The sequence below is a fragment of the Brevibacterium sp. SMBL_HHYL_HB1 genome (assembly GCF_018208375.1).
Classification (GTDB): Bacteria; Actinomycetota; Actinomycetes; order Actinomycetales; family Brevibacteriaceae; genus Brevibacterium; species Brevibacterium intestinavium.
In genome coordinates, this window is the sequence record NZ_CP062936.1 from 285,248 (window position 1) to 1,207,993 (window position 922,746).

The 922,746-nt window shown below is 65.4% G+C and carries 823 protein-coding genes, 11 tRNA genes, 3 rRNA genes, 1 other RNA gene, 11 pseudogenes, 1 riboswitch and 4 other annotated features (2 of these 854 only partly in view); of the genes and pseudogenes, 563 read left to right on the forward strand and 286 right to left on the reverse strand.

Features of this window, described 5'->3' with window-relative positions:
• A protein-coding gene (locus tag IG171_RS01350) for a M56 family metallopeptidase (RefSeq protein ID WP_212129286.1) crosses the window boundary here: on the forward strand, window positions 1-933 show its 3' portion. Its footprint begins 51 nt before the window's first position; 933 of the gene's 984 nt are visible here — the last part of the coding sequence; the start codon falls outside the window, past its left edge; its stop codon occupies window positions 931-933.
• Window positions 934-951: 18 nt separating this feature from the next.
• Here IG171_RS01350 and IG171_RS01355 read toward each other — a convergent pair whose 3' ends face one another.
• Window positions 952-1,440, reverse strand: coding sequence for a GNAT family N-acetyltransferase (locus IG171_RS01355; protein ID WP_212129288.1), 489 nt, complete (start codon window positions 1,438-1,440; stop codon window positions 952-954).
• A 61-nt stretch (window positions 1,441-1,501) separates the two neighbouring features.
• Window positions 1,502-2,044: a DUF308 domain-containing protein gene (locus IG171_RS01360; protein ID WP_249203920.1), complete on the reverse strand. Its 543-nt coding sequence runs from the start codon at window positions 2,042-2,044 to the stop codon at window positions 1,502-1,504.
• A gap of 172 nt (window positions 2,045-2,216) precedes the next feature.
• On the opposite strand from IG171_RS01360, the gene IG171_RS01365 reads away from it, so the two are divergent.
• A complete protein-coding gene (locus IG171_RS01365; RefSeq protein ID WP_212129290.1) occupies window positions 2,217-2,573 on the forward strand; it encodes a hypothetical protein in 357 nt (118 codons plus the stop codon).
• A 4-nt stretch (window positions 2,574-2,577) separates the two neighbouring features.
• Here the strand turns inward: IG171_RS01365 and IG171_RS01370 are convergent, their stop codons facing one another.
• Window positions 2,578-3,471 carry an SDR family oxidoreductase gene (locus tag IG171_RS01370; RefSeq protein ID WP_212129292.1) on the reverse strand — a complete coding sequence of 298 codons (894 nt, stop codon included), beginning with the start codon at window positions 3,469-3,471 and terminating at the stop codon, window positions 2,578-2,580.
• Window positions 3,472-3,624: 153 nt separating this feature from the next.
• Entirely contained in the window at window positions 3,625-4,587 is a 963-nt protein-coding gene (locus tag IG171_RS01375; protein ID WP_212129293.1) for a Ku protein, read from the reverse strand.
• A gap of 177 nt (window positions 4,588-4,764) precedes the next feature.
• Here IG171_RS01375 and IG171_RS01380 point away from each other — a divergent pair, with 177 nt between their 5' ends.
• The 4 genes from IG171_RS01380 (at window position 4,765) to IG171_RS01395 (ending at window position 8,685) form a co-directional block, all read left to right on the forward strand.
• On the forward strand, window positions 4,765-5,103 hold the full coding sequence (locus IG171_RS01380; protein ID WP_212129294.1) for a general stress protein: 339 nt from the start codon (window positions 4,765-4,767) through the stop codon (window positions 5,101-5,103).
• Window positions 5,104-5,229: 126 nt separating this feature from the next.
• On the forward strand, window positions 5,230-6,603 hold the full coding sequence (locus IG171_RS01385) for an NAD-dependent succinate-semialdehyde dehydrogenase (RefSeq protein WP_212129297.1): 1,374 nt from the start codon (window positions 5,230-5,232) through the stop codon (window positions 6,601-6,603).
• 34 nt (window positions 6,604-6,637) lie between these two features.
• The gene (locus tag IG171_RS01390; RefSeq protein ID WP_212129298.1) at window positions 6,638-7,438 is read left to right on the forward strand and encodes an SDR family oxidoreductase; all 801 of its coding nucleotides are present in this window, start codon (window positions 6,638-6,640) and stop codon (window positions 7,436-7,438) included.
• A gap of 65 nt (window positions 7,439-7,503) precedes the next feature.
• Window positions 7,504-8,685 (forward strand): FAD-dependent oxidoreductase, encoded by a 1,182-nt coding sequence (locus tag IG171_RS01395; RefSeq protein WP_212129299.1) that lies wholly within the window; start codon window positions 7,504-7,506, stop codon window positions 8,683-8,685.
• 48 nt (window positions 8,686-8,733) lie between these two features.
• Here IG171_RS01395 and IG171_RS01400 read toward each other — a convergent pair whose 3' ends face one another.
• From IG171_RS01400 to IG171_RS01415, 4 genes are all read right to left on the reverse strand, one after another.
• The gene (locus IG171_RS01400; RefSeq protein ID WP_212129300.1) at window positions 8,734-10,326 is read right to left on the reverse strand and encodes an FMN-binding glutamate synthase family protein; all 1,593 of its coding nucleotides are present in this window, start codon (window positions 10,324-10,326) and stop codon (window positions 8,734-8,736) included.
• Between the two features lie 100 nt (window positions 10,327-10,426).
• Complete coding sequence (locus IG171_RS01405) at window positions 10,427-11,677, reverse strand: cytochrome P450 (RefSeq protein WP_249203921.1); 1,251 nt, start codon at window positions 11,675-11,677, stop codon at window positions 10,427-10,429.
• Between the two features lie 130 nt (window positions 11,678-11,807).
• Window positions 11,808-12,089, reverse strand: coding sequence for a hypothetical protein (locus IG171_RS01410; RefSeq protein WP_212129301.1), 282 nt, complete (start codon window positions 12,087-12,089; stop codon window positions 11,808-11,810).
• A gap of 105 nt (window positions 12,090-12,194) precedes the next feature.
• A complete protein-coding gene (locus IG171_RS01415; protein ID WP_212129302.1) occupies window positions 12,195-13,613 on the reverse strand; it encodes an MFS transporter in 1,419 nt (472 codons plus the stop codon).
• 210 nt (window positions 13,614-13,823) lie between these two features.
• On the opposite strand from IG171_RS01415, the gene IG171_RS01420 reads away from it, so the two are divergent.
• From IG171_RS01420 to IG171_RS01430, 3 genes are all read left to right on the forward strand, one after another.
• Window positions 13,824-16,295 (forward strand): ATP-dependent DNA ligase, encoded by a 2,472-nt coding sequence (locus tag IG171_RS01420; protein ID WP_212129303.1) that lies wholly within the window; start codon window positions 13,824-13,826, stop codon window positions 16,293-16,295.
• A gap of 102 nt (window positions 16,296-16,397) precedes the next feature.
• A complete protein-coding gene (locus IG171_RS01425; RefSeq protein WP_212129304.1) occupies window positions 16,398-16,814 on the forward strand; it encodes a ChaB family protein in 417 nt (138 codons plus the stop codon).
• 61 nt (window positions 16,815-16,875) lie between these two features.
• The gene (locus tag IG171_RS01430; RefSeq protein WP_212129306.1) at window positions 16,876-17,298 is read left to right on the forward strand and encodes an organic hydroperoxide resistance protein; all 423 of its coding nucleotides are present in this window, start codon (window positions 16,876-16,878) and stop codon (window positions 17,296-17,298) included.
• Between the two features lie 248 nt (window positions 17,299-17,546).
• Here IG171_RS01430 and IG171_RS01435 read toward each other — a convergent pair whose 3' ends face one another.
• The 4 genes from IG171_RS01435 to IG171_RS01450 all read right to left on the reverse strand — a co-directional run bounded on the left by IG171_RS01435 (window position 17,547) and on the right by IG171_RS01450 (window position 19,171).
• On the reverse strand, window positions 17,547-17,696 hold the full coding sequence (locus tag IG171_RS01435; protein ID WP_212129308.1) for a hypothetical protein: 150 nt from the start codon (window positions 17,694-17,696) through the stop codon (window positions 17,547-17,549).
• Window positions 17,697-17,922: 226 nt separating this feature from the next.
• Window positions 17,923-18,207, reverse strand: a complete 285-nt coding sequence (locus tag IG171_RS01440; RefSeq protein WP_212129310.1) for a DUF6480 family protein — start codon at window positions 18,205-18,207, stop codon at window positions 17,923-17,925.
• Window positions 18,208-18,486: 279 nt separating this feature from the next.
• Entirely contained in the window at window positions 18,487-18,630 is a 144-nt protein-coding gene (locus tag IG171_RS01445; RefSeq protein ID WP_212129312.1) for a hypothetical protein, read from the reverse strand.
• A 124-nt stretch (window positions 18,631-18,754) separates the two neighbouring features.
• On the reverse strand, window positions 18,755-19,171 hold the full coding sequence (locus tag IG171_RS01450; protein WP_212129314.1) for a ChaB family protein: 417 nt from the start codon (window positions 19,169-19,171) through the stop codon (window positions 18,755-18,757).
• Window positions 19,172-19,404: 233 nt separating this feature from the next.
• Between IG171_RS01450 and IG171_RS01455 the strand changes: the two genes are divergently transcribed.
• From IG171_RS01455 to IG171_RS18950, 6 genes and pseudogenes are all read left to right on the forward strand, one after another.
• Entirely contained in the window at window positions 19,405-20,775 is a 1,371-nt protein-coding gene (locus tag IG171_RS01455; RefSeq protein ID WP_212129316.1) for a hypothetical protein, read from the forward strand.
• Between the two features lie 223 nt (window positions 20,776-20,998).
• Entirely contained in the window at window positions 20,999-21,547 is a 549-nt protein-coding gene (locus IG171_RS01460; protein WP_212129318.1) for a hypothetical protein, read from the forward strand.
• 22 nt (window positions 21,548-21,569) lie between these two features.
• On the forward strand, window positions 21,570-22,103 hold the full coding sequence (locus IG171_RS01465) for a DUF2231 domain-containing protein (RefSeq protein ID WP_212129320.1): 534 nt from the start codon (window positions 21,570-21,572) through the stop codon (window positions 22,101-22,103).
• Window positions 22,104-22,300: 197 nt separating this feature from the next.
• Window positions 22,301-22,444 carry a GPGG-motif small membrane protein gene (locus IG171_RS01470; RefSeq protein ID WP_212129322.1) on the forward strand — a complete coding sequence of 48 codons (144 nt, stop codon included), beginning with the start codon at window positions 22,301-22,303 and terminating at the stop codon, window positions 22,442-22,444.
• A 227-nt stretch (window positions 22,445-22,671) separates the two neighbouring features.
• Window positions 22,672-22,848, forward strand: a pseudogene (locus IG171_RS18945) (XdhC family protein); the annotation flags it as partial.
• Window positions 22,849-23,074: 226 nt separating this feature from the next.
• Window positions 23,075-23,965 carry an XdhC family protein gene (locus tag IG171_RS18950; RefSeq protein ID WP_249203925.1) on the forward strand — a complete coding sequence of 297 codons (891 nt, stop codon included), beginning with the start codon at window positions 23,075-23,077 and terminating at the stop codon, window positions 23,963-23,965.
• A 646-nt stretch (window positions 23,966-24,611) separates the two neighbouring features.
• On the opposite strand, the gene IG171_RS01480 is transcribed toward IG171_RS18950, so the two are convergent.
• Window positions 24,612-25,043, reverse strand: coding sequence for an HSP20 family small heat-shock protein (locus IG171_RS01480; protein WP_212131466.1), 432 nt, complete (start codon window positions 25,041-25,043; stop codon window positions 24,612-24,614).
• 136 nt (window positions 25,044-25,179) lie between these two features.
• On the opposite strand from IG171_RS01480, the gene IG171_RS01485 reads away from it, so the two are divergent.
• Both IG171_RS01485 and IG171_RS01490 read left to right on the forward strand, forming a co-directional pair.
• Entirely contained in the window at window positions 25,180-25,461 is a 282-nt protein-coding gene (locus IG171_RS01485; protein WP_212129324.1) for a MerR family transcriptional regulator, read from the forward strand.
• Complete coding sequence (locus tag IG171_RS01490; RefSeq protein ID WP_212129326.1) at window positions 25,458-25,652, forward strand: hypothetical protein; 195 nt, start codon at window positions 25,458-25,460, stop codon at window positions 25,650-25,652. Before IG171_RS01485 ends, IG171_RS01490 begins: the two co-directional genes overlap by 4 nt.
• 33 nt (window positions 25,653-25,685) lie before the next feature.
• Here IG171_RS01490 and IG171_RS01495 read toward each other — a convergent pair whose 3' ends face one another.
• Window positions 25,686-25,964 carry a DUF3263 domain-containing protein gene (locus IG171_RS01495; protein WP_212129328.1) on the reverse strand — a complete coding sequence of 93 codons (279 nt, stop codon included), beginning with the start codon at window positions 25,962-25,964 and terminating at the stop codon, window positions 25,686-25,688.
• A gap of 244 nt (window positions 25,965-26,208) precedes the next feature.
• Here IG171_RS01495 and IG171_RS01500 point away from each other — a divergent pair, with 244 nt between their 5' ends.
• The 4 genes from IG171_RS01500 (at window position 26,209) to IG171_RS01515 (ending at window position 30,645) form a co-directional block, all read left to right on the forward strand.
• Window positions 26,209-27,297 carry a hypothetical protein gene (locus IG171_RS01500; RefSeq protein WP_249203927.1) on the forward strand — a complete coding sequence of 363 codons (1,089 nt, stop codon included), beginning with the start codon at window positions 26,209-26,211 and terminating at the stop codon, window positions 27,295-27,297.
• 180 nt (window positions 27,298-27,477) lie between these two features.
• A complete protein-coding gene (locus tag IG171_RS01505; RefSeq protein ID WP_212129329.1) occupies window positions 27,478-28,536 on the forward strand; it encodes a hypothetical protein in 1,059 nt (352 codons plus the stop codon).
• Complete coding sequence (locus IG171_RS01510) at window positions 28,520-29,938, forward strand: PIG-L family deacetylase (RefSeq protein ID WP_249203929.1); 1,419 nt, start codon at window positions 28,520-28,522, stop codon at window positions 29,936-29,938. Before IG171_RS01505 ends, IG171_RS01510 begins: the two co-directional genes overlap by 17 nt.
• Before the next feature lie 8 nt (window positions 29,939-29,946).
• Window positions 29,947-30,645, forward strand: a complete 699-nt coding sequence (locus IG171_RS01515) for a glycosyltransferase (RefSeq protein ID WP_249203934.1) — start codon at window positions 29,947-29,949, stop codon at window positions 30,643-30,645.
• Window positions 30,646-30,708: 63 nt separating this feature from the next.
• Here IG171_RS01515 and IG171_RS01520 read toward each other — a convergent pair whose 3' ends face one another.
• On the reverse strand, window positions 30,709-30,897 hold the full coding sequence (locus IG171_RS01520; RefSeq protein WP_212129331.1) for a hypothetical protein: 189 nt from the start codon (window positions 30,895-30,897) through the stop codon (window positions 30,709-30,711).
• Between the two features lie 154 nt (window positions 30,898-31,051).
• Window positions 31,052-31,699, reverse strand: a pseudogene (locus IG171_RS01525) (IS3 family transposase); the annotation flags it as partial.
• A 152-nt stretch (window positions 31,700-31,851) separates the two neighbouring features.
• On the opposite strand from IG171_RS01525, the gene IG171_RS01530 reads away from it, so the two are divergent.
• The gene (locus tag IG171_RS01530) at window positions 31,852-33,246 is read left to right on the forward strand and encodes an IS1380 family transposase (RefSeq protein WP_249204272.1); all 1,395 of its coding nucleotides are present in this window, start codon (window positions 31,852-31,854) and stop codon (window positions 33,244-33,246) included.
• A gap of 162 nt (window positions 33,247-33,408) precedes the next feature.
• On the opposite strand, the gene IG171_RS01535 is transcribed toward IG171_RS01530, so the two are convergent.
• From IG171_RS01535 to IG171_RS01560, 6 genes are all read right to left on the reverse strand, one after another.
• Entirely contained in the window at window positions 33,409-33,675 is a 267-nt protein-coding gene (locus IG171_RS01535; RefSeq protein ID WP_212129333.1) for an IS3 family transposase, read from the reverse strand.
• Complete coding sequence (locus tag IG171_RS01540) at window positions 33,653-34,006, reverse strand: transposase (RefSeq protein WP_212129335.1); 354 nt, start codon at window positions 34,004-34,006, stop codon at window positions 33,653-33,655. The genes IG171_RS01535 and IG171_RS01540 overlap by 23 nt, the downstream gene beginning before the upstream one ends.
• Window positions 34,007-34,051: 45 nt before the next feature.
• Window positions 34,052-34,561 carry a CinA family protein gene (locus tag IG171_RS01545; protein ID WP_212129337.1) on the reverse strand — a complete coding sequence of 170 codons (510 nt, stop codon included), beginning with the start codon at window positions 34,559-34,561 and terminating at the stop codon, window positions 34,052-34,054.
• A 396-nt stretch (window positions 34,562-34,957) separates the two neighbouring features.
• The gene (locus IG171_RS01550) at window positions 34,958-35,176 is read right to left on the reverse strand and encodes a hypothetical protein (protein ID WP_249203939.1); all 219 of its coding nucleotides are present in this window, start codon (window positions 35,174-35,176) and stop codon (window positions 34,958-34,960) included.
• Between the two features lie 135 nt (window positions 35,177-35,311).
• On the reverse strand, window positions 35,312-35,818 hold the full coding sequence (locus tag IG171_RS01555) for a flavin reductase family protein (RefSeq protein WP_212129341.1): 507 nt from the start codon (window positions 35,816-35,818) through the stop codon (window positions 35,312-35,314).
• Window positions 35,815-36,576, reverse strand: a complete 762-nt coding sequence (locus IG171_RS01560) for a pyrimidine reductase family protein (protein WP_212129343.1) — start codon at window positions 36,574-36,576, stop codon at window positions 35,815-35,817. Before IG171_RS01560 ends, IG171_RS01555 begins: the two co-directional genes overlap by 4 nt.
• Window positions 36,577-36,755: 179 nt before the next feature.
• Here IG171_RS01560 and IG171_RS01565 point away from each other — a divergent pair, with 179 nt between their 5' ends.
• The gene (locus IG171_RS01565; protein ID WP_212129345.1) at window positions 36,756-37,688 is read left to right on the forward strand and encodes a CPBP family intramembrane glutamic endopeptidase; all 933 of its coding nucleotides are present in this window, start codon (window positions 36,756-36,758) and stop codon (window positions 37,686-37,688) included.
• A gap of 55 nt (window positions 37,689-37,743) precedes the next feature.
• Here the strand turns inward: IG171_RS01565 and IG171_RS01570 are convergent, their stop codons facing one another.
• On the reverse strand, window positions 37,744-39,114 hold the full coding sequence (locus tag IG171_RS01570) for a PTS transporter subunit EIIC (protein WP_212129348.1): 1,371 nt from the start codon (window positions 39,112-39,114) through the stop codon (window positions 37,744-37,746).
• Window positions 39,115-39,269: 155 nt separating this feature from the next.
• On the opposite strand from IG171_RS01570, the gene IG171_RS01575 reads away from it, so the two are divergent.
• From IG171_RS01575 to IG171_RS01590, 4 genes are read left to right on the forward strand one after another with little or no spacing between them, the layout of a single operon-like run.
• Window positions 39,270-39,503 carry a PTS glucose/sucrose transporter subunit IIB gene (locus IG171_RS01575; protein WP_212129350.1) on the forward strand — a complete coding sequence of 78 codons (234 nt, stop codon included), beginning with the start codon at window positions 39,270-39,272 and terminating at the stop codon, window positions 39,501-39,503.
• A gap of 45 nt (window positions 39,504-39,548) precedes the next feature.
• Complete coding sequence (locus tag IG171_RS01580) at window positions 39,549-40,499, forward strand: MurR/RpiR family transcriptional regulator (protein ID WP_212129352.1); 951 nt, start codon at window positions 39,549-39,551, stop codon at window positions 40,497-40,499.
• Window positions 40,496-40,948, forward strand: a complete 453-nt coding sequence (locus IG171_RS01585; RefSeq protein WP_212129354.1) for a glucose PTS transporter subunit IIA — start codon at window positions 40,496-40,498, stop codon at window positions 40,946-40,948. The genes IG171_RS01580 and IG171_RS01585 overlap by 4 nt, the downstream gene beginning before the upstream one ends.
• 28 nt (window positions 40,949-40,976) lie before the next feature.
• Window positions 40,977-41,636, forward strand: a complete 660-nt coding sequence (locus IG171_RS01590; RefSeq protein WP_212129357.1) for an HAD-IA family hydrolase — start codon at window positions 40,977-40,979, stop codon at window positions 41,634-41,636.
• Here IG171_RS01590 and IG171_RS01595 read toward each other — a convergent pair.
• Complete coding sequence (locus tag IG171_RS01595; protein WP_212129359.1) at window positions 41,614-41,751, reverse strand: hypothetical protein; 138 nt, start codon at window positions 41,749-41,751, stop codon at window positions 41,614-41,616. The two genes, IG171_RS01590 and IG171_RS01595, sit on opposite strands and share 23 nt — an antisense overlap.
• A gap of 239 nt (window positions 41,752-41,990) precedes the next feature.
• Window positions 41,991-42,140 (reverse strand): hypothetical protein, encoded by a 150-nt coding sequence (locus tag IG171_RS01600; protein ID WP_212129361.1) that lies wholly within the window; start codon window positions 42,138-42,140, stop codon window positions 41,991-41,993.
• On the opposite strand from IG171_RS01600, the gene ctaD reads away from it, so the two are divergent.
• From ctaD to IG171_RS01625, 5 genes are all read left to right on the forward strand, one after another.
• A complete protein-coding gene (ctaD, locus tag IG171_RS01605; RefSeq protein WP_212129363.1) occupies window positions 42,130-43,806 on the forward strand; it encodes a cytochrome c oxidase subunit I in 1,677 nt (558 codons plus the stop codon). The two genes, IG171_RS01600 and ctaD, sit on opposite strands and share 11 nt — an antisense overlap.
• Window positions 43,807-43,934: 128 nt before the next feature.
• A complete protein-coding gene (locus IG171_RS01610; RefSeq protein ID WP_212129365.1) occupies window positions 43,935-45,197 on the forward strand; it encodes a dicarboxylate/amino acid:cation symporter in 1,263 nt (420 codons plus the stop codon).
• A gap of 24 nt (window positions 45,198-45,221) precedes the next feature.
• Window positions 45,222-46,349, forward strand: coding sequence for an aldo/keto reductase (locus tag IG171_RS01615; RefSeq protein ID WP_249203942.1), 1,128 nt, complete (start codon window positions 45,222-45,224; stop codon window positions 46,347-46,349).
• Between the two features lie 60 nt (window positions 46,350-46,409).
• Window positions 46,410-46,634 (forward strand): DUF2795 domain-containing protein, encoded by a 225-nt coding sequence (locus IG171_RS01620; RefSeq protein ID WP_212129366.1) that lies wholly within the window; start codon window positions 46,410-46,412, stop codon window positions 46,632-46,634.
• A 63-nt stretch (window positions 46,635-46,697) separates the two neighbouring features.
• The gene (locus IG171_RS01625) at window positions 46,698-47,081 is read left to right on the forward strand and encodes a DUF2267 domain-containing protein (RefSeq protein ID WP_212129367.1); all 384 of its coding nucleotides are present in this window, start codon (window positions 46,698-46,700) and stop codon (window positions 47,079-47,081) included.
• A 60-nt stretch (window positions 47,082-47,141) separates the two neighbouring features.
• Here the strand turns inward: IG171_RS01625 and IG171_RS01630 are convergent, their stop codons facing one another.
• Window positions 47,142-47,636, reverse strand: coding sequence for a DUF3995 domain-containing protein (locus IG171_RS01630; RefSeq protein WP_249203943.1), 495 nt, complete (start codon window positions 47,634-47,636; stop codon window positions 47,142-47,144).
• A gap of 153 nt (window positions 47,637-47,789) precedes the next feature.
• Here IG171_RS01630 and IG171_RS01635 point away from each other — a divergent pair, with 153 nt between their 5' ends.
• The 7 genes from IG171_RS01635 to IG171_RS01665 all read left to right on the forward strand — a co-directional run bounded on the left by IG171_RS01635 (window position 47,790) and on the right by IG171_RS01665 (window position 58,360).
• On the forward strand, window positions 47,790-49,175 hold the full coding sequence (locus IG171_RS01635) for a CDP-glycerol glycerophosphotransferase family protein (protein ID WP_249203944.1): 1,386 nt from the start codon (window positions 47,790-47,792) through the stop codon (window positions 49,173-49,175).
• 103 nt (window positions 49,176-49,278) lie between these two features.
• The gene (tagD, locus tag IG171_RS01640; protein ID WP_212129368.1) at window positions 49,279-49,668 is read left to right on the forward strand and encodes a glycerol-3-phosphate cytidylyltransferase; all 390 of its coding nucleotides are present in this window, start codon (window positions 49,279-49,281) and stop codon (window positions 49,666-49,668) included.
• Window positions 49,669-49,733: 65 nt separating this feature from the next.
• Entirely contained in the window at window positions 49,734-50,564 is an 831-nt protein-coding gene (locus IG171_RS01645; protein ID WP_212129370.1) for a CDP-alcohol phosphatidyltransferase family protein, read from the forward strand.
• Window positions 50,561-51,448, forward strand: a complete 888-nt coding sequence (locus IG171_RS01650; protein ID WP_212129372.1) for a glycosyltransferase — start codon at window positions 50,561-50,563, stop codon at window positions 51,446-51,448. The genes IG171_RS01645 and IG171_RS01650 overlap by 4 nt, the downstream gene beginning before the upstream one ends.
• Before the next feature lie 92 nt (window positions 51,449-51,540).
• Entirely contained in the window at window positions 51,541-53,661 is a 2,121-nt protein-coding gene (locus IG171_RS01655) for an acyltransferase family protein (protein WP_212129374.1), read from the forward strand.
• Between the two features lie 99 nt (window positions 53,662-53,760).
• Complete coding sequence (locus IG171_RS01660) at window positions 53,761-56,418, forward strand: hypothetical protein (RefSeq protein ID WP_212129376.1); 2,658 nt, start codon at window positions 53,761-53,763, stop codon at window positions 56,416-56,418.
• Between the two features lie 145 nt (window positions 56,419-56,563).
• Window positions 56,564-58,360, forward strand: a complete 1,797-nt coding sequence (locus IG171_RS01665) for a glycosyltransferase (RefSeq protein ID WP_212129378.1) — start codon at window positions 56,564-56,566, stop codon at window positions 58,358-58,360.
• Window positions 58,361-58,413: 53 nt separating this feature from the next.
• Here the strand turns inward: IG171_RS01665 and IG171_RS01670 are convergent, their stop codons facing one another.
• Window positions 58,414-59,694 carry a CDP-glycerol glycerophosphotransferase family protein gene (locus tag IG171_RS01670; protein ID WP_249203946.1) on the reverse strand — a complete coding sequence of 427 codons (1,281 nt, stop codon included), beginning with the start codon at window positions 59,692-59,694 and terminating at the stop codon, window positions 58,414-58,416.
• 247 nt (window positions 59,695-59,941) lie between these two features.
• Between IG171_RS01670 and IG171_RS01675 the strand changes: the two genes are divergently transcribed.
• The 6 genes from IG171_RS01675 (at window position 59,942) to IG171_RS01700 (ending at window position 67,025) form a co-directional block, all read left to right on the forward strand.
• Window positions 59,942-61,720 carry a CDP-glycerol glycerophosphotransferase family protein gene (locus IG171_RS01675; protein ID WP_212129380.1) on the forward strand — a complete coding sequence of 593 codons (1,779 nt, stop codon included), beginning with the start codon at window positions 59,942-59,944 and terminating at the stop codon, window positions 61,718-61,720.
• The gene (locus IG171_RS01680) at window positions 61,702-62,424 is read left to right on the forward strand and encodes an IspD/TarI family cytidylyltransferase (RefSeq protein ID WP_212129382.1); all 723 of its coding nucleotides are present in this window, start codon (window positions 61,702-61,704) and stop codon (window positions 62,422-62,424) included. The genes IG171_RS01675 and IG171_RS01680 overlap by 19 nt, the downstream gene beginning before the upstream one ends.
• Window positions 62,425-62,449: 25 nt before the next feature.
• The gene (locus IG171_RS01685; protein WP_212129384.1) at window positions 62,450-63,526 is read left to right on the forward strand and encodes an NAD-dependent epimerase/dehydratase family protein; all 1,077 of its coding nucleotides are present in this window, start codon (window positions 62,450-62,452) and stop codon (window positions 63,524-63,526) included.
• A 92-nt stretch (window positions 63,527-63,618) separates the two neighbouring features.
• Complete coding sequence (locus IG171_RS01690; protein WP_212129391.1) at window positions 63,619-65,037, forward strand: polysaccharide pyruvyl transferase family protein; 1,419 nt, start codon at window positions 63,619-63,621, stop codon at window positions 65,035-65,037.
• 27 nt (window positions 65,038-65,064) lie between these two features.
• Complete coding sequence (locus IG171_RS01695; protein ID WP_212129396.1) at window positions 65,065-66,426, forward strand: polysaccharide pyruvyl transferase family protein; 1,362 nt, start codon at window positions 65,065-65,067, stop codon at window positions 66,424-66,426.
• Between the two features lie 386 nt (window positions 66,427-66,812).
• The gene (locus tag IG171_RS01700) at window positions 66,813-67,025 is read left to right on the forward strand and encodes a hypothetical protein (protein WP_212129398.1); all 213 of its coding nucleotides are present in this window, start codon (window positions 66,813-66,815) and stop codon (window positions 67,023-67,025) included.
• Here the strand turns inward: IG171_RS01700 and IG171_RS01705 are convergent.
• The 3 genes from IG171_RS01705 to IG171_RS01715 form a co-directional block, all read right to left on the reverse strand.
• Entirely contained in the window at window positions 66,994-68,304 is a 1,311-nt protein-coding gene (locus tag IG171_RS01705) for an ISL3 family transposase (RefSeq protein WP_212129141.1), read from the reverse strand. The two genes, IG171_RS01700 and IG171_RS01705, sit on opposite strands and share 32 nt — an antisense overlap.
• Before the next feature lie 597 nt (window positions 68,305-68,901).
• Window positions 68,902-70,728: a glycosyltransferase gene (locus tag IG171_RS01710; protein WP_212129405.1), complete on the reverse strand. Its 1,827-nt coding sequence runs from the start codon at window positions 70,726-70,728 to the stop codon at window positions 68,902-68,904.
• A gap of 38 nt (window positions 70,729-70,766) precedes the next feature.
• Entirely contained in the window at window positions 70,767-74,180 is a 3,414-nt protein-coding gene (locus IG171_RS01715) for a CDP-glycerol glycerophosphotransferase family protein (protein WP_249203948.1), read from the reverse strand.
• Between the two features lie 188 nt (window positions 74,181-74,368).
• On the opposite strand from IG171_RS01715, the gene IG171_RS01720 reads away from it, so the two are divergent.
• Window positions 74,369-75,856, forward strand: a complete 1,488-nt coding sequence (locus tag IG171_RS01720; RefSeq protein ID WP_249203949.1) for a polysaccharide pyruvyl transferase family protein — start codon at window positions 74,369-74,371, stop codon at window positions 75,854-75,856.
• A gap of 38 nt (window positions 75,857-75,894) precedes the next feature.
• Here the strand turns inward: IG171_RS01720 and IG171_RS01725 are convergent, their stop codons facing one another.
• Window positions 75,895-77,424, reverse strand: a complete 1,530-nt coding sequence (locus tag IG171_RS01725) for a stealth family protein (RefSeq protein WP_212129407.1) — start codon at window positions 77,422-77,424, stop codon at window positions 75,895-75,897.
• Window positions 77,425-77,810: 386 nt separating this feature from the next.
• Between IG171_RS01725 and IG171_RS01730 the strand changes: the two genes are divergently transcribed.
• The 7 genes from IG171_RS01730 (at window position 77,811) to IG171_RS01760 (ending at window position 84,593) form a co-directional block, all read left to right on the forward strand.
• Window positions 77,811-78,791 (forward strand): TetR/AcrR family transcriptional regulator, encoded by a 981-nt coding sequence (locus tag IG171_RS01730; protein WP_249203950.1) that lies wholly within the window; start codon window positions 77,811-77,813, stop codon window positions 78,789-78,791.
• Entirely contained in the window at window positions 78,788-80,335 is a 1,548-nt protein-coding gene (locus IG171_RS01735; RefSeq protein ID WP_212129409.1) for an ABC transporter substrate-binding protein, read from the forward strand. Before IG171_RS01730 ends, IG171_RS01735 begins: the two co-directional genes overlap by 4 nt.
• A 1-nt stretch (window position 80,336) precedes the next feature.
• Entirely contained in the window at window positions 80,337-81,290 is a 954-nt protein-coding gene (locus tag IG171_RS01740) for an ABC transporter permease (protein WP_212129411.1), read from the forward strand.
• The gene (locus tag IG171_RS01745; protein ID WP_212129413.1) at window positions 81,287-82,204 is read left to right on the forward strand and encodes an ABC transporter permease; all 918 of its coding nucleotides are present in this window, start codon (window positions 81,287-81,289) and stop codon (window positions 82,202-82,204) included. Before IG171_RS01740 ends, IG171_RS01745 begins: the two co-directional genes overlap by 4 nt.
• On the forward strand, window positions 82,204-83,997 hold the full coding sequence (locus IG171_RS01750; protein WP_212131477.1) for an ABC transporter ATP-binding protein: 1,794 nt from the start codon (window positions 82,204-82,206) through the stop codon (window positions 83,995-83,997). The genes IG171_RS01745 and IG171_RS01750 overlap by 1 nt, the downstream gene beginning before the upstream one ends.
• 76 nt (window positions 83,998-84,073) lie before the next feature.
• Entirely contained in the window at window positions 84,074-84,271 is a 198-nt protein-coding gene (locus tag IG171_RS01755) for a hypothetical protein (protein WP_212129415.1), read from the forward strand.
• Complete coding sequence (locus IG171_RS01760; protein WP_249203951.1) at window positions 84,234-84,593, forward strand: type II toxin-antitoxin system PemK/MazF family toxin; 360 nt, start codon at window positions 84,234-84,236, stop codon at window positions 84,591-84,593. The genes IG171_RS01755 and IG171_RS01760 overlap by 38 nt, the downstream gene beginning before the upstream one ends.
• A 347-nt stretch (window positions 84,594-84,940) precedes the next feature.
• Here the strand turns inward: IG171_RS01760 and IG171_RS01765 are convergent, their stop codons facing one another.
• Together IG171_RS01765 and IG171_RS01770 are read right to left on the reverse strand one after the other, a co-directional pair.
• Window positions 84,941-86,329, reverse strand: coding sequence for an AbgT family transporter (locus IG171_RS01765; protein WP_212129417.1), 1,389 nt, complete (start codon window positions 86,327-86,329; stop codon window positions 84,941-84,943).
• Between the two features lie 178 nt (window positions 86,330-86,507).
• The gene (locus IG171_RS01770; protein WP_212129419.1) at window positions 86,508-87,257 is read right to left on the reverse strand and encodes a TetR/AcrR family transcriptional regulator; all 750 of its coding nucleotides are present in this window, start codon (window positions 87,255-87,257) and stop codon (window positions 86,508-86,510) included.
• An 86-nt stretch (window positions 87,258-87,343) separates the two neighbouring features.
• On the opposite strand from IG171_RS01770, the gene IG171_RS01775 reads away from it, so the two are divergent.
• From IG171_RS01775 to IG171_RS01805, 7 genes are all read left to right on the forward strand, one after another.
• Window positions 87,344-88,549 (forward strand): DUF418 domain-containing protein, encoded by a 1,206-nt coding sequence (locus IG171_RS01775; RefSeq protein WP_212129421.1) that lies wholly within the window; start codon window positions 87,344-87,346, stop codon window positions 88,547-88,549.
• Window positions 88,550-88,643: 94 nt separating this feature from the next.
• The gene (gene madL, locus IG171_RS01780) at window positions 88,644-89,039 is read left to right on the forward strand and encodes a malonate transporter subunit MadL (protein WP_212129422.1); all 396 of its coding nucleotides are present in this window, start codon (window positions 88,644-88,646) and stop codon (window positions 89,037-89,039) included.
• Complete coding sequence (gene madM, locus IG171_RS01785; protein ID WP_212129423.1) at window positions 89,039-89,800, forward strand: malonate transporter subunit MadM; 762 nt, start codon at window positions 89,039-89,041, stop codon at window positions 89,798-89,800. Before madL ends, madM begins: the two co-directional genes overlap by 1 nt.
• Before the next feature lie 178 nt (window positions 89,801-89,978).
• Window positions 89,979-90,146, forward strand: a complete 168-nt coding sequence (locus tag IG171_RS01790; protein WP_212129424.1) for a GPGG-motif small membrane protein — start codon at window positions 89,979-89,981, stop codon at window positions 90,144-90,146.
• 151 nt (window positions 90,147-90,297) lie between these two features.
• Window positions 90,298-91,344 carry a Vms1/Ankzf1 family peptidyl-tRNA hydrolase gene (locus IG171_RS01795; protein WP_212129425.1) on the forward strand — a complete coding sequence of 349 codons (1,047 nt, stop codon included), beginning with the start codon at window positions 90,298-90,300 and terminating at the stop codon, window positions 91,342-91,344.
• A gap of 281 nt (window positions 91,345-91,625) precedes the next feature.
• The gene (locus tag IG171_RS01800; RefSeq protein WP_212129426.1) at window positions 91,626-92,669 is read left to right on the forward strand and encodes a hypothetical protein; all 1,044 of its coding nucleotides are present in this window, start codon (window positions 91,626-91,628) and stop codon (window positions 92,667-92,669) included.
• Between the two features lie 124 nt (window positions 92,670-92,793).
• Window positions 92,794-93,231 (forward strand): TipAS antibiotic-recognition domain-containing protein, encoded by a 438-nt coding sequence (locus IG171_RS01805; RefSeq protein WP_212129427.1) that lies wholly within the window; start codon window positions 92,794-92,796, stop codon window positions 93,229-93,231.
• A gap of 47 nt (window positions 93,232-93,278) precedes the next feature.
• On the opposite strand, the gene IG171_RS01810 is transcribed toward IG171_RS01805, so the two are convergent.
• Both IG171_RS01810 and IG171_RS01815 read right to left on the reverse strand, forming a co-directional pair.
• Complete coding sequence (locus IG171_RS01810) at window positions 93,279-94,745, reverse strand: deoxyribodipyrimidine photo-lyase (RefSeq protein ID WP_212129428.1); 1,467 nt, start codon at window positions 94,743-94,745, stop codon at window positions 93,279-93,281.
• Window positions 94,742-96,247, reverse strand: coding sequence for a DEAD/DEAH box helicase (locus IG171_RS01815; protein WP_249204371.1), 1,506 nt, complete (start codon window positions 96,245-96,247; stop codon window positions 94,742-94,744). The genes IG171_RS01810 and IG171_RS01815 overlap by 4 nt, the downstream gene beginning before the upstream one ends.
• Window positions 96,248-96,802: 555 nt before the next feature.
• Here IG171_RS01815 and IG171_RS01820 point away from each other — a divergent pair.
• Window positions 96,803-97,945, forward strand: a complete 1,143-nt coding sequence (locus tag IG171_RS01820; protein ID WP_212129430.1) for a glutathione-independent formaldehyde dehydrogenase — start codon at window positions 96,803-96,805, stop codon at window positions 97,943-97,945.
• A gap of 25 nt (window positions 97,946-97,970) precedes the next feature.
• On the opposite strand, the gene IG171_RS01825 is transcribed toward IG171_RS01820, so the two are convergent.
• Window positions 97,971-99,134, reverse strand: a complete 1,164-nt coding sequence (locus tag IG171_RS01825; protein ID WP_212129431.1) for a phosphatase PAP2 family protein — start codon at window positions 99,132-99,134, stop codon at window positions 97,971-97,973.
• Window positions 99,135-99,317: 183 nt separating this feature from the next.
• On the opposite strand from IG171_RS01825, the gene IG171_RS01830 reads away from it, so the two are divergent.
• The gene (locus IG171_RS01830) at window positions 99,318-100,193 is read left to right on the forward strand and encodes a YihY/virulence factor BrkB family protein (protein ID WP_212129438.1); all 876 of its coding nucleotides are present in this window, start codon (window positions 99,318-99,320) and stop codon (window positions 100,191-100,193) included.
• Between the two features lie 72 nt (window positions 100,194-100,265).
• Window positions 100,266-100,442: a hypothetical protein gene (locus IG171_RS01835; RefSeq protein WP_212129440.1), complete on the forward strand. Its 177-nt coding sequence runs from the start codon at window positions 100,266-100,268 to the stop codon at window positions 100,440-100,442.
• A gap of 106 nt (window positions 100,443-100,548) precedes the next feature.
• Here the strand turns inward: IG171_RS01835 and IG171_RS01840 are convergent, their stop codons facing one another.
• The 3 genes from IG171_RS01840 to IG171_RS01850 form a co-directional block, all read right to left on the reverse strand.
• Window positions 100,549-100,758 carry a hypothetical protein gene (locus IG171_RS01840; RefSeq protein ID WP_212129442.1) on the reverse strand — a complete coding sequence of 70 codons (210 nt, stop codon included), beginning with the start codon at window positions 100,756-100,758 and terminating at the stop codon, window positions 100,549-100,551.
• A 33-nt stretch (window positions 100,759-100,791) separates the two neighbouring features.
• Complete coding sequence (locus IG171_RS01845) at window positions 100,792-101,253, reverse strand: hypothetical protein (protein ID WP_212129444.1); 462 nt, start codon at window positions 101,251-101,253, stop codon at window positions 100,792-100,794.
• A gap of 127 nt (window positions 101,254-101,380) precedes the next feature.
• Complete coding sequence (locus tag IG171_RS01850; protein ID WP_249203953.1) at window positions 101,381-102,430, reverse strand: alpha/beta hydrolase fold domain-containing protein; 1,050 nt, start codon at window positions 102,428-102,430, stop codon at window positions 101,381-101,383.
• 252 nt (window positions 102,431-102,682) lie between these two features.
• Between IG171_RS01850 and IG171_RS01855 the strand changes: the two genes are divergently transcribed.
• Entirely contained in the window at window positions 102,683-103,372 is a 690-nt protein-coding gene (locus IG171_RS01855; RefSeq protein WP_249203959.1) for a peptidyl-tRNA hydrolase, read from the forward strand.
• Window positions 103,373-103,427: 55 nt separating this feature from the next.
• Here IG171_RS01855 and IG171_RS01860 read toward each other — a convergent pair whose 3' ends face one another.
• Complete coding sequence (locus IG171_RS01860) at window positions 103,428-103,607, reverse strand: hypothetical protein (protein WP_212129446.1); 180 nt, start codon at window positions 103,605-103,607, stop codon at window positions 103,428-103,430.
• 97 nt (window positions 103,608-103,704) lie between these two features.
• Between IG171_RS01860 and dgt the strand changes: the two genes are divergently transcribed.
• Window positions 103,705-105,234 carry a dGTP triphosphohydrolase gene (gene dgt, locus IG171_RS01865; protein ID WP_212129448.1) on the forward strand — a complete coding sequence of 510 codons (1,530 nt, stop codon included), beginning with the start codon at window positions 103,705-103,707 and terminating at the stop codon, window positions 105,232-105,234.
• Window positions 105,235-105,364: 130 nt separating this feature from the next.
• Here the strand turns inward: dgt and IG171_RS01870 are convergent, their stop codons facing one another.
• Complete coding sequence (locus IG171_RS01870; protein ID WP_212129450.1) at window positions 105,365-108,082, reverse strand: choice-of-anchor G family protein; 2,718 nt, start codon at window positions 108,080-108,082, stop codon at window positions 105,365-105,367.
• Between the two features lie 582 nt (window positions 108,083-108,664).
• Here IG171_RS01870 and lhgO point away from each other — a divergent pair.
• Entirely contained in the window at window positions 108,665-109,879 is a 1,215-nt protein-coding gene (gene lhgO / locus IG171_RS01875; protein WP_212129457.1) for an L-2-hydroxyglutarate oxidase, read from the forward strand.
• Between the two features lie 127 nt (window positions 109,880-110,006).
• On the opposite strand, the gene IG171_RS01880 is transcribed toward lhgO, so the two are convergent.
• Together IG171_RS01880 and IG171_RS01885 are read right to left on the reverse strand one after the other, a co-directional pair.
• A complete protein-coding gene (locus IG171_RS01880; protein WP_212129459.1) occupies window positions 110,007-110,531 on the reverse strand; it encodes a DNA starvation/stationary phase protection protein in 525 nt (174 codons plus the stop codon).
• An 82-nt stretch (window positions 110,532-110,613) separates the two neighbouring features.
• Window positions 110,614-111,666 (reverse strand): hypothetical protein, encoded by a 1,053-nt coding sequence (locus IG171_RS01885; RefSeq protein WP_212129461.1) that lies wholly within the window; start codon window positions 111,664-111,666, stop codon window positions 110,614-110,616.
• Window positions 111,667-111,905: 239 nt separating this feature from the next.
• Here IG171_RS01885 and galE point away from each other — a divergent pair, with 239 nt between their 5' ends.
• From galE to IG171_RS01900, 4 genes are all read left to right on the forward strand, one after another.
• Complete coding sequence (gene galE, locus IG171_RS01890; RefSeq protein ID WP_212129463.1) at window positions 111,906-112,898, forward strand: UDP-glucose 4-epimerase GalE; 993 nt, start codon at window positions 111,906-111,908, stop codon at window positions 112,896-112,898.
• A 179-nt stretch (window positions 112,899-113,077) separates the two neighbouring features.
• Window positions 113,078-113,200 carry a hypothetical protein gene (locus IG171_RS19240; RefSeq protein ID WP_283091843.1) on the forward strand — a complete coding sequence of 41 codons (123 nt, stop codon included), beginning with the start codon at window positions 113,078-113,080 and terminating at the stop codon, window positions 113,198-113,200.
• Complete coding sequence (locus IG171_RS01895) at window positions 113,197-113,754, forward strand: TetR/AcrR family transcriptional regulator (RefSeq protein ID WP_212129465.1); 558 nt, start codon at window positions 113,197-113,199, stop codon at window positions 113,752-113,754. The genes IG171_RS19240 and IG171_RS01895 overlap by 4 nt, the downstream gene beginning before the upstream one ends.
• Window positions 113,747-114,604 carry a 3-hydroxyacyl-CoA dehydrogenase gene (locus IG171_RS01900; RefSeq protein ID WP_212131482.1) on the forward strand — a complete coding sequence of 286 codons (858 nt, stop codon included), beginning with the start codon at window positions 113,747-113,749 and terminating at the stop codon, window positions 114,602-114,604. The genes IG171_RS01895 and IG171_RS01900 overlap by 8 nt, the downstream gene beginning before the upstream one ends.
• Before the next feature lie 74 nt (window positions 114,605-114,678).
• Here the strand turns inward: IG171_RS01900 and IG171_RS01905 are convergent, their stop codons facing one another.
• Window positions 114,679-115,284: a YdhK family protein gene (locus tag IG171_RS01905; protein WP_249203964.1), complete on the reverse strand. Its 606-nt coding sequence runs from the start codon at window positions 115,282-115,284 to the stop codon at window positions 114,679-114,681.
• Between the two features lie 150 nt (window positions 115,285-115,434).
• Between IG171_RS01905 and IG171_RS01910 the strand changes: the two genes are divergently transcribed.
• The 3 genes from IG171_RS01910 (at window position 115,435) to IG171_RS01920 (ending at window position 119,256) form a co-directional block, all read left to right on the forward strand.
• Window positions 115,435-116,067 carry a CueP family metal-binding protein gene (locus tag IG171_RS01910; protein WP_249203965.1) on the forward strand — a complete coding sequence of 211 codons (633 nt, stop codon included), beginning with the start codon at window positions 115,435-115,437 and terminating at the stop codon, window positions 116,065-116,067.
• Window positions 116,068-116,095: 28 nt separating this feature from the next.
• Window positions 116,096-117,241 (forward strand): FAD-dependent oxidoreductase, encoded by a 1,146-nt coding sequence (locus IG171_RS01915; RefSeq protein WP_212129467.1) that lies wholly within the window; start codon window positions 116,096-116,098, stop codon window positions 117,239-117,241.
• Window positions 117,242-117,456: 215 nt separating this feature from the next.
• Window positions 117,457-119,256: a formate--tetrahydrofolate ligase gene (locus tag IG171_RS01920; protein ID WP_212129469.1), complete on the forward strand. Its 1,800-nt coding sequence runs from the start codon at window positions 117,457-117,459 to the stop codon at window positions 119,254-119,256.
• Window positions 119,257-119,297: 41 nt separating this feature from the next.
• On the opposite strand, the gene IG171_RS01925 is transcribed toward IG171_RS01920, so the two are convergent.
• Both IG171_RS01925 and IG171_RS01930 read right to left on the reverse strand, forming a co-directional pair.
• Window positions 119,298-120,089, reverse strand: coding sequence for an NAD(P)-binding domain-containing protein (locus tag IG171_RS01925; protein ID WP_212129471.1), 792 nt, complete (start codon window positions 120,087-120,089; stop codon window positions 119,298-119,300).
• Window positions 120,090-120,205: 116 nt separating this feature from the next.
• On the reverse strand, window positions 120,206-120,712 hold the full coding sequence (locus IG171_RS01930; protein WP_212129473.1) for a MarR family transcriptional regulator: 507 nt from the start codon (window positions 120,710-120,712) through the stop codon (window positions 120,206-120,208).
• 105 nt (window positions 120,713-120,817) lie between these two features.
• Here IG171_RS01930 and IG171_RS01935 point away from each other — a divergent pair, with 105 nt between their 5' ends.
• Window positions 120,818-121,600, forward strand: a complete 783-nt coding sequence (locus IG171_RS01935) for an SDR family oxidoreductase (RefSeq protein ID WP_212129475.1) — start codon at window positions 120,818-120,820, stop codon at window positions 121,598-121,600.
• Between the two features lie 76 nt (window positions 121,601-121,676).
• On the opposite strand, the gene bla is transcribed toward IG171_RS01935, so the two are convergent.
• Window positions 121,677-122,627 carry a class A beta-lactamase gene (gene bla / locus IG171_RS01940; RefSeq protein WP_212129477.1) on the reverse strand — a complete coding sequence of 317 codons (951 nt, stop codon included), beginning with the start codon at window positions 122,625-122,627 and terminating at the stop codon, window positions 121,677-121,679.
• 139 nt (window positions 122,628-122,766) lie between these two features.
• Here bla and IG171_RS01945 point away from each other — a divergent pair, with 139 nt between their 5' ends.
• On the forward strand, window positions 122,767-124,668 hold the full coding sequence (locus IG171_RS01945; RefSeq protein ID WP_212129479.1) for a serine hydrolase: 1,902 nt from the start codon (window positions 122,767-122,769) through the stop codon (window positions 124,666-124,668).
• A gap of 85 nt (window positions 124,669-124,753) precedes the next feature.
• Here IG171_RS01945 and IG171_RS01950 read toward each other — a convergent pair whose 3' ends face one another.
• The 5 genes from IG171_RS01950 to IG171_RS01970 form a co-directional block, all read right to left on the reverse strand.
• Window positions 124,754-125,314 (reverse strand): hypothetical protein, encoded by a 561-nt coding sequence (locus IG171_RS01950; protein ID WP_212129481.1) that lies wholly within the window; start codon window positions 125,312-125,314, stop codon window positions 124,754-124,756.
• Window positions 125,311-125,568, reverse strand: a complete 258-nt coding sequence (locus IG171_RS01955; protein WP_212129483.1) for a hypothetical protein — start codon at window positions 125,566-125,568, stop codon at window positions 125,311-125,313. The genes IG171_RS01950 and IG171_RS01955 overlap by 4 nt, the downstream gene beginning before the upstream one ends.
• A complete protein-coding gene (locus IG171_RS01960) occupies window positions 125,565-126,524 on the reverse strand; it encodes an ATP-binding cassette domain-containing protein (protein ID WP_212129485.1) in 960 nt (319 codons plus the stop codon). The genes IG171_RS01955 and IG171_RS01960 overlap by 4 nt, the downstream gene beginning before the upstream one ends.
• A gap of 251 nt (window positions 126,525-126,775) precedes the next feature.
• Complete coding sequence (locus IG171_RS01965) at window positions 126,776-128,311, reverse strand: serine hydrolase domain-containing protein (RefSeq protein ID WP_212129487.1); 1,536 nt, start codon at window positions 128,309-128,311, stop codon at window positions 126,776-126,778.
• A 49-nt stretch (window positions 128,312-128,360) separates the two neighbouring features.
• The gene (locus tag IG171_RS01970) at window positions 128,361-128,972 is read right to left on the reverse strand and encodes a DUF6506 family protein (RefSeq protein ID WP_212129489.1); all 612 of its coding nucleotides are present in this window, start codon (window positions 128,970-128,972) and stop codon (window positions 128,361-128,363) included.
• Between the two features lie 170 nt (window positions 128,973-129,142).
• On the opposite strand from IG171_RS01970, the gene IG171_RS01975 reads away from it, so the two are divergent.
• Together IG171_RS01975 and IG171_RS01980 are read left to right on the forward strand one after the other, a co-directional pair.
• Window positions 129,143-130,570 (forward strand): ATP-binding protein, encoded by a 1,428-nt coding sequence (locus IG171_RS01975; RefSeq protein ID WP_212129491.1) that lies wholly within the window; start codon window positions 129,143-129,145, stop codon window positions 130,568-130,570.
• Between the two features lie 2 nt (window positions 130,571-130,572).
• Entirely contained in the window at window positions 130,573-131,262 is a 690-nt protein-coding gene (locus IG171_RS01980) for a response regulator transcription factor (protein ID WP_212129493.1), read from the forward strand.
• A 26-nt stretch (window positions 131,263-131,288) separates the two neighbouring features.
• On the opposite strand, the gene IG171_RS01985 is transcribed toward IG171_RS01980, so the two are convergent.
• Window positions 131,289-131,885, reverse strand: a complete 597-nt coding sequence (locus IG171_RS01985; RefSeq protein WP_212129495.1) for a TetR/AcrR family transcriptional regulator — start codon at window positions 131,883-131,885, stop codon at window positions 131,289-131,291.
• Between the two features lie 485 nt (window positions 131,886-132,370).
• On the opposite strand from IG171_RS01985, the gene IG171_RS01990 reads away from it, so the two are divergent.
• Window positions 132,371-132,580: a hypothetical protein gene (locus tag IG171_RS01990; RefSeq protein ID WP_212129497.1), complete on the forward strand. Its 210-nt coding sequence runs from the start codon at window positions 132,371-132,373 to the stop codon at window positions 132,578-132,580.
• A 129-nt stretch (window positions 132,581-132,709) separates the two neighbouring features.
• On the opposite strand, the gene IG171_RS01995 is transcribed toward IG171_RS01990, so the two are convergent.
• Together IG171_RS01995 and IG171_RS18955 are read right to left on the reverse strand one after the other, a co-directional pair.
• Window positions 132,710-133,504 carry an MsnO8 family LLM class oxidoreductase gene (locus IG171_RS01995; RefSeq protein ID WP_249203968.1) on the reverse strand — a complete coding sequence of 265 codons (795 nt, stop codon included), beginning with the start codon at window positions 133,502-133,504 and terminating at the stop codon, window positions 132,710-132,712.
• A gap of 52 nt (window positions 133,505-133,556) precedes the next feature.
• Window positions 133,557-133,823, reverse strand: a pseudogene (locus tag IG171_RS18955) (LLM class flavin-dependent oxidoreductase); the annotation flags it as partial.
• Window positions 133,824-133,918: 95 nt separating this feature from the next.
• Between IG171_RS18955 and IG171_RS02000 the strand changes: the two are divergent.
• From IG171_RS02000 to IG171_RS02015, 4 genes are all read left to right on the forward strand, one after another.
• Entirely contained in the window at window positions 133,919-134,503 is a 585-nt protein-coding gene (locus IG171_RS02000; RefSeq protein WP_212129499.1) for a CGNR zinc finger domain-containing protein, read from the forward strand.
• 412 nt (window positions 134,504-134,915) lie between these two features.
• A complete protein-coding gene (locus IG171_RS02005; RefSeq protein ID WP_212129501.1) occupies window positions 134,916-135,620 on the forward strand; it encodes a GntR family transcriptional regulator in 705 nt (234 codons plus the stop codon).
• 26 nt (window positions 135,621-135,646) lie between these two features.
• Entirely contained in the window at window positions 135,647-136,807 is a 1,161-nt protein-coding gene (locus IG171_RS02010) for an FAD-binding oxidoreductase (protein ID WP_212129503.1), read from the forward strand.
• Window positions 136,808-136,855: 48 nt separating this feature from the next.
• Window positions 136,856-138,445: an AbgT family transporter gene (locus tag IG171_RS02015; protein ID WP_212129505.1), complete on the forward strand. Its 1,590-nt coding sequence runs from the start codon at window positions 136,856-136,858 to the stop codon at window positions 138,443-138,445.
• Window positions 138,446-138,757: 312 nt separating this feature from the next.
• Here the strand turns inward: IG171_RS02015 and IG171_RS02020 are convergent, their stop codons facing one another.
• From IG171_RS02020 to IG171_RS02030, 3 genes are all read right to left on the reverse strand, one after another.
• Window positions 138,758-139,594 (reverse strand): MetQ/NlpA family ABC transporter substrate-binding protein, encoded by an 837-nt coding sequence (locus IG171_RS02020; protein WP_212129511.1) that lies wholly within the window; start codon window positions 139,592-139,594, stop codon window positions 138,758-138,760.
• A gap of 100 nt (window positions 139,595-139,694) precedes the next feature.
• Window positions 139,695-140,369: a methionine ABC transporter permease gene (locus IG171_RS02025; protein ID WP_212129512.1), complete on the reverse strand. Its 675-nt coding sequence runs from the start codon at window positions 140,367-140,369 to the stop codon at window positions 139,695-139,697.
• Complete coding sequence (locus tag IG171_RS02030) at window positions 140,369-141,337, reverse strand: methionine ABC transporter ATP-binding protein (RefSeq protein ID WP_212129513.1); 969 nt, start codon at window positions 141,335-141,337, stop codon at window positions 140,369-140,371. The genes IG171_RS02025 and IG171_RS02030 overlap by 1 nt, the downstream gene beginning before the upstream one ends.
• A gap of 317 nt (window positions 141,338-141,654) precedes the next feature.
• Between IG171_RS02030 and IG171_RS02035 the strand changes: the two genes are divergently transcribed.
• Entirely contained in the window at window positions 141,655-142,128 is a 474-nt protein-coding gene (locus IG171_RS02035; RefSeq protein ID WP_249203969.1) for a GtrA family protein, read from the forward strand.
• Window positions 142,129-142,272: 144 nt separating this feature from the next.
• Here IG171_RS02035 and IG171_RS02040 read toward each other — a convergent pair whose 3' ends face one another.
• The 4 genes from IG171_RS02040 to IG171_RS02055 form a co-directional block, all read right to left on the reverse strand.
• Window positions 142,273-143,223, reverse strand: a complete 951-nt coding sequence (locus IG171_RS02040; RefSeq protein WP_249203629.1) for an IS3 family transposase — start codon at window positions 143,221-143,223, stop codon at window positions 142,273-142,275.
• 71 nt (window positions 143,224-143,294) lie between these two features.
• Window positions 143,295-143,735, reverse strand: a complete 441-nt coding sequence (locus tag IG171_RS02045) for a transposase (protein WP_212127466.1) — start codon at window positions 143,733-143,735, stop codon at window positions 143,295-143,297.
• A 139-nt stretch (window positions 143,736-143,874) separates the two neighbouring features.
• Window positions 143,875-144,330 (reverse strand): ABC transporter permease, encoded by a 456-nt coding sequence (locus IG171_RS19300; protein WP_349252134.1) that lies wholly within the window; start codon window positions 144,328-144,330, stop codon window positions 143,875-143,877.
• Between the two features lie 310 nt (window positions 144,331-144,640).
• On the reverse strand, window positions 144,641-145,624 hold the full coding sequence (locus IG171_RS02055) for an ATP-binding cassette domain-containing protein (protein ID WP_212129516.1): 984 nt from the start codon (window positions 145,622-145,624) through the stop codon (window positions 144,641-144,643).
• Between the two features lie 78 nt (window positions 145,625-145,702).
• Between IG171_RS02055 and IG171_RS02060 the strand changes: the two genes are divergently transcribed.
• Window positions 145,703-146,482 (forward strand): TetR/AcrR family transcriptional regulator, encoded by a 780-nt coding sequence (locus tag IG171_RS02060; protein ID WP_212129518.1) that lies wholly within the window; start codon window positions 145,703-145,705, stop codon window positions 146,480-146,482.
• 28 nt (window positions 146,483-146,510) lie between these two features.
• Here the strand turns inward: IG171_RS02060 and IG171_RS02065 are convergent, their stop codons facing one another.
• Genes IG171_RS02065 through IG171_RS02080 form a run of 4 tightly spaced genes read right to left on the reverse strand, consistent with a single transcriptional unit; the run spans window position 146,511 to window position 151,245 of the window.
• Window positions 146,511-147,788: a DUF6716 putative glycosyltransferase gene (locus IG171_RS02065; protein ID WP_249203970.1), complete on the reverse strand. Its 1,278-nt coding sequence runs from the start codon at window positions 147,786-147,788 to the stop codon at window positions 146,511-146,513.
• The gene (locus IG171_RS02070) at window positions 147,775-148,839 is read right to left on the reverse strand and encodes an alpha-2,8-polysialyltransferase family protein (protein ID WP_249203971.1); all 1,065 of its coding nucleotides are present in this window, start codon (window positions 148,837-148,839) and stop codon (window positions 147,775-147,777) included. Before IG171_RS02070 ends, IG171_RS02065 begins: the two co-directional genes overlap by 14 nt.
• A 7-nt stretch (window positions 148,840-148,846) precedes the next feature.
• Window positions 148,847-150,274 carry a polysialyltransferase family glycosyltransferase gene (locus IG171_RS02075; protein ID WP_212129520.1) on the reverse strand — a complete coding sequence of 476 codons (1,428 nt, stop codon included), beginning with the start codon at window positions 150,272-150,274 and terminating at the stop codon, window positions 148,847-148,849.
• Window positions 150,274-151,245, reverse strand: a complete 972-nt coding sequence (locus IG171_RS02080) for a glycosyltransferase family 2 protein (protein WP_212129522.1) — start codon at window positions 151,243-151,245, stop codon at window positions 150,274-150,276. The genes IG171_RS02075 and IG171_RS02080 overlap by 1 nt, the downstream gene beginning before the upstream one ends.
• A gap of 191 nt (window positions 151,246-151,436) precedes the next feature.
• Between IG171_RS02080 and IG171_RS02085 the strand changes: the two genes are divergently transcribed.
• Window positions 151,437-153,233, forward strand: a complete 1,797-nt coding sequence (locus tag IG171_RS02085; RefSeq protein WP_212129523.1) for a polysaccharide pyruvyl transferase family protein — start codon at window positions 151,437-151,439, stop codon at window positions 153,231-153,233.
• 135 nt (window positions 153,234-153,368) lie between these two features.
• Here IG171_RS02085 and IG171_RS02090 read toward each other — a convergent pair whose 3' ends face one another.
• From IG171_RS02090 to IG171_RS02100, 3 genes are all read right to left on the reverse strand, one after another.
• On the reverse strand, window positions 153,369-154,256 hold the full coding sequence (locus IG171_RS02090) for an N-acetylneuraminate synthase family protein (RefSeq protein WP_212129525.1): 888 nt from the start codon (window positions 154,254-154,256) through the stop codon (window positions 153,369-153,371).
• Window positions 154,253-155,557 (reverse strand): acylneuraminate cytidylyltransferase, encoded by a 1,305-nt coding sequence (locus tag IG171_RS02095; protein WP_212131487.1) that lies wholly within the window; start codon window positions 155,555-155,557, stop codon window positions 154,253-154,255. The genes IG171_RS02090 and IG171_RS02095 overlap by 4 nt, the downstream gene beginning before the upstream one ends.
• A gap of 242 nt (window positions 155,558-155,799) precedes the next feature.
• Entirely contained in the window at window positions 155,800-157,671 is a 1,872-nt protein-coding gene (locus IG171_RS02100; protein WP_249203972.1) for a phospholipid carrier-dependent glycosyltransferase, read from the reverse strand.
• Window positions 157,672-157,898: 227 nt separating this feature from the next.
• Here IG171_RS02100 and IG171_RS02105 point away from each other — a divergent pair, with 227 nt between their 5' ends.
• From IG171_RS02105 to IG171_RS02170, 14 genes are all read left to right on the forward strand, one after another.
• Window positions 157,899-158,633 carry a DUF4190 domain-containing protein gene (locus IG171_RS02105; RefSeq protein ID WP_249203977.1) on the forward strand — a complete coding sequence of 245 codons (735 nt, stop codon included), beginning with the start codon at window positions 157,899-157,901 and terminating at the stop codon, window positions 158,631-158,633.
• A gap of 253 nt (window positions 158,634-158,886) precedes the next feature.
• Window positions 158,887-159,390: a DUF4190 domain-containing protein gene (locus IG171_RS02110; RefSeq protein WP_212129531.1), complete on the forward strand. Its 504-nt coding sequence runs from the start codon at window positions 158,887-158,889 to the stop codon at window positions 159,388-159,390.
• A gap of 234 nt (window positions 159,391-159,624) precedes the next feature.
• Window positions 159,625-160,071: a DUF4190 domain-containing protein gene (locus tag IG171_RS02115; protein WP_212129532.1), complete on the forward strand. Its 447-nt coding sequence runs from the start codon at window positions 159,625-159,627 to the stop codon at window positions 160,069-160,071.
• Between the two features lie 292 nt (window positions 160,072-160,363).
• Window positions 160,364-162,100, forward strand: a complete 1,737-nt coding sequence (locus IG171_RS02120; protein ID WP_212129533.1) for an AMP-binding protein — start codon at window positions 160,364-160,366, stop codon at window positions 162,098-162,100.
• 3 nt (window positions 162,101-162,103) lie between these two features.
• The gene (locus tag IG171_RS02125; RefSeq protein ID WP_212129535.1) at window positions 162,104-163,477 is read left to right on the forward strand and encodes a beta-ketoacyl synthase N-terminal-like domain-containing protein; all 1,374 of its coding nucleotides are present in this window, start codon (window positions 162,104-162,106) and stop codon (window positions 163,475-163,477) included.
• 255 nt (window positions 163,478-163,732) lie between these two features.
• Window positions 163,733-164,665, forward strand: coding sequence for a 16S rRNA (cytidine(1402)-2'-O)-methyltransferase (gene rsmI / locus IG171_RS02130; protein ID WP_249203978.1), 933 nt, complete (start codon window positions 163,733-163,735; stop codon window positions 164,663-164,665).
• A 372-nt stretch (window positions 164,666-165,037) separates the two neighbouring features.
• Window positions 165,038-166,183: a hypothetical protein gene (locus IG171_RS02135; RefSeq protein WP_212129542.1), complete on the forward strand. Its 1,146-nt coding sequence runs from the start codon at window positions 165,038-165,040 to the stop codon at window positions 166,181-166,183.
• Between the two features lie 224 nt (window positions 166,184-166,407).
• Window positions 166,408-168,123 (forward strand): methionine--tRNA ligase, encoded by a 1,716-nt coding sequence (metG, locus tag IG171_RS02140; protein WP_212129544.1) that lies wholly within the window; start codon window positions 166,408-166,410, stop codon window positions 168,121-168,123.
• Entirely contained in the window at window positions 168,123-169,100 is a 978-nt protein-coding gene (locus IG171_RS02145) for a TatD family hydrolase (RefSeq protein ID WP_212129546.1), read from the forward strand. Before metG ends, IG171_RS02145 begins: the two co-directional genes overlap by 1 nt.
• Window positions 169,101-169,518: 418 nt before the next feature.
• Window positions 169,519-170,637 (forward strand): resuscitation-promoting factor, encoded by a 1,119-nt coding sequence (locus IG171_RS02150; RefSeq protein ID WP_249204372.1) that lies wholly within the window; start codon window positions 169,519-169,521, stop codon window positions 170,635-170,637.
• Window positions 170,638-171,082: 445 nt separating this feature from the next.
• Window positions 171,083-171,376, forward strand: coding sequence for a co-chaperone GroES (groES, locus tag IG171_RS02155; RefSeq protein ID WP_212129555.1), 294 nt, complete (start codon window positions 171,083-171,085; stop codon window positions 171,374-171,376).
• A 36-nt stretch (window positions 171,377-171,412) separates the two neighbouring features.
• Entirely contained in the window at window positions 171,413-173,005 is a 1,593-nt protein-coding gene (gene groL, locus IG171_RS02160; protein WP_212129556.1) for a chaperonin GroEL, read from the forward strand.
• Window positions 173,006-173,360: 355 nt separating this feature from the next.
• Complete coding sequence (locus IG171_RS02165) at window positions 173,361-174,140, forward strand: ABC transporter ATP-binding protein (protein WP_212129557.1); 780 nt, start codon at window positions 173,361-173,363, stop codon at window positions 174,138-174,140.
• Window positions 174,137-175,558, forward strand: coding sequence for an FtsX-like permease family protein (locus tag IG171_RS02170; protein ID WP_212129558.1), 1,422 nt, complete (start codon window positions 174,137-174,139; stop codon window positions 175,556-175,558). The genes IG171_RS02165 and IG171_RS02170 overlap by 4 nt, the downstream gene beginning before the upstream one ends.
• Window positions 175,559-175,588: 30 nt before the next feature.
• Here IG171_RS02170 and IG171_RS18960 read toward each other — a convergent pair whose 3' ends face one another.
• Both IG171_RS18960 and IG171_RS02180 read right to left on the reverse strand, forming a co-directional pair.
• Window positions 175,589-175,744 (reverse strand): hypothetical protein, encoded by a 156-nt coding sequence (locus IG171_RS18960; protein ID WP_249203979.1) that lies wholly within the window; start codon window positions 175,742-175,744, stop codon window positions 175,589-175,591.
• A gap of 120 nt (window positions 175,745-175,864) precedes the next feature.
• Window positions 175,865-176,935: a bile acid:sodium symporter family protein gene (locus IG171_RS02180; RefSeq protein WP_212129560.1), complete on the reverse strand. Its 1,071-nt coding sequence runs from the start codon at window positions 176,933-176,935 to the stop codon at window positions 175,865-175,867.
• Window positions 176,936-177,011: 76 nt separating this feature from the next.
• Here IG171_RS02180 and IG171_RS02185 point away from each other — a divergent pair, with 76 nt between their 5' ends.
• Window positions 177,012-177,914, forward strand: a complete 903-nt coding sequence (locus IG171_RS02185; RefSeq protein WP_212129562.1) for a LysR family transcriptional regulator — start codon at window positions 177,012-177,014, stop codon at window positions 177,912-177,914.
• A 103-nt stretch (window positions 177,915-178,017) separates the two neighbouring features.
• Here IG171_RS02185 and IG171_RS19305 read toward each other — a convergent pair whose 3' ends face one another.
• Together IG171_RS19305 and IG171_RS18970 are read right to left on the reverse strand one after the other, a co-directional pair.
• Window positions 178,018-178,452, reverse strand: coding sequence for a hypothetical protein (locus IG171_RS19305; RefSeq protein ID WP_349252161.1), 435 nt, complete (start codon window positions 178,450-178,452; stop codon window positions 178,018-178,020).
• A 45-nt stretch (window positions 178,453-178,497) separates the two neighbouring features.
• Window positions 178,498-179,538 (reverse strand): annotated as a pseudogene (locus IG171_RS18970) (AMP-binding protein); the annotation flags it as partial.
• Between the two features lie 107 nt (window positions 179,539-179,645).
• Between IG171_RS18970 and IG171_RS02200 the strand changes: the two are divergent.
• Together IG171_RS02200 and IG171_RS02205 are read left to right on the forward strand one after the other, a co-directional pair.
• On the forward strand, window positions 179,646-180,317 hold the full coding sequence (locus tag IG171_RS02200; protein WP_212129568.1) for a TetR/AcrR family transcriptional regulator: 672 nt from the start codon (window positions 179,646-179,648) through the stop codon (window positions 180,315-180,317).
• Complete coding sequence (locus tag IG171_RS02205; protein WP_212129570.1) at window positions 180,314-181,993, forward strand: acyl-CoA dehydrogenase family protein; 1,680 nt, start codon at window positions 180,314-180,316, stop codon at window positions 181,991-181,993. The genes IG171_RS02200 and IG171_RS02205 overlap by 4 nt, the downstream gene beginning before the upstream one ends.
• Window positions 181,994-182,141: 148 nt before the next feature.
• Here the strand turns inward: IG171_RS02205 and IG171_RS02210 are convergent, their stop codons facing one another.
• On the reverse strand, window positions 182,142-182,594 hold the full coding sequence (locus IG171_RS02210; protein WP_212129572.1) for a hypothetical protein: 453 nt from the start codon (window positions 182,592-182,594) through the stop codon (window positions 182,142-182,144).
• Between the two features lie 123 nt (window positions 182,595-182,717).
• On the opposite strand from IG171_RS02210, the gene IG171_RS02215 reads away from it, so the two are divergent.
• Together IG171_RS02215 and IG171_RS02220 are read left to right on the forward strand one after the other, a co-directional pair.
• The gene (locus IG171_RS02215) at window positions 182,718-183,740 is read left to right on the forward strand and encodes a pseudouridine synthase (RefSeq protein WP_212129574.1); all 1,023 of its coding nucleotides are present in this window, start codon (window positions 182,718-182,720) and stop codon (window positions 183,738-183,740) included.
• Between the two features lie 70 nt (window positions 183,741-183,810).
• Entirely contained in the window at window positions 183,811-184,473 is a 663-nt protein-coding gene (locus IG171_RS02220; RefSeq protein WP_212129576.1) for a GntR family transcriptional regulator, read from the forward strand.
• A 79-nt stretch (window positions 184,474-184,552) separates the two neighbouring features.
• Here IG171_RS02220 and IG171_RS02225 read toward each other — a convergent pair whose 3' ends face one another.
• A complete protein-coding gene (locus IG171_RS02225; RefSeq protein ID WP_212129578.1) occupies window positions 184,553-184,858 on the reverse strand; it encodes a hypothetical protein in 306 nt (101 codons plus the stop codon).
• A gap of 213 nt (window positions 184,859-185,071) precedes the next feature.
• Between IG171_RS02225 and guaB the strand changes: the two genes are divergently transcribed.
• The 12 genes from guaB (at window position 185,072) to IG171_RS02285 (ending at window position 201,117) form a co-directional block, all read left to right on the forward strand.
• On the forward strand, window positions 185,072-186,598 hold the full coding sequence (guaB, locus tag IG171_RS02230; RefSeq protein ID WP_212129580.1) for an IMP dehydrogenase: 1,527 nt from the start codon (window positions 185,072-185,074) through the stop codon (window positions 186,596-186,598).
• Window positions 186,599-187,397: 799 nt separating this feature from the next.
• On the forward strand, window positions 187,398-188,960 hold the full coding sequence (locus IG171_RS02235) for a pyridoxal-dependent decarboxylase (RefSeq protein ID WP_249204374.1): 1,563 nt from the start codon (window positions 187,398-187,400) through the stop codon (window positions 188,958-188,960).
• Window positions 188,957-190,399 (forward strand): SidA/IucD/PvdA family monooxygenase, encoded by a 1,443-nt coding sequence (locus tag IG171_RS02240; RefSeq protein ID WP_212129584.1) that lies wholly within the window; start codon window positions 188,957-188,959, stop codon window positions 190,397-190,399. The genes IG171_RS02235 and IG171_RS02240 overlap by 4 nt, the downstream gene beginning before the upstream one ends.
• Window positions 190,396-192,981 (forward strand): GNAT family N-acetyltransferase, encoded by a 2,586-nt coding sequence (locus tag IG171_RS02245; RefSeq protein WP_212129586.1) that lies wholly within the window; start codon window positions 190,396-190,398, stop codon window positions 192,979-192,981. Before IG171_RS02240 ends, IG171_RS02245 begins: the two co-directional genes overlap by 4 nt.
• A 155-nt stretch (window positions 192,982-193,136) precedes the next feature.
• The gene (locus tag IG171_RS02250; protein ID WP_212129588.1) at window positions 193,137-194,234 is read left to right on the forward strand and encodes a LacI family DNA-binding transcriptional regulator; all 1,098 of its coding nucleotides are present in this window, start codon (window positions 193,137-193,139) and stop codon (window positions 194,232-194,234) included.
• Between the two features lie 94 nt (window positions 194,235-194,328).
• Window positions 194,329-195,423, forward strand: coding sequence for a substrate-binding domain-containing protein (locus tag IG171_RS02255; protein WP_212129589.1), 1,095 nt, complete (start codon window positions 194,329-194,331; stop codon window positions 195,421-195,423).
• A gap of 70 nt (window positions 195,424-195,493) precedes the next feature.
• Complete coding sequence (locus tag IG171_RS02260; RefSeq protein WP_212129590.1) at window positions 195,494-196,318, forward strand: ATP-binding cassette domain-containing protein; 825 nt, start codon at window positions 195,494-195,496, stop codon at window positions 196,316-196,318.
• The gene (locus IG171_RS02265) at window positions 196,315-197,526 is read left to right on the forward strand and encodes an ABC transporter permease (RefSeq protein ID WP_212129591.1); all 1,212 of its coding nucleotides are present in this window, start codon (window positions 196,315-196,317) and stop codon (window positions 197,524-197,526) included. The genes IG171_RS02260 and IG171_RS02265 overlap by 4 nt, the downstream gene beginning before the upstream one ends.
• A 56-nt stretch (window positions 197,527-197,582) precedes the next feature.
• Window positions 197,583-197,701, forward strand: a riboswitch (TPP riboswitch).
• A complete protein-coding gene (locus IG171_RS02270; RefSeq protein WP_212129592.1) occupies window positions 197,689-198,603 on the forward strand; it encodes a hydroxyethylthiazole kinase in 915 nt (304 codons plus the stop codon). (Overlaps the previous riboswitch by 13 nt.)
• The gene (gene thiE / locus IG171_RS02275) at window positions 198,600-199,292 is read left to right on the forward strand and encodes a thiamine phosphate synthase (RefSeq protein ID WP_212129593.1); all 693 of its coding nucleotides are present in this window, start codon (window positions 198,600-198,602) and stop codon (window positions 199,290-199,292) included. Before IG171_RS02270 ends, thiE begins: the two co-directional genes overlap by 4 nt.
• Complete coding sequence (gene thiD / locus IG171_RS02280) at window positions 199,289-200,197, forward strand: bifunctional hydroxymethylpyrimidine kinase/phosphomethylpyrimidine kinase (RefSeq protein WP_212129594.1); 909 nt, start codon at window positions 199,289-199,291, stop codon at window positions 200,195-200,197. Before thiE ends, thiD begins: the two co-directional genes overlap by 4 nt.
• 185 nt (window positions 200,198-200,382) lie before the next feature.
• Window positions 200,383-201,117: a TenA family protein gene (locus IG171_RS02285; RefSeq protein WP_212129596.1), complete on the forward strand. Its 735-nt coding sequence runs from the start codon at window positions 200,383-200,385 to the stop codon at window positions 201,115-201,117.
• 83 nt (window positions 201,118-201,200) lie between these two features.
• Here IG171_RS02285 and IG171_RS02290 read toward each other — a convergent pair whose 3' ends face one another.
• The 3 genes from IG171_RS02290 to IG171_RS02300 form a co-directional block, all read right to left on the reverse strand.
• Window positions 201,201-201,716, reverse strand: a complete 516-nt coding sequence (locus IG171_RS02290; protein WP_083532680.1) for a DUF1648 domain-containing protein — start codon at window positions 201,714-201,716, stop codon at window positions 201,201-201,203.
• A gap of 82 nt (window positions 201,717-201,798) precedes the next feature.
• A complete protein-coding gene (locus IG171_RS02295) occupies window positions 201,799-202,014 on the reverse strand; it encodes a hypothetical protein (RefSeq protein ID WP_212129598.1) in 216 nt (71 codons plus the stop codon).
• 165 nt (window positions 202,015-202,179) lie between these two features.
• Window positions 202,180-202,941, reverse strand: coding sequence for a universal stress protein (locus IG171_RS02300; RefSeq protein WP_212129600.1), 762 nt, complete (start codon window positions 202,939-202,941; stop codon window positions 202,180-202,182).
• A gap of 170 nt (window positions 202,942-203,111) precedes the next feature.
• On the opposite strand from IG171_RS02300, the gene IG171_RS02305 reads away from it, so the two are divergent.
• A complete protein-coding gene (locus IG171_RS02305) occupies window positions 203,112-204,422 on the forward strand; it encodes an ISL3 family transposase (protein ID WP_212129602.1) in 1,311 nt (436 codons plus the stop codon).
• 3 nt (window positions 204,423-204,425) lie between these two features.
• Window positions 204,426-205,724 (forward strand): annotated as a pseudogene (locus IG171_RS02310) (ISL3 family transposase); the annotation flags it as partial.
• Here the strand turns inward: IG171_RS02310 and IG171_RS02315 are convergent.
• The 5 genes from IG171_RS02315 to nadA all read right to left on the reverse strand — a co-directional run bounded on the left by IG171_RS02315 (window position 205,712) and on the right by nadA (window position 211,104).
• Entirely contained in the window at window positions 205,712-205,930 is a 219-nt protein-coding gene (locus IG171_RS02315) for a universal stress protein (protein WP_212129604.1), read from the reverse strand. The pseudogene IG171_RS02310 and the gene IG171_RS02315 sit on opposite strands and share 13 nt — an antisense overlap.
• Window positions 205,931-206,090: 160 nt before the next feature.
• The gene (locus IG171_RS02320; protein ID WP_212129605.1) at window positions 206,091-207,308 is read right to left on the reverse strand and encodes a cysteine desulfurase family protein; all 1,218 of its coding nucleotides are present in this window, start codon (window positions 207,306-207,308) and stop codon (window positions 206,091-206,093) included.
• Between the two features lies 1 nt (window position 207,309).
• The gene (nadC, locus tag IG171_RS02325) at window positions 207,310-208,161 is read right to left on the reverse strand and encodes a carboxylating nicotinate-nucleotide diphosphorylase (protein ID WP_212129606.1); all 852 of its coding nucleotides are present in this window, start codon (window positions 208,159-208,161) and stop codon (window positions 207,310-207,312) included.
• Window positions 208,155-209,816 (reverse strand): L-aspartate oxidase, encoded by a 1,662-nt coding sequence (nadB, locus tag IG171_RS02330; protein ID WP_212129607.1) that lies wholly within the window; start codon window positions 209,814-209,816, stop codon window positions 208,155-208,157. Before nadB ends, nadC begins: the two co-directional genes overlap by 7 nt.
• Window positions 209,817-209,820: 4 nt before the next feature.
• Window positions 209,821-211,104: a quinolinate synthase NadA gene (nadA, locus tag IG171_RS02335; RefSeq protein WP_212131490.1), complete on the reverse strand. Its 1,284-nt coding sequence runs from the start codon at window positions 211,102-211,104 to the stop codon at window positions 209,821-209,823.
• 337 nt (window positions 211,105-211,441) lie between these two features.
• On the opposite strand from nadA, the gene panB reads away from it, so the two are divergent.
• The 3 genes from panB (at window position 211,442) to IG171_RS02350 (ending at window position 215,027) form a co-directional block, all read left to right on the forward strand.
• Entirely contained in the window at window positions 211,442-212,383 is a 942-nt protein-coding gene (panB, locus tag IG171_RS02340; RefSeq protein WP_212129608.1) for a 3-methyl-2-oxobutanoate hydroxymethyltransferase, read from the forward strand.
• The gene (gene panC / locus IG171_RS02345) at window positions 212,383-213,294 is read left to right on the forward strand and encodes a pantoate--beta-alanine ligase (protein ID WP_212129609.1); all 912 of its coding nucleotides are present in this window, start codon (window positions 212,383-212,385) and stop codon (window positions 213,292-213,294) included. Before panB ends, panC begins: the two co-directional genes overlap by 1 nt.
• A gap of 302 nt (window positions 213,295-213,596) precedes the next feature.
• Window positions 213,597-215,027: a mechanosensitive ion channel gene (locus IG171_RS02350; protein WP_212129611.1), complete on the forward strand. Its 1,431-nt coding sequence runs from the start codon at window positions 213,597-213,599 to the stop codon at window positions 215,025-215,027.
• Window positions 215,028-215,302: 275 nt separating this feature from the next.
• Here the strand turns inward: IG171_RS02350 and IG171_RS02355 are convergent, their stop codons facing one another.
• Window positions 215,303-216,163 (reverse strand): LysE family translocator, encoded by an 861-nt coding sequence (locus tag IG171_RS02355; RefSeq protein ID WP_249203980.1) that lies wholly within the window; start codon window positions 216,161-216,163, stop codon window positions 215,303-215,305.
• 134 nt (window positions 216,164-216,297) lie between these two features.
• Here IG171_RS02355 and IG171_RS02360 point away from each other — a divergent pair, with 134 nt between their 5' ends.
• The 8 genes from IG171_RS02360 to IG171_RS02395 all read left to right on the forward strand — a co-directional run bounded on the left by IG171_RS02360 (window position 216,298) and on the right by IG171_RS02395 (window position 223,912).
• On the forward strand, window positions 216,298-217,212 hold the full coding sequence (locus tag IG171_RS02360; protein WP_212129614.1) for a LysR family transcriptional regulator: 915 nt from the start codon (window positions 216,298-216,300) through the stop codon (window positions 217,210-217,212).
• A 106-nt stretch (window positions 217,213-217,318) separates the two neighbouring features.
• Window positions 217,319-218,452, forward strand: a complete 1,134-nt coding sequence (locus tag IG171_RS02365) for a GuaB3 family IMP dehydrogenase-related protein (protein WP_212129615.1) — start codon at window positions 217,319-217,321, stop codon at window positions 218,450-218,452.
• A 10-nt stretch (window positions 218,453-218,462) separates the two neighbouring features.
• Window positions 218,463-219,476, forward strand: coding sequence for an SURF1 family protein (locus IG171_RS02370; RefSeq protein WP_249203981.1), 1,014 nt, complete (start codon window positions 218,463-218,465; stop codon window positions 219,474-219,476).
• A 2-nt stretch (window positions 219,477-219,478) separates the two neighbouring features.
• Window positions 219,479-219,916, forward strand: coding sequence for a DUF3817 domain-containing protein (locus tag IG171_RS02375; protein ID WP_212129616.1), 438 nt, complete (start codon window positions 219,479-219,481; stop codon window positions 219,914-219,916).
• Between the two features lie 157 nt (window positions 219,917-220,073).
• Entirely contained in the window at window positions 220,074-221,654 is a 1,581-nt protein-coding gene (gene guaA, locus IG171_RS02380; RefSeq protein ID WP_212129617.1) for a glutamine-hydrolyzing GMP synthase, read from the forward strand.
• Window positions 221,655-221,811: 157 nt separating this feature from the next.
• Complete coding sequence (locus tag IG171_RS02385) at window positions 221,812-222,450, forward strand: biotin transporter BioY (RefSeq protein WP_212129618.1); 639 nt, start codon at window positions 221,812-221,814, stop codon at window positions 222,448-222,450.
• On the forward strand, window positions 222,450-223,175 hold the full coding sequence (locus IG171_RS02390) for an ABC transporter ATP-binding protein (RefSeq protein WP_212129619.1): 726 nt from the start codon (window positions 222,450-222,452) through the stop codon (window positions 223,173-223,175). The genes IG171_RS02385 and IG171_RS02390 overlap by 1 nt, the downstream gene beginning before the upstream one ends.
• Window positions 223,172-223,912, forward strand: a complete 741-nt coding sequence (locus tag IG171_RS02395; RefSeq protein ID WP_249203982.1) for an energy-coupling factor transporter transmembrane protein EcfT — start codon at window positions 223,172-223,174, stop codon at window positions 223,910-223,912. The genes IG171_RS02390 and IG171_RS02395 overlap by 4 nt, the downstream gene beginning before the upstream one ends.
• A gap of 864 nt (window positions 223,913-224,776) precedes the next feature.
• Here IG171_RS02395 and IG171_RS02400 read toward each other — a convergent pair.
• From IG171_RS02400 to IG171_RS02415, 4 genes are all read right to left on the reverse strand, one after another.
• Entirely contained in the window at window positions 224,777-226,201 is a 1,425-nt protein-coding gene (locus IG171_RS02400) for an IS1380 family transposase (protein WP_135542801.1), read from the reverse strand.
• Between the two features lie 117 nt (window positions 226,202-226,318).
• Window positions 226,319-226,900, reverse strand: a complete 582-nt coding sequence (locus tag IG171_RS02405; protein ID WP_212129621.1) for a hypothetical protein — start codon at window positions 226,898-226,900, stop codon at window positions 226,319-226,321.
• A gap of 76 nt (window positions 226,901-226,976) precedes the next feature.
• Window positions 226,977-228,401, reverse strand: coding sequence for an IS1380 family transposase (locus IG171_RS02410; protein WP_135542801.1), 1,425 nt, complete (start codon window positions 228,399-228,401; stop codon window positions 226,977-226,979).
• A 117-nt stretch (window positions 228,402-228,518) separates the two neighbouring features.
• A complete protein-coding gene (locus tag IG171_RS02415; RefSeq protein WP_212129623.1) occupies window positions 228,519-229,154 on the reverse strand; it encodes a hypothetical protein in 636 nt (211 codons plus the stop codon).
• Between the two features lie 64 nt (window positions 229,155-229,218).
• Between IG171_RS02415 and IG171_RS02420 the strand changes: the two genes are divergently transcribed.
• From IG171_RS02420 to IG171_RS02455, 8 genes are all read left to right on the forward strand, one after another.
• Window positions 229,219-230,613, forward strand: a complete 1,395-nt coding sequence (locus IG171_RS02420) for an IS1380 family transposase (RefSeq protein ID WP_249204272.1) — start codon at window positions 229,219-229,221, stop codon at window positions 230,611-230,613.
• A 209-nt stretch (window positions 230,614-230,822) separates the two neighbouring features.
• A protein-coding gene (locus IG171_RS02425; protein WP_212128014.1) for an IS3 family transposase occupies window positions 230,823-232,057 on the forward strand; the annotation gives its coding sequence in 2 pieces (ribosomal slippage) (window positions 230,823-231,105 and window positions 231,105-232,057; 1,236 coding nt in all).
• Window positions 232,058-232,290: 233 nt separating this feature from the next.
• A protein-coding gene (locus IG171_RS02430; protein ID WP_212128014.1) for an IS3 family transposase occupies window positions 232,291-233,525 on the forward strand; the annotation gives its coding sequence in 2 pieces (ribosomal slippage) (window positions 232,291-232,573 and window positions 232,573-233,525; 1,236 coding nt in all).
• A gap of 480 nt (window positions 233,526-234,005) precedes the next feature.
• Complete coding sequence (locus tag IG171_RS02435; protein WP_212129625.1) at window positions 234,006-234,188, forward strand: hypothetical protein; 183 nt, start codon at window positions 234,006-234,008, stop codon at window positions 234,186-234,188.
• Window positions 234,185-234,409: a hypothetical protein gene (locus tag IG171_RS02440; protein ID WP_212131802.1), complete on the forward strand. Its 225-nt coding sequence runs from the start codon at window positions 234,185-234,187 to the stop codon at window positions 234,407-234,409. Before IG171_RS02435 ends, IG171_RS02440 begins: the two co-directional genes overlap by 4 nt.
• Window positions 234,406-234,777, forward strand: a complete 372-nt coding sequence (locus IG171_RS02445; protein ID WP_249203983.1) for a CbiQ family ECF transporter T component — start codon at window positions 234,406-234,408, stop codon at window positions 234,775-234,777. Before IG171_RS02440 ends, IG171_RS02445 begins: the two co-directional genes overlap by 4 nt.
• 115 nt (window positions 234,778-234,892) lie before the next feature.
• A complete protein-coding gene (locus IG171_RS02450) occupies window positions 234,893-235,873 on the forward strand; it encodes a hypothetical protein (RefSeq protein WP_212129628.1) in 981 nt (326 codons plus the stop codon).
• A 292-nt stretch (window positions 235,874-236,165) separates the two neighbouring features.
• Complete coding sequence (locus tag IG171_RS02455; RefSeq protein ID WP_249203984.1) at window positions 236,166-236,732, forward strand: isochorismatase family cysteine hydrolase; 567 nt, start codon at window positions 236,166-236,168, stop codon at window positions 236,730-236,732.
• Window positions 236,733-236,739: 7 nt separating this feature from the next.
• Here IG171_RS02455 and IG171_RS02460 read toward each other — a convergent pair whose 3' ends face one another.
• The gene (locus tag IG171_RS02460; RefSeq protein ID WP_212129629.1) at window positions 236,740-237,936 is read right to left on the reverse strand and encodes a glycosyltransferase family 1 protein; all 1,197 of its coding nucleotides are present in this window, start codon (window positions 237,934-237,936) and stop codon (window positions 236,740-236,742) included.
• Between the two features lie 249 nt (window positions 237,937-238,185).
• Between IG171_RS02460 and IG171_RS02465 the strand changes: the two genes are divergently transcribed.
• From IG171_RS02465 to IG171_RS02475, 3 genes are all read left to right on the forward strand, one after another.
• The gene (locus tag IG171_RS02465) at window positions 238,186-238,788 is read left to right on the forward strand and encodes a LemA family protein (RefSeq protein WP_212129630.1); all 603 of its coding nucleotides are present in this window, start codon (window positions 238,186-238,188) and stop codon (window positions 238,786-238,788) included.
• Complete coding sequence (gene truA / locus IG171_RS02470) at window positions 238,785-239,639, forward strand: tRNA pseudouridine(38-40) synthase TruA (protein ID WP_212129631.1); 855 nt, start codon at window positions 238,785-238,787, stop codon at window positions 239,637-239,639. The genes IG171_RS02465 and truA overlap by 4 nt, the downstream gene beginning before the upstream one ends.
• A gap of 180 nt (window positions 239,640-239,819) precedes the next feature.
• Window positions 239,820-242,369 carry a bifunctional UDP-sugar hydrolase/5'-nucleotidase gene (locus IG171_RS02475; protein WP_212129637.1) on the forward strand — a complete coding sequence of 850 codons (2,550 nt, stop codon included), beginning with the start codon at window positions 239,820-239,822 and terminating at the stop codon, window positions 242,367-242,369.
• Between the two features lie 230 nt (window positions 242,370-242,599).
• Here IG171_RS02475 and IG171_RS02480 read toward each other — a convergent pair whose 3' ends face one another.
• Both IG171_RS02480 and IG171_RS02485 read right to left on the reverse strand, forming a co-directional pair.
• Window positions 242,600-244,750: a hypothetical protein gene (locus IG171_RS02480; RefSeq protein WP_249203988.1), complete on the reverse strand. Its 2,151-nt coding sequence runs from the start codon at window positions 244,748-244,750 to the stop codon at window positions 242,600-242,602.
• Complete coding sequence (locus IG171_RS02485; protein ID WP_212129639.1) at window positions 244,747-247,335, reverse strand: hypothetical protein; 2,589 nt, start codon at window positions 247,333-247,335, stop codon at window positions 244,747-244,749. Before IG171_RS02485 ends, IG171_RS02480 begins: the two co-directional genes overlap by 4 nt.
• 269 nt (window positions 247,336-247,604) lie before the next feature.
• Between IG171_RS02485 and rplM the strand changes: the two genes are divergently transcribed.
• The 4 genes from rplM (at window position 247,605) to IG171_RS02505 (ending at window position 252,094) form a co-directional block, all read left to right on the forward strand.
• The gene (rplM, locus tag IG171_RS02490; protein ID WP_212129641.1) at window positions 247,605-248,048 is read left to right on the forward strand and encodes a 50S ribosomal protein L13; all 444 of its coding nucleotides are present in this window, start codon (window positions 247,605-247,607) and stop codon (window positions 248,046-248,048) included.
• Between the two features lie 32 nt (window positions 248,049-248,080).
• Window positions 248,081-248,593, forward strand: a complete 513-nt coding sequence (rpsI, locus tag IG171_RS02495; RefSeq protein WP_212129643.1) for a 30S ribosomal protein S9 — start codon at window positions 248,081-248,083, stop codon at window positions 248,591-248,593.
• A 506-nt stretch (window positions 248,594-249,099) separates the two neighbouring features.
• Window positions 249,100-250,452, forward strand: coding sequence for a phosphoglucosamine mutase (glmM, locus tag IG171_RS02500; RefSeq protein WP_212129644.1), 1,353 nt, complete (start codon window positions 249,100-249,102; stop codon window positions 250,450-250,452).
• Window positions 250,453-250,672: 220 nt separating this feature from the next.
• Window positions 250,673-252,094: an FAD-binding protein gene (locus IG171_RS02505; protein ID WP_212129645.1), complete on the forward strand. Its 1,422-nt coding sequence runs from the start codon at window positions 250,673-250,675 to the stop codon at window positions 252,092-252,094.
• Here the strand turns inward: IG171_RS02505 and IG171_RS02510 are convergent.
• The 3 genes from IG171_RS02510 to coaA all read right to left on the reverse strand — a co-directional run bounded on the left by IG171_RS02510 (window position 252,033) and on the right by coaA (window position 257,028).
• Window positions 252,033-253,763 carry a bacterial transcriptional activator domain-containing protein gene (locus IG171_RS02510; RefSeq protein WP_212129646.1) on the reverse strand — a complete coding sequence of 577 codons (1,731 nt, stop codon included), beginning with the start codon at window positions 253,761-253,763 and terminating at the stop codon, window positions 252,033-252,035. The two genes, IG171_RS02505 and IG171_RS02510, sit on opposite strands and share 62 nt — an antisense overlap.
• Before the next feature lie 182 nt (window positions 253,764-253,945).
• Window positions 253,946-255,808 carry an ABC transporter ATP-binding protein gene (locus tag IG171_RS02515; protein WP_212129647.1) on the reverse strand — a complete coding sequence of 621 codons (1,863 nt, stop codon included), beginning with the start codon at window positions 255,806-255,808 and terminating at the stop codon, window positions 253,946-253,948.
• 182 nt (window positions 255,809-255,990) lie between these two features.
• The gene (gene coaA, locus IG171_RS02520) at window positions 255,991-257,028 is read right to left on the reverse strand and encodes a type I pantothenate kinase (RefSeq protein WP_212129650.1); all 1,038 of its coding nucleotides are present in this window, start codon (window positions 257,026-257,028) and stop codon (window positions 255,991-255,993) included.
• Between the two features lie 170 nt (window positions 257,029-257,198).
• On the opposite strand from coaA, the gene glmS reads away from it, so the two are divergent.
• The 4 genes from glmS to IG171_RS02540 all read left to right on the forward strand — a co-directional run bounded on the left by glmS (window position 257,199) and on the right by IG171_RS02540 (window position 262,489).
• Window positions 257,199-259,073, forward strand: coding sequence for a glutamine--fructose-6-phosphate transaminase (isomerizing) (glmS, locus tag IG171_RS02525; RefSeq protein ID WP_212129651.1), 1,875 nt, complete (start codon window positions 257,199-257,201; stop codon window positions 259,071-259,073).
• A 9-nt stretch (window positions 259,074-259,082) separates the two neighbouring features.
• Entirely contained in the window at window positions 259,083-259,562 is a 480-nt protein-coding gene (locus IG171_RS02530; protein ID WP_249203989.1) for a holo-ACP synthase, read from the forward strand.
• A gap of 10 nt (window positions 259,563-259,572) precedes the next feature.
• On the forward strand, window positions 259,573-260,844 hold the full coding sequence (locus IG171_RS02535) for a M20 family metallopeptidase (RefSeq protein WP_212129653.1): 1,272 nt from the start codon (window positions 259,573-259,575) through the stop codon (window positions 260,842-260,844).
• Window positions 260,845-260,926: 82 nt separating this feature from the next.
• Entirely contained in the window at window positions 260,927-262,489 is a 1,563-nt protein-coding gene (locus IG171_RS02540; protein ID WP_212129656.1) for a bifunctional ADP-dependent NAD(P)H-hydrate dehydratase/NAD(P)H-hydrate epimerase, read from the forward strand.
• Window positions 262,490-262,545: 56 nt separating this feature from the next.
• On the opposite strand, the gene IG171_RS02545 is transcribed toward IG171_RS02540, so the two are convergent.
• On the reverse strand, window positions 262,546-263,226 hold the full coding sequence (locus IG171_RS02545) for a hypothetical protein (protein ID WP_212129657.1): 681 nt from the start codon (window positions 263,224-263,226) through the stop codon (window positions 262,546-262,548).
• A 110-nt stretch (window positions 263,227-263,336) separates the two neighbouring features.
• Between IG171_RS02545 and alr the strand changes: the two genes are divergently transcribed.
• The 4 genes from alr to IG171_RS02565 are packed head-to-tail and all read left to right on the forward strand — an operon-like array spanning window position 263,337 to window position 266,387.
• Complete coding sequence (gene alr, locus IG171_RS02550; protein WP_212129659.1) at window positions 263,337-264,551, forward strand: alanine racemase; 1,215 nt, start codon at window positions 263,337-263,339, stop codon at window positions 264,549-264,551.
• The gene (tsaE, locus tag IG171_RS02555; protein WP_212129661.1) at window positions 264,548-265,120 is read left to right on the forward strand and encodes a tRNA (adenosine(37)-N6)-threonylcarbamoyltransferase complex ATPase subunit type 1 TsaE; all 573 of its coding nucleotides are present in this window, start codon (window positions 264,548-264,550) and stop codon (window positions 265,118-265,120) included. Before alr ends, tsaE begins: the two co-directional genes overlap by 4 nt.
• Complete coding sequence (gene tsaB / locus IG171_RS02560; RefSeq protein WP_212129663.1) at window positions 265,117-265,890, forward strand: tRNA (adenosine(37)-N6)-threonylcarbamoyltransferase complex dimerization subunit type 1 TsaB; 774 nt, start codon at window positions 265,117-265,119, stop codon at window positions 265,888-265,890. The genes tsaE and tsaB overlap by 4 nt, the downstream gene beginning before the upstream one ends.
• Window positions 265,887-266,387, forward strand: coding sequence for a GNAT family N-acetyltransferase (locus IG171_RS02565; RefSeq protein ID WP_212129668.1), 501 nt, complete (start codon window positions 265,887-265,889; stop codon window positions 266,385-266,387). Before tsaB ends, IG171_RS02565 begins: the two co-directional genes overlap by 4 nt.
• A gap of 104 nt (window positions 266,388-266,491) precedes the next feature.
• Here the strand turns inward: IG171_RS02565 and IG171_RS02570 are convergent, their stop codons facing one another.
• On the reverse strand, window positions 266,492-267,130 hold the full coding sequence (locus IG171_RS02570) for a biliverdin-producing heme oxygenase (RefSeq protein ID WP_212129670.1): 639 nt from the start codon (window positions 267,128-267,130) through the stop codon (window positions 266,492-266,494).
• A 178-nt stretch (window positions 267,131-267,308) separates the two neighbouring features.
• Between IG171_RS02570 and IG171_RS02575 the strand changes: the two genes are divergently transcribed.
• Genes IG171_RS02575 through IG171_RS02590 form a run of 4 tightly spaced genes read left to right on the forward strand, consistent with a single transcriptional unit; the run spans window position 267,309 to window position 270,598 of the window.
• Window positions 267,309-268,256, forward strand: coding sequence for an aldo/keto reductase (locus tag IG171_RS02575; protein ID WP_212129671.1), 948 nt, complete (start codon window positions 267,309-267,311; stop codon window positions 268,254-268,256).
• Window positions 268,253-268,828: a hypothetical protein gene (locus tag IG171_RS02580; protein WP_212129673.1), complete on the forward strand. Its 576-nt coding sequence runs from the start codon at window positions 268,253-268,255 to the stop codon at window positions 268,826-268,828. The genes IG171_RS02575 and IG171_RS02580 overlap by 4 nt, the downstream gene beginning before the upstream one ends.
• The gene (tsaD, locus tag IG171_RS02585; RefSeq protein ID WP_212129675.1) at window positions 268,825-269,904 is read left to right on the forward strand and encodes a tRNA (adenosine(37)-N6)-threonylcarbamoyltransferase complex transferase subunit TsaD; all 1,080 of its coding nucleotides are present in this window, start codon (window positions 268,825-268,827) and stop codon (window positions 269,902-269,904) included. Before IG171_RS02580 ends, tsaD begins: the two co-directional genes overlap by 4 nt.
• Window positions 269,882-270,598 carry an NUDIX hydrolase gene (locus IG171_RS02590; protein ID WP_249203990.1) on the forward strand — a complete coding sequence of 239 codons (717 nt, stop codon included), beginning with the start codon at window positions 269,882-269,884 and terminating at the stop codon, window positions 270,596-270,598. The genes tsaD and IG171_RS02590 overlap by 23 nt, the downstream gene beginning before the upstream one ends.
• A gap of 194 nt (window positions 270,599-270,792) precedes the next feature.
• On the opposite strand, the gene IG171_RS02595 is transcribed toward IG171_RS02590, so the two are convergent.
• The 6 genes from IG171_RS02595 to IG171_RS02625 form a co-directional block, all read right to left on the reverse strand.
• Window positions 270,793-272,204, reverse strand: a protein-coding gene (locus IG171_RS02595; RefSeq protein WP_212131495.1) for an IS3 family transposase whose coding sequence is annotated in 2 segments (ribosomal slippage) — window positions 270,793-271,856 and window positions 271,856-272,204 — 1,413 coding nt in all. Because the reading frame shifts where the segments join, the coding sequence is not laid out codon by codon here.
• Window positions 272,205-273,361: 1,157 nt separating this feature from the next.
• Window positions 273,362-274,241, reverse strand: a protein-coding gene (locus IG171_RS02605; RefSeq protein ID WP_212127312.1) for an IS5 family transposase whose coding sequence is annotated in 2 segments (ribosomal slippage) — window positions 273,362-273,883 and window positions 273,885-274,241 — 879 coding nt in all. Because the reading frame shifts where the segments join, the coding sequence is not laid out codon by codon here.
• 418 nt (window positions 274,242-274,659) lie between these two features.
• Entirely contained in the window at window positions 274,660-275,787 is a 1,128-nt protein-coding gene (locus IG171_RS02610; RefSeq protein WP_212129679.1) for a glutamate--cysteine ligase, read from the reverse strand.
• A gap of 87 nt (window positions 275,788-275,874) precedes the next feature.
• Entirely contained in the window at window positions 275,875-276,972 is a 1,098-nt protein-coding gene (ugpC, locus tag IG171_RS02615; RefSeq protein ID WP_212129681.1) for a sn-glycerol-3-phosphate ABC transporter ATP-binding protein UgpC, read from the reverse strand.
• Window positions 276,973-276,977: 5 nt separating this feature from the next.
• Complete coding sequence (locus tag IG171_RS02620) at window positions 276,978-278,591, reverse strand: FGGY family carbohydrate kinase (protein WP_212129683.1); 1,614 nt, start codon at window positions 278,589-278,591, stop codon at window positions 276,978-276,980.
• The gene (locus IG171_RS02625; protein WP_212129685.1) at window positions 278,588-279,703 is read right to left on the reverse strand and encodes a sugar-binding domain-containing protein; all 1,116 of its coding nucleotides are present in this window, start codon (window positions 279,701-279,703) and stop codon (window positions 278,588-278,590) included. The genes IG171_RS02620 and IG171_RS02625 overlap by 4 nt, the downstream gene beginning before the upstream one ends.
• Window positions 279,704-279,834: 131 nt before the next feature.
• Between IG171_RS02625 and IG171_RS02630 the strand changes: the two genes are divergently transcribed.
• The 5 genes from IG171_RS02630 (at window position 279,835) to IG171_RS02650 (ending at window position 286,487) form a co-directional block, all read left to right on the forward strand.
• The gene (locus tag IG171_RS02630; protein WP_212129687.1) at window positions 279,835-281,193 is read left to right on the forward strand and encodes a sugar ABC transporter substrate-binding protein; all 1,359 of its coding nucleotides are present in this window, start codon (window positions 279,835-279,837) and stop codon (window positions 281,191-281,193) included.
• Window positions 281,194-281,298: 105 nt separating this feature from the next.
• Window positions 281,299-282,195: a sugar ABC transporter permease gene (locus IG171_RS02635; RefSeq protein ID WP_249204273.1), complete on the forward strand. Its 897-nt coding sequence runs from the start codon at window positions 281,299-281,301 to the stop codon at window positions 282,193-282,195.
• Window positions 282,192-283,151, forward strand: a complete 960-nt coding sequence (locus IG171_RS02640) for a carbohydrate ABC transporter permease (protein ID WP_212129689.1) — start codon at window positions 282,192-282,194, stop codon at window positions 283,149-283,151. Before IG171_RS02635 ends, IG171_RS02640 begins: the two co-directional genes overlap by 4 nt.
• 82 nt (window positions 283,152-283,233) lie before the next feature.
• Window positions 283,234-284,754 (forward strand): mannitol dehydrogenase family protein, encoded by a 1,521-nt coding sequence (locus tag IG171_RS02645; RefSeq protein WP_212129691.1) that lies wholly within the window; start codon window positions 283,234-283,236, stop codon window positions 284,752-284,754.
• A 77-nt stretch (window positions 284,755-284,831) separates the two neighbouring features.
• The gene (locus IG171_RS02650; protein ID WP_249203991.1) at window positions 284,832-286,487 is read left to right on the forward strand and encodes a glycoside hydrolase family 3 N-terminal domain-containing protein; all 1,656 of its coding nucleotides are present in this window, start codon (window positions 284,832-284,834) and stop codon (window positions 286,485-286,487) included.
• Window positions 286,488-286,506: 19 nt separating this feature from the next.
• Here the strand turns inward: IG171_RS02650 and IG171_RS02655 are convergent, their stop codons facing one another.
• The 3 genes from IG171_RS02655 to IG171_RS02665 form a co-directional block, all read right to left on the reverse strand.
• Window positions 286,507-287,340, reverse strand: coding sequence for a sulfurtransferase (locus tag IG171_RS02655; protein WP_212129693.1), 834 nt, complete (start codon window positions 287,338-287,340; stop codon window positions 286,507-286,509).
• A 112-nt stretch (window positions 287,341-287,452) separates the two neighbouring features.
• Window positions 287,453-288,757, reverse strand: coding sequence for a class I SAM-dependent methyltransferase (locus IG171_RS02660; RefSeq protein ID WP_212129695.1), 1,305 nt, complete (start codon window positions 288,755-288,757; stop codon window positions 287,453-287,455).
• Between the two features lie 10 nt (window positions 288,758-288,767).
• Window positions 288,768-289,796: a phosphotransferase gene (locus tag IG171_RS02665; protein ID WP_212129697.1), complete on the reverse strand. Its 1,029-nt coding sequence runs from the start codon at window positions 289,794-289,796 to the stop codon at window positions 288,768-288,770.
• A gap of 100 nt (window positions 289,797-289,896) precedes the next feature.
• Here IG171_RS02665 and rsmA point away from each other — a divergent pair, with 100 nt between their 5' ends.
• Genes rsmA through IG171_RS02680 form a run of 3 tightly spaced genes read left to right on the forward strand, consistent with a single transcriptional unit; the run spans window position 289,897 to window position 292,522 of the window.
• Entirely contained in the window at window positions 289,897-290,820 is a 924-nt protein-coding gene (rsmA, locus tag IG171_RS02670; RefSeq protein WP_249203994.1) for a 16S rRNA (adenine(1518)-N(6)/adenine(1519)-N(6))-dimethyltransferase RsmA, read from the forward strand.
• Complete coding sequence (locus tag IG171_RS02675; RefSeq protein WP_212129699.1) at window positions 290,817-291,767, forward strand: 4-(cytidine 5'-diphospho)-2-C-methyl-D-erythritol kinase; 951 nt, start codon at window positions 290,817-290,819, stop codon at window positions 291,765-291,767. The genes rsmA and IG171_RS02675 overlap by 4 nt, the downstream gene beginning before the upstream one ends.
• A complete protein-coding gene (locus IG171_RS02680) occupies window positions 291,767-292,522 on the forward strand; it encodes an FCD domain-containing protein (protein ID WP_249203995.1) in 756 nt (251 codons plus the stop codon). Before IG171_RS02675 ends, IG171_RS02680 begins: the two co-directional genes overlap by 1 nt.
• A gap of 103 nt (window positions 292,523-292,625) precedes the next feature.
• On the opposite strand, the gene IG171_RS02685 is transcribed toward IG171_RS02680, so the two are convergent.
• Both IG171_RS02685 and IG171_RS02690 read right to left on the reverse strand, forming a co-directional pair.
• Window positions 292,626-294,029 (reverse strand): GntP family permease, encoded by a 1,404-nt coding sequence (locus IG171_RS02685; RefSeq protein ID WP_212129700.1) that lies wholly within the window; start codon window positions 294,027-294,029, stop codon window positions 292,626-292,628.
• A 91-nt stretch (window positions 294,030-294,120) separates the two neighbouring features.
• The gene (locus tag IG171_RS02690; RefSeq protein ID WP_212129701.1) at window positions 294,121-294,633 is read right to left on the reverse strand and encodes a gluconokinase; all 513 of its coding nucleotides are present in this window, start codon (window positions 294,631-294,633) and stop codon (window positions 294,121-294,123) included.
• Window positions 294,634-294,757: 124 nt separating this feature from the next.
• Here IG171_RS02690 and IG171_RS02695 point away from each other — a divergent pair, with 124 nt between their 5' ends.
• Entirely contained in the window at window positions 294,758-296,341 is a 1,584-nt protein-coding gene (locus IG171_RS02695) for an NADP-dependent decarboxylating phosphogluconate dehydrogenase (RefSeq protein ID WP_212129702.1), read from the forward strand.
• Between the two features lie 77 nt (window positions 296,342-296,418).
• Window positions 296,419-297,561 carry an alanine--glyoxylate aminotransferase family protein gene (locus tag IG171_RS02700; protein WP_212129703.1) on the forward strand — a complete coding sequence of 381 codons (1,143 nt, stop codon included), beginning with the start codon at window positions 296,419-296,421 and terminating at the stop codon, window positions 297,559-297,561.
• Between the two features lie 535 nt (window positions 297,562-298,096).
• On the opposite strand, the gene IG171_RS02705 is transcribed toward IG171_RS02700, so the two are convergent.
• The 4 genes from IG171_RS02705 to IG171_RS02720 all read right to left on the reverse strand — a co-directional run bounded on the left by IG171_RS02705 (window position 298,097) and on the right by IG171_RS02720 (window position 303,109).
• The gene (locus IG171_RS02705; protein ID WP_212129706.1) at window positions 298,097-299,146 is read right to left on the reverse strand and encodes a homocysteine S-methyltransferase family protein; all 1,050 of its coding nucleotides are present in this window, start codon (window positions 299,144-299,146) and stop codon (window positions 298,097-298,099) included.
• A 262-nt stretch (window positions 299,147-299,408) separates the two neighbouring features.
• Complete coding sequence (locus IG171_RS02710; RefSeq protein ID WP_212129708.1) at window positions 299,409-300,824, reverse strand: acyltransferase family protein; 1,416 nt, start codon at window positions 300,822-300,824, stop codon at window positions 299,409-299,411.
• Between the two features lie 64 nt (window positions 300,825-300,888).
• The gene (locus IG171_RS02715) at window positions 300,889-301,239 is read right to left on the reverse strand and encodes a TraR/DksA C4-type zinc finger protein (protein WP_212129710.1); all 351 of its coding nucleotides are present in this window, start codon (window positions 301,237-301,239) and stop codon (window positions 300,889-300,891) included.
• A 1-nt stretch (window position 301,240) separates the two neighbouring features.
• On the reverse strand, window positions 301,241-303,109 hold the full coding sequence (locus IG171_RS02720; RefSeq protein ID WP_212129712.1) for an ABC-F family ATP-binding cassette domain-containing protein: 1,869 nt from the start codon (window positions 303,107-303,109) through the stop codon (window positions 301,241-301,243).
• Window positions 303,110-303,482: 373 nt separating this feature from the next.
• Between IG171_RS02720 and IG171_RS02725 the strand changes: the two genes are divergently transcribed.
• The 7 genes from IG171_RS02725 to deoC all read left to right on the forward strand — a co-directional run bounded on the left by IG171_RS02725 (window position 303,483) and on the right by deoC (window position 311,388).
• Window positions 303,483-304,550, forward strand: a complete 1,068-nt coding sequence (locus IG171_RS02725) for a BMP family ABC transporter substrate-binding protein (RefSeq protein WP_249203996.1) — start codon at window positions 303,483-303,485, stop codon at window positions 304,548-304,550.
• Window positions 304,551-304,623: 73 nt separating this feature from the next.
• The gene (locus tag IG171_RS02730) at window positions 304,624-306,246 is read left to right on the forward strand and encodes an ABC transporter ATP-binding protein (RefSeq protein WP_212129716.1); all 1,623 of its coding nucleotides are present in this window, start codon (window positions 304,624-304,626) and stop codon (window positions 306,244-306,246) included.
• Window positions 306,243-307,475: an ABC transporter permease gene (locus IG171_RS02735; protein ID WP_212129717.1), complete on the forward strand. Its 1,233-nt coding sequence runs from the start codon at window positions 306,243-306,245 to the stop codon at window positions 307,473-307,475. The genes IG171_RS02730 and IG171_RS02735 overlap by 4 nt, the downstream gene beginning before the upstream one ends.
• 1 nt (window position 307,476) lies before the next feature.
• Window positions 307,477-308,760, forward strand: a complete 1,284-nt coding sequence (locus IG171_RS02740) for an ABC transporter permease (RefSeq protein WP_212129718.1) — start codon at window positions 307,477-307,479, stop codon at window positions 308,758-308,760.
• Between the two features lie 72 nt (window positions 308,761-308,832).
• On the forward strand, window positions 308,833-309,324 hold the full coding sequence (locus tag IG171_RS02745) for a cytidine deaminase (protein WP_212129719.1): 492 nt from the start codon (window positions 308,833-308,835) through the stop codon (window positions 309,322-309,324).
• An 84-nt stretch (window positions 309,325-309,408) separates the two neighbouring features.
• Window positions 309,409-310,698, forward strand: coding sequence for a thymidine phosphorylase (locus IG171_RS02750; protein ID WP_212129720.1), 1,290 nt, complete (start codon window positions 309,409-309,411; stop codon window positions 310,696-310,698).
• Between the two features lie 36 nt (window positions 310,699-310,734).
• On the forward strand, window positions 310,735-311,388 hold the full coding sequence (deoC, locus tag IG171_RS02755) for a deoxyribose-phosphate aldolase (protein WP_212129721.1): 654 nt from the start codon (window positions 310,735-310,737) through the stop codon (window positions 311,386-311,388).
• A 162-nt stretch (window positions 311,389-311,550) separates the two neighbouring features.
• Here the strand turns inward: deoC and IG171_RS02760 are convergent, their stop codons facing one another.
• Together IG171_RS02760 and IG171_RS02765 are read right to left on the reverse strand one after the other, a co-directional pair.
• A complete protein-coding gene (locus tag IG171_RS02760) occupies window positions 311,551-313,392 on the reverse strand; it encodes a phospho-sugar mutase (protein ID WP_212129722.1) in 1,842 nt (613 codons plus the stop codon).
• Window positions 313,393-313,403: 11 nt separating this feature from the next.
• Entirely contained in the window at window positions 313,404-314,213 is an 810-nt protein-coding gene (locus IG171_RS02765; RefSeq protein ID WP_212129724.1) for a purine-nucleoside phosphorylase, read from the reverse strand.
• A 44-nt stretch (window positions 314,214-314,257) separates the two neighbouring features.
• Here IG171_RS02765 and IG171_RS02770 point away from each other — a divergent pair, with 44 nt between their 5' ends.
• Window positions 314,258-315,334 (forward strand): GNAT family N-acetyltransferase, encoded by a 1,077-nt coding sequence (locus IG171_RS02770; protein ID WP_212129726.1) that lies wholly within the window; start codon window positions 314,258-314,260, stop codon window positions 315,332-315,334.
• A 91-nt stretch (window positions 315,335-315,425) separates the two neighbouring features.
• On the opposite strand, the gene IG171_RS02775 is transcribed toward IG171_RS02770, so the two are convergent.
• The 8 genes from IG171_RS02775 to IG171_RS02810 all read right to left on the reverse strand — a co-directional run bounded on the left by IG171_RS02775 (window position 315,426) and on the right by IG171_RS02810 (window position 324,255).
• Entirely contained in the window at window positions 315,426-319,178 is a 3,753-nt protein-coding gene (locus IG171_RS02775) for an FtsK/SpoIIIE domain-containing protein (RefSeq protein WP_212129728.1), read from the reverse strand.
• Between the two features lie 237 nt (window positions 319,179-319,415).
• Entirely contained in the window at window positions 319,416-319,853 is a 438-nt protein-coding gene (locus tag IG171_RS02780; protein ID WP_212129730.1) for a pilus assembly protein TadG-related protein, read from the reverse strand.
• A gap of 1 nt (window position 319,854) precedes the next feature.
• Window positions 319,855-320,292 carry a hypothetical protein gene (locus tag IG171_RS02785; RefSeq protein WP_212129732.1) on the reverse strand — a complete coding sequence of 146 codons (438 nt, stop codon included), beginning with the start codon at window positions 320,290-320,292 and terminating at the stop codon, window positions 319,855-319,857.
• A complete protein-coding gene (locus tag IG171_RS02790) occupies window positions 320,285-320,749 on the reverse strand; it encodes a TadE/TadG family type IV pilus assembly protein (protein WP_249203998.1) in 465 nt (154 codons plus the stop codon). The genes IG171_RS02785 and IG171_RS02790 overlap by 8 nt, the downstream gene beginning before the upstream one ends.
• Window positions 320,750-320,755: 6 nt before the next feature.
• Entirely contained in the window at window positions 320,756-320,956 is a 201-nt protein-coding gene (locus IG171_RS02795) for a hypothetical protein (RefSeq protein ID WP_212131500.1), read from the reverse strand.
• 139 nt (window positions 320,957-321,095) lie between these two features.
• Complete coding sequence (locus IG171_RS02800) at window positions 321,096-322,034, reverse strand: type II secretion system F family protein (protein WP_212129734.1); 939 nt, start codon at window positions 322,032-322,034, stop codon at window positions 321,096-321,098.
• Window positions 322,031-323,035, reverse strand: coding sequence for a type II secretion system F family protein (locus tag IG171_RS02805; protein WP_212129736.1), 1,005 nt, complete (start codon window positions 323,033-323,035; stop codon window positions 322,031-322,033). The genes IG171_RS02800 and IG171_RS02805 overlap by 4 nt, the downstream gene beginning before the upstream one ends.
• Window positions 323,032-324,255 (reverse strand): ATPase, T2SS/T4P/T4SS family, encoded by a 1,224-nt coding sequence (locus IG171_RS02810; RefSeq protein WP_212129739.1) that lies wholly within the window; start codon window positions 324,253-324,255, stop codon window positions 323,032-323,034. Before IG171_RS02810 ends, IG171_RS02805 begins: the two co-directional genes overlap by 4 nt.
• A 408-nt stretch (window positions 324,256-324,663) precedes the next feature.
• On the opposite strand from IG171_RS02810, the gene IG171_RS02815 reads away from it, so the two are divergent.
• The 17 genes from IG171_RS02815 to IG171_RS02890 all read left to right on the forward strand — a co-directional run bounded on the left by IG171_RS02815 (window position 324,664) and on the right by IG171_RS02890 (window position 342,032).
• Complete coding sequence (locus tag IG171_RS02815; protein ID WP_212129741.1) at window positions 324,664-325,605, forward strand: helix-turn-helix domain-containing protein; 942 nt, start codon at window positions 324,664-324,666, stop codon at window positions 325,603-325,605.
• Window positions 325,602-326,804 carry a hypothetical protein gene (locus tag IG171_RS02820; RefSeq protein ID WP_212129742.1) on the forward strand — a complete coding sequence of 401 codons (1,203 nt, stop codon included), beginning with the start codon at window positions 325,602-325,604 and terminating at the stop codon, window positions 326,802-326,804. Before IG171_RS02815 ends, IG171_RS02820 begins: the two co-directional genes overlap by 4 nt.
• The gene (locus IG171_RS02825; protein WP_212129744.1) at window positions 326,801-329,554 is read left to right on the forward strand and encodes a multicopper oxidase domain-containing protein; all 2,754 of its coding nucleotides are present in this window, start codon (window positions 326,801-326,803) and stop codon (window positions 329,552-329,554) included. The genes IG171_RS02820 and IG171_RS02825 overlap by 4 nt, the downstream gene beginning before the upstream one ends.
• 282 nt (window positions 329,555-329,836) lie before the next feature.
• A complete protein-coding gene (locus IG171_RS02830; RefSeq protein WP_212129745.1) occupies window positions 329,837-331,063 on the forward strand; it encodes a globin domain-containing protein in 1,227 nt (408 codons plus the stop codon).
• A 97-nt stretch (window positions 331,064-331,160) separates the two neighbouring features.
• The gene (prfB, locus tag IG171_RS02835; protein WP_212129746.1) at window positions 331,161-332,282 is read left to right on the forward strand and encodes a peptide chain release factor 2; all 1,122 of its coding nucleotides are present in this window, start codon (window positions 331,161-331,163) and stop codon (window positions 332,280-332,282) included.
• Window positions 332,283-332,752: 470 nt separating this feature from the next.
• A complete protein-coding gene (ftsE, locus tag IG171_RS02840) occupies window positions 332,753-333,442 on the forward strand; it encodes a cell division ATP-binding protein FtsE (RefSeq protein WP_209323458.1) in 690 nt (229 codons plus the stop codon).
• Window positions 333,439-334,353 (forward strand): permease-like cell division protein FtsX, encoded by a 915-nt coding sequence (ftsX, locus tag IG171_RS02845; protein WP_212129747.1) that lies wholly within the window; start codon window positions 333,439-333,441, stop codon window positions 334,351-334,353. Before ftsE ends, ftsX begins: the two co-directional genes overlap by 4 nt.
• Before the next feature lies 1 nt (window position 334,354).
• A complete protein-coding gene (locus tag IG171_RS02850) occupies window positions 334,355-335,584 on the forward strand; it encodes a M23 family metallopeptidase (RefSeq protein ID WP_212129748.1) in 1,230 nt (409 codons plus the stop codon).
• Between the two features lie 247 nt (window positions 335,585-335,831).
• Window positions 335,832-336,302: an SsrA-binding protein SmpB gene (smpB, locus tag IG171_RS02855; protein WP_212129749.1), complete on the forward strand. Its 471-nt coding sequence runs from the start codon at window positions 335,832-335,834 to the stop codon at window positions 336,300-336,302.
• Between the two features lie 219 nt (window positions 336,303-336,521).
• Window positions 336,522-336,899, forward strand: a transfer-messenger RNA (tmRNA) gene (ssrA, locus tag IG171_RS02860).
• A gap of 248 nt (window positions 336,900-337,147) precedes the next feature.
• Entirely contained in the window at window positions 337,148-337,741 is a 594-nt protein-coding gene (locus IG171_RS02865; RefSeq protein WP_212129750.1) for a hypothetical protein, read from the forward strand.
• Window positions 337,742-337,772: 31 nt separating this feature from the next.
• Window positions 337,773-338,597 carry a histidine kinase gene (locus tag IG171_RS02870; RefSeq protein WP_212129752.1) on the forward strand — a complete coding sequence of 275 codons (825 nt, stop codon included), beginning with the start codon at window positions 337,773-337,775 and terminating at the stop codon, window positions 338,595-338,597.
• Window positions 338,567-338,794: a hypothetical protein gene (locus IG171_RS02875; protein ID WP_212129754.1), complete on the forward strand. Its 228-nt coding sequence runs from the start codon at window positions 338,567-338,569 to the stop codon at window positions 338,792-338,794. The genes IG171_RS02870 and IG171_RS02875 overlap by 31 nt, the downstream gene beginning before the upstream one ends.
• Window positions 338,791-339,432 carry a response regulator transcription factor gene (locus IG171_RS02880; protein WP_212129755.1) on the forward strand — a complete coding sequence of 214 codons (642 nt, stop codon included), beginning with the start codon at window positions 338,791-338,793 and terminating at the stop codon, window positions 339,430-339,432. Before IG171_RS02875 ends, IG171_RS02880 begins: the two co-directional genes overlap by 4 nt.
• 391 nt (window positions 339,433-339,823) lie before the next feature.
• Window positions 339,824-340,285 (forward strand): hypothetical protein, encoded by a 462-nt coding sequence (locus IG171_RS18975; protein WP_249203999.1) that lies wholly within the window; start codon window positions 339,824-339,826, stop codon window positions 340,283-340,285.
• Window positions 340,286-340,305: 20 nt separating this feature from the next.
• Window positions 340,306-340,530, forward strand: a complete 225-nt coding sequence (locus IG171_RS18980; RefSeq protein ID WP_249204001.1) for a DUF418 domain-containing protein — start codon at window positions 340,306-340,308, stop codon at window positions 340,528-340,530.
• Between the two features lie 329 nt (window positions 340,531-340,859).
• On the forward strand, window positions 340,860-342,032 hold the full coding sequence (locus IG171_RS02890) for a type I restriction endonuclease (RefSeq protein ID WP_212129756.1): 1,173 nt from the start codon (window positions 340,860-340,862) through the stop codon (window positions 342,030-342,032).
• A gap of 84 nt (window positions 342,033-342,116) precedes the next feature.
• On the opposite strand, the gene IG171_RS02895 is transcribed toward IG171_RS02890, so the two are convergent.
• The 4 genes from IG171_RS02895 to speB all read right to left on the reverse strand — a co-directional run bounded on the left by IG171_RS02895 (window position 342,117) and on the right by speB (window position 348,196).
• Window positions 342,117-343,784: a thiamine pyrophosphate-binding protein gene (locus IG171_RS02895; RefSeq protein ID WP_212129757.1), complete on the reverse strand. Its 1,668-nt coding sequence runs from the start codon at window positions 343,782-343,784 to the stop codon at window positions 342,117-342,119.
• Between the two features lie 188 nt (window positions 343,785-343,972).
• Window positions 343,973-345,430, reverse strand: coding sequence for a sodium:solute symporter (locus tag IG171_RS02900; protein WP_249204276.1), 1,458 nt, complete (start codon window positions 345,428-345,430; stop codon window positions 343,973-343,975).
• 61 nt (window positions 345,431-345,491) lie between these two features.
• Entirely contained in the window at window positions 345,492-347,183 is a 1,692-nt protein-coding gene (locus tag IG171_RS02905) for a thiamine pyrophosphate-binding protein (protein ID WP_212129759.1), read from the reverse strand.
• Complete coding sequence (speB, locus tag IG171_RS02910; protein WP_212129760.1) at window positions 347,180-348,196, reverse strand: agmatinase; 1,017 nt, start codon at window positions 348,194-348,196, stop codon at window positions 347,180-347,182. The genes IG171_RS02905 and speB overlap by 4 nt, the downstream gene beginning before the upstream one ends.
• Window positions 348,197-348,345: 149 nt before the next feature.
• On the opposite strand from speB, the gene IG171_RS18985 reads away from it, so the two are divergent.
• On the forward strand, window positions 348,346-349,104 hold the full coding sequence (locus tag IG171_RS18985) for a PucR family transcriptional regulator ligand-binding domain-containing protein (RefSeq protein ID WP_249204003.1): 759 nt from the start codon (window positions 348,346-348,348) through the stop codon (window positions 349,102-349,104).
• Window positions 349,020-349,844 carry a helix-turn-helix domain-containing protein gene (locus IG171_RS18990; RefSeq protein WP_249204005.1) on the forward strand — a complete coding sequence of 275 codons (825 nt, stop codon included), beginning with the start codon at window positions 349,020-349,022 and terminating at the stop codon, window positions 349,842-349,844. The genes IG171_RS18985 and IG171_RS18990 overlap by 85 nt, the downstream gene beginning before the upstream one ends.
• Here IG171_RS18990 and IG171_RS02920 read toward each other — a convergent pair.
• From IG171_RS02920 to IG171_RS02950, 7 genes are read right to left on the reverse strand one after another with little or no spacing between them, the layout of a single operon-like run.
• Window positions 349,792-350,901 carry a histidinol-phosphate transaminase gene (locus IG171_RS02920; protein WP_212129762.1) on the reverse strand — a complete coding sequence of 370 codons (1,110 nt, stop codon included), beginning with the start codon at window positions 350,899-350,901 and terminating at the stop codon, window positions 349,792-349,794. The genes IG171_RS18990 and IG171_RS02920 overlap by 53 nt on opposite strands.
• Before the next feature lie 23 nt (window positions 350,902-350,924).
• Window positions 350,925-351,707 (reverse strand): tetratricopeptide repeat protein, encoded by a 783-nt coding sequence (locus IG171_RS02925; RefSeq protein WP_212129764.1) that lies wholly within the window; start codon window positions 351,705-351,707, stop codon window positions 350,925-350,927.
• Entirely contained in the window at window positions 351,704-352,828 is a 1,125-nt protein-coding gene (locus IG171_RS02930; protein ID WP_212129766.1) for a VWA domain-containing protein, read from the reverse strand. Before IG171_RS02930 ends, IG171_RS02925 begins: the two co-directional genes overlap by 4 nt.
• The gene (locus IG171_RS02935; protein WP_212129767.1) at window positions 352,825-353,799 is read right to left on the reverse strand and encodes a VWA domain-containing protein; all 975 of its coding nucleotides are present in this window, start codon (window positions 353,797-353,799) and stop codon (window positions 352,825-352,827) included. Before IG171_RS02935 ends, IG171_RS02930 begins: the two co-directional genes overlap by 4 nt.
• On the reverse strand, window positions 353,790-354,242 hold the full coding sequence (locus IG171_RS02940; protein ID WP_212129768.1) for a hypothetical protein: 453 nt from the start codon (window positions 354,240-354,242) through the stop codon (window positions 353,790-353,792). Before IG171_RS02940 ends, IG171_RS02935 begins: the two co-directional genes overlap by 10 nt.
• Window positions 354,229-355,113, reverse strand: coding sequence for a DUF58 domain-containing protein (locus tag IG171_RS02945; protein ID WP_212129769.1), 885 nt, complete (start codon window positions 355,111-355,113; stop codon window positions 354,229-354,231). The genes IG171_RS02940 and IG171_RS02945 overlap by 14 nt, the downstream gene beginning before the upstream one ends.
• Before the next feature lie 12 nt (window positions 355,114-355,125).
• Entirely contained in the window at window positions 355,126-356,121 is a 996-nt protein-coding gene (locus IG171_RS02950; protein ID WP_212129770.1) for a MoxR family ATPase, read from the reverse strand.
• 759 nt (window positions 356,122-356,880) lie between these two features.
• Between IG171_RS02950 and nrdH the strand changes: the two genes are divergently transcribed.
• The 6 genes from nrdH (at window position 356,881) to IG171_RS02980 (ending at window position 362,726) form a co-directional block, all read left to right on the forward strand.
• Complete coding sequence (gene nrdH, locus IG171_RS02955) at window positions 356,881-357,126, forward strand: glutaredoxin-like protein NrdH (protein ID WP_166973050.1); 246 nt, start codon at window positions 356,881-356,883, stop codon at window positions 357,124-357,126.
• 1 nt (window position 357,127) lies between these two features.
• Window positions 357,128-357,541, forward strand: coding sequence for a class Ib ribonucleoside-diphosphate reductase assembly flavoprotein NrdI (gene nrdI, locus IG171_RS02960; RefSeq protein ID WP_212129771.1), 414 nt, complete (start codon window positions 357,128-357,130; stop codon window positions 357,539-357,541).
• Between the two features lie 26 nt (window positions 357,542-357,567).
• Window positions 357,568-359,673, forward strand: a complete 2,106-nt coding sequence (gene nrdE, locus IG171_RS02965; RefSeq protein WP_212131501.1) for a class 1b ribonucleoside-diphosphate reductase subunit alpha — start codon at window positions 357,568-357,570, stop codon at window positions 359,671-359,673.
• Between the two features lie 145 nt (window positions 359,674-359,818).
• Window positions 359,819-360,790 carry a class 1b ribonucleoside-diphosphate reductase subunit beta gene (nrdF, locus tag IG171_RS02970; RefSeq protein WP_212129772.1) on the forward strand — a complete coding sequence of 324 codons (972 nt, stop codon included), beginning with the start codon at window positions 359,819-359,821 and terminating at the stop codon, window positions 360,788-360,790.
• A gap of 554 nt (window positions 360,791-361,344) precedes the next feature.
• Window positions 361,345-362,475: a site-specific integrase gene (locus tag IG171_RS02975; protein WP_249204008.1), complete on the forward strand. Its 1,131-nt coding sequence runs from the start codon at window positions 361,345-361,347 to the stop codon at window positions 362,473-362,475.
• A 32-nt stretch (window positions 362,476-362,507) separates the two neighbouring features.
• The gene (locus tag IG171_RS02980) at window positions 362,508-362,726 is read left to right on the forward strand and encodes a helix-turn-helix domain-containing protein (RefSeq protein ID WP_212129773.1); all 219 of its coding nucleotides are present in this window, start codon (window positions 362,508-362,510) and stop codon (window positions 362,724-362,726) included.
• A gap of 21 nt (window positions 362,727-362,747) precedes the next feature.
• Here IG171_RS02980 and IG171_RS02985 read toward each other — a convergent pair.
• The 5 genes and pseudogenes from IG171_RS02985 to IG171_RS03005 form a co-directional block, all read right to left on the reverse strand.
• Window positions 362,748-363,933 (reverse strand): annotated as a pseudogene (locus IG171_RS02985) (IS3 family transposase).
• Window positions 363,934-363,982: 49 nt separating this feature from the next.
• Entirely contained in the window at window positions 363,983-364,255 is a 273-nt protein-coding gene (locus tag IG171_RS18995) for a hypothetical protein (RefSeq protein ID WP_249204010.1), read from the reverse strand.
• Window positions 364,256-364,263: 8 nt separating this feature from the next.
• Entirely contained in the window at window positions 364,264-364,845 is a 582-nt protein-coding gene (locus IG171_RS02995; RefSeq protein ID WP_212129775.1) for a hypothetical protein, read from the reverse strand.
• Window positions 364,835-365,263 (reverse strand): TetR family transcriptional regulator C-terminal domain-containing protein, encoded by a 429-nt coding sequence (locus tag IG171_RS03000; RefSeq protein ID WP_249204011.1) that lies wholly within the window; start codon window positions 365,261-365,263, stop codon window positions 364,835-364,837. The genes IG171_RS02995 and IG171_RS03000 overlap by 11 nt, the downstream gene beginning before the upstream one ends.
• Before the next feature lie 456 nt (window positions 365,264-365,719).
• Window positions 365,720-366,763, reverse strand: coding sequence for an acyltransferase (locus tag IG171_RS03005; protein ID WP_212129778.1), 1,044 nt, complete (start codon window positions 366,761-366,763; stop codon window positions 365,720-365,722).
• Window positions 366,764-367,236: 473 nt separating this feature from the next.
• Here IG171_RS03005 and IG171_RS03010 point away from each other — a divergent pair, with 473 nt between their 5' ends.
• The 7 genes and pseudogenes from IG171_RS03010 to IG171_RS03040 all read left to right on the forward strand — a co-directional run bounded on the left by IG171_RS03010 (window position 367,237) and on the right by IG171_RS03040 (window position 373,441).
• The gene (locus IG171_RS03010) at window positions 367,237-368,061 is read left to right on the forward strand and encodes an alpha/beta hydrolase (RefSeq protein WP_212129780.1); all 825 of its coding nucleotides are present in this window, start codon (window positions 367,237-367,239) and stop codon (window positions 368,059-368,061) included.
• 311 nt (window positions 368,062-368,372) lie between these two features.
• A pseudogene (locus IG171_RS03015) lies at window positions 368,373-368,462 on the forward strand (transposase); the annotation flags it as partial.
• 389 nt (window positions 368,463-368,851) lie between these two features.
• Window positions 368,852-370,947, forward strand: a pseudogene (gene mobF, locus IG171_RS03020) (MobF family relaxase); the annotation flags it as partial.
• A gap of 110 nt (window positions 370,948-371,057) precedes the next feature.
• Window positions 371,058-371,327 carry a transposase gene (locus tag IG171_RS03025; RefSeq protein WP_212128223.1) on the forward strand — a complete coding sequence of 90 codons (270 nt, stop codon included), beginning with the start codon at window positions 371,058-371,060 and terminating at the stop codon, window positions 371,325-371,327.
• Window positions 371,288-371,416: a sequence feature (AL1L pseudoknot), on the forward strand. Its footprint overlaps the gene before it by 40 nt.
• Complete coding sequence (locus IG171_RS03030) at window positions 371,375-372,268, forward strand: IS3 family transposase (protein WP_249204278.1); 894 nt, start codon at window positions 371,375-371,377, stop codon at window positions 372,266-372,268. It overlaps the preceding feature by 42 nt.
• Before the next feature lie 64 nt (window positions 372,269-372,332).
• Entirely contained in the window at window positions 372,333-373,172 is an 840-nt protein-coding gene (locus tag IG171_RS03035; RefSeq protein ID WP_212131503.1) for a relaxase domain-containing protein, read from the forward strand.
• A 59-nt stretch (window positions 373,173-373,231) separates the two neighbouring features.
• Window positions 373,232-373,441: a hypothetical protein gene (locus tag IG171_RS03040; protein WP_212129782.1), complete on the forward strand. Its 210-nt coding sequence runs from the start codon at window positions 373,232-373,234 to the stop codon at window positions 373,439-373,441.
• 142 nt (window positions 373,442-373,583) lie between these two features.
• Here IG171_RS03040 and IG171_RS03045 read toward each other — a convergent pair whose 3' ends face one another.
• Window positions 373,584-373,751 (reverse strand): hypothetical protein, encoded by a 168-nt coding sequence (locus tag IG171_RS03045; RefSeq protein WP_212129784.1) that lies wholly within the window; start codon window positions 373,749-373,751, stop codon window positions 373,584-373,586.
• Window positions 373,752-374,187: 436 nt separating this feature from the next.
• On the opposite strand from IG171_RS03045, the gene IG171_RS03050 reads away from it, so the two are divergent.
• Complete coding sequence (locus IG171_RS03050) at window positions 374,188-374,430, forward strand: hypothetical protein (protein ID WP_212129786.1); 243 nt, start codon at window positions 374,188-374,190, stop codon at window positions 374,428-374,430.
• 178 nt (window positions 374,431-374,608) lie between these two features.
• Here the strand turns inward: IG171_RS03050 and IG171_RS03055 are convergent, their stop codons facing one another.
• The 5 genes from IG171_RS03055 to sdhC form a co-directional block, all read right to left on the reverse strand.
• Window positions 374,609-375,823 carry a serine hydrolase gene (locus IG171_RS03055; protein ID WP_212129788.1) on the reverse strand — a complete coding sequence of 405 codons (1,215 nt, stop codon included), beginning with the start codon at window positions 375,821-375,823 and terminating at the stop codon, window positions 374,609-374,611.
• Window positions 375,824-375,992: 169 nt separating this feature from the next.
• Window positions 375,993-376,784, reverse strand: coding sequence for a succinate dehydrogenase iron-sulfur subunit (locus IG171_RS03060; protein ID WP_212129790.1), 792 nt, complete (start codon window positions 376,782-376,784; stop codon window positions 375,993-375,995).
• Window positions 376,784-378,544, reverse strand: a complete 1,761-nt coding sequence (gene sdhA / locus IG171_RS03065; protein WP_212129791.1) for a succinate dehydrogenase flavoprotein subunit — start codon at window positions 378,542-378,544, stop codon at window positions 376,784-376,786. Before sdhA ends, IG171_RS03060 begins: the two co-directional genes overlap by 1 nt.
• 9 nt (window positions 378,545-378,553) lie before the next feature.
• Complete coding sequence (locus tag IG171_RS03070; RefSeq protein ID WP_212129792.1) at window positions 378,554-379,003, reverse strand: succinate dehydrogenase hydrophobic membrane anchor subunit; 450 nt, start codon at window positions 379,001-379,003, stop codon at window positions 378,554-378,556.
• Window position 379,004: 1 nt separating this feature from the next.
• Window positions 379,005-379,382: a succinate dehydrogenase, cytochrome b556 subunit gene (gene sdhC, locus IG171_RS03075; RefSeq protein WP_212129793.1), complete on the reverse strand. Its 378-nt coding sequence runs from the start codon at window positions 379,380-379,382 to the stop codon at window positions 379,005-379,007.
• A gap of 345 nt (window positions 379,383-379,727) precedes the next feature.
• Here sdhC and IG171_RS03080 point away from each other — a divergent pair, with 345 nt between their 5' ends.
• The 5 genes from IG171_RS03080 (at window position 379,728) to IG171_RS03100 (ending at window position 384,977) form a co-directional block, all read left to right on the forward strand.
• Complete coding sequence (locus tag IG171_RS03080) at window positions 379,728-380,837, forward strand: mannose-1-phosphate guanylyltransferase (RefSeq protein ID WP_212129795.1); 1,110 nt, start codon at window positions 379,728-379,730, stop codon at window positions 380,835-380,837.
• 176 nt (window positions 380,838-381,013) lie between these two features.
• A complete protein-coding gene (locus IG171_RS03085; protein ID WP_212129797.1) occupies window positions 381,014-382,186 on the forward strand; it encodes an amidohydrolase in 1,173 nt (390 codons plus the stop codon).
• A gap of 42 nt (window positions 382,187-382,228) precedes the next feature.
• Window positions 382,229-383,371 carry a BMP family ABC transporter substrate-binding protein gene (locus IG171_RS03090; RefSeq protein ID WP_212129798.1) on the forward strand — a complete coding sequence of 381 codons (1,143 nt, stop codon included), beginning with the start codon at window positions 382,229-382,231 and terminating at the stop codon, window positions 383,369-383,371.
• A gap of 101 nt (window positions 383,372-383,472) precedes the next feature.
• Window positions 383,473-384,576 carry an adenosine deaminase gene (locus IG171_RS03095; RefSeq protein WP_212131504.1) on the forward strand — a complete coding sequence of 368 codons (1,104 nt, stop codon included), beginning with the start codon at window positions 383,473-383,475 and terminating at the stop codon, window positions 384,574-384,576.
• Window positions 384,573-384,977, forward strand: coding sequence for a hypothetical protein (locus IG171_RS03100; protein ID WP_249204013.1), 405 nt, complete (start codon window positions 384,573-384,575; stop codon window positions 384,975-384,977). The genes IG171_RS03095 and IG171_RS03100 overlap by 4 nt, the downstream gene beginning before the upstream one ends.
• Before the next feature lie 12 nt (window positions 384,978-384,989).
• Here the strand turns inward: IG171_RS03100 and IG171_RS03105 are convergent, their stop codons facing one another.
• The 4 genes from IG171_RS03105 to IG171_RS03120 form a co-directional block, all read right to left on the reverse strand.
• The gene (locus tag IG171_RS03105) at window positions 384,990-386,204 is read right to left on the reverse strand and encodes an FAD-dependent monooxygenase (RefSeq protein WP_212129799.1); all 1,215 of its coding nucleotides are present in this window, start codon (window positions 386,202-386,204) and stop codon (window positions 384,990-384,992) included.
• Between the two features lie 48 nt (window positions 386,205-386,252).
• Complete coding sequence (locus IG171_RS03110) at window positions 386,253-386,960, reverse strand: hypothetical protein (protein WP_212129800.1); 708 nt, start codon at window positions 386,958-386,960, stop codon at window positions 386,253-386,255.
• 128 nt (window positions 386,961-387,088) lie between these two features.
• Window positions 387,089-387,766 (reverse strand): GNAT family protein, encoded by a 678-nt coding sequence (locus IG171_RS03115; RefSeq protein ID WP_249204014.1) that lies wholly within the window; start codon window positions 387,764-387,766, stop codon window positions 387,089-387,091.
• A 55-nt stretch (window positions 387,767-387,821) separates the two neighbouring features.
• Window positions 387,822-388,316, reverse strand: a complete 495-nt coding sequence (locus IG171_RS03120; protein ID WP_212129802.1) for a MarR family transcriptional regulator — start codon at window positions 388,314-388,316, stop codon at window positions 387,822-387,824.
• 199 nt (window positions 388,317-388,515) lie between these two features.
• Between IG171_RS03120 and sucC the strand changes: the two genes are divergently transcribed.
• The 4 genes from sucC (at window position 388,516) to IG171_RS03140 (ending at window position 392,845) form a co-directional block, all read left to right on the forward strand.
• On the forward strand, window positions 388,516-389,685 hold the full coding sequence (sucC, locus tag IG171_RS03125; RefSeq protein ID WP_212129803.1) for an ADP-forming succinate--CoA ligase subunit beta: 1,170 nt from the start codon (window positions 388,516-388,518) through the stop codon (window positions 389,683-389,685).
• Window positions 389,686-389,703: 18 nt separating this feature from the next.
• Window positions 389,704-390,600 carry a succinate--CoA ligase subunit alpha gene (gene sucD / locus IG171_RS03130; protein ID WP_212129804.1) on the forward strand — a complete coding sequence of 299 codons (897 nt, stop codon included), beginning with the start codon at window positions 389,704-389,706 and terminating at the stop codon, window positions 390,598-390,600.
• A gap of 322 nt (window positions 390,601-390,922) precedes the next feature.
• A complete protein-coding gene (locus tag IG171_RS03135) occupies window positions 390,923-391,981 on the forward strand; it encodes a beta-eliminating lyase-related protein (protein WP_249204281.1) in 1,059 nt (352 codons plus the stop codon).
• A gap of 66 nt (window positions 391,982-392,047) precedes the next feature.
• Complete coding sequence (locus tag IG171_RS03140; RefSeq protein ID WP_212129806.1) at window positions 392,048-392,845, forward strand: HAD family acid phosphatase; 798 nt, start codon at window positions 392,048-392,050, stop codon at window positions 392,843-392,845.
• 120 nt (window positions 392,846-392,965) lie between these two features.
• Here IG171_RS03140 and IG171_RS03145 read toward each other — a convergent pair whose 3' ends face one another.
• Entirely contained in the window at window positions 392,966-393,373 is a 408-nt protein-coding gene (locus IG171_RS03145) for a universal stress protein (protein ID WP_212129807.1), read from the reverse strand.
• 326 nt (window positions 393,374-393,699) lie between these two features.
• On the opposite strand from IG171_RS03145, the gene IG171_RS03150 reads away from it, so the two are divergent.
• The 6 genes from IG171_RS03150 to IG171_RS03175 all read left to right on the forward strand — a co-directional run bounded on the left by IG171_RS03150 (window position 393,700) and on the right by IG171_RS03175 (window position 401,287).
• A complete protein-coding gene (locus IG171_RS03150; RefSeq protein ID WP_212129809.1) occupies window positions 393,700-394,494 on the forward strand; it encodes a DeoR/GlpR family DNA-binding transcription regulator in 795 nt (264 codons plus the stop codon).
• Window positions 394,491-395,681, forward strand: coding sequence for a PfkB family carbohydrate kinase (locus IG171_RS03155; RefSeq protein WP_212129810.1), 1,191 nt, complete (start codon window positions 394,491-394,493; stop codon window positions 395,679-395,681). The genes IG171_RS03150 and IG171_RS03155 overlap by 4 nt, the downstream gene beginning before the upstream one ends.
• Entirely contained in the window at window positions 395,681-397,858 is a 2,178-nt protein-coding gene (locus IG171_RS03160; protein WP_212131506.1) for a fructose-specific PTS transporter subunit EIIC, read from the forward strand. Before IG171_RS03155 ends, IG171_RS03160 begins: the two co-directional genes overlap by 1 nt.
• Before the next feature lie 28 nt (window positions 397,859-397,886).
• The gene (gene ptsP, locus IG171_RS03165) at window positions 397,887-399,557 is read left to right on the forward strand and encodes a phosphoenolpyruvate--protein phosphotransferase (protein WP_212129811.1); all 1,671 of its coding nucleotides are present in this window, start codon (window positions 397,887-397,889) and stop codon (window positions 399,555-399,557) included.
• Between the two features lie 153 nt (window positions 399,558-399,710).
• Window positions 399,711-399,989, forward strand: a complete 279-nt coding sequence (locus tag IG171_RS03170; RefSeq protein WP_212129812.1) for an HPr family phosphocarrier protein — start codon at window positions 399,711-399,713, stop codon at window positions 399,987-399,989.
• 56 nt (window positions 399,990-400,045) lie between these two features.
• On the forward strand, window positions 400,046-401,287 hold the full coding sequence (locus tag IG171_RS03175) for a methyltransferase (RefSeq protein ID WP_212129813.1): 1,242 nt from the start codon (window positions 400,046-400,048) through the stop codon (window positions 401,285-401,287).
• On the opposite strand, the gene IG171_RS03180 is transcribed toward IG171_RS03175, so the two are convergent.
• The 4 genes from IG171_RS03180 to IG171_RS03195 all read right to left on the reverse strand — a co-directional run bounded on the left by IG171_RS03180 (window position 401,226) and on the right by IG171_RS03195 (window position 405,725).
• Window positions 401,226-402,200, reverse strand: a complete 975-nt coding sequence (locus IG171_RS03180; protein ID WP_212129814.1) for a hypothetical protein — start codon at window positions 402,198-402,200, stop codon at window positions 401,226-401,228. The genes IG171_RS03175 and IG171_RS03180 overlap by 62 nt on opposite strands.
• Window positions 402,197-402,544: a PadR family transcriptional regulator gene (locus tag IG171_RS03185; protein WP_212129815.1), complete on the reverse strand. Its 348-nt coding sequence runs from the start codon at window positions 402,542-402,544 to the stop codon at window positions 402,197-402,199. The genes IG171_RS03180 and IG171_RS03185 overlap by 4 nt, the downstream gene beginning before the upstream one ends.
• Window positions 402,545-402,682: 138 nt before the next feature.
• Window positions 402,683-404,035, reverse strand: a complete 1,353-nt coding sequence (locus IG171_RS03190; RefSeq protein WP_212129817.1) for an amino acid permease — start codon at window positions 404,033-404,035, stop codon at window positions 402,683-402,685.
• A 46-nt stretch (window positions 404,036-404,081) separates the two neighbouring features.
• Window positions 404,082-405,725: an amidohydrolase gene (locus IG171_RS03195; RefSeq protein ID WP_212129819.1), complete on the reverse strand. Its 1,644-nt coding sequence runs from the start codon at window positions 405,723-405,725 to the stop codon at window positions 404,082-404,084.
• A gap of 127 nt (window positions 405,726-405,852) precedes the next feature.
• Between IG171_RS03195 and IG171_RS03200 the strand changes: the two genes are divergently transcribed.
• Complete coding sequence (locus IG171_RS03200; protein WP_212129820.1) at window positions 405,853-406,482, forward strand: TetR/AcrR family transcriptional regulator C-terminal domain-containing protein; 630 nt, start codon at window positions 405,853-405,855, stop codon at window positions 406,480-406,482.
• A gap of 97 nt (window positions 406,483-406,579) precedes the next feature.
• On the opposite strand, the gene IG171_RS03205 is transcribed toward IG171_RS03200, so the two are convergent.
• On the reverse strand, window positions 406,580-407,014 hold the full coding sequence (locus IG171_RS03205; RefSeq protein WP_212129821.1) for an anthrone oxygenase family protein: 435 nt from the start codon (window positions 407,012-407,014) through the stop codon (window positions 406,580-406,582).
• A gap of 98 nt (window positions 407,015-407,112) precedes the next feature.
• Between IG171_RS03205 and IG171_RS03210 the strand changes: the two genes are divergently transcribed.
• Window positions 407,113-407,763, forward strand: a complete 651-nt coding sequence (locus tag IG171_RS03210; protein ID WP_212129822.1) for a MerR family transcriptional regulator — start codon at window positions 407,113-407,115, stop codon at window positions 407,761-407,763.
• A 72-nt stretch (window positions 407,764-407,835) separates the two neighbouring features.
• On the opposite strand, the gene IG171_RS03215 is transcribed toward IG171_RS03210, so the two are convergent.
• From IG171_RS03215 to IG171_RS03245, 7 genes are all read right to left on the reverse strand, one after another.
• Window positions 407,836-407,917 (reverse strand) — tRNA-Leu (locus IG171_RS03215).
• A 136-nt stretch (window positions 407,918-408,053) separates the two neighbouring features.
• Window positions 408,054-408,527: a thioredoxin-dependent thiol peroxidase gene (bcp, locus tag IG171_RS03220; protein WP_212129823.1), complete on the reverse strand. Its 474-nt coding sequence runs from the start codon at window positions 408,525-408,527 to the stop codon at window positions 408,054-408,056.
• Between the two features lie 169 nt (window positions 408,528-408,696).
• Entirely contained in the window at window positions 408,697-410,463 is a 1,767-nt protein-coding gene (locus IG171_RS03225) for a biotin carboxylase N-terminal domain-containing protein (RefSeq protein ID WP_212129824.1), read from the reverse strand.
• A gap of 3 nt (window positions 410,464-410,466) precedes the next feature.
• Complete coding sequence (locus IG171_RS03230; protein WP_212129825.1) at window positions 410,467-412,191, reverse strand: urea amidolyase family protein; 1,725 nt, start codon at window positions 412,189-412,191, stop codon at window positions 410,467-410,469.
• A complete protein-coding gene (locus IG171_RS03235) occupies window positions 412,188-413,000 on the reverse strand; it encodes a putative hydro-lyase (RefSeq protein WP_212129827.1) in 813 nt (270 codons plus the stop codon). The genes IG171_RS03230 and IG171_RS03235 overlap by 4 nt, the downstream gene beginning before the upstream one ends.
• Window positions 412,997-413,782, reverse strand: coding sequence for a 5-oxoprolinase subunit PxpA (locus tag IG171_RS03240; protein ID WP_212129829.1), 786 nt, complete (start codon window positions 413,780-413,782; stop codon window positions 412,997-412,999). Before IG171_RS03240 ends, IG171_RS03235 begins: the two co-directional genes overlap by 4 nt.
• 2 nt (window positions 413,783-413,784) lie before the next feature.
• Window positions 413,785-415,086 (reverse strand): NRAMP family divalent metal transporter, encoded by a 1,302-nt coding sequence (locus IG171_RS03245; protein ID WP_212129831.1) that lies wholly within the window; start codon window positions 415,084-415,086, stop codon window positions 413,785-413,787.
• Between the two features lie 211 nt (window positions 415,087-415,297).
• On the opposite strand from IG171_RS03245, the gene IG171_RS03250 reads away from it, so the two are divergent.
• Window positions 415,298-415,936 (forward strand): GntR family transcriptional regulator, encoded by a 639-nt coding sequence (locus tag IG171_RS03250; RefSeq protein ID WP_212129833.1) that lies wholly within the window; start codon window positions 415,298-415,300, stop codon window positions 415,934-415,936.
• Here IG171_RS03250 and IG171_RS03255 read toward each other — a convergent pair.
• From IG171_RS03255 to IG171_RS03285, 7 genes are all read right to left on the reverse strand, one after another.
• Window positions 415,927-417,153: an MFS transporter gene (locus IG171_RS03255; RefSeq protein WP_212129835.1), complete on the reverse strand. Its 1,227-nt coding sequence runs from the start codon at window positions 417,151-417,153 to the stop codon at window positions 415,927-415,929. The genes IG171_RS03250 and IG171_RS03255 overlap by 10 nt on opposite strands.
• A 188-nt stretch (window positions 417,154-417,341) precedes the next feature.
• Window positions 417,342-417,414: transfer RNA gene (locus IG171_RS03260), tRNA-Lys, on the reverse strand.
• 129 nt (window positions 417,415-417,543) lie between these two features.
• On the reverse strand, window positions 417,544-417,864 hold the full coding sequence (locus tag IG171_RS03265) for a co-chaperone GroES (protein ID WP_249204015.1): 321 nt from the start codon (window positions 417,862-417,864) through the stop codon (window positions 417,544-417,546).
• Window positions 417,857-418,144, reverse strand: a complete 288-nt coding sequence (locus IG171_RS03270) for a DUF3618 domain-containing protein (protein ID WP_212129837.1) — start codon at window positions 418,142-418,144, stop codon at window positions 417,857-417,859. The genes IG171_RS03265 and IG171_RS03270 overlap by 8 nt, the downstream gene beginning before the upstream one ends.
• 96 nt (window positions 418,145-418,240) lie before the next feature.
• Window positions 418,241-418,963: an ASCH domain-containing protein gene (locus IG171_RS03275; protein ID WP_212129839.1), complete on the reverse strand. Its 723-nt coding sequence runs from the start codon at window positions 418,961-418,963 to the stop codon at window positions 418,241-418,243.
• A 7-nt stretch (window positions 418,964-418,970) separates the two neighbouring features.
• The gene (locus IG171_RS03280; protein ID WP_212129841.1) at window positions 418,971-420,575 is read right to left on the reverse strand and encodes a hypothetical protein; all 1,605 of its coding nucleotides are present in this window, start codon (window positions 420,573-420,575) and stop codon (window positions 418,971-418,973) included.
• A gap of 131 nt (window positions 420,576-420,706) precedes the next feature.
• A complete protein-coding gene (locus IG171_RS03285; protein ID WP_212129842.1) occupies window positions 420,707-422,488 on the reverse strand; it encodes a hypothetical protein in 1,782 nt (593 codons plus the stop codon).
• A 226-nt stretch (window positions 422,489-422,714) separates the two neighbouring features.
• On the opposite strand from IG171_RS03285, the gene IG171_RS03290 reads away from it, so the two are divergent.
• Window positions 422,715-422,787: transfer RNA gene (locus tag IG171_RS03290), tRNA-His, on the forward strand.
• Window positions 422,788-422,839: 52 nt separating this feature from the next.
• Here the strand turns inward: IG171_RS03290 and IG171_RS03295 are convergent.
• The gene (locus IG171_RS03295; protein ID WP_212129843.1) at window positions 422,840-423,985 is read right to left on the reverse strand and encodes a site-specific integrase; all 1,146 of its coding nucleotides are present in this window, start codon (window positions 423,983-423,985) and stop codon (window positions 422,840-422,842) included.
• Between the two features lie 426 nt (window positions 423,986-424,411).
• Window positions 424,412-424,909, reverse strand: a complete 498-nt coding sequence (locus IG171_RS03305; RefSeq protein WP_212129845.1) for a hypothetical protein — start codon at window positions 424,907-424,909, stop codon at window positions 424,412-424,414.
• Between the two features lie 757 nt (window positions 424,910-425,666).
• Here IG171_RS03305 and IG171_RS03310 point away from each other — a divergent pair.
• The 28 genes from IG171_RS03310 (at window position 425,667) to IG171_RS03445 (ending at window position 440,911) form a co-directional block, all read left to right on the forward strand.
• Window positions 425,667-426,104 carry a hypothetical protein gene (locus IG171_RS03310; protein WP_212129846.1) on the forward strand — a complete coding sequence of 146 codons (438 nt, stop codon included), beginning with the start codon at window positions 425,667-425,669 and terminating at the stop codon, window positions 426,102-426,104.
• 209 nt (window positions 426,105-426,313) lie between these two features.
• Window positions 426,314-426,529 (forward strand): hypothetical protein, encoded by a 216-nt coding sequence (locus IG171_RS03315; RefSeq protein WP_212129848.1) that lies wholly within the window; start codon window positions 426,314-426,316, stop codon window positions 426,527-426,529.
• 74 nt (window positions 426,530-426,603) lie between these two features.
• Window positions 426,604-427,506 (forward strand): YqaJ viral recombinase family protein, encoded by a 903-nt coding sequence (locus IG171_RS03320; protein WP_212129850.1) that lies wholly within the window; start codon window positions 426,604-426,606, stop codon window positions 427,504-427,506.
• Window positions 427,503-428,087: an ERF family protein gene (locus tag IG171_RS03325; RefSeq protein WP_212129852.1), complete on the forward strand. Its 585-nt coding sequence runs from the start codon at window positions 427,503-427,505 to the stop codon at window positions 428,085-428,087. The genes IG171_RS03320 and IG171_RS03325 overlap by 4 nt, the downstream gene beginning before the upstream one ends.
• Window positions 428,084-428,428 carry a hypothetical protein gene (locus IG171_RS03330; protein ID WP_212129854.1) on the forward strand — a complete coding sequence of 115 codons (345 nt, stop codon included), beginning with the start codon at window positions 428,084-428,086 and terminating at the stop codon, window positions 428,426-428,428. Before IG171_RS03325 ends, IG171_RS03330 begins: the two co-directional genes overlap by 4 nt.
• Window positions 428,421-428,774 carry a hypothetical protein gene (locus IG171_RS03335; protein ID WP_212129856.1) on the forward strand — a complete coding sequence of 118 codons (354 nt, stop codon included), beginning with the start codon at window positions 428,421-428,423 and terminating at the stop codon, window positions 428,772-428,774. The genes IG171_RS03330 and IG171_RS03335 overlap by 8 nt, the downstream gene beginning before the upstream one ends.
• A gap of 68 nt (window positions 428,775-428,842) precedes the next feature.
• Window positions 428,843-429,001 carry a hypothetical protein gene (locus IG171_RS03340; RefSeq protein ID WP_212129858.1) on the forward strand — a complete coding sequence of 53 codons (159 nt, stop codon included), beginning with the start codon at window positions 428,843-428,845 and terminating at the stop codon, window positions 428,999-429,001.
• A complete protein-coding gene (locus tag IG171_RS03345; protein WP_212129860.1) occupies window positions 428,998-429,321 on the forward strand; it encodes a hypothetical protein in 324 nt (107 codons plus the stop codon). The genes IG171_RS03340 and IG171_RS03345 overlap by 4 nt, the downstream gene beginning before the upstream one ends.
• Before the next feature lie 518 nt (window positions 429,322-429,839).
• Entirely contained in the window at window positions 429,840-430,265 is a 426-nt protein-coding gene (locus tag IG171_RS03350; protein WP_212129862.1) for a RusA family crossover junction endodeoxyribonuclease, read from the forward strand.
• Complete coding sequence (locus tag IG171_RS03355; protein WP_212129865.1) at window positions 430,262-431,437, forward strand: RtcB family protein; 1,176 nt, start codon at window positions 430,262-430,264, stop codon at window positions 431,435-431,437. The genes IG171_RS03350 and IG171_RS03355 overlap by 4 nt, the downstream gene beginning before the upstream one ends.
• A gap of 18 nt (window positions 431,438-431,455) precedes the next feature.
• Window positions 431,456-432,322 carry a hypothetical protein gene (locus IG171_RS03360; protein WP_212129867.1) on the forward strand — a complete coding sequence of 289 codons (867 nt, stop codon included), beginning with the start codon at window positions 431,456-431,458 and terminating at the stop codon, window positions 432,320-432,322.
• Complete coding sequence (locus IG171_RS03365) at window positions 432,319-432,762, forward strand: hypothetical protein (RefSeq protein ID WP_212129869.1); 444 nt, start codon at window positions 432,319-432,321, stop codon at window positions 432,760-432,762. Before IG171_RS03360 ends, IG171_RS03365 begins: the two co-directional genes overlap by 4 nt.
• A 66-nt stretch (window positions 432,763-432,828) precedes the next feature.
• The gene (locus IG171_RS03370) at window positions 432,829-433,347 is read left to right on the forward strand and encodes a single-stranded DNA-binding protein (protein ID WP_212129871.1); all 519 of its coding nucleotides are present in this window, start codon (window positions 432,829-432,831) and stop codon (window positions 433,345-433,347) included.
• A gap of 106 nt (window positions 433,348-433,453) precedes the next feature.
• Complete coding sequence (locus tag IG171_RS03375; protein ID WP_212129873.1) at window positions 433,454-433,894, forward strand: hypothetical protein; 441 nt, start codon at window positions 433,454-433,456, stop codon at window positions 433,892-433,894.
• Window positions 433,887-434,561: an FAD-dependent thymidylate synthase gene (gene thyX / locus IG171_RS03380; protein ID WP_212129875.1), complete on the forward strand. Its 675-nt coding sequence runs from the start codon at window positions 433,887-433,889 to the stop codon at window positions 434,559-434,561. Before IG171_RS03375 ends, thyX (IG171_RS03380) begins: the two co-directional genes overlap by 8 nt.
• Window positions 434,558-435,106 carry a hypothetical protein gene (locus IG171_RS03385; RefSeq protein WP_212129883.1) on the forward strand — a complete coding sequence of 183 codons (549 nt, stop codon included), beginning with the start codon at window positions 434,558-434,560 and terminating at the stop codon, window positions 435,104-435,106. Before thyX (IG171_RS03380) ends, IG171_RS03385 begins: the two co-directional genes overlap by 4 nt.
• A complete protein-coding gene (locus IG171_RS03390; protein WP_212129885.1) occupies window positions 435,106-435,525 on the forward strand; it encodes a hypothetical protein in 420 nt (139 codons plus the stop codon). Before IG171_RS03385 ends, IG171_RS03390 begins: the two co-directional genes overlap by 1 nt.
• Window positions 435,522-435,728 (forward strand): hypothetical protein, encoded by a 207-nt coding sequence (locus IG171_RS03395; protein WP_212129887.1) that lies wholly within the window; start codon window positions 435,522-435,524, stop codon window positions 435,726-435,728. Before IG171_RS03390 ends, IG171_RS03395 begins: the two co-directional genes overlap by 4 nt.
• A 780-nt stretch (window positions 435,729-436,508) precedes the next feature.
• Window positions 436,509-437,939 (forward strand): hypothetical protein, encoded by a 1,431-nt coding sequence (locus IG171_RS03400; protein WP_212129889.1) that lies wholly within the window; start codon window positions 436,509-436,511, stop codon window positions 437,937-437,939.
• A gap of 69 nt (window positions 437,940-438,008) precedes the next feature.
• Window positions 438,009-438,251 (forward strand): hypothetical protein, encoded by a 243-nt coding sequence (locus IG171_RS03405; RefSeq protein WP_212129891.1) that lies wholly within the window; start codon window positions 438,009-438,011, stop codon window positions 438,249-438,251.
• Window positions 438,251-438,568 (forward strand): hypothetical protein, encoded by a 318-nt coding sequence (locus IG171_RS03410; RefSeq protein ID WP_212129893.1) that lies wholly within the window; start codon window positions 438,251-438,253, stop codon window positions 438,566-438,568. The genes IG171_RS03405 and IG171_RS03410 overlap by 1 nt, the downstream gene beginning before the upstream one ends.
• On the forward strand, window positions 438,568-439,155 hold the full coding sequence (locus IG171_RS03415; protein WP_212129896.1) for a hypothetical protein: 588 nt from the start codon (window positions 438,568-438,570) through the stop codon (window positions 439,153-439,155). Before IG171_RS03410 ends, IG171_RS03415 begins: the two co-directional genes overlap by 1 nt.
• 38 nt (window positions 439,156-439,193) lie before the next feature.
• Window positions 439,194-439,331 carry a hypothetical protein gene (locus IG171_RS03420; protein ID WP_212129899.1) on the forward strand — a complete coding sequence of 46 codons (138 nt, stop codon included), beginning with the start codon at window positions 439,194-439,196 and terminating at the stop codon, window positions 439,329-439,331.
• Between the two features lie 331 nt (window positions 439,332-439,662).
• A tRNA-Leu gene (locus tag IG171_RS03425) sits at window positions 439,663-439,737 on the forward strand.
• A 57-nt stretch (window positions 439,738-439,794) separates the two neighbouring features.
• Window positions 439,795-439,867 (forward strand) — tRNA-Phe (locus tag IG171_RS03430).
• 64 nt (window positions 439,868-439,931) lie between these two features.
• Window positions 439,932-440,003: transfer RNA gene (locus IG171_RS03435), tRNA-Asn, on the forward strand.
• A gap of 268 nt (window positions 440,004-440,271) precedes the next feature.
• Window positions 440,272-440,344 (forward strand) — tRNA-Pro (locus IG171_RS03440).
• Between the two features lie 165 nt (window positions 440,345-440,509).
• Window positions 440,510-440,911 carry a hypothetical protein gene (locus IG171_RS03445; protein WP_212129902.1) on the forward strand — a complete coding sequence of 134 codons (402 nt, stop codon included), beginning with the start codon at window positions 440,510-440,512 and terminating at the stop codon, window positions 440,909-440,911.
• A gap of 62 nt (window positions 440,912-440,973) precedes the next feature.
• Here the strand turns inward: IG171_RS03445 and IG171_RS03450 are convergent, their stop codons facing one another.
• Complete coding sequence (locus tag IG171_RS03450; protein ID WP_212129904.1) at window positions 440,974-441,222, reverse strand: hypothetical protein; 249 nt, start codon at window positions 441,220-441,222, stop codon at window positions 440,974-440,976.
• A gap of 768 nt (window positions 441,223-441,990) precedes the next feature.
• Here IG171_RS03450 and IG171_RS03465 point away from each other — a divergent pair.
• From IG171_RS03465 to IG171_RS03570, 22 genes are all read left to right on the forward strand, one after another.
• On the forward strand, window positions 441,991-442,251 hold the full coding sequence (locus tag IG171_RS03465; protein WP_212129907.1) for a hypothetical protein: 261 nt from the start codon (window positions 441,991-441,993) through the stop codon (window positions 442,249-442,251).
• Window positions 442,252-442,342: 91 nt separating this feature from the next.
• Complete coding sequence (locus IG171_RS03470; protein WP_212129909.1) at window positions 442,343-443,677, forward strand: hypothetical protein; 1,335 nt, start codon at window positions 442,343-442,345, stop codon at window positions 443,675-443,677.
• 12 nt (window positions 443,678-443,689) lie between these two features.
• Window positions 443,690-445,132, forward strand: a complete 1,443-nt coding sequence (locus tag IG171_RS03475; protein WP_212129910.1) for a phage portal protein — start codon at window positions 443,690-443,692, stop codon at window positions 445,130-445,132.
• Window positions 445,129-445,983 carry a hypothetical protein gene (locus tag IG171_RS03480; protein ID WP_212129912.1) on the forward strand — a complete coding sequence of 285 codons (855 nt, stop codon included), beginning with the start codon at window positions 445,129-445,131 and terminating at the stop codon, window positions 445,981-445,983. Before IG171_RS03475 ends, IG171_RS03480 begins: the two co-directional genes overlap by 4 nt.
• 68 nt (window positions 445,984-446,051) lie before the next feature.
• Window positions 446,052-446,525: a hypothetical protein gene (locus IG171_RS03485; RefSeq protein ID WP_212129914.1), complete on the forward strand. Its 474-nt coding sequence runs from the start codon at window positions 446,052-446,054 to the stop codon at window positions 446,523-446,525.
• A 12-nt stretch (window positions 446,526-446,537) separates the two neighbouring features.
• Entirely contained in the window at window positions 446,538-447,509 is a 972-nt protein-coding gene (locus IG171_RS03490) for a major capsid protein (RefSeq protein WP_212129917.1), read from the forward strand.
• 106 nt (window positions 447,510-447,615) lie between these two features.
• Window positions 447,616-448,095, forward strand: a complete 480-nt coding sequence (locus tag IG171_RS03495) for a hypothetical protein (protein WP_212129920.1) — start codon at window positions 447,616-447,618, stop codon at window positions 448,093-448,095.
• Between the two features lie 134 nt (window positions 448,096-448,229).
• A complete protein-coding gene (locus tag IG171_RS03500) occupies window positions 448,230-448,430 on the forward strand; it encodes a hypothetical protein (protein WP_212129922.1) in 201 nt (66 codons plus the stop codon).
• A 240-nt stretch (window positions 448,431-448,670) separates the two neighbouring features.
• Window positions 448,671-449,081, forward strand: coding sequence for a hypothetical protein (locus IG171_RS03505; RefSeq protein ID WP_212129924.1), 411 nt, complete (start codon window positions 448,671-448,673; stop codon window positions 449,079-449,081).
• A gap of 12 nt (window positions 449,082-449,093) precedes the next feature.
• A complete protein-coding gene (locus tag IG171_RS03510; protein WP_212129926.1) occupies window positions 449,094-449,726 on the forward strand; it encodes a phage tail protein in 633 nt (210 codons plus the stop codon).
• Between the two features lie 58 nt (window positions 449,727-449,784).
• Entirely contained in the window at window positions 449,785-450,150 is a 366-nt protein-coding gene (locus IG171_RS03515) for a hypothetical protein (protein WP_212129928.1), read from the forward strand.
• A 72-nt stretch (window positions 450,151-450,222) separates the two neighbouring features.
• The gene (locus tag IG171_RS03520) at window positions 450,223-450,522 is read left to right on the forward strand and encodes a hypothetical protein (protein WP_212129930.1); all 300 of its coding nucleotides are present in this window, start codon (window positions 450,223-450,225) and stop codon (window positions 450,520-450,522) included.
• Window positions 450,523-450,950: 428 nt separating this feature from the next.
• Complete coding sequence (locus IG171_RS03525; RefSeq protein ID WP_212129933.1) at window positions 450,951-454,589, forward strand: tape measure protein; 3,639 nt, start codon at window positions 450,951-450,953, stop codon at window positions 454,587-454,589.
• 44 nt (window positions 454,590-454,633) lie between these two features.
• A complete protein-coding gene (locus tag IG171_RS03530) occupies window positions 454,634-456,055 on the forward strand; it encodes a hypothetical protein (protein WP_212129936.1) in 1,422 nt (473 codons plus the stop codon).
• A gap of 267 nt (window positions 456,056-456,322) precedes the next feature.
• A protein-coding gene (locus IG171_RS03535; protein ID WP_212131495.1) for an IS3 family transposase occupies window positions 456,323-457,734 on the forward strand; the annotation gives its coding sequence in 2 pieces (ribosomal slippage) (window positions 456,323-456,671 and window positions 456,671-457,734; 1,413 coding nt in all).
• A gap of 91 nt (window positions 457,735-457,825) precedes the next feature.
• Window positions 457,826-458,755, forward strand: coding sequence for a siphovirus ReqiPepy6 Gp37-like family protein (locus IG171_RS03540; protein WP_249204282.1), 930 nt, complete (start codon window positions 457,826-457,828; stop codon window positions 458,753-458,755).
• A 9-nt stretch (window positions 458,756-458,764) separates the two neighbouring features.
• Window positions 458,765-459,823 carry a hypothetical protein gene (locus IG171_RS03545; protein WP_212129938.1) on the forward strand — a complete coding sequence of 353 codons (1,059 nt, stop codon included), beginning with the start codon at window positions 458,765-458,767 and terminating at the stop codon, window positions 459,821-459,823.
• Between the two features lie 3 nt (window positions 459,824-459,826).
• Window positions 459,827-460,228, forward strand: coding sequence for a hypothetical protein (locus tag IG171_RS03550; protein ID WP_212129940.1), 402 nt, complete (start codon window positions 459,827-459,829; stop codon window positions 460,226-460,228).
• Window positions 460,229-460,230: 2 nt separating this feature from the next.
• Window positions 460,231-460,539 carry a hypothetical protein gene (locus tag IG171_RS03555; RefSeq protein ID WP_212129942.1) on the forward strand — a complete coding sequence of 103 codons (309 nt, stop codon included), beginning with the start codon at window positions 460,231-460,233 and terminating at the stop codon, window positions 460,537-460,539.
• A 77-nt stretch (window positions 460,540-460,616) separates the two neighbouring features.
• A complete protein-coding gene (locus tag IG171_RS03560) occupies window positions 460,617-461,516 on the forward strand; it encodes an N-acetylmuramoyl-L-alanine amidase (protein ID WP_212129944.1) in 900 nt (299 codons plus the stop codon).
• Window positions 461,517-461,629: 113 nt separating this feature from the next.
• On the forward strand, window positions 461,630-461,995 hold the full coding sequence (locus IG171_RS03565) for a hypothetical protein (RefSeq protein ID WP_212129946.1): 366 nt from the start codon (window positions 461,630-461,632) through the stop codon (window positions 461,993-461,995).
• Window positions 461,996-462,006: 11 nt separating this feature from the next.
• The gene (locus IG171_RS03570) at window positions 462,007-462,330 is read left to right on the forward strand and encodes a hypothetical protein (protein WP_212129948.1); all 324 of its coding nucleotides are present in this window, start codon (window positions 462,007-462,009) and stop codon (window positions 462,328-462,330) included.
• A gap of 44 nt (window positions 462,331-462,374) precedes the next feature.
• On the opposite strand, the gene IG171_RS03575 is transcribed toward IG171_RS03570, so the two are convergent.
• The 7 genes from IG171_RS03575 to IG171_RS03605 all read right to left on the reverse strand — a co-directional run bounded on the left by IG171_RS03575 (window position 462,375) and on the right by IG171_RS03605 (window position 465,234).
• Window positions 462,375-462,752, reverse strand: a complete 378-nt coding sequence (locus IG171_RS03575; protein ID WP_212129949.1) for an antitoxin HicB — start codon at window positions 462,750-462,752, stop codon at window positions 462,375-462,377.
• Window positions 462,749-462,946: a type II toxin-antitoxin system HicA family toxin gene (locus IG171_RS03580; RefSeq protein ID WP_212129950.1), complete on the reverse strand. Its 198-nt coding sequence runs from the start codon at window positions 462,944-462,946 to the stop codon at window positions 462,749-462,751. Before IG171_RS03580 ends, IG171_RS03575 begins: the two co-directional genes overlap by 4 nt.
• A 57-nt stretch (window positions 462,947-463,003) precedes the next feature.
• A complete protein-coding gene (locus IG171_RS03585) occupies window positions 463,004-463,255 on the reverse strand; it encodes a hypothetical protein (protein WP_212129951.1) in 252 nt (83 codons plus the stop codon).
• 74 nt (window positions 463,256-463,329) lie between these two features.
• Window positions 463,330-463,545 (reverse strand): hypothetical protein, encoded by a 216-nt coding sequence (locus tag IG171_RS03590; RefSeq protein WP_212129952.1) that lies wholly within the window; start codon window positions 463,543-463,545, stop codon window positions 463,330-463,332.
• 473 nt (window positions 463,546-464,018) lie between these two features.
• Complete coding sequence (locus IG171_RS03595; RefSeq protein ID WP_212129953.1) at window positions 464,019-464,357, reverse strand: hypothetical protein; 339 nt, start codon at window positions 464,355-464,357, stop codon at window positions 464,019-464,021.
• 57 nt (window positions 464,358-464,414) lie between these two features.
• Window positions 464,415-464,822 (reverse strand): hypothetical protein, encoded by a 408-nt coding sequence (locus IG171_RS03600; protein ID WP_212129954.1) that lies wholly within the window; start codon window positions 464,820-464,822, stop codon window positions 464,415-464,417.
• A 121-nt stretch (window positions 464,823-464,943) separates the two neighbouring features.
• Complete coding sequence (locus IG171_RS03605; RefSeq protein WP_212129956.1) at window positions 464,944-465,234, reverse strand: hypothetical protein; 291 nt, start codon at window positions 465,232-465,234, stop codon at window positions 464,944-464,946.
• A gap of 186 nt (window positions 465,235-465,420) precedes the next feature.
• On the opposite strand from IG171_RS03605, the gene IG171_RS03610 reads away from it, so the two are divergent.
• The 3 genes from IG171_RS03610 to IG171_RS03620 all read left to right on the forward strand — a co-directional run bounded on the left by IG171_RS03610 (window position 465,421) and on the right by IG171_RS03620 (window position 467,784).
• Window positions 465,421-465,708 carry a hypothetical protein gene (locus IG171_RS03610; RefSeq protein ID WP_212129958.1) on the forward strand — a complete coding sequence of 96 codons (288 nt, stop codon included), beginning with the start codon at window positions 465,421-465,423 and terminating at the stop codon, window positions 465,706-465,708.
• Window positions 465,709-466,003: 295 nt separating this feature from the next.
• On the forward strand, window positions 466,004-466,870 hold the full coding sequence (locus IG171_RS03615; RefSeq protein WP_212129959.1) for a ribokinase: 867 nt from the start codon (window positions 466,004-466,006) through the stop codon (window positions 466,868-466,870).
• On the forward strand, window positions 466,867-467,784 hold the full coding sequence (locus IG171_RS03620; RefSeq protein WP_249204016.1) for a dihydrodipicolinate synthase family protein: 918 nt from the start codon (window positions 466,867-466,869) through the stop codon (window positions 467,782-467,784). The genes IG171_RS03615 and IG171_RS03620 overlap by 4 nt, the downstream gene beginning before the upstream one ends.
• Window positions 467,785-467,847: 63 nt before the next feature.
• On the opposite strand, the gene IG171_RS03625 is transcribed toward IG171_RS03620, so the two are convergent.
• From IG171_RS03625 to IG171_RS03640, 4 genes are all read right to left on the reverse strand, one after another.
• Window positions 467,848-468,663, reverse strand: coding sequence for a siderophore-interacting protein (locus IG171_RS03625; RefSeq protein ID WP_212129960.1), 816 nt, complete (start codon window positions 468,661-468,663; stop codon window positions 467,848-467,850).
• 124 nt (window positions 468,664-468,787) lie between these two features.
• Window positions 468,788-470,116, reverse strand: a complete 1,329-nt coding sequence (locus IG171_RS03630; RefSeq protein WP_212129961.1) for a glutaminase — start codon at window positions 470,114-470,116, stop codon at window positions 468,788-468,790.
• Window positions 470,117-470,306: 190 nt separating this feature from the next.
• Window positions 470,307-471,815 (reverse strand): SulP family inorganic anion transporter, encoded by a 1,509-nt coding sequence (locus IG171_RS03635; RefSeq protein WP_249204018.1) that lies wholly within the window; start codon window positions 471,813-471,815, stop codon window positions 470,307-470,309.
• Window positions 471,816-471,891: 76 nt separating this feature from the next.
• Window positions 471,892-472,623 (reverse strand): DUF2993 domain-containing protein, encoded by a 732-nt coding sequence (locus IG171_RS03640; protein WP_212129962.1) that lies wholly within the window; start codon window positions 472,621-472,623, stop codon window positions 471,892-471,894.
• An 81-nt stretch (window positions 472,624-472,704) separates the two neighbouring features.
• On the opposite strand from IG171_RS03640, the gene IG171_RS03645 reads away from it, so the two are divergent.
• A complete protein-coding gene (locus IG171_RS03645) occupies window positions 472,705-473,625 on the forward strand; it encodes a hypothetical protein (RefSeq protein ID WP_212129963.1) in 921 nt (306 codons plus the stop codon).
• A 6-nt stretch (window positions 473,626-473,631) separates the two neighbouring features.
• Here the strand turns inward: IG171_RS03645 and IG171_RS03650 are convergent, their stop codons facing one another.
• From IG171_RS03650 to orn, 3 genes are all read right to left on the reverse strand, one after another.
• Window positions 473,632-475,296 (reverse strand): SulP family inorganic anion transporter, encoded by a 1,665-nt coding sequence (locus IG171_RS03650; protein WP_212129965.1) that lies wholly within the window; start codon window positions 475,294-475,296, stop codon window positions 473,632-473,634.
• Window positions 475,293-475,664, reverse strand: coding sequence for a metalloregulator ArsR/SmtB family transcription factor (locus IG171_RS03655; protein ID WP_212129966.1), 372 nt, complete (start codon window positions 475,662-475,664; stop codon window positions 475,293-475,295). Before IG171_RS03655 ends, IG171_RS03650 begins: the two co-directional genes overlap by 4 nt.
• Before the next feature lie 95 nt (window positions 475,665-475,759).
• Window positions 475,760-476,329: an oligoribonuclease gene (gene orn, locus IG171_RS03660; protein ID WP_212131511.1), complete on the reverse strand. Its 570-nt coding sequence runs from the start codon at window positions 476,327-476,329 to the stop codon at window positions 475,760-475,762.
• A gap of 262 nt (window positions 476,330-476,591) precedes the next feature.
• On the opposite strand from orn, the gene IG171_RS03665 reads away from it, so the two are divergent.
• The 3 genes from IG171_RS03665 (at window position 476,592) to IG171_RS03675 (ending at window position 481,122) form a co-directional block, all read left to right on the forward strand.
• Entirely contained in the window at window positions 476,592-478,211 is a 1,620-nt protein-coding gene (locus IG171_RS03665; RefSeq protein ID WP_249204020.1) for a hypothetical protein, read from the forward strand.
• 143 nt (window positions 478,212-478,354) lie between these two features.
• Window positions 478,355-479,314 (forward strand): tetratricopeptide repeat protein, encoded by a 960-nt coding sequence (locus tag IG171_RS03670; protein ID WP_212131513.1) that lies wholly within the window; start codon window positions 478,355-478,357, stop codon window positions 479,312-479,314.
• 83 nt (window positions 479,315-479,397) lie between these two features.
• Window positions 479,398-481,122, forward strand: coding sequence for a hypothetical protein (locus IG171_RS03675; RefSeq protein WP_249204022.1), 1,725 nt, complete (start codon window positions 479,398-479,400; stop codon window positions 481,120-481,122).
• A gap of 8 nt (window positions 481,123-481,130) precedes the next feature.
• Here the strand turns inward: IG171_RS03675 and IG171_RS03680 are convergent, their stop codons facing one another.
• Together IG171_RS03680 and IG171_RS03685 are read right to left on the reverse strand one after the other, a co-directional pair.
• Window positions 481,131-481,523, reverse strand: coding sequence for a hypothetical protein (locus IG171_RS03680; protein ID WP_212131515.1), 393 nt, complete (start codon window positions 481,521-481,523; stop codon window positions 481,131-481,133).
• 98 nt (window positions 481,524-481,621) lie between these two features.
• Window positions 481,622-481,972, reverse strand: coding sequence for a hypothetical protein (locus IG171_RS03685; RefSeq protein WP_212129968.1), 351 nt, complete (start codon window positions 481,970-481,972; stop codon window positions 481,622-481,624).
• Window positions 481,973-482,087: 115 nt separating this feature from the next.
• Here IG171_RS03685 and IG171_RS03690 point away from each other — a divergent pair, with 115 nt between their 5' ends.
• The 10 genes from IG171_RS03690 to IG171_RS03735 all read left to right on the forward strand — a co-directional run bounded on the left by IG171_RS03690 (window position 482,088) and on the right by IG171_RS03735 (window position 495,312).
• A complete protein-coding gene (locus IG171_RS03690; protein ID WP_212129970.1) occupies window positions 482,088-483,299 on the forward strand; it encodes a cysteine desulfurase family protein in 1,212 nt (403 codons plus the stop codon).
• Window positions 483,296-484,516: a tRNA 2-thiouridine(34) synthase MnmA gene (gene mnmA / locus IG171_RS03695; RefSeq protein WP_212129972.1), complete on the forward strand. Its 1,221-nt coding sequence runs from the start codon at window positions 483,296-483,298 to the stop codon at window positions 484,514-484,516. The genes IG171_RS03690 and mnmA overlap by 4 nt, the downstream gene beginning before the upstream one ends.
• Window positions 484,517-484,600: 84 nt before the next feature.
• Complete coding sequence (locus IG171_RS03700; protein WP_212129973.1) at window positions 484,601-486,685, forward strand: prolyl oligopeptidase family serine peptidase; 2,085 nt, start codon at window positions 484,601-484,603, stop codon at window positions 486,683-486,685.
• A complete protein-coding gene (locus IG171_RS03705) occupies window positions 486,642-487,817 on the forward strand; it encodes a hypothetical protein (protein ID WP_212129974.1) in 1,176 nt (391 codons plus the stop codon). The genes IG171_RS03700 and IG171_RS03705 overlap by 44 nt, the downstream gene beginning before the upstream one ends.
• The gene (gene ligA, locus IG171_RS03710) at window positions 487,814-490,036 is read left to right on the forward strand and encodes an NAD-dependent DNA ligase LigA (RefSeq protein WP_212129975.1); all 2,223 of its coding nucleotides are present in this window, start codon (window positions 487,814-487,816) and stop codon (window positions 490,034-490,036) included. Before IG171_RS03705 ends, ligA begins: the two co-directional genes overlap by 4 nt.
• A gap of 155 nt (window positions 490,037-490,191) precedes the next feature.
• The gene (locus tag IG171_RS03715; protein WP_212129976.1) at window positions 490,192-490,653 is read left to right on the forward strand and encodes a hypothetical protein; all 462 of its coding nucleotides are present in this window, start codon (window positions 490,192-490,194) and stop codon (window positions 490,651-490,653) included.
• A 165-nt stretch (window positions 490,654-490,818) separates the two neighbouring features.
• Window positions 490,819-491,124, forward strand: a complete 306-nt coding sequence (gatC, locus tag IG171_RS03720; RefSeq protein WP_212129977.1) for an Asp-tRNA(Asn)/Glu-tRNA(Gln) amidotransferase subunit GatC — start codon at window positions 490,819-490,821, stop codon at window positions 491,122-491,124.
• 1 nt (window position 491,125) lies between these two features.
• A complete protein-coding gene (gene gatA / locus IG171_RS03725) occupies window positions 491,126-492,628 on the forward strand; it encodes an Asp-tRNA(Asn)/Glu-tRNA(Gln) amidotransferase subunit GatA (protein WP_212129978.1) in 1,503 nt (500 codons plus the stop codon).
• Entirely contained in the window at window positions 492,625-494,106 is a 1,482-nt protein-coding gene (gene gatB / locus IG171_RS03730; protein WP_212129979.1) for an Asp-tRNA(Asn)/Glu-tRNA(Gln) amidotransferase subunit GatB, read from the forward strand. The genes gatA and gatB overlap by 4 nt, the downstream gene beginning before the upstream one ends.
• 171 nt (window positions 494,107-494,277) lie before the next feature.
• Entirely contained in the window at window positions 494,278-495,312 is a 1,035-nt protein-coding gene (locus IG171_RS03735) for a hypothetical protein (RefSeq protein ID WP_249204024.1), read from the forward strand.
• A gap of 11 nt (window positions 495,313-495,323) precedes the next feature.
• Here the strand turns inward: IG171_RS03735 and def are convergent, their stop codons facing one another.
• Entirely contained in the window at window positions 495,324-495,896 is a 573-nt protein-coding gene (gene def / locus IG171_RS03740) for a peptide deformylase (protein WP_212129980.1), read from the reverse strand.
• Between the two features lie 410 nt (window positions 495,897-496,306).
• On the opposite strand from def, the gene cysK reads away from it, so the two are divergent.
• Window positions 496,307-497,233, forward strand: coding sequence for a cysteine synthase A (gene cysK / locus IG171_RS03745; protein WP_212129981.1), 927 nt, complete (start codon window positions 496,307-496,309; stop codon window positions 497,231-497,233).
• Window positions 497,234-497,421: 188 nt separating this feature from the next.
• Window positions 497,422-498,162 carry a serine O-acetyltransferase EpsC gene (epsC, locus tag IG171_RS03750; RefSeq protein WP_212131517.1) on the forward strand — a complete coding sequence of 247 codons (741 nt, stop codon included), beginning with the start codon at window positions 497,422-497,424 and terminating at the stop codon, window positions 498,160-498,162.
• 170 nt (window positions 498,163-498,332) lie between these two features.
• Here epsC and IG171_RS03755 read toward each other — a convergent pair whose 3' ends face one another.
• Window positions 498,333-499,286: a hypothetical protein gene (locus IG171_RS03755; protein WP_212129982.1), complete on the reverse strand. Its 954-nt coding sequence runs from the start codon at window positions 499,284-499,286 to the stop codon at window positions 498,333-498,335.
• Window positions 499,287-499,804: 518 nt separating this feature from the next.
• Between IG171_RS03755 and IG171_RS03760 the strand changes: the two genes are divergently transcribed.
• The 6 genes from IG171_RS03760 to IG171_RS03785 all read left to right on the forward strand — a co-directional run bounded on the left by IG171_RS03760 (window position 499,805) and on the right by IG171_RS03785 (window position 506,227).
• Window positions 499,805-500,977, forward strand: coding sequence for an LLM class flavin-dependent oxidoreductase (locus IG171_RS03760; protein ID WP_212129983.1), 1,173 nt, complete (start codon window positions 499,805-499,807; stop codon window positions 500,975-500,977).
• Window positions 500,974-501,708 carry an NAD(P)H-dependent oxidoreductase gene (locus IG171_RS03765; RefSeq protein ID WP_249204028.1) on the forward strand — a complete coding sequence of 245 codons (735 nt, stop codon included), beginning with the start codon at window positions 500,974-500,976 and terminating at the stop codon, window positions 501,706-501,708. Before IG171_RS03760 ends, IG171_RS03765 begins: the two co-directional genes overlap by 4 nt.
• Complete coding sequence (locus IG171_RS03770) at window positions 501,705-502,169, forward strand: MarR family transcriptional regulator (protein WP_212129984.1); 465 nt, start codon at window positions 501,705-501,707, stop codon at window positions 502,167-502,169. Before IG171_RS03765 ends, IG171_RS03770 begins: the two co-directional genes overlap by 4 nt.
• Window positions 502,170-502,226: 57 nt before the next feature.
• Window positions 502,227-503,171, forward strand: coding sequence for a 2-hydroxyacid dehydrogenase (locus IG171_RS03775; RefSeq protein WP_212129985.1), 945 nt, complete (start codon window positions 502,227-502,229; stop codon window positions 503,169-503,171).
• A gap of 141 nt (window positions 503,172-503,312) precedes the next feature.
• Window positions 503,313-505,025: a dihydroxy-acid dehydratase gene (gene ilvD, locus IG171_RS03780; protein WP_212129987.1), complete on the forward strand. Its 1,713-nt coding sequence runs from the start codon at window positions 503,313-503,315 to the stop codon at window positions 505,023-505,025.
• Between the two features lie 260 nt (window positions 505,026-505,285).
• A complete protein-coding gene (locus IG171_RS03785) occupies window positions 505,286-506,227 on the forward strand; it encodes a D-2-hydroxyacid dehydrogenase family protein (RefSeq protein WP_212129989.1) in 942 nt (313 codons plus the stop codon).
• Window positions 506,228-506,242: 15 nt separating this feature from the next.
• On the opposite strand, the gene IG171_RS03790 is transcribed toward IG171_RS03785, so the two are convergent.
• Window positions 506,243-507,064: an aldo/keto reductase gene (locus tag IG171_RS03790; protein ID WP_212129991.1), complete on the reverse strand. Its 822-nt coding sequence runs from the start codon at window positions 507,062-507,064 to the stop codon at window positions 506,243-506,245.
• On the opposite strand from IG171_RS03790, the gene IG171_RS19245 reads away from it, so the two are divergent.
• Window positions 507,063-507,188 carry a hypothetical protein gene (locus IG171_RS19245; RefSeq protein ID WP_283091846.1) on the forward strand — a complete coding sequence of 42 codons (126 nt, stop codon included), beginning with the start codon at window positions 507,063-507,065 and terminating at the stop codon, window positions 507,186-507,188. The two genes, IG171_RS03790 and IG171_RS19245, sit on opposite strands and share 2 nt — an antisense overlap.
• Window positions 507,189-507,238: 50 nt before the next feature.
• On the opposite strand, the gene IG171_RS03795 is transcribed toward IG171_RS19245, so the two are convergent.
• Window positions 507,239-507,757: an adenine phosphoribosyltransferase gene (locus IG171_RS03795; RefSeq protein ID WP_212129993.1), complete on the reverse strand. Its 519-nt coding sequence runs from the start codon at window positions 507,755-507,757 to the stop codon at window positions 507,239-507,241.
• Window positions 507,758-507,876: 119 nt separating this feature from the next.
• Between IG171_RS03795 and IG171_RS03800 the strand changes: the two genes are divergently transcribed.
• Window positions 507,877-508,467, forward strand: coding sequence for a protein-L-isoaspartate O-methyltransferase (locus IG171_RS03800; protein ID WP_212129995.1), 591 nt, complete (start codon window positions 507,877-507,879; stop codon window positions 508,465-508,467).
• A gap of 97 nt (window positions 508,468-508,564) precedes the next feature.
• Here IG171_RS03800 and IG171_RS03805 read toward each other — a convergent pair whose 3' ends face one another.
• The 3 genes from IG171_RS03805 to IG171_RS03815 all read right to left on the reverse strand — a co-directional run bounded on the left by IG171_RS03805 (window position 508,565) and on the right by IG171_RS03815 (window position 512,725).
• Entirely contained in the window at window positions 508,565-509,044 is a 480-nt protein-coding gene (locus tag IG171_RS03805) for a hypothetical protein (protein WP_212129996.1), read from the reverse strand.
• 67 nt (window positions 509,045-509,111) lie between these two features.
• Window positions 509,112-510,962 (reverse strand): ABC transporter ATP-binding protein, encoded by a 1,851-nt coding sequence (locus tag IG171_RS03810; RefSeq protein WP_212129997.1) that lies wholly within the window; start codon window positions 510,960-510,962, stop codon window positions 509,112-509,114.
• Complete coding sequence (locus tag IG171_RS03815; RefSeq protein WP_349252137.1) at window positions 510,959-512,725, reverse strand: ABC transporter ATP-binding protein; 1,767 nt, start codon at window positions 512,723-512,725, stop codon at window positions 510,959-510,961. Before IG171_RS03815 ends, IG171_RS03810 begins: the two co-directional genes overlap by 4 nt.
• 338 nt (window positions 512,726-513,063) lie before the next feature.
• On the opposite strand from IG171_RS03815, the gene IG171_RS03820 reads away from it, so the two are divergent.
• From IG171_RS03820 to serA, 5 genes are all read left to right on the forward strand, one after another.
• A complete protein-coding gene (locus tag IG171_RS03820; RefSeq protein ID WP_212129998.1) occupies window positions 513,064-514,998 on the forward strand; it encodes an acetolactate synthase large subunit in 1,935 nt (644 codons plus the stop codon).
• The gene (gene ilvN, locus IG171_RS03825) at window positions 514,995-515,507 is read left to right on the forward strand and encodes an acetolactate synthase small subunit (RefSeq protein WP_212129999.1); all 513 of its coding nucleotides are present in this window, start codon (window positions 514,995-514,997) and stop codon (window positions 515,505-515,507) included. Before IG171_RS03820 ends, ilvN begins: the two co-directional genes overlap by 4 nt.
• A gap of 123 nt (window positions 515,508-515,630) precedes the next feature.
• Window positions 515,631-516,662 carry a ketol-acid reductoisomerase gene (gene ilvC / locus IG171_RS03830; protein ID WP_212130000.1) on the forward strand — a complete coding sequence of 344 codons (1,032 nt, stop codon included), beginning with the start codon at window positions 515,631-515,633 and terminating at the stop codon, window positions 516,660-516,662.
• 236 nt (window positions 516,663-516,898) lie between these two features.
• Window positions 516,899-518,191 (forward strand): GNAT family N-acetyltransferase, encoded by a 1,293-nt coding sequence (locus tag IG171_RS03835; RefSeq protein WP_212130001.1) that lies wholly within the window; start codon window positions 516,899-516,901, stop codon window positions 518,189-518,191.
• Between the two features lie 119 nt (window positions 518,192-518,310).
• Window positions 518,311-519,903 (forward strand): phosphoglycerate dehydrogenase, encoded by a 1,593-nt coding sequence (serA, locus tag IG171_RS03840; RefSeq protein WP_212130002.1) that lies wholly within the window; start codon window positions 518,311-518,313, stop codon window positions 519,901-519,903.
• 20 nt (window positions 519,904-519,923) lie between these two features.
• Here serA and IG171_RS03845 read toward each other — a convergent pair whose 3' ends face one another.
• Both IG171_RS03845 and IG171_RS03850 read right to left on the reverse strand, forming a co-directional pair.
• Window positions 519,924-520,742, reverse strand: coding sequence for a phosphatase PAP2 family protein (locus IG171_RS03845; protein ID WP_212130004.1), 819 nt, complete (start codon window positions 520,740-520,742; stop codon window positions 519,924-519,926).
• The gene (locus IG171_RS03850) at window positions 520,739-521,590 is read right to left on the reverse strand and encodes a CoA ester lyase (protein ID WP_212130006.1); all 852 of its coding nucleotides are present in this window, start codon (window positions 521,588-521,590) and stop codon (window positions 520,739-520,741) included. Before IG171_RS03850 ends, IG171_RS03845 begins: the two co-directional genes overlap by 4 nt.
• A 249-nt stretch (window positions 521,591-521,839) precedes the next feature.
• On the opposite strand from IG171_RS03850, the gene IG171_RS03855 reads away from it, so the two are divergent.
• The 11 genes from IG171_RS03855 (at window position 521,840) to IG171_RS03905 (ending at window position 535,726) form a co-directional block, all read left to right on the forward strand.
• A complete protein-coding gene (locus IG171_RS03855) occupies window positions 521,840-522,877 on the forward strand; it encodes a 3-isopropylmalate dehydrogenase (RefSeq protein ID WP_212130008.1) in 1,038 nt (345 codons plus the stop codon).
• A gap of 382 nt (window positions 522,878-523,259) precedes the next feature.
• Window positions 523,260-524,351 carry a branched-chain amino acid aminotransferase gene (locus IG171_RS03860; protein ID WP_212130010.1) on the forward strand — a complete coding sequence of 364 codons (1,092 nt, stop codon included), beginning with the start codon at window positions 523,260-523,262 and terminating at the stop codon, window positions 524,349-524,351.
• A 312-nt stretch (window positions 524,352-524,663) separates the two neighbouring features.
• The gene (locus IG171_RS03865) at window positions 524,664-526,091 is read left to right on the forward strand and encodes an MFS transporter (RefSeq protein ID WP_212130011.1); all 1,428 of its coding nucleotides are present in this window, start codon (window positions 524,664-524,666) and stop codon (window positions 526,089-526,091) included.
• Window positions 526,092-526,207: 116 nt separating this feature from the next.
• Window positions 526,208-527,755, forward strand: a complete 1,548-nt coding sequence (locus tag IG171_RS03870; RefSeq protein WP_212130012.1) for a DUF222 domain-containing protein — start codon at window positions 526,208-526,210, stop codon at window positions 527,753-527,755.
• A gap of 101 nt (window positions 527,756-527,856) precedes the next feature.
• The gene (locus tag IG171_RS03875) at window positions 527,857-530,175 is read left to right on the forward strand and encodes a prolyl oligopeptidase family serine peptidase (protein WP_212130013.1); all 2,319 of its coding nucleotides are present in this window, start codon (window positions 527,857-527,859) and stop codon (window positions 530,173-530,175) included.
• Window positions 530,176-530,185: 10 nt separating this feature from the next.
• Entirely contained in the window at window positions 530,186-531,265 is a 1,080-nt protein-coding gene (locus IG171_RS03880) for a biotin/lipoate A/B protein ligase family protein (RefSeq protein ID WP_212130014.1), read from the forward strand.
• Window positions 531,266-531,364: 99 nt separating this feature from the next.
• Window positions 531,365-532,117, forward strand: coding sequence for a peptidase E (locus IG171_RS03885; protein ID WP_249204030.1), 753 nt, complete (start codon window positions 531,365-531,367; stop codon window positions 532,115-532,117).
• A gap of 136 nt (window positions 532,118-532,253) precedes the next feature.
• Complete coding sequence (gene thyX / locus IG171_RS03890) at window positions 532,254-533,039, forward strand: FAD-dependent thymidylate synthase (protein ID WP_212130015.1); 786 nt, start codon at window positions 532,254-532,256, stop codon at window positions 533,037-533,039.
• Window positions 533,040-533,167: 128 nt separating this feature from the next.
• Complete coding sequence (locus IG171_RS03895; RefSeq protein ID WP_212130016.1) at window positions 533,168-533,746, forward strand: hypothetical protein; 579 nt, start codon at window positions 533,168-533,170, stop codon at window positions 533,744-533,746.
• Window positions 533,747-533,751: 5 nt separating this feature from the next.
• A complete protein-coding gene (locus IG171_RS03900; RefSeq protein WP_212130018.1) occupies window positions 533,752-534,189 on the forward strand; it encodes an HIT family protein in 438 nt (145 codons plus the stop codon).
• A gap of 256 nt (window positions 534,190-534,445) precedes the next feature.
• Window positions 534,446-535,726: an ISL3 family transposase gene (locus tag IG171_RS03905; RefSeq protein ID WP_212127313.1), complete on the forward strand. Its 1,281-nt coding sequence runs from the start codon at window positions 534,446-534,448 to the stop codon at window positions 535,724-535,726.
• Here the strand turns inward: IG171_RS03905 and IG171_RS03910 are convergent.
• From IG171_RS03910 to hrpB, 3 genes are all read right to left on the reverse strand, one after another.
• Window positions 535,717-536,778 carry an alcohol dehydrogenase catalytic domain-containing protein gene (locus IG171_RS03910; protein WP_212130020.1) on the reverse strand — a complete coding sequence of 354 codons (1,062 nt, stop codon included), beginning with the start codon at window positions 536,776-536,778 and terminating at the stop codon, window positions 535,717-535,719. The genes IG171_RS03905 and IG171_RS03910 overlap by 10 nt on opposite strands.
• A 149-nt stretch (window positions 536,779-536,927) precedes the next feature.
• Window positions 536,928-537,869 carry a 3-methyladenine DNA glycosylase gene (locus IG171_RS03915; RefSeq protein ID WP_249204034.1) on the reverse strand — a complete coding sequence of 314 codons (942 nt, stop codon included), beginning with the start codon at window positions 537,867-537,869 and terminating at the stop codon, window positions 536,928-536,930.
• Window positions 537,870-537,918: 49 nt separating this feature from the next.
• Entirely contained in the window at window positions 537,919-540,570 is a 2,652-nt protein-coding gene (hrpB, locus tag IG171_RS03920) for an ATP-dependent helicase HrpB (protein WP_212130022.1), read from the reverse strand.
• 70 nt (window positions 540,571-540,640) lie between these two features.
• Here hrpB and IG171_RS03925 point away from each other — a divergent pair, with 70 nt between their 5' ends.
• The 5 genes from IG171_RS03925 to IG171_RS03945 all read left to right on the forward strand — a co-directional run bounded on the left by IG171_RS03925 (window position 540,641) and on the right by IG171_RS03945 (window position 544,720).
• A complete protein-coding gene (locus tag IG171_RS03925; RefSeq protein WP_212130024.1) occupies window positions 540,641-541,447 on the forward strand; it encodes a fumarylacetoacetate hydrolase family protein in 807 nt (268 codons plus the stop codon).
• 121 nt (window positions 541,448-541,568) lie between these two features.
• Window positions 541,569-543,035: a glutamate--tRNA ligase gene (gene gltX / locus IG171_RS03930; protein ID WP_212130026.1), complete on the forward strand. Its 1,467-nt coding sequence runs from the start codon at window positions 541,569-541,571 to the stop codon at window positions 543,033-543,035.
• Between the two features lie 98 nt (window positions 543,036-543,133).
• A complete protein-coding gene (locus IG171_RS03935; RefSeq protein WP_349252138.1) occupies window positions 543,134-544,318 on the forward strand; it encodes an alpha/beta fold hydrolase in 1,185 nt (394 codons plus the stop codon).
• Window positions 544,319-544,534: 216 nt separating this feature from the next.
• Window positions 544,535-544,606: transfer RNA gene (locus IG171_RS03940), tRNA-Gln, on the forward strand.
• Between the two features lie 41 nt (window positions 544,607-544,647).
• A tRNA-Glu gene (locus IG171_RS03945) sits at window positions 544,648-544,720 on the forward strand.
• Between the two features lie 153 nt (window positions 544,721-544,873).
• Here the strand turns inward: IG171_RS03945 and IG171_RS03950 are convergent.
• A complete protein-coding gene (locus IG171_RS03950; protein ID WP_212130028.1) occupies window positions 544,874-545,698 on the reverse strand; it encodes a DUF4282 domain-containing protein in 825 nt (274 codons plus the stop codon).
• Between the two features lie 120 nt (window positions 545,699-545,818).
• On the reverse strand, window positions 545,819-546,784 hold the full coding sequence (locus IG171_RS03955; protein WP_212130030.1) for an aldose 1-epimerase family protein: 966 nt from the start codon (window positions 546,782-546,784) through the stop codon (window positions 545,819-545,821).
• A gap of 120 nt (window positions 546,785-546,904) precedes the next feature.
• Here IG171_RS03955 and galT point away from each other — a divergent pair, with 120 nt between their 5' ends.
• Complete coding sequence (gene galT, locus IG171_RS03960) at window positions 546,905-548,104, forward strand: galactose-1-phosphate uridylyltransferase (protein ID WP_212130032.1); 1,200 nt, start codon at window positions 546,905-546,907, stop codon at window positions 548,102-548,104.
• Window positions 548,101-549,351, forward strand: a complete 1,251-nt coding sequence (gene galK, locus IG171_RS03965; protein WP_212130034.1) for a galactokinase — start codon at window positions 548,101-548,103, stop codon at window positions 549,349-549,351. The genes galT and galK overlap by 4 nt, the downstream gene beginning before the upstream one ends.
• A gap of 177 nt (window positions 549,352-549,528) precedes the next feature.
• Here galK and IG171_RS03970 read toward each other — a convergent pair whose 3' ends face one another.
• The 4 genes from IG171_RS03970 to IG171_RS03985 all read right to left on the reverse strand — a co-directional run bounded on the left by IG171_RS03970 (window position 549,529) and on the right by IG171_RS03985 (window position 553,471).
• Window positions 549,529-549,822, reverse strand: a complete 294-nt coding sequence (locus tag IG171_RS03970) for a hypothetical protein (RefSeq protein ID WP_212130036.1) — start codon at window positions 549,820-549,822, stop codon at window positions 549,529-549,531.
• 17 nt (window positions 549,823-549,839) lie between these two features.
• Entirely contained in the window at window positions 549,840-551,537 is a 1,698-nt protein-coding gene (locus IG171_RS03975) for a sodium:solute symporter family protein (RefSeq protein ID WP_212130038.1), read from the reverse strand.
• Window positions 551,538-551,869: 332 nt separating this feature from the next.
• A complete protein-coding gene (locus IG171_RS03980) occupies window positions 551,870-552,628 on the reverse strand; it encodes a DeoR/GlpR family DNA-binding transcription regulator (RefSeq protein WP_212130040.1) in 759 nt (252 codons plus the stop codon).
• Between the two features lie 126 nt (window positions 552,629-552,754).
• Entirely contained in the window at window positions 552,755-553,471 is a 717-nt protein-coding gene (locus IG171_RS03985; protein ID WP_166972796.1) for an IclR family transcriptional regulator, read from the reverse strand.
• Window positions 553,472-553,647: 176 nt separating this feature from the next.
• Here IG171_RS03985 and leuC point away from each other — a divergent pair, with 176 nt between their 5' ends.
• From leuC to IG171_RS04020, 7 genes are all read left to right on the forward strand, one after another.
• Window positions 553,648-555,132 (forward strand): 3-isopropylmalate dehydratase large subunit, encoded by a 1,485-nt coding sequence (gene leuC, locus IG171_RS03990; protein WP_212130042.1) that lies wholly within the window; start codon window positions 553,648-553,650, stop codon window positions 555,130-555,132.
• 16 nt (window positions 555,133-555,148) lie between these two features.
• The gene (leuD, locus tag IG171_RS03995; protein WP_212130044.1) at window positions 555,149-555,748 is read left to right on the forward strand and encodes a 3-isopropylmalate dehydratase small subunit; all 600 of its coding nucleotides are present in this window, start codon (window positions 555,149-555,151) and stop codon (window positions 555,746-555,748) included.
• 180 nt (window positions 555,749-555,928) lie between these two features.
• Complete coding sequence (gene murA, locus IG171_RS04000; protein ID WP_212130046.1) at window positions 555,929-557,245, forward strand: UDP-N-acetylglucosamine 1-carboxyvinyltransferase; 1,317 nt, start codon at window positions 555,929-555,931, stop codon at window positions 557,243-557,245.
• Window positions 557,242-558,009, forward strand: a complete 768-nt coding sequence (locus IG171_RS04005) for a lysophospholipid acyltransferase family protein (protein ID WP_212130048.1) — start codon at window positions 557,242-557,244, stop codon at window positions 558,007-558,009. Before murA ends, IG171_RS04005 begins: the two co-directional genes overlap by 4 nt.
• The gene (locus tag IG171_RS04010) at window positions 558,006-559,019 is read left to right on the forward strand and encodes an NAD(P)H-dependent glycerol-3-phosphate dehydrogenase (protein ID WP_212130050.1); all 1,014 of its coding nucleotides are present in this window, start codon (window positions 558,006-558,008) and stop codon (window positions 559,017-559,019) included. The genes IG171_RS04005 and IG171_RS04010 overlap by 4 nt, the downstream gene beginning before the upstream one ends.
• Window positions 559,020-559,028: 9 nt before the next feature.
• Window positions 559,029-559,562, forward strand: coding sequence for a YbhB/YbcL family Raf kinase inhibitor-like protein (locus IG171_RS04015; RefSeq protein ID WP_212130052.1), 534 nt, complete (start codon window positions 559,029-559,031; stop codon window positions 559,560-559,562).
• 90 nt (window positions 559,563-559,652) lie between these two features.
• Entirely contained in the window at window positions 559,653-560,768 is a 1,116-nt protein-coding gene (locus IG171_RS04020) for a D-alanine--D-alanine ligase family protein (protein WP_212130053.1), read from the forward strand.
• A 21-nt stretch (window positions 560,769-560,789) separates the two neighbouring features.
• On the opposite strand, the gene IG171_RS04025 is transcribed toward IG171_RS04020, so the two are convergent.
• Window positions 560,790-561,308, reverse strand: coding sequence for a DUF3515 domain-containing protein (locus tag IG171_RS04025; RefSeq protein ID WP_212130054.1), 519 nt, complete (start codon window positions 561,306-561,308; stop codon window positions 560,790-560,792).
• A 32-nt stretch (window positions 561,309-561,340) separates the two neighbouring features.
• On the opposite strand from IG171_RS04025, the gene IG171_RS04030 reads away from it, so the two are divergent.
• From IG171_RS04030 to IG171_RS04050, 5 genes are all read left to right on the forward strand, one after another.
• Window positions 561,341-562,426, forward strand: a complete 1,086-nt coding sequence (locus tag IG171_RS04030) for a thiamine-monophosphate kinase (RefSeq protein ID WP_212130055.1) — start codon at window positions 561,341-561,343, stop codon at window positions 562,424-562,426.
• 1 nt (window position 562,427) lies between these two features.
• The gene (locus IG171_RS04035; RefSeq protein WP_212130056.1) at window positions 562,428-564,053 is read left to right on the forward strand and encodes a DAK2 domain-containing protein; all 1,626 of its coding nucleotides are present in this window, start codon (window positions 562,428-562,430) and stop codon (window positions 564,051-564,053) included.
• Entirely contained in the window at window positions 564,050-566,197 is a 2,148-nt protein-coding gene (locus tag IG171_RS04040; protein WP_212130057.1) for an ATP-dependent DNA helicase RecG, read from the forward strand. The genes IG171_RS04035 and IG171_RS04040 overlap by 4 nt, the downstream gene beginning before the upstream one ends.
• Before the next feature lie 10 nt (window positions 566,198-566,207).
• Complete coding sequence (gene rsmD / locus IG171_RS04045; RefSeq protein ID WP_212130058.1) at window positions 566,208-566,795, forward strand: 16S rRNA (guanine(966)-N(2))-methyltransferase RsmD; 588 nt, start codon at window positions 566,208-566,210, stop codon at window positions 566,793-566,795.
• Between the two features lie 125 nt (window positions 566,796-566,920).
• Window positions 566,921-567,091: a hypothetical protein gene (locus IG171_RS04050; RefSeq protein WP_212130060.1), complete on the forward strand. Its 171-nt coding sequence runs from the start codon at window positions 566,921-566,923 to the stop codon at window positions 567,089-567,091.
• A gap of 105 nt (window positions 567,092-567,196) precedes the next feature.
• Here IG171_RS04050 and ehuA read toward each other — a convergent pair whose 3' ends face one another.
• Genes ehuA through ehuB form a run of 4 tightly spaced genes read right to left on the reverse strand, consistent with a single transcriptional unit; the run spans window position 567,197 to window position 570,367 of the window.
• On the reverse strand, window positions 567,197-568,018 hold the full coding sequence (gene ehuA / locus IG171_RS04055) for an ectoine/hydroxyectoine ABC transporter ATP-binding protein EhuA (protein WP_212130062.1): 822 nt from the start codon (window positions 568,016-568,018) through the stop codon (window positions 567,197-567,199).
• Window positions 568,005-568,661, reverse strand: coding sequence for an ectoine/hydroxyectoine ABC transporter permease subunit EhuD (gene ehuD / locus IG171_RS04060; RefSeq protein ID WP_212130064.1), 657 nt, complete (start codon window positions 568,659-568,661; stop codon window positions 568,005-568,007). Before ehuD ends, ehuA begins: the two co-directional genes overlap by 14 nt.
• Window positions 568,661-569,473, reverse strand: coding sequence for an ectoine/hydroxyectoine ABC transporter permease subunit EhuC (gene ehuC, locus IG171_RS04065; RefSeq protein ID WP_212130066.1), 813 nt, complete (start codon window positions 569,471-569,473; stop codon window positions 568,661-568,663). The genes ehuD and ehuC overlap by 1 nt, the downstream gene beginning before the upstream one ends.
• Window positions 569,474-569,488: 15 nt before the next feature.
• Window positions 569,489-570,367 (reverse strand): ectoine/hydroxyectoine ABC transporter substrate-binding protein EhuB, encoded by an 879-nt coding sequence (gene ehuB / locus IG171_RS04070; protein WP_212130068.1) that lies wholly within the window; start codon window positions 570,365-570,367, stop codon window positions 569,489-569,491.
• A gap of 116 nt (window positions 570,368-570,483) precedes the next feature.
• Here ehuB and IG171_RS04075 point away from each other — a divergent pair, with 116 nt between their 5' ends.
• From IG171_RS04075 to IG171_RS19000, 7 genes are all read left to right on the forward strand, one after another.
• On the forward strand, window positions 570,484-571,242 hold the full coding sequence (locus IG171_RS04075; protein WP_212130070.1) for a GntR family transcriptional regulator: 759 nt from the start codon (window positions 570,484-570,486) through the stop codon (window positions 571,240-571,242).
• A 59-nt stretch (window positions 571,243-571,301) separates the two neighbouring features.
• Window positions 571,302-571,811, forward strand: coding sequence for a pantetheine-phosphate adenylyltransferase (gene coaD / locus IG171_RS04080; RefSeq protein ID WP_212130072.1), 510 nt, complete (start codon window positions 571,302-571,304; stop codon window positions 571,809-571,811).
• 3 nt (window positions 571,812-571,814) lie between these two features.
• Complete coding sequence (locus tag IG171_RS04085; RefSeq protein WP_212130074.1) at window positions 571,815-573,002, forward strand: MFS transporter; 1,188 nt, start codon at window positions 571,815-571,817, stop codon at window positions 573,000-573,002.
• A 74-nt stretch (window positions 573,003-573,076) separates the two neighbouring features.
• Window positions 573,077-573,637 carry a DUF177 domain-containing protein gene (locus IG171_RS04090; protein ID WP_249204038.1) on the forward strand — a complete coding sequence of 187 codons (561 nt, stop codon included), beginning with the start codon at window positions 573,077-573,079 and terminating at the stop codon, window positions 573,635-573,637.
• A gap of 2 nt (window positions 573,638-573,639) precedes the next feature.
• Window positions 573,640-573,843, forward strand: a complete 204-nt coding sequence (gene rpmF, locus IG171_RS04095; RefSeq protein ID WP_212130076.1) for a 50S ribosomal protein L32 — start codon at window positions 573,640-573,642, stop codon at window positions 573,841-573,843.
• A 4-nt stretch (window positions 573,844-573,847) separates the two neighbouring features.
• Window positions 573,848-574,552: a ribonuclease III gene (gene rnc / locus IG171_RS04100; RefSeq protein ID WP_212130078.1), complete on the forward strand. Its 705-nt coding sequence runs from the start codon at window positions 573,848-573,850 to the stop codon at window positions 574,550-574,552.
• Between the two features lie 33 nt (window positions 574,553-574,585).
• Window positions 574,586-575,737 (forward strand): DNA-formamidopyrimidine glycosylase family protein, encoded by a 1,152-nt coding sequence (locus IG171_RS19000; RefSeq protein WP_249204039.1) that lies wholly within the window; start codon window positions 574,586-574,588, stop codon window positions 575,735-575,737.
• A 115-nt stretch (window positions 575,738-575,852) separates the two neighbouring features.
• Here the strand turns inward: IG171_RS19000 and IG171_RS04115 are convergent, their stop codons facing one another.
• The gene (locus tag IG171_RS04115; protein ID WP_212130080.1) at window positions 575,853-576,761 is read right to left on the reverse strand and encodes a CorA family divalent cation transporter; all 909 of its coding nucleotides are present in this window, start codon (window positions 576,759-576,761) and stop codon (window positions 575,853-575,855) included.
• A gap of 231 nt (window positions 576,762-576,992) precedes the next feature.
• A tRNA-Asn gene (locus IG171_RS04120) sits at window positions 576,993-577,065 on the reverse strand.
• Between the two features lie 71 nt (window positions 577,066-577,136).
• Here IG171_RS04120 and IG171_RS04125 point away from each other — a divergent pair.
• The 18 genes from IG171_RS04125 to IG171_RS04210 all read left to right on the forward strand — a co-directional run bounded on the left by IG171_RS04125 (window position 577,137) and on the right by IG171_RS04210 (window position 595,991).
• Window positions 577,137-580,769, forward strand: a complete 3,633-nt coding sequence (locus tag IG171_RS04125; RefSeq protein WP_249204040.1) for an AAA family ATPase — start codon at window positions 577,137-577,139, stop codon at window positions 580,767-580,769.
• Window positions 580,770-581,008: 239 nt separating this feature from the next.
• Window positions 581,009-581,410, forward strand: coding sequence for a hypothetical protein (locus IG171_RS04130; protein WP_212130083.1), 402 nt, complete (start codon window positions 581,009-581,011; stop codon window positions 581,408-581,410).
• Window positions 581,411-581,572: 162 nt separating this feature from the next.
• Window positions 581,573-582,715: a signal recognition particle-docking protein FtsY gene (gene ftsY, locus IG171_RS04135; protein WP_212130085.1), complete on the forward strand. Its 1,143-nt coding sequence runs from the start codon at window positions 581,573-581,575 to the stop codon at window positions 582,713-582,715.
• Window positions 582,716-582,925: 210 nt separating this feature from the next.
• The gene (locus IG171_RS04140) at window positions 582,926-584,146 is read left to right on the forward strand and encodes an ammonium transporter (RefSeq protein ID WP_212130087.1); all 1,221 of its coding nucleotides are present in this window, start codon (window positions 582,926-582,928) and stop codon (window positions 584,144-584,146) included.
• Window positions 584,147-584,468: 322 nt separating this feature from the next.
• Window positions 584,469-586,085 (forward strand): signal recognition particle protein, encoded by a 1,617-nt coding sequence (gene ffh, locus IG171_RS04145; RefSeq protein ID WP_212131524.1) that lies wholly within the window; start codon window positions 584,469-584,471, stop codon window positions 586,083-586,085.
• A gap of 157 nt (window positions 586,086-586,242) precedes the next feature.
• A complete protein-coding gene (gene rpsP / locus IG171_RS04150) occupies window positions 586,243-586,665 on the forward strand; it encodes a 30S ribosomal protein S16 (protein WP_212130089.1) in 423 nt (140 codons plus the stop codon).
• Between the two features lies 1 nt (window position 586,666).
• The gene (locus IG171_RS04155; protein WP_212130091.1) at window positions 586,667-586,897 is read left to right on the forward strand and encodes an RNA-binding protein; all 231 of its coding nucleotides are present in this window, start codon (window positions 586,667-586,669) and stop codon (window positions 586,895-586,897) included.
• Between the two features lie 137 nt (window positions 586,898-587,034).
• Window positions 587,035-587,535 carry a ribosome maturation factor RimM gene (gene rimM / locus IG171_RS04160; protein ID WP_212130093.1) on the forward strand — a complete coding sequence of 167 codons (501 nt, stop codon included), beginning with the start codon at window positions 587,035-587,037 and terminating at the stop codon, window positions 587,533-587,535.
• Between the two features lie 101 nt (window positions 587,536-587,636).
• Window positions 587,637-588,449, forward strand: coding sequence for a tRNA (guanosine(37)-N1)-methyltransferase TrmD (trmD, locus tag IG171_RS04165; protein ID WP_212131525.1), 813 nt, complete (start codon window positions 587,637-587,639; stop codon window positions 588,447-588,449).
• Between the two features lie 188 nt (window positions 588,450-588,637).
• Window positions 588,638-588,979 carry a 50S ribosomal protein L19 gene (gene rplS / locus IG171_RS04170; protein ID WP_212130095.1) on the forward strand — a complete coding sequence of 114 codons (342 nt, stop codon included), beginning with the start codon at window positions 588,638-588,640 and terminating at the stop codon, window positions 588,977-588,979.
• Window positions 588,980-589,010: 31 nt separating this feature from the next.
• On the forward strand, window positions 589,011-589,634 hold the full coding sequence (lepB, locus tag IG171_RS04175; protein WP_212130097.1) for a signal peptidase I: 624 nt from the start codon (window positions 589,011-589,013) through the stop codon (window positions 589,632-589,634).
• Between the two features lie 103 nt (window positions 589,635-589,737).
• Window positions 589,738-590,442, forward strand: a complete 705-nt coding sequence (gene lepB / locus IG171_RS04180; RefSeq protein ID WP_212130099.1) for a signal peptidase I — start codon at window positions 589,738-589,740, stop codon at window positions 590,440-590,442.
• Window positions 590,442-591,194 (forward strand): ribonuclease HII, encoded by a 753-nt coding sequence (locus tag IG171_RS04185; protein WP_212130100.1) that lies wholly within the window; start codon window positions 590,442-590,444, stop codon window positions 591,192-591,194. The genes lepB (IG171_RS04180) and IG171_RS04185 overlap by 1 nt, the downstream gene beginning before the upstream one ends.
• Window positions 591,181-591,498 (forward strand): DUF2469 domain-containing protein, encoded by a 318-nt coding sequence (locus tag IG171_RS04190; RefSeq protein ID WP_212130102.1) that lies wholly within the window; start codon window positions 591,181-591,183, stop codon window positions 591,496-591,498. The genes IG171_RS04185 and IG171_RS04190 overlap by 14 nt, the downstream gene beginning before the upstream one ends.
• Before the next feature lie 143 nt (window positions 591,499-591,641).
• Window positions 591,642-592,043, forward strand: a complete 402-nt coding sequence (locus IG171_RS04195) for a YraN family protein (protein WP_212130105.1) — start codon at window positions 591,642-591,644, stop codon at window positions 592,041-592,043.
• Complete coding sequence (locus tag IG171_RS04200) at window positions 592,040-593,590, forward strand: YifB family Mg chelatase-like AAA ATPase (protein WP_212130107.1); 1,551 nt, start codon at window positions 592,040-592,042, stop codon at window positions 593,588-593,590. The genes IG171_RS04195 and IG171_RS04200 overlap by 4 nt, the downstream gene beginning before the upstream one ends.
• A gap of 1 nt (window position 593,591) precedes the next feature.
• Complete coding sequence (gene dprA / locus IG171_RS04205) at window positions 593,592-594,905, forward strand: DNA-processing protein DprA (RefSeq protein ID WP_212130108.1); 1,314 nt, start codon at window positions 593,592-593,594, stop codon at window positions 594,903-594,905.
• Window positions 594,906-594,944: 39 nt separating this feature from the next.
• Complete coding sequence (locus IG171_RS04210) at window positions 594,945-595,991, forward strand: tyrosine recombinase XerC (RefSeq protein WP_212130110.1); 1,047 nt, start codon at window positions 594,945-594,947, stop codon at window positions 595,989-595,991.
• 33 nt (window positions 595,992-596,024) lie between these two features.
• Here IG171_RS04210 and IG171_RS04215 read toward each other — a convergent pair whose 3' ends face one another.
• Window positions 596,025-597,128 carry a D-alanyl-D-alanine carboxypeptidase family protein gene (locus tag IG171_RS04215; RefSeq protein ID WP_249204041.1) on the reverse strand — a complete coding sequence of 368 codons (1,104 nt, stop codon included), beginning with the start codon at window positions 597,126-597,128 and terminating at the stop codon, window positions 596,025-596,027.
• 585 nt (window positions 597,129-597,713) lie between these two features.
• On the opposite strand from IG171_RS04215, the gene rpsB reads away from it, so the two are divergent.
• From rpsB to IG171_RS04260, 9 genes are all read left to right on the forward strand, one after another.
• Window positions 597,714-598,631 carry a 30S ribosomal protein S2 gene (gene rpsB, locus IG171_RS04220; protein WP_212130112.1) on the forward strand — a complete coding sequence of 306 codons (918 nt, stop codon included), beginning with the start codon at window positions 597,714-597,716 and terminating at the stop codon, window positions 598,629-598,631.
• Between the two features lie 33 nt (window positions 598,632-598,664).
• A complete protein-coding gene (tsf, locus tag IG171_RS04225) occupies window positions 598,665-599,492 on the forward strand; it encodes a translation elongation factor Ts (protein WP_212130113.1) in 828 nt (275 codons plus the stop codon).
• Window positions 599,493-599,675: 183 nt separating this feature from the next.
• Complete coding sequence (pyrH, locus tag IG171_RS04230; protein ID WP_212130114.1) at window positions 599,676-600,428, forward strand: UMP kinase; 753 nt, start codon at window positions 599,676-599,678, stop codon at window positions 600,426-600,428.
• Window positions 600,429-600,638: 210 nt separating this feature from the next.
• Entirely contained in the window at window positions 600,639-601,196 is a 558-nt protein-coding gene (gene frr, locus IG171_RS04235) for a ribosome recycling factor (protein WP_212130115.1), read from the forward strand.
• Window positions 601,196-602,218, forward strand: coding sequence for a phosphatidate cytidylyltransferase (locus IG171_RS04240; RefSeq protein ID WP_212130116.1), 1,023 nt, complete (start codon window positions 601,196-601,198; stop codon window positions 602,216-602,218). Before frr ends, IG171_RS04240 begins: the two co-directional genes overlap by 1 nt.
• Before the next feature lie 254 nt (window positions 602,219-602,472).
• Window positions 602,473-603,735: a 23S rRNA (adenine(2503)-C(2))-methyltransferase RlmN gene (gene rlmN / locus IG171_RS04245; RefSeq protein ID WP_212131527.1), complete on the forward strand. Its 1,263-nt coding sequence runs from the start codon at window positions 602,473-602,475 to the stop codon at window positions 603,733-603,735.
• A 105-nt stretch (window positions 603,736-603,840) separates the two neighbouring features.
• Window positions 603,841-604,401 (forward strand): DivIVA domain-containing protein, encoded by a 561-nt coding sequence (locus IG171_RS04250; protein WP_212130117.1) that lies wholly within the window; start codon window positions 603,841-603,843, stop codon window positions 604,399-604,401.
• On the forward strand, window positions 604,394-605,065 hold the full coding sequence (locus tag IG171_RS04255) for a hypothetical protein (protein ID WP_212130119.1): 672 nt from the start codon (window positions 604,394-604,396) through the stop codon (window positions 605,063-605,065). The genes IG171_RS04250 and IG171_RS04255 overlap by 8 nt, the downstream gene beginning before the upstream one ends.
• 9 nt (window positions 605,066-605,074) lie before the next feature.
• Window positions 605,075-606,028 carry a hypothetical protein gene (locus IG171_RS04260; RefSeq protein ID WP_212130121.1) on the forward strand — a complete coding sequence of 318 codons (954 nt, stop codon included), beginning with the start codon at window positions 605,075-605,077 and terminating at the stop codon, window positions 606,026-606,028.
• Here the strand turns inward: IG171_RS04260 and IG171_RS04265 are convergent.
• Window positions 606,009-607,208, reverse strand: coding sequence for an acyl-CoA dehydrogenase family protein (locus tag IG171_RS04265; RefSeq protein ID WP_212131528.1), 1,200 nt, complete (start codon window positions 607,206-607,208; stop codon window positions 606,009-606,011). The genes IG171_RS04260 and IG171_RS04265 overlap by 20 nt on opposite strands.
• Window positions 607,209-607,373: 165 nt before the next feature.
• Between IG171_RS04265 and dxr the strand changes: the two genes are divergently transcribed.
• Together dxr and IG171_RS04275 are read left to right on the forward strand one after the other, a co-directional pair.
• Window positions 607,374-608,660, forward strand: coding sequence for a 1-deoxy-D-xylulose-5-phosphate reductoisomerase (gene dxr, locus IG171_RS04270; protein ID WP_212130124.1), 1,287 nt, complete (start codon window positions 607,374-607,376; stop codon window positions 608,658-608,660).
• Window positions 608,657-610,183 (forward strand): site-2 protease family protein, encoded by a 1,527-nt coding sequence (locus IG171_RS04275; protein ID WP_212130126.1) that lies wholly within the window; start codon window positions 608,657-608,659, stop codon window positions 610,181-610,183. Before dxr ends, IG171_RS04275 begins: the two co-directional genes overlap by 4 nt.
• Window positions 610,184-610,249: 66 nt before the next feature.
• Here IG171_RS04275 and IG171_RS04280 read toward each other — a convergent pair whose 3' ends face one another.
• On the reverse strand, window positions 610,250-611,653 hold the full coding sequence (locus IG171_RS04280) for a serine hydrolase domain-containing protein (protein WP_212130129.1): 1,404 nt from the start codon (window positions 611,651-611,653) through the stop codon (window positions 610,250-610,252).
• A gap of 197 nt (window positions 611,654-611,850) precedes the next feature.
• Between IG171_RS04280 and ispG the strand changes: the two genes are divergently transcribed.
• A complete protein-coding gene (gene ispG, locus IG171_RS04285; protein ID WP_212130130.1) occupies window positions 611,851-613,011 on the forward strand; it encodes a flavodoxin-dependent (E)-4-hydroxy-3-methylbut-2-enyl-diphosphate synthase in 1,161 nt (386 codons plus the stop codon).
• 54 nt (window positions 613,012-613,065) lie between these two features.
• Entirely contained in the window at window positions 613,066-613,944 is an 879-nt protein-coding gene (locus IG171_RS04290; RefSeq protein WP_212130132.1) for a DUF4081 domain-containing GNAT family N-acetyltransferase, read from the forward strand.
• 56 nt (window positions 613,945-614,000) lie between these two features.
• Here the strand turns inward: IG171_RS04290 and IG171_RS04295 are convergent, their stop codons facing one another.
• Window positions 614,001-614,420 carry an RNA-binding S4 domain-containing protein gene (locus IG171_RS04295; protein ID WP_212130135.1) on the reverse strand — a complete coding sequence of 140 codons (420 nt, stop codon included), beginning with the start codon at window positions 614,418-614,420 and terminating at the stop codon, window positions 614,001-614,003.
• Window positions 614,417-615,244, reverse strand: coding sequence for an NUDIX hydrolase (locus IG171_RS04300; protein WP_212130137.1), 828 nt, complete (start codon window positions 615,242-615,244; stop codon window positions 614,417-614,419). Before IG171_RS04300 ends, IG171_RS04295 begins: the two co-directional genes overlap by 4 nt.
• A 244-nt stretch (window positions 615,245-615,488) precedes the next feature.
• Here IG171_RS04300 and IG171_RS04305 point away from each other — a divergent pair, with 244 nt between their 5' ends.
• Both IG171_RS04305 and IG171_RS04310 read left to right on the forward strand, forming a co-directional pair.
• The gene (locus IG171_RS04305) at window positions 615,489-617,378 is read left to right on the forward strand and encodes a proline--tRNA ligase (RefSeq protein WP_212130139.1); all 1,890 of its coding nucleotides are present in this window, start codon (window positions 615,489-615,491) and stop codon (window positions 617,376-617,378) included.
• A 9-nt stretch (window positions 617,379-617,387) separates the two neighbouring features.
• Window positions 617,388-618,197 (forward strand): TSUP family transporter, encoded by an 810-nt coding sequence (locus tag IG171_RS04310; protein ID WP_249204043.1) that lies wholly within the window; start codon window positions 617,388-617,390, stop codon window positions 618,195-618,197.
• A gap of 55 nt (window positions 618,198-618,252) precedes the next feature.
• On the opposite strand, the gene IG171_RS04315 is transcribed toward IG171_RS04310, so the two are convergent.
• Window positions 618,253-619,272 (reverse strand): aminoglycoside phosphotransferase family protein, encoded by a 1,020-nt coding sequence (locus IG171_RS04315; protein ID WP_212130141.1) that lies wholly within the window; start codon window positions 619,270-619,272, stop codon window positions 618,253-618,255.
• Complete coding sequence (locus IG171_RS04320) at window positions 619,269-620,276, reverse strand: hypothetical protein (RefSeq protein ID WP_212130143.1); 1,008 nt, start codon at window positions 620,274-620,276, stop codon at window positions 619,269-619,271. Before IG171_RS04320 ends, IG171_RS04315 begins: the two co-directional genes overlap by 4 nt.
• A 142-nt stretch (window positions 620,277-620,418) precedes the next feature.
• Here IG171_RS04320 and IG171_RS04325 point away from each other — a divergent pair, with 142 nt between their 5' ends.
• The 22 genes from IG171_RS04325 to IG171_RS04430 all read left to right on the forward strand — a co-directional run bounded on the left by IG171_RS04325 (window position 620,419) and on the right by IG171_RS04430 (window position 644,013).
• A complete protein-coding gene (locus tag IG171_RS04325; protein WP_212130145.1) occupies window positions 620,419-620,883 on the forward strand; it encodes a ribosome assembly cofactor RimP in 465 nt (154 codons plus the stop codon).
• A 116-nt stretch (window positions 620,884-620,999) separates the two neighbouring features.
• Entirely contained in the window at window positions 621,000-621,962 is a 963-nt protein-coding gene (nusA, locus tag IG171_RS04330; protein WP_212130147.1) for a transcription termination factor NusA, read from the forward strand.
• Window positions 621,963-622,025: 63 nt separating this feature from the next.
• Window positions 622,026-622,301 carry a YlxR family protein gene (locus IG171_RS04335; protein WP_212130148.1) on the forward strand — a complete coding sequence of 92 codons (276 nt, stop codon included), beginning with the start codon at window positions 622,026-622,028 and terminating at the stop codon, window positions 622,299-622,301.
• Between the two features lie 130 nt (window positions 622,302-622,431).
• On the forward strand, window positions 622,432-625,287 hold the full coding sequence (gene infB / locus IG171_RS04340) for a translation initiation factor IF-2 (RefSeq protein ID WP_212130149.1): 2,856 nt from the start codon (window positions 622,432-622,434) through the stop codon (window positions 625,285-625,287).
• 149 nt (window positions 625,288-625,436) lie between these two features.
• Window positions 625,437-625,874 carry a 30S ribosome-binding factor RbfA gene (gene rbfA, locus IG171_RS04345; RefSeq protein ID WP_212130150.1) on the forward strand — a complete coding sequence of 146 codons (438 nt, stop codon included), beginning with the start codon at window positions 625,437-625,439 and terminating at the stop codon, window positions 625,872-625,874.
• Window positions 625,875-625,993: 119 nt separating this feature from the next.
• A complete protein-coding gene (locus tag IG171_RS04350) occupies window positions 625,994-626,881 on the forward strand; it encodes a ligand-binding protein SH3 (RefSeq protein ID WP_212130151.1) in 888 nt (295 codons plus the stop codon).
• Window positions 626,882-626,892: 11 nt separating this feature from the next.
• Window positions 626,893-627,813: a tRNA pseudouridine(55) synthase TruB gene (gene truB / locus IG171_RS04355; RefSeq protein WP_212130152.1), complete on the forward strand. Its 921-nt coding sequence runs from the start codon at window positions 626,893-626,895 to the stop codon at window positions 627,811-627,813.
• A 156-nt stretch (window positions 627,814-627,969) separates the two neighbouring features.
• Complete coding sequence (locus IG171_RS04360) at window positions 627,970-628,626, forward strand: hypothetical protein (RefSeq protein ID WP_212130153.1); 657 nt, start codon at window positions 627,970-627,972, stop codon at window positions 628,624-628,626.
• Window positions 628,616-628,987: a hypothetical protein gene (locus IG171_RS04365; RefSeq protein ID WP_212130154.1), complete on the forward strand. Its 372-nt coding sequence runs from the start codon at window positions 628,616-628,618 to the stop codon at window positions 628,985-628,987. The genes IG171_RS04360 and IG171_RS04365 overlap by 11 nt, the downstream gene beginning before the upstream one ends.
• A gap of 137 nt (window positions 628,988-629,124) precedes the next feature.
• The gene (locus IG171_RS04370; protein ID WP_212130156.1) at window positions 629,125-630,063 is read left to right on the forward strand and encodes a bifunctional riboflavin kinase/FAD synthetase; all 939 of its coding nucleotides are present in this window, start codon (window positions 629,125-629,127) and stop codon (window positions 630,061-630,063) included.
• A 91-nt stretch (window positions 630,064-630,154) separates the two neighbouring features.
• Complete coding sequence (rpsO, locus tag IG171_RS04375) at window positions 630,155-630,424, forward strand: 30S ribosomal protein S15 (protein WP_212130158.1); 270 nt, start codon at window positions 630,155-630,157, stop codon at window positions 630,422-630,424.
• Between the two features lie 365 nt (window positions 630,425-630,789).
• Entirely contained in the window at window positions 630,790-633,009 is a 2,220-nt protein-coding gene (locus IG171_RS04380; protein ID WP_212130160.1) for a polyribonucleotide nucleotidyltransferase, read from the forward strand.
• 62 nt (window positions 633,010-633,071) lie between these two features.
• Window positions 633,072-634,319, forward strand: a complete 1,248-nt coding sequence (locus IG171_RS04385) for a pitrilysin family protein (protein ID WP_349252139.1) — start codon at window positions 633,072-633,074, stop codon at window positions 634,317-634,319.
• A gap of 101 nt (window positions 634,320-634,420) precedes the next feature.
• Window positions 634,421-635,008 (forward strand): TetR/AcrR family transcriptional regulator, encoded by a 588-nt coding sequence (locus IG171_RS04390; RefSeq protein WP_249204048.1) that lies wholly within the window; start codon window positions 634,421-634,423, stop codon window positions 635,006-635,008.
• A 117-nt stretch (window positions 635,009-635,125) separates the two neighbouring features.
• On the forward strand, window positions 635,126-636,361 hold the full coding sequence (locus IG171_RS04395) for a Glu/Leu/Phe/Val dehydrogenase dimerization domain-containing protein (protein WP_249204050.1): 1,236 nt from the start codon (window positions 635,126-635,128) through the stop codon (window positions 636,359-636,361).
• Between the two features lie 4 nt (window positions 636,362-636,365).
• On the forward strand, window positions 636,366-638,399 hold the full coding sequence (locus IG171_RS04400; protein WP_212130164.1) for an acetate--CoA ligase family protein: 2,034 nt from the start codon (window positions 636,366-636,368) through the stop codon (window positions 638,397-638,399).
• A 1-nt stretch (window position 638,400) separates the two neighbouring features.
• The gene (locus IG171_RS04405; RefSeq protein WP_212130166.1) at window positions 638,401-640,038 is read left to right on the forward strand and encodes a thiamine pyrophosphate-binding protein; all 1,638 of its coding nucleotides are present in this window, start codon (window positions 638,401-638,403) and stop codon (window positions 640,036-640,038) included.
• A gap of 57 nt (window positions 640,039-640,095) precedes the next feature.
• Entirely contained in the window at window positions 640,096-641,262 is a 1,167-nt protein-coding gene (locus tag IG171_RS04410) for an acyl-CoA dehydrogenase family protein (protein ID WP_212130168.1), read from the forward strand.
• Window positions 641,263-641,384: 122 nt separating this feature from the next.
• Window positions 641,385-642,011 carry a superoxide dismutase gene (locus IG171_RS04415; RefSeq protein WP_025777267.1) on the forward strand — a complete coding sequence of 209 codons (627 nt, stop codon included), beginning with the start codon at window positions 641,385-641,387 and terminating at the stop codon, window positions 642,009-642,011.
• Window positions 642,012-642,140: 129 nt separating this feature from the next.
• Complete coding sequence (locus tag IG171_RS04420) at window positions 642,141-642,683, forward strand: GNAT family N-acetyltransferase (protein WP_212130170.1); 543 nt, start codon at window positions 642,141-642,143, stop codon at window positions 642,681-642,683.
• Window positions 642,684-642,808: 125 nt separating this feature from the next.
• Window positions 642,809-643,555: a 4-hydroxy-tetrahydrodipicolinate reductase gene (dapB, locus tag IG171_RS04425; RefSeq protein WP_212130172.1), complete on the forward strand. Its 747-nt coding sequence runs from the start codon at window positions 642,809-642,811 to the stop codon at window positions 643,553-643,555.
• Complete coding sequence (locus IG171_RS04430; RefSeq protein ID WP_212130174.1) at window positions 643,555-644,013, forward strand: tetratricopeptide repeat protein; 459 nt, start codon at window positions 643,555-643,557, stop codon at window positions 644,011-644,013. Before dapB ends, IG171_RS04430 begins: the two co-directional genes overlap by 1 nt.
• Window positions 644,014-644,019: 6 nt before the next feature.
• Here the strand turns inward: IG171_RS04430 and IG171_RS04435 are convergent, their stop codons facing one another.
• Window positions 644,020-645,345: a heparan-alpha-glucosaminide N-acetyltransferase domain-containing protein gene (locus IG171_RS04435; protein WP_212130176.1), complete on the reverse strand. Its 1,326-nt coding sequence runs from the start codon at window positions 645,343-645,345 to the stop codon at window positions 644,020-644,022.
• A 178-nt stretch (window positions 645,346-645,523) separates the two neighbouring features.
• Here IG171_RS04435 and IG171_RS04440 point away from each other — a divergent pair, with 178 nt between their 5' ends.
• The gene (locus IG171_RS04440; protein ID WP_249204051.1) at window positions 645,524-645,784 is read left to right on the forward strand and encodes a hypothetical protein; all 261 of its coding nucleotides are present in this window, start codon (window positions 645,524-645,526) and stop codon (window positions 645,782-645,784) included.
• On the opposite strand, the gene IG171_RS04445 is transcribed toward IG171_RS04440, so the two are convergent.
• Window positions 645,733-646,731 (reverse strand): hypothetical protein, encoded by a 999-nt coding sequence (locus tag IG171_RS04445; RefSeq protein ID WP_212130178.1) that lies wholly within the window; start codon window positions 646,729-646,731, stop codon window positions 645,733-645,735. The two genes, IG171_RS04440 and IG171_RS04445, sit on opposite strands and share 52 nt — an antisense overlap.
• Before the next feature lie 354 nt (window positions 646,732-647,085).
• Here IG171_RS04445 and dapA point away from each other — a divergent pair, with 354 nt between their 5' ends.
• Together dapA and IG171_RS04455 are read left to right on the forward strand one after the other, a co-directional pair.
• A complete protein-coding gene (gene dapA, locus IG171_RS04450) occupies window positions 647,086-648,009 on the forward strand; it encodes a 4-hydroxy-tetrahydrodipicolinate synthase (RefSeq protein ID WP_212130179.1) in 924 nt (307 codons plus the stop codon).
• A 34-nt stretch (window positions 648,010-648,043) separates the two neighbouring features.
• Complete coding sequence (locus tag IG171_RS04455) at window positions 648,044-649,690, forward strand: ribonuclease J (protein WP_212131532.1); 1,647 nt, start codon at window positions 648,044-648,046, stop codon at window positions 649,688-649,690.
• Window positions 649,691-650,178: 488 nt separating this feature from the next.
• On the opposite strand, the gene IG171_RS04460 is transcribed toward IG171_RS04455, so the two are convergent.
• On the reverse strand, window positions 650,179-652,035 hold the full coding sequence (locus IG171_RS04460; protein WP_349252140.1) for an L-lactate permease: 1,857 nt from the start codon (window positions 652,033-652,035) through the stop codon (window positions 650,179-650,181).
• A gap of 287 nt (window positions 652,036-652,322) precedes the next feature.
• On the opposite strand from IG171_RS04460, the gene aceB reads away from it, so the two are divergent.
• Both aceB and IG171_RS04470 read left to right on the forward strand, forming a co-directional pair.
• Entirely contained in the window at window positions 652,323-653,927 is a 1,605-nt protein-coding gene (gene aceB / locus IG171_RS04465) for a malate synthase A (protein WP_212130181.1), read from the forward strand.
• A 232-nt stretch (window positions 653,928-654,159) separates the two neighbouring features.
• Window positions 654,160-655,320: an FAD-binding oxidoreductase gene (locus IG171_RS04470; RefSeq protein ID WP_212130183.1), complete on the forward strand. Its 1,161-nt coding sequence runs from the start codon at window positions 654,160-654,162 to the stop codon at window positions 655,318-655,320.
• A gap of 1 nt (window position 655,321) precedes the next feature.
• On the opposite strand, the gene IG171_RS04475 is transcribed toward IG171_RS04470, so the two are convergent.
• Both IG171_RS04475 and IG171_RS04480 read right to left on the reverse strand, forming a co-directional pair.
• On the reverse strand, window positions 655,322-655,783 hold the full coding sequence (locus IG171_RS04475) for a universal stress protein (protein ID WP_212130185.1): 462 nt from the start codon (window positions 655,781-655,783) through the stop codon (window positions 655,322-655,324).
• A gap of 10 nt (window positions 655,784-655,793) precedes the next feature.
• Window positions 655,794-657,329, reverse strand: coding sequence for an SLC13 family permease (locus IG171_RS04480; protein ID WP_212130187.1), 1,536 nt, complete (start codon window positions 657,327-657,329; stop codon window positions 655,794-655,796).
• Window positions 657,330-657,472: 143 nt separating this feature from the next.
• Between IG171_RS04480 and IG171_RS04485 the strand changes: the two genes are divergently transcribed.
• The 13 genes from IG171_RS04485 (at window position 657,473) to dapF (ending at window position 671,700) form a co-directional block, all read left to right on the forward strand.
• On the forward strand, window positions 657,473-659,287 hold the full coding sequence (locus IG171_RS04485) for an ATP-binding protein (RefSeq protein ID WP_212130189.1): 1,815 nt from the start codon (window positions 657,473-657,475) through the stop codon (window positions 659,285-659,287).
• Entirely contained in the window at window positions 659,284-659,943 is a 660-nt protein-coding gene (locus IG171_RS04490; protein WP_249204052.1) for a response regulator, read from the forward strand. Before IG171_RS04485 ends, IG171_RS04490 begins: the two co-directional genes overlap by 4 nt.
• A 457-nt stretch (window positions 659,944-660,400) precedes the next feature.
• The gene (locus IG171_RS04495) at window positions 660,401-663,145 is read left to right on the forward strand and encodes a DNA translocase FtsK (protein WP_212130191.1); all 2,745 of its coding nucleotides are present in this window, start codon (window positions 660,401-660,403) and stop codon (window positions 663,143-663,145) included.
• A gap of 65 nt (window positions 663,146-663,210) precedes the next feature.
• Complete coding sequence (gene pgsA, locus IG171_RS04500; protein WP_212130193.1) at window positions 663,211-663,936, forward strand: CDP-diacylglycerol--glycerol-3-phosphate 3-phosphatidyltransferase; 726 nt, start codon at window positions 663,211-663,213, stop codon at window positions 663,934-663,936.
• Entirely contained in the window at window positions 663,929-664,513 is a 585-nt protein-coding gene (locus tag IG171_RS04505; protein WP_249204055.1) for a CinA family protein, read from the forward strand. Before pgsA ends, IG171_RS04505 begins: the two co-directional genes overlap by 8 nt.
• A 185-nt stretch (window positions 664,514-664,698) precedes the next feature.
• Complete coding sequence (locus tag IG171_RS04510; RefSeq protein WP_212130196.1) at window positions 664,699-665,028, forward strand: helix-turn-helix transcriptional regulator; 330 nt, start codon at window positions 664,699-664,701, stop codon at window positions 665,026-665,028.
• Window positions 665,028-665,255 carry a DUF3046 domain-containing protein gene (locus IG171_RS04515; RefSeq protein ID WP_212130197.1) on the forward strand — a complete coding sequence of 76 codons (228 nt, stop codon included), beginning with the start codon at window positions 665,028-665,030 and terminating at the stop codon, window positions 665,253-665,255. Before IG171_RS04510 ends, IG171_RS04515 begins: the two co-directional genes overlap by 1 nt.
• 378 nt (window positions 665,256-665,633) lie before the next feature.
• Window positions 665,634-666,728 carry a recombinase RecA gene (gene recA, locus IG171_RS04520; protein WP_212130198.1) on the forward strand — a complete coding sequence of 365 codons (1,095 nt, stop codon included), beginning with the start codon at window positions 665,634-665,636 and terminating at the stop codon, window positions 666,726-666,728.
• Entirely contained in the window at window positions 666,682-667,473 is a 792-nt protein-coding gene (locus tag IG171_RS04525; RefSeq protein WP_249204057.1) for a regulatory protein RecX, read from the forward strand. The genes recA and IG171_RS04525 overlap by 47 nt, the downstream gene beginning before the upstream one ends.
• A gap of 106 nt (window positions 667,474-667,579) precedes the next feature.
• The gene (gene miaB / locus IG171_RS04530; protein ID WP_212130199.1) at window positions 667,580-669,076 is read left to right on the forward strand and encodes a tRNA (N6-isopentenyl adenosine(37)-C2)-methylthiotransferase MiaB; all 1,497 of its coding nucleotides are present in this window, start codon (window positions 667,580-667,582) and stop codon (window positions 669,074-669,076) included.
• 1 nt (window position 669,077) lies between these two features.
• Window positions 669,078-669,743 (forward strand): hypothetical protein, encoded by a 666-nt coding sequence (locus IG171_RS04535; RefSeq protein ID WP_212130200.1) that lies wholly within the window; start codon window positions 669,078-669,080, stop codon window positions 669,741-669,743.
• Window positions 669,740-670,714, forward strand: coding sequence for a tRNA (adenosine(37)-N6)-dimethylallyltransferase MiaA (gene miaA / locus IG171_RS04540; protein ID WP_212130201.1), 975 nt, complete (start codon window positions 669,740-669,742; stop codon window positions 670,712-670,714). Before IG171_RS04535 ends, miaA begins: the two co-directional genes overlap by 4 nt.
• Window positions 670,711-671,700, forward strand: coding sequence for a diaminopimelate epimerase (dapF, locus tag IG171_RS04545; protein ID WP_212130202.1), 990 nt, complete (start codon window positions 670,711-670,713; stop codon window positions 671,698-671,700). The genes miaA and dapF overlap by 4 nt, the downstream gene beginning before the upstream one ends.
• Before the next feature lie 54 nt (window positions 671,701-671,754).
• On the opposite strand, the gene IG171_RS04550 is transcribed toward dapF, so the two are convergent.
• Window positions 671,755-672,369 (reverse strand): methyltransferase, encoded by a 615-nt coding sequence (locus IG171_RS04550; RefSeq protein ID WP_212130204.1) that lies wholly within the window; start codon window positions 672,367-672,369, stop codon window positions 671,755-671,757.
• A gap of 109 nt (window positions 672,370-672,478) precedes the next feature.
• Between IG171_RS04550 and hflX the strand changes: the two genes are divergently transcribed.
• Together hflX and IG171_RS04560 are read left to right on the forward strand one after the other, a co-directional pair.
• The gene (hflX, locus tag IG171_RS04555) at window positions 672,479-673,951 is read left to right on the forward strand and encodes a GTPase HflX (RefSeq protein ID WP_212130206.1); all 1,473 of its coding nucleotides are present in this window, start codon (window positions 672,479-672,481) and stop codon (window positions 673,949-673,951) included.
• Window positions 673,948-675,915: an ATP-dependent DNA helicase gene (locus tag IG171_RS04560; protein WP_212130207.1), complete on the forward strand. Its 1,968-nt coding sequence runs from the start codon at window positions 673,948-673,950 to the stop codon at window positions 675,913-675,915. The genes hflX and IG171_RS04560 overlap by 4 nt, the downstream gene beginning before the upstream one ends.
• Before the next feature lie 168 nt (window positions 675,916-676,083).
• On the opposite strand, the gene lexA is transcribed toward IG171_RS04560, so the two are convergent.
• Window positions 676,084-676,839 carry a transcriptional repressor LexA gene (gene lexA / locus IG171_RS04565; RefSeq protein ID WP_212130209.1) on the reverse strand — a complete coding sequence of 252 codons (756 nt, stop codon included), beginning with the start codon at window positions 676,837-676,839 and terminating at the stop codon, window positions 676,084-676,086.
• A gap of 234 nt (window positions 676,840-677,073) precedes the next feature.
• Here lexA and IG171_RS04570 point away from each other — a divergent pair, with 234 nt between their 5' ends.
• The 8 genes from IG171_RS04570 to IG171_RS04605 all read left to right on the forward strand — a co-directional run bounded on the left by IG171_RS04570 (window position 677,074) and on the right by IG171_RS04605 (window position 683,571).
• The gene (locus IG171_RS04570; RefSeq protein WP_212130211.1) at window positions 677,074-677,412 is read left to right on the forward strand and encodes a LysM peptidoglycan-binding domain-containing protein; all 339 of its coding nucleotides are present in this window, start codon (window positions 677,074-677,076) and stop codon (window positions 677,410-677,412) included.
• Between the two features lie 109 nt (window positions 677,413-677,521).
• Window positions 677,522-678,757, forward strand: coding sequence for a histidinol-phosphate transaminase (locus IG171_RS04575; RefSeq protein WP_212130213.1), 1,236 nt, complete (start codon window positions 677,522-677,524; stop codon window positions 678,755-678,757).
• Window positions 678,754-679,350 (forward strand): imidazoleglycerol-phosphate dehydratase HisB, encoded by a 597-nt coding sequence (gene hisB / locus IG171_RS04580; RefSeq protein ID WP_212130214.1) that lies wholly within the window; start codon window positions 678,754-678,756, stop codon window positions 679,348-679,350. The genes IG171_RS04575 and hisB overlap by 4 nt, the downstream gene beginning before the upstream one ends.
• A complete protein-coding gene (locus IG171_RS04585) occupies window positions 679,347-679,949 on the forward strand; it encodes a hypothetical protein (RefSeq protein ID WP_212130215.1) in 603 nt (200 codons plus the stop codon). The genes hisB and IG171_RS04585 overlap by 4 nt, the downstream gene beginning before the upstream one ends.
• The gene (gene hisH / locus IG171_RS04590; RefSeq protein ID WP_212130216.1) at window positions 679,946-680,572 is read left to right on the forward strand and encodes an imidazole glycerol phosphate synthase subunit HisH; all 627 of its coding nucleotides are present in this window, start codon (window positions 679,946-679,948) and stop codon (window positions 680,570-680,572) included. Before IG171_RS04585 ends, hisH begins: the two co-directional genes overlap by 4 nt.
• A 59-nt stretch (window positions 680,573-680,631) precedes the next feature.
• A complete protein-coding gene (gene priA / locus IG171_RS04595) occupies window positions 680,632-681,369 on the forward strand; it encodes a bifunctional 1-(5-phosphoribosyl)-5-((5-phosphoribosylamino)methylideneamino)imidazole-4-carboxamide isomerase/phosphoribosylanthranilate isomerase PriA (protein ID WP_212130217.1) in 738 nt (245 codons plus the stop codon).
• 4 nt (window positions 681,370-681,373) lie between these two features.
• Window positions 681,374-682,132, forward strand: a complete 759-nt coding sequence (locus tag IG171_RS04600) for an SseB family protein (protein WP_212130218.1) — start codon at window positions 681,374-681,376, stop codon at window positions 682,130-682,132.
• A gap of 92 nt (window positions 682,133-682,224) precedes the next feature.
• A complete protein-coding gene (locus tag IG171_RS04605) occupies window positions 682,225-683,571 on the forward strand; it encodes a M20 family metallopeptidase (protein WP_212130219.1) in 1,347 nt (448 codons plus the stop codon).
• On the opposite strand, the gene IG171_RS04610 is transcribed toward IG171_RS04605, so the two are convergent.
• Window positions 683,568-684,447, reverse strand: a protein-coding gene (locus IG171_RS04610) for an IS5 family transposase (RefSeq protein WP_212127312.1) whose coding sequence is annotated in 2 segments (ribosomal slippage) — window positions 683,568-684,089 and window positions 684,091-684,447 — 879 coding nt in all. Because the reading frame shifts where the segments join, the coding sequence is not laid out codon by codon here. The genes IG171_RS04605 and IG171_RS04610 overlap by 4 nt on opposite strands.
• Window positions 684,448-684,543: 96 nt before the next feature.
• Here IG171_RS04610 and IG171_RS04615 point away from each other — a divergent pair.
• Window positions 684,544-686,175 carry an AbgT family transporter gene (locus IG171_RS04615; RefSeq protein ID WP_212130220.1) on the forward strand — a complete coding sequence of 544 codons (1,632 nt, stop codon included), beginning with the start codon at window positions 684,544-684,546 and terminating at the stop codon, window positions 686,173-686,175.
• Between the two features lie 259 nt (window positions 686,176-686,434).
• The gene (locus tag IG171_RS04620) at window positions 686,435-687,760 is read left to right on the forward strand and encodes a dicarboxylate/amino acid:cation symporter (protein ID WP_249204060.1); all 1,326 of its coding nucleotides are present in this window, start codon (window positions 686,435-686,437) and stop codon (window positions 687,758-687,760) included.
• An 18-nt stretch (window positions 687,761-687,778) separates the two neighbouring features.
• Here IG171_RS04620 and IG171_RS04625 read toward each other — a convergent pair whose 3' ends face one another.
• Window positions 687,779-688,744 (reverse strand): NAD-dependent epimerase/dehydratase family protein, encoded by a 966-nt coding sequence (locus IG171_RS04625; RefSeq protein ID WP_212130222.1) that lies wholly within the window; start codon window positions 688,742-688,744, stop codon window positions 687,779-687,781.
• Window positions 688,745-688,880: 136 nt separating this feature from the next.
• On the opposite strand from IG171_RS04625, the gene IG171_RS04630 reads away from it, so the two are divergent.
• Window positions 688,881-689,570: a TetR/AcrR family transcriptional regulator gene (locus tag IG171_RS04630; RefSeq protein WP_212130225.1), complete on the forward strand. Its 690-nt coding sequence runs from the start codon at window positions 688,881-688,883 to the stop codon at window positions 689,568-689,570.
• A 96-nt stretch (window positions 689,571-689,666) separates the two neighbouring features.
• Here the strand turns inward: IG171_RS04630 and IG171_RS04635 are convergent, their stop codons facing one another.
• Window positions 689,667-690,038, reverse strand: coding sequence for a DUF1844 domain-containing protein (locus IG171_RS04635; RefSeq protein WP_212130227.1), 372 nt, complete (start codon window positions 690,036-690,038; stop codon window positions 689,667-689,669).
• 355 nt (window positions 690,039-690,393) lie between these two features.
• On the opposite strand from IG171_RS04635, the gene infC reads away from it, so the two are divergent.
• The 7 genes from infC (at window position 690,394) to IG171_RS04670 (ending at window position 695,469) form a co-directional block, all read left to right on the forward strand.
• Window positions 690,394-690,975, forward strand: a complete 582-nt coding sequence (gene infC / locus IG171_RS04640; protein ID WP_249204063.1) for a translation initiation factor IF-3 — start codon at window positions 690,394-690,396, stop codon at window positions 690,973-690,975.
• Between the two features lie 101 nt (window positions 690,976-691,076).
• Complete coding sequence (rpmI, locus tag IG171_RS04645) at window positions 691,077-691,283, forward strand: 50S ribosomal protein L35 (protein WP_209323219.1); 207 nt, start codon at window positions 691,077-691,079, stop codon at window positions 691,281-691,283.
• A gap of 124 nt (window positions 691,284-691,407) precedes the next feature.
• Entirely contained in the window at window positions 691,408-691,797 is a 390-nt protein-coding gene (gene rplT / locus IG171_RS04650; protein ID WP_039206669.1) for a 50S ribosomal protein L20, read from the forward strand.
• 212 nt (window positions 691,798-692,009) lie between these two features.
• The gene (locus IG171_RS04655; RefSeq protein ID WP_212130228.1) at window positions 692,010-692,831 is read left to right on the forward strand and encodes an RNA methyltransferase; all 822 of its coding nucleotides are present in this window, start codon (window positions 692,010-692,012) and stop codon (window positions 692,829-692,831) included.
• Between the two features lie 753 nt (window positions 692,832-693,584).
• Window positions 693,585-694,247, forward strand: coding sequence for a hypothetical protein (locus IG171_RS04660; RefSeq protein ID WP_212130229.1), 663 nt, complete (start codon window positions 693,585-693,587; stop codon window positions 694,245-694,247).
• A 115-nt stretch (window positions 694,248-694,362) separates the two neighbouring features.
• Window positions 694,363-695,022 carry a pentapeptide repeat-containing protein gene (locus tag IG171_RS04665; RefSeq protein WP_212130230.1) on the forward strand — a complete coding sequence of 220 codons (660 nt, stop codon included), beginning with the start codon at window positions 694,363-694,365 and terminating at the stop codon, window positions 695,020-695,022.
• A gap of 96 nt (window positions 695,023-695,118) precedes the next feature.
• Window positions 695,119-695,469, forward strand: coding sequence for an SdpI family protein (locus tag IG171_RS04670; RefSeq protein ID WP_212130231.1), 351 nt, complete (start codon window positions 695,119-695,121; stop codon window positions 695,467-695,469).
• Between the two features lie 169 nt (window positions 695,470-695,638).
• On the opposite strand, the gene IG171_RS04675 is transcribed toward IG171_RS04670, so the two are convergent.
• Window positions 695,639-697,270, reverse strand: coding sequence for an acetolactate synthase large subunit (locus tag IG171_RS04675; protein ID WP_212130232.1), 1,632 nt, complete (start codon window positions 697,268-697,270; stop codon window positions 695,639-695,641).
• Window positions 697,271-697,514: 244 nt separating this feature from the next.
• Between IG171_RS04675 and pheS the strand changes: the two genes are divergently transcribed.
• The 4 genes from pheS to IG171_RS04695 all read left to right on the forward strand — a co-directional run bounded on the left by pheS (window position 697,515) and on the right by IG171_RS04695 (window position 702,332).
• Window positions 697,515-698,558 (forward strand): phenylalanine--tRNA ligase subunit alpha, encoded by a 1,044-nt coding sequence (gene pheS, locus IG171_RS04680; RefSeq protein WP_212130233.1) that lies wholly within the window; start codon window positions 697,515-697,517, stop codon window positions 698,556-698,558.
• Between the two features lies 1 nt (window position 698,559).
• Window positions 698,560-701,145 carry a phenylalanine--tRNA ligase subunit beta gene (gene pheT, locus IG171_RS04685; protein WP_212130234.1) on the forward strand — a complete coding sequence of 862 codons (2,586 nt, stop codon included), beginning with the start codon at window positions 698,560-698,562 and terminating at the stop codon, window positions 701,143-701,145.
• A 10-nt stretch (window positions 701,146-701,155) separates the two neighbouring features.
• Complete coding sequence (locus IG171_RS04690) at window positions 701,156-702,037, forward strand: SDR family oxidoreductase (RefSeq protein ID WP_212130236.1); 882 nt, start codon at window positions 701,156-701,158, stop codon at window positions 702,035-702,037.
• A gap of 70 nt (window positions 702,038-702,107) precedes the next feature.
• Complete coding sequence (locus IG171_RS04695) at window positions 702,108-702,332, forward strand: hypothetical protein (protein ID WP_212130238.1); 225 nt, start codon at window positions 702,108-702,110, stop codon at window positions 702,330-702,332.
• A gap of 56 nt (window positions 702,333-702,388) precedes the next feature.
• Here the strand turns inward: IG171_RS04695 and IG171_RS04700 are convergent, their stop codons facing one another.
• Window positions 702,389-703,330 carry an acyltransferase family protein gene (locus tag IG171_RS04700; RefSeq protein ID WP_212130239.1) on the reverse strand — a complete coding sequence of 314 codons (942 nt, stop codon included), beginning with the start codon at window positions 703,328-703,330 and terminating at the stop codon, window positions 702,389-702,391.
• 365 nt (window positions 703,331-703,695) lie between these two features.
• On the opposite strand from IG171_RS04700, the gene IG171_RS04705 reads away from it, so the two are divergent.
• Together IG171_RS04705 and IG171_RS04710 are read left to right on the forward strand one after the other, a co-directional pair.
• On the forward strand, window positions 703,696-705,282 hold the full coding sequence (locus IG171_RS04705; protein WP_212127892.1) for an IS1634 family transposase: 1,587 nt from the start codon (window positions 703,696-703,698) through the stop codon (window positions 705,280-705,282).
• A 450-nt stretch (window positions 705,283-705,732) separates the two neighbouring features.
• Window positions 705,733-707,079 carry an MFS transporter gene (locus IG171_RS04710; RefSeq protein ID WP_212130240.1) on the forward strand — a complete coding sequence of 449 codons (1,347 nt, stop codon included), beginning with the start codon at window positions 705,733-705,735 and terminating at the stop codon, window positions 707,077-707,079.
• A gap of 207 nt (window positions 707,080-707,286) precedes the next feature.
• On the opposite strand, the gene IG171_RS04715 is transcribed toward IG171_RS04710, so the two are convergent.
• Both IG171_RS04715 and IG171_RS04720 read right to left on the reverse strand, forming a co-directional pair.
• On the reverse strand, window positions 707,287-707,718 hold the full coding sequence (locus tag IG171_RS04715) for a hypothetical protein (RefSeq protein ID WP_212130241.1): 432 nt from the start codon (window positions 707,716-707,718) through the stop codon (window positions 707,287-707,289).
• A gap of 160 nt (window positions 707,719-707,878) precedes the next feature.
• Window positions 707,879-708,544 (reverse strand): hypothetical protein, encoded by a 666-nt coding sequence (locus IG171_RS04720; protein ID WP_212130242.1) that lies wholly within the window; start codon window positions 708,542-708,544, stop codon window positions 707,879-707,881.
• A gap of 99 nt (window positions 708,545-708,643) precedes the next feature.
• Between IG171_RS04720 and IG171_RS04725 the strand changes: the two genes are divergently transcribed.
• The 6 genes from IG171_RS04725 to IG171_RS04750 all read left to right on the forward strand — a co-directional run bounded on the left by IG171_RS04725 (window position 708,644) and on the right by IG171_RS04750 (window position 716,439).
• Window positions 708,644-709,192: a TRAP transporter small permease gene (locus tag IG171_RS04725; RefSeq protein WP_212130243.1), complete on the forward strand. Its 549-nt coding sequence runs from the start codon at window positions 708,644-708,646 to the stop codon at window positions 709,190-709,192.
• Entirely contained in the window at window positions 709,189-710,724 is a 1,536-nt protein-coding gene (locus IG171_RS04730) for a TRAP transporter large permease (RefSeq protein ID WP_212130244.1), read from the forward strand. Before IG171_RS04725 ends, IG171_RS04730 begins: the two co-directional genes overlap by 4 nt.
• Before the next feature lie 140 nt (window positions 710,725-710,864).
• Entirely contained in the window at window positions 710,865-712,145 is a 1,281-nt protein-coding gene (gene dctP / locus IG171_RS04735) for a TRAP transporter substrate-binding protein DctP (RefSeq protein ID WP_212130245.1), read from the forward strand.
• A gap of 76 nt (window positions 712,146-712,221) precedes the next feature.
• A complete protein-coding gene (locus tag IG171_RS04740; RefSeq protein ID WP_212130247.1) occupies window positions 712,222-712,947 on the forward strand; it encodes a haloacid dehalogenase type II in 726 nt (241 codons plus the stop codon).
• Between the two features lie 141 nt (window positions 712,948-713,088).
• The gene (locus IG171_RS04745; protein WP_212130249.1) at window positions 713,089-715,104 is read left to right on the forward strand and encodes an AarF/UbiB family protein; all 2,016 of its coding nucleotides are present in this window, start codon (window positions 713,089-713,091) and stop codon (window positions 715,102-715,104) included.
• 201 nt (window positions 715,105-715,305) lie between these two features.
• Window positions 715,306-716,439 carry an alanine racemase gene (locus tag IG171_RS04750; RefSeq protein WP_212130251.1) on the forward strand — a complete coding sequence of 378 codons (1,134 nt, stop codon included), beginning with the start codon at window positions 715,306-715,308 and terminating at the stop codon, window positions 716,437-716,439.
• A gap of 97 nt (window positions 716,440-716,536) precedes the next feature.
• On the opposite strand, the gene IG171_RS04755 is transcribed toward IG171_RS04750, so the two are convergent.
• From IG171_RS04755 to IG171_RS04765, 3 genes are all read right to left on the reverse strand, one after another.
• Entirely contained in the window at window positions 716,537-717,274 is a 738-nt protein-coding gene (locus IG171_RS04755) for an RES family NAD+ phosphorylase (RefSeq protein WP_212130253.1), read from the reverse strand.
• Window positions 717,271-717,822 (reverse strand): hypothetical protein, encoded by a 552-nt coding sequence (locus tag IG171_RS04760; protein ID WP_212130256.1) that lies wholly within the window; start codon window positions 717,820-717,822, stop codon window positions 717,271-717,273. Before IG171_RS04760 ends, IG171_RS04755 begins: the two co-directional genes overlap by 4 nt.
• A gap of 371 nt (window positions 717,823-718,193) precedes the next feature.
• Window positions 718,194-718,994, reverse strand: a complete 801-nt coding sequence (locus tag IG171_RS04765) for a hypothetical protein (protein ID WP_212130258.1) — start codon at window positions 718,992-718,994, stop codon at window positions 718,194-718,196.
• A gap of 178 nt (window positions 718,995-719,172) precedes the next feature.
• Between IG171_RS04765 and IG171_RS04770 the strand changes: the two genes are divergently transcribed.
• From IG171_RS04770 to IG171_RS04780, 3 genes are all read left to right on the forward strand, one after another.
• Window positions 719,173-720,102: a patatin family protein gene (locus IG171_RS04770; RefSeq protein ID WP_212130260.1), complete on the forward strand. Its 930-nt coding sequence runs from the start codon at window positions 719,173-719,175 to the stop codon at window positions 720,100-720,102.
• A gap of 254 nt (window positions 720,103-720,356) precedes the next feature.
• On the forward strand, window positions 720,357-721,061 hold the full coding sequence (locus IG171_RS04775; RefSeq protein ID WP_212130262.1) for a hypothetical protein: 705 nt from the start codon (window positions 720,357-720,359) through the stop codon (window positions 721,059-721,061).
• Between the two features lie 98 nt (window positions 721,062-721,159).
• Window positions 721,160-723,220 carry a hypothetical protein gene (locus tag IG171_RS04780; RefSeq protein WP_212130264.1) on the forward strand — a complete coding sequence of 687 codons (2,061 nt, stop codon included), beginning with the start codon at window positions 721,160-721,162 and terminating at the stop codon, window positions 723,218-723,220.
• A gap of 23 nt (window positions 723,221-723,243) precedes the next feature.
• Here the strand turns inward: IG171_RS04780 and IG171_RS04785 are convergent, their stop codons facing one another.
• The gene (locus IG171_RS04785; RefSeq protein ID WP_212130265.1) at window positions 723,244-724,020 is read right to left on the reverse strand and encodes an IclR family transcriptional regulator; all 777 of its coding nucleotides are present in this window, start codon (window positions 724,018-724,020) and stop codon (window positions 723,244-723,246) included.
• A 76-nt stretch (window positions 724,021-724,096) separates the two neighbouring features.
• Here IG171_RS04785 and IG171_RS04790 point away from each other — a divergent pair, with 76 nt between their 5' ends.
• The 12 genes from IG171_RS04790 (at window position 724,097) to IG171_RS04845 (ending at window position 750,501) form a co-directional block, all read left to right on the forward strand.
• Window positions 724,097-725,077 (forward strand): 2-dehydro-3-deoxygalactonokinase, encoded by a 981-nt coding sequence (locus IG171_RS04790; RefSeq protein WP_212130267.1) that lies wholly within the window; start codon window positions 724,097-724,099, stop codon window positions 725,075-725,077.
• The gene (locus IG171_RS04795) at window positions 725,070-725,684 is read left to right on the forward strand and encodes a 2-dehydro-3-deoxy-6-phosphogalactonate aldolase (protein WP_212130269.1); all 615 of its coding nucleotides are present in this window, start codon (window positions 725,070-725,072) and stop codon (window positions 725,682-725,684) included. The genes IG171_RS04790 and IG171_RS04795 overlap by 8 nt, the downstream gene beginning before the upstream one ends.
• A gap of 49 nt (window positions 725,685-725,733) precedes the next feature.
• Complete coding sequence (gene dgoD, locus IG171_RS04800) at window positions 725,734-726,882, forward strand: galactonate dehydratase (protein ID WP_249204066.1); 1,149 nt, start codon at window positions 725,734-725,736, stop codon at window positions 726,880-726,882.
• A gap of 10 nt (window positions 726,883-726,892) precedes the next feature.
• The gene (locus tag IG171_RS04805) at window positions 726,893-728,197 is read left to right on the forward strand and encodes an MFS transporter (RefSeq protein ID WP_212130273.1); all 1,305 of its coding nucleotides are present in this window, start codon (window positions 726,893-726,895) and stop codon (window positions 728,195-728,197) included.
• A 298-nt stretch (window positions 728,198-728,495) separates the two neighbouring features.
• Window positions 728,496-729,375, forward strand: a protein-coding gene (locus IG171_RS04810) for an IS5 family transposase (protein ID WP_212130276.1) whose coding sequence is annotated in 2 segments (ribosomal slippage) — window positions 728,496-728,852 and window positions 728,854-729,375 — 879 coding nt in all. Because the reading frame shifts where the segments join, the coding sequence is not laid out codon by codon here.
• Window positions 729,376-730,025: 650 nt separating this feature from the next.
• Window positions 730,026-732,929 (forward strand): helicase-related protein, encoded by a 2,904-nt coding sequence (locus IG171_RS04815; protein ID WP_249204067.1) that lies wholly within the window; start codon window positions 730,026-730,028, stop codon window positions 732,927-732,929.
• A 1-nt stretch (window position 732,930) separates the two neighbouring features.
• Window positions 732,931-737,697, forward strand: a complete 4,767-nt coding sequence (locus IG171_RS04820; protein ID WP_212130278.1) for a class I SAM-dependent DNA methyltransferase — start codon at window positions 732,931-732,933, stop codon at window positions 737,695-737,697.
• Window positions 737,694-744,386, forward strand: a complete 6,693-nt coding sequence (locus IG171_RS04825) for a DEAD/DEAH box helicase (RefSeq protein WP_212130280.1) — start codon at window positions 737,694-737,696, stop codon at window positions 744,384-744,386. Before IG171_RS04820 ends, IG171_RS04825 begins: the two co-directional genes overlap by 4 nt.
• A complete protein-coding gene (locus IG171_RS04830) occupies window positions 744,383-746,905 on the forward strand; it encodes a UvrD-helicase domain-containing protein (protein ID WP_212130282.1) in 2,523 nt (840 codons plus the stop codon). The genes IG171_RS04825 and IG171_RS04830 overlap by 4 nt, the downstream gene beginning before the upstream one ends.
• Before the next feature lie 97 nt (window positions 746,906-747,002).
• Window positions 747,003-748,142, forward strand: a complete 1,140-nt coding sequence (locus IG171_RS04835) for a hypothetical protein (protein ID WP_212130284.1) — start codon at window positions 747,003-747,005, stop codon at window positions 748,140-748,142.
• Window positions 748,143-748,165: 23 nt separating this feature from the next.
• The gene (locus tag IG171_RS04840; RefSeq protein WP_212130286.1) at window positions 748,166-748,546 is read left to right on the forward strand and encodes a hypothetical protein; all 381 of its coding nucleotides are present in this window, start codon (window positions 748,166-748,168) and stop codon (window positions 748,544-748,546) included.
• 368 nt (window positions 748,547-748,914) lie between these two features.
• Entirely contained in the window at window positions 748,915-750,501 is a 1,587-nt protein-coding gene (locus tag IG171_RS04845) for an IS1634 family transposase (RefSeq protein ID WP_212127892.1), read from the forward strand.
• Here the strand turns inward: IG171_RS04845 and IG171_RS04850 are convergent.
• The 7 genes and pseudogenes from IG171_RS04850 to IG171_RS04880 all read right to left on the reverse strand — a co-directional run bounded on the left by IG171_RS04850 (window position 750,440) and on the right by IG171_RS04880 (window position 757,437).
• Window positions 750,440-751,213 carry an ATP-binding protein gene (locus IG171_RS04850; RefSeq protein ID WP_249204068.1) on the reverse strand — a complete coding sequence of 258 codons (774 nt, stop codon included), beginning with the start codon at window positions 751,211-751,213 and terminating at the stop codon, window positions 750,440-750,442. The two genes, IG171_RS04845 and IG171_RS04850, sit on opposite strands and share 62 nt — an antisense overlap.
• 8 nt (window positions 751,214-751,221) lie before the next feature.
• Complete coding sequence (gene istA, locus IG171_RS04855) at window positions 751,222-752,844, reverse strand: IS21 family transposase (RefSeq protein WP_212130290.1); 1,623 nt, start codon at window positions 752,842-752,844, stop codon at window positions 751,222-751,224.
• Between the two features lie 309 nt (window positions 752,845-753,153).
• Window positions 753,154-753,432 (reverse strand): annotated as a pseudogene (locus IG171_RS04860) (IS1634 family transposase); the annotation flags it as partial.
• A gap of 42 nt (window positions 753,433-753,474) precedes the next feature.
• Window positions 753,475-754,437, reverse strand: a complete 963-nt coding sequence (locus IG171_RS04865) for an IS3 family transposase (RefSeq protein WP_349252154.1) — start codon at window positions 754,435-754,437, stop codon at window positions 753,475-753,477.
• Window positions 754,296-754,428 (reverse strand) — a sequence feature (AL1L pseudoknot). It overlaps the preceding gene by 133 nt.
• On the reverse strand, window positions 754,386-754,697 hold the full coding sequence (locus IG171_RS04870) for a transposase (protein ID WP_212127336.1): 312 nt from the start codon (window positions 754,695-754,697) through the stop codon (window positions 754,386-754,388). Before IG171_RS04870 ends, IG171_RS04865 begins: the two co-directional genes overlap by 52 nt.
• A gap of 45 nt (window positions 754,698-754,742) precedes the next feature.
• Window positions 754,743-756,074, reverse strand: coding sequence for an IS1634 family transposase (locus IG171_RS04875; protein ID WP_249203587.1), 1,332 nt, complete (start codon window positions 756,072-756,074; stop codon window positions 754,743-754,745).
• Between the two features lie 388 nt (window positions 756,075-756,462).
• The gene (locus IG171_RS04880; RefSeq protein ID WP_212130291.1) at window positions 756,463-757,437 is read right to left on the reverse strand and encodes a quinone oxidoreductase; all 975 of its coding nucleotides are present in this window, start codon (window positions 757,435-757,437) and stop codon (window positions 756,463-756,465) included.
• Between the two features lie 44 nt (window positions 757,438-757,481).
• On the opposite strand from IG171_RS04880, the gene argC reads away from it, so the two are divergent.
• The 9 genes from argC (at window position 757,482) to IG171_RS04925 (ending at window position 767,252) form a co-directional block, all read left to right on the forward strand.
• Entirely contained in the window at window positions 757,482-758,591 is a 1,110-nt protein-coding gene (gene argC / locus IG171_RS04885; protein WP_212130292.1) for an N-acetyl-gamma-glutamyl-phosphate reductase, read from the forward strand.
• The gene (gene argJ / locus IG171_RS04890; RefSeq protein WP_212130293.1) at window positions 758,588-759,766 is read left to right on the forward strand and encodes a bifunctional glutamate N-acetyltransferase/amino-acid acetyltransferase ArgJ; all 1,179 of its coding nucleotides are present in this window, start codon (window positions 758,588-758,590) and stop codon (window positions 759,764-759,766) included. The genes argC and argJ overlap by 4 nt, the downstream gene beginning before the upstream one ends.
• The gene (gene argB / locus IG171_RS04895; RefSeq protein ID WP_249204070.1) at window positions 759,763-760,746 is read left to right on the forward strand and encodes an acetylglutamate kinase; all 984 of its coding nucleotides are present in this window, start codon (window positions 759,763-759,765) and stop codon (window positions 760,744-760,746) included. The genes argJ and argB overlap by 4 nt, the downstream gene beginning before the upstream one ends.
• Window positions 760,739-762,040: an acetylornithine transaminase gene (locus tag IG171_RS04900; RefSeq protein ID WP_212130294.1), complete on the forward strand. Its 1,302-nt coding sequence runs from the start codon at window positions 760,739-760,741 to the stop codon at window positions 762,038-762,040. Before argB ends, IG171_RS04900 begins: the two co-directional genes overlap by 8 nt.
• A 27-nt stretch (window positions 762,041-762,067) precedes the next feature.
• Window positions 762,068-762,988 (forward strand): ornithine carbamoyltransferase, encoded by a 921-nt coding sequence (gene argF / locus IG171_RS04905; protein ID WP_212130296.1) that lies wholly within the window; start codon window positions 762,068-762,070, stop codon window positions 762,986-762,988.
• Complete coding sequence (locus IG171_RS04910; RefSeq protein WP_212131539.1) at window positions 762,988-763,524, forward strand: arginine repressor; 537 nt, start codon at window positions 762,988-762,990, stop codon at window positions 763,522-763,524. Before argF ends, IG171_RS04910 begins: the two co-directional genes overlap by 1 nt.
• Window positions 763,525-763,611: 87 nt before the next feature.
• Complete coding sequence (argH, locus tag IG171_RS04915) at window positions 763,612-765,033, forward strand: argininosuccinate lyase (RefSeq protein ID WP_212130298.1); 1,422 nt, start codon at window positions 763,612-763,614, stop codon at window positions 765,031-765,033.
• 216 nt (window positions 765,034-765,249) lie between these two features.
• Window positions 765,250-766,536, forward strand: coding sequence for a tyrosine--tRNA ligase (gene tyrS / locus IG171_RS04920; protein ID WP_212130300.1), 1,287 nt, complete (start codon window positions 765,250-765,252; stop codon window positions 766,534-766,536).
• Window positions 766,537-766,844: 308 nt separating this feature from the next.
• Entirely contained in the window at window positions 766,845-767,252 is a 408-nt protein-coding gene (locus IG171_RS04925) for a YccF domain-containing protein (protein ID WP_212130302.1), read from the forward strand.
• Here the strand turns inward: IG171_RS04925 and IG171_RS04930 are convergent.
• On the reverse strand, window positions 767,231-768,091 hold the full coding sequence (locus IG171_RS04930) for a formate/nitrite transporter family protein (RefSeq protein ID WP_212130303.1): 861 nt from the start codon (window positions 768,089-768,091) through the stop codon (window positions 767,231-767,233). The genes IG171_RS04925 and IG171_RS04930 overlap by 22 nt on opposite strands.
• 625 nt (window positions 768,092-768,716) lie before the next feature.
• Between IG171_RS04930 and IG171_RS04935 the strand changes: the two genes are divergently transcribed.
• From IG171_RS04935 to IG171_RS04950, 4 genes are all read left to right on the forward strand, one after another.
• Window positions 768,717-770,244, forward strand: a 16S ribosomal RNA gene (locus IG171_RS04935).
• Between the two features lie 398 nt (window positions 770,245-770,642).
• Window positions 770,643-773,761: ribosomal RNA gene (locus IG171_RS04940) — 23S ribosomal RNA — on the forward strand.
• A 176-nt stretch (window positions 773,762-773,937) separates the two neighbouring features.
• Window positions 773,938-774,056: ribosomal RNA gene (rrf, locus tag IG171_RS04945) — 5S ribosomal RNA — on the forward strand.
• The 16S, 23S and 5S rRNA genes sit together here, the layout of an rRNA operon.
• 338 nt (window positions 774,057-774,394) lie before the next feature.
• Window positions 774,395-776,185: a BCCT family transporter gene (locus tag IG171_RS04950; protein WP_212130305.1), complete on the forward strand. Its 1,791-nt coding sequence runs from the start codon at window positions 774,395-774,397 to the stop codon at window positions 776,183-776,185.
• Window positions 776,186-776,330: 145 nt separating this feature from the next.
• On the opposite strand, the gene IG171_RS04955 is transcribed toward IG171_RS04950, so the two are convergent.
• Both IG171_RS04955 and IG171_RS04960 read right to left on the reverse strand, forming a co-directional pair.
• Complete coding sequence (locus tag IG171_RS04955) at window positions 776,331-777,893, reverse strand: GMC oxidoreductase (protein WP_212130307.1); 1,563 nt, start codon at window positions 777,891-777,893, stop codon at window positions 776,331-776,333.
• Between the two features lie 48 nt (window positions 777,894-777,941).
• Window positions 777,942-779,420, reverse strand: coding sequence for an aldehyde dehydrogenase family protein (locus IG171_RS04960; RefSeq protein WP_212130308.1), 1,479 nt, complete (start codon window positions 779,418-779,420; stop codon window positions 777,942-777,944).
• Between the two features lie 625 nt (window positions 779,421-780,045).
• Here IG171_RS04960 and IG171_RS19005 point away from each other — a divergent pair.
• The 26 genes from IG171_RS19005 (at window position 780,046) to IG171_RS05090 (ending at window position 807,806) form a co-directional block, all read left to right on the forward strand.
• Window positions 780,046-781,308 (forward strand): hypothetical protein, encoded by a 1,263-nt coding sequence (locus IG171_RS19005; RefSeq protein ID WP_249204072.1) that lies wholly within the window; start codon window positions 780,046-780,048, stop codon window positions 781,306-781,308.
• Window positions 781,305-782,276 carry an HAD-IIA family hydrolase gene (locus IG171_RS04970; RefSeq protein WP_212130309.1) on the forward strand — a complete coding sequence of 324 codons (972 nt, stop codon included), beginning with the start codon at window positions 781,305-781,307 and terminating at the stop codon, window positions 782,274-782,276. Before IG171_RS19005 ends, IG171_RS04970 begins: the two co-directional genes overlap by 4 nt.
• Window positions 782,273-782,437, forward strand: coding sequence for a hypothetical protein (locus tag IG171_RS04975; RefSeq protein WP_212130310.1), 165 nt, complete (start codon window positions 782,273-782,275; stop codon window positions 782,435-782,437). The genes IG171_RS04970 and IG171_RS04975 overlap by 4 nt, the downstream gene beginning before the upstream one ends.
• Entirely contained in the window at window positions 782,434-783,243 is an 810-nt protein-coding gene (locus IG171_RS04980; protein ID WP_212130311.1) for a TlyA family RNA methyltransferase, read from the forward strand. The genes IG171_RS04975 and IG171_RS04980 overlap by 4 nt, the downstream gene beginning before the upstream one ends.
• Entirely contained in the window at window positions 783,240-784,181 is a 942-nt protein-coding gene (locus IG171_RS04985) for an NAD kinase (RefSeq protein WP_212130312.1), read from the forward strand. The genes IG171_RS04980 and IG171_RS04985 overlap by 4 nt, the downstream gene beginning before the upstream one ends.
• Window positions 784,182-785,915, forward strand: a complete 1,734-nt coding sequence (gene recN, locus IG171_RS04990) for a DNA repair protein RecN (protein ID WP_212130314.1) — start codon at window positions 784,182-784,184, stop codon at window positions 785,913-785,915.
• On the forward strand, window positions 785,902-787,140 hold the full coding sequence (steA, locus tag IG171_RS04995; protein ID WP_212130316.1) for a putative cytokinetic ring protein SteA: 1,239 nt from the start codon (window positions 785,902-785,904) through the stop codon (window positions 787,138-787,140). The genes recN and steA overlap by 14 nt, the downstream gene beginning before the upstream one ends.
• Window positions 787,133-788,110 carry a copper transporter gene (locus IG171_RS05000; protein ID WP_212130318.1) on the forward strand — a complete coding sequence of 326 codons (978 nt, stop codon included), beginning with the start codon at window positions 787,133-787,135 and terminating at the stop codon, window positions 788,108-788,110. Before steA ends, IG171_RS05000 begins: the two co-directional genes overlap by 8 nt.
• Entirely contained in the window at window positions 788,107-788,976 is an 870-nt protein-coding gene (locus IG171_RS05005; RefSeq protein WP_212130320.1) for a hypothetical protein, read from the forward strand. Before IG171_RS05000 ends, IG171_RS05005 begins: the two co-directional genes overlap by 4 nt.
• Entirely contained in the window at window positions 788,973-790,814 is a 1,842-nt protein-coding gene (locus IG171_RS05010) for a lipid II flippase MurJ (RefSeq protein ID WP_212130322.1), read from the forward strand. The genes IG171_RS05005 and IG171_RS05010 overlap by 4 nt, the downstream gene beginning before the upstream one ends.
• On the forward strand, window positions 790,811-791,962 hold the full coding sequence (locus tag IG171_RS05015) for a glycosyltransferase family 4 protein (protein ID WP_212130324.1): 1,152 nt from the start codon (window positions 790,811-790,813) through the stop codon (window positions 791,960-791,962). Before IG171_RS05010 ends, IG171_RS05015 begins: the two co-directional genes overlap by 4 nt.
• A gap of 33 nt (window positions 791,963-791,995) precedes the next feature.
• Entirely contained in the window at window positions 791,996-793,132 is a 1,137-nt protein-coding gene (locus IG171_RS05020; RefSeq protein WP_212130325.1) for a group 1 glycosyl transferase, read from the forward strand.
• A 26-nt stretch (window positions 793,133-793,158) separates the two neighbouring features.
• On the forward strand, window positions 793,159-794,820 hold the full coding sequence (locus tag IG171_RS05025) for a CTP synthase (protein ID WP_212130326.1): 1,662 nt from the start codon (window positions 793,159-793,161) through the stop codon (window positions 794,818-794,820).
• An 81-nt stretch (window positions 794,821-794,901) separates the two neighbouring features.
• Window positions 794,902-795,609, forward strand: a complete 708-nt coding sequence (locus IG171_RS05030) for an NUDIX hydrolase (RefSeq protein WP_212130327.1) — start codon at window positions 794,902-794,904, stop codon at window positions 795,607-795,609.
• 5 nt (window positions 795,610-795,614) lie between these two features.
• Entirely contained in the window at window positions 795,615-796,565 is a 951-nt protein-coding gene (gene xerD, locus IG171_RS05035) for a site-specific tyrosine recombinase XerD (RefSeq protein ID WP_212130328.1), read from the forward strand.
• Between the two features lie 38 nt (window positions 796,566-796,603).
• Window positions 796,604-797,473 carry an AAA family ATPase gene (locus tag IG171_RS05040; protein ID WP_212131540.1) on the forward strand — a complete coding sequence of 290 codons (870 nt, stop codon included), beginning with the start codon at window positions 796,604-796,606 and terminating at the stop codon, window positions 797,471-797,473.
• 119 nt (window positions 797,474-797,592) lie between these two features.
• Window positions 797,593-798,489: a ScpA family protein gene (locus tag IG171_RS05045; protein WP_249204073.1), complete on the forward strand. Its 897-nt coding sequence runs from the start codon at window positions 797,593-797,595 to the stop codon at window positions 798,487-798,489.
• Window positions 798,486-799,295, forward strand: coding sequence for an SMC-Scp complex subunit ScpB (scpB, locus tag IG171_RS05050; protein WP_249204083.1), 810 nt, complete (start codon window positions 798,486-798,488; stop codon window positions 799,293-799,295). The genes IG171_RS05045 and scpB overlap by 4 nt, the downstream gene beginning before the upstream one ends.
• A 12-nt stretch (window positions 799,296-799,307) precedes the next feature.
• Window positions 799,308-800,168, forward strand: coding sequence for a pseudouridine synthase (locus tag IG171_RS05055; RefSeq protein WP_212130329.1), 861 nt, complete (start codon window positions 799,308-799,310; stop codon window positions 800,166-800,168).
• On the forward strand, window positions 800,165-801,289 hold the full coding sequence (locus tag IG171_RS05060) for a prephenate dehydrogenase (RefSeq protein WP_212130330.1): 1,125 nt from the start codon (window positions 800,165-800,167) through the stop codon (window positions 801,287-801,289). The genes IG171_RS05055 and IG171_RS05060 overlap by 4 nt, the downstream gene beginning before the upstream one ends.
• Window positions 801,286-801,945 carry a (d)CMP kinase gene (gene cmk, locus IG171_RS05065; protein ID WP_212130332.1) on the forward strand — a complete coding sequence of 220 codons (660 nt, stop codon included), beginning with the start codon at window positions 801,286-801,288 and terminating at the stop codon, window positions 801,943-801,945. Before IG171_RS05060 ends, cmk begins: the two co-directional genes overlap by 4 nt.
• Window positions 801,942-803,453 carry a ribosome biogenesis GTPase Der gene (der, locus tag IG171_RS05070; protein ID WP_212130333.1) on the forward strand — a complete coding sequence of 504 codons (1,512 nt, stop codon included), beginning with the start codon at window positions 801,942-801,944 and terminating at the stop codon, window positions 803,451-803,453. The genes cmk and der overlap by 4 nt, the downstream gene beginning before the upstream one ends.
• Window positions 803,454-804,845 (forward strand): AI-2E family transporter, encoded by a 1,392-nt coding sequence (locus IG171_RS05075; RefSeq protein ID WP_249204085.1) that lies wholly within the window; start codon window positions 803,454-803,456, stop codon window positions 804,843-804,845.
• Window positions 804,846-804,861: 16 nt separating this feature from the next.
• Window positions 804,862-805,488, forward strand: coding sequence for an L-threonylcarbamoyladenylate synthase (locus IG171_RS05080; protein ID WP_212130334.1), 627 nt, complete (start codon window positions 804,862-804,864; stop codon window positions 805,486-805,488).
• A 335-nt stretch (window positions 805,489-805,823) separates the two neighbouring features.
• Entirely contained in the window at window positions 805,824-806,567 is a 744-nt protein-coding gene (locus IG171_RS05085; protein WP_212130335.1) for an SDR family oxidoreductase, read from the forward strand.
• A 39-nt stretch (window positions 806,568-806,606) separates the two neighbouring features.
• Window positions 806,607-807,806 (forward strand): acetyl-CoA C-acyltransferase, encoded by a 1,200-nt coding sequence (locus tag IG171_RS05090; protein WP_212130336.1) that lies wholly within the window; start codon window positions 806,607-806,609, stop codon window positions 807,804-807,806.
• Between the two features lie 67 nt (window positions 807,807-807,873).
• Here IG171_RS05090 and IG171_RS05095 read toward each other — a convergent pair whose 3' ends face one another.
• Entirely contained in the window at window positions 807,874-810,480 is a 2,607-nt protein-coding gene (locus tag IG171_RS05095) for an HNH endonuclease signature motif containing protein (protein WP_212130337.1), read from the reverse strand.
• Window positions 810,481-810,910: 430 nt separating this feature from the next.
• Between IG171_RS05095 and IG171_RS05100 the strand changes: the two genes are divergently transcribed.
• The 6 genes from IG171_RS05100 to IG171_RS05125 all read left to right on the forward strand — a co-directional run bounded on the left by IG171_RS05100 (window position 810,911) and on the right by IG171_RS05125 (window position 818,040).
• Window positions 810,911-812,227 carry an MATE family efflux transporter gene (locus IG171_RS05100; RefSeq protein ID WP_212130338.1) on the forward strand — a complete coding sequence of 439 codons (1,317 nt, stop codon included), beginning with the start codon at window positions 810,911-810,913 and terminating at the stop codon, window positions 812,225-812,227.
• Complete coding sequence (locus IG171_RS05105; protein WP_212130339.1) at window positions 812,224-813,054, forward strand: GNAT family N-acetyltransferase; 831 nt, start codon at window positions 812,224-812,226, stop codon at window positions 813,052-813,054. The genes IG171_RS05100 and IG171_RS05105 overlap by 4 nt, the downstream gene beginning before the upstream one ends.
• A gap of 190 nt (window positions 813,055-813,244) precedes the next feature.
• On the forward strand, window positions 813,245-814,459 hold the full coding sequence (locus tag IG171_RS05110; RefSeq protein WP_212130341.1) for an amidohydrolase family protein: 1,215 nt from the start codon (window positions 813,245-813,247) through the stop codon (window positions 814,457-814,459).
• A 135-nt stretch (window positions 814,460-814,594) separates the two neighbouring features.
• Window positions 814,595-815,128 carry a VTT domain-containing protein gene (locus tag IG171_RS05115; RefSeq protein WP_212130343.1) on the forward strand — a complete coding sequence of 178 codons (534 nt, stop codon included), beginning with the start codon at window positions 814,595-814,597 and terminating at the stop codon, window positions 815,126-815,128.
• A 248-nt stretch (window positions 815,129-815,376) separates the two neighbouring features.
• Window positions 815,377-816,768 carry a sodium:proton antiporter gene (locus IG171_RS05120; protein ID WP_212130345.1) on the forward strand — a complete coding sequence of 464 codons (1,392 nt, stop codon included), beginning with the start codon at window positions 815,377-815,379 and terminating at the stop codon, window positions 816,766-816,768.
• Window positions 816,769-816,888: 120 nt separating this feature from the next.
• On the forward strand, window positions 816,889-818,040 hold the full coding sequence (locus IG171_RS05125; RefSeq protein ID WP_249204087.1) for an MFS transporter: 1,152 nt from the start codon (window positions 816,889-816,891) through the stop codon (window positions 818,038-818,040).
• Between the two features lie 84 nt (window positions 818,041-818,124).
• On the opposite strand, the gene IG171_RS05130 is transcribed toward IG171_RS05125, so the two are convergent.
• Window positions 818,125-818,201 (reverse strand) — tRNA-Pro (locus tag IG171_RS05130).
• Window positions 818,202-818,431: 230 nt separating this feature from the next.
• Here IG171_RS05130 and gcvH point away from each other — a divergent pair.
• Genes gcvH through IG171_RS05150 form a run of 4 tightly spaced genes read left to right on the forward strand, consistent with a single transcriptional unit; the run spans window position 818,432 to window position 821,651 of the window.
• On the forward strand, window positions 818,432-818,836 hold the full coding sequence (gene gcvH / locus IG171_RS05135; protein ID WP_212130346.1) for a glycine cleavage system protein GcvH: 405 nt from the start codon (window positions 818,432-818,434) through the stop codon (window positions 818,834-818,836).
• On the forward strand, window positions 818,836-819,750 hold the full coding sequence (locus IG171_RS05140) for an FHA domain-containing protein (protein ID WP_212130348.1): 915 nt from the start codon (window positions 818,836-818,838) through the stop codon (window positions 819,748-819,750). Before gcvH ends, IG171_RS05140 begins: the two co-directional genes overlap by 1 nt.
• 10 nt (window positions 819,751-819,760) lie before the next feature.
• Window positions 819,761-820,246, forward strand: a complete 486-nt coding sequence (locus tag IG171_RS05145; RefSeq protein ID WP_212130350.1) for a bifunctional nuclease family protein — start codon at window positions 819,761-819,763, stop codon at window positions 820,244-820,246.
• A gap of 49 nt (window positions 820,247-820,295) precedes the next feature.
• Window positions 820,296-821,651: a 3-deoxy-7-phosphoheptulonate synthase class II gene (locus tag IG171_RS05150; protein WP_283091854.1), complete on the forward strand. Its 1,356-nt coding sequence runs from the start codon at window positions 820,296-820,298 to the stop codon at window positions 821,649-821,651.
• 169 nt (window positions 821,652-821,820) lie between these two features.
• On the opposite strand, the gene IG171_RS19010 is transcribed toward IG171_RS05150, so the two are convergent.
• The 3 genes from IG171_RS19010 to IG171_RS05160 are packed head-to-tail and all read right to left on the reverse strand — an operon-like array spanning window position 821,821 to window position 825,202.
• Window positions 821,821-822,561: a PASTA domain-containing protein gene (locus IG171_RS19010; RefSeq protein ID WP_249204089.1), complete on the reverse strand. Its 741-nt coding sequence runs from the start codon at window positions 822,559-822,561 to the stop codon at window positions 821,821-821,823.
• Between the two features lie 35 nt (window positions 822,562-822,596).
• Window positions 822,597-824,042 carry a protein kinase gene (locus tag IG171_RS05155; protein ID WP_249204091.1) on the reverse strand — a complete coding sequence of 482 codons (1,446 nt, stop codon included), beginning with the start codon at window positions 824,040-824,042 and terminating at the stop codon, window positions 822,597-822,599.
• A complete protein-coding gene (locus tag IG171_RS05160) occupies window positions 824,039-825,202 on the reverse strand; it encodes a LysM peptidoglycan-binding domain-containing protein (RefSeq protein ID WP_212130354.1) in 1,164 nt (387 codons plus the stop codon). Before IG171_RS05160 ends, IG171_RS05155 begins: the two co-directional genes overlap by 4 nt.
• 156 nt (window positions 825,203-825,358) lie before the next feature.
• Between IG171_RS05160 and IG171_RS05165 the strand changes: the two genes are divergently transcribed.
• Window positions 825,359-825,709 carry an Rv2175c family DNA-binding protein gene (locus IG171_RS05165; protein ID WP_212130356.1) on the forward strand — a complete coding sequence of 117 codons (351 nt, stop codon included), beginning with the start codon at window positions 825,359-825,361 and terminating at the stop codon, window positions 825,707-825,709.
• A gap of 53 nt (window positions 825,710-825,762) precedes the next feature.
• On the opposite strand, the gene IG171_RS05170 is transcribed toward IG171_RS05165, so the two are convergent.
• Together IG171_RS05170 and IG171_RS05175 are read right to left on the reverse strand one after the other, a co-directional pair.
• Entirely contained in the window at window positions 825,763-826,977 is a 1,215-nt protein-coding gene (locus IG171_RS05170) for a polyprenyl synthetase family protein (RefSeq protein ID WP_212130358.1), read from the reverse strand.
• Window positions 826,974-827,495 carry a hypothetical protein gene (locus IG171_RS05175; RefSeq protein WP_212130360.1) on the reverse strand — a complete coding sequence of 174 codons (522 nt, stop codon included), beginning with the start codon at window positions 827,493-827,495 and terminating at the stop codon, window positions 826,974-826,976. The genes IG171_RS05170 and IG171_RS05175 overlap by 4 nt, the downstream gene beginning before the upstream one ends.
• Window positions 827,496-827,575: 80 nt before the next feature.
• Here IG171_RS05175 and dinB point away from each other — a divergent pair, with 80 nt between their 5' ends.
• The 3 genes from dinB (at window position 827,576) to IG171_RS05190 (ending at window position 830,059) form a co-directional block, all read left to right on the forward strand.
• Window positions 827,576-828,811 (forward strand): DNA polymerase IV, encoded by a 1,236-nt coding sequence (dinB, locus tag IG171_RS05180; protein ID WP_212130362.1) that lies wholly within the window; start codon window positions 827,576-827,578, stop codon window positions 828,809-828,811.
• Between the two features lie 131 nt (window positions 828,812-828,942).
• Complete coding sequence (locus tag IG171_RS05185) at window positions 828,943-829,350, forward strand: DUF3040 domain-containing protein (RefSeq protein WP_212130364.1); 408 nt, start codon at window positions 828,943-828,945, stop codon at window positions 829,348-829,350.
• Window positions 829,351-829,387: 37 nt separating this feature from the next.
• Window positions 829,388-830,059 (forward strand): ElyC/SanA/YdcF family protein, encoded by a 672-nt coding sequence (locus tag IG171_RS05190; RefSeq protein ID WP_249204093.1) that lies wholly within the window; start codon window positions 829,388-829,390, stop codon window positions 830,057-830,059.
• A 74-nt stretch (window positions 830,060-830,133) separates the two neighbouring features.
• On the opposite strand, the gene IG171_RS05195 is transcribed toward IG171_RS05190, so the two are convergent.
• The 3 genes from IG171_RS05195 to IG171_RS05205 are packed head-to-tail and all read right to left on the reverse strand — an operon-like array spanning window position 830,134 to window position 834,795.
• Window positions 830,134-832,650, reverse strand: coding sequence for a DUF3488 and transglutaminase-like domain-containing protein (locus IG171_RS05195; RefSeq protein ID WP_249204095.1), 2,517 nt, complete (start codon window positions 832,648-832,650; stop codon window positions 830,134-830,136).
• Window positions 832,647-833,801 carry a DUF58 domain-containing protein gene (locus IG171_RS05200; RefSeq protein ID WP_212130368.1) on the reverse strand — a complete coding sequence of 385 codons (1,155 nt, stop codon included), beginning with the start codon at window positions 833,799-833,801 and terminating at the stop codon, window positions 832,647-832,649. The genes IG171_RS05195 and IG171_RS05200 overlap by 4 nt, the downstream gene beginning before the upstream one ends.
• A gap of 4 nt (window positions 833,802-833,805) precedes the next feature.
• Window positions 833,806-834,795, reverse strand: coding sequence for an AAA family ATPase (locus tag IG171_RS05205; protein ID WP_212130370.1), 990 nt, complete (start codon window positions 834,793-834,795; stop codon window positions 833,806-833,808).
• 488 nt (window positions 834,796-835,283) lie between these two features.
• Here IG171_RS05205 and mraZ point away from each other — a divergent pair, with 488 nt between their 5' ends.
• The 22 genes from mraZ to nrdR all read left to right on the forward strand — a co-directional run bounded on the left by mraZ (window position 835,284) and on the right by nrdR (window position 861,481).
• Window positions 835,284-835,715 (forward strand): division/cell wall cluster transcriptional repressor MraZ, encoded by a 432-nt coding sequence (mraZ, locus tag IG171_RS05210; protein ID WP_101553353.1) that lies wholly within the window; start codon window positions 835,284-835,286, stop codon window positions 835,713-835,715.
• 165 nt (window positions 835,716-835,880) lie between these two features.
• Window positions 835,881-836,843 carry a 16S rRNA (cytosine(1402)-N(4))-methyltransferase RsmH gene (gene rsmH, locus IG171_RS05215; protein ID WP_212130372.1) on the forward strand — a complete coding sequence of 321 codons (963 nt, stop codon included), beginning with the start codon at window positions 835,881-835,883 and terminating at the stop codon, window positions 836,841-836,843.
• Window positions 836,840-837,403, forward strand: a complete 564-nt coding sequence (locus IG171_RS05220; RefSeq protein ID WP_212130374.1) for a hypothetical protein — start codon at window positions 836,840-836,842, stop codon at window positions 837,401-837,403. Before rsmH ends, IG171_RS05220 begins: the two co-directional genes overlap by 4 nt.
• A gap of 75 nt (window positions 837,404-837,478) precedes the next feature.
• Window positions 837,479-839,260 carry a penicillin-binding protein 2 gene (locus tag IG171_RS05225; protein WP_212130376.1) on the forward strand — a complete coding sequence of 594 codons (1,782 nt, stop codon included), beginning with the start codon at window positions 837,479-837,481 and terminating at the stop codon, window positions 839,258-839,260.
• Window positions 839,257-840,843, forward strand: coding sequence for a UDP-N-acetylmuramoyl-L-alanyl-D-glutamate--2,6-diaminopimelate ligase (locus IG171_RS05230; protein ID WP_212130378.1), 1,587 nt, complete (start codon window positions 839,257-839,259; stop codon window positions 840,841-840,843). The genes IG171_RS05225 and IG171_RS05230 overlap by 4 nt, the downstream gene beginning before the upstream one ends.
• A 1-nt stretch (window position 840,844) precedes the next feature.
• Window positions 840,845-842,311 (forward strand): UDP-N-acetylmuramoyl-tripeptide--D-alanyl-D-alanine ligase, encoded by a 1,467-nt coding sequence (gene murF, locus IG171_RS05235; RefSeq protein WP_212130379.1) that lies wholly within the window; start codon window positions 840,845-840,847, stop codon window positions 842,309-842,311.
• Window positions 842,308-843,396, forward strand: a complete 1,089-nt coding sequence (gene mraY / locus IG171_RS05240; protein ID WP_212130380.1) for a phospho-N-acetylmuramoyl-pentapeptide-transferase — start codon at window positions 842,308-842,310, stop codon at window positions 843,394-843,396. Before murF ends, mraY begins: the two co-directional genes overlap by 4 nt.
• Window positions 843,397-843,484: 88 nt before the next feature.
• On the forward strand, window positions 843,485-844,978 hold the full coding sequence (gene murD / locus IG171_RS05245; protein ID WP_249204307.1) for a UDP-N-acetylmuramoyl-L-alanine--D-glutamate ligase: 1,494 nt from the start codon (window positions 843,485-843,487) through the stop codon (window positions 844,976-844,978).
• Between the two features lies 1 nt (window position 844,979).
• Entirely contained in the window at window positions 844,980-846,599 is a 1,620-nt protein-coding gene (gene ftsW, locus IG171_RS05250; RefSeq protein WP_212130382.1) for a putative lipid II flippase FtsW, read from the forward strand.
• A gap of 1 nt (window position 846,600) precedes the next feature.
• The gene (locus IG171_RS05255; RefSeq protein WP_212130383.1) at window positions 846,601-847,701 is read left to right on the forward strand and encodes a UDP-N-acetylglucosamine--N-acetylmuramyl-(pentapeptide) pyrophosphoryl-undecaprenol N-acetylglucosamine transferase; all 1,101 of its coding nucleotides are present in this window, start codon (window positions 846,601-846,603) and stop codon (window positions 847,699-847,701) included.
• 2 nt (window positions 847,702-847,703) lie between these two features.
• Complete coding sequence (gene murC / locus IG171_RS05260; RefSeq protein WP_212130384.1) at window positions 847,704-849,104, forward strand: UDP-N-acetylmuramate--L-alanine ligase; 1,401 nt, start codon at window positions 847,704-847,706, stop codon at window positions 849,102-849,104.
• Window positions 849,105-849,109: 5 nt separating this feature from the next.
• Window positions 849,110-849,862, forward strand: a complete 753-nt coding sequence (locus IG171_RS05265) for an FtsQ-type POTRA domain-containing protein (protein WP_212130385.1) — start codon at window positions 849,110-849,112, stop codon at window positions 849,860-849,862.
• 194 nt (window positions 849,863-850,056) lie between these two features.
• Entirely contained in the window at window positions 850,057-851,244 is a 1,188-nt protein-coding gene (gene ftsZ / locus IG171_RS05270; protein WP_212130386.1) for a cell division protein FtsZ, read from the forward strand.
• Window position 851,245: 1 nt separating this feature from the next.
• Window positions 851,246-852,004 (forward strand): peptidoglycan editing factor PgeF, encoded by a 759-nt coding sequence (gene pgeF / locus IG171_RS05275; RefSeq protein ID WP_212130388.1) that lies wholly within the window; start codon window positions 851,246-851,248, stop codon window positions 852,002-852,004.
• Between the two features lie 77 nt (window positions 852,005-852,081).
• The gene (gene sepF / locus IG171_RS05280) at window positions 852,082-852,606 is read left to right on the forward strand and encodes a cell division protein SepF (RefSeq protein ID WP_212130390.1); all 525 of its coding nucleotides are present in this window, start codon (window positions 852,082-852,084) and stop codon (window positions 852,604-852,606) included.
• A 94-nt stretch (window positions 852,607-852,700) separates the two neighbouring features.
• On the forward strand, window positions 852,701-853,000 hold the full coding sequence (locus IG171_RS05285) for a YggT family protein (RefSeq protein WP_212130392.1): 300 nt from the start codon (window positions 852,701-852,703) through the stop codon (window positions 852,998-853,000).
• Window positions 853,001-853,410: 410 nt separating this feature from the next.
• Window positions 853,411-854,238 (forward strand): DivIVA domain-containing protein, encoded by an 828-nt coding sequence (locus IG171_RS05290; RefSeq protein WP_212130394.1) that lies wholly within the window; start codon window positions 853,411-853,413, stop codon window positions 854,236-854,238.
• A gap of 171 nt (window positions 854,239-854,409) precedes the next feature.
• Window positions 854,410-854,946, forward strand: a complete 537-nt coding sequence (locus IG171_RS05295; protein ID WP_212130396.1) for a signal peptidase II — start codon at window positions 854,410-854,412, stop codon at window positions 854,944-854,946.
• Window positions 854,939-855,862 (forward strand): RluA family pseudouridine synthase, encoded by a 924-nt coding sequence (locus IG171_RS05300; protein WP_212130398.1) that lies wholly within the window; start codon window positions 854,939-854,941, stop codon window positions 855,860-855,862. Before IG171_RS05295 ends, IG171_RS05300 begins: the two co-directional genes overlap by 8 nt.
• A gap of 115 nt (window positions 855,863-855,977) precedes the next feature.
• Entirely contained in the window at window positions 855,978-859,541 is a 3,564-nt protein-coding gene (gene dnaE / locus IG171_RS05305; protein ID WP_212131545.1) for a DNA polymerase III subunit alpha, read from the forward strand.
• A 129-nt stretch (window positions 859,542-859,670) separates the two neighbouring features.
• The gene (gene hisD, locus IG171_RS05310) at window positions 859,671-860,981 is read left to right on the forward strand and encodes a histidinol dehydrogenase (RefSeq protein ID WP_212130399.1); all 1,311 of its coding nucleotides are present in this window, start codon (window positions 859,671-859,673) and stop codon (window positions 860,979-860,981) included.
• Between the two features lie 2 nt (window positions 860,982-860,983).
• Window positions 860,984-861,481 carry a transcriptional regulator NrdR gene (gene nrdR, locus IG171_RS05315; RefSeq protein ID WP_212130401.1) on the forward strand — a complete coding sequence of 166 codons (498 nt, stop codon included), beginning with the start codon at window positions 860,984-860,986 and terminating at the stop codon, window positions 861,479-861,481.
• Window positions 861,482-861,849: 368 nt separating this feature from the next.
• On the opposite strand, the gene IG171_RS05320 is transcribed toward nrdR, so the two are convergent.
• Window positions 861,850-864,081 carry an AAA family ATPase gene (locus IG171_RS05320; protein WP_212130403.1) on the reverse strand — a complete coding sequence of 744 codons (2,232 nt, stop codon included), beginning with the start codon at window positions 864,079-864,081 and terminating at the stop codon, window positions 861,850-861,852.
• A gap of 107 nt (window positions 864,082-864,188) precedes the next feature.
• Window positions 864,189-864,980, reverse strand: a complete 792-nt coding sequence (locus IG171_RS05325; protein ID WP_212130405.1) for a fused MFS/spermidine synthase — start codon at window positions 864,978-864,980, stop codon at window positions 864,189-864,191.
• 211 nt (window positions 864,981-865,191) lie between these two features.
• Between IG171_RS05325 and IG171_RS05330 the strand changes: the two genes are divergently transcribed.
• Entirely contained in the window at window positions 865,192-866,529 is a 1,338-nt protein-coding gene (locus IG171_RS05330; RefSeq protein WP_212130408.1) for a DUF4192 family protein, read from the forward strand.
• 240 nt (window positions 866,530-866,769) lie between these two features.
• A complete protein-coding gene (locus IG171_RS05335; protein WP_249204096.1) occupies window positions 866,770-868,209 on the forward strand; it encodes an RNA polymerase sigma factor in 1,440 nt (479 codons plus the stop codon).
• Window positions 868,210-868,301: 92 nt separating this feature from the next.
• Here IG171_RS05335 and IG171_RS05340 read toward each other — a convergent pair whose 3' ends face one another.
• The gene (locus tag IG171_RS05340; protein ID WP_212130411.1) at window positions 868,302-869,150 is read right to left on the reverse strand and encodes an N-acetylmuramoyl-L-alanine amidase; all 849 of its coding nucleotides are present in this window, start codon (window positions 869,148-869,150) and stop codon (window positions 868,302-868,304) included.
• Window positions 869,151-869,287: 137 nt separating this feature from the next.
• On the opposite strand from IG171_RS05340, the gene IG171_RS05345 reads away from it, so the two are divergent.
• Window positions 869,288-871,399 (forward strand): DNA topoisomerase IV subunit B, encoded by a 2,112-nt coding sequence (locus IG171_RS05345; protein WP_212130413.1) that lies wholly within the window; start codon window positions 869,288-869,290, stop codon window positions 871,397-871,399.
• A gap of 5 nt (window positions 871,400-871,404) precedes the next feature.
• On the opposite strand, the gene IG171_RS05350 is transcribed toward IG171_RS05345, so the two are convergent.
• Both IG171_RS05350 and IG171_RS05355 read right to left on the reverse strand, forming a co-directional pair.
• Entirely contained in the window at window positions 871,405-872,283 is an 879-nt protein-coding gene (locus IG171_RS05350) for a M56 family metallopeptidase (protein WP_249204098.1), read from the reverse strand.
• Between the two features lie 33 nt (window positions 872,284-872,316).
• Window positions 872,317-872,679, reverse strand: a complete 363-nt coding sequence (locus IG171_RS05355; RefSeq protein ID WP_212130415.1) for a BlaI/MecI/CopY family transcriptional regulator — start codon at window positions 872,677-872,679, stop codon at window positions 872,317-872,319.
• A 354-nt stretch (window positions 872,680-873,033) separates the two neighbouring features.
• Between IG171_RS05355 and IG171_RS05360 the strand changes: the two genes are divergently transcribed.
• From IG171_RS05360 to cydC, 3 genes are read left to right on the forward strand one after another with little or no spacing between them, the layout of a single operon-like run.
• Window positions 873,034-874,599, forward strand: coding sequence for a cytochrome ubiquinol oxidase subunit I (locus IG171_RS05360; protein WP_212131546.1), 1,566 nt, complete (start codon window positions 873,034-873,036; stop codon window positions 874,597-874,599).
• A gap of 11 nt (window positions 874,600-874,610) precedes the next feature.
• On the forward strand, window positions 874,611-875,633 hold the full coding sequence (cydB, locus tag IG171_RS05365; RefSeq protein ID WP_212130416.1) for a cytochrome d ubiquinol oxidase subunit II: 1,023 nt from the start codon (window positions 874,611-874,613) through the stop codon (window positions 875,631-875,633).
• The gene (gene cydC / locus IG171_RS05370) at window positions 875,630-879,106 is read left to right on the forward strand and encodes a thiol reductant ABC exporter subunit CydC (RefSeq protein ID WP_212130418.1); all 3,477 of its coding nucleotides are present in this window, start codon (window positions 875,630-875,632) and stop codon (window positions 879,104-879,106) included. Before cydB ends, cydC begins: the two co-directional genes overlap by 4 nt.
• Here the strand turns inward: cydC and sepH are convergent.
• Window positions 879,081-880,193, reverse strand: a complete 1,113-nt coding sequence (gene sepH / locus IG171_RS05375) for a septation protein SepH (RefSeq protein ID WP_212130420.1) — start codon at window positions 880,191-880,193, stop codon at window positions 879,081-879,083. The genes cydC and sepH overlap by 26 nt on opposite strands.
• 255 nt (window positions 880,194-880,448) lie before the next feature.
• Between sepH and IG171_RS05380 the strand changes: the two genes are divergently transcribed.
• Window positions 880,449-881,561, forward strand: a complete 1,113-nt coding sequence (locus IG171_RS05380) for a ferrochelatase (RefSeq protein ID WP_212130422.1) — start codon at window positions 880,449-880,451, stop codon at window positions 881,559-881,561.
• Between the two features lie 100 nt (window positions 881,562-881,661).
• Here IG171_RS05380 and IG171_RS05385 read toward each other — a convergent pair whose 3' ends face one another.
• Window positions 881,662-881,889 carry a hypothetical protein gene (locus IG171_RS05385; protein WP_092013122.1) on the reverse strand — a complete coding sequence of 76 codons (228 nt, stop codon included), beginning with the start codon at window positions 881,887-881,889 and terminating at the stop codon, window positions 881,662-881,664.
• Between the two features lie 285 nt (window positions 881,890-882,174).
• On the opposite strand from IG171_RS05385, the gene IG171_RS05390 reads away from it, so the two are divergent.
• Complete coding sequence (locus IG171_RS05390; protein WP_212130424.1) at window positions 882,175-882,474, forward strand: DUF4193 domain-containing protein; 300 nt, start codon at window positions 882,175-882,177, stop codon at window positions 882,472-882,474.
• A 128-nt stretch (window positions 882,475-882,602) separates the two neighbouring features.
• On the opposite strand, the gene IG171_RS05395 is transcribed toward IG171_RS05390, so the two are convergent.
• Window positions 882,603-883,058: a DUF3093 domain-containing protein gene (locus IG171_RS05395; protein WP_212130426.1), complete on the reverse strand. Its 456-nt coding sequence runs from the start codon at window positions 883,056-883,058 to the stop codon at window positions 882,603-882,605.
• 64 nt (window positions 883,059-883,122) lie between these two features.
• On the opposite strand from IG171_RS05395, the gene dut reads away from it, so the two are divergent.
• The 3 genes from dut to IG171_RS05410 are packed head-to-tail and all read left to right on the forward strand — an operon-like array spanning window position 883,123 to window position 884,799.
• Entirely contained in the window at window positions 883,123-883,596 is a 474-nt protein-coding gene (gene dut / locus IG171_RS05400) for a dUTP diphosphatase (RefSeq protein ID WP_249204100.1), read from the forward strand.
• Between the two features lie 6 nt (window positions 883,597-883,602).
• Complete coding sequence (locus IG171_RS05405; protein ID WP_212130430.1) at window positions 883,603-884,415, forward strand: DUF3710 domain-containing protein; 813 nt, start codon at window positions 883,603-883,605, stop codon at window positions 884,413-884,415.
• A gap of 6 nt (window positions 884,416-884,421) precedes the next feature.
• Window positions 884,422-884,799: an OB-fold nucleic acid binding domain-containing protein gene (locus tag IG171_RS05410; RefSeq protein ID WP_212130432.1), complete on the forward strand. Its 378-nt coding sequence runs from the start codon at window positions 884,422-884,424 to the stop codon at window positions 884,797-884,799.
• Window positions 884,800-884,813: 14 nt separating this feature from the next.
• On the opposite strand, the gene IG171_RS05415 is transcribed toward IG171_RS05410, so the two are convergent.
• Both IG171_RS05415 and IG171_RS05420 read right to left on the reverse strand, forming a co-directional pair.
• On the reverse strand, window positions 884,814-885,497 hold the full coding sequence (locus IG171_RS05415; protein WP_212130434.1) for a TrkA family potassium uptake protein: 684 nt from the start codon (window positions 885,495-885,497) through the stop codon (window positions 884,814-884,816).
• Window positions 885,494-886,162 (reverse strand): TrkA family potassium uptake protein, encoded by a 669-nt coding sequence (locus IG171_RS05420; RefSeq protein ID WP_212130436.1) that lies wholly within the window; start codon window positions 886,160-886,162, stop codon window positions 885,494-885,496. The genes IG171_RS05415 and IG171_RS05420 overlap by 4 nt, the downstream gene beginning before the upstream one ends.
• A 37-nt stretch (window positions 886,163-886,199) precedes the next feature.
• Here IG171_RS05420 and IG171_RS05425 point away from each other — a divergent pair, with 37 nt between their 5' ends.
• Both IG171_RS05425 and IG171_RS05430 read left to right on the forward strand, forming a co-directional pair.
• Complete coding sequence (locus IG171_RS05425; protein WP_349252141.1) at window positions 886,200-888,209, forward strand: APC family permease; 2,010 nt, start codon at window positions 886,200-886,202, stop codon at window positions 888,207-888,209.
• Between the two features lie 6 nt (window positions 888,210-888,215).
• Window positions 888,216-889,628, forward strand: coding sequence for a TRAM domain-containing protein (locus IG171_RS05430; protein ID WP_212130438.1), 1,413 nt, complete (start codon window positions 888,216-888,218; stop codon window positions 889,626-889,628).
• A gap of 18 nt (window positions 889,629-889,646) precedes the next feature.
• Here IG171_RS05430 and IG171_RS05435 read toward each other — a convergent pair whose 3' ends face one another.
• Entirely contained in the window at window positions 889,647-889,838 is a 192-nt protein-coding gene (locus tag IG171_RS05435) for a hypothetical protein (protein ID WP_212130440.1), read from the reverse strand.
• 292 nt (window positions 889,839-890,130) lie between these two features.
• Here IG171_RS05435 and acnA point away from each other — a divergent pair, with 292 nt between their 5' ends.
• From acnA to IG171_RS05460, 5 genes and pseudogenes are all read left to right on the forward strand, one after another.
• A complete protein-coding gene (acnA, locus tag IG171_RS05440; protein ID WP_212130442.1) occupies window positions 890,131-892,815 on the forward strand; it encodes an aconitate hydratase AcnA in 2,685 nt (894 codons plus the stop codon).
• A gap of 592 nt (window positions 892,816-893,407) precedes the next feature.
• A pseudogene (locus IG171_RS05445) lies at window positions 893,408-894,402 on the forward strand (MFS transporter).
• A gap of 106 nt (window positions 894,403-894,508) precedes the next feature.
• Window positions 894,509-894,649: a hypothetical protein gene (locus IG171_RS05450; RefSeq protein ID WP_212130444.1), complete on the forward strand. Its 141-nt coding sequence runs from the start codon at window positions 894,509-894,511 to the stop codon at window positions 894,647-894,649.
• 467 nt (window positions 894,650-895,116) lie between these two features.
• Window positions 895,117-896,351, forward strand: a protein-coding gene (locus IG171_RS05455; protein ID WP_212128014.1) for an IS3 family transposase whose coding sequence is annotated in 2 segments (ribosomal slippage) — window positions 895,117-895,399 and window positions 895,399-896,351 — 1,236 coding nt in all. Because the reading frame shifts where the segments join, the coding sequence is not laid out codon by codon here.
• Window positions 896,352-896,372: 21 nt separating this feature from the next.
• Entirely contained in the window at window positions 896,373-897,251 is an 879-nt protein-coding gene (locus IG171_RS05460) for a YaaC family protein (protein ID WP_283091849.1), read from the forward strand.
• A 158-nt stretch (window positions 897,252-897,409) separates the two neighbouring features.
• Here IG171_RS05460 and IG171_RS05465 read toward each other — a convergent pair.
• The 16 genes and pseudogenes from IG171_RS05465 to IG171_RS05540 all read right to left on the reverse strand — a co-directional run bounded on the left by IG171_RS05465 (window position 897,410) and on the right by IG171_RS05540 (window position 913,842).
• Window positions 897,410-898,602 (reverse strand): IS3 family transposase gene (locus tag IG171_RS05465; RefSeq protein WP_212130448.1). Its coding sequence is split into 2 segments (ribosomal slippage): window positions 897,410-898,336 and window positions 898,339-898,602, totalling 1,191 coding nucleotides; the frame shifts between segments, so codons are not numbered across the junction.
• Window positions 898,603-898,927: 325 nt separating this feature from the next.
• The gene (locus IG171_RS05470) at window positions 898,928-899,479 is read right to left on the reverse strand and encodes an amino acid synthesis family protein (protein ID WP_212130450.1); all 552 of its coding nucleotides are present in this window, start codon (window positions 899,477-899,479) and stop codon (window positions 898,928-898,930) included.
• 46 nt (window positions 899,480-899,525) lie between these two features.
• Window positions 899,526-900,839, reverse strand: a complete 1,314-nt coding sequence (locus IG171_RS05475) for an MFS transporter (protein ID WP_212130452.1) — start codon at window positions 900,837-900,839, stop codon at window positions 899,526-899,528.
• Window positions 900,840-900,850: 11 nt separating this feature from the next.
• Window positions 900,851-901,225, reverse strand: coding sequence for a type II 3-dehydroquinate dehydratase (locus IG171_RS05480; protein ID WP_212131548.1), 375 nt, complete (start codon window positions 901,223-901,225; stop codon window positions 900,851-900,853).
• 43 nt (window positions 901,226-901,268) lie between these two features.
• Window positions 901,269-902,231 (reverse strand): IS3 family transposase, encoded by a 963-nt coding sequence (locus IG171_RS05485; RefSeq protein WP_349252154.1) that lies wholly within the window; start codon window positions 902,229-902,231, stop codon window positions 901,269-901,271.
• Window positions 902,090-902,222: a sequence feature (AL1L pseudoknot), on the reverse strand. (Overlaps the previous gene by 133 nt.)
• Complete coding sequence (locus IG171_RS05490) at window positions 902,180-902,491, reverse strand: transposase (RefSeq protein WP_212127336.1); 312 nt, start codon at window positions 902,489-902,491, stop codon at window positions 902,180-902,182. Before IG171_RS05490 ends, IG171_RS05485 begins: the two co-directional genes overlap by 52 nt.
• A 111-nt stretch (window positions 902,492-902,602) precedes the next feature.
• Window positions 902,603-903,837, reverse strand: a protein-coding gene (locus tag IG171_RS05495; RefSeq protein ID WP_212128014.1) for an IS3 family transposase whose coding sequence is annotated in 2 segments (ribosomal slippage) — window positions 902,603-903,555 and window positions 903,555-903,837 — 1,236 coding nt in all. Because the reading frame shifts where the segments join, the coding sequence is not laid out codon by codon here.
• A gap of 289 nt (window positions 903,838-904,126) precedes the next feature.
• A complete protein-coding gene (locus tag IG171_RS05500) occupies window positions 904,127-905,551 on the reverse strand; it encodes an IS1380 family transposase (protein WP_135542801.1) in 1,425 nt (474 codons plus the stop codon).
• 140 nt (window positions 905,552-905,691) lie between these two features.
• Window positions 905,692-906,810, reverse strand: a complete 1,119-nt coding sequence (locus IG171_RS05505; protein ID WP_212130454.1) for an FAD-dependent oxidoreductase — start codon at window positions 906,808-906,810, stop codon at window positions 905,692-905,694.
• Between the two features lie 85 nt (window positions 906,811-906,895).
• Entirely contained in the window at window positions 906,896-908,377 is a 1,482-nt protein-coding gene (locus IG171_RS05510) for a peptide MFS transporter (protein WP_212130456.1), read from the reverse strand.
• Window positions 908,378-908,528: 151 nt separating this feature from the next.
• Window positions 908,529-909,161, reverse strand: coding sequence for an XRE family transcriptional regulator (locus IG171_RS05515; protein ID WP_212130457.1), 633 nt, complete (start codon window positions 909,159-909,161; stop codon window positions 908,529-908,531).
• A 555-nt stretch (window positions 909,162-909,716) separates the two neighbouring features.
• Window positions 909,717-910,919, reverse strand: coding sequence for an ISL3 family transposase (locus tag IG171_RS05520; RefSeq protein WP_212130458.1), 1,203 nt, complete (start codon window positions 910,917-910,919; stop codon window positions 909,717-909,719).
• A 2-nt stretch (window positions 910,920-910,921) separates the two neighbouring features.
• A pseudogene (locus IG171_RS05525) lies at window positions 910,922-911,200 on the reverse strand (IS1634 family transposase); the annotation flags it as partial.
• Window positions 911,201-911,242: 42 nt separating this feature from the next.
• On the reverse strand, window positions 911,243-912,205 hold the full coding sequence (locus IG171_RS05530) for an IS3 family transposase (RefSeq protein ID WP_349252154.1): 963 nt from the start codon (window positions 912,203-912,205) through the stop codon (window positions 911,243-911,245).
• Window positions 912,064-912,196, reverse strand: a sequence feature (AL1L pseudoknot). It overlaps the preceding gene by 133 nt.
• A complete protein-coding gene (locus IG171_RS05535; protein WP_212127336.1) occupies window positions 912,154-912,465 on the reverse strand; it encodes a transposase in 312 nt (103 codons plus the stop codon). The genes IG171_RS05530 and IG171_RS05535 overlap by 52 nt, the downstream gene beginning before the upstream one ends.
• 45 nt (window positions 912,466-912,510) lie before the next feature.
• Complete coding sequence (locus IG171_RS05540) at window positions 912,511-913,842, reverse strand: IS1634 family transposase (RefSeq protein WP_249203587.1); 1,332 nt, start codon at window positions 913,840-913,842, stop codon at window positions 912,511-912,513.
• A 556-nt stretch (window positions 913,843-914,398) separates the two neighbouring features.
• Between IG171_RS05540 and IG171_RS05545 the strand changes: the two genes are divergently transcribed.
• Window positions 914,399-914,869 (forward strand): hypothetical protein, encoded by a 471-nt coding sequence (locus IG171_RS05545; protein WP_212130459.1) that lies wholly within the window; start codon window positions 914,399-914,401, stop codon window positions 914,867-914,869.
• 411 nt (window positions 914,870-915,280) lie between these two features.
• Here IG171_RS05545 and IG171_RS05550 read toward each other — a convergent pair whose 3' ends face one another.
• Window positions 915,281-916,027, reverse strand: a complete 747-nt coding sequence (locus IG171_RS05550; protein WP_212130460.1) for an SDR family oxidoreductase — start codon at window positions 916,025-916,027, stop codon at window positions 915,281-915,283.
• Between the two features lie 100 nt (window positions 916,028-916,127).
• Between IG171_RS05550 and IG171_RS05555 the strand changes: the two genes are divergently transcribed.
• Both IG171_RS05555 and dxs read left to right on the forward strand, forming a co-directional pair.
• Window positions 916,128-916,724 (forward strand): TetR/AcrR family transcriptional regulator, encoded by a 597-nt coding sequence (locus IG171_RS05555; RefSeq protein WP_212130461.1) that lies wholly within the window; start codon window positions 916,128-916,130, stop codon window positions 916,722-916,724.
• An 83-nt stretch (window positions 916,725-916,807) separates the two neighbouring features.
• The gene (dxs, locus tag IG171_RS05560) at window positions 916,808-918,751 is read left to right on the forward strand and encodes a 1-deoxy-D-xylulose-5-phosphate synthase (protein WP_212130462.1); all 1,944 of its coding nucleotides are present in this window, start codon (window positions 916,808-916,810) and stop codon (window positions 918,749-918,751) included.
• 17 nt (window positions 918,752-918,768) lie between these two features.
• Here the strand turns inward: dxs and IG171_RS05565 are convergent, their stop codons facing one another.
• Both IG171_RS05565 and IG171_RS05570 read right to left on the reverse strand, forming a co-directional pair.
• Window positions 918,769-919,941 (reverse strand): HRDC domain-containing protein, encoded by a 1,173-nt coding sequence (locus IG171_RS05565; protein ID WP_212130464.1) that lies wholly within the window; start codon window positions 919,939-919,941, stop codon window positions 918,769-918,771.
• Window positions 919,938-920,552: a DUF3000 domain-containing protein gene (locus IG171_RS05570; protein ID WP_212130466.1), complete on the reverse strand. Its 615-nt coding sequence runs from the start codon at window positions 920,550-920,552 to the stop codon at window positions 919,938-919,940. The genes IG171_RS05565 and IG171_RS05570 overlap by 4 nt, the downstream gene beginning before the upstream one ends.
• A 168-nt stretch (window positions 920,553-920,720) precedes the next feature.
• Here IG171_RS05570 and hemE point away from each other — a divergent pair, with 168 nt between their 5' ends.
• Together hemE and hemG are read left to right on the forward strand one after the other, a co-directional pair.
• Complete coding sequence (gene hemE, locus IG171_RS05575; RefSeq protein WP_212130468.1) at window positions 920,721-921,767, forward strand: uroporphyrinogen decarboxylase; 1,047 nt, start codon at window positions 920,721-920,723, stop codon at window positions 921,765-921,767.
• Between the two features lie 4 nt (window positions 921,768-921,771).
• Window positions 921,772-922,746, forward strand: the 5' portion of a protein-coding gene (hemG, locus tag IG171_RS05580; RefSeq protein ID WP_212130470.1) for a protoporphyrinogen oxidase. Its footprint extends 510 nt past the window's final position; the window shows 975 of its 1,485 coding nt (coding positions 1-975); the start codon lies at window positions 921,772-921,774; its stop codon lies off the right edge, out of view.

Below are 922,746 nucleotides of genomic sequence, written 5' to 3' on the forward strand. Positions count from 1 at the left end.
GCCTGGGCCGGCCCCGCCCTCATCCGCGCGGCCGCGCCGGTGCTCATGCGGGTGCCGCGCCTGGCCGTGGTCGCCCTCCTGTCCCTGCCCCTGCTGACCGGGGCCGTGGTCTCCGCCCTCAGCCTCATGGCGGCATGGCTGCTCAAGGGGCCCGATGTGCTGCCGATGCCCATCGGCGATGTCTGCCAGCGCTGTCTCATCGCGGCCAGCCCCTTCGGCGGTGCGCAGATCGAAACGCTCATCCCCGTCGTCCTCTTCCTGCTCCTGCCCCTGCTCGTCTCGTTCGGGTTCCTCCTGCGCGGCGGACTGCACAGCCGGCGCCGTCGCCGTGAGAACGCGGAGACGGCTCGTCTCCTCAGCCGGGAGGCCACCGACGCCGAGGTGGCCGGACGAACCGTCAAGACCGTGGCCGGTCGGCGCCTGCTCGCGTTCTCCCTGCCCCGCCGGTATGGGGGAGTGGTGCTGTCCCAGGACCTGTGCGCCGAGCTCGAGCCCGATGAGCTCACAGCCGTCCTCGAGCACGAAAGAGCCCATGTCGTCCAGGGCCATCACGCCGTCATGGCCGTCGTCGAGACCGTCGTGTCGCCGCTGCGGTTCGTCCCGCTCTTCGCCGAGATCGCGGACTCGATTCCCCTCTACCTCGAGATCGCCGCGGATGATCGAGCACGGAAGGTCGCCGGAACCCCCGCGCTCGCCGGGGCCCTGCTGAAGATCGGCGCCGAGGCGGGTGCCCGCGACCACCTCGGTGGGAAGTATGCGTTGAACATCGCCGGGCCGGACAGGATCCGGCAGCTCGTGGCGCCGGTGAAGATGTCGCCGGGACTTCTGCCCACGGCGGCTCTGAGCAGTGCGCTCACTGCCTTCGCCGTTCTCTTCTCCTCGGTCATCGCCACCTACCTCGGCGTTCTGCTCACCGGCTGCACTCTGCCCTGAGGGGGTCGCCCTGCCCGCTCACCGGCTGAGATCTTTGAAGTAGCGGGCAACGGGCCATCGTTCGAAGCCGGTGGACTCGTATGCTGAACGAGCGGCGGCGTGACCGCTGTCGTCGCCGGTCTCGACCATCACCATCGTCATGCCGGCCTCACGGGCCCGTGCGAGCGAACGCTCCATGAGGGCGGTGCCGATGCCTCGCCTGTGACAGTCGGGATCGACGACGAGGACGTAGATCTCGCTCATGCGGTCCTCGGGGTGGAACCGCGTGCAGACCCATCCGGCAGGGCGGCCGTCGTCGACCGCGACGTCGATGCCCTCCGACTCCGAGTCGAGCACCTCGCCGAGGTCGCTGAGCTGCCGTTCCCGCCAGCCGTTCGGATAGAACGCCGTGTACACGAACGCCGGCACCTCGCTCTTCAGGGCTGGGAAGACCGGCTCCCAGGCGCGGAGGGCGAGATCGAGCAATGCCGCCCGGTGCCGTGGGTCGTAGGCGATGATCTCAGTCATCTCGACCCGCCGCCCCGCGCTGATGCCGGTGGCCGACTCGTGGCAGGGGCCGCCTCGCCTGTCATCGCAGGAACCGCCTCGCCTGCTTGCGGGCCATGATCGCCATGATGATGAGGAAGGCGCCGAAGACGATCGTGTAGATGCCGATGATCCACACCAGCGCCATGAGGGCGGCGCCGGGGGAGCTGAAGAGGACGACGGCCATGACGATCGCGAAGATGATGTCGATGACGCCGAGGACCTTCGACCAGCCCTTGAATGATGCGGAGGCGAGGCTGAAGATGCCGCGGACCAGCGTGCCGATGACCATCATCCACAGAATGAAGACCCCGGAGATGACCGCGAAGGACACGGGGGCGATGGCGATGATGAGTCCGGCGAGCACGTAGGCGATGCCGGCCGCGAGCTCCCAGCCCCAGGGCAAACCGCTCTTGCGCGCCGTGTTCGCATTGAGGATGGTGAGGACGCCGTCGACGACGAGCCAGGCTCCGATGAAGATTCCGATGGCCGCAGCCATGGGCGCCGGCGCCGCGATCAGCAGCACGCCGAGGACGACAGCGAGGACGCCGCGGACGATGACGACCCAGAATACGCCCTTGCTCACGGAATGCAGGAGCGACCGGGCCTGGTCCAGGGGTCGGGCACGCCGGAGGAGTACCGGGGATCGTTGGGGGTGAGAGGGGATGACATCTGAACTCCTGGGGATAAAGGACGATAGTCACTTCAGTCTACGATCACCGAGAACTCACCCGGGCAGGGGGTGCATAATAGAACGTATGAACGAATATGAGACTCCTGACTGGATCGTGCGGTACCTGGACTTCAAGTCCCTGTGCGCCGATGTCTGCGGCGAGTACATCCGGTTCTACCTCACCACCGGCTGCGATCAGATCCGGTACACGCATTCGCAGATCACCGAGGGACTGCCGCCCTATTCGTGCCGTCTCGATGCCGAGGACGGCTCGGTGCTCAGCGTCGAACTCGCTCAGTGGCGCCACCGGATGGACCAGGTGCCCGATCTGGTGCGCGAGTGGCTGGGCGAGCACTCGGATCTGCGCGGCTGCCAGCCGGAGAAATCGCACTACCAGGGTGACCGGTACTGGTTCACCCGGTGGCAGGAGGCCAACAGCTGAGGACTCAGGGAGTGGGTTGGCCGCCGTTGACGTTGAGGGTCTCGCCGAGGACGTAGCTCGATTCGGTGGAGGTGAGGAAGACGTAGGCCGGTGCCAGCTCCGTCGGCTGTCCCGCTCGGCCCAGGGGTGTGTTCTTCCCGAAATGGGGAAGGGCCTCCTTCGGCTGACCGTCCGAGACCTGCAGCGGAGTCCAGATCGGTCCCGGAGCCACCCCGTTGACCCGGACGCCGCGCGGGGCCAGCTGTGTGGCCATCCCCTTCGTGAAGTTGTTGATCGCCGCCTTCGTCGAGGCGTAGTCGATGAGGTGGGCCGAGGGTGAGTAGGCCTGCACCGAGGTGGAATTGACGATCGTCGATCCGGCGGGCAGGAACTCGAGAGCGGCCTTGACCACCCGGAACATCGCATGGATGTTCGTGGCGAAGGTGTGCTCCCACTGCTCATTGGTGAGATCGGCGATGTCCTTGACCGCGATCTGCCGGCCGGCGTTGTTGACCAGAGCATCGAGGCCGCCCAGCCCGTCGGCCGCCTGCCGGACCACATCCCGGCAGAATTCGGGATCCGAGAGGTCGCCGGGCAGGCATAGGGCTGTCCGACCCGCGTCCTCGATGAGCCGGGCCACGTATTGGGCGTCCTCTTCTTCCTCGGGCAGATAGGACAGGGCGACGTCAGCGCCTTCGCGGGCGAAGGCGATCGCCACGGCAGCGCCGATGCCCGAGTCCGAACCGGTGATCAGGGCCCTGCGCCCCTCGAGACGACCGGTGCCGCGATAGCTGTCCTCACCGCGATCGGTGTTCGGGATGAGTTCGGCGTCCAGGCCCGGTTCGGGCTGGTCCTGTTCCGGTGGTGTGATGTCGGGGAAGCGATCGACAGGGTTCTGGAATGTCAGCTGGTCACTCATCTGTCTCCATCCTCATGCAATGTCGGTGTTCTTCTCGATGTGCGCGGCGGTTGCCGGCCGCGCGCACCCCGGAGGCGCGCACCCCGGAGGCCATGACACTACTGAACGATCGCGTCCGACGACAGGGGTTACGCGATCGGGCGAAGACTGGTATCAGCCGGTGCGCTTCTTCTTCTCAGAGGTCTTCGACGACGATTTCGACGACTTCTCGGACGACTTCCCGGAGCTCTTCGATGACGACTTCCCGGACGATTTCGACGACGACTTCGACGACGACTTCCCGGGGCTCTTCGACGATGACTTCCCGGAGGACTTCTTGCCTTTCTTCGACCGGCTGCTGTCGACGGACTTCCGCAGCGCCTCCATGAGATCGATGACGTCGCCCGAGGGTTCCTCGCCTTCCTCGCCCTCGCCGAAGGCCTCCTCGACGTCCAGGGACTCACCCTGATCGATTTTGGCGTCGATGAGCTTCCGCAGCTCCTCCTGGTAGTCATCGGTGAACTCCTCCGGGGTGAAGTCCTCGGAGTAGGAGTCGACGAGTTCGGCCGACATCTCGAGCTCCTTGTCAGAGATCTTGGCCCGGGAGTTCACTCCCTTGAAGTCGACCTCGCGGATCTCATCGGCCCAACGCAGCGTCTGGAGCATGAGCAGCTTTCCGCATACCCGCAGCGTCGCCAGGCGGGTGCGGGTGCGCAGGGTGATCTTGACGATCGCTGTCCTGTCCGTGTCCTCCAGCGTCTGCCGCAGCAGCAGATAGGCCTTGGGAGTCTTCGATGTCGGTTCGAGGAAGTAGGACTTCTCCAGCATGATCGGATCGATCTGATCATTGGGAACGAACTGCAGGACGTCGATGTCGTCACTGTCATCGGCCGGCAGCGCTTCGAAGTCCTCGTCCGTGACGATGACGCGATGATCGCCGTCATCATAGGCCTTGACGATGCTGTCGAAGTCGACGACCTTGCCGCATTCCTGACAGCGATGCTGATTGCGGATGCGCCCACCGTCCTTCTCATGCACCTGATGCATGCGCACATCGTGGCTTTCGGTCGCCGAGTACAGCTTGACCGGCACATTGACGAGACCGAACGCGATCGACCCGGTCCAAATGGCTCTCATCCTCCCATTGAAACCCAGCCGGGCAATCTTGACCAGCCCCCGTGCGTTGGGCACAGAGGCGTCTGTTCGGCACAGAGTCGCCTACGGAGGTCAAGAGGGGTTTTGGGACCGGTCGATGCCTGCTAGCGTGACGGGACCTGGTGGGAGACGAACGTCGACTCGAAGAGGAGGCAGGTCATGGACGCTGAGACCGAGAAACCGACCGTGAAGACCTTCCAAGACGACATCGGCGTGCTCAACGCTTTGAATAGACTGTCGTCGAAGGGCGTGCCGAAGGAATCCCTGCATCTGTTCGCCCATGACGAGCAGCGCACCGACTGCCTCGTCGGTGAGGGTGTCGGCACCGACGTCGGCGGTCTCGATGACCTCGTCGCCGACCGGTACAACGAATCGGGAGACGAGCTGCGCCAGATCTTCCGCAGATTCGGCTTCGGCGACGAGGAAGCCGATGACCTGGAGACGAAGCTCCAGGACGGAACGATTCTGCTCCTCATCGACGAGGCCCGCAGATTGTAGAGGCAATCGGCGGTCTCCGGAAGGGGCTGTTGGCCGTCGCGACGCTTTGGGACCGTGGACCAGAGGTCGCGCAGCCGTCAGGCAGACGCGAGACGAAGACTGCGGGCCGGAGAGGAAAGAATCGCTGTGAGCGCGAAATTCAAGACCACGAATCCAGCCACGGGGCAAGTGCTCGAGGAGTTCCCCACCGCCAGCGACGAGGAGATCTCCGCCGTCATCGACGCCTCCGACGCGGCCTTTCAGACATGGCGGACCACCGACATCCGGGACCGGACCGAACCGATCGCCCGAGCGGCGGATCTCATGGACAAGCACAGGCCGGAGCTCGCGGATCTCCTCACCCTCGAGATGGGCAAGCTGCGTGCCGAGGCCGAAGCAGAGGTCGAACTGGCCGCGAGGATCCTCCGCTACTATGCCGAAGAAGGGCCTCTGCTGCTCTCCGACGAGCGGCTCGAACCCGCCAGCGGAGGCAGCGCCGTGATGAAATACGAACCCGTGGGCCCGATCCTCGGCGTGATGCCGTGGAACTTCCCCTATTACCAGGTCGTCCGTCTCGCCGCGCCGAATCTGGTGGCCGGCAACACGATCATCCTCAAACACGCCTCGAACTGCCCGCAGTCGGCTCTGGCCTTCGACCAGATCATGAAGGACGCCGGGGTGCCGCACGACTGCTATCTCAACGTCTTCGCCGATAACGACCAGATCCAGATGATCATCGCCGATGAGCGGATCCGCGGAGCCTCGCTGACCGGGTCCGAAGGCGCCGGCGCGGCGGTGGCCAGCGGTGCCGGGAGACATCTGAAGAAGTCGATCCTCGAACTCGGCGGAAGCGATCCGTTCGTCGTCCTCGACTCGACGGACCTCGACGCCACCGTCACCTCCGCCGTGAAGGGGCGGATGACGAACTCCGGACAGAGCTGCATCGCCTCCAAACGACTCATCGTGGTCGAGGACCTGTACGAGGAGTTCGTCAATCTGCTGACGGCGAAGATGTCCGAATTCGTCGCCGGCGATCCGGCCGACTCCAACACCACGATGGCGCCCCTGTCCTCCGAGACGGCCGCGAAGGCTCTCATGGCACAGGTTGAGAACGCGATCGACCACGGCGCACGGGTCCACACCGGCGGCGGACGGGTCGACCGTCCCGGCGCTTTCGTCGAGCCCACGGTGCTGACCGGGGTGACGAAGACGATGCGGGCCTATTCGGAGGAGCTGTTCGGGCCCGTCGCGGTCGTCTACTCGGTCGCTGACGAGGATGAGGCCGTGGCGCTGGCCAACGACTCCTCCTACGGCCTCGGCGGCACGGTCGTCAGCGATGACATCGAGAAGGCCCAGCGCGTGGCCGACCGGATCGACACGGGAATGGTGTGGATCAACCACGCCACTTGGACCGAACCCGATCTGCCCTTCGGAGGCACGAAGCGTTCGGGAGTCGGCCGCGAGCTCGGTGCCGAGGGCATCCGCGAATTCGTCAACAGGAAACTCATCCGCACCCCCTGATCCGACAGACGTCCGAGACTGCAGAAGGAGACACATGGATCTCAACATCCGCGGCCGCACGGCACTGGTGACAGGAGCGAGCTCGGGCATCGGGCTGGAGACGGCCCGCCAGCTGCTGGACGAAGGGGCTATCGTCGTGATGACCGGACCCGAACCCGACAGACTCAAAGCCGCCGTTGACGAACTGGAAGACCACAAGGAGCGGATCTACGCCCATGACGCCGATATCGCCGACGGGGCCTCCGTCGACGATCTCGCCGCGAAGGTCACCGCCGAGGTGGGCGACCTCGACATCCTCGTCAACGTCGCCGGCATCCACGGGGCCGGGGGACTGTTCCACGAGATCAGTCAGGAGGGCTGGGACCGGACCATCGACGTCGACCTCATGGGACCGGTCCGTGTCACTCGCGCCTTCCTCCCCGGGCTTCGCCGAGGCGGCTGGGGCCGCATCGTGTTCGTGTCCTCCGAGGACGCCGTCCAGCCCTATGACGACGAGTTGCCGTACTGTGCGGCCAAAGCCGGCATGCTCTCCCTGGCCAAGGGGCTCTCACGCACCTACGCCTCCGAAGGTCTGCTGGTCAACACCGTCTCTCCCGCGTTCATCGCCACGGAGATGACCGACGAGATGATGACCCAGCGTGCCCAGCAGAAGGGCACGAGCTTCGACGAGGCGATCGCCTCGTTCCTCAACGAGGAGCGTCCGTTCATGGAACTCGGTCGCCGCGGCCGGCCGGAGGAAGTGGCCAAGGTCATCGCCTTCCTGTGCTCGGACGCCGCCAGCTTCGTCAACGGCTCGAACTATCGCGTCGACGCCGGATCCGTCGCAACGATCTAGGACTTCGCCCGCCCGGGACACCGCCCGCAGACACAGCAGAGAAGACAGGAAGAGGAGCAACCGACATGGCTGAGTTCCGATATGTGATCATCGGCGGCGGCATGGCTGCTGACTCCGCCGCTCAGGGAATCAGGGAGATCGACGCAGAGGGATCGATCGCGATCATCAGCGACGACGTCGATGAGCCCTATACGCGTCCGGCGCTGAGCAAGCGACTGTGGACCGATGAGGGATTCGATGAGAGCGACAACTACTTCGACACCGCCGAGGCGACCGGAGCCCGGATCAGCCTCCGCACCGAGGCGACCGAGGTCGACCTCGAGGCGAAATCCGTGCAGACGACACTCGGCAGCCTCACCTACGACAAGCTGCTCTTCGCCACCGGTGGGCGGCCGAAGGGCATCGACGTGGACGAAGGGGAGCGGGTCATCTGCTTCCGCGACTACGCCGACTACCGGCACCTGCGGGACCTGTCGGGTCAGAACCTGAGCATCGCGGTCGTCGGCGGCGGATTCATCGGCACCGAACTCGCCGCCGCCCTGGTGCAGAACGAGACCCGAACGACTCTCATCTTCGACGACGACACCCTCGGCGGCTCCATCTTCCCACCGGACCTCGCCAAGGCCTTCCACGAGCTCTACCGCAGTCACGGGGTGACTCTCGTGCCGGGGACGAAGGCCTCGGGAGGCCGCATCGACGGCGATCGCGTGGTGCTCGACTTCGACGCCGGCTCCTATGACTTCGACGCCGTGGTCGTCGGCCTCGGCATCGAACCGGAGACCGGACTGGCCGAGGCCGCCGGCCTGGATACGGACGACGGGATCATCGTCGACGAATCGCTGCGGACCTCTCAGCCCGACGTCTTCGCCGCAGGAGACGTCGCCCGCTACCCGGATCGGATCCTCGGCAGGCAGCGTGTCGAGCACGTCGACAACGCCACCCAGATGGGCACGGCCGTCGGGCGGATCATGGCCGGTGCCGAGGAGGCCTACACGCATACGCCGTACTTCTACACGAACGTCTTCGACTTCGGATACCAGGCGATCGGAGACCTCGATCCCAGCCTGCGCACCGTCGAGGACTGGCAGAGGCCCCATACGGACGGCGTGGTGTACTACCTCGACGAGGACGGACGTGTGCGCGGAGTCCTCATGGTGAATATGGAGGGCCGGCTCGACGCCGCTCGGGAGATCCTCGCCGAGGACTGGGAGCATGACCCGGGCGATCTCGTCAGCCGGATCGCGTGAGCAGCCGGCTCCCTCGGCCAGGCGGGAGTCCCTGGGCCAGCGGATCCTCTAGGCCAGGCGGGAGCGGAACGATGCGGGATCGGCCGCCGACCAGTCGCGCATCCAGGACTCGGGCGGCTGTGAGACCAGCTCGCCCGGTTCCAGCCATTCGTAGAGTTCGGCATAGGAGCGATGCTCGGAGCGTTCGATATTGCGCTGGAGCAGCTCCGGTGTGAGGTCGCGGGGATCGGAGACGCCCATCGAAGCCATGATCTCGACGGCCTGCTTGACGGTCGCTTCCTGATAGTTCCTCACGCGCATGCTCTTGTCTCCCACGTGCAGGGCCCGCTGCCGTTTCGGATCCTGCGTGGTCACCCCGACCGGGCACTGACCGGTATGGCAGATCTGAGCCTGGATGCAGCCGACGGCCATCATCATGGCGCGGGCGGAGTTCGTGTAGTCGGCACCTTGGACGAGTCGTTTGACCACATCGTTGCCGGCGGCGATCTTCCCGCTGGCCCCGATGCGGATCCGATCCCGCAGGCCCGTGCCGACGAGGGCATTGTGGACCGTGAACAGACCGTCGGTCAGCGGTGTGCCGATATGGTCCTCGTATTCCAGGGGTGCGGCTCCCGAACCGCCCTCGGAACCGTCGACGATGATGAAGTCGGGCGCGGTGCCGACCTCGAGCATGGCCTTGCAGATCGCCAGGACATCGGTGCGCGAACCCACGCACAGTTTGAACCCGGCCGGCTTCCCTCCCGAGAGCTCACGCATGCGCGCGATGAATTCGATGAGTTCGATCGGGGTCGTGAACACCTTGTGTGCCGACGGGCTCACACATTTGACGCCCTCGGGGATGCTGCGGGTCTGCGCGATCTCCGCATTGACCTTCGCCGCGGGCAGAACCCCTCCGATGCCGGGCTTGGCGCCCTGGCTGAGTTTGAGTGATACGCACTTCACCTGGTCTCGGGCGCTCTGGTCGCGGAACTGAGCCGGATCGAAATCGCCGTCGTCGGTGCGGGCACCGAAGTACCCGGTTCCGATCTCCCAGACCAGATCGCCGCTATGCTCGAGATGATAGGGCGAGATCCCGCCCTCGCCGGTGTCATGGGCGAACCTGCCGAGGCCGGCCCCTCGGTTCAGGGCCCGCACGGCGTTCGGCGACAAGGAGCCGAAGCTCATGGCCGAGACGTTGAGCAGGGACATGCTGTAGGGCTGCGAACAGTCCGGCCCACCCACATCGACGCGAGGAGGACGGTCCGGTTCGGGCACCGGGGCGGTGGAATGGATGAGGTATTCGTAGCCGACGGAGTTGACATCGCGTTCGGTGCCGAACGCCTTCTCGCCGTGGATTCCCTTCGCACGCTCGTACACGATCGAGCGGATGTCGCGGTCGAACGGTCGGCCGTCCCAGTTGCGCTCGATGAAGTACTGCTGGAGTTCCGGCCGGAGCGTTTCGAGCAGGAAGCGCAGATGCCCGACCACAGGGTAGTTGCGCAGGATCGAGTGCTTCGTCTGAACCAGGTCATAGATCGCCACGGCGATGATGGCCAGAACCACTCCGCCGAGCACCCACCACGCCCACGGCCCCACAGCGGCAGCCCACCCGACGGCCACCAGGACGACGAAGGCTGCTGTGATCGCCAGGAAACGTCCCATCGGGTCTCCTCACCCTTGAAGTCGAATTCGAGACCGTGCGGTGCGGCTTCCGTCCTCCATCATGAACCTCCGGGCCACACTTGGGAAGGAGCGGCTGGTCTCAGCTCTCAGCGTGCGGCGGGCCGTGATGATGGACGATGAAACCGCTGCGGGGAAGCGTCGGGAACCTGTTGAGCGGTATCGAGAGGTCCTGACTGGGCACCGACAGATTCGGCGACGCCAGCAGACGCACTGCCTGTTTGAGCAGTTCGACGGTGCTCCATTCGCCCGGACAGCGGTGGTTCTCGGAATGCCGACCGGCCCCTTGAGCGATGAGCGTGTTCGGATCATCGTCCCAGCTGAACCCGCGGAAGCGGCGGGGATCGAAACACTCGGGGTCCTGCCACAGGCGGGGGTCGTGACAGGTTCCGTAGAGGTCGAGGATGACGTGGTCGTCACGGTCAAAGCGGTGCCCACGCCAGGTGAATGGCTCCCGGACCCGTCCCGGGACCGCGGGGAAGAACGGGTAGAAGCGACGGACTTCCTGGACGAAGGGCTCCAGATCGGATTCGTCCCCCTCGGCGAATGCCTCCCGCCACTGCGGATGGCGAGTCAGCGCCACTGCCGCGAATACGATGAATCGCGCCACGGCCAGGATCGGGCGGAGGATGTTGATGAGTTCCACGGCGGCCACCTCGGCGGTCATCCGCTCACCGCGGGCATCGGTGTGATGGGAGAAGACCGCCAGGGCGGTGCCCTCGCCAGGATCAAGCCGCCCGTCGCGGACATCGTCGATCAGTCCTGCCGCCCACCGTTCGGTGCCCCGGCGACGCAGCTGGGCCAACCAGTTCGCCGGCCCCACCTTCGCGACGTTGTCGATCATCATTCCGAGTTCGCTGCTGAGGGCTCGTGCGTCGGTCACCCCGGCGGGCACGCCCGCCCATCGGCAGGCCGTGCGAGTGAGCACCTCGCGGGCGAAGCCGTGCAGAACGATCCGCCTGGGCCCGGGCATGGCCTCGAGCATGCCCGTCCACTCCTCTGCGAACATCTCGCCGAGGCGGCTCATGGCGTCGGCGTGCATGAGTGAGAGGAACGCGGCCTTCCGCAGGCGGTGGTCCTCACCGTCGAGCGCTTGGACGGATCCTCTGTCCTGAAGCAGATGCTGGACGGTCGGCGGCATCGCCGCTTCGCGAGTTAAGCGGTCATCGTCGTAGAACAGCCCCGCCGCCTCCTCCCCGCGGATGAAAGTGGTCGGATGGAGCAGCATCCGCGTCGTGAACAGATCGGTTCCCCACGCATCGAAGCGTGAGGAGGCGAAGGCGTAGCCGTCGCGCAGGAACGCAGCGGTGCTGTTGAAGCTGTGGCGGTCCATGCGAGCTCCTCTCCGGGGTTCGACCTGCGCGAACCCCTGGGGCGATGTCACGACGCTAGTCGAGACCGTGAGGCTCGGACAGGGGGTTACACTACCGGGATGATCCTGCTAGGGTCCCGACCCGGCTCGTTCAGGCAGTGACCGAGCCGCCGTCGGCAGCGTCCTTGACGATCTCCAGCGCGATCGGACAGGTGATGGTGATCTTCATCCGTCGATTGCGCAGATCCTCGAGGGCTCGCTTCATCAGCTCCTGACAGTGGTCGTCCGGCTGCCGCGGTTCGATGGCCTCGCAGTAGATGAGCATGACTTCGTTCTTGTCCTCATCGATCTTGTAGTGCAGGGCCGCCACGAGCTTCCCGGGCAGGTAGAGGTCGAACTTCGACGATTCGGCGTTGTTGAGCAGCGTGTACACATCATCTCCCGTCGCCGGTGCGTGCGGGAGCGGCCGGAGCTGAAACGAACTGCCGCGGTCGAGACGAGCGGTGAGAGGGGAGTGCGGGATCGATCACGTGGTTTCCTAGTCCTCGTCGACGGCGTTGCCATTGAAGCCGATGAGCTCGTAGCCCATCTCGGCCAGTTCCTCGTCCTCGGAGCCCGGGGGAGTGTCGCCGTTGATGGGACGTCCCGCTGTCTCATTGAAGAAGTGAATGCCGATGAGGCCGATGATACCCGCTGCAACCAGGTAGAAAGCTGGGAAAAGGTCGAACCCCGTCTGCTTGATCACGAAGGTGTTCACCGCTGCGGTCGTGCCGCCGAAGATCGCCGTGGAGATGTTGTAGCCGATGGCGAAGCCGGAGAAGCGCACCTGCGTGGGGAAGATCGCCGGCAGGGTCGCGGACACGCAGGACTGGAGCATCACCTGGAGGGCGGCGATGATGCCCAGGCCGAGGATCTGCCATCCGGTGCCCTGGGCGTGCATGAGCATGAACGCCGGCACGGAGAGGATGATGAAGCCGATCGCCGAGGTATACAGCACCGGTTTGCGGCCGATGGAATCCGTCAGCCGCCCCAGCGGAGTGATGACGATCATCATCGCCGCGAGCAGAGCGACGAGCGTGAAGTTGCTCTCGACCTCCGAATGCCCGAGCGTGTTGGCCAGGTAGGTCGGCATGTAGGTCAGCACCATGTACTGACCGATGTTGAGCAGCACGACGAAGGCCATGAGCATGGTGATCTGCTTCGAGTATCCGCGGAACAGAGCCCGGAACGGCTGCTTCGCGGTCTTCTGCCGCGACGTCGCTTCGGAAAAGGCCTCCGGTTCATCGAGCTTCATCCGCAGCCACAGCGCGACCGCACCCAGCGGCAGTGTCAGCAGGAACGGCAGGCGCCACCAGCCCGCCTCCATGCCGTCGCTGCCGACGAGGACGAGGAGGACGGTGCAGACCAGAGCCGCCGTGGCGGTTCCGGCCAGGGTGCCGAGCTCGAGGAAGGAGCCGCAGAAGCCGCGGCGCTTGTCCGGTGCCGATTCGGCCATGTACACGGCGGCACCGCCGTACTCCCCGCCCGTGGAGAAGCCTTGGACCATGCGGCACAGAAGCAGCAGGATCGGGGCGAACGCGCCCAGGGTGGCATAGGTGGGCAGAATGCCGATCAGCGTCGTCGGAATCGTCATCATGACGATGGTCAGGACCATGACGTGCTGACGTCCGAGCTTGTCGCCCAGGGGGCCGAGGACGAAGCCGCCCAGGGGCCGGAAGACGAAGGACAGGGCCAGGAAGGCGAAAGTGAGGGCGATGCCCCATTCGCCGGGGAAGAACGCATTGGCGATGTAGACCGATACGTAGGAGTAGACTCCGTAGTCGAACCATTCGACGGCGTTGCCGAGCGCGGACCCGCCGATGGCGCGCTTGAGAGTGCGTTTGTCCTCCGGCGGCATCTTGGACATATCGATGCCGTCCGGAGTGGGGATCTTCTCGTCATGCGACGATTCGCTCATATTTCTCAACCTCCCGACTGTCTTCGGGTGCGAGCTCGCACCCGGTTCCACGTCGCTCAACTGAGTCGGACCGTCTTGGTCCGAAACCCTGCATCAGGCAAGGTCGGCGTCTGTGCTCGGAAGATTACCACCAGGCCCTCGACCTGTGACCACCCCCCCCTCGTGCGCTGCGGGGAATGCGAGTAGCCTGGCCGCACACAGGAGGTGCCCATGCCAGAGCAGAAGGTCACCGTCGACGGCCATCGGCTGACGCTGACCAATCTCGACAAGATCCTCTACCCGGAGACGGGGACGACCAAGGGCGAAGTCCTCGACTACTTCGCCAATGTTGCCGAGCCCTTCATTCGTCATGCCAGGAACCGCATCGCCACGCGCAAACGCTGGGTCGACGGTGTCGGCACCGCCGAGGAGCCGGGGCAGGTGTTCTTCGAAAAGGACCTCCCCGATTCGGCGCCGTCATGGATCCCCTCGCGCTCGATCCGACATTCCACCGGCCGCAAGCGCTACCCGCTGATCAACGATCTGGCCACGCTGACCTATGCGGCCCAGATGGCCTCACTCGAGATCCATGTGCCGCAGTGGTCGGTGGCCCCCGGTGCCGAGGACCCCGGCACCATCACCTCGAACAGCAGGCACCCGGATCGGATGGTCTTCGACCTCGATCCCGGCCCGGGGCGAGGGCTGGCCGACTGCGTCGAGGTCGCACAGCTGGTGAGACAGCTGCTCGAAGGGATGGATCTCGAGGTCTTCCCCGTGACCAGCGGTTCGAAGGGCGTCCATGTCTACGCACCGCTGGACGGGAGCGCGACATCCCAGGAGATCTCCGATGTCGCCCACGAACTCGCCCGCAGTCTGGAATCCGATCACAGGGACCTGATCGTGTCGGCGATGAAGAAGACCCTGCGGGAGAACAGAGTGTTCATCGACTGGTCGCAGAACTCGGCGGCGAAGACGACCATCGCCCCCTACTCCCTGCGCGGTCGACTCACTCCGACGGTCGCCGCGCCCCGCACATGGGACGAATTCGACGATCCGGCGGCCGTCGTTCAGCTGCGGTTCGAAGAGGTCCTCGACCGGCTCGACGATGACGGAGACCTGCTCGAGTCCCTCACCGAGGCGACCGGCGGCAGCGTCGAAGCACCGCAGGAGCGCGATCGTTTGGAGATCTACCGGAGCAGACGGGATCCGAAGCACACGGATGAGCCGATTCCCGACAGACACGGCTCCAGCGGAAGCGATCTCAGCTTCGTCATCCAGGAGCACCACGCGAGCACTCTGCACTGGGATTTCCGACTCGAACGCGAAGGAGTGCTCGTCTCCTGGGCTCTGCCGAAGGGCCCGCCGACCGATCCGCAGCACAATCGTCTTGCGGTCCAGACCGAGGACCATCCGCTCGAGTACGCCGATTTCGAAGGGCGGATCCCCAACGGCCAATACGGTGCCGGCGAGGTCTCGATCTGGGACGCCGGAACCGTCGAGGTCGAGAAATGGGACGACGGGCGCGAGATCATCGCCGTCCTCCACGGACGCGAGGACGGCGGGCTCGGGGGAGTGCGCCGGTTCGCCCTGTTCAACACCGGTGAGAGCGGGCCGAACAAGGACCCGGAGAAGAACTGGATGATCCACCTCATCGCCGGGCAGGATTCGAAGCCCGACCGGCGACCATCGAAGACCCGGCCGAGGACCGCGAGCGAACAGAATGGCGGGATCCGGCCGTCGGACATCCAACCGATGCTCGCCCGCATCGGAGACCTGGACTCCGTGCGACGAGATGCCGAGGACTGGGCGTTCGAGATGAAATGGGACGGGATCCGAGCCCTCGCCACGGTCAGGGCGGCCAGCGGAGACTCTCCCGGAGAAGTGGTCCTCACCAGCCGCAACGGCAAGGACATGACGGGGACCTATCCCGAACTGGCCGAACTGTCGGACTGCGTCGATGCCGACTGCGTCCTCGACGGCGAGATCGTCGCGCTCGGGCACGGCAGTCGCCCCGACTTCGGGCGCCTCCAGCACCGTATGGGGCTGAGCCGGGCACGCGACGTCGAGCGCGAGCGTGGCAGAACTCCGGTGCACCTCATGGTCTTCGACGTGCTCGAGGAAGGAGAGGACTCTCTTCTGCGCGTGCCCTATTCCGATCGACGGCAGCGGCTCAGCGACCACGTATCCGAAGGCGAGAGCATCCATGTCCCGGAGGCCTTCGACGGGGACATCGACGACGCCATGGAGTCGAGCAAGAAGCTCGGACTCGAAGGCGTGATGGCCAAGCGCAGAGACAGCATCTACCTGCCCGGTCGACGCACGCAGACATGGGTGAAGCTCAAGCACGCCATGACCCGCGACGTCATCATCGTCGGCTGGCGCACCGGCACGGGAGAGCGCTCGGCCACTTTCGCGTCCCTGCTGCTGGCCGCCCATGAGGGAAGCGAACTCGTCTACCTGGGACGCGTCGGCACCGGCTTCGATGAGCACGCGCTGACCTCACTGCGCAGCAAGCTCGATCGGCTGAGACGGAAGACACCGCCGCTGCAGGTCCCGGCCGCCGAATCACGCGATGCGCAGTGGGTCCGCCCCACCCTCGTCGGTGAGGTCCGCTTTTCAGGGGAAACGGAGGCGGGACGTCTGCGACACCCCGTCTGGAGCGGCTTGCGCGATGACATCGACCCCGACGACGTACGCGTCTGACTTGGAGCGATGGTGATGCTGCGCCCCCCTTACGGGAATGGTGGAACTGCGTTATCGTCGATATCAGCGTGACCCCGATACCTTTGAGGAGAAGTGGTCATCATGCCGAAGACAAGCAGTTCGGGAGCACCGAAGAAATCGGAGCTGCCCGCAACACTGAAACGTTCGAGCCAGAAAGCCCAGCGGACATTCGCCAAGGCCTATGACGGGGCCATGGACGAATACCACGATGAGGAGATCGCCCACCGGGTGGCTTACGACACGCTCAAGCACACATTCGAGAAGGTCGGCGACCGGTGGAAGGCCAAGTCCTCATCGGGCCCCTCGGACGCCCAGAGCCAGGGCGGGAAGAACACCGACCGCAGGACGGCAGGCGGCATCGACGCCAATGCCACGAAGGATCACCTCTACTCTGAGGCGAAGAAGCTCGGCATCTCGGGCCGCTCCACAATGACCAAGGACGAACTCGTCGACGCACTCGAACGCGAGAGCAGCCGGAAGACGAAGATCACGTCCTGAATGTTCCTGCACGAAGACAGGTGGCTGAGCCCACCTCAGCCATGACCAGAAGGAGAAGAGAATGAACACACCTGAGAGCATCGCCTACACCGCGAAGGCAGAGATCACCGGCGGACGTGACGGACACGGTGCCACCGACGACAAGATGGTCGACGTCGACCTGCGCACCCCCAAGGAGCAGGGCGGACCGGGCGGCGGAACCAACCCCGAGCAGCTCTTCGCCGTCGGCTACGGCGGCTGCTTCCAGGCCGCGCTGGGCCTGGCGGGCAAGGAACAGGGCATCGACACCTCGAAGTCCGTCGTCAACGCCCAAGTGGGGATCGGCAAGGAGGGCGAGAGCTTCGGCCTGTCGGTCAAGCTCGAGGTTGCCATCCCCGATGTCGACCGAGACACCGCGCAGAAGGCCGTCGACCGTGCTCACGAGCTCTGCCCGTACTCGAAGGCCACGCGAGGCAACATCCCGGTCGAAGTCGTCGCTGTCTGAGCGTGCTGACAGTGGTGCGGGACTTCAGCCCTCCTCGTCTTCGGCGAGGGTGCTGAAGTCCGCCACCATGCGGGGCAGCGTGACCATATGGACAATGAACTCACAGCCACAGCACTCGTCCCCATTCTCAAACCCTCATCTTCGGCTTCGAGCACCGATGTCATTGTCGGCCGGGTCCTCGGCGAACTCGCTCGACACGGACCGGTTCCACCACGCGATGCTCGACGGAACAGTGGCCCCCGACCTGATCAGACAACTCCGTTCCGCTGCAGGCCCACGTCGTCATCCTCGCGATCGGGTGCCTCTTCTGCCTCGTCCTCGAGAGCGAGCTCGAGCATCGCTCGCGCACTGCCGCGATGGGCGGTGCGCTCCTCTGCGAGGTGACACTGCTCAGCCACCGCTCGCGTGCTGAGTCTGCAGTTCCTCCGCCCGCTGCCAGCGCCGATATGGAGCGCGCCTGCGGCGTCGACCGCGGCCTGTTGCCGTGCCTGAGAGGCTCGTCCGCAGCCGATGAGGCGGGCGGATGGTCGGGGCAGGACCGGGCTTGGGGCCAAGAGGGCTCTCTCTCGCATTCGCCGGCTGCCGAGACAGGGCCGCGCCCGATGAGGTCCGGAGGCCATCGGATCAGCCGAAGATGCCGACGACATAGGCGACGAAGAAGAATACGATGATCGCCAGCACGGAACCGATTCCGACGATCACCCATTTCGTCCCCGGCGGCCGTGCCGCTGGTGGGTGGGGCGGCGAAGCGGTCGCCGAATGCGACTCCGGAGGAGTGGCACCCGGGGGGACGCCTCCGCCCTCCTCGAGGTCGGGATCGCCGGCCGGGCTCGGATCGAGGTTGGGGTTGCCGGTGCCGTGCCGGTCGGTGTTCGGCCTCGGTTGTTCGTCATCGGGTGAACTCATCATTGTCTCCTTCCGGTCTCACGGCCTCGAGGGCCGCCCCTGGAACGGACGGGCAGCTGCCGTTGAGGGTCTCACCGATCCACTCGGATGCCCTTCGGCGCGAGCTGAGTGACAGGCCCCTTCGTGAAGTTGTTGATCGCCGCTTTCGTCGACACACAGTCGATGTGGTGGCGGAAGGCGAATACGCCTGCCGGAGGTGCTGTGGACGATCGACGACCCGGAATCGAGGTGCTCGAGCGCGGTCATCAGCTTCTCCTCCTTGACTGTGGGTGAGCGGCCGGCTCAGTGCGGTGCACGGGCCTGTGCGCTGATGAACCAGGCCTGCTGTTCGAGGCGGGCGACATACTCGTGGGAACCCTTCTCGGCTTTCTCCCTCCGGGCGCCCTCGGATCCGTGCGATTCGGGCATGGTGGCTGCATCTGTCATGATGCTCCGATCTCTGAAAGCACGTCTCTGAGGGCAGCGGGGCGCAAATCCTGACGGTGGTCCCGAAATTCGGCTGCCGGAGAATCTCTCCATGCCGCTTCGTTTTCGCCGCGTGCGCCACTCATCAGGAATTCTGCTTCGTCTTCCGCTTGCTTTCGTTCTCAAGTGCGTCGACGAGTTCCTTCTTCGTCATCGACGATCGTCCCGAGACCTCCAGTCTCTTCGCCTGCTCGTAGAGGTGCTCCTTCGAGGCTTTCGCGTCGATTCCGCCGGCAGTCGTGCGGTCGGTGTTCTTGCCGCCGGAGCTCTGCGCGTCCGACGGGCCGGAGGAGTCCTTCTCCTCCCACTTGTCGCCGACCTTCTCATAGCTGTGTTTGAGCGCGTCGTAGGCGACCTGGTGAGCGCGCTTCTCGTCTCCGTACTGGTCGATGGCCGAGTCATAGGCTTTGGCGAAGGTCCGCTGCGCCTTCTTGCTCGACTTCTCCAGCGTCGAGGGCAGCTCGCTCTCCTTCGGCTTTCCTGTCTTCGTCGTCTTCGGCATGCTGGAACAGCTCCTATCGTGTCGTGATCGGCTTGAGGTTTCGGTCAGGTGCTTGGTGGGACGTCTGTCGCGGCGGGCGCCGTAGAGGCTGAGGATGACATGGTCGTGGACGACGTATCGGTGGCCGCGCCATTCGAAAGGTGTGCGGATTCGCTCTGGGCCCATTCCTCCTCGAAGATCGTGCCGAGGCGGTCGATCGCCCCGCAGTCCAGGACCTTGCCGCACTTCTCGCAGTGGTGCTTGTTGCGGATCCGCCCGCCGTCTTCTTCGCGTGGACCTGGTGCATTCTCACGTCGTTGTTCTCCGTGGCTGAGTGCAGCTTCACGGGCACGTTCACAAGGCCGGAGGCGATGAATCCGGTCCAGAACGCTCTCATTCCCCCATTGAAACGCAGGTTCCCAGCACTGGCTAGCCCCCTCAGGCCGCTCCCCGCAGTGCGTGGGGCACGCGGTGTCCCACGCACTGCGGGGGTAGACGGCAGCGGTCCCGTGATTCAGGATGGTCGAATGGGCTCAGAAGCTAAGGTTGTCGGACTGATGGCCGACCCCGGGGTGCCGCGGAAGATCGCTGAGTCGGTTGTAGAGTCTCTGCAACGAGAACTGGCCGACCGTATCGAGGATGTCGAGTGGAACGTCGATGTCAGCGAGGAATCGTTCTCACTCACCCCTGACGGCGATATCCCCCTCATGTACAGAGCTGAAGACCTGAGAAGCCGGTACGAGTGGGACTACTTCGTGTACCTGACCGAACTGCCTCGCCACCACGACACAGAGCCGTTGCTGTGCGAAGTCAGCATCGCCAATCGGGCACTGCTGGTTTCAGTTCCGGCGTTGGGTGCTCATCGTCTTATGGCGCAGACACGGAATCTGGTGGTTGCGCTCATCTCCTCGACGCACGAAGGAACAGGGCAGAACTCGTTGGAGGACTCCGTGCGATCGGTCGCGAAACTCAGAAGTGCGCGCGGGGACCGCGGGGACGCCAGCCTGGGACGGGATGACACCGCCTACATCGTGATGCCCGGGTGGCTCAACCGGCTGCGGCTGCTGACGGGAATGGTGCGCAGCAATCGGCCCGGGCGGATGCTTCCCGCGCTGACCACCTCCATCGCAGCGGCAGCCGCGGTGGGCACATTCGGTGTCTTCTACAGTTCGATGTGGACATTGGCCGATTCCCTGCCTCCGGCGCGTCTGCTCCTGATCAGTCTCCTCGTCATCGCGGCGCTGACCTTCTGGCTGATCTTCCGCAACAGCCTGTGGACCAAGCGACGCGATGCGGTGTACGCATGGCAGGGCGGGCTGGACAGCACCACCACGGTCATCATGGTGGGCACCAGTGTGGTCCTGATGTTCCTGGTCCTGTTCGCCTTCCTGCTCGCACTGGGGCTGGCCGTCGTCGATGCCAGTCAGCTTCGTTCCGAACTCATGCATCCCGTGAGCTTCTTCAACTACCCGAAGCTCGCGTGGTTGGCGGCTTGTCTGGGCACATTGGCCGGGGCACTCGGCTCCAACTTCGACAGCGATGATGAGATTCGGCGAGCAACGTACAGCAAGCGCGAAAACGAACGCCGCGAACGACGCGACACCGACAACGACGCAGAGGCTTGAGTGCTTGTCCCGTTCGGCACCGACAGCAGCGCACAGTCCTCACGCGGTGCGCGGTCCGCGCAGCGGCGAGCGGTGCCCTTGGAGCCAGAGAAACAGATCCTGGAGCGCATTTTGAGGGGGGGTGCCCCATACCCAGGAACGGGCGTAGGGTCCACGACATGGATGCCATGAAGAACTTCGTGAACGTGGGGCCCCGGGAGATCTCGCCTCCCGGATCAGGGACATGATCCGATCCCATCTGCTTCAGGTCATGGCGCTGGTGATGAGGGACCTGCCCCTGAACTTCGACCGCGGCGAACTTCCGGCGCTGACCGTCCACGTGCTGCGGTCGACGAGGATCTGGGACGACGACCCGTCGACAGCGGTCATCCGCTGCCGCTGTGCGGCCGGCAATCTCGACGGGCGCAGCCTTCCGGCCTACACCACCGAGGACGGTGTCGATCCCGCGAACGAAACCGAGACATTCGCGCAGGTGACACTCGAGGTCGACATCTGGCGGTGGAGCGACGTTCCCGCGACGCTGCGCTCGGGAAAGGCGGTCGGCAGCCCGCGCCAGGAGACAGCTGTCACCTTCCGTCGACCACCCCATACCTACTCCCTCCTCGGCGGCGATCCGACGATCAGCGTCCTCGGTGATGCCGCCGAGGAGGGCTGGCGAAGCGTCGAGGACATCCTCGACGCCTTCGACTCCGGAGCTGCGCCCCTGCGGGATTACCGGGCGGAGGCCCGGGGCCGGCAGCCGAGACGGAGCGGTCGGGCCACAACACTGTGATCACAGACGAAAGGTGACAGAGATGAAGTTCCTCAACACGACCATGGAAAAGATCGAATCGGGACGCGCTCTCGACCCGCTCTCCGCACCACTGTCGAAGGCCGCGGGCAGCGTGACGGAGTTCGGTCCGGTGAAGGATGCGCTGTCGGGTGCGTGGCTCGGGCATCCGCTGCACCCGATGCTCACGGACATCCCCATCGGAGCGTGGTCGATGGCCACACTGCTCGATCTCACCGGTGGGGAGGAGAACGCAGCGGTCGCGAAGAGACTCGTCGGAATCGGTGTGCTCTCGGCCATGCCGACCGCGTTGTCGGGTGTCTCCGACTGGAGCGAAGTCCACGGCCCGGCTCAACGAGTGGGCATCGTCCACGCGCTGGCCAATTCGGTCGGCACCTCCCTGCAGGCGGCCTCCTGGTTGGTCCGAGCGAAAGGGCATCGGAAGACGGGAGTCGTCCTGTCGCTCGCCGGACTCTTAGCAGTGGGAGTCGGCGGCTACCTCGGTGGGCACCTGACCTACGCCCAGGGAGTCGGCGTCAAGCGCACCGCCTCCAAGTGAACCGACGAACGGCGCGGACCTCAGCCGGAACCTCGGGCGTTGCGCTCGCTCTTCCACCGGACTCGCTTTCCGCGATTCCACCCGCTGAGGCATCGTCGCCGTCCTGACAGGGCGGCGACGCGGTGTTAGATTGGCGGTTCGAAGGCGAGCCGGTTGCCGGTAAGCTGCCTTCGCAGCCACCGAATGAAGGAGTAGCCATGGCTGGCATCCTCTGGATCCTCGCAGCGATCCTCGTCATCTCAGGAATCTTCGCCATCTTCCGGAAGCAGATTCTCTGGGGAGTTGTGCTCATCGTCGTCGGCTGCCTCGTCGGGCCCGGGGGAGTGAGCATCTTCACCTGAGACGGGCGGAGGGATCGGAAGGGATGGGGTGGTGTCTCCCATCCCTCCGCCTCGATGGCCATCGACCTGATCCAGCAGCGAGGGCGGAAGCCGCGCCCCGGACCGCGCCGCGGCCGGGCACGTTCAGTTCGACGGTCGAGCAGTCAGAGCTCGACATCTGCACCGATGGCACCACCCTCTGCGAGCCATGCTCGATGCGATCGACGCCGACGGTATAGTCTCGGCCCATGCTCGACGTTCTCTCTTCCGCTGCGACGCGGCTCTTCGACTCGAAGGAGCCGCAGGATGTCGCGGTCGCGACGATCATCGCGACCGAGGGCTCGGTCCCGCGCCCTGCGGGAGCATCGATGCTCGTCGAGGCCACCGGCGGAATCGTCGGCTCCCTCACCGGCGGCTGCGTCGAAGGGGCCGTGCTCGAGGCGTGTCAGGACGCGCTTGCCACTGGCTGCGCCGCGGTGCAGGGTTTCGGCTACAGCGACGAAGATGCCTTTGCCGTCGGACTCATGTGCGGCGGCCGCATCGACGTGCTCATCCAGCCCTTCCACTCAGGATGCCCCGGCCTGCGGACAGACACCGGTGGGAGCGAACCGGTCGCCGTGGTGCTGCGGCTGCCCTCAGCCGACGACACCTGTGTCACAGCGGCAGCCGTCTCAGCCGCAGCTGTGGACGAGAGCACTGGGCCGAGCGCCGACGCCCTGGCCGTCAGTCTCCGTCCTCTGCTGCCCGAAGCCGTGCTCGAGACCGCCCGCGCAGCGCGTCGGGGCCTTCATCCGCAGCGGTCGCACCGGCAGAGTCCGGCTTGCCCCGCCGGAGGGCGGGAGCGAGCCGATCGAGCTCTTCGTCGAGACCCGCATCGAGCCGGCCCATCTGCTGGTCGTCGGAGCCAACGCCTTCAGTCTCGCCCTCGTCGAAGCGGCCAGACCCTTGGGACTGCGCATTACCGTCTGCGACCCCCGTCCGTCCTTCGCCGACCAGACATCGTTTCCCGGCGCCGAGGTGGTTCGGGCCTGGCCGCACCGATTCCTCACCGAAGCGGCCGCCACCGGTGAGTTCGACACCCGGAGCATGATCTGCGTCCTCAGCCACGACCCGAAGGTCGACATCCCCACCCTGGCCGTCGCACTCGACCTCGACGTGGCCTACGTTGGGGCGATGGGCTCGCGGCGCAGCGACCGCGACCGCCGCGCCGCGCTGCGCGAAGCGGGAGTGGCGAGCCCAGCACTGGCACGGTTGCATTCGCGATCGGTCTCCATCTGGAGACGTTCACCCCCGCCGAGGTGGCTGTGTCGATCCTCGCAGAGATCCTCGCTGTACGCGGTGGCCGCCGGCAGGTCGTTCCCCTCAGCGACGAACGGGAAGATTCGCCTCTTCACTGAGGCGAAAGGAGTCGCCAGTCGCTGGCTGCATCTTCGCATTCGACTTCGATATGTCAGTTATAGCATTCTGTTGTTCCTCGTGGTGCCTGCCCCTGGCGTGCGATACGACCTCACCTTCAGGACTACAACTCATGACGAGCGCTAGGAAGCATTCGTATGCGATGATCGCTCAGTCATGGGCGTTGGCGGACTGTGGCAGTCTTGCCGATAAGTGCGCGAGCGAGTGCTCGAGCGTGCCAGGGCCAGACAATCAACAGTTTCTCCAAGAAGCTAACCAACACGGTCTCCTCATCTCTCATCTCAACCGAACATGGTCTGGCCCCGGGGGATCCCCCGGGGCCAGAAGGGGAAGCCGTGGACGGGCCCGCATCATTTCATCGTCATTGTGACGTCACTGCCGCGCATCTTGCGTCGAGCACACTGGTAGAAAGACTTGCGGACGCGACCACACGGCTGTGTAGCTCAACCTGGGTGCGGAAACGTCTCACCTCCTTTCAACGAAGATCTCAGCGCCGTTGAACCGGGGAGGAGAACGCTGACAAGCGAGGATTCGGTGGGCGATAACCTGGCCTGCTGAGAGGCGGGGCGACCGGAACAGCAGCCACGGTGCGGAGTGCCTGAAGACCCGGCACCCGCAATGACTCACGACCTGCGGTCCATCACCTGTGTGGTGACTCGTGTCGAGGTCCCGCAGTTCGCGGTGGCTGAGGATGATCGCCCAGAACGCAGCATCGATACCCAGCTGGACGTCTGGTGCACACGTCTGCATGGGAACACCCCACCAGTTGTGGTCAGGCGCTGATGGCTGCCGGTTCAGCAGAGCCTGAGTTGATGGCGATCTTGCGGGGTTTCGCTGATTCCGCGACCGGGATGCTGAGTGTGAGCACACCGGCGTCGTAGTTCGCCGTGATGTTGCTGGTGTCGAGGTTGTCGCCGAGGACGAGCTGACGGCTGAAGGTCCCGCGGGGCCGCTCTGCCGCGACCGAAGACTCCCCGTGGTCGGGGCCGGGCCGTTCAGCTTTGACGGTGACGACGTTGTTCTCAACATCGAGGTCGATGTCGTCAGGATCAATTCCTGGCAGGTCGAGCTCGACGCGGAAAGTATCGCCGTCGCGCCAGGCGTCCATCGGCATCATCACGGGGCGAGCCGTTGTCCCGGTGACTCCGAAGATTTCTCTGCTCAGGCGCTCGACTTCGCGGAATGGGTCAGTGCGCATCATGATCATTGGTGAAACCTCCTTTGCTGGATAGTGAATTCGCGCAGATGATATGATCTACATCATCTGATAGACATATGATGTAGTCGATTAGAGTGCGAATGTCAACACTGTTTCAGGAGGAATTTTGGGACATGGGGAGATGGTGACTTCAGCGTCTGGTGGGCGCTTGTTCTCGATTTCGCATGTTGCGGAGCTGACCGGTGTCGGGGTGCAGTCATTGCGGCAATACGAGGCTCGCGGCCTCGTGACGCCTATGCGAAGTGAGGGCGGGACGCGGCGGTTCAGTCGCGAGGATATTGCTCGTCTGCGGCGTGTGCGGGAGCTGGTTGACGCGGGCGCGAATCTCGCCAGCATCGGAATCATTCTCGATCTGCAGGATGAGAACACCTCGCTTCGGTACGAATTGAGGAGGATGCAATGATGGCAGACAGTGTCCTCCCCGGCGTCGAAGTGCCCGGACCGGACTGGAACGAACAGCTCGTCGACGCAGCAACGCATATCGACGACGGTTACGAAGAGGCTGAGCCTCACTGGGGAACAATCCGCGAGGCGGATGTGGGCGATGTTGCCGATCAATCCATCGTTGTCGAGGTTGATGATGAAGACGAGTGAGAAGCCGCGCTGATCTGATGGCGGCCTATCGGGCTATAGGGGGAAGTTGCTGTGCTTCTTCCATCGGCCTTGCCGGCGTTCGAATGCGAACCGTTCCGCCCGCAACCGCCTCACCCGCTCCACAACGTCCGGGGCGTAACCGTATGCGGCGTCCGTATCCACGATCCCCTCGAGCACGATGGCGTACCTCTCTGCTGGAAGTTCGATTCGCTGGCACAACTCGCGTCGCCCCGCCGCAGTAGACGCAGTCTTCTCGAAGTCGAGGATCAACCGATCATGCTCGGACAGTTCGTGCACAGTGCCGGGGACCATGGAGACCATTGTGACACAGCAGAATTCGACACCGCGTATGTCGCTGCTCACTCTGTCTTGGTCACCTCGATTCAGGGGGACCGCTCGCCGGCCAGTCCGACGCAGTTGTCCGCGGCTGAGCTGGCGATAAAACTTCAGACAGCGAAGCCGACGTGTAGGACTACCCCATAGTGATTACGCTCACTAGGCTTCGGAACCAGAACAATTTTCTATACAACTCGCTGGTCGAGTAGCGGAGGACTTTATGCCCACCACCTCATCCCAGGCTCTTCAAGTGCTGGTCGTAGCCGACCCAGGTCTGCCCAGCAGGCGAGCGGCTTCCATCCACTCCTCGTTAGAGCGATATCTGCGTGAGGCGTATGGGGTCACAACGACGCTGTACACTCGCACCGACACGGTCTATCTGACACCCGAGCGCGAGCTGGCTCTAGACGCAGTCGAAGATCTCCGCGCTGATTACCCCGACGTCAACATCATCCTCATCCTCACAGAGATCCCCCGGCACACCCAGGGCGACCCTCTGATCGCCGAAGTCTACTCGGACCGCAACCTTGCGGTCGTCTCATGCCCCACACTCGGCGCGTGGGCCACCAAGCGCCGCATCATCAAAGTCATGATGAGCTCGGTGAACAAGTTGGTTCCGTGGGACCCCGAAGCCACGACGCGCAAATTTCTGCTCGGATGGTCGAACTGGTCGAACAACGAAGACTCCAGCCATCAGTCCCTGCATGCCCACACCATCACCGGAGGCCCACGGCTGATTATGGGGATGACGATTGCCAACGAACCCTGGCGCACGGCTCCGAAGCTCTCAGGAGCCCTCGCGGCAGCCTCGGCAACCGGAGCTTTCGGCATCTTCTACAGTTCGATCTGGGAGATGTCGACCTACCTGTCCACCCTCCGGCTGCTCTCGATCGGCGCGCTCGCTGTCCTGGTGATGGTCGCCTGGTTGATCGCCAGTCACGAACTCTGGGATCGACCGGTCAACGAAGGTCTGGCCACGGTGGTCATGTACTACAACCTCTCCACCGTCCTCACACTGCTGATCACTGTGCTCGCTCTCTACGCGATATTGGTCGTCCTCATTCTCCTGGGCGGCCTCGTCGTTATCGATCCGGCATTTATGACCCAACAGATTCAGCAAGAGGCGTCGTTCACCAACTACCTCGATATCGCATGGCTCAGCGCAGCCATGGGTGTGGTCGCCGGCGGCATCGGTGCCAGTTTCGACACTGATGCCGACGTGCAGAAAGTGACTCATGGTCAGCGGATGCGGCAACGAGTCTATACAGACAACAGCACAGATGCCGACGACACGGTGGAGAGCAGTTGACTGAGATCTGCCAAGCATGCCGCTAGTCTGCACATTGGGGTGATGTGGAAGAGTCGGCTGAAATCGGGTATCTGCACCCACCTGAGATATAAGCGTGTTCCGAGCCATCACCTCCGACTGCCTCCTGCGTGTTCACTACACACCGAGTTTCGACAAGATGTTCTGCCTGAAGGACGTGAAATGGAAACCCTGTTCGACTCAACCTCGTCTCGGATCATCCCCACACCGTTCGAACCGTGGTGGGAAACTCCAGACTTCAGGGATGATCTCTCCGAGGTCGTTACGAGCAGTGCGTCCGCTGTCGACAAGATCACCGCCCTTGCCCGTCTTCTGCAGCTCACAGGGTGTTCACCTCAGATCGATCAATGGGAAAGGCTGCTTCAACTGGCTGCTATCGACATCGGCGTCGCTCGTATGCTCGAACCCCACGTCGACGCTCTGGGCATCCTGGCCGAGGCCGGACACGAAACACCTGACCCCGATTCGGCCTGGGGCGTGTACGCGGCTGACCTGCCCACACATCGCGTGAACGTGGTCGATGCCGGTGCGGAGAACCTCCTCACCGGCACGAAAGCGTGGTGCTCTTTGGCCGCGGAACTCACCGACGCGATCGTCATCGCCAGCGGCAGCGACGGGAACCGAGCCTACGCGGTGAATCTTCGTGACCCTCGTGTACGACCGCAGACAGGTGCTTGGCCGAGTCTGGGGCTCAGAGAAATCCCGAGCGGCTCAGTCGTCTTCGACCGAGCACCCGCGACGAGTGTCGGCCCCCCGAATTGGTACCTTGACCGTCCCTCTTTCGCTTGGGGTGGGATTCGCGTGGCAGCCTGCTGGTTCGGTGGAGCATTGGGACTGGCCCGGCGTGCAGCCCAAACCCACCTGAACAGGGCTGGGCGCTCGCCGATGGGAGAGATGCAGCTCGGGCAGCTTGATGCTGAGATCTTCGCGGTCCGCACCATGTTGGCGCAAACTGCTGCTGCAGCGGATGGGGATGAGAAGTTCTCGCGAGAACACGCGTGGAGACTGGCTCTGAGAGTTCGCAACAACATATACCGCAGTGCCCAACGGATCCAGCTTCTGAGCCGGGAGCTGGCCGGTCCCGCCGTTCTGACGAGTGATGCGGCATTTGCCAAAGCTGACGCTGATCTCACCGTCTACCTCAGTCAGCATCACGGACCTCGGGACGAAGCTGCTTTGGGCGAGAATATCTGTGCAGAGTCAGATGTCGATGAGGTTTAGCCACCAAGACCGCAGCACCAGAGAAGATGCCTGGGTGCAGGCGGGTGCCCTTGATCTTCCGGCGGTTCCAGAGAGCACAATCGCCACAGGCGGAACCATCATCGTCCTTGCCGCACACCCAGACGATGAAGCGCTGGGAGCCGCTGCGCTGCTCGCACGTGCCGATGAGTGGAGCTGCCAGCTGAAAGTCCTACTCTTCAGCGCAGGCGAGAAATCGCACCCTGAGTCGCCGACGTATACCGGCGATCAGCTCAAAAGCATCCGTCTGGAGGAGTTCGATCGTGCGCTGAGCACCTTCGACAAGGCGCACTCCAGTCGTTTTCTCGATCTGCCCGACGGTCAGCTGCCCGAATATTCAAGCCAGATCAGAGACGTGATCCGACAGGAGATCGCACGATCACATGGGCCGGTGACACTCGTTGCGCCTTATAGCCGGGATGGGCACTGTGACCACGAGGCGGTGGGCGCCGCGTCGCTGGACATCGGGCGATCACATCATGCCGTAGTGCTCGAATATCCCATCTGGTTCTGGCACTGGGCTGTTCCCACAGACCCTCGCTGGCAGGCCTGGGCAGTCTTACCTGCCCCTCAAGGTCTTGATCGAAATGCTCTGCTCCAGTGCTACCCGTCGCAGACCGAAGCGCTGTCGGATCAGCAGGGGGACGAAGCGATCCTCACCAGCGCCCATTTGGAACACTTCATCCGGAGCCACGATACCTTCGTGATCACGGATTTCAGATCCGGTGAGGCATCGGCCGGCTATGGTCAGGAGGGAATAGGCAGACCGATCAATGATGCGTCCACTGCGTCGGCGGTGTTCGATGATGTGCACAGAGAACGCAGTGATCCGTGGACGGTGTGGGAGTCCGAATACGAAATCACCAAACGCGAGACCCTTGTGTCCCACCTCCCGTCGACCTCGTTCTCCCACATTCTCGAGATCGGTTGTTCAGTCGGCGCTTTGACACGAGAGCTTGCCGCTTACAGCGTCAGAGTGACAGCTGTCGATGCCAGCTGCGAGGCGCTGAAAACAGCGAAACGTCTGCAGACGACCACTGCAACCGAAATAGCCTTCCTGCACGCCACTGTCCCATACGAATGGCCCGAAGGGCATTTCGACTGCGTCGTCCTCTCAGAGACCGGCTTCTATCTGACACGTGCACAGCTGCAACGAACGTTGGAGCGCATTGATGAATCAACCCCATCGCGCTTTGTGCTCGTTCTCTGTCATTGGAAGGGCGACATCGAAGATTGGCCTCTGACCGCCGATGAAGTCCATGACGCGTGCCTGGACTACTGGCCCCGACTGCGGAGCGATTTTCGCTCCGAGGCCGAGTATCGTCTCGATATCGTGACGGTGGACAAAACTGACGATTTCCTCCCTGCGGAAGCCGTTGAGTGATCACTCACTTGGGCATCGTCATCCCGGCTCACAACGAACAAGACGAGATCCTCGGCTGTCTCGACTCGGTGGCCCAAGCGTGTGCTCAGATCCCTGACGGGCTCGGGCCATTCTCCACTCGAATCCTCGTCGTGGCCGACGCCTGTAGCGATGAGACGGTGAGTCGCGTCGCAGACTTCGCCGAACAGCATCCACAAGTCACGATACTTGAGACGTCGTTCAAGAACGTGGGCAGTGCCCGGAATTTCGCCTGGAATCACTTCAAGCAGATGGCTGAAGCTGATCGTGATGTCAACTTCGACCTGACATGGATTGCGTTCACCGATGCGGACAGCAGAGTTCCCACCCACTGGCTGACGACGCATCTTGCCATGGTGGAAGCCGGAAGCGACTGCCTGGTCGGCACAGTGTCGCCTCGACCTGATACCGGGTCGGCAGCGCTGATCGCGAAATGGCACTCTCACCACACGTTACTTGAGGATCATCCCCACGTGTTCGGCGCGAACCTGGGCATTCGAGGCTCGTATCTCAACATCATCGGCGGCATGCCTCAGCTGCCACTCGGCGAAGATGCCGCAACCGTTGCTGCAGTGCTCGCCGCCGGGGGAAACGTGAGACGCACCGATACCTGCCGGGTTCTCACCTCGGCCCGTCTGGAGGGACGCGCGGAGGGAGGCTTCAGCAGCTTTATGCAGAGCCTTCTTTGAGACCCGACTCTGTTCACAGCACTTCAGGCCGCCTCCGGCCGAGTTGTTTCCGACAACCCAGAGCTAATCGCGAGAACTGACGACTGTCAGCCTGTGCAGGTCCTTGGGCACATCGACATCGGCCCCGTCGTCGAGGTCGGAGCAGTCGACGAGGTCGACGACAGCTCTGTGCGTCTCCAGCAGGTCGCGGGCACCGACGTCGCCGTGCGCGGCGGCCGCCGCCCGGCTCGTCCAGCTCTCGTCGAAGAGCACAGGGTGACCGCGGTGCAGCGACCCGTTCGCATCACAGTGGCCCGCAGCAGTGATTGAACGGGGACGATGGGCGGCGATGAGACGAGCAACTTCCGCCGCACGGATTCCGGGACGGTCGGGCGTGAACCCCTGGAAGTGGACACATCAATGTGTACTACCAGGCGGCAATGCCCATCATAAATGTGTAATCGACCTCGAAGTCAACCGGTGCTCGATAACCCAGACTCGAATGTCTCCGCCTCGAGTTGTATCGAACCAACCACCGAAACACCTCACGACGACACTCGAGGTCCGAGACCCACCGCTTCGCTCCTTGCAGCGTCTCCCGCTTCAACGCCGCGTTGACCGACTCCGCCAGGGCATTATCAGCACTCGACCCGACCCTGCCCATCGACTGGACCACCCCGAACCGACGACACATCGCCTGAAACGACGAGGACGTATATTGACGACCATGGTCGCTGTGAAAAATCACACCTTCCAGTGTTTCTCTGTTGTTTACTGCATTCTGTAACGCATCCTCGACGAGACTGGACCGCATGTGATCGGCGATCGACCAGCCCACGATCCGCCGCGAATACAAGTCGATGACCGTGGCCAAATACAAGAACTTCCCCTCATCGCCATAGGGTAAGTAGGTGATGTCGCCGACGTAGGTCGTGCCCAACTCAGCGGCCGAGAAGTCCCTGCCGACCAGGTCGGCAAACACCTGAGCATCTGGGTCCGAGATCGTCGTAGTCTTCGGCTTACGCAAGTGGATACCGACCATGCCGTTGTTCCGCATCAGGCGGGCAACCCGCTTACCCTTGATCCACCGATGCAAGTAGCTGGATCAAGCCGCGTATGAAATGGAAATGCCCCCTCTGAACTGGGAAAATGGTGATGTTCAAAGTCAACCAATCCCGCCCAGAAAGGGGCACCTCTCAGGTGCTATTCAATCACACCCCCACGGCTGTGTCCCACTCCTTCGACGATAGGAATCTCACCGCCGCCACCGGGCTGGTCCCGATCATGACACTGGCCCAGAACGCCGGCCTGCCAGACCTCGCCGAAGACCGTCTGACCGTGACGACGACCGGGGCTGACAAGGGCGCGAACCCGGCCCCGAAACTGGCCACTCTCATCGCGGGAATGGCTGCCGGGGCCGACTCGATCGATGACATGAACATCCTCCGCCACGGCGGCATGAAACACCTTTTCGACCGCGTCTACGCTCCCTCGACCCTGGGGTCGTTCCTGCGTTCGTTCGCCTTCGGCCACGTCCGGCAACTCGATGCGATCTCCTCCCGTTTTCTGACTAACCTCAACGCGCACACACCGCTGCTGCCCACGAACCAGGACAGTGCACAGGCGTCAATGATCTTCGTCGATGTCGACGACACCGTCATCGACGTCCATTCCGCGAAAAAGCAGGGAGCCGGGTTCGGCTACCAAGGCAGTCGTGGACTCAACGCACTGTTAGCGACCGCGTCGACGCGCGACTCCAGCCAGATCATTGTCGGCCAGCGTCTGCGCAAGGGCTCAACCTCCTCAGCCCGGGGTGCTGACAAATTCGTCTCTGACGCCCTGGCCACCACAACCCGAATCGACTCTGGCACTTCGGTGTTGGTGCGCGCTGATTCGGCATACTACTCATCAGGCGTAGTCAAAGCCGCCCAAGACGGCGGGGCGGATGTGTCGATCACGGTGCGGATGGACAAAAGAGTCAAAGCAGCGATCGGGGCGATCCGCGACGACGCATGGACGGGCATCGAATACCCTGAAGCGATCTACGACGAGGAGACCGGGGCATGGATTTCGAAGGCCGAAGTCGCTGAGGTCCCGTTCACCGCGTTCACCTCGAAGAAAAAGGCACTGCAAACGACGGGGCGTTTGGTGGTCCGCCGTATCCCTGAACTCAACGAAACTAAACGCATGAGTGGGCAAGACCCATTGTTTGACTTGTTCCGGTATCACGCGTTCTTCACCACCGTCGACCGGACTCGTTTCGACACTGTTGCTGCTGATCACACGCATCGCAAGCACGCGATCATCGAACAGATCAATGCGGAGCTGAAGAACGGTGCTCTGGCGCATATGCCCTCCGGGGTGTTCAACGCCAACGCCGCGTGGGTGACGATAGCGGCGATCACTCACAACCTGCTACGGGCTGTTGCCGGACTCATCGGTGGACGGATGAGCAAAGTCCGCGCTCCGACGCTGCGGACACGGATCATCAGCATTCCGGCTCGGATAGCTCATCGGGCCAGGAAACTGATTATGCATCTGCCCTCGAAGTGGCCGTGGGCAGATGAATTCTCACGACTCTGGCAAGCAGCGTTGAGCCCACCAAGGACAGCATTGTCCTGACCGATTCGCTCTTGCTTCGAGCACGATGCCGCGGGGTCTGGAGGAGACCTTCGGAAACTTTTGTGGAAGAGACTGGTGAGAGACCGGGGCAATGTCTCCTGCCCGCTCACCGATTCCGCGCTCGAATCCGAGCGAGCCCCTGGCATCAAGCAGATCGGTGGATCAAGGCTTACGGTTGACCGGCTCGTCCACGTGCGGGTCATCGGCGAGTTCGGCCGCGATCCGTCGGTACCCATACGTGTGGTCCCAGAATTCGAAGTGGTGCTCAATCCGCTCACACAAAGCATCATCAGCAGCCTGCCTGGCCGTCCGCGCCGACCGGGAGGCACACCACTTATAAAAGCTTGAGCGCTGGATACCCAGCACGAAACACATCCGCTTCACCTCATGGGTGTTTCGGTGGTCATCAACGAACTGGAAGCGGATCACCAGGTCGTCTCTGCCGCGAAATATTTCGTGGCTTTCCGCAGGATCGCTCGCTCTTCTTCCAGCCGCTCCACATCCGACCGCAGAGACCGCTTATCGGCGCGCAACGAATCGTTCTCGACCCGCAGCGAGCAAGCTCCTCCTCGGGTGTCTCGGGCCGATCAGGCGAGCTCGTGGACACCTTGCCAGCTTCCTTCCGCGCTTGGAACACCCACGACTTGATCGCGCCACGGGAGATGCCAAGATCGGCCGCGACTTGGGAATAAGACATATCGGGATGAGTCTCGTACAGCGCGACGGCGTCGGCTTTGAACTCATCGGAGTACTTCTTCATTGGCATGGTTTCTACTCGCATTCTCCGGCCCATTATGGGCCAGACTCAGCGTGTCCACCACTCAGGGTTCATCCCCCGGAGTGCCTCCAACAGCATTGTCAGCGCCTGTTCCTGGGTCTGGGCCAGGATGTCGAGCGGTTCGCCCGAGAAGCGGTGGACCGCGGTTTCGACCTCGCCGTCGACGATGACGGCCAGACACGTCGTCCCCGGTTCCTGCCCGTCCTGTCCTGCCGGGCCTCCGGCACCGGAGGCCGCGACGGCAGCATCGACCTCCATCATCTCGCACGTGGTCCGTGCCATCATCCCCACGGCCCGGCAGGAGATGACCGGGCCGGGCGGCACGTTGAGCAGACGATGCTTGACATCACTCGAATAGGCCACGATTCCGCCCGCGAACCATTCGCCGACCCCTGGGGCCGCAGAGAGGTGGCTGGAGATCCTGCCGCCGGTGAGGGATTCGGCGACGGCGACACGGATGCTGTGCTCGGTGCAGAATTCGGAGAGGCGCTCGGCGATCCCCGTGGCATTGCTCTCGTGCTGTTCAAAGCTGGACACGTGCGTACTCTACTCCGAGTCCGGCGGGTCCGATCATGGTGAGGATCGGGCACCGTGCACTCGCCTGTCTGTGCAGGTCTGCTCCGGGCAGAAGTGAGCCCCGGCGAACCGGGGCTCAGACTTCGACTATCCCAAGTTGTCCGTTGCGGCTGTGTGTCCCATCTGGCGAGCGCAGTGGGAACAGCAGTACATGGCGCCGTCGGCTTCGACCCCATGGCCGAGGATGCGGCATCCGCAATGCGCACAGCTCGGCGCCATCTTCGCTATCGCACATTCGAAGCTGTCGAAAGTCCCGGACTCCTCGCCGCGGGTGAGAGTGAATGCGCGGTCGTAGTCGTTTCCGCACGTATCGCAGACTGCCATGCTCTTCCTCCTTCGCAGTAGGCGGTCGAGCCGTCATTGGAGACGCTGGAGGAGCATCTCCTTGCCCTGTTCGCCGGCAGTGCGGTTGTTCTCCTGGATCCTGCGGAACCAGTCGGCGAGTTCGTCATCGCCCTGCTCTCGAGCATCCTGGATGTAGGTCTCGAGGGTCCACACATTGCTCAGCGAGGCTTCGATGGCCCAAATGAGGTTGTAGTCCTTGTCTTTGACCGGACTGCTGATGTCGGTGACCATTGTGCTCATCTCCTTTCCGCAGGAGCTTCTGCTCCCGCTGGAATCGTCCACGCTAGTGATCCTCTGACGAACACAACAGGGGTTACCGACTGTGCGGCCTCTTGTTACGGTGTGCTTGAAGTGTGCCTGACCGTCCTACGGGCGCACAGCACGTTCGTCGCTGGAATGGCCCGGGGACAGATCTGCGACGTGGGAGGGCCGCAGAGGTGTGAAATCTCCTGCGGATTCGGCGGCGAGCACGCGAGCTGTCGTGCACACGTGGTCCCCACCGTCGTCGAGCATGGCGATGCGTTCGACGGTGATCCGGTTCGGCAGGTCCGCGATCAGGGGCACACCGGCCTCGGTGACAGTGATGTCGAGGCCGGCGAACTTGTCCGTCTCGGAACCGGAGAGGGAGCCGAAGTGACGGGCCAGTTCACGGTCGGTCGTAGTCAGGAAGTGCACGGCGAAGCTCTCGGAGCGCAGCGCGACCCGGTAGGTGTGGTTGGCCTTCGACAGCCAGAAGCAGTACCGCTGCGGACCGATGCTCGCCTGCGAATGGAACCCGACCAGGCAGCCGGCCCGTTCACCTTCGGCCGCGGTGGTGACGACGATGAGCGGTGGGTCGGCCGAACCCAGGAGAGCGTCGAGGTCGGTGCTCATGATCGTCCCTCTTCCGCAGGTCGGGCCTCGTAGCGGAGGAAGACGGTGTCGTCGGCGACCATCGTCGACTCCAATCCGAACTGTGCGATGCCGGCCCCGGACGGGGCGATGCTCACCGGCAGCGGGTCACCGCCCATCATCGGAGAGATCGTCAGGCACAGTTCGTCGAGGCGGTCGGCGGCGACGAGTTCGCCGAGCCAGCGGGGCCCGCCTTCGCAGAGCACCACCTGGTAGCCGAGTCCGGCCAGGGCCTGCAGCGCCTTCGCGGGCTCGACGCGGTCCTCGCCGGCGATGATGACGGTGGCTGCCTGTTCTGCGGCCGCCAGCAGCTCGGGATCGGCCTTCGCGCAGGTGATGACGATGGTGCGCGCATGCTCGGGGGCTGCGGCGAAGACCGATGAGGACCAATCGAGATCGAGGCTGCGACTGACCACCGCCACCGGCGGCATCTCGGACTGGCCCCGACTCCGACGCTGTGCCTGGGCGTCCTCGCTCAGTCGCATCGGCGCATATCCCTCGCTGCGCACCGTCTGGGCGCCGATCATGACGACATCGGCGATCTGCCGCATCCGACGGAACAGATCCTGATCGGGGGCCGTCGACAGGGCGCCGACGCGTCCGTGGATGGCGGCCGTGCCGTCGAGACCGGCCACCATGTGCCCGGTCACCCAGCATTCGTGCCGCGGCCGAGTGCGGTCGACCTCGAGATAGGGGGCCAACGGGTCCGGGATCGGTGCACTGCGTTCGAGTCGCTCCATCTGTGCAGTCTACTCAATCGCTCCAAGCGTCATCGGTGAAGAAACCGGCGACACCGTCGGGCAGGGGCCAGCGGCGAACGGGCGGAGAGCTGCGCCGGACGCCCGGCGAATTCGCGGGCATTGCGCTGAGTCTTGTGCACACCTGGTGAAAGCCGACCGACGGCTCTACTCTCAATGGCATGGTCGCAGACTCAGCTGTCGGAGCTTCTCCGGCCGAACCCCGGCCGCCTCGGGGTCGGCAGGATGAGGCGATTCTGCGCGAATACACCAGGCCGGTCGCGTTCTACGTGTGGGCGACTGCTCTGCCCTGGGCCTTCTGGTTCGCGGCGGCCTATCTCAGCCATCTGCCGGAGCAGAGCCAGGCAGTGCTCGTGTCCACACTGATGCTGTCATTGGCCGGTCTCTTCTCACCCCTGGCCGTGGTCGTCGCATTCATCTGGAACCGGCCGAGGCTCCGGGCGGATATCGTCACCAGGCTGAAATGGCCGGGAGCGGACCGTTTGCCGTGGGTTCTGGCCGCAGTGCTCTTGGTCCCGGTCAGCCTCTTGGCGGCCCAGGGTGTGTCCCTGTTCTTCGGCTATGGTCTCGACCAGTTCTCCCTGCGCGGAGGCTTCACCTTCTCCACCGGGCTGATGCCCGCCTGGGCGACTCTCATCGGGGCCGCGATCATCGAGGAGCTGGCCTGGCACAGCTACGGCACGGACACCCTGGTGCGGAAGATGCGAGTCTTCTCCGCATCGATGCTCTTCACTCTCATCTGGGCCCTGTGGCACGTGCCCCTGTCGTTCATCGACGGCTACTACCAGAACGAGGTCGTCGAGTCGGGAGTGCTCGCCACCCTCAATTTTCCCATCTCGATGATCGCCTTCGTGCTGGTGATGAACTGGCTGTACTACCGCTGCGGACGCAGCATACTGGTGCCCGTGATCTTCCACGCCTCGGCGAACATGTCCGCGGAGCTGTTCATGACGCACCCCGACTCGAAAATCATCCAGACCGGGGTCCTGCTCATCTTCTCAGCAGCGATCGTCATCAGAGACCGTTCGCTCTTCTTCGACCGGCCGGCGGTCGCCCCCGAACTTTCTCAAGATGACGCCAGAGCAGACGGATAGCCGAAGACCCAGTGGGGGTTCGGCTATCCGACTGCGGTGAGGACGGTCGACTCGGCTACTGCCGACCCTCCTCCTCGGCCCGCTTCTTGCCCGTGGACTTCTCCGCGGCCTCCTGGGCCTCGTCGAAGACCGACGGCGCTTCCGTGCCGGCGTCGCCTTCCTCTTCACGGCCGGGCGTGTGCAGGTTGAACTTGATGATGGCCCAGCGGAAGAGGAAGTAATAGATGAGCGCGTACACGAGGCCGATGACGATGAGCAGCAGCACCGGAAGGATTCCACCGGACAGCTCTGAGGCCCGGCCCAAGTTGAGCACATAGTCGATGGCGCCGGCCGAGAACCCGAACCCGGACTTGATGCCCAGGGCGTTGACGAGTGCCAGCGAGGTGCCGGTGAGCACGGCGTGGACCGCGTACAGCGGGAAGGCGACATAGGCGAAGGCGTATTCGAGCGGCTCGGTGGTGCCGGTGATGAAGGCGGTCAGAGCCACCGACAGCATCACACCTCCGACGACCTTGCGACGGCTGGCATGTGCCGTGCGGTAGATCGCCAGAGCCGCGGCCGGCAGCGCGAACATCATGATGGGGAAGAACCCGGTCATGAACGATCCCGTCCAGGCGGCCGTGCCGTCGACTCCGCTGTAGAAGCAGGTGATGTCACCGTGCAGCGTCTCGCCTGAGGAGTTGGTGCACGAACCCAGCTGGAACCAGGGCAGGTTGTTGAGCAGGTGGTGGAGACCGAAGGGGATGAGCAGCCGATTCACGGTGCCGAAGACGAATCCGGTGGCCGGGTTGGACCCGTGCTCCATGAGGAAGCCGCCGACGCCCTTGTTGATGAGTGTGTCGAAGACCGGGTAGATCAGAGCCATGACGACGGCGATGAGCATCGCCGCGACGGAGGTGACGATCGGGACGAAGCGTCTGCCGCCGAAGAACCCGAGATAGGTGGGCAGCTTGATCCGTCGGTAGCGCTGATAGAGCAGTGCCGTGACGATGCCGATGATGATGCCGCCGAGCACACCGTAGTTGATCACCGTCTCGCCATCGCCGCTGTCCGATCCGAAAGCGGGAGCCAGCGCGCCGAAGACCTGGTCGAGGACCAGATAGCCGACGACGGCGGCCAGGGCCGTGGAGCCGTCGGCCTTCTTGGCGAAGCCGATCGCCACGCCCACGGCGAAGATGATCGGCAGATTGTCGAACAAGGCCGACCCGGCGGCCCCGAGAGTGTCCGCCACCGGCTGGAGCCATCCGGCGAACTGCGCCAGCCCGTCGGCGCCGAGCATGTCCGGTTGTCCGAAGCGCTGCAGCAGCGCCGCGGCCGGCAGGACGGCGATGGGAAGCATGAGAGAGCGTCCCACGCGCTGCAGCTGCGCGAAGCCGGGGATCTGCCGCTTCTTCTTGGGTGCGTCGTCGGCGGGTACGGCCGTCATCGGGTTCCTCCTATTCGTGTGGCGTCCGGTCCAGAGCGGTGGACACGCTCGCTGTGCTGTCGGCAATGTCCGCGGGTCGCCGTAGACTTGTGACGGACATCGCAGAACAGAACCCCGGCACCGGTACGCGAGTGCGGGACATGAAGGTGGTTGTTATGAGCAAGGCGGAGCAGATCGTCGCCGGCCTCGGCGGCGCGGACAACATCGATGAGGTCGAGGCCTGCATCACTCGGCTGCGCGTCGAAGTCGGCGACGAGAACCTCGTTGACGAAAGCGCCCTCAAGGAGGCAGGTGCCTTCGGCGTCGTTGCCCAGGGCACTGCCGTGCAGGTCGTCGTCGGTCCCGAAGCCGATCTCCTCGTCGATGACATCGAAGACCTGATGGATTGAAGTGACCTTTGACACATTCACAGTCTAGGTGAAAAACTCCGTTCCATGGTCGATCGAGCGGAGAAAACCTCCACGGGTGGGGCTCCGAGCTCTGCTTCGCTGTTGGCGCGTCTGCGCTCCCTGGTGCCCGCCCTCAGTCGCGGTCCGGCCGCAGTGGGGCGTGCGGTGCTCGAAGATCCGCTCATAGTCGTGCCCATGACGATCCAGCAGCTCGCCGCGCACTCCGGGGCCTCCGACGCCTCGGTCATCAGGCTCGCACAAGCCGCCGGCTGCAGCGGCTATCGCGAATTCCGCACGCTTCTGGCCGCGGCGACCGCGCAGAACGCCGAGACGACTCGCGGTGGCCTGCCCGCCGATATCGGCGCCGACGATGCTGCGGAGACGGTGCTGACCAAACTCGAGGCCGAAGAGCATCGGGCACTGGCCGACACCGCCGCTTCCCTCGATGTGGGCGCGCTGACCGGTGCCGCCGATTCCATCGTCTCCGCACGTCGAACAGTGGTCGCCGGCATCGGTGCCTCCGGCCTCGTGGCCGTTGACCTGGCCACCAAGCTCGAACGGATCGGCCTCATCAGCCGCGCGGTCACAGAAGGGCATATGGCGATGACCCTTGCCGTGCTCATGTCACCTGAGGATCTGCTCATCATCGTCTCCGCCTCGGGCGAGACCACCGACATGGTCGAACCGCTCGCTGCCGCCCGGCAGTCGGGCGTTCCCACGGTGGCGATCACGATGCGCCCCCGCAGCAGCGTCACTTCGGCAGACCATGTGCTCATCGGCGTCGCAGCCAGGGAGACCGGCATGCGCTCGGCCGCGATGAGCTCACGGATCGGCCAGTTCTTCGTCGTCGACGCTCTGTTCACACTGGTGTTCCAAAGACGCTTGGACGAGGCAGAGGCAGCCATCGGCACCTCTCACCGGAAACTGGCCACCCGCCGGCCGGGAAGGACGACCACAGGATGCACTCAGACAGGAAGGCAGGACGCTTCTCAATGACACTGACCATCTCCTCTCCCGTGTGCGGCAGCGTGATCGCGCTGTCCGCGGTTCCCGACCGCGTGTTCGCCGAGGCGATCGTCGGCCCCGGCACGGCCGTGGACCCCGGCGAGACTGCGACCGTGACGGCCATTGCGCCGATCAGCGGCACGCTCAAAGTGCTCAAGCCCCATGCCTATGTCGTCGTCACCGCGGCCGGGCAGGGAGTCCTCGTGCATCTGGGCATCGACACCGTCGAACTCGCCGGCCGGGGCTTCGAGCTGCACGCCGAGGCAGGAGACGAGGTCCGCATCGGCGACCCGCTCATCACCTGGGACACGGCCCCGTCCCGAGAGGCCGGGAAGTCGGTGATCGTGCCGGTGATCCTCCTCGACGCCGATGCGGATTCGCTGTCAGTGACCGATGCGGCCGCAGTCTCCGCCGGCGAACCGCTTATCGCGATGCAGTGACGATGCGACGACGAGGAAGAGGAGGCCGATGAGATTCGAGTGCGATGCCGTACTCTTCGACATCGACGGCACACTGGTCGACTCCACCGCAGCGGTCGAACGGACGTGGCACACCTGGGCCGACAACCATGGCTTCGATCCGCACGTCATCCTCGAAACCAGCCATGGACGGCGCAGCATCGACGTCGTCACGGAGCTGATTCCAGGCGAACACGTCCAGGCAGCAGTCGAAGAACTGATCACCATCGGCGAGACCGACCTCGACGGAGTGATCGCGCTGCCGGGGGCGAGCGAGGCGATCGCGGCGGTGCGCGACCAGCGGTGGGCGGCGGTGACCTCGGGCGAGGCCCGCATCATGCTTCCGCGTCTGGAAGCGGCCGGGCTCACACCGCCTGAGGTGATGATCACCGCAGATGACGTGACTCGAGGCAAACCCGACCCGGAAGGGTACGCCATGGCCGCTCGCAGACTCGGCGTCGACCCCCGGCGCTGCCTCGTCGTCGAGGACGCGCCGGCAGGAATCGCCGCCGGACTGGCAGCCGGCGCCCAGGTCCTGGCAGTGACCACCACGCATGAGACGGACGAGCTCACTCGGGCCCATGCGGTGGTGCCGGATCTCAGTGCCTGCGACTTCTCCTCCGCAGGCGGTCAGGGAGTCGTGGTGGTCACATCCACTTCTTCGTCTTGAACACGACGCAGAGTGCGATCCCGAGACCGAGCATGAGTCCCAGCGCCACCGGATAGCCGAAGGCCCAGCTTCGTCGGCTCTCGGCCGCAGTGTGCGGGAGGCGAATCCGGCTCACTGGCAGATGATCCGGTGAGAATCATCTGTGTCTTTCTCGTGTGTGGAGCAGTACACTGAAAGACAGCGACGCGGGAATTCCTCTCCGACGAAGCTGAGATGGGCTGTGCAGGCCGGCAGCGCATGGATTCGACGAATCGATCATACGGGGCCCGAGCGAAACGGTTCGGTAGGGTTCAGCATCTGCTGAGAAAGAAGGCGAATACGGCGAAGTGCGCCGAGCTGAGCGGTCAGCTCCGCTCAGAGATGATCTTCAACTTCCAGGTCGCTTAGACGGCCGAAATCACCGAACAGACGCAGTGCTTCATCGACGAGACCAGCGTCGGCCGGTTCGGCTCCGAACGCGATCGCAATCGGTACCAAAAGAAGGTGCTGAACAATGACCGCCACGATGGATCAGGCGGCCCTTGACGCTCCAGTGGTTCCACGGAGCAAGGGCAAGATCATCGTCGACTGGATCACGTCGACGGACCACAAGACGATCGGGTACATGTACCTCATCGGCTCGTTCATCTTCTTCTGCGTCGGCGGCGTGATGGCGCTGATCATCCGCCTCGAGCTCTTCGATCCCGGAATGCAGATCGTCGAGACCAAGGAACAGTACAACCAGCTGTTCACCATGCACGGCACTCTGATGCTGCTGATGTTCGCCACCCCGCTGTTCGCCGGCTTCGCGAATGTCATCATGCCGTTGCAGATCGGTGCCCCGGATGTGGCATTCCCGCGTCTGAACGCCTTCGCGTTCTGGATGTACCTCTTCGGCAGCCTCGTTGCCCTGTCCGGCTTCCTCACCCCGCAGGGTGCGGCCTCGTTCGGCTGGACGGCGTATGCGCCATTGAGCAATACGACCTTCACACCGGGTGCCGGTGGCAACCTGTGGGTCCTCGGTCTGGCTCTGCAGGGCTTCGGCACCATCCTCGGTTCGGTCAACTTCATCACCACCGTCATCACGATGCGTGCGCCGGGCATGACGATGTTCCGGATGCCGATCTTCTCCTGGAACGTCCTCATCACCGGCATCCTCGTGCTCATGGCCTTCCAGCCGCTGGCTGCTGCTCTGCTGGTCCTCGGCGCCGATCGTGTGCTCGGTTCACACGTGTTCAGTCCGGGCAACGGCGGGCCGATTCTGTGGCAGCACCTGTTCTGGTTCTTCGGCCACCCCGAGGTCTACGTGATCGCTCTGCCGTTCTTCGGCATCGTGACCGAGATCTTCCCGGTCTTCAGCCGCAAGCCCGTCTTCGGGTACAAGGAACTCGTGTTCGCCACGATCGCCATTGCGGCACTGTCGGTGACCGTGTGGGCTCACCACATGTACGTCACCGGTGTCGTGGCCCTGCCGTTCTTCGCGTTCATGACGATGCTCATCGCGATTCCGACCGGTGTGAAGTTCTTCAACTGGATCGGCACGATGTGGAGGGGCTCGATCACGTTCGAGACACCCATCGTGTGGTCGATCGGCTTCCTGGCCACGTTCCTCTTCGGTGGTCTCACCGGTGTGATCCTGGCCAGTCCCGCACTTGATCAGCAGGTGTCGGACACCTACTTCGTGGTCGCGCACTTCCACTACGTGGTCTTCGGCACCGTTGTGTTCGCGATGTTCGCCGGGTTCTACTTCTGGTGGCCGAAGTGGACGGGCAAGATGCTCAACGAGAAGCTCGGACACATCCACTTCTGGATGCTGTTCATCGGCTTCCACGCCACCTTCCTCGTCCAGCACTGGCTCGGTGTCGACGGCATGCCCCGTCGCTATGCCGACTACCTGCCGCAGGACGGCTTCACCTGGATGAACCAGGTGTCGACGGTCGGCTCCCTGCTGCTGGGTCTGTCCATGGTTCCGTTCTTCTGGAACGTGTGGATCACCGCCCGCAACGCACCGAAGGCCACCGTCGATGACCCGTGGGGCTACGGAGCATCGCTGGAATGGGCGACCTCGTGCCCGCCCCCGCGCCACAACTTCACCTCGCTGCCGAAGATCCGTTCGGAACGTCCGGCGTTCGATGCGAATCACCCCGAGCTGCTCGAATACTCGGTCCCGGGCAAGGCGGTGCTCGACTGAGCGGAGACAGCACGCGGTTCCTGTGACAGAACTCCTCCTGAGTCCGTGCGCAGGTGAGTTAGAGTGGCAAGCGGTCAGCATGGTTGCGGACCGACTGCCCATGGAACTGCGAGCACGGAGCGGAGATCATGTCACGAATCCTCCTCCGCATCTGGCGCCGCTACCGGGATACGGCGCTCTTCGTGAAGATGACGGTCGGCTTCGTTCTCGGACTGATCGTTGCCTTCGTCTTCGGGGAGCGAGCGCAGGTTCTGTCACCGCTCGGTGACATCCTGCTCAACCTCCTGCAGCTGATCGTCATCCCGATCATCATGGTGACGCTGATCGACGCGGTCAACAGTACGCGACCCGGGAACCTCGTCAGGGTCGCATTCAAGACCTTCGCCTTCTACATCCTCACGACGATCGCCGCCGTCGTCATCAGCCTGGCCCTGGCTCTGCTGATCAACCCGGGGACGGGGCTGCACCGGCCCGAGAAGAGCGCAGAGACACCCGATGCGCCTTCGTTCGTCGATCAGCTCGTCAGCATATTCCCCGACAACTTCTTCAAGGCGCTGGCCGACGGCAACATCCTCGCCCTGATCTTCGTGTCCATGGTCATGGGCCTCACGCTGGCAGGCATGCGCCGCTCGTCCGACGAGACCATCTCCGGCTTCGGGAAGCTCGTGTACGACCTCGTGCTCGCGGCCAAGGAGATGACGTTCCGCATCCTCTCAGGGATACTCCAATACGCGCCGTTCGGTGTCTTGGCCCTCGTGGCCAGCGATATCGGCAGCCAAGGACTCGACGCTCTGGCGGCTCTGGGCAAACTCACCGGCGTCGTCTATGCCGGCCTGGCCGCACAGATCCTGCTCATCTACATTCCGCTGCTGCTGATCAATCGGATCCCGGTCGGCGGTTTCTTCCGCGTTGCCGGTGCACCGATGGCCACGGCCTTCACCACGCAGAGCAGTTCCGGGACGATCCCGGTGTCGCTGGAGGCGACGAGGAAAGCGGGCATCCTCCAAGAGGTCGCAGGGTTCGTCATCCCCCTGGGCGCGACCATCAACATGGACGGGGCAGTCATCCGTCTGGGAGCGTCGGTCGTGCTGGCGGCCAACATCGTCGGCCACGACATGACCGTGCTCGAACTCGGCGCGGTCGTCCTCACCGCCACATTCGTCTCGATCGGCACCGCCGGAGTTCCCGGTGCCGGGCTCATCGGTCTGACGATCCTGCTGCAGCAGGCCGGCCTGCCGCTCGAAACCGTCGCCTTGGTCGCCGGAGTCGACGTCATCCTCGGAATGGGCGCGACGATGATCAACATCACCGGCGACCTCGTCGGGGTCCATCTCATCGACAAGAGCGAGAAACGGATTGTAGCGCCATCTGCGGAATTACGGGAGGGGTAGTCACGACCGGTTCCGTCTGGGATCGTGAGTGCACAGTCCGCATTCGTGCTCACCCGACGATATGGCGAGGAGGAGCTGACCATGGACTACACCCGACTCGGATCAGGTCTGTATGTCTCACGACTGGCCCTGGGCACCATCCCATTCGGATCCGGTGGCGGGTTCGAACGGATCGCAGGGATTGGGCCGGACGACGCTCGACGCCAGTTCAGAGAAGCCCTCGACCGTGGAGTGAACTTCATCGACACGGCCAACCTCTACTCCGCCGGCGACGCGGAGAAGGTCCTCGGCGAGATCATGGGCAGCAGACGCGATGACATCGTCCTGACGTCCAAGGCTCGGATGCCCGTGGGGGAGGGACCCAATGATTCGGGAGCGAGCAGGCAGCACTTGAGGCGAGCCGTCGAAGACAGCCTCCGACGCCTGCGCACCGATCACCTCGATCTGCTCTACATCCACCAGTGGGACGGGCAGACACCGATCACCGAGACCATCTCCACCGTCAACGAGATGATCAGGGCCGGGACGATCCGATATTGGGGAGTCTCGAACTTCAGCGCCTGGCAGCTGACGAAGACGGTCTACGAAGCGCAGCTGGCGGGTCTCGAAGGCCCGATCGCCCAGCAGGTGTACTACACGCCCGAGGCGCGCGAGATCGAATACGAGATGATCCCGGCCGCCCGCGATCTGGGAGTGGCGACCTTCGGGTGGAGCCCACTGGGCGAGGGACTCCTCAACGGAAAGGTCAGACGCGGTCGGCAGACACCGGGAGACACACGACAGGGCACCGGTTGGCCCGAACCCCACGTCACGGATTGGAAGCGGGCCTATGACCTCATCGAACTGTTCGCTCAGATCGCGGATGAGCTGGGATGGTCGATTCCGCAGGTCGTGATCTCCTGGATCCTCGACCGCCCGGGTGTGGACGGCACGGTGATCGCGGCTCGGGAGTTCGACCATCTCACCGAGGATCTCGACGCTGTGGAGCTCACCCTTCCACCGGAGGCCCGGGACCGGATCACAGCGGCATCGCAGCTGCCCGCCTACTACCCGCACTGGCACAGGATGATGACGGCTATGGACCGTCCCGAACCCGCCGAGGCCGAGTTCCTCGCCGAACAGCGCCGACATGTCTTCGGCGATGACGCATAGCCCCACGCACAGCTCGACGCGTCAACCAGGACACGAATCACAGAAGGAAGAGGAACACCGATGACCACACGTGACGAACTCCGTGCAGAGAAAGCTCTGCAGGGACTGGAATTTCCCGCATCGAAGTCCGAGCTCATCGATTACGCGACCGAACGCTCGGCCACTGCGAAGACGCTTCAAGCTCTGGAAGCGCTGCCTGACCGGAGTTTCGAGAGCAAGGACGATGTCGTCGAGGCAGTGCCGCAGGAACCCGAAGGCGACGCCCCCGGAGGCGTGCACCGGTGAGGCCGCCCGGGGCACTGACGAACGAGCAGAACACTGATTCGAAGCGGAAGAAGGAGCCTGAGCATGCGCAGCGATGAGTTTCTCAAGAACGTCACCGAAGTCGGCGGTCCCAGCGATGCTGAGAGCGCTGCCGTCGTGACCCGAACAGTGCTGGACAATCTCGGCAAGCAGCTCAAGGGTGGGGAAGCGGCGGACCTCGCCGCGCAGCTGCCCGCCGAATTGCAGGAACCGCTCCAACGGCACGGTTCGGAAGCGCCGCTGACCGACGATGTCGATGATTTCCTGCGTCGTCTGGCTGAACAGCTGGGTGAGGGGATCGACCCTGACACCGCGAGGGCCTATGCGGGCGCAGTGCTGTCGACAGTGGACGCCGCGGTGTCCGAAGGCGAGATCGGCGACCTTCGCTCACAGCTGCCCGCCGGTTTCGCTCCGCTGTTCGAGGACTGAGTTCTGACATGCTCAAGCCAGCGGGCAGTCCGACTCTCCGCTGGCTGGGATCTCGGATGATCACGCCCGGCGTTGACGCGAGAGCGCAAGAGCCAGCATGAGTGAGGCTCCCCAGAGGAGGAAGAGAGGGTCCCACAGCCAGGCATGGCCGACCATTCCGGGACCGTCGTATCCTCCCTCCGGAGTGATGACTCCCATGAGGACGAGGTTGCCGACGATGGTGTTCGCACCGCCCCAGAGCAAGAGCACGATGGCGCCGATCCAACAGGCAGATCGTGAGAGACGTGGGGCCGGCCATGCCCATCGCGCCAGCAGCAGCGGAAACAACCCGGCGAAGATCTTGGCGAGTCCCACAGGCAACAACAGCCAACGCGAATCGGCGAAAGTCTCGATCAGGTCGGCTCCCAAGGACTCCAGCAACCAGCCTCCTCCCATCGCCCAGTAGAGACTGAAGAGTCCGTGCACTGTCCCTGCCGCTGCAGCCGTCCACAGCGCCATCCGTCCGATGGCGCCGCGATCCCACGAGGATCGTGGGTGGTGTTCCTGGTCAGACATGGCGTTCGGAGCATGATCGCATCGGCTGGCTCCCTACCGTCGAGTTCGGTTCACGGACCAGTATGCCTGGCTGAAACCAGCGGTGTCTTCCCTGAAACCACCGAATTGCCCTCCTGAAACCACGGTGAATCCGCGCGGACAAGCACTGGCGGAATGAACGCAACACGGCCAGCGCCCACCGAAGGGCCCCTCTGCGATAGCGGGGTGGCCTCAAGCCGAACCGGAGGTGCAATTCAGTCTGAGCACAGACGGGCATGCACAATAGGATCCATGAGCTTTCTTCCGGCGGAACTGCCGCATACCGCAGCCCGGGGTGCCAATTTCGCGCAGGCAGCGGCCAAGCTGGCAGCGCAGAGACTGCGTGAGCGGATGCGCGAATCACGGCTCTCGGACGATTTCCGTCCTCAGGACGATGACGAGTTCGTAGCCGCCGTCCATTTCGCGGGAGATCTCAGCTCCGTGTATCAGCTGGAGCAGTGGCTGTGGCCATTCGAGCAGCTGGAAGCCCACCTCAAGGACATCGGACACAACACCCGACCATTCGGAATCATCGTCCGGAGTGCGACGGTCGCAGAGTATCTGAAGGATGTCGCTGCCTTCCCGGTTCGCTTCTCACGATTGACCAATGGGCTGGACAAGTTCATGAACTCTCCGAGCCTTCGGGTCGTCTTCTACGTCAACCAAGCGACGAGCAACTTTCACGCGCTCCGATACCCTGAGCCGGCTCATGTGCATCTCAGCCACGGTGAGAGCGAGAAGATCTCGATGATCTCGAACCAGCTCAAGGCCTATGACTTCGTCTTCACTGCAGGCCAAGCCGCCAGAGAGCGGATCGAGCAGACCCTCTATGGAATGAGCGACGACCGCATGCTTGACGTGGGACGGCCGCAGCTCGACCAACCGCGCACCGTTCCTCCGGCCTGGGAGCAGTTCAAGCGTGCTCACCCTGACGGGAAGGTCGCGTTCTACGCCCCGACATGGGAGGGCGATTCCCCTGCAATGTCGTACGGAACCATCGCCTTCAACGGGGAAGCCATTGTCACCGCGCTGCTCGGGGCCGGGTATCGAGTAATCTTCCGCCCCCATCCACGAACTGGGGTCATGAGGCAGGATTTTGAGAAGGCTTTGGAAGCGGTGACGGAGATCATCGAGTCTGATCCGCGGGGGTTCCTGGACGAGAGTCCTGATGTCTCCTGGCAGTTCGACGAGGCTGATATCGCTGTTGTCGAGATGACGGCAGTGGCCTTCGACTGGCTCGCATCGGGAAAGCCGCTGGTCATGGTTCGGCCACATGACCCGGACGCAGAAGTGCTCGAAGGTGGCCTCCTCGATCGGTGCCCCACCTTGGAGCCGTATGGGCGCGTCGACATAGTGAATCTCATCGACGAGGCGCTCTCCCGACGGAATCCGGTCGAGTCCCTGGCGGACTTCTATCTGGGCGACACCTCAATGGGCGCGCAGACCGCACGCTTCATTCGCTCGAGCGAACATGTGATCGAGCGGCGGACCGAGGAGCACCGCCTGAAATGCGGCGGGTGAAGCGGGTTACATTTTCTTAACCTGAAATTACAGAATGGTAAAGTATCGCAGGACAATTTCTGCGGCCCACCCGGTGGGCACTGATCACTGGACGGATTCTGCAATGCGACGAGTCATCACATACGGGACTTTCGATCTGCTCCATTACGGGCATATTCGACTGCTCCAGCGATGCAAAGAACAGGGCGACTACTTGGTGGTCGCCCTCTCGAGCGACGAATTCAATGCGGGCAAAGGCAAGAAGTCTTACTTCTCCTACGAAGAACGCAAGCACATGCTCGAGGCGATCCGCTACGTCGATCTCGTCATCCCCGAAGACAACTGGGAGCAGAAGGCGACCGACGTCGATAAATACCACATCGACACATTCGTCATGGGCGATGATTGGGAAGGGGAATTCGACTTCCTCAAGGACAAGTGCCAAGTCGTCTACCTGCCTCGCACTCCCGAGATCTCGACCACTCGCATCAAGACAGAGCTGGGTAAGTCCTGACTGTACCGGCGTGAGCTTCGCGCTATCGTGGCTGAATACCACCCATAGATCAGAGAGGAACGGACGTGCCCGAAAAGTCTTCGGCGAAACACCCGACATTGTCGGAGCTTCGGGCCAAGGCACAGCCGATCGAGGTCCGCAGTCGAAAGAACGCCGAGCACTGGTCGGCTCAGCTCTATCTGCGTCATATCTCGATCTATTTCACGATGCTGCTCGTCCGCACGAAGATCAGTGCCAATGGAGTCACCGGTCTGATGATCCTGGCGGGCTGGTGCATCGCCGGCAGCCTTCTGATTCCCGGGATCTGGGGTGCGATTCTCGCAGTGTTCTTCTCTCAGGTGCAGATGTACATCGACTGCTGCGATGGTGAGGTTGCGCGGTGGAGAGGAACCAGCGGGGCGAAGGGGGTCTTCCTCGACAAGGTCGGTCATTACACCACCGAAGGCCTGGTTGCAGCAGCGCTGGGAGTGAGGGCTGTGGGGGAGTGGAGCAACCTGATCGATGATCCGGCCGGGTCCTATCCGCTTCTGCTGGCCGGAACGGCCTTGGCCGCCTTGGTTCTTCTCAATAAGGCACTCAACGACATGGTCCATGTGTCACGAGCGTTCAATGGACTCGACAAGCTCGCGGATTCCAAGGAAGCCACCGAGCTCAACCCAGGAGCGATCGCCACACTCAAACGGATCGCACGATTCGTTCCCTTCCAGCGAATCTTCCACTCCGTCGAGATGTCGCTGATGGCGCTGCTGTCGAGCATCGTCACCGCAATTGCGGTCCCAGCGGGGGCTGAGCCACTGGTCGGAGAGCGCTGGCTCGTCCTCGTGATGGCGCCCCTCTGCTTGCTGTCCGTGATCGGACATTTCATGTCGATCATGGCCTCAAGGAGGTTGTCATGAACGACCGCAGATACACTTTCGGAGTCGTCGTCCTCAGCCAAGGAAAGCGGCTGGAGGAGCTCAACCGCGGATTCGAATCTCTTCTGGTACAGAAGGGTGTCGAGCTCGACATCGTCTGTGTCGGCAACGGCTGGGAGCCGGAAGGCATCCCCGAGCAGGTCAAGAAGCTGGGGCTTCCAGAGAACCTTGGAATTCCCGCTGGGCGCAACGCTGGGGTCCCTCATGTCACCGGTGAGTTTTTGTTCTTCCTCGATGATGATGCATGGCTGCCCGACGACACGACGCTTATGCGCATGGCGCAGCTGATGCGAACCAAACCCAAGATCGGTCTGGTCCAACCACGAGTTGAAGAACCCGGTGGACCGGACGCGCCCAAACGGTGGATCCCACGGCTGAAGAAGGGTACGGCCGATCATTCGTCGAACGTGTTCTCCGTGTGGGAGGGCGCTGTTTGCCTGCAGCGACGGGCCTTCGACGAGTGCGGCGGCTGGCCGGCTCCCTTCTGGTACGCCCACGAGGGAATCGAGCTCGCCTGGCGGGTCTGGGACGCGGGCTACATCGTCTGGTACATGGGCGACCTCGCAGTCGCTCATCCCGTGATCGACCCCAGAAGACACGACGAATACTTCTACATGAACGCCAGGAACCGCGTCTGGTTGGCCAGGCGGAATCTGCCCTGGCCATTCAGCTGGGCGTATGTCGGTTCGTGGACACTGGTCCAGTGCCTCAGATGGGCCAATAGGCCGCATCAGTTCAAAGCCTGGATGGAAGGGTGGCGTGCCGGTTGGCGACTTGACCCATGGGGCCAGAACGAGGACCGTCGGAAACTGTCCGGACGAGGGGTCCTGCGGATGTCACGACATGGCCGCCCTCCGATCGTATGAGCACGAGCAGCACCGAACTCCTGCGGTGAGCAGTGACAGGGACCACAGTCGGGTCCGAGCCAACCGACTGAGAAATCGAGTGGAGCCGATTCATGCAGTCTTCAGCCCCCGTCGCTTCGAACTCTCCCCACAGGAACGCCGCACCCAAGCCTTCCGCTTTCCGTGCGGATATTCAGGGTCTGCGAGCCCTGGCGGTGGGAATCGTCCTCCTCTACCACCTGTGGCCGGACCGATTCCACGGTGGATTCACCGGCGTCGACGTCTTCTTCGTCATCTCGGGCTTCCTCATCACCAGCCACCTCATCAACACCCCGCCACGGAGCTGGACAGACGTGGCGAAGTTCTGGGCGCGAAGGATACGCCGACTGCTCCCGGCGTCCCTGCTCGTGCTCTTCGTCGTCGGCGTAGCCACCTACCTCACAGCGCCTCAGTCGATATGGGCCGATACCGGGCGACAGATCCTGACCGCCGGACTCTATGTGGTCAACTGGGACTTCGCGATCTCCAGCGTCGACTATCTGGCGGCAGACAACGCGCCTTCTCCGGTGCAGCACTTCTGGTCGCTGTCGGTCGAAGAGCAGTTCTACTTCGTCTGGCCGATGATCATCGGCCTGGCGTTCCTCCTCGGTATGAAATTCGGTCGATCCAAACGGATCGTCGGTTTCACCATCCTCGGTGTCTTCCTCGCGTCCTTCGTCTTCTCCGTGTGGTACACGACCGTCGAGCCCGCGATGGCCTATTTCGTCACCCCGACTCGGATGTGGGAGCTGGCAGCCGGCGGACTCGTTGCAGTCTTCGTCATCTATATCCGTCCCGATCGCGTGCCGTTCAGTTCGCTGCTCGGATGGATCGGGCTGGCAGGGATCGTCGCGGGAACATTCCTCATCCGCGCAGACATGCCCTTCCCCGGGTACATCGCGGCCGTCCCAGTCGCCTCGACGGCTCTCGTCATCCTTGCCGACTCCCGTGGACGCGCGTCCGTACTGCCTCTGCTGTCGCTGAAGCCAGTGCGCTTCCTGGGTGATATCTCCTACTCCGTCTATCTCTGGCACTGGCCGCTCATCGTTCTCGTGCCCTATCTGTCAGCGAAGATGGGGGCGTCGGAGACCCTCGGTTTCGTTGCTAAGACAGCGATTGTCATCCTCTCGATCCTGGCTGCGTGGGCCTCGACGACCTGGGTCGAGAATCGGTTCCGCAAAGCCTCGCTCCTGGGCGGGCTGAAGAGAACGTTCGGCTTCGCTGCACTCGCCATGGCCCTCGTTGCCGCTCTCGGACTGAGCCAGATGGTCGTTGCCAACAGGATCGTCGAACACAATGAGGACAAGCTCCAATCGGCGCTGGAGGACCCGGACTCGTGCCTCGGTGCCGCGTCACTGCTTCCCAGTGCGAAGGACAATCCGAACTGCGAAGACATGGACTCATTGCAGATGGAGCCGGCCGCTGCCAAGAACGACAAATCAGAAGCGTATGCCGATGGCTGCTGGGCAAGCGCACCGTATCGTGACAGGCCCGAATGCACCTACGGCGACGGTTCGAAGCATGTGGCTCTCGTCGGCAATTCGCACGCAGGTCATTGGCTGCCGACTCTGGAACGATTGGCCGAGAAGAACGATTGGACCATCACGACGTTCTTGGCATCGAACTGCAGCATTTCGACATTGCCGCAGGAGCTGTCGACTCCGGGCGAGATCAAAGGATGCCAGGACTACGCGGACTGGGTCGTCGAGCGGACGACTCAGGGCGGCTTCGATGCAGTGATCACCTCCGAGCGCCAGTCCACACCGCTGCAAGGCATGGGCTGGGACGAGACGGAGGAGAAAGCGCCCGAAGGGCACCGCGACATTCTGCAGAGCTGGATCGACGCGAAGTTGGATGTCGTGGTCGTCAGGGACACTCCGTATCCGGGCGAGGAGGACATCAACGTTCCGGACTGTGTGGCCAAACATGAAGATGATGTCGAAGAGTGCTCCGGGACTCCGGAATCATGGCATTGGATGGATCCTCTCGCGGCATCGGCACGAACGTTCGACTCGAAGCGACTGTCCGTCGTGTATCCACAGGACTGGTTCTGCCCGGAAGGCCGCTGTGAACCAGTCATCGGCGGAGTCGTCACGTACTTCGACACAGCTCACATCACAGCTACCTATGCCAAGACTCTTGCGCCGCAGTTCGATGCCAGTCTGAACCGCACTGGATTGTCGACCTTCGACTGAGCCGGCAGTTCATCGAACTGACAGTCAAGTCGGATACTGTGACCCGTGACCGAGCCCGAGACCGAAAGCTCACCGAAACTTCTGCAAAGGACGAGACGAGTGACCGATAGCCGAAACACCGCCGACCGGTACATCAGCAAGGGAAGAGAGCTGATCAAGCCCGTTGTCCACGGAGTCGCTCGCCGTGCGCTCCCAGTGGTCGAACGCGCATCCGGGACAAAATACGTGCGTGAGCGTGCTGCCGGCGGCAAGGGAGCAGGGAAGGCGACCGGAGCTTCGAAGAAGATCGCGGCAACCACCGCTCGCTCGTATCGCAAACTCGCCAGCGGTCTCAAAGGCAGGACTGCCGAGGACATCGACGGTTGGACCGTGGCACCGTCTGTGAGAGAGGTCGACGCGAAGACACGACAGCTGACGCGGCTCAAAGCGCACGCGGTCCTGTCTGAGTCCCTGGCCCAGGGTGCGTCGTTCGGCACAGCAATCATCGAGTCGGGCAGAGTTCTCCTCGCTGAGGGTCTCCACGCGGAGGCAGTGTCCATCGGACTGAACCTCCGCAGCGAGCCGGCCCACGAAGAGGTCGGCAGAGTGCTGCTGGGAATGGCCTATCAGCGCTCATCGGATCCGGAAGTGGCATGGGCGGAATTCGAACGGATCAACGATAGGGAACTCATCGTCTCGGCGGCTGCAGAGTACTATCCGACGGCTATCGACTTTCTCGGCCGCGAGGCTCTGCCGCTCGTAGAGAGCTCGAACGAGAGGGGAGAGACGAAACGGTGGAGCTCCAAGGCTGTGCTGCGCACCGCTGAGTCGGCCTTCTGCATCGGTGCGTTCGACCATGTTCGCACGCTTGTCGAGTCTCGACTCGAACAGGATTCGGAATCGCTGGATCCTGCAGTTCGCTATGAACTCACGCGCATGGTCGACTGGCTCCCTGGCGGAAAGCACTTGGAACCTCTTCCGACGACAGCAGGCAAGCGCAACTTCGGCGTGCTCAGCTACGATCAGCCGGGCATTCGTTCCCGCAATATCGGCGACTACATTCAGACGATCGCCTCGATCGGGCACCTGCTCCGCTACGAGAACCTCAGCTTCTCCGGCGACCAAGGGCTGACCGGACTCTTCGCGAAACTTCGCCAGTCGGTCAAAGAGGAAAGGAAGTACGCGGGACCGGAAGCCGAACTCAACCTGGTCGAGGTGTACCGCGACGGCAATGTCTATCAGGATATCCCCGAAGACACGTGGTATATCGCTTTCGGCTGGTACATGCACGACATCTTCGGGAAGTCGTTCAATATTCCCTTCCACCCGAACCTTCGCCCGATTCTGCTGTCGGTCTTCGTCCGCTACCCGGAGATGCTGACACCCGACGCCATCTCGTATCTGAAGAAATACGGTCCGGTCGGCTGCCGTGACTGGCAGTCAGTCGCCGTCCTGCGCGCTGTGGGAGTTCCGGCGTTCTTCTCCGGGTGCCTGACGACAACGGTCGATACGCTCTTCCCCGCGCCTGCGACCGATCATCGCAGCGGCACTCTGAGAGTCGATTGGCTGAAGGGCGGCAAGGGCCCGAAGAAGAAACAGACCGTCACGGCGATCCGGGACAAGTCGTTCCCGGAAAACCTCGAACTGGCCCGCAATTGGGTCGCGGACTATGCCTACAAGTACAAACAGGTCCTCACCTCTCGCCTGCATGCCAACCTGCCTGCACGCTCGGTGGGAGCCGAGGTCGATTTCGAGCCGAAGAATAAGTCAGATTCCCGCTTCGGCGGACTGATCGGAATCAACGAACACGAATTCGACGACATCCGCGAGGGCATCCTCGACAAGCTGTCCGTGCTGATCCCGCTCATCGCGACAGGAGCGCCCGAAGACGAGATCTACGCGAAGTGGGCGGAGATCACTGCGGATGACATGGCTGTTGCTGATGAGTATCTTGCTTCTGCACACTTGCCTGTTGCCGACAGCACAGCCATTGCTGCAGCAGTCAGCGACGTCGAACGCCCGGTTCCCGAGCAGGACCTCACCGACATCTTCATGACGGTCGACACCGGCGAGCAGCTTCTGGTCTCGACCACGCTGAAGAGCATCGACGCTCACACCTCACAGCCGTATCGAGTGTGGCTGCCGTCCGGTGTCTTGGACCTCGGGCAAGTCGACGAACTCCAGTCACTCCTGTCCAACGGTTCGATGCACATTCTCGCACCTGTGTCCTTTGACGGCATCGCAAACACGAACGACCTGGTACAGGCTCTGCTGCCGGAGCTGTTCCCCGACCACGAGCGACTGGTCGTCGTCCCGGCCAGCGCAGAGGTGTCGGCCGATGTCACCGAACTCTCGGCCATCGGCCTCGGCGATGCTCTTGTCGCTGCCAAGCACGATGTCAGGAAGAACCGTTCGAGTGGACTCACCCTGATGAGACGGATAGCCAGCTCATTCGGAGATGACCACGTCGGCGCTCTCAAATTCGTCTTCGCCAGCCACTCCGGCATGAGCGAAGACTTCACCCCATTCGATCCGCAGATCATGGTGCTCAACCCGAACGAACTTCGCCACGATGGCACAGCAGAGCGCGTCGTCGGTCTGCTGGCAGACACCGATATCAGCTACGTTGATGCACTCCAGATCGCAGTCGGCGGACGGTACCGTGACCTCGACAGCGAATGGAACGTTCGCGCAAACTGGGAGACCTCCGACAACCCCAAGATCGTCAACTGGAGTCGCCAGACTCGTCATTACGGTCAGATGGCGTTGAACCGGTGAACCCGTTTCCAGCGCTATCACCGCACACCGCAGCTGAGGAAGGGCAACAACTGTGAGTCTGCTTGGTCGACGTTCCCATGTCGTCACCGATACCCATCGCTCTTCAGACGAATCCGAGTCTCCGCTGGGTACCGACGAAGTGCATGTGTACAACGTCCTATGGGGCATTCCCGAGTCCATGGGAGGGATGACGACGGCTGCCCTGAGGCGGATACGCAGCTTTCAGACGTACGGTCGACCACTGTCTCAGACCGTGCTGACGTTCAGCCCCCGGATGGACCCAGACGAGATTCGGACTCGACTGGTCGCTCAGGGAAAGATGCGAGATGACGTCGAGCTGGTCAACATCTGGCAGGATCTGCGAAGTCGAACCGACTCAGAGCTGGAGGCGTTGGCGGGGGAACCGCTGTGTGCCCCGGTGCCTGAAGAAGACGGCGAAGTCGAGAACATCACCGCGTTCTATGACGTGTTCCGCAGCTCGCGCACCGGCACGGTCATTCGCCGCAACTACAGGCGAGCCGATGGGAGCTTGCTGCTCACGGACATACGAGACCCGAAATTGGGAACCCGCTTCGTCCTCCATTCTCCTTCAGGAACACCTATGACGGAGTGGAGACGTCCACGAGATTTCTATAATGCCTGGATCTCGGCCTTCGTGACGAAGGAACCCGCTGTGGTCATCGTCGATGACAAGAAAGTCAGCGAGTTCATCCATGAAATCTCGGATCGCCATTTCGGACTCATCCTGTTTCTCCACGGGACTCACCTTCGTCATCCGTGGAACGGGAATCATGGGCAGGTCCTGCCGCGCAGAGTGGAGACGATGCGGAATTTCGACCGCTTCGACATCGTCGGAGTCCAGACCGAACAGCAAGCCGACGCCATCAGAGCCATGGGTCGGTCAGGAGACAACATCAGGCTGCTGACGGGAGAGCTGCCCGCGGGGTCGATCCTGTCGGAGTCACCGATCCAGCGGCCGGTGCACAGGGCTGTAATAATTGCCAACCTCATCGAACTCAAACGTGTCGACCATCCGATCCGTGCAGTGGCGAAACTGCGGGACCGTGGAATCGATGTTTCGCTGACCGTCCTCGGGGAAGGCCCGGAGAGAAGGAAGCTGGAGAAGCTCATCGACGTGCTTGATGTCGGGGACCGGGTTGAGCTGCCTGGTTATGTCACTGATGTGCAGGAAAGGTTGAAGTCCGCCTCATTCTGCATGCTGACGAGCACGAGCGAGGGCCTTCCTTTGTCGTTGATGGAGTCCATGGGAGCTGGTTGCGTCCCCATCGTGTACGACATCACCTATGGCCCCAGGGATCTGATCGAGCAGGGAGTGAACGGTTTCATCACGCCATGGGGTGACATCGACGCGTTGGCGGACCAGATCGAGGCCTTTCTCTGCCGGAATCAGGAGACCGTCGACGCGATGCGCAGGTCCGCGATGAAGACAGTCGAACGCTACCTTCCCGAAGCCGGCTACGAACGGTGGAAGACTGTCCTCGAGGAATTGCGTCCCTCGAAGGAGCACGATGATCGAAACGGAGAGCCGGTTCAACCGGTTGAGGCGAGGAAGATCAAGTGTGAAGCGATATCGTGCGGAACCCGAATCGAGGTTGAGCTTGATCAGGTTGATCCGTCGATCGCCGAGACCCTGGAATTGGTCGTAGCGGCACGCAGTCTCAACACCTTCTTCATCTGTCGAAACCATCGGATGGTGAGCCGCAGACTGGGCCGCAGGATCGCCCTGTCTTTCAACGTGGACGATGAGAAGTTCTCTGAGTCGAGCAAAGAGACTTTCGACGTCTACTTGCGGAGGCCACACGATCTGTGGACGTCGAAACGGAGACTCCGCGCGCCGAACAGGTATCGGCCTGAAGAGGTGGGGGAATGGCAGTGGTATTCCACGAAGCACGGAAATCTCTCCGTACGACCCCGGTTGTGAACGGGAGTTTCGACGACATTCCAGCACGGGGTATAAAACGCGAAGGGCTGAGGCTATTCCTCGCTGGATTCAGCGTTGGTGCTCTCGGAATGAAAACTCTCCAACGCGACAGTGCGATCGGAGATCAGTCTGGAGATCGCGTCTTTGAATAGTTCACTCGAGGTGCCCTTTTCGCCCTCACCGAAGTAGTGCCGTCGGAGTTCGTGTCTGGCTTCGGCTGCGGGATCGGTGAGGAGCATCTCTTTGAGCATCGGCTCCACATCGCCGATCGTTGTTTCGTCGATGATGGGAGTCGCGCGACTGATCGGTGCTTCGGCATTCAGCCGTGGCGTGTCGTTTCGGCGGTCCGTCAGCGCCAGCGGCTTGTTCGGCTGGAGATAGAGGAAGTCGAGCCCGACACTGGAGATGTCAGTGATGAGAACATCGACGGTGTCGAACATGGCGAGGATGTTCCCCTGCATGAGCACTTGATGCTGCAGAGATTCGTCACCGATGGACTCGTTGGCCTCCGCGATGAGTCCGAGGATTCTCGTATTCGCTTCTGACATCGCAGGATCTTTGGAGGACTCGACACGGGGGTGAGGTTTGTAGATCAGCCTAGCCCCCGGGACCCGGAGGGCAGCTTCGACGATCTGTGGTCCGAAGAGGTCTACTGACGTGTAGTTGTTCGACTCGTTCTCGCCTTCCCACGTAGGCGCGTACATGATCGTGTGTGCCGCCGAAGGTTCGAGTTCCAACGGCGTATCAACGTCCAATTGCGGCCGTCCGATCTTGACCAGCGCGTCCTCATTGAAATCGATTATTGCTCTGCGATGCCGTTCGACGGCAGCGTCGCCGGCAACGAATACCTTGTCGTAGGATTTGGCCTGGTTCGAGACCATACTCAGCTTGTCAGACTCACCATGATTGACATGAACATGAACCATCGGAGCAAAGCTGAGCGATTGGAAATTGGTCATCCCGTTATTCACATACAACGCTACCTTGAAATCGTTCGCGTGGTAGAAAGTCTGGAGCGCATCGAACTTCCGTTTGAGGACGAGAGGCAGACTCGTCATCTCCCTGGCCAGATTCAAAGCCGAGACCTTCCGCAGAACCACAACCACTCGGTGCTTGCGGTGAAGGTCTTCGAGGACTGGAATCCACTGGGCGAGTTGGTAGAACTTCGGGCCGCGGTCGCCGAAGTAGACCACGACTTCAGCTTTGACGTACCTGCCATCGAACTCATCTTCCAGTTGATTCCATCGCTCAGTGCCGCGGATCCACTCGCTTGTGCGTTTCCAAGCTCGTGACTGAACTGCGTTTCGAGCGACTGATCGGACGGGGTTCTTCACAGTTCGAACTCCTCGTAGTCTGGTCTGGGGTGTGGGGAGCAACAAGGGAGCGTTGCTGGCTCTGCCAAAGACCGAGGCAGAATATCTCCTCACGGTCGGTGGCGAGAGCATGACGACAGTCACTCTCTGTTGACGGTGCACTGTGTCGCGAAGTTTACGGGGCACGTGAACCAACTGCTAGGCTACCAACGTTAACCGTACGTGAATGAAACCATGTCGACTGTCTACCGACTGGTAAGGGGACTCTGTGATAGATGAGCTGACAATTGAAAGAATCTCGTGGGAACGTGTGATTCTGACTTTTGTCGTCAGTTTTCCCGGCGATGCCCCTGAGTCGTTCTTCCTGACACCCAACTCGCGGCCGTACGAAGTCGAGCTTCCGGTTCGATCGGAGCCGCTGGGCGAGGGACGTTACCGATTGACGATCAACGTCACTCAGTTCAACCGTCGCGCTCAAGTGCCCAACGGAACCTATTTCCTCATTGCGCGGCGGGACGAAGAAGTCTATCCGGCCTCCTATCCGTTGAGGCGAGCAGAAGAGCTCGGTGAGGCGTCGAGAGCATTTGTCTACAACAAGAACTTCTCTGCCTACACAGTGACATTCGGTGTTTCCGACGACGAAGCGGCACCGTACTTCCTGATGCGCACCTACTCCTTCGGCCGCTCCGGGAAAAAGCCTTCGTCCACGATTGCGCGCTTGAAGTCCAAAGCTCGCAAGAAGTGGAAGAACACGAAACGGAAAGCGCTGCGAAGCGTATTCGCCGTTTCAGCTTTCAGGCGGCCCGCGGACGGAAGCAACATTCTGTTCGCGTCTGAAGCTCGGCCGAACATGCAGGGCAACCTCAAAGCCGTTCACGACCGTATGCTCGAGCGCGGACTCGACTCCCAGTTCAACTTCGGCTATTCGTTCCGAACCGGGCGCACCAGCAGCCGGCAGAGTGCCTTCGCTCTCGCATGGGAGATGGGCAAAGCGAATACCATCCTCATCGACGACTACTTCGCCATCCTCAGAGACCTGGGCAACCGAGACGAGCAGAAGATCATTCAGCTCTGGCACGCCGGCAGCGGGTTCAAATCCGTCGGTTACAGTCGCTTCGGACAGTACGGATCACCCAACCTGCGGAATGCCCATCGTCTGTACTCATATGCGATCTGCGGCTCTCAACATCTGCGTGATGTCTACAGCGAAGCCTTCGGGATCGAACGAGAGTCTGTGATCGCGACCGGCCTTCCCCGGATCGACGGGTTCCTTCGCGAAGGACGAGCCGAGGAAGTTCTCGTTGATTTCGAGAAGGAATTCCCCGCCGCCGAAGGCAAGCGAAAGATCCTCTTTGCTCCGACGTTCCGTGGCCGTGGCTCGGGGGACGCCCACTACGACTACGACCAGATCGATTTCCGTGAACTCTACGAGGCGTGTGGCGAAGACTCGGTCGTGCTCTTCCGCCAGCACCACTTCGTTCCGGAACCCGCGCCCATCCCTGAGGAGTTCAACGACCGTCTGATCGACGTGGCCTCCTACCCGGATACCAATGATCTGATGCTGATCTCCGATGTGCTCATCACTGACTACTCTTCAGTGATCTATGAGTACTCATTGCTAGAGCGGCCGATGATCTTCTTCGCTTACGATCTCGATACGTACTCTGCGACCCGCGGAATGCACAAAGACTATCGCGAGGCTGCGCCTGGCAACATTGCAACCACCTTTGACGAACTCGTAGAGCTCATTCGCATGCCCGAACTGAGCAATGAGATGACGAAGGAATTCGTCAAGGAGAACTTCGACTACGTCGACACGCACAATTCCGATCGGGTGATTGATTCGCTGATCCTCAGTGAACCAGCCGATGACCCGGACCCGGCTGCCGGCGATGGTGAGGACGAGATCTCAGACCGTGTCGGTGAAGAGGACCCTGGGGCGCCCGGGCCGGAAGAACAACTGAACGAACCGACAGAGAACGACACCTTCGGCAGCTATAAGGCTGAGGAAGAAGACGAGGAGAACCAATGGCAAACATCGCAGTAGTCTTCGCTGGCGGCGTGGGGGCGCGAATGGCGCACAGTTCTCGTCCTAAGCAGTTTTTGGAGATCCACGGCCGACCGGTCATTGTTCATACTCTCGATATCTTCCAGCAGCATCCGGACATCGATGGGATCGCGGTGGCTATTCTCCCCGAGTTCCGAGAGCACCTGGAACGCCTGATCAAGCGTTATGAGCTCGATAAAGTGAAGTGGATCGTCGATGGCGGCTCCACCGGTCAGGAATCACGGCACAATGCTCTCAAGGTCGTGGCCGAACACAACGACCCGGACAGTATCGTGCTCATCCACGATGGTGTGCGCCCACTCATCGACGCCGACCTCATCTCGCGCAATATCGACAGCGCCCGTGAATACGGATCCGCAATCACCTGCACCAAGATGACCGAAACCGTGGTCGTCGAAGAGGGCGAAGGCATCAAAGAGGTCATTCCGCGTGACCCGTTGTGGACGGCTCAAGCTCCCCAAACGTTCCCACTCAAGGATGTCCTCGCTGGCTACGATCGCGCAGTCGCAGAGGGTGAGCATGATTCGATCGACACTTGCACACTGATGAATGGGTTCGGGTATCCTGTGCACCGAGTCGAGGGTCCGCGAACGAACATCAAGATCACCACAGCTTCGGACTACTATGTCTGTCGGACTTTCCTGACCCTCATCGAGGATCGAGAGGCCTTCGGAAGTGAGTGATACGCAGGTGACACCAACGGAGTCAGTGGCAACGGACATCGTGTTGTTCGATTCCCCTGTATTCAAGGAAGACGTCGCAGCGATCGCCGACGCTGATCTGAGCTGGGACCGGTATCGCGATTCGCAGATCCTGGTCACCGGCGCATCGGGCATGATTCCGATGTATATCCTTGGGACGCTTCTCGCTGCCAACGACAGATACGACCTCGGTCTGCATGTAACCGGTATGGTTCGGAATGTGAAGAAGGCTGAGAAGCGTTTGGGGACTGCACTTCAGCGGTCTGACTTCACGCTCATGGAAGGCGACGTGATCGAGCGTCACACCTTCGAACGGGGCTTCTCGACCGTTTTCCATGGTGCGTCGCCTGCACGGCCGTCCCTGCATAAGAGCTCGCCGACGACGACTCTGAAGGCCAACACTCTTGGCACGATCAACCTGCTCGACGCACTCGTCGACGCGGGCGGCAGTTCCTTCGTTCTGCTCTCGTCCTCTGAGGTCTACGGATCTGTCGAAGGCACAGATCTCATCGGAGAAGACGCTGAGGGCACATTGCAGCATTTCGCGCCGAGGGCCAGCTACTCCGAGGGCAAACGGATCGCTGAAACCGCGCTGGCGGCCTATGCCGCCGAGTACGGTATCAATGCACTCACCCTTCGCTTTGGGCACATCTATGGCCCGGGAATGGCCCTGGACGACGGTCGAGTACAGGCGGACTTCCTGGCAGATGTCGTTCGTGGCCGGAATATCCACATGATGAGCGCTGGTGCCGCCAGTCGGACCTACACCTATGTCGCTGATGCTGTGCTCGGGCTCTTCTTCGCGCATCTGCGAGGAACCGAACAGGTGTATAACGTGGCTGACAACGCTGGCAACGTCAGCATTCGTGAACTCGCTGAGACGTTTGTGGCAGCCCGCCCGGCGAAAAACCTGTCCTTGGACTTCGCCAACCCCGAGGACGACCGTTCCTATTCGCCTGTCGCCTCACTGGGGTTGGATTCCAGCCGTCTCACCGAACTCGGTTGGACTGCAGGAACGAATCTTGCGGACGGTGTGTCGAGAACCGTTCGGACATTCGAAGAGGGCCCCCTCATCGCTTCCTAAGAGGGTCGGCGCCACGCCAGCATCTACTCGGCATTCATGCCACAATCGAAATTGGCGATGTTCGCCGAACTGATGAGGAGACTTGAAACCCTATGAGCCCCCTGCGAATCCTTCTTCTGACGAACAGAGACTCGGACAATGTCGGCGATCAGATCATTGAAGCGACCGTCATCTCAATCATCAAAGGTGTGATGAAGAATCTTGATTTCGGTCCAGACGACTTCGTCATCTCCAGTCGAGCGGCGGGGATCATCTCAAGGAAGTACATGGCGACGCAGGACCCAGAGCTGCTGACCGGAGCTCGTGAGGCGATTGCCAAGTCAGACCTCATCATTTTCGGTGGGGCTCCGCTCTTCAACTATGCCTATCAGAACTTCTACCGCCGGACGATCGTCACTCTCGAACTGGCGCAGGAATATGACGTGCCAGTGATCTTCTCAAGCATCGGTGTAGAGAAATTCGATGCCACGAACAAGAAGAGTCAGGCCCTCAAAAAGGCACTCGAACTGCCGGTGGTCAAACAGATCACGACTCGTGATGACATCGAGTCACTGCGCAAATACGCAGAGGGCACAGACGTTCCAGTATCCCACGTCGCGGACCCGGCAGTGTTGGCCGACATCGTCTACCGGAAGAAGCCGGAACCTCCGGCAGCGCCGAAGCCTGTGCCATCGATTCCAGTCCGTGCGAAGCGGAAGCTCAAACGCATAGTCAAACGTGTCATCGCGAAGTCGAACTCGTCGACTGTAACGAGCCAGGCAACCGCGGCCAATAAACCTGCCCCGGCGAAGACGACTCCTGCGGAGGCGAAGGCACCGCGGGTCGGTCTGGTCGTTACTCGAGCGGGAATCTTCGCCGATAACGGTATAGATTTCACCGAAGATGACCAGCGGAAGTTCTGGCTCGAGACGATCGCGGCTTTGGAAGAGAAGGGGTACGACTACCGACTCTTCACGACCGGGCACTTCTCCGACGAAGTATTCCTGGACAGTCTCGTCAAGGACTCAGGCGTTCCGGCTAAGAAGGCCGCAGTGACCGTGAATTCGCCGGATGAGCTGATCAGAGAGCTCAGAGGCTGCACAGGGGTCATCGCCTATCGACTTCACGCCAGCATCACCTCGTTCGCACTAGGCATCCCCTCAATCGGGCTGTCGTGGAACTTCAAGGTGCCGTATTTCTACGAATCTATAGGGTACGGCCATCGTGCACTCAGTCCCGATAAGTGGAGAGCTGAAGAGGTCGTTCCCGCCATCGAACAAGCGATGCACGACGGCGTCGAGAAGGACCGCGAATTCCTCAAGTCCGTCTACGACACGCTGTTCACGGGTATTCGTGGGGTTCTGGCTCCGGACAGCACCGCAACCCCGTACACACTGGACCAGCTGTGGGATGGGATGCCGCGGCAATTGGCGACCGGTCCCAAAGGCTACCGAGAAAAGGTGAACCGAAAACTGCGTCGCACCTACGAGAACTACCAGAAGCTGTCCGACAAAGCACAGGCGCAGAACTGACCCCGCAGACCGAAGAAAGATCTTGACATGGCACCGACTGAAGTACTTCTGCTGACAAATCGAGACTCCGACAACATCGGAGATCAGATCATCGAAGCCTCGGTCATCAGCCTCATCAAGGCCGCAGCTGGCAATCTGGGGTTGGGGCCCGGCGATCTGAAGATCAGGAGTCGGGCGGCAAGCCTGATCAGCAGGAAATACATGAGTACTCGTGACGAGTCGTTGCTTGAACCTGCTAGACGCGCAATATCTCGAGCCGACGTCGTCATCTTCGGTGGCGCTCCGCTCTTCAATTATCGATACCAAAGCTTCTATCTGCGCACAATCAGAACTATTGAGCTTGCTCATGAATACGGTGTTCCCGTGCTCTTCTCGAGCATCGGGGTGGAGCCATACTCGAAAACAGACGATCGGTCCCAGAAACTGAAGGAAGCTCTCGCTCTGCCCGTGGTTCGTCAGATCACAACCCGTGATGACATCGACTCGACGCGAAAGTATGTTGAGGGCACAGACATACCTACGGCTCTGGTTGCAGATCCCGCAGTGTTCGCCGATTCTGTCTTTGGCATCGAGTCACGGTCAGAGTCTGCGAATACCAAATCCCCTTCGCGTTGCATCGGGCTTGTCGTCACCAGGGCGGGGATTTTCAAAGACAACGGAATTGCCTTCAGCGAAGCCGATCAGCGCAACTTCTGGCTCGACATCATCTCTCAATTGGAGGCTCGAGGTGATGACTACCGAATCTTCACCACAGGACACTTCTCCGACGAGATGTTCCTCGACTCGCTAGTTCGGCATCATGGCGTTTCGAACAAGAAAGCCGCCGTCACGTTGAACTGTCCGGAAGAGCTGATTGACGAACTGAGCCGGTGCGACGGCGTGATCGCCTACCGCTTGCATGCCAGCATTACGTCCTTTGCACTCGGGATACCGTCGATCGGCCTTACCTGGAACTTCAAAGTCCCCGATTTCTACCGTTCAATAGGGTATCCGGAAAGAGCACTGTCATCACCGGACTGGGACGCGACGACAGCGATTTCCGCATTGGACCGCGCAATGAGCGAGGGCGTGTCCAAAGACGATGAATTCCTGATGTCCGTGTATCAAACGTTGGTCGAAGGTTTGCGGGGGACAGTCGCTCAGGGCTCCACCGCCGAGGCGTATTCGTTGTCGGAACTGCGGGAGCGATTGCCACGCTATTCGGGAACCAACCGGAAGCAGTACCAAGAGAAGATGCGCAGGAAATTGCGGCGCTCATATGAGTATTACCAGCAGCGAATCAGTATGGATGTAGCGAAGGCACCATCACCAGAGCCAAAGCAGTCAACGGTCAGTGAGAGGGCTGTGCGTGGATTGCAGAGACTTCGCAAGCGCCTGACTCGTTCGTAGGTTCATGCTGTCGCGGCTGATTCGCAGAGAGCTGGAATAAACGGCAACATACAGGCGCGCTCCGCCGGGAGTTCACCGGTCGCGTGGGTGGGCAGGACATCAGCTCCGCCACAGAAGTGACTGGCACAGCGAGAGAAATCGCGGCGGGACTAATGCCGGGCCTGGTTCCGGGACACCGAGGTTGTGGAACTCAGAAGACAGGTGAGAATAAACACTCAGAAGTGCGCCAGGTATTCTTGTTCGGCGACCTTGTGACGTGTGAGCCCACGTCCACAACAGGCAAAGCAGACTCTCAGTGGCGCCGTGTATCCTCCGTTGGATCAAACTTTATGGGCATGAAACTTCAAGCGGATATCTGCCGCTTTCACTACAAATAGACTCGAACCATGAAAATCGTTATCGCGGCGGCACTTGGGTCCGCCCTTATTTGTCTTGCCGGTTGCTCCGCTAGTTTCGACGACATGAGTGTCGACGAGAAGAAGGCATGGATCGACGAGAACCTCATCATGGGAGACTTTGGTGAGACAGTGCACGCTGAGAACATGGATGTCTCGGTGGTTTCAAGGCTCATCGTAATTGAGAGTGTAGAACCGGTCTGAAGCCACCGGACTCGAGCAGACACCTCGCGATGTAATGCGTGAGGTTGCGGAATCCCAGCGCGGACCCGCGTAGATGCTCGAGTCTGCCGTTGATCGCTTCAGTGGGACCGTTCGACGTTCCCGGTCGGGTGAAGAATGCGAGCACATCAGCAGCTCGACGCTTCAACGTTCGTCCTAACCGTTTGAGCTCGACAAGTTCGGGTGGCAGATTCGTTGTCAGGGCGTCGATGACCGTTTGCAAGAGTCTCTTGCCCTCTTTGCAGTCCGCGGTTCGGTAGGCGCTGACAATGTCTTGGTAGACAGCCCAGGTGACTTCGACTTCGGTGAAGTTCGGGTCAGCGAAGAGGTTCGCGATTCTTTCCTGCTGCTTGGTCGTGAGTAAGCTGCTGCCCGTGTGAAGAGTTCTTCTTGCCCGGTACAACGGGTCCTTTGCTCGTCCGCGATGGCCGGTTGTCTCCTGCTGAACTCGGCGACGTACCTCGTCGAGGGCATCACCGGCGAGTTTGACGACGTGGAAGGGGTCCATGACTTCCACAGCGTCGGGCAGCTCCTCAGCTGAGGCTGTTTTGAAGCCGGAGAATCCGTCCATCGCGACGACGTCGATGCCCTCACGCCATTCTTTCGGTCGGTCTTTCAACCATTGTTTGAACACCTGCTTCGAACGGCCAGCCACCATGTCGAGCAGACGTGCCGAGCCTGTTCCCTCGCTGATCGGGGTGAGGTCGATGATGACGGTGACGTACTTGTCACCACGCCGGGTGTGCCGCCATACATGCTCGTCGACACCAATGACGCTGACCCCGTCGAAACGGGTCGGGTCGTTGATCAACAACCGCTTACCTTCAGCGAGGACGGCGGAGTTCGCGGTGTGCCAGGACACGGCGAGTTTCGCAGCGATGACGGACACGGTGTCGTGATCGATCACGAGGGCACGCAACGCCCAGTCGAGGCCGGTTCGCGAGATCTTCGCTCGTGGTGGCGCCGCAGCTGTGGTGTCTTGACGCCAGACGCGGCCACACTCGACGCATTTGTAACGGCGGAGGCGAATGTGAAGCGTGGTTGGTCGGTGGCCGAAAGGTTCGTGGGCCAGCTGGCGGACGACGGTGTCGCGAATGATCCCGTGGCCGCCGCACCGTCGGCACCAGTCATCAGCAGTGTTTGGCTGGCATTCCAGGATGGCCTTTTGCCCGGTGATGTTTTGGCCGGTGCAGGTCAGATCGAGGGTGTCGAGTCGGCAGAATGTCGTAAGGTCAGGGGTCGAGAAAGTAGGCTTGGCCACGTCGAGGTCTTTCGGATGGACTGTGTGAGAACTTCCATCATCGGAAGACCTCGACGTCTATCCGCGCAGCGACGCGCCGTGTCCTGGAATCACCGATCTACACTCTCTTTTACGAAGAGCCGGTTTCAACCGACTCGCAGTGCTGGGAAGTCAAAGTCAAGAACACCGGGACAGTAAGGTCCATTCTTGGAAGGCAGGCTGAGCTCACACTCACCGCTGGAGGCTCGGTCGTCTCGCTGCGAGACCTTCGAACCGGCGACGATTTGAACGACAAGTTTCCGGACGATTTCTTCCCCATCCATCGAGGAGGGACATCCTCCGTGGAAGTCTGTACTACACCGGAAGCTTCTACCAAGGTCCTTGCCTTCGGCATCTTCATTGACGGCACTCCCATCTCGTTCATCTGATGAACAAAACGCCCGGCAGAGGTTCCATGGTTTCCTTGGCTACAACTTCACGGCGGGGATACTCCCGGGCCAGTTTCCGGGGATCTAAAGTCGTGGAACTTAGGTAAGAGAAGAGGAGCAGTCGATACAGGAACTGAGTACTTTCCTGTGGGCAGTTTCCTCGCAGGGATGGGCCTGCGCGTATTGAGGGCTAATCTTCCGGTCGAGTAAGGGGCGTTGGGAAGCGGAGGCTGAGGCTGCCGAATCTCGTCGGGTACACTTCCATGGGCCCAAATGGCTGAGGAGTGACGTCGCCGGCTCCTTTGACACGAAGTCTGCAAGGGTGCCCGTCGACTCTCAGATCGATCCAGAAGTCGATGTGACCATGGTCGACTGCGGCGAAGTCATTCGCATTCGCTGATGCGACGATCAGAGTTTCGCCACCGACGTGCTCCAAGCGTGCTGGAAGTCGGCCGAATCGCCCGCTCTTTCTTTCGGCCCACGACAGCAGGGCCCAGTCGGGTTCGGACGCTGCGTCTCCGCTCAGAATCACATGCAGAGTGATTTCATCGTCATCGATGTTGACGCTTGATAGGCGTGCAGCTCCGTTGACTTCGCGAGGTTGCCGTTTGTTGGAAACTGCACGCGTCAGCGCCGTTCCCCACAAACTTGTGATCGTTTCCGGAGAGAAATCTCTGACGCGCCGGACGGCTGCTTCTCGCATCTGCATCAGGTTCCTCTCGTCCATCGACTCCAGATTGCTGATGGTTCGGGTTACGGCGTCGAGATCTCCATCCGGTACGAGGAATCCGTCGACGCCGTCGGTGATGATGTCTGCGGGGCCATATTTGATGTCGTAGGCAATAGGGATACAGCCTGCCGCCATACTCTCCAGAAGAACCAGTCCCTGACCTTCGTACTCACTGGTGAGGAGAGTGAATGAAGAGTCCTCGAATCTCTGTCTTGCTCGCGAGTCGTAGCCTCTTAGCGCAATGCTGTCTGCCGTATCCAATTCTTGGATGAGCGTCTCCAAGGACTCTTGCGCCTCGTCCGCTACTCCGTAGATATCGAGCGTCGCATCTGTCCCGGATAACCTTGCTCTGTGCACAGCCGTGATGGCATGGTCGATGCGCTTGAGGTACGTGGTTCGTGCAAGCATTACTCCCTTACCTGGAGTGCGCGGTTTGATACGGCGCATCGGCTTGGCAGCCGTCATGTTCGGCAGAATCGCTGCGTTGTCCACGACATAGTTCAGATCAGTGAGGTCGGAATGCTGGGACTGAGTGAGAACGGCTAAGAGATCGAACCGATCGACGTGTCTCAGTGCCGGGGTATACGTCCACCCCAGGGTTTGGGAACGTTTTGTCGGTTCAGCGGAGTGCTTGCTGTGGATGGTCTGTACCAGGACGACGTTCTCTCGCTGATACTTGTGCAGATAGCGTGCCAGAGGCGGACCGTCGTTGATGATGATCGCACGCCTGGAGTCGATCAACCAGTCAAACCATGCAAAATAGAGCTCGTATAGTTCGTCCCATTGCGCGATCGGTCGACCTCGCGAGTCGAATATCGTAGCGCTCTTCGCCTCGTCCTCGCTGCCGAGTCGGTAGCTGTAATATCGGGAGCCGTCCTCCCGGAAGCGATCGGATCGGAGTGTCTTACCAGAGCCATCCAGCTCTTTGATCTCCTGCGAACCGTCGAACTCAGGCAATTGGGCGGCGTCGACAGTGATCGATCCAGGTGAGTGGGCCGCAATCCGTGCCAAGTCGTGAAATCCTGCTCGCTTCAGATCAGCCCACACATTGCGAATGGTCACCCTATTGCCGATTCTTCCCTCATCTCGCAACCGAGAAGTCAGAGCTTCAGGAGCGACGTTCCTCGGGGACAGGGTGAGGATTTCGACGTATCGGCGGTCGAGCTCGGCAAAAGCATCAGCTCGCTGCAGACACGCGCTCGTTCTGCCGCCGAAGTTTTCCGGGATCCCACCGATGAGTCCGTAGACCGTCGCGTCGGGCAGATACCTTTCATGCTTTGAGAACATCGTCCCTCCACTTCGTGCCCGAGCCGTAGTCGCCGAATTCAAAGAAGTCGATCGATGACTCGTGCTGCCGCATGTCCGTCATCGTTGGGAGCGTACTGCTTCGCGAATGACCGCAGTCGTTCCCGGTCTGCTCCCGTCACCGAGGAGGCTCGGTCGATTTCGTCGAACAGAGTCTCCGGCGTCGTGGTCACCGGGCCCGGCAGCTCAGTTTCGTAGTCGAGATAGAAGCCGCGCAGATTGTCCCGGTAGTTCTCGAGATCGTAGGCGAAGAAGATGATGGGGCGTTCAAGGACCGAATAGTCGAAGAAGGAAGACGAATAGTCGGTGACCAACATGTCGCTCGCCAGAAAGAGCTCGTTGATGTCAGGAAACCCGCTGACATCGATGATGTTCGTCTTCAATGCCTCCGGAATTTCGAGCTTCGTATTGATGAGGAAGTGGGTGCGCACGAGGAGAGTGACGTCGTTTCCGAAACGTTCGACGAATTGTTCCGGATCAAATGGCCATCGAAAGGCGAAACGGCCTCGTGTCGTGGGTTGATCATCGCGGAATGTCGGTGCATATAGTACAACGATGCGCTCCCGCGGGATCGAGAGACGATGGCGCACGTTGGCTCGAATCTCGTCTGTGGCCGGGCCCCGTAATACGTCGTTTCTGGGGTAGCCCAACTCATAGACTTCCCCGGTGTATCCATAAGACGACCTCATCGCCTTGGTTGCGTAGGGCGACGGAGACACCAACGCATTCCACTGCGCCGATGCTTCCTTGACCCGGTGGACATACCCAGGATCGCGCCCGTAGAAATTGTCCTGGTCGAGGAACATGCGCTTGAGCGGAGTCCCATGCCAAGTCTGGATGTACAGACCCCGGTTTCTTCGGTGAATGTAGTTGGGGAAGTTGTGATTGTTGATCCAGTACTTCGCAGTGGCGAGATACCAGAAGAACGCAGGGGAGTGCCGTTTGACGACTATTGTGTACTTGTCGGTCACGGGGAGACGCTTGTGATAGATCCATACTTTTCGGCGGGTATCGCCCTGTCTGATGAGTTCTTCGTGGATGGCACGGGGACTGTCAGCGTATTGCTTTCCCTGACCGGCCTCGAAGACGATTGTCCTCTCATCGAGAGGGGCCAGGCGCATCAGCTTGTAGAGTCGCTTCATCACGGGCAGGTAATACTTGTTTCTCCGAACGACTCTGTAGGCGGATTGGGCCGTTTCGCTGTGGAACCGATCAGACAACGTGACTTTCGGCTTTGTCGAATTCTGGATCGCCTCGAAGATCCGCTCCCGGCTGCCTGTGTCGCGGTGAGCCAGGAACCTGTCCGCGCGCATTCGGAATTCCGGAGCCATCGCCCCGCCAGCTTCATACGCTGACTCGATTGCGTTGAGGACCTGGTCTTCTTCGGCAACGACGGGTCCGGGGAACTCGGACGCCGGGTCGGCATGCGGTTGGGCGAATCGATGATCGTCGAACTGATAGTAGACGACCGGCTTATGGAGGAATGCGAAGTCGAATGCGACGCTCGAATAGTCGGTGACCAGCATCGAGCTCTGTTTGAGCATCAACTGGACATCGATCTCACCTTGAACGACGACTCGGATTCCGACGTCACTGAAATGAGAGCTGAACTGCTGCATGTTCGGGTGCAGACAGAAGATCGGAGTGAGGTTGTACTTCTCGACCAGCGCGCGCAGTCGGTCACTGGTAATCAGAGATTTCCAACGCTGAAAGTATTCGGATTCGACGAAGCGCTCTGGGTCCTGCAGCCACGGGCGCCAAGTCGGCATGATCATGAGTTGGCCGTCATTGACGTCGACATCATCAGCCAGCAGGGCGTCGAAACGGGCAAAGCCCGTCACTGCCACCTGCTCCGGGGCGTAGCCGAAGTCTTTGACGAAGAACTCCTTCTCTCGCTCGGAACAGACGGTGATGAGATCGACGTCGAATCCGCGGACGAATTTTCCGTAGTTGGGCACCATCCACTTGGCGGCAGTGACTCCGTGCTGCAGGAAGACTTTGTCTGCCCTCAACGCTCTTTCGAATCGGGGCTCCCGTGTCGGGTAGAGGAAGTCGGGGTGGTGGGTCCCGATGATCTTATCGGCGGCAAGCGCTACTTGGATGTGGTCATGAGAACGGAAATCGATGACGTTGTCGTAGCCATCAAGATTGACTCGTTCGGGGGAGTTCGGCTCGATGACATAGTAGGCATCGATCTCAGGATGTTCGTCCCGCATGTATCTGAAGAATTGAAGCCCGTTGTCCTGCGCCTTGTAGGGCAACTCGCCGATCAGCCAGACCGGTTTGCGGTCCGACGATTTGGGCGGGTTCCAGGACCGCCGGTTCGACACCAAACGCTGCATATAGTCGTAAGCAGAGGTCTTGAACGTTTCCAGGTGAAGCGAAGGGTACTTCGCCTTGAACGTGTAGTACGGAATGATGGAAACGGTTTTGTCTCCAGAAGCCACTGTGCTGCCGGTGGTGCCGAAACGGACGAGGTACCTGCTCTTTCCGATGCGGGCGCGTTTGGGCTCATCGTTGAGAGCCGGATCGAGGTCGAGGTACAGATCGGCGTTGTCATCGCTGATTTCGTCGATGAGTTCGTTGAAGTCGAGCGTTGCAGAGAATCTGTAGTAGTTGAGGCCGAAGCGTCTCGACGAGAGCTCGTCGTTGGGGACGAGTTCGATCTCAGCAGTGGCACGGAGCCCGGAGGTTCTGCCCACCACAGCAAGTGTGCCGTCCAAGTATTCGGTTCCTCGTGCAATGATCCTGCCCTCGACGTCGAGCCTGCCGTCACGAACCGTCAGCCCTTCATTTCGCACGTCGGCAAATGGGCGGTGAGGACGGTCCACCTCGATGGCGAGGTGGCCATTGCGATTGATCAGCGGATAGCATTCGTGGTCGCCGACGCGATGATAGGCGAAGTTCTCTGTGCGTGTAGTCGTGGCTCGGCCGAGCCGGACCAGAGCGACAGGAGAGCCATTGTGTGAGGCTGCGAGATATGAACTCGGGACTTCGTCTTCGTCGTAGTCGTCGTACTCAACATAGACGCGCAGGACGAATCCGCCGGCATCATCTTCACCGGCCTCTTGCCGCGGGAGCGAAGTCCAGTCGGGAAGATGTTCGATGAGGCCGTTGAGGTCGATGGTCGCAGAACGCACAGCTGTGTCGGCCGTACCCGTCAAATCGGAGCCGAACTCCTCCAATGGACCGATGCGGTGCAGATCTCCTTCGTGCTCCACCCACAGTCCGCTTGGAACCATGGTCGATTCCGGCGAGAGGTCGACGTGGAGCAGGTTCTGGGCTTGGACGAGATCGAGCGTCGCCAGTCCGGCAGAACGGGAGGGACCGGACGCGGAATCTCCTGATGCGGTACGAGCTGCCTTCTTCAGCGTCCTTCTGGTCGTCCCCAGAACATTGATCGCAGTTCGGGCGACGAGGCTCCTGAATTCCACTGCGGATTCCTCCAGAACATCTTTGTCGGTCGTGGACCACTCTGTTCCAGTCTAGGTCCACTTCGTCCTATTCGACGTAAGACGCCGCCGCTCGCCGACGTTCGGAATCGCAGAGGTTCGTCGACGGTGGCCCGAGCCATCGTCAGAGGCTAGGGTGTGCCCAAAAGGGCAAAGACTGCCCTGAACCGATGACCAATGGTGGCGTTCTCATGAGTAAGCGATATCTGATGCGGCTGGGTAAGACTCCATTCGAGGTCTTTGACGGGTTCGATACGCTCGACCGCAACACGATCGGACGGAACAATGGCAACCTGATCTTCGGCATGGCCGCCCACAAGCTGTTTTCGACTGCAGACACCCGGGTTGACGCGAATCGCTACAAGATCAACGGGTCCATGGCCGCGAAGGTCAACGCTGAATACGACGGATTCATCCTTCCTCTGGCGAACGCTTTCCGCCCAGGGTTCGAAGCGGAACTGTCTCGCACCACTGACTTCATCGAAAAGCTGAAGATCCCCTTCCTGATGCTCTCAGGGGGTGCCCAACTTCCGCTGGATGGTGATCCTGCCGGCCTGAAGAAGATCGAACCGACGGTCAGACGATTCGCTAAGGCGGTGCTGGAGAAATCCAGCGCGTTGACGGTGAGGGGAGAGCTGACCGCCGAATACCTCAAATCCCTAGGGTTCAACGATGTCATCGTGGTGGGTTGTCCATCCATGACTATGAACGGTCGAGGCTATCGAGTGGACAGGCCCGATACGCTCGAGCCGGGAGCGCCGATCGCCTACAACCTGCAGACGAACAATCCGTTCGGAAGCGAACTCATCGGAGACGCAGAGTCGAACTTCGATGCCACATACATGCCGCAGGACCTCGCCACATTGGAGTTCATGCTGTGGGGGACAGACCGGTACCACGGTCATGACAAAAGCCTGCCTCTCGACCGCAGCCATCATCAGTTCATGGAGAAGAAGGCACAGTTCCATCTGGATGCACCGGTATGGATGCGCGTGATGAGCGAACTGAGTTTCTCCTTCGGACCTCGCATCCATGGAAACGTCGCAGCGATCCTTTCAGGGACGCCCGGGATCGTCCTCGCTCATGACGGTCGCACACTCGAACTGTCCAGATACCATGGCGTTCCAGCCATCGACCTGACCGTGGAAGAGGCGCCGAAGACGGTTGCTGAACTCTACGAGAGGGCGGACTTCACCGAATTCAACCGCGGTCACGCCGAACGTTTCGACCGCCTCGCGGACTTCATTCACGACAATGGCTTCTCGCACATCTACGAACCCGGTCAGGAAGAGGCATTGGCTGACTACGGGCGTCGACTCGACGCCGTGGACTTCCCAGAGCCGCAGACAAGTCTGTGGCACGATCGCCCTCCGGAATTCGTCCGCATGGCCTCGGTTCTGCAACAGCGCTATCTTGCCCTCAAGAAGACTCAGAAAGGGCTGAAGGCGGGGACCGGGCCAAGCGCTGCCGACGAGGTCGAAAAGCGCATTGGTGATCTGGAGAGACGACTGTCGATGACCGAAGCCGCGCTCAAGAGGTCGCAGGCGTCGGTAGCAAATGTTCGCGCCACTGCGAATCGGACCGACCGGAGACTCAACAAGCTGCTGGGAATTCCACTCGGGGTGAAGAACATGATCGGGCGCCGTCGCCCCAAGTGAGTCCGTCGTGCGGCGGCGCTATGGGCGGCCCTCCATGACTAGCCGTCGGTTTCGAAACTCGACGGTACTGGAAAGCGATCGGCGAAGAAGCGAGCTACCAGGCGGTTCGCCTTCTCCTCAGAGTCCTCCGGCGGATCGGTCTCGTTGAGGCAGAAGACGTCCAGGTCGGTGCGTCGGGCCACTCTGAGCAGCCGCAGTTCGAGGTCGTCCTCGCTGAGATCGACGAACTGGTACCCGATGCGTCCTTCCACAGACATCCCGCGAGCGAAAGCGTCGAAATGGTGCAGGGATGATGGGATGGAGACGTCTTCCGGAGAGCGGAACGGCGAAGCAGCGACTTCGGCGAACAGTTCAGGCTCTTCTGTTTCCATCGCTTCGAGTACCGGTCGAAGTTGCGGGTGGGGAGTGTGTTTGAACCGATAAGTCGTGGTGAAGCCGTACTTCTCGAGAACGTAATCCCTCCCTCGCTTCGCCGCTGAGATGATGGGAAGATCGCGCGGAGACCAGCTTCCGATATCGATGGGCACGATCGAAGGGAAATGTCTGGTCAGGCCATTGGCAGTGAAGAAGAGCTCCGGATCCGTCGGGCGGAGGAAGAAGCAATCATCATTGAGGTAGAGATAATGGTCTGCCAGCCCGGGGATGTGATGGAGCTGAGATTCGATGGCATGTGAGTTGAAGACGGGAAGCACGCTGGTGTCGGAGAATATGTCGCGATGGTCGACCACGGTGATCTTCGGATTGTCGGTGTTCAGCCACGTTGGGACCTGTCCGTCCGTGACGATGAAGATTTGACGCACCCACGATGCGTAGTACTCGAGCGAGCGCAGAGAGTATTTCAGCTCATCACGTGAAGTGAATCGAGAGTCGGAGACGGAGCTCGGCTCTGTGGTCGTCAGGTCGAGGCCGTCGCGGGTGGCGCGCATCTGTCGTCGCCACTCTGGATCGGAACCGTCCACCCAGGTGTAGACGACGTCGACCGGTTTATCGAGCACGCGAAGGTGCGGTGCAGGCAGTCGGAGTCGACCGTCATTGTTCAGAGCATCGTGCCAGACCGTCGGTTCGATGTACGCGACTGTGAGGGGGCGGTCGTTCTGACGTCGGACCAGGGTTCCGGGCAAGTGACAGGCGCCGTCAGCTCGAGGAGTATTATCTTTCACCTTCTTCCATAGTTCGACCGTGACGGTCTGCGCTGAGGTAGTGAGCTCTCTGCCGTTTGCGGCACGGCGTCGGCGAAGGCATGTCACGCTGCCGAGTTTTCCCGGGCGTTCGTGGGCAGTTCGTCGACTCATCCTCGCGCCTCGGACAGTGTGGAATCGGATTGTCCAGGTTGCACCTCCTTCAACTTCGTCTGTCCCCTCACCCAGGCCGTTCAGCAAGGCCGCAACTGCGACGTCGGCATTTTCGGCGTCGACTACCAGTGTCGGGCGGAAGTGGCTCAGCCGAGGCAGCTCCGCGAATTCGATATCTGCGTCGGCCAGCACTGTGCGCACTGTCGCAAGGGACTGACTCTGCTCTTCACGAGCATCATAGGAACTCAGATCTGAAGGCGAGTCTGATTGGATCATTGCTCGTCCGCGGCGGGCGATCGACCTCTGCCACGTGTGTTCACCGTGACGTGTTCTGGAGAACCAGGCCTTGCGTTCAGGGGTCAGCCTGTCTGCCAGGAAGGAACGCACTGACGAGGGTGAATACCACATTCTGGCAACGCCTCCTTGCGTCTTACCGGTAGTAGAAAGCCAGGCGGGAAACTGAGGGGGATTCCGCCAAGGTGTGTTGGATGCGACTCTATCGTTTCCGACTGAAGAAGGCTCATCAACTTTTCGACGAACCTCAAAATCTATGCCCGTCAATTTGAGCAGCGATCCTTAACAGTGAGTCACCTCGCAGCAATCAACTAACCAATACCCCAGTAACTCTTGCCAAAATCGCAAGTCCTGTGCAGACTGTAGTGGTGAACACCACGGATGAGGGCGCGCACAGCGCACAGCAGGCACTGGTCGAACGTGTCCGCAGCGCCATCAAAAGTGCCGGGGTCAACCACAGCGAAGTCGCTCGACGGATCGGCCTCGACGCGAGCAAACTCTCCAAATCCCTCGCCGGGACACGGAAGTTCCGGGTCGAGGAGATCTCACTCATCGCGGAGCTCACCGATGTCACCACCGATTGGCTCACGACCGGACGGACCTCACGGCCGCCTCGGCGACAGCTGGTCTCCGACGATCGGGTGGCGGCAGCCGAGGACGGGGCGGAGACTCCCGCGCTCGACGAGCCGTGGATGTCGAAGGGCACCCGCAATCGGCTGAAGATCATCGCCGCCGCCTGGGAGTTCTACGCCGACCGCGGCATCGACAAGGTCCGCACCGAGGACGTCGCTCGCGCCACCGACCTGAGCACCTCGGCGGTGAACTACCACTTCCGGACGAAGAACCAGCTGCTGCAGGCGGCCCTGCGCTACTCGCTCGAGGTCATCGGCCGGACTCGCGAACTCAATGAGCCCGCCGACCCGGTCTCCGTGCTGCGCCGCTTCGCCCGCATGCACGCCGGCGTCGATGTGCGGATCAGGCGCGTGTGGTCGATCTGGATCCAGAGCTGGGCACGGGCCTCGACCGACGAAGACGCCCGGACCAACCTCGCAGGCGTCTACGACGAATGGCTGGAGATGATGACCGGAGTCGTCCTCGCCGGCCAGCGCGCAGGCACGATCCGCACCGGCGACACCGCACTCATCGTCAAATCACTGTCGATCTTCATCGACGGCCTCGGCGTGGCCCGCAGCACCGAGCAGATGCCGCTGACCGACGAAGAGGCCCTGGTCATGCTCGAGAACTATCTGAGCGCTCACATCCTCACCGACGACCTCCCAACCCAGACGCCAGGACGGGACACCGCGAGCAGCCGTCCCGAACCGACGCAGCAGGAAGAAGGCACATGAAGACACCGAACCGACGACAAGCGCTGGGAGCCGGGCTGACCGTGACCGCGCTCGCCGGCCTCAGCGCCTGCGGGGGAGGGGCCGTCGGCGCCATCGACGCCGGCGACCCCGTCAAGGGCGGGACCCTGCGAGTGGGCGTGACCGGCGGCAACTCCGCCGACACCGTCGACGCCCATATCCCCGTCAACAACGGCGACGTCTGCCGCGCCGTCAACCTCTACAACGCCCTCTACGGCTGGGACGACGACTCACAGGTCGTGCCGCTGCTGGCCGAATCCTTCGAAGCCAACGACGACTCCACAGTGTGGACGTGCACCCTGAAGCAAGGCATCAAGTTCTCCGACGGCAGCCCCATCACCCCCGAGGACGTCATCTTCACGTTCGAGCGCATCACCGACCCCGACGACCCGAAGACCGCGGCGGCGAACTTCACCATGCTCGACAAGGTCGTCGCCACCGGGGAGCGCACCGTCGAGTTCCGCCTGACCGAGCCCAACGGCCTGTTCAACGACGCCGTGGCCGAATACACCGCGGCCATCGTTCCCGTCGGCTACGACCCGGAGAACCCGGTGTGCTCCGGGCCGTTCAAACTCAAATCCTTCACCCCCGCCCAGTCGACTGTGCTCGTGCCCAACGAGCACGACTTCGACCACGACAAGATGTACCTCGACGAGGTCGAGGTGCTGAACTTCAACGACGACGACGCTCTCATCAACGCGCTGCTGTCGACACAGGTCGACGCCATTGCCGGCATCCCGCTGTCGCTGGTCGAGGTCATCGACGCCGACGAGCGCATGAGCATCCTCAACTCCGAGACCGGCATGTGGCTGCCGTTCACCATGCGCGTGGACAAGAAGCCCTTCGACGACGTCAAGGTCCGGCAGGCCTTCCGGCTCGTCATCGACCGGGAGCAGATGATCGAACAGGTCCTGTCCGGGTTCGGCACCATCGGCAACGACATGTTCGGGCCGCTGAGTGAGAACTATCCGGACTTCCCCCAACGCAAGCAGGACATCGACAAAGCGAAGAAGCTCCTTGCTGAGGCCGGCTACCCCGACGGACTCGAGGTCGAACTCGTCACCGCCCCCATCCAGTCCGGCGCCGTCGAATCAGCGCAGGTCTTCGCCCAACAGGCCGCCGAGGCCGGAATCACGGTCAAGATCCGCAAGGTGGACGCGACGACGTTCTTCGGCGACGAATACCTGCAGTGGGACTTCGCCCAGGACTTCTGGTACACCCGAGACTTCATGCCGCAGGTGATCTCCTGCGCCCTGAGCGAGTCGCCATTCAACGAGACCCACTGGGACGACCCGGATTTCAACAAGGTCTTCGACAAGGCACGGGCCATCCCCGACGCCGGTGAGCGTCGCGATATGGAGCACGAACTGCAGAAGATGCTCTACGACGAAGGCGGCTACATCGTCTGGGGCTTCGCCAACCAGGTCGACGCCTTCCAGAAGTACGTCGGCGGGCTCGTCCCCAACTCCACGGGCCGGCCCCTGAGCGGGTGGCGGTTCGACCGCGTGTGGATCGGAAAGGTGTGACATGTTCGGAAAAGTCATCGTACGCAGGCTGATCTTCTCCGCCTTCATCCTCATCGCCGTCTCGCTGCTCGTCTTCGGCGCCACCCTGCTGCTGCCCGGCGACGCCGCCCGAGCCATCCTCGGCCAACAGGCCACCCCGGAGCGCATTGCGGCCCTGAACGAACAGCTGGGACTCGACCAACCCGCCTGGCAGCGGTATTTCACCTGGCTGGGAGGACTGTTCGTCGGGGACTTCGGAACCTCCTCGGCGACGGGAGGCTCTGTCGGAGCACTGCTGGGCGATCGGATCGGGGCTTCCTTCATCCTCATGGGACTGGCCGCCGTCATCTCCGTGCCCTTGGGCATAGGCCTCGGCGTCTATCAGGCCCTGCACCGCGGGAAGCGTCGTGACCAGGGGATGACCGGCATCAGCCTCGTGTTCGCTGCGATGCCCGAGTTCGTCATCGGCATCGGGCTCATCGCGATCTTCGCCACCTCGGTGTTCCAGATCCTGCCCGCCGTCACCCTGGCCCCACCAGGAGGGCCGGTGTGGAACAGACCCCAACAGCTGATCCTGCCGACGCTCACCCTCGTCCTCGTCGTCACCCCCTACATCGTGCGGATGATGCGGGCGACGATGATCGAGGTCCTCGACTCCGGTTTCGTCGAGATGGCCCGACTCAAGGGCGTGCCCGAGAAGCGGGTGATCCTCCGCCACGCCGTACCCCACGCCCTCGGCCCGGTCGCGCAGGTCGTGGCGATCCAGCTGGCCTGGCTGGCCGGCGGTGTGGTCGTCGTCGAGTTCCTCTTCCGCTACCCGGGACTCGGCCAAGCACTCATCGACGCGGTGACCTACCGTGACGTGCAGGTCGTCCAAGCGATCTCCATGCTCGTCGCCGCCGTCTACGTCGTGGTGAACCTGGCGGCCGATGTCGTCGGCATCCTCACCAACCCGAAACTGAGGAGCGCAGCATGAGCACCGATGCCAACAGTCTGGACGCCCTCAAGGCCAGCGCGACCGACGCCGCCGAGGTGCCCAAGGAATCCCTGACCACCTATGTGCCCTTCTACAAGCGGGTGCTGGCACAGCCGCAGGGCAAGATCGGTCTGATCATCACCGTCATCGTCGTCGCCCTCGCCCTGTGCGGGCCACTGCTGCTGCCGTGGGCGACGGGGAACACGGCCACCGAATTCGTCGCGAAGCCCTTCAGCCCCTACGGGCTCTTCGGCTCCGACAACCTCGGCCGCGATGTGCTCTCCCGGTTCATCGCCGGGGGCCTGACCCTGATCGTCTATGCGGTGCTCGCGACCGTGCTGGGCATGGTCGTCGGTGCGCTCGTCGGGATGCTCGCCGCCTACATCGGCGGGCGCTTCGACGCGATCATCATGCGACTCAACGACGTCATCCTCGCCATCCCGCAGCTTGTGTTCGCCCTCCTGGCGATCACGGTCCTCGGTCCACAGGGGTGGGTGCTCGTGACCGTCATCGGGCTCACCCACGCCCCGCGCATCGCGCGAGTGGCGAGGTCGGCGACCCTGGGTGTGATCACCGAGGACTACATCAAGGCCGCGGAGATGTATGCGATGCCGCGGTGGAAGATGCTGCTGCGTGAGCTGCTGCCCAATATCACCGGGCCGCTGAGCGTGGAGGCGGGTCTGCGGCTGACCTATTCGATCGGCTACATCGCCTCCCTGTCGTTCCTCGGTCTCGGCCTGCAGCCACCGGCGGCCGACTGGGGTCTGATGATCAACGAGAACCGGATCGCCCTGTCGATCCAACCCTGGGGCGTGCTGCTGCCGGTCATCGCGATCGCGCTGCTGACCATCGGCACCAACCTGCTCGCGGACTCCTTCGCCCGAGCCACCGCATCGACTTCAGTGGAGGCATGATGAGCACGAAGACGGAAACGGTTCGCCACGATGCGGCGAACGAACCGAACGAGAAGATCGTCCTGCGCGTGACCGACCTGCGCGTCGTGACGAACGCCGGCGATGAGATCCTCCACGGCGTCGACTTCGCGCTCGCCCGCGGAGAGATCCTCGGCCTCGTCGGCGAATCGGGCTCGGGCAAGACCACCGCCGGGCTGGCCTGCATGGGCCACTTCCGTGAGGGGCTGAAGTTCGGATCCGGATCGGTGAGCATCTGGCCGCGCGGGGAAGCCACCGCCGTCGAGGTCGTCGAACTCGACGAGGTGGCCGTGCGGTTCCTGCGCGGATCCCGGATCGCCTACATCCCGCAGGACCCGGCGCTGTCGCTCAACCCCGCCATGCGGGTGGGGGAGCAGATCCGGGAGGCCCTCGACATCCACGGCTTCGGCTCCTCGGAGACGGAACGCGCCGAACGGGTCACCGAGGTCCTCGTCGACGTCGGCCTGCCCGGGGACAAGGACTATCAGAAGCGCTGGCCGCACCAGCTCTCCGGCGGTCAGCAACAGCGCATCGGCATCGCCATGGCCTTTGCCATGTACCCCGATGTGCTCATCCTCGACGAACCGACCACCGGCCTCGACGTGTCCACCCAGTCGGTGGTCCTCGACACGATCCGGCAGATGACGGTGGCCAACAACGTCGCCGGTCTCTACATCACCCACGACCTCGCGGTGATCAAGGACATCTCCGACCGTGTGGCCGTGATGCTGCGCGGCGACCTCGTCGAAGAGGGACCGGTCTCGGCCGTCCTCGAACAGCCGCAGCATGAGTACACGCAGATGCTCATGGCCGCAGTCCCCGACCTCGCCGGGCGCAAGACCATCGGTGACGGCGCCGCCGAGGCGAAGGAGCCGACGGAGGACGATGACGCCACCCACATCCTCGTGTCCAACGGGGCGGCCGACCGGTCTTCGGCGGACGAGGACGCGACGTCCGAGACCACGGGCACAGCCGCCTCGGCGGGTGAGAGCGGGGGAGCCGCCTCGGCGGGTGCAGCTGCGAATGCTCCGCTGCTCGAAATCAGGGATGTGGCGCTTTCCTACGGCAAGGCGCAGATCCTCGACGGGATCAACCTGGTCTTGGAGCCGGGGGAGTGCACGATGCTGCTCGGCGAATCCGGGTCGGGCAAGACGACTCTGTCGCAGTGCGTGGCCGGGCTCAACGACGATTACACGGGGCAGGTGCGGCTGCGCGGGACGGAGCTGGCGCGATCGACCAGGAAGCGGACGAACGAGCAGCGGGTGGGCATCCAATACGTGTTCCAGTCGCCGTTCTCCTCACTCAACCCACGCCGATCGATCGGACAGTCGCTGACCGTTCCGCTGGAGATGAGCGGGGACGGCACCGCTGCCAGTCGTAAGGCCGTCGTCGAGGAAGCACTCGATTCGGTGCGACTGGGCCGATCGTTCTACCACCGCAGGCCGGGAGACCTTTCCGGTGGTGAGCGGCAGCGGGCGGCGATCGCCCGGGCTCTGGTCAACGCTCCGTCGGTGATGGTCTGCGATGAGATCACCTCGGCCCTCGACGTCAGCGTGCAGGCCTCGATCGTGGCGCTGCTGCGGACCCTGCGGGCTGAGCGGGACCTGGCGATGCTGTTCGTCACTCACAACATCGCGCTGTCGAGGCATATCGCCGACAACCTCGCGGTGCTCAACAAGGGCAAGATCGTCGACTACGGGCCGACGGCCCAGGTGCTCGAGAACCCAACGCATGAGTACACGCGGGCGCTGATTGCCGACGTGCCGAAGTTCTGAGGGAACTGGGGCGAAGACCATGTTTCACCCCGACTCACATGTAGACTGATTTATCTACTTCGAATACCATCGGGTTATGGGTGATACAACGACGATCAGGGTCAGCAGATCGACACGGGACGCGCTCGCCGAGCTGGCACTTCGGCGTGGGGAGACGGTGACTGCCACGGTCGATCGTGCCGTGAGACTGCTCGAGCAGGAGGCAATCGGGGTCGAGCTCTCTGCTTCGCTGCGAGATGACGAACGCGATTGGCTTGATGCTGACGCCGGGTGACGTCATCACGCTTGACCTCGGCACACCCGCTGGATCTGAAGCGGGCATGCGCCGGCCGGCTGTCGTTGTCACGGCCAAGGAGGTCCTCCGTGGTGGTCCCAACGTGATCCAAGTGGTCCCGCTGACTCGCACCATTCGAAACGCCGTTTCCGAGATCGTCGTCGAGACTGACGCCTTCAACGAGCTTGCCGCTGATTCTGCCGCACAGTGTCAGCACATCCGTGCGGTTGCCACTACACGCATTGCCGAGCGTCTTGGCAATATCGGACCGGTGAAGCTCGGCCAGATTCGGGCCACGATCGCCACCCTCCTCGACATCTGAGGGAAGAGCGACGCCGCCGTCGACCATGGAGAGTACGGAGAACCCATGACCGGGGGAATGATGCGCTGGGAGCATGCCGGTCGTCGGTGCCGAGGCATTGGATAAGACGTGAAAGATCGCGGCGCTTCGCCCGAGAGAATTGCGATTTCGCACTTGGACAACAGCACGAGCCGATCGCCGATGCTCTTCGGGAGGCGATTGAGAAGTATCAGGCGAAAGCGGCGTTGAAAGCGTGACAAGAGCTCAGCCGAGGCCGTGGTGCTTCGGGTGCGGCGTGAGGACACGCAGGCGCTGGCCTCCAACGTGTGGAGGCTCTGAGGCTTGAGCTTCGCGAAATCTGGAATCACTCAGTAGTTGAACAGCCCCGCGAGGATGACCGCTACGGCACCGAGGCCGTACCAGATGGCGATCAGCGGCCAGATATAGCGGATCCATTTCTCCCAGCGCAGGCCGGAGATGGCCAGTACGGCCATGAAGTAGCCCGAAGTCGGGTAGAAGATATTGGAGAATCCATCGCCCATGAGGAAAGCCAGCACTGCGGTCTGGCGCGATACTCCGCTGAGATCGGCCAAACCGGACATGATCGGCATCGTCACCATCGCCTGGCCGCTTCCGGACGGGATGAGGAAGTTGAGCCCGGCTTGGACTACGAGCATCATCACTGCGGTCAGCGAGTCTGGGACCATCTGAGCGAGTTGTGCTGCTCCGAAGATGATCGTGTCCATGATGCTTCCGTCTTCGAGGACGACGGCGACGCCGCGCGCGAATCCGACAACGAGCGCGCCCAAGAGGATCTTCTGGAAGCCTTCATTGAATGACTCCGCGATCTCGCTCGGCCTCAGGCCGGCGACCAGCCCGACCACTGCTCCGATGATCAGGTACAGGCCGGCAAGCTCACGGAAGAACCAGCCGAATGCCAGCAACGAGTAGATCAGGAAAGCGAAGGCAACGAGCAGAACGATCGAGGCTGCAATCTGCCGTCGCGATGCTTTCGGGATCGTCAGGCTGACTGCGGTGGATTCCGTCATTGCATTCGCTGTGCCGTATTTGGAGCTGATGTCCGGGTTGAACCGCACCCGGGAAGCATGGCGCCAGACGAAAACGATCCCGACGAAGAGAAAGATCGCCAGCAGGAGTGCTCTGTAGCCTATCCCCGAATAAAGGGGCAATTGCGCGATGCGCTGCGCCGTACCCACGTTGGCGGGTGACGTCAGCCCCAGCCCGAAGCCGACAACGGTCGAGACCAAGACGATTCCCGTGGCCGTGATCCTATCGAAGCCGAGTCGAAGGATGAGCGGGAGGATCGCTGGAAGATAGACAAGAGCCAGCTCGATCTGATCTGTGAAAGCAGTGAATAGTGCGAACGGCACCATGAGAGTGGGGATGATCCACAGCCCTTTGTCCTCGAACACATGCGCCAACCGGCTCACGGCGAGTTCGATGAGGCCGGCTTTCTCGATGACGGCGAACATTCCACCGATGATGATGATTCCGATAACGATGTCGGCTGTGTCGATGAGACCGTCGGGGACGGCGAACATGAAATCGAAGAACGACGCAGGCGAAGACGATATCTGCGAATACGTGCCGTCTTGGAGGATCTCAGCACCCGAGTCATCTGTGACCCGCGCGTATTCACCTGCCGGAATTATGTGGGTGAGAACGGCCGCCAACCCGATCATCATCAATAGGATGACGTAGATGTGAGGGACCTTCGAACGCTTTTCCTCGGTCACCAGATCAGTCGACAACGCCCAGACCACCTCTCCGTACCGCATCATTGCGGCATATCCTCCCGCCGAATGCGCGATCTCGGATCGGCATTCGCCCTGGCTTGCATCTCAGGCAATACTACAGGGCATGTACTGTCAAGGCGCCTGGCCTTCTGGTGGCCGAGTCACGAACTGCGGTCGGTCACAGTGCTGCTGCGCTGATCCGGACTGAGAGGCCGTCGAGGATCACTTCGAGGCCATCGGTGAAGTCTCGGTCGGGCTCGTCGTCGTTGGTCGGATCGTCACCCAAGGGCTCTGAAGCGAGCACCTGTGACAGATGGGGGAACCGCTTAGCGGAGATGACCTGGTACAGAGCCGCACCGTAGTCGCGTTCGCTCTCGGCCTTGTCCTGCCCGTCCCGCCCTTCCTCGAGTTCGCTCTGGAGCAGAGCCGATTGACGGACGAACCCGCTGAGCAGGGTGAGCCCGGAGAGCATCTCCTTCGCGGTGAGCGCTGTGGACGCCAACTGCGAGAGGCCGCGTTCGAGCCAAGCGGTCTGGTTCGGTCCCGAGGGGGAGCGGTAAATGGGAACGCGGGGGATCCACGGACGCTTCTGGTACAGCGTCCACAGATCGATTGCCCATGACCGAAGGCCTTCGCGCCAATCAGCAGCGGCCGGCTCCGGACCAGGTGGCTGACTGGCCGCGTCCATCATGAGCTGAAGCAGCTCGTGTTTGGACCCGATGTGTCGGTACAGCGACATGGCCGTCACGTTGAGCTCTTCGGCGACCTTGGGCAAGGTCGCCGCCTCGAGGCCCCCTTGATCGGCGAGCTGAACGGCGGTGGCCACCACGGTTTCGACATCGAGGGTGGACTTTCGGCCCCGTTGCTGTGGAGTCTCCGGCAGCCTCCACAGTCGCCTGATGAAGTCCGGAACCGCGTCGTCGCTCATGCACTCTCCCTCCCCGGCAGAACAGGTTCCAATTCTACATCCCCATATAGTTTAAGAGATATAGTTTGTGTGATATTGTCATCCGCATGACTCAGAGAACGAATTCCCCAGCACCCCTGCAGACGGGGCGAGTGCATGATGTCGACGCCCTGAGGGGGTTCGCCTTGTTCGGGATCCTCGTCGTCAACATCACGTTCATGGCCTCGGCATTCCCCGGCAACCTCGTCGATGATCCGGACTTCTCGACACCGATCGACGCTGTCGTCCGATTTCTGGTGGCGGCGCTGTTCTCGATGAAGTTCTACCTGCTCTTCTCATTCCTGTTCGGCTACAGCTTCGTACTGCAGATGGACGCCGCCGCGCGAGCCGGCGCTGCCTTCGTCCCGCGCATGCTGCGTCGGTCCCTGGGACTCTTCGTGCTCGGGGCCGGGCACATCGTGCTGCTCTACAGCGGAGACGTCCTCACGACCTATGCGGTGATCTGCCTGGTGCTGCTGGCGATGCATCGAGTCCGTGATCGCACCGCCCTGCTGACAAGCGCAATCATCTACGCATTCGTGACACTGTCCCTCATCGTCAGTGCCGCGTTCCTCGACCGCTCGATGTTCATGCCCAGCCATGATGAAGCGCTGGCTCAGGCCGCGACGCAGACTCAGGCGATGCTCGGGACACCGGCCGAGATCGTGGGCCACCATCTGTCCGGACTCGACCTCCTCGTCATCCAAGCGGTCTCCCTTCAAGGGCCGACGGCGCTGGCGATGTTCCTCATCGGGATGATCGCCGCGCGTCGAGGACTGTTCTCGGATCTGGGCGACCGGGCGAGGCTCCTGAAGCGGATTCAGATGGTCGGCTTCGCGGTCGGCCTGCCCGGCGGGGTGGTCTATGCGTGGCTCGGAGGGGACGTCAACACGTGGGCCACAGCAGCCAGTGTCGTTTCGGCCCCGTTCCTCAGCGCGGCGTACGTTGCGACTCTCGTGCGTCTGATGCACACCACGCGGGGCGCATGGGTGCGCACAGCTCTGGCGCCGGTGGGTCGCATCGCTCTGACGAACTACCTGGGCCAGTCACTGGCAGGACTCCTCCTGTTCACCGGGCTCGGCCTCGGCCTGGCCGGTCGAGTCTCCCCGCCGCTGCTGCTCGTCCTCGCTGTGGCGATCTTCATTCTCCAGGCCGCACTGAGTGCGTGGTGGCTGAAGCGCCACCGCTACGGTCCGGCAGAGTACCTGCTCAGGCTCTTCACCAACTGGACCAGGCCGAGACGCGGACAGTCGGCGTCTGTGCCGACACTCTGAAACAGGTGCCCGGAAGAGGCGGCTCGTAAGCTAAGCTGTTCCGGGCTCGTTTCCGGTCGAGCCTCAGGCAACTTTTCGACAGAGAGGCTCTCGCGTGATCATCCTGGGCGTCGCCCTGCTTTCCGGCAGTCTGCTGATCGGCACTTTCATCGGCGGTCTCTTGGGCAATCTGCTCGGGGTCGATGCGAACGTCGGCGGTGTCGGCATCGCCATGATCGTGCTCATCGTATCCACGAACTTCCTCGCCCGCTCGGGCCGACTCTCCCCGGCGACCTCGTCGGGGATCTCGTTCTGGTCCGGGATGTACATCCCGATCGTCGTGGCCATGGCCGCCACACAGAACGTCGTCGGAGCCGTCACCGCCGGTCCCACTGCGCTCATCGCCGGGGCCGCTGCCGTCATCGTCAGTTTTGCGCTGGTGCCCGTGCTCAGCCGGGTGAAGACACCCGGCGTCGAGGCGCCGGTCGAAGAGTTCGCAGAGGAGCGGTGATGGAAGCTCTGATCTCGACTCTGACGGACAACGACCTCGTCGTCGCCTTCGCCCTGGTCGGCGTGATCACCGGGGTGGCAGTGCTGATTTCGAAGGTGCTCACCCGAGGCAAGTTCCAAGCCTCGGCCATCGCAATCATCCTCGGCCTCGTCCTGGCCTACATCGGAGGCATCGCCACTGGCGGCGAAGACGGTCTGGCAGACGTCAGCCTCTTCTCCGGGGTCGGACTCATGGGCGGGGGAATGTTCGTCAATCTGGCGATCGTCGCGACCGGGTTCGGAGCGAGCTTCGATGAGATGAAGAAATCCGGCCTGGGCGGGATCATCGCCCTCGTCCTCGGCGTCGTGCTGTCCTTCTTCGTCGGAGCCGTCATCGCCTGGTTCTTCGGCTACCGCGACCCGGTCGAGCTGACGACGATCGGGGCCGGGACGGCCACCTACATCGTCGGCCCGGTCACCGGGGCCGCCCTGGGCGCTAGCAGCAGCGTCATCGCACTCAGCGTCGGTGCCGGTCTCGTGAAATCCGTCCTCACCATGGTGGCGACACCCTTCGTGGCCAAGCGCATCGGATTGAACAACCCGCGCTCTGCCATCGTCTTCGGTGGGCTGCTGGGCACGACGAGCGGAGTCACCGCCGGTCTCGCGGCGACTGACAAGCGCCTGGTCCCATATGGGGCCATGACATCGACGTTCTACACCGGACTCGGTCTGCTGATGGCGCCTTCGGTCCTCTTCTTCGCAGTCAGGGCAATCGTCGGCTGACATCCGAACCCGCCCTCGCCCGACCCGTGGTGGCGGAAGATGGGCCGTCGACAGCATCACCGCAGTCTCCACGGTCCATTGTCAGGGGGATGAAGGCGTGCCACGATGAAGATCACACCCTGTGGTTGGGTGCGCTGGCGAGCGGCACGTTCGGCCTCAGGGAGCGAAGGAGAGTGACATGCTCATCGTCCTATGGGTCATCGCAGGGATTCTAGCGCTGTCAGGCGTCCTCGCTCTGTTCCGAAAGGAATACAAATGGGGCATCGTCTTCCTCATTGCCGCCTGCATCGTCGGTCCGATGCTGACTGCCTTCCTCGGCGGACCTCCAGCCGGCCCGAGAAGCTGATGCGACCGTATCTTTAAGACCTCCGCCCGTGGTTGTCAAGGTTGTTTACAGGAGCCGTCGACGGTGACAGGCTGAGGTCACCGCGCAGAGCGTGTCGGGCTCCGTTCGCGGCCCCGACAGATGATCCGCAGATCCTGAGGAGGAACAAGCGATGAACTACAGTCACTTGCGCACGGTCTACGAAAAGGGCGGCCCGTACGCCACGGTCTATCTCGAAGGTCGTTCTCCCTCAGCTGACGCTGGTACGCAGATCCGTCTGCGCTGGGAAGAGCTGAGAGAACAGCTGTCGGCAGATGGCGCAGAGGAGTCTGTGCTGGAGACCATCGACTCTGTCGTCCTCGTCGAGGAACCCACAGAAGTCCACACCGATGGCCGGGTCATCGTGGCGAACTCCGGGGGTGTTCTGCTCGACGAGCACTGGGACGCGGCATTGGGAGACGGGGACGCGGCGCATTACACCGAGGTGCCCGAACTCGGAGCCTACCTTCGGCAGGAGTCCCGACAGTTCGACGTCGTTCTCATCATCGCCGGCCAGGACGGAGCGACCGTCCGTGAACTGAGCGTGACCCCGGACCGCGAACGCAGAGAGAACGACGGGGTCCACGTCGCCGGCGACAACGACGAAGAGATCAACAAACCCCGCCGAGGCGCGTACTCGCACAACCAGATCCGACGCCGCGTCGACGAGATCATCAAAGACCATGCGCGCAGCGTCGCCGACTTCGTCGACAGGCTGATCACGGACAATGCACCCGATGCGGTCATTCTGGCCGGAGAGGTCCAAGGCAGAACCGTCGTCAAGGCCGAACTCTCGGTCAGAGCCGAGGAGATGCTGCACGAGATCTCCGAGGGCGGAGACGACGATGAAGGAGCCGAAGAGGCCATCGACGTGGCGATCAGGACCTTGGTGACCAGCCTCGCTGCCGAACGTGAGGCCGAGAACTCGGAGCGACTGGCCGAGAGCAAGGCACACGACCGTGCCGTCGAGGGACGTGCGGAAGTCGAGAAGGCCGTCCAGCGCGGAGCGGTCGCGGTCCTTCTGCTCGACGATGACGACGCCGAAAGGTCCGATGCGGAAGCGGCGATCGTGGCCCAGGCCATCATGTCCTCAGCGGAGATCGGTCTCAACCATGATCCGATGGCCGACGGGATCGGCGCGATCCTCCGCTACGACATCGCAGCAGCACTGGCCGACTGACCCGGTCGGTGCCGCCGAGCCGACGCAACGGCTGACTCGAATGGGGCGGGGCCCTGCCGATGCGGCAGCGTCCCGCCCCTTCGTGTGCCCAGGGTGTCTGACCGAAGCCTTGACGCCTCTCGGCGGCAGCCACTAGCGTGTTCGGAATTATTCCGACAACGTCCACTGATGCGCGAGCTGGTCGCATATCAGCGAATGAGCTGTCGTGTGCGGGAGCACCTCGCGATCGGGGACCCGGTCCACATCCCACAACGATGTGAGAGGGACGAATGGAGTTCGATATGCACAGCAGCCGAACGATGAAGCATGCCACTGCGGCACGAGCGGGTTCGCTCATGGCCATCAGTGCACTGTGTGGAGCTGCGGCGGCAGTGGGCGGGGCAGTCGATCCCGTGCTTGCTTCCGGAAAGGCCTCGGCAGGCTCTTCCTCCGCACAATGCTCGGTCGATAAGCTCGACGGCCCGAACGGGGCGACGAGTTCTGAGGTGACTGCCGGCTCGTCCGACGGGGCGGAACAGGTGGGCTACGCGCGGGTCGACGGTGAGACCGAAGCGACGTGGTGGTCGAACGGTGACGTCAGTGATCTGCTTCCCGATTTCGAGGAGGCCTCTGCCGCCGCTGTCAGTGAGAACATCGTCGTCGGGACCGGAATCAAGCCCGGCGAGGTCGAGCGCAGCTCCTATCTCTACTACGACGGTGAGACGCGCGAGCTCGAAGCGTCGGAGGGCGAGAGGGCTGAAGTCTTCGATATCAACTCGGAAGGAGAGAGCGTCGGTCACGCATCTGACGGGTCTGCGCTGCGATGGAGTCTGGATGCCGAGGACGAACCCCGTGAACTGTCGTCACCGCACGGCCAGGCTCGGGCGCTGAGCATCGACGATGCCGGAACGGTCGGCGGCAGTGCCGAGAGCGAAGACGGCGTAACCGTTCCCGTGATCTGGAACTCCGACGGTGAGTACCGGGAGCTGCCCGTGCTCGACGGCGCTGAGCACAGCGTGGTCTCCAGCATCAGCGGTGACTTCGCCATCGGAACCTCGGGGTCGAGCCCGGACGGCAGCCCGGGTGTGCTGTGGAACCTGGCCGAAAACACCGTGACAGAGCTTCCGGAGTCGATTGACGCGAACGACGTCAACGGCTCGGGCGCCGTTGCGGGCACTGCCGAGGACGGCTCCGCAGCTGTCGTCGACGGCGAAGAAGTCACTGAACTGCCGGACCTGGCCGCCGGCGCGTCCAAGGCCGAGACGATCGCCGAGTCGGGAGAGGTGGCCGGAGCCAGCCGCGACGCAGCGGGCAACTGGCACGCGGTCATCTGGACCGGCTGCTGAGGAGCGTCCGGAGGGCACGTCTCGAATCCGCCCGTTGACCTTTCCGCCGCGTCAACCGATACGGTCGAACCACGATAGGCAGAAGGGAAGCAGCTCCATGGGCAAGAGAAGGATTCAATCGCCGATGTCCGCCGCCGATAAACGAGAGCAGTGGGGAGAATTCGCCGACAGGGAACACGAGCTTCTCGACGAGGCAGAAGCCCGTTGGGGCGACACCGCGGCATATGACGAGGCTGCTCGAAACGTGTCCGCCTACACCAAAGAGGATTGGAAACGGATCAATGCCGGCAATGCGGCCATCGAGCGCCGAATCCGGCACCTCATGGACGTCGGAGCACACCCGAGCAGCGAAGAAGCGATGGACGTGGCTGAGCAGCAGCGGTTGCACATCAGTCACTGGTTCTACGCGATGGACCATGCCTTCCATGTGCAGAAGAGCGAGCTATACGTTCAGGATCCGCGGTTCCGCGCAGGTATCGAGAAGAACACCCGCCCCGGCGCGGCTGAATGGCTGCAGGCGGCGATCACTGCGAACGCGGCGCGTGCTCGAAGCGAGGGGTAGGTTTCTTCTGCTCCTTCTGCTCTCCTGCTCGAGCCTGTGACAGCGGTTCACTCGGCTTCGGTCTTCATCTGGTCATAGGCCGCCAACGCTGCCTGACGCGACTGTCTGAGATCGACGATCGGTTCCCGGTCCTCGGGTGAGTCCCCTGCAGGCGGGAGACCGCCCGGACCGCGACCGAGCCATCTGTCGATGTACTCGTCATCGGGGTCGAAGCGCTCGCGCTGTCGTTTGGGGTTGAAGATCCTGAAATAGGGGGCCGCATCTGCTCCGCACCCGGCCACCCATTGCCACGACACCGGGTTGTTGGCCTCATCGGCGTCGACGAGCGTGTCCCAGAACCACTGTTCGCCGTGCCACCAGTGGACGAGCAGGTTCTTCGTGAGGAAACTTGCCGTGGCCATCCTCACCCGGTTGTGCATCCACCCGGTCTGCCACAGCTGCCCCATGCCCGCGTCGACGAGCGGAATGCCGGTCGTCCCGTTGCGCCAATGCTCGAGTCCGTCGGCATCGTCCTCGTAGGGGAAGTGGGCGAACTCCGACCGGATCGGAACGGACTCGAGGTGAGGTATGTGATAGGTCAGATGCCAGGAGAACTCCCGCCAGTACAGCTGTCGGATCCACGCGTGACGGTCGTCCTCACTCACCGTCGGCAGATCCTGTGCGGCCCGCAGCGCCTGCCTCGGCGAGATCTCACCGAAACGCAGCCGCGGCGACAGGCCGGAGGTGGAATCGGGCTCGCCGGGGAAGTCATGGGAGTCGGCGTAGTCGTCGACGCCCTCGGCCAGTCGGCGCAGACTCTGCGCCGCCGCCCGGCAGCCGGGGCTCCAGTGCTCGGCCACAGTCGTTCGCCACCAGGGCGGGGTCCGGGCCGAAGCGAAATCGCCCGAGCCGGTTGCCGTCCCGTCCAGCAGGCCGAGACCGTCGAGGTCGCTCGCCCAATCGTGTGCCCGAGCCGATTCCAGCCATGAGTCGGAGGGCGGTGTCTGCGCGTTCGGGGCGGGCAGAACCTGTCCGACCTCATGATCACGGGTGGCCTTGAAGAACGGGGTGAAGACCTTGTAGAAGTCACCGCCCTGCGGGCTGGTCGTCCACGGTTCGACGAGCACGGCACCGGGATGGGAATGCACGGCGACACCGGCCTCGGTCAGGCGGGCCTCGATCCGTGCATCGAGGCTGCGGGAGGCCGGAGCCAAACGGCGTGACCAGCGAACGGAGTCGATGCCCAGATCATCGACGACCTGACAGACAATGTCCTCGCCCCGACCGGCGGCGAAGAGCAGCGGGATGCCGAGTTCGGACAGTTCAGCCTCGAGGACCCGCAGGGACTCGTGCGCCCACCACCGGGCGGCCGTGCCCAGCGGACGCGGTCCCAGACCGGAGGCGTCGCGAGACTCCCGGAGCCAGATCCCGACCACGCGACCGTCCGCGCGGGCCGCAGTCAGGGCCTCGTGGTCATCGACGCGCAGGTCGTCACGGAACCAGACAAGGGTCAGGGATTCGCGGCCGACGGTCACGCCCGGGAACGCTGCGCATCGTGGGCTCGGCTGCGGTGGTTCATCCTGGTCTCGGCACTCGTTCCGCGTGACTGAGAGCTTCGCCGCGGCCGGGCCGGACGTGCCGCCTGATCGCCTCCGGCGCTCCTGGCACGGCCCAGGCGACGGCCCTCGGAGCTGCGGTTCTGCTGAGCCTGGCCGCTGGAGTTCGCCTGGCCATTCTGAGCGCTCTCGGCAGAGCGATTGTCGCGGGGCCCAGCCGACTGACCGGCACGGCCGCCGCGCCTGCGGCGGGGCCGGCGCTTGCGTCCCTGACCTGAGGCGCTCGCCTGGTCGGAGGATCGGCCGGACTGCTCGGGTCGGCGGGCCGGTTCCTTCGGCTGCGGGGCGACGTAGTCGGCGACCTCACCGACGAGCTCGGCCACCTCGGGGGAGTCGGCCGTGACCTTCTGCGGGGTGGCCTTGATCGCGGCCTTGCGCAGCAGGGTAAGGGTGTCCTTGCGCTGATCGGGGGTCATGACCGTGACCACATCCCCGGCGCTGCCGGCACGGGCGGTGCGGCCCGAACGGTGCAGGTAGGCCTTGTGCTCGGTCGGAGGATCGACGTGGACGACGAGTTCGACGGAATCGACGTGGACTCCGCGGGCGGCGATGTCCGTGGCCACGAGCACCTTCGCATCTCCGCCCATGAACGCGGCGAGGTTGCGGTCGCGGGCGCCCTGGGACAGGTTGCCGTGCAGGTCGACGGCCGGGATGCCGGCGGCGGTGAGCTGTCGGGCGAAGCGCTTGGCCCGATGCTTGGTGCGGGTGAAGAGGATCCGACGGCCCGTGCCCGAGGCGAGCTTGTGGACGAGTGCGTTCTTGTCATCGACGTCGACTTCGTACACGTGGTGGGTCATGGCCGAGACGTGCGAGGTCGGTTCGTCCACGGAGTGGAGGACTTCGTTGTGCAGGAAGCGCCGGACGAGTTTGTCGACGTCGTTGTCCAGCGTGGCCGAGAAGAACATCCGCTGCCCGTTCGTCGGAGTCTGCTTGAGGATGCGGGTGACTCCGGGCAGGAAGCCGAGGTCGGCCATGTGATCGGCCTCGTCGAGGATGGTGACCTCGATGTGATCGAGGCTCAGCAGCTCCTGCTGCAGCAGGTCCTCGAGGCGGCCGGGGCAGGCCACGACGATGTCGACGCCGGCGTTCAGGGCGTTCTCCTGCCGCTTCTGCTTGACGCCGCCGAAGATCGTCGTCGTCTTCAGCCCGGCGGCATGAGCCAGCGGGTCGATGACAGCGGTGATCTGGGTGGCGAGCTCACGGGTGGGAGCGAGGACGAGCCCGCGGGGCCGGCGGACCCCTGCCTGGCCGGTCGGCGAGGCGGCCAGCCGGGCGACCAGCGGAATGGAGAAGGCCAGGGTCTTGCCCGAACCGGTCTTGCCGCGGCCGAGCACATCCCGGCCGGCCAGAGTGTCGGGCAGAGTGTCCTGCTGGATCGGGAAGGCCGCGGTCTTGCCCTCGCGGCTGAGCGTCTCGGTCAGCTTCTTCGGAACTCCGAGTTCGGCGAAGGTGACTTTCGAGGTGGTCTTCCCGGCGGTGGTACGGGGGTTGGTGCGTGTCTGTGCGTTGGTGATGGGGTGGCCCTTCGACGTGCCGGAGGGCGTGCCCGTGCCGTGGATGGTGGCAGGCCGCCGATTCCGGTCATGGAATGAGCGCTGTCGGCGCTCTCGATCGCCGAGAGAAAACGGCTTCGCAAAACATGCGCGGGTGATCGTCACCCAGCTGCAGAGACGAGGCGTCCTGACGACGCAGGGAACCCGAGGACGGGTTCACAAGTGTCTTCAGTCTACATCCTTCTGCTCCGACGGCCGAGACGCGGGTGGGTGTGAGGTCTGTCCCCACTTCGCGATCGAGCACCGCCGAGACGACAGGGGGTTGTCGGGTCTCGGCAGCCGGGCCACACTGACCAGTGAGGCCATATCGGATCGCTCGCCCGTGTCTCGGGCGGGAAGGAGAGCAGCTGTGAACAATGGCGTCGAAGTTGTCCCGACCGAACCAAGGGCCGTCGCCGAGGCGGCCGTGGAGGTGATCTGCCGATGAAGGCAGTCGTCTACAGAGGGCCACGCGAAGTCGCCGTCGAGGAGGTCGACGATCCGAGGATCACCGACCCCACGGATGTGATCGTCCGCATCACCTCGACGGCGATCTGCGGTTCGGACCTGCACATGTACGAAGGTCGCACGGACGCCGAACCCGGCATCACGTTCGGCCACGAGAACATGGGAATCGTCGAGGAGGTGGGAGAGGGCGTAGCCACGGTCAGGGCCGGTGACCGCGTCGTGCTTCCGTTCAATGTCGCCTGCGGCTTCTGCGACAACTGTCGGGCCGGAAAATCGGCCTTCTGCCTCACCGTCAATGAGCCCGGAACCGCCGGCGGCGCCTACGGCTATGTCGGAATGGGCCCCTACGGAGGAGGGCAGGCCGAATACCTGCGCGTGCCCTTCGCCGACTACAATTGCGTGCCGTTGCCGGCGGGCGAGGAACACGAAACGGACTTCGCCATGCTCGCCGACATCTTTCCCACCGGATATCACGCCACGGAGCTGGCCGGAGTGAAGCCGGGTGAGACGGTCGCCGTCTACGGGGCCGGGCCCGTCGGGATCATGGCCGCCTACTCGGCCCGCCTCAAAGGCGCCAGTCGCATCTTCGTCGTCGACCATGTGCCCAACCGGCTGGAGCTCGCCGGAGAACTGGGCGCCGAACCGATCAACTTCGACGACGGCGACCCCGTCGACCAGATCTCCGATGCCCTGGGCGACTACGGCACAGACCGCGGCATCGACGCCGTCGGGTACCAGGCCACAGTCGCCAGCGGAGAGGAACAGCCTGCCACGGTGCTCAACCAGCTGGTCGGCACGGTGCGACACACCGGCGGCATCGGAGTCGTCGGTCTCTATCTGCCCTCCGACCCGGGAGCCCCCGACGAACACTCGGCCAAGGGCGAACTCCTGGTCAGGATCGGCCGGCTCTTCGAGAAGGGACAGACGCTGGGCACCGGCCAGGCCGATGCCAAGCGCTACGCCCACAGACTGCGCGACCTCATCATCGCCGGACGCGCCGAACCGGGATTCGTCGTCTCCCAGGAGCTGCCGCTGACCGACGCCCCGGACGCCTATGCTCGATTCGACCGACGCGAAGAAGGCTACTCGAAGGTGGTGCTGCACCCCGGCAGCGACTGAACCATCGCAGCCTCTGCGCGCTGCCCTAGGCGGTTCTGCGCACCGGAGGCTGCGGCGGTGAGGGCTCGGCATCGGCGCTGAGCTCGGTGGCATCGACGAGGGTGCGCTTCTCGGCCTCGAGCGAACTCATGTCCGCCTCGGAGACCTCGGTCAGCTCGGCGGTCACGGCCGCTTCGGCGGTTGCGGCCGCCTCGGCGCCCGAGGCGATGACCGGTTCGGCCGGCTGCAGGTTCCGTCTCCTCCGATGACCGGTGGCCCAACCGGCCACCGTCACCGAGGCCCAGCCGATGCCCATCCCGGCGATGTCGTCGAGGATGTAATGCCAGCCGAAGTAGAGCGTGGCCAGAATGGTCACGCCGAAGAAGACCCAGGTGATCGTGCGGAGGAGTCGACTCTGGTTCGTGCGCATCATGAACAGGGCGGCGGCGAAGGTCACGGAGACGTGGAGTGAGGCGAACGCAGCCACACCCTGGATGGACTCGCTGCCGGCCGGGTTGCTGAGGAACTCGAGCCGGGTGGCGATGAGCACATCCTGCAGTTGGCTGACCCCGGTGTCGGGCAGGCTGCTGTAGAGCTCGGGACGGGCGAACGCCGGGCCGAGCGAGGGCAGCATGTAGTAGCTGATCGTGCCGAGCACCCAATTCAGGCACAGTGTCGTCGCATACCAGGCCCCGACGGCGTGATTGCGGCTGAGGACGAGGAACGCGCCGAGGCTGATCGGGATGAGCGGAAGATAGGCGAGGTAGGCGATCGAGAGCAGATTCGCCATGATCTCGGTGCCGAAGAGATCGTGCAGGAGCACCGCCGGGTTGTTGCCCCCGCTGAGCCAGTGGTCGAGCTGCAGCAGCTGGTGGTCGTAGAGGGTGCCTTCGCGGTAGACGGGCAGATCGCTCTTGAGATTGCGGTAGGCGACGTAGCAGATGTAGAAGGACAGCAGTCCGGCACCGATGCACAGCACCCGGTGCCTGTTCCACTCCGTCTTTGCGACCTCGACGACGGCGGCCGGGATATTTCGCCACCCGCTTCTTCGCACCGCCTCGACGATGAGTCCGCCGCCGACGAATCCGAGGGCCAGGAGCGGCAGACGGATGTATGAGGGTCCGAGGAAGCCGTCGGGATCCTTCAACGGCAGATCGAGATAGAGCGAAGAAGCCACGGCGACCGCTCCGACGAGGAGCGAGAGCGCCATGGCGAAAGTATAGGGCCAACGTCGCAATCGAGTCATCGAGGACACACTAATGGCTCAGTCTAAGCACTTCGTCGGATTTCTCTCGATGTCGCCTGACAGGAGCGGGGTCAGAGCCGTTCAGAGCCGGGACATGGGCAGAAGCCCTCAGCCCGATGTGTGTCTGCTGGCAGTAGCCTTGAGGCCATGACAGATCGTTCGCTCAACGCGGCTCCGAGGCGGTGGCGCATCATCAAGCACGTCCTGCAGCGCCTGCTCGAGGACGAGTGCCTCGACCGCGCCGCCGGGCTGGGCTTCTACGCTCTGCTGTCCGCGGCCCCGGCGATCCTGGCGATGGTCTCCCTGCTCGGCGTGGTCGGCGAAGCCGAAGCGACCACCGAGGCGGTGCTGTCCCTGGCTCACGATGTCTCGGCCGAGGCCGCCTCGGCGATTCGCCCCTTCATCGTCGAACTCACCGAGTCCTCCTCGGCCGGCGCCACACTCATCGGCAGCCTGGCCCTGGCGATCTGGTCGTCGTCGAAGTACATCGGCGCATTCGGTCGTGCCCTCAACACCGTCTACCGGGTGGAGGAGAGCCGACCCTATTGGAAGTTCAAGCCGCTGATGCTGCTGATCACCGTGGTCACGCTCATCGTCATGGCCGCCCTGGGGCTGCTGCTCGTGCTGTCGGGGCCGATCGCGGAATCGCTCGGTGAGCTCATCGGCATGGGGCCGACGGCCCTGCTGATCTGGAACGTGGTGAAATGGCCGGTCTTCGTCTTCTTCGTCATGCTGCTCATCGCCGTGCTCTACTATGTGACTCCGAATGTGAAGCAGCCGAAGTTCCGGTGGGTCAGCCTCGGCGCGCTCATCGCTCTGCTGGCCCTTGTGGTCGTGTCATCCTGCTTCGTGCTCTACATCAACAACTTCAGCAGCTACAACGTCACCTACGGGTCGATCGGGGGAGTGATCGTCGGACTCGCCTGGGTGTGGATGGTCAACCTCGCCCTGCTGCTGGGCGCCGAATTCGACGCCGAGATCGGACGCGACCGGCAGCGGAGGGCCGGGGCCGCTGCGCACTGAGTGCGCACGCCCCCTACCGTGTTGAGCGAAACGATGTCAGCATAGTGGCGTAGTCGAGAAAGGACGGTTTCCATGTCAGACGCAGGCGAGAAGGACGAGAAGGCTCCGACCGGGGTGCCGGAGGAGGCCAGGGAGGATCTGGCGGAGAAGCCCGGCACCGATTCGGTCGACAAAGAACACGAGGACGAACTGGTCGATGAGTGGGAGGACGAGTCGTTTCCGGCAAGTGACCCACCAGCGCACTACTGAAGTCCGCGAACGGATGGCCCGGCCCCTGGATTCAGGGAGACCGGGCCATTGCTGTCTCAGAACCTCAGCGCGGGTCGGCGGCGACGGCCGATGAGGACTGTCTGTCTCATTCGTCGATGATGACTCTGGAGACGACGTCGGAGCTGTTGAGGATCCGCACCTCTCGAGGGTCGTCGACGAGGACTTTGAGGAAGCCCGAGGGAGTCTCGATGACATAGCCGTCGAGCGTCTCTTGGTCTGTCTCGATCTGCTCGTGGAGCATCCAGGGCGTATCGATGAGCGTCGACATGGCCAGGGCGGCGATGATGGCGAGCACCCCTGTGGCTCTCAGCAGTCCGACGATGCTCTGTCACCTGTAGCCGTGCTTCCAGAAGATGCGCATCAGCGTGAGGACCGCGCCGAGTGCGGTTGCGCCGATGAGCAGCCACCACATATGGAAGGTGAGGATCAGTGCTGTTGTGGCCGTGCCGAGGAACACGACGAAGAGCACACGCCCGATGATCCGAGGATTCTTGTCGAGCAGGCACCACACGAACTCGACCACCGACAACGGCAGGATGAACATGATCACGATCGCTGTGACCGTGGGCCTGGCGAACAGCGTGCCCAGAACCGCGCCGACCGCATCACTGAAGTTGATCGAATCCGCCACATCGCTGGCCACCGGCCAATCCCAATGCGCGATCGCCATGATGCGCACGAGCAGGAAGAGCACGACCGCACCGCCGGCGATTCCGGCGTCCCGGACGAACGGGATGCTCGGCCGCGGGGAACTGTCAGTGCCCGGCTCGTTCTCAGTCGGTTCTGCCATGCGCCTGTCCGCTCCTCCCTCTATCGACGCCCGAACAGCATCCTATTGCCTGCGGGATCGTCAGCCCTGAGTGGGATCGACCGACCACGGAGGCCGCCGTCCCTGACTGGCGCCGCCGGCCGCCGGTTCAGAGGTGAGCGGCCGCGAAGCCGGCGCTGCGGGTGAGAACGTCTCCGGCATCGTCGAGCATCCGACCGAAGTGGAGGAAGGAGTGGAGCACTGCCGGGTACAGGTGGTAGTCGACCGGTGTCCCGGCCTCCTCGAGCCGCACATGCAGGGCCTCACTGTCATCGCGGAGAGGATCGAGCCCGGCCGCGGCGATGAAGACCGGGGGAAGACCGGCCAGATCGGCCTCGAGGTGATCGACATAGGGTGAGGAGGCATCGGCGGAGGAGGAGAAGTGCTCCGTGGTGATCGAGTCGAGATCCTCGCGGCTCATGCCGTCCCAGCCGCCGCCGTAGAGGCGCCTGCTCGCGGAATCGACGAGGCCGTGCCCGCCGTAGAAGAGCAGCAGGGCGCGGAGACAGGAGAAGGTCCGCGGATCGAGGCCGATGCCTGCCGGGCCGTCGCGCAGCAGCAGAGCCGCACCGAGGGTGAGCATGGCTCCGGCGGAGTCGCCGCCGATCGCCAGCGTTGAACCGTCGATCCCGAGAGCCTCCCCGCTGCGGGCGAGACGGTCGATCACGCCGGCCACCTCGTGCAGGGCCTGCGGGAACTTCGACTCCGGGGACAGCGAGTAGTCGACGCCGATGACTGCGGCTCCGCTCTCGGCGGCGATGACCCGCATGATCCGATCATGGGTGTCGAGGTCGCCGACGATGAAGCCGCCTCCGTGGAGGAAGACGATCCCGGGCAGGATCGCCTCGGCGGTGGGGCGATGGATGCGGATGGGCACCTGGGCACCGGCGGTGTCGATGACCTCGTCGACGGTGTGAGCCATCAGCGGTCCGCCCTCGTTCCAGAAGGAGCGTTCGGCCCGGTATTCGGCTCGCATCGCCGCCAGCCGCGCGGTGTCAGCGTCCATATCGGCACTGATCGCGCGTCGTCCCGCCTGTGCGCATTCCTCGGCTCGTGTCGCCTGCAGGTCGAGCACGGCCCGCATCTGGTCGGTCATCGCTGAGAGGATGAATGCGGGGATCTCGGTGCTGTCGGTTGCGGGCTCAGCGGCTTCGGTCATGTTCGCCTCCGTGTGTCGGTCTGGTGGAACGGCCCCGCAGGCGGCTGAGGCGTCTCTCATGAGGCTGACAGTTCGACCCCACTCTAACTGGACTGTCGTTCAGCATGTGAGATCCGCGGTGAGCCGATCGTCGCGGCGCGCTCGCCGGTGGGGCGCTCATTGTCCGACGGGCATGGAATAACTCATCGGCGGCGACGTTATGAGATTGGGTGTGCGGCTGCGCACTTGAGAGGTTCGAGTAGGAGCGAGCATTTGACCGAGCACATGCGCAGGCACGAATCCGACCATGAGATCCCGTGGTCTCTGCCGATCGTCGTCCGCCGGTCGAAGACGAACATGGCCCGCCACATCGACGTCCTCGAAGCCACCGCCAGGGCCGTGGTGACGTTCCTCGACGACCCGCGATCCCAGCCCGGCGGGGACTGGCACGAGGCCGTCGACTATTGGCGCGACGGCGCCATCCGCAAGGTGGTGCGCCGCGGGGACGGGAAGAAGCTCGAGGATGCTCGCGCACTCGGATGCGTGAGCGTGAGCTTCGGCGGTGATGCGGACTTCGCTCCCGCCGAAGCGTTCGTCTTCCCGCCCGGACCCGTCGAACCCCTGCCGAAGGAGCTGAAGAAGCTGCAGGTGGGCGGGACCGAGTTCCCCGATGAGGGGGAGAGCCTGGTCCCCGTCGCCGAGGCGGTCGTATCCATCGAACTCTCACCCAAGCTGACGCTGACGACGGGCAAGGCCGCCGCCCAATGCGGTCACGCCGCGCAGCTCGCGTTCGAACAGATGCCGACCGCGATGCGCGACCGCTGGCGCGATTCGGGCTTCAGCCTGCGCGTGAGCACGGCGACGCAGGCCGCATGGGACGCGAACGAGCAGCAGATCAGCGTCACCGACGCCGGCTTCACCGAGGTCAACGGCCCGACGGAGACCGTGAGAGCTTCGTGGTGAGGGGCACCGGGCGCGTAGCGATCACCACGCGCCCGGTCGTGAGGGCCTGTGTCGCTCACTCCTCGTCGAGTTCTTCGAGTTCCTCTTCGGTCAGTGGGCGCGTCTTCGTTCCGTTGCCGAATTCGTCGAGGTAGATCATGTGCTTGACCAGCTCGCCGGTCTCTTCGTCCTCGACTTCGATGATGTCGCCGGGGCGGGTGGCTGGCTGGTAGAAATCTTCATTGACACCGGTCATCGTGACCACCTCCTACAGGTGCTTTGACCATACGTCACTGTGATCTGAGTCTCAAGGAATTGTGCTGGTCGAACCCGGGAATCGGTAGTCTGGTCAGATGGAGCGTCAGAGATTTCACACCACAGGTGGTCGCGAGCGCAATGTCGCCGAGGTGGCCCGCCCCGGAGAGGACGCATTCCGCGTCGATATCGAACGGATCCGGTTCTCCCCGTTCTTCTCCCGGCTGGCCTCGGTCACTCAGGTGATTCCCCAGGCCGGTTCCGGAACGGTCATCCACAATCGCTTGACGCATTCGCTCAAGGTCTCGGCCGTGGCCCGGTCGATCGCGATCACCTTGAACAACGCCGATGAAGGCACCCGTGAGCTCGTCAGCGACCTCGGCGGGTGCGACCCGGTGGTGGTGCAGGCGGCAGCGGCCGCTCACGATCTCGGGCATCCGCCGTTCGGCCACCTCGGCGAGAAGGAGCTCGACCGGGTGGCGCGGTCGCTGCTGCACCTCGATGACGGTTTCGAGGGCAATGCGCAGACGTTTCGGATCCTCACCGCACTCGACAGCTGCGATGCCACTCCGCGCGGGCTCAACCTCACCCGAGCGGTGCGGGCCGGGGTGCTCAAGTATCCGTGGGAGCGAGGGGAGTGGGCCGGTGACCAGGGACTGACGGCGTCGCAGATGCCGCGCGGCGTCGGCAACGATGCGACCGTGGGGGCGATGAAGTTCTCCGCCTATGTCACCGAGGTCGATGAGATGGTCGATGCGCTCTCGACGTTCCCGGCGATCGGGCGCTATCAGCAGACGCTCGAGTGCGCGGTCATGGACGTCGCCGATGACATCGCCTACGCTGTCCACGACCTCGATGACTTCTACCGGTCGAACGTGCTGCAGTACACGAGCGTGTCCGCCGAGCTCGGGCGGTGGCTGCGCGATTGTCGCGAGTTGGAGGCTCTGCACGATTCGGAGCTCGACCGGCGGCGGCCGGGGCACGCGCTCGAGGCGATCAGGCGCCACACCCGGGAGAAGGACCCGTGGATCGCCGACGAGGAGGCGTTCAGAGCCTCGGTCGAGCGGATCAACAGCGACCTCGTCGAAGGTCTGCTCGCGGTTCCCTACGACGGAGGGCTGGAGGCCGATCGGGCGGTCACGGCGTTCACCCGCAGATGGATCGACCGCTTGCAGGCTTCGATCGTCGTCGACCCGGATCCGCATGTGCGCAGCGGTCATGTGCGGTTGAGTCAGGACGCGTGGCACGATGTCGTGGTGCTCAAGTTCGTGCACTCGAAGTTCGTGCTCGAACGCTCCGACCTCGCGGTCTATCAGCGCGGTCAGACGCGGATCATCGCCTCACTGGTCGAGGGCTTCCACGAATGGCTGCTCGACCCCGATGAGGCGACCCGGATCCCGCGGCGGCTGATCGATTCCGTCGAGGCGGCCACGCAGGAGTATCAGGACCTGTACTCGCGCAACCCCGAGGCGCTGGGGGAGGAGGGCTCCGCGGCGATCGTGAGGCGGGGCCGGGCGCGAGCGGTGGTCGACTACATCGCCTCGTTCACCGATGCGCAGGCGATGTCGGTCAACGCGCTCATCACCGGCGCCTCCGAAGAGCCCTGGGAGGCAGGCCGCGGCCTGTAGGCGTCGCCGAACGGTGGGACCGCCACCGTGCGCGTCGCTGGGGAATCTGTCGGCGCGGGCACGCAAACGGCGGGACCGGAGTTCTCACTCCGACCCCGCCGTTCAGCTCAGTGACTGAGCTGGGTCACCCTCAGTGCTTGCCGGCGCGGTAGCGGCGGGTCGCCCACACCGCTGCGGCGCCGCCGGCGAGGAGCAGGGCGGCGAATCCGGCCAGGGCCGGGATGCCGTCGGCACCCGTCCGCGGCAGGTCTCCGCCATCGCTGCTGCCCGAGGCATTCGTGCTCGAACCGGCGTTGGCACCGGCCGAGGCGTTGGCCGACGACCCGGCATTGGCGGACTGGTCCGAATCGGCCGAAGCCTCATTCGCATCATCTGCCGACGAAGCGTTGGCCTCGTCGCCGTCTGCCGCTGCTGCGGAGGAGGCCTCCGAGGAGGAGTCCGCGGTCGATGCGGCCGAAGCGGCGGCACCGGCGTCGGCGTTGGCCGCGGCGGATGCCTGTGCGTTCGTGTCATCCGAGTTGTCGGCGTTGGCGGCGGCGTTGGCTGCCTGCTGTGCCGAGGCGTTCGGATCCGAGGTCGCGTCCGCCGAGGTCTGCGAGGAGGCCTCTTCGTTGGCGGCGGATTCGGCGGCTGCTTCGGCGTTCTCGTCCGCTGCTGCCGATGCCGTGTTGTTGGCGTCCTCGTCAGCGGCTGCCTGGGCCGCTGCTTCGGCGACGGCGTTGCCGTTGTCGTCGGCGTTCGCCGATGCCGAGGCCGAGGCGGCGGCATTCGCATTGGCATTCGCTTCCGAGTCGCTCTCTGCATCGGGATCGGCCGCTGCGGCTGCGTCCGAGTCGGCTGCTGCCTCTGCGGAAGCCTCGTTCGAGGAATCGGCCGTGGCAGCCGCTTCCGAAGCGGCAGCGGAGTTGGCGTCCGAGGCCGTTGAGGCCTCGGCGTTCGTGTCATCGGAGTTGTCGGCTTCTGCGGCGGCCTGCGAGGCCGCCGTCGACGAGGCGTTCTCATCAGACGTCGAATCGGCTGAGGCCTCGGACGAAGCGTCCTCGGTCGCTGCCGACTCTGCCGCGGCCTCGGCGTTCTCATCCGCTGCTGCCGATGCCGTGCTGTTCGCATCGTTGTCGGCAGCTGCCTCCGAGGCGGCCTGGGCGGCGGGGTTGTTGTCCCCGTCGGCATCGGCCGAAGCCGAGGCCGAGGCCGCTGCGTTGGCGTTCGCATCGTCATCGCCCGGTGCCTCCGGGTCCTCGTCGGTGGCACGGACCGAGGATGAGGCGAGGTTGATGTCGATGGCATCGGCGGCCGGCAGCAGTTCCAGGCTCACAGCGCTGACGGTGAAGCCAGGTCCGTTGGTGCCCTTGACCTGGCTCTCGTCTGCCGGATCCTTCGCCGTCGGCTGCTCGTTGATCGTGAGATCGACGACCTGGTTGAGCGCCCCGAAGACGGGGTCCAGGGAGGTCAGAACCGGGTCGACGATGTCGGTCACAGCACCGGCGACCTCATCGGCCGTGGAATCGAGGATCCCGCCGATGAGCGGCTCGGTGATGGAGAGAACAGCGTTGATCACCGGCTGGGTGATGGCATTGAGCACACTGCCGACGGGAACGCCGGCGATCGAGAGATCGGTGTCGACAGTCGGGTCGGAGTCGTCGGTGCCGGCCAGCTGTCCGAGAGTGGCATCCACCGTGACCTTGCCGTCGACGGCGGGAATGCCGAGGGCTGAGATGTTCGCAGGCAGTTCGATGACGAGGTGAACGTCATTGAGCGCATCGGTCAGGGTCTCGTTGACCTTGCCGGACAGAGCACCGAGGGCATCGGCCACGGCGTCGGTGATCTTCGAGATCGTGTCCGAGGTCAGCACCTGGGTGTTCGGGTCGAGGCCGTTGAGGTCAGAGGCGTCGCCGCCCTTGACGATCTTCGCGAGATCGATCTTGATGTCACCGTTGGCGAGATCGATCGACACGATCCCGGCCTCGTCCTCGAGCGCCTCGTTGACGACGTTCTCGACGACGCTGTTGAGGGCATCACGGACCTCGACGGACACCTGAGTGTCGTCTCCGCCGATATTGACCGAAGCGATGCCGACATCCAGATTCAGGCCGATGCCGGCCAGGTCGTTGACCAGGCCCTCTTCGCCGATGACGTCTTCGAGGGTGCCGCCTGCACCGTCGACGACCTCATCGAGAGCACCGGAGAGGTCACCGACTGCGGGGCTGGAGACTGTGAGGATGCCGTCGGCGACGGCATACTCGGAGTCGTCTGCGGTGCCATCGCTGTTGGCCGTCGACGCGATCGCGCCGAGTTCGAGGCTGAGCTCATCGACGATCTGATCGGTGACGCCGTCGAGGTTGAGCTGGCCGAGCACCGAGGTCAGATCGACATGGGCGTTGCCGTATTCGCCGTTGTTGATGTCGTCGAGGTTGAGTCCGCCGTCTTCGCCGACAGCGCCGGAGCTGGCCGTGGCGTCGTTGTAGGCGGGAGCGTGCCCATAGGCGTTGAGCGCTCCTCCTTCACCGAGCTCGAGGAGGCCGTCGCCGTCTTCGTCGCTGATGAGCGGGATGCCGATCCCGGGGAGTTCGACTCCGATGGCTTGGAGCACTTCGGCATTGATCGGCGTGCTGTCCTCGGCAGTGTTCGACGGAGAGCTGCTGTACGCCGACAGGGCGTCGACCGCGTCGGCGGTGAGGATGTCAGCATCGATGAGCTGCCCGTAGGCCTCTGCGTCTTCGTTCGGGTTCTGTTCGTCGGCCGAGCCCGGTGCCGTCGTCAGCAGTGTCAGTCCCACCGCTGTCGCCGCGGCGACCGAGCCCACCGCAATCTTCCGACCGGTGCTCTGCCGGCCTCTGAGTATCTTCATGGTCCCCCACATCAATAGGTTCCTGACATCAATAGGTTCCTGATCATTTCCAGACGAGAGTCTGGACGGAAACGGACAGTTTCCTGGCAGATCGTTCATAACGTTACGGAGTCATGAAAAAGTAATCAGTGAATAATTAATAACGTTACAGCCTCGTTATAGTTACGCAGCAGTAAGGGGGTTTATGTCCGCGAAGTGCACTATCTCATGCAAGAGTTCTTGTCTAGATGAATCGTCGCTTCATATCCCGACTTCTTCCTGCGACGAAGGTGGCCATTCTTGCTCGAGCACAGCGAAACGTCAGGTGATGAGCTCAGCTCAGCAGATTCCTTCGGTTCGGTGACGACCGTTTTGTGTTCGGAGCGAGGCCAGTCGTCGACGGGTTCCGTCGGAGGAGTATTCGATCTCGACAGGAGCGGTGCTGAAGGCTCCGAATGATCACGATTCAGACCGCCATATTTCGAAAGCGTTGGAAATGACGACCATTGGCAGCGCAACGACCACTGACCGGACACCGATTGCAGTGTTCGTGCGAGCTGAATACAGTCGCAACGTCAGGTCATCCAACGGGGAGGTTGAGACATGGCATCCACACGCTGGGCCGTGGTCGGTGCCGGAATCATCGGCGCGGCCGTGGCGCGCGAGATCCTCATGCGTCATGACAGCGCCGACGTCACGGTCTTCGACAAGGAAGACCACCCTGCCGCCCATCAGACCGGCCACAACTCCGGTGTCGTCCACGCCGGTCTCTACTACGAGCCCGGCAGCCTCAAGGCCAGACTCTGCCGTCGCGGCGTCTCGCTGCTGCTCGACTTCGCCGATGAGCACGACGTCGCCGTCGACGAGTGCGGAAAGGTCGTCGTCGCCACTGACGAGGTCGAGGTCGAACGCCTGGCCGCCATCCACGAACGGGCACAAGCCAACGGCGTCCCCGGCCTGGCCATGCTCGACCGCGACGGACTGCGCGGCATCGAACCCCATGCCGAGGGCGTGGCCGCCCTGCACTCACCCCACACGGCAATCATCGACTATCCCGGACTGACCGAGGCCCTCATCGCCGACGTCCGCTCCCGCGGCGGCCGGATCCGGCTGTCGACCCCCGTCAAGGACATCAGGCGGAAGGGCAGAACCGGCGGCGGCGACGCCGCTCTTGTCCGCACCTCGGTCGATGCTCAGGAATTCGACGCCGTCATCGTCTGCGCGGGACTCCACTCCGACCGTCTGGCAGCACGCTCGGGTGAGGGACGGAACCCGACCATCGTGCCGTTCTTCGGCCAGTACTTCATCCTCGAACCGGGGTATGACGACATCGTCAACGGGCTCATCTACCCGGTGCCCGATCCGAAGTATCCCTTCCTCGGCGTGCATGTGACGAGGCGGATCGACGGGGGACTGATGATCGGGCCCAATGCCTTTCTCTCCCTGTCCCGCGAAGGCTACAGCGGTCTCGGATTCAACCTGCCCGATGCGATGTCCGTGGCCGGCAACCTCGGCTTCTGGCGCTTCGCGGCCGCGAACATGGCCACGGCGGCCAGGGAGCTGCCCGGTGTCGTGTCGATCGACAGGTTCGTCGACGCCGCCGCCCACTATGTTCCGAAGCTCGCCGGGGCCGGCGGCCGGCGAGCCACCCGCGGCATCCGCGCTCAGGCGATGAATCGTGACGGCACGCTCGTCGATGATTTCGTCATCGATCGGGCGGGAGCGACGATGTTCGTCAGGAACGCCCCCTCACCGGGAGCCACCTCGGCGCTGGCCATCGCCGAACACCTCGTCGAGACCATCGAAGCCGAGGCCTGAGGTCTCCGCCCGCGGACGAGAACGGGCCGCCTCCCTCGTCCTGGCGACGAAGGGAGACGGCCCGTGCGCTATCGACTCAGCCGCTGACTGGCTTGCTCAGCGGCTGACTGACTCGCTCAGCGGCGACTCACTTGGGAACGCGAGTCTCGGCGCTGATGAACCAGGCCTGCTGCTCGAGTTGGGAGATGTAGTCGTGGAAGATGTCGGCGGTCGTCGGATCCGCGGAATCGACCTCGTCGTGGCAGCCGCGCATCGAGGCGACGGTCGTCTCGATCGCCTTGACCATGTGGTCGATGGCGTCGTGGGTGCTGATCTCGCCGTTGGGGAACTCCGGAAGTGCGGACTGCTCGGCGATCACCGCGGGGCGGCCGTCCGGGGAAGCGTGCAGGGCCCTCATCCGTTCGGCGATCTCATCGCTGCCGGCACGAGCGATGTCCGTGACCTCGTCGAGGTTGAGGTGGAGGTCACGGAAGTTCGTGCCCACGATGTTCCAGTGGGCCTGCTTGGCGGTGAGGCTCAGGGCGATGAAATCGACAAGCACCGTCTGGAGGTTCTTGCTCAGAGCATCCGAGGCGATGAAGCCGTGTTCGGCATTCTCTCTCGCTGTCTTCTCCGAACCGTGCGGATCGGGAACAGTAACTGACTGTGTCATTGAACTTGCTCCATTCTCTTCGAAGATGAAGGATGTCTTCACCATAGCTCGTGGCCGGGGCACTCGTAACCCCTGTCCGCTGTCAGTCCTTGTCTGTCTCATCACTGTCGACGGTGTGGACGCGAGCGCGCAGACGCTGGGAGTGAGTGAGGTTCCTGACGTCGATGTCACTGTCGAAGCTCGACCCCAGAGCGCCGGCGACGACACCCATGGCCGCACTCAGCCACGCGATGTCGAGATAGTTGTTCAGCCGGGCATCGGGGCGGTTGATCGTCTGGGCCATGAACTCCGGGTCGATGACGATGAGCCCGCCGGCGAGGATGCCCACGACCAGGATCGCATAGAGGCTGGTTACGCAGATGATGAGCGTGAGCACGGTCGACAGGTTGTAGTAGAAGACGACCTGAGCCAGCCGCTCCTTGACCGGGCGGTCCCACAACCGGTTGATCGTGATCAGCCACCCGACCATGAGCGCGATGGCGATGACGCCGATCGAGATGAGTCGCAGCGTCGACAGGTGATGGGACATCTGCCAGATGGAGCTGTAGAAGATGCCGAAGGCGCCGGTCGCGGCGGCTGCGGCCATGGCGCGTGAGAGTTTGCGAGCCATCCGCAGCGGCTCATTGGCCATGGTCATTCCCAGCACGAGGCGCGGCCCGCCGGTGGAGGTGTGCGAGTGGAGTGTGCGACGACCGGAATCGGCTCGGCTCGACCACTGACCCCAGCGGGGCAGGCGATGCCGCTGGGCCGGATGGTGCTCATCGGGCAGGAGCTGGTTGAGGCAGCTCATGTAGATCTTGAGCAGGCGGCGCCTCGTCGGCGCCCCGAGAGTGGGATGGGAGATGACGGCGACATTGCGGTCGGGCAGCACCTCGGCGATGAGCGGTTTGCCCTGGGTGTGGCGGGGGATGTCGGTGAGCATGATGACCAGATCGGCTCCGGGGAAGCGATCGACGATCGAGTCGAGAGTCGACAGCTCCAATCGGTGGTCGGCTTGGACGCGCAGCGTCTCGGTGCAGACGTCGACTGTGACCTCGGCGTCGAAATCCTGCCGGAGGAGTTCGCTGAACTCGTCCTTGATCGAGGCCACACATCGGCTCGGGGGTCCGGGGTCGCTGATGAGCAGGACATGCATTTTCCCACTGTGGCACCGCCTGGCGGTCCTGGCCAGGGCCGTGGCGAATTCCGACGCTTTCCTCACAGCACTTTCAGCCTGTGTGGCTTTGGACAGTGGGTCGTGGGGACGCGGGGGCGTGCGGCTGGATGTCTGTGGGCTCGGCGGGCCGCAGCCGAACCTCGCCGGCTGGGCACGTATTCTGTAACCGGAAGTTTTCTGATGTCGAAGAGTCGACGAGGTGAAGGAGAGCACGGGCCATGGCAGTTCTGGTGACCGGCGGCGCAGGATATATCGGTTCGCATGTGGTGCGGCTGCTGACCGAGCGCGGTGATGACGTCCTCGTCGTCGACGACTTCTCCACCGGCCTCACGGTCCGGGTCGACGGATTGGACGTCGTCGACCTCGATCTCGCGGCCGCCGATGCCGAGGACCGCCTCGTCGCCGCCATCGAGGAGCACTCGGTCGACTCGATCATCCATTTCGCCGCGAAGAAGCAGGTCGGCGAGTCCGTCGAGAAGCCGGTCATGTACTACCGGCAGAACATCGGCGCGCTGACGAACATCCTCGCCGCCGTCGAGGCCACCGGGATCGAATCGCTCGTCTTCTCCTCCTCGGCTGCGACCTATGGGATGCCCGACGTCGACATGGTCGGCGAGGACCTCGAGGCCCGCCCGATCAATCCCTATGGCCAGACCAAGCTCATCGGCGAATGGATGATCGACAACCAGACCACCGCAGCGAAGATGCACGGGAAGACGTTCAACGCCGTCAAGCTGCGCTACTTCAACGTCGCCGGCGCCGGTTGGCCCGAGCTCGCCGACACCGCGGTCATGAACCTCATCCCGATCGTGCTCGGCCGGCTGGCCGAGGGCAAGGCTCCGATCATCTTCGGCGACGACTACGACACCCCCGATGGCACCTGCATCCGCGACTACGTCCACGTCAAGGACCTCGCCGAGGCACACATCGCCGCTCTCGACTACATGAAGGCCGGCGGGACCACGGAAACCGTGTTCAACGTCGGCACCGGAACCGGCGCCTCGGTCAAGGAGGTCATCGACACCATCGCCGAGGTGACCGGCCGTGACATCGTGCCCGAAATGGGCGAGCGTCGTGCCGGAGACCCGCCGGCCCTGGTCGCCGACGTCTCCCGCATTCAGGCGCTGCTGAGCTGGAAGGCCGAATTCGGCCTCGAGGAGATCGTGCGCAGCGCCGTCGAGGCCGCGGGGATGCTGCCCGAGCAGGAGTAGAGCTCGACAGCCCGACCGCCCGGGCTGGTCGACCCTCTGCCTCTCCGCCACGGTTCTGTGCTGCTCTCGCGCTCCCAAATGTGACCGAGGAGTCACGGTTTGACGTTGGTGCCTCCCTTCCGCAGGAGCACCATCATTCATAAATAATGAATGCGTTCATTAATGAGTGGAGTCATTCAATGGGCATCAAGGACGGCAGGAACACCACCCGCCCGCTGGGACGGCGGGACCGGAAGATGCGCATCAAGCGCGAGGCGATCTTCGCCGCGGCGGACGAGCTCTTTCGGGATTCTCCGAGGTGACCACCCTGGAGATCGCCGATCGTGCCGACGTCGCCTCCGGCACAGTCTTCCGCTATGCGGCATCGAAGCACGAGCTGCTCACTCGGGTGTTCAACGATCTCGTCCGTGAGGCCGTCTCGGAGGGGCGGCGGCGAGCGGAGCGGGAGTCCAGCGTGGACGCAGCCGTCTTCGCTTCAGTGGCACCGCTGCTCGACAGCGCTCGGCAGCACCCGGAGAACACTGCCGTCTATCAGCGCGAAATCCTATTCGGGGAAACCGCCGAGAAGTTCCGCACCGAGGGGCTGGAGATCATCGCCGATCTCGAGGACAGCATCGCTCGGCGGCTCGTCGACGGCTTGGGCGTCCCTGTCGCCGCGGCCGGACTCGCGGCCTCCTCGATCTTCGCTGCCACGCTTGTCGCGATCGCCCGTGTCTCGACGGGGATGCGAGCTGACCGAGACGCACACGAGGATCTCGCGCTGCAGGTCGCTCAGATCGTCGCCGGTGCATGCAGCGATGTCGGGCGGCCGACGGTCGTCTCAGACCATCCCCATGGAAGGAGCAATGATGAATGACATTTCGACGGTGACCGTTCTCGGCACTGGGGTCCTGGGATCGCAGATCGCCTTTCAGACGGCTTTCAGAGGTTTCGCCGTGACTGCCTACGACATCAACGAGGAGGCGCTCGAATCCGCCCGTGAACGTTTCGAACTGCTCGCGCAGCGCTATCAGAAGGACGGCGTGGAAGGTGCGGACGAGGAGACGACTCGCGCGGCGATCGATCGTCTGACACTGACTGCCGACCTCGGCGATTCCGTCCGTGAGGCCGACCTCGTCATCGAGGCGATCCCTGAGCTCATCTCACTCAAACGGGACACCTACGAGCGCCTCGGTGAGCTGGCCCCGGAACGGACGATCTTCGCCACGAACTCCTCGACGCTGCTGCCAAGCGAACTCAAGGACTTCACCGGACGCCCCGAGAAGTTCCTCGCTCTTCACTTCGCCAACGAGGTGTGGAGATTCAATATCGCTGAGGTGATGGGCACCGCCGATACGGACCCCGCAGTCTTCGACCAGGTCGTCTCCTTCGCTGGAGCGATCGGCATGGTGCCCATCCCGCTGCACAAGGAGAAGGCCGGCTACGTCCTCAACTCACTGCTCGTCCCGCTGCTCCACGCCGGCTATGCCCTCGCCGCCGGCGGGTACTCCGAGCCGGAGGACATCGACAAGGTCTGGCGGATCTCCACAGGCGCCCCGATGGGCCCATTCCAGATCACCGACATCATCGGACTCAGGACTCCGTACAACGTCCTCTCGGAAAAGGACGGAGAAGCGCTTCAGCTGGCCGAGTGGCTCAAGACGAACTACATCGACAAGGGCAAGCTCGGCGCAGCCTCCGGCGAGGGCTTCTACACCTATTCCTGACCAGCCTCACCCTCACCGACGGTCGGTGCCGAGTCCGAATCAATCCGGGCTCGGCACCGCTCGTGTCTGACCGATCAGTTCGCGGGCTTCATCTCGGACTCGGTGACCCACTTGTGATTGGTCATCTCCATCTCATCGGTCTTGACGTCGACCATGTAGACGGTCTCATCGGTCGAGGAGTCGATCGTTGCCTTCGCACCCTTCATCCCGGCCATGTGATCGGCCTCGACGGTGACCTCGGCGCCGTCCTGCAGCGGTTCCTCACCCGGATCCTTGAGCTCTTCGTGCACGACCCACTCGTGGTCCTCGACCGGATCACCGCCGTCGGTCGGGGTGTAGCTGATCGAATAGGTCGTCGTGTCGAAGGCCCCGGACACGGTCGCCTCGGCGCCCTTCATGCCCGGCATGTGATCGGCCGAGAGCACGACCGCGTCGCCGACGTCGAACTTCGGATCGGCGGCCTTCTCGATTCCTTCGGGTGGGGCACCTCCGTCGGAGGGGTGGTCCATGCCTTCGTGGTCGGACTCGCCGGACTCATGAGTGGATGCGGCGCCTGCGGCCTCGGTTCCGTCGGTGTCGGGTTCCTGGGCCACATCGTCGGGCGCTGAGCAGCCTGCCAGGGTCAGTCCGATCGCCGCGGCGGCAGCGGTGAAGCGAATGGTCTGAGCGGACGTCTTCACGAGTGATCTCCTTGTGCTGGCCGTCGTCTTCTGCGGCCGTTCCGTGTGGCCGCATCGGTCACCCTATACCCCTGAAGGGTATGATTGCGACAACGACTTCGGTGCTCCGCACCCTGAGTGACAAGGGGGAAACAGTTGACAATGAAGCGAATGGCCATCGCCAGCGGTATGGCTGCGCTCGCCCTCGCGCTGGCAGGGTGTTCCGCTCCAGAGGCAGATGGGGATCCGGTGCCGGAGAACGGGCAGCCGCTGACGACGGAGACGGGGGAGCGCGCGACGACGGAGTTCCTCGCCGAGCACGACCTCGCCGGTATGGACGCCGTTGAGCTCATCGACCGCCTCGACCGCCTGCCGGTGAGCCAGCGACCCGAGAACCTCATGGCCTCCGTCCGGAACGAGGAAATCGTTCTCACCGACGGGACGCAGGAAGTCGCCATGGACCTGCCCGAGGACAGGAGCTACGTGTCGATCGCTCCCTTCGTCGAGGAGACTCACGACTGCTTCTATCACAGTCTGACGACCTGCCTCGGCGAAATGAGTGAAGAGCCGGTCGAGGTGACGATCACCGACTCGTCGACCGGGAAGGCGGTGGTCGAGGAGTCGACGACGACCTTCGACAACGGCTTCATCGGCTTCTGGGTGCCCTCCGACATCAGCGGAACGATCGAGGTCTCGGCTGCGGGCAAGACCGGGTCGACCGAATTTTCCAGCTCGGACGACAGTGCCACCTGTGTGACCGATCTGCAGCTGCAGCAGACACACGCGAGAATGGGAGACCGGTGACCGTCGCCCACTCAACAGGAGGGCTGTTTTGACCCACCACATCGTCATCGGGGCAGGGCTGGCGGGTGCCGCAGCCGCTTATTCGCTCACCGCGCGCGGCGAGGACGTCACCGTCGTCGAACGGCACACACCGGCCAATCAGCGCGGCAGTTCGCACGGTTCGGCACGCATCTTCCGCTACGCCTACCCCGATCGGCTCTACACCGAACTCGTCGTGCGATCCCGCAGCCTTTGGGACGCTCTCGAGGCGACAGCCGACACCGAGCTGGTCACTCGCACCGGCGCCATTGACCACGGTGATGCCCGGCACGTTGCGCAGCTTGTCGAGATCTTCGAGGCGGTCGGCGTCGAGCATGAGATCCTCGATGCGACGCGTGCGGCCGTGCGATGGCCCCAGTTCGCCTTCGGCACCGAGGTCCTGTGGCACCCCGACGCCGGCGTCATCGACGCCCAGACCACAGTCGAGACCATGCTCGACCTTGCTCGGGCCACCGGCCGGGCCCGGGTGCTCATCGATTGGACCGTCGCCGAGGTGGCCCGACGTTCCGCGAGCGGCTTCCGTGTCATCTCGGCGATGGGGGAGACCATCGAAGGTGATCGCGTCATCGTTGCCGCCGGCGGTTGGCTGCCCGACCTCCTCGGTGACCTCGGGTTCCCGACAGGCTTCCGTGAAGCGCTGCCGCGTTTCGAGGTGAGGCAGGAGCAGGCCTTCCACATGCCCTATCGGGACACCGGCGAGGACGGTCGGCCGGCGACTGCCTGGCCGACATTCATCCACAAGTCCGGCGAGATGTTCACCTATGGGCTGCCCGGTGGACGGGACGCGGGATTCGCGGGGCAGAAGATCGCGCAGTTCAACGGCGGTCGGGTGATCGGTTCTGCGCTCGATCAGGACGGGCAGATCACCGAGGAGATGCGCGCTCGGATGGTCGACTATGCGAAGCGGCATCTGCCTGGGCTGGTGCCGGAACCGTATGCGGAGACCACCTGCCTGTTCACGAACACTCCGGACGAGGACTTCGTCATCGATGAGGTCGACGGGCTCGTCATCGTTTCCGCCTGTTCGGGGCACGGAGCGAAGTTCGCGCCGCTGCTCGGAGAGTTCGCGGCGGACCTCGCCACCGGTGCCGGCGATATTCCAGAGCGGTTCAGGGTGGGCGCGCGACGGGACTGAGGATCGGCACGAATGCTGTCGAGTCGTCACCCCGGGATGTTCCCAGCGAGGATGATCCACGAACGCGACCGCGCGGTCAGGCGTGCAGTCGGGCACTCAGCGGTCGGCCGCCTCGGCGCGGGTGTCTGTTGCGGCAGGCGGAACTCAGCGCGCATTGTGCAAACTCTCGGGGCGGCGATTGTCACAAATCGCAATAGAAGCGGCATGATGGCCTTATGACCACAGATATGGATATTGCGCTCAGCGCCGAGCTCGATCCCATCGTCGACGTCGCCGCTGGGCTGGGTTTGGACGCACAGGACATCATTCCCCACGGGTGGACCAAGGCGAAGGTGCCCATCGAGGTCCTCGACAGGGCGGCAGCGAACGCCACGGACGGCCGACTCATCCTCGTCACCGCCATGAGCCCCACTCCGGCAGGAGAGGGCAAGACCACGACGAGCATCGGCCTGGCCGACGGGCTCAACGAGCTCGCGCGCAGCCGACCCGAGGTCGGTCGAGCCGTGCTGGCGCTGCGCGAGCCGAGCATGGGGCCGGTCTTCGGGATGAAGGGCGGCGCGGCCGGCGGCGGCCACGCCCAGGTCGTGCCGATGGAGGACATCAACCTCCACTTCACCGGTGACTTCGCCGCGATCGCGGCCGCGAACAACCTCGCCGCGACCATGCTCGACAACCACATCCACTTCGGCAACGACCTCGACGTCGATCCCCGTCGCATCCACATCCGCCGCGTCGTCGACCTCAACGACCGTGCCCTGCGGGGAGTCGTCGTCGGCCTCGGCGGCATCAATGGGGGAGTGCCGCGCGAGGACGCCTTCGACATCGTCGTCGCCAGTGAGGTCATGGCCGTGTTCTGCCTGGCCACCTCGCTGACGGACCTCAAGGAGCGGCTCGGGCGGATCGTGCTCGCCCACAGCCGCGCCCGCGAACCGATCACCGTCGGCGACATCGGCGCAGCCGGGGCGATGACCGCGCTGCTGCGCAATGCCCTGGCACCGAACCTGGTCCAGAGCCTCGAACACTCGCCTGCCTTCATCCACGGCGGCCCCTTCGCCAATATCGCCCACGGCTGCAACAGCCTGCTGGCGACGAAAGCGGGGCTGGCGCTGGGTGACTGGGTCGTCACCGAGGCCGGATTCGGCGCCGACCTGGGTGCCGAGAAGTTCCTCGACATCAAGTGCCGCACTGCCGGGATCTGGCCTTCGGCCGTGGTCGTCGTCGCGACCCTGCGGGCCCTGAAGTACCACGGCGGGGTCGATGTCGCCGATGTCGAGACACCGAACGTCTCTGCGGTGCTTGAGGGCATGAGCAACCTCGAACTGCACTGCCGCAACCTGCGCGAGATCTACGGGCTGACCCCGGTGGTGTGCTTCAACCGCTTCCCCACGGACACCGACGAGGAGATGACAGCGGCGATCGACCACCTGCAGGGATTGGGGATCGCCGCGGTCGAGTCGACCCACTGGGCCGATGGCGGCAGGGGCGCGCTGGCGCTGGCCGAAGCCGTCGTCGAGGCGGTGGGCGGTGTCGGTTCAGGACGCGGAGACGGTACAGCAGGACCGGCCGTCGACGATGGTTCGTTCTTTGTCGCTGGGACCGCTTCTGGGGATGCTGAGGCGCCCGTTGCCGATCCCGCCTCTCGTGCGCGCTACAGCTATGACCTCGACCGCCCGCTGGAGGAGAAGATCCGCACCATCGCCCAGCGGATCTACCAGGCCGCCGATGTCGACCTGCCGGCCAAGGTCAAGCGCAAGCTGCGCCAGTTCACCGAGGAAGGCTACGGCGATGCACCCATCTGCGTGGCCAAGACCCAGTACTCGCTGAGCACCGATGGCAGTCTGCGCGGGGCCCCGACCGACCACATCATCGAGGTCAAGGACGTGCGGCTGTCGGCCGGTGCCGGCTTCGTCGTCGTCATCGCCGGTGACATCATGACGATGCCCGGCCTCCCGCGCGAACCCTCCGCACTGAAGATCGACGTCACCGAGGACGGGAACATCACCGGACTGTTCTGAGGCCGGCCCGGCCGGGCGAACTGCTCAGTCGGGCGAACTGCTCAGTCGGCCGCGCCGGTCACACGGGCGTAGATGGCGTCGAGCGCAGCGGCGAGGCGGCCGCGGTTGGCCTCGTCCATCCACTCGTGATTGAGCTGTTCGTTGAGCCCGCCCGGCGTTTCGTGGTCGGCGACGAGTTCCTTGATGGGGGTGTCGGTTTCGGCGAGCGTGGTGCCGAGGCCGACGAACTGCCCGCGGATGAAATGGTCGGCATCGGCCTGCTCCCACCCCTGGTCGACCAGCCACGCGGTGATCGACTGCAGGAAGGCGAAGTGGGCCGACATCGTCGCCGTCACCGCCGACAGCGTGCTGAACAGCGTCTCGTCGGCGGCCGTGACCGACCCGCCGAGGCGGCCCAGGATCTCCTCGACCGCCTGATTCGCCGGATACATCGCGGTCACGCCCTTGCGCTCGCGCACAGCCGGCAGCGGGATGATGCGCACGATCGTCGGGGAGTGGGGCAGGTGCTCGGCGAGCTGATCCGTGGCGAGACCGGCGACGGCGCTGATGAGAGTCCGATCCGCCGGGATGTCGAGTTCGTCGAGGACGGCGGCCGCCTGCTGAGGCAGGACGGCGAGAACGATGAGTTCGCTGCGGTCGACGACGTCCTGATTGCTGTCACAGACCGTGGCGGCCTCGAGGGACTCGGCGAGGTGCTTTGCGCGGTCGGCATTGCGTGGGGAGAGGAAGAACCGAAGGCCGCTCGCGTGGGCGTCGTCGGCCTCACTGCGGGCAAGGCCTTCGACCATCGCCGAGGCGATCTCTCCGACTCCGATGAAACCGATGCTGGTCATCTGCTCCTCCTTGAGAGACTCTCTGCGAGGCTGGGGGTGTGTTCGTCTGATCGCATTGTCTCATCCACCAGTGAGGGCGAACGCGGGATCCGGAGTTCGTGCGGGGGGACTTGTGGCTACTGCGGGCGCCAGCCGCCCTCGTCTGCGATCGCCGAGGTGATGCGGCGACTTGCACTGCCCAGTGCGCGAGCCTGAGCCGGAGTCAGAGAGTCGAAGACCAAGCGCCTCACGAGAGCGACGTGCCCCGGAGCGGCCGCACGCGTGGCGGCGAGGCCGGATTCAGTCAGGGTCGCGATGGTCGTCCGGCCATCGTCGGGATCGGGGCCCCGGGTCACCCATTGCCTGCGTTCGAGTCGTGCGACCGCCCGAGAGAGCCGGGAGAGAGTGCTGTTGGCGAAACCGGCCAATTCCTTCATCGTCAACGACCCCTCGTCTGCCTGGGAGAGGGCGAAGAGGATTCTATACTCGAAGTGGCTGATCGTGGAGTCTCGCTGCATCTGTGCGTCGAGTGCTGCCGGCAGCCATTCCAGCAGCGTTGCAACGGATGACCAGATCTCGAGTTCGTCGGCGGTGAAGGCGTCCGATCCGTTCGGTTCTGCATCATGGCTGCCGCGGCTGTTCATACGGCCGAGTCTATCGAAAACTTGTCTGAGAAAGTGAATCCGTCTATTGTTGACTTTCCTAGGAAAGTGAATTTCAATCGATGCTTTGGCAAGGACGGACAGCACATGGACCTTCGACTGGCAGGCAAGACCATCTTCATCTCGGGCTCGACGCAGGGGATCGGCTATGCGATCGCGTCCCTGTGCGCTCACGAAGGGGCGACGGTGATCCTCAACGGTCGGCACGAAGACGGTGTCGAGGCGGCGCTGGCACGTCTGCGCGAATCCGATCCGGCCGCCTCGGTGAGGGGAATCGCGGCGGACTTCGCCGACGCGCGGCAGGTCGATGAACTGCTCGGCGGACTCGGCGAGGTCGACATCCTCATCAACAACGTGGGCCTGTTCGATGTGGCGCCGTTCGCCGAGATCGACGACGCGGAATGGTCCCGGTACTTCGAGGTCAATCTGATGAGCGCCGTTCGCCTGTCCCGCCGGCTGCTGCCGGGCATGCTCGAGAAGGGGTGGGGTCGGGTCGTCTTCATCGGCACCGAGTCGGCGGTCGACGTGCCCGGCGACATGGTTCACTACGGCGCGACGAAAGCTGCGGCGCTGGCGCTGAGCAACGGCCTGGCGAAGCTCACCCGCGGCACCGAGGTGACCGTGAATACCGTGCTCGGCGGGCCGACGTACTCGGACGGAGTGGCCGCGAGCATCGAGCGGATCGCCGCCGCGCAGTCGATGCCGGCGGCCGACCTGCGGGACTCACTGGTGCGCGACACATCGCTGCTGCAGCGCTTCATCGCACCCAGCGAGATCGCCAACCTCGTGGCGTACCTGGCCAGTCCGCTGTCTTCGGCGACCAATGGTGCCGCCCTGCGTGCCGACGGCGGAGTGCTGCCGACCGTGTGAGGTCTCGAATCCGGCGGTGCGGGATGGGCAAGCAGCGGGAGGTTCTGTCATATCCGGGAGACCGGCGCGACAGCACTCATGCGAATTCGTCGAGCACAGCCTCGGCGACGGCTTCGACGAGCGCCGGCCCGTCCTCGGAGTCCGGGTCATCGGCCTCGGTGAGCACGGTCAGGACGATCGGTTCTTCGTCGGGTGGAGTCACGACGGCGATGTCGTTCTGGATCGCGTCGGAGTGGCCGGACTTGTCCTGGACCGTCCATCCCTCGGGCGCTCCGGCGCGAATGAGGGGATCTCCGGTCTCGTTGTCCGACATCCACTCGAGCAGCAGCAGGTCCCTGTCGTCGATCGACAGCCGGTCGGGTTCGAGCAGTCCCTGCAGGTCGGTTGTGAAGGCCTCCGGCGTCGTCGTATTGTCCGGGCTGTCGCCGTCGATGTCGTTGAGATCCGGTTCCTCGTCGACGACCTCGGTGGTCGCATCCCCGGCCTCCTCCAGTGCAGAATCGAGTCCGTCGGGGCCGCCGAGCTCGTCGAGGACGAGGTTCATCGCGGCATTGTCGCTGTCACGCAGAGTCGCCTCCGCGATGTCTTCCAGCGGCAGGCCGTCATCGACGTGCTTCTCGGTCACCGGCGTCCACCCGGCCGTGTCGACATCGGCCTGTGTCCAGGTCACGCGCTTGTCGAGCTCTTCGGGACTGGTGCGGTCGAGCAGCTCGGCGACGGCGAAGACCTTGAGCGACGAGGCGAAGCCGAACCGCTCGTCGGCCCGATGGCCGACCGTGGTGCCGTCCGCCGTATCGACGGCACTCACGCCGACCCGGGCCTCGAACTCGTCTTCGAGGGACTCGATGTCCGCGGTGAGCTCGGCGTGCTGGGGGCGGTTCTCGACCTGCTGAGAGTCCTCCGGGGCCTGCGTGGCGCTGCCGGTTCCCGCCGGCTCCTTGGCGGCGGCACAGCCGGTGAGGGCGAATGCGGTGAGCGTCGAAGCAGCGAGGGAAGCGGTGAGGGTCCGCAGTGATCGTCTGGTCATGGGGTGAGCCGGCCTCTCGTGTGTCTGCGTGTGGTCGATGGTGTCGCCGTGATCGGCACAGACCACTCTTCTCTGCCCGCGCCATACTGTCGAAGACTGTTTCGTGGTGATCCATAGCAAAAGCGCATACCCTGAGGTGATGGACTTGGTCGAAGCCTGCCGCACCTTCACCGCTGTCAGCGAGCTCGGCAGCATGACACTCGGTGCCGCTGCGACCGGCATTCCGCAGCCGGTCGCCAGTCGACGCATCGCCGGACTCGAGGAACAGTTCGGGGCCCGACTGCTCGAGCGGACCGGGCGCGGGGTCAGCCTCACGCCCTTCGGCCGGGACATGCTCGCCTCGGCGACGCGTCTGGTCGAACTGGCCGATGAGATGATGCTCGACGCCGACAAGGCGAAACTGCAACCGATCTCCGTGGCCGTGCCGGTCTCGTGCTCCACGCGCAACCTCGCCGTATTGGCCGCCTCGGCGCAGGAGGAGGGACTGCGCATCGATTTCCAGTCCGGCTCGCCCGGCCGACGGGCCGATGACCTGGCAGCGAGAAAGGTCCGCGCGGCGCTGCGGGCAGTGCCGGCAGCAGAGGCCACTTGGACGGTGCCATTGGGATGCGCTCATCGGACGGGACTGGCCGATCCGGTGAGGATCGCCGCGCTGCGACGATCCCGGGCTCGGGTCCCCGGCGAGGTCGGTCAGCTGATGGGACAACGGCTGCGGGTGCTGGGCGAGGACAACGTCCCGCACATCCGTGATCGCATCCGCCGAGCGGCCGAGACCGCAGGGCTGCTGCCCTTTCAGGTGGTGGTGGACCACTCGGACTCGGCGGCAGTCGCGGCAGTCCTCAGCGACGGCGACCTGCTGCTGTGCACCGAGGACGAGGCCGCGGATCTGCGGCTGCCATGGGCTCCGCTCATTGATCCGCAGGTCGCCAGAGGGTATGTTCTCGACGCGGTTTCGGCCGATGATGCGACAGTGCTCGGCGCCTTCGACGCCGAGATCGCCGACTGCCTCGGCAGCACCGGCGCGGACGGCGCCGGCACGGCCGTGTCCGCCGGGGATGAGTCTGGCAGGGACGAGTCTGGCGGTGGAGATCGGGCCGTGTCCGGCGGGGACGAGTCCGCGTCCGAGCGGCGGGGGGCAGGGATGAACGGTGCGGCAAGGGTCATCCGTGCAGTCTCCGATGAACTCGAGGCTGCCGGGCTGCGGGCACGAATCATCGCTAGCGACCTCGACTCCGGCTCCCAGGTGTCACTGGCTCCCGACGGACTGGTCCCTCTGGCCTCGGTCGCCAAAGTCCCCATCGCCGCAGCGGTGCTGACCCGGATCTCGGACGGCGTCTTGGCCGCTGATGACTTGATTCGCGTCGAGCCTGCCGAAGCCGACAGCGCGAGCCCGACCGGTGCGGCGCGCTTTCGGCATCCGGCCTGGGTTTCAGTCGACGATCTGATCACGCTGTCGGTGTGCTTCAGCGACAACACGGCCACCGATGCCCTCCTGCGCCTCGTCCCCATCGCCGACGTCAGCCGTGCACTCAACGAACTGGGCGCCACCGACATCCACGTCCGGCACCGCCTCGGCGATTTGGGTCGGACTCCGCTGGAACGGCTCGACCGGACCGAAGCCCACCTCGCCTACGATCTGGCGGCGACCGGACCGACCCAGGGTGACGGTCACCGGATCTGGCAGCTCGATGTCTCCCGAGCCAATGCGGGCACTGCCGCCGGGCTGGCCGACCTCCTCGCCGAGGTGTGGCGGCCGCGCCGCATGGCTCCCGAGTCGGCCGCTCGCCTGCGCAAACTCATGTCGGGCAACGTCGTTCGCCACCGGTTGGCTCCCGATCTGTCCTCGGATGCCGCGATGTGGTCGTCGAAGACGGGAACGCTGCTCCACCTCCGTCACGAGATCGGGGTCGTCGACCACGCCGATGGGCAGTCCATCGCCATCGTCGTGCTCAGCGAATCGGGCAATCCCGCCTCCGTCCAGCCCGCCGCCGAGGCGGCCCTCGGTGCCGCCGCCCGTGCCCTCCACGACCTGCTGAGGTGAGTGAGAGACCGCTCGGCGGCCGCCGACTGGGCTGACCCAGCTGCCTGCCTCGGCTGTCGGACGCAGGCACGCCGCTGCTGGCGGTTCAGGCGTCGCGGGTTCGCAGGAGCAGACCCCCGCAGAGCAGGCCCGCCGCGGCCCAGCAGCCGAGGACGAGCAGGGCGATGGGCCACCCGTACGGGCCGGGCGCGTCCACGGAGAGCACCGCGATCGCCTGATTCGGCAGGAAGCGGGCCAGCTCACTCATCAGCGTGACCCCGAACAGCGGCAACAGGCTCGGCACCAGCTGCAGCAGCGCCAAGGTGGTGATGATCGTCATCACCGCGCTTCGGAGCACGGTGCCGAGGCCGAGCACGAAGACATTGAGCAGGCCCAGGCCGATGCCCGTTCCGAGCGCCGCACGCACCAGGTCGGATGACTCGAATGCTCCGAACTCGGCAGAGAAGACCGCCGCCACCGGAGTGCCCAGGACGACGAACATGAGTCCGAGCGCGCAGCCGGTGCCGAACTGGACCAGAGCCTTGGCCAGGAGCAAGCGCGACCTGCGCGGAACCGACTGCAGAGTCGTCATCACCGATCCCGTCGAATATTCGCCGGTGATGGCGAACGTGCCGAGCAGGACGACGATGAACTCGACGGCGATCATCGTCTGAACGACGAAATAGGGGGGGCTGGCGCGGCACTGTCGAGCCCGTTCCGGCCGCTGGCCAAGGCAGATGCTCCGAGCAGTCCTGAACCGAACAGGGTCGCGAACACGGAGACCGCGACGATCCACCACGTCGAGCGGACGCTGACGAGCTTCGTCCATTCAAAGGCGATGGCCCCGACCCAGGGGCTGCCGACCCGATCCGCTGCCCTCTCATGCCCGTCACGGGTGTGATCTGCGATTGCGGTGCTCATGATGGTTCCTCCGACAGCGGCTGTTCGTCGGCCGGCATCGTGATCGACTCCGATTCGCCTGCTCGATACTCCGCGGCTCCCTCGGTCAGCGATGCGTACACGTTTTCGAGGGTGGCGGTGGAGAAGCTGAGCTCGTCGATCTGCAGCCCCGCGGCATGGGCGAGAGCGCCGATGGCGCCGATGTCCTCTCCACTGACGTGCAGCGCGGTGCCCTCATCGGCTGCGAACGAGACCGTGAGATCGGCACGTTCGAGCACCTCGGCGAGGGCGGCGGGGTTCGGGGTGCGCACCCTGGCGGTGCGCGTGGTATCGAGGAGCTCGGCAAGCGGAGCATCCGCGACGAGGCGGCCCCGGGCGATGACGACGAGGTGGTCGGCCGTTTCGGCCATCTCCGAGAGCAGATGACTGGAGACGAAGACCGTGCGCCCCTCCGTCGCCAGGTCGCGCATGAGATGGCGGATCCACGTCACGCCCTCCGGGTCGAGCCCGTTGACCGGTTCGTCGAAGACGAGGACTTCTGGGTCCCCGATGAGCGCCGAGGCGATGCCGAGGCGTTGGCGCATGCCCAGGGAGAACGTCCCGATGCGGGCGCGGCCGACGTCTTCGAGCCCGACCGTGGCCAGGCAATGATCGACTCGTCGGGCCCCGATGCCGTTGCTGCGGGCCATGCCGAGAAGATGGCTGCGTGCCGATTGGCCCGGATGGCCGGTGCGCGGTTCGAGAAGCGCGCCGACTGTGCGCAGGGGCCGGACCAACCGCGCATAGGGGCGGCCGTCGATGAGCGCTCGACCCGAGCTCGGATGGTCGAGGCCGAGCAGCATCCGCATCGTCGTCGACTTCCCTGCTCCGTTCGGGCCGAGGAATCCAGTGACCTTGCCGGGCCCGACGGTCAGGCTGATGTCATCGACGGCGCGTCTGTCACCGTACTCCTTGGTGAGTGATTCGAAGGTGATCATGGTGTGCTGCCTCTCCGATGGACTTCGGTGCCGGGCCTCTTCCGGAACCGGGCTCGTTCATGACATCCAGCCTAGGAACGCACTGGCGTCGGCGAACCGGTCATGAGTCGGTCGTCGGCACCGACCGTAGGCGGTGTCGGCGACTCTCCGCCCCCTGACTTTCGACAGTGTCGACGGATGCGGGCGGCGGCAGCATTCGAGGCGCCGCACCCGGACGGGGAGAGGGCCGGTACCCCGAAGACCGTGCGTCATCATCTGATCCCCGCTGCTCGCCGCTCCGGTGGTCTGGCCCGGTGCACGGCCCGTGAGAGGATGAGGCTCGCGCCGGACACACCCAGCACACCGACGAGCACCATCGCCGCCGGCCAGAACCCGAACATGTCGACGGGAGTGGTCGCATTGCGCTCAAGACTCGGCACGACGAACAGAACCCCGACTGCCAGCGCCGGTCCGATCGCCTGCGGCAGCAGACGCAGACCGAACCGCCATCCCGACCACGCAGCGCGCCGAGTGCTCCACAGTCCGGCACGTCGGAGACCGAAGACCGTCAGGGTCGCCACCACCAGGGTCGCCAGCGCGAGGCCGATATCGATGAGCGTCGCCACTGGAACGCCTGGGTCCGGCGTCTTCCCTTCGGTCACGTCGATGACACCGGAGGCGAGAGCGTAGTTGTGCTCCACCGTGGGAGTGAAACTGTCGAGCATGACGGCGACGCCGTACCCACTGCCGGGCACGGTGTCCACCTGCGCACTGTAGCGGCTCGTCGATCCCGAGTGACCCACGCGCGGCGGGTCGACGCCCTCACCGCTGAGGTGCCAGCCGAGACCTTCGCCATCGGCGCCGGCTTGGGGACTCTGCGCCTCGTCGAGCAGCTCGGGTGACAGGAGCTGCTGACCGTCCGGCGCTGCGCCGTCGTTCGTGAGCATGGCCAACCAGTGCGCCTGGTCCTCGGCAGTCGTGACGATTCCGCCGGCACCTGCCAGCAGCTGGTCCGTCTCCCGCAGCGGCCACGTTGTCCCGTAGGCGGTCACATGCCCGTGCTGCAGTCCCGGATCGTCGTCACGGGAAGTGTCCACCGATCGGGTGTCGTCCATGCCCAGCGGCTCGAAGAGGTGGTCGTCCAGGTAGGTGGCGAACGGGACCTCGGCGACGGTCTCGATGAGGCGAGCGACGACGTGATAGTTCATGTTGCTGTAGCTGTACTGCTCCCCGGGCTTCGTCTGGAGCTCCCATCCCTTCAGTCGCTCCACACCCTCTCGCAGATCGGAAGCCGGTTCGACGATGAGCGGGCTGGGCAGGCCGGAAGTGTGGCTGAGCAGCTGGCGGATCGTGATGTCGGTGTACCGGTCGTCGGCCAGTTCGAACTCCGGAAGGTGCTCGACGACCGGATCGTCGAGGCTCACCTTCCCGGCGTCGACGAGCTGCAGGAGCGCGAATGAAGTCACATGCTTGCCCACCGAACCGGTCGCCATCGGTGTCTGAGTGGTCGTCTGCTCGCCGTGAGACTCACCGTACGCCCCGGTGTGGACGATCTCGCCGTCCTTGACGATGGCCACCTCCGCGCTGGAGAGGCCGTGTCGGTCGAGATAGCTGTCGACGTATGTGTCGACGGCGTCGGTATCGAGCCGGTCTGATTGACCGGAGTCGACGAACTCGACGGCCTGATCAGGCAGTTCGAGCTGTTCGCGTGGCGTCGAGGAGCCGGAAGCAGGCGAGGCTGCAGAGCCGAGGCTGAGCACGATCGCTGCGGCCAGCCCGGTGAGAGCGGAACGGATGATTGCGGTCATCGGGCACCTTCGAATGACGGTGGTCAGTGGGTGGGGGCGAAGGGCGCGCTCAGACATCCACGAATCCGACGGGCACGGCGCCCTTGGCGCCCCAGAAGACTGCGGCGGCGGTGGTCGGCCCGAGGCCGCCGTAGAGTTCGACCAGGCCGATCCCCTCAGCGGTGAGATGCTCTCCGATCCGCTCGGCGTGGTCGTCGTCATGCACCGGCAGGATCGTCACATCCGGGTGCTCGACCGGCTGCGTTCCTGCCGTGGCGGGATAGAGGAAGACCGCTGGGCGTTGATCGCCGGCGGCGAACGCCCGCTTGTAGTCCGCGATCAGTTCGAGTGATTCGAAGCCGTATCGCAGCAGTCTCACCGGTACGCGTCCGGCGACCAGATCGCGGGCGCGGACGAGGTCGGCGATGCCCATTCCGCCGCAGAGTTCGATTCGCTTCGCACCTTCGTCAAGCGCCTCATGCAGCGCATGCTCGAGCCCATCGTCGGCAATGCCGACCACCTCGAGCTGCGAGGTTCGCAGACGGTGCCCCTCGGCTCCTTCGTAGATCACAGTCGTGTGTGCCATGTCGTGCTCCCTTTCAGACGTCGATGAGGTCGGCGGCTTCTGTTCCAGCTCCGGTCGGCCGTCGAGGATCTGCGAGGCGGCACCGGGCTCGTTCATGAGACCCAGCCTAGGAACGCACTGGAGTCGGCGAACCGGGCATGAGTTGGGCATCGGCACTGACCGAAGATGGTGTGGGAGGATCTCCGACTCCTGACTTTCGACAGTGTCGAGGGATGCGGGCCGTTGGTAGCCTCGAGGCAGCACACCCGGACGGGGGAGAGGAACCGATGCACCGACATGGCTGGTGGCAGGCTCTGCTCGTCCTCGCATGTGTCCTGCTGATCGCGCTGCTCTCCGGCGGTCAGGGGTCCTTCCTGCAGATACTTCTCGTCGTTCCCGCCTATCTCATCGGCCGCCGGTGGGCTTCGATGCAGCCGGTACTGTTGGGTTTCGGCCTCGGGGTCGTCGGTCAGCTGGTCATCTGGTTCCTCGGCGAACCTGCTGACTATCTCTCGCAGTGGTTCACCAGTGTGCTCAGCGACTTCGTATTCCTTCTCCTACCGTGGTGGCTGGGCCGCACATTGCAGCAGCGGGAGACTCGTCGCCGTCAGGAGGCTGCGGTGATCGCCGATCTCGCACGGGCGCGGGAACGCACACGCATCGCCGAGGACATGCACGACCTCATCGGCCACGACCTTGCTCTCATCGCCGTTCACAGCGGGGCGCTCGAAGTCCTGCCCGGGGCCAGTGAGGAGCAGCGCCAGGCTGCGGCGGACATCCGTTCCCGCGCGGTCTCCGCGACCGATCGACTGCATGAGTGCCTCGGAATCCTGCGTGCCGAAGACCCGGTCGACCGTCGCGCTCCAGTCGGGCTCGACCTCGAGCCGGTGGTGAGCGCTGCCCGGGACGCGGGCGTGAGCGTCGATGTCGAAGTCACCGGGGAGGTTCCCTCCGAGGTCGCCGCTCCGGCCGTCGAACGGATAGTGCAGGAGGCCCTGACGAACGCGATGAAGCACGCCTCGGGCGCGCCCGTGACGATCCGGGTCTCCGCCGACCGGGAAACGGTGGAGGTGAGCGTGGACAATCCCCGACCCAAGACCGCCCCAGCCTCGACCGGTCAGCCCCGGGAGGCCGCGCCGGCGAATTCCGGCAGCGGTATGGGTCTCATCGCTGCTGAGGAGCGGGTCAGACTGGCCGGCGGGACGTTCTCGGCCGGCCCCCATCGAGGCGGCTTCCGCGTCCGGGCGAGTCTGCCGCTGGCGGCCGGGACCGGGGCGTCAGCCGAGCGGAGCGCGACGGCGACCGATGCTCGTCTCGATCCGGAAGCACGCGACCGGCTCCGCCTCGTCCGGGACCGACAGCGTATCGATGTGCGTCGTGCCGCTCTCGTCCCCGGGGTGTGTGCGTTGGTGCTGGTGGGTGTGTTCGTCGTCTTGCAGTACCTGACGTTCGCCAGCGTGGGACTGACCTCCGAGGGATTCGCCCGCGTCCACCTCGGTGACTCCGTGCACAGCGCCGAGAAGGTGCTGCCGGGTTCGGGCCTCGAGGAAGAGGGCATTCCAACGACGATCGATGTGCCGACGGCACCTGCAGGCAGCTCGTGCAGGTTCTATTTGGCCCGCGAGTCCGTGATCGACTTCGGAAACGATGTCTACCGCATCTGTTTCAGCGACGGTGCCGTCGTCGCTGCGGACCGGCTGAGTCAGAAGGAGTGAACATGGGAAGCACCAGCACCGAGGATGCGTCACGAGTGCGGGTCATCATCGTCGACGACGAACCGCTCATCCGCTCCGGGATCCGCGCGATCCTCGGCGCCGACCCGAACATCGAGGTCCTCGCCGAGGCGGGAGACGGTCGAGAGGCGGTGGATGTTGTGGCCGGACTGCGGCCCGAGGTGGTGCTGCTCGACATCCGTATGCCGCGCCTCGATGGCCTCGCCGCGATTCCGGAGATCCTGAACGTGCGTCCCGAAGCGAACGTGGTTATGCTCACGACCTTCGGAGAAGACGCATATATTGCCGAAGCCCTCGAACAAGGCGCAGTCGGTTTCCTGCTCAAGGCATCGGACCCGCGTGAGCTGCAGGACGCAGTCCATGCGGCGGCTTCCGGTGCGGCCTACCTGTCGCCCCGGGTGGCCCATCGAGTCATCGACCGGTTCCGGTCGGGGCCGCAGCCCGATGCTGCGGCGCAGGAGGCCATCGGGTCGCTCTCGGCCCGGGAACGCGAGGTCCTGGCTCTCCTCGGCGCGGGGAGGGCGAACTCCGAGGTGGCGCAACAGCTCTATCTCACTGAGGGCACCGTCAAGGGCTATGTCAGTTCGATCCTGACGAAGCTGGGAGCCGAGAACCGGGTGCAGGCCGCGATCCTCGCTCACCGAGCCGGACTCGTCCCTGCCCCGAAGCAGTAGACGAGCTCCTGGCGGGCGGACTGGGGTCAGCGTGCTCGCGCCGGCGGGTCGGAACCGATGAGAACCTGCGCGGCGGCACGCGCGGCGGTGACCGCTCCCGGCTGACCCGTGATCGAGCGCAGCACGGTCGCTCCCTCGAGAAGGGCGAGAAGCTGAGATCCCAGGCATACCGGTTCCTCAAGGCCGGCAGCCGCGGCCAGGTCCTCGAAGAGGGTGCGCAACCACACCTTCTCACCCTGGATGACGTCGTGAGCGGGGTGGTCCGGCGAGCCGAGGAGCTCCCCGTGCGCGTGGACGAAAGCGCAGCCTTTGGTGCTGTGGGCATCCATCCACGAATCCAGTGCATCGAAGACGGAGAGAATCTGTGCCTTGGGCTCCTTGTCCTGCATATCGTGCTCGATCCAGAACCGGTAGTGCTGATCGCGTTCCGTGAGATAGGCGGTGACGAGAGCGGCCTTGGACCCGAACTGGTCATACAGGGTCTTCTTCGTCACCCCGGCCTCGGCCGCGAGAGCATCGACGCCGACTGCGCTGATGCCGCGTTCATAGAAGATCCGGCCAGCTGTCGTCAGGATCGATCGTGCCGCCGGCGTGCGAGTCTCGACTTGCCAATCCGTATCCATACAGGTCAGTATAGTTCAAGTAAACAGATCGGTATAAAACTCACCGTCCGACCGCAGACGGCGAGCGATCGTCGGCATCGTCTCGCGCGGCGTCAACATGCGCTTCGGCGGTGAGATACGGCAGGAAGCACGGGTCACCGGCAGACCGCAGGGAGGGTGGGACAGAAGATGTGGAGCTCTTTCAAACGCAGGCTGTGCGACTTCGCGTGGGGCATCGATACGGCCCACGCGGTCCGGCACGGACTGCCTGTCAAACCGTGGAGGCGAACGCGCGACGAGTTGTCGGTCCCTGCCAGAGAATCCACGACCGATGTCGATGGTCGGCCGCCTCTGCACGACGTCGACCAATGAGCAGATGAGGAGAGATTTGAGAACGACCTAGACGAGCACCGCTTATCCGAACGGAGGCGGATCCGGCGAGACGGAGCGGCCGAAGGTGAAGCGAGCTGTCGGGGGTCCTGCAGATCCAGGCAGGACTGGCGCATGTGGGATGGACCGAGCCATCGAACCTCTTCGCCATCATCCTCGTCGCCGTGCATTCGACGCTGATGACCGTGCTCAACTCGAACTTCGCGGCAGGGGCCATCACCACCGACTGGATCGCAGCGCTCGAGTCCGGTGAAGCCCTGCCGAAGAGCGATCTGGGAAGCTCGGCGATCGCCGGTGCGCAGGAAGCGGCGAGCAGCGTGGCCTGATCGAGCGGTTCACGCCTCGGAGCTGGCACCACAGGGTCTTCCCACCGACGGTGGTCCGTCGGTGGGAAGACCCTGTGCTGTCTGTTGGTCGCCTGCCCGGTCAGGTGCCGGCTCTGGCAGTCGTTGCTCTCAGCCGGCGGCGGTCGCGTCCGCGGCGGTGGGCACGTCGGTCCCGGTCGATGCATCCAGATCGTAGTGGTCGGCGATGAGTTCGACCGTGCGAGCGTGGACGGCTCGGGACGCTCCCATCGTCACCAGCATGATCTCATCGGCATCGGTTCGCTCGTGGAGGCTCTCCAGGCTGGCGGCGACCTGTGGGCCGGTGCCGTGGACGAAGCGGCGCGTGTAGAGATCGAGGATCTGCTCCTCCTGGAGCGTGCCCGCATACGAGGCGACCTCGTCGGGCGGCAGCAGACTGTAGGACTGGCGTTTGAGCATCCGCAGCATTGCCATGGCCGCCGTGCGAGCCTGCCGATGGGCCTCCTCGGCATCGTCATGGGCGACGACGCCGAGGCTGACGAGCGTATACGGCTCATCGAGCACGTCCGATGGCTGGAAGTTGTTGCGATAGATGCGGAAAGCGGTTTCGACGTCTGCTTCCCCGAACTGCAGGGCGAAGGCGTAGGGGCGTCCGAGCTGTGCTGCCAGCTGCGCCGAGTAGGGAGACGATCCCAGGATCCAGGTGTCGGGCCCGGTGGTGATGCCGGGCACTCTGTTCTCCTGGTTCTGCCAGGGCCCGGGCACTGCGTGGACGTTCCTGTACGGGTGCCCTTCGGGGAATTCGTCGGCGAGGAATCGCAGCAGTTCGTCGACCTGGGCCGGGAAGTGATCGTTGGCGTCGTGGCCTCGACGCAGTGCTGCGGCGGTGCTCGTGTCGGTCCCCGGCGCGCGTCCCAAGCCCAGGTCGATGCGGCCGGGGGGCAAGTGCTTCGAGCATTCCGAACTGCTCGGCGATGATGAGCGGGGCGTGGTTGGGCAGCATGATGCCGCCGGCGCCGAGGCGGATCGACGAGGTCTCGGCTATCAGCCTCGCCAGCATCAGCTGCGGCGAAGAGGTCGCCGCTCCTGGCATGGCGTGGTGCTCGGACATCCAGAAGCGGCGGTAGCCGCGTCGTTCCGATCTCCGGGCGAGGTCGATGACTCCCTCGAAGGCTTCAGTGATGTCCTGCTCGACAGCGGTATGGGCGTTGTCGAGGACCGAGAGGGCGAATGGGGCGGTGTTGGAAGCGGGTGCGGATGACATGGACTCCTCAATTCTCACGAGTAAACAGATAAATATCCGTGAGAGCTACGATAGCAAAGTTCTCATGCTCAACGGAGTGAGATACCGTGAGGAGTATGTCGAACATACCTCTACCGCCCGCACCGGGAAGCGACACGCATGTCAGCCTCGCCCTGGCAGACAGTGTTGTCTCGCTTCCGGGCGGGCAGTCCGTGGATGAGCTCGCTGATCCGGCGGCCGCCACCAGCTGGCTGGTCGATCATGACCTCGTGCCGGCCGAGACCGTTCTTCTGGAGTACTGTCAGCAGCGGCTCACCGGTCTTCGTCGGCATCTGCGGGAGGTTTTCGCCGCCGCCGTCGAAGACCGGGCTCCGGAGTCGGGGGCGGTGGATGCGCTCAATTCCGCTCTGCGCCAGGTTCCCAGCGCTGAGATGCTCGAGTACACGCCCGAGCTCGGATTCCACCGAGAAACGGCGCATCCGCTGACTCAGCTGGTCGAACATGCGTTAGCTCGCATCAGCGACGATGCGGCTGCTCTGCTCACCGGGGAGGACGCGAGACTGCTCGATGCCTGTCAGGCGCCGTCGTGCGACAGGTTCTTCGTTCGCACCCACGCGCGGAGGCGATGGTGTTCGACCCGTTGCGGTGACCGAGTGCGGGCCGCCCGTGCCTATGAGAAGAAGAGGGTATCGGCCTCTTGAGGTGAGCGCGAGCGGTGCGAGGGAGCGAGCTGCGCCAGGCACCTGGCCGCGAATGAGGCGAGGTTGCGGGCGGTGGCAGTAGGAGGCTGTGCCCCTCGGTGACGCTTCTTGAGGGGCGCACTGGCCTTCTCGCACGTCTGCTGTGGGCCTATCAGTAGTCGATGTCAGTAGGCGAGGATCGTCATTGGGGTAGGCGCCGTGGGCGGAGTCTGTCTGAAAACAGCCCTTCGCGCAGGCTTGCGGAAACGAAATTGACGCACTCGCCCGGGGCCGATGAGATTGAGGATCTCTCGCGGTATCGCGGGGAGGGGCGCTCTTCCGTGTGTGAGAGGTGTCTCCATCGCATCGGTCTGTTTGGCTGAAGTTTCACCGGCAGGTTGCTATGACAAGTCTGTAGATGTACTGTCAACCTATGGACGAACTGTTTCGGAGCATCCAGCGCGACCTCGAGCGTCAGATCCGCTCGGGGGAGCTTGCCGAAGGAGCGAAACTTCCCAGCGAGAATGAACTTTGCGCGCAGTATGCGGTGAGCCGTCCGACGGCACAGCGTGCGCTCAATGAGCTCGCTGTCGACGGATTGGTTGTGCGTCAGAGAGGCCGGGGCACGTTCGTATCGACCTCGCGACAGAAGATCAATCTCCTGTCATTCACAAATCCAGCTGTGGCCCGTCATGGTGGCCCCGGCCGGCATGAGGTCCTATCGGCGCAGGTGACCGTTGCCTCCGAGGCTGTCCTACCGTTGCCGGACATCGAGGCCGACACTGCGGTCACGGAGATTATGCGACTGAAGTTCGACGGTCTCGATCGTCCGCAGGCGCTCGAGACCCACGTCATTCGCTTCTCCACGGCACCGACTCTTCTGCGGCAGAAGCTCGAAGATCTCATCATTCTCGACCACTTGAAGTCTCATGATGTCGATGTTGATTCCATCCGGGTCTACCTGGAACCGACGCTCATCAGTGACCGCGAGGCTGAATTGCTCGACTGCGAATCGGGGATACCAGCGCTGAAGCGGCGCCGTGAACTGCGCGATCCGAACGGCCGCGTGCTCGAGACGACGACGACTCTTGTGCGGCCCGGAACGTCAGAGTTCTTCATCGAGATGCCCGCTGACTGACAACGACCAACCAACGAGGAAACGACATGCACATCATCGTCATCGGCTCAGGGATACTTGGGCTCAGCACTGCTGACTCGCTCTGTGCGTTCGGTGCAGAAGTCACACTTGTCGACGCCCGGGATCTGGGCGCCGGGACATCGGGGACGAGCTTCGCCTGGACGAACGCTAATGCGAAGCTCGACCCTGCGTATCATGCACTCAATGTCGCCGGTATGCACGAACATGACCGGCTCTCCGAGTCTCTTCAAGGGCCGCGCACCTACTTTCGATCCGGCGGATTGCAGTTGGCCGATGCCCGACAAGCCCCTCAGCTGGAGTCGAAGGTCGCTCGACTCCGTGAGCTGGGTTATCCGTCCGAGGTGCTTGACGCCGAACGCGCGGTCGAGATCGCCGGAGATATCAGAGTTCCTGCGTCGACTGAACTCATCGCACATTTCCCCACTGAGGGCTATGTGCACAACGAGCAGCTGTTGCGCAACCTCCGCGCACGTGCCATCGAGCGCGGAACGAAACTGATTAGGGCAACCGTCGTCGACGTTGATGAACGCGGAGACGGAGTCGACGTCCGCTTCAGCGATGGACGCGTGCTCACGGGCGATCGTGTCGTGCTGGCAGCGGGACGGTGGACTTCGCAGATCGCAGCGGCATCGGGATTCGAGATTCAGATGAACACCGAGATTGGCCTCGGTTCCGCGGTGACCGGTCTGCTCGGATACGTGCGACCCACGTCTGCCCGTGTGAACACCGTCGTGCACACGCCTGAGCTCAACTTGCGACCGGGGGAGGACAATACGATCGTCGTGCAAGCCCTTGACCTCAACCCGCAGGTCGATCCCGACTGTCCGCCGACGAACGGCGGTCCCTTCGCGGAAGCGATAGCAGAAAGGTTTGCGGCAGTGACGGCCGGCGAGGCGGCTGAAGGATTAGACCTGCGCCTGAGTTATCGATCCCTGCCTGCCGACGGATTGACGATTGCCGGATACGTCCCTGGGAGCACTCGTACTTATTGCCTCGTCACGCACAGTGGGATCACGCTCGGACCGCTGCTCGGTCGGCTCGCTGCGGAGGAAGTCGCCGAAGACCGACGGACGGACGTACTCGAGGACTTCCGGCCGGACAGGTTCGACGAAGTCGGTGCGCTCGCCGGATATGTAGGGCTGCCAACGCAGCTTGGAGACCAGTAAAAGGACTGTCGGGTCGATCACGACCGCCACGTCGATCAAAGGAGACCGATGACTTCACCTCCCATTACCGACCCCGATTCCACTGTGAAGCTTCCCCTGCTGTATCGGGCGATTGGCTTCATCGAGCGAATCGGCAATCTGTTGCCTCACCCCTTCTGGCTGTTCTGGATCATGGCCGTCCTGCTTGGCGTCGTCAGCTGGGTGCTGTCAGTGACCGGTGTCTCCGTGACGCTGCCCGAGTCCGGCGACGTCGTCGAGGTGAAGAACCTGCTGTCGATCGATGGTCTGAAATACGCTATCGACTCGGCGCTTGACAACTTCGCATCCTTTCCACCGCTGGCGGTGGTGCTTGTCGTTCTGCTGGGAGTGAGCGTCGCCGAGAAGAGCGGCGTGCTCGAGTCTCTCATTCGGCTGACGATCATCCGCCTGCCCAAACGATGGGTGACTTTCGCCATCGCTTTCAGCGGGATGATCGCCCACATTATGGGAGACGCTGCCTACCTCGTCATGATTCCACTCGGTGCCATGGCTTTCCGCGCCGCCGGGCGCAGCCCCGTTCTCGGAGTGATGGTCGCGTACGCCTCGGTCTCGGCCGGATTCAACGCAAGCCCTCTAGTCACCCCTTCGGACGCGATTCGTTCCTCGCTCGCCTCAGCCGCCGCGCAAACGGTTGACCCGAACGCATCGATTACGCCGGTGGCGACCTATTTCTTCTCGGCTACCTCGTCGTTGGTTCTGGCAGTGATCATCACGCTCGTCGTTGAACTCGTGCTGGCCAAAAGGGAGGACTTCGTCGTCCCTGATACTGTCGCCGAGAACACAGGGTCGGCCGGCGACGAGCCCTCAGACACTGCGGAGGATGCCGCCGATTCGATGTCCCTCGACCGAGGACAGGTTAAAGGCCTGATCCGAGCTGGGGCCGCCGGAGTTGCCTTTATCGCCACTCTTGTGGTCATCCTTCTTCTACCGGATTCGCCTTTCATCGAACCCGGTCAGTCCCTGGTCGAGTCGACGGTATTGAAGAACATTGCGATCTTCATCTCGCTGTTCTTCACCCTCATCGGAGTCGTCTACGGCTACAGCACCAGAGCATTCACGACAGTCAAGGCGGTCCCAGAGGCGATGACCGCGGGCGTGGTCAACCTCGCGCCAGTTATCGTTCTCTTCTTCGCGGTCGCGCAGTTCCTTGCCTACTTTGAGTGGACGGGTATCGGGTCAGTGCTCACGGTCAACGGTGCTGACCTGTTGCAACGTCTCGATGCTCCTCATATCACCGTCCTCGTCGTCATCGTCTTGGGCGTCGCGTTCATCAATATGATTGTCACGAGTGGCTCAGCGATGTGGGCGATCTTCGCGCCCATCCTCGTCCCAATGATGATGTATTATGGGGTCCGGCCCGAAGCGGCCATGGTCTCGTTCATGATCGGCGATTCAGTGACAAACGCAGTGACACCCATGAGCGCCTACTTCGTTCTGGCGCTCGGGTTCGTCCAGCGATACCGCAAAGACGCCGGAATCGGCACTCTCATGGCCTTCACCGTCCCAATCTCAGTGGCGATCCTCATCGGATGGAGCTTGTTCTTCGCGCTGTGGTATCTGCTTGGAATTCCACTTGGACCGGGAGTTGTCTTGCGCTGAGAGGCACGATTTCCCAAGTGATGGCCGCTTTCTTCGTAACCGGTTGTCGTGTGCTCGGTCTGGCAGGTGACGGTTCTGCCGCTGACGGGCGCCTTCGCGTGCATCAGACACAGACAGCGCCATAACCTCCCGTTCCTGCGGGAGGTTATGGCGCTGGCGGTGGTGGATGCTCTGCTGCGGGGAGGTTGCGAGGCTGTCGGGAGGTTGTAAGGCTGCCGCGGCGTTATGGCACTACCGGTGCGGGATGGTTCGCCGCTGAGCCGCAGCCCGAGCCGAACCGAACCGAGCCTCAGCCTCCCAGCTTCTTCAGCCTCAGAAGCTCGGCAGCACCGACCCGTCGGCCCACTCGTCCTCGATGAATTCCTTCACCTCGGGGGAGTGGAGCAGCTCGTCGAGCTTCTTGATGTTCTCGTCGTCCTTGTTCTCGGTGCGTACGGCGAGGAAGTTGCCGTAGGGGTTGTCCTCGGCGGACTCGAGGAGGATGCCGTCCTTGGCCGGGTTGAGTCCGGCTTCCAGCGCGTTGTTGCCGTTGATGACCGAGGCATCGACGTCGTCGAGGGTGCGGGCCAGCTGAGCGGCGTCGGCCTCAACGAATTCGACGTTCTTCGGGTTGTCCTTGACGTCCGAGAGCTTCGCGCTGACCTCGTCGACGCCGTCGTTGAGGGTGATGAGCTCCGCGTCCTCGAGCATCTTCAGGGCGCGGCCCTGGTTCGCGGGATCGTTGTTGATGCCGATCTTCGCGTTCTTCGGGATGTCCTCGACCTCGTCGACCGTGTTCGAGAACAGGGCGAAGGGCTCGAGGTGGACGGGCTCGAAGCCGGTGATGTCGTAGCCCTGCCCTTCGATCTCGGAGTCGAGGTAGGGCTTGTGCTGGAAGTAGTTCGCGTCGATGTCGCCGTCGGTCAGCGCCTTGTTCGGCAGCGTGTAGTCCGTGTACTCGGTGATCTCGAGGTCGAGGCCGGCTTCCTCGGCGAGGTTGTCGTCGACGAACTTGAGGATGTCACCGTGCGGGACCGGGGACACTCCGACGTTCAGCTTCGTGATGTCGCCGTCCTGCTCACCGACACTGTCGGTGCCGCCGCCGACGAGTCCGCAGCCGGACAGCAGCAGGGTGGCACTGGCCGCAACGGCGATGAGTTTGGTCTTCATTGTTCTCCCTTGATGTGTTCTCTGTGTTGTATGCGGAAAGCTGTGAACCGCTGGATCCGATCGGCCTCGGCCGCGCCGAGGTGACCCGCGCCGAGGTGGTTCAGCGGTGGTCGACCATGCGGGCCAGACGGTCGCCGATGAACTGGATGATCGTGACGATGAGGACGAGGACGATGATGCAGGCGATCATCGTGTCTCCCTGGTAGCGCTGATAGCCGTAGGAGATCGCCAGCGCGCCGAGTCCGCCGCCGCCGACGGCACCGGCCATGGCCGTATAGGACACAAGAGTCACCGAGGTGACCGTGGCGGCCCCGATGAGACCGGGCTTGGCCTCGGGGACGTAGACCTGACGGACGACCTGACCGTTCGAGGCGCCCATCATCAGCGCCGCTTCGATCTTGCCTTCGGAGACCTCGCGCAGGGAGTTCTCGACCAGTCGGGCGTAGAAGGGGATCGCACCGATGGTCAGGGACACGACCGTGGCCTGCCATCCCAGGGCCGATCCGACGACGAATCGGGCGAAGGGGATGAGGGCGATGATGAGGATGATGAAGGGGATCGAGCGGGTGACGTCGACGATGAAGGACAGCACCCGGTAGACGACCTGGTTCGAGTTCAGTCCGCCCTTCGAGGCGGTGAACAGCCAGATGCCCAACGGCAGTCCGACGAGCACTGCCAGGCCCGTCGACCAGGCGGTCATGAGCAGGGTCTCGACGGTGGCGGGCCACATCTGGTCCGTGATGGCAGGATTGTCCAACCACTTGGGATCGTTCATCAGGCAGCCCCCTCCGCATAGATTCCGCCGGCTTGCAGGGCGCTGACCAGCCCGTTCGCCTGCTCGGTCGAGCCGACGGTGAAGCGCAGGCGCCCGATCTGCTGGCCTTCGATCGTCTCTACGGCACCGGCGAGGATCGCCTCGGCGCTCACACCAGCCTTCTGCGCAGTGGTGAGCACGGTCGGCAGATCCGTGCCGGCCAGGGACACCTCGACCAGCCGGGTGTCTTCATCGTCGATGCCGACCGGGGGCAGGGGGACGAGGTCGCGGGCCAGGGCCGATCCCGGCTCGGCGATCACCTCGGCGAGTCTGCCGGACCTGGCCACCCGGCCGTCGGCCAGCAGAGTCACGGAGTCGCAGATCTCGCGGATGACGGACATCTCGTGGGTGATGATGAGCACGGTGATGCCCAGGCGGTCGCGCAGAGAGCGGATGAGGCCGAGGATCTGGTCCTTGGTCGACGAATCCAGCGCCGAGGTGGGCTCATCGCACAGCAGCACCTTGGGCTCGGCGGCCAGCGCCCGAGCGATGCCGACCCGCTGCTTCTGCCCGCCCGAGAGCTGGGCGGGGTAGTTGTCGACGCGGTCGCCGAGGCCGACGATCTCGAGCAGTTCGCGGGCCTTGGCCAGGCGCTCGGCCTTGGGCACTCCGGCGATCTGGAGGGGATGGGCGACGTTCTTCACAGCGGTGCGCGAGTCGAGGAGGTTGACGTGCTGGAAGACCATGCCGATGCTGCGGCGGGCCTCGCGCAGGCCGGCACCCGATCGGTTCGTCAGGTCGACTCCGTCGATGGACACGGTGCCCGCGGTCGGGGATTCGAGCCCGGTCAGGCAGCGGATGAGGGTGGACTTGCCGGCTCCGGAACGACCGACGATGCCGTGGATCTCCCCGGCCGGGACCGTCAGGTCGATCTCCTCCAGGGCGACGGTTTCGCCGAACACCTTTCGCAGGCCGCGCAGTTCGATCACAGGCGCCTCCTCGTGTGGTTGGTCAGTGCCGACCACGGTGGTGGACGGCGGGGAAATGGGGATGGCCGGCCTACGGTCCAGTAGGGCCGACGATTCAGGATGCCAAGGAAACGCAGGAACCCCACAGGCCGCTGTCATAAAAGGACGCATAACAGGGTGTTCGTGACCAAGCGCATACTTTCTGCGGCGGCGCAGCCACTGCGGTCGACCACGCGCCCACTCCGTTCGGCCCGGCTTCCAGCGAGTGCGGAACTTAGCGGCATAGACTGGAGGCAGTTATGAAAGAGTCTGTTTCGGTCCGCCTTCGACGCCTCGCGGTGGAAGCTTTCAAGTTCCTCACCGTCGGCGGCCTCGGCTATATCGTCGACGTGGGGCTGTCCAACGTGCTGGCCTACGGGCTCGGGCCGATCCCCGCGCTGCTCGAGGGCAGTCCGATCAAATCGAAGATCATCTCGACCGTGCTCGCCATGCTCGTCGTCTGGATCGGCAACAGGCTCTGGACCTATGGGGACCGGACCACCCACTCGAATATGCGCGGGGTGGTCCTCTTCGTCGCCGTCAATCTCGCCGGTATGGTCATCTCCGTCATCCCGCTCGGCGTGACCTGGTATCTGCTCGACATGCGTGACCAGCTCACTTACAACATCTCGACGAACATCGTCGGCATCGGCCTGGCCACGCTCTTCCGCTTCTACGCCTACCGCACCTGGGTGTTCAAGGACGAGTCTCCCGACACCGAGGTCGTCGTCCCCCTGCAGGAACCCAGCCCGGTCCCCGACGGCCGCGGCTGAGGCCTGCAGGGCCACTGGGCTCGCTCGGAACACCGCGTCGAAACCGCGGTGGAGCGCCGAGACCACGGTGGAGGTCGCTGGGCGCCGGGCACTTCGCGTCGAAACCACTATGGCGTGCCGAGACCACGGTGCACGCGGTATATTTCAAGCTGTTTGTGACAGCTCGGTGTTTTCTGGGCTATTGATGCCGGCGTGGGTCGGTGGGCCAGCGGCTATGGGGCTGGTGTGGAATCGTTCCGGATGCGCGCAGTGACGGGCCTCCAGAGTGGCTTGGCGACGGGCCCGGACAAGCTCGGTACGTCCGTGATGGACATCGTTGGGAGTGTAATAATTCAGGCCGCTGTGGCGGTGGTTCGCGTTGTAGTCAGCAATGAACGCGGCCATGTAGTCACGAGCATGATCGATGGATTCGAACCGGGTGGGAAAGTCCAAGTGGTACTTGATGGTCTTGAACGTCGATTCACTAAACGCGTTGTCATTCGACACTCTGGGCCGGGAAAAGGACAGCTTGATCCCCAGCGACTGAGCGAACTGGACAGTCGTTGCCGCGCGCATGGGAGCCCCGTTATCGGCGTGTAGCACGGTCGGGTACTGCTGGTTAGTTGCCACAGCCTGATCGATCATGGTCTGAGCATGGACGGATTTCTCGGAAGTCTCGACCCGGTGGCCAACGATCTTGCGGGAGAAAACGTCCATGATGGCATAGAGGCGATAGATGACCTTGCCGGGACCGCGCAGCATCGTGATGTCCCAACTCCACAGTTGGTTCGGTGCGCAGGCAGCGTGGACCGGCTTAGGCCGTTTGGGCTGGTTACCACGGCGCTGGGCGCGACGGTCTCCGTTCTGCCCGTGTGCGGCCACCACTCGGTGAGCCGTCGACGCGGAGAATGGCACCTGCCCGGCATCGAGCATCCGCCAATACGCCTGGGTGACAGACAGGCTCTCATAGTCTTCAGAGTTCAACAGCGCCATGAACGCATCGGCCTCGGCGGTGGTGATCCGACTCGGGTAGTCGCGTTCCTTCTGCGGCACCTGCACCCCGGCCGGGACCGCCGGATTCTGGTGACGGTACCAACTCGTACGATGCACACCCATCAACTCGCAGGCCGCCGTGATCGACCAGCCGACCCTGATCAGATCGCCGATGAACCTGAACCCGATTGCCTTTACTGTGGCGGGCTCATCCAGTCCGGCCTGGTCGCCTCGACCTCGGGCAGCGTCGGGTCTGTCGCGGTCGCGCTCTTGGACATCGCTTCCAAGAGCGCGGACGCTTTTCCCAAGATATCGACCGCAGCTTCAGACTTGGCCAGTTTGGCCTTCAACGCTTCGTTCTCGGCCTGCAGCTGTGTGAGTTGCTTCTTCTCAGCGGCTTTGAGCTTGTTGTCACTGGGATTGCCATTCAACCGATCCGATCGCGAGGTCAGGCAACCATTTTCTCTGTCCACGAACCACTGATAGATCGTTCTGGGATTGACCCCGACAGTCCGAGCCAACTGGGCTTTAGAACCCATCTCGATACATTTGTCATATTCGTCCAGGATCTCGAGTTTCTGGGCCGTGGTGAAATGCCCGCGGCTCGAGGAACGGGACGGAACTTCAAAAGACATAACAGACTTCTCTCCCCGCCAATATTGTCAGATAACTGTCACAAGACAGCCTGACACAGAGGGCACGCACAGTGGTCTCGGCACTCCACCGTTGCCGCGGCGCTCGTTGCTCAGCGCAACTCGCCAGAGGAGGCGATGGCTACCTCCTCAGGCGGCGATAGGCTCTGGCCGACAGGGGTAGGAACACTGCTGTGATGGCCAGGGGCCAGGCGATCGCTGCAAACAGGCTCGCGTCAGCCAGCCATCCGCCCGTAACGCCCGTGGGGTTGCCGAACAGTTCGCGGACTGCTGTGGCAGTTGCCGATATGGGATTCCACGCCGCAATCGTGCCCAGCCAGTCGGGCATGAGCTCCGGCGCGGCGAAGACATCTGACAGAAAACCGACCGGCCACACCAGGATCTGGACCAGGACCGTGGCCCCCTCGTGCCTGCCGACGGTGAGGCCGAGGAAGATGCCGACCCAGAGGACGGCGAACCGAAGCCACAGGAGCAGCGCCACCGCAATGATTCCTGCCAGGGGAGAATTCGTCGTCCTCCATCCGAGCAGGAGCCCGCCGATGACGAGAATGGCGATTTCGACCGTCGAGCTGACCATGTCGGCCCCGACTCGACCGAGCGAGACCGAGGCATCGACCTCAGACGATCGGTGATGCCCTTCTTGGAGTCATTCGCCATGGTCGTCATGGTGGTCTCCGCTCCGAACATCATCGCCATGGTCATCATGCCCGGAAGCAGGAACTGGATGTAGTCGCCGCCTCCGGGAAGCCGGATGGAACCTCCGAAGATGAAGGCGAACATCAGCAGCAGCATGATCGTGAAGAGCAGGCTGAAGATCGGGGACCATGGCTGCCGACGCCAGTGGGCGAGGTCCCTGCGGGTGAGGATCAGGCCTTCGCGCACGGTACTCATGCGTCCTCCTTCTCGGTCAGGGCGAGGAACACCTCGTCGAGTGTCGGTCTGCGCAGAACGATGTCATCGGCGGTGATGTCTGCGGCATCCAGGCGTCTGACTGCCGCAGCGAGATCGCGTGTGCCCCTGGTGGCGGGAGAGGTCACGACTCCCGTCTCCTCGTCGAGTTCTACGACAGCCTCCTCCGACGACGCCGCGTCTGTCGGAAGCAGCGCATCTCGGATGGCCCGGGCAGCAGCCTGATGACTCGCGGTGATCTCGATCCGGTCACCGCCTCGTTGACGTTTGAGATCACTCGGAGTCCCCTCGGCGATGATTCGCCCGGCCTTCATGATCGAGATTCGACCCGCCAGACTGTCGGCCTCCTCGAGATACTGCGTGGTCAGCAGCACCGTTGTACCTCGGGCGGCGATCTCCCGCACCGAGTTCCACACGTCGGTGCGTCCCCGTGGATCCAGGCCCGTCGTCGGTTCATCGAGGAAGAGGACGACGGGGTCGAGGATCATGCCCACCGCGATGTCGAGGCGCCGGCGCATCCCGCCCGAGTACGTGCTCACCGGACGGTCTGCCGCCTCGGTGAGGGAGAACTCGCCGAGAAGCTCGTCGGCTCGTCGCTCGGCGTCCCGGCGAGAGAGGCCGAGCAGCCGGCCGAACATCACGAGATTCTGACGTCCGCCGAGGATCTCGTCGAGCGCGGCGGTCTGGCCGACGAGACCGATGCAACGGCGGACCTGAGCTGTCTGTCGACTGACGTCGAAGCCGGCGACCTCGGCTGTTCCCCGGGTGAGGCCGACGAGTGTACTCAGCACATTGACCACGGTCGATTTTCCTGCGCCGTTGGGGCCCAGGAGGCCGTGGATGGTCCCTGCCGGAATCTCCATCGACAGCTCGTCGAGAGCTCTGAGATCTCCGTAGTGCTTGACCAGACCAGACGCTCGCACCGCCGGGCGGTCACGGTCGTGGTTCCGTTCTTCATGCATTCGCAATGCCTAACTATTTACAGTGTACGGAATCGGGTCGAGTGAAACAGTGTACACCGCACGGAGTAAACTGCAAGCATGAATTCCGAAACAAGCTCGCCACGATTCGATCCGGCCGCCGACGACGTCGTTCTGCGTTTGCTGTGGCGCGATCAGCTGGACACCGAGGTGGGTGCACGCGGGCCCCGCCGCAGGCTCAGCGTCGATCAGATCATCGACGCAGCGATCGAGCTCGCCGATACCGGCGGGATCGATGCGCTGTCCATGCGCAAGGTGGCGGAGTCAGTCGGAGTCTCGGTCATGTCGCTCTACGGGTATGTGCCGCACAGGTCCGGGCTGATCGGATTGATGGTTGACAAGGTCATCGGGCTCAGCCCGATGCCGGTGCATTCGGGCTCGGTGGCAGAGCGGGTGCGCTGCATCTCCGAAGTCCTGTGGGATGAGTACCATCGACATCCGTGGCTGGTCGATGCCCAGTCGCATCGGCCGTGGATCGGTCCTCACACCTCGGCCCGCTATGAGTGGGAACTCGAAGCATTCGAAGGCTTCGGACTCGACGACATCACCATGGACCACACAGTCGCACTCATCGAATCGCATGCCGCGGCCAGCGCTGCGAAGAGCATCAACGCGCAGAGACTCGAACACAGTTCCGGCGTCAGCGACCTGGACTGGTGGGAGGCCAACGCCCCACTGCTCGAACAGGTGATGCCTGCGGGATCATTCCCCGTATCAAGCCGAGTCGGGTCGGCGGTGGGGGAGAAGTATCAGGCGGTGACCAGTCAGCGAGCCGTCTTCGATTATGGTGTCGACACCATCATTTTCGGTATTCAGACGCGGCTGCAGGCATCCGGATGAGGTTCTGCCGGAGACGATGGGGCAGGTTTCAGCGCTGGTAGCGCAGCTTCCGGTAGGTGCTGATGACGGGGCCGGGAGTGAAAGTGCGCAGCTCGGCGCGCAGCAGCATACGCTTCTGCCTGAGCACGTCGGAGCGCCGGTTCGGCAGCTGACCGGTTCGGGCTCGAGTGGCCAGCAGCCCCAGGCTGCGGCGCAGCTGACCGTCCTCGGGATGGAAGTAGTTCTCGGCCAACCAGGCCGGGTCGGGGAAGCCGATGGACCCGGCGGCCACCTCGGCGAGTGTGCCGGTGGCACCGGAAGCGGCGAAGACCTCATTGAGCAGCCCGGCGTCGAAGCCGAAGTCGGAGACGAGCAGGGTCGGGATGCCGCGGTCGATGGATTCGAGGGCTGCCGTCGACGACACGGTGACCAGGCCGGACCCGGGGGTCAGGAAGTCCGAGAGCGGGCCATACCCCAACTCGATGCGGTCAGCACCGGCAACACCTCGGCGGCAGAGGCCCTCGAGGATCTCGACGTAGGAATGCTGTTCGTGGTGGGTTTCGAACTCGCCGGGGCGAGAACGCATCTTGATGACGGTCCTCGACCCGTCATGCCGGTCGGCGAAACCGGCCAGCGCCGCGATGATCGCTTCGCGGTCGGCACGCTCGGCGGGAACCTTCGCCTGCGGGGCGAACACGAGGGTGCGCGGGGCCGCGGGAGCGGAGACCGAGACCGCGTGTGGGGCGCTGGCCGATGAGGCAGCGGGGCCGGTTGACGGTGGGGCCGCCTCGGCGAGAGGCTGCGGGATTCCTGTCGATCGCAGCATCGGCAGGCGGGCCAGCAGAACCTCGCACGGCACCTGAGTTCGGGTGCTGGCCTCGGTGTAGGCGGCCACCTCGGCGAAGGAATGGGCGATGAACGCATCCATCAGCCGGCGATAATTCATACCCTTGCCGCGGGCGGGCAGCCCCATTCCCGGCAGGCCGGAGACCAGGGCTGGGCGAGGCGTGAGCATATGCGCGGTGAGGAAGACCTGGGCGACGATCGGTCCGGTGGCGGCGCCGAGGACGATGTCGGGGGAGTAGTCGGCGATGACTCGAGCGAGGTCCGTGCGTCTGATGACGGGAATCTCGCGGTGCTGCCAGTCGGTGCCAGTCACGGCGCCGGCGATCTGTTCGTCGGTGGGCAGGATCGGATTGTCGATGAGGACGACCCGGCCGTCGACGTCGGGCAGGCTCGTCAGCAGCTGGGTCGCCCATTTGAGGTAGGACTCGCTGTCGGAGACGGAGAGGATGCGGATGGTCTCCGGGGATTCAGGATTCGACATCTGCCTTGACCGTCTGGGCATTGAGGGACTCTCGCAGACTATCGGGCGAGGCGCCGGTCCACCACTGCGCGGGGATCTCGGTGACGCTGATGGACACGTCCGGGTTGAGCACTGCCAGGGACACCGCCGCGGTCGACGGCAGGCTGCGGATCGTCGAACCGGGCGGCAGGTTGACCAGGCGAAGTTCGATCGGCAGACCGACGTGCTTGATCCTGATGCGGTCGTCTCGGGCGAGGTCGGTGAGGAAGGCGTCGGTCTCGCGCCGATGCGGGTAGTAGGTGATCGAGCCGTGGGCGTCGACGAGGTCGCCGATCCATGCGCGGTAGGCGGCTGCGTCGATGAGCCCGTCGGCGGCCAGCGCCGTACCGATGACCGGGTTGTCCCGCGGGTGGCTGCCTCCCGTCGGCAGGGTCTGGAGGTGTTCGAACCGATGACGGGTGATCTCGCCGCCGGTCTTGAGGAAGGCCCTGCGCAGGTCCTTGGACACCGGCAGCGCCGTGTGCCAGCGCAGCCTGCCCGTCGTGGCCAGTCCGCGCAGACGATCGGCGACATGCGCGGCCATGACCGTCCGCGAAGCCTTGAGCTTCTGCCTGGGCCTGACGAGGGGGCCGCGCTTGGCGGTGAGGATCTCGATCGTCGAGTAGGTGGCCAGCCCGTCGTCGAGGATGACGACCTCGGGCAGGCGACGTTCCAGATAGGCCAGCGACAGAGCCTTGTGCACCTGACCCGAACACGCATCGCCGAGGTAGATCCGATCGAAGTCCGCCTTGCGCAGCACACCGGGTTTCGCGCCTTCGCGTTCGAGGCGCACATTATCCGGCAGCCAGGCGGGGTCGAAGGCATCGAGGAACGAGGTCATGCCCTTCGCGTTCGCCCGGGCGCGGATGAGCAGGTCCTCGGCCGGTTCGTGCGATTCGAGCGCAGAGAGGAACTGCAGCGGGGATTCGACGAAGGCGACCGATGTCAGCCGGGCCCGCTTTTTGTTGGGGTACTTGCCGGGGTTCCCGACGGGGTTCTTCTCGGACTTCTGTGTATCGTTCTTCGCAGTCATCAGCAGCTCAGCCGTTCCTCTTCAGCTTCGATGCATCGACGGTGATGCCGTAGTCCTTCAGGACGCGTTGGGTGCGTTTCGCCCGCGAGATCAGATGCCGCTTGGCAGCGCTCAGGGTCTTCCGGTGCATTGGCGGCTGCAGCTGCCCCGGCAGGTCGAGCGCGGTCAGGCGCTTGCGTTTGAAGTACTTCATGTCCGGCCCGCCGATCGCCGAGCGCAGGAAGTCGATGGCGCTGCCGCGCAGATGCGCCGCGGAGCCCGGCTGCATGCAGTAGGTGACGGCGTCGATGAGCCCGTTGAGGTTTCGCGCCACTGTCCCGGCAGGGGCGTCCGGCAGTTCGTACCGTCCCGAGTGGAGGGCGTCGATGATCGTCAGCGGAATCCGGTTGCTGTTCTGATACGGAGCCAGCTCGGCCAGCAGCCTCTCCGTGCCGACGGCCGCGGTCTGACAGCCGTAGAGTCCCTTCGCCGTCGCCAGTCCCGTCGAGAAGCAGGAGACGACGAGTTCGGGGCGCGTGGCGGCCACGACGATCTCGGCCAGCAGCGGAACATCGGCGAGGACGAATTCGAGACCGAACTCCTCACAGCGGCGGCGCAGCGGCCCGATCGTCGTCCGCGCCGAGGTGGGGTGCGGTTTGAAGATCACCGTGCTCAGGCCGGCGTCCTTGACCTCATCGATCATCTGCAGGTGCAGCTCGAGCTCCTCCTCGGCGGTGATGAGGTCGAGCTGAGCGAGGTACTGACCGAGCACGAGCGCACTGTCGTCGATCGGCGAATCGAGGCCGGCGGTCGCCAGGTCATCGGCCACCTCGGCGGTCATAGCGTCGATGACATCCGCCAGGTCCGCGGTCGGCAGCACCACCCGGTCGGGGGTGTGCTCGGCCAGCTGACGTGGGGTGATGCCCGGCAGCAGGTCCGTGTAGAAGATCGCCCGCAGCCGCTGCCACTGCGGCAGGGTGAGCGGATTGCGGACCGGGCCGTAGCTCATCAGCCCGTCCGAATGGACGCTGATCGCCGCGGTCGAGAAGATCTGCGTCAGCGCCCCGGCAGGGTGGCCGGGCAGGGACTCGACGATGAGTTCGAGCGGTTCGTGATCGTCGATGCCCCACTCCCGCCGCAGGGCGCGTTCCATGATGGGGGCGCGCTCGCCGGAGATGCCGAAGGCCTTCGGATGGTTCGGCCAGATCGCGGCATTCCAATCGACGACGAGATCGAAATCGGCCAGCAGCCCGCGTGAGCCGGGCATGGCATCGGCGGCCGGGGTCAGCTCCGGGGCGAAGGAATTGTTCGCCACCACGAGGATGCGACGCTGCCGATCGTCGCCGAGGCGGTCGGCCTCGCCGAGGTTCCCATCCCCGCCGAGGCGGCCGGACCGGATGAGGGCGGCGACGTTCGCCAACTGGTACTGGGTGGAGATCTCGATGATCTGGGTCATCAGCGGGCCGTCCTGACGATCGGGTCGATCACGGGCAGTCGGCGGTCGCCGAAATTGGTCAGGGCGAGGTCGATGACGTCGTTGCCGACCGATCTCAGCGTGTTCACGGCCCCGAGGTTGAGCATCTCGCGCACCGCGCGCGTCATCGACGAGCCCCGATTGACGATCTGGAAGTAGAGGATGGACAGGAAGTTGCGCACCGCCTTCTGCTCGAACCGGCGGAGGTCCGGGCCGGCCTCGAGCATCGCGAAGATGGATCGGAAGGCCGGGATGAAGTCGAGCTGACGCTCGTCGAAGACGGCCGTCAACGAGGTGGAGCTGCCCTTGCGATAGCACAGACCCGCGGTGTCGACGACGGCGAAGGAATCCGCCTCGAGGTGATGCCGCCAGGTCCAGGGCCGGTCCTCGCAGGTGCGCAGCTCCGGGTCGAAGTCGAGCAGCCCGCGCTCGGCCATCGACCGGGAGTAGATGCCGGTCCAGCATTCGGGGAAGTCGACCATCGTCGAGGCGTCGTGGGGAAGGATGAAGTCGCGCGGATCGAGCGCCGTGTTGTGCTGCGCGCAGGGGGCTCGGCGCAGCTTGCGGTTGAAGCCGTTGACGATGAGGTAGTTCGTCTTCACGAAGTCCACGCCCAGCCCGGTGATGGCATCGGTCAGTGAGCGCAGATGGCCCGGGGCGTACCAGTCGTCGGCGTCGAGGTAGGTGATCGTCTGCCCCGTCGAGGCCTCGAGCGCGGTGTTGCGGGCGGCCGAGACTCCGCGGGAGACCGGGTTGTCGATCTCGATGAGAGTGAGGCGGTCGGAGAACTCGCCGACCACCCCGACCGTGTCATCGGTCGATCCGTCGTTGACGACGATGACCTCGAGGTCGCCGGCGTCGAAGTTCTGGTTGACCAGGCTCGTGAGGCTCCCGCCGATGGTGGCTTCGGCGTTCTTCGCGGCGATGACGACGCTGACGACTGGTGCGGGCATTGGGTCCTTTCTCAGGCCGGATGCGGCAGATGGTCGCCGCGTCCGCGGATTCCGGGAGCTGGCCCGGCTCGGGTGCTGTGCGCGTCCGAACGATCGTAGAGGCGGCAGGAGAACGGAAAGTGGCGAGCAGGTGTACGCGAGTGTCCACAGCTGTTCACTCGGTGTTCTCCCGCCCGCCTTAGTCTTGGCCGATGGGGGCTCTGAGACTCTTCCACTTCGACATCCCGACCTGGGGCAATTTCGGTGACAAAGTGCTGTTCCCCGTCGTCAGGGACGCCTTCCGTGTCCTCGGCGGTGCGGACTCGGCACGGGCGGAGCCGAGGTTCACGTTCACCTCGGCGGCGGCGCTGCGACGCGAAGTCGACGAGGCGGCCGTCGAACGGATCAACGCGACCGCCGACGCCGTGGTCATCGGTGGGGGAGGGCTGTTCCTCCAGGACACGAACCCGAACCGCCTGTCGGGTTGGCAGTGGAAGATCTCGCCCGAGGCGCTCGCCGCCCTCGAGGTCCCGCTCATCGTCTACGCGCTCGGGGACAACCGGTTCCCCGGGCAGTCGGACTTCGACGAGCTCATGCGCACTCATGTCGGCCAGGTGCTCGACCAGTCCGTGTTCTTCGGTCTGCGCAACACCGGCAGCATGGCGACCATGGGCCAGCTGCTGGGCGAGCGGGACCGCATCGCCTTCCAGCCGTGTCCGACGACGATTCTCGACCACCTCTATGCGCCCCTGGCCGGCAGACGCCCGGATCCGGCCGAGCGGACCGTGGCCATCCAGATGCTCGTCCATCCTCGGCAGATCGCGGCCGGATACGACGCCGAGGTGATCCACGTGGCCACGGCGACGGCCGCGCGGATCCTCGTGGACCGGGGATGGCGGGTGCTGAGCACACCGTTCCACCCCGACGACGCCGAGGTGTCCAGGCGTCTGATCGCCGAGGTGCCCGGCGTCGAGGAGGTGCGTCTGTACGGGCATGACGTCGGATTCTTCACCGGCATCGAGGCCTTGTCATCCGTGCCGTATGTGCTCGGCGGGCGCGGGCACGCGCAGATGATCCCCTTCGGGCTCGGCGCGATCCCGATCTCTGTGGACCTGCACGCCAAGCTCGGTTACTTCGCCGCCGACATCGGCCATCCTGAACTCGTGATCCCGGTCGAGCCGGAGGGGATGGAGGCCGATTCCGTCGGTGGAGGCAACGTCGAGCGCGCCGAGGCGCTTGCCGAGCGCATGGTCGCAGCCGTTGCAGACGCCTATTCCTGCGGCGGGGATCTGCAGGCCGATCTGGCCGATACCCGCGTCCGCTTCGCCGAGGTCACCGCCGAGAACCTCGCTGCCATCAGCCGCTCGCTGCGCCCACGGTCCGGGGCGGGGACGCATCCGGCAGGCGACGGCGGGGTGCGTACCGCGCTCGCTGACGACGGTTGCGTGCCTCCTCCTGCGACCGGGGACGACCGAGACGACAGCTCCTCGGTCGGTGACGTCCGAGGCGACACGTCCTCGACCGGTGCCGAGCTTCGGGCCTGGGAGGACATCCGGGCCGAGGAGTTCCACGTCGCGGCGCTCTGCGAATCCGAGGAGGTCGCCGCCGAGCAGGCCCGGGCTCTGACCCGCACCCGCCGCGAACTCGCGCAGGTCCAACGTGAACTCGCACAGGCCCGGTGCGAACACCGGGAAGCAGTGTCCGAGCGAGCGTCGCTGCAGGAGGTGTCCGAGGAGCGGCTGAGACTGGTCGAAGGCGAACGCGATGAGGCCCGAACCGCCGCCGACCGCGCACGCGACGAGCTCAGACACCTCGCACGGGAGAACTCACGGTTCGAACAGGAGAACGCGACGCTGACAGGCGAGCTCGCACGAAGCGCGGAGATCCTCGCCGCCGAACGCAACAGGACCGCCGGTGAGGAGGCGAGAGTGCTCGCCGGCAAGCTCCGGCACGGCCTGCAGTGGCGGGCCCGGCGACTGGCTCGAAGACTCCAGCACCTCGGCAGGTGAACCGCGCTCGACGTCGCGCCGCCCTTCGGAAGGCGCGGTCGAACTCGGCACACGCGGACAGACGTCGGCCCCACCACCTCGGCGAGGGGATGGGGCCGAACGCTCGGCTGCAGTCGGGCCGAACCCGAACTCAGCTCAGACGGTGACCTTGCGCAGCGAATCGATCTTCGACTCCTCGCCCGGCATGACGCGCTTGACTCCGTCGCCGAAGGCGGTCTCGAGCACGCGGACCCCCTTGACCAGCGAGGCGAACTCGCGCGGTTCCATCGATGCCGACTGATCCGAGCCCCACATCGAGGAATCCAGCGTGATGTGGCGTTCGATGGTGACGGCGCCCAGGGCCGCGGCGGCGAAGGAGATCTCGAGGCCGAGCTCGTGGCCGGAGTAGCCCACGGGCACGCCGTAGCGCTGTCGCATGGCCGGGATCGCTGTGAGGTTGACCTCTTCGGGCGGCAGCGGATACGTCGAGGTGGCGTGCATGAGCACGAGTCTGTCGCGGTCGAAGACCTCCACGGCGCGGTCGAGGGTCTCCCAGTCGGACATGCCCGAGGAGCAGAGGACGGGCTTGCCGGTGGCGGCGATGGCCCGCAGCAGTGTGAGATCCGTCAGCGAGGCAGAGGCCACCTTATAGGTGAGCGCATCGAACTCGTTCTCGAGGAAGTCGACGGAGTCGGTGTCCCACGGGGAGGCGAACCACTGCAGTCCGACTTCCTTGGCGTAGCGGTCGATCTCGGCATATTCCTCGATGCCGAACTCGACGCGGTGCTTGTAGTCGATGTAGGTCATCTCGCCCCACGGGGTCGAGCGGATCTTCGACTTCTGGTGTTCGGGCACGGCAACCTCGGGGTTGCGCTTCTGGAACTTCACGGCCTGCGCACCGGCGGTGACGGCGACATCCATGAGCTGCTTGGCGATCTCGACGTCTCCGTTGTGGTTGATGCCGATTTCGCCGATCATGTACACGGGCTGGTTCGGGCCGACGAGGTGGTTCCCGATGGCCACGGGGGCGAGTCGATCAGTCATGAAACCTGCTTTCGGTTGGCACGCGGTTTGGCTGCGTGGTCGGTGAGCAACGGCTGTTGCTGCTGGATGGACGGTTGACGGTCAGGGAAGGTGGACGGGTGTCCGGTCGCATGCCGGGGCGGGGTCGCCTCGGCGGCGGACACGGGAGTCAGTGTCGGGGCGTGGAGGGGACCGGTCGCCTCGGCGGGGATGGGGATGAGATCGCAGACCTCGCGGACTGCGCCTCTGCCCCCGGGGCGGTCGAGGACGACGCGGGCGGCGGCGAGGACCTTGGGGTGGGCGTCGGCGACGGCGATGGGCCAGCCAACGACGTCGAAGGCCTCGAGATCGTTGATGTCGTTGCCGACGTAGGCCACGCGGGCCGGGTCGAGGCCGTTGGACTCGATCCAGGCGCTGAGGATGTGCGCCTTGCTGTCGATGCCCTGTGCGACGTCGACGTTCAGCTTCTCCGCGCGGCGGGTCACGACCGGGTTGCGCTCCTTGGACAGGATCATCACCGGCACCCCGGCCCTCACGAGGCGGGAGATTCCCATGCCGTCGCCGCGGTGGACGCGGACCTGCTCGTTGCCGTCTTCGTCGACATAGGCTCCGTCGTCGGTGTGGACGCCGTCGAAGTCGGTGACCAGGGCGTCGACGTCGATGACCTGCGCGGTCTCCTGGGTGGAGGCGATGGCGCGGACGAGGGACAGGTCGGACATGTCGTCGATCTCGCGGGCATGTTCGGGTGGGACCTCCTCGATGCCGATGCGGCCGAAGAAGCGGTGCTCATGTTTCAGCAGGCCGGCGGTGCGCATGACGTAGAAGGCGCCGGTCTCGTTGTAGTGCTTGGCCCGGTCCTGGCGACGGGGGCGGTAGGCGGCCTCATGGCCGACGGCCACCGCCCGGTCCTCGTCGATCCGCCACAGGAAGGAGTGGTCCTCGACCGCGGAGAACACGACATCGGCCTCATCGTCTTCGACCGCGCGCACCGCGTTCTCGACGGAGGCGGAGTCGATGAACGGCGAGGTGCACTGCATGAAGACCGTGATGTCGTAGTCCTCGTCGAGGGTCGACAGGGTATGGATGAGCGCGGATTCGCTGGTGGCGGTGTCGCCGGCGATCTCTGCGGGACGGTGGGAGACCTCGGCGCCGGTGCGCAGGGCTTCGGCGGCGATGCCCTCGTGGTCGGTCGAGACGATCACGCGGTCGATGCTGGGGCTGGACTTCGCGGCGTTGATGGCGCGGGCGAGCAGGGAGACGCCGGCGACCTTCTGCAGGTTCTTCAGGGGGATGCCCTTGGACCCCCCGCGGGCCGGGATGATCGCGACCGTGCGGTGTGGGGGGGTGAAGGGGTGGGGGTGTGCGCGGCCTGCTGATCGGGCGCGGTGGTGGGCGCATCCGGCGTGTGCTCGGATGCGGTGTGCTCGGGAGTCGTCGAAAGGTCATTCACAATGATTCGACGCTAACGACGCGGTGTTACCTCGAGGTGAACGCGCCATGTCGCCGAGGCGACCCTTCGATGGCGAAGCCGTGACGGACCGGTCTCACACGCCGGAACCGCCGATCAGCGCCAGGTGATGTTCCACATGCGGTCGTTCCAGTCCGAGAAGGGGATGACCTCTCCGGTGTAGACCGGCCAGAAGTAGGCGAAGGCGATGACGGCGGCGGCGAGGATGAGCCCGACGGTCAGCCGACGGGCCACCAGCGCTCCCGAGACGCGCAGGCCGAAGCGTCGACGGTGGGCTCCCGGGGGTGCCGATGCTCGTGCTCGTCCCCACAGCAGGGTCAGGCAGTAGGTGAGCGCGAGGACGACGAAGGGGACCATGACGATGGTGTAGAAGGTGAAGATGGTCCGTTCCTGGTAGGCGAACCACGGCAGCCAGGTCGCGGCCAGCCCGGCGAGGATGACGGCCGGGCGGACGTCGCGGCGGATGATCCACACGACGAGGCAGACGAGGATCGCCAGCGGCGCCAGGCCCCAGATCACCGGATTGCCCACCGAGGTGATCGCCGAGGAGCACTTGTCCGCCACGCATCCCATATCGCCATGGCCGTAGGACTCGTAGTAGAACGACGTCGGCCGCCACTGCACGATCCATCCCCACGGGTTCGACATATAGGGATGCTCGGAGTCGAGGCCGACGTGGAACGAATACGCCGTGGAGTGGTAGTGGACCAGTGACGGCAACCATTGCAGCCAGTCCGGCAGCGACTGCCACCACCCGGTGTTCTCCGCCGCCCACTGCCGGTCCCACGCATCGTCCGAGCGGATCCATCCGGCCCAGCAGGCGAGGTAGGACACGAAAGCGACCGGCACGAGCTTGAGGAACGAGGGAATGCTGTCGCGGATGAACATGCCCAGCCACGGGTGGACGACGCCGGCCCGATACCGCGAATGCACATCCCAGGCCACGAGGAGGATCCCGAACGCCGCGGCCGCATACAGCCCCGACCACTTCACGCCCATGGCCAGGCCCACACTGATGCCGGCAGCGATGACCCAGGGACGCACGCCGAGGCGGGGCCCGAAATTCATCTCGTCCCGACGCCGACGACGCTCCCGCACACGCGCAGATGCGGATGCGTCCGCGGCGGACGCGGCTGGGGACGCGGTCGCCTCGGCGGTCGGAGCGGATTGCACGGTCGCCTCGGCGGACGATGACGTCTGCGGCGATGATGTCGACTCGACGGTCGGAGTGGTTCGTGCGGTCGCCTCGGCGGGGGTGGGCTCCGATGTCGTCGAGGTGCGTTTCGACCAGCTCGCGAGGCGCTTCGTCACCTGTTCTCGGTCAAGGAGGACGAAGTAGAAGGCGAGGAGGACGAAGGCCATGAGCACGATGTCGAGCAGGCTCGTGCGGGAGTGGACGAAGTGTTCGCCGTCGACGGACAGCAGGCCGGCGGCGACGCAGGCGAAGAACCCCGAGCGGAAGAGCTTCCAGGCGATGACGCCGATGAGGAAGATCGTCAGAGAGCCGATGATCGCGACCGAGAAGCGCCAGCCGAAAGAGTCGTCGGCGCCGAAGATGTCGATGCCGATGCCGATGAGCCATTTGCCCAACGGCGGGTGGACGACGTATTCGGGGGTTGATTCGATGACGCTGGGGTCGCCGGCGTTGAAGTAGTCGTCGGCGTTCTCGGGCCAGGAGCGCTCGTAGCCGAAGTTGAAGACCGAGTAGCCGTCCTTGACGTAGTACGTCTCGTCGAAGATCAGGCGGTGGGGAAAGCCGAGGCGCAACAGGCGCAGAGCCGCGCCGATGCCGGTGATGATCAGCAGGGCCGGCCACATCCACCGCGGTGCGCGGACGGCCCACATGCCGGCGTGGAACGTCTCTCGTCGCATCGCCGCAGCTCCGGCGCGCACCTTTTCGCGTTTGCGCCCCAAGCGCTCGCGGGCGATGCGCTTGGTGGGGGAGGGGGAGTCTGCGGTGTGAGTCATCGCCCTCCAGTCTAGAGTTCGCGCCGGTCCGGGCTCTCATGTGACCCGCAGGGACGGGTGGGTTCGCAGGGGAGTCGGAGGAACGGGTGAGGACTCAGAAGGGGAGCGGGTCACGGTTTCTCCTGCAGGAGCGAGGCGGCCAGTGCGCGAGATTCTTGGGCATTCGCCAGAGTCCCCGACTAGGGTGGTGGGGTACAAACAGTGTCTGAGCGAAAACGGTGCCAAACGTGTCCCACAACCCCGAATACCGTCCGAGTGATCCACCTCAGGTCGGCTCGCAGCAGTTCAACCACAACTATGGGTCTCAGCCGCAGTACGGCTCCGGGCAATACTCGCAGGGACAGTCCTACGGGGACGGGCAGTACTCGCAGGGACAGTCCTACTCCCAGGGGCAGCCGTACCCGCAGGGATACCAGGGATACGGCCAGGGCGGGTACAGCCAGCCAGGAGCCTATGACGCGTACGGGCAGTCGGGGGCGTACAGCCAGCCGGACCCCTACAACCAGCAGGACGCGTACGGCGCGTATGGGCAGTCGGGGGCGTACAGCCAGCCGGGTGCCTATGGCGCCTACAGCCAACCGGGCGTCTACAGTCAGCCGATGACTTACGGCGCGCCACCGATGATCGTCCGCCCCGTCCCCAACAAAATGGCCGTGTGGGCGATGTGGATGGGCATTGTCGGAATCGGCGGTGGGTTCGTCTGCGGGCTGCTGTCGATGATGCCGATCATCGGAGTCGTGTTCAGCATCGTTGCGATGTTCCTGTGGGTCGCCCCGGTCCTGGCCGTCATCTTCGGCCACATCGGGCTGAGCCAGATCAAGCGAACCGGCGAAGACGGTCATGGACAGGCGGTCGCCGGCCTGATCATGGGCTACGTCAGCATTGCCATCGGGCTGGTGGGGCTGATCCTCGTGATCGGTCTCTTCGGAGTCGGCTTCCTGGCCATGATCGGCAGCTACTGAACCGCCTCGGCGGAGGTCGGGCCTGCTCAGCGCCACCTCGGCAGAGGTCGGGGCCGGCCGGGCCGCCTCGGTGGGGATCGGGGCCAGCCGGGCCGCCTCGGTGTGCGATTCCGGTCCCGGCACCGATGGTGCAGGACTGCAACACGATTCGGTCATCGTGCTCTCCGTGCCTCGATAGCGTGGGAACCAGACATCGGGGGTCCTGCTGACAGGTCCCTCGGAAGACGGCCATCGCTATCGGAGCGCAACTGAGATGCACACACGCCAACTGCCCATCGGCAGCACCTACACCGGATCGAATTCCTCGCCGATGGGCGGCACAACTCCCGCGGCTCCGGATCCTGCCGTCCTGAATCCGGCCGTTCCGGCTCCAGCCGCGGTCCGGGCTCCTGCCGTCAGGTCGGCACCGGTGGCGCACGGCCCCTCGGAACCCGTCACGTACGGCAGGTCGGCGCCCATCGTCGTCTGTCAGCCGCTCGCGCCGACGAACTCCTCGGCGATCGCAGGGTTCGTGATCTCGCTCATCTCGTTCGTCTCATCGTTCTTCTTCCTCGGCATCCTCGGCATCATCTTCGGCCACGTCGCTCGCTCCCAGATCAAGCGCCGAGGCGAACGCGGCAACGGGATGGCAGTGGCTGCGCTGTGGCTGGGCTACCTCGGCGTGATCTTCTGGATCCTCTTCTGGCTGGCCTACTTCGGAGTCATCGCGCTGATGGTCGGCCTCGCCGTCGCAGCCGATACCGGGACGATCAGCTGATGCGCCGCCGAGACCGCGATCGGTCGGAGTGCCGGCACCTCCTCGGTGCTTCCAACGCTTGGAACGCCAGCACCGCCTCGGTGCCTCCACCGCCGTCGGACGCTGTGAACGCTGGGAGTGGCCGGCACCGCCTCGGTGCCTCGCGGCGCAACCGTGACAGATCTGTAACCGCCCAGCCTTTTGCCGGTATCGACGACTCTGTACGGTTGAAGGCAGACACAAGGAGACTTCGCCATGAGCAGCCAGGACAACTGGAACAACCCGGACATGTACTACCAGCAGCCCCAGTCGGGCACGACCTACGGTGCCCAGACCTACGGTTCCAATGCGGTCGCCGGGTCCAACAATGCCTACGCGGCCAATGCTCAGTATGCCCCTGGCCCCGCGTATGTCTATCAGCCGATGCCGCCGACGAATTCGCTCGCGGTCGTCGGCATGGTCTGCTCGATCTTCGGACTGGTCTCCTCGGTGTTCCTGGCCGGAATCGGCGGAATCATCATGGGCCACATCGCCCGAAAGCAGATCCGTCAGACCGGCGAACGCGGCGAGGGGATGGCCATCGCAGCTCTGTGGGTCGGCTACATCGGCACTGCGCTCTGGGTCCTGTTCTGGGCCGTCATCGTCCTGTTCTATCTCGGAATGTTCGCCCTGATCTTCGCCGCCGGAGCCAGCGGCTCGTGACCGGGGAAACCACCCGGAGCCCGTCGAGACGGATCGGGGCGGCTGAGTTCGAGGACTCAGCCGCCCCGATCCGCATCTCAGCACGTGTGCGCGTCCTTCCACCGGACGATGCCCGTTCTCTGCGCGATTCCTGACGGCTCTGGACACGAGCAGCAGGGCCCTGCCCGCATGCCCCGCTGCTGTACCGTCCCCTATCGAATCTGTGGACACCTGAGAGTAAACTGTGCGACCAGACCCCGAAGGGCCTATCTGAGTTGCGACGGCATCCGCCGCCTGCGAAGAAAGGTGTTTCATGGCTTACGATTCAGCCGACCTCCGCTCGTACTTCGAGCACCATTTCACCTACATCGCCGGATTCGAGCGCAATGTCGCGCGATACCGAAACAGAACGGCGATGATCGATCCCGGCACCGGACGGCGGTGGTCGTACGCCCAGCTGAGCGAGGAAGTCGACGAACTCGCCTCAGCATTCGTCACAGCCGGAGTCGGCCGAGGCGACCGTGTCGTCTACCAGCTGTACAACACCCCGGAGTTCGTCATCGTCTATCTCGCCACGCAGCGGATCGGCGCAATCGGAGTCCCCATCAACTTCCGACTCTCCCCGGGCGAGACCGCCTTCATCCTGCAGGACTCCGACCCACGGGTCTACCTCTATGCGCAGAAGGCCGCTTCCATCTCCGAGGCTGCCCTGTCCTCTTGGGGAGGCCGTCCAGCTGCCGTCGTCGCCGTTCCTCGCCGCACCGAGGCGACCGCCGGCGCCGAGGCCTCCGCTGCCGAGCCCGGCGCATCTGCTTCCGGCGACGAACGTGTGGAGTCGACGACCTACGATGAATTCCTCGCCACAGGGGTGGGTGCTCCGGTCGACCCCCTGCCCGAGGACTTCAGCACCTACGAGGAATCGACCCGCCTCTACACGTCGGGCACCACGGGCATGCCCAAAGGCGTGGCATTGCCGTCGATCGTCGAGGTCATGAGCGCCCATGACGTCATGATGCATTTCCCCCTCGGCCCTCACGACCGCACGCTCAACATGACCCCCTGGTTCCACCGCGGAGGGCTGTACTCCGGCGGCCCCAATCCGGTGTTCTACGCCGGCGGGTCCGTCGTCGCCATGCCCGAGTTCGACCCCGGCACGGCACTGGACTGGGTCGACGAATACGAGATCACGTTCCTCATCGGCGCTCCCGCAACCCTCGAGGCCCTCGCGAACGCTCAGGCCGCCGAACCCCGGCAGCTGACCACGCTCAAGGGCATTGTGACGATGGGGGCACCACTCGACAAAGACGCCGCACTGCGCTATCAGCAGCTGCTGACGCCGCGGATCTTCAACGGCTACGGGACGACCGAGACCTTCTGGAACACGTTCTTGCGGCCGGAGGACCTGCCCGAGCACGCAGGGTCAGCGGGCCGGGCGAGCACCGATGACGATGTCCGCGTGGTCAAGCTCTTCGACGACCGACGTGCCGACCCCGACGAGACGGTGGCTCAGGACGGCACCGAATCCGGCGAAGTGATCATGCGCAGTCCGAAGTCCGGGTTCCAGTACGTGAATCTGCCCGAGGTCCAGGAGGAGAAGTTCCACGACGGCTGGCTCTATCCCGGTGACATCGCGACCTGGGACGAGGACGGCTTCGTCACCATCCTCGGCCGCAAGGACGACATGATCATCTCGGGAGGGGAGAACATCCACCCCGTGCAGGTTGAGGAGAGCATCGCCAGGCACCCGGGTGTGGCCGATTCCGCCGTCGTCGGCATCAGCGATCCGGTATGGGGACAGAAGGTCATCGCCTATGTGGTGCGCGCTGAGACACCCGGAACGCCGAACACACCCGTCACAGCACAGGAACTCGACCGTCACCTGCTGGCTGACGATTTCCTCGCCGACTTCAAACGCCCGCGCGGTTACCGCTTCGTCGAGTCGCTGCCGATGACAGCCACCGGGAAGAAGATCCACTACGAGCTCGCCCAGCAGGCAGAAGAGGACAGCGCAGCGGGCGAGATCGAGCTCCTCGGCTTCAGAGAGGATTGAGCGATGACCACGACGACCCCCACCGGAGGCACCGCCGCCGACGATCCTGTCGTCATCACCGGCATCGGTGCCATCACCCCGCTCGGCGACACCGCTGATCAGACGTGGGACGGCCTGGTCAACGGCCGGAGCGGAGTCGGACCCATCACTCATTTCGACGCGAGCACGTTCACCACACGGATCGCTGCCGAGGTCAAAGGATTCGACCCGGCCGAACACCTGAAGCTCAAGGACCTCAAACGCACGTCCCGGGCCACCCAGCTCGCCGTCGTCGCCGCTCGTGAAGCCGTCGCCGATGCAGGTCTGCCGGAGTCGCTGTCCGACTTCGACGGCATCGCGGCCACCTCTGCCGGTGCTTCGGCTGAGACCAGCGGCCCCGCCGACGGCGCGACGAGTCTCGGAGAGTCCGCCGATGGTGCGGCGAAAGCCGGAGACATCGCCGGAATCGTCGTCAACGCCGCCGTCTCCGGCTTCCCCGAGATCGAGGAGGCGACTCGGACGCTCGATTCGGAAGGCGCTCGGTTCGTGAGTCCGATGTTCGTTCCCGCCTCACTGACGAACATGCCTGCCTGTCAGATCGCGATGGACCTCGGTGTCCACGGGCCCGTCAATGCGAGCGCCCTGGCCTGTGCCTCCGGTGCCTACGCGCTGCTCGAGGCCCGCGATCTCATTCTCTCCGGTCAGGCCGATGTGATGATCGCCGGCGGCACCGATGCCTCGATCACCGCGCCGATGTTCGCCGGTCTCGGTGCGATGCGCGCTCTTTCCCCCGGCGAGGGCGACCCGGCCGAAGTCAGCCGCCCGTTCGACGCGGACAGGACCGGGTTCGTCTTCGGAGAGGGCGCGGTGATCTTCGTGCTCGAACGGCTCTCCCATGCTCGCGTGCGTGCCGCCGAGCCCTACGCCTCGGTGCTCGGAGGAGCGCTGACGAGCGACGGATTCCACGTCGTGGCCCCCGAGCCGTCGGGCCGCTACGCTGCAGCGGCGATCACCCGCGCTCTGAGCTCCTCCTGCCTGACCGGCGAATCCGTCGATCTGGTGGTCGCCCACGGCACATCGACGAAGGCCAATGACAGGACCGAGACGGCCGCAATCCGGACTGCGTTCGGTGCAGCCGCCGACGATCTTGCGGTGTCTGCGCCGAAGTCGATGACCGGGCACCTCATCGGCGCAGCAGGGGCCCTTGCCGCGATGGTCTGCGCCCGATCGATCCGTGACGGCCTCATCCCGCCGACCATCAACTACGCAACGCCCGACCCCGACTGCGATCTCGACTACGTGCCCAATTCGGCCCGCGAGGTTCGGGTGGATCATGCGATCACGAACGCCTTCGGCTTCGGTGGCCAGAACTGCGTAGCCGCGTTCGGTCGGGTGTGAGGCTCACACGCGCTTCTGCCGTGGGTGAGGTGCGCTTCTGGAGCGCCTGCTGTCGTGTAGATTGAGGGGCGGAATCGGACGATTCCGGCACGGAGCACCCGGTGCGGACGACAGCTGCACGGGTGGGAACTGTGCCGGTGGACAGGTGCCTGCACTGGGGCGAATGCCGATCACGTGATGAGGCACCGGGCATAGGCGGACGGCGCATTCCGCGCGGACAGGAGCAGCGGCGGTTGTGAGAAGCAGATGACAGGCATGCCACACAGCGATGAGCGAGGCACGGGCCCGGACGAAGCTCATGACTCCGGCGTCGGATCCGGCCCGGCTGATGACAGCGACCGAGCCCCCGATGATGACCCCGCCGACGGGCGACTCATTCTGGTCGGAACTCCGATCGGCAACCTCGGCGATGCGAGCCCGCGGATGCGGCAGACGATCGAAGCCGCCGATGTCATCGCCGCCGAGGACACACGCCGGTTCCTCTCCTTGGCCCAGCGTCTGGAGCTTCGCCATACGAACCGCGTCATCAGCGTCTTCGACCACAACGAGGGCCATCGTGCCCCCGAGCTCGTTGAACTCATCGCCGCAGGTGAGACCGTGGCTCTGCTCTCCGACGCGGGCATGCCCGCCGTTTCGGACCCCGGCTACCGCGTGGTCAGGGCCTGCGCCGAGGCGGGTCTTGCGATCACGTCCACACCGGGACCGTCCGCGGTTCTCATGGCCCTGGCGGTCTCCGGCCTGCCCAGCGACCGGTTCAGCTTCGAAGGGTTCCTGCCGCGCAAATCGGGTCAGCGCAGGACCCTGCTCGAGGAGCTCAAGGCCGAGAAGCGGACGATGGTCTTCTTCGAGAGTCCGCATCGCATCGCTGACACGATGGACGACTTCGCCGAGGTCATCGGCGCCGACCGGCCGATGAGCATCAGCCGCGAGCTCACGAAGACCTACGAGCAGACTCTGCGCGGGACCGTCGGCTCGCTGCGGGAGTCGGCCGCCGCAGGACTGCGCGGGGAGCTGACGCTGGTGCTCGCGGGCGCCACCGAGGTCGAGATCGCCCCGGAGGACCACCTCGGCGAAGTCAGCGCCCTGATCGATTCCGGTGTGCGGGCCAAGGACGCGGCCGGGCAGGTGGCCAAACGCTTCGGGCTGTCCAAACGAGACGTCTACGAGGCTTGGCTCCACCGAGAGTGAGGGCTTTCGCTGCGTGGGTGTGGGGCGGATTCGCGCGGCGGGGTGAGGGGCTTTCGCGCGGTGAGCGGGGGCGTGGCTCGGGTCCGGACTCGTGCGCTTCTCGGTGTGGAAGCGCTGATGTTCAGCCGAGAGCTCGGCCCACGACTGAGGGCGCGGTATGGAACCAGTGCTTTCCGTCGCAGATCGAGCTCTCGCACGGGGCGGCGCGGATCAGGCGACTGCGAATGCGGCGCTCAGCGGGCTCCACTTGAGCGCTGAACACTGTGGGTATCGCGATGACTCGCACGCAGGTGCCCTGTGGGCGGAGACTGCGTTTCCACAAGCAGAGTGCCAGGAGTGGCCGCAGAGGCTGAGAGCGGCCAACCTGGCCGGATGTTCAACATCGCCTACTACCAGGATCTGAGAGCGGCCGGGGCCTCAAGTGCCCTCATCCGCGAGTCCCTTGAATGCTGCCTGCTGAAGCTGGGCCGGGGCGTGTACTCGGTGATACGCCGTTGCGTAAACCCGCGACACCTCATGTACGCACAGTTCATCGACGATGATGAGTGGATCCGCTATCACGAGGAGCAGGCCGAGCGGGGACAGCAGGCACGCGATCCGGCACTCCAAGCGCGCTATCGCGAGCACCTGAACCGACTGAGAATCCTCAGCTACCCCTCGTATCGCAGCGGGGATGCGGTGTGGGGAATCTCCGCCGCGTATCTTCATCGCATCAGGATGTTCGATGTCCCGCGAGGGCCGATCACGGTTATCAACCCCCGCGACAGTTCACGGACTGCCGAAATCGAACGGCGAAGGCGGCCGACCTGCGACGACGTGGAGATGCATGAGGGCGCAGTGACAACGACTGCGGCACGGACTGCCGTGGACCTCATTTCACTTCTGGGCCCGGCCGCCGGCTTCGCTGCGATGGAGCAGGTGCTTCGTCGGCATCTCCTCGGCGATGACGAAGACCTGATCTTCCGGCTCGGCTATCCGCCGCAGCTGATGGACGATGTGCCCGGGGCTGTCGACGAGCTGTTCGCTGGACCGCTGTCGCGGATGACCCGCGGCAGCGTGAGAGCCAAGAAGCTCGCGAAGCTGGTCTCACCTCTGTCTGAGAGCTACGCGGAGAGCCGTACTTCGCTGCTTCTCCACCAACTGGGACTGCACGAGTTCGTTCAGCAAGTCACGGTATTCGACGGAAGAAAGCAGCTGACACGGCTGGACTTCCTGCTGAAGGGGCCTTCACGACCGGACTCAGCAGACGGTGATGGGAGTCTCCCGGCTGCACGAGGGCCCGGAGCCCGCGGGGAACCTCGGGTCGCACTCTACGTGGACGGTACGCAGAAGTACGCGGATGGTGGTTTCGACACGATGAACAAGGAGAGTCGACAGCACAATCGGCTGCTGGCAATGGGGTATAAAGTCATCCGCTTCAAGTTCAATGAGGTGATGTCGCTGTTCACTTTCAGGCAGAAGCTGTTCTCACAGGCACCCGAATTGAAGCAGCTGTGTGATCGCCATCTGCTCTTGTGAGCGGGCCGGTTGCCGCCACGACGGTTGACGGAGCGCTCCACGACCGAGAGCTCGGTATGGAACCAGAGCTTACTGTCGCAGATCGAGCTCTCGGCGGATCACTCCTGCGGCCCGCCCCACCACTCTCGGCGGATCACACTTGCGCGCCGCCCCACCGGGTCCCACCGGGTCCCCAGCGGACCCGTGCGCGCGGGGAGCGGAGTGTCCCTTAGACTGAATGGCCTATGGGTTACTACTTGACGACAGCGATTGCCTACCCGAACGGGGCCATTCACATCGGGCACGCCTATGAGTACATTGCGGCCGACACGATCGCCCGGTTCAAACGACTGGACAATCACGAGGTCTTCTTCTGCACCGGCACGGATGAGCACGGGCTGAAGATGCTGCAGGCTGCGAACAAGCTCGGCATCACACCCAAGGAACTCGCCGATGACAACGCGAAGAACTTCCGCGACACCCAGCGCGCCCTCGGCTCGACCTTCGACCGGTTCATCCGCACCACGGACGAAGACCACTACACGGCCTCGCAGGCCATCTGGCGCAGGCTCGAAGAGGCCGGCGACATCTACCTCGACACGTACTCCGGCTGGTACTCCGTCCGCGACGAGGCCTACTACACGCAGGACGAGACCGAGGTCGTCGACGGTGTGCGCGTGTCCAAGGAGACCCACACCGAGGTGACCTGGACCGAGGAGGAGTCCTACTTCTTCCGCCTGTCGAAGTACCAGGACAAACTGCTCGAACTGTACGAGACCCACCCCGAGTTCATCGGCCCCGACTCCCGCCGCAACGAGATCGCCTCCTTCGTCGCCTCCGGGCTGCGCGACCTCTCGGTCTCCCGGACCACCTTCGACTGGGGTGTGCCCGTGCCCGGCAACGACAAGCACGTGATGTACGTGTGGATCGACGCTCTGACGAACTACCTCACCGCCGCGGGATACCCCGATGACGAGGAGCGACTGGCCAAGTGGTGGCCGGCGAACGTCCACATCATCGGCAAGGACATCATCCGCTTCCACAGCGTGTACTGGCCCGCGTTCCTCATGAGCGCCGGCCTCGAGCTGCCCAAGCGGGTCCACGCCCACGGCTTCCTGTTCAACGCCGGCGAGAAGATGTCGAAGTCCGTCGGCAACGTCGTCGACCCGCTCGACCTCGTCGACGCCTTCGGACTCGACACGCTGCGCTTCTTCCTCTTCCGCGAGGTCTCCTACGGCCACGACGGGTCCTATACGAAGGATTCGATCATCACCCGCAAGAACGCGGACCTGGCCAACGAGTACGGCAACCTCGCCCAGCGGTCCCTGTCGATGATCGCGAAGAACTGCGACGCCCAGGTGCCGCAGCCGGGCACCCTGACCGAGGCGGACGAGGCCCTGCTCGCGCTCGCCCGCGCCGTGCCCGACACCGCCCGTCGCCACGTCGACACGCAGGCCCTCCACCTCTACGTCGAGGCCTGCTGGAAGGTGCTGACCGAGACCAACCGCTACTTCTCCGCCCAGGCGCCCTGGAAGCTGAAGAAGACCGACCCCGAGCGCATGGCCACCGTGCTGTGGGTGACGATTGAGGTCGTGCGCATCATCTCGATCATGATCCAGCCGGTCATGCCCGATTCCGCGGGCAAGATCCTCGACCTCCTCGGCGTTCCCGCAGGAGCCGGTGAGGCCGGGGCGAAGGTTCTGCCGACCGCCGCCGAGACCGGATCCGGCGCCGAGGCGATGGAGACAGTGACCGCAGGTGCCGGCATCGGTGTCGCCGCCGGTGCGGCCTATGCTTCGGCGGGTCTGGCCCCGAATGTTGCCGAGGCGGCCGCCGGTGGGCTCGCCGACGCCGAGGTCGATCCCCGGTCGTTCGCGGCCGTGGCGTTCCCGCTCGAGCCGGGCACCCCGCTGCCGAAGCCCGAGCCCGTGTTCCCGAAGTTCGTGGAGGAGTCGGAGTAATGGCCTCGCGCGCCGCCGGAACCTATCCACCGGTGCCCGAACCGCTCGCCTTCCCCTCCGTCGACACCCACACCCACCTCGACATCTGCACCGGAGTGCGGCTGCCGTTGGGTGCCGACGAGCCGGAGCCCGAGGTTCGGCCCGATGAGGACGAGGAGTTCCCGAGCCTCGACTTCTTCTTCGACACCGCGCAGTCCGCCGGGGTCCAGCGCATCGTCCAGATCGGCTGTGACCTTCCCGCGGCGAGGTGGACGACCGAGCTCGTCGCCTCCCAATACGCGGGAGACAGCGGAGCCGCCGAGGTGACCGCCGCCTCGGCCGTGCCCGCACCGCCTGCGGCCGGTCGCACGTGGATGCTCGGGGGAGTGGCCCTCCACCCGAATGAGGCGCCGAGGCTGGCCGAGCGCGGTCTGCTCGATGACGCGCTGACGGAGATCGAGTCGCTCGTGACCGCCCACGACCGGATGCGCGTGGTGGGGGAGACCGGGCTGGACTACTTCCGCACCGGCGAGGAGGGCATCGCCGAACAGCAGCGGTCCTTCCGAGCCCATATCGAGGTCGCCAAGCGCACCGGCAAGGCCCTGCAGATCCACGACCGCAACGCCCACGCCGATGTGCTGCGGATCCTCAAGGAGGAAGGCGCCCCGGAGGTCACGATCTTCCACTGTTTCTCCGGAGATGAGCAGATGGCCCGGGAATGCGCGGCCGAAGGGTACTTCATGTCCTTCGCCGGCAACCTCACGTTCAAGAACGCCGAGGAGCTGCGCCGAGCCGCGGCCGCAGCGCCCCTGGAGCTGCTCTTGACCGAAACCGATGCCCCGTTCCTGACCCCGCACCCACACCGCGGCAAACCGGGAGGACCGTATCTGACCGCGATCACCGCTCGGAAGCTCGCCGAGGTGCGCGGCGTGAGCGAAGAGGAACTGTGCTCGGCCGTGTGGGCCAATGCCGAGACCGCGCTCGGCGGCTGGGACTGAACTTCAGCGCCCGAGGAGTGAACCCAACTGCAGCACCTCAAACGGAGGCAGCATTGCGACGGCTGAACCGGACTGTGACATCCGAAGGGTGAATTGATCTCCAGCACCCCGAAATGTGAGGGGGATTACGGCACTGCAGGGCCGCCTCGGCGGGTGAATGTCACGGTCACGACACCCCTGAAAACACGGGGGAACTCCTGGTCAGATGGCTACCCAGGAAACTCACACCGTTACAGTTCCGTGATGTTTTGCGAACCGTGTAACGAATCGGTTACAGTGAACGGGTCGATAAACTCTGCTCAGGGATATTTTTGTGATTGATTTTCTCAAGAACCGCAAGGTTCAGATCGCTGCACAGGCGGTAGTGATTACCGGACTCGTGGGTGGCACGGGGGCCGTTGTGACCATGAATAAGCCTGTGATCTTGGACGTCAACGGACAGGCCGAGGAGATCCGCACCTTCGGCGGGACCGTCGGTGACATCCTCGACAGTCATGACATCGATCTCGATAAGCGCGACGAGGTCAAGCCCGGCGTCGAGACGAAGGTCGACAGGGACATGACGGTCACCGTCAACACCGCGAAGAAGGTCTCGCTGTCCGTCGACGGTGAGGAGACCGACGAATGGACCAACGCGAACACCGTGGGTCAGGCGCTGGCCGACCTCGGCGTCGATGCGAAGGGTGCCGATCTCAACACGAAGGCCAACCAGCGGCTGAAGGAGAAGGGCAACGACATCGACGTCACCACGTCGAAGGACCTCACCGTCGTTGCTGACGGCAAGGACCACAAGGTCTCGGCCGCCGTGGGCACCGCGAAGGAAGCGCTCAAGGAATCGGGCGTCAAGCTCGAGAAGGACGACTTCCTGTCCGTGCCGATGTCCGCCGACGTCTCCGACGACCAGGTGCTGACCGTCAACCGCGTCGAGAACAAGACGGTCAAGGATAAGCAGTCCATCGAGGCCGAGGTCGAGACCAAGAAGTCCGATTCGCTCTACGAGGGTGAGACCAAGGTCGAAACCGAAGGCAAAGACGGCGCGAAGCAGGTCGTCTACAAGGTCAAGACCATCAACGGCGAAGAGGTGAAGAAGGAGAAGAAGGACGAGAAGGTCCTTTCCGAACCCGAAACCAAGGTGGTTCTCAAGGGCACCAAGAAGAAGGAGACCCCGGCCGACACCGGCGGCTCCGACTCCGGCGACTCGGGCAGCTCGGACTCCGGCGACTCGGGTGGCGACTCCGGTGACTCGAGCACCGGCGGCGGCGACTCCGGTTCGAGCGGGGGCTCCATGAGCACCGCCGAGATCAAGGCCATGCTCGGTGGACCCGGATCCAAGTGGTATTCGATCGTCGAGTGCGAGTCGAACTTCGATCCGAAGGCCTCGAACGGCACCCACTTCGGTCTGTTCCAGTTCCTGCCCTCGACCTGGCACTCCGTGGGCGGCAGCGGCAACCCCGCTGATGCCAGCCCGCAGGAGCAGTTCCAGCGTGCGAAGAAGCTGCAGGCCGAAGCCGGCTGGGGCCAGTGGCAGTGCTCCTGATGTGAGACCCGCTCCGACCGTCTTCGACAAGCGATATCGACAACTGAGCTGAGGTGGTCGGGAGAGCGTGGGCCCGGGATCTTTCCCGGGCCCACGCTCTTTCTCATTCAAACGCCGACGCGAAGACGGCGAGAGGGCGATGCGAAGGCGGTGCGAGGGCGACGCGGGGACGGTGCGAGGGCGATGCGGAGACGGCGCGAGGGCTGGAACCGTGCGGCGTGGAGTCGGGCCAATCTGAGCTTTCGCCCAGAGCATGGCGAATCACTGGCACTCAAGTTGACCGAGTGCTAAGAGCGTTCTAGAGTCGAATTAGCACTGACGCTCAGTGAGTGCCAGTTTCATAGGACGGTCGAATCGCTCGGCACCCGCGACGACGAGAGGTTCACGGCAGCAGCCGCCGTCTGACTCAACGAAGAATGAATCCAGCGAAGGGAGAGGGCCCGATATGTCGGTCTCCATCAAGCCACTCGAAGATCGGATTGTCGTCCGTCAGGTCGAAGCAGAGCAGACTACCGCCAGTGGTCTGGTCATTCCCGAAACCGCCAAGGAAAAGCCTCAGGAAGGCGAAGTTGTCGCAGTCGGCCCCGGCCGCGTCGCTGACAACGGAAACCGGGTGCCGGTCGACGTCGCCATCGGCGACAAGGTCATCTACTCGAAGTTCGGAGGCACCGAGGTCAAGTACGCAGGCGAAGAATACCTCGTGCTCTCGGCTCGCGACGTGCTCGCCGTCATCGGCTGAATCCCCTGAACAACCACTTCACTGACAGGAGGACGAATGCCTAAATCTCTGGAATACAACGACGACGCACGTCGGGCACTCGAAAAGGGTGTCAACACTCTCGCCGACACCGTCAAGGTCACGCTGGGACCCAAGGGTCGCAATGTCGTGCTCGACAAGAAGTGGGGCGCCCCCACGATCACGAACGACGGTGTGACCATCGCCCGTGAGGTCGAGGTCGACGACTCGTACGAGAACCTCGGCGTCCAGCTGGCCAAGGAAGTCGCCACCAAGACCAACGACATCGCCGGTGACGGAACCACCACCGCGACCGTTCTGGCCCAGGCCTTCGTCAACGAAGGACTGCGCAACGTCGCCGCCGGTGCCGCACCCGGTCAGCTCAAGCGCGGAATCGAAACCGCCGTCGAGTCCGTGTCCGAACAGCTCGGCACCATCGCCCGCGATGTCGCCGACTCCTCGGAGATCGCTCATGTCGCCGGTCTGTCCGCTCAGTCCGAAGAGATCGGCAAGCTCATCGCCGATGCCTTCGACAAGGTGGGCAAGGACGGCGTCATCACGATCGACGAGTCCCAGGCCGCCTCGGTCGAACTCGAGATCACCGAGGGCATGCAGTTCGACAAGGGCTTCCTCTCGCCCCACTTCGTGACCGATGCCGATCGTCAGGAGGCTGTGCTCTCCGACGCTCTCATCCTCATCAACCAGGGCAAGATCTCCAACATCCAGGAGCTCCTGCCGGTTCTCGAGAAGGTGCAGCAGGCCGGCAAGCCGCTGTTCATCGTCGCCGAGGACATCGAGGGCGAAGCACTGTCGACGCTGGTCGTCAACAAGCTGCGCGGCATCCTCAACGTCGCCGCCGTCAAGGCACCGGGCTTCGGTGACCGTCGCAAGGCCATCCTCGAGGACCTCGCCGTCCTCACCGGCGGCCAGGTCGTCACCCCGGATATGGGCATGAAGCTCGACCAGGTCACCCTGGAAGAGCTCGGCAACGCCCGCACCATCACCGTCACCAAGGACAACACCACCATCATCGATGGTGCCGGGTCCGATGACGCTGTGGCCGGACGTGTCGCCCAGATCCGCTCCGAAATCGAGCACACCGACTCCGACTGGGATCGCGAGAAGCTGCAGGAGCGCTTGGCCAAGCTCTCCGGCGGTGTCGCCGTCATCAAGGTCGGCGCCGCCACCGAGGTGGAGCTCAAGGAGCGCAAGCACCGCGTCGAAGACGCCGTGTCCGCTACTCGTGCCGCCATCGAAGAGGGCATCGTCGCCGGTGGTGGATCTGCTCTGATCCACGCCGCGAAGGTGCTCGGCGGAGACGACCTCGGGCTGACCGGCGATGCGGCCACCGGTGCTGACATCGTCAAGCGCGGAGTCGTCCAGCCGCTGCGCTGGATCGCCGAGAACGCCGGACAGGACGGTTACGTCGTCGTGTCCAAGGTCACCGACCTCGAATCCGGTCAGGGCTACAACGCCGCGACCGGTGAGTACGGCGACCTCATCGGCGCCGGAATCATCGACCCCGTCAAGGTGACCCGCTCGGCGCTGCGCAACGCCGCTTCGATCGCCGCCCTGGTTCTCACCACCGAGACCCTGGTCGTCGAGCAGAAGGAAGAGGAGGACGAGGACTGAGCACTCCGCTCGGCCTGAGTCGCCTCTGAGACACACCAGTGGCCCGGAACATCGCGTTCCGGGCCACTCGTGTATTCACATCGCGCCGCGAGTCTGCCGGGGACTGAGTCGCAGGTCTGCCGAGAGCTCTGTCTACGACAGATGGCTCTGGTTCCACATCGAGCTGTCTGTCGCAGAGCGAGCTCTCGGCAGATGTCAGACGCGGTGCTCGAGCAGGGTGCACCCAGACGCCTCACAACTACTGGCCAGTCATTTCTCATGTTCCCGACCGGGGATCGTCGTTAGTCTGGTCCAGACAGATTGCAGCAACCCTGGCAGCCAGCAGCCCTGGCACCCAGCAACCCTGAGGGATTCAATGACGACCGTCTCGCAGATGCCCATCGCCCGACTCCGCGACGCCTCGAAGATCTTCGACCCCGAAGGGGCGGCCGTGACTGCCCTCAACCGCGTCAGCCTCGACATCGCTCCGGCCAGACTCACTGCCGTGATGGGGCCCTCGGGTTCGGGCAAGTCCACCCTCATGCACGTCCTCGCCGGACTCGACCGTCCCACCTCGGGCAGGGTCCACCTCGGCGAGAAGGAGATCAGCGGCCTGCGCGAGGATGAGCTGTCGGCCCTGCGCAGGCGTCGGATCGGATTCGTCTTCCAGGCCTTCAACCTCGTGCCCACGCTCACGGTCAAGGACAACATCCGACTGCCGTTCGAACTCGACGACCGGCGGCCCAACGCCGACGAACGCGTGTGGATCTCGACCGTGGTCTCCCGCCTGGGCCTCGAGTCGCGGCTGAAGCACCGGCCGGGTGAGCTCTCGGGCGGACAGCAGCAGCGCACCGCCATCGCCCGGGCGCTCGCAACCCGACCCGACATCCTCTTCGCCGACGAACCGACCGGCAACCTCGACGCCCGGTCGGGTCGCGAGGTCATGGCGATCATGTCCGAGGCCGTCCGCGATCTCGGGCAGTCGATCGTGCTCGTCACTCACGATCCGCTCGTCGCCGCCCACGCCGATCGCGTCGTCTTCCTCGCCGACGGCACTCCCGTCACCGAGCTGGATGAGGCGATCAGCGCCGAGGCGATCGCCCAGACCATGCTCGATCTCGATGAGCGCGCCGAGGCGGCCGGGAGCCGCCGATGAGCCCGCTGCGCGAGATCCTGGCCAATCCGCGACAGTTCTTCCCCAGCTTCCTCGTCGTCTTCATCGCCGCCCTCTTCGGCACCGCCATCATGCAGGGCATCGCGATTCTCACCGCATGGCTGTCCTCGGCCCAGATCGTCGCGGAGTCGAACAACGCACAGAATCTGCTCACCGTGGTCGGATTCGTCTTCTTCCTCATCGCCCTCTTCGTCTCCGCCATCGTCATCGCGAACACGTTCTCGATCATCATCGCCGGCCGCAGCCGCCAGCTGGCCCTGCTGAGGCTCATCGGCGCTTCACCGGCACGGCTGCGACGGGCAGCCTCGGCGGAGGGGCTGCTCATCTCCATCCCCAGCGCCGTCCTCGCCTTCGGCGCCTCGACCGCGCTGTCGTGGGTAACGCTGCGCTGCCTCGGCGATCGAATCACCGAGGAGGTCGGGCTCGCCGAGCCGATGATGGCCGTGCCCGCGGCCGCCACCGTCGTCGTGACCTGGATATCCGCCTATCTGGGTGCCCAGCGCATCGCCGGGATCTCCCCGATCGAGGCCACCAACCAGGCCGTCGAGCGCCGACCGGAGGATGCCCGCGCCGCGATGGGAGCGCTGACGGCGGCCCTCATCCTGCTGACGATGGGGCTGACGTTCCTCATCAACGCCGTGATCGGGGCGAACGATAACCGGCTGTCCATCATGGGCGTCCTCCTCGTCGCGCTCGGGGCGGTGCTGACCTTCCTCGGCGTCATCGTCGGCAATCCCTGGATCCTGCCACCGCTGCAGACGGCAGTCGGGTGGCTGCTCGGGCGCACCGCGGTCGGGCGTCTGGCCGCGACGACGATCGCCCGCCATCCCACTCGCAATGCTCGCACCGTCATCGGACTCGTCATCGGCATCACCCTCATCGTCATGTTCGCCACGGCCATGACGACCTTCCGCGACCAGCTGCTCGACTACGCACACTCGTTCGGCGAAGAGGGGTGGGACGGCCTCGAGGACGCAGTGGCCGCGGTCATCGACAAGACGATGCTGTTCTTCCTCGGCATGATCCTCTTCTCAGTGATCATCGCCGTCATCGGGGTCGCGAACGCTCTCATGCTCTCCGTACGACAGCGCACTCAGGAGATCGGACTGCTCATGGCCCTCGGCCAGACCCCGAAGCGGGTCCGACGCATGATCGCGGCCGAAGGGCTGCAGCTGAGTCTGACCGCGTGCGTGGTCGGCGTCCCACTCGGCGTCGCCTACGGCTGGATCGGGGCGCTGACCCTGCTGTCGCCGCTGACGGGCATCTTCGCCCCCAGCGTGCCCTGGTGGGTCATCGCCGTCGTCGTCGGAGGCACTCTGGTCGCGGTCCTGGCCGCCAGCCGCGGACCCGCCCGCGCGGCGACGTCCATCAGCCCCGTCGAAGCGCTCGAAGCCGTGTGAGCGGCGGCATCACCGACCGGGAGTCGTCGCTCAAGTCGTCGCCCGCGCCTGCTCGACGGACCGGCTCAACGGCCGAGCCGACGTCGGCGTCTGCCCGGCCCTGTTCGCAGCGGCGGGCACCGATCCGAAGCTCATCGACACCCGCGCCGAGGTGTGGGAACGGGCGCACACGGGATGTCGCACCATCGTCACCGAATTCCTCGGTGCGATGGCGGCCACCGACAGACAGAGGGAGCAGGAGCTGATCCGCCTCCACACCCTCGTTGACGGATTGGCCACACATCCGGTCCGTCTCCGCGTGCGTCCTCAACGTCGGTGAGCGGATTCGGCGCTGTCGACCGCTGAGTTCCCGCCGGCGTCCGGGGCGGCTCGATTCTCGTCCTCGGTCGTCGAGGCCGCGGACTGTTCCTCCTCCTCGACGGCCAGGCGTGCGTAGTGCTTGGCGATGACGGCGCAGACGAGGAGCTGGATGATGTGGAAGATCATCAGCGGCAGAACGTAGACGCCGACATCCTCGGCGGGGAAGAGGAGGAACGCCATCGGCAGGCCGCTGACCTGACTCTTCTTCGAACCGCAGAACAGGAGCACGATGCGATCGGCCCGATCGAACCTGAACACTCGGCCCAGGCCGATGAAGATGCCGAGCACGAGGGCCAGCAGGACCGAGGACAGGGCGATGACCTTGAGCAGATCCACCGGCGGAACGATCGTCCACAGTCCCTGCGTGACGCCGGTGCTGAATGCGGCATAGACGACGAGCAGGACCGACCCCTGATCGACGATGGACACGAGGATGCGGTGCTTGGCCAGCCAGGAGCCGATGTGCCGGTGCAGCAGCTGACCGGCGATGAAGGGGATGACGAGCTCGCCGATGATCTCGAGGAACGACTGCGGGGTCACCTCGACCCGCGAGCCCAGCAGCGCGGCCGCGAGCAGGGGCGTGACGATCACGCCGAGGACATTCGATACGGACGCCGAACTCACGGCCAGGGCCACATTGCCGCGAGCGACCGACGTGAACGCAATCGAGGACTGCACGGTCGAGGGCAGCAGACAGAGGAAGAGGAAGCCCGTCGCGATGACCGGGCTGATGATGGCCGTCGGCAGAAGCGTGATGAGCAAGCCGATCGCCGGGAAGAGCACGAAGGTGCCGATGAGCACGAGAAGCTGGAACGGCCACCGCCGGAAGCCGGCGAGCGTCTGAGCGGGGGCGAGCTTCGCGCCGTGGAGGAAGAAGAGCAGACAGATCGCGGCGATGGTCAGAGTGTCGAGCGCCTCGGCGGCCCCATCGCGAACGGGAAACAGCGTCGCCACCACCGGGATGAGCACCAGGGCAGCCAGGAACGGGTCGATGCGAAGACGGCGGAAGATACTCATAGGACCAGATTCGCATCGAAACGGCATGCTGATAACGTCATTGAGCTGGATACTGTTATCGGATAATTTGATAAGCATGTCCACCGAGTTGAGCCAGCGCCATCTCCGCACCTTCATCGCGGTCAGTTCCGAGGAGAGCTTCACCCGCGCGGCGAGGCGGCTCGGCGTGAGTCAGTCCGCGGCCAGCAGCCAGATCCGCCAGCTGGAGGCCACGGTGGGAAGGACGCTTCTCAGCCGCGACACCCACAGCGTGGAACTCACCCCGGCGGGCGAGCGGCTGCTCAGCTACGCACAGCAGATCACCGCCATGATGGATGAAGCGATCCTCAGCGCCCGAGACCTCCCGCACCGCGAACGGGTCCGCTTCGGCGTGTCCGAGGACTTCGCCTTCACCCACCTGCCCGACTTCCTCGAGCAGCTGCGTCGGGAGCTTCCGCACCTCGAAGTCGTCCTGTCCGTCGAACTCAGCGCGACTCTGCACCGGCAGCTGCGCGCCGGAGAGCTCGACATCATCCTCGCCATGCGCCCGCGGGCACGCGTCGACTCCGTGTCCTTTGCCTCTCACGAACTCTTCACCGAGGCGCTGGTCTGGGTCGCCCGGCCCGGGTTCGACCTCGACGTCGAGGAGCACATTCCGCTCGTGCTCTACCCGCGTCCCAGCGTCACCCGGGAGGCGGCCCTGGACCTGCTGGAGCGCGAGGGCTCTGCGCATTCGACGGCCGCGACCTCGACGAGCCTGGCGGGACTGCGGGCGGCGGTGCTCGGCGGGTTGGGCATCATGCCGTTCGCGAGCTCGCTCCTGCCCGAAGGGACGGTCATCATCGACGAGCCGCGGCTGCCGACGCTGCCGGAGGTGACCTTCGCCGTCGTGACGAGGAATCCGGCGACTCGTGCGGCCGCGGCCGTCGCTTCAGCCCTCCAGCGTCACAGTCCCGACCTGCGCACCCGACGCCCGGCGGGGACTGCCGGGCGCGACTGACGACGTCGGGCGCGACTGAGGGCTGCCGGGGACGACCGAGGGGTCAGCCTCACCCCGCAGCGGCGACCTCGGCGCGGGGCCGACCCGCACAGTCGGCGGCACCTCATCCCGCAGCGGCGACCTCGGCGCGCAGCTTGTGCTTGAGCAGCTTGCCCGAGGGATTGCGCGGCAGGTCATCGGTGACGATGACCTCGCGGGGCAGCTTGTAGCGGGCGAGCTTGTCGGCCAGGTAGTCCCGCAGCTCCTCGACGCCGAACTGCGAACCGTCGACGGTGGTGATGAACGCGACGACCTGCTCGCCCCACTGGGGATCGGGTTTGGCCACGACGGCGACATCGGCGACGCGCTCATGGGCTATGATGGCCTCCTCGACCTCGAGGGAGTAGACGTTCTCACCGCCGACGATGATGATGTCCTTCGACCGGTCGACGATGAACAGGAAGCCGTCCTCATCGAGTCTGGCGATGTCGCCGGTCCGATACCACTCTCCCTCGAAGGCCGCTGCGGTCGCTTCGGGATTGCCGAGGTACTCGCGCATGCGGGTGTCGCCGGAGAACCAGATCTCACCGGTCTCGCCGGGACCCGCCTCGGTGCCGTCGGCCTTGACCACGCGCATCGCATTGCCGATCATCGCCGTCCGCCCGACCGAACCCGCCTTGCGCAGCTGGTCCTCGGGCCGCAGCAGGCAGCCGGTGGGTCCCATTTCGCTCATGCCGAAGAGATTGTTGAACTGATCGGTCCCATAGGTCTCGATGAGCATCGCCGCCGTGGCACGGTCGATCGGCGAACCGCCGTAGTTCCACCGGCGGATGGTCGAGAAGTCGTAGTCGGAGAAGTCGATGCCCATCTTCTTCGCGGTCATGATCGGGGCGACGTAGGCCACGGTCGGGCCGAAGAAGGTGGTCACGGCCTCCTCGGCGATGATCGTCATCGAATCGACCGGATGATAGGACCGCTGCAGGACGACGGTGCCGCCGGTCTGGATCGTCGGCAGGAGGCAGATGTTGAGCGGGGCCGAATGCCAGATCGGCATGCAGACCAGGTAGCGGTCATCGCTCCGGTAGCCCATATTGAGGTTGATGAGCGTGGCGACCTGCGCGATGCTGCGGTGGGTGTGCACGCAGCCCTTCGGCGCGCTCGTCGTACCCGAGGTGTAGAGGATCTGGGCGACCTGCTCATCGGTGAAGTCGCCGGGCACGGCCTCCGCGGCGGCCTCGAGCCTGGCATCGAAGCTGTCGGTCGCGTCCGACTCGGTCTCGAGCCAGGGGATGTCCGGCGCACCGGCCCGGGCGGTCTCGGCGAGCTCGGCGCTGACGATGCCCAGCCGGGCCCCGGAGTGGTCGATCGTGTACGCGACCTCGGGCGCCTACATCTTGTGGTTGACCGGCACGACGGTGGCCCCGAGGTACCAGGCGCCGAAGGCGGCGAAGACGAAGCCGGGGACGTTGAAGGTCATGATGCCCACGACATCGCCGGGGCCCACCCCGCTGTCCTCGAGCACGCGGGCGGCCTTGAGCGCGCGGCTGCGCAGCTGTGCATAGGTGAAGCGCTCGTCGCCGTAGACCAGCGCCTCCTTCTGCGGATCACGGTGGACTGTCGTATCGAGCATCGTGCCGAGCTTCATTGCTTCTCCTTGTGACGAGTGTCATACTCAATACAATTGAATCACGATTCATTTCTTGAGGGAAGATGCATTTCCGAACGGAGTCCGTCGCCGAGGAGGGGTGAGGAATGGTCTACCGACCGACCGCGCGCACCCGGGCCAATGCCCAGCAGCGACGGACGAGCATCGAAAGCGCCGCACGCCATGTCATCGCCCGAGGCGGGTTCGCCTCCGCCACCGTCGCCGCCGTCGCCCGCGAGGCCGAGTGCAGCGCCGGGCTCATCTACACCTACTATCCGAATCGCGATGAGCTGCTGCGATCCGTGTTCGCCCGCGCCTCCGGCCACGAACTGGCCGTCATCGAGGCGGCCGTTACGCAGGCGGGCAGCGCCGCCGCGATCGCGGAGTCGGTGACCGAGGTCTTCGTCCGCCGCGCCGTGGCCGGTCGCCGTCTGGCCCACGCCCTGCTGTTCGAAGAGGTTCCCGACGCTGTCCAGCTCGAACGCCTCATCCTCCGCCGCGGCTACGTCGCGGCCATCGCCGCCGGACTCGACCGGGTCCGCGGCCGGGCCGGCGACCACGCGCAGACCACCCCCGCCGAGGTGGCCGACGCTCCGTCGCAGACCGCCGGGGGAGCAGGACAGACCGCCCCCGCCGAGGTGGTCGCTCGATTCATCGTCGGCGGCATCGCGGAGAACCTCGTCGACGTCCTCAACCCGAGCGCACCGGCACCGTCCGATATCGAAGCGCTCATCAGCGCCCTGTCCGCCTTCACCCGATCCGCTCTAGGAGAGACATGACCGCCGAACCCGTCACCGCACCGACCGCGCCGCACACCACACATGCGGTGTTCAACCAGGCGCCGCCTCGGCGGGACGTCAACGAATTCACCCTCAACACCGCTCTCAATGAGGCCGTCGACCGCTACGCGCCGCAGGCGCCGCGGGACGAACTCGAACGCCTCGGCGGCCTCGTCGGCAGTGCGGGCTTCATCGATGACGCCCGGCTGGCCAATGAACACGGCCCTCGGCTGCGCACCCACGACGAGTGGGGCAACCGCATCGACGACATCGAATTCCACCCGTCCTACCACCGGATCATCGGCGAAGCACTGCGCAGCGGCGCCCACTCGCATGCCTGGGCGAACCCCGGTCCGGGCGCCAATGTCGAGCGGGCCGCACGGTTCATGCTGCTGTCCCAGATCGAACCCGGCCATGCCTGTCCCGTGTCGATGACCCACGCCGTCGTGCCCTCGCTGCACGCTGACCGGCAGCTCGCGGACTTCTGGCTGCCGAAGGTGACTTCGCACGACTACGACCCGCGACGCATCGACCCGGCCGAGAAGTCCGCCGTGACCTTCGGCATGGCGATGACGGAGAAGCAGGGCGGATCGGACATCCGCGCGAACACCACACGGGCCGTGGCCGCGGGCGATCACTACCTCATCACCGGCCACAAGTGGTTCTGCTCGGCCCCGCAGTCCGACGCCTTCCTCGTCATCGCCCAGCTCGACGAGGGGCCCAGCTGCTTCGTCGTGCCCCGAGTGCTGCCCGGCGGAGAACTCAATACGGTGCGCATCCAACGGCTCAAGGACAAGCTCGGCAACAAGTCCAACGCCTCCTCCGAAGTCGAGTTCGATTCGACCGTCGGCTGGCTGCTCGGCGAGCCCGGCAGGGGAGTGCGCACGATCATCGAGATGGTCTCCCGGACCCGGCTCGACTGCGTGCTCGGAACGGCCGCGGGCATGCGCCAATCCGTCGCCGAGGCGGCCTGGCACGCCCGGTCCCGCGCGGCCTTCGGCACCACGCTCATCGACGCCCCGCTCATGCGCGCAGTGCTCGCCGACCTCCAGCTCGAGGCCGAGGCCGCGACCTATGCCTCACTGCACCTGGCGGCCGCCTACGACGATGAGAGCTCCGATGCCGCGGACTTCCGGCGACTGGCCACGGCGGTCGGCAAGTACTGGATCTGCAAACGCGGTCCCGAACACGCCTATGAGTCCCTCGAATGCCTCGGCGGCAACGGATACACGGAGTCCTTCCCTCTGGCCAGGCGCTACCGCGAACAGCCGGTGATGGCCGTGTGGGAGGGCTCGGGCAACGTCATCGTCCTCGATGTGCTGCGGGCCCTGGCGCGTGAGCCGCGGACTGCGAAGTCGTTCCTCGGCTTCCTCGAGACCGGTCTGGGCCGGCATGCGGACTTCGACTCCGCCTTCGAGTCCCTGGCCCGATCGCTGCAGTCGGCGGTCGAGGACGTCTCCGGAGGCGATCCGAGCGCGCTCGCGGCGCTGCAGTCCCGCGGCCGAGTGCTCGTGGAGAAGATGGCGCTGCTCATGCAGTCGGCGATCCTCTTCGAATCGGCCCCCGCCGAGGTGGCCGCGAGCTTCGCCACGGCCCGCCTGGGCGCCGATCGCGGTCGGGAGTACGGTGCTCTTCCGGCCGGGGTCGAGATCGACTTCCTCGTCGATCGGGCCTGAGAGGCCGAGGCGGGCCTGAGAGGCCGAGGCGGGCCTGAGGGGCCGCGGCAGGCCGGAGGGGCGATGCGGACCCGAGGAGTCGACGCGGGCCCGAGGGGCGATGCTGGCTCGAGGAGCCGATGCCGGCTGCGGTCGTCCGGCCTCGGGCTCAGCTGCGGCGGTGGGCCGACAGGCAGCGACGGCGATCGACGCGCAGGGGCCGGGAGCCGATCCGGCGTCGGCGCAGAGTGCAGTCGGCAGGACCGTCGAAATCGGGTCGGGGAGTGCGGGACACCACCGGCGGGCGACCGTCGGCGCTGTCGGCATCGGCCTCCCACTCCGCGGTCCGACGGGCGGCGAACTCGGAGCCCTCGATGAAGGACTTGAGCTCGTCGACGAGACGCTGTTGCGTGTCGAAGAGGCTCTCCGCGCTGCCCGGATAGTCGAGGAGGACCTCGGCGGCCTCTCCGCAGACGACGACTCGGACGATGAGCCGGCGTGCGTCCTCGGGGTCGCGGATCAACGCGATGGAATCCCATTCGTCGTTGGCGAACAGGCCCAGAACAATCGGAGTGACGACCTTCTCACTGAAAAATGTCTCCGTTGATTCGGTGTGGTCCATGGCCTCCAGCATAGGGGCTGACCGGTCGAGGAGTCGTCTTGGCCGCGCGGATGTCGCGGCTGCTGGCAGGTGCGCGCAGTCGTGCGGAGAATCCTGCCCGTCTCATGGTCGTAGACTGAGGGCATGCCTCGCAGTCCGCTTCCGCCTCGAGAGGGGATCTCGGCCACCGCGCTGCGCGCCCCCGGCGGGAGGGCCACCCACGCGAAGAACCACCTGCCCGTTCCCGACTCGATAGGGGAGTGGCTCGAATCCGAATTCCCCGAGGCGAGTCCGGCCGCGCGCCGCAGCCTGCTGACCGAAGGCGATATGCGCGACGAGGCGGGCCGTGCGGTGGCCTGGGATGATGCGGTCATCCCCGGCGGGTTCTACTTCTTCCATCGTCCGGTCCCGGCCGAGGAGCGGATCCCCTTCGAGGTCGGCATCGTGTTCGAGGACGAGGACCTGCTCGTCGTCGACAAACCCCATTTCCTCGCCAGCACCCCCAACGGCCGGTTCGTTCGCGAATGCGTCGTCACCCGGCTGCGCGTCGACCTCGATCTGCCGGACCTCGTGGCCATCCACCGCCTCGACCGGATCACCGCAGGACTGCTCATCCTCTCGAAGAGACCGGAGACCCGCGGCCGCTATCAACGACTGTTCCAAGACCGACTGGTCACGAAGACCTACCGGGCATTGGCGCCGGCCCCACCGGAAGGACTGGAATTGCCGCTGGTGCGGCAGTCGCGGCTGGTCAAACCCGACGGAGGCCGGCAGGTCCTCGAAGTCGACGGCGAGGCGAACGCGACTAGCCGCATCCGCCTGATCAGGACCATCACCCCACCGGAACGCTCCGCGGTCAGCGCAGGGCCGCCTCGGCGAGGGACCGAGGCGGGAGATCGGCAAGTGCGCGAGGCGGGGGTCGCCGAGTACGAACTCGAACCGATCACGGGCAGGACCCACCAGCTGCGGGTGCACATGAACGCGCTCGGACTGCCCATCCTCGGCGACCCGGTGTATCCGGTCGATCTCGCCCCGGATCCCTACGACTTCAGCTCACCGCTGCAGCTGGTGGCCGCGGAGCTCGCATTCGCGGATCCGCAGACGGGACGCCCGCGCCGATTCACGACACAGCTGAGCCTCGACGCGGCCTCCGTCCCGGTGACCTGAGCCATCGGGCTCGGCCGGACCGGTGCCGCAGTTGACCCCACGTTCGACGCGGACACGGTAACCTGGTGCCATGAGTCCAACTGCCCCCGGATGCACGTCAGAGGCCATCGTCGACCTTGTCCGCACCCGCATCACCAACGGCGAGTACCCGGCCGGGAGCCCAGTCCGCGATGGCGCCCTGGCCAAGGAATTCAACGTCTCGCGCAACACCGCACGCGAATCGCTCAGCCTCCTGCGCCACGCGGGACTGCTGACCCAGGAGCCCAACCGCGGATTCTTCGTGTCGACCTTCGGCATCGAGGAACTCAAGGACTTCTACCGCGCCCGCCGAGTCTTCGAGATCCGCGCCGTCCAGGAATCCCAGGACGCCACCGACGAGGCGATGGCCGCCGTCGAAGCCTCGGTCATCCGTGCCGAGACCGCACCGAAGAATGAGACCTGGGCCGATGCGCAGGAGCATTCGGCCTCCTTCCACCGGGCCATCGTCGGTCTGCTCGGTTCCCCGCTGCTCGACGAGTTCTACCTCAACCTCATGGCCCGGCTGTCGACGACGTTCTCCCGCTCGCCCGAACCCGGCAAGTACCACTCGCACTGGGCCGACCCGCACCGCGAGATCCTCGAGAAGATGAAGTCAGGCGATCGGCAGGGAGCCGAAGGTCTGCTGCGCATCCACCTCGACGATTCGGAAGCCTCGACACTCGACCTCGCGCGCTCGGTCGGGGAGGGCCGCTGAGGGTCTCGGGCGTTCGTTCCGGACCCGTGGGGTCCTGAGCCGACTGCGTGGAGTCCAGCCCGGGGCGGGTTCGGGCCGACTACTGCTCCACGGTGATGCCGTACTGAGCGACCTCATCGGCAAGGCGACGTTTCGCTTCGGCTGCAGCCAACTCCCACACGCGAAGATTCTCGTTCGAGTCCCACCCGGTGGGAGTCGGCGTCGTCCAGCAGCTGGTCTCATGTCGTTCCCAGAAGTCATAGAGCGACCGAAGCTCCAGAGTGAGGTCATCGGACAGATGGAGGTCAGAGGGTTTGAGGCACAGTTCGTCGTGAAGCACGTCGCCCCACAGCGGCCATCGGTGTCCGTGGTCGGGAAACATCCGGATCTGAGCAGTCTTGATCACGAATCCAGGCTACCGGCGCAGATACCGGTGCAGAGGGCCTCGGCTGCTCGACCTCGTAGGATCGGTCGGCGTCGGGCCCGCGCTCAAGGCGTTGCCGGCGCCACCGAACCGTGTAGTCAGTCTCACAGTGCTCGGGATTTGAAACCATAGCCGCTGCCTCTTCGACTCCGATACCATTGACGCACCGTATCTTCGCGTCGAAAGGCTGTTTTCATGGGGAATCCTGAGCAGGAATCACCGGCCGCAAACGATCCGTTCTCCCTCACGGGACTCACGTATGACGATGTCCTCCTCCTGCCAGGCGACACCGATGTCATCCCCTCAGAAGCCTCGACTGCAACTCGCCTGACCAAAGAGATCGAGATCAACATCCCGCTCGTCTCCGCGGCCATGGACACCGTCACCGAATCGCGGATGGCCATCGCCATGGCTCGCATCGGCGGCCTGGGCATCATCCACCGCAACCTCTCGGCCGAGGACCAGGCCGACCAGGTCGACTACGTCAAGCGCTCCGAATCGGGCATGATCAACGACCCGCTGACGATCACCGCGGACAAGACGCTGACCGAACTCGACGAGATCTGCGGCAAGTACCGGATCTCCGGACTGCCCGTCGTCGACGACAACGGCGTCCTCCTCGGCATCGTGACCAACCGCGACCTGCGCTTCGTCACCCGCAGCGAATTCCCCACCCGCACCGTGGCCGAGACGATGACGAAGATGCCGCTGGTCACCGCCCCCGTCGGCGTGTCCGCGGAGAAGGCCTTCGAACTGCTGGCCGAGCACAAGGTCGAGAAGCTGCCCCTGGTCGACGACGACAACGTCATCAAGGGACTCATCACCGTCAAGGACTTCGTCAAGACCGAGGAATACCCCCTGGCCACGAAGGACGACGAAGGCCGCCTGCGCGTGGGTGCGGCCGTCGGCTTCTACGGCGACGCTTATGACCGGGCCGGCATGCTCGCCGAGGCGGGCGCGGACGTCCTCGTCGTCGACACCGCCAACGGCCACGCCCGCGGAGTCACGGACATGATCAAGACGATCAAGTCCGATCCGGCCTTCGCCGGCGTCCAGATCATCGGCGGCAACGTCGCGACGAAGGAAGGCGCTCAGGCACTCATCGACGCCGGCGTCGACGCCGTCAAGGTCGGCGTGGGGCCCGGATCGATCTGCACCACCCGCGTGGTCGCCGGCGTCGGCGTCCCGCAGGTCACCGCGATCCACATGGCCGCGCAGGCCGCCCGCGCCGCAGGTGTCCCGGTCATCGGCGACGGCGGGCTCCAGTACTCCGGTGACATCGGCAAGGCGCTGGTCGCCGGTGCCGACACCGTCATGCTCGGATCGCTGCTGGCCGGCTGCAACGAGTCGCCCGGAGAGCTCATCTTCATCAACGGCAAGCAGTACAAGGCCTACCGAGGCATGGGCTCGCTGGGCGCGATGGCCCCGCGCAAGGGCAGGTCGTACTCGAAGGACCGCTACTTCCAGGCCGATATCGCCACCGACACCGACCTCATCCCCGAGGGCATCGAAGGCCGCGTCGCCTACCGCGGACACCTCAAGCAAGTCGCCCACCAGCTCACCGGCGGTCTGCGGCAGACGATGTTCTACGTCGGCGCGCGCACCATCGACGACCTCAAGGCCAAGGGCAAGTTCGTCCGCCTCACCACCGCGGGGCTGAAGGAAAGCCACCCGCACGACATCCAGATGACCGTCGAGGCCCCGAACTACGTCGTGAAGTGACGCAGAGGGGGCGCGCCTCTGGGCGAGATCCCTGGTTGAGGGCGCGGGTTCCCTCATCGGGCCGCAGTCGCCTGTGGTCTGGGCAATGCCCGAGTGTGTGCAATGCCGCAGTTTCCGCATTTTTGCGGAGGCTGCGGTTTCTGCGTGTCTGGCACGGGGGTCGGCGGCGGAGAATAGGTCGCTATCGGATACTTTCCGGCAGCAGAAGCATCCGATCGCGACCTCTGTTTGGGCGGGAGAAGCCGGCGGCGCAACGAGCGGTGCACTGATAGGCAGGCCGTTGTGGACGTCCCCTGCGCCTCGACGATCGCCCGGCGAGCAGAGCTTCAGCGTCGCAGTCGATTCTCCGGGCGATCCAGTGCGGTTTCCGCGGCAGGATCGCTGCGGATCGACCAGAGAATCGCCAGTTCGACTGCTCGGGCTGTCTCACGATGCTGGATGACACACCCTGATGTGACGAATGCCACGCGCTCGTTTTGCGGCCGATGCACCCGTAGTGTGAGCGGTCTCCTTGCCTGGGAACGCTGGGAAGCAGTGGTATCGGCCCCGGTCAGACGTCTACTTCCGTAGTGGCCGGAGCCGGATGAACCCCTTCGAAACGAATAGGAACTTAGGGTAGGTTTCCCTAATGCGAACCGCGATCCGCTGTTCGTTCATCGAAGGAGGAAACCTCACAGTGACGACTTCTCTGCTCTACGACACCGAAGCGACACCCGTCTCAGCGCCCCTTCATACCCTCGACCATCCCCACACCGATGCTCTGCTCGGCGCCCACAGCGCTGACGAATACGCATCACTCATGCACAGCGTCGTCGACTCACTCGGCGAACGATTCCGCACAACTGAGCGGGCAGCCTCGGCGAAGGACCGCACCGGCCTGCAGGCCGCGGTCGACGCCGTCGACCTCGACACCGCCGGAGTCGGCAACGCCGAAGCCCTGCGTGAAGTCGACGCCCTCTACGCCGACAACGCCGTGTGGTTCCACCACCCCAGCTACGTCGCCCACCTCAACTGCCCCGTCGCCGTGCCTGCCGTCGCCGCCGAAGCGATGCTCGCGGCCATCAACACCTCGGTCGACACCTACGACCAGTCCGAGGTCGCCACCCTCATGGAGCGGCGGCTGATCGACTGGACCTGCGACCACCTCGGCTTCGCCGACGGCGACGGAATCTTCACCTCCGGAGGCACCCAGTCGAACCTCCAGGCGCTGTTCCTCGCCCGCGAAAACGTCCTTGCCGGACTCGCCGAAGGACGCACCGCTGGGACCGCCGCTGCTCGGGCCGGCGGAGCCGGTGACGCACCCACGGACACCGGTGACGCACCCGCGGGCACCGGTGACGCACCCGCGGATGGCGGCAGCGCCACCCGCCGAGGCGGCCCGTCCGACCGGCCCACCCGCCGTGACCGGCTGTTCCGACTGCGCATCCTCGCCACCGACCAGGCCCACTTCTCCGTGGCCCGGGCCGCGTTCCTCCTCGGCCTCGACGCCGAGGCGGTCGTGACCGTGCCGACCGATGCCGCCGGACGCATGGACGCCGAGGCACTGCGAGCGAGCCTGCTGGCGATCGAGGCGAACGGGGCCATCCCCATGGCCGTCGTCGCCACCGCCGGAACCACGGATCTCGGGGTCATCGACCCGCTCGAGCCCATCGCCGAGGTCTGCGAAGCCGCGAACGTGTGGCTGCACGTCGACGCCGCCTACGGGGGAGGCCTGCTCTGGGCCCCGCGCCGAGTCCACCTGCTCGACGGGATCGGGCGGGCCGCCTCGGTGACCATCGACTTCCACAAGACGTTCTTCCAGCCGGTGTCGTCCTCGGCGCTGCTGGTCAGGGACGCGAACCTGTTCACCCCGACCATCCACCACCACGACTACCTCAACCCCGAGGCCGAGGCGCAGTCGGCCGAGGCCGAACCGAACCAGGTCGACAAATCCCTGCAGACCACCCGCCGCTTCGACGCGCTCAAGCTCTGGGCGACGCTGCGGGCCCGCGGCTCGCACGAGATCGGCGCGATGATCGACACCGTGTGCGACCTGGCCGATAGGGTGCGCGAACTGCTCGAGGACCAGTCCGACTTCGAAGTCCTGGGCGGCTCGGACCTGTCGACCGTGCTCTTCCGCTTCGCCCCGCCGAACGCGGACCGGCAGACGTGCGATGACCTCGTGCCGATCATCCGCCGCGTCCTCTTCCGCTCCGGTCGGGCCGCCGTCGCCCGCACCGTCATCGCCGGCACCCCGTGGCTCAAACTCACCCTGCTCAACCCCGACACCGGACTCGACGACATCACCGCCGTCCTCGACCTCGTCCGCGCCACCGGACACGGAATCCTGGCCGGACGCACCCTCGAAGGAGGTGCGGCATGAGCACGCACGACATCCACGACCTCCTCGGCATCGGCATCGGACCCTTCGGCCTCGGCCTGGCCGCACTGTCCGAACCGCTGGCCGACGTCGACGCCGTCTTCGTCGACCAGCGCCCCGAATTCCGGTGGCATCCGGGCATGATGATCGAGGGCTCGACCATCCAGGTGCCCTTCCTCGCCGACCTCGTCACCATGGCCGACCCGACCTCGCCGTACTCGTTCCTCAACTTCCTCAAAGAGCGCCGCCGGCTCTACCCCTTCTACATCCGCGAATCCTTCTACCCCCTGCGCGCCGAGTTCGACGAATACTGCCGGTGGGTCGCCGCCCAGCTGGACTCGCTGCGCTGGAACCGCCGCATCGTATCCGTGACCAGGGAAGACGGCGTGTACACCGCGATCGCCGAGGTGACCGATGCCGCGGGTGAGATCGTGGACACCGAGACCTACCGCGCCCGTCATCTCGTCCTCGGCGTCGGCACGAACCCGGTGCTGCCACCTGCCCTGCACGGACTTCGGGGACAGGCCGGTGCCGGTCACCGTGCGGCGGGCTCGACCGGTGCCGGCGCCGACGGATCGGCCCGGACCGCCGGCTCGGCCGGTGTCGGCCCGCTCATCCACACCTCCGACTACCTCGACAACCGCGAGGCCCTGCTCGAATCCGGGGCGATCACGATCGTCGGCAGCGGCCAGTCGGCCGCCGAGATCTACCGGGATCTCATCGACGATGCCGAAGACCGCGGGGTGCGACTGGACTGGGTGACCCGCTCGCCGAGGTTCTTCCCCATGGAGTACACGAAGCTCACCCTCGAAATGACCTCCCCCGAATACACCGACCACTTCCGCGCCCTGCCCGATGACCTGCGCGACCGTGTCGGCCGCGAGCAGCGCACCCTGTACAAGGGGATCTCCGCCGACCTCGTCGACGACATCCACGACGCCCTCTACCGGCTCAGCCGCGGCGGACGCACGCTGCTGACGACCCTCATCTCCGAGGCCGAACTGCAGACGGCGACGGTCGATCCGATCAGCGGCGAGTATCTGCTCGACTTCCGCAACACCGCACTGGACAAGACCTTCACCCGGCGCAGCGGAGCCGTGGTCGCGGCCACCGGATACCGTTCGCAGGTGCCGGACTTCCTCGCCCCGCTCGGCGACGAGGTGCACCTCGACGCCCACGGACGCCTCGACGTCAGCCGGCATTACACGATCAACGACGAGGGCACCATCCACGTCCTCAATGGGGAAGAGCACACCCACGGCGTCACCGCCCCCGACCTCGGCTTCGGTCCCTGGCGGGCCTCGGTCGTGCTCGCCCGGGTGACCGGTCGCGAACCGTATCCGATCGAGAACCGGATCGCGTTCCAGACCTTCGGGGTGCCCGACGACGATCCCGCCGCCGCCCTCGACCTCGACGACTCCAAGGAGATGTCACACGCATGACCACCGAACTCATCACCGACCCGACAGAGACACCGACCACCGCCCCGGCCGAGGCGACCACCGAGGACGCGAGCCCGGCCCCGAGCCCGACCCGGGGCTCGATCGTCAAGCTGACGGCCGCCTCGGCGAGGGTGGCCATCCGACCGCTCGACGTCGACCGGGACACCGCACGGGTCCACGAATGGCTCAGCCATCCGCGCGCCCACTACTGGATGATGACCGACCTCGACGAGGCGGGGGTCCGGGCCTACCTCGAGGGCATCCGCGATTCGGCGGAGGAGGCCGGCTGGGTCGGGTCCGTCGATGGCACCGACTGCTTCTACGTCGAGACCTACATCCCGGACAGCCTCATCCCGCAGAACGTGCTGGCCACCGGGCCGGGAGACATCGGAATGCACCTGCTCGTCGCCCCACCGGCCGGACGGGCCATGCACGGTCTGACCGACCGCATCATGGCCGAAGTCATCGACTTCTGCCTCAGGCCCGCTGACCAGGGCGGACGGGGAGGTTGCCGCGTCGTCGTCGAACCCGACGCCCGCAATGGCGCCATCATCGAGAAGAACTGGGCGGCAGGATTCTCACCGGTGCGCGAGGCGAGGATCCTCATGGGCGAGGCGGAGAAGCGGGCGTTGGTGAGCGTGTGCACCCGGGCCGATTTCGACGCGAGCGCGCTGGCACCGCTCGTCGGAGCCGGCGGTCGGGACGACGGAGCCCCTCACACCTACGCTCATCTCAACGCCGATGCGTTCGCCGTCGTCCAGCGCCACCTCGTGGCCAAGGCCCTGTCCGAATTCGCCCATGAGCGACTCATCGCGCCCCTGCGGGTGAGCGCGGACGCCGGGGACGCCTCGGCCGACGCCGGGGACGCCTCGGCCGACGCCGGGAACGCCTCGGCGGACGCCGGGGAGGGCGGCCCCGCCTCGGCGGACGCCGGGAACGGCACCTGGGAGCTGGCCGTCGACGGCGGCACTCGCTACACCTTCACCGCACGGCTGCTGCCGCTCGAGCACTGGGTCATCGACGAAGACAGCATCACCCGCCGGCGTGACGGCGCCGAGGCCGCACTCGATGTGCAGGAGCTCGTCGTCGAACTCCAAGAGGACCTCGCCCTGCCCGAGGACCTCATCTCGACCTACCTCGAGGAGCTCGCCTCGACGCTGGCCAGCGCCGCCTTCAAACTCGAGGACGCTCGGGCCGGGAAGCGACCGGATGCGCGCGGACTCGTCGACGCGGACTTCCAGACCACCGAGGCGGCCATGACCGAAGGCCACCCCGGATTCCTCGCGAACAACGGACGCATCGGCTTCGGATTGTCCGATTTCCGCCAGTGGGCGCCGGAGAACGGCGAACTCAATCGCCTCGAATGGATCGCCGTCAGACGCGAGCACAGCCATCTGTCCTTAGGCGTTGGACTCGCCGAGGCGGACCACCTCGGCCAGGCGCTCAGCGAGGCCGAACGCGAACTCTTCGACACCCGCATCAGAGCGGCCGGGCAGGATCCCGAGGACTTCCACCTCATGCCGATCCACCCGTGGCAGGCCGACCACCGGCTGGCGATCACCTTCGCCGCCGATATCGCCCGCGGAGACCTGCTGCCCCTGGGGGAGGGGCGCGATGAGCACCAGGCACAGCAGTCCCTGCGCACCTTCTTCAACCACTCGCGCACGGGACCGTACGTCAAGGTCGCGCTCGCCGTGCAGAACATGGGATTCCTGCGCGGACTGTCCCCGAAGTACATGCGCGACACACCGGCCATCAACGACTGGGTCGCGGACCTCATCGACTCCGACGATACCTTCGCCGAGGCGGGGTTCCGGGTCCTGCGGGAGCGGGCGGCACTCGGCTACACCGGCGACGTCTACCACCGGACGAAGGAGACGAACCCGCACCGGAAGATGCTCGCGGCTCTGTGGCGAGAGAACCCGCTCGAGAAGATCGCCCCTGGTCAGAAGCTCATCACCATGGCCGCTCTGCTCCACCGCGACCACGAAGGCCGCTCCTTCGTCGCCGAGCTCATCCGCGCATCGGGGCTGGAGCCGGACGACTGGGTGCGCAGCTGCCTGCGGGCCTATCTGCGCCCGCTGGTCCATGCCCTGCTCGCCCACGACCTCGTGTTCATGCCGCACGGGGAGAACCTCATCCTCGTCCTCGACGACAACTCGGTCACCGGGGCGTTCATGAAGGACATCGGTGAGGAGGTCGCCGTGCTCGGCCACCGCGAACTGCCCGACGAGGTCGAACGCATCCGCGCCGTGGTCTCAGGCGAGGAGAAGGCGCTGTCGGTGTTCACGGACATGTTCGACGGAGTCCTGCGCCACCTGTCGGGAATCCTCGACGTCGACGGGCTGCTCGACGCCGGGCGCTTCTGGCAGCTCGTCGCCGAGGTCCTCGATGACTACGAGTCCGATCATCCCGAGCACGCCCGCGGGGTCAGCGGGGACGTCGACCTGCGCGTTCAGCGCTTCGCCCACTCCTGCCTCAACCGCCTGCAGCTGCGGAACACGAAGCAGATGGTCGACATCGGCAACCAGGCCGAATCCCTGCTCTACGCCGGCACCATGCCCAACCCTGTGGCCCGCTGACCACGACGAACACCATCGTCGCCGAGGTGGGGCTCCGCAGCTGAGCCCCACCTCGGCGAACGGTTTCGCCGGTCAGCGGTTAGTATCATTCCTGAGATCGTCTGTGCGGAGCACCGCAGCAGGACGAACCGGTCCTCGGGCTCAAAGGTGTGGTCATGGCGAAGCAGAACGAACGGCCGACGCTGGCCACGGTCGCTGCGCGTGCCGGAGTCAGCATCAAGACCGCCTCCCGTGTGCTCAACGGGGAGAAGCACGTCGCCCGAGTGACTGCGCAGAAGGTCGCCGAAGCCGCCGCCGAACTCGGCTTCCGCCTCAACCCCACAGCCAAGAGACTGCGCGCCGGTGGGCGCTCGCCCTACGTCGGCGTCGTCCTCTCCGATGCCGAAGACGCCTTCCAGGCGCGTGCCTTCGCCGCGCTGGAAGCCGAACTCGCCGCCGTGGACCTGCGGCCGGTGGTGACGGTGATCGGGGACGACCCGGACCGTGAGGAGGCGTTCGTCGACGAGAGCCTGGCCAATGACCTGTCCGGACTGATCATCGTCCGAGCCCACCCCGAATCCCCGCGAACCTACGCCGGGGCCGCCGCGAACTCCGCCATCAGAATCGTCTCCCTCGACCCCGCGGTCACCGGGGACGGAATCAGCGTCGTGGCCGGTGACGAGCTCAACGCCGGTCGGCTGGCCGCTCAGCAGCTGCTCGACCACGGGCACCGCGCCCTCGGCGTCATCGGCGACCACTCGACTTCTGTCATCACCACCCGCCGCCTCGACGGCATCCAATCGGCCTTCGCCGGTCGCAGCGACATCGGCTGGCGAGCCTATATGCGCGAAGACGCCCATGACGAGGCCAGCGCGAAGAACGTCGTCGCCGCCTGGCTCGGCTCCCGCAGCGCCCCGAGCGCGCTCATCACCCTCTCGGCCACCCTCACCCAGGGAGCCATCGACGCCTGCCGCCGTCTCGGCGAGTGGCCGGCACTCGTGGGCATCGACGACTTCCCGACCGCCGAACTGCTCGACGTCACCGTCGTCGACCGGGACGTCGAGACCATGGCCGCCGAGGCGGTCGGCCGCCTGCACGCCGAGCCCGGGGACGGTGACGACCGCCTCGGCGGCGGGAGAGGCGATGGCCTCGATGACGGCAGTGGCGACCGCCTCGGTGCGGGCGGACGCGCGCACCCGGCAGAGCGACAAGATGTCTTCCCGGTTGAACTCATCGCTCGGGGCAGCGGAGAGGAGCGGCCGGAGAGGCGGTGAAGACTTTTGGGCCGAAACAGTTGACACCGAGGGCCGATCGGCGAATCATATTCACCAGTCTGACAACGTTGTCAGAATGAGTGAAAGGTTCACAATGAGGCACAAGCCCAAGTCCCACAGGAAGCTGGCCCTCTTCGGTGCCTCGGTCGCCATCGGCGCTCTCGCGCTCAGCGGCTGCGGCAATCAGAAGGGACAGGGAAACGCGGAAGCCGACAGCGGTTCTTCAGGCGACGGAGACGTCACCATCGCGCTGCTCCTTCCCGAGTCGAAGACCACCCGATACGAGTCCCTCGACAAACCGAACTTCGAGAAGTACGTCGCCGAGGCCAACCCCGATGCGAAGGTCGAATACCGCAACGCGAACCAGGACGCGACCCAGCAGCAACAGCAGTTCGAAGCGGCCGTGACCGAGGGCGTCGACGCCATCGTCCTCGACCCCGTCGACGCTTCCGCCGTGTCCTCGGCGCTGTCGAAGGCGCAGGCGAAGAAGATCCCGGTCATCTCCTACGACCGCTTCTTCGAAGGCGCCGACTACTACACCTCGTTCGACAACAAGAAGATCGGCAACCTGCAGGGCCAGGCCGTGCTCGACGGGCTCGAAGACGAAGGCACCGACCCGACGTCGGGCCCGGTGTGGATGGTCAACGGTGATCCGAAGGACCCCAACGCCGCGGACTTCAAGGCCGGCGCCGAGGAGACCCTCGAGGACGCCGGCGTCGACATCGCCGCCAGCCACGACACCCTCGACTGGAACCCCGACGACGCCCGCCAGTGGGTCGAGGGTCAGCTGCAGGGCGACGGTGAGGAGCCGATCGCGATCTACGCAGCCAACGACGGCACCGCCGGCGGTGTCATCGCCGCTGTGAACAAGGCCAAGGTCGACACCGTCATCACCGGTCAGGACGCCGAGGTCGACGGCCTGCAGAACATCCTCAAGGGGGATCAGTACGCGACCATCTACAAGTCGATCCCGCCGCAGGCCGAATTCGCCGCCAACGCCGCTGTCGCGCTGGCCGCCGGTGAGGACGTCGACGGCGGAACCACCTACAAGGACACTCCGACCGACTTCGTCGAGGCCGAGGTCGTCACGAAGGACTCCGTCAAGGACATCGTCGGCGACCAGATCAAGGCCGAAGACATCTGCACCGGCAGTGTGAAGGAGCTCTGCGACGACGCAGGAGTGAAGTGACCGACCTCGTCGTCGGCGGCCATCCGGTCGCCGACGCTCGGGCCGAAACGATCGTGACGAGTAGGAACAGATGACATCTGAGACACCCGAACCGGCGCCCGCTGCATCGCGGGCGCCGGGAGGCGACAGCGAACCCGTGCTCGAACTGCGCGGCATCAACAAACGGTTCGGGGCCGTCCAGGCCCTGACCGACATCCATCTCACCGTCGGCCGCGGCGAAGTCGTCGGCCTCGTCGGCGACAACGGCGCCGGCAAGTCGACCCTGATCAAGGTCATCGCCGGAGTCCACGCCGCCGATGAGGGCGATCTGGTCATCAACGGCGCGCGACAGAGGTTCTCCTCGCCCAAGGACGCGCAGAAGGCCGGAGTGGCCACCGTGTTCCAGGACCTGGCCCTGTGCGAGAACCTCGACGTCGTGGCCAACCTGTTCCTCGGGCATGAGAAGACCCGCGGACCGGTGCTCGATGAGGTGGCCATGGAGGCGAAGTCCTGGGAGCTGCTGCGCAGCCTGTCGGCGAAGATCCCGAGCGTGCGAGTGCCGATCGCGGCCCTGTCCGGCGGTCAGCGCCAGACCGTCGCGATCGCCCGGTCGCTGCTGGGCGAACCGTCTCTGGTCATGCTCGATGAGCCGACCGCCGCACTCGGAGTGGCGCAGACGGCCGAGGTGCTCAACCTCATCGAAAGGCTCAAGGAGCGGGATCTGGGAGTGCTGCTCGTCAGCCACAATATGGCCGATGTGCAGGCCGTCGCCGATCGCGTCCACGTGCTGCGGCTGGGCAAGGACGCCGGCGACTTCCCCGGCGACGAACGCACCGATGTGCTCGTCGCCGCCATCACCGGTGCCAGTGACAATGTCGTGACCCAGAGGGCCGCACGCAGGGGTGAGCGCCGATGACCCGCAACTCCTTCATCACCGATGAGCGGATCTCCAGCGAGGGACTGATCGGCACGTTCGTCCGCCGGGTCAAGGAGGGCCAGCTCGGGTCGTTCCCGGTCATCCTCGCGCTCGTCGTCATCGTCATCGTGTTCCAAACCGCCGACAGCAATTTCATCTCCCCGGCCAATCTCGTCAACCTCTCCACCCAGGTCGCGTTCCTCGCGATCCTCGCTCTGGGCATCAACCTCATCCTGCTCCTGGGCGAGATCGATCTGTCCCTGGCGCAGCTGGGCGGGCTGGCGGCCTCGCTGCTCGGGGTGCTCGTGGTCAGGCAGGGCGTGCCGCCGCTGATCGCGCTGGTCATCATGCTGCTGCTCGGCCTCGTCGTCGGAGCCGTGCAGGGATGGTTCTTCGCCGTCGTCGGCATCCCGGCGTTCGTCGTGACCCTGGCCGGACTGCTCGCGTTCACCGGCCTGACATTGACGACTCTGGGCACGCAGAAGAACCTGTCGATGTCGGAAACCTTCGCCTTCGACTTCGCCAGCTACTACTTCCCAGCCATCTGGGCGTATGTCTTCGGAGCGATCGCGATCACCGGCTTCGGGGCGGGCATCATCTACTCGAAGCTGCGCCGGCACCGTGAGGGACTGAGCGCACCGAGCTGGACCTCGGCCATCGTGCGCATCGTGCTGCTGGCCGCGATCGTCTTCGGATTCCTCATCCTCGTCAACCAGGACTTCGGCCTGGCGATGCCCTTCTTCCTCATGATGGTCATCGCGATCGTCATCGACCTGGTGCTGCGCAAGACCCGCTACGGCCGCTCGATCTACGCCGTCGGCGGCAAGGTCGAGGCCGCCAGGCGGGCCGGCATCCGCGTCACCTGGGTGCGCATCAGCGTGTTCATGACCGCCGGGGTGCTCGCCGCCCTGTTCGGGTTCATCAAGACCGGTGTGACGACGAATGCGGGATCGACCCTGGTCAGCACCCAGGATCTGCTCAACGCGATCGCGGCGGCCGTCATCGGCGGAACCTCCCTGTTCGGCGGGCGCGGTTCGGCCTGGGCCGCGGTCCTCGGCGCACTCGTCGTCGGCGCGATCAACAACGGTCTCTATCTCATCGGCTTCAACTCCGACGCGCAGCAGATCATCACCGCGCTCGTTCTGCTCACCGCCGTCGTCGTCGATGCGCTCAGCCGCCGCGGCCACAGGTACGTCGGCCGGGGGTAGCGGACAGGCCGCCACGTGCGGACTCGCCCCGTACCTGTGGGGCTGATACAGTCGAAGCCAATGACATGGGGTGCCTCATGACGATCCGCGGCAACGGGGAGCGCAGAGGCTGAGAGAACACCCATCGAACCTGATCTGGGCCATACTAGCGAAGGGATCGTCATGGTTGACTTCGACCTGCGTTCTGCCAACGCACGACTGCGTGCGGGACATCCAATCATCCAATGCATCACGAACACCGTCGTGCAGCAATTCAGCGCGAACGTGCTCCTGGCCGTCGGTGCCTCCCCGGCGATGCTCGACCATGAGGCCGACGCCGGGCAGTTCGCCGGCATCGCCAACGGCGTGCTCATCAACTTCGGCACCGCCTCGAACCACCAGCTGCTCGCCGCCGATGCCGCCATCGACGTCGCCGCTGCCGCCGGCAAGCCCTGGGTCCTCGACCCGGTCAGCGTCGGCGCGGTCGACTTCCGCACCTCCCGCATCCGCCGCGCCGCCGCCGACCGACCGACCGCGATCCGCGGCAACGCCTCGGAGATCGCGGCTCTGGCCGGAGTCGGCCTCGGCGGACGGGGAGTCGACTCCACCGATGAGGTGGACGCCGTTCTGCCCGCAGCCGTCCAGCTGGCGCGCACGACCGGTGCGATCGTCGCGGTCTCCGGGCCCAGAGATGCCGTCGTCGCCCACATCGACGGGACCGACCATGTGGCCCATATCGACGGCGGGCACGAATTCATGCCGCTGGTCATCGGCACCGGCTGCTCCCTCGGCGCCGTCACCGTCGCCTACCTGGCCGGCGCGGGCAAGGGCACTGCCGGACCCGACTCCGATGTGTCGGTGCCCGCGGCCGCGGCGTCGGCAGATCCGGGCGCGACCGCCTCGGCGCGGTTCGAAGCCGTCGTCGCCGCCCACGCGCATTTCGCCGTCGCCGGAGAACTCGCCGCCGCCGGGGCGCAGGGACCGGGCAGCTATTCGGTCAGCTTCCTCGACGCACTCCACGCCGTCACCGGTGACCAGCTGGCCCAGGCCCGGGTCAGCCACCGAACGCTGACCGCGGACGAAGGCGTGCAGGCATGACCGCCGGCTCCCGCTTCGCCGGCATCGACACCCGCCTCTACCTCGTCACCGACTCCGCCCAATGCGAAGCGGCCGGCCGCAGCGTCGCCGAGACCGTGGCCGAAGCCGTTGCCGGGGGAGTGGGCATCGTCCAGGTCCGCGACAAGGACATCGACGACGCCGCCTTCTACTCACTGACCCGTCAGGTCATCGCCGCCATCGACACCGCCACGGCCGGCACCGACCGCCACGTTCCCCTCGTCCTCAACGACCGCGTCGAGGTGGCCCGCCGCCTCATCGACGAAGGCGAGAGTGTGCACATCCACGTCGGCCAATCGGACACCTCGGTCGGTGACGTCCGCGCCGCACTCGGCCCCGAACCGCTCATCGGCCTGTCCGCGGCCGACAGTGCCGAATTCGCCGCCGCCCGCAACACCGGCGTCGTCGATCTGATCGGCATCGGACCCGTCTTCGACACCAAGACGAAGGCCGACGCCCCCGACGGCATCGGCCCCGACCGCCTCGGCAAACTCGCCGCCGAAGCGGGAATCCCGGCCGTCGCGATCGGCGGGATCAGCATCGACCGGGCGCCCGAGCTGCGCGGGCGCGGGCTGCTCGGCATCTGCGTGGTCTCGGCGATCTGTGCGGCCGAGGATCCGAAGGCCGCGGCCCGGCAGCTGCTCGCCGCCTTCACCGGAGGTCAGGAGTGAGCACACGCCCGCCCATCACCCTGTCCATCGCCGGCACCGACCCCAGCGGCGGAGCCGGAATCCACGCCGACCTCAAGACCTTCACCGCCCGAGGAACCCTCGGCACGACCGTCATCACGGCCCTCGTGGCGCAGAACACGCACGGAGTGTCGCGGGTCTACCCGATCGACGTCGATTTCGTGGCCGACCAGTTCGACTCCGTGCTCGATGACATGCCCGTCGACGCCTCGAAGTCCGGGATGCTCGGCACGCGCCGACTCGTCGAACTCGTCGCCGCCCGTGCCGCGACCGGCAGGCTCGGCTTCTTCACCGTCGACCCGGTGATGATCGCGACCTCCGGCCACCGCCTCCTCGAAGCCGATGCCGTCGACGCGGTCCGCACCCACCTGCTGCCGGCCGCCGACCTCATCACCCCGAACCTGCCCGAGGCGGCTCTGCTGCTCGGTGACGACGAACCGGAAGCGCAGACGCCGGAGCAGATGCGCGACCAGGCCCGCCGCCTGCTCGACCGGGGTCCTGGCGCCGTTCTGCTCAAGGGCGGGCACGGCACCCATGGAGACGTCACCGACATCCTCGCCACCCGTGACGGACAGATGAGCGAATTCACCCACCCGCGGGTGGACACGCCGAACACGCACGGGACCGGATGCACCCTGTCCGCGGCGATCACCGCCGAGGTGGCCGCGCTCGGTCGGCAAAGCGCAGGCGCGGCGGGGGCGAACGGCCAGGCCGCGGCCAGGTCCGCGGCAGATGCCGACCTCCTCGGCGAGGCCGTCAGCAATGCACTGGACTTCCTGGCCAGAGCCCTGGTCTCGGCAGCCGACTGGCAGGTCAGCCTCGAGCCCGACGGCGCCCACGGCCCCGTCGACCACCAGGTCGACATCGTGCGCGGCCAGCCTGCCTGAACCCGCGCGAACCGACCCGCTCACGACCCGAGTGCACTGATTCCCGTCCGCGGCCCACGCCGGCCTCGCGTCCGGGCTCGGGCCCGATGCTGGCTCGGACCCGGACCATTGCGCCCCGCCACGAGTCTCAACCACACGAATCCCGACCACACGAAGCCCAATCACACGAGTACGAAGGAGTTCCCATGACCGTCAACTTCGCCGCCGGCCCGCAGACCACCCAGCTGTGGGAGCGCGTCCGCCCGATCGTCGCACAGATCGAAGACCTGCCGTTCCTCGCCCAGCTCGCCGACGGCAGCCTCGACGTCACGGCGTTCACGAACTACATCATCCAGGACGGCATCTACCTGAACGGCTACGCGAAGGCGATGTCCTTCCTCGCCGCGAAGACCGTCGACCGGGACGAGTCGCGCTTCTGGGCCGGTTCCGCCGCCGAGGCGATCACGGTCGAGGAGGGCATGCACGAAGAGCTGCTCGCCGATTCGCGTCTGGCGGCCGCGTATTCCGAGCTCAGCGGCGGTTCCACGGCCTCGCCGACCACGCTCGGCTATGTGTCCTTCCTCGTCGCCACGGCCGCCAGCCGCTCCTACGGTGAAGGCGTGGCCGGAGTGCTGCCGTGCTTCTGGGTCTACGCCCACATGGGCAAGGTGCTCATCGACCAGGCCGGGCAGATGGCCGCTGACCACCCGTATCGGACCTGGGTGCAGACCTATGACTCACCGGAGTTCGACGAATCGACCCGCCGCGCGGTCGTCATCCTCGAACAGGAGCTCGAGAAGGCCCCGGAGGAAGAAGCCGCGCGCATGCGTGCGGCGTTCGAACAGGCCTGTGTCTACGAACTCCACTTCTGGGCCTCGGCACATGCGATGCAGAACTGGGACGCCTCCGTGTTCCTGCCGCAGGGCGCTGCGAGCGTCTGAGGGAAGCTGCTGAGACCGTCGCTGCCACGACGGCGCTGAACCGGATCGCCGCCGCTGCGCCGAGGCCGGCCCGCTGTGCTGGGTCACCTCGGCGGGCGGAGCCGGCGGACGAGGTTGATCAGGGCCGCGGCGGTGATGATGAGGAAGACACCCGTGGGAAGGAACGTCATCCCCGTCGCCCCGCGCCCTTCGCGCATGACCATCACAAGCACCGACGTCAGCAGCAGCGCCAAGGCGCCACCGGTGAAGCGCATGAACTGCATGAGGCAGTCATAGAGGTAGGCGCGCTCACCGTTGTTCAGCCAGTAGTCCTTGAACGGGATGTTGACGATGGAGGCGGGCAGCTTCTCCCAGATCCACCGGATCGAGAAGAGCACGGGGATTCCCACTCCGATCGGCACGAGCCAGCCCAGCGTGCTCGCCTTCGACGACCAATCATCGGGCTGCCCCGACGCGTCGAAATGGCTGGCCACAGTCTCCGGAGCCTGCACCCAGAACCAGATGGCGGATCCGATGAACACGAGGATCGAGAGGACCGCGAACACGAGCGCGGCGAAGTCTGCCATCGGGGACCGGCGGGGATTCGGAGAGGAAGTCACCCTGCCACTCTAACAACATGGGAAGTCGCCCACGCCCTCTGTCATAGGGGCCGCGGGCGTTCGACAGCTGCGACGACCGGGATCAGGCCCGTGAAGATTCCGAGGGATCCTCTGGATAGTGTGTGAGCGGACCGAACGCCCCGAGCGCATGCCAACCGCGACGCAGCGTGGTCCACAGCAGCACATGGTCGACTTCCATGAGGGGGACGCGGTCGTGTTTCGGGCAGGCGTATCGCCCGATGAAGAATACGATCGTCGAGAACATCACGGCAATCATGAATAGAATCAGCAGATCCATGGTGGCCCCCTCACACCCGATGCGAATGCTTGACCCCATTTTCTCCCGGAAACGCCGATAAAGATAGGGGGAGCCTCGGATACGGGACGGACATCACCACCAGTCAGGATTCCTCGCTGAGCGGGTGCCCGACCGATGTTGATCGGGCACCCGTCCAGGGCGCCGTCAGCGGGTCTCCGGCTCGTCCTCCACACGGTCGTCGGCGAGCTGAGGCACGACCATGACGGGGCCTGCCATGTGGTGGAGAAGTGAGCGCGAGGTCGAACCGAGGAGCGCGCTGCGCAGCCCGCCGCGTCCGCGACAGCCGACGACGGTCAGCTGGCCGCGGTGGCTGGCCTCTTCCAGCACCTGGTCCGGCTGGCCGACTCGAACTGAGCCCTCGACCTGCAGATCGGGGAAGTGCCGCTTCACCCAGGCGACCTCGGCATCGAGGTGGTCGGCGAGTTCCTGCCTCATCTGATGGGTCACTTCCGGGATGGCAGCGCTGGCTCCCCCATACCAGAGGATGGATTCGTCCAGCGGGTGCAGCGCGGTGACCAGTGAAAGCGCGGTCTCGGCCTCGGAGGCCATCTCAGCTGCCGCAAGAGCGGCGATGCGGCTGAGCTGCGAACCATCGACACCGGCGAACACCGGTGCTTCGTTCGGTCTGGGATCGAGGTCGAGCGCAGAGAGCGGCTCGGCTTCGTCCTCGTCTCCGGGGATGACGATCGTCGGGCATTTGGCATGTGCGGGAAGGGCGGCGGCGACGGAGCCGAGGACGCGCCCGAGGAACCCTCCGCGTCCTCGTGCTCCGACGATGACAGTCTGGGCTCGTTCGGTGATCTTGGCCAGTGCCCCCCACCGAATCGCCTTCGACGGTGGCCACAGCGGACACACCGGGAAAGTCCTCGAGCAGTTCGCGCGCTCGGTCGAGCGTCTGCTCGGCATCGCGTCGGCGATACTCGTACTCGGGCACGGCCGGGATCGCCGCATAGGTGGCTCTTCGTAAAAGAGAGTGTAGATCGGTGATTCCAGGACACGGCGCGTCGCTGCGCGGATAGGCGTCGAGGTCTTCCGATGATGGAAGTTCTCACACAACCCATCCGAAAGACCTCGACGTGGCCAAGCCTACTTTCTCGACCCCTGACCTTACGACATTCTGCCGACTCGACACCCTCGATCTGACCTGCACCGGCCAAAACATCACCGGGCAAAAGGCCATCCTGGAATGCCGTCCAAACACGGCAGATGACTGGTGCCGACGGTGCGGTGGTCACGGGATCGTCCGCGACACCGTCGTCCGCCAGCTGGCCCACGAACCTTTCGGCCACCGACCAACCACGCTTCACATTCGCCTCCGCCGTTACAAATGCGTCGAGTGTGGCCGCGTCTGGCGTCAAGACACCACAGCTGCGGCGCCACCACGAGCGAAGATCTCGCGAACCGGCCTCGACTGGGCGTTGCGTGCCCTCGTGATCGATCACGACACCGTGTCCGTCATCGCTGCGAAACTCGCCGTGTCCTGGCACACCGCGAACTCCGCCGTCCTCGCTGAAGGTAAGCGGTTGTTGATCAACGACCCGACCCGTTTCGACGGGGTCAGCGTCATTGGTGTCGACGAGCATGTATGGCGGCACACCCGGCGTGGTGACAAGTACGTCACCGTCATCATCGACCTCACCCCGATCAGCGAGGGAACAGGCTCGGCACGTCTGCTCGACATGGTGGCTGGCCGTTCGAAGCAGGTGTTCAAACAATGGTTGAAAGACCGACCGAAAGAATGGCGTGAGGGCATCGACGTCGTCGCGATGGACGGATTCTCCGGCTTCAAAACAGCCTCAGCTGAGGAGCTGCCCGACGCTGTGGAAGTCATGGACCCCTTCCACGTCGTCAAACTCGCCGGTGATGCCCTCGACGAGGTACGTCGCCGAGTTCAGCAGGAGACAACCGGCCATCGCGGACGAGCAAAGGACCCGTTGTACCGGGCAAGAAGAACTCTTCACACGGGCAGCAGCTTACTCACGACCAAGCAGCAGGAAAGAATCGCGAACCTCTTCGCTGACCCGAACTTCACCGAAGTCGAAGTCACCTGGGCTGTCTACCAAGACATTGTCAGCGCCTACCGAACCGCGGACTGCAAAGAGGGCAAGAGACTCTTGCAAACGGTCATCGACGCCCTGACAACGAATCTGCCACCCGAACTTGTCGAGCTCAAACGGTTAGGACGAACGTTGAAGCGTCGAGCTGCTGATGTGCTCGCATTCTTCACCCGACCGGGAACGTCGAACGGTCCCACTGAAGCGATCAACGGCAGACTCGAGCATCTACGCGGGTCCGCGCTGGGATTCCGCAACCTCACGCATTACATCGCCAGATGTCTGCTCGAGTCCGGTGGCTTCCGACCGGTCCTACACTCTCAATTACGATGAGCCACTTTCTCGACCCCTGACCTTACGACATTCTGCCGACTCGACACCCTCGACCTCACCTGCACCGGCCAACACATCACCGGGCACAAAGCCATCCTGGAATGCCGTCCAAACACGGCAGATGACTGGTGCCGACGGTGCGGCGGCCACGGGATCATTCGCGACACCGTCGTCCGCCAGCTGGCCCACGAACCTTTCGGCCACCGACCAACCACGCTTCACATTCGCCTCCGCCGTTACAAATGCGTCGAGTGTGGCCGCGTCTGGCGTCAAGACACCACAGCTGCGGCGCCACCACGAGCGAAGATCTCGCGAACCGGCCTCGACTGGGCGTTGCGTGCCCTCGTGATCGATCACGACACCGTGTCCGTCATCGCTGCGAAACTCGCCGTGTCCTGGCACACCGCGAACTCCGCCGTCCTCGCTGAAGGTAAGCGGTTGTTGATCAACGACCCGACCCGTTTCGACGGGGTCAGCGTCATTGGTGTCGACGAGCATGTATGGCGGCACACCCGGCGTGGTGACAAGTACGTCACCGTCATCATCGACCTCACCCCGATCAGCGAGGGAACAGGCTCGGCACGTCTGCTCGACATGGTGGCTGGCCGTTCGAAGCAGGTGTTCAAACAATGGTTGAAAGACCGACCGAAAGAATGGCGTGAGGGCATCGACGTCGTCGCGATGGACGGATTCTCCGGCTTCAAAACAGCCTCAGCTGAGGAGCTGCCCGACGCTGTGGAAGTCATGGACCCCTTCCACGTCGTCAAACTCGCCGGTGATGCCCTCGACGAGGTACGTCGCCGAGTTCAGCAGGAGACAACCGGCCATCGCGGACGAGCAAAGGACCCGTTGTACCGGGCAAGAAGAACTCTTCACACGGGCAGCAGCTTACTCACGACCAAGCAGCAGGAAAGAATCGCGAACCTCTTCGCTGACCCGAACTTCACCGAAGTCGAAGTCACCTGGGCTGTCTACCAAGACATTGTCAGCGCCTACCGAACCGCGGACTGCAAAGAGGGCAAGAGACTCTTGCAAACGGTCATCGACGCCCTGACAACGAATCTGCCACCCGAACTTGTCGAGCTCAAACGGTTAGGACGAACGTTGAAGCGTCGAGCTGCTGATGTGCTCGCATTCTTCACCCGACCGGGAACGTCGAACGGTCCCACTGAAGCGATCAACGGCAGACTCGAGCATCTACGCGGGTCCGCGCTGGGATTCCGCAACCTCACGCATTACATCGCCAGATGTCTGCTCGAGTCCGGTGGCTTCCGACCGGTCCTACACTCTCAATTACGATGAGCCGCATAGGTGGCATAGAAGTTGACCGGAACCTTGTAGGTCATGACGACGGTCAGCTTCGTCTTTCGGCGCAGGGCCAGTCGGGCACCGTACTCGAGGGCTCGAACCGAGTTCGCGGAGCCGTCGAAACCGACGAGGATTCCCAGATCGCCTTCGGGAAGATCGTAGGAGACGCTATCTGTTGGGGTGGAGACTTCGTGACTCATGATCGTCCGTTCTCTGTCAATGTCAATCACTGAGGAAACGACGAGAAAGAAGTCAGCGGCAGCCGAGCCCGTCCTCGCCTGCCTCCAGTCTACACAAGTTTTCTACAGTATGTAGAAAAATAGATGCTGGTCGGTGGCGCCCAGCGCCGCGAGCTCAGCCTCAGGCATAGCGCTGTGTGAGGCGGGAAGCCGCCGTTGTGAGCATCTCGAACGCTCGACGGCCCTGTTCGTCGGTGATGGAGGCCGGAAAAGTGAAGCGCACGCTCGTCTGAGCGACCTCGGCGTCGATGCCCAGCGCCGTGAGCACATGCGAGGCCTCATCGGAACCGACCGCGCAGGCCGATCCGCTCGAGGCCGTGACACCGAGGCGCTCGAGTTCGAGGAGCACGGCCTCTCCGGAGGTGTCCGGGAAGCAGAACGAGGCATGGTTCGGTGTCCGCGCATCCGGGCTGCCCGTGAGGAAGGCTCCCGGAACCGCGGCCAGGACCGCGGCGATGAACTCATCGCGGATGGCCCGGACGCGAGCGGCGGCTTCGACCCGCTCCGCCTCGGCGAGTTCGAGTGCGGTGGCGAAGGCGATCGCCAGTGCCACGTTCTCCGTGCCCGACCGGCGCCCCGACTCCTGCCCGCCGCCGTGGATGAGCGGTTCGACGGGCACGCGGGCGCGGATCGCGGCCACCCCGATGCCCTTCGGCGCACCGACCTTGTGCCCGGCCAGGGTGAGCGCATCGGCGCCGAGGCCCGACAGCGGCAGCCAACCGGCGGCCTGCACCGCATCGGTGTGCAGCAGCGCTCCCGCCTCGTGGGCGATGTCCGCCAGGGCCGGAACGTCGGCGACGGTGCCGATCTCGTTGTTCGCATAGCCGAGGCTGACGAGCACGGTGTCGTCCCGCACGGCAGCGGCCAGCGCCTCGGGGGCCACCGTCCCCTCGGAGGTCAGGGCCACCTCGGTGACATCGAATCCGTGCACCCGGGCGAGGAAGTCGACCGGGGCGAGCACCGCTTCGTGCTCGATCGCCGAGGTGACGATATGCCGCCGAGGCGGCTGACCGTCGCGCGACCGGGCACTGCCGGCCCGGAGCTGTCGGCCGGCCCGCGTGCCGACGCGAGCCCGGGCGCCGAGAGCCATGCCGATGATCGCGAGGTTGTCGGCCTCGGTGCCGCCGCTGGTGAAGGTGATGTCCGTGGTGCGCATCCCGAGCACCTTCGCCACCCGGGATCGGGCATCGGCGAGGGCCTCGGACGAGATCCGGCCGATCTCGTGATGGCTCGACGGATTGCCGAACGCCCCGGCCAGATACGGCCACGCGGCCTCGAGCGCCTCCCGACGCACCGGAGCCGCCGAGGCGGTGTCGAGGTAGAGCCGGGTCCCGTCCATCTCAGTGCTCCAGGCTCAGGTCGAGGCCGAGGTCCACGGCGCGGACACTGTGGGTCAGAGCCCCTGAGGAGATGACGTCGACACCGGTGGCGGCGATCTCGCCGATCGTGGACAGGGTGACATTGCCGCTGGCCTCGACGAGAGCGCGTCCGGCGATGAGCTCGACGCCCTCGCGCAGCTGGGCAGGGGTGAAGTTGTCGAGCATGATGATGTCGGCCCCGCCCTCGAGTACGGCCGGGATCTGGTCGAGCCGGTCGACCTCGACCTCGATCGTCGTCGTGTGCGGCAGCCGGGCCCGCGCGGCACGGATCGACTCGCTGACATCGTCGCCCTCGCCGGCCAGGACGGCGAGGTGGTTGTCCTTGACCATGACCGCGTCCGAGAGTCCGAAGCGGTGATTGTGCCCGCCGCCGGCGACGACGGCATGCTTGTCGAAGGCCCGCAGCCCCGGGATGGTCTTGCGGGTGTCGGCGATGCGGGCCCGCCCGGCGGCGGCATCCACATAGGCCCTGGTCTCGGTCGCGATGCCGCTCATCCGCTGGCAGAAGTTCAATGCGATCCGCTCGGCCCGCAGCACTGCCCGGGCCGATCCGTGCACGGTGGCCAGAACATCGCCGGAGGTGAAGGCATCCCCGTCGGCGGCGCGCAGTTCGACCGTGGTCTCGGCATCGACGAGGGCGAAGGTGCGGGCGAAGACCTCGATGCCGGCGAGCACCCCGTCCTGCCTGGCGCGCAGCTGGGCACGCGCCGAGGCGCCGGCGGGAATGAAGACCTCCCCGGTGACGTCTCCCCAGGGGGCGTCCTCGTCCAGAGCGAGGTGAAGCGCGGAATCGATGGTCGCAGCGGTCAGCATGCGGTGGCCTCCTGGAGCAGGTCGGTGGTGGTGCCGCCTGTGGCGACGGCGCTCGGGTCCGGGGTGTCGGTGCGGGTATGGGCGCCGAGGCTGTGTTCGCGGGCCAGAGCGTGCCGGGCCATGTGTTCGGCGATGAGCGCGAGATTCGCCGTCTCGACTTCCTCGGTGAGGGACTCGTGCCGCTCGTCGGGCGCCGGATCCTCGCCGAGGCGCTCGAGCAGGAGGCGCAGACCGGCGGCCCGTCGTTCCACGCCGAGGTGGGCCCAGGTCAGATCCCGCAGCTCGGACCGCGACAAGCCCGTCCGGGGCAGGTCCTTCTGACGGGACAGGCTCATCCGGCGCGGCAACGGCGGGTCGACGCAGATGGGGGCGGTGGCGGCCGGATCGGCGACGTCGCCGAGTTCGGCTTCGATCGCTCGGGCCGCGCGGGCGGCGAAGACCGCTGCCTCCAGCAGGGAGTTCGAGGCCAGACGGTTCGCCCCGTGCACTCCGGTGCACGCGACCTCACCGACGGCGTAGAGCCCAGCGATGCTGGTGCGCCCAACGAGGTCGGTGGCGATGCCGCCCATGAAGTAATGGGCGGCCGGGGTGACGGGAATGAGATCGTGGGCGGGGTTCAGCCCGTGGGCGGCAAGTCCGCGAGTGATGCTGGGGAACCGGTCCGCGAACTCCGGGACGAGCCTGGCATCGAGGAAGCAGGGCCGACCGTTCTGGGCCACCGACCGGCGGTGCAGGGCCAGGGCCACGACATTGCGCGGGGCCAGCTCGGCCCGGTCGTCGACCTCAGGCAGGAAGCGTCGGCCCTGCTCATCGACGATCCGCGCACCGGCACCGCGGACGGCCTCGGAGATGAGGAACCCGGGTCCGGCCAGCGCGGTCGGGTGGAACTGGAAGAACTCGAGGTCGCGCACTGTCGCACCGGCCCGGAGTGCCGCGGCCAGACCGTCCCCGGTCGCCGCCGCCGGGTTCGTCGTATGCGCGAAGACCTGCCCGGCGCCTCCGGTGGCGAGCACGACCGCATCGGCGGCCAGATGCTCGATCCGGCCATCGCGCAGGACGGTGATGCCCGTGACGCGCTCCTGGGGTCCAGGTTCGGATGCGGACTCCCCGCGCTCGCCGGACGTCTCGGCGACGAGGTCGAGGAGCATCGTGTGCTCGAGCACGCGCACTCGCCCGGTGCCCGCCTCGGCGCGCTGGGCAGTGCCCGACTCGGCGTGCTGGGCAGTGCCAGTCTCGGCGCGCAGGCGATCGCACAGGGCCGCACCGATCGCACGACCGGTCGCATCGCCGCCGGAGTGGAAGATGCGCCGATGGGAATGGGCCCCCTCCATCCCGCGGGACCAGGCGCCGGTCGGGTCCGTGTCGAACTCGACGCCCGCTTCGGCGAGGGAGACGATGGCTTCACCGCCGGCCTCACAGAGGACGCGCACCGCGGACTCATCGCAGTGGCCGGCCCCGGCGGCGAGGGTGTCGGCGATATGGGAGGCGACCGTGTCCTCTGTCCCGATGACCCCGGCGATCCCGCCCTGGGCCCAGGCGGTGTTCGACTCGCCGAGGCCGCCCTTGGTCACCAGCGTGATGGCATGACGACCGGCCAGCTGCAGCGCCGCGGTCAGCCCGGCGATGCCGGAGCCGATGATGATGACGTGTCCCACGGGCTCAGACCCGCGGCTTCGCGGCGAGCATGCGTGTCAGCGACTCGCGGGCGGGATCGGCCACAGAGTCATCGACCGAGATCTGATTGACGACCTCACCGTCGATGAGCGACTCGAGCACCCAGGCGATGTAGCCGGGGTGGATCCGGTACATCGTCGAACACGGGCAGATGACGGGATCGAGGCAGAAGATCGTGTGCTGCGGATGCTCGGCGGCCAGCCTCTGGACGAGGTTGATCTCCGTGCCGATGGCGAAGGTCGTCGGCTCATCCGCCTCGGCGATGGCCTTCGTGATGTATGCGGTCGAGCCGGACTCATCGGCGGCGGCCACGGTCTCGCGCGGGCACTCGGGGTGGACGATGACGCGGACGTTCGGATGTTCGGTCCGGGCCTTGTCGATCTGGGCGGGGGTGAAGCGCTTGTGCACGGAGCAGAAGCCCTGCCACAGGATGACGCGGGCGTCCTCGAGGTCATCGACGGTGTTGTTGCCCAGGGGTCGGGCCGGGTTCCACAGCGGCATCTCGTCGAGCCCGATGCCCATATTCACCGCTGTATTGCGGCCGAGGTGCTGGTCGGGGAAGAACAGGACCCGCTGACCGCGTTCGAACGCCCACTCGAGGACCATCTCGGCGTTGGACGAGGTGCACACGATGCCGCCGTTGCGGCCGCAGAAGCCCTTGACCGCGGCCGAGGAATTCATGTACGTGACAGGGATGACCGGCACCCGGCCGTCGGCATCGGGCTCGGTGCCGAAGACCTCGGCCAACTGCTCCCAGCAGTCCTCGACCTGGTCGATCGAGGCCATATCGGCCATCGAGCAGCCGGCGGCGAGGTTGGGCAGGATGACCGACTGGTTCGGCTTCGAGAGCAGATCGGCGGTCTCGGCCATGAAGTGCACGCCGCAGAAGACGATCGCCTCGGCCTCCGGGTGGTTCTGGGCGGCGCGGGCGAGCATGAACGAGTCGCCGATGTAATCGGCGTGCTCGACGACCTCGACGCGCTGGTAGTGATGTCCGAGCATGACCACCCGGTCGCCGAGGGTCTCCTTGGCGGCGCGGATCCGGGCATCGAGCTCCTCGGCCGAGGCCTGCTTGTACTCCTCGGGGATCTCGCCCTGACGCGGGGCTTCGGCCGGGATCGTGTCGGCCAGCGAGGCTCCGGGGCCGTAGCCGGGGCGGACATCGACGTCCCACGGGGCGTCGAGCAGCTCCGTCGAACACATGTCGTCCTTCGACCCGGTCTTCGAGATGTCCTTGAGTGTGAGTTCGATCGAAGCTGTTGTGGTCATCATCGTCCTTCGCGTCGGTGGGCGGCTTCCGGCGGTGCAGTTGCCCGCCGGGAGACGGCCGGAATACTTTGCGCAGAACTGAGCTAAATTGTTTGCGCAGATGTGAGCTTAATGGTCTCGGACTGCCGTTGACAACTCCGACCCCGGTCGAAGGGCCGATGGCGGAGTCGGTATGGGCGGGGGTGCGCGGGATGTTCTAGGCTGGAGTCTGGCTCGCAATCCGAGTCGATGCGCACTGCGGTGGGCGCCCGTGAAGGGATCAGCTGCTTCCGACCGGAGCACAGGTCCCGACCCGCCCGCACCTGCACCGACGACATCGAACCACCGAAGGATTCCCATGCCCGATGCGGCACATCTGAACCAGACAGCACCAGCGGACCCGACGTCGAGCTCGACGCCGAATACCGCCGAGGAGACGCCCCCGTACGGCGGACAGGCGACCGGCGCGGCGCCCGGCGGCGCGAAGGCTCATGCGGCCCCGCCTCGGCGGGTGCGCACCCTCGACCTCATCAAGGCCAAGGCCGAGGGCCGGCGCTGGGCGATGCTGACCAGCTACGACCAGTACACGGCCGCGCTGTTCGAGAAGGCCGGGGTCGAGGCCCTGCTCGTCGGCGATTCGGCGGCGAACAACGTCTACGGCCACGCCACGACCCTGCCGGTGACCGTGGACGAGCTCATCCCGCTGGCCCGCGCGGTCGCCTCGGCGACGTCACGGGCGCTCATCGTCGCGGACCTGCCCTTCGGCAGCTACGAGATCTCCGACGAACAGGCCGCGGCCACGGCCGTGCGGTTCATGAAGGAAGCCGGCGTCCACGCGGTCAAACTCGAGGGCGGGGCGCGGATGGCCTCCCGGATCAAGGCGATCACCTCGGCGGGAATCCCCGTCATGGCCCATATCGGCTTCACCCCGCAGGCCGAGCACAACCTCGGCGGGTACAAGGTCCAAGGCCGCGGTGAGGCCGGGGCCGCACTGCTCGACGATGCTCGGGCCGTCGCCGAGGCCGGTGCGTTCTCCGTGGTCATGGAGATGGTCCCCTCCGGCCTGGCCGGGCAGGTCACGTCCGAGCTGTCGATTCCGACCGTGGGCATCGGCGCGGGGGCCGAAACCGACGCTCAAGTCCTCGTCTGGCAGGACATGGCCGGGCTGACCACGGGCCGTCCTCCGCGCTTCGTCAAACGCTACGCCGATCTGCATTCCGTGCTCACCGAGGCCGTCGGGACCTATGTCGACGAGGTCAAGTCTGGGGTCTTCCCCGAACCGGAGCGGGGCTTCGACTGATGGAGGTCGGAGGCATCCAGGCGCTGCGTCGGTGGCGGGCGCGGCAGTCGGGACGAGTGGGCCTCGTGCCGACGATGGGCGCCCTGCACTCGGGACACCAGGCGCTCATGACCCGCGCCCGGGCCGAGTCCGATCTGGTCGTGACCTCGATCTTCGTCAATCCGCTGCAGTTCGGTGCCGATGAGGACTTCGTTCAGTACCCGCGCCCGATCGCGTCCGACCTGGCCAAGTGCGAAGAAGCCGGAGTCGACTTCGTCTTCGCACCGGCGCTGGGGGAGATGTACCCCTCGGCGCCCGAGGTCAGGGTCGTGGCCGGGCGGATGGGTGCGGTCTTCGAAGGTGAGGCCCGGCCCGGGCACTTCGACGGTGTGCTCACGGTCGTGGCCAAGCTGTTCAATCTGATCAAACCCGATGTCACGGTGTTCGGACTCAAGGACATCCAGCAGTTCTGCCTGGTCAAGCGCATGATCGCCGACCTCGACTTCGATATTGAGATCATCGGACTGCCGGTGGTGCGTGACGCCGATGGCCTGGCGATGTCGAGCCGCAACGAGTACCTCTCACCGTCGGATCGGGAGCGGGCCCTTGCGATTCCGCGGGCCCTCGATGCCGCCGCCGAGGTGGCCGCGGGAGGGGTCCGGGAAGGGGCCGCCTCGGGAGGGGCCGACTCGGGGGAGGCCGTCGTCGAGTCGGTTGCGGACGGCGTCCTGCCCGAGGCGATCGAGTCGGCTGCGCGTGCGGTGCTCGAGTCGGCGGCCGAGCGCGGGGAGCTGGACATCATCTACCTCAGCCTCGTCGATGCGTCGACCCTGCGGCCCTGTCCGGCCGACTTCCGGGGCTCGGCGCTGCTGCTCGTCTCCGCCACCGTCGGCGGCACCCACCTGATCGACAACCTGCCGCTGGAATTCTGAGATCCACCGGGCGGCAGGATCTCGCCCCGCCGGCCGAATTCCCCCGGTGACGGGGCGCCGACCGATCCCCGAACACACGGGGAACCGCCTTGGTATGGAATTGTGATGGGTATATTAACTTTCTGTTAGCCCCCTGAAATATTCGTATGCCAACGAATCCTCTATTTCTTGACAATTGTGGTTTCGGGAATTCGGCGGCAATTGCGAAACCCTTGTTCTGAATGTCCGCTGAGAATAGACTCCCAATCAGCAAAGCGAAAAAACGCCTTGTCAATTCGCTGTAGCCGAAGGAGAGAAGCGACATGCAAAGCCAAGACCTATGGTCGGTCCTGACGAAGGTCGGACTGGCAATCGTCATTCTCATTGTCACCTGGATCCTCGCCGCCATCGTCAAATGGGCGATCGGCAAACTCGTCACCAAGATTCCCGCTCTTCAGCGCGATGGCAGCAATGGACAGCAGATCGGAAAATCGGTCGGACAGATCGCCGGACTGATCATCTGGCTGCTCGGACTCATCGCTGTTCTCCAGCTCTTCGAACTCGATCAGGTCCTCACTCCGCTGCAGGGTCTGCTCGACGGAATCTTCGGATTCCTGCCCAACATCATCGGCGCCGGTTTCATCTTCTTCATCGGCTTCGTGTTCGCGAAGATCGCCAAGCAGCTCATCCAGACGGCCCTCGGGGCCGTGGACCTGACCAAGCTCACGGCGAAGTTCCGTTCGCTGGGCGATAAGGCCACCGGCGTCGTCGACGACTCGATGGGCGGCGGCCGGCCGCAGGCCGATGTCGCCGCACAGCAGACGGCCCAGGGCCAGCAGGGCATACCCCCGCAGCAGGCCCCGAACGCCGCTGCCGAGACGAATGCGAAGATCTCGAATCTCATCGGCAACCTCGTCTTCGGGATCATCATCATCGTGGTGGCGATCGCGGCACTGCAGGTGCTCGGGATCAAGGCGATCTCCGATCCTGCCCAGCAGATGCTGCAGATCTTCCTCAACGCGATCCCGCTCATCATCGCCGCCGGCATCCTGCTGGCCATCGGCTTCGTCATCGCGAAGTTCCTCGGCAATCTGCTCGAGCAGATCCTCGAGGGCATCGGCACCGACAAGGCCATCAACGAGATCGGCATCGTGCCCGAGGGCACGAGCGCCTCGAACGTGATCACGCGGATCGTCCAGGTCGCGATCATGATCTTCTTCGCGATCATGGCCACGCGGATGCTCGGCTTCCCCGAGATCACGAACATCCTCAACGAGATCCTCGACCTCGGCGGCAGCGTCCTGTTCGGAGCCGCGATCATCGCCGCCGGCTTCCTCATCGCCGCGCTCATCGGCAAGTTCATCACGAACAGCCTCGCGTCGAAGGTGCTGCGCTACTCGGCGATCGCACTGTTCATCGCCATGGGCCTGCGCTATATGGGGCTGGCCGACTCGATCATCAACCTCGCCTTCGGCGCGGTGGTCATCGGCGGTGCCGCGGCAGCGGCCCTGGCCTTCGGCCTCGGCGGTCGGGACGCGGCCGCGAGAATGCTCGGCAAGGTCGACCTCGACGAGGCCGCGGGTGCCGCGAACACCGGCGGCGACTCCGGTGCGACCGGCGGTGACGGCCCCGGTGCGACCGGCGGTGGTGTTAGCACCTCCGGTGCCTCGAACAGCGGCCCGGGTGCGACAGGCGGCCCGGACACGCCTGGCACGAACGGAGGGGCCGCCTCGGCGGGTGATCCTCAGAACTGACGCACTGAACCGCTCCGCGACCGGCACCTGAGACCGGGCGTGCCAAGGGGTGGGGGCGTCGGCAAGATCTCGACGCCCCCACCCTTAGTCCTCCCTTGCTCACGGGGATCGGACGTCTCGGTCCGAAGCGTGGGCGGGCGGTCACGCTCCGTTTGTGGTCAATGCACCGAGGAGATTCCGCCGATTTCGCGGATCCACCTCGGCGGATCGACCACAAACCGCGGATGAGAGGGGCGGGACTGAGCTCGGGATGCCATGCTTCAGACGCGGTCGCCTCAGATCGGGATCACGATGACGGCGATGCCGATGATCAGGAGGATGACCGCCGAGGCGGCTTCGATGAAGAAGTCGGCGCTGCGGTGGGCCATCGCGGAGGCCGCCAGGCTCGCCGTCAGCGCCAGGACGATCTGATAGGCCAGCAGCACTCCGAGGACGACGGCGATGAGCAGAGCGTAGTCGACGCCGGTCGGCGACGCCGGGACCAGCGTCGGCAGGATGGCCAGGAAGAACAGTCCGACCTTCGGGTTGCTCAGGGACGAGAGGATCCCGCGGCGGTAGGACACGATCGATCGCAAGTGGCCCCACGAGTTCGATTCCATGGCCGTGGCGATCTCACTGACCGGTCCTGCGACGACATCGCCGTTCGGTTCGGCAGCCGATGCCGACGACTGCGCCGATGCAGCCGCCCCCGATGCCGACGCGGCCGAGTGCGCCGATGCCGACTGCACCGATGCCGACGCGGCCGAGTGCGCCGATGCCGACTGCACCGATGCCGACGACTGCGCCGATGTAGCCGCCCCCGGCGCCGACGACTGCGCTGACGGCGTGGACGCTGACGGGCTGCGACGGAGCAGGACCGCCTGCCTGGCGGCGAGGACCCCGAGGAAGCACAGGTAGAGCCCGCCGACGATCTTGAGCACCTGCACCGCCGCCGGGTAGACGGTCAGCAGCGCGGAGACCCCCGTCAATGCGAGCACCATCCAGATGACGGTGCCGGTGGCCGTGCCGAGCGCATAGACCAACCCGGCCCTCCGCCGCAGTGAGGACAGGCGGATCGTGAGGATCGTCTCGGGCCCGGGCGTGACCGCAAGAGCGGCAGCGGCACCGGTGATGGTGAGGATCTCGGGACCGGTCACGGCTCTCCTTCGAAAGAATCGGGCGGGATGGGGCAGCTCCTCCATTCTGGACGCCGATACCGATCGGGAAAAGCAATGGATTGCGAATGATCATCAGGCACGGCCGAATGATGGCCATCGGCTAGGCTGAGCCCATGTGGGACCTCAACCGGCTCCGGGTCTGGCGCGCCGTCGTGGCCACCGGCTCCGTGGTCGCGGCCGCGAAGAACCTCAACTACACGCCGGCGACGATCAGTCAGCACATCACCACCTTGCAGAAGAGCGTCGGCGCACCCCTGTACCACCGGTCCGGGCGCGGCATCGAGATCACCGAGTTCGGCAAGCGCCTGGCCGAGGACTCCGGGGAGGTCTTCGCCTCCGTGGCCAAACTCGATGAACTCGTCGACAGCTTCAACACCGTCAGCCGGCCCCGCATGCGCATCGCCGCCTTCGCCTCCTTCAGCGCCCGCCTGCTGCCGGGCATCATCGAATCCGTGGCCGGTGACCATCCGAACCTGCGCTTCGACATCCAGCTGAACGAACCGGCGAGGAGCCGTCGCAGCCACTGCCTCATCGAGATCCGCAGCGAAGTCCCGCAGGACGGGGAGACCCACCTGCCGGAGATGACGCGAGTGGGCCTGTTCGACGACGAATACCGAGTCGTCGTCTCCGATCGCCACGAGTTCGCCGGACGTGAGTCCGTGCCGTTCAAGGACCTCGAGGACCAGCCGTGGGTCGACTACGACCTGTGGTCGGGTCCCACCAGCCGGGTCGTCGACCTCGCCTGCGCCGCGGCCGGTTTCGAACGCCGGAACTTCGCGGCCTCCGAGGACGACCATGCGGCTCTGGCGCTCGTGTCCTCCGATCTCGCGATCACCGTGCTGCCGCGGCTGTCGACGCTGCAGCTGCCGCCCGGGCTCGTCGCCGTGGCCCTCACCGATCCCGAGCCGGTCCGGCGCGTGGTCATGCACGTGCGTGAGCGAGACGCCCACCTGCCGCATGTGCGGGCCTTCGCCACCGCCGCCGAGGCGGTCGTCGCCGACTACCTCGCCCGCACCGCGGCCGTGTGACAGCAGTCTTCTGCCAGGGGAGACCAGCTCTTCTGCCAGGGGAGACCAGACGTTCCTCATAGTGGGCTGAGACCAGTGGAGAACGGTGGTGGGATAGGCTGTTGGGGTGAGTTCTGAAATCGAGATCGGCAAAGGCAAGCGCGGTCGTCGCGCCTATTCTCTCGACGATATCGCCATCGTCCCTGCTCGACGCACCCGCGACCCCGAAGACGTGTCCCTGAAGTGGCAGATCGACGCCTATCAGTTCGACCTGCCCTTCATCGGCGCGCCCATGGACTCGGCCATGTCGCCGGAGACCGTGATCGCCCTCGGCCGCTTCGGCGGACTCGGCGTGCTCGACCTCGAGGGGCTCTGGACCCGTTACGAGGATCCGACCCCGCTGCTGGCCGAGATCGCCCAACTGCCCTCGGAGATGGCCACCTCCCGGATGCAGGAGCTCTACTCCGCTCCCATCCAGGCCGAGCTCATCACCGCCCGCCTCGAGCAGATCCGAGAGGCCGGAGTCACCGTCGCCGGCGCCCTGACCCCGCAGCGGACCCAGGAGTTCTACAAGACCGTCGTCGATGCCGGTGTCGACATCTTCGTCATCCGCGGCACCACGGTCTCGGCCGAGCACGTCTCGACGCACACCGAACCGCTCAACCTCAAGCAGTTCATCTACGAACTCGATGTGCCCGTCATCGTCGGCGGCGCGGCCACCTACACCGCGGCCCTGCACCTCATGCGCACCGGCGCCGCCGGAGTCCTGGTCGGCTTCGGCGGGGGAGCGGCGGCCACGACGCGCAGAACCCTGGGCATCCACGCTCCGATGGCCACGGCCGTGGCCGATGTCCACGCCGCCCGCCGTGACTACATGGACGAATCCGGCGGTCGCTACGTCCACGTCATCGCCGATGGCGGACTGGGCACGAGCGGCGAGATCGTCAAGGCCTTCGGCGTCGGCGCCGACGCCGTCATGCTCGGCACCGCACTGGCTCGGGCGACCGAGGCCCCCGGTCGCGGGATGCACTGGGGCGCCGAGGCCCACCACCCGCAGCTGCCGCGCGGCCACCGAGTGGAACTGGGCACCGTCGGCAGCCTCGAGCAGGTGCTCTTCGGTCCCGGACGCACCGCGATCGGCGAACTCAACCTCGTCGGCGCCCTGCGTCGGGCCCTGGCCACGACCGGCTACCTCGACCTCAAGGAATTCCAACGCGTCGACGTCACTGTCTCGCCCTACCAGTCCGGCTCGGTGGTCTGATCTGTTCCGCTTGGCGCTGACCCCCAAGTGGTTGGGGTCCCTGCTGTTGGTGCTGGTGCTCGTGACCTGCTTCGTCGGTCTCTCCGCGTGGCAGGTCGACCGGGCGCAGCACAAGAACGACGTCGCGGAGTCCGCCAGCGTCGACGAGCTCAAGGACTTCAACGACGTCATGGACGCCCAGGCCCCGATGCCCGGGATCCTCGCCGATCAGCGGGTCAGCCTGAGCGGACACTGGCTGCCCGACGACCAGGTCGTCGTTCCCGGACGCGTCCAGGACGATGACTCGGGGTACTGGGTGGTCACGATGTTCGCCCCGGACGGGGCCCACCTCGGCGAGGGGGTCGAAGCGGCGAACGCGGATGAGAAGACGATCGCGATCCCCGTCGTCCGTGGTTTCACCACCGACGAGGAACTGGCCATGAACTCCCGCGCCGAGGAGGGCCAGGTCTCCCTCACCGCCCGGATCGGACCCATCGAGGGCCCGCAGCCGGGCAACGATCTGCCCGACGGGCAGGTGCGCACGGTCTCGACTTCGCAGCTGATCAACATGTTCCCCGATCTGCTCACCTACTCCGGGTTCCTCATCCCCGAGGAGGCCACGGGTGCGGCCGCCTCGGTCGGCACCGATGGGCTGGCCCAGGTCCCCACGACGACGACCCGCGACGAGGGCGGATTCGACCTGCAGTCGGCCGCGTACGCCGTCGAATGGCTGATCTTCGCGGCCATGGCCCTCTATATGTGGTTCCAGCTGCTGCGCGACGACTATATGCGCCGCCGCCTCGGCGAGGATTCCCAGGATTCGGAGAAGCCCGTCGAGTATGTTGTCGTCAAGGCGGCGGGCTCCTCGTCCATCGACCCCGAGGTGATGTCGGGCCTGACCGGACTGCCGGCCCACCGCCACGGTGGGAAGAAGCCGGCGAAGAAGAATCGCGCTGTCGGATCCGATGGCGGGGCCTCGACGGGAACCGGCGGTCGCCGGACAGACAGATCAGACACCGATAGCAGCACGACCGGAGGAAACTGAGCGTGAGTGAAGAACACGAGTCCTTGGACTCCCGCCCCGACTTCGATGAGTCAGATGTGTGGAGCGTCAAGCGCTTCACCTCGGCCCGCAATGCGCTGAAGTTCTACCGAGTGATGGCCTTCATCACCGGTACGATGCTGCTCATCCTCACGGCCGAGATGATCTACAAGTACCTCATCGCCGCGGATTCGGAGACCGCCTTGACCTTCGGCGACTTCAACCTCGCCGCGGCCATCGCCATCTGCCACGGCTGGTGCTACGTCGTCTACCTCATCGGCTGCTTCTGGCTCAACCAGCAGATGCGCTGGAGCCTCGGCCGCTACGTCATCCTCGCGCTGGCCGGCGTCGTGCCCGTGATGTCGTTCATCCTCGAACGCCGCATCCACCGTCAGGTCGACGCCGAACTCGAGGCCGCCGTCGTCGTCGCCCCCAAGAGCTGACGCGGCGAGCGCGGTTCCCGTCGCCGAGGCGGGGAATCGAACCGTCTTCGTGGCGGGGTGGGCGAGCGGTCCGTCGCCGAGGCGGAAGGGCGAACCGTCGCCGAGGCGGCGAAGCCCTGAATTCGGGAGGCACGCGGCCGATGCTTAGAATTGGATCATGACGCAAACCCAGAGCACGCAGGTGCCCCCTGTCCTCGTCGTCGATTTCGGCGCCCAGTACGCCCAGCTCATCGCCCGCCGCATCCGCGAGGCCGGCCTGTACTCGGAGATCATCGCCCACGACGCCCCGGCGTCCGAATTCGCGGCGAAGAACCCGCTGGCCATCGTGCTCTCCGGCGGACCCTCGAGCGTCAATGACGAGGCCGCACCGAACTTCGACACGAGCGTGTTCGACCTCGGTGTGCCGACTATGGGCATCTGCTACGGCTTCCAGCTGATGTCGGTCAGCCTCGGCGGTCGCGTGGCGAAGACGGACAAGCGCGAATACGGATCGACCCCGCTGTCGGTCACCGACACGGGCTCGCTGCTGGCCGAGACCCCGAGCGACTACAAGGTGTGGATGTCCCATGGGGACTCCGTCGCCGAGGCACCGGCCGGCTTCGACGTGCTCGCCTCCACCCCCGACACTCCCGTGGCCGCCTTCGAATGCCCGGCCAAGCGCTTCGCCGGCGTGCAGTGGCATCCCGAGGTCCTCCACTCCGAGCACGGGCAGAAGATCCTCGAGAACTTCCTGTACAACGTCGCCGGCCTCGAAGCCGATTGGACGAACGCCTCGGTCATCGACGAACAGGTCGAGCTCATCCGCGCCCGCGTGGGACAGAAGAAGGTCATCTGCGCCCTGTCCGGAGGCGTCGACTCCTCGGTGGCCGCCGCCCTTGTGCACAAGGCCATCGGCGACCAGCTCACCTGCGTCTTCGTCGACCACGGCCTGCTGCGTGAGAACGAACGGGCCCAGGTCGAGCAGGACTACGTCGCCTCGATCGGCGTCCGCCTGGTCACCGTGGACGCGCGGGAGCAGTTCCTGTCACAGCTGTCCGGCGTCACCGACCCGGAGGAGAAGCGCAAGCTCATCGGCCGCGAGTTCATCCGCACCTTCGAGACCGCCGCCGCCGACCTCGTGCTCGAGGCCCAGGACGAGGGCGAGGAGATCGCCTTCCTCGTCCAGGGCACCCTGTACCCCGATGTCGTCGAGTCCGGCGGCGGATCCGGGACGGCGAACATCAAGAGCCACCACAACGTCGGCGGCCTGCCCGATGACATCCAGTTCGAACTCATCGAACCGCTGCGCGCCCTGTTCAAGGACGAGGTCCGGGCCATCGGCCGCGAGCTCGGCGTGCCCGAGGCGATCGTGTCCCGTCAGCCCTTCCCCGGCCCCGGCCTGGGCATCCGCATCATCGGCGAGGTCACCGAGGAGCGTCTGAACATCCTCCGCCGCGCCGACGCCATCGCCCGCGCCGAGCTGACGAAGGCCGGCCTCGACGGGGAGATCTGGCAGTGCCCGGTCGTGCTCCTGGCCGATGTGCGCTCCGTGGGCGTCCAGGGCGACGGCCGCACCTACGGTCACCCCGTGGTGCTGCGCCCTGTCTCGAGCGAGGATGCGATGACCGCCGATTGGACGCGCATTCCCTATGACGTCCTCTCCACCATCTCCAACCGCATCACCAACGAGGTCGACGACATCAACCGGGTCGTCCTCGACGTGACCTCGAAGCCGCCGGGAACCATCGAATGGGAGTGATCGTCGGCCCGTGAGGCCCACGGGCAGTGCCGAGGCGACCGCCGGATGCCCCCGAATTCAGTTCCTGAACAGTGTTCAGCTACAGTGGTGGGGTACCCGGGGTCGCCTCGGGTGCATCCGGAATCGGACCGGATGGATCACGAACTATGGAGTACTCATGACTCAGGCACACAGCACCGCCTCGGCGGGTCTCACCCGTCCCCGCTCCGCCGGTCGCGCCGGCGATATCGCCCTCATCGCGGTCTTCGCCGCCATGCTCGCAGCCTTCGCGATGATGCCACCGGTCCCCGTCGGCCCCGCGGGTGTGCCGATCACTCTCCAGACCTTCGCGATCGCCCTGTGCGGAATGGTGCTCGGGCCGTGGCGGGGCGCCGGGGCGACCCTGCTCTACGTGCTCCTCGGTCTGCTCGGACTGCCGATCTTCTCCGGTATGAACGGCGGCATCGGCGTGCTCGCCGGACCGAGCGCCGGTTACATCCTCTCGTTCACCCTCTACGCCATGGCCGCGGGATTCATCGCCCGCTGGGCCGTGCGCCGCTTCGGAGGGCTGAAGCTCGGGGCGGCCCTGTTCCTCGGCGGATTCGCCGGCAGCCTGGTGCTCAACCACCCGCTGGGAATCCTCGGCATGTCGATCAACGCCGATCTGCCGCTGGGCGTCGCCGCCGTCGCCGACCTCGCCTACTGGCCCGGCGACATCATCAAGAACATCCTCGCCGCCTCGGTCGCGGTCCTCATCCACCGGGCGTTTCCCGATGTCCTCCGCCGCCGCGGAGTCAGCGTGGAGACCGTGAAGTGATGCGTGAGATCCGACTGAGCGACGTCGGCGTCGGCGTCGTCGACGACGGTCCCGACGGTGACGTCGTCCGGCCGATCCTCCAGGACATCAGCTTCACGCTGAGCGAGGACATCGTCGCCGTCATCGGCGCCAACGGCTCGGGCAAATCGACGCTTCTGCAGCTGTTCAACGGCCTGGTCACAGCGAATGCGGGACAGGTCCTCGTCGACGGATTCGACCCTGCCCGGCAGCCGGCGAAGGTGCGGTCACGGGTCGGGTTCGTCTTCACCGACCCCGCCGCGCAGCTGGTCATGCCGACCCCGATCGAGGACATCGAACTGTCCCTGCGCAAATCCGTGCCGAAGGCCGAGCGCAGAACCGTGGCACTGGCCGTCCTCGAGGAGCTCGGCATCGCCGATCTGGCCGAACGCAGCGTCTACGAACTCTCCGGCGGCCAGCGTCAGCTCGTGGCTCTGGCCGCGGTGCTCGCCGTCGACCCGCAGATCCTCGTCCTCGACGAACCGACCACGCTGCTCGACCTGCGCAACCGGGAACGGCTGCGCGTGCACCTGCGCCAGCTCGTGGACCGGCGCGGGGTGCGCATCATCCTCACCACCCATGACCTCGAGTTCGCCCATCTGGCCCAGCGGGCGCTCGTCGTCGAAGGCGGACGCATCGTCTGCGATGCCACCCCCGCCGAGGCGGTGGAGAACTACCGAGACCTCATCATGAGCGATACGCAATGAGCGGGCATTCCCACGGTTCCGATGAAAGCGCGGGCATCGGCGGGGCCGCTGGTCACGAAGTCGGCAGGGCCGCTGGCAGCCTCGGAGGCCCCGCCTCGTCGCCGTGGCGGACGAACGCCGGGATCAAACCGCGCCCGCAGCTCTTCGGCAAGGTCGCGCCCACCCGCGGATGGCTGCACTCGGTCCCGACCGGGGTGAAGCTCGCACTCATTGCGGCGATCGGCATCGTCGCGCTCATCTTCCGCGATCCCGTGATCAACTGGTCGATGTTCGTCGTCCTCCTCGTCATCGGTTTCACGGCCCGGCTGCGGCTCTCGTACTTCCTGCGCACGTGGCTCTATGTCGCCGTGCTGGTGGCCATCGTCATGACGCTGCAGTTCTTCTTCGGCTCCCTGCAGGCAGGACTGGCGGTCGGCGGCACCGTGTTCGCCTGCGTGCAGGCTGCGCTGCTGCTGACTCTGACGTCCACGGTCGCGCAGCTGCTCGACACCTTCACTGTGCTGGTGAGCCCGCTGCGCTTCTTCGGGGTCAGCACCGAGGCGATCGCCCTGACTGCGAGCCTCATGGTGCGCGCGATCTCGCACATCTCGGGACTGCTGGGGGAGGCCGAGCGGGCTGCCCGCGCCCGTGGTCTCGACTCGAGCATCAAGGCCCGGGTGGTGCCGGCGATCCTGCGCTCGGTGAAGTACGCGCAGGATACGGGGCGGGCACTTGAGGCCCGCGGCATCGTGGACTGAACTGTCGCGAGAGTGGCCGACGGGGCCTATTGTCAAGCCCACGTATCTGAAAATCAGAGACCTCTCTCTACCAGGATCCACACTCCCCGGTTAAGAAGCGACCGATCGTGCGGCTCGCCGTCTGACATAAAGGACAACCCCGATGAGCAGCAAGGCTGCCCCAATTACCAGCGATACGGTGTCCGCGATCAGAAGGGTTTGCTGAGTATCCGACCAGCCGGCCTCCTTTGAGCTCACGTCACAGTGCACGGTCGGGGGAAGGGACGACACCTCGTATCCGAACCCGACTTCTTGAGGAACATCAGACGGAATCTCCGGGCACCACTCGGGTTCAACGGAGCCGCGTTTTCTCAGTGAGTACCCCAAAGCCCACGTGTGAATGAGGGAGATCAACACCAGAACTATCCCCGCCAACCACAGGTAAAGTGGCCCGGTCCACCGGCCCTGCTTGATCATCATCGTGGCAAACCAGCCGGCCTCTTGATCGCATTAGCGGACCAACTGAAGTAGGTTGGCGTCTTCCACTTCCTGTTCTTGTTCAAGAGGAGCATGTCTGAGTCCCCACCCATCTTGGCCTCGGGCCACTTCCCGACAAGTCCCATGCAGTCAGTTTCTGCCTTGTCCTCCGCCTCACAGTTATACGCAACAAAGCTGGACGCCGCGGAGATATGGCTCCACGCTTCATTCCCCTTAGCCTTGATCCACCGATCGGTATGGGAGCCGTGGTGTGAATCCGGTTCCCGCAAAATGTCGACAAATGGGCAGGGAACATCGTCCCGGTCTCTCACCAGTCTGATTCCACTTTTCAGTTCCCGTAGGCCTCCTCCCCGGGCCCCGGTCTTCACGCCCGCTCGGGCTGATCGGTCATGTCAACGCACGTTGGGGAGGGCTCAACGCGGCCTGCCACAAACGAGCGAATTCCTCGGCCCATGGCCAGTCTCTGGGCAGATTCAGGATCAATCTCCTCGCTCGGTGGGCAATCCGGGCCGGGACGAGGATGATACGCGTCCTCAGTGTTTGTGCACGCGCCTTGCTCATTCGGCCACCCATGAGCCCAGCAGCTGCCCGCAGTAGGTTATGAGTCATCGCCGCGATCGTCACCCACGCTGCGTTGGCATCGAAGGCCCCTGAGGGCATATGCGCCAGTGCACCGTTTTTCAATTCCGCATTGATCTGCTCGATGATTGCGTGCTTCCGGTGGATCTGGTCCGCCAGAACAGTGTCGAAGCGCTCCTGATCGAGGGTGGTGAAGAAGGCGTGGTATCGGTACAAGTCGAATAACGGGTCCTGCCCGGCAGACCGCTTCTTCTCGTTGAGCTCGGGGACTCGTCGCACGATCAACCGGCCTGGCACCTGCAGAGCCTTCTTCTTCGACGTGAACGCGGTAAAGGCGACTTCAGCGACTTCAGCCTTGCTGATCCACGTTTTGGTCTCTTCGTCGAAGATCGCTTCCGGGTACTGGATGCCGGTCCACGCATCATCGTCGATGGTGGAGATCGCTGTTTTGACCTTCTTGTCCATACGCACCGTCACCGACACCTCGGCCCCAGCACCGCGGGCGGCTTTGGTCATTGTCGACGAGTAGTAGGCGGAATCAGCACGCACCAGCACCGGGGCCTGACCGGAATTGATGCGTCGAGTGGTGGCCAGGGCGTCAGAGACGAACTTGTCGGCACCCCGAGCTGATGAGGTAGAGCCCTTCCGGAGACGCTGACCGACGATGACCTGACTGGAGGTGCTTGTCGATGCAGTCGCCAAGAGCGCGTTGAGTCCCCGACTGCCTTGATACCCGAATCCGGCTCCTTGTTTCCTTGCGGAATGGACGTCGATGACGGTGTCGTCGACGTCAACGAAGACCATTGACGACTGCGGTGTTGTCGGACTGGTGGCCAGCAGGCGTATGTGCTGGTCGAAGCCGGTCAGAAGACGGGCGCTGATGGCATCGAGCTGTCTGACGTGGCCGAAGGAGAACGAGCGCAGAAACGATCCCAAAGTCGATGGGGCGTAGACACGGTCGAAGAGTCTGTTCATGCCGCCGTGGCGCAGGATGTTCATATCATCGATCGAATCGGCGCCGGCGGCCATGCCCGCGATCAGGGTGGACAGTTTCGCGCCCGGGTTCGCGCCCTTATCGGCTCCGGTCGTCGTCACGGTCAAACGCTGCTCGGCGAGGTCGAGCAGGCCTGCCTGGTGGGCCAGACGCATGATCGGGACCAGGCCGGTAGGACTGACGAGGTTCGTGTCGTTGAAGGAGTAGGACGCTGCCGTGGGTGTGTGATTGAATAGCACCTGAGAGGTGCCCCTTTCTTGAACGGGAATGTTGACGTTAGACATCATCATTTTCCCAGTTCAGGAGGGGCATTTCCATTTCACACGCGGCTTTGAACAGCTACCCGCATCGGTGGATCAAGGCTTAGGGACCGCCATGGTAACGGTTAGGCTTTGGTGAATTTTCGTATCGAGAACAGTTTCATCCCAGCGAGGCAACGTTTTCGGCTTGTCAAACCCTACACCGATACCACCTTGGCTGCACGGATCGCTCCAGTGGTTGTTATCCAGGTACGGTTCCAGCTTTGCTTCGGCAGATGAGTTCTTCTTGTTGTTGAACAGGTAGGCGATTGTGGTCCCGTGCAGGCCAGCATCTGCCCAGAACTTCTCGTCTGTTCCCTTAGGGCACGCCGGCCGTTGAATGGTATCGGAGAGCTTGTAGTTGTGCTGGTATAGCTCGACTTCCAGACCCCAATCGTCGGGGGCGTTTTTGATGTCACTCTTGTCCATCCACTGGATGTCGTAGGTTACTTTTCTCCTACCGTTCACATCATCGTCTGTCCGGAAGGCAACGTTATTGGGGTGAGCATTAGTCTCAGCGGGCACGCCATCGGCTTGGGGCTTAACCTTGATCCACCGATCGGTATGGGAGCCGTGGTGTGAATCCGGTTCCCGCAAAATGTCGACAAATGGGCAGGGAACATCGTCCCGGTCTCTCACCAGTCTGATTCCACTTTTCAGTTCCCGTAGGCCTCCTCCCCGGGCCCCGGTCTTCACGCCCGCTCGGGCTGATCGGTCATGTCAACGCACGTTGGGGAGGGCTCAACGCGGCCTGCCACAAACGAGCGAATTCCTCGGCCCATGGCCAGTCTCTGGGCAGATTCAGGATCAATCTCCTCGCTCGGTGGGCAATCCGGGCCGGGACGAGGATGATACGCGTCCTCAGTGTTTGTGCACGCGCCTTGCTCATTCGGCCACCCATGAGCCCAGCAGCTGCCCGCAGTAGGTTATGAGTCATCGCCGCGATCGTCACCCACGCTGCGTTGGCATCGAAGGCCCCTGAGGGCATATGCGCCAGTGCACCGTTTTTCAATTCCGCATTGATCTGCTCGATGATTGCGTGCTTCCGGTGGATCTGGTCCGCCAGAACAGTGTCGAAGCGCTCCTGATCGAGGGTGGTGAAGAAGGCGTGGTATCGGTACAAGTCGAATAACGGGTCCTGCCCGGCAGACCGCTTCTTCTCGTTGAGCTCGGGGACTCGTCGCACGATCAACCGGCCTGGCACCTGCAGAGCCTTCTTCTTCGACGTGAACGCGGTAAAGGCGACTTCAGCGACTTCAGCCTTGCTGATCCACGTTTTGGTCTCTTCGTCGAAGATCGCTTCCGGGTACTGGATGCCGGTCCACGCATCATCGTCGATGGTGGAGATCGCTGTTTTGACCTTCTTGTCCATACGCACCGTCACCGACACCTCGGCCCCAGCACCGCGGGCGGCTTTGGTCATTGTCGACGAGTAGTAGGCGGAATCAGCACGCACCAGCACCGGGGCCTGACCGGAATTGATGCGTCGAGTGGTGGCCAGGGCGTCAGAGACGAACTTGTCGGCACCCCGAGCTGATGAGGTAGAGCCCTTCCGGAGACGCTGACCGACGATGACCTGACTGGAGGTGCTTGTCGATGCAGTCGCCAAGAGCGCGTTGAGTCCCCGACTGCCTTGATACCCGAATCCGGCTCCTTGTTTCCTTGCGGAATGGACGTCGATGACGGTGTCGTCGACGTCAACGAAGACCATTGACGACTGCGGTGTTGTCGGACTGGTGGCCAGCAGGCGTATGTGCTGGTCGAAGCCGGTCAGAAGACGGGCGCTGATGGCATCGAGCTGTCTGACGTGGCCGAAGGAGAACGAGCGCAGAAACGATCCCAAAGTCGATGGGGCGTAGACACGGTCGAAGAGTCTGTTCATGCCGCCGTGGCGCAGGATGTTCATATCATCGATCGAATCGGCGCCGGCGGCCATGCCCGCGATCAGGGTGGACAGTTTCGCGCCCGGGTTCGCGCCCTTATCGGCTCCGGTCGTCGTCACGGTCAAACGCTGCTCGGCGAGGTCGAGCAGGCCTGCCTGGTGGGCCAGACGCATGATCGGGACCAGGCCGGTAGGACTGACGAGGTTCGTGTCGTTGAAGGAGTAGGACGCTGCCGTGGGTGTGTGATTGAATAGCACCTGAGAGGTGCCCCTTTCTTGAACGGGAATGTTGACGTTAGACATCATCATTTTCCCAGTTCAGGAGGGGCATTTCCATTTCACACGCGGCTTTGAACAGCTACCCGCATCGGTGGATCAAGGCTTAAGGTTGTGTGACCGCGCAGCACCTTTAGAGTCCTCGACCCCGTCTCGGATCTGCGAAATGTCATCACTGGTGGGTTTGGTTTCGTCTAGGCCGGCGAAGGCTTTCTGCACTTGGTCGCGATTCGTGGTGGCAGAGTTGTGAGCAGACGCGGACGGGGAGTTCTTCGTCTTCTGGCCATCCTTCTTCGGCGGGTAGATGACCTCAAGCGAGCTGACGACTGCACTGGTTCCCGTCAGGTTCTTAATCTGAGACTGGAGTGACTCAGCGTTCTTCGACGCGCTGAGGCTGGGGTCGTACTGGTAGAGCCCGCCGCCGTTTCCTACGAGAAGTTCCGCGGACAGAATGTGAATCTCACGCTTGTCTGCTTCCTTGAGCGTTTCAGCCACATCAACGCTATGGTCCAGTTCGATCTTCTCTGTTTCGACGCTCTGGGGTCGGGCTGGGTAGTACTGAGCTATATCGTTCGTGTCCGCCTGGGCTGGCGACGCCACTAGTGAACCTGACCCCAGGAGAACCGCAAGTGCGCTGCCCGTAGCTAAACCTTGATCCACCGATGCAAGTAGCTGGATCAAGCCGCGTATGAAATGGAAATGCCCCCTCTGAACTGGGAAAATGGTGATGTTCAAAGTCAACCAATCCCGCCCAGAAAGGGGCACCTCTCAGGTGCTATTCAATCACACCCCCACGGCTGTGTCCCACTCCTTCGACGATAGGAATCTCACCGCCGCCACCGGGCTGGTCCCGATCATGACACTGGCCCAGAACGCCGGCCTGCCAGACCTCGCCGAAGACCGTCTGACCGTGACGACGACCGGGGCTGACAAGGGCGCGAACCCGGCCCCGAAACTGGCCACTCTCATCGCGGGAATGGCTGCCGGGGCCGACTCGATCGATGACATGAACATCCTCCGCCACGGCGGCATGAAACACCTTTTCGACCGCGTCTACGCTCCCTCGACCCTGGGGTCGTTCCTGCGTTCGTTCGCCTTCGGCCACGTCCGGCAACTCGATGCGATCTCCTCCCGTTTTCTGACTAACCTCAACGCGCACACACCGCTGCTGCCCACGAACCAGGACAGTGCACAGGCGTCAATGATCTTCGTCGATGTCGACGACACCGTCATCGACGTCCATTCCGCGAAAAAGCAGGGAGCCGGGTTCGGCTACCAAGGCAGTCGTGGACTCAACGCACTGTTAGCGACCGCGTCGACGCGCGACTCCAGCCAGATCATTGTCGGCCAGCGTCTGCGCAAGGGCTCAACCTCCTCAGCCCGGGGTGCTGACAAATTCGTCTCTGACGCCCTGGCCACCACAACCCGAATCGACTCTGGCACTTCGGTGTTGGTGCGCGCTGATTCGGCATACTACTCATCAGGCGTAGTCAAAGCCGCCCAAGACGGCGGGGCGGATGTGTCGATCACGGTGCGGATGGACAAAAGAGTCAAAGCAGCGATCGGGGCGATCCGCGACGACGCATGGACGGGCATCGAATACCCTGAAGCGATCTACGACGAGGAGACCGGGGCATGGATTTCGAAGGCCGAAGTCGCTGAGGTCCCGTTCACCGCGTTCACCTCGAAGAAAAAGGCACTGCAAACGACGGGGCGTTTGGTGGTCCGCCGTATCCCTGAACTCAACGAAACTAAACGCATGAGTGGGCAAGACCCATTGTTTGACTTGTTCCGGTATCACGCGTTCTTCACCACCGTCGACCGGACTCGTTTCGACACTGTTGCTGCTGATCACACGCATCGCAAGCACGCGATCATCGAACAGATCAATGCGGAGCTGAAGAACGGTGCTCTGGCGCATATGCCCTCCGGGGTGTTCAACGCCAACGCCGCGTGGGTGACGATAGCGGCGATCACTCACAACCTGCTACGGGCTGTTGCCGGACTCATCGGTGGACGGATGAGCAAAGTCCGCGCTCCGACGCTGCGGACACGGATCATCAGCATTCCGGCTCGGATAGCTCATCGGGCCAGGAAACTGATTATGCATCTGCCCTCGAAGTGGCCGTGGGCAGATGAATTCTCACGACTCTGGCAAGCAGCGTTGAGCCCACCAAGGACAGCATTGTCCTGACCGATTCGCTCTTGCTTCGAGCACGATGCCGCGGGGTCTGGAGGAGACCTTCGGAAACTTTTGTGGAAGAGACTGGTGAGAGACCGGGGCAATGTCTCCTGCCCGCTCACCGATTCCGCGCTCGAATCCGAGCGAGCCCCTGAGGCTACCCTCGAATAGTGGACACCCAAGTTAGCGGGATTCGCAGTCCTGCTGGAAGGATGTTCAATATGTCAGATCAGAAGCGCCAGCGGCGCTCTTACACCCCGGAGTATCGGATCGAGGCGGCGAATCTCGTCATCGACACCGGCAGGTCCATCGCCGCGGTGGCCAAGGAAATCGGAGTCGGTGAACAGACCCTGGGCACCTGGGTCAAAGCCGAGAAGCACCGACGCCGCGGCGACGGTGAGCCCACGGGCCCGTTGAACGAGGGCGAACGGGCTGAACTGGCACGGTTGAGGCGGGAGAACTTCGATCTGAAACAGGACAACGAGTTTTTGGGAAAAGCAGCCGCCTTCTTCGCGTCGAAGCCTCGAAACAAGAGAAATTCGAACTGATGGATTCGGAGAAGGCTCACTACGCGATTCGCCGGATGGCCAGGCTCCTCGAGGTGACGAAATCTGGGTACTACGCATGGAAGAAGCGTCGGCAGACCGGACCATCGAAACGTGCCAGAGCGCAACGGAGCCTGGATGGGCACGTCGCAGAGATCCACGCGGACTCTGATGGCGTCTACGGGGCACCACGGGTGGCAGCGCAACTGGCTCGACAAGGCGTGAGCGTGGACGAGAAGACGGTCGCGGCCTCGTTGCGCAGGCAGGGCCTTGAAGGCATCAGCCCGCGCCGGTTCAAACCGGTGACGACTCTGCCGGGGGTGGCGACTCATCACATTCCGGACCTCGTGAAACGGGTCTGGGACCGAGGTGAGTTGGATGCTGTGTGGATCAGCGATATTACGTATCTGCGCACCTGGGAGGGGTTCGTGTACTTATGTGTGATCCGCGATGGGTGCTCACGTCGAGTGCTTGGTTGGGCGATGGATGCCAGGCAGGATTCTGACCTCGTGGAACGGGCGTTGAGGATGGCTCATACGTTGCGAGAGCTGGTTCCAGCTGACGTCATTTTTCATGCCGACAAAGGAGCGCAGTACACGTCGTCGCAGTTGCATCAGGCGTCTGTCGAGTTGGGTTTGACGCAGTCGGTGGGCCGGACTGGAGTGTGTTGGGATAACGCGATGTCGGAGTCGTTCTGGTCGTCGTTGAAAACGGAGTTCTTCGAGCGGCGAGTCTGGCAGACCCGGGCCGAGGCAATGCGGGAAGTCGCTCGTTGGATCGAGGTGGTCTATAACCGGCGGAGGTTGCATTCGGCGTTGGGGATGGTTCCGCCGGTGGAGTTCGAGGAGAAGTTCTGGGCCGAGCAGAGTGCTGGTCGGGTTCAGGAGGAAGCGTCGACGCAGGCTGCGTGACGTGGTTCACGTGTCCACGACTTGCGGGGAGCCCCACCCCTGGCATCAAGCAGATCGGTGGATCAAGGCTAAAGCGCCGGTCAACACATTCCGTGTAGACGGGAGGATTGTTCGTTTTTCAGTTTCCATAGCACCTTTTAATGCGACAGGCCCTGTTGGTATAATGAGGCTACCCTCGAATAGTGGACACCCAAGTTAGCGGGATTCGCAGTCCTGCTGGAAGGATGTTCAATATGTCAGATCAGAAGCGCCAGCGGCGCTCTTACACCCCGGAGTATCGGATCGAGGCGGCGAATCTCGTCATCGACACCGGCAGGTCCATCGCCGCGGTGGCCAAGGAAATCGGAGTCGGTGAACAGACCCTGGGCACCTGGGTCAAAGCCGAGAAGCACCGACGCCGCGGCGACGGTGAGCCCACGGGCCCGTTGAACGAGGGCGAACGGGCTGAACTGGCACGGTTGAGGCGGGAGAACTTCGATCTGAAACAGGACAACGAGTTTTTGGGAAAAGCAGCCGCCTTCTTCGCGTCGAAGCCTCGAAACAAGAGAAATTCGAACTGATGGATTCGGAGAAGGCTCACTACGCGATTCGCCGGATGGCCAGGCTCCTCGAGGTGACGAAATCTGGGTACTACGCATGGAAGAAGCGTCGGCAGACCGGACCATCGAAACGTGCCAGAGCGCAACGGAGCCTGGATGGGCACGTCGCAGAGATCCACGCGGACTCTGATGGCGTCTACGGGGCACCACGGGTGGCAGCGCAACTGGCTCGACAAGGCGTGAGCGTGGACGAGAAGACGGTCGCGGCCTCGTTGCGCAGGCAGGGCCTTGAAGGCATCAGCCCGCGCCGGTTCAAACCGGTGACGACTCTGCCGGGGGTGGCGACTCATCACATTCCGGACCTCGTGAAACGGGTCTGGGACCGAGGTGAGTTGGATGCTGTGTGGATCAGCGATATTACGTATCTGCGCACCTGGGAGGGGTTCGTGTACTTATGTGTGATCCGCGATGGGTGCTCACGTCGAGTGCTTGGTTGGGCGATGGATGCCAGGCAGGATTCTGACCTCGTGGAACGGGCGTTGAGGATGGCTCATACGTTGCGAGAGCTGGTTCCAGCTGACGTCATTTTTCATGCCGACAAAGGAGCGCAGTACACGTCGTCGCAGTTGCATCAGGCGTCTGTCGAGTTGGGTTTGACGCAGTCGGTGGGCCGGACTGGAGTGTGTTGGGATAACGCGATGTCGGAGTCGTTCTGGTCGTCGTTGAAAACGGAGTTCTTCGAGCGGCGAGTCTGGCAGACCCGGGCCGAGGCAATGCGGGAAGTCGCTCGTTGGATCGAGGTGGTCTATAACCGGCGGAGGTTGCATTCGGCGTTGGGGATGGTTCCGCCGGTGGAGTTCGAGGAGAAGTTCTGGGCCGAGCAGAGTGCTGGTCGGGTTCAGGAGGAAGCGTCGACGCAGGCTGCGTGACGTGGTTCACGTGTCCACGACTTGCGGGGAGCCCCAATAAGACGTCGAGTTCTGGGACCCGAATCTACCGCTGTTTTGGCTACGTCACATGACGACAAAACGAACAGTCGGTGTACTCGATACGTTCCAACGTCTGCACCAAGGCCGGCAAGAAGTAGAGGACGTTCGTTAGTCGACCCTCTGGGCAGTTCTGTCGAGTCGTCGGCACGCGTGTTCTGCTTCAGTTCGGGACGTTTCGGATCCAACGCGAAGACAGCGCCGGGAAAGGTCATGAGTGTAGTCAATCCGTGTATCTGAATGCGTTCCCCTCACTTGGTCAGCCCCCGGCAACTGCCGCTGTGGCACACTCCACGCCATCCACGCAGCTGCAGCAGGCACGCTCAGCTTCCAGATCGACGACCGGCTGCACACGGTCCCGGTTGGGGCGCGTATCGACGTTCTCGACACCGTGGAGATGCGGGACTCGATCTGCGGAATCGGGTGCATCTACACAACCTCGTGGCCACGCGCGGCGTGCGCATCATCCTCACCACGCACGACCTCGAGTTCGCCCGGATCGCCGAGCGCGCCCTCGTCGGCGAGGACAGGCGCATCGCCTGTGATGCCGCCTCCGCCGAGGCGGTCGAGACCTACCGCAGGATGATCATGAGCGATACGCCATGAGCGGGCAATCCCACGGTTCCGACGAAAGCGCGGGCGTCGGTGGGGCGACCGTCTACGAAGCCGGTGGCGCCGGCAGCGTCGGAGGCCCCGCCTCGGCGACGTGGCGGAGGAACGCCGGTATCAGACCGCGCCCGCAGCTCTTCGGCAAGGTCGCGCCCACCCGCGGATGGCTGCATGTGGTGCCGACTGGAGTGAAGCTGGGTTTCACGCCATCGTCATGACCCTGCAGTTCTTCTTCGGCTCCCTGCAGGCAGGACTGGCCGTCGGCGGGACCGTGTTCGCCTGCGTGCAGGCGGCGCTGCTGCTGACGCTGACGACGACGGTCGCGCAGCTGCTCGACACCTTCACCGTGCTGGTGAGCCCGCTGCGCTTCTTCGGGGTCAGCACCGAGGCGATCGCCCTGACTGCGAGCCTCATGGTGCGCGCGATCTCGCACATCTCGGGGCTGCTGGGGGAGGCCGAGCGAGCTGCCCGCGCCCGTGGTCTCGACTCGAGCATCAAGGCCCGGGTGGTGCCGGCGATCCTGCGCTCGGTGAAGTACGCGCAGGATACGGGGCGTGCCCTTGACGCCCGCGGCATCGTGGACTGAGGACATTCACGCAGTCCGCCGCGTCCGTTCTCGTTGAACATTGCCTGATGAGCAGCAGTTCCGTCCCGTGTCATAGGCGACCCGTAGAGTGCTGGCACGTCATCGGATCAGAGCAATGTTGCTGGATGACAGCCCGGATGAAAGCGGAGACATGTCGAGCCCAAGCCTACGGTCGCCTGTACTGGAGAGGTTCTACCTCGCCGCGTCCCCGAACCCGATCGCGTTCGTCGACGAGTCGATGCGGCAGGCAACAGGTGTAGGGGAGGGCCGAGCAAGTGAGGAGATGTCGTTCTATCAGATGGCCGCTGTCATCTTCTCTCACGCTTGCTTGGATGCCATTCGCGAGCAGCTGGTAGATGTCGCCGACGGCACCTATTGGCATACGAACAAGAAGTTCCGCGGAACTCTCGCCGACCGCGGTGACATCGTGGAAATGGTCGAAGCGATCACTCAGGCATCAGAGTGGAACGTGATTGCTGTGAAGCTGCCGTTGGCGGGCAGCTCTCAGGTCGATATTGCTCGGGCCAGGGCCCTGTGTCTGGATCGGCTCGTCCGTCACCTTACGAGCGGTTCCGGGGATGAAGCCGTGCGTGGCATCGTCGCGGACAACAACAAGGACACGGCATTGAACAAGCTCGATCACCAGGTGCTGGAGAAGCTGAGGGGCACCGGCGTGATCAGCCGGCAGGTGGGATTCGCTCACGGTCGGATGGGGGACGAACCGCTGCTGTGGTCGGCGGACGCGGTGTCGTGGGCGGTTCAGCGCAACATCGCGCGAGATGACGGGAGGTTCATCCTCCCTGCCCTGAGGGAGGGCAGACTGACGGTGATCGATGCCGTCGACGGAATGCCTTTGAATATGAAGCACCCCCTGGGTGCTTCCGCATTCGCCAGGGGGCCGTCTTCCCAAAGGCCGGGATTATCCGGTAGCCCGGGGCATGACGTTGCTTCACCATCAACGGTACCAGCGCGGTTTCCGGTCGACAATGGAGAGTTGTTTGCGCCCGGGCAGTCGGTGACCCGTGATCTCCTGCGCCAGATTCGTGCTCGGAGGGAGGCGGCTCGGTACGGGTGGGTGAGGAGAAGCAGTCCGTGAATATGAAGCACCCCCTGGGTGCTTCCGCAAAAACCAGGGGGCCGTCCGCTCTGGGGCCGGGATTATCCGGTAGCCGGGAGTACGACGTTGCTTCACTTTCATGGTATCAGCGTAGATCGCAGCCGACAATGAACTGCATTTCCCAGTGGTCTTGATATGAGACACTCCGGCGCGTGGACTGCGATGTTCATTCGGTTTCAGGGGGCATTGAGCCCTAACCCAGCGGACCATACGGAGCAAGGAGTAGCCTCGGCAGAAGAGGGGCCGAGCACCCTCGCAAACCAAAGGAGACATGATGACTGACGCCGATCGAACCGTCCTGTTGGCCATGGATTTCCAGAATGGCATCGCCGGCGACGAGGCCTTCGCCGCAACCGGAGTCCTCGAGCGCGCACGCGATGCCGTGGCCACGGCCCGCGAGCACGACATCCCCGTGGTGTGGGTCCGGGTGGCCCTGCGCGAGGGGCAGCCGGAGCTGGCGGCGACTGCCTCCTTCGCTCGCATCGCCGCCCACGGCGACGTCGACGAAACCCACGCCTCGACGAGCATCCACGAGACCCTCGGCCGTCGCCAGGGCGAACCGATCGTGACCAAACGCCGCATCAGCGCCTTCACCGGCAGCGACCTCGATGTGCTGCTGCGCGGATACGGGGCCTCATCGCTGATCGTGGCCGGGGTGGCCACGAGCGGTGTTGTGCTCTCGACGGTGCGCCAGGCCGCAGACCTCGACTTCGAACTCACGGTGCTCTCCGATGCCTGTGCCGACCGTGACGAAGAGGTCCACCGGGTGCTCACGGAGAAGGTGTTCCCGAAGCAGGCGACCGTGCTCAGCGTCGACGAATGGGCCGCCGGCCTCTGAGGCACCCCTAGCTCGGCAACGTGCCCTCGAAGCCGGGGCCGCCGGCGAACGTGTGCACCATCGAACTGAACCCGCGCCCGCACACCTGCGGTGCGGGATTCTCGATCGCCCGGGCGTAGTAGCCGATGAGCTGCGAACACACGCTCTTCCAGCTGCGGGAGACCACCTGCTCACGACCGGCTGCACCGAAGGCCCGACGCTTCGCCTCATCCCCGAGCAGATCGAGCACATGAGCGCGCATGGCGCCGAGGTCCTTCGGGGTGTAGAGCCATCCGGTCTTCGAGTGCTCGACGAGGTCGAGGGGGCCGCCTCGGGCCGGGGCGATGACGGGCACCTCGGAGGCCATCGCCTCCTGGATCGTCTGGCAGAAGGTTTCGAGCTCGCCCGGCACGACCATGAGATCGAAGCTCGCAACCGCCTGCGCCAGAGCATCCCCGCCGAGGAACCCGGTGAAATGCGCTTCCGGCAGCGCTCTGGCCAGGCGGGTCCGCCAGGGTCCGTCGCCGACGATGACCAGACGCGCACCGGGCACATCGGTGAGTGCTGCGAGGTCCTCGACCTGTTTCTCCGCAGCCAGCCTGCCGGCGTATCCGATGATCTTCTGGCCGTTCGGGGCCACGGTTCGTCGCCATGCCTCGGAGCGGTGACCGGGGTCGAAGCGCGAGGAATCGACTCCACGGGCCCAGAGGGCCACCTCGGCGACACCGAGGTCGGACAGCTGATCGATCGTGTAACTCGATGGGGCCAGTGTCAGCGACGCGTGCTGGTGGATGTTGCGGACATGGTTCCACAGCATCGCCTCGAGGCCGTGCATTCCGTACCGGGCGGCGTAGGCGGGCACCTCGGTCTGGTAGACGGCCACGGTCGGCAGACCGAGCGCCTGGGCCGCGAGCACCCCGCGCCAACCGAGGACGAACGGGCTGGCCAAGTGGACGACGTCCGGGGCGAACCGCTGCAGCAGCCGACGGATGCGAGCCACGCCTCCGGGGGCGACGCGGACGCGCCGATACTTCGGCAGGGCGATCGAGGGGACCCTGACGATGCGGGCTCCGGCGACCTCCTTCGGCCCGTCCCGGCGGGTGCCCGGGGCGATGACGAGGACATCGTCGCCGCGGTCGGCCAGGTGATCGAGGACCCGCAGGAGCGAGTGGGTGACGCCGTTCATGTTCGGCAGGAAGGATTCGGCAATGATGGCTGTTCTCACGCCTCCCAGGGAAGCCGGGCCCGGTGACGAACGCGTGACCCGAAGACGACGAGTCGGCGACATCTGACCGAAATCCCCCGACTCCGCGACGCCTCACCTGCGGTCACGACGAGGTCTTGGCGCGGTCGCGACGAGTCTGAACCCTGCGTAAACTGAAGTGTCGGTGAGCTCGCACCTGCGCGCCCGCGCAGTCCGGTCGAGCACAGCCAGCGGAATCAGTGTCAAGCGCACAATCGAGGGGAGTCGTCCGTGGTCTGGTTCATCATCGGCGGCGGCGTCGCCGCCGCGCTCCTCGTCCTCCTGCTCGTGTTCACCATCCTGCGGTTCAACCAGCTGTCCATGGCCCGGTCGCTGTGCGATGAGGCCAAACGGCAGCTCATCGGTGAGATCCGCGCCCGCCACGCCCTTGTGCCCGCCTACATCGGCACCCTCCAGCAGATGACCGGCAACGAGCTGTCCACGATCGCCCTCGCCCTCGCCTCCGCCGAACGCGCCCCCTTCGGCCACCGCGGTGCGGCCGCCGAGAACGCGCTGACCGAGGCCGTCGACGAGGCCGCCCTCATCCCCACCGCCAACGAACGGTCCCTGACCTCGGGGCCGGCAGGTGCCCAACAGCCGGCGGTCAATGAGGAGATCGACACGACGATCCAGCTGCTGCACGGGCAGCTGCAGGTGCTCACCGAACGGATCCTGGCCGCCGCCCGCTTCTACAATGTGAACGTGGAACGCTACCACCGGCAGCGCATGCGCCCGATCTCCCGCCTGTTCACCAGCGTCTTCAAACCCCGCGAGCCCTTCACCGAGCTCGCCGGCGATGAGGGCGGGCCCACCTCGGCGAGGGGGCAGGAGTGAACCGGTTCCGCATCGACCTCGGCTACCGGGGCACGGACTTCCACGGCTGGGCCAAACAGCCGGGCCTGCGCACCGTCCAGGACGCCGTCGAATCCGGGCTTCGACGCATCACCGGCACCGAGGTGGCCACCGTCGTCGCCGGCCGCACCGACGCCGGCGTGCACGCCCGGAGGCAGGTCGTCCACATCGACCTGAGCGCCGAGGCGATCGCGAAGCTCATCGGTCACTCGAACCGGTCCGCCGAGGTGGCTCTGCTCTCCCGTCTGCGCGGAGTGCTCAGCGCCGGCGACTTCTCCGACATCGTCATCCACGCCGCGGCCGAGGTGCCCGAGTCCTTCGACGCCCGGTTCTCCGCACTGTGGCGGTCCTATCAGTACCGTCTGGCCGATCACCGATCGTTCATCGACCCGCTGCTGACCGCCGTGACTCCCCGGCACAAGGGAGAACTCGACGCCGAGGCCATGGCCGCGGCCGCCTCAGAGGTCCGAGGACTCCACGATTTCCTTCCCTTCTGCAAACCCCGCGAGGGCGCGACGACGATCCGCACCCTCCACGAACTGCGGGTCGAACGCGACCAGGACGCGGTGATCACCATCGATCTGCGCGCCGACGCCTTCTGCCACCACATGGTCCGCGCGCTCGTCGGCGGGCTGATCAAGGTCGGATCCGGCAATTGGGCGGTGACCCGACCCGCGGAGCTCATCGCCGAGGCCGATGCCGGTCTGAGTCCGGATGTGCCCATGTTCGTCACGCCCGCCGAAGGTCTCGTCCTCACCGAGGTCGGCTATCCGGCCCCTGAGGAGTACGCCGCACGGGCGGCGCAGACCATGGCTCGCCGCGACCGGGAGTAGGCCCTCACTCCATCACACATGTCGTGATTATGAGAGAATCCCTCTTCCCAGATGTGAGAATCCTGTGTAGATTTGCGTGCAGGTAACCCTCCGTTCGCATCGGCATTGCAGGATGGACGCGTCCGCCCCTCCTCGGCACCGTTGGTGTGCGTCCGATGAATAACCGAAGGAACTGAATACATGTCCAAGCTCGTGTCAAAGGTGCTGGCCACAGGAGCGGCGGTGTCGATGCTGACGCTGCCCGGTCTCTCTCCGGCCGTCGCCGGACCCGACCTCGGCGCCGGCCAGTCCTCCGCGACCACCGCTTCCCCCTCTGACACCGCTGATGACGCCGCCGCCTCCGCTGGCACGGACGACGCCTCTGCCTCCACTGGCACGGACGATGCCGCCGCTCAGGCGGCGGAGGCCGGCACCCAGGTGCAGCTGCTCAACATCACCGACTTCCACGGACGCATCTCCGATGCCGGCACACAGGTCGCCTCGGTCGTCGAAGAGCAGCGCGCGGCCTACGAAGACAAGGGCGGGACGGGAACGCTGTCGGCCGGTGACAACATCGGCGCCTCACCGTACAACTCGTCCTCGGCCGACGACACGCCCACACTCGATGTGCTCAATGCGATCGGCGTGCAGGCCTCGGCGGTGGGCAACCACGAATTCGACCGCGGTGTCGACGACCTCACCGGGCGCGTCGTCGACGAGACCGACTTCCCCTACCTCGGCGCGAATGTCTACGACAGGGGTTCGCAGAACGTCGCCGACGGCCTCGAGGAGTACTCGATCGTCGACGTCGGCGGTGTCGAGGTCGCCGTCATCGGCGTCGTCACGAAGGAAACCGCGTCGTTGGTCTCTCCCGCGGGCATCGAAGGCGTCGAATTCGGTGACCCGACCGACGCGGTCAATCGGGTCGCCGACGAGATCGAGGACCTTCCCGCGGACGAACAGCCGGACATGACGGTCGTCGAGGCCCACCTCGGTGCGTCCTCGACCGAGAGCCTCGAGGACGCGTTGGCCTCGAACGCCGAGTTCAACAAGCTCGTGACCGAGGCAGACGCCTCGATCGACGTGCTCTTCACCGGTCATACGCATCTGCCGTATTCCTTCGAGGCCCCGGTTCCCGGCGAACCCGACCGCACGCGTCCGGTTCTCGAGGCCGGCAGCTACGGCGAATACGTCGGACAGGTCCAGCTCACCGCCGACGGCGAGGGCAACTGGACGACTGATGCGACCGACCTCATCGACACCGAGGACAAGAGCTACGACTCACCGGTCGTCGACGAGGTCGCTTCCATCATCGACGACGCGGACGAGGCGGCCAAGGTGCCCGGTTCCGTCGTCCACGGCAAGATCACCGAGGACATCACCCGGGCCGAGACGGACGGCAATGAGGACCGCGGTGCCGAATCCACGCTGGGCAACCTCGTCGCCGATGCGCTCAAGGACGGTGTCGAAGACTCACAGCTGGCCGAGGCCGATTTCGGGATCACGAACCCGGGCGGACTGCGCACCGACCTGCTCTGCGACCACATCTACAACGATGAGGACAAGTGCGAGGTCACAGCCGCTGAACTCAACGAGGTCCTGCCGTTCGCCAATGACCACGGTGTGGTGACGATGAAGGGCGAGGACGTGATCGGCCTGTTCGAGGAGCAGTGGCAGCCCGAGGGTGCGCGCAACGCGTTCCTCCACCTGGGCATCTCCGATGAGATCGACGTCGTCTACGATTCGGACGCTGAGCGGGGCGAGCACGTGACGTCCGTCAAGGTCGCCGGCCAGGAGATCGAGGAGGACAAGGACTACCGGGTCGCCACGCTGAGCTTCCTCGCCGCCGGCGGTGACAACTTCGCCTCCTTCGCCAAGGGTGATTTCGAACAGTCGGGGCTGACCGACTTCGACACCTGGACGTCCTACTTCGAGAAGAACACGCCCGTGGCGCCGGACAAGAACGAACGTCAGGCCGATCTGGCCAAGGACGTCATCGACAACGGTGAACTCGCGGCGGACCTCACGGGGCCGAAGACCATCACGGCCGGTGACAGCACCGAATTCGTCCTCGAGACGACTGCCGAATCCGAGGTGCCCGGTCCCGTCGACGTCACCGTCGACCTGCCGGAGGGATTCACCGCCGAGGCGGCCGGAGCGTCCTCGTCCCCGTCGGCGAAGGCTCCCGAGGTGAGCCCCGAGGCGAACGAGACCACGACGATCACACTCGACTCGATCCCGGCGGGGGAGAGCCAGACCCCGGTGACCGTGACCGCTCCGGAGGACGCCTCGGGAGAGGTGACCGTCAAGGTGAGTCTGCAGGCGAATGCCGAGGGGCCGTGGTGGGACGACAACCCGCTGCCGCTTCCGCACGAGTTCGAGGCCACTGCCGCTGTCTCCGAGGACGCCGATGCCTCCGCCGGTGATGACGGTGGTGCCGACGGCGGTGCTGCCGATGGCGGTGCCGCGGACGGCGGCGACAGTGCGGCAGGCGGTGACAGCGCCGCCGATGGCGCGGACGGTTCGTCCGATGCCGGCGGTGGTTCGGCGGACGACGGTTCGGCGGACGGCGCAGGTGCGGACGGCTCCGGCTCCGAGGCGAGCGGTTCCGACGCGAACGGCTCGAAGGACGGCGGGGATCTGCCACGGACCGGAGTCGAGACAGCCAACGTCGTCGCGGCGGCTCTGGCTCTCATCGTCGCCGGCAGCGCGGTGGTCACGATGGTCCGCCGTCGCCGGATCGGCATCTGAGCCCGCGCAGACTGCTCGGGTTTGCCCTAGGGGATTTCCGCACATGCTGTCTGCCGAGCATCCATCACCGGCAGCGGCCTCGCCTGCCCGTAGCGGCTTCACCTTGCGGCGGCGGCATGTCAGCGCGGTGCTTCGGTGCGACGTGGTGGTGCGGCGCTGTTCTGCGGCAAGCGGGTGGGTCTGCCGCTGACGGTGAGGGATGCCGCTGCCGCCGCTGGGCTGCGCCGGTGCTATCTGCCCGCGGCACCCGGCCCGCCACCGGCAGGCGCCTCGCCGGTCGGCTGCGACTGACCGGGACGGAAGGTCTCGACGTGAGTGAGGATCGGGACGAGGAACAGGATGCCCACCGCCGGCACGACGATGCCCGAATCGTTGATGACGGTGCCGACGCCGAGGAGGATCGCCAAGCTGATCATCGCCGCACGCAGCAGCGGGATCCGCTGGAAGGCGTCGTGGAGTCCCCGCAGTCCGAAGCGCGTGGGGTTGAGCGCCATCCAGAACACTCCGATGATGATCAGGGGCAGCACCAGGGTCATCCACGACTGGGTGAGGATATCGATGTTCATGCCGATCTTGCGGGCGAGGACATTCAGCGCCTCGCCGCTGATGATCGAGTCGAAGAAGCGTCCGAAGTGAGTGCGCTGATCGGGTGGCCGCAGCCAGTCGAGGAACAGCACGGTGAGCATGACGAAGCCGGCGATGCCCACGGTCAGTCCCAGACGCTTGAGGGAGAACCGGATGCTCGCGGCGGCGAGGACCAGATAGGCCACTCCGATGATGAGCGTCGGCACGGACCCGAACTTCGTTCCCAAACCGGGGGCGGCGAGGAGGACGCAGGAGATGAGCACCGGCACGGTGACGATGAGGACCCGGTGCAGGGGCTTGGTCACCAGCGAGGCGAAACCGGCCACGGCCAGCAGCAGCGCACAGCAGTACAGCGCCAGCGCTGAATTGCCGATGCCGTAGAACCGGGAGGCGATCAGCAGCGGTTCTCCCAGCAGGGTCGACATCTGCAGCTGGGAACCGGTGACGACGTCATAGGCGAGCACCGCGACAGTGACGACCGAGACGAAGAGGACGGGACCGAAGCGGTGTCTGCGCCAGGGACCGAGCAGCGCCATGCCCCCGAGCAGCAGCGACCACCCGCCCAGGGCGCCGAGCATTGCGATATCCGGGTTCGTCGCCCGCTCCCACGGCACGGTGTTGACCAGATACGTCGAGATCGGCATCGCCGCGAACACGATGCCGAGACGATAGGCCCCGGAGTGGACGAGCTGCCGATGGTTCTTCCGCAGCAGCCGGGCCGAAGCCAGGAGTCCGAGCATCAGCGCCGCGACCACCGGGAAGAACCACGTCGACAGGTCGCTCTGCGTCTTCACCGCCACCTGCCGATCGAGCACGTCCTGATAGCGCGCTTTCCAATCCGATCCGGTCGAGACCGAGGTCATCGGGGCGCCGGCGGCATTGTCCATCTCCTCGGCCCCGGACAGCTCGACGAGCGTCGGCGCAAGATCGGGCACCTGCACCAGCCCCGGCTGCCGGGTCGACGACGAGGTCAGCAGACCCGCGGGCTGACCCGGCCGCAGCATCATCGTCGCCTGCATCGACGAGCCCTCGTGCGTTCCGTCGGCGATGGATGAGAACACCACGGGCGTCGTCCCCTCGCCGAGGCGGTCCTGCTGCTGACCGCTCATCCACCCGGTCGATTCGAGAATGTCCCCGACCCGCGCGTCGAGCTCCTTCAGCGAGTAGCCGTCGGCGGCGGTGTTGCCGAGATCGACGAGGACGAGCTGACCGTCGGCCGAGGACTTCGCCACCTGCGAGCCCAGATCCGAACCGACGGAGGACCAGTCGCTCACATGACCGGAGGGGCTGGCGGCGGCGATCGCGGCACCGGCACCGAAGGAGCGGACATCGGGCACCGCCTCGGCCAGGGCTCCGAGGGAGGCGTCGTAGTTGTCGTCCCGGGCGACCTGTGCGTAGACGTCCCAATCGGCCACCCAGCCGTCCATCGGCGGGGCCGGCTGGCGGCACTGGTCGCGGGGCTCATCGGCCGCCCGTCGGCCGGATCCCAGGCCCAGCCACCCGTCGACCGGGCAGCTGGTCGAGCGCACGCTGCGGGGAGTGATCGTCCCGATCTGCGCGTTCTTCATCATCACCCACAGATGCGGGGTCGTGCGCGGGTCGAGGTCCTCGAAGCTGAACCCGGAGACATTGATCGAGACCACGCCCTGATCGGCCGAGGCACCGGCCGGGTCCGACTGTCCGGGGCGCTGGCTCGGCGCAGTCTGCACGGCCTGCGGCAGACCGAGGAGGACGAACGTGAACGCCAGGACGCCGAGGAGCAGCCGAGTCGTCGTCGAGTGCGCGGGACTTCTCATGAGCGCACCTCCTCGGCGCCGCTCCCGCCTGCGCAGTCCGTTCCGGCATCGGTGCCGGGCCCGGTGCCCGAGCCCCCACCACTGCCGGACCCGAGCCCGGCGTCCGGCTTCGCCACGGTGTCCTCGGCGTGTTCGGCGCTGAGCGCCAACAGGTAGGGCAGGAGGACCATGGCCCCGGTCGAGGGCACAGCGACACCGGAGTCGGTGAGCACGAGTCCGACGCCGAGGCCGGTCACCGCGGCGAGGAATCCGAAGTGGAGGGCGGAGTCGGTGAACACCTGCGGCAGTTTGCCTCGCCACTTATTCACCAGCCGTCCGGTGCGGCTGTCGGCGCCGATGCGGGGGAAGCGGAGCAGGTAGCGCAGGAAGAGCAGCACGGCGATAATCGCCAGCGGAGTGACGATGGCCAGAGCCGGATTGATCTGGATGATGTGAAGATTCGCGCCGAGCTTGCGCCCGATCACCTGCAGGGCCTCACCCGTGACGATCTGGTCGAAGAAGGTGCCGAAGTGCGAGCGCGCCCCAGGGGTGCGCAGCCAGTCGAGGAAGGCGATGCCGATGAGCACGGCCAGGGAGACCAGGCCGATGAGCCCCAGCCGGAGGAGCGACAGGCGGATCTTCGTCAGAAGCGCCAGAAGCACCATGAGACCGGCGAGGACGGCGATCGTGCCGCCGAACTTCGCTCCCCATGAGGGATTGCCGGACACGAACACGGCGAGCAGACCCACGACGACGGGAACGGCGATCACGGCTCGGCTGCGTCCGCGCGCCCGCAGCCAGGAGATCGCGAGGCCCAGGAAGACGAAGAGGCTGACGATGAAGATCGCCGCTCCCTGATTGCCCAGCCCGTAGTAGCGGCCGCCGACGATCGGGTTGTAGCCGAGCAGGGAGTTCGCCTGCAGATGGGAACCGGTCGCCAGGTCGATGGAGATGACGAGCAGATTCATCAGGGTCAGAGCACCCACGCGTCCCCGCCAGGACCGACCCCACGGCGGCACGAGGGCCAGAGCGAACTGGGCGGCGGCGGTGCCGACGATCGACAGGAGCAGGCCGAGGTCCGGCTGCGACATCCGCGACCAGGGGATGAGTCCGGCCAGGAAGGCTCCTGTGGGCACGGTCGCGATCGCCAGCGAAGCCCAGGCGAGGAACCGGTGGACCGACGGCGCTGCTGTGGCTCCGCCTCGGCGACCGAGGACCGAGCGGCTCAGCAGCAGACCGCAGGCGAGGAAGAGGGAGTAGAAGATGATGTCGAGCGTCAGGGAGAACGTCGACAGGTGTTCGTAGATCGTCGTCGCCTTCTGGGCATCGGCGACGAGATCGTCGATGCGCTGCTGCGGAGCCTGCTGGGTCGGGGTCTGCTCGAAGCTCATCGCCCCGGGGGCGGGCACGTCGAGGGCGTCGAGGATACCCGGGGCCAGATCCGTCAGCTGCAGCAGCCCCGGGGTGCGGGTCGTCGGCGAGGACAGGGAACCGGGCTCGAAGCCCGGGCCGGCGGCGATGAAGGCGCGCAGCTGCGGCAGTCCCGAACTGTCGCCGAGGCCGGCGACGATGACCGTGGGATCGGCCGCCCCCTCCTCCGCGTTCTCCTCCAGCTCCTGCAGGCGGACGCCGAGCCGACGGTCGGCTTCGGCGACGCGGTCCTCGCGGTCGAAGTGAGCGGGCACGGTGTAGGAGTAGTTCGGGATCGGGTCGAACAGCCAGGACCGGATCCCGATCGCCCCGAGGTCGACGAGGTCGAGTCGGCAGTCAGCGGCAGCGGCGTCGTCGGTGTAGTTCGTCACCACCCCGTGCTCATCGGCGGCGGCGTAGGCGGCTCCGGGACCTTCGGCGGCCACGCACGAGTCGAGGCTGGAGCCCTCCTGCTGCGCTCCAGTGCCCTCCGGCCCGTCCCTGCCGTATTCGGCGACGGCACGGGCGAGCATGCCGTAGTCGACGGAGTACCCGGAGCCGATGTTGGGCTCCTTGACGTCGTCGAAGCCCTTGATCCGGCCCGTGGTCGCTCCGGCGACCGAGCCCGGCGCATGAGCTTCGTCACTCTTCCGGCCCGTTGCGTCCTCGTCGGTCGGCGTGGCGGCTGCGTCATCGGAGTCGAGGGCATCGCTGTCGACGTTCGTGGTGGGGGCGAGCATCGTCGGGCAGCGGGCCGTGTCCTCCTCATCGGCGGCCTCGGCGGCGGGGGAGGGACCGGCCTGAGCGCGGGCCCCGGCCCCGAACGACAGCCACCCCGAGGCCGGGCAGGTGGCCGAGCCGATCGTGCGCACATTGAGATTCGCGGCAGCGCCCTCGGACAGCAGCCGGTAGAGGTTCGGCGTGCGCTCGCGGTCGATATCGTTGATCGTCAGGCCGGGGATGCCGAAGACGACCGTCTTCCCGGCCGGGACTTCGGGCTCGTCCGAGGCCTGTTTCGTGCCGCTCGCGCTGAGCTCAGCGCTGTCGCCCGCCGAAGCGCTGCCGCCCGCCGAACCGGTCTCACTCGCCGAGGCGGGGCCGAGTCCGAGTCCCATCGTCAGGAGCCCGAGCAGCAGACCCAGCATCAGGATCCTCAATGCGGGAAGTCGTCGGAGCAGGCTGGAGTGAGTCGGCACAGATCAATACTATCGGCTCGGGTTTCAGCCCGGCCTGAGACCGCTCTGGGCGTTTGCTCCCCGGCCGCGGGGCCGTGTATATTTGATTGTCGTTGTGTGTGCTTGTCGCACTCCCTTACATAGCCTCATGCGTTGCAGGCCCGTAGGTGAGGGGAATGCGTCGATAGGTTCACCCGATTGAAGACAAACAGTGTTCGGCACCCGTTGGACTCACGACCCGATGAGGAACCGGCGCTGCTCCTGAAGAAGATACGAAAAGAAGGCTACTTTTGCGTACGTACACACCCAAGCCCGGTGACAGCGAGCGCCAGTGGCACGTCGTCGACGCCACTGACCAGGTGCTCGGTCGCCTTGCTTCGCAGGTTGCACGCCTCCTGCGCGGCAAGCACAAGACCACCTTTGCTCCGAATGTCGACACCGGTGACTTCGTCATCATCATCAACGCCGACAAGGTCGCGCTGACCGGCGCGAAGCTCGAGAAGAAGCGCGCTTACCGCCACTCCGGATACCCCGGCGGCCTCAAGAGCGTCAACTACGCCGAGCTCCTGGCCACCCACCCCGAGCGTGCAGTCGAGAAGGCTGTCGCCGGTATGGTTCCGAAGAATCGTCTCGGACGTGCCCAGATGCAGAAGCTGAAGGTCTACGCCGGTGCCGAGCACCCGCACGCCTCTCAGAATCCGCAGCCGTACGAACTCAGCCAGGTCGCGCAGTAAGCGCCTGAGCTCTAGACATCCCGAGGAGAACCGTGGCTGATACCACTAACGCGACCGACGTGGTCGACGAAGAGATCGCAACCGAATACACCTCCGAGACTCCTGCCTCCGCCGGTCTGGGCGAGTCCACCGCGGGTGGACGTGGAGAATCCCTGACCGCTCCCGGACACGGAGTGGGCCGTCGCAAGCAGGCTGTTGCTCGCGTCCGCCTCATCCCGGGCACCGGAGAGTGGACCATCAACGGACGCACTCTCGAAGAGTACTTCCCGAACAAGTTGCACCAGCATCTCGTCAATGAGCCCTTCAACCTGCTGGACCTCGGCGGACGTTTCGACGTCGTCGTGCTGATCTCCGGCGGGGGACCCTCCGGCCAGGCCGGTGCCGTCCGCCTGGGCGTGGCTCGCGCGCTCAACCAGATCGACGCGGAGTCCAACCGCCCCGAGCTGAAGAAGGCCGGTTACCTGAGCCGCGACGCTCGCGTCCCCGAGCGCAAGAAGGCCGGTCTCAAGAAGGCCCGCAAGGCACCTCAGTTCTCGAAGCGCTGATCGACCTGTTCGAGAAGCTGCGGCTGGTCTGCCACTGAGTCGCAGTCATCGACAGTTCAGTTCGACGAACATGGAAAAGCGGCCCCGAAGCAGGTTCGGGGCCGCTTTTCTCATGTCCGGACTCGGCGGCGCAGCCGCTGCGGCGCGCGATTGCCGGTCGCCCGTTTGCCGGTCGACTATTGCCGGTTGCCGGTTGCCGGTCGCCCAAACGCGTCGTTCAAGGCGACGCGCACTTATCGAACGGCCCACACGCCCCAACCCGTCGTTCAAGCCGACGCGCATTCATCGAAGGGTCCACCGGTCGATATGTGCGATCCGCCTTGAACGAGCCCGTACAAATCCTTGAGCCCCCAGCAAGCCCGCAACAAGCGCAAGCACCTCACGGGCCGCAAACTCACAACTTGCCGCAATCGCTGCGCTGACTGCCGGGGCCTCGGCTGCGATCGGCCCGCCTCGGCGCGGGAATCGACTAAGATCGACTCCGACATTGACGAAAGGATCCCCACATGTCTCGACTCTTCGGCACCGACGGAGTGCGCGGTCTGGCCAATCGCGACATCACGGCCAAACTGGCGCTGCAGCTCTCCGTCGCAGGTTCACGCGTACTCAGCCGCGGTTGGACCGGGCAGCGACGGCCCTTCGCGGTCGTCGGGCGTGACACCCGCGTGTCCGGGGAGTTCCTCTCCGCCGCGCTCAGCGCCGGCATCGCCTCGACCGGGGTCGACGTGCTCGACGCCGGCATGCTCCCGACCCCGGGCATCGCCCAGGTGGTCAAGGACACCGGAGCGGCCTTCGGCGTCGTCATCTCCGCCTCGCACAATCCGATGCCCGACAACGGGATCAAATTCTTCGCCGCCGGCGGCACGAAGCTCGACGACGCCGTCGAGGACGCCATCCTCGAGATCTTCGATGAGGACTGGCAGCGTCCGACCGGGGCATCGATCGGGCGCATCTCCCGCTACCCGGCCGCAGCCGATGAATACACCGAGCACCTCGTGGACTGCCTCGACGCCGAGGGACAGCGTCCGCTGTCCGGGCTCAAGGTCGTCGTCGACTGCGCTCACGGAGCCGCGTCCATCGTCGGACCGGCCGCTCTGCGTCAGGCCGGCGCCGAGGTGATCGTCTCCGCCGCCGAACCCGATGGCTTCAACATCAACGACGGAGTCGGTTCGACTCACCTCGAACCGCTGCAGCGCCTCGTCGTCGAAACCCAGTCCGACCTCGGTGTGGCCTTCGACGGCGATGCCGATCGGTGCATGGCCGTGGACTCCCTGGGCCGTGTGGTCAACGGCGACCAGGTCATGGGCATCCTCGCGATCGGACTCAAGGAGCTCGGCGTGCTCAAGGGCAACACGCTGGTGACGACCGTGATGTCGAACCTCGGGCTCAAGCAGGCGATGGACAGGTACGGCATCGCGACCGTCCAGACCTCCGTCGGTGACCGCTATGTGCTCGAGCGGATGCTCGCCGACGGCTACGTCCTCGGCGGTGAGCAGTCCGGGCATGTGCTCATGCTCGACCACGGTACGACCGGCGACGGCGTGCAGACGGCACTGCACCTGATGAAGCGCATGGCCGACGCCAAGCGCACCCTGGCCGATCTCGCCGCGGAGATCCCGCAGCTGCCGCAGGCCCTGGTCAACGTCAAAGGTGTGGACAAGCACGGGTGCGATCACCCGCAGGTGGCCGCCGAGGTGGCCGCCGTCGAATCCGAGCTCGCCGACACCGGTCGGGTGCTGCTGCGCGCCTCCGGCACCGAGCCGCTCATCCGCGTCATGGTCGAGGCCGCCACCGAGGACACCGCCACGGCTCAGGCCGAGCGCCTCGCCGCCACCGTCAAGGAGCATCTGGCGCTGTAAGGCACTCTGCCGTTCTTCCCCGCTTCTCCGCTCGATCAAGGGCCCGCTCGAATATGACGCGTTCAAACGCGTCATATTCGAGCGGGCCCTTGATCGACATGGGGCTGCAGTGCGAGGTAAGCCAGATGTAAGCGCGGACTGGGAGCATCGACTCATCCAACGGCGGATGAGTCGACCGTCGTTGGAGTGCAACCTCACCTCTTCCAATGATCGGAGACCCATGACTCTGCAATCCCAGTCGGTCCTCACCGATGCCGCACGTGAGGACGCAGCCGATCCTGCCGCCGGGCTCGCCGCTCTGGTCGGGTCGGTGACGATCCACCTTCCCGGCGATGCCGGGTACGACAGGGCCAGAACCCTGTGGAACACCGCCGTCGACCTCCGCCCGGCCGCGGTCGCGGAACCGGTCACCGCCGCCGAGGTGTCAGCCGTCGTCGCAGCGTCGCGACAGCTCGGGCTCAAGGTCGCCCCGGTGAGCACGGGTCACAACGCCGGCCCACTGGTCCAGCACGACCTCGCCTCGACCGTCCTGGTCACGCTCGAGGCCATGAGAAAGGTCGAGATCGACCCGATGACCGCGATGGCGAAAGTGCAGGGAGGAGCCCAGTGGGGCGACGTCATCGACGCCGCCGCGGAGCACGGACTGGCCTGCCTGCACGGCTCCTCACCCGATGTCGGAGTGGGCGGCTACCTGCTCGGCGGTGGCATCTTCCTGTACGCGCGCAGACTGGGAATGGCCACCAGCAGTCTCACCGCCGTCGAGGTCGTCCTGGCCGATGGCCAACTCGTCCGCGCCGACCGCACCCAGCACCAGAGCCTGTTCTGGGCCCTGCGCGGAGGAGGCGGGAGCTTCGGCATCGTCACCTCCTTCGAATTCTCGCTCTACCCCCTGGCGACCGTCCATGCGGGAATGATGGTCTGGGACATCGACGATGCCGAAAGGGTCGTGCGCGCCTGGGCCGAGTGGGCCCCCGAGGCCGCCGAGGAGATCACCACCTCGATGCGCATCCTCAACCTCCCTCAGTCCCCGGACATCCCCGAATCGGTGGGCGGCCGCCCCGTCGTGTGCATGGACGGAGCCGTCCTGGCCGACGAAGCCCGTGCGCAGAGGATCCTCGCTCCGCTCCGGCAGCTGTCGCCGAAGGTCGACACCTTCGCGCAGGTGCCGCCGAGTTCGATCGCGCGACTCCATATGGACCCCGAAGGCCCGACTCCCGTCACTGCCGATACGGCTCTGCTGGGGCGGCTGACGGATGAGGCCGTCGACGCCTTCCTCGCCTGCGTCGGGCCCGGCACCGAGCACAGCCTGCTGTCGGCCGAACTGCGTCAGCTCGGCGGAGCCCTGGCCCGCCGGCATCCCGACGGCGGCGCGCTCAGCCGTTTGGACGGCAGCTTCCTGCTCTTCGCCGCGGCGATCGCCGACACCGCCGAGAACGAGGCGCGCGGACGGAGAGACGCCGCCGGGCTGGTCGAGAGCCTGTCACCGTGGGGCACGGGCCGCAGATACCTCAACTTCGCCGAGGCACCGGTCGATGTCGGTGACAACTACGGTGAACGCGAGTGGCTGACGCTGACCCGGGTCAAGGCCGCCTATGATCCTGAGAGCGTGTTCGCGGCCAACCACCCCGTGCCGTCGGCGTGAGCACGGCATGGGCAGGCGGGGCGTCGTCGACCGGACTCGGCGACGGGAAGTCGACGCGACGGTAGAAGGACTGGGCCTCATGCCGGTGGCGGAGGGCGGCGGGGGCGTCTCCCAGCTGCTGCTCCGCCTCGGCGAGGCGAGCGGCGGCCCGTCCGGCGAACAGCCAGCACCCCGACCACTGCGTGAGCTCGAGGCCCGCCCGTGAGTGCACGGCCGCCGTCTCCGGGCTGCCCCACAGCAGATGGGCCTTGGCCATCGACGAATGCGCGCTCGCGGCCAAGGGCACGCGCACCGCGTCGTGAGCATGCCGGAGCACGGTCCGGTACCAGGCGAAGCAGTCGGCATCGGCGGCATCGCGCATCGAGCAGGCGACGTCGAGCAGAACCGGGCCGAGGTCGACCTCGGTGTCGGCGGCTCTGCCGATGTCCCAGGCTCTGAGTGCTCCGGCCACGGCGTCGCGGGGCCGACCGGCTCGCCTGTCGATCTGGCTGCGCACCCGCCACCACATGAGCTGTCGGGAGCGCGCGCCGACGGGTTCGCCGGAGGCCGTCAGCGAGTCCGCGGCGCGGCGGAGTCGACGCATGTGGGTGAGGACGAGGGCCCGGACGATGCGCAGCATCGCGTCGGTCCCCGTCGTCCGCTCGTCGAGTCTCGACGCCTCACCCAGGAGGCGCAGGGCGCGGCGCAGGTCTCCGGTCAGGCCCATGACCGCGACCATGTCCCGCAGCAGGAGTGCGCACAGGTTCTCGTGCCCGAGGCCGGAGTGGAGGGCCTCCAGGCGCTCCAGCAGCGACAGCGCCTCGCTGTGGCGTCCCTTGCCCATGAGGATGTAGGCGAGTTCGCGGCGCAGCACCGTCCCGCGCATCGACGGGTCTGCCGCGTCGTCGCTGCGGGGAGTCAGGTCTCCGGCAGGATCGACGACGGCGAGTTCGGATCGGATCTCCGCCTCCCGGCTGCAGGCCAGGACGCGCTGGGCGGCGAGCAGGTCCGGACCCGGCTCCAGTCCCAGATCGGTCAGGGTGCGGTTGACTTCGCCGAAGGCCCGGGGCAGTTCCGAGTTCCGGCCCGTCTGCTGCAGAGCCGACATCCGCAGGACCTGTGCGCGTTCGTTCTCCGGCTGCTCGTGCGACAGCTGTGTGGCCAGATCGAGCGCCGCGCGTCCGTCGCCGAGCTCCAAGTGGACCTCGGCGCGCTTGACCTGCACTCGCGTGTACAGGTCCGCCAGCTCGGACTGCCACGTCACGGTGTCCGGAAGTTCGACACCGGGAAACGGCGCACCGTCCCACTGCGATGCGGCAGCCTCGAGTCGTCGGAGGGCGCCGAGATCGTGAGTGGGCGCAGCCTCGGTGAGCGCGGAGCGGGCACTGCGCTCGAAGTGCCACGCGTCGATAGATTCCGGGGTGAGGTCGAGTCGGTAGCCGCCGGCCGAATTGATGAGGACGCCGTGCCCCAGCTGTCGGCGCAGTCGGTGGATCTGGACGTGAAGGCGCGTGAAGGCACGCTCGGACCGATCGCCTGGCCACAGCGCTTCGACCATGAGCGAGGCCGGCGTCCACACGCGGAGCCGGAGAACCAACAGAGACAGAAGGGCACGCTGCGTGCGCCCCTGCACCCCGCGGGCGACACCATCATGGAGGACCTCCACGCGCCCCATCACGCGCACAAACATCCAGTCAGCGTAGTGGTCGCCCCGAAGACGGGGAAGATCGCGACGAACCTCACGAAAGCCCCCGCGTAACCGGAATTCGAACCGCTCAGCGCTCGATCAAGGCTCCGCTCAGATGTGGAGCGTTCAAACGCTGCATATCTGAGCGGGCCCTTGATCGCGGCCGCAGTGCCGGCCCGGCGAGCTCAGGCGGAGGCGAACTGGGTGGCGTAGAGCTCGGCGTAGCGGCCGCTGCGGCGGACCAGCTCCTCATGGGTGCCGGCCTCGACGATGCGTCCGGCCTCGACCACGAGGATCGTATCGGCCTGCCGCACCGTCGACAGCCGGTGTGCGATGACCAGCGCGGTCCGGCCGCTCATCGCCTGGGCCAGCGCCTGCTGGATCGCCGCCTCGTTCGTCGAGTCCAGCGCCGAGGTGGCCTCGTCGAGGACGACGATGTCCGGCGCCGCCAGCAGCATCCGGGCGATCGTCAGGCGCTGGCGCTCACCGCCGGAGAGTCGGTACCCGCGCTCGCCGACGACCGTGTCGAGACCATCGGGCAGGGCGTCGATGACGCTCGTCAGCTGGGCTCGATCGATCGCGTCGCGCATCTGCTCCTCGGTCGCATCGGGATTGACGAGAGCGAGGTTGGCGCGGATGGACTCGTGGAAGACGTGACCGTCCTGGGTGACCACGCCGACGGCCTCGCGCAGATCGGAGAACGACAGATCGCGGACATCGACTCCGCCGATCCGGATCGACCCGCCGGTGACGTCGTAGAGGCGCGGCAGCAGAGAGGCGATCGTCGACTTGCCCGCCCCCGAGGAGCCGACGAGGGCGACGGTGTGACCGGCGGGAATCGTCAGGCTCAGGTCATGGATGACCTCGTCGCCTCCGCGGGAATCGAGCACGGTGACGTCTTCGAGGCTGGCCAGACTGACCTGCTCGGCACTGGGGTAGGCGAAGTCGACGTGGTCGAAGACGACATCGAGACCGCCGGCAGGCAGCCGCCGCGGCTGCTCGGGCTCTCTGATGTAGGGAACGAGGTCGAGGATCTCGAACACCCTCTGGAACGACACGACGGCGCTCATGATGTCCAGGCGGGCGTTGGCGAGCATCGTCAGGGGAGTGTAGAGCCTGGTCAGCAGCAGCGCCAAGGTCACGACCTGACCGGCGTTGAGGTTGCCGACCACGGCCTGGGCTCCGCCGACGCCGTAGACCAGAGCCAGGGCCAGAGCGGAGACGAGCGTCAGCGAGGACACGAACGTCGACTGCAGCATCGCGACCTTGACGCCGATGTCGCGGACCTGTCCGGCCCTGTCGGCGAACTCCTCGCTCTCGGTGCGGGGATCGCCGAAGAGTTTGATGAGCGTGGCACCGGCGGCGGAGAACCGCTCGGTCATCCGCGTCGACATGTCCGCGCTGTTGTTCGCGGCCTCGAACTGCAGAGCGGCGAGCTTCCCGCTGAGCAGGCGGGTGGGAATGATGAACAGAGGCAGCAGGAGGATCGACATCACGGTCACCTGCCAGGAGATCGTGACCATGACGCCCACGGTCAGTGCCAGGGACACGAAGTTCGACACGATACCGGACAGGGTGTTCGAGAATGCCCGCTGGGCGCCGATGACATCGGTGTTGAGCCGGGAGACCAGGGCGCCGGTGCGGGTGCGGTTGAAGAAGGCGATCGGCATCGACTGGACGTGGTCGTACACCGCCGTGCGCAGATCGAAGATGAGACCCTCGCCGATTCGGGAGGACAGGTACCTGTTCGTGATCGAGATCGCGGCATCGGCGATGGCCAGGCCGCCGATCGCCACGGCCAGCCACACCACTGTGGCCACGGGGCCGCCGCCGGTGATCGCGTTGACGACGTCGCCGGCGAGCACCGGGTTGAGCACGCCGATGCCCGCGGTGAGGACGGAGAGGATGAGGAAGACGATGAGCTTGTGCTTGTGCCGCGTCGCGTATGCGCCGATCCTGCGGTAGATGCCCGGTTGGATGGTCGTCTGCGGCGTCTTCTGGTTCTTGACCGAGGAGTACATCACACGGTGCGCGGAGGGCATACTCATAGCCGGTCCCTTTCTGGTGCCGAAGCGACCGAGCCGGCACGGGTCTCAGCCGTGTCGATGCGAGGATCGCCCGCATCCGGTCGCCGCTGAAGGCGGGTGACTCTCCGGTGGAGAGAACAGCAGTGCACACAGTGCAACTGTTTCCGGAGTGAAACTATTTCATCGCCCCCGGGCGAGTCCGCTCACAGCTTGCGCAGCTGGACCTTCCGAATGGTGTGGTCGGCGGACTTGTGGAGCACGAGGTCGGCCCGACCCCGGCTGGGCTGGACGTTCTCCTTGAGGTTCGGGAGGTTGATGGAGTCCCAGATCTCCGTGGCCAGAGTCACGGCCTCGTCGTCGTCGAGCTGTGAGTAGCGGTGGAAGTAGGAGTCCTCGTCCTGGAAGGCACCGTGCTTGAGTTTGAGGAAGCGGGAGACGTACCACTGCTTGATGTCCCGGGAGCGGGCGTCGACGTAGACGGAGAAGTCGAAGTAGTCGCTGATCGCCAGGCCCAGGGTGCCGTCGTGGCGGGGACGGGCCGGCTGCAGGACGTTGAGGCCTTCGACGATGAGGACATCGGGGGAGCGGACGACCACCTCGGCGCCGGGGACGATGTCGTAGGTGTGGTGGGAGTACACGGGCGCCCGGACCTCGGGGGATCCGGCTTTGACGGCCGAGATGAATTTCAGCAGCTTGCGCCGGTCGTAGGACTCGGGGAAGCCCTTCCGGCCGGTCAGGCGGCGGCGTTGGAGCTCGGCATTGGGGTAGAGGAAGCCGTCGGTGGTGATGAGTTCGACACGGGGAGTGTCGGGCCAGCGGGCCAGCAGTTCGCGCAGCACACGGGCCGTGGTCGACTTGCCGACGGCCACCGAGCCGGCCACCCCGATGACGAAGGGCGTGTGTTTGGCCTCCTGCGGTTCCAGGCCCCGTTCGTGCAGCGGGGAGAAGAACTGGCGGGTCATATCGTGTTTGGACCGGCGGGCGGAGACGTAGAGATTGAGCAGACGCGACAGAGGCAGGTAGACCTGGGCCACCTCGTCGAGGTTGATCCGATCGCCGAGGCCGCGCAGCCGTTCGATGTCGCGCTGCTTGAGCGGAAGGGGAGTGGCCTGGGCGAGCGTGCCCCAGACCTCACGGTCGAATTCCCAGAATGGGGACGTCGAGTCGGGTTCGCTGCGACGGGAGGTGCTGAGTCCGGCGAGCCGGCGCGCGCGGTCCAGCTGAGGATCGACTGTGCTCATGCGCCCCATTGTGTCACGCGTCATGTTCTTCTCCGACGCCGAGGTGGCCCCGAGAATCGTCGCGGGCCCCGGCCGCGGTCGAAGCCCGAACGCGTGCAGTTGATCACGTTGATGGGATCGTGACTCGCCGGGATGCACGAGATCGGCCTCGAGTGCGTAAAATCTCCCTCATGTGTGGAATCGTAGGCTATGTATCCAAGGCCCCCGTTGACAATGCCGACCATCTGGCGCTCGACGTCGTGCTCGCTGGGCTGAAGAGGCTCGAATACCGAGGCTACGACTCCGCCGGCGTCGCCCTCGTGACCTCCGACGGCGAGCTCGCCTCGGCGAAGAGGGCCGGAAAGTTCTCCGCCCTGACCGATGAGATCGAGGCCAACCCGCTGCCGGCCGCGCAGACCGGCATCGGCCACACCCGGTGGGCCACCCACGGCGGACCCACCGACGGCAACGCCCACCCGCACCTGGCCGATGACGGCAAGCTCGCGCTCATCCACAACGGCATCATCGAGAACTTCGCCCACCTGAAGAAGGACCTCGTCGCCGAGGGCGTCGAATTCCTCTCCGAGACCGACACCGAGGTCGCCGCCGCCCAGCTGGCCAAGAACTACCGCGCCACCGGTGACCTGACCGCCGCGATGCGGGCCACCGCGAGCGAACTCGAAGGTGCGTTCACCCTGCTCGCCGTCCACGCCGACGTTCCGGGGCAGGTCGTGGCCGCACGCCGGAACTCACCGCTGGTCATCGGCCTCGGCGAGGGCGAGAACTTCCTCGGCTCCGACGTCGCCGCCTTCATCGACTACACCCGCACGGCCGTCGAGATCGGCCAGGACGAGGTCGTGACGATCACCCCCGATGAGGTCACGATCACGGATATCGAGGGCAACCTCGTCGAGGGTGAGCAGTTCGAGGTCGACTGGGACACCGCGGCCGCGGAGAAGGGCGGCTTCGCCTCCTTCATGGACAAGGAGATCCACGACCAGCCGCAGGCCGTGGCCGATACGCTGCTCGGTCGCCTCGACACCGAGGGGCGGCTGACCCTGGACGAGATGCGCATCGACGAGTCCGTGCTCAAGTCCATCGACAAGATCGTCGTCATCGCCTGCGGCACCGCCGCCTACGCCGGCCAGGTCGCGAAGTACGCGATCGAGCACTGGTGCCGCATCCCCACCGAGGTCGAGCTCGCCCACGAATTCCGCTACCGGGATCCCGTCGTGACCGAGAAGACGCTCGTCGTGGCGATCTCGCAGTCGGGCGAGACCATGGACACGATCATGGCCGTCCGCCACGCCCGCCAGCAGGGGGCGAAGGTCATCGCGATCTGCAACACCTTCGGGTCGACGATCCCGCGCGAATCCGATGCCGCCCTCTACACGCACGCCGGCCCGGAGATCGCCGTGGCCTCGACGAAGGCGTTCCTGTCCCAGGTCGTTGCCTGCTACCTGCTCGGCCTCTACCTCGCGCAGCTGCGCGGCAACAAGTTCCGCGACGAGATCGCGACCATCCTGTCCGAGCTGCAGACCATCCCGGAGAAGGTCCAGCACATCCTCGATGAGACGAAGTCGCAGGTGCTGGCCCTGGCCGACCGCAACCAGGACGTCGGTTCTGTGCTGTTCCTCGGCCGCCACGTCGGCTATCCGGTGGCGATGGAGGGAGCGCTCAAGCTCAAGGAGCTCGCCTACATCCACGCCGAGGGCTTCGCCGCCGGTGAGCTCAAGCACGGACCGATCGCGCTCATCGACGAAGGCCAGCTCGTCATCATCATCGTGCCGTCCAAGCGGGGACGCGATTCACTGCATGCGAAGGTCATCTCGAACATCCAGGAGGTCCGCGCCCGCGGTGCGAACACCGTCGTCATCGCCGAGGAGGGGGATGAAGAGGTCGACCAGTTCGCCTCGGAGGTCATCTCCGTTCCGGAGACCACGACGCTCATGGCACCGCTGCTGACGACCGTTCCGCTGCAGATCTTCGCGATGGAACTGGCCACGGCCAAAGGCCTCGACGTCGACCAGCCGCGCAACCTCGCGAAGTCCGTCACCGTCGAATAAGGCGAGACGATGGCCATTCTGGGTATCGGCACGGACATCGCCGATGTGCCGCGCTTCGCCGAGCACATCGAACGCGTACCCGAACTCCTCGACCGCCTGCTCACTCCCGGCGAGCAGCTCAAACGCAACGGCAGACGCCGCACCGACGCGTCTCTGGCGGCCCGGTTCTCCGCGAAGGAGGCGCTGAAGAAGGCGATCGGCTTCCCCGGCTGGCTGCCCTGGCAGTCCGCCGAGGTGGTTCCGGCCCGATCCGGTGCCCCGTCCTTCCGGCTGCGCGGGCTCGTGCTCGAGCACTTCAAGAGGATCGGCGGGACGAACATCCACCTGTCGATCACCCATGATGCGCACCTGACGATGACCTTCGTCATCGCCGAAGGGGAGGGCCCGTCGCTGAGCCCCGGGATCGAGGGGATCGCCGAGCACTTCACGCACTCGATGTACGGTCCGGACGGCGGTCGGGCACAGATGGGCAGAACTCAGGAGCCATAGACTGGGGAGCATGAGCTCACTTCCCGACGATCCGACAGCCTCCGCCGAGGCCACCCCCATCCACCTGCCCACCGCCGAAGACGCCGCGGACATCGCCCCCGGACTCGTCACCCTCCGCCGAGCCCTGCATGAGAACGTCGAGGTCGGCCTCGACCTGCCGGTGACGCAGAAGCTCGTCCTCGAGGCCATCGAGGGCCTCGACGTCGAAGTGAGCACGGGACAGGGGCTGTCCTCGATCGTCGTGGTGCTGCGCGGCGGTGCCCGGAAGGAGGACTCGACCGGAGTCGTGCCCGCCGTGCTCCTGCGCGGGGATATGGACGGACTGCCCGTGACCGAGGCGACCGGATTCGACTTCGCCGCGACCTCGGGGAAGATGCACGCCTGCGGCCACGACCTGCACACGGCCGGCCTCGTCGGCGCCCTCGGGCTGCTCCACCGAGTCCGCGAGCACCTGCCCGGCGACGTCGTATTCATGTTCCAACCGGGGGAGGAAGGCTATGACGGGGCCGGGAAGATGATCGACGAAGGCGTCCTCGACGCCGCCGGACCCCGCGTCAAGGCCGCCTACGGCCTGCACGTGTCCGCCGATGCCGAGCTCGGAATCGCCTCCAGCCGCCCCGGACCCTATATGGCCGCGTTCTCGACGATGACGATCACCGTGAACGGCAAGGGCACCCACGCCTCCCGCCCGGCCACGGGCAAGGACCCGATCCAGGTCGGGGCCATGCTCGTGGGCCAGCTGCAGGAGTACATCACCCGCCGGTTCGACATCTTCGACCCGATCGTGGTCACCGTCGGCCAGTTCAACGCGGGCACCGCGGCCAACGTCGTCCCCGACGAGGCCCGCCTCGTCGTCAGCGTCCGCACGTTCTCCGAGACCGTGACCTCGCGCGCCGAGGCGGAGCTGCCCCAGCTGGTGCGTGACCTCGTCGCCGCCCATGGGCTCACCGCCGAGGTGGACTACGAGCAGATCCTTCCCCCGACGATCAACGACGACGCCGAGGCCGAATTCTTCCTCGCCACCTTCACCAACCTCTTCGGGCAGGAGCGGACGGTGCGCAAGGCGAATCCGCTGCCCGGCTCGGAGGACTTCTCCCGCGTCCTCGACGCCGTGCCCGGCGCGTACGGACACTTCGGGGCGGCGCTGCCGAACCTGCCGGTCGACGAACGCGAGGCCAACCATTCCCCACGCGCCCGCCACAGCGACGACGGTCTGGCCGACCAGGCGCTGTTCCTGGCCCATCTGGCCGGTCGCCGACTCGCGCAGCTGGCCGAGGACTGATGCCTTGGGCGGAGAACTGATGCCCTGAGCGGAGGAAACGGGATACGGTGCAGTGAGACGTCGAGACGTGAAGGAGCAGTCGATGAGTGTGTTCGCCTATCCGAGCGAGGTCATCCGCCGGGCCGAGGTGCCGCTGCTCGACGCCGGTGTCCCGCTCATGGCCAGGGCGGCCCGCGCCCTGGCGAACATCGCGCTCGAGACGCTGCGGGCCGACCGCGGTCGCGTCGCGGGCTCGCGGGTGTGCGTGCTGGCCGGGCCGGGGAACAACGCCGGCGACGCGCTCTTCGCCGCGGCCGCTCTCGCCGGGAGGGGCGCGGCCGTGTCGGTCATCACCCTCTTCGACCGCACCCATGCCGAGGGACTGGCCGCCGCCCGCCGCAGCGGTGCCCAGGTCGTGTCCTTCACCGCCGCCGACCGCGCCGAGGCGACAGCCGCCGGCCCCGCGACAGCCGCCGGCCCCGCCCGAGCGGAGGCGCTGCGGGAGCTGACCCGCGCCGACCTCGTCCTCGACGGGATCCTCGGCACCGGAGGTCGCCGCGGTCTGCCCGAGCACATCGCCGGACTCATCTCCGACTGGGCACCGCAGCGCAGCGCCGGCCTGCTCGCCGTCGACGTCCCCTCCGACCTCAGCCCCGACGCCGACGGTGCGAAGCAGCGGATGCATGCCGATCGCACCGTGACCTTCGGCGGCCTCAAGACCGAACTCGTCGACCCCCGTGTGAGCGCATTCACCGGCTTCATCGACGTCATCGACATCGGCCTCGACCTCGACCCGGCGCAGGCGACCGCAGAGCTGCTCGACGCCGATGACCTCGTCACCGACTTCCCCCGCCCCGGCAGGGACGGGCACAAGTACTCCCGCGGCATCACCGGGATCCTCGCCGGATCGGAGGAGTACCCGGGCGCCGGCGTGCTCACGACCACTTCGGCGGTCAATTCCGGGGCGGGGATGGTCCGCTATCTGGGAGCCCCGCTCGTGGCCGAATTCGTCATCGGCCTGCACCCCGAGGTGGTCACCGCCTCCGGGCGGGTCGACGCCGTGGTCATCGGACCCGGCGATCCCGAACCCGAATACATCCAGGCTGTCATCGACGCCCTGACCGAGACCACGACCCCGCTCGTCCTCGACGCGGGAGGCCTCGACATGGTCGGCCGCGCCGAGACGATGACCGAGACCTGGTTGGCCGGTCGCCCCCTGATCATCACTCCGCACGCCGGCGAGCTGGCCCGGCTGCTCAGCCGCCTCCTCGGCGAGATCATCACGGCGGGCAGGATCGGCCAGGACCCGCTCGGATGGGCCCGGCAGGCGGCGGAGCTGACCGGAGCGATCGTCCTGCTCAAGGGCCACCATACGGTCATCGCCGCCCCCGACGGGCACACCGTGCTGCCCGAACCGGGCCCGGCGAGCCTGGCCACGGCCGGGGCCGGTGATGTGCTCTCAGGCGTCCTCGGCACCCTGATCGCCGTCGCCTCGGCCCGTAGCCGCTACGGCGATGACCGACCGCTGTCGTCGCATCAGTGGGCCCGCCTGGCCGGCTTGGCCGTGCTCGTCCACAATGCCGCAGGACGGCAGGCGGTCACCGCCTCCGGTGTCGCCGGTGCCCTCGCCGAGGTGACCGACGCACTCATCCACGGCACGGACTGAGTCCAGCGCCCGGGTGTGCGGACGCCCGGCCCGGCGGGTGCCACCTGGATCTCACCTCAGTGGATGGCGATCTGCGTCTTCGTCGCCCCTTCCCACTCCATCGTCTTGACGAGGCTGGATTCGTACATCGACACGCAGCCGGCGGTCTTCACCGACTCGGTGTTCGCGTGGAGGAAGATCGCCGAGCCCTTGCCGGGGGTGCGAGCCTCGTTGTACCCGATGACCTGGGCGTACTTGTACGGTTTCGGCTGGTAGAGCGATTCGCCGGTGTACCCCTCGGACTTCAGCTGCATCGTGTTGTAGCCCTCCGCCCTGGTCGCGTCACCGTCGACCCAGACATGATCACGGGTGACCTTCGTCCAGGACTTCTGCAGACCCGGATCGGATGAGGTGCCGAAGCCCTCTCGCATCCAGAACACGCCCTTCGGCGTCTTCCCGTCGCCTTCGCGCTTGTCCGCCGTCGTCCCGTTGTACCCGAGCCGAGCCCTGTACGGACCCTGATCGCGGACGTAGCGGCCGTCGGACTTCGAGCACAGATAGATGTCAGCGGTGATCGTCGACCGCTGTTTGACCTCGATGACCTTCTCGGCCGTGACGCTCGAGTCCGATTCGATGCCGGTGCAGTGGCGTGCGGCGGCCGCGGCCGCCGGCCCGCGGTCGGCGAGAGCGAGGACGGTGCCGCAGAGCACGGCGATGAGCACCATGGCCACGGTGCGGGCAGATGTGCTGGTGTGCATGACTTCTCCTTCGTCATCGATGGCAGTGGGGGCTCATCGTAACCGAGGCCACGGACCGCCGCGGGGTCCCGATACACCCCGGTCAGAGGTGTCGGCGGTACTCTTGTCCAGTGACATCTTTCGACATTCCCGAGGCCCTGGTCCGGGCGGAGATCGACGAGGCGGCCCTGCGCGACAATGCCGCAGTGCTGGCCTCCCGACTCGCCCCCGCCCGCCTCAGATGCGTCGTCAAGGCCAATGCCTACGGCCATGGCGTCGACCTCGTCGCTCCCGCCCTCTTCGCGGCCGGGTGGCGCGAATTCTGTGTGGCCACGATCCCCGAAGCCCTGCAGCTGCGCAGCCTGCTCGGCGACGAGGCCGAGATCCTCGCCTGGCTCTACGGACCGACCACTGACCTCGACGAGGCGGTGCGGGCCGGCATCGAGATCGGCGTCTCGACGGTCGACAGCCTCGACCGTCTGGCCGCCGCCGCCGAGCGCACGGGCGTCACGGCCCGGCTCCACCTCAAGATCGACACCGGGCTGGGACGCAACGGGCTGGCCCCGGATGCGCTCGTGCGCGCCTTCGAATGGCTGCGCCGGGCCGGTGAGGTCGGGACAGCGGCGATCAGCATCGTCGGCATCATGAGCCACTTCGCCGTCGCCGACGAACCCGAACGCCCCGAGACTGCCGCCCAGGCCGCGGTGTTCTCCTCCGCCCACGGGCAGCTGAGGGCCGTGCTCGACGCCGCCGACGGTCGTCTCGGCGATGCGGAGGCCCTCGATGTGCACATCGCGAACTCGCCGGGTGCGCTCACCCTCGGACCCTGCCCGGGCACCTCGGCGAGGGTGGGCCTGGCGCTCTACGGACTCTCCCCGCTCGCCGACGGCGACGCGGCGGCCCTCGGGCTGCGGCCGGCGATGCGGCTGGTCTCCACCGTCATCAATCTCAAGGACATCCCCGCCGGTCATGGCGCCTCCTACGGGCTGACGTTCACGGCCGCGACCGACACCCGGTTCGCGCTCGTGCCCGGCGGGTACGGTGACGGTCTTCCGCGGGCGGCCTCGAATCGCGCCGAGGTGGCCATCCGCGGCCGCCGCTACCCCGTCGTCGGGCGCATCGCCATGGATCAGATGATCATCGACATAGGAGCCGGAAACGACGAGGTGGCCATCGGCGACGAGGCCGTGATCTTCGGACCCGGCGGCCCCAGCGCGGCCGATTGGGGGACCTGGGCGGATACGATCAACTACGAGATCGTCACCCAGCTCAGCGCTCGCGTCCAACGCTGTGTGAAGACCGGCGACGGGAACGGTGCCGCCGGTGATGAGGAGGTCGACCGATGAGGATCATCGTCGAATCGCTGGCGCAGATGCGCACGCTGGCCGAGGTGCTGGCCGGACACCTGCGCGCCGGTGACCTGCTCATCCTCACCGGCAACCTCGGAGCCGGCAAGACGACCTTCACCCAGTCCCTGGGTGCGGCCCTCGACGTGTCCGGGCGGATCACCTCGCCGACATTCATCATCGCCCGCGAACACCCCTCACGGGGCGGCGGTCCCGCGCTCGTCCACGTCGACGCCTATCGGCTCGCCGATGGTGAGGAGCTCGAGGACCTCGACCTCGACTCCGAACTCGACGAATCGATCACCGTCGTCGAATGGGGCGCCGGGATGGCCGAGCAGCTGAGCAGCGACTATCTTGAGATCACCATCGCCGCGACTCCGCCGGCCGAAGGCGATCAGGTCGATGGGGAGCCGGCCGAGGACGATGCCGAGGAATCCGAGGACGGGGAGGACGAACGGCGCATCGTCGATCTCACCGGCCACGGCACCGCCTGGGGCGAGAGGCTGCCGCAGGTGCAGGCGGCGATCGCAGCAGTCGAAGGCATCACGACCGGGGGAGACGGACCATGATCATTCTCAGCATCGACACCTCGCAGGCGGCGTCCGTGGCCCTGGTGGACACGGACTCCGGCGAGGTCATCGCCGCCGAAGCCGCCGAAGACCGGCGCCGACACGTCGAGTTCATCGGACCTGCGCTGGCCCGCGTCCTCGCCGCGGAAGCCCGGCCCGAACTCGTCGTCGTCGGCATCGGGCCCGGCCCATTCACCGGACTGCGCGTGGGCATCGCCGCAGGCATCGCCGCCGGCCAGGCCCGCGGCATCCCCGTCCGCGGCCTGCTGTCCCACTCGGCGATCGCCGAAGAGCTGGTGCTGGCGTCCGACGATGCCGATTCCGCCGGCACCGCGACCGCTGCGAACGCGACGGCCGGCAGCGGCCGCTCCGTGCTCATCGCCTCCGACGCCCGTCGCAGAGAGGTGTACTTCAGCGTCTACGACGGTCTCGACGCCTCCCTGACCGCCGGACCCTTCGTGGCCGAACCCGCCGAGGTCGCCGCAGTGCTGGCCGCACACGGCTTCGACCTCGACGAGTCCGGGACCGGGCACGAATCGACTGCCGGGCTCACACCGATCGGCGACCGGTGCGGACGCGGTTTCGTCCTCTACCCCGATGCTCTCGGCGCCCCGACACATGAGACGATCACGGATCCGCGCGCCGAATTCCTCGCCCGCGCCGCGGCCCGAGAACTCACCGCCGGCAGAGGACTGAGCGAACCGATCCCCGAATACCTGCGCGAACCCGATGCGAAGGCGACACCGGCGCGCGAAAGCTCGCTGAGATGACTGCTGAGACGACCATCGTCGAGCTGCCCTGGTGGGATCTCGCCGAGGTGGCCGACCAGGATGCGAAGGTCTTCGGACCGACCGCCTGGACGATTCGCTACTACTGGTCGGTCAAGGCGCAGAACGGCACGGCCATGTTCATGGCCAGGACCGCTCCGGCCGCGGGATTCGGGTCGGGTCAGCCCGTGGACACCACGGCCTCGGCGGGGGAGCTGGCCGGATGGATCGTCATGTCCGCAACCGGTGCGGAAGCCGATGTGATGACGATCGCGACGACCGAGGCCGCACGCGGCAAGGGCATCGGGCGGGCACTGCTGACGGCCGGTCTCGACTGGGCCAAGGGTCGCGGCGCGGAGGTCGTCCACCTCGAGGTCGATGAGTCCAACACCGCGGCGCTGGGCCTGTACTCCTCGCTCGGATTCGAGGAGTGGGGGAGACGCCCGGACTACTACCCCGGCGCCGCGGCCATTCTCATGCGCGTGCGCATCAGCGACTGACCCCCGACGTCGAGGGCGTCGGGGGTCAGTGAGCTCGCCCGGGTTTGGGGACGTTGCCGGGGGCCGGCGGCGGAGAGGTCGCCGAGGTCGGGGCGTCGCCGAGCTCAGGCGACCGTGACGATCCTGCCTTCGGTGGCCTCGGTGAGGTCGACGAGGAGCTCGCCGTTGAGGCGGAAGGCCTCCATCGTCTCGGCGATGATGATCTGTTCGGCCCCTCCGGTCGAAGCCACCTCGTCGAGGCGGCGACGATAGGCTTCCTTGTACGGCTTGGTCTTGCCGGCCTCGGTGAAGTCCCACATCGTCAGCGAGGTCTTCGGCAGTCCGTAGTGCCGACGCATGAGCGTCCTGATGGCCTGCCCGCCGGACAGATCCCCGAGGTAGCGCGTGTAGTGGTGGGCGATGACCTGTTCGGGGCTGCCGAGCCTGGACAGATGGGCGGCATAGGCGTTCGCGCTGGGCATGACGGGCAGTCCGGTGCCGTCGAGTGCGGCCAGATCGGCGGTGATGCGGTCGCTGCGGAACAGGAGCGCATCGTGGAACGGAGCGAAGACGGGGTCGTCGGCGAAGTCACGTGACCTGGCCTCGAGCACCGGGTAGATGACACTGTACTGCCGCAGCAGGAGCGCATAGGCCCGGGCGCCGAGGCGTCCTTCCATGAGATCGACCATGAATGTGGTGTGCTCGACTTCGTCGTGGATGGTGGCGGTGCTGCTCTTGAGGCGAGCGGAGAACGGTTCATTCATTGCGGTTCCTCGCGAGAAGGCGACGAGCGCGACGCTGTCTCGTCGGGGCTGGCTTTGTCGACACTGATCTTGGGATTAGCTTAGCCTAAGCACACTGACCGGAGCCAGACCCGGGCCGCGGCTGTCGGCATCGTGATCCGGGCCGATGGCCGTGGCTGCAGGCGGGTAGGCTGGAGGCATGACACGTGTGCAATTGGCAGATACCGATCTTTACGTCCACCCCCTCCAGCTGGGAGGCAATACCTTCGGCTGGGGCGCGGATCGGGATCAGAGCTTCGCGGTCCTCGACGCCTACGCCGAGGCCGGCGGAAACTTCATCGACACAGCCGATGCGTACCCGGCCTGGGTCGACGGCAACTCCGGTGGCGAATCCGAGACGATCATCGGCGAGTGGATGAAGTCCCGCGGCAATCGTGACGAGATGGTCATCGCGACGAAGGTAGGCAAGCACCCCGAGCACCCGGGGCTCGACCCCGCGAATATCCGCGACTGCGTCGACGATTCCCTGCGTCGCCTGGGCACCGACCACGTCGACGTCTACTACGCCCACTGCGACGATGACGAAGTCGACCAGGTCGCCGTGGCCGAGACCTTCGACGCGCTCGTGCGCTCCGGCAAGGTCAGCTACCTCGGCGCCTCGAACTTCAGCCTCGAGCGTCTGCAGAACGCGAGGAAGATCTCCACGAAGTTCTCCCTTGCCTGCTACCGCGTCGTCCAGGACCGATTCAACCTCGTCTCCCGTGCAGCCGTCGACGCACAGAAGCAGGCCTACCTGCGCTCGGAGGGCATGGCCGAACTGCCCTTCTACTCGCTGGCCTCCGGGTTCCTCACCGGCAAACACACCGGGGGAGACGCCACCGGCAGTGTTCGTGGGCAGCGAGTGGCCGACTATGTCGACGACCAGAAGGCCCTCGGTGCCCTCGAAGTCCTCCACGACGTCGCCTCCGCCCACAACGCGACGATGACGGCCACGGCCATCGCCTGGCAGCTCAGCCACGACTTCATTCCCTCGACCATCGCCTCGGCGCGGGTGCCCGAACAGCTGACCGAGCTGTTCGCCGGTGTCGAGATGCAGTTGAGCGACGAGGAGATCACCGCCTTGACTCACGCCTGGGTGGAGGAATGAGCACGACTTCAGCGCGCCTCCTCACCTGGGAGAACGGCACCGACCTCGTCATCGAGATGCCTCTGGCACTCGGGGTCGAGGACGTGTGGAAGGCGCTGACCGACAGTGCGAGCGTCGGTGCCTGGTTCGCTCCGTTCCGCCTCGGCGAGGAACCTGCCGAGGCCGAGGCGGACGGGCCCGCCGCGCGCCCGATCACCTTCGAACTCGGCGACGTCGACCTGGGCGGATCCGTCCTCAGCTGCGAGATCTGCGACCATGTGCTGCTCGACCTCGACGACTTCGGGGTGCTGGGCATCGGCCTCGCGACCCGCGAGACCGACACCGCTCAGGGTGCCGCGGGCACAGGTCAGGGTGCCGCGGACGCCGACCAGGAGACCCTGCTGGTGTTCACCCAGACGTCCGCCGATGTCGACACCGCCCGGGCGCGGGCCGCGGAGTTCGGCCCCATGTGGGACACGCACCTGCGCCTGTTCGCCCGCAGCCTCGGACTGGCCGCCGCCGAGGCGACCGAACCCGAACTCGTCGCCGCCTACTCGGATCTCGAGCTCGACACCTCCGGAGACGGATCATGAGCGAACCGCTCGTCCTCGGCATCGAATCCTCCTGCGATGAGACCGGAGTGGGGATCGTGCGCGGCCGCAGACTGCTGACGAACACGGTGTCCTCGTCGATGGACGAGCACGTGCGCTTCGGCGGAGTCGTGCCCGAGGTCGCCTCCCGGGCCCATGTGCAGGCCATCGGCCCGGCCATCGCCTCGGCCTGTGAGACCGCCGAGGTGGAGCTGTCCGATATCGATGCCGTCGCTGTGACCGCCGGTCCCGGTCTGTCCGGAGCGCTCATGGTCGGAGTGGGAGCGGCCAAAGGACTCGCCGCCGCCCTCGACCGACCGCTGTACGGGGTCAACCATCTGGCCGCCCACGTCGCCGTCGACCTCGTGGCCGAAGACGTCGACGGGCTGACCACGCCGACCATCGCCCTGCTCGTCTCCGGCGGGCACACGGAGATCCTGCGCATCGGCGATGTCGTCGATGACATCGAACTGCTCGGCGCGACCATCGACGACGCCGCCGGCGAGGCCTTCGACAAGACAGCCCGGCTGCTCGGACTGAACTACCCGGGCGGGCCGAACATCTCGAAGGCGGCCCTCGGCCTGCTCGACGGCACCGGAGTCCCCGGTGACCGGACCGCGGTGAAGTTCCCCCGCGGACTGGCGAAGAAGCAGGATCTGCGCGATCCCGAACGTCGATACAACTTCTCCTTCTCCGGTCTCAAGACCGCGGCGCTGCGCGAAGTCACCAAGGCCGAGACGCTCGGAACCGAGCTGCGCGTGGCCGATATCGCCGCCGGATTCGAAGACGCCGTCGTCGACGTGCTCGTGACCAAGACCCTGCTGGCCGCGGCCGACACCGGCATCGACCATGTCGTCCTCGGCGGGGGAGTGGCCGCGAACACCCACCTGCGTGAGGTGCTCGCCGCGCGCTGCGCCGAGGCGGGAGTGACCCTGCGGGTGCCGCCGCTGAGACTGTGCACCGACAACGGGGCGATGGTCGCCGCCCTCGGGGCCGAACTCGTCTCCTGCGGAATCGGACCCAGCGCCCTGTCCTTCGCCGCCGTCTCCTCCCTGGATGTCGATCATGTCCTCGTCTGAGAACGAAGAGACCCGGGCCGGCCGCGAGGCTGCGAACGATGCTGCGGAGCGGAACTCGCACAGTTCCGCGGGCAGCATTGCGCCCGATGCGTCGAACAGCGCCGCGAACGACTCCGCGGAACGGAATGCGCGCGCGGCGAATGATGCCGCGGGCCGCGTCGAGGACAGTGCCGCGGAGCGGAACTCTCAGGCCGCGAAGTCGACGCGACTGCCGGACGGTCGGCCGCCTCGGCGCTCCGGTGATGGGTGGACGTACGGATCCGACGGGAAGAAGCATTGGGGCCTCGGCGGGGCCGCCGGACTCATGCTCCTCGACCCCGAGCGTGGGGTGCTCATGCAGCATCGGGCGCTGTGGTCGGTCGAGGGCGGGACCTGGGGATTCCCCGGTGGCGCTCGAGATGTGGGTGAGTCGGCCGTCGACGCCGCGATCCGCGAGTCCTGGGAGGAAGCCGGAGTTCCGGATCAGGACGGATCGGGCATCGAGATCCTCGACACTCATGTCCTCGACCTCGAGACCTGGTCCTATACGACGGTGATCGCGAAGACCCTGCGTCGATTCGAGGCGGTGATCAACGACCCCGAGAGCATCCAACTGACCTGGGTGCCGCTCGACGAGCTCACGGACTATCCGCTGCACCCGGGAGTCGCCGCCGCACTGCCGACGTTGTTGGACCTGCTTCGCCCGCACCTGTGAGGTCGTCTCGGTGGGCGGAAGTGTCCGATTGTGACCTGGACTTTTCGGACTACGGAACCGGACGTCGAATATGGGTTACAAACGGATAGTTTCAGCGGTCAGAAAGGTCTGATTGTGACCTACGTTTCGGGGCGACGGTCACCGGTGTGACTTCGCGCTGCGGAATTTGTCAAGGTGAGTGAGACCAGCGGGAGTTAGGCAGCTGGTAGCTCAACCTGCTGGCGGTCGTCGTCAGTCGTGCTCTCGACGGGCTTGTTGATCCAGGCAGCCGCAGGGAGGTCGAGGACCTTCGGGGGTGCGTTCGTGGCGAACCGTTCAGGATGAGCCGCCCGGGCCGCGGCGAGGACGTCAGCGCGTTCATTCGCCTTGGCCGCTGCGAGTCCGTAGTGGACATCGGCCGGCGTATGCAGACCGAGTCCCTGGTGGTGATGTTCATGGTTATACCAGGACACGAACTCGTCGATGAACCCTCGCGCCCCAGCCAAAGACCCGAATCGTTCGGGAAAGACCGGCGCATACTTCAACGTTTTAAACCACGCTTCGGAATAGGGATTGTCGTTGGAGACCTTCGGCCGCGAATGCGATCTGGTCACTTCCAGATCGGCCAACAGTGTAGCCACGGACTTCGACGTCATCGACGTGCCCCGGTCGGCATGGACCACCTGTGGGATGCCGTGGATGCCGAACACCTCGGCCATCATCTCCTGAGCCAACGGTCCGGACTCACGAGCATGGACATGAGCACCAACGATGTAGCGGGAGTAGATATCGATCATCACATAGGCGTCGTAGTACACACCCCGGGTCGGTCCGGCCAACTTGGTGATGTCCCACGTATACACCTGTCCCGGCCCGTCAGCGACCAGTTCCGGCACCGCTCGGGCAGGATGCCTGGCCTGCCGTCGACGTTCTCTGACCTGGGCATGCTCGGCCAGGATCCGATACATCGTCGAGATCGAGCAGAGGTAGACGCCCCGGTCGAGGAGAGTGGCGAAGACCTGCATCGGGGTGGAATCGACGAACTCAGCACTGTTGAGCACGGCCAGCACATGCGCTCGTTCAGTGCAGTCGAGCCGGTTGGCCGGGACCACCTCCCGCGGTACAGGCGGGCCTGAACGTCTGCGGCGGCGTGCCGCGGTCGACCGCGCGATACCGGTCAGCCCAGCCGCGCCCCGGGTACTCAAGCCGTGGACGGTCAGCTCGGTGTAGGCGTTCATCAGCGCTTCTTCCGCCTGGTCTCGGTATCCGCGCTCTTGGAGGTCTCTTCCAAGAGCGCGCGTGCTTTTCCCATAATCTCCAATGCCGTCTCCGTGCGGTCCAAACGCTGCTGGGTCTGCTCGAGCTCGCGGCGCAACCGGGCAATCTCAGCCTGATCCTTGCTCGGCTTCCCGACCGCCTGACCGGGCTTCTTTCCATCCAAGACACCCGCATCGCGCAGTCTGCGCCATTCGGTGATCAGCGAGGAATACAGCCCCTCACGGCGCAGGTAGGCTCCTCCCTGCTGCTGCCTGCAGGCTTCTTCGTACGCGGTCAGGTGGGCGAGTTTTTGGTCGGGGGTGAAGGTACGTCGGCGTGGACCATCAGCGCGTGGGTGGCGAGGGTTCATCGTTCCATCATCGCCGATCGGAGTTGATGATGGGGAGAGAGTCGAGATACTCATCGTGGTTGTTCCTGATCTCGCCCTGCTAAGGCGGACTTGCTATGAACCGGTGGACTCAACTCACCCTGACACGCAGGGCTGCGCGGTGAGGTCCTGTTCATCGGTGGAGACTCGGGCGTAGCCGACCTTCAAAGCGGACATGCTGCTGAGTGTGTCATATAAGGCCCCGTGACCGGACAGTTCACCGGACGGGTCTTACGGGATGCCCCGCCAAGCGCGCTGTCGGGTTCCCGGGCCGGGAGTGGGTGTGTCCGGTGGAGGTTCGGCTTGTGACACAGTCACAAGCTCAGATGCCGGCCGGGCATATCGGGCGCCGCGCAGGTGGGAGCACATGCCCGTATGCGTATAGCTGTACGCTGTACACATCGAGGAAGGTGACGACTGCACCCCTTCAGCGATTGGCGTGCCGGTATGGGCGCCCATCTGTGCAGCACCATGGCGCGCGAATAGAGTCTGGAGCATTATGGAATCCCTAAGAGTGGGTATTCGGGTACCTGATGTCGAGCAGGCGCGGACGTTCTACTGCGGTTTGGTTTTTAGGAAGTCGGGACTATCCCAGGCCCCGACGGTCCCCCGGTCCTAGCGATTCTTCACTGGCGAGGCGCCCACCTGATCCTCGAAGCACTCGATGGCATGCCGTTTCAAGACTCGACCCGTGAACGCCAGATTCGGGAAGGCCCCCGTGGTCTGGGTGTCGCGATTGGCATGTCGGTCGACGATCTAGTATCGGTATACGAGTACTGCCAGACGCATGGATGCGAGATTACGTCTGAGCCCAACGACGAGCCCTACGGGGATCGTGTTTTCGAGTGTTTCGATCCCTACGGCTATCTGTGGGAATTCTCCATGCCGATCGCAGAACAGGATCCCGAACGGGCGGTCGCCGAGACTTCGAATGAGTGGTTCGGGAACCAGCGATAGGGTAGGTGCCTGCGAATCTCGACCGAGAATGTCTCCCGTGGTCGAGTGACTGCACTTCGTTCTTCCGGGGTCCTATGTGACGTTTGCAAGTCGCTGCCGCGCACTCCGCTAACCGGCGACCAGTGCGATCCGGCCGCAACGGCCCCGAGCACGAAAAGTGACGCTACGACTCTTAACAACCACTAGGGCGTGTCTGATAAATGCTGTAACCAAGCGATGACACCGTTGAGCACGACAGCGGCTCGATAGACGACGGCGAGTTTGTCATAGCGAGTGGCCAGTCCTCGCCACTGCTTCAAACGGGCATAACCGCGCTCGATGACATTGCGACCCTTGTACTTGATCGCGTCGAACTTCGGTGGACGGCCACCCTTTGATCCTCGCCGGAGACGATGGCCTTGCTGATCGGACGGTTCGGAGATGACTGCCTCGATCTTCCGCGACCGCAGCAGTGACCGGTTCGCTCTCGATGAGTAGGCCTTGTCGCCAAGGACGGCGTCCGGGCGGGTGCGTCGACCGACCTGAAGGTTGTCCAACAGAGGGGCGAGCATCGGGCTGTCGCCGTCCTGACCAGCGGTGCAGATCGACACCAGCGGCAGCCCGTGGCCATCGACGAGCTGATGAGTCTTTGTCGACAAGCCTCCGCGCGAGCGGCCGAAAGCGTGGTCAGGCGACTCTGTCAGTAGATCCTTGTAATTCGACGAGTCCCTTTTTTACGCGGCTGATGTTCGTCGCGTGTTGATGTGCGCGAGCGATCGTGGAGTCGACTGAGACGGTGAAGTCGACCTTGTCATTCTTTGCCGCGTGGACAGTCAGAGCCTGGTGGATGGCATCCCAGGTGCCGTCGGCGGCGAGGCGGCGGTGCCAGGTCCACACGGTCTGCCATTTGCCGAAGGTCTCGGGCAGATCGCGCCAAGCGATACCGGTGCGGTAGCGGTAGATGATGCCCTCGACCATCTGTCTGGGATCGGAGAACGGGCGGCCTCGTCGGCCGGTCGGTGCCGGGAGGTAGTCGGCGATGAGAGCCCATTGGTCATCAGTGAGTAGTTGGAATCGAGACACGATTCCAGGGTTTCAGAATCCCACCGGGAAATTTATCAGACACGCCCTAGTCGCGGCCCGAACCGGCCAATGTCCGTATCTGCCGCGCCGGGTTCGCACGGTGCTCTAAGAGCTGGTGGAAACAGCCAATTCATGAGTGGACCGTCGCCAAATGCGCGAGCGATGAGCGTACGCGCCTGCGGTCCGCGTTCAGGTGAGATGCGCACAAACGAGAGTCCCAGGTGGTCATGCTCCGCGGTGCTCGGCAAACCCGCACGACTGTCGAAACAACGGTGGAGCGCCGAGACAACGGGGTGCGCACAGTGGTCTCGGCGCTCCACCGTTGCCGCGGCACCCAGGGCCGCCCAGGTCCCGCGCCCAGGGCCGTCCAGGTCCCGCGCCCAGGGCGCCCAGGTCCCGCGCCCGGGCCCACCAACCCTCAGCTGTAGGAGTTGCGGAGGTCGCCGATGAGCGAGCGGGTCACCTCGGTGAGGGAGCCGGTGGACTGGAAGAGTCGCTGCAGGCGCTGGTAGGGCACCCCGCGCTCGATGATCGAGGTGATGGAGTGCAGCTCGTCGACGCAGCCGAGGCGTTCGGCCACCGGAGACAGGCGTTCGATCTCATCGGTCAGGCACTCGGTGACCAGACGCTCATCGGCGGCGGCGTTTTCGATGATGATCGCATCCATGCCGTAGCGGGCGGCGCGCCACTTGTTCTCGTTGTGGAACCAGTCGGGCATCGTCGGCAGCGTCTCACCGGCGTCGAGGCGGGCCGACATATCATCGACGAGGCACTGGATGAACGCGGTGATCGCGAGGATCTCCTCCAGGGTCGGCACCCCGTCGCAGACGCGGACCTCGACGGTGCCCCAGTGGGGAGCCGGGCGGATGTCCCACCGGATCTCGTTGATGTGGTCGATGATGCCGGTGGTGAGCATGTCGTCGACGTACTTCTCGTAGTCGGCCCAGGTCTCGAACTGGAAGGGCAGGCCCGCGGTGGGCAGCTGCTGGAACATCATCGCCCGGTTCGACGCGTAGCCGGTGTCGGTGCCGCCCCAGAACGGGGAGGAGGCGGTCAGTGCCTGCAGGTGGGGGACGTAGGCGAGCAGGGCATTGATGATCGGCAGGACCTTGTCCCGGGAGTCGATGCCGACGTGGACGTGGACACCGAAGATGAGCATGTTCCGCCCCCACCACTGCGTGCGGTCGACGAGCTCGAGGTAGCGTTCCTCGGCCCGGACCTCCTGCGACTGCCACTGTGCGAAGGGGTGGGTGCCCGCTGACATGAGTTCGATCCCACGCGACTCGGTGAGGTGCCGCAGCGCCCCGATCGAGGCCGCCAGATCATCGGCGACGGTCGACACCCGGGTGTGGACACCGGTGACGAGCTCGATGGTGTTCGTGAGCATCTCACCGACGATGTGCTTCTCGAAGTCGGGAGCGTGCTCGGCCACATCCGCCAGCAGCGTCTCGGCAGCAGGGGTCAGGTCAAGGCTGCGTCTGTCCAGCAGAGCCAGTTCCCATTCGACACCGAGGGTGGAGCGGGCGGATTGAGCGAAATCGACCATGGATCGATCATAATGGTCGGCAGGCGATTCGCCTGATTCGACAGTGTGATACGGCCGATATGCCGGTGTGAGAGGCGGCCGTGCGCGTTACGCCGCTCGGCGCTCATCCGCCTCGAGCCGGAGCCCCGATTCGGTATCGAAGAGGTGCAGGCGCGCGGTGTCGGGAGCGACCCGGACGGTGTCGCCGCGACGGATCGTCGACCGTCCGCCCACTCTCGCCACGAGACTCCGCTCACCGCCTTGCAGCCTCGCCCGGCCGTGGACGTAGGCGTCGGCACCGAGCTCCTCGACGAGGTCGACGGTGATTTCGAAGCCGTGCTCGGCCCCGGTGCGCAGATCCTCGGGCCGGATGCCGACAGTGACCGTCGTGCCGGTCAGCTGCCCGCGCTGGGATTCGGTGAGTTCGAGATCGACGTCGCCGAGGCGCAGCATCGACTCCTCGACCGGGGCCTCGAGGAGGTTCATCGCCGGAGAGCCCATGAAACCGGCGACGAACAGGTTCGCCGGTCGGTCGTAGAGATTCGCGGGCGTGTCCACCTGCTGCAGACGACCATTGTCGAGCACGGCGACCCGGTCGCCCATCGTCATCGCCTCGACCTGGTCGTGCGTGACGTAGACGGTCGTGACCCCGAGACGGCGAGTCAGGGACGCGATCTGGGCGCGGGTCTGCACCCGCAGCTTCGCGTCGAGGTTCGACAGCGGTTCGTCCATGAGGAAGACCTGCGGAGAGCGGACGATCGCCCGGCCCATGGCCACGCGCTGTCGCTGCCCGCCGGACAGGGCCTTCGGCTTCCGGTCGAGGAAGGGTTCGAGATCGAGAAGCTGCGCGGCCTCCTGCACTCGCTGATCGCGTTCCTGCCGTCCGACGCCGGCGATCTTGAGCGCGAACGCCATGTTCTCCCGCACGGTCATATGCGGATAGAGCGCATAGTTCTGGAACACCATGGCGATATCGCGTTCGCGCGGGGACAGCTGAGTGACATCGTCCTCGCCGATGCGGATGCGGCCGGCGTCGACGGGCTCGAGCCCGGCGAGCATGCGCAGGGTGGTGGACTTCCCGCACCCGGAGGGACCGACGAGGACGAGGAACTCGCCATCGGCGATGTCGAGACTGATCTCGTCGACGGAGGGTGCCAGCGCCTCGGGGTACTGACGCAGTGCTTTGTCGAAGGTGACTGTGGCCATTTTTCTCAACCTTTCGCGGATGCGGAGGCATCCGATGATCGCCGGTGATCGTGCAGTGAGTTCTGGTCGGTGGACAGTGAGTGTTCGCGTGCAGTGGATCTGGTGACGTCGTGCGTATAGGACCGGTACTGCTGCCGCACCCGAGACGGTCTCGGGTGCAGGGTGGCGACGAGTTCGACCGGCCACTTCGGCAGTCTTCCGGTCAGTGTCCACGCAGCCTGCCTGGCAGCGCCGATGGCCACGTACTCGGCCTGTTCGGGGACGTCGATGGGTACCGTGAAGATGTCTCTGGCGACCTCCCGAACGGCCGGGTTGCGTGCGGCCCCACCGATGAGCAGCAGCCGCCGGGCGTCCAGGCCCTGGGACTGGACCGCGTCGAGGCCGTCGGCGAGACCGCACAGCATGCCTTCGACGAACGCTCGAGCGACGTTCTCGGCCGAAGCGTTCGCCAAGGTCATCCCCTCGAGCCGGGCGGTGGCATCGGGCAGGTTCGGGGTGCGCTCGCCTTCGAAGTAGGGCACGAGCGTGATGCCGTTCGCGCCCGGGGACGATGCCAGCGCCAAAGCTGCGACCTCGTCGTGGCTGATGCGCAGCAGTGTGCTGGCCGAGACGAGGACGCGCGCGGCGTTGAGAGTCGCGACCAGGGGAAGACGACCGCCGTCTGCGGAGGCGAAACCGGCGACCGTTCCGCTCGCATCGGCGATGGGCACCTCGGTGGTGCCGAAGACCGTGCCCGAGGTGCCGATGGAGATGACGACGTCGCCGGAGGCCACCCCGAGTCCGAGTGCCGCCGCCGCATTGTCCCCGGCCCCGGGGCCGACGAGGAGGCCCTCCGTCGTCCGCCCGGCAGGCTCGTGGTCTCCGAGGACGCGGGGGAGGATGATCGCCGAGGCGGTGGCGACCCCCGAGGCGGCTCCTGGAACGGCCGCGTGTCCGCCCTCCGTCGCCGGACCGCTCTTCGTCGCGGGTGCCCCGCGTGCCTCGCGGGCGGCGGTTCCGAACGCGGTCCGGAAGAGATCGAGATCGTAGCGACCGGTTTCAGGATCGAAATAGGCCGTGCCGCTGGCATCGGAGGCATCGGTGACCAAGGCCTCGAGCACCGGGCCCCGGGCGGAGCAATCGGCCGGTCCATAGCCGAGGAATCGCCAGGTCAGCCAGTCGTGGGGGAGGGCGACGGCAGCGACCCGGGACGCATTGTCGGGTTCGTTCTCGCGCAGCCAGCGCAGCTTCGCGCCGGTGAACGAGGCGACGGGCAGGACTCCGGTGCGGGCAACGAAGTCCTCGGCCCCGACCTCGGCGATGAGATCGCGGGCGGCGGCATTGCTGCGCAGATCGTTCCACAGAAGCGCGTCGCGGATGACGCGTCCCTGGCTGTCGAGGGCGATGAGCCCGTGCTGCTGGCCGCTGATGCTGACCGCGGCCACATCGTCGAGGCCCCCGGCGGCGGCGATCGCCGACTGCAGCGCGGTCCACCACTGCTCGGGATCCACCTCGGTGCCGGGCGGGTGCGGGGCCGAACCGGTGCGCACGACGGCTCCGGAGTCGGCATCGGCGATGACGATCTTGCAGCTCTGCGTCGAGGAGTCGACTCCGGCGACGTACCTGCGGGCCGCGGTCATCGTTGCTCCTCGTCCGCTGCCGACAGGTCCTTCGCCGAGTCGTCCGCTGCCGACTCGTCCTTCGCCGAGTCGTCCACGGCTGCGTCGACCGTCGCAGCCCCGTCGAGCAATGCCTCTTCCACCCCGGTATCGCCCTGCCCTGCTTCGTCGAGCAGCGCATCGGCCAGGGCCCGGTCGATGACGGCGATGTCGAGGATCTTCGCCGCGCAGGCCGCCCGCACCGCCGGGGCCCGTTCGGCGCCGCGGGCGACTCCCACGGTCGTCGTGGCGCGGCGCAGCTGGTCGAGGGAGACGGCGATGACCCGGTCGTCGATCGTGGTCACATCCCGGCCGGCGGCGTCGAAGAGCCGTCCGGACACCTCGGCGATGGCACCGTCGTCGATGCCGGATTGCCGCTGTGCCGGTGTGCACTTCTCCCACACCGAGGACAGGCCCTCGGCCCAGGAGGCGACGGAGACCACCGCGAGGTCGAGGTCATCGGCGGCGGCGAGAGTGCCGGAGATCTCGGGCAGGGCACGCAGATCCGCGGCGGTCTCGGCCTCGGTGACCAGCAGCGGAGCCGGCAGGCGGACCATGCTCACCGCATGATCCTGACCCAGCCGGGTGAAGATCTCGGCGCTGGGCCGATGCGATTCCAGGCGCAGGGCCCCGGCGAGCTGGACGATCGTGCACCGGGGCAGGGCCGGGGTGAAGGCGGCGGCGGAGTCAAGGGTCCGTGACCAGGACAGGCCGATGCGCATCCCGGGCCGGGCCTGCCGGCCGACCAGCGCCAGGGCGGCCCGCCCCATCTGCTCGGAGGCATCGGCGTCGTCGGGGATGTCGACGATGACGACCGAACTCAGCCCCAGCGCCGAGGCGATGCGTTCGTCCGCGCCGTCCTCCTCACCGGCATCGGCCTCGATCGTGATCGTCACGACACCGGTGTCGACGGCCTCGGCGAGGAGTCGGGCGACCTGGAAGCGGCTGAGCCCGTTGGCCTTGCCGATCTCGACCTTCGACCGGCCCTCGAGGTAGTGATCGCGGGCCAGCTGCGCGAGAAAACGGCGGTGGCGGGCGGTGGGCACCGTGGACACGGTCCTCCCTTCGGCGGCGACGACATTGTTTTCGCTCATATGTGAAGTGTTGCACATCTGATGGGTTCGTGACACAGTATTGCACATATGAGCACCGACGCTCATACGATTTTCTCGCAGCGAACCCGACGGCGGGCAGCAATCCCGCGAAGACGAGGGAAGGCACAACGATGAAACACCTGATCACCGGCCGAGGCGCCATCTGGGCGGCCATCGGCATGGTCGGAGCACTCGCACTGTCCGGATGCGGTGGTGCCGGCGGCAGCGGCGGCGGAGGAGGAGGCGATGAGGTCAACGTCCTCATGGTCAACAACCCGCAGATGAAGGACCTGCAGAAGCTCACGGCCGACCACTTCACCGAGGACACCGGCATCGAGGTCAACTACACCGTGCTGCCCGAGAACGAGGTGCGGGCGAAGATCGGACAGGAGTTCTCCGCTCAAGCCGGCAACTACGACGTCGCTTCGATGTCGAACTACGAGATCCCGACGTATGCGAACAACTCATGGCTGACACCGATGGACGAGGGCGTGGCCGATGCTGAGGGCTTCGACCAGGACGACATCCTCACCCCCATGGCGGAGTCGATGACCGTCGACGGCGAGATCTACGGCGAACCCTTCTACGGTGAGGGTTCGTTCCTCATGTACCGCACGGACATCTTCGATAAGGCCGGAGTCGAGATGCCCGAGAACCCGACCTGGGACGAAGTCGCCGAACTCGCCGCGAAGGTCGACGGAGCCGAGAAGGGCACGAAGGGCATCTGCCTGCGCGGACTGCCCGGCTGGGGCGAGATGTTCGCCCCGCTGACGACCGTGGTCAACACCTTCGGCGGGACCTGGTTCGACGAGAACTGGGACGCCCAGGTCGATTCGAAGGAGTTCAAGGATGCCACGAACTTCTACGTCGACCTCATCAAGGACCACGGGGAATCCGGCGCCCCGCAGGCCGGATACACCGAATGCCTGACGAACCTGCAGCAGGGCAAGGTCGCCATGTGGTACGACTCGACGGCCGCCACCGGCACCCTCGAAGCCGACGACTCCCCGGTCAAGGGCAAGATCGGCTACGTCGCGGCCCCGGTGAAGGAGACGGATGCCAGCTCCTGGCTCTACACCTGGGCCTGGGGCATCCAGGCGGCGGGCAAGAACCAGGACGCGGCCAAGCAGTTCGTGGCCTGGGCGTCGTCGAAGGCCTACGAGGAGACCGTGGCCGAGGAACTAGGCTGGCAGCATGTGCCGGCGGGCAAGCGGACCTCGACGTATGAGAATCCCGACTACCAGAAGGCCGCCGAGCCCTTCTACGAGCAGACCGAGGACGCCATCAACTCGGCCGATCCCGAGAACCCCGGCCTCCAGCCGCGGCCGACGCTGGGCGTGCAGTTCGTGACGATCCCGGAGTTCGCGGATCTGGCCACGGGCATCTCCGAGGACGTCAGCTCCGCCATCGCCGGACGCACCACCGTCGACAAGGCGCTGGAGAAGGGACAGAAGGACGCCCAGAAGGTCGGAGACAAGTACAAGAAGTGACCGATCGGCCTCGGGGCGCGAACCGTTCGCCCCGAGGCCTGCCCACCCACTCTTCTAAGGATGTGCGAAGTGTCAGCACCCGCCGCCGAGCGTGCCTCGCAGCCGATCACGCCGCCCAGACCCCGTGCCAAGGCCCGATGGCTCAAACGTGCCCCCATGCTGCCGGCGCTGATCTTCGTCATCATCGTCACCCAGATCCCGTTCGCGATCACCATCATCATCTCGTTCATGAACTGGAACGCGGCCTATCCGGACGACATCGGCTTCGGCACCGTCGACAACTACGTCACCGTCTTCACCGACGCCGATCTGCTGCGGGCCGTGCTCGTGACCGTCTCCCTCACCGTCGCCGTCGTGCTCGTCTCTGCTCTGCTGGGTCTGGGCATCGCCCTGCTGCTGGACCGGAAGTTCATCGGCCGCGGATTCGTCCGCACCCTGATGATCACCCCGTTCCTCGTCGTGCCCGTGGCCGCGGCGCTGCTGTTCAAGCACGCCATCTTCAACCCCTCCTACGGTCTGCTGGGTGGACTGCTGACGACCGTGTTCGGTGAGAACGCACCTCAGCCGGACCTGATGAGCTCGGCCCCGCTGGTGGGCATCGGCCTCGTCCTCGTGTGGCAGTGGACGCCGTTCATGATGCTCATCATGCTCGCCGGGCTCCAGTCCCGACCGATGGACGTCTACGAGGCGGCGCTCGTCGACGGTGCCGGACACTGGCAGACCTTCCGCTTCATCACCCTGCCCCACCTGCGCCGCTACATCGAGCTCGCCGCTCTGCTGGGCACGATCTACATCGTGCAGAACTTCGACATGGTCTTCACCATGACCTCCGGAGGACTGGGCACGGCGACCCTGCCCTACGTCATCTACCAGGAGTTCTTCGTCGCCCAGGACTACGGAGTGTCCTCTGCCGTCGGCGTCATCGTCGTCGCCGCCTCCCTCATCGTCGCCACCTTCGCCCTGCGCACCGCATCCACCCTGCTCAAGGAGGAGAACTCATGAGCTCCCCAGGCGTTTCGACCACCCTCGGCCGTGCCCCGGGCACGACCGCGAACCCCGCCCGCGACGAACCGGACGCACCGGGATCGGCAGACCCGCCTCGGCGGAAGGCGAACGCGCCGAGGCGGCCCGGGCAGGGACGCACCGGCAAGGTCCTGCTCGGCATGCTGGCCTGGGCCATCGGGCTGGTCTTCGTGACCCCGCTGGCCTGGATGCTGCTGACCAGCCTGCACGCGGAGACCGATGCCTCGACGAACCCGCCGAGCTTCTTCGCCCCGCTGACGCTCGAGTCCTATATCAGCTTCTTCGGCGGCGGAAGCGGAGCGAACCCCTGGCCGTTCCTCATCAACTCGGCCGTCGCCGCGATCGTCTCGACCCTGATCGTGCTCGTTCTGTCGACGATGGCCGCCTATTCGCTGGCCATCCGCCGCATCGAACGCTGGTCGGATGTGCTGTTCTTCCTGCTGTCGACGAAGATGCTGCCGATGGTCGCCGGTCTCCTGCCCGTCTACCTCGTGGCGAAGTCCCTCGGCATCCTCGACACCTGGCTGCTGCTCATCATCGTCTACTCGGCGATGAACATGCCGATCGCGGTGTGGATGATGCGGTCCTTCCTCGCCGAGGTGCCCGTCGAAGTCCTCGAAGCCGCCGAACTCGACGGGGCGAAGCTCCCACGCGTGTTCGCTCAGATCCTGCTGCCGCTGACCGCGCCCGGCCTGGCCGCCACCGCGCTGATCTGCTTCATCTTCTCCTGGAACGAACTCCTCTTCGCCACCGTGCTCACGTCCACGGCGGCCTCGACGGCGCCGGTGTTCCTCACCAGCTTCGTCACCTCCCAGGGGCTGTTCCTGTCCCAGGTGTCGGCGGCCTCGCTGGTGATCTCCGTGCCCGTGCTCGTGGCCGGAATCGCCGCGCAGGACAAGCTCGTCCAGGGCCTGTCGATGGGTGCGGTCAAATGAGCGCCGAGCCCCAACCGATCCCCGCGCGGCCCGGCGCCGAGGCTCGACCGTCGCACACCCACCACCGGCTGAAGGAGACCCCATGACATCGAACGAACGGGAAGACCGGCTGTCGTTGAACGCGCAGAATCTGCCGGCGCTGTCCGAGAGCGGCATCAGCGTTCCCGACTACGACAGGTCTGCGGTGACCCCGGGGATCGTCCACTTCGGTGTCGGCGGTTTCCACCGGGCGCATATGGCGATGGTCGTCGACGATCTGCTGCGGGCCGGTCTCGCCCGGGACTGGGGGATCGTCGGCGCCGGCGTCCTCGCCCACGACGCGGTCATGCGCGATGCCCTGGCCGCACAGGACCACCTGTACACACTGACTCTCAAACACCCCGATGGGGTGAAGGAGAGGCGGGTGATCGGCTCGATCATCGACTACCGCTTCGGGCCCGACGATCCGCAGGGACTGCTCGCTCTGCTCACGGACCCGGCCATTCGCCTCGTCTCCCTCACCGTCACCGAGGGCGGCTACAACGTCCACCCCGTCACCGGCGAGTTCGTCAGCGACGACCCGACCATCGTCGCCGACGTCGCGGCCCTGAGAGCGGGTGCGGCACCGGCCACGGTCTTCGGCTATGTCGTCTCGGCGCTGCGGCACCGCAGGGAGCAGGGCATCGAGCCGTTCACCGTGCAGTCGTGCGACAACATCTCCCATAACGGCCGGGTCGCGAAGCAGATGTTCTCCGCCTTCGCCCGCCTCGTCGATGAGCGGCTGGCCGAGTGGATGGATGCCCACGTGGCATTCCCGAACTCGATGGTCGACCGCATCACCCCGGCCACGACCGACGACGATCGGGCCGAACTGCGCTCGGACACCGGCGTCGTCGACGCCTGGCCGGTCGTGGCCGAACCCTTCTTCCAATGGGTGCTCGAGGACGCTTTCACCGCCGGTCGGCCGCCCTACGAAGAAGCCGGAGTCCAGCTCGTCGACGATGTCCGACCCTATGAGCACATGAAGCTGCGCCTGCTCAACTCCGGACATCAGGGACTGGCGTACTTCGGTCTGCTCGGCGGCTACACCTTCGCCCACGAGGCGATGGCGAACCCGGACATCGCCGCCTACCTGCGCAGATACATGGACGAAGAGGGCACCCCGAGCCTGGCGCCCTTGCCCGGCATCGATCTGGACGCCTACAAGGACTCCCTGATCGAGAGGTTCAGCAACCCGGAGATCCGTGACACGCTGGCCCGCCTCGGGGCGGAATCATCGGACCGGATCCCCAAATGGCTGCTGCCTGTGGTCATCGACAACCTCGCCTCCGGCCACCCTGTCGAGGTGGCCGCCGCCATCTGCGCCTCCTGGGCCCGGTACGCCGAAGGACACGATGAGACCGGCGGCCGGTTCACCATCGTCGACCGATACGCCGAGCAGCTGCAGACGGTCGCAGCGACCCAGGCCGAGGACGATCTTGCCTTCGTCCGGCAGGAACAGTTCTTCGGTCATCTGGCAGATCAGCCGCGGTTCACCGAACCCTATCGGGCGGCGCTGGCTTCGCTGCACGAACGCGGGGCCAAGGAAACAGCCCGCCGCCTGGCCGCCCACGAGCCGCTCTGAGAATCCGGGCCTGAGCCCGCCGCCGACCAGCCCCGCCGCCGACCGGTGCCCTCAGGCAGAGCGTCTAGCATGGAGACATGCTGTCATCTCGCCTGAGCATCCTGGCTCTGACCACGACCCTCGCGCTCGTCGGCTGCTCCGGTGGGGCCTCGAGCCCCGACTCCGAGAGCTCCGAGGGCCAGTCATCGGCCCGACCCGGTTCGCAGTCCCAGGCCGGACCGCAGTCCGAGGGACAGACGGATCTGTCCGATCCCGCGAAGGCGGACCCGGCCGATTACAGGGACGAGGCCGAGGACATCGTCGGTGACTTCTCCGATGAGGAACTCGCCGGGTCCCTCATCGTCGGCACCTGGGAGGACACGAACACCCAGACGGCGGTGGACATGGTCGAGCAGAACCACCTCGGCGGGGTCATCGTCATGGGCTACAACCTGTCGGAGAATCCGACGACCGAGCAGGTCACGGACATGACCGAGCAGATCTCGGCCGCGCGCACGCAGGGCCAACCGGTGTCGATCGGGGTCGACCAGGAAGGCGGCCCGGTCTCCCGCCTGTCCACGGCCGCCCTGCCGTTCCCGCCGCTCATGGCCCTGGCCGCCGCCGACGACTCCGACCTCGTCACCGAGGCCACGACGGTGCAGGCGGCGAACCTCACCGACCTCGGCTTCTCCATCGACTTCGCCCCCGATGCGGACGTGACCACGGGACCGGATGACGTGACGATCAACGTCCGTTCGGCCGGCACCGACCACAAGGACGCCGCCGAGGTGGTCGCCGACGCCGTCGACGGCTACCGGGCCGGCGGGGTCGCGAGCTCAGCCAAGCACTTCCCGGGACACGGCCGCCTCGGCGTGGATTCCCACGAGAGCCTGCCGGTGTCGAAGAAGTCGATCGAGGAACTCGAGGACACGGACCTGCTGCCGTTCAAGTCCGCCGTCGAGGCCGATGTGCCGATGGTGATGATGGGCCACATCGGGCTGCCCGATGCGAAGACGACTCCGGCGACGCTGAATGACAAGGCGTACTCGGCGCTGCGGGACACCCTCGGCTTCGACGGCGTCATCACCACCGATGCGCTCAACATGAAGGCGGTGCCGCAGAACCTGGAAGGCGGTGAGACCGTCAAGGCGCTCGCCGCCGGGGCCGATATCGCGCTCATGCCGCCGGACTCGTCGGCCGCGCAGAAGGCGATCGTTGCGGCCATGGGCGACGGGACGCTGGAGAAGGACGACCTCGTCGAGAAGTCCGAGCGGGTCGTCGCCATGCAGCTGGCCACCGCCGATGCACAGAAGGCCGTGCAGTCAGACGGCGAGTCCGGGAACTCGGCGGATTCTGACGAGGACCAGCAGAAGGTCCTCACCGAGGTGGCCGAGAAGTCACTGACCGTGCTCAGGGGCGAATGCTCCTTCGCCGGCACCGACGCGATCTCGATCGTCGGCGGCAGTGAGGAGGAGCAGGCCGATCTGCGCCAGGCCGCCGAGGACGTCGGCCTCGAGGTCGGATCGGGCGGAACGTCGGTGAGCCTGAGTCCGAAGACCTCCGCCGAGGTGGCCGTCGGCACGGCCGCCCCGTGGACGATGCGCAGCACCTCGGCCGCGACCGCGGTGACCGCCTACGATTCGAATCCCTATGCGCTCAAGGCCGTGGCGAAGTGGCTCAAGGGCGACCTCGAGGCGACCGGCACGCTGCCGGCCGACTACGACGGCAGCGACAAGGCCCCCGACTGCGGCTGAGCCCGCACGCCGACCGAGCTCAGGCGCCGGTTTCGACCGGGCGTTCGGGGTCGGCCGACCAGCCCGACCAGCTGGCGGGGTAGAGGCTCGCCTCGACTCCGGCCACAGCCAGGGCCAGGGCGTTGTGGCAGGCGGTGACTCCGGACCCGCAGTAGACGCCGACCGGCCCCTCGAGCGCACCCAGCGCGGAGAACCGCTCCCGCAGGGCGGCCTCGTCGAGGAAGGACCCCTGATGGATGTTGCCGGTGGCCGGGGCGCTCTTCGCCCCGGGAATGTGCCCGGACCGCGGATCCATGGGTTCGGTCTCCCCGCGGAAGCGCTCGCCCGCGCGGGCGTCGAGCAGCACCCCGTCCCAAGCGGCCACGGCATCGGCGTCGATGACCGGCAGCGAGTTCGGGGAGATGGTGATGTGACTCGGTTCGAGCTCGGGTGAGGCACCGGTCTCGAGCCGACCTCCGGCGGCTCGGTAGGCGGCCAGCCCGCCGTCGAGGACGCGGGCATCCAGTCCTGCCCAGCGCAGCAGCCACCAGGCACGCGCGGCGCCGAGGGAGGAGTTGTCGTCATAGACGACGACCTCGGTGTCGTCGGTGACGGCCCAGGAGCGGACGGTGTCCTGGAACTGTTCGGCGCTCGGCAGCGGGTGTCGGCCGGCCGTGGGCTCCGTGTTCGCATGGTCGGCGAGTTCGGTGTCGAGGTCGACGTAGATCGCGCCGGGAATGTGGCCGGCGGCGAAGTCGTCCCGGCCATCGGGCTTCGGCAGGGTCCAGCGGACGTCGAGCAGCCTCGGCGTCGGACCGGATGCCTGCAGCCTCAGCAGCTCTTCGGCGCTGATGAGGACATCGGAGCGGTTCATTTCGGTCTCCTTCTTCCGGGGTGATCAGGGTGGGCGGCGCAGGACCCGGCGCCTGCACGGCCGGCAGGCGGCGCAGGGCACGGTACCGCTCCGCTCATAGCCGGCGCAGTCATCACAGGGCGCGGGTCAGCAGCACGACGTGGCGTTCGCCGAGCCGGGTGAACACGAGTGTGGCCTTGTCTCCCTTCGGCAGTTTGAGCTGGCGTCGGACCTGGTCGGGCACGATGTCGGCGCCGCGCTTCTTGATCACGACCGAACCGATGCCGCGGCTGATGAGCTCCTTGCGCAGGCTCGCGATCTTCGCGGGCAGGACGTCGATGACCTCATAGGCGCTCACCCCCGCCGAGGCGGGACCGCTCGGTTCGACGTCGGTGGTCAGGTACGCGATCGTCGGGTGCACGCGCCGGGCCTCCAGCGGGCCGCACAGTGCGGTGACGAGTCCGGCCCGCACGATCGCCCCATCGGGTTCGAGCAGATAGGAGCCGAGCTCGCCGATGTCCGCCTCGTCGGCCTCGGGCAGATCGTCCTCGTGGACGAGCAGGGTGCGCTCTCCCATGACCAGTGCGCTGCGGCCCGGGCGCTGCCGGGCGGTGCCGAAGTAGAGGCAGACCTCGACGACCTCACCGTTGTGGGAGACCCACTGTGCTTCGGCGCCCTCGGGGATGAGCGCGTGGTCCAGTGCCGGGCCGAGCTTGACCCCGGCCGCCTCGGCCTCCTCGGCCCTGTCGACGACCCAGGACAGTGAGGGGGAGAAGGCTTCGGGGTCGCTGATCCGGGAGGTCGATCCGCGGCGGTCGGCCTTGCCGATGGTGCGGCGGGCCGGGTCGAACCACAGGGCGTCGAAGCCGGCCAGGTCGACGTCCTCGGCGCGGGCGTGTTCGACCGAGGCATCGGGCAGGTGTCGGAGGTTGAAGGCGGCGATGGCGGCGGTGACCTCATCGGCGTCGACGGCGGTCACCTGCGCGCCCATTCCGGAGAAGGCGATGGAATCGGCGCCGATCCCGCAGCCGAGGTCGGCGATGCGCAACGGCGCCTCGCCGTCGGTCGGTGGCGCCTCGCCGTCGGGTGCCGGTGCTTCGCCGTCGGTCGGTGGCGCCGAACCGTCAGCCGCGGCGGCATCGGCTTGAGCCGCATCCCCGATCAGACGCCGGGCGTGGTGGGCTGCCACGGGCAGCCGGGTGGCCTGGGCGAGTCCGTCGCGGGTGAAGAGCATGTCGTCTGCGAAGGGTCCGAGCTTCGCTGCCGCCTCCTTGCGCAGCCGCGCCTGGGTGAGCAGCGCGGCGGTCACCTCGGCGGAGTGGCCTTCCTTCCGCAGCGCCGAGGACCGTGCCAGTTCGTCGCCGGGCAGGTCGTCGATGCGGTCGAGCCGATCGAGGACGGCGACATCGAGCAGTTCGGTCAGTGTCTGCGGATCCATAGGCCTCACCCTATCGTCCGCGGGCGGACTCCCGGGCCAAGGCGTCTGCGGCTTCGGCCCACCCGGCGGCCGGGTCCTGGGCGCCGACCGCCGCGATCGACTGCCAGAGGAGGAGAACGGGCCACCAGGCCGCTTCGGCGTCGCTGAGCGCACGCACGGACTCGTATCCGTCCATCAGCGCGATCTGCGCGCTCCGCTCGGTCGGAGCCCAGTTGCGGAAGCGGGTGCCCAGGTACACGCTTGAGCGCGCGAGATCGAGGACCCGGTGGTCCAGGGTCATCTCATCGAAGTCGAGGATCGCTGCGATGGCGGAGCCGTCGACGAGGATGTTCGCCGACCGGAAGTCACGGTGGATCAGCTGAGGTGCGTCCTCGAAGGCGGGAGCCGCCTCGACCAGACTCCGCAGGGTCGCCGCGGCCTCCGGAGCGAGCCGATCGCCTCCGCGGCCCAGCCACGCGGCGATCCGGTCCTTCAGATCGGTGCCCTCAGCCGAGGAGACCGTCCGATCGCGTCGTCCTCTCCGCTGTCTCAGCGGTGGCGGAACCTCGCTGAGTTCGCCGAGGCGGTCGTGGAGATCCGCCAGAGCGCGACCGGCCGCTTCGACCGCAGCGAGATCGCTCGTGTCCAACCACTGTCCCGAGACCTCCGGCAGCACAGCCAGGGACAGCCGGCACCGGGGGCCTGCGACGACCACTCGGGCCGCACCTTCGCGGCTGGGCACCGGAGATGCCACCGGCGCACCGGCCTCGGCGAGGCGGGAGAGGACCGTCGTCGTTGCGTGGAGACGGTCGAAGAGGCCGGCCTCCATCGACCATTTGATGACGAGGGGACCGTGCCCGACGCTGGTGGCCCAGGCGATGGCATTGTGGTCGCTGATGACCAGACGGTCGCACTCGCCGATGTCGAGCCCCCACACCTCGGCGAGGGTGTCGGCCAGCCACGCTCGCACGTGGGCGCGGTCGCGGAAGCCGAAGCGATCGGCGAGTGCGAGACCGGGATCGTGGGTCTCCCAGAGCATGGACAGTCCCTCAGGCAGCATGGCAACACTCTATGCGCACAGGCGGATGTGTCCGGGCATGAGCCGCCGGCACGTGTGTTCTGTGGTTGAGCCCGTCAATCAGTGCTGTAAGTTGTTGGCTGTGACGTTATTGACCGCCCGCGACATACGCGAGATAGCCGCTGACATCGGTCTGCGCCCGACGAAGCAGAAGGGGCAGAACTTCGTCATCGACCCCAATACCGTGCGCTCGATCGTCACCGCCGCCGGCCTCGAGGACGCCGCGAACGTCGTCGAGATCGGCCCCGGGCTGGGCTCGCTCACCCTCGGTCTGCTCGAGGCCGGGCACTGTGTCACGGCCGTCGAGATCGACGAGCTCCTCGCCGCCCGACTGCCGCACACCGTGGAGAGGTTCGCCGGCACCGAGGCGGCCGACCGTGACCCCGAGACCGGCACCGAGGCGGCCGATCGGGCCGACCGCACCGCCCGGTTCTCGCTCGTGGGTGCCGATGCCCTCAAGGTCACCGAACTGCCCGCACCGGTCTCGGGCGGCGAAGCGAACCGGCCCGATGCGCTCGTGGCGAACCTTCCCTACAACGTGGCCGTGCCCGTGCTGCTGCACTTCCTCGAGACCTTCCCGAGCCTGAAGACGGTGCTCGTCATGGTCCAGCTCGAGGTCGCCGACAGGCTGGCCGCCGCGCCCGGGTCCCGCACCTACGGGGTGCCCAGCGTCAAGGCCCAATGGTACGGAGATGTGCGCCTGGCCGGACGGATCGGCAAGAACGTGTTCTGGCCGGCCCCGAACATCGACTCCGGACTCGTCCGCATCGACGTCACCCGCACCGACCGCGATCCCGTCCAGCGTCGCCGTCTGTTCTCCCTCGTCGATGCGGCCTTCGCCCAGCGCCGCAAGACCCTGCGCGCGGCCCTGTCCGGATGGGCCGGTTCCGCCCAGCGGGCCGAAGAGCTGCTGCTGGCCGCCGGCCTCGACCCGAAGGTTCGCGGTGAGGCCCTCACGGTCGCCGACTTCGAACGCTTGGCCGACGTCGAGGGGTCCCGGCCATGACCAGCCCGCTGCGCACCGATTCGACGACCCGGGCCCCGGTGAAGGTGCAGGCGCCGGGCAAGATCAACATCCACCTCGGCGTGGGTGGGGCGAACGATGAGGGCTATCACGAACTCGCGACCGTGTTCCAGGCGCTCAACCTCGGCGAGACGCTGACCCTCGTCCCCGGCGGGACCGGGTCGATCATCGTCCAGGGCCGCTACGGGGACTCCGCGGTCCCGGCCGATGCAACGAACCTCGCGCGCCGGGCCGTCGACGTCCTCATCGCCGCACTCGAGGTCGACCGAGACGTCGACGTGCTGCGCGATATCGACATCGTCATCGACAAACAGGTGCCCGTGGCCGGAGGAATGGGCGGGGGATCGGCCGATGCCGCCGCCGCGCTCGTCGGGGCCGCCCACCTCGTCGGGGGAGTGGCCGAGGACGTCCTTCACGACTGCGCGGTCGCCGTCGGCGCCGATGTCGCCTTCCTCCTGCACGGGGGCACGGCCATCGGCCGCGGCCGCGGGGAGAAGCTCAGTCCCGTGCTCACCCGCGGAACCTTCCACTGGGTGATGGCCACCTCGGCCCGCCAGCTGCCGACCCGCGACGTCTACGCCCGCTTCGACGAACTCCACCCCGCCCCGGGCCCGGCCGAGGTCCCCGACCAGGTGCTCAAGGCGCTGGCGGCCGGGGACCCGGACACGCTCGCGGAATCCGCGAGCAACTACCTCACCGAAGCGGCCGTGTCGTTCCTGCCCGAGATCGCCGAGGTGATGGAGGCCGGGCGCGCCGCCGGTGCCCTGCTGCCGCTGCTGTCCGGTTCGGGACCGACGATCGGGTTCCTCGCCCGCGACGCCCACCACGCCCTCGACCTGGCCGTGCTGCTGCAGGCCACGCGCGGAGTCAACGAGGCCCTGCGGGCGACCGGGCCCGCACCCGGAGCGCACGTGGTGGACAGTCGCTGATGTCGGATCAGTCCATGGCGGGTCGGAGCGAGGACCCGACGAACCGCAGCAACCTCCATGAGCGCCTGCGCGACCGGATCGGTCAGGACATCGTTGCCGGCCGACTGGCCCCCGGCACGATCATCAAGGCCGAGGAGCTGAGGACCCGGTACGACGTGTCCCTGTCGGTCGTGCGGGAAGTCGTGCGGGTGATCGAATCGCTGGGCATGCTCCGCCCGATCCGGCGGGTCGGGCTGGTCGTGCTCGCCATGGACGAATGGACGCTGCTCGACCCGCTCGTCATCCGCTGGCGGATGACCGAAGCCCCGGCCCGGCAGCTGCGCTCGCTGACCGAACTGCGCGTGGCCATCGAACCCGAGGCTGCCGGGCTGGCGGCACAGCACGCCCCCGCCGAGGCGGCCGAGGAGATCATGGGACTGGCCGCCCGGATGCGCTCGAGCGGAAGGAAGGGCGACGTCGAAGCCTTCCTCACCGCCGATGTCGCCTTCCACCGGGCGGTGCTCGGCGCCGGCGGCAACGAACTCTTCGCCGCCTTCGACATGGTCATCGGTGAGATCCTCTCGGGCCGCACCGGTGCCGGTCTGATGCCGCAGTTCCCGCACCCCGATGCCCTCCAGTGGCACTTCGACGTCGCCGATGCCATCGGCGGCCAGGACCCCGACCGGGCGAAGGAGGCGATGTTCAAGATCGTCGCGAAGACCGATGAGGAGATGGGCGGCGTCTGGGCCGATGAGCCCCGACACCCGGGGCACTGAGAGCCCGGCTATAGGGTCCGGTCGGGCGGGTTGGCTCACGCGAGCTCGGTCACGCGGGTCGACTCACGCGGGCCCGGCCACGTGGGCCCGGTCAGGCGGGCCCTCAGAACAGACTGACGAGACCGTAGAGGACCAGGCTGAGGCCGAAGCCGACGAGTCCGAGCAGCGTCTGGCCGAGCGTCCAGGTCTTCAGCGTCGTCTTCGTGTCCATACCGAAGAAGCGCGAGACCAACCAGAATCCCGAATCGTTGACGTGACTGGCGAAGACCGAGCCGGCGGCCAGCGAGAGCACGATGGCGACGACCTGCAGGCTCGAGAAGTCCGGATTGCCGACGACGATCGGCTGGATCAGCGCGGCCGCGGTGGTCAGCGCCACGGTCGCAGAACCCTGGGCGATGCGCACGATGGCGGCGATGACGAACCCGGCGACGATGACCGGCAGACCCAGGGCAGCAAGCGAATCGGCGAGCGAATCGCCGATGCCGCTGGCGCGCAGAACGCCTCCGAACATGCCGCCGGCCCCGGTGATGAGGATGATCGAGCAGACCGGTCCCAGGGCGGAGTCGACGACGTTCTCGACCATCGCCCGACCTTTCTGCTGCCGCCAGCCGAGCAGCCACATGGCGATGACGACGGTGATGAGCAGCGCGATCGGGGTCTCGCCCAGCAGCCGCAGGGACGCGACGGGAATCGATTCGGGATCGACCCAGCCGGCCTCTCCGGCGAAGTTGAGGCCGGTGTTGGCGAAGATGAGCACGAGCGGCAGGATGAGGAGGAAGACGACCTGGGACAGCTTCGGGCGGGAGGCGAACTCGGCGAACTCGTCGCCCTTGCCCCCGGAGAGGACATCGGGGACGGAGACCTCGATGCGCTTTCCGATGAAGAGACCGAACAGGTAGCCGGTGAGGTACCAGGCGGGGATGGCGATGATGAGGCCGCAGACGAGCACGAGCCCGACGTTCGCACCGAGCAGCCCGGAGGCGGCCACCGGACCCGGATGCGGAGGCACGAAGATGTGCATCGCGGAGAACGCCATCGCCGCCGGCATGGCGTAGAGGAGCAGAGAACCGCCGAGGCGGCGCGCGATGGTGAAGATGATCGGCAGCATGACGACGAGTCCGGCGTCGAAGAAGATCGGGAAGCCGAAGAGCAGAGAGGTCACGCCGAGCGCCAGCGGTGCCCGTTTCTCACCGAAGGCGCGGATCAGAGCGTCGGTGAGCACCTCGGCGCCGCCGGAGAGCTCGAGCATGCGTCCGAGCATCGCACCGAGTCCCACGAGCAGGGCCACGCTGGCCAGGGTGGATCCGAAGCCGTCGAAGAGGACATCGATGAGGTCGGACGGCAGGACGCCCGAGGCCAGTGCGGTGGCCACACTGACGATGGTGAGGGCGATGAAGGCGTGCACTCGGGCGCGGATGATGAGCACGAGCAGCAGGGCGATGGCCGCTGCGGCCAGCCCGAGCAGCGCCGGCGAGGACAGGTTCCAGGCCAGTTCGATATCGGTCATTGTTCCTCTTCCTTGAGGTCAGATCGTGGCAGGCACGGATGGACGGTCGGTCAGGGGACGGAGTCGGTCGGTCGGGGTCTGAAGCGGCCGGTCAGGATCGGAGCCGGGCGATAGATTCGAGGATGGCCTCGAGGACCTCGGGGATCGGGTGGTCGACGGCGACGGTGGCGTGGGCCTCCTCGGCGGTCAGCGGTTCCAGGGTGGCCAGCTGGGAGTCCAGCAGGGCCGGGGACATGAATTCGTGGTCGCGATGGGCCAGGTGGCCGGCGATGACCTCACGCGGAGCGTCGAGGTGGATGAAGACGAGTTCGGGCGCCGACTTCCGCAGCAGATCGCGGTAGGAGCGCTTGAGCGCCGAGCAGGCGATGACCGGGGCAGGTGCGCGTGCTGCCTCGGCGGCGACGCTGTCGAGCCACGGTGCCCGATCCTCATCGGTGAGCGGGATACCCGAGCGCATCTTCGACTTGTTCGCCGCGGGGTGGAGGTCGTCGGCGTCGACGAAGCGGCGGTCGAGAGCCTGTGCCACCTGCGCGCCGAGGACGGTCTTGCCGGTTCCCGAGACACCCATGATGACCAGTGGTGGAAGCGGAGGGGGTTGACCCATATCCGAAACCTCTCGATAAATTATGAAGAGATATCTACAATCAGTTATTAAAACAGATTTATTGCACCGTAGTGCTGGTGATGAGTGACTGTCAACATCGCCGTCGCCGGGGAGGGGAACGCAGATGGAAGCCGATGTCGCTGTGATCGGGACCGGTGTGATGGGGTCGAATCTGGCCCGCAACTTCGCGAGGCAGCCCGGGCGTCGCGTCGCGATCTATGACCGCGATGTCACTCGTGCCCGGAAGCTGGCCGAGGACTTCCCGGATGCCGAATTCATCGTCGTCTCCGACCCGTCGGACCTGGCCGACAGGCTCGCCGGGCCGCGTGTGGCCATCCTCATGGTCAATGCCGGGCCCGCCACGGACTCGGCGATCGCCGACCTCGCCGAGGTGTTCGCGCCCGGTGACATCATCGTTGACGGCGGCAACTCGCATTTTCAGGACACCATCGCCCGCGGCAGGCGGCTGGCCGCTACGGGCATCGAGTTCTGCGGCGTCGGCATCTCCGGGGGAGAGGCCGGTGCCCTGCACGGCGCCTCGCTCATGGTCGGCGGAACGTCTGCTGCCTGGCAGCGTCTGCGCCCGCTGCTCGAACCGGTCGCGGCCCGAGCCGAGGGAATGGCGCCCGCGGACGACCCTGCGACCGCGCACGACGCTGCGCCGGCCTCCTATCCCTGCGTCGGACACATCGGGGAGGACGGGGCCGGGCACTTCGTCAAGATGGTCCACAACGGCATCGAGTACGCCGATATGCAGCTCATCGCCGAAGCGTTCACACTCCTGCGCGACGGACTCGGGATGCCACCGCGCGAGATCGCCGAGGTGTTCGCCGAATGGAACGACGGGGAGCTCGAGTCCTACCTCGTCGAGATCACTGCGGAGGTGCTCGCCCACGTCGATGAGACGACCGGTCGGGCATTCGTCGACATCGTCGCCGACAGTGCGCAGGCGAAGGGCACGGGCGCCTGGACGGCACAGTCGGGACTGGGACTCGGGGTTCCCATGCCGACCATCGCCGAGGCGGTGTTCTCCCGCTCGCTGTCCGCGGCGGCCGATCTGCGCGCCGAAGGGCTCGGCCTTGACGGGCCGGTGCCGTCCACTCCGCCCGGTGGTGCAGCCGCCGCCGGGGATGCAGCCGCCGCCCGGGATGCAGCCGCCGCCGGGAACGCAGCGTCGGCCGCCGAGGAGAGCGCACCCTCATCTCCGGGCGGGGACGAACGCCGGGACCGCATCGACGAGGTGCGGCGGGCGCTGCTGCTGGGCAAGGTGATGGCCTATGTGCAGGGATTCCACGAGATCTCGGTCGCGGCACGCGAGTACGGCTGGGAGATCGACCTCGGCGGCCTCGCCTCGATCTGGAGGGCCGGGTGCATCATCCGCGCGCGTCTGCTCGACCGTGTCATCGAGGCCTTCGACACAGAGTCTGCGCCGCCGACCCTGCTCGCCGACGCCTATGTCCGCGATGTCGCCGGGCGCTGCCAGGCCGCCCTGCGGTCGACCGTGATGCTGGCGATCGAGAAGGGCATCGCCGTGCCCGGTCTGGCCTCGACCCTGTCCTACTACGACGGGCTGCGCGCCTCGGCGGGCAGCGCCGCGCTCATCCAGGCCCAGCGAGACCGCTTCGGCTCCCACACCTATGAGCGCACCGACAGAAAGGGCACATTCCACACTCTGTGGTCCACCGATCGCAGCGAGATCGAGCTCTGAGCGGCCCGGCCGGTCAGAACGGTCTCACTGCGCGAGGGTGGTGGCCCGAACAGAGCACTTGTGGCTATGTTAGAGCCATGACTTTGCCACACGAAGATGTTGATCCCGACGGCCTGCTCGAATACTCGGTGGTCTTCACCGATCGATCGCTGAACCACATGTCGAAGAAGTTCGTGTCCGTGATGCAGGACATCAACCGCATCCTGCGCTCGGCCTACGACGCCGAGGCCGCCGCCATCGTCCCCGGCGGCGGCAGCTATGCGATGGAGTCCGTGGCCCGCCAGATCGCCACCGGCAAGAAGGTGCTCATCGTGCGCAACGGTCTGTTCTCCTTCCGCTGGTCGCAGATCCTCGACGCCGGCGACATCGCCGCCGAGACGACCGTGCTCCAGGCTTCCGCGGACTCGGACGTGCACCAGTCCACATGGTCGCCGGCCCCCATCACCGAGGTGGTCGCCGCCATCGAGCGCGAGAAGCCCGATGTCGTTTTCGCTCCTCACGTCGAGACCGCCTCGGGCATGCTGCTGCCCGATGACTATGTCAAGGCCGTGTCCGAGGCCGTGCACGCCGTCGGCGGACTCTTCGTCCTCGACTGCATCGCCTCGGGTGCGGTGTGGGCGTCGATGACCGACCTCGGCGTCGACATCCTCATCAGCGCTCCGCAGAAGGGCTGGAGCGGATCGCCGTGCGCCGGCTACGTCATGCTGGGCCAGGCCGCACGCAAGGCTGTCGAGGGCTCGACCTCCTCGAGCTTCTCCATGGATCTGAAGAAGTGGCTGTCCATCGCCGACGAGTACGAGGCCGGACGTTCGCCCTACCACGCGACGATGCCCACCGATGCCCTCACGCACAATGTCGAACTCATGCGCGAGACGGAGGAGCGCGGGTACGACAAGCTCGAATCGGCTCAGAAGGAGCTCGGCGAGCGGGTGCGGGCTGTCTTCGCCGAACGCGGACTGCCCTCGGTGGCCTCGCCCGAATTCGCCTCACCCAGCGTGGTCGTCGTCCACACTGACAACCCGCAGCTGGCCAACGGAGCGAGCTTCAAGGAAGCCGGGGTGCAGATCGCGGCTGGAGTTCCCCTGCAGTGCGGCGAACCCGAGGACTTCTCGACGTTCCGCATCGGGCTGTTCGGCCTCGACAAGCTCGGCGACATCGATGGCACGATCGCTCGCCTCGAGTCCGCCCTCAACTCGATCGGCGTGACCGCCCAGGCCTGAGCGAGGCGCCGTCTCGATCGGGCCCAGGCTTGATCGGGCCCGGTCCGATTGGGCTCACGCTTGATCGAAGCCTGTCTCGATAGGGCCCACGCTTGATCGAAGTCCGTCTTGATCGGGCCCACCCTTGATCGAGGTGACGGCCGCACCAGCGAGCCGCCGCACCACGACCATTCAGCGCCATAGCCCCCGTCGCAACGAGGGGTTATGGCGCTGAATGTATGCGGTGGCACTGCCGGTGCAGGCCAACACCACCGGTGAGGGATGCTCGGAGAGGCTTGCTCGGCCGCAATGAGTTGAGCCACACGCGCAGCAGGATTCAGCCACGCGCACCTGCGTTCCGCCACGCTCGGTGCGTCGGCTCGATTCTCCGGCAAGTATTCGTAGAGATCTTCGTGGGAAATCTACGATTGTCTACCGGAGAATCCTGTGTGGCCAGGCTTCGGCACCGGCCACGCTTCGCTGCCGGACAGTCGCGCCGCCGGACACCCCGCCGCCGGGCTTCCTCGTCGGGCAGGGCCCGCCTCTGCGCTCGGTCTCAGGCGGTGTCGCCGAGGGCGACGACATTGTCGGCCAGCCGCTCGTTGTCTCCGTACATGAAGTGGTTGGCCATGTTCTCCGAGAACCGGCTGGCGTCCGTGACCAGGCCGACGGCCTCGGCGACCTCGCGGATGTGCATGGGCGTCGCTCCGCAGCAGACGCCGATGTAGTTGACGCCCAGATCGTAGGCTTCCTTGGCGAACGCGCCGATCTCGTAGCGGTTGGCCTGCAGCGGGTCGAGAGCTGTGGGGAATGTCCGGCCGTGCGGGCAGGCCACCTCGGCGCCTGGATCCGAGAGATTGAAGAAGGTCGGCTCCTCCGGGGTCGTGCGGTAGGGGATGGGCAGGGCACCGACATGACAGGACACGGCCGCGCGGATCTCCTTGAGCCACGGCAGCATCGTCGCCGGTCCGCGGAAGCAGTTGAGGCCGACGACATCGACGCCGAGCTGTTCGAGTCGCTGAGCGGTTTCGACGATCCCGACGCCGTCGGCCATCTCCTGGAAGGCCATGGGGGCGAGGGTGAGGACGACGGGCAGGCCGCTGGCCTTGGCGATCTCGGCGGCGGCGATGGCCTCGCCGGCGAAGTAGAAGGTCTCGCCGATGATGAGGTCGGCGCCTTCCTCGACGGCCCAGCCGACCATTTCGGAGAACATGGCACGGACCTCGTTCTGCTTGCCTTCGTCGGCGGGATCCCAGATGTTCGAGTTCGAGATGTTGCCGGCCATGAAGTTGCCGGGCTTGGCGTCGGCGACGGACCGGGCGATCTGCAGGGCTGAGCGATTGAGGGGTTCGAGCAGATCCTCCTTGCCGATGACGCGCATCTTCTCGCGGTGCCCGTTGTACGTGAAGGCTTCGACGATGTCCGAGCCGGCGCGCTGGAAGTCGACGTGGAGGGACCGCAGGGCATCGGGGAATTCGAGAGCCACCTCGGGCACGAATTCACCGGCGGTGAGATACCCGCGCTTCTCGAGTTCGAAGAGGAAGCCTTCGGCGCAGATCACCGGCCCGGCGTCGAGGCGTTGGGTCAATGCGTTGGTCGCGGTCATGGGTGCTCTCCGATTCGGTGGTGGGGGATCGTCCATGTCCGGGTATCGGCCCGAACTTCAGGTATCAAACCACGATCGGTGAAGCGACGGGCGTCACAATGACATATTCCGTTGTCAGGATCCCCGTCGAGGCGGCCGGAACGCTCAGGAACCCCGCCGAGGCGGCCGGAACGCTCAGGACCCCGCCGAGGCGACCGGAACGCCCAGGAACCCCGCCGAGGCGACCGGAACGGTCGCAATCCCCGCGAGGCGAGACGGCCGGTCAGCGGTCCTCCTCGTCCGGGGGCGTGCTGAGGTAGACCGGGAGGCGACGGTAGCGATCGGAGCGCTCGCCGAGGTGGGGCGTGGCGGAGTGCTTCGCAGCGTTGCGGGTCTCGGGCTGGGGTGTTCCCTGCGCGGTCGGCTGTGCGGAGCCGGCGGGCACTTCCTGGGTGCTCCCGTACGCGGCGTTCTGCGGAACCTCGTGCGAACCCGGAAGCGGGTAGTGCTCGAACGGAGCCGGATGCGCCAAATCGTGCGCAGCCGGGTGGGCGTCCTCCCCGTGCCGGTCGCCGGAGCCATCGACGTCGCCGGGACCCTCGGGGCCGTCGATGCCGCCGAGGCCGCCGAGACCACCGGAGGCAGCAGGCGCGTCGGGACCATCCTGACTGTCGGCCGGACTCGAGGCGGCCCAGCGAGTCCGCGACCACAGGGCTGAGAACGGTTTGAGGATGAGCCTCGAAGCGGTCGAAGCATACCACCGCAGAGCCCGTTCGAACGGAGTCCAGGACAGCACACCCGTCCAGACCACGGCCAGAGCCAGGCAGATGAGGAAGACGATGGCGTCGGGCAGGACGTCGCGGCTGCCGTCGAGGACGGGCTGGAGGCCGCGGACGACGAAGCCGTGGAGAACGTAGATCGCCAGACTGTGCTTGCCGATTTTGGCGATGAGCCCGTTGCGGTCGGTCAGCCACGACAGCAGCGCCAGGGTCATGAGCACGGCGGCGATGTCCATGATCAGGCGCAGGCCGACCCCTTCGGGGATGCTGACATGGAAGTGCGCGAAGTTGAGGCTGCCGTAGAGCCAGTGGTGGTCGACCTGGTCGACGTAGAAGTAGCCGACGGTGGCCAGGGCGGCGAAGCTGAGACCGAGCTTCTGCCAGATCGCGAGGCTGCCGGCCCAGTCGATGATCTGTTTGCCGTAGAGCTTGCCGATGACGAAGAAGGGCCAGAACGCCATTGTGCGGGCCGCCGACAGCTCGGTGTCGAGGATCGGCAGGACACCGCCGAAGAGGCCCACACCCAGGGAGGCGACGAGCATCGTGCGCGGGAAGCGCTCGATGAAGGGGACCGTGATCATCCACCAGGCCATGGACAGCAGGAACCACGAATACCAGAACGGGGTGAGGAAGCTGTAGTCGGGGTCGAGGCCGAACGCCCACATCCACACCCACATCAGCGGCAGCACCGCCGCAAGCAGGACGAGGAAGTTCAGGACTCTCTCCGGCAGCCGGTTGGACTTGGCCGTGATGCCTGCCAAGAAGACGAAGGCAGGCATGTGGAACGAGTAGATGAGGTACATCGGCGCGCCCAGGACGGGTGATTCCCAGGGCGAAGTCCTCGCCATCAGGTGGCCGAGGACAACCGCGAAGATGAGGATCCCTTTGGCACGGTCGAGGCGATAGTCACGGGCAGACACGCAGATACGTTACCGCATTCGCCCCGCTGACCGTAAAGTTCTGCCGGGCTCAGGGCCGCCGAGTTCAGGCCCGAGCGGCGCAGTCGACGCACCGCGCCGCATAGGGCCGGATCTCCAGTCGGGCCTCCGCGATGGGTGTGCCGCAGTCGACGCAGATCCCGAACTCGCCGTTGTCGAGCCTGGTCACCGCGTCGGCGATGTCCTGCAGCCGGGCACGTGACTGGTCGAGCAGAGTCGCGGCCTGGGAGCGTTCGAAGGCCAGGGTCGCGCCTTCCGGGTCATGCTCGTCATCGCTGTTGTCGCCTTCGCGGGCGGCCGAGACCTCGTCGATGCCGTTGGACAGCGAGGCGATGAGTCGCTGCGCATCCTCCCGCTCGGCGGCCAGCAGCTGACGCATCCGATCCTCATCGACCATTTCAGGCCTCCAGCGCTTCGGTGGCCTCGAGCCAGCGCATCTCGAGTTCGTCGAGTTCGTCCTTGAGTCCGTTCAGTGCGCCCGTGAGTTCGGCCAGGCCCTCGAAGTCCGTCTGGTCGTGGGCGGCCATCTCCTCGTGCTTGTCGGCGATCTGCGAATTCAGCTTGTCCATTCGCCGTTCGATCGAGGCCAGTTCCTTCTTCGTCGCTCGTGCCTGAGCACCGGTGAGCTTCGGCCCCGATGCCCCATTCGCCGAGGCGGCTCCACCGTTGTCGGCACCATCCGGGGCGGTGCCGGCCGAGGCGGCCCCGCTCGAGCCTGCCCCACCCGAGGCGGTGCCACCGGCACCGTGCGAGGACCTGCGCTTCTGTTCGGCCCGCAGCCGCAGGTACTCATCGACTCCGCCGGGGACGTGGCGGAGTCCGTGGTCGAGGATCGCGTACTGCTGATCGGTGACGCGTTCGAGCAGGTAGCGGTCGTGGGAGACGACGATGAGCGTGCCCGGCCAGGAGTCGAGCAGGTCCTCCATCGCCGTGAGCATGTCCGAGTCGACGTCGTTGGTCGGTTCGTCGAGGATGATGACATTGGGTTCGGACATGAGCAGCAGCAGGAGCTGCAGGCGACGCTTCTGCCCACCGGAGAGGTCCTTGACCCGAGCCGACAGGTGCTCCTTGGCGAAGCCGAGTCTTTCGAGCAGCTGTGCGGGGGTGTAGTCCTTGCCCTCGATGGTGAACGAGGTCTTGGACTCGGCGAGGACTTCGCGCACCCGCGAGTCACTGATGCGCGCGAGGTCCTTGAACTGCTGATCCAAGACGCCGATCTCGACGGTCTTGCCGTGGTTGACCCGGCCGGAGTCGGGTTCGATCTCACCGGAGACGAGGCCGAGCAGCGTCGACTTGCCGGCACCGTTGGGGCCGAGGATCCCCGTCCGCTCACCGGGACCGATGCGCCAGGTGACGTCGGTGAGGATAGGTTGGCCGTCGTAGGCTTTGGACACATCGAGGACGTCGACGACGTCTTTGCCCAGGCGGGCGGTGGCCATCTTCTTCAGTTCGATCGGGTTGCGCACCTCGGGCACATCGGCGATGAGCTGATTGGCCGCCTCGACGCGGAACTTCGGCTTCGACGTCCGTGCCGGAGCCCCGCGGCGCAGCCACGCGAGTTCCTTGCGCATGAGATTCTGCCGCTTGGCCTCGGTGGCGGCGGCGATCCGGTCGCGTTCGACGCGCTGGAGGACATAGGCCGCATAGCCGCCTTCGAAGGGCTCGACGACGCGGTCGTGGACCTCCCAGGTCCTCGTGCACACTTCGTCGAGGAACCAGCGATCGTGGGTGACCAGCAGCAGGGCGCCGGAGTTCTTCGGCCACCGATTGCGCATGTGCTCGGCCAGCCAGGCGATGCCGTCGACGTCGAGATGGTTCGTCGGCTCGTCGAGGATGAGCATGTCCCAGTCGCCGACGAGCAGCGCGGCCAGGGCCACTCGGCGGCGCTGGCCTCCCGAGAGGCTGGAGATCGGGGCCTGCCAGTCGAGGTCGGCGATGAGTCCGGAGATGACGTCGCGGGCACGGGGGTCGGAGGCCCACTCGTGATCGGCGGCGTCGCCGACCACGGAGAAGCCGACCGTCGCATCGTCGTCGAGGTCGTCGCTCTGATCGAGCATGCCCAGGCGCAGTCCGCCACGGTAGGTCACGCGGCCGGAGTCCGGTTCGATGGTGCCGGCGAGCATGCCGAGCAGGCTCGACTTCCCGTCGCCGTTGCGGCCGACGATGCCGATCATGTCACCGGTCTCGACTCCGAGGGTGACCGAGTCGAAGACGACGCGAGTGGGGTATTCGAGGTGAAGGGCTTCGGCCCCGAGCAGATGTGCCATAACACCGCCCAGCCTAGTTCACCGCACGGGGTCCGATGCGCATCCGGTGCCCGAGCGGACGGACCGACCAGTCGGACCGACCAGCCGAGCCGACCGGCCGGGCGGTGTGGGATGTGAACCGTTTCGGCGTCTCAGACTCGGGCCGGCCTCAGTTCGCGATTCGGACCGATCGGGCCTGTGCGTGACGGATTGTTTCGTTTTCATATCGGTGTCCGCGATTGAGATGCTAGCTCGACGTCCGAGAAGCCCGGAGTGCATTAGACTGACTGAAACTCACCAAAATATGACAGATCGTCCAGTGGTTTCACATCTTCGGCAGGGCCAAACAGGGGCCTCGCTCGTGTCCGCTGTCTGTAACAAGAAAAGGGAAAACGTGAAGAAGCTCGCTTCAGCGGTGTCGATGATCGCCGCATCAGCCCTCGTGCTCTCGGCCTGCGGCTCGGGTGAAGGCGGAGACTCCGGCGAAGACTACCTCGCCTGCATGGTCTCGGACTCCGGCGGCTGGGACGACCAGTCCTTCAACCAGTCCGGTCGTGAAGGCATGACCGCGGCGAAGAAGAACCTCGGCGTCGAGGAGCAGCTCGCCGAATCGCAGGGCGATGCCGACTTCGGCCCGAACGTCGACAATATGGTCCAGCAGGGATGCAACCTCACCTTCGGCGTCGGGTTCCTCCTCGAGGACACGATCCAGGAAGCCGCCGAGGCGAACCCCGACCTCAACTTCGCCCTCATCGACTCGACCTTCTCCGATGCTGACGGCAATCCCGTGACCATCGACAACGCCAAGCCGGTCGTCTTCAACACCGCCGAGGCCGCCTACCTCGCCGGCTATGTGGCAGCGGCGACGACGGACTCCGGCAAGGTCGGAACCTTCGGCGGCATTCAGATTCCGTCGGTGACGATCTTCATGGACGGATTCGCCGACGGTGTGGACAAGTTCAACGAGGACAACGATGAAGACGTCAAGCTGCTCGGCTGGAACAAGGACAAGCAGGACGGATCGTTCTCCGGCGACTTCGAGAACCAGGGCCAGGGACAGGAGCTGACCAAGCAGCTGATCTCACAGGGCGCAGACATCATCATGCCCGTTGCCGGGCCCGTGGGCCTCGGTGCGGCCGCGGCGGCGAAGGAAGCCGAGGACGTCAAGCTCGTCTGGGTCGACTCCGACGGCTACGAGTCGACCGAGTACGGCGACATCATCCTCACCTCGGTGGTCAAGCAGATCGCGAACGCGGTCGAGGACACCGTCGAGGAGGGCATGAACGACGAGTTCACGTCCGAACCCTATGTCGGCACGCTCGAGAACGAGGGCGTCGGGCTCGCTCCGTACCACGACTTCGACGACGAAGTCCCCGACGAGGTCAAGGACAAGGTCGATGAGCTCAAGCAGCAGATCATCGACGGCAGCCTGACCGTCGAGTCCGAGAGCACGCCCAAATAAGCGCATAGGTCAAACTGCAGGGCCGAGTCCTTCGGCCCTGCAGTTTTCGAGTTCGTGAGGAGAACCGGGAGCAGTGAAACTCGAGCTTCGCGGGATGACCAAGGTGTTCGGGTCGTTCGTGGCCAACGACCGCATCGATCTCACCATCGAACCGGGTGAGATCCACGCCTTGCTCGGTGAGAACGGTGCCGGCAAGTCCACCATGATGAACGTCCTCTACGGACTCTATGACGCCGACGGGGGAGAGATCCTCATCGACGACGAACCGGTGACGTTCTCCGGCCCCGGCGACGCCGTGGCCGCCGGCATCGGAATGGTCCACCAGCACTTCATGCTCGTGCCCGTGTTCACCGTCGCCGAATCCGTGGCACTGGGCTACGAACCGACGAAGAGCCTCGGGCTGCTCGACCTCGCCGAGGCGCGGAAGAAGGTCATCGAGATCTCCTCGCGCTTCAACTTCCATCTCGATCCCGATGCGCTCATCGAGGACCTGCCCGTCGGCGCGCAGCAGCGCGTCGAGATCATCAAAGCCCTGTCCCGCGACGCGAAGATCCTCATCCTCGACGAGCCCACTGCCGTGCTCACCCCGCAGGAGACCGATGAGCTGATCGCGATCATGCGTCAGCTCAAGGAACAGGGCACCTCGATCGTGTTCATCACCCACAAACTGCGCGAGGTCCGGGCGATCGCCGACTCGATCACCGTCATCCGTCGCGGAAGGATCGTCGGCGAGGCCTCCCCGGACTCGACCGAGGCCGAGCTGGCCAGCCAGATGGTCGGACGGGCCGTGTCCCTGACGACGGACAAGGACGAAGCCGATCCCGGCGAGGCGAGCTTCCACGTCCGGAATCTCACCGTCGTCGACAAGGCCGAGAACGTCGTCGTCGATGATGTGTCCTTCGACGTTCGTCGCGGCGAGATCCTCGCCGTCGCCGGTGTCCAGGGCAATGGGCAGACGGAACTGGCCGAGACCATCATCGGGCTGACCCAGCCGCGGGTGGGCACCATCACCCTCGACGGGAAGGACCTCGCGGGGGAGTCGGTGAAGACCCGCCTCGGCGCGGGCATCGGATTCGTGCCCGAGGACCGGTCGACCGACGGCATCATCGCCGAGTTCTCGATCCGAGAGAATATGATCCTCGACGTCTACGACCGTGAGCCCTATGCCAAGGGGCTCAACCTCAGACCGAAGGTCATCACGGAAGAGGCCAAACGCAAGGAAGAGGAATTCGACATCCGCCTCGGCAGTGTCGCCGATCCGATCTCCACCCTGTCCGGCGGCAACCAGCAGAAGGTGGTGCTGTCGAGGGAGCTGGGTCGTCAGCTGCGGCTGTTCATCGCCAGCCAGCCCACCCGCGGCCTCGACGTCGGATCGATCGAATTCGTGCACAAGCGCGTCATCGCCGAGCGCGACTCCGGAACCCCGTGTCTGATCGTCTCGACCGAACTCGACGAGGTCTACGGCCTTGCCGACCGCATCGCGGTGATGTACTCCGGCCGCATCGTCGGCATCGTCGGCCCCGACACCTCGCGGGAGGCCCTGGGACTGATGATGGCCGGTGTCCCCGCCGACGAAGCGCTGGCCGCGACCGCCGATCCGAGCTCGGCGACGGATGCGAGCTCGGCCGCGGAACCCGTCTCGCCGGAGCCTGCCGATGACAACTCAGCCACCCCCTCGGCGGAGGAGACCGAATGACGACTGACATCTCACCGGCGGCACCATCACCGGCACCGCCACCGGACACCGAGACCCAGGACGGCCGGCAGCAGAACCTGCTGCAGGAGATCCTGTCCGGTTCCTGGTTGGTCTCCCCGCTGGCGATCGTGCTCGCCATGCTCCTCGGCGGTGTGCTCATCGCCGTGTCCAACGCCGAGGTCGTCGCCGCGGCGGAGAACTTCTTCGCCGCCCCCGGAGAGTTCTTCTCCACCCTGTTCTCCACCGTCGGCAATGCGTATTCGGCCCTGTTCCGCGGCGCCGTCTTCGACTGGGATGCGCGCACGGCCGAGCGGGCGATCCGTCCGCTGACCGAATCGATGGTCTCGGGCACTCCGCTCATCCTCACCGGCCTCGGCATCGCCCTGGCCTTCCGCTGCGGTCTGTTCAACATCGGCGGTCAGGGGCAGGTCATCCTCGGCGCGACGCTGGCCGGTTTCCTCGGCTATGCGCTGGATCTGCCCCCGTTCGTCCACATGCTCATCGCCGTCATCGGCGGCATCATCGGCGGAGCGGTCTGGGCCGGCATCGCCGGTGTCCTCAAGGCGCGCACGGGGGCCAACGAGGTGATCGTGACGATCATGCTCAACTCGATCGCCGGGTATGCGCTGGGATATCTGCTCAAACAGAACTGGTTCACCCACACCACCTCGGCGAATCCGCAGTCGCGGGTGGTCGACGATTCCGCGCAGATGTTCCTGCTCCTGCCGGCTCCGTTCCGTCTCCATGTCGGTTTCGTCCTCGCCGTCCTCGCCACCATCTTCGTGTGGTGGCTGCTGGACCGCTCGACGATCGGGTTCGAGTTCAAGGCCGTCGGCGCGAACCCGCACGCGGCACGCACCGCCGGCATCTCCGTGTCGAAGGTGACGATCCTGGTCATGATCGTCGCCGGTGCGCTGGCCGGCCTCGGCGGCGCCGCACAGGTGCTCGGCACTGAATTCAAACTCACCGGAGGCATCAGCGGTTCGATCGGCTTCGACGCGATCACCGTGGCTCTGCTGGGACGGTCGAAACCGCTGGGCACTTTCCTCGCCGGCCTGCTCTTCGGTGCGTTCAAGGCCGGCGGTTACCTCATGCAGTCACAGACCGGAACACCGATCGACATCGTGCTCGTCGTCCAGTCCGTGATCGTGCTGCTCATCGCGGCCCCACCCCTGGTGAGGTCGATCTTCCGGTTGCCCACGCCGGTGCTCAAGCGGAAGGAGGACTGAGATGACCGCTCAGACCGTGGACACCACACCCTCGACTCCCGTCAGGGCTGTGGCCCCGATCGCCTGGAAGTACCCGATCGTCTACTCGATTCTGGCCCTGGTCTCCCTCGTCTTCTTCGGCCTCATCGGCCGTGACGGGGAGACGACGTTCCGGGTCGCCACCGAGGGAGACTTCTTCGCCATCCCCGACCTCGTCGTGTCCTCGACCGTCGCCGGACTGATCCTGGGCATCCTGCTCGTGATCATGGCCGTCGTGTCGGTCTTCGCGGCGGTCAGGCGAATCAGTCTCGGCTCCTGGTTCCCGATGCTCTTCGGCGTACTGTTCGTCGTCTCCTTCCTCGCCTGGGCCGGCGGCGGGTCCGGCGGCGTGATCCCGATGACGACCCTGCTGGCCGGGGCCCTGGCCCTGTCCGTGCCGCTGATCTTCGGCGCAATGTGCGGCCTCGTCGGCGAACGCTCGGGCATCATCAACATCGCCATCGAAGGACAGCTGCTGGCCGGGGCATTCCTCGCCGCCGTCGTCGCCTCGGTGGTGAAGAACCCCTACGCGGGTCTGCTCGCCGCCCCGATCGCCGGTGCGCTCGTCGCCGTGATCCTCACCCTCTTCGCGGTCAAGTACTGGGTCAACCAGATCATCATCGGCGTCGTCCTCAACGTCCTTGTCGTCGGTGTCACGAGCTTCCTCTACTCGACGGTGCTGACCGAGGACCCGGGACTGTGGAACGCCCGCCAGAAGCTGCCCGACCTGGCCGTGCCGCTGCTGTCGGACATTCCGGTGCTCGGGCGCGTGCTGTTCGACCAGAACATCCTCGTCTACATCATGTACGTCGTCGTCATCGCCCTCCAGATCTTCGTCTTCCGCTCGAAGTGGGGGCTGCGGATGCGCGCCGTCGGCGAGCATCCGAAGGCCGCCGACACCGTCGGCATCAAGGTCAACCTCACTCGCGTGCGCAATACGCTGCTGGCCGGCGCCATCGCCGGACTCGGCGGAGCCTTCTTCACCGTCGGTTCGGGACTGGCCTTCGGCAAGGAGATGTCGGCTGGCCAGGGCTACATCGCCCTGGCCGCGATGATCCTGGGCAAGTGGAACCCGAAGGGCGCCCTGCTGGCGGCCCTGCTGTTCGGATTCTCCAAGAGCCTCGGCAACACTCTGCAGTCCATCGGCACCCCCGTGGCCAATGAGCTGCTGCTCATGCTTCCCTACATCGTCACGGTCTTCGCCGTCGCCGGATTCGTCGGTCGGGTCCGCCCGCCCGCGGCCGAAGGCGTCCCCTACGTCAAGTGACCACGCCTGATGCGACATGACACCACCCCCTCGTGAACCGAACAGTCACACTCCGAAGGAAGAGGTATCCCCATGACTGTCCCCGAACCGAACACCTCCGAACACGCCTGGAGCGAGGAACCGACCCCGGTCTGCCCCGATGACCTCAGCGAGGGCACCTGGGGGCTGCTGCGGGAGGAGGCGAGAAGAGCGATGACGAAAGCCTATGTGCCCTACTCGTCCTATCCCGTGGGAGCGGCCGGTCTGGTCGACGACGGTCGCATCGTCGGCGGCTGCAATATCGAGAACGCCTCATTCGGCGTCACCCTCTGTGCCGAATGCTCGCTGGTCTCCGACCTGTTCATGTCCGGCGGCGGCCGCCTGGTGGCCTTCGACTGCGTGGACGGGGACGGCAATACGCTCGTTCCCTGCGGTCGGTGCCGGCAGCTGCTGTTCGAACACGGCGGCGACGACCTCATCCTCAACATGCCCGGCGGACGGTCCCCGATGTCCGTGGTCCTGCCCGAGGCGTTCGGACCCGACCACCTCAGCCAGGCCCGGGACGCACACAGCGCCAAACACTGAAGGACCCACCGCCGAGGCGGCCGTCCCACTTCGACCGCCACCGGCGGGGCGGGGCCCGTACACGATCGACGAAGGATTGAGACAGTGACAGTAGAGGCATTCGACGCGGTTGACGTCATCGCCGCCAAACGCGACGGCCGGGCTCTGAGCAAGGAGCAGATCGACTGGGTGATCGACGCCTACACCCGCGGTGTCGTCGCCGAGGAGCAGATGGCCGCACTGGCCATGGCGATCTTCATCAACGACATGGAGGCGTCCGAGATCGCCGACTGGACGCAGGCGATGATCGCCTCCGGCGAGCGGATGGACTTCTCGTCACTGTCCCGGCCCACCTCGGACAAGCATTCGACCGGGGGAGTCGGGGACAAGATCACCCTGCCCCTGGCCCCGCTGGTCGCGGTCTTCGACGTCGCCGTCCCGCAGCTGTCCGGCCGCGGGCTCGGCCACACCGGGGGCACGCTCGACAAGCTCGAGTCCATCCCCGGTTGGCGGGCGGGTCTGAGCAATGCGGAGATCCTCGGCCAGCTCGAGGACATCGGGGCCGTCATCTGCGCCGCCGGATCCGGTCTGGCCCCGGCGGACAAGAAGCTCTACGCCCTGCGCGACATCACCTCCACCGTCGACTGCATCCCGCTCATCGCCTCGTCGATCATGTCGAAGAAGATCGCCGAGGGCACCTCCGGCCTCGTCCTCGACGTCAAGGTCGGTTCCGGGGCGTTCATGAAGGACCTCGACAAGGCCGGCCAGCTGGCCCGGACCATGGTCGATCTGGGCAAGTCCGCCGGGGTGAAGACCTCGGCGCTGCTGACCGACATGTCCACACCGCTGGGTCTGACGGTCGGCAACGCCCTCGAGGTGCGCGAATCCGTCGAGGTGCTCGCCGGAGGCGGACCCGCCGATGTCGTCGACCTCACGGTGGCCCTGGCCGAGGAGATGCTGCGCCTGGCCGGCCGCACCGATGTCGACGTGCGTGCGGCCCTGTCCGATGGGCGGGCGATGGACAAATGGAACCAGATGATCCGCGCCCAGAACGGCGACCCGGCCGCGGCGCTGGCGGTGGCCGAGCACACCGAGGTCGTCACCGCCTCCGAGACCGGTCTGCTGACGAAGATGGACGCGCTGAGCATCGGAGTGGCGTCCTGGCGGCTCGGCGCCGGCCGGGCCCGCAAGGAGGACCCGGTGCAGGACGTCGCCGGCATCGAACTCCACGCCAAACCGGGTGAGCACGTCACCGCCGGGCAGCCGCTGATGACCCTGCACACGGCGACCCCGGAGCGCTTCGCGCGCGCCGTCGAATCCCTCGAGACGGCGGTGGAGATCGGCGGGGACGCCGCCTCGGTGCCGGAGTCGATCGTGTTCGACAAGATCACCTGAGACCATGACCACCACACCAACCACATGGGAGGAACCATGACCAGCCGAACCGATGTCGCCGCGATCATCGACCACACCCTGCTCAAGCCCGAGGCCACACCGGCCGATGTCGCCGCGCTCGTCGCCGAGGCCAAGGACCTCGGCGTGCTCGCGATCTGCGTGTCCCCGTCGATGCTGCCGATCGCCGATCCGGGAGAGCTCGTCGTCGCGACCGTCGTCGGATTCCCGTCCGGCCAGGTCAAGCCCGAGATCAAGGCCGCCGAGGCGAAGCGGGCCGTGGCCGACGGGGCCGCCGAGGTCGACATGGTCATCAACATCGGATCTGCCGTCGCCGGTGACTTCGACGCCGTCGAAGCCGATATCCGCGGAGTCGTCGAGGCCAGCGGCAGGTCTCTGGTCAAGGTCATCATCGAATCGGCCGCCCTGACCGATGAGCAGATCGGCGAGGTGTGCCGGCGCGCCGAGACCGCCGGTGCCGGTTTCGTCAAGACCTCCACCGGGTTCCACCCGGCCGGCGGGGCCAGCTCCCATGCGGTCGCCCTCATGCGGGAGACGGTCGGCGATCGCCTCGGCGTCAAGGCCTCGGGTGGGATCCGCACCGTCGAGGCGGCCGAAGAGATGATCGCCGCCGGCGCCTCACGCCTCGGCCTGTCCGGCTCGAAGGGGATCCTCGAGGCCCTGGGCGACTGAGCCTTTCCACCTGCGCCTCCGGGCCTGAACTGTCGGGTGCGCGCTTCCGTGTCGGCGCCTTTCCACCTGCGTTCCCGCGTCGTTCAAGGCGCAGCGCGGATGTGGAATGTTCAACGTTTGCCTACCTGCGCTGCGCCTTGATCGGGGCCGTCGACGCTCCTCTCACAGTCCGAAGAAGTCCTTGAGTTCGGTGCTGATCGAGGTCAGACGTTCGCGCAGTGCGGGTTGGAGGGAGGCACTGGCCGAGGTCTTCGGCAGTCGCACTCCGGCATTGGCCGCGGCCCGGGCGTCGGCCTCGGCCGCCGCCTCGAGTTCGGAGGGTTCGGCGACGACCTCGAGGTAGCACTTGAGCTTCGGTTCCGTGCCGGAGGGGCGGACGATGACCCGCGTACCCGACTCGGACAGCAGCAGGATCCCGTCGGTCGGCGGCAGTCCCTGGTATCCGCCCGAGAGGTCGTGGATCTCGGCGACGGGGGATCCGGCCAGCGCCGTCGGCGGACTCTGCCGCAGCTTGGCCATGGCCGTGGCGATGAGCGAGACGTCGTCGAGGCGGAAGCTCAGCGGAGCGGTGGCGAAGAAGCCGTCGCGCCTGCGGATCCGATCGAGTTCGGCCTCGATGCCCGATCCCTCCGCCTTGAGCCTCGAGGCCAGGGCCGCGAAGGTGACAGCCGCGGAGATCCCGTCCTTGTCGCGCACCGCGGCCGGGTCGACGCAGTAGCCCAGTGCCTCCTCGTAGCCGAAGGCGAGGCCGGCGACGCGGGAGATCCACTTGAAACCGGTGAGCGTGTTCACCGCCGCGAAGCCGTGGCTGCCGACTGCTGCGGCCAGCCCGCGCGAGGACACGATCGAGTTCGCGAACACCGGTGTGACCGAACCCGAGCCGCCGGCCTGCGCAGCATGGTGCGTGCCGGCGGCCAGACGGGTCGCGGCGTCCTCGCCGAGGAGGAGGCCCACCTCGTCGCCGGACAGCTGCCGGTACCCGGTCGCCGTCGAGGCGTCAGGGATCGCGGCGGAGAACCGGTCGGCATCGGGGTCGTTGGCGATGACGAGTTCGGCACCGACCTCCCGGGCCAGCTCATAGGAGGCGTCGAGGGCCCCGGCCTCCTCCGGGTTCGGGAAGGTCACGGTCGGGAAGTCGGGGTCCGGCGCCTGCTGCGAGGCCACCGGGTGGACCGTGTCGAAGCCGGTGCGGGCCAGGGCCGCCTCGGCGACCGAGGCACCGACACCGTGGAGGGAGGTGAGCACGATCGACAGCTCGGACTCCGCCCGCACCCCCAGCGCGTCGATGCGGTCGAGGTAGGTCTCGACGATTCCCTCGTCGAGGTGCTCCCACCCGGACTCGGCACGCGGGACGGACGCGACCGATTCGACCGCGGCGATCTTCTCGGCGATGAGGGCATCGGCGGGGCTGACGATCTGGGACCCGGCCCCCGCCTCGGCGGCTGTGGGATCGGATTCGATGGCCAGCAGCGGACGCTGACCCAGGTAGACCTTGTAGCCGTTGTCGGCGGGCGGATTGTGGCTGGCCGTGACCATGACCCCGGCATCGGCGCCCAGGTGGGACAGAGCGAAGGCGAGCAGCGGGGTGGGCAGCTGTTCGGGCAGCTGGATGGCCGTGCCCCCGGCTGCGGTGATCACAGCGGCGGTATCACGCGCGAACTCCGAAGACTTATAACGGGCGTCGCAGCCGATGACGACGCGGAAGCCCTCACCGACGGTCTCGGCGAGGAACGCGGCCAGCCCGGCGGCGGCACGGATGACCACGGCCCGGTTCATCCGGTTCGGTCCCGCGGCGATCTCACCGCGCAGACCGGCCGTGCCGAAGACCAAGGGGCCTGCGAACCGATCCTCGAGGTCGGCGACGGCCGCCTCGTCGCCGGTCTCGGCCTGGGTGAGGATGTGCTCCAGAGTCGTCGCCGTCTGCGGATCCGGGTCATCGGCGATCCAGGCGCGGACCACCTCGGCGTCGAATCCGGTGGTGAAGCGATCGGCTACGCGGGTCATGGCGTCCTTCCTCAGAGCTTCGCGACGATATCGGCCAGCAGCTGCGAGATGCGGGGAGCGGCGGCGGCTCCGGCCTCGATGACTTCGGCGTGGGACAGCGGGGTCTCCTGGATGCCGGCGGCGAGGTTGGTCACCAATGAGATGCCCATGAGCTCGAGACCGGCCTGACGTGCGGCGATGGCCTCGAGCGTGGTGGACATGCCGACGAGGTCGGCCCCGAGGATCCCGGCCATGCGCACCTCGGCGGGGGTTTCGTAGTGGGGGCCGCGGAACTGGGCGTACACGCCCTCGTCGAGGCTCGGATCGATGTCCTTGGCGATGGCCCGCATGCGCGGGGAGTAGAGGTCGGTGAGGTCGACGAAGTTCGCGCCCTCGATGGGGGAGGTGCCGGTGAGGTTGATGTGATCGGAGATGAGCACCGGGGTCCCGGCCGCCCAGTTGCGGTTGAGTCCGCCGCAGCCGTTGGTGAGCACGAGGGACGAGCAGCCGGCCGCGGCCGCGGTGCGCACACCGTGGGCAACGGCGCGCACTCCTTTGCCCTCGTAGTAGTGGGTGCGCGATCCCAGCACGAGCGCGTGCTTGCCGCTGGCCGCGATGCGCACGGTGCGCAGGGTGGCGCCGTGGCCCTCGACGGCCGGGGCGTGGAAGCCGGGAACCTCGGCCGCCGGCACTTCGCTGATCGTCTCGCCGAGGAGGTCGGCGGCTCCGCCCCATCCGGAGCCGAGGACGAGCGCGATGTCGTGGGAGTCGATGCCCGCCGCGGAGTTGATGGTCGTGGCCGCGGCGCGGGCGGCGGCGGTAGGATCGCTTAAGTCAGTCATGACGCCAAGATTATCAAGTTCCCCACCGCCCAAGGAGCGAGCACATGCCCATTCGAGAGCTGAGCGACGGTGACGATCTGCGCCTGAACGAGGTGTTCGCCGATGCGGACACTCCGGCCGGTCATATGGCCAGATCCCTCTTCCGTCCGTCCTCGGATTCTCCGCTGATCCGCTCCGTCATCGCCGAGGTGGTCCCCGACGTTCCCGTCGGCGCTGCCGCGATCGCCGAATCCCCGCTGCACCCCCATCGGGCCTGGGTGCACGTCGAGGTCGCCGCCGAGGAGCGGGGGCACGGGCAGGGGCGAGAGCTCTTCGACGCCGTGTGCGCGGAGACTCGAGGCACCGGGCTCGAAGGTCTCGACCTGCGTGCCCGAGTTCAGGCCGGCAGTTCGGGGGAGGCCTTCGCACAGGCGCTCGGATTCACTCCGCTGACGACGACGCGGGTGATCAAGGTCCCCGCCGGGGCCTTGCCGCCGGCCGGAGGGGGCCGGGCCGAGGATCTCGAGATCATCGCCACCGGATCGGTGAAGCTGACGAAGGCCTTCCAGGCCTGGTACACCGCCGTCAACCGTGACGATGCCGTGGGCCCGCTGACGATCGGGCAGGTGAATAACGCCTTCCTGTCCGAGGCGGCCGGGGCCCATGGTGCGGCGCTGCTGAACGGTGCGGCCGCAACCGCCGAGGCGGGCGGGCTCAGCGCCTTCGCCGTGTCCTATGCGCGCGAGGCCGACGAGACGGCCGGAACCCTGCCGGCCGCCGGTGAGCCCGGCACCAGTGCCGGGCAGTCGGGAGACCCGTCGGGTGCCGGACAGCCGGGCGGTCAGGCCGGGTCCGCTGTCGTCGATCAGGTCGATGAGGAGGCTCCGACCGAGCTCATCCTCGGATCGATGTTCGAGACCCGTGACGATGCCGCTGACGCAGCCGGTGAGGACTTCGCCGCGGCCGTCGCCGATGCTGAGCTGCTGTTGGCTCGCCTGTCCGTCGATGCCGATGTCGTCGTCGAGGTCACGAGCGGGATGCCGGTGATCTCGGCGCTCGCCGACCGCCTGCTCGAATCGGGCACGGCAGCCGAACTCTACCGTTACGAGACGCTGACCGGGCCTGCCTCTGCCGCCGACTGATCGCAGCTATTGTCTGATCCCGGCTGATGGTGGTCGTGCTCCGATCTCGGATGATGGTTCTCGCCGGTGAACGGCGGCCAGCGGTCGCTCCTCACGCCGAACGCTTGTGCAGCAGGGCTGTGCCCTCTTCGGCGGTGAAGATCCGGACGGCTCGGGCACGTTCCTCGGTGACGAACCATCCGGTCCCGGGCTGCCCGTCGAGAGGCGTCCGTCTGATGAGCCCGAGCCCGTTGAGATCCTGGCGACTGTGCGCTCCGAGCACGAGCAGGGGCCCGAGCCCCTGGGCCTTCGACAGCGGAGAGCCGTAGCCGGGTGTGAAGCGTGTCGGCATGGTGAGCACATGGAGGCCACCGTCGAGTGAGTCCCAGTCGATCGGTTCGGACTCCCGGTGGGCGTCGTCATGGGTCGAGACCGCGGGGGTCGCCAAGCTGTGCATCAGCGCGGCGAACACACTCTTTCCGCTCTGCGAAGAACCGCGGACCGTGAGCACCGAACCGTCTTTCACCGGATCCCAGGCGACGATCTCGCCGAAGGCGTCGACGCCGATGGGGATAAGGGATGCCTGATCGGGCTCGTTGGGAAAATGAGGCGCTCCGGACAGTTCAATCGTCTCAGCGATCAGGTCCGCGACGTCGGGTCCCGAACCGCGTTCGAGACCAGACCAGCGCGGTGCGAATCCGGGCCGCACGGAACCGTCGCAACCGACGATGCCGCCAGGACCGATGGGGCCGGCAGAAGCGACAGAATCGACGGTTTCGGCCGCCCCGGTGCCGTAGGGCAGCAGCTGGACATCCGCGCCGTCGCTTCCTGCCGAGGACACGCGGGGGCCGCGGATCACGGCCCGGGCCTCGGGCCAGCGACCGGCGAACCGCTGCCGGCTGAGGCCGACGCTGAGACCGTCCTCGCCGGCCGCCGGAGGAAAGATGATCTGAGTGGAGAACCGTGAGCTCCTGCCGACTGCGTTCCGGCAGCCGGCCAGCAGCAGCACGAGCCCGGAACTCGACCCGTGGCTGAGCAGGAGCTCCAGCTGCTGGGCCCAGTGGTGGTCGAGCGAATCGAGGAGTTCGGCCCAATTGCCGCACACTAACAGGCTCGGCGGCCGTTCGGCCGTGGTCGGGCCGGAGACGAGATGGTCGAGGATGACCTGCATCCGCCATCCCGTGTCCATTCCGCAGGTGATCTCCGCCCAGTCGAGGGCCGAGGCGATCCTGCCCAAGGCGATGATGCGCCGGGTCGGTGCGGCGGCGTGAGCCATCCGCACGAGCACGGAATCCGTCATCTCCGGGTTCCCCGACGTCAGGATCGTCGAACCGTCGACCTCGGGCTCGTAGACCCAGATCTCCTGTCGCTGCTCGGCGGGCATGTCGATGATTCCCGTGATCGTCGCGGACCTGTCCCCGGATGCTCTGTCTTCGGCTGCCCCGCCGGCACCGACCCCTGCACCGTTCAATCCTTGCCCAGGGAGCATCTCCTCCGGCGAGTGAATGGGCATCTCATCGACTGAGGGAAGCGGCGGGCGCACCACCTGTCGTGGTGGTCCGGCATCGGGCATGCGAGCATCGGCGGCGACGATGCTGTCGACGCTGACGCCTCTGATCCCGCCGGTCAGGGACGGAACCGGTCCCGGACTCCCGGGCCGCATTCGAGGTCGGAGAGCCGCCTCGGCGCCGGATTCGGTGCCGAAGGGCACGGCGACGCGGAATCGGGTCACGGTCGTGCCGGTGTCCAGGCACGCGGCACCCGGTCTGTCGGCCGGCAGCGCGGCACCCGCTTCGGTGCCGATGACGTCGAAGGAATCGGTTTCGTCGCGGACCCGGAGGCAGACGCGGATGTTGATATTGGCCTTCATCTGTCCGGTGACGACGCCCAGGGGCCGCTGAGTGGCGAGGATGAGGTGGACGCCGAGCGAGCGGCCGAGAGCGGTGAGGTGTTCGAGCAGGTCAGCGGCCTGTGGATGAGCGGCCATGAGCGCATGGAATTCGTCGATGACGACGACCAGGCGCGGCGGCGGGTCGTCGAGGTCGAGGACATCGGCGCATCCGTGCTCGGCCAGCAGCCGTTCCCGGTGGGTGATCTCGGCACGCACCGAGACGAGGGCGCGGAAGGCGAGACCGGAATCGAAGTCATCGAGGACGCTGTCGGTGTGCGGCAGATCCTGCAAGGCGGCGAAGGTGGCGCCGCCCTTGAAATCGATGAGTACGAAGCGCAGCCGCCGAGGCGGGTGGGCCAGAGCCATCGCCAGCAGCCAGGTCTGCAGCAGCAGTGATTTTCCGCTGCCCGTGGTTCCGGCGACCAGAGCGTGGGGACCGTCGCCGAACAGGTCGATGCCGACATCACCTTGTTCGCCGCGCCCGATGACGGCGGCTCCCGGTGCGGTTCGCCTCCACCGTTCGATGATCGCCTCCGGGGCGTCGTCGCAGAGTTCGCCGAGGCCGTGGCTGGGCCACGGCTGCGGTTCCTGCCCGGTCTGCGGGCGCCGATGGACGGCGACGAACCGAGCGGCCGGCATGAGAGAGGCGACCATCGGGCGGCCGGGGACCGGGCCGCGAGGTGCTGTCGATGTGCTCGTGCGCGCCTGCGCCAGTGTGCCCAACGCTATCGAGACCGAACTCGCGGTGTGCGGGCCGCAGAGAGTGAGAACCGCCGGGTGCGCTGTTTCATCGAGTCGGATGTCGATGGGCTCTCCGGTCGCCTGTCCGTGTCGGGGCGGGGAGGAGGGGGCGACGTCGGTGCCCAGGCCGGTGCCGGCCAGCTCGGGCAGCTGCGCGAGTTCGGCGGACAGGCGCCAGGAGCAGCAGGGGTCGGAGAGCCAGGCGAAGGCCATGGTGCGCAGCTGTTCGGCCTCTCCTGTCACGGTCACAGCCGTGCTCATCGGGTCGATCCGGATCGGCACCGATTCCAAGACGACCCGACCGTCGACATGATCGACGCCCTCTTGCAGCTCCTCGGCGATGGTGAGGTCGCTGAGGATCGCCCCGAATCCCAAGCACAGGCCCGCGGAGGCGAAGACCGTGCGACGCTGGGCGGCCTCGAGCTCGCTCAGTCTGGAGCAGGCCTCTGACTCAGCCGCGTGGCGTTCGTGTCGGCACTGCTCGCAGTCCCGGGCGTAGCGCCTCTTCTCCACGAGGTAGGCGACGTAGCCGGAGATCGGGGCGGAGATGCTGAAGAGCAGGAACCACCACATCCCTGTGACCACGGCCAGCACCACTCCGATGCCGATGGGGATGAGGAAGGTCCACCATTGCGGAGGACGGGCAGGCCGGGGGTCGTCGATCGTCTTCGGGGCGATGTGGATGTCCTCGCCCCGGTGCGGCGGTGGGGACCTCACCGGTGGGGCGCTTCCTGACTTTGGTGCGACTCCCGGGGCGAGGACAGTGGCACCTCGGCGGATGGATTCCTGGCCGCCGGCGGCGTTGATCGCCAGAGGTGTCGGTGTTCGGGAGAGGCAGGGGTCGATGATCGTCAGGGAGGAGTCATGGGGCAGTCGGCTCAGCTGCGCCCGCCGCGGGTCGACAGTGAGCGTGAAGCCCGAATCGGGTCCGGCGAGGACGACCACGGAGGCCGGTTCGGACTCGGTCCCGGGCTGGGCCGCGTCTGCTGTGGTCCGCAGGTCTTGTGCGCCGATGACGGTGATGGGGTTGAGGCTCTGCCAGTGGCCCCAGGTGATGGTCTCGAGGCTGCGGTCGCCGAGGCGGTTGTCCTCGAGGAGGTCATCGGGCCCGAGCGCGGGACCGAAGAGGGCGCGGAAGACCTCGAGCGCCGGTTGAGTCGATTCGGCTTCGATGCGGGTGCTCTCGACGTCTCCGTTTATCTCGATCCGGTGGACGAGTCCCAGAGTTCTCATGAGCACAGGCTGTCCCGGCCGCGAGGCGGTGGCAAGGAGCCGATGAGCCCCTGTGCACGGAGGGCGTGCGTCCACAGGGCGAGTGCGTGCGAGTGGCCGGGACATCCACAGGATACGGCGGCCGAGTGCCGGACGCGCTTGCCGACCCGGGCACGGTCGCCGACCCGGTCAGGACACTGGCCCGGGCACGGTCGCGAACGCGGGCAGGATGGCGCCCCGGTCAGGACACTGATCCGGTCAGGACAGGCGGAGGGCGCCCCTGGCGTAGGCCGTGGCGTGGAGGTCGATGAGTCCGGGCATGAATGGGGACAGCAGCGCCGGTGAGTAGCGGGCGTGGATCCGGATCCGCACCGAGTGCGCTCCGTCGGCGTCGGCGCTCAGCCGCAGGTCGTGCATGTCCGGCGGCGTCGGGACGGCGGAGAGATAGCGGCCGGCGGCACGCTTCGCCGCGGGTGGTGAGAACACGAGACCCGGCTTCTCACCGGGGGCGGGTTCGAAGGAGTCCGAGGCCGCCAGGGCCGCGGAGTCGGCGAGTCCCTGAAGCTGCCGCCGAGCCATGTGCAGATCGGTCAGCGCCGCGATGAGGAACGCCAGCAGCAAGGCGATGACGACGAAGCCGATGGCCAGGGGCGTGATCGATCCGGCGTCCGACTCGTGGGCGGGCTCCTCGGCCATCTCATCCGGCTCCTGTGGCGACGACATCGGTGTGGCTGGCCCGCAGAGTGATGTGTGGGGCATGATCGGGGCCGAAGATGAGCGGGAGGCCGGGCAGCGACACGCGAGTCTCGACCCGTGCGGTGACGAGGGATCCGGCGTGTCCACAGGGTCCGGCGCACGAGTAGGTGATCGACGACGGGGAGCCGTCGAGTCCGAAGTCGGCGAAATGCATCTTCGCCACGGCCTCGGCTCGCGCCTCCGATGGGTTCGCGTCGCGGGCCGCGATCCGGGAGGCCGAGATCGCGGCCGAGGTCGTCGCATAGCTGGCCGCCTGCATCTGGGAGAGGGTGAGCATGAGGTAGATGACGGGAATGAGCAGGACGACCGAGGCGAAGATGAATTCGATGACCGCGGTCCCGGAATCCGGCGGCTCGGTCGTGGGGTCGGGGTCAGTCACGGTCGACGTCCTCGACGACGGAGCGGCCATGCAGCTGCCAGACCTCGGCGGGTCCCCACAGGCCGAGGACAGGCAGCGGAGTGCTCACACTGACGTCGACGATCTCGACCTGTCCGCGCCGTGAGGTCGAGACGGTGACCTTCTGCGCATAGCGCTCGCCGATGGACACGCGGATGAGCTCGGCGGTGAGCCTCTGTCCGTCGCGTGGGCTCTGATCGGCCAGGCTCGCCTGTCTGGCTCCTGCGATGGCCGAGTCGATGACCGTGTTGCGCACGTGGATGACCAGACCGATCTGCAGAGCCCCGGCCAGGATCAGTGCCAGCAGTGAGGCGACGAGGGCGAACTCGGCGACGGCCGAACCCGAGTCGGCGCCCTCGCCTCCGGGGCGCTCGCCGCCGGCACATGCCCTTCGGTCCGATACCAGGCGGGTGCGCACGCGGTCCACGTCTGCGAACACCGCCGATCACCCGGCTCCGCGGACCTTATTCATGGCGTCCTGGAACATCGAGGTGAAGGCCTCACCGGCCAGTGCCCACAGGGCGACGACCAACCCTGCGGTCATCAGAGTGATGAGGACCCACCCGGGCACATCGCCACGATCGGGCGGATCGAAATCGGAGTCGAAATCAGAGCTGGGGCCGGGACCGAGACCGGGGTCGGTCACCTCGGTGCTGGTCTTCCCGCCTCGGCGATCGAGCCCTCCCGCGACCAGCCCGAGCACGAGCGGGATGAGTCGGTAGCTGAACTGACGGAACATGGTCTCTCCTTCTTCGGGGGTGATCAGGGCGTGGGAATCGAGGCGATCAGGGGCTGAGGTCGAGCACGGTCAGGGACGGGAACACGGCGAAGATGACGGTGACCGGCAGGACGAAGACGACGACGGGGATCAGCATTCCGATCTCCTTCCTGCCGGAGAGCTCGAGCAGGCGCCGTCGCGACTGCTCACGCACATCTGCCGCCTGGGACCGCAGCACCTCGGCCAGGGGAGTGCCGCGAGTCATCGACACCGCGAGCCCATCGACGAACTGGACGATCTCGGGGATGGCGATCCGCGTGGCCATGCCGTCGAGGGCCTCGACCAGCGGCGTTCCGGTGCGTGTGGCGGAAAGCGCAGCGCGCAGCTCGTCGACGAGGTCTCCCGAACAGGTCCGGCACACGCGTTCGAGCGCCTCGACGATCCCCTCACCTGCGGTGATCGACAGGGCAAGCAGCTCGGCCACGGTGGGGAACTCGGCCAGCACACGGGCTTCATGGCTCTTGATGGCCTGGCTCAGACGCCAATCGTTGAACACGTGCCCGGCGATGCCGCCGCTGATGAGGAGGACGAGAGTCACGATGGGGGAGAAGCCCCGCTGGGCCGACAGCAGCCCGGCCAGGCCGCCGGCGACGATCATCCCGACCAGGATGCTCAGCACCTGATCGATGCGGAAGCGTTCGAGCGTGGCATTTCCGCCGAGGCGGTCGATGCGCTGCCGGAGTGTGGCGTCGGTGGTGATGCGCGATGTGATCCACAGGGTCGAGGTCAGCAGCGAGGACTTCGTCAGGCCGACGAAACCCTGCGATCGGGGCGTCGGCGGAGCGTAGACGTCGACCAGGGACTCCTGATCGCGCAGATAGGGAGAGATCCGCGAGGACAGGGTCGGCCGGCGCAGCGGCGGAAGGGAGAGGACGAACAGGCACAGCGCCAGACCGTTGAAGAGCCCGAGGCCGAGCACGGGCAGCTGATCGCCGAGGATGCTCATGCCGCCTGCCCGCCTCGGCCGGTGACGGTCTGTGCCGAGGCGCCGAGCGTGGTGAACCCGGTGGGACTCTGCGCATCATTCTCGCCCGCGGCGTCGGCGAACCGTCTGCTCGCTGAGCTGAGCGAGGAGCCTTCGATCACCCGCGGCTCGGTCGGCAGGCGGCCGATGCGCTTCATCGCCTGATAGGCGAGCAGTGAGACGACGAAGCCCGCGGCCAGCAGGATCAGCCCGGTCCGGGAATTGTAGGCGGCGGCCGTCTCCGGCCTGGTCGAGAGGAACGCGAGCACCGCCCAGGGCGCGGCGACGGCCAGGCGGGCACCGTTGACGGTCCACTGCTGCCGGGCGGTCAGCTCGTTGCGGGTGCGTGCATCATCGCGGACGAACTGGGCCAGGGCCCGCAGCATGGTGCCCAGATCGCTGCCGCCGACCTGCCGAGTCACGCTCAGTGCCACGACGATGCGGTCGGCCACCGGATCGGCCGCGACCTGGCGGAACCTCTCGAGCGCCAGAGCGAAGGAACCGCTGGCCCGGTGCTCCTCCGCGAAAACCTCGAACAGGGGCCGCAGGGGTTCGGGCCCACGGTGGGCCAAGGAACTGAGCGCCTCGGGCAGGGAGAGCCCCGCACGGACACCGGAGTTCAGATGGTCGAGGGTCTCCGGCCACAGTTCGCGTCGCATCACCTCACGACTGCGCGCCCGATGCTGCAGGAGACGATGTGGCAGCCAGGAGCCGAAGAGGCCGAAGCACAGAGCGATCGCCCAGGAGCCGGTGAGCACGGTGGAGAGGACGGAGACGAAGCCGAAGACGATGACCGAGACGAGCAGCAGATGCCCGGGGCGCAACCGGGGGAAGCCTGCGCCGGTGAGCATATCGTCGAGCTCGCGCACCCATCGCCGCTGCGTCCGCCCGCCCGTCGGGCGCTGCCACAGGGACATCCAGATGAGGAACAGACCAGCTCCGAGGCAGGCGCCGATGAGCAAAGCGTACTGCGAATAGCTCATGCCGCCTCCAGAATGACGTGCAGATCCCGACCGATGGCGGCGAACCGTTCGCCGAGGTGGCCGAATCCCTGACCGCGAACGAGCTGCCCGCGCGGGGAGTGGAAGATCGTATCGAGTTCGACGACATCGCCTTCGACACCGCCGGGAACGGCGCAGATCTCGCTCACGCGCCGGATCCCGGACGGATCCCGGCGCAGATGGACGACGACGTCGAGGCTGACCGCGACGGTGGGAACGACGAACGCGGAGGAGATGTTCGACCCGGCCAGCAGGGGCAGAGTCGAGATCTTCGTGATCGCCGCTCGTGCGGAGTTCGCGTGGATGGTGCCCATCCCGGGCAGGCCCGAATTCAACGCCACGAGGAGGTCGAGGCTCTCGGCCTCACGGACCTCGCCGACGATGATGCGAGTCGGTCGCATGCGCAGGGCCTCTTTGACCAGGGCCCGGAGGGAGACCTCACCGGTGCCTTCGAGCGAGGGCTGTCGGCACTGCATCGGGACCCAGTCGCGGCTGGGCAGATTGAGTTCGAAGACCTCTTCGCACGAGATCGTGCGCTCCCGGGCCGGAATCGATCCGGCCAGGGCATTGAGCATGGTGGTCTTGCCGGCCTGAGTCGCCCCCGAGACGAGGATGTTCGCACCGGAGGCCACGGCCGCGTCGAGGAACTCGGCGGCACCGGAGGTCAGCGAGCCGTTCGCCACGAGATTCGCGAGACTGCGCGGACGGGCGATGAACTTGCGGATGTTCACCGCCGGGTGGGTCCGTGTGATGTCCGGCAGCACCACATGCAGACGCGACCCGTCGGGCAGCATGGCGTCGACGAACGGCTGGGACAAGTCGACACGGCGGCCGGATGTCCGCAGCATCCGCTCGATGAGGTCGTCGAGCTCACCGACGCTCAGCTTCGTCGTCGTCAGCTGGTGGACTCCGTCGACGGCGATGAAGACCTCACTGGGGCTATTCACCCAGATCTCCTCGACGCGGTCGTCATCGAAATAGTCCTGCAGGGCGCCGAATCCCGAGAGCTGATTGTCGATGTGGCGGAAGGTCGCTTCCTTGTCCTCGAGGACAGGCAGATCGGCGACGAGGCTGCGTTCGTCGTATTCGGCGATGACGGTGCGAATGAGCTCGCGGGATCGCTGAATATCGGCGCGTGGGTCCACGTCGAGATCTCTGATCCGTTTGTGAACCTCGCTGGTGATGACTTCGGTGGCTTCCACGTTGAACCCTTGCCCAGATCATTCGAGTGACAGCGAGAACTGCTGTTCAACCTATCTGTAGTCGAATGGAGAATCCAGTGATTTCTCCAATCTGTGGATAACTTATGAACGCCGTCGAAAACCCCGCTGATGTAGTTACAGAATGTGAGTTTCGTTGATGCGAACAGCCCGGGCGGTGGGAGGCCGGGCTCTTGAATGGGGCAGACCATGCCCTTGCGCGGGGTCGGGGACTGGTATAGATTTTCCTCACCATTCCTTCCGGCGACGTGGCCTGGACCTCCGTCTCCGGTGGGACGGACACGAGCCGCGTCGCCGGTGGGATGAATAGGATCTCCCGCCGGCGGCGCTTGTGGCATCGACCATGGGCCGGGCGCGCTGGACCAAGCACTGTTTATTACAATGGGAACCGTGAAAAACAATCGCGGCGACGCAGACGACTGTGCAGATCAGGATCCGGTGGTGCTCGGGCCCGAACCGGCGGTTCCGCAGGCGGGTCTGACCCCGGCGGTCGCCTTCGTGCACGAGCACCTCGCCTCCCAGGCGGGTGCCGTGACGATCTCGGCCCTGGCGGCCATGACCGGTCTGCATCAGAACACCGTGCGCGAGCACCTGGACCAGCTCGTCGAGGCCGGTGCGGCCACGAAGACCAAGGCCGCATCGACCGGCCGGGGACGCCCGGCCTGGCTGTATCGAGCCACGGGCTCCCCGCGGACGGGGACCTCCGAATACCTCGGTCTGGCCTCGGTGCTGGCCGCACACATCGACCGCACGAGCGCGAATCCGCGCGAAGACGGAATCGCAGCCGGAGTCGACTGGGGCCGTGACCTCGCCCGGGAGGCCGCCGAAGACCGCGCCGCCGCTGAGTCGGTGCCCGGCGACGAGGCGGACCCTGTCGACGCCGAGGCGGAGCCCGGCGGCGCTGCTGCGAGTTCTTCCGCTTTCGAGGGGATCTCGGCCGCCGCGGAAACGGTCACCCTGCTCGACGAGCTCGGGTTCGCCCCTGAACCCGTTGGGGCTGATGCGTCCCCGAGCGTCGAGGCCCCCACCGAACGGCGCAGCTACCGGTTGACACGGTGCCCGCTGCTCGAAGCCGCCCACGAGCACCCCGACATCGTCTGCGGAGTCCATCTCGGACTGGTCCGCGGAGCCCTCGAGGTCTTCGGTGACCCCGCGGCCGAGAGCGAACTCGAACCCTTCTCCGAACCCGGGGCCTGCCGCCTGCACCTGCAGGACAGCACGGCCGGCACCGCCGAGGCGGCGGGTGGCTCGACAGAGGCTCCGGCCGGCACTGCCGAGACCTCAGCCGGCACCACCGAGACGCCGAAATCCGGTCGAAAGGTCGAGCAGTGATCCGCCGCCTCGCCTTCCTCGTCCCCGCCGGACTGGCCATGCTCGCCGGCCTCGACGCCGCCCTGCTCCTCCTCGGAGTCTGGGCTCCGGTGAGCACAGAGAATCTGCCCGATCTGCACGGCATCTTCATGGTCTTCGGGTTCCTCGGCACCGTCATCGCCCTCGAGCGTGCCGTGGCACTGGCGAAACCGGTCGGCTTCCTCGCACCCGGACTCCTCGGGCTCGGGGCCATCGTGCTGCTGACCCCGGCCCCGCTCATCGTCGGACAGATCGGACTCGTGGCCGGCAGCCTGGCCCTGACCGTGCTCTACATTCCTCTGTTCAGACGCAACTTCGACGACGCCGTCCTCATCCAGGCCCTCGGCGCCGCCCTGCTCACCGGGGCGGGCCTCATGTGGCTCGGTGGGGCCCCGGTGGCGAATCTCATCGGATGGATGGCCGGCTTCGTCATCCTCACCATCGCCGCCGAACGCCTCGAACTCGCCCGAGTGAGCATCAGCGACTCGGCCGTGAGACTGCTGCGCCTGACCGTCGCAGGATTCGTCCTCGCCCTCCTCTCAGCGCTGCTGTGGCCGAGCCTCGGCACCCCGCTGCTGGGCGTCGGTCTGCTCGGCCTCGTCGCGTGGCTGACCGGCAACGACGTCGCTCGCCGCACCGTGCGCGCACCCGGACAGACCGGGTACATCGGAGCCTGCCTGCTCGCCGGCTATGTGTGGTTGGCCGTGGCCGGAATCATCTGGGTCCTCGGCGGCCCGACAGCCGGCACTCGCGCCTTCGACGCCACCGTGCACGCGGTGTTCCTCGGATTCGCGATCTCGATGATCATGGCCCACGCCTCGGTCATCCTGCCTGCCGTGCTGCGGATCCGCCTGCCGTACAACCGGGGCTTCTACCTCCCTGCCGTGCTGCTGCACTTCGGGCTGATCCTGCGCATCGGCATCGGCGACGGCATCGGACTCGACTGGGCCCGACAGTGGGGAGGGGTGCTCAACGTCATCGCCCTGCTCGCATTCGCGGTGCTCGCGGCCGCCTCGGCGATTATCGCCACGAGGAAGCGCCGCGGTCCCACGAATCCGAACCGCACAGACGCGCCCGGCGCACCGACTGAGCCGACCAGGCCCAGTGACGCGCCCACCGCCGGCGAGCCGTCAGGGCCGACCGCGCCCACACCCACCACGAAGGAGGACACCGCACGATGAGCCCGCAGCTGTCTTCCCCGGGCGACCGCAATCCGCGTGAGACCGACCCTCGCGAGACCGACCGCGACGCCGAGCTCGGCATCGGTCGCGGCCGCTGGATCGTCCGCGACATCCCCGTCGTCATCTGGCTCGTCTTCCTCCTCATCGTCGTCGGCGCCCACCCCGGACTGCCCGTGGCGCGCTGGCTGATGATCCACCTCCTCGTCCTGGGTGCGGTCAGCCACTCGATCCTCGTGTGGTCCCAGTACTTCGCGCAGGCACTGCTGCACACCCCGACCTCGCCCGACGACCGTCGCAGCCAGAGCATCCGGCTCGGACTCATCAACACCGGCACTCTCGTCGTCATCATCGGCATGATGACGACCGTGTGGGCGATCGTCATCATCGGCGCCGCGGCCGTGGCCGCCGCCGTCATCTGGCACGGAGCCGACCTGTGGACCAAGGTCCGCCACGCCCTGGCCTCCCGTTTCGCCGGGACCGTCCACTACTATTTGGCCGCCGCTGCGATCCTGCCGGTGGGCGCGACTTTCGGCGTCATCCTCGCCCGCGACATCGCTGATCCCTGGTACTCGCGCCTGCTCGCCGCCCACGCTCTGCTCAACCTGCTCGGCTGGGTCGGCCTGACCGTCATCGGCACGCTCATGACCCTGTGGTCGACGATGCTGCGCACGAAGATCATCCCCGGCGCCGAGGCGGCCGCCCGCCGCGGCCTTCCCCTCCTCCTCATCGGATTGGCCATCGCCCTGGCCGCATCGCTGCTGTCGCAACCGTGGGCCGCGGGCATCGGACTGCTCGGCTACCTCGGCGGGATCGGTGTCATCGCCGTCCCCTTCGTCCGCGTCGGTATGGCGAAACCGCCCCGGGAATACCCGACCTATTCGGCAGCGGCAGCCATGTCCTGGCTGGTCATCTGCCTGATCGCAACAACGTGGGTGTTCTTCACCTCCGCGGACTGGGCCGCGGCCACATCCGGGTTCACCTGGCTGACACCGGCGCTGGCGGCCGGGTTCGCAGCGCAGATCCTCTTCGGCGCCCTCTCCTACCTCCTGCCGGTCGTCCTCGGCGGGGGACCGGCGGCCGTGCGGGCGGCGAACCAGGAGTTCAACCGCCTCGCCGCGTTCCGCCTGACCATCATCAACCTCGGCCTGGCCGTGTGCCTGCTCCCGGTTCCCAGCTGGGTCCGAGTCCTCTGCTCGGGACTCGTGGCTCTGGGGCTGGCCCTGTTCCTGCCCTTCCTGTTCCGGGGGCTGCGGGCCTCCCGCCGGGCGAAGGCGAACCCGCCCGATGCGAAGAGGCAGAAGCGGCCGACGAGGGAGGAGCGCGCGGCGGCGAAGAAGCTCGAGGATCGGCGAGCCCTGGCCTCGGCTGCCTCGGGGATGGCACTCGTCCTCCTCGCCGTGGCCGGGGGAGTGGCCATCGATCCTGCCGCCACGACCGCGGTCACGGCCGGGTCCGCCTCGGCGGGGGTGACTCCGACGGGGGAGACGACGCGGGTGAGCGTCGAGGCGAAGGACATGCGGTTCACCCCGGCGACGGTCGACGTGCCGGTCGGCAACCGACTGATCATCGACGTGAAGAACACCGATGACCAGGACGTCCATGACCTCGTGCTCGAAGGCGGAGCCGACAGCGGTCGACTCAGCCCCGGCGAATCCGCCACCCTCGACGTCGGCGTCGTCGGTGAGGACCTCGACGGGTGGTGCTCGATCGCCGGGCACCGCCAGATGGGCATGGTCTTCGCCGTCAACGTCACCGGCGCCGGACCCGAAGCCGGCGGTCAGGGCTCCGACGCAGCTGCAGGACACGACGAAGGCATGGACAATGGAGCCTCGGGCCACTCGGCGGCCGGTGACGGCGGCGATTCGGCGGCCGACGATCTCGACTTCATGGCCGAGCCGGGCGCGGACTTCGCCGCCCGCGATGCGACACTGCCCCCGGCGGACGAGGCGACCACGCACAGGAAGACCTTCACCGTCAGCGAGGTCGAACGCGAGGTCGCCGTCGGGGTCAAGCAGAAACTGTGGCTGTTCAACGGCACGATGCCCGGGCCCACCCTGCGCGGGAAGGTCGGTGACACCTTCGTGATCACCTTGGTCAACGACGGGTCGATGGGTCACTCGATCGACTTCCACGCCGGTGAACTCGCCCCCGACCAGCCGATGCGCACGATCGCACCCGGTGAGTCGCTGACCTATGAATTCACGGCCACCCACTCCGGAGCCTGGCTGTACCACTGCGCGACGATGCCGATGTCGAGCCACATCGCCAACGGCATGTTCGGTGCCGTGATCATCGACCCGCCGAACCTGCCCGATGTCGACCGTGAGTACTTCATGGTCCAGTCCGAGCTCTACCTGGGACCCCAGGGCGGGGTCGTCGACGCCGACAAGGTCGCACGTGAGGAGGCCGATGCCGTGGTCTTCAACGGCTTCGCCAATCAATACGACCACGACCCGATCCGGGCGAAGGTCGGTGAGCGCGTGCGCATCTGGGTCGTCGACGCCGGACCGAATCGGCCGAGCGCCTTCCACATCATCGGGGGACAGTTCGACACCGTGTTCAAGGAAGGCGCCTACCGGCTCAAACGCGGCAATGCGGAGAAGGGGGCGAGCCAGACCCTGGATCTCGCGGCCTCCCAGGGCGGGTTCGTCGAACTCGAATTCGCCGAGGCGGGTCACTACCCCTTCGTCAACCACTCGATGGTCGACGCCGAACGCGGTGCCCACGGCGTCGTCGAGGTCACCGACTGAGGCGGTCGCGGTCGCTGTCCAGGCCACGCGATCGCCGTGTCCGCGGTCAGCTGCCCCAGCCACGCGCTCGCCGCGTCTGCCGGGCCGGATCGCCGCCTCGACGGTGCCGAGCGCTCGCGGTCCGGCCGGTGCGTGTCCGCATTCCGGGTGATCGATTCTCAAATTCTACAAAGTGTAGAAAGTGTTCTACAGGTCGTAGTACTGTCGAAGATGTCAGTACAAGCACGACCTGGAAAGGCCGTTCCATCCGCGTGGCGAACAGCCGCCGCGAAAGGAGTTTCAGTGATCTCCCAGTCAGCACTGTCCACCGTCCGTGAGACCCTTCCCGTCGTCGGAGCAGCGATCGGAGACATCACCCCGATCTTCTACAAGCGGATGTTCACCGCCCGCCCCGATCTGCTGCGTGACCTGTTCAACCGCGGCAATCAGGCCCAGGGTGAGCAGCAGAAGGCTCTGGCCGGCGCGATCGCCGCCTATGCCAGCCTGCTGGTGTCCGATGATGCGCCGAACATCGATGCGATGATGAGCCGGATCGCGAACAAGCATGCTTCCCTGGGCATCACCGAGGACCAGTACCCGATCGTCTACGAGCATCTCTTCGCCGCCATCGGCGAGGTCCTGGGCGATGCGGCCTCCCCCGAGGTCGTCGACGCCTGGACCGAGGTCTACTGGGACATGGCAGACGCGCTGATCAAGGCCGAGAAGGAGCTCTACGCCCGCCACGACGTCGTCCCCGGTGACGTCTGGCGCGACCTCGTCGTCACCCGCCGCCGGCAGGAGTCGCCGAACACCGTCAGCCTCGTCCTCTCCCGCCCCGACGGCGGTGTGCTGCCGCAGGCCCAGCCGGGGCAGTACGTCTCCGTCCAGGTCCAGCTGCCCGATGGTGCGAACCAGATCCGCCAGTACAGCCTGACCAAGGCCACTGGCCGGACCAGCTGGACGGTGACCATCAAGGCCGAGCCCGGTCGCGCCGAGGAGGGCATCCCCGCCGGTGAGGTCTCGAACTTCATCCACGACAACGTCTTCGAGGGCGACTCCATCCGCTGCTCGCTGCCCTACGGCGACCTCGTCGTCGAGGACTCCGAGGACCCGCTGCTGCTGGTCTCCGCCGGCATCGGCTGCACGCCCATCCTCGGTGCGCTCAACGATCTGGTGTCCAAGGAATCCCGGCGCCCGGTCACCGTCCTCCACGCCGACCAGTCCATGGCCGCTCATGCCCACCGCAGCGAGATGGCGCAGCTGGTCAGCCAGCTGCCCGGTGCGAGCATGCACCACTGGTACGAGCGGCTCGGTGCCCGGGCCGCCACCGAGACCGTCCACGAGGGCTTCATCAACCTCGCCGAGGTGCCCGTCGACGCCAACGCGCAGGTCTACCTCTGCGGCCCGCCGCCGTTCATGAAGGCGGTTCGCCGCGGCCTCGACGAACTCGACGTGCCGGAGGCGAACATTCACTTCGAAGTCTTCGGCCCCGATACTTGGGCCACCGTGCCCGAGGCAGTTCCGGCCTGATCGGACCGGCTGCGTAACGACGGAACGAAGCCCGCGGGTGAGCGCCCGCGGGCTTCGTTCTGGGCGCAGGTCATCCATGGACTAGAATCGGAGCATTATGGCCATCACTGACTACTCTTCTGAAATCGCCAACCTCCGTCAGACGTACAAAGCGATTCTCGACGTGTCCGACCTGGACAATCTGCGCGACGAAGTCGCTGAGCTCACGGAGGAGGCGTCTTCGCCGACCTTCTGGGACGACCCGGATTCGGCGCAGAAGACTTCGGCCAAGCTCTCCCACAAGCAGGGCACCCTGGACAAGCTCGAGAAGTTCGCCCAGCGCATCGACGATGCCGAGCTGCTCGTCGAGATGTCTCAGGAGGAGGGCGATGCCGATTTGCTCGCAGAGGCCGAACGGGATCTGAAGAAGCTGCACGATCAGCTCGCCGATCTCGAGATCTCGACCCTGCTCAACCACGAATACGATGAACGCTCCGCCGTGGTCACCGTGCGCTCGGGCGCGGGCGGTGATGATGCGACCGATTGGGCGCAGACGCTGACCCGGATGTACGTGAGGTGGGCGGAGAACCGCGGGTACAACGTCCAGGAGCTTGACACCTCCTACGCCGAGGGGGCGGGCATCAAGTCCGCGACGATCCAGATCAACGCCCCCTATGCCTACGGCACCCTGTCCGTCGAGGCCGGCACCCACCGGCTCGTGCGCATCAGCCCCTTCGACAACCAGGGACGTCGCCAGACCTCCTTCGCCGCCGTCGAGGTGGTCCCGCTCATCGAACCGACCGACCACGTCGAGATCGACGAGAACGACCTGCGCATCGACGTCTACCGGTCCTCGGGCCCGGGCGGGCAGTCGGTGAACACGACGGACTCGGCCGTGCGCATCACCCACATCCCCACCGGTGTGGTCGTGAGCATGCAGAACGAGAAGTCCCAGATCCAGAACCGCGAGGCCGCGATGCGCGTCCTCCAGTCCCGCCTCCTCGACCTCAAGCGCCAAGAGGAGGCTGCGGAGAAGAAGGAGCTCGCCGGCGACATCAAGGCCAGCTGGGGCGACCAGATGCGTTCCTACGTCACGCACCCGTACCAGATGGTCAAGGATCTGCGCACCGGCTACGAGGTCAACAACCCCTCGGCGGTCTTCGACGGCGACCTCGACGGTCTCATCGAGGCCGGCATCCGCTGGCGCAAGGAACAGGAGATGGCCGCCGAGGAGGCCTGAGCCTCCGACGGCCGCCGGTCGGCCGGCGCCTCTCCGGGTCCGCTACCTGCTTCTTCCTGTTGGGGCCTCGCGTTCAGACTCCTGCCCGGCGCCTCCACTCTCGTTTGAGGTCAGAGCACCGAGGCGATCTGCCCAATTTGGCCACTATCCCTCGGCGGACTGACCACAAACGCGACGTCGGCCGAGGCCCTGGATAAGCTGTTGTCTGAACACGATCAATCACCGGGTGTTGCAACGACCGCTTGAAACCGCCCGTCGGGAACCGACATTCCTCTCCCGTGAAATGCTGATTGCGCGGTCCGCCGCAGCGACGGACCCGCCCGAGGCGACGGACCGGCCAGCCCGCCCCGCTGGCGTGGCTGTGAACTTCATCAGATCGGACCACACGCCCGTACGCCTCCGCGAACATCACGGAACTGTTACGTACAGTGGAACCGGCCGAGCCACCCGCGACATGATTGAAGACCGACTTGATCAGATTCGACTCCGTTTCGAAGTCCTACGACGCACGCTCCCGCAAGGCTCTCGACGAGATCTCGTTCGAGGCCGACCGCGGGGAGTTCGTGTTCCTCGTCGGGGCCTCCGGTTCGGGCAAGTCCACAGTCATCCGTCTCATCCTGCGCGAAGAGGTCCCGACCGCCGGGCGGATCCACATCGCCGGGAAATCGGTGGTGAAGATGCCCAGCTGGAAGGTGCCGTATCTGCGCCGGGGGATCGGGACGGTGTTCCAGGACTTCCGTCTGCTGCCGAACAAGACCGTCTTCGCCAATGTCGCCTTCGCTCTGCAGGTGATCGGGAAGTCACGGGCGGCGATGTCGACGCTGGTGCCCGACGTACTCGAGACCGTGGGGCTGGACGGCAAGGAGAAGCGCTATCCCAGCGAACTGTCCGGCGGTGAGCAGCAGCGTGTGGCGATCGCCCGCGCCGTGGTCAACAAGCCCGGCATCCTGCTGGCGGATGAGCCCACAGGCAACCTCGACCCGACGACGAGTGCTGACATCATGAGCGTTCTGGAGAAGATCAACCGCAACGGCACCACGGTGCTCATGGCCACCCACGACGGTGAGATCGTCAACCGGATGCGCCGACGCGTCATCGAACTGCGCGAAGGCTCGATCGTCCGCGACGTCGAAGAGGGCACGTACGGAGTCGCCTCATGAGGGCCGGCTTCATCCTCTCCGAGGTCTGGTCGGGCCTGCGGAGGAACTTCTCGATGGTCGTCTCCGTCGTGCTCGTGACCTTCGTCTCCCTGCTCTTCGTCGGCGCCGCGATCCTGCTGCAGATGCAGGTCGGGCAGATGAAGGACTTCTGGTACGACCGCGTGCAGGTCTCAGTGTTCCTGTGCCCGTCGGGCTCGGAGGCGACGAACTGCGTCGACGGTGAGGTCACCGGCGACCAGAAGGACCAGATCCGGGCCGAACTCGAAAGCTCCGAACTCGCCCCCTATGTCGACAAGGTCTACTTCGAGGACAAGCCCGAGGCCTACGACCACTTCCAGGAGCAGTTCAAGGGCACCAGCCTCGAGGGCACCGTGCCCGAGGAGGAGATGAACGAGTCGTTCCGGGTCAAGCTCAAGGACGCCGAGAAGTACGACATCATCAAGGAGACGTTCTCCTCCACCCCGGGCGTCGAGGAGGTCGTCGACCAGAACCAACTGCTCGACCGTCTCTTCGGCGTGCTCAACATCGCGACCATCGTGGCCGTGGCCATCGCCGGCATCATGCTGCTGTGCGCCATGCTGCTCATCGCCACGACCATCCGACTCTCGGCGTTCTCGAGACGCCGGGAGACCGGCATCATGAGGCTGGTCGGCGCCTCGAACACCTTCATTCAGCTGCCGTTCCTGCTCGAGGGAGTGATCGCGGCTGTCGTGGGTGCGACCCTGTCGGCCGGAGCCCTGGGACTGCTCGTCCACTTCGGGGTCAGCGGTTGGTTGCAGGGACAGGCGACCGGCTTCAGCCTCATCTCCGGCTGGGACGTCCTCCTCATCGCGCCCGTGCTCATCATCATCGGCGCGATCATGGCCGGAGCATCGTCTCTGATCACCTTGAACAAGTACACGAAGGTCTGAGATGGCACGCAGACTCGGACTCGTCATCACCGCAATCGCGCTTGCGCTGGTTCTGCCGGCTGCCTCGGCGGTGGCCGATCCCAGGGACGACAAGAGCCAGGTCGACGAAAGGGTCAAGGAACTCCAACAGGAGTTCGAAGGCCTCGATGAGGACCTCGCCCGCGTGATCGCCGAACGCGATGCCGCGGAGGAGAAGCTGCCCGACGCCGAGGCGGCCTCGAAGGCTGCCGACGAAGCGCTGGCCGAGGCGATCGAGAAGGATCAGGACATGGCCGCGCGGCTGACCGCGGCCGAGAACGCGCAGAAGGATCTCAAGGAGTCCATCGAGTCCGGCACCGAGGAGATCGACCAGCACAAGACCGCGGCCGCGCGGATCGGTCGGCAGGCGTATCAGAACTCGGGCATCACCTCTGACCTCGCGATGCTTCTGCAGATGGCCGAAGGCACGAGCGCCGACGGCGGCATCGGCCGAGTGGATTCGGCCGTGCGGTCCCAGCAGCGCACGATCGACCGCCTCTCCGAGCAGCGGGCGCTGAATAAGAACAACGAGGAGCGGCTCTCGGGCGTGACCGAGAAGATCTCCGACCTCAAGGACGAAGCCGCCGAGGCGGTGCTGGCCAAGGAAGCCGCCCAGGCCGATGCCAAGAAGAAGGCCGATGACCTCAACGACCTGATCTCGGCGAAGGACGAGGCGGAGAAGACGATCTCCGACAACAAGGCCAAGACCGAGGAGCAGCTGGCCAAGGAGAAGGAAGAGCAGGACCGGCTGGCGAAGAAGGTCCGCGAATGGGAGAAGGAGCAGGAGAAGAAGGGCGAGTTCGACTTCGGCGACGGAGTCCTGGCCAACCCGGCCGAGGGCTATCCGACGACCTCCCCCTTCGGCTACCGGACCCACCCGATCACCGGCGCGAAGAAGCTGCACACCGGCATGGACTTCGGCGTGCCCTGCGGAACTGCGATCCGCGCGGCCGGCGACGGGATCGTCGTCACCTCCGGGTGGACCGGCGGCTACGGCAACCGGGTCGTCATCTCCCACGGCAAGATCGACGGCAGTTCGATCGCGTCGACGTACAACCACAACACGAAGCTCAAGGTCCACGACGGACAGAAGGTCAAGAAGGGACAGGTCATCTCGTACTCGGGCACGACCGGGGCCTCGACCGGCTGCCACCTGCACTTCGAGATCATGAAGAACGGCGGATACGTCGACCCCAAGCCCTACATCTTCTGATGCCTCCCGGCGGCGGTGAGGCCGCCTCGGGCGATGCTTCAGGGCTGCGCTTGACAATGCAGGGTGCGGGGGAGCGGTGCGCTGTTCCTGGGGACGCCGGCGAAGGATGGAGTGTCGTCGAACTCACTTTTGGGTGAGGTCGGCGTGCGCTAGAATTGAGAGCCTGTGCGTTCATGCGCTGTGACGGCCGCAAGCGGTCGCGGAAGCGTGTGCGAACAGTCAGGCGAGAGCAGAGAGGAGGCCGGTCATGCCGAAGGACACTGGCAAAAAAGTCATTGCGAGGAACCGCAAGGCACGCCACGATTATCACATCGAAGATACGTGGGAGGCCGGTCTCGTGCTCACCGGCACCGAGGTGAAGTCGCTGCGCGAAGGCCGGGCCTCGCTGAGAGACGGCTTCGCTCTCATCTTCCAGAACGAGGCATGGCTGGAGAACGTCTACATCCCCGAGTATCTGCAGGGGACATGGACGAATCACTCGGCCAGGCGTCGGCGGAAGCTGCTGCTCCACCGGGAGGAGATCCTCAAGCTCTCGCAGAAGGTCAAGGAGTCCGGCCGGACCCTGGTGCCGCTCGAACTCTACTTCGACGGCTCGCTGGTCAAGGTCGAGATCGCTCTGGCCAAGGGCAAGCGCGAATGGGACAAGCGTCAGGCCCTGCGCGAGGCGCAGGACAAGCGCGAGGCTGAACGCGCGATGAAGGCCAAGCAGTTCCTCTGAGACCGGCGGAACAGGTCGAGCGGGTGAGGTCGTGGAGTCAGGGGTTCGAATCCCGCCGTCACCACCGCGATGATCGCCGAGGCGGCCGTGCGAATCGGTCATACGAGGTGGGAATACGATTGGCTCGCCCCGCGTTGACCGAGTATGCTGGAGTTCCTGTCCAGCCGAGGAATCCGCACACGCGGAGGACAGAGCAGGGCAGGTTTGGCAAAAGAATATGGGGATGATCGGTTTCGACGTTGGACACTGCGTCGGGAGAAGCGGGCCGAGAAGGCAGAGTCATCTCGTTAATGTCCTCTGCAAAACAATAGGTGCTAAGTCTAACAACCGCACCGATTTCGCCCTCGCTGCCTGATAGAGCGCGAGCTGCGAATCCGTCAGCCTAGAGTCGCTTCCGCTCTGGAGCCTGGCGTCGTTTAGGAAGCCACTGCTTCAGATATTCGTTGGGGGTATCTGAGGGACTCTTACTCAACTCCGTTCGTTGGTCCATGTGTTCGTGCAAGGGCCAGAACCTAAGAAACTGCTTCACGAACTGCGCCCGGAGAAGTCCCGACAATTTGCCGACGGACGCGGGTTCGATTCCCGCCATCTCCACTTGTGAAAGCCCCGGATCCGACACGGATCCGGGGCTTTTTCTCGCTCCCGCCTCCATTGCCGACGGATGACTGCCGGCAGACCGCGACCGACGAGCCTTCGGACTCTGGGGCGGTGACACCGTCGACCGGCGAGGTGGAGAGACCGGCCGAGATCGCGAACAGGCGTGCGGCGTCGGTGTGAACTGACCGATCGGCCGAGCCTGACCGTCCGATCGGCCGAGGCCCGAGCGTTCCTGCCCCGGAAGGATCATGAGTGACACGATCCCCATGATCCGAGAAGGACACCTCATGAAGAAGACCCTCATCGCACTCGCCGTCTGCTGTTCGCTCATCACCGTCGCCGTCGTCGGGATTGTGGCCGCAGAACTCCATGCCAAGGCCGAACTCGAATCCCAAGTCACCGCCTACCTCGACGAGTGCGGGATCGAAGCCTCATCGATCGAGGTCCACGGTCGTCCCTACCTGATCTACGCCGCTCAGAACAGGGCAGACCTCACCTACGTCGACACGACCCCGGCGGCCGGCATCAACAAGGACCAGCTGCTCATCCACCGCCTCATCGACGGCAGCGCTGACCGGCTCACCCGCTTCATCACCTTCGACTACCCCTCAGCGGCCACTCCCATCAAGAACGCCGACGGCTCATTCTCGGACTCGACGACAGTCGGTGCCGCACCGATGACATTCTCGGCTGAGGCCGATGACGCCCACCTGCGCATGTTCGCCGATGGTCGGCAAGCGGGGGAGGCCGACCTGCCTCAGCACGCGGCGGTCAGGGACGCCTCCGCCACCGACGATGGCGTCGTCGTGGAAGTCGAATACGCCTCCAGCAGCTGCCGCTGAGACACCGAGGCCCCGGTTAGACTGAGAGCCAATGAGACGACTCATCGCATGGCTGTGGCTGATCCCGGTGCCCCTGACCTTCGGGTTCGATCTGGTCACCGGCACCGGGTGGCCGGTGATCGCAGGCACCGTCCTGGCTGCGGCAGCGGTCCTGCCGATCCTCGTCCGCATCCACGCGGGCCGAACGCCCTCGCGCGCCCTCAGGATCGCCGTCCTCGGACTGCTCGTGTCCCTCGGATTCGTGGCGATCGCCGCGACACTGAGTCTGACGGTGCTGTGGCTGAGCCTGATCACCCTGGCTCTGCTCGGACGCTTCGGCGCACGACCGCGCGCGAGCGTGGCCATGGCCGTCCTCGCTCTCGCGAACATCACCGTCGCCGGCATGCTGCCCGACGGACTGATCTTCGGCCTCGTCTCGACCATCGTCATCATCGTCGCGATCTCGATCGGGCTGATGCAGCGGTTCACCGACCGTTCCCTGGCCGAGAGGAGGGCCACCGCCGCCGAGGCGGAGCGCCGCCGCATCGCCACCGAACTCCACGATGTCATCGCCCACGAGATCACCGGGATCGTCGTCCTGGCCCAGGCCGCCGGGCGCAGCGACAATGCGCAGCTGACGTCGACCGCTCTGGGCAGGATCGAGGCCTCCGGCACCCGTGCGCTCGACGAGATCCGCCGACTCGTGAGGAGACCCGCACCGAGGCCGCATCGCGCACCCCGATCGCCGACGGCCCCCAAGCTCTGCGCGATCGGGTCGAGTCCTTCGGCGACCGGGCGCAGATCGCGATCGATGTCGGCGCGATCGACGACGAGGCAGTGTGGCCGGTGCTCGACCGTGTGCTCGTCGAGGCCCTGACCAATGTCCGCCGCCATGCCGGCCCCGATGCCCCGGTGACCGTCCAGGTGACTGCGAGCGAGGACGCGCCGAGGACGCTGCAGATGTCGGTGCGCAACGGCCCGGGAACCGGCGGGACGATCGAGGCCGGACCCGAACGGGACGGCTGGACCGTGCGGACCTGCCTGCCGCTGACGACGAAGGGAGACGACCGATGATCACAGTCGCCGTGGTCGATGATCAGGAGATGGTGCGGATGGGATTCTCCCTCATCCTCGACGCCGAGGAGGCGATCAGCGTGATCGGGCAGGCCGCCGATGGTGCCGAGGCGATCGACCTGGCCCGGCGGGAACGACCCGATGTCGTCCTCCTCGACATCCGCATGCCCCGCCTCGACGGTCTCGCGGCCCTGCCCAAGATCACGCCCTACTCGAAGGTCATCATGGTCACGACCTTCGATGACGAGGAATACGTCGATGCCGCACTCGACGGAGGTGCCAGCGGCTTCCTGCTCAAGGACGCCGGTGCCGACCTCCTCATCGCCGGAGTCCGGGCGGCTGCGAACGGCGATGCCCTGATCTCCCCGTCCCTGACCCTCGACCTGCTGCGACGGCGCAGCCGGACACCGGAGCGGAGCACCCATGCGGTCGAGCGGCTGAGTGCCAGAGAGTTCGAAGTCGCCAGGCTCGTCGCGAACGGTCGGACCAACCAGGAGATCTGTCAGGATCTCTATATCTCCCTCGGCACCGTCAAAACCCACCTCGGCAGCATCCAGACACGGCTGATGGCCCGCAACCGGGTCGAGATCGCCGCACGGATGTGGGAATCGGGAGCGATGAATCGGCCGAATGGCTGACCCCCGCGCCTGAGTTTCGGCCCCGCGGCTGATGTGCTCCCGCGACCCGAGAAGAAGAATGGAAGCGTGACATCACAACTGACAGACACTGCTCCTCCCACCCGTCGCCGGTCCCGAATCCTCGCTCTCGACGTCGTTCGCGGCTTCGCCCTGTGCGGGATCCTGCTGGTCAACCTGCCCTCGCTGTTCAACCTCAACTCGGTCGATGCCCACGGCGACCCGCTGGCCTTCTATCGCTTCTACGAAGACTTCGTGCAGAACCGGTTCTTCCCGATCTTCTCGTTCCTCTTCGGCATCGGCTTCGGGCTCATGTGGCTCAGCGCCTCCGAACGCAGCCCGCGCCCCCCGGCTGGCGCTGCTGCGCCGATTCGCCTTCCTCGGCGTCCTCGGCGTGCTCCATCAGCTGCTGCAGCCGGGGGAGGCCCTGCTGCCGTACGCCATCGTCGGAATCGTCGTGCTGCTGCCCTCGACCTGGATCCCCGCGCGGTTCCTCACGCCGGTCACAACGGTACTCGGGGCAGTTCTGCTGATCGCAGCGATCGCGAGCGGAGGCGGGCTCGCCGTCATCCCGGGCCTCTTCCTGCTCGGCTTCGCCACCGGATGCTCGGGCTTCGTCAAGCGCACACTCGACCATCCCGGTCGGCTCGCCCTCGTCGGATCACTCGCCCTGGCCGTGACCCTCATCGGTTTCGCCGTCACCGACTATGAGACGCGCCAGATCGACCAGTGGATCAACGCCGGACTCGGAATGACGATGGCTTTGACCTATGTCGTCGTCATCGTCCTCCTGCTGCGCACCCCCGCCGAGGCGGTCCTGCGGATGATCTTCTCCCCGCTGGGCGAACGGCGCTGAGCAACTACGTCGGAGCGACCGTGATCATGATCGGCGTCCGGTTCGTCGTGCCCGACCTCAGCAGGTTCGACTCCCACGGCGGCTACCTCGTCGGTCTCATCATCTGCCTGGGCATCATCATTGTGCAGGTGGTCGGTTCGAGCCTGTGGCTGCGGTTCTTCGGTCAGGGGCCGCTGGAGAAGCTCTGGCGCATCGTGACCTGGGGGCGGCGGTCGGGAGCCGGCACGAGCCATCATCGCGAATGACACGTGGCAACCGCTCTCGAGACAACCTGGCAGCAAAGCCGAACGAGCGATCGCACTCGCAGGGGCATCCACATGCACAGGCCTCGGTAAGTACTGGTCTCAGTGAATTGCAATGGCAGTTTCGAAGACGACCATCTCAAATGCATATCGTTTAAGAGAACTGTAGTGAGGATTTGAGTTATCCGACGTTGAGACGGATAGCATGACGACTGTTAGCGCAGTCATCAGCATGGTTGCGATGACGGCGTGCCCTGCTCCGCCTGTGTGCGGAAAAGGTGAAATGCGAGTTGGAAATTCAGATTGCATTGTTCGGCTCAGTGTGGGCGTTGATGAGTGACCAGCATCAGTACGATGGTGAGACGTCATCTGCACTGCTTCGTGTCGACAATCGAATAAGTGCGGAGGAAACGGGTTTGACGGATATTGCTGATCAGCTGAAGATCTTGGCGACCAAACTTGAGAGGACGAGAAACGATCTCAATACCGAGGAAGCTACGAAAACGACGCTGATAATGCCGTTCATCCAGAGTGTTCTGGGTTTCGACGTCTTCGACGGTACAGAGGTCATCCCAGAGTTCATCGCGGATGTGGGAATGAAGAAGGGCGAGAAGGTCGATTTCGCTATCGTCAATGACGATGAGATTGCAATCTTGATCGAGTGCAAGAAGGTCGGCGAGCCGCTCAGTCTTGAGAACGCCGCACAGCTGTTCCGCTACTTCACCGTGACAACTGCACGCATCGCGATACTGACAAACGGCAACGACTACCGGTTCTACACAGATCTGGACGCTCCGAACAAAATGGATTCGCAGCCGTTCTTGGAACTGCAATTGGAAGATCTTGACAGCAGTCTCTTCCCTGAGCTCGAAAAGCTCCGCAAATCGAACTTCGATCTTGAATCCGTTCTGTCAGCCGCTGAAGAACTCAAATATGTGTCGGCGGCGAAAAGGGAGTTCGTCGCTGAGTCGCGAGAGCTCTCCTACGATATGGCGAGTGTGTTTCTCCCGAGGATCTACAGTGGGCGCTTGACGGCGAAGGTCCGCGAACAGCTCACTCCCTTGGTAGCGAAAGGCTACGCCCAATTCATCTCCGACCAGGTCAACTATCGACTCCAGACAGCCTTGGGCGGCTCTCAGCGCTTCGAAGCATCTCCGTCTTCGAATGAAGAGGATGAGACGCTTGCTGAGCCATCGCCATCAAGAGACAGCGATGTTGTGACCACTGTCGACGAGATTCAAGGGCATCTGATCGTTCGCGCAATCTTGAGCCGAGAATACGACCCGACCCGAATCACGATGAGGGACACGAAGTCCTACTGCGGGATCCTGATGGACGATAACAATAGAAAGCCGATCTGTCGGTTCCATTTCGACAACCCGGACAACCTGAGAATAGGGCTGTTGGACGAAAACAAGAACGCCACTCTCCACCATCTCAATGGTCTGCCGGAGATCTACCAGCACACTGACGCGCTGCTCGAGGCTGCAGCCCGGTACGCCTGATCCGTATCCGATCCCTGGCAGTCGACGTCGAATCGGCTGCCGGGGATGAACGTGTGGCTGGGGGCGGCGGTCGGGCCCGCAGCCTCACGAGTTCACACGGATGACTTCCTCTTGATAGGGCGCGATGACGTCGGGGGAGATCCGCAGGTCGAGGACCAGGAACCTCCGGTCCTCGACGGGGGTGGCGTTCCACTCATCGACGGCGTCGAGATCGGCCAGGGTCCTGACGACGACGCCCTGGCCGCCGGCGGCCGTGCCCAGTGCCGCGAAATCGATCTCGTCGATGAGCATAGGGGTCTTGTCCAGGCCCTTGAGCCCGTAGAGGTTGACCTCGGCACCATAGGCGGCATCGTTGAAGACCACGGCGATGCCCCGCCCGGCAGCCGAGCGGATCGCGGTGTCGAGATCCGACAGGGCCATGGCCCCGCCGCCGTCGCCGGTGGTGAGCACGATCGTCGAGTCCTGGTTCGCGCGGGCCGCCCCGGCCACGCTGTGCCAGCCGAGCCCGATCGATTGGAAGGCCGTGCCGACCATCGCCATCCGGTCCGGGGCGCTGGGCTCCCAGAACATGTTCGCCCAGGCGATGAAATGTCCGCCGTCGGAGACGACGACGCGATCGGACGGCAGCAGTTCGCCGAGGCGTGCTGCCGCCGCACGCGGATCGAGTCGGCCGTCGGAGGCGAATTCAGTTCCGGCCTCATAGGCCCGGTCGGCCGCGGTGTCGACGGTCTCGCGCCAGGGGCCGGAACCGCGGGAGTCCGGCTCCGGTGCACATGTGCGGAGACGTGACACGAGCTGCCCGGCGGCGAGTCTGGCGTCCGAGCGGATGAAGCCGCCGACTCGGGAGTTCGTGGCGCGGTCGTCGGTGTCGACCTGCCAGACGGAGGTCGAAGGGTGGAAGAGCTCGCCGAAGCGCATGGTGAACTGATTGAGAGAGGCACCGAAGACGACGGCGACATCGGCCTGCCGAATCCTCTCCATCGCAGCCGGAGCGCCGAACCCGCCGGCGACTCCGAGGTCGAATTCGGACTCCGGGAAGAGGTTGCGGCCCAGAGCCGTCGTCGCGGTCAGGGCACCTGTGGCGGCAGCGAGTTCGCCGAGTTCGGTCGTGGCTCCGGCCAGCCAGGCGCCGCGGCCGGCGAGGAGGAGCGGACGCTTCGCCGCGGAGAGCTCCTCTGCCAGACGGTCGAGCGAGACCTGGGCGAATTCGGAGTCCGGAGCCAGGGGAGCGGCTCCTGCCGGACCGGGCACCTCGGGAATGGTGCCGATGTCGACGGTGGCGACATCGTAGGGGATCGCCAGCACCACCGGCACACGGTAGGTCAGAGCATGCTCGATGGCGGTCACGGTCGCCGCCGCGGCATCGACGCGGCCGACGGTGTAGGTGCGCACGCCCACGGCCGAGGCCATCGCGATCTGGTCGACGTCCCACGGCCGCGGTCCCGAGGTCGGTTCGTCCCCGACGACGAGCACGAGCGGGACGTTGGCCTGGGCCGCCTCGGCGAGGGCGGTGAGGGTGTTGGTGAACCCGGCACCGTAGGTCGTCGTCGCGGCTGCGATCCGGCCCGAGGTGCGGAAGTGGGCATCAGCGGCGACGACGGCACCGGCTTCGTGGCGCACCGGTGTGTAGTTCGCCGAGGTGGAGGTGAGGAGGGCGTCGAGGAAGTATGCGTTCCCGTTGCCCATGAGTCCGAAGACCTCGGTGATGTGTGTGGTCAGTGTGTGGGCGACATGTGCCGAGGTGTGAGCCATGCGAGTCCTTTCGCGAATGAGATATGGAAGAAACGATCCATATATGTCTCACTCGCGGGCGACCGCGGCTTCGCACCCCTTTTTCGGGCACCGGCGAAACGGCATCAACCGGATCTGTCGTCGATGCCGGCCTGACTCTTCGAATATAGACGACCCGCGCACCTGCGGCAAAGTCCGCGGCCCCGGTGTCAGCGGCTCAACCGCTCCTTCCATGCGGCCATGATCGCCGGATCCGTCGGCTTCGAGACCAGGGAACCGATGACGTAGCCCAGCAGCGAGGCGATGAGGCCGAGGTAAATCGCCTCGTTCGCATAGATGTCGATGACGATCATGATCACGATCGTGGTCACCGCGCCGAGGATCATCCCGGCCATGACGCCGACGATCGTGCCGCGACGGAAGATCAGACCGCCGAGGATGGGGATGAACAGGCCCGCCACCAGCAGGTTGTAGGCCACGGTCAGGGCCTCGACGACGCTGGGCATGATCATGGCGAGAACCAGCGTGACGACGCCGAGGACGATGAGGTAGATGCGCGAATCGCGGACCTCATCACCGGTCTCGCGGACCAGGGACCGCACCAGCGTCGACTTCGCCCCACCGTCCGAGCTGCCGTCCGGGCCCGGGTGCTCGGTCGTGGTCTCGGGCAGGATGTCCTTGCGGGCCAGGATCGGTTCGACGATGTCCTGTCGGCACACGGTCGAGGCCGCCATGAGCGATCCCGAGGCCGTGGACATCATGGCCGCCAGGGCCGCGGCGAGGACGAACCCGCCCAGAAGCGGTGACATCGCGGCGTCGACGACGGCGACGAACACATCGTCCTGAACCTCGATGCCGGGCACGATCTTCGTCGCCGCCATGCCGATGAGCGCTCCGGCGACGGCGTAGGCCAGGCAGTACACGCCGGCCGAGAACCCGCCCCAACGCGCCACGCCGGGGCTGCGAGCGGTGAACACGCGCTGCCAGATGTCCTGACCGATGAGCAGACCGAGGGTGTAGATGAGGATGTAGCCGAGGATCGCCTGCCAGCCGATGCCCACCGGACTGGTGTGCTCGGCCGGCAGTCCGGAGAACAGCTGGCCCAGGCCGCCGGACTTCGAGAGCACGACGGGCAGCATGATGAGGAAGATGCCGATCGTCTGGATGAAGAACTGGACGAAGTCCGTCAGCGTGATCGACCACATGCCGCCGAGCATCGAATAGAGGATGACGATGCCGCCGCCGATGAGCACCGACCAGAACTTGCTGAGGTCGAACAGGGCGTGGAACACGGTCGCATAGGCCACCGTCGACGTCGTCGAGATCATCAGACCGTAGGCGGTCATGATCGCCCCGGACACGAACCGCGAGCCCTTCCCATAGCGGAGTTCGAGCATCTGCGAGACCGTGTAGATCTCGAGTCGCTGGATTCGGGGAGCGAAGAACAGGGACAGGGCGATGATGCCGAGCCCGATCGCGAACACCAGCCACATGCCCGACAGCCCGGAGGTGTAGCCGAGGCCGACGCCTCCGATCGTCGATGCCCCGCCGAGGACGACGGCCGACATCGTGCCCGTGTAGAGCAGTCCGCCGAGGCGGCGTCCGGCAACGAGGAAGTCCTCCTGGTCATTGGCCTTGAATCGGCCCCAGATTCCGAATCCCACCATCGCGGCGAGATAGATGATCACTACTAAGGAGTCCACAGCGACCCTCTCTGTCAGTCAGGCCTCAGGAGCCTGCGGTGATGTGAATGGCAGTGGGCACTCGGCGTTCGAGTGCGGCGGCGACGGCCCCGGGCAGGGCCTCGTCGATGTCCGCCTCGGCGATCCTCACCCCGGCCCCGCCCATAGACTCGCCGAGCCGCGCGAAGTCGGGGCGGGCCAGGCGGACGGCGAAGGGTTCGATGTCCCGCTCGACCATCTGGCCCTCGATCTCCGCGTAGCCGCCGTTGTCGACGATGACGAAGGGGATGCCCAGGCCCAGCTCAGTGGCCGTCATGAGCTCCTGGACGGAGAACATGGCGGCCCCGTCGCCGAGGACGCATGCGACGGGACGGTCGACGTCGGCGACCTTCGCCCCGAGTGCGGCGGGGATGCCGTAGCCCAAGGTGGCGAAGCCGGGCATGTAGAGCAGCTGGTCGGGTGTGGACGCGGACAGGGCGTGCACCGTCCCGTCGTAGGTCACCTGTGAGGAGTCGCCGGCGATGACGACGTTCGGGCCAGCCCCCTGCTCGACCAATCGAGTGACCCTGGCGCCGATCGAGTCGAAGTCGAAGTCGGAGCCCCAGCCCTGACGGATCCGTGCGGTGCGCTCGCCTCCGGTCGCCCGCGCCGAGGTGACCGTGGCCGGATCATCGGATGCGAAGGTCGCGTCCGCAGACGAGGCCCGGTCGGTTTCGAGTGCGGCCATGACCGCGGTGAGGAACTCGGAGGCATCGGCGCAGGCGAGGATGTCCCCGGGCAGATTCTTGTTCAGCTGGTCAGGATCGATATCGCAGCGGATGACGCGTTGGCCCGCGGCCCCGTCACGCACCCCGACGGCCGACTGCGCACCGATGAGTCCGCCCCACAGATCGGAGTCGGCGAGTTCGGAACCGAGCACGATGAGCACATCGGCGGCAGCGGACTCGGCCTGCACACTGGGGAAGCGGACATTGGACCCGAGTGAGAGCGGATGGTCCTCAGGCAGAATGCCTTTGCCGTTGGCCGTCGTCGCCAGCGGAGAATCGATGAACTCGACGAACCGCTCGACTTCCGCACGGGCTCGGCGGGCACCGCCGCCGGCGATGACGAGGGGGCGGGTGGCCGCGGCGATCGCCTCGGCGGCCCGGGAGACGACATGGTCATCGAGGCCGGGACGGCGACCGGCGAACGGGGCCGGCACGCTGCCGTTCCACGCGCCCTCGAGCACATCGAGCGGGACCTCGATGTGGACGGGTCCGGGCCGGGCCGAGGAGAACATGGCGAAGGCCTCGGCAACCGCCTGTGCTGCGCCTTCGGCCGTGCGGGTGCGCTGGGAGGACACGAGGAGGCGGTTGAGCGCGCCGGAGGAGTCCTTCGTCTCGTGCAGCATCCCGACATCGGCGCGTTCGAATCCGGTCGGCACTCCGGGGGAGAGGATGAGCATCGGCCGGGACTCCGCATAGGCGGTCGCCGCCGCCGTGATGACATTCGTCAGTCCCGGCCCCGAGGTCGTGATGACGACTCCGGGCCTGCCGGAGACGAGGAAGTACCCATCGGCGCCGTAGCCGGCCGCCTGCTCGTGCCGGGGAGTCACGGCCCGGATCCCGAACTCCGACAGGTGCCGGTAGAACTCGAGGTTGTGGGTGCCGGGGATGCCGAAGATCGTGTCGACGCCATGGGCGGCCAGAGTGGCCACGACGGCACGACCGCCGTTGCGGAAGTCCTCAGCCCGATTCATCGCCGCACACCGAGGGCGTCGCCGGCCGGGCCGGTGGGCTCGGCCGAACCGTTCTTCTCGGCGGCCCACAGCGACAGGATCTCGTAGCCGACATGGGCCGCGGCCAGACCCGTGATCTCGGCATGATCGTAGGCCGGGGCGACCTCGACGATCTCGGCGCCGACGACGTTGAGTCCCTGCAGTCCGCGGATCGAGCTGAGCAGCTCGCGGCTGGTCATTCCGCCTGCCTCCGGGGTGCCGGTGCCGGGGGCGGCCGCGGGATCGAGGACATCGATGTCGACGGACAGATAGACGGGGGCGTCGCCGAGGCGGGAGCGCATCCGGGCGACGACATCGGCCACGGACGCGAACTGGTACTCGTCGCTGCGGATGATCTGGAAGCCGAGGACCTCGTCGTCCTCGAGGTCCTCCTTCCCGTAGAGGGGTCCGCGGATGCCGATGTGCATGCAGGACTCGAGATCGAGCAGACCCTCTTCGCTGGCGCGGCGGAACGGGGTGCCGTGCGTGTACGGGGCACCGAAGTAGGTGTCCCAGGTGTCGAGGTGGGCATCGAAGTGGAGGACGGCGATCTTCCCGTGTGTCTTGTGCAAAGAACGCAGATTCGGCAGGGCCAGGGTGTGGTCGCCGCCGAGGGTGAGCAGGCGGGCTCCGTCGGCGCGCATCTGGTCGGCATTGGCCTCGACCGTGGCGATGGCCTCTTCGATGTCGAAGGGATTGACGCCGAGGTCACCGCAGTCGGCGACCTGCTGCCAGGTGAAGGGGTGGACGTTCGTGGCCTGGTTGTAGGGCCGCAGCAGCTTCGACGACTGGCGGATGTGGGCGGGACCGAACCGGGCGCCAGGGCGGTAGCTGACACCGGCGTCGAAGGGGATGCCGATGACCTTGACGTCGATTCCTTCCCCGGGGCGCTGTGCCTCGACTTCGTCGATGCGCGGCAGCAGTCCGAAGGTCGGGGGACCTGCGTAGCGGGGGGTCTTGCTGTAGTCGGCCGGGCCGAGCGGCTGCGACGTCACTGGCACTCTCCTTCATCGGGTGTTGCGGGCCCGTCGAATCGGTGTCGACGGATGATGTGCCATCAGCCTAGGACGTGGTGCAGACTACACCGATATCCGTCATGGAGGAATTGATCATCAGAGTGTCCATTGCGGATAGAATCGGTTCCATGGTCACTCTGGGACAGCTCTGGGCGCGCAGCGAACTCGCCCTCGACGTCATCGTGGATCCGCCGACGGCCAGGGATCAGGAGGTGACGATCGTCCATTCCTCCGAGCTGCCGGAGGTCGACGAATGGCTGGCCGGCGGCGAGGTCCTGCTGACCATCGGCGTCGGTCAGGACCTCGGCGCCGAGGCCGTCGGAGACTACGTCGCGCGGCTCAAGAGCGTGGGAGTGCACGCACTGGGCATCGGTCTCGGCTCCGATCTGACCTGGGAGCGGGTTCCGCCGGCCCTGATCAGGCACGCCGAAGCGGTGGGGCTGGGCCTGTTCGGAGTGCCCGAACCCGTCCCGTTCGTCGCGGTCGTCGATGCATTCACCCGCATGCGTGAGGCCGAGACGAACCGCGAACTGACACGAGCCAGCAGCGCCGCGCGACGGTTCGCCAATGCTCTGGCCCATCAGGGCCCGGCCGCTCTGGTCGCCGATCTCGCCGAGACGCTGGGGACGGAGGCGAAGTTCGTCTCGCCCACGGGCAGGGCCCTGGTCGGTGACGACGCCGAGGACGGGGTGCGGCTCGAGCTCATCGCCGAATCGTGCAAACCGTCGCTGGCGCCGCGTCTGGTGCGTGCCGGGGACTCCTTCATCGAGGCGGTGCCTTTGGGCGATGAGGAGATCCGCGGGTGGCTGCTCGTGCCCGCCGCGACCGGCGGCCGGCCGCAGACACGCTCGCTGCTGCTGTCGACGGGGGCGGCGCTTCTGGGATGAACCTCGCCGAGCTGCCGACCGGGGATGGGGAGGCACCTCTGTTCACGACTGCTCTCACGGTCGGCGAAGCGCAGGCCGAATGGGTGCGGGCGACAGGGCTGGCACCGGTGGCGAAGACCGGCATGCGCATCTTCGGTGGAGCGCGCGGGGACGCGCCAGAGCGCCTGCTCGCCGATGTCACCGGGCGCGGTCTGCTCACGCGGGCGGGGTCGATCCTCGGCGTCGTCGGTGTCGACGACCCGGTGCAGGAGGCGCTGATCGGGCAGGTGGCCGAGGTGACCGGTCTGGAGCTGCTGATGGAGAAGGCGGTGCCGCCGGCTCAGATCCATCGCACCTGGGCCCTGTGGCGGTCCCAGCACGAATCGGCGACCTCCGAGGTCAGATCGCTGCTGTCATCGGTCGACGCCGCGGTGGCCGAACGCTTCGTCGACCGCCTCCTCGGTGAGCTGATCCGAGCCAGGGGCGGGCAGGAGCTGCTGGCGACTCTGCAGGCGTTCATCAGCACTGGGGGAACCCGGGAGCGGATCGCCGCCGAACTCGGCATCCACCGGCACACCGTGCGGGCCCGGATGGCCAAGATCGAGAAGCTGCTCGGTCGCGACCTCTCCCGAGCCGAGGAGGTTCAGGCCGTGGCCATGGCCCTCGAACTCGCCGAACTCCAGCCGAACGGTCTCGGCCGCACCGACCTCATCCGAAGTGTTCGGCCCGGAACGCCTGCGCGATCTCGAGGACTCGGCTGAGGGCCTCGGGCTCTCCGATGCTGATGCGCACGCCCTCGCCGAGGTTGCGCACGGCCACGGCGCGTTCGACGCAGGCGTCTTCGAACGCCGACGACAGACTGCCCAGCGGCAGCCACACGAAGTTCGCCTGCGCCTCGGGCACCTCCCATCCCTGGTCGCGCAGAGCCTCGGCGAAGTCGTCGCGGGCCGTCGCGATCTGCCGTGCCCTATCGAGGACCCGGTCCCAGCGGCGGAGGGATTCGAGTGCCGCGGCTTGGCTCATATCGGTCACGCCGAAGGGGATGACGGCCTTGAGCAGGCCGTCGATGACCTGCGGGTGAGCCACGGCGTAGCCGACTCGCAGCCCGGCCAGCCCGTGGGCCTTGGAGAAGGTGCGCACCAGCACGAGATTCGGATAGTCCCTGACCAGGTCCACACCGCGTGCGCGGCCGGCAGCCGTGGCGAACTCCCAGTAGGCCTCGTCGAAGGCCACGAGCACATGGGACGGCACCCGATCGAGGAAGTCCCGCACTTCCTCATCCCGCAGCACCGGGCCGGTGGGGTTGTTCGGTGAGCAGAGGATGATGAGGCTGGTGCGGTCGGTGACCGCCGCCGCCATCGCCTCGAGATCGTGGCGACCGTCAGCCGTCAGCGCCACCTCGATGCGCTCGGCTCCGACCAGACCCGTGGTCTGCGGATACATCTCGAACGACGGCCACGGGTAGATGGCCTCGGTGTTCTGGTCCGAGGTGATCTCGGTCAGCGCCACGAGCAGTTCGCTGGCACCGGTGGTGACGACGAGTTCGTCGAGGTCGACGTCGAGGCGTTCGGCCAGTCCCTGCCGCAGTGCCTGTGCCGCGTCGTCGGGGTAGTGGGCGGGATCCTTCGCCTGTTCGGCCATGGTCTCGAGCACCTCGGGCAGGGGAGGGAGGAAGTTCTCGTTCGAGGAGAGCTTGTACGGTCTCAGACCCTCGACCTGCCGAGGCGGTTTGCCCGGCACATAGGGCGGGAAGGTGTCCAGAGCGGCCCGCAGGCGGGGCGTCCGGGTGGCGGAGGATGCGGAATCGGCAACGGTCATGGGCTCATGATGTCACAGCCGAGTCACCAGGGCTTCTCCGGCGTCGACCGACCGCCGTTGCCGCGGGGCCCCTGCTCATGCTGGTGCCGTTCGGACTCCTCTCCGCGCTCCTCGAGCTCCTCGCGCTTCTTCTCGCGTTCGGACTTGTTCCCGGAGTCTTCGGACTCCTCGTCCTCCGAACCCTGCTGCTCGTCACCATCGGAGGTCTCCTCATCGTCGGAGGACTCATCCTGCGAATCCTCGTTCTGAGAGTCCTCGTCGTCGTCTCCCTCCTCCTTGGCCTTCTCGCCCTCCTTCTTGTCCTCGACGCGTTCCTTGGCGGTCTCGCTCTTCTGCTTCTCTTCGCTCTCGTCCGGTTGGCATTCCTTCGGGGCGTCTTCGAGCGTCTTCAACGACCGGTCGTAGAGCTCCTGCGACTGTTCGGGGTCCTGTCCCGCGACCTCATCGGCCTGCTTCTCGTAGACGAAGGACAGGTTGATCCGCACCGCGCATTCGGCCGAGGCCGGTGCGATCTCGAGCGCGGCTTCGAGGTCGGCCTGGGCGGCATCGTAATCGCCGACGGCCGCCTCGGCGGTGCCGCGATTGAAATAGCCGATGTGGCGCTGAACGGGGCTGAAGTGGAGGAAGACGCTTGCGGCTCTCTTCGCTCCGGGGAAGTCGTTGGAGGTGTAGCGGACCTGCGAAGCGGTGCCGAAGTAGGCGGTCACGGCAATGTAGCTGAAGACCAATGCGGCGATGGTGCCGATGATGAGGTTGATCTTCGTGATCCGACGCAGCCGTGACCACAGCCCCTTGAGGCGGTTCATCGCGGGCCTCCTCTCTGCCCGGGACCGGATCCGGCCGTCGCGCCTCGGCGAGGGGTGATCGCCTTCAGTCGCAGGTATTCGCGGACGCCGAAGACCAGCTCGACGGCGATCCAGGCGAAGACGAGGATGAGGGGGACCCAGAAGTATTCGTCGACGGTGGTCCGACCGTCCTTCTTCACCAGGGCCTGATCGAATTCCGGGGCGGTGTACACGCTGGAGATCTCGCCGCTGCCGTCCCGGTGGTGGTAGTCGACGCCGAGGTCGGACGCGATCTGCTTGAGGTTGGTCTCATCGATCTTCGAGATGCCCGGGTTGCCGTCCTGGTCTTGGACGTATTCGCCCTCTGGCCCGTTGTCGTCCGAGCCGCCGTCTGCCGAATCGTCGTCGGAGTCTCCCAGACCGGGTTGGTTTCCGTCACCGGTGTCACCGATGCCGGCTTCGGAACCGAACGGCTGCGTCTGCCGCATCTTCCCGCCCTCGGCGGTGCCGTAGCCGAAGACCGCGCCGCTGTCGATGCCCGAGGCGAAGGAGGCCCAGGAGTCGGGGTCCTGCGATACGGTCTGCTCCCCGTCGCCGAAGTAGAACACGACGTTCTTGTTCTCGGGACGGTCTTCGTCGTTGGCGCTCATGCGCTTCTCGAGTTCGTCACCGGCATCGGTGATGGACGAACCCTTGGAATTCAGGGAGTTCTCCGGTGCGAGGACGTCGACGGCCGAGGCGAAGGCCGCGTGGTCGGTCGTCAGCGGCATCACCGTCGCCGCGGTCGAGGCGAAGGTGATGATGCTCAGGCGGGTGCCCGGGAACTCCTCGGCGAGTGCGAGCATGTCGTCTTTGACTCCCGACAGGCGCGTATCGTCGCCGTCGAAGTCCTCGGCGGCCATCGAAGTCGTCGTGTCGACGACGAAGTACACATCCGCTTGGGCCTCGTACTCCTCGGTCGAGGACTTGATCGGGATGCCGGGACGGGCCAGGGCCAGAGCGAGGACCGCGACGACTCCCATGCGCGCGAACCACTTCCACCGGGGCCCGGCGCCGCGGACGGCCGGGATGATGCACACGGTGAGCAGGGCGAGGACGACGAAGCCCCAGCCGAACCAAGTGAAGACGGGGTCGAAGATCATGATTTCGTCCTCCACGCCAGCACGAACACTCCCGCGAGACCGAAGACGGCGAGTCCGAGTGGGACCGCCGGCATGTCATGGACGATGGTATGCGAACGGCCGGGAGTGTTCTCGGCCTCCTGGCTCTGGATCTCGTCGACGATGCGGTCGATGGTCGAGGCCGATCCCATGTCGAACTGCTTGCCGCCGGTGCGGTCGGACACCGACCGCAGCTCCTTCGTCTGAGTGGTCGTCAGAATCGACGGCGGGGACAGACTGTAGACCCGCACGTCGGCGTCGACGGCGATATCGGCGGCCTCATTGAGATCGAACAGGGGCTCGCCGGCGAGCATATTGTCCGTGGCGAAGACGATCGAGCGGGAGCGCGTCTCGTCCTGGCGGTCGAAGTTGTCGACACAGGAGACGAGTCCGTCCCCGATGAGGGAGGAGCCGCCGATGTTCGGCGGCGACGTCGACCAGGAGTAGTCGGTGCCTTCGGCGCCCCATGTGCGGAAGCCCTCTTCGGCCTCGGAGAGGAAGTTCTGCACCATGTCGTAGTCGTCGGTGAGCGGAAACGCCGAGACGGCCGTGGCGTTGAATACGGTCATGCCGATGCGCTCGCCGTCGAAGCGGTCGACGAGCTCCTGGTAGGCCTCGAGCAGATCGGCATCGTAGCCGAGCATGGAGCCGGAGACGTCGAGGCAGAGCATGACATCGCGCAGCTTCTTCTCCGGGTTGACCGTTTCGATCCAGGCCGGTCGGGCGATGCCTGCCAGCGTTGAGATCCCGGTGAGGACGATGACGCCGAGGAATGCGACCGAGGTGATCAGGCGCCGGCGCATGGCCCGGCGGAAGCCGGGCAGACTGGTCATCCGGCCGCTGTGGGCCACGGCCAGGGAGGACGCCGTGGCCTTCGGGCGGCGGAAGAGGAAGACCCCCGCGGCAGCGAGGACGAGCAGGATGAGGGCGAGCCACCAGAACATCAGGACCATTTGGCCACCAACTCTCTGGCATCGACGATCTGAGCCTGCAGATCGGTCGGTTCGGTCTCGGCGAACTCCGCTTCGTAGAGTCCCCTCAGGCATGCGGCGAGGTCATCGAGCCCGGCGACCGCGGCATCACGGTAGGTGAGATGTTCGGCCTTGACTCCCCAGGCATCGCGGGCGAAGTCGCGGACGATCTTCGCCAGCTGCCGAGCCGAGTCGCGGACGTCCGCGGACTCCGACCCCAGGGACGTCTCCACGGTCGCGATGCGCGAGAGGTAAGTGCTGCGCACGGGGATCGGGATGCGCGGGCCCGCCGCCTCGGTCGCTCCGGCGGCGAGTCGGATGAGCGGGGCGAAGAGGTTGGACAGAGCGATGAGCAGCACGAAGCAGACCGCGACGTACCACGCCGGCGAGATCTGCAGAGGTGCGACGAGTTCAGCGGGGCCCACGGCGATGCCTCAGCAGTAGGGTGTGGAGGCGGCCCAGAGCCGCCTTCGGGTGGTCGACCTCGGCATGGGCGATGCCCAGTTTCGCGAGCATATCGATGCGATGCTGCCGGCGGGCCGCCTCGGCGAGGGCGAATTCCTGCCTCACCTCGGGTTTCGCCATGACGGATGTCGGCAGTCCGTGGGCGGGACGGGCGATGTCGAACGGCGCCGAGGCGGCCGGCAGCCCCGCGAGGTCCGCATCGGTGATCGTGATCCACAGGACCTCGTGTTGGGCCCGCAGCCGACGGATCGCCGCTTCCTCCTCCGGCCCCAGGGGAGCCTGGTCGGAGATGACGACGAGCAGCATCCGATGGCTGATGTGGCTGCTGATCCACTGCAGCTGTGAGCGGATCGAACCGGCAGCCGCGGTGCCCGTTTCGGCGAGGATCTGCTGCAGCAGGTGTTCGAGGTGGGCTTCGCTGCCCTTCCTGGGGGAGGCGGTCGTGCGTTCGGCGTTGCCGTGGATGAGCATGACATCGTCACCGTGGCGCACCGCGAGGTATCCGACCATCCCGGCCATGAGGATCGCCAGGTGCCGTTTGTCCGCCCCCGCCGAGGTCACGGCGTCGAAGTCGCGGGAGGTGTCGACGACCAGGCCGAGGATGTGCCTGCGGTGAGCGACATAGCGTTTGACCAGGGGGTCGGTATGCCGGGCGGTGGCCTTCCAGTCGATATCGCGGATCTCGTCTCCGGGAATGTAGTCGCGAAGATCGTCGAAGTCGAGGCTGTGGCCGTGGAAGACCGAGGAGTAGTCGCCGTCGAGCAGCCGCCGGGTGCGGCGATGGGCGTGGATGGTCATCCGCGCCTTGATGCGATTGAGCAGGACAGTCATCGTCGTCGCCGATCAGGGGGTGGGCACGGCCATGAGGAGGGCATCGACGACCTGGGCGCTCGTGATGTTCTCGGCGGCGGCTTCGAAGTTGAGCTGGATCCGGTGGGCCAGAACCCGGTGGGCGAGGTCCTTGATGTCCTCGGGGATGACGTAGTTGCGGCCGCGGATCATCGCCAGCGCACGCCCGGCAGTGGTGAACGCGATCGAGGCACGCGGGCTGGCGCCGTACTCGATGAACGGGGCGAAGCGGCCGAGGTACTTGCCCGTGTTGCGGGTGGCGTGGACGAGTTCGACGAGGTACCGGGTGATCGCGGGGTCGATGTAGATCGTGCGCGCATAGCGCTGCATGGTGACCACATCGTCGAGGGTGCAGGTCGGATTCGGGATCGAGTCCCGGTCGAAGACGCCGGAGTCGAGGCGGGAGAGGATCTCGACCTCTTCGATGGGGTCCGGGTGGGTCAGCAGGTCCTTGATCATGAAACGGTCGAGCTGGGCTTCGGGCAGCTGATAGGTGCCTTCCTGCTCGATCGGGTTCTGGGTGGCCATGACGAGGAAGGGGCGGGGGAGTTCGAAGCGGTGGCCGCCGATGGTCGTCTGCTTCTCCTGCATGGCCTCGAGCATCGCCGACTGGGTCTTCGCCGAGGATCGGTTGATCTCATCGAGGAGGACGATATTGGCGTGCACAGGGCCGAGGACGGTGTTGAACGACCCCTCACGCGCGTTGTAGATCTGGGAACCGATGATGTCGGCCGGCAGCAGATCGGGGGTGCACTGGATGCGGGAGAACTTCCCGTCGACGGCATTGGCCAGGGCCGCGGCGGCCGTCGTCTTCGCCAGACCCGGGACGCTCTCGAGCAGCAGGTGTCCGCTGGACAGCAGACCGATGAGCAGCGATTCGCGCAGACGCTGCTGGCCGACGACGAAATGGTCGAGGTAGGACTCAAGACCGTTGAGGATCGTCTGCGCGTGGGCGATCTCCTGGGTGTTGGCCGGTGCCGTTGCCGTCATAGTCGTCAGCCTCTCGGTTCGTCGCGGTGTGGTCTCCAGCATATTGGCTGGCACTGACATGGGACAGCCGAAGTCGTGACAGTGCTGACACACGACACCGACCGGCGCGTGCGGCCGTGCCCTGAACCGGGATGCCGTCGGCCTCTTCTGCGTCAGTGGCGACCTGTACCGTCAGTCGAACCCGGATCGATCAGTCGGAACACCGACCCGACCGGTCGGGAAACCGGCTCGAGCAGTCGCTGCGGCCGGAACCGTCGGCGAAGCCCGTGCCCACCAGGGAATGGAGGTGGAAGGAAAGGGGCGCGGGAACGAATGAGCCTGGTCGCTCACGATGTGACCATCGCCTCGAAAACGAGGCGATCGATGCCGCGGCTCGATCCTGAGAGGGGGGGGTGGAGAAACGGATGCGACACACCCACAGGAAAATTTCTTTTCTGTGGAAATCGGTGGAAAACCTCGGCGGGAAACGGTGGGAAAAACGACCCGTCGACCGCTGATCCCAGTGTCCTCGCTGGTGACCGAACTACACGCGTGTCGTTCACAGGCTGTGGACGAATGTGGACGACGAAGACACAGGGTGTGGAACGACGTAACCACACTGGTGTAACACTGGATATAGGGGTAGGGTCGTACCCGAACACAACATCTAGTGGTCGTCCCTGAGTCTGCGACTCGTGATCTTCATCATGATTCGGCAGGACAAGGGCGCGGTCACACCAAGAGAAACGCGGAGCCGCAAGGCAGAAATGAGGAGTCGTCATGATCACCGTGTACACCAAGCCGGCTTGTGTCCAGTGCAATGCAACCTACCGTGCGCTCGACGCCAAGGGGCTGAAGTACAAGTCGGTCGATCTCAGCGTCGACGAGAACGCCCTCGACGTGGTCAAGGCCATGGGCTACATGCAAGCTCCCGTCGTTGTCACCGACAACGATCACTGGTCGGGCTTCCGCCCCGACAAGATCGCCACTCTGACCGGCGAGCAGACGGCTTCCGTCGTGGCCTGAGATGCTTCTCGTCTACTACTCCAGCAGCTCTGAATTCACCCACCGCTTCGTCGGCAAGCTGCGGCATCCGGCCCGCCGGATCCCTTTGCTGACGAAGGAGGAGTCGCTGAGAGTCGACGAACCGTTCGTCCTTATGACCCCCACCTATGGGGCCGGCAGAAACCAAGGTGCCGTTCCCAAGCAGGTCATCAAATTCCTCAATATCGAAGAGAACCGACGCCATCTCATCGGCGTCATCGGCGCCGGAAACACGAACTTCGGCGAAGATTACTGTCGCGCGGCCCAGAAAGTCGCCGACAAATGTCAAGTGCCCCTCATGTACCGAGTCGAACTCCTGGGAACCCCGGAGGACGTCGACGCGGTGAATCTAGGATTGGACAAACTGTGCGCGAGCTCGCTGAAGACCGCAATGTAGAGGACATCATCCGCGAAGAGACCGACATGGACTACCACGCGCTCAACGCCATGCTCAACCTGTATGACGAGAGCGGACGGATCCAATTCGAACGTGACCAGCAGGCTGCTCGGCAGTACTTCCTGCAGCACGTGAACAACAACACCGTCTTCTTCCACGACCTCAAGGAGAAGCTCGACTACCTCGTCGAGAAAGAATACTACGAGCCCGAGGTCCTCGAACAGTACTCGTTCGAATTCATCGAAGGACTGTCGAAGCGGGCCTACGATCAGAAGTTCCGCTTCCAGACCTTCCTCGGTGCCTTCAAGTTCTACACCTCGTATACGCTCAAGACTTTCGATGGCAAGCGCTACCTCGAACGCTTCGAGGACCGCGTCGTCATGGTCGCGCTCTTCCTCGCCCGCGGCGACGAGACGCTGGCGACCCAGCTCGTCGACGAGATCATCACCGGACGCTTCCAGCCGGCCACGCCGACCTTCCTCAATGCCGGCAAGAAGCAGCGCGGCGAGCTCGTCTCCTGCTTCCTGCTGCGCATCGAAGACAACATGGAGTCGATCGGCCGGTCGATCAACTCCGCTCTGCAGCTGTCCAAGCGCGGCGGCGGCGTGGCGTTCGCCCTGACGAACATCCGTGAGTCGGGTGCCCCGATCAAGAAGATCGAGAACCAGTCCTCGGGCGTCATCCCGGTCATGAAGCTGCTCGAGGACTCCTTCTCCTACGCGAACCAGCTCGGGGCTCGTCAGGGTGCCGGTGCCGTCTACCTGCACGCTCACCACCCCGACATCTACAACTTCCTCGACACCAAGCGTGAGAACGCCGACGAGAAGATTCGGATCAAGACCCTGTCGCTGGGCGTCGTCATCCCGGACATCACCTTCAGACTGGCCCAGCGCAACGAGGACATGTACCTCTTCAGCCCCTACGACGTCGAGCGCGTCTACGGGGTGCCGTTCTCTGACATCAACGTCACCGAGAAGTACACGGAGCTGGTCGACAACGCGGCGATCCGGAAGAAGAAGATCAACGCCCGCGAGTTCTTCCAGACTCTGGCCGAGATCCAGTTCGAATCCGGCTACCCGTACGTGATGTTCGAAGACACCGTCAACAAGGCGAACCCGATCGACGGCAAGATCATCATGTCCAACCTGTGCTCGGAGATCCTCCAGGTCTCCGAACCCAGCAAGTACGACGACGACCTCGGCTATGACGTCGTCGGCAAGGACATCTCCTGCAACCTCGGTTCGCTCAACATCGCCCTGACGATGGATTCCGACGACTTCGGTCAGACCATCGAGACCGCCATCCGCGGCCTCACCGCCGTCTCCGAGACCTCGGACATCCAGTCGGTGCCGTCGATCGCACGCGGCAACGACATGTCGCACGCGATCGGCCTGGGTCAGATGAATCTGCACGGCTACCTCGCCCGTGAGCGCGTCTACTACGGCTCCGACGAGGGTCTGGACTTCACGAACATGTACTTCTACACGGTCGCCTACCACTGTGTGCGGGCGTCGATGGAGATCGCGAAGGAACGCGGCACCGCCTTCGCCGGCTTCGAGCGTTCGCAGTACGCCAGTGGTGAGTACTTCGACAAATACACCGATGAGGTGTGGGAACCGCGCACCGATCGTGTCAAGGAGCTGTTCGCCGAGGCGGGTGTGCACATTCCGACTCAGGAGGACTGGCGCGAACTCAAGGCTCAGGTGGCCGAGCACGGCATCTACAATCAGAACCTGCAGGCCGTGCCGCCGACGGGTTCGATCTCGTACATCAACAACTCGACCTCGTCGATCCATCCGGTGGCCTCGAAGATCGAGATCCGCAAGGAAGGCAAAGTGGGGCGCGTGTACTACCCGGCGCCCTTCATGAACAACGACAACCTCGAGTACTACCAGGATGCCTACGAGATCGGCTACGAGAAGATCATCGACACCTACGCCGAGGCCACGAAGCACGTGGATCAGGGGCTGTCGCTGACTCTGTTCTTCATGGACACGGCGACGACTCGTGACATCAACAAGGCGCAGATCTACGCCTGGCGCAAGGGCATCAAGACCATCTACTACATCCGGCTCCGGCAGCTCGCGCTGCAGGGCACGGAAGTCGAAGGCTGCGTTTCCTGCATGCTCTGATCATCGAATTCGGCGGACCGAGGAGACTCGGTCCGCCGGCTTCATGCCGGCCCGCTTCGAACAGTGGGCCCGGGCATATGACGTACCTGTGCTGTGCAGACAGCTCGTCCTCACGGCGAACACGACTTTGGGAAGAGAGAAAGCGTTGGAGAATCTGACCCTGGCATCGCACGTCGATGCCATCAACTGGAACCGCGTCGTCGATCCTATCGACGATGAGGTGTGGGATCGTCTGACCGGGAACTTCTGGCTGCCGGAGAAGGTCCCGCTGAGCAACGACATCCAGTCCTGGGCGACCCTGACCGATGACGAGAAGACGCTGACGATGCGCGTCTTCACCGGTCTGACCCTGCTCGACACGATCCAGGGCACCGTCGGCGCGATCTCGCTCATCCCCGATGCGGTCACCCCGCACGAGGAGGCCGTGCTCACGAACATCGCGTTCATGGAGAGCGTGCACGCGAAGTCCTATTCGTCGATCTTCTCCACACTGTGCTCGACGAAGGAGATCGACGAGGCCTTCCGCTGGTCGCGTGAGAACACCTATCTGCAGTCGAAGGCCGACATCATCATCAGCTACTACCGGGGAGATGATCCGCTCAAGCGCAAGGTCGCCTCGACGCTGCTCGAGTCGTTCCTCTTCTACTCCGGCTTCTACCTGCCCATGTACTGGTCTGCCCACGCCAAGCTGACCAACACGGCCGATCTCATCCGTCTGATCATCCGCGACGAGGCCGTGCACGGCTACTACATCGGCTACAAGTACCAGAAGGGGCTCGAATCGCAGTCCGAGGAGCGCAAGCAGGAGCTCAAGGACTACACGATGAATCTCCTGTACGAACTCTACGAGAATGAGGTCGCCTACACCCACGATCTCTACGATTCGGTGGGGCTGGCCGAGGACTGCAAGATGTTCCTCCACTACAACGCCAACAAGGCGCTGATGAACCTCGGCTACGAGACGATGTTCCCCAAGGAGGTCACGAAGGTGAATCCGGCCATTCTTGCGGCGCTCTCGCCCGGCAGCGATGAGAACCACGACTTCTTCTCCGGTTCGGGATCGTCCTATGTCATCGGCAAGGCCGAGAACACCGAAGACGACGACTGGGACTTCTAAGACCCTTGATCTAGCTCGGCCCTGAAAAGGGCTGGTGAGAGGCCCGGAACTGCGGTTTATCGCAGCTCCGGGCCTCTTTTCGTGCCTTTTCTCACCAGACAGAGGAGGACAGAGATGAACACCAGTAGCCGTCCGATGGGGCACGCCGGGGGCACGCGCGTACCTGCTCAGTGGAGGCGGGGCGACACGCCAAGCGGAATTCGGGATCGGCGTGCCCTTGATGTCGTGCCCCTTCGTGCCCTCCGCAGCTTCGAGACGGGCCGAGAACCCGCAGGATCTCGCGGATTCCTCCCTCCGTCGGGAGCGAAGGGCACGGAGGGGCACGGCGGCCCGCTCCCGTCCACGAGCGTCCACCGGAGGGCATGATGAGCACGACGAAGAAGGAGAACAGCGCGGGCAAGCGCGAGGCGTAGGGCAGGCTGCGGAAGCTCCCCTCCGGCCGCTGGCAAGTCCGGTACCCCGGACCCGATGGGATCACCTATACGGCCCGCACCGACGATGACAAGCCGCTGACGTTCTTCACGAAGACAGACGCGCGCACGTGGCTGGCGTCGGTGCATACCAAGATCGCCCGCGGCGAGTGGGAGCCGCCCGAGGTGCGTGCCGCTCGTCTTCGCGCCGAGGCCGAAGCGGAGCAGGCGCGGTTGATCGGGTTCGCCGAGTACGCGAACCGGTGGATCGAGCAGATCCGCACACAACCGAACCGCAGCGGCAAGAAGCGCGCGCTGGGAACGGTGCGTTCCTACAAGAGCAAGGTCGACGGCTACCTGATCCCCGAGTTCGGCGACACCCCAGTGAGGGCGATCGACGAAGCGCGCATCCGCGTCATGACCGACCGGCTCGACGCGATCCCCTCCCCGCTGAACCCGAAGTCCAAGTTCAACGGGGTCACCCGGCCGGTGCTTGTCGTGCTCATGATGATCCTGCGTCAGGCCGCTCGCGACGGAGTCATCCCGGCCGCGCCGAGCATTTCCGTCCCGAAGCAGGAACCCGTTCGACACGACGCGGACCGGGATGAGCTCGACGACGTGGCGGCCCCAGAGCAGGTCGAGGCTCTCTACGAGGCAGTCCCGCAGCCGTGGGCGATCATGGTGCTGTTCGCCGCCTGGTGCCAGCTCCGTCGCGGCCAGTGCTTGGGACTCCAGCGTCGCGATATCGAATGGCACCCAGATGGCACCGCAACACTGCACGTGCGCCGGCAGCTGAGCGCCAACAGCGGCGATTACACGGGCAAACTCAAGAGCGACGCCGGCAAGCGGTCGCTCAGCATCCCGGCGATCATGCACAAGCGTCTTGATGAACATCTCCGAGAAAACGTTGCTCCCGAGGCAAAGGCCCCGCTGGTTCCTGCTCATGCGCGAAACAGCGTGCCGCTGTCGAACACCCGCTGGGGATACATGTGGATGGACGCCCGCGAATCCGTCGCCGGACTGGCGCCGCGGTTCCGTTTCCACGATCTGAGGCACACCGGCCTGACGATATTCGCCCAGGAGGGCGCGACGCTCGCCGAGCTGATGCGGCGCGGCGGACACTCCGACATCCGCGTCGCGTTGCGCTATCAGCACGCCACGATGGGTCGCGACCGCGAACTCGCGGACCGGACGAGCAAGCGTGCCGCCGCTCGGATCGCTGAGGCCATGTCGCCGCAGGATGAGCCCGATTCGGACAGTGATGGACACCTGTGAGGTGAACGCGTCTCAGAGCCTGAAGGAGAATCATGGTCCATCGCAGTCGACCCGCTCCGTCCGACCAGCAGATGATGTCGCTGGCGGAGACTGCCGAGTTGCTCGGCGTGTCAGTCGAGACGCTGAGGCGACGCATCTCCGACGGAACAATTCATGGCTACCGCGTCGGACGTCTCATCCGCGTCGACCTGAACGAGGTGCGCGAGCGACTGCTCATCGAGATGCCCTCCGTGAAGGGAAGGGACTGCTGAAGGTTTGGTTGACTCCTGGGTTTATGCCGCCAGGGCGACGGCCTTTTGGTGAACAAGCTCGTATTCAACCGGGGTCAGTTTACCCAAACGTCGCTGTCGACGCTTCCGGTGATAGGTCCGCTCGACCCAGTGGACGATCGCTGTGCGCAACCTCGCTCGCGTGTCCCAACGGCCCCGATCGAGGACGTTCTTCTGCAACACGGCGAAGAACGATTCCATCGCCGCATTATCACCAGCAGCACCGACCCGACCCATCGATCCGACGAGCCCGTAATGCCGTAGAGCCTGCTGGAACTTCCGAGAACGAAATTGCAAGCCGCGATCCGAGTGAACGACACACCCGGCAATCATTCCAGACCCGCCACGACGGGCCTCAGCATCATCAATCGCCGCCACAGCCAGGCGAGATTTCATTCTCGAATCGATGGCATAGCCGATGATTCTGTTGCTGAACACGTCCTTGACCGCGCACATGTACAGCTTGCCCTCACTGGTGTGGTCTTCGGTAACGTCGGTCAGCCACAACTCGTTGATTGCCTTGGCAGTGAAGTCGCGTTCGACGAGGTCGTCACACACTGGCGGGCCGGGCTTCTTGCCGTGTTTCCGGGCTCGTTTGATCGTGTGCGAGAACAACTGCTGCTGCGAGCACAATCGCCACACACGACGCTCTGACGTCTGCAGACCCGCGGCGTGGAGTTCATCGGCGATGAACCGGTGCCCGAACTCGCCGGTCGTCCGTATGAACGTCGTAGGCGGCATTGATCAGATGTGCCTTGTCCCAGTCCCGAGCTGAGACCGGATGAGCGCACCACTTGTAGAACCCCTGCTTGGTAAAGCCGAGCACCCGACAGGTCACTGCCACCGGCACCCCGGTGGCAGCAAGGTCACGGTACCGGCGGGTACATCATTTTGGGTGATGGCCACCGAGCTTCAAGTTCGCTTGCGAGAGGTACGCTGCGGGCTCGCGGAGGATCTTGTTCTCACGCTCGAGCTCGCGAATGCGTTTCAGCGCTGCCGCCTGGGCGCGTGACTCCTCGACATCACGGGAGGGCTCGAGTCCGTGCTCGCGTAGCCGCGAGTCACGCACCCAGGCCTGGAGAGCTGACTTCGAGATACCGAGGTCGGCACACACCTGCTTCTGGGTCATTCCATCGTCCAAGAGCTCGAGCGCTGATTGCTTGAACTCATCGGTGTAGATCTTTGGCATGACTTCTATCCTTCCTGGAATTTATCCAGTCGTGAAGTCAACCAAACCTTCAGCAGTCCCACAGGATCGCCGAACCGTGCCGAACGAAGATGAGCTTCACGCAGTCATAGGCAACCGGCCCCACCGAATGTAGGATCGAGCGGGTGCGGGCCAGGACTGGCAGAAACCGCTCGCGGCCAGGGCCGTTTACCATCCGCACCGGTCGGCCCTGATCTGCAGAGCGAGCACTGTCTTGACGTTGTCCGCCCTTGGCGTCGAGAGCAGAGTCCACGCCGCCGATATCATCGTCTTTTAAGCGCCGTGAATGAGTGTTCTGACCCATCGAGCCGATCAGTCGTCGAGCAGGGGGTTGTACTTCATGCTCAGGCTGCGTTCGAGCCCGGCGGCTCCGGCCAGGAAGATGAGCGCCAGGTTCGCCCAGCCCGATAGCGTCAGTGCCGGGACCTCGAACGACGGCAGTCCGATGAGCGGCGTCAGGTTCCCGGCGAGGTTGACCAGCTGGGGAAGCTCGATCCCGAGCACGGCCAGTAGGACGGCGAGCGAGATCCAGCCGACGACCCGGCTCGCGGTGGGGTGAGCGTGACCGATCCGCGCCCGCCATGCCTCGGCCGTTCCGTCGGCCGGCGGAAGCTGCACCGTGTCGCCGGCTTCGCCCTGTCGCAGTCGGACGTACTTCATGCCGACCTGAGCGACCGCGGCCTCGATCCGCGCGCCACCGCCGATGTGGAACGTGGCACGCCGGCGAGCGGTGTCGACCAGTCGCCCGTCCTGGTAGAGGCGGATGCGCTCGTCCAGGTCGAGATAGTGAGCGTCGACGACGTAGGTCGACCCGTTGTGCTCGGTCTCGAACCGGCCCCGCACCAGCCCCTCGGCTCGCCGCAGCGGCCGCAGCACCGCGGGGTCATGTGTCATGGCCAGCCTCCGTGCCGTTCGCCGTGTACTTGCCGAGCCCGCAGGCCAGCGCCGCGTCTAGGACCCGGTTGGCCTCGTCAGACCCGAGATGGCCGTGCAGGACTTCAATCGCGAGCCCTCCGGCCGTCGCGAGCAATCCATCAGAGAGCGTCTCCGGGGACGTGGTGCCGGCTGCTTCCAGCTCGGAACCGGGCCCGCGTAAGACGAGCGCTACCTGGTCGATCAGCAGCCTGCGCAGCTCTGCGTGCCCCTCCAGCAGGGCCCGCCCCAGCGCCGGCTCGGTGAGCGCCATGGTCTCAAACATCGTGACCACACGGAGGTCTCTGAAGTCCTCGGGACTACGCGGGATCATCGTGCGGAGAAGCGCCGCGACCACCTCCGCAGGGCTCGGCTCGACTGCCGCGAGCGTCGCCTCCACACGAGAACGCGCCCTATCCTGCACAGTATCGAAGCAGGCCTGCACTAGGCTGGCGCGGTCGGTGAAGTAGTGCTGGACCCGTCCTGGGGACACGCCCGCGGCAGCGGCAACCCGCCGGAACGTCAGCGACTCGACGCCCCCCTGCTCGACCGCCGTGCCCGCTGCGTCGACTATCGCCTGCCTGATCGCATCGTGATCGCGTCCGCGCCCTCGCGCCACAGCCCATCTCCCATCTTTCACCAATGCGATACAAGTGTATCGAAGTGGGTGCGCGGTGTCCACCGCCCTCAAGCAGGCGCATGACGGTAACGGGGTCGACATCAGCGCTGTACGGTCTTGGCGATTGCACAACCGCGGGAACGACCGGCCGCCAGGCGCTGTGTCAGCGGTCGGCCACGGCCGACCCTCGCGGCCCTGTCGCGAAGGACGCCGGGCATTGAGGAGCCGCGAAGCCTGTCACATGATCTTCTTGACTCCCGGGATCGTGCGCACGGCGGCGGCGAGCAGCCAGCAGGCCGGTACTGCCAGGAGGAACAGAACGCCGAACTCCGCGATCGCCGGAGCCGTGACGTCCCGGAGCATCAGCGCAAGGCCGACCAGGATCGCGGGATGAATGACGTAGACGGTGAACGCGTTCGCCGACAAGAACCTCCGGATCGGTCCGGTGCCCGGCGCGAGTCGTCTGAATATCACCAGAACTACCACACTGAGCCCAGCACCGAGTGCGGCCGTGAGGACTCCTGCCGCGACGGCAGAGACACGAGGGTCCGGCGACATCATCCCAGGCGCGAGCACTGCAAGCGTGAGCGCAGACAGGACTGCGCTCATCGCGGCGACTGAGGTGGGCACACGTTCCAGCCATCGATGCCGGGACGCGAGCACACCAGCGGCAAACATCAACGCGTACTGCGGAAGGAAGGACGGCGTCGGCAGGCCTACGACCGGCCAATGAGTGCCGTCGGGAACGATGAGCCGCCAGGCCGCCCCCGTTGCAGCCATGACGGCCATTAGCGCGAGGAGCTGGCCGACGGCAACTCCGGGTCGAAGTTCGGATGCGGCGTCCCGGACAGGACAAGGGGTTCCGCGTGCGGCGCGGTAGATGGCGTAGATCAACGAGAGCACCAGCAGCACTTCGAGGAACCAGGCCGGTCCCGCATCGATGGTGCGCAGGTAGTGCAGAGCGTAGGACGGCCGGTCCGAGTCGAGTAGCCAGGAGTGGAAGTTGGCAAGCGGGCGCACGATCAACACAAAGCCGAGCAGCGGGAGACCAAGACGGATGAGCCGATCCCGGGCGAATGCGCGCGGACCGTGTCGGTCGACCGACACGCGAACGAAGTATCCCGAGAGCAGGAAGAACAGGCCCATGAACCAGGTCTGGTTCAGCACAACCAGCGCGTCCAGCGCATAGGCCGAGGGATCCTGCGGGGGCTCGTTGTAGAACCAGACGGGGATGTTCCCATAGGTGACCGCGCAGTGGTGCGCGATGACCAGGACGGTCACTGCCACCCGGACCGTGTCGATCCACGGCAGTCGCGGACGAGCGGCGGCCTCGGCGTGGTGCGGCCGCCGCAAGTTCGGTTGAGGCTCTCCATGCATCAGATCGGCATCCTGTCTTTCACGTGCGGTGAATGGTCGCGGCATAGCCGAGTTGGCGCGGATTGCTGTGGCGTAAGCAGACGACCCTGCAGGGCTTTACCCGCCGAGGTCCAACCTCGGTCTGGGGGCTGCTGGCTTGCCCTTGAGCGCACCCACAATACTACGATACAGTCGTATCGCTCAGAGTGTGAAATCGATGAGGCTGGCCCGGGCGGAGACCGGCCTCAGAGTGCCTCCCATCCGGGAGGAGATCTAGTCCCGGAAGCCATGTCCTCAGGTGAGCTGGCTGCCGATTTTGACTCCGCGGACACGCTGCTGAGAACGGCGTCTCCACCGCCGCACAACGCTATTTCGCCGAGCAACAAGATAGGAACCCGATGATCGCTACCGAAGGCTCTGACTATCAGCTTCGCGTGCCGGACGGAGAACTCCACATCCGGGACTTCGGAACGGGCACCCCTGTCGTGCTGCTGCACGGTGGGGCACTCGACAGTCGGATGTGGGAGGAACAGATCCCCGTGCTGACTCGGGCGGGGTACCGCGTGGCAGCATTCGACGCTCGCGGCCACGGTCAGTCCACGTTGCCGACCACACCCTTCAGGCAGTGCGACGATGTCGCGGCGATCGTGCGGCACCTCGACGACGGGCCTGCCGTGCTGGTCGGCCTGTCGATGGGAGGCGCTTCTGCCGTCGACACAGCACTGGAGCACCCGGGCCTGGTCCGGGCTGTTGTCGCCGTTGGCTCCGGCACGACTGAGCCGGCCTTTGCGGACCCCTTCGTACTGCGAATTTTCGAGACCTGGCAGCACGCGCAGGAGAACAACGACATCGAAGGCTGGCTCGATGCCTTCCTGCTCTTCGCTGCCGGCCCGCACCGCGGGCTCGACGAGGTGGATCCGGAAGTCGTGAGCCGTATCCGCCGGATGGCACATAACACTGTGCTCGCCCACGCTCGCCCGGAGGCGGTGCAGCCGGAGCATGTGGTGGGATCCTGGGAGCGGCTCGGGGAGATCGCGGTGCCGGTGCTCGCTATGCTCGGCGAACTTGACGCGTCCGATCACCGGGAGATGGGCATGCGTCTGGCCTCCTCCGTGCAGAAGGGGCGGAGCAAGGTGATCGCAGGCACTGCACACTACCCGCCGATGGAGCAGCCTGACGCGTTCAACCAGGTGCTGCTGGAGTTCCTGGGCTCCTTGACCTGACCAGCTGTCGGCTGGGGAGAATCTTCGGGCCCAGCGCCGGCCTGCTCGTTGTCGCCGCAGTGCTCGCAGGAATGCCGTACTTGGTTCTCAAGACTCTGTGGATTGCCAGGTTCCTGATTCAGCGTCGTCTCCGCGCGGGCCGGGCTCCGAGGCCAACGACCTGCGCCACATCGTCGGCAACGCGGTGTCGATCGCTCTGGTGCTGCTGTCCTTCTCCACGGCATTCACGTACCTGCGCTGGCGACTCCGTGTCAGCCCCCATATCCTCATTCGCCTCGCCGAGCGCTCCATTCACTGCCCAGCTCGGGCGGGTCGGGATCTTCCCCGACCGAGCCAGCATTATCCGCCTCGTCGGTGCCGTTCTGGCCGAGCAGCACGACGAACGGGTAGAAGGCCGGCGCTAGTTAGGATTCGACGTCCTCGCACGCTCCCAGTCCATCGACGCCGCCGTCGTCGAGGAGGTGAGTAAGCCCGAACTCCAGGCCCTCACGGTCTGACCGACACGTCCAACCGAGGGATCCACCGCGTACACCACGCCCCCGGACTTGGCCTCTCAAGGCTCACGTTGGAAGCCCGCGAGCCCGGCTCACACGAAAGCGCTTGCCGGGTCATCGCGGCTACCAAGCGGATTGCCAGCCCCCGGCTGAGAACTCAGAAGCCCTGGTTCTCATCCCCCTTGGAGCCGTCACGCGTCTTGCAGACGAGGCCCACGCTGTGTCTGATCCGCGCCGTCGGTGGGGCTGCTGTCGCTCACCTGAAGGTTGAGGAGGCAGTGACGGTGACGGTTTCGATGCGGGTGATGAGCGCAGGCGACGGCTATAAGTATCTGCTGCGCACGGTGGCCGCCGCGGATGGAGACCGATCACTTTCGACCCCTCTGACGAGGTACTACGCGGAAGCAGGGAACCCGCCGGGACGCTGGCTTGGCAGCGGAGTGCATACCCTCGGCAGCGGCGAGCTACATGAGGGCGACGAGGTCTCCGAAGCACAGCTTCAGCTGCTGGTCGGGATGGGCCGCGACCCTCTCACCGGTGAGCCGCTGGGGCGCGCCTATCCGGAGTACCGATCCGTGTCTGAACGGATCGATGAGCGGGTCAAGGACCTCGACTCTTCATTTGGCCCCATAGAGCGTGGCCGCGAGATCGCTGTCATCGAGGCGGAGGAGACCGCGCGGGGCTCCCGGCGGGCGGCGGCGGGATTCGATTACACGTTCTCGATCCCGAAGTCTGCGAGTGTGCTCTGGGCAGTGGCTGACGCCGGCACACAGGCCCTGATAGCGCAAGCGCATCATGCGGCGGTTGCGGAGATGGTTGCGTTCATCGAACGGGAGGTTGCAGCCACCAGAGTCGGTGCAACCGGCCCGGACGGTGCGGTTGCGCAGGTCAACGTCACAGGCGTTGTCGCGACCGCGTTCGATCACTACGACTCCCGGGCCGGTGACCCGCATCTGCACACGCATGTGGTGATCTCGAACAAAGTGCAGACTGCCCAGGACGGCAAGTGGCGCAGCCTGGACGGGAGGCCGATGCACGCCGCGACCGTCGCCCTCTCGGAGCTGCACGAGGCGGTGTTCGCCGACCACATGACTCGCGCCTTCGGGCTCGGATGGGAACAGCGCGACATGGGCCGCGGCCGCAACCCCGCGTGGGCGATCACCGCAGTACCGGAGAAACTGGTGGCGGAATTCTCCACCCGCTCCCGCCACATCGAACCGGAGAAGAACCGTCTCATCAACGAATACGTCGAGCGCTACGGACGGCAACCCTCGACAGCGACGATCCTGAAACTCCGCGCGCAAGCCACCCTCGCGACCAGGCCAGAGAAAGAGGTCCGCTCACTGGCGGACCTCACCCAGGAGTGGCGCTCCCGAGTCAGCCGTCTACTTGACAGGGACGCCACATCATGGGCGCGGGAATCCACAGCGAACGACAAGCCCCTGCTGTTGTGGGCCGATGATCTTCCACTGGATGCCGTCACCGAGCTGGGCCAGTGGGTGGTCGAGGTCGTCGGTGAGAAGCGCTCCACCTGGCGGCGATGGAACCTCACCGCCGAAGCGGCACGGCAGACCATGGGCTACCGGTTTGCCACCACCCAGGATCGAGAGGCCGTGGTCGGCATGGTGGTGGACGCAGCCGAACAGGCGTCGCTGAGACTGACCCCACCGGAACTGGCGACCAGCCCGGTGCTGTTCCGCAGACCAGACGGGTCCAGCGCCTTCCGGCCGAGACACTCAACGGTGTTCTCCTCCGAGCAGCTCCTCACCGCCGAGGACCGACTGCTGCAACGCTCCCGAACCACGACCACCCCAACATGCCACTGGCAGCGGAGGAGAAAGCCACGTCCAGGCCAGACCGGGACGGCCAAGTGCTGGGAGAGGACCAAGCCGCAGCGCTGGCCGCGGTCGCTGTCTCCGCACGCACCGTCGACGTCCTGGTCGGCCCGGCCGGCGCGGGCAAGACCACCGCGATGAGCGCACTCCGGAAGGCATGGGAAGCCGAACACGGCAAGGGATCCGTGGTCGGGCTGGCACCGTCAGCTGTCGCGGCCCAGGTGCTCGCGGATGATCTCGGGATCGCCACGGAGAACACCGCCAAGTGGTGGACCAACCACCAGCTCCACGGCACCACGTTCACCCGCGGGCAGCTCGTGATCATCGACGAAGCCTCCCTGGCAGGCACGCTCTCCCTGGAGCGCATCACAAAGTTCGCCGTCGACGCCGGCGCGAAGGTCCTCCTCGTCGGCGACCACGCGCAGCTGCAATCCGTGGACGCGGGCGGCGCCTTCACGCTCCTGGTCTCGGACCGCGACGACGCTCCCGAGCTCCTCGATGTTCACCGATTCGCCCACGAGTGGGAGAAGACCGCGTCCCTGGGGTTGCGGCACGGCCACACTGTGATTCGCCCCGGGAATAATGGAGACAGTGAAGCCGAGGAAAGGACTTCCCTGTCATGCCCCAAAAGAAGTATCCCCTCGAGCTTCGTGAACGAGCAGTGCGCATGGTCCGCGACGCTCTCGAAGCCGACCCTGGTGCCCGCCGCGGCATCTTCCGCCGCATCGGTGACCAGCTCGGCGTGAACCCAGAAACACTGCGGTCCTGGGTCAACCAGGACCAGGTCGATGCCGGCGACCGGCCCGGCACCACCACCGCTGAAGCCCATCGAATCAAAGACCTCGAGAAAGAGAACCGGGAACTGCGCCGAGCCAATCAAATCCTGAAGTCGGCCTCGGCTTTCTTCGCGGCGGAGCTCGACCGCCCCTCGAAGTAGTCTGCTCCTACATCGACGAGCACAAGGACGAATTCGGAGTCGAGCCGATCTGTGCCACGCTGCGTGCTGCCGGCGTGAAGATCGCTCCGAGTACCTACTATGCCCGCAAACAGCGCCCAGCTTCGGACAGGCAGAAACGTGACCAGATCCTGAAAGAGGAGATCAGTACTATCCACGCGAACAACTACGATGCGTTCGGAGCCAGGAAGATGCATATCGTGCTCAACCGCGAACCCGACTCGCATGGTCGCGGGCATGCGGCCCGATGCACGATCGAACGCCTGATGAAAGACCTCGATCTACACGGGATAAGACGGGCGAAGGCACCGAACACTACGAGGTCAGCACCGCGGGAGAACTGCCCGGCCGATCTCGTCGATCGGCACTTCGCCGCCTTCGCTCCTGACCGGCTGTGGGTGGCCGATATTCCCCCGCAAGCGGGAGGTGCCCCCTCTTATGTGCACACGTTCACAGGGTGGGTCTACGTCGCGTTCGTCACCGACGTGTTCAACCGCGAGATCGTCGGCTGGCAGGTCTCGAGATCGTTGCATACCAAGCTGGCTCTTGACGCTTTGCAGATGGGCATCTATCAGCGAAAACGTGCCGGTGGCGACCTGTCCGGGCTGGTGCACCACTCGGACCGCGGGGTCCAATATCGAGCGATTCGCTATGGCGAGGCCCTGGCCGAACAAGACGCCGTCGCGTCTGTCGGGTCGAAGGGCGATTCGTACGATAACGCCCTGGCCGAAGCGTTAAATTCACTCTATAAGGCCGAGCTGATCCGGAACAAGGGTCCGTGGAGGAGCATTGATGATGTCGAGATCGCCACGGCCGAGTGGGTGCACTGGTTCAACACGTACCGGCCTCACGGAGCGCTCGGTGGGGCGACTCGCGCCGCGTTCCGAGCAGACAATTTCAGTGCGCTGCCACGGGTTGCCTAGCTCGTGCACCAGCTGATGAATTCCAAGTAGAAAACTCTCCATCAAACCCGGGGCTTGACAGACCCTGGACTCCCGGCGCCTGCACAACGCCACCGTCCCCCTGTCGGCGAGCTACAACGCGTTCCTCACAGATCACACAGCCAGGTTTCTCGGCGTCTCCTGGATTCCGGTCGACCGTGGTAAGGATCGCGACACCGGATGGGAGATCGACGGCGTGCCCGCAGAGTTCAACGCTGAGGTCTCCCACAGCACGACAGGCTCCGGGAGAGTAGACGGCATCGACGCGACGAGCAACCGCCTCGTCGCCGAATACGTCGCCGAGCACGGGCGCGAGCCCTCGGCCGCAGCGGTAGCCCGATTGCGGCAGCAAGCGACCCTGGAGACCCGGTCCGAGAAGGGACTGCACTCGCTGGCCGATCTCACTAAGAAATGGCGCACGCGCGCGACCGCCCTACTGGGAGAGGAGGCAACGACCTGGGCGCAACACCTACTCTCCCTCGGAGCGTCGGAGGCGCCATTGCGTGCGGACGACGTGGCGGTCGACCGGGTCGTCGACATCGCCGCCGTCGTGCTAATGGAGGTCGTGAGCCGGCGCTCGGTTTGGAACCGGTGGAACATCCGTGCCGAGTCCATGCGCCAGCTCATGGGCGTACGTTTTGTCTCTGCCGCAGACGGCGCTGCACCGACTGCGGTGTCGGGCCGTACGTCTGCCGTGACCACCGTTCGCACAGTGGGCCGAGACCGCAACTCGAACCGTCGGTCATCGACGGTACAGTGCGCCGAGTCCGCGCACCCTGGGCGCAGTCGCGTTCGGGGCCGAACCGGTTGGTTCGGAGGCGCCGTCAACTGGACCATTGACGCCCTTGGCGCCGTTGACATGGCAGGCCCTCCCAGTACTATGTGAATCATCCCGGTTCCGGAAGCCGACAGGATCGTGCACCGCCACGAGCAAAGGAGAATGCGATGAGTTCTCAGCTGGAATCGTTCGACCCGGAAGTGCCGCAGTCGGACAGGGAAGAGGAAGCGGTCGAGACCGTCTGGTCCGATTCGGACATCGATGAACTGCCGGCCGACCCGCCGGCGGTACGTGCTGTGCAGGAGGCGAGTCCCGAGGATGTCGCTGAGCAGCAGATCATCGTCGAGTTCGACGAAGAGTCCGACCGCGAAGAGTGACAGGTGCGATCGTCCCAGAGACGACAGAGCCCGGCATCACTGCAGGCGAACCTGCTTGATGCCGGGCGGCGAAGTGGCTGTCGCGGAACTCGCGCTGCTTGAAACCCAGCAGTGCGAGTCCCGCGTCAGTTCATCAGTGCTCTCAGGCTGCCATCGGCGTGATCTCACGCAGTGACGAGCCCGTGAACAGGACGATACGACCGGTTGCGTCACTGATCGTGACTTCTCCGGTGTCTCGAGTGCTGATCTTCGGATCGATCAGTCCTGCGTGCTCAACAGCACGCTGGACCCATTGTGGGAACTGAAGCATCGGTTCCCTCCTTTCTCTTTCGGTGCACGATGGATGCATCAACGCAGTCCATCGGCTGTGTGGTCGAGACGGTGGCGGGACAGCCACCGTGGTCGGCGTCGAACATCCGCAGCTGTCAGGTGTTCGCCGGCCGAAGCATCGCCGCAGTGTGGGTTGATCCTAGACGGCGGGGGATATGCGAAACGAAGTGAGACAGTGTCCGTGGCCAATCATCTGCAAGCCGAACTCGATCCTTCGCCTGCCGACTCGGCTGATCAGACGGCGCGATAGGCGAACCTCAGAGTTCGATGAAGCCGGACAACTTCGAACGCAAGTCAATAGTCTAACCCAATGCTTTCGAAGAAGTCAAGACAATATCGAGATCCGTCGTCGAGGTGGCACAATCGTCGGACGAGGTCGTTTGGTCTCGGAACATCTGTCGAAGGAGCAGTGCAGCATGGCAGATACAGGCTCAGAACAGAGCGGTCAGCTCAGCGTCGGAGAAGTGCTCGAACGGGACCACCACCGCATCGACGGATACTTCGAGGTCTTCGCGAAATCTCTGCGGGAGGACGGACCGATCGACACCGCGGCCTTCGCGACGGGAGCTGCAGGCCTGCGCCACCACATCTATGTCGAAGAGGTTCTCCACTTCCCGGCGACGATCTGCTCACCGATGACCTCGGGGAGGAGATCCTGACCACCTTGGCCGATCCGAACATCCCGGAGGGCTGGACCTGCGAGATGTCGGGACGGAGCTGAACCGACTCAACGGCCGCCTCGGCGCAGGTCCTGCTGTCGCAGCGGGCCCAGCAGTCCCAGCCGGTTGCTCCGTCGCACTCAATCGGCGTGGCCGCGTCCTGGACGGTCCGGCGGTCTCACCGACCCATACGTCGACGCAGGCGCGCCCAGAACACGGCCGTGAGGACCAGCAGGACGATACCGGCGGCCAGAAGCCCCAGAGCCAGGGGGTTGTCGAGGGCCGCGGCCAGCGACCGGGCCGGCAGCGAGGACGTCTCCGTGCCGCCCGACTCCTCGGCGGTGACCGCAGGCGTCGCGTCCTCGACGGCACCGCCGGCATCACTCGAGCTGCCCGAGGCGGTGGGGTCCTCCTCGGCGGTGGCTTGGAGCCCGACCGGGACGGTCTGCAGGGATTTCGGATCCTTCTGCGCGAAGTCCCATTCGAGCAGATCGACGGCCGCCTGCCTGGAGCTGTTGTCGACGCCGAGCATCGTGGCCACCACGCGCTGTCCGTCCCGCTTCGCCACGGCCACATAAGAGCCCTTCGCCGCGCGGGTGTAGCCGTTCTTCAGACCGAGACCTCCGTCGACCTGGCCGACGATCTTCGTGTGGTTCTGGATCTCGTAGCCGGAGAACTTCTCCTTCGTCTGCGGGTTCTTGCCGCCCGGGAACTGATAGGTCTCCGTCCCGATGACCTTCATGAGATAGTCGTTCTCGCATACTGCCCACGCCAGCTTCATCAGATCCGCCGCCGTCGTGTACTGGCCCTTCGCATCGAGGCCGGAGGTGTTGACCGCGTGCGTGTCCGTCATGCCCAGTTCCTCGGCCTTCGCGTTCATCAGCTTCACGGCCTTGTCCTGACCGCCGGCGGCCCGTCCGAGGGCGTGGGCCGCATCATTGGCGCTGGACATGAGCATCGCATGGAAGAGGAGGTCGATCGTGTACTCGTTCTCCTGCATGAGGCCGACCTTCGTTCCGTCGATCTCCATGTCCTCGTATTCGGCCTCGATCTTCTTCTTCCTGTCATCGAGCACATCGACGAGGGCGAGAGCGGTGAGCAGTTTGATCGTCGAGGCCGGGGCATGACGCTCGTCGATGTTCTCCGCTGCGTGCAGATCACCCGAATCGAGGTCGCCGACCAGCCACGATGGTCCCACCGGTGCCGGCGGCTTCGCACCATCGCCGAGGTCGTCCGGTGAGACGTAGGCCTCCGCGGTCTTCTCATCCGCCGGGGTCGTCGCCCACGAGGCGGTGGGGGAGAGGACCAGCTGAGCGGCGACGAGGACGAGAGTGAGGACGGCGCCGAGGACGGGCGCGATGAGTGAGGAAGCATCGGAGCGGGTGGAACGCATGCGCTTCAGTCTACTTTCGTGTCGACTCGTCGGTCCTCAGGTTTCCCTCACCGAGGCGGCGCCGCATACGGAAGCGGCCGTGCACTCGAAAGTGCACGGCCGCCTCTGTGGGCCTGATGCCTGCATCTGGTCCTCCCGGAGGAGGCGGCTCAGGGCCCGATCACATGGATCAGAAAGCGCGCTGCAGGATCGCCTGTTTGACCTCGGCGATGGCCTTGGTGACCTCGATGCCGCGAGGGCAGGCCTCGGTGCAGTTGAAGGTCGTGCGGCAGCGCCACACGCCCTCCTTGTCGTTGAGGATCTCCAGACGCATGTCGCCGCCCTCATCACGCGAATCGAAGATGAAACGATGCGCATTGACGATCGCGGCAGGACCGAAGTACTGCCCGTCGGTCCAGAACACGGGGCACGACGAGGTGCAGGCAGCGCAGAGGATGCACTTCGTGGTGTCGTCGAAGGCCTGACGCTGTTCGGCCGACTGCAGACGTTCGCGAGTGGGCTCGTGACCGGAGGTGACGAGGAACGGCATGATCTCGCGGTAGGACTGGAAGAAGGGCTCCATGTCCACGATCATGTCCTTCTCGAGCGGCAGGCCCTTGATCGCCTCGACGGTGATCGTCTTGGACGTGTCGAGATCCTTCAGCAGGGTCTTGCAGGCCAGACGGTTGCGGCCGTTGATGCGCATGGCATCCGAACCGCACACACCATGGGCGCAGGACCGGCGGAAGGACAGCGAGCCGTCGATCTCCCACTTGATCTTGTGCAGGGCATCGAGCACACGGTCGGTGCCCTGCATGGTGATGTTGTACTCCTCCCAGTGCGGCTCCGTGTCCTTCTCGGGATCGAACCGTGCGATGAGGAAGGTGCAGTCGAAGGTCGGAATCGATCCGGCCTCGCCCGCGACGTGATCGGGAAGATCGATCTTCGACGCCGGCTCAGCGGGTGTTGTATCGGTGCTCATCAGTACTTACGCTCCATCGGCTGGTAACGGGTGACGATGACGGGCTTCGTCTCAAGACGCATGCCCTTGATGCCGTCGGTCTCCGCTTCGGGATCGAGGTAGGTCATCGTGTGGTGCATGAAGTTCTCGTCGTCACGATCCGGGAAGTCCTCGCGGAAGTGTCCTCCGCGCGATTCCTTCCGGTGGATGGCCGCGACCGAGATGACCTCGGCGAGTTCGAGCAGGAAGCCCAGCTCAACGGCCTCGAGCAGATCGAGGTTGTAGCGCTTACCACGGTCCTGGATGCCCACGTTGTTGTAGCGTTCGCGCAGCTTGGCGATCTCGTCGAGGGCTTCTCGCAGGGTCTCGTCGGTGCGGAACACCTGCACGTTGGCATCCATGAGCTCCTGCAGATCCTTGCGGATGGCGCCGATGCGCTCGGTTCCATCGGAGGTCCGCATCTTCTCGAGCATCTCGACGACGTCGGTCTCCGGATTCTCCGGAAGCTCGACGGCTTCGGCGTTCTGCGCGTATTCGGCAGCGGCGATGCCGGCGCGCTTGCCGAAGACGTTGATGTCGAGAAGCGAGTTCGTGCCCAGACGGTTCGAACCGTGCACGGACACACAAGCGCATTCGCCGGCGGCGTAGAGGCCGGGGATGACGTTATCGCTGTCGGCGAGGACCTCGGCCTTGACGGTCGTCGGGATGCCGCCCATGGCGTAGTGCGCGGTCGGGAAGACCGGAACCGGCTCGGTGTAGGGCTCCACGCCGAGGTAGGTGCGGGCGAACTCGGTGATGTCCGGCAGCTTCGCGTCGATGTGCGAGGGCTCGAGGTGAGTGAGGTCGAGCAGGACGTAGTCCTTGTTCGGTCCGCAGCCGCGGCCCTCGCGCACCTCGTTGGCCATCGAACGGGCCACGATGTCACGCGGGGCGAGGTCCTTGATCGTCGGGGCGTAGCGCTCCATGAAGCGCTCACCCTCGGAGTTGCGGAGGATTCCGCCCTCACCGCGGGCGGCCTCGGACAGCAGAATGCCCAGTCCGGCGAGGCCGGTGGGGTGGAACTGGAAGAACTCCATGTCCTCCAGCGGGATGCCGCGGTTGTAGGTCACGGCCATGCCGTCGCCGGTCAGCGTATGAGCATTCGAGGTGGTCTTGAAGACCTTGCCCACGCCTCCGGTGGCGAAGACGATCGACTTGGCCTGGAAGACGTGGATCTCACCGGTGGCCAGTTCGTAGGACACGACGCCTGCCGGACGCTTGACCCCGTCGACCTCGGTCATGATGATGTCGAGGACGTAGAACTCGTTGTAGAACTCCACACCGTGCTTGACGCACTGCTGGTACAGGGTCTGGAGGATCATGTGACCGGTGCGGTCGGCCGCATAGCAGGAGCGGCGGACGGCGGACTTGCCGTGGTCGCGAGTGTGGCCGCCGAAGCGGCGCTGGTCGATCTTGCCCTCGGGGGTGCGGTTGAACGGCAGCCCCATCTTCTCCAGGTCGAGCACGGCGTCGATGGCTTCCTTGGCCATCACCTCGGCGGCGTCCTGGTCGACCAGGTAGTCACCGCCCTTGACGGTGTCGAAGGTGTGCCATTCCCAGTTGTCCTCTTCCACGTTCGCCAGTGCTGCGCACATGCCGCCCTGGGCTGCGCCGGTGTGCGAACGGGTGGGGTAGAGCTTGGTCAGCACTGCGGTGCGGGCACGCTGGCCCGACTCGATCGCCGCACGCATGCCGGCGCCGCCGGCACCGACGATGACGACGTCGTAATGATGTACCTGCATATTTCTCCTTTAGGCCTTGCAGAACTCAGCCAGGACCGAGGGATCCGCTCCGGCCGGGCAGGGATCGAACGTGAAGATGACGAGCGTGCCGAGCACGATGACGATGACCGAGGCGATGTAGAGGATCACCTGCAGGGCCATGCGAGTGCTGGGCTTCTCGGAGTAGTCCATGATGATGGTGCGCAGACCGTTGGTGCCGTGCAGCATCGCCAGCCAGAGCATGAGCAGATCCCAGATCTGCCAGAACGGGCTGGCCCACTTGCCCGCGACGAAGCCGAAGTCGATGGCCTGCACGCCGTCTCCGGCCCACAGATTGACGAAGAGGTGGCCGAAGATGAGGATGACGAGGATCACGCCTGAGACGCGCATGAACAGCCATGCGAACATCTCGAACTTCGAACGCGTGGACTTGTGCCGGGAGTAACCGGTCCGCGGAGCCGGAATGGATGTTGTGCTCATGTCAGCCTCCGAAAGTGTGCATCAGCTGGCGGGGAATGAAGGCGATCATGATGATGAGCCAGACAACGATGACTCCCCAGAACAGCTTCTTCTGGTTTCTCGGGCCGCTCTTCGAGAAGTCGACGAGAATGACACGAAGACCGTTGAACGCATGGAATGCGATGGCGGCGACGAGAGCGATCTCACCGAATGCCATGACCGGTGTCTTGTAGGTTCCGATCACTGCGTTATAGGCCTCGGGCGAGACGCGGACGAGGGCAGTATCGAGCACGTGGACCAGAAGGAAGAAGAAGATTCCGACGCCTGTGACGCGATGCGCGACCCAGGACCACATTCCTTCGTTTCCTCGGTACAGAGTGCCCGTAGACGCTTTGGCCACGGAGCATCCTCCATCTTGATAATTCGGGTGTGTACGTCTAGAAACTACGCTCAACACCGCTCCCGTGCCAGTCGAGACACCCCCGAGCGCGCCGGATCACACCTCAACCCTGGCAATTCCCTCAAAACTGGGATTCCACGTCTCACGAATTCGCATTTACATCACAATCGCCTTCTCTAAATCATGCGGTCTCCGCGCTGACCTGGGCCGCCCGGCGCAGCCACCTGTCCTGCCGATGGCGGCCCGACGATTGAGGATGTCCCCACCTCCGGGCAGGGGCAGACCGCATCCGACACGGCGGACAACCTCGGTGAAGCGCTGCCCGGACTCTGAGACACTGAAACCGTGAACACGCACTTCCACGCCATCATCCCCGCCGGCGGATCCGGAACTCGTCTGTGGCCGCTGTCGCGGCGAGCGACGCCGAAGTTCCTCCATGACGTGCTCGGCCTCGGGCGCAGCCTGATCCAGGCCACCTGGGACCGAGTGGCCCCGCTGGTCGGTGAGGACAACGTCTGGGTCGTGACCGGACGAAGCCATTTCGAGCAGGTCGCCCAGCAGCTGCCGGACATCCCGCGGTCGAAGATCGTCACCGAACCCTCACCGAAGGACTCCGCGGCGGCGATCGGCCTGGCCGCCATGCTCATCGCCCGTGAGGACCCCGAAGCGATCGTCGGATCCTTCTCCGCCGACCATTCGATCACGAACGTCGACGAGTTCCGCCTCGTCATCGATCAGGCCGTCGCCGCCGCCGAGACCGGCGACATCGTCACCATCGGCATCATGCCCCGCCATCCTGCAACCGCCTACGGCTACATCGAGACCGGTGAGCTGCTCGGTCTGCAGGGAGCTCCGACCGCCAGGCGGGCCCAGGCGTTCGCGGAGAAGCCAGAGGCCAGCACCGCCCGCACATATGTCAACTCCGGACGCTACCGGTGGAACGCGGGCATGTTCATCGCCAAGGCCGCCTCGCTGCTCGAGGTCCTCGCCGAGGAGGACCCGGCCCTCTTCGCCGGACTCAGCCGCATCGCCGAGGCCTGGGACACCCCCGACCACGACGAGGTGCTCGACGAGGTGTGGCCCGGGCTGGAGAAGCGGGCTATCGACTACGTAGTGGCCGAGCCCGCCGCCGCTGCCGGTCGGGTCATCGTCATCCCCGGCGACTTCGGGTGGGACGACGTCGGCGACTTCGATTCGGTCGCGCGGCTGCGTCAGCCGGTGCCGGGCGAACCGCGAGGGGTGATCTCCATCGGCGGCAACACCGACCTGCTGGAGGTCGACGCCTCGGGGGTGGTCTTCTCCGAAGGGCCCAAGACCGTGGCCATCGTCGGCCTCGACGACCTCGTGGTCGTCGACACCGACGACGTCCTGCTCATCACCTCCCGCTCGCACGCGCAGGATGTCAAGAAGGCGGTCTCGGCGGCCGGGGAGCGCGGACTCGACGAGCTGCTCTGAACCGGATCGATCACCCCGTACCGGGCCGTCCCCGAAGCACAGCTGTCACCGCGGCATCGCGGTCAGTATGTCGAAATTGGTCGCAGTCGGCACAATTGTGACAGGGCCTGCCTCTAGCATTGCTCTCAATGTTCGACATCACCCGTCCCCGACCTGCGCTCACTGAAGGACCCGACGTGATCAGCTCGACTATCGCTGAGATCGGTGCAGAGCTCATCGATTTCCGCCGCGACATCCATGCCCATCCGGAACTGTCCTTCCAGGAGTTCGAGACCACCGACAAGATCGTGGCCCGCCTCGAGGCCGCCGGCCTGCAGCCTCGGCGCCTCGAAGGCACCGGGGTCGTGTGCGAGGTCGGCGATGGACCTCTGGCCCTCGGGCTGCGCGCCGATATCGATGCCCTGCCCGTCGACGACCTCATCGACGAGGACTTCCGCTCCACCGTGCCCGGAGTCGCCCACGCCTGCGGCCACGACGTGCACCTGACCTCCCTGATCGGCGCCGGCATCGCCCTGCAGAGACTCCACGAATCACGCCCCGGAGGACTCGGCGGCCGTGTGCGCCTGATCTTCCAGCCCGGTGAGGAGGTCACCCCCGGAGGAGCGCTGCGCGTGATCTCCCAGGGCGTGCTCGACGACGTCCCCGAGGTCTACGCTGTCCACTGCGACCCGAACGTCGACATCGGCAAGGTGGGCTCGCGCATCGGCGCCATCACCGCCGCCGGAGACACCGTGATCATCCGCCTGTCCGGCCACGGCGGACACACCTCCCGACCGCATCTGACCGAGGATCTCGTCTACGCCCTGGGCAAGCTCGCCACCGATCTGCCCTCGACCCTGGGCCGACTCATCGACCCCCGTCATGCGATCTCGCTCGTCTGGGGCGAGATCAGCGCCGGGCACGCGGCCAACGTCGTCCCCAGCGAGGGGATTCTGCGCGGCACGCTGCGCTGCCTCGACGTCGACGGGTGGAACCAGGTCGCCGAGGTGCTGCCCGAACTCGTCGACCGCATCGCCGGCCCGTACGGGGTCGAGGTCGACCTCGAACACCGCCGAGGCGTCCCCCCGGTGGTCAACACGGAGGACCAGGTCACGCTCATCGAATCCGCCGTGCGCGGTGAACTCGGGGAGAACGCCGTCCAGCTGACCCCGCAGTCGATGGGCGGAGAGGACTTCGCCTGGTATCTCACCCACTGCCCCGGCGCCCTCATCCGCCTGGGCACCCGCACCCCCGGCGGCATCACCTACGACATCCACCAGGGCGATCTGCTCATCGACGAACGCGCCGTGGAGATCGCCGCCCGCGTCTTCACCGCCACAGCGGTCAAGGTCCTCGAACGCGATCGTTGACGACCACGGTCACCGCGGGCCCGTACCGGTAGTCTGGAAGCCATGAGGAAGACAGTTCGGAGCCCGTTTCTGGCCGCTGGTGCGGCCTGTGCCTTGACGCTCGGTGCGTGTTCGGCGACGGCCTTCGAACCGCTCGAGGAATCGAGACTGGGCTGTCTCGTCTCCGCTCCGGCCGGATTCGACGACCATTCGGCCGGGGCCCTGACCCTCGAGGAGACGGAACTGGCCCGCGCCGCCGGCGTCTTCTCCGGCACCTCGAGCCAGCGCGTCTCGGGCGCTTCGGCCACCTCGGAGGCACTGGAGCGGATGCACGGGCAGGACTGCGCCCTGACGACGGTGATCGGTCCCGGCGGCGCCGATGAACTCGCCGAATTCGCCTCCGGACATCCCGACGACCTGTTCCTCGGCGTCTCCAGCGGTTCGCAGGATCTGCCGGAGAACGTGCTGAGCATCGGCTTCGACCTCGTCCCACCGGCCTTCATCGCCGGCTACACCGCAGCCACGGCCACGGAGACCGGAGAAGTCGGTGCCGTCGTCTCCCGCGGCTTCCCGCAGGCGGAGAAGATCCTCACGGCCTTCGACGCCGGGGTCGACCTCTACAACGAGGAACGGGACGAAGGCGTCGACGAAGTGCAGTCCCACCGCAGCGCCTCGACGGTCAACCGCACGATCGATGACACCCGGGCTGCGGGGGAGGACTACTTCTCCGCGGCCTTCGACTCCGACGTCGACGTCGTCATGCCCTTCGGGTCGGCTGCCGCGATGGGAGTGGTCGCCTCGGCGGACGAGGAACGGCAGCATCTGATCGCCTCCGCGGAAGAGAGCGAGGACGACGATGGGGGCCGGCACCTGCCGAAGCTGATCTGGTACGGCACGCCCGGGGGCTTCAGCAGGACGATCGTGGCGACCGTCGAACCGAACGTCCGCCGTGGGCTGCGGGCCATGTTCCCGGACTGGCCGCAGAGCAAGAACCCCGACGAGGTGGCTCCGCAGTCGGAGTCCGAGCCCGAGGAGATCGGCGGTTTCCGCGTCACCGACCGCCGGTATCAGGGCACGATCGACAACGGCGGGGTCCGGATCGTCGCCGAGGACGGCTTCCTCTCCCGCGTCTCCGACGCCGGTCGCGTCATCACCGATCTGCGCGAGCGGATCAAGAGCGGAGAGATCGACCCCGAACAGGACTGAACCCGCACGGGCGCTCGTCGACCGACGCTTGCGACCTCGGACCGATTTCCTCCGCCAGCCGACAGCCGATCAGCGGTGTCATCGGATAAGCTGAGACGGTGATGAATGTACCCGCCGGCGTCGCCTCCGACGACCCCATCCTGCAGCTGCCCAAAGTCTCCCTCCACGATCACCTCGACGGTGGCCTGCGCCCCGAGACGATGATCGAGCTGGCCGACCGGATCGGCCACACCCTGCCGGCCGATGACGCCGAGTCGCTTCGCCGCTGGTTCTCCGAATCGGCGAACTCCGGCGACCTCGTCCGCTACCTCGAGACCTTCTCCCACACGGTTGCGCTCATGCAGGACCGTGAGGGCCTGCGGCGTGTGGCCAAGGAATGGGTGCTCGACCAGGTCGCCGACGGCGTCTTCTATGCGGAGACCCGCTGGGCTCCCGAACAGCACCTCGAGGGCGGGCTCGAACTCGACGAGGCCGTCGAAGCCGTCCAGGAAGGGCTCGAGGCCGGAGTCAGCGAGGCCGCGGCCGAAGGCAAGTACATCCGCGTCGGCCAGCTCATCACCGCGATGCGCCAGGCCGACAACTCGCTGGCGATCGCCGAATTGGCCGTCCGCCACCGTGAGAAGGGCGCGGAATCCGGAGTCGTGGGCTTCGACATCGCCGGTCCCGAGAACGGCTTCCCGCCGTCGGCGCACCTGTCGGCCTTCAATGCCCTCCACCAGGCCTATGTGCCGGTGACGATCCATGCCGGCGAGGCCGCGGGCAAGGAATCCATCCACGAGGCGATCACGATCTGCCATGCCCAGCGCCTGGGCCACGGCGCCCGCATCGTCGAGGACATGGACATCGTCGACGGGGAGGGCCAGCTCGGCAGCCTCGCCGCCTGGGTCCTCGACCAGCAGATCCCGCTCGAACTGTGCCCGAGCTCGAACCTGCAGACAGACATCGGCGGCACCATCGCCACCCACCCGATCACGGGACTGAAGGATCTCGGCTTCGCCGTCACCGTCAATCCGGACAATCGGCTGATGTCGGGGACCTCGATGACACGCGAGATGCGTCTGCTCGTCGACGAGGCCGGCTGGACGCAGACGGACCTCGAATGGGCCACCGTCAATGCGGTCACCGCCGCCTTCCTGCCCCTGGACGCGCGGGAGCGCATGCTCGACGAGATCCTCATTCCAGGCTTCGCCCGGGTGACCATTTGACCGAGGACGCGAACGCGGCCGAGGTGCCCGCCCCCAGGGCGATGCTGTTGGTCGTCATCGTCCTCGGCATCCAGGCCCTGGCTCTGGTGGGGGCGGCGGTGTCGTTCGTCATCACCGCCTTCGGCACCGGGGAGCTGGTCTCCTCGCTGCTCGGGCTGGCCGTGATGTTCCTCATCTTCGCCGCCGGGGTCGGTGCCGCGGCGCGCGGGGCCTGGCATCTGCACCGGTGGGCGCGACCGGCCGCGATCGCCTTCGAACTGCTCGTCATCGTCTTCGGGTTCTCCGTCATCGGCGGGTCCCTGTGGCTGGGGCTGGCCTGCCTGGTCACCGCCATCGCCGTGATCATGGGATTCTTCCTGCCCGCGGTCGTCGACGCCTACAACCGGGCGCTGCACGACTGACCTGCGCACACCTCACCGAGGAGGCGACCAGTTCTGCACCCTGGCCGCCTGCGCTGCGATGAGCCTGGCCGAAACGGCGGAGAAGACCGCGTCGCGGATGCCGGCCAGCAGCGGCGAACCGAGCTGGAACACCTGCCCCATCAGGCGGGACTTCTTCGCAATGGACTGACTGCGCGGCCGGCGGAGGGCATCGTAGCGGCGCAGAGCCTGATCGAGGCATGCCCAGGAGGCCTCCGGAACTGCCCGGCCCCGCCTCCCAGCGGGGCGGCCCTCTGGCAGGCCCGCCTGGCCGAGCAGCGGCGCCAGCAGGGCCGTCAGAGCCGCCGCGTCCTCGAGCGCCTGCCCACCTCCCTGCCCGAGATTCGGCGTCATCGCATGCGCGGCGTCGCCGAGGAGGACGACCCGGTCTCGGTGGAATCGAGGCAGAAGGGGCGAGAGATCGGCGATCGGTGTCCGGTGAACCGCCTCGACGTCGGTGGCGGCGATGAGTTCGGCGATGGGGCAGTGCCACCCGGTGAACATCTGCTCGACGGTCGACTTCTCATCGGCGAAGACCGCATCCTGCGGCATGTTGGCGACGGCGAACCAATAGACGCGGCCATCGGCCAACGGAGCGATGCCGAAGCGGCGACCGTACCCGACCGATTCCCCGGCCTCGCCGGACAGATCCACCGGCACCGAGGTGATGCCCCTCCACGCGGAATACCCGGCGTAGCGCGGTCCGGCTCGCCCTCCGTCGATGACGGGGCGCACGCGACTGTGCAGTCCGTCGGCGCCGATGACGAGGTCGAAGCCCTCCTCGTCCGCGGCCGAGGCGGCGCGGCCGCGGACCGTCACGGTCCCCTCGGGGGTGGCCGAGGCGACCTCGGCGCCGGTGCGCACCGTGTCCGGTCGGAGCGCGCCGAGCAGGATGCGGTGCAGGTCAGCTCGGTCGACGACGCGCAGCGAACCGACGGCGTCCTCGGGCACTTGTGCGATCCAGCGCCCGTCGGCCCGGCGCTGACCTGAGGCGAAGCCCTCGACCCCGCGGTCGGTCACGGCTTCGAAGTCGTCGAGCAGTCCCAGTGATTGCAGAGCGGCGAGCCCGTTGGCGAACAGGGACAGTCCCGAACCGCCGGCGCGAAGCTCGGGTGCCCGTTCGAACACGGTCACCTCGGCGCCGGCCCTCTGCAGACCCACGGCCGCCGAGAGCCCGCCGATTCCGGCTCCGACGATGGCGATCCTCATATGGTCATCGTTCCACGTCCGTGTGCAGCCGGCGATCGCCTCATCCGGTCACTGGAGGTATTCGGAGCAGGCCTCGGTGAGGAAGTCGCCGGCGACCCCGCCCTCTTGGCCGAGGCTGATGGCCGTCTTCTGGATGCCCCACCAGACTCTCGGAGAGCCGCCCCACTGCTGGCGGAACTCCTCGCGCCGACTGGAATCCTCGGCGAGATCGTTGGCGGCGAGCCCGATCCGGTCCTGCGCATCATCGGCGGTGCAGCGGGCTTCGTCGTCGGGGCCCTTCGGATCGAGCTCCGGGATGTCCTCGTCGTCGACGGTCTTGAGGGTGTAGGCGGAATTGCCGATCTCATCGACATCGAAGGTGCCGTGGATGAGCAGGAACGGGGAGAGGTCGTCATCGACGTTCTCAGCGTCGACAGTCACGCTGACACTGTCGGGGCTGTCCGCGGTCACGGTCGTCTCACCTGTCTCGGGCACTTCGGGGTTGCCGGTGTGGACGTAGACCTTGAGGTAGGCTTCGGTGTCGTTCTCGGCCGCCTCGGCGAGGCCCTGCCACAGCGGGTCCGTATCCTTCTCCCCACCCGGTGAGGTGTCGACGACGGTGACCTCGGGGGCATCGTCGGGCGTCTCGATCGGAGTGACCTCCTCCTTGCTCACCGACGGGCGCGGCTGAGGACGGGTCTCCTCGGACGTCGACACACAGGCCGTCGTGGCCAGCAGTGCAGCGGCGGACAGTGCAGCTAGTGGGCGAAGTCGCATGATTCCTTCAGGTGTCGTCGGTGTCCCAGGGGAAGAGGACCCACACCGTCGAGGTCCTCGTCCTCAGCCTAATCCGAGACCTGCCCCGAGCCCGGTCGGACGCGCGGTGTCGGGGCGAACCGAGTCGCTCAGCCTCGGTGTTCGGCTACGATGTCGCGCAGACTCCGCCGCTGCCGGCCAGCGGAGTCGAAGTTCGCTTCGTCGAGCCATTCGAGGTGCGCCGCTCGCAGGGCCGGCCATTCGGTGTCGATGATCGAGAACCACGCGGTGTCGCGGTTGCGGCCCTTGACCACGAGGTGCTGCCGGAACACGCCTTCGCGGGTGAAGCCGAACCGTTCGGCCGCGCGCTTCGACGGCCCATTGTCGTCATCGCACTTCCACTCGAAGCGTCGGAAGCCGCCGGAGAACACGAGATCGGCGCAGAGGAAGAGCGCCTCGGTGGCCGCGCGGGTCCGCGACAGCGCCGGACCCCAGAGGATGTGGCCGATCTCGATGACGCCGTTGTGCGCATCGATGCGCATCAGCGCCTGCCGGCCTTCGGCCCGACCGGTGGCCCGGTCGACGACGGCGAAGAAGAGGGGATCGGAGCTGACAGCCGCCTCGGCGATCCAGGCATCGAAGTCCTCCCGGTCCGTCTGCGGGGTCTGCGGCAGGTATCGGAACCGCTCCTCGATTCCTTCGGGCGCGGAGACCGCGGCGAAGAGACTGTCGGCGTGCACTGTCGGGTCCAGCGGTTCGAGGTCGACCCAGCGACCCCGGATCCTGTCCCGCCGAGGCGGCTGTGCGCCGTTGAAATCGATCGTCATGATTGCCTCCTTCGTCGTCATCGACCCGGTGGTCGGGCGGTTGCGCGACTGTCGGTCATTCCTCGTCGCTGTCGAATCCGGTGGAGAGTTCGCGCAGCAGAGAGGCGAGCTTGCGGCTGCCGGCGGGGGTGAGTCCGCTGAGGATGGCGCGCTCCTTGACCAGCAGGTCCGCCAGTGCGGAGTCGACGGTGGCGCGACCGCTGTCGGTGAGCTGGACCAGCACACCGCGACGATCACCGGGGTCGGGGCGGCGTTCGACCCAGCCGCGCGCGACCAGGCGGTCGATGCGATTGGTCATGGTGCCGCTGGTGACGAGCGTCTCCTGGAGCAGCGTCGAGGGGGAGAGCTGATACGGCTCACCCGAGCGCCGGAGGGCGGAGAGCACGTCGAAGGCCCAGCCCTCGATGCCGTAATCGGAGAAGCTCGTCTTGCGCGCGAGGTCCAACTGCCTGGCCAGACGCGAGACGCGGGAGAGGATCTCCATCGGCGAGACGTCGAGATCTGGACGCTCGTGTCGCCAGGCTGCGACTATTCGGTCCACTTCGTCCATGGATCAAGTTTACGTCCATATCAAGAATCTTGACGACAAAGATACTTTTTGACGAGACATTCCTTACGCTTGAAGGGCCCATCAGCCTGCTGGTTTGGAGCCACGGGTGCGTTTGGGAATATGGTTGTCCTTGGTTGTTGCATCCGTCAACTAACCTGCAGGGGGCAAACCACCCGGCAGTGAGAGCGAAGGAATACACGTGGATCTTTTCGAGTATCAAGCACGTGACCTGTTCGAGAAGCACGGAGTGCCCGTGCTCAAGGCCCAGGTCGCGACGACGCCAGGCGAAGCGAAGACGGCCGCCGAGGCCCTCGGCGGCGGAACCGTCGTCGTGAAGTCTCAGGTCAAGATCGGTGGCCGCGGGAAGGCCGGCGGCGTCAAGGTGGCCAAGAACCCCGACGAGGCCGAAGCACGTGCCAAGGACATCCTGGGACTCGACATCAAGGGCCACATCACCGAAAAGGTGATGGTCGCCGAGGGTGCCGACATCGCAGAGGAGTACTACTTCTCCGTCCTCCTCGACCGCTCCAACCGCACCTACCTGGCCATGTGCTCCAAGGAAGGCGGAATGGAGATCGAGCAGCTGGCCGTGGAACGCCCGGACGCGCTCGCCAAGATCCCCGTGTCAGCGATCGACGGCATCAACGCCGACAAGGCGGCCGAAATCGCTCAGGCCGCTGGCTTCGACGCCGAGACTGCCTCGAAGGTCGCCCCCGTGCTGACCAGCCTGTGGACCGTCTTCGAGAACGAAGACGCCACCTTGGTCGAGGTCAACCCGCTGGTCAAGACCGGTGCCGGTGACATCCTCGCCCTCGACGGCAAGGTCTCCCTGGACGACAACGCCGACTTCCGTCACGCCGAGCACGAGGAGCTGCGCGACATCAGCGCGGAGAACCCGCTCGAGCTCAAGGCCAAGAAGCTCGACCTCAACTACGTCAAGCTCGACGGTGAGGTCGGAATCATCGGCAACGGCGCGGGACTGGTCATGTCGACCCTCGACGTCGTCGCCTACGCCGGTGAGAAGCACAACGACGTCAAGCCCGCGAACTTCCTCGACATCGGAGGCGGCGCCTCGGCCGAGATCATGGCCAACGGTCTCGACGTCATCCTCGGCGATGAGCAGGTCAAGTCCGTCTTCGTCAACGTCTTCGGCGGAATCACCGCCTGTGACGCCGTGGCCGACGGCATCGTCAAGGCCCTCGAGATCCTCGGGGACCAGGCCACGAAGCCGCTGGTCGTCCGCCTGGACGGCAACAACGTCGAAGAGGGGCGCGCGATCCTCGAGAAGGCCGCGCACCCGCTCGTCACGCTCACTGACACGATGGACGGTGGAGCCGACAAGGCCGCCGAACTGGCTGCTGCCAAGTAAGGGAAGGTCTTTACAACAATGTCTGTCTTTCTGAATTCCGATTCGAAGATCATCGTCCAGGGCATCACCGGCGGAGAGGGCTCGAAGCACACCGCCCGCATGCTCGCCGCCGGATCGAACATCGTCGGCGGCGTCAACGCCCGCAAGGCCGGCACCACCGTGAGCCACAGCGACAAGGACGGCAACGAGCTCGAGCTGCCCGTCTTCGCCTCCGTGACCGAGGCGATGGAAGCCACCGGTGCCGATGTGTCCGTGGCCTTCGTGCCCCCGGCGTTCTCCAAGGACGCCGCGATCGAGGCCATCGACGCAGGTATCGGTCTGCTCGTCATCATCACCGAAGGCATCCCGGTTCAGGATTCGGCCGAGGTCTGGGCTCGTGCGCAGGCGGCCGGCAACGCCACCCGCATCATCGGACCCAACTGCCCGGGCATCATCACCCCCGGTGAGTCGCTGGCCGGCATCATCCCGGCCAACATCACGGAGAAGGGCAAGCTGGGCCTCGTCTCGAAGTCCGGCACGCTGACCTACCAGATGATGTACGAGCTGCGCGACCTCGGCTTCTCGACCGCCATCGGCATCGGCGGAGACCCGGTCATCGGCACCACCCACATCGATGCGCTCGAAGCCTTCGAAGCCGACCCGGACACCGAAGCCATCGTCATGATCGGCGAGATCGGCGGCGACGCCGAGGAGCGGGCCGCGGCCTTCATCAAGGACAACGTGTCCAAGCCGGTCGTCGGCTACGTCGCAGGCTTCACCGCTCCCGAGGGCAAGACCATGGGCCACGCCGGCGCCATCGTCTCCGGCTCCTCGGGAACCGCTGCCGCGAAGAAGGAAGCCCTCGAAGCGGCAGGCGTCAAGGTCGGCAAGACCCCGACCGAGACCGCCGAGCTCATGCGCGAACTCCTCGCCTGAAAGTGCCTGCCCGGCGCTGAGGCTCTGACACTCTGAGTCTGCGCAGCCTCTCAGCCTGTGGCGTCACTCAGCTGAGTGCACCGCGGCCCGTCTCCCACAGCGGAGGCGGGCCGCGGTGTATTCATCGGCCCGCCTCAGAGGCTCGTGGCCGCCTCCGCCGCTGGTGGCCGGCTCCGCCTGCGGGATCGTCCGGCTCAGGGCGGCTCGGGATTGCTGGTCCGGGCGGCAGCCGAGAGGCTAGTCTGAGAATGTGAACACCCAGGCATCTGACCAGACAGCGCAGCCCCGGACCTCCTCGCACTCCCGATCCGCGGTCCCGCCGATCGACACCGCTGCCGCGACGCACCCGCGCAACTTCGGCTCCGACAACTGGGCCGGAGCCCACCCCGAGGTCATCGATGCGATTGTCGCAGCCAACGTCGGCCACGCACCCGGCTACGGCGGCGATGCCTGGACCGCGCGCTTCCGCGAGATCATGGCCCACCACTTCGGACCCGACGCGCAGGCGTTCCCGGTCTTCAACGGCACCGGCGCCAATGTCCTCGCCCTCCAGTCGGCCCTGCCGCGGTGGGCCGCGGTGATCACGGCCGCCTCGGCGCACATCAACTACGACGAGACCGGCGCCCCGGAGAAGGTCGGCGGGCTCAAGATCGTCGGTGCCGCCACCGAGAACGGCAAGCTGACTCCGGAGACCATCAAGGGTGCGATCATCGGCCGCGGACACGAGCACAATGCCCAGCCGCTGGCGGTGAGCATCTCGCAGTCCACCGAATGGGGCACCACCTACACGCCCGAGGAGATCGCGGCGATCGGGCGCACCGCCCACGAACTCGACATGATCGTCCATGTCGACGGATCCCGACTGGGGAACGCCGCCGCCCACCTCGGCGTCGGACTTCGCGACATCACCACCGCCGTCGGCGTCGACATCATCAGCCTCGGCGGGACGAAGAACGGCCTGCTCGGCGCCGAGGCCGTCATCGTTCTCAACCCCGACATCAGCCAGGGCATGCGCTTTCTGCGCAAGATGAACCTGCAGCTGGCCTCGAAGATGCGTTTCCTCTCGGCCCAGTTGAACGCTCTGTACGAAGGCGATCTGTGGCGCAGATCGGCCGAACGGTCCAATGCGATGGCCCGCTGCCTCGCGACCCGCCTCGCCGAGGTGGCCGAGCAGGGCCGTGTCCCCGGCCTCGAGATCGTCCAGCAGGTCGAGTCGAACGTCGTGTTCGTCCGGATGCCCGCCGAGGTGGCCGACCGAGCACGTCAGAGGTTCGCCTTCGCGGACTGGCCGCTCGAACAGGACATCGTCCGGCTCATGTGCTCGTACGACACCACCACAGAGGACGTCGACGCCCTGGTCACCGCCATCGTCGGTGAGTGATCCCGACCCCGGCGCAGTGCGTTGGGAACGAGGACCGCTTGACCGCAAGAGACAAGAAGGAGAGGAATGAAGAAGGCCTTCGTCCCCGCTCTGGCCGTGCTGCTCGTGCTCATCGTGGTAGTCATCGGGTACATCCTCAACTCGGGACCGACCTCGGGGGAGACGGCGGGAGAGGACGCTGAGGACTGCGATGTCTCCGCCTACACCATGGGCGTGAAATGGCAGCAGCAGAGCGCAGAGGCTGCCGCCCTGCAGGGACAGACCTACGAGCTGGCCACCAGGCAGCTGGACAGGGCCGTGGCCGCTGCGCCGGAGGACGAGGATCTGGCCGTGATGACCGACCTCGACGAAACGGCCATCGACAACTCGAAGCTGCTGGCCCGCGATATCGCACAGTGCCATGACTTCAGCGGCTGGGACACGTGGGATGACTGGGAGAAGAACGGCGAGCCGAGCAAGATCCCCGGCGCGTTGGAATTCTTCAACCATGCCGATGACCTCGGCGTCGACATCTACTACGTCTCAGACCGAACCGAAGACAACCAGGCGGCCAATGTCGAAGCCCTTGAGAAGCTGGGTCTGCCGCAGGCCGATGCCGAGCACGTCATGCTGCTCGGCCCGCCGAAGGACGAACGCCGTGCGAAGGTCGAATCGGACCACACCCTCATCATGCAGCTCGGCGACACCCTGCACGACTTCGACGGCGCCTTCGCCGACGCCTCGCTCGACGAGCAGCGGAGGCTCGTCGAGGCGAACAGTGAGAAGTTCGGCTCCGAGTGGTTCATCCTGCCCAACCCCACCTACGGTGACTGGGCCGAATCCGAGCTCGACGAATGGGACGCGCCCGTGCGCACCGATGATTGAGACCGGACGTCCGCGAGCCGGATGGCCACGGGCACCGAGTCGAGTGCCCACCGGCTCTGAGACAGACGAATGCCCCGCACCATCCGAGGTGCGGGGCATTCTCGCGCAGACAGGAGAGAGTCACTTCTTCGTTCGATCGACCTTGACGGAGACGACGGGGACATCGGAGTCGAGGATGATGCGCTGAGCTGTCGATCCCATGATCAGCTTGCCCACGGGGGAGCGGCGCCGCGAACCGATGACGATCATGCGAGTGTCCGAGGTCGCCTCGGCCAGCGCCAGGAGCTCTTCGACGGGATCATTGCCGCGGAGGAACTGGAGGATCTCGTGGGAGACCTCGGACGACTGCAGCGTCTCCTTGAGCTCCTCGATGTCCTTGCTGGTGGCCACGCCGCGTTCGTCCGGAGTCTCTCCGATCCCGGCGTTGAGCACAACGACGACATCGTCGAATGCGCGGGCCTGCTCGATGCCGAAATCGACAGCGGCCCGTCCCTCCGGGGAAGGGGAATAACCGACAAGGATGGTCATGATCTCTCCTGATGCGACATTGGACGAAGGTCCCTCAATTTGTAGCACATCCGCCCTTGTCCGAAGGGTGGCAGGCCGGGACTCGGACTGAGAACTTCGCAGTTCTTCGCGGCAGCGAGGCGATGACGCGTGGTGACCTCATCCACCTGGCCCGACCTCGGACTCCCAGCATCGAGATGTTGGAATGAGTTGGAAAATGTTGAATTGTGATTGACTCACGGTGAGCTGGGTCATAGAATCAATGAAACCAACAGATAACCACGTCGGTTATCGCTCGGAACTGTGAGTCGGAGTTCCCCGCCTGCGCTTAAGAGAAAGGGCCGGACGTGTTCGCTGAAGAACGGCAACGACGCATCGCCGAACTGGTCAGCAACGCGGGACGGGTGAACGTCACGGATCTGGCCGTCGACTTCGACATCACCACGGAGACCGTCCGACGCGATCTCGCCGCGCTCGAGAGGGCCGGCGCCCTTCAGCGAGTCCACGGAGGCGCCGTGCCGCGGCGGGCCCACAGCCTGGAGGAGCCGACCTTCGGCGATCGTGAGATCCACAACCTCGCGCAGAAGACGGCCATCGCGCAGGCCGCCCTCAGCCTGCTGGGGGAGACCATGAGCATCTCTCTGGACGGCGGTACGACCTGCGCCGCCCTCGCTCGCGCGATCGCCGAGGAGGCCCACGAACGTCAGGGTGCCGAGCTGCGTCCCCGTCAGCTGCGCGTGGTCACGAACTCCCTGTCCGTGATCGACAGCCTGGCCAACGCACCGGGAATCGAGATCTTCGTTCTGCCCGGACGATTCCGTCCCATCACTCGTGCGATGGTCGGCCCCCAGACGATCTCGGCGATCGACGAACTCCACGTCGATCTCGCGGTCCTGGGCACCAACGGACTGAGCGAGGACGGGTGTTCGACTCCCGATCACGATGAGGCGGCGACGAAGACCGCGTTCGTCCGCAGCGGGCGACGGGTCGCCGTCCTGGCCGATTCGGCGAAGATCGGTGCCGTCTCGCTCGTGAGATTCGCCGCCCTCGAGCGCATCGACCACCTCATCACGGACGCCGCACCCCGTCCGCCCCTGTCGACCCACCTGACGAACGCGGAAGTCGAGGTCCTCGCCCCATGATCCTCACCCTGACAGCGAACCCGAGCCTGGACCGGACCATCGAACTCGGCGGCCCAGTGCTCAGGGGCCAGGTGCAGCGAGCCGTCTGGGCCGGTCAGCAGCCCGGCGGGAAGGGAGTCAACGTCTCCCGCGCCGTCGCCGGCGCCGGTCGGCCGACCCGAGCCGTGCTGCCCGGAGACGGCGATGACCCCGTGCTCACCGGCCTCGACGCAATCGGTCTGGCGCATGACTCGATTCCCACAGGCGCTCCCATCCGCTCCAACATCACCGTCACGGAACCGGACGGCACGACCACCAAGATCAACGAACCCGGAACCGCGCTGACCCCAGCCCGCCAGGCCGAGGTGATCGACCTCGTGGCCGGCCTCGCCGCCGACGCGGACTGGGTGGTTTTGGCCGGCTCGCTGCCGCCGGGCGTCGAGGACGACTTCTACGCCCGGACCATCACCGCCGTCCGGCAGCTGCCGCAGCCGCCGTCGATCGCCGTCGACACCTCGGGTGCACCCTTGGCCGAGGCGCTGAGGCAATCACCCGACCTCATCAAACCGAATGCCGAAGAGCTCGCCGAACTCCTGGCCGCCGCCGGCCTTCTCGAAGAAGCGGGCCTGCTGGACGACACAGACCTGGGACCCGACGCAGACGCGGACATCGGACCCGACGCGGACGCGGACCTCGCGGGCTCGGCCCAGAAGGTCGGCCAGCTGCAGGCGACCCGCCTGAGGACCAGTCAGGTGCGGGACATCGCCGACCGTTTGGAGTCCTCTCCGGAGCTGACCGCACAAGCGACTCGGACTCTGCTGAACTCCGCCGGCGCCCGGCCGCGATCGATTCTGGCCACGCTCGGGGCAGGCGGTGCGGTGCTGGCCGTGCCCGACGGCAGCTGGCACGGACAGCATCCGCCGGTCGAGGTCGTGAGCACAGTGGGGGCCGGCGATTCGACTCTGGCCGGCTACCTGCTCGCCCGCACCGACGGCGACGAACCGCACGTGGCCCTGGCCCGCGCGGTGGCTTACGGAGCAGCCGCCGCCAGTCTGCGCGGCACAGGCCTGCCGACACCGGCAGACGCCCGGCTCGACACCGTGACCGTGACACCGCTGATCGCACCGCAGGCGGAAGCACAGCGACGACAGAACAGCAGACATCTCAACCAACACGAGGGCGCCGCCCCCGAAGCCGAGGAGGCATGATGGCATCGCTCATCACAACAGACCTGGTGGCACTCGACGTGGACCAGGGGACGGAGTCGTCCGCTGTCATCCGCGCCATGGCCACCGCAGTCGCCGAGCAGGGTCGGGCGAGTTCCGCCGATGATCTCGCCGCCGCAGCGATTGCGCGCGAGGAGAAGACGCCGACGGGAGTTCCCGGAGGCATCGCCATCCCGCACGCCCGCTCCGAGGCGGTCACCGAACCCAGCCTGGTGATGGCGCGCCTGACCCCACCGGTCGACTTCGGAGCGAAGGACGGTCCGGCCGATCTCGTGTTCATGATCGCCGCCCCGGAGGGAGCCGGAAAGGAACACCTGGCGCTGCTGTCGAAGCTCGCCCGTTCGCTGGTGAAGAAGGATTTCGTCGCCTCCCTGCGCGCGGCCGAAAACGCCCGGGAAGTCGTCGACCTGGTCGAGACCGCCCTCGGCCTGCGCGAAGACGAGTCCGCGTCCGCTGAGTCCCCACCCGCCGAGTCCGCCGCACCCGCCGCCGAGGCGGCCCCCGGCGGATCGTCGGAGACCGCCGCGACGTCCGACACCACCGGCGCAGACTCCGCCGAAGGTCCCCGCCGGGTCGTCGCCGTCACCGCCTGCCCGACGGGCATCGCCCACACGTACATGGCCGCCGACGCCCTGGTCGCCGCGGGCTCCGAACTCGGCGTCGAGGTCGTCGCCGAGACGCAGGGCTCGAGCGGCACCACCCCGATCGACGCCTTCGTCATCGAGGCCGCCGATGCCGTCGTCTTCGCCTCCGACGTCGACGTCCGCGACAAGGCCCGCTTCGTCGGCAAGCCCTATGTGCAGGTGCCGGTGAAGGCCGGGATCGACGATCCTCAGGGACTCATCCGCAAGTCCCTCGCCGAGGCGGCCGATCCCAACGGCCACCGAGTCACCGCCGGCCGCTCCGACGAGGAGGAGGCCTCCGGAACCGGAAGCGGGGCACGGGAGAGCGCAGGCGCGCACCTCAAGCGCGTGCTGCTGACCGGGGTCAGCTATATGATCCCCTTCGTCGCCGGCGGCGGCCTGCTCATGGCCCTGGGGTTCCTCCTCGGCGGATTCGACATCTCCGACTACTCGGAGGACATCGTCCTGGGCAACTCCCTGTGGAACCTGCCCACCGAATACGGTGATCTGGCCCTCGGGCCGGTGGGAGCCTACCTCGGAGCGGTGGCCTTCCAGATCGGCAACCTGTCGATGGGCTTCCTCGTCGCCTCCTTGGCCGGCTACATCGCCTTCGGCATCGCCGATCGGCCGGGCATCGCCCCCGGATTCACCGTCGGAGCCGTCGCCGTGCTCATGGGCGCCGGATTCATCGGCGGCATCATCGGCGGACTCCTCGCCGGCTACGTCGCCCTGTGGATCGGTTCCCTCAACGCGCCGAGGTGGCTGCGCGGACTCATGCCGGTGGTGATCATTCCGCTCGTCGCCTCGCTCGTGTCGTCGGGGCTGATGTTCATGGTCCTCGGCGGACCGATCAGCGCCCTGACCGAGGGACTCAACAACTGGCTGAGCTCGATGACCGGGGCCACCGCGATCGTCCTCGGGCTCATCCTCGGTGTCATGATGGCCGTCGACCTCGGCGGGCCGGTCAACAAGGTCGCCTACTCGTTCGCAGTGGCCGGACTGGCCACCGGCTCGGTGGACAACCCCGCGCCGTGGGAGATCATGGCCACGGTCATGGCCGCCGGAATGGTTCCGCCCCTTGCCATGGCTCTGGCGACGGCTCTGCGCCCGCGCGTCTTCTCCCAGGCGGAGAAGGAGAACGGAAAGGCCGCCTGGCTGCTCGGCGCAGCGTTCATCTCCGAGGGAGCGATTCCCTTCGCAGCCTCCGACCCGCTGCGGGTCATTCCCGCCTCCGTCGTCGGCGCCGGTGTGACCGGCGGGATGACGATGGGGCTGTCGGTGACCAGCCAGGCCCCTCACGGCGGCGTGTTCGTCTTCTTCGCCATCGACAGCTTCCTGTTCTTCCTGCTCGCGATCGCCGTCGGCACGGTCATCAGCGCCCTCCTGGTGCTGGTGCTCAAGATCTTCGTCCGCAAGGGCGGATCCGCCGGGCTCGACGGACAGACGCAGGCTCCGGCGGAGACCTCGGCAGCGACGGCGCCGGCCGCCGATCAGGGCGAGTCGGCGGGCTCGAACGCCGACGCCTCGATACGGTGAACACACCATGACGAACGAAGGAGTGAAGATGTCGGCAGAATTCTCAGGCATCGGAGTGGTCCCCGGCCGCGTCGTGGCCCCGGCGAGGGTCATGCCGCCGCCGGTCACCGCACCCGTCGAACAGCCCGCACCGCAGGACCCGGAGGCCGAAGCGACCCGCATCCGCGAAGCCTCGGCAGCCGTGCACGCCGAACTGCTCGAACGGGCCGAGACCGTCACCGGCGATGCCCATGACGTGCTCAAGGCCACGGCCCTCATGGCCAAGGACCCCACGCTCATCAAGACCGCGATCAAACGGCTGACCGACACCGACGCCGAGACCGCGGTGTGGACGGTCGCCGAGGACACGGCCGCGCAGCTGGAGGCCCTCGGCGGATACATGGCCGAAAGGGCCGCCGATGTCCTCGATGTGCGGGCCCGCCTCGTCGCCCGACTGCGCGGGGCGCCGGCACCCGGCATCCCGCACTCGGAGGAGCCCTTCGTCCTCATCGCCGACGACCTCGCCCCCGCCGACACCGCGACCTTGGACCCCGAGTCCGTCGTCGCCCTGGTCTGCGCGGCCGGCGGCCCCCAGAGCCACACCGCGATCCTCGCCCGGTCCCTGGGCATCCCGGCCATCGTCGCCGCCGCCGGTGTCCTCGACGTCGCCGACCACACCCCCGTCTTCGTCGACGGCGGCACCGGAGTGCTTCGGACCGAACCGGGCACGGACGAGGCCGACCTCGTCGCGGTCTGGCAGGACGCCGCCGCACGGCTGCACACCTATTCGGGTCCCTGCCTGCTCGGCGACGGGACGCGGATCCCCCTGCGGGCCAATGTCGGTGACGGCGATCAGGCACGGGCGGCGGCCGAAGCCGGGGCCGAAGGCGTGGGCCTGCTGCGCACGGAGTTCTGCTTCCTGGATCGGGACACCGAGCCCAGCGTGGACGAACAGACGGACGCGTATGCGCAGGTCTTCGCCGCGTTCGACGATCACAAGGTCGTCGTGCGCACCCTCGACGCCGGGGCCGACAAACCGCTTCCCTTCCTCACCGACACTCAGGAACCGAATCCCGCCCTGGGCGTGCGAGGATTCCGCACCAGCCGCAGAGCCGTCGGGGTCCTCGAACGCCAGCTCGAGGCGATCGCCCGAGCCGCGGAGCAGACATCGATCGACGTCCATGTCATGGCCCCGATGATCTCCACCGCCGAGGAGGCCGAACAGTTCGCCGGTCTCGCTTCCGCGGCCGGGCTGCCGGTCTCAGGGGTCATGGTCGAGGTCCCGTCGGCGGCGCTGAGGGCCGAATCGATCCTCAGCGAGGTCGAGTTCGCCTCCATCGGCACCAACGATCTGACCCAGTACGTCATGGCCTCGGATCGGATGCTCGGCGGTCTCGCCGAACTCAGCGACCCCTGGCAGCCTGCGGTCCTGGAACTCATCGGCATGGCCGCCGCCCAAGGCCAGGCATTGAAGAAGTCCGTCGGAGTCTGCGGGGAGGCCGCGGCGGATCCTGCCCTGGCCGTCGTGCTCGTCGGCCTCGGCGTGACCAGCCTGTCCATGGCTGCCCGCGCGCTGCCGGCCGTGGCCGAGGTGCTGCGCACCGTCACGCTGGATCAGGCGCAGCAGACGGCCAAGCTCACTCTGGGGGCGAGAACGGCCCAGGAGGCCAAGACCACGGTCCGGGGGCGGCTGCCGGTGCTCGACGAACTCGGACTGTGATCCGGACGAGGTGGCAGGAACGTACCCGAATTGCCCGGCCGCCGGCACCGTCGAGTGACCGCTGAGTTCGACCACACGATAATTGTCAGGCAGCGACTGAACAGAAGCAGCGACCGGCGGAACAGGGTCGGCGCGAACAGGAAGGACAGACACATGGCAGAGATCACCGCGACGGTCGGAAGCACCGTGGGACTGCATGCGCGGCCGGCGGCACTGCTGGCCGAGGCCGCCGGCGAGTACGACTTCGAGATCACGATCGCCGGCGAAGGCGAGCTCGCCGAGGACGCCCTCGACGCCTCGAGCGTGCTCTCGCTCATGGGACTCGGCGCGGAATACGGCCACACTGTGGTCCTGCGCGCGGAAGGTGACGGAGCCGAAGAGGCCCTGGCCGCTCTCAAAGACCTCATCGAAACCGATCACGACGCCGAGTAGTCAGCCGAGGGCAGACGAAGAGGCAGCCGACCGCAGGATCGGTCTAGACTGATCGGATGTCCGCCTCTCTGCTGCCCGAAGACTTTGCCGCCGCTGACAGCTGCCGGGAGCTGCTGGCGGATTTCCCACAGTTCCGCGAGGTCCCGGGGCTGCCGCAGGCGCGCATGCTCGTCGAATACATCATCGGCCGTCGCCGGGGCGAACTCGACGTATCCGGCCGTGACGCCGCCGGCACCTTCATCGACGCCGCAGCGCTCGCCGAGGTTCCGCACCGGATCATCGTCATCGACGATGCCCGGGGGATCCAGACCGCGCTGCTCGGCCGCCTCGCCGAGGTGGTCGTCCACCACGACCGCATCGACGAGTCCCGCGCCGCGGCTCACGTCGCTGACGCCGGCGAGCTGTCCACGCTGGCAGAACTGAGCACCGGCGACGGAGCCACCGCCGGCGAGACCTGGGCGATCATCAACGCCCCGAAGACCACGAGTGCCCTTGCCGAGACCGTTGCCGGCCTCCAGCCGTATGTGTCCGCGATCATCGTCATCGGCCGCAGCGCCGCGATGAGCCGCGCGGTGAACAAGGAGCTCGCCCGCGGATTCGGTCGTGTCGACGTCTCACCCGGAGTCGGCAAACACCGGATGATCATCGCCACCAGGCCCCTGTCCGCCCCGAGCCTGTCGGTCTTTCCCAAGCACGGCACCATCGCCCACCCCGGTGTCGGAGAACTCGAGGTCAGAGCCTACGGTGCCTGTTTCTCCGGAGTCAGGAGCGACGAGGGCTCGACTCTGCTCCTCGACGCCGTGATTGAGGCGTCGCCCGCGGCGGAGTCCGTCTTCGACCTCGGCTGCGGCAACGGATGGCTGCTGACCGCGGTCACTCGCGTCACGGGGGCGCCGCGGGCGGTCGGAGTGGACGTGTCGAAGGCGGCGGTCGCCTCGGCGAGGGCGACGGTCGAGGCGAACGGGATCGACGCCGACATCGTGACAGGCGACGCCGCGGACCCGGACGACCCTGGCGTCGCGCAGCTGGGCTCCTTCGACCTCATCGTCCTCAACCCGCCCTTCCACCAGGGCACGGCGATCGAGACCGACACCGCCTCGGCGATGATGACCGCGGCGGCGGGGCACCTGGCACCCGACGGGGTCGTGATCACCGTGTTCAACACTCATCTGCGCTACCGCGACCGGCTCGAGGCCATCATCGGTCACAGCGAGCAGCTGGCACGGAACAAGAAGTTCACCGTCGTCGCCAGCCGCGGACGGTCCGCCACGTCGTCACCTGGTCCCAGACGACGATGATCCAGATCGCGATGACCGTGATGATCTGCTGGACATTCGCGTTCGCTGCGCTCGTGAGTTCGGGGTGGAGGACGGGCTGGGTGAGCAGGGCGATGGTGAGGAAGACGGCCATGGCGACATCGATGACCATGCCGGTGACGAGGAGTCCGACCGCTGCCGAGGAGCGGGCCAGTTTGACGATCTCGATCGCCGCCATGAGTGCGAGGAAGGCCCAGTAGCCGAGCAGCCATGGTGTCCCCAGGTCGGGATTGATGAATGTCTCGCCGTCATTGAGATGGCCGACGTGGACCAGCGAGGTGGGGACGAGCGGGATCGCGGCCAGAAGAGTGATGAAGATCAGGTTGAGGACCGCCTCGGCGCGGGCCTGGGCGCCCTTGGTGTCCTTGGGGCGAAGGTCATCGACGCTCCAGGCTCGCGGCCGCGGTCCGGACATCTGCTGTGTGGTGCCACCGTCGAGACCGCGCTCGCCGAGGCTGATGAGGATCGTGATGACAGCGAACGCGATCAGCAGTGCCGTGACGGTGCTGCCGATGGTCTGACCCAGCAGCGCGCCGAGGCGGATCTGCGACGTCGTGGCGATGTGCACGATGACGTTGGTGAGCACGGACAGCACGGCGACGGTCGGAAGCACCCACCGCAGCGACCAGATGTAGAGCGGGTAGAACGCGGGGCCGATGAGGTGCTGTGGTGAGTTCGTGTACTCGCGTGAGAGCCGGATCGGATCGCCGAGCTCCTCGAGCACCTGCCGTTCGGCAGCCGCGCTCTGCTCTTCGGCAGGATGGTCGAACTCGCCGAGGCGGTCCTCAACCATGTCATTGATCGTCGCCCTGATCTCTGCGGCGATGTCGGCACGCGAGTTCTCGGGCAGATGACCGATGACATTGTCGACGTAGGTTTCGGTGAGCGCACTCATGGTGTGCCGTCCTTCCAGAGTTTCGTGATGCTGGAGTCGAGTTCGAGCCACTGGGAGTGGAGCGCGGCGGCGACTTCGGCGCCGCTGGCAGTGACCGTGTAGTACTTGCGGGGGCGAGCCTGCTCGGTGTTCCACACGGCTGAGAGCAGGCCCTGTTTCTCCAGCCGCCGCAGAAGCGGATAGAGAGTGTTCGCCTCGGTGGGAATGCCCGCCTCGGTCAGCGTCGTCAGCAGTGAGTAGCCGTACTGCGGACGGCGACAGGCGACGAGGCTGGCGAAGACCACTGTGCCGCGGCGCAGCTCCTGCTCGTGGGTGGCCAGTGCCTTCTGCGCATCCTCATCCATGCGTGACACTATAGTGTGTGACGCACACTATTACAAGATGCGGGGTATGCCGTAGTCAGAGATGCGCCGTTCCTCGCCTTCAGCGCAGGCCGTGGCGTCGGAGCCTGGCCGGGCCGGATACTGTGCCGGTGGAGTCGTTCACTCGGTGAGGTCGAGCATCGGCGTCGGACGACGGAAGCCGCGGGTGACGAAGGCGAGGTAGCCGATGCCGACCACCAGCCAGATCGCCCCGATGAGCAGCGTCCGCGGTGACAGGCTCGTCCACAGCCACAGGGTGAGGCAGAAGCCGATGCCCGGCAGGACGAGGGAGCTGAGCATCGCATGCCCACCTCGGTGCTTCTCGTCGATGACGAAGTGCTTGATGACCGAGAGGTTGACCGCCGAGAACGCGATGAGCGCACCGAAGCTGACCATCTCGGAGATGAAGGTGAGGTCGACGGCCAGTGCCAGCAGCGAGGCCACAGCGACGGCCAGCGTGGCGAGGACCGGGGTGTGGAAACGCGGCGAGAGCCGCCCGAAGAAGCCCTTCGGCAGCACGCCGTCACGGCCCATGGCGAAGAGGATGCGCGAGACCGACGCCTGCGAGGTCAGGGCCGAACCGCAGGCGCCTGCGACATAGGCGGCGGTGAAGAAGATCGTGAGGAACTCTCCGCCCGCGGCGCCCATGACGTCCAGGGCACCGGAGTCGACATCGGTGAAGTCATTCGACGGATAGACCAGCTGTGCGAGATAGGACAGCACGATGTAGATGCCGCCGCCGGTGATCGTGGCGATGATGATCGCGCGCGGCACGGTCCGCTTCGGCTCCTTGGCCTCCTCGGACAGTGTCGAGACCGCGTCGAAGCCGAGGAAGGACAGGCACAGGATCGCCGCACCGGCCATGACGCTGTCGAACCCCGGCGCGGTGCCGTCGCCGGTGAATGGGGCTGCGAGATCGACCGTGCCCGTCCCGGACAGCGACGAGATTCCCAGTGCCGCGAAAGCGAGGATGAAGATCGCCTGCGCCGCGATGATCGCGATGTTCGCCCGGGCCACGGATACGATGCCGATGATGTTGAGGACGGTGACGAGGGCGATCGCCGCGACCACGAACACCCATGCCGGGATCATCGGGAAAGCGGCCGAGAGATAGATGCCGATGACGAGGTAGTTGATCATCGGCAGGAACAGGTAGTCGAGCAGTAGCGCCCAGCCGGCGACGAACCCGATGCCGGCGCCGAAGCTCTTCTGTGTATATGTGTACGCAGAGCCGGCGAACGGCATCGCCGCGGCCATCCTCGCATATGACCGAGCGGTGAAGGCCATGGCCAGGAGCGTGATCACGTACGCCAGGGGCACTCTTCCGCCCGTGACCTGAGTGACGATGCCGTAGGTCGTGAAGACCGTCAGCGGCACCATGTAGACGAGGCCGAAGAAGACGAGGGAGGGGACGCCGAGTGCGCGTCGCAGCTCGCCCGCGCCCGGTCGTCGGGTGCTGTTCGAAGATGACATGGGGGTCTCCGTCTCAGTTCGTCGGATGTTCAGCTCGCGAGGCAGCTCATTCGCATGAGTGAATCGCAACGCCGCTGAGGTAGGTGCTGCGCACGGGTGTGCGAGCGAGTTCCTGCGGTGTCAGAGCCCTGGGATCGGCATCGAAGCGGATCAGATCGGCGCTCGCGCCGATGCGGATCTCACCCCAGGGCGCGGGGCTCAGGTCGGCGAAGCCCTGAACGGCCACGGCGCGGGAATAGGCGTCGAGGGCCCGCTCGATATCGACGATCTCTTCCGGGACCCACCCGTCGTCAGGCTCCCCGGCCTCGTTCTGTCGGCTCGTGCCGATCGCCAGCCCTTCGACCGGGGTGCCCGAGGTGCAGGGCCAGTCCGAACCGAAGGACAGCTGTCCGCCGGAGTCGATGATGCTGGCCATCCGATACTGATTCGCGGCCCGTTCTTCGCCGAGGCGGGGGACCGTGAGCACGGTCATGAGTTCGTCGAGCTGAGCCCACAGGGGCTGCATGTTCGCGATGATGCCGAGTTCGGCGAAGCGGTCGAGGTCCTCGGCGGCGACGAGCTGAGCGTGCGCGATGACGGGGCGACGGTCCCAAGCGGCATTGGTCGCAATGGTCGATTCGATGGCGTCGAGTGCCTGTTTGACCGCGGCGTCGCCGATGGCGTGGATGTGGACCTGGAAACCGGCGGCGTCGACGGCGCGAACCGCCTCGGCCAGGGTGTCGCCTTCCCAGACGCGCAGGCCGTGGTTGTGCAGCGAGGAGCAGTAGGGTTCGAGCAGCGCGCCGGTCTCGTTCTCGACGACTCCGTCGGCGAAGAACTTCACGGTGTGCGCGCTCAGCAGCGGGTCGCCCTGCTCGGTGACCCGTCGCCGCGCTTCGATCATCTCCGGCAGCTGTTCGGCGAAGTGCCGGGGGTCCGCGTAGAGCGCGAGATTGAAGCGGATCGACAGGCGCTGTGCCGCAGAGGCGGACAAGTAGGTGTCGACGTCGGCGGGTTCGACCCAGGCGTCCTGGACCCAGGTGACTCCGCGCCTGCGGTAATAGTCGGCGGCGCGTTCGAGCGCCCGCAGGCGAACGGATTCTTCCTGGGGTGGGCGAACGGCGTCGATGAGATCGACCGCTCCCCATTCGCGCAGAGTGCCCAGAGGTGAGCCGTCCTCCCGACGGGGGATCTCGCCGATCTCGGGTTCGGGGGTCTCAGCTGTGATGCCGGCGAGTTCGAGAGCGCGGGAATTGCACCAGACGGTGTGATAATCCCAGGCCCGCAGCACCACGGGGCGGTCGGAGACGGCCTCGTCCAGCCAGCGGGCGTCGAAGAGTCCACCGGCGACGAGACTGCCGTCATAGGAGGCTCCGGTGATCCACTTCTCGTCAGGGTGGGCTGCGGCGTAGCGGCGGACCTCGGCGACGATCTCGTCGACGCTCGAGCACGCGCGCACCTGCGGGCCTTCAGCTTCCATCCCGCCGAAGATCGGATGGGCATGACCGTCTCCGAAGGACGGCATGAGGAAGCCGCCGTCGAGGTCGACGTGCTCGATCGAGTCCTGATCCGACGACAGAGTCTCCAGGTGACGGTCCACCTCGTCGGTGCCGATCGCGGCGATGACACCCTGTCTGACGAGGAGGGATTCGGCGGGTTCGGCCTCTGCCCCGAGCCAGATGGTGCCGTTGTGGAAAAGTGTCGTCGTCACGTCGATTCGCTCCTCGCTTCCTTGCAGATTCGGCTGGTCGGCCACTTGCACGAACAGTGTTCGTATATGTGACTGAGAACACGATACACTCCGAATGGAATCAGTGGAAGGGAGAAGCGGAAACGGTATGAGGCTCAATCGCGAACGGCTCGTCGACGCCGCCATCGACCTCGTCGGTGACGAGGGGGCCGAAGCTCTGTCCATGCGGACGCTGGCCGCGCGAGTCGATCGGCAGGTGTCCTCGCTGTACAACCACGTATCGGGCAGGGCCGAGCTGATCGAGCACATGCGCGCTCGCATCGTCGCGAAGATCGATGTCGGCCGGTTCGCGCAGGCGCGCTCATCGGCACATGAGGTCCCGTGGGACGAGGCGCTGGAGTCCTGGGCCAGATCGTATCTGCGAGCGTTCGCCGCTCATCCGGCTCTCATTCGGTTGCTCGCCACGACATCGATCCGCGATGTGTCGACCTATGAGATGTATGACGCCGTGGTCTCGGGCCTGCGCCGGGGCGGGTGGCCCGAGTCGCAGACAGTGGCGGTCATGCGCACCGTCGAAGCGCATGTGCTCGGATCCGCACTCGACATCATCGCCCCCGATGACCTCTTGACGAGGGACTCCGCCGACGAGCGACTCTCGGCCGTGCACGCCGCGCTCGATCCTCGCTACGCCGCGAGTTCATCGGCTGAGGCGGCCTTCGAGCTCGGGCTGAGTGCGATCATCGAGGGTCTGCGCGCTCAGCTGGAGAAGGCGTCATGACCGACGCGCAGCTCGAGCGGTTCTGGGCAGATGCGCGATCCGCTGTTGCCTCTCTGCCGCCAAGCGCTCGAGGCCGCCTGGCGGCCGGCCGTCGTCTTCATCCGAGGACACCGATCGTGACCAGGACGAACCCGAGCAGCTGCAGCGAGGCCCGCGCGATCTGAAAGACGTCCCAGCGCCGGCGCATGGCGATGAAGCCCGCCGGCGCGGTGTCAGCCGAGATGCGCCCGGTGCGCGCGTTGATCGGAACATTGCCGATGATCGTCACGGTCAGGCCGAGGCCGAGGCTGATGGCTGCGGAGGTCAACCAAGCGCTGGGGTCATTGATCGCGATGATGATGGCCAGTGCGGTCGCAACCGTCATCCCGACCGGCATCACACGGCCGAAGCTGGTCAGCAGCCCTTTCTCCATCGCGAGCTGGGCATCTGTGCTCAGCCGACGGATCACCGGGTGGACCAGGGTGGCTGAACCGAATTCGGCTGAGCCGAAGAATCCGGTGACCAGCACTGCCGCCAATTCGATGGCATCCATGTCATTCCCCTTGAATGGATAGTGAAACTATCTGTAATAGATAGTACAGCTATCTGCTAGTGTCATTCAAGACCACAGCCTTCGGAAGGAGAGGGGCGATGCCGAAATCGGCTGAGGGCTCGAAGATGAGGATGGCGGAACTGTCCCGGCGCTCGGGAATGAGCGTGGCGACCATCAAGTACTACCTGCGCGAAGGCCTCCTGCATCCAGGGCGTCGGACCAGCGTGAATCAGGCTGTCTACGACCACGACCATCTTCAGCGGCTCGGACTCATCCGGGCGCTGACGGCGGTGGCCGGGCTGCCGCTGTCGACGGTTCGCAAGGTGGTCGAAGCGGTCAGCACAAGCGTCACGGACATCGACGCGATGGCCGTGACCCAGGACGCTCTCGTGGGACAGACCTCTGCAGACGCCGCCGATGACCGATCACAGGTCGATCCCAAGCCCGTGCTCGACCGGATCGTAGCGAAGCGGGGCTGGACGTGCGAGCCCACCTCACCGGCATACCGTGCGGCGGAACAGGCGATCGCGCAGGTGGAAGCCGAAGGTCTCACCGAGATCCTGGAACGTCTCGACGAATACGCCGAGGCGGCCGATCGGGTCGGACGCACCGACCTCGCGGCCATCGCCGATGCTGAAAGTATGGATCAGCGGATCCGCGCAGTGGTGCTCGGCAGCGTGCTGCGCCGGCCCCTGTTCGACGCTCTCGTCCTGCTCGCCCAACAGCATTGGGCCCAACGAGAGTCGTGAGGTGCTGCGACGGACAGCCGCAGGAACGGAACAGCCCTTCACCTCGGCCAGGTGAAGGGCTGTTGTCAGCTGTACGCGAGAGGGGACTTGAACCCCTACGTCCGAAGACACTGGAACCTAAATCCAGCGCGTCTACCAATTCCGCCACTCGCGCCAGGCGGGCCTCGGGCCCGGCCGCAACGCCCTCAAGACTAGCAGGGGGCGAACGTGATGCTGAAAATCACGCGGCAGGCGCGGGCGCCGGCCAGGGGCGGTGGCGGATCGGACCGCTGGGCGACGGTCCGGGCCGCTCAGGCCGCGTCGATGCCCAGAGCCTTGCGCACGCGGGCGACGTGGCCGGTGGCCTTGACGTTGTACTGGGCGAGCTCGACCTGGCCTTCGGCGTCGACGACGACCGTCGAGCGGATGACGCCCTGGACGACCTTGCCGTAGTTCTTCTTCTCGCCGAAGGCACCCCATTCTTCCATCATCGTCCTGTCCTCATCGGAGAGCAGATCGAAGTTCAAGCCCTCCTTCTCGATGAACTTCTTCAGCTTCTCCGGCTTGTCCGGGGAGATGCCGAGGACGACGAGTCCGGCCGCCTTCAGTGCCGAGAGCGAGTCCCGGAAGTCGCAGGCCTCGGTCGTGCAGCCCGGTGTCATGGCCGCGGGGTAGAAGTAGACGACGACGCGCTGGCCCTTGAAATCGCTGAGGCTGACCGAATTCCCGTCCTGGTTGACGAGTGTGAAGTCCGGGGCGGTGTCGCCGACTGACAGACGTGGCATGAGTGCTCCTCCTGATGTGGGCAGTTTTTCGGGGCATGGCGTGGGCGCGCTGAGACGGCGAGCCCGTGTCGAACCGACGCCGTCCACCACTCTATTCGGAGTCCGGGCCCGTTCCCAATGCGCCCGATTCAGGCACAGCCCGAACCGCGCCGAGGCGGCCCGAACCGCGTCACTCGACCCGGGCGATCGCCTCACCGACGACCACCGCATCGCCGACGACCGCGACCCGACGGAACGTCCCGGCCACCGGTGCCTCGACCCGCGTCTCCATCTTCATCGCAGAGACCACCGCCACTTCATCGCCGGCCTCGACCTCGGCGCCGTCGTCGACGAGGTAGTCGACGAGGCTGCCGGGCACCGGCGTGGTCACCGCCCCAGCATCTTCGCCGCCGTCTGCGCTCTCTCGTCCTTCCCCGCTCGCCGAGGCCGCCGCACCGGATGCACCCGCACCGGCCGCGGCGCCGAGGGCGGTCAGCAGCCGCGCGGGCAGACCGATGGTGGTCAGCTTCCCGTCGAGTTCGATGGGCAGGCGCTGCAGTTCCTCCTCGGCGATGGGGGCCGGTCGCTTCTGCTCCTCGAGGCGCGGGAGCAGTTCGGTTTCGATCCACTGCGTGTGAATGCCCTCCACGTCGTCGGCACCGAGCCCGGTGAAAGCCTCATCGGACAGGATCTCCAACGAACACGGCAGCACCGTGGCCGGTCCCTCGACGTGCAGCTCCTTGGCCGCAGCGACCGTGCGGGCGATCGCCGTCTGCCGGTCGGGGCCGGAGACGATGAGCTTGGCGAAGAGCGAATCGAAGGCCGGCTGCACGGTGTCCCCGGCCCGGACGCCGGAATCCCAGCGGACTCCGGGGCCGCCGGGGACGTCGAGGACATCGAGGCGCCCCGGGGTGGGCAGGAAGCCGCGTCCGGGATCCTCGGCGTTGATCCGCAGCTCGATCGCATGACCGGCCGGCTGCGGGGTCGAGTCGAGGGACAGCCCCTGGCCGAAGGCGATGGCCAACTGCTCGGCGACGAGATCGACTCCGGAGGTCGCCTCGGTGACGGGGTGTTCGACCTGGAGTCGGGTGTTGACCTCGAGGAAGGTCATGGTCCCGTCGGCGGCCAGCAGGAATTCGACGGTACCGGCGCCCCGGTAGTCCACCTCGGCGCAGATGGCCTCGGCCGAACGGTGGAGACGCTCCCGCTGCTCGGCCGACAGCCCCGGCGCGGGGGCCTCTTCGATGAGCTTCTGGTTGCGGCGCTGGGCCGAGCAGTCGCGATCGCCGACGGCCACGACGCGCCCCTGCCCGTCGCCGACGATCTGGACCTCGACGTGGCGAGGCCGCTCCAAGTACTTCTCGACGAAGCATTCGGACCGGCCGAAGGCCTCGGTCGCCTCACGGGTGGCCGCATCGAAGGCGGAGGCGACCTCGGTCAGTTCGTGGACGATCCTCATCCCGCGCCCGCCACCGCCGTGGGCGGCCTTGATGATGATCGGCAGCCCCGCCTCGGCGGCGAAGGACTCGGCCTCGCCGGCGTCGGCCAACGGTCGGTCGATGCCCGGAGCCAGGGGAGCCCCGACCTTCTGCGCCAGCTGCCGGGCGGTGACTTTGTCGCCGAGTGCCGTGATGGTCTCGGCGGTCGGTCCGATCCAGATCAGCCCCGCGTCCTCGACGGCGGCCGCGAAGTCGGCGTTCTCCGACAGGAAGCCGTAGCCGGGGTGGACGGCGTCGGCCCCCGAGGCGCGTGCCGCGGCCAGGAGCGCGTCGATGCTGAGGTAGGTCTCGCCCGCGGTGGTTCCGGGCACGGCGAAGGCGGCATCGGCGAGCTGCACGTGCAGGGCATCGGCGTCCTGATCGGCGTAGACGGCCACCGAGGTGTGCCCGGTCTGGGCGCAGGCGCGGATGATGCGGACGGCGATCTCGCCGCGATTGGCGATGAGGATTGTCGACATGTCTCAGCTTTCGTTCTGGCGATTCGTGGTCGAGCGCGACCCGGTGGTGAACCGCAGCCTGACCCCAGGGGGCAGCTGCGCGGCGAAGTCGACGTCGTCGACGCTGGCGATGATCGGGTAGCCGCCGGTGAGCGGGTGGTCGGGGCCGAACAGCACCGGTTGCCCGTTCGGCGGGACCTGCAGGGCTCCGGTGACCGCGCCCTCACTGGGCAGCTCCCCGGTGCGGGCGCGTTCGAGCGCGACCTGCCCCGACAGGCGCAGACCGACCCGATCGGACTCGTGGGTGACCGTCCACTCCTGGCTCAGCAGGGTCTCGATCCCGGCCGAGGTGAACCAGTCCTCGCGGGGACCCAGCGTCACCGTCATCGTCACGGTCTGTCCGGGGCGCGGAAGCGCGCACTCGGATCTCGGATGCGGGTCGACCAGGTGGGGTGCGGTCCTCGGATCGTGCAGGCTCAGGCGGCTGCCCCGGTCCAGGGCGGCCGGGCCGAGTCCGGCCAGTGTGTCGGTCGAGGCGCTGCCCAGGGCCGTGTCGACGTCGATGCCGCCGCGCAGGGCCAGATATCGGCGGGCGCCCTGATCGGTGCCGCCGAGTTCGAGTTCGTCTCCGTCGGCGATCGCGAAGGCCTCGCCGAGGCGGGGCCGATGGATCGTCCCGTCGGCCCCGGTCACGGTGATCGATCCTGCGGCTCCCGTGACCGCGGCCACGCCGTCACCGATCACGCGCAGCACGGCGCCGCCGCCGAAGCTTTCGAGCCCGGCCGCGGATTCTGCATTGCCGACCAGCCGATTGCCCCTTCGCAGCGCCGTGCGATCGGCGGCACCGGCACCGGAGACGCCCATCGAGTTGAACCCGGGCCGACCGAGGTCCTCGATTAGCAGCTGCAGGCCGGGTCGGACGACTTCGACAGCATGCCCCGCAGCGCTCGTCGCGTTGCCCGGCGCGTTCTCCGCGTCTCCCGCTGCCGCAGACGACCCCGCCTCCACCGCCTCAGACGAGCGCGCCTCCACCGCCTCAGACGAGCGCGCCTCCACCGCCGCGGACGACGCCGAAGCCGACGCATCGTCTGCGCCCGCGCCGGCGCCGAGGTCGACGGATCCGCGTTCGGCCTCGACGAACCGCACGATCGTGCCGGGCACGAACAGGGCCGGCGGCTGCCGGTCGAGATCCCACAGTCTCGCCTCCGTGCGCCCGATGAGCTGCCAGCCGCCGGGGGAGGACCGGGGGTAGACGCCGGTGAATTCCCCGGCCAGGGCGACCGCGCCGATGGGCACACGGGTGCGCGGTGACGACCGCCGAGGCACGTCGAAGAGCTCATCGTCACCGGCGAGGTAGCCGAAGCCGGGGGCGAACCCGGCGAACGCGACCTGCCAGGTCGCGGCCTGATGGCGGGCGATCACCTCGGCGGGGGAGACGGAGAGGAGTTCGGCCACCTCGGCGAGGTCCTCGCCGTCGTAGCGGACATCGATGGTGACCTCCCTGGCCTCACCGGTCGAGGAATCGGTCCTCTCGAGCCCGCGGATGGCCTCCTCGAGCGCTTCGGCCCCGGTGCGGCGCGGGTCGAAGCTGATGAGCACAGTGCGGGCAGCGGGGACGAGTTCGACGACGCCGGGCAGACCGGCTGCCTCGAGGCTGCGGTGCAGCGCCATCGTCGCGGTCAGGTCCTCGCATTCGACGAGGAGGTGGCGGCGGGAGGCGGTGTGGAAAGTCAGCGGGGAAGCGGTCATCGGCGATAGGTGTCTTCCGGTTCGTCGGTGATGAACATGCGGCCGGGCGAGTGGGTGATCGCGAACGGCACGGCAGAGTCCCGGATGGCCGCCTGCGGGGTGACTCCGCAGGCCCAGAACACGGGGATGTCGCCTGCGGCGATGACCGGCGGATCGCCGAAGTCCGGGGAGTCGAGGTCGTCGATGCCGATCCGGCCGGGTTCGCCGATGTGGACCGGGGCGCCGTGGACGGCGGGGAAGCGGTCGGTGATGCGCACCGCCTCGGCGACCTGGGCGGCGGGAATGGGACGCATGGACACGACCATATCCCCTCCGATGCGCCCGGCCGGGGCACACGCGGTCGAGGTGCGATACATCGGCACATTGCGCCCGGCCTCCTGGTGGCGGATCGGGATGCCGGCCTCGCTCAGGCCCGATTCGAAGGTGAAGGAGCAGCCGATGAGGAAGGACACGAGGTCGGGATGGCGGTCCCAGACCTCGGTGACGTCGGTGACCTCATTGCTGAGGCGCCCGTCCTGCCAGATGCGGTAGCCGGGCAGATCGGTGCGCAGGTCGCTGCCGGGCGCCAGAGCCGATTCGACCTGCCCGGGTTCGACGACGTCGATGACCGGGCACGGTTTCGGGTTGCGCTGAGCGAACAGGAGCACGTCGAAGGCCCAGTCGGCGGGCACGCAGATGAGGTTCGCCTGGACCAGGCCCGCAGCCATCCCCGAGGTGGGGCCCGAGAACCCGCGCCGGATCCGCAGCCGTGCCTGCGCACCGGCCGAGAGCCCGGCGGCCGGTGGCCCGGTCGCCGAGGTCGCGTTCATCGCCCGGCCCCGGCGAAGGCCGAGACGGCGACACCCTCGGACTCGAGGAGGGCGCGGGCCGCGCGTGCCATGTCGATCGAGCCCTGCGAGTCGCCGTGGAAGCAGATCGACTGCGCGTCGACGTCGATGAGGCTGCCGTCGATCGCCTCGACCTGACCGGTCGTGACGAGGCGCAGCACCCGTGCGGCCACGGCGTCCGGGTCACTGAGGACCGCGTTCGGCTCCGACCGGGAGACCAGGGAGCCGTCGGGATTGTAGGCGCGGTCGGCGAAGGCCTCGGCGGCCACATTCAGCCCCGCCTCGGCGGCGATGCGGTTGGCGACGCTGCCGGCCAGACCGAGGAAGACGAGCGAGTCGTCGATGGCTCTGACGGCGTCGACGACGACCTTCGCCTGCGCCTCATCGCGGACGATCGCATTGTAGAGACCGCCGTGGGGCTTGACGTAGGCGACTTCGCCGCCGACGCCCGTGGTCAGTCCGATCAGCGCCCCGATCTGGTATTCGACCTGGGCCTGCAGGGTCGCTGCCGGAACGTCGAGGGCGCGCCGGCCGAAGCCCTCGTAGTCGTCGTATCCCGGGTGGGCGCCGATGACGACACCGCCCTTGACGGCGGCATCGACGGTGGCGTGGATGCCCTCGGGGTTGCCGGCATGGAACCCGCAGGAGACGTTGGCGCTGGTGACCAGGCCGAGCATGGCCGCATCGTCGCTGACGACACGGTCAGGGACGTTCTCTCCGAGGTCCGAGTTGAGGTCGATTCTGGTTTCGCTGTTGGTCGACATTGTCACCCTCCGATTCCGATCATTGCGAAGATGGGGCCGATGGACTGCACGGCTGTGTACCACGTGACCAGTGTTGCCGCGGTGCCGATGATGAGCAACCACTTCGGATAGGAATCCGTGCGCAGCAGCTGCGGTCGGAACCAGCCGATGTACATGAAGATCGTCAGGCCGATGGGCAGGATGAGCCCGTTGAAGCCGCCGACGAAGACGAGCAGCGTCGCCGGTGCGGTGCCCACGGCGAGGTAGACGATGAGGGAGACGACGATGAAGGCCACCGTCGCCAGCTGCAGCGGCCAGCCGCCGTCGAGCCGTCGGGAGAAGGCGGAGAGGAACGTCGCCGAGGTATAGGCGGCGCCGATGACCGAACTCAGTGCCGCGGCCCAGAAGATCGCCCCGAAGATGCGCATCCCGGCGTCGCCGAGCACAGCTGCGAAGGCCTGTCCGGCGGGGTTCGCGACGGTCGATTCGAGGTCGATGGCGACGCCGGAGGCGACGACGCCGAGGATGGCCAGGAACAGCACATAGCGCATGATCCCGGTGACGAGGATGCCCGAGAGCGCCGCGCGCATGACCGAGCCGGCATTGTCAGGACCCGTCTTGCCCGAGTCGAGGTAGCGGTGGGCGCCCGAGTAGGTGATGTAGCCGCCGACGGTGCCGCCGACGATGGTGGTCACGGTCGCGAAGTTGATGGTGTCGGGAACGAAGCTCTGCTTGATGGCCTCACCGACGGGCGGGCTGGAGACGATCGCGACGATGCAGGTGAGGACGATCATTCCGATGCCGAGGATGAGTACGACGGCGTCGACGACCTTGCCTGCGCGTTTGAATAGGAAGATGCCGATGGCCAGGACGCCGGTGACCAGGCCGCCGAGCTTCGGGTCGATGCCCAGCAGGGCGTTGAGGCCGAGCCCGCCGCCGGCGATGTTGCCGATGTTGAAGGCCAGACCGCCGATGACGATGAGGATCGACAGGATGATGCCCGTGCCGGGGATCGCGGCGGAGGCCAGCTGCGCGGCCCGTTTGCCCGAGGAGGTGATCATGCGCCAGATATTGAGCTGGATGGCGATGTCGATGAGGATCGACGCGAGGATCGCGAAGGCGAAGGCCGCTCCCATCTGCGCGGTGAACGTGGCCGTCTGCGTGATGAAGCCGGGGCCGATCGCCGAGGTGGCCATGAGGAAGATGGCCCCGACGATGGCGCTGCGGCTGATCTTCGCGACGAGTTCGGTCCGGGGCGCGAGCGATCCGTCCGAGGCTGATTCCGACTGGTGGTCCGGTGTGGGTGAGTCCGGTGCGTGTGGCATGGAAGTCTCCGACTGTCTCTGCGGTCAAGGGCGCTTCCGGAAGGTGTCGCCGGTCAGGGGACAGCGGTGTCTGTGTCCTGGCACACCCCGAAGAAGTGGTAAACAATCTAACATTCATTGTTCAACAAAGATAGACTCAGATCACACATTCGCATCGCTGCCGTGGGGGCTCGAGGTGCTGTTCGGGCTCAGGTGTCATTAGGATGGAGATGTGAATCATGACTCATCCCTGGTCAACAGGCTCACCGACCGGCTCATCGCAGGAGAGCTCCGTCCCGGCGACCGACTGTCCGAGGCGTCCCTGGCGAAGGAGTTCGACGTCTCCCGCAATACGCTGCGTGAGGCCTTCCGAGTCCTCGGCGAGCAGGGGCTGGTCACGCACATCCCGCACCGAGGCGTGTCCGTGGCTTCGCCGAGCATGGCCGATGTCGTCGACATCTACCGGGTGCGCCACCATGTCGAGTGCTCCGTCCTCGAACGCGCCCCGCGCAACCACCCGAACCTCGAGCGGATGGAGACCGCTGTCGCCGCGGCCGAGAAGTCCGCGGCCGCCGAGGACTGGCTGGCGGTCGGGACGGCGAACATGGCCTTCCACAACGCCGTCGTCTCGCTCTCGGACAGCAGGCGGCTGGCACGGTCGTTTTCCAATGTGCTCGCCGAGCTGCGGCTGGCCTTCCTCAAGGTCGAAGTCCTCGACTTCCTCCACTCTCCCTTTATCGACCGCAATCGGGAGATCATCGAGGCCTACAGCGATGAGAGCCCGGCCGCCGCGGCCGAGAGGCTGCGCGTCTACCTCGGCGATTCCGAACGGCAGGTCCTCGGGGCCTATGCCCGTGCCGGTCAGGACTGATCGGTCGGACGGCGGAGGCGGACGAGGACCATGCCGACGATGATGCACGCGAGATAGCAGACCGCCAGGGCGGACCACCCCGGCGTGTAGTCGCCGGTGAGGTCGATCCCCGAGCCCACGAGCACCGGGCCGAGGGCGAATCCCAGATACATCCCAGAGGCGACCAGCCCCGAGGCGATGCCGACGCGGCCGGCGGGCGTGAGCGCGACGACACCGGAGTTGATGACGACGTTCGCCGCGAGCGGGAACAGCGCGTGGCCGGTGATGCCGGTCCACAGCAGGGCGGTGACCTGCCAGTGCTCGACGACGATGAGGCAGACCATGGCGAGGATGCCGCCGAGACTCATCAGCTGGATGAGCACGGCCGGACGGCCGAGCCGGCCGGTGACCCTGCCCCACAGGATGCGGGCGACGATGCCGATCACCCCCATGACCGCCAGCATCGTGCCGGCCAGTTCGATGGGATAGTCGACCGTCTGGACGGCGAACAACGACGCGTAGGCGTTGACGCCCTGGGTGCCGACGGCGTTGAGGAACGAGCAGACGGTCAGCAGCCACACGGCCGCCGGCAGCCTGCGTGAAGGCGCGCCGTCGGACTCGGTGGCAGCGGCGGGTCGGGGGACCGGCGTCGGGGTCGACGCCTGCGTCATACGGGTGACGACGAACCAGGCGATGACGAGCATGACACCGCAGATGACGGCGAACATCAGTCCGACTCCGGTCCAGCCCAGTGCCTTGCCGACGATGGGGACGGTGAGGCCGCAGAAGAGCAGTCCGAACTGGACCCCGGACTGTTTGAGTCCCATCCACATGCCCCGTCGCGCGAGCGGGACCTCGGAGGCGATGATCCTGTTCGTCACCGGATTCGACACTGCTTGGGCCGGTCCGGCGATGACGGCGGCGGTGAGCAGGGCCGCATAGGTGGGTGCGGAGATGCTGACGAGGAAGGCCACGGCCATGAGACCGAAGACCAGGGTCAGCTGCAGGCGCACGGGCATCCGGTCACTCAGGGCGCCGAGGACGGTGGCGCTGAGTCCGGCGATGAGGAAGACGATCGTGATGATCAGACCGTACTGGCCCTCGGTGATGTCATAGGTCTCGATGATCTGCGGGCTGAGCGCGCTGAGGCCGTAGTTGAGGACCGGTCCGGCCGCCATGGCGGCGATGAGCACGAACAGCAGGATGCCGGGCGGTCGTCGGTCTTCGGTCGGGGCCATGGTGCCCGATCCTAAAGGCGACAAGGCCGCCTGCGGTCATGAGTCCACGGAATGGATGCTTCTGCGCTCTTCGGCTCAAGCGGTGCGCCGGTGTGTGGGTGTGCGTGTGAGCGGGGTTGGTGACTCGGTATGAAAATGACGAAAGCCCCTCACAGGACATCATGCCTGGTGAGGGGCCTTATCTCGTGTGCGCCCCCCGGGACTCGAACCCGGAACCCACTGATTAAGAGTCAGTTGCTCTACCAATTGAGCTAGAGGCGCGTGCCGCGCTCGTTGCGCAACGAGAATTAATATTACTCAGGTGCTCGACCATCATGCAAACCGAGACCGGGCCGATCCATGTTTTGTGATGAACGTCGCAAGCCCCAGGTCAGAGGCCGATTCCGGACCTCACAGGTACATTCCCGCGCTCGAGACCTCGGCCGGTTCGGAGATCGCGTGGACGTCGCGCTCACGCAGGAGGACGTACACCTGTCCCTCGAGTTCCACCTCGGCGAGTTCGGCTGGATCGTAGAGGACGGTGTCACCGAGGCCGGCCTGCCTCACGTGCGGGCCGGCCGCCACCACCTTGCCCCAGACGAGGCGCCGCCCCATGCTGGCGGTGGCAGGGATGACGATGCCGGCCGAGGACTTGCGCTCACCAGACTCCGGACCGGGTTCGAGCAGGATCCGGTCGTGGAGCATCCGGATCGGAAGGGCGGAATCAGCCACGCTTGTTCCGACCGGACAGACCGACGATGAGGGCGGCGACTCCGAGGACCGTGCCGGCGCCGAGGGCGAGGGCCTCGGGCTTGGGAGAGCCGTCGTCTTCGACGACTCCGGACTTCGCCTTGTTGACCGCACGTGTGACAAGCACCTTCGGGTGGATGCGGCCGACGAGTTCGTCGATGCTGTCCGCGATGCGCTCCTCACGCAGACGGATCGACTCCGCGAGCTGTGCGGTTGTCGCCTGGTCGACGGTCACATCTGAGGTGTAGACGTTGTCAGTCATCGGGTCGAGTCCTCCCGGTCGAGAATGCCTGTTTGCGTCTGAGGCCCTCTGCCACAGTGCTTCGCTGTCCAGCTTAGCGGCTGGGAACTGCGAGTGTCAGATATCGGACGTGGTTCGACGGAATCTTACGATCTCGACCGTGGCGTCCTCCGGCATGGTGGGGTAGTGGGAGCGGAGGTTCGCAAGATAGCGCTGCAGACCTGTGGGCCGGGCGAGCTCGAGGTCGCCGGCGGTCAGCGCGTCCAGACGCTTGCGCGTCACCGAGGTGATGTCGATGGGAATGGTGCCGTGCTCGGTGTCCTCGAAGTAGGCCAGGGCCGGACCCGTGCGGTGGGATTCGTTCCAGCGCACCGACAGGGTCTTCGTGCCCGTGTGGACAGCGTCGAAGTACCGGGCGCTGAGTCGCAGCAGACGCATCGGTGCGGCATCCGGGTGGCGATAGGCGTGCGGCAGGAGCGCGGGGACCGCAGCGATCGTCTCCCCACCCGTGGCTCTGTCGGGCAGGATGAGCAATGCATCGGGGTGGAGGTCGAGGATGACCTGCCGGCAGCGACCGCACGGTGAGAGCACACCTCTGTCGTGGTCGCCGACCGCGGCGATCGTGACCAGGGGACCGGCTCCGACCGCTGCTGCGGTGCCGATGGCCACGATCTCGGCGCAGGAGCCGCCGGTGAAGTGGTTGACATTGACGCCCGTGTGGATGCGGCCGGTGGTGTCCATGGCGGCCGCTGCGACGGTGTGGTGGGCGTCAGCTCCGAGGCTGCTTGCGAGCTCTCGGGCCGAGGCGATCACGCGCAGTTCGGAGTCGAAGAGGTCCATGCGGGCGTCATTCCTGCTTTCCGCGACGTCCCATGAGGTAGATGATGAAGCCGACTGCGGCCATTCCGGAGGCGGCGAGGACGAAGACCGGCCAGGAGCTGACGATGGTCGAGATGATGGACTCGCCGAACGAGGGCGAGGGGTTCTGGTCCGCCCGGGGCGAGGGCTGGTCGCCGCCGGTGATGAGATCGGTGTCGTCCTTGGGAGTGGGAGCGTCGGGGTTCTGCGGCACCGGGTCCGAATAGTCGGGGTGCTCGGAGTCGTCCTCGTCGCCAGGCAGCCATTCGTCGCCGGTGGTTCCGGGAATGGTCTCTCGTCCGTCCTGAGAGCCGTTGCCGGTCGACGGGTCCGGGGTGCTGCCGTCGGCGTCGGCCGTGCCCAGTGAGGAGCCGGAACCGTCATCGTCGTCCTCGGAATCCTCTGAGCCTTCGTCCTCACCGGAGTCCGAGCCCGAGGCGGAGGAATCCGAGTCGCTGCTGCGCGAGCCCTCGGCCCGCGAGTCTGAGTTCGAGTTCGAACCGTCGGAGTCCTTATCGGCCGGGGAGTCGGCCCGATCATTCGACCCGGAGTCCTTCGAGGCGACGCTGTCAGACGAGGTATCGCTGTCGTCGGAGGTGTCGCCGCGGGCGGCCGAAGCGGAGTCGGAGCTGCTGTTCGAGTCGGAGCCGCTGCCGGAGTCGCTGTCGGCGCGGGAGCCACCTGCGTTGCTGTTCGCCGAGCTCGTCGAATCGCCGTCGGGGTCGGAGTTCGCAGTGCCTCCGGCAGCGGACCCGTCCTTGTCGTCGGTATCGGAATCCGAGTCGCCCGAAGCCTCACTGTTCGCGTTGTCGTTGCGATCCGGATACTTTTCGCCCTTGGCGATGATGGTCTGCCCGTCGGAGGTGAAGGTCCACTTGGGACTGGGGCCGCCCTCAGGGAAGTTCTCGAACTCCATCGGTTCGTCTCCGCCGGCAGGCATGATCTCGCCATCGTCATTGAATTCGAAGCTGCTCGGTGCTGCGGCTGTATCGGTCGCCTCAGCGACGGACTGCCCACTGTCATCGGTGTCCGAATCGTTGGCGGCGGACCGAGTGGTGTCATCGCCAGTGGAGTCCCGCGAATCTTGAACCGGGATCCTGACTCTGTCTCTGTCGTCTGTGGGGCCGTCGAAGGTTTTACCGACCCAGCTCTCTGGAAGGTCGCTTGGATCGACCTTTAGAACCTTGGTGGTCGGGTTCCAACCCGCCTTGAGCTCACCGTCGATCTCGCATGGTTTGCCGGGATCGGGCGTCGTTTCACAGCGGTCGTCGGGCTCGTCGCCGCCGTCGTTCGAATCACCGTTAGTGTCCTTGCCTGACTCGTCTTCGTCGGCGGAGTCGGCACCGGTGTCTGCTTCGGCATCGGACCCGGAGGCATTGGAACCGTCGGCGGCGCTGGTTGCATCAGCGGAATCGGCTCCGCCAGATCCGCCGGCCGCTTCGGTGTCCGCCTGTCCGGCACTAGCAGTCTCAGTGGGGCTCGGCTGCCCGAGAGCAGGAGGCGCATCGATTGTGCCGGTGATCGGCAGTGCTACCAGAGCAAGCGCAGTGCCGATGGCGGCGATTCTGCGGTTGAACTGGTGTGAAGCTGGCACTGCGTTCCTTCGCGGTGGGGATTCCGGCACAATTGGGCCAAGGGGACATGACGTACAGGCACATCGGTCCCATCCTAATGTCTCGACCAGATGTGTTAAAGCCTGGGGTGCCTGGCCGTGGCTGGCGAGAATCAGCGATCGTGGGAGTCGGACTTCTTCGGATAGGCCCGAACAGTGGAGTCATCTCCCAGCACGAGGGCCTCCTCGCCGTCATTGACGACTGCGAGGAGATCGGTGTCGGTCTTGAACGCGTGCTTGCCGGCCAGCAGGCACGAGGTGTTCGTGTCCATGGTGCAGGGGACGATGTTCCCACGCGGCTCCGAGAGGTGGACGTCGCGGCTGGAGACGTCCGTGAGCAGCAGACCGGAACGCAGATCGAAGAGATAGGGGCCGATGTAGGCGCGCTCGCCCGCCTGGCCGCGCACCCAGGACTTCTCGCCGACGATGTCGGTGGTGGTGGTCACGGTGGACAGGATCGACCCGTCATCGAGGGAATGGACGACCAGCTGGATCCGATGCCCCGAGTTCGTCGAGGCGCCCTGTTCGCCCCAGAGAGTGATGGCCTTCCCATGCCCGGCCGAGATCCAGTCGATGATCTGCAGCTCATCGGCGGGGCGCTCGAGTTCAATGCTGCGCTCCTCGCCGGTCTTGACGTTCTTCGCCTTGACCGGACCGTTCCAATCGGAGCTGTAGAGCTCGTCGTTCTCGATCGCCATCGGGGTCGAACCCGCCTTCGGGGTCGGCACGTTCTCCAGCCCGTCGGTGGAGAAGGTCGAGAGCTGGTTGCCGGATTTGATGAGCACGGACTTGCCCGCCGAGGTGATGCGCGCATCCTGCGGAAGCTGATAGGACTTCGGTTCCTTCTCCCCGTCGAAGAGCGCCTCGGCGGTGTCCCCTGACTGCCACAGCAGTGCCGGCTGGCCGTCGATGACGGTGTCGACGGCGAAGGTCGGGGCCTCATCGATCGTGGTCTTGTAGCGGGTCTTGCCGGTGTCGGCGTCGAGGACCTCGAGTCGGTTCTTGTAGACGAGGAGCACGCCGCGATCCGAGGCGGTCACTGAGGCCCGCTTGGGCACTTCGGTCTCCCAGATGGGGGAGTTGTCGAAACCCGGCACAACATCGTCGGTATCGTCGACGGAGAGTTCCGAAGCCGGGTTGAGCTGCTGCTCGGAACCGATCGTCTGCGGAGTCTCTGAGCTGTCGACAGGGACGATGTTGGGAACGACGAACGCGCCGATCATGAGGATCGCCAGGCCGATGAGCACGAGACCCGGAACCGTGATCTTCTTCAGCCTCTGCGGACGATTGCGCGGGGAGCGCTTGGAGTGCTTGCGCACCCGGGTCTTCTTCACCTTCGGCGCGGCCGGGGCGGCAGGGCCCGAGAACGGGGTGCCGAGGGGATAGCCCTCACCGCCGTCGGCTGTGGCTTCAGCCGAACCGTCTGCCGCCTCGGCGGCACCAGCGGCATCGCCCGAGGATTCGCTGCCGTCCGAAGAATCGGCACCGTCCGAAGACTCGGCAGGAGTCGGCTGTTCGGTGCTCTCTGAGGGATCGGCGGTCTGCGATGATCCGGAAGCCGCCGATGGCTGCGTCCCCGCCGCGGATGCGGTCGCCTCGGCGTCGGTGCGCTGGTCTGCTCGGTCTGCGGAATCCGTTGCCTCAGCGTCTGATTCCGCACTGGCGCCGCTGCCTGCCCGTGCCGAGGAAGAGGCGAGTTTCCCGTTCTCGTCGATGGAGACCTCGGTCTTCTTCGCACCGTCGTCGATCGTCACGCTCAGCGCAGTTGCGGTCTCGCGTGCATAGTCACCGAGGTAGGCGATGGCCTGTCCGGTGTCGGAATAGCGACTCGTCGCCCCGTTGAGGGAGATGTAGGTGAACCCGTCGTCGGAGACGGAGATCAACGCACGAGTCATGTACGGGGTTCCTTGAACGATGTCGGGGGCGGGGCCGAACCAATCCTAATGAATATCGGGAGCCGCTCCTACCGGTTTTCTGAAACCGTTATAGATCGCTACTGAATCGTTGCATGTGAGGAGATCTGTGTCTCATTGTGGACGGTGAGCGGTTCTGGTTTGCCCGCCTCCGGAGTGTGAGGTTAAGATGTATCTTGCTGTCTGCGCCTCAGGCGCAGCAGATGTGGTGGGTATAGCTCAGCTGGTAGAGCGCCGCGTTGTGGTCGCGGATGTCGCGGGTTCAAGTCCCGTTACTCACCCCGAAGGAATCGCCCCGCGAAGCCCTAGAAATCAGGGATCGCGGGGCTTTTCTTATGCCGCCTGATCGTCCGTGGGCATATTTTGGGCATGTTCTCTCGCGGCTTCCATCCGCGCCTTCTTCATTGACCGCTTCCGCGCCTTGTCCATTGCCATTGCAACCACGGTCAAATCTTCATCCCACAAGTCCGCGTACACGTCTAGCGTCATGGCTGCTGACGCGTGCCCCAACATTCGCTGAACCGCCTTCACGTTCGCCCCCGACTGAACGGCTAGTGATGCCGCTGTGTGCCGGAAGTCGTGAGGCGTGATTTTCGACGGCACGCCTGCCGCTTCCTTGCCCCGCTTAAACCACCGCTCATTCGACCGCGCATGACGCAGGAAGCCACCACGCGGGGCCGGGAACAACAGATCGTCCGGTCCCTTCCCATCCGCCTGTGCCCTCATGAGCTTGTCAAGGAACGGAGGATATTCGACTTCGCGCAGTTCGTGCGTCTTAGGTGTTTGCACATGGTGCTTGCCTTGCACGTAGACGGCGTTCTCTACGATCCTCAGCCGCCGCCGGTTCAGGTCAACGCGGCTCATTCTCAATCCCGCTATCTCGCCCCACCTCAAGCCCGTGTAACAGGCGAGGTAGACGAGACAATCTCGCCCGTTCGACCCCTTCGCGAACTTCTGGACCTGCTCGTGCGTCATATAGATGTGTTCCGTTTTCGTTCGCCGTGGCAGGTTATCTAAGTCGGCTGCGGGGTTGCGTGGGATCAGCCGGTCCCGTGTCGCGTCCTCAAGGATGCCCATGAGCACCCCGTGCGCCCTAAGGACGACTGTCGCTGAACGGGACTTAGACAGTGTGGCGACCCAATCGGCTACGTCTGTGCGCTTCACGTCTGCGATTCTCGCGTTAGCCCACACGGGCAGCACATGAATCCGCAATGCTTGTTCAACGCTGGTGTAGGTGGTGATTTTCAAGTGCGTCTGCCGCTCTAGCCATGGCTTAGACAGATCACCGATTGTTGCCTTGCCCTGTGACGGGTCAATGTAGGAACCGTCAAGCTTGGACGTTTCCATTGAGTTCAGGAACGCGTTCGCGTCCCGCTTCGTCTTAAATCCGCGTTTCTTCGTCGGGGTACGGTCGGGCTTCGTGTACCTGACCATGTACCGGGGGCCGGATTTCGTTTGGTACTTCTCTATCGTTGCCATGTCATGCGCCTATCGTTTCGCATTCTGTCATTGCCCACCCGAACAGGGCGTGTGATTCGTGTTCTGTGAGAGCGTCTAGACGGTCTGTGAGGACGTGTTCTGTCACGCCCAACTCGTCGGCCATTTCGTAAATGGATCGTGACCGCTTCCAAGCCCAGTGAAGATCATGAAGCCCTATCAGAGTTCGTGCGGTTTCCTCGCGCACCCGCTGTTCGACCCATGCCGGTTGTCGCCGCGTGTGTCCGTGCTTGATGTGGACTAGCTCGTGGTGGATTGCACACTTCGCTTCAACATCGGTTAAGCCTTTCGCAAGCCATATCGTGCGCCTGCCGTCTGTGGTGGCCTTCAAACCTCGGGGAAGATCGGCCCTCACGGAAATTATGAGATCGGCGGGGACCGATGTTGCTAGGTGAAGCATTGTTCCTCTCAGTAGTCGCTAGGGTCTTGGCTTCCTTGGTCGGGGTCATCGTCTGCGGTGGTCTCAACTTCAAGTGCTGCTAGACCCATAATGTCTTTCAGCGGGGCCGCGTCAGCCTGCCTCTGACGTTTCTCAAGCTGTGCGATTGTCTCGGCGGTCTGGATAGCCTCAATAGCTGCGTTCAGATCGTCACGTGCTCGCCTGAGACGTGCCAGGGTGTCGCCAGTGTCGATCTTGGCAAAAGCATCTGACATAGCATCTTCGATTGCTGAAGGGCCGGTGAGGAACCGTTCACGCTCGGACGGGCTGAGCGCGCTCGCGTTAGGGTTGTCTGTCTCGGTTATCGCGTCGTTCACCTGCTGGGTGAAGTCGGGGGAGTACGCGCCGGGGATCGCGCCGGACACGATGCCTTCGGCGGTTCCTAGTCGCCATTCAAGGGCGGTGTCTAGGCTCTTCAGGGTCCGCTTTGAGTATCCCTCTTGTTTCGCGGTCTCGATCTTGTTCATGGTGGCCTCACCTGGTCCACCTGCGTTTGCTACGTCGGATTGGGTGAGGTGTAGGCGTTTGCGGCGTAGCCGTACCGCGTGGGCGAGTGTGTCCCATCCTGGGGCGAGTGTGGCGGTCATGCCCCTATCTTGCCCCCTCTTATGGGGGTGTGGCAACAATTTTGAAGATTTTTCTGTAGAACGTTTTCCCTGGTGAGAACTACAATGATGTAGTTTATAGGGGCAAGTTGCCTTGGATTTGGGGTTGAAGCCCCAAAAATGGGGACTAGAGTAGGGGTCGTGAGCCGGAGCAACGGCAACGAACTACCACTAGGAAACCACCATGAAGATTGATTTTACGCCTACTCAGGCGGCGGAGAGGATCGGTCGCGCACCCTCCACTCTCGCGGTTCACCGCTGGAAGGATCGCGGCGATAACGGCGGACGTTCCCCTGAATGGGTTGAGGTCAATGGGCAGTGTGTCGGGTACACGAAGGAAGCCATTGACAAATGGATCGCTGATAACACAGCGGGGGCCGTATGAGCACCGCAACAGCAACACACACAGCCCAGTCTGGCTTTGCGTCGGAGGGCAGAACCGCTTGGGGGTTCACGCTTAAGATTCTCGCGTACTGCGCTGAGACTGGGCAGAATCTCACTAAATCGAAGGCGGAACGTCTCGGCGTTCGCATGAAGCGGCGCGCAGACAGCATGCAATCTGAGTTCGACTTCTACGAATCGCTGCGAGTGCTCGGTATCCACACTGACGCTACAGCCCGTGACGCAGAACATAGAGCCTCTTGCACGCGCCCTGAATGCGACAAATGCGGGAGGAAGCGTGCGCGTTAACCGACTTCATACCCCGCGACTTCTGGGCCATAAAGGATCGCAAGAACAGAACCGTCAACTCTTGAAACGGTTAGCGGACCATGAGCTGAAAGAGTCCTACTGGACAGATCACGCGGTGGAACGCGCACGCGAAATGGTGCGCGCCGGGTTCGACTTCGATCAAATCATGGAGGCTCTTTCCGCGCCTGACATGACCTATTGGTCGCCTACCCATGAACAGCCGTGCGGACGGGCCGGAGACGTGTCGGTTGGGGTCATGGCTGATAGGTGGGACCGGGCCATAGTTGTCACGGTTCTGCCGTCAAATCACGGGGCGTGGAACAAGTTCTATGAGTCCGGTGGTCAGGGGCGTGAACGCCGCTGGTGATGACAGACGCCTCTAATGCAAGCCCTCAGTCGATTGGTTGGGGGCTTTTCTCTACCCGGAAGGGGACGCGGTGAGAGCACTAGGTTTCATCCTCGCAGTCGCGGGGGTGCTGTTGGTCGCTCAATCAGCCGGGACAGTCAACGGCGGTTTCGTCGTTGGCACGCCTGTCTCGGTGTTGGGCGTGTTTTTGATGACGAAGGAATACAAGCGTGAACGACAAGAAGAAGGACATTCCAGTGAGAACGAAGGCTGATCGTAATAACCCGTGGGCACCTGCCTATCAGAAGCCGTCGCAATCCGCGCACAGGGGCGACCGTACTTCTTCGTTGGGGATCGGGCTTGCTGAGGGGCGTATCGACCCGTCGCGTGAGCCGTGGTTCGACCATATGGCGAAAACCTACGACATGAGGGGGCGGCGTGGGTGAGCTAATCACAGTGGGGGCGCTGTTGATCCTGCTGGCCCTGTTTCTGCTGATGAACAACTGGAAGTGAGTGAATCATGAAGTTTGAGATTGGACCTAGTTCTGAGGCTCGCGAAGCGTGGATGGGTTTTCGTGGCGGGAAGGTCACGGCGACTGACGTCGCGAAGCTCGCGGGGTCGGGGCTGAAGGGTTGGCAGACTCTTCGCGCTGAGAAGGATTCCGGGGAATCGTCCTTCCATGGCAACAAGTATACGAAGCACGGTTCGGCGCGTGAGGCGACGATCAGTGACCAGCTAGACGTAATGCTGGGCATGACGCACAACACGAACGTGCTTGTGTCGGTGGAAGATGACCGTTTCGTGTCCACGCCGGACTTGATCGACCGGGAAGGTAACCGGGTTGGGGACATTAAGACGGCGAAGTGGGACGGCGAAAAATGGGACACCGTGCCACAGGACTATTTCGACCAGCTGCAGTGGCAGATGTTCACCACGGGAGCTGAGTCGGCGGTTCTGGCGGTTGAGTATCACGAGGACTTCGTGCCCGTGTTCATGGACCCTCACCTGTTCTACGTGGACCGGGACGAACAGCGCATTGAGTTCCTGCGATACCTCGCTGACAGGTTCACTCATCTTGGGGAGCTGACGGAGCTGGACGAATGGATGATTGAGCGTTCTAAGCATGTGCAGGTGATTAAGCCGGAGCAAGAAGCGATAGACGCAATAGACCAGAAGATCCGGGACTTCATCGGAGACCGCCCGTATTTCAAGCATGTGAATCCGGCAGCGGGTGCAATCAATTGGTTCACGCCTAAGCCAAGTCGCACGTTCGACAAGAAGGCTGTCCTGACCAAGATCGCGGCGGATCGCGGGATTGAACCTACCCCTAAGAACTTGAAGGCCATTGAGGGCGAGTTTTTGAAAACGGGCGCGAAGCCTAAGCCGAAGCTGACAATCACGACACCGGGAGATTCAGAATGACAACAGTTCAGGAAGCTATTACTCAGGTCATGGCCGAAGTTGGGGCCGTAGGCAAGGGCGAGCAGAACCGACAGCAGGGGTTCAACTTCCGGGGTATTGACGCCACGGTGAACGCGCTCAGCCCTGCCATGCGTAAACATGGTGTCACGGTGCGCCCGTGCGAGGTCCACAACGTCACTTATGAGGCGTTCCAGTCCAAGAGCGGGGGTCGGCTCACATCGTGCCGTGTGATCGTGTCCTATGCGTTCCGTGGCCCTGATGGTGACGAAATCGTGTCCACGGTCGCTGCTGAGTCCATGGACTCGGGCGATAAGGGAACAGCGAAAGCAATGTCTGTCGCGTTCCGTATTGCCCTGTTGCAGACGTTCGCTCTGCCGACTCAGGAGACCGACCCGGACCATGATGTTTATGAGACTGTCAGCGCCCCGCCGCGTGACTGGAAGGGTGAAGCTGACGCGCTCGCGTCAAAGGGCAATGTGGACGGTTTGCGGACTCTGTGGGAGGACGCGAAGAGCGCGGGGCTTGTTGACGTGATGGACGGTATCAACGCGACCGTGCAGAAGCTACAGGGGGCGAAGTGAGAACAGTAGATTTCGAATTCGACGGCACAAACTACACGCTGCCCCGAACAACTGACTTGCCTGTGCGGTGTTTCCGTGATCGGCATTTCGGGACGCTGATCGAGGGTGCACCGGGCGGAATATTGGATTTCATGTGGGACATGTCCGCTGACGAAGCGAACGAGTTTATGCGTGCGTGGAGGGCCGCGACTCGTGAGGCTAAGAAGGCTGAAGCGCCGGGGCTTACACGGCTGGAAGCGTTCAATCAGTGGATGGACCGAAACCATAACCGCGTGTTCGTGACGTGGTGGTCGGTTCTCGTGGTTGCGGTGATCGTGGGAATGGTGGTTAAGCATGTCTGAGTTGACGCCGGTGATGCTCGAACAGCACATCTTGCAACTGTCGAACCGGATCGCAAAGAGCGCGGGTGAGTGTAATGCCCGATATAAGGCGTTCCTTGACGCTGATCGGGAGTTTGATCGCGCATACGCTCAAGCCTATTTGGACTATGAAGGCCCACAGGCGGAGAAGCGTTACGCCGCCGATAAAGCGACGATGGAAGAGCGTGAGGCTCGGGACGTTGCGGACGCGGCGCATAGATATGCGGATCGTCTTTCGAAGGCTTTGCAGTCTGAGCTTCTGGCGTATCAGAGTCTCAATAAGTCGATCTTGGCTCAATATCAGGTTGCAGGTGTCGGGGAACGCTGACACCACCACATAACGAATGTTCTAGCCGCTCTTCGGGGCGGCTTTTTTGATGCCTGAAAGGGGTAAACATGCTTGTTCTCATTGTGTTCTGGGTCGTGTTAGTCGCGGCCATTATTGGTTTTATTGGTGCGGTCGCTGAGCGTGGCGGTCAGATCAGTTGGGCAACGTTACTGCTGTTCGTGGTCGCGTTCGCTGCGGCTGTTGTGGATCGTGCGCCGTGGCTGTGAGCAAGAAGGTCCGTCAGCAGGTGTACGAGCGTGACGGGTATATGTGCGTCTCATGTGGGAGAACGGACACACTGACCCTGAATCACCGCGCGTCGAAGGGCATGGGCGGTTCGAAGCTCATGGACGGTCCCGAAAATCTCGTGACCATGTGCCTTATCGAGAATCAGCGGCTTGAAGCTAACGCCGATTTCGCCGCGCTCGGTATCGACAACGGTTGGAAACTTCGCAGTTGGGATGACCCGCTGAAGGTTCCCGTCTTTTTCGCGTTCGACGGCTGGTATTACCTCACGACTGACGGCACACGAACGAAGAGGCCGTGACCGTGGCGAAACAGAAAACGGAACCGGCGAAGTTCGCCCGGTGCCATGAGTGCGGGGTGACTGAGTTGGTTTGCAGGTTGAGGGCGCGCCCCGGTGAGAAGGGCGCGCCTTGCTGTGCTGAGTGTGACCACGAACAGGCCGGGTCGTGACCGTCTACGCGTGCTCTTGTGGAGAGAGGTTCGACTTCATTATGAGCACTCAATACCGCCGTGATCCGTGGGGCGGGGTTTATGCCGTTCATTTGCATGACAACTTTCATGAGTGGCGTGCATGGCTGGGTGAGCACAAACCGCACGGAGAGGTTACGCCGGTTGATTATGGAGGACTTTAGTGACTGAGGAACAGCGCGCCTATTTTCGGCGCGTGAAGAGAAAGCAAGACGCGGAACGTCGGAGGGCGCATAAAGCGGCGGGGGAACGAATGCTGGCGGAGATTATAGCGACCACACGTGTTCCTTTTGACCCGTTGGGGCGTAGTCGCTTTCAGGAGTTGAAAGAAGCCATTAGGGAGGGGAGAGCGTGAGCGATTGGCTCATTAACTTGTTCATCCCCGGCGAGCCAAAAGCACAGGGCAGCATGCGACATGTAGGCAAAGGCCGAATGATCCATGACCCCGAAATGGTGAAGTGGCGGGACTGGATGATCGAGTCCCTGCAAGCATGGACAGGAACCTATTTCGGCGCGTGGAAGCCGCTAGACGTGCCCGTGGAGGTGGGAGTGAAGTTCTGGCTTCCCCGGCCTGCTAAGCCCCGTCTAGAGCATGCGGCGACTGGCCTCGATTTGGACAAGCTTCAACGCTGCGCGGGGGATGCTTTGGAGAAATCGGGGGTACTCAAGAATGACTCTCGGATCGTCCGATGGGTCAACCCGGAAAAGGATTGGACGCACGACTTCATAGGGGACGGCAGTGTCCCCGGTGTTCGACTGAAAGTGAGGAAACGATGAAACGCGTTGGTAAGAAGTTCTATTCGTGGGCGTCGCAGGTGGACCAGGAAACGCTCGATCAGGTGGAGCGCATTTCGTGGATGCCGTTCGTTGAACCGCATGTGTCGCTGATGCCTGACGCTCATTTGGGTAAGGGTGCTGCTGTGGGTTCGGTGATCCCGACGCGCGGCGCGGTCATTCCGTCCGCTGTGGGTGTTGATTTGGGTTGCGGCATGGTCGCGGTTCGTACTCAGTGGACTGAGGATCAGGTGCGCGCTCGGGGTGACCTTCGGGCATTGCGTGAAGGCATTGAGGCGCGTGTGCCCATGAGCGCGGGGAAGTACACACCCGACTTGACCAACTCGGCGGTGGCATTCGTCCAAGAACTTGAGGGCGAGTGGAATTACGAGCTACAGGAACGCGGCATCTCCGATTTTTCGCGCACCTGGCGTAATCAGCTCGGCACGCTCGGCGGCGGCAACCACTTCATTGAGATTGTCGCTGACGAAGAGGGCCGCGTCTGGGCGTTCCTGCATTCCGGTTCGCGGGGCATCGGCAACAAGATCGCCACACACTTCATGAACCTTGCGAACGAATATTGTCGCCGCAACTTCATTGACGTTGATCGAGACCTTGCCTACCTGGTGGAGGGAACGCAGGAATTCGACCAGTACATGAACGCGGTGGAGTGGGCGCAACGGTTCGCGTACCTGAACCGTGAAGAGATGATGATTCAGACGCTCAGCGCGCTTGAAGGCTTTATGGCCGCGCCCGTGGAGAAGTCGGAAGAGGTCAATTGCCACCACAATTTCATGCAGCGTGAACACCACCACGGGCGAAACCTCATTGTGACCCGCAAGGGCGCGATTGAGGCACGCGAAGGACAGTACGGGCTTATCCCCGGCTCTATGGGCACCGCCTCATACGTGGTGAAGGGGCGCGGAAATGCAATGTCGTTCAACTCGGCACCGCATGGCGCGGGGCGGAACTTCTCGCGCCGGAAGGCTAGGGAGACATTCACTCATGATGACCTCAGAGCGGCCATGAGCGGCATTGAGTACCGGGATACTGACGCGTTCGTTGACGAAATCCCCGGCGCGTACAAGGACATAGATCAGGTCATGGCTGACGCTGCGGACCTGGTGAGCATCGTTCATGAGTTCAGGCAGATCGTGAACTGCAAAGGCGACTAACGAAAGGGCAGTGGAGAAATGAGAATCCGGTCAATCAAGCCGGAGTTCTGGCGCAGTGACGATGTGAACGCCATGTGCATCGAGGATCGTCTGCTGTTCATTGGCCTTTGGTCATACGTTGATGACAACGGCGTAGGCATTGATCGGTTCTCGAATATATGCGCAGACCTGTTCGCTCATGATCTTTCAGTGAGTCCTCATGACACGCTCATGCGGGTTCAAGAAGGGTTGGAGAGGCTTCAAACGCTAGGTGTGATCGTGCGTTATTCGGTCGGCGGGAAGGACTACCTGGAAATTGTGAACTGGTCGAAGCATCAGAAGATCAATCGACCGTCGCCGGGGCGTTACCCCAGGTCAGAGCAGGCAGAGGCAGTGAATCATGACACGCTCACTGAATCCTCACTGAGTCCTCATGAGTCCTCACGCCCCGGAACAGGGGAACAGGGGAACAGGGGAACAGGGGAACAGGGGACTTCTTCGTCCGAAGTCGCAAGCGACTCCGAACCTGAAGAGACGCGGCCTGATGTTGAAGAACTGCTAGACCTGCTCGACTCTGAAATTGAAGCGAACGGGAATCGTCTACCGAAACGGAACAAGACAAACCGGAACGCCATGCGTCTGCTGCTGGACCGTGATGAAGCCACACCTGAGCAAGTCGCTTATGTGATTCGTTGGTGTCAGGCTGATTCGTTTTGGAAGGCGAACATTCTGTCGGCGGACAAGCTGAGGGCGAAGTTCGGTCAACTAGTCGCGAAGATCAAGGCTGATGCTGAAGGGCGCGCGACGCAGACGCGGAACAAGTCTGAGGAACGTATCGACGGGCATCTTGACATTGTGGCGCGCATGGCCGAACGCGAAAACGAAATACAGGGGGAACTGATTTGAACCTGACGGAGACGGCGAAGCTGCTCACGTTCATTGCCGAACTGGATTACAGGCGGTTCACGGAAGACACCGTGACGGCGTGGCATGAAGTGTTGGGCAAGTACGCCTATGAGGACTGCCGGGAAGCGGCGAAGATTCACAATGACACTTCGGGAGACTTCCTGAAGCCGGGGCATATCGGGGGGATCATCAAAGCGAACCGGCGTAGACGGCTGAATAGTGTCATGGAGATTGCGGTTTCTGACGTTGACGATCTGCGCGGGTCGAACGTTGAAGGGCATGAGCGTTACAAGCGCACTGTGAGAGAGGTTCGTGAGGCTATCGCTAATGGTTCGCTGTCTCGTTCCGACTATCAGGCGTACAGGCGGGGTCGTGTCCCGTGGGAGTCGTTCAGGCAGTCTTTGGGGCCGCGTGAACCTATGAAGGCTATTGAAGCCTGACAACTGGTAACCCGCTTCGGCGGGATTTTTTATGCCCGAAAACGGGCGAGATTGGAGAAACGAAACATGGCATTGCCGACGATTGACAACTTTTTCACGCTGACTGGTGCCCCCGAAATGCGGTTCTCACCTTCAGGCAAGGGGGTGTGCTCGTTCAACGTGGCGGCGAACAAGCCGAAGCGTGAGAACGGGCAGGTCGTGAAGGACGAACGCGGTTATCCCGTGAACGATAAGACACTGTTTCTGAACTGTGTTGCGTTCGGGCAGCTGGGGGATGAGATCGCGGAGCAGGCGGGGCGTGGTTCGTCCGTCCGTCTTGTGGGTGATCTTGAGACGCAACAGTGGGAGGACAAGAACACGGGCGAGAAGCGTTCGAAGGTTCAGCTTGTCGTTGACTTCGCTCGCGTCATCCCACGCCGGAATCAGGGGCAGGGAAACAGTCAGGGCGGCGGGTTCGCTCAGGGCGGGTACAGCGGTCAGGAGCACGCGCCGAAGGGCGGGTGGGGCCAGAATCCTGCGGATGACCCGTGGGCGAGTTCGAACGGACCCGCACAGGGTGGGTTCTCGGATACCCCGCCTTTCTAGTCGGATTCGCACAAAACCACCGCTAGACGGCGTTTGTGAGGCGCGGATGACTGATTGTTCATCCGCGCCTTTTTAACGCCTGAAAACGCAGATTTTGGAGACCACCATGAGATACCAGGAAAAAGTCGAACAGTTCATGATCGCCGGAGACCAGGACGCACCCCTGACACCGACAATCCCAGACGCAAGCACAGCATGGTCGCGAATGAACATGCTTGTCTCGAAACTGAACGAATACAAGGAAGCGAAATCAGCTTGCACCTATGCGGGGCTGAACCTCGGCACAGACCGCGAAGATTCCCGTCAGCGCGCACTAGTCGGCATGGCTGACGCACTGGCTGACATGGTTTATGTCATCTACGGCACCGCCGCCGCGTACGGGATCGACCTAGACAACGTTCTGGACATTGTTCATGACGCGAACATGCGCAAGCTCGTTGACGGGAAAGTCATTAAGGACGAGCACGGGAAGATTCAGGAGCCGGACGGCTGGACCCCGCCTGAGCCTGAGATTCATGCGGCAATGTTCGGGGGTCGCAATGGTTGAGTTCTCTAGCGAAATCACAGTCAAACTCATTGACACGATGGGGGATGACGCACGTATCGCGGAAGCGGCGCGCGTATCCACGAAGGGGCTTGAGAATAAGTCTGACAAGATCGCTGGTCTTGTCCGCGCCCTGGCCCGTGAGAATCACACCAGCCCATTTGAGCATTCCGTGATGACGGTCAGTGTGGAAGCCCCGATCTTCGTTGCCCGTGAGTGGATGCGGCACCGCACGCAGTCCTATTCAGAGATCTCGGCACGCTACACACAGTTGCAGCCGAAGTTCTATCTACCGTCGCGTGATCGGAAGATCGTTCAGGCGGGTAAGGCACTCGATTACCGGCGTGAGCCGGGAACGATTGAACAGGGTGTGATCGTAGAGAAGCGGCATGAATGGGCCGCTAGAGAAGCGTGGGACGGGTATCAAAGAATGCTTGAGAAGGGCGTGGCGAATGAGGTTGCTCGCAACGTTCTTCCCGTGTCGGTCTACACACAGTTTTGGGCGACGGCGAACCTGAATAACTGGTTCAAATTCTTGACGCTCAGAGACGCACCTAACGCCCTTGCGGAAATTCGTGAAGGGGCCGAACAGGTGGACGCGCTCATTTCGGAATTGTGGCCGGTCGCATGGCGCGCATTCCATGACTTCAAACAGCAGGAGGAAAAGTGAAACTTGCACTTATGACAGATGACGGCGAAGTGATCGTTTACGAAAACGTGAACATGGGGGCCACACATTTTGAGCGCAACGAAATGACGCTTGAGTTTGAAGTTCATACGGATTCGCTTGGCGCGTTCGGGCGCACCTATACCGGGGCGAACGCGAAGAATAGCCTGATTGATTTCTTCGGGCTGAAGGCAATCAAGAAGGGCCAGAGGATCGCGCAGAGCGCAATCCGTAAGGGTGATCTGATCCGCATGGTTGACCATTCGGAGCCGTTCGCGGGGGAGCGTGACTATAAGACGCTGGAATACGTCGCCGGTGAGGACGGCGACGGCGGCTATCGGTTCAGGTCGGGTGAGAAGTTCTATCTTCTGGACCGCCCTAAACCCGTGTTGCCTGACGCACCGGGTTCAGTGCTTAAGGTCCGCGTCCCCGGTTACGGGGTACAGCACATTGTGCTTGGCAAGGATGGGTTGTGGCGTGGCCCGAACGTGAAGGCTCATGCGTCGCAAATTCAGGAAGATGCGGACGTGGTGGAGGTTGTCGCCTGATGACTGACAAGCATATTGATCTGATCGAAACGCTGAACCGTGAAGTTAAGGGCGGCGGCTATAAGGAGGGAATTTTCCCCATGCGCGGGTCCGAATTCGATAATGACCGGCGCGCGGTTCTTCGGTGGCTTGACGCTCACCCCGACCAGGTGCCCGGACGAACAATCACGAAAAGCGAGTTAGGTAGAGCCGCAGACAATTTGCTTATGTCCGAGGCTGCGGGGGAGTTTAGCTCCGGCGTTCGAAGGCTCGCCCTTGAGCTTGGCATCACCGTTGCCCCTGACCCGGAGCCGACGAACGCGGAGAAGCTCGCAACTGACCTGAGCGGTTATGGGGTCGGGCGCGGTGTGAGCATCCGGGCGCTTTCGGAACACTTGGCGGAACGCGGCTGGACGAAGGCTGGTGGCGACGAATCATGAAGAAGGAAACCGTTGATGCGCTCATGGCGCAACGGGAAGCCATGCAAGAGAGCCTGACTGAAGCGATCAGGGAAGTCTCGGAACGCGTTTGGAATGAGGCCGTGGCCGCGTGCGCCGAACAGGGCACCATTCAGATGCCGGAGAACCCCTACACGGTCGAAGCCGTGGAACGGGCGAAGTGGAACGCTGAACAATGGGGGTGAGTTATGAGTGGGCGCCTAGACCCGCCTGGGACGTGCATGGCGGCGCGTACTTCACGTACCACTTTCCGTAGTCCAGAAGTGCAACTTCTGCAATGAGCGCGAAACACCCCGCTGGGATGACCGCATGTGCCGGGAATGCTGGAATGCGTTTGAATCCCTGGCAAACAGGGTTAGCGCGGGGTCGGGAATGTATATCACCGTGGAACAACTCGCGCGGCTTCGATACAGGCCGAACCTACGCCGATTCCGGTACGGCAAACCCTGGCACCACCACCTACCACCGCACGAAAGGAAACGTTATGGCTTGCACGCCTAAGCCGATCCGTCGCGGACAGAAGCGAGACGCCGCCATGATCCGGCATCTACTCAAGTCTGGGCGGCTGAAGATAACCCGGTTCCACGACTTGCACACGAACACAGTCAACGTGTATTTGAGCCTCGCGAATGAACCGGATTGAACGACTACTGCTGATATGGCCTGCATGGGTGTGGGCACACGCTCTGAAGTTGTATCAGCGGGTAACAACGAAATGACATGTAGGCCCTTCGGGGTCATTTTTTATGCCCAAAAACAGGAAGGCGAACAATGCGAATCCTGATCGCCCTCACCCTCATGCTCGCATTCATTGCCTGCATGGGGGTGATCGCGTGGGCCGTCACAGACAGACCCACGAAACCGAAGAAACTCACACGCCACGAACAGGCGAAACAAGACACTCGGGACTTGGAACGCGAGAACGCGGAACTAGACCGAATCATTGACGAAATCAGGGGTAACAAATGAGACCAACACTAATCATCGGCGGCGTCCTCGGCGCGCTCGCCGTCATCGTCTTTGGGGCATGGTTCCTGCTGCCGAACCTTGTCCATGACCTGTGGGGAATCTTCCGCGCAACATGGGTGGTGTTCGTGCCCGTGATCGTGGTCGGGGCGATAGGCGCGTTCCTCATATTCGCTGAGCGCGGCATCGGGTGGCTGCTCGCCGTGGCTGCTGGTGCTTGGTTGATTTGCGGCGGGTTCGTCGTGTCCTACATGCAGGGTCACGAGCTATCAAAGTCGGTGACCGTCTCCGAATCGTCGCCGAACGAATTGCAGTTCAGGGAACGCGCACCATTCGACGTTGCCGTTGCCACGTCGAAGCGCACTCTCGGCAACACCACAGGAGACGCGACGGGGACTGTGAAGGCAATCCCAACAGCGGGGGATAACGGCGAATTCACCACTAGCGTCGTGCGACGTGGAGCGTTCAAGGGGTACGAATCGACACAGGTTCTCACCCCGCCGTTGTTCGGCGGTTCATCATCGAAAGATGTTCGCTTCTGCTCATTCAGCGAGGACGCCGAACTTCGGTTTGGCGGTGCCGGGTTCAACAACAACCTTGACCGGGCAATCGCGCTAAAGGTGCCGCTGGGCACGAACGCGAACAAGTCTGACGCATTCGTGGTGTGCGACGGCGAAACACCGAAGGTCTACGCACCATTGACCGTCCAGAAGGGGTTCGCAATCACGAAACGCGTTCCTGCTGGTGTCGCCGTCTACAACGGCAAGACCGGCGAACTGACCGTGGAGAAGGATTACAAAGGCAACCTTCCCGTTTATCCTGCATCCATTACTGAAGCTCAGCGGAAGTCCACGACTGACGCCGGGTCGTTCTTTGACAGCCTGTTCGGGCGAGTCGGGTTCGAGGACACGGGCAAAGACGAGGATGACCCGAACGACGAGAACCGGGCAGAGTTCGGCCTGTCGAACCTTGACGGCACACAGCATAAGTTCGTGACGCCGCTGAATTCTCGTGGTTCGTCATCGTCCATCATTGCTCTCGGCGTCGGCAACGGCTCAACCGTCAAACACGGCGAACTGAACGAATACACGGTGTACAAGTACCCACAGGACGAACCGCGTCAAGCGAACAGCGCCGTAGCCGCGTCGATCACTGGGGAAGTCCTCGGCGGCTATAAGGCGCAAGGGCTGAAAGTCTTTGAAATCGTCCCTGCCGGTGACGGCAAGTGGGTGGCTTCTATCGGGAAGTCTCAGAGCATCCTTTACCGGGCTGTCATTGACGAAGCCGGGACTATCACCCTGACCGACGAAGCCGGAGACGGTGAAGGCGAGTCTGCATCTGCTGATGCTGGCAAACCGTTGTCTGAAATGTCCGTTGAAGAGCTTCAAGAGCTGGGGTCGCACGTCCTTCGGGAGCTTGGCGACCGCTGACACCACCACCATTCCGCCCCGGCCTTCCATCGTGAGGGCCGGGGCGTCCTTATGCCTGAAAGGGGCACCATGAAACCGATCATCGAAATTACTGCTGCGCATGTTGGCAAACAGCTACGGATCGTGGACCAGCATCTCAGCATTGAGGGCACTCTCGCGTCATTGCGCGTGTGGTCAGAGTCAGAGGAAGTCCGGGAGTCGTTCGGGCGGCTGGTCAAGACCAAGACCGCGCTGTTTGTCGAAATCGAGGTTGCCGGAATCGACGGCACGACTCAACTCACCCGTCAGGCCGAATTCGAGGTGATCGAGTAATGCGCAAGTTCATTCGCACTGAACGGCTAACCCATGAGCAGATCATGGCCTTCTGCGACGAAGCCGAACGGCAGGGGTGCAGGGTGAGAATGTCCCCCGCCGATGACAACCCGATAACCATTCACGGCACCCGCCGCCGCGCATGCCTCACCTGGGACGCATGGCGACCGGAGCCGCGCAACTCACGGCAGACCGGCACCTTGTGGCCTAAACCCTTGCCCGTGTCGTGGATCGAGAACGGCATTCCCCGCCGAACAATCACCCGTCCGATCCGATACCCGCAACGCCTCATCGACTCTCTCAAGATTGGAGACTGATGGATTTTCCCGAAGCCCTCAAACAAGCCCCCTCGCTGGTCGCGGAGCTACGAAAGAGGATTATGCCGGAAAAGGGCGAGAAGCCCGAACGATCAGCACCGTCACAGAAGCCGTCAGCCCCACTCAATATTCACGCCATGTCCGACTGTGACAGCATCTATTCGCTGCTGTATCGGCACGCGGAGAACGTCGCGGACCTGCTGGGCGGGACCATGCCGACAGTGCCAATTGTGGGCGGCTGGGAACCTGTCGGACTGCCTGCCGGGGTGGAACCGGACGTAGCTTATGAGAACACTCTGAAGCTCGCCCGATACTTGGAGCACCAAACACACCTTGTTCCGGTGAACTGGCAACGGAAGATCATGCGCGAAATCAGCAAGAAGTCGGAAGAGCTTGTGAAGAAATACCCAACACACGCGCCCAAAGAGCAAATGAACGCAACATGCAGGGCGTGCAACTACCGCCTGTATCGCTTCCCGCCGAAGCGGTATAAGGCAGATGAACTATACAAATGTATTCACTGTGGCCTTGTCCACACTGAACAGGAAGCGGCGGAACAGGAAGCGAAGAGGTCGAAGAAATCATGATCGTTAAGTCGGCAACAGCGGCACTCAACAATGTGGACATGGCAACGATTAATGATAGGGGTAACGCAGTGTTGATGATCGACGGCAGAGAGCACGTCATGACGGCGTATGAGTTGAAAGACATGTGGGCCAAATTGGGGGTGCTCATTCGGGAGTTCAACAAATGGAATGGATGACTCAAGAGGAAGCCGCTAAAGCCTACCGGGTGTCGCAGCGAACGATTCGCAACTGGCGCATTCGGTACGGGGTTACTCGCCGCGTTCTGGACGGAAGAGTTAAGTACCTTCGGGATGATCTTGACGAAGCCGATTACCAATCGAGAACTAACGTCGGCGGTCGGCCCAAAAACCCTTTCCACCCATTGTGTTAAGCTGTAGCCCTAAGCGAATTTCTTAACTCAACAAAATAGATTCACCGCGTCATTCGCTAAGCACAATCCCGGAGCTTAGGGGTACAAGCTCGCGGGATCTTTTTATGCCCTGTCGTGGTCGTGCGCGCCGGGGCAGGTCCGAGATAGCCCAACAGGTAGAGGCAGTGCTTTCAAAAGGCATGACAGTGTGAGTTCGAATCTCACTCTCGGAACGGGGCGGTTTTCGCTGTAACCGGCCAGAACAAAACGGCGCACCCCTACGGGGGTGAGGGAGTGTAGCTCAGTTGGTAGAGCGTCCGCCTGAAAAGCGGAAGGTCTTTGGTTCGAGTCCAAACGCTGCCACCTGGCGTCGCTGGTGTACGCGTCAACTGAAAGACCGGGATCAGAACCCCGGATACCAGCACAGACCGCTCTAGCTCAACGGCAGAGCATCCGCCTGTTAAGCGGACGGTTCTAGGTTCAAATCCTGGGAGCGGTGCGAGGTGTTCGGGACGGCCATTCCGAACACGTCAGAGGGTGGCAGAGTGCCAAACCGTGAGGGTAGAACGTGCCCGACACGGGGAGGTAATGCGACTGTCCAAAGATCGGCCAGAAACTCAACCGACGGCAAGTGCTGAGGTGTGGGGGATGGGCGCGTCTAGCGGCGTGCAGAACGATTGAGCTTAGCGGCAGGACAGGGCACTAGGGCTATTGGCAGATGAAGCGTTCCCCTAGTCTGAGGTTCATCACCTCACCCTCACCTTTCAGTGATCGTAGGGTAATCGGCAACCCACCTGATTTGGGATCAGGAACATGCAGGTTCGAGTCCTGCCGGTCGCACGAAGTGCCTCACAAAGATGTTGTGTTCACCTGTCCGAAGTGAGGCACAAACAATGTCCCGTGACGCAGCCTTAAGTGGCGCGAGCGGGAACGCCCCGGCCCGTGTCTGTGGTGGTTCACGGGCCGGGGCGACCAAACCACTACACATGCAGATAGGATAAGAGCATGAAGAAAACACTCACCATCACCGCCCTTGCCGCCGCCCTCGCACTCACAGGTTGCGGCGCATCAGATGACACCGCCACCGAAGCTGACAAGGCACCCGCTGGCGCAGACACAGCGAAACAGGTTGAGGGCGACCTGAAAGAGTTCTTTGATTGTGACTGGAAAGACAACACCGACGAAGGTGACATTGTGCATACGGAAGTATGCGAGGACGAAGAACTGATGCTGGCTGCTGGCGACAAGTCCTCTGTGAAGGTGTGGCTGGACGGCATGAAGGAAAAAGCCCCTGGCGGTTACGCTGTCGTGTCTGACGAGTACGTACTGACCACCACTGACAAGGGCACTGCTAACCATGCGTGGGACGTGCTCGGCGCAGATGGTGAAGTCATCGAACTGAACTAAACCACAGACGGATCGGCCCCCTGAGATAAACACTCAGGGGGCCGCACCTTTCCAATGGGGTACTACTCGCGCATACCTCGGCCTGAGTAGGTATCCGCATAATCCACCGGCTCAAGATAGACGGTGACATTGTGCAGGTCCGGCTCGTTCTCATATAGCAGGTGCCACACCTCAACCACCTTATAGGGCATACCGTCCACCTGAACGTAATCACCCTTTGCCGGGACCGAATGTATGTGTTCGTTCTTCGCTGCAATCCTCCCGTTCACATAGTAGTGAACCGAATGTATCCGCAGATCGCCCTCGCTCATGCTCTGTCCATTTCCTCTCTCGTTCTACCCACACCGCACTTAGAGCAGACCCAGTGATAACCACTGTCTCTGAACTGTTCTGACGTAAGGTGCAGCGGCTTATCAGCCCACGCCTTACGCATACGGCCACCGCACACAGGGCACACAGTCATAGTGACACCAATCTCTAGAAGGTGATCCAACTGTAGTGCAACCCACTGACACACTGACAGGCGGTGAGGCATGGCAACCTCACGCACTGGTACAGGCAAATGGCGAAGAGTCAGAGCCGAAGCAATCAAGAGAGCACACGACAACGGACAGACCGCGTGCCTCATGTGCCGAACACACTTGGACTACGACACACCAATGAGACCCAACAGTGCCGAAGCCGATCACATCATTGCCTATGCGCAAGGCGGCACGGACACCATAGACAACGTGCAGGTCATCTGCCGCCTATGCAACCAAACCAAAGGTGCAGGCAAGAAGCGGAAGAGACGCACAGGCAAAAGGGTAGAACCAACAACCCGAGTCCCATGGTGATTCCACAGGGGTATCAACCACAGGTACAAGCCGGGTAATTCCGAGGTACAGAAACCGGGGTACAGACACGGGACAAATCCGGGGTGACCACAGGGGGTATCCGGTCCCCCAACCGCAAACTTCGGCCCCCCGGCATTGCGTTCTCTCCCTGTTTCTAATTCCACATTGTGGAGCCTTTTTCCACATCTGTTATGCCCTTGTGAGGGCCGTTAGGGGGGTGCTGTGGCGGATAAAAAGAAGCGCGTGGACTATTCCAGCATTTCGGCGGCTATCGCGCATGGCGACCGTCTAGACGAGCTGAGGGCTATTCATCGTCGGCTCGCGAAAGTCTTGGATGATCCGAAAACGCTTGCTCGGGATATTGCGTCTGTGTCGCGGCGTCAGTTGGAAGTGTCGCGTGAGATTGCGGAGCTGGTCGCGGAGCAGGAAGCGGCTGAAGAGGTGGAGGTGAGCAACGAGAATGTTGTTGACGCAGAATCCACCTTCAGGCCCGAAGCCATTTGATCGGAAACTGTCTGAGGTTGCTAAGCATCTTGTGATCCCTTCGGGGATCGAGAAAACCGAATGGCCGTCTGTGGCTCGACAGTTTCAGCGGATGGACTGGCCGGTTGATAAGTGGCAGGAAAACCTTTGCACGGTTGCAACGGGGCTGCGCTCGGACGGCATGTATGCGTGTGGCGTCGGTGGACTTGTGTTGTCGATTCCCCGGCAGGTTGGCAAGACGTACACAATCGGCGGTCTCGTGTTCGCGCTGTGTCTGGCGAAGCCGGGGATGCTCGTGTTGTGGACGGCGCACCGGGCGAGGACGCACAACGAAACGTTCCGCGATATGGCGTCGAAGGCCGAATCCGCTTCGGTGAAGCCGTTTGTTGAGAATGTGCGCCGGTCGAACGGTGAGCAAGAAGTCGAGTTCAAGAACGGTTCTCGAATCCTCTTCGGTGCCCGTGAGAACGGTTTCGGGCGTGGCTTCAAACAGGTGGACATTCTTGTCCTGGACGAGGCTCAAATTCTGACGCTCAAGGCCATGGAAGATATGGTCCCGGCGACGAACGCTGCCCCTAACGGTCTCGTGCTCATGATGGGCACACCTCCGCGCCCGAACGATCCGGGCGAAGTGTTCACTGAGCGTCGTGAAGCCGCTCTATCGGGTGAGGACGAGGACGTGCTCTATGTCGAAATGTCGGCTGACGAGGACGCTAATCCGAATGATCGGGAACAGTGGGCGAAAGCTAACCCGTCTTACCCGCACCGAACTTCTGAGACCGCGATTCTGCGTATGCGTAAGCTGCTCGGTTCGGTTCAGTCGTTCATGCGTGAGGGGCTGGGCATTTGGGACAAGCAAAGCAAGGGCCGGAAAGCCTTCATTGCCGCCACATGGGATTCTCGCGCTGCTGAGCCGATCACTGACGGGATTATGTCGTTCGGTGTGAAGTTCTCCGCCGACGGCGCTGAGGTCGGCCTAGCCGGGGCGATTAAAGACGATGACGGGCGAATCCACATTGAGGGCATCAGGCAAGCCCCGATGACGGACGGCACCCAATGGCTTGTGGACTTCCTGGTGGAACGGAAAGACCGGGCCGCGCAAATCGTGATCGACGGCAAGAGCGGTGTTGGCTATCTCGTCAATGCTCTTCGCGCTGAGCGCGTGGGCGCGAAAGTCATTCTTGTTCCGACTCTCGATCAAGTCATCACCTATCACTCAATGCTTGACCGCGCTATCACTCAGGGCGAGGCCACCCATTCGGGTGATCCCGATTTCGACGCTCAAGCCAAGTCCGCCGTCCGCCGCAAGATCGGCAATAACGGTGGGTTCGGGTGGGAAGCCCCCACTGAGGACGGGTCAGTGACCCTTTTGGACGCGGGCACGCTCGCATTCGGCGGCGCGAAAACTTCCAAGCGGCGTCCGGGCCGCAAGCAATCTTTTCTTTAGAGGGGGTGCCTTATGGCGTGGACCGCCGATGACGTTTCGAATCTCAACGTTCTGAATGCTTACCCACAAGAAATTTCCACTATTCGCGCCCTGCTAGAAGTGTGGCGGCGCAGGTGGCCGAAGAATGTTCGACGGTCGCTGTATTACGACACTGAGCAGGCGTTCAAAGACCTTGGAATCGCTCTTCCGCCTCAGTTGAAAAAGGCGAAGTTCGTTCTGGGGTGGGGGACTCAGGCTGTGAAGAAACCGGCCATGCGTTCACAGTTCGAGGGGCTGCGCCTTCCGGGGTCGGACGATCCTTTCGACCTGAACGAGATTCTTATTCAGAACCGTTTCGCGTTGGAGTTCTCGCAGGCGAACGTTTCCGCGTGTACTCATGGCATGGCCCTTGTGACTGTTGCTAAGGGCCGTGAGGGTGAATCTCCGGTGCAGATTCAGGCTCATTCGGCTGAATCGTCTGCGGCGTTGTGGGATCGCCGGAATAGGCGTCTTGGATCGGCGTTGACGGTCGGAAGTATTGAGGACGACCGGCCCACTGAGTTCGTGGTGTACCTGCCTGACGTGGTGCTTGAATGCACGTACTCGAAGGGCACAGGATGGGTTGCGAAACGTCACCCCAACACGATTGGCCGCGTCCTCGCGGTGCCGGTCCCTCACGACCCGCAGTTGCGCCGCCCGTTCGGGCGTTCGCGTCTCACGAATTCGGTTATGGCCCTGTGTGACATGGCGGTGCGTGCTTACGTGAGAATGGAAGCTAACGCAGAGTTCTACTCGACACCTCAGATCGCTCTTCTGGGCGTCGATCCTGAATCGTTCGATGGGCAAATGTCGGAGTCCATGAAGTTCAAGCTTGCTATGGACCGTTTGCTTGCATTGACGAAGGACGCTGACGGCGAAAAACCCGAACTGACTCAGCTTTCGCAGGCGTCAATGGCACCTCATTCGGACATGCTGCGCACTGTCGCTATGGCGTTCAGTGGTGAGACGGGAATCCCGCCGTCATCGTTGGGCATCATCCACGATCAGCCTTCTTCGGCTGAAGCTATCCGGGCGAATGAGCACGACATGCTCGTTGACGTTACCTATCAGAACAAGTTCGTTCTGTCTGACGCTGTGCGTGAGATTGCAATTCTCGCGGTCATGGTTAGGGACGGGTTGAAGGAAGTTCCCGATGAGGCGTGGAGCCTTTCGTCTCGGTTCGCTGATCCTGAGTTTCAATCACTGTCGGCTCAGTCGGATTCGGTGCAGAAGCTCGCTTCTCAAATGCCGATTCTGGCACAGTATCCGGTCCTCTTGGAACGCATTTTCAATGATGACGAGGTGGAGCGGATTCGCGCCGATCAGCGGCGTTCCACGGTGTCTGAGTTTATGCGGCAGGTTCAGGACAGGGCGGAGACTTCGCCCCGCGTTGAGGAAGCCGCCGCTGCTGGTGTAGCTCGGCAGGTCGAAGAATGATCGACTACGCGACAACTCTCGGGTACGCGTCTCTTCTGGATCAGCTAAGCAAGCACGCCCTAGCTGAGCTTGATCGTCTGTTCGGAGCCGTCTCGGGCTTCTCAGACCGTGAAAAGGTCGAAGCCTTCATGGACCTGATGCCGGAGCTTGGCAACAAGTACGGTTCCGCGTCCTCCGAGGTGTCGGCAGAGTTCTTTGACGAACTGAATCAGATTCAAGAGGTCAAACGGCCTATCAGCCCGGAATCGTTCGTGGAAATGCCCCCGTCCTACTGGCATTCGCTGGTCGGCTGGGGCACTTCTGACGGTTTCGCAGACTGGGCGAAGATCGCCGGGGGACTCACACGGCGGTTATCGGAAATGTCAGCGGACACGATGATCGGCAACGCCGAATTGCAGGGCGGTCTTTCCGCCCAACGAGTGCCCCGAATCGGGTGCTGCGCGTTCTGTTCCATGCTGGCGTCTCGCGGGGCCGTCTACACCCCCGGTTCGGCTGGCGGTGTTGTTGGCCGTGGCCGTCCGATTGGCTCGCACAAGCAGGCGAAGGGCATTCGCCCCCGTGGTGCTCGAAGGATGGGCGAGGACTATCACGACAATTGTCGGTGCCGTGTGGTCACGGTGACAGCGAACAACTCGGTTCAGCTCTCGAAAGAAGCTGACCGGCATTTCGAACTGTATGAGGAAGCTCGGGACAAGGTGAATTCCGGCCTTGAGCTGAACGTCATTCAGTCCCGCGTCGGAGGCTCTCTCAAGAACGAATATGAGTGGATCGACGCCTCAGGCGAATCCCGTTCAGCCAAGGACAAAACGAACGAGATCGTCAAATACATGCGCCACAAACTCGGCGCGTAAAACCCCACAGATTTCCAAGCCCCGCACGGGGCTTTTTTAATGCCGCACGGCAGAAAGGCGGATTGGTTATGGACTATGAAGCGGAATACAACAAGCTCAAGACGGAATTTGACGAACTGAAGTCTGAATCCCGTAAGTGGGAGGACCGGAGCAAGGCAAATTACAAGGATTTGCAGGACGCTCAGATGGCCCTTTCGGAACGGGATAAGGCGATTGAGGACGCGAATTCTCGCCTGTCTGAGCTTGAGGCCGCCAACGGCGATATGAAGTCCAAACTTGACCAGTTTGAACAGGCTGAGGCGCAGGCAGCACAGGAGAAGGCGCACGCCGAACTTGTGAGTGAAGTCGCTGAGGCTACGGGCATTGATGCGTCTGCTCTTCGCGGGACCACGAAGGAAGAGCTTGAGGCGCACGCGGAAACGCTAAAGGCCGTGTTCAAGCCGTCCGCGCCTGTCATTGAAGGACAGGCGAACACACCGGGCGAACAGCCCTCTGACGAGTTGCGCGAATTCACGCGTGGCTTGTTCTCAAGCGACGAATAAGGAGAAATACTTATGTCTGTTCTCAAGACGGGGGATCTGAAGGTCCCCACTCAGCTCTTTGAACCGTGGGTGAAGCGCATTCACGACGGTTCGGCTATTTCCACCCTCTCGGGGGCTGTGCCGATGAAGTTCGGCAAGGGTGAGGCGTTCAGCTTTGACATTGGTGAAGCTGAGTACGTCGGCGAGGGTTCCCAGAAGGGTCCATCGAAGTTCACTCAGACTTCGCAGACCTATGAGCCGTTCAAGTTCCACAAGACGGTCCGTTGGACTGAAGAGGTTCAGTGGGCTGACGAGGATCACCAGATGGGTGTTGTTCAGGAAATCCTGAACCTCATTCAGCCTGCCCTTTCGCGTGCCCTTGACTTCGGTGTCATTCACGGAGTCAACCCTGCAAGCGGTCAGACCGTCTCCGCTATGACTCAGAAGCTTGTCAGCACCGAAAACGAAGTCGAGTTCGGCGCGGATGACCGCGTGGGTGACGTTGTGGACGAGGCTACCGGCCTTCTTCTCGACGGCGGCGGTGTGCCTGACGGTATCGCCGTTGATCCGAAGTTCGCTGCTGCGATTACACGCACGCGTCTTGTTGATGCGAACGGCAACCGGGCACAGAAGATGTACCCGGAATTCTCGTTCCGTAGCTCTGAATCGCAGTTCGACGGACTCAGCGCGGCCACGGCTCGCACCGTGGGCGCGGGTGGCGTCATCGACCCGGCTACCGGCCTTCTGGCGGTTGTGGGTGACTTCTCGGCTGTCCGTTGGGGCATTCAGAAGTCCATCGGCCTTGAAGTCATCAAGTACGGCGACCCGGACGGCCAGGGCGACCTGAAGCGAAACAACGAAGTCGCGTTCCGCGCTGAGGTTGTTTACGGCTGGGGAATCGCTGAGCTTGATCGCAACTTCGCGAAGATCGTCTCCGCCGACGGCGGCGACGACGGTAACGACGGCGGCGACGACGGTAACGACGGTGGCGATACGGGGGAATGACAACGCCGGGGGACAACGTATTCCCCGGCGACGACACTTTCCCTTCTGCTGACTGATTGAGTGCCCCCGGCCTTCGGGCCGGGGCCGATCACCGGAAGGGGTGTATATGCCTGAAGTTGAACCTTTCCCGTTTGCCACGTTGGACGAGCTGAAGGAACGGTGGCCCGATTTCCCGCCTGGTGCTGACAAGTACGCAGAGAAACTTCTAGAGGACGGTTCACAGTTCATTCTTGATGTGTGCCCCTCTGCGGCAAACGCTTCCGAATCAACACGGCGGCGGGTGTTGTGCGCGGTCGTGAAACGGCGCATGTATGCCGAACAGTCAGACCTCGCGGGGCTTGCGTCGGCATCACTCACTACAGGGCCGTTTGCGGAGTCCATGACCCCAGCGAATCCCGACGGTGACTTCTTCTTGAAGAAGCAGGAACGTAGGGCGTTGGGTGAAGGGCAGCAGAAGGCTTTCGGCGTGAAGATCGCTGACACCGGCTGTGTCGATCACCGCCCATGGTGTGCGCTCGCGTTCGGAGCCGTCTACTGCTCTTGTGGGGCGGACCTGACTCTAGAGGGGCCGCTATGGGAAGAGTGAGGCACCGTGGCGGCGAGACTGTCGTTCTTCACCCGCTCATTGAAGGTTCTGAGGACGCACACGGTAACCCGGTTGAGGACTGGGGGCCGGACGTTGAGCGCAAGAAATGCGCTGTCGAACCGCGTGTGCAAGAGGTGGACAACGAACTAGGCCGTTCGCCGGTCGTGTACGGGTTCACCGTCTATGACACGTTCGATTCCCCGGTGACTGACCGTGACGAAATGACCGTGCGCGGCGTTCGTTGCAGGGTGGACGGCGAGATTGCGCGCTGGCGCAACCCGTTCACGGGTCAGGCGAAGGGGTCTGTCATCACTTTGAAGCGGGTGGACGGGTGAGCAAACGAATCAAGCTGAACAATGCCGGTTTCCGTGCCTTGCGTACTTCGCCCGGTGTGAAGCGTGACCTGATGAAGCGCGCTCAGCGTGTGGCTGAGGCAGCGGGGGATGGGTTCGAAGCCCACGAATCCCCTTCTTCTAACCGTGCTCGCGCAACAGTCGGAACGCGCACAGCGAAGGCGCGGCGGAAACAGTCGAAGGACAACGTTCTACAGCGTGCCCTATCTGCCGGGAGGTGACATGGAAACGCTCGTGTTCCCGGACGGCAAAGCCCTGCTGATCGCGTGGCTGAAACAGTTAACGGGCCTCACTGTCGCCTCTGCGGTTCCCAAAACGCGCCCTGACGAGTTCGTAAAGGTTCAGGACGCGGGAATGCAGCGCGTGGACCGCCATATCCGAGAACTGTCGTTCACGCTCGAATTCTGGGCGAAGGCAACCACTCGTGCCTATGGCATCGGGGCGGCTGTACTCGCCCATTTCGAGTCCGTGGACGCTTTGGACGGAGTGACGGTCTACCACCCCCGCGATTGGGGTCCACCTGTCGAGCTACCCGACGAATCGGGTCAACCCCGATATACGGCGACGGTCTCATTTCGCCTCAAATCAAGCCCCCTTAGCGGGGCTTTTTTCATGCCCGGAAACGGGCGGTAAGGAGTTTTCAAAATGGCTGGTGTTACAGCAAGCGCAAACGTTTCGGTTGGCAAGCCGAATCTGCGCGTCTCGGGCGGTATTCTTCGCGCCCCTCTCGGCTCGGAGCGTCCGACTGATCCTGACGGTGCCCTTGATTCGGCTTACGAGTCGGCTGGGTATATCGGTGAGGACGGCGTTTCCGAAGAGTCGGAGCGGTCCACTGAGGATATTCGCGCATGGGGTGGCATCAAGGTTCGCACCGTGCAGACCGAATACGGAACGACTCTCACGTTCACCTTCATTGAGTCCCGCCGTGCGCTGGTGCTCAAGTCCGTTTTCGGTGAGAACAACGTGACCATTGACCCGAAGGGTTTCATCAAGGTTCGGCGCAACGAGACGCCGCTTGAGTCCGCTCAGTGGGTTGTGGACATGAAGGATGGCGACCGTGGCGCGCGCCGTCTCGACGTTGGCAACGGTCAGATCACTGAGGTTGGCGACATTTCCTATGTGGACGGTGAAGCCATTTCCTACGAGGTCACCATGTCCTGTGACCCGGACGAGAACGGCGACACCCTGATCGAGTACGTCACTGACCCTGATTTCCAGGACGACGACGGTAACGACGGCGGCGACGACGGTAACGACGGCGGCGATACGGGGGAATGACAACGCCGGGGGACAACACGTTTCCCGGCGACAACCTATTTCCAGAAAGGAATGAGTAATGGCATTTGAGCCTGACAAGTGGGTGGATGGCGAAGAGGGCGGAACGCCCATCACCGCCGATGAACTGAATCGCATTGAAGCCGCAGGCGCGGAGAAGGCCTCGCAGGGGCCGAAGGGAGACAAGGGCGACCCTGGCTCTGATGGTCTCTCGGCGTTTGAGGTTGCCAAGTCTGAGGGGTTCGAGGGGACTGTCACCGAATGGCTGGCGTCCCTCAAGGGCGACAAGGGCGACCCTGGCGCTGACGGTAAGGACGGCGCGAAGGGCGACAAGGGCGACCCTGGCGCGGATGGTTTCGGTACTGAAAAGCAGTACAACGATCTTGTTTCGCGCCTCGAAGCCCTTGAGGAGGCAGCCGCAGGCTGACTCTCTCTTTTCTGGCCGGGGGTGACTTCGCCCCCGGCCACCACCATTTTTGTTTGAAAGGAAACACCACACATGACCACCGCAAAGAAGAGCATGGCACCGCGCAGAAAAGGCAAGAAACAGTACAGCATGGTTTCGTTCGAACTGGACGGGTTCGAAGGCGAGTTCACCATGCCGAAGATCGACCAAATGCCGCTCGGAGTGGGCCGGAAGTTCGAGAACGGCGACATTGACGCGCTCATGGACTTCCTCTATGAGTACGCCGAAGATTCCGCGCCGGTCGTTGACGATCTGAGCGGTGAAGAAGTTCAGGACTTCATGACTGCGTGGGCTAAGGCTAGTGGGGTTGAAGTCGAAAAATCCGAAGCCTGATCGCACTTATTGACGAGCAACCGGGGGCGTTGAATTCGGACCTTATGAGGATCGGGTTACGTCTTCGGTGGCTTGACGGGTCCGATCAGGATTTCACTCTTGGCGACCTTCTGGATTTCGTGGAGCACGCGACACCGGATATGGCGATTTACCGGGTTCTTAACCCGGATGCTGAGTGGACGTTAACGAACATGATTTTGGCGCAAATGTGGGACGCACAGGTCATGTGGCGGTGGGTTGACGGTGGGAAGAAGGGGCCGAAACCTAAACCTATTCCGCGTCCTGGTGTTACTGAGACGCACACGAAGAGCTACACGGTTTCGGAGACTTCCACGGTTGACGAGATTGATGAATGGTTGAAGGGCCGCGTGAAAACGGGGTAACCACCACTTTTCTGACAGTTCGATTTGAAAGGGGAGTGGTGGCCCGTGGCGGCTGTCGAGTTGGCAAATGCTTACGTGTCGTTGGCGGTGTCCTCTAAGGGGCTCGGCAAAGACATTGTTAAGCAATTCGGCGGGGTTGAGAAACAGGCCGAATCGACCGGTAAACGGGCCGGTTCCCGGCTCATGGCCGGACTTCGCAAGACTGCGAAGCGTACAGCTGTCGGTGCTGGTGTTGCAGCGGGTGCGGCTGTCGGTGCTGCCGTGGTCAGCGGATTCAAAACCGCTGTAGCACGCGACAACTCGGAACGCGTCATGGAAGGTCTCTACGGTAACGCGAAGCTAGCAACTACAACGTTGCGTGACCTTCGCAAAGTGGCCGGTGATTCCCCTATTGACTATGTGGCTTACACGAAGGCCGCTGAATCCCTCGCTTACGCGGGGATCAAGGGCAAGGACGCTACAGGCGTGCTTGAGAACGTCGGCAAGGCAATCGTGGCCGCTGGCGGTGACTCTACGAAGCTCGATCAGGCTATGGGCGGCGTCATGAAGGCCGTCAATAACGGCGGAATCGCCATGATGGATTCGCTCAGCATGATTTCCGAATCGGGCGTGCCTATCCTGTCCGGCCTGGGCGAGAAGTTTGGTGTCACCACTGACGAGGTTAAGAAAATGGCCTCTCAGGGCAAGATCAGCATTGAGGACGTTATGAGCGTCCTTCAGGACGGCACCGGGCAGACGTTCCAAGACATGATTAAGGCTGGTGAGTCGGCGTCTAACTCGTTCGGCAACCAGTGGAAAATGGCGAAGGACCAAATCTCTAACGCCATTGGTGACGTACTGTTGCCGCTGCTCAAGAAGATCGCCCCGGCCATTAAGCCTATGGCTGACGCGTTGGTCGCTGGGATCGCTGATATTCCGGCGATCTTCCAGACCATTGCTGACGCTGGCGGCAAGGTGTGGAACGTCCTTAAAGACTGGTCTCCGCTGATCTTTAGCATTGTGGGCGCGTTCGCCGCCTATAACGCGGTTCTCGGGATCAGCAACGCTCTGTCGTGGGCGCGGTATCTGATCGAACAGCGGTCCCTCATTCTCGGGGCAACGCGTATCGCTCTCACAAACGGCATGGCGGCGGCGCAGGCAGCTCTGAACGCGGTCATGTCCGCTAACCCAATCGGCCTTATCGTGGCCGGTCTGGTGCTGCTAGTCGGTGGCCTAGTCATGGCGTACAAGAAGCTCGGTTGGTTCCGAGATTTCGTGAACGTGGTTTGGGCGGCGATTAAGGTGGCTGCGCAGGCTGTGGGCGATTGGTTCATGAATACCTTGTGGCCGGGGCTGAAGGCCGCTGTGGATGGTATCGGGGCCGGGTTCACCTGGCTGTATCAGAACGCGATCAAGCCCGCCTGGGACGGTATCAAGGCCGCGATTGACGTTGTGGTCGGTTGGTTCAATACGTCCGTCGCGCCTGGTGTTCAGGCGACAACAAGCGGCATCGGGTCCGTGTTCACCTGGCTTTATCAGAACATCATCAAGCCTGTTTTCGACGGAATCGGTTTTGTGATCGGTCTTTGGTGGACCGGCGTTAAGACCTATTTCGGTTTCGTGCAGGCAATTATTATGAACGTGCTAGTTCCGGCGTTTAAGAAAATCTGGGAAATCGTCTCGTTCGTGTTCAAGCTTGTCGGCGCGATTATTTCCACTACTTGGAATTCGGCCATTAAGCCAATTTTCACCGCAATTGTCCAGTTTATTGCCAACCAGCTTATTACGCGGTTCAATAACCTGAAGAACAATGTGACAATTGTGTGGAACGCCATGAAAGCAATCATGGGCGCGGTCTGGAACTGGTTGAAAGTCAACGTTTTCCAGCCAATCATGAATTGGATTCAGGCGAAAATCGTTGTCCCCTTCCAGGTTATGCAACGCAAGGTCCGCTATGTGTGGAATCTTGTGAAACAGCTTTTGAAAGCTGGCTGGGATTGGATGAAAACTAACGTGTTCTCCCCAATCATGAATTGGGTGCAGCAACGCGTTATCAACTCGTTCAACCGAATGCGCAACGGGATCAATAGTGTTTGGTCTAAGGTGCGTAACCTTCTGCGTGCCGGTTGGGATTTCATTAAGGACAAGGTTTTCAGTCCTCTAATGAATTTCATTAAGTCCGATGTGCCCGGAGCCTTTGAAAAGGGCAAGGATGCAATCGGTAACGCGTGGGACAAGGTTAAGGCTGTTGCCAAGAAGCCGATTAAGTTCGTCATCGAAACGGTGATCAACAAGGGCATCATCGACAAGTTCCGCGACGTGGGCAAGTTCTTCAACATGAAGGACAAAGACCTGCCTAAGCATGTGTCTTTGCCTAAGGGATTCGACACGGGCGGTTACACCGGGCCTGGCCGGAAGTATAAGCCTGCCGGGATCGTCCACGCGGACGAGTACGTGCTCAGGAAAGAGGCTCAGCGCAAGCTCAGCCGCAACTATGGGCGCGGAATGCTCGACCACATGAACCGCTTCGGCACGATCCCCGGTTATGCCGGGGGCGGCATGGTGTGGAACAACCTGTGGGGAATCATCAAAAAGAAGTTCCCGTGGGCGCGTCTCACATCGGCCTATCGCGGTGGTTCACAGACCGTTTCGGGAAATACGTCCTATCACGCTTCCGGTAAGGCAGTGGACCTAGCTGGACGCGGCTCAATGAACATGGGCGACATGATGAAGATATTCAACTTCATCCATGACAACTATGGGCAGTCCTCGGAACTGATTCACACGCCTGCTGGTGGCCGTCAGATCAAGAACGGCCGTCATTACAAGTACACCGGGGCCGTGGCTAAGCAGCACTACAACCACGTTCACTGGGCGAACAAGACGAAGTTCGGTGGCCCTACTGCTGGGGCGACTGGTGCCGATAACGGTGGCGGTAGTGGCCTGTCGTGGGACTTCTTCGCTGGCCCGTTCAACAAACTGAAGGACAAACTGAGTTCTTGGTTCGAGAAGTGGGGCCCAGCGGGGCAGGTCGTGAAGTCTGCCGCGTCCTGGGGGATTGATCGTCCTCTTGAGTGGATGAAGGACAACATTTCTAAGGTCGCCGGTTTCGTGTCTGACGCATGGGACGGCGCGAAGGAAATGGTTGTCAACGGTACTGCTAAGGCTCAGGGTCGCGCGTGGGCTTTGAAGAACGGGATCAGGGGTGAGCAGTGGAAGGCTGTTGACTACATCATTTCCCGTGAATCGTCGTGGAATCCGAAGGCTCAGAATCCGCGTTCGACGGCTGCGGGTCTGCCACAGCTCATTGCGGCGAATCAGCGTCATTACGGCGTGTATCCGATCCGTCAACAGTCGGTTTGGAAACAGCTTGACGCGTTCATGAAGTACGTAACTGAGCGGTTCGGCGGCGTCCTGCAAGCGCGGGACTTCTGGAAGTCTCACCACTATTACGACACGGGCGGTCTCGTGACCCCGACTCTGTTTGATAAGGGCGGGGCACTGATGCCCGGTACGCATTTGGTGGCGAATCAGACGGGCAAGCCTGAGTACATTCTGCCTTCGCGTGTCACTGACGCGCTCATTGGCGGGAATCTCGTTGGCGGTCGCGAAGAGCACTTCCATTTTCACGGTCCCGATCCTGACGCGGCTATGCGGTCCTATGAGTCCACTCGCCGCCGTCGTGAGCTTTTGGAGGTGAGGTAATGCGGTTTAGGCCGAAGATTTCCCTGCATGGCTCGGGTGAGGTTGTGGAGCTGTCGAACGGTTCTCATGCTGACTTCACCCTCATGCAGGGGGCTTCCGGTTTGGGGATGCGGCCACGGGAGATTACTACCGTGGCCCTCCCCTCTGGGGGTTCGTTGGTTCAGCATCGTAAGGGGCTTGAGGCTGAGGTTCAGATTCCCGTCCTGTTGGGTGGGTCTGAGCGGAAGCGTTGGGATTTGCGGCGCAAGCTTGAACGGCTCGTGCGCGATGAGGTTGAGATTCGCGTAACCCGTCCGAACGGTGTGTATCGTTCCCGGTTCGGTTTCTATAAGGCTGGGCTGGAAGGCGAATACGGGGCGGGTGAGGATTCCCCGAACGGTCAGAAGTTAGTCCTTGAGTTCACTTGCCCTGAGGGTATGTGGAAGGGTGAACAGCAAGACCCTGAGTTTCGTCTGGCTGGGATTCGCAAACGGTTCCTGTCCGAACGTGCTGAGCCGGTGCCGACTGGTCGGCGCAACCTGTGGCGCGGGTCGAAGCTCTCAGTAGACCGCTCAAACATCTCGATCAGCGGAAACTATGAAGCGGAACAGGTTGAAGACGGTTTGCGCATTACTGGCAAAGCCGACCCTGGAACAGGTGCGTTCTCGCTGACCTGGACCCCAACCGGGGGCATGATTAACGATCTTCCCCACTCGGGAACTCTAAGCCTGACGGTTCCACTCAGGAACGACGGGGACATGCCCGTGCCGGTGCGAGTTGCCATGTGGACGCGGGATAAGGACGGAAAGACTCTCACGACTGGCGTTGATTACGGCCACGTCATGAATCCCGGTGAGGTCTACCTGGCGAAGGTGGAAGCTCAAGAGCTGACTGAAGATTCGTTTGATGCTCGGTACTCGATGTACTACGGAGCGAACACTGATCGCCCTCAGATTGGGGCGGTGTTCACGGTGCTCGACGGCATCACACTTGTGCAGGACGACGTGGCGGCAGAGCCAATTAACGGGGATGCTCCATTCTGGGGCTGGGTGGGCAAACCTGGCGACTCTGAATCAGTCGAATTCGAGAAGAGTTCCACCTATCAATCTCCGTTCTTCCCGATGATCCTCGCGTCATCCGCGGTTCAAGGTGAGATTGATCTGGACATCGGCGGTGACGCACCCGTGTACCCGACTTGGGTTATCGACGGGCCGGGATCGGACCTGATTATCGAAAACGATAAGGGCGACTCGCTGAAAGTCCTTACTGAGTTCGAGGATCAAGTCACGATCACCACCGATCAACTGCGGCAGGACATTACTTCCCCGTCCATGCCTGACGGGGAACTGTGGGAGTACGTACCCACTGACTCCAAGTTCTTCGCCCTTGAACCGGGAAAGAACAAGCTGAAGGTGTCAATGGTCGGAGCGAAACCTAACAGTCTCGTGAGGTGCCTTTATCGAGAAAACTATCTGGCGGGGTGGTGATGCAGCTTGATCGCCTACATGTATACGCCTGAGTTCGTGAAGCGGGGCACTCTCCCAACTATCGGAGGGTCATGCAAGCTTCGCCGTAACGGGGTCCACACGTTCACTCTGAACGTGGACGGCGGTTCAGCCCTACCCTGCGTGTCAGGGTGAGTTGAGTCCACCGGTTCATAGCAAGTCCGCCTTAGCAGGGCGAGATCAGGAACAACCACGATGAGTATCTCGACTCTCTCCCCATCATCAACTCCGATCGGCGATGATGGAACGATGAACCCTCGCCACCCACGCGCTGATGGTCCACGCCGACGTACCTTCACCCCCGACCAAAAACTCGCCCACCTGACCGCGTACGAAGAAGCCTGCAGGCAGCAGCAGGGAGGAGCCTACCTGCGCCGTGAGGGGCTGTATTCCTCGCTGATCACCGAATGGCGCAGACTGCGCGATGCGGGTGTCTTGGATGGAAAGAAGCCCGGTCAGGCGGTCGGGAAGCCGAGCAAGGATCAGGCTGAGATTGCCCGGTTGCGCCGCGAGCTCGAGCAGACCCAGCAGCGTTTGGACCGCACGGAGACGGCATTGGAGATTATGGGAAAAGCACGCGCGCTCTTGGAAGAGACCTCCAAGAGCGCGGATACCGAGACCAGGCGGAAGAAGCGCTGATGAACGCCTACACCGAGCTGACCGTCCACGGCTTGAGTACCCGGGGCGCGGCTGGGCTGACCGGTATCGCGCGGTCGACCGCGGCACGCCGCCGCAGACGTTCAGGCCCGCCTGTACCGCGGGAGGTGGTCCCGGCCAACCGGCTCGACTGCACTGAACGAGCGCATGTGCTGGCCGTGCTCAACAGTGCTGAGTTCGTCGATTCCACCCCGATGCAGGTCTTCGCCACTCTCCTCGACCGGGGCGTCTACCTCTGCTCGATCTCGACGATGTATCGGATCCTGGCCGAGCATGCCCAGGTCAGAGAACGTCGACGGCAGGCCAGGCATCCTGCCCGAGCGGTGCCGGAACTGGTCGCTGACGGGCCGGGACAGGTGTATACGTGGGACATCACCAAGTTGGCCGGACCGACCCGGGGTGTGTACTACGACGCCTATGTGATGATCGATATCTACTCCCGCTACATCGTTGGTGCTCATGTCCATGCTCGTGAGTCCGGACCGTTGGCTCAGGAGATGATGGCCGAGGTGTTCGGCATCCACGGCATCCCACAGGTGGTCCATGCCGACCGGGGCACGTCGATGACGTCGAAGTCCGTGGCTACACTGTTGGCCGATCTGGAAGTGACCAGATCGCATTCGCGGCCGAAGGTCTCCAACGACAATCCCTATTCCGAAGCGTGGTTTAAAACGTTGAAGTATGCGCCGGTCTTTCCCGAACGATTCGGGTCTTTGGCTGGGGCGCGAGGGTTCATCGACGAGTTCGTGTCCTGGTATAACCATGAACATCACCACCAGGGACTCGGTCTGCATACGCCGGCCGATGTCCACTACGGACTCGCAGCGGCCAAGGCGAATGAACGCGCTGACGTCCTCGCCGCGGCCCGGGCGGCTCATCCTGAACGGTTCGCCACGAACGCACCCCCGAAGGTCCTCGACCTCCCTGCGGCTGCCTGGATCAACAAGCCCGTCGAGAGCACGACTGACGACGACCGCCAGCAGGTTGAGCTACCAGCTGCCTAACTCCCGCTGGTCTCACTCACCTTGACAAATTCCGCTATGGCAGCGGTTTGATAAAGACTGGCGTGTAGTCATCTACGACGAGGGGCGACGACTGCTATCGGGTGCGCCCCTCAAGATCGTTGAGAAGGCGTCAGGCGGGGTTGTTGAGTCCGAACTGACTGGTGAGTCTGACATGACTTGGCTGAAGGACATGATTACCCTGCCTGACCCGACAAGCGCGGCTGACAAGCAAGGGGAAGCGGCTTACTGGAATAAGAAGGGCGCTGCGGGTGCCCTGATTCGTGACCTTGTGGACGTGAATGTTGGCCCTTCGGCACGGTCTGAGTATCAGCGGCCTCTTGTCATCGGTGACGTTGTGACTGGCCCTGACGGGTCGATCAACAGCCGTTTCAAACCCGTCTTGGACGAGGTTGAGACGTTGGCGGAAACTGCCGGCCTCACGGTGGACATTGTGCAGGATGACGAGTTGAAGAAGTCTGTTCTGACGGTCACTGAGGGGCGGGACTTCGCGCGCCGTATCCGGTTGTCACATGACAACGGTGGTATCGAATCCCACGAATTCACACTTGAAGCCCCCACGGTCACGTCAGTACTTGTGGCCGGTCAGGGCGAAGGGGAGAAGCGGGCTCTGAAGCTCACTCACGGGAACGAGAATTCGTGGGGGTTCCGGTCGTTGCAGTTCCAAGACCGGCGAGACACAGACGATGAAGCCGAATTGGACGCGGCTGGCACGGACACGCTCACTGAGGGGCAAGAGAAGGCGACCGTGAACCTGCAAGTCAACGACACCCCGCGCATTCGGTTCGGGCGTGACTTCTGGCTCGGGGACACGGTGACGGTGCAACTGTCCACGGGAGTTGTCATCACGGACACGGTTCAGATGGCTGAGCTGACGTGGGACGAGAACGGGCGGAAGGTGGCCCTTCAGGTTGGGCCTACGGCTGATGACGAAAACCAGCCTCGCCCCGTGAAGGAAATCAACAAGCTTTGGCGTGCCGTGCGTGCGCTACAAACACGATAAGGGGTGCTAATGGCTGAGCCAACACCGGAGAGCAATCTTGCTCTTATTGAAGAGCTTCAGACTCTCGTTTCTGCTGATTCTTATGAGGCCGTGGACGGGCCGGAGTTCTCTTATCCTGCTGTCGGCCAGGCAGTGGATGACGAAATGTGGCAGTACGTCACTCTCGCACTCGGGAACGGGGTGCTTGATGACGGCGGGCGTCCTTATTGGTTGCGCAAACTCGATTCAGACTCAGAGACCAATAGTGCCAATCAGATGATTCTCACGGTCGCAGAAGGTCGAGGAACGGCCCAAGCCGTGCTGTATGGCTTCTACCATCGTCTGCTGCGAGACATGCGGCTGGACTTCCCGATGCCGGTGGCTGAAACAACATATTACGTAGTGTTGGAGCTTAACCCGCTGAAGGCTAGAAGTCCCGAGGGTCCGATTTCGGTGCAGGTTTACCCGAATGAGCTGAACACTGAATCTGGGCGCAGACATCTTGGCCTTTGGGAGGTGACCCGTAAACCGAATCAGCTACTCACAGACGCAACTATCACACGCACAAGAATCCGTGCAGCGCCGACAATTTACGTCTATTACGAAGAGCACAAGCCGGACCCAAACGAGCAGCTTTCGGGGTCGCTGTGCATGGTTGGTGAGAACAGCTCGTGGTATCGCGTCTCTAGTGATGACGCGGACACAGACGGCAACCGTTCGTGGGTTCCGCTGACTTCGCCTAAATGGTTGCCTCTGACGTTGGCGAATGTTCGAGAAAGCGCCGGTCACGGGTACGCGCCTTCCTACCAGAAGAAGGGTAAGAAGGTGCGCCTGCGAGGTCATATCCAGAGATCGAACGGTGAACTCTTCAAACAATCGCTGAACTCGGAGTTGGGCGGCTGGGACTTGGCGAAGCTTCCAAAGGAAGCCCGCCCAATACATTCCCATCATGAGATTGTCGCGGTTTCTGCGGAAGCTAACCCGAAATACGCGAAGGTCGTTGTCGGCACAGATGGCGTAGTTAAAGCGTTCGTGTCTGACGATTCGTCTTGGATTTCCATTGACGGGGTTGAGTTTGATGTGGAGTAACCCATGAACCGCGCTTCTAGGTTTTTGCGCGCTATCGGGTCTCTCGTGTTCCTCGGGGCCGGACTCTTCTACACCCTCGCCCCACCCCGCACAACAACGTCCTTCTTTGACACCCCGTTCCCCGCTATCGCGTGGGGGGCGGTGTTCGTGTTCGGCGGGATCGTGTCGCTACTCGGCGTCATCACACGCTACGTCCACGTTGAACGGTTCGGGGTCTTTGCGATTGTCGTTGCCGGTACGTGTCTTTCAACCGGGCAAGCGTTCGTAATGTTCGATCTTCCGATCACATGGACGCGCGGCGGCGGATTGCTGGCGTATGTCGGGTTCACACTGTTCGCGTTTGAACGTTGGTGCAGGCTAGGGGCTGACGAACGTGCGATAAACGCCGTTGCGGATGCGGGGTGAGCATGGATTCAGACATTATGAAGCTCATTATCGGTCTCGGCGGAATCGCGCTGTCTGGCGGTGTCGGCAAGCTTGTCTATGACTGGATTCATGGCCGGGTGATGAAAGAAGAATCCGCTGTCGCTCAGTGGCAGGGTATCGCCCGGTCACGGTTGGACGAGATCCGCAAGCTGAAGGCGCGGCTTGCGTGGTTCGAAACGCATTATGCGTTGCTGTGGCTCGCCTATGAGCGGTTGCCTCCACCTGACAAAGAGTCGTTTCCGTTCGCGCCTCCGCCCCCGCCCGATAAGGCGGACAACGATAAAACCTGACCCGCTTCACGGCGGGTCTTTCCAATTCACGGCATCCCTTCGGGGGTGCCTTTTTTAATGCCCGAAAGGGGTAGATCATGGCACGAAACTACGATTTCGCGTTCAAGGAATCTTCCAACAGTTCCACACGCTCGCATTACGGCCACGGCTCGAAGCCAACCGGAATCACCATTCATCACTGGGGTTCGACGGGTCAGAAGTTCGAAAACGTGGTGGCATGGCTGAGAGGGCCGAAGGGCGGCACCTCTAACCGGGGTTCGTCGGCTCACTACGTGGTTGAGGCTGGGCGCGTGAATCAGCTTGTGGGTGATTCTCGCGCCGCTTGGCACGCCGGTTCCACAGCGGGCAACGGCTCGACTATCGGCATTGAGTGCCGTCCGGAAATGTCGGATGGGGACTGGGCAACCCTCGTGCAGCTCTGCGCTGACATTGAGGAAGAGCACGGTTCCATGAAGTACTACGGCCACAAGGACTGGAAGAGCACCGCGTGCCCCGGATCGTACTACGCACAGCTCGGGAAGCTCGTGAAGGACGTGAACGCGGAGCACGCCGCACGGAAGAAGGGCGGAACGACCGCCCCGAAGCCTTCCAAGCCGTCCAAGCCCTCTAAGCCTTCGAAGCCAACCCGTCCTGTGGGCGAGGTTCCCGGCCCCGGCTATGACTTCCCGTGGCCGTCCGGCCATTACATCGGCCCGAAGTCCGGCCCGGACCGTTCGCATTCCGGGTTCTACAAGAACCGCAAATGGTCCGGTCAGTATGACGAGGTGTGGCTTAAGCGGTTCGTCTCTCAGCTCGCGCTGCGCGGGTGGAGTGTCGGCAAGGGCAAGACGTACCTGTCCAAGTTCGGAAACGACGGTCGTTACGGGGCTGAGTATGAGGCACTGATTCGCGCATTCCAGAAGTCGCAGGGTCTCGCGATTGACGGTCTCGGTGGCCGCGACACATGGGACGAAGCTTTCAAGAAGCCTGTGACCTGATGAAACCCACAGCGGCTCTTATCGGGGTCGCGCTCGGGCTGGGACTGCCCATCTATCTCATTGGGTGGGCGGTCCTGGTCCTCAGCTTCATTGACCTCTTCTGAAAGGACAACATGACCACTTCTACACAAGTGCAGCACCCCAACCGGGCGTCGGTGCGCACTTTCATACAGACGCTCATTCCGGCCCTGGCTCTGCTGGTCGTTGCCGTGCCGCCGTTCGTTGACATTGTGCTTGACGAGGTGGACAAGGCTGGCGTGAACCTTCCCGAATGGCTCTATCTGGCCCTGACTGGCGCGTCAGTGGCTTGCGCCCTGGTCGCGGCGATTGTCGCCCGCGTCATGGCGATTCCGGGCGTTGAGAAGGTGCTTGAGCGCATCGGCATCGGCGCGGAGCCGAAGCGCGCACGACTGGAACGGCTCGCCGCTGAAGAGACGGACGAGACACCCGTTCCTGACGATTACGAACCGAAGCACTGAAGGAGGACGGAGTGCCACCGATTGAAGATATGACCCCTGAAGAGATTCAGGAGTGGATGGACGCTCTTGAGAAGGAAATGCTGCGACGGCAGAACCTCGCACTCTTCCAAGAGAAGCAGACTGAACTTCACGAACAGTTCCGCAATAACGGCATGTTGCCGAAGGCGGATTTCGGTGAGTGGGAGAAGCCTGAAGAGTCAGTAGACGCTTATGGTGTGGGTGATGTTGTCACCCGCAACGGAAAGGTTCGTCGCGCGAAGGCTGGCATGGTTGTGTGTGAGCCGTCGTGTGACGAGCATTGGGAGGATGCAGGCGAAGAGCCTGAAGATGAATGAGGAATGCCCCTCACTGCCTTGACTGGCGGTGAGGGGCTTTTTTCTTATCCCTGGGCATGTTCAAGCTGGGCCACCCTGCCGCGCGAAATTTCGAGCACTGCCGCAACGTCGGAGACGCTGAGGTGCTTAGCGCGAAGTTCCCGCACGATTTCCCGATTCTTCGATCCGGCCTCGGCTTGGAGTTCGATCGCTCGGGCGGTCGCCTCTTTCGATTCTTTGATCTTCTGGGTGAGGTCGCCTAGCTCTGGGATGATGTGGATTTCTGCCTCAGAGTGGTCCACATCGGGTTCAAGGGTGTCCAGGTAGTCGATCACCTGCTGTTTGGCGTTGGCGAGGATGCGAACCTGAGTGGCGTGGTCTTCGTCAATTTCGAGTTCCCAACCGCCCGACCACTGCCGGGCGGTGACGTTGATGGTGCTCATTTCTCGACCTCCTTGATTGCCTTGAGCGTGTTTCGCGTTACTGCCGGTGACAGTTCGCGGGTCTGGGTGATGACCACCGGGCGGCTGAGCTTCGGGTGTGACCACTTCTCATGGTCTCCTTTGCCCTGGCTGGGGGTGAATCCCGCCCGCTTCAGGAGCTTCACCATTTCGCTGTACTTCATCGGCTTTGTCATAACTATAGTTTAGCCCCCCTATACAGTCAATGTCAAGGGGGGCTAAACACTTTCGCGTCAGAGGCTCCTGGACTGAAGCGCGGTGATAGCTCGGGCAACGGCTTTAGTGATCGAGGTGAACGATTCAGCGTTGCGCTCGCTGTGATGCAGCAGGACGCGCGCCTTGCAAATATGCTCGACGGCGACGCTGCCACTTGCGGTCATATTGCCCTGTAGAGCGGTTCCTAGCGCGGCGTTTAGCTTCGCCCGGTCCTCGAAGTCCATGAAGCCAATGAGGGCGGCTGTGAGTGGTGCGCTGAGTTCGTGCATGGTGGTCCTTTCGGTTCTTCGCTGGGCCTGTGCCCTTGCGGGTGCCGGGGGCCATTCGCCCCCGGCTGGGGTGGTTAGAGTGCGGCTGAAATGGTTTCTACGATCCGCCCGTTGGTGGCAACTGCTCGGGGGGCGAGTCCTGCCCGGTCGCAAGCTTCGGCGGCGAGGATCGAGAACACTACGCGGCTGCCGTGATCGGTGGTCTTGTTTGAGAAGTAGGTCAGCGCGTCAATGAGCTGTTTGGTGTTGAGTGCTTTCGCGTAGTTGCGGGTTTTCTGTGTGGCGCTCATGGTGTTGTCCTTTCGGTGTTGGCTGGGCCGGTTGCCCCTGCCTGTACCCATAACTATACACCCTATCCGTAGGGTGTGCAAGTGGGTAAAGAAAAGGCCGGGGAAGCCCCGGCCAGTCCCTCAATCCCGCGCTTCATCCTCATAACGGATCGGCACTCGACCCGTCAGCCGCGCCGCGCTCGCGTGATAGAACGAAGGCGGGAAACGGTCTGTCTCTTCGTCCCATGCGTTTTTGTTCCACCTTGGCACAACGGCTTCACCGTTCGCCCTGTAGTCCTCTGTCAGCTCGTCAGAGAGGGCTTCGGCCTCATACAGTGCGCGAATCGTCCCGTCAGTCACGGGCGTCTTGCCCGATTCCTGCCGTCGAGCGTTTCGCGAGTCCATACCTGCTAGGCGGGTGAAGTGGTTCAGTGTCAGCCCGATTGCGGTCAGGCGTGCCCGGAGTTCCCCAGCGTGCATAGTGATCCCTTTCGTTAGTTCGTGATCCGGCCAAGTGTCAGCACGGCCTCATTGGTTTGCGACACCGCACGCGACAAGGCGAGAACCTGCCGTGAGACGTGCTGAATTCGCCGCTCTGGTGCCTTCGGCTTCGCGGTCGTGACCGTGCGCTCATACGCCTTATAGAGTACGTCGGCGTAATCGAGTTCAATCGCCGCTTGTTCGCCGTCCGCGCCGCCGACACCTACGGCGAACGTGCGCGCCTTCGCTAGTGCCATGTGAACGCCCATGAGCGTGTCACGGTCGATCTTCGGGGCTGCGGTTGCCGCGTCAACCTCTTTGACGATTGCGGCGGCGTGATCCTGTGCTTTCATGGTGTGTTCCTTTCGGCATGGCCGGGGGCCGAAGCCCCCGGCACGGGGTGGAGGGGTTCAGGAAAGTTCGATAACTTCGGTCCAAACGCGCTTGCAGTCGGCAACCATTCCGTCAGGCTGGTCGCGGAGCTTCCGGGCGTCCACGTTTGAGAACTTGACGGCGTATGCGACGTTCCCGGTCTCGGCACGGTATCCGCGCCCGTTCTCGTCCCGCTTCATCGTCCCGTCAGCGTTCCTCACGTAGTCCTTTTCCATGTAGGCGACGACCTTCACGCGCGCCGGGATCGACTTTCCGCCCTGCTCGCGGATCAGTTCACCGTTCACGAAAACGCGCTTCTTGTCTGTGGCCGTGTAGGTGATTTCGGGCTTCGCGGACTTGAGTTCTTCGCGCTCGGCCTTGAGTGCTTCAATCCGCGATTCGAGTTCTGCAATTTCTGCTGTGATCTGCTCGGCGGTGCGGTTCATGGTGCGTCCCTTTCGGTTTTAGCTGGGCCGGTTGCCCTTGCTGTTGTTAACAACTATACACCCTATCAATAGGGTGTGCAACCCCGCCCCCGAAAGAAATTTCACAGGGGCGGGGCCGAGATCACTTCGCCTCTTCGATCACCCCGGCGATCTCGATAACTCGAATCGAGTTCCCGCCCTTTCGCCACGGTGCGCCGCTCTTCAGCGAAATGACTTCCCTGATGCCACTGTCGCCGCCGCGCTCAAGGAGGGGCCGCAGGAGGTAGCGCGCGCCGCGCTTGCCGATCAGGTGTGTTTCAGTGGTCTCGGTTCCGTCTGCGTAGGTGAAGGTGAGGCGTTCAACGTCGAACATGGTGTCGCGAAGCGTCACTGTGCCGTCCTGGTCGGTGGTGAGTTCGGGAATGGTGTTCATGGCGGTCCTTCCGGTTCATAGCTGGGCCTTGTGCCCGTGCTGTTGAAATCAACTATACACCCTATGGATAGGGTAGGCAAGTTCGGAAGTGCAGGGAATCGGGGTTGCACACCCTACGGATAGGGTGTATAGTTGTAGGTACAGGCAGGGGCAACCGGCCCAGCCCACAAGATTGGAAATTGAATAATGGACACCAGCGAAGGCTCAACCTACATGCGACTCTGGGACCGCGAGATGGACCTGGCAGCAGAACGACGGGCAGCACACGGAGCACTGGTCAAGGCTTACCGCCTACGGCACGTGATCCACCCGCCTGAGAACATCGGCGGTCACGCTTACGCAATCTGGATGGACGCGGAACGTGACCGCAAGCGCGAAATGGTTCAGGGTGCGGCTCGCCACTACCGTGAGATCGCGAAGGTGCACGCTGAAGCGAAGCGCGAACTTGACGAGTACGTGGCCGCGAACGCGTGATATGAGGAAGCCCCCGGCATTACGCCGGGGGCTTTTTCGCGTCTGCCCGTGGGCATATTTTGGGCATAATCACCCCATAAGAGTCGATAAGAGGCGATAAGAACCGATAAGCAAAAACCCCTAGAACAAGCGGAACGCGGCCCTCACCTGCACCTAAGAACGGGTTCAAGTCCCGTTACTCACCCCGATCGGAAGGCCCCGTGAACCGTTGGACACAACGCACGGGGCCTTCGTCATGCCGACTCACCGATTCTGGTCTCGGCCATTGCCGGGTCCACGCACGATAATGGTGGTTATGACCATCGACTGCGCACTCACGGTCGTCGGCAGCATCAACGCCGACATCACCGCCAGCACCGAGCGTCTGCCGGCACCCGGTGAGACCGTCGGCGGCGGACGACTGTCGCGATCGCCCGGCGGCAAGGGCGCGAACCAGGCTGCTGCGGCCGCGCGCCTCGGCGCCCGCACCCGGATGGTCGGTGCCGTCGGCCCCGATGCCGAGGGCCGGGCGATGAAGCAGGCCCTGCAGGAGGCCGGAGTCATCGTCGATGACATCGCCGAGGCGACGGTCGAGACCGGGACCGCGCTGATCATGGTCGATGCCGCCGGCCAGAACCAGATCGCCGTGTGCGAGGGCGCGAACGCCGCTGTCGGCGTCGACGAGGTGACCTTCGCCGACGATGAGACCGTGCTCACTCAGCTCGAGATCTCCATGGATGTCATCAGCGAGCTCGCCGCCCGTGTGCCCGGGTATCTCGTCATCAACGCCGCCCCGGCCCTGCCTCTGCCGGCCGAGGTCGTCGACCGGGCCGATCTCATCATCGTCAACGAGACCGAATACCGCCTCCTGCCGCAGCTGGAATCAGCGAAGCTGGTGGCCGTGACCTATGGCGAACACGGTTCGGCCCTGCTGTCCCACGGTCGGCAGGTGGCCTTCGCCGAGGCGCTGCCGCGGACCCCGGTGAGCACCGTCGGCGCCGGTGATGCCTTCTGTGCGGCCCTGACCATCGGGCTGCGGTCGGGACTGACCGGCGAGGCGGCCCTGCGCGCAGCCAACCGAGTCGGGGCCGCAGCCGTGATGGACCCCTCCGCGCGGCCGGACTTCCGCCGCTTCGACCACTACCTCGATGCCTCGACCACCACCTCGAAGGAGCAGCGATGACCGCAGACAACGATGACGCCCTGTTCACCGGCCTCAGCGCCTTCCCGCTGACTCCGCTGCACGGTGAGGACCTCGACGAGGAGGCCTACATCGGCCTCATCGAACGCCTCGTCCTTGCCGGCGTCGATTCGATCACGGCGCTGGGATCCACCGGCTCCTATGTCTATCTCGATCCCGAGGAACGTGCCCGTGTGGCGCAGCTGAGCGTCGATTCCGCCCTCGATATCCCCGTCTTCGTCGGCATCGGGGCGCTGCGGACACGGGATGTGCTGGCCAATGCCCGCACCGCCGAGGCGGCCGGTGCGAAGGGACTCCTGCTCGCTCCCGTCAGCTATCAGCCCCTGACCGATGACGAGGTGTTCGCTCTCTTCCGCACGGTCGCCGAGGAGACATCACTGCCGATCGCGGTCTACGACAATCCGGGCACCACGCACTTCACCTTCAGCACTGAGCTCTATGCCCGACTGGCCGAACTCGAGGCCGTGGCCTCGATCAAGATTCCGGGCGCTGCGCTGTCACCGACCGGTTGGGACGAGCGCATCGGTGCGATCCGAGACGCCGTCGGCCACGAGGTGACGATCGGCATCTCCGGCGACGCCTTCGGGGCCGAGGGACTCATCGCCGGCTGCGACGCCTGGTACACGGCCGTCGGCGGCACCCTGCCCGAACCTGTGCTCGCGATCACCCGAGCCGCCGAACTGGGCAATGCCGAGCAGGCGCGTGAACTCTCGGCCGAGCTCCAGCCGCTGTGGGACCTGTTCGCCGAATACGGCGGCAGCCTGCGGGTGACCGCGGCCATCGCCGAACACCTCGGGCTCGTCGGTGACCACAGCCTGCCGCTGCCGATCCACGGACTCGACGAGGCGGCGAGGGCCGAGGTCGCGAAGGTCATCGAGCAGCTCGGCCTCGTCTGACTCGCCTCAGCGCTCAGCCGTGCGCCGAGGCGAGCCAGCCGGGCTGGTCAGCCGGTGGGCCGTTCAGTCGATCGAACCGATGGGCTCGCGCTTCTCGGCCTGGAACTGGTCCTCGGCGCGGCCGCGGGCCCAATACGCCGAGATCGACAGTGCCTCTCTGGGCACCTCGCGCTCCTTGAGGAACTTCCTGATCGTCTTGATCGTCTCGCGCTCGCCGTGGGCGAAGACCTGCGGTGTGCCCGGCAACCAGTCGAGATCGCGGACGGAGCTGATGAGCTCCTCGTCCGAATCCACCCATGCGACTTCGATGCCGGCCGGGACGGCGGGCAGCACACGGTCGGCCTCGGCGACGTGGGCCAGGACGACACCGCGAGCGTCCTCGGGCATCGCCTCCAGAGCGGAGCTGACTGCCGGGAGGGCGGAGTGGTCGGCGATGAACAGGTGCCAGTCGGATTCGGCCGAAGGAGCGTATTTGCCTCCGGCCCCGGACAGGACGAGCGTGTCACCGGGCTGGGCGGCCTTCGCCCAGGGCCCGGCGATGCCGTCATCGTCGTGGATGACGAAGTCGATGCTCAGCCACTTGTCGTCCTCATCGATCTCGCGGATCGTGTAGGTGCGCCTGCTCGGCAGCTTCTCCGGGGACTGCTCCCGCAGCTCGGTCAGATCATAGGGCGGGACGAGTCCGTGGGCGGGGTCGGCGAAGAGGAGCTTGACGTACTTGTCGGTCGCATCGTTCGACACGATGTTGTCGAAGGTGTCCCCGCCGAGGCGGATCCGGACGAGGCGCGGGGAGACCTCGGTGACGTCGAGGACGGTGAGGATGGCCTGCTGGCGGGCCGGACGTGCACTGCGGGCGGGAGTGTTCTGTGTGGTGGTCATGTACGACCTTTCTGCAGGGGTCCTTCCGCTCCGGGGCCCGCGTCGTGGGACGGGTGGGCCGCCTCGGCGCAGAATTTCGGTGAGCCTCACCTTATCAGTCCCGGCAGCGGAAAGCCCGGGTGCCTCACGAGCGTTCGGCCATCTCCCGGCGTCGGTCGTCGCGGATGCGTTTGAGACCCTTGACGGATTTGAGCGAGTCGAGGATCGTCACTCCCGGCAGCGCCGAGTTCGGTCCCTTGCACTGCATCATGTCGTCGGGGTCCATGAGCACCACGCGGATGCCGTCGTCCTCGAGGCGGGACAGCGCCTCGGTGAGCATGGTCCTGGCCACCGAGTTGATCTCATTGACCCGCCGCAGGTCGAGGACGAAGGTGTTCGTGCTCGCACCCGGCTCGTCCATGGCCCTGATGACGTTCTCCGAACCGCTCCACTGGATGAGCCCCTGCAGGCTGCAGATGCGGACCATCTTGCCCTGCCCGTCGACGAAGCGGCGGTCGCGGCGGATGATCGAACGGGCCGGCTCCGGAGCGTCCATGATGTGCAGGCTCATCCGGTTCGACAGATCTTGGAAGATCTTCGTTCCGCGCACGCTCGTGCCGTGCTTGTCCAGGCGCGGTGAGAAGGTCGCCACTCCGACCTGACCGGGCATGACGCCGAAGACGCCGCCGGAGACTCCGCTCTTGGCCGGGATCCCGATCTCCGTCATCCAGTCACCGGCGGCATCGTACATTCCGCAGGTCATCATCACTGCCAGCACCTGTCGGTTGACTCGGGGTGAGAGCACGTGCTCGCCGGTGACGGGATTGATGCCGCCGCCGGCCAGGGTCGCTGCCATGATCGCCAGGTCCTTGACGGTGACGAGGATCGAGCACTGTTCGATATAGCCGCGGACGACCTCGTCGGGATCGTCGTAGAAGATGTCGTAGGACCGGAGCATGTTCGCGATCGCGACATTGCGGTAGGCCTCGCGCCATTCGCCGTCGGCGACGTCCTCGTCGATCGTCAGCTCCCGACCGGCGAACCGGGACAGCCCGGCCCGGACGATCTCGGTGCGCTCGGCCAGACCGGCCCCGGGCTCGCCGAGGATCGAGTGGATGGTCATGGCCCCGGCGTTGATCATCGGGTTGAGCGGTTTGCCCGACATCTTGTCCAGCGACAGTTCGTTGAACTTCTCACCGCTGGGTTCGACGCCGACGAGGTCGAGGACGCCGGCCAGTCCCTCCTGCTCGAGGGCGAGGCCGTAGATGAAGGGCTTCGACATCGACTGGATGGAGAACAGGTGATCGCCATCGCCGGCGGAGTACTCGACGCCATCGAGGGTGGAGATGCAGATCGCGAGCTTCTCCGGGTCGGCCGAGGCCAGATCCGGAATGTAGTCCGCGTTCTCCCCGGATCGATCGGGTCGGAAACGGTCGAGCGTCTCATCGAGGAAATCCGGGATGGGCGATCGCATAGCACCTCCTGTGTGAACGCTGCGTGCGGCTGACGGTCATCGGCCGATTCGGCCGACTGCCATTGTCACACATCGCCTGCTCGGCGGCGCTCGTCCAGAGCCGACCCCTGCCGTCCGGGGCGGCCGTCCCTGCCGCTGACCACGCCGACCCGAGCCTTCGCGGCGATGTCCTCCTCGCTCAGTGACCGCTCTAGCCCAACCCGCCCGAGAGCCGCGCATGGATCGCCTCGGTGTAGGCGTTCATGCCGTGCAGCTCCACCGTCGTGCCCAGATTCTCGTACTTGGTCATGATCGCGTCGAGGGCGGCCACGCTCGAGGCGTCCCAGACATGTGAGTCGGACATATCGATGATGACCCGATTCGGATCGTGGGTGTAGTGGAACTGAGTGGTCAGGTCGTTCGAGGAGGCGAAGAAGAGCTCGCCGCGAACGGCGTAGTGGGCGCTCGCCTCGGTGACGGTGCGCTCCACGGTCACGAAGTGCGCGACACGGCGGACGAAGAGGACACTGGCCACGAAGACGCCGACGACGACTCCGATCGCGAGGTTGCCCGTGGTGACGACGACCGCGACGGTGGCGACCATGACGAAGGTCTCCGACTTCGGCAGCGTCCGCAGGGTCGAGATCCGGATCGAGTGCCAGTCGAAGGTGTCGACGCAGACCATCATCATGATCGCGGCGAGCGCGACCATGGGAATCATGCCGACGACATCGCCGAGGACGACGACGAGCAGCAGCAGGAACGCGCCGGCCATGAACGTCGAGATGCGGGTGCGGGCTCCGGAGGCGCGGACGTTGATCATCGTCTGTCCGATCATGGCGCAGCCGCCCATCCCGCCGAAGAGCCCGGAGAGCAGATTCGCCGCTCCCTGACCCCAGGACTCGCGGGTCTTGTTCGAGTGGGTGTCGGTGATCTCGTCGACGAGCTTGGCCGTCATCAGCGACTCCATGAGCCCGACCAGGGCCATGGCCAGAGAGTACGGAGCGATCGTGGACAGGGTCTGCCAGGTCAGCGGCACGTGGGGGATGAACAGCTCGGGCAGGCTCGACGGCAGTTCGCCCTGATCGCCGACGGTGGGAACGTCGAGGGCGAAGACGACGGCGATGCCGGTGATGAGCACGATCGTGATCAGGGGAGCGGGGACGACCTTCGTCAGCTTCGGCATGAGAACGAGCACGACGATGCCCAGGACCAGAAGCGGGTAGACCATCCAGGGCACCCCGATGACATGCGGCACCTGAGCGGCGAAGACGAGGATGGACAGGGCGTTGACGAAGCCGACCATGACGCTGCGGGGAATGAAGCGGATGAGCTTCGCGACGCCTGCCACCGCCAGCAGGATCTGGAACACCCCGGCGAGCATGACCGTGGCGATGAACATGTCCATCCCGTGCTCGCGTGCGACAGGGGCGATGACCAGCGCCACCGCCCCGGTCGCGGCGGAGATCATGGCCGGCCGGCCCCCGAGGAAGGCGATCGAGGTGGCCATGATGAACGCGGAGAACAGGCCGACCTTGGGATCGACTCCGGCGATGATCGAGAACGCGATCGCCTCGGGGATGAGGGCCAGGCCCACGACGAGTCCGGCCAGGACCTCACGGGTGAGCAGCCTCGGCGAGGACAGTGCGGACAGGACGGAGGGCTCGGGCCGGCAGCGGCGGGAATCGTCAGTCTCTCGGGCAGCAATCGGTGTCGTCACCAGCGGAACACTACCCGATGGCCCGCGCGTGCTGACCGCCGGGCCGCGTACCGGCACCTGTGTCGGTCCGCGCGCCTCAGTCCAGGCTGACTCCGGACCCGTGCAGGCGGAGCGACAGGCCCGCGTCCGTGGCCTCGATGTCGGTGAGCTCGAGACCGGCGGGCAGGGAGTCGAGGTCGATGACGATATCGGAGATCGCCGAGGTCAGGAAGCTCGGCAGGGATGCCACGTCGACCTCCGCCGAGCCCAGTCGGATCGTTGTCGCGTCCACCGCGGCGCGTCTGCCCTCGGCCTTCGGTTCGATGCCCACGAGCAGGTCCTGGCCCAGCAGCGAGCCCTTGAGGGCGAGCTGACCGTCAACGGTGGTGAACGTCATCGACTCCGGCAGCGAGGAGTGTTCGGCCGCGAGCGAATCGAGTGTGGAGTGGGACAGCACCGCGGTGGCATCGACGGTGCCGATCGGCCGCGAGGTGTCGGTCGGGACGCCGTAGAGGTCCGCCTCGACGTCGGTGAAGTCGACACCCTCGTACTGCGCCCGATCGGCCGTGATGGCCACCGAGTCGAGTTCGCCTCCGGCCAGTTGGGTGAGCACGGGGAAGCCGTCGACGGAGACATCGGCCTCACCGTAGTCCTCCAGGCTCTCGGCGATGCGCTGCTCGGTGGTGTAGTCGACGATGCGATCGGCGGCGACGACACCGATGATGAGGGTGCCGATGATGACGATGGCGGAGATGATGAGGGTGCGGCGGCGACGCTGTGGCCGGCGGTTCGGCTGATGCGGGTATTCGCGGGTTCTGGCCGTGGTCATGGACTCCATTGTCCCAGTCCGCCGCGGCCGCGGCGGCAGCGACCCATTTACCAGCGAGGACGCCGACCTTAGGATGATTCCATGGATCCCCAGCGCACGAAGAGCATCAGAGCGGTCTCGGCCCGCCTCAACTCCATCCACGCGGCGATGTACTTCTCGCCGACTGTCGGTGCCGAATACGCGAAGTACGGCCTCGAACCGGGAGTCGAGGGCAATCTGGCCGCCCGCTGCGCCCCGCTGGGCCGGGTGAGCCCCGGAGTCGTCAGCGCCTGCTACTACAACTACTCACCGAAGTTCATCGCCGATGCGCTGCCCGGCGTGTGGGAGCGGGTGAGCCCCGAACAGATGGTCCGGGCCCGCTTCGACGCCGTAGCCGCGTACATGGACGAACTCTTCGGCGACCGCGATGACATCGCCCTGCTCACCGAGGCGGCCACGCAGTTGAGCGAGGGACTCGAGCCGGTGCTGGCGGCCATGGACTTCGCCGGCCGCCCCCTGGCCTCGGCCACCGCGGACACGATCGGCCGGCACCGAGCGAACACCGTGTTCGAGAAGCTGTGGGATGCGGCGACGATCGCGCGGGAGTTCCGCGGAGACGGCCACGTCGCCTCCCTGGTCACCGCCGGAGTGCCCGGAATCGACGCCCTCATGCTCGAGGTCGCGACCGGGGCGGGTTTCCGCCCGCGAGCGGCGCAGAAGACCCGCGGGTACACCGATGAGGAATGGCAGACCGCGCAGGCCAGGCTCGCCGAGGCGGGTCTGATCACCATCGGCGAGGACGACCGCGGCTACGATCTGCCGACCATCACCGAGACCGGACGAGACCTGAGGGAACAGGTCGAACAGCTCACCGACGGCACCGTGGCCGCTGCGTGGTCGGTTCTCGACGACGACCGGATCTCCGCCCTGGCCTCTGCCAGCCGCACCCTCGTCAAGGTCATCGCACAGTCCGGTGCGTTCCCCACGAACGTGTTCGCCCAGCCGGTGAGGAAGGCCGGCTGAACCCCGTCAGCCTCGTCCGGCCCGCTCCACATGCGAACGGGCATGGGTCAGAGCCGTGGGCAGATCGTCGAACAGGTGGCTGTGGTGGCGCAGGGCGCCGAGGACGCCGACATGGAGGAACAGGCCGGTGTGGCCCTCCCTGACCCCCTTGATGAGCACGGTGATCCCGCGACGCTCGAAGGCGCGGACCATGTCGCTGAGGATATGGGCGCCGGTGGCGTCGACGAGTTCGAGCTGCGACATGCGCAGGACGACGACCGTGACCCCCTGCAGCCGCATCACCTCGTCGAAGATCCGGTCCGCGGAGGCGAAGAACAGCGGCCCTCCGAAGTGGACGATCGCGATCGATTCGTCTCCCGGCCCCGCATCCGGTCGGTCGGACAGGTGCTCGATGCGCACATCGGTGGTCGACGAGAGCTTGCGCAGAGCGAAGAACGCGGCCACGACGACACCGATGCCTACGGCCACGATGAGGTCGAAGGACACGGTGATGAGGGCGGTGATGACGAAGCCGGCGGCATCCGATTTCGTCGACCGCAGGATCGCACGCATCGTGGGCACGCGGACCATCCTCACCGCGGTGACGAAGAGGACCCCGCCGAGGGCGGCGAGCGGGATCCGACCGACCGGGGCTGCGGCGACGAGGACGATGAGCAGCAGCACGAGGGCGTGGACGATGGAGGCCAGGCGGGTGCGCCCGCCGGCGCGGATGTTGACCGAGGTGCGGGCGATGGCACCGGTGGCGGGGATGCCGCCGAAGAGCGAGGACCCGATCGACGCGATGCCCTGGCCGACCAGCTCCCGGTCCGGCTGGTAGGCCCCGGCGTCCGACATCGACGAGGCCACCCGTGCCGACAGCAGGGACTCGATGGCCGCCAGCGCCGCGATCGTCCCCGCCGCCGGCAGCAGCGTCGGCAGCGCGGCCGGATCGATGATCGGCACAGCGGGGGAGGGCAGGGACTGCGGGATGGACCCGATCGTCGCCAGCGGATTGGGCACGATGCCGGCGATGACGGTGACGATGATGATGCCGATGAGCGAACCGGGGATCGAGGAGTGGATCTTCGGCGCCAGCACCATGCCCCCGACCACGATCGCCACCGCACCCAGGGAATAGGGCAGGTAGGACCAATCGGCGGTGGAGACGAGCTGGATCGCTGCGGCGAAGGCGTTCGTGCTCACCTGTCCGGGCGGGAGATCCTCGGGCGTGGTGACGAAGGGCACCTGCTGGAGGAAGATGATGGCGGCGATGCCCACGGTGAAGCCCTCGATCACCGGCCACGGGATGAACGAGACGGTCCGGCCCAGCCGCAGCAGACCGGCCGCGGCGACGATGATTCCGGCGATGAGGGTGACGGCGACGACCGCCTGCGGCCCGTGACTGGCGACGATGGGCACGAGCACGACGGCCATGGCCCCGGTCGGACCCGAGATCTGGACGTGCGAGCCGCCGAAGACTGCGGCTAAGAACCCGGCGACGATGGCGGTGATGAGGCCCTGCTCGGCCGTCAGTCCGGAGCTGACACCGAAGCCGAGGGCCAGCGGGAGGGCGACGATGCCGACGGTCGCACCGGCCAGCAGGTCCTTCGGCCAGGATCGTCGTGCCTCACGGTAGTCGGCGAGCGAGGGCAGCAGGCTGCCGGCATGTCGCAGCATCGAGGCTGGACTCATGCCGTTCCCGTGCCGGGGATCCGGGGCAGGGTGCGGGCTTCGGAGAGGCGTTCCTCATCCTCGGCGAGCATGGTCAGCAGCAGGCCTCTGGCCACCGCGAGCAGCTCGGCTGTGCGGCGATCGGCCAGCCGGTAGTAGACATGACTGGCCCGCCGTTCGGATTCGACGAGGCGGTGCCGGCGCAGCACGGCCAGATGCTGCGACAGATGGGAGGCCTCGAGTTCGGTGTCGGTCTGGAGATCGGCGACGCTGACCTCCTCGGCGCCGGAGAGCAGCTCGAGGATGCGGATGCGCCAGGGGTGGGCGAGGCCCTTGAAGAGGTTCGCCTTGACCTCGTACAGGGGACGCTGAGAATGATTCAATGGCATGATGAATCCATCATATCAGGAGGTCAGAAAGGCGCGACTTCGGTTTCGACCAGTGGACAGCCGGGTGGGTGTGTGCGGCCGGGCGGGGGGGCGGTTCAGTCCGAGAAGTTCTCGGCCACCTCGGCGGCGATGGACTTCGCCTCATCCGAGCTCGGGCCGTCTGCGGAGAACACGGCCCTGCGGTAGTACCGGAGTTCGATGATGGAGTCGATGATGTCACCGAGCGCGCGGTGTCCGCCGTGCTTGGCCGGAGCCTGGAAATAGGCGCGGGGGAACCACTGCTTGCTCAGCTCCTTGATCGAGGAGACGTCGATGATCCGGTAGTGCAGATGGTCGACGAGCTCGGGCATCTGCTTGTTGAGGAACACCTTGTCGGTGCCCACCGAATTGCCTCCCAGCGGAGCCTTGCGCGCCTCGGGGACGTGGGACTTCACGTATTCGAGGACCTGGGCCTGGGCGTCGTCGACGGTGGTGCCGGAATCGAGTTCGGTGATCAGGCCCGAGGAGGTGTGCATGTCCGTGACGAACTCGTTCATGTTCGCACGCGCGGCGGCAGAGGGTCTGATGACGATGTCGATGCCTTCGTCGAGGGGGTTGAGCTCGAAGTCGGTGACGATCGCGGCCACCTCGATGAGTTCGTCCTTGACCTCGTCGAGGCCGGTCATTTCGCAGTCGATCCACACAATTCTGTTGTTGCTCACCCGACCAGCTTAGGCCAGGCGAGCCGGTGGCGGCATCCCCGGGCCGCTGACGGCCTGCTTGTCGGCGCCGCTGCCGGGCCGCTCTCTTCGGCGGCAGGCCCGTGGCGTCTGTGAACGTCGACACACACTGAGCGTGGGCACAAAGGGGATATCCGGCATGTGACTTAAACTTGAAGAGTCCCCGAACCAGGGGTGCCATTTTGCTCGGCTGAGGGAAGGTACGCACGTGCGTTACACATTCGCTGTGATTCTCATGGTGGTGGGCGTCGTTGTCGGTGGCCTCGGGCTCCTGCAGAAGACCCTGTGGGCCCCGGAAGACACGATCACTGCCACGGCGGAGATCGATGCCGACAAACCGGCCGTCATCATCGACCCCGGAATGCTCAATCTCTACGAGACCCCGGCGACCCTCACGGTCAAGGGCAGCGGCGACCTGACGATCGCGCAGGCTCCGATCGACAACGTCGAGGCCTGGGCGGGGGACTCCGCCTACGACCGAGTCACCGGCCTGGCCGAGGAGGGCGAACTCACGACCAAGGCCACCGACGGCGAGGAGCAGGTCCCGGACCCCGCGGGCGCCGACCTGTGGCAGTCCCAGGTCACCGGCACCGATTCGGTCGAGCTGGAATGGAATGACGAGGCCAACCGCACCGGCTTCCTCATCGCCGGCGAAGGCGATCCCGGACAGGTGAAGTCGGTCGCACTCTCCTGGCCCAATCACGCCGAGACGCCCTGGGCGATCCCGCTGATGATCATCGGCGGCGTCGCCTTCATCGCCGGCCTCGTGCTCCTCTTCATCGGAGCGAACCGGGCGAAGAAGGAGGCGAACCGGCGCAGGGCCCGCCAGGAGCGGCGCCGCAAGCTCGCCGAATTCGGCACCGCCTTCGCCATCGTTCCCGTGCTCGCACTCAGCGCCTGCGGTTCCGAGGAGCTGCCGAAGCCCGAACCCTCGGAGGAGCCGAGCTCGGCACCGGCCGGGGTCACCGATGACCAGGCCCAGCGGATCCTCGAATCGGTCGCCGACCAGGTCAAGGCCGCCGACAAGGACACCGATGAGAAGGCGCTGGCCAAGCGCGTCACCGGCCCTGCCCTGCAGCAGCGCGAGGACGTCTACAAGGTCAAGGACAAGGTCGAGGACCAGAAGCTGCCCCCGGCCGTGGCCAGTGAGGACATCGTCGCCAACTACACCGCGGCCACCGATGCCTGGCCGCGTATGACCAGCATGATCACCTCCGCCGGGGGAGACTCTCAGCTGCTCGTCCTCACCCAGGAGGACCCGCGCAGCGACTACAGACTGTGGTCGCAGACCCAGCTGGTCTCGGGCACGAAGCTGCCCGAGCTGCCCGACTCCCGTCAGGGCGCGAAGATGCTCGAACCCGGATCCAAGGACTTCGTGGAGACCCCGGAGAAGGTCGTGGCCACCTACGCGAAGGCCCTGGGAGAGGGCGAGGGATCGAAGGAGGCGAAGAAGTTCGACTCCGACGACTTCTCGAAGTCGATCTGGAAGAACCAGAAGGAGCAGAAGGACAGCGCCGAATCCGGCAACGCCGAGGTCGACTACAAGTACACTCCGGGCAAGGAGCTCGTCGCTCAGGGCACCGCCGACGATGCCGCCATCGTCACCGGGGTGATCAAGGCCGAATCGACCATCAGCCCCGAAACCGACGAAGACCGCACCGGCACCCTGACCCTGTCATCGCCGCAGAAGGACCTCATCGGCTCGGCGACCACGCAGCAGCCGGTGACGACGAAGACCACACAGGTGCTGACCTTCCTCGTGCCCGAGGACGGCAAGGTCAAGCTCATCGGCGGCCTCGAGACCCTGTCCGGAGCACAGGCGGGCTGATCGGCACATGAACCGGTGCGCGGGCGGGACGGAAATAGCGGCGGCCCAGCCGGTGTTGATACGTTCTGTTGGACAGATACGGACCAGGTGAGAGACCGACTTCGCCGGCCCACCGATAGCGTCACAAAGGAGACCACGTGTCAATGGATCCCTCGCAGGAGAACACGCAGCAGAACCAGGGACTCGACCTGTCGGCTGTGCGGAGCAAGAACCTGCCCCCGGAGCAGGCCGGCGGGCAGGGGCGGGCCCCGGCGGGTGCCGGCAGCGGTGCCGGCGCTCAGGACCCGAATGCCGTCGCCGTCGCGTCCCTGGTCTTCGACGTCGACGAAGCCAGCTTCAACGACGTCGTCGCGATCTCGGACCGGGTGCCCGTCGTCATCGACCTGTGGGCCGAATGGTGCGGTCCGTGCAAGCAGCTCTCACCCGCCCTCGAGCGCGTCACCGAGGACTACGGCGGACGTCTGGTCCTGGCCAAGGTCGATGTCGATGCGAACCCGCGCCTGCAGCAGGCCTTCGGGGTGCAATCGATCCCCACGGTCGTCGCCATCGTCAAGGGCCAGCCCGTGCCGCTGTTCCAGAGCGCGGTGCCCGAAGCGCAGATCAGGGCCTACTTCGACGAACTGCTCAAGCTCGCCTCCGAGAACGGTGTGACCGGATACGCCGTCACCGACGGTGCCGAGCCCGAACCGGCCGGCCCCGCACACCCGGAGGCCGAGGAAGCCCTGGCCAAGGGCGACTTCGACACCGCGGAGAACCTGTTCAAGGCCGCACTTGCGTCCTCACCGGCCGATGAGGAGGCGAAGTTCGGTCTCGCACGAGCCGGACTCGGCCGCCGACTCATCGACAAGGAACCGGCCGATCTCATCGCCGCCGCCGAGGCGAACCCCAAGGACGTCGAAGCGGCGAAGGCCGCCGCCGACGCCGAGGTCGTCGGCGGCAATGCCAGCGGAGCCTTCACCCGTCTGATCTCTCTCATCCGCACCACGGCGGGCGAGGAGCGGGAATCCCTGCGCCTGCGGGTCCTCGAGCTCTTCGAGGTCCTCGGCACCGATGACCCAGCCGTGACCAAGGCACGGACCGCACTCATGAGGGCACTGTTCTGATCCAGCGTATCCGCCTCATCACAGCCATCCTCTTCGGCATAGCCGCGCTCACGGTCGCCGGACTGGTCATCTCCGCACTCTCGGTGGTCGGAACCGACGAGATCACGGAGACTCCCTCGTTCGAGGTCGAGGACGGAGCCTATGCCGTCGTCCTCGACGAGGCGATCGTGCCCTATTCGGGGTCGTCGGTGACCGTATCGGCGAAGAACTCGAAGGGCACCGAGCTGTTCATCGGCACCGCCAACGGTGTCGACGCCGACAGCTACCTCGACGGGGTGGCCCAGGAGCAGATCAGCGATGTGACCTTCCCGAAGGAGACGGCGCACCGGTTCCTGCCCGGTCAGTCGAAGCCGGAGGCGGCCATCGGCGATCGTGACTGGTGGATCAGCCGAGACACGGGGAAGTCGGTGTCGAAGACCTTCGACCTCGACGCCCAACCGCAGGTGCTCGTCATCGCACCCGCGAACTCCGATGACAGTCTCGAGGGAACGACGGTGGACCTGAACATGCGCGTCAACGGTGTGCTCGGACTCAGCCTGCTCGGCATCGCCCTCGGCGTCATCCTGGCCGGATTCTCCGTATTCTTCTTCATGCGCTGGTGGGGCTCGCGCATCCGCCCGCCGAAGAAGGACGTCGATCCTCGCCCCGACGACGGCAGTGACGGCGGCTCTCAGAGCAGGAATCGGTCGACGCCTGCTGAGTCGGCGGGCCGGCCGACGCGTGCCGACGATCAGTCCGGCCCGGAGACTCAGCCGATCTCGACGGTTCAGCCGGGGGAGGCCCCGCCTCGGCGACGGGATCTGCGGAGGCGCCGGTCGCTGCGCGCGGTCACGGCCGCGTCCCTGGGCACCGGACTCCTCCTCAGCGGGTGTGCGAGCATGCCGATCGCCAAACCCAGCACTCCGGACATCACCCCGTACGAACGCATCGCTCTGCGGCCGGGGGAGGCCGGGGAGTTCATGACCGACTACACGGAGTCGCTGGACAAGACGCTCGGAGACGACGGCGACGGTCTCGACAAGATCCAGGCCGCTCCGCTCATCGACCGCACCCGCGCCCAGATCCAGATCGCGGACAAGGCCGACCAGAAGCTGCGGGCACCGAACTTCACCGAGGTCGTCGCCGGCAGCCCGAGCTTCACGGACTACCCGATGTGGTTCTACGCCTTCGGCACCGCGGACGAGAAGTCGACCGACGGCGACGAGCAGCTGACCCAGGTCATGCTCGTGACCCGGGAATCGGCCTCGGCCGAACCGCTCGTGCGCTCCTCGTCCTACATCCCCACCGACCAGATGCCGACCCTCATGGCCGATGACGCAGGCGCCGTCGAACCGGGACCGGACGACTTCGATGAGGAGCTGGACACCTCGGCCGATGATGTCGCCTCGTTCCTCGTCGACGGCAAGGCGAAAGACAGCAAGGGGAAGTCAGGCGCCCCCGACGGTCTCAAAGAAGGCGGATTCAAGGGATTCCGCGACTATCTCGACGGTCTGCGGGACAAGGACTCCGGCTTCGACAAGGTCGACGTCGACTGCAGACCCTATGATGACCTCGACTTCGAGGACATGACGCTGAGCACGGACAACGGCGCGATCGGCATGGGCGAGGTCCGCTGCACCCTGACGATCAAGGTCCCCACCGACTATGCCCTCGACCTCGGGGACACCGTCGAGGCCGTGAAGACCAACGACAAGGACGGCGACACCGTCAAGGTCGACACCGCCCATCCCTATGTGCTGATGAAGACCGGGGATTCGCTGACGGCCGTGGCCACCGATTGGGATGTGCTGTCCTCACGCGTCGAGTGACAGCGGGTTCAGCCCTGCTTCGCCCTGCGGCCGACCCGGATCAGCCACCACAGGCCGATGAGCGGCAGGACGAGTGGGATGAACCCGTAGCCGATGCCGAAGTTCGACCACACCGACGGCTTCGCGAAGTCCTCGGGGTGGGTGTGGCTGAGGATGCCGACGACGATGACGCCGATGAACTCGATGACGCAGGCGCCGATCGCGATCCGGTGCGAGACGCGGTTGCCGATGACCAGGCAGACCGTGGCGAGGATGTAGATGACCGCGGCCAGGGCCGACAGCGAATAGGCGACCGGGGCGACATCGAATTCGCGGATGAGCTGATAGCCCGCCCGCGCCGTGGCCGAGAGCGCGAAGACCCCGTAGACGGCCGTCAGCGCCCGGCCGGGGCCGGTGTGCATCGCCGAGAACGGGGTGCGCGCCCGCTTCACCTGCTTCTCCTCCGCCTCGGCATCCTTGGCCGAGGCGGCATCGGTCCCGCCGAATCTGCTGCGTCTCTTCACTGCCAAATCTGGTCCAATCTCTCGATCATCACGATCACCGTCAGCCCTGCCGCTGCCAGCACCCCCGGACCCCACCGACTGAGTTCGGCGAACGCCCAGAACCCGGCCAGGGCGATGACGAGGATCGCAGTGATCACGTAGCCGAAGTAGAGCAGCGGGTCGACGTCATGAGCGGATCCGAAGGTCGCGATCGAGACCACGAGCTGCACGATGAGCAGCAGGAGCAGCAGGGCGGCGGCCGCCAGAAGCGCCTTGCCCGCCGGCCTGTTGCGGATGGTCTCGACGATCGACCACAGGGTCAGGATGCCGGTGACGGCATAGAGGACGATGGTGAAAACGGTGAACACCCGACCCAGTTTAGTCTCCGCCGGCGGCCGGACCGCAGTCGAGCCGGTCACGGCTGCGGGTGAGATGCCGCACGGGACCTGGCCGAAGTCGGACACACCCCCTAAAATTGCCAGGGTGCCCATCTATCTCGACCACGCAGCCACCTCGCCGATGCCCGCCGAGGTGCTCGAGGTGTACACGAGGGAGCTGGCCCGCCGGGCCAATCCCTCGGCCCTGCACGCCGTCGGGCAGGCCGCACGCATGCGCATCGAGGAAGCGCGTGAGGACATCGCCCGCGCGGTCGGTGCCGCCACCTCCTCGGAGGTCATCTTCACCTCCGGAGGCACCGAGGCGGACAATCTCGCCCTCAAGGGCCTCTACCTGGCCCGCAACAACGGCTCGTTCGACGCTCCCACCCGACCTCGGGTGCTGACGACGAGGATCGAACACCATGCCGTGCTCGACTCCGTCGACTGGCTGGCCGACCTCGGCGCCGAGGTCGTCGACCTCGAGGTCGACTCGACCGGACGCCTCGACCTCGAGGCGGCCCTTGCCGAACTGCGCCGGGGCCCGGAGGCCACGGCGCTCATCAGCGTCATGGCCGCGAACAATGAGATCGGCACCCTGCAGCCGCTTCGCGAGATCGGCCAAGCGGCCGCCGAACTCGGCGTGCCCTTCCACATCGACGCCGTTCAGGCACTCGGACAGATCCCGCTGGACTTCGCCGAGATCGGGGCGACCGCGATGACGATCACCGCGCACAAGATCGGCGGTCCCGTGGGCATCGGCGCGCTCCTGCTCGACCGCTCGGCGGCTCCGACGCCCATCCTCCACGGCGGGGGACAGGAGCGCGGAGTGCGTTCGGGAACCCTCGACGTCGCCGGCGCCGTCGCCTTCGCCGCGGCGGTCGAACTCGTCACCGGCGATCTCGAGGCGCGGGCGGCGCGGCTGTCCGGCCTGCGCGACCGCCTCATCGCCGGTGTCGAATCCGCCGTCGACGGCGCTCGGCTGTCGGGACCGCGCGGTCAGGGCCGCCTGCCGGCCAACGCCCACTTCACGTTCCCCGGCTGCGAGGGAGACTCGCTGCTGTTCGGTCTCGACGCCCGCGGCCTGGCCACCTCGACGGGTTCGGCCTGCTCGGCCGGAGTCTCCCGCCCCTCGCATGTGCTCCTGGCCTGCGGGATGGACGAGGATGCCGCCCGGTCCGCCCAACGTTTCAGTCTCGGTCACGACACGACCGAAGACGATGTCGATGCCCTGCTCGCGGCCCTGCCCGAGGTCGTCGAACAGGCACGCCGAGCCGGGATGGTTTCGGCAACACCCCGATGGATGCAAGGAGCATCATGAGAGTACTCGTCGCCATGTCCGGCGGGGTCGATTCGTCCGTGGCCGCCGCACGCGCCGTCGACGCCGGCCACGAGGTCGTCGGCGTCCACCTCGCCCTGTCGCGCATGCCCGGAACCCTGCGCACCGGATCGCGCGGCTGCTGCACGATCGAAGACTCCCGCGACGCCCACCGTGTGGCCGGGATGCTCGACATCCCCTTCTACGTCTGGGACTTCTCCGAGAGGTTCAAGGAAGACATCGTCGATGACTTCATCGCCGAGTACGCGGCCGGGCGGACCCCGAACCCGTGCATGCGCTGCAATGAGCGCATCAAGTTCGCCGCCCTCCTCGACCGTGCTCTGGCCCTGGGCTTCGACGCCATCGCCACCGGCCACTACGCCGAGGTGGTCCGCGATGAGGACGGCAGGCCCGAGCTCCACCGCGGTGAGGACCTGGCCAAGGACCAGTCCTACGTCCTCGGCGTGCTCACCTCCGATCAGCTCGAGCACTGCTACTTCCCGATCGGTGCCACCGCCTCGAAGGCCGAAGTGCGCGCCGAGGCGGCCGAGCGCGGGTTCTCCGTGGCCGGCAAGCCCGACTCCTATGACATCTGCTTCATCCCCGATGGGGACACGAAGGCCTGGCTGGCCGATAAGATCCCCATGCGTCCGGGACTCATCAAGGACTCCGAGGGCGAGGTGCTCGGCGAGCACGACGGGGCGATGACCTATACGATCGGACAGCGCAAGGGCCTGGGCATTCAGAAGCCCGCTCCTGACGGCAGACCGCGCTTCGTCACCGGTCTCGATCCGGCCACGAACACGGTCACCGTCGGTTCGCGCGCCGATCTCGCCGTCTCCCATCTCACCGGCATCCGCACCTCCTGGGCGGGGGCGGCGCCGGCGGACATGGGGCAGAGCCCGCAGTCCGCGATCGACTGCGAGGTTCAGATCCGCGCCCACGCCGACCCGGTGCCGGCACGCGCCTGGCTCGGCGAATACGTCGCCGAGGTGCCCGAACACGAAGCGAATCCCGTCGTCGACGAGGTCGAGGTGCCCGCCGCACGCCCGGCCGGACAGCTCATGCACGTCGATGTCGACGAGGAGCTGTCGGGAGTCGCCCCCGGTCAGACCATGGTCATCTACCGCGGCACCCGGGTCCTCGGCCAGGCGACCATCGACACCACGGCGAAGGACCGCGTCGGTCCCGAGCGTGCCGCCGCCGGCCTCGGCGCCTGAAGCGCCGTCGGCCGAGAAGCGCCGCTGGCAAGACGGGCTCGGCGGGCAGCCCCGAGGGGCCGTGCATGACGATACGCTGAGGACATGAAGGAATTTCCCCAAGATGTCGTCACGGCACCTTATGGAACCTGGTCGTCACCTCTGGACGCCGCCGAGGTGGCCGCCGGCGCCGCTCCGATCTTCGATGCGGCCTTCCGCGGTGACGACATCTTCTTCTCGACGAAGCTGCCGGCCGAGAAGGCGCGCACCGGGCTCGTCCGCACCTGCCTGGCACGTCCCGGCCAGCGTGAGCAGATCCTGCCCACGGGCTTCAACATCCGCTCGGCCGTCCACGAGTACGGGGGAGCGTCCTGGGCGTTGGACCCCGGCAGCGAGGTCATCTACTTCGTCAATGCCGCCGACCAGCGGGTGTGGCAGATCATCCCCGGCCGAGCCCCGCACCCCCTGACCCCGGACACCTCGGGACTCGTCCGCTACGGGGACCTGCATATGAGCCCATGGGGTCTGCTGTGCGTGCGTGAGGACTGTCGGTCCACTCGACGCGAACGCGCCATCGTCCTGCTGACCAAGCACGGGACGACGAACGTGCTGTCCACGCACTCCCACTTCATGGCCTGGCCCCGACTCTCGCCCGATGGCAGCACACTGGCCTTCATCGGGTGGGACCACCCGAACATGCCCTGGGACGGCACGAACCTGTGGCTGATCGATGTGCGCACACCCGCCACTCCCGCGGCTGCCGTGCTCATCGGCGATGCCGTCGACCGTCCCCTGCACGATCCGCCGGCGACCGCGAGCCCCACCGACGGGGGAGTCTCCCTGCTGCAGCCGGAGTTCACCTCGGACTCCTCCCTCCACGTCATCTCCGACCACCGCGGCCACTGGGCACTGTACAGCCTCGACTTCACCCCTGGAGCCGGCCGGCCCCTCGTCACCGACGCCCACCACGCCCCGGCGACCACGCAGCTGAGACTCGAGATGCTGCACGACGTCCTCGACACTGGTCGGGACACCGCGGCGTACGCGGATCGAGAGACCGCGTCGTATGCAGCTCGGGACACCGGCGGTGAGATCGGCGGCGCGCTGTGGCAGCTCGGCGCGAAATGGCACCTGCACGACGGAGATGAGGTGTGGGCGCACGCGCAGTCGGCGACGGCCACGCTGGTGCGCTGCCGGTCCGGTGAGGGCACGTGGGACGCGCTCACCCCGATGGGAGAGACCTTCGGGACGATGGACCTGCTCGACCTCGGACGCACGCACCTGCTGATGACCGCCAAATCGACGAAGAGGCCCGGCGTCCTCTACGCGGTCGAGAGAGCGACCGGACTGTTCACCGAGATCGCACGGGAGCGGCTCGACACCCATCAGGACTACTACTCCCAGCCCCGTGTGGGCGAACTCGGCGGGGTGCCGGTCGTCATCCATCCTCCGCACAATCCCCGCTTCGCCGCCCCCGAGGCCGAACTGCCGCCCTATGTGGTCTCGATCCACGGCGGGCCCACGGGACAGGCGACGCCGGACATGTCGGCACGAACGAGCTTCTTCACCTCCCAGGGGATCGGCGTCCTCGAGGTCAACTACGGCGGTTCGACCGGCTTCGGCCGCGCCTGGCGCAACCGTCTGCGCGGGCAGTGGGGGATCGTCGACGTCGAGGACACCGTGGCCGCCGTCGACGGACTGGTCGCCGCCGGCCTGGCCGATCCGGCCCGCATCGCGATCTCCGGGGCCTCCTCGGGAGGATGGACGGTGCTGTCCGCCCTGGCCTCCACCGACGTCTTCGCCTGCGGCACCTCGTACTTCGGTGTCACCGACCTCAGCCGCTTCGTCGTCGACACCCATGACTTCGAATCCCATTACATCGACGGCCTCGTCGGACCGCTGCCCGAGGCTCAGGCCGAATACACGCGCCGGTCACCGCTGTCGAGGGTCGACCGGATCACCGTGCCCGTGGCCGTCATGCAGGGCGACCGGGACCCGATCGTCCCGCCCTCACAGGCCCAGGAGTTCGTCGATGCGCTCGAAGGCGCCGGAGTGGAGTACATTTACCGTCTGTACAAGGGCGAGTCCCATGGGTTCGTCCGTGCCGAGACCATCATCGATTCCTTGGAAAGCGAGTTCGGATTCTATGTCGACGTCTTCGGAATCCCGCGCAACCGCCGAAGCGGCTGATCGAGTCGGGACCGCCTCGACCGACGCGTGCTCGGCCGCCGCAGATCCGGACACCGTGGTCCCGGCGGCCACGACGACCGGCATCTGGTTTCCCACCGTCCGCGACCGGCGGGCGGGCTACATCGCCACGAGTCCCGTCCGCGAGGCGGCCGCGGCCGGTTTCGACCTCCTCGACCAGCAGCTGCCGCCGGTGCCGCTGACGGCCCACCGAGCCGAGGACCGCTGGGGCGCCGAGGCGATCGGCCGGGCCGTCGGCCTGCTCACCGACCTCCACGTCGACCGCACCTCCTTCGGGTGGCGGCTGACCGCCTCGGCGGGCAAGGACGAACGGGTCGAGGACTCCGCTCTCGTCGAGGCCTTCGACGCGATCGCCGAATACGGCCAGTCATGGCCGGGCCAGATCCAGCTGTCCCTGCCGGGGCCGTGGACGCTGGTGACGGCGCTGAGCCTGCGCTCCGGGGCCCGCGTCCTCGGCGACCACGGGGCCCGTCGCGATGTCGTCCAGGCCTATGCCTTCGGCATCGCCGCCTTCACCGACAAGATCGCGGCGCTGGGCATGCAGCCGACCGTCCGCCTCGTCGAGACCCGCCTGAAACCGGTCCTCACCGGCACCTGGCCGTCGGTGTCCGGGTGGCGGAGCCTGCCGGCGATCAGCGAGACCCAGGTCTGGGCCGCCCTCGACTCCACTCTGCGGCATCTGCCGCCGACGGTGCTCAGCCTGCCGAACCTCGACCCTCTGCACCTGAGCGGCAAGGAGATCCCCGCCGCCGAGGCGATCGGCCGCACCGGCGCCCGCTCCGTGTCCGTGCCGTTGGCTACGCTGAACTCAGACAGTTGGGAGCAGTTGGCCATCCTCGCCGAGGCCGGCACGGGGATCTGGCTCCATCTGCCCGCCCGGGCCGGCGAGTCACCGGGAGCGCTCACACAGTGGTGTGAGCGCATCCGCACCCCGTGGACGCGCATCGGCATGGGGCCGAAGGGTCTGCGCGATTTCGGCATCATCGCCGGACCCGAACTGCCGATGAACCATCCGCCTCTGTTCGAGGCGGCGAACCAGCCGAGCCCCGAACACAACCGGGCAACCATGACCATCGCCGCCGGACTGCGGCGGGCGCTTGAGGAGATCGAATGAGCACGACACCGGAGAACGCGGATTCACCCGAGGCATCGCAGACGGACCGGTCGTCCCTCGACCTGTCCGCGGTCGATCTGTCGGATGCGGCCGAGCGTGCCCGGGCCCATGCCCAGCTGACGGAGAGGATCGAGGAGTACCGGGCCGCGTACTACCAGGACTCCCTGCTCGTCTCCGATGCCGAGTACGACGAACTCGTCGGCCGACTCGAAGACCTCGAGACCGAATACCCCGAACTCGTCACGGACTCCTCACCGACGCAGACGGTCGGCGGCATCGTCGACACCTCGACGTTCGACCCGGTCGAACACATCGGTCCGATGTACAGCCTCGACAACGTCTTCGACTACGAGGAGCTGAGGGCCTGGTACGAACGTGTGCGTTCGGCCACCTCGGCGCGGTCGAAGTTCCTGTGCGAACTCAAGATCGACGGGCTCGCCGTCAACCTGCTCTACCGCAACGGGGACCTGGTCCGCGCCGCCACCCGCGGCGACGGACGCATCGGCGAGGACATCACCGCGAACGTGCGCACCATCTCCGACATCCCGCACCGGCTCGACACGGACTACCCGCCGGCGGAGGTCGAGATCCGCGGTGAGGTGTTCTTCCCCGTCGAGGAGTTCGCCGAACTCAACGCCGCCCTCGTCGACGAGGGCAAGTCGCCGTTCGCGAACCCGCGCAACTCCGCGGCCGGATCCCTGCGGCAGAAGGACCCGGCCGTCACCGCGCGCCGGCCCCTGCACATGCTCGTCCACGGCATCGCCGTGTGGACCCCGGCCGATGACTCGCACCCGGAACCGGCCCACCAGTCCGAGGTCTATGAGCAGTTCCGATCCTGGGGGCTGCCGATCAGCGACTACTTCAAGGTCCTCGAGACGATCGACGAGATCGAGGACTTCATCGCCCACTACGGCGAGCACCGACACGACGTGATCCACGAGATCGACGGCATCGTCATCAAGATCGACGATATCGGTCTGCAGGAGACGCTGGGCTACACCTCACGCGCGCCGAGGTGGGCGACGGCCTTCAAATACCCGCCCGAGGAGGTGACGACGAAGCTCATCGACATCCAGGTCCAGGTGGGCCGGACCGGACGGGTGACCCCCTTCGCCGTCATGGAACCGGTCACCGTCGCCGGCTCCACCGTGGAGCGGGCCACCCTGCACAACGGCCACGAGGTCAAACGCAAGGGCGTGCTCATCGGCGACACCGTCACCCTCCGCAAGGCCGGTGACGTCATCCCCGAAGTCCTCGGCCCGGTCGCAGCGCTTCGCGATGGCAGCGAGTCCGAATTCGTCATGCCCACCCGCTGCCCCTCCTGCGGGACCGAACTCGGTCAGCAGAAGGAAGGCGACAAGGATCTGCGCTGCCCGAATTCGCGGTCATGCCCGGCCCAGCTGGCCAATCGCATCTTCTACCTCGCCTCCCGCGCGGCCTTCGACATCGAAGCGCTCGGCGAGGAGGCCGCCCTGGCCCTGACCGCACCGGCCGAACCCGAGACACCGCCCCTGACCTCTGAGGCCTTCCTGTTCGACCTGACGCCCGAGGATCTCGCCGACGTCAAGATCTGGCGGGACAAGAAGGTCAGGGGCGTCGAGACCGGCGAGCGGGAACTCGTGCCCTACTTCTACACCCGCGGGACCGGGAAGAAGCCGAGCGCGCCGACGGCGAACACGAAGAAGCTCTTCGACGAACTCGACAAGGCCAAGGACCAGGATCTGTGGCGCGTGCTCGTGGCCCTGTCGATCCGCCATGTCGGGCCCACCGCCGCGCGCACCCTGGCTTCGGCCTTCCGCACCCTCGAGGCCATCCGCGCGGCCGAACACGACGAGCTGGCCGAGGTCGAAGGCATCGGTCCGACGATCGCTTCGAGCATCCGTGACTGGTTCGCCGTCGACTGGCATGTCGAGATCGTCGAGGCCTGGAAGGCCGCGGGAGTGCGGATGGAGGACGAAGAGCAGGACTCCGCAGAGCAGACCCTCGAGGGACTGACGATCGTGGCCACCGGTTCGCTGTCGACGTTCACCCGCGACGGAATCAAGGAAGCGATCCTGTCGGCCGGTGGCAAGGCCGCGAGCTCGGTGTCGAAGAAGACCGACTATGTCGTCGCCGGTGACAACGCCGGATCGAAGCTCGACAAGGCCGAGTCGCTGGGTGTGCCGGTGCTCGACGAGGATCGGTTCAGAACCCTGTTGGAGACCGGCAGCCTCGACTGAGCGCTGTCTGATCTCCTCGCCGGACGCCGAAGGGAATACATCTCGGATCCGGACGGTTCCACGGTATGGCTGTGCACTCATTCGTGACCGAACTCGAAGTCGGGGTTCAGACTCAGCCAAGCTCAGAGACAGTTTCGGATGGAAGAGTGTTCGCTATGAGATGGATACCCCGACTCCTCGCCGGCACCGCAGTCGTCGTCGCCGCGGCCCTGACCGCCGCACCCGTGACCGCTGGACTGGCCGACCTGGTGCTCAACCCGGGAGACCAGCCGAGCAAACGCGGAGCCCAGCCCGCCCTGACCTCCCTGCGGACCCCGACTGCCGCGACCACCGCCCGGTCGGAGGGCGCGGGCTCCGGGGCTGACACCGTCGAGGGCGCGGGCTCCGGGACCGACACCGTCGAGGGTGAGGTCATCGACAGCGGCGAGCTGCCCGGCGCCGATCTCGTCGCGACCACCGTCGACGCCGCCCAGTCCCGCGTCGCCGAGCTCTCGGCAGACCTGCAGTCCGGCGTCGACGCCGGTGAATTCTCCCAGGCCGATGCTGACAGGGTGCTTGCCGATATGGCCGGCTACATCCACGGGGACCGGACCTGGCCCGAACGACGCGGCGCCTGAACTGACTCTGCCCTGACCCGAGCATCCCCGCACCGGCCGCCTCCCACCCCGGTCCATCCCTGACTCGGGGCCCGCCTCGGCGAAGCTCACATCGCACCCGCCTCGGCCGGCCCGCCGAAGAGACTAGACTGAGGTGTCAGTGTTAACGACGATGAAAGGCAGGGAATGACGGAGTCTTCCGCAATCACCCCCGAGCAGGTGGAGCATCTGGCTTCACTGTCTCGGATCGCCATGAGCGAGGACGAGCTGAGATCGCTCGCCGGTGATCTGACCACAATTTTGGGAAACGTCGCCAGGGTCAACGAGGTGGCCGGTGACGATGTGCCAGCGACCAGCCACCCCATCCCGCTGACGAACGTCATGCGCCCCGACGTCGTGGGCCCGACGCTGACCAGCGAGCAGGCCCTGGCCTCGGCGCCGGCAGCCGCCGATGACAAGTTCCTCGTCCCGCAGATCCTCGGGGAGGAATGAGATGGCCGAACTGACGAACTACAGCGCTCTCGAACTCGCGGCAGGATTGGAATCCGGCGAGTTCTCCTCCGTCGAGGTCACCCGGGCCCACCTCGACCGCATCGAGTCCACCGAGTCCGACTACCACTCCTTCATCACCGTCACCGACGAGCTGGCGCTGGACACGGCGAAGGCCGTCGACGCCAAGCGCAGCGCCGGTGAGGACGTCCACGCGCTCGCCGGTGTGCCGGTGGCGCTCAAGGACCTCGTCGTCACCGAGGGAGTGCGCACCACAGCCGGATCGAAGATGCTCGAGAACTGGGTCCCGCCCTATGAGTCGACCGTCCACAGCAAGGTCAGGGCCGCCGGCCTGCCGGTGCTGGGCAAGACCAACCTCGACGAATTCGCGATGGGATCGACGACCGAACACTCGGCCTTCGGCGACACCCGCAACCCGTGGAACCTCGACCACGTCCCCGGCGGATCCTCCGGCGGTGCGGCAGCGGCCCTGGCCGGGTTCCAGGCACCGCTGTCCGTGGGCACCGACACCGGCGGATCCGTTCGCCAGCCCGCCGCATTCACCGGCACCGTCGGCGTCAAACCCACCTACGGGTCGATCTCGCGCTTCGGCATCATCGCCATGGCCTCGAGCCTCGACCAGGTCGGACCGATGGGACGGTCCGTCGCCGATGCCGCGGCCCTGCACGAGCTGCTGGCCGGACACGATCCGCTCGACTCGACGTCGCTGCCCGACCCCGTCGCCGGATTCCTCTCCGCAGCGCAGACCAGCGAACTGAAGGGCAAGAAGCTCGGCGTGATCAAGCAGCTGCGCGGTGAGGGCTACCAGGACGGGGTGCGCGATGCGTTCTCCGCCGCCCTCGACGTCGCTGCCGCTGCCGGCGCCGAGATCGTCGAGGTCGACTGCCCCGCGATCTCCTACGCCCTCGATGCGTACTACCTGATCATGCCCTCCGAGGTGTCCTCGAACCTGGCCCGCTACGACGGCATGCGCTACGGCCTGCGCGTCGAACCCGAATCGGGTCCGGTCACCGCCGAGACCGTCATGTCCGCCACCCGCGCGGCCGGGTTCGGCGACGAGGTGAAGCGCCGCATCATCCTCGGCACCTACGCCCTGTCGGCCGGCTACTACGATGCCTACTACGGTTCGGCACAGAAGATCCGCACACTGGTCCAGAACGACTTCGACGCCGCCTTCAGCTCCTGCGACGTCCTCGTGTCCCCGACGGCTCCGACGACTGCGCTGAAGTTCGGCGCCGAGGCGGCCGCCGATCCGATGGCGCTCTACCTCGGCGATGTGGCCACGATCCCGGCCAACCTCGCCGGCATCCCCGGTCTGTCGCTGCCGGCAGGACTGGCCGACGGTCTTCCCGTCGGGTTCCAGATCCTGGCCCCGGCCCGTGAGGACCTCAGACTCTACGAGGTGGCCGGACCGCTCGAGGCCGCCCTCGAAGCCGCCGGCGGACGTGTGCTCGACACTCTCGCGGAAGGACTGGAAGCCAAGTGAAATACGAAGACGCGATCAAGAGATACGATCCGGTCATCGGCATCGAGGTCCACGTCGAGCTCGGCACCGCGACCAAGATGTTCGACGCCGCCCCCAACACCTTCGGCGGCGGGCCCAATACGAACATCACCCCCACCTCCCTCGGACTGCCGGGCTCCCTGCCCGTGGTCAACGAGAAGGGTGTGGAGTACGCGATCAAGATCGGCCTGGCACTGGGCTGCGAGATCGCCGAGACCTGCCGGTTCGCCCGCAAGAACTACTTCTACCCGGACGTGCCCAAGGACTTCCAGACCAGCCAGTCCGATGAGCCCATCGCGGCCGAAGGACAGGTCGAGGTCGAGCTCGAGGACGGAACGATCGTGACCGTTCCCGTCGAACGGGCGCATATGGAGGAGGACGCCGGCAAGAACACCCACGTCGGCGGCGCGACCGGCCGCATCCACGGCGCCGACCATTCCCTGGTCGACTACAACCGCGCCGGTGTGCCCCTGGTCGAGATCGTCACCCATCCGATCACCGGGACCGGGGAACGCGCCGCCGAGGTGGCCGCCGCCTATGTGCGCACCCTGCGGGACATCTTCCGCGCCCTCGGCGTCTCCGAAGCGCGGATGGAGCAGGGCAACGTCCGCGCCGATGTCAACGTCTCTCTGCGCGAGAGCCCCGACGCTCCGCTGGGCACCCGCACGGAGACGAAGAACGTCAACTCCTTCCGCTCGATCGAACGCGCCGTGCGCTTCGAGATCGCCCGCCAGGCGACCCTGCTCGACGCCGGGGAGAAGATCGTCCAGGAGACCAGGCACTTCCACGAGGAGTCCGGGGAGACCTCCTCGGGGCGTCCGAAGTCCGACGCCGACGACTACCGCTACTTCCCGGAGCCGGATCTCGTGCCGCTGCAGCCGTCCCGCGAGTGGGTCGAACAGCTGCGGGCCGCGCTGCCCGAGCTGCCGGCGCAGAAGCGTCGCCGTCTCCTCGGCGAGTGGAAGTTCTCCGACCTCGAGATGCGCGACATCGTCAACGCCGGCCTCCTCGAAGCCATCGAGGACACCGTCACCGCCGGAGCGAAGCCGTCGGCGGCACGCAAATGGTGGACCGGTGAGGTCGCCCGCCTGGCCAACCAGGCCGAGAAGCACCCCACCGAGATCGTCACCTCCGGGCAGGTCGCCGGACTGGTGGAGCTGATCGACCAGGGCAAGCTCAACGACAAACTGGCCAAGGACGTCCTGTCCGGAGTCGTGGCCGGTGAGGGCGAACCCGCCGAGGTGATGAACGCCCGCGGACTCGAGATCGTCGAAGACACCGGGGCGCTCGAGGCCGCCGTCGACGAGGCCATCGCGGCCAACCCCGATGTGGTCGAGAAGATCAAGGGCGGAAAGATGCAGGCCATCGGCGCGCTCATGGGACCGATCATGAAGGCCACGAAGGGTCAGGCCGACGCAGGCAAGGCCAAGGAGCTCATCCTGGCCCGCATCAACGGCTGAGCGGCGAAGAGCCTGACTCAGGATTGATCCAGCCACATCCTCTACACTGTGCGAGCAAGGGAGCCGACCGGCCCCTGGCACAGTGGAGGATGTGGCTGTTCGCATTCTCCGACGACTGCGGTCGGCCGCGACCTGGTCGTGTGAGTGCGCTGCACGCGTGGAGGTGAAGCGGTGTCTGAGTGGAAGTCCCTGTGGAAGAGGGAATGCGGGAAGACGGCTCCGATCTACCGGGTGCTCGTGCCCGAAAGCGTCAACGAGGACATCATGCGCGCCTGGACCGCCCGCGGGTACCGCTATACGGCGGGAGCGCCGAGCGCGATCATGCTCACCGGCGGTATGAGCCGCAACCTCTTCCGCTCCAGTGTCGTGTTCAAGGGCGGCACCGCGGCTGGCACGGCCGTCACCGCCGGTTTCGCCGCTCCCGGGGGACTGGCCCTGCTGTCGGGCTTCGGTGAGGCCGCGATGACCTTCGGCGGCATGGGTGCGGTCACGGCGCTGGGCACCGGCATCTTCGCCGCTGTGACCGGCCCCAGATACCTGCGTGACCCGAAGCGACTGAGCCGGAAGAACCGGAGCAAGGTGGCCGGAGCCCGCTGGATCACACCGGCCAGCCTCGGCTGGGTGCCCGGCCGCAGGGAGGGACGCGACACCGACGAACAGCGCCTGTTCCACTTGGCCGTGACGATCGCCCGCAAGATCGTGCGCACCCGCGCTTGGACGCACCCGGTCCTCAGGGACCATGTCAGCCGAGTCGACCTCGATCATGCCGTCGCCTCCATCGGCGTGCGTCTGGAGGAGCTCGTCAACCTGCGGGAGGAGATCGAGGGCATCCGCGATGCGGGCACCGCGAAATCGGTCGAAACCTATCTGTCGAAGCTCGCCGTCGCCTTCTCGTCGATGGCCCACCGCGTGGAGTCGATGCACGAATACTACGAGCGGCTGACCGAACTCGACCAGCAGCTCGTGCTGCTGGCCAATTCCGAGCGTTCGCGAGAACTCGGCGATCGGGTGCTCGATGTGCTCTCCCGCACGGCAGCAGACGACTCAGCCGACTGGCAGTTCCGCGAGCTGCGCATCGACGCGGAATCGCAGTCCTCGGTCATCTCGGGACTCCTCGACGAACTCGATCAGACGGCCGATGACTTCGACGACTTCGACACGCGTCTGGCCGAGGCACGCAGATCCGTCGACGAACTCGAGGCCTGACCCGCCCGGGCTCAGTGCCCGAACGGATCGGGGTCGACCCCAGGCATCCATGAACGGCCCGGCTGGTCATAGCCGTGAGCCGCCTGCGCCTTCTTCCACTTCTTCGACCAGCGCTTGTCGAGCCGATCGACGTAGAGGGTGCCCTGCAGGTGATCGTATTCGTGCTGCAGAATGCGGGCGAACCATCCCTGTGCGCTCAGCGTCACCGGTCGACCCGCCTCGTCGACGCCGTTGACAGTGACCCGATCGGCGCGCTTGAGCGGAAAGTCGAGGCCCGGAACCGACAGGCATCCTTCGCTCTCCTCGTCGGGGTCCGGGCGGGTGTCGGGGACCTTCGAGGCGATGAGCAGGGGATTGACGAAGGTGGCGCGGTGACGCTCGCCGTAGTCGTCGTCGGCGTTGATGACGAAGATCGCCTTGCCGATGCCGATCTGCGGGGCGGCCAGGCCGACGCCGTTGCTGGCGATGAGGGTCTCGTGCATGTCCGCGACCAATTCGGCGAGGTCGTCGTCGAACTCGGTGATCTTCTCCGCACGTCGGTGCAGTACGGGCTCGCCGTAGACGGCGATGGGATGAATAGCCATGAGGACAATCGTATCGGTGCCCCAGGCGATCAGGCCCGAGTCCCAGAACTGGCCGCCTCGCCGCCCGAGCCGAATCCCCGGCCCCGAGGCGGCCCGCCGCCCTCCGCCGCCGAGACAGATGGTGGAAGGTTCCGATTGCTCAGCGGTCAGACGGATCGACTCCGCGCCTTCAGGTCGGTCAGAGCAAAGAATCCGGTCGAATGACACAAGACGTCACAGTTTTTCGCCTCCAGCGAACAGAGATTGTTGAGCAACCGATCTGGGAACATGGTCGGCGGCGGCGTGGTTATGATGAGCACAAGCCGTCTCGGACCACGAGATGAAAGCTGTCAGCTGCTGTCGGCGCAGCCCTGCCGATCGGTGAGAGGCCTGTGACGGCGGATGCACACAGAAGCGTGAAAGGACTCACTTTGACCATCTTCAACAATGTCTCCGATCTGGTCGGCCGTACGCCGCTGATCCGCGTCAACAAGGCCAGCGAGCGCTCCGGCGCCGAGGTCATCGCCAAGCTCGAGTCGTACAATCCCGCGAACTCCGTCAAGGACCGCATCGGTGTGGCGATGATCGATGCGGCCGAGAAGTCCGGCGAACTCAAGCCGGGCGGCACGATCGTCGAGGCCACCTCGGGCAACACCGGCATCGCTCTGGCGATGATCGGCACCTCCCGCGGATACCGGGTCAAGCTGACCATGCCGGAGTCGATGTCGAAGGAGCGCCGCGCGCTGCTGCGTGCGTTCGGCGCCGAACTCGTCCTCACCGACAAGGCCGAGGGCATGAAGGGTGCGGTTGCGAAGGCCGAGGAGCTCGCCGCCGACGGAGCCGTCCTCGTCCGCCAGTTCGAGAACCAGGCCAACGCCGAGATCCACCGGACCACCACCGGTCCCGAGATCCTCGCCGACACCGACGGCAAGGTCGATATCTTCGTCTCCGGAATCGGCACCGGCGGAACCATCACCGGTGCCGGCGCCACGCTGCGTGAGGCCAACCCCGACGTCAAGATCGTCGCGGTCGAGCCCGCCGCCTCGCCGATCCTGAGCGAGGGCAAGGCCGGACCGCACGCGATTCAGGGTCTCGGCGCGAACTTCGTGCCCGAGGTCCTCGACACCGAGATCTACGACGAGGTCGTCACCGTCGACAACGACGCCGCCCTCGACCGGGCCCGTGAGGTCGCGAAGGAGGAGGGCCTGCTCGTGGGCATCTCCTCCGGTGCCGCACTCTCGGCCGCCGAGGCCGTCGCCTCGCGTGAGGAGAACGCCGGCAAGCGCATCGTCGTCATCCTCCCCGACTTCGGTGAGCGCTACCTGTCGACCCCGCTGTTCTCCGAATACCTCGACTGAGTCCACGACACCGACCCGAGGGCTCCAGCGGTGCCCTCGGGCACACACGAAGGGCGTCAAACTCCGGTTTGGCGCCCTCGCTGTCTCGGAATTTTCGGCACCCGATCGGACTTGAGACAGACAGACCAGCTGCGTCGGCGCAACCTCGGCGACGGGCGCACCACACCGGATGAGCAAGGACGGACATGATGAAGGCACTGTGGACGGCGGCCGCTGCGGCCGCAGGCGCGGCGATCTACGGGCTCAGCCGCCCTGGGGTGAGGAGCACCCTGCGGGAAGACCTCGAAACCGTGCGTCGGCGCGACCCCGCGGCCACGAGTGACCTCGTGTCCCTGGTCTCCTACCCCGGGATGCACGCGATCTGGGCCCATCGCGGTCTCCACCGCCTCTGGCAGCACGAGGCCGGAAAGATCCCGGCCCGGCTGATGTCGCAGTTGGTGCGCTCGCTGACCGGGGTCGAGATCCACCCCGGGGCGAGGATCGGACGCCGCTTCTTCATCGACCACGCCAATGGTGTCGTCATCGGGGAGACCTCGGAGATCGGCGATGACGTCATGCTCTACCACCAGGTCACCCTCGGCGGCACCTCGATGGAGCAGACCAAGCGGCACCCGACCATCGGCAATCATGTGCTCATCGGCTCCGGGGCGAAGATCCTCGGGCCCGTCGTCGTCGGCGACAACTCCGCGGTCGGGGCCAATGCCGTGGTCGTCAAGGATGTGGCCGCGGACTCGAGCGCCGTGGGCATCCCCGCCAAGGTGCGTCCGAAGAAGAGCGGGGCCGGCGCGCCGTCCTCGTCCGGGCAGTCCTCCGGCAGGACGAGCGACGGTTCCAGCGACGGGTCGACGCAGGCCTCGAAGTACTCGGAGGCCTGGAAATACTCGGAGTACGCCGATTTCGAGCTGGTCGATCCCGCCCTCTGGATCTGAGACCCGGCACCGGTTCCTCTCGTCCGGCGCCGGTTCCTCTCGTCCGGCGCCGCATTTCGGCGGGCCTCGGGGTGCGTTTGTCGTCGGGCCCCGTTGCGCTGTCTCCTGCGGGTGGATCCATTGCGATTGCGGCCGGGAAATCATGGTGGATCCACCCGCAGGAGACAAGTTCAGTGTGACGGAGACCGCTTCGCGATGTAGTGCCTGAGGCGTTTTGCGAACGAGGCCAGATCGCATTTCTTCGCCACGCGCAGCAGCACCCACCCCTCTGCCTCGAACAGTTCTTTGCGTCGAATGTCCTGCGCGTACTGGGCGGGGGAGAAGCGGTGATGGTCGCCTTCGTACTCGATCGCGATCCGCAGCTCCGGGTAGCCGAGATCGGGGTGGAGCATGCAGTCGTCGAGCCGGCTGTAGACGGCCGGGTGGACGACTGGCTCCCGGAAGCCGGAGTCGATCAGCCAGAGGCGCAGCCAGGACTCCTTCGGCGAGTCGACCGTCTCGCGCATGAGGGTGAGTGCCTTCTGGACTCTGCGTCGGTGGGCGACGCGAGGAAGCGCCGCAATCTCCTCTCGCAGCCGGTCGCGGGTGATGTACGGTCCACCGGCATGCTTTCCGATTGCGGCATCGCCGGCGGTCACGAGCTCATTGAGGCTGAACAGCGGTGCCAGAGTGGCGATGACGCGCGGAATGGTGACCAGCGGCATGCCCAGGAGCTCGATCCATTCGGTCGCCAGCGTCATCGGTCGGCGTACGACGAGGCCGGGCCGATTGATGCGAAGGTTGCGCGACGCCGCAGCCACATGGACGTTTTTGTCCGAGATACGGCTCGGCAGCGGAAGGCCGTACAGGCGCGCCGCGGTCAGGTGGTCCGCGGCCAGGTCGGGGTAGAGCATGCGGATGCCCGTCATGCGCATCCACGTGCCGAGCCATTGGTGATCCGCCCAGTGGGGTGTCGGCACGTCGGTCAATGACTCGCTGTCCACCCAGATGCCGCGGAAGATCTGGCCGAAGCGCTCATGGGTGGCCAGTGCATAAGCAGTGATGCCGCGCTGCCTGGCTTCGGCGGCGGTGCAGGGCAGCGGCACGGGTCTGAAGTCGACGGCCTGATTCATCGATTGCCACATGCTCTCAAGACTGCTCTTCCTGGAGCCGAAATCCGAGCATCGGAACGAGGCTGTGCACAGCGCACTTCTGCCCACAGGATTGCGTGTGCGAGTCGATCCCCGAGAATCCGGGCGGCAGGCTCTTCTGGTGAGGACCTGTCCACAGGCGAATACGCGCGAGTCGACTTCTCGACGGCAGCGCGACCGGGGTGCGACGGGGTGTCGGGCCGCGCTGTGCGGACGTGTCTGGACGACGGGCCGCCGGACGGCAGGGAGTCGGGGCACCGGACGACAGGGAGTCCGAAACGGCACAAGTGCCCTGCGTCGGCGATGGTGTCTCCTGCGGGCGGATCCACTGTGAAAACCGGTGCTGGATCGCAGCGGATCCACCCGCAGGAGACGCCTCGCCCCAGACGCGGAATACTTCGAACGACAAGTCTGTTAAGATTTCAACTAGTTACTTCAAAATTGAAGTGAGTTGGAGGTGAGGGCGAGGCTCGCCGCCATCGCCTCACCTGCAGCGAACAGAAGGAGCAGTCATGGAATTCGGAATCTTCACCATCGGGGACGTCACCACCGATCCCACCGACGGCACCACCGTCACCGAGCATCAGCGGATCAAGAACACCGTCGAGATCGCGAAGAAGACCGAAGAGGTCGGTCTCGACGTCTTCGCCACCGGCCAGCACCACAATCCGCCGTTCGTGGCGCCGGCCAACCCGCCGGTCCTGCTGTCCAATATCGCCGCGCAGACGTCCACACTGGAGCTGTCGACGGCGACCACCCTGATCACCACCACCGATCCCGTGCGCATCGCCGAGGACTACTCCTATGCCCAGCACCTCTCCGAGGGGCGGATCAGCCTCATCATGGGCCGCGGCAACACCGGACCCGTCTATCCGTGGTTCGGCAAGGACATCCGCCAGGGCATCGGTCTGGCCGTGGAGAACTACAATCTGCTCTACCGCCTGTGGCGGGAGCGCAACCTCGACTGGGAGGGTCAGTTCCGCACGCCCCTGAACGGTTTCACCGTCACCCCGACCCCGCTCGACGAGGTGCCGCCGTTCGTGTGGCACGGGTCGATCCGCAGCCCCGAGATCGCCGAGCAGGCCGCCTACTACGGTGACGGGTTCTTCCACAACAACATCTTCTGGCCGACCTCGCACACCGCGCGGATGGTCCAGCTCTACCGCCAGCGCTATGAGTACTATGGGCACGGCAAGGCCAGCCAGGCGATCGTCGGGCTCGGCGGACAGGTGTTCATGCGCAAGAACTCGCAGGACGCCGTGCGCGAGTTCCGCCCCTACTTCGACAACGCACCCGTCTACGGTCACGGGCCCAGTCTCGAGGACTTCTCGACGCAGACCCCGCTGACCGTCGGCTCGCCGCAGCAGGTGATCGAACGGACCCTGAGCTTCCGCGACTGGGCAGGCGACTACCAGCGCCAGCTCTTCCTCATCGACCATGCGGGGCTGCCGCACAAGACCGTGCTCGAGCAGCTCGACCTGCTCGGCGAGGAGGTCATCCCGGTGCTGCGCAAGGAGTTCGCGAAGGACCGTCCCGCCGACGTCCCCGACGCTCCGAACCACCAGTCGCTGGTCATCCGCCACCGTGAGGGTCGCGACCCGATCCCCGGCGGCGGACCGGAATCGCGGGCCTTCGCCGACCGCCAGGCCGCAGCAGCCGAGAAGGAAGGAGCCGATCAGGCATGAGCGAGACCATGAAGATCGTGGCCGTGACCACCTCGCTGAGCGAGGACTCGACCACGCTCAAGCTCACGGACAGGATCCTGTCCACCATCGCCTCGGTGGGGGAGTCGGTGGGCATCGAGATCACGACGGAGACCCTCAACATCCGCAGCCTCTCCTCGGCGCTGACGGACATGACCCTGACCGGGTTCCGCTCCGAGCAGCTCGAGGCGGCGTTCGACACCGTCGCCGAGGCGGACGCGATCGTCACCGTCTCACCCGTGTACAAGGTCGCTCCGGTGGGGCTGCACACCCTGTTCTGGCAGCTCATCGACGAGAGGGCGCTGACGAGAAAGCCCGTGCTCATCGCCTCCACCGGCGGCAGCCCTCGTCATTCCCTGGCCGGAGAGACCGTGCTGCGGCCGATGCTGTCCTATCTCAAGGGCATCGTCGTGCCGACGACGGTCTTCGCCGCCACCGACGACTGGGGCTCGGTCGAGGGCGGGCGTGCCCTCACCACCCGGATCCGCCAGGCAGGCGAGGAGTTCGTGTCCCTGACCTCGACGATCATCGGCTCAGGCAGGGACGACCTCGCCGAGGTGACCGGAGTGCCCGATGCCGAATCGGGAGCGGCCGGCGCGGGGGCGGGATCGCCCGCTGCCGGTCCCAGCGCCGACCGGGGCCGAGGCGGCGAGTCCGAATTCGATCCCGAGCACATCACCCCGTTCGCCCAGCTGCTCGAGGGACGATCATGACCACGATCAAGTTCGGGCAGGGCCGCGATCTGCTCGCGCAGAGTGCGTGGCGGGTGTACTTCGAGACCTCGCAGCGGATCCGGCAGGCCCTCGAGGCCCGGCTGAAGGAGGACGCGGGGCTGAGCGTCAGCGACTTCAACGCTCTGCTGCTGCTCTGGGAGGCTCCCGGACGGACACTGACGATGAGCGCCCTGGCCAGGAAGCTCGTGTTCTCACCCTCCCGGCTCAACTACCGGATCAAGGTGCTCGAGGACGCGGGGCTGGTCGTCAAGTCCTCATGCCCCTCGGACGGACGTGCTCACAACGTGGCTCTGACCGAGGCCGGGGCGCGGGCGTTCATCGCCGCCGGCGGCAGGCACCGCGGCTATGTCGACGAGATGTTCCTCGACCATGTCAGCGACGAGGAGCTCGAGGTCATCCACCGCGTATTCAGCCGCCTGTCCCGGGCGCTGCCGGAATAGGATCTCATTGTGACGCGTGTCTCGGTGCGGTCCGGGCCGCCGTGCCACAATGAGGGCATGTCCATCACCACTATCGCCTTCCCGGATTCCGAACTCCGCAACCGAGTCGTCGCGCAGATTCCCGCCCATCAGCGCGCCGGTGTCGACCTCGTCGTCTTCTCCGACGCCGAACGGTCGGCGAAGCTCAGCCGCGATGACGTCGACGTCGTCGTCCTGCCCTACCTCGATTCGGGGCCGACCATCGAGATGCTCGATGAACTGCCCAACCTCCGGCTCGTCATCACCCAGACCACCGGCTACGACCCCGTGGCCCACCTGCCCGAGCGGGGGATCCAGGTCGCGACTGCCTCGGGCGTGCACACCGGAGGGACCGCCGAGCTCGCTCTGGCCCTGACTCTGGCGAGCCTGCGCGGCATCGACGACGCGGTCCGGTCACAGGTGTCGAGGACCTGGTCGCATGCGCGGTACCGTTCCCTGCAGGACCGGCGTGTGATGGTCATCGGCGTCGGCGAGATCGGCAGTGCCATCGCCGCGCGCTTCGACCCCTTCGAGGTCCACCTCACCCGTGTGGCCTCGAAGGCGCGGGAGGACGAGCGGGGCCAGGTCCACGGCATCGACGAACTCCCGCAGCTGCTTCCCCACACCGAGGTGGTCGTGCTCATCACCCCGCTCAACGAGGGCACACATCACCTCGTCGATGCCGAATTCCTCGCCCAGCTGCCCGACAATGCCCTCGTCGTCAACGTCGCCCGCGGCAAAGTCGTCGACACCGAGGCGCTCGTGGCCGAACTCTCGTCCGGCCGCCTCCACGCGGCCCTCGACGTCACCGATCCCGAGCCGCTGCCGCCCAACCATCCGCTGTGGGGAACCCCGAATACGCTGATCACCGCGCATCTGGGCGGGGACACCACGGCGTTCGAACCGCGGGTCGAGAAGATCCTGGCCGATCAGGTCCGGCGGATCAACGACGGCCAGCAGCCGATCAACCTCGTCGATGCCTGATCGATCTTAAGGGCACACATTCCTCACCGAATGCGCGCCTCCTTCCGTCCGGAGCCACCGGGCGCGCGCGAATGCCCAGATGAAGTTCCATCATGCGAGAGTCTGGAGTGCGGATGCTGAAATCGGGCGTAGCATGCCTGCATGAGCATCGATACAGACACCACCTCTCCAGACATCAAACCACGGTCCCGCGATGTCACGGACGGCCTCGAAGCCACCGCCGCTCGCGGCATGCTTCGCGCCGTCGGCATGGGCGACGATGACTGGGTGAAGCCGCAGATCGCGGTCGCGACCTCGTGGAACGAGATCACCCCCTGCAATATGTCGCTGCAGCGCCTCGGCGCGGCCGCCAAGGAAGGCGTCCACGAGGCCGGGGGCTTTCCGCTGGAATTCGGAACCATCTCGGTCTCCGACGGCATCTCCATGGGACACGAGGGCATGCACTACTCGCTGGTCTCCCGCGAGGTCATCACCGACTCCGTGGAGACCGTGATGAGCGCCGAGCGCCTCGACGGCTCGGTCCTCATGGCCGGCTGCGACAAGTCGATCCCCGGCATGCTCATGGCCTCGGCCCGCCTCGGTCTGTCCAGCGTCTTCCTCTACAACGGATCGATCATGCCGGGCACCGCGAAGCTCTCGGACGGCTCGGAGAAGGAAGTCACCCTCATCGACGCCTTCGAGGCCGTCGGTGCCTGCCGTGCCGGGACCATCACCGAAGGCGACGTCGACGCCATCGAGCGCGCCGTCTGCCCCGGTGAGGGAGCATGCGGCGGAATGTACACGGCGAACACCATGGCCTCGGCCGCCGAAGCCATGGGCATGTCGCTGCCCGGGTCGGCCGCCCCGCCGGCCATCCACCGCAACCGCACGATGTTCGCCCGCAAGTCCGGTGAGGCCGCCGTCAACTTGCTGCGTCTGGGCATCACGGCCAAGGACATCATCACCCGCGAGTCGCTGCACAATGCGATCGCCGTGGTCATGGCCTTCGGCGGTTCGACCAACGCCGTGCTCCACCTGCTCGCGATCGCCCACGAGGCCGGGGTCACCCTCGAGCTCGACGACTTCAATCGGATCGGCGACAAGGTTCCGCACCTGGGCGATGTCAAGCCCTTCGGCCAGTACGTGATGAACGACGTGTTCAAGATCGGCGGCGTGCCGGTGATCATGAAGGCCCTCCTCGATGCGGGCCTGCTCAACGGCGACTGCATGACGGTGACCGGCAAGACCGTGGCCGAGAACCTCGAGTCGATCAACCCGCCGGACCCCGACGGCAAGATCCTGCGTGCGCTGAACAACCCGATCCACGCCACCGGCGGTCTCACCGTACTGCAGGGATCCCTGGCTCCCGAAGGCGCCGTGGTGAAGTCCGCGGGCTTCGACGCCGACGTCTTCGAGGGCACCGCTCGCGTCTTCGACCAGGAGAAGCCGGCCATGGACGCCGTGCTGAACGGCGAGCTGAAGAAGGGCGATGTCGTCGTCATCCGCTACGAGGGGCCGAAGGGCGGACCCGGCATGCGTGAGATGCTCGCGATCACCGGCGCCATCAAGGGCGCGGGCATCGGCAAGGACGTGCTGCTGCTGACCGACGGTCGCTTCTCCGGCGGGTCGACCGGTCTGTGCATCGGCCATATCGCGCCCGAGGCCGTCGACGGCGGCCCGATCGCGCTCGTCGAGGACGGGGACGCGATCACCGTCGACATCGCGGCCAGGTCGATCGAACTCCATGTCTCCGAGGAGGTCCTGGCCGAGCGTCGCAAGACCTGGACGATCCCGGACAACCACCGCCTGACCGGCGTGCTCGGCAAGTACGCGAAGACCGTGCAGTCGGCCTCGAAGGGCGCTGTCTGCTTCTGAGCGCAGGCGCTCTCGCCGCGAGGGCGGGGAAAGTGACCCGCTCATGACCATCGCCGAGGCGGTGCGGACGACGAGTCCGCGCCGCCTCGGCGCTTTGCGTGCGCGGACCGTCCGGATCCGTTCGGGCAGAAGCGCAAGGCAGAACCGAAGCGACCAGCAGACTGCCTGGGGCCGCTGCGTTGTCTCAGGATGATCTCTGCGCTCACCCGCCCAGCCTATCGGCTCTACGATGAGGGGCACACGGACTCAGGAGGGACAACATGCGCATCGTCGTACTCGATGACTATCAGCAGGTGGCGGCCGACTTCGCGGACTGGGACGGGCTCGGTGCCGAGGTCGAATTCGTTCCCAGACCCATCCGGGACGATGATGACCTGGTCGCGGTGCTCACCGGCGCCGAGGTGGTCGTGGCGATGCGGGAGAGGACCCCGTTCACCGCCGACAGGCTCGCCCGGCTGCCGGATCTGCGGCTGCTTGTGACCACGGGACGGGTGAATGCCTCCATCGATGCGGACGCAGCACGCGCGCAGGGGATCGTGGTGTGCGGAACCGAGTCGACCACCTCGGCGACACCGGAGCTGACCTGGGGGCTGATCCTGTCGGTGGTGCGCAGCATTCCGGTCGAGGACGCCTCGGTCAGGAACGGCGGCTGGCAGCAGACGGTCGGGGGAGACCTCGACGGGCATCGCCTCGGTGTGGTCGGTCTGGGACGGCTGGGAACGAAGGTCGCTCGCGTCGGGCAGGCGTTCGGGATGGACGTCGTGGCGTGGAGCCAGAACCTCGACGCTGAACGCGCGAGGGGCCTGGGAGTGCGAGCGGTGAGCAAGGAGGAGCTGCTGTCGACGTCCGATGTGCTCACGATCCACTACAGGCTCAGCGATCGCTCTCGCGGTCTGATCTCGACGGCCGAGCTCGAGATGATGAAGCCGAACGCCGTTCTCGTCAATACGTCCCGGGCGGGCCTGGTCGACACCGACGCTCTCATCGCGGCCCTGGAATCGGGCCGCATCCGAGGTGCGGGCCTCGACGTCCACGACCTCGAGCCCCTGCCGGTCGACCACCGGCTGCGCTCGACCCCGCGCACCGTGCTCACCCCGCACCTGGGCTATGTCACGGAGGACACCTACCGGATCTTCTTCACCCAGGCGGTCGAGAACATCGCCGCCTGGGCGAAGGGGCAGCCGATCCGGGTGCTCGGCTGACGACGAAGCCGGGCGTCAGTTCACCTCGGCGGGATCGCCCGAGACGCGGCCGCCGTTCTCCAGGGCGTCGATGGACGCCATCTCGGCATCGGTGAGTTCGAAGTCGAAGACGTCGAAGTTCTGCTCCATCCGGTCGCGATTGTTCGACTTCGGGAAGAGGATGTGTCCCTTCTGCAGGTGCCAGCGGATGATCGTCTGGGCCCAGGACTTCTCATGGGCGGCGGCGATATCGGCGATGACGGAGCCGGCGTAGTCGACCTTGCCCTGGCCCAGCGGTCCCCAGGCTTCGATCCGGATGTCCTTCTCGGCCAGGATCGGGCGGGTGTCGACCTGCTGGAACTGCGGGTGGCACTCGATCTGGTCGACGGCGGGAATGATGCCGGTGTCGAGGATCTCGGGCAGGAACCGATGATCGAAGTTCGACACACCGATCGAGGTGGTCAGTCCCTGCTCGCGGTAGCCGGGGAAGGCCTCCCAGGTCTCGACCGCATTGTTGTTGGCCGGGGTCGGCCAGTGGATGAGGTAGAGGTCGACGTGGTCGAGGCCGAGCTTCTCGAGGCTCTCGCCGAGCGCACGCTTGGACTCCTCGGCTCCGTGGCGATCGTTCCACAGCTTGGTGGTGACGAAGAGCTCGTCGCGGGCGATGCCGGACTTCGCGATGGCGCGGCCCACGCCCTCCTCATTGCCGTAGACGGCGGCGGTGTCGATGTGGCGGTAGCCGACTTCGAGGGCGTCGGTGACGATGCGCTCGGTCTCGTCCGGGGCGACCTTGAACACGCCGAAGCCCAGCTGAGGGATCGTCTTGCCGTCGTTGAGGGTGAGTGTGGGAACCGTCATGGGTGCCGCCTTTCGTCACGGGGTGTCTGGTCTGCTGTCACGAGCGTACAACGTCACCGACGCCGCTGAGCATTCCTTCGCCGTGCGCGACGAGCTGCGAGCGAAGTACGACCCGTGCGGGTGAATGGGTTCTGTTCTGACCGCGCAGACTCAGCCGGCGAAGACCGCGCAGGCTCAGCCGGCGAAGACCGCGTGGACGTCGCCGGTGAGCCTGCGACCGCCCAGCTCCGGCAGCTCGAGCACCACGGCCGAGCCGATGACCTCGGCGCCGAGGTCGGCCACGAGTGACTGGGCCGCGGTGAGGGTTCCGCCGGTGGCGAGGATGTCGTCGACCAGCAGGACGCGCTCGCCCCTGTCCAACACATCCGGGCCTTCGATCGTGGCGGTGCCGTATTCGAGGGAATAGGACACGGCGGCGGCCGGCTTGGGCAGCTTGCCCGCCTTGCGGATGGGCAGGATCCCGACCCCGGTGATCGCCGCGATCGTGCCGGCGAAGAGGAACCCGCGGGCTTCGAGCCCGCCGACGATGTCGAACCCTCCGGCGAAGGGTTCGATGAGCGCCTCGGTGACGGCTCGCATCGCGGGACCGTCGGCCAGCAGCGGCGAGATGTCGCGGAAGACCACACCCGGTTCGGGATGGTCGGGAATCGAGGTGATGAGGGACTTCGCGCGGGTGAGTTCAGCAGTGTTCACGCATCAACGATACTCGGTGGGCCCGCACAGCCGCTGTCCGGATCGGGAGGGGTCTTGAAATCCTCGGCCCCGGACCGCACACTGCCACAAAGTCGCACTTACGCTGGCAGGAGGGTCCCATGGCATCCGATCGCAACCGGGTTCCGGTCGCCGAGGCGTTCGCTGCGGTGCCGCGGGCGCCCTTCCTGCCCGCGACCGAACGGACTCTGACCGAGTGCAATGTCCCGGTGGCCATCGGCCACGGTCAGACGAACTCCCAGCCGAGCACGGTCGCCGATATGCTCGAACTCCTCGACGTGCGCCTCGGCGACCGGGTCCTCGACCTCGGTGCGGGCTCGGGATGGACGACGGCGCTGCTCAGTGTCCTCGTCGGCGCTCAGGGGCGGGTCTCGGGTGTCGAACGCCATCGAGGACTCGTCGACACGGCGCAGACGGCTCTGCGCAGCGTCGACTGCGAGAACGCGGAGATCGTGACCGCAGCACCCGGGCAGCTCGGACTGCCCGAGGCCGGTCCCTTCGACAGGATCCTCGTCTCGGCCGGTGCCGAGGAGATTCCGGACCAGCTGCTCGACCAGCTCGAGATCGGTGGCATCATGGTCATCCCCGTGCAGGGGCAGATGCTCAAGGTCATCCGCGACGGGCGCGGGACCGATGAGGTCACGATCACTCGGCACGGGCTGTACCGCTTCGTCCCACTCATCACCGAGTGAACACCCGGCTCACCCTCCGGCAGCGCCCGCCCTCCCGCAGCGCCTGCCCTCCGGCAGTGCCCGCTCTTCCGCAGAACGAGTCGCTCACACCAGGCAATCACTGGCTGGCAGCATGATCGTCGGCCCGGGCCTCCCTGCGGCGACGGACGAACCACGAGATGGTGACGACGAGTCCGACGAAGACGAACGGCATGAGCACATGGTCGTCCGAACCGGCGAACCCGGCCCGCCACGTCCACGGCAGCAGATGGCGCCCGAGGGCGTTCTCGGCAAGGAACAGCGCGCAGACGACGGGGATGAAGACGACTCCGAACGCCAGCCCCGACAGCGATCTCTTCTCGACCTCCTGCCCGGACGGGATGCTCAGATCGACACCGCGCTTCCGCAGGTACAGCTGCGTCGCCCGGCGGGGAAGCTCGAATGTCGTGACAGCGAGGACGAGGATGCCGGCCCACCACAGTCCCGAAGCGATGAACAGCAGGCTGATGAGCGCGGCGACCCACCGGGCCACCGTATGCCCGCGGGCGATGGCATCAGCGATGATCCGTCGTTGCCGGTCTTCGATATCGGCATCCATCCGTCCTCCCCGTCGTGTCGCTTCACCCTGCAGAGCACAACATACATTGCTGAACTGGGCGGATCGATCACACGAGGGAATCGCGCCACGCCTGGTGCAGCTGAGCGAATCTGCCTGTGCCGGAGATGAGTTCGTCCGGGGTGCCGTCCTCGATGATCCGCCCCGCCTCCATGACGAGGACCCGGTCGGCGATCTCGACGGTGGACAGGCGGTGGGCGATGATGATCGCGGTCCTGCCCTCGAGCACCGTGGCCAGGGCATTCTGCACCAGCCGCTCCGAGGGGATGTCGAGGTGCGCGGTCGCCTCGTCGAGGACGACGACGTCCGGGTCGGCGAGGAAGACGCGCGCGAAGGACACGAGCTGGCGCTGCCCCGAACTCAGCCGCCCGCCCCGCTTCTTCACATCCGTGGCGTAGCCGTCCGGCAGTCGGCGGATGTAGGAGTCGAGGCCCACCGCGCGGGCTGCGGCGAGGACGTCCTCGTCTCCGGCGTCCGGGTTGCCGATGCGGATGTTGTCGGCGATGGTGCCGGAGAAGAGGAACGACTCCTGGGTGACCATGACGACGGATGAGCGCAGCTGCCCATCGTCGAGATCACGCAGGTCCACCTCGTCGAGGCTGATCCGGCCAGCGCTCGGATCGTAGAAGCGGGTGACGAGCTTGACCAGCGTCGACTTGCCCGCGCCGGTGGCACCGACGAGGGCGACGATCTGCCCCGCGGGGATGTGCAGATCGAACCGGGGGAGGACATCGGGCCCGTCCGCATAGGCGAAGCGGACCGCATCGAGATCGAGGGTGCGACCGCTGCCCGGCTGCGGTCCGGCCCCGGTCGAGCCCGCCTCGGCGGTCTCCTTCCCACGCGCGGGCAGACTCCGCGGCCGCTCGGGTTCGACCACCTCCGGGTCGGTGTCGAGGACGGCCGCGATCTTCTCCAGCGCCGCCGAGGCGGACTGGTAGAGATTGAATGCCTGGACGAGTTCGTCGAGCGGACCGTAGAACCGGCGCAGGTAGAGGATGAACGCGGCGAGCACACCGATCTGCGTCCATCCCTCGATGACCAGCCACGCGCCGACGACGATGATCACCGTCTGGGTGATGTTGCCGATCAGTCGGGTCCACCCGGCGAACCACGCCACCCCGCGCAGGGCATCGGTGTTCGCATCACGGTAGCGGGCGTCCTGATGACTCAGCGTTCCGCGCCGTTCGGGCTGACGGCGATAGGCCTGCACCGCGCGGATGCCGCCCATGGTCTCGACGAAGTGGACGATGACCTTCGCGATCGATGTCCGCGTCCGCCGGTAGGCGCTGCGCTGCGTCGAGTGCGCGGCCCTGGTGATGAAGAACAGCGGGACGAACCCGGCGAAGACGACGATGGCCAGCGGCACGTCGAGGACGATGAGGGTGACGGCGATGAAGATCATCTGCAGCAGAGCCAGCGCCGTCTCGAACAGCGAGTACGACAGGAACTGCTGCACCGACTCCATGTCCGAGGTCTGCCGGGACACGAGTCGACCCGAGGTCGACTTCTCGTGGTAGCCCAGATCGAGGCGCTGGACATGCGTGAACACCCGTTCGCGCAGGCGGTACAGGATCTTCTGCGAGGTGATGCCGACCAGCCTCGTGGAGGTGAAGGCCAGAATCGCCGAGCCGATGGCGGAGGCGACGAACAGTGTGATGGCGCGGATGAGCGGGGCGAGGTCGCCGTCGATGGCCGCGGGGATGCCCTGATCGAGGGCGTCAGCGATGAATACCGGTCCGATGACGAGCAGGACCGAGGTGAGGACGACGATGACGGCGAGGAAGACGACCATGCGCAGGTGGGGTCTGACCAAGGACATGAGCAGGGCACGGGCCTTGGCCGCGATGTCCGGTGGCAGCTGTTCGATCTCGTCGTCGCTGTCGAGTCGGATGGAACTCATGCCCGACCTCCTTCCTGAGCGTGGGCCTCGGCGATGGCGCTGGCCCCCATGAGCTCGCGGTAGAGCGGCGAGGACTCGAGCAGCTCCTCGTGTGTGCCCTGGGCCGCGATGCGGCCTCCGTCGATGACGGCCACGACATCGGCCAGCGCCGCCGTCGAGGGGCGATGGGCGATGATGAGCGTCGTCGAATCCGGCAGGATCTCCCGCAGCGCCCGCTGCACACGGTCCTCGGTGTCGACGTCGACGGCCGAGAGCGGATCGTCGAGGACGAGGATGCGCGGACGGCCGATGACCGCGCGGGCCAGGGCCAGCCGCTGCCGCTGGCCGCCGGACAGGGACAGTCCCTGCTCTCCGACCTGGGTGTCCAGACCTTCGGGCAGTCGGGACACGAAATCCTTCGCCGAGGCGATCTCGAGCGCCTCCCAGATCTCCTCCTCGTCCGCGCCCGGAGCTCCCATCTCCACGTTCTCGGCCACCGAGGCCGAGAACAGGATGGGGTCCTCGAAGGACACCGACACGAGGTGGCGCAGCTCGTTGACCGGCATCGTCCGGATGTCGACGCCGTCGATGCTCACCGTGCCCGAGGTGACGTCCTGCAGCCGGGGGACGAGCGAGGCCAGGGTCGTCTTGCCCGATCCCGTCGCACCGACCAGCGCCAGGGTCTGGCCGGGCTCGATCCGCAGGTCGAGGTGGTCCAGGGTCAGACGGTCGGTGTCGGAGAAGTGGAACGAGACATCCTCGAAGCTCAGCTGTCCCCGGTAGCGACCGACCTCGGGATCGTCATCGACGCGGCCGTCCGCATCGGTGATGTCGTGGCGGAGGTCGATGACCTCCCAGTACCGTCCGGCCGCGGTCAGCGCCATGAGCGCATCGGCCAGCAGGAAGCCGAGCATCTCGATGGGCATGCGCAGGACCATCGAGATCGTCACCGCGGCCACGACCGTGCCCACGGTGGTCCACCCCTGGACGACGCCCCAGGTGCCGACGGCGACGATCGCGGCCTGAGCGAGCGTGGGCAGCAGCAGGAGCACGCTCCACAGCCAGGAGTCGAGTTTGGCCTTGCGGATCTCGAGGGCCCGCAGCCGCTGCGAGATGAGGGAGAACCGAGCCGCCGCCCAGGGGGAGCGGCCGAAGGACTTGAGGATCCGGATGCCCTGAATGGACTCCTCGACATCGGTCGTGACCTCGCCCATCGTGTCCTGCGACCGGCGAGAGGTCTCGCGGTAGCGCTTCTCGAAGACCGCGACGGCGATGATCGCCGGGACTGCCATGATGATCATGATCAGTCCGAAGACCGGCTGCATGAGCACGAGGATGATCGAGCCGACGGCGAGCACGATCGGGGTCGACAGGAGGAAGGGCAGTCCGAAGGCGAAGAAGCGCCGCAGCATGGACAGATCGTTGACCGCGCGCGAGAGCAGCTGGCCGGACTCCCAGGAGTCGTGGATCGCCACCGAGGTGTACTGCAGTCGGTCGAACAGGCGCGAGCGCCAGGTGACCTCCCAGCCCGCGACCACGGGGGCGACGACCATGCGGCGGGCCCACATTCCGACCGCCTCGGCGATGCCGATGACGAGCACCCCGAGCACGGGCCACCACAGGGCCGACAGATCGCGATGGGCGATCGGCCCATCGATGATGTACCCGGTGATCATCGGCACGACCAGCTGGATGCCGTTGGCCAGGAGGGTGAGGACGAGTACGAGGATGTACACGCCGATGCGGGAGCGGAGATCGGGCCAGAACCGAAGGAGGGGACGCACGGATATCAAGCGTAGTCCTCGCCCGTGATCTATTCCACGGTTCCGGCAAAGAGGCTTCCCTTTTCTCTCAGCGCTGAATGCCTCGACCCCGAATGCGCGTCGTCTCATGGGCCAGCCCGGTGCAATCTCGAATCATAAGACGATCGATTGCGAGGTTTGACACCGTCGTCGGCTGCGGTGAACCATTGAGGCATGACTCACCTTCTCGTCGTCGTTATTAGCCAGCGCGCGGATCATCCGTAGCCTGTCGAGACGACACGTTCCGCGCGCCCCTACCGAAATCGGAGGGGCGTTTTTCATGTGAAGACGAGAAGGACCACCAGGAAGGATAGGAATCGATGGCAGCCAAGCCCTCGACCGCGAAGGCCACCGGGAACGCTCCCGCGGCCGCTCCGGTCACAGCCACACCGTCCAGTATTCGTCGCGCCGCCGGCCCCGAGGTCCTCACCGGCGCCGAGGCGATCGTCCGCAGCCTCGAGAAGCTCGAGGTCGACACGGTGTTCGGGCTTCCGGGCGGGACCATCCTCCCGACCTACGACCCGCTGTTCGAGACCGACAGCATCCGCCACATCCTCGTCCGCCACGAACAGGGCGCCGGACACGCGGCCGAAGGCTATGCGGCCGCCTCCGGCAAGCTCGGCGTGTGCATCGCGACCTCGGGACCCGGGGCGACGAACCTCATCACGGCCCTGGCCGATGCCCATATGGACTCGGTGCCGATGCTCGCGATCACCGGCCAGCAGGCCTCGAACATGCTCGGCACCGATGCCTTCCAGGAGGCCGACATCGTCGGCATGACGATGCCGGTGACCAAGCACAGCTTCCTGGTCACGAAGGCCGAGGACATTCCCACGGCGCTCATCAACGCCCACCACATCGCCACCACCGGCCGTCCCGGACCCGTCCTCGTCGACATCACGAAGGACGCGCAGACGGGGACCGTGCCGTTCGTCTGGCCGGAGGAGCCGGCGCTGCCCGGCTACCGTCCGATCCTCAAGCCCCATGCCAAGCAGATCCGCGAGGCCGCGCGGATGATCTCCGAATCGCAGCGCCCGGTGTTCTACATCGGCGGCGGGGTCATCCGCTCGGAGGCGGAGAAGGAGCTTCTGCGGCTGGCCGAGGCGACGAACATCCCCGTCGTCACGACCCTGATGGCTCGCGGGGCCTTCCCCGACTCCCATCAGCTGCACCTGGGCATGCCCGGAATGCACGGCAGCGTGCCCGCGGTGACCGCGTTCCAGAAGGCCGATCTGCTCATCGCCATCGGCGCCCGCTTCGACGACCGCGTCACCGGCAGGCTCGATTCGTTCGCCCCGAACGCGCAGGTCATCCACGCCGATATCGATCCGGCCGAGATCGGGAAGAACCGCGATGTCGAGGTCGCCATCGTCGGCGATGCCCGCGAGGTGCTCGCCGAGCTGCTCACGGAGATGCGCGGCAAGTTCCCCAAGGCCCTCGAACGCCAGCGCGAACCCTGGTGGCGCTTCCTCAACCGGCTCAAGCAGACCTACCCGCTGGGCTATGACCGGCAGGACCAGCTCTGCGATCCGCAGTACGTGATCTCCCGGATCTCCGCGCTGACCGGCCCCGAGGCGGTCTACGCCGCAGGCGTGGGCCAGCACCAGATGTGGGCGGCGCAGTTCATCGAGTTCGAGCGCCCGAAGTCATGGCTGAACTCCGGGGGACTGGGCACGATGGGCTACTCCGTGCCCGCGGCCATGGGAGCGAAGGTCTCCCAGCCCGATCGCGTGGTGTGGGCGATCGACGGCGACGGCTGCTTCCAGATGACCAATCAGGAGCTCGCGACCTGCGCGATCAACAGGATTCCGATCAAGGTCGCGATCATCAACAACTCGTCTCTGGGCATGGTCCGCCAGTGGCAGACCCTGTTCTACGACGGCCGCTACTCGAACACCGACCTCAACACCGGACACGAGACCGCCCGCATCCCCGACTTCGTGGGACTGGCCGAGGCCTACGGCTGCGAGGCGCTGCGCGTGGAGCGCAACGACGATGTCGACGCCGCGATCGAGAAGGCGCTGTCGATCAACGATCGGCCCGTCGTCCTCGACTTCACCGTCCCGCCGGATGCGATGGTGTGGCCGATGGTCGCGGCCGGAGTGTCGAACGACGAGATCGAATACGCTCGCGGCATCCGCCCCGAATTCGACGGGGAGGATGATGACGAGGCCGAGGCGGCGATCGCCAAGACCGGTACGGAAGAAGACGGCACGGTGCGTTCCGTGGCTCAGATCGAAGGAGGCCTGGAATGAACAACCGGCACACACTCTCAGTCCTGGTCGAGAACAAGCCCGGTGTGCTCACCCGGTTCACCGGACTCATCGCCCGGCGCGGCTTCAACATCCACAGCCTCGCCGTGGGCGTGACCGAACACGAGGAGCTGTCCCGCATCACCGTCGTCGTCGACGTCAACGACGTGCCCCTGGAGCAGGTGACCAAGCAGCTGAACAAGCTCGTCAACGTCATCAAGATCGTCGAACTCGAACCCGAGACCTCGGTCCGGCGGGCCCACATCATCTACAAGGTCAAAGCCAATTCCGCGACCCGGCCGCAGGTGGCCGCGGCAGTGGAGATGTTCCGCGCGAAGATCGTCGACGTCGGACCGGATTCGGTCAGCGTCGAAGCCACCGGCGAGCTCGGCAAGGTCGAGGCGCTGCGCGAGGTGCTCGAACCCTTCGGGATCAAGGAGATCGTGCAGTCGGGAACCGTGGCCATCGGCCGTGGGGCGAAGTCGATCACCGACCGCGCCCTGCGCAGCTGAGACACCTCGGCGAGGATTTTCGCGTTCCAATCCGTGGAACATCCGTCATCTCAGTAAATGAACAGCAGTACCGGACTGTGAAACAATGGGGCCATCACCCCGTAATACAAAGGAGCTAGAACTATGGCAGCAGAACGCTATTACGACGACGATGCCGACCTGTCCGTCATCCAGGGCAAGAAGGTCGCCGTCATCGGCTACGGCAGCCAGGGCCACGCCCACTCGCTGAGCCTGCGCGATTCGGGCGCGGACGTCCGCATCGGACTCAAGGAGGGCTCGCCCAGCCGCGACAAGGCCGCTGCCGAGGGCCTCGAGGTCGGCACCCCCGCGGAGGTGGCCGCCTGGGCCGATGTCATCACCATCGCCGCACCCGATCAGGTGCAGGCCGACATCTTCAACTCCGAGATCAAGGATCAGCTGGCACCGGGCAAGACGCTGGTGTTCATCCACGGCTTCAACATCCGCTTCGACTACATCCAGGCCCCCGAGGGCGTCGACGTCGTCATGATCGCGCCCAAGGGCCCCGGCCACGTGGTGCGTCGCGAATTCGTCGACGGACGCGGTGTGCCCGTGCTCGTGGCCGTCGAGGTCGACGCCTCCGGCAAGGCCTGGGACACCGCCCTGTCGTACGCCAAGGGCATCGGCGGTCTGCGCGCCGGCGGCATCAAGACGACCTTCACCGAGGAGACCGAGACCGATCTCTTCGGTGAGCAGACCGTCCTCTGCGGTGGCGTCTCGCATCTCGTGCAGTACGGCTTCGAGACCCTGACCGAGGCCGGCTACCAGCCCGAGATCGCCTACTTCGAGGTCCTCCACGAGCTCAAGCTCATCGTCGACCTCATGGTCGAGGGCGGCATCGCCAAGCAGCGCTGGTCCTGCTCCGACACCGCCGAGTACGGCGACTACGTCTCCGGCCCGCGGGTCATCACCCCCGAGGTGAAGGAGAACATGAAGGGCGTGCTCGCCGACATCCAGAACGGTTCGTTCGCCGAGCGCTTCATGAACGACCAGAAGAACGGCGCCCCGGAGTTCAAGGAGCTGCGCGCCAAGGAGGAGACCCACCCGATCGAGGCCACCGGCCGCGAACTGCGCAAGATGTTCGCCTGGCTCAAGGACTCCGACGACGACTACACCGAGGGCACTGCCGCTCGCTGACACCGACTCCCGCCCTCAGCCGCCCCGAGAAGGGCGACTGAGCGTGGCGAGGAGGCCAGGAGAGAGCCCCGGGCACCGATCGGTGCCCGGGGCTCTTCGGCGTTCGGGGCTTCCCGGCGTTCGTGCGTGCATCAGCACGGGTGCGCGGCGTCGGCCGACTTGCGAACGTCTCACCCGCGTCGAGCAATTCGACGGTTCACTCCGACACCGACGCCGAACTGGATTACTGTGGAGATGTGACGAATTACAAGTTCGAAGACTTCAAGCCGGCCATCGACGAGTCCACGGGCGAGCCCGACGCCCGCACGAGAGGCTATTTCGCCTCGACGAGCGTGGGCTTCCACGATCCGCGTTCGACCGAGGCCGCGCTGCTGGGCCGGGTCAAGCGGGCGATCGCCGATGGGCGCCACCTCACCGCCGTCTACGCCGATCAGGAATACGAGCACGGACTCGACTCCTCCATTCCCGTGGCGACGTTCGCCTGGTTCGAGAAGCTCGTCAACGTCGGCGGGGGCCGGCTCGTGCCCGGTCACCTCATCACCTGGATCACCGTGCGTCCCACACACCGCCGGCGCGGTCTGCTGCGGTCGCTGATGACCACCGACCTCGCCGAGGCGAAGGCGAACGGCTACCCCTTCGCCGCACTGACGGCGACGGAGGGCGGAATCTATTCGCGGTTCGGCTTCGGGGTGGCCACCTGGTCGCATTCGATCGAGGTCGACACCTCGCCCGGCTTCAAGATGGTCCGCGAACCCGACCGTCGGGTCGAGATGTGCCTGCCGAGCGAGCTGCGAGAGCTGGCGCCGAAGATCTACGACAGGTTCATGCGCACCTCGCCGGGGGCCATGCAGCGACAGCAGACCTACATCGAACGAGCCACGGGTGCGCTCAACGTCGAGACCGGTGAGGAGGACCGCGGCGTCCGCGCGGCCCTGCACTTCGATGAGCAGGGCGAACCCGACGGCTATGTGTCCTATAAGTTCGCCGGCTGGTCGAAGACCCCGCCGACCGTCGACGTCATCGACTTCGTCGCCGTCACCGACGCCGCCTACGCCTCCCTGTGGTCCTTCCTCGCCGCCATCGATCTGTCCACCCGGGTGACCTTCGCCGAATCGGCCGAATACTCCCCGCTGCCGTGGCTGCTGACCGACTCGCGGCGGGTGAAGACAGTGGCGACCGAGGACAACATCTGGATCCGCATCCTCGACATCAAGTCCGCTCTCGAGGCCCGGCCCTGGTATGTGCCCGGCACCTTGACGATCGACGTCGACGATTCCCTCGACCTGGCGGGGGGACGCTTCACCATCGCCTCGGACGGAGCCAGCGCCGAGGTGACGCCCGCCTCGGAATCGACGCCGGCCGATCTCGGGCTGGGCATCGCCGAACTCGGATCGCTGTACTTCGGCGGGGCCGATCCCGTGATTCTGGCCAGGGCCGGACGCATCGATGAGAAGACGCCCGGGGCGGCGGTGCTCGCCAGCGCCATGTTCAGCCTCGGCCGGGCACCGTATTCGCCGAACGGATTCTGAGGTCTCCGGCCTTGTCGGACGCGTTCTGTTGAGCGATCTTCCCAGAATCTGAGACTTTGTGAAGACTTTCACGAAGTCTCATAAGATGGACACGTCCAGGACGCTACAGGAGGAAATCAGTGCCCAAGCCCGTCGTGCTCATCGCCGAAGAACTGTCACCGGCCACTATCGAAGCTCTCGGAGGAGACTTCGAGATCCGTCACACCGAGGGCGCTGACCGATCCCAGCTCCTGACCGCCATCACCGAAGCCGATGCGATCCTCGTCCGCTCGGCCACGCAGGTCGACGCCGAGGCCATTGCCGCTGCGAAGAATCTCAAGGTCATCGCCCGCGCCGGCGTCGGACTCGACAATGTCGACGTTCCCGCGGCCACCTCGGCCGGTGTCATGGTCGTCAACGCACCGACGTCGAACATCATCTCCGCGGCGGAGCTGACGATGGCCCACATCCTGGGCTCGGCGCGGTACTTCGGGGCCGGCAACACCTCGCTGAAGGCGGGGGAGTGGAACCGGAAGAAGTACACCGGCGTCGAACTCTACGAGAAGACCCTCGGCATCGTCGGGCTCGGCCGCATCGGCGGACTCGTCGCCGAGCGCGCGAAGGCCTTCGGCATGCGGCTGGTCGGCTACGATCCCTACATCACGCAGGCTCGGGCCGCGCAGATGGGCGTCGAGGTCCTCGACCTGCCCGGACTGCTGGCCGTGTCCGACTTCGTCACCGTGCACATGCCCAAGACCCCCGAGACCATCGGCATGATCAGCACCGAGGAGTTCAAGGCCGCCAAGCCCGGTGCCCGCTTCATCAACGTCGCCCGCGGCGGCATCATCGACGAGGAGGCCCTGGCCGAGGCGATCGCGACCGGCCGGATCGGCGGTGCCGGCATCGACGTGTGGAACACCGAACCCCCGGAGCACTCGGCGCTGATGGACCTCGACGCCGTCAACGTCACCCCGCATCTGGGCGCCTCCACCGCCGAGGCGCAGGAGAAGGCCGGCGTGGCCGTGGCGAAGTCCGTGCGCAAGGCCCTGGCCGGAGAGCTCGTGCCCGATGCGGTCAACGTCGCCGGCGGCGCCATCCACGAGGACGTGCGTCCCGGGATCCCGCTGGCCGAACGCCTCGGCCGGGTCGTCAATGCGCTCGCCGACTCCTCGGTCACGCACTTCAAGGTCGAGGTCAACGGTGAGATCGCGGACAAGGACGTCTCCGTCCTCAAGCTCTCCGCGCTCAAGGGCCTGTTCAAGGACGTCGTGTCCGACCAGGTCTCCTATGTCAACGCGCCGCTGCTGGCCGAGGAGCGCGGCATCGGCGTCGAACTGACCACCGACCCGTACTGCGAGTCCTTCCGCAACATCACCCGGCTGACGGCGACGACGAGCACCGGGCAGCGGATCTCCGTGTCCGGCACCGTGACGGGGCCGAAGCTCGTGCAGAAGCTCACCGAGGTCGACGGCTACTCGCTCGAGATCGAACTGACCGACAATCTGCTCATCTTCCGCTACGAGGACCGTCCGGGCATCATCGGCCAGCTCGGCCTGGCGCTCGGCGCCAATGAGGTCAACATCGCCGGCATGCAGGTCTCGCCGGCCTCGACGAGCAACGAGGCGCTGTCGGTGCTCGCGGTCGATTCGGCCGTCTCCGACGAGGTCGTCAAGGCCGTGGCCGGTGCCGTCAATGCCTCGGCGTTCACGGCCGTGTCGCTGCAGGAGGACTGAGACTCACCGCCAGGACCCGTTCACCCCTCGAACCACAGTGCGAGGCGGGGTGAACGGGTCCTTCGCGCCAGCAGGGACCAGAGCTCATCGACGAGGACGGCCGCGGCGATGCCGATGAGGGCGCCGGCGATCGTATCGGTCAGCCAGTGGACCTGCAGCCCGGTGCGCGACCACATCATCGCCAGGACCCAGGCCGCGGCGGGCACGAACGACCAGTGGAAGGCCAGCCTCGGTGCGGGTATGGGGTCGGTGCCATCATCGGCGTCCGCGTCTGTCGCCGGCGTGTCGGCCGTCTGCGCGGCTGCTGCCTCCGTGACCGCGGCCTGCGCGGCTGTTGACTGCGTGACCGCGGCCTGCGCGGCTCGGACGCGCCTGCCGTGGGCGCGGGCGGCGATGATCGCCAGGCTCACGGCCAAGGCGGCCGCTCCCATCGAATGCCCCGACGGGTAGGAGAAGCCGGTGGACTCGTAGAGCTGGTCGATCGGACGCAGCCGGGTCACGACGGCCTTGAGCAGTTCGGACATGCAGATGCCCGCGGCCATGGCGGTGACGAGGAATCCCGCGGAACGGAATCGTCGACGCAGGGCGAAGATCGCGGCCAGCACGCCGGTGCACGCGACCGCGCCTGTCCCTCCGCCCACCTCGGCGAGGACGACGGCGATCCAATAGGGGACGGTATCCCGGTCGAGGCCGACGAGGTCGAGCCAGCTCGTGTCGATCGGAGTGGGCCCGCGTGCTTCCAGCCGCAGCCACAGTCCGAAGGCGATGATGAGCAGAATCGCCGGCACGGCCGACCACAGCAGCCAACCCGGCAGGCGCGGCTGTCCGTGGTGTCTCAAGCGTTCCAGAGTCCGTAGGTGTCGGCCAGGGAAGCGATCTTCTTCGCGCGGGCCAGACGGGGCAGGTAGGAGCCGTCGGTGATCTCGGAACCGCCTTCGGCGGCCTCGAGCATCTGACGGGCCCAGTGGCGCTCGTCCTCGCTCGGGCTCATGGCGTCGTTGAGCGCGTTCACCTGGTCGACGGTGAGCACGAGCTTGCCGGTCATGCCCATCATGTGCGTCGCCTCGGCGTCCCGGCGGACCCCGGCATCGTCGGCATCGGCGGCCGAGGGGCCGTCGATGGCGCCGGGCAGGCCGCCCATCCGGGAGGCGATGGTCAGGCGCGACCGCGCATAGGCCAGGGCCATCGGGTCGTCGGAGAAGCCGGTGTCCTTGCGGAAGTCATTGGTGCCGAACGCCAGGCGGAAGGTCCCCGGCGCCTCGGCGATCCGGGTGGCGTTCTCGACGCCGCCGGCCGATTCGAGCAGAGCGATCACGGGCAGTCCGGCCTTGGCGCGCATGGCGGTGTACGAGACCTGTTCCGGGCGTTCGGTCTCCGGCAGCATCACCCCGCGCAGGCCCGGCAGCATGGCCACGGCGGCGAGGTCGTCATCCCAGAACTCGGAGTCCATCTTGTTGATCCGCACCCAGGCGGACATGCCGGACTCGAGGGCGCGAACGACATTGTCGCGGGCATCGAGCTTCTGGTCCTCGGCGACGGAGGCTTCGAGGTCGAAGATGACGGAATCCGCTTCCGAGGTCTGCGCGGGAGTGAAGAGCTCCTCTTTCGCGGCATTGACGAGCAGCCACGACCGGGAGAGCTTGGCGGGCAGGGCTGCGGCACGGGCATTGCGGATGGTTTCGGTCAATGATCGACTTTCTCTCGGGGCTGGATGAGGTCGGCCCCCACGGGGTTCGGGGTGCTATGCCCATCTTCCTCGCTCGGGGCCCAGATGTGTAGTCGGCAACAGTGTTTGAGAGGTGAAATTGTTCATCGGCACATCGCAGTCCGGCCGGGGGAGGTCGCTGCACCGCCGCGCCATTGCGTCGGCGCAGACGACTGTCCATATTATAGGACAGTCCAGTTGAATGATGAGATAGCGTCCTATTGTGTGAGCATGAAGTTCTCAATCGCAGTCATGCCGGGTGACGGAATCGGCAATGAGGTCGTCCCCGAAGGTCTCAAGGTCCTCCAGCGCGCCATCGAGGTCTCGGGTGAGCCCGTCGATCTCGAGTTCACCGATTACACCGTCGGCGCCCAGCGCTGGCACGAGACGGGTGAGACGCTGACCGACGAGGAGCTCGAGTCGCTGCGCGGCCACGACGCCATCTTCTTCGGCGCCTGCGGCGACCCGACCGTGCCCTCGGGCGTGCTCGAGCGCGGCGTCATCCTCAAGATGCGCTTCGGCCTCGGGCATGCGGTGAATCTGCGTCCCTCGAAGCTGTTCTCCGGTGTGACGAGTCCGTTGGCGAACCCGGGCAAGATCGACTTCGTCGTCGTCCGCGAGGGCACTGAGGGCTCGTACACCGGATCCGGTGGATCCGTGCGCACCGACACTCCCCACGAGGTGGCGACCGAGGTCTCTGTCAACACCTGGTACGGCGTCGAACGGGCCGTGCGCGATGCCTTCGAACGCGCCCAGGCCCGGAACAAGAAGCTGACCTATGTGCACAAGCACAATGTCATGGTCCATGCGGGTCACCTGTGGCGTCGCGTGGTCGAGAAGGTCGGGACCGAGTACCCCGAGGTGGCCGTCAACTATGAGCACACCGATGCCTGCACGATCTACATGGTCACCGACCCCTCCCGCTACGACGTCATCGTCACCGACAACCTCTTCGGTGACATCCTCACGGACCTCGCCGCCGCGGTGACCGGCGGAATCGGTCTGGCCGCCTCGGGCAACCTCAATGTCGAAGGCACGGCGCCGAGCCTGTTCGAACCCATCCACGGTTCGGCTCCGGACATCGCCGGTCAGCGGATCGCCGATCCCACCGCGGCGATCCTCTCGGGCTCGCTCATGGCCGCTCACCTCGGACTCGACGTCGTGTCGAAGTCCATCGAAGCGGCCGTCGAGGCCGATCTGGCCGAACGCGACGGCACGAAGCGCTCCACCACCGAGGTCGGCGACGCGATCGCTGCTCGGCTGGGCTGAGAACGGTCGCGGCCGCCTCGGCGAGCACTCGCAGGGACCATCGCGGGCACACGTGGGGCCGACGCGGGCACACGTGGGGCCGACTCAGCCACACGCGGGGCTGACGAAGGCACACGTAGGGCCCACGTGGGCACACGTGGGGTCGACTCAGCCACACGCGGGGCTGACGAAGGCACACGTGGGGCCGACGCGGGCGAAGACGGTCACGGCCGCCTCGGCGAGGGTGATCCCGTTGGTCGCTCTCAAGCAGTCTGATGACGGCCGATCTCCGACTGCACATCCCCGACTGCAGGGGCGAAGAGGCCATCACCCCGGTGCGACGGGCGCCGGGGTGATGGACTACCCTGACAGTGTCACTCATCACAATGAGAAAAGAGTTCCAATGACTGACTTCACCGTTCTGAAGAATCTCCAGCCGCAACCCGAGCTGGTCCGCGAGAACATCAAGAAGGATCCCGGCTTCGGCCAGTACTTCACCGATCATATGGCGCACATCCGATACACGATCGATGACGGCTGGCAGGCGCACGAGGTCAAGCCGTACGGGCCGCTGGTGCTCGATCCGGCGGCGGCTGTGCTGCACTACGCGCAGGAGATCTTCGAGGGTCTCAAGGCGTACCGTCACGCCGATGGTTCGGTCTGGTCCTTCCGTCCCGAGCGCAATGCCGCGCGCATCAATCGGTCGGCCGAACGCCTCGCGCTGCCGCAGCTGTCGGAGGAGGACTTCGTCAATTCGCTCAAGTCGTTGGTCTCCGTCGACCAGGCCTGGGTTCCGACGCCGGAGTCGGAATCCGATGAGTCGAGCCTGTACCTGCGTCCGTTCATGATCGCCACCGAGCGGTTCCTCGGTGTGCGGGCCAGCCACGAGGTCGACTACTACGTCATCGCCTCGCCGTCCGGGTCGTACTTCCCCGGCGGCATCAAGCCTCTGAGCATCTGGCTGTCTCCGAAGCTCAAGCGCGCCGGCGCCGGCGGCACCGGGTTCGCCAAGTGCGGCGGCAACTACGCATCCTCGCTGGTGCCGACGAATGAGGCCGCAGCCAAGGGATGCCAGCAGGTGCTGTTCACTGACGCCGAGGAGAACAAGTACATCGACGAGCTCGGCGGCATGAACCTCATGCTCGTGACGAAGGGCGGCAAGCTGCTCACGCCGGCTCTCAGCGATTCGATCCTCGACGGCGTCACCCGTCGTTCGCTGCTCGAACTCGCGCCTCAGCTCGGGCTCGAGCCCGAGGAGCGTCGGATCTCCATCGAGGAATGGCGCGAGGGTGCGGCCAGCGGTGAGATCGTCGAGGCCTTCGCCTGCGGCACGGCCGCGGTGATCACGCCGATCGGCAAGCTCGTGTCCGAGGACTTCACCATCGATCACGGTGAGGATGCCGGACAGAAGACCATGGAGCTGCGCAAGACGCTGCTCGACATCCAGTACGGACGGGCCGAGGACAAGAACGGTTGGCTCGTGCGCCTGGCCTGAGGGTGGGACTGGCGGCCCGGCTGAGCTGAGCGCGTACCTTCCATCCAGTTCGTCCGCGCCGATGGCCCTGCCGGTTCACGCCACTTGCCTAGCTGAGTCGTGCCCGGGGGCGGGTGCCGCGATCACGGTCGCGGCACCCGCCTTCTTCGGGCCCGACTGTCCCGTCAGGGGATTCGACGGCACTGTCTCTCTGGGCGGCTCGTGCTCGCCGGGCGGTGTGGTTATCTGCTGTCACGCAGATTTCGGCAGATGGGGGAGTGGGCCGCCTGCGGCATTTACGCAATAGTGCGCTAAATGGGTTAAAGTGTGCTTGTGTCAACCACCACCTCGGCGTCGGTACCGACAGCCTCCGAAGTCATCGCCCATCTGCCATGGAAGTGGCGCACCCAAGGTGCCATATTCATCATCGGCGGACTGGGATTCATGTTCGACGCTTGGGACGTCGCACTCAACGGGTTCCTCATTCCGCTGCTCAGCGACTATTGGGACCTCAGCGTCGGCCAGGCGGCGTGGATCGCGACGGCGAACCTCATCGGCATGGCCTTGGGGGCCTTCGTCTGGGGCGGCATCGCCGATGTCATCGGCCGGAAGAAGGCCTTCACCCTCACCCTCCTCGTGTTCTCGATCTTCACGGTCGCCGGGGCCTTCGCTCCCGCCTACGGGTGGTTCATCCTCTTCCGTCTGCTCGCCGGCTTCGGCCTCGGCGGATGCATCCCCGTCGACTATGCGCTGGTCGGGGAGTTCACTCCCAGCCGACACCGTGGTCGAGTGCTCACCGCAATGGACGGCTGGTGGCCGATCGGGGCCTCATTGTGTGCCTTCGTCTCCGCCTATCTGCTCGAGTTCGGTGACTGGCGACTGATCATGCTCGTCATGATCATCCCAGCCCTGCTCACGGTCGCCGTCCGGTTCGGAATCCCCGAATCACCTCTCTACCTCGCCTCGGTCGGTCGTTTTGAAGAGGCCGACGCCGTCATCGCCCGGCTTGTCGAACGCACCGGCGCCGAGGTGCGCGAATGGACCCATGATGAGCCAGCTGTGGTGCCGAAGACGGGTCCCGAAACTTCGCCTGAGACCGTGCGTGCCGCCTCCGGGCCCAGCGTCGGCCGACAGCTGCGCGCCGCAAGCGGCCAGCTGGTGCAGCTGTGGCAGCACTCCGCCCGAATCACCCTCGTGTCATGGTCGCTCTTCGTGTCCATACTGCTTGTCTACTATGCGGCACTGACATGGCTGCCGGGGATCCTCAAGAAGCAGGGGTTGGAGGACCAGGCGGCCTTCCTCGTGACCGGCTCGATGACCGCTGTCGGCATCCTCGGCGTGATCGTCGCCGCTCTCATCGTCGAACGGTTCGGGCGCAAGTTCGTGCTCGGGGCCTCGTCGATCCTGTCTGCTGTGCTGCTCGTCGGTGCCGCTGTGTTCATCGAAGCCTCCGAGGTCGAACTCACCTGGGCGGCGAAGGCGACGATCATCGGATTCGGATTCGTCGTCCAGATCGCGATCCCGACCCTGTACACCTACGTGTCCGAGCTCTACCCGACGCGGCTGCGCGGCTCGGGATTCGGATGGGCCTCGGCGGCCTCGCGGCTGGCTACGGGAATCGCCCCCATCGTCTTCGGTGCTTTCATGTGGCCAGTGCTCGGACTGACGGTGACCTTCATCCTCACGGGTGTCCTCGTTGTTGCTGCTGTCGTGCTCATGGGCTTCCTCGCTCGAGAGACGACCGGCGAAGAACTGAGCTGAGGCCCTCCCCGGTCGCGGTTGCCTGAGCCTCTGGTCATCTGCGGCAATCAGGCGCCTGAACTGCGAGAACGTGCGTCTGCGAAGTCATGTCAGTGGCTCAGTATAGTGTTTGTGTCATGGAGGCAGAGCAGGTTCCAGACGTTCTCACCGAGATCCATCGGTGGCGCCGCAGCCTGTCCGAACTTCCCCCGGCCAAGACCGAGGAAGAGGCCATCGACCGCATCACGGCCTTGGAAGAACTGAACTCGGCCAGCGCGGCGGCCCAGGCTCGGGAGACCCTGAGCTTCGATATGCTCCGCAGGAACCGAGAGGCCGAGGACGGAGTGCCCAGCAAGAAACAGGGCCGCGGGCTCGGCGCGGAGGTCGCTCTGGCCCGAAAGGTCTCCCGCTCGCGCGGCGACGGACTGCTGAAGTTCTCGCGCACCCTGCTTCTGGACCTGCCCGAGACCTATGGGGCGATGAAGGCCGGCGACATCTCCGAGGAGAAGGCGCGGGTCGTTGCCAAGGAATCCGACTGGCTGCCGCGCGAGAAGAAGCACGAGCTCGATGAGCAGATGGCCGCTCGCCTTCCCGAAGTCGGGGTCAGGCGGCTGGCAAACGAAACGCGCGCACTGGCCCAAGAACTCGACCAGCGTGCTGCGGTCGAACATCTCGAACGCCGGGTCGAGGAGCGGGCGGTCAGCGTGCGCCCGGCCCCGGGCAACATGGCCTACCTCACGGCGCTGTTGCCGATGCCCCAGGCGGTGGCCGCTTTTGCGAACCTGAAGAAGTCGGCCCAGTCGATTCTCGCCACGGGAGAGTCGGAGGGCCGTGCGGAGGGCCAGATCGCCGCCGATCTGCTGGTCGAGCGGCTCACCGGACAGGAATCCGCGACGGCTGTGCCCACGGAGATCCACCTCATCATGCAGGCCAGCAGTCTGCTCGAGCCCGGCGAGGAGCCTGCATGGTTCCCCGGCGTCGGGCCCATCCCTGCGCAGACCGCTCGGGACTTCGTGACCGAGGACCAAGCTGCCGTGTTCGTCCGTCGGCTGTACACGCGGCCGGAGGACGGCCAACTCGTGCGCATGGACTCCCGCCGGAGGGAATTCTCCGGTCTGCTCAGGCGCATGGTCGTCATTCGCGATGACGTCTGCCGCTCGCCATGGTGCGAAGCACCGATCAAGCATGCCGACCACGCCGATTCCTTCGCCAACGGCGGCGAAACCGGCTGGAACAACTCCTCGGGACTGTGCGCCGCCTGCAACTATGCGAAAGAACTCGCCGGGTGGGGGCACAAGGCGACGCCGGACGGACTCGAAGTGGTCACCCCCACCGGGCACCACTACCGGTCGCGCACCAAACCGATCAGCAGACCTGATCCGAGACAGGGCCACGACGAAGACGCAGCCGAAGCGACCTCGGGCCACCCGTCCGACACCGGGCCGCCGGGCGAGACGGAAGACACGGACTCGGTTGGAACGGACGCCGGGTCAGGGTCGACGGGCTCCGACCCGCCGCGAACCGTGCTCATCCCCTGGAGATTCCGTCCGCGCGAGAAGTCGACGGTCGAAGTCGCCGGGACCACCATCGGAGTCGAGATCTTCGACGCCGACAACACACCGCTGAGCCCCGTGGAGGCGGCCCTGCACGCCGGGATCAGCAAGCACCTCGGACGCCGGGGATGAGGGGCCGCCACCCGGCCGCCGGGAAAACGAGCCATCCGGCGTCCGGGAAGCTCCGGCGGCCGAGGCCGAATGCCTGGCCGGCAAACACTAGGATGGGTGGCATGCGTGAAGAAGCTCCCAGCACAGCAGCCCTGACATCGAGTGAGAAGCCCGAAGACGAGAATCTCTGGCTCGAGGACATCACCGGCGAAGAGCAGATCTCCTGGGTCAAAGACCAGAACGCGAAGACCCTGAACCGCTTCCGCGACGAACTCTTCGACTCCCTCTCCAGCGAACTGCGCACCGCTCTGGACTCCGATGACCGGATCCCGATGGTCACCAAACGCGGAGACCGGTACTACAACTTCTGGCGGGACGAGGCGAACCCGAAAGGGCTGTGGCGACGCACCACCTGGGACAGCTACCGCACACCGGCACCCGACTGGGAAATCCTGCTCGACCTCGACGAACTCGCCGCCGTTGAGGACACAGGGTGGGTCTGGTCGGGTGCGATGGTCCGCCGCAGCGACAACCGTCGCGCGCTCGTCCAGTTGTCGCCCGACGGGGGAGACTCGCGCCGGGTCCGCGAATTCGACCTCGAGGACAAGAGCTTCGTCGACGGCGGCTTCGACCTTCCCGCCGCCAAGACGCAGCTGGCCTGGCTCGACGACGACACCGTGATCGTGGCGACCGAGACCGACGAGGACTCCCTGACCACCTCGTCCTATCCCCGCCAGGCCAGAGTGCTCAAGCGCGGACAGTCGATCTCCGAGGCCCCGATCATCGCCGAGGTGCCCCGCGACCATGTCGCCGTCTTCGTCGGCAGCGATGTCCGGCCCGGTGCGGAGACCACGGATCGAGCCATCGTCGTCGACGCCATCGACTTCTTCAACTCCCGAGTCGGCTTCCTCGATCTCGACGACATCCGAGCCGGCGACGGCAGCCTCTCTGCCGAACCGCAGGTGTGGGAGAACGCGCTCATCTCGATCGACGTGCCCACCGATGTGGAGGTCGGCATCGAGCGCGACCTGGTCCTCTTCCGCCCGCAGTCGTCCTGGGATGCGGGCACCACAGCGGTCCCCGCCGGCGGCTTCGCCGTCGCCGACATCGCCGAGGTTAGGGCCGGTGAGTTCAACCCGCGAGTGATCTTCGCCCCTGACGAGCACACCTCCCTGCAGTCCTTCACCTTCACCCGCGACTATCTGGTGCTCGAACTGCTGGCCGACGTCCAATCTCAGCTGAGGGTGCTCGACCTCGGCAACGACTTCGCCGCGACCACTCTGCCCGGTGTGCCGGCCAACCACATGGTCGGGTTGGGTGCGGTGGACAAGCACGATCCGGACACGGCCAACGACTACTGGATGATCAGCACCGGGTTCCTGACTCCGTCGACCCTGTCGTATGGGACGCTGGGCACATCGTATGGGACGCCGGGCACAGAACCGCCCGAGGTCGGCGGTGAACCCGGCAGCGAAGCCAGCGTCGAGGAGCCCGGCAGCGAAGCCAGCGCCCAGGAGTCCGGCACTGCGACACCCAGCACCGCCGAGGTGATCAAATCCGCCGCGGCCCTGTTCCCCTCCGACGGGCTGAAGGTCGAACAGCACTTCGCCACCAGCGCCGACGGTACGAAGGTCCCGTACTTCCAGATCAGCGACGACGACCTCGAGCTGGACGGCAGCAATCCCACACTGCTCGACGGCTACGGTGGCTTCGAAGTCAGCCGCACCCCCGTGTACTCGCCCGTCGTCGGCATCGGCTGGCTGAGCCGGCGCACAGGAGCGGAGATCCCCGGCCGACCCGCTGGACAGAAGACTGAACTGCCGGCCGGACGCCGAGGCGTCTACGTACTGGCGAACATCCGCGGAGGCGGCGAGTACGGGCCCGAATGGCACACCGCGGCGATGCGGGAGAACCGGATGCGCTGCTACGAGGACCACGCGGCCGTGGCACGTGACCTCATCGACCGCGGGGTGACGAGCCCGAAGCGACTCGCCTGCGCCGGAGGATCGAACGGCGGCCTGCTGGTCGGCAATATGCTCACCCAGTACCCGGAGCTCTTCGGAGCCGTCTCCTGCGGTGTCCCTCTGCTGGACATGCGCCGGTACACGAAGCTCAGCGCCGGCTATTCCTGGAAGGCCGAATACGGCGACCCGGACGTGGCCGAAGACTGGGAGTTCATCCGCAAGTTCTCGCCCTACCACCTCATCGAACCCGACCGGGACTACCCGCCCGTACTGTTCTGGACAGCCACTTCGGACGACCGGGTCGGACCCGTCCAGGCACGGAAGATGGCCGCGCGGATGCAGTCGCAGGGCATCGAGGACGTGTGGTTCTTCGAAGACACCGAAGGCGGCCACTCGGCGGCCTCGGACAACGAACAGACGGCCTTCACCCGAGCGCTGAGCTACCGCTTCCTGTGGAACTCGCTGACAGGGGAGTAGGTTGGAGAACATGACGAACGATACGCAGCACTTCCACGGCGAATACAAGGTCATCGGCGGCAAACTCGTCGTCGCCGATGTGGTCACCGACGGCAAGGTCATCACCGAGGTCAAGATCTCCGGCGACTTCTTCCTCGAACCCGAAGAGGCCTACTTCGACCTCGCCCCGGCTCTCGTCGGAGCCCGCGTCACCGCCGACAATGCGGCTCTGCGCCGACGTCTCGACGAGGCCCTGGCCGGCTACGGTTCGGAACTGGCCATGCACGGCTTCTCGACTGCTGACATCGCCACCGTCGTCCGCCGCGCCCTCGGTTCTGCCGCGAACTTCACCGACTTCGACTGGCAGGTCATCCGCGGCGAGGTGCTGCCGACCCAGGTGAATGTGGCACTCGACCAAGTGCTGCTCGAGGAGGTCGCCGCCGGACGCCGAGCACCGACCCTGCGATTCTGGGAATGGGAGGACACGGCCACCGTCATCGGCGCCTTCCAGTCCTATGTCAACGAACTGCGCCCCGAAGGCGTCGCCAAGCACGATGTCCAGGTCGTGCGCCGGATCTCCGGCGGCGGTGCCATGTTCATGGAGGGAGGCAACTGCATCACCTACTCGATGTTCGTCCCTCCCGCCCTCGTCGCCGGTCTCGACTACGAGGAGTCCTACGTCTTCCTCGACCAGTGGGTGCTCGCGGCGTTGAAGACCCTCGGCGTCGAAGCCTTCTACAAACCGATCAACGATATCTCCTCGACCGGCGGCAAGATCGGCGGTGCCGCGCAGAAGCGTCTGCGCGACGGAACCCTGCTCCACCACGCGACGATGAGCTACGACATCGATGCGGACAAGATGGTCGAGGTCCTGCGCGTCGGCGAAGCGAAGATCTCCGACAAAGGCGTGGCCAGCGCGAAGAAGCGCGTCGACCCGCTGCGCAGCCAGACCGGCGAGTCGCGGAAGGACATCATCGACGTCATGGCCGAGACCTTCGCCTCCCGCTACGGCGCCGACTACGGCACCTACACCGAGGCTGAACTCGAGAGGGCACACGCACTCGCCGACGAGAAGTTCGGCACAGACAAGTGGACCCACCGCGTTCCCTGAGCGGATATCGCCGAGCTCGTATGACGTCGAGATCGTAAGACGCCGAACCCGAGAGACGCCGGGAGCGTCTGACGCCGACCGAGACCGGAAGCTGAAGCAGTGAGCAGCGCAGACGCGGGAGGCACCGCCGTGCACACAACGATCGTCGCCCTCGGCGGAGGCGGGTTCTCGATGTCCGAGACCGGCGAGTCCGCGATCGACGATTGGCTGCTCGAGCGTGCGGGTGCCGACTCGCCGAACCGACCCAGGGTCTGCTTCGTGCCCACGACCTCGGGCGACAGCCGCGAGTACTGTGACCGTTTCGAGGCCGCCTTCGCCGGGCGCGCCGACACACACGTCCTCTCCCTGTTCGGGCAGGGGCCCCGGGGCTACAGTGACCCGACCCCGCTGCTCGACATGGGCCTCACCTACGTCGGCGGCGGCTCCACAGCCAACCTGCTGAGCCTGTGGCGACGCCACGGCGTCGACGAGATCATGGCCCGAGCTGCAGCTGAGGGAACCATTCTGGCCGGAATCAGCGCCGGCGCGAACTGCTGGTTCGAAGCCTCATCAACCGACTCCTTCGGGCCCTTGGTCCCACTCGACGATGGGCTCGGGTTCATTCCCGGCAGTGCATGCCCTCACTACCATGGTGAGCCCGGCCGAGCCGAGTCCTTCCGGGACTGGATCTCCACCGGTCAGCTGCCGGGTCCGGGGATGGGCATCGACGATCACGCCGCGGTGGTCTTCGAGGGCGCGGTGGCCGTCTCGGTGCTGGTGGAAGCCCCCGAGGCCCGCGCCTACGTCGTCGATCAGACCGGCGAAACCCCGGTGGTGGACGAGCCCGAGCTCCGCCGACTCGACCTGGCGTGACTCATCTGCGGCACCGGCCCGAAGGGACACGGGCGGCTCGCACCCGCGTCGATCGAATGTAGGATTGGGAACCACACTCCACCGCTGAACGACTGCACTCTGCACCAGAACAACCGCACCCTGCACAAGGAGAGCCATGCGCCAGGTCGAACCGTCCGTTGAACTGATCGCCAAGCCCAGCATCGATTGGGAAGCGATGAGGACGTACCTTGACGAAGTGGGCGGAAACGTCTGGGCCGATCGTGTCGAAGAGGCCGATTCGCCCGACGCCGAGGATCTCCTCGAATTCTCCGGCCGCATGTGCTATCGCTCCTGGGAGCCGGGACTCAACCCGAACGTCTCCCGCGTGCGCACCGATTCCGCCCAGTACCTGGGCAATGTCGTGCGGTCCCAGCACGGGTCCGTGCTCGAGCACGCGAACTTCACCTTCGTCCTCCACAACGTCTCCCGGGTGCTCACCCACGAACTCATCCGCCACCGCGCCGGATCCGCGTTCTCGCAGGAGTCGCTGCGCTATGTGCGCCTGTCCGACATCCCGTTCTGGTTCCCCGAATGGGCACGTGAGGACCCCGAGCTCATGGAGCGCTCGCTGAAGGTCCTCGATACTCTCGAGGAGCATCAGAAGTGGATGGCCGAGCACTTCGAGCTCGACGAGGAGGGCACGAAGTTCTCTCATAAGAAGCACATGACCTCGTTCATGCGCCGTTTCGCCCCCGAGGGTCTGGCCACCGGCATCGTCTATACGGCGAACCTGCGCTCCCTGCGCCACGTCGTCGAGATGCGCACCGCCAAGGGTGCCGAGGAGGAGATCCGCCTCATCTTCAACAAGATCGGTGAGGTGATGCGCGAGGAGGCTCCCGCGGTCTTCGCCGACTACGAGGTCGTCGACGGAGAATGGATCCCCGGTACCCGCAAGGCCTGATACGTGCCCGGCACCGGCAGGGCCTGAAGCGCCGGCGAGCACCGCGGACAGGAGAATCTGACAGCCGCACCACCGGAGTCCGACACCGAGGTCGGGCAGGCAGAACACCGACACCAGGAGGAAGCCCGATGGCTGATATCTATGCAGCTCAGCTCAGCCCCAGCAAGGTCGAGGTCGTCACCGAATGGGTGACCGGCCAGGACTGGGCGGCCGACTTCGATCTCGCGGCAGCACCGCTGGAGCCGGTCACGTCCTACCGGTTCGATGATCCCGCCGGTGACGTCGGTCTCGAAGTCCACATCCTCAGAAGCGGTGACCGTCACATCCAGGTTCCGCTCACTTACCGCGGGACCCCGCTCGACGGTGCCGATGAGCACCTGATCTCGACGATGGACCATTCCGTGCTCGGCAAGCGCTGGGTCTATGCGGGAATGGGGGATCCGCTCTTCCGCCAACGGCTCGACGACACCATCGCTACGGCCGGAACCGCGGCACGTCAGTTCCGCGTCGATGACGAGGGCCGAAGGATCGATGAGATCACCGAGGTCGCCCACGCCTTCGGGACGGGACCGCTGGCCGGTGCCAGAGACGTCGAAATGCTCCACCAGCTGAACCTCGACTCGTCGGCCGAAGGGTCCGAAGGCGGGCTGCTGCTGGGGCGGTGGGACGGTCAGGAGACCTCCGTCGTCCTCGCGGTCATGGTGTGAGCCCGATGACCGATCCCAATTGCCTGTTCTGCGCGATCGTCGCCGGTGAGGCACCGAGTTCTCCGGTCGCCGAGACCGAGTCGACGTACGCGTTCATGGACATCCAGCCGGGCTCTGACGGGCATCTGCTCGTCGTGCCGAAGCGGCACAGCACGGATCTGCGCGATATCCCGGCCGAGGACCTCGCCGCCGTGGCGATCGAGTCCCAGCGCATCGCCGACCATGTCCATGAGGCCTGGGGCGCCGACGGGGTCAACCTGCTCAACTGCTGTGGGGCCGAGGCCTGGCAGTCGGTCTTCCACTTCCACATGCACGTCATCCCGCGCTACCGCGACCCGGCCAAGGACCGGCTGAGCCTGCCGTTCGAGCCCGGAGTGCGAGGCGACCAGACCCTGATCGATTCCCTGGCCGCCACGATGCGCCGGTCCTTGGGCGAGGGCTGAGCAGCGCCCGGGTCGGCGGCTCACACAGGCCCGACCGCTCACACAGGCGCGACAATTCGCGCAGGCCCGGCGACACAGCCTCACCGACGGGGGTCGATAAGCGTTCTCACGGGCTCAAGTCGATGAGCGCTCTCACCGATTGAGGGCTCTTCATAGATAGGGCGGTGGGGAAGAGTTGAATCCGGCGTCGATGACAACGGGACCCTGGGTGCAATGATGTAGGTGTTCAAGACTCCATCACGACCCAAGGTCCCTCGTGTACGACTTTACCCCGCCCTGCCTCGATACCACACTCTCCCTGCCGGAACTCGGACTCACCGCGATCGGGCAAGACCACACTGGTCGGCATCTGACCGTGCTGTGCCTGATCACCGACAACGACAGGTCCTGCCCTGTCTGCCGTCGACGCGGACTCGTCCGGGCCACCAGGATCCGCAAACTCGTTCATCCCCCGATCGGCCTGACCGCGGTGACCTTGGCTATTCGCATCCGCACCTACACCTGCCCTTCCTGCCACCAGCGCTGGTCCCAAACACTTCAGCGAGCCTGCGCCGGCAGATCGAAACTCTCGACGACAGCACGCTTGTGGGCATTGAAGTCCGTGGTCATCGACAAGATGAGCATCCACGTCATCGCTAAGAACCTCGCTACCTCCTGGAACACTGTGTGCACGGCTGTACTCGACCTCGGCCGATCTCTGCTCATCGCTGATGCCACCCGGTTCGAGGGTGTATCCACAATCGGTGTCGATGAGCACTGCTGGTCCCACCGCGGCATCGACAGGTGGGTGACTGTCATCGTCGACCTCACCCACCGACCGGCACGCCTGCTCGACATCGTCCCCGGCCGCTCCGCCGACGTCTTCGCCGACTGGTTGAACAACCAGCCCGATGCGTTCCGTGACGGCATCGAGCATGTCGCTATGGATGCCTTCGCCGGCTATAAGAAAGCTGCCACTGACGTGGTGCCTGATGCCACCACGGTCATGGACCCCTTCCACGTTGTCGCCCTCGTCGGCACGAAGCTCGATGAGACGAGGAGGCGGCTACAAACAGAGCTGCACGGTCGCAGAGGACGGTCGGGTGATGACCTGTACGGGATCCGCAAAACGGTTCGCACCCGCGTCGGTTTGCTTACCGGCAAGCAGAAGCACCGCCTCAACTCGGTCTTCGCCGCCGACAATCATGCTGCCCTGTTGGTGTGCTGGCAGTTCTATCAAGACACGATCGCCGCCTATGCTGCCCCACCGAGCAAAGGTAAGAAGCTCATGAACCGACTCATCGACACCCTGACAGGAACGATTCCTGATGAGCTCAAAGAACTCCGGAGTCTGAGGACAACCTTCCAACGTCGTCGGGCCGATATCCTGGCCTACTTCGATCATCCTGGAACCTCGAACGGGCCAACCGAAGCGATCAACGGCAGACTCGAACATCTGCGCGGTATCGCACTGGGGTTCCGCAACCGGGGCAACTACCTGATCCGTTCTCTGCTCCACGCTGGAGGACTGGGACCTCTTCTACAGCCCTATTTATGAAGAGCCCGATTGAGGTCGATGATCGTCATCCCCGCTGATCCCGCGGGGCGGCCCATGGCCTCCATCGCTTCGGGCGCGTCGTCGAGGCCGATGACGGCGGTGACGAGTTCCTGTGGGCGCAGGTGCCCCCGGACGACGAGATCGACGAGCTGCGGGTAGTCGGCGGCGGCCATGCCGTGAGAGCCGAGCACACTGAGCTCGAGCGCGATCACGCGCGGCAGATCGACGACCGGCTCACTCGGCAGCAGACCGATCTGCACATGCCTGCCCAAGGGCGCCAGCGTGCCGATGGCCGCTCTGATCGTGTCCTCACGGCCCAGGGCGTCGACGGTCACGGCCACCCCGTCCGGGCGATCAGCCTGGGCGGCCACCTCGGCGCTGAGCTCGTCGGGACCCAGACCGCGAGCGTCGACGGTGCGACCGGCGCCGAGGCGGCGAGCGGAGTCGAGAGCGGCGGGGCTGACGTCGACGGCGACGACTTCGGCGCCCAGGGCGCGGGCGATCATGATCGCCGACTGTCCCACACCGCCGCAGCCGAACACGGCGACTGTCTCACCGGCGCTCAGCCGCGCGCGCATATGCAGTCCGTGGAAGGCCGTGGCGAACCGGCATCCGAGTCCGACCACGGCAGCGGCGGGCAGGTCCTCGGGCACGGCCACGAGGTTCGCATCGGCCTGGTGGATGACGACCTGATCGGCCCACGAACCGAAATGGGTGAAGCCCGGCTGAGTCTGATCGGGGCAGACCTGCGCGTTGCCGGCCCGGCACCAGCGGCAGCGTCCGCAGCCGCAGACGAAGGGCACGGTCACCCGCTGACCGATGCGGAACTGCTCGACCCCGGCCCCCGCCGAGGCGATTCGGCCGACCAGCTCATGCCCGGGAACATGCGGCAGGCGGATCGACCCGTCGTGACCGGCCCAGGCGTGGTGGTCGCTGCGGCACACGCCCGTGGCCTCGACGTCGATGACGACTCCGGCCTCGGGAGCGGTCGGGGCCGCGATGTCCCGCAGCTCGGGGCGGACGGAGAACTCTTCGAAGACGATGGCGCGCATACCGCCGATCGTAGATCGCGCGGCCGATCTGTACCGAGCACGTCCACGCTGTGAAGTCCCGTCCGGGCCCGGCCATCCGGCCATCCGCCCGGGCTCGGCCATCCGCCCGAGCACTGGGACGGCCGGACAACGGACCCGGAATGCGAGCTTCAGCGCGGGTGGATGCCCGCGGATGCCAAGGCGTCGAGCAGCCGCTGGCGGAGCGACTGCGCCCGGGCGGAGAACTCCTTCTGCCGGCGCATGTATTCGGCCTTGCCCGCCGCGGTCTCGACGGCCACGACACCATAGCCCCATCCGCGCAGGTCATAGGGGGAGGCTTCCATGTCGAGCGTGCGAATATCGGCCGCCAGGTCGAAGCAGTCGACGACGAGGGCGGAATCGGCGATCGGGGAGATCTTCATCGCCCACTTGTACAGATCCATGCCCGCGTGCAGGCAGCCGGGCTGCTCATTGTCGAGCATGCCGGACCGGCTCGGCTGCAGGGTGTTCAACGGCCGGGCGGGTTCGGTGAAGAAGCGGAAGGCGTCATGGTGCGAACACTGGATCCGGTGGCCTTCGACCACGGCATCGGTCTCGGCCGGGCTGAGCCGCAGCGGCACCTGCTGGTGCCGGCGCTCGTCCTCGCTGAGGCGGTAGACCATCGCCCATTCGTGGATGCCGAAGCAGCCGAAGTTCGCCTCCCGATGCAGCGTCGACGCGAGCAGGGAGGCGATGAACTTCGCCCCGTCCCCACGGTCGGCCCGCCAGGACTCGAGGTCCACCTCGGCGGTGGTCCCGTGCGCATCGATGCGGTACCAGCGACGGTCGAAGTACCGACGGTCCTGCTCATCGGCCAGCTCGAGGCGCACCCCCGGACCGGGATGCCACTTCTTCAGCTGCCCGGGCTTGAACGGATAATAGGTGAAGAGGAAATCCTCGACCGGGTGCCTCTCCTGCCGCATCCGACGCGCGATGTGCTCATCCGTGCGCGCGGCGATCCGGTCGACGTGAGCATCGCGGACCACCCGCCACCGGTCTGCCGACACGACACCGTCGCCGAGGCGGCCCGAGACCACCTCGGTGCGCTCGGTCGGGGCGGGTGCGGAAGTCACCGCACCATTGTCCCAGACCCGGCCACGGCGTGCATATCGGCAGTCCGGTTCAGCGTCCGGAGCGTTTCGTGCCCTTCATCGCCGGTGCGCTCAGCGGGTCCTCGGGCCAGGGGTGCTTCGGGTAGCGTCCGCGGTTCTCGGCCCGGACCTGCCCGTAGGCATTGGCCCAGAACGAGGCGAGATCTCCGGTGACCGCCAGCGGCCTCCCGGCGGGGGAGAGCAGGTGCGCGGTGATGGACACACGGGACTCGCAGATGCGTGGGAGGTCCCGCCACCCGAAGCACTCCTGCAGTTTGACCGCGAGCACCGGGCCGGCAGGTGTGTCGGCTCCGGCCGCGTCCTGCCCGTCGGCGATTCGATCGGGATCCGGGTAGTCGAGCCGGATGCGCGAACCGCTGGGCACCTCGATGCGGGTCGGTGCCAGTTCGTCGAGGCGGGCCGCCTCGGGCCAGGGCAGCAGGGTGCGCAGGGACGCGAGCAGATCCACCCGGCCCGGATCGGCTCCCTTCGCGATCCGATCGAGGGCCTCCGGACACCAGGCAGAAAGCGTCTCAGCCAGATGCGGCCAGCTGACCTCGGGCCACGGGGCGCCGAAGACCTGCCGCAGCAGACCCAGCCGTGCCCGCAGCGACTCGAACGACTCCGACGGACGCAGCACCTCCCGGGCGCCGCGCTCACGCACCGAATCGGCGATCGCCCGGCGTGCGAGGTCCGGACCGGCCTGAATGGGGGTGGCCGTGAGCTCGATCCCGCCGAGGCGGCTCCGGCGGACCGCGCGGACCCTGCCGTCGGAGAACTCCGCCGTATCCTCCGTGTGCAGCAGTCCTGCCCCGGCGAGTTCGGCGGTGTCCTGGTCGATGGGGGCCGCCGACCGAATGATCGCTCGCGAACCGGCCAGACCCACCTCGGCGATGGCCAGCCAGGCACTGCCCTGCAGGGAGGAGTCGCGCGGCAGGCCGGCCGCGGTGCCCGAGGCCAGCAGGTACTCGGAGTCCGAGGCGCTGCGCAGCCGCGCGATCTGCAGCGGGAAGGACAGGGCCGTGACGAGTCCGAGGTCATCGGCGGATGCGGCATCGGCGGAGTCCGAGGCCTCGGCCCCCGGCGCGTGCTCGGCGGCCAGGGCGGCGAATCGCTTCCGGTCCTGGGCGAACCGTGCGTCCTTGCTGCGGCGCAGCTGGCGGGCCAAGGCCGTGAGGTCGGCACCGGGCGCCCGCTGATCGGACTCGATGACGGCGACGGCCTCGGCAGCAGCGGTCGGCGACAGCAGGCTCGCCCCGTCGAGGAGACCGCGTGCCGACCAGACGGAGGCGGGGATCGCGGCGATCGCCCGTCCGGTGTCGGTCACCGTCAGATCCGCGATGGCGGAGTCTCCGGATCCCGCATCCGCGTCCTCGACGGCACCGAGGGCGACGAGGTTGTCGATCGCCTGCCGTCTGTGACCGGCCGGCAGGGGCTCAGGCAGCAGGCTCTCATCGCCGCCCCACACGGCCAGCGCCAGCACCGCCGAGGTCAGGTCGGAGGTCGTGACCTCGGCCGGGGTGTGTTCGGGCAGGCCGGCCCAATCGGCCTGGGACAGGCACCGGTAGGCGGTTCCGGGCCCCTGCCGGGCGGCACGGCCGGACCGCTGCGTCCCCGAGGCCTTCGACTCGCGCATCGTGACCAGTCCCGACATGCGCCGACGGGTGTCCAGGCGCGGCCCGCGGGAGAGCCCGGAGTCGACGACGATGCGGACCCCGGGTACGGTCAGGGCCGATTCGGCGACCGAGGTCGACACGATCACCCGACGCGCAGACCGAGACTCGTCCTCCCGCAGGATCGCATCCTGTTCTTTCGCCGGAGTCCTGCCGGTCAGCGTGTGCACATCGACCCCGGGGACGGTGCCGGCCGTCGAGTCCGTGCCCAGGCGGCGTCGGATCCGGGCGGCCGTCTCCTCGACCTCACGGGCACCGGGAGCGAAGACGAGCACGTCCCCGTCGTCGCACTCGTCCAGCGCCCGCACCGTCGTCGCGGCCAGATGGTCGAGGAAGTCCCAGGTCACACCCCGAGCGTCGAGCGGCCGTTCCTTCGCCGGGACCCACCGGACAGCGAGGTCATGGGCATCGGCGGACACCGACAGGCACGGCGCCGGACTCCCATCGCCGAGGCGTTCCGCCCACAGCCGCGCATCGAGGGTCGCCGACATCACCACCAGCGACAGATCGCTGCGCAGATCGATGAGCTCCCGGCACATGGCGAAGGCGAGATCCGTGTCCAACTGCCGCTCATGGACCTCATCGAGGACGACCGCGCGGACGCCTGCCAGGCCCGGATCCCGCAGCAGCCGGGCCAGGAGCACACCCGTGGTGACGAATTCGATGCGGGTGCGCGCCGAGGTCCGCGCCTGCCCCCGGACCGTGAAACCCACCACCTCGCCGAGGCGGGTCCCCGTCAGCTGCGCCAACCGCCTGGCCGCGGCGCGGGCGGCCATCCGCCGCGGCTGGGTGACGATGATGCGACCGTCATGGTCACCGGAGACGGCGAGGTGCTCGGCGATGAGCGGCGGAACGAGTGTGGTCTTGCCGGTGCCGGGAGGGGCCTGGACGACCAGTCTCGGGAAGTCGCCCACCTCGGCGGCGGTGAGGCGGTCGATGAGCCCGGCCGCGGGCAGTCCGGCGCCGATGCGGGTCAGGTCGAACAGGTGCGGGGTCGGCGAAGATGGCATGACACCAGTGTCTCAGTCCGCCGCATCGGCCTGCGCGCGCAACGGGTCCGGCACTGACTAGACTGGGCATATGCGTATCGCCAGATTTGTGCATCAGGATGAACCCAAATACGGAGTCGTCGAGGGTGAGGTGCCGCCGATCACCGACGGAACCTGGGACACCTCGGGACTCGAGCTCGCCGTCCTCGATTCGGACCCGTTCTTCTCACCGGCCCAGTCGACGGGGGAGAGGCTCAAGTTCGATGATGTGCGTCTGGTCAGCCCGATCCTGCCGCGTTCGAAGGTCATCGGTGTCGGCCGCAACTTCGCCGATCATGCCGCCGAACTCGGCAACGAGGTGCCGGTGAGCCCCCTGACCTTCTTCAAACCGAACACCTCGGTCATCGGCCCCGGCGATCCCATCCGACTGCCGGCCGTCAGCGAATACGTCTCCTATGAGGCCGAGCTCGCCGTGATCATCGGTCGCGTGGCCAAGGGAATCAGAGCGGAGAACGCCATGGACCACGTCCTCGGATACACCGCGGGCAACGATGTCACCCTGCGCGACATCCAGCAGTCGGACAATCAGTGGTCGCGGGCGAAGGGCTTCGACACCTCCTGTCCGCTGGGCCCGTGGATCGAAACCGAACTCGACGTCGACGATGTCGGCATCCGGTCCTGGGTCGACGGGGAGCAGAAGCAGGACGGGACCACCGCCGACTTCATCTTCGACATCCCGACTCTCATCGAGCACCTGTCCGAGACGATCACCCTGCTGCCCGGAGACGTCATCCTCACCGGCACCCCGGCCGGAGTCGGACAGATCGTGGCCGGCAACCGCGTCGACATCGCCATCGACGGACTCGGGGTTCTGACGAACCCGGTCATGGACGCCTGAGCCCGGACCCGCCTCGGCGGAGCTTCAACCGCCTCGGCGGAGTACGACCCGCATCGTCGGAGCACGCCCCGCGCCACCGCGCACCACAGACTCACACAGCACACACCACAGAAGGACAATCGTGAGCGTCAAAGTTCGTTTCTGCCCATCACCCACCGGCACCCCGCACGTCGGCATGGTCCGCACGGCCCTGTTCAACTGGGCCTACGCCAAGCACACCGGTGGGAAGTTCGTCTTCCGGATCGAGGACACCGACGCCGCACGGGACTCCGAGGAGAGCTTCGGCCAGGTCGTCGAGGCCCTGAAATGGCTGGGCCTGGACTGGGACGAGGGCATCGAGGTCGGCGGGGACAACGGACCCTACCGTCAGTCCCAGCGCAGTGAGATCTACGCCGAGGTCATCGACAAGCTCAAGGCCGGCGGCCACATCTACGAGTCCTATTCGACGAACGAAGAGGTCGAGGCCCGCCACCGGGCCGCCGGCCGCGATCCGAAGCTCGGCTACGACGGCTACGACCGCGATCTGAGCGAGGAGCAGAAGGCCGCCTTCCGCGCCGAGGGCCGCGAACCCGTCTGGCGGGTGCGCATGCCCGATGAGGACATCACCTTCACCGACCTCGTCCGCGGAGAGATCACGTTCAAGGCCGGCAGCGTGCCCGACTACGTCGTCGTCCGTGCGAATGGCCAGCCGCTGTACACCCTGGTCAACCCCGTCGACGATGCGCTCATGGGCATCACCCATGTGCTGCGCGGTGAGGACATCCTGTCCTCGACCCCGCGCCAGATCGCCCTCTACGAGCACCTCAAGGCCATCGGCGTCGCCGAGGCGACCCCCGAGTTCGGTCACCTGCCCTACGTCATGGGGGCCGGGAACAAGAAGCTGTCGAAGCGCGATCCCGAGTCGAACCTGTTCCTCCACCGCGACAACGGCTTCATCCCCGAAGGGCTGATCAACTACCTCGCGCTGCTGGGCTGGTCGATCGCACCCGACCGCGACGTCTTCAGCGTCGAGGAGTTCACCGAGGCCTTCGACATCCGCGATGTCCTGCCCAACCCGGCCCGCTTCGATGTGAAGAAGGCCACCGCCATCAACGCCGACCACATCCGCCTGCTCGAACTCGACGACTTCCGTGACCGCCTGGTGCCCTACCTCCAGGCCGCCGAGGTGCTGCCGGCCGAACCGACGGACGCTCAGCTGTCCGTCCTCGACCAGGCGGCACCGCTGGTCCAGACCCGGATGAAGCTGCTCGGTGAGGCCCCCGACCTGCTGGCCTTCCTGTTCACCTCCGATGAGGACCTGGTCATGGCCGAGGACGGGCTGAAGACGCTCAAGGACTCGGCCCCCGAGGTGCTCGCCGCCTCACTCGCGGTCCTCGAAGGACTCGAGGAGTGGACGACGGCCAAGCTCGAAGAGGTGCTGTCGGCGAAGCTCGTGACCGATATGGAGATCAAACCGCGTCTGGCCTACGGGCCGCTGCGCGTGGCCGTGTCCGGCCGCAAGGTCTCCCCGCCGCTGTTCGAGTCGATGGAGATCCTCGGCAAGGACTCCTCGCTGAACCGGCTCAGGGCCCTGGCCGCACAGCTGTGAGCGGCATGGAGGAGACGAACTGGACCCGCGGGGGACTGCACTTCCGGGATGTGACCTTCGCGGCGGCCTTCGACCACTTCGGGCGTGCGTAGGTGAGCGTGCCGGATACACTCAGCGTGTTCGCTCGCATCATCTCCACCGAGGCGAACAGCGACAAGCCCTACCTCGTCTTCCTGCAGGGCGGGCCGGGTGTCGAGGCCCCGCGCCCGGTCACTCCGGTGGGCGCCGACACCTGGCTCGCGCGTGCGCTCGCGGACTTCCAAGTCGTCATGCTCGATCAGCGCGGGACCGGTCGGTCGAACCCGATCGGCTCGACGGCCGGTGCCATCACCGGTCTCGAATCCGTCGGTGAGGACGCCTCCGCCATCGCCGAGGCGCTCGCCTGCTTCCGGGCCGATTCGATCGTCGAGGACGCGGAGATCCTGCGCGGCCACCTCGGCGCGGACACCTGGTCGCTGCTGGGGCAGTCCTTCGGCGGTTTCACCGCGCTGCGCTATGTCAGCGAGCATGCGTCCTCACTCAGAGAGGTCTACTTCACCGGGGGACTGCCGGCGATCGGAGTCGACCCTGCCACCGTCTACGCGCGCACCTGGCAGGGGATGATCGGCAAATCCGAGGCGCACTACCGCGCATTCCCCGGCGACCGGGAGAAGATGCGCCGCCTGGCCGAACTCGCCGGCACAGGTGAGGGCCTCGCCCTGCCCGGAGGAGCGCGGGCCACGGCCGAGCGCGTGCGCCTGCTCGGGCACTTCCTCGGGACCTCCGACGGGCCGGAGAAGCTGCACTATCTGCTCGACCTGGACCCCGCCTCGGCGGCGTTCCGGCACGACCTGGCAGCGGCGCTGCCGTTCTCGGGACGTAATCCCCTCTACGCGATCATCCACGAGTCCTGCTGGGCCGATGGCGCGGTGACGAACTGGGCGGCCCGGAGGGCGATGCCCGATGAGGTCCGCGAGGACTTCACGCTGCTGGCCGGAGAGCATGCCGGGCCCGAATCGGTGCATGAGGACCCCGAGCTGACTCCCTTCGCCGAGGTGGCCGAGCTCGTGGCCGCGCAGCAGTGGCCGCGGCTCTACGATGTCGCGGCACTCGAGGCCGCTGATGTTCGTGGGGCGGCCGCGGTCTACTTCGACGACGCCTATGTGCCGGTGGAGCATTCGCTGGCCACTGTCGAGCACCTGTCCGGGGTGAAGCCGTGGGTGACGAACGAGTACGAGCACAACGGACTGCGCGCCGACGGCTACCGGGTCCTCGACCGCCTCATCGGCCTCGCACGCGGTTGAGCGGTGGCGTGGTCGGTCGGCCGACGGCGCCGGCAGCCTGCGCTGGGCGCGCGGGCGTCTGCCCTGCTGGTCAGAGGCGTTGTCGGCCCCGGCCCATGATGTTAAGAAGGTCACATCGAAAATGAGCCTCTGGGATTTGTCGTCGGGCGGGGTGCTTGTGTAGAGTTATATCTCGTTGCTCAGGGAAATCTCCACGGGGATGACCTTGAAAAACATTGGGCTATGGTGTAATTGGCAGCACGAGTGATTCTGGTTCATTTAGTCTAGGTTCGAGTCCTGGTAGCCCAGCGGACAGCATCCGGAGGTGACTCCAGGTGAGTTGTTCCTAAGCCCCCGTCGTCTAGTGGCCTAGGACGCCGCCCTCTCAAGGCGGTAACGGCAGTTCGAATCTGCTCGGGGGTACGGTGGGGCCCTGCATCGCGATGTCGATGTGGGGCTCGCTCTAATTCACAGGCTCTCTGCGCGGCAGATCCGCCGACAGCCCCATCTGCGACAGACAGCTCTGGGTGCATCTCGAGCTTTCTGTCGCAGACCGAGCTCTCGGCGTCAAGGGCCTCAGCGGGAGACGGAGTCCGCGATCCTCTTCGTGTGCTGGGCGGTCTTGATGTTGGACACGATGAGCTCGAGCACGAGGCGGACCGCGATGACCCACAGCGCCGGGATGATCCAACCGAATAGGATCGACAGGATCAGCGGCAGCACGCTGAAGCTCGGTCCGTCGGTGAAGTAGCTCGCGGCGGAACCGGCCGCAATGCCCGTGCTGATGCCGGCGATGATCGTACCGAGGTAGGACAGCACAGCTACGACGATCGCGATGATGTAGATGAAGCCCGACCACTTGACCGCGATGAAGTTGTCGAAGCGGAAGTCGAACAGCGATTTGAAGAAGCCCTTCTCGCCCGTCTGGGGCTGACCGTATCCGGGCTGCGCGTAGCCCTGCGGGTAGCCCGCGCCGGGCTGAGAATAGGCACCGGGCTGAGAGTAGGCTCCCGCCGGCTGCGAGTAGGCACCGGGCTGGCTGTAGCCGTCGGGCTGGGAGTAGCCCCCGGGCTGGCCGTAGCCGACGTTCTGCGCTGTTTGACCCTGGCTGTAGCCGGGCTGATCAGCGGCCTGCTGATGCGAGGCGGACTGGTCGGCACCCGGCTGGTAGGAGGAATAGGCGTTCGGGTCATAGGTGCCCTGTTGGTAGCCGGCCTGCGCTGACTGCTCCTGCGCCGCCTGTTCGTGTGCGGCCTGCTCTCGCGCAGCCTGCTCCCCCGCTGCCTGTTCCTGCGCTGTCGGCTGATCCTGGCCGTGTTCGCCGCGGCTCGGGTCGTGGTTGTCGTTCTGATCCTGGGTGTGACCGTTGTCCGGCTCGTTCGGGTTCTGCGGTGTCGACATGATCGTCCTCTCGCGATTGGAATGCAGTCACTGGCAATCTGCCTGTATCCGCAACTTATCAGGGCACCCTTTGGCGAGGAAGGTCGGCTGTCATCTTGGAAGCAGACTCGAAGCGACGGCTCAGCCTGCGCTGTCCGGCAGCAGAGAGACGCTCCACTCGACGGCAAGTCTTCCGCCGGGCTCGACGACGTCGAAATCGTCTCCCTCGGTCCCGGAGGCGAAGGCGTTCGGCGGGCAGGTCATCGGCTCGATCGCGATCGCCTGTCGGGCCCGAACCGACTCGAGATCGTCGCCGGTGCATACCTGCCAGGTTCGGAATCCCGGCCCCATGCCGATGACGATCTCGCGGTCATCGGAGCCCCTCAGCCGCGCTCGCGACCAACCGTCGTCTCCGCGCCTGGGCGTGGAGTAGGCGTCATCGAGGACCATGCCGCCGATCGTGCGCAGCCCCCGGAAGTCCTTGCAGACGATGCAGGCGGAGCCATCGACGACGTGGTCGGCGGGGATCACCGTGCCGTCGTCGAACGGGCGGAATTCGGTCGGGATGAGTCGCTCATCGGTGTCGACCCAGGTCTCGGCGGGGATGACCAGTTGGGCATCGTCGACGGTCCCGGCCGGAGCAGCGCCAGCACCCGGGGCCAGCCACGGGTGGAAGCCGAAGCCGAACGGCGCTCGTCTCGATCCCCTGTTGCGGGCTTCGGCGCTGATCTGCAGGCCATCGTCGTGAAGGCGGTACTCCACCTCGAGTGCGAACGAGAACGGGTACCCGGGTGTCGGCTCCAGAGCGAATTCGAGCCTCACCGAGGACTCGCTCTTCTCGAGCACCGTCCAGTCGGAGTCGGCGACGAGCCCGTGCAGGGCCGTGGCACGTTCGGGCTCGGTGATCGGCAGCCGATGGACGCTGCCGTCGAAGACGAAACGCCCCTCGGCGATCCGATTGGGCCAGGGGGCCAGCACCGCGCCGTCGAAGGCGCCGACCGAGACCACGACCGGGCGATCGTCGACGGTGAGGCTCCGCAGGCTCGCGCCGGTGGGGCTGATGAGCGCAGAGGCCCCTTCGCAGGCGAGTTCGATGCTGGCGGCCATGGGTCTTTCCGAAGTCGGTGGCAGTGGGGAAGCGGTTTCCGATATTCTACGCCGATCGCCCGCGCGGGGGCCGCCAGATGTTAGCATTATGATCGAAAATGCTCACTTTTGGGAGGTCTGATGACATCGCCACAACACCGGACGTCGTTGTCCGATGGCCGTGAGGTTCTGTTCTTCCAGGATCCGGACTCGCCGGCCCCGGCGGTCGTCGACGATCCCCGCCCCGTCGAACCCCGGCCCGACAGCGGGACACTTCGCTTCGACGTGCTCACCGGGGAATGGGTGGCTGTGGCCACGCACCGTCAGACGCGGACCCACCTGCCCGCCGCAGCCGAATGTCCGCTGTGCCCGTTCGCGGACGGGCGACCCACCGAGATTCCGGCCGCAGACTTCGACGTCGTCGTCTTCGAGAACCGGTTCCCCTCGCTCGGGCCCGGCCTCGGAGACGTCCCTGCCGCTGCCCCCGAGGAGGCACCGGGCGAAGGTGGGGCGTCCGCGCTGACGGCCCCCGGATTCGGTCGGTGCGAAGTCGTCGTCTTCTCCTCCGAGCACGAGGGATCCTTCGCCGAACTCGGCCCGGCGCGTGCCCGCACCGTCATCGACGCCTGGGCCCACCGCAGTGCCGAACTGTCGGCGCTGCCGGGCATCGAACAGGTCTTCGTGTTCGAGAACCGCGGTGAGGAGATCGGCGTGACGATGAACCATCCGCACGGACAGATCTATGCTTATCCGTATGTCACCCCGCACACCGCGATCACGACGGCTCGCGCGCAGCGGCATCGGCGCGTCACCGGCAGGCCGCTGATGGCAGACGTCCTTGCCTTCGAACGCGAGGCGGGGGAGCGGATGGTCGTCGAATCCGAGCACTTCTCCGCCTTCGTGCCCTTCGCCGCACGCTGGCCGATCGAGGTCCACATCGTCCCCCATCGCCAGGTGACCGGGCTCAACGAACTCGACGAAGCCGAACGCGACGACCTGGCTCGGATCTACCCCGAGGTCCTGCAGCGCATCGACGGCCTCTACCCGAGCCCCACTCCCTATATCGCCGCCTGGCACCAGGCACCGGTCAACTGCCCCGACCGTTCGGCCGAGTGGATGCACCTTGAGATCACCAGCCCCAGACGAGCCGAGAACAAGCTCAAGTTCCTCGCAGGATCCGAAGCGGCCATGGGCGCCTTCGTCGGTGACGTCTCGGCGGAAGAGACCGCGGCGAGACTGCGCGCAGTCAGTCCCGCGCCCGGCTCGGTCCGACCGACCTCTGAACATGGGCGGCCGACACCCGACCATGAATGGGCGAGACCCGGGCAGGAGAGCCGATGAACGCGGCATCCGCACCGACGGCGGCGAGGCTGGCCGAGGAATTCGCAACGACCTTCGGCTATTCGCCGCAGGCCTGCTTCCGCGCCCCCGGGCGCGTCAACCTCATCGGCGAGCACACGGACTACAACAACGGGCTCGTCCTGCCGATCGCCATCGACAGGGCCGTCCACGTGGCCATCGGCCGACGCCCGCAGGATCGACGCGTCGACGAAGAGCAGGATCGGCCCGCGACCGCGGCCCCGCCTCGGAGTCCGCAGAGCATCCGGATCGTCTCCGATCACCGCGACGACTCCGGCGAGCGGCTGTCCGGCCAGTTCACGGCCGCCGAGCTCGTGCCCGGGCAGATGCGGGGGTGGCTCAGCCATCCGGCAGGAGTCGTCGATGAGATCGCCAAGACGACGGGCACGATGGTCGGCGGCGTCGACCTCTACGTCGAATCGACCGTGCCCGTCGGAGCCGGGCTGTCGTCCTCGCATGCTCTCGAAGTGGCTGTTCTCATCGCTCTCGACGAGGTCTTCGATCTCGGCCTGAACGACCGGGAGAAGGTGCTGCTGACACAACGGGCAGAGAACGACTTCGTCGGAGCGCCGACCGGAATCGTCGACCAGGCCGCCTCCATCATGACCGAGGCCGGTCATGCGCTCTTCCTCGACTGCCGCGACCTCAGGACTCGGCAGATCCCCTTCGACCTCGACGCCGAGGGACTGCGACTGCTGGTCATCGACACCCGGGTGTCCCACTCCCACAGCGAAAGCGGCTACGGTGACCGGCGGCGCAGCTGTGAGGAAGCCGCCGGGATCTTCGGCGTCGAGAGTCTGCGTGAGCTCGACGAGGCAGTCGACCTCGGTCCGCTCACCGATGAGCAGCGGAAACGGGTACGGCACGTGTTCAACGAGAACGCTCGCGTCCGGACCACCGTCGACCATCTGGAAGGCTCCGGCGGTCAGGCGGGCCACAGGATCCGGGGGATCGCTGAGCTCCTCCTGGCCTCGCATGCTTCGCTCGCCGAGGACTATGAGGTCTCGTGTCCCGAACTCGACACCGCCGTCGAAGCGGCGATGGAGGCCGGGGCGATCGGGGCACGGATGATCGGCGGCGGATTCGGGGGATCGGCGATCGCGCTCATCGACGCAGCCGATGCCGATCGTGTCGGCGACGCCGTCATCGCGGCCTTCGCGGCTCGTGGCTACCGCACACCCGACGTCTTCGCCGTCAGCGCCGGGACGGGCGCGAGCAGAATCGACTGACCGCGGCGACCACGGCACGAACGCGGTCGCCGCGGCACGAATGCGGCGACCACGGCACGGATACGGGCCGTCACCGCGCGAATGCAGCCGCGACACCTCAGGTGCCGCGGCCGCATCAGGACGTTCATGCCCCGAAGCTCGCTCGGGCAGGAGCCGCTCGGGTGTGAGAGAGCCGGCTCAGCTGCCGGTGCCGCCGGTCTCCCCGGGGCCTTCGGGTTCGACGCTCGGCGTATCGTCGATGCGCAGCGGGCGCACCTTGGCCCAGCCGATGAAGACGATCGCTGCGACGATGAGACCGATCCCGGTCCAGAGGTTCGCATCGATTCCGCCGGTCCGTCGCGCCTCGTCGGGGGTGAAGCCGACGAGGCCGGCGAACACGAGGATGATCCCGAAGATCGCCAGCAGCACGCCGATGAAATTGCGGATGTCGAAGGCGCCTGCCGTCTGGGGCTGCTCGTTCGTTTCGTTCATTGTTCTCACTAGCTCCTTCACCCGAAGGTCACGTTGAGGATGATGACCAGTAACAGTGCGACACCGGCGATCGGCACCGGCCGCTTCCAGACCGGCGGCTTCGGCTCACCGAGGTCCTCGAAGTCGGCCTTCGGAGTCTCCGAGTAGACGAGTCCGCGCAGCGCATGGGCGGGCTTCGGCGCAGTGCGGTAGGTGACGATGACCGAGAGGACGATGTCGACGACGAAGGCCGTGCTGGCGGCGAGGAACGCCGCACCCTGGCCGGGCAGGTCGAGCACGCCGGTCTCGGCGAGGACGAAGACGACGACGGCCGAGAGCGTGCCGCCGACCAGGCCGACCCAACCGGCGGTCGCGCTCATGCGCTTCCAGAACATGCCGAGGATGAACGTGGCGAACAGCGGTGCGTTGAAGAAGCCGAACAGCGTCTGCAGGTAGTCCATCAGGTTGGAGAAGTTGCCGGCGATGAGCGCGGTGAAGATCGCGACGACACAGGCGCCGACCGTGGCGTAGCGACCGACCTTGAGGTAGTAGCCGTCCTCTCGGTCCTTGACCACGTACTGCTGCCACAGGTCGTAGCTGAAGACCGTGTTGAAGGCGGAGATGTTGGCGGCCATTCCGGCCATGAAGGCCGCGAGCAGGCCGGCGATCGCGACGCCGAGCAGACCGTTGGGCAGCACCTCGCGCATGAGCAGCAGGAGCGCATCGTTGTACGTCACACCCGTCTGAGCCTGTGCGCTGGTCTCACCGATGGTGGACTCGATCTGTTTGAACTCGGTCATCTTGGTCACGAGCACCGCTGCGATCATGCCCGGGACGACGACGATGAAGGGGATGAGCATCTTCGGGAAGGCACCGAGGATCGGTGTCAGCCGCGCGGCGTTGATGCTCTTCGAGGCCATGGCTCGCTGGACCTCGACGAAGTTCGTCGTCCAGTAGCCGAAGGAGAGCACGAAGCCGAGACCGAAGACGATTCCGATGACCGAGAGCACGGGGTTATCGAAGCCGGAGAGCTGCTCACCCGGCCAGCTGCTCAGCTGCTCGGCGCCGAGCATCCCGTCGTTGCTGACCTTGTCCACGAGGCCTTCCCAGCCGCCGACGCGGTGGAGGCCGATGAGCGTCAGCGGCAGAAGCGCTGCGACGATGACGAAGAACTGCAGCACCTCGTTGTAGATCGCCGCGGTGAGTCCGCCGAGGGTGATGTAGGACAGGACGATGGCGGCGGCCACGACGAGGGCGATCCACAGCGGCCAGCCCAGCAGACGGTTGACGATCGTGCCGAGCAGGAAGAGGTTGACGCCGGCGATGAGGATCTGCGCGATGGCGAACGACAGCGCGTTGACCAGGTGGGCACCGGTGCCGAAGCGTCTGCGCATGAACTCCGGGACCGATCGGACCTTCGAACCGTAGTAGAAGGGCATCATGACGACGCCGAGGAAGAGCATCGCCGGGACCGCGCCGATCCAGAAGTAGTGCATCGTCGGCATGCCGTACTGGGCGCCGGTCGCCGACATGCCCATGATCTCCACGGCGCCGAGGTTGGCCGAGACGAAGGCCAGAGCCGTCACCCAAGCAGGAAGGCTCCGTCCGGAGAGGAGGAACTCAATACTCGAGGACACGCGTCGTTTGGCGAACCAGCCGATTCCCAGGACGAAGATGAAGTAGATCGCGATCAGCAGATAATCGATCCACTGGGCGTCCAGGCGGATGTCTTCCACAGTTCCTCCAACAGCTTCGGTGAATGGTTCGTTGTGGTGTGAACCACCTCAGTCCGACACTTTAGATCACTGAGCGGCTGATCGCTAGTGATCGTTCATGAAAAGTTTTGATCGTTTCGCCATGACACGCTCAGGAAAGGGACAAGAGCCTTTCAGCAGAAAGCCATATGGAACTCAGCTGACAGACTAGTTCCGCTCAGGAACGAGGCGTGTGTCGGAAACGGCACGCGGGGCACGGCGCGCGGGACAGGGCGCGCGTATCGGACAGGGCATGTGTGTCGCTCAGCGGGCGCGTGTCGGACAGAATTCGGACAGAAGGTGTGGTCGAGGCTTCAGACCGCGTCGACCTCGACCCCGGCTTCACGCAGGGCGTCCAGCTGCTTCTTCTCGCTCTTCGAATCCGTGATCAGGTGCTGGATGTCGTCGGTCGGGACTGTGAGCACGGACGAACGGCGTCCGATCTTCGTATGGTCGACCAGGGCGATGACCCGGCCGGCGCCTGTGGCCATGGCCCGGTCCGTGTCGGCGACGGGGAAGGCCGGTGTCGACAGGCCGAAGTCCGCGGCCAGTCCGTTGCCGGAGAGGAAAGCGGTGTCGGCGCGCAGGCCGAGAAGTTGGGCGACGGTGCCGCCGCCGACGAATGCCCGGATGGAGTGTCTGAGGGTGCCGCCGACGACGATGACCTCGTTCTCGGGCGCCGAGACCATGGCCTCGGCGACGAGGAGCGAGTTCGTCACCACGCGCAGTCCCGAACGGGTGACGAGCTCCTTGGCCAGCAGTTCGGTCGTCGTCCCCGGACCGAGGGCGACGACGTCGCCATTGCGCACTCGTTTCGCCGCGGCGCGGGCGATCGCGGTCTTCTCGGCCAGAGCCTGCTCGAGCTTCTCCGCATAGCTGGACTCCCGTGCGCTCGAGGCCAGCAGGGCGCCGCCGTGGGTGCGGACGAGCCGACCCTCATCGGCCAGCTGGTCGAGGTCGCGGCGAATCGTCACGGCCGAGGTCTTGAGCCTCTCGGACAAGGCGGTGATGGACACGGCGCCGTCTCGTTCGATCGTTTCGACGATGATATTGCGTCTCTGGGCGGCGATCATAGGGCCATGCTACAGAAGCGATGATGCGTAGTGCGGCCGCGAGGATGACGCGCACGGGCGGCCGCGAGCAGGTGCGGCGAGGGCCCGCGCCCGAGGGATTCGGGAAGCCGCGCACGAGTGCTCCGGTCAGCCGCGCACGAGTGCTTCGGTCAGTGTCCTGGCGGCGTCGATGACGGACTTCGCGTGCAGGCGCCCGGGCTGGCGGGTGAGTCGATCGACCGGTCCGGAGATCGACACCGCCGCGACCACGCGGTTGCTCGGCCCCCGCACAGGGGCCGAGACCGAGGCGACGCCGCGCTCGCGCTCGGCGATCGACTGGGCCCAGCCTCGGCGACGGACGCCTGAGAGCATGGTCGCTGAGAAACGGGCCCCGCGCAGACCGGTGTGCAGGCGGTCGGGCTCCTCCCAGGCCAAGAGCACCTGAGCGGCGGATCCGGCGCGCATGGACAGGGTCGCGCCGATCGGCACGGAGTCGCGCAGGCCCACGGGCCGCTCGGCCGCGGCCACGCACAGGCGCAGATCGCCCTGGCGACGGAAGAGCTGGGCCGATTCGCCCGTCTGGTCGCGCAGCTGCCCGAGGACCGGGCCGGCGGCAGCCAGCAGGCGGTCTTCGCCGGCGGCCGAGGACAGCTCGGCCAGGCGCGGCCCCAGGACGAAGCGTCCCTGGAGGTCGCGGCCGACGATGCGATGGAATTCGAGGGCCACGGCCAGGCGATGGGCAGTGGGGCGTGCCAGTCCGGTCAGCGTCACCAGTTCGGCGAGAGAGGCGGGGCCGGCCTCAAGTGCGGAGAGAACCATTGCGGCCTTGTCGATGACTCCGACGCCGCTACCATTGCTTGTCATAGACACCATTGTGCGTGTCTCAGTGTGCGAGATGCAAGTTCGAAATGCGATACAGGCGAGTAGATTCACACTACGCACTCACTCCAGTGCGTCAATCTGAAGTTCACAGACGCGCCGACCTCGGGGCGTCAGGTCTACATCGGGTACGGGAGATCCCCGTACCGGCGGGAGGAACCATGCCACGCACATTGGCCGAGAAGGTCTGGGCCGATCACGTCGTCTCACGAGGTGAAGACGGTGCGCCGGACCTCATCTACATCGACCTCCACCTCGTCCACGAGGTCACGAGCCCGCAGGCGTTCGACGGACTCCGACTCGCCGAGCGCCCCGTGCGCCGCCCCGACCTCACGATCGCCACCGAGGACCACAACACCCCGACCTGGGACATCGACAAGCCGATCGCCGAACCCACCTCGGCCACGCAGATCGAGACCCTGCGCAAGAACGCGGAGGAATTCGGCATCCGTCTGCACAGCCTCGGCGACGCCGATCAGGGCATCGTCCACGTCGTGGGACCCCAGCTGGGCCTGACCCAGCCGGGCACGACCGTCGTCTGCGGCGACTCGCACACCTCCACCCACGGGGCCTTCGGTGCGCTCGCCTTCGGCATCGGCACCTCCGAGGTCGAACACGTGCTCGCCACTCAGACCCTGAGCATCAAACCGTTCAAGACGATGTCGATCACCGTCGACGGGGACCTGCCGGAAGGATCGAGCGCGAAGGACATCATCCTCGCCATCATCGCGAAGATCGGCACGGGAGGCGGTCAGGGCTACGTGCTCGAATACCGCGGCCAGGCGATCCGTCAGCTGTCCATGGAGGCACGCATGACGATCTGCAATATGTCGATCGAAGCCGGGGCGCGCGCCGGAATGGTCGCCCCCGATGAGACGACCTTCGAGTACGTCAAGGGCCGCCCGCACGCCCCGGAGGGTGAGGACTGGGACGCCGCGGTCGAGTACTGGAAGACCCTGTACACCGACGAGGACGCGGAATTCGACGCCGAGGTCGTCCTCGAGGCCGCGGACATCGAACCGTTCGTCACGTGGGGGACCAATCCCGGTCAGGGTCTGCCCCTGTCGGCCTCGGTGCCCAGCCCCGATGACTTCCCTGATGAGAACGACAAGGCCGCCGCGGCCAACGCCCTGGCCTATATGGGCCTGACCCCGGGCACCCCGCTGCGCGAGATCGAAGTCGACACCGTCTTCCTCGGCTCCTGCACGAACTCCCGGATCGAGGACCTGCGCGCCGCGGCCGAGATCATCCGCGGACGCAAGAAGGCCGAGAACGTCCGCTTCATGGTCGTGCCCGGTTCCGCGAAGGTCCGCCTGCAGGCCGAGGACGAAGGCCTCGACCGGATCTTCAAGGACTTCGGCGGCGAATGGCGCTTCGCCGGCTGCTCGATGTGCCTGGGGATGAACCCCGACCAGCTGGGCGAGGGCGAACGCTGCGCCTCGACCTCGAACCGCAACTTCGAGGGCCGCCAGGGCAAGGGCGGGCGCACCCATCTCGTGTCCCCGCTCGTGGCCGCGGCCACCGCGGTGCGCGGGACGCTGTCCTCACCGGCCGATGTCGCCGACCTGCCGCGGGACGCCGAACCCGTCGAATGGGCCGACGACCCCCTCTCACTGACCCTGACGCCGGTCTCGGCCAACGACTGAAGAAGGAGCACGAGCCATGGAAGCTTTCAGCAATCACACCGGCATCGGCGTTCCTCTGCGCCGATCGAACATCGACACCGACCAGATCATCCCCGCGAAGTTCCTCAAGCGGGTCACCCGCACCGGGTTCGAAGACGCCCTGTTCTACCGGTGGCGGTCCAATGACGACTTCGTGCTCAACGACCCGGACTACGCGGCCGGCTCCGTGCTCGTGGCCGGACCCGACTTCGGCACCGGGTCCTCCCGCGAACATGCCGTCTGGGCGCTCAAGGACTACGGCTTCCGGGTCGTTCTGTCCTCGCGCTTCGGCGACATCTTCCGCGGCAACTCCGGCAAGGAGGGGCTGCTGGCCGCCCAGCTGGAACAGGACGACATCGAGCTGATCTGGAAGATCCTCGAGAACCATCCGGGCACGTCGATCACCGTCGACCTGAACGAGAAGACCGTGACCTGCGATTCGGTCACCGTGTCCTTCCAGATCGACGACTACACGCGCTGGCGCCTGCTCGAAGGCCACGACGACATCAGCCTCACCCTGGCCAAGGAGGATGACATCGTCGCCTACGAGTCCTCCCGCTTCGCGTTCAAACCGAAGACCCTGCCGGCGAAGGTCTGACACCCCCGCCGAGGCGGGGCCGCACCCGCGCGCGGTGCGTTCCCCGCTCACTGCGGGCCGCCCCGGCGAATCGATGGCAGACCGTCGTCTGCGATAGTCTAGGACGGTGCTTCGACGACAGTTCGGGCACCGTCTCCGGGTGTCGGCATTCGGATTCGCAGGTCGGAATCAGGGAGGAACATGCTCGAAGTACGTGGGGGCAATCCGCTGGACGGCACCGTCCGAGTCCGCGGCGCCAAGAATCTGGTGCCCAAGGCGATGGTCGCCTCCCTGCTGGGAGAGACCCCATCCGTGCTCCGCGGCGTGCCCAAGATCCGCGACGTCGAGATCGTCACCGGACTGCTCGAACTCCACGGCGTGCGCGTCAGCTCCGCCCCCGACGGCGACCAGCCCGATGGTGAGCTCCACCTCGATCCCGCCGATGTGGCACAGGGCTCCATCGTCGATATCGACGCCCACGCCGGCTCCTCCCGGATCCCGATCCTCTTCTGCGGGCCGCTGCTGCACAGTCTCGGGCAGGCCTTCATCCCCGACCTCGGCGGCTGCCACATCGGGGACCGACCCATCAACTTCCACCTCGACGTCCTCCGCCAGTTCGGCGCCGAGGTCGTCAAGACCCCCGGCGGCATCATGCTCAAGGCCGGAAGCCGGCTGCAGGGCACGAAGGTCGAACTGCCCTACCCCTCGGTCGGCGCCACCGAACAGGTGCTGCTGACGGCGGTTCGGGCCGAAGGCGTGACCGAACTGCGGGGTGCCGCGATCGAACCCGAGATCATGGATCTCATCGCGCTGCTGCAGAAGATGGGCGCGATCATCACCGTCGACACCGACCGAGTCGTCCGCATCGAAGGCGTCGAAACCCTGCGCGGATTCATCCACCGCGCCCTGCCCGACCGCAATGAGACCGCTTCCTGGGCCTCGGCGGCGCTGGCCACCGGAGGAGACATCTTCGTCGCCGGGGCCAGCCAGCCCGAACTCATCACCTTCCTCAACATCTTCCGCAAGATCGGCGGCGAGTTCGACGTCCAGGAGTCCGGCATCCGCTTCCGCCACCCCGGGGGCAGACTCCGGTCCTTCGCGCTCGAGACCGACGTCCACCCGGGCTTCATGACCGACTGGCAGCAGCCCCTGGTGGTGGCGATGACCCAGGCCGAGGGACTGTCGATCATCCACGAGACCGTGTACGAGAACCGCTTCGGCTTCACCGACGCGCTGCGCTCGATGGGAGCGAAGATCCAGCTCTACCGCGAATGCCTCGGTGGCACCCCGTGCCGCTTCGGCCGCCGCAACTACCTGCACTCGGCCGTGATCGCCGGACCCACCGCACTCAAGGGCACCCGCATCGACGTGCCGGACCTGCGCGGCGGCTTCAGCCACCTCATCGCCGCCTTGGCCGCCCAGGGCACGAGCGAGGTCCACGGCATCGAACTGATCAACCGCGGCTATGAGAACTTCCTCGACAAACTCTCCGGCCTCGGCGCCGAGGTGTCCGCATGAGCGCGGTCACCGAACCGAACTCGAGCGACCGGGAACTCGTCGCCTTCGACCCCGCCTCGGTACGCTCGCAGAACCGGGCGGGCACGGTCGCTGCCGTCGCGGCCTACGGGCTCATGCGCACGACCACCCGGATGAGCGTGCACGGGGTCGAGCATCTGCCCCCGAAGGGCACGGGCATCATCGTCGCGGCTTACCACGCGAACCACCTCGACCCGATCCTCGTGGGGCTGGCACTCAAGCGCAACGGCCGGATGCCGCATTTCCTCGCGAAGTCCTCGCTCTTCTCCGGGGTCCTCGGCATCATCCTCAAACGCATCGGACAGATCCCGGTGCTGCGCGCCTCGGCGCAGGCCGGAGACTCCCTGGCCTATGCGAAACAGGCCCTGGCCAAGGGACAGACCGTCGTCATCTATCCCGAGGGCACGCTGACGAAGGACCCGCAGATGTGGCCACAGCACTTCAAGACCGGCACCGCCAGGCTGGCCCTGGAGACCGGAGCCCCGATCATCCCCGCCGCCCACTGGGGGCTGAACACGATCTTTCCTCGCGGAAGCAAGCGCCTGCGCTTCCGTCCCTTCAGCCACAACTCGACCGTGGTCTTCGGGCCACCGCTGGACTATTCGGATCTGTGGGCCCGTCGGGACGACAAGTCGACCATGGGGCAGCTGTCCAAACGGCTGAAGAAGACGATCGCCCGGATGGTCTCCGAACTGTCCGGGCGTGAGCTGCCGGAGCGTTTCGAAGAGAAGGAGACTGGCGAATGAGTCAGCCCAGGATTGCCGTCCTCGGTGCGGGTTCGTGGGGCACGACCTATGCCGCGGTCATCGCCGACGCCGGATTCCCCGTCACCCTCTGGGCCCGGCGGTCCGAGGTCGCCGCGGAGATCAACGCCTCCCACACCAATGAGCGCTACCTCGGCGATCGGGTCCTGCCCGAGGGCCTGAGCGCCACCGATGACGACATCGACGCGATCACCGACGCCGAGGTCATCGTCCTGGCCGTGCCCGCGCAGACCCTGCGTGAGAACCTCTCGCGGTGGAAGCCGCATCTGGCGCCCGGGGTCCGGCTCGTGAGCCTGATGAAGGGCATCGAGGTCGAGACCGGCAAGCGCATGTCCGAGGTCATCGCCGAGGTCGCTGAGGTCGATCCGAAACAGATCGCCGTCGTCTCCGGCCCGAACCTCGCCCGGGAGATCGCCGACCGCCAGCCCACCGCCACCGTGGTCGCCTCCTCCGACATCGCCACCGCCGAGGCGGTCGCCGAGATCTGCGCGAACGCCTACTTCCGTCCGTACACGAACACCGACGTCGTCGGCGTCGAGATCGGCGGGGCGATCAAGAACATCATCGCCCTGTCCGTGGGCATCGCCGACGGACAGCGGCTCGGCGACAACTCGAAGGCCTCGATCATCACCCGCGGATTGGCCGAGACCTCCCGCCTGGCCGCGGCCATGGGCGCCGAGGCGCACACCCTGTCCGGGCTCGCCGGGCTCGGCGACCTCGTCGCCACCTGCGCCTCACCGCTGTCGCGCAATCGCACCTTCGGCCGCCACCTCGGCGAGGGGATGAGCCTCGAGGACGTCATCGAACACACCTCGCAGACGGCCGAGGGCGTGAAGTCCGCCCCGGCCGTGCTCGCGCTGGGCCGCAGATACGATGTCGACCTGCCGATCACCGAGGCCGTGTGCGCGGTCCTGTCCGATCGGCTCAGGGTTGACGAACTCGCGGCTTTGCTGTTGTCTCGGAAGCGTAAGCACGAAGGGCCCCCGGTTTAAGGAGCACATATGAGCGCCAACTCACCGTTCTTCAATCTTCCCGAACTCCCCACCTTCACCCTGACCAGCACCGACATCTCCGACGGGCAGGTGCTCAGCGGGCCGCAGCTCTCGGGCGCGATGGGCATCGACGGCGGTGAGGACAAGTCACCGCAGCTGAGCTGGTCGGGCTTCCCCGACGATACCAAGGCCTTCGCCGTGACCTGCTACGACCCCGACGCCCCGACCGGATCGGGCTTCTGGCACTGGGTCGTGACCGACCTCGATGCGGCCACGACGAGCCTTGAGACCAATGCCGGGGACCCGTCCGCCGATCTGCTGCCGTCGGGAGCCGTGACCCTGCGCAACGACGCCGGCGAACCCCGTTTCGTCGGTGCCGCCCCACCGGCCGGTCACGGACCCCACCGCTACTTCTTCATCGTCACCGCCCTGGCCGAACCCCTGGGCCTCGACGAATCAGCCTCACCCGCCTTCGCCGGATTCAACATGTTCTTCAAGGGCATCGGACGGGCGTGGCTGGAGTGCACCTACGAGGTCAAGTGAGCTAGAGTTCTTCAGTCCGCGCACTCGCCCGTCGGTGCGCACCCCGTGTCCGGTCCCAGTTCGCGGGAGCATCACACAGCAAGGAAACTCATGGCAGACAACGATCACCGGCCCCTCGTCGCAGTCCTATTCGGCGGCCGATCGAGCGAGCATTCCGTCAGCTGCGTCACCGCGGCCGGTCTGATCGGAGCCATCGATGCCAACGCTTACGACGTTTTGCCGATCGGCATCACGAAGACCGGCGTGTGGCGGATCGTCGAGGACTGGGCGAGCATGCGGTTCGACCCGCAGGACATGCCCGAGGTCACCGACAACGGCACCGAGGTGATCCCGACCCTCTCGGCCGACGGGGCACCGCTTCTGCACCGGGACGCCGAGGGCAACTTCACCTCGCTCGGCGCCGTCGACGTCTACTTCCCGCTCCTGCACGGGCGCTTCGGCGAGGACGGGACCGTGCAGGGACTGTTCGAACTCAGCGACACCGCCTTCGTCGGCTCCGGCGTGTTCTCCTCGGCCGCGAGCATGGACAAGCACTATACGAAGTCGCTCATGGCCCAGGCCGGCATCCCCACCTGCCCCTGGGAGCTGGTGACCGAGACGATGTGGGGCACGGATCGTGCCGGGGTCGAAGCCCGCGTGGCCGAACTCGGCCTGCCCGTGTTCGTCAAACCCGCCCGCGCCGGCTCCTCGATGGGCGTGAGTCGGGTCGCCGAGGCCGGTGGCCTCGAGGCGGCCCTGCAGAAGGCCTTCGCCCACGACTCCAAGGTCATCGTCGAGCCGCAGGTCATCGGCCGCGAGGTCGAGTGCGCCGTGCTCGGTTCGCTGCACGATATGCGCCTGCGCACCTCGTCTCCGGGCGAGATCAGCGTGAGCGGGGATCACGCGTTCTATGACTTCGACGCGAAGTACCTCGACCTCGCCGACGCCGAGGTGACCTGCCCGGCCGCGCTCGACGAGGCCACGACGGCGCGCGTTCAGGAACTGGCCGCCTCGGTGTTCCGCCTCTTCGACTGCACCGGTCTGGCCCGTGTCGACACCTTCGTCACCGACACCGGCGAGGTGCTCATCAACGAACTCAACACTCTGCCCGGGTTCACCCCCACCTCGGCGTATCCGTACATGTGGGCCAAGTCCGGGCTCGAGTACTCCGAACTCATCGGCGAGCTCATCTCCATCGCCCTGGTCGATCACGCTCGCGCGAACTGAGACCGGCCCGGGCGGGACAGATCAGCCCTCGGCGTCCTCGGCGCCGACGCATTCGGCCTCGGGTTCGATCTTGGCCAGTGCCGGAGAGATCGCGGCCAGCACGTCATTGCCGGACTCGGCCCTGCGGTCGACGAGCACCTCGACGGCGGGCGTGCGCCCGTAGCTGGTGAACGCCCAGGTCGAATCATCGTCATCGGCCGGTCTCGAGATCCAATCGACCCCGGACACACTCACACACCGATCGGTCGTGGGCCCGGGCGGAGTGACGCCGCAGCGCAGCACCGCGATGCTCGGATCGCCCCACGCCTTCGTGCCCTGCGACGACGTCCGGCGGGCCTGCTCACCGGCGATCTCATCGGGCAGAGTGAGCATGATGTCCGCGCACTCCGGGTTCGCCGCATCCTGGGCTGGTTCGACGATCACGGTGCGGGCGCAGCCGGCCAGACTCACCCCTGCCAGCACGGCGGCAATGGCGACCACAGGCAGAGCGCGTTGGCGCGGGCGCGCACGGCGGCGCGTCGAGGCACGGCGAGATCTCATACGACTACCGTAACGCCCGATAACCTTGAGCTATGACCCGACTGTCCGAACTTGGCGAATCACACGTCCTTGACCGCATCCTGGCCCATCATCGCGACGCCGCTCACGTGATCGTCGGCCCCGGCGACGATGCGGCCGTGACAGCGCCGGCCGGCAGGCTCGTGTCCACGGCGGACATGCTCGTCGAGAACGAGGACTTCACCCGCGACTGGGTGGACTGGTCGCTGCTGGGTCGCAAGGCCGCGGCGCAGAACCTCGCCGACCTCTGCGCCATGGGGGCGAAGCCGCACGGTCTGCTGGTGTCGCTGGCCCTGCCCGATGACACCCGTATCGCCGACCTCGAGGCCCTGTTCACGGGAATCCTCGCCGAGGCGGGGCGGGCCGGGGCCGAACTCGGCTGCCAGGTGCCGATCATCGGCGGTGACCTCTCATCCTCGGGCCTCGTCGTCGTCGCGATCACCGCGCTGGGCACCGTGGAAGAGGGGACCGGTGAGGCAGGCGCCCTCGGTGCGGGACCGGCGATCCTGCGCTCGGGGGCCCGGACCGGTGACGGTCTGTATCTGGCCGGGACCGTGGGACGGGCCGCTGCCGGGCTCGAGCTGCTCTTCGCCGGGCTGCGACCGGAGACCGCCGCCCCCGAGCTCGCTGCACTCATCGAGACCCAACTGGCCCCACGGCCCGACTATGCGGCGATGCTCAGGCTGACGGCCGCCTCGGCGATGATCGACGTCTCCGACGGCCTGAGCACGGACCTCGGCCGGATCGCCGCCGCCTCGGGGGTGGGCATTGACCTCGACCGCGCAGGCCTGCAGGAGCTCATCGACCCGCTGCTGCCCGCGGCCAGGCACCTGGCCCGGTCTGCAGCCGCCGGCGGTGGAGGTGCGGCAGTCGGCAGCGGGAGCGCGGCAGCGACCGGCGAGGCTGCCCGGACCCCGGAGGAGGTCGCGCTGGGCTGGGTCCTCGACGGGGGAGAGGACCACGGCTTCGTCGCCGCTGCGGCCGACTCGGCCGAGCCTGGAGTAGGCTGGCGGAGGATCGGTGAGGTCCGCACCGGTCACGACGTCAGCCTCGACGGCACACCCGTGCCGACGAGCGGTTTCAGCCATTTCGGGAAGTGACATGAGCAACGCCATCAGCCTCAACGGTCGTCTGGCCGCCCGCTGGGCTCGCCGAGCGGTCGACCGGCTGCGCCGAGAGCGGACCGAGATCGACGAACTCAATGTCTTCCCCGTGCCCGACGGCGACACCGGCACGAACATGTACCACACTCTGCGGTCGGCCTATCTGGCCGTCGAGCAGCTCACCGGTCCCGTCACCCTGCCGCAGGTCGTCGGGGCGCTGGCCGACGGAGCCGGTCGAGGGGCCCGCGGCAACTCCGGGCTCATCCTCGCCGTGGCCCTCCAAGGAGTCGCCGACGCCCTGGCCGGGGTCACCGTGGCCACCGCCGATGCCATGGCCACCGCCCTCGAGACCGCCTCGGACCGGGCCCGGGCCGCCGTTGCCCGCCCCGTCGACGGGACCATGCTCACGGTCCTCTACGCCATGGCCGGCGAGGCCCGGGAACGCGCCGAAGCCGGAGCGGACCTGCTCGAGGTCATCGCCGCCGTGCGCGAACGATCGCGGTCGGCCCTGCGCGAGACCACCGGTCAGCTCACCGCGCTGCGCGAGGCCGAGGTCGTCGACGCCGGATCGACCGGGATCGTCGAACTCTTCGACCTCCTCTACGTCACCGTCACCGGCCGCACCCCGCAGGAGTCGATGCTCACCGAGGTCTCCCGCGCCCCGAAGATCATCCACGAAGCCCGGGCCGAGGAGCTCGAGATCGTCGCCATACTGTCGGCCGCCGCCCCGGACGGACTCGCCGCCGAACTCGACCGGCTGGGCGGGAGATCGATCGTGATCAACGATCGCAAGGTCCACGTCCACGTCGACGACGAAACGGCCGCCGCCGTCGTTCTCGACAACCTCGGCGCGTTGGGGATCGTGCGCCTGGACGTGGAGGATCTGCGCCTGCACGAGGACGAGGGGGAGACGAAGCTCATCGCCGTCGTCCAGGGCACGGGACTGCTCATGCACTCCGCCCTCAACGGGGCCACCGCGCTCGCCCCGGGAGGTGAGGACCTCGTGGCCACTGTCGGCGAGATCATCGCGGCCGAGGACCGCGAGGTCATCATCGTGCCCAGCTCCACCTCGGCGCTGCGGGCGCTGTTCGGTCTGCGGGCGGTCACCGGCGGGGAACCGGCCGAGTCCGGCAGGGCGCAGGTCGTGCGCTCGCGCAATGTCGCGACTCTGCTGTCGGCGCTGGCCGTCTACGATCCCTTCGCCCCGGCGACGGAGATCTTCGCGGACATGAGCGAAGCCGCCGCCGGCACCCGGGTGGGCACCATCCTCTCGGCCGAGCAGCTCGCCACGGACCCGCCCACCGGGGTCCTGCCGATCGTCGAGGAGGGCATGGACAGTGCCGTGGCCGCCGCGGCGGCAGCGCATCCGGCCCAGTTCTACCGCGTGTACATCGAAGGCAAACCGAAGACCCAGAGCACGGAGCTGACCACCCTGGTCGAGAAGCTCGCCGACCGACTGCTCGGCGCCGGGGGAGAGCTGCTGACCGTCGTCCACGGACCCGACTGCGCCCCCGAGGTCCTCGACCGGCTGCAGGAGTGGATCGCGAAGTCCCACGACAGCGTCCACTTCCAGGACTTCGACTCCAGGGACCCCGGCGTGCTCGTCATCATGGGGGTCGAATGACGACCCGGCTCGAAGACAATTTCAGCAAGAAGGACCGCAACGCCCTGGCCAAGCGCGGAGTGCACTCGGTGGCCGACCTGTTCCGGTTCTTCCCCCGCCGCTACCTCGTGCCCGGGGAAAGCACTCGGCTCGGAGAGCTGCCGCTGGGGGAGACGGCGATCATCCAGGCCGAGGTGATCAAGGTGGGCACCCGGCGGATGAAGCAGCGGAAGGGGACCATCACCGAGGTCATCGTCCACGACGGCCAGCAGTCGATGAAGATCGCGTTCTTCAACCAGCACTGGCTCGACGGGCTGCTCACTCCCGGACTGACCGTCGTCTTCGGCGGGAAGGTCGAGTCCTACCGCGGGCAGCTGACCCTGAGCTCACCGGTGTGGCTCAACCGCACCGAGGACGACCACGAGTGGACGCCCGACGACCTCAACTCCCCGTTCCCGATCTACCCGGTGGTCAAGGGCATCGCCCAGTCCCGACTGTGGAATGCGATCAAGACCCTGCTGCGGGTGGCCGGATCCGAACAGTTCGACGACCCGCTGCCGAAGGGCATGCGTGAGCAGTTCGGGCTGCCGGATCTGCGGACCGCATTCGAGGACATGCACAGACCGCGCCGGATCGAGGACGTCGAACGGGCCCGACTGCGGTGGAAGTGGGAGGAGGCGCTGGCGCTGCAGACCGAGTTCGCCTCACGCAAGGCCACCTACTCCCAGCTGCAGGCGCCTACGCTGCTGGAAGTGGGACCGAAGAGCCGCCGCTTCGATCAGTCCCTGCCGTTTGAGCTCACCGCCTCCCAGACTGCGGTCGGCGAGGAGATCGCCGCGGATCTGGCCGGTTCCGCGCCCATGCACCGCCTCCTCCACGGAGACGTCGGCTCGGGCAAGACCGTCGTCGCCCTGCGGGCCATGCTCACGGCCGTCGACTCGGGCGCCCAGGCCGCGATGCTCGCCCCCACCGAAGTGCTCGCGACTCAGCACTTCCACTCCATCGAGCGCCTCCTCGGCGAGCAGATGGCGCTGTCTCCGCTGCTGGCCGGTGACGACCAGGTGACGGTGGCGCTGATGACCGGGTCGATGCCGGCCCGGGAGCGCCGCGAGCTCGCTCTAGACCTGGCCACCGGCAACATCGACATCGTCGTCGGCACGCACGCGCTGCTGTCGGAGTCGACGATGTTCGAGAACCTCGGCCTCATCGTCGTCGACGAACAGCACCGCTTCGGAGTCGAGCAGCGGGAGGCGATGCGGGCCAAGGGCGGGATGAACACTCCGCACACGCTCGTGATGTCGGCGACGCCGATTCCGCGCACGGTGGCGATGACGGTCTTCGCCGATCTCGACGTGTCAACCCTGACCGAGATGCCCGCAGGGTCGAAGAACATCGCCACCCACGTCGTGCCGATCGTCGACCAGCCCACCTGGTACGCCCGGGTGCGGCAGCTGATGGACCAGACCGCCGAGGCGGGGCGCGGGGTCTTCGTCGTCTTCCCCCGGATCGAACCGATGGACGTCGAGGATCCCGAATCCGGTTCCGTGATCGGCCAGAAGCAGGGCATCGAGGAGATCAGTCAGAAGCTGCGCGAGTCCCCGGAGCTGTCCGAGCGCAGATTCGGGCTGCTGCACGGGCGGATGTCGACGGCGGAGAAGGACAGGGTGCTCGCGGATTTCGTGTCCGGGCAGATCGAGATCCTCGTCTCGACGACCGTCATCGAGGTCGGCGTCGATGTGCCCCGGGCGACGATGATGGTCATCGTCGAAGCCGAGAACTTCGGCGTCGCCCAACTCCACCAGCTGCGCGGGCGAGTCGGCCGCGACGGCAGCCCGGCCACCTGCTTCCTGCTCACCGAGCTGAGCGAGTCCAATGACAGCTATGGCCGGCTGCAGGCCGTGGCCGCCACGCTCGACGGGTTCGAACTGGCCGAATACGACCTCGACTCCCGAGGCGAGGGCGATGTGCTCAGCGCCTCGCAGTGGGGCGGGTCCTCGCTGCGGCACCTGTCGATCCTGCGCGATTCGCACATCGTGGCCGAGGCGAAGAAGATCGCCGAGCACATCGTCGCGGTCGACCCCGAACTCGAAGCCGTGCCCGCCCTGCGCGCCTTCATCCGACGCGTCCTGCCCGCAGACGACGCCCACTTCATCGAAGCCGGCTGAGGAGGCACTCATGAGAATCATCGCCGGAGCCCACAAGGGCGCGAGGCTGAACTCCCCGTCCGGGGCGAACACCCGACCGACGGCCGACCGGGTCAAGGAGTCCCTGTTCTCCATGCTCGACGGCTACGGGGTCCTGCCGGCCGCGAACGTCCTCGACCTCTTCGCCGGATCCGGGGGACTCGGCTTCGAAGCCATGTCGCGGGGAGCCGCGCAGGTCGACTTCGTCGATTCCTCACTGTCCTCGATCCGCTCCCTGCGGGCCAATGCGGACAAGCTCGGGCTCGACCACTCGGCCGACGTCCACGCCAGTGACGTGCTCCAGTACCTGTCCGGCCTGCCGGAACCGGAGGACCCCGAGGCGCGGACCTTCGACATCGTGTTCATGGACCCGCCCTATCCGCTCGGCGAGGATGCGGTCACGCAGATCCTGAGCAGACTGGCCGGCCATCTCGACATGGAATCGATCGTCATCGTCGAACGCGCCGCGCGCTCGCCCGAGCCGACGATGCCCGCAGGCCTCGAGATCTTCCGGGCGAAGACCTTCGGCGAGACCGCGATCCACTTCATCCAGCTCGCGGGCGAGTCCGAGAGCCGATGACCTCCTCGCGCAAGTCGCCTGCGCCCCGCCCGGCGGGGCGGTCCGGCAGAGCCGGGCATCGCTGTGTCTGGATCTTCGCGGTCCTCGGCGTGGGTCTGCTGGTGGCCTGGCTCATCCTTCGAGGCGTGAGCGACCGGCAGGATGCGGACGGTGCGGGACGGGACGGCTCCGGCGAAAGCCGCTCGGATCTCTTCTGGGCGGAGCCGACGGACATCATCTTCTGGGTGGCGATGGTGATCCTCGCCGTCGTGGCTATCGCAAGGATTCTGCGACTCATCCGCCGACTCCGCCGGTAGAAGGCCCGCGTCCCGCCCCGGCGGCCACGTCCTGCCCCGGCGGCCACGTCCTGCCCCGGCGGCCGCGTCCTGCCCCGAGTGTGCTGCGAAACCGCAGAGAGGCGTTCAGAGCACGCTGGAGAGGAACGAACGGGTGCGCTCGTGGGACGGGTTGTTGAAGATCTGATCCGGCGGACCCTCCTCGAGGACCTGCCCGCCGTCGAACATCATCACCCGGTGGGAGACATCACGGGCGAACTGCATCTCGTGGGTGACCAGCAGCATCGTGATGTCCGTGGTCTCCGCGATGTCGCGCAGCACGGCGAGGACGTCTCCGACGAGCTCCGGGTCGAGTGCCGAGGTGACCTCGTCGAGGAGGAGGATCTCCGGGCTCATCGCCAACGCGCGGGCGATGGCCACACGCTGCTGCTGACCGCCGGAGAGCCGGGTCGGATGCTCATCGGCTTTCTCTGCCAGCCCGACCCTCTCGAGCAGCTCCTTGGCCTCCTTGCTCGCCTCGGCCTTGGACTTGCCGAGCACGTGGACGGGGGCTTCGATGATGTTCTCGAGCACCGTCATGTTCGGGAACAGGTTGAACTGCTGGAAGACCATGCCGATGCGCGTGGTGATCTCACGAGTGCGCTTCTTCGGCAGCTCGACCCGTTTGCCGTCGCGCTGTTCGAAGGTCAGCGGCTGGCCGTCGACGAAGATATAGCCGTTGGTGAGCTCCTCGAGCGTCATCACCAGGCGCAGGATCGTCGTCTTGCCCGAACCGCTGGGCCCGATGAGGGTGACGCGCTCTCCCGGAGCGACCGTGAAGTTGAGATTCTTGAGCACCGTGTTCTTGCCGAAGCTCTTCTCGACATCCTTGAACTCGATGGCCGGATTCGACGATGCCGACGCGGCCGAGGCGTCTGCGGCCGACGGTGTGTTCTCAGTAGGAGGCAAGGCGCTTCTCCAATCGTTGGATGAGCAGGGATGTCGGATAGCTGGCGGCGAGGAAGACGATGCCGGCCAGGGTGAATGCTTCCGTGTAGGCGAACTTCGCGGCGCCGAACTGCTGGGCGGACGTGACGAGTTCGACCACGGAGATCGCGAAGAGGAACGGCGTGTCCTTGAACATGGCCACCGCGTAGTTGCCCAGAGACGGAACCGTCGCACGCAGGGCCTGCGGCAGCACCACTGCGGTGAACTTGCGCACCGGCGGCAGGGACAGGGCAGTGGCGGCCTCATGCTGCCCGGGCGGCACCGCATCGATGCCTGCTCGGTAGCTTTCGGACATGTAGGTCGAATAGTGGATGCCGATGACGATGAAGCCGACGACGAGCGCCGGGATGTTCACGAGTCCGGGGATGCCGGCGAAGATGAAGTAGACGAACATCAGCTGCATGATCAGCGGCGTGTTGCGCACGAAGGCGACCAGCAGCCGGATGAGCCAATTGATCCAGCGCGGCAGTCCGCGGATGGCCACGGCGATGAAGAGCCCGAGGACCACGGCGATGAGGGTGCCGACGCCGGTGGCGATGAGCGTGTTGACGAAACCGCGGAGCAGGATGGGCAGAGCCTCAGCGGCGAATTCCCAATTCCACATCAGAGTCCACCTCCCTGGCCGGGGAAGGGGTTCCTGGCCCGGTCGGCGCCCTCGCCGGCGGCAGAGTGCGAGGCGAGACGGTCCTTGCGGAGGGCATCCTCACGCGCGGCACGGCGAGCCTGTCGTCGGTCGGTTCTGGAGTTCGGGCGCCTGCGTCCCAGACGTGCGGTGGCCCTGCGTTCGAGGAAATTCATGAACTCCTGGAGCAGCCAGGCGATGACGAAGTAGATGATGAGTCCGATGGTGAAGGAGAAATACGTGTCATTCGTCGACTGGCGCAGCTGGTCGATCTTCTCGGTGAGGTCTTGGAGAGTGATGAACGAGACCACGGCAGAGCCCTTGAGCAGCTGGATGAGCAGCGTCGCGAGCGAGGGGATCATCAGGGCCCAGGCCTGCGGGAAGATGACTCGGACCATGCGTCTGGTGGGGGAGAGGCTGAGCGCGATCGCACCTTCCCACTGGCCCTTGTCGACGGTGATGATCGACGACCGGACGACCTCGGCGGAATAGGCGCCATAGTTGAGCGCCAAGGCGCCGATGCCGCAGACCATCGGATCGAGATCGACTCCGAGGAGCGGGAAGACGTAGAAGAGCCAGAACAGCTGGACCAGCAGCGAAGTGCCGCGGAAGAACTCGACGATGATCCTGGCCGGAACCCGCAGCCAGGCGTGGGACGACGTCATCGTCAGGCCGAGGACGAGCGCGATGACGATGGCGCCGATGCTGCCGAGGACGGTGAGGATGATCGTTGTCTGAACTCCCTCCCACAGCTGTGGGAGGAAGTTCAGCAACGTCTGGATGTTATCGGTCATGGTGCGTGCGTCGACTCAGGAGTCAGCGGTGGGCAGCTCGCCCTTGCACAGCTGATCAGTGGTGATCTCGCCGTCGGGGCGCTCTTCCTTCGTGAACCCGTAGTCGCCGACGATGTCGAGGTAGGTGTCCTCGTCGGAGACGATCTTCTCCAGCTCCTCGTTCCAGGCATCGCGGATCTCGTCATCTTCGGTGCGGAAGACGGTGGCGCCGGCACCGATCTGCGGGACGCCGTCGATCTCCTGGACGAAGGACTCGGAGACCTCGACATCGGCGTCCGCGTTGTTCTTCGCCATCCAGTTGAGCGAGATGCCGGTCAGCGCGAAGACATCGGCGCGACCGGTGGTCACTGCGTCCATGCCGTCCTGCGGAGTGCCGACCTGCTGGGAGTCGATGCCGAGGTCCTCGGCGTAGTCTGACTCGATGGCGCCGGTCATGGTGGCGAGCTTGGCGCCCTCCTCCTTGACGTCGTCGAGGTTCTTCATCCCGTTCTGCTCGCCCTTCTTCGTCATCAGGGCGGTGGTGTACATGAACTCGGGATCGCCGAACGCGGCCTGATCGCAGCGTTCCGGCAGGATGGACATTCCTGCGGAGATCGCATCGAAGCGATCAGCGGTGAGTCCCGGGATGAGGGACCCGAACTCGGTGTTCACGCCCTCGACGTCCTCGATGCCGAGCTCCTTGAACACGGCCTTCGCCATCGCCACGGACGCACCCTGGAGCTCTCCGTCCTTCTCGAAGCTGTACGGCGCCTCGCCGGCGAACCCGACGGTGATCTTGCCGTCGTCGATGGCCTTCTGCAGCGTCGACTCGTCCGAGTCGCTTCCACCGCAGGCGCCGAGGGTGAGCGTCAGCGCGAGGATCGATGTCGCGGCGGCCAGTCCTTTGAGTTTCATGTGCTGTTCCTTCCTTGAACGTCGACACATCGTCGTGACGTGCGTCTCCTGGACAGTATTCAATACTGATGTTGTCCGAATGTCACACTGTCTGACAACGTTATATGATCGTAACCGTGACAGATCCGCCAACCTCCGAGCTTCCGGTCCTGCGCAAAGTGGTCCGTTCGTCGACGATCGATCTCATCGCCGACCAGATCCGCAATGCCATCTACAGCGGTTCGCTTGCACCCGGGCAGTCGATCAACGAGGTGCGCACGGCCGAACTCCTCGCTGTGTCCCGGCCGTCGCTGCGTGAGGCCCTGCAGCGGCTGATCAGCGAGGGAGTGATGACACACGCGCCGGGCAGGGGCGTGCATGTACGGCGGATGCGCACAGCCGACATCGATGACATCTACGCCGTGCGCGAGGCGATCGAATCGCAGGCGGTCAGGCTCATCGTCCGGCGCCGGCGCGACACCGCCGATATCTGGCAGGCGCTGAACGAGCTGGAGCGAGCGATCGAGGGCAATGTCGCACGCAGCATCGGCGACGCGGACCTCGCCTTCCACCACTCGCTCGTGGCCTGTTCCGGGTCGAACCGGCTGTTCGACCTGATGAAGGTCTCGATGGTGCACACCCGTCTGCTGTCCCTGTCGGACGAGCGCGGCTACGAGGTCCGATGCGACCTCATCGACAGCCACCGCGAACTCGCCGAGGCGGTGGATTCCGGAGACGAGGCCCGATCGCTCGATCTCCTCGCGCGGATCATGGCCGAGGCCGCTTCCCGACTGCGCAGTCCCGACGAAGGGGTCGAGGCCCAGGTGCTCAAGGGCCGCGACCACGGCGGCGCAGCCGATGACCAGTGGTCCCGGCTGCGGGAAGGCACGCCCTAGGCGCAGCCGGGAAGACGAGTCTGCCCGCATATGAGGTCTCATGCCGATACGATGAGGGCATGAAGGTCGTCTGTCCCGGTTCCTATGACCCGCTCACCATGGGTCATCTCGATATCATCGCCCGCAGTGCGCGTCTGTTCGACGAAGTGGTCGTGGCCGTCGTCCACAACCCCTCGAAGTCCGGTCGCTTCGCCCCCGAGGATCGTGCTGAGCTCATCCGCCTGTCCTTGGACGAGGACGAGCGCACGCGAGGAGCGGAGAACGTGAGCATCGACATCGTCTCCGGCGGGCTCCTCGTCGACTACTGCACCCGCATCGGAGCACCGGCCGTGGTCAAGGGACTGCGCTCGGGCACGGACTTCGCCTACGAGCTGCCGATGGCGCTGATGAACCGCCATCTGTCTGAGCTCGAGACGATCTTCGTCCCCGGCAATCCGGAGTTCGAGCACGTCTCGTCCTCCCTGATCAAGGAAGTCCACGCCGGCGGTGGGGACATCGTGGGCCTCGTGCCCGCAGCGGTGCTCGAAGCGCTCCACGGTCAGGGTGCCGGCTCCGGCGCCGGTGACTGAGGGATGAGCGCAGCCGCTTCTGCCAACCGGGCCTGGTTCCCAGGCCTCGTCTTCCACACCGTCATCGCCCAGGCGACCTACAACGGTGTGCGGGTGCTCATCTCCTATCGCACCCTCGAACTCGGCGGTTCGGGATTCGTCCTCGGACTGATGACCGCCTGCTATTCGCTCGTCCCGCTCTTCCTCGCCCTCTTCATCGGCCGCCTCGTCGATCGCGGATACGCGACCGCGGTGCTGTGGGTCGGCACCGCCTTGTCGATCCTGCCCGTCGCACTCGCCGCGGTCTCGCCGAACCTCGTGGTCCTGCTCATCGCCACGATGAGCCTCGGGCTCGGTCAGATGCTGGCGACCGTGGCCTCCCAGGCGCTCATCCCGCAGAGCTTCCCGGCCTCGAAGATGACCGCGAAGTTCGGTCACCTCACCCTCGGCGTGTCCATCGGGCAGACGATCGGCCTGCCCCTGGCCGGCATGGTCGCCGATGCCACCTCGGGGGATGCGGCGATCACGAACGCTCTGTGGTTCATGACCGCGATCTCCGCGCTGACCCTCGTCGCCGCCGTGGTCGTCATGTTCCGCGGCCGGACCCCGCACGTCTCCCGCGCCGAGGCGGCCGAAGGCGCCCAGACCCCGTGGACGCTGCTGTCGCTGCGGGGAATGAAGCCCGCGATCTTCTCGTCGATGGCGACCCTGGCCGCCGTGGACCTGATGACCGCGTATCTGCCGCTGATCGGTCAGCAGAACGGTCTGTCGGTGACCACGGTGACCTGGCTTCTGACGATGCGGACGCTGGCCTCGGTGATCTCGCGGCTGTTCATCGGCCGCCTCACATCCAGGTGGCGGAATCTGTCCCTGCTGTGGACCGCCTCGGCGCTGGCGGGTGTGAGCGTCATGCTGATCCCGGTCCTGTCCCAGCCGTGGATGCTCGGAGTGCTCCTGACGGTCGCGGGATTCTGCTTCGGCCTGACGCAGCCGCTGACGATGTCGTGGGTCTCGACGCTGGCCGACCCGGCGAATCGGGCCGCGGTGCTGTCCATCCGCTTGGCGGGCAACCGGCTCAGCCAGGTCGCGATCCCCTCGGCCGCCTCGGCGCTGACGATCATCGCCGGATCAGGGATCGTGTTCACCATCGCCGGGGCGCTGCTCGTGCTCGCTGGGGGAGTGACCTGGCGCAACGAACACGAACGATGGTGACCGGGAACACCGCGACCGGCGATCGACTGCGATTGGTAATGACCGCCGATGATGATTAGAATGGTGAGTCGCGTGTGAACGCAGGAGCGACATCCTCAAACGCACCGGGAGGGCAGGGTATGAAGCGAAGTGACTTCGTCTTCGATCTCAGATCGATGGGCCTGCTCGGCAATCCGGGTGAGTGGGAACGGGTGAACACCACCTTGTCGGCTCCAGCGGATCTCAAGATCGAAGTGATCGGGGTTGGTCAAGGTTCACCACTGGCGCTCGAGCTGATGTTCGAGAGCGTGTCGGAGGGGATCTACGTGTCGGGCACTGTCTCGGCGACGGCCCGCGGCGAGGACGCGAGGACGCTCGAACCCATCGAGCTGCCTATAGATGTCGACATCCAGGAGATGTACGTCTATGAGCAGGCCGAAGGCGACGAGGACTCCTACGTCATCGACCGGGATCAGCTCGACCTCGAGCCCGCGATCAGAGACGCCGTCGTGATGGCTCTGCCGTTCAGTCCCTCACAGGATGAGAGCGAGGAGTTCAGCTACACCCTGGGGGAGGACCTCGAGGTCGACGATGACGAATCCGAATCGCCGTTCGCATCATTGAAGAATCTGTTGGATGAGAAGAAAGAGAGCTAGACGTGGCTGTTCCGAAGCGTAAACTGTCGCGCAGCAACACCCGCCACCGTCGTTCGCAGTGGAAGGCCAAGGCGCCGGCCCTGGTCAAGACTGTGGAGAACGGTCGCGTTGTGTACTCGCGCCCCCACCAGGCCAAGGTCGTCGAAGACGCCGCCGGCACCCCGCTGTACCTCGAGTACAAGGGCCGCAAGGTCGCTGACGCCTGAGACTGTGGACACTGACACCACATCAGCACTGAAGAAGAGTCTCGGGATCGACATTGATCCCGAGACTTTTCGTCTCGCGCTCACGCATCGTTCCTTCGCCTTCGAGGCCGGTGGGATCCCCACCAATGAGCGCCTCGAGTTCCTCGGCGATTCCGTGCTCGGCCTCGTGGCCACCGAATCGCTGTTCTACGACAACCCGGATCTGCCGGAGGGCCAGCTGGCCAAGATGCGCTCGGCCGTGGTCAACACGCGCGCTCTGGCGTCGATCGCGCGCCGGCACGGCATCGGCGAGCACATCCTGCTCGGCAAGGGCGAAGAGCTGACCGGCGGCCGGAACAAGGACTCGATTCTCGCCGACACCGTCGAAGCCCTCATCGGCGCGACCTTCGTCTCCCTCGGGCGGGAGGCGGCGTTCGCCTTCGTCCACCGCCTCATCGACGGCATGCTCGAGGACGCGGTCAGCCTCGGTGCGGGGATGGACTTCAAGACCACTCTGCAGGAGGCAGCGGCCGACCTCGAGCTCGGTGCCGTCAGCTACGAGATCACTTCCTCGGGTCCCGATCACGCGATGGTCTTCACGGCCACCGCGCTTCTGGGTGAGAACAGCTGGGGTTCGGGTGACGGGTCCTCGAAGAAGGCCGCCGAAGCCGCCGCCGCGGAGGTCGCCGTCAAAGCCATCCGAACCATCTACCCGGACTACCGACGCTGAGAGTGATCCCGTTGTCGGTGTGCAAGCGGCCCGATGCCTGAGCTGCCAGAGGTCGAAAGCGTCCGCCGCGGCGTCCACGAGTGGACGGCGGACACGACAATCACCGGCGCCGAGGTGCTCGACCCCCGAATCCTGGGCACGACTTCGGCCCGACGCGTCGAGCCGTCCGCCGTCGACGGGTTCGTCTCCGCGGTCACCGGCCACCGGATCATCGGTGCCGAACGCCGAGGGAAGTTCATGTGGCTCAGCCTCGGGCAGGGCCCGGAGCATGCGGGTTCAGGGTCGAGTGAACCGAGTTCGGGCGGAGCACGGGCGTCGGGACGTCCGAGCGAGCCCTCGCCCGAACTCAGCCTGCTCATCCATCTGGGGATGAGCGGTCAGCTGCGCGTCCACAGCGCCGACGACCCGGTCCACCGGCACACGCGTGCCATCCTCCGCCTCGAACCGGCCCGCGACGGGTCGCGGAGCCAAGGGGCGGGAGCCCCGGCTCCACGCGGGTCGGAGAGTGAAGGGGCGGGAGTCCCGGCTCCACAGAGGTCGGAGAGTGAAGGGGCGGGAGTCCCGGCTCCACAGAGGTCGGGCAGTGTGGAGGCTGAGAGCGCCGGCCAGAACGCTGACCGGAGCGCCGGACAGAGTGCCGCGAGGGAACTGCGCTTCGTCGATCAGCGGATCTTCGGCCACCTCGGCGTCCAGCCCCTCATCCACGCCCATGACCGGCTCGTTCCGGCGTCGGCGACTCATATCGCGACCGATCCGCTGGAGCCGACGTTCGAAATCGGTCTCACACTCACCGCCCTGGCGCAGAAGCGCACGGCGATCAAATCCGCACTGCTCGACCAGACGCTGATCAGCGGAATCGGCAACATCTATGCCGACGAGGCACTGTTCCGCGCCGGCGTGCACCCCATGGCCATTCCCGCCCGGACGCGGAAGTCGCGGCTGGCGGCAGTGCTCGAATCGGCCGCCTCGGTGATGGGCGATGCCCTGGCCGTGGGCGGGACGAGCTTCGACTCCCTCTATGTCAATGTCAACGGCGAGTCCGGGTACTTCGACCGGGCGCTGCTCGTCTACGGGCGCGGGGGGCAGGAATGCGTCCGCTGCGGGAATGAGATCCAGCGTCTGAGCGTCGGCGGCCGCGGCACCCATTTCTGTCCCGTGTGTCAGAGGCCGCCGCGGTACCGGTAGTCTCGACGATCCCGCTCGCGATCCGCATCGCTCACCGTTCGCAGCACAGCCCACCGTGGCAACGAGGTGGGGTGCAGCTCAGGGTGAGGGATGCTCGGAGGGACCGGCCGGAGGCTCATGAGGAGCGAGTCAAACGGCGGATGAAGATCAGAGTGGCCACGGTGAGCAGGCTCGGCACAGCCAGTCCGAAGACGATGAAGGCCTGCATCGTGCCCAGGCGATCCAGCATCCACTGGAAGTTCATTCCGAAGAACCCCGTCGCAAGGGTCAGCGGCAGGAAGATCGTGGCCACGAGCGTCAGTCGTTCGGACACGACGCTGTCCTGCTCGTTGAGGACATCGCCGAGCATCGCATACAAGCGGGTGGCCATCGAGTGGTTGGCACCGAAAGCGGCCGCCGCTCGTGCCAGCAGCCGCTGGCGGGCCTCTCCCGACGGTTGGCGGGTCCCTCCCAGCGGCTGATCGTCCTCGCTCAGCAGCTGTGCGAGTTCTTCCTCCGCCGACAGCAGATTCCTCTGCGCCGCCTGGGTCTCACCGATCCGGAAGAGCTCCGCACGCAGCCTGCGCATGGTTCGTCGCTGCGGGGACGAAGCATAGCCGATCGCCTGTGCTTCGAGCTCCTGGCATTGGTCATCGATCTCATCGAGGGCCTCCTCGCAGCGGCGTGCCACGATCACCACGAGCCCGACCAGCACCGTCCAAGCGTCGTCCGAATCGACCCCGAGGTCCGCGGCGATGGTCGCCAGCGCTCGGTCGCTGCCGATGACGAGAACGCCTCCATCGCGGGCATGAACCCGCAGGATGTGCTGCGTTCGCGCCTGGTCGAGGACCATCAGGACGAGGCTGACCTGGTCGTCGACGACAGTCACCGACGGTCGGCGCGGCTCGGAACGAGACTCATGGGCCACGAGACCCAGCACCTCCGAAGCCTCCGCAGCAAGCTCCTCATCACCGGTGGCGGCAAGGACGCACAGTCTTCGCTCCTTGTGCTCTCGCAACGCGGTGATGTCATCGACAACGATCATTCGACAAGCCCTCCCGTCCGTGGCGCCCATCAGGCGCAGAGCCGGTGATGACATCTCACATTACCAACGCGAGCCCGCTGCCGACGCTGTTGCGCCGGCTTCCGACCGCGCGGAGTCCGTCGATTACGGCTCTCTGCGCCTTCGAACGGTCAGGGGTCCTCCGGAGCAAGTCCTTCGGTCACAAGCGGTGAATGAGCTGGGGCCCGTCGCGCACGACAGGGCCCCGTACAGCTCCCCCGGCTGGGCTCGAACCAGCGACCCTTCGATTAACAGTCGAATGCTCTGCCAACTGAGCTACGGGGGAAAGCGGCGCAGTCGCCTGCGCACGAGGAGACACTCTACCAAAAGATTCCGGAACTCGCCGACTCGACGGATATGCTGGTTGTCAATATGCATCTCAAGAGCCTGACACTGCGGGGATTCAAGTCCTTTGCCTCGGCGACGACACTCAGATTCGAGCCGGGCATCACCTGCGTCGTGGGACCCAACGGATCGGGCAAGTCCAATGTCGTCGATGCCCTGTCTTGGGTGATGGGCGAGCAGGGGGCGAAGAACCTGCGCGGCGGGAAGATGGACGACGTCATCTTCGCCGGCACATCGAAGAGGCAGGCACTGGGCCGCGCCGAGGTGGCCCTGACCATCGACAACACCGACGGGGCCATCCCCGTCGACTACACCGAGGTCACGATCTCCCGGACCCTGTTCCGCACCGGCGGGTCCGAGTACGCCGTCAACGGGGCACCGGCCAGGCTGCTGGACATCCAGGAGCTGCTCAACGACTCCGGCCTGGGCAAGGAGATGCACGTCATCGTCGGTCAGGGCCGCCTCGACGCGATCCTCCATGCCGATCCGCTCGAGCGCCGCAGCTTCATCGAAGAGGCCGCCGGCGTGCTCAAGCACCGCAGACGCAAGGACAAAGCGGTGCGCAAGCTCACCGGACTGCAGACGAACCTCGACCGCCTCACCGATCTGAGGAGCGAACTCAATCGGCAGCTGGGACCGCTGGGCCGGCAGGCCGAGGCCGCAGCGAAGGCCGCCACCGTCCAGGCCACGCTGCGCGATGCCACCGCCCGACTGCTCGCCGACGACGCTGTGCGGATGCAGTCCTCGCTGGCCTCGACCACGGAGGGCGAAGACCACGGCGACCGGATCGCCGATCTCGATCACCGTCGCACCCGCGCCGAGGCGAGGCTGAACGAGATCGAGACCCGGCTGTCGTCACTCGACGCCGAACTCGACGCCCAGAGGGCCGCCGAATCCCGGACGCAGACGCAGATCGTGCGCGCCCAGGGGCTGGCCCAGCGGGCCGAGGACAAACGCTCCCACCTGCTCTCGGAGGTCACGAGCCTGGGCCGGCGCGAATCCAAGTCCCCCGAGGAGCTGCGGGCCCAGGCCGAACACTTCGAAGACGAACTCACCGAGGCCAACGCGGCCGTGACCGAGACGAGCGAGGCCCTCGAGGCCAGCCAGCAGCGCAAAGAGGAACTGACACGCAGGCTGCGCACCGCCGAGGAGGAGGTCAAGGCCGCCCAGATCGCGATCACCGAGGCGGTGAAGAACCGTTCGGCACTGGTCTCGAAGCAGACGCAGGCCGCCGAGCGGATCACCGACCTCAAGACCCGCATCGAGGACAATCGCACGGAGATCGAGACGATCCAAGCCCGCATCGCCGAACGCAGGGCCGAACTCGAACAGGCGGAGTCCGGGGTCGAGGACGTCGAAGCCGGCGAAACCGAACTCGACTCCGCCTATGAGGAGGCCAAAGAGGTCCAAGAGGGACTCGAAGCCGAACGGACCGCACTGCAGGAGCAGCAGGCGCAGACGGCGACGGAGCTGTCCTCGGCCAAGGCCCGAGCCGAAGCGCTGAAGCTGGGCACCGCGCTCGAAGCCGACCTCGAGGACATCGTCAACGCGGACCTGCCCGGAGTCGGTGCGGCCGTGACCGAACGGCTGAGCGTGACCACCGGATTCGAGATGGCGGTGGCAGCGGCCCTGTCGACCACGGTCTCGGGCGTCATCGTCGACAGCGGTGAGGTCGCCCTCAGCGTCCTCGACCACCTCGGCGAGGACACGAACGTGTCCCTGACGATCCCGAGCGGTGCCTCCGCCCGCCCGAGCGTGCAGGCAGGTGGCGAGGTCGGGGCTCGGGCCGCTGCGGGCAAGGGCGGGAACGCCTCGGACGCGCTGCCGGACCCGGACGCGCTGCCGGACCCGGCGAGCCTGCCGGGTACCGACGCCGAGGCGGGTTCGCTGAGGTGGCTGCGCGAACTCGTCGACAGCGACGTGCCCGAGCTGCAGAGCCTTCTGACCCAGGCCCTGCACGCGGTCGTCTGCGTCCCCGACGCCCGCACCGGCATGGCACTGACGACGGCGCGACCCGAACTCACCGCCGTCACCGTGCACGGAGAGGTGCTCTCGGCCACCCGCGTCAGCCGCGCCCGCACCGCCTCGGGCACACGCCTGGCCTCACAGACCGCGCTCGAGGACACACAGACGCTGATCGCCGAACTCGAGGGTCGGTCCGAGACCATTGCGTCCGCCCTCGACGAACTCGAACCGCGATTGGCCGCGGCGTCGGCGGAGGCGGCCGCGGCGCTGGAGGCCCTGCATTCCTCGGATGCGAAGATCATGGCCGCCGCCGAGGAGGTCTCGCGCATCACCGGCGAGATCGACTCCTCTCGCACCCGGCTGCAGCGGGCCGAGGACAACGCCACGGAGCTCCAGTCGCGGCTGCAGGCGGCCGAACGCGAGGCCGAGTCCGCGCAGGCGGCGCTGGAGGGCGCCGCCGAGGTCAACGAAGTCGTCGACACCTCGGATCGGGACGCACTCAGCGCCGAGGTCTCCCAGTCCTCCGAAGACCTCGTCGAGGCCCGCATCAGCCACAAGTCCGCGACCGACCGGGCACGGTTCCTCACCGACCGGGTCGAGTCCCTGCTGCGGGCGGCGAAGGCCGAGGAGGCGGCCCGCGAGCAGACCCAGCGGGCGATCGCGCGGAAGAAGCGCGCGGCCGACTCGGCGCGCCTCATCGCCGACACGGCCGGCGAAGCCGTCGCGCTCGCCCAGTCCACGGTGGCCGAATTGGCCGAGACGATCCAGGTCCTCGTCGACGAGCGCGGCGGGCTCCGGGAGGAGAAGAACCGCCTCGGCGAGGAGCTGGGGACGACGCGAAAGGAGCTGCAGAAGCTCAAGGACGCCGCGGCCGAGGTGGAACTGGCCAAAGAGCGGTTCCGGCTCAAGCTCGAGGAGATCGCCCACCGCTCGCAGGAGGAGACGGGGCTGGGCATCGAGCGCCTCATCGATGAATTCGGGCCCCACCTGCCGGTGCCGTCGTTCGAGGAGGGAGCGGAGGATCGGCCCTATGTGCGCTCGGAGGTGGAGAAACGGCAGAAGCAGGCCGCCGCGTCCCTCAAGCGCATCGGCGCGGTCAATCCGCTCGCGCTCGAGGAGTACGAGGCGCTGAAGGAGCGCCACCAGTTCCTCGAGAAGCAGATCGCCGACATCGAGGCCTCCCGGCAGGACCTCATGCAGCTGGTCGAGGAGGTCGATCGGCACGTCGAACGCGTCTTCGCCGACGCCTATGCGGACACGGCCAGGGAGTTCTCCGACATCTTCTCCCGGCTCTTCCCCGGCGGCGAGGGAGCGCTGAGCCTGACCGACCCCGACGACATGCTCACCACCGGCGTCGACGTCCACGCCAGACCGGCGGGTAAGAAGGTCAAACGACTGTCGCTGCTCTCCGGCGGAGAGCGCTCACTGGTGGCCGTGGCCATGCTGGTCGCGATCTTCAAGGCCAGGCCGAGTCCGTTCTACGTCATGGACGAGGTCGAGGCGGCCCTCGATGACCTCAACCTCTCGCGGCTGCTGACCGTGTTCGAGGAGCTGCAGGACTCCTCCCAGCTCATCGTCATCACCCACCAGAAGCGGACCATGGAGATCGCCGATGCCCTCTACGGAGTCACGATGCACGGCGACGGTGTGTCGAAGGTCATCTCGCAGCGCATCCCCTGAGGCTGCGGGCTCGGTGACCGGCATGGTCTCTTGTCCGCAGCAGGGTTCGGCGGGGATGCGCGGGCTGTGACGGAGATGCCCAGAACAGTCCCAGGGAATTCTCCAACTGCCATGCGGCCCCGAAGCACAAATGTCGTGTGCGGGGAATATAGACTTGGCATCAGAGACAGGTATTCGAAGAACGTGAGGAGCGAGACGTCCATGGCCGAGGCTGCTGATCTGCGAGGTGGCTCGAGGGCATGAGTGCGGTACTTGTCATCATCGTCGGACTCGCGATCTCCTTCGCACTGGCTCTCGTCGTCGTCCTTCTGGTGGCTCTGCCCGGTCTGCGTGCAGAAGGGCGGCTGAAATACTCCTCGGACGTGCAGCGGTTCCGGCTGCCTGCGGAATGGACCGGCTACGACGACGAAGTCCACGAGTTCTTCGGCCACGACGACGGCACCTCGCACCTGGCGACCAGGGAGCAGGCGGCGGTGACCGCCATCCGCGACCACTCGTATGTGCTCCGGCCGCAGCCCAGGCGCCATGCCGCCCCCTCACTGATCACTGTGCGACCGCGCACACGCCATTGGAAAATCCCGGAGTCCGGCACTGGCTGGAGGACCACCGCCGGACTGCTCTTCGGCAGTCGCGGTTCCTGACCTGAGACGATCCGGGCCCCGAACGTTCGGGACCCACCCCAGCGGGGACCGCGCCGACTGATTCCGGCGTGCGAACCGACAAGAAGACACCAGCCCGGCGGAATCCGGGAACTCGAGTGCCACCGGCCAGCCCGCGGGTGCTCAAAGGAGGACGGAAGAACAATGGATCAGCCGATCATCTTGCTCATCGTCGCGGCAATCGTATTCATTCTCGTCGTTGCGCTGGGCATCAGCCTGCGCGTCAACGCGCAGAAGAAGGGCCTGCGCGACAAGCACAGCATCGATGCCGATGTCACCGGTGAGCTCAGCATCGATGAGGTCACCGAGGCGGTCGAGGAGGAGAAGGCCGAGGCTCGCGGCTCCGAAGTGCCCACGGAGCCGGCCAGCCGGCTGGTGCGCCTGCGTGAGCGGCTCGCGAAGTCGAACACCGGCCTCGGGCGGGGACTGCTCAACCTCCTGTCGCGTGACAACCTCGACGAATCGACGTGGGAGGAGATCGAGGACACCCTGATCCTCGCCGATGTCGGAGTCGATCCGACCACCGAACTCGTCGATCGGCTGCGCGAACGCGTCAAGGTGCTCGGCACCAGAGATCCCGAAGAGGTGCGCGGGCTGCTGCGAGAAGAGCTCATCACCCTCGTCGATCCGACCATGGACCGGTCGCTGGCCTCCACCGGAGCCGGAGACGACCCCGCCGTCATCCTCGTCGTCGGCGTCAACGGCTCCGGGAAGACGACGACGGTGGGCAAGATCGCGCGTGTGCTCGTAGCCGAGGACAAGACCGTCCTGCTCGGAGCCGCGGACACCTTCCGCGCCGCTGCCGCCGAACAGCTGGCCACCTGGGGCGATCGCGTCGGGGTCGAAACCGTCCGGAAGGAAGAGGGCGCCGATCCCGCCTCGGTGGCCTATTCCGCGGTGGAGAGGGGCCAGACCGACGGCGCCGACGTCGTGCTCGTCGACACGGCCGGCCGCCTGCAGAACAAGGTCGGCCTCATGGACGAACTCGGCAAGGTCAAGCGCGTGGCCACCCGCCCGCTGGGGGAGGGCCACGACATCGACGAGGTGCTCCTCGTCCTCGACGCCACCACCGGGCAGAACGGCATGCAGCAGGCGAAGGTCTTCGCCGAGGCGGTCGACATCACCGGAATCGTGCTCACGAAGCTCGACGGCACCGCCAAGGGCGGCATCGTCGTGGCCGTCCAGCGCGAGCTCGGAGTGCCGGTCAAGCTCATCGGACTGGGCGAAGGCGCCGACGACCTCGCGCCCTTCACCGCCGAAGGCTTCGTCGACGCACTCCTCGACTGACCGGGCCCTGCTCGGCTCGTCTGACTGAGCTCTGCTCGAGTCACTGAGCTGTGCCCGACTGATTTCGCCGGGTCCCACCCACGTATCTGCCGGGTGAGACCCGGCTTGTCACATTGCGGAAACATTATCGACTCATCGCTGTGACATGCGTCATGGAGACTGTGTCTGCCCGGTTCGATCCGGAACCGACTTCGACAGATAAGAGACGACATGGAACTCGATGCAGTGAATGTATGGATGATGGTCGCCGCGGGGCTGGTGCTGCTCATGACCCCCGGTGTGGCGTTCTTCTACGGAGGAATGACCCGAATCACCTCGGCGATCAACATGATGATGATGGTCTTCTCCGCGATGGCCGTCGGTGGGCTCGTCTGGGTCCTCTACGGGTACGGACTGAGCTCCGGTGACTCGATCGCGCAGATCGTCGGCAATCCGATGTCCCAACTCGGGCTCACCGGCGCCGTCGCGAACGATCCCGAAACCCTCATCTCGATCGGCTACGGTTCGACCTTCGCGATGATCGCCATCGCGCTCATCGCCGGCGCTGTCGCCGACCGCGCGAAATTCTCCACATGGCTGGTCTTCTCAGCCGCCTGGGTGACCCTCGTGTACTGCCCGCTGGCATTCATGGTCTGGGGCGACGGACTGCTCAGCGAATCGGGCGCGATCGGCAGCCTGTTCGGCCCGGCCATCGACTTCGCCGGCGGCACGGTCGTCCACATCAATGCCGGCATCTCGGCGCTCGTGCTCGTCGTCATCATGGGCCGTCGTGCCCGCTTCTCGACCCCGCACAAGCCGCACAACATTCCGATCACGGTGCTCGGAACCGCCCTGCTGTGGTTCGGCTGGTTCGGCTTCAACGGCGGCGCGGCCTCCACGATCGAGCAGGGCGGCCTCATCTGGATCAACACCCTGGCCGCGCCGGCCGCCGGCATGATCACCTGGATCATGATCGAGCGCCTGCGGGCATCGCGGCCGAGCAGCATCGGCAGCGTCTCGGGGGCGATCGCCGGTCTCGTCGCGATCACTCCGGCATGCGCGAACGTCGACCCCTATGCGGCCGTCCTCATCGGCGTCGCGGCAGGTGCGGGAGCGTTCTTCGCCGTCGAGGCGAAGAACCGCCTGCGCTATGACGATGCGCTCGACGTCGTGGCCGTCCACCTCGTCGCCGGCATCATCGGCACCGTGATGATCGGATTCTTCGCCTTCCCGCACGAGGACGGACCCGCCGGACTCCTCTACGGAGGCGGCTTCGAACTCCTCATCGCTCAGGTCCTCGCCTGTCTCGTGGCCATCGTCTTCGCCGGCCTCGTCACGCTCGCCATATCGCTGGTCCTGCGGTCGACGATGGGTCTGCGGATCGACCCGAGGGAGGAGCTCGAGGGAATCGACACCTTCGAACACGCGGAACAGGCCTACTCGTTCCGGTGACGACGGCATCACCCGCCGGCGGCGTCTTCTCCTGCAGCTGCCGGCGCCGCCCACTGCTGGCTGAGCATCTGTCGCCGTTGCTCTCATCACCTCCCGCTGCAGCACGCGGGCATGAGAGCAGCGGTGACGGATGCTCTTCTGCGTCGCAGCCACGGGGCCCACAGCAGCGGGGCGCGGCGGCAGCGGGGGCGCACGTCCGTCGGGGCACGGCAGCCTCGGGGAGGGATCTCACGGGGCATTCCCAGTGGTCGCGGTTTCAGCCGGGCACGGGTGAGTTGCTAGTCTAGAGAGTCGACCGAACCATCGTGAAGAAGGCTTGTACGTGTTTAACTCCCTGTCCGACAGGCTCACCGCGACTTTCAAGAATCTGCGCGGCAAGGGCCGGCTGTCCGAAGCCGACGTCGATGCCACCATCCGTGAGATCAGACGTGCCCTGCTCGATGCCGACGTCGCTCTGCCTGTCGTGCGCGCCTTCACCGGCCGGATCCGCGAACGGGCACTGTCCGAGGAGGTCTCGGCCGCGCTCAACCCCGGCCAGCAGGTCGTCAAGATCGTCAATGACGAACTCGTCGGCATCCTCGGCGGCCAGACCAGGCGGCTCAACCTGGCCAAGCGCCCGCCGACGGTGATCATGCTCGCCGGCCTCCAGGGCGCCGGTAAGACGACCTTGGCCGGAAAGCTCGCCCACTGGCTGAAGTCCGAGGGCCACCGTCCGATGCTCGTCGCCGCCGACCTGCAGCGACCCAACGCGGTCAACCAGCTCCAGATCGTCGGCGAACGCGCCGCCGCCTACGTCTACGCCCCGGAGCCGGGCAACGGCGTGGGCGATCCGATCCAGGTCGCCACCGACTCGATCGAGGTCGCGAAGTCGAAGCTGCATGACGTCGTCATCGTCGACACCGCCGGTCGACTCGGCATCGATGAAGAGCTCATGAAGCAGGCCGCGGACATCCGCAGCGCGGTCAACCCGGACGAGGTCCTCTTCGTCATCGACGCCATGATCGGTCAGGACGCGGTGAAGACCGCCGAGGCGTTCCTCGACGGCGTCGACTTCACCGGTGTCGTGCTCTCGAAGCTCGACGGCGACTCCCGCGGTGGTGCCGCCCTGTCCGTCGCCGAGGTGACCGGCAAGCCGATCATGTTCGCCTCGACCGGCGAGTCGATAAAGGACTTCGAGCAGTTCCATCCCGACCGGATGGCCGACCGGATCCTCGACATGGGTGACATCCTCACCCTCATCGAGCAGGCCGAGAAGAACTTCGATGAGAAGGAGACCGAGAAGCTCAAGAAGAAGGTCGAAGCCGGCGAGGACTTCGACCTCAACGACTTCCTCACGCAGATGGCGGGCCTGAAGAAGATGGGCTCGATGAAGAAGATGCTGGGCATGATGCCCGGGATGAGCCAGTACAAGGATCAGCTGGAGAACTTCGACGAGCGTGAGGTCGACCGGGTCGAAGCGATTGTGAGATCGATGACACCGACCGAGCGGTCGAACCCGAAGATCCTCAACGGCTCCCGCCGCGCCCGCATCGCCAAGGGTGCCGGCACCACGGTCACCGCGGTCAACCAGCTCATGGAGCGCTTCACCCAGGCGCAGAAGATGATGCGACAGATGACCCGCGGCGGCGGAATGCCCGGCGGCGGAATGCCCGGTGGCGGCGGCATGCCGCAGATGCCCGGAATGGGCGGAATGCCCGGTGGCGCCGGGGGCCGCAAGAAGAAGGGCGGGGGGAAGAAGAAGGGCCGCAAGGGCGGTCAGTCCGGCAACCCGGCCAAGCGGGCGCAGGAGGCCAAGGAGCTGGCGGACAAGAGGGCCGGCAAGACCAAGGATCCGGTCGGCTCGGCGTTCGGCGGCGTCGACCTGGGCAAGGACGAGGAATTCGATCCGGCGAACCTGCCGAAGGGCTTCGGCGGAATCTTCCCAGGTGGCAAGAAGTAGCGCCGTCTGGCACAATTGACTCCTGTACTTTTGCTCTCGGTGCGTGCCCTCTCAACCGTGCCGAAGCGATAGTCCGAGCCACGGCTTCCAACAGGTCAACCCCACGACTGTCTTGGATCAGCTGTGCACACAGAACACAAAAGGAGACACCACTAAAGTGGCAGTCAAGATTCGTCTGACCCGCATGGGCAAGATCCGTGCACCCTTCTACCGCGTTGTCGTCATGGATTCGCGCACGCGTCGCGACGGCAAGGCAAAAGAGCAGATCGGCATCTACCACCCGACGCGTGAGCCGTCGGTCGTGGAGATCGACTCCGAGCGCGCTCAGTACTGGCTCTCGGTCGGCGCCCAGCCCACCGACCAGGTGCGTGCGCTGCTGAAGCTCACCGGTGACTGGCAGAAGTTCACCGGCGAGGGCGAAGCGGTCAACACCGTCAAGCCGCAGCAGGAGAAGGAGGCCTACGTGGCTCCCACCGCCGATTCGGTGATCAAGGAAGCCATCACCCAGAAGGGCGGCAAGGCCGACAGCTCAGCCGAGGCTCCTGCCGAGGATGCCGCTGAGGAAAGCGCTGAATCCTGAGATGTTGGCTGATTCGCTCGAGCATCTGGTCCGCGGAATCGTCGATCACGCCGACGACGTCTCCGTTCGCTCGTGGTCGACGCACCGCGGAACGACCCTCGAGGTCCGGGTCCACCCCGACGACCTCGGACGGGTCATCGGTCGTGCAGGCAGGACCGCCAAGTCCCTGCGCACCGTGATGAACTCGCTGGCCGGCCGCGAGTCGGTGCGAGTGGACCTCATCGAGGGCTGAGACCGACTTCCGAGAGGGGATGCAGTGCATTGGCGCTGCATCCCCTCTCGTGCATTCACCCGCCGGACGCCGACTACACTGGAGTCCGGACGACAGCGGCAGGGGGCGACCGACCTCCACGATCGACAAGGAGCAGAATGGACACGGTGATCGCCAGGCTCGGCAAGCCGCATGGGATCAAAGGCGAGTTCACCGTCGAGGTGCGCACCGACCGCCCCGAGGACCGACTCACCCCCGGGACGAGCTTCGCCACCGACCCGGACATCGGTGCGCTCACGCTGAAGTCGGCGAGGTGGCACCGGGACCGTCTGCTCCTGGCCTTCGACGAGGTCCCCGATCGCAACCGTGCCGAGGAGATCCGCAATACGCTCATCCTCGCCGAGCAGGACGAGGAGGACGAGGACCCCGACGCCTGGTACCTCGACGACTTGATCGGTCTGAAGGTCTATGAGGACGACGCGCTCGTCGGTGAGATCGTCGACGTCACCAACGGCGTCGCGCAGGACCTGCTGCATATGAAGCACACGCTCGGGCACGAGGTGCTCATCCCGTTCGTCACCGAGATCGTGCCCGAGGTCGACATCGAAGCCGGTCGCCTCGAGGTCACCCCACCGGCCGGTCTCTTCGACGCCGAATGATCCGCCGTTCGATGACCGAGCAGAACCCCAAGAGCAGCGATGACACCCCCGCCGAGGCGGGGCTCGGTGAAGCGACCCCCGCCGAGGCGAGACGTGCGCAGATGGCCATCGACGTCGTCTCGATCTTCCCCGACTACCTCGCCGGTCTGCAGCTGTCGCTGATCGGCAAGGCCGTCGACCGCGGACAGCTGAGCCTGAACGTCCACGATCTGCGCGACTTCACCTTCGACCGGCACAACACCGTCGACGACTCGCCCTACGGTGGGGGAGCGGGCATGGTGATGAAGGCCGAACCCTGGGCGCTGGCCCTCGAACACATCCTCACCGACCGCGCCGGGGACTTCGCGCAGATCGCCGATTCTGCCGACCGCCGCGCCGAGGCGACCGACGACCCCGACGGCGCCAAGCCGACGCTCATCGTGCCCAGTCCTGCCGGAGCCGTGTTCGACCAGCGCATCGCCGAGGACCTCGCCGGAGCCGATCACCTGGTGTTCGCCTGCGGCCGCTACGAAGGCATCGACCAAAGGGTCATCGACTGGGCCGGTGAGCACTTCGACCTGCGACCGATGAGCATCGGCGACTACGTCCTCAACGGCGGCGAGGTCGCCTCGATGGTGATGATCGAGGCCATCACCCGACTCATCCCCGGAGTCATCGGCAACCCCGAATCTCTGACCGAGGAGAGCCACGAAGACGGTCTGCTCGAATACCCGATCTACACGAAACCGGCCCGCTGGCGCGGACGCGAGGTGCCCGAGATCCTGCTCAGCGGCAACCATGCGGCGATCGCGCGGTGGCGACGTGACCGACGTCTCGAGCGCACCGCCGAGGTCAGACCGGACCTGCTCGCCCGGCTCACGGAGCTCAGCGAGGAGGACCGAGCCGTGCTCGAGCGGTTTGAGTCCCAGGACTGAACCGTGGCAGAATGAAACGTCGCGTTTGTTGGTCCTCACCTGCTTCAGGGGGATGAGGGCCCACAGCGAACCGCCGGATCCGAACCGACGGTTTCCGGGGAGAGATCCCGACAGACGATCCAGTCACCGATCAACCGGTCCGATATGCGTGTCCTCGACCTGAAGCTGGGGCCACAGGAGAAACCACCATGCAGAAGCTCGATGTTGTTGATGCAGCCTCGCTGAAGTCCGACGTTCCCGAATTCCGCGCCGGCGACACCCTCGACGTTCACGTCAAGGTGATCGAGGGCTCGCGCTCGCGTATCCAGGTGTTCCGGGGAATCGTCATCCGCCGCCAGGGCGACGGAGTCCGCGAGACCTTCACCGTCCGTAAGATCAGCTTCGGCGTCGGTGTGGAGCGCACCTTCCCGGTGCACTCGCCCAACGTCGACAAGATCGAGGTGCTCGCTCGCGGTGATGTCCGTCGTGCGAAGCTCTACTACCTGCGCGAACTGCGCGGCAAGGCTGCTCGCATCCGCGAAAAGGCCTGATTTGGCCGGCACCGTGGGAGACGATCACACCGTGCCGAACAGACATGAAGACGCGACCTTCGGGTCGCGTCTTCTGTGTTCGGCCCGGTTCTGGAAGACGATCGGGGCCATCGCGATCCTCATCGTCCTCCTCGGCGGGTCGATCCGCGGGTTCGTCATCCAACGCTTCACCATTCCCAGCGCCTCGATGGAGCCGACCCTCGACGTCGACGACTCGATCACGGTGTGGCGACCGGATGCGCTGAGCGGTGACATCCAGCGCGGCGACATCGTCGTCTTCGACGGCCGCGGTTCCTTCATCGACGACGCGCTGCCGTCCCCGCTGCAGAAGATGGGCTCCTGGGTCGGGCTCGGCCCCCGCGACGTCTACTACGTCAAACGGGTGATCGCCGTCGGCGGTGACACCCTGCAATGCTGCGACGGCCAGGGCCGCCTCCTGCTCAACGACGAGCCCCTGAACGAGGACTATGCCCCCGACCCCGCCTCGGCGGTGGAGTTCTCCGTCGAAGTCCCCGCCGGCACGATGTGGGTGATGGGCGACAATCGCAACGACTCCGCCGACTCCCGCTCCCTGCTGGGCCGCCCCGGCGGGGGATTCATCCCCATCGACCGGGTCATCGGCACCGTGATCGGGCACGGCTCCTCGATCGACTGAGCGTTCGCACGGAACCCCGCGCAGGCTGAGCGCTCCAGCAGGTTCGTGCTGGTACGCTCATTGCAGTCCCTAGCGGAACCCGTTCCGAAGTGAAAGCGAATGAATGTCCAGCGAATCTGAAGCTTCCCCGCCTCCCGCCTCGAAGCGGTTCGCCCGCGGGCTGCTCGAGACGCTGGCGATCATCGTCATCGCCCTGCTCATCTCGACGGCGCTGAAGACCTGGGTCGTCCGTTCGTTCTACATCCCCTCGGAATCCATGATGGACACCCTGCGGGTCGACGACCGGGTGCTGGTCAACCAGCTGGCGCCGCGTTTCGGACCGCCCGAGCGCGGCGACATCGTCGTCTTCGACGACCCCGACCACTGGCTCTCGGCCGCCGAGACCTCGCAGTACACGCCCGACCCGGTCCTCGAATTCATCGGCCTGGCGCCCTCGGACGCCGGCAACCAGCTCATCAAGCGCGTCATCGGCGTCGGCGGTGACACCGTCGAATGCTGCGACGGGCAGGGTCACCTCAAGGTCAACGGCGAAGCCATCGACGAAACCTACCTCGATCCCGGCACCGCGCCCTCGGAGGTCGAATTCGACGTCACCGTGCCCGAGGGCCACTACTGGGTGATGGGCGACAACCGCAGCAACTCCGCCGACTCCCGCTACCATATGGACTCCGACCCCTTCGTCTCAGACGATGACCTGGTCGGCACCGTGTTCCTCATCAACTGGCCATTCAAGCACTTCAGCTGGATGTCCACCCCCGAAGACGTCTTCGCCGACGTGCCCGCACCCGAAGGGATCACCGGGAACTGATGGGTGTGCGGGGACTTACCGATCTCAGCGTCGAACACGGGCTGCTGAGCGAAGGCTTCGATTTCGTCATCGGCGTCGACGAGGTCGGCCGGGGTGCCCTGGCCGGACCCGTCAGCGTCGGTGTGGCCCTGTTCGACCTCCGCCGGGTCACCGCCGCCGAGGTGCCCGCCGGCATCCATGACTCGAAGCAGCTGACCGCGCGCACCCGGCAGGAAGCCACCGACCGGGTGCGATCCTGGGCGAGTGCCGCCACGGTGGGATCGACGAGCCCGGGCGAACTCGACGACATCGGCATGACGATGGCGCTGAATCTGGCGGGACGGCGCGCCATGATCGAGATGCTCACGGGTCTGGGCTCCGGGGCGGCCGCCTCGGCGGGGGTGTTCCCCGAACGGACGATGGTCCTGCTCGACGGTCGGCACGATTGGCTCTCGGCCCCACTCACCCTCGACTGCCTGGGGATATTCGGTGACTGCAGCGAGCTCGAACTGCCGCCGGTGCGCACTGTGATCAGAGGGGACGGCTCCGTGCCCACGATCGCGGCGGCGAGCATCGTGGCGAAAGTCCGACGCGACGAGGCGATGATCGCACTGGCGGAGGACCATCCGCACTATGGTTGGGAATCGAACGTCGGATACGGGACGGCGAAGCACCGGCAGGGCATCGTCGACTTCGGTCCCAGCATCCACCACCGGAGAAGCTTCCGCTTGCACGCGGTCTCAGAAGGGAGGGCATGTCATGAGCGCCGATGATCTGGACGACTACGAAGCTCAGCTCGAGCTCCAGCTGTACAAGGAATACCGTGACGTCGTCGGAGTCTTCGCCTATGTCGTCGAGACCGAACGCCGCTTCTACCTGGCCAACCACGTCGATCTCAAGGCCCACAACGACGCCGGTGACGTGTACTTCGAACTGACCCTGCGCGATGCGTGGGTGTGGGACAGCTACCGGTCGGCCCGGTTCATCAAGACCGTGCATGTGCTGACGTTCAAGGATGTCAACATCGAGGAGATCGCCAAATCCGATCTCGAACCGCCGACGGCGATCAGCGGCTGAACGGGCGGGCACCCACTCGGGCGCCTCCCGCTGTGGATGAGCCGCCCACTTCGACGTGATCGGCCTGTGGACGGCGGGCCGCCGTCCACAGGCGACGAATCCGCTCTTCCCACCGCCGATCCGGTCGTGGTCATCTGGCCGACATGGGACAGAGACGAACGACGGGCCGCACACGCAGCACCCAGGGCCTGCGCAGACAGGCCCTGGGCGGCAGGGGCGAGGACCTGGCGGCGGCGTTCTTGGAAGACGCCGGGCTGGTCATCATCGAACGCAACTTCAGATGCCCCCGCGGGGAACTCGACATCATCGCCCGAGACGGTGAGACCGCGGTCTTCGTCGAGGTCAAGACCCGCCGGACCGCGGCCCTCGGGTCTCCGCTGGAGGCCGTGACCCGGACGAAGCTCGCCCGCATCCGCATGCTGGCCGGCATCTGGCTGTCCGGCCAGCCCGAGTTCTACCCCGCCACCCGCATCGACGCCGTGGGCATCATCACCGAACCGCGGCTGCAGTACTTCCACTGCCCGAACATCCAGGTCGACTCATGAGCGAGGAGACCATCGGCCACGCCATCGGACGGGCCTCGGCCGTCGCACTGTGGGGCCTGGGCGGAAAGATCGTGTCCATCGAGGCCGGCGTCAGCGCCGGACTGCCCGGCATCGACATCGTCGGGCTGCCCGACACCTCGGTCAGCGAGTCCCGAAAACGCCTGCGCGCCGCCCTGGCCTACCTCGGCACCCCTGTGGCGACCCAACATCTGACGATCAACCTGACTCCGGGCACCGTGCCGAAGGTCGGAACCGGATTCGACCTCGGCATCGCCGTCGCCGTGCTCAGAGCCCTCGGCCTGATCGACAACGACGACACCGCCGACGTCATCCACTGCGGAGAGATCGGACTCGACGGCAGGATCCGACCCGTGACCGGAGTGCTGCCGGTCCTGCACACCGGCATGCAGGCCGGCTTCGACCGCTTCGTCGTGCCCATCGGCAACGCCTCCGAGGCCTCGCTGCTGGGCAGGGCCCGGATCCTGGCCGTGGCCTCACTGGCCGAACTCGTCAACGGCTACGGCGGATCGATGGCCGTGCCGCCGCTGCCGGCGGTGCTCGAGATGGACCGGCCGGTTCCCGTCGCAACCGAACTGCACGACCTCGGAGAGGTCCAGGGCCAGACCGAGGGCCGGTTCGGACTCGAAGTCGCCGCCGCCGGCGGTCACAACCTGCTGCTGCGCGGGACCCCGGGAGCCGGGAAGACGCTGCTGGCCCAATGCCTGCCGGGCATCCTTCCGCCCCTGGACGACGACGAGGCCGTCGAGGTCGCCACGGTGCGGTCCCTGCGCGGAGAGCTCGACGGCAGCGACGGCCTCGACCACCGACCGCCGTTCGAGGCACCGCACCACCGCAGCACCGCCTCGGCGCTGATCGGCGGTCGACGACCCGGCACGGTCGGCATCCTCAGCCGAGCCCACCGCGGGGTGCTGTTCATGGACGAAGCCCCCGAGTTCTCCCGGGACGTGCTCGAGGCGCTGCGGCAGCCGATGGAGGCCCGCCGCATCCATATCCACCGCGCCTGGGGATCCATGGTGCTGCCGGCCTCCTTCCAACTCGTCATGGCCGCCAACCCCTGCCCCTGCGGCGTCGGGATGGCCGGGGCCGGGACCGACTGCCGATGCACACCATTGGACAAACGCCGCTACCGCAGCCGTCTGTCAGGGCCGCTGCTCGACCGGGTCGACCTGCAGCTCGAACTGCTGCCGGTCTCTCCGGCCGATCTCCGCCTCGGCCGGGCGCAGGAGACCAGTGAGAGCGTGGCCGCCCGTGTCCGCGAGGCCCGCAGGCGGCAGGCCGAACGCTTCGCGGACTGTCGGTGGCGACTCAACGCCGAGGCCCCGGGCGCCTGGCTGCGCGATCACTTCGCGCTGACCCCGGCAGTCCTGTCCGACCTCGACCGGGCCCTCGACACGGGACGGATCACGATGCGCGGTTACGACCGGGTGCTGCGGGTGGCGACCACGTTGGCCGACCTCGGCGGGAAGACCGGACCCGACCCGGACACGATGAGAACGGCACTGGCACTGAGGACACAGGAGACATGACGTGAATGCACTCGGCACGGAATCGACGGACGCGGTCCGATCCTCCATCGCGAGCCTGCTGCGCGTGGGCGAACCCGGCGACGGTCTGCTCAAACGCCTGGTCGACGAGATCGGTCCGATCGCGGCCCACGCGATCATCACGGCCGTCGCCACCGGTGAGACCAACGCACAGGAGGCGGTCGCCGGCCTCATCTCCGCCGGCACCGAGGCGACCGGAACCGGGGCGGTCGACGCTGCGGGAACCGGCGCTGCGGCTGATGGCACCGGGGCGGTCGGGCACGGTCAGCTCTCCGCAGCGATCGAGCGGTGGGCGGTGCGCGCCGGCGACACGACCGGAGGAGGAGACCTCGAGCGCGTGGCACGCATCGGCGGCCGCCTCGTCATTCCCGGTGATGAGGAATGGCCGGTCTCGTTCGACGATCTCGGACCGGCCGCACCGCTGGGACTGTGGGTCCGAGGCGCCGCCGGTCTCAACGCCGTGCTCGGGCGCGCGGTCGCCGTCGTCGGGGCCCGCGCCGCCAGCAGCTACGGCACCAAATGCGCCTCCGATCTCGCGTGGGATCTCGCCTCCAGCGGCGTCACCGTCGTCTCCGGTGGTGCCTTCGGCATCGACGCAGCAGCGCATCGGGCCGCGATCGCCCGTGAGGCGCCGACGGTGGCGTTCATGGCCGGGGGAGTGGACCGTTTCTACCCGGCCGCGAACGCCGAGCTGTTCGAACAGATCCTGCCCACCGGTGCCATCGTGTCCGAGACCGCTCCGGGAATGACCCCGATGCGGCACCGCTTCCTGCTGCGCAATCGGCTCATCGCCGCCTCGGCGCAGGTGTGCGTCGTCGTCGAGGCCGGATGGAGGAGCGGTGCACTCAACACCGCCCGGCACGGACTCGAACTGTCCCGGCAGGTGGCAGCTTTCCCGGGGTCCGTCTACTCGGCCTCCTCGACCGGGGCCCACCGACTGCTGCGTGAACATGAGGCCGAACTCGTCACCTGCAGCGACGATGTTCTTGCCCTGATGGACGCTGATGCCCCGACACTGTTCGACCAGGCCGAGGACAGCCGCGTGCGATCCCGTGGTTCCCGTTTCGGGGCCGCGGGCCGACAGCGGTCGCGGCCCGATCCGGTCGATGACCTCGACGAGCGGGAGAAGATCTGCCTCAACGCGCTGTCGGCGACCAAGGCGCTCGACGTCGGAAGCATCGGCTCACGGGCGGGACTGACCGTTGCCGATGCGCTCAACGCCCTGGCCGCACTCGACCTGGCCGGTCTGGCGGCCCGCCGCGACAACGGATGGGTGAAACTGCGCAGGTCGGACTGAATCCGCACGTGTGGGCGCGCATCGACGTATCCTGGTCATATGAGCACAACGTCGACCGTCGCCGAGGTGGTGTCCGGCTATGCCGAGCACCTGAGGTCCCGTGACGTGTCCGAACACACCGCTCGGGCCTATGTCTCCGATATCACCGATTTCCTCGATCATGCCGGGCACTCGACGAAGATGCGCCGCGGCACCGGGGACGGCGAGCAGGCAGAGCAGCAGGGCTCGCCGCAGAACCAAGGGCCGCGGGTCGATGTCTCCGCGGTCGACCTCGATGATCTGCGCTCCTGGCTGATCGCACTCGACGACGCCGGAGCCGCGAGGTCGACGGTGGCCCGCAAGATCGCGGCCGTGCGATCCTTCTTCGCCTACGGGGTGAGCAGACTGGGGCTGACGAACAACCCGGCCGCGCGCCTGCGGACTCCGAAGAAGGAGTCGCGTCTGCCCACGGTGCTCAAACCGCAGCAGGCGGCCGAGCTCATCGCCGCTGCCGAGGTCGCAGACTCTGACGGTGCGGAGGCCGGGGGCTCCTCGGCAGGGACGCGGCCGTCCGAAGGGGAAGGCGAGGGCCCGCTCGAGGCCGCCAAACGACTCAGGGACGCAGCGATCCTCGAGATGCTCTACGCCACGGCGGTGCGCGTGTCCGAACTGACCGAGCTCGACCGCAGCGACGTCGATCACCGCTCTGCGATGATCACTGTCCTGGGCAAGGGCAACAAGGAGCGCCGCGTGCCCTTCGGAACACCGGCCCAGCGAGCCTTGGACGCCTGGCTCAGCGTCCGCCACCTCTTCGCCCGGTCCGGCAGCGGGGACGCACTGTTCCTCGGAGTCCGCGGCGGGCGCATCGGCGCCAGGCAGGTGCGCGAACTCGTGCACAGATACGGCACCGACGATCCGAGCGCCCCGGACATCGGACCGCACGGACTGCGGCACTCGGCCGCGACCCATATGCTCGACCGCGGTGCCGATCTGCGCCAGATCCAGGAGCTGCTCGGCCACTCCACCATGAGCAGCACCCAGATCTACACGCATGTGTCGATGCAGCGTCTGCAGGAGACCTACCGCCGGGCACATCCTCGCGCCTGAGCGCCGCGGGGCGTCTGTCGGCACTGCAGTCCGTCACTTGCGGAACTCCCAATGCCAGGGCTCGGGCAGCGAACCCGACTGTCTGGCCCATCCGGGATGGATCCACCCGAACTTCGGGGCATGGGCCCGCATCCACCGATGCTGGGCGCTGCCGAAGGAATTGATCCCGCTGCCGAGGTCGACCGCCAGAGCCCACCCGTGGTTCGACGTCCCGGGTGTCGCGGCCATGCGACCCTTGCGGCGTTTGAGGATCACCTGCGTGGCGTAGTCGCGATAGGCGTCGGTGACCGAGATGGGGGAGCCGAACCGTGCCTCGAAGGCACGCGAGAGCCGGTCGAACGCGGCCTGCGCGTCACAGCGCAGCATCCGGCCGGGGGCGGTCGCGAGCTCGCACATGGCCGAGGCGGGGATCCGGCCGTTGCTGTGTCCGCCCCAAGCCCCGGCCCCGGAGGTCGACGAGTCACCGCCGCCGGCCGGCTCCTCGGCGGGTTTGCGCGACAGCGGAAGCAGAACGGACTGCTCCTGGCCGAAGAGCTTGCCCGGATCGGTGTAGCGCTGATCGGTTGAGGCCGGCCACGCCCCGATGTGCAGGCAGGACCGTTCGCAGTGGCCGCCGGGCCCGACCGTGCCGATCTGCTCTCCGGCCGAGAAGCGCTCGCCCTTCTCCATCGGACTCGTCGCCGGCTGGAAGGTCAGCACATGACCGGAATCGGTGCGCACGCTCACGGTGGCCGAGCCTGCGACGGTGCCGGCGAAACGGATGGACCCGGTCGTCGGTGCCCGCAGAGGTTCGTCCTCGACGGCGAGCACATCGATCCCGCGATGGCCCTTGAGCCACGGCTCATCGGGAGGGTCGAAGGCCTTGATGATCTCCATCGCCGGAACCGGGGTGACCCAGTTCGATGCGACGGAGCCACCCGATTTCGCAGGCGGCGCCGATGAGACCTGCACCGCCTGCGACGCCTCTTCTGCGGCCGCGTGCGCGCCCGACGCAGGGGGAGTGAGCGTCAGGACCAGGGCCGCGGTGAGCAGCGTGGCCAGGACGAGGGATCGTGCCTGTCCGGCCTCGTCATCCGGTCGTCGACGCCTGTGAGGTCGCGGCGGGCGGCGAGGCGGCTGCTGTGCGAAGCGGTTCATACGAGTATGGAAGCCGGTGCGTGGGGCACTGTCATCCTCACGGAAGTGGCCTGTGGACGGGCCGGAGCGATCCACAGGGTGAGGGTGGTCGAGTCGGGGCGCCGTCCCCAGGCTGGGACGTGCGAGTGCCCGAAATGAGCGCACGGGGCCAGCGGCGTGGCCACGACCGGATCACACGAGCCGACCGACCGCTGCCGACGATGCGAGGCGTCCGCAGAGCCGGACGCAGTCGCGGCGCTGTCCACACGCTCTGACGCGCAAGTCGATGCGATCGCGCATCCCCGATGGCCGCCTCGGCGAGGGCGTTGTCGATTGGAAATGGCTTGCCCAACGGGGATATACTCGACCCCAGCAGAAGCATGTCTTCTGACTACGCGTATCCGAATTCTTCTCCTTCCCGTGGTGCAGGCCACCGGCAGGTGTGCTTGTGGGGCGGCTGAACCGGATACCAGGAATCAACCGAAAAAGTCATCGACGCTCTCCGTCGGTCGAACCGAACCGGATCCGCACCGGATTCGGGACGCAGAGCCCGGCGCGCGCGTGACGTAAAAGCACCTCGAGGTGCACAGAAAGGAGGGCGTCGGCATGGCCGTCGTCACCATTCGCCAGCTGCTCGACAGCGGCGTTCACTTCGGACATCAGACCCGCCGTTGGAACCCGAAGATGAAGCGCTTCATCTTCACCGAGCGCAACGGCATCTACATCATCGACCTGCAGAAGTCGCTGGGCTACATCGACAATGCCTTCGAATTCGTCAAAGAGACCGTGGCCCACGGCGGCACGATCCTCTTCGTCGGAACCAAGAAGCAGGCTCAGGAATCCATCGCCGAACAGGCCAAGCGCGTGGGCCAGCCCTACGTCAACCAGCGTTGGCTCGGCGGTATGCTCACGAACTTCCAGACCATCTCCGGGCGTCTGCGCCGCCTGAAGGAACTCGAAGAGATCGACTTCGACGACGTGGCAGGCTCCTCGCACACGAAGAAGGAGCTGCTCATCCTTCGCCGTGAGAAGGACAAGCTGGAGAAGACCCTCGGCGGTATCCGCGATATGCAGCGCACCCCGTCGGCCGTCTGGATCGTCGACACGAAGAAGGAGCACCTCGCCGTCGATGAGGCCAAGAAGCTCGGCATCCCGGTCATCGGCATCCTCGACACCAACTGCGACCCCGATGACGTCACCTACCCGATCCCGGGCAACGACGACGCCATCCGCTCGGTCTCGCTGCTGACCCGCGTGGTCGCCGACGCCGTGGCCGAGGGCCTCATCGCCCGCCACTCCTCGGACGAGACGTCCGGCGAGAAGAACGTCTCGGCCGTCGAGCCGATGCCCGAGTGGGAGCGCGAGCTCCTCGAGGGCAAGACCGACGAGGCCAAGCCCGCCGAGACCGCCGCTCCCGCCGAGGCCGCTCCTGCTGTTGAGGGCGAGACCGCCGAGGCCGAGGCCGCTGCCGCTGCGCCGGCCGCCGACGCCGCTGCCGACTCCACCGAGTCGACAGAGTCCTGATTTCCTTTAACTCCACCATCCTGAGGAGAAAGAATGGCAAACTACACTGCCGCTGACATCAAGGCACTGCGCGAGAAGACCGGCGCGGGAATGATGGACGTCAAGAAGGCTCTTGACGAGTCCGACGGCGACCAGGCCAAGGCCATGGAGGCTCTCCGCGTGAAGGGCCTCAAGGGCGCCACCAAGCGTGAGGGTCGCGCGACCTCCGACGGTCTCGTGGCCACCTCCGTCGACGGCGGCGTCGGCACCATGATCGAGCTGAACTCGGAGACCGACTTCGTCGCGAAGTCCGAGCCCTTCGTCAAGCTCGCCGATCAGGTCCTCGAACTGGCTGTGGCCAACAAGGCCGAATCGGCCGAAGCGCTGCTGGCCGCTGAGACCGACGGCAAGCCCGTCTCCCAGTTCATCACCGAATCCGGTGCCACCCTGGGCGAGAAGGTCGACCTGCGTCGCGTGGGTCGCATCGAAGGCGCGAAGGTCGAATCCTACCTGCACCGCACCAACAAGGACCTGCCCCCGCAGGTCGGCGTGCTGCTGGCCTTCGAAGGCGATGACGAGACCGTGGCTCACGACGTGGCCGTGCACATCGCCGCGATGAGCCCGAAGTACTTCTCCCGCGAGGACGTTCCGGCCGACATCGTCGAGAACGAGCGTCGCATCGCCGAAGACACCGCGAAGAACGAGGGCAAGCCCGAACAGGCGATGCCCAAGATCATCGAAGGCCGCGTCAACGGCTTCTTCAAGGAGAACTGCCTGCTCGACCAGGGATTCGCCAAGGATCCCAAGCAGTCCGTGGCCAAGGTGCTCGAGGCTGCAGGCGTCAAGGCCACCGGCTTCCTGCGCTACCGTGTGGGAGCCTGAAACACCACTGACCGCGCAGCAGACCGACATCTGCTTCGCCGGTTCCCCGGGTGAGTGAGAACTCACCCGGGCAACGGGGTCGGACCGATCGGTCCGACCCCGTTTTCGCTAGACTGGCCCAGACGACCAACCCGAGTGACGATGTGCCCGGGTATCGACCTGCCCGCACGGAAGAAGGACTCAATGACAAGCACCCCGGTTTACGAATCCAGCCACGTCAGCCGCCCCGTCCGCACCCACCGCAGGCGGGTCCTGCTCAAGCTCTCCGGCGAGGTCTTCGGCGGCGGCAGGATCGGAGTCGATCCCGATGTCGTGGCCATGGTCGCCCGTGAGGTCGCGCCCACGGTCGAGGACGTCGAAGTGAGCATAGTCGTCGGCGGCGGCAACTTCTTTCGCGGCGCCGAACTGTCCCAGCGCGGCATGGACCGCACCCGTGCCGATTACATGGGCATGCTCGGCACCGTGATGAACTGCCTGGCGCTGCAGGACTTCCTCGAGCAGCTGGGAGTCGACACGCGGGTCCAGACGGCGATTCCGATGTCGCAGGTCGCCGAGTCCTACATCCCCCGTCGGGCCATGCGGCACATGGAGAAGAACCGCGTCGTCATCTTCGGCGCCGGCGCCGGCCTGCCGTACTTCTCCACCGACACCGTCGCCGCCCAGCGCGCTCTGGAGATCCACGCCGACGAGGTGCTGATCGCGAAGAACGGCGTCGACGGCGTCTACACCGCCGATCCCAAGGTCGACCCGAACGCGGAGAAGCTGGCCGAGGTCACTTACCAGGAAGCACTGCAGCGCGGACTCAAGGTCGTCGACTCCACCGCGTTCTCGCTGTGCATGGACAACCGACTGCCGATGCATGTCTTCGGCATGCAGGGGGAGGGCAATCTGCAAAAGGCCATCACCGGAGACAAGATCGGCACCGTCGTCCACTGACTCCCGGGCGACCCGGGGCGGACTCGTGCGCCCAGCAGGGCTGCCGCGGGGCCCGGACGGGGCCGATACGGCCCCGCCCATCGCCGCCGCCTCAACAGCCGACTCACTGTCTGCGCAGGTGAGGACACTCGGTTGTGGATACGGTGCGGCATTTTTCAGCGATGACCCATAGAATGAACCCAAAGCTTACAGAGATGGAAAGAGTGAACCGTGATTGAAGAGACACTGGCCGAGGCCAGAGAGAAGATGGACAAGGCCGTCGAGTTCACACAGGACGACTTCGCGTCGATCCGCACCGGCCGCGCCAACCCCGCACTGTTCGCCGACATCGAGATCGACTACTACGGTGCACCGACCCCGCTCCAGCAGCTCGCGTCGTTCCAGACGCCCGAGGCCCGGACGATCCTCGTGACTCCGTACGACAAGGGCACCCTGACCGATGTCGAGAACGCTCTGCGCAACTCCGACCTCGGGGCGAACCCGGCCAACGACGGCAACGTCATCCGCGTCGTCCTGCCGGAACTGACCGAGGAGCGCCGCAAGGAATACGTCAAGATCGTCAAGAGCAAGGCCGAGGACGGAAAGGTCTCCATCCGCAACATCCGCCGCCACGCCAAGGACGTTCTCGAGCGGATCAAGAAGGACGGAGAGGCCGGCGAGGACGAAGTCACCCGTGCCATCTCCGAACTCGACGAGCTGACGAAGAGCAAGGTCGACAACGTCGATCAGCTGCTCTCGCAGAAGGAAGCCGAGCTCCTCGAGGTCTGATGATTGCCTTGACCGGGTCCGACAGTCCCGCCGCGAATCCGGCTCCCTTCGGGGAGCCGGATCCCTCGCGCGACGCCGCTCGGGCCGAGACACCCTTCCCCAGACGCCGGGATCTGCGCAATACGGACAAACCGTACTCGCCCGATGCCCCGGACTTCGACCCCAGCCCCGAGGCGGCCGAATCCGATGCCGAGCCGCCCCCGAAGGACTACGGTCGGGCAGGCCGCAATCTGCCGGCAGCCATCGGCATGGGGCTGCTCATCGGCGGCGTGGTGCTGTGCTCGCTGATCTTCCTGCCGATCTCCTTCCTCTTCATCATCCTCGTCGGCATCGTCGCCGCGATGTGGGAACTGGCCAACGCACTGTCGCGGTCCGGTTCGCTCGTCTCCCGCGTGCCCACCATGGTCTCCGCCGCCTGCATGGTGCTGGCCACCTACATCGGCGGACGCGAAGCCCTGTGGGTGACCTTCGCCGCCAGCGCCGGCGCCGTCATGCTCTTCACGATGGTCGAGCGCCGCAAGAACGCGGTCAAGGACGTCTCGCTCTCCCTCTTCGCGCTCACCTACGTCGGCCTCATGGCCTGCTTCGTCGTCTATCTGCTCACCCAGCCCGACGGCAACTTCTACGTCATCATGTTCCTCGCCGCCGTCGTCGCCTCCGACACCGGCGGGTACGTCTTCGGAGTGCTGTGGGGCAAGCACCCGATCGCCCCGAAGATCTCACCGAAGAAGTCCTGGGAGGGCTACCTCGGGTCGACGATCTTCGCCGCCGCCGTGGCCACGATCCTGGCCGTGACGCTCATCGGCGCACCGTTCTGGACCGGACTGGTCTTCGGGGCGATCATTCCCGCCTTCGCCACGCTCGGCGACTTCAGCGAATCCATGATCAAACGCGACCTCGAGCTCAAGGACATGGGCACTCTGCTGCCCGGCCACGGCGGAGTCATGGACCGCCTCGACTCGATCCTGCCGACCGCCCCGGTCGCCCTCGTCCTGTTCTCGGTCCTGCCCGGTTACCTCTGAGACCCTGCCCGGTCACCTCGGAGGCCCTGCCCGGTCACCTCGGAGGCCCTGCCCGGTCACCTCGGAGGCCCTGCCCGGTCACCTCGGAGGCCCTGCCCGGTCACCCAGGAGGCCCTGGCCAACGCGTCTGATCCGTTCACGGCCGAATCTGCGACTCTCCACCGCGTGGTGGCTGCCACACAGCAGTCTTCGTCGCCTCATGAGACAATGGTTCCGTGAGTTCTCAAGCAGGCAGAAGGCAGACCAGACCCGTCGTGGAGCATCCCGATGGGACGACGTCGACGACACCGACGCGTGACGGTCGTCCCCTTCTCAACTTCAAGTCCCCCCGCGTCAGCCAGCCGCAGCAGCATCTGGCGGATATGTCCATGGACGAACGCATCGCCGCGGTCGAGGAGATGGGTCTGCCCGCCTTCCGCGCGAAGCAGATCTCGACGCACTACTTCAGCCACTACGTCACCGACACCGAGGCGATGACGGACCTGCCGAAGGATCTTCGCGGCGAGATCCAGCAGCGGTTCTTCCCGCACCTGCTCACCGAGGTCCGCCGTCTGCGGACCGAGAACGGTGACACGATCAAATTCCTCTGGCGCCTCTTCGACGGAGCCCTCGTCGAATCCGTGCTCATGCGCTACCGCAACCGGGTCACCCTGTGCGTGTCCAGCCAGTGCGGATGCGGAATGAACTGCCCGTTCTGCGCCACCGGGCAGCAGGGCCTGACCCGCAACATGTCCACCGCCGAGATCGTCGAGCAGGTCGTGCGCGCCAACCAGGTCATCGCCGCCGGTGAGCTCGCCGAGGCGCCGGCGTCCGATATGCCCGGGGCGGGCGAGACCGCGCTCGGCGCCGAGGCCGACGGTCCCGGCGACGGGGAGGCGGCAAACGACGAGGAGGGGACGGCCACCTCGGCGAGCGGGCCCGAACGGGTCTCGAACATCGTGTTCATGGGCATGGGCGAACCCCTGGCCAACTACAAGCGGGTGATGAACGCCGTCCGCCGGTTCGTCGGACCCGCCCCCGAGGGACTGGGCATGTCGCCGCGGCGGATCACGATCTCGACGGTCGGGCTGGTGCCCGGCATCAACAAACTCGCCGCCGAGGACATCCCGGTGACCTTTGCGCTGAGTCTCCACGCCCCCGACGACGAGCTGCGCGATGAGATGATCCCGGTCAACACCCGGTGGAAGGCCGATGAGGCCATCGACGCCGCCTACAACTACTTCCAGGTCACCGGTCGGCGCGTGAGCATCGAATACGCGCTGATCAAGGACATGAACGATCACGCCTGGCGGGCCGAGCTGCTGGCGCAGAAGCTCAACGCCCGCGGCCGCGGCTGGGTGCACGTCAACCCGATCCCGCTCAACCCGACCCCGGGCTCGGTGTGGACGGCCTCCGAACCGGAGGTCGCCGACGAATTCGTCCGCCGGCTCATCGACCACGGCATCCCCACCACCATCCGCGACACCCGCGGGTCCGATATCGACGGGGCCTGCGGCCAGTTGGCCGCCGCCGACTGAGGCACCACCCGGTCGGGCCACCCGATCACGGGCACGGGCACGCAATTTCGGCGTCGTCGATCTATCATGGTGGAAACAGCACAGGCACTCGCTTCTGGAGGAGACATGGCGGACACGACTTTCCCTCGAATGTCCGGTTGGAAGAACGGATACGACCCCAAGCAGGTCGACAGCTTCTTCAAGCGTGCGCGTGAGTCCTTCGAACGGCCGACCCCGCAGCCCGGCGACCTCGATTCGCGCGCAGTGCGCACGGTCGGCTTCGACCTCGTGCGCAAGGGCTACCATGTGGCCGTCGTCGACGCCGCCCTCGACCGTCTCGAGGACGCATTCGCCAAACAGGCCCGCGACCGACTCATCGCCCAGTCCGGTCAGGACGCATGGGTCGCCGAACTCACCCGCGTCGCCGCGTCCCTGCGCGGACGGCTCGTCCGCGAGGCCGGAGAGCGCTTCGACAACCCGCCCCCCGGCGTCATCGGCTACGACATCGACCAGGTCGACGACATGTGCGACAAGGTCAACTCCTACTTCACCCAGGGCGTGGCGATGAGCGTCGATCAGGTCCGCCGCGTGCTGTTCAAGACCGCGAAGGGCAAGAAGGCCTACGATGAGGACCAGGTCGACGCCTTCATCGACCGCGTCGTCGAGGTGATGGCCTCCGTTGACTGAGTTCCACTACTTCTCGTCGCCGAGCGACACCGACGCCGGCACACTCAATCCCGTCTACGAACTCCTCGACTTCCCGATCGCGATGGGACGTGCCGATGACGTCGTCCTCACCGGGCCGGCGCCCGAGAAGCCGCTGGTCGACGGGCGCGAGGTCACCGATCCGCGCCTGATCGCGGCACTGTCGGTGCCCGTCGAGCTCGACCGCGCCGAGGTCCTCGACCGCAGTGCGAAGCTCGCCGGGGTGCTGCGGACCATGGGAGTGATCCCGGAATCGGGTGCCGTGCTCACCCTCGCCGAGGAGGTCCCGCCCCTGGCAAGGGCGCTGACTCTGCTGGCTGCCGCACGCATCGGCCTGCGAGTCGACCTGCGCGCCGAGGCCGGTGAGGCGACCGAGACCGCTGTCGTCGTCCACGGCATCGACGCCCCGACGATCGAACCCGGCCGTGCCTCGGTCAGGATCACTCGGTCCCGGTTCGAAGGCGTCGGTGTCAGCATCGACGGACAGACCGCGAACCTCGACCAGGCGATGCGCGACTCCCGCGTCGAGTTCGCCGCCGTCGTCCCCCTGTCCCCGGAGCACACCCTGCTGCACACCGATGCGGGAGTGATCGATGCACAGGCATGGGTGGACTGGTTCCGAGGCGCGGTCCTGTCGGGTTCCTGAAGACCGAGAATGCATCGGCTCACCGAAGCGCTGCGCGATGCCGGGTGCGTCTTCGCCGAGGAGGAAGCCGCCATTCTCCTCGAAGCGGCGCTGCAGGGGGACACGGTCAGTGAAGACTCAAGACAGTCGAGGCTGAAGGCACTCGCGGCCCGGCGGATCAGCGGAGAACCGCTCGAACACATCGTCGGGTGGGTCGACTTCGCCGGCCTGCGCCTGAATGTGCGTCCGGGCGTGTTCGTCCCCAGACAGAGGACGAGACTGCTCGCCTTCCATTCCGAGCGCACTGTCAGGGCCGTCTCGGACCGGCGCGGTGCGGGCCGACCGGCTCCGGTGCTGGTCGAAGGGTTCTGCGGAGCGGGACCGGTCGGGTCGTTCGTGGCCGCCTCGGTGCCCGGTGTGCGCATCTGCGTCGGCGATGCGCAGGACGAAGCCGTCGAGGCCGCCGTGGCCAATGTGCACCAGGCGGCGGGCGCGAGCCCGGCCGCCGGCACGACCGTTGACGGTCATCGTCTGAACTGCCTGCGGGGACTGCCGCAGGAGCTGCGCCGCGGAGTCGACGTGATCGCAGCGGTCCCACCCTATGTGCCGGACACCGCCTCGGACTTCCTCCCGCGGGAGGCCGTCGACTGCGAACCGAGCAGTGCTCTCTTCGGCGGGCCCGACGGCCTCGACCTCGTCCGGAGACTCATCGACGAATCCGTGGACTGGCTGCGCCCCGAGGGCACACTGCTCATCGAACTCGGACGCGAGCAGGCCCCGACCGCGCTCGCTCACGCCGCGGGTCGGGGACTGGCCGGGCAGGGCCGCCTCGGCGAGGACGAGCAGACCGTCGTAGTGGAACTGCGGCAGGCAGCATCCGGCCGTCCCAGCGGGAGCGCCGCCCGTCCCAGCGGGGTTGCCGCTCGTCCCGACGCCGACACCGCCTGCCCCACCCGGGACGGAATCAGTTCGCGAAGGCGTTGATCCCGGTCATCGCCCGGCCCAGGGTCAGCTGGTGCACTTCGTGCGTGCCTTCGTAGGTGAGCACGGTCTCGAGGTTGACCGCGTGGCGCAGCGGCGGATACTCGCTCGTGATGCCCGAACCGCCGAAGAGGGCGCGCAGGTCGCGGCAGACGTTCATGGCCGTGTCGACGCCCACCATCTTGCCGAGGCTGATCTGCTCGGGACGCACGCCCGCCTCCGAGTCCTTGAGCTTGCCCAGATGAGCGGCCAGCAGTGTGATCTGCGAATACTGGCCCAGGGCCTTCGCGAGCTTCTGCTGCGTGATCTGGAACGACGACAGCGGGCGGTCGAACTGGACGCGGGTGCCCGTGTACTCCAGGGCCGACAGCAGCGAGTCGCGGGCAGCTCCCGTGACTCCGAAGACGATGCCGTAGCGGGCCTCGGACAGGCACGACAGCGGTCCCTTGAGGCCCTCGGCCTCCGGCAGCATGGCATCGGCGGGCAGACGCACGTTGTCGAGGACGATCTCACCGGTGATCGAGGCCCGCAGCGAGATCTTGCGGTGGATCTCCGGAGTCTGGACCCCCTCGGTGTCCGAGGGCACGACGAAGCCGCGCACGACGGGCCGGCCCTTGTCGTCGAGCTCCTCGGTCTTGGCCCACACAACCATGACGTCGGAGACCGGCGAGTTCGTGATCCACATCTTCGCGCCGTTGAGGATCCAGTCGGATCCGTCCCTCTTCGCCGTCGTCTTCATGCCCGAGGGATCGGACCCGACATCGGGTTCGGTCAGGCCGAAGCAGCCGATCGCCTTGCCGGTGGCCATCTTCGGCAGCCACTCCTCCTTCTGCGCCTCCGAACCGAAGCGGTGGATGGCGAACATCGCCAGCGACCCCTGCACGGACACGAGCGAACGCAGACCGGAGTCGACGGCCTCGAGCTCACGGCAGGCCAGACCGTACTGGGTGGCTGTCGATCCGCCGCAGCCGTAGCCGGTCAGGTGCATGCCCAGCAGGCCGAGCTCGCCGAGCCCTTCGGCCAGTTCACGAGCGGGGATCGTGGCGTCGAGGAAGTAATCGCCGATCCTGTCCCGGACGTTCTCGTCCAGCCACTTCTTCACAATCGCTGCGAATTCGAGGTCATCGGGCTCGAAGACCGAATCCAATCCCAGGATGTCGTCGGGGCTCAGCGTCTTGGTCATATCATTCTCTTTCGCCATTGATTGTCCTTACTCACCACCGTCCCCAGCAGGGACGCCGCGTGCCGAACCACAGGGGCACCCGCGCGCCGAACCATCGGTGGCCGGCCACGCTCGCCCGAAGGCTGTCGAGTCATTTCCCAGAGAACTTTGGCATCATCGGTTGGCGTGAGTAAACGTAGATTCATTGTAGTCGGCTCCACCGGATCGGTCGGCACCCAGGCCCTCGACGTTCTGTCCGGACACCGCCACGAGCATGCGATCGTCGGGCTGGCGGCCGGATCCCAACTCGATCTGCTGCTCGAGCAGGCTCTCGATTTCTGCGTTCCCGTCATCGGACTGACCTCCCCGCCGGCCGGGGGAGAGGCCGAGATCCGCCGCCGACTGGCCGCACTCGCCGCCGCCCGCGGGGTCAGCGATCCCGTCGAGGTCATCCACATCGGTGACACCGCCGCCGAGGCGGTCGCGGGTCTCGAGGCCGACATGGTCCTCAACGCGATCACCGGTGCCGCCGGTCTCGGAACGACACTGGCCGCCCTGGCCCGGGGCACCGATGTGGCCCTGGCGAACAAGGAGTCGCTCATCATCGGCGGGTCCATCGTCCTCGATGCCGCACGCGCCACCGGAGCTCGGCTCGTCCCCGTCGACAGCGAGCACTCGGCGATCGCTCAGGCTCTGCGGGCCGGCACCCACAGGGAGGTCAGCAAGCTGATCATCACCGCCTCCGGTGGCCCCTTCCGCGGCATGACCCGCGAGGCGCTGCGTCGAGTCACCCCCGGCCAGGCCCTCAACCACCCGACCTGGTCGATGGGGGCGATGATCACCCTCAACTCCGCGACCCTGGTCAACAAGGGCCTGGAAGTCATCGAGGCCCACCTGCTCTTCGAGATCGACTTCGACCACATCGAGGTCGTCGTCCACCCGCAATCGCACATCCACTCGATGGTCGAGTTCACCGACGCCTCGACGATCGCGCAGATCTCCCCACCGGACATGCGTCTGCCCATCTCCTACGCTCTGGGCACGCAGGCGGACGGATCGACGACGCGGTTGGGTTCGGCAGCGGTGCCGAACAACTGGGGCCAGCCGATGCACTGGTCGTTCGAACCGGTCGACCACCTGGCGTTCCCGGCCCTCGGCCTGGCCATCGACGCCGGCCGGCGCGGCGGCAGCTTCCCGGCTGTGCTCAACGCCGCCAACGAGGTGCTCGTGGCGGCGTTCATCGCCGGCGACATCGCCTTCACCGACATCGACCGGGGACTGGCCCGGGCCCTGGCGGCCCACGAACCGGCCGGCGAGCACACCGTGGACACCGTCCTGGCCGCCGATGCCTGGGCCCGGGAGTTCGCCCGAGACTTCGTCGCCGAGCAGAAGAGCGCCGCCGAGCGGTCAGAGGCCGAGAAGACCCGGTCCGGGCAGCAGTCGGCGCGAGTGCCGAACGGAGGCCTGGGATGACGGTCCTGCTCTACATCATCGGGATCGTCCTCTTCCTCATCGGCATCTCGATCTCCATCGGCCTGCATGAGCTCGGCCACCTCACCCCGGCCAAGCGCTTCGGAGTCAAGGTCACCCATTACATGGTCGGCTTCGGGCCCACACTGTTCTCCTTCCGACGCGGCGAGACCGAGTACGGGGTGAAGGCGTTCCCGCTCGGCGGGTTCATCGCGATGCCCGGAATGTACCCGCCCGAACCGGCGACCACGCAGCGCCTCGAGGGCCAGACCGTCGGGGCTTCGGAAGCAGGGGCTCGGGAAGCAGAGGCCAGCGAGGCAGAGGCCGGGACACGGGAGGAAGCCGCCGAGCAGCCCGGCCTCGACGAGGGCGGATCTCAGAGCGGGGGTGCCGGTCCCGACGCGCAGGCTCCGCGCCGGCGGCGGAAGGGACGGCTGTTCGAGAGCACCATGGCCGATGCCAGGGAGTTCTCGAACGAGGAGATCGCGCCGGGGGAGGAGCACCGGACGTTCTACGCCCTCAGCGTGCCCAAGCGGCTGGTCGTCATGTTCTCCGGTCCCTTCGTCAACCTCGTCCTCGGCATCCACATCATGGCGATCTCGCTCATGGGCATCGGTGTGATGACGCCGACGACCACGGTCGAGACCGTCGTCGAATGCGCCGTGCCCGCCTCCGAGGCCGCGCAGCGTTCCGCCGAGGAGCAGAACACGTGCCGCGACGATGACCAGCTGACCCCGGCCTGGGAAGCCGGCATCGAACCCGGCGATGAGATCACCGCGATCGCCGGGGTCGAGACGAAGGACTGGGACCAGCTGTCGACGGTGATCAAGGACCACGCCGGTCAGCGCGTCGAGGTCGACTTCATCCGCGACGGTCAGGCCCAGTCCGTGACCGTGCCGATCATCGCCACCGAACGGCAGAAGCTCGACGAGGCGGACAGGCCGCTTGAGAATCCGGACGGGACACCGCAGACCGTGACCGAGGGCTTCTTCGGCGTCGGCCCCGTGTTCGAACGCGCACCCCTGCCGATCACTGAGTTCCCCGAAGCCGTCTGGGATCAGGTCTCAGGAGTCTTCCACGCCATCGTCACCCTGCCGGTCAAACTCGTCGACATCGGTGAGGTCGCCGTCGGGACGAAGGACCGCGATGCCGAAGGGCTCGTCGGCATGGTCGGCGTCGGCCGCATCGCCGGCGAGATCGTCTCCACCGACCGCATCGATATCGTCGACAAGGCGCAGATGGGCCTCGGCATGCTCGGCTCGATCAACATCTTCCTGTTCGCGTTCAACATGATCCCGCTGCTGCCGCTGGACGGCGGACACATCGCCGTCGGACTCTACGAGGGAGCTCGCCGTCGCATCAACCGGTGGCGCGGGCGCGGGCTGGTCGGACCCTTCGACACGGCGAAGCTGCTGCCGCTGACCTATGTGTGCATCGGGCTCATGCTGTGCATGACGGCGCTGCTCGTCTACGTCGACCTCGTCAAACCCATCACCCTCGACGCGATCTTCGGCGCCGGCGGATAGACCCGGCAGTCGGCGGGGCAGGAAGCGGGTGCGGTGACCGGCAGCCCGGCAGTCGCCGGCGCAGCCTCAGCCGCCGAGGGTGATCGCCTGCACCTGACCGAGGTGGTTGAGTCCGACCGTGATCGTGGCCGGGTCCGTCTGCGCCTCATCAGCAGGCACCGTCACCGTCCCGCGCAGCGGAGAGGACATCACCAGCTGTTCGCCTGAGAAAGCGTCGCCCGAGGCCAGACCATGGTCCCGTGCCCACCGAGCGAAGCGTTGGCGCCGCTCGACTCGCGGTTCGTCGAGATCCATGTTCATCGAGAAGATCTCATCGGCGACCGCCTCGTCGAAATCGGTGACGAGGTTCGCCGCGGCCAGGACCGTCTGAATCTGTGCGGGCTGCGCTTCATAGCGGGGCACCGGCGCCGTGGTGGTGCTGCGATCCAGAGTGAGATCAGGCGTCCCGATGGCCGCCGCCCATCCCGCGTCGACGGCGTTCTGGACGCTGCGCTGAGCCGGATAGTACGTGGTGTTGCCGAGCACGACGATGCTCAGCCCCAGTTCGGGGAACCATCGCATGTGCGAACCGTATCCGGGGTAGCCGCCCGAATGGCAGACCACCCTTCCGAAGCGCGAATCCAGTCGGGTCTCCAGGCCATAGCCGTAGATCAGGGTCTCCGTATGGTGCTTGCTGCGCTGGGACTCCATGAGTCGTCGGCCCTGCTGGTTGCCGGTGAGAACGTGCCGAAGCGTTCCGGGCTCCGCCTCGAGATCGTCGAGCGCGTCGAGGTGGGCCGACATCCACGTGCCGATGTCGTCCACCGTGGAGATCATTCCGCCGATGGGGGAGAAGACCCCGGGGCCGGTCAGCTCGGCCGGGTGCAGACCGCCGTCGAGGTCGACACGGATTCCTGGTGCCAGGTCCGGGAAGTCGGTGTGGTCGAACCCGGTGCGCGTGAGCCCGAGAGGTCCGAGGATGTCGGTGCACACGAGCTCGGTGAACGTCCGACCGGTGACCGTCTCGGCGACCATGCCGAGCACGGCATAGCCGAGATTCGAATACTCGTAGCCGGTGTCGGCTGGGGCCGTGGCGACTGCGCCGCGGCGCAGCCAGGCGATCAGCTCGTCCGGGGTCATCGACTCCATCCGGTCGGCCCACGGATCGTCCTTCGTGAACCCGGTGCCCATGGTCAGCGCCTGCCGGCAGGTGCGGTCGGCGATCGCCGTGTCCGCCAGTTCGGGCACGAGGCGACCGAACGGCCGGTCGAGGTCGAGGCCGTCCTCGGCGAGGAGACCGATGGCCGCGGCGGTGAAGGACTTCGTCATCGACGCGATCCGGTACGGAACGTCGGCGTTGGCGGAACGAGTAGGGCCGCCTCGGCGAAAGATTCCCCAAGCCAGGGATCCGCCCTGGTCAGACAGCGCGCTCGCCTCCGCGTCCAGGAAGGCGACCATAGCCTCGATGTCGGGGTATGCGCCTTCGCTCACGGGTCCGCTCCTTCTCGCAGATTTCAGGACACCTTCACACTACCCGCGCACAGTCGACAGCGGCGGAACGCACCTCGGAGGCAGGCGGAGGTCCTACAATGGACATCGTTCGAACAATCCGGCCGCAGCTCGGGCCCGCCTCGGCGACGGCACGGTCATCGTGGCTGGTCACCAGCCCGACTGAAGGGATCGTCTTCGTGACATCTGTCAATCTCGGAATGCCCGCATCGCCGCCGCCCGTGCTCGCACCGCGGCGGCAGACGCGGCAGATCAGGGTCGGCAAGGTCGGCGTCGGGTCCGAATCGCCGGTGAGCGTGCAGTCGATGACGACGACGCCGACGACCGACATCAACGCGACCCTGCAGCAGATCGCCGAGCTCACCGCCTCCGGCTGCGATATCGTGCGCGTGGCCTGCCCGACCGCCGATGACGCCGCGGCGCTGCCGATCATCGCCGGCAAATCCCAGATCCCCGTCATCGCCGACATCCACTTCCAGCCCAAGTACGTCTTCGCCGCGATCGAGGCCGGCTGCGCCGGGGTGCGGGTCAACCCGGGCAATATCCGCAAGTTCGACGACCAGGTCAAGGAGATCTCGAAGGCCGCCGCCGAGGCGGGGGTGTCCATCCGCATCGGTGTCAACGCCGGATCCCTGGACAAGCGGCTGATGGAGAAGTACGGCAGGGCCACGCCCGAAGCGCTCGTCGAGTCCGCCGTGTGGGAGGCCTCCCTGTTCGAGGAGCACGGGTTCTCCGACTTCAAGATCTCCGTCAAACACCACGACCCGGTGGTCATGGTCCGCGCCTACGAGCTGCTGGCCGAACGCGGAGACTGGCCGCTGCATCTGGGAGTCACCGAGGCCGGGCCGGCCTTCCAGGGCACGATCAAATCCGCGACCGCGTTCGGACATCTGCTGGCCGAGGGCATCGGCGACACCATCCGCGTGTCCCTGTCGGCCCCTCCGGCCGAGGAGGTCAAGGTCGGCAACCAGATCCTCGAATCGCTCAACCTCAAACCACGCAAGCTCGAGATCGTCTCCTGTCCCTCCTGCGGGCGTGCGCAGGTCGACGTCTACACCCTGGCCGACAAGGTCACCGCCGGCCTCGAGGGCATGGAGATCCCGCTGCGGGTGGCGGTCATGGGGTGCGTGGTCAACGGACCGGGCGAGGCCCGTGATGCCGACCTCGGCGTGGCCAGCGGCAACGGCAAGGGCCAGATCTTCGTCAAAGGCGAGGTGATCAAGACGGTGCCCGAGGCTGAGATCGTCGAGACCCTGATCTCCGAGGCCAATCGGATCGCGCAGGAGGCCGGGTCCGAGTCGTCCCCGACCTCCGGCCCACCGGAAGTCGTCGTCGGCTGAATCGCCGTCGCGTCGACAGGACTGACACATGGTGACGGTGGACAAGGGTTATTCATGCTGAGGATCGCACGGCTGGGACATCAGCACACGCAGTGGCTGACGGATCTGCTCGCGCGCAATCCCTGCGAGAACGTCTACCTCATCTCCCTGCTCGAGGTCACCGGCACCGCCCGGCTCGGCTCTCCGGCCGGGACGCTGTACGGAGTCTTCGACGGCGACCGGCCCGTGGCCGCCTACTGGGTCGGTGGCAACATCATCCCCGTCGCGGCGACTGCGGCGACGAACCAGGTGCTGGCCGACAAGCTCAACGTCGACGGTCGCGTCTCGTGCTCCCTCATCGGCGCCCAGCGGGTCATCCTCGATCTGGGGCAGCGGCTCAACTGGGGCCGGCCTCGCGGGGTGCGGCAGCGGCAGCCGCTGCTGGCGATCAGCTCGGATCCGCTCGTGGCCCCCGACGAACACGTCATCCGAGTCACTCTCGACGACCTCGGCGCCGTGTTTCCCGCCAGTGTGGACATGTTCACGAAGGAGGTCGGGTTCTCACCCATCGAGGACGGCACTGCGGGATACCTCTCACGGGTGCGCGGGATCATCCGCAGCAAGAACTGCTACGCCCGCATCTCCGACACCCTGCCCCAGGGCGGGCAGGTGCCCCGATGGCCGGCCACCGAACAGGACGAACAGGTTCTGTTCAAGGCCGATATCGGCATCCGCGCCCGTCGCATCGTCCAGGTCCAGGGAGTATGGGTCCACCCCGAAGTGAGGAACCAGGGACTCGGCGCGGCCGGAATGGCCGCGGTCGTCCAGCGCACCCGCGACAAGGGACATACGACGGTGAGTCTGTACGCCAATGACTACAACGAGGTGGCGCTGCGGATGTACACGCGCGTCGGCTTCGAACAGGTCGGCACCTTCGCCACCATCATGTACTGAGTGTGCCCGCACTCAGCGGCGTCGGCGGCTGCACTCAGCGGCGTCGGCGGTCGCACTCAGCGGCGTCGGCGGTTGCGGGACTGAGGCTTGGCCAGGTCGCCCAAGAACTTCTCCATCTCGCGACGGTCCTTCTTCGTCGGACGGCCCAGCCCCTTGTCCCGTCGCGGGACGAACCCGCGCAGGGCCGGGTCGGGTGGGGGAGTGAGATCCTCATAGCATTCGACGGCGATGGAGGCCTGCATGCGGGTGGGGATGAAGCCGGTGATCTTCCACGTGAATTCGCTGCCGGCCTTGCGCACGCGCACCTCCTGACCGATGCTCACCTTCTGGGAGGCCTTGACCCGCTGCCCGTCGACTTGGACGTGTCCGCCGCGGCAGGCCTGAGTGGCGAGGCTGCGGGTCTTGAACATCCGCGTCGTCCACAGCCACACGTCGATGCGCATGTGCGTGTTCGGTGATCGGTCGATCTCGGTCATCGCCGCGTGTCCTCGGGCATCCGGCGGGAGTCGGCGCGCAGGGCCAGCTCCGACCGGCGGGTGAATGTCTGTGCGGGCCGGCCCCTGCCCTGACTGACGGCCTGACCGGTCGGGTCGAGCAGAGGCAGCATGGTGCGCCGGAATGTATCGGCCTGCAGGCTCTCACCGGCGACGATCTCGTGCAGTTCCCGCAGCTGCCGCAGTGAGAACTCGGACTCGAGCAGACCGAAGGGATCGGGTGTGCGCTCGTGCAGGGCCCGCAGCCGGTGGACGGCGACACGCACGATCTCCTGGTGTTCGGAGCTGAGTTCGTCGACATCGTGCACGGGCACGAGCTTGCGACGATGGACGGGAGCATCGGCGTGATCGGAATCCGTCGCCACGGCCTCGGCGAAGCCGTCACCGGCCTCGGCGGGGTCGTCACCGGACTGGGCCGTTCCGGACTCGGCCGTTCCGGATTCGGCCGTTCCGGACTCGGGCACGCCGTCGTCACCGGTCCGGGCGAGGCCGACGTCACCGGCCGAGAGCACATCGAGGTGGGCCACGGAGATCACCCAGCCGCGATCGTCGCGGTCGGGCTGGTCGAACACATGCAGCTGGACCGGCGCCCGATCGACCAGCCGGGCCTTCTCGCGCAGGCACCGGGCGACCGCCTCGGCGAGGCGCTCCTGCGGACGCAGAATCGACCCCGGCAGCTGCCACACCCCATCGCCGGGATGGGTGAGGAGAACATGCAGACCACGGCCGGGCACAGGGCAGAGGACCGCGGTGTCGACCGCCACGGACGGCCGCGGGAACTGCGTGAGTTGACTCTGATCAGGCATGCTCTTCGTATCGCTCGGACTCGTCGTGTCGGTGAGTGCCGGTCGGCGGACCAGGGGCCCCGACCGGTGCTGGACTTCGGCGCAGCACCCACCAGTCTAATTCTCTTCCCCCTGGTGACGAATCCGGGCTCACCCACGTGGTCGACCGCGTCGAGACACCCGACCGCTCCGCTCCGGATTCCCGCGGCCCGCCCGCGTGCGATAGTGTTCGATCTGAGTCCTGACGAGTTGAGGAGAAACGCCTATGGCCCTGCGCATGTCGTCCCTGTTCGTGCGAACCCAGAAGGAGGACCCGGTCGGCGCCGAGGTGGCCAGCCACCGACTGCTGCACCGCGCCGGATACATCCGCAGGCAGGCACCGGGGATCTACACGTGGCTGCCGCTGGGACTGGCCGTGCTCGGCAAGATCGAGGCCATCGTGCGCGAGGAGATGGCGCTCGCCGGTTCCCAGGAGGTCCACTTCCCGGGACTGCTGCCCGCCGACCCCTACAAGACCTCCGGCCGCTGGGAGGCCTTCGGCCCCGACCTGTTCCACCTCAAGGACCGTCGTGACAACGACTACATCCTCGCCCCCACCCACGAGGAGGTCTTCACCCTCCTGGTCAAGGACCTCTACTCCTCGTACAAGGATCTGCCCCTGTCGATCTACCAGATCCAGACGAAGTACCGCGACGAGGCCCGGCCCCGCGCCGGTCTGCTGCGCGGCCGCGAATTCATCATGAAGGACGCCTACTCGTTCGACGTCGACGACGCCGGCCTCGACGCCTCCTACGAGGCCATGCGCGTGGCCTACCTGCGCGCCTTCGCCCGCCTCGGACTGCCCTGCCTGCCGGTCGAGGCGACCCCGGGAGCGATGGGCGGATCCGGCACCGAGGAATTCATCTACCCCTCCGAGGTCGGCGAGGACACCTTCGTCCGCTCCGCCGGCGGTTACGCCGCCAACGTCGAGGCCGTGACCTCGATCGTGCCCGATCCGATTCCCTATGAGGGCACGCCCGCCGCCCATGTCGAGGACACCCCCGACACTCCGACGATCGAGACCCTCGTGGCCGCGGCGAACGCGAATCATCCGCGGGAGGACCGCGAATGGACCGCCGCCGATACGCTGAAGAACGTCGTCTGCGCCGTGACTCATCCGGACGGGACCCGCGAGGTCATCGTCATCGGCCTGCCCGGTGACCGTGAGGTCGACCTCGACCGGGCCGCCGGCACCGGCATGCTCGGCGACGGCGAGGTCGATCTCGAGGCCGCAACAGCCGAGGACCTCGCCGCCCACCCCGAGCTCGTCAAGGGCTACATCGGGCCCGGCAACGACCTCGACCACCCGGTCCTCGGCCTCGAATCGCCGTCGAAGATCCGCTATCTCCTCGACCCCCGCATCGTCGACGGCACCCGCTGGATCACCGGCGCGAATGAGCCCGGCCGCCACGTCTTCGACCTCGTCGCCGGCCGCGACTTCGTGGCCGACGGCACGATCGAAGCCGCCCAGGTGGCCGTCGGCGATCCCGCCCCCGACGGCTCCGGACCGCTGGAGCTGGCCCGCGGTGTCGAGATCGGCCAGATCTTCAAGCTCGGCCGCCGGTACGCCGAGGCCCTCGACCTCAAGGTGCTCGATGCCAACGGCAAGGCCACGACCGTGACCATGGGCTCCTACGGTCTCGGCGTCACCCGCGTCATGGCCTGCATCGCCGAGGAGTACCACAGCGAGGACGGACTGCTCTGGCCCCAGCATCTGGCCCCGGCCGATGTGCATGTCATCGTCGCCGGCAAGGGTGCCGACATCGCCGAGGCGGCCGAGACGATCACCGCCGAGCTCGAGGCCGAGGGCATCAGCGTCCTGATCGATGACCGCAACAAGGTCTCGCCCGGCTTCAAGTTCGCCGACGCCGAGCTCATCGGCATCCCCACCGTCATCGTCGTCGGACGCGGACTCGCCGACGGTGTGGTCGAGGTGCGCGACCGTCTGGCCGATGAGAAGACCGATCTTCCCGTCGCCGAGGTGGTCCCCGCCACCGTGGCCGCGATCCGTGAGGCCTACGCGAAGGCCGATGCCGCCGCCGATGCGGCCGCCGTCGATGCGGCCGAGACAGCTCTGCCCGCGGCGGCCGTCGACGCGGCCGACGCGAACGTCTGAGCCGCCTCGGTGTTCGAAGCTCTCACCGGCGGCCTCGATGTCACCCTGCCGATGCTCCTGTGGCTGCTGGCCGCAGGAGCCCTGGCCGGATGGATCGACGCGGTCGTCGGCGGGGGCGGGCTGATCCAGCTGCCCGCACTGCTGCTCGTGCCCGGCATGAGCCCGGTGCAGGCGGTCGCGACGAACAAGATCGGGTCGATCGCGGGCACGACCGCCTCGGCGATCACCTACCTGCGCAAGATCACCCCCGACCGGTCGGCGACGATCCCGGCCGCGGCCTCGGCGTTCCTCGGCGCCGTGGCCGGGGCGAAGCTCGCGACCCTGGTCCCGGCCGAACTGTTCACCCCGATCATCCTTCTGGCACTGATCGGCGTCGGCCTGTTCACCCTGCTCAACCCCAGCCTCGGGGCGGAGGCGAGCCTGCGGTTCGGCGAGTCGTCGAAGCGCCACCACGCGCTGTCGTGGCTCATCGGCCTCATCATCGGCGTCTACGACGGGGTGCTGGGACCGGGCACGGGATCGTTCCTCGTCATCGCGTTCGTCATGATCATCGGCTTCTCATTCCTGCAGGCCTCGGCGATGGCGAAGGTGATCAATTGGGCGACGAACTTCGGGGCGCTGGTCTACTTCGTCCCCGACGGACAGGTCGTCTGGCTGCTGGGTCTGGTCGTGGCCGTCGGCAATGTCGCAGGCGGTGTCTTCGGCGCCCGCACCGCACTGAAGAAGGGCTCGGGCTTCGTGCGCGTCATCTTCGTCGTCGTGGTCTCGGCGATGATCCTCAAACTCGGCTTCGACGTCGTCTCGGGCCTCATCCGCTGAAGGTCCGGGTCCGCTCGAGGCTCAGAACCGCTCCAGGTCCGGACCCGCTCAAGGCTCAGCCGATGGGTTTGAGGGCGTGGGCGTTGACGCCTGCCACATCGGCCCCGGACAGGGCCCGGGCCACCCACAGGGACCGGGCCGCATCGGCCAGGCTCGCCGTCGACCCGCCGGTGGCCGCGCGCAGATACCAGAACATGTTCGTGATCTCCCGGGCCACGGTCGCACCCATCCCGTACTGCGGTTCGACTCCGGCGCACAGGGCCAGATCGGTGGCGAAACCGCGCAGCCACGCCGCCTGCGCCTGCGGATGGTCCGAGGGGATCTCGGACAGCCGATTCCACAGCACCGGGGCCAGCGTGTACGCCGTCGGACCGGACAGCGGCAGCGGATCGATGGCCTTCCACGTCGAGATGCCCGAGGGATCCGGGTTGCCGGCGAGGATGTTGTAGTAGTGCAGATCGGCGTGGATGAGCCAGCTCTCGTCCGAAGACGCCAGGGTCTGCATCCAGTTGCGGGCGAAGGACAGCAGCAGCCCGTCGTGCGGGCCCGCCTCCGACCATCCGGTCAGCAGCCCGGCATCGGCGTCGAAGGTCGACAGCCAGCCCGCCGCGATGTCCTGGACCTGCATGAATTCCGAACTCGCCGGGATCTCCAGGGACCGCTGTAGGGCACCCCAGACCGGTGGCACATCGGCCAGCGGCAGCACCGAGAGATTGTCCTTCGTCCGCAGTCGCTCCTGCAGGGTGACCCGGAAGCTGCGGTCATCGCGGATGACGCGCACCGCCCCGTGCCCGTTCCACATCCGCAGGGCCCGCAGCGCCTGGGCATGAGCGGCAGTGTGCGCCGAGGTCGGGGCGGCGAACCGGAGCACTCCCTGGTAGTTCTCCTGAGTGAGCACCGGGATGACCAGCGACTCGCAGCCGGCCCACGGGGCGCCGGGCACATCGTCGAAGCGCAGCTTCCACCGATCGAGGAGCTCATTGGCCATATAGTCCAGCGCCGCGACCCACGCATCGGTGCGGTACTTGCCGATGATGTCGCGCGTGGAGCGATAGAGAACCGGTGGCACCTTCATCCGGTGACCTCCGTGGCCGCCGTCGCCGGTGCCGTCGATCGGGCCGCTGCGCTGGGGGAGTCATCGGAGTCGTCATAGGCAAACCGCAGCGGCTGGGGCCGGGAGAAGACGGTCCGGGCCCGAGCCGATTCCCACAGTCGCAGGATCGCCGAGGTGTCCTCGGCCAACCAGGGCAGCAGCGCCGAGGCCAGCCCGTCCTCGAGGCCCACAGCCAGCTCCTCGGCCGTCCGGGCATCCGTGGGAGTCGGATCGAGCCTCCACGCCGAGGCGTTGGGATCGGCATTGTCCTCCCCGAGGAGTCCGAGCATCTCCCCGGACAGCGAGCCCAGGGATTCGAGACGCGCCAGCGCACCCCTGCGCTTCGCGGACTTCGACTCGAAGTTCACGGCCAGACGCTCATAGCCGTAGGCGGCTGCCCGAGACTGGTTGAGGATCGCATTCAACATCGCCTGCCGGTCCGCTTCGCCCGCGGAGTCGTCCCCGCCCGAGTCTGCCGAGTCGCCTTCGCCGGACGGCGTGGCGGCGGTGTCGGCGGCTTCCTCGCGGCTGGCGCGAATCAGCTCATCGGCGGTGTCGATGAGCTCGTCGTCACCGGCAACGAGCGTCAGGCCCATGGCCACATCGGACAGCACGGGAATGAGACCGGAGCCGAGATCGGAGGCGGACTCGAACACGGCGCGGGAGACGGTCTCGGCCGCTTCGACGAAGGTGCGTGCGTCCTCGGTCGGAGCCGGTTCGGTGGCGAATTCGGTCGGAGGCGACCACACCGGGCCGATGGCCGCGACGAAGACTGCGAGGTCCTCACCGGCGGTGTCGGGATCACCGGAGCCGGGGGAGGTGGCGGAGAGGACGCGGGCGATGCGGTTGCGCAGCGCCTGCGAGGAATCGAGCTCGGGCACCTCGGGATCCGCGTCGAGTCGCAGGCCGCAGGCCGTGAGCAGACCCAGACTCGCGCCGCTGACGCCGGCGGTCAGAAGGGCACGGCGACTGACGGGGAAACGCATACGGCAATCCTATCGGATGCTTACCGTTGACCGAGGCTGTCGCATAGGGTGGGAAGGAAGCGGCCCGCCGGGCAGACGCACGGGCCGTCGCAGCCGTCCGCCGCACCTCGGCGGGCGGGAGGGCCAGCGAAGAGGAGGAGATATGGACGAGGACGTCGAACGGATCAAGGGCCTGCTCACCCCGCCCCTGCAGACGGCGGGATACCACCTGGAGAACGTCAAGGCCGTGGCCGCGGGCCCCCGCCGCACACTCACCGTCGTCGTCGACCTCGATGAGTCGAGCACCGAGGCGATGTCGATGGACCGGATCGCCGAATCGACGAAGATCGTCGGCGATGCCCTCGACGAGGTCGAGATCTTCCGGGACAAGCCCTACCAGCTCGAGGTCACGAGCCCAGGAGCGACGCGGAAGCTCGAGACCCCACGCCACTTCAGACGGGTGATCGGCCGCCGCCTGGAGATCACGACGAAGAAGGACACATTCAAACTCGACCTCGCCGAGGTGGGGGAGACATCGATCACGGGCACGGACCCGCAGAAGAAGGAGACCAGGCAGGTGCCGCTCGAGGACATCCGCAAGGCCCAGGTCGAACTCAAGTTCCGCTGAGGTGCGTCTGAGGTCTGGGTGACAGAGTGCAGGCCGAGACTGGGATAGACTGGCACGCCTGCATAAGTGAACACAGACAATTCAATGCTCGAATGAGCCGGAGAGGACATAGGCACATGGACATCGATCTCAATGTTCTGCGCGTGATCGAACAGGAGCGGGAGATTCCGCTCGACACCCTCGTCGAACTCATCGAACAGGCACTCTACCTCGCCTACCAGAAGACCGAGGGGGCGTGGCCGGACGCCCGCGCCGAACTCGACAAGTCCTCCGGTGAAGTGCGCATCCTCGCCGTGGAGTTCGACAACGACGACAACCCCATCGGCGAATTCGACGACACCCCCACGGGCTTCGGCCGCATCGCCGCCCAGACGGCCCGTCAGGTCATCCACCAGCGGCTGCGCGATGTCGAGGACGAATCCCTGCTCGGCACGTTCAAGGGCCGTGAGGGTGAGATCGCCTCGGGCACCATCCAACAGGGCAGGGACCCGCAGATGGTCCAGGTCGACCTCGGCGACGTCGAGGCCGTGCTGCCCCCGCACGAACAGGTCCCCGGCGAGGAGTACAACCACGGCACCCGGATGCGCGTGTACATCGCCGATGTCCACAAGGGCACCAAGGGCACTTCGGTCACCGTCTCCCGCACCCACCCGAACCTCGTCAGGCGACTGTTCGCCCACGAAGCGCCGGAGATCGCCGACGGCACCGTCGAGGTCGTGTCCCTGGCCCGTGAGGCCGGCCACCGCACGAAGCTGGCCGTGCGGGCGACGAAGCCCGGGGTCAACGCGAAGGGTTCGTGCATCGGCGAACTCGGATCCCGAGTGCGAGCGGTGATGAACGAGCTCGGCCAGGAGAAGATCGACATCGTCGACTACTCCGACGACCCGGCGAAGTTCATCGCCCACGCACTCTCACCGGCCAAGGCCACCCGGGTCGAGATCCTCGACGCCGACGCCCAGGAGTCCCGTGCCGTCGTGCCCACCGATCAGCTGTCGCTGGCCATCGGCAAGGAGGGGCAGAACGCGCGCCTGGCCGCGAAGCTCACCGGCTGGAAGATCGATATCATCGCAGCCGACTGAGTGATTCGGACCACGGGCCCCCATGGCGCGCGAGGCGGCGTCGGTGCTGTAGAATCATTCATTGTGAATGTTGGCGATGGACCCGTAAGGACGTGCATCGCCTGTAGGCAGAAGGCCGATCGGAGCGAGCTGACACGGTTCGTGCACCGCCCCGATCAGCATCCGGCCGTCGTCCACGACGTGTCAGCGACACTGCCGGGACGCGGCGCCTGGGTGCACCCGAATGAGAAGTGCCTGGCCAAGGCGCGGACCACTGCCGCCTTCGCTCGAGCCTTTCGAACGAAGATCACCGCCTCGGACCTGCCGAGGCAGGATACCGAACCCACAGAGAACGGGTAGTTGAATGGATGACAAGTTGTGAGTGTCGCACGATGACACCCAGACGGAATTCGAGAGAGCAGTGAGATGAGTACTGCTCTTCATTGATGAGGTTCTTTCCTGACCGGGAAAGAACCCGGACAGGAGAACTGTGGCAAAGCCCCGTGTCCATGAGCTCGCGAAAGAGCTCGGCACAACCAGTAAGAACGTCCTCGAGAAGCTCCAGGATATGGGCGAATTCGTTCGCTCGGCCTCCTCGACGCTCGAAGCGCCCGTCGTGCGCCGGGTGAGAGAGGCCTTCGCCGATTCCGCCCCAGCCGACGGAGCGAAGTCCTCCGGCGGCGAGAAGAAGTCCGCCGCTAAGCCGGCGGCGAAGCCCGGAGCCCCGAAACCCGGTGCGAAGCCGGCACCCAAGCCCGGCGCGAAGCCCGGGCCCAAGGCTGCCTCGGCGAAATCGAGCTCCGCCGAGGCGGGCGACTCTGCGTCGAAGGCCGCACCGAAGCCGGGCGCCAAGCCCGCCCCGGCCGCACCCAAGCAGACCGAGTCCGCCGAGACCTCGGCACCCGAGGCCAAGACCGACCGTGCAGCGGCGCCCAAGCCCGCCGCTCCGAAGCCCGGTGCCCCCAAGCCCGCCGCCCCGAAGCCGGCAGCACCCAAGCCCGCCGCTCCGAAGCCGGCGGCCCCGAAGCCCGGCGGCCGGTCGTCCGCACGCCCGGGCAACAACCCCTTCGCCTCGTCGCAGGGTATGCCGAAGCCCGGCGGTCGCGGACCCAAGCCGGGCGGACGCTCCGGCGGTCAGGGCGGCCAGGGAGCACGCCCCGGCAACAACCCGTTCGCGCCCTCGCAGGGCATGCCGAAGCCGGGTCAGAAGTCGCGCGGTGCCGGTGAGGAGAGCTCCTCCGGTCCTCGTCCGGGCCCGCGTCCGGGCGCACCGCGTCCCAACCCCTCGATGCTGAAGAACTCGGCACTGAACAAGCCCGCACCCGGCCGTGGCCGCGGCGGCGGACGCGGCAATGCTCCCGGCGGTCCCGGTGGCCCCGGCGGTCGCGGATCCGGTCGCGGTCGCGGAAGCACGCAGGGCGCTTTCGGTCGCGGCGGAGGTCCTCGTCAGAAGGGACGGAAGTCGAAGCGGGCGAAGCGCGCAGAGCTCGAGCAGATGCAGGCTCCGTCGGTCGGTGGCGTCACCGTTCCCCGCGGAGACGGCAATACGCCGCTGCGTCTGCGTCGCGGCTCGTCGCTGGCCGACTTCGCCGAGAAGATCAACACGGATCCGACGAACCTGGTCACCGTGCTCTTCCACCTCGGTGAGATGGCCACGATCACGCAGTCGCTCGACGAGGCGACCTTCGAGGTCCTCGGTGAGGAGCTCGGCTACAAGGTCGAGATCGTCTCGCCCGAGGACGAGGACCGTGAGCTGCTCGAGACCTTCGACATCGACCTCGACGCCGAAGCGGCGGGCGAGAATGACGAAGACCTCAGCCCGCGGCCCCCGGTGATCACGGTCATGGGTCACGTCGACCACGGCAAGACCAAGCTGCTCGATGCGATCCGCTCGGCCAATGTCGCCTCCCGCGAGGCCGGCGGAATCACCCAGCACATCGGTGCCTACCAGGTCGAGGTCGACCATGAGGGTCAGGAGCGCAAGCTCACCTTCCTCGATACCCCGGGCCACGAGGCGTTCACCGCCATGCGTGCCCGCGGTGCGAAGTCGACCGACCTCGCGATCCTCGTGGTCGCCGCCGATGACGGTGTGATGCCGCAGACGGTCGAAGCGCTCAACCACGCCCAGGCGGCCGATGTGCCGATCGTCGTGGCGGTCAACAAGGTCGACAAGGAAGGCGCGAACCCGGCCAAGGTCATGCAGCAGCTGACCGAGTACAACCTCGTGGCCGAAGAGTACGGCGGCGAGACAATGTTCGTGCCGATCTCCGCGCTCAAGCGCGAGGGCATCGACCAGCTGCTCGAATCCGTGCTGCTGACCACCGATGCGGCACTGGACCTGCGGGCGAACCCCGACAAGTCCGCTCGCGGCATCGCGATCGAGGCCAAGCTCGACAAGGGCCGCGGCGCCGTGGCGACCGTGCTCGTCGAGTCCGGCAGCCTGCGCCAGGGCGACGCCATGGTCTGCGGCACCGCCCACGGTCGTGTGCGTGCGATGTTCGACGAGAACGGCCAGCAGGTCGACGAGGCGGGTCCGTCCCGTCCCGTCCAGGTGCTCGGCCTGTCCTCGGTCCCGCGTGCCGGTGATTCGTTCATCTCCACCGATGACGACCGCACGGCCCGCCAGATCGCCGAGAAGCGCGACGCCATCGAGCGCAACGCCGCTCAGGCCCGCGGTCGCAAGCGCATCAGCCTCGAGGACTTCACCAAGGCACTGGCCGAGGGCAAGGTCGACATGCTCAACCTCATCCTCAAGGGCGATGTCTCCGGTGCCGTCGAAGCGCTCGAGGACTCGCTGCTCAAGATCGATGTGGGCGACGAGGTCGATCTGCGGATCATCCACCGCGGCGTCGGTGCGATCACGGAGAACGACATCAACCTGGCCACGGTCGACAACGCGATCGTCATCGGCTTCAACGTCCGTCCGGAGGCGAAGGCTCGCGACCTGGCAGACCGCGAAGGCGTCGACGTCCGCTACTACTCGGTCATCTACCAGGCGATCGACGACATCGAGAGCTCGCTCAAGGGCATGCTCAAGCCCGAGTACGAAGAGGTCCAGATCGGCACCGCGGAGATCCGCGAGGTCTTCCGGTCCTCGAAGTTCGGCAACATCGCCGGCTCGATCGTCCGCGATGGTCTGATCAAGAGGAACTCGACGGCGCGGGTGACCCGCGACGGAGTCGTCATCGGCGACAACGTCCGCATCGAATCGCTGCGCCGGTTCAAGGACGACGCCACGGAGGTCCGCGAGGGCTACGAGTGCGGTATCGGACTCGGCAAGTTCAACGATCTGCGCGTCGGTGACATCATCGAGACCTTCGAGATGCAGGAGAAGCCGCGCGACTGATCCGAGTTCGCGGCTCTCGCACCGGTTGACACCGGTCGTCGCTCACGGCTCCGGTCGGTCCCGGAAGGGATCGGCCGGAGCCGATTCGATCGCACAGCTACCATAGGGCCGGAGAACAGGCTCCGGCCCCGACACAAAGGATATGCACCATGGCAGACCCGACTCGGGCGCGCAAGATCGCCGACCAGATCAAGGTCATCGTCGCCAGCACGATCGAGCGTCGGCTCAAGGACCCGCGACTCGGCTTCGTCACGGTCACCGACGTACGCGTGACCGGCGATCTGCAGCACGCGACCATCTTCTACACCGTCTTCGGCGACGGCCAGGACCTCGAATCCACGGGCAAGGCACTCGAATCGGCCAAGGGCTTCATCCGCTCCGAGGTGGGCAAGGGGCTGACGATCCGTCTGACCCCGAGCCTCGAATTCATCGCCGATGCCGTCCCCGAGGCCGCGGCCCGTCTCGACGGGCTGCTGGCACAGGCCGCCGCCGACGATGAGCGGGTGGCGGGGCTGGCCAAGAACGCCCGGCCCGCCGGCGAGGCCGATCCCTACAAGAGGAACGACGAGGACGGCGACGACGACTGATCATTGATCTTCGTCACGTGCAGGAAAAAATTTCTCGTAACAGTTTTGTTATCTTTGCCGGGTGTCGTAGACTTTTTCCGGTCACGAAATGATTACGACTCTGTTAAGGGAATTCTGCATTGGGTAAGCACTCCTCACCGAAGCCGTCATTCGCGAAGCAGCTCGTCCGGGATCTGACCCCGGCCAAGCGCTCCGCGGGTCGGCACTCAGCGAATGAGCCGTCGACGGCGACTTCCGTGCTGGCGACCGTCAAGCAGCGTCCCGTCGTCGCTGCGATCGCCGTTCCGGCCGCCGCGACCGCGGCCGTAGTCGGCTCGACCGTCGTCATGGGTCCGCCCGAGTCCGGCAATGTCACCACCGAGGCCGCGACCACGACGACCGATGAGTCGACGAGCCCGTCGGCGGTGAGCCAGGACGAGATCGACGCCCAGCGCAAGAAGGCCGGCGAGGAATATCTCGAGAAGGTCAAGGACGACCCGAAGTACAAGAACAAGTCGTCGAAGACCACTCTTGAGGTCAAGACCCCGAAGCCGGAGCCGACCGCCGAATCCTCGGCCCAGTCGAGCCAGAGCGAAGGGGACTCGTCGAGCAGCGAAGAGAAGAAGTCCTCAGCCGATGAGAAGTCCTCCGACGGTGAGGGCACCTCGAGCGACACCTCGGCGCCGCCGTGCGACGTGTCCTCGTCGATCGAGTCGGGCCTGCTGCCCAACGCCGTCAACGGCTACCGGGCCGTGTGCGCGAAGTTCCCCGAGGTCAAGACCTTCGGTGGGCGCCGCCCGGGCACCGGTTCGGACCACAACACCGGTGAGGCCGTGGACATCATGATCACCGGTTCCACCGGCGACCGCATCGCCGACTACCTGATCAAGAACCACAGCAGCCTCAACGTCAAGTACGTGATCTGGAAGCAGCGCATCTGGATGCCCGGACAGGGCTGGAAGGGCATGGAGGACCGCGGGAGCGCGACCGCGAACCACTTCGACCACGTGCACGCCTCCTTCAACTGATCGCTGAGACCGTGAGCGATTCTTCCCCTCAGGGCATCCTCGTCTGCGATAAGCCGCAGGGGCTGAGCTCGCACGCCGTGGTCTCACGCGTGCGCCGCTGGTACGGGACGAAGAAGGTCGGCCATGCCGGAACCCTCGACCCGATGGCCACCGGTGTGCTCGTGCTCGGGCTCGGGCGCGGCACCAAGCTGCTCGGCTACATCACCGGCGTGTCGAAGACCTACCTGGCGACGATTCGCCTGGGTTCGTCGACACCGACCGACGACGCCGACTCCGAATCCGACAGCTTCGCTCGTCCCGAGGCGCTGGCCGCCGTCGACACGGCATCCATCGAGGCCGCGGTCGCCGCTCAGCGCGGGACAATCGATCAGGTCCCCAGCGCCGTATCGGCGATCAAGGTCGACGGCCGACGCTCCTATGCCCGGGTCCGGGCCGGCGAGGACGTCGAGCTGAAGTCCCGCCGGGTCGAGGTCTCCGCATTCGAGATCATCGACATCCGCTTCGCCGCCGATGAGGGCCATATCGACGTCGACGTCGAGATCGACTGCTCCTCGGGCACCTATGTGCGTGCCCTGGCCCGTGACATCGGCACCGACCTCGGTGTCTTCGGCCACCTCACCGCGCTGCGCCGCATCCGCGTGGGCGACTTCGAACTCGACCGGGCCGTGAGCCTGCCCGACGCCCTCGACGCGCCCCCTGCCGAACTCATCTGCCTGGCCGAGGCGGCCGGCACCCTGCTGCCCGTCGTCGCCGTCGGTGCCGCACAGGCCAAGGCCCTGATGCAGGGCAAGATCGTCAGCGCCGCCGACCTCGGAGCGCAAGCGCCCGACACGGTGGCCGTGGTCTGCGAGGACACGCTCGTGTCCGTCGCCGAGGTGCGCTCCGGCGGGGGACTGAAATCCCTCACGGCATTCGCCATCGACCTCGCCTGAAGCGAACCCGGACCGAACCCGATACGGCTCCGAAGCGGACCCGATACGGCTCCGAAGCGGACCGAAACGACCCGCGATCGACAAGTTAAAACGTTGTAATCAGCGAAAACAACCGAAGGCCTTGTGTGTGTTGCTCGTCTCTGCTGTACTGGGCGCATGTTCGTCATGACGATCGACCAGCAGGGCTCGCGCATCAGCGCTGATGCCGTGCCCGGGGTGCTTGCCGCGCTCGAACCGGTTGCCGCGGTCGTGGGATTCGCACGCACCATCGGTGACGAGGTCCAAGGAGTGCTGGCCGATCCGGTCGCCGTGGCCGAGGCGGTGCGACGGGTCGCGGTCGACTCCGACTGGCATATCGGCATCGGCATCGGCGAGGTCGAGAGACCGCTGCCGGAGACGACCGTCGAAGCCAGAGGCGAGGCCTTCTACGCCGCCCGGCAGGCCGTCGAGGCCGCGAAGTCAGCACCCGCCCACCTCGTCGTCCGCACCGGAACGGAACGGTCGAGCGCGCCCGAGCCCGCTTCCGCTTCCGCGTCCGCGGCCACGCCTGCCGCCCATCTCGACTTCGCCGAGGCGGCCCTGCGCCTGCTCGTGAGCAGCCTCGGCGAGCTGCGGGTCCAGTCGCGCGGCTACATCGGCTTCCGCCTCGACGACCCCGAGGCGACGCAGACCGAGATCGCCGAGTCCTTCGGCGTCTCCCAGCAGGCCGTGTCCCGAGTGCTGGCGCCGGGCACGGCCGAGATCATCGCCGGCGCGCAAGGTCTCGCCGCCCACCACCTCGGGCTGGCGGAAGGAGCGAGGAATGTGGACTGAGGTTCTCATCGCCGTCGCGGCCGCCATCGCCGCCGCACTCATCGGCTGGCCGCTGGTGCCGCTTCTCCTGTCGCTGACGCACTCGGGGCCGGGCAGCAGGCCCGAGCGCACCGGCAGCGAGGACGTCGAGGTGCTGCGCGGCGGCATGTGGGTCGGCATCGTCGAACGCGCCCTCATCGCCGGCGCCATCGTCCTCGGACGCCCCGAACTGATGGCCGTGGTCGTCGCGGTCAAGGGACTCGGCCGCTTCGCCGAGATCAAATCCTCGGCCGCGGCGGGGGAGAGGTTCATCATCGGCACCTTCGTCTCGATCGCTCTGTCCAGCCTCATCGGAGTCATCGGCTGGGCCGTCATCGCCTGAGGACTGGACGATCCCGGACGTCCCGGGCGACCTCCCGGCGCCCGAGATGGGGTGGGGCCGCCTCGGCGAGGTGCGGGTTAGGACCGTGATCGCGTCTGCGATAATCTGAGTCGGTGCACGGAAGGAGCGAACGTCTGGTGGAGCAGTATCACGGACTGGGAGAGATCGAAGTCGGCGCTGTCGGCTCGGTCGTGACCCTCGGCAACTTCGACGGTGTGCACCGCGGTCACCAGACCGTCCTGAGGACCGTTGCCGCACTCGCCCGACGGGAGGGGCTGCGCTCGATCGCGATGACCTTCGACCCGCACCCGCGCACGGTCCACCGCCCCGAGGACCCGACGGTGATGATCACGAGCACCCGGCAGCGGGCCGAGCTCATCGCCGCGACCGGGATCGACGCTCTCGTGATCCAGCCCTACGATCTCGACTTCGCCGCGCAGTCGGCCGAGGAGTTCGTCCGCACCCACTTCGTCGAGGCCCTCAGGGCCCGCATGGTCGTCGTCGGCGATGATGTGCGCTTCGGCAAGGACAATGAGGGCACCATCGACACGCTGCGCAGCCTCGGCGAGGAGTACGGGTTCCGGACCGAGACGATCGACGAGGTCGGACGTGGGGGCCGCTATTCGTCCTCGCGCATCCGCGAACAGCTCACCGCCGGCGATGTCGCCGAAGTGGCCGATCAGCTCGGCCGCTACCACGCCGTTCACGGCACCGTCGTCCACGGCGACGCCCGCGGCCGCGACCTCGGATTCCCGACGGCGAACCTGTCCGATGACCCAGAAGGGCTCGTGCCCGCCGACGGCGTCTACGCCGGGTGGGCGACGTTCTCCGGCGAGGGGCAGGCCTACCCGGCGGCGATCTCGGTGGGCACGAACCCGACGTTCGAAGGCTGCACCCGCCGGGTCGAGGCGCATGTGCTCGACAAGGAATTCGGATCCTTCGACGTCTACGACCGGCAGATGACCCTCGAGTTCGTCTCCCGCATCCGCAGGCAGGTCGCCTTCACCGATATGGACGGTCTGATCGAGCAGATGCACGAGGACATCGCCGATGTGCGCGAGGTCCTGCACACCTGATAAGCTGATCTCTGCCGTTTTCACCGGCCGCGGTCCCACAGTGCGAAGACATCAGGTCTGCGCGCCGCGCAACGATACGAAGGAGAACTCCATGGCTCTCGACACTGCCACGAAGCAAGAGATCATCAAGGAATACGCGACTCATGAGGGCGACACCGGTTCTCCCGAGGTTCAGGTTGCGCTGCTGACCCGCCGGATCTCCGACCTCACCGAACACTTCAAGGACCACAAGCAGGACCACCACTCGCGTCGTGGCCTGCTGCTCCTGGTCGGTCAGCGTCGCCGCATGCTCAAGTACCTGCAGAAGGTCGACATCGAGCGCTACCGTACGCTGATCAAGCGCCTCGGCCTGCGCCGCTGATTCGCTGCCGACGATCGGAGCCCGGGCCGGTGTGCGCCGGTGCCGATCGCGGTTTCGCACAGCTGTTATGGAAGCGTCCCACCTCCGGGTGGGGCGCTTTCGTGCTTCTGCGGTAGACTCTGAGACGGACAACCATGCCATGGACGTTCGGTCCTCGGTAGTGGCCTCCGGAGGTGCGCGCACTCAGCGCCGGTTCCGTGGGCCCCGATCGATGACCGGCTCGGATCCATGGGGTGTCCTCAGCCAATATCCCGCCGGCAGGGTGCGGGTGATCGGACTGCTGCAGGCAGTCGATTCCTCGTGCGTCGACGGTGGGCTCTCATTCGCAGGGAGCCGCCGCACGCCGGCACAATCTAGGAGACTACGTGGGACTCAACCCTGAATCCGCCGTTGCACACATCGACAACGGCAGCTTCGGCACGCACACCATCCGCTTCGAGACCGGACGACTGGCCCAGCAGGCCGCCGGCTCCGCCGTCGCCTACCTCGACGACGACACCATGCTCCTGTCGGCCACCGCCGCGGGCAAGCACCCGCGGGAGGGCTTCGACTTCTTCCCGCTGACCGTCGACGTCGAAGAGCGCATGTACGCCGCCGGACGCATCCCCGGCTCGTTCTTCCGTCGCGAGGGACGCCCCTCGACCGACGCGATCCTCACCTGCCGGCTGATCGACCGCCCGCTGCGCCCGTCCTTCATCAAGGGCCTGCGCAACGAGGTCCAGGTCGTCGTCACCGTGATGTCGGTCAATCCCGACCACCTCTACGATGCGCTGGCGATCAACGCCGCATCGATGTCGACCCAGCTGTCCGGCCTGCCCTTCTCCGGCCCCATCGGTGCCGTGCGCATCGCGCTCATCGACGGCCAGTGGGTGGCGTTCCCGAACCACTCGCAGCTCGAGGACGCCGTGTTCAACATGGTCGTCGCCGGGCGCGTGGTCGGTGACGACGTCGCCATCATGATGGTCGAGGCCGAGGCCACCGACAACGCCATCGACAAGATCAAGACCGGCGCCCAGGCCCCCACCGAGGAGGTCGTGGCCGAAGGCCTCGAAGCCGCCAAGCCCTTCATCGGCGAACTCTGCCGCGCCCAGTCCAAACTCGCCGCCTCAGCCGCCAAGCCGACCGTCGAATTCCCCATCTTCCGCGACTTCGAGGACGATGTCTTCGAAGCCGTCAAGGAACTCGGCGAGGCCAAGCAGACCGAGAACTTCCAGATCGCTGACAAGCAGGAGCGCGAGGCCGCCGGCGCCGCCCTCCTCGACGAGCTGCTCGAGAAGCTCTCCGGACGCTTCGAAGGTCGTGAGAAGGAGATCGCCAATGCGCTCAACGCGCTGACCAAGCAGGTCGTGCGCAAGCGCATCCTCACCGACCAGGTCCGCATCGACGGCCGCGGACTCAAGGACATCCGCCCGCTGAGCGCCGAGACCAATGTGGTCCCGCGCGTGCACGGTTCGGCACTGTTCGAACGCGGCGAGACCCAGATTCTGGGCATCACGACGCTGAACATGCTCAAGCTCGAGCAGCAGATCGACTCGCTGTCGCCGGTGACCTCGAAGCGCTACATGCACCACTACAACTTCCCGCCCTACTCGACCGGTGAGACCGGCCGCGTGGGCAGCCCGAAGCGCCGCGAGATCGGCCACGGAGCCCTGGCCGAACGCGCTCTCGTGCCCGTCCTGCCCAGCCGCGAGGACTTCCCGTACGCCATCCGCGAGGTCTCCGAGGCCCTCGGTTCGAACGGGTCGACCTCGATGGGTTCGGTCTGCGCCTCGACCCTGGCCATGCTCTCGGCCGGTGTGCCGCTGGCCGCACCCGTCGCCGGCATCGCCATGGGTCTGGTCTCCGACGTCATCTCCACCGATCAGGGTGAGCAGACCGCCTATGCGGCTCTGACGGACATCCTCGGTGCCGAGGACGCCTTCGGCGACATGGACTTCAAGGTCGCCGGAACCCGCGAGTTCGTCACCGCCATCCAGCTCGACACCAAGCTCGACGGACTGCCCGCCTCGGTGCTGACCGCGGCACTCAAGCAGGCCCGTGAGGCCCGCATGGTTATCCTCGACGTCATCGCCGAAGCCATCGACGCCCCCGCCGAGATGGCCCCGACCGCACCGCGGATCATCTCCGTGAACATCCCCGTCGACAAGATCGGTGAGGTCATCGGACCGAAGGGCAAGATGATCAACCAGATCCAGGAGGACACGGGCGCGGAGATCAGCATCGAAGACGACGGCACCGTCCTCATCGGCGCCACCGACGGACCGGCCGCCGAGGCCGCTCGTTCGATGATCAACGCGATCGCGAACCCGCAGGTGCCCGAGGTCGGCGAACGCTACCTCGGCACGGTGGTCAAGACGATGAGCTTCGGCGCGTTCGTCTCGCTGACCCCGGGCAAGGACGGTCTGCTGCACATCTCCGAGCTGCGCAAGCTCAATGACGGCAAGCGCGTCGAAGACGTCGACGACGTCGTCGGAGTCGGCCAGAAGGTCCAGGTCGAGATCACGAAGATCGATGACCGCGGCAAGCTCTCGCTGGCCCCGGTCACCGACGAGGACTCCGAGAGCGAAGAGGGATCAGACAACTGATACTGGACAGTTCGCACACCGGGGAGGGCAGCCGAATCGATCGGTCTGTCCTCCCCGGTGGTTTGACGCTGACGACCGAACACATGCCGGGCCTGGCCTCGGAGACGATCGGCATCTGGGTCGCGGCCGGGTCCCGCGACGAATCCGCGCAGACCGCCGGCTCGACGCACTTCCTCGAACACATGCTGTTCAAGGGCACTGCGACGAAGGACGCGAAGACCATCGCCGCGGCCTTCGACCGCACCGGGGGAGATGCGAACGCGATCACGGCCAAGGAGCTCACCTGCTACTACTCGAGGTGCCTGGTCACGGATCTGCCGAGCATCACGGGCCTGCTGCTCGACATGGTCTCGAACGCCGAACTCGACGTCGACGAATTCGAGCGTGAGCGCGGTGTCATCATCGAAGAGCTCGCGATGTCGGCCGATGATCCCTCCGATGTGCTCTTCGACGACTTCGACGCCCTCGTGTTCGGTGAGCATCCCCTGGCCCGGCCGGTCGGGGCGACGAAGGATCAGATCCGCGCGCTGGGCCACCACACGGTCACCGACCACTACTGTTCGACCTACATCCCGCCGCGTCTGGTCATCGCCGCGGCCGGAGGCGCCACCCACGAGGAGGTGCTGAGGATGGTCGAGGACGCCCTCGCCGAGGCGGGCCTGGGATCACGCGCATGGTCGGCCGACGGGGTCGAAGCAGGCGCGCATCTGGGCGGGGCGAGCCGTCGGGCCCCGGTCTTCCAGGCGGGTTCCTCTCATACGGTCAAGGACACCGAACAGCTGGGCATCCTGCTCGGCTGCGAAGGCCTGGAAGAAGGCCACGACGATCGGTTCGTCTATTCCGTGCTGCTGACGATGCTCGGCGGCGGGATGTCCTCGCGGCTGTTCCAGAGTGTGCGCGAGGAGCGCGGACTGGCCTACGCCGTCAACTGCGTGGCCAGCCAATTCACGGACTCCGGCACCTTCGGCATCTACGCCGGATGCACAGCCGAGAACGCTCAGGCCGTCGTCGACCTGGCCCTGGCCGAATGGGATCGACTGGCCCAGGAGGCACCGAGCCGATCCGAGCTCGACGAGATCGTCTCCCAGCTGTCGGGGTCGATGGTCCTCGGACTCGAGTCCTCGGCGGCGCGGATGAATCGGCTGGCGAGGTCGGAGATCTTCGGCCTGCCGCTCGAAGCGCCCTTGGACCTCATCGAGCGGATCCGCTCGGTCACCGCCGACGAGGTCAGCGACATGGCCGGTCGGCTGCTGGCCGAACCGAAGGCATTGGCCATGGTCGGCCCGTCCGCCGCGGTCGAGCTGCCCTGATGCGGTGACCGGGGCCGGCGCTGAGCCCGTCCCTGCCCTCAGACGGAACCGGGGCAGGGTCGAACGTCCTAGACTGGCCGTACAGCAGCGACAGGGGAGACATGACGAGGAAGAGCGCTGAGATTCGCCGCGAGGAGATTCTGGCCGCCACGATCGAGGAGATCGAAGCCACGGGACTGCGGACCCTGCGGGTGGCCGATGTCGCCGATCGTCTGAGCCTGAGCGCGAGTCTCGTCATCTACCACTTCGCGACGAAGGAGGCGCTGGTCGCCGCCGCCTTCGACCATGCCGGCCGCAGCGACCTCGAACACGCCCGAGAGCTCGCCGCCGGCCCGGGTTCGGCCCGGCAGCGGCTGCGTGAGGTCATCGGCTGGTATATGCCGGCTGGTTCGACACGCAGTTGGAAGATCTGGATCGACGGCTGGTCGGCCGGACTGTTCGACGACGATCTCAAAGCGACCTTCTCGGCTCTCGACCAGGAGTGGAAGACGGTTCTCGCCGACCTCATCGTCGAGGGCCTCGAGGCAGGTGAGGTCACCGTACGCAGTGCCGATTCCGGAGCCTGCGCCACGAGGATCCTCGCCTATCTCGACGGACTCGCTGTGCAGCTGCTGTTCAACCCGGAAACCGTGGGACCCGAACAGCTGGCGGCCTGGGTCGACGATTTCCTGACGAGTGAGCTCGGCTGAACCGGCCTCGCCCCCTCTTGACGCGGACGCCTGCCGAGCACCAGACTAGGGCATACACGCTACTGAACCGCTATTCAGTAAATTTCCGTTTCAGTCCCTGGGAGCCGCACTTTGTTCATGGACATCACCTGGCAGGATCCAGTCACCGGAGTCCACGGCTTCGTCGTCATCGACACCCTCGTCCGTGACACCGCCTCGGGCGGTCTGCGCATGCGCAAGGGCTGCACCCTCGAGGAGGTGCGCGGCCTGGCCCAGGGCATGACCCGCAAGGAGGCCATCCACCTGAGGGAGGGCCGCCACTACGTTCCCGTCGGCGGTGCCAAGGGCGGCATCGACTTCGACCCCTGCGCCGAGGGAGCCAAGGACATCCTCGAACGGTTCCTCGTCGCCATAGCCCCGATCATGCGCACCTATTGGGCCCTCGGCGAAGACCTCGGAGTCCGGCAGAGCGACATCGACGAGATCATCGCCCGCCGCGGTCTCGGCTCCGGACTGTCCGCCGTCGACAAACTCATCACCGAGCCCGAGGCGGCCGCCGCCCGATCGACGACCGCCTTCGAGACCGTCGTCGACGGCGTGGCCCAGGACGAGCTCGTCGGAGGACTCGGCGTGGCCGCCTCGGCGATCGCCGCTCTCGACGCCGCAGGACAGGATCCGGCCGACTGCCGGGCCGTGATCCAGGGATTCGGGTCGATGGGCGGAGCCAGCGCACGGTTCCTCGCCGAGGCCGGAGTGCGCATCGTCGGCATCGCCGATGCCGACGGGTTCGTCTCGAACCCCGACGGTCTCGACGTCGAGACGCTTCTGGCCACCCGCGACGCCTTCGGCGGAATCGACCGCTGTGCACTGCGCGCGGCCGACCACGACGGCGACCGCGACGACTGGCTGGCCGCCGAGGCCGAAGTGCTCATCCCCGCCGCCGTCAGCTATGCGATCACCCCTGACAACTGCGAGGCCATCCGCGCCGGCCTCATCGTCGAGGCCGCGAACATGCCCGTGCTGCCCGAGGCCGAGGAGAGGCTGCGGGAGTCCGGAGTCACCGTCGTGCCCGACTTCCTCGCGAATTCGGCGACCAATGCCTGGTGGTGGTGGGTGACCTTCGGCGATGTCGACGGCAGCTGGGCCGACAGCCGCGAACTCGTGACGACGACCCTGCGCGAACTCACCACCGAGGTCCTCGATGCGGCCGCAGATCAGGGCATCAGCCCGCGCCGGGCCGCCCAGGCCAAGGTCGACGCGAACCTCGCGTCCCTCCACGCCGACGTGGTGCCTGGCACCGACGCGGTCGCCGGATCCGGCACCGGCGGGGCTTGGGCACCTGGCACCGAAACTGCCGCAGCGGACCGGCGCTAGCGTCATGGAGGCGTTCTTCGATCCCGGCAGCGTCGCCGTCCTCGGAGCATCGAACGATCCGAGCAAATGGGGGTTCTGGCTCTCGGCCGGTGCGCTGACCGGTGCGCACCGGCGCCGCGTCCACCTCATCAACTCCCGGGCCGCCTCGATCCAGGGCCGACCGACGTTCGCGCATCTGTCCGAGCTGCCCGAGATCCCCGAACTGCTCGTCATCTCCATTCCCGGACCCGCCGTGCCCGCCGCCGTCGACGAGGCCCTGGCCGCCGGCGTGCGCGCCTTCCTCATCATCTCCGCCCGCGTGCCGAACGCCGAGGACCTCGCAGCCCGGATCATCGCCGCCGGTGCCCGCCTCATCGGCCCGAACTCCTTGGGACTGGTCGATTCGGCCCATGAGCTGCTGCTGGCCTGGGGCCACTTCACGCCCGGCTCACTGGCTGTGGTCACTCAGTCCGGGCAGCTCGGCACCGAGATCGCCACGCTCTCGGCCCGCAGCGGACTCGGCATCTCCCGGTTCGCCTCGATCGGCGGACAATCCGATGTCCGCGCCGCGGAGATCCTCGACTCCCTCGTCGACGATCCCGACACCGCCCAGGTCGTCATCTACCTCGAGTCCTTCACCGGCGGCCACGAGCTCGTGCAGGCGATGCAGGCCCTGCGGGCGGCGGGCAAGCCGACGATGATCCTGACCACCGGGTCCTCGACCGCCGGGTCTCGGCTGGCGAAGTCCCACACCGGGTCGCTGACCTCGGCGATCGACACGGTCGACGCTGCCTGCCGAGCCGCCGGAGCCATTCGACTCTCGACGCCCGGCGAGGTCGTCGAACTCGCCGGGTTCTTCGCCTCCTCCTGGCTTCCGGCCGCCCGACGGATCGCCATCGTCTCCGACTCCGGCGGTCAGGGCGCCATCGCCGCGGACACGGCCGAGGGCTTCGGCCTGTCCGTCGAGATCCTCGACCCGGCCACCGCCGAGAAGGCGGCCGCCCACCTGCCCGAGTCCGCCGGCGTCGACAATCCGCTCGATCTCGACGGAGCGGGGGAGAAGGACCTGTCCGTGTACTCGAGCCTCGTCGGCGAGCTGTTGGCCGATGAGACGATCGACGCCGTCGTCCTCAGCGGCTACTTCGGCTGCTACGGCGAGGACATCCCCGAACTGCTCGAGACAGAACTCGCCGAGGTCGACCGCCTCGGGCACATCGTCAGCGGCCACCGCAAACCGCTCATCGTCCACTCGATGAGCGCCGACTCCCAAGCCGTGGCCGGCCTGTGGGAACGCGGTATCCCGTCCTACGCCTCGATCGAGGCCGCGATGCGCGTGCTCGCCCGGGCCGGGTTCTACGCCTCCCACGCCGGCCGGATCACCGACGCCCACGAACTCTCCGGACCCATCACCCCGTGGGGGACCGGGTATGCGGCCGCACGGGAGGCCATCGCCGCCGCCGGAGTGCCCGTGCCCGCTGCCGTGACCCTCGGCCGCGGCGACGACCTCGCCGAGGTGATCGCCGACTCCGGACTCACCCCGCCGTTCGCGCTCAAGGCCGGGTGGCTGGCCCACAAGACCGAGGTCGGCGGCATCGCCTTGGGACTGGCCGACACGAACGCCGTCGCCGGCGCTCATGCGGACATGGTCGCCCGCCTCGGCGAGGGCGAGTACGTGCTCGAGGAGATGGACTCACGCGAGGCCGTCGTCGAGATCCTCGTCGGCGGACGCCGGGACGAGAACTTCGGGCCCATCGTCATGGTCGGCGCCGGCGGAACCGAGACCGAACTCTACGGCGACACGTGGCTCGAACTCGCCCCCGTCTCCCACACCGAGGCCCTCGAGATGATCTCCCGGCTGACCTGCTACCGCCTGCTCACCGGTTGGCGCGGCAGACCGGCGGCCGACCTCGACGGGCTCGCCGAGGCCATCGTCGCCGTCTCCCGGCTCATCGCCTCGAACAATGAGATCGCCGAGATCGAGATCAACCCGGTCCGTGTCGCCGAATCCGGGGCACTGGCCGTCGACGCACTCGTCGTCACCGACACCACCAAGGAGTGAAATGGAACAGGCGAACATCACCGGAGGCGCACACCTCGCCCGGGCACTGAAGGCCGAGGGCATCACACGGGTGTTCGGGATACCCGGGACCCACAACCTCGAGATCTTCGCCCGGCTGTCGGCCGAGGGCATCGACATCGTCTCACCCCGGCACGAACAGGGGGCCGGCTACATGGCCGACGGTGCGGCACGCCTGACCGGTGAGGTCAACGTCGTCGTCACCACCACCGGACCGGCCGTGCTCAACGCGCTCACGGCCCTGCTCCAGTCCTTCACCGATTCCGTGCCCGTGCTCCTCATCTGCCCCGGCATGCCGCTGAGCCACCCCGGCCGCGGCAACGGCCTCCTCCACGAGGTCCGCAACCAGTCCGGCGCACTGGCCGCCGTGCTCACCGAGGTCCACCGGGTCACCAGCCCGGGCGAGGTGTCCCTGGCCGTGGGACAGACGCTGTCGGCTATGCGCGCCGGCCGCACACGGCCCGCAGCGATCGAGATCCCCCTCGACCTCATCGAGGCCACCGGGCCCGGCCGGTCCCACCCGTCGGTGACCCGACCGCTGCCGACACCGGACGCCGACCGGATCGACGCCGCCGCCGAGGCTCTCGCCGCCTGCCGCCGACCGCTCATCATCGCCGGCGCCGGAGCCCGCGGGGCGGGCCAGGAGATCGAGGCGCTGGCGGCTGCCCTGGGCGCCGGGATCATCCTGTCCTCGAACGCCAAGGGCGTCATCGACGACGACGGCGAGCACAGCCTCGGCGCCATCGGCTTCCTCGAACTGCTGCCGGAGCTGACCGCCGACGCCGATGCCGTCATCGCGGTCGGCACCGAGCTGGCCTCCAGCGACTTCTGGCCCGAGCCTCTGCCGCTGCCGGACACCGTGGTGCGCATCGACATCGACGAGGTGCAGATGCTCACGAACGCGGATGTCTCCCACCCGATCCTCGCCGATGCCCGGCCCGCGACCGCGCGGCTGGCCGTCGCGCTCGACGGCCGGCGCGCGGCCGAGGACACGGAGGCGGCCGCGCACTGGCGGCGAGGCTGGAAGGATGCGGCCGCCTCGGCGGTGGAGCGGGACGGGGCACCCTGGGCGGGGCTGACGGAGGCGCTCAACGCCTTCACCGCCTCGGTGGCGGGACCGATCGTCATCGCCGCGGACTCGACGATGGCCTGCTACTACGGCGTCCAGACCGGGTGGACGGCGCGCCGCGGCGACCGCTTCCTCTACCCGGCGGGAGCGGGAACGCTCGGCTACGGTCTGCCCGCGGGCATCGGGGCCACGATCGCCGCCCCCGAGGCGCGCGTGATCGCCGTCGAGGGCGATGGGGGATCGATGTTCACGATCGCCGAACTCGCCGCCGCCGTCCAGGCACGAGTGAAGCTGACCCTCATCATCGTCGACAACGGCGGGTACGGCGAGATCCGCAATGAGATGGCCGACCGCGGCGACGCACCCTCGGGGGTGGCGCTGACCGGGCCGGACTTCCCGGCCCTGGCGCAGGCCATGGGCGCCCACGGCATCCACGCCGAGGGACCGGACGAACTGCTCACCGCCCTCAACGACGCCGACGGTCGTGACGGCCCCACCCTCATCCACATCACCGAGCGCTCGCGAGCGAGTCAGGACATGCTCGGTGGCTGAACGCAGGCACGGGCACCCGCTGCCGACCAGCACCCGGTCGAACCGAAAGGCACGAACATGAGCTACACCCCCTGGCCGCTGTCCGATGAGCAGCGGGACATCCTCGATCTGTGCCGGGCCTTCGCCGCGGACACGATCCGGCCCGCCGGTCGCCGCGTCGACGAAGCCGACACCGAATCACCGGTCGACATCTTCCGCGCCGCCGCGAAGCTCGGTATCACGGACTTCATGATCCCCGAGGAGTACGGCGGAGGCGGCTTCACCGACGTCTTCACCCAATGCCTGGTCCAGGAGCAGCTGTGCTTCGGCGACCCGGGGATCGGGAACTTCGTGTGCTCGAACGGGTTCTTCGCCGACCCGATCCTCGCCCTCGGCACACCCGAGCAGAAGGAAGCCTGGCTGCGGCCGCTGACCGGGGAGGACCCGAAGATCACGTCCCTGGCCACGACCGAACCGGGCTCGGGCTCCGATTCGGCCTCGATCATCACTCGGGCCACAGCCGTCGACGGGGGATACCTGCTGGATGGGCAGAAGGCGTGGATCTCGAACGCAGGCCTGGCCGACTGCTATGTCGTCTTCGCCAAGACCGATCCCTCGCAGCGCTCACGCGGGGTCTCGGCGTTCCTGCTGCCGCGCGAGACCGAGGGGATGGAGTTCGGGGCACCGATGAAGAAGATGGGCCAGCGGGCCATCGTGTGCCGGGAGATCTTCTTCTCCGAGGCCTTCGTGCCCGAACACAACCGCCTCGGCGAGGAAGGGCAGGGCTTCTACGGGCTCATGCGCACCTTCGACATCTCTCGTGTCGTGCTCGGCGCCGCAGCCCTGGGCACGGCCCGGGCGGCCTTCGAATACGCCCGCGACTATGCGCAGGAGCGCACCCAATTCGGCAAGACGATCATCGACCACCAGGCCGTGGCCTTCCGCCTGGCCGATATGTCCTCGCGCATCGACGCCGCCTGGCTGCAGGTGCTCAACGCCGCGCGGATGATCGACGCCGGGGAGGCGGTCAGCCGACAGGAAGTGACCACGGCGGCGGCGATGGCGAAGTTGAACGCCTCGGAGACAGCGATGTTCTGCACCTGGGCGGCCGTGCAGGCCCTCGGCGGCTGGGGGTATTCGCGGGAGCATCCCCTCGAGCAGTGGATGCGCGATGCCAAACTCGAGGAGATCGAGGAGGGCACCTCGGACATCATGCGGCTGCTCATCTCCCGCAATCTCGGGTGAGTCACTTCACGTCATCTGGAATAGCCGCGAACCGACGCGTGTTGTGGCAGATGAGACCCTGGGATAGGGTCGAAATGAAGCCACCGATGTGGTGGTCATCAAATCTGATCAGGAGGAATCTCATGGCTGAGCAGTACACCCTTCCGGAACTGCCCTACGACTACTCCGCTCTCGAGCCGCACATCTCGGCTCGCATCATGGAGCTGCACCACGACAAGCACCACGCCACCTACGTCAAGGGTGCGAACACTGCGGCCGAACAGCTGGCCGAAGCCCGTGAGAGCGGCAACCTCGCAAATGTGCCGAAGCTGACCCGCGATCTCGCCTTCAACCTCGGCGGACACGTCAACCACTCGATCTTCTGGAACAACATGTCCCCGGACGGTGGAGACAAGCCGGTTGGTGAACTCGCCGCAGCCATCGACGACCAGTTCGGTTCGTTCGACAAGTTCCGCGAGCACTTCACCACCGCCGCGACGACGATCCAGGGCTCCGGATGGGCCGTGCTCGTCTACGACCAGCTCGGCGGAAACCTCTTCATCGAGCAGCTCAAGGACCAGCAGTCGGACATCCAGCTCGGCGGCACCCCGGTCCTGCAGCTCGACATGTGGGAGCACGCCTTCTACCTCGACTACCAGAACGTCAAGCCCGACTACGTCAAGGCCTGGTGGAACATCGTCAACTGGGCCGACGCCGGAGCACGCTTCGACCGCGCAGTCGCTCAGACCAAGGGCCTCCTCCTCGGCTGATCGGTCCTTCCCGCGCTGAATCCGACGGCGCCCAGATCCCTCGCATACGGGATCCGGGCGCCGTCATTCTGTCTGGGGCGCGTCGGCAGAGCACGGGTACGGCGGGGCGCGCGTCGGTAGAGTGGGAGGATGAACGCCTTCCTGCGATCGTGGCGGGCCGATGACGCCGACGCCCTGGCCGAGGTCTATGCGAGCGCCGATGCGGACCTGACCGGCAACATCCCCGATGACCGCAGCCTCGACGGTGCCAGAGCCTGGATCGAACAGATCCACCGCGCCGAGACGGCAGGGACGGCAAGCGCCTACGTCCTCGTCGTCGAGCCAGAGCGGCGCATCGTCGGCAATGTCATGGCCTCCGGGATCGAACGTCGGCACTCGAGCGCGTGGACCTCCTACTGGATCGTCGCCGCCGCACGGGGCGCCGGACTGACATCGGCGGCCCTGCGGAGCTTCGTGGACCATCTGCACGATGGCCTCGGCATCCATCGGCTCGAGTTGGGCTACCGCACGAACAACCCCGCCTCGGCGAAGGTGGCGAAGAACGCCGGCTTCCTCGTCGAAGGCCGTGAGCGGGAGAAGCTGCTCTACGACGGCATCCGCTTCGACACCGAGGTCTGCGCCCGGCTCAGCACAGACCCGCGCATCCCGGGCCCGCGTCTTCGGATGGACTGAGGAAGGTGCCTCAGCTGAATTGAGGTCGAGGTGTCAAGTGGTCTGCTGCAGGAGAGGACGCGCGGTGGCGAGCGGGCAGTCGCTAGACTGTCCTGCGGAGAACGTCGAGCAAGGAGACAGAGCACATGAGCATTCGCGCAGCCGTCATCGGAGCCAAGGGACGCATGGGATCCCACGCCGTCGAGGCGATCAACGAGGCCGAAGGAATCGACCTCGTCGCCACCCTCGGCAGCAGCGATTCGCTCGAGACCCTGCTCGATGCCGACATCGACGTCGCCGTCGAACTCACCGTCCCGAAGTCGACCGAAGACAACGTCCGCTTCCTCGTCGAGCACGACATCGACACCGTCGTGGGCACCACCGGCTGGGACAATGACAGTCTGACCCGCCTCGAGGCCACACTCGCCGAACACCCGAAGACTGCGGTGCTCATCGCCCCGAACTTCTCGATCGGGGCGGTCCTGGCCATGCGCTTCGCGGAACTCGCCGCCCCCTACTTCGACTCCGCCGAGGTCGTCGAGACCCACCACACCCGCAAACTCGACGCACCATCGGGAACGGCCAACCACACCGCCCAGCGGATCGCGGCCGCCCGCAGCTCCGCCGGTCTGCCGCCGGTGCCCGACTCCACGGAATCCGATCCGCTCGGCGCCAGGGGAGCGGTCATCGACGGCATCCACGTCCACGCCATCCGCCAGCAGGGCATGAATGCCCACGAAGAGATCCATTTCGGCTCCGACGGCGAAGCCCTGACCATCCGCACCGACTCGCACTCCACCTCGGCGTTCATGCCGGGAATCGTCACCGCGGTGCGCTCGATCGCCGACTACACGGGACTCATCCACGGTCTCGAGAACATGCTCGACCTCTGATGTCGAAGGCCAAGATCGGGGCGATCATCGTCTCCGTCGTCCTCGTCTTCTACTTCGTCCTCATGGGGCAGCGGGCGTGGATCCTGGTGCGCGAACCCGACCCCATCCCGCGCATCATGGGCATCGCCCTGTTCGTTCTGCCCGTCATCGGCGCGTGGACGCTCATCGTCGAACTCATCTTCGGAGCCCGGACGGAGAAGCTCGCCCGCATCCTCGGCGCCGAGGGCGGGCTGCCCGTCGACGATCTGCCCCGCACCCCCGGCGGCAGGATCATCCGCGAGGCCGCTGACAGGGAATTCTTGAAGTACCAGGCCGAGGCCGAGGCCGCCCCCGAGGACTGGCGGTCCTGGTTCCGGCTCTCCTGCGCCTATGACGCCAGCGGAGATCGCAAACGGGCACGAGCGACGATGCGCAAGGCGATCAGCCTCTTCCGCGAAGGACAGAAGCAGGGCGCCTAGACCCGGTCACCTCGGCGCGTTCGGATCGGGCGAGCCCGGAGACTCGGGAGCTCCGGGAGAATCGGGCGGCCCCGACGATTCGGCTGCCGCGGCCGGTGCCGCAGGCACCGGGGTGGCCGAGCGGATGATGGCGGCGATGCCGGACTCGAACGGACCGCGCGGATTGACGAACATCTTCCAGAGCAGGGGGAGGAGAACAAAGGTCAGCGCGTGGATGGCGAACTCCAACGTCTGCTCGGACGCCGTGCCGGTGCCCTCCCACGGCTGCGCGACGATCATCGGCCGGGTGCTCTCGAGGAAGACCACGTGCGCGGAGTACACGCTCAACGGCATCGACCCCGGCGCCGACAGCGGCGCGAGCAGCCACGACTTCCGGCCCAGCAGCACGGCCGCGGCCTGGCAGGCGGCGATCGTCATCAGCGCCGTCCCACCCGTCGAGAGCAGGTCGAACGGCGTGCCCGAATGCGGTCCGGCGATCGCGAGCCACCACCAGGACGTCGCCGGTGTCACCCCGTGGCTGCCGGTGAACAGGGCCGCGGTGAGATCGGTGCCGAAGTACTCGGAGACGTCGACGAGCTCGGCCCCACCTCCGGCGAGGTTGAGCAGCAGCCAGGACACGCCGCGGCCGAGGACGAAGAGCCCGAGACCGGCGGTGAACACCGCGAGAAGGTGCCTGTTGATGTCGAGCTTGGCCAAGGCCATGCCGAGCAGAATATACGACAGCCACTGCAGCACCGGGTAGTAGCCGGTGAGGAACAGATCGGTGAGCATCGGGCCCGGAGTCGCCAGATCGAACCAGGACAGCGGCAGATACCCGGGCTCGAGGCCGAACTCGGAGCGCACGATCATCGACACCACGGGGGACAGGACCATCCACACCCCGGCGAGGACGAACAGGGTGCTCGCCCGCAGCCGGAGGAAGAACAGGGCCAGGGCGAACATGACGCCGTAATTGACGAGGATGACCGCGAGCAGACTCGAGATCGACCCGAGGCACAGGCCGATGAGCACGATCGCCGCCGCCCGGATGAGCACGCTGGGAGCGGCATCGCGCAGCCGCCCGGACTCGGCCAGACGCGACCGCGTCGACAGCACCAGCGAACATCCGGCCAGCACCGCGAACAGTGCGGAGGCGCGCCCGGCGAAGGCCGCCGCCCAGGTCGGCATCCCGGTCTCGTCGCCGAGGGCGAAGATGTGCGTGACCATCATCGCCAACAGGGCGATTCCGCGGGCGACATCGAGTCCGACGAGCCGACCGCGCGGACTGAGACGGTCGAGAACGGTCGCCGAGGTGGTCGCGGAGTCTGCTCCGTGCGCCTGGTGAGAGTTCATGCAATGATTCTCACACGTCTTCACGGCTTCCGGGCGCAGGCCAGGTGCGATCCCGGGCTGCAGCTGCTGTGGGATAGAGGATGAGAAGCTGACAATACGGTGATGCCGATGACAGGGTCAGCAGACTCTCGAATGCATCAATGACGATCGTGTCTCAACTGTTCCCAACCACGTCCTCATGGCCACCGAGGGCTCCTCGTCTGCTGGATACACCGCCGTCGCCGAGGCGGTCCACCGTCACGGTGCGACGATCTTCGCCCGGCTCTTCCACCCCGAGGTCATGGACGGTCAGCGCGGCATGGCCCCGCGCGCCGTGGCCCCCAGCGACGAGCCGCAGGAGCGGTTCAAGGACGTGCCCGAGGCCCTGAGCACGGCCGCGACAAATGCTCAGTCGCGTTCGTCAGCGAGATACTTCTCCAAGTCGCTCCGTGCCGTTTGAGCCGCAGAAAGGAACAGCCGTCCCGCAGCAGCGAGATCTTCATCCGTGAGCGGATTTGACCTCACTCCGATGTAGGAGTTGGTGTAGCCGGTCGCATAGTGCAGAGGAAGGTTGAACTCACGTGCCGCCTGAATCTTGTAGGTGCTGGGTGATGGCGAACCGTCCTTGTTCCGCCGGTGTTTGCCAGGGGTCGTGGAGATCGGAAATTCAGTCCCAGCAAGGAAGTGTTCGACCGAGCGTCCGAGTTCGCGCACCAGCCGGAGCCATTCCGGCTCAGTCGCAGAATGGCCGAAATCATCGGGGTGGACTGACACCCCGACATTTGCAATATACCCATCACTGCTTCGGCTGCGTTCGATCTGGACGATGATCCATCGTCGACGATCAGAATCGAGAAAATCAGAGGTGATGATTACCGACGGGTACCCGCCATCCCCATCTTTCTCCTCGTAGCTCCACCCGGCCGGCACTGAGTCCTTGAGATTCATTGACAGCAGTTGCCGTCTGGCGATCCTTTTCTCGTCGTTCAGAATGTTGACATCGTCGATCCCCACCCGAGAGTTTCGGAACACCGATAGAGCACGTCTCCATGTGCAGACGAGCACACCTGCAGATACAGCCTCCTCAGGGACGTCGGAAGTGTCTTTGACGATTGCGATGAGATGATCGACGGCTTCGAGTTCTGCCTCCCACTGGGCCCGGCTGAGCTGGTGTCCGATCTTGCACTCCACACCGACCTTTGCCTTTTCAAAGGTCACGAGGATGTCCAAATTCGCGTGATCGGCTCGTTCGCAGGTCACCGACTCCAAAGGTCCAGTGCCCGTGATGCCGATAATGTCGCGCATCAGGGTTTGTGTTGCAGTGGGATCAAACCTCATTTCAGAGGCCAATGCGCGATTGAGTTCCGGTTCAGTGGTGAACAGCTTGCCTCGGTCGAGGAGGTTCATCGTGTTCTTTCGTCTCGAGCAGTCACTGGTGGGTAGGATCCCAGCTTATGCATTCAGTCGTCGGCCGTGATCTGAATCTCACATCGGGCGAAGCTCGATCGGACTCGACGGGGATTACGCTGTGCAGCGTTGGGGCCGAAGTCGATGGGGAACCTGTGGGGATGTGGCGGGAGAGAATGGGTGATCTTCTCGCACACCCCGCATGGCCTGTGATCTGCGCCTCGACACGCGAGCGGGTCTCGGGCGTCGGATGGGCGCGGTGGGTCGCCTCGGTGCGGGTGTGGGGCAGAACTCGTCTCGCAACGCGGGTGGACCACTGCACTCGTCGGACGATGTGGACGGTATCCTTGAACCATGGCGATTCTCGGTGACAGCGCAGCGGCCGCTGCAATTGACGCGTTCGGTACCGTCGGCACTGCAATGGTGACCCCGTTCAAGAGCGACGGCACCATCGACTATCCCGCCGTTGAGAAGGTGGCCGACCACCTCGTCGCCCTCGGCAACGACATGCTCGTCGTCTCCGGCACCACCGGCGAATCACCGACGACGACCGATGACGAGAAGATCGAACTGCTCCACGTCGTGCGCGGCGTGATCGGCAACCGGGCGAAGATCATCGCCGGCACCGGCAACAACGTCACCGCCCACACCATCGACCTCTCCCGGCGCTCGGCCGCCGCGGGAGCCGACGGCATCCTCATCGTCACCCCCTACTATTCGAAGCCGACGCAGCCGGCGATCGAGGCGCACATGCGTGCCGCCGCCGACTCGACCGACCTGCCGGTCATGCTCTACGACATCCCCGGCCGCGCCGGTGCCCCGATCATCACGGACACGCTTCTGCGGCTGTCCGACCACCCGAACATCCTCGCGGTCAAGGACGCCAAGGGCGACCTCTTCGCCTCCTCGTTCGTGATGAACAACTCCTCGCTCGTCTACTACTCCGGCGAGGACGCACTCAACCTTCCGCTGCTGTCCCTCGGGGCGCTCGGGCTCGTGTCCGTGGCCGGGCACGTCTGCTCTGACCGCTTCGCCTCGATGGTTCGAGCAGTGGCGAACAACGACCTCTACACCGCGCGCACCCTGTCCCGCCAAACCGCGGACGTGGTGGATGCGCTCATGAACCACATGCCGGGCGTGATCTCGGCGAAGGCCGCTCTGCAGGCCCAAGGAATACTCGACAACCGCGATGTGCGCATGCCGCTGCTCCCAGCAGATGAGGAGCAGGTGGCGTTCGTCACCGCCCAATTGACCAGGAGTGGTTACCTCAGTGAATAATGCATTGACCCAAGAACTGTCCCGCCCACCGAAGATGGATCGCGAGGCCGTTCGCATCGTCGCGCTCGGCGGGCTCGGTGAGGTCGGGCGCAATATGACCGTGTTCGAATACCACGGCAAACTGCTCGTCGTCGACTGCGGCGTGCTCTTCCCCGAAGAGGACCAGCCCGGCGTCGACCTCATCCTCCCCGACTTCTCCTACCTCGACGACCGCCTCGACGACATCGTCGGGCTCGTGCTGACCCACGGCCACGAGGACCACATTGGTGCCGTGCCCTATCTGCTGCGCCGCAAGGGCGACATCCCGATCCTCGGCTCGAAGCTGACGATCGCGCTCATCGAGGCCAAGCTCAAGGAGCACCGGATCAAGCCCATCACGCGTGTGGTCGCCGAGGACGACCTCGACCAGCTCGGTCCCTTCGACCTCGAGTTCGTCGCCGTCAACCACTCGATCCCCGATGCTCTGGCTGTCTTCATCCGCACGGGTGCCGGGAACATCCTCCACACCGGCGACTTCAAGATGGACCAGCTGCCGCTCGACGGCCGCATCACCGACCTGCGCGCCTTCGCCCGCCTCGGCGAGGAGGGCGTGGACCTGTTCATGACGGACTCGACGAACGCCGAGGTCCCCGGCTTCACTGCCTTGGAGAAGGACATCGGGCCCGTGCTCGAGAACCTCTTCGGCACCGCCGAACGCCGCATCATCGTCGCTTCCTTCTCCTCCCACGTCCACCGCGTCCAGCAGGTGCTCAACGCCGCCGACGCCCACGGCCGCAAGGTCGCTCTCGTCGGCCGGTCGATGGTGCGCAACATGAAGATCGCCGCCGACCTCGGCTACCTCGACGTGCCCCAGGGCACGCTCATCGACATCAAGAAGGTCGACGACTACCCGGAGGACCAGATCGTCCTCATGTGCACGGGCTCGCAGGGCGAGCCGATGGCAGCGCTGTCGCGCATGGCCAATCGCAACCACCGCGTCGAGGTCGGCGACGGCGACACCGTCATCCTCGCCTCCTCGCTCATCCCCGGCAACGAGAACTCCGTGTTCAAGGTCATCAACGGCCTGATGAAGCTCGGTGCCCGCGTGATCTCGAAGGCCGATGCGAAGGTCCATGTCTCCGGCCATGCCTCCGGCGGCGAGCTGCTGTACTCGTACAACATCGTCAAGCCCCGCGGCGTCATGCCCGTCCACGGTGAGTGGCGGCACCTGCTGGCCAATGCCCGCCACGCCGAGGCGACCGGAGTCGATCGGGAGAACATCGTCCTGGCCGATGACGGCTGGGTCGTCGACCTCAAGGACGGCCGCGCCGAGGTCGTCGGCGCCGTGGACTGCAACTACGTCTTCGTCGACGGGTCGTCTGTCGGCGAGATCACCGAGGCCGACCTCAAGGACCGTCTGGTCCTGTCCGGAGAGGGCTTCGTGACGATCTTCATCGCCGTGAACTCGCAGTCGAAGTCGCTCATCGCCGGCCCCGAGATCCACGCCCGCGGTGTCGCCGAATCCGATGACGTCTTCGACACGATCGTGCCGAAGGTGACCAAGGCCGTCGAGGATGCGCTCCGTGACGGAACCGTCGACCAGTACCAGCTGCAGCAGGTCGTGCGCCGCACGATCGGCCGCTGGGTGTCCTCGAAGCTGCGCCGCAAGCCGATGATCGTTCCCATGGTCGTCATCGTCTGAGTCGGTTCCGCCCGCCGCCTGTTCGCCGAGTCGCCACAGGCGCCCGGATGGAGCGAGACCGCGCCCGTGTGTGCCTCTGAGTGAGGTGCGCACGGGCGCTTCCGCCCGAGCACCACGCTGCTGGCGTATTCGGGGCAGAAGTTCTGTGCGGGGCGGCCGCTGAGCGACGTTGAGTCTCCTGCGGGTGGATCCATTGCGAGATCCGACCGATTATCGCAGTGGATCCACCCGCAGGAGACATCTGGCGCATGAGTGAGCCGCGCGGCGCATCGTCGGTGACTCTTGGCTCAGCCACTCGGCGGGAGCGCGGTGCATCGTCGGCTCGTTCAACGGTGCCTCAGGTTATCGCTGCAGCCTCGTATCGATAACCTCACGAGCGGTTGCACGAGAGGGTGTGGACCGTGCGGTCGTTGAGCGAGCGGGCCCGTGGGAGGCCTTCCCGCCGGCAACCGGGCCCGCCGACTTCCGGGCCGCGGGCACTCCGGCGTTCAGGCCGAGACCGAGCGTTCAGGTTCGTCGTCGCCGCTGGTCAGCGGTTTGCCCGGAGACCTCCGGACCAGGACGATGACGACGCCGAGACCGACGATGAGCGCGGTCAGGATCACCGTTCCGGCATTCATCCCCAGTCCGTTGAGGCCGACGAAGGCGATCGCACCCGCGCCCAGCGAGTAGACGAGCATCGGGATCGAGGTGCGCCGGATCAGCTCGCCCTCGCGTCCGACCAGACCGACCGTCGCCGAGGCGGCCACGACGTTGTGCACGGCGACCATATTGCCCGCGGCTCCGCCGACGGCCTGGGCCGCGACCACGGTCTCGGGGCTGGCCGCGCCGATGGCGGTGCCGGTGGAGAACTGGAACTGCGAGAACATGATGTTCGAGACCGTGTTCGATCCTGCGACGAACGCGCCGAGGGCACCGACGAACGGAGCGAGCAGCGGCCAGGCGTCACCGACGGTGGAGGCGGCCGCCTCGGCGAGGGTGACCGGCATCGACTCGAGCCCGGCTCCGTTGTAGTCGGCGCCGGAGTTGATGAACACGCGCACCAGCGGCAGTGAGCACAGCAGGGCAACAGCGGCGCTGGCGATCTGCGAACCCGCGATCTTCCAGGACCCGGCGATCCGCTTCTTCGTCATCCGATGGACGAAGTAGGTCAGGCCGCAGGCGAGGACGAAGATCGCACCCGGCGACCACAGCAGGTCCATGTCCTGATTGATCGGCGTGCCGAAGATGCCCTCGATCTTGATCACGGCGGGACCGGTGAGGAAGTCCTGAATGGCCGGAACGTTGCGGGTGATGAGCAGCAGAGCGACGACGATGAGGTAGGGCGACCAGGCTCGGATCAGCGACATCTTCTTCTCAAGCTGTGCTTTCTCCTTATTCGGGTCGACGGTGCCCATCCAGAAGGCCGGCCACTTCTGGCGAGGTGCGAAGTCCCAGGTCTTCTTCGGCATGAGGAAGCCCATCCGCGAGGTGGTCACCACGATCGCCAACCCGATGAGGCCGCCGAGCAGGGACGGGAACTCGGGCCCGAGCAGATTCGCCACGATGAGGTAGGGCACGATCATCGCCAGTGCCGAGTAGACGGCGAACGGAGCGACTGCCAGACCGTCGGCGAAGCGCCGGTTCGCACCGAAGAACCCGGTCATCATGCACGCCAGCAGCAGCGGGATGAAGATGCCGCAGATGCCGTGGATGAGGGCGACCTGAGTGGCGGTGTGGGCGACGAACTCGGCCTGAGTGAGCCCGAGCTGTCCGGCGCGTTCGGCGACATCGGCCGACATCGACCCGTCCTCCTGCGACAGCCCCGAACCGATGCCCAGCACCATCGGGGTGCCCACGGCACCGAAGCTGACCGGAGTCGACTGGATGATGAGACCGGCCAGCACGGCGGCGATGGCGGGGAAGCCCAGGGCGAGCAGGAGCGGCGCGACGACGGCCGCCGGCGTGCCGAAGCCGGCAGCACCCTCGATGAAGGAGCCGAACAGCCACGCGATGATGATGACCTGCACGCGTCTGTCTGGGGAGATCGCGATGAACCCGGAGCGGATCGTCTCGATCGCACCCGACCGGGTGATCGTGGCCAGCAGCAGAACCGCGCCGAAGACGATCCACAGCAGACCGATGGCCACGAGGATGCCCTGGACGACCGAGGCGCCGATGGTGACCCATTCGATCTTCCAAGCGAAGTTCGCCACCAGGGCCGCTGCCACGAGGCCGATGGGCATCGCGTATTTGGCCGGCCAGCGGAAGCCGATGAGGAGGATCCCCGCCAGGAGGATCGGGGACAGAGCCAGGAGGGCTGCAACAGCGAGGTTGTCCATCGTGTGTCCGATCTGCGGCGTCATTGCCGCGTGGTCGTCGTGGCACGGACCCGGCCGCCGGAGGCGGTCCCACGAAACAGGTCCGTCTCTTCATGGTGCCAGGTGACCGGCTCGAGTCAACAGACACTCCGTCTCGAAGGGCGATAAGGTTTGACGAGATGTGCATCACCTCATATTCTTTCGGTGTGTGAACAAAAATTTTCACGATGTGAAAGTTTCGCAGGCCAAACCCCGTTGCCAGCGAACGAAGACGCACCGCTTGGTGCCGACAGAGACGCAGCACGACGAGTGCTGACTAAGGAGAACCACCGATGACCGCTCAAATCGAGAACCTGGACATCCCGGCCGGGATGGAGATCACCGGCGAACTGCCGGATGGCGCAGAGAAGGTCCTCACCCCGAAGGCGCTCGAGCTCATCGTCGAACTGCACCGCAAGTTCAACGGCGACCGCCTCGAACGTCTCGAAGCACGCAAGGTCCGTCAGGCCGAGATCGCCGACGGCAAGGACCTCGACTTCCTGCCGGAGACCGCTGAGATCCGCAACGATCCCAGCTGGCAGGTCGCGCCCCCGGCGCCGGGGCTCGAAGACCGTCGCGTCGAGGTCACCGGACCGACGTACAAGAAGATGACGATCAACGCGCTCAACTCCGGCGCGAAGGTGTGGCTGGCCGACCAGGAGGACGCGAACACCCCGCAGTGGGACTCGGTCATCCAGGGCCAGATCAACCTGCTCGACTCGCTCAACCGGGAGATTGACTTCACCTCACCCGAGGGCAAGGAGTACAAGCTCGCCCCCGACGATCAGCTGCCGACCATCGTGGTGCGCCCGCGCGGTTGGCACATGCCCGAGAAGCACATCCTCATCGACGGTGAGGAGACCTCCGGTTCGCTCGTCGACTTCGCCCTCTACTTCGCCACGGCCGGTCAGGTCCAGATCGAGAAGGGCCGCGGCCCCTACTTCTACCTGGCGAAGATGGAGTCCCACCTCGAGGCCCGCCTGTGGAACCAGGTCTTCGAGCACGCCGAGGACGCCTTCGGGCTGGCCCGCGGCACCATCCGCGCCACGGTGCTCATCGAGACCTACACCGCGGCCTTCGAGATGGAGGAGATCCTCTACGAACTGCGTGAGCACTCCGCCGGGCTCAACGCCGGCCGCTGGGACTACATCTTCTCCGTGATCAAGAACTTCCGCTCCCGCGGCTCCGACTACCTGCTGCCCGACCGTTCGGACGTGACCATGACCGTGCCGTTCATGCGCGCCTACACCGAACTGCTCGTGCGCACCTGCCACAAGCGCGGAGCCCACGCCATCGGCGGCATGTCCGCGTTCGTGCCCTCGAAGGACGAGGCGGAGAACAAGGCCGCCTTCGACAAGGTGCGCGAGGACAAGTCCCGTGAGGCCGGCGACGGCTTCGACGGTTCCTGGGTCGCCCACCCGGGCATGGTCTCCCTGTGCAGGGAGGTCTTCACCGAGACCCTCGGCGACAAGCCCAACCAGATCGACAACAAGCGCGAGGACGTCGATGTCACCGCCGCCGACCTCCTCGACGTCAAGTCGACCCCGGGGTCGATGACCGAGCAGGGACTGCGCACGAACGTCTCCGTCGGCATCCAGTACCTGCGCGCCTGGCTCGAGGGCAACGGCGCCGTGGCCATCAACGGCCTCATGGAGGACGCCGCGACCGCGGAGATCTCCCGGTCCCAGGTGTGGCAGTGGCTCGATGCCGGAGTCACCCTCGACTCCGGTGAGAAGGTGACCAAGGACCTCGTCGAGCGCATCGTCGCCGAGGAGGTCGCGAAGCTGCCCGGTGACGACGCCGGTTGGAAGGACGCCACCGACACCTTCGTCTCGGTCGCGATCGCTCCCGACTACGTCGACTTCCTCACCCTGCCGGCCTACGCCCGCATGCCCTGAGTCGAAGTCGCCCGGCGCCGGTACAGCCCGGCGCCGAAGCCGCCCGGTGCCGGCTCGCCCTGAGTCGAGTCCGCCGGGTGCCCGCACCGGTGGCCCCGCATCCGATCGACGCCAGAGGTGCGGGGTCTGACCACGCCGAACGCCTCCGAAATCCGTGCCCAGCGCACCGACTTCGGGGGCGTTCTTCGCTACACTCGACACACGCGACGACACAGCACAGACAGAGGTGGGGATGAGCCGAACCGCAGCCGAACTGCCACGACTGGCCAGTCCCGACAGCAACGCCGAACTCTCCGAGCTCATGGCCCGGGCGCACGCCGAGTCCCGCACGGTGACCGTCTTCGGCGGCGGCACCGCCTTCGATGACCATCCGCCCGCCGCCACCCCCGGACTGCTCATCGACATGACCGGACTCGCCGAGGTGGCCGAGGGCCCCGCCGACGGGCCGACCGTCCGCGCCGAGGCCGGAGCGAAGCTCTCGGCGCTCAACGGACTCGCGGCCCGATCCGGGCAGGAGGTCCGCGCCGACCTGCCCGATGATCGCATCGCGGCCGGGGCCAGCCTCGGCGGGATGATCGCCACGGCCGCCGCCGGTCCGCGTCACCTGCACCGTCCCCGACTCGCCGAGACCGTGGTGTCGATGACGAGCGTCGGTGCCGACGGGACCATCGCCCGCACCGCCGACGGGCTCAGCCCCGCTCTGGCCGGTCGCGAGCTGCCGCGGCTTCTCACCGGGTCCTGGGGCACGCGGGCGATCATCGTCGCCGCCGAGATCGAACTGAGCATGCGACCGGCGGCCCAGCAGTTCGTGTGGATCCCCGGCGCCGAGGCGGCCGCGGCACTCCTCGGCGCCCGACAGCCGCCGGCGGCGGTCGTCATCGAACGCCCGCCCGGTTCGTCCCCGGCCACCGTCGCCCTGTGCGAAGGCGACGAGGACCTCGTCGAGGCCGATATCGGACGCATCCTCGACCGCTTCCCGGCCGCCTCTCTCTGTCAGCGACCGGACTGGTGGAGCCGGCGGGCCCGGGTGCCCGTGACGATCAGCGTCTCCGTGGATCCGGATTTCGTTCCGAGGCTTTTGTCGGCCGTGACACGGCTCGAGGACGCGATCGGCTATCCGCTGCGGCTGCGGGGGAGTGCGGCCGGGTTCTTCGAACTCGGGATCGGTGCTCCGCAGACCGAACCGGGAATCGCCGCCCGTGTCGTCCTCGAGCACCTGCGGACCTTCGGGCTGCACCACCTCGGCGCGCGGCTGGTCCACGCACCGGCCTCGGTATGGGACGAGGTCGACGCGTGGGGGCCGCTGCCGGGCCGGGCGGGACTGCAGGAGCTCAAGGACCTCCTCGACCCGCGCGGACCGCTGGCCCCGGGCCGCGGCCTCGGCGGGGTCTGACTCATTTCACCAGCAGCACGGGACATTCGGCCTCGAGGATGACCTGCTGGGCGCTCGAGCCCAGCAGCAGTTTGACCACGGGCGAGCGGCGCTTGGCGGCCATGACGATGAGCAGGGCCGCATGCTGCGTCGCGAGGTCGAGGACCTGCTCGGCGAGATCGGATTCGACGCGTTGGACCTCGTACTCGAGCCCCGCCTCGGCGAGGGCGGCACCCAAGCGGGTGCACTCGGCCAGGGGAGACGTCGACGGGGCGGTGGTCGTGTCCGTGTCGAACACGATCGCGCGCAGCCCCGCGTTCTCACGTCGGGCCGCGGCGATCGCCTCCTGACACACAGCCGGCGTGGCGTCGGGGCGGAGGGCGAGGACCACGGTCGCCTCCGCCTCATCGATGCCCGGTGATGCGGCCACACGCAGGGACGGGGCGGGGAAGCGGCGGTGCGGGGTCGAATAGAGATCAGTCATTCCGGTCCGATCAGCCGATTCCGATGACGCCGATCGCCACGGCGACCGCGAGCATGACGAGGGCGACGATGAGCGCCCGCCACAGCACCTTCTTGTGATGGTCGCCGAGCTCGACACCCGACAGCGAGACCAGCAGCAGAATCGCCGGCACCAGCGGGGACTGCATGTGCACCGGCTGGCCGGTGATCGAGGCGCGCGCCATGTCCGCGGCCGAGATGCCGAAGTGGGCGGCGGTCTCGCTGAGCACGGGCAGGATGCCGAAGTAGAACGCGTCATTGCTCATGAAGAACGTCATCGGGATCGACAGCAGACCGGTGATGACGGCCATGAAGGGGCCCATCGACTCGGGGATGACGTCGACGAGCCAGGCGGCCATCGCATCGACCATGCCGGTGCCGGACATGATTCCGGTGAGCACGCCGGCGGCCATGACCATGGCGACCACGGAGATGATCGCCGAAGCGTGGCTGGCCAGCTCCTCCTGCTGGTCCTTCATCTTCGGGAAGTTGACCAGGAGCGCGATGACCGTGGCGATCATGAACAGGTACGGAAGCGGCAGGATATCGGCGATGAGCAGGACCATCACGACCACGGTCAGGCCCAGATTGAACCAGAACAGCTTCGGCCGCAGGCTCGCCCGGTTCGGGTCCAGTGCGGTGTTCGACAGGGCCGAACCGGAGCCGGTGTCCTCGCTGCCGGCGGTGCCGGTGCTGCCAGCGGTGCGTCCGCCGGCACCTGCGGCGGGGCCTGGGCCGGCACCTGCGGTCGCCTCGGCGCCGGAGTCCGAGGCCGCGGCAGTCGCTGCCTGCCCCGAGCCGGCCGCCGCGGTTGCGGACATGTGCCCGGCCGCGCCCGTGGCGTTTCCGGCCACGGCGCCGACGAGCTCTCGACGGGGATCGGCTCCGCGCTCCTCGACCCAGGCGACTCCGTTCTTGGCCAGACGACGCCGTTCGGAGATGCCGAGGAAGTAGGCGAAGACGAGGCACACGAGCAGACCCGCGATCAGGGAGGGCACCATCGGGGCGAAGATGTCGTTGGCCTCGATCTGCAGCGCCGAGGACGCCCGCGCCGTCGGCCCGCCCCAGGGCACGATGTTGAGCGTGCCGTTGATGAGTCCGGCCACGCAGGTGAGGACGACCGGTGACATCTCGAGGCGCTGATAGATGGGCAGCATGGCCGCGGTGACGACGATGAACGTCGTCGATCCGTCACCGTCGAGGGACACGGCCCCGGTGAGCAGGGCAGTGCCGAGGACGACCCTGACCGGGTCGTGACCGGCGACCTTGAGGATGAACTCGACGAGCTTGTCGAAGAGGCCGACGTCGATCATGATGCCGAAGTAGATGATCGCGAACAGCAGCAGAGCCGCCGTCGACGACATCGAGGCGATCGCATCCATGACCATGTTCCCGATGCCCAGCCCGGCCCCGGCGAAGAGGCCGAAGACGGTGGGCACGAGGATGAGCGCCAGGATCGGTGAGAGACGCTTGGTCATGATCAGGGTCATGAAGACGCCGATCATGGCGAAGCCGAGAATGACGAGCACGGGCTTCTCCTTCGAAGACGAATGTGAGGCTGGAAACACCGTAGGGTCCAGATCACGTGCCGCGCGCGTTTGTGTGCACTGATGGCGTTCTGATCGTTGACCACCTTTTGCGCATTGCGCTCACCCGTGCGTACAGTGAGCGCGTGCCCCGGCCCCGCCAATCGTTCTCCCATCGTGTGCTGATCAGTCAGCTCGCGCTCGTCGTCGTCACCCTCGCACTGGTGACGGGGGCATTCGCATGGATCGGGGCGCGCACCGTCACCGAGGTGACCGAGACGAAGGCGCTGGCGACCGCCCGAACCCTGGCGATCGACCCGGATGTCCGGCAGGCCGCGACCGAGGCCACGGCCGAGCACGCCGAGACCCCGGACGATGAGATCGTGTCCGCGCTGCTCGACATCACCGATGACCTGCGGGACCGGTCGGGCATCAGCTTCGCTGTGATCACCGATGACCGGGGGATCCGTCTGACCCACCCCGACCGGTCGAAGATCGGCCACAGGGTCTCGACCTCACCGGCCGAGGCCCTGGCCGGCCGCGAGTCCGTGTCCCACGAATCGGGCACGCTGGGGGAGACGGTGCGGGCCAAGGTGCCGATCCATTCCAGTGCCGATGGCGAGACCGTCGTCGGCGAGGTCTCGGTCGGCATCTATGCCTCCATCCTCGATGCGGATGTGCGCCGCGAACTGGTCCTGCTCGGCACGGTGGCCGTGGTGGCACTGGCCCTGGCCGGCATCGTCTCGGTCATGCTCGGGCGCCGGCTGCGGCGGGCGACCCTCGGCGTCGGGCCCGAGGAGCTGGCAGAGATGGCCCGCGACCAGGGTGCGGTGCTGCGCGGACTCGACGACGGTGTGCTCGGCTTCGACTCCGAGGGGCGGCTGACCCTGAGCAATTCGAACGCCGAGGAGCTGCTCGGTCTCCCCTCGGCGGGGGACGATCGGTCCGCTTCCTCGATCGCCGTGCCCGAGCAGATCACGGCGATGGTCGACGACGCTCCGGCCGAGGGCGCCCTGCGCAGGCGGATCACCATCGGCGAGCGGATCCTCCTGGCCACCGTCGTGCGGGTCCAGCGCGACGGGGTCCCCGTCGGCGGGGTCGTGACCCTGCGCGATGAGACCCAGATGCTGACCATGGCCCGCCAGCTCGAATCCGTCACGGCCATGGCCCGGGCCCTGCGCACGCAGCGCCACGAATTCGCCAACCGCCTCCACACCGTGCTCGGCCTCGTCGACACCGGCGCCACCGACGAGGCCCACACCTACCTCGCCTCGCTGCTGGGCACGGGGCCGATCACCACCCCGGTCGAGAACATCGAACTCCTCTCCGACGTCTATCTGCGCGCCGTCTTGGAGGCGAAGGGAACCACCGCCGCCGAGGCGGGGGTGAGCCTGGCCGTGACCCCGGATTCGCTGACCATGGGCACGGTCCGCGACCCCGAGTCCGTCACGCTCATCCTCGGCAACCTCATCGACAATGCCGTCCGCGCCGCCGTCGCCGCCCGCCGACCGCCCGAGGAGGGCAACCGGGTCGAGGTGCAGCTGCTGAGCTCGGGGCCCGAACTCCATGCCGTCGTCACCGACACCGGTGACGGCATCGACGGGGATGTCGAGGAGAGGATCTTCGACGAGGGGTTCTCCACCGCTGCGGCCGCCTCGGCGCAGGACTACGGGGTCGGGCTCACGACCGGGACCGGAACCGGTGACGGTCACGGACTGGGCATCGGTCTAGCGCTCAGCCGACGCGTGGCCGAGAGCGAAGGCGGTCGCGTGTGGCTCATCGACGGCCATGACCCCGAGCTCGGCGGGGCGAGCTTCGGCATGCGCCTGCCCGAGGCCCTCGACGAGACCCCACCGCACGGCGACACTCCAGCGCACGGCGATATGCCAGTGCACGGTGACTCTCCAGCACACGGCGATATGCCACCGCACAGCGACTCACAGCAATCCGAGGAGAGATGATGGTCAATGTTCTCGTGCTCGATGACGACTTCTTCGTCGGACAGATCCACTGCCGCTACGTCGACGAGGTGCCCGGGTTCACGGCGCTCGAACCCGTCCGGGACCTCGCCTCGGCGCGGGAGGTCATCGCCGAACAGGACGTCGACCTCCTCCTCGTCGACTATGTGCTGCCCGAGGGCACCGGCGTCGACCTCATCCGTGAGACCGATATCGATGCCGTCGTGCTCTCGGCGGTGACCGATCCGCAGGTCGTGCGCTCCTCGCTGCGGGCCGGGGCGCTGACCTACATCGTCAAACCCTTCGCCGCCGAGGTGCTGCAGGCCTTCCTGCGCCGCTATGCCAGGTTCCTCCGCTACTGGGAGCGGGAGAAGGTCGGTCAGGCCGACCTCGAACGCCAGCTGCGCAATCTCCATGACGCCTCGGCCGTCGGCGGGACGGGCACGAGCCAGACCGGGTCGTCGACGACGGGCCGGATCCTCAGCGCACTCGAGGAGGCTGGTGGGCCGATGACGGCCCTCGAGGTCGCCGAGGCCGTCGGTGCCTCCCGGGCCACGGCGCAGCGGCACCTGGCCAAGCTCGCCGAGGCCCGCACCATCACGGTGTCCCTCCAGTACGGCAGCACCGGCCGGCCCGAGCACCTCTACGCCACCCGCTGAGCACCCGCGGGAAATCGCTGAGCGCCCGCGAGCGATGGCCGAACCGGGGCGGGCGGCTTCTCGCTGCTGCGAAACTCCGGTGGAGCGTCGAGACACCGACGCACGCGCAGTGGCCTCGGCACTCCACCCGTGTATCGGCGGTTTCCGCTGGCGCGGGCCGGTTCGGTCGCCCCGGCCGGCGCTGGAAACCGCAGATGATCCAGTCTTCGTTCCGCACCGCACCTGACGTGGAAAATCACGCCTCCGCAGGCCTGCTGTGGCACGCCGAATCCTGCGGATTTGCTGGGCAGGAGCGCAATATCGTCCTAAGATGAGAGACATGGCGACCAGAACGACTTCCCCCGCTTCTGGTTCCGGGAAACGCACAGCGCGCAAGAACGCTGGTCGGTCCGGTCGAGCGGGGACCGAGGAACCCGGGACAAACGTTGTCACCGGTGCATGGAGGGGAGTGGCCCACATGGCCGGAAACCGTGCACGTAAGACTCTCAGCGACGAGCCGACCGATCAGTCACCGACGAAGCGAGACGGCACTGCCTTCTTCCTCATCGGACTCTCGATCGTCATCGCCGCCTTCGAATGGTGGAACATTCCCGGGGCCATGAGCGATGGCGTCCGCGGTGTCGTCGAAGGCACCTTCGGGCGTGTGGCTCTCGCCCTGCCCGTGATCTTCACCTGCTATTCCATCCGCCTGTTCCTGCGCGGAGACGACAACCGCGGCAACAACCGCATCCTTATCGGGATGATCTTCGGCCTGCTCGCGGCCTCCGGACTGGCACACATCGCCGCCGGCAACCCCGGCTTCACGAACTCCCGTGAGGCCATGGCCAACGGGGGAGGCGCCCTCGGCTTCGTCGTCTCCTCACCGCTGGTCGTCGCCACCACCGTCTACGTCGCCGTGCCGCTGCTCGTCCTCCTGGGGCTCTTCTCCCTGCTCGTGGTCACAGCCACCCCGGTGCGTGCGATCCCCAAGCGGCTGACCGAGCTCTACTGGCGTCTGACCGGAGGGGCTCGCCCGGAGACCGCGGCCGAGGCCGAGGAGGACCAGCGCGACCTCGTCGCCGAGAACGGTCGCACCTCGAACCTCAAACCCGTCATGGGCGCCAAGCGCCGGAGCCGGAAGAAGAAGACCGAGACCTCCGAGTCCTCGTCCGGCGATGACGACACCGCGACGAAGGCCTACGACAAGGCCTACATCCACGAGAACGACGTCAACGACGAAGAAGCCGACACCGAGGTCATCGAGACCGAACCGAAGCTCAAGCCCGGTCAGCGCCGGCCGACCAAGGCCGAGCGGGAGATGGCAGCGCTGAAGAAGACCATCGGCATGGACGAGGAGAAGGGAGCCTCGGGGCAGAAGTCCGACGACGCGGCCGCCTCGTCGCCCGTGCCGACGACGAACGCTCCGCCGGCGCCTCCGACCGAACAGCTGCCCGAACGCGTCGAGCAGCTCACCCTCGCCGGGGACGTCACCTACACCCTGCCCGCCTCGGACAATCTCCAGCCGGGACCGCCCGCGAAGGAGCGCTCCGAGGCCAACGACCGCGTCGTCGAGGCGCTGCGCGATGTGCTCGAGCAGTTCAAGATCGACGCCCAGGTCACCGGCTTCTCCCGCGGGCCCACGGTCACCCGCTACGAGGTCGAACTCGGCCCGGGCACGAAGGTCGAGAAGGTCACGGCCCTGTCGAAGAACATCTCTTATGCGGTCGCCAGCGCCGATGTGCGCATCCTCTCGCCGATCCCCGGCAAGAAGGCGATCGGCATCGAGATCCCGAACTCCGACCGTGAGAACGTGGCCCTCGGCGATGTGCTGCGGTCGAAGGCCGCCCGCAAGTCCGACCACCCGATGGTCATGGGGGTGGGCAAGGACGTCGAGGGCGGCTTCGTCGTCGCCGACCTGTCGAAGATGCCCCACCTGCTCGTCGCCGGTGCCACCGGTGCCGGTAAGTCGAGCTTCGTGAACTCGATGATCACCTCGATCATGATGCGGGCGACCCCCGACGACGTGCGCATGATCCTCGTCGACCCCAAGCGCGTGGAGCTGACGATCTACGAGGGCATCCCGCACCTCATCACCCCCATCATCACGAACCCGAAGAAGGCCGCCGAGGCGCTCGAATGGGTCGTGCGCGAGATGGACGCCCGCTACGACGACCTGGCCACCTACGGATTCAAGCACGTCAAGGAGTTCAACAAGGCCGTCCGCGAAGGCCGCATTCACCCGCCGGCCGGGTCCGAGCGTGTGCTGCAGCCCTACCCGTACCTGCTGGTCGTCGTCGACGAGCTCGCCGACCTCATGATGGTCGCCCCGCGCGATGTCGAAGCCTCGATCCAGCGCATCACGCAGCTCGCCCGCGCTGCCGGCATCCACCTGGTGCTGGCCACCCAGCGCCCCAGCGTCGACGTCGTCACCGGCCTCATCAAGGCCAATGTGCCCTCCCGCCTGGCGTTTGCGACCTCGTCGCTGGCCGACTCCCGCGTCGTGCTCGACCAGCCGGGTGCGGAGAAGCTCATCGGCCAGGGCGATGCCCTGTTCCTGCCGATGGGCGCGGCCAAGCCGATGCGCGTCCAGGGCGCCTGGGTCAACGAGTCCGAGATCGAGAAGGTCGTCGAACACGTCAAGGGCCAGCTCAAGCCGAACTACCGTGAGGACGTGGCCGTCGAGGCCCCGAAGAAGCAGATCGACGAGGAGATCGGCGACGATCTCGAACTCCTGCTCCAGGCCGTCGAACAGGTCGTGACCACTCAATTCGGGTCGACCTCGATGCTGCAGCGCAAGCTGCGCGTCGGCTTCGCCAAGGCCGGCCGCCTCATGGACCTCATGGAATCCCGCGGCATCGTCGGACCCTCCGAGGGATCCAAGGCCCGCGATGTGCTCGTCCGCCCCGATGACCTGCCGGGAACCCTGGCGATCATCAAGGGCGAGACTCCGCCCGACGAGGACTCCGGAGGCGCGGCCGAATCCGACGGGAACGGGGCCGCGGCCGACGGGAACTCGGGACACGCCTCGGCGGCGGGTGACTTCGACGAGGAGTTCGAGGACTCCGGAGCGTCGTCGAACTCCGCTTCGCACCACGGTTCGAACCGCTACGCTCAGGGCGTCGGCCATGCCGAGGACCTCAGCGTCGGCGACGTCGATCCGGAGACCGGACTCGAAGTCGTCGAAGCCAGCGGTGAGGACGCCTGGCAGCTGACCGGCCGCTGAGGTCGGGCCGCCTCGGTGCCGGTGATTGCGATGGTGTGCCCAGCTGACTCCGATAGGGTGGTCACGTGAACGATCGAGTTGAGGCCGGATCCTCTCAGCAGCCCGCCGCAGAACCGAGTCCGTGGAACGTGCCGAACGGGCTGACGGTGCTGCGCATCCTCTTGGTGCCCGTCTTCCTGGTGCTGCTCCTGGTCCACGGAGGCGATGACGTCACCACGCGGTGGTGGGCACTCGTCGTGTTCCTGTTGGCCATGCTCACCGACAAGATCGACGGCGACCTGGCCCGCAAACACAACCTCGTGACGAACTTCGGCAAGATCGCCGACCCCATCGCAGACAAGTCGCTCATGGCCGCCGCCCTCATCGGCCTGGCCGTCATCGTCGAACTGCCCTGGTGGGTGCCCGTGATCATCCTCGTACGCGAATTCGGCATCACCGTGCTGCGGTTCTTCATGATCCGCATCATCGTCATGCCCGCCTCCCGCGGGGGGAAGATCAAGACCGTGCTCCAGACCGTGGCGATCGGACTCTTCCTGCTCCTCTTCCCCCTGTCCGACCTCGTCCCGTCCGTGGTGTACTTCATCCTGCTCGTCTTCGCCTGGATCGTGATGACAGCGGCCATCGTCGTCACGCTTATCACCGGGATCGACTACTGCGTGCAGGCGGCGAAGCTCTACCGTGAGGCGAAATCGGACGGCGGAGACGGCAAGGGGCTCAGCGGGCAGGCCGGGCCGAATGCGGACGGTCCCGATGGCGGCGCCGGACCCGACGGGGACGGAACCCGTGCCTGAGCCGGAGCTTCTTGAGACCAACAGGCGGATCATCGCCTCCTGCACACGGCTGGGGCTGTCGCTGGCGTCAGCTGAGTCTCTGACCGGCGGTCGGTTCGTCGCCTCGCTCGTCGACGTGCCCGGCGCCTCGGCGGTCGTGCGCGGGGGACTGGTCACCTATGCCACCGACCTCAAATCGAGCCTGGCCGCCGTCGACGCCGACCATCTCGAGGAGACCGGACCGGTCGATCCGGTCGTCGCAGCGCAGATGGCCGTGGGCACGGCCGTCAAGTGCGTGGCCGACATCGGGATCTCGTGCACCGGTGTGGCCGGGCCCGACCCCCAGGACGGCAAACCCGTGGGTCTCGTCTACACGGCCATCGCTTTCGGCGGCAAGCCGAAGGTGTTCGAACACGTTTTCAGCGGTGACCGGGACACCATCCGCGATCGCACGGTCCAGGCCATGTCGGCCAACCTCGAGGAGTTCGTCTCCGAACTCGCGTACGGTCCGTCCGAGTCCGGCGAAAGCGAGCGAGGTGCGGGGTCGATCGATCAGGCCGGATCCGACGGCGGGAACGACGACGGGGACGACACCTGAGGAATAAGTTCGACCCGGGCGGGGTTTGAGTGAGTAATGACCAACGGACCGAAATTCTCCAAAGTCTTCGAATGGACTGGCAAAATCATCCGCTCGGGGCACCAGGTTGGTGCAGTATCACAGCCAGGCTGTAAGCTTGAGGGAACCAGCACGACGGGACGCGCAGATCAAGGGAGGGTCGCGTAATGTTACTGAGAGTCGAAATCGGCGACGCACTTCGTTCCGCTCGCCGTCATCAGGGACGCACCCTTCGCGATGTCTCGAACGGGGCCAGCGTCTCGCTGGGCTACCTCAGCGAGATCGAACGCGGACAGAAGGAAGCCTCCTCGGAGCTGCTGTCCGCGATCTGCGAAGCACTCGACCTGCCGCTGTCGGCACTGCTGTCATCGGTGTCCGACCGCTTCGCTCTCGAAGAGGGAGTGCAGATCCCCGACACCATCCCGCAGGAGCTGTCGGACAAGATCCTCGGCCATCCCGATGGATACTCTGCCCCGCGCCTGGCCGCTAAGCCCTGATGCGTCACACGCTCTACTGGACACTCATGAATGAGGAGTTCGGCGAGGCGCGTGCGGCCTCCCTGCACACCGACCTGACCTTGAGCTCCCTGGGTTCGCGCACCGCCGCACAGGCCTTCGAGGCCGGGGTCGAACCCCGTGATATCTGGATCGCCGTCTGCGACTCCATGAGCGTGCCCGAATCGCGTCGCCTGGGCAAGGAGAAGCCGCGCTCCCGTCCGTTCTGATTTCGGTCGGACGGGTCGCGAATCTCACCGACGGGCACGTCCGGGCGCGACAACCGGTCGCGCCGGTCCACGACAGCCGCGTGTCTGGCTAAGCGTGTCTGGCCAAGGAGGGTTGCGCGCATCTGGCAAGGACAGTCACGCGCGTCCACGCGCGTCTGGGAAAGACCGGCGCGCATCTGGCAAAGACTGTCGGACCCGACACGCGACACACCCGAATATATCGAACACCTGTTCCCATATGGGTTATGCTGGTGGGAAATCACGGGACCTGTGACCATGAGTGGCTGGTTATCCACGGGGGAATTTCGTCCTCTGTCGTTATGTCAGTGCCATCTTCTAGCCTTGGTCTCAAAGGAACAGCAACGAAGAGGAGACGTCATGGCACGTACACCCAAGAACGCCCAGGTCCCCACCGGCGGCGATAAGTCGAAGGCCCTCGACGCCGCTATGGGGCAGATCGATCGCAACTACGGCAAGGGCGCGATCATGCGTCTGGGTGACGGCGTTCGCGAACCCATCGCGTCGATCCCGACCGGTTCGGTCGCGCTCGATATCGCTCTGGGCATCGGCGGACTCCCGCGCGGCCGCGTCGTCGAGATCTACGGTCCGGAATCCTCCGGTAAGACGACCGTGGCCCTGCACGCCGTGGCCAACGCCCAGAAGGGCGGCGGCATCGCCGCGTTCATCGATGCCGAGCACGCTCTGGATCCGGAGTATGCGAAGAAGCTCGGTGTCGACACCGACCAGCTGCTCGTGTCCCAGCCGGACACTGGTGAGCAGGCGCTCGAGATCGCCGATATGCTCATCCGCTCCGGTGCTCTCGACATCATCGTCATCGACTCCGTGGCCGCACTCGTGCCCAAGGCCGAGATCGAGGGCGAGATGGGCGACAGCCACGTCGGCCTGCAGGCGCGACTGATGTCCCAGGCGCTGCGCAAGATCACCGGCGCCCTCGCCCAGTCGAAGACGACTGCGATCTTCATCAACCAGCTGCGTGAGAAGGTCGGCGTCTTCTTCGGATCGCCGGAGACCACCTCGGGCGGTAAGGCACTGAAGTTCTACGCCTCGGTCCGCGTCGACGTCCGCCGCATCGAAACCCTCAAGGAGGGTCAGGACGCGGTCGGCAACCGGACACGCGCGAAGATCGTGAAGAACAAGGTCGCCCCTCCGTTCAAGCAGGCCGAGTTCGACATCCTCTACGGGCACGGGATCTCCCGCGAGGGCAGCCTCATCGATATGGGCGTCGACAACGGCATCATCCGCAAGTCCGGCTCCTGGTTCACCTATGACGGTGATCAACTGGGCCAGGGCAAGGAGAACGTCCGCAACTTCCTCCGCGACAACCCCGGCCTGGCAGAGGAGATCGAGCTGAAGATCAAGCACAAGCTGGGTCTGATCGAGGCCGACGAACCGGAGGAAGACGCCGATGACTCCGCAGCGACCGCGCAGACGGATGACGTCGAAGTCTCCTGATACGCAAGACGACGGGTCCGCTGCCGCACCGTCCCGCTCGGCCGGTGCGGGGGACTCGGAGCAGTCAGAGACGCTCACACAGCTGCGTGAGGCGATCTCCGAGATCGACCAGCGCCATGCCGAGGGCGAATCCGGCTTCTTCACCGGGTTGTCCGCACCCGGCGGGAGCGTCGAATCCACCGCTGACGGCTGGTCCGAAGGACACGCGGGCTCAGCCCCGGATTTCGCCGATGCACACAGCTTCGCTGATGGCGGATCAGACGATGCCGAGGACGGTGCGGACTTCGACGCCGACTACGCGAAGGCGAAGAAGACGGCGATGAACATGCTCGCCATGCGTGACCATTCGCGTGAAGAGCTGCGCAAGAAACTGCTCAAACGCGACCTCATGTCCGAAGCCGTCAACGAACTCATCATCAAGCTCGAGAACTCCCGCCTGCTCAACGACGAGGAGTTCGCCCACCGCTTCGTCCGGGCTCAGCGGGAGAACCGCAAGCTCTCCCGCGCCGTGCTCAAACGCGAACTCAGCAAGAAGGGCATCAGTGCCGAACTCGCCGATGAGGCCGTGGCCGAAGTCGACGGGGAAGAGGAACTGGCCCGTGAGGTCGCCGCGAAGAAGGCCGCCTCCACCCGACGGTTGGACTACGCGGTGCGCGAGAGACGGATCCTCGGCATGCTCGCCCGCCGCGGCTTCCCCTCGGCGATCTGCATCAAGGTCACCCGGGAAGTGCTGGACGAAGACTGATCGAGAGGCGATGGTCCGACCGCATGCCGGGGGCCTACGACGCTTGGTCCGTGACCCTGTCCGCGGGTGCGGCCCCAGCGGCGGGAACGGCTAGAATGGTTCCGCGATGACTGAACTGATTGACTCCCCGACGACGTCCGAGACCGCACCTCGCAGCTACGAGGTCAAGACCTACGGATGTCAGATGAACGTGCACGACTCCGAGCGTCTCTCCGGACTCCTCGACGATGCCGGCTACGTTCAGGCCAGCAGCGAAGACCAGGCCGATGTCGTCGTCTTCAACACCTGTGCCGTGCGTGAGAACGCCGACAACCGCCTCTACGGCAACCTCGGCCAGCTCGCGAAGGTCAAGGAGAAGCACCCGGGCCTGCAGATCGCCGTCGGCGGATGCATGGCGCAGAAGGACCGCGACACGATCGTGAAGAAGGCCCCCTGGGTCGACGTCGTCTTCGGCACCCACAATATGGGCTCGCTGCCGGCACTGCTCGAACGCGCCCGCCACAACGAGGAAGCCCAGGTCGAGATCCTCGAAAGCCTCGACGTCTTCCCCTCCACACTGCCCAGCCGCCGCGAATCCCAGCACTCCGGGTGGGTGTCGATCTCCGTCGGCTGCAACAACACCTGCACCTTCTGCATCGTGCCCAGCCTGCGCGGCAAGGAGAAGGACCGGAGGCCCGGCGACATCCTCGCCGAGGTCGAAGCCCTCGTGGCCGATGGAGTCGTCGAAGTCACCCTGCTCGGGCAGAACGTCAACTCCTACGGCTCGGAATTCCGCGACAAGGGCGCCTTCGCCAAACTGCTGCGCGCCGTCGGCAATGTCGACGGGATCGAACGGGTTCGCTTCACCAGCCCCCACCCGGCGGCCTTCTCCGATGATGTCATCGACGCCATGGCCGAAACCGCCACGGTCATGCCTCAGCTGCACATGCCGCTGCAGTCCGGCTCGGACACGATCCTCAAATCCATGCGCCGGTCGTATCGGACGAAGCGATTCATGAACATCCTCGACACCGTCCGTGAACGCATCCCGCACGCGGCCATCACCACCGACATCATCGTCGGATTCCCCGGTGAGACCGAAGAGGATTTCCAGGGCACCATGGACATCGTCCGCCGCGCCCGGTTCTCCCAGGCCTTCACCTTCCAGTATTCCATCCGCCCCGGCACTCCGGCGGCGACGATGGACGATCAGGTGCCCAAGGACGTCGTGCAGGAGCGCTTCGAACGGCTCACCGCGCTGCAGGACGAAATCGCGTGGGAAGAGAACAAGGCCCAGATCGGCCGGCCCGTCGAGGTGCTTGTGACCAAACTGCCCCACGGCGACTCGCCACGGCTGAGCGGGCGGGCCGCCGACAACCGGCTCGTCCACGTCGGCATCCCCGAAGGAGCGCCGATGCCCCGACCGGGAGACTTCGTCACCACCACCGTCACCGAGGCCAAGCCCTACTTCCTCCTCGCCGACTCCGGATACACGGTCCGGCCCTCCAGCGCCGGTGACGCCTACGATCGCGCGCAGGCCGACAGCTGCGGTGCCCCCACCGCAGGTCAGGGCGCCGGCGCGAGAACCAACCTCGGCATGCCGACCATTCGCACCCGCGGCTGAGATGGGCTCCTACGCAATCATCCCGGCAGCCCCCGTGCTGCTTGATGACGTCGACTTCATCGAAACGGCGCAGACGGCCGAACTGCGCGCCACCATCAGGGCGACACTGCGGACACAGCCGTCGTGGGCGCTGCCGGTCGAGACACTGCCGCCCGTGGCCGGACTCGGAGGCTGGGGCATCGACCGCGGAATCGACACCGTCAGCGGCCGGCTGCTCACCGGCAGTCACTGGGTCGAAGCTGTCGAATCCCTGACCGATGCCGATCGAGCCGCCGCCGAAGCCGTCGATCCGGCCGTCATCATCGCGCTCCTCCATGCCCACAGCGCCGACGTCGAGGTCGGCCCACTCGGTTCCAGCCCGAACCTGCTCCTGCCCATCGACCTGTCCGCGGCGGTGACGGACAACGCACCTCTGGCACCGGTCGATGGGGCCGCGGACTTCGACGCCGCGGTCGTCACGGCACTGACCGGCACTGCCGAGATCGACACCGACAGGCTGATGGCGCTGTGCGCAAGCGCCGAGACAGTCCACGCCGACCTCACGAGTCTGCGAGCCGGCATCCGGCACATCGTCGCACGCGGCGGCACCATCTCGGCACCGGAGCTGAGCGTCGACGAACGCGTCCACGAGGTGCGCTGCCTGTGCGGAACCGGAACCTGGACATGAGCACGCATGAGCCCGGGGAAGCAGGCCCGGACAGAAGCGGCGACCAGGCGCCGATCATCACCGTCGTCGGGGCCACCGCCACGGGGAAGTCGGATCTCGCGCTCGACCTGGCCGAACACCTCGGCGGGGAGATCATCAATACGGACTCGATGCAGTTCTATCGGGGCATGGACATCGGCACCGCGAAACTGCCGGTCGAGGAGCGGCGCGGGATCCCGCACCACCTCATCGACATCCTCGACGTCACCGCCGAGGCGAACGTCCAGGACTTCCAGGCCCGCGCCCGAACCGCCATCGCCGACATCCGCGACCGCGGCCACCGGCCCATCCTCGTCGGCGGCTCCGGACTCTACGTGCGTGCGGCCGTCGACCATATGGAGTTCCCCGGCACCGATCCCGACCTCCGTGCCCGTCTCGAAGCGGAGGCCGCTGCCGACCGGTGGAGCCTGCACCAGCGGCTGCGCGAACTCGACCCGACGGCGGCGGAGAAGATCACCGTCAACGATCAGCGGCGCATCGCCCGGGCCCTCGAGGTCATCGAACTCACCGGCCGGGCCTTCAGCGCCCAGCTGCCCGACTACCAGGAGATCGAACCGACGATCCATCTGGGGCTGAGCATGGACCGGCCGGTGCTCCACGAGCGCATCGCCGCCCGAGTCGAACTCATGTGGGACCACGGGTGGGTCGATGAGGTGCGCAGCCTGCTTGAGGTCGGTCTGGCCGAGGGCAGAACCGCCTCACGGGCCATCGGCTACGCCCAGATCCGCCGGCACCTCGACGGGGAGCTGTCCGCCGCCGAGGCGAAGGAGGAGACGATCGTCAGAACCCGTCAGTTCGCCCGCCGGCAGGACACCTGGTTCCGCCGCGACCCCCGCATCCACTGGATCGACGGCTGCGCCGCCGATGCCGAACGGAACCGGGCACGGGCACTCGACATCCTCGCTGGTCCCACCGATAGGATGGAGACATGAGCACTCCGGATACCCCGTTCGCCGCCTTGGCCGATGTCTCCTTCGTCAAGGGACACGGCACCCAGAACGACTTCGTCCTGCTGTTCGACGATGACAGCCGGCTGGAGATGCATCCGGAGACCATCGCCACCCTGGCCGATCGTCGCGCCGGGCTCGGCGCAGACGGCATCATCCGCATCGTGCGCTCGGCCGCCAGCGGGATCCCCGGAGCCGATGAGCAGGCCGCGGCCGGAGCCGAATGGTTCATGGACTACTACAACCACGACGGCAGCCTGTCCGAGATGTGCGGCAACGGAGTCCGTGTCTTCGCCCACACGCTCGTGACCAGCGGGCGCGTCCCGGCCGATGCCCGCGATATCCTCATCGGCACCCGTGATGGCATCAAGACCGTGCGGACCACTCTCAACCCGGCCCTCGGCGTCCAGACCGGCGACGACGTCGTGGCCGCCGGAACATCCGGGCCCGGATCATCGACCGATGCCTGGTACACGATCGACATGGGCGAATGGTCGCTCGACCCGGCGAGTTCGGTGCTCGTGACCACCGGCGGCATCGAAGTGGCCCGACCCGGACTGCGCGTGTCCACCGGCAACCCGCACACGGTCGTGGCTCTGGCCGAGACGGCCGAACTCGAGGCCGCCGAGCTCCGCGACGCCCCGGTTCTCGACCCCGTGCCCGCACAGGGGGCGAACGTCGAATACATCGTCATGGAACCGGCCCGCTCCGACGTGGCCGGGGGAGAAGGGGCACTGCGGATGCGCGTGTTCGAACGCGGCGTCGGCGAAACCCGGTCATGCGGCACCGGTGCCTGCGCCGCCGCGATCGCCGCCCACCACTGGGCGGGGGAGAAGTCACCCCTGCAGTGGCGGGTGGATGTCCCCGGCGGTCAGCTGCGCATCGAGATCGACCCGAACCATGAGGGCACCAGCGGACGAGTCAGCCTCGCCGGCCCCGCGGTCCTCGTGGCAAGCGGCACGATCAGCTGAGACCCGAACCCAGCCCCGTCGAACCCGAACCCGTCGGGCCCCGTCCCGTCGTACCTAGCCCCGGTGGATCGTGAGCACGCGGAATCCCTTCGACGAGCCCGTGCGCACGACTTCGAATCCGTCGCCGAGCATCCCGGCGATCCACTTCTGCAGGGAATCGGCACCGAGGTTCTTCGATACGACGAGGTCAGCCCGGCCGTCGGGAGCCAGACGCGGAAGCCAGGTCTCCAGCAGCTCGTGCAGGGCCTCCTTGCCGATGCGGATCGGGGGATTGGACCGGATCGCGGCGAACTGCACCTCGGCGGGGATGTCCTCGGCGGTGACGGTGCGGACCGTTTCCAGACCCAAGCGGCGGGCATTTGCGGCGGTGGTCTCCAGGGACCGGGAATTGACGTCGAGGGCCCACACGCGCAGCCCCACCTCGGCGTCCCTGGCCTCCAGGGCCGTGTGCAGGGCGATCGGGCCCCAACCGCAGCCGAGGTCGAGCACATCACCGGCCGGCGGCTCGGGCAGATGCCGCAGCAGCACGGACGTGCCGAGGTCGAGGCGAGTGGGGGAGAAGGTGCCTGATACGGTTTCGACGGTGACCTCGCGGCCGGCCAGTTCGAGGCGCAGCTCACGGGTCTTGGCCTCGCTGCTCGGCGATTCGGTGAAATAGTGCTCTGACACCACTTCAGTCTAGACGGCTGTGGGAGAATTGATGGACACCACTGTCGGTGCCAAGGTTGACCAGACCCGTGCGAGCAGTCCGCGCGGGTGGCAGAGAACAAAGGAATGAATGACGTCTGAAGACAAAGAGCGTCGGAAAGCGATGCTCGACCGTGTGCTCTCCCGAGGTGCCCAAGCACTGGGCGATCATGACACCAGCGGCGAGGACGACCAGTTCGACCTCGCCGAGCGTGCCGCACTCACCCGTGTGGCCGGGCTCTCGACCGAGCTCGAGGACATCACCGAGGTCGAATACCGTCAGGTCAGGCTCGAACGGGTCGCTCTGGCCGGGATCTGGAACACCACCCAGGCCGAGGCCGAGAACTCGATCCGCGAGCTCGCCGCACTCGCCGAGACCGCCGGCTCCGAGGTCCTCGACGCGCTCATCCAACGCCGCGACAAACCGGACCCGGGCACCTACCTGGGCAGGGGCAAAGCCGCGGAACTCGCCGAGGTCGTCGCCTCCGTCGGTGCCGACACCGTGATCATCGACTCCGAGCTCGCGCCCAGCCAGAGGCGCGGGCTCGAAGATGTGATCAAGGTCAAGGTCATCGACCGCGTGGCCCTCATCCTCGACATCTTCGCCCAGCACGCGAAGTCCCGCGAAGGCAAGGCCCAGGTCGAACTCGCCCAACTCGAATACCTGCTCCCGCGCCTGCGCGGTTGGGGCGAATCCCTGTCCCGCCAGGCCGGTGGCCGCGTCGCCGGCGGTGCCGGGATCGGCTCACGCGGACCCGGCGAGACGAAGATCGAACTCGACCGCCGCCGCATCCGCACCCGGATGTCGAAGCTGCGCCGTGAGATCGCGGCCATGGCACCGTCGAGAGAGACCAAACGGAAGAACCGCGCCCGCCACCATGTGCCGTCGGTGGCGATCGTCGGGTACACGAACGCGGGCAAGTCCTCCCTGCTCAACCTCCTCACCGACGCCGAGGTGATGGTGCAGAACGCCCTGTTCGCCACCCTCGACCCGACCGTCCGGCAGGCGCAGACTGCCGATGGGCTCACCTTCACCTACACCGACACCGTCGGATTCGTCCGCAATCTGCCCCACCAGCTCGTCGAAGCCTTCCGCTCGACACTGGAGGAGGCCGCCGGCTCCGATCTGCTGCTCCACGTCGTCGACGCCTCGCACCCGGACCCCCACGGTCAGATCCAGGCCGTGCGCGAAGTTCTCAAGGACGTCGAGACCGGCGACATCCCCGAACTGCTCGTGTTCAACAAGTCCGATATCGCCGATGAGGCCGTGATCACCGGCCTGCGCGCGGAGTACCCTGAGGCGCGGTTTGTCTCCGCCGCCACCCAGGACGGCATCGATGACCTCATCGAGGCCATCGAGGGCCGACTGCCGGCCCCCGATATCGACATCACCGTGCTCATCCCCTATGAACGCGGCGACCTGGTCTCGAAGATCTACGCCCTGGGCACCGTCGAACACGAAGAGCACAACTCCGAGGGCACCAGCCTGCAGGCCAAGGTGCCGGCCGAGCTCGTCGACGAACTGCGCGAATTCCAGCGTCCGGACCTGGTCATCGACCAGTGACCGTCGACGAGCTCCTCTCATCGGCCGTCGGAGCCATCGGCGGGTCGACGCGCAGCGGTCAGCAGGAGATGGCACAGGCGGTCGCCTCGGCGGTGGACAAGGGAATCCACCTGCTCGTCCAGGCCGGAACCGGGACGGGCAAGTCCCTGGCCTATCTCGTGCCCGCGGCCGAATACGTCAGCCGCACCGGCGGCAAGGTCGTCGTGTCCACGGCGACCCTGGCCCTGCAGACGCAGATCATCCACCGCGATCTGCCGCGTCTGTTCAAGGCCGTGAAGAAGGACCTCGATCCGCTGCCGCGGGCCGCGCTGCTCAAGGGGCGGCGGAACTACGTGTGCAAGCACAAGCTCGCCGGCGGGTACCCGGACGAGGGCGAGGGCATGCTCTTCGACCTCGGTGCCGACGCCGAGGCAGGCCGCAAACCCTCCGAGCGCTCGGGCCTGGGGGAGGAGATCCAACGGATCCGCACCTGGGAGAAGATCACCGACACCGGCGACCGCGACGACCTCATGCCCGGCGTCAGCGACCGCGCCTGGTCGCAGGTTTCGGTCAACGCCTTCGACTGCCTCGGGGCGAACTGCCCGCTGGTGACCGAATGCTTCGCCGAGATCGCCCGGAACAAGGCCGCCGAGGCCGATATCGTCGTGACCAACCACGCACTGCTGGCCATCGACGCCTTCGGCGAATCGTCCGTGCTGCCCGACCACGACGTCATCATCATCGACGAGGCGCACGAGCTCAAGGACCGGGTGACCAACGCCCTGTCCGGGCAGATCAACACGAGCATGCTGCAGGCGGCCACGAGCTCCGTGCGCCGGCACACCCCGGTCCAGGACGGTGTCGTGTCCCTGCTCGACTCGGCCGCGGCGGCCCTCGAACGCGCTCAGTCGAGCGTGCCCGAAGGGCTCATCCTCAACATGAGTGAGGCGCTCGGGCTCGCGCTGGCACAGATCCGGGACTCCGCACGCCAGATCATCAACGACATCGGCGGCAAGTCCGAGGACGCCGATGCCGGTCGGCAGATGGCCAAGGCCCGGTGCCAGGAGATCTTCGAACTGGCCGAACGCTTCTGCGATCCGGGCAAGAACGACGTCATCTGGCTGACACGCTCGACCTTCCGGGAGAAGGAGACGACGAACCTCGTCATCGCCCCGCTGAGCGTGGCCGGGACCATGCGATCGGGCATCTTCGACGAATCCACCGTGGTGGCCACCTCGGCGACCCTGTCCCTGGGTGGGAATTTCGACGCCGTCGCCGCCTCATTGGGTCTGTTCGGACCCGACGCCCCGAAATGGGACAGCCTCGATGTCGGGTCCCCGTTCGACTACGGCAGACAGGGCATCCTCTATGTCGCCTCCCACCTGCCCCGGCCCGGCCGCAGCGGGATGAGCCCCGAGGCGCTGACCGAGCTCGAGGAGCTCGTGCGGGCCTCGGACGGCGGGGCGCTGGGACTGTTCTCCTCCCGGGCGGCCGCCACCGCCGCGGCCGAGCACCTGCGGGAGACGTTCGACTTCCCGATCCTGCTCCAAGGCGATGACGGGCTGTCGTCACTGGTCTCCCAGTTCACCGCGGACGATCGGGCCTGCCTGTTCGGCAGCATGTCGCTGTGGCAGGGGGTCGACGTGCCGGGGCGGACGAACCGGCTGGTCATCATCGACCGTCTGCCCTTCCCCCGCCCCGATGACCCGCTCATGCAGGCGCGGGCACGGGATGCCGATCAGCGCGGAGTCAACGGGTTCATGGCCGTGTCGGCCACACATGCGGCCCTGCGCCTGGCCCAGGGCGCCGGACGCCTCATCCGCTCGACGGGCGACAGGGGAGTCGTGGCGGTGCTCGACTCGCGGCTGCGGTCGGCCAGATACGCCGGCTTCCTCGTCAATTCGATGCCGCGGATGTGGCCGACGACGAATTCGGAACTCGTCCGCACGAGCCTGGGCAGGCTGGCCGCCGCCGACGAGGAATGAGGCGTGGAGCGGTAGCGGCGGCCGCTTGGCGCCCGGGGCGCGGCAGGAATGAGCGAACGCCCGTGGCCGAAGCGATCACGGGCGTTCGCGTTGGGGCAGGATCCGGGCGCTCTGCCGGGCCGGTCAGAGCCGGGGCCGGTCCCTCAGACCCGGCGACACCGGTGCCGGTCAGAGCCGGCGGATGACGGCGACGACGAGGCCCATGATCTGGGCGTAGGTGCCGTCGATGGGCTCGTAGTTCTCATTCTGCGGCAGCAGCCACTGATGACCGGCCTTGCGCTTGAGGGTCTTGACCGTGGCCTCACCGTCGAGCAGGGCCGCGACGATCTGTCCGTTGTCTGCGGTGTGCTGCTTGCGCACGACGACCCAGTCGTCATGGCAGATGGCGGCGTCGATCATCGAATCGCCGATGACCTTGAGCAGGAACATCTCACCCGAGCCGACGACCTGAGTCGGCAGGGAGAAGACATCGTCGACCTCCTGCTCGGCCAGGATCGGACCGCCGGCGGCGATGCGACCGACGACGGGAACCTGGACAGTGTTGTTCGACAGCTCCTCGAACTTCGCCCGCTCGGCCTCCTCCTCTTCGAAGGGATTGACCACTTCGATGGCCCGCGGGCGCTTCGGATCGCGGCGGACATAGCCGAGACGTTCGAGCTGCGAGAGCTGATGGGCCACGCTCGACAGAGAGGCGAGTCCGGCGGCCTTGCCGATCTCGCGCATGCTCGGCGGGTAGCCGTTGGCTACGACGGCGCGTTCGATGGTCTCGAGGACCAGACGCTGACGGGGAGTGAGGCGGAAATCGCCCTCACCGGTCGAACCCTCGGGAATCTCAACCTCATCGTCATCACTGCGGGCGGCAGCGATCTCACTGGCAACATCCTCGTTGCGAGGCCGGCCTCTGCCTCGTTTGTTCTGAACCATTGCTCGTTCCCCTTCGTTCTATTCCCTGCCGCTGAACGCCGCGATCTCCGCTGCGGAGATTCTCATGTCAGTGCCGACTGAGATGGTTCTGACAGATCGATCAACAACGCTGGTTCCTCCTCATTGTCGCATAGATGTTCGAGTTGGACTGGACATTTGTTCGATTGGCATGTTGAATAGAACAGACGTTCTACCGATTGCTGGTGGAATCGTACGAATGAAAGAGGTAATGCGATGTCTGCACAGAACACCGGGCTGCGCCTGACCACCCGTGGACGCCAGGCGGTGCGCCTTCTCAGAACCCTGCTCATTGCCGCCGTCGTCATCGGCGGAGCGCTCCTGCTCGCCACCCAGTCGTTCTCGGCCGCCGCTGTCGCCGAACCCGAGGCGGAGACCATCGGCATCGACGCCGAGGAGGTCGTCGTCGACGAGGGCCAGTCGCTGTGGACCGTGGCCTCGAACCTCGACCTCGACCGCGACACCCGCGATGTCGTGGCCGATATCGCCGAGCTCAACCACCTGTCCACCCCGACCGTCCATCCCGGCCAGACCCTCGACGTTCCCGTCCGCTGACGCTCGGCCGGCGCGCGTCGCGGCCGACGGCTGCGGAGACGAGGCGCCGGCCCATCTCGCGGTCCGACCCGCCGCCGGGGCAGCGGGGTCCTCTCGGTAGAATGATCGCGTGGGAAACATCGAATCTCTGCCAGTGCGCCCCGACCTCGTGGGTCTCAAACCCTACGGGGCTCCGCACCTGGACGTACCCGTCCAGCTCAACGTCAACGAGAACGCCTATCCGCTGCCCGAGGTCGTCATCGACAGCATGCGCGCTGCCGTCGACGACCACTTCGCCGGACTCAACCGCTATCCCGACCGTGAGTTCACGTCACTGCGTGAACACCTCGTGACCTATCTCAACACCATCAACGAACGTGCCGGTGACAGCGTCGCGCTGGAGCCCGAGATGATCTGGGCCGCCAACGGCTCGAACGAGGTCCTCAGCCATATCGTCCAAGCCTTCGGCGGACCCGGGCGCACCGTGCTCGGCTTCACGCCGTCGTATTCGATGCACCCGCTGATCACGACCGGAACCGGAGCCAGCTGGCTCAGCGCTGACCGCAAGGACGACTTCACCCTCGACGCTGAGACCGTCGCCGCCGAGGTGGCCCGGGTCGAGCCCGACATCGTCTTCCTCTGCACCCCGAACAATCCGACCGGGACCTCGATCGGCCTCGACGTCATCGAAGCCGCCTACGACAACTGCTCGGGCATCGTCATCGTCGATGAGGCCTATGCGGAATTCTCCCGCCCGGCCAAGTCCTCGGCGATGACCCTGCTGGAGGGCCGGCCCCGCCTCGTCGTGTCCCGGACGATGAGCAAGGCCTTCGCCTGCGCGGGTCTGCGCCTGGGCTACGCGGTCGCCGATCCCGCCCTCATCGACGTCCTCCGTCTCGTCCGGCTGCCCTACCACCTGTCCGAGGTCACGCAGGTGCTCGCCTGCACCGCGCTCGAACACGCGGAGGTGCTGCTGGGCAATGTCGACCGACTCATCGATTCCCGCAATCGGATGGCGGCCCATCTGGCCGAGGTGGGCTTCACCGTCCACGACAGCGATTCGAACTTCGTGCTCTTCGGCAGCATCTCCTCACCGGCCCAGCTGTGGCAGAAGCTGTGTGAGCGCGGTGTACTCATCCGCGATATCGGCATCGACGGCCACGCCCGCGTCAACGCCGGCACCGAGGAGGAGACCGACGCGTTCCTGCACGCCATCGATGAGATCCTCGCCGAATCCCCGGACATCCTCGCCGCCGGCCCGGCTGCTGCCGCCGCCGACTCGGGCGCCCGCACCGCAGTCCCGACCGACCTCCCGACCCGGGACGATCCGACCCCGTCACCCACTTCGACGAAAGGCACTCCATGAGGCAGGCCCAGAACTCACGCACCACCTCAGAGTCCACGGTGTCCGTGTCCGTCGCTCTCGACGGCACCGGCACTTCGACCATCTCCACGAGCGTGCCGTTCTTCGACCATATGCTCACCGCACTGTCGAAGCACTCGATGACCGACCTCGACATCACCGCCACCGGTGACACCCACATCGATGTCCACCACACCGTCGAGGACACCTCGATCGTGCTCGGGCAGACCCTGCGTGAGGCCCTCGGCGACAAGGCCGGCATCCGCCGGTACGGCTTCGCCGCCGTCCCGCTCGACGAAGCCCTGGCCCAGTGCGTCGTCGACGTCTCCGGCCGCCCCTACTTCGTCCACGAAGGCGAACCCGAGGGCCAGCAGTACCACCTCATCGGCGGTCACTTCACCGGCTCGATGACCTCCCACTCGCTGGAGTCCATCGCCTTCCACGGCGGACTGACCGTCCACCTCGACCTCGTGCGCGGTCGCGATCCGCACCACATCGTCGAGGCCCAGTACAAGGCCTTCGCCCGCGCCCTGCGCCAGGCCGTCGAAGAAGACCCCCGAAGCGATTCCGTCCCCAGCACCAAGGGAGTCCTGTGAGCACCACCGTCGTCGTGACCCCGTTCGGTCTCACCCAGCAGCTGGCCGCCGCCTGCGTGCTGTCGAACATCGAAGGCACCATCGTGCCGATCGGGGAGTTCTCCGGAATCGTCCTCAACGACACGGATGTCGCCACCGGCAACGAGGCGGCCGCCGCGATCTCGAAGCTCGCCGGCAAGCACGAGGTCCTCCTGCTCGTCCGCAGCGAGGAGCAGATCGACGCCGGCCACTACCGGCACGGGACCCGCGAATCCGATGTCCCGGCCGGCCTGGCGTTGAAGAACCTGCCCGATGTGCTCGAACAGCTCCTGCTCGAGACCGTGTCGGCCGAGGACGTCGAAGGCAGCATCCGCACGGACTCGATGACGAAGCTGCAGGCCAGCGCCGCCACCATGACACCGGGTCGGGCCGCCGTGGCCCGCACCGCTCTGCTGTGGATCATCGCCGCCGTCCTGGCCGGACTCGTCACCGCCTTCGGCATCGCCTTGGGCCTCGGCGGCAACACGCTGGCCTGGGTGGTCGCGGGCTTCGGCGTCATCGTCCTCGGCTTCTCCCTGTGGCGGATCTGGTCGGTGCTGAGCAGAGGGGCGAAACGATGACGACGGTCGCGGTCCTCGACTACGGAGCCGGCAACGTCCGCTCGGCTGTGCGTGCGGTCGCCGCCGCCGGCGCCGAGGTGACGCTGACGGCCGACCACGATGTCATCAACGACTCCGACGGACTCCTCGTCCCCGGCGTCGGGGCCTTCTCCGCCGTGATGGCCGGACTCGACAACGTCGGCGGCGTCGACCTCATCCGCGCCCGCCACGAACAGGGCCGTCCGCTGCTGGGCATCTGCGTGGGCCTGCAGGTGTTCTTCGCCCAAGGCCAGGAACACGGGGTGCAGACCGAGGGCATCGGACTGTGGCCCGGGGCCGTCACCGCCCTCGAAGCCCCGGTCGTGCCGCACATGGGCTGGACTCAGATCAGCGCCCCGGACGATTCCGCGATGTTCGCCGGCATCCGCGACGAGCGCTTCTACTTCGTCCACTCCTATGCCGTGGTCGATCCTCCGCCCGGAACGAAGGCGACCACCGCCCGCCACGGCAGCGACTTCATCGCCGCGGTCGAAGACGGCACCACCTGGGCCGCCCAATTCCATCCCGAGAAGTCCGCCGCCGCCGGAGCCCGTCTGTTGCGCAACTGGCTCGATTCCTTCGGCTCGGACGCACCCAGCTCCTGACCGAGCCCACCGACTAGCATTGCCCGAAACCCCGTGGCACCCCGTGCAGAAAGGTCACAATGACTGACACCACGAACAAGCTCGTACTCCTTCCCGCAGTCGACGTCGCCGACGGCAAAGCCGTCCGCCTCGTCCAGGGCGAGGCCGGCACCGAGACCGACTACGGCTCACCCATCGACGCGGCCCAGGACTTCGAGAACAGGGGAGCCGAATGGATCCACCTCGTCGACCTCGACGCGGCATTCGGACGCGGATCGAACTCCGACCTGCTCAACCAGGTGGTCAAGGCCGTGGGCATCAAGGTCGAGCTCTCCGGCGGAATCCGTGACACCGAGAGCCTGGAACGGGCGCTGGACACCGGCGCCGAGCGCGTGAACATCGGCACCGCCGCACTCGAGAACCCCGAGTGGACGGCCGAGATGATCTCCCGCTTCGGCGACCAGGTCGCCATCGGCCTCGACGTCCGCGGCACCACTCTGGCCGCCCGCGGCTGGACCCGGGACGGCGGGGACCTCTACGAGGTGCTCGAGACCCTCGAGACCGCCGGCTGCGCCCGCTATGTCGTCACCGATGTGCGCAAGGACGGCACCCTGCAGGGACCGAACGTCGAACTGCTCAAGTCACTGGCGGAGAAGACCGAGGCCCCGATCGTCGCCTCCGGCGGAGTCTCGAGCCTCGACGACCTGCGCGCCCTGCGTGAACTCGTGCCCTTCGGCGTCGACTCGGCGATCGTGGGCAAGGCCCTCTACGCGGGCAAGTTCAGCCTGGAAGAAGCCCTCGACGTCGCAGGACGGTGAGCCGGTGAGCACGCACGGGCCGACGGACTCGGCCGGTCAGGCCTGGGCCGGGCGGGAGCTGCGACCCAACCCGTTCTCCGGCGACAGCGGACTGGCCGATGCCGCCCTGCTCGAAGCGCTGCAGCAGGTCGCGGACTCGCCCCTGGATGCCCAGGCCCACCAGCGGGTCCTCGCCGCTCTGTCCGGAGCCCGGCTGTATGCGCCGATCGTGCCCATGGCCGTCGAACAGGAGGTCGGGGACAACGGGCTGATGGCCGACAACTCCTCGGAGATGGCCATGGTCCGCCTCCAGGCCGATGACGGACGCGAATGCACCCCGGGCTTCACCGGGATCCCGCCGCTGACGTCCTGGCACCCGCAGGCCCGGCCGGTGCCGATCGAATCCGAACGGCTCGTGCTCGGCGCGATCAAGGCCGAGTCCCAGCTCGTCGTCCTCGACCCGGGCGCCGAATCCTCGTTCCTGTTGCGCCGCCCGGCCATGTTCGCCTTCGTCCAGTCCCAGCCCTGGACCCCGGCCTGGGCCGACGCCGAGGTGGCCGACCGCCTGCGGACCGTCGCCGAAGCGTTCCCCTGGCTGGCCCGATTGGCCGTCAGCCCCGGCAGCAGCAGCGTCCACCTCGGCGGTCCGGAGGTGGGCATCACCCTCGGAGTCGAGTCCGAGGTGCCGCAGGAGGAGGTGCGCCGGTTCCAGGAGGCCGTGGCCGGCGATGAGGAGCTCGTGTCGAAGATCGACTCCCTGGCCATCCGCCTCGTCGAGAGCTGAATTCCGCTTCGTCGACAGCTGATCCGCTTCAGCGAACGGAATATGACGGATCCGGGTGTGTTTGGACCTCATGCCTCCTATGCCTGTCAGTCATGAGCGACCTCCGTGATCTCAGTCACCCCACCGCGCCGGATGAGAGCTATCTCGATGAGATCACGCGTCAGACCCGTGCGCGGGCCCACCGGGCCGCCGACTGGGCCTCCGAGTTCACCGGCGCCCCCGACTCCAGCCGGACGGTGATCGCTGACAGTCTGGAGGCCGCGCAGGGGGAGCTGACCGAGCTGCTGCACACCATCCACTCCCTGGCCGAAACCGCCTACGACGAGCACGACTCCGTCGCCGAGATCGCCTCGGTGCTGGGCGCCCGCGGCATCGACGTCGACACGGGACTGTACGGAGTCGAGACCACTCTGCGAGCGACCACCGGCTCCGGCAACGGCCGCACCATCGCCGTTCTGGCCGAATACGACGCCCTGCCCGAGATCGGCCACGCCTGCGGACACAACATCATCGCCACCGCAGGAGTCGGCGCCTTCCTCGCCCTGCACGCCCTCTATGAGGCCGACCCGGACTCCGTGCCCGGCACCGTCGTGCTGCTGGGCACCCCGGCCGAGGAAGGGCACTCCGGCAAGGAGGTCATGGCCCGCGCCGGCGCCTTCGACGGCCTCGACGCGGCCATCATGGTCCACGGCTACGGCTATGACTGCGCCGACCAGGTGTGGTTAGGCCGTCGCCTGCTGCGGGTCACTTTCTCCGGCATCGCCGCCCACGCCTCGGCGCAGCCGTTCATGGGCCGCAACGCCTTGGACGCGGCCAATCTCTTCTATCAGGGACTCGGCCTGCTGCGGCAGCAGATGCCGCCGATCTCGCGCCTGCATGCCGTGATCACCGATGGAGGCACCCGACCGTCGATCATCACCGAATCCGCCACCGTCCAGTGCTACGTCCGGTCGAAGTTCCCCGAAACGCTCAAGGAGCTCTCCGACCGGGTCGAGGACGCGACCAAGGGCGCGGCGCTGATGACCGGCACCGGGGTCGAGGTCGACTGGGACGAACACCCGCCCTCACTGCCGGTGCGCACGAACTCCGCGCTGACCGCTCGCTGGGCCGAGCACGAGCAGACCCGCGGGCGCTCACCTCTGCCGGGCGGAGTCCTCGACGAATCGATCGCCGCGTCCACGGACTTCGGCAATGTCTCCTACCGGATCCCCGGCATCCACCCCTTGATCAAGACCGCCGACGCCGAGGTGGCCCTGCACACCCGTGAATTCGCCGAAGCCGCGAAGACCCCGGCCGCCGAGACCGCTGCGGCTGATGCGGCCTACGGACTGGCCTGCACAGCGCTGGACTTCCTGACCGACGACGCACTCGCCGCCGAGGTCGTCGATGAGTTCGCCCGCGACGGCGGGGCCATCGACGTCGAGAACTACTTCACCTAGGGCGTGTCTGATAAATGCTGTAACCAAGCGATGACACCGTTGAGCACGACAGCGGCTCGATAGACGACGGCGAGTTTGTCATAGCGAGTGGCCAGTCCTCGCCACTGCTTCAAACGGGCATAACCGCGCTCGATGACATTGCGACCCTTGTACTTGATCGCGTCGAACTTCGGTGGACGGCCACCCTTTGATCCTCGCCGGAGACGATGGCCTTGCTGATCGGACGGTTCGGAGATGACTGCCTCGATCTTCCGCGACCGCAGCAGTGACCGGTTCGCTCTCGATGAGTAGGCCTTGTCGCCAAGGACGGCGTCCGGGCGGGTGCGTCGACCGACCTGAAGGTTGTCCAACAGAGGGGCGAGCATCGGGCTGTCGCCGTCCTGACCAGCGGTGCAGATCGACACCAGCGGCAGCCCGTGGCCATCGACGAGCTGATGAGTCTTTGTCGACAAGCCTCCGCGCGAGCGGCCGAAAGCGTGGTCAGGCGACTCTGTCAGTAGATCCTTGTAATTCGACGAGTCCCTTTTTTACGCGGCTGATGTTCGTCGCGTGTTGATGTGCGCGAGCGATCGTGGAGTCGACTGAGACGGTGAAGTCGACCTTGTCATTCTTTGCCGCGTGGACAGTCAGAGCCTGGTGGATGGCATCCCAGGTGCCGTCGGCGGCGAGGCGGCGGTGCCAGGTCCACACGGTCTGCCATTTGCCGAAGGTCTCGGGCAGATCGCGCCAAGCGATACCGGTGCGGTAGCGGTAGATGATGCCCTCGACCATCTGTCTGGGATCGGAGAACGGGCGGCCTCGTCGGCCGGTCGGTGCCGGGAGGTAGTCGGCGATGAGAGCCCATTGGTCATCAGTGAGTAGTTGGAATCGAGACACGATTCCAGGGTTTCAGAATCCCACCGGGAAATTTATCAGACACGCCCTAGAACCGGCACGATCCGACCTCCACGACCAGAGGAAGAGAGAAGACACATGTCAACTGAGGCAGAGGGCAAGGTCGGCATCGGCCAGCGGCTGTTGGACTGGGTCGAAGACGTCGGGAACAAGCTGCCCGAGCCCTTCACCCTCTTCCTCGGTCTGTTCCTCATCACCGGGCTCGTCTCGACGGCAATGGCGATGGGCGGAGTCTCGGTGACCATTCCCGGCGAGGACGAGACCATCGCCGTCAAGGGACTGTTCACCGGTGAGGGACTGTCGTGGCTGACCACGACACTCGGTGAGAACTACCTCGGGTTCCCGCCCCTGGCCACGGTGCTGCCGATCCTCCTGGCCGTCGGCGTCGCCGAGAAGTCGGGCATGCTCGCCGCGGCCGTGCGCATCGCCTTCGGCAAGAGTCCGCGGTGGCTGCTGCCCTATGCCGTCGGCTTCGTCGGAGTCACCGGCTCGATCATGTCCGACTCCGCGTTCATCATCATCCCGCCCCTGGCCGCCCTCGTGTTCAAGGCCGCCGGCCGCCACCCGATGGTCGGCCTCATCGGCGGATTCGCCGCCACCGGTGCCGGGTATTCGACCTCGATCGTTCCCACCAGCCTCGACGCACTGTTCGCCGGCATCATCACCTCGGTGATGGACACCCTGCCGAATGCCGATTACACCGCGGTCAACCCCATCTCGAACTACTACTTCAACATCGCGGCCTCGATCGTGCTCGCCCTCGTGGCCGGGTTCATCATCGACCGGCTCATCGAACCGAATATGATCCGCCGCGGAGTCCCGCGCGAGTACGCGAACGCCAGCGCCCAGGGGCTGGCGAAGAAGTACCGGGCGGACAACTCCTACGGCGACTCCGAGGGATCGAAGGGCGGCGACGATCAGGCCGGAACCGAGGTCAGGGCCGAACTCGCACCGGAGGAGAAGCACGGACTGATCTGGTCGATGGTCTCGGCCCTGCTGCTGACCGGTCTCATCCTCTTCTCCGTGCTCATCCCGAACTCCCCGTGGCGCAACGAGGACGGCGGCTTCCTGCCCGAATCGCCGCTGCTGTCGTCGATCGTGTTCATCGTCTTCGCCTACTTCATGCTCATGGGCATCGTCTACGGCTTCGTCGTCGGCTCCGTGCGATCGATGAACGACCTGGTGAGAATGATGAGCCAGGCGATCATCGACATGATGTCCTTCCTCATCCTCGCGTTCATCCTCGGCCAGTTCATCGCCCTGTTCAATTGGACGGGCATCGGCTCGTGGATCGCCGTGGCCGGGGCCTCGGGTCTGGAGGCGATCGGTCTGACCGGCTTCGCCGCGGTCATCGGCTTCATGCTCCTGGCCAGCGTGCTCAACCTGTTCATCATCTCCGGTTCGTCCATGTGGTCGCTCATGGCCGCGGTGTTCGTGCCCCTGTTCTCGCTGCTCGGATACGAACCCGCCTTCATCCAAGCCGGTTTCCGCGTCGGCGATTCGGCCACCCAGGTCATCACTCCGCTCAACCCCTACATGGTCGTCCTCCTCGGACTCGTCCGCCGCTACGAACCGGATGCCGGACTGGGCACCGTGATCTCGCGGATGTTCCCGTTCGTCATCCCGTTCTGGATCGCCTGGGCCGCGTTGCTGGCCATCTGGTACTTCTTCGATCTGCCCCTGGGGCCGGGCAACGGGATCTTCCTCTGAGCGGGCTCACAGCGTCTGCGCCACGCCTTCTCGCCGATCGGTGGTGCCGACCCCGGCGGCCGGCCGCCTCGTCGGGTCCTGATCCGAGGCAGGGGTGTACCCGGGCGACAAGTCTCCTATGCTTGTCAGCCATGAGCGATTACCGTGGCCTCAGTCACTCGGGCGTCGCCAGCTCAGGCGAGATCAGTGACTCAACGTGTTCTCGCCTCACAACGAGGTGTGGAGATTCCGAACACGAACGTGTAGGAGAAGAAGACTCATGGCAGACGTGAAACCGGCTTCATCGGAACGCAGATCACCATGGCAGCGCTATTTGGCGTTTCCGCTGATCTGGAAGTTCGCCATAGCGTTGGTGGTCGGCTTGATTGTGGGGCTGATCGTGGGCCCGCCGATCGCTGTGGTGCAGCCCTTGGGCGATCTGTTCCTGCGGCTGCTGCAGATGCTTGTGGTCCCCCTGGTGTTTCTGACGCTGCTCTCCGGGGCCGCGTCTGTCTCCCCGTCCAATCTCGGCCGTGTCGGGGGAAAGGTCTTCGGATACTATTTGGCCACTTCGGCCGTGGCCATCGCTCTGGGACTCGCACTCGCGCTGGTCATCAGCCCGGGCGTGGGACTCGACATGCCGGGGACAGGTGAGACGCCTGAGGAAGCGCCTTCGCTTGTCGACACATTTCTGAACATCGTTCCGGAGAACATAGTCAGCGCGATGGCCGAAGGCAATGTCCTGGCCGTCATCTTCGTCGCTGTCATCGCCGGACTGGCATTGGGGTCCATGCTGTACAGCGACAGTGAATGGATGCGCAGCCTGGCTGAGCCGGTGAAGAAGCTGTCCGATGCCGGGTCGGAGATCATGTTCAAGATCGTGCGGGGCGTGCTTGAGTACGGGCCGATCGGTGTGTTCGCCCTGATCGCGGTCGTCGTCGGCGAGACCGGAGCCGACTCGCTGCTGCCCATGCTCGAACTGACGGTGACCGTCTATCTTGGTGTTGCGCTGATGATCGGCGTGTACATTCTGATTCTTCTGGCTTTCAAGCTCAACGTCAGACGGTTCTTCGGCGCCGCAAAGGAGCCGATGCTGACTGCGTACGTGACTCGTTCCTCGAGCGGAAGCCTGCCGGTGAGCATGCGTGCTGCCGAGAAGCTCGGCATCTCGGAGAGCACCTACGGATTCAGCCTGCCGTTGGGCGCGACGATCAATATGGACGGCACTGCCCTATACGTGGGCGTGTCAGCGATGTTCGTCGCCAATGTCTCCGGGGTTGATCTGTCCTTTGTGCAGATGCTCGAGATCGTGGCCGTCGGGGTGCTGGCTTCGATCGGTACCGCTGGCGTCCCCGGAGCTGGTCTCATCATGTTGTCGCTGGTGATCTCGCAGGCTGGCCTGCCGTTTGCCGCTGTTGCTCTCGTGGCCGGGGTGGATGCGCTGCTCGACATGGTCCGCACCATGTGCAATGTGACGGGCGATCTCACCGGAACCTATATCGTCGCGCGATCAGAAGGCCAGATCGACGATCCCGCGGCAGAGCAGGACCACCGACGCGGTGCCAGAAGCAGCGCTGCAGCCGATAGCACCGAAGGAGATCATTGAGCTGTCGGTTGCGCGGGCTCACAGCATCTGCGCCACGCCTTCTCGCCAATCGGTGGTGCCGACCTCTGCGGCGAGTTCTCCGGGGGCGATGACGCAGGGGGAGTACCAGATCGGGGCGAGCCGATTGAGTTCGAAGAAGGAGCGTTCGGCAACACCGGCTGATCGGGTCACCCAGCGCGGCACCGAGATCGGGCGCTTGGACTTCTGTCCGAGCAGGCTCGAAGTGTGCTCGGCGATCTCACCGAGCGTCGGGTTCGAGGCCGGGGCGATGAGCAGCCGGTGCGTCCCCGCGGGGACGTCCTCGATCAGCTCAGCGGCACGGACCATCGCGGACGCATGATCGGCGATGACGGTGATGCCGTGGGCGACGTCGGTGCGGGCGGGAACCACCGCGCGGCGTCCCTTGGAGATCGGCTCGGTGATGCACATCCGCACGACGGAGGACCACGGTTCGGCGCTGCGGCCCAGCAGGTCGCCGGCGATGACGCTGGCGCTGGCGGCCGAGTGCGCGGCCCGGGCTTCGAGCAGCCGCTTCCGGATCCGTCCCTTGTCCTCGACCGGGGCGAAGGGAGAGGTCTCGGTGATCGGCGTGGCCAGGCCGGCGAAGGCGTAGACGGACTCGGGGAAGACGACCGGGATGCCCCGTTCGGCCGCGGTGTCGAGGACGGCCGCGTCCAGCCGAGGCAGCACCTGCTCCCAGATCCGACTGTCATAGGGCGCGTGGGCGCAGGCGAAGATCGCATCGACCCCGTCGGCGGCCCGGGCCAGCTGGTCCCGGTCGCTCGCATCGGCCTTGATGTGCACGGGGGTGGAGGCCGGCGGTTGGTCGACCGGTGGGGCCGCCTCGGCGGTTCTCGCACCGACCGGGACCGGTTTCCGGCCGCCCGAGCGAGTCGCGATCCGCACGGAGACTCCGACGGCTGACAGCTGAGCTGCGATCTCCGAACCGATCTGGCCATTGCCGATGACGAGTGCGCTTTCCATGGGGTTCCTTCCAGAGGAGGGATGAGATTGATTCGAGAGCGGTGCTCTCGAAAAATCAGCGTAGACCCTCCCGGCCCCCAAAGCAAGAGCGGTGCTCTCGATTGTTATCGCCGATCTCGGTTAGTAGGGTGAAGAGATGACTGATACGACCCCACGGCAGCGCGCCCGCGCCGAAACCGAAGCGCAGATCATCCGCATCGGCAACCGGATGATCGACGAGGACGGGGTCGAAGGACTGTCGCTGCGGGCGATCGCCCGCGAGCTCGGCGTCGTCTCGAGCGCGGTCTACCGCTATGTGAAGAACCGGGACGAACTGCTGACGATCCTCATCCGCGATGCCTTCAACCGGGTCGCCGATGATGTCGATGCCGCACTGGCGAAGGAACGGAGCGTGGTGAGCCTCGCGCTGGCCATGCTCGACTGGTCGAGGCGGTTTTCGAATCGCTGGACGCTCATCTACGGCACGCCGGTGGCCGACTATGAGGCGCCGAGGGAGGAGACCGTCGTGCCGGGCACACGTGTCATGGTCGCTCTCGCGCAGCTGGTCGCAGAGGCAGGAGGCCGTGCCTCCGAGCCCGGACCCGTGCGGCAGCAGACGAGATCCGGTCCGGCGACGCAGGCGTCCGGCTCGGCCCTCACGCCGCTGCGCGAGGGCCTCGAGGAGCTCGGCCTCGACTGCTCGGACGAGACCATCTTGAGGACCGTGACCATCTGGGTCGCCGTCATCGGATTGATCAACGGGCTGCGCTTCGGCCAATTCGGGCCGGGATTCGACGGCCTCGAGGACGAACTCATGCGCGGAGTCATCGGCAGCCTCGGCGAGTGACGGATACGACAGCGGCCCCCGATCGATGATCGGGGGCCGCTGCCAGTGCAGGGATATGGGCCGACACCGTGACGGCGCCGGTGGGGGAGAGCGGGCTCAGCGGACGGGGCCGGTGAACTTCTCTCCGGGGCCTTCGCCCGGTGCATCGGGCAGCTCCGAGGCCTCGCGGAAGGCCAGCTGCAGACTGCGCAGCCCATCGCGCAGCGGGCGGGCGTGGTGGTCGCCGATCACGGTGGAGGCGCCGGTGACGAATCCGGCGAGTGCGGTGATGAGCTTGCGGGCCTCGTCGAGGTCCTTGAGGTCGGAGCCGGGGCCCTCGGGGGTGTCCTCGGCCAGGCCGCATTTGATGGCGGCGGCGGACATGAGATGGACGGCGCTGGAGGTGATGACCTCGACGGCGGGCACCTCGGCGATGTCGCGCGTGACTTCGGCCATCGCCTCGGCGGGAACGGAATCTTCAGAACTCATGCCATAAGCTTGACATATGAATCGATCCGTCGATCACTTCAGGGCCCCGATGTGCGGAGAGTCATGAAGAGTAGTACACTGGTAATCGGTGCGAAGCGGAGTCTGACTCCCACCTTGATCGCGAAGAGCGATCGGGTCCAAAGATCTGCCCCGTCGGATACGTGTCCGAACGCGGACCGGATCGAGGTGTATCACTGACGGCGTACGGTGCTCCGTACTGTTCATGTGTGCAGGCTCCCTTGGCATGTGTGTCAACGGGAGCCTTTTTCGTTGTCACGACCACATTTGAGCAAAAAGGAGTGAACACATCAGCGAGACGCGCATCAATGACCGGATTCGGGTTCCCGAGGTTCGGTTGGTCGGACCCAATGGTGAACAGGTCGGTATCGTTGCCATTCGCAAGGCACTCGATCTCGCCAGCGAGGCAGATCTCGATCTCGTCGAGGTAGCACCGCAGGCGAAGCCACCCGTAGCCAAGCTCATGGACTACGGAAAGTACAAGTACGAATCTGCTCAGAAGGCCAGGGAAGCCCGGAAGAACCAGGCGAACACCGCGCTCAAGGAGATTCGTTTCCGTCTCAAGATCGACGAACACGATTATGAGACGAAGAAGGGCCATGTCACCCGCTTCCTCGAAGGCGGCGACAAGGTCAAGGTCATGATCATGTTCCGTGGCCGTGAGCAGTCCCGCCCCGAGATGGGCATCAAACTGCTCAACCGCCTGGCCGAAGATGTGTCGGACCTCGGCACCGTCGAGTCCTCCCCGCGAGTCGACGGACGCAACATGGTGATGGTCATCGCCCCACTGAAGTCGAAGTCTGACGCCAAAGCGGAGGCCCGGAAGGCATCAGCCGGTGCCAAGGGCAAGTCCGCCGAGGTGAAGTCCCGTCGCGATCGGGTCGCTGCAGAGAAGAACGCAGCTCGCCCGGACGCGTGAGAAGTTAGTCAACGTCGCGTTCCAGACCTTCCGCGGTCTGTGCGTGTGAAGTAGTTGCCGGCGGTTGACGCCGGCGACGAATTGCAAAGGAGAACGGCACCATGCCGAAGCAGAAGACGAACAGCAGCGCCAAGAAGCGCATGCGCGTGACCGGCACTGGCAAGATCATGCGCGAAGGCGTGAACAACCAGCACAAGTTCGAGGGCAAGACCTCGGCGCGCAAGCGCCGCGTGGCCACCGACCAGGAAATCACCGGCGGCGATCGCGCCAAGGCCCGTAAGCTTCTGGGCAAGCTCAAGGGCAGGTGAGACCCCTCCACGGGTCTTCGTCCCGGGCAGATTCCGGGATCCTCGGGCAGCCGACATCGGCTCCCACAGCTTGAACCAGAGTCCGGCACCGCCGGCAGATAAGAATTCTTCGAAGGAGTAACACGTGGCACGTGTGAAGAGAGCGGTCAACGCTCACAAGAAGCGCCGGGTCATCCTCGACCGGGCAAGCGGCTACCGCGGACAGCGCTCGCGCCTGTACCGTAAGGCCAAGGAACAGGTCATCCATTCGCTGGTCTACAGCTACCGTGACCGTCGCAAGCGCAAGGGTGACTTCCGTCGCCTCTGGATCCAGCGCATCAACGCCGGCGCCCGCGCCAACGGCATGACCTACAACCGTTTCATCCAGGGCCTCAAGGCCGCCGGTGTCGAGGTCGACCGTCGCATGCTCGCCGAGCTCGCCGTCAACGATTCGGCCACCTTCGCGCACCTGGTCAAGGTCGCCAAGGAAGCTCTTCCTGCTGACGTCAACGCAGCGAAGACCGACGCCGCCTGAGCAGCGTCATCTCAAGACTTCGGTCACGACGTGACTGACCGGTCACCTCGGTGACTGCCAACGGCCCCGAACTTCCGGTTCGGGGCCGTTGAGTCTGTTCGGGGGTATGATGCCGTTCGGCGGCTCTGACACCGATCGGAGACTCTGACACCGATCGGCGGCCGTCGCTCCATCTCATACTCCAACTGACACGGATCGAGAACTCGGGTTCCATGAAACTTCCAGACGTCATCTCCTCGCCGGATTCGAAGCGGATCAAGAATGCGGCCAAGCTGCTCAAGCGCCGTGACCGCAGACTCACGGGCCAGTTCCTCGTCGAAGGCCCCCAGGCCGTCCGGGAGGCGCTGGATAGTACAGGCTCCATCGTCGAACTCTTCATCACCGAGGAGGCCGCCGAGGCGCATCCCGAATTCGTCGCGGAGGCGAAAGCTGCCCGGATCCGCTGGAACATCGCCACCGCCGAGGTGCTCACCGAACTCGCGACGACCGTGAACTCCCAAGGTGTGGTGGCCGTCTGCAAGGCCCTCGATGTGGAGCTGACCTCGGTGGTGAATCGCGAGGCGCAGCTGATTGTTGTTCTGTCCCAGGTGCGTGATCCCGGCAATGCCGGCACGATCATCCGTCTGGCCGACGCCGCCGGGGCAGATGCCGTGGTGCTCACCTCGTCATCGGTCGATGTCTACAACGACAAGACCGTGCGCGCGACCGCTGGGTCGCTCTTCCACATTCCCGTGGTCACCGGGGTGGGACTGTCCGAGGTGACCGAACTCGCCCGCGCCCGTGGCCTGCAGGTGCTCGCCGCCGATGCCAACGATGTGGCTCACGACCTCCACCATCCTTGGGACACCGGCCTGGACCTCACCGCCCGAACCGCATGGGTGTTCGGCAACGAGGCATGGGGGATGAGTTCGACGGACCTCGACCTGTGCGATGCGTCCGTGGCTGTGCCGATCTACGGGGGAGCCGAAAGCCTCAACCTCGGCACAGCTGCCGGTGTGTGCATCTACGAGAGTGCGCGCAATCAGCGGATGTGATGCGGCATCGCTGCCCTTGGCCAGGTTCTTCGGCTCACTCATCGCTGAGGCCGAAGAACGCGCCTCCAACGACATGTTCTTCACCCGGACCGATAAGTGAGCTCGGGTCCGGCCCGCGGTTCGACCGTTCTGCGCAGGCGTGCAGTGCTCGTCTACGCAAGGCGCGACGCTGTCGATCCGGCGTCTGGGCGACCGAGGATGGTGCGCGGCCCGAGATTCCGGACCCTGTGCGCATGAGTGGCCGATTGTCCACAGGCCGAATTCCCGCCATTGCCACGGCGACCTGCACCTCGCCATGCTGGGTGTATGCACGCATGTGTCTCCGCTGCACAGCTCAGGGTTGCCGGCTGGTCGACGTATCAGATCGGTCAGGCACTGACATGCTGTCTGGAAAGGGTGCGCCGAGGCGTCTACGTGGTCACAGCGAAATGCTCCAACCCGGACCACGAGTTCACCGCTGCCTTGGCATCCGGCGAGAACGTGCGCCTTCCTCAAGAGACGACGGGCATGCGGAAGCAGGCTGAGGATCTGAGCATCAGGGCGCGCTCATATGTGGGGCGGCTGCCTCCAGGCGCTGTTCTCTCACACCGGAGTGCGCTCATCGCCCATGGGTTGCCGATACCGTACTTCGACCGCAACGACGGTCTCACTGTCGAGGCCGTCCACCCGAGCCGCGGGAGTCGACGGAAGAACCTCTTCATTCGGTACAGAGACCTCTCCTCCGACGCGTTCATCGTATTGGACGGGTGCCCTGTGACAACGGTTCATCAGACCCTGCTCGATGTCGCCCGTGACTACCCGCTCGCATTCGCCGTTGCCGTCGTCGACGCGGCAATTCGGAGATCTGTGGTGACGGCGAAGTCCTTCCGGGCCTATTGCGAGGCGAACCCCGTGCGGACTCGTCAGCGCAGAATCGCTGCTGTCATCGACAATATCGACGAGCTGCGAGAGTCCATCGGTGAGTCGATCTGCGCGGTAAGATTCGTCGAGCACTCGATTTCAGGATTCGAACCGCAGGTCACCATCCTCGACGAACGAGGGAACTTCGTTGCGCGCACAGACTTCGCAAATGAGTCCGACAAGGTCATCGCCGAGTTCGACGGAGCGGGCAAGTACTACATCGACGGCACCGACCCGAAAACGGCATTCGAGCTCGAGAGACGTCGCGAGTACCAGCTGCGCAATCTCGGCTACACGGTCTTCCGCGTCAAGTGGTCGGACCTCTTCGCCGCCGATCTGTTCCTCCGCATCAAAGCGACGATAGCGAATCGGCGCAGCGCCCAGGGGTGTACTCGTCTAGGGCAGCGGCCTCGTGTGCCTCACTCACCAGTTGGCTCGAAAAACCCGTCGCCAACGACGCGTTCTTCGAATCAACCGGTAAGTGAACCGCCCGCCCGCGAAGGCCACTCACGCTGAAAACATCGGCGAGCCCTCATGCTGCTTCCCCTGGCGGCTGACATCGAGCGCTGACCGTGATCGTTGAGCCGAGGCGCCAGAGTGCAATGACACCGGCCCCCGATACGGTGGGCTCATGACCACTGAGACCCCGCGCCCACCGAAGCTGGACCTCGGTCGGCTGACTCCCGGCTTCCTCGGCGATATCGTTCCCGAGGAGTTCCTCGAAGGGATGGACTTCGCCGATCTCGACCTCACCGAGGCCTCTTCCACCCAGGCCACGTTCCTCGACTGTGCGTTGACTCGGGTGAACTTCGGCGAGGCCGAGGCGCCCGTGGACCTCACCGGAGTCCGTTTCACAGGTACACGTGTCGAGGGCTGCCGGGCCGATACGTGGGCGATGCCGCGAGGCAATCTCACCCACACCGAGATCGCCGGTACCAGGATCGGGGCCGGAGTCGTCCACGACAGCGTGTGGGAGAGAGTCCTGTTCGAGAACTGCCGCATCTCCTATCTCAATCTGCGCGGGGCGAAACTCGCCGACGTCGAATTCCGCGACTGCGTCATCGATGAGATCGACCTCGACCGCGCCAAGGCCAGCCGAGTCTCATTTCCGGACAGCACAGTCGGTGTTCTCCAATGCGAGGAGGCGACCTTGGGCAATGTCGATCTGCGCGGGCTGCAGCCGCACAGGATCTCCGGCGTCCACTCACTGCGTGGGGCGACGATCGATGAGATGCAGCTGATGCTCTTCGCCGAGCTCTTCGCCCGAGAACTCGGCGTCACGGTCGAATGAACGCCGCTGGGGCAGCTCTCACGCCGGTGAGGGCCGGAGCTGCGGGGAGACGCACCCGACCCGATACACGGCCGTTGAAATAAGGAGACAGCACGAATGTTCTACCCGCCGATGATCGGGTACCTGGTCGTCACAGCAGTCTGCGTTGTCCTCGTCATGTATCAGCGCAGAAAGCCGATCGTCAGAAACTCTGTCGTCGGCATACGAACCCGATACACGCTGATGTCCGAGGCCGCATGGCAAGCAGGTCAACGAGCGGGAAGTCCCTATCTCATCGCCATGGCTGCTATCGGTCTCAGCCATGCTGTGGCACTCTTCGGCGTTGAACTGGCGAATGCTACGCGCATCGGGCACGTGGCCTCTGTGCTCGGGTGGGTGCTCATCATCATCTGTGCTGTGCTTGCCGTACGAGCGGCAAATGCTGCAGCGAGAACAGCCGGTCCCTGAAACTCACCCTGCCGACAGTGACGCGTTCCTGCCGGTCGTACAGCACCGCGCCACCACCGGGCGGCGATGGCACTGCCGAGCGTCGGCGTCACCGCCGGACGGCAACAGCCCTGCGAGTGACCGCCTCACCGCCGGACGACGGCACGCAACACGTTGTCAGCCCCGGCCGTCACCGCCGCCCGAGCTCGTCGATGAGCACCCGCTTGTTCTCCGAATTGTCGATGGGCGCGACGACCACGTGGACCCCACCGGCCTCGAAGGCTGATGACAGCACCGCATTCATCTCGCTCACATCCGACAGCCGGTGTCCGGTCGCGCCATAGGACTCGGCGTATTTGACGAAGTCCGGGTTGCCGAAGGTCAGACCGTAGTCGGGCATGCCGTCGGATTCCTGCTTCCACCGGATCATGCCCAGCGTATAGTCCTCGAGGATGAGCACGACGAGGTCGAGGCCCAACCGCACCGCCGTCTCCATCTCCTGACTGTTCATCATGAACCCGCCGTCGCCGACGACAGCCATGACCCGACGCTCCGGATGCGTCAGCTTCGCCCCGATCGCCGAGGGCAGGCCGGCACCCATGGTCGCCAGAGCATTGTCGAGCAGCAGGGTGTTGGCCCGGGTGGTGCGGTAGTTGCGGGCGAACCAGATCTTGTACATGCCGTTGTCCAGGGTCACGATCCCGTCGACGGGCATGACATCACGGACTTCCTGAACGATCCGCTGCGGGATGAACCGGTGGGCATCGGCGCCTTCGTGGATCTTGACGAGGATGTCCTCCCGCATCGGCAGCAGCGCCTCCGCATTGGTCACCGGACCGCCGAGCGCCTCGGCGAGGTCGTCCAAGGCCGGGCCCAGCGCCCCGATGACCTCGAACTGCGGGAAGTACACCTGCTCGACCACTGCCGAACGGTAGCCGATGTGGACGACGGTGGGCCCGTTCCCGTCCATGGTGAACGGTGGTTTCTCCGTCGTGTCGTGGCCGATGGTGACGATGACATCGGCCTCCTCGATCGCGTCGTGGATATAGTCCCGGTCGGTCAGCGCCGCCGTGCCCAGATAGAGATCCGAGGACCCGGACACCGAGCCCTTGCCCATCTGCGTGGTGAAGTAGGGGATGCGCATCCCGGAGACGAAGTTCGACAGACTGTCGCTGCATTCGGACCGCGAGGCGTCGGCGCCGAGCATGAGCAGCGGCCGCTTCGCCTCCCGGATGACGTTGGCGGCGTTCGCAATCGCCGTGTCCGCCGCGATCGGCCGTCCGTTCGTGTGCGGTTCGATGAGTTCGAATCCGTCGACGGTCAGGCCGGCGATGTCCTCGGGCAGTTCGAGATGGACCGGCCCGGGTCGTTCGGACTGGGCGACGCGGAAGGCGTCCCTGACCATCGTCGGAATCATCGCCGCCGAGGTGATCTGCTTGCTCTCCTTCGTCAGCGGATCCATCGTCGCGACCGTGTTGACCATCTGGAACGCCGCCTGCTCGGCCGTGCGGATGCCCTTCTGCCCGGTGATCATGATCACCGGCATCCCACCGAGGTGGGCGTACGCGGCCCCGGTCGCGAGGTTGAGCGCGCCCGGGCCCAGCGTCGTCAGACACACTCCGGGCCGACCGGTCAGACGCCCGTAGGTGGCGGCCATGAACGCGGCGGCCTGCTCGTGGCGAGTGAGGACGAACTCTATCGACGACTGGCGCACGGAATCGAGGAAATCGATGTTCTCCTCGCCGGGAATGCCGAAGATGCGCTCGACGCCCTCGTTCTCCAAGGCTCTGACCATGACATCGGATGCACGTTGTGTCGTCATATGCCCGACACTACCGCCCATTCGACGCAGGATATATGACCTCGCCCACACCGAGGCGGCCCCACCCGTCCAGCCGCACCCACCTGGTCGAGCCATCCGCACCCACCTCGTCGAGCCAGCCACACCCAGGTCGCCGAGGCGGCCGAATTCATCCCGCGGACACTGCCCCGAAGGCGACCACCGGAGACGATAGACTGACGACGATGAGACATTCGGTCCACACGACACGGACAGAAGGACATAGATGACAGATCAGCTCGACCCCTTGGACGAGTCCGCCGTGAAGCAGGCCGTCGACGCGGCCCTGGCAGCTTTCGCGGACGCCCACAGCCTCGACGAACTCAAACAGGCGAAGATCGACCACACCGGTGACAAGTCCCCGCTGGCCCTGGCCAACAGGGCCATCGGCGGACTCGACAAGGCCGATAAGGCCACCGCCGGCAAGATCGTCGGCAAGTCCAGGGGTCAGGTCAAGCAGGCCCTCGACGCCCGTCAGGCCGAGCTCGAAGCCGAACGCGACGCCGCAGTACTGATCGAAGAGGCCATCGACGTCACCCTGCCCACGGGCCGGAGACAGCTCGGCGCTCGCCACCCGCTGAGCCTCATCCAGGAGCAGGCCGCCGACTACTTCATCGGCCTCGGCTGGGAGGTCGCCGAAGGACCGGAGATCGAATCCGAGTGGCTGAACTTCGACGCACTCAACTTCGGGCCCGACCACCCGGCCCGCCAGATGCAGGACACCTTCTTCGTCGACCCCGCCGAGGCCGGCCTCGTCCTGCGCACCCACACCTCCCCGGTGCAGTCGCGCTCGCTGCTCGAACGCGGTGTCCCGCTCTACGTCGTGTGCCCGGGCAAGACCTTCCGCACCGATGAGCTCGACGCCACCCACACTCCGGTCTTCCACCAGATCGAGGGCATCGCCATCGACAAGGGCCTGACCATGGCCAACCTGCAGGGCACCCTCGACGGCTTCGCCCGTGAGATGTTCGGGCCCGAGTCGAAGACCCGTCTGCGTCCGAGCTTCTTCCCGTTCACCGAACCGAGCGCGGAGATGGACTTTTGGTTCCCCAACAAGGTCGGCGGCCCCGGCTGGATCGAATGGGGCGGCTGCGGCATGGTCCACCCCAATGTGCTGCGCGCCGCCGGCATCGACCCCGAGGTCTACCAGGGCTTCGCGTTCGGCATGGGCATCGAGCGCACCCTGATGCTGCGCGAGGGAATCAACGATATGCACGACATGGTCGAAGGCGATGTGCGCTTCTCGGCCCGTTTCGGAATGAAGGCTTGATATGCGCGTCCCACTGAACTGGCTGGCCGACTACGCCGATCTCCCGGCCGATACGGATCCCCATGCCCTCGCCGCCGAATTCGCCGGCGTCGGACTCGAAGAAGAGGACTTCTTCGGTCCCGAGGTCACCGGCCCCCTCGTCGTCGGCCGCGTGCTTGATCTGGTCAAGGAAGAGCACTCGAACGGCAAGACCATCAGCTGGTGCCGCGTCGATGTCGGGCCCCAGCACAACGAGGCTCTCGACGATCCGAAGGACCCGCAGCCCGGCCCCGAGGTGCCCAGCCGCGGCATCATCTGCGGCGCGCACAACTTCGTGCCCGGCGACCTCATCGTCGCCTGCCTGCCCGGAGCCGTCCTGCCCGGAGATTTCGCCATCTCCGCCCGCAAGACCTACGGTCACACCTCCGACGGGATGATCTGCTCGGCCAAGGAGCTCGGCCTCGGCGAGGACCACACCGGCATCATCGTGCTGTCCGATCTCGGCCTGACCGGTGAGCCCGGCGACGACGCGATCGCCCTGCTCGGCCTCGACCAGGTCACCCTCGACGTCAACGTCACCCCCGACCGCGGCTACCAGCTGTCCATGCGCGGCATCGCCCGCGAATATGCGCAGATGAAGGGCCAGACCTTCACCGATATCGGCAGCGACACCGTCGCCGAGGTGAACGCGCCGACCGATGACGGCTTCCCCGTCGTGATCGACGACGCCAACCCCATCCACGAGGTGCCCGGCTGCGACCGGTTCACCGCCCTGCAGGTCACCGGTCTCGACCCGCATGCGAAGACCCCGTTCTGGATGCAGCGGCGCCTGCAGCAGGCGGGCATGCGCCCGATCAGCCTGACCGTCGACGTGTCGAACTACGTCATGCTCGAACTCGGCCAGCCCCTGCACGCCTATGACACCGCGCTGCTCGGTGAGGAGATCGTCGTCCGCCGCGCCGAGGCGGGGGAGAAGTTCACGACCCTCGACGACGTCGAGCGGACCCTGAGCCCCGAGGACCTGCTCATCACCGACCGCGGTGCCGGCCCCAGCGGAAAGGGCGGGAAGATCATCGGCCTGGCCGGCGTCATGGGAGGCGCCGACGTCGAAGTCAGCGAGACCACCACCGACGTCGTCATCGAGGCCGCGCACTTCGACCCGATCTCCATCGCCCGGACCTCGCGCCGCCACCGGCTGTCCTCGGAGGCCTCGCGTCGCTTCGAACGCGGCGTCGACCCGAACCTCGGACCCGTGGCCGCACGCCGATGCGCTGATCTGCTCGTCGAACTCGGCGGAGGAACGCTCAGCCCGGCGACCACGCAGATCGGGCAGGCTCCCGAACCGACCGTCATCGAACTGCCCGTCGAACGCGTGTCATCGCTTGTCGGCATCGACTACTCGATCGCCGAGGTGACCGGACTGCTCGAGAGCATCGGGGCCGGCGTCGAGATCGTCGCCCAGGGTCGGCTGGCCGTGACCGTGCCCAGTTGGCGCACCGACATCACCGATGACGTCGACCTCATCGAGGAAGTCGCCCGCACCGGCGGCTACGACCGGATCCCGTCCGTCCAGCCCGCCGCGCGGGCCGGCAGCGGCCTGACTCAGGCGCAGAGGACGCGGCGCAGGGTGTCGAACCTGCTGGCCGCCGACGGGTTCACCGAGGTGCTGTCGTCCCCGTTCACGAACGTTAAGCGTGATGACCAGCTGCGCCTGGAGGCCGATGATGTGCGCCGTGAGCACATCCGTCTGGCCAACCCGATGTCCGAGGACCTGCCGCTCATGCGCACCACCCTGCTGTCGACGCTCGTCGACCTCGTGGTGCGCAACCTCGGCCGCGGGGCCAAGGACGTCGCGCTCTTCGAGGCCGGACTCGTGTCCACCTCGGCGGGTCTGCCCTCCGGTCCCGGCCCGCGTCACCTGCCCGGCTACCATCCCAGCGATGAGGAGCTCGAGGCCATCTACGCCTCGGTGCCGCACCAGCCCTACCACTACGCGGGCATCATCGCCGGCAATGCGGAGCTGCCCGGTGTCTGGGGCAAGGGTCGCAGGGCCGAAGCCGCCGATGTCATCGACACGGTCCGTCGGATCGCGAAGACGAACGGACTCGAGGTCACGGTCGAAGCCGACCAGATCGCCCCCTGGCATCCGGGACGGTCCGCGAAGTTCCTCCTCGCCGACGGGCAGGTCCTCGGCCATGCCGGTGAGCTCCACCCGAAGGTGTGCGAGAACCTCGCCCTGCCGTCGCGCACGGTCGCCTTCGAGATCGACCTCGACGCGCTGCTGGCTCAGGAGGACCTGCGGTCCTGGAGTGGATCCCTGTCGACCTACCCGGTCTCGCGTCAGGACGTCGCGCTCATCGTCGATGCCGAACTGCCCACGCAGACTCTGGCCGCGACGCTGCGCGAGGGTGCGGGGGAGGAGCTCGAGCTGCTCGAGACCTTCGACCTCTACACCGGTGACCAGCTGCCCGAGGGCAAGAAGTCCCTGGCGTTCCGTCTGACCTTCCGAGCCCCGGACCGCACGCTCAAGGCCGATGAGGCCTCGGCGATGCGGGAGGCGGCGACGAAGCTGGCCGCCGAGCGTCACGGTGCCGAAGTCCGAAGCTGAGGAGTAGACGATGAGTGAGAAGCTGCCCTACGGAACCACCCTGCCGACCGGGGAAACCGCGCCTGAGGCGACGGCGGTGCCGGCAGAGACGATCGCCGTGATCACCGGAGGTGCCCGCGGCATCGGCCGGTACCTGTCCGAGGCGTTCGCTTCGGCCGGGTACCACGTCGTCGTCACGGCGACCGCGACCGAACGCGCCGAGCGGGCAGCGGCCGAGATCGTCGACGCCACCGGGGCAGCGGCGACCGGGGTCGGGCTGCGCACCGACGACATCGACTCGGTGAAGTCCTTCCGTGAGGCAGTCGGCGCCCTCGAGGCTGACACGGGCCGGCGCCTGCAGGTGCTCATCAACAACGCCGGCCGCATCGAGTCGACCGAGGGCGCGCTGTGGGAGGCCGACCCGGAGAGCATCAAGGGCGTCGTCGACGCCAATGTGCTCGGGGTGGCCCTCATGGTCAATGCCCTCGCACCCGTGCTCATCTCCGCCGCCGAGGCGACCGGTCGTCCCAGCCGGATCATCGACCTCAACTCGGGATCCGGTGCGAAGGGCACTCCTGCCTACGCCGTGTACTCGGCATCGAAGGCCTCCCTGTTCCGGCTCGCCGATTCCGTCGTCCACTTCGGGCACGACAAGGGGCTGCGGATCTTCGAGATGGCGCCCGGAGTCGTCGAGACCGCGATGACGAAGTCGATGCCCGTCCACGACTTCCGCACCGGCGACGACTGGACTTCGCCCGCACAGGTCACCGACCTTGCTCTTGCGCTGGCTTCGGGGACCCTGGATGCGTTCACCGGGCGGTACGTCCGTGCCGGGGCGGACTCAGAGGAGTCACTGCTCGACGAGGCGGCCGGTGGTCTGACAGAGAAGAGCCGCCGGCTCGTGCTCGGCTGAGGTCTCGTGGCCCCGGGCCCGCGAAGAGCGCGTCCCCGGCCTGGTTTCACCGCTGGGTGAGGAAGCCAGTGTGATCCGCACTCTGCTCATCGACAACGCCGATTCTTTCACGCTCAACCTCTTCCACCTCCTCGCTGAGGTGATCGCCGGAGATCCGGTCCTCGTCTTGGGCGTGTGTCTCAGGCTCGAGCAGCTGCGCGGCGTCGCCCTGGGCTTCCGCAACCGGAGCAACTGCTCCATCCGGTCCCTGCTCCACGCTGGCGGCCTCGCTGCTCTTCTACAACCCTCTTTATGAAGAGCCGCAAATGTCCGCTGTGATGTCTACAGTGCCTCGTAACAACCAGGACCATCCTATTCGCCGTCGGACCGCCGGACCATCTGCTTGCTGGGCCAAACAAAAAGGGTTGTGCTTTTGAGCGGAATGAGTGAAATAGGTATCAGCAAGCCAGCAAATAAGAGAGCGGCGACATTTGCCCACACCTGCTCAATTCCGAATGTATGGAGCAAGCGTGCCGCGATGGTGATAGTTATGAGGTTGGTCAAATATACAACTATCGACCCGCGTCCCACCCATTCCAGAAACGAAGACCGAGGGAGTCTCGGCGCGAGCCAGACAAGCCCGAGAATGCAGGAGATGACTGCGGGAAAACTGAAAAGGCTGAACTCAGTGCGGAGGTTCCAGTCGAACGCAGCGATCAACGCCCACACACCAGCAAAGCACAAGAGGAGTGCAGGCAGTGGCCATGACAAGCCTTGCCAAGCAGAAGCTCTCGACGCGAGTACAGCGCCTGCAAAGAAGAATATGGCGAACCACAGGTATCGCTCAAGATGAGTCTGTTGGGCGAAGTGCGCGAATACTAGCAATGGTATCAACCACGCCGCGAAAGGTATGCAGCGGCCTAGTGGCGCGACCGCATAGTACGCGATCAGGACGGCGAGGAACCATAGATGATGCAGACCCGTCAACAAAACTTCTGGCCTGTGAATCCAGTGTATCTCCCAGAGCAAAACGATGGTGATTGCGGTCCAGAGAATGAAAGGCCATACAAGGGATTTCACTTTCCCCATCACATAGCGTTTCGGCCTCTTCTTCAACGAAGCCGGGAGAAAGAGGCCTGAGAGGAAGAAGAGGAGTGGCATACGAAACGGGCGGATCGAATTGCCGGCAAGAATCACGAATTTCGGAGTTTCCGGAACCCGCTCCGCCAGGGGCGCCTGGATATGAACTGCAGCGACAAGAAGCACCGCTAGCCCTCGCAGCATATCTATCCAGCCTACGCGCACGTTGGACATCGAGTCCTTGACTCCCCTCAAATGTCATTAGTCGCATATTGTTCTCGTAAAGCGTATGCGACTATGGCTTGATTGCAGCCTGTCATCTATTCAGGTTTTAACAGCACCAGATGTGCACTCGGTTAAATGTATCAGGCCAAGGTGTGTTGAATTCGCCAGACACACCGGTCAGTACTGTTGCAGTCGGCTAGGGCGAGAAAGCTTGTTTAGGGGTTAATCGTAAAGAGGGGTGCAGCAGACCAGCCGGTCCTCCAGCCTGACTTCCACAACTAGGCGCTGATTTCGCGATTCCGTTCGTGTTTGTGCTGGTCACAAGGCCGGGAATTCTGTTGGTGGGACACTAATTGGCTGTCTACGATGGGGCTATGTCGCCTCGTCTGCGGAAAGTCACCACCGGGTCCGGGGCCACAGCCGTGCAGATCGTGCGCAAACACCGTGGGAAAGTCACCGTCCTTGAACACCTCGGATCCGCTCATACAGAAGCAGAACTAGCGGCTCTGCTCGCTGCCGGCGAAGAAGGGCTCGCCGACTACGGGGCGGCCGAACAACTCGAACTTGAGCTGGGCCTACCTACCGATGCTGCCGTGCCACCGCGGGCCCGAACTGTGGTGGGATCACGGTCTTCCGTCCTCATCGATGCCATCGCCGAGTCGTGGAAGAGACTCGGTTTCGACGAGGTGGTCAACGACAACGCCTTCTTTCACCTCGTGCTGGCACGGCTGGTTGAGCCGACATCGAAAGCCGACAGTCTCCGTGTCCTTGCCGAGCTCGGTATCGAGCCACCGCACCACAACACGTTCCTCAACTGTCTGGTTCGGGCCAACGAACGCGACTACCGGGACAAGATCGCCGAGAAATGCTTCGCCCACAGCATCGCCACCACCGGCATCAGTCTGCTGCTGTATGACGTCACGACACTGTATTTCGAGGCTGAGAAGGAAGATTCTCTGCGTCAGGTCGGGTACTCCAAAGAACGCCGCGTGGACCCGCAGATCGTTGTTGGACTCCTCGTCGATCGGACCGGATTCCCGTTAGAGATCGGCTGCTTCGAAGGATCGAAAGCAGAGACCCACACGCTCATTCCCGTGATCAAAGCCTTCCAAGAACGCCACCAGGTGACAGACATGGTCGTCGCCGCCGACGCCGGAATGCTGTCGGCAAAGAACCTCAAAGAACTCGATGACGCTGGGCTGCGGTTCATCGTCGGGTCGAGGCAGACGAAAGCTCCACACGATCTGGCGACGCATTTTCGGTGGAATGGTGAGTACGCCGAGGACGGGCAGATCATCGACACGATCACCCCGAAAGGAACCAAGCGGCTTGATCCTGAGCGGGTGAAGAAGAGACGCGAACCCGTCTGGTCAGCGAAAGAGCATCCTCATGCGTGGCGAGTGGTGTGGCAGTACCGGCGCAAACGGGCGATGCGTGATGAGCAGACGCTGAACCTGCAGCGCAACCGGGCATTGGCGATCATCGACGGTGACAAGCCGGCGAAGAAGGCTCGGTTCGTCAAGGTCACTGATGAGGAGAAAGCCTTCGATGAGAAGGCTTATGAGCGGGCGATGAAGCTGACAGGGTTCAAAGGCTACGTGACGAACATTCCCGTCGGGACCATGCCTGCGGCCGAGGTCATCGGCAGCTATCACGACCTGTGGCATGTCGAGCAGTCTTTCCGGATGTCGAAGACCGACCTACGAGCCAGGCCGATCTTCCACCGCACCAGAGATGCGATCGAGGCGCACTTGACAGTCGTGTTCACCGCGTTGGCCATATCGAGGTTCATGCAGGACACGACTGGGGCGTCGCTGAAGAAGATCATCACATCGTTGCGGCCGCTGCGGGAGTTCACCGGCCGCGTGGGTGGGCAGGACATCACCTTCGACCCAGAGGTCACCGGGGAAGCGAGAAAAATCGCGGGTGAGCTACTGCCGGACCGTTTTGCGGGGCACTAAAGTTGTGGAACTCAGGCGAGAAAGCTTGTTTAGGGGTTAATCGTAAAGAGGGGTGCAGCAGACCAGCCGGTCCTCCAGCGTGGAGCAGGGACCGGATGGGACAGTTGCTCCGGTTGCGGAAACCGAGGGCGATGCCACGCAGATGCTGATGAAAATTTGGGTGACAGCAGTCAATACGGCCTGGGGCAAGTCGGTGACAGATGGCTGCTACCCCAGCGCAACAGCAGGATCATCCCGATCCCCAGCCCGAGCTCACTGCGTTCGGTGTTAGTGAAGAACCTCCGGGCCGACAGTGATCACGGCTTTGAGGCTGCTGCCTGATCGACTCGCATTTTCGAAAGTGGAGATTCTGTTTCAGTTGCTGAGAGTTCTCTGAGCCATGGGTCAAACACACTCCCGCAGTCGTACCGTCGAAATGTCAATGAAGATGTCGCGACTAAGTGTGCTGTCATGTCCCACCTACAAGATCCCACCCCGACTGCTCACGAACACAGAACACAGGTCAGACGCGCTGCGATCGCCAGCACCATCGGCACGACGATCGAGTGGTACGACTACTTCCTCTACGGCACCGCCTCGGCGCTGGTGTTCCCGCACCTGTTCTTCCCCGGCGTCTCGCCATACATCGGCACCCTCGCCGCCTTCGCCACCTACTTCGTCGGATTTCTCGCCAGGCCAGTCGGCGCTGCGATCTTCGGGCATTGGGGTGATCGAATCGGTCGCAAGGTCATGCTCATCGTGACCCTGCTGATGATGGGAATCTCAACCGCCCTGATCGGGGTTCTTCCCGGCTCTGACAGCTGGGGAGACGCTGCCCCGATCATCTTGATCCTGCTGCGCGTGATCCAGGGCATCGCTGTCGGTGGCGAGTGGAGCGGCTCGGTCCTGCTGTCCATGGAATGGGGCGATCAGAAACGTCGTGGCCTCATGGGCAGCTGGCCGCAGCTCGGCGTCGCCATCGGCCTCATCCTGTCCACGGCACTCATGACGATCTTCAACGGGGTCTTCGGCAAAGACGCATTCGTCACCTGGGGCTTCCGCATCCCTTTTCTGCTCAGCCTCGTGCTGGTGGCCATCGGCCTCTACATCCGATTGAAGATCATGGAGACCCCGCAGTTCAGCAAAGTGGTCGCGCAGCAGGAGACGACGACCGCTCCGCTGCTGCAGGTCTTCCGCCGGTTCCCGAAGGAGATCATCCTTGCGGCGCTTCTGAGGATGTCCGAGCAGATGCCGTTCTATGTGGTCACTGCCTTCGTCCTGTCGTATATGACCTCCGGCGAACACGGCCACGACTATACATACAGCTTCGTGCTCATCGGCACACTCATCGCCGCGGGCGTCGAATTCGTCCTGGTCCCACTGTTCGGACTCTTCTCCGACACGATCGGACGGAAGACGATCTACGCGTGGGGTGCGGCGATCATGGGCGTGTGGGGCTTCGTCTACTTCGCTCTCCTCGACAGCGGCGTCACCTGGCTGGCATTCCTCGCTCTGTGCCTCGGCCTCGTCCCTCACGCTATGCAATACGGCCCGCAGGCGTCGATCATCGCCGAGTCCTTCCCGACGAACCTCCGCTACACGGGAGCAGGCCTGGGGTATCAACTCTCGTCGATCATCGCCGGCGGCCCCGCTGCTCTCATCGCGACCTGGCTGATCCACCAGTTCGGGACCGGCTATGCGGTCTCGGTCTACATTCTGATCTCTGCGGTGATCACTCTGATCGCGCTCAAGCTGCTCAAAGACCGGTCGCGGGCCGACATCACGGACGAGGCGACCTATGACCGCGCGACCCGCTGACGACAGAAGCATGCGGACTTCATCTCGATCTCACCGTCTTCGACAGTGCCGGTCCCTTCAGAGCCGGAACCTCGTGCCCGCGGAAGTCCTTCGTGCGGGTCGGTGAAGTCGGCCAGCGAGCGGTGATCCTGTTGCGCAGCTGCCTGCCCCGAACGCTCTTGACCACATTGCAGAGGCAGGCGATCACGAAGAGGACAACCCCAGCGATCACGACGATGACTGCGGGAAGCCGGAACGAAGCGAAGGTCGCGACAGCCCCGGAGAAGCCGGGCTTTCGACCGCTCCGAGAATGATGGTCGCGGTCGCGAACACTATGGCGATGGCGGAGATGATCGCCAACCCCTGCGCCAAGCGAGCCGACTGCCGGAATCCGTATTCGACCAAGGCCACTCGAGGCGGACGCGCAGCCGTGGGGTCATCGATGATCGCCTGGAGGCTCTCCCGTTCCGACGCGCGGCCGGCAGCTTCCAACAGGATGCCGATGATCGCCACCACCAGGACCAAGACGAACACGACGATGAGCACCGTGAGCGTGACGCCGATGATGTGTTCGACCTCCGGCGGATAATCGGCCCGGGGTCCCGTCTCTCGGGTGTACCGATTCGCCTGGGGGTAGAGCAGCATGAGGAGCATGTACATCGCTTCGCCTCCGAAGCAGCCGAGGGCGATAGCGGCATACGTGAGTCGGCGCCCGAGGGTGACGCGTCGGTCCCTCGTCCACCGCGATGCGCCCCGTGCCGCTGAGTGCTGGCCTTCGGCGGCACTGGACTTGCCTGCCAGGTCCCAGACGGACTGTTCGTCATCGGCTGTCCAGTGTTCCCCCGATGCGCAGTTTTCGGCGCTGGTGCTGCGGCTCGATGGATCTGTGCAGACGGCGATATCCGAAAGCGACGGCGACGAGGAAGAGGGCGCTGACCAAGGACAGCACGGGAGCCTCGGCGCTGACTGTCAGGATCAATATGGTCAGGACGAGCGCGGGAACGGGCAGACCGAAGTAGAGGTACCACCAGAGCTGATGGAACTTCTGCTGGACGATGCCGGCAACCTGTTCGGGAGTGGGCACAGACGAACGCGGTGCACCGTTGGCTGCGGCCTCGCGGACGGACCGTGAGACCGCGATGTCGCGGAGACAGTGGCCGAGGGCGACGAGCCCCGGCGCGATGAATCCGAGCACCAGGAGCACACGGAGACTCATCCGTGCCAGCTGGTCAGTCGCCTCACTGATGGCATCGATCGCGCTGTCGGGGATGCCGTTGGAAGCCAGAACCCCGGACACGCTGCGGTCTTCGACGGCCATGGCTGTGACGATTGTGATGATCGCGGCGATCAGCACGCCGATCGCGAAACCGCCCAGCGTGCGCGTAAGGACGCTGCCCACTTCGCCCATGAAACCCGTTCGGTATTCGTACCAGTGCGGCCGGGCGCTCGCTTCTTCCCCTTCCTTCTCGTCTCTGCCCTTACGCATGCGCTCATCGTATCGAGCCGTGGATGCGGCAGGCGGAGACGGTTCCAGTCCTGAACGATCAGCACCCCACCCCTCGGCCGCGGGCTAAGGTGAAGAGTGATGCTCACCTTCACCAGAGTCCTCGGCAAATGCCTGACGATCACCACAGCGGCCGCGATCATCGTGATGATGGTCCACATCGTCGTACACGCGCTCGCCCGCTCGCTCTTCGACGCCCCGATCTACGGCACCAACGAGATCGTCGAATACTGGTACTTACCCGTCGTGGCTCTGCTCGGCATTCCGGCCGCCCAGCTGCAGAAGGAGCACATCACCGTCACAATGGCCATCGAACGGGCACGCCCGGCCACCGCCTCGGTGTTCAAGGTCTTCGCCTGCGTCCTCGGCGTGCTCGTGTCCCTCTCCTTCGCCTGGTTCGGGTTCGGCAGGGCCTTGGAGAACATGGCGATCGGGTCGACAGCCGACGTCTCCGACATCATCACCTGGCCGGTCTACTTCCTCGTCCCCGTCGTCTTCGTCCTCCTGGCCGTGCTCTATGTCCTCGACGCCATCGTCATCGCCCGCACCAGACAGACCGACCTCGACCTCGTGACCGGCCAACCGGCCGAACCCGAGACCAGAACAATCGCCGACGGAAGCGAACTGTGAACGCGAACACCGATTCTGCGGCCCTGCCGCCGGAGGCCACCGGCGCACCCCAGACGCTCTTTCCCTCCGGCTCCCGTCGCGATCGCCCCGGCGCACTTGCCCTCACCATCGGATTCGGGCTCGTCGCCGTCTGCCTCGCCGGTCTCTTCACCAGCCCGAGCGCGGCCATCGGGGGAGCGTGGTGCATCGCCATGATGCTGGTCCTCCTGTTCCTGTCCGTGCCCGTGGCCATCGCCCTGTCCGTGCCGTCGATCATCGGCGTCTACGCCGTGTCCGGCATCCCGGCGACCATGAACATCCTGGCCACAGCACCCTTCAGCGCCGTCTCGGACTGGACGCTGAGCGTGCTGCCGATGTTCATCTTCATGGGCATGCTGCTCACCCGATCCGGACTGTCGACGAAGATCTACCGCGTCGCCGACCACTGGTTCAGCTGGCTGCCCGGCGGCATCGGCATCGGCACGACCTTCGCCGGAGCCGGACTGTCCGCCGTGACCGGATCGACGATCGGCATGACCTACGCACTCGGCCGAGCCGGAATCCCCGAGATGCTCAAGGCCGGCTACGACAGACGCATGGCCGTCGGCACGATCATGGTCTCGGGAATGACCGGCAACCTCATCCCACCGTCGATCCTCATGGTCGTCTACGCCGGAATCGCCTCCGTGCCGGTCGGCCCCGCCCTCATGGCGGGCGCCCTGCCCGGCATCCTGCTGGCGATCTGCTTCGCCGTCTTCATCTTCGCCATCGGCCTCATCGCCCCGAGACTCGTCGGCCGCGGCATCGGCACCACCGATCGGACCCGACCCACGTGGCGTGACCGCTTCACCTCCCTGGTCGGCATCTGGGGCTTCGCCATCATCCTCGTCGTGCTCTTCGGCGGCATGTTCTCCGGCATCTTCACCCCCACTGAGGCCGGGGCTGCGGCCGCACTCTGCTCGGTTCTGCTGTGCCTGTGGGAGAAGAGGCACGACCTTCCGTGGCAGAAGGTCGCCGAATCGGCGCTGGCGACGGTGTCGGCCACCTCGGCGATCTTCTTCATCATGATCGGCGCGACGATGCTCACCAGTCTGCTGGCGATCACCGGACTCGCCCCCATCCTCACCGGGTTCATCACGAGCCTCGGCCTGTCGACGGTGGGCTTCCTGCTCGTGCTCATCGTCCTCTACGTCATCATGGGCATGTTCTTCGACACCATGTCGATGATGCTGCTGACCATCCCCATCCTGCTGCCGGCGCTCGAGACGATGGGGGTCAGCCCGCTGTGGTTCGGGGTCTTCGTCGTCCTCCTCGGCGAATTCGGCATGATCACCCCGCCGGTCGGCATCATTCCCTATATCGTCCACAGCATCGCGACGGACCCCGAGGTCAACCTCGGCCACACGGTCTCACTGCGCGACATCTTCATCTCACTGCTGTGGTTCCTGCCCGTGGCCGTGGTCTTCCTCGTCCTCATGATCGCCGCCCCCGGAATGACGGAATGGCTGCCTGACCTCATCGAACGCACCAGCGGCGGAATGGCCGCAGGCTGACCCTCGCCGAGGCGGCCCCACCCGATCGTCGACCCCGCCGACCCGGGGCTTGCACACGGTGTGAGCGGAGTCATGGTGAGGGTGACCTCATTCGGATCTATGATCGAAGAGAATTCTCAGCCGTCGTTCAAAGGAGTCTCATGAAACGCATCCGTTCGGCGGCAGCCCGCCCCGCCACCGTCACCGCGATGCTCGCGTCTTTGGCCCTGCTCGCCGGGTGTGCGGGATCCGTCGGTGGGAGCGGTTCGGATTCGGAGGCCTCCGCGGGGGAGGGCTTCGCCGCGGATGCGTCGCAGGATGAGATCGATGAGGCACTGGCCGACCTCGACCCGGTGACGCTGAAGTTCCAGCCCTCGGCGATGTCGGAGAAGTCGATCCTCGCGCCCAACGGGCTCGACGTGAAGAAGGCCATCGAGGAGCGCTCGGGCGGGAAGATCACCGTCGACGTCGTCTGGGGTCAGGCGATCGCCAGCTACGACGACGTCGATGATGCCCTGGCCGACGGCCGCGTCGACCTCGCATTCACCCTGCCGTCCTACACCCCGGCCGAATATCCCGCCTTCGACGCCCTGGGCACCGCGATGTCGACGCTGCCGTCGTCGCCGGTGGCCAGTGACCTGGCGGCGAATGCGGCCGGTGTCCAAACCGCCTGGGAGACGCCCGAGGTCCTCGCCGAGTTCGAGGACAAGGACCTCGTTCCCCTCATCCCGATGCTCGCCGCCGGCGGATACTCGACGATGTGCTCCGAACCGATGACCTCGGCCGATGATTGGAAGGGCCAGCAGATCCGCGTCGGTTCGTCCGCCGCCGGCAAACAGGTGACCGACCTGGGCGCGACCCCGGTGTCTTTGTCGTTCCCCGAAACCTATGAGGCGCTGCAGCGGGGCACCGTCGACTGCGATCTCGGGCAGCTGGCCCCGAACGTCGAGGCCGGCACCTTCGAGGTCGCACCGAACATCGGTGTCGCCTCCGATGCGGGCATCGCTCGCTCGGCCGGAGCGATCGTGGCGGGCAGGAAGTACTCCGAGCTGCCGGTGGCCTACCAGCAGGTGGTCTTCGACGCGATGTCGACGACGTTCTCCACCATGATGGAAGTCGTCATCGGAGCCAAGGCTCAGGCGGTTGAACAGGCGAAGGACAACGACGGGTCCGTCGAACCCTTCGATGATGATGTGCAGAAGCAGATCGCGACGTATGCGAAGACGCTGTCGGACAAGACCGCCCAGAAGGCCGACGTCGCCGATGTCCCCTCGACGCTGAGCAGTGCGGGGGAGGAGTGGCAGAAGACCGTGACCGACCTCGGCTTCGACGACAAGGGCGACTTCGCCTCGCTCGATGAGTGGTACCCGGAGGACGCTTCCTACGACGACCTCGGCGATGCACTGTTCGACACGGTCATGGCCGAGCATCGGCCGGAGTGATCGGGCTGAGGCTGCGGTGGCACGCACCGTCGGTCACTCCCACTCGTTCCATATTCGACATCAAGGAGAACCATCCATGTCCATCGATCTGACTCAGTTCGAATCGTTGAGTTTCGACTGCTACGGCACGCTCATCGATTGGGAAGCGGGAATCGCGGCCGTCATCGGCCCCTGGGCTCGCCGACACAACCCTGAGATGACCGACGAAGAGGCCTTAGTCGCGTACTCCGAGAACGAGGCAGCCGTCCTGCGCGAAGCCCCCGGGACTCTCTACCCCGATGCCCTGCGCGAGGCCTTCCGTCGCACCGGAGATGCCTTGGGCTATCCCGTCACCGATGACGAAGCGGACGCGTTGGGCACCTCAGTCCCCGATTGGCCGGCGTTCCCGGATTCTCAGGACGCACTGACCCGGCTGAAGAAGCACTATCAGCTCATCATCCTCTCCAACGTCAACCGCGAGGGCTTTGCCGCCAGCAATCGCCGACTCGGTGTCGAGTTCGATGAGATCATCACCGCCGAAGACGTCGGCTCCTACAAGCCGAACCCCGCGAATTTCGATGCCCTTGCCACTCGGGTCGAAGAGATCGGGCAGACTGGCAGACTTCTCCATGTTGCCCAGTCGCTCTTCCACGACCATGCGCCGCGTAAGGCTATCGGCGTGCCGGGGGTCTGGATCAATCGTCGTCACGATCGTCCGGGCTGGGGTGCGACCCCGGACCCTCGAAGCGACGTTGCAGTCGATGCTGAGTATCCGTCGATGGCCGCTTTCGCCGATGCCGTGGATGAAGCGTTCTCTGCATGAGTCACGACTCATTCTCAGCCACCCCTGATCTATTAGGCTGGTGAGGGCACCGAGCCGCGGTTCACCGCGCCGAGGTCCGGGGCACCTCGGCGAACGCTGCAGCACCTCGGCGGGGGGAGACAGACGACGGAAGGATGACGGGTGACGATCCTCTACTCCATCGGGCTGGGTGTCCTCAGCGCGCTCATCGTCGGATTCCTCGTCCGGCGGATGATGTTCACCGGCACCGGAGCCGCCCGCAACACGATCGTCTCCCTCATCATGGGCCTGTCGATCTGGCCCATCACCCTCCAGGCTTACAAGATGCTCGGTATCTCCGCCGGCGGATACTATCCGACCCTGGATATGAGCTTCCCGGCGATCATGGTCTTCCTGCTGCTCTTCGCCTGGTTCATTGTCATCCAGATGTTCGTCCTGCTCGCGATCGAACTCATCATGCCCTCGGGCACGCTGAGTTCGATCATCCGCAACGCTCCGAAGATCCCGACCTGGTACCGGCGTCTCAACCGGCTCGCGCAGATCCAGAAGATCCTCATCAAGTTCGGCCTCTCCCGCTACCTCAAACCGCGGATTCCGACCTTGCGGGTGTCCTTGCGTGAGATCGCCTCGACCACTCGTGACGCCTTGGCCGCGTCCGGTGTCACCTTCATCAAACTCGGCCAGTTCATCGCCACCCGCGGAGACATGATCCCGCACGAGTTCGTCGAGGAGTTCTCCACCCTGCAGGCCGGGGTGAAGCCCGTGGCCTTCTCCGAGGTCAAGGACCAGCTCGAGGCCGAATGGGGCAGGCCCGTCGCCGAGGTGTTCGCCGAGTTCGACGAGATGCCCTTCGCCGGCGCCTCGGTCGCTCAGGTCCACCGGGCGGTGACCTGGGATGGCCGTGCGGTGGCGGTGAAGGTGCAGCGACCGAAGATCCGCAAACAGGTCCGCGCCGACTGCGATATCGTCCTCACGCTGGCCGAACGCCTGGAGCGGACGACGGAGTGGGCGCAGAAGATCGGCATCGGCAAGCTCGCCCACAGCTTCGTCGACTCCCTGCAGGGCGAACTCGACTACCGCGGGGAACTCAGGCATATCGAAGCGCTCAGGCTCGCCGATGAGGCCGGACGGTCGTCAACGCATACGGACTCGGTCGTCCACATTCCGCACGTGCACAGGGAGCTGTCCGGCGAGTACGTCCTCGTCATGGACCTCGTCGAGGGCACTCCGCTGTCCCACGCCCCCGAGGTCGTCGACAGTCTGTCTGAGATCGCACGCCGGGAGATCGCTGAGGACCTGTTCCTCATGGTCGTGCGTCAGGTGCTCGGCAAGGGCATCTTCCACGCCGACCTTCATCCGGGCAATATCGTCATCTCGCAATCGGGTCGAGCCGGACTGGTCGACTTCGGGGCCGTCGGCCGCATCGACAAACGCGACCGGCGTGCCATCGCGCTTCTGCTCATGGCCTTCGATTCCCAGAACTCACAGGCGGCGACGGCCGCGATCCTGGAGCTGTTGGGAACGCCGAGTGATGTGAACCTGCGGGAGCTGCAGCGGGAGATCGGGCAGATCATGCTCAAGTACGGTGACGGTCTGCCGGGGTCGACCTCGGCGGCACTGTTCGGTGAGCTCATCGACTTCGTCGTCGACTTCGGGTTCCCGATGCCGGTATCGGTGGCCACGGCCTTCCGCGCGATCAGCACCCTCGAGGGGTCGATCACCCGGCTCGTTCCCGAACTCAACCTCTTGGCACTGGTGACCCATCACGGCAGAACGCTGCTGCGCGAAGTCGGGGGACTGGGCGTCGACCGGCAGGAACTGACACTCTACGCGGCCGCGACCGCACCGCAGATGGCCGAGCTGCCCGGACAGCTCTCACGCATCGCCGGCCACCTGCAGGATGGAACCCTCGACGTCGGCACGAGCGGTCTGAACATCTCGATGATCAAGAACCTGCTCAAGTCCACCGTCGAGCAGTTCATCCAGGTGATCGTGTCGACGGCGCTGATCCTCGGGGGAGTGATCCTCATGGCCGCGGACTTCGGCCCGGCGCTGGCCCCCGAGCTCAAGCTCTTCACCTACTTCGGCGCCTGGGTGCTGTTGGCCGGCTGTGTCATCGCCGCACTGGTGCTGGCACCGGCGCTGCGGCAACGGATGGTGTGGGACGGTCTGGGGTAGCTTCCCGGCAGGGATGGCAGGCGACGAGGTCTTTTCAAACTCAGCGTGCGCGGGTTAGCGTGCTGTCATGAGCAAGTCGGTCAGCGTCGTCCCCAGGGTCCGAGGAGACATCGGGCCGGGCCGCACTGCGTTTATGCTCGGCGCCGATGGTGCACAGTCGTTGTTGGCGCATTGCCCAGCTGTTCGCGGCGGTGACTGCTGATGCCGTCGACGTCCGAGGTTGCCGATCAGGCGGATCTGTTCGAGTCCGTACTGGAGTCTCTCGGCTGCCAGGTGAGCACACCGGCGCCCATCGTGCTCATCGATGTGGTCGCCGACAATATCGCGCGGATGCAGGCCTTTGCCGATGAGCACGGAAAACAGTTGCGCCCACATGTGAAGACGCACAAGAGCGTGCGCATCGGTCGGATGCAGCTCGAGGCGGGAGCCGCCGGGCTGACGGCAGGCAATCTGAGTGAGGCTGAGATCTTCGCTGAAGCCGGGTGCTCGAACATTCTCATCGCCTACCCGCTGTGGGCCGTGGGCACGAAGGCTCCTCGTTTGCAGCAGCTGGTGCAGAAGACGCAGTTGAGTGTGGGAGCCGAGAGCTATGCCGGCATCGACCGTCTCGCCGAGGCGGTCGGTGAGTTCGGGAGTTCTCTGGGCATCGTCGTCGAGGTCGACTGCGGTGCGCGCCGATCCGGTGCGACTGCCGCAGAAGCCGGTGCGCTCGCCGCCCATGCCCGAGACCGGGGGCTCAAGCCACTGGGGGTCTTCACCTATCCGGGGCACGGAGGTTCGGCCGATACGGCCGAAGGAGCCGCGGCCGATCAGGCAGAGGCGCTCGCCCGTGCCGTGTCCTCACTGGACGAGCACGGGATCGAACCGCAGGTGGTCAGCGCCGGGTCGACTCCGACCGCGCAGTTCAGCACCGATTCGGTGATCACCGAGATTCGGCCGGGCGAGTACGTCTTCAACGACTTCGACAACCTCCTCATCGGCGACTGCGAGGCTTCCGATATCGGTCTGTTCGTCGCAAGCACCGTCGTCAGCGACCAAGGGCACGAACACGTCATCGTCGACGCGGGAACGAAAGCGCTCTCCCGCGAAGGAGACGACAAGCGCGGCTACGGCCGGGTGCCGAGCTACGATGGTCGACTCTCGGCCCTGAACGAGTACCACGGATTTCTCCGGCTGCCCGATGACGGTGCCCGACCGGCGGTGGGCCAGAGCGTGGCCATCGTCCCCCATCACGTCTGCCCGGTCGTCAACAGCTTCGACGAGCTGATCATTGCGAACTCCGACGGTGAGCTCATCGACCGCTGGCGCGTGGACGCGCAGGGCCAGCTGAACTGACGACCTCGGCGAGCTACGCCGGAGCGAGACGAACAGGCGCGAATGTAACGTCGGCGTGACGAGGCTGAATAAGGGCAACGTGCAGCCTCGGAGAGATTCAGGAGAGTTCGTCGACGAGTGTGACGCCGAGTGAGTCCGCGAGCCGATCGACAAGCAACCACCCAGAACCTTCGAGCAGCGCGCCGAACGATGATCTATCGGGCACGAGCTGCCAGTCACCGCGCTCAGTGGGCACGCGATCAGCGAAGACGATGAGCACTTTCGCTGCCGGTTGTTGATTGATCTCGGCTTGTCGTGAGTGCCATACGATTCCGGCGACGTCCTGCATCGAAGAATGGATGTGCTTCGCCACTCGCCGGGCGCACGGGTAATGTTCTCGCGGACTGGAGGCGACGGCGCTGCGTTCGATGCCCAATGTTCTCAGTGAAGCGTCCCGAAGGTCCGCTATCAGAAGATCGGTCGGAAGTCTGACTCTGGCATGAGCTTTTCCGAAGAGAGTGGAGACGTTCACTTCCCGGGGTGTCTTGATCGGGACGTCATGGAAGCTGGTTTCAAGCAGAGTGGCTTCAAGACTCTCGGCGAGATATATGCTGGGGACACGCTCTCCGCTCGACTCGTCGTCGAACGGGGAGAATCGCGAGTTGCACTGACCCGGATTGCGTGTGGCATACCCGTCCACGGCGTTGAACACTCGGAACCACTCGCTGTCGGCCTTCAGCGAAGTCGCTGGCACTTTGCCGTCTCCGGCGGCCTCGGTGAGCTCTCTGACCGCGACTGGGCACCGTGCGGGATCAGGGCAGTCGAGTCGTTCCTTCGGCAGGATGACCGGGCTCATCCAATTCGAGCCTTCGCGTCCCTGAGATCTTCCGCATAGAGCTCCGCGGCCGTCAGCGCACGATCCGGATGCGTTTCCGCAACCACCGCTGGTATCTCATCACTGAGCAGACCTGTAGGAGCGGTCAACCAGGACCATAGTCCCCAAGCACCGATTTCGGCCTTCAGCAGCGGAGTGATGAGCGCGGCGACGTTCTTCTTCAGACCTCCCCGGTCAGTCAGCTGCACCTTGGGGATGAGCGTCTTGCCCTCCACTTCGATGGTGAACATGGTGAGCCTGTCACGGTGGCGTGCCACCCAGGCGCGCGTCGTGCTCTGCGAACGTCCGCGCAGGACAGCCAGAGATTCGTAAGTCTCTGCCCCCTCTTCTTCCAGCAGGCGAGCACGGAACGACACATTGCGCTGTGCCTGTCTTTGAGTCTCTTCGGAAATGAGCGGCCCAGTCTTCGATAGATAGGAGTGGGCCAAGCGGCGAGTCAGAGATGAGCGTTCGTGGAGCTGTTCCTTGATGATGGCCCGGTAAAGCTCGAGGGCGTTCTCGACGTCCATGGGGCTCAGGCCCTCAGCGCTGGCCTGCGACGATTCGCGTCCCTCGGCGTGTGCTTGGTGGCGCTGCGAGAACCCATACGCGTTTGCGGTCACAGTATGCCTCCAAACTGTCCTCCAGTTGTAGCAACCGGTGAAGGCCGATTGAATCGTAGCGGATTGCTGCATTCTCTGTGCGGAGGACGGCTGCTCGTGGACGGGCATCGGGGCCGCAGCAATCTGACGGAACCGAGGCAGCGTTTGAGTGGAAGGGATGTCCGAGTTCCTTCGTGCACATGACCTCCGCCGAGGGGCGATCGAGTTCGTCCCTGACTTCGAGATGAAGATGACGACCGGAGGAATGCGCTCAGTGGGCGGCGAGTCGAGGTATGACGTCACTGATTGTCACGCCTGGCCTCTGCGCTCGCCTCCTCAAGCAGCTTCTTCCGGCGTTTGAGGCTGGCTCGACTGACCGAGAACGCAATGAGTGCGAGCACGCTGATCTTCGCTGTCGTCCACACCCAGTCCGGGATATCGAAGGGGAGATCGATGCTGGGCAACCAGCCGAAGAGGATATCGAACAGCCAGCCGAGGAAGCGGCCGATGGCAGACAGCAGGGACCCGAGTGGTTCGAGCATACGCGCCAGCCAGTTCATGACCGGTTCGAGAAGCGGCGTGAGATGTCGAGACAGCCAGGCCTTGACCGGTTCGGCGAGGAAGGACAGGAGCGCTCCGAGCCCCAGGAGCGGGATGACCAGACGCATGATCGTAATCAGTCCTGCTATGAGAGCGAATCCAGTCGGGTGTGCAGTGCGCTTGAGATCGCGTGCTTCTGATCGGCTTCCTGCCTCCGGCAGCAGCGGGACGATGTCGCCACCCGCATGGATTTCTGCCTCACCGGCGTCGCCGAGCGCCGAGGTGGTCACATGGATCTGCTCGCGATCGACCAGCTTTCCCTCGACCGTCGGTCTTCGGGCGACGATGCGAACGGTGAACCAGCCACGGACGCGGGCTTCGACGACGTTTGCATCCTTATTGGTGCTGTCGGCCTCGGGAAGATGATCGACGCCATCGATGCTCAGGGCAAGAACCTTCGTCCGCCACGGGGAGTGGCGAACTGTGACGGAATAATCGTGACGACGCGCATGGCCGGAATAGGTCGTGATCGAGCGGAACCGTCGATGGGGTCGATTCATCGCTTCAGTGTACAAGCTCGGTTGTCACGAAACGTCATGATGAATGGTGGAGTTCTTTCAGCTCTTCGCGGCGGCTGGCAGGCGCCGAAGCGGGTGCACCACCATCTGCAAGACGGAGAACGTTCCGGATCTGACAGTCGACGATCCACGCATGTGCGCCTTCGTTAGGATGGCGACTATGACAGAAGAAGGGCAGGAACCGACGACCGCGAACACGACTCGCATCAAAGACACCGCTCTGATCTTCGAAGGCGGTGGTATGCGGGCTTCGCTGACGAGTGGAATGGTCGTCACGCTGCTCGACGCCGGGCTCGATTTCGATTGGGTCGCCGGCATCAGCGCCGGGGCGTCGAATGCCGTGAACTATCTGTCCGACGATGCCCGTCGTGCCCGCAGGTCCTTCGTCGAGTTCGCCGCCGACGAGCAGTTCGGCGGTCTGCGCTACTTCGCTCGCGGGCAGGGCATGTTCAATGCGGAGTACATCTATCAGAAGGCCGGTGGTCCGATTGAGGCCCTGCCGTTCGACTGGGAGACGTTCGACTCGAGTACGAACCAACTTCGGGTCATCGCCTTCGACGCCGAATCCGGTGACGAAGTCGTGTGGTCGCGCAAGGACACCCCGCGCATCGACGACCTCATGATCCGCGTCCGGGCTTCGTCGACGATGCCCGGGCTCATGCCGCCGGTGCACCTCAACGGGCACGTCTATGTCGATGGGGCTATGGGAGAGGACGGAGGAATTGCGCTGAGCCAGGCCCAGCGCGAAGGGTTCGAGAAATTCGTCATCGTGCTCACTCAGGAACGGTCCTACCGCAAGGCACCTCAGCGATTCTCTGCGATCTACCGCGGCATCTTCCGCCGGTACCCGGCACTGGCCGACGCACTGCTGACCCGGTGGAAGCGATACAACGAGACACGCGAGCGCATCTTCGCCCTCGAGGCCGAAGGCAAAGCGCACGTGTTCGTTCCCGAACGCATGCCGGTCGACAACAGCACCCGCGATCTCTCGCGCCTGGCAGCCGCCCACCGGATGGGGCTGTCCCAGGCGCGGCGGGAATTGCCGGCGATTCGGGAGTTCGTGGGGGAGGCGGCGGAACGATTGCGGTGAGCTGCTGGAGCAGTGTGCAGTCTGTGCTGTTCCAGCAGCCGGGTGATCACGAGATCGATCGCCGAGATCGCATCCTCCCAGTTCGACCGTGATGACAGGCCGTCGTACAGGCGGATCGAGATCCATTCGGGATCGGCCTCAATCCATCGCGCCTGTTCGATGGCGAAGAGTTCGTCGATGAAATCGGCGCTGAACAGTTCCCTCACCCGAGTGCTGCTGCCCCTCTCGCAGAAGACGGCCTTCCGGGGAGGATCATGGTCGTCGAAGGCGACGGTGTGCCAATCGTAGGGGTCGGTGCTCGAGTACTTGATCGATGCAGCGTGAGTTCTGAGTTCGTCGTGCCGCTTGCAGCACAGCCGGGGCAATTGCCCTCCATGACGGACGGCGATGTATCGCCGTGTCGTCGACAGCTGGTACTCGCTTCTTCGCAAGAACGTGAATTTACCGGCTCGCACATCCCGACCGGCCATCTGCCAGTCGAAGCGTTCGACATCGGTGGAGGGCAGTGGGAGAATTTCGGCGGGCATCGCAGCGATCGGCACGTCATCGTCCGAGTCCCCGAACCACGTCTTGATGCCATTCGTCCTGGCGAACTGGACGAGACGGACGCGGTCATCTCTCGAATCCGGGATCCCCCGGAAGTGGACGAGGGCACCGACGGCCACGAGCAGCGCGAAAATAGCCAACTCGATGCTGATCGATACGACCGAAGCGCCCCACCACCAGTGGCAGCCGAAGAGCGCTCCGACCCCGAGGAGGGTGATCACGATGGCGACATCGCACCCGATCTCGTCGGATTTCCACTCCGGTCCCAGATCTCCCGCCTCTCCGGCGGCATAGTACTGTTCGGTTTCCTCTCCGGTCGGTCTCCTCTCGAATGCCGAGAAGTCGAATTCACCTGCTTCCACAGAAAAACCCTAACAACGAGCCGACTACCTGAGCGGTCTGCCTTTCGGTAACAGCGCGGCCGAAGATCACAGGTGCAAGCAAGAAATATCTCAGCAAATGACTACAGCGAATGTAACCGCGTCAGGGCCTCCTGCTAGATTCACTGAGTATGAGCAACCACCCGAATTTCCGTGAATCACAGCCCTCGACCGAGCAGGGCGCGACGAAGAAAACGAAATCCAAGCCCGTCCTGCTCGGCGTTGCTGCGGTCGCGGTCGTGGCGCTCATCGCCGGCGGCTCCTTCGCCTACTTCTCCGGGTACAACCCCTTCGGTGATCCGGAACCCAACTACGCGCAGACTCCCAGCCAGTCCGATGTCATGGACTTCAGTGGATTGGGTCAGGACATGCACCTCAACGGTGCGCCGCTGACCGCCTCAGCCGAAGCGAGTGAGACCTCCTCTCATATCCTGCGGTTCATTGGCTCGACCACATCGATTCTCACCCGAGTGGGGGACGACGATACGCCTGCTTGGACGGTGTCGATCCCGCACCAGGATATCGATACCGGCGAGACCGAGCCGCTGGACGAGGCGCTCGACCCTGAGTCCTCCGAAGACACCTCCGACGAGGAGGAGAAGCTGGCGGGCACTCCCGCCGCGTGCCGAATCTCCGGCGGCGCTGTCCAGTGTGGAAACCGAACGGTCGCACTCAGCGACGGGTCGATGACGAAGGCAGAGAACACAGCCGAGGTCGACCCCGATCCCGCATCGTCGAGGGTCCCCCTCGACGTCGACGAAGAAGGGACAGTGACCGGGCCGAACGATCAGACCTATGACGGTCTGAACCTCGATCCCGAGGCCCATGCCTCAATGATCGCCGGTGCACAGGCGGGGGAGACCGGACCGTGGGTGGTCTCCGATGGTCAGACTCTTGCCGCCGTCGATTCCGACAGCGTCCTGTGGACGCAGGACCTCGATTCCTCCGCCGCCGAGGTGACCGGACTCGGCGACAAACGCGTCACCCCGTCGTGGACGGCCGTCGACGGTGTTCTCATCATCGGAACCTCGGACGCGGTGAGAGGCCTCGACCTCTCGACCGGTGACCAACTGTGGGCCGTGTCCGCGCCGACCGACGGGTTCGCGGTCTCCGGCAGTCAGCTGCGCATTCAGCATGAGGGTGCGGTGAGCTCGTTCGACTTCACGGACTCTGCGGACGACGAATCAGTGACGGCTGACAAGGGATTCGACGAGAGTATCTCGGCGCTGCCGGCACCGAAGCTTCCGTCGGAGGACGACATTCGGAACGCGAAGCTGGAGGTCCCTCCTGCCTGTGCGGAGTTCACCTCGGCCGAGGGAGCGAAACAGGATTTCACGGACGGCAAGGCCGCAGAAGGGGAGTACGGGGAATCGATTGCCATCAATGACGTGACAACGTCGTTGGCCGCGCCGAAGCCGATGGTCGCGATCGACTTCGTCTGTTATCCGGGTGGGAACTGGGTGACGGATTCGGTCGGTGTCTATGACCAGAAGCTCGACCTCATCACTTCGATCGAGCCGTGGAGTGCGGACTCGGACTTCCAGCAGCTTGCCGACTTCAACCGCAGCATCGTCTCCGCGGTCGATATGACCGGGCCCTATATGACAGCGATGATGAGCAATATCGCCGTCTACGGTGACGAGGACTACAACGCGGCAGAGCGCACGGCGGAGGCGGAGCTCCGCTTGGCATGGTCGAAGGGAGGATACGAACCTCAGGATGTGCTGTTCAACGCCGACGGAGCCGCCGTCCGGGTCCCGGAGGTCGAGGAGGTTCAGAAGTTCGTCGATGCGGCTGCGAAAGGCGACGATGACACCGCCGGTGCGATGGCCACTGATGAGGTGATGCGAGACCTGGATACGGTCATCGGGGATGCATCTGCGAACCCGCCGCTGACCTACCGCAATCTGGTTCTCCAGGACGGGACCGAAGTCGATACCTGCGAACTCATCGGAGTCGTGGATGAGGAATACGGGGACTACACCATGAGCAATGGTGTTGAACTGATGGAAGGTATCGGCGGCTTCGGCTCCGGTTCCATCGAGGCCGGCGATGTCATCTGTGGACTGAAGGGACCAGACGAAACGATCGACCCGGATGATGACGGCAGCTGGTACGCAGCGCACCTGTTGCTGAAGGGCAATGAGGCGGGCGCGGTGAAGGTGTATTCGGTGTCTTCTTACACGGGGTGATGGCAGACAGACCACCGAGGCCATTAATCCTGCTGGTATCCCAGCTTCACTGAGATCTCCTTCGCGGCGGCCTTCATCACCGGGACAAGCGCATGCATCCGATCTTTCGGCATATAGGGACGTGTGGCTGACAGCGAGACTCCTGCGACGATACTCCCGCTGCCGTCGCGGATCGGGGCGGCCACACACCGGATCCCAGGTTCATTCTCCTCAAGGTCGAATGTGGCACCGTCACGTGTGTAATCGCGCATTCGTTTGACGAACGCTTCCACCGCAGGAGAACCAGAACCGGGGTTCTCAGTTGTGAAGACTCGTTCCCAACGGTCCTCTTGCCCTAACAGCAGTGCCTTTCCCACCCCCGTGCGAGTCATCGGCATGCGATGTCCGATGCGTGAGCGCATTTCGGCACCGCGCGTCCCAGGGATCTTGTGGAGGTAGAGCACCGACTCAGCGTCCTCGACTGAAAGATGAATGGTGTCCTGGGTTCGCGCGGCAAGAGCGTCGAGGCTTTCACGAGCGACGACTGGAAGCGGATCCTGATTGAGCGCGGTGAACCCGTACTCGATGAGAGTCGGGCCCAAGCGGAACTCGCCCGGTGACCCGTGCCGTAGGTATCCCATATGCACGAGAAGCTGGATCATTCGATGCGCACTTGAGCGACCGATGCCGGTCGACTCGACGACGGCTTTGAGAGTCGTCGATCCACGAGCGATGGCACTGATGATCTGTAGGCCCTTCGCCAGTGTCTGTGTGCCCTGCGGGATGGTTTCCTGTGCGCCGGGTCGAGTGTCTTCTGTCATCACACCAGTATGTCACGGATCCCACATATAGGGACCGCGATGGCGCATGGTGGAACACGTCCTCATAGTGGCACTTATGATCGAACTGGCAACACCCGAGGCACCGCAGCTGATCGGCCTCGACTGGGGGACGAGCTCGTTGCGTGCTTTCCTCATCGGCCATGAGGGAACGATCCTCGGGGAGCGAAACGGCTCGGACGGGATCATGGCTGTGGACCCCGAGACGAAAGACCACCGGGGCGACTTCTCCCGGATCGCTCAGGTGGCCATCGGAACCTGGCTTACCGCACATGGCCCCTTGCCGATCTTGGCCTGCGGAATGATCGGTTCGGCCCAGGGCATCGCCGAGGCGGGATACATCGATCTGCCAGCAGATCTCAGTGCTGTGGGGCAGCAGCTGACAGCAATCGGATTGGACATCGGCGAGCTGCATATCGTTCCCGGATTGCAGAAGACGGCGACTGAGACGACCGCCCCGGACGTCATCCGCGGCGAGGAGACCCAGCTGCTCGGGCTGCTCGATCCCGAACGGACCGACCCCACCACCGTGATTCTTCCCGGTACCCATACGAAATGGGTCGGCTGCCAGGGACAGCGCGTCACCGATTTCTCCACCTCGATGAGCGGCGAACTATTCGGTCTTTTGAGCACGTCCTCAATTCTCAGTCGCCTGGCCGAACCCACCGACGACTTCCACCCGGACGCCTTCGACTGGGGCCTGAGCGTCGGAGCCGATGACCCCGCAGCGGTCACCTCCTCGATCTTCTCCGCCCGGACCTGGGCGCTCGAAGGTCGCCTGCACCCCGAGGAGATCAACGATTACCTTTCGGGGTTGCTTATCGGCGCCGAGGTGACCAGTCACCTCTCCACTACCGCAGATTCGTCAGCCACCGTCATCGTCTGCGGAACCGCAGACCTGACAATGCGGTACACACATGCACTCCACCGCCAGGGGCGGAAGACTGTCGACGCAAATCCCCGCGCTGCTGCCACTGGACTCCTCCGCATCGCCAAACAATCCGGCCTCGTGCCGACCAAGGAGAACTCCCATGCCTGACACTGTCCCCACCGGCCTCATCGCCATCCTCCGCGGGGTTCACCCCGACGAAGTCCTCGACATCGCCGGAGGCATCGTCGCCGCCGGATTCTCAGCCATCGAGGTTCCACTCAACTCACCCGACCCCCTCGTCTCGATCGCCGCATTGGTCGATCAGTTCGGCGACGAAGTGGAGATCGGCGCTGGCACGGTACTCACAGCCGACCAGGTCCGCGAGTGCGAGCGCGCCGGTGCCCGCATCATCGTTGCCCCCGACACCGACACCGAAGTTATCCAGACCGCGCTCGGGATGGGCCTCACCCCCTACCCGGGAGCCGCGACGCCGACCGAGGCATTCACTGCCATCAAGGCAGGTGCCACCAAGGTCAAACTCTTCCCCTCCTCAGCGGTCGGAGTCAGCGGGATGAAGGCCTGGAGCGAAGTTCTTCCCGAAGGCACCGAACTCTTCCCCGTCGGGGGAGTGGGAGCCGACAACGCCGCCGAATGGCGAAACGCCGGAGCCGCGGGCCTGGGCCTGGGTTCCTCTCTCTATCGCCGAGGCGACCGCCCCGATGAGGTACGCGTGCGGGCTGAGGCGATCGCCTCGGCGTGGGCGCAAAACCACTGAACCGACCACCGACACATCAACGACAACAACCGAACGAAAGGCCAGACCAATGAAGATCACGTCGATGACGACGTACACAGTGCTGCCTCGGTGGCTGTTCCTCAAGATCGAGACCGATGAGGGGATCGTGGGATGGGGTGAGCCCATCCTCGAAGGCAAGGCAGCGACCGTGGCTGCCGCCGTCGATGAGCTCTCCGACCTGCTCATCGGCAAGGATCCTGCGAACATCGAGGACCTGTGGACGATCATGTACCGCGGTGGCTTCTACCGCGGTGGCCCCATTCTCATGAGTGCGATCTCGGGCATCGATCAGGCACTGTGGGACATCAAGGGCAAGGCGCTCGGCCAGCCGGTGTATCAGTTGCTCGGTGGGAAGGTTCGGGATCGTATCCGCACGTATTCGTGGATCGGCGGAGACCGCCCCGGCGATACTGCGGCTGCCGCGCTGGAGACGAAGAACCGCGGATTCACTGCCGTGAAGATGAACGCGACCGAGGAGCTGCAGTTCATCGATTCCTACACCAAGGTCGACCAGGTCATTGAGAACGTCCAGACGATTCGGGAGGCAACGGGAGAGGACTTCGGCATCGGCGTCGACTTCCACGGGCGAGTGCACAAACCGATGGCCAAGGTCCTCATCAAGGAGCTCGAACCCTACCGGCTGCTCTTCATCGAAGAGCCGGTCCTGTCCGAACACTTCGGTTCACTGCGCGACGTTATGGCCAATACCCCGACGCCGATCGCGCTGGGGGAGCGGCTCTTCTCCCGGTGGGACTTCCGGGAAGTGATCGCCTCCGGCGCGGTCGACATCATCCAACCGGATGTCTCCCACGCCGGCGGAATCACCGAGACGCGGAAAATCGCGATGATGGCCGAAGCCTATGACGTGGCACTCGCGCTGCACTGCCCCTTGGGCCCGATCGCTCTCGCCTCCTGCCTGCAGGTTGACGCCGGCAGCTACAACGCCTTCATCCAGGAACAGAGCCTGGGCATCCACTACAACACGAGCAACGACCTGCTCGACTACGTCACCGATGCGACCGTGTTCAACTACGACGATGGCATGATCGACATCCCGTCCGGGCCCGGGCTCGGCATCGAGGTCAATGAAGACTATGTCATCGAACGAGCGGCGGAAGGGCACAGGTGGCGCAACCCCATCTGGCGTCATGCCGACGGCTCCTTCGCGGAGTGGTAAGGAGAGACCGATGACGAAACTCGACACTGCAGTCACCACTCGCCCCACACGGATCCGCTACATCATCGCGGTTCTGCTCTTCATCACCGTCGTCATCAACTATATGGACCGGGCCAACCTGTCCATCGCGATGCCGGCACTCTCCCAGGAGTTCGATCTCACAACAGGACAACAAGGAATGCTGCTCTCGGCATTCGGTTGGACCTACGCTGCGATGCAGCTGCCCGGCGGGTGGCTCGTCGACCGAGTCCGACCGCGCGTTCTCTACTCCTCCTGCCTCGTGCTGTGGTCGCTCGCCACTCTATTCATGGGAATGTCCGGCGGATTCGTAGCACTCATTGTCCTGCGGCTGATGGTCGGTGGATTCGAAGCGCCCGCGTACCCAATCAACAACAAGGTCGCGACCGCATGGTTCCCCGAACGTGAACGCGGACGGGTCATCGCCTTCTACACGTCGGGTCAGTTCATCGGTTTGGCGTTGCTTACTCCGGTGCTGTCGTGGCTACAGGCTGTGCTCACCTGGCACTGGGTATTCATCCTCACCGGTGTCGTCGGAATCATCTGGGCCGCGATCTGGTGGTTCGTCTACCGCGAGCCGCGCGACAAGTCGGGAGTCAACCAGGCTGAGATCGACCTCATTGACTCAGGTGGAGGGCTCGTTGACGTCGAGAGCGGAGTGAAAAGGGAGGCCAAGCCGAAACTCAAATGGTCCGACGTCAAGGTCGTACTGACTAGGCGGAAGCTCTGGGGCATCTACCTCGGCCAGTTCTGCCTGACCTCGACGCTGTGGTTCTTCCTCACCTGGTTCCCGACGTACCTCGTCGATTATCGAGGCATGGACTACATCGAGTCAGGCTTCATGGCCTCACTGCCGTTCATTGCTGCCCTTGTGGGAGTTCTGCTCTCCGGGTGGGTCTCGGACTTTATGGTCAAGAGGGGCCTATCGCTGGGCATGGCACGGAAGCTGCCGATCATCATCGGCCTGGCGATGACAGTGTTCATGCTCGGCGCCAACTACACGGACTCGTCGGCTCTGGTCATCGTGTTCATGTCGATCGCCTTCTTCGGAAACGGCTTCGCCTCGATCACTTGGTCACTGGTATCTGCACTGGCACCTGAGCGACTGCTGGGACTGACGGGCGGTATGTTCAACTTCATCGGCAACCTGTCGTCGATCGCGACCCCGATCGTCATCGGTTTCCTCGTCAGCGACATCGACTTCGCCCCGGCCTTCGTCTACATGGCCGCGATTACGATCGTGGGCGTGCTGTCATACGTGTTCCTCGTCGGCAAGGTTGAGCGCGTCGAGGAATAGGCACTACCCCAGGCTCTGGGCGATTCGACGGTTGCGGGATTCAATGAATTCATTGTTCGCCTGCAGATAGCCGATGAGGTCGCCCGGAGTCTTCGGGACAGCTGGGGTGGAGAAGTCATCGAAATGATGAAGAAACCTGATCTGCGAAGTCTGGTGGTCCCAGAGGTCATCGAGAAGGAAGAACTCGACGTATTCCGGAAAGCTCGAGAACAATCCGAAGAAGGCGGAGTATCTCTTCAGAGTGGCAGCTAGGGCGTGTCTGATAAATTTCCCGGTGGGATTCTGAAACCCTGGAATCGTGTCTCGATTCCAACTACTCACTGATGACCAATGGGCTCTCATCGCCGACTACCTCCCGGCACCGACAAGCCGACGAGGCCGCCCGTTCTCCGATCCCAGACAGATGGTCGAGGGCATCATCTACCGCTACCGCACCGGTATCGCTTGGCGCGATCTGCCCGAGACCTTCGGCAAATGGCAGACCGTGTGGACCTGGCACCGCCGCCTCGCCGCCGACGGCACCTGGGATGCCATCCACCAGGCTCTGACTGTCCACGCGGCAAAGAATGACAAGGTCGACTTCACCGTCTCAGTCGACTCCACGATCGCTCGCGCACATCAACACGCGACGAACATCAGCCGCGTAAAAAAGGGACTCGTCGAATTACAAGGATCTACTGACAGAGTCGCCTGACCACGCTTTCGGCCGCTCGCGCGGAGGCTTGTCGACAAAGACTCATCAGCTCGTCGATGGCCACGGGCTGCCGCTGGTGTCGATCTGCACCGCTGGTCAGGACGGCGACAGCCCGATGCTCGCCCCTCTGTTGGACAACCTTCAGGTCGGTCGACGCACCCGCCCGGACGCCGTCCTTGGCGATAAGGCCTACTCATCGAGAGCGAACCGGTCACTGCTGCGGTCGCGGAAGATCGAGGCAGTCATCTCCGAACCGTCCGATCAGCAAGGCCATCGTCTCCGGCGAGGATCAAAGGGTGGCCGTCCACCGAAGTTCGACGCGATCAAGTACAAGGGTCGCAATGTCATCGAGCGCGGTTATGCCCGTTTGAAGCAGTGGCGAGGACTGGCCACTCGCTATGACAAACTCGCCGTCGTCTATCGAGCAGCTGTCGTGCTCAACGGTGTCATCGCTTGGTTACAGCATTTATCAGACACGCCCTAGGGCGATGCCGAACACAGTCCACGTGAGGACAGACCAAATGCTCACGGAGTTTAAGCCTTTCAAAGCGACGGATTGCGCCCCTCACATGGTTCTGGGCCGGTTGGGCTTTCTCACTTCCGTGGGGGTGATATCAGTATAGGACGATGCCACTGACATAACTGACTTACCCCATCTGAAGTGTATTCTCAGCGTCGAGCATTGATCCGAACAATGAACTACTCACGACATATCGGGCGCTGGTGACTGCCTTCCGTGCTCGCTCTCGGCAGGAAGAGCACTGGCCGCTACTCTGCCGATGACCAGGTGAAATGTAGTGAACGACGACGTGGAGTCAGTACTCTGCGCCGCGCGCGGAGACGTTGCAGAACCTCGTCGTGGCTTTCACCGCGCAAACTGACAGATTCGAGATAGCATGACGAGAGTAGTGGTCATCTTCCCGCGAGGTACGAGTAATGGTGTCTTCCCACCCTGTGGCTTCCCCTGCCGCTGTAGACGGCAGAAATCCTGCGAATCAGAAGCGAAGCAGCGGGTATTCTTCAGCTCTCGCCCCAGGATCCGTCGTCGAGGTCCGCGACGAAGAGTGGCTCGTCACAGGTGTGCAGACCGTCTACGAACGGTCAACGCATCAAGAATTGATCCCAAGCAGACCAGTGCAACGCATCGAGGTGCAGGGGCTGTCGGAACTCGTTCGGGACACAAGCGCTGTCTTCTTCGATTCCATCGATACGGTCACTCCGATCGACCCCAGACAGGCTCCGCTCATCAACGATCCGAGCTCCGGTTATCGAGACGCGAAGCTCTGGCTGGAAGCCACACTGATGAAGACAGCGACGGCTGTCGAAGATACGAACCTCACCGTGGCCGATGGGATGCTCATTGATGCCAAGGAGTACCAGCAGGCCCCGGTGCGAAAGATCCTCGATCCGCAGAATCTTCGCCCGCGCATCCTCCTCGCCGATGCAGTCGGGCTCGGCAAAACGATCGAGATCGGACTCATCCTCGCCGAGCTCATCAAGCGGGGACGCGGTGACCGCATCCTTGTCGTCACACCCAAGCATGTGCTTGAACAGATGCAGCACGAGATGTGGACGAAATTCGCCATTCCCTTCGTCCGTCTCGACTCCCAAGGCATCCAGCGGATCCGGCAGAAGCTGCCGGCCACACGCAACCCGTTCACATATTTCAAACGAGCCATCATCTCTATCGACACGCTCAAATCCGACCGATACCTCGCGCACCTGCGGCGCCACAAATGGGATGCTGTCGTCATCGACGAATCCCACAACGTCACGAACACGAGCTCACTCAACCACCGCCTGGCTGACACGTTGGCGAAGAAAACCGACGCCCTGATCCTGGCCAGCGCCACTCCGCACAACGGCAAGAAGGAGTCGTTCGCCGAACTCATTCGGCTTCTCGAGCCCACCGCTGTCAAACCGGACGGCAACCTCGACGAGGAGGCCGTGAAGAAGCTCATCGTTCGTCGGCATCGCTACTCCGAAGACGTGAAGAAGGAAGTCGGAGCGGACTGGGCCGAACGCAAAGAGCCACAGGCTCGCATCGCCCAAGCCAGTCTCGAAGAGAATGCCGTCGCCGAGGAACTCGACCAGATCTGGCTTCACCCCAACGGATCGAGCCCCTATTTCGGCAAGACCAGTCTCTTCCCCTGGACATTGGCCAAAGCCTTTCTCTCCAGCCCTGCAGCCCTCATCGAAACCATTGACAACCGACTGCGCGTCCTCGAGACTCATGAGCCGACCGAAGCAGTCACTCGAGAGCGCAACTACCTTGGCCGCCTCCGTGACTACACTCAGGACAGTCTCGAAGCCGTCGAACGCAACCGCGCGCAGAAGCGTCCCCAGACCGGCAAATACGGCGCCCTGCTCGACTATCTGAAGGAAATCGGAATCGGACCGAAGAATGACACCCGGGTCGTCATCTTCGCCGAACGCGTCGCCACTCTCCACGCGCTGCAAACCGACCTGACACAAGACCTCAAACTCAAAGACGAACAAGTCGCGATCCTCCACGGAGGGCTGTCCGACGTCGAGCAACAAGATGTCGTCGAATCGTTCAAGAAGAATAGCTCACCCATCCGAGTTCTCGTCACCGGCGACCTGGCCTCCGAGGGAGTGAACCTGCACTCTCAGTGCCATGAGCTCGTCCACTTCGACATTCCCTGGTCCCTCATCCGCATCGAACAGCGCAACGGCCGCATCGACCGCTACGGGCAGACGCAGCGCCCGCAGATCACGACGCTGGTTCTGCAGCCTGACTCCGAACGCTTCTCCGGTGATATCCGTGTGCTCAAAAAGCTCATCGAGAAGGAGAACGAAGCGCACACCGCACTCGGCGATGCTGCCGCGCTCATGGGCAAGTACACCGCCGAGGCGGAAGAAGAAGCGATCAAGGCTGCCTTGGCCAAAGGCCAGGATCTCGACGATGTGGTCACCGGGGTCGAGGCCGCGACGCAGGGCGATGAGATCCTCGATCTGATCATGAATGGCCTCGCCGACGACACTGACGACGGTGCGTCGAACCCGAACAGTCGGGGCGCCGCGCTCTATCCAGGCGACACCACCTACCCAGGTGCGGAAACATACCCGACACGCCCCGCGACCGGTCTGACCCTTTATCCCACCCCGGTCGACTTCCTCCAGGACGGTCTGGCGATGGTCTTTCGCAACCATCCTGAACAGCGCCCCGCCGCCGATGGCAGCGGGGGAGTGAATTGGCAGTTCCACTCCCGCGAGGCGATTGCCGAACTCGAACCGCCCCGCGACATGTGGTCGCGTCTGGAGAGCCTGCCGCAGAGTTATCTCAAAGAACGCGGAGTGAAAGCGAACTTCAAGCTCGCGACGAACAAGACGGTCGGCCGCACACTGGTCGAAGCAGCTCGCAACTCGACAGACGCGAGGAACGCGTCACTTTGGCCCGAAGCCCATTACCTCGGGCCTCTGCACCCGGTCCTCGACTGGGTCGCCGACCGAGCCTTGTCGCGCATTCCCAAACGCGGGGGAATCTATCTCGTCCGCGCCGACGTGGAAGCTCCTACTGTCCTCGTCCACGCTGGGTTGACGAACCGCCGTGGACAGATGGTTTCGAGCATCTTCCGCTCAGTCACCTTCCCAAGCGGCAGCCCCGACTTCGGTCTGACCGGAGAATTCGCAAATGCCGCAGCCCTCATCGCTGACCTCGGGCTGCAGGCCACGACCAACAACCCGGGCCCCATCGACACGAGCGTCTATCAGCCGTTGATCCCCGCCGCGATCGATACCGTTGCTGAGAGCATCGAGGAGGTCATCGAATCCGGCAGGCGACGGATCGAAAGTCGCGTACATGAGTGGTTCGAACGCAATGAGAAATGGAAACAGGGAGCACTCGATCTCGTCCAGGCCACCAGGGTGAAGCAGCGGCTGAGAACCGTCAACGAGGAAGACGAACTCATCAGATCGATGCAACCGAACCGCAGCCTGTTGCGACCGCTGCTCGTCGCGGTCCCCATCAGCACACCGGTGACCGAAACCTTCGACGAGAACGCAGAGGAGAACTGACATGGACGAACTCACCGTCATCCAAGACTTCGTCAGCGACGACTACTTCTCCTCCGACGCCGCGAAGGAGTCCTACAAAGCCAAAGCTCTCGAGCTGCGCAAAGAATGGGAACAGGAGGCCGCCACCGCCGAGGCAGAAGGTCGAGACCTGGTCACGCCGCTGAACTCGTGGACCAACGCCCGGCAGCAGCTGCAGAAGCGCCTCGTCTCCCTGACCGAAGGTCTCGGTGAGAACGCAACACTGACTGCCGATGAGCGCGAGGCTGTGGCCGGATTCGACCAGCAGCTGCTCGACTTCCTCGGTTATTCGAACGGGTATGACATCACTGTCGGTCGAAACCCCGATGGAGAGGAATCGGCCTATCTCGAAGTCCGCGGCACTGCCACCGCAGAAGACTCTGTCCCGCTGCTGATCGTCCTCGCTGAGCCGGTCACAGACATCGCCGAACTCCTCGACAAGAACTCACCCACCCTGCTGCGATCGATCATCGAACCGGTTCCCGGCAGCACCGAGAAGATCGAGCGCACGGACTCGGTCGCCCGGTATCTCTCTGCACGCTTCGTTGACGACACCCCACCTCAGTTCGCTCTCGTCCTGGCCGGATCGTTCATGCTCCTCACCGCGGCCGAGCGCTGGCAGGAGGGCCGATACCTTGCCATCGATCTCGGCCTGCTGTTCGAACGCAATGACACCAAACGCGGGGGAGCAGTCGACCGGTTCTTTGCCTGCGCCAGCGCCAAGGCACTGGCCCCCAGCGCCGAGGGCACCACCTGGTTCACCACGGTCCTCGAGGACTCCGTCAAACACACAGAGAAAGTCTCAGAAGACCTCCGCGAAGCAGTCCGTGACTCAATCGAGCTCATCGCCAACGAGGTCGTCAAGCGTCGCCGTCGCGCAGGACTCGATCCGCTGCCGGCAGAGGAAGCTCAGCCTCTGGCCAAACAAGCACTGAGGTACCTCTACCGGATCCTCTTCCTTCTCTTCGCCGAGGCCTCTCCTGAGCTCGAAATCGTGCCGACCGGAGCCACCGACTACGAGTCGGGATACGGCATCGACCGTCTGCGGGACCTCGCGCTCGTCGATATCCCCACTCGTGGTGACGGGACGCACCTGTACCAGTCCTTGGCCGTCCTGTTCACCCAGATCCAGTCCGGACACAATGATCTCCGCCTCGCCGAGGCAGCCGAACCCGATCCCGAAGCGCCGATGAGCGAAGGGCTTGAGTTTCATCCCCTCGAAGCCGATCTGTTCTCCGCGAAGGCGACAGTCCATATCGACGAGGTGGGTCTGGGCAACGCCGCTCTGCAGCAGGTGCTGCAGAAACTGCTCTTGAGCAAAGAAACGGCGAAGAAGGACCGCGGGTTCATCTCCTACGCTGAACTCGGCATCAACCAGCTCGGCCGAGTCTACGAGGGTCTGATGTCCTACACGGGCTTCTTCGCCGAGACCGACCTCTATGAGGTCGCTCCGAAGGGAGACGCGAGCAAAGGTAGCTGGGTCGTACCGACCACACGAGCCGAGCACATCGACGCTGATGACTTCGTCCGTGAGGTCGATGAGGTGACAGGTGAGGAGAAGCCACGAGTCCACCGCCGAGGCAGCTTCGTCTTCCGGCTGTCCGGCCGTGATCGACAGCAGTCGGCTTCGTACTACACGCCTGAGGTGCTCACCCGTTTCACCGTTTCTCAGGCCCTGGCAGAACTCCTCACCGAAGACATGTCGGCCGACGCCATCCTTGACCTCACGGTGTGCGAGCCAGCCTTGGGGTCCGGAGCCTTCGCTCTCGAGGCGGTCAACCAGCTCGCTGCAGAGTATCTGCGGCGCAAACAGGAGGAAGTCGGCGAGCGGATCGACCCTGCTGTGTTCCAGCAGGAGTTGCAGAAGACCAAAGCGTACATCGCCTTGCACAATGTCTACGGCGTCGACCTCAACTCCACTGCCGTCGAACTCGCCGAGATCTCACTGTGGCTCGACACTATGGTGGCAGGGCTTTCCGCTCCGTGGTTCGGCCTGCGGCTCAGACGCGGCAACTCTCTTATCGGGGCTCGTCGGGCTGTCTACTCACGTACCACGGTCAAGGACAAAACCTGGTTGAAGTCGACACCGGAGAAGTCGACCGCCGAGGCGCGTGATCCGCAGAGTATCTATCAGTTCCTCCTGCCCGCCGAAGGCTGGGGAGCTGCCGCTGATGCCAAAGAAGGCAAGGCGCTCGCCCCCGATGCGGTGGCTAGACTTAAGAACTGGCGCAAGACGGTGCGGACGAAGCTCAGCGACACGAAGACTAACGGGCAGATCGGTCGACTCGTCGGACTCTCGAAGCAGGCAGACGCGCTCTGGGAGATCGCACTCAAACGCCTGTCCATTGCCGAGGCGGAGTCCCGGCGAACCATCGGCGTGTGGGGCCTCGATGAGACGGCTCCAGGGACGACGGTGACGCGGACTGAGATCGAAGCGAAACTAGCGGACCAAAATGGGGCGTATCAGCGTCTGCGGCGTGTCATGGATGCTTGGTGTGCACTGTGGTTCTGGCCGCTCACCGAAACTGAGATCGCACCGCCCAGCGTCGAAGAATGGATCGACGCCTGCGAGCAGTTGCTTGGCAGATCGACCGAAGAATCGAAGTCTCAGAAGGTTGCCCGTGAAGCAGGCCAGGCATCGATGTTCGACGTGGACAACTGGGCAGAACTCAACGAGTTCGAAGCCAACCAGCGGGCTCTCTCTCGCGCTGCGGCGCGCGTAGAGAACGTCCTCGATGCGCATCCATGGCTGCAGATCACTGAGAGGATCGCCGAACAACAGGGCTTCTTCCACTGGGATCTCGACTTCGCCACGGTATTTGCCAAAGGCGGATTTGACCTGCAGCTCGGAAACCCGCCATGGGTGCGGCCCCGCGGGGACGTCGAGGCGCTGCTTGCAGAGGGCGATCCTTGGTGGCAGTTGGCGCATAAGCCGTCAGAGGCCGCGAAGAAGGAGATGCGCGAAAAGACTCTTGCCCGAGAGGAAGTTTATGAGCTTGTTCTGGATGGATCGACTGATGTGGTTTGTACGGCTGCGTTCGTAGCCGACGAAGCAACCTATCCCTTCATTGCTGGGACACAGCCTGACCTCTATCGCTGCTTCATGGAGCTCACATGGACAAATGCGAGCAGCGACGGATCAATCGGGCTGATTCATCCAGAATCGCACTTTACCGATGACAAAGCGGACAATCTGCGCCGCAGCGCCTACCTTCACCTGAGGCGGCATTGGCAGTTTATTAATGAATTGTCACTGTTTGAGATCCATCATCTTGTGACATACGGAGTTCACGTGTATGGACGGACGAGAAGCACGGGAGCCAACTTTTTGATGGCGTCTTCGCTGTACCATCCAGAAACTGTTGAACGCTCACTGGTGCATAACGGGGATGGCGCAGAACCTGGGCTCAAGGATTTGGACGGGGGTTGGGACGTCCGCCCGCACACGAATCGAGTGCTGCGGATCAAAAATGACCAGCTGAAAGCATGGAATGACACTCTTGGAGAAGAACTCTCTTCTCCACTGAGTACAAAAATGGTCTATACGGTAAACCGTGCGTCAGCCAAGGTCCTTGAGAAGCTCAGCTCGCAGAAAAGGATCGGGTCGTTGGTCCCCTTATTCAGTAGGGGATGGGACGAGTCAATCGACCGGAAGAAGGGTCGTTTCGAACTTCAATGGGGCGAACCAGATACCTGGAACGACGTCATTCTGCAGGGGCCGAATTTTCACGTTGGAGTGCCGTTCTACAAGCAGCCGAATTCGACGATGAAGAACAACCTCGACTGGTCGGAAGTGGATCTCGAGCAGCTACCTGGCGATGCGGTGCCTGTGACGAGCTACAAGCCGATTCGCGATGGCCAGTATGACCAGCTCTACACCCATTGGGCCCTCTCTAATGGCGACCGAGTTCCTGCCCGCGACTACTATCGAGTGGGGTGGCGGTGCATGGCTGCTAACACCGGAGAACGAACACTAATTCCGGCGATCCTTTCTCCCGGGACAGCGCACGTGGATGGTGTTTTCAGCATGGGGGTACCTAGTTCCGAACAAGACGTCCTGCTTTTGGCTGCAGCGACTATATCAAGCTTGTTGGTTGACTTTTCGGTTAGGGTCGCCCCCAAGTCGACCATTCGTACTAACACCTTGTTACGACTTCCTATGGTTCCGTTGGGTCACCCATTGTCATCGTCTCTGGAATCTCGAGCGCTCATGTTGAACTCTCTGACCGACGCCTATGCAGAACTCTGGAATTCCTGCACCGATCTCACGTCTGGAGGTCAAGCCTGGACCGGCGATTACGGCTACCCAGACTCCGTCTCGATGGATGTTCTCGATTACGAGTGGTCCGAAGCCTCGCCTCTGCGCCTCGCGGCTGACCGGCGTCAGGCGCAAGTGGAGATCGATGCGCTCGTAGCGCTCATGCTCGGTGTGACCGCCGATGAGCTCTGCTCAATTTATCGAACGCAGTTCCCCGTCCTCTACAAGTACGACACTCAAAGAGACCACTTTGACCAGAACGGTCGACTGGTCCCCGCCGATGTGCTCAAGACGTGGCGGAAGCTCGGCGAGGCGGCCACCGATGACGACCTCACCGCGACCAACGCGCAAGGTTTCACCTACACCTACGCACCTCCGTTCTCCACGCTCGACCGCGAGGCCGATATGCGCACCGCATACGCGGAGTTCGAACAGCGCCTCGCTGATCGTGAGAACCGAGCATCCGCAGCTGCAGAAGGAGCCGCGTCTTGAGTCAGCTTCTACCCACCGCACAGGCCCGCCGCGCCCGCGAGTCACTCACCGAATACCTGCGCACCACCTTCGCCCTCGCCGACACTGAAGTGCAGACGGCCCTCGACCAATTCCTCAGTGATCCGGACACCGGAATCTTCAAGGGCCCATTTGTCCGCACCCGCACACCCTTCAAACCGCAGCCAGGAGGAGGGGACGCACTCGAGATCACTCCTGGGAAATTCGAACCCTACGGGCACCAAGCGCGCGCGTTCGAACGGTTGAGCAGTCGTCGCCTCGGCGAGGGACAGCAGCCGCAGCCGACTTTGGTGACAACGGGCACGGGATCCGGCAAAACCGAATCATTCCTCTACCCGATCCTCGACCATGTGGTCCGCCACCGGCGACAAGGAGGGGCCGGAGTCAGCGGGCTCATCCTGTACCCGATGAACGCTCTGGCCACTGACCAAGCCCAGCGTTTGGCACGGATGATCACTGAAGATCCCCAGCTCGGCGGAATCAGAGCCGGGATCTATATCGGTGACAGCGGGGATGCGAGACGCTCCCGTGTCACCGCCGAGGGGCTCATCACCGACCGCGAGGCCATCCAGGCGAACCCGCCAGACATCCTCCTGACGAACTACAAAATGCTCGACCAGATGCTCCTGCGTGTTGCCGATCAGAAGATCTGGTCCGACAGCGCGCTCAGTCTCCGCTACCTCGTCCTCGACGAATTCCACACCTATGACGGAGCTCAAGGCACGGACGTGGCCATGCTGCTGCGACGGCTCGGCATGAAGCTCAAATCGCAGTGGCCCGAAGACCATCCCGCCATCACCGACGAAGACCGAGCACGGCCGCTGGGACTGATGACACCCGTGGCAACAAGCGCGACCCTTGGCGACAAGAACGACCCCAGCCGAATCCTCAACTTCGCTCGCACCGTCTTCGGCCAGGAATTCACCGATGATGCTGTGGTCACCGAGTCTCGCTACTCCGTGGAGGAATGGGCAGCACTGCCCGGAGTTGAGCTCACCCAGGAGCGAGCCGCGCTCGTTCCTGTCGACAATGTCCGTGCCATCGATCTCGTCTCTGCGCTGCAGTGGATCGAGGGCGCTCCGGAAGCCACCGATGAGGCCGCGGCTTTGAGATCCCTTGCGACGATCTTCAACCTCGGCGACGAGATTGTGGCCCATGGTTCTCCAGGTCTCACTGCCGAATGGGAGAGCGTGCGCGAATGCCTCGGTGAGGACACAGCTCAACTGCTCACCCTCATCAAGGGACACCCCTGGATACGGTCGCTTCTGGAGGCAACCACCTCAGCGATTGGGCTCGACGACCTCGGGGAAGAACTCCTCGGTACCCGCAGCGCCGCAGCACAGCGCTACCTCAGCCACATCATTGCAGGACTGAGCTTCATCCGCGCCGAGCAGCGATTGGCAGCTCCAACAATCGACGCGCACATGTGGGTGCGGGCGCTGACGCGGATTGACCGAATCGCCGGTGGAGAGACCGAATTTTCCTGGTCCGACGACGGGCACCTCATCACCGGTGAGACCGGCGGCTGGGATGACAACTCTGCCAGAGAGAGCTTCCCCGCCATCTACTGCCGCAACTGCGGCCGCAATGGATGGGGCATCGTCAAATCTGCCGTCGGCGATCAGCTCGCGGCTCCCGATGTGGATAAGGACATTCGACGCGAGTCCGCAGCAGGGAACTCCCGATTCCGGGCTCTCATCAGCGCCGGCAGTGAAGCCGACCGCTACGACCTCTCCGGCGGAGACCCGGACGAACTGCATGAAAACCTCGCAGCCTTCAACGTCCGCGAACGCGACTTCATCACCCCCGGGCGGATCTACGGCACCGCGACCATCCCCGATGATCTTGCCGAAGCCCTGCGCGCCGGGGACATCCTCCCCGTCCTCGTCTTCCAGGGCACGGATGCCGACGAGAAGTCGAAGGGAGAATACTGCCCGGCATGCGGGGAACGTGACTCCATCCGCTTCCTCGGCTCCGCAGTAGCCACACTGCTGTCCGTGAGCCTCTCGACCCTCTTCGGCGACCAGCACCTCGATGACCACGAGAAGAAGTCCTTGGTCTTCACCGACTCCGTCCAGGACGCAGCCCACCGAGCCGGGTTCGTCGAATCGCGATCCCATGTGCTCACCCTGAGGAACGTCATTGCCGAAGCTGTCGGGGACGTGAGCACGCTCGAAGCCGTGGCCGGGCAGATCATCTCTCAGGCTGGCGAGGACTCGGCAAAGCGGTACCGTGCGCTGCCGCCGGAATTCTCCACCGACCGTTACGCCGACGTGCGGGCCTGGTGGCAGCAGCCGCAGAGGACGAACCGAAAAGCGGCTGAGAAGGTGATGAAACGACTGTCCTTCGACGCCGCGCTCGAATTCGGACTCCAATCTCGATATGGCCGCACACTGTCGACCACCGGTACAGTCTACGCCGAGGTCGCCCTGCCTGAGACCGGAGAGCTTGACGCAATCGTCGGTGAGGTCCTCGACGAAGCGGGAGCACTCAACGGAATGCTCGATCTTCCAGACGGGGGAGGACCAACCTCGGCGCAGGCCCGTGGCGCCTGGGTTCGAGCAGTCGTGGAACGGCTGCGCACCCAAGGAGCCATCCATCATCCGTGGCTGGAAAGATACGTCGCCAGCGGCGGATACCGTATCTGGATCTGGGGAAAGCGCAAACGAGACCAAGGCATGCCGGCGTTCCCGACAAGTCGCAATGCTCCGGCCTTCGCTGTCACGGGGATGCCGCGGAAGGCGATCGGCGGTCGCAGCGGATCCCTCTTCGACATGGTGGAATCGAATCAAGGCTGGTACGCGAGGTACGCGGCCAGGACATTCGGCATCACCGCTAACCACGGCGCAGGGCTGACCAAGCTCCTCTTACAACGGCTCGCCGCTGCTGGAATCCTCCGGGCCGTGCCGGTCAAGGACTCCGAGGCGATTGCCTACGGGATCGAACCGGTCCGGATCCGGCTCGAACGCGCCTTCGACGAGCCCACTGAGACGTCGAAGAACCTCGAGTGCACGGTCTGCGGAACCGCCTTCCCTGCCGCCAGTCGGACGTTGGACCACCTCGACGGCGCACACTGTCTCCTGGTCGGCTGTGCCGGCACTCTGCAGGTGGGGACGGTCGCGCGCAACTTCTACCGGGACCTCTACACGAGCGCGCAGATGACCCGAATCGTCGCCCGCGAACACTCGAGCATGCTCGGTACCGAGGAGCGGAAGGCCTTCGAAGACGGATTCAAGCACGGGTCCGACAACCCTTCCGCTCCGAATGTCCTCGTCGCGACGCCGACACTCGAGATGGGTATCGATATCGGCGACCTGTCGACGGTGATGCTGGGATCCCTTCCCGAGACCGTCGCATCCTATGTTCAGCGAGTCGGCCGAGCTGGGCGCCTGACAGGCAATGCGCTCAACCTTGCGATCGTCGGCAGCACGAGCACCGAGCTGCGCACGATCCACGACCCGCTGTCGATCATCAACGGCTCCGTCCAACCGCCGGCTACCTACCTCGACGCCGTTGAAATCATCAAACGTCAGTACCTTGCTTTCCTCATGGACAGACTGGCACAGGCACCGGGAGCGGCTCAGAAGCGCGGAGTCGGCGATGTCTTCGGCGCCGAACTCGGCAAGTCTGAGTTCCTCAACGCTGTCACCGACCTCAATGATCATTCTCATACCGAGCTGCTTGCCGAATTCCTCGCCGGCTTCGGCGACCTCATCGACCAGGCGAAGACAGAACTCACTGCCTGGGCCAGCGTCGCTGAGGACGGAAGTTCAGGCCTGAAATCAGCGGTATGGCGGGCCCATCAGGACTATCGCTACGAGGTCGAATCACTGCAGCATCAGCTGTCCGAGATCAATCTGGCACTCAATGACCTCCAAGCGGCAGCCGCCCATGAGGCCACTGCCACGGAAGAAGACAAAGACGCCTACCGCCAAGCCATGTCGGCACACAAGGCGACAGAACGGGGGCTGGAGAACGAACGTCGCCGGTATTGGATCGAAGCTCTTGAAACCTACCAGCTGCTGCCGAACTACACGCTTCTCGATGACACCACTCAGTTGGACGTGTCTCTGCGCTGGCGGGACGAGGAGACGCAGACCTATGAGAACGAACGCATCGAGTTCGAACGCGGCGCTAAACAGGCATTGCGTGATTTCGCACCTGGTTCTACGTTCTACGGACGGTCGTTGGCCACGCGCATCGATGCGGTCGAACTCGGTCCCAATCAGCAGGAGACCTATGAGCTGAGGTTCTGCGCGGCATGCGGCTACTCCCACGACCGGCGCACCGGCACCACGCCACCTGCCCAGTGCCCGCGGTGCGGCGACGCATCCATCGCCGATGTCGGTCAACGTCTCACCGCTGTACAGCTGCGCAAAGTCAGTGCCATGGTCAACCGCGACGAAGCCCGCATCAGTGACGCCGATGATGAGCGCCAGCACAAGTCATACACCACCGCATCTACCGCAGATATCGACCCAAATTCGATGAGTTCACGTTGGTTCGTCGACGGATTCGGATTCGGAGTCAGCTACCTCGACTCAGTGACGGTGACCACGACAAACTTCGGACCGCGTGGGCAGGGTCAAGAAATCCTTGCCGGCGGTGAGACGATCGTCAATTCCGGATTTGTCGTCTGCGACCATTGTGGAAAGCTCGACAGATCCACCAACGGGAATCAGCCCACCGATCATCGACCGTGGTGTCCTAAACGCAATGATCTCGAGGAATCGAACCTCAGCCTCGTCCTCACCCACCGTCTGACCACTCAGGGCGCACTCATGCGTCTGCCGGAGAACCTTCTCGTCGGGGAATTCAACGCACTGACGACACTGCAAGCGGCGATTCGGCTGGGATTGGCGAAGCACCTCGGCGGGGATCCCGACCATATCGACATCATCCCGGCCAAAGAGCCTCTTGAAGCCGGCGGTGTCGTCGACGCCCTCCTGCTTCACGATATTGTGCCGGGCGGAACAGGGTACTTGGCTGATCTGCGTGATCCCGACACGATGTGGAAGGTGCTGTACGAAGCTTGGCGGCATCTGGCCGACTGTGAGTGCAAGGATGCGAATCAGTGGGCGTGTGCGAAATGTCTGTTGCCCTACGTGCCTCGCTCGAGCTCGTCGACTGTCAGCCGGTCCATTGCGGAACAGGAGCTTGCAGAACTGCTGGTGGCGGGTCGAAGCGATGTCGCGCTCAGTGGGAACGCCGAAGCCGACGCTGATCACCGCTGGAAGGTGTCCGCCGAGGTTCCTCAAACCATGGACCCTGAGTCCTATCTTGAGAGGCGGTTCCGGCAGGTTTTCCGCGACCGGCTGGAGCGAGCGAATATCGTGGTGCAGGACAAGCCCGCACCAACGGGCACGGAGCTCTCGATCCACCGGACGGGATCCCGCATCGCCTGGAGGCTGACGCCCCAAGTGCCCTTGGAACGCACCAAGCCGGATTTCCTCCTCCAGTGCGAGGCCGTGAATATCCCTGATATCGCGATCTACACGGATGGTCGAGCCTTTCACGCCTCGAGCGCGGTCAACCGGCTCGCCGACGATGCCGCGAAGCGTGCTTGGGTGCGCAGTCAAGGGCACCTCGTCGTCGCCATCACCGATGCGGATGTCGAATCGGCATCGGTTGAAGCGCACAGGCAGGAATCAGCTGGGGGCGCAGGTCTGCCCGATTGGTTCTCACGACAAGTCGTCTCGACTGTGCTCAATCGCCCGGAATTCGGATGGACGGCCCAATCTGAGGAAGCGCTTGGAAACCCGATCGATGTGCTCATCGGTCTGATCCAAGCCGTCACGAGCTCTGAGCCGGACGTTCCGAAGTCGATGTCTGCAGCAGGCGATGGTGTTCCTCTGTTCTTCGCTATGCAACCTCAGGGCAGACGTGTGATTTCGCTCCCCGACTCGAGGAGTTTGGCTGAAGCCGTCGTTTCTGACACCGCCGGCAGCGCGCCGCTGCCCGATCACCCGGCGGGAGAGACGCCCGAGGGCGACAGGCGCGGCTTCCTTTCCCGCCGAGGCGCCTTGACTGTTCTGGCGGCGCCCATCGATCGGTCGATGACGCGTTTCGATACTGCGGTCGTGCTCGACGACCGTCCTGAGGCGATGGCAGACGCTGAGGCGTTCGCAGAAGCGTGGAGGGAATGGCTGCACCTGTCGAACATTGTGCCAGTCCGTGCCCCGGGCACCCGTGTCGAGCTGGCGACGGTTACTTCTGTGCTCGCCGATCGCGGTCAGCAACCTGAGTCGGCTGATCTCGGCAGTGCTGGGACCAAAGACGGTGTCGACATCGCGCGAGTTACTGATGGCGGTGTTCCGTTGTCGGCCGAATGGGTCGAGCTTCTCTCACAGCCGGAGATGCTGCCGGAAGAAGCCGAGCTTGCGAACGCTCTGGCGGCCTCAGGCGTGATCAACGTGCCTGAGTGGGGTTACGAAACCGATGAAGGCATCTCCCTTGATTTCGCCTGGCCGGAGGAGAAGATTGCTGTGCTGCTCGAACCCGACGGGGATGACGCCGTCGAACTGGAAGACAGCGGGTGGACTCTCGTGTCTGCCACTGTCGATACAGTGACATCGGCGCTGGTCGAACGAGGAACTGAGCCTTCCTCGGCGTTTATCTCGGACAGCAGTAGTGAAGACGGAAACGGGGACAGGGAAGGCGCTGATCGATGAACATCACGATGCACAAGAACATGTCCAAGATGGAGAAGTCCATCAAAAGCAAGGCTTTTGAATTTCTCTTCAAGCTCGGTCAAGACGATACGGCTCCCGGTCTCCACATCGAACCGATTCGAAATTCAGCCGACCGGCGCTTCCGCACCGGGCGTGTCGACAAGTTCTGGCGCGCTGTTCTCTTCAAACTGACCGGCAAGACCGGCACCAGCTGGGTCATCTACGGCGTCTATCCGCATGACGACGCCATCAAACTCGCTTCCACCCTCAAACTCGATGTGAATCCGACGAACGGAGTCACTGAGATCACTCTGGTCGACAAGGTCGACCCTGAGGAGCTCGAAGCACGTTTGGCAGCGACGCCAGACGAAACGAAGTCTGAAGAGCCAGGTTCTCGAGATGCTGCGGCAGTCGATGAACCTCAGTCCGATAGTGGTCTCTCGCAGGCGCACGATAATGGGGCCAGAGCGGAGCTCGTCGGCGACTCAAGCGATGCACGCTCCCAGATCCCTTCGACCTTCGTACGCCCGCCCGCTGACCCGGTTTTCGCAGACAAACCGCTGACCGAGACGCTCGGTTCGGTATCGGATACGCAGCTTGTCTCCGAGCTGGGCATGTGGCGCAATGTTGTTGCGGTGGCACGGTCGTGCCGGTCTGTCGATGAACTGCTTGATCGACTCGACGCACTGAAGATTCCCGAATGGCAGTCAGACGCGTTGCTCGACTTGGCCTCGGGCACGAGTTATACCGATGTGACGAAGAAGCTGTTCGGTGGCGAAGAGGACAAGACGGTTGCCGACGAGGCAGTCGTTGATGTTCCTCCGATTGCGGTGCCGGCCAGTGACGAAGGGACGCCAGATGGATCAACACTGTCGGGAACTGCGGAACAGAGCGAAGACGATGCACTCATCGCCGGCCTGCGTACTTCGGCCGCGCAGCTGAGCTTCGCCGAAATTGAGGACGAAGACGAGCTCAAGCGCGTGGCCGAAGGCGGAGACTTCGAGGCGTGGAGAGTCTTCCTCCACCCCGAACAGCGGCGCTGGGCTCAGCGTGGGTACAACGGTCCGTTCCGACTGTCCGGGGGAGCCGGCACCGGCAAGACCGTTGTCCTCGTTCACCGTGCTGTTCGACTAGCCAAGGCCCCAGTCCCTGTCGATGGTGTGGCACCGCGGGTTGTGCTGACAACGTTTACCAGAAACCTCGCCAGCGAGCTGGAGGCACAGGTCTCGACTCTCGACGGCTCAGTTCCTCGCGCAGGGCAACTGGGTAACCCTGGACTCTATGTGGCCGGAGTCGATCAATTGGCTCTCGAAGTGCTGCGCAGTGCCACCAGCGAAGAACTCACGCAGGCCACAACTCGGCTCTTGGGCCGACCTCATGTGAGTATCAGGAACCGGAGCGAACCATCTGACTGGGACAGGGCACTCGAGACAGCATCCGAAGATCTTCCGGAGCGGGCACGCAACCGTGTGTTTCTTGAGGACGAGTACGAACAGATCATTCTCCCCAATCGGTTGTCGAAGAAGAGCGACTATCTGCGGGTACGACGCCCCTCCCGGGGCGTCCGTCTGTCGAGGCAGCAACGCGCGTTGGTCTGGGATGTCATCGAAGCGTACAGAGTCCGGACGGCGACCAATGACTCATTAAGTTATGTGGAGGTCAACCACCTGGCGGCGCTGATCATCGAGACCCGTGCGAAAGCGATCGATCTGCCGTCGGCATCCGAGGCAGAACGCCGAGCCGCGTATCCGGTTGATCATCTGCTCGTCGACGAGGGACAGGACCTGCACACCGGCCATTGGATGTTCTTACGAGCCGTTGCCCGACCGGGCCGCGATGACATGTTCATCGGTGAGGACTCGCATCAGCGGATCTACGGGAACAAGGTGGTGTTGTCCAGGTTCGGCATCAACATCGTCGGTCGATCCCGTCGGTTGACGCTCAACTATCGCACCACGGAGCAGAACCTCGCATTTGGCTTGAACATTCTGTCTGGTGGTTCTTTCACCGACCTCGAGGACTCGGCGGAGTCGGTAGAAGGATATCGCTCGCTTCGCACTGGAGTCGCCCCGCTGGTCAGAGGATTTAGCACTCTCGACGAGGAACTTGAATTCGTTGCCTCTCAGCTCAACCAGTGGCTCAAGGAATGCGAATACGATCCCACGCTCAAACCCGAACAGATCGCGGTGCTTGTCCGAAGTGATCCTGGTAAGGCTGCGCGCAGGTTGGGAGAGTACGGCGTGAGCGTGCAGCCGGTTGGTAAGGGCCTCATCAAAGAAGGGCTGCCAGTTGTCATGACTATGCACCGCGCGAAGGGTACCGAGTTCCGCAACGTCGTCATCATGCATGCCGGCAGCGACGACATCCCGTCGAGGCTCAACGCACGTTTCCAGTCAGAGGACTATATCGCCGACTTCAATTTACGTGAGCGGTCGTTGCTGTATGTGGCTACGACACGGGCGCGGGATCGGTTGGTAGTGACGTATTCAGGAGACGGTAGTGACTTTTTCACGGAATGACTGTGGGAAGGAACCAGCACCTTTCAGCCGAATGCAATTAGAAAAAGGCGAAACTGATCGCCATACTTGTCTAAATGAACGGCCGAAGGATGACCACATGGACAGCTGGGTGCCGTTAGTTGAGCTGTTAGAAGAGCTTGAACTAAGCCCTCTTGAGAAATCCGGGATCGACAAGACAAAGTTTATCGGGGGACTGCTGGCTTTCGGAATGTCTCTAGCCTTATTTTTAGTGCTTGCGACAGGAGCAATATGGCGGAAGGGTATGTCGGCGTATCCTGGCCTGTCGGTTTCTATAGTTATTTTATTTTTACTTGGAGTTATTTTCTGCTTGTTCGGTTCGTCTTCGAATCAGTTCCGTTGGATGACTGTTAAATTTCAGACGATTTCGAACACCTTGGTGAAAATTTTTCAGGTGCTTATCGCTATTTATTTGTGGTCATCTTGTGGTCTTTTAATATTTTTTATAATATATCCGAAAGATATAGATTCGCGAAATCAGTATATTGTGGCCCTGTTACTGGTGATCCTGGCTGTGGGCTTCCTCTGCGCGATGTTGTGGAATCAGCCGGTGCCATTAAGGATCATTGAGCTCAGGGCGGGTCTTAGTGTCCAGGGGTTTTCGGCCGGCTTTGAGGTGAGTGTGCTGGTCGCATTCTCAGCTGTTGCCGTGGCTAGCCTTTCGAGATTGTCTCTGAGTTGGGAATCGGTCGCCTGTGCCTTGCTTTTGGGCCTGGTTGGCTACTGGGCGTACAGGTGGAGAAAAATTGAAGAGTCGAACTCGGCAGTAATAGACACAATAGATCGAATTCGGACCGCGGCGCGACGCGTCAATCTCGACGATGGAGAGCTGGGAAAGTCCAAGAGGTTCAATGAACTTCTCGACTCATACCGGGAGCTTCAGTTGTTTCTCCTGTCCGGCACTAAGCACGTTCGTCAACGAGTTATCTCATTTGGCTTGCTGACTCTTTGCGCCGTCGCGGACGCCCGGCGAAACGTGGGGGTTGTGGCGAGTGAGCTAGTGCACGGATCTGATAGGATACCTGCTTCACAGAAGATATTAGACATGACTGACGAAAAGTTTGCTCATGCATCGGCACAGCTGTTTGACGGAATACAGCGCATGATGAGTGATGGTTTTTATCCGCAAATGTCTAATAAAGAGTTGAAAAAGGAGCGAAAAGGAAACGTAAAAAGTGATCTGTACCACTATCTGAGGTTTTGGTCGTTGAGGTTCTAAAGTTCGCTTGTAGTTCAACTCCGATGCTCGATGTCGATACGATGGAACGTATGAAGAGCATAGGTGAGGTTGTCGATGTCCAGTCGACATATGCAAAATTGTCAGAAAGAATCAAGCTACGAATCGACGAAGCACGCTCTCTTCTCTATGGAGAGGCCATGGATGAACGTGACGTACTCTACGCAACATTGCAGTTGCGCCTGTCGATTGAGGAGATAGCGTGTGCGTCTCTTGTGGCTAATCGTTCAGCGTTCGAAGATCGGCGCCAGGTGTTCAGGCTTCGAAAGTTCGAACATGTTCAAAAGGCGCTAAAGAGTATTAGCCACGAATACTGGCCTAAGGGCGTCTCCGAAGAGGGGCCGTACCAAAATGTAGGAAAGCGGCATTCGGTAGCACCTGTGTAACGAAGTGGTAGCAGGAGCGCGGGGATCCGGTAGCACCACTCCAATGCCCCGCGCTCCCAGCTTACGGTCACGCCCGACTATCGGCTTCAGGTTGCTGTCGAGTCTTCTTCCGCATGTTCGGGCCATCGAGTTGGACGATCTCGCTGACGGACACGAGCCGGCTCCTGACTTCCACAACTAGGCGCTGATTTCGCGATTCCGTTCGTGTTTGTGCTGGTCACAAGGCCGGGAATTCTGTTGGTGGGACACTAATTGGCTCCTGACTTCCACAACTAGGCGCTGATTTCGCGATTCCGTTCGTGTTTGTGCTGGTCACAAGGCCGGGAATTCTGTTGGTGGGACACTAATTGGCTGTCTACGATGGGGCTATGTCGCCTCGTCTGCGGAAAGTCACCACCGGGTCCGGGGCCACAGCCGTGCAGATCGTGCGCAAACACCGTGGGAAAGTCACCGTCCTTGAACACCTCGGATCCGCTCATACAGAAGCAGAACTAGCGGCTCTGCTCGCTGCCGGCGAAGAAGGGCTCGCCGACTACGGGGCGGCCGAACAACTCGAACTTGAGCTGGGCCTACCTACCGATGCTGCCGTGCCACCGCGGGCCCGAACTGTGGTGGGATCACGGTCTTCCGTCCTCATCGATGCCATCGCCGAGTCGTGGAAGAGACTCGGTTTCGACGAGGTGGTCAACGACAACGCCTTCTTTCACCTCGTGCTGGCACGGCTGGTTGAGCCGACATCGAAAGCCGACAGTCTCCGTGTCCTTGCCGAGCTCGGTATCGAGCCACCGCACCACAACACGTTCCTCAACTGTCTGGTTCGGGCCAACGAACGCGACTACCGGGACAAGATCGCCGAGAAATGCTTCGCCCACAGCATCGCCACCACCGGCATCAGTCTGCTGCTGTATGACGTCACGACACTGTATTTCGAGGCTGAGAAGGAAGATTCTCTGCGTCAGGTCGGGTACTCCAAAGAACGCCGCGTGGACCCGCAGATCGTTGTTGGACTCCTCGTCGATCGGACCGGATTCCCGTTAGAGATCGGCTGCTTCGAAGGATCGAAAGCAGAGACCCACACGCTCATTCCCGTGATCAAAGCCTTCCAAGAACGCCACCAGGTGACAGACATGGTCGTCGCCGCCGACGCCGGAATGCTGTCGGCAAAGAACCTCAAAGAACTCGATGACGCTGGGCTGCGGTTCATCGTCGGGTCGAGGCAGACGAAAGCTCCACACGATCTGGCGACGCATTTTCGGTGGAATGGTGAGTACGCCGAGGACGGGCAGATCATCGACACGATCACCCCGAAAGGAACCAAGCGGCTTGATCCTGAGCGGGTGAAGAAGAGACGCGAACCCGTCTGGTCAGCGAAAGAGCATCCTCATGCGTGGCGAGTGGTGTGGCAGTACCGGCGCAAACGGGCGATGCGTGATGAGCAGACGCTGAACCTGCAGCGCAACCGGGCATTGGCGATCATCGACGGTGACAAGCCGGCGAAGAAGGCTCGGTTCGTCAAGGTCACTGATGAGGAGAAAGCCTTCGATGAGAAGGCTTATGAGCGGGCGATGAAGCTGACAGGGTTCAAAGGCTACGTGACGAACATTCCCGTCGGGACCATGCCTGCGGCCGAGGTCATCGGCAGCTATCACGACCTGTGGCATGTCGAGCAGTCTTTCCGGATGTCGAAGACCGACCTACGAGCCAGGCCGATCTTCCACCGCACCAGAGATGCGATCGAGGCGCACTTGACAGTCGTGTTCACCGCGTTGGCCATATCGAGGTTCATGCAGGACACGACTGGGGCGTCGCTGAAGAAGATCATCACATCGTTGCGGCCGCTGCGGGAGTTCACCGGCCGCGTGGGTGGGCAGGACATCACCTTCGACCCAGAGGTCACCGGGGAAGCGAGAAAAATCGCGGGTGAGCTACTGCCGGACCGTTTTGCGGGGCACTAAAGTTGTGGAACTCAGGTTGGACGATCTCGCTGACGGACACGAGCCGGCTCAGTATCGATTCGGCGATGACGGCATCGTGGAGTGATTTGTACCAGTCTTCGGGGTCGAACTGGGACGTGACAACCGTGGCTCCGCGGCCTTCTCTGCTGGCAAGAATGTTCAGGATCTTCGCCGTCGTGTCCATCGAGATCGGAGTGGTGAGGAAGTCATCGAGGACGAGGACGTCGCAGTTGCGCAGACTGTCGAGGAACCGCAATCCTCCGGGATCAGACGGTTGATAGACAGCTAACCGGTTCCCCAGATCATCAAGCCGCCAGTAGGCGACTGTGTAGTCCTTCCGGCAGGCAGCGTTGACCAGGGCCTGGGCCAGATAGGACTTGCCGACACTGGTCTTGCCGAGGATGATCACGTTCGTCGCATTCTCAATCCAGGCACACGATGCGAGCCGATCAACAACGTCACGAGTCAGCGTCCGATCAGGCAGGTAACGAATGTCTTCGACACAGGCCGCGGGGTTCGGGGTATGCGAGGCTTTGAGGAGTTTATGGACGCGACGTTCTGCCCGGGCTGCGAGCTCGATATCGAGAGCGTGGTGAATCTTGGCTGAGAACGTCCAATCGTCGTAGTCGGAATCGTTGGCGATATCGATCACGGCCTGCCCGAACGCGGTCATCCGCAACTGGGTGAACGTCGCCATGTCATCAGTGGTCAAGTGATTACTCATCGGTCGGATCCTTCCTCATCGTTCGTCAGCACCTGAAGCCGAAACTGATCAACACCAGTCAGGTGAGCACGGCTGGTATCCCTCGACAATGTAGGGACTGGGGCCGGTGATGGTGGTGGCGTGACTGCCGGTCGTTGCTTGGCCTGAGCCCGAACAGCTGTCAGCTGGTGTTTGATCGCGGTATAGCTGATCGGTCGGCGCTCATCGGCGCACAATGTTTGGCAGGCCTGTTCCAGCAAGGGCCGGTTGTCGCCCTTGCCCAGGGAAAGGATATTCATGCAGGCCCTGAACCCTTGGGCCTCGATCTTCTTGGCATCCAGCAGCCGGGTGAGGGCATCAACCGTGTTCGGTCCCGTCTTCGCGGCTTGGCGGAGGAAGTAGCCGCGAGTCCACAACCCCGCCGTCTGGCCTTGAGAGGCTGGAGCATGGTCGGCATCGGTGACATACGAATGCTTCTTCGTCACCACTCGGTGGCTGGCGATGATGTCACCGCCGGCGAGGATGTCGAGTCGGGTACCGATGATGCGCACATCCACGGTGGTGCCGACGAAGGCAGCGGGCACGGAGTATTTGATGGTCTCAACCTGGATGTGCCAGTCGCGGGAGACTTTCGCCTTCTTCCAGCTCACGTCCTGCCAGGGCTGGTCGGGCAGGCCGAGCAGGTCGCCGGCTTCACCGTCGGTGAACCAGTCCCGCCGGGATTTCGGCTGGCTGCGGAACGGGGTGCGGTCGTTGATCCATTCCACCCGGTCGGCGACAGCCGCGTTGAGGTCATCGATATCAGCAAAGTGTCGGTCGGCGAGGTAGTGGATGATCCAGTTCGTGACGATCTTGACGCCGGATTCGACGTTGGCTTTCTCCTTCGGTTTATAGGCCCGCGTGGGTACGGCTGCGGTGTTGTAGTGCTCGAGGAACCCGGCGTAGGAGGCGTTGACGTCGCGGGTCTTGTCGTACTTGCTGATCTGGTTCGACGCTGTTGACGCATTGTCGGGGATGATGACCTGAGCCACGCCGCCGAAGTATTCGAAGGCACGTCTGTGGGCATCGCACCAGGCAGAAAGTTTCTCATCGAGGCACCCGTAGGCGAAGAGCATTCCCGAATACGGCAGTGTGGCCACGAAGATCGAGACCTTCGTAGCTGCGCGGGTGATCGGGTCGGTGATCCACATCGGGGTTCCTGCCCAGTCGACTTGCATCGTATGCCCCGGGATGTGGGTGATCGGGCTGGTGAGGTCGTGGGTGCGCACGTGTTCGGCAATGATCTGGCAGAACCGTTCATACCTGTAATGCCGCGCCGACGGAGTGGGAGCTGGAGTGTTGAGGTAGCGGGCCCACAACACTTTCAATGGTGGCTTCTTCCGCCCAATGCGAGCGTTGATGACGGCATCGACATCGATCGGGACGAAGTCCCCGTCGGTGCTTCTGCGGCCGTCGGTGAACAACCGATCAAGGTCGTCGACGGTAAGGGCATCGACTTGGTCCTTCGTCGTCAACGCTTCGTTCTTGACGATCGTGTGGGCCTTCGCGATCGCGCGGTGCGAGCATTGCGCCATCGCTTCGATCTGTCTGTAGGAGTATCCCTGAACGATCAGGGAGAGAATAAGCCGGTAGTCGGCCATGAGCAGGATTCCTTTCACTGATCACGACTTCACTGTCGTGGGTGAAAGCAATCCTGCTCTACTGCTACCGGGTACTTACATAGCTGCTACCACTTCGTTACACAGGTGCTACCGAATGGCGCTTCCCTACACCAAAACGGCAAGCCAACAGTCTGGAACTCAAGTCCTGAAGCATTGTCAAGCAGTGATTGGATGCGAATGTGGGGAAAGCTGAGCGAAAGTCTGCATATGCAAAACCCGTGGGATCATTCTAGGGACTTAACGGCCGACCTCGGTTTCGCCAGGGATGTTCACCTGAGTTCCACAACTTTAGTGCCCCGCAAAACGGTCCGGCAGTAGCTCACCCGCGATTTTTCTCGCTTCCCCGGTGACCTCTGGGTCGAAGGTGATGTCCTGCCCACCCACGCGGCCGGTGAACTCCCGCAGCGGCCGCAACGATGTGATGATCTTCTTCAGCGACGCCCCAGTCGTGTCCTGCATGAACCTCGATATGGCCAACGCGGTGAACACGACTGTCAAGTGCGCCTCGATCGCATCTCTGGTGCGGTGGAAGATCGGCCTGGCTCGTAGGTCGGTCTTCGACATCTGTCAAGTCCCGGGTTTTCTGGAGGCTGAACGTTCGTTCAGTTATTAGGCCGCCGAAGTCTGCAGGCTCGTGTAGTGGGCTGCTTCGATCTCGGCGGGAGTCTGATAGTCAAGCATCGAATGCAACCGTTCGGTGTTGAACCAATGCACCCACTCAGCCGTCGCGGCCTCGAGATCGTTGCGACCGGACCAGGGGCCGTCGGTGAAGACGAGTTCGTATTTGTATAACGAGTTCAGCGCTTCGGCCATGGCATTGTCGTAACTATCGCCGATCGATCCCACCGACGCCACTGCCTCGGCCTCAGCCAGTGCCTGGGTGTAGCGCAGAGCCCGATACTGCACCCCTCTGTCCGAGTGGTGGGTCAGCCCTACAACGTCGTGACCTGCACGTTTACGGCCCCATATGCCCATATTCAAAGCATCGAGAGCCAGATCGGTATACATTCGCGTCGAGGTCTGCCAGCCGATGATCATTCGAGAGAATACGTCGAGGACGAACGCGACGTAAACGAAGCCGGCCTCAGTGGGAACGTAGGTCAGATCCGCGACCCAGAGACGGTTCGGCTCCGCAGCGGTGAAGTTACGTTTGACGAGGTCAGCCGGTCGTTTCGTCTCGGGACCGGGCTTCGTCGTCCGCGGGAACTTCCCTCTCACAACACCCCGGATGCCCAACTCATTGCACAATCTCTCGACCGTGCACCGGGCCACGGGGCCGTAGGTCCTTGTGAGTTCGGCGTGGATCTTGCGGATGCCGTAGACCTTGTTGCGGCGGTGAGTGTGGATAGCCATGATCCTTTCTTTGAGCACCGCATCTCGCTGGGCTCGAGCGCTGACCGGACGGGTCTTGAAGGCATAGTACGTTGATGGGGCGATGCTCAGGCCCAGGTCCTGGCGCAGGACCTGACAGATCGGTTCGATTCCCCACCTGTGCTTGTTCTCGTCGATGAAGGCGACGATTACTTCTGTAGGCGGTCGAACTCCGCCTTGCCGAAAAACGCGGTCGCTGATCGGAGGATGTCGTTGGACTTCCGCAGCTCCCGGTTCTCCTTCTCCAGCCGCCGGATCCGTGCCTGGACGTCCTCGGTCTCGACGGGCAGGTTGGCTGCTTCGGCTTTCTTGACCCAGTTGCGCAGGGCTTCCTTGTTCACATCGGTCTGCTCGGCAATGCGGGCGATGGCACCGTTTCGAGTCTCTGGGTCGGCGCGGGCCTCGAGAGCCAGTCGAGTGGCTCTCTCACGTACTTCTGGTGGATATTTCGAGGTAGGCATGATGAGTTGAGGGTAGTCCTTTCTTGGGTAACCGCACACCCTCCATCAAACCAAGGACGAATCAATCCGGAAAGACTGCTCGACATGCCACAGGTCGTGATAGCTGCCGATGACCTCGGCCGCAGGCATGGTCCCGACGGGAATGTTCGTCACGTAGCCTTTGAACCCTGTCAGCTTCATCGCCCGCTCATAAGCCTTCTCATCGAAGGCTTTCTCCTCATCAGTGACCTTGACGAACCGAGCCTTCTTCGCCGGCTTGTCACCGTCGATGATCGCCAATGCCCGGTTGCGCTGCAGGTTCAGCGTCTGCTCATCACGCATCGCCCGTTTGCGCCGGTACTGCCACACCACTCGCCACGCATGAGGATGCTCTTTCGCTGACCAGACGGGTTCGCGTCTCTTCTTCACCCGCTCAGGATCAAGCCGCTTGGTTCCTTTCGGGGTGATCGTGTCGATGATCTGCCCGTCCTCGGCGTACTCACCATTCCACCGAAAATGCGTCGCCAGATCGTGTGGAGCTTTCGTCTGCCTCGACCCGACGATGAACCGCAGCCCAGCGTCATCGAGTTCTTTGAGGTTCTTTGCCGACAGCATTCCGGCGTCGGCGGCGACGACCATGTCTGTCACCTGGTGGCGTTCTTGGAAGGCTTTGATCACGGGAATGAGCGTGTGGGTCTCTGCTTTCGATCCTTCGAAGCAGCCGATCTCTAACGGGAATCCGGTCCGATCGACGAGGAGTCCAACAACGATCTGCGGGTCCACGCGGCGTTCTTTGGAGTACCCGACCTGACGCAGAGAATCTTCCTTCTCAGCCTCGAAATACAGTGTCGTGACGTCATACAGCAGCAGACTGATGCCGGTGGTGGCGATGCTGTGGGCGAAGCATTTCTCGGCGATCTTGTCCCGGTAGTCGCGTTCGTTGGCCCGAACCAGACAGTTGAGGAACGTGTTGTGGTGCGGTGGCTCGATACCGAGCTCGGCAAGGACACGGAGACTGTCGGCTTTCGATGTCGGCTCAACCAGCCGTGCCAGCACGAGGTGAAAGAAGGCGTTGTCGTTGACCACCTCGTCGAAACCGAGTCTCTTCCACGACTCGGCGATGGCATCGATGAGGACGGAAGACCGTGATCCCACCACAGTTCGGGCCCGCGGTGGCACGGCAGCATCGGTAGGTAGGCCCAGCTCAAGTTCGAGTTGTTCGGCCGCCCCGTAGTCGGCGAGCCCTTCTTCGCCGGCAGCGAGCAGAGCCGCTAGTTCTGCTTCTGTATGAGCGGATCCGAGGTGTTCAAGGACGGTGACTTTCCCACGGTGTTTGCGCACGATCTGCACGGCTGTGGCCCCGGACCCGGTGGTGACTTTCCGCAGACGAGGCGACATAGCCCCATCGTAGACAGCCAATTAGTGTCCCACCAACAGAATTCCCGGCCTTGTGACCAGCACAAACACGAACGGAATCGCGAAATCAGCGCCTAGTTGTGGAAGTCAGGTTCTAGGGACTTAACGGCCGACCTCGGTTTCGCCAGGGATGTTCATTCAAAACTCGTTGCCACGTTGAGTTCTCACGTAGTCAAAATCGCAGGCGGTAATCAACTTGTGATGGCGAGATTTTGGGCTTCGCCTATCCAAGTCTATGTTTTTGAATCTGTGGAGGAGTAGGGCAAGCGTCCTGCCGAAAGTTTCGCTTCACATGGGCTCGGTGGGTGTCCAGGTCCTGAGAATCGGAAGCTGAACACCCACTTCATCGCTTCGTCGTATAGAGCAGAAGTCACACCGTCAGCACAACCTTGCCGGTCGTCTTGCGCCCTTCCAGCGCCCGATGAGCGTCCGCTGCATCAGCCAACGCGAACGTCGCACCGACGCGGAAGTTCAACCAGCCGTGTTCGATGCCGTTGAAGAGCATTGCAGAGCGCTTCGCCAACTCCTCCGAGCTGCGGACGAACCATGCCAGCGACGGGCGAGAGAGGAAGATTCCGCCCGAGGAGTTGAGGCGCTGGATGTCGAACGGCGGCACCTGGCCCGACGCCCCACCGAAGAGGACCATCGACCCCAACGGTTTGATCGATGCCAGCGACGCATCGAACGTGTCCTTCCCGACTCCGTCATAGGCGACGTCGACACCCTCGCCGTCGGTGAGCTCCCTGACCTTCGCCGTGATGTCGACGCCCTCGCCGTAGAGGAACACGTCATCGGCACCGGCCTTGCGCGCCAGCTCCGCCTTCTCCTCGGTGCTCACCGTCGAGATGACATTGCCGCCCAGGTGTTTGACGATCTGGGTCAGCAGTAGACCGACGCCACCGGCACCGGCGTGCACAAGTGCCGTCTGACCCGGCTTGATCTCATGCGAACTTGTCGCCAGGTACTGCGCGGTCAGCCCCTGCAGCGGCATCGCGGCAGCCACCTCGGCGCTCACGGCCTCCGGCACGCGCAGGAGGTTATCCGTGTTCACGACGACCTGGGTCGCATACGACCCCGGCGCTTCATGCCAGGCGACGCGGTCGCCGACGGAGAAGCTTTCGACGCCCTCGCCGACTTCGGCGATCCTGCCCGTGCCCTCGGAGCCGACGATGTGCGGGTACTCCATCGGGTACACACCCGAACGACGATACGTGTCGATGAAGTTCACGCCCGCAGCATCGACGTCGACGAGCACCTCACCGGGCCCGGCAACAGGGGTCTCCACCTCACCGAACTCGAGGACCTCGGGTCCACCGGCTTCCATCGCACGAACTGCCTGGGTCATGACGCCTCCTGCATATAATTTAATGTGCTGGTATAGTTATACATATGAACGATTTCAGTGTTGCCGTCTCCGGTGCCACCGGATACGCCGGGGGAGAGGTCCTCCGGCTGCTGAGCACTCACCCCCATCTGAACGTCACAACGGTGTGCGGACACTCTTCCGTGGGCGAGACACTCGGCCGACATCAACCCCATCTTCCCCGATTCTCCGAACTTGTGGTCCAAGAGTCCACCGCCGAGGTGCTCGCCGGCCACGATGTCGTCGTCCTCGCACTGCCGCACGGCCAGTCCGGGGCGATCTCCGCCGAGCTCGAGAAGACGAGCCCGAACACCCTCATCGTCGACCTCGCCGCCGACCACCGACTCATCAGTGCGGCCGCCTGGGAGAAGTTCTACGGCTCCGACCACCAGGGCACCTGGACCTACGGTCTGCCCGAACTGCTCACCGCCGACGGCACGAAGCAGCGCGAAGCACTGGCTGACACGAAGCGCATCGCCGTGCCCGGCTGCAACGTCACCGCCGTGACCCTCGGCCTCGCGCCGCTCATCCAGGCAGGCCTCGCAGCTCCTGCCGGTCTCAACGCCGTGCTCGCCAACGGGGTCTCCGGAGCGGGCAAAGCCCTCAAGCCGCATCTGATCGCGGCCGAAGTCCTCGGCGCCGCCTCGCCCTACGGCACGGGCGGCACCCACCGGCATGTGCCCGAGATCGAACAGAACCTCAACGGCGTCCTCGGCGCCGATGCCGCCGAGGGGCCGACGCGGATCTCCTTCACCCCGACACTCGTGCCCATGGCCCGGGGGATCCTCGCGACCATCACCGCCGACCTCGGAGAGGCCGCACCACGCACCGCCGGAGGACTCCTCGACGCCGCAGCGCTGGGGGACCAGCTGAGCCGAACGTTCGCCCAGGCCTACGGTGACGAACCCTTCGTCCGGCTCCTGCCCGAGGGCCAATGGCCCCACACCTCGGCGACGGCGGGCTCGAATATGGCTCACATCCAGTTCACCGTCGACGAACGCGCAAACAAGATCCTCGTCGTCGTGGCCTTGGACAACCTCGTCCGCGGCACCGCCGGACAGGCCCTCCAGTCTATCCACCTCGCCCTCGGTCTCGACGAGACCACCGCACTTCCCCTTGAAGGAGTCGCCCCATGAGCGTGACCGCACCACTTGGATTCAGTGCCGCAGGACTGACCGCCGGACTCAAACCCTCCGGTACGAAAGACCTCTCACTCGTCATCAACACCGGACCGTCCGACGCCGTCGCCGCCGTCTACACGTCCAACCGGTGCAAGGCCAACCCGGTCCTGTGGTCCCAGAAGGCCTCGGCCGACGGACACGCCCGCGCCGTCGTCCTCAACTCCGGGGGAGCGAACTGCTACACCGGCGACTTCGGGTATGAGACCACGACCCTGACCGCCCAAACCACCGCCGAAGCCCTCACCGCCGCCGGCACCGACACGAAGCCTGAGGACATCCTCGTCTGCTCCACCGGACTCATCGGCGTCGGCGGACAGGGCTTCCGCGACGCGATCCTCAGCCACCTCCCACCGCTCGTCGCGGCCACCGACACCACGGTCGAAGCCGGACAGGACGCCGCCGAAGCGATCATGACCACCGACACCGTGGCGAAGACCGCCAGCCGCGAATCGACTGCCGGGTACACGATCGGCGGCATGGCCAAGGGCGCAGGCATGCTCGCCCCGGGACTGGCGACCATGCTCGTCGTCATCAACACCGACGCGAAGGTCGACCAGCCTGCCCTCGACCAGGCACTGCGGGCGGCGACGAACCAGAGCTTCGACCGTCTCGACACCGACGGATGCATGTCGACGAACGACACCGTCATCCTCATGTCCTCAGGAGCCCACGACGCTGCGGTCGACACGCAAGAGTTCACGAGCCTGCTGCGCGAGGTCTGCCTCGACCTCATGCACCAACTCCACGTCGACGCCGAAGGCGCCCACCACGACATCGCGATCACCACCCGCGGTGCCGCGTCCGAGGCCGACGCCGTCGAGGTCTCCCGCTCGGTGGCCCGCTCGGCCCTGTTCAAGGCCGCGATCTTCGGCGAGGACCCGAACTGGGGCCGCGTCGTCGCCCAGGTCGGCACCACCGCAGCAGCCTTCGACCCCACCGCCATCGACGTCACGATCAACGGCGTCCAGGTCTGCAAAGCCTCAGGACCCTATGAGGACCCGGAACGCGTGACCTTCGAACGCAGCGTCGACGTCGTCATCGACCTCCACGCCGGGACCGACACCGCCACCGTGTGGACCTCGGATCTGACCCATGACTACGTCGAAGAGAACAGCGCCTACTCCTCATGAACAACCCGCACGATATGTCCACGAAGTCCACGGCCGCCCGGCTCGCCGCCGCCCAGGTCAAGGCCGAAGCCCTGACCGAAGCGCTGCCGTGGATCAAGACCTTCTCCGGCGCCACGATCGTCATCAAATACGGCGGCAACGCCATGGTCTCCCCGGAGCTACAGCAGTCCTTCGCCGATGACATCGCCTTCCTCCGCTTCGCCGGCATCCGCCCCGTCGTCGTCCACGGCGGCGGGCCCCAGATCTCGGCGATGCTCGAACGTCTCGGCATAGAATCCGAGTTCAAGGCCGGACAGCGAGTGACGACCGAAGAAGCCGCCGAGGTCATCCGCATGGTCCTGTCCGGCCAGGTCAACCGCGACATCGTCTCCCGCATCAACCAGAACGGCAACGCCGCGATCGGCCTGTCCGGTGAAGACGCGGACCTGCTGCTGGCACACAAGACCGGCGCCGAGGTGAACGGCGAGGTCATCGACCTCGGCCGGGTGGGCGAGATTGCGAAGGTCAACACCACCGTGATCACCGAACTCCTCGACGACGGGCGGGTACCGGTCATCTGCTCGATCGCCTCGGAGTTAGGCGGACAGGCCGGGAAACCGCTGAACATCAACGCCGATCTGGCCGCCTCGGCGGTGGCGAAGGCGCTCAAAGCGGACAAACTCATCATGCTCACCGATGTGCCCGGCCTCTACGCGAACTGGCCCGACACGTCCTCGCTCATCTCACGCATCGGCCCGAAGAAGCTGCGCGAACTCCTGCCCTCCCTCGACGCGGGGATGATCCCGAAGATGACCGCCGCACTCGAGGCGATCGAGAACGGAGTGCAGCAGGCCCACATCATCGACGGCCGGATGGCGCATTCGCTGCTGCTCGAAGTCTTCACCTCCGAGGGCATCGGCACCATGGTCGAAGACACCGTCGTCGAACCCGCACCGCTGGGCGACGGGCACAAGGCAACCACGGAGGACGTCCATGACTGACACACACGCACAGACGAAACCGGCCGGCCCGGCCGCGAACGAACAGGCCGGGGATCAGGCACAGACCTGGCGCGACGACTTCTCCCGCGTCCTGTCCCCGGTCTTCGGCTCACCCCAGCTCGACCTCGTCCGCGGTGAGGGCTCCTATGTCTGGGACGCATCGGGCAAGAAGTACCTCGACCTGCTCGCCGGCATCGCCGTCAACGCACTCGGCCACGCCCACCCGGCCTGGACAGCCGCGATCGCCGAGCAGGCGAGCACGCTCGGCCACATCTCGAACTTCTTCACCTCACCGGCCCAGATCGGCCTGGCCGAGAAGCTGCACCAGATCCTCGACCTGCCGGACGGATCCGCCGTGTTCTTCTCGAACTCCGGCACCGAGGCGAACGAGGCGGCGTTCAAGATGGCCCGCCGCGCCGGGGGAGGGGGCCGCCCGTTCATCATCGCCATCGACGGGGCCTTCCACGGCCGGACGATGGGCTCGCTGGCACTGACTGCGAAGGCCGCCTACCGCGATCCCTTCGCTCCCGGAGTGCCCGGAGTCGTCCACGTCCCCTATGGCGACACTCAGGCGCTCGAGGCGGCCCTCAACGAGAACACCGCGGCCGTGTTCATCGAACCCGTCCAGGGTGAGGTCGGTGTGCGCACACACCCGACCGGCTACCTCACCGCCGTCCGCGAACTCACCACGAAATTCGGGGCCCTCATGGTCCTCGACGAAGTCCAGTCGGGCATCGGCCGCACCGGCTACTGGTTCGCCCACCAGGATCCGGAGATCGGCGAGGGCGTGACCCCGGACATCATCACCTCGGCGAAGGGCCTCGGCGGCGGCATGCCGATCGGGGCCACCATCACCGTGGGAGATTCGAACACGAAGCTGCTCGAGGCCGGTCAGCACGGCACGACATTCGGCGGCAACCCCTTATCCTGCGCGGCCGGACTCGCCGTGCTCGAGACCATCGAGAAGGACAACGTGCTCGCCCACGTCGCGCAGGTCAGCGACTGGCTGAAGACCCAGCTGGCCGAGGTCGACGGGATCGGAGAGATCACGGGCAAGGGACTGCTGCTCGGGCTCGAGCTCACGAGCGACGGTTCGACCGGCGCTGCCGACGGTCAGGGCGCCGGCGAGGGCGCGGTCCCGGATTCGAAGGCCGTGGCCGCCCGCGCCCTCGAGGCCGGGTTCATCATCAACCCCGTCGCGCCCGGGCGTCTGCGCCTGGCCCCACCGCTGACCATCACCACCGAGGAACTCGCCCCGTTCATCGCTGCCCTGCCCGGCCTCATTGCCGGCTGAGCTCACCCGAACTCTCGAAGGATCATCATGACACGCCATTTCCTCAAGGACTCCGACCTCGGCCCGGCAGAACTGGGCAGGGTCCTCGACCTCGCCGTCGAACTCAAGGCCGCCCCCTACTCGCGGACCCCGCTGGCCGGGCCGCAGACAGCGGCGGTCATCTTCGACAAGACCTCGACACGGACCCGGGTGTCGTTCGCCGCCGGCATCGCCGCACTCGGCGGGCAGCCGCTGATCATCAACCCCGGTGAGGCCCAGCTCGGGCACAAGGAATCCATCGCCGACACCGCCGAGGTGATGTCGCGGATGGTCTCTGCCATCATCTGGCGCACCTACTCCCAGGCCGGGCTCGTCGAGATGGCCGAGTACTCGTCCGTGCCCGTCATCAACGCCCTGTCCGATGACTTCCACCCCTGCCAGATCCTGGCCGATCTGCTGACCATCCGCGAACACCGCGGCGACATCGCCGGCCAGACCATGGCCTACTTCGGCGACGGGGCGAACAATATGGCCAACTCCTATGCCCTCGGCGGCGTCAACGCCGGCATGCACGTGCGCATCGCCGCACCGGCCGGCCACCAGCCGGCGCCCGCAGTGATCGCCGAGGCCGAAGCCCTGTCCACCCAGACCGGAGGATCGCTGACAGTCACCGACGATCCGGTCGCCGCCGCGAACGGTGCCGATGTGCTCGTCACCGACACCTGGGTATCGATGGGCCAGGACGCCGCCGGCCGCGACGACGAGGCCTCACCGTTTATGCCCTTCCAGGTCAATCAGGACCTCATGGATGCGGGCAACGACCCGATCTTCCTCCACTGCCTGCCCGCCTACCGCGGCAAGGAGGTCACGGCCGAGGTCATCGACGGACCCGCCTCGGTGGTCTTCGACGAGGCCGAGAACCGTCTGCACGCGCAGAAGGCCCTCATGACCTACCTGTTGGAGCGATGATGGCCGAGACGAACAGTCCCGCCTCGGCGAATTCCGCGCCGCTGACGAAGACCGCCCGGCAGCAGAAGATCATCGATCTCATCACCCGCCAATCCGTGCGAAGCCAGATCGAACTCGCCGAGGCGCTGGCGACCTCGGGCATCACCGTCACCCAGGCGACCCTGTCGCGCGACCTCGCCGAGGTGGGGGCCGTGAAGATCCGCACGACCACCGGATCCGTCTACGCCGTCCCCGGTGAGGGCGGCGACCGGTCCCTGCAGCAGTCGACCGGTGACAGCCTCGACGCGAAGCTGCCGAGACTGCTCGAAGAGCTGCTCGTCTCCGCCGCCGCCCAGGACAACACCGTCGTGCTGCGCACCCCGCCGGGGGCCGCGCAGTACCTGGCCTCGGCGATCGATCGATCCTCGACCCTCGGTGTCTTCGGCACCATCGCCGGAGACGATACGGTCCTCGTCATCGCCGAGGCGGCCGTCGGAGGTCAGGCCCTGGCCGAGACCTTCCTCGAATTCGCCGCCGGCGGTCTGGCCGAAGGCTGAGCGACCTCGGCGCCGGCTGAGACCTGGAACAATGACAACGAAGAACGAACGCACCGGCGCCTCGGCACGGTTAAGAAAGGACGATCTGTGAGCGAACGACTGAGCCTGTGGGGCGGACGATTCTCCGACGGGCCCGCCGATGCCCTGGCCGCACTGAGCAAGTCGACGGACTTCGACTGGCGGTTGGCGAAGTACGACATCGCCGGGTCGAAGGCGCATGCGAAGGTCCTCCACAACGCCAAGCTGCTCACCGACGAGGAGCTGGCCGGAATGCACGAGGCGTTGGACGAGCTGCTGAGGCGGGTCGAGACCGGTGAGTATGTGGCCGCCGAATCCGATGAGGATGTGCACTCCTCGCTCGAGCGCGGACTCATCGAGATCGCCGGACCCGAACTCGGCGGCAAACTGCGGGCCGGACGGTCCCGCAACGACCAGATCGCGACCATGGGGCGGATGTATCTGCGCGATCATTCCCGTGAGATCGCCGGGCTCGTCCTCGACACCGTCGAGGTGCTCATCGCCCAGGCCGAAGCCCACCCGGAGGCACCCATGCCCGGGCGCACCCACCTCCAGCACGCCCAGCCCGTGCTGCTGGCCCACCATCTGCTCGCCCACGCGTGGCCGCTGCTGCGGGATGTCGCCCGGTTCGTCGACTTCGACGCCCGTGCCGGAGTCTCCGCCTACGGTTCGGGAGCCCTGGCCGGATCGTCGCTGGGACTCGACCCGCAGGCCGTGGCCGCCGACCTCGGGTTCAACGACTCGGTCGAGAACTCGATCGACGGCACCGCCAGCCGCGATGTCTTCGCCGAATACCAGTTCATCACCACGATGATCGGCATCGACCTCTCCCGCCTGTCCGAGGAAGTCATCGCCTGGGCGACGAAGGAGTTCTCATTCGTCACCCTCCACGACGCCTACTCGACCGGGTCGTCGATCATGCCGCAGAAGAAGAACCCCGATATCGCCGAGCTCACTCGCGGCAAGTCCGGCCGCCTCATCGGTGACCTCACCGGGCTGCTCTCAACCCTCAAGGCGCTGCCGCTGGCGTACAACCGTGATCTGCAGGAGGACAAGGAACCGGTCTTCGACGCCACCGACACCCTCGAGCTGCTGCTTCCGGCATTCACCGGCATGATCGCGACCCTCGAATTCGACACCGAGCGCATGGCGCACCTGGCGCCGCGCGGATTCGCGCTGGCCACCGACATCGCCGAATGGCTCGTGCGTGCCGGCGTGCCCTTTCGCGTGGCCCACGAGCTCTCGGGCGCATGCGTGCAGCTGGCCGAGTCTCGCGACGTCGAACTCTGGGACCTGACTGACGAGGACTTCGCCGGCATCTCCGAACACCTCACGCCGGAGGTGCGTGAGGTGCTCACGACTCTGGGTTCGATCGACTCCCGCAACGCCAAGGGCGGTACCGCTCGGTCGGCTGTCGACCAGCAGATCGCCAACGCCAAGGCCGAGGTGGACCGGCTGCGCGAATTCGCGGGGTCGGCCCGGAGCGTGTGAGGGTAGCGGCCGAACTCAGGCCGACGACTGCCGGGTCATGACGCCATCGACTCAGAAGCCGTCGTGCCTGACGCTCCATCTCGGTCACCGCAGAACGGTCAGCCGACAAGAGGACTGCTCCAGTCGCGATCCGCGGGCACAACCACCTCGGCGACACCGTAGAATTGACTCCGTCGGTGCCGCACCGACACAGCACACAGTTTCGAAAGGACCGAAGTGACCGACATATTCAGCGAACTCAAAGCCCGCGGGCTCGTCGCGGTTTCGACCGACGAGGCCGCCCTCCAGAAAGCACTGGACACCGAGTCGCTGACCTATTATGTCGGTTTCGATCCGACGGCGCCGAGCCTGCACATGGGCAACCTCGTGCAGCTGCTGACCGCCGCCCGCCTGCAGCAGGCCGGGCACAATCCGCTCGCTCTCGTCGGCGGCGCCACCGGCCTCATCGGCGATCCGCGGATGTCGGGGGAGCGGACTCTCAATCCGCGCGAGGTCGTCGAGGAATGGCTGGCGAAGATCCGGGTCCAGGTCGAGAAGTTCCTCGACTTCGACGGCCCCCATGCTGCCAAGATCGTCAACAACCTCGACTGGACCTCGCAGCTCTCGGCGATCGACTTCCTCCGCGACATCGGAAAGCACTTCCCGGTCAACCGGATGCTGGCCAAGGAATCCGTTTCCGCTCGTCTCAACAGCGAGGCCGGGATCTCCTTCACGGAGTTCTCGTACCAGGTCATGCAGGGCAATGACTACCTCGAGCTCTACCGTCGCTACGGCTGCACCCTGCAGACCGGCGGCTCCGACCAGTGGGGCAACCTCACCTCCGGCGTCGACCTCATCCGTCGGGTCGAGCAGGAGTCCGTGCACGCACTGGCCACCCCGCTGATCACGAAGGCCGACGGCACGAAGTTCGGCAAGACCGAATCCGGCACGGTATGGCTCGACTCGACCCTGACCAGCCCGTACGCCTTCAGCCAGTTCTGGCTCAACGCCGACGACCGCGATGTGGTGAAGTACCTCAAGGTGTTCTCGCTGCGGTCGTTGGAAGAGATCGACGCGATCGCCGCCGAATTCAATGCTGCCCCGCACACCCGTGTGGCGCAGAAGGCCCTCGCCGAGGATGTCACCACCCTCGTCCACGGCCGCCAAGCGTACGAGCAGGCCATCGCCGCGGCCTCCGCGCTCTTCGGTGGCGGAGAACTCGCCGGTCTCGACGCCTCGACCCTGGGCGCGGCCACCTCAGAGCTGCCGCGCGGTGACGTCAGCGCGACCCAGCTCTCCGACGGCCTGCCCGTGGCCGATGCCTTCGTCACCGCCGGCATCGTCAAGTCCAAGGGTGAGGCCCGCCGTGCCATCAGGGACGGAGGCGCCTACGTCAACAACGTCAAGGTCACCGCGGAAGACCAGGCTCTGACCGCCGCCGAGGTGCTCCCCACCGAAGCCGGGGGAGTGATCCTCCTGCGCCGGGGAAAGAAGACCCTGGGAGCCGTCGACATCGTCGGCTGAGCGAGCCCGATCTGCACCGACGACACCGTGTCCTGGCCACTCTGCAGGACACGGTGTCGTCGCATTCACCACCATTGGTCAGACGTGATCGTCGGTATCTCCGCAGCTACGTGCGCGGTACACGCAATCACCTTGTTCTCGATGCGTACAAGGTGGCTGGTTGTAGCCGGCTCTGGTTCTCACGGTTCTTGGCGGAGGGCGGTGGAGACGGTGTGGAGAGACCGGCACCAAGATTCCGGCAAGCCTCATGGTGGTCGCGGGCATGATGGATCAGACTGGAATGACGGATCCGACGAATCGAGGAGAATATGCGAACACTGCTCAACATCATCTGGTTCATCTTCAGCGGACTCTGGCTCGCCCTGGGATACTGGGCCGCCGGCATCATCTGCTGCATTCTCATCGTCACCATCCCCTGGGGCATCGCTTCCTTCCGAATCGGCAACTACGCACTGTGGCCGTTCGGACGCGAGGTCATCGAAACCAAGCCCGCCGGCATCGTGACGACGGTGGGCAATATCATCTGGCTCGTCGTCGCGGGAGTGTGGCTGGCCATCGGACACGTGGTGACGTCGATTCCGCTGTTCGTCTCGATCATCGGCATTCCGCTCGGCTGGGCGAACATCAAACTCATCCCCGTCTCGCTCATGCCCCTGGGCAAGAAGATCGTCAGCAGCGACTCCCTCATGCCCGGCTATCGCGGAGCACGTGCCTGAGCGCTCTGCTGCTGGAGCTCTTCGAGGGAGATCCGGCCCTTGCGCACTCCCCAGAGCACACGCCTGGTTCGCAGCAGCCGGGGCAGGGAGATGATGAGCAGACCGCCGAGCATGTTGAACACGATCACGATGCCGAACCACTGCAGGAACTGAGGGATCGAGACGTCGGCTCCTGCGAACATGGCAGCGAAGATGATGATCGCGTTGATCGCCCCGTGCAGCATCCCGAACCCGATGACGAGCAGTCCGGTGACCATGCAGACGATCGCCTTGACAACATCGTTCGATGTGCCCTGCTGCATGCGGGTGGCCAGCGTGATGGCCGCCCCGGCGAGGAGGGACAGAGCGATCATCACACTGAGTGAGGGCTGGTCGACATAGCTCTCCGCCATGTCTGCGAGCACCACATGGTAATCGGGCAGGCCGAGGACGATGAGCCACGCGAAGGCCGCCCCGCCCAGCAGATTGGTCACAAGCGTGACGACCCAGAGCCTGACGACCTGAAGCCAAGTGGCCTGTCCGGCGATGACGGCGTTGAGCGGGAGGAGGAACTCCTCGGTGAACAGTTCGGAGTGCGCGAGCTTGAGAGCGAGCAGGCCGATGCCGAAGGCCATGCCGGCGAGGATCTCGGAACCGGTGGCCTGTTTGACGAGGATCATCGCCAAGATTCCGAGACCGACGTCGATGCCGCCGAACAGCCCGGTGACGATGAGTTCCGGCCATTTCCGGTTGAGCCGTTTGGCGCCTTCCGTGACCGTGGCAGTCGCTTCATCGACCAGCTCGTCTTCCAGATCGAGGTCGTTCCTGCCCAGGCGCACGCGCTGCTCCTTCTGAGTCATTGGCCCAGTGTAAATTCCGCATCCGGGCGAACAGCTGGGATTCGACTGCGATGTCGCCGAGCATCGAGTGGGCGAGCCGCTCGCACCGGTGAGCGCGAAGCCCTTGCTCTGGAGAAAAGCGTTGAGACCGAATGTGAGCCGTTGACGGGGCTGGGTTCGGTCAGTGTTCGTGGTTGGTTGCGCGTGGTTGTGATGGTGGGGTTCGGGTTGGTGTCGTGGCTGGTCGGCGTCGGTGACGGTTGTCACAGGCGTGTGGACCCGGTTGGAGTTGCACGACGCTTCTGGTCTGGTCTAGAGTTATATCTCGTTGCCCCGCCGGGAACATGGTTCGAAGAACAGGGTTTCTGCCGGGTCTGACCAGGACGAGCACGGGTTCGGTCCGGGGTCGGTTCGGGTTGTGGGGTGGCGATATTTGATGCGGATGCTCCCAGTGTACGTGGCCTTGTGTGGGTTGCGGTGATGGGTGTGTGTTTGTGGTTTGAGAATCCAATAGCGTGTTTGTTTGAACTAGTTGTGATGCCAGAAATTGTTTGTTTTTCTGGTGAGACTATTTATTGGGCCAGCTTCGATCACCCCCGTGGTCGGGTTGGCTGTCTTGCTGGGATTCATTCTGCAACATAATTTTTTTATGGAGAGTTTGATCCTGGCTCAGGACGAACGCTGGCTGCGTGCTTAACACATGCAAGTCGAACGCTGAAGCCCTCAGCTTGCTGGGGGTGGATGAGTGGCGAACGGGTGAGTAACACGTGAGTAACCTGCCCCTGATTTCGGGATAAGCCCGGGAAACTGGGTCTAATACCGGATATGACCACCGGCCGCATGGTTGGTGGTGGAAAGTTTTTTCGATTGGGGATGGGCTCGCGGCCTATCAGTTTGTTGGTGGGGTAATGGCCTACCAAGGCGACGACGGGTAGCCGGCCTGAGAGGGCGACCGGCCACACTGGGACTGAGACACGGCCCAGACTCCTACGGAGGCAGCAGTGGGGAATATTGCACAATGGGGGAAACCCTGATGCAGCGACGCAGCGTGCGGGATGACGGCCTTCGGGTTGTAAACCGCTTTCAGCAGGGAAGAAGCCGTAAGGTGACGGTACCTGCAGAAGAAGTACCGGCTAACTACGTGCCAGCAGCCGCGGTAATACGTAGGGTACGAGCGTTGTCCGGAATTATTGGGCGTAAAGAGCTCGTAGGTGGTTGGTCACGTCTGCTGTGGAAACGCAACGCTTAACGTTGCGCGGGCAGTGGGTACGGGCTGACTAGAGTGCAGTAGGGGAGTCTGGAATTCCTGGTGTAGCGGTGAAATGCGCAGATATCAGGAGGAACACCGGTGGCGAAGGCGGGACTCTGGGCTGTGACTGACACTGAGGAGCGAAAGCATGGGGAGCGAACAGGATTAGATACCCTGGTAGTCCATGCCGTAAACGTTGGGCACTAGGTGTGGGGGACATTCCACGTTTTCCGCGCCGTAGCTAACGCATTAAGTGCCCCGCCTGGGGAGTACGGTCGCAAGGCTAAAACTCAAAGGAATTGACGGGGGCCCGCACAAGCGGCGGAGCATGCGGATTAATTCGATGCAACGCGAAGAACCTTACCAAGGCTTGACATACACCGGACACGCTTGGAAACAGGTGCTCCCTTTGGGGCTGGTGTACAGGTGGTGCATGGTTGTCGTCAGCTCGTGTCGTGAGATGTTGGGTTAAGTCCCGCAACGAGCGCAACCCTCGTTCTATGTTGCCAGCACGTGATGGTGGGAACTCATAGGAGACTGCCGGGGTCAACTCGGAGGAAGGTGGGGATGACGTCAAATCATCATGCCCTTTATGTCTTGGGCTTCACGCATGCTACAATGGCCGGTACAGAGAGAGGCGAGCCTGTGAGGGTGAGCGAATCCCTTTAAAGCCGGTCTCAGTTCGGATCGTAGTCTGCAATTCGACTACGTGAAGTCGGAGTCGCTAGTAATCGCAGATCAGCAACGCTGCGGTGAATACGTTCCCGGGCCTTGTACACACCGCCCGTCAAGTCACGAAAGTCGGTAACACCTGAAGCCGGTGGCCCAACCCTTGTGGAGGGGGCCGTCTAAGGTGGGACTGGTGATTGGGACTAAGTCGTAACAAGGTAGCCGTACCGGAAGGTGCGGCTGGATCACCTCCTTTCTAAGGAGCACACATCAGAACCCCAATTGATCACCCGTTCGTGGTGGTGTTGGGTGCTCATGGGTGGAACATCACAACTGCTTGCTCGTCGATGCTGCCTGGCTGGGGTTTCTGCCCCAGGGGGGTGGGTGTCGGGTGGGCTGGGACAGGCACGTTATTGGGTCCTGGAATCACAAGCCCTGTGTTGGGTGTGGTTTCTGCTGATAGACCGACCTGCCAGGTGGTGGTCACGGGTTCGTGGCTGCTGGTTGGTGGTGTTTGGTAGTGGTTTGAGAATCGTATAGTGGACGCGAGCATCAACAACATTTTTGTGTTGTTTATGTAATGTGATTTTCTTGTCATCGAATACGAGTGTGTTTGATACATTTCGCGCGCACATGGAGCTGACCCTTATGGGGTGGTGAGTGTGTGAGAGCGCATGGTGGATGCCTTGGCATCAGGAGCCGATGAAGGACGTGGAAATCTGCGATAAGCCTCGGGGAGCCGATAAACGGGCGTTGATCCGAGGATGTCCGAATGGGGAAACCCCGCCACTTGTGAGGGTGGTGACCCGTGCCTGAATGTATAGGGTGCGTGGGGGGAACGCGGGGAAGTGAAACATCTCAGTACCCGCAGGAAGAGAAAATAACAATGATTCCGGTAGTAGTGGCGAGCGAACCCGGAGGAGCCTAAACCCTTTCAGTGTCAAGCGTGCTGGTGTTGCTGTGGGGGTGTTGTGGGGCGTGCATGGTCCGGTTCAGCATGACTGGTCTGTGGTGGTGTTTGTGTAGTCGAACCTGGTGGGAAACAGGACCGGAGTGGGTGAGAGTCCCGTAGACGAAACATGGATGCTTCTGCAGTGTGCGTGTGCCCGAGTAGCACGGAACTCGTGGAATTTCGTGTGAATCTGCCAGGACCACCTGGTAAGGCTAAATACTTCCTGGTGACCGATAGCGGATAGTACCGTGAGGGAATGGTGAAAAGTACCCCGGGAGGGGAGTGAAAGAGTACCTGAAACCATGTGCTGACAATCCGTCAGAGCAGCCGTAGCAGCTGTGATGGCGTGCCTTTTGAAGAATGAGCCTGCGAGTTAGCGGTGCGTGGCGAGGTTAACCCGTTGTGGGGTAGTCGTAGCGAAAGCGAGTCCGAATAGGGCGATTTGAGTCGCGTGTCCTAGACCCGAAGCGGAGTGATCTAGCCATGGGCAGGGTGAAGCGTGTGTAAGAGCGCGTGGAGGCCCGCACCCACTTCAGTTGAAAATGGAGGGGATGACCTGTGGTTAGGGGTGAAAGGCCAATCAAACTCTGTGATAGCTGGTTCTCCCCGAAATGCATTTAGGTGCAGCGTTGCGTGGTTCTTGCTGGAGGTAGAGCTACTGGATGGCTGATGGGCCCTACCGGGTTACTGACGTCAACTAAACTCCGAATGCCAGTCAAGGTTGAGCGTGGCAGTGAGACAGTGGGGGATAAGCTTCATTGTCGAGAGGGAAACAGCCCAGACCATCAACTAAGGCCCCTAAGCGTGTGCTCAGTGGGAAAGGATGTTCAGTTGCGAAGACAACCAGGAGGTTGGCTTAGAAGCAGCCATCCTTGAAAGAGTGCGTAATAGCTCACTGGTCAAGTGATTGAGCGCCGATAATGTAGCGGGGCTAAGTACACCGCCGAAGTTGTGGCAGCACCACGGTCGCCGTAATGGTGTGGTGTTGGGTAGGGGAGCGTCGAGTCGCTGGTGAAGTCGCCGTGTGAACGAGTGGTGGAGGCGTCTCGAGTGAGAATGCAGGCATGAGTAGCGAAAGACGGGTGAGAAGCCCGTCCACCGGATGACCAAGGGTTCCAGGGCTAGGCTAATCCGCCCTGGGTAAGTCGGGACCTAAGGCGAGGCCGACAGGCGTAGTCGATGGATAACCAGTTGATATTCTGGTACCGACACACAACCGACAGTACCAAAACACATGAGACTAACCGTCCCAAACGCCCTGGGCATCTTCGGATGCCTGGTTTGGTGTGGGGTGGGACCTGAGTGTGGAGTCGGTAAGCGTGTGGTGTGACGCAGAAAGGTAGCCAGGCCGTGCGATGGTTGTCACGGTCTAAGGTTGTAGCACGTGGGGGTAGGCAAATCCGTCCCCACAGTAAGTGTGAGAGCTGATGGGCGCCCCACTGTCGGTGGGGTGATCTGGTGATCCTCTGCTGCCGAGAAAAGCATCGGCGTGAGGGTGTGTGTTGCCCGTACCCTATAACCGACACAGGTGGTCGAGTAGAGAATACTCAGGTGATCGAGAGAATCGTGGTTAAGGAACTCGGCAAAATGCCCCCGTAACTTCGGGAGAAGGGGGACCATCCCGGTGAACCCAACTGGCTTGGGGATGTGCTGGTGGTGGTCGCAGAGGCCAGAGAGAAGCGACTGTTTATTAAAAACACAGGTCCGTGCGAAGATGTAGTCGATGTATACGGACTGACGCCTGCCCGGTGCTGGAAGGTTAAGAGGACCCGTTAACAGGATTCGTTCTGTGAAGCGGAGAATTTAAGCCCCAGTAAACGGCGGTGGTAACTATAACCATCCTAAGGTAGCGAAATTCCTTGTCGGGTAAGTTCCGACCTGCACGAATGGCGTAACGACTTCTCTGCTGTCTCAACCACGAACTCGGCGAAATTGCATTACGAGTAAAGATGCTCGTTACGCGCAGCAGGACGGAAAGACCCCGAGACCTTCACTATAGTTTGGTATTGGGATTCGGTGTGGTTTGTGTAGGATAGGTGGAAGACTGGGAAGCCCTGACGCTAGTTGGGGTGGAGTCGATCGGTGAAATACCACTCTGACCATAGTGGATTCCTGAACTTCGGACCCTGATCGGGTTCAGGGACAGTGCCTGATGGGTAGTTTAACTGGGGCGGTTGCCTCCTAAAGAGTAACGGAGGCGCCCAAAGGTTCCCTCAGCCTGGTTGGCAATCAGGTGTCGAGTGTAAGTGCACAAGGGAGCTTGACTGTGAGACGGACGTGTCGAGCAGGAGCGAAAGCTGGGACTAGTGACCCGGCCATGGCTTGTGGAAGCGTGGTCGCTCAACGGATAAAAGGTACCTCGGGGATAACAGGCTGATCTTGCCCAAGAGTCCATATCGACGGCATGGTTTGGCACCTCGATGTCGGCTCGTCGCATCCTGGGGCTGGAGTCGGTCCCAAGGGTTGGGCTGTTCGCCCATTAAAGCGGTACGCGAGCTGGGTTTAGAACGTCGTGAGACAGTTCGGTCCCTATCCGCTGCGTGCGTAGGAAATTTGTGGAGGCCTGTCCTTAGTACGAGAGGACCGGGACGGACGAACCTCTGGTGTGCCAGTTGTTCCGCCAGGAGCATGGCTGGTTGGCTACGTTCGGGATGGATAACCGCTGAAAGCATCTAAGCGGGAAGCCTGCTCCGAGATGAGATTTCCAGCCCACATTTGTGTGGGGAGAGGTGTCCTATAGATGATGGGGTTGATAGGCCAGGTATGGAAGCGCAGTAATGTGTGGAGTTGACTGGTACTAATACACCGATCACTCATTGACCTTTTTGGGTTGGTGTGTGCGTGAGTGTGTGGTGTGCTCGTTGGTGGCAAGACCCCCTTTTGTGTGGGGTGGTTGCATTGTTTGTGGTGTTCGCGTTCGCTGTGCGGTTCTTGGACTGCTACCGCCCGTGAGTCCTCTTTTTTGTTGGGGGTGTGGGTGTGGTGGTCTGTTGGTTTTGCGGTGGTGATAGTGGTGGGGAAACGCCCGGTTAACCGTTCCGATCCCGGTAGCTAAGCCCATTCGCGCTGATGGTACTGCAACTTGGTGGTTGTGGGAGAGTAGGTGACTGCCGCATTTATTTTTGTGGGGAGGGCCCTGTTCGTGGTGGACGGGGCCCTTTCTTGTATTCATGGGCGGGGTTGTTGTCTGCCCCCTTTTGTGTCAAGGGCGGGGCAGCGCCGGGGCCTCTGCGGGCAGATCACCCCGGTCGACCGTGTCAGTCTTTGGGGCCTGAGTCGAGGTCGACTCTCAGGGATTGCCGTGAGATCCATCAGGCTCGGCGCGGTCTCGTTGGAAGACAGCGTTGCTGGTCACCGCGTGTAGATCCATTTGAGAGGCTGTGGCGGCGTCTTAGCTGTAATTCGGGTCACAGAAATGTAGTCTGGTGCTCACAGTCAACGGAAGGTACCGCTCATGCTCAACCGATTGCACGATACCCTCAGGCTCAGAACGAACCCGGCCATCTTCTTCTCCTCCGCCGCCGTGATCGTCATCTTCGTCCTCGGGACGATCTTCTTCACCGACGCTCTCGACTCGGCCGTCTCAGTGGCCTCGGACTGGCTGCTGACCAACCTCGGCTGGTTCTACATCCTCGGCGTCACTGTCTTCCTCGGCTTCCTCATCTACATCGCGGCCTCGCGGTACGGTCGAGCGAAGCTCGGGCCCGACGACGAACCGCCCGAACATTCGAACGGTGCCTGGTTCGCGATGCTCTTCGCCGCCGGCATCGGATCGATCCTCATGTTCTGGGGTGTGGCCGAACCCGTCAGCCACTTCGGGGATCCACCTCGGGGATCCTTGGGCATCGAGGCGGGGACCGCGGCCGCCGCCGTCGATGCGATGAACTTCCCCTACTACCACTTCACGTTGCACACGTGGACCATCTTCACGCTTCCGGCGCTGTGCTTCGCGTACTTCATCCACAAACGCAACCTGCCACCGCGGGTGAGCTCGATCTTTCAGCCCATCCTCGGCGAGAAGATCCACGGCCCCATCGGCAAGACGATCGACGTCGTCGCCATCATCGGCACCGTCTTCGGCATCGCCGTTTCGATCGGTCTGGGCACGCTGCAGATCAACGGCGGTCTCGCCCAGGTCGTCGGCGTCCCCGAGAACGCTCTGTGGCAGCTGATCATCATCGGCGTCGTCTGCGGACTGGCTACGATCTCAGTCTCGCTCGGCCTCGACAAAGGCATCAAGGTCCTGTCGAACCTCAACATCGTCGTGGCTGTGCTGCTGCTCGTCTTCATCGTCGTCTTCGGCCCGACCCTGTTCATGGCCAAGGGCGTTTTCGAATCCCTCGGCACCTATATCCAACAGCTGCCCGAACTCGCGCTGTGGAACGACACATTCGCCAACACCGGCTGGCAGAACACCTGGACGGTCTTCTATTGGGCGTGGACGATCACCTGGTCGCCGTTCGTCGGCATCTTCATCGCCCGCATCTCCCGCGGACGCACCATTCGCCAGTTCGTCATCGGCGTGCTCGCCATCCCCTCGGCCTTCTCAATCCTGTGGTTCGGCATCTTCGGCTACGCCTCCTTCGACATCGAGCTCAACCAGGGTGGGGGACTGGTCGACCGAGTCGTCGATCAGGGCGACATCCCCGGTGCGCTGTTCGCGTTCCTCGACCACTATCCGCTGGCCGGTCCGATATCGGTGATCGCGATCGTCCTTGTGGTCATCTTCTTCGTTACCTCGGTGGATTCCGCAGCTCTCGTCGTCGACACGATGAACAACGGCCACGAGGACTTCAACCCGCTGCCGCAGCGAATCTTCTGGGCTCTGGCCGTCGCGGTCGTCACCGCCACCCTGCTGGTCTTCTCCGGAACCGGCGGACTCGAAGCACTTCAGTCGACGATCATCCTCGTCGGCCTGCCGTTCTTCATCATCGCCTACTTCCAGATCTACGCACTCATGCGGGCCCTGCGCGAAGATGCCGGTGTGCTGCCGCGGGTGCGGATGCGCCGCTGGAAGAAGGTGCTGCCACCGGAGGAGGTCGAGCGCCGCAGCGCTGATGATGACGACTTCGGTCACGAGTACGACGAGGACGAGGAAATCGTCACTCGTCCTCAGGCGGAGGAACCCGCACCGGAGTTCCGTGATCCGTATATCGAGGCGCCGGCCCAGCGCAAGCAGCGACATGGCACCCTGGCCAGCCGCACCGGCAGCCGAAGTCGCAGTCAGGACGACTCCGCCGGCTGATCGGCAGAGAAACGCCGAAGGGGCTGATGCTTTCGCATCAGCCCCTTCGGCGACTGTGGGCGGCACCTGACAGCCAGTCAGTGCCCTGAAACAGTCAGTGCCCCGAGGAGGTCATGCGCCTGTCAGCGATGACCGTCCGAGTGCCTCACTGACCGGACTTGATCATCTCCGCGCACTTCTCGCCCATCATCATCACGGTGATGTTCGGGTTGACGGTGGTGATCTCCGGCATCGCCGAGGCATCGACGACGCGCAGCCGGTTGACGCCCTTGACCCTGAGCTGCGGATCCAGCGGCGACATCCTGTCATCGTCGGCACCCATGCGAGTCGTGCCCACCGGATGGTAGACGGTGTTGTGGGTGGCCTTGACGTAGTCGGCGATCTGCTCATCGGTTTGCACGTCCTGGCCGGGGAACAGCTCCTCACCGGCCCACTCGGACATGGCATCCTGGGAGACGATCTCACGGGCCTTCTTGATGCCGGCGACCATGACGCGGATGTCGTGGCCTTCGGCATCGGTGAAGTAGCGGGGATCGACCTTCGGCTTGTCACGGAAGTCCTTCGACCGCAGACGCACGGTGCCGCGCGACTTCGCATGCGTGACGTTCGGAGTCAGGCAGAAGGAGTTCTCCGAGGTCTTGTACCCCTGACGCAGGGTGTGCATATCGAAGGGCACCGAACCGTAGTGCATCATCAGATCCGGACGGTCGAGTCCTTCCTCGGTGGGGGAGAAGATCCCGATCTCCCACCACTGGGTCGAATCCTCGACCATCGGCTTCTTCGCTTCCCAGGAGATCACGGCCTCCGGGTGATCGCCGAGGTGCTCGCCGACTCCCGGCGAATCCACGCGGGTCTCGATGCCCACCTCGGCGAGGTGATCGGCCGGACCGATCCCTGAGAGCATGAGCAGCTGCGGGGTGTTGATGGCACCGGCGGAGACGATGACTTCCCGCTTCGCCTCGATGCGGTTGGTCTTGCCGAAGGCATTGTTGACCACGTGCACGGCCGTGCAGTTGTTGTCCTCGTCGAACTCGAGCTCCTTGGCCTGAGTGTCGGTGAGGATCGTGAGGTTCTCACGGTCGAGGATCGGATGCAGATAGGACACCGAGGACGATGAGCGGGTGCCGTCCGCCTTGCGGTTGACCTGGAAGAAGTTCGCGCCGTTGATGACGGTCTGCCCCTCGTTGAACTGCACACGCGGGATGCCCGCCTGCTCACAGGCGTCGAGGAGGGCGATGCCGCAGGGATCGACCGCCGGCACGTTCATCAGGCTCACCGGACCGTCATGGCCGTGGTGGTCACCGGGCAGCTCGTTGTTCTCGAGCTTCTTGTACAGCCCGAAGGTGTCCTTCGACCCCCAGCCGGTGGCCCCGTGCTTGGTCTCCCAGTCATCGAGGTCCTCCTTCGGGGCCCAGAAGGCGATGCAGGAGTTGTGCGAGGAGCACCCGCCGAGGACCTTCGCCCTGGCATGGCGCATGAACGAGTTGCCCTGCTCCTGCTCTTCGATCGGGTAGTCCCAGTCGAACCCGGACTCGAGGAGCTCCATCCACCGATTGAGCCGGAGGATGACATCCTCGCCGACGTCGGTCGGGCCGGCTTCGAGCAGCCCGACGCTGACCTCGGGATCCTCGCTCAGTCGCGCGGCGACCGCGGCTCCCGCGGAGCCACCGCCGACGACGACGTAGTCAAAGCTGTGAGTGGTCTTCACTGTCAGTTCTCCTTAATCTTCCGCTGTGCGTCTGCCGGGATCCCGTTCTCACTTCGAGTGGTCGGGAAACCATCCGGTGACGGCCGGTTCGAGGTTCTGGTAGATGTGCTTGGCCTCCTGGTACTCGGCCAGACCCGTGGGTCCGAGCTCGCGACCGAAGCCGGACTGCTTAAAGCCGCCCCATTCGGCCTGAGGCAGGTAGGGGTGGAAGTCGTTGATCCAGATGGTGCCGTGGCGCAGGCGCTGAGCGACCAGCTGGGTCTTGCCCGCATCCTGGCCCCACACGGCACCGGCGAGTCCGTAGTGGGTGTCGTTGGCGATCTCGATCGCCTCGTCGACGGTGGAGAACGTCTCAACGGTCACAACTGGACCGAAGGCCTCATCGGAGACCACGGACATGCCGCGCTTGACCTGGTCGAGGACCGTCGGCAGGTAGTAGAAGCCGTCGGCCAGCTCGCCCTCACCGTACTTGCCGCCGCAGCGCACACGTGCGCCCTCGGCCACGCCCTTCTCGACATAGGCGGCGACCTTCTCACGGTGGGCCGCGGAGATGAGCGGGCCGGCCTCGGCGTTCTCATCGAAGGGGCCGCCGAGGCGGATCTGCTGGGCACGTTCGACGAGCCGGTCGACGAACTCTTCGGCGATGGATTCCTCGACGATGAGTCGGGCACCGGCCGAGCACACCTGGCCGGAGTGGACGAAGGCGGCGTTGAGCGCATTGTCCAGGGCGGCGTCGAAATCGGCGTCGGCGAATACGACATTCGGGTTCTTCCCGCCGAGTTCGAGCGCGATCTTCTTGATCGTCGCCGAGGCGTTCTTCGCCAGCAGGCGGCCCGTGACCAGACCGCCGGTGAAGGAGACCATGTCGATGTCCTCGTGCGTCGACAGGGGAGCGCCGGCATCGGCGCCGGCTCCGAGGATGAGGTTGCCGACACCGGCGGGCAGCCCGAGTTCCTCGAGCACCTGCAGGGTCAGGATCGCGGTGTGCGGGGTCAGCTCTGCGGGCTTGAGGACGAAGGTGTTGCCCGCGGCGATGGCCGGAGCGATCTTCCACGCCGCCTGCAGCAGGGGGTAGTTCCACGGGGTGATGAGCGCACAGACGCCGACCGGTTCGTGGACGATCTTCGAGGCCACGGTGTCGGTTCCGGCGTCGACGACGCGGCCGGCATTGTTCGCAGCGAGCTTGCCGAAGTAGTCGAAGCAGTTCGCGATGTCGTCCATGTCGATCTGCGATTCGACGAAGCGCTTGCCGGTGTCCAGGGACTCGGCACGCGCGAATTCGTCCTTGCGCTCACGGAGGGTGGCGGCGAACTTCAGCAGCAGATCGCCGCGTTCGCTGGCCGGCACGGAGGACCAGACACCGGAGTCGAAGGCCCGGCGGGCCGCGGCGATCGCCAACTCGGTGTCGGCCGGGCTGGCCTCGTCGACCTCGGCGACGAAGCTGCCGTCGGCGGGGTTGTGGATCTTCCGGGTTCCACCGTTGACGGCCGAAACCCACTGACCGTCGATGAAGAGTGTGTTGGGCACGATATCTCCTATTCCTTGCTGGTCAACGACTGTGTGATCTGTGTTCAGCGCCTGCCGGCCGCACGGTTCGGCCGGCTGCTGCAGGGCTCGTCCGTCCGGGTGCTGCCTGTGTGCCTGCCCGGCGACTCATCGTCTTGTGGTCGGTGCGGCATGTGCTCGACGCGTGTGCTCCTGGGCAGCAGAGGCGCTGGTGGGCGCGTCCACGAGTATGAGCGAACCGGTCGGTGACGCTGATGCAGATCGTTCCGGGCTACACAGTAATCGAACGTCAGGTCCGTATGCTCAATCCGATGAGACTGGTCACAGTTCCAGTTGTCGGCGGTGGGTTCGGGCGAGGAGGTGATCGTGGCGATCGGCAGGTGATTCGGCGGTGCACACGTTGCTTCCACGTCAGTTCCCATTGATCCTCTGCTGCCTGTGGCGAAGCGACTCAAGCGCTGTCACCGAGCTGATGCAATATCCTGCTGGCCGTCTGTCCCGATTCGCCCTGATTCTAACAGAGCCGCCAGTTGGCGGGCCGGGACGCTGAGCGAGGCCAGGCGGGGTGGTCCCGACCACAGGGCATCGACGATGTCAGTGCACTAGAATGGACCGGGATCATTGAAAAGACTTTATAGGGAGAATCGTGGCCCAAGGGGATTCGCGAGGCAGCCAGGACAACCGCCGAGCCGATGGCGGTCGCCGCTCAGATCGCGACAGCAATCGCAACCGCCGCCCGGATGACCGGGGCGGCCGCGGGCCACGTCATTCAGACCGCCGAGGTGGGTACCAGGGCAAGCGTCGCGATGACGATCGCCGGGGCGGCTACCAGGGCAAGCGCCGTGACGACGAGCGTCGTGGCGGGTACCAGGGCAAGCGCCGCGATGACGACCGTCGTGGGGGACGCGACCGCGGAGGCCGCGGCCGGGGCGACAACGATCGCCGCGCTTCGCGCAAGACCGACACCGGCGAATACGCACGCGAGCAGCGCGCCCGCCGTCCCCGCATCCAGGAGCCCGAGATCCCCGAGGGCGTCACCGGCCGCGAACTCGACAAGGAGATCTTCGGCCAGCTGCGGTCCCTGGACAAGGAGAACGCGGCCATGGTCGCCAAGCACCTCGTCGCCGCCGGCGGCCTGCTCGACCTCGACCCCGACCGAGCGCACGAGCACGCGAAGGCGGCGATGGCCCGCGCCGGCCGAGTCGCCGTCGTCCGCGAGGCGCTCGGCATCGCCGCCTACTACGTCGAGAAGTACGACGAAGCCGTGCGCGAGCTGCGCACCCATCGCCGGATCTCCGGGTCGAACGACAACCTCGCTCTCATCGCCGACGCCGAACGCGGCCGCGGCAAACCGGAGAAGGCCATCGAACTGCTGAAGAACTCCGAAGAGCTCGACCTCGACAACGACACGCGCACCGAGCTCGTCATCGTCGCCGCCGGAGCGAAGTCCGACCTCGACGACCTCGACGGGGCTCGCCAGCTCATCGAGGCCGAGGACTTCACTCAGAAGCCCAGCGGCGCCCTGGTCCGCCTCATGGCCGCCTACGCCGAGGTGCTCAGACTCCACGGCGAGACCGAGCTGGCCGACAAGTACGAAGAGCTCTCCCGCCGCACCGCCAAGGCCACCGGCACACTGTTCGGCGACGAAGTGCCGGACCTCAACGCCGGTGTCGAGATCGAAACCGTCGAGGAAGTCGAGGACGAGCCCGAAGCCGCAGACGCTTCCCCGAGCAGCACCCCAGAGGCGAAGAGCGAACCTGAACCGGAACCCGAGCCCGCGGCTGCGGCGAGCACGCCGACGACGCACATCTCGGCGAAGGAACTGAAATCGGTCAAGGTCACCGACGAAGAGATCGAGGCCGAACTCGACGAGATCCTCGCCGACGCCGAGGCCGACGGAGACCAGTGAGCCCCGTCGTCGAGCAGGTGCACAGCAAGGACCAAACCCCGCCCGAGGGCGGGCCGATCGACTGCGTCCTGTTCGACCTCGACGGCGTCGTCTACCACGGCTCCCGAGCGATCGACGGGGCCGTCGACGGCATCAGCTGGCTGCACGAGCGCTCGATCGGCGTCAACTACGTGACGAACAACGCCACCCGCACCGCCGAGGCCACCGCTGAGAAGATCACCGGTCTGGGCATCGACACGACGGCCGAGGAGGTGACCACCTCGGCGCAGGTCCTGGCCGAACGCCTGGCCGAGAGATTCGGCCCCGGCGCACGGGTCCACCTGCTCGGTACGACCGGACTGCGGGTCGCGCTCGAGACCGCCGGACTGCAGATCACCGACACCATCGACGAGGCACCCGTGGCCATCGCACAGGGACTCGACCCGGACATCGACTACGAGAAGATCGTGCTCGCCTGCCGGATCATCCGCTCCGGAGCCGAATGGTGGGCGAGCAACCCCGACTACTCGCTGCTGACCGAGATCGGCCGGGTCCCGGGCAACGGCGCCTTCGTCGACCTCATCTCTCGACTGACCGAGACCGAGCCGATCATCGTCGGCAAACCCGCCCCGCACATGATGGAATTCGCCGCCGGCCGCCTCGGCGCGCATCGGCCGCTGATGGTCGGCGACCGGCTCGACACCGACATCGAAGGCGGACGCGCGGCCGGATTCGACACCGCACTCGTCCTCACCGGAATCCACGACATCCACGACGCCCTGGCCGCCGCGCCCGAACGTCGACCGACCTTCATCCTGCCGAGCCTGCGCGGCCTCGAAGCCCTCATCGACGGCCACGACCGCAGCGGCACCGAGATCGAAGCCCGACTGCGCCGGGCCTGGGAGACCATCGACGCAGGCGAGACCGACGCCGAGGCCGTCCTGACCGAGACCGACCTGCCGCGCACGATCACCGAGGAGGACACGTGACCGAGACCCCAGCCCCGACACCTGCCTCCGTCAGCGGGGACGTACCCGTGGAGAACTGGCGGTCCCGCCTGGCCGAGGCCGAGGACGCCGAGCCCGCCGAACGCCACGAGCACCTCGGCGCCCTGCTCGACGACCTCGATGAGCAGGTGGGCTCCTTGTGAGCAGACTCGACCGGGCACTCGTCGACCGGAACCTGCTGGGCTCCCGCTCCCGCGCAGCCCGCGAAATCGCCGCCGGACGGGTCGACGTCAACGGCCGCACCGTGACCAAGGCCTCCCACGAGGTGGCCGAGACCGACGCGCTGACCGTGACCGAACCCGACCCCTGGGTCGCCCGCAGCGCCCACAAACTCCTCGGCGCCCTCGAGGCCTTCGACCTCGCCCCTGCCGATCTGACCGGCCTGTCCGCCCTCGACGCCGGTGCCTCCACCGGAGGCTTCACCCAGGTCCTCCTCCACTGGGGCCTGGCCGAAGTCTGGGCCGTCGACGTCGGCCACGATCAGCTCGCGCCCACCCTGCGCGAGCACCCGCGCGTGCACATGCGCGAAGGACTCAACCTACGCGACCTGGGCGCCTCCGATGTGCCTGCCAACGACCTCGTCGTCGCCGACGTCTCCTTCATCTCGCTGCGCCTGCTCATCGACCCGCTGCTGCAGGCGACGACCGGCGACGGCCAGCTCCTGCTCATGGTCAAACCCCAATTCGAGCTCGCCCGCTCCGCCCTGGACAAACACGGCGTCGTCACCACCGCGGCCAACCGCCGCCGGGCACTGGAGTCGGTGATCGCCGCCGTGGCCGAACACGGCGCACGAGTGATCGACATCGCGGCCTCGCCGCTGCCGGGGCCCAGCGGAAACAGGGAGTACTTCCTGCGTGTTCGACCGGGTCGAACACCGCTTGCGTCCGATAGGCTCAACGAGGCAGGCATCCCCGCCCACCTGGACGAGATGATGAGAGGAGAGTCGTGACCAGACACATCATGGTGCTGCTGCACCCCCAACGTGAAGAGTCGGCCGTGGCCGCCGTCAGTGTGTTCAGGGCCCTCCTCGACGATGGAGTCACCCCCGTCGTCCTCGACGACGAGATCGTCGGCATCCGCGCCCGCGAGTCCGCGATGTCGGGTGAGGCCAGCATTCTGCGCCACTGCACCGTCATCCACCCCTCCGAGCTGGGGGAGTGGAAGAACGCCTGCGAACTCGTCATCGTCCTCGGCGGCGACGGCACCATCCTGCGCGCGGCCGAACGCTTCCACGGTTCCGGAGTGCCCCTCATGGGCGTCAACCTCGGGCATGTGGGCTTCCTCGCCGAAAGCGAGAGGGAGGACCTCGCCGAGGCGGTCCACCGCGCCTCCCAACGCGACTACTCCGTCGAGGAGCGCCTCGCCCTCGACGTATCCGTCTGGCACGAGGGCGAGAACATCTTCAACGCCTGGGCGCTGAACGAAGCGACCATCGAGAAGACCTCGAAATCGCGGATGGTCGACGTCGTCCTCGGCGTCGATGCCCGCCCCGTGTCCTCCTTCGGCTGCGACGGCGTCATCCTGGCCACCCCCACGGGGTCGACGGCCTACTCCTTCTCCGCCGGCGGACCCATCGTCTGGCCCGAGGTCGAAGCGCTCATCCTCGTCCCGATCTCGGCCCACGCCCTGTTCGCCGAACCGCTCGTGGTCAACCCGAACTCCCGCCTCGGCGTGGAGATCTCACCGGGCAACCCGGACTTCTCCGCCGTGCTGTGGTGCGATGGCCGCCGCGCCCTCGAACTGCCCTCGGGAGCCCGGGTCGAAGCCACCCGTTCGAAGTCACCGATCCGACTCGCCCGCCTGCACACCGGACCCTTCACCGACCGACTCGTCGCGAAGTTCCGACTGCCCGTCTCCGGTTGGCGGGGACCGATCAAGGAGGCCTGAATGATCTCCGAACTGCGGATCTCCCACCTCGGAGTGATCGCCGAGGCCGAGATCGAACTCGACACCGGACTGACCGTCGTCACCGGTGAGACCGGTGCCGGCAAGACCATGTTCGTCTCCGCCCTGTCACTGCTCATGGGCCGCAAGGTCGGCTCCTCCGTCGTCCGCCGGGGAGCGGAGAAGGCCGAGGTCGAAGGCATCTTCACCGGTGTCGCCGAACCCGTGCGCGAACGCATCGAGGAAGCCGGCGGCAGCGTCGAGGACGAAGCCATCATCTCCCGTTCCGTTGCGGTCAAAGGACGTGCCCGAGCCACCGCGGGCGGACGCACCGTGCCGATCTCCGTGCTCACCGACATCTCCGCCGACCTCATCACCCTCCACGGCCAATCCGAACAGCTGCGGCTCAAGAGCTCCGCCCAGCAGCGTGAGCTCCTCGACGCCGCCGGGGGACCGGCCCTGGCCGAGGTGGCCGAGAAGTACCGCACCGCCTTCGAGGCCTGGCGTGAGACCGAGGCCCGCGTGTCCAGGATCAAGGACTCCACCGCCGCCCGCCGCGAACGCATCCTGTGGCTGCGCGGCTGCCTCGAGGCCATCGACGCCGTCCGGCCCGAACCCGGCGAGGACGAGGCCCTCAACGCCCAAGCGGCGAAGCTCGGCGCCGCCGCCGAGATCACCCGCGCCGTCGGCACCGCCCACGACCTGCTGCTCGGCGGTGAGGACGATGACGCCGGCGCCGCCGTCGACCTCGTCCACCAGGCCATCAGCGCCGTGTCCGATGTCGAATCCTCCGATGCCGAACTCGTGACCATCCGCGAGGCGCTCGGCGATGCGGTGCTGCGGCTGTCGGACTCCGCCGCCGAACTGTCCTCCTACCTCTCGGGCTTCGACGAACTCGCCGAGACCTCTCTGGAGGAGACCGAGGCCCGCCGCGCCGAACTCGGAACACTCGCCCCCTACGGTCAGGACGTGGCCGAAGTGCTCGACTTCGAGGCCCGATCCGCAGCCGAACTGGCCGAACTCGAAGCCGAGGACCGCGACCTCGACGGTCTCGACGCCGAACTCGACGAAGCCCGCCACACCCTCGAGGCCGCCGCCGCCGAACTCACCGAGATCCGCACCCGCACGGCCGATGAGTTCTCCGCGGCCGTGAGCGAGGAGCTGGCCGCCCTGTCCATGCCCAAGGCCAGAGTGGCCTTCGAGATCACCGCCCGCGAACCCGCCGCCCACGGCGCCGACGATGTGCGGATGACCTTCGCCGCCCACGACTCGTCGGTGCCCGACGACATCGGCCGGATCGCCAGCGGCGGTGAGCTCTCCCGCGTCATGCTCGCCATCGAAGTCGTCCGCGCGGCCGGGGAGTCCATCCCCACCTACGTCTTCGACGAGGTCGACGCCGGAGTCGGAGGCAAGGCCGCCGTCGAGATCGGCCGCCGCCTGGCCAAACTCGCCCGCCACGCCCAGGTCATCGTCGTCACCCACTTGCCGCAGGTCGCGGCCTGGGCCGATACGCACGTGACCATCGTCAAGGACGATGACGCCGAGACCGTGAGCTCGGGCGTGCGGGAACTGTCCGATGACGAACGGGTGATCGAACTGTCCCGGATGCTGGCAGGCATGGACGAATCCGCCTCGGCGAAGGCCCACGCCGCGGAGCTGCTCGACTCGGCACGCCAGGTCAAGGACACAGGCGCCGACCGGCACATGAGACAATGGGCCCACCATGAACGTGCGTAGACACCGTGAGACTCCCGCCGCACCCACCCGGTCCGGTCCGGCGCCTGCCCGGCTGGACCGACGCACGAAAGACCTCACCAAACGCCTCCAAGCCGGCGACATCGCGGTCATCAAGCACTCGGACATCGACCGCATCTCCGCCGAGGCGCTCGTGTCCTGCCGCCCGACGGCGGTGATCAACGCCGACAAATCGATCTCCGGACGCTACCCGAACCTCGGCCCGGGCATCATCGTCGACGCCGGCATCCCCCTGATCGACGCCGTCGGGGCCGAGATCTTCGAGACCGTCGACGAGACCGACGAGCTCAGCGTCGTCGGCGACACCGTCTTCCTCGACGACACCGAGGTCGCCTCCGGAGTCCTGCAGACGCAGGAGACGATCGCTGAGGACATGCACGCGGCCGAGGCGGGCATGAACTCCGTGCTCGTGGACTTCATCGACAACACGATCGAATACATCCGCAAGGACTCCGATCTGCTCTCGGCCGAACTCGTCGTGCCCGAAGTGCGCACCGACTTCACCGACCGGCACGTGCTCATCGTCGTCCGCGGCTACCACTACAAGGAGGACCTGGCGATGCTGTCCTCCTACATCCGCGAATACCGGCCGCTGCTCATCGGCGTCGACGGCGGCGCCGACGCCATCATCGAGGCCGGCTACCGACCGGACATGATCGTCGGCGATATGGACTCCGTGTCCGACACCGCCCTGACCTCCGGTGCCGAGATCGTCGTCCACGCCTACCGCGACGGCAACGCCCCGGGCACCGAACGCGTCCACTCCCTCGGCGTTGACTGCGTGGCCTTCGCCGCCTCCGGCACCAGCGAGGACATCGCCATGCTGCTCGCCGACGACAAGGGCGCCGAGCTCATCGTGGCCGTCGGCACCCACGACACCGTCATGGAGTTCCTCGACAAGGGCCGCAAGGGCATGGCCTCGACCTTCATCACCCGACTGCGGGTGGGCTCGAAGCTCATCGACGCCAAAGGCGTCTCCCTGCTCTACCGCCAGCGCATCTCCAGCCTGCAGCTGGCCGTGCTCATCATCGCCGGACTCGTCGCCCTCGGCGTGGCCATGACCGCGACCGCGGCCGGACAGACCTTTCTCGGCCTCATCGGCGCCCAGCTCGACGGATTCTTCGGCTGGATCGGCTCCCTCTTCGGGCCCGACCCCGCGGCCACGACACAATCCGCCGGCTTCATCCAAGGACTGACCAGTGATTGATTTCCGCTACCACCTCGTCTCCCTCGTCTCGGTCTTCCTCGCCCTCGCCGTCGGCATCGTCCTCGGTGCGGGACCGCTGAAGGAACCGATCGGCGAATCCCTGCAGAGCCAGGTCGACGCCCTGCGCTCCGACCGCGACACCCTGCGGACGAATCTCGACGCGGCCAAGGGCAATATCGACAAGCAGAACGAATTCGTCACCGCCGCGGCGCCCGACCTCATCAAGGGGGCGCTCAAGGACAAGGACGTGAGCATCATCTCCGCCCCCGATGCCGACTCCGAACAGGTCGAAGAGGTCAGCAACCGGATCAAGGAAGCCGACGGCACCATCGCCGGAGACGTCTCCTTCGTCCCGAACACGCTGACGCTGACCGATTCCACGAACTTCCTCGAACGGCTGCGGACCATCGAACCGAACCTGCCGGAGGACGATTCGACCGCGATCCGGGCGGCACTGGTCATCGCCCTGACCGGCAACGCCTCGATGCTCGAGGACGCCGACGACAGGGAAGCGGCCGGGGAGAAGTCGACGAAGCTCTACGACGCGTTCGTCGAAGCCGACCGGCTGCGCACCGACACCGACCACAAGACGACCGAACTGTTCGTCGTCATCGACGACGAGAACTCGACGCTGGCCGAGGAGACGGAGCCCAGCCCGGAGGCCAGCGAGGACAAGGCCACCCGGACCCTGGTCACCGACTTCGTCACCGCGCTGACCGCCGACGCAGCCTCGGTTGTCGTCGCCGGCGATGCGGGCTCGGCCCAGAACGGGCTCGTCAACGTGCTGCGGACCGAGAAGTCCCGGGCCAGCACCGTCGACGGGCTCGGCCTCGGCGCCGGACCCGTGATCACCGTGCGGGCGCTGGCCGCCGGTGAGGACGGCACGCACGGGCACTACGGCTTCGCCGATGACGCCGAGGAGATACTGCCGGCCAAGACCTCCGAGACTGAGAAGGGTGACGCGAAATGATCCGTTCGATCGTCAGCTCCGCCGTGGCCGGGCTCGCCGGCTTCGCCGCGACGAAGGCCGTGCTGGCCTCCCGACTGCGCACTGACAGATCGGTGGTGCGCACCAACCATGCCGGAGGCGAGGTGTCGCTGATCGAGGGCCCCGCCGTCACCGCGGGCCTGCTGGCCGGCGGGCTGCTCATCGAAGACCCCCGCCAACGCGCGGCCACCCTGCTGGTCACCGGCACCGCCGGGGCACTGGGCGCGGTCGACGACTTCTGCGAATCCGGGTCCTCCAAGGGGCTGCGCGGACATCTCAGCGCACTGGCCCGCGGCGAGATCACGACCGGGGCGATCAAGATCATCGGGATCCCGGCCGCCTCGATCGCGGCCGCGCTCATCCTGCGCACCGGCACCCGCCGCACCGGACTCTTCGGCCTCGCCCGGCCGGATGAGGCCGCCTCCTGGGCCGGACGGGCCTGCGACATCGTCGTCACCGGGGGAGTCATCGCCGGATCGGCGAACCTGTTCAACCTCCTCGACCTGCGCCCCGGCCGGTCGCTCAAAGCGGGACTGACGACCCTGGCCCTGACCGACCACGTCCGGGCGGTGTCCTGGGCTCCGAGCGCCGCGATCGCCGGTGCCGCAGCCGCCGCCGCACCCGATGACCTGGCCGGAGCGACCATGCTCGGCGACACGGGGGCGAACGCTGTCGGCGCGGCCATCGGCACGATCCTGGCCGAGACGGCCGATCCCGCCCGGCGCCGGGTCATCCTCGCCGTCCTCGCCGGACTGACCCTGGCCAGCGAGAAGGTGTCCTTCACCTCCGTCATCGAGTCGACTCCGGGTCTGCGCGAGATCGACTCCTTCGGCCGCGGGGACGTGTGAGCAAGCTCGTTCGAGTCCTCGCCTCCACGGCGCTGCTCGTCTCGATCATCACCCTCTTCACCCGACTGGTCGGGTTCCTCCGCTGGCTGGTGTTCTCACCGACCGTCGGCGCCGGCACCGTCGGCACCGCCTACCAGAGCGCCAACCAAGTGCCGAACATCCTCTTCGAGGTCGTCGCCGGCGGCGCCCTGGCCGGAGCGGTCATCCCGCTGCTGGCGATTCCGCTGGCCCGAGCGGACCGCGACACGGCCGGACGCATCGCCTCGGCGCTGCTGACCTGGGCCGTATCGGTGACCCTGCCGCTGTCGATCATCCTCGCCGTCCTCGCCCCCGAGATCGCGGACATCCTCGTCGACGCGAACACACCCGACTCGGCCGAAGCCCAATCGACCGCGCAGTTCCTGCTGATGTTCTCCCCGCAGCTGGTCCTCTACGGCATCGGGGCCGTGCTCACCGGTGTGCTCCAGGCCCACCGGAAGTTCCTCTGGCCGGCCTTCGCCCCGCTGCTGTCGAGCCTCGTCGTCATCGGCAGCTATGTCGCCTACAGCCTCGCCGGCGGCACCGATGACAGCTGGCAGACCCACATCGGATGGCTCGGCTGGGGCACCACGCTGGGTGTGGCCGCCCTGGCCCTGCCGCTGGCGCTGCCGATGCGCTCGACCGGACTGCGGATCCGGCCCACCTTCTCGTTCCCTCCGGGAGTCGCCCACCGGGCGCTGCGCCTGGCCGGAGCGGGAATGGCCGCCCTGCTGGCCCAGCAGGCGGCCGTGCTCGTGACCCTGACACTGTCGAACCATTCCGGCGGCAAGGGCACCTTCGTCCTCTTCAGCTACATCAACGCCGTCTACCTGCTGCCGTATGCGGTGCTCGCCGTGCCCGTGGCCACCGTGATGTTCCCGGCCCTGTCGACGTGGGTCGGACGCACCCGAACCCCCGAGGCGACCGAGGCCGAGCGGATCGAGGCAGGGGTTCGGCTGCGCGGACTGACCTCGACGACGACCGCGCTGATCCTGGCCATCGGCGGGCTCGGCGCCGTCATCCTGCTCTCAGCGGCCGGGCCCCTGCAGACCTTCTTCACCGCCATCGACGCCGCCAAGGACGTCGCCGAAGTGCCCTTCGACTCGATGGGCCGGGCGATCATGGTCATGGCACTGGCCGTGCCCGGCTGGTCGTTCGTCGCGTGGGGCACCCGCGTCTTCTACGCCCTCGAGCGGTCCCGCCACTCGGCCGCGGCCACGACGATCGGGTGGATCCTCGTCATCGTCGGCATGGTCGTGGCCATCCTGGTCACGAACGCCGACGGGGATCCGGGACTGACCCTGGTCGCCATCTGCATCGGCTACGCCCTGGGCATGAGCGTGGCCGGCGGCTTCCTGCTCGTCTCCATCCGCCGCGTGCTCGGACCCACAGGTCTCGCCCGCGTCGGCCGCCGCGGGCTGCTGGCGCTGGGCGCCGCCGTCGTCGCCGGTGCCGCGGGCATCGTGACCTCCCAATGGATCGGGGGAGTGCTCGACAACAGTGCCAGCTCGGCCGTGATCGCCGGCATCGGTGCCGCGCTGCTCGGGTGCGCGGTCTTCGCCGTCATCGTCTTCGTCGCCGATCGCGGCTTCCTCGGCGAGATCCGACGGCTGCTCGCCGACCGCAAGGACAGCTCCGCCGATGAGCCGCCGCCAGTGGCCACCGGACCGGGCGGAGACCTGGCCGCCGGGGCAGACATGCAGACACAGTCCCCGGACGCACAAGCTCAGTCCCCGGACACGCAGACCCAGCCCCCGGACACTCGGGCCCAGTCCCCGGACGATGAGACCACACGAGACGACAGTGAGGATGAGTCATGAGGATCGTCTACGCGCTCGGCACCTCCACCGGGGGAGTCGGCACCCACGTCAGGGCCCTGGCCAGGGACATGGCCGCGGCCGGTCACGAGGTCGGGGTCATCGGCCCCGCCGCCACCGACGAGCACTTCGGCTTCTCCCTGCTGCCCGGTGTCCGCTTCGCCTGCCTCGAACTCGGCACCGGCATCGGCGTCGGCGACGCTGCCCTGGTCCGGCGCCAACGCAGCCTGCTGCGCAGCTTCGACGCCGAGGTCGTCCACGCCCACGGGTTCCGCGCCGGACTCATCACCCTGCTCACACTGCGGACTCTGCGCACCCGCCCGCGCTTCGTCCTCAGCCTCCACAACCGGGCCAGCGGGCAGGGCCTGCGGGCGAAGGTCGAGACCCGGGTGGAGACGATGCTCGCCCGCGGCGCCGACCTCGTCCTCGGCGCCAGCACCGACCTCGTCGACCGGGCGAAGGACCTCGGCGCCGATGATGCGCGCTTCCTGCCGGCCGCGGCCCCACAGGTCGAACCCGTCAGCGCCGAGGCGGCCGCCGCCGCCCGCGCCCGCCTGGCCGCCGAGTACGGCTTCGACGAAGGAGCGGTCATCGTCCTGGCCGTCGGACGCGTGGCCCGGCAGAAGAACTACCCGATGCTCGTGCGCGCCCTCGGCCGCCTCCGCGAGGCCGGCGACGCCGAATCCGCGCTCGTCGTGCTCATCGCCGGCGCGGCCGATGACGCGGTGCTCGCCGAGGTCCGGACCCAGTACGAGCAGCTCGGGCCCGCCTCGGCGATCCCCGCCCTGCACTTCCTCGGCGCCCGCGACGACATCGCCGAACTCGCCGCGACCGCCGATGTCTATGTGCTCACCAGCGTGTGGGAGGCCCGCGCCCTCGTGCTGCAGGAGGCCCTGATCGCCGGCAAGGCGATCGTGGCCACCGCCACCGGCGGCAGCCCGGAACTCGTCGGCGACGCCGGCATCCTCGTCGCCGATGACGATGACCGGGCGCTGGCCGAGGCCGTGGCCGAACTCGCCTCAGACCCCGCCCGGCGGGCCGAACTGGGCGCCCGCGCCCGGGCCCGGGCAGCGCAGCTTCCCGATGAGAGGGAAGTCGCCGACAAACTCGTGAGCCTATACACGGAACTCCTATCAGCCCAGGTAGGCTAGAAGCAGCGTCGATCGAGAGAAGAGGATGAGGAAATGAGTGAATCCGGCGAGGTCAACCCACTGAGCGCAGACACGAGGATTCTGCATGTGCTCGCCGAAACCACTGGCCCGGTCGTCGAAGTGGCGAAGCTCGCCGTACTCGGCCACCTCCGTGCCGGGTACAAGGTCGCCGTCGCCGCACACCGGTCGCTGCTGGGCACGTTCGGGGTCCCCGAGGAACTGGCCGATGAGTTCCGCGAGATCGAACTCGCAGCACGCAGACGCTTCACGATGGCCGATCCGAACACCGCCTTCACTCTTCACAAGTACTACCAGCACGTCGACATCGTCCACGCCCACGGACTCCACGCCGCGACGCTGTCCGGGCTCGCCTTCACCGGTCTGCCCGCCCGCTTCCACCCGAAGGTCGTGGCCACGATCGAGTCCTTCGACTCCGCGAACGTCATCGAGAAGACCGGGGCCGAGATCGTCGGGCGCACCGCCACCGCCATCCTGGGCACCACCGAACCCGTCGTCGACTACTTCGGAGGCAGGGTCCCCCTCGTCGAACGCGCCGAACTCGTCCACCCGGACATCGACATCGACCTGACCGTGCGCAGCCCGCGAGCGGAGGTCCGACGCGAGCTCGGCATCTCCGAGGGCACGTGGATGATCGCCAGCCCCATCGCCCTGCGCGACCACACGGCGCTGGCGACCGTGCTCGACGCCGCCGAGGAGATCAACCGCAAACGCCCCGGCCGCAAGGTCGTCACCGTGCTCACCGGCACCGGCAAGGACCGGTCGACGGTGGCCCGCGAGTTCGCCGACCGCGGCGTCATCGTCGCTCCGGCCGGTGACCTCGTCGATGTGGCCGCGGCCGCCGACGTCGTCGTCGCCAGCGAGACGATGACCGGGCTGAGCCACGAGGACCTCATGCAGCTGTCGAAGCCGGCGGTCTTCATCGGCAGCGAACGCCGCGCCGGGATCTGGGGTGAGGCCGCGAAGAGCGTGCCCGCCGACGACACCGAGGCGCTGGTGCGTGAGATCAATCATCTTCTCGACGACCCGGCCGGCCGCGGCAGCTCCGCCGTGGCCGCGAAGAAACGGGTCATCGACGTCAGCAACGGTGCCGCGATCTCCGAAACGCTGCTCGACCTGTACGCCGAGGTCGATGCGGTCTCGGATTCGTGATCCTGACTTTGATAGAATCAAATCCCGTGGTGAATCGAACTGGCCCAGGTGGCACACATACGGCAAAGCACATCTTCGTCACGGGAGGCGTCGCCTCTTCGTTGGGCAAGGGACTGACGGCCTCGAGCCTCGGGCACCTGCTCACTCAGCGTGGGCTCACAGTGGCCATGCAGAAACTCGATCCCTACCTCAATGTGGATCCGGGCACGATGAATCCCTTCCAGCACGGTGAGGTCTTCGTCACCGAGGACGGCGCGGAGACCGATCTCGACATCGGCCACTACGAGCGCTTCCTCGACAATGATCTCGACGGCGCGGCCAATGTCACGACCGGTCAGGTCTACTCCTCGGTCATCGCCAAGGAGCGTCGCGGGGCCTACCTCGGCGACACCGTCCAGGTCATCCCGCACATCACCGACGAGATCAAGGCGCGGATGCGCGCCCAGGCCGAACGTCCCGAGGAGGATCGGCCCGATGTCATCATCACCGAGATCGGCGGCACCGTCGGCGACATCGAATCCCAGCCCTTCCTCGAGGCGGCCCGCCAGGTCCGTCACGACATCGGCCGCGACAATGTGTTCTTCATCCACGTCTCCCTCGTGCCCTACCTCCAGCCCTCCGGTGAGCTGAAGACGAAGCCGACCCAGCACTCGGTGGCGACGCTGCGCTCGATCGGCATCCAGCCCGACTCCATCGTCCTGCGCTCCGACCGTGAGCTGCCGGATTCGATCCGGTCGAAGATCGCCGGCGCCTGCGATGTCGAGACCGAGGCCGTCGTCTCCTGCGTCGACGCCCCGAGCATCTACGACATCCCGAAGGTCCTCCACGACGGCGGCCTCGACGTGTTCGTCATCCGCAGCCTCAACCTGCCCTTCCGCGATGTCGACTGGACCCGGTGGGACTGGGTGCTCGAACGCGTGCACCACCCCGCCCACGAGGTCACGATCGGCATCGTCGGCAAGTACATCGACCTGCCCGACGCCTACCTGTCGGTGACCGAGGCGCTGCGCCACGGCGGTTTCGCCAACGACGCGAAGGTCAGGGTCCGCTGGATCCAGTCCGATGAGTGCGACACCCCTGCCGGTGCCGAGAAGGCCCTGGCCGGACTCGACGGGATCTGCGTGCCCGGCGGCTTCGGCATCCGCGGCATCGAGGGCAAGCTCGGAGCGCTGAACTACACCCGCACCAAGGGCATTCCGACACTCGGGCTGTGCCTGGGTCTGCAGTGCATGGTCATCGAATACGCCCGCAACGTCGTCGGCATCGAGACGGCCTCGTCCTCGGAGTTCGACCCGGACACCACGGCCCCGGTCATCGCGACCATGGCCGAGCAGCTGTCCATCGTCGAAGGAGAGGGAGACCTCGGCGGGACCATGCGCCTGGGCACCTACGAATCGAAGCTGGCCGAAGGCAGCCTCGTCGCCGGAGTCTACGGTGCGACGACGATCAGCGAACGCCACCGGCACCGCTACGAAGTCAACAACACCTACCGCGAGCAGCTCGCCGAGGCGGGGCTCGAGTTCTCCGGCACCTCGCCCAACGGTGAGCTCGTGGAGTTCGTCGAACTGCCGGTCGAGACTCATCCGTTCTACGTCTCGACCCAGGCCCACCCCGAACTCAAATCGCGTCCGACGTCCCCGCACCCGCTGTTCGCCGGCCTCGTGGCCGCAGCGCTCGAACGTCAGTGACCCGATGCGTGACGAAAATGCCGCCGGCAGCGATACCGGCGGCATTCTCCGTTGCACCAACGATGATCAGGAAGGCAGCCGATGAGCACTCTGGCCGATGAGACCTATACCCCGACCATCTCCGCATCCGAACTGGCCTATCGGGGAGCGGTCTGGGACATCCGGCGTGAGACCTTCGACCTGCCGGAGGCGACCGGGCTCGTGCGCGACATGATGGCCCACACCGGCGCCGTGGGAATCGGCGTCGTCGACGAGGAGAACCGGATCCTGCTCATCCAGCAGTACCGGCACCCCGTGCGGGCCCGCCTGTGGGAGGTCCCGGCAGGACTGCTCGACGTCGATGGTGAGTCCCCCTTCGACGCGGCAGCCAGGGAACTGGTCGAAGAGGCCGATCTCACCGCCGCCCGGTGGCAGGTCCTCAGCGACTCCTGCCTGACGCCGGGCAGCAGCAGCGAGACGATGCGGCTCTACCTCGCCCGCGACATCAGCTTCGTGGCCGAATCAGACCGGCACGAACGCAGCGAGGAGGAAGCCGGATTCCTCTTCCGCTGGGTCGACATCGACGAGGCCGTCGACGCCGTCGTCGACGGGCGGATCACGAACGCGATCGCGCAGCTGGCGATCCTGCAGGTCTCCCGCGTGCTGCGAGCCGAAGCCGAGGGCCGGACCGTGGACCTGCGACCGGTCGAGGCGCCGCGCCGACTCGTCGACGGCCGTCCCGCCTACGGCCGCGGGGCCGAAATCGTCACCGACGGGAATCCCCAGACCTCCGAGACCGGCGAGGACTGAGCGACATGGCGCGGCACGGAGCCGAACTTCTGCCGCAGGAGCTGCCCGCCGACCTGCGCCGGGACTTCGAGTCGTACCTGACCTCCCTGCGCTTCGAGCGCGGCCTGTCGCGGAACTCCATCGACGCCTACGCCCGGGACCTCGCCCGGTACGGGACCTGGCTGGCCGGTGAGGGCATCAGCCGCCTCGGCGAGGTGGACCGGGGACGGATCGAGGCCTACGGTCTGCACCTGATCGACACGGGACTGGCCCCGCGGACCCGGGCCCGCGCGCTCGTGGCGGTGCGTCGTTTCCACACCTTCGCCCTCGCCGAGAATCTCGCCCCCACGGACCCGGCCTCCGAGGTCAGCCCGCCGCAGGAGGGGCTGCGCCTGCCCAAGGCGCTCACGCTCGACGACATCGAAGCGATGCTCGCGACCACGAACGGGGAGGAACCCGCCCAGATCCGGGCCGCGGCCCTGCTCGAACTCCTCTACGCCACCGGTGCCCGCATCTCCGAGGCAGTCGGCGTCGACCTCGACGATCTCGACCTCGACTCCGGACTCGTGCGCCTCTACGGCAAGGGCGGGAAGGAGCGGATCGTGCCGTTCGGCTCCCATGCCGCCCGCGCCCTGGACAGCTGGGTGACGCGGGTGCGACCGGCGATGGCGGCGAAGGCGAAGACGAACTCCCCGGCCGGTGCCCTGCTGCTCAACGCCCGGGGGACGCGGCTGTCACGGGTCTCCGCCTGGCAGATCGTCAAGACCGCGGCCGAACACGCCGGGCTGGCGGCCGAGGTGTCCCCGCACACCTTCCGGCACTCCTTCGCCACACATCTGCTCGAAGGCGGAGCGGACATCCGCGTCGTCCAGGAGCTGCTCGGGCACGCCTCGGTGACGACGACCCAGATCTACACGAAGGTCACTGAGGAAACACTGCGGGAAGTCTACGCGACCTCGCACCCACGGGCGCGGTAGGGTTGGACAAAGAGCAACGAAAGGTGGCCACCCGAGTGATGAATACGCAAGAGGCGTTGGATATTCCGCAGCAGAAGTCCGCCGCACCCGAGCCCCAGGATTTCCCGGAGCCGGCTCCCTTGGCCTCGCACGGGCCCGCCCGCATCATCGCCATGGTCAACCAGAAGGGCGGGGTCGGGAAGACGACTTCGTCGATCAACCTCGGTGCCGCTCTGGCCGCCTACGGACGCAAGGTGCTGCTCGTCGACTTCGACCCGCAGGGCGCCCTGTCCGTCGGGCTGGGACTCAACCCCAATGAGCTCGACATCAGCATCTACAACCTGCTGATGAACCCGCGGCTGGATCCGCACGAGGTCATCGTCGGCACCGACTTCGAGGACATCGACGTCCTGCCGGCCAATATCGACCTCTCGGCCGCCGAGGTCCAACTCGTCGGGGAAGTCGCCCGCGAGCAGGTGCTGGCCAGAGCCCTGTCGAAGGTGACCGACGAATACGATGTCATCCTCATCGACTGCCAGCCCTCGCTCGGCCTGCTCGCCGTCAACGCGCTGACCGCCTCCCACGGGGTGATCATCCCACTCGAGACCGAGTTCTTCGCCCTGCGCGGTGTGGCCCTGCTCATCGAGACCATCGAGAAGGTCCAGGACCGGCTCAACCCCTCGCTCGAGATCGACGGGATCCTTGCGACCATGTTCGATTCGCGCACCCTGCACTCGAAGGAGGTCATGGCGCGGGTGACCGAGGCCTTCGGCGAGAAGGTCTTCGAATCCGTGATCAACCGCACCGTGAAGTTCCCCGACGCCTCCGTCGCCGCCGAACCGATCACGAGCTTCGCACCCAAGCATGCCGGTTCCGAGGCCTACCGGCGCCTGGCCCGGGAACTCATCGCCCGCGGAGGAGCACCCTGAACGATCCCGCAGTCCAGGAAGATCAGGAGACCTCACCTGCCGGCGATGCCTCAGGTGGGCAGTCGGCACCGTCCGGCGATGCAGCACCTGCCGGCGAGGAGGCCGCGCAGGGGTTCCAGGTGGAGCTGGAGAACTTCTCCGGCCCCTTCGACCTGCTGCTGGGCCTGATCTCGAAGCGACGGCTCGACGTCACCGAGATCGCACTGGCCGAGGTCACCGATGAGTTCATCGCCTACACCACCGAGCTCAAGGACCAGGCGAACCTCGCCGAGATCTCGCAGTTCCTCCTCGTCGCGGCCACCCTGCTCGACCTCAAGACCGCGCGGCTGCTGCCGCACGAGGAGGGCGAGGAGGTGCTCGACCTCGAACTGCTCGAGGCCAGGGACCTGCTCTTCGCGCGCCTTCTGCAGTACAAGGCGTACAAATCCGTGTCCGGATACCTCGCCGAGGCGATGGCGGCCGGGTCGATCCGGGCGCCGCGCAACGTCGGTCTCGAGGCCGAGTTCCAGGACGTGCTGCCGCCGCTGGAGCTGGGCATCGGCCCGGCCGAGCTGGCCGGCATCTTCGCCACCGTGCTCCAGCGCGACCACACCCCGCCGACCGTGGCCGTCGACCACATCCATCTGCCGCTGGTCAGCGTGTCCGAACAGCGCGGGCACATCCTCTCTCTGCTGCGCACCGGGGAGGTCGATTTCGCACAGCTGATGGACACGGCCGAGAACACGCTGGTCGTCGTCGCCCGCTTCCTCGCCCTGTTGGAGCTGTTCAAGGTCGGACTGTGCGACTTCGACCAGCCCGAGCCCTTGGGGCGTCTGCTCATCCATCGCACCGAGATGAGCGAGGACGGCGTCGACCTGCGCACCGAAGGTGCCTGGAGCGCCGACGAGGACGAGCCCGACGCCGATCCGGCTGCGACTGGTGCCGACGCGGCAGGTGCCGACGCGGCAGGTGCCGACGGGTCAGCCACCGACGAAGACTCGACGACGGACAGGGAAGAGGAGGATGAGCACGAATGATCGACGACGAGATCCTCGCCGGCATCGAGGCCGTGCTCATGATCACCGATTCGGCCGTCAGCGCCGAAGAGCTCGCCGGGTCGCTCGGCCTCGACGAGGACACGGTCCTCGAGGCCATCACGACGCTCAAGGCCGATTACGACGGCGATGAGGACCACCGACAGCGCGGGTTCGAGATCCGGCACGTCGCCGGCGGCTTCCGCATCTTCTCCCGCGGCGACTACCACGAGGTCGTCAAGGACTTCCTCACTGCGGGTCAGAGCGCGAAGCTGTCCCAGGCCGCGCTCGAGACCCTGGCCGTCATCGCCTACCGGCAGCCGATCTCACGGCCCAGGATCGCTGCGATCCGCGGAGTCAGCGTCGACGGAGTCATCCGGACCCTGCTGCTGCGCGGACTTATCGTCGAAGCGGGGAAGGAGGCGTCGACCTCGGCGCTGCTCTATGCCACCACGCCGCAGTTCCTCGACACCATGGGCATGAACTCGATCGACGATCTGCCCGATATCGCCCCGTATCTGCCCGAGGACGCCGATGTCGCCGAGCTCGGGGCCGAGGACACCGAGGTCCTGGCCGAGATCGACGACGACCTCGACTCCGATGATGATCCGGCTGTCGGCCCCGGCGGGCTCGAAGCGGGTGCGGGGGACGACACCGGCGGGCTCGAAGCGGGTGCGGGGGACGACACCGGCGGGCTCGAAGCGGGTGCGGGGACGACACCGGCGGGCTCGAGGCGGGTGCGGGGACGACTCCGGCGGCGAAGTCGGAGATCAGAGCGCCGAGATGTCACGAGTCGACGATTGATTTGAGAGAATGGAAGTATGAGTCCCTACCGTGATCCTCGTGCGCCCGGCGGGCGCCACAACCGACCGAGCCGAAAACAGCGCGCATCGGCCAAATCCAAGGCCTCCCGGAAGCCCGCTTCGGGCACCGGTCAGACATCGGATGCCCATGTCAGCGGGGGTGTGCGGCTGCAGAAGGTGCTCGCCGAGGCGGGCCTGGGCTCACGTCGTGCCTGCGAGCAGCTCATCGTCGACGGACGCGTCGAGGTCGACGGGCAGATCGTCACCGAATTGGGCACCCGGATCGACCCCGAGACGCAGTCCGTGTTCGTCGACACGGTGAGAATTTCGACACAGACCGAGAAGGTCTACCTCGTGCTCAACAAACCGGCCGGGGTGGTGTCGACGATGAGCGATCCCGAAGGCCGACCCTGTCTGGCCGACTACGTGCGCAACAACAACGAACGTCTCTTCCACGTCGGTCGGCTCGACACGGAGACCGAGGGGATCATCCTGCTGACCAATGACGGAGAGCTGAGCAACCGCCTGGCCCATCCGCGCTACGAGATCCCGAAGACCTACCTGGCCAAGGTCAAGGGTCAGCTGGCCAAGGACGCCGGGGCCATCCTCCGGGCCGGAATCGACCTCGAGGACGGCTTCGTCAAGGTCGACGACTTCCGACTCGTCGACTCGACACCGGGCAGATCCGTCGTCGAAGTCACCCTGCACTCGGGCCGCAACCGGGTCGTGCGCCGGCTCCTGTCCGAGATCGGTCACCCGGTGGAGCGGCTCGTGCGTCTGAGGTTCGGACCGATCGTGCTCGATGAGCAGAAGCAGGGCAAGATCCGTCCGCTGCGCTCCGATGAGGTCGGTGCACTCTTCGAGGCCGTCGGATTGTGAGAGTCCATATCATCGGCACCGGCCTGCTCGGTGCCAGCCTGGGGCTGGCGCTGAGCGAAAAGCGCCATCACGTGACCCTTGAGGACACCTCGCCGACCGCCCAGCAGCTCGCCGCCGACCTCGGTGCCGGACGCGTCAAGCCCGCCCGGGACGCCGTGGTGGAAGATGCGACCGAGGAGTCCTTCCGTCCGGACATCGTCGTCGTCGCGACCCCGCCCGATGTCGCGGCCCGGGTCATCGCCACGGCCCTGGCAACCTACCCGGACGCCACGGTCACCGATGTCGCCAGCGTCAAGACCCGCCTGCTCGAGTCGGTCAAGGAGCTGGTGACCGAACCCCAACTCGACCGCTACATCGGCTGCCATCCGATGGCCGGCCGGGAGAGGTCTGGGGCGATCGCGGCACAGTCCGATCTGTTCACGGCCCGGCCCTGGGTGATCTGCTCGGACGAGAGCACACCGGCCGACCGCCTCGGCGAGGTCATCGCCATGGCCGAGGACACCGGCGCTTCGGTCATCCACCTCGACCCGCACATCCACGATGCCGCGGTCGCGAAGGTCTCCCATGTGCCCCAGGTCGTCGCCTCGCTCGTGGCCTCGCAGCTGCGGCACGCCCCGCTGGAGGAGATCGCCCTGGCCGGGCAGGGACTGCGCGATGTCACCCGCATCGCCGCCAGCGATCCGGGCCTGTGGACGCAGATCCTGTCCGGGAACGCCGAGGAGGTCCGGTCCGTGCTCAAGGCTCTGCGGACCGAACTCGACGAGGTCATCGAGGCGCTCGAACTCGGTCCCGGCTCGACCGGACTGCTGGCGAAGGCGATCGCCTTGGGCAACGAGGGACACGACCGGATCCCCGGCAAGCACGGACAGCCGCCGACCACCTATGCTGTTGTCACGATCCTGGTCCCGGACCGGCCCGGTATCCTGGCCCAGCTGTTCAAGGACATCGGCGACCTCGACATCAACGTCGAGGACTTCCGCATGGACCACGCCTCCGGCCGGAAGCTCGGCATCGTCGATGTGTCCGTGGTCCCGGCCATCCAACAGGAGCTGGAGATCGGTTTGCTGTCGAAGGGATGGCAGATCCCCGAATCCGCCATCGAGAAAGAAGGAACTGCATGAGCGTCGTAGCCATTGACGGACCATCCGGAGTGGGGAAGTCGAGCACCGCCAAGGAGGTGGCGCGCCGGCTGGGCTACCAGTACCTCGACACCGGGGCCATGTACCGTGCGATGGCGTGGCTGTGCCTCAACCGCAGGGTCACCGATCCCGTCGACGTCCTCGAACAGGTGCGCGGGGCCGATCTCGAGATCTCGCTGAGCCCCGATGAGTTCTTCGTCTCCGTCGACGACATCGACGTCACCGAAGAGATCCGCAGCCCGGAGGTGTCGTCGAATGTGCAGACGGTCTCCGGCGTCGTCGACGCCAGGGAGGAGCTCATCGACAAGCAGCGGGACTACATCGCGGCCGCACCGGCGGGCATCGTCGTCGAAGGCCGTGACATCACCACGGTCGTGGCCCCCGAGGCCGAGGTGCGCATCCTGATGACCGCCCGCGATGAGGTCCGAGTGGCCCGACGGGCGAAGGAAGTCCACGGCAATGTCGACGCCGAGGCGATCGCCGCCACCGAGGACCTCGTCACCGGCCGTGACGCGAAGGACTCCGCGACCACGAGCTTCCTCGAAGCCGCCGACGGAGTGTACACACTCGATACCAGCGACATCGACTTCGACCGTGTGGTCGAGACGGTGCTGGAGCTGGTGAAGGACTCACAATGAGCGAACCCGAATTCCATGAGACCCCCGACGAAGACCTGGTCGACCGGGTCGAGAGCATCAGCGACGAGGAGGCCGAGCAGCGGGCGACCGCGCTCGAGGCCGGACTCGACAGCTATGAGCTCGAAGACGACGACCGTGCCCTGCTGGCCGCTCACGGCTTCGACGTCGAAGACGAGGAGACACTCGGCGCCGCCCCCGTGCTCGCCGTCGTGGGCCGCCCGAACGTGGGCAAATCGACTCTGGTCAACCGCATCCTCGGCCGCCGCGCAGCCGTGGTCGAGGACGTTCCCGGCGTCACCCGTGACCGGGTGAGCTACCGGGCGGAGTGGAACACGAAGGAATTCACCCTCGTCGACACCGGCGGTTGGGACTCGGACTCGAAGGGCATGGCCTCGCGGATCGCGATCCAGTCGGAGGTCGCCGTGGACATGGCCGACGCCGTCGTCCTCGTCGTCGATGCCACCACCGGGCCGACCTCGACCGATGAGATGATCGTGAGGATGCTGCGGAGGAAGAACAAGCCCGTCCTCCTCGCGGCGAACAAGGTCGATGACGAGCGCGGTGAGCTCATGGCCGCCGAACTGTGGGGCCTGGGCATGGGCCAGCCCTGGACCGTCTCCGCCCTTCACGGTCGGGGAGTGGCCGACCTGCTCGACGAGGTGCTCACGGTCCTGCCCGAGGTCTCGGCCGTCGAATCGCGGGTCGAGGAGGGCGGACCGCGCCGCGTGGCGCTGGTGGGTCGTCCGAACGTCGGCAAGTCCTCCCTGCTCAACCAGCTGATGGGCACCGATCGCGTGCTCGTCGACAATGTCGCGGGCACCACCCGCGACCCCGTCGACGAACTCATCGAGCTCGGCGGACAGCAGTGGCGCTTCGTCGACACCGCCGGAATCCGGCGTCGCGCGCATCAGGCCAGCGGCGCCGATTTCTATGCGGCTCTGCGCACGCAGACCGCACTCGAACGCGCCGAGGTGGCCATCGTCCTCCTCGAGGTGCAGGAACCGTTGAGCGAACAGGATGTGCGCATCGTGACCACGGCCGTCGAAGCCGGTCGTGCCGTGGTGCTCGCTTTCAACAAGTGGGATCTGCTCGACGACGAACGCCGCTATTATCTCGAGCGGGAGATCGAACGCGACCTGTCCCATGTGGCGTGGGCGCCGCGGGTGAATATCTCCGCGAAGACCGGTCGTCATGCCGAGAAGCTCGTGCCCGCGATGGAGACCGCTCTCGAGGGCTGGGACACACGCATCCCGACGGGCCGGCTCAACGCCTTCCTCGGTGAGCTGGTCGCCGCCAATCCGCACCCCGTGCGCGGCGGCAAGCAGCCGCGCATCCTCTTCGGCACGCAGGCGCAGTCGCGTCCGCCGAAGTTCGTGCTGTTCACCACCGGCTTCCTCGACCACGGCTACCGGCGGTTCATCACCCGCCGCCTGCGTGAGACCTTCGGATTCAAGGGCACGCCGATCGAGGTGTCGATGCGCATTCGAGAGAAGCGGCGGGCCCGCTGAATGAACGAGGACGAGCAGTCAGAGAGGACCGGCTCCACCGACGACGCCGCCGGCACTTCCGATGAAAACGCCGGCACCGCCGGTGAAGGCGCGCACCCTGCCGAGTCTGCTGCGTCCTCGCGATCGGAAGCCGGATCCTCGGCCGGCACGGCCGCTGCCGGGCCGACCGAGAACACGGCCGAGTCGTCGGCGGGGGCACGGTCAGTGACTGCCACCTCGGCGGAGGGCAATGCCGGTTCGGCCGCCTCGGCGGGGGAAGAATCCGGTCCGGCCACCTCGGCGGGGGAGAACACCGGCGCGGCCGACGGGGCTCGACCGTGGTACTCGCGCCCACCGGCACGCGCTCTCATGATCGCGGTCACCCTTGCGGGGTTGGCCTATGCGCTGATGTTCTTCCGCGGTCTCCAGGACATCGTGGCTCCGGTGTTCCTGGCGTTGAACTTCTACATCGTCGTCTACCCGGTCCAGAGAGCCCTGACCCGGTTGAAGATTCCCCGCGCGATCGGGGCCTGCCTCTCCGTCGTCCTCGTGCTGTGCATGATCATCGCGTTCTTCGGACTCACGGCCTGGTCCGTGGCCGAGCTCGTCATCCTCATTCCCAGCTACAGCAACGAACTCGTCAACACCTACCAGAGCGCTCTGGCGATGCTGTCGGACATCGGGGTGACCTCCTCGGTGATCCAGGAGCAGCTCAAGGGCTTCGACGTGCGTTCGGTCCTCGACGCCGTCTATCCGCTGCTGTCGAACGCCTCTTCGGTCGCCGGCCTGCTGACCACGGTGGTCATGGCCGTCTTCTTCATCGCCATGGACTCGATGGGCATCGACAAGCGGATGCGGATGCTGCTCGACGTCAAGCCCTCACTGTCGGCGTCGCTGAGCGACTTCGCCGGAGGGGTGCGCCGCTACTGGGTGGTGGCGACGATCTTCGGCCTCATCGTCGCGTTCCTCGACGTCATCGCCTTGGCCATCATCGACGTCCCGCTCATCTGGGTGTGGGGTGTGCTGGCGTTCCTGACGAACTACATTCCGAACATCGGATTCGTCATCGGCCTCATCCCGCCGGCCCTGCTCGCCCTCGTCGACAGCGGGTGGCAGTCCGCGCTGTGGGTGATCATCGCCTACAGTGTGCTCAACTTCGTCATCCAGGCCATCATCCAGCCGAAGTTCACCGGCGAATCGGTCGGAGTGACACCGCTGATCTCGTTCTTCTCCCTGCTGTTCTGGGTGTGGGTGCTCGGCTGGCTCGGGGCGCTGCTGGCGCTGCCGGCGACACTGCTGCTCAAGGCGCTGCTCGTCGACGCCGATCCGCGGTCGAAATGGGTGAATATCCTCCTGGCATCGGATCCTGACACCGGGAGAAGCACCTCGTCACCCTCGCCCTCAGCAGTGTGAGTGGTTAGCATGAAGTATGGCGACACTACTGAATATCCATCCGGAGAACCCACAGAACCGACTCATCGAGAAGGCCGCTGAGTCCCTGCGAAACGGTGGGCTGATCGCCTACCCCACGGACTCCTGCTACGCGCTCGGCTGCGCGCTCGAGAACAAGGCGGGAATCGAGCGGATCACTCGCATCCGCCAGCTCGACTCGAAGCACCATTTCACGCTCATGTGCCGCGACTTCGCTCAGCTGGGGCAGTTCGTCATCGTCGACAACTCGGACTTCCGTGCCATCAAATCGATGACGCCCGGACCCTATACGTTCATCATGAAGGCGACGAAGGAGGTTCCGCGCCGGATGATGCACCCGAAGAAGCACTCCGTCGGAGCCCGGATCCCGCAGAACACCACCGCCCTGTCGCTGGTCGAGGCGATGGGCGAACCGATCCTGTCATCGACCCTGCTGCTGCCCGGCGATGAAGATCCGCTCACTCAGGCCGAGGATGTGATGGACCGGCTCGGACACGACCTCGACGTCGTCATCGATTCCGGTGTGCCCGGTGTGGTGCCGACCTCGGTCATCGACTTCACCGGCAGATTCCCCGAGGTGGCCCGTGTCGGTGCCGGAGATGTCGCCCGGTTCCTCGACGAATGAGGCGGCGGGCCCTGAAAACCACGGTGGTCCGCTCACTGTCGAACTGACCACTGACCCCTCGACCGCTACACCAATATCGCCACCGGCTTCTGGCCAGTCGTCGTACCAACGGCGGCTGGCCGGAAGTGGTTGTGGACGCGGTCGGCCGGAAGCGTCTTCGGCCGCGGTCGGTCGACTCGCTCACTCCTTGAGCAAACAATCGTTCAGTGCTCCGAGTGGTCTAGAGTGGGAGCAGTTGCGTAAGAGATCTCGGTCACATCTGCGGCAGGGCAGCCACGGACGGACCGGGTGCGTGATGTGAGACCGATAGAACCCCCATCGTGAGGAGCACGAATATGACTCGGACAGCAATCGTCACCGGCGGCGGACGCGGCATCGGTGCCGCCATCGCCAAGCGCCTCGGAGCTGACGGACTCAAGGTCGCCGTTCTCGACATGGGCCCGACCGAGGACACCGTGGCCGCGATCAAGGCCGACGGGGGAGAGGCGCTCGGTCTCGAAGCCGACGTCTCCGACGAGGATTCGGTCAATCAGGCGGTCGAACAGGTCGCTGAGACCTTGGGCGCGCCGACCGTGCTGGTCAACAATGCCGGCGTGCTGCGTGACAACCTCCTGTTCAAGATGACGCACGAGGAGTTCGACAAGGTCCTGTCAGTCCACCTCGGCGGGGCCTTCCTCATGGCCAAGGCCGTGCAGTCGTACATGGTCGAGGAGAAGTTCGGGCGCATCATCTCGATGTCGTCGACCTCGGCGCTGGGCAATCGTGGGCAGACGAACTATTCGGCCGCGAAGTCCGGCATTCAGGGAATGACGAAGACCTGGGCGATCGAGCTCGGCAAGTTCGGCGTCACCGCCAATGCCATCGCGCCCGGATTCATCGAAACCGATATGACGAAGGCGACCGCCGAACGTGTGGGGATGAGCTTCGATGACTTCGTGGCCGCCGCCGTCAAGGAGATCCCCGTTGCCCGGTCCGGCAAACCCGAGGACATCGCCCACACGGCATCCTTCCTCGCATCCGAGGGCGCCGGCTTCGTCTCCGGTCAGGTCATCTATGTAGCCGGTGGACCGAAGGCCTGAACAAGAATCCATCTTCGACATCACTGAAAGGTTCGACCCATGAGAGAAGCAGTCATCGTTTCCACGGCGCGCACGCCGATCGGCAAGGCCTACCGCGGGGCGTTCAACGACACCCAGGCACAGGAGCTGGCAGGGCACGTGATCAAGCATGCCGTTGAACGCGCCGGTGTCGAGGGCGGCCAGGTCGAGGACGTGATCCTCGGCGCCGCGCTCCAGCAGGGCAGCCAGGGCTCGAACGTGGCCCGGCAGGGTGCGCTGCGTGCCGGTCTGCCGGTCACGGTGCCGGGAATGTCGATCGACCGGCAGTGCTCCTCGGGGCTGATGGCGATCGCCACCGCCGCGAAGCAGGTCCTCTTCGACGGTCAGGAGATCGTCGTCGGCGGCGGCGTCGAGTCGGTGTCGCTGGTCCAGAACGACAAGATGAACACGTTCAGGGCAAAGGACCCCTGGCTCGAGGAGCGCGTTCCCGGCATCTACTATCCGATGCTGGCCACCGCCGAGGTGGTCGCCGAACGCTATGACGTCAGTCGCCAGGCGCAGGACGAGTATGCGCTGTCCTCGCAGCAGCGGACTGCTGCTGCGCAGGAGGCCGGTCGTTTCGACGATGAGATCGTTCCGTTGCCGACGACGAAGGTCGTCGTCGACAAGGAGACGAAGGAGACCTCGCGCCAGGACATCACCCTCGAAGCGGATGAGGGCAACCGGCCCTCGACGACCCTGGAGAGCCTGGGCGGTCTCGATCCGGTGCTCGACCCCGGTGTGGCCTCGAAGGTCCCGAGCGTGACTGCCGGCAATGCTTCGCAGCTGTCCGACGGCGCTTCGGCCTCGGTAGTCATGTCGAGCGAAGAGGCCAGCCGACGTGGGCTCGAACCGATGGGCATCTACCGCGGCATGGCCGTGGCCGGATGCGAACCGGATGAGATGGGTATCGGTCCGGTCTTCGCGATCCCGAAGCTGCTGAAGACCCACGGACTGTCGATCGACGACATCGGCCTGTGGGAGCTCAACGAAGCATTCGCGGTGCAGACACTGTACTGCCGTGATCGCCTCGGCATCGATCCGGAGAAGTACAACGTCGATGGCGGCGGCATCTCGGTCGGCCACCCCTACGGTATGACCGGAGCCCGGCTGGTCGGGCACGCGCTCATCGAGGGACGCCGTCGTGGTGTGAAGTATGTGGTCGTGACAATGTGCATCGGCGGAGGCCAGGGGGCGGCCGGACTGTTCGAAGTCTGCTGAGCGGCCCGAGAGCCACCGTTCGGCGGCCGAGAGCCACCGTTCCGCCGCCCCTCGGGCAGTGGTCGTCTCAGAACGGTGGCGGCTCGCCGGAGTCCCAGAACCAGTCACGGACTCCGGCAGCGTCGTCACCGGCAGTCGAATCGTCGCAGGCAATCGACTGGTTGCCGAACACGAAGCCGGGCGTGGCCTCTTTCCATCCCGGCCGCCCGTTCGCGGCCGCCGGTTCCGGGCATCCCCGTGCCCGCCTGCGGTCGCCTGGGGCAGGCGACTCCTCATCTCCGGTCGGCTCGGGCGCGGGCTCATACGGCCTGCTCGGTCGCGGCAGCGCACTGCCGAAGCGCTCGAGGAACAGCCGCGCGTGCTCGACGTTGAGGGGATTGTCGGGTGCCACCACCTCGACGGTCACACCACGCCGGAAGACGTATTCCAAATGACCGGGCTCGGTCATCCTGACGTCGAACTTCCCGTCGGTCTTCGCCGTGTGATGCTGCTTGCAGAGGCAGTGCAGGTTGCCGAACCGGGTGAGACCTCCGCGGCTCGGACCGTCAAGGTCGAAGGGTTCGATATGGTCGACCTCGGCTGTGTCGGCGGGCAAGGTGCAGCCGGGGAAAGTGCAGGTCACATACTGTGCGATGAGGGTCTTCCGAATGCTGTTGGGGATTGTGTAGGTCATCGCCTTCGCATCGACCGGGGTGCCGGTCGCGGGGTCGGTCAGCAGGCGGGTCCAGGTCGAGGCGTAGCCGGCGACCCTCCGCGCCATATCGGCGGGGACCGGGGAGCCGTCCGGCAGCATTCCGGCCAGATCGCACACCTCTTCCGGGGTGAGTGGTTCGGCGGGTGCTCGACCGGCGCTGGGCACAGGGGAAGAGCCAGTGCGCGTGCGGCGGCCGTCCTGCTCACACGTCTCCACCGACATCAGTCCTTCATCGTCGGCCTCCGACAGGTACTGGCTCAGCAGAGTCAGCATCGGAACGGTGATGAACGTGCGTGCCTGGTTCGACAGCCAGTACTCGTTCGTCGGCATGTCCAGGATGAGCTCGTAGCTGATCCTGCAGCCGCCTTCAGTCCGAACTCCGAAGGCATCGGCGGCTCCGGCGCCACTGAGATCGGCATCGGCAGCGGCGGGTCGCTTTCCGCTGGCACGGGATCCGATCAGCGAGGACAGCGCGTCGGTGATGTCACTGTCTGCTCCGGCACCGGTCGAGGTGCGGCTGCTGAGAAGGGCTTCGAGGATCTGCGACTCGAAGACACGGTCGGCCGGCGTCACGCGCCTCGAGTCCCGAGCCGCAGATTCCGAGTTCTCTGCCGCGCTTCCCGCTGTCCCCGTCGGGGAGACGGATGTCGGCTGGGCCAGGTACTGGTTCTTGTCCAGATCGTCGAAGACGCGCTCGATGTAGTCCAGCAGCGATTCGCCCTCGTGCATGGGCACGCCGTCGGGGCCGGCGAAGAGTCCGTCGAGCGGGAAGTCGGTGCTCGCCGATTCTCCGTTGTCGGTGCTGATGACCCGAAGCTTGAGCTGCGGCCTCGTGCGGGTGAGGACGTCGAACATCAGCGCCGAGATCGCGCGATCGTCGTCGAAGCAGTCTCCGGTCTTCAGCTGGTCGGAGAACGCACTGGTGTTGCCCTTGTACACGGCTCGAACGAATGCTTCGAGACGCTTGTAGCACGCCTGGAGCTCGGGAGCGGGCCCGGTCAGGGTGAGATAGGCAGTTCCGTCGTCGCCGGTGCTGATGTCGACACGGCGGCGGAGGGCGACGTTCTTCTGGGTGTCCTCGGGCGGCTGAGTCGCCGCGATCTTGAGCGCGAGCGAGCGTTTGAACGTCTCGATCGTGATGTCGGCGCGCCTTTCGGCCAGGAAGTCATCGATGGCGGGGAAGTGCTCGAAGCGGAGGTCACGGCAGCGGCGCGTCACATAGGCGACATGCTCGATCGTGAAATCGCCGTCGACGCAGCGGCGCAGGAACCTCGGCAGGCCGTGCGCCAGGGTCATCGACGACGTCAGGTGCTTCAGCGACGTGCTGGTCGTGGCTCCGAGCAGGCTCGAGTACACGCCGACCTCGCTGGCTTCGATGTTGCCGCGCAGCCAGGTGAAAAAGCTCAGCCGGGGGTCGAAGCCGGGGAAGTCCGGCAGGGGAGGTGGGTTGTCGATGATCTCCTGGGCCCGTTTGCGGATCCGGCGCTGGCGACGGCCCGCCGCACGGTCCTTCTTCCGTCCGCTGGTGCGGTCACGGTCCGCGCCGATCTCGGCCTCCGCCTGAGTCAGAGCCTCGGCCCAGGTCAGAATCTGCGCGTTCGTGCAGTCTCCTGCTGACGCAGGGGAGTCGTCGCCGGAGTCGGCGGCGCTGTCCGCGGGCTGGGCTTCGCGGCTGTGGCGAACCACGGTCTCTGTGAACGGGGCGAACGCATAGGTGGAGTCGGGGCGGTCTCCCTTGAGACCGCGGACGTAGGCGACGTCCTGGACGATGACCGCGCTGGTGGCGACGAGAGATCTGATCTGGGCGAGGCTGCTGTCCGAATAGGCACGCAGCAGTCCGACGAGTTCGTTCTCCTCCGCGATCTCCAATCGGCGTCCGTGCGCCCTGCGGCGTTGGCTCACGGACGCGAAGTCGGTGGGGTCCGGGGAAGCCGAGTGCTTCTCCGACGCCGAACCGTCGCTGTTGCCGATGCTCTTCATCGGTGCTGTCCCCTCTCCACGTCTCTGTGGATCCTGCCGGTTGAGGTGATCGTTATCTCAATTATATGACTGAATGAGCGAAATGACTGTCACAGTTCTATTGCAAATAGAACAATATATCGGTGAGGTCCGATGAGACCTCGTCCGTGATCTGTCTGCCGTTCCCTGATCTGTTTGTGTCTCCACACTATCGTTCGGTACTGACACGAGGTCTCGAGCCGAGCGGACACGGAACCCGGTGACACCGACGGAAGCCGCGATCGTGCGCACTCGCCAGGCACGCCGGTCCCGCTGAATCGTCGTCTCCGCGGTCGAGCCGCATTCTCCCTCGGGACAGCGCCAGCCCTCCTGAGAGCACGAGCTTCCCGCCTGACAGGCCGAGGACTTCGACCCCGCCGAGGACCACGGCGCGGTTCGTTAGAATCGATCCGTGGCAGCGATCGACAAGGACATTCTCCGTTTAGCCCTTCCCGCCCTCGGAGCGCTGATCGCCGAACCCATCTTCCTGCTCTCGGACACGGCGATGGTCGGCCACCTCGGCGCGGGTGCCCTGGGATCACTGGCGATCGCGTCGACGATTCTGCAGACGGTCCTCGGGCTGATGATCTTCCTCGCCTATGCCACGACCCCGCGGGTGGCCAAGCGCATGGGATCCGGCGATCGGGCCGGGGCGATCACGGCCGGGTTCGACGGAATCTGGCTGGCTCTGTGCACCTCGGTGCTGCTGATCATCATCGGCCTCCCCCTTCTGGACACAGTGATCGCGGCCTTCGACCCGGGCCCGGGGATCACCGAGGGCGCCCACTCCTATCTGGCGATCTCATGGTGGGGACTGCCCTTCATGCTCACCGTCATCGCCGCCACCGGCCTCCTGCGCGGGCTGCAGGACACGAAGACGCCGCTGGTCGTCGCCGCGGTCGGATGCGTGGCGAATATCGGCCTCAACGCACTCTTCATCTACGGCCTCGACATGGGCGTAGCGGGTTCGGCGATGGGCACGGTCCTCGCCCAGGCCGGCATGTGCACCGTCTACCTCGTCATCTCGGTGCGAGCGGCCAGACGGCTCCACGCCAGTGTCCGACCCGACTGGTCGGGCGTGTTCACCTCGGCGAAGACCTCCGGATGGCTGCTCGTGCGCAACGCCTCCCTGCGTGCGGCGCTCATCATCCTCGTGTTCATCGCCACCTCCATGGGCACCACCGACCTGGCAGCGATCCAGGTCGCGCAGAGCCTCTTCTTCGCCCTGGCCCTGGCCTTGGATTCGCTGGCCATTGCGGGGCAGGCGATGATCGGTCTCGAACTGGGTGCGAAGAACATCGATGCCGTCGCCGCGATCAACCGACGCCTGTGCCTGTGGGGGATCGTCTTCGGGATCGTCGTCGGCATCGTCCTCTTCGCCGGTGCGGGCATCATCCCGCACGCCTTCGCCTCCGACCCTCAGGTGGTGGCGGCGCTCGGCACCCTCCTGCCGATCCTTGCGGTGAGCATGCCGATCGCCGGCTACGTCTTCGTCCTCGATGGGGTCCTCATGGGAGCCGAGGACGCGAGATACCTCGCTCTGGCACAATTGGTCGCTGTGATCGGATACGCGATTCTGCTCGTTCCGATCGTTGGCCTGTGGCCGGGAGCCCCGGGACTCTGGGCCGCATTCTGCATCGGATTCGTCGGTTTCCGCGCCCTGACCCTGGGCTGGCGAGTTCGCAACCGGGCGTGGATCGACCGCGCCGTCGAGAAAGGAATCTCATGAACGCTGGGCCGAACGACGCTCATGGATCTGAATCCACCCCCGCCGAGGCGACGGCCGCCTCATTGCGCGGACGGGTCCGTCCTCTGCCGGCCGACACCGACGAAGAGACCTTCCTCCCGTTCCTCGACCTGTGCTTCAACTGGTCGATGGACAAGCCTCGCATCGATATCGCCGAGCTGCGTGAACGCACCGATGCGGCCTTCTACTATCGCGACTGGGGCCGGCACGGGGACATCGCTGTGGCCGCCCATGCCGAGGCCGACCCCGAGTCGCCGATCATCGGTCTGGCCTGGGTGCGTCTGGCCGATATCGCCGATGTCGTCGGCAGGGCCGATGTCCAGACAGCTGGCGATTTCGCCGCGGCCCTGAACAAGTCCGGCGTGGACAGGTCCGGCTCCGAGGTGGTCCGCAGCGAAGTCGTGCCCGCCGACACCGAAACCGGCGCCGCTGCACCTGCCGAAGCGTCTGCCGACGCATCGGCTGGGGATTCCGCCGAGGCATCTGCCGAGGCGAATGCCGATTCGCCGGCCGAGGCCGGGCCGGCCGCAGACCGTGGAGAAGGCACGACGTTCACCGGCTACGGTTGGGTCGCCGCCGACATCCCCGAGCTGACCGTCGCCGTCCTTCCCGAGCACCAAGGGCAGGGCATCGGCGGAGTCCTCGTCGATACTGTGTGCACGCTGGCGAGAATGAGCGGGTTCCCGGCCGTGAGCCTGTCGGTCGAGGACGGCAACGGTGCGGCGAAGCTCTACGCCGACCATGGTTTCGTCTCCGTGGGCCGCAACGGGGACTCCGACGTCCTCGTCCGCAGCCTCACCCAGGACTGACACGGCGACCCTGAACTGACTCAGCGACCCCGGACTGCTGCGTGCGCAGCGGTCAGCGTCCGTGATAGATGTGGAAGACATCGACCGCGACTTCGGTCGTCGGGCTCCTCATGACCGCTCACCGGCACGGACCCGACAGCCGAGGCGCACGCGATCGCCTGCTTGACTTTCAACGATGAGGAGCACGTCCATGGTCACAGTCCTTACCCACGCCACGGTCTTCGACGGCACCCGATTCCTGCCCGGCACCCGCGATGTCGTCATCGACGGCGGACGGGTCGCCTCGGTGACGGAGGGAGGACAGGGATCGCACAACGCCGACGACGAATTCGTCGACTGCACGGGCAGGACGATCCTGCCCGGGATCATCGACTGCCACGTACACCTGACCAGTTCCGGAGCGGCGGCGACCTCGAACTTCCACGACCCGTTCTCCCTCCAGTTCTACAACTCCGTGGCCCATATGGAAGCCACGCTCAAGGGCGGAGTGACCGCGGTGCGCGATGCCGGCGGCAGCGACCTCGGCGCGAAGGTCGCCGTGGAGACCGGCACCGTGCGCGGCCCGAGGCTGTCGATCGCCGTCAACATCATGTCCCAGACCGGCGGACACGGGGACTTCCACCTGGTCTCCGGCGCCGAATCGCCGTTCCTGTCCCCGCACCCCGGCCGTCCCTCCGGTGTTGCCGACGGACTCGAAGGAGTCCAGCGCAAGACCCGCGAACTGCTGCGCGCCGGAGCCGACCACATCAAGATCTGCTCCACCGGCGGAGTGCTCTCACCGCGCGACGATCCGCGCCACTCCCAGTTCACCGAGGCCGAGATCGGCGTCATCGTCGCCGAGGCGGCCGCCCAGGGCGCACACGTGATGTCCCATGCGCAGGGCGCACCGGGCATCAAGAACGCCGTCCGTGCCGGTGTCCGCTCGATCGAGCACGGCATCTACCTCGATGACGAAGCCATCGACCTCATGCTCAAGCACGGCACCTACCTGGTCCCGACCCTGCAGGCCCCGCAGGCCGTGATCAAGGCCGCCGAGGCGGGCGAGAGCCTGCCGGCCTCGGTCGTGGACAAGGCCCACCGGGTCGTCGAAGCCCACCGGGCCTCGACCGCCCGCGCACACTCGGCCGGGGTTCCGATCGCCATGGGCACCGACGCCGGAGTCGGCCCGCACGGGCAGAACCTCGAAGAGATCAGCCTGCTGGCCGAGGTGGGGCTGTCGACCGAGGAAGCGCTGGCCGCCGGCACCTCGGTGGCCGCACACGTGCTCGACGACGATCGCATCGGCCGCCTCGGCGCGGGCGAACTGGCCGACCTCGTCGTCATCGACCGGGATCTGCGCACGGCTGATGTGCGGGGGATCGAAGACCGAGTGGCGGCGGTCTACCTCGGCGGGGAACTCGTCTGAACCGCGCCGCAGATCACATGCACCGGCAACACTTAGTGAGGAAAGACTAACCTCATATGGCGTAGGATTGGTGCCGAGGAGGACTCGGACCCCGAGCCGTCCGGGACAGAACGAATCAGAGGAAGGGCACCTGCGATGAATCCACTGAATTGGTCGTTCCCGATCGCTGTCACCTGGCTCATCCTCTTCGGCATCATCCTCGCCCGCGCCGGCGGAACCTTCCTGCTCGGACGGTTGGCACGCACCGGGATCCGCAGGATCGAACGCGTCGATCGTATGATGTCCGGGCCGAAGTACCGGAAGGCCGAAGCGATGATCGAACGCTACGGGGCGCCGGTGATCGCGGTGAGCTTCCTCATGATCGGAATCCAGACGGTGCTCAACCTCGCCGCCGGCACGACCGGGATGAGCTACCGCCGTTACCTGCCGGCGCTGGCCGTCGGCGGGGCGATGTGGGCGACGATCTACTCGACGGTCGGGCTCATCGGCTTCAAGGCCCTGGCGGCCGGATACCAGGCAGCGCCGGGACTGACCGTGGGGCTGGCGGTGTGCTTCGCCCTGGCCGTCGTGGGCCTGGTCATCGGTCTGAAGAAGCCGCACGAGACCTCCGAAGCTGCCGCTGAGTCCGAGGCGAGCATCGGCCCGGGTGCCGAGTCCACCCGATCCTGAACACGCCCGGCTCTGAACACTCCCGGTCCTGAACGCGCCCTTCCCTGAGCCCAGTCGGTTCTGAGCCCACCGGCCCTGGGGCCACGCAGTGCTGACCTCACCCGTCTGTGCCTCCTTCAGCCGGTCCTTCGCCACAGTCCATCACGTCATCGGTGGTCAGAATCGGTGCGGGAGTTCAGTAGAGTGAGAATGTTGTCAGCGTCGACGCGTCGGAAGAACTCGCCGACAGTGTGAGAAGGAGGACTCGGATGGTCGTGGCCTGGTGGAGCATCATCCCGTTCGTGCTGCTGCTCGGATGCATCGCGGTGCTCCCGCTGATCCCGGCCACGGAGAAGATCTGGGACCGCAACCTCGTCAAACTCATCGTCGCACTCGTCCTCGGAATCCCGATCGCGGTGTGGTTCCTCATCGGCGGAGCCGGCAGCACCGTCATGGACGCACTGCTCGAGTACTTCCAGTTCATCGTCCTCATCGGCAGCCTGTTCGTCGCGTCGGGCGGAATCTTCCTCGTCGGCGACATCAAAGCGACACCGAGGAACAACACGATCTTCCTGGCCGTCGGCGGCGCCCTGGCCTCCTTCATCGGCACCACGGGCGCGGCGATGCTGCTCATCAGGCCGATCCTCAATACGAACCAGGACCGCGAGCATCGGACCCACACCGTCATCTACACGATCTTCATCGTCGCCAACTGCGGAGGTCTGCTCACGCCGCTGGGCGATCCGCCCCTGTTCCTCGGCATGCTGCGCGGTGTGCCCTTCGAATGGACCTTCGGTCTGTGGCCGTACTGGCTGTTCGTCAACGCGCTGCTGCTCATCAGCTACTACGCCCTGGACACGAAGATGTATGCGAAAGAGCCGGCGGAAGCTCTGGCCAAGGATGCCGAATACGCCACGAAACTGGGCCTGCGCGGATCCAGCGGCCTGGTGTTCCTCGCGATCATCATCCTCTCCGTCGCCTTCATCCCCTCGGTCGACGCCCACGCGGTCGAGGCCGGGCATGCGACGTTCGTCGACTGCGTGCCCTGGCGCGAACTCGTCATGATCGCCTCGGCGCTGACCTCGTTCCTGTTCGGCGACCGAGGCGCGAGGTTCAACCTCAACAAATTCACCTGGACGCCGATCCTCGAAGTCGGTGCCCTCTTCATCGGCATCTTCCTCACGATGATGCCCGCCCTTCAGTACCTCGGTCAGGTCGCCCATAAGATCCCGCTCAATGAGATCTCGCTGTTCGTCTTCACCGGCGGCCTGTCCTCGGTGCTCGACAATGCGCCGACCTATGCCACCTTCTTCGAGATGGCCTCCCAGGTCCCCGGCGAACCCCGCGTCGCCGGCGTCGCCGAACCGCTGCTCATCGCCGTATCACTGGGCGCAGTCATGGGCGGGGCCATCACCTACATCGGCAACGGTCCGAACTTCATGGTCAAATCCGTCGCGGACTCCGCGAATGTGGCCATGCCGAGCTTCGGCGGGTACGTGTGGTGGTCGCTGCGCCGGCTCGCTCCCGTCCTCGCCTCGATGGTGCTGATCTTCATGACCGAGGGACTGTGGCTGAGCCTGGCGGGCGTGCTGGTCGGACTGCTCATCCTCGCCCAAGTCGGACGCGATCTGCGGGCCGGCAGGGTCCTGAAGGACGCTTGAACCGATGCCGTCCGACCGCCACCTCCCTGACCGAACGCGGGTGCACCGCTGAACGGCCGGCGCCGCACCGGCCGGCGATCAGTCGCCGGGGTCGGACTCTGGTTCGCCGGAAACGGCGCGGTGCTGGCGTCCATTCTGCCGTGGTATCCGCTGCTGGTGTACAGGCTCGGACTGAACTCCTGGCAGTTCGGCCTCGCCGTCGCCTGCTACGCGGCGGGTTCGCTGCTGTCCTCAGGGCTGCCGGCAGCGCTGATCGCACGATTCGGCGCCCATCGGGTCGTCATCGGCGGAACGGTCCTGCTCGGTCTGGCCGCCGCGACGACCGCATGGTCGGTCAACGGGCTGATGATGGCGATCTGTCTGCTCCTGCTGGGCTGCTGCGACGCGATCGTCGACGTCGCCCAGAACGTCGTCGGCATCGCCGTGCAGGAACGTCTGCAGCGCACCATCCTGTCCTCGATGCATGCGCTGTGGAGCCTCGGCGGTCTGCTCAGCGGCGCAGCCGCCACAGTGGCCGCGAGCTCCGGCGTCGATATGCGTGTGTGGCTGGCGGCGGTTGCGATCATCGCCGTGGCAGTCACGATCCTCGGTCGCCGACTCATCGGCGACGGTGCCGCACCGCGACGGGTGGCCGATTCGGACGCCGCAGGGGACACGGAGCCGGCCCCGCCTGACGTCGAGCCGGGCCAGGGGCCGACGCGTTCGAAGACGGCGATCCTGCTCGCCGCACTGCCGCTGGCGATCATCGCCATCTGCGGTTCCGCCGTCGAGGACATCGCGAACAATTGGGCGGGTCTGGCCGCAGTCCGGCTGGCAGGCGTTCCGGCCGCCTCGGCGGGGATCGCCTTCAGCATCGTCATCGGCAGCCAATGCCTGGGCCGATTCAGCGGGGACGTGCTGGTGATGAGGTTCGGAGCCGGCCGCATCGCCCGGATCGGGGGAGGACTGATCGCGCTCGGAGGCCTCGGTGCCGTGTTCGCAGAAGAGCCCGTGCTGCTGCTGATCGCGATGGCCGCACTCGGATTCGGTTCGGCGACCTTGGTGCCCGGAGCCCTGGGCGCGGCCGCACAGCTGCCCGGGATCGGCCGTGCCGGGGGAGTGACGCTCGTGAACTGGCTGATGCGGGTCGGGTTCCTCGGCACCAGTCCGCTGGTCGGGCTCATCGCCGCCGAGGCGGGACTGCGCTGGGGCCTGAGCCTGCTCGTGATGGTCGGCGTGCTGACAGCGGTGTTCGCACACCGGCTCGACCCGCCCCGCCGTGCGGAGAGCTGATCGCGGCCGGGACAGTGGGGAGACCGGGGTCGGAAACGAAGAATGTCCCACGTCATCGAGTGAACGATGACGTGGGACATCACATGGTCGGGCTAGCGGGATTTGAACCCACGACCTCTTCACCCCCAGTGAAGCGCGCTACCAAGCTGCGCCATAGCCCGTCACCGTACTCCCTCGTGGGCAACGAGGACCAGCTTATACCGATCGGGGGTCAAGTGCCAAAACCACATACCGTGACCTTCGAAAAGCAGGTATCATCCCAGGTGGATACCGAGGAAACGGGGCTTGCACAGGCTTGATCCGGTGACTCGGTAACATTTCCGTTTCGCGATTGTTATGAAGGTGCTCCGGGCGGCTATGCTTGGTACACCGACAAACTAGAGGAGTCGACATGGCAGATCTGGATTACCCAGTGTCTTTGCGGTATTCGCGCGACCACGAGTGGGTCGCGACGACGGAAGACGATGCTGTGGTCCGGGTGGGTATCACCGATTTCGCCCAGGAGCAGCTGGGCGACGTCGTCTATGTCGATCTGCCTGCCGTGGGCGATTCGATCACTTCCGGCGAATCCTGTGGTGAAGTCGAGAGCACGAAGAGCGTCTCCGATCTCATCGCACCCGTCTCCGGGACCATCACCGAGGTCAACGACTCGCTTGACGACTCACCCGAAACCGTGAATTCGTCCCCCTTCGAAGACGGGTGGATGTATCTTGTTGAGCTCAGCGAACCCGATCAGGTCGAATCGCTGATGGACAGCGAGCAGTACAAAGAGCTCATTCAGAGCGAGGAGGCATAATGTCGCAGAATAACGATCAGAGTCGTCCGACCCCCTCGCAGTCCTGGTACGACAACGGCCAGGTCCCGCAGTCGAAGAAGTTCCCGTTCGGTGCCGGCGCCGGCGGCGACGAGTCAGCGACGCGGATGAGCCCGCAGATCGATCAGAACGGACAGGGCAACACCCCGCCCTATGGTCAGCAGCCGGCCACCAGCGGATCGCAGGCCCCGCAGTTCGGCGACGGTCAGAACTTCGGCGGAACCGCTCCGGGCGGCCAGAACTACGGCGGCCAGAACTACGGCGGATCTCAGCCGGGCAATCAGCCCTATGCCGACAATGGGCAGGGCCAGCCCCAGCAGTACCAGCAGCCGGCACAGCCGCAGTCCGGCCAGGGCCCGCACTACGGTGAGAACGGTTCCGGGCAGTTCGATCCGAACCAGGGCGGCCAGCCCGAGTACGGCCAGAACCAGCCGCAGCAGGGATACGGTCAGCCGCAGTCTGGTCAGCCACAGGGCGACCCGGCCGGGGGACAGCAGGATCAGATGAGTGATTCGGGCAGGCAGCAGTTCCAGGGAATCCTGGATCCGCACACCGGTGAGATCCACCCGGTGCCCGACCTCGACGGTCTGCAGGAAGCCGATGCGCTCCTCGTCGTCGTGTCAGGACCGGACTCGGGCTCGCAGATCCTGCTCGACACCGATGTGGTGACCGTGGGCCGCAGCCCGAACGCGGACATCTTCCTCGATGACGTCACCGTCTCGCGCAAACACGCCGAGTTCATCCGCACTCCCAGCGGATTCACGCTGCGGGACACGGGATCGCTGAACGGAACCTATGTGGGCCGTCAGCTCATCGATTCCATCGAACTGCAGAACGGCGCCGATGTGCAGATCGGCAAGTTCCGAATGATCTTCCAGCAGCGTCCGCGCTCCTGACCGGGGGATAATGTCAAAGATCGAAGTCGAGGTTGTCGGCGTCCGCATCGAAATGCCCGCCAACCAACCGATACTCCTGCTCAAAGCCAGTGAACCCGCGTACTATCTGCCGATCTGGGTCGGTGCGATCGAGGCCAATGCGCTGTCGATCGCACAGCGGGGACTGACTCCGCCGCGGCCGATGGCGCACGCCCTTCTGCTCGACGTCCTGACCCAGTACGATGCCGAACTCGCAGGTGTCACGATCACCGGCAAGGACGGTCAGATCTTCCTGGCCGAACTGCACACGAGCGACGGCAAGTCGATCTCCGCACGTCCCTCGGACGCGGTGACGCTGGCGCTGACCGCAGAGTGCCCCGTCTACGTCGAATCCAAACTGCTCGAAGAGTCCGGGATCGAAGCTCCTGAGGCCGATGAAGACGAAGTCGCCCAGTTCAGGGACTTCCTCGACAACGTCTCGGCCGATGACTTCGAAACCGGAACTGAGAACCCATGAAAGTGAAACCGTGAGCCTCCACACCGATCCAGTACTCGCCAATAGGGAAATCGCCGCTGCCGGCAATGACAATCTCCGCGGTCTCGACGACTGGCGTGAGATGGACCCGAAGCAGCAGCCGACCTATCTCGACAGTGCTGCTCTGGAAGAGGTGCTCGGCGATCTGCGGACCTCGCCCCCGCTGGTGTTCGCAGGTGAAGCCGATGTGCTCAAGAACCGCATCGCCTCCGCCTCGCGCGGAGAGGCCTTCGTCCTCGCCGGAGGCGACTGCGCCGAGTCCTTCGACGGAGCCCAGGCGGACAAGATCCGCGCCCGCGTGCAGACAGTGCTGCAGATGGCGGCCGTGCTCACCTACGGCGGGTCGATGCCCGTGGTGAAGATGGGCCGCATGGCCGGTCAGTTCGCCAAGCCGCGGTCGGCGGACATGGAGACCCGCGACGGGGTCACCCTGCCGTCGTTCCGCGGTGACATCGTCAACGGCTACGAATTCACCGAGGAGTCCCGTCGACACGACCCCGAGCGTCTGCTCAAGGCCTACCACGTGTCCGCCTCGACGCTGAACCTCATCCGCGCCTTCACCCAGGGCGGGTTCGCCGACCTGCGCTTCGTCCACGAGTGGAATCGAGGCTTCCTCGCCTCGAACCCCGGCTACCAGCGCTATGAGCAGACCGCCGCCGAGATCGACCGCGCCATCCGGTTCATGGATGCCTGCGGTGCCGATTTCGATGCGCTGAAGACCACCGAGTTCTACGCCGCCCATGAGGCCCTGCTGCTCGAGTACGAACGGGCACTGACCCGCATCGACTCCCGCACCGGCGAAGCCTACGACGTGTCCGGACACTTCCTGTGGATCGGTGAGCGCACCCGCGAGATCGACGGCGCGCACGTGGACTTCCTGTCCAAGGTGCGCAACCCGATCGGCGTCAAGCTCGGCCCCACGGCCACAGCAGACGAAGCCCTCGCCCTGGCCGAGAAGCTCGATCCGGACGCCGAACCCGGTCGACTCACCTTCGTCACCCGCATGGGCGCCGGCAAGATCGGTGAGACCCTGCCCAAGCTGCTCGACGGCATCGGCAACCGGCTGCCGCATGTGACCTGGGTCTGCGATCCCATGCACGGAAACACGATCACCTCGAACACCGGCTACAAGACGCGCCGGTTCGAAGACGTCATGGCCGAGGTCGAGGGCTTCTTCAACGCCCACCGCGATGCGGGCACCATCCCCGGCGGCCTGCACATCGAGCTCACCGGTGACGACGTCACCGAGATCATGGGCGGGGCCACGGAGATCGATGACGAAGGTCTGCGGCGTCGCTACGAGACCCTCGTCGACCCGCGACTCAACCACGACCAGTCGCTCGAAATGGCCTTCCAGGTCGCTGAGTACCTCACGCGCAGGAAGTGACGCAGACGAGTCGAATGGTTCGGCATCGGTAAGGGCCGAATCGCTCGGACACATCAGGAGGCCGGGGCCACCGCAGTCGAATGCGGTGGCCCCGGCCTCCTGATTCGTGACGGACAGTCAGACGGCAGTCGCCCTCAGGCAGCACGAGGTGCCTTCGATCACTGCGCGGTCAGTCTTTCTTGTCCTTGTCGCTGTCCTTCTTGTCATCGTCGGACTTGTCGTCCTTCTTCTTGTCCTTCTTGTCGTCCTTGGAGTCTTCCTTCTTCTCCTCGCCCTTGGACACGCGGACGATGATGAGCGAATTCGCCGGCTTCGACTCGGTCGACTTCGGGTACTGTGAGACGACCTTGCCCTTGGGCACGTCATCGTCGAAGACCTCGTCCTTGCCGACGCGGAAACCGCGTTTGGCCAACGTCGCATAGGCGGCGTCGAACGTCAGCCCCTCGACATTGGGCACTGGGATCGGCGCGACGCCCTTGGAGACGACGAGGTCGATCTTCTCGCCCTTCGACAGCTTCTTCCCGGGCTTCTCCGACGCCGAGATGACAGCGTCGTTGTCAACGGTGTCGCTGTACTCCTCAGAGACGTCACCGACGGCGAGGTGGGCCTCCTTCAGAGCGGCCTTCGCCTCATCGGAGCTGAGTCCTTCGAGCTCGGGCACGGCGAACTTCTCCTCGCCCTTGGACACGACGACCGTGACAGTCGAATCCGGTGCCAGTTCGGACCCGCTGACGGGCTCGGTGCCGATGACCTGGCCTGCGGGCACCGTGTCGTCGAAGACTTCCTTGGGCTCGGCCTTGAGGTCGCTGTCCTGCAGCTGCGATGTGACCTCGTCAACCTTCTTGCCGGCCAGCTGACCGGGCACGATGGATGTCGGTTCGGGAAGGTTCGCGATGACCAGCCACGCCACCAGCGCGAGCACAGCCGCGACGGCGACGATCGAGGTCAGCAGTCGGCGACGACGACGTGAGGAAGAGCCCCCGCCGAGGCGGCCGCGGACCCGGTGGCCGCCGATGCGGCGACTGCGGCCCCGGCCGATGTCCCGCCGCCGGTGTCTGAGCCTTCGCCGTCTTCGGAATCCTCGCCGTCGACAGCGGCCGCCGTGCCCGCGGCTCCCGCGCCGACAGCAGTTCCGCCGCCGACACCTGCTCCCGCAGCTCCGGTCGGATCCTCGCCGTCAGCGGTGCCTTCGTCGTCCGAGGAATCCTCGTCCTCGGTGTCTGATGAATCGTCGTCCTCGTCGCTGGCCTCGTCGCCGTCGGCGTCATCGGGGCCCGAGGTGACGGCGGAGGTGACTCCGCCGATTCCCGCGGCGGCAGCCGCGACACCGGCACCTGCGGCAGCGGGCCCGGCACCGGGCGAATCCCTCTCGGCGGAGTCGGTGACTTCCTCATCGGCCGCCTCGGCGTCGTCTTCGTCTTCGAGATACGGGATCTCATCGGTGCGGGAGCGCTTCTCCTTCGGCGCTTCCTCGCTGAGGTCGATGCTGGCGGTGAGGACGGGGGAGTGCTCCCCGGACGCGACCTCGGGATCGCCGAGGTCCAACTCGGCCTCGGTCATCTCCGCGCGCGTCTCGGCCAGAGCCAGACGGAACTCCGCAGCATCGGCGGGACGGTCCGCCGGATCCTTCGACGTCGCCCACAGCACCAGCGCGTCCAACCGCGGACTCAGGCGGTTGACGACCTCGGAGGGCGGGGGAACCGTGTCATGGACATGCCGGTAGGCGACTTGGATCGGCACATCGTCGGTATAGGGCTGGGCGCCGGTGAGCATCTCGTAGAACATGATGCCGACGGTGTAGAGGTCGGTCCGGGCATCGGCTCCGGTCCGGGTGACGAGCTCGGGAGCGACATAGCCGACGGTGCCGATGAGCGTCTTCGTCGTCGTCGCCGTCGTCACCGCGCGGGCGAGCCCGAAATCGGCGAGCTTGACCTGCCCGTCGGTGCCCAGCAGCACATTGTCGGGCTTGAGGTCACGGTGGATGATGCCCGTCGAGTGCACGGCCTCCAAGGCGGCGAGGATCGCGTCGAGGACGACGATGGCCTGCCTGGGGGTGAACGTGCCGCGATGCTTGAGCTCGCGGCGCAGCGTCACCGAGGGCAGGTACTCCATGACGAGGTAGACGATGTCACCGTCACGGGCCTGATCGTGGATGGCCACGAGATTCGGGTGGGTCAGCCGACCCGCGTTGATCGCCTCCCGCCGGAAGCGCTCGACGAAGGTCTCATCGGAGATGAGATGCTCGTGCATGACCTTGATCGCGATCTCACGATCGAGGCGCAGATCGGTGCCGCGGTAGACCATGGCCATGCCGCCGCGGGCGATCTTGGCATCGATGCGGTAACGGTCGTTGAGGACCGTGCCGATGAGGGGATCTCGGCGGGCGGTCACAAGGCCTCCTGCATTCTCTGGCGCTGCAGCTGCACGGTGCGCACGAAGGCCTTCGTCTCCGCCAGCAGCCCATCGGCACGAACGGAGCGCAGATCCTGGTAGTAGCCGGCCAGGGCCTCCTCCTCGGACTCGGCGGTCTCGATCAGCCAGCCGAGGATGACGGTGCCGGCGACGATGTTGTCCTCGATGTCGAGCAGATCGAGTCCGCGACCGACGATATCCGACGCCCAACGCCCCGAGCGGGGAGTGACCTGCATGATGCCGATGGCATTGCCGGCCGAGACCGTCGTGTGCTGGAATCCCGACTCCTGGGCGGCCACGGCCTGCATGAGGGCCGGATCGGCACCGAGCTCCTCGGCGATGGAGGCCACGATGAGCCGGGCCTGGGCCGGGGCCGGATGCCGACGGTGCAACAGGGTGTACTTATTCAGACGCGCAGCCCGCACGACCGCGGGAGCGATGCCCTCGAGCTGGGCGCTGGCGGCGACCCGGGGGATGTCCTGCGGCGGTTCGGGCGCCGTGCGACGCGGCCGGGCCGCCGACGGACGCAGCAGAAGCAGCTCGCCGACCTTGAGATAGGAGTCATCGCCCATGGCGTTGGCCCGACGCAGGGTCGACGGCGAGATGCCGTGCCGGGCGGCGATGCCCTGCAGGGTCTCGCCGGGAGCGACCACGTGCGAGGGGTCCTCATCGGGCAGATCGTTCTTCTCCGGCAGGGACAGGACCTGACCCTGGTGGAGGTTCTGGCGCGGCGAGATCCGGTTGAGCTCGGCCAGGGCCGGCACGGAGACGCCGTGCTTGCTCGCCACGGCGTAGAGGGTGTCGCCCTGCTTGGCCTTGTAGGTGCGCCCGCCGTGGGTGACGGGCACGGTCGCCCCGGCAGTGCCGGAGATCCACTGCGGCCCGGTGGCGGGTGAATCCGCCGAGGCGGCCGGTGGCACATCGGCGGTGCGGCCGGATTCGCCGGAGGGATCGTCCTCGTCGAGCGAGTCGGCCGAGGGCCCCGCCTCGGCGGTGGTGGCCTCCTCGGGGGACGGGTCGGTGGCAGCGTCGGTGTCATGCGGATCGGTTTCGGGGTCGACGCGGTCGGCTCCTGGGATCGGACCGGTCGAATTCACTTTCGAGGCGGCACGGATGTCAGGAGCGGCGGTGATGGGCATCTGCTGATGCCGTCGCGGTCGTGTCATCTGTCACCTGTTGACTTCATGTCGAGTGGGGAAGCTGTGGTTCCCAGCCTAACGAGTGGCCGTCGCCGACCCGAGCATTCGGCTCCGCATGGCGGCGTGTTTCTGCCAAATATTGCTAGGCTGGAAGACGTGAATACCGAAGAACTGGTCCAGGACTGGGCCCCGCTGCCCGACATCGCCGAGCTGACCGGGCTGGGCATCTCCCAGGTGCGGCGGCTGCTCGAAGACGGCGCCATCTGCGGAATCAAGATCGGCGAACCGAAGGTTCTCCAGGTGCCGCTGGCCTTCTTCGTCGACGGCGAGGTCGTCAAACCGCTCAAGGGTACGCTGAGCACTCTGCACGATGCCGGTTTCGACGACGAGGAGGCGATCGTGTGGCTGTTCACCCCGGACGACTCCCTGCCCGGCCGACCCATCGACCTGCTCCGGGTGGGCAATCGCAAGGAAGTCCGGCGCCGCGCTCAGGCCCTCGCGTTCTGAAGCACCCGCGCGTGCCGAGCGCCCGCACGTGCTGAGCGCCCTGTCCGGAGGCCTCAGCTGGTGCGGTAGCTCAGCGCCGTCGCGAACTCCTTGAGGCGGTCCTCAGCCGGGCCGCCGAGGCGGATGTGCTCCGAGCCTCCGCTGGCCCAGGCGTCGATGCGCGACTGTGCCTGCGCGTGCTTGGCTGCGATGTAGGACTCGACGGCGGCCAGGCCTCCCGAGTCGGTGATCATGTCGACGCATTCGGCCACCTCGGCGGGGGAGAGGCCAGGATCTCCCAAGCGGGCGGCCAGGACCTCGAGCTGATCGGGGCTGAGCCGGGCCGCGGTCTCGGCGATGAGCACTGTTCGCTTGCCCTCGCTGATGTCATCGCCGGCGGGTTTGCCCGTGGCCTGCGGGTCGCCGGTGATGCCGAGCACATCGTCGCGCAGCTGGAAGGCCTGACCGAGAGGGAGTCCGAACTCGGAGATCTCATCGAGCAGATCCTCGCTCGCCCCGGCCAGGGCCGCACCGAGCAGCAGCGGCTGCTCGACCGAGTACTTCGCGGACTTGAAACTGAGCACCTCCCACGCCCGATCGGCGAGGCGGGCGTCGTCGAGGGCGATCACCTCGGCGAGCACGTCGAGGTACTGGCCGACCATCACATCCCGGCGGACGGTGGCTCGCAGCCGGCGGGCCGGAGTCGTTCGGCCCAGCGTCTCCTCGGCACGTTCGAACAGCTCCTCGCTCAGCGCCAGGCAGATGTCGCCGACGACGATCGACGAGGACACGCCGAAGGCCGCTCCGTCCCCGGCCAGGCCGTGCCGAGCGTGGCGGGCCTCGAACTGCCGGTGCAGAGAGGGCCGGCCGCGGCGGGTGTCCGAATTGTCGATGACGTCATCGTGGATGAGCGCCGCGGCATGCAGCAGCTCCAGCGAGCCGGCGGCCTGCGCCAGCCCCGTGGCCGACTCCGCGTCCGTGTCGACGGAGACGCCGGCGAGTTGGAAGCCCCACCAGGCCAGGACGGGGCGGATCCGCTTGCCGCCGCGGGTGAACTCGATCAGTGCCTGCCCGATCGCGGTCGCATCGGGGGAGATGGCCTCGAACTCGCCGGCCTTGTCGGCGAGGAACCTCTCGAGCTCAGCCGAGACCCGTGCTGCGATGGACTGCGGGGAGTCGAGAGCGCCGACCACGGCAGAGGCTTCCGGGGCAGAGGACGCCGGGACAGAGGATGCCGGAGCCGTCGATGTCCGGTCGTCGGCCGGCGTCGCGGAGCTGTGGGAGGTCATGGAACGATGTTTCCGCCGATGGTCACGACCTTGTGCTTCTTGTCACCGGCATCATCGGCGACCGTGACGACGAGGACGCTGTCATTGTCCTTGTGCCTGAAGTTGAGCACGCGCGCGCTCTTGGTCTTCACCTCGTCGCCGAGCGGTTCGTAGTCGGCCTTGCCGAGCTCCTTCTCGTAGTACGCGAAGATGTCCTTCGTCTCCGCCTTCGCCCGGACGACGAGACTGATCTGCTCCGGCTTCTTCGAATCCTTGTCATTGTGGGCCTTGACGATCGAAGCCGAGACCACCTCGGAGTCCGGGTAGGGCTTGACGTAGTCGGGCAGATCATCGACATCGTTCGAGGCCTCGGGCTCGTCCGAAGCCCCATCGGTGGCCTCGGTCGTGGCCGGCGCCGATTCCGAGGCCGTGGCCTGGGCCGAGGTCGTCTGTTCGGTGGCCGGGGACGATCCGGACTCGCTCTCATCGGTCCCCGAGCACCCCGTGAGGGCGAGAGCGGCGGCGATGGGCAGTGTCATGACAGTGGTGCGCGATACCATGCTTCAAGAGTACCTGGACTGTTCGGCGCAGCCGAAAGGGACGAGCGAGGGGCAGGCTGATGAGTCGCAAGCAGCTGGCACGATCCGGAGGCGATCTGAGCCGACTGGGCACCGATGACGCCGGGGCGACCATGCTGCACCTGGACATGGATTCGTTCTTCGTGTCCGTCGAGCTCCTCAGCCGTCCGCAGCTGATCGGCCTGCCGGTCATCGTCGGCGGGCGCAGCGGTCGCGGGGTCGTGGTCTCGGCCAGCTACGAGGCCCGCGAGTTCGGTGTCCATGCGGCCATGCCGATGTCGCGAGCGATGGCATTGTGCCCCGTCGCCGAGGTGATCCCACCGTCCCACGGGCTGTACTCCTCGTACTCCCGACAGGTGTTCGACATCGTCGCCGAGGTGACCCCCGAGGTCCGTCAGGTCAGCGTCGACGAAGCCTATATCGACGTCTCCGGTGCCGTGCGCCGCCTCGGGCCTCCGGCGACGATCACCGCGCGGCTGCGCGCGCAGATCAAGGAGACCACCGGTCTGAGCGCCTCGGTGGGCATCGCCGGCAGCCAGGTCGTGGCCAAGCTCGCCTCGGCGAGAGCGAAGCCCGATGGGCAGCTGCTGGTGCCGGTGGCCAAGACCCAGGAGTTCCTCGACCCGATGCCCATCGAAGCCCTGCCGGGAGTGGGGGAGAAGACGCAGCAGGCGCTTTCCCGCTACGGGATCCGTCTCATCGGCGACCTCGCGGCCGTCGACGAGGACTGGGCCGCACGGGTCTTCGGCGCCCACGGGCATCAGCTCTGGCGCAGCGCCCACGGGCAGGACTCCTCCGGCTTCGACCGAGAGGCCAAGGACCACTCGATCAGTGCCGAGAACACCTTCGGCGAGGACATCTGGGACCTCGGCGTGCTCGAACACGAACTGCTGCGCTTGGCCGACAAGGTCGCCTATCGGGTCCGTGCGGAGGGGAAGGTGGCCACGACCCTGGGTCTGAAGTACCGCCTCGGCGATTTCACCACTCTGTCGAGGACGGTGACGGCCTCGGCGCCGACGGATCTGGCCCAGGAGATGTACGAGGCGCTGCGGCCGGCGCTGCGGAAGCTGCGCGAGCAGCGGACCCAGGGAGTCAGGCTGCTCGGTGTCAGAGCCGCGGGGCTCATCGACTTCGCGGCCGCAGGACGGCAAGCGACCTTGGACGAACCGGAGCATTCGGGGCGGGAGGCCGAGGTGGCGCTGGACGAGGTGAGGCGCCGATTCGGGACCGAATCGATCTCTCAGGCCTCACTTCTGCGCAGACGCCGGGACTCCTGATCGGCGGTGAGCCGGATCATAGTCTGAAGACCCAGTGGGAATCCGGGCCTCAAGCGACCCCCGAGATGTTTTTTCAGTGCTCACAGACTATGATTGAGTCAAAGACCTGAGTAGGGAAACGGGGGTTCGAGATGCCACTCTCCGATCACGAACAGCAGCTGTTGGATCAACTCGAGAAACAGCTGCGCAGTGAAGACCCCCGTTTCGCGCGCAATATCTCCGAGACCCAGGCCGCAGCCACGGGACCGGGCTTCTCCGCCAAGCGCTTCGTCCTCGGCATCCTCATCGCCCTGGCCGGGCTGGCCGCGACGATCCTCGCGATCTCGCTGGTGTCGAACTCCGCGTGGTGGATCGCCCTCGGCGTCGTCGGATTCGGCCTCATGGTCAGTGGCATGTACTGGGCGTTCAGCCGCCCGGGCCAGCGACAGTCGAACCAGACCGGCGCGAAGAGCTCCGGCCGCAAGTCCGACTCCAAGGGCGGCGCCGGGTTCATGAGCCGACTCGAAGACCGGTGGGAAAAGCGCCAGCGCGGCGAATGACCCCGGCCGGACCGATCAAGGCATCCTCACGATGAGGGTGCCTTTTTCTGTCCCCACCGGCGGCCGTGTCCGGTGCGGACTCGTCCTGGGTGGACTCGTCGCAGGTGGACTCGCGGCCGTGGCGGCCTGCGGGGAGATCGCCCATCTGCGCTCGAGCAGACGGCGGCTCGGTGCGGCCCGGACGGCGGCCGGCAGGGATCAGATCATTGTGGTGCTCGGGTACCGGAACCCGGGCCGACGGGCCAACGGCCTCAACCGCTTCCGAGCCCGCGCCGGGCTGCGCTCGATCGACCCGGCGGCACGATCGGCCCTCATGATCTTCTGCGGAGGGCCTGTCGCCGGCCCGGTGCCCGAGGCCGGGGTGCTCGAGCGCTTCGCGTGCCAGGAGCTCGGCTACACCGGGCCCGCACTGGTCGAGACCGAGAGCGCAACGACGTGGGAGAACATCGCGAATGCGATCCCGCTCATCGACGAGGTGCTGAAGACCGACTCGGTGATCAGCATCGTCTCGAACTCCCACCACGCGGAGAAGGCACGCGACCACCTGTGGCAGCTGAGACCGGATCTGGGGCGCAGACTCATCCGCGGCGCCGACTACCGGTTCGGTGAGCTGCCGCTGGTCAAACCGATCGCCGCCGCACGCGGACTGCTGGCCCTGCGCAGACTCGACCGCGAGACGGCCGATGGAGGCTCACCCGGCCGACAGTGAGCCTCCGACGGCCACCGACCGCGGTTGAGCGCCGGGCCGCACCCGCGGTTGAGAACTCAGCCGCGGTTGAGAACTCAGCGCGGGGGATTGAACAGGCTGGCCGGCCAGATCTTCGCCGAGATCCGACTTCCCGGCGTCGCCCGCTCGGACAGGTCCGTTCCCACCTCGTCGATGAGCGCCTGCACCTCGGACGAATCGAGCGATTCGGTCGCAGCACCATAGCGCTGGGCCTCGAGCGCATCGATGAACGCCGACAGCGCGGTATCTGCACTCTGCGTCTCCGGTCCGGTGGGAGCCGGACTGCGCAGACGCCGCAGACGATCGTCAGCGTGGGCGGACGTCGAGGTCTCGGCCGCACCGGAGGCCCCCGCGGCCGCCTCGGCGGCGGACTTGCGTGAGACCTCCTCGCCGCCGGACCCGGCCGCGGACGGCCCGCCCGCCGACGGCTCGCCGGCGCTCGGTTGGTCCGTGGTCGGCTCCTCGGCGGCGGTCCCGGCAGTCGTGCCCGCGGGCTCTGCCGTGGTAGGCGCGATCCCGGAGAGGATGAGCTCGTTGAAGCGCAGCGTTCCGCTGGGATCGAGGCTCTGCCCGTAGTCGGTGGCCAGGGCGCGGACCTCGGTCCACACCGCCTCGAGGTCGTTGGGGTCCTTCGTCCGGCGTGAACGCAGGATCGACCGCCAGATGGCGGGGATCGCCGCGAGCAGGAGCAGGGCGAACACGATCACTCCGGCCCACACATACGTGCTGGCCGTCGCTCCGGCGGGTTCGGCCGCCTCGGTGCTCGTCTCCTCCTCTTCGGTCGGCTCCTCTGACCCTTCCCCGGCCGTCTGGGTGGCTTCCTCGGACTCCTCCTCGCTCGGGCTCGCCGACTCCGATTCCTCGTTCGAATCGTCCTCCTGCTCACCGCTGGCCAGGGTCCACTCCGGCGGATCGCCGGCGGGCCCGCCGGGGGTGGGTTCGAAGCGCACCCAGCCGGCGCCTTCGAAGTAGAGCTCGGGCCAGGCGTGGGAGTCCTGCATGCTCACGTCATAGCCGCCGTCGTCCTCCTCGCCGCCGGCGAAGCCGACACCGATGCGCGCGGGGATCCCCATGGTCCTGGCCATGATCGTCATCGCCGAGGAGAACTGGACGCAGTAGCCCTTCTTGTCGCTGAGGAAGTCCGAGATCGCGTCCCCGCTGGCCTTCTCCGGGGCATCGAGAGAGTACTCGAAGCCATCGCCGCGGAAGTAGGCCTGGAGCAGAACCGCGGCCTCCCACTGGTTGTCGGCATCGGCAGTGATCGCGTCCGCGGTCTCCTCGACGCTCGAGGGCAGGGAATCGGGGACGGCGAGCTCGGTGTCGAAGTCGCTCTCGTTCACCGGTGTCGCGTTCTTGAGATCCTCGGCCGACGGTTCGGGGGAGACGTAGTTCATCGAATACTGCAGCCCACCGGTCTTCTCACCGTTGCCCACGACCGTCAGGGTCTTCTCATCGTAGATCCATCGTCGGTCGAGTCCGTCCGGCTGCTGCGGGGCATACGGCGAGGGCAGGTACTGCTGGTCGTAGCCGTCGTCGATGCTGACGTCGATGGTCTCGTCCTCATAGCCTCCGTCCCGGGGCAGGCCCTCGGGCCACGGCATCCCATCGACGGCGATGGCGAAGGGGTCGAGGCTGAAGGAGCTCGGCGCCCAGTTCTCGCCGTCGAAATCGTCGATGGAGGTCAGACGGATCGGCTCGGAGTCCGAGCCGGTGGTCTCATAGCTGAACAGCCTCGAGTCATCGCGATCGCCGAGGTTCTGCCGCAGATTGAGGAACGGATTCGTCACCGTCAGATCGCCCTGCTTGTTCGATGCCCTGTCGGGCAGGGTCGGCACCGGCGGCAGCAGCAGCGGCAGCCCGATGCCGATCGCCAGGGCCAGTCCGCCGGCCAGGATCGCGGTCAGGCCCCCGCGCCAGCGCGTGGCGGGCAGATAGGGGCTGAGCATGAGCAGCAGGAACGCGACGAGGATCGCGACGATATGCCACCAGCGCACTTCCTGGGGCGCGAAGTAGACGGGGATCATCCACAGCACGAGCAGCAGCACACCGCCGACCTTCGGGGCCCTGAGATCGGAGACCAGCCCGTCGATGAGGATCGTGATCAGGGTGAAGGCGATCGTGAGCATCGCGGTGAAGCCCGGGGTGCTCGCGGCCGGGGGCGCCGTGCCGTAGAGATCGTTCATCCCCTCGGAGAGCCGGTCGATGACCATGCCGAAGGACTCGCCGGTGGGAATGAAGCCCAGCAGCAGGGAGCCCTCGGCGCAGACGACGAAGACGGCGATGAGACCGGCCACGCACTGGGCGATGACGGCGGTGCCGCTGGAGCGCAGCACCGGTACGCTGCGGAAGATCGCACCGACGATGACGATGACTCCGGCGGACACGAGCACGGGAGGCAGCCAGGCGAGGTCCTTGAACACCGCGGACACGGCCACGGCCGTCAGCGTCATGGCCGCGAAGACGATGATCGCTTCCAGCCACCCCGTCGCGGGGCGGGACTGGTCGGTCGAGGTCGGTGCCGGGGCCTGCTGCGGCGGTTCCTGGGAGCGGGTGGGGGAGGCGTCGAGGCTCATCGACTCACCCGCTTCGACTCGAAGGTCGTCCAGGACTCGGGCAGATCCTCGCTGAGTCCCAGCATCGTCGTATCGCCTATCTCACTGAGCGTGCGCAGCGTGACGGGGATGCGGCGGGAGAAGTGCGAGGCCAGCTCCTGACCGCGCTGATCGCCGACGGAGCAGATGACGACGTGGTTGGGATTGTCGTGCGCCGGCAGTTCGGCCCTGCCCGGCCGGATGAGAGCGGAGAGAAGACGCAGCTTGTCGATATCGCGTGCTCCTTTGAATCTGATCTGGTGGCCGTGCGCGACGACGAAGACCTCATAGTCGGCCCTGAGGAAGGCCGTTCCCGCGGCGGTGGCTGCGGCCAGGAGGAACTCGACCTCGAGATCGGTCGGCTCCTCGTCCCTCTCGTCGGCGACCAGATCGATGACGATGAGGGCGTAGAGCGTCTCCTCATCGGCTTCGTGCCGGACCATGAGCTCACCGAACTTCGCGGTCGAGGGCCAGTGCACGTGCCGCAGGTCGTCGCCGGGCACGTACTCACGGGTGTGGAAGTCACGGGTGGTGTGTCCGGTCACGACCTTGCCCTCGTCGAGGCGGGCGGGACGGATCGACGAGTCCTTCGGAATGCGTCCGCCCAGCGACGGCACGGACACGGCCACGGGGAAGGCGTCGTGGACCTTCCGCTTCATCTTGACCAGGCCGAAGGGGCCGTAGACGGTGATGAGCACCGCCGAGAGGCCGCTGATGCCGCGTCGGTTCGGGGTGAAGGAGGTGAGCACGGTCTGCCGGCCGCGGTGGGCCAGGGGAGGGACCTCGCCGGAGGTGGAATCGCCGAAGCCCTCGGCGGCGACGAAGTCGATCGTGGCCGCCGGGATCGCGAGCTGCCCGATGTTGGTCACCCGCGCCTCGATCTCGACCTCTTTGCCCTCGGCCGCCAGCGGGTAGCGGTCCTGCGAGGGCGAGAGTGCGACCTCGCGCAGGGACGTGCTCATCGTGATCGACACCCGTCGGGTGCCCCAGGCGATGAGCAGGGCCGAGAGCAGGACCAGCCCGAGCAGGAGCAGACCCGCCGGGAGCAGTCCGGGCAGCGCGAAGCGATAGGCGCCGATGATCAGGGCCGCCCCGGCGAGGACGAAGATGATTCCAGAGGTGCTCAGTCGCATGCGGTCACTGGCTGTTCGAGACGGGCACGCGTGCGAGCACCCGGCCGATGAGCTCGGCGGCCAGGTCCGAGTCGTCGCCGTCGCGTGGGATGATGCGGTGGGCGAGGATGTAGGGAGCCAGGGCCTGCACATCGTCAGGGGTGGCGTATGTCCGACCCGACAGGGCCGCCCGGGCCTTGGCCGCCCGCAGCAGATGGACGCCGCCGCGCGGTGAGCTGCCCAGCAGGATCGCCGGGTCGTTGCGGCTGGCGTGGAGGATGGCCACGATGTACTCGCGCAGCTGCCGGCTCGCGGAGACGTGCCGGACGATGCTGCGGGCCTGGACGATGTGCTCGAGGTTCGTCACCGCGGTCGCGGACTCGAGCGGGTCGTTCTGGATCTGGTTGTCGAGCAGGTCGACCTCGTCGGCCGTGGCCGGGTAACCCAATGAGATGCGGGTGAGGAAGCGGTCGCGCTGCGCCTCGGGCAGGGCATAGGTGCCCTCCATGTCGATCGGGTTCTGAGTGGCGATCACGACGAACGGGGTCGGCATCTGATAGGTCTGCCCGTCGACCGTGGCCTGGCCCTCGGCCATGCACTCGAGCATCGCGGACTGGGTCTTCGGAGAGGCGCGGTTGATCTCATCGGCGATGACGATGTTCGCGAAGACCGGCCCCTGCCGGAACTCGAAGTGGCGGGTCTCCTGATTGAACAGGTTGACGCCGACGACATCGGTCGGCAGCAGGTCGGGAGTGAACTGGATGCGGCGGACGGAACCGTCGACGACCTTGCCCATGGCCCGGGCCAGGAGGGTCTTGCCGACGCCCGGGACGTCCTCGAGCAGGACGTGGCCGCCGGCGAGCAGGGCGATGAGCGAGAGCCCGACCGCTTCGTCCTTGCCTTCGAGCACCGTGTTCATGGCCGTGCGCGCCCGCGAGGTCAGATGCTGGACCCATTCGATGTGCTGCGCACCGATCACGGAATTGGTCTGTGTTCCTTCTTGGCTGATCGACATACCCTCCATTGTTCCCTATGGGCGGCACTCCGGCCACACGAGGTTCTCCCAGGTTCCGCGCGCCCCACCTGTCTCGCCCCCACCTTCCTCCACGACGGAGTCCCCACTCGGCTCCCCACCCGCCTCCACGGCAGCCGCCCCACCCGGCTCCCCCCCCACTTTCCTCCACACGGGCCCTCCACTTTCCTCCCCACATCGATCCACCTCGGCGACGGAAATCCTCGAGATCGGCGAGTTCTCGCCGATCTCGGCGCGTGAGCGGTCCCTCGCCGAGGCGGCCCACCCTTGCGTGCGAACCCACCCCGGACGACCTCCGAGAACCGTTGCGACGCACCCGCGCGAAAAAATCCCCACTTTCCTCCACCTATCTGACCTGGGAAAACGTGAGAGTTTGAACACCGATGGGGCAAAACGCTGGAATACGTGGAGGGAAGTGGAGTACTGTGGTTGCTATCGGAGCCGATGGGTTTCGAAAGGGGTGAGACGACATGTTCTTGGGCACTCATATGCAGAAGCTCGACGACAAGGGTCGCCTCATCCTGCCCGCAAAGTTCCGCGAGGAGCTGTCGCCCGGACTCGTACTCACCCGTGGCCAGGAGAATTGCCTCACCCTGTTCCCCACCACGGAGTTCGAAGCCGAGCACGCGCGAATCCAGAACGCGCCGAAGACGAATAAGGAAGCCCGCGATTACCAGCGTGTGTTCCTGTCGGCGGCATTTGCGGACCAACCGGACAAACAGGGACGCATCACGGTCCCGAACATATTGCGGCAGTACGCATCACTGACACGGGAAGTCGCAGTGATCGGCATGGGCAACCGAGTCGAGATCTGGGACGCACCGACCTGGGAGGACTACCTCGTCGGCGCTCAGCAGGCCTTCGCCGAACGCGAGGAGGAGGTGATTCCCGGAGTGATCTGATTCTGCTCGGGCCTGATCCTTGCCCGCCGTGCTCGAGTTTCGGGGAACTTCCCCGTTTCCGAAGCTCGGACGTCCTGACACACTTCCCCGGTGCCAGGGCCGCGGCGGTCGAGGTTCTGGCTCCAGCAGCACCACCGACGACACCCACGGCAGAAGGACCCACGCATGACAGCACAGCACGTACCGGTGCTCCTCGAGCGTGTGGTCGAACTCATCGGCATCGGCGTCGAGGCCGCGCGAACGGCCGGACTGACCCCCGTGGTCGTCGACGGCACCCTGGGCATGGGCGGCCATGCCGAAGCCGTGCTCAGCGCCTTCGACGATGTCCACCTCGTCGGCATCGACCGCGACCAGCAGGCCATCGACATCGCCACCCGGCGACTGGCCCCCTTCGCCGAGCGCATCGACATCGTCCACGCCGTCGATGACGAGCTGCCAGAGCTGCTGACCGACCTCGGCATCGAATCCATCAGCGCGATCCTGCTCGACCTCGGCGTGTCCTCCCTGCAGCTGGACGAGGACGATCGCGGATTCTCCTACTCGCGGCCGGCGCCCCTGGACATGCGCATGGACCGGACGCAGGAGCTCACCGCCGCCGAGGTGCTCGCCACCTACTCCGAGGCCGATCTGCGCCGCATCCTGCGCGAGTACGGCGAGGAGAAGCTGGCCGGAAAGATCGCACGGATCATCGTCACCGACCGCGAGCACACCCCGTGGGAGACCTCGGATCAGCTCGCAGCGATGCTCGGCCGCGTGATCCCGCAGACGAAGAAGAAGTCCCACCCCGCCAAACGCACCTTCCAGGCCCTGCGCATCGAGGTCAACGACGAACTCGGTGTGCTGCGCACGGCCCTGCCGGCCGCACTGGAGGCGCTGCACCTGGGAGGGGTGGCCGTGATCGAGTCCTACCAGTCGCTCGAGGACACGATCGTGAAGAAGACCTTCCGCGCCGCCACCACCGCCTCGGCGCCGCCGGACATGCCGGTGGTCCCCGAAGTGCACCAGCCGTGGCTGTCCGAGATCATCCGCGGGGCCGAGACGGCCGATGCGAACGAGGCAGAGAACAATCCGCGGGCGGCCAGCGTCCGCCTGCGGGCAGTGCAGAAGATCAGGGAGGCACGATCGTGAGGAATTCCCAGGCGACCGCCACTCGGGCCCACTTCACCGAACGCCCGCGCCGGTACGAGGAGCCCGGCAGCCTGAGCCGACCGAAGCTGGCGCTGCTGAAGTTCGAACTGCCGAAGTCGCGCCTGCCGTTCTCGCTCATGTGCGTGGGGATCCTCGTGGCCACGCTCGTGGCCGTGCTGCTGCTGAACATCTTCGTGTCCCACACCTCGTACAAGGTCGATCAGCTGACGAGTCAGAAGGAGGCGCTGGTCGAGAAGAAGGACCGCCTCATCGAGGACAACTCGTACCGGGAGTCGCCGCAGAACATCGCGCTGGCCGCCGAGGAGCTCGGCCTCGTCCGCGATTCCTCGCCGGAGTTCCTCGACGCGAAGACCGGTGAGATCATCGACGCCCCCGGCATCGACGTCTCCGGTGAGAAGGAACCCACAGTCGTGCCCGGACCGCGCGCCGATACACGAGAAGACCTCCGACCCAATCTACGATCGGATGAGAAGCTCCCGGTCGTCGGGGGCAGCCCGAGCAAGGACATCGCGGCTCCGAGTCAGGAGACGCCGAAGTAGTCCGAGCTCACCGGGGTGCCGGACTCGGCCCGAACACCCGTGGAGCCATTCGCCGACAGAGCTAAGGACAGTGCAATGGGCCCAGCCAGGACTCGACTGAAGAAGAAGCGCAGCGGCAGCGGGCCCAATCTGCGCCTGCGGATGGGCATCATCGCCGCGCTGTCGATCCTCGCCCTGCTCGTCACCTCCGTCCGCCTCGTGTCGATCCAGGGCATGGACTCGATGAAGCTCGCAGAGAAGGCCCTGTCCAACCGTCTCGTCACCCGCACCCTGCCGGCCGACCGGGGGCAGATCATGGCCTCCGACGGCACCGTGCTCGCCGACAGCGTCTCGCGCTATCAGCTCGTCGTCGACCAGCAGAACGTCGCCCAATACAAGGTCGACGGCAAACTCGTCGGCGCCTGGGGAGCGGCCGAGGCCCTGGCCGAACCGCTCAACACCGATCCGGGCCTGATCTACCCGAAGCTCGTCGGCGACAAGCGCTGGAACCCTGTGGCCAAGGGGCTGACCTCCGAGACCTGGCAGGCGGTGAAGAAGCTCGACATCCTCGGCATCTCCGCAGAGGAGTACGCGGTGCGGTCCTATCCGGCCGGGGGGATCGCCGGCAACCTCGTCGGCTTCCTCAGCTCCGACGGTACCGCCCAGGCCGGACTCGAGATGGCCTATGACGAGCAGCTGTCGGGCACCGACGGCCAGCAGCAGTACGAGCGCGGTGCCCGCGGCGAGATCATCCCGCTCGGGGACAACAACATCAAGGACGCCGTCGACGGTCAGGGACTGCAGACGACGATCGACCCGGACCTGCAGTACTACGCCCAACAGGCCATCGAGGAGCAGCGGAAGGCGCACAAGGCCGAATCCGCCTCCATCGTGATCAAGGAGGTCAAGACCGGCAGGATCATCACCGCCGCCGATGCCCCCACCGTCGACCCGAACTCTCCGGGCAAGGTCGACGGCGACGACCGCGGCTCGCGCATCTTCACCGATATGTTCGAACCCGGCTCGACGGCGAAGATGGTCACCGCCGCGGCCCTGCTCGATCAGGGACTCGTCAGCCCCGAACAGGAATTCACCGTGCCCGACGAGTGGGAGGCGCCCAACGGCGAGGAGTTCCGCGACTCCCACGAACACCCTGACGAGAAGCTCACCTTCGCCGGCATCCTCGCCCAGTCCTCGAACACCGGAACCATCCTCGCCGGTCAGAAGCTCAGCGAGGCCGAGCGGTACGAATACATGAAGAAGTTCGGCTTCGGCTCCACCTCGGGCATCGGCTTCCCCGCCGAGACCGGAGGCATCCTCCACCCGTACAAGGACTGGGACGGCCGCACGAAGTACACCGTGATGTTCGGCCAGGGTGTGGCCGCGAACGCGCTGCAGACCACCGACGTCATCGCCACCATCGCCAATGGGGGAGTCCACGTGCCCTCGCAGCTGGTCGACGGCATGATCTCCCCGAACGGTTCGACGGTCCCGGTGCCCGCGGGTGAGAATCAGCGGGTCGTCAGCGAGAAGGCCGCCGATCAGACCCTGCGGATGCTCGAAGGCGTCGTGGCCGAAGGCACCGGCAAGTCCGCCCAGGTCTCCGGCTACCGGGTCGCGGGCAAGACCGGCACGGCACAGGCTCCCGCCGCCGAGGGCGGAGGCTACGACGGCTACACTGCTTCATTCGTGGGCGTGCTGCCGGCCGAGGACCCGCAATTGGCGATCTCCGTGACTTTGCAGAGGCCCAGAGACGGCTATTACGGTGGACAGGCCGCAGCTCCCGTCTTCTCCGATGTCGCAGGCTTCGCAATGCGGCATCTGAAGATCCCTCCGTCGACCGAGAAGCCCGACCTGCCTGCTCGAGAATGGAAATGATGCGACTTTCACAGCTGCTGCCGATCGCTCCCGGCACCCTCCACGGCGATCCTGAGACCACGGTCACGGGGGTCTCCCACGACTCACGCGCGGTCTCACCCGGACAGCTCTACGCCGCCCTGCCGGGGTCGAACGTCCACGGTGCGAAATTCGCTCCCGAGCTCATCCGCTCCGGCGTCGACGCGATCCTGACCGACGCCGCCGGCTGGGAGCTGATCACCGAAGCCCTGTCCGGCAGCGAGGACGACCGCGCCCGGCTGGAGACCGTGGCCGCGCTCATCGTCGACGCCCCGCGGGCGGTGCTCGGATTCGTCTCCGCGGCCGTCTACGGCACCACCTCGGTGCCGGAGCTCATCGGCGTCACCGGCACGAACGGCAAGACCACGACGACCTACCTCGCCGATGGGATGCTCGCGGCCCTGGGTCACCGCACCGCCGTCATCGGCACCGTGGCCATCCTCATCGCCGGTGACACCGTCCCGAGCGTGAGGACCACGCCCGAGGCGCCCGAACTGCACGCGCTGTTTGATAAGATGCGCGCCGCCGAGGTCGACACCTGCTCGATGGAGGTCTCCTCGCATGCGCTGAGCCAGCACCGCGTCGACGGGGCCCATTTCTCGGTCGCCGGATTCACCAACCTGTCCCAGGACCACCTCGACTTCCACAACACGATGGAGGAGTACTTTCAGGCCAAGGCGCAGCTGTTCACCCGCAGCTTCTCCGACCGGGCGGTCATCGTCGTCGAGGACGACTGGGGCGAGCGGATGGTCGCGGCCGCACAGGTGCCGGTGCGCACCCTCGGCCGCGATGCACGCAGCCAGTGGCGCATCGAACACACCCCGGGACGGTCGGACTTCGTCCTCCACCTCGGTCAGCCGGGACCGGACACGACCGCTATCGGGCTGCGGTCGCCCCTGCCGGGCGACTTCAACGTCACGAATACGGCCCTGGCCGCGGCCATGCTCATCGAATCCGGGATCAGCCCGGCCGAGATCGACGCCATCGGCTCGACCTTCGTGGCCACCGTGCCCGGCCGGATGGAGATCATCGACGTCTCGGGCCCGCGTGCGCTCGAGCAGACCCACCCCGAGACCCTGCCGCGGGCCATCGTCGACTATTCGCACACTCCCGATGCCATCGCCAAGGCCCTGTCGACGCTGCACGCCGATTCCGATGAGCTCATCATCGTCTTCGGCGCCGGCGGCGACCGCGACCGCGGCAAGCGCTTCGACATGGGCCGGGCCGCGGCGCGGGAAGCCGATGTGATCGTTCTCACCGACGACAATCCCCGTACCGAGGACCCGGCCGCGATCCGCGCCGCCATCAGGGAGGGCATCGACTCCGAGGTGGCCGGCGGGCGCGCACGTGTGAAAAAGATCATTGAGGTGCCCGACCGGGGCCGGGCCATCGACGAGGCGATCGCGGAGGCAGAGGCCTCTTCCACCGTGCTGATCGCGGGAAAGGGGCATGAGACAGGACAGACCGTGGGCACGACGGTGACCGAATTCGACGACCGGGCGAGGACACGCTCAGCGCTGTCCATGCGGCTGGGCGGCGCACAACCAGGTAAAGTTCACAGTTGATATGAAGCGACTGACTGCAGCCGAGATCGCAACCGCCGTCAATGGTGAGTTGTACGGCATCGACCCCGAGACCCCCCTGACCGCCGGTGTGGTGACCGATTCGAGAGAAGTCGGACCCGGCGACATCTACGTTGCCCGCCGAGGTGAGAGCCTCGACGGAATCGAGTTCGCCGCGGCCGCCGTCGAGGCGGGTGCGGCCCTGATCATCGGCGAATCCGTGCCGACCGTCGATGACGCGGCCCTGCCGACCGTCGTCGTGGCCGATGCCACCGAGGCGCTGGGCCAGCTGGCCAAGCACAGCGTCGAAGGTCTGCGCACCGAAGGCGAACTCACCGTCATCGCCATCACCGGCTCCGTGGGCAAGACCACGGTCAAGGACCTCGCCGCGGATCTGCTCGCCGGAGTGGACGAGACGGTGTGGCCGCCGAACTCCTACAACAACGAGGTCGGCGTGCCGCTGACGGCTCTGCGGGCCGTGGAGTCCACCCGCTTCCTCGTCCTCGAGATGGGGGCCCGCTCGATCGGCAACCTCGCCTATCTGACGAGCCTGCTGCGGCCCGACATCGCCGTCGAACTCGCCGTGGGAACCGCCCACTCCGGTGTGTTCGGCTCGATCGAGAACACCGCCCGGGCCAAGGCCGAACTCGTCGAATCCCTGACGGCCGGCTCGACCGCGGTGCTCAACGCCGATGACTCCCGTGTGGCCGGAATGCGCGAAGTCCTCGCCCCCGAGGTCGAGACCCTGTGGTTCTCCCAGCGCGAATCCCTGCCCGAATGGGTCGGTCAGTCCGATGCCGTCGTCCGCGGCACCGGGGTGAGCACGGACTCCTCCGGACATCCGACCTTCACCCTGAACCTGCCCGGTGAGGAGCCGCAGGACGTGCGTCTGGCTCTGATCGGCGAGCACCACGTCGGCAACGCCCTGGCCGCGGCCGCCATCGCCCACGCCTGCGGGGTCGGGACGAAACCGATCGTGACCACCCTGTCGACCTCCTCGGCCGCGAGCCGGTGGCGGATGGAGCTCATCGACTCGCCCTCGGGCGTGACCGTGCTCAACGACGCCTACAACGCGAACCCCGAATCCATGCGGGCCTCCCTGAAGACCCTGGCCTCGATGGGCCGCGGGGACGAGGAGAACCGTCCGCGCCGGACCTTCGCCGTACTCGGAGAGATGCTCGAACTCGGTGAGGAGTCCGTGTCCGCGCATTCGGACATCGGCGAACTCGTCGTCCGGCTCAACATCACCCGCACGATCGTCGTCGGCGAGGGTGCGAAACCGATCTTCAACGCCGCGAACCTCGAGGGCTCCTGGGGCAACGAGGCGACCTGGGTCGCCACCGCCGCCGAGGCGAAGGATCTGCTGAACGCCGAACTCGCCGCCGGAGACATCGTCCTGTTCAAATCCTCCCGAGACGCAGGTCTGCGCTACCTCGGAGACGAAATCGCCGGCGTATCGGGGGCCCAATGATAGCCGTACTGCTCGCAGCCTGTCTGGCGCTCATCCTCGCGCTGGTGGGCACCCCGCTGTTCATCCGGGTGCTCGTCAAGCAGGGATACGGCCAGTTCGTCCGTGACGACGGTCCGACCTCGCATGCGACCAAGCGCGGCACCCCGACCATGGGCGGAGTCGTCATCATCGGCGCCGCCATCCTCGCCTACCTGCTCGGACACCTGTTCACCGGTTCCGTGCCGACGGCCTCGGGTCTGCTCGTGCTGTGGCTGGCCGGCGGCCTCGGCGTCGTCGGATTCCTCGATGACTTCATCAAGATCAGGAAGCAGCGATCTCTCGGCCTGCGGCCGGTGCCCAAGCTCATCGGTCAGGCCTTCGTCGGCATCTCCTTCGCCGTGCTCGCCCTGCAGTTCCCGAACTCCTTCGGCGAGACCCCGGCGTCGACGAAGATCTCATTCATCCGCGACACGAACCTCGACCTCGCGTTCGGTTCGGCCGTGCTCGGGCTCATCCTGTTCGTCATCTGGGCCAACCTCATCGTCACGGCGGTCTCGAACGCGGTCAACCTCACCGACGGCCTCGACGGACTCGCCGCCGGTGCTTCGGTCGTCGTCTTCGCCGCCTACGTCGTCATCGGCACATGGCAGTCGACCCAGAACTGCAACCTCATGTCCGAGGCCACGAACGCCTGCTATTACATGCGCGACCCCCGCGACCTCGCGATGGTCGCCGGAGCCATGGCCGCGGCCTGCTTCGGGTTCCTGTGGTTCAACACCTCACCGGCGAAGATCTTCATGGGCGACACGGGCTCGCTGGCCCTCGGCGGTGCCTTCGCCGGGCTGGCGATCATGTCGCGGACCGAACTGCTGCTCATCGTCCTCGGCGGACTTTTCGTGATCATCACCCTGTCCGTGATCATCCAGGTCGTGTCGTTCAAGACCACCGGCAAACGGGTGTTCAGGATGGCGCCGCTGCAGCACCACTTCGAACTCAAGGGCTGGGCCGAAGTGACGATCGTGGTCAGATTCTGGATCATCGCCGCACTCTTCGTCATCGCCGGCATCTGCCTCTTCTACGCCGAATGGGTGTCGCGAGTTGGCTGAGAACCGTCCCGACACCGCACCTGCCGAGACCTCGCCTGCCGACGGCTCGGCTGCCGCGAGCCCCGACGCCGGGACTCCTGCCGCGGCGATCCCGGAGGCGCTGAGCGGGCCGAGTTCCTCCCTGGCCGGGCTGCGCATCCTCGTCACCGGCCTCGGCGTGACGGGATTCCCCGCGGCCGTCCACCTCGGCGAACGCGGAGCCGATGTCATCGTCATCGACGGCGACGACACCTCCGATGTCAGCGAGAAGGTCCAGATCCTCGAGGTCTTCGACGTCGACATCCGCCGCGGTGCCCAGCACGTCGAGACCCTGCCCGAAGGACGCATCGACCTCGTCGTGACCTCACCCGGCTGGCGGCCGGATCAGCCCGTGCTCGCCGCGGCCGCCGCGGCCGGCATCCCCGTCATCGGCGAGGTCGAACTGGCCTGGCGGATCCGGGGCACCAACGACGCGAAATGGCTGGCGATCACCGGCACCAACGGCAAGACGACGACCACGACGATGCTCGAATCGATGCTGCTGGCCGCCGGGCTCAGGGCCAAGGCCTGCGGCAACATCGGCACGCCGCTGCTCGAGGCCGTGCTCGAGCCGGGACTCGAGGTGCTCGCGATCGAACTCTCGAGCTTCCAGCTGCACTGGCAGGAGTCGATGAGCGCCGATGCCGCGGCCGTGCTCAACATCGCCCCCGACCACCTCGATTGGCACGGCAGCGCCGAGGCCTATGCGGCCGATAAGGCGAAGATCTATCACAATGCCAAGCTCGCCTGCGTCTACAACTGCGCCGACGATGTGACCCTGCACATGGTCGAGGACGCCGATGTCATCGAGGGGGCGAAGGCGATCGGCTTCACCACCGGCGTGCCCCGTCCCGGCGAGCTCGGTGTGGTCGAGGACCTGCTCGTCGACCGTGCGTTCATCCCGCAGCGGTACTCCTCGGCGGCCGAACTCGCAGCCGTCAGGGACGTCGCGATCGCCACCGGCGTCGACGGCAGCCGACCCGCCGCCCACCAGGTGGCCAACGCCCTGGCCGCCGCCTGCCTGGCCCGCGCCATCGACGTGCCGGGGCAGGCGATCTCGGCGGGGCTGCGCAATCATTCCCTCGGCGCCCACCGCATGGTCACCGTGGCCGAGTCCGATGGCGTCCGCTGGGTCGATGACTCGAAGGCGACGAACACGCACGCCGCGAACGCCTCCCTGGCCAGCTTCGACAAGATCGTGTGGATCGCCGGCGGACTGCCCAAGGGCGCCGACTTCACCTCCCTGCTGACCGACCACGGGGACCGAATCAGAGCGCTCGTGCTCATCGGAGCCGATGATTCGGCCTTCCGCCAGGCCATCGCCTCCGCCGGCACCGATTTCGAGGTCGTCCGGATCGAACCGGCTCTGGGCATCGACTCCGGAGTGCCCAAGCGCCGCGGCGAGGCAGTGGCCGCGGCCGCCGTCGCAGCGGCGGCGGATCTGGCCGAAGCCGGGGACACCGTGCTGCTGGCTCCGGCGGCGGCGAGTATGGACCAGTTCCTGAACTACAATACGCGCGGAGAGCTGTTTACCGAGGCCGTGCACACCCACCTGGGGCGCTGAGATGGGACGGCAGACCACCGCGAAGGCGGATGCACGCCGCCGGAAGAAGACAGCGAGGACATCCGCTGCCACCTCCGCGGCCACGGTCACCGCAACATCGTCGAAGTCTGCCGCGACGAAGAAGCCGAGGGTCGAGAATCCGACCGCGCGGGGCACCTCCACCGCCAAGAGACCGGCGGCCGAGAAGTCCGCGGCGACGAAGACCACCGCGAAGAGACCGACGACCGGGAAGCCCGCGGCGACGAAGACCACCCCGGGCAGGAAACCGCCGGCCAAGAAGTCCGCAGGCAGAAAGCCGCCGACCAAGAGCACTGCCGGAACCAAGAGCAGCACCGGTGCCAAGAGCACCGCGACGGCGACGGGCACCGCGAAGAGCACCTCGGTGCTCAGGCACGCCTGGGCGCACCTGCGCGAAGACTTCGCCCGCGTGTCCGCATACCCGCTGACGACCTACTACCTCATCCTCGTCTCCGTGCTGGCACTGACCGGCCTCGGCCTGGTGATGGTGCTCTCGGCGTCCTCGATCACCTCCTACGACGGAGGAGAGGGCTCGTCCTTCGCCTACTTCAACAAACAGGCGCTCTTCGCCGGGATCGGCATCGCACTCATGATCGTGGCCAGCCTCATGCCGCTGCGCGTCTGGCGCGGACTCGCCTGGTGGGCGATGCTCGGCGGTGTGGTCATGCAGGCGGCGGTCTTCGTGCCCGGCTTCGGCAAGGAAGCCAAGGGCAATGCGAACTGGATCGGCTTCGGCGGCTTGCAGGTCCAGCCCTCCGAATTCCTCAAGGTCGCACTGGCCCTGTGGCTCGGTCTCATCCTCGCCCAGAAATACGGCAGGATGACGACCTTCGGCCACGCCATGATCCCCGTCGTGCCCGGTGTGCTCATCGCCGTCGGCCTCGTCGTCGGCGGCAACGACCTCGGCACCGGCCTCGTCCTCATGGCCATGGCCGTGGTGTGCCTGTTCATCGGCGGCTTCCCGATGAAGTACTTCCTGCTGCTGGGCGGCGTCCTGACCGCGGCCGTCGTCTTCTTCGTCCTCAGCTCCGAGAACCGCCTCAAACGCATCCAGGCCATGCTCACCGGCCATGCCGACCAGACCGCGGCCGACACCATGGGACAGGCCTGGCAGTCCAACCACGGACTGTTCTCCCTGGCCTCCGGCGGCTGGCTCGGGGTCGGACTCGGCGCCAGCCGGGAGAAGTGGTCCTGGCTGCCCGAGGCCCACAACGACTTCATCTTCGCCATCATCGGCGAAGAGCTCGGCCTGATCGGCAGCCTCGTCGTCGTCTTCGTCTTCGCCGTCCTGGGCTACGGTATGGTCCGGGTGGTCATGCGCTCCGAGAACCTCATGGTCCAGGTCACCACCGCCGGCTACTTCGCCCTGCTGATCGGGCAGGCCGCCATCAACATCGGCGTCGTCACCGGGCTGCTGCCCGTCATCGGCCTGCCCCTGCCCTTCGTCTCCTACGGCGGCTCATCGATCATCGCCTCCCTGCTGGCGGTCGGTGTGCTGCTGTCATTCGCCCGCAGCGAACCGGGCGCCGAGGCGGCCATCGCCGTCCACAAGGGTCGCCTGCGATCCTCGTTCGCCGTGTTTGCCCGCAAGAGAAGGAAATGAGATGACGAGTATCCTCCTGGCCGGTGGAGGCACCACCGGCCATATCTCGCCGATGCTGGCGATCGGCCGCGAACTGCGACGGGTCCACCCCGACTGGGACGTCGTGGCTCTGGGCACCCCCGACGGGCTCGAGGCCGACATCGTGCCGGCCGCGGGATTCGAACTGCTCACCATCGACAAGGTCCCCATGCCCCGGTCGCTCAGCCCCGCCCTGCTGAGATTCCCCGGACGCTTCTGGTCCAACATCTCCGAGGTCAAGCGGATTATCTCCTCCCGGAGCATCTCGGCCGTCGTCGGCGTCGGCGGCTATGTCTGCCCGCCGGCCTTCCTCGCCGCGCGGCTGGCGAAGATCCCGCTCATCGTCCACGAAGCCAATGCGAAACCCGGGATGGCCAACCGCCTCGGCGCGAAGCTGACCAGCAACGGCCGGGTCGGCATCACCTTCCCCGATACCGAGCTTCCCGGCTCCACCCTCGTCGGCATGCCCATGCCCAGTGAGATCACCGGCCTCGACCGCAGTGACGAATCCGCCAGGGCGGGCTTCCGGGCCGAGCTCGGACTCCGCGATGACCGACCCGTGCTCGTCGTCACCGGCGGATCCTCCGGGGCCCAGAGGATCAACGAAGCCTTCCTCGACGCCGCCGCCGGTTTCCAGGACGCGGAAGTCCAGGTCCTGCACATCACCGGTGCCGGCAAGGGCGATGAGCTCCGCGCGGCCACCGAGGCGCTGCCGGACTACCACGTCGTCGACTACGTCAACGGCATGCACCGGGCCTATGCCGTCGCCGACCTCCTCGTCGCCCGCTCCGGTGCCGCCACCGTCTCCGAAGCCAGCGTGGCCGGTGTGCCGGCACTCTACGTGCCCCTGGCGATCGGCAACGGAGAGCAGCGGCTCAACGCGGCCGGCAGCGTCCGGGCCGGCGCCTCGCTGATGGTCGACAACGCCGACTTCAGCCGCGCCACCGTCGAGGAGACGATCCTGCCGCTGATGAATGACCGGGCCCGACTGGAGCAGATGAGCCGAGCCGCCCTGTCCCTGAACTATCCCACCGATGCCGCGGAGCGAATGGCCGCCATCGTCACCCGAGCGCTGGAAGGCTGAACATGACCACTGCGAACATCGTCCCGGTAAGCGAACTCGGCGCCGTCCACTTCATCGGCATCGGTGGCTCGGGGATGTCCGGAATCGCCCGGATCATGGTCATGAACGGGGTCACGGTCTCCGGATCGGATGCGAAGGAGTCCTCCGTCGTCGAGGTGCTGCGGACCCTGGGCGCGACGGTGACGATCGGACATTCGGCCGACAACCTCGGCGAGGCCGACACCCTCGTGATCTCCTCGGCCATCCGCCGGGACAATCCCGAACTCGTCGAGGCGCAGCGCCGCGGGCTGCGCATCCTCCACCGCTCCGGGGCCCTGGCCTCGCTCATGGCCGACCGGCGGGCGGTGGCAGTGGCCGGCACGCACGGCAAGACCACGACCACCTCGATGGCCACCGTGGCCCTGCAGGCCAGCGGCGTCGACCCGTCCTTCGTCATCGGGGGAGTGCTGTCGACGACGGGCACGAATGCGCATTCGGGCACCGGTGACGTCTTCGTCGCCGAGGCGGACGAATCCGACGGCTCCTTCCTGCTCTACGAGCCCGTCATCGGAATCCTCACGAACGTCGAAGCCGACCACCTCGACCACTACGGGACACCGGAGAAGGTGCGGGAGGCGTTCATCGAATTCTGCAACGGCATCCAGTCGCGGTCCGGCACGATCATCGCCTGCGCCGACGATCCCGGTTCCCATGACGTGGCGGCACAGGCGCGTGCGCAGGGCGCCGAGGTCCTCCTCTACGGCACGGGCCCCGAGGCCGACATCGTCCTGCGCGATCTCGACTCCGGCGTCGGTTCGCGCTTCGTCCTCGACCTGCCCGGCCGCGCAGAGCCGCTGCCGGTCGAACTGCGGCAGCCGGGACTGCACAACGCACTCAACGCCACCGCCGCGATCGCTGTGGCCCACAGCCTCGGCGCCGATGTCGAACGCGCCGCCGCCGGGCTGGCCGGATACGGGGGCACCCGCCGCCGCTTCGAGGAACGCGGCATCGCCGGCGGTGTGCGCGTCATCGACGACTACGCCCACCACCCCACCGAGCTGCGCGCCGTGCTGGCCGCCGCCCGCGGAGTCGTCACCGACGGCGGGCGCGTATGGGCGATCTTCCAGCCCCATCTGTACTCGCGGACCATGGAGTTCCGGGAGGAGTTCGGCCAGGCCCTGGGGCTGGCCGATGAGGTCGTCGTCCTCGACGTCTTCCCCGCCCGCGAGGACCCCGTGCCCGGAGTCACCGGGGCGCTGATCGCCGATCGCGTCCCGCACGATCACGTCACCTTCGAAGAGTCCTTCGCCGAGGCGGTCCCGTTCGTCGCCGCACGCGTGCGACCCGGTGACCTCGTGCTCACTCTCGGCGCCGGGGATGTGACGATCCTCGGGCCCGAGCTGCTGAGCGCGCTGGAGAGCTGAGACACATGGCGCCGCTTCCTCCGCCCCGCACCGGCGACCACTCCACCGCCGATCTCACCGGAGTCATCCGGGCCCGCCGGTGGCAGCTGTGGCGTCCCCGACTCATCGGCCTCGGCATCGTCGCCGTCGTGATCACGCTCGCCGCTGTCGCCTGGTTCTCGCCGGTGCTCGCGCTGGAGAAGGTGAACGTGAGCGGTGGGGAGCTCGTCGACCACGACAAGGTCAGTGACTTCGTCCTCGACGCCGATGGCGGGACCCCGCTGCCACAGGTGCGAACCGGCGAGGTCGAGGACTCCGTTCTCGAGCAGTTCCCGAAGGCCGCCGAGGCTGCGGTCCACTACGCGGGCCCGCGGACGCTGAAGATCGAGATCACCGACCGGACCCCTGTGCTCGCGGTCGAGGGGGCGTCGGGCTACCGGCTCTACGACGGTCAGGCCGTCGACCTCGGCGTCGTGGACGAGGCCCCGAAGGACCTGACCGTGCTCGGCTCCGACGACGACCCGGACCGTGCCACCGTGGCCGCGGTCGTCCGGTTCATGGGCAGTCTGCGTCCGGAGCTGCGCGAACAGCTGTCGACGATCGAGGCCGAGGACAAGAACAGTCTGCAGGGACGTCTGGACACCGGCGACCACCAGGCGACGGTCGTCTTCGGCGATTCGTCCAACCCGAGTCTCAAGGTCCGCACCGCCGTCCAACTCGCCTCCGCCGGACGCACGGAGATCGACGTATCCGTACCCTCGGTGCCGGTGACGGACTGAGCCGGATGCCGCCTGCGGCCCGATTGCCCGCGTTTGGGCCCGACACACCGCGTGGCGTGTTTGGCCGAAGTCCGACACTCCGGGGAGAATGGTTGCAGTGCTGTTGCCTGGCCCAATAGCCTCAAGGCACAGAACACAGACCGAATGCGCACGCAGACCTTGCGTGGCTGAAGCGCTTGAGACGAGGAACCGACTTGGCTGAATTCCCACAATCCGGAGCGGATATCAAAGTTGCCGGGACCGGCGGCGGCGGTGTCAACGCTGTACAGAGGATGATCGACGTCGGCCTGCGCGGCGTGGAGTTCATCGCAATCAACACCGATGCCCAGGCACTCGTCCTCTCCGATGCCGATGTCAAGCTCGAGATCGGTCGTGACCAGACCCGAGGGCTCGGAGCCGGAGCGGACCCGGAGATCGGCCGCAAGGCCGCCGAATCCTCCGAAGACGCCATCCGCGACGCCCTCGAGGGCGCCGATATGGTCTTCGTCACCGCCGGTGAGGGCGGCGGAACCGGAACCGGTGCCGCTCCCGTGGTGGCCCGTGTCGCCCGCTCGCTGGGCTCGCTGACCATCGGTGTCGTCACCCGCCCGTTCACCTTCGAGGGACGGCGTCGTTCCGCGCAGGCCGAAGCCGGCATCGCCGCTCTGCGCGAAGAGGTCGACACCCTCATCGTCATCCCGAACGACCGTCTGCTCTCGATCTCCGACCGCAGCGTGTCCGTCGTCGAGGCCTTCCGCTCGGCCGACGAGGTGCTGCGCTCCGGTGTGCAGGGCATCACCGACCTCATCTCGGTCCCGGGCCTGATCAACCTCGACTTCGCCGACGTCAAGTCGGTGATGCAGGACGCGGGCACCGCGCTCATGGGCATCGGCGCCGCCACCGGCGATGACCGAGCCGTCCAGGCCGCCGAATCCGCCATCGCCTCCCCGCTGCTGGAAGCCAGCATCGACGGCGCCCACGGGGTGCTCTTCTGCATCACCGGCGGCGGCGACCTCGGACTGTTCGAGGTCAACGAGGCGGCGCGACTGGTCCAGGAGGCCGCCCACCCCGAGGCGAACATCATCTTCGGTGCCGTCATCGACGACAACATCGGCGACGAATGCCGTGTCACGGTCATAGCCGCAGGCTTCGACAACAGCGCGCCGAACGCGGAGACCGCCGGTGTCGAACCGGTCCCGGCCGCCGTCCCGGCGACTGCGAGCACCGAGTCCGAGACCGAGACCGACTCCGCAGCGATCGAGACCGAGTCCGAGGATCCGGAGACGAGCGAGAGCGCGTCACCGCGGCGGAACGAGGAGCATCAGATCCCGGCGACCCTGCCGAGCGAACGCAGCGCCTCGAACGCCGACAGCGATCTCGATATCCCCGACTTCCTCAAGTAATATGCTGCGCTCGAGGTTCGTCATCCCGGGCAGCCGCACCGCGCACGTGGCCTTCACGGACCGGCACGGTGGGTACTCGAGCGGGGACTTCGCCTCGTTCAACCTCGCCCGTCACGTCGGAGACGATGACGAACTCGTCGCCGCCAACCGTGCCGCACTCGCTCAGGTCCTGGGCTTGAGCGGGGAGCGGCTGGCCTTCGTCGCCCAGGTCCACGGCACCTCGGTGCGGACCATCAGCGACGAGGCCGAACTGCGCTCGGGGCCGATCGAAGCCGATGCCCAGATCACGAACCTCACGGGCATCGGCCTGGCGATCATGGTCGCCGACTGCACTCCCGTCATGCTCGCCGATCCGGAGGTCGGGCTCATCGCCGCCGTCCACGCCGGTCGGCAGGGAATGGCCGCGGGCGTGGTGCCCACCACGCTGGCGGCCATGCGCGAGGCCGGGGCGGATCGGATCCACGCGGTGATCGGACCCTCGGTCTGCCCCCGCTGCTACGAAGTCTCAGCCGAATTGCGCGCCGAGGTCGCCGCGATCGAACCCACGGCCGCCTCGGTGTCGGTCTCGGGAACACCGGCACTCGACGTCGCCGGGGCCGTGGCCGAACAGCTCAGTCGTGAGTCAGTGATCATCGATCAGTTCTCACGCACCTGCACGAAGGAATCCGAGGACCTGTTCTCCTACCGCAGGCAGTCCACGACGGGCCGGTTCGCAGGCATCATCTGGCTGCAGGAAGAAAAGACCACGACACACCCATAGGACTCACCCGCCCCACGGTCCGCGTGCGATAGTTTGGGCGACAGGTGAGCAAGTGCCGAAGGCCGAGGAGCTAAGACATGTCAGCAATCAAGAAGACGCTGGAATACCTGGGTTTCGTCGAAGAAGAGGACGAGACCGTCGATCGCCACGACACCGACCGTCGCGAACCCGCCTACCGTGACCGCGAGGTCGTTGAGACCTATGACGAGGTCGATGAGCACGACGAGCCGGAAGCGGCAGCGGATGAGTCACCGGCGCCGGTGACACCGATCCATCCGTCACCGATTCGGCCCGTAGACACCCCGGCCCCAGGAACCTCAATGAACCGCATCAGAACCATCCACCCCCGCAGCTACAACGATGCCATGGTCATCGGATCGGCCTTCCGCGAGGGCACCCCGGTGATCATGAACCTGTCGGAGATGGACGAGAACAACTCCAAGCGCCTCGTCGACTTCTCCGCCGGGCTGATCTTCGGCCTGCACGGATCGATCGAACGCGTGACGAACAAGGTGTTCCTGCTGACTCCCGAGAACATCGAGGTCGCCGGGGAGACCGAGGCCGATTCGGACACGCAGGCGAGTTTCTTCAACCAGAGCTGAACGGGTTCCGGGCTCTTCTCAACTCCTCTTCAGCTCGAGCCGTTAGGCTGGGGTTTCGGCACTCAAGCAGCAACGAAAGGCGCGAGGGACCCACGTGGCCACCATCTTCTATATCCTCGGTACGGCGCTTAGCCTCTATGTCTACGTGCTCCTGGCCCGCGTCATCCTCGACCTGGTGCAGGTGTTCTCACGCGAGTGGAAGCCGACCGGTTTCCTCCTCGTGCTCGCCGAGGCCGTGTACACGCTCACCGATCCGCCGCTGAAGATGCTGCGGAAGGTGATCCCGCCCCTGCGTCTGGGCCAGATCTCGCTCGACCTCGGGTTCATCGTCCTGCTCATCGGCGTCCAGATCATCGCCTCGGTGTTCTTCAACCTCTCCCACGCCTCGGTCTGAGAACACGGGCCTCGGTCCGAGAACACGGGCCCGGCGCGGCACCCGCGGCTCGCGGACACCCAGCACGAGGTCCCGGCCCACGATCGGCTGCGGTGCCAGGGTCGGAGGAGGCGTCGAAGACGATCCGGACGGCATTCGCGACGAAGCGTCTGCGCAGCGAGGCAGACCATGATCGATTCGACCGAATAGCGGCGAAATCATTAGCGGTAATCGCCGAAGAGCGATGAATGCGGGCATGGGAATTGGCCGTTGACGGTTGCGGCTTGTTAGCCTCAATGAGGAAAAATGCGTTATCGAATGCGTGACACGCCATTACTGCGGGACAGAACTGCAGGTGTTACGCTAATGTGACGTTGAAGCCGTCCTTCGGACGGCAGCGTAATGATTGTAGATCGACCGAAGGTGACCTCATGGCGCTCACGCCTGAAGACGTAGTAAACAAGCGGTTCCAGCATGTGAAGTTCCGCGACGGGTACGACCAGGATGAAGTCGACGATTTCCTTGACGAGGTCGTCGTCGAGTTCCGCCGTCTCTACCAGGAGAACGACGAGCTGCGTCAGAAGCTCTCCACCGCCGAACAGCGTGTGAAGGAACTCCAGGCCGGCGGCGCCACTGCCGCACCGGCTCAGGATTCCGACGCCACTCAGGCGATGCCGGCCGCCGTTCCCACTCCCGAGGAACCGACCGAGGCACCTGCACCGCAGGAAGAGCAGGCCCCTGCCGCCCCGGCACCGGTCGAGGAGACCCAGGCTTCGGCTCCCGTCGTCAAGGAAGCCGTTCCTGCTCCCGCCGAGGATTCGAGCGCATCGGGCGCGCAGGCTCCTGCCATGGCCGCCGGAGCCGGTGGCGCAGCCGGAGTCGGCCTCGGTGCCGCCGCAGCCGGCGGCGACGGGGATGCCCACGGTCTCATCGCTTTGGCTCAGCGCGTCCACGATGAGCACGTGGCCGAAGGTGAGCGCAAGCGCGACGAACTCATCAAGGGCGCCGAGAAGGAAGCCGCCGACATCGTCGGCAAGGCCGAGTCCAAGCGCGATGAGACCCTGTCGACCCTCGAATCGCAGAAGTCGACGCTGGAGCGTTCGATCGATCAGCTGTCGAATTTCGAGCGCCAGTACCGCACCCGTCTGAAGAGCTACCTCAACGATCAGCTGCGTGACCTCGAGAACTCCACGAGCCTGGCTCCGGAGACCCTCGACGGAAACAACCCGCTGGGCGGCTCGTTGAACCACAAGCTCTGATACGAGCTGGGCACAGAGGTCCGGGAACTCCCGAGAGTTCCCGGACCTCTGTCATACCCGCCCGCCTCGATGACGGTCCGGGGGCGGGACCTCGGGCGTGGGCACAGGAGACCGGGCGGATGTGCGCGAACTCCTGCGGCCCGGGGACGCCGGTGGGCTAGAATGAACCAAATGAACGATCCTGCCTCACGGGCGAAGAGAGCTCGCACCGCCGAACTGGGCCTGCTGTACGCCATCGCGGTCATCGTGCTCGTGATCGACCAGTTCACGAAGTTCCTCGCCGTCGCCCTGCTCGAAGGCAGGCCCCCGGTGCCCGTGATCGGGGATCTGGCCGGTTTCACCTTCTACCGCAACCCCGGTGCCGCACTCGGCCTGGGGTCGAGCGTGACCTGGGTGTTCCCACTCATCGCCATCGGCGTATTCATCGCGATCCTCGCGCTCTCACGCAAACTGGCCTCGCGCACCTGGGCCATCGGGCTCGGCCTGCTGCTGGGCGGACTGTTCGGCAACCTCGTCGACCGTCTGTTCCGGGCACCGTCGTTCCTGCACGGAGCCGTCGTCGACTTCATCGATCTGTCGCTGTTCATCTGCAATGTCGCCGACATCGCGATCACCGCGGCTGCGGTCACGCTCGTCGTGGCCAGCCTCAAGGGCATCGACATCGACGGATCGGACTCCCCACGTGTGAAAGAGGACTCCCATGACTGAACGCTCCATCCTCGTCCCCGAAGGGCTCGAAGGTCAGCGCGTGGACGCTGCGATGTCGAAGCTGCTGGGCCTGTCCCGCACCGCAGCGGCGGATATCTGCGCCGACGGCGGCGTGCAGATGTCCGGTCGCCCGGTGATCAAATCCGATCGCGTCATCGCCGGCGAACGGCTCGACATCATCATGCCCGAACCCCAACGACCCGTGGAGGTCGTTGCCGATCCGGTGCCGGGAATGAGGATCGTCCACGACGAGGACGCCTTCGTCGTCGTCGACAAACCCGTCGGAGTCGCCGCGCACCCGGCCATCGGCTGGACCGGCCGGACCGTCGTCGGGGGACTGGCCGCAGCAGGATTTCGAATCGCGACGTCCGGGGCTCCCGAACGGCAGGGCATCGTCCAGCGCCTCGATGTGGGCACCTCGGGGCTGATGGTCGTGGCCAAGAGCGAATACGCCTACAGCGTGCTCAAACGCGCATTCAAGGAACGCACCGTCGACAAGACCTACCACGCTCTCGTCCAAGGACTGCCCGACCCGGTGCTCGGCACGATCGACGCCCCGATCGCCCGGCACCCGAAGCACGATGGCCTCTACGCCGTGCGCACCGGAGGCAAGAACGCGATCACCCACTACGAGGTGATCGAGGCGCATCGGCGAGCCGCACTCGTCGAGGTCCACCTCGAGACCGGCCGCACCCATCAGATCCGCGTCCACTTCTCCGCCACCAAACATCCGTGCGTGGGCGATCTGCCCTATGGGGCCGATCCCGTGCTGGCCAAGGAGCTCGGTCTCGAACGGCAGTGGCTGCATGCGGTCAAGCTCGGCTTCCGCCACCCCGACACGCAGAAGTGGGTCGAATTCGAAAGCGACTACCCCGAGGATCTGCAGATCGCGATCGATCACATCCGACCCCACTGAACCGCCGGTGCCGGGCACCGGTCGCGACGTCGCCGGGCGGGCGCGGTGGGCCACCTCGGGGCCGGTGGAGATGGACTAAGCTGGGGGCGCAACACAGGCCACATCAGGAAGGCGGCTGCCAGTGCCGAACGAGGACTTCGTCCACCTCCACGTCCACACCGAATACTCCATGCTCGACGGCGCCGCACGCCTCGCCGATCTCATGGCAGCGACGAAGGCCTCGGGCATGTCCGCGATCGCCACGACCGACCACGGCTATCTCTTCGGCGCCTTCGACTTCTGGTCCCAGGCCACCGCGGCCGGCATCAAACCGATCATCGGCGTCGAAGCCTATGTCACCCCCGGCACGGACCGGCGCGATAAGACGAGGGTGAAGTGGCGGACCGACGAATCGCAGAAGCGCGACGACCTCTCCGGCGGCGGTCTCTACACGCACATGACCCTGCTGTCGCGGAACAACACGGGCATGCGGAACCTGTTCAAGGCCTCCTCGTACGCCTCCCTGGACTCCGTGACCTCGAAGTGGCCCCGCCTCGACCAGGAACTGCTCGAGACCTACTCCGACGGGCTCATCGCCACCACCGGCTGCCCCTCGGGTGAGATCCAGGTCCGACTGCGCCTGGGCCAGTACGAGGAGGCCCGAGCCGCTGCCGGAAAATACCGTGAGATGTTCGGCAAGGACAACTACTACGTGGAGCTCATGGACCACGGACTGTCCATCGAGAAGCGCGTGACGAAGGACCTCATCCGTCTGTCGAAGGAGCTCGACATCCCGTTGGTCGCGACCAACGACCTGCACTACACGCACGAGTCCGATGCGAAGGCCCATGAGGCGCTGCTGGCCATCCAGTCCGGATCCAAACTCATCGAACCCACCTACGATCAGGGCGGTTCGCGCTTCGCTTTCTCCGGGTCCGGCTACTACCTCAAGTCCCCGGCCGAGATGCGCGCTCTGTTCAAGGAGTTCCCCGAGGCGTGCGACAACACGCTCGAGATCGCCGAGAAGTGCGAAGTGTCCTTCGACACCGAGGCGAACTACATGCCGAAGTTCCCCTGTCCTCCCGGAGAGGACGAGACCTCCTGGCTGATCAAGGAGGTGGCGAAGGGACTGGACTACCGGTACCCGAACGGTGTGCCCGAGGAAGTGCGCAGGCAAGCCGACTACGAACTCGACATCATCATCTCGATGGGTTTCCCCGGCTACTTCCTCGTCGTCGCCGACTTCATCAACTGGGCGAAGGACAACGGCATCCGCGTCGGGCCCGGTCGAGGCTCGGGTGCCGGGTCCATGGTCGCCTACGCCATGCGCATCACCGACCTCGACCCGCTCCAGCACGGACTGTTCTTCGAGCGCTTCCTCAACCCGGACCGTGTGTCCATGCCCGACTTCGACGTCGACTTCGATGATCGTCGCCGCGGCGAGGTCATCGAGTACGTGACCGAGAAGTACGGCGACGAACGCGTGGCCATGATCGTCACCTACGGCACGATCAAGACGAAGATGGCGCTCAAGGACTCCGCACGCGTGCTCGGCAAACCGTTCTCCATGGGCGAGCGGCTGACGAAGGCGCTGCCGCCGGCCGAGATGGCCAAGGACATTCCGCTGGCCGACATCGAGAACCCGGAGTCGAAGCGGTACAAGGAAGCCGGGGAGTTCCGCGAACTCGTCGACACCGACCCCGAGGCCAGGGAGACCTTCGAGACGGCGAAGGGCCTCGAGGGGCTGAAGCGCCAATGGGGCGTCCACGCCGCCGGCGTCATCATGTCCTCCGACCCGATCATCGACGTGATCCCGATCATGCGCCGGTTCCAGGACGGCCAGGTCATCACCCAGTTCGACTATCCGACCGCCGAGGGCCTCGGACTCATCAAGATGGACTTCCTGGGCCTGCGGAACCTCACGATCATCTCCGACGCGGTCGAGAACATCAAAGCCAACCGGGACTACGATCTCGACCTCGAACACCTGACTCTCGACGACCCGGCCGCCTATGAGCTGCTCACCCGCGGTGACACCCTCGGCGTGTTCCAGCTCGACGGCGGCGGCCTGCGCGCCCTGCTGCGGATGATGAAGCCGGACAACTTCGAGGATATCTCCGCGACCCTGGCCCTCTACCGTCCTGGCCCGATGGGGGCGGACTCGCATACGAACTATGCCCTGCGCAAGAACGGTCTGCAGGAGGTCACCCCGATCCACCCGGAGCTCGAGGAGCCGCTCAAGGACATCCTCGACACCACCTTCGGCCTCATCATCTACCAGGAGCAGGTGATGGCGATCGCGCAGAAGGTCGCGGGGTACTCACTGGGTCAGGCCGACATCCTCCGCCGCGCCATGGGCAAGAAGAAGAAGGCCGAGCTGGACAAGCAACAGGTCGGGTTCTTCGCCGGCATGAAGGAGCGCGGCTACTCCGAGGACGCCGCTCAGGCCCTGTGGGACATCCTGCTCCCGTTCTCCGACTATGCGTTCAACAAGGCCCACTCGGCCGCCTACGGAGTCGTGTCCTACTGGACCGCCTACCTCAAGGCCCACTACACGGCCGAGTACATGGCCGCGCTGCTGACCTCGGTCGGCGACAACAAGGACAAGCTCGCGATCTACCTCAACGAGTGCCGTCGACTGGGCATCACGGTGCTGCCGCCGGACGTCAACGACTCCTCGCTCCACTTCACCCCGGTCGGGCAGGACATCCGCTTCGGCATGGGCGCGGTGCGCAACGTCGGCTCCCATGTCGTCGAAGGCATCGTCGAAGCGCGGGCGGAGAAGGGCTCCTACACCTCGTTCACGGACTTCCTCGACAAGGTGCCCAGCCACGTGTGCAACAAGCGCACGATCGAATCGCTGATCAAGGCCGGCGGCTTCGACTCTCTCGGACACACCCGCCGGTCCCTTGTCGAAGTCCACGAGGAGGCCGTGGACTCGGTCATCGGGGTCAAGCGGCAGGAGGCCAACGGCCAGTTCGACCTGTTCGCCGGGCTCGGCGGGGGAGACGAGGAGCCGGGCTTCTCCGTGGCCATCCCCGACCGTCCCGAATGGGAGAAGAAGGAGAAGCTCGCCTTCGAGCGCGACATGATCGGCCTCTACGTCTCCGATCATCCCCTCAACGGGCTCGAAGGGGTGCTGGCCGCCGAATCCGATGCCTCCATCGCCGAGGTGGTCGACCCCGAATCGCAGCGCCACGACGGATCCCAGGTCAAGGTCTGCGGAATGATCACCCAGGTGCTGCGCAAGGTGTCGAAGAACTCCGGACGCCCTTATGCGATCGTCACCCTCGAGGATCTCGAGGCCGAGGTCGAAGTGATGTTCTTCGGCGACACCTACGAGCCCGTGGCGAGCCTGCTGGCCACCGATCTCGTGATCTCGGTGACCGGACGCATCCGGACCTCGGACGATCGCCCGACCTCGCTGATGGCGATGTCGATGACGATTCCCGATGTCACCGATCCCAACGACCGGCCGCTGAATCTGCTCATGCCGATGGAGAAGGCCACCGAGGAGATGGCGACCAAGCTCAAGCAGATCCTCGAGTCGAACAAGGGCCAGACCGATGTCCACGTCATCCTGTCCCAGCCGGGCCGGCAGACGGTGATGCGCTTGGACCGCTCGATCCGCGTGGATCCGAACCCGAGCCTCTACGGTGATCTCAAAGCGCTGCTCGGCTCCCGCTGCCTCAGCGGCTGAGTCCCGAACCCGGTCCCGGTCCGCTGCGGGGGTGGGCCCGTGTCCGCGTTGCCGCCAGCGGTCCGGTGAGAGGCCGGCACCTGTCCGGTGGACGGGCCGGAGGCGCTGAATCGGACCACGACGACTAGAATGGCTCGGGTGAACATTCTGGACTTCCGTGGCGAGACCCTGAACAAGCGATTCCTGGCACAGCGGCTTCCTCGTGCCGCCGAGACCCATGCCGATATCGAACGTCGCGTGGCCGAGCTGCTCGAGACGGTCGCAGCGGGCGGATCAGCCGCGGTCAAGGACTTCACCGAACGCTTCGACGGTGTGCGACCCGATTGCCTGCGGGTGCCCGATTCCGCGCTGGCCTCCGCCGAGGCGGAGCTCGACCCCAGGATCAAAGCGGCCCTCGTCGAGTCCATCGACCGCGCCCGGAAGGTCGCTGCCGATCAGCGTCCGGCCGATGTGCGCACCGAACTGGCCTCCGGAGCCTTCGTGACCACCCGCCACCTTCCGGTCGAACGAGTCGGCCTCTACGTGCCGGGAGGGCTCGCGGTCTATCCCTCGACGGTGATCATGAACGTGGTTCCCGCACAGACGGCCGGGGCGAGCTCCCTGGCGATCGCCAGCCCTCCCCAGAGCAGCGGTCTGCCGCACCCGACGGTCCTGGCCACGGCCCGCATCCTCGGCGTGGACGAAGTGTGGGCGATGGGCGGTGCCCAGGCCATCGGTGCGCTGGCCTACGGCTTCGACGACGCTGAGGAACTCGAACCGGTCGATCTCATCACCGGACCGGGAAACGCCTATGTGGCCGCGGCGAAGTCCCTCGTCCGCTCCCGGGTCGGCATCGACGCGGTGGCCGGTCCCACGGAGATCATCATCCTCGCCGATGCTCAGGCGAATCCCCGCTTCGTCGCAGCCGATCTCATCAGCCAGGCCGAGCACGACGAGCTGGCCGCCTCGGTGCTGGTCACCGATTCACCGCAGCTGGCAGATCGGGTGGGATCAGAACTCGAGATCCAGATTCCGCAGTCGGTCCACCGCGAGCGCATCGACACGGCCCTGAGCGGGAGGCAGTCGGCGATCGTCCTCGTCGACGACCTCGAGGCCGGCATCACCGTCGTCAACGGCTATGCCGGTGAGCACGTGGAGGTCCACACCGACGATGCCGCAGCCGTGGCCGAACGGATCACGAACGGGGGAGCGGTGTTCCTCGGCGACTGGTCCCCGGTCTCGCTCGGCGACTACTGCGCGGGATCGAACCATGTGCTGCCGACCATGGGCACGGCCGCCCACGGTTCGGGCCTGGGCGTGCACTCATTCATCAAGGTCAGCCAGGTCATCGACTATGATCGTGGGGCCCTGGCCGAAGTCGCCGAACACATCGACGCTCTGGCCGCCAGTGAACAGCTCCCGGCCCACGGCCGGGCCGTCGATATCAGGTTCGAGGAGTAGAGATGCGTTGTCCGTTCTGTCGTGAGTCCGACTCGCGGGTCGTCGACTCGAGGACCAGCGAAGACGGCGCCGCGATCCGCCGGCGGAGACAGTGCCGCCACTGCGGTCGCCGCTTCACGACGATGGAGGCCACGAGTCTGTCGGTGATCAAACGCTCCGGGGTGACCGAGGAGTTCTCGCGGCAGAAGATCATGTCGGGTGTGCGCAAGGCCTGCCAGGGGCGCCCGGTCAGCGACGACGACCTCGCGAAGCTGGCGCAGAGGGTCGAGGAGAACATCCGCTCGAAGGGCATCGCCGAGATCGATGCCGACGAGGTGGGGCTGTCCATCCTCGATCCGCTGCGCGAACTCGACCAGGTCGCCTACCTGCGCTTCGCCAGCGTCTATCAGGGCTTCGACTCCCTCGAGGACTTCGAGGCCGCGATCGATTCGCTGCGTGCCGATGCGCTGCTGCAGGCCGGACAGTCCAGGCAACCGCTGCCCGAGGACTTCGCCGACTGAACGCAGGCTGAGGAAGTCGTCAATTCCTCTGAGAAATCTTGCTTCCGAGTACGTCGGTCGGGCAATAGTTGTGTAGTATTGACAGTGCGCGCTACGGCGCGCGGTCGCTTGCGGTTCGGAGGGGAAGCCGGACCCAAGCGGCCTTCTACTTTTCCGGGGCCGAGCTCTCCGCACGGCACTCGCATTCGCCGCACATGAGTGGCCGCTCTGCGCATGGGGGCGCATTCGCGCGCATCAGGGGGTGGGCACCGGCACACATCGGCGGATGAGGGGGATGGGCACCGGCACACATCGGCGGATGAGGGGGATGGGCACCGGCACGGCAGCGGGCATGCCCGCCGCCGTGCCGACCACGGCCGACGCCGAACTCAGCCGGCTCGACGCTCGGCGGCGGCGTCGAAGAGCTCGCTGAGCTCGGTGTGCGCAGAGGCGAGGATGCGCAGCCGCTCCGTCGTCCTGGTCAGGGCCACATAGAGACCGCCGATGCCCGTCTCGCTGCCGACCGGGGCGATGCGGCCGGGTTCGACGATGATCACCGAATCGAACTCGAGGCCTTTGGCCTGGTCCGGGGTGATGAGCGCGATCTGATGATCGAGCCCTCTGACCGAGCGTCCGAAGTCGAAGTCCGCGAGCACCTCGGCGATGGTCTCGATGAGGCTCTCATCAGCGACGATTGCGATCTTGCCGGTCTCGGCCGCCGCGATTTCCGCGGTCGTGACCTCGGCGAGGGCGTCGAGGGTCTCCGTTTCGGAGGCGAAGGTGTCCAACTGCGGATCGGTGCCTCCCTGACGCACCGATTCGACGAGTTCGAGCTGCGGGAAATGACGGTGGAGGTACCGGTTGGCCAGATCCATCACCGACTGCGGGGTGCGGTAGGACACGGTGAGCACCTGGAGAGCGAAACGGTCGCCGACGAACTCCGAGAGGATCGAGGACCAGGTGCGGGCATTGTCGGCGCGTGAGGACTGGGCGAGGTCGCCGACGACGGTCGCCGACTTCGAAGGCACCCGGCGGAAGAGCACCCGCCACTGCATGGGCGTCAGCTCCTGCGCCTCATCGACGACGAGGTGGCCGTACGTCCACTCGCGATCCTCGAGGGCGCGTTCGGCCAGCGTCATCGACGGGCCCTGCTCCTCCCACCGTTCTGCGAGCATCTCGGCGGAGACCATGCCGCCGGTCTCGGTCATATCGACCACGGCCTCGGCGTACTCGCGGGCTGCTTCGTCCCGGGCCTGAGTCTGCTGCGGAGCGGAGCCGAGCAGTTCGGCCAGTTCGTCGAGCAGCGGCACATCGTCGATCGTGAATTCCTCGCGCCGTTCCTCGTGCAGGCTCGCCTGCTCCGACGGGCTCAGCAGCCTCGCCGCGGCGTCCCGCAGTTTGTGCGGCTTGCCCAGCAGGGCCCGCAGCGCACCGGCGGGACTGATGGGGAACCACGCGAGGTTGAGGGCGCGACGGACGTCGATGCTCGAGCGCAGCTCTTCGAGGAGCTCCGGCAGGCGTTCCCCGGCCGAATCCAGGCCCATCTCGCGGGCGAGGTCCTCGGCGAGGATCTTCAGCAGTCCGGTGACGAAGCCGGTGCGGGCGGCATTGTGGGCGTCGCCGCTGCGGCGGGCCCGATCGCGTGCGGAGCGCACGTCCTTGCGGCGCAGCACGATCGTGTGCGATCCGACGCGCAGCTGCTCATCGTGGTCGGGCACCCGCTGGTAGTTCGCGATGTGGTTCTTCAGCACCTCGGCCATGACCGAGCGGCCCTTGATCTCGGCGACAGTCGCGGTGTCGGAGACATCCGTGTCGAGACCAGGGTAGAGCTGACCGGGGGTGAGCAGGACCGCGCCGGTCTCGCCGAGGCTGGGCAGGACCTTCTCGATGTATTTGAGGAACACCGTCGAGGGTCCGACGAGCAGGACGCCGGACTTCGCGATCCTCTCCCGGTGGCGGTAGAGGAGGTAGGCGGCCCGGTGCAGCGCGACGGCTGTCTTGCCGGTGCCGGGCCCGCCCTGGACGACGAGGACGCCGGAGAGAGGGCGGCGGATGATCGCATCCTGCTCGGATTGGATGGTGGCGACGATATCGCCCATCCGGCCCGTGCGGTGGCTGGTGAGGGCGGCCAGGAGAGCTCCCTCGCCCTGCAGGTTCGAACGCTGCGCATCGTCGAGGGCGTCGATGTCGAGCACATCGTCCTCGATGCCGGTGACCAAACGATTTCCGGTGACGAGATGGCGACGGCGGGCGACCCCTTCGGGGTTGGCCGCCGTCGACTGATAGAAGCGTTCCGCGGCCGGTGCCCGCCAATCGATGAGCATCTGCTGGCGGTCGGCGTCGGTGAGGCCGATCCTGCCGATGTAGGTGGGTTCGTCCTCGTCGACGAGGTCGAGTCGCCCGAAGCACAGCCCTTCCTCAGCGCCGTCGAGGCGGATGAGCTGATCTTCGTACAGAGTGGCGAAGGCATCGCGTTCGGTCCGATGCTGATGGTTGCCTCCGACCTCGGAGATCCTCACGGTTCCGAGGCGAGCTGTGGTCTCCTCCCGCAGCTGGTCGAGTCGGGCGTAGAGTTCGTCGAGCTTGGCCTGCTCGGTGCGAATTTCTGAAGCTTCTGTCATCTCACCTTCTTGGGTCGGCATTCAATTATGCCGAACTTTCCCCGGTGACTGTAGTCGCAGCGTCATTTCCGATCGGGGCGTTTCTCACATTCGCCTCGCCGGTCGGCTCACAGTCCGAGGCGCGAGCGCAGCCCCTGACCGCTGAGGAAGGTCGCCGCACTGGCAGCCGTGCGCAGGCTGCGATCGAGACCGACCGCATCGAGCGGGGAGTTCGATGCGAGCACGAGGACGTTGCCGTGCCGGCGGCCCTTGAGGATCCCCGGTTCGGTGGCCGCTGCCAGGTGGCGGAAGTGGTCGCCGAGCGCGGTCAGCTCCGCCTTCAGCACTCGGTGATCACCGGCGTCGGGGACATTGGCCAGATAGAGTCCGGAGTCCTTGAGCGCCTCCGCGCAGGAGGCGAAGAACTGCCCGGTCTGCAGGGCGGGCGGCACCGAGTCGTGGTCGAAGGCGTCTCGGACGACGACGTCGAGGGCATCGGGCCTGAACCGACTGATCTCCGCGGCACCGTCACCGGCGCGCAGGGCCAGAGCGGGGGAGCGGGGCAGGTCGAACCACTGGCGGGCGAAGTCGAGCAGGGCGGCATCGATGTCGATCGCCGTCTGCTTCGATCCCGGGCGCGCCGCGTCGAGGGCTCTGGCCAGCGCGCAGCCGGCCGCTCCGATGTGCACGGCCCGCAGAGACCCTTCCGGGAGTTCGACATCGATGGCTCGGCGCATCCAGTCGAGGTACTCGAAGTCCAGGCGCTGCGGATCGCTGAGCGTGATCGACGACGAGGGGACCCCATTGACGTGGAGGACGTAGGAATCGGCCTCGCCGTCGAGCTTCTCCAGACGCGCGGTGCCCGTCGAGATGTCGACGACTTGGGAACCGGGTGCTGTGTATATCCGTCTCTTCGCCACCCCTCACTTCTATGCCAGTCGGGCGCTCGTGGCAATTCGACCCGAAGCCTCGTGGGGACGGCGACCGCGACTCGAACGCCTCCTGCCTGTGGATCGAAATCCGCCGTCCACAGGCCGGTGCGCGGATCTGGTCGGACGACTGAGGCATCGGTTGGAGTGGAACCGGTCCGCAGAGCCGCGGCACCACCGCATTCGAGACGAGGACACCATCATGAGAACACCGGCCCGATCCCCAGAGGACATCATCGGCATCGTTCCCCACACGCTGGGCTACACGCCGCGCAACAGCCTCGTGGCCCTCATCGTCGGCACCGATGACAGTGGGGCACAGTCGAGTTCGACGACCCTGCGCATCGACTTCTCCCGCGAGACCGCCGCCCGGATCATCGCCGAGGGCGGGGACTGGTACGTCGACCTCGTCCTGCGCGCCGGCACCGTCTCCGGCGTCTTCCTCATCCTCTACGACGAGGACTACGAGCACATCGATCCCTTCGCCGACGAGGCGGCCGGTCCGTTCGGCACCGAAGCGGCCGGTCCCATCGGGGCCGAGGCGAGCGACTCGGTCGGCGCCGACGCAGCGCCGACCGAGAACGGTGCCGAGCCGGGTGCCGCGCCGGATGCGCGGGACACCGGGCCGGACGGGCAGGAGGCCCAGGCAGCAGGCGATGCGGATGCCGAATACGCGAACGTCCACCGCGGCCTCGTCCACGCGGCGATCGACGAACTGGCCACGTCGTTCGCGACCGTCGGCGTCGACACACTCAGCGCCTGGTGGGTGAGTCGGGAGCGGTTCGGACGCATCGACGAGGACGGATACCTCAGCACACCGCTGATCGCGGCGACCGCCTCGGCGTGCGCCACCGAACTCGTCGCCAGCGGATCCAATCCGGCCGAAGCACCGGAGGACCTGGTCATCGGTCCGATGACGGCCGAGGCCTTCGCCCACAGCCGGGGCGGACACACGGACGAATGGATGGCCACCGAAGAGGCCTTCGCGATCCTCGCCGAGATCTATCCGCACCTGGAGGCGATGCGCGGAGACGACGAGTCCATCAACGAGGCCCGGATCAACGCGCTGTTGGATCTGCCGACGGTCATGGCCGTCGACGCCCTGCTGGCGAAGAAATGGTCCCGCGATGCCCTCGAGATGATCTTGAGCTTCGACCACCCCGATTTCCCGCCTGCCCGGCTCGCCCGCCTCGACAGCGACGCGCTGTGCGCACTGTCCCACCGCATCGGCCGCAGCGCCGAGGCCGCACAGCACCTCGTGGGACTGTCTCCGCGCCCGCCGCGGCCACGCGACATCCAGATCGCGATCGCGTTCTTCAAGGAATACCTGCCGCTGGGACACCCTCAGGTCCGCGCCACCGCCTATGCTGTCATCGCCTGGTACGAATGGGCCCTGGGCGGATCGACGATGGCGGAGAACTATGCGCTGGCCGCGATCGAGCTCGAACCCGAACACCGTCTGGCCCAGCTCATCACCCACGCCGTGGTCAACGGCCTCCTGCCCCGATGGCTGACTGAGTCCCGGGGCACACGATTCTGAACATCCCGCACGGCCGAGGAGATGTCACCGGAGGCGGCACTCGGTTCTGAGACCGTCGGTCAGGGGCGGCGGGGCCGATTCGCAAAGGCGGGAATAACGTGCGAAAATTAAGCGTTGACCCAGTCATTGCAGTATGGGCGAACTATGCGTTCGCCCCGGACCGTACGCGGACCACTTGACTTGGGTCTTAGTACTGTCCGGATGCATGGGGAAGTTTCAACGCTCGCGAAAGGTGAACACGTGCCGAGAGTCGACAAGGAATCCACAACGGTGACGGAGAAGTCGGAGGGAACGGCCGGCACGACCTCGCCCGGTGGATCCAAGACCACTGCGGCGTCGAAGTCCACTGCGAAGAAGACTGCGAAGACGTCGAGCACTGCCGGAACCAAGAAGGCAGCGGCGAACAAGTCGGCCAAGACGGCCGCGAAGTCGACCGCTGCGAAGACCACGACGGCTGCGTCGAAGAAGACCACGGCCGCGAAGAAGACAACCGCGTCGAAGACGGCGGAGTCGGCGACGACGAAGCCGACCGCGGCGAAGGAAGCGAAGAAGGCGGCCAAGTCGAAGAAGACCGTCGAAGACATCGACACCACCGAGGAGGTCGAACCCGCAGCGGACGCGCTGGCGACCGAGGAGAGCCCCGCCGAGGCGACCGAGACGAAGAACTCCGAGGAGAAGGAGAAGAACGCCGCCGTCGCAGAGGCAGGCGGATTCATCGTCTCCGACACCGACGAGGAGGACGCTCCTGCCCAGCAGGTCGTCTCCGCCGGAGCCACGGCCGATCCCGTCAAGGACTACCTCAAGCAGATCGGCAAGGTGGCTCTGCTCAATGCCGCCGAGGAGGTCGACCTGGCCAAGCGCATCGAGGCCGGCATGTACGCCGAGCACCTCCTCGATGCCGGTGAGGTCACGGATCCGCGGGAGACCATGGACTACAAGTGGATCATCCACGATGGTCGGATCGCGAAGAACCACCTGCTGGAGGCCAACCTCCGCCTCGTCGTGTCCCTGGCCAAGCGGTACACGGGCCGGGGAATGCTCTTCCTCGACCTCATCCAGGAAGGCAACCTCGGACTCATCCGCGCGGTCGAGAAGTTCGACTACACGAAGGGCTTCAAGTTCTCCACCTACGCCACGTGGTGGATCCGACAGGCCATCACCCGTGCCATGGCCGATCAGGCCCGCACGATCCGGATCCCCGTGCATATGGTCGAGGTCATCAACAAGCTCGCCCGCGTCCAGCGGCAGATGCTGCAGGATCTCGGTCGCGAACCGACGCCGGAGGAGCTCGCCAAGGAACTCGACATGACCCCCGAGCGGGTCGTCGAGGTCCAGAAGTACGGGCGTGAGCCGATTTCGCTGCACACCCCGCTGGGTGAGGACGGCGATTCGGAGTTCGGCGACCTCATCGAGGACTCCGAGGCGGTCGTGCCCTCGGACTCGGTCAGCTTCACCCTCCTGCAGGAGCAGCTGCACTCGGTCCTCGACACGCTGTCCGAACGCGAGGCCGGCGTGGTGTCGATGCGCTTCGGGCTCAACGACGGCCAGCCGAAGACCTTGGACGAGATCGGCAAGGTCTACGGAGTCACCCGTGAGCGCATTCGCCAGATAGAGTCCAAGACGATGGCGAAGCTGCGCCATCCGTCCCGGTCGCAGGTCCTGCGGGACTACCTCGACTGATCACCGAACGCTTCGCATTGCCTGTGGCCGCACCGATGGGTGCGGCCACAGGCATACCGGGCCCTGATCGACAGCGAGACTTCGCCGGGGCGTCAGAACCAGTCGACGATGCCGTGGAACAGGGCGTCCGCGTACTTCTGCCGGCCGGATTCCGACTCCACGAGCTTCGCCTCGTCGGGATTGCGCATTTCGGCGCACTCGACGATGACGGCGGGCACGGAAGCATTGTTCAGCCCCGCCAGATCCGGTCGCCGGCTGATCGCATCCTCCCCATAGGCTCGGTTCGGGGTGAAGGAATCGCCCATCGAATTCCCCAGCGACTTCGCCAGGGCCACCGAGGCCTTCTCGGTCTTCTCATCCTCACCGGGATCGGCGACGATGATGTGGAAGCCCTCGGCCGAACTCGACTCGCTGCCATTGGCGTGGATGCTCACGAGCAGATCGGCGTCGTCGGCGAAGGTTCCGCGCTCGTCCACGCAGGGCCCGACGCCCGTGTTGTCCTTCCGGCTGAGCACGACCGTCGCGCCGGCGTCTTCGAGCGAATCCCGCAGCATCGTCGACACCGACCATGTGAAGTCTGCTTCCGAATAGTCCGAGTTCGTCGACGTGCCCGTGGTGTTGCACGCCTTCGTCCCGCCGCGGCCATCGGGCACCTGACGGGAGATCTCCTCCGGGTGCGAGGCGTTGCCGCCGTTGTGGCCGGGATCGATCGCGATCGTCCTGCCCTCGAGATCGACATCGCGGGGATCAGCGGCGTCGGTCGCGCTCGTCCGAGTCGCCGCCGCGGACGAGGCGGACGGCCCGGACTCCGCTGCGGTGCGCTCGGCGGCCTCCGTCGTCGAGGTGGCCGGGGAGGACGAGTCCTGGCCGCACGCCGCCAGACCCGGCAGGGTGAGTGCGGCGGTGAGCAGGAGGCTCGGGGCGAGGAGACGATGCGACATGGTCCCCATTGTTCCAGCAATTGAGCCAGCCCAGTCGCCACCCGGTGCCGCTGAGCCGAATGAGCCCCGACACGGCCGGTTGGGAATAGGGTCTGCGGCGTCCAGCGATTAGAATTCAATCGAACGAGAGGAAATGTGTGGAAGACGAAAGCTACGGCGCCAGGCATCTGTCAGTACTGTCCGGTCTCGAGGCGGTGCGCAAACGACCCGGCATGTATGTCGGCACGACCGATTCGCGCGGTCTCATGCACTGCCTGTGGGAGATCATCGACAACTGTGTCGATGAGGCCCTGGGCGGCCACGGATCCGAGATCCTCATCGAACTCGCCGCCGACGGCTCGGTGGCGGTCACCGACAAGGGACGCGGCATTCCCGTCGACGTCGAACCGAAGACCGGTCTGACCGGGGTCGAGGTCGTCATGACCAAGCTCCACGCCGGCGGCAAGTTCGGCGGTTCCTCCTATGCCGCCTCGGGCGGACTGCACGGAGTCGGTGCCTCGGTCGTCAATGCCCTGTCGGCTCGTCTCGACGTCGAGGTCACCCGCGGTTCGAAGGTCCACAAGATGTCCTTCCGCCGAGGAGTGCCCGGCCGCTTCGACGATTCCTCCGGCACCCCGAGCCCCGACAACCCCTTCGAGGCGTTCACGGAACCGACCGGTCTCGACGTCGTCGGCAAGGCCAAGCGCGGTGCCACCGGAACCCGCGTGCAGTACTGGGCCGATCCCCAGATCTTCCTGGCCAAGGCCCAGTTCGACTACCAGCACCTGGTCGAACGCGCACGGCAGACCGCGTTCCTCGTCCCCGGCCTGGAGCTGCGCATCGTCGACCGGCGCGGAGTCGCCCGTGACGAGACCGGCGCCGTCATCGCCGAACGCGAGGAGATCTTCAAGTTCGACGGCGGCATCACCGAGTTCGTCGACCATCTGGCCATCGACCCGCCCATCACCGACACCTGGCGGCTGCAGAACACCGGCACCTTCAAAGAGACCGTGCCCGTGCTCAACTCCTCCGGCCACCTCGAATCCAAGGAAGTCGAGCGCGAGGTCGGCGTCGACGTCGCCCTGCGCTGGGGGACCGGCTATGACACGAAGGTGAAGTCCTTCGTCAACGTCGTCGCCACTCCGCAGGGCGGCACCCACCTGTCAGGTTTCGAACAGGCTTGTCTCAAGTCGATGCGCAAGGCCGTCGAGGCCAACGCCCGCAAACTCAAGGTCGGCAAGGACAAGCTCGAGAAGGATGATGTGCTGGCCGGCCTCACCGCCGTGGTCACCGTGCAGCTGGCCGAACCCCAGTTCGAGGGCCAGACCAAGGAGGTGCTCGGCACGGCGGCGGTGCGCCAGATCGTCGCGAAGACCGTCGAGGCCCAGCTCGGTGCCGTGCTGAGTTCGACGAAGCGAGCGGAGAAGCAGCAGTCCGCGGTCCTGCTGGAGAAGGTCGTGGCCGAGATGAAGTCCCGCATCTCCGCGCGCACCCACAAGGAGAACCAGCGTCGCAAGACGGCTCTCGAGGCCTCCTCGCTGCCGGCGAAGCTCTATGACTGCCGTGACACCGGGGTGGAGAACACGGAGCTGTTCATCGTCGAGGGCGACTCGGCGATGGGCACGGCCAAGGCCGCCCGCAACTCCGATCATCAGGCGCTGTTCCCCATCCGCGGGAAGATCCTCAACGTCCAGAAGGCGGCACTGGGCGATATGCTCGCCAACGTCGAGTGCTCGGCCCTGATCCAGGTCATCGGGGCCGGCTCCGGACGCAGCTTCGACCTCGACGCGGCACGGTACGGCCGTGTGATCATCATGACCGATGCCGATGTCGACGGGGCGCATATCCGCACCCTGCTGCTGACCCTCTTCTTCCGCTATATGAAGCCGCTGGTCGAGGAGGGCCGGGTCTTCGCGGCGGTGCCGCCGCTGCATCGGGTCGAGATCGTGACGAAGCGGGGAACGCCGAACGACGTCGTCTACACCTACTCGGAGGCGGAGCTGCACGCGCTGCTGAAGAAGCTCGAGAAGCAGAAGAAGACCTACAAGGAGCCCATCCAGCGCTACAAGGGGCTGGGGGAGATGGACGCCGATCAGCTGGCCGAGACGACCATGGACCAGAGCATGCGCACGCTGCGCAGAGTCACGATGGCCGACGCCGAGGCGGCCGAGAACACCTTCGAGCTCCTCATGGGATCATCGGTGGGTCCACGCAGGGAATTCATCGTCTCCGGTGCCGCCGTCCTCGACGCCGAGCGTATCGACAGCTGATCAGCTCAGATCCCGAAGGTCGCGGGGGTGAGGATGAGCAGCGTCGGCAGGAGCAGCAGCAGTGCGGCCAGACCGATCGACATCAGCCGCACCGGGATCCGCGCCGGATCCAAGGGCTCGGACAGCCGGCGGATGCGCTGAGTCGACAGGTCGCTGCGATGCTCGGGGCTGATGGCCGCGGCTGATCGCACGGCACGGGCCAATATCTGCGGATCCACGTGCTCCCTGGCCTGATCATCGGCCATGAGCTCGATGAGCCGATTGACCGAATTCAGCCCGATCGCCGTCGCTGAGAAGTAGGGCAGCGCCCGGTGCCATGCGGCGAAGGGGATGACGAGCACATCGTGCCGGAAGTCCAGGTGCGCGCGCTCATGAGCGATGACCGCAGTCCGCTCCATCTCGTCGAGGGCATGGATGAGCCCGGTCGAGAGCACGGCGGTGCCCTTCCTCGGCCCTTTGGGCAGGCAGTAGGCGACTACCTCGTCGGTGGTGATGATACGTGTGTCGGGGTAGTTGGCCGAGGGCTCGCTGAGCAGGTGGAGGATCTCGTCGTGGCGCAGACGGGTCTTGCGCGCAGAGTAGAAGGTCAGTGCGAGGCAGCCGAGCAGCCTGCCGATGAGCAGAAGGGCGATGACGAGGAAGATCCAGGCGATGACCGACAGCTGCGTATGGGTCTGTCCGCGCAGCAGGGCCAGGATGCCCTGAGGCAGGCTCGTCGATCCCGGGGCGACGGCGAAGGCGAGTGCGGCACCGATGAGGGACAGCCCGCCGGAGAGGCCGACGGCCTGCCAGAGGACGACCTCGGAGATCGGGTCACCGCGGAAGCGTGCGAGTGCGGCCGGAATCGGCCATGCGAGCAGAAAGGCCAGAACAGCCAGAATCAAGCCCAGAATGGTCATTGGAGTGACCGATCTGGATCAGGAATGCGTCGAGTGGTTGCGCCCGAGCAGATTGCGCAGCGCCTTGGTGTCGGCTTCGGAGACGGTGCCGAGGAAGCGTGCGAGGACGGCGTGACGATCCGGGGCCTGCGAGAGCATCTCCGTCATCAGTTCCGCGACATGATCCTCACGGGTCGACACCGCCAGGTAGCGATGCGGCCGGACACTGCGATCGCGAGTGACGAAGCCCTTCTTCTCCAGCCTGGACAGGACGGTGTGGACCGTCGTCAGTGCCAGTTCCCGGTCGGCGAGAACCTCGCGCAGTTCGGCCGCGCTCAGCCCGTCGTCATGGACCCAGATGGCGTCCATGACGCTGCGTTCGAGTTCACCCAGTGTTCCCACAGTTCAAAAGTCCTCGTCGTTTCGTGATGTTCGGTTTACCCGAGTATATCTCTACAGACTGTCGAATTCCAGGACAGCGGGCCGTCAGTCTCCCGTGAGCTGCGCCGGGGCCCTGTCGGCCGTCGGGCGCGTTCGAGGCTGTCAAACGGCGTGGCCGTCGGAGGCCGGTCGGGGCCGTGGGCGGCGTGGCCGCCGGGAATCTGGTCGGGACCCCTGGCGGTCGGCGAATGAAAGGGAGCACCATTGGTACAGGACGTCTTGGATGGCGGAACGATTGCCGCTGTGCTTCTACGGGATGTAGAATTCTACGTGACGTAGAAATAGTGTCCGAACTCGAACGGAGATCCCATGGATTTGGATCCAGTCCTCATCGGACGGTGGCAATTCGGAATCACCACCGTCTACCACTTCTGGATGGTGCCGCTGACTCTGGGACTCGGGATGCTCGTCGCGATCCTGCAGACGATCTATCACCGCACCGGCAATGAGGTCTATCTGCGCAGCACGAAGTTCTTCGGCAAGCTCTTCCTCATCAACTTCATCATGGGCGTGGCCACCGGTCTGGTCCAGGAATTCCAGTTCGGGATGGCCTGGAGCGAATACTCGCGCTTCGTCGGCGACGTATTCGGCGCGCCTCTCGCCCTGGAGGCGCTGCTCGCGTTCTTCCTCGAATCGACGTTCCTGGGACTGTGGATCTTCGGCTGGGGGAGACTGCCCCGGGCGGTCCACCTCGGTGCTCTGTGGTGCGCGGTCATCGGTTCGTGGATCTCGGCCTATTTCATCATCGTGGCGAACTCGTGGATGCAGCATCCCGTCGGCGTCGAGATGGTCGACGGCCGACCCGTGATGACCGATGTGTGGGCGGTGCTGGGCAACAACACCGCCATCGCCGCCTATACCCACACGCTCTTCGGCTCCCTGGCCGTCGGCGGCTCCTTCCTGCTCGGCATCTCCTGGTACCACCTCTACCACCGCCGCAAGGACGGCATCGACACCGTCGGCGACGACGGCAAGGTCGTCGTCGGGTCCTCGTCGGCCCTGCCCGGTCGCGATGAGACCGACCACCGGGTCTGGATCAAATCGCTGCGCATCGGCGCCCTCGTCGGCATCATCGCCTTCGCCGGTGTGGCCATCACCGGTGACGTCCAAGCCAAGCTCATGTTCGAACAGCAGCCGATGAAGATGGCCTCCGCCGAGGCCGCCTGCCACGACGGCACCGAATTCTCCGTGCTCACGGTCGCCGACCCGTCGTCGAACGACTGCGACGGGGTGGAGAACATCTTCGAGATCCCCGGCCTGCTGTCCTTCCTGGCCAATGGGGACTTCTCCACGCCCGTCCACGGAGTCACGACCCTCCTGCCCGACTACCAGGAGAAGTACGGCACCCACATCCCCGACGACCCGCGCTACGGCGACCACGCCGGCGAAGCGATCGACTACCAGCCGATCATGATCGTCACCTACTGGGGCTTCCGGATGATGATCGGGTTCGGCGTCCTGGCCGCCGGCGTCTGCGTGATCGGTCTGTGGCTGTCGCGCAAGGGCACGGTTCCGGCCTCGAAATGGCTCAGCCGTGGGTTCCTCCTGGCCATCACGGCCCCGTTCATCGCGAACTCGGCAGGGTGGATCTTCACGGAGATGGGCCGCCAGCCCTTCGTCGTGGTCCCGAACCCCGCGCAGCTCGACGGGGTGTACATGTACACCCAGGCGGCGCTGTCTCCCGAACTGAGTCCGGGGACGCTGCTGTTCTCACTGATCAGCCTCACCGCCGTCTACGGCGGTCTGATGGTCGTCGAACTGCGGCTGCTGACGACCTACGTCAAGGGAGGAGTCGCCTCGGCGATGCCTGAGCTGGTCTCCTCCACGACCAAACCCACGATCACCGACGACGGCGAAGACGTGCTGTCGTTCGCCTACTGAGGAGAGTCACGATGGAAATTCTCGCCACGATCTGGTTCGTCCTCATCGTCGTGCTGTGGACGGGATACCTGTTCCTCGACGGATTCGACCTCGGTGTGGGCATGCTCCTGCCTTTCCTGTCCCGCAAGGAGCGCGGCAAGCGCGTGCTGCTGAACACCATCGGACCGGTCTGGGACGGCAATGAGGTCTGGCTGATCACGGCCGCCGGAGCGATGTTCGCCGCGTTCCCCCACTGGTACGCCTCCCTGTTCTCCGCCCTCTACATTCCGCTGACACTGGCGCTTGTGAGTCTGATCTTCCGCGCCGTGTCGATCGAGTACCGGGGCAAGGGACACACACAGGCCTGGCGATCGTTCTGGACCTGGGCGATGGCCATCGGCTCGGCCGGCACCGCCTTCTGCATCGGGGCGATGCTCATGATCACGACCACCGGGCTGCCGCTGAACAGCCACGGAGACATCATCGGCGGACCATTCGCCTGGGTCTCCTGGCCGGCGCTGCTCGGAGGACTGGGCGGACTCGGGTTCACACTCGTCCACGGACTCCTGTTCCTCGGGCTCAAGACGCAGGGCGACATCCGAGCCCGAGCCAGGCGGTGGGCCACACGGGCCATGCTGCCGGCGGCCGTGCCCTTCCTCATCTGGTTCGCGCTCTCGATCACCCACCGCGTCTGGCTGGTGATCCCTGTGCTCATCGGCCTCGCCGCCCTCATCGCCGCCTTCGTCGCGGTGCGCGCCGCGGCCGAGAAGCGGGCGTTCGTCCTCCACGGGATCCACCTCGTGGCCGGGTTCGCCGCGGTGTTCGCCGGCGCCTATCCGAACGTGCTGCCCTCGAGCCTGGATCCGGCGAACTCGCTGACGATCGCTTCGGCATCGTCGTCGGACTACACGCTGACCGTGATGCTCATCGTCACCGTGATCATCCTGCCGGTGATCATCGCCTACCAGACCTTCAGCTACCGCATGTTCCTGGACCGCATCGCCGAGACCCACATCCCCGAGGCGCATCGGGTGCCGGTGGCGATCCATTCGTGACCTCGCCGCTGTCGATTCTGCTCGAACTGCCGTCCGGCCGGCGGGGGCTCGGCCTGTCCGTCTTCTCCGCTCTGGCCCGCGCGGTGGGGATCGTGCTCATCGCCGAGGCGGTCGTCCGGGCGATCATCGGCCACAGCGATCCGGGCGTGTGGGTCGTCCTCGGCCTCCTCGGCGCCGGACTGCGCGGCGGCGGACTCTGGCTCGACCGCCGTCTGGGCACCGGACTGGCCGCCGAATCCAAACAGGGACTGCGGGCGGGGATCCTGTCCGCACTGCTGCGCGGACGCGGTCGGCCGAGAACCGCGACGGCCGTGACCGTCACCCGCGGCATCGACGACCTCGACGACTACTTCACCACGGTGCTGCCGGCACTGAGCGCGGCGGCCGTGGTGCCCGTGGTCCTGCTCGTGCGGATCGTCTTCAGCGATGTGCTCTCCGCCGTCATCGTCGCGGTCTGCCTGCCGTTGGTGCCGCTGTTCATGGTCCTCATCGGTCGCTACACCGCCGAATCGACGACCCGGACGATCAGAGCGCTGGAACGGCTGTCCGATCATCTGGCCGAACTCGCCGAGGGCCTGCCGGTGCTCATCGGCCTCGGCCGCTCCCGCGATCACGCGCGACGTCTGCGCGAACTCGGTGAGCGCTACCACCAGGCGAACCTCACGACCCTGCGCATCGCGTTCCTGTCGAGTCTCGCGCTCGAACTCATCGCCACGATCTCGGTCGCCCTCGTCGCCGTGGTCATCGGCCTGCGACTGGTCAACGGCACGATGGATCTGAGCTCAGGGCTGCTCATCCTCCTCATCGCCCCCGAATGCTTCACCCCTCTGCGCGAACTGGGCTCGGGATTCCACGCCAGCGAGAACGGCCGCGAAGCACGCAGCCGAGCGCAGACGCTGCTGAGCGAGGCAGAAGCCTCGGCACGGACGCAGACCGAGTCCGGGAGCCGACGGCCGCCGGGGGAGCGGAGTCAGCATGTCGTCTACGGCGACGGCACCGCGATCTCCTGGACGGATCGGATCGGCACGGGTCCGGGGGTGACCACGGTCAGCGGTCGGTCGGGAACCGGGAAGACGACCGTGCTCACGGCCCTCATCGGCGGCCTGCCCGCCGACGCCGACACGACCGTCACCCCCGTGAGAGCCGCCTATGTGCCGCAGACGCCGCGCATGTTCGCCGCCGCCATCGGCGCCGAGCTCGAACTCTTCGGACTCGATGGCCGGCAGGCCGAACGGGCACTGGCCGCGGCCGGGCTGCCCACGGATCCGCTGACGGCGACCGCGGCGCTGAGCCCCGGGCAGCAGCGACGGCTGGCGCTGGTGCGGGTGCTGCACCGCCTCGGCGATGGGGCCGATGTGCTCGTCCTCGACGAACCCACCGCCCATCTCGATGCCGACAACGCCGGCATCGTCATCGACATGATCGCCGAGGCGGCCGCCTCCCACCGTGTGATCCTGGCCAGCCATGACGAGCGTGTGAGGGCTCTGGCCGAAACCGAGATCCGACCGATCCGAACCCGGGAGCCGGCCCCGAACGACAGCGATCCGGCAGCGGGTGAGCGGCCGGACGCATCCGCGGCGAAGGAGCGGGAGGAGCCCGCGGCCGAGGGGCGGGATGCGTCGAAGGCTGCGAGGCAGGACGCTCCTCGGGCCGAGACCACGGCCGGTGGGCTCGATTCGGCGATGCTGTGGGAGGACGAGTCCGGTGCCGACCACAGCGTGGAGACGAAGGCCGCGGCGCTGCGACGCAGATGGTCGATCCTGCGCTCGAGCCTGCCGCTGCTCAACCCCACGATGGCTCTGGCCGCGCTGAGCGCCTGCGCCTCCAGCCTGGCCGCGATCGCCCTCACCGCTGTCTCCGCCTGGCTCATCGTCGAGGCCTCCTACCAGCCGCCGATCATGCTGCTCATGGTCGCCATCGTCGGGGTCCGCTTCTTCGGACTCTCCCGCTCGGTGCTGCTCTACGCCAGCCGTCTCAAACTCCATTCGGCGATCTTCGCCGCCCTCACCCGACTCCGCACGAGCCTGTGGGAGCACTTCGAACGAGTCGGTATGAGCGACCGGAAGCTGCTGACCTCGGACTCGGCCCTGAGAGCCATGGTCGCCGATGCCGATGACGTCCGCGATCTCGTTCCGCGCACACTGTTCCCGCCGCTCGTATCGGCCATGGTCGTTCTGGGCGTGTGCATCACCGCGACTCTGCTCGATCCGGGATCGCTGCCGTGGTTCCTCCTGCTCGGCGCGGTGAATCTCATCGTGCTCGCGAGCATCGTCATCAGCGCCGAGAGCAGGCTGGCCCGAGGCATCCGGGACGACCGCAACCGGATCCTGTCGGTGCTGACCCGGGCGCTGAACGCCAAGGACGATGTCCACGCCAACGGTGCCGACGCACAGGTCCTCGGTCTGCTGTCCCGACTGGAGGCCGGCCTCGAGGCGAAGCAGGCGGCCTCGGCCCGGAACTTCGGGCTGGCCCATCTGTGGCTGCAGCTGAGCACCGTCGGCACGGCCATGGTGCTCGCCGCCACCTCGCCGGCGTCCACGGAGATCCTCGCGGTGCTGGCGCTCATGGCCTTGGGCCTGAACGAGGTCTTCGCCTCGAGCCTCGAAGCCTTCCGGCAGATGCCGGGGCTGGCCGCAGCGCTGGACAGTCTGCCCGACCCCGGTGCGTCCGCATCCGCACAGCAGGCCGTCGAAGAGACGACCGCGCCGTCTGCGGACCGGCTGTCGGACCAGGAGTCCGGAGACGATCTGCTGCCCGCAGCTGAGCGCATCGAAGCACTCGACCTCAGAGCGATCACCGTGGGCTGGGAGGCGACACCGGTGATCGACGGGCTCGATCTGCATGCCGAACGCGGTGGATGGACCCTGCTCTGCGGGGACAGCGGCACCGGCAAGTCGACGAGCCTCAGCGTCCTCCTGCGCTTCCTCGACCCGTGGGCCGGCAGCTACACCGCTCGGGGCACACAGGACACGATCGTCGATATGCTCACCCGGGCCCCGGCCGATCTGGTCGGACGGATCGCCTGGTGCCCGCAGGAGGCGCACATCTTCCGCTCCACCGTCCGCGGGAATCTCGCTCTCTCCCAGCAGACGGTCCCGGGCGACGAGGACATGGTCGCCGCTCTGCATGCGGCGGGTCTGGACGAGTGGGCCGATGCCGAAGGACTCGACCGGTGGGTCGGCGACCACGGTTCGGAGGTCTCCGGCGGTCAGAGACAGCGCCTGGCCGTGGCGCGGACGCTGCTGACCGGTGCCGATGTCATCGTCCTCGACGAGCCGACGGCGCACCTGGACGATGAGACCGCGAACCGAGTCATCGACGACCTGCGCAGGAACCTCGTCTCACGCACCGTGGTCATGGTCACTCACGACCGCCGTCTCATCACCGACGACGACACCGTCGTCGACCTCGGCGAACGACCGGAGAACACTGCGGCCGCAGAATCGGTCAGTCTCGCTTCGACCCGAACATGATCTCGTCCCAGCTCGGGATCGAGGCACGGGAGTTCTTCTTCGACTTCGGCTTCGCCTCCTTCGCCGCGGCGGCCTCCCGGTGCGAATCATCGCTGACACCGGGCTCATTGAGCAGCGAGAGCTGATTCTCGTCATCGAAGACGCCGACCTTCTCCGTCGGCTCCTGCGGATCCTCGGGGGCCGGGGCGGCGTCCTCGAACGCGAAGACCTCGTCATCGGTCGCCGCCGCCGGCTGCCCCGGCGCGGTGTGAGCGCCCTGCGGGTGAGTCTCAGGATCCTCGGTCACCGCACGCAGACGGGTCCGCGGCTCCTCCTCGGAATGACGGCGCTTGCGCAGGTTCTCCAGAATGCGGCCGGTCTCGGCCTGATGGTCACGTGCCTGCTGCGACGGAGCCGTTCCTTCTGGCTGACGGGTCGGGGCCTCGGGCGAGACGGAATCGGAGGCGGGCTCGGCCGGGAAGACATCGACTTCCTCGGTGTTCCTCTGCCGTTCGGCACCGCTGCCGTAGTTCGGGATCGGACCGGTGTCGGTCGGGCCCGAATCGGCGAGCCATTTGGCCTCATCGTCGATCGGGGTCAGCGAACGACGGTAGTAATGCCAGCTGGCGGTCCGGATCCGATCAGCTGCGGTGAAGCTGAGTTGGACGTACCAATTGCCGTCCTGCTGCTTCCAGGAGTCCCATTCCATCGTCTCGATGTCGACATCGCGCATGGCCAGCCGCTCCTGGCAGAGTTCGATCAGCGGCGTCGGCTCGCCATTGGGATCGTGATCGGAGTAGATCGGATGGCGACTGGCGAGATAGGCCGTGCGAGAGCGTTCGGCCATCGCCGGACCCTCATAGGTGCGCACATAGTCGATATCGGCACCGGTGGAGGCCACGACCTCCTCGGCGTCCATGCCTCCGCGGATCATGGCCTGGATGTCCTTGGGACGCACCGGAGTCTCGGATTTGGGCTGGGTGCGCTCCCGGCGCACCGCGGCAATGAGAGCTTCATCGACGACGACTCGGTACTGAAGCCCGTTCTCGTCGTTCAACAGCAGATGAGTGCCATCCGCGTTGACTCCGTTCAAGATCAGTTCACGCATGCCATAAGCTCCTTTATCGCGTCTCAATGGCATCGTGTCACGTTCGGCGCGGCGAGTCGGGCAGATTTGCGCGCGAGTCGCGAAATCACGGGCCGGTCCGGGCCTCGGAGACCTGAAATGTGGACTCGATCACGTAGGATGTCCGAGGCCAGGGGGAGGGAGCCTTCTGCGGCCAGGGGGTCTGAACCGTGAGTGGGTATGACTCACTGTGCGGACATCGGGGCCCGAAGCTCTACAGCCTGTAAAATCAGGAGCGTGAATAAGACTGCACCCATCGATGCCCTGATCCTCATGTCATTCGGAGGACCGGAGGCCCCAGAAGAAGTTGTCCCCTTCCTTCGCAACGTCACCGCCGGCCGCGGAATCCCCGAGGAGCGACTCGAGGAGGTGGGGGAGCACTACTTCGGCTTCGGAGGCAAGTCGCCGATCAATGACCAGAACAGAGCCCTGCTGTCGGCTCTGCGCGGCGAGCTCGACCGGCGCGGGATCGACACGCCGCTGATCTGGGGCAACCGCAACTGGGACCCCTATCTCACCGATGAGGTGCGGACCCAGGCGCAGGAGGGACGCACCCGATTCCTGTCGATCGACACCTCCGCGTATTCCTCATACTCCTCGTGCCGGCAGTACCGGGAGGACTTCGCGAAGACGATCGAGACCCTGGCCGGCGAAGGCCTCGAGGTGTCGATCGACAAGATCCGCCAGTTCTACAACCACCCCGGCTATGCCGACGCCTGCGCGGCTCGCCTCGACGACGGCCTCGCCGACTTCCGCACGCAGGTCGGTGAGTTCGACGCCGACAAGCACCGCATCCTCTTCGTCACCCATTCGATCCCCAACGTCATGCAGGACGCCTCGGCAGTGGCCACCAACGGCTACCTCACCCAGCACGAGGAGCTCATGGCGGAACTCCTGGGCCGACTGGACGAGGCCGAGCGGCTGCCCGCCGAGCTCGTCTACTGCTCCCGCTCCGGGCCCCCGGAGGTTCCGTGGCTCGAACCCGATGTCAACGACCGGATGACCGAACTCGCCGAGGAGGGGGTGACCGGTGTCGTGCTCGTGCCCATCGGCTTCATCTCCGACCATATGGAGGTCGTGTACGACCTCGACACCGAAGCGAAGGAGACCGCCGACGGGCTCGGCTTCGCCTTCACGCGCGTGGGTACAGTCGGCACGCATGAGGCCTTCGTGTCCGGTCTCGTCGATCTCGTCGAGGAGCGCATCGGCCAGCTGCGCGGCGAGGAGGTCGAGACTCCGGCCCTGCCGGGAACGACGCCGCTGGTGCCCGGAAGCGGGGCCTGCAGCATCGACTGCTGCCGCGGTCGCATCGATCGCGCCGTCTACCCGACCTGGGAGACCGTGAGCTGAGCGAGGCCGCTGAATGCACAGAGCCCTCCTCACCGTTTCGGTGGGGAGGGCTCTTCGTGGACCAGGCGGTCGATCGCCGCCTGGAATCGGAGGGCGAGGCTCAGAGCTCCTCTGGGCTGGGAATGACGGGCAGAGCGCCCGTCTCGGCCTGGATCACCTCGGCGATGGGGCCGGTGTCGACATCATTTCGGCCGGCCAGTTCCATCAGGTTCTGCAGGTCGTCGATGAGATTCTCAACCAGGAAGTCATCCCCGGCGGACCGGGCCTCGTGAATGCGATGACGGACATCATCGATTCGGGTGTCGAGTTGATCTGCGAATTCACTCATTGTGGATCCGTCCTTCCTCGGGCCGCCTCCGGAGGGGACGAACCCGGTCATCTACCGGCAGGTCGTGCTGTCGGTGCTGTCCATCACAAGCATTCTTGCAGAGCTTTTCGAGAACTCTATGTGTGGCCGACTTATGCCGACAGGCTCGTGATGAGAATCACCGCAACGGGTCTTCATTCCATCTTGCCAACGGCAAGCATACAGTGCACAATGCTGGGGACACATCACGCGGGAGGATATTATAGTCCTCCTCAGCATCCCCTGGACAGAGAGCGATGAGGCCATATGGCAACAGATTACGACGCACCTCGCAAGCAAGACGATGAGATCAAGAGCGACTCGATCGAAGAGCTCAAGGCTCAGCGTTCGCAGGCGCAGGCGAGCAAGATCGACGAGGACGAGACCGCGGTAGCCGAAGGCTTCGAGCTGCCGGGCGCTGACCTGTCGAACGAAGAGCTCTCCGTTCGCGTCCTGCCCAAACAGAACGATGAGTTCACCTGCATGGAGTGCTTCTTGGTCCGGCATCGGTCGCAGCTTGCGAGCGAAGAGGGCGGAGTCCCCATCTGCACGGACTGTGCAGGCTGAGTCGCTTCTCTTTCCCCACAGAACTGCGCGCCCGACGAAGCGTCGGGCGCGCAGTTCTGTTCTCGGCCGGAGTCGATCTCGCCCGGGCTGCTCAGTCGTGGACGTGGGCTGCTCGGCCGCGGGCGGTCTCAGCCGTTGAGGGCCTCGGCCAGCTGTCTCGGGTGACGTGTGGAGACCAGCCAGTAGGGTGTGGGGTCGTCGGCATCGTCGATGTCGATGCGCACCGCGTCCTTCGCCCAGGGACGGATCTTGAGGAAGGCGCGGGCGTCGAGATCGACTCCGCGAGCCTTCTGCGCCGCCTCGCCTTCGTAAGCGGTCGCTGCTGTGACGAACTTCCGGTCGATGTGGGCTTCGCCGACGAAGAGCTGGCGTTCGGTGACGATGATCGTCACGGTCAGCGAATTCAGCCACCACGCGAACAGGACGAAGCTGACGACGGGCAGAACGATCATGCCGAGCTTCCAGACGGGCAGGACCATGAGCGCAGTCGAGGCCGCTGCCACTGCGACGAGGATCCACATACCGACCGAAGGACGGACCTTCTCCTGATAGACCACATGGGTGCCGGATTGCATTGTTGCCATGGGGCCATTGTCCCACAGCAGATGTTTTGGCCACGCTCAGACTTCGGCGTTAGAGTGCATCTTTGTGACCGAAACCCTCAAGATCGACCTTCAGCTCCTCGACGCGGGCACGAGCGCACCGGCCTACGCGCATGCGGGCGACGCCGGTGCCGACCTGTGCTCGACGATCGACTTCGTGCTCGAGCCCTTCGAACGCCGTGTGGTGCCCACAGGCATCGCGATCGCCCTGCCGATCGGCTATGCGGCCTTCGTCCACCCGCGCTCGGGCCTGTCGAGCAAGCACGGGGTCACCGTCGTCAACGCACCGGGCACCATCGATGCCGGCTACCGTGGCGAGATCCGGGTTCCGCTGATCAACCTCGACGCGAAGACCCCGCTGCGTGTGGCCCGCGGTGATCGCATCGCCCAGTTGGTGATCCAGAGGATCGCACACGCCGACTTCAACCTCGTCGAAACACTTGACGACAGCGACCGCGGGGCCGGAGGATTCGGATCCACCGGCGGCCTCGACGCCGCTCTCAGTGAAAAGGAGAAGTGAGGACTCATGGGACTGTTCTCCAGATTCAAGAAGACCACGCCGCAGACCGATGATGACGGCGTCCTCGACGACGAGCTGAACGAGGACGACGAGCGCGGGGCCGGCACGGCCGAATCGGACGCCGCCGAGGCTGTCGACGCCGCCGACGAGGAGGCGGAGACGGACGAGGACGAGGCGCTCTTGGAGAAGTCCGCCCCCTTCGATCGCTCGGAGAAGGGTCCGTTCGACATCTCCGAGGACTACCCGGAGCACGATCGGCTCGACCTCGGGGCCCTCAAGGTGCCTGTCGTCGACGGAATGCAGGTGCGCCTGGACACCGATGACGATTCCCAGCGCGTGCTGGCCGTGACCCTCATCCACGAAGGCGGAGGCATCCAGCTCCAGGCCTTCGCGACTCCGCGCTCCGAGGGACTGTGGAACACCGTGCGCCAGCAGCTGCGCGAATCAGTCTCCGCCCAGGGCGGCGAATCGGACGAGCTGCACACCTCTCTCGGCAAGGAACTGGCCATCGAGGTCCCGGCGAAGACCGAATCCGGCAAACCGGGCAAGAGGGTCATGCGCTTCGCCGGCATCGACGGACCGCGCTGGTTCGTCCGCGCCGTGTTCTCCGGCAAGGCCGTGACGGACGACGAGATCCGAGCCGAACTGTCGGCCCTCTTCCGCGGGGTCGTCGTCGACCGCGGCGAGGAGGCCATGGCGCCCAGGGAGCTCATCGCCCTGACCGCCCCGCAGGTCGGCGGCGATGAGGAAGAGGAGAAGAAGGACGAGGACGAACTCAATCCCTTCGAGCGCGGCCCCGAGATCACAGAGGTCCGCTGACCGGGGATGCTCGAGCTCATCACCCGCCTCGTGCGCGACTTCGGTTCCCGCGATGCGGAAGCCCGAGCCGATCTGCGTCTGGTCAGCCAGATCCCGGGGGTCATCCCGGTCGAGGCGCTCGAAGCTCGCAAGACCGCCCGCATCGCCGGAGTCGTCTCCGCCCTGACCCAGTCGTGCAGCGCCGACAGTCCTCGACTCGACATCACCGTCTCCGACGGCACCGGCCAAGCTCGTGCCCAATTCCTCGGCCGACGTGAGATCAGCGGCATCCGTCCCGGCGCCCTGATCGTCCTCGAGGGCCGGTTCTGCGGCAGCGACGGAGAGCTGCTCGCCCGCAATCCCGTCTACGAGCTGGTGCAGACGCGGGAGGACACCGAGGACTGAGCGGTCCCTGCGCTTCAGCCCGTCTCCTCGCCCGGCGCCGCAGTCTCCTGGAGCAGCGCCAGCAGGGCGGCCTCCTGATCGGGGGAGGAGAGGAAGAACAGCTCGTCGCCGGCCTCGATGACATCATCGGCGCTGGGGGCGAACGCCCGCGAATTGCGGATGACGGCCACCAGCACCGTGTCCAGCGGGAAGGTGATGGTGCCGATGCGCTGGGCCACGAGCGCGGCTGTCTCATGCACGGTGAACTCGAGCAGGCCTGCCTGTCCGCGTTCGAAGCTCATCAGATGCACGAGACCGCCGACCTCGACGGCCTCCTCGACCAGGGAGGTCATCAGGCGCGGAGTCGACACCGCGACATCGACGCCCCAGTTGTCGTCGAAGAGCCATTCGTTCTTCGGGTTGTTCACCCGCGAGACCGTCCGCGGAACCCCGAACTCGGTCTTGGCCAGCAGCGAGAGCACGAGGTTGGTCTTGTCATCACCGGTCGCGGCCACGACGACATCGGCCTCCTCGAGACCCGCCTCGGCGAGTCCGGCCAGCTCGCAGGCGTCGGAGAGCAGCCATTCGGCGCCGGGGACGCGCTCGTGGCCCAGCGCCTCCTTGCTCTGGTCGATGAGGAGGACCGAATGGTCTTTGTCGATGAGCTCCCTGGCCACCGAGCGGCCGACGGAGCCGGCTCCGGCGATGACGACCCTCATTCTTCTTCCTCTCGCACGGGCTGATCGAGGATCCGCTCGATCTCGCCGAGGCGGTCGACCGGACACATGAGATGGACGAGGTCGCCGTCCTGGACGAGGAGATCCTCATGGGCGACGATGCCTTCGGACAAGCGGGTGACATAGGCCACGCGTGCTCTGGTCCGGGATTCGATGTCGCGGATCGGGCGGGCCACCCAGCTGGGATCGAGATGCACCTCGGCGAGGACGAGATTGCCCGAGGGCTCACGGTACTCGGTGATCGACCCCTGCGGGACGAGTTTGCGCATCACCTGCTCGGCCGTCCACCGCACGGTGGGCACCGTGGGAATGCCGAGGCGTTCGAACACCTGCGCCCGATCGGGGTCGTAGATGCGGGCGGCGACATTCTTCACCCCGAAGGTCTCCCGGGCAACACGCGCGGCGAGGATATTCGAATTGTCCCCGCTCGAGACCGCGGCGAAGGCGAAGGCCTCGGCGGTCCTGGCCTGGGACAGGGTCTCCCGGTCGAAGCCGACCCCGGTGATCGTCGAGCCGCTGAAATCACGACCGAGCTTGAGGAACGCGTCCGGGTCCCGGTCGACGACGGCGATGGAATGCCCATTCGCGTCGAGGGCCTTGGCCAGGGACGTCCCGACTCGGCCGCAGCCCATAATCACGAAGTGCATGGGTCTTCCTCTCCGCAGTGATCTACCATTGGTTGCCGTGGCCAGCAGTTTTTCCGATGCCGTCAAAAGACTACTCGTTGGACGGCCCTTCCGCAGTGAGGACAGGCGCGCGCCGGCGCTGAAGAAGCGCATCGCGATGCCCGTCTTCGCCTCCGACATGCTCTCATCGGTGGCCTATGCTCCCGACGAGATCCTCCTGGCCCTGTCCCTGACCTCGCTCGTGGCCCTGACCGTCGCCCCCTGGATCGGCGTGGCCGTTGGCCTGGTCATCCTCGTCATCGTCGCCTGCTACCGCATCAACGTCCGGGCCTACCCGTCCGGGGGCGGTGACTACGAGGTGGCCTCGAAGAACCTCGGCTCCGGTGCCGGCCTCGTCGTCGCCGCGGCCCTGCTGGTCGACTATGTGCTCACCCTGGCCGTGTCGATGACCGTCTTCGCCGCCTACATCACCACGGCCTTCCCGCTGCTGGCGCCCTATCGGGTGCCGGTGGCCATCGTCGGCATCCTGCTCATCACCCTCGCCGGTCTGCGCGGATCGCGGGCGACGCCGATGCTGCTGGCCGTGCCGACCTACCTCTTCCTCGGTGCCGTGTTCCTGACCATGTGCGTCGGCCTCGTCCGGGTCGGCACCGGCGACACGCCGCATGCGCGCACGGCCGACTACACGGTCGTCCACAGCGGAATCGGCGATGAGGCGACGCTGGGGCTGGCCACGGTGCTCATCGTCCTGCGCGCCTTCTCCTCCGGGTCCGTGGCGCTGGCCGGTGTGCAGACCGTGGCCACGGCGGTGCCGGCATTCAAGAAGCCGCGCGGGAAGAACGCCGGCAACACCCTGCTGCTGTCCGGTCTGCTCGCCGCCCTGATGCTCACGGGACTGACCTACCTCGCCTCGGTCACCGGCATCAAGTACGTCGACGATCCGCACCTCTACCTGGTGCGCGGCGACGGCAGCCCCATCAGCGCCGAATACGAACAGGAGCCGGTGCTGGCACAGCTGGCGCACGCCGTCTTCGACGATGCTCCGGTGATGTTCTACATCGTCGTCCTCATCACCGCGCTCGTGCTCATCGTCGCCGCCAACACCGCCGTCGAGGGCTTCCCCGGACTGGCCTCCCGGCTGGCCAGGGACGAGTTCCTGCCCAAGCAGCTGGCGACGAAGGGCGACCGGCTGACCTTCTCCAACGGCATCCTGCTGCTGGCCGCCGCGGCCATCGTGCTGGTGGTGGCCACGAACGCCTCGGCGACCACCCTGATCCAGCTCTACCTCGTCGGCGTCTTCGCAAGCTTCGTCCTCGGCCAGGCGGGAATGGTCGTGCACTGGCGGAAACGGCTGCGTCTGGTCATCGACTCCAAGACCAGACTGCGGATGCACCTCAACCGCATCATCAACGCCGTCGGCTGCGTGCTCGCAGCCGGAGTGCTCATCGTCGTCATCGTCTCGAAGTTCGTCGCCGGGGCCTGGCTGGCCGTGGTCGCGATGGCCGGTCTCTACCTCGTCATGGGCGCCATCCACCGCCATTACGCTCGAGTGGCCCGGGAACTGGCACCGGACGCGGATGCGACCACCCGGACCATTCCGTCGAACACGCACGCCATCGTCGTCGTCGCCGAGATCGACAAACCCACGATGCGGGCCCTGTCCTATGCCCGGGTGACCCGGTCGAGCCAGCTCGAAGCGGTCACCGTGGCCGTCGACGAGGACGCCGCCTCGACCCTGCAGAAGAAGTGGAACGACATGGAGCTGCCGGTGCCGCTGACGGTCCTCGGCTCTCCCTATCGGGAGCTCGTCCGCCCGCTCCTGGCCCACATCCTCGCCATCCGCCGACGCTCGCCGCGCGATCTCGTCATCGTCTACATCCCGCAGTTCGTCGTGGGACGCTGGTGGGAGCACATCCTGCACAACCAGGTGGCACTCAAACTCCGCACCCGACTGCTGCTCGTGCCCAACGTCGTCGTGGTCTCCGTACCCTGGCGGCTGAAGTCCTTCTCCCGCCAGTACGGAGGAGATGGGCCCGATTCCGACACCATGCTCTACAGACAGGCCTAGACACCCATGAGCGACACCACGGTCCCCGCCCGGGAGCTGACCCTCGACATCGAGTCCCCGGCCGCAGGCGGCACGAGCATCGCCCGCCACGACGGTCAGGTCGTCTTCGTCTCCGGGGGGCTGCCCGGCGAGCGAGTGCGAGCGGTCACCGAGGCGGGTCCGCCAGCGAAATTCCTCCGCGCCCGGGTCACCGAGGTGCTCGAGGCCTCGGCACTTCGCGTCCCCGACCGGCGCCTCGCCTTCGCCGCGCCGGGAGAGTCGGCGCAGACCGATGTCCTGGCCGCCGGGGCGCCTCGGGCCGAGGTCTCCGGAGCTGATGCCACGGGGGCCGACGCCTTGGGAGCCGGATTCGGCGGGATGGAGTACGCCCATGTCGATCTGGCCGGGTCCCGAGACCTCAAGGCCGAAGTGCTCTCCGACCAGCTGGCCCGCATCGGCCACATCGACCGCGACGTCGAGGTCCGGCCCGCGCCGGGGGAGACCGACGGCACCGATTGGCGCACTCGGGTGCAGCTGGCGGTCGATGCCGAAGGGCGGGCCGGCATGCTCGCCCCGCGCTCGCACGACGTGGTCCCCCTGACGAGACCGCCATTGGCCGTCGGTGCCCTTCACGATCTCGAACTCGGCGGGCTGCGTCTGCCCGGTCTGCGCCGACTCGAATTCGCCTGGGCCGGCGACCACGGGGCCCTCATCGCCCGCGGCAGCCCCTCCCCGCAGGTGCTCGACGAACTCGAGGCCTGGCTGCCGAGGTCCTTCTCACTGCTGACCGAGGCCGAAGACAGCGGGGCCGGTGGTGGCGATCGCGGCCGCCAGGCACGTGGCAGCCGGCGCGGGCCTCGGCGATCAGGCGGTGCGAGGCTGCGTGCCGTCCGAGGCGGGCCCACCCTGACCGAGACCGTCGACGGCCGGGACTTCGCCGTCGCTGCCGACGGATTCTGGCAGGTCCACCGGCAGGCACCGTCCCTGCTCAGCGGCGAAGTCGTTCGGGCACTTCCCGATACCGTCGACTCGATCACCGACCTCTACTGCGGGGTCGGGCTGCTCGGCATCACGGCGGCCCGGGCCGAAGGGGCACCGCTGTTCGGGGTCGAAGGGGTCGGGACGGCGATCGCGCATGCTCGAGACAATGCGGTCGATCTCGAAGCCGAGTTCCTCGTCCGCCGAGTCGATCGGGCCCGTCTGCCCGACTCCGATGTCATCATCCTCGACCCGCCGCGTGCGGGGGCGGGAAAGGCGGTCACCTCGGCGCTGATCGGATCCGCGGCCCGCACGATCGTCTACGTCTCCTGCGACTCCGCGACCCTGGCGAGGGACCTGGCCCGGCTGACGGACGGGGGATTCGCGATCGAGAGTCTGACCGGCTTCGACCTGTTCCCACTGACCGCGCATCTGGAGACCGTCACCGTCCTGCGACGGTGACGGCGGGGCGAGGGAAGGTCAGGCGGCGGTTCGGCGGGGGAGGAGGACGAGGACGATGAGGGCGATGAACGTCGTGAGGAATCCCCACAGCCCCCACCAGCCCGACGATCGGCCCTTCTCCTTGGCGATCGAGTTGCAGATGACGGCGAAGATGATGCCGACGAGCAGGGCGCCGAAGCCGAACCCGGCGCCGAGTGTGAACGGGTCCATGTGATCTCCTCGAAGGCGTTGGCCTGGTCCGATGATGACGTCGCTGCAGTCTTCACAGTAGGCGGCGACGGACTCTCGCGTCCCTGGTGATGACCGGAGGCCGGGCGGGGGAAAACCTCAGCGGCGAGTTTCGACCGGCCGTGTGCCTCGGTGGTCAAAGGCACTCGGATGCGATAGAATTTATCTTGACGTCAAGATACTTTTGGAAACATATGTGTCGCGTAAATCGGTGCGCGGCGCAAGGGCTTGCCCGGTTTCTTGGATGAGTGTCAGATGAAACAGGAGAATCACGATGAGCAACGTCGATACGTTCAAATCGAAGAGCACCCTGACCGTGGGCGATAAGGATTATGAGATCTATCGCCTCGACAAGGTCCCAGGGTCCGAGAAGCTTCCCTTCAGCCTCAAGGTGCTGTTGGAGAACCTGCTGCGCACGGAAGACGGCGCGAACATCACTTCGGAGCATATCGAGGCCCTCGGCAGCTGGGATCCCAGCGCCGAACCGGACACCGAGATCCAGTTCACCCCGGCCCGCGTGGTGATGCAGGACTTCACCGGTGTGCCCTGCATCGTCGACCTCGCCACGATGCGTGAGAAGGTCGTCGAACTCGGTGGCAGCCCGGACCAGGTCAACCCGCTGGCTCCGGCCGAGCTGGTCATCGACCACTCGGTGCAGATCGACCGCTTCGGCACCGCCGACGCCGTCGAACTGAACATGGACATCGAATACCAGCGCAACGGTGAGCGCTACCAATTCCTGCGCTGGGGCCAGACCGCCTTCGAGGACTTCAAGGTCGTGCCCCCGGGCATGGGCATCGTCCACCAGGTCAACATCGAGCACCTGGCTCGCGTGGTCATGCCGCGCGAGGTCGACGGAGTCCTGCGCGCCTACCCGGACACCCTGGTCGGCACCGACTCGCACACCACCATGGTCAACGGCCTCGGTGTGCTCGGCTGGGGCGTCGGCGGCATCGAGGCAGAGGCCGCCATGCTCGGCCAGCCCGTGTCGATGCTCATCCCGCGCGTCGTCGGCTTCAAGCTCACCGGCGAGATCCCCTCCGGCGTGACCGCGACCGACGTCGTGCTCACGATCACCGATATGCTCCGCCAGCACGGTGCCGTCGGCAAGTTCGTCGAGTTCTACGGCAACGGTGTGGCCGAGGTGCCGCTGGCCAACCGCGCCACGATCGGCAATATGAGCCCCGAGTTCGGATCGACGGCCGCGATCTTCCCGATCGACGAGGTCACCATCGACTACCTCAAGCTCACCGGCCGCTCGGACGAGCAGATCCAGCTCGTCGAGGAGTACGCGAAGGCCCAGGGACTGTGGCACGATCCGAGCCGGGAAGTCGAGTACTCCGAGTACCTCGAACTCGACCTCTCGACCGTGGTGCCCTCGATCTCCGGCCCGAAGCGCCCGCAGGACCGCATCGAACTCTCCGATGCGAAGAACCAGTTCGCCAAGGACATCCACAACTACGCCGCACCCGGCGAGGAGAACAAGTCCGTGGACGTCACCACTGCCGACGGACGCAACTTCGAGCTGGCCAACGGTGCCGTGGCGATCGCATCGATCACCTCGTGCACCAACACCTCGAACCCCTCGGTGATGATGGCCGCAGGCCTGCTGGCCCGCAACGCCCGCAAGCGCGGACTCAACTCGAAGCCGTGGGTGAAGACCTCGATCGCACCGGGTTCGAAGGTCGTCACCGAGTACTACAACAAGGCCGGCCTGATCGACGATCTCGAAGCGCTGAACTTCTACATCGTCGGCTACGGCTGCACGACCTGCATCGGCAACTCGGGCCCGCTGGATTCGGAGATCTCGAACAGCATCCAGGACAACGACCTCTCGGTCACCGCAGTGCTGTCGGGCAACCGCAACTTCGAGGGCCGCATCAGCCCCGATGTGAAGATGAACTACCTGGCTTCGCCTCCGCTGGTCATCGCCTACGCGCTGGCCGGAACCATGGACTTCGACTTCGCCAACCAGCCGCTGGGCAAGGATTCGGACGGCGTCGACGTCTACCTGGCCGACCTGTGGCCCTCGCCGGAGGAAGTCGAGTCCGTCATCGCGGAGTCGATCTCGACCGATATGTTCGACAACGAGTACGGTCGGATCTTCGACGGTGACGAGCGCTGGCAGCAGCTCGACACCCCCGAAGGCAAGATCTTCGAGTGGGACGAGGACTCGACCTACGTGCGCAAGCCCACCTTCTTCGACGGCATGGGGCTCGAGCCCGAGCCCGTCGAGGACATCAAGGGCGCCCGCGTGCTCGCGAAGCTCGGCGACTCGGTGACCACTGACCACATCTCGCCGGCAGGTTCCTTCAAGGCCGACACCCCGGCCGGCAAGTACCTCGTCGAGCACGGTGTGCAGCGCAAGGACTTCAACTCCTACGGCTCGCGCCGCGGCAACCACGAAGTCATGATCCGCGGAACGTTCGCGAACATCCGCCTGCAGAACCAGCTCCTCGACGGAGTCCAGGGTGGCTTCACCCGCGACTTCACGCAGGAGAACGGTCCGCAGACGACGATCTACGACGCCTCTGTGAACTACCAGGCCGCCGGCATCCCGCTGGTCGTCCTCGGTGGCAAGGAGTACGGCTCGGGATCCTCGCGTGACTGGGCCGCCAAGGGCACGAAGCTGCTCGGCGTCGAGGCCGTCATCGCTGAGAGCTTCGAGCGCATCCACCGCTCGAACCTCATCGGCATGGGCGTCCTGCCGCTGCAGTTCCCCGCCGGCGAGTCGGCTGAGTCGCTCGGGCTCGACGGCACCGAGACCTTCTCCATCGAAGGCGTCACGGAGCTCAACGAGGGCACGACCCCGGCCACTGTCAAGGTCACGGCGACGAAGGACGATGGCACCAGCGTCGACTTCGACGGTGTGGTCCGCATCGACACACCCGGTGAGGCCGACTACTACCGCAACGGCGGCATCCTGCAGTACGTGCTTCGCCAACTTAGCGGTAGTTGATAAATTGCTGGAAAACGAGCATCTTAAGTTGTGCAGACTACATGCTTCGATAGCGATTCTAAAGCTGTTTGGGTGACACGCTGCGGTAGCTGTTAGAGATTCTCATTAAGTCCGTGCCCCGCCAAGCCTCGGTTTGGCGGGGCACGTTCGTTTGCGATGTGGTTGGCGTGTAGTTTGCTGCTCCGAGGAGAAGAGACCATCTCTGCCATTCTTCATATCCGACGCAGAATGGTTGTCGAGCCGATGGGCAACACTAACACCAGGCGAGCAATCAGCTGGTTCTTGCTGGCTATGTGGTCGTTGGCGCTGTTTTAGGGGTGGGCGCTCAGACACGGGCACGATGAGCAATATGTCGAGCCCTGAATCGTTCACTCAGGGGCTTTCGGTCACTCCGTCAGCCCCTTACCTCCGCTAAGTCCCGAGTCCTTTCGTTACCTGCATTGCGCGCAGCACGACATTCGGGTGGCCTTCGGGCGCTAACCGTGGTGACGAGACGTTCTCTTGTCCGTACTCTCGCTTCGGAGCTATCTCTATGCCTTTCGCTCACTATCTTCTCGCCCTGGTGGTCTTTGCCATGGGTACTTCCGAGATCATGCTCGCGGGCCTCGTGTCCGACATCTCCATCTACTTCGGCTTTTCTTTTGGCACTGCTGGTCTCCTGCCATCGGCGTTCGTCGTAGGGATGGTGATCGGCGCACCTGCGATGGCCGTGCTTACTGGGCGCTTCCCTGTAAAAGTGACACTCTTGGGTTGCGCCATACTATTCGCGCTGTCCCATGTCGTCGGGGTACTCACGCCTGACTTCTCTGTCCTGTTCATCACTCGCGTGGTCGCGGCGATCGTCAATGCAGGACTTTTAGCGGTTGTGCTGAGTGCGGCAACGAAACTCGTGGCACCCGACGCCAAAGGTCGGGCAATGGCATATCTCCTGGCCGGTTCCACGTTGCCACCGTCACAGGCGGTCCCGCGGGTGCCCTGCTTGGCGCAGCGTTCGGTTGGCAATCGACGTTCTGGGCGATCGCTCTAGTCTGTGTCCCCGCCGCGGTCGGCATTGCAACGGGCTGCACCGATCAGACTGTCGAATCGTCAAGGGAGGAGCCGCCCTCGACCTCGTTGCGTATGGAACTGGCCCAACTTGCTTCCATGCGCCTCGTTGTGACTATGCTGCTGCCTGCGCTAGTGAATGCGGGTACATTCGCGATCCTGACTTTCATTGCGCCGATCGTTACGGAAACCGCCGCCTCGAGCCAGTGGTGGGTATCGGCGGCGCTTGTGCTTTTCGGCGTCGGTTCCTTCGATGTGGTCACTATCGCTGGTCGGCTTTCGGACGCCCGACCGAGAGCCGTCATCGCAACAGGTGCACCTATAATGGCGGGGTCGTACGCGACCGCGGCACTCAATGTCGGCGCAGCGGCCGGTCCCGTCCTCGCCGCTGCCGCGCTCCGTGTGATGCCCGGCGCGCTTGGGCCCGTATGGGTGGCCGTAATCGTCACCGCAGCGGCAGTGCTGCTCGTTCTGACCCTTCTTCGGCTAATCTCCCTCGCGAATACCGAGGTGCTCAGGCGGCACACACAAACTTGCCCATGACTATCGAAGTCAGGCGAAGGCTCGTCGAGCATTTTCGGACTGGCCTCCCGCGATCATCACCGACGACATCGCGAATGCCATTAAACGCACTGCGAAGGTGCTATAGATGCACCTGATCGAGGATCACATCCGCCATCAGTATGCCTCTGATGTCTGGTTGAGCGACGCCGTCGAATATCTGCACTGGGACGACATGCCATACACGGGCCCCGAGCTGATCGCGGACTTCATCGCCATGCCCTTGTAAGGCGAGAGGGCGCAGGGCTTAGCGACTTCAGTGGGTTCAAGTGGAGTGATATCGCGGACGGCACTAGCTGCGCCGACGACCTGTCGAGCCTAGAGACGCTGTATTTCGAGGGGATCACTGGCATACTTGCATCATGAAGCTGGCGGCTGCGCGGCCGGGGACGGCCCTTAAGATCAAGGCTCGGGAACTCGACTTCTCGTTTTATCCGATGACCAGGACGAACAGACGCTGGGGCATTCATTCGGTGCTCTACGCTGCGGATCCATGGGCTATTGTGACCGGTAGCGTGGTTGAGTCGGTGAAGCTGCAAAGTGAGCGTGACGCCGCGGTTTCCTTTGTTCGCCAGGCGCGCGAGTACTTCACCGCTGCCGAGAGAGCGGCTAGTATTGAGACACGTCTGAGGCTACCCTCGAATAGTGGACACCCAAGTTAGCGGGATTCGCAGTCCTGCTGGAAGGATGTTCAATATGTCAGATCAGAAGCGCCAGCGGCGCTCTTACACCCCGGAGTATCGGATCGAGGCGGCGAATCTCGTCATCGACACCGGCAGGTCCATCGCCGCGGTGGCCAAGGAAATCGGAGTCGGTGAACAGACCCTGGGCACCTGGGTCAAAGCCGAGAAGCACCGACGCCGCGGCGACGGTGAGCCCACGGGCCCGTTGAACGAGGGCGAACGGGCTGAACTGGCACGGTTGAGGCGGGAGAACTTCGATCTGAAACAGGACAACGAGTTTTTGGGAAAAGCAGCCGCCTTCTTCGCGTCGAAGCCTCGAAACAAGAGAAATTCGAACTGATGGATTCGGAGAAGGCTCACTACGCGATTCGCCGGATGGCCAGGCTCCTCGAGGTGACGAAATCTGGGTACTACGCATGGAAGAAGCGTCGGCAGACCGGACCATCGAAACGTGCCAGAGCGCAACGGAGCCTGGATGGGCACGTCGCAGAGATCCACGCGGACTCTGATGGCGTCTACGGGGCACCACGGGTGGCAGCGCAACTGGCTCGACAAGGCGTGAGCGTGGACGAGAAGACGGTCGCGGCCTCGTTGCGCAGGCAGGGCCTTGAAGGCATCAGCCCGCGCCGGTTCAAACCGGTGACGACTCTGCCGGGGGTGGCGACTCATCACATTCCGGACCTCGTGAAACGGGTCTGGGACCGAGGTGAGTTGGATGCTGTGTGGATCAGCGATATTACGTATCTGCGCACCTGGGAGGGGTTCGTGTACTTATGTGTGATCCGCGATGGGTGCTCACGTCGAGTGCTTGGTTGGGCGATGGATGCCAGGCAGGATTCTGACCTCGTGGAACGGGCGTTGAGGATGGCTCATACGTTGCGAGAGCTGGTTCCAGCTGACGTCATTTTTCATGCCGACAAAGGAGCGCAGTACACGTCGTCGCAGTTGCATCAGGCGTCTGTCGAGTTGGGTTTGACGCAGTCGGTGGGCCGGACTGGAGTGTGTTGGGATAACGCGATGTCGGAGTCGTTCTGGTCGTCGTTGAAAACGGAGTTCTTCGAGCGGCGAGTCTGGCAGACCCGGGCCGAGGCAATGCGGGAAGTCGCTCGTTGGATCGAGGTGGTCTATAACCGGCGGAGGTTGCATTCGGCGTTGGGGATGGTTCCGCCGGTGGAGTTCGAGGAGAAGTTCTGGGCCGAGCAGAGTGCTGGTCGGGTTCAGGAGGAAGCGTCGACGCAGGCTGCGTGACGTGGTTCACGTGTCCACGACTTGCGGGGAGCCCCACGTCCGCTTCTGTACTACTATTCGTTCATGAATCTGGCGAAAGCGATCACCATGAGTCGCGGTCGCACGGGTCTCGTCGGCAAAGTCTCCCACGGTATTTCTCACGTCGGGGGCACTGGGCACACGGCATCTACGGCGAAGCTCCAGGTTGGGCAATCTAGCCCAGCCGTGAAGCACGCTGTTGACGAGCTCCACAGAGCTCTCGCAGGCGGGCCAGTTGTGGCCGGAGAATATTCGGTGAGTGAGATCATCGCCCAGTCGGTCGTGGCGCACCGTATGTGGCGTGAGGCGTTTTCGAAGCCGCGCCAGGAGAGGTTTATCCCAGTCGACGGCGTCCGATTCATGGATGGCGGGGACAAGATCTGGCTGACCCTCCAAATCAGCAGAGCAACCTTGCGTGCGCGCGGTCGGGGAGTTGCTGAGACGCTCCGCCAATCCGGACTGGAAACGACCTTCCGTGCGGTGAACCACGCCGACCCCGCCATCGCGGCCGATTTCCATGTTCTGGAACAGATAGATCCCATTTCCTACACAGGGCGAGCGGCCGACGTCGTGGTCGACGCCGTTAACGAAGTGAGACCGTTCTTGTGGCAAACGATCACTGCCTCGCCGCCCTACAGGCGCTATTACCTCTATCTGTCTCCTCCGACGGAGCGGCGTATGCCCCAGTGGCTGAGCGTGTATTCTACGTTCTTCTGGTTGGGCAGCCTGACGCGGTATCAGCCCGTCGAGCTCTTCGAGGCACTGGATGGAAAGCTCGGGCCCTTCTTCCGGGAGTTCCTCGAGTCGCAGCCGAAGCAACTGCTCTACATGCTCGCCTCGGACGCCAAGCAACAGGACGTGACAAGGGCCGCAATCATCTAGTCGGACAGTCACAAGGTAGCGGGGTCGGACTATTGTAGTTCGCGTCTGACACTGTCTACATTCGCACAGGCGCATTCAGTTATTCCTAAGCACACGTCACCACTTTCGTGGTGAGAAGTACATCGGGACTGGTGCAGAGAGAGGTGACAATCGGGGTGTCACGCTGCGACTGCAGGTGATTCAATAATTGTTTCGTACTCCACCGGTGTCAAACGACCCAACCGGGCTTGCCGCCGACGTCGGTGATACCTCCGCTCAATCCACGTCACGATCGCGAGCCTCAACTGCTCTCGGCTCGCCCACCGGCGACGGTCGAGGACATTCCTCTGCAACAGAGCGAAGAAGCTCTCCATAGCCGCGTTATCGCCAGCCGCGCCGACGCGGCCCATTGATCCGACGATGCCTCGGCGGGCCAATGCGCGGGTGAACTTCTTCGACCGGAATTGGCTGCCGCGATCGCTATGGACCACGCACCCGGCCACGTCACCACCGCGACGGGCCACAGCCATCTCAAGAGCGTCTACGGCCAAGCGCGCCTTCATTCGGACCCCGATGGAGTAGCCGACGATCCGCGAGGAGTAGACATCCTTGATCGCGCACATGTACAGCTTGCCCTCATCGGTGCGATGCTCAGTGATATCGGTTAGCCACAGCTCGTTGACGGCTGTGGCTCGGAACTCGTGCCGAACCCGCCCATCGGCGTCGGTAACGACACACAAGTCGTCGTGAACAGGTGGGCCGGGCTTCTTCCCATTATTGGCCCGGGCCTTGCCGAAGACCGAGAACCAGGCGTTATCCGAGCACAGCCGCCATGCGGTGCGTACCGCCATGGGCTCGCCGGCGATCTCAGCTTCGTCGGCAAGATACCGGTACCCGAACTCGGGATCGTCTCGGTGGGCGTCGAAGAGGGCGTTGGCCCGATACGCCTCATTCACCTCGGCTTCGGGGACAGGGGCCGCCAGCCATCGGTAGTAGGGCTGGCGGGAGAGTTTGAGAACCCGGCACGACACCGCCACGGGGATCCCGTCGGCGGCGAGCTCTCTCACGAGCGGGTAGAGCCTTTTGACGACAGATTCGCCTGCGAGAGGTAGGCGGCAGCCCTGCGAAGGACCTCGTTCTCCTGTTCCAGCAGACGGGTTCGACGTCGCAGCTCGCGCAGCTCGGCGGACTCGTCAGTGGACTTGCCGGGCTTGTTGCCGGCATCGATGTCCGCTTGGCGCAACCATTTCGCAATAGTGCCTTCGTGGACGCCGAAGTCCTTCGCGATCTGGGCGATCGTGGTCTTCTCGTCGCGGTTCAAGGCGACTCGGACGACGTCATCGCGGAATTCTTTCGGATAGGGCTGTGGCATGGTGTCAATCCTTCCAGGCTTGCCTGAGAACAAGCCAGATCAGATGTCCCCAAACCCTGCATCAGTCCCCTTCGACCATCTACCGCTTGTCCGATCGACCTCGGTGGGAAGGTTATGAATCGGCAGGCGGCAGATTGGAGCTAAAAGGTGTATCTACACGCCGTGCTCATGATGTGCGTGGGCATTTCAGGACTCGCAACGGAGTGTCGCGTCCTGTGAAGCCTCACCGGCGAGGCTCATAAGAACTCCCTTCAGACCGACGAGGTGCAGAGGCACAAATGGCAGGCGGGACCGGGAACTTCCGGTCCCGCCTGCCTAGTTCGCTTTATTGCTCAGTTGAGAGATCGGCCAACCGTTGTTGAGGCCGACCGGTCGATGCTGCGGCGAGTGCGACGAGAATTTCGTCTGGGTGTGGTGCGTCCGGGACGGAGACTTCGACGGTCTGATGATGTGATCTGATGGTGGCGTCGGTGATGTGTTTCAGAGGGATGTCGAAGTGACTTCCGGGGGTGCCTCTGCGTTCCACGGCGGGTAGGAGCGTAGACGCATTTGCCGCGTCTCGGAAATGATTTCCGAACTTTAGTGTGTGGATCAATGCGGATCCATGTTCGATTTCGCCGTTCGTCCCGACGATCGCAGCTTTTCCGTATGCTTCTGCTGGGGCCCCTAGTTGTTTGATGACTTCAGGTGCTAGGAGTTGGCCGAGGTCTGACGCTGTGGCATCGATACCGGGACCGAGGTCTTTGACGAAGCCTTGGCCTGCCCATGGGTTAGGAATGACTGCAGCGACGATGCAAACTCGTGCGGTGGGAAATACATCCCGTCCTCCTTCAACCAAGGTCTCATCGATGGCGGTGTAGATCTTGCGGACTTTCATGTGTTTCTCCTGTGCTATTGGTATTCGGGACTGTTCAATGGTCGGTTTAGCTGATTGGGTGATTACGACCTCTGACGCGGAAGCCAATGGAACAAGCTGCGCCCAGTACAGCGAGCCCGAGGACATAGATGACAACGAGGGATACGTCTGAGGTGAGACTGATGAACCAGGCGGCGATGAAGGAGACAGTTCCACCGATGAGGGTAGTTGGTATGGCTTGGGAGAGTGAGACTCCCGTATAGCGGACAGCGACTGGGAATCGAGCTGAGAATAGTGCTGCCTGGGGAGCCTGAAGCAGAGCGTGAACTCCGGCCATTCCGATTGTCATTGCTACGAACATGATCCACGGGTTCTTAGTGTCAATCATGCTGAAATAGAACGGGATGAAGAATCCTGCCACGATGGCACCGATCAAGGCCGTGCGCCACACCCCTATCCTGTCGGAAAGGAGGCCGACGAGTGGAATTGTTCCACAGTAGATTACGCCAGCTGCTCCCTGAGCGATTAGGACTGTGCTTTCGGCAATCGAGAGGCCAGAGGTGGCGTAGTTGACTGTGAACGTGGCGATGATGAAGAAGATCGCGTTCCCGGGAGCGGCTACGCCGAACGCGAGAAACAGGTCGACCCAATGGCGTCGGAATACTAGGCCAATTGGTGCGGCAGGAGTCGCGTCCTGTTTCGCTTTGGCTGCCTTGAACTCGGGTGTTTCGGATACCGAAAGGCGAATGAACAATGCTATTACGAGCAGTAATGCACTGACGAGGAACGGGATACGCCATCCCCATGCGGCAAATTGGTCTCCAGAGATCCACACGGACAGACTGGTGATAATGGACGCAAGAACGAGTCCTCCTGGTACGCCGATCATAACGATGCTGCCCATGAGTCCCTTGCGTTCAGGACGAGCATTTTCGACCAGCATTAAGGCTGCTCCACCCCATTCTCCGCCGAGCGCAAGTCCTTGAACGAGCCGGAAAGTGACGAGAAGTATCGGTGCTAGGGGACCGATGGCTTCAAATGTAGGGAGTAGGCCAATAGCTACGGTGGCGACTCCCATCACAGTTAGAGAAAAGATGAGCGTAGATTTGCGACCGAGCTTGTCACCATAGTGGCCGAGGATGATGCTTCCTACTGGGCGAGCAACGAATCCGACTCCGAAGGTGGCGAATGCCGCGAGTGTTCCGGCAAGCTCGCTGCCATTTGGGAAGAACAGATCTCCGAGAACTAGAGCGGCCATCGTTCCATAGACGAAGAACTCGTAGTACTCGAGGACTGTGCCGACAAGGCTGGAAAGAACGACCTTCCGAATTTGAGGGTTCTTTTCTTTTGCGGTTGGTCTGACTGCTGACTCCATTGTCATTTCACTCTCCGTTACGAAGCGTCGCGTCCGGCGGAAAGTTCCGCCCCGAGGAAGGTTTTATCGTCGAGGGCCATGGTGAGGCCAAGAATTGCTGCCGAGTAGCTGTATTGCCGCAGTCCAAGTGCTGCGCCAGTCACGCTTGAGCGAAAGACCGATTCCCAGGGGCCGATAGGCAGTCCTCGGTCAGTCGTTGGCGGTGCATCGACGTTGGCGAAGTGCACTTCCACTACCGGCTTGCCGGTTTCCGAAAGAGCGTGCTTGGTGGGGATGCCAATTTCTGTCAGGCCAGCAGGATTGATAATGAAGGCGTCCACTGCGGATGCGTGCGCGTGAACGAATTCAAGGATTGCTCCCTCGTAGTTGGAGACGAACGAGATGATCTCAATGTCAAGTCCCGGGTTTTCTGGAGGCTGAACGTTCGTTCAGTTATTAGGCCGCCGAAGTCTGCAGGCTCGTGTAGTGGGCTGCTTCGATCTCGGCGGGAGTCTGATAGTCAAGCATCGAATGCAACCGTTCGGTGTTGAACCAATGCACCCACTCAGCCGTCGCGGCCTCGAGATCGTTGCGACCGGACCAGGGGCCGTCGGTGAAGACGAGTTCGTATTTGTATAACGAGTTCAGCGCTTCGGCCATGGCATTGTCGTAACTATCGCCGATCGATCCCACCGACGCCACTGCCTCGGCCTCAGCCAGTGCCTGGGTGTAGCGCAGAGCCCGATACTGCACCCCTCTGTCCGAGTGGTGGGTCAGCCCTACAACGTCGTGACCTGCACGTTTACGGCCCCATATGCCCATATTCAAAGCATCGAGAGCCAGATCGGTATACATTCGCGTCGAGGTCTGCCAGCCGATGATCATTCGAGAGAATACGTCGAGGACGAACGCGACGTAAACGAAGCCGGCCTCAGTGGGAACGTAGGTCAGATCCGCGACCCAGAGACGGTTCGGCTCCGCAGCGGTGAAGTTACGTTTGACGAGGTCAGCCGGTCGTTTCGTCTCGGGACCGGGCTTCGTCGTCCGCGGGAACTTCCCTCTCACAACACCCCGGATGCCCAACTCATTGCACAATCTCTCGACCGTGCACCGGGCCACGGGGCCGTAGGTCCTTGTGAGTTCGGCGTGGATCTTGCGGATGCCGTAGACCTTGTTGCGGCGGTGAGTGTGGATAGCCATGATCCTTTCTTTGAGCACCGCATCTCGCTGGGCTCGAGCGCTGACCGGACGGGTCTTGAAGGCATAGTACGTTGATGGGGCGATGCTCAGGCCCAGGTCCTGGCGCAGGACCTGACAGATCGGTTCGATTCCCCACCTGTGCTTGTTCTCGTCGATGAAGGCGACGATTACTTCTGTAGGCGGTCGAACTCCGCCTTGCCGAAAAACGCGGTCGCTGATCGGAGGATGTCGTTGGACTTCCGCAGCTCCCGGTTCTCCTTCTCCAGCCGCCGGATCCGTGCCTGGACGTCCTCGGTCTCGACGGGCAGGTTGGCTGCTTCGGCTTTCTTGACCCAGTTGCGCAGGGCTTCCTTGTTCACATCGGTCTGCTCGGCAATGCGGGCGATGGCACCGTTTCGAGTCTCTGGGTCGGCGCGGGCCTCGAGAGCCAGTCGAGTGGCTCTCTCACGTACTTCTGGTGGATATTTCGAGGTAGGCATGATGAGTTGAGGGTAGTCCTTTCTTGGGTAACCGCACACCCTCCATCAAACCAAGGACGAATCAAAGTCAACGATTGGGGCTCCCCGCAAGTCGTGGACACGTGAACCACGTCACGCAGCCTGCGTCGACGCTTCCTCCTGAACCCGACCAGCACTCTGCTCGGCCCAGAACTTCTCCTCGAACTCCACCGGCGGAACCATCCCCAACGCCGAATGCAACCTCCGCCGGTTATAGACCACCTCGATCCAACGAGCGACTTCCCGCATTGCCTCGGCCCGGGTCTGCCAGACTCGCCGCTCGAAGAACTCCGTTTTCAACGACGACCAGAACGACTCCGACATCGCGTTATCCCAACACACTCCAGTCCGGCCCACCGACTGCGTCAAACCCAACTCGACAGACGCCTGATGCAACTGCGACGACGTGTACTGCGCTCCTTTGTCGGCATGAAAAATGACGTCAGCTGGAACCAGCTCTCGCAACGTATGAGCCATCCTCAACGCCCGTTCCACGAGGTCAGAATCCTGCCTGGCATCCATCGCCCAACCAAGCACTCGACGTGAGCACCCATCGCGGATCACACATAAGTACACGAACCCCTCCCAGGTGCGCAGATACGTAATATCGCTGATCCACACAGCATCCAACTCACCTCGGTCCCAGACCCGTTTCACGAGGTCCGGAATGTGATGAGTCGCCACCCCCGGCAGAGTCGTCACCGGTTTGAACCGGCGCGGGCTGATGCCTTCAAGGCCCTGCCTGCGCAACGAGGCCGCGACCGTCTTCTCGTCCACGCTCACGCCTTGTCGAGCCAGTTGCGCTGCCACCCGTGGTGCCCCGTAGACGCCATCAGAGTCCGCGTGGATCTCTGCGACGTGCCCATCCAGGCTCCGTTGCGCTCTGGCACGTTTCGATGGTCCGGTCTGCCGACGCTTCTTCCATGCGTAGTACCCAGATTTCGTCACCTCGAGGAGCCTGGCCATCCGGCGAATCGCGTAGTGAGCCTTCTCCGAATCCATCAGTTCGAATTTCTCTTGTTTCGAGGCTTCGACGCGAAGAAGGCGGCTGCTTTTCCCAAAAACTCGTTGTCCTGTTTCAGATCGAAGTTCTCCCGCCTCAACCGTGCCAGTTCAGCCCGTTCGCCCTCGTTCAACGGGCCCGTGGGCTCACCGTCGCCGCGGCGTCGGTGCTTCTCGGCTTTGACCCAGGTGCCCAGGGTCTGTTCACCGACTCCGATTTCCTTGGCCACCGCGGCGATGGACCTGCCGGTGTCGATGACGAGATTCGCCGCCTCGATCCGATACTCCGGGGTGTAAGAGCGCCGCTGGCGCTTCTGATCTGACATATTGAACATCCTTCCAGCAGGACTGCGAATCCCGCTAACTTGGGTGTCCACTATTCGAGGGTAGCCTCACGATTGGTGCCTTCCGGAGCTTGTAGTGAGTCCCGGCTGCGGCATATTAGCCTTGATCCACCGATCGGTATGGGAGCCGTGGTGTGAATCCGGTTCCCGCAAAATGTCGACAAATGGGCAGGGAACATCGTCCCGGTCTCTCACCAGTCTGATTCCACTTTTCAGTTCCCGTAGGCCTCCTCCCCGGGCCCCGGTCTTCACGCCCGCTCGGGCTGATCGGTCATGTCAACGCACGTTGGGGAGGGCTCAACGCGGCCTGCCACAAACGAGCGAATTCCTCGGCCCATGGCCAGTCTCTGGGCAGATTCAGGATCAATCTCCTCGCTCGGTGGGCAATCCGGGCCGGGACGAGGATGATACGCGTCCTCAGTGTTTGTGCACGCGCCTTGCTCATTCGGCCACCCATGAGCCCAGCAGCTGCCCGCAGTAGGTTATGAGTCATCGCCGCGATCGTCACCCACGCTGCGTTGGCATCGAAGGCCCCTGAGGGCATATGCGCCAGTGCACCGTTTTTCAATTCCGCATTGATCTGCTCGATGATTGCGTGCTTCCGGTGGATCTGGTCCGCCAGAACAGTGTCGAAGCGCTCCTGATCGAGGGTGGTGAAGAAGGCGTGGTATCGGTACAAGTCGAATAACGGGTCCTGCCCGGCAGACCGCTTCTTCTCGTTGAGCTCGGGGACTCGTCGCACGATCAACCGGCCTGGCACCTGCAGAGCCTTCTTCTTCGACGTGAACGCGGTAAAGGCGACTTCAGCGACTTCAGCCTTGCTGATCCACGTTTTGGTCTCTTCGTCGAAGATCGCTTCCGGGTACTGGATGCCGGTCCACGCATCATCGTCGATGGTGGAGATCGCTGTTTTGACCTTCTTGTCCATACGCACCGTCACCGACACCTCGGCCCCAGCACCGCGGGCGGCTTTGGTCATTGTCGACGAGTAGTAGGCGGAATCAGCACGCACCAGCACCGGGGCCTGACCGGAATTGATGCGTCGAGTGGTGGCCAGGGCGTCAGAGACGAACTTGTCGGCACCCCGAGCTGATGAGGTAGAGCCCTTCCGGAGACGCTGACCGACGATGACCTGACTGGAGGTGCTTGTCGATGCAGTCGCCAAGAGCGCGTTGAGTCCCCGACTGCCTTGATACCCGAATCCGGCTCCTTGTTTCCTTGCGGAATGGACGTCGATGACGGTGTCGTCGACGTCAACGAAGACCATTGACGACTGCGGTGTTGTCGGACTGGTGGCCAGCAGGCGTATGTGCTGGTCGAAGCCGGTCAGAAGACGGGCGCTGATGGCATCGAGCTGTCTGACGTGGCCGAAGGAGAACGAGCGCAGAAACGATCCCAAAGTCGATGGGGCGTAGACACGGTCGAAGAGTCTGTTCATGCCGCCGTGGCGCAGGATGTTCATATCATCGATCGAATCGGCGCCGGCGGCCATGCCCGCGATCAGGGTGGACAGTTTCGCGCCCGGGTTCGCGCCCTTATCGGCTCCGGTCGTCGTCACGGTCAAACGCTGCTCGGCGAGGTCGAGCAGGCCTGCCTGGTGGGCCAGACGCATGATCGGGACCAGGCCGGTAGGACTGACGAGGTTCGTGTCGTTGAAGGAGTAGGACGCTGCCGTGGGTGTGTGATTGAATAGCACCTGAGAGGTGCCCCTTTCTTGAACGGGAATGTTGACGTTAGACATCATCATTTTCCCAGTTCAGGAGGGGCATTTCCATTTCACACGCGGCTTTGAACAGCTACCCGCATCGGTGGATCAAGGATTAGTGATTCATAGGGTCACCTTGTGGTTGCAGTTGGGAATAAGGTGAGTTCCGGTCCGGGCTCCCCGAGGATACTGCGGGCAATCGCGTCTCCCAGCAACGGCCCCAAGGTGAGGCCACCTGCTCCGTAGCCAGTTACTGTCCATAAGCCAGGCTTACCCGGTACTTCGCCGACGATCGGAAGATTGTCGTCGCTCATGGGCCGTATCCCAACTCGAGTCTCAATGACAGTTGCATCAGCCAGGCCGGGGGCTACGTTGAGCGCGTCCTGGAGGACTTTCAGTTGTCCACCAACAGTGACGCGGGGATCATAACCGCTGCCGGTTTCGCGTGTTGCGCCGACTGCTATTCGACCGTCGTCAAATGGGGTCATGTAGTTGGGCGTGAAAGGATGAACGGTCGGCCAGTGTGAGGTGTTAACCCCCCGAAGCCTCAAGTGCGTGATTTGACCGCGCTGCGGAGTAACCGCGCAGCGCACTCCAAGTGGCATCAACAGGTCTGGAGTCTTGGCTCCTGCTGCAACGACTACGGCGTCGACGTCCATTGTTCCCCGTGTCGTTCTCACTCTCCACCCGTTGCCTGCGAGTGGTTCGATAGAGCGCACGGAATCCTCGTGATGATCTGACCCGAGAATCACGGCGGCGGTCAGCGTCGCATTCCTAAGTACGCGCCCATCGACGCGTCCGCCCCCAGACACGTGCAACCCTGTCAGCCCAGACGAAAGTGGTGGAAATAGCTCCCTGACCTGAGTGCTGTCGACTCTCTCCAGCTTTCCAGCGACGGGCCCGGATTCGGCGATCCGGCGGGCGACCCGGTCTTCCACAGCATCGAGTTCTGCAGCCTCGCTGGATACCATCAGTGCACCGGATCGTCGGTATCCGACCTCCGGGATTCCGAGATCATGGAGGCCGGCCAGGAACTCCGGGTAATAGTTTCCTCCAGCAGAATATGCCTCATAGAAATCCCCGGCCGAAGACGATACCCAGGGAGCTATGATCCCAGCGCTGGCTGCAGTCGCTTGACCGGTAGCTGCGTCGTCGACAAGCGTGACCTTCGAACCGCGGCGGGCAAGTCCGTAAGCCGTGGTTACTCCGGCGATCCCTCCGCCAATGACGGCGACCTTCGTTGTATTCATAACTACTAACTCTCCTTTAGGCCAGTTTGATGGGAATATTGACCTGCGCTGTCTTCACTCTGTGCGACAGAATTGTGCTTGGTGACTACTTGATCCCAATCATGCGACGACGTGACCATTTGCCGACGATGATCATCACAAGCCCAACCGCGATGACTGCGAAACCGACGCCGAGGAAGTAGCTCGCCTCAGTGTCGGGCCCGTAAAGCTGGACAAGTTGAGCATTGATGCCCGAGGCAGCGGCCGGGGCAAGGAACCATAAGGACATCATCTGAGCCTGAAACGCTTGAGGGGCGAGCTTGGTCGTAGCAGACAGTCCAACGGGGGAGAGGCACATTGATCCGCAGATGACGAGGAAATAGCTGGCTATGAGCCAGAAGGGGCTAGCCAGGGTGTCAGTGCCATGGAGGATAGCCGGGCCGGCCATTATCACAAAAGACAGTCCGCCAAGAACCAGTCCGAAGACAAACTTCGTCGGGGTTGAAGGCTGTCGGGAACCGAGTTTAAACCAAAGATACGCAAAGGTTGGTGCCAAGATAATAGTCGCGATGGGATTAAGAGAGGCAAACCAAGACGAGGGAACTTGGAACCCGAAGACTACTGTGTTTGTGCGTTGATCTGCGAAGGCTGCGAGCACTGAGCCAGACTGCTCGTTGACGACCCAGTAGCTGACCGCCCCAATGAACAATGGCACATAAGCGAGGAGACGGCTGCGTTCGACTCGGGAGGTATTGCGACTACGTAGCATCACGATCAAGTAGATGATCGGCAGAACTACCGAGCCAATGGTGACTATATTGACAAGGGTTGTCACGGTGAGCAATCCAGCGATGCCGAGAACTATCGTGAGTAGGCCGAGGCCGATAACGATTCCTGCTGCTCTTATGGCAACTCTTGTTCGATCACTGCGGTGTAATGGGTTACCCGGGCGAAGACCTTCTTCAGCGAGATGTCTGTTGGACAGTAGGTAGACCACAAGACCAATTGCCATTCCGACGGCAGCCAGAGAGAACCCGAGGTGATAATTCGCCTTCTGCCCAACAGTGCCAACGAAGTACGGAGCGATAAACGCTCCGAGATTGATGCCCATGTAGAACAGTGAGAAACCGGAATCTCGCCGAAGATCGCCCTTTGAGTAGAGCTGTCCAACGCTACTGGAAACGTTGGGTTTGAGCAGTCCTGTGCCGAGGACGATCAATGCCATGGATACAAGGAGCGCCGACATACCGCCCGGGAGCGCCAACGCGATGTGGCCGCACATGATGAGCACACCACCAACAAAGATTGAGCGCCGCATGCCGAGCAAGCGGTCGGCGATCCATCCACCGAGGACACCTGACATGTAAACCAAGGCCGAATAAATAGATACGATCGCCGTGGCAGAGGACCTATCCATACCGAGCCCACCGTCAGTGACTGACGTATACAGATAGTAGAGCAGAATGGCGGACATTCCGTAGTAGGAAAAGCGTTCCCACAACTCGACGAAGAAGAGAGTTGAAAGTCCGCGGGGATGACCAAAGAAGGTACGCTGTGTCTTCGTTGACGCCGTGCTGGTTTCGGACATAAGTGAACTCCTAACTGACTAGTAGGAAAAGAAGTATGTGAGCCACGTTTGTGCATCGCGCCGATTGCACCGGACGGCTGTCAGGCCGTCGAATACGTGAGGGTGGCATCGAATAGTGGCGCTGGTCCCTGTGGAGCAAGGACGAGCAACCTCAATTCCAGACACCCGGCGGAGTTATCAACGGATGGTCGACAACCCATAGTGCTTCAACCGGACGATTCGTTGCGTTGTGGATTGCATGAGGTGTGCTGGATTGAAAATGGAGAGAGTCACCTTCACCGACAACCACAGTCTCAGTCAGTTCCTGACCTCTATCTGAGGCGAAATGAAAACTGAGTTCTCCTTCAAGTACGTAGCAAAATTCCTCGCCGCCATGTGACGAGGGAGCGGAAGCCTGTTTGGTCGGGAAGACCGTTGTCTTCAATGCTTCAAGGGACTGTCCTGGCAGATTGCCCGACAAGATTTGATGCGTCCTGTCTCCGAGTGAGATCTTCGGGCTGTCGTCACTGGCGGCGCGAGTGACTGCAAAAGTGGGTTTCGATTTCTTCGGCGTCTCACCGATGAGATCCGCTGCTGTAACACCAAGTGAGTCCGCAATCGAGAAGAGGGTAGTTAACGATGGTGAATTCAACCCGCGTTCTACTAGTGAAAGAAATCCTGTTGAGAGGCCTGAATCAGCGGCAACGTCGCGAAGTGATAAGCCCTGGCTGTTTCTCAATTGCCGGATTGTTCTGCCTACCCTCTGAGCATGTTCGCCAGGCGCATCTTCAGCTTCCGCCGTCACGGTTATCCCTCCATTGGGTGTGATTGTGATAGCAAATAATTTAGCATGACTAAATAGTGTTCGTAAATACTGAACTGTCGCCCGGTGAACTGGCGAGTGGCAGGCGTACCGATCCTGGGACTCTCAGGCCTCGATAATGACCCTCGAACGGTTGTTCGTCATTGCGGGGAGCTCATGATTTGTATTGTGCCAAGAGATATTGTTCATCGGAGCCGCAGTTCGGGAAGCCCATGGAATGCACCGCTGGAAATATTCTCTGAGAGACACTGGGGACAGGCCCGAATGTATTCCAAGACGACGTTCGGAAGGCGTATCGCAAGCTTCTGATGGCGGTTCATCCCGATCCGGGAAAGACCGTGGCTATGGGCATGCTCCAACCCATCCAACAAGCCAACGAGATGTAACGATTGCCGGGAGAGGACGGACTGCGACGCGGGCCGTCCCGTACCAGGGGCGAGTAGTACGGCTCTGCCTTGACAAGATCCCCGTTGCATCGGCTTAGCTGGTCCAGTGCGCCCATCCCATAGTGGGCGATGCTTCGATTAACATGGCTCTTCATAAATAGGGCTGTAGAAGAGGTCCCAGTCCTCCAGCGTGGAGCAGAGAACGGATCAGGTAGTTGCCCCGGTTGCGGAACCCCAGTGCGATACCGCGCAGATGTTCGAGTCTGCCGTTGATCGCTTCGGTTGGCCCGTTCGAGGTTCCAGGATGATCGAAGTAGGCCAGGATATCGGCCCGACGACGTTGGAAGGTTGTCCTCAGACTCCGGAGTTCTTTGAGCTCATCAGGAATCGTTCCTGTCAGGGTGTCGATGAGTCGGTTCATGAGCTTCTTACCTTTGCTCGGTGGGGCAGCATAGGCGGCGATCGTGTCTTGATAGAACTGCCAGCACACCAACAGGGCAGCATGATTGTCGGCGGCGAAGACCGAGTTGAGGCGGTGCTTCTGCTTGCCGGTAAGCAAACCGACGCGGGTGCGAACCGTTTTGCGGATCCCGTACAGGTCATCACCCGACCGTCCTCTGCGACCGTGCAGCTCTGTTTGTAGCCGCCTCCTCGTCTCATCGAGCTTCGTGCCGACGAGGGCGACAACGTGGAAGGGGTCCATGACCGTGGTGGCATCAGGCACCACGTCAGTGGCAGCTTTCTTATAGCCGGCGAAGGCATCCATAGCGACATGCTCGATGCCGTCACGGAACGCATCGGGCTGGTTGTTCAACCAGTCGGCGAAGACGTCGGCGGAGCGGCCGGGGACGATGTCGAGCAGGCGTGCCGGTCGGTGGGTGAGGTCGACGATGACAGTCACCCACCTGTCGATGCCGCGGTGGGACCAGCAGTGCTCATCGACACCGATTGTGGATACACCCTCGAACCGGGTGGCATCAGCGATGAGCAGAGATCGGCCGAGGTCGAGTACAGCCGTGCACACAGTGTTCCAGGAGGTAGCGAGGTTCTTAGCGATGACGTGGATGCTCATCTTGTCGATGACCACGGACTTCAATGCCCACAAGCGTGCTGTCGTCGAGAGTTTCGATCTGCCGGCGCAGGCTCGCTGAAGTGTTTGGGACCAGCGCTGGTGGCAGGAAGGGCAGGTGTAGGTGCGGATGCGAATAGCCAAGGTCACCGCGGTCAGGCCGATCGGGGGATGAACGAGTTTGCGGATCCTGGTGGCCCGGACGAGTCCGCGTCGACGGCAGACAGGGCAGGACCTGTCGTTGTCGGTGATCAGGCACAGCACGGTCAGACCTGAGTTCCACAACTTTAGTGCCCCGCAAAACGGTCCGGCAGTAGCTCACCCGCGATTTTTCTCGCTTCCCCGGTGACCTCTGGGTCGAAGGTGATGTCCTGCCCACCCACGCGGCCGGTGAACTCCCGCAGCGGCCGCAACGATGTGATGATCTTCTTCAGCGACGCCCCAGTCGTGTCCTGCATGAACCTCGATATGGCCAACGCGGTGAACACGACTGTCAAGTGCGCCTCGATCGCATCTCTGGTGCGGTGGAAGATCGGCCTGGCTCGTAGGTCGGTCTTCGACATCTGTCAAGTCCCGGGTTTTCTGGAGGCTGAACGTTCGTTCAGTTATTAGGCCGCCGAAGTCTGCAGGCTCGTGTAGTGGGCTGCTTCGATCTCGGCGGGAGTCTGATAGTCAAGCATCGAATGCAACCGTTCGGTGTTGAACCAATGCACCCACTCAGCCGTCGCGGCCTCGAGATCGTTGCGACCGGACCAGGGGCCGTCGGTGAAGACGAGTTCGTATTTGTATAACGAGTTCAGCGCTTCGGCCATGGCATTGTCGTAACTATCGCCGATCGATCCCACCGACGCCACTGCCTCGGCCTCAGCCAGTGCCTGGGTGTAGCGCAGAGCCCGATACTGCACCCCTCTGTCCGAGTGGTGGGTCAGCCCTACAACGTCGTGACCTGCACGTTTACGGCCCCATATGCCCATATTCAAAGCATCGAGAGCCAGATCGGTATACATTCGCGTCGAGGTCTGCCAGCCGATGATCATTCGAGAGAATACGTCGAGGACGAACGCGACGTAAACGAAGCCGGCCTCAGTGGGAACGTAGGTCAGATCCGCGACCCAGAGACGGTTCGGCTCCGCAGCGGTGAAGTTACGTTTGACGAGGTCAGCCGGTCGTTTCGTCTCGGGACCGGGCTTCGTCGTCCGCGGGAACTTCCCTCTCACAACACCCCGGATGCCCAACTCATTGCACAATCTCTCGACCGTGCACCGGGCCACGGGGCCGTAGGTCCTTGTGAGTTCGGCGTGGATCTTGCGGATGCCGTAGACCTTGTTGCGGCGGTGAGTGTGGATAGCCATGATCCTTTCTTTGAGCACCGCATCTCGCTGGGCTCGAGCGCTGACCGGACGGGTCTTGAAGGCATAGTACGTTGATGGGGCGATGCTCAGGCCCAGGTCCTGGCGCAGGACCTGACAGATCGGTTCGATTCCCCACCTGTGCTTGTTCTCGTCGATGAAGGCGACGATTACTTCTGTAGGCGGTCGAACTCCGCCTTGCCGAAAAACGCGGTCGCTGATCGGAGGATGTCGTTGGACTTCCGCAGCTCCCGGTTCTCCTTCTCCAGCCGCCGGATCCGTGCCTGGACGTCCTCGGTCTCGACGGGCAGGTTGGCTGCTTCGGCTTTCTTGACCCAGTTGCGCAGGGCTTCCTTGTTCACATCGGTCTGCTCGGCAATGCGGGCGATGGCACCGTTTCGAGTCTCTGGGTCGGCGCGGGCCTCGAGAGCCAGTCGAGTGGCTCTCTCACGTACTTCTGGTGGATATTTCGAGGTAGGCATGATGAGTTGAGGGTAGTCCTTTCTTGGGTAACCGCACACCCTCCATCAAACCAAGGACGAATCAATCCGGAAAGACTGCTCGACATGCCACAGGTCGTGATAGCTGCCGATGACCTCGGCCGCAGGCATGGTCCCGACGGGAATGTTCGTCACGTAGCCTTTGAACCCTGTCAGCTTCATCGCCCGCTCATAAGCCTTCTCATCGAAGGCTTTCTCCTCATCAGTGACCTTGACGAACCGAGCCTTCTTCGCCGGCTTGTCACCGTCGATGATCGCCAATGCCCGGTTGCGCTGCAGGTTCAGCGTCTGCTCATCACGCATCGCCCGTTTGCGCCGGTACTGCCACACCACTCGCCACGCATGAGGATGCTCTTTCGCTGACCAGACGGGTTCGCGTCTCTTCTTCACCCGCTCAGGATCAAGCCGCTTGGTTCCTTTCGGGGTGATCGTGTCGATGATCTGCCCGTCCTCGGCGTACTCACCATTCCACCGAAAATGCGTCGCCAGATCGTGTGGAGCTTTCGTCTGCCTCGACCCGACGATGAACCGCAGCCCAGCGTCATCGAGTTCTTTGAGGTTCTTTGCCGACAGCATTCCGGCGTCGGCGGCGACGACCATGTCTGTCACCTGGTGGCGTTCTTGGAAGGCTTTGATCACGGGAATGAGCGTGTGGGTCTCTGCTTTCGATCCTTCGAAGCAGCCGATCTCTAACGGGAATCCGGTCCGATCGACGAGGAGTCCAACAACGATCTGCGGGTCCACGCGGCGTTCTTTGGAGTACCCGACCTGACGCAGAGAATCTTCCTTCTCAGCCTCGAAATACAGTGTCGTGACGTCATACAGCAGCAGACTGATGCCGGTGGTGGCGATGCTGTGGGCGAAGCATTTCTCGGCGATCTTGTCCCGGTAGTCGCGTTCGTTGGCCCGAACCAGACAGTTGAGGAACGTGTTGTGGTGCGGTGGCTCGATACCGAGCTCGGCAAGGACACGGAGACTGTCGGCTTTCGATGTCGGCTCAACCAGCCGTGCCAGCACGAGGTGAAAGAAGGCGTTGTCGTTGACCACCTCGTCGAAACCGAGTCTCTTCCACGACTCGGCGATGGCATCGATGAGGACGGAAGACCGTGATCCCACCACAGTTCGGGCCCGCGGTGGCACGGCAGCATCGGTAGGTAGGCCCAGCTCAAGTTCGAGTTGTTCGGCCGCCCCGTAGTCGGCGAGCCCTTCTTCGCCGGCAGCGAGCAGAGCCGCTAGTTCTGCTTCTGTATGAGCGGATCCGAGGTGTTCAAGGACGGTGACTTTCCCACGGTGTTTGCGCACGATCTGCACGGCTGTGGCCCCGGACCCGGTGGTGACTTTCCGCAGACGAGGCGACATAGCCCCATCGTAGACAGCCAATTAGTGTCCCACCAACAGAATTCCCGGCCTTGTGACCAGCACAAACACGAACGGAATCGCGAAATCAGCGCCTAGTTGTGGAAGTCAGGAGCACGGTCAGATGCCGACCAGTGTGGTCTTGCCCGATCGCGGTGAGTCCGAGTTCCGGCAGGGAGAGTGTGGTATCGAGGCAGGGCGGGGTAAAGTCGTACACGAGGGACCTTGGGTCGTGATGGAGTCTTGAACACCTACATCATTGCACCCAGGGTCCCGTTGTCATCGACGCCGGATTCAACTCTTCCCCACCGCCCTATCTATGAAGAGCCATTAACATTCCGACGCCGACAAATTATTGGACGCCTGCCGGCCAGCTGGAGTTCTGAAGGCTCATAGCGCCCGCAGGTAATTCAGTAGCGCCCGGCCTTCATGTAGTGCATCGCTGTGTTAAATCAGGGCCCGTTTCAACGACGATACTGGAAATGGTGACTAGGCGGCCGCGTGCACCCGTCATCGGTAGAACTTCGTTTAGTCAACGAAGGCCAGAGCCCCGTGCGCGATGATCGACGGCTCAATCATCATTGCGGGGTTGCGGTACAAGGATCGGCTCAGTACCGGATCGGCGCGGATGGGCATCCCGGAAAGGCTTAGCCAAGTAGACGGAGCGCCGGACGTGCAGCAGATCGCCCTATGGCTCGGTCAGCTCAGCGATCAAAAGGTTTTGGATCGTGTGCTGCGTCTGACCACGCCTCGCGACTACGGGTCCGACGCTGCGCTCCACATTGTTGAGGTCATCAAGGGATTGCGAGACCGGGTCCCAGAGTTCATTGCCGGTGGACCGTCAGTCATTCAGAACAGCACAGCGATCTATCCAGCAATCCGGCCGTCGGTGCCGAACAGGGCAGCTAGTCAGCGCAATGTTGGCGAACGTGACGACTCGGCCTCTGGCCGATGTCCACAAGCCGAGTCATGCCGGTTTGCCTTAAGTAACGCAATGGAAGCATGTCGACTGACGTGCTTCATCAACTGAGCGGTAGCTGATCTCGAGCATGCCTTGACTCTCTGACCAGGGGGTTTATTTTACGACAGTAGCCTTTATAGGTGAGACTGGTCATCGAAGCATGTCTCAGTACGTGCTGCGTCAGCTCGCGAACTCCTGACCGCAGACGCCGGTCCGGGCTTGAGGCCACGCTGGGCCTGGGGCCCGACCGGGCTGAGTCCGGTGCCGGTGCGAGTCGGCAGCTGGTTTGAGGCGGGTTCGACTGCGCCCGGATACGGCTGAGGCCAGTTGACGCAAGACGAAGGCCGGTGGGCGATGACCCACCGGCCTTCGCCGTTCCGTATCGGTGACGCTCCGTCAGCCACACTGCGCACCGTCTGGGCCCCAACACCCACCGGCGGCCGGGCGCAGGATCGCGCGACGGCCGTTCATGCGGGTGCGCTAGGCGTCGTATCCGCCGTCGACTCGCAGGACGGTCCCGGTGACATAGGAGGCGTCCGGGCTGGCGAGGAAGACGACGCCGGCAGCGATCTCCTCCGGCCTGCCGTATCTGCCCAAAGCCGTGGTGGGAAGGAACAGAGAGGCGGCGTCGCTGTCGGCGGGATTCATATCGGTGTCGACGAATCCCGCCTGAACGACGTTGACCGTGATGCCGCGGTGAGCGAGATCGCGGGCGGCGCCTCGGCTGTAGGCTTCAAGGGCGGCCTTGGAGGCTGCATAGTCGGCCATCCCGCGGAATCCCGCTCGCGAAGCCGCTCCCGTGCTGATGCTGACGATCCGACCGCCGTCGGGCAGGATCGGGAAGGCCGCGCGAATCCCCGCGACCGCACCGGTGTAGTTCACCGAGAACTGGCGGTCGAGGCTCTCATGATCGACGGTCGCGCTGTCGACCGGCGCCGCCGCGGAGAACCCGGCATTGTTGACGAGGATGTCGAGGCGTCCGAACTGCTCGGCCACGCGGTTGACGAGTTCTGCAGCCTGCGAGGCATCTGCCTGGTCGGCGCGGAACGCCTCTGCGCGCACCCCCTTCGACTCGAGTTCGGCGACCACGGCCTCGGCCTGTTGTTCCGACGAAGCACAGCTGATCGCGACGTCCGCACCCTCGCCGGCCAGTGCCAGTGCCGTTGCTGCACCGATTCCCCTCGATCCGCCTGTGACGAGTGCTGTTCTGCCGTTCAGCTTTCCCATGATCACTCTTCTTCCGTTGTGGTGTCTCCGCAGTGGTTGACTGCGCGGTCCACAATAGGTCGTTGTGGTCTGTGTGGTCAAGAATTGGTAGACTGCAGCAATGGCACGACCGCGAGAATTCGATGAGATCGACGCGCTGAGCGCGGTGGAGGAGCAGTTCTGGAACGCCGGCTACGCCGCAACCTCGATGGCGGATCTGATGCGAGCCAGCGGCTTGGGAAAAGGCAGCCTCTATGCCGCGTTCGGCGACAAGCGTCAGCTCTTCCTGAAGGTGCTCCACCGTTACATCGCCAATCAGCATGAGCACCTTCGCGATGCGCTCGGCAGAGCCCCGCGGGCGATCGACGGACTGCGCACGCTGTTCGACATTCCGCTCGACGAAGCATCGGACTCCGGTGCGCGCCGAGGCTGTCTGCTGGCCAACAGCACCTGCGAGCTGAGCATGTCCGATGGCGACGTGCTCGCCATGGCTCACCAGGCTTACGAGACGACCACCGAACTCATTGCCGAATGCGTCTCGCAGGCCAGGGACGAAGGCGACCTATCGGCAGAGACGGACACGACTGCCTTGGCTCGGTCCCTGCTCACCGCCCAGCAGGGGATGCTGTTCATGAGCAGGACAGGAATGAGCTCCACGGAGCTGGAGGCCACCGCCAGAGCGCTCGAAGCCCAGCTGCTGCCGAACTCTCCGGCCTGACGGCCGCGAGCCATCGGCAGCGAAGCGTTAGGATGATCCGAATGGAAGCCGTCCGTCGCCGAAGCCGTCAGAAGTGAGGCCGAATGACATTTCTCGAATCCCTCGATTCGCCGGCCGAGCTGCGCCGGCTCGACACTGAGGAATGCGAGGTCCTGGCCAAGGAGATCCGGGACCACCTGATCACGAGCGTGGCCGGCACCGGCGGGCACCTCGGACCCAACCTCGGCGTCGTCGAACTGACCATGGGCCTCCACCGGGTCTTCGACTCCCCGCGCGACACCATCATCTTCGACGTCGGCCACCAGACGTACGTGCACAAACTCATCACCGGCCGTGCCGAGCGGTTCTCCACCCTCCGCCAGCGCGACGGTCTCTCCGGCTATCCGAGCCGGGCCGAGAGCGAGCACGATGTGCTCGAGAACTCCCACGCCTCGGCCTCCCTGTCCTGGGCCGACGGCATCGCCAAAGCCCGGCAGCTGACCGGTCAGGACGACCGTCACGTCGTGGCCGTCATCGGCGACGGAGCACTGACCGGCGGCATGTCCTGGGAGGCGCTGAACACCATCGCCGCGGACACCTCGACCCCGCCGAGGCGGCTGGTCATCATCGTCAACGACAACGGCCGCTCCTACGCCCCGACTGTCGGCGGATTCGCTGCCCACCTCGACGAGCTGCGCACCACGTCCGGCTACGAGAAGCTCCTGTCCTGGGGCAAGGAGACCCTGCGTCAGTCCGGTGCGCCCGGACGCGCGGCCTACAGCGCCATCCACGGCGTCAAGCGCGGACTCAAGGACATGGTCAGCCCCGCTCAGACCGGAATGTTCGACGAGCTCGGGATCAAGTACCTCGGTCCCGTCGACGGCCATGACCTGCCCTCGGTCGAGAAGGCGCTGCAGCTGGCCAAGCAGTTCGACGGCGGGCCCATCATCGTCCATATGATCACGCAGAAGGGCCACGGCTTCGACCCGGCCGTCAACGACGACGCCGATCAGTTCCACTCCGTCGGAGTCATCGACCCCGTGACCGGTCGGGCGACCCCCTCGAAATCGACGTCCTGGACCTCGGTGTTCGGTGCCGAGATGTGCGAACTGGCCGCCGAACGGTCCGATATCGTCGCGATCACGGCAGCCATGCTCAAACCCGTGGGCCTGGCCGGGTTCGCCGAGGAGCATCCGCAGCGGGTCTTCGACGTCGGCATCGCCGAACAGCACGCGGTCGCCTCTGCGGCGGGACTGTCCTTCGGTGGTCTCCATCCGGTCGTGTGCATCTATTCGACCTTCCTCAACCGGGCCTTCGACCAGATGCTCATGGACGTGGCCCTGCACCGCCAGGGAGTCACCTTCGTCCTCGACCGGGCGGGCATCACCGGCCCGGACGGGGCCAGCCATCACGGCATCTGGGACATCGCGATGCTGCGCATCGTGCCCGGTCTCCGGCTCGCCGCACCGCGCGACGCCGCCCGACTGACCGAGGAGCTGCGCGAAGCCGTCGACGTCACCGACGGTCCCACGGTGCTGAGGTTCCCGCGCGGCGGCGTCGGCTCGGACATCCCGGCGCTGAGGCGGCTCGACGACGGAGTCGATGTGCTGCGCGAGGCGTCTGCCGAAAAGTCCGCTGCCGATGTGCTCATCGTCTCCGTCGGGCCCTTCGCAGTCCACGCCGACGCGGTGGCCGAGCGACTTGCCGGAGAGGGGATCTCGGCCACGATCGTCGACCCCAGATGGGTGCTGCCCGTGCCCGAAAGCATCGTCGGCCTGGCCGCCGAACACAGTCTCGTGGCCGTGCTCGAGGACGGGGTGGAGATCGGAGGGGTCGGCTCGCAGATCCGTTCGGACCTGCGCGAGGCCGACTCCCGGATCGGCGTCGTCGAACTCGGCGTGCCCGACGAGTTCCTGCCGCAGGGCACGCGGGAGGAGATCCTCGCACACGTCGGCCTCGACGTCGACACGATCGTGGCGAGAATCGTCCGTGCCCTGCCCGCCGAGGTGGCCCACCGGGCCGAGGAAGGCAGCCGCCGAGTCGTATGATCCGGGCCGGTGGCCGTTCAGGCGCGGGGGAGTCGGGCCAGGGCGTCGGTGAGCACAGGGGCGCTGAGTTCGATCTGCCAGGGGCGGGCACCGGCCTCGGCGAGGAAGTCTCCGACATCGACGTGAGACTGCGCGGCCAATGACTTGACCAGGGCCGGCTGGAGCAGCACATCGTGGGGGATCGCCAGTTTCTGCGACAGTTCGGACATCGCCGATTTCAGTGCCGCCACCCGTTCCTTGAGATCCGTGTGGGTGAAGGGACTCTGCCGCTGCCGGGGCTTCTCGTGCCGGGGCGGCAGGTCCTCCGCCCTCAGTCGCGAGGCCTTCCGGTAGGCCCGGAACAGTCGGGACGCCTCGGCGCGGGAGAGCCTGCGCCAGGTGGCCATGATGTCGTCGCTGGACTTCACCCCGGACCGGGCCAGAGCGATGAGTTCGCGATCGCGCAGAAGTCGGCTGGGGGCGATATCGGCCTCACGGGCCATGGCATCGCGAGCCTGCCAGAGCTCGCGCACCCGCGCGATGTCGCGGCGGGATCTGAGCTTGGACAGTCCGTGCGTGCGTCGCCAGGGCTCATCGAAGTGCTTGGGCACGAAGTCGAGCAGATGCGCGAATTCCTGTTCGGCGAACTCCCACCGATCGGCGTCGAGCAGCTCCTGGTGGAGGACATCGCGGATGGGCAGCAGCACCTCGACATCGAGGGCGGCGTAGTTGAGCCAGGCCTTGGGCAGGGGGCGGGTGGACCAGTCGGCGGCCGAATGCTCCTTGGCCAGTCGCACGCCCAGGGTGCGTTCGGCGACCGCGGCCAGACCGAACTTGTCCCATCCGAGCAGACGGGCGGCGAGCTCGGTGTCGAACAGGGCGGCCGGGGCCATTCCCCGATCCTGCAGGCAGGGCAGGTCCTGGGTGACGGAGTGGATGACCCATTCGTCCGAGCCGAGAGCGGGATTGAGGCCGCTGAGGTCTCCGAGGGTCTCGGAGTCGAGGAGGAAGGTGCCGGCCCCCTGCCGTCGCAGCTGGACGAGGAAGGCCCGTTGACCGTATCTGATTCCCGACGCCCTCTCGGCGTCGACGGCGATCGGTCCCTGCCCGGCGGCCAGGCTGGTGATCGAGGAGGACAGCTCCTCAGCGGTGTCGACGACGTCGGGGATGCCGTTGGCGGGTGTTTCCAGAAGCGGTGGTTCAGATGTCATCGACGGCGCCCGGGCAGGGCTGTTACTCCTTCGGGAAGTGGTGGCAGTCCGGCGACTGTGCTGAGCAGATCGATCCAGGCTTCGAAGTGATTGCCGATCAGATCCGGCTCGTCAATCACGGGTGTCCACGAAGCCCGCAGCTCCAAGTCTATCGTGGCCGGACGATCGGCCAAGGTGCCGAAGCTCTCGGACAGCACTCGCGTGGTCGTCCCGCCGGCGGCGAGGACATCGCAGTCATTGGCCTCGAGAGCGTCTTCGAGCCAGCTCCAGGCGACATGTCCCAGCAGCGTCTCATTGCCGAGTTCGTGTTCGAGCTCGGCCCGGATGTAGGAGACCACTCGGAACTGCCCCTCCCATTCCTCGGGGGCACTGGGATCGTAGAGGACGACGATGCGGCCGGTGGCCAGTTCCTCGATGGTCTCACCACTGGCGCGCAAGAAGGTCTCGTCGGCCCTGACCTCGGCGCCGAGCGCATAGGAGTAGGGGGCGAGGCGGGCCGGGGCCGGAATCTCGGAGATCGACACATTGTTCGTGCTGCGCGCTTCACGCAGCACCGAAGTCACGGCCGAGAACTCCGCCGGAATGCGATTGAGAGGTGAGGTGTTGACCACACTCGCCACGATAGATCAGTGCCACGGGCAGGGGAATCATCCACGCCGAGGGGTCCGCTGAATCGCTGGGCGGCTGCCGAGCGGCCGGAGGGTCGAGAGTGCAAGACTCGGCGTCTTGAAATCGGAACCCGGTGGGCATCGGCCGACGAAGGATGGGAGGATGGGCACATGACATCATCCCTGTTGACCGCCCTGCGTTCGGAGCCGGTCCAGCACACTCCCGTGTGGTTCATGAGGCAGGCCGGTCGGTCCCTGCCCGAGTACCGAAAGCTGCGCGAGGGCACGGCGATGCTCGATGCCTGCCGCGATCCCGAACTCGTCTCCGAGATCACGCTGCAGCCGGTCCGCCGTCACGGCGTCGATGCGGCCATCTTCTTCTCCGACATCGTCGTCCCGCTCCAAGCCGCCGGGGTCGACGTCGAGATCGTGCCCGGCACCGGCCCGGTCATCGCCGAGCCCGTGCGCAGCCGCGCCGACATCGACGCGCTGCCCGAACTCGATGCCGCCGACATCCCCGACATCACCGAATCGATTCAGCGGATCACCGCCGAGCTCGGCGAGGCGACGCCGCTGATCGGGTTCGCCGGAGCCCCGTTCACTCTGGCCAGCTACCTCATCGAGGGCGGTCCGAGCAAGAATCATGAGAAGACGAAGTCGCTCATGGCCTCCGACCCCGAGGCCTTCTCCAGACTCCTGGCCAAACTCGCCCGCATCTCCACGACCTTCATCGACGTCCAGCTCGAAGCCGGGGCCGCGGCCTTCCAGCTCTTCGACTCCTGGGCCGGATACCTCTCCCGCCGGGACTACGACGATCACGTCCTCGAACACTCCGCTTCGGTGTTCTCGGCCCTGGCCGACCACCAGGTGCCCAGCATCCACTTCGGCGTCCAGACCGGTGAACTGCTCGGCTCGATGTCACGGGCGGGCTCGACGGCCATCGGCGTCGACTTCCGCGTCGACCTCGACGACGCCGCGGACCGGGTCCGGCCCGGGCAGGCCCTGCAGGGCAACCTCGACCCCGCGCTGCTGTTCGCTCCCTGGGAGGCGCTGGCCCCGCGGGTCGAGGAGATCGTGGCCAAGGGGCTGCGGCACGAGGGCGGATTCGTGTTCAACCTCGGTCACGGGGTGCTGCCCGACACCGACCCCGAGGTGCCCGGCCGCATCGTCGACCTCGTCCACCGCGTCTCGGCCGAGATCCTCGCCGGGCGCGGTTGATCCGATGAGCGAGATCACCGTCATCGGGGCAGGGCTCTCCGGTCTCGTCGCCGCCTATCGCCTCTCCGCCGACCACCGCGTGACCGTGCTCGAGGCCGGCACCCGCCCGGGCGGATGCCTCAAGCAGACCACCCTCGGCGGGGCTGTGCCCATCGGTCTCGACACCGGCGCCGAGGCGAGCCTCAACCGTCGCCCCGAGACCAGAGGACTGGCGGCCGAACTCGGCCTCGAGGCGGTGTTCCCCTCGACCGCGCACAGCTCGCAGGTGCTCAACGGGGGAGCGCTGCACCCGATCCCGAAGCGCACGATCATGGGCGTTCCCGCCGAGGCCGCCGAGGTGGAATCGCTCATCGGGTCCGAGGCCGCACAGCGTTTGGCGGCCGAGACCATCACGCCCCCGATCGACGGAGACGACGTTTCGCTCGGGGACTTCCTGGCCGATCGCCTCGGTGCGGCCATCGTCGATTCGCTCGTCGACCCGCTGCTGGGCGGGGTCTATGCGGGACGGTGCCGGGACCTGTCGCTGGCTCAGGCCGTGCCCGCGCTCCTGCCCGCGGCCGTCGAGGGCACCTCGGTGCTCGAGCTCGTGGCCGAACTCCTCGCCGCACGTCAGGCCCGAACCGCCGCACCGGCCACCGGATCATCCGGATCCGGGACCGGATCGTCCGGATCCGGGACCGGATCGTCCGGCAGTACGTCGGCCGAGCCGGTGTTCATGAGCTTCGAAGGCGGGATCAACCGACTCATCCCGGCCCTGTGCGAGGCGATCGAAGCCGGCGGCGGGACGATCCGCCTCGGCGCCGGTGTCACCGGGATCCAGCGGCACGATCGGACCTGGACGGTGAACGGGGACGGCTTCGCCCTCGAATCCGACGGACTCGTCGTGGCCACCCCCGCTCATGTGACCGCCCGTCTCCTCGCCGAGGCGGCCCCGGAGGCGGCGTCGATCCTCGCCGACGTCCCCTACGCGTCGACCGCC

Coding starts and splice junctions, on each gene's coding strand:
- IG171_RS02760 (WP_212129722.1), bottom strand. CDS start 313,392: ATGACCCGCGTAGCCGATCGCTTCACCACCGGATTCGACGCCGAGGTG.
- IG171_RS02895 (WP_212129757.1), bottom strand. CDS start 343,784: ATGGCTCACACCTCGGCACATGTCGCCCACACACTGACCACACACATC.
- IG171_RS03410 (WP_212129893.1), top strand. CDS start 438,251: ATGCGCAAGTTCATTCGCACTGAACGGCTAACCCATGAGCAGATCATG.
- IG171_RS02650 (WP_249203991.1), top strand. CDS start 284,832: ATGCTGTCATCTCGCCTGAGCATCCTGGCTCTGACCACGACCCTCGCG.
- IG171_RS05490 (WP_212127336.1), bottom strand. CDS start 902,491: ATGCCTACCTCGAAATATCCACCAGAAGTACGTGAGAGAGCCACTCGA.
- IG171_RS04200 (WP_212130107.1), top strand. CDS start 592,040: ATGAGCGAGGAGACCATCGGCCACGCCATCGGACGGGCCTCGGCCGTC.
- IG171_RS03485 (WP_212129914.1), top strand. CDS start 446,052: ATGGACTATGAAGCGGAATACAACAAGCTCAAGACGGAATTTGACGAA.
- IG171_RS03650 (WP_212129965.1), bottom strand. CDS start 475,296: ATGAGTCCAGCCTCGATGCTGCGACATGCCGGCAGCCTGCTGCCCTCG.
- IG171_RS04215 (WP_249204041.1), bottom strand. CDS start 597,128: ATGAACCGCTTCGCACAGCAGCCGCCTCGCCGCCCGCCGCGACCTCAC.
- IG171_RS02945 (WP_212129769.1), bottom strand. CDS start 355,113: ATGACTGTCCTGCTCAATCGCATCAAGGCGCGGATGACCATCCACGCC.
- argF (WP_212130296.1), top strand. CDS start 762,068: ATGACACGCCATTTCCTCAAGGACTCCGACCTCGGCCCGGCAGAACTG.
- IG171_RS04240 (WP_212130116.1), top strand. CDS start 601,196: ATGATTGCCTTGACCGGGTCCGACAGTCCCGCCGCGAATCCGGCTCCC.
- IG171_RS04210 (WP_212130110.1), top strand. CDS start 594,945: ATGAGCACAACGTCGACCGTCGCCGAGGTGGTGTCCGGCTATGCCGAG.
- IG171_RS03185 (WP_212129815.1), bottom strand. CDS start 402,544: ATGGATGAGGATGCGCAGAAGGCACTGGCCACCCACGAGCAGGAGCTG.
- IG171_RS02015 (WP_212129505.1), top strand. CDS start 136,856: ATGACTTCACCTCCCATTACCGACCCCGATTCCACTGTGAAGCTTCCC.
- IG171_RS01500 (WP_249203927.1), top strand. CDS start 26,209: ATGCCCACCACCTCATCCCAGGCTCTTCAAGTGCTGGTCGTAGCCGAC.
- lexA (WP_212130209.1), bottom strand. CDS start 676,839: ATGGTTCAGAACAAACGAGGCAGAGGCCGGCCTCGCAACGAGGATGTT.
- IG171_RS02655 (WP_212129693.1), bottom strand. CDS start 287,340: ATGAACCGCTCCGATGTCCTCATCAGCGCCGAAGAGCTGCTGAGGCTG.
- IG171_RS04030 (WP_212130055.1), top strand. CDS start 561,341: ATGACCCGACTGTCCGAACTTGGCGAATCACACGTCCTTGACCGCATC.
- IG171_RS05040 (WP_212131540.1), top strand. CDS start 796,604: ATGAATACGCAAGAGGCGTTGGATATTCCGCAGCAGAAGTCCGCCGCA.
- IG171_RS03770 (WP_212129984.1), top strand. CDS start 501,705: ATGACCACGATCAAGTTCGGGCAGGGCCGCGATCTGCTCGCGCAGAGT.
- IG171_RS02660 (WP_212129695.1), bottom strand. CDS start 288,757: ATGGATCCGCAGACACTGACCGAACTGCTCGATGTCGCCGTCCTCGAT.
- IG171_RS02590 (WP_249203990.1), top strand. CDS start 269,882: ATGTCGATCATGTCCTCGTCTGAGAACGAAGAGACCCGGGCCGGCCGC.
- IG171_RS05230 (WP_212130378.1), top strand. CDS start 839,257: ATGATGCGACTTTCACAGCTGCTGCCGATCGCTCCCGGCACCCTCCAC.
- recN (WP_212130314.1), top strand. CDS start 784,182: ATGATCTCCGAACTGCGGATCTCCCACCTCGGAGTGATCGCCGAGGCC.
- IG171_RS05510 (WP_212130456.1), bottom strand. CDS start 908,377: ATGTCCGAAACCAGCACGGCGTCAACGAAGACACAGCGTACCTTCTTT.
- pyrH (WP_212130114.1), top strand. CDS start 599,676: ATGACAAGCACCCCGGTTTACGAATCCAGCCACGTCAGCCGCCCCGTC.
- IG171_RS01370 (WP_212129292.1), bottom strand. CDS start 3,471: ATGAGTGACCAGCTGACATTCCAGAACCCTGTCGATCGCTTCCCCGAC.
- IG171_RS02040 (WP_249203629.1), bottom strand. CDS start 143,223: ATGGGTGTGCATCGTACGAGTTGGTACCGTCACCAGAATCCGGCGGTC.
- IG171_RS05055 (WP_212130329.1), top strand. CDS start 799,308: ATGAGTCCCTACCGTGATCCTCGTGCGCCCGGCGGGCGCCACAACCGA.
- IG171_RS03340 (WP_212129858.1), top strand. CDS start 428,843: ATGCTTGTTCTCATTGTGTTCTGGGTCGTGTTAGTCGCGGCCATTATT.
- IG171_RS01630 (WP_249203943.1), bottom strand. CDS start 47,636: ATGTCTGACCAGGAACACCACCCACGATCCTCGTGGGATCGCGGCGCC.
- IG171_RS04265 (WP_212131528.1), bottom strand. CDS start 607,208: ATGACCAAGACGCTGAGCCCCGACGACATCCTGGGATTGGATTCGGTC.
- IG171_RS01860 (WP_212129446.1), bottom strand. CDS start 103,607: ATGACCGGTGTCAATGAAGATTTCTACCAGCCAGCCACCCGCCCCGGC.
- ptsP (WP_212129811.1), top strand. CDS start 397,887: ATGTCGGCAGAATTCTCAGGCATCGGAGTGGTCCCCGGCCGCGTCGTG.
- madM (WP_212129423.1), top strand. CDS start 89,039: ATGGAAGCTCTGATCTCGACTCTGACGGACAACGACCTCGTCGTCGCC.
- IG171_RS05225 (WP_212130376.1), top strand. CDS start 837,479: ATGGGCCCAGCCAGGACTCGACTGAAGAAGAAGCGCAGCGGCAGCGGG.
- IG171_RS02640 (WP_212129689.1), top strand. CDS start 282,192: ATGAGCTCCCCAGGCGTTTCGACCACCCTCGGCCGTGCCCCGGGCACG.
- IG171_RS02010 (WP_212129503.1), top strand. CDS start 135,647: ATGCACATCATCGTCATCGGCTCAGGGATACTTGGGCTCAGCACTGCT.
- IG171_RS04475 (WP_212130185.1), bottom strand. CDS start 655,783: ATGACTGATCTCTATTCGACCCCGCACCGCCGCTTCCCCGCCCCGTCC.
- IG171_RS01710 (WP_212129405.1), bottom strand. CDS start 70,728: ATGTTCTCAAAGCATGAAAGGTATCTGCCCGACGCGACGGTCTACGGA.
- IG171_RS04490 (WP_249204052.1), top strand. CDS start 659,284: ATGATGGTCAATGTTCTCGTGCTCGATGACGACTTCTTCGTCGGACAG.
- lepB (WP_212130099.1), top strand. CDS start 589,738: ATGTCCAGCGAATCTGAAGCTTCCCCGCCTCCCGCCTCGAAGCGGTTC.
- ilvC (WP_212130000.1), top strand. CDS start 515,631: ATGGCAGCAGAACGCTATTACGACGACGATGCCGACCTGTCCGTCATC.
- ugpC (WP_212129681.1), bottom strand. CDS start 276,972: ATGGCCACAGTCACCTTCGACAAAGCACTGCGTCAGTACCCCGAGGCG.
- ehuD (WP_212130064.1), bottom strand. CDS start 568,661: ATGTGGAATTGGGAATTCGCCGCTGAGGCTCTGCCCATCCTGCTCCGC.
- IG171_RS02850 (WP_212129748.1), top strand. CDS start 334,355: ATGGCACGCAGACTCGGACTCGTCATCACCGCAATCGCGCTTGCGCTG.
- IG171_RS04460 (WP_349252140.1), bottom strand. CDS start 652,035: ATGACGCCGCAGATCGGACACACGATGGACAACCTCGCTGTTGCAGCC.
- IG171_RS03155 (WP_212129810.1), top strand. CDS start 394,491: ATGATCCTCACCCTGACAGCGAACCCGAGCCTGGACCGGACCATCGAA.
- IG171_RS01405 (WP_249203921.1), bottom strand. CDS start 11,677: ATGGACCGCCACAGCTTCAACAGCACCGCTGCGTTCCTGCGCGACGGC.
- acnA (WP_212130442.1), top strand. CDS start 890,131: ATGAGCAACGTCGATACGTTCAAATCGAAGAGCACCCTGACCGTGGGC.
- IG171_RS02020 (WP_212129511.1), bottom strand. CDS start 139,594: ATGAAGACCAAACTCATCGCCGTTGCGGCCAGTGCCACCCTGCTGCTG.
- scpB (WP_249204083.1), top strand. CDS start 798,486: ATGATCGACGACGAGATCCTCGCCGGCATCGAGGCCGTGCTCATGATC.
- coaA (WP_212129650.1), bottom strand. CDS start 257,028: ATGAGCACAGTCGATCCTCAGCTGGACCGCGCGCGCCGGCTCGCCGGA.
- IG171_RS01425 (WP_212129304.1), top strand. CDS start 16,398: ATGCCGAAGACAAGCAGTTCGGGAGCACCGAAGAAATCGGAGCTGCCC.
- groL (WP_212129556.1), top strand. CDS start 171,413: ATGCCTAAATCTCTGGAATACAACGACGACGCACGTCGGGCACTCGAA.
- rplS (WP_212130095.1), top strand. CDS start 588,638: ATGCAGAAGCTCGATGTTGTTGATGCAGCCTCGCTGAAGTCCGACGTT.
- IG171_RS05140 (WP_212130348.1), top strand. CDS start 818,836: ATGTCGCAGAATAACGATCAGAGTCGTCCGACCCCCTCGCAGTCCTGG.
- IG171_RS05535 (WP_212127336.1), bottom strand. CDS start 912,465: ATGCCTACCTCGAAATATCCACCAGAAGTACGTGAGAGAGCCACTCGA.
- IG171_RS02530 (WP_249203989.1), top strand. CDS start 259,083: ATGGCCATTCTGGGTATCGGCACGGACATCGCCGATGTGCCGCGCTTC.
- rpmI (WP_209323219.1), top strand. CDS start 691,077: ATGCCGAAGCAGAAGACGAACAGCAGCGCCAAGAAGCGCATGCGCGTG.
- IG171_RS03765 (WP_249204028.1), top strand. CDS start 500,974: ATGAGCGAGACCATGAAGATCGTGGCCGTGACCACCTCGCTGAGCGAG.
- IG171_RS02170 (WP_212129558.1), top strand. CDS start 174,137: ATGAGCCCGCTGCGCGAGATCCTGGCCAATCCGCGACAGTTCTTCCCC.
- IG171_RS04785 (WP_212130265.1), bottom strand. CDS start 724,020: ATGACAGAAGACACTCGACCCGGCGCACAGGAAACCATCCCGCAGGGC.
- IG171_RS02320 (WP_212129605.1), bottom strand. CDS start 207,308: ATGGACGGGACCCGGCTCTACCTCGACACCGCCTCGGCGGCTCCGGTG.
- IG171_RS02265 (WP_212129591.1), top strand. CDS start 196,315: ATGACCCGCAACTCCTTCATCACCGATGAGCGGATCTCCAGCGAGGGA.
- IG171_RS01755 (WP_212129415.1), top strand. CDS start 84,074: ATGGGTGATACAACGACGATCAGGGTCAGCAGATCGACACGGGACGCG.
- tsaB (WP_212129663.1), top strand. CDS start 265,117: ATGATCATTCTCAGCATCGACACCTCGCAGGCGGCGTCCGTGGCCCTG.
- IG171_RS03550 (WP_212129940.1), top strand. CDS start 459,827: ATGAACCGCGCTTCTAGGTTTTTGCGCGCTATCGGGTCTCTCGTGTTC.
- IG171_RS04950 (WP_212130305.1), top strand. CDS start 774,395: ATGCTCAACCGATTGCACGATACCCTCAGGCTCAGAACGAACCCGGCC.
- IG171_RS03515 (WP_212129928.1), top strand. CDS start 449,785: ATGGCATTTGAGCCTGACAAGTGGGTGGATGGCGAAGAGGGCGGAACG.
- IG171_RS04770 (WP_212130260.1), top strand. CDS start 719,173: ATGACAGAAGAAGGGCAGGAACCGACGACCGCGAACACGACTCGCATC.
- IG171_RS05555 (WP_212130461.1), top strand. CDS start 916,128: ATGGCACGACCGCGAGAATTCGATGAGATCGACGCGCTGAGCGCGGTG.
- IG171_RS02080 (WP_212129522.1), bottom strand. CDS start 151,245: ATGCCCGCACCAGTCGTCAGCGTCGTCATCGCCGCGAAGAACGCCGAA.
- IG171_RS03010 (WP_212129780.1), top strand. CDS start 367,237: ATGATCGCTACCGAAGGCTCTGACTATCAGCTTCGCGTGCCGGACGGA.
- IG171_RS04830 (WP_212130282.1), top strand. CDS start 744,383: ATGAACATCACGATGCACAAGAACATGTCCAAGATGGAGAAGTCCATC.
- dapF (WP_212130202.1), top strand. CDS start 670,711: ATGAGCACTCCGGATACCCCGTTCGCCGCCTTGGCCGATGTCTCCTTC.
- IG171_RS03405 (WP_212129891.1), top strand. CDS start 438,009: ATGAAACCGATCATCGAAATTACTGCTGCGCATGTTGGCAAACAGCTA.
- IG171_RS02395 (WP_249203982.1), top strand. CDS start 223,172: ATGAGCGGGCATTCCCACGGTTCCGATGAAAGCGCGGGCATCGGCGGG.
- dgoD (WP_249204066.1), top strand. CDS start 725,734: ATGAAGATCACGTCGATGACGACGTACACAGTGCTGCCTCGGTGGCTG.
- IG171_RS04570 (WP_212130211.1), top strand. CDS start 677,074: ATGTCTGCACAGAACACCGGGCTGCGCCTGACCACCCGTGGACGCCAG.
- IG171_RS02270 (WP_212129592.1), top strand. CDS start 197,689: ATGGTTGACTTCGACCTGCGTTCTGCCAACGCACGACTGCGTGCGGGA.
- IG171_RS18985 (WP_249204003.1), top strand. CDS start 348,346: ATGGTCACTCTGGGACAGCTCTGGGCGCGCAGCGAACTCGCCCTCGAC.
- IG171_RS03790 (WP_212129991.1), bottom strand. CDS start 507,064: ATGACGGTTCCCACACTCACCCTCAACGACGGCAAGACGATCCCTCAG.
- IG171_RS02545 (WP_212129657.1), bottom strand. CDS start 263,226: ATGCACACCAGCACATCTGCCCGCACCGTGGCCATGGTGCTCATCGCC.
- IG171_RS02805 (WP_212129736.1), bottom strand. CDS start 323,035: ATGAGCTATTCGCAGTACGCTTTGCTCATCGGCGCCTGCCTCGGAGCT.
- IG171_RS03875 (WP_212130013.1), top strand. CDS start 527,857: ATGCGTGAAGAAGCTCCCAGCACAGCAGCCCTGACATCGAGTGAGAAG.
- IG171_RS05115 (WP_212130343.1), top strand. CDS start 814,595: ATGAATCCACTGAATTGGTCGTTCCCGATCGCTGTCACCTGGCTCATC.
- IG171_RS01470 (WP_212129322.1), top strand. CDS start 22,301: ATGGCTGGCATCCTCTGGATCCTCGCAGCGATCCTCGTCATCTCAGGA.
- IG171_RS04880 (WP_212130291.1), bottom strand. CDS start 757,437: ATGACCCAGGCAGTTCGTGCGATGGAAGCCGGTGGACCCGAGGTCCTC.
- IG171_RS02350 (WP_212129611.1), top strand. CDS start 213,597: ATGCAAAGCCAAGACCTATGGTCGGTCCTGACGAAGGTCGGACTGGCA.
- IG171_RS04720 (WP_212130242.1), bottom strand. CDS start 708,544: ATGCGTAAGGGCAGAGACGAGAAGGAAGGGGAAGAAGCGAGCGCCCGG.
- IG171_RS05200 (WP_212130368.1), bottom strand. CDS start 833,801: ATGCGACTGAGCACCTCTGGAATCATCTTCGTCCTCGCCGGGGCGGCC.
- IG171_RS01945 (WP_212129479.1), top strand. CDS start 122,767: ATGGACTTGGTCGAAGCCTGCCGCACCTTCACCGCTGTCAGCGAGCTC.
- IG171_RS02390 (WP_212129619.1), top strand. CDS start 222,450: ATGCGTGAGATCCGACTGAGCGACGTCGGCGTCGGCGTCGTCGACGAC.
- IG171_RS03335 (WP_212129856.1), top strand. CDS start 428,421: ATGTCTGAGTTGACGCCGGTGATGCTCGAACAGCACATCTTGCAACTG.
- pheS (WP_212130233.1), top strand. CDS start 697,515: ATGACAGATCAGCTCGACCCCTTGGACGAGTCCGCCGTGAAGCAGGCC.
- IG171_RS05205 (WP_212130370.1), bottom strand. CDS start 834,795: ATGTCGATCAGCCAAGAAGGAACACAGACCAATTCCGTGATCGGTGCG.
- IG171_RS03055 (WP_212129788.1), bottom strand. CDS start 375,823: ATGCGTTCCACCCGCTCCGATGCTTCCTCACTCATCGCGCCCGTCCTC.
- IG171_RS03555 (WP_212129942.1), top strand. CDS start 460,231: ATGGATTCAGACATTATGAAGCTCATTATCGGTCTCGGCGGAATCGCG.
- IG171_RS01950 (WP_212129481.1), bottom strand. CDS start 125,314: ATGATCGCCGTCGAGTTCATCGTCGTCCTGCTCGGCACGTTCGCCATC.
- rpsB (WP_212130112.1), top strand. CDS start 597,714: ATGGCCGTCGTCACCATTCGCCAGCTGCTCGACAGCGGCGTTCACTTC.
- glmS (WP_212129651.1), top strand. CDS start 257,199: ATGTGTGGAATCGTAGGCTATGTATCCAAGGCCCCCGTTGACAATGCC.
- IG171_RS04185 (WP_212130100.1), top strand. CDS start 590,442: ATGGGTGTGCGGGGACTTACCGATCTCAGCGTCGAACACGGGCTGCTG.
- IG171_RS05550 (WP_212130460.1), bottom strand. CDS start 916,027: ATGGGAAAGCTGAACGGCAGAACAGCACTCGTCACAGGCGGATCGAGG.
- IG171_RS02900 (WP_249204276.1), bottom strand. CDS start 345,430: ATGGTGGGATTCGGAATCTGGGGCCGATTCAAGGCCAATGACCAGGAG.
- IG171_RS03775 (WP_212129985.1), top strand. CDS start 502,227: ATGTCCATCACCACTATCGCCTTCCCGGATTCCGAACTCCGCAACCGA.
- IG171_RS02220 (WP_212129576.1), top strand. CDS start 183,811: ATGAGTCCAACTGCCCCCGGATGCACGTCAGAGGCCATCGTCGACCTT.
- ilvN (WP_212129999.1), top strand. CDS start 514,995: ATGAACAACCGGCACACACTCTCAGTCCTGGTCGAGAACAAGCCCGGT.
- IG171_RS04250 (WP_212130117.1), top strand. CDS start 603,841: ATGGCGGACACGACTTTCCCTCGAATGTCCGGTTGGAAGAACGGATAC.
- IG171_RS03450 (WP_212129904.1), bottom strand. CDS start 441,222: ATGAGCGAGGGCGATCTGCGGATACATTCGGTTCACTACTATGTGAAC.
- IG171_RS03400 (WP_212129889.1), top strand. CDS start 436,509: ATGAGACCAACACTAATCATCGGCGGCGTCCTCGGCGCGCTCGCCGTC.
- IG171_RS04155 (WP_212130091.1), top strand. CDS start 586,667: ATGTTGGCTGATTCGCTCGAGCATCTGGTCCGCGGAATCGTCGATCAC.
- IG171_RS05080 (WP_212130334.1), top strand. CDS start 804,862: ATGGCGACACTACTGAATATCCATCCGGAGAACCCACAGAACCGACTC.
- IG171_RS03505 (WP_212129924.1), top strand. CDS start 448,671: ATGGAAACGCTCGTGTTCCCGGACGGCAAAGCCCTGCTGATCGCGTGG.
- IG171_RS01655 (WP_212129374.1), top strand. CDS start 51,541: ATGCAGTCTTCAGCCCCCGTCGCTTCGAACTCTCCCCACAGGAACGCC.
- IG171_RS01555 (WP_212129341.1), bottom strand. CDS start 35,818: ATGAGCACCGACCTCGACGCTCTCCTGGGTTCGGCCGACCCACCGCTC.
- IG171_RS01570 (WP_212129348.1), bottom strand. CDS start 39,114: ATGACGGCCGTACCCGCCGACGACGCACCCAAGAAGAAGCGGCAGATC.
- IG171_RS01690 (WP_212129391.1), top strand. CDS start 63,619: ATGAGCCCCCTGCGAATCCTTCTTCTGACGAACAGAGACTCGGACAAT.
- IG171_RS03045 (WP_212129784.1), bottom strand. CDS start 373,751: ATGCTTCAGTTCCCACAATGGGTCCAGCGTGCTGTTGAGCACGCAGGA.
- IG171_RS04675 (WP_212130232.1), bottom strand. CDS start 697,270: ATGACGACACAACGTGCATCCGATGTCATGGTCAGAGCCTTGGAGAAC.
- IG171_RS03375 (WP_212129873.1), top strand. CDS start 433,454: ATGAGATACCAGGAAAAAGTCGAACAGTTCATGATCGCCGGAGACCAG.
- IG171_RS03800 (WP_212129995.1), top strand. CDS start 507,877: ATGGCATCCGATCGCAACCGGGTTCCGGTCGCCGAGGCGTTCGCTGCG.
- epsC (WP_212131517.1), top strand. CDS start 497,422: ATGAAGGCACTGTGGACGGCGGCCGCTGCGGCCGCAGGCGCGGCGATC.
- IG171_RS01465 (WP_212129320.1), top strand. CDS start 21,570: ATGAAGTTCCTCAACACGACCATGGAAAAGATCGAATCGGGACGCGCT.
- IG171_RS03180 (WP_212129814.1), bottom strand. CDS start 402,200: ATGAGTGCGCTCACCGAAACCTACGTCGACAATGTCATCGGTCATCTG.
- IG171_RS05085 (WP_212130335.1), top strand. CDS start 805,824: ATGACTCGGACAGCAATCGTCACCGGCGGCGGACGCGGCATCGGTGCC.
- IG171_RS04635 (WP_212130227.1), bottom strand. CDS start 690,038: ATGAGTTCTGAAGATTCCGTTCCCGCCGAGGCGATGGCCGAAGTCACG.
- IG171_RS04420 (WP_212130170.1), top strand. CDS start 642,141: ATGAACGCCTTCCTGCGATCGTGGCGGGCCGATGACGCCGACGCCCTG.
- IG171_RS01420 (WP_212129303.1), top strand. CDS start 13,824: ATGCCAGAGCAGAAGGTCACCGTCGACGGCCATCGGCTGACGCTGACC.
- IG171_RS05340 (WP_212130411.1), bottom strand. CDS start 869,150: ATGTCGCATCGTCTCCTCGCCCCGAGCCTCCTGCTCACCGCCGCACTC.
- IG171_RS01650 (WP_212129372.1), top strand. CDS start 50,561: ATGAACGACCGCAGATACACTTTCGGAGTCGTCGTCCTCAGCCAAGGA.
- IG171_RS04400 (WP_212130164.1), top strand. CDS start 636,366: ATGGAGGCGTTCTTCGATCCCGGCAGCGTCGCCGTCCTCGGAGCATCG.
- dinB (WP_212130362.1), top strand. CDS start 827,576: ATGAGTCGCAAGCAGCTGGCACGATCCGGAGGCGATCTGAGCCGACTG.
- IG171_RS04535 (WP_212130200.1), top strand. CDS start 669,078: ATGGGCTCCTACGCAATCATCCCGGCAGCCCCCGTGCTGCTTGATGAC.
- IG171_RS05090 (WP_212130336.1), top strand. CDS start 806,607: ATGAGAGAAGCAGTCATCGTTTCCACGGCGCGCACGCCGATCGGCAAG.
- IG171_RS02705 (WP_212129706.1), bottom strand. CDS start 299,146: ATGACCGCGACCAACGCATTGACCCAACGCCTCGACGCCGGGCCGGTG.
- nrdH (WP_166973050.1), top strand. CDS start 356,881: ATGATCACCGTGTACACCAAGCCGGCTTGTGTCCAGTGCAATGCAACC.
- IG171_RS02535 (WP_212129653.1), top strand. CDS start 259,573: ATGAGCTCACTTCCCGACGATCCGACAGCCTCCGCCGAGGCCACCCCC.
- IG171_RS02025 (WP_212129512.1), bottom strand. CDS start 140,369: ATGAACGATCCCAAGTGGTTGGACAATCCTGCCATCACGGACCAGATG.
- IG171_RS02065 (WP_249203970.1), bottom strand. CDS start 147,788: ATGTCGAATCCTGAATCCCCGGAGACCATCCGCATCCTCTCCGTCTCC.
- gatC (WP_212129977.1), top strand. CDS start 490,819: ATGACGGAGTCTTCCGCAATCACCCCCGAGCAGGTGGAGCATCTGGCT.
- IG171_RS02540 (WP_212129656.1), top strand. CDS start 260,927: ATGAGTGTGTTCGCCTATCCGAGCGAGGTCATCCGCCGGGCCGAGGTG.
- IG171_RS01395 (WP_212129299.1), top strand. CDS start 7,504: ATGGCTGAGTTCCGATATGTGATCATCGGCGGCGGCATGGCTGCTGAC.
- tsaD (WP_212129675.1), top strand. CDS start 268,825: ATGAGCGAACCGCTCGTCCTCGGCATCGAATCCTCCTGCGATGAGACC.
- IG171_RS01550 (WP_249203939.1), bottom strand. CDS start 35,176: ATGGTCACCGACATCAGCAGTCCGGTCAAAGACAAGGACTACAACCTC.
- sdhA (WP_212129791.1), bottom strand. CDS start 378,544: ATGCAGGTACATCATTACGACGTCGTCATCGTCGGTGCCGGCGGCGCC.
- IG171_RS02770 (WP_212129726.1), top strand. CDS start 314,258: ATGCCCATTCGAGAGCTGAGCGACGGTGACGATCTGCGCCTGAACGAG.
- IG171_RS02250 (WP_212129588.1), top strand. CDS start 193,137: ATGGCGAAGCAGAACGAACGGCCGACGCTGGCCACGGTCGCTGCGCGT.
- IG171_RS01830 (WP_212129438.1), top strand. CDS start 99,318: ATGACAGATCGTTCGCTCAACGCGGCTCCGAGGCGGTGGCGCATCATC.
- IG171_RS03110 (WP_212129800.1), bottom strand. CDS start 386,960: ATGCGACTTCGCCCACTAGCTGCACTGTCCGCCGCTGCACTGCTGGCC.
- IG171_RS04430 (WP_212130174.1), top strand. CDS start 643,555: ATGTCGAAGGCCAAGATCGGGGCGATCATCGTCTCCGTCGTCCTCGTC.
- IG171_RS03190 (WP_212129817.1), bottom strand. CDS start 404,035: ATGTCATCTTCGAACAGCACCCGACGACCGGGCGCGGGCGAGCTGCGA.
- IG171_RS05545 (WP_212130459.1), top strand. CDS start 914,399: ATGATCGACGGCTCAATCATCATTGCGGGGTTGCGGTACAAGGATCGG.
- bla (WP_212129477.1), bottom strand. CDS start 122,627: ATGACCAGACGATCACTGCGGACCCTCACCGCTTCCCTCGCTGCTTCG.
- IG171_RS01835 (WP_212129440.1), top strand. CDS start 100,266: ATGTCAGACGCAGGCGAGAAGGACGAGAAGGCTCCGACCGGGGTGCCG.
- IG171_RS04900 (WP_212130294.1), top strand. CDS start 760,739: ATGACTGACACACACGCACAGACGAAACCGGCCGGCCCGGCCGCGAAC.
- IG171_RS04700 (WP_212130239.1), bottom strand. CDS start 703,330: ATGTCCAACGTGCGCGTAGGCTGGATAGATATGCTGCGAGGGCTAGCG.
- ehuB (WP_212130068.1), bottom strand. CDS start 570,367: ATGAAACTCAAAGGACTGGCCGCCGCGACATCGATCCTCGCGCTGACG.
- IG171_RS02880 (WP_212129755.1), top strand. CDS start 338,791: ATGATCACAGTCGCCGTGGTCGATGATCAGGAGATGGTGCGGATGGGA.
- mraY (WP_212130380.1), top strand. CDS start 842,308: ATGATAGCCGTACTGCTCGCAGCCTGTCTGGCGCTCATCCTCGCGCTG.
- IG171_RS01680 (WP_212129382.1), top strand. CDS start 61,702: ATGGCAAACATCGCAGTAGTCTTCGCTGGCGGCGTGGGGGCGCGAATG.
- IG171_RS02110 (WP_212129531.1), top strand. CDS start 158,887: ATGCACACACGCCAACTGCCCATCGGCAGCACCTACACCGGATCGAAT.
- IG171_RS02245 (WP_212129586.1), top strand. CDS start 190,396: ATGACCACCGAACTCATCACCGACCCGACAGAGACACCGACCACCGCC.
- IG171_RS03655 (WP_212129966.1), bottom strand. CDS start 475,664: ATGCCATTGAATCATTCTCAGCGTCCCCTGTACGAGGTCAAGGCGAAC.
- IG171_RS02715 (WP_212129710.1), bottom strand. CDS start 301,239: ATGGTCGATGAGGATCGGATGCGTCAGCTGCTGGCCGCCGAGCGGGAG.
- leuC (WP_212130042.1), top strand. CDS start 553,648: ATGCCACGCACATTGGCCGAGAAGGTCTGGGCCGATCACGTCGTCTCA.
- IG171_RS03640 (WP_212129962.1), bottom strand. CDS start 472,623: ATGACCACGGCCAGAACCCGCGAATACCCGCATCAGCCGAACCGCCGG.
- IG171_RS04440 (WP_249204051.1), top strand. CDS start 645,524: ATGGCCACCGAGGGCTCCTCGTCTGCTGGATACACCGCCGTCGCCGAG.
- IG171_RS03325 (WP_212129852.1), top strand. CDS start 427,503: ATGACAACAGTTCAGGAAGCTATTACTCAGGTCATGGCCGAAGTTGGG.
- IG171_RS03610 (WP_212129958.1), top strand. CDS start 465,421: ATGGACACCAGCGAAGGCTCAACCTACATGCGACTCTGGGACCGCGAG.
- ligA (WP_212129975.1), top strand. CDS start 487,814: ATGAGCACGACACCGGAGAACGCGGATTCACCCGAGGCATCGCAGACG.
- IG171_RS02060 (WP_212129518.1), top strand. CDS start 145,703: ATGAATTCCGAAACAAGCTCGCCACGATTCGATCCGGCCGCCGACGAC.
- hisB (WP_212130214.1), top strand. CDS start 678,754: ATGAGGCAGGCCCAGAACTCACGCACCACCTCAGAGTCCACGGTGTCC.
- recA (WP_212130198.1), top strand. CDS start 665,634: ATGGCACGTACACCCAAGAACGCCCAGGTCCCCACCGGCGGCGATAAG.
- IG171_RS01935 (WP_212129475.1), top strand. CDS start 120,818: ATGGACCTTCGACTGGCAGGCAAGACCATCTTCATCTCGGGCTCGACG.
- IG171_RS02950 (WP_212129770.1), bottom strand. CDS start 356,121: ATGACGGCAACGGCACCGGCCAACACCCAGGAGATCGCCCACGCGCAG.
- IG171_RS04775 (WP_212130262.1), top strand. CDS start 720,357: ATGGTCGTCGAAGGCGACGGTGTGCCAATCGTAGGGGTCGGTGCTCGA.
- IG171_RS02115 (WP_212129532.1), top strand. CDS start 159,625: ATGAGCAGCCAGGACAACTGGAACAACCCGGACATGTACTACCAGCAG.
- IG171_RS01870 (WP_212129450.1), bottom strand. CDS start 108,082: ATGAAGATACTCAGAGGCCGGCAGAGCACCGGTCGGAAGATTGCGGTG.
- IG171_RS01760 (WP_249203951.1), top strand. CDS start 84,234: ATGACGAACGCGATTGGCTTGATGCTGACGCCGGGTGACGTCATCACG.
- IG171_RS02735 (WP_212129717.1), top strand. CDS start 306,243: ATGACGACTGACATCTCACCGGCGGCACCATCACCGGCACCGCCACCG.
- IG171_RS03470 (WP_212129909.1), top strand. CDS start 442,343: ATGGACTGGCCGGTTGATAAGTGGCAGGAAAACCTTTGCACGGTTGCA.
- IG171_RS02700 (WP_212129703.1), top strand. CDS start 296,419: ATGACTTTGCCACACGAAGATGTTGATCCCGACGGCCTGCTCGAATAC.
- IG171_RS02505 (WP_212129645.1), top strand. CDS start 250,673: ATGACTCTGCAATCCCAGTCGGTCCTCACCGATGCCGCACGTGAGGAC.
- deoC (WP_212129721.1), top strand. CDS start 310,735: ATGACCAGCCGAACCGATGTCGCCGCGATCATCGACCACACCCTGCTC.
- IG171_RS01460 (WP_212129318.1), top strand. CDS start 20,999: ATGATCCGATCCCATCTGCTTCAGGTCATGGCGCTGGTGATGAGGGAC.
- IG171_RS01625 (WP_212129367.1), top strand. CDS start 46,698: ATGCGCAGCGATGAGTTTCTCAAGAACGTCACCGAAGTCGGCGGTCCC.
- IG171_RS03880 (WP_212130014.1), top strand. CDS start 530,186: ATGACGAACGATACGCAGCACTTCCACGGCGAATACAAGGTCATCGGC.
- IG171_RS03205 (WP_212129821.1), bottom strand. CDS start 407,014: ATGGATGCCATCGAATTGGCGGCAGTGCTGGTCACCGGATTCTTCGGC.
- IG171_RS01505 (WP_212129329.1), top strand. CDS start 27,478: ATGGAAACCCTGTTCGACTCAACCTCGTCTCGGATCATCCCCACACCG.
- IG171_RS02090 (WP_212129525.1), bottom strand. CDS start 154,256: ATGACTGATCGACTCGCCCCCGTGGCCATCGGGAACCACCTCGTCGGC.
- IG171_RS04275 (WP_212130126.1), top strand. CDS start 608,657: ATGACGGTCCTGCTCTACATCATCGGGATCGTCCTCTTCCTCATCGGC.
- IG171_RS04015 (WP_212130052.1), top strand. CDS start 559,029: ATGAGCGCCAACTCACCGTTCTTCAATCTTCCCGAACTCCCCACCTTC.
- IG171_RS01700 (WP_212129398.1), top strand. CDS start 66,813: ATGAAAATCGTTATCGCGGCGGCACTTGGGTCCGCCCTTATTTGTCTT.
- IG171_RS04840 (WP_212130286.1), top strand. CDS start 748,166: ATGCTCGATGTCGATACGATGGAACGTATGAAGAGCATAGGTGAGGTT.
- IG171_RS05415 (WP_212130434.1), bottom strand. CDS start 885,497: ATGAGGGTCGTCATCGCCGGAGCCGGCTCCGTCGGCCGCTCGGTGGCC.
- IG171_RS02510 (WP_212129646.1), bottom strand. CDS start 253,763: ATGTTTGTGCGCGTGATGGGGCGCGTGGAGGTCCTCCATGATGGTGTC.
- IG171_RS02775 (WP_212129728.1), bottom strand. CDS start 319,178: ATGAGAACTCTGGGACTCGTCCACCGGATCGAGATAAACGGAGACGTC.
- thiE (WP_212129593.1), top strand. CDS start 198,600: ATGACCGCCGGCTCCCGCTTCGCCGGCATCGACACCCGCCTCTACCTC.
- IG171_RS05435 (WP_212130440.1), bottom strand. CDS start 889,838: ATGGACCCGTTCACACTCGGCGCCGGGTTCGGCTTCGGCGCCCTGCTC.
- IG171_RS03895 (WP_212130016.1), top strand. CDS start 533,168: ATGGCTGATATCTATGCAGCTCAGCTCAGCCCCAGCAAGGTCGAGGTC.
- IG171_RS01355 (WP_212129288.1), bottom strand. CDS start 1,440: ATGACTGAGATCATCGCCTACGACCCACGGCACCGGGCGGCATTGCTC.
- IG171_RS18960 (WP_249203979.1), bottom strand. CDS start 175,744: ATGGTGCGACATCCCGTGTGCGCCCGTTCCCACACCTCGGCGCGGGTG.
- IG171_RS04630 (WP_212130225.1), top strand. CDS start 688,881: ATGACTGATACGACCCCACGGCAGCGCGCCCGCGCCGAAACCGAAGCG.
- dgt (WP_212129448.1), top strand. CDS start 103,705: ATGGAGCGTCAGAGATTTCACACCACAGGTGGTCGCGAGCGCAATGTC.
- IG171_RS05330 (WP_212130408.1), top strand. CDS start 865,192: ATGAGAACACCGGCCCGATCCCCAGAGGACATCATCGGCATCGTTCCC.
- IG171_RS01955 (WP_212129483.1), bottom strand. CDS start 125,568: ATGAGCACCGCAATCGCAGATCACACCCGTGACGGGCATGAGAGGGCA.
- argC (WP_212130292.1), top strand. CDS start 757,482: ATGAACGATTTCAGTGTTGCCGTCTCCGGTGCCACCGGATACGCCGGG.
- IG171_RS04010 (WP_212130050.1), top strand. CDS start 558,006: ATGAGTCAGCCCAGGATTGCCGTCCTCGGTGCGGGTTCGTGGGGCACG.
- IG171_RS01560 (WP_212129343.1), bottom strand. CDS start 36,576: ATGGAGCGACTCGAACGCAGTGCACCGATCCCGGACCCGTTGGCCCCC.
- IG171_RS04195 (WP_212130105.1), top strand. CDS start 591,642: ATGGGACAGAGACGAACGACGGGCCGCACACGCAGCACCCAGGGCCTG.
- murF (WP_212130379.1), top strand. CDS start 840,845: ATGAAGCGACTGACTGCAGCCGAGATCGCAACCGCCGTCAATGGTGAG.
- IG171_RS02135 (WP_212129542.1), top strand. CDS start 165,038: ATGTTCAACATCGCCTACTACCAGGATCTGAGAGCGGCCGGGGCCTCA.
- IG171_RS01920 (WP_212129469.1), top strand. CDS start 117,457: ATGACCACAGATATGGATATTGCGCTCAGCGCCGAGCTCGATCCCATC.
- IG171_RS04710 (WP_212130240.1), top strand. CDS start 705,733: ATGTCCCACCTACAAGATCCCACCCCGACTGCTCACGAACACAGAACA.
- IG171_RS02235 (WP_249204374.1), top strand. CDS start 187,398: ATGCACAGCGTCGTCGACTCACTCGGCGAACGATTCCGCACAACTGAG.
- IG171_RS03360 (WP_212129867.1), top strand. CDS start 431,456: ATGAGAATCCGGTCAATCAAGCCGGAGTTCTGGCGCAGTGACGATGTG.
- IG171_RS05265 (WP_212130385.1), top strand. CDS start 849,110: ATGGCGCCGCTTCCTCCGCCCCGCACCGGCGACCACTCCACCGCCGAT.
- IG171_RS03225 (WP_212129824.1), bottom strand. CDS start 410,463: ATGTCGACAATCCTCATCGCCAATCGCGGCGAGATCGCCGTCCGCATC.
- IG171_RS04020 (WP_212130053.1), top strand. CDS start 559,653: ATGGCAGACAACGATCACCGGCCCCTCGTCGCAGTCCTATTCGGCGGC.
- IG171_RS03600 (WP_212129954.1), bottom strand. CDS start 464,822: ATGAACCGCACCGCCGAGCAGATCACAGCAGAAATTGCAGAACTCGAA.
- IG171_RS03620 (WP_249204016.1), top strand. CDS start 466,867: ATGACCGCAGACAACGATGACGCCCTGTTCACCGGCCTCAGCGCCTTC.
- IG171_RS01375 (WP_212129293.1), bottom strand. CDS start 4,587: ATGAGAGCCATTTGGACCGGGTCGATCGCGTTCGGTCTCGTCAATGTG.
- IG171_RS04005 (WP_212130048.1), top strand. CDS start 557,242: ATGAGCGCGGTCACCGAACCGAACTCGAGCGACCGGGAACTCGTCGCC.
- IG171_RS03140 (WP_212129806.1), top strand. CDS start 392,048: ATGAAGAAGGCCTTCGTCCCCGCTCTGGCCGTGCTGCTCGTGCTCATC.
- IG171_RS01800 (WP_212129426.1), top strand. CDS start 91,626: ATGCACAGCAGCCGAACGATGAAGCATGCCACTGCGGCACGAGCGGGT.
- IG171_RS01740 (WP_212129411.1), top strand. CDS start 80,337: ATGTTCGGAAAAGTCATCGTACGCAGGCTGATCTTCTCCGCCTTCATC.
- steA (WP_212130316.1), top strand. CDS start 785,902: ATGAACGTGCGTAGACACCGTGAGACTCCCGCCGCACCCACCCGGTCC.
- nrdR (WP_212130401.1), top strand. CDS start 860,984: ATGCGTTGTCCGTTCTGTCGTGAGTCCGACTCGCGGGTCGTCGACTCG.
- IG171_RS03320 (WP_212129850.1), top strand. CDS start 426,604: ATGAAGTTTGAGATTGGACCTAGTTCTGAGGCTCGCGAAGCGTGGATG.
- trmD (WP_212131525.1), top strand. CDS start 587,637: ATGGCCATCGACGTCGTCTCGATCTTCCCCGACTACCTCGCCGGTCTG.
- IG171_RS02185 (WP_212129562.1), top strand. CDS start 177,012: ATGTCCACCGAGTTGAGCCAGCGCCATCTCCGCACCTTCATCGCGGTC.
- argB (WP_249204070.1), top strand. CDS start 759,763: ATGAACAACCCGCACGATATGTCCACGAAGTCCACGGCCGCCCGGCTC.
- IG171_RS05410 (WP_212130432.1), top strand. CDS start 884,422: ATGCTCGAGCTCATCACCCGCCTCGTGCGCGACTTCGGTTCCCGCGAT.
- IG171_RS01975 (WP_212129491.1), top strand. CDS start 129,143: ATGCACCGACATGGCTGGTGGCAGGCTCTGCTCGTCCTCGCATGTGTC.
- IG171_RS02440 (WP_212131802.1), top strand. CDS start 234,185: ATGAGCGGGCAATCCCACGGTTCCGACGAAAGCGCGGGCGTCGGTGGG.
- IG171_RS05290 (WP_212130394.1), top strand. CDS start 853,411: ATGGCGCTCACGCCTGAAGACGTAGTAAACAAGCGGTTCCAGCATGTG.
- IG171_RS05105 (WP_212130339.1), top strand. CDS start 812,224: ATGAACGCTGGGCCGAACGACGCTCATGGATCTGAATCCACCCCCGCC.
- IG171_RS03810 (WP_212129997.1), bottom strand. CDS start 510,962: ATGAGTTCCATCCGACTCGACAGCGACGACGAGATCGAACAGCTGCCA.
- rbfA (WP_212130150.1), top strand. CDS start 625,437: ATGGCAGACCCGACTCGGGCGCGCAAGATCGCCGACCAGATCAAGGTC.
- IG171_RS04615 (WP_212130220.1), top strand. CDS start 684,544: ATGTCAACTGAGGCAGAGGGCAAGGTCGGCATCGGCCAGCGGCTGTTG.
- IG171_RS02285 (WP_212129596.1), top strand. CDS start 200,383: ATGACCGTCAACTTCGCCGCCGGCCCGCAGACCACCCAGCTGTGGGAG.
- nrdE (WP_212131501.1), top strand. CDS start 357,568: ATGGACTACCACGCGCTCAACGCCATGCTCAACCTGTATGACGAGAGC.
- IG171_RS01565 (WP_212129345.1), top strand. CDS start 36,756: ATGGTCGCAGACTCAGCTGTCGGAGCTTCTCCGGCCGAACCCCGGCCG.
- IG171_RS01415 (WP_212129302.1), bottom strand. CDS start 13,613: ATGAGCGAATCGTCGCATGACGAGAAGATCCCCACTCCGGACGGCATC.
- IG171_RS03145 (WP_212129807.1), bottom strand. CDS start 393,373: ATGACCATCCTTGTCGGTTATTCCCCTTCCCCGGAGGGACGGGCCGCT.
- groES (WP_212129555.1), top strand. CDS start 171,083: ATGTCGGTCTCCATCAAGCCACTCGAAGATCGGATTGTCGTCCGTCAG.
- IG171_RS02685 (WP_212129700.1), bottom strand. CDS start 294,029: ATGACCGATATCGAACTGGCCTGGAACCTGTCCTCGCCGGCGCTGCTC.
- IG171_RS03585 (WP_212129951.1), bottom strand. CDS start 463,255: ATGCACGAACTCAGCGCACCACTCACAGCCGCCCTCATTGGCTTCATG.
- IG171_RS03370 (WP_212129871.1), top strand. CDS start 432,829: ATGGCATTGCCGACGATTGACAACTTTTTCACGCTGACTGGTGCCCCC.
- IG171_RS02385 (WP_212129618.1), top strand. CDS start 221,812: ATGACTCAGGCACACAGCACCGCCTCGGCGGGTCTCACCCGTCCCCGC.
- IG171_RS02055 (WP_212129516.1), bottom strand. CDS start 145,624: ATGCATGAAGAACGGAACCACGACCGTGACCGCCCGGCGGTGCGAGCG.
- IG171_RS03625 (WP_212129960.1), bottom strand. CDS start 468,663: ATGACCACCACACAGAACACTCCCGCCCGCAGTGCACGTCCGGCCCGC.
- panB (WP_212129608.1), top strand. CDS start 211,442: ATGCCCGATGCGGCACATCTGAACCAGACAGCACCAGCGGACCCGACG.
- nrdI (WP_212129771.1), top strand. CDS start 357,128: ATGCTTCTCGTCTACTACTCCAGCAGCTCTGAATTCACCCACCGCTTC.
- IG171_RS03900 (WP_212130018.1), top strand. CDS start 533,752: ATGACCGATCCCAATTGCCTGTTCTGCGCGATCGTCGCCGGTGAGGCA.
- IG171_RS03955 (WP_212130030.1), bottom strand. CDS start 546,784: ATGGCCGCCAGCATCGAACTCGCCTGCGAAGGGGCCTCTGCGCTCATC.
- IG171_RS05145 (WP_212130350.1), top strand. CDS start 819,761: ATGTCAAAGATCGAAGTCGAGGTTGTCGGCGTCCGCATCGAAATGCCC.
- IG171_RS03095 (WP_212131504.1), top strand. CDS start 383,473: ATGAATGTACCCGCCGGCGTCGCCTCCGACGACCCCATCCTGCAGCTG.
- cydB (WP_212130416.1), top strand. CDS start 874,611: ATGGAAATTCTCGCCACGATCTGGTTCGTCCTCATCGTCGTGCTGTGG.
- ilvD (WP_212129987.1), top strand. CDS start 503,313: ATGAGCATCGATACAGACACCACCTCTCCAGACATCAAACCACGGTCC.
- IG171_RS02125 (WP_212129535.1), top strand. CDS start 162,104: ATGACCACGACGACCCCCACCGGAGGCACCGCCGCCGACGATCCTGTC.
- hrpB (WP_212130022.1), bottom strand. CDS start 540,570: ATGCCATCTTCGCCGACCCCGCACCTGTTCGACCTGACCCGCATCGGC.
- dxs (WP_212130462.1), top strand. CDS start 916,808: ATGACATTTCTCGAATCCCTCGATTCGCCGGCCGAGCTGCGCCGGCTC.
- IG171_RS04395 (WP_249204050.1), top strand. CDS start 635,126: ATGGACATCACCTGGCAGGATCCAGTCACCGGAGTCCACGGCTTCGTC.
- IG171_RS02120 (WP_212129533.1), top strand. CDS start 160,364: ATGGCTTACGATTCAGCCGACCTCCGCTCGTACTTCGAGCACCATTTC.
- mnmA (WP_212129972.1), top strand. CDS start 483,296: ATGAGAGTACTCGTCGCCATGTCCGGCGGGGTCGATTCGTCCGTGGCC.
- ftsY (WP_212130085.1), top strand. CDS start 581,573: ATGGATCAGCCGATCATCTTGCTCATCGTCGCGGCAATCGTATTCATT.
- IG171_RS03415 (WP_212129896.1), top strand. CDS start 438,568: ATGGATTTTCCCGAAGCCCTCAAACAAGCCCCCTCGCTGGTCGCGGAG.
- IG171_RS03270 (WP_212129837.1), bottom strand. CDS start 418,144: ATGACTGACAACGTCTACACCTCAGATGTGACCGTCGACCAGGCGACA.
- istA (WP_212130290.1), bottom strand. CDS start 752,844: ATGGCCGACTACCGGCTTATTCTCTCCCTGATCGTTCAGGGATACTCC.
- IG171_RS01965 (WP_212129487.1), bottom strand. CDS start 128,311: ATGACCGCAATCATCCGTTCCGCTCTCACCGGGCTGGCCGCAGCGATC.
- IG171_RS01450 (WP_212129314.1), bottom strand. CDS start 19,171: ATGCCGAAGACGACGAAGACAGGAAAGCCGAAGGAGAGCGAGCTGCCC.
- thyX (WP_212129875.1), top strand. CDS start 433,887: ATGGTTGAGTTCTCTAGCGAAATCACAGTCAAACTCATTGACACGATG.
- IG171_RS04930 (WP_212130303.1), bottom strand. CDS start 768,091: ATGACTCAGAAGGAGCAGCGCGTGCGCCTGGGCAGGAACGACCTCGAT.
- IG171_RS04510 (WP_212130196.1), top strand. CDS start 664,699: ATGTTACTGAGAGTCGAAATCGGCGACGCACTTCGTTCCGCTCGCCGT.
- IG171_RS19000 (WP_249204039.1), top strand. CDS start 574,586: ATGCCTGAGCTGCCAGAGGTCGAAAGCGTCCGCCGCGGCGTCCACGAG.
- orn (WP_212131511.1), bottom strand. CDS start 476,329: ATGACCGGCCTCGACGAGGTCAAGGACGAACTCATCGAGGTGGCCGCG.
- priA (WP_212130217.1), top strand. CDS start 680,632: ATGACTGACACCACGAACAAGCTCGTACTCCTTCCCGCAGTCGACGTC.
- IG171_RS04125 (WP_249204040.1), top strand. CDS start 577,137: ATGCTGGTTGTCAATATGCATCTCAAGAGCCTGACACTGCGGGGATTC.
- IG171_RS02935 (WP_212129767.1), bottom strand. CDS start 353,799: ATGGTCCTGATGTTCTGGTGGCTCGCCCTCATCCTGCTCGTCCTCGCT.
- IG171_RS05420 (WP_212130436.1), bottom strand. CDS start 886,162: ATGCACTTCGTGATTATGGGCTGCGGCCGAGTCGGGACGTCCCTGGCC.
- IG171_RS04415 (WP_025777267.1), top strand. CDS start 641,385: ATGGCTGAGCAGTACACCCTTCCGGAACTGCCCTACGACTACTCCGCT.
- IG171_RS05255 (WP_212130383.1), top strand. CDS start 846,601: ATGACGAGTATCCTCCTGGCCGGTGGAGGCACCACCGGCCATATCTCG.
- IG171_RS03200 (WP_212129820.1), top strand. CDS start 405,853: ATGAGGCTCAATCGCGAACGGCTCGTCGACGCCGCCATCGACCTCGTC.
- IG171_RS01490 (WP_212129326.1), top strand. CDS start 25,458: ATGATGGCAGACAGTGTCCTCCCCGGCGTCGAAGTGCCCGGACCGGAC.
- xerD (WP_212130328.1), top strand. CDS start 795,615: ATGGCGCGGCACGGAGCCGAACTTCTGCCGCAGGAGCTGCCCGCCGAC.
- IG171_RS03170 (WP_212129812.1), top strand. CDS start 399,711: ATGGCAGAGATCACCGCGACGGTCGGAAGCACCGTGGGACTGCATGCG.
- thyX (WP_212130015.1), top strand. CDS start 532,254: ATGCGCCAGGTCGAACCGTCCGTTGAACTGATCGCCAAGCCCAGCATC.
- IG171_RS01695 (WP_212129396.1), top strand. CDS start 65,065: ATGGCACCGACTGAAGTACTTCTGCTGACAAATCGAGACTCCGACAAC.
- IG171_RS04495 (WP_212130191.1), top strand. CDS start 660,401: ATGGCCGGAAACCGTGCACGTAAGACTCTCAGCGACGAGCCGACCGAT.
- IG171_RS04845 (WP_212127892.1), top strand. CDS start 748,915: ATGTCGCCTCGTCTGCGGAAAGTCACCACCGGGTCCGGGGCCACAGCC.
- IG171_RS02825 (WP_212129744.1), top strand. CDS start 326,801: ATGAGCCCGCAGCTGTCTTCCCCGGGCGACCGCAATCCGCGTGAGACC.
- IG171_RS03060 (WP_212129790.1), bottom strand. CDS start 376,784: ATGAGCACCGATACAACACCCGCTGAGCCGGCGTCGAAGATCGATCTT.
- nadA (WP_212131490.1), bottom strand. CDS start 211,104: ATGACCACAACAGCTTCGATCGAACTCACACTCAAGGACATCTCGAAG.
- pheT (WP_212130234.1), top strand. CDS start 698,560: ATGCGCGTCCCACTGAACTGGCTGGCCGACTACGCCGATCTCCCGGCC.
- IG171_RS02630 (WP_212129687.1), top strand. CDS start 279,835: ATGAAACACCTGATCACCGGCCGAGGCGCCATCTGGGCGGCCATCGGC.
- guaA (WP_212129617.1), top strand. CDS start 220,074: ATGACGCAAACCCAGAGCACGCAGGTGCCCCCTGTCCTCGTCGTCGAT.
- IG171_RS04320 (WP_212130143.1), bottom strand. CDS start 620,276: ATGCGTTTCCCCGTCAGTCGCCGTGCCCTTCTGACCGCCGGCGTCAGC.
- IG171_RS01495 (WP_212129328.1), bottom strand. CDS start 25,964: ATGGTCCCCGGCACTGTGCACGAACTGTCCGAGCATGATCGGTTGATC.
- IG171_RS04655 (WP_212130228.1), top strand. CDS start 692,010: ATGAAACTTCCAGACGTCATCTCCTCGCCGGATTCGAAGCGGATCAAG.
- IG171_RS02070 (WP_249203971.1), bottom strand. CDS start 148,839: ATGACTGCGAAGAACGATACACAGAAGTCCGAGAAGAACCCCGTCGGG.
- nusA (WP_212130147.1), top strand. CDS start 621,000: ATGGACATCGATCTCAATGTTCTGCGCGTGATCGAACAGGAGCGGGAG.
- IG171_RS02240 (WP_212129584.1), top strand. CDS start 188,957: ATGAGCACGCACGACATCCACGACCTCCTCGGCATCGGCATCGGACCC.
- IG171_RS03575 (WP_212129949.1), bottom strand. CDS start 462,752: ATGAGCACCATCAACGTCACCGCCCGGCAGTGGTCGGGCGGTTGGGAA.
- IG171_RS02740 (WP_212129718.1), top strand. CDS start 307,477: ATGACCGCTCAGACCGTGGACACCACACCCTCGACTCCCGTCAGGGCT.
- IG171_RS02045 (WP_212127466.1), bottom strand. CDS start 143,735: ATGTCTTTTGAAGTTCCGTCCCGTTCCTCGAGCCGCGGGCATTTCACC.
- IG171_RS03755 (WP_212129982.1), bottom strand. CDS start 499,286: ATGTGGCAATCGATGAATCAGGCCGTCGACTTCAGACCCGTGCCGCTG.
- IG171_RS05470 (WP_212130450.1), bottom strand. CDS start 899,479: ATGAAAGTCCGCAAGATCTACACCGCCATCGATGAGACCTTGGTTGAA.
- IG171_RS03070 (WP_212129792.1), bottom strand. CDS start 379,003: ATGAGCACAACATCCATTCCGGCTCCGCGGACCGGTTACTCCCGGCAC.
- IG171_RS03475 (WP_212129910.1), top strand. CDS start 443,690: ATGGCGTGGACCGCCGATGACGTTTCGAATCTCAACGTTCTGAATGCT.
- guaB (WP_212129580.1), top strand. CDS start 185,072: ATGGGGAATCCTGAGCAGGAATCACCGGCCGCAAACGATCCGTTCTCC.
- IG171_RS02580 (WP_212129673.1), top strand. CDS start 268,253: ATGAGCACGACTTCAGCGCGCCTCCTCACCTGGGAGAACGGCACCGAC.
- IG171_RS03580 (WP_212129950.1), bottom strand. CDS start 462,946: ATGACAAAGCCGATGAAGTACAGCGAAATGGTGAAGCTCCTGAAGCGG.
- IG171_RS03120 (WP_212129802.1), bottom strand. CDS start 388,316: ATGGACGAAGTGGACCGAATAGTCGCAGCCTGGCGACACGAGCGTCCA.
- IG171_RS02215 (WP_212129574.1), top strand. CDS start 182,718: ATGCCTCGCAGTCCGCTTCCGCCTCGAGAGGGGATCTCGGCCACCGCG.
- IG171_RS04665 (WP_212130230.1), top strand. CDS start 694,363: ATGACCACTGAGACCCCGCGCCCACCGAAGCTGGACCTCGGTCGGCTG.
- IG171_RS03115 (WP_249204014.1), bottom strand. CDS start 387,766: ATGACGATCGATTTCAACGGCGCACAGCCGCCTCGGCGGGACAGGATC.
- IG171_RS02865 (WP_212129750.1), top strand. CDS start 337,148: ATGAGTGACACGATCCCCATGATCCGAGAAGGACACCTCATGAAGAAG.
- pgeF (WP_212130388.1), top strand. CDS start 851,246: ATGCTGCGCTCGAGGTTCGTCATCCCGGGCAGCCGCACCGCGCACGTG.
- IG171_RS01790 (WP_212129424.1), top strand. CDS start 89,979: ATGCTCATCGTCCTATGGGTCATCGCAGGGATTCTAGCGCTGTCAGGC.
- IG171_RS01485 (WP_212129324.1), top strand. CDS start 25,180: ATGGTGACTTCAGCGTCTGGTGGGCGCTTGTTCTCGATTTCGCATGTT.
- IG171_RS04805 (WP_212130273.1), top strand. CDS start 726,893: ATGACGAAACTCGACACTGCAGTCACCACTCGCCCCACACGGATCCGC.
- IG171_RS03510 (WP_212129926.1), top strand. CDS start 449,094: ATGGCTGGTGTTACAGCAAGCGCAAACGTTTCGGTTGGCAAGCCGAAT.
- IG171_RS01390 (WP_212129298.1), top strand. CDS start 6,638: ATGGATCTCAACATCCGCGGCCGCACGGCACTGGTGACAGGAGCGAGC.
- IG171_RS04795 (WP_212130269.1), top strand. CDS start 725,070: ATGCCTGACACTGTCCCCACCGGCCTCATCGCCATCCTCCGCGGGGTT.
- IG171_RS02570 (WP_212129670.1), bottom strand. CDS start 267,130: ATGAATGAACCGTTCTCCGCTCGCCTCAAGAGCAGCACCGCCACCATC.
- IG171_RS03630 (WP_212129961.1), bottom strand. CDS start 470,116: ATGCGATCGCCCATCCCGGATTTCCTCGATGAGACGCTCGACCGTTTC.
- rsmH (WP_212130372.1), top strand. CDS start 835,881: ATGACAGCACAGCACGTACCGGTGCTCCTCGAGCGTGTGGTCGAACTC.
- IG171_RS05505 (WP_212130454.1), bottom strand. CDS start 906,810: ATGAATACAACGAAGGTCGCCGTCATTGGCGGAGGGATCGCCGGAGTA.
- IG171_RS02085 (WP_212129523.1), top strand. CDS start 151,437: ATGGGGGCTCTGAGACTCTTCCACTTCGACATCCCGACCTGGGGCAAT.
- IG171_RS03595 (WP_212129953.1), bottom strand. CDS start 464,357: ATGAAAGCACAGGATCACGCCGCCGCAATCGTCAAAGAGGTTGACGCG.
- IG171_RS04130 (WP_212130083.1), top strand. CDS start 581,009: ATGAGTGCGGTACTTGTCATCATCGTCGGACTCGCGATCTCCTTCGCA.
- IG171_RS01540 (WP_212129335.1), bottom strand. CDS start 34,006: ATGAAGAAGTACTCCGATGAGTTCAAAGCCGACGCCGTCGCGCTGTAC.
- IG171_RS02445 (WP_249203983.1), top strand. CDS start 234,406: ATGACCCTGCAGTTCTTCTTCGGCTCCCTGCAGGCAGGACTGGCCGTC.
- IG171_RS01575 (WP_212129350.1), top strand. CDS start 39,270: ATGAGCAAGGCGGAGCAGATCGTCGCCGGCCTCGGCGGCGCGGACAAC.
- IG171_RS02765 (WP_212129724.1), bottom strand. CDS start 314,213: ATGACTGACTTAAGCGATCCTACCGCCGCCGCCCGCGCCGCGGCCACG.
- IG171_RS01720 (WP_249203949.1), top strand. CDS start 74,369: ATGACCAATGGTGGCGTTCTCATGAGTAAGCGATATCTGATGCGGCTG.
- IG171_RS04725 (WP_212130243.1), top strand. CDS start 708,644: ATGCTCACCTTCACCAGAGTCCTCGGCAAATGCCTGACGATCACCACA.
- IG171_RS02480 (WP_249203988.1), bottom strand. CDS start 244,750: ATGAGAAGTCCCGCGCACTCGACGACGACTCGGCTGCTCCTCGGCGTC.
- IG171_RS01985 (WP_212129495.1), bottom strand. CDS start 131,885: ATGGATACGGATTGGCAAGTCGAGACTCGCACGCCGGCGGCACGATCG.
- panC (WP_212129609.1), top strand. CDS start 212,383: ATGGAGGTCGGAGGCATCCAGGCGCTGCGTCGGTGGCGGGCGCGGCAG.
- IG171_RS01980 (WP_212129493.1), top strand. CDS start 130,573: ATGGGAAGCACCAGCACCGAGGATGCGTCACGAGTGCGGGTCATCATC.
- IG171_RS01825 (WP_212129431.1), bottom strand. CDS start 99,134: ATGGCGCTCTCGCTCCTCGTCGGAGCGGTCGCCGTGGCTTCTTCGCTC.
- IG171_RS01900 (WP_212131482.1), top strand. CDS start 113,747: ATGAATGACATTTCGACGGTGACCGTTCTCGGCACTGGGGTCCTGGGA.
- IG171_RS04365 (WP_212130154.1), top strand. CDS start 628,616: ATGTGGACTGAGGTTCTCATCGCCGTCGCGGCCGCCATCGCCGCCGCA.
- smpB (WP_212129749.1), top strand. CDS start 335,832: ATGCCGAAGGACACTGGCAAAAAAGTCATTGCGAGGAACCGCAAGGCA.
- IG171_RS01510 (WP_249203929.1), top strand. CDS start 28,520: ATGTCGATGAGGTTTAGCCACCAAGACCGCAGCACCAGAGAAGATGCC.
- IG171_RS02165 (WP_212129557.1), top strand. CDS start 173,361: ATGACGACCGTCTCGCAGATGCCCATCGCCCGACTCCGCGACGCCTCG.
- IG171_RS04295 (WP_212130135.1), bottom strand. CDS start 614,420: ATGACCGAGATCGACCGATCACCGAACACGCACATGCGCATCGACGTG.
- IG171_RS02800 (WP_212129734.1), bottom strand. CDS start 322,034: ATGAGCATCCTCGGCGATCAGCTGCCCGTGCTCGGCCTCGGGCTCTTC.
- IG171_RS01635 (WP_249203944.1), top strand. CDS start 47,790: ATGAACGCAACACGGCCAGCGCCCACCGAAGGGCCCCTCTGCGATAGC.
- IG171_RS05110 (WP_212130341.1), top strand. CDS start 813,245: ATGGTCACAGTCCTTACCCACGCCACGGTCTTCGACGGCACCCGATTC.
- ftsX (WP_212129747.1), top strand. CDS start 333,439: ATGAGGGCCGGCTTCATCCTCTCCGAGGTCTGGTCGGGCCTGCGGAGG.
- IG171_RS01930 (WP_212129473.1), bottom strand. CDS start 120,712: ATGAACAGCCGCGGCAGCCATGATGCAGAACCGAACGGATCGGACGCC.
- IG171_RS04305 (WP_212130139.1), top strand. CDS start 615,489: ATGGCCCTGCGCATGTCGTCCCTGTTCGTGCGAACCCAGAAGGAGGAC.
- IG171_RS03355 (WP_212129865.1), top strand. CDS start 430,262: ATGAAACGCGTTGGTAAGAAGTTCTATTCGTGGGCGTCGCAGGTGGAC.
- hisH (WP_212130216.1), top strand. CDS start 679,946: ATGACGACGGTCGCGGTCCTCGACTACGGAGCCGGCAACGTCCGCTCG.
- IG171_RS03705 (WP_212129974.1), top strand. CDS start 486,642: ATGTCGACGTCTTCGGAATCCCGCGCAACCGCCGAAGCGGCTGATCGA.
- IG171_RS05565 (WP_212130464.1), bottom strand. CDS start 919,941: ATGACATCTGAACCACCGCTTCTGGAAACACCCGCCAACGGCATCCCC.
- rsmI (WP_249203978.1), top strand. CDS start 163,733: ATGCCACACAGCGATGAGCGAGGCACGGGCCCGGACGAAGCTCATGAC.
- IG171_RS02315 (WP_212129604.1), bottom strand. CDS start 205,930: ATGAGTCACGAAGTCTCCACCCCAACAGATAGCGTCTCCTACGATCTT.
- bcp (WP_212129823.1), bottom strand. CDS start 408,527: ATGCCACGTCTGTCAGTCGGCGACACCGCCCCGGACTTCACACTCGTC.
- IG171_RS04690 (WP_212130236.1), top strand. CDS start 701,156: ATGAGTGAGAAGCTGCCCTACGGAACCACCCTGCCGACCGGGGAAACC.
- gcvH (WP_212130346.1), top strand. CDS start 818,432: ATGGCAGATCTGGATTACCCAGTGTCTTTGCGGTATTCGCGCGACCAC.
- IG171_RS05540 (WP_249203587.1), bottom strand. CDS start 913,842: ATGTCGCCTCGTCTGCGGAAAGTCACCACCGGGTCCGGGGCCACAGCC.
- IG171_RS03980 (WP_212130040.1), bottom strand. CDS start 552,628: ATGATCGCCGCCCAGAGACGCAATATCATCGTCGAAACGATCGAACGA.
- IG171_RS04755 (WP_212130253.1), bottom strand. CDS start 717,274: ATGAGCCCGGTCATCCTGCCGAAGGAACGACTCGACTGCCCTGATCCC.
- galE (WP_212129463.1), top strand. CDS start 111,906: ATGGCAGTTCTGGTGACCGGCGGCGCAGGATATATCGGTTCGCATGTG.
- hemE (WP_212130468.1), top strand. CDS start 920,721: ATGACATCATCCCTGTTGACCGCCCTGCGTTCGGAGCCGGTCCAGCAC.
- IG171_RS04870 (WP_212127336.1), bottom strand. CDS start 754,697: ATGCCTACCTCGAAATATCCACCAGAAGTACGTGAGAGAGCCACTCGA.
- IG171_RS03700 (WP_212129973.1), top strand. CDS start 484,601: ATGAAGGAATTTCCCCAAGATGTCGTCACGGCACCTTATGGAACCTGG.
- IG171_RS02610 (WP_212129679.1), bottom strand. CDS start 275,787: ATGGTCGATTTCGCTCAATCCGCCCGCTCCACCCTCGGTGTCGAATGG.
- ctaD (WP_212129363.1), top strand. CDS start 42,130: ATGACCGCCACGATGGATCAGGCGGCCCTTGACGCTCCAGTGGTTCCA.
- miaA (WP_212130201.1), top strand. CDS start 669,740: ATGAGCACGCATGAGCCCGGGGAAGCAGGCCCGGACAGAAGCGGCGAC.
- dapA (WP_212130179.1), top strand. CDS start 647,086: ATGGCGATTCTCGGTGACAGCGCAGCGGCCGCTGCAATTGACGCGTTC.
- IG171_RS03670 (WP_212131513.1), top strand. CDS start 478,355: ATGGATCCCTCGCAGGAGAACACGCAGCAGAACCAGGGACTCGACCTG.
- IG171_RS01795 (WP_212129425.1), top strand. CDS start 90,298: ATGAACTACAGTCACTTGCGCACGGTCTACGAAAAGGGCGGCCCGTAC.
- IG171_RS01620 (WP_212129366.1), top strand. CDS start 46,410: ATGACCACACGTGACGAACTCCGTGCAGAGAAAGCTCTGCAGGGACTG.
- IG171_RS03870 (WP_212130012.1), top strand. CDS start 526,208: ATGGAGGCAGAGCAGGTTCCAGACGTTCTCACCGAGATCCATCGGTGG.
- IG171_RS02005 (WP_212129501.1), top strand. CDS start 134,916: ATGGACGAACTGTTTCGGAGCATCCAGCGCGACCTCGAGCGTCAGATC.
- IG171_RS03420 (WP_212129899.1), top strand. CDS start 439,194: ATGGCAACGATTAATGATAGGGGTAACGCAGTGTTGATGATCGACGGC.
- IG171_RS03255 (WP_212129835.1), bottom strand. CDS start 417,153: ATGGCCCCGACCGAAGACCGACGACCGCCCGGCATCCTGCTGTTCGTG.
- IG171_RS03615 (WP_212129959.1), top strand. CDS start 466,004: ATGACCATCGACTGCGCACTCACGGTCGTCGGCAGCATCAACGCCGAC.
- IG171_RS01970 (WP_212129489.1), bottom strand. CDS start 128,972: ATGAACGAGCCCGGTGCCGCCTCGCAGATCCTCGACGGCCGACCGGAG.
- IG171_RS19245 (WP_283091846.1), top strand. CDS start 507,063: ATGGGTGCCGCCTTTCGTCACGGGGTGTCTGGTCTGCTGTCACGAGCG.
- IG171_RS04315 (WP_212130141.1), bottom strand. CDS start 619,272: ATGAAGGTGCCACCGGTTCTCTATCGCTCCACGCGCGACATCATCGGC.
- IG171_RS02620 (WP_212129683.1), bottom strand. CDS start 278,591: ATGACCGCGGCCCGCAGGTACGTCGCCGGAGTCGACTCCTCGACGCAG.
- IG171_RS02205 (WP_212129570.1), top strand. CDS start 180,314: ATGACCGCCGAACCCGTCACCGCACCGACCGCGCCGCACACCACACAT.
- IG171_RS03395 (WP_212129887.1), top strand. CDS start 435,522: ATGAAGAAGGAAACCGTTGATGCGCTCATGGCGCAACGGGAAGCCATG.
- IG171_RS03805 (WP_212129996.1), bottom strand. CDS start 509,044: ATGGATGCCGATATCGAAGACCGGCAACGACGGATCATCGCTGATGCC.
- IG171_RS04455 (WP_212131532.1), top strand. CDS start 648,044: ATGGATCGCGAGGCCGTTCGCATCGTCGCGCTCGGCGGGCTCGGTGAG.
- IG171_RS04705 (WP_212127892.1), top strand. CDS start 703,696: ATGTCGCCTCGTCTGCGGAAAGTCACCACCGGGTCCGGGGCCACAGCC.
- IG171_RS03050 (WP_212129786.1), top strand. CDS start 374,188: ATGGCAGATACAGGCTCAGAACAGAGCGGTCAGCTCAGCGTCGGAGAA.
- IG171_RS03785 (WP_212129989.1), top strand. CDS start 505,286: ATGCGCATCGTCGTACTCGATGACTATCAGCAGGTGGCGGCCGACTTC.
- IG171_RS04085 (WP_212130074.1), top strand. CDS start 571,815: ATGAGCGCAGCCGCTTCTGCCAACCGGGCCTGGTTCCCAGGCCTCGTC.
- IG171_RS02890 (WP_212129756.1), top strand. CDS start 340,860: ATGAGTGACCAGCATCAGTACGATGGTGAGACGTCATCTGCACTGCTT.
- IG171_RS04670 (WP_212130231.1), top strand. CDS start 695,119: ATGTTCTACCCGCCGATGATCGGGTACCTGGTCGTCACAGCAGTCTGC.
- IG171_RS04715 (WP_212130241.1), bottom strand. CDS start 707,718: ATGTACATGCTCCTCATGCTGCTCTACCCCCAGGCGAATCGGTACACC.
- IG171_RS05430 (WP_212130438.1), top strand. CDS start 888,216: ATGAGCGACACCACGGTCCCCGCCCGGGAGCTGACCCTCGACATCGAG.
- IG171_RS03230 (WP_212129825.1), bottom strand. CDS start 412,191: ATGACCGCTTCCCCGCTGACTTTCCACACCGCCTCCCGCCGCCACCTC.
- IG171_RS04760 (WP_212130256.1), bottom strand. CDS start 717,822: ATGGACGTCGAGAACGCCCTCGAGCTTTACCGGGCCATCATCAAGGAA.
- IG171_RS02980 (WP_212129773.1), top strand. CDS start 362,508: ATGGTCCATCGCAGTCGACCCGCTCCGTCCGACCAGCAGATGATGTCG.
- IG171_RS04390 (WP_249204048.1), top strand. CDS start 634,421: ATGACGAGGAAGAGCGCTGAGATTCGCCGCGAGGAGATTCTGGCCGCC.
- IG171_RS04780 (WP_212130264.1), top strand. CDS start 721,160: ATGAGCAACCACCCGAATTTCCGTGAATCACAGCCCTCGACCGAGCAG.
- IG171_RS04525 (WP_249204057.1), top strand. CDS start 666,682: ATGACTCCGCAGCGACCGCGCAGACGGATGACGTCGAAGTCTCCTGAT.
- IG171_RS02680 (WP_249203995.1), top strand. CDS start 291,767: ATGTCGGATCAGTCCATGGCGGGTCGGAGCGAGGACCCGACGAACCGC.
- IG171_RS04925 (WP_212130302.1), top strand. CDS start 766,845: ATGCGAACACTGCTCAACATCATCTGGTTCATCTTCAGCGGACTCTGG.
- argJ (WP_212130293.1), top strand. CDS start 758,588: ATGAGCGTGACCGCACCACTTGGATTCAGTGCCGCAGGACTGACCGCC.
- IG171_RS01365 (WP_212129290.1), top strand. CDS start 2,217: ATGAACGAATATGAGACTCCTGACTGGATCGTGCGGTACCTGGACTTC.
- IG171_RS03240 (WP_212129829.1), bottom strand. CDS start 413,782: ATGTCGACCAACAGCGAAACCAGAATCGACCTCAACTCGGACCTCGGA.
- IG171_RS19305 (WP_349252161.1), bottom strand. CDS start 178,452: ATGCGCGAGTACCTCGGCAATCCCGAAGCGACCGCAGCGGCCTTCGAG.
- IG171_RS04445 (WP_212130178.1), bottom strand. CDS start 646,731: ATGAACCTCCTCGACCGAGGCAAGCTGTTCACCACTGAACCGGAACTC.
- IG171_RS04820 (WP_212130278.1), top strand. CDS start 732,931: ATGGACGAACTCACCGTCATCCAAGACTTCGTCAGCGACGACTACTTC.
- IG171_RS04790 (WP_212130267.1), top strand. CDS start 724,097: ATGATCGAACTGGCAACACCCGAGGCACCGCAGCTGATCGGCCTCGAC.
- ehuC (WP_212130066.1), bottom strand. CDS start 569,473: ATGACCGATAACATCCAGACGTTGCTGAACTTCCTCCCACAGCTGTGG.
- IG171_RS03235 (WP_212129827.1), bottom strand. CDS start 413,000: ATGAACGCGACCTCGGCGACCGGGCCACCGGCCGCCGGGCTCTCGGCC.
- IG171_RS01380 (WP_212129294.1), top strand. CDS start 4,765: ATGGACGCTGAGACCGAGAAACCGACCGTGAAGACCTTCCAAGACGAC.
- IG171_RS04620 (WP_249204060.1), top strand. CDS start 686,435: ATGGCAGACGTGAAACCGGCTTCATCGGAACGCAGATCACCATGGCAG.
- IG171_RS01440 (WP_212129310.1), bottom strand. CDS start 18,207: ATGATGAGTTCACCCGATGACGAACAACCGAGGCCGAACACCGACCGG.
- IG171_RS03160 (WP_212131506.1), top strand. CDS start 395,681: ATGGCATCGCTCATCACAACAGACCTGGTGGCACTCGACGTGGACCAG.
- IG171_RS04115 (WP_212130080.1), bottom strand. CDS start 576,761: ATGATCGTTGTCGATGACATCACCGCGTTGCGAGAGCACAAGGAGCGA.
- IG171_RS04325 (WP_212130145.1), top strand. CDS start 620,419: ATGGACGAGGACGTCGAACGGATCAAGGGCCTGCTCACCCCGCCCCTG.
- IG171_RS03025 (WP_212128223.1), top strand. CDS start 371,058: ATGGTCCGCGACGCTCTCGAAGCCGACCCTGGTGCCCGCCGCGGCATC.
- IG171_RS03985 (WP_166972796.1), bottom strand. CDS start 553,471: ATGACAAGCAATGGTAGCGGCGTCGGAGTCATCGACAAGGCCGCAATG.
- IG171_RS01850 (WP_249203953.1), bottom strand. CDS start 102,430: ATGACCGAAGCCGCTGAGCCCGCAACCGACAGCACCGAGATCCCCGCA.
- sepH (WP_212130420.1), bottom strand. CDS start 880,193: ATGCGTGAACTGATCTTGAACGGAGTCAACGCGGATGGCACTCATCTG.
- IG171_RS01960 (WP_212129485.1), bottom strand. CDS start 126,524: ATGATCACCTTCGAATCACTCACCAAGGAGTACGGTGACAGACGCGCC.
- IG171_RS01725 (WP_212129407.1), bottom strand. CDS start 77,424: ATGATCCAATCAGACTCGCCTTCAGATCTGAGTTCCTATGATGCTCGT.
- IG171_RS01445 (WP_212129312.1), bottom strand. CDS start 18,630: ATGACAGATGCAGCCACCATGCCCGAATCGCACGGATCCGAGGGCGCC.
- tagD (WP_212129368.1), top strand. CDS start 49,279: ATGCGACGAGTCATCACATACGGGACTTTCGATCTGCTCCATTACGGG.
- IG171_RS02565 (WP_212129668.1), top strand. CDS start 265,887: ATGACTGCTGAGACGACCATCGTCGAGCTGCCCTGGTGGGATCTCGCC.
- miaB (WP_212130199.1), top strand. CDS start 667,580: ATGACTGAACTGATTGACTCCCCGACGACGTCCGAGACCGCACCTCGC.
- IG171_RS01770 (WP_212129419.1), bottom strand. CDS start 87,257: ATGAGCGACGACGCGGTTCCGGACTTCATCAGGCGACTGTGGAGGCTG.
- IG171_RS03305 (WP_212129845.1), bottom strand. CDS start 424,909: ATGAACAAGATCGAGACCGCGAAACAAGAGGGATACTCAAAGCGGACC.
- IG171_RS01925 (WP_212129471.1), bottom strand. CDS start 120,089: ATGACCAGCATCGGTTTCATCGGAGTCGGAGAGATCGCCTCGGCGATG.
- IG171_RS02075 (WP_212129520.1), bottom strand. CDS start 150,274: ATGACCCAGATCATCGAGATCTCCACCCAGTACCAGTTGGCGAACGTC.
- IG171_RS03285 (WP_212129842.1), bottom strand. CDS start 422,488: ATGACTCGTGCGTTGATCTCCGTCTCCGACGACGGGTTCACCTACATC.
- IG171_RS02675 (WP_212129699.1), top strand. CDS start 290,817: ATGACCAGCCCGCTGCGCACCGATTCGACGACCCGGGCCCCGGTGAAG.
- IG171_RS03175 (WP_212129813.1), top strand. CDS start 400,046: ATGTCCGCCTCTCTGCTGCCCGAAGACTTTGCCGCCGCTGACAGCTGC.
- IG171_RS02145 (WP_212129546.1), top strand. CDS start 168,123: ATGGCCTCGCGCGCCGCCGGAACCTATCCACCGGTGCCCGAACCGCTC.
- IG171_RS01430 (WP_212129306.1), top strand. CDS start 16,876: ATGAACACACCTGAGAGCATCGCCTACACCGCGAAGGCAGAGATCACC.
- IG171_RS05175 (WP_212130360.1), bottom strand. CDS start 827,495: ATGACACTGCCCATCGCCGCCGCTCTCGCCCTCACGGGGTGCTCGGGG.
- IG171_RS05195 (WP_249204095.1), bottom strand. CDS start 832,650: ATGAGCCTCGACGCCTCCCCCACCCGCTCCCAGGAACCGCCGCAGCAG.
- IG171_RS03860 (WP_212130010.1), top strand. CDS start 523,260: ATGACTGACTTCACCGTTCTGAAGAATCTCCAGCCGCAACCCGAGCTG.
- IG171_RS01735 (WP_212129409.1), top strand. CDS start 78,788: ATGAAGACACCGAACCGACGACAAGCGCTGGGAGCCGGGCTGACCGTG.
- IG171_RS03560 (WP_212129944.1), top strand. CDS start 460,617: ATGGCACGAAACTACGATTTCGCGTTCAAGGAATCTTCCAACAGTTCC.
- IG171_RS02780 (WP_212129730.1), bottom strand. CDS start 319,853: ATGGCCGAGGAGCCCGCCCACGAGTCGGACGCCGGATCGATCACGCCC.
- IG171_RS05015 (WP_212130324.1), top strand. CDS start 790,811: ATGAGGATCGTCTACGCGCTCGGCACCTCCACCGGGGGAGTCGGCACC.
- IG171_RS04750 (WP_212130251.1), top strand. CDS start 715,306: ATGCCGTCGACGTCCGAGGTTGCCGATCAGGCGGATCTGTTCGAGTCC.
- IG171_RS02575 (WP_212129671.1), top strand. CDS start 267,309: ATGACACGTGTGCAATTGGCAGATACCGATCTTTACGTCCACCCCCTC.
- IG171_RS03680 (WP_212131515.1), bottom strand. CDS start 481,523: ATGCACACCGGCCCCGGCCGGGCGCTGACGGCCGTCTACGGGGTCTTC.
- IG171_RS03645 (WP_212129963.1), top strand. CDS start 472,705: ATGGATCCCCAGCGCACGAAGAGCATCAGAGCGGTCTCGGCCCGCCTC.
- IG171_RS02905 (WP_212129759.1), bottom strand. CDS start 347,183: ATGAATCGGGCTGAGGACTTCCGCAACGGCGGTCGTGCCGTCGTGGCC.
- IG171_RS04435 (WP_212130176.1), bottom strand. CDS start 645,345: ATGAACTCTCACCAGGCGCACGGAGCAGACTCCGCGACCACCTCGGCG.
- der (WP_212130333.1), top strand. CDS start 801,942: ATGAGCGAACCCGAATTCCATGAGACCCCCGACGAAGACCTGGTCGAC.
- cmk (WP_212130332.1), top strand. CDS start 801,286: ATGAGCGTCGTAGCCATTGACGGACCATCCGGAGTGGGGAAGTCGAGC.
- IG171_RS02925 (WP_212129764.1), bottom strand. CDS start 351,707: ATGAACCGCCTCAAGGGGCTGTGGTCACGGCTGCGTCGGATCACGAAG.
- IG171_RS05170 (WP_212130358.1), bottom strand. CDS start 826,977: ATGACCTCCCACAGCTCCGCGACGCCGGCCGACGACCGGACATCGACG.
- IG171_RS05300 (WP_212130398.1), top strand. CDS start 854,939: ATGACTGAACGCTCCATCCTCGTCCCCGAAGGGCTCGAAGGTCAGCGC.
- IG171_RS05395 (WP_212130426.1), bottom strand. CDS start 883,058: ATGGCAACAATGCAATCCGGCACCCATGTGGTCTATCAGGAGAAGGTC.
- IG171_RS02625 (WP_212129685.1), bottom strand. CDS start 279,703: ATGAGCGAAAACAATGTCGTCGCCGCCGAAGGGAGGACCGTGTCCACG.
- IG171_RS03245 (WP_212129831.1), bottom strand. CDS start 415,086: ATGCCACACGCACCGGACTCACCCACACCGGACCACCAGTCGGAATCA.
- IG171_RS03590 (WP_212129952.1), bottom strand. CDS start 463,545: ATGAGCGCCACACAGAAAACCCGCAACTACGCGAAAGCACTCAACACC.
- IG171_RS04140 (WP_212130087.1), top strand. CDS start 582,926: ATGGAACTCGATGCAGTGAATGTATGGATGATGGTCGCCGCGGGGCTG.
- nadC (WP_212129606.1), bottom strand. CDS start 208,161: ATGCTGACCGCTGCGACCATCGATTCCGCGCTTCACCTCGCTCTGGAC.
- IG171_RS03605 (WP_212129956.1), bottom strand. CDS start 465,234: ATGAACACCATTCCCGAACTCACCACCGACCAGGACGGCACAGTGACG.
- IG171_RS03820 (WP_212129998.1), top strand. CDS start 513,064: ATGGCAGCCAAGCCCTCGACCGCGAAGGCCACCGGGAACGCTCCCGCG.
- IG171_RS04190 (WP_212130102.1), top strand. CDS start 591,181: ATGAGCGCCGATGATCTGGACGACTACGAAGCTCAGCTCGAGCTCCAG.
- IG171_RS02000 (WP_212129499.1), top strand. CDS start 133,919: ATGTCGAACATACCTCTACCGCCCGCACCGGGAAGCGACACGCATGTC.
- IG171_RS03910 (WP_212130020.1), bottom strand. CDS start 536,778: ATGCGCGCCATCGTCTTCGAAGAGTTCTCCGTCCGCCCCGAGCTGCGG.
- IG171_RS02455 (WP_249203984.1), top strand. CDS start 236,166: ATGATGACTGACGCCGATCGAACCGTCCTGTTGGCCATGGATTTCCAG.
- IG171_RS02920 (WP_212129762.1), bottom strand. CDS start 350,901: ATGACCGTTGCCGATTCCGCATCCTCCGCCACCCGGACGCCCCGCCTG.
- galT (WP_212130032.1), top strand. CDS start 546,905: ATGACATCGCCACAACACCGGACGTCGTTGTCCGATGGCCGTGAGGTT.
- IG171_RS01820 (WP_212129430.1), top strand. CDS start 96,803: ATGAAGGCAGTCGTCTACAGAGGGCCACGCGAAGTCGCCGTCGAGGAG.
- IG171_RS05160 (WP_212130354.1), bottom strand. CDS start 825,202: ATGCCCATCACCGCCGCTCCTGACATCCGTGCCGCCTCGAAAGTGAAT.
- IG171_RS05005 (WP_212130320.1), top strand. CDS start 788,107: ATGATCCGTTCGATCGTCAGCTCCGCCGTGGCCGGGCTCGCCGGCTTC.
- IG171_RS05450 (WP_212130444.1), top strand. CDS start 894,509: ATGCACCTGATCGAGGATCACATCCGCCATCAGTATGCCTCTGATGTC.
- IG171_RS03925 (WP_212130024.1), top strand. CDS start 540,641: ATGCGTATCGCCAGATTTGTGCATCAGGATGAACCCAAATACGGAGTC.
- IG171_RS04410 (WP_212130168.1), top strand. CDS start 640,096: ATGAGCTACACCCCCTGGCCGCTGTCCGATGAGCAGCGGGACATCCTC.
- IG171_RS05185 (WP_212130364.1), top strand. CDS start 828,943: ATGCCACTCTCCGATCACGAACAGCAGCTGTTGGATCAACTCGAGAAA.
- IG171_RS03040 (WP_212129782.1), top strand. CDS start 373,232: ATGAGTTCTCAGCTGGAATCGTTCGACCCGGAAGTGCCGCAGTCGGAC.
- IG171_RS02515 (WP_212129647.1), bottom strand. CDS start 255,808: ATGAGTATGCCCTCCGCGCACCGTGTGATGTACTCCTCGGTCAAGAAC.
- IG171_RS02995 (WP_212129775.1), bottom strand. CDS start 364,845: ATGACACATGACCCCGCGGTGCTGCGGCCGCTGCGGCGAGCCGAGGGG.
- hflX (WP_212130206.1), top strand. CDS start 672,479: ATGACGTCTGAAGACAAAGAGCGTCGGAAAGCGATGCTCGACCGTGTG.
- IG171_RS02745 (WP_212129719.1), top strand. CDS start 308,833: ATGACTGTCCCCGAACCGAACACCTCCGAACACGCCTGGAGCGAGGAA.
- IG171_RS03520 (WP_212129930.1), top strand. CDS start 450,223: ATGACCACCGCAAAGAAGAGCATGGCACCGCGCAGAAAAGGCAAGAAA.
- aceB (WP_212130181.1), top strand. CDS start 652,323: ATGACCGCTCAAATCGAGAACCTGGACATCCCGGCCGGGATGGAGATC.
- IG171_RS03760 (WP_212129983.1), top strand. CDS start 499,805: ATGGAATTCGGAATCTTCACCATCGGGGACGTCACCACCGATCCCACC.
- IG171_RS02450 (WP_212129628.1), top strand. CDS start 234,893: ATGTTGCTGGATGACAGCCCGGATGAAAGCGGAGACATGTCGAGCCCA.
- IG171_RS01775 (WP_212129421.1), top strand. CDS start 87,344: ATGACTCAGAGAACGAATTCCCCAGCACCCCTGCAGACGGGGCGAGTG.
- IG171_RS05030 (WP_212130327.1), top strand. CDS start 794,902: ATGAGCACTCTGGCCGATGAGACCTATACCCCGACCATCTCCGCATCC.
- IG171_RS02260 (WP_212129590.1), top strand. CDS start 195,494: ATGACATCTGAGACACCCGAACCGGCGCCCGCTGCATCGCGGGCGCCG.
- tsaE (WP_212129661.1), top strand. CDS start 264,548: ATGAGGATCATCGTCGAATCGCTGGCGCAGATGCGCACGCTGGCCGAG.
- coaD (WP_212130072.1), top strand. CDS start 571,302: ATGAAGGTCGTCTGTCCCGGTTCCTATGACCCGCTCACCATGGGTCAT.
- IG171_RS05390 (WP_212130424.1), top strand. CDS start 882,175: ATGGCAACAGATTACGACGCACCTCGCAAGCAAGACGATGAGATCAAG.
- IG171_RS01585 (WP_212129354.1), top strand. CDS start 40,496: ATGACACTGACCATCTCCTCTCCCGTGTGCGGCAGCGTGATCGCGCTG.
- IG171_RS05120 (WP_212130345.1), top strand. CDS start 815,377: ATGGTCGTGGCCTGGTGGAGCATCATCCCGTTCGTGCTGCTGCTCGGA.
- IG171_RS02360 (WP_212129614.1), top strand. CDS start 216,298: ATGTGGGACCTCAACCGGCTCCGGGTCTGGCGCGCCGTCGTGGCCACC.
- IG171_RS02695 (WP_212129702.1), top strand. CDS start 294,758: ATGGAAGCCGATGTCGCTGTGATCGGGACCGGTGTGATGGGGTCGAAT.
- IG171_RS02870 (WP_212129752.1), top strand. CDS start 337,773: ATGAGACGACTCATCGCATGGCTGTGGCTGATCCCGGTGCCCCTGACC.
- IG171_RS02180 (WP_212129560.1), bottom strand. CDS start 176,935: ATGAGTATCTTCCGCCGTCTTCGCATCGACCCGTTCCTGGCTGCCCTG.
- lhgO (WP_212129457.1), top strand. CDS start 108,665: ATGGCATCCACACGCTGGGCCGTGGTCGGTGCCGGAATCATCGGCGCG.
- IG171_RS01885 (WP_212129461.1), bottom strand. CDS start 111,666: ATGCATGTCCTGCTCATCAGCGACCCCGGACCCCCGAGCCGATGTGTG.
- IG171_RS04360 (WP_212130153.1), top strand. CDS start 627,970: ATGTTCGTCATGACGATCGACCAGCAGGGCTCGCGCATCAGCGCTGAT.
- galK (WP_212130034.1), top strand. CDS start 548,101: ATGAACGCGGCATCCGCACCGACGGCGGCGAGGCTGGCCGAGGAATTC.
- IG171_RS04515 (WP_212130197.1), top strand. CDS start 665,028: ATGCGTCACACGCTCTACTGGACACTCATGAATGAGGAGTTCGGCGAG.
- hisD (WP_212130399.1), top strand. CDS start 859,671: ATGGCTCGGGTGAACATTCTGGACTTCCGTGGCGAGACCCTGAACAAG.
- IG171_RS04740 (WP_212130247.1), top strand. CDS start 712,222: ATGTCCATCGATCTGACTCAGTTCGAATCGTTGAGTTTCGACTGCTAC.
- def (WP_212129980.1), bottom strand. CDS start 495,896: ATGGCTATTCATCCCATCGCCGTCTACGGCGAGCCCGTACTGCACCGA.
- IG171_RS03480 (WP_212129912.1), top strand. CDS start 445,129: ATGATCGACTACGCGACAACTCTCGGGTACGCGTCTCTTCTGGATCAG.
- IG171_RS05320 (WP_212130403.1), bottom strand. CDS start 864,081: ATGACAGAAGCTTCAGAAATTCGCACCGAGCAGGCCAAGCTCGACGAA.
- IG171_RS03275 (WP_212129839.1), bottom strand. CDS start 418,963: ATGGACCTCTTCGACTCCGAACTGCGCGTGATCGCCTCGGCCCGAGAG.
- IG171_RS18995 (WP_249204010.1), bottom strand. CDS start 364,255: ATGGGTCAGAACACTCATTCACGGCGCTTAAAAGACGATGATATCGGC.
- leuD (WP_212130044.1), top strand. CDS start 555,149: ATGGAAGCTTTCAGCAATCACACCGGCATCGGCGTTCCTCTGCGCCGA.
- IG171_RS01750 (WP_212131477.1), top strand. CDS start 82,204: ATGAGCACGAAGACGGAAACGGTTCGCCACGATGCGGCGAACGAACCG.
- IG171_RS01400 (WP_212129300.1), bottom strand. CDS start 10,326: ATGGGACGTTTCCTGGCGATCACAGCAGCCTTCGTCGTCCTGGTGGCC.
- IG171_RS04025 (WP_212130054.1), bottom strand. CDS start 561,308: ATGAGATCTCGCCGTGCCTCGACGCGCCGCCGTGCGCGCCCGCGCCAA.
- IG171_RS03090 (WP_212129798.1), top strand. CDS start 382,229: ATGAGGAAGACAGTTCGGAGCCCGTTTCTGGCCGCTGGTGCGGCCTGT.
- rpsO (WP_212130158.1), top strand. CDS start 630,155: ATGGCTCTCGACACTGCCACGAAGCAAGAGATCATCAAGGAATACGCG.
- IG171_RS03445 (WP_212129902.1), top strand. CDS start 440,510: ATGAAGAAAACACTCACCATCACCGCCCTTGCCGCCGCCCTCGCACTC.
- IG171_RS02665 (WP_212129697.1), bottom strand. CDS start 289,796: ATGCTGCCTGAGGGACTGTCCATGCTCTGGGAGACCCACGATCCCGGT.
- IG171_RS05295 (WP_212130396.1), top strand. CDS start 854,410: ATGAACGATCCTGCCTCACGGGCGAAGAGAGCTCGCACCGCCGAACTG.
- IG171_RS05475 (WP_212130452.1), bottom strand. CDS start 900,839: ATGACAATGGAGTCAGCAGTCAGACCAACCGCAAAAGAAAAGAACCCT.
- IG171_RS01845 (WP_212129444.1), bottom strand. CDS start 101,253: ATGGCAGAACCGACTGAGAACGAGCCGGGCACTGACAGTTCCCCGCGG.
- IG171_RS04910 (WP_212131539.1), top strand. CDS start 762,988: ATGGCCGAGACGAACAGTCCCGCCTCGGCGAATTCCGCGCCGCTGACG.
- IG171_RS19300 (WP_349252134.1), bottom strand. CDS start 144,330: ATGGTCAGCTCGACGGTCGAAATCGCCATTCTCGTCATCGGCGGGCTC.
- IG171_RS04290 (WP_212130132.1), top strand. CDS start 613,066: ATGCTGAGGATCGCACGGCTGGGACATCAGCACACGCAGTGGCTGACG.
- IG171_RS01590 (WP_212129357.1), top strand. CDS start 40,977: ATGAGATTCGAGTGCGATGCCGTACTCTTCGACATCGACGGCACACTG.
- IG171_RS04470 (WP_212130183.1), top strand. CDS start 654,160: ATGAGCCGAACCGCAGCCGAACTGCCACGACTGGCCAGTCCCGACAGC.
- IG171_RS01805 (WP_212129427.1), top strand. CDS start 92,794: ATGTCCGCCGCCGATAAACGAGAGCAGTGGGGAGAATTCGCCGACAGG.
- IG171_RS01580 (WP_212129352.1), top strand. CDS start 39,549: ATGGTCGATCGAGCGGAGAAAACCTCCACGGGTGGGGCTCCGAGCTCT.
- IG171_RS04875 (WP_249203587.1), bottom strand. CDS start 756,074: ATGTCGCCTCGTCTGCGGAAAGTCACCACCGGGTCCGGGGCCACAGCC.
- rimM (WP_212130093.1), top strand. CDS start 587,035: ATGGACACGGTGATCGCCAGGCTCGGCAAGCCGCATGGGATCAAAGGC.
- IG171_RS04405 (WP_212130166.1), top strand. CDS start 638,401: ATGGAACAGGCGAACATCACCGGAGGCGCACACCTCGCCCGGGCACTG.
- IG171_RS03565 (WP_212129946.1), top strand. CDS start 461,630: ATGACCACTTCTACACAAGTGCAGCACCCCAACCGGGCGTCGGTGCGC.
- IG171_RS19240 (WP_283091843.1), top strand. CDS start 113,078: ATGGGCATCAAGGACGGCAGGAACACCACCCGCCCGCTGGGACGGCGG.
- IG171_RS03105 (WP_212129799.1), bottom strand. CDS start 386,204: ATGAGGATCGCCATCGTCGGAGCCGGAATCGGCGGGCTCTCGGCGGCC.
- IG171_RS03210 (WP_212129822.1), top strand. CDS start 407,113: ATGCCGAAATCGGCTGAGGGCTCGAAGATGAGGATGGCGGAACTGTCC.
- IG171_RS05075 (WP_249204085.1), top strand. CDS start 803,454: ATGAACGAGGACGAGCAGTCAGAGAGGACCGGCTCCACCGACGACGCC.
- metG (WP_212129544.1), top strand. CDS start 166,408: ATGGGTTACTACTTGACGACAGCGATTGCCTACCCGAACGGGGCCATT.
- IG171_RS02645 (WP_212129691.1), top strand. CDS start 283,234: ATGACATCGAACGAACGGGAAGACCGGCTGTCGTTGAACGCGCAGAAT.
- IG171_RS02930 (WP_212129766.1), bottom strand. CDS start 352,828: ATGATCTTCGACCCCGTCTTCACTTGGTTCGGCTGGGGCTTCGTCGTC.
- sepF (WP_212130390.1), top strand. CDS start 852,082: ATGTCAGCAATCAAGAAGACGCTGGAATACCTGGGTTTCGTCGAAGAA.
- mraZ (WP_101553353.1), top strand. CDS start 835,284: ATGTTCTTGGGCACTCATATGCAGAAGCTCGACGACAAGGGTCGCCTC.
- dctP (WP_212130245.1), top strand. CDS start 710,865: ATGAAACGCATCCGTTCGGCGGCAGCCCGCCCCGCCACCGTCACCGCG.
- IG171_RS04035 (WP_212130056.1), top strand. CDS start 562,428: ATGAGCAACGCCATCAGCCTCAACGGTCGTCTGGCCGCCCGCTGGGCT.
- IG171_RS05405 (WP_212130430.1), top strand. CDS start 883,603: ATGGGACTGTTCTCCAGATTCAAGAAGACCACGCCGCAGACCGATGAT.
- IG171_RS04300 (WP_212130137.1), bottom strand. CDS start 615,244: ATGCCTGATCAGAGTCAACTCACGCAGTTCCCGCGGCCGTCCGTGGCG.
- IG171_RS02210 (WP_212129572.1), bottom strand. CDS start 182,594: ATGGACCACACCGAATCAACGGAGACATTTTTCAGTGAGAAGGTCGTC.
- IG171_RS02255 (WP_212129589.1), top strand. CDS start 194,329: ATGAGGCACAAGCCCAAGTCCCACAGGAAGCTGGCCCTCTTCGGTGCC.
- IG171_RS02690 (WP_212129701.1), bottom strand. CDS start 294,633: ATGGGTCAACCCCCTCCGCTTCCACCACTGGTCATCATGGGTGTCTCG.
- IG171_RS02295 (WP_212129598.1), bottom strand. CDS start 202,014: ATGGATCTGCTGATTCTATTCATGATTGCCGTGATGTTCTCGACGATC.
- IG171_RS04260 (WP_212130121.1), top strand. CDS start 605,075: ATGCATCGGCTCACCGAAGCGCTGCGCGATGCCGGGTGCGTCTTCGCC.
- IG171_RS05020 (WP_212130325.1), top strand. CDS start 791,996: ATGAGTGAATCCGGCGAGGTCAACCCACTGAGCGCAGACACGAGGATT.
- IG171_RS02720 (WP_212129712.1), bottom strand. CDS start 303,109: ATGGCACATCTGCTCGGGGCCGAAGCCCTTCACCTCGAATACCCCACT.
- murC (WP_212130384.1), top strand. CDS start 847,704: ATGACCACTGCGAACATCGTCCCGGTAAGCGAACTCGGCGCCGTCCAC.
- IG171_RS04605 (WP_212130219.1), top strand. CDS start 682,225: ATGAGCGACCTCCGTGATCTCAGTCACCCCACCGCGCCGGATGAGAGC.
- IG171_RS02300 (WP_212129600.1), bottom strand. CDS start 202,941: ATGCCGAGCAGACGCTCGACCGAGCGCGCGAACTGCTCGAGGACTTTC.
- IG171_RS05385 (WP_092013122.1), bottom strand. CDS start 881,889: ATGAGTGAATTCGCAGATCAACTCGACACCCGAATCGATGATGTCCGT.
- IG171_RS02475 (WP_212129637.1), top strand. CDS start 239,820: ATGTCCAAGCTCGTGTCAAAGGTGCTGGCCACAGGAGCGGCGGTGTCG.
- IG171_RS03715 (WP_212129976.1), top strand. CDS start 490,192: ATGAGATGGATACCCCGACTCCTCGCCGGCACCGCAGTCGTCGTCGCC.
- IG171_RS03390 (WP_212129885.1), top strand. CDS start 435,106: ATGACTGACAAGCATATTGATCTGATCGAAACGCTGAACCGTGAAGTT.
- IG171_RS03295 (WP_212129843.1), bottom strand. CDS start 423,985: ATGGCAACGATAGAGAAGTACCAAACGAAATCCGGCCCCCGGTACATG.
- IG171_RS01910 (WP_249203965.1), top strand. CDS start 115,435: ATGGCCATCGCCAGCGGTATGGCTGCGCTCGCCCTCGCGCTGGCAGGG.
- IG171_RS01880 (WP_212129459.1), bottom strand. CDS start 110,531: ATGACACAGTCAGTTACTGTTCCCGATCCGCACGGTTCGGAGAAGACA.
- IG171_RS02200 (WP_212129568.1), top strand. CDS start 179,646: ATGGTCTACCGACCGACCGCGCGCACCCGGGCCAATGCCCAGCAGCGA.
- IG171_RS03855 (WP_212130008.1), top strand. CDS start 521,840: ATGAAGTTCTCAATCGCAGTCATGCCGGGTGACGGAATCGGCAATGAG.
- sucD (WP_212129804.1), top strand. CDS start 389,704: ATGTCTGTCTTTCTGAATTCCGATTCGAAGATCATCGTCCAGGGCATC.
- IG171_RS03950 (WP_212130028.1), bottom strand. CDS start 545,698: ATGTCGACACCGCAGAACCCGAACGAGCCGGACAACGGTCACACCCAG.
- IG171_RS03970 (WP_212130036.1), bottom strand. CDS start 549,822: ATGAACGAAACGAACGAGCAGCCCCAGACGGCAGGCGCCTTCGACATC.
- ftsW (WP_212130382.1), top strand. CDS start 844,980: ATGGGACGGCAGACCACCGCGAAGGCGGATGCACGCCGCCGGAAGAAG.
- IG171_RS04040 (WP_212130057.1), top strand. CDS start 564,050: ATGACGACCCGGCTCGAAGACAATTTCAGCAAGAAGGACCGCAACGCC.
- IG171_RS01610 (WP_212129365.1), top strand. CDS start 43,935: ATGTCACGAATCCTCCTCCGCATCTGGCGCCGCTACCGGGATACGGCG.
- IG171_RS05095 (WP_212130337.1), bottom strand. CDS start 810,480: ATGAAGAGCATCGGCAACAGCGACGGTTCGGCGTCGGAGAAGCACTCG.
- IG171_RS04835 (WP_212130284.1), top strand. CDS start 747,003: ATGGACAGCTGGGTGCCGTTAGTTGAGCTGTTAGAAGAGCTTGAACTA.
- glmM (WP_212129644.1), top strand. CDS start 249,100: ATGTCTCGACTCTTCGGCACCGACGGAGTGCGCGGTCTGGCCAATCGC.
- prfB (WP_212129746.1), top strand. CDS start 331,161: ATGGCCATCACTGACTACTCTTCTGAAATCGCCAACCTCCGTCAGACG.
- murA (WP_212130046.1), top strand. CDS start 555,929: ATGCTCGAAGTACGTGGGGGCAATCCGCTGGACGGCACCGTCCGAGTC.
- IG171_RS03495 (WP_212129920.1), top strand. CDS start 447,616: ATGCCTGAAGTTGAACCTTTCCCGTTTGCCACGTTGGACGAGCTGAAG.
- IG171_RS04765 (WP_212130258.1), bottom strand. CDS start 718,994: ATGAATCGACCCCATCGACGGTTCCGCTCGATCACGACCTATTCCGGC.
- dapB (WP_212130172.1), top strand. CDS start 642,809: ATGAGCATTCGCGCAGCCGTCATCGGAGCCAAGGGACGCATGGGATCC.
- IG171_RS03490 (WP_212129917.1), top strand. CDS start 446,538: ATGTCTGTTCTCAAGACGGGGGATCTGAAGGTCCCCACTCAGCTCTTT.
- tsf (WP_212130113.1), top strand. CDS start 598,665: ATGGCAAACTACACTGCCGCTGACATCAAGGCACTGCGCGAGAAGACC.
- IG171_RS04625 (WP_212130222.1), bottom strand. CDS start 688,744: ATGGAAAGCGCACTCGTCATCGGCAATGGCCAGATCGGTTCGGAGATC.
- IG171_RS01745 (WP_212129413.1), top strand. CDS start 81,287: ATGAGCACCGATGCCAACAGTCTGGACGCCCTCAAGGCCAGCGCGACC.
- rsmD (WP_212130058.1), top strand. CDS start 566,208: ATGAGAATCATCGCCGGAGCCCACAAGGGCGCGAGGCTGAACTCCCCG.
- IG171_RS02100 (WP_249203972.1), bottom strand. CDS start 157,671: ATGACTCACACCGCAGACTCCCCCTCCCCCACCAAGCGCATCGCCCGC.
- IG171_RS03545 (WP_212129938.1), top strand. CDS start 458,765: ATGGCTGAGCCAACACCGGAGAGCAATCTTGCTCTTATTGAAGAGCTT.
- gatA (WP_212129978.1), top strand. CDS start 491,126: ATGGCCGAACTGACGAACTACAGCGCTCTCGAACTCGCGGCAGGATTG.